Genomic DNA, 891,714 nt, shown 5'->3' on the forward strand with positions numbered 1-891,714 from the left:
AGAGCATTACGGGGTCGGCAATTTCGAGGAGGATGAGTCGGATTCGCAGCGGCCGCTCACGCACTGGCACGCGGTCACGTCGGCGAAGCCGCAGACGCTCATGCGGCCGCTCGCAGCGCATTGGGCCTGGACGCCCTGCGGGTCGGTGGGGCTGTCCTTGTTGACGCAGGCCGGCATGGCGCCGCAGCAGTTGCCCACGTTCTTGACCGCACAGTCGGCGCTGGTCCGGCAGGCGTAGTCCACGGTGATGGCGCCCGCTTCGCGCGGTGGCAGGTTGCCACCGGTCGGCTTGGGCGCCGGCGCCGATGCGGGGGGCGGATCGGTCGCCACGCCATCGGAGGACGCCGGCGCCGCACAGCCTGACAGCGCGAACAGGAACAGGCACGACAGCATGGCAGGCAACAGGCGCAGCGCGATGCGGGACATGGCGGACTCCTTCCTCGGTGGTGGTGCGCGCCAGCCTGCCTTTCGCCGCCTCAAGACGCGGTGAAAGAGGCCGGCCTCAGGCCTTGGTCGCCCAGGTGTCGCGCAGGGTGACGCTGCGGTTGAACACGGGACGCTCCGGCGTGTGGTCGTAGCGGTCGGCGACGAAGTAGCCGATACGCTCGAACTGGAACGACTGCTCGGGCGCCGCGCTGGCCGCGGCGGGCTCCACGTAGCCGGTCACCGTGCGGCGCGATTCCGGATTCATGTAGTCGCGGTAGGTCTTGCCTTCCGACTCGTCATCCGGATTGGGCACGGTGAACAGCCGATCGTAGAGACGAATGTCGGCGGCGACCGCATGCTTCGCGCTGACCCAGTGGATGGTGCCCTTGATCTTGCGTTCGGCGCCGGCCATGCCCGGGCGGGATTCCGGGTCCAGCCAGCCGCGCAGCTCGACGATGTCGCCGGCGTCGTTCTTGATCACTTCATCGCAGCGCACGATGCCGGCGCCGCGCAGGCGCACTTCGCCGCCCGTGGTCAGGCGCTTGAAGCCCTTCGGCGGCACTTCCTCGAAATCCTCGCGCTCGATCCACAGCTCGCGCGAAAACGGCACGCTGCGCTGGCCGAACGACTCGTCCTTCGGATGGTTGGAGAACGTCAGCGCTTCCTCGTGGCCGTCCGGCAGGTTCGCCAGCACCAGCTTCACCGGATCGATGACCGCCATGCGGCGTGCCGCGGCGGCATCCAGGTCTTCGCGCAACGCGCCCTCGAGGATGGAGATGTCCAGCAGTGAGTTCTGCTTGCTGATGCCCACGCGGTCCACCATCAGGCGCAGTGCCGCCGGCGTGTAGCCGCGTCGACGGATGCCCTGCAGCGTGGGCATGCGCGGGTCGTCCCAGCCGTCGACCAGGTTGTCTTCCACCATCGCGAGCAGCTTGCGCTTGCTCATCACCAGGTAGTTAAAGTTCAGGCGCGAGAACTCGATCTGGCGCGGCTTGCTCGCTTCCTTCGGCAGGCCCTTCGCCAGCAAAGGCACGACCAGGTCCGGCGAGCCGGCCAGGTCCACCTTGTCCACGCACCAGTCGTACAACGGACGGTGGTCTTCGAACTCCAGCGTGCACAGCGAATGAGTGATGCCTTCCACCGCGTCGCTCAGCGAGTGCGCGTAGTCGTACATCGGATAGATCGGCCAGTCGTTGCCGGTGTTCTGGTGTTCGACGTGCTTGATGCGGTACAGCGCCGGGTCGCGCAGGTTGATGTTGCCGCTGCCCATGTCGATCTTCGCGCGCAGCGTGCGTGCGCCGTCTGGGAACTCGCCCGCGCGCATGCGGCGGAACAGGTCCAGGTTCTCTTCGACGCTGCGGTCGCGGTAGGGCGAGTTGCGGCCCGGTTCGGTCAGCGTGCCGCGGTACGCGCGCACTTCGTCCGCGCTCAGGTCGCAGACGAAGGCGTCGCCCTGGCGGATCAGCTTCTCGCCGGCGAGGTACAGCACTTCGAAATAGTCGGAAGCGTGGCGCAGGTCGTGCCACTCGAAGCCCAGCCAGCGCACGTCGTCCTGGATGGCGCGGACGTACTCGGGGTCTTCCTTGGCGGGGTTGGTGTCGTCCAGGCGCAGGTTGCAGACGCCACCGAACTCGCCGGCGATGCCGAAGTCCAGGCAGATCGCCTTGGCGTGGCCGATGTGCAGGTAGCCGTTGGGCTCGGGCGGGAAGCGCGTCTTCACCGAGGCGTGGCGACCGCTGGCCAGGTCCTCGCGCACGATCTGGCGGATGAAGTCCCGCTTTTCCGGGGCGGCATCGTCAGACAGGGGGGCGGAGGGGGCTGCGGTATCGGACATCGGGGCAGGAGGCGTGGAAAAACGCCAGTTTAGCCGGTCTGGCGTCCGGGCTGGTCTATCCTGAACAGCCATCGTGCAACCGGTCCCCGCATGAGCCTCCCGACGCTCGTCATCGGCAACAAGAACTACTCGTCCTGGTCGCTGCGCCCGTGGCTGCTGCTGCGGCACTTCGGCGTGGAAATCGAGGAGATCCGCCTGCCCCTCGACACGCCCGCGTTCGCCGCGGAGGTCGGGCGCCATTCCCCGACCGGCAAAGTGCCCGCGCTGCACGATGGTGGGGTGCACGTCTGGGATTCGCTGGCGATCTGCGAATACGCCAACGAGCGCTGGCTGGACGGCCAGGGCTGGCCGCGCGACCGCGCCGCGCGCGCGGTGGCACGCGCGGCGGCGGCCGAGATGCATTCCGGCTTCACGGCGCTGCGCACGCAGTTGCCGATGAACAGCCGGCGCACGCCGGATGCCTACCGCTGGGACGCCGCGGCCCAGCGCGACATCGACCGCATCCAGGCGCTGTGGCGCGCGCTGCGCGCGGCGCATGGCGGCGGCGGCGACTTCCTGTTCGGCGAGTTCGGCATCGTCGACGCGATGTACGCCCCGGTGGCGGTGCGTTTCGATGGCTATGGCGTGGAGGTGGACGCCACCGCGCGTCGCTACATGCAGGCGTTGTTCGCGCTGCCGGCGATGCAGGCGTGGCGGGCCGCAGCCGCGGTCGAGCCTGAATCGGTGCCGGCCACGGAGGCCTTGCGCAAGCCGTTGCCCGCCTGAGCAGGTGTAGGCTGGCGGCGGAGGACGTATCCATGCGCGTGGTCTACCTGGCCGACAACCTGTTCGATGCCCATCTGGTGAAGCACGCGCTGGAGGAAGCGGAGATCCCGGCGTTCGTGTTCGGCGAGTCCCTGCTGGGCGGCATGGGCGAACTGCCGCTGTTCGGCGTGCTGCGCGTCTGCGTCCCGGACACAGCGTTGCCCGACGCGGAAGGGATCGTGAAGGGCCTGGGACTGGATTCGGGCAGCAATGGCCCCATCTTGGAAGGCGACGAGGAAGGCCTGGGCATCCTGCCGGCCTGATCCGCTTTCTCCCGACACACGAGGTTCGCCATGCTGGGTATCGGAGCCTACAAACAGCGCATGCCGCGCGCAGAAGACATGCTGCCGGGACGCGGCACGCCGCTACCGCTGCACAACATCCACTTCGTCAACGGACATCCGCTGCGCGACGCGTTCGACGGCCTGCAGCAAGTCGAGTTCGGCCTGGGCTGTTTCTGGGGCGCGGAGCGCAAGTTCTGGAACGTGCCCGGCGTGTACAGCACGTCGGTGGGGTACGCCGGCGGCGGTACGCCGAATGCGACCTACGAGGAAGTCTGCTCCGGCCAGACCGGCCACAACGAGGTCGTGCGCGTCGTGTACGACCCCGCGCAGGTCTCGTTCGAGCGCCTGCTGCAGGTGTTCTGGGAGAGCCACGACCCCACCCAGGGCATGCGCCAGGGCAACGACGTCGGCACGCAGTACCGTTCCGGCATCCATTGCCACACGCCGGAGCAGCAGGCGGCCGCCGAAGCGAGCCTGCAGGCCTACCAGCAACAGTTGAAGGCGGCCGGCTACGGCGACATCACGACGGAAGTCGTGTATCCCGCGCCGCCGTTCTACTACGCCGAGGACTACCACCAGCAGTACTTGGCGAAGAACCCGAACGGCTACTGCGGGCTCGGCGGGACCGGCGTCAGTTGCCCGATCGGGCTGGATGCGTGAGGCCCAGGCCGTTGCCCGGCCTTACAGCCGGGTGACGCCGCAGACGTAGACCACTTCGCAGGCGCCGCCGCCGGTATCGGTGCGGCTGGTGGAACTGCGCCAGCGCCAGCCGTCGCGCGCATTGGCTTCCACCAGCCAGCCATCGATCCGCACGCGCTCGCCCTTGCGTACGCCGGCGAGCGCCTGCGCGACGCTGTCGTTGCCGGGGATCATGTGCATGTTGGCGCTGCTGCTGGCGATCTCGTTCGGCGGCAGCGGCGGCTGGTCGCTCCAGCGGTAGCGGTACCAGCGCGAGGACTGGCTGATGTCCAGCGCGTCGATCACCGCATCTTCGGTCATGCGGGCCCAACCCAGCGCGAGGTCGGTCGGCGACAGGTCCGACTCGCGGCCGCTGCCGTAGTCCTCGCGCGACAGCACGCGCGCTTCAACGCTGAAGCCGGCGAGCGGCGTCAGCGTGGCGGCATCCAGCGCGAACGGCGCAAGGCTGTCCGGCACATCCGTCTGCAAGGGCGGCTCGCCCGATGCCACGCGGGGCGGCAACGGGCAGGCCAAGGCGATATCGCCCGGCGCAGCAGGCGCCCGTGGACCTTCCCGCTTCTCCGAGAACCACCACCCCGCCAGGCAGGCCAGGATGGCGATCACCAGGAGGGTGCGCAGATTCACGCGGTCAGTTTCTCGCGGATGGTCGTGCGCAGTGCAGCCAGGTCCTTGGCGAAGGCGTCGATGCCAGTGGCGAGCTTTTCCTTCGCCATCGGATCGGCCTCGATCGCGGCGGCGAAGCTGTCGGCCGTCACCGGCGCCGCAGCGCCCGCCTCGGCGGACGTCGGTGACAGCTTGCGCGGCAGGTCGCCGTGCTCCTGGTCCAGCTTTTCCAGCAGGTCCGGCGAGATGGTCAGGCGGTCGCAACCGGCCAGCGCTTCGATCTGCGCGGTGGAGCGGAACGATGCACCCATCACCACGGTGGGGGAACCACGCCGCTTGAATTCGGCGTAGACGCCGCGCACGAACACCACGCCCGGATCCTCATCGATGTTCGCCGGCGCTTTCCCGTTGGCCACGTACCAGTCGAGGATGCGGCCCACGAACGGCGAGATCAGGAACGCGCCGGCCTCCGCGCAGGCGATCGCCTGGGTGGGGTTGAAGATCAGGGTGAGGTTGCAGTCGATGCCTTCGGCCTGCAGCACGCGTGCGGCTTCCACGCCTTCCCAGGTGGAAGCGACCTTGATCAGGATGCGATCGCGGCCGATGCCCTGGTCGGCGTACATCTGCACGAACTTGCGTGCCTTGGCGATGGTGGCTGCGGTGTCGTAGGCCTGGTCGGCATCGACCTCGGTGGAAACGCGGCCGGGAATCAGGCCGGCGAGCTTCGCGCCGACGCCGACGGTCAGGCGATCGACCACCTCGTCCACCAGCGCTTCGCCGCCACCCTGCGCACGCGCCCAGGCGAGGTGTTCTTCGATCAGCTCGGCGTACACCGGCAGGTCCAGCGCCTTCTTCACCAGCGTGGGATTGGTGGTGCAGTCCACGGGCTTGAGGCGCTTGATGGCGTCGTAATCGCCGGTGTCGGCGACGACGACGGAAAGTTCGCGGAGTTGCTGGAGTTTGCTGGGCGTGGCGGAGTTCATGCGGTGGCTCGGCAGGGGAACAGGACGGGGAGGGCAAGTATGCCTTGTCGTCCAGCGCGAAGGCTTGTGGTGGAAGGCTGAAATTGGCTTTGTTTTGGCATGGTGCGGCTCCTCGCGGAGAGGGTTTCAAGCCCCTCTCCCTGCGGAGAGGGGTTGGGGTGAGGGGCAACGGAGTCCATGTCTTTGTCCTCCATGGTTGCCACCGCATCCGCGATGGCGGTTGCTTCTGACGGCAGTGAGGGAAGGGTCTTCTTCTCGCACGCATGGCGCCGCTCGCCGCGGGGGCGTTCCTTTCTTTGCTCGTGCAAAGAAAGGAACCAAAGAAACATGCCCCAGGCGGCACGCCCTGCGCTTCGCGCAGGGTCCGCGAACAGGCCGGGAATTTCCGTAAGGCACATCCATGTGCCTTACGGAAACGCCGTCATCCATGACGCCGCCCTTCGGGTTTTACCCGGCCCGCTCGCCGTGCCTCATGGGGACCCCGAAAGCACGAGCAAAAGCAAATACGGCGCGCGGATGCTTCTGCTTTGGCCGTTGGCCCCCTGAGGTCCGGCAGTCGCGGTGGGTAAAACCCCGAAGGGGCGCCGCACATGGATGTGCGGCGTTTTCGGCCGGGGCAGGATGCCCCGTCCGAAAATTCCCGCCGGGACTGCGCACCCGCCGCGTGCGGCGGGCGGACCGCCGGGGTGTGCTTTCTTTTGCCTACTTTTCTTTGCACAAGCAAAGAAAAGTAGGGCCTCCGCGGCGAGCGGCGCCGTCTCTACGCACTCTGAAAAAAGCTAAGAGCTGCCTAGTTTCAAACGCCGGTAGAGTTCGTGAGTGAAAAGCCAGTCATTCAAGGTGATGCGAAGCAGCGCCGTGACGACCCACGTCGTATTTCGATCCGAGAAGAGAATCAGCGATGCAGGTCGCCACTCGCTTCCGGCTGGTACTCGATCGCGGTGACCCGCAGGCGCAAGGGCCGGTTGCCGGACGCCTGCCAATCGATCGTCTGCCCCACCGATAGCCCCAGCAGCGCGCTGCCGACGGGGGCGAGAACGGAGACCAGGCCGGTCTCGACGTTCGCTTCGTGGGGATATACCAAGGTCAGGCGATGGTGTTCGCCGGTGAGTTCGTCGTCGCACTCCACGCGCGAGTGCATCGTCACCACGTTGTCCGGCATCCGGTCCGGCGTGCGCACGTCGGCGCGGTTCAGTTCGTCCATCAGCGCGAGCGCTGCCGGGTGCCGGCGCAGCACGGGCGTGTCGAGCAGGGCTTCCAGGCGCGACAGATCGCGGCTGGACACGACGAGCGGGGGAAGCGAGGGCGGCAGGCCGCTGGTGCGGGTGTTGTTCATCGGGGTCCTCTGTGGATTTTGGGGTCGCGCAAAAGGAAACGGGCGACGCGTCGCCGCGCCGCCCATCGGAGTCCTGTTTGCCGCCCTACCGTAGCCCGGAAGGTGGCTTGGTTCAAGCCGCGCGCGCGCGCGGCGTGGGGCGTCCGGCCGGCGGTTGCGCGCCGCCCGTATCGGGCTCGAAGAGGCTGGGAGGCAGTTCGCGGAACACGCGCGCCAGCTGCAGCAGGAAATCGCTCATCGCCGAACTCTTCCGCCACACCATCGCGATCTGCCGGCTCGGGTGCGAATCGCTGAAGCCCAACAGGTGGATGTTCTGCGAGCGCGCCACCGGCGGCTTGACCGCCAAGGTCGGCAGCAGGGTGATGCCGACATCCGCGGCGACCATCTGGCGCAGCGTTTCCAGGCTGGTGGCGCGGAACTCCGATTTTTCGTTGGCGCCGGCGAGGCGGCAGACATCCAGCGCCTGCTCGCGCAGGCAATGTCCGTCTTCCAGCAGCAGCAACTGCTGCTGCGACAGTTCGGCCAGCGTCAGGGATTCGCGCTGCGCCAAGGGATGCGATTCCGGCACCGCCAGCACGAAAGGTTCTTCGAACAGGAATTCGGTATGCAGTTGGTCGTCGGTGATCGGCAGCGCCAGCAGGCCGGCATCCAGCTTGCCTTCGCGCAGGCGCGACAGCAGCACATCGCTTTTTTCTTCGACCAGCAGCAACTCCAGGTGCGGGAAACGCGCGCGCAGCTGCGGCACCACGTGCGGCAGCAGGTAGGGTCCCAGCGTCGGAAACAATCCCAGCCGTACCGTGCCGGCTTCCGGGTCCTGGCTGCGGCGCGCCGCTTCCTTCATCTGCTCGACCTCGGCCACGATGCGGCGTGCGCGGTCGGCGGCATCGCGCCCGGCGGGCGTCAGCATGACCTTGCGCGGCGCGCGTTCGACCAGGGGCACGCCCAGTTCGTCTTCCAGCTTCTTGATCTGGGTCGACAGCGTGGGCTGGCTGACGTAGCACGAGGCGGCGGCGCGGCCGAAATGCTTGTGGTCGGCCAGCGCCACCAGGTACTTCAGGTCGCGGAGATTCATGGAACTCCTCCCTCAGGGAACCGCCGTGCGGCGACGCGGCGCGGACCATGGCACGGCCCGCGCCCGCGCATCATGCCGCGACAGCGTCCGGGGTTGCCACCGGGGCCGACGTGCGGATCAGGTGGTCGAAGGCGCTCAGCGCGGCCTTCGAACCTTCGCCCATGGCGATGACGATCTGCTTGTACGGCACGGTGGTGGCGTCGCCGGCCGCGAACACGCCCGGCACGCTGGTCTGGCCGCGGTCGTCGACGACGATCTCGCCGCGCGGGCTCAGCGCGACCACGCCCTTCAGCCACTCGGTGTTCGGCAGCAGGCCGATCTGCACGAAGATGCCTTCCAGTTCGACGCGGTGCGTATCGCCGCCGGTGCGGTCCTTGTAGACCAGGCCGTTGACCTTGTTGCCGTCGCCCAGTACTTCCGTCGTCTGTGCGCTGGTGACGATGCGCACGTTCGGCAGGCTGCGGAGCTTGCGCTGCAACACATCGTCGGCACGCAGTTGGCTGTCGAACTCGATCAGGGTCACGTGGGCGACGATGCCGGCCAGGTCGATCGCCGCTTCGACGCCGGAGTTGCCGCCGCCGATCACCGCCACGCGCTTGCCCTTGAACAGCGGACCGTCGCAGTGCGGGCAGTAGGCCACGCCCTTGTTGCGGTACTCGTCCTCGCCGGGCACGTTCATCTGCCGCCAGCGGGCACCGGTGGAGAGGATCAAGGTCTTCGACTTCAGCGAGGCGCCGTTGGCGAGCTGTACCTCAATCAGCCCGTCCTGTCCGGCGGGAACGAGCTTCTCCGCGCGCTGCAGGTTCATCACGTCGACCTGGTAGTCCTTGACGTGCTGCTCCAGCGCAGCGGCGAGCTTCGGGCCTTCGGTATACGGCACGGAAATGAAGTTCTCGATCGCCATCGTGTCCAGCACCTGGCCGCCGAAGCGTTCGGCCGCCACGCCGGTGCGGATGCCCTTGCGCGCAGCGTAAATGGCGGCGGCGGCGCCGGCCGGGCCACCGCCGACGACGAGCACGTCGTAGGGCGCCTTGGCCTTGATCTTCTCGGCATCGCGCTTGCCGGCGTTGGTGTCGAGCTTGGCGACGATTTCTTCCACGCCCATGCGGCCGGCGCCGAACACCTCGCCATTGAGGAAGATCGTCGGCACCGACATCACTTCGCGCCGCTCGACTTCCTGCTGGAACAGCGCGCCGTCGATGGCGACGTGCTGGATCTTCGGGTTCAGCACCGCCATCAGGTTCAGCGCCTGCACGACGTCCGGGCAGTTCTGGCATGACAGCGAGAAATAGGTTTCGAAGCGGTATTCGCCATCGAGCGAGCGGATCTGTTCGATCACGTCCTGCGCGAGTTTCGACGGATGGCCGCCGACCTGCAGCAGTGCCAGCACCAGCGAGGTGAACTCGTGGCCCATCGGCAGACCGGCGAAGGTCAGGTGGATGTCATGCCCAGGCGAGGTCAGCGAGAACGACGGCGTGCGTTCGCCACCAAGCTGCTCGGTAACGGTGATCTTGTCGGAGACGTCCTGCAGGTCCTTCAACAACGCCTGCAGCTCGGCGGAGCCGGCGCTGTCGTCAAGCTGCGCGGTGATGTGGATCGGGCGCACGGCCTTTTCCATGTAGGCGGTGAGCTGCGTCTTCAGATTGGCGTCCAGCATGGCGAACGTCTCCGTGGAGGGATTCTGGGAAGAGAACCGGGGGAAGGGGAAGTCAGGCGTTTGCAGGAGCGGCATGCGCCGGAGGGAGGGAGCCGGTCAGGGAGGAGGGAGCCGGCGAGCGGCGCATGCCGCTGCTGCAAACGTCCAGGCCATCCTCCGGGCCCGTGGCCCGGAGGTGGCGTGATGCGGTGTCGCGATGGCGCATCCTCGCGGGGATGCGCCGGTGCTGCGGTGGCGTTTAGATCTTGCCGACCAGGTCCAGCGACGGGGCGATCGTCTGCGCGCCTTCCTTCCACTTGGCCGGGCAGACCTGGCCGGGGTTGGCGGCGGTGAACTGCGCGGCCTTCAGCTTGCGCAGGGTTTCCGACACGTCACGGGCGATCTCGTTGCTGTGGATCTCGGCGGTCTTGATGACGCCTTCCGGGTTGATGACGAAGGTGCCGCGCAGGGCCAGGCCTTCTTCCTCGATGTGCACGCCGAACGCGCGGGTCAGCTGGTGGGTCGGGTCGCCGACCAGCGGGAACTGGGCCTTGCCCACCGCCGGGGAGGTTTCGTGCCACACCTTGTGCGAGAAGTGCGTGTCGGTGGTGACGATGTAGACCTCGGCGCCGGCCTTCTGGAACTCGGCGTAGTTGGCGGCGGCGTCTTCCACTTCGGTCGGGCAATTGAAGGTGAAGGCGGCCGGCATGAAGATCAGGACCGACCACTTGCCCTTCAGGGTGCCGTCGGTGACTTCGACGAATTCGCCGTTGTGGAAGGCGGTGGTCTTGAAGGGCTGGACCGCGGTGTTGATCAGGGACATGGAAGATCCTCGTGAGTGGAGTGGGTGTGGTGAAGCGATGGCGCCATGGTAGGCAGCGACTATTGATATCTCAAATCGATTGATGGAATTGAATAGATAGTTTTTGGCTATCAATAGGTGGGGTCGGCACATGCTTTCAACAAGATCTGAACAAAAAATAAAATTTTTCAGTTACTTATATTGATGGCGATCTGACTGGATCAGGACGTCTTAAGAGCTCCCTTGCCGGCACACGTCCGAACGAGGCCATTGCCGGCACTGCTAGAAGCACCGAGCGCTCCATACGCCATTGAGTACCATGATGGTGCGTCGCGGCGATGCGCAGGCGTGTGGGGTACCGCCGCCCGGTACCATGCGTGCCATGTCCGCTCCCGCCTCCCTCCGTCTCGACCACGCCCTGCGCGCCGCCGCGAGCCGACTGGCCGGCCCGGACGCCCGGCACGAAGCCGAGCAATTGCTGCTGCACGTGATCGGCCGCGACCGCGCCTGGCTGTTCGCGCATTGTGATGCCGCGCTGGCCGACGCGGATGCTGCGGCGTTCGACGCGCTGCTGGCGCGCAGGATCGCCGGCGAGCCGGTGGCCTATCTGGTGGGGCATCGCGGTTTCTGGACGCTCGACCTGCAGGTGTCGCCTGCCACCTTGATCCCGCGCCCGGAAACCGAGCGCCTGGTCGAACTGGCGCTGGAGCGCCTGCCCGCGGACAAGCCTTTGCTCATCGCCGACCTCGGCACCGGCACCGGTGCGATCGCGCTGTCGCTGGCGAGCGAGCGGCCGCAGGCGCAGGTGGTGGCAACCGATTCCAGCGCAGACGCACTGGTCGTCGCACGCGCGAACGGCGTGTCGAACGCCATCGCCAACGTCGAATTCCGCCACGGCAGTTGGTGGGCACCGCTGCAGGGCGAACGCTTCCACCTGGTCGCGAGCAATCCGCCCTACATCGCCGACGGCGACGCGCACCTGGCGCAGGGCGACCTGCGCTTCGAGCCGCCGACTGCGTTGTCCTCCGGCGCGGACGGTCTGGAGGCGATCCGGGAGATCGTGGGCGAGGCATCGACGCACCTCATGGCCGGCGGCTGGTTGCTGCTGGAGCACGGCTGGGACCAGGGCGCGGCGACCCGCGCGCTCATGACCGCCGCAGGCTTCGTCGACGTGGCCACGGAGACGGACCTGGAGCAGCGGGACCGCGTGACCCTTGGGCGCGTCACGGAAGCGCAGGACGCGAGCCGCTAGACTGTCGCTTTCCTCCAGGACGGGCTGCCCATGCGCACGCTGTACCCCGATATCGAACCCTTCGACACCGGCACGCTGAAGGTCGATGACCGCCATGAGCTGTACTACGAGCAGTGCGGCAACCCGCAGGGCAAGCCCGTGGTGCTGCTGCACGGCGGCCCGGGCGCGGGCTGCAGCCCGAAGATGCGCCGCTTCCACGATCCCGCGAAGTACCGCATCGTGCTGTTCGACCAGCGCGGCTCCGGTCGCTCCACGCCGCATGCGGACCTGGTGGACAACACCACTTGGGACCTCGTGGCCGACATCGAGAAACTGCGCGAAAAGCTCGGCATAGAGCGCTGGCAGGTGTTCGGCGGCAGCTGGGGTTCGACGCTGGCGCTGGCGTACGCCGAAGCGCACCCGCAGCGCGTGACCGAGCTGGTGCTGCGCGGCATCTTCATGCTGCGGCGGTGGGAGCTGGAATGGTTCTACCAGGAAGGCGCGAGCCGTCTGTTCCCGGATGCGTGGGAACACTACGTCACCGCGATCCCGCCGGTCGAGCGCCACGACCTGATCTCGGCGTTCCATCGCCGACTGACCTCCGACGACAAGGCCACGCGCCTGGCGGCGGCGAAGGCGTGGAGCGTGTGGGAAGGCGCGACCAGTTTCCTGCACGTCGACGCGGATTTCGTCAGCGGCCACGAAGAGCCGGAGTTCGCACTCGCGTTCGCGCGCATCGAGAACCACTACTTCGTCAACGGCGGCTTCTTCGAGGTCGAAGACCAGTTGCTGCGCGATGCCTCGCGCATCGCCGACATCCCGGGCGTGATCGTGCATGGCCGCTATGACGTGGTCTGCCCGGTCGCCAACGCGTGGGACCTGCACAAGGCCTGGCCGAAGGCGAGGCTCGAGATCACGCCGGCGTCTGGTCATTCCGCGTTCGAGGCCGAGAACGTCGACGCGCTGGTGCGCGCGACGGACGCCTTCGCCTGACGGGCCACCGCCGCACCGGAGAGAAGTTCATGGATTCGTCGCGCGCCACCGCTTCCGCCTTCGACCAGCGCCTGCTGGACCTGTACGACGATTACGTCCACGGTCGGGTCGACCGGCGCGGCTTCCTGTCGGGTGCGGCCCGGTTCGCCGTCGGCGGTACGACGGCAGCCGCGTTGCTCGCGGCGTTGGCGCCGCAGTACGCGTTCGCTGCGCAGGTGGCCGCGGACGATCCGCGCATCACCACCGTCTACCGCACGTTCCCGGCACCGCAGGGCCATGGCGAAGGACGCGGCTTGCTGGCGATGCCGCGCGAGCCGGGACCGCATCCGGTCGTGCTGGTGGTGCACGAGAACCGCGGACTGAATCCGTACATCGAGGATGTCGCGCGTCGCCTTGCCGTGGCCGGCTTCATCGCGTTCGCGCCTGACGCGCTGTATCCGCTGGGCGGGTATCCCGGCAATGACGACAAGGGTCGTGAGTTGCAGGCCACGCTGGACCGCGCGAAGGTCATGGCCGATCTCGAAGCCGCCGCGCGCTTCGCGCAGGCGCTGCCGCGCGGCAACGGGAAGCTCGGCGTGGTCGGTTTCTGCTTCGGCGGGCTGGTGACCAACGTGCTGGCCGCGCGCCTGCCGGAGCTCGTCGATGCCGGCGTACCGTACTACGGCGGCCAGCCGTCGGCGGAGGAAGCATCGCGCATCCGCGCGCCGCTGCTGCTGCAGTTTGCCGAGCTGGATACGCGCGTCAACGCGGGGTGGCCTACGTACGAACAGCAGCTCAAGGACGCCGGCGTCGCGTACACGGCGCACATGTATCCCGGCGTGAACCACGGGTTCCACAACGACACCACGCCGCGCTACGACGCCGCGGCCGCCGAACTCTCCTGGCAACGGACGCTGGCGTTCTTCCGCAAGCATCTCGCCGGCCCCTAGAGCGAAGGCGCCTCAGGGCTGCACGCAGGCTGTCCGGTCGCCGCATCCACCTGCGAACGAGACGGAGGGGTGCCTCGCGGCCGGTCGCGTGGCGGCGACCAGACGATGCGGACGTGCAGGGCGATGGTGGAAGCAGGGCAGGCGGGCGAGGGCAGGATCGGGCTGGAAGATGTCGACATCCCGCGGCTGGGCATGGCGGCGATGCGTTTCATCCAGGCGATCGAACAGGGTCATCACGGCGTGCTGTGGGACGCGGCGTCGGATGCGATCCGGCACTCGATGCCGCGCGATGCCTTCATCCATTCGCTGGCGCACCGGCATGACGTGCTCGGTCGCGGCACCGGGCGCCGCTGGACAGCGGTGCGAGTGGGTCGGCCCGCCACGCGCGCCGACCAGTTGCCGGGGACGTACGCGATGCTGGAATTCGCGGTGGCGTTCGGCGGACGTGGAACGCCGCATCGCGAAGTCATCACGCTGCGCCGCGAGGAAAGCGGCATCTGGCGCCTGGCGGGATACGGCGTCAACGCGACGTAGCGGTCAGCTGCGCGGCGTGCCGTCGAGGGTGTGGTCGATCATCCACAGGCCGGCCCAGAGCTTGGCGTCGAGTTCATAGCCCTCGCCGATCTTCTGCGCCAGCCAGGCGGCTGCCCGCACGCGCGGGATGGCGTGCACCGTGATGTCTTCGTCGCCATCGCCGCCACCTTCGCCGACCCTGCGAAGGCCGGTGGCACGCACGAAGGCGATCCGCTCGCTGCTGCTGCCCGACGAGGTGGGGCCGATCATCAGCACCTCCGCATGGTCGGCGGTCCAGCCGGTTTCTTCCTCCAGCTCGCGCACCGCGGACACCTCGATCGACTCGCCGGCGTGGATGTCACCGACCAGGCCGGCCGGCATCTCGATCGTGCGCGCCTGCAGCGGCACGCGGAACTGTTCGACGAACAGCACTTCGTCGTCCGGTGTCACCGCGATGATGATGGCCGCCAGTCCGCCTGCGTGCGCGCGCTCCACGTATTCCCAGGTGCCGCGCACCATCATGCGCTGGTACTTGCCCTGCCAGACCACGCTGGCGGGCACCTTTCGCTTGTCGTCGTCGCGTTTGTCCATGCGGCGATGCTATCGGTTGCCGATGACGTTTGACAGACGGTCAGTACGCCGGCGGTTCCAGTCCTGCCGCCACGCGCAGGCGGCGTCGCGTCATCGGGCCGAAGCGCAAGGCATCGGACAGTCCGGCCAGCATGTCGCCGTCCGCCTGGCCGCGCGCATGGCCCGCGCCGATGTCGCCCAGCGGCGCATCCAGCACGATGGTCGTGAGCTGCCGCCACAGCAGCGCATGCTCGCGTTGCTCGCGCAGGCGCACGGCCAGCGTGGCGGCACCGCGCAGGCGCAGGAACGCGACTTCGTCCATCCGCGCGAGCAGGGTGTCGAGGTCGCCGAAGTGCGCCAGCAGCACCGCAGCCGACTTGGCGCCGATACCGGTGACGCCGGGAATGTTGTCCACCGCATCGCCCGTCAGCGCCAGGTAGTCGGCGATCTGCCGCGCCTCCACGCCGTGGCGCGCCTTCACGCCGGCGGCGCCCCAGCGCTGCCCGCGCGCGAAGTCCCACTGCTCGTCGTGTTCCTGCAACAACTGCGACAGATCCTTGTCGGCGGACACGATGACGCCGCGGAATCCCCGTGGCCGCGCTTCGTGGAGCGCGCTTCCGATCAGGTCGTCCGCCTCGTACTCGCCATGCGCCAGCACGCTGAGGCCCAGCGCGGCGCACAGTGCCTTGCAGTGCGTGAACTGGCGCCGCAGTTCTTCCGGTGCAGGGTCGCGGTTGGCCTTGTAGGCGGGGTACAGCCGGTTGCGGAAGCAGCTGTCGAGGGCTTCGTCGAAGGCGACGGCGATGTGCGCGGGCCGCTCTTTCTCCAGCAGCTCGAGCAGGAAGCGCGCGAACCCGTGCACGGCATTCGTCGGCCAGCCGTCGGCGTCCTGGAACTCATCCGGCATCGAATGCCAGGCGCGGAACACGTACAGGCTCGCATCCACCAGGTACAGCGGGCGCGGGTGCGACGGATCAGGCATCGGGATTCCAGACGGTCAACAGCGCAGCGGGATCCGGCCGCTCCCGCTCGGGCGCCAGCAGCCGCGGCGTGCCGATGTGGATGAAGCCCACGATCCTCTCGTCCTGCACCAGCCCCAGCCGCCGCGCCACGTGCGCGTCATAGGCCATCCATCCGGTCAGCCATTGCGCGCCGAAGCCGAACGCCTGCGCGGCCTGCAGCAGGGCGAAGCAGACGCTGCCGGCCGTCAGCAGTTGTTCCAGCTCGGGCACCTTGTGGCCGGGCGCGAGGCGCGCGACGACGGTGACGATGTCCGGCGCGCTGGAAAAACGACCGCGGTCCTTCTCCACCGCCGCATCGGGCGCATCGGGGTCCAGCGCGCGGGTGCGCGCCGCCAGCGCATCGCCCAGTGCATGGCGCGCATCGCCGTGAAGATGGATGAAGCGGAACGGCACCAGCTTGCCGTGGTCGGGGACGCGGACCGCGGAGGCCAGCATGCGGAGCAGGGTCGCACGGTCCGGGCCGGGTTCGCCCAATTGCTTGGAAGGTACGGAGCGTCGCGCGTCCAATCCCTGCAACAGACTTTCAGTGAGCATCGAGGCGCCTTATAGTGGGATTCAGTGCACATTAGCGGTGCATGAGTTTAATCGCAGCGGATGCACCACGGTCCGCGCCACGCACGGCTCCTCACTGCAGGACGGGTCGCAGCGGACAACCTGGCCGACCGAACGACGCAATGCCCGCCACGCCACCGCCCCTTCCCACCTCCGGCCACCAGCTCGTCGAGCTGCTGCGCGACGCGATGCAGCCACCGCTGCAGGCCGCGTTCGCCGATGTGGTGGACGGCCTGCGCCAGCCGATGCTGGATCGCCTGGAACAGAGCGAGGTGGACCGTGGCCCCTATCTCGACGGCCTGCTGGCGCTGCGTGAACGGCGCGAGGCCATCCTGCGCGGATTCCGCGAGGACCTCGACGCGGCATGGCAGGCAGCGGCGACGGGCGATCAGGCACCGGCGCAGTTCGGCACGGAGAAGACCGGCGCCAGCCTGGGCCTGGTGGAGGAGGACGAACTGGATGTCCGCTTGGCCACCGAACATCTCGCGGAGGTGATCGCGCGCGAGTGGCAGTCCGAGCTGTTGCGCCTGAACGGCTACCTGACCTGGCTGGACATGGGGGTGCGGCTGGATCCCGGCCTGGGACCCTATTCGCCGGCGCGCATCGCGATGGCCGCCTACCAGGGATTCGCGCGCGCGGCCTTGCCCGGCAACGTGCGGGCGCTGGCCATGCAGTGCTGCGAGCGCGAACTCGTGGAACTGGTCGGGCCCATCTACGAATCCATGCACGCGCGCCTGGTCCGCAGGCTGGGGGCGCAGGACACCTCGTCTCCTCGCATGCGCCGGGCGCTGGCGATTCCGTCCGCCGGCGACGAGGCGACCAGCGAACCGGACTGGATGACGCGCTTCTTCGTGTCCTGGGACCACGGTGACGCCGAGGCGGCCACCGGCCCGGACGCGACCGCCTCGCTGCCGCCCGCGCTCCACCAGTTGCTGGAAGAATCGCGCTTGCAGCGCGCCCGCAACCAGGGCGTCGCGCGCACGGCTGAACGCACCTCGCTGTCACAGCGTGAGCTCATCGTCGCCCTGACGCTGCTGCAGATCGCGCCCGCCGAGGTGCACGCGGAGATCCTCGCCCGTCCCGACCGACTGCAGGCGGCGTTCAAGCAGCAGATCTTCCTGCAGGCCGCGCAGCTCGGCGTCGCACCCGAGGCCGTGGCGATCTCCGAGGCGGACGAGAACGTCGTCGACCTCGTCGGCATGCTGTTCGAAGTCATCTTCCGGGAAAGCCACCTGACCAGCGAACAGGTCCAGCTTCTGGGCCGGCTGATGGCGCCGATGACCAAGGTCGCGCTGCAGGACCGCAAGCTGTTCCTGCATGCGACCCATCCCGCGCGCCGGCTGCTCAACGTCCTGGTCGAGGCATGTGACGGCAATCCGGGGCAGACCGAGTCGCAGCGCCTGTTGCTGGAGAAGGTCAAGGACACGGTGCAGCGACTGGTCGCGGATTTCGACGAAAGCCAGTCGGTGTTCCGCCTGGCGCGCGCGGAATTCAACGCGTTCTACGCACGCTATCGTGGCGAGGCGGAACAGGTCGAGCAGGCGCTCGCGGCGGAACAGCAGGCCAAGGACGCGGAAGCGGACCTGGTCGCGCGGTTCGCCTCGCAACTCGAAGACCGCCTGCAGCCGCAGGACGTCCCGGCCCCGATACGGCGGCTGCTGAAGGAAAGTTGGCCCGCCTATGCCGCGCGCATGGAGGGGCTGGGCAAGCCCAAGGCGGCCCCGATGATGCTGGATGGCCTGCTGCAGGCCGTCGCCGATGCCCACATCCGCGACGATGTGCGCGGCTGGCATGCGGCGATGGACTGGCTGCAACCGATGTGGATGGCCTCGGGGCAGTCGCGGGCCGCCATCGCGATCTTGCGCGAGCGGCTGTTCGATGCACTGGTGACCCCGCAGGCCGCGGCCACCGAGGCGGCCGTCGAACCGCCTGCGCCCGTCGTGCAGGCGCCATTGCTGCCCGGGTTGCTGGAAACCCACGAATGGGTCGAGGGGCTCGAGCATCTCGACCCGGTGATGACGGACTATTTCCAGCACTTGCGCGAAGGCAGCTGGCTGGACTTCGTCGACAAGGATCATCGCGTGCAGGCGGGCCGTCTGAGCTGGATCAGCCCCTTCTCGCGCCGCATGATGTTCGTCAGCCGCTCGGGTTCGCGCATCTGCGTGGCGTCGGTGCAGGAGCTGGTGGTGATGGCGCAGCTGGGCCGCGTGCGCATGCACCGCGACGAGGACGCGTTCTACAGCGCCATGCAGGGCGTGGTCGACCGCCTGGCCGCACCGGCACAGGCTTGATTGTGACAACCTCGCCCCCCATGCAAGCGGCGTGCCGCAACGGTTTTCTGCGCGGCGCCCTGTTGCGCAGCGTCAAACTGCCGATGCCATCACGGTAGTCCGTCAGCCGGATTTCCTACGATGTCGCTGCGGATCCCCGTCCGCATCCCCCCCACTCCCTTTCGCCCTCCGGGGCGGGGAACCCTGCGCATGTCGAACGTTCCCAACCTCGCCGACCGCCCCGGGCGCGATACGCGCCTGCTGGAGCAGGCACGCGATGCCGCGATCCCGCCGCTGGTGGATGCGTTCGCGGTCGCGTTGGGGCGTTTCGACGACGCCCTGTTCGACAGGGCGGAACGGGCCGGTCCCTCGCAGATGGCCTTCCTCGACGCCATGCGCGAACTGCGCCGTCGCCGCGAGGACATCATCGGCCGCTTCCGCGGGCAACTGCAGCGGTCTTGGAAGGCCTTCGAGGCGGGGCAGCCGGTGCCGAGCGAGCGGGTGTTCCTGGAGTCGGCGGAAGATACGCTCAGCCTGGTCTCGGAACAGGAACTCGAATCGCGCCTGGCCGTCCGCAATTTCGCCAGCGTGATCATGCGCGACTGCAAGCCGGTGCTCGCGCGGCTTGACCGACGGCTCGGCTGGATCGCCGGCGACATCACGCTGGATGCCGATCTCAACCCGATCGGCCCCGAGCATATCGGCGTGGCCGTGCACCAGGCGTTCGCTGCCTGTGACCTGGCGGCCGATGTCCGGCTGGTGGTGATCAAGCTGTGCGAGCGCGACTTCGTGCCGGCTATCGCCCGCATCTACGCCTCGCTCGACCAGCGCCTGATGCAGGTCGGCGTGATGCCGGAACTGCCGGCGCGCCGCGCGCCGTCGCCCTCGTCCGCGGGCGCGCCCGCGCAGGAGTTCGACGCCGTCAACGATGCGGCGGCCGATGGCGAGGACCCGGGGGCGCCGGCGTGGGCCGCGCGCTTCCTCAACCGCATGGCGGGCGTCAGCCGCGGACTGCAGGCCAGCCAGGCCGCGCCGGCTGCGAGCGCATTCGGCGATGTGCCGCCCGGCTACGGCGGGGCCCCCGGTGCCCAGGGCGTGCTGCTGGAAGCCCTGCACCATCTGCTGCAGGAATCACGCCGGGGTCGCGATGCCGGCGATGCGCCGCCAACGCGCGCGCCCGATCCGCGCCAGCGCGACCTGTCGCAGCGCGAAATGCTTTCGGTGCTGTCCCTGCTGCAGGCGTCGCCCAGCGCCACGCTGCGCGCAGCCATCGGCGACACCGGCGAGTCGCTCTCGCAGCGGCTCAAGAACGAAGTGCTCAGCAGCGCCACGCAACTCGGCGTGGATCCGTCGCAGGCGCGCCTCGCACCGGTCGATGAAGATGCCATCGACCTGGTGGGCATGCTGTTCGACGTGATGCTGGACGAGCGCGATCTGGAGGGCCGGCCGCGCGAGCTGATCGGTCGTCTGGTCGTCCCGTTCGTAAAGGTGGCCCTGCTCGACCGTCGCATGTTCGTGCAGAAGACCCATCCGGCACGGCGCCTGCTCAACGTGCTGGCAGAAGCCTGCGAGGGCAACAACGGCGAAAGCGCCGCCGAGCGCACGCTGCTGACCAAGGTCGAGGAAGTCGTCGATCGCCTGGTCGCCGAGTTCAACGAGAATCTCGCGATCTTCCTGACCCTGGAAGAGGAGTTCCGCGCGTACCTCGAGCAGCACCGCCGCCGTATCGAGATCGCCGAGCGTCGTGCCGCCGAGATCCAGCGCGGCCAGGAACGCCTGGAAGCCGCGCGTGCGCGCATGACGTCCGAGCTGGACGAGCGCCTCTCCGGCCGGCGCGTGCCGCAGGCCATCGAGGATTTCCTGCGCCAGCCGTGGGCGCACCACGTCACCATGACCGTCCTGCGCGAGGGCGACGAGGGCGACGGCCTGCGCGAAGCACTGGCGCTGGCCGACGGCGTGCTCGAGGAACTGACCGAAGCGCAGCGCCATGTGGTCGGCAAGCCGTGGCTGCAAGCCTGGCGTGCGCAGATGCTGAAGGTGTTCGCCAGCGTCGGCATGAACCAGGATGCGGCCGCCGGCGCGGTGGATGCGTTGCACGACACCCTGCAGGCCGTGGCTGCCGCGCGTCCGGACCTGGAGCGCGCGTTGCCCGAGCTGCCGCAGGTCGTGTTGCCCAAGCCCGTCGTGGAAGAGGAGAGCGCGTCCATCCAGCTGGTCGGCGGGGCGGATACGCTCGATTTCGACCACAGCGATGCGGACCATTTCCGCGGCCTGCCCATTGGTACCTGGCTGGATTTCATCGACAAGGACAACAAGGTGCAGGCGGGCAAGCTGTCGTGGGTCAGCCCGATCTCCTCGCGCCTGCTGTTCGTCAACCGCCGCGGCGTGCGCTTCTGCGTCGCCTCGCCCGAAGAGCTCGCGGCGATGGTGCGGTTGGGACGCCTGCGCACCCACCAGAGCGAGGACGCGTTCGACAGCGCCATGCAGGGCGTGATCGAGCGCCTGGAACCGGCGCCGTCGGCCGCCGCCCCGGCGTAAGGGAATCCGCGCCGCGCGGCCTTGCCGCGCTCTGTTAGCATCGCGGCACGGATGACCTAACGACGAGGGGCGCAATGGCGGTCGAAGTTCGGGTACTGAAGGAAACCGCCGAGGGCGAACGCCGCGTGGCCGCGACGCCGGAAACCGTGCGCAAGCTGATCGCCGCGGGCGCACGGGTGGCCGTGGAGCGCGGAGCGGGCGACGGCGCGGGCTTCATCGACAGCGCCTACGCCGACGCGGGCGCCGAACTCGTGGACGATGCGGGCCGCGCCGGCGCCGACCTGCTGCTGTGCGTGCAACCGCCGTCGGCCGGCGCCATCGAAGGCTTCAAGCGGGGCGCCACGCTGGTCGGCGTACTGCAACCCACTGCCGATCCGGCGCGTGCCGCTGCGCTGCAGGCGAACGGTATCCAGGCATTCCCGCTGGAGCGGTTGCCGCGCACCACGCGTGCGCAGGCAATGGACGTGCTGAGTTCGCAGGCCGGCATGGCCGGCTACAAGGCGGTGCTGATCGCGGCGCAGCTGGCGCCCCGCTTCTTTCCCATGCTGACCACGGCCGCCGGCACCATCCGTCCGTCCAAGGTGCTGATCGTCGGGGCGGGCGTCGCGGGCCTGCAGGGCGTTGCGACCGCCAAGCGCCTGGGTGCGCAGGTCGAAGGGTTCGACGTGCGTCCGGAGACGCGCGAGCAGATCGAATCGCTGGGCGGCAAGTTCCTCGACCTCGGCGTCAGCGCGGCGGGCGAAGGGGGCTATGCGCGGCAACTGACGGACGAAGAGCGCGCGCTGCAGCAACAACGGCTGGCCGAGCACCTCAAGGGCATCGACGTGGTGGTGTGCACGGCCGCCGTCCCCGGGCGTCCGGCACCGAAGATCGTCACCACTGCGATGGTCGACGGCATGAAGCCGGGCAGCGTCATCGTGGACCTGGCGGCCGAGACCGGCGGCAACTGCGAACTGACGCGCCCGGGCGATACCTACGCGCACCACGGCGTGACCATCGCCGGTCCGCTCAACCTCGCCAGCCTGGGTGCGGTGCATGCGAGCGAGATGTACGCCCGCAACGTGCTGAACTTCGTCGCCCTGTTCGTCAGGGACGGTGCGCTGCAGTTCGATTGGAGCGATGAATTGCTGGCGAAGACGGTATGGCCGGACCGGCCGGCCACGCAGGCGGCCGCCTGACGCCGGACGTCAGCGTTCCGGCCACCGGTTCCGATCACGGTCACGGTCACGCGGCGGCGGTGCGTTGTCGCGCATCCACGCCTCGCGCTGTTCGGGCGTCATCTTTTTCCACTCGTTCCGCAAGGCCTCGCGCTGCTCGGGGCTGAGCGTCTTCATGCGTGCGAACAGGGCGCGCGCATGCCGGCGCTGATCGGGACTCATGCCCTCAAAGCGCTTCATGCCGTGCCGCGCCTGCGCACGCTGTTCCGGCGTCATCGCCTGCCAGCGCTGGGCGCGTTCGAGCATGCGGCCGCGATCGCCGGGCTCCCGGTTCCAGCGGTCGCGCACGGGTGCGATCAGGGCTTCACGCTGTTCGGGCGTCAGCTTCTCCCAGGCCGGCAGCGGCGCGGGTGCGGACTGCGCGAGCACGTGGCCACTGGCCAGCAGGACGCCGAGGGCGAGGATGCGAAGGGCAGCGGCCTTCATGGGGTCGACTCCATGGCAAGGGGCTGTGCGTCGGCGGACGCCAGCCAGAGATACAGTTCGGGGTCTTCGTCGTACGCGCTGGCCACGCCGAGTTCCTCCGCAGTGAAGTCGCCCTCGCTCTCGCCGGCAACGGTCTCCGGCGCGGGCGGCACCGGGCCGCGGGGCAGCCATTGCAGACCGACACCGACCGCCAGCACCGCGGAAAAGGCCGTGGCCACCAGCCAGCGCCCACGGTGGCGCGCACCGGCCGGCGCGGCCTGCCGCCCGGCCTCGTGGCGGGCGTTCCGCAGGTGCATCAGGGTCTGGGGTGAGACCTGCGCCAGCGACGCCTGGTGCAGGCGACGCGCGTACTGGTCGATGTCAGGGGCGGGGTTCATCGGAATTCCTCAAGTTGCCGTTGCAGGGCCTCGCGCGCGCGGGACAGGTGGGTTTTCACCGATCCCTCCGAGCAGCCCATCGCGCGCGCGGTGTCGGCCACATCCAGTTCTTCCAGCACGCGCAGGGTAAACGCCTCGCGCTGGCGCGCGGGCAGGCCGCGCAATGCCTGCACCAGGCGGGTATACGCCTCGCGCTGATCGTGGGCCTGCGCCGGCCCTGCGCCGTGGTCGGGCGCCCAGTCCACCGGTCCTTCCTCGCCGCGATCGCCCGTGGGCATCAGCCAGCGCAGGCGGAAGCCGGCGCGGCGCTGCAGGTCGACGATGCGACGGCGCAGGATGCTCCAGAACAGCGGTGACCATTCTTCGGCCGGCTTCTCGCGATAGGCCAGCATCTTCATCATCGCGTCCTGCACCGCATCGAGCGCGTCCTCGCGATGGCGCAGGCCGGCTTCGGCGAACCGGAACGCGCGGGGTCCGATATCGGCCAGGAAACGCTCGATCGTCGTCGCCAGCGGGGCGGGCGACGACGTTTCCGGCGGCGGGCTCGGGGCGGTGCTCACCAACATAGCTTAGCGGTCGCGTTGTTGATCAGCCGCGATGGTCCAGGCGCCGGTCGATGCGATCGCCACGGCGGTCCCAGCGCGCCTCGGCCCGTTCGCCCTTGCGATCCAGCCGGGTATCGATGCGGTCGCCGCGGCGTTCCAACCGGTTCGCGGCGCGGGAGTGACCATGATGGTCGGCCCACTGCGCACTGCGGTCGAAGCGCCGCTCGATACGGTCGCCGCGCGCGTCGGTCCGTTGTTCGATGCGGTCGCCCTTGCGGTCCAGGCGATGGTCGATGCGGTCGCCGCGATCGCCGGCGAAGGCGGTGCCGGTGGCAGTCAGCAGCAGTACGGTCAGGCCGAGCAATGACGTGCGCTTCATGGTGGACTCCTCGGTGGGATGGGGCGGTGCAGGCAAGGAAACGCCCCGAGGCGTCGTCGGTTGACGCGGCAGCGCCGCCCACGCGCGGGTTCAGGTACGGTTATGATGCGGAGGCACCGGCCGACGCCTGTGCATCGACAACGTGGACGAGGTGGAGGAGCGGATGAGCGACGGGTTCGTGGCGCTATACATCTTCATGCTGGCGGCCATCGCCGGCCACGTGATCATCTCGCGGGTGCCGGTGATCCTGCACACGCCGCTGATGTCCGGCTCCAACTTCATCCACGGCATCGTGCTGATCGGCGCGATGGTCGTGCTGGGCCACGCCGACACCCCGCTGGAAAAAGCCATCGGCTTCATCGCCGTCCTGCTGGGCGCGGGCAACGCGGCCGGCGGCTACGTGGTCACCGAGCGCATGCTGGACATGTTCAAGAGCAGCAAGCCCGCGGGTGGCAAGTGAGCAGCATGCCCATCGTTCCCGCGCCTGCGCGCACTGCGCGCGACGTATTCCACGGGTTGAGCTACCTCCAGTACCCGGCGCTGCTGGTGGCGCTGGGGTACGCGGCGAAGTCGGGTTGGACGCTCGCAATGGCCGGCAGCGGGAGCTGGGCGGCGGTGTACGACGACTGGAACTATGTGCTGCTGTACGCCGGCATCGGTATCGGCCTGTCTTCCCTGCAGGATCCGACCCGCACGCAGAACGCGTTGTCGAAACGCGTCTGGCAGGACCCACGCAAGGGGCGCTGGATGCTGGTGCTGCTGTCTTTTTACACCGTCACCCCGATGGTGGCCGGGCTGTTCGGCGCATACCTGGCCGACACGACGGTGGTGAACCAGTTGTCGCTGGGCCTGGTGGCCTTCGGCCTGGGCATGGTCGGCCTGCTCAAGACCGCCATCGAGATGCGTGAGCACCATCGGGTGGACAAGCCACCCGCCTCGTCGTCCGAAGGGAGCCGTGCATGAGTGCGTTGACGCTGGTGAAACTGAGTTACTTCGTGGCCGCCACGCTGTTCCTGCTGGGCCTGCAGCGCATGGCCAGTCCCAAGACCGCGCGCAGCGGCATCCAGTGGGCCGGCGTGGGCATGCTGATCGCCACGATCGCCACGTTCTTCCTGCCGGGGCTGCACAACATCGGCCTGATGATCGCGGCCATCGTGATCGGCGTCGGCCTGAACTGGGTCTGGGGCAAGAAGGTCGCCATCACCGACATGCCGCAGATGGTCGCGCTGTTCAACGGCATGGGCGGCGGTTCGGCCGCGGCGATCGGTGCGGTGGAACTGGTGCGCTACTCCGCCGGCGAGCCGGCGCCGTCGACGTTCACGCTGTCGTTGGCGGTCATCGGCGCGCTGATCGGCGCGGTCTCGCTGACCGGCTCGGTGATCGCCTGGGCCAAGCTCGACGGACGCATGGACAAGCGCTACACCTTCCCGGGGCAGCAGTGGTTCAACGCGCTGGTGGCGCTGGCCGCCATCGCCAGCGGCGTGATGGCGCTGACCACCCTGGCGATGCCGTGGATCATCGCGTTCTTCGTGCTGTCGCTGGCGCTCGGCGTATTGATGACGCTGCCCATCGGCGGCGCCGACATGCCGGTGGTGATCTCGCTCTACAACGCCTTCACCGGCCTGGCGGTCGCCTTCGAAGGCTACGTGCTAGGCAACGAAGCGCTCATCATCGCCGGCACCATGGTCGGCGCGGCCGGCATGCTGCTGACGCGGCTGATGGCCAAGGCGATGAACCGCAAGATCACCAACGTGCTGTTCTCCAACTTCGGTGGCGGCAGTGCGGCTATGCAGGAAATCGGCGGATCGATGAAGCCCATCGAGGCCGCCGACGTCGCCGCGATGATGGCCTACGCCGAACGCGTGGTGATCGTGCCCGGCTACGGCCTGGCCGTGGCGCAGGCGCAGCACAAGATCTGGGAGCTGTCGCAGAAGCTGATGGATCGCGGGGTGAAGGTGAAGTTCGCCATCCACCCGGTCGCCGGCCGCATGCCCGGCCACATGAATGTACTGCTCGCCGAAGCCGGCGTGCCCTACGACCTGATCGCCGACATGGACGACATCAACCCCGAGTTCGCCAACACCGACGTCTCGCTGGTGATTGGCGCGAATGACGTGGTGAATCCGGTGGCGAAGACCGACCCGGCCAGCCCGATCTACGGCATGCCCATCCTCGACGTGGTGAACTCGAAGAACACCATCGTCATCAAGCGCGGCAAGGGCACCGGTTTCGCCGGCATCGAGAACGCGCTGTTCTACGCCGACAACACCCGCATGCTGTACGGCGACGGCAGCGAGATGGCCAATGCGCTGGTCAGCGAACTGAAGGCGCTGGACGGCGGGCACTGAGCCCGCCGCTCCGCGTCAGCGCGTCCACCAGGCCGCAAGCAGCGGCGCCGCCACCAGCGCCGCGGCGTCCAGCGGGGAGGTGGTCAGCGACACCAGTGTCCAGGCATGGTGCGCGCCCAGCTTCAGCACCGAATCCCACGGATTGAGCCCGAAGGCAAACCCCATCTGGGTGGCGGCGATGGTCCACAGCGCCAGCAGGGAGATCGCGACGGTGGCCACGCCGCCCAACACGGCACGGCGCGCGCCGGCGGGCATGCCGCACAGGCGCAGCACCAGCACGATGTCGAGCGCGACGGCAAGCGCCATCCAGCCCGCCTGCCGCTGGAGGTAGAGCGCCAGCGCCACCCAGATCACCAGCACGCTGCCGCCGGCCAGCACGAGCATCAGGGGAACAAGCCATGGGGCGGCGCGACGCAGGGCGGGGGACATGGAGACTCCGGCAGGGCCGCCAAGGATACGGCCTGAACGCGGTCGCCGGGGCGCGAAGGCTACAATAGGCCGCCTTGCAGCGCCCCACGCGCGTCCCCATCTGGTTTTGCATGTATTCCCGCAGCAGCGAACCCGTCCAATTCTCCCGCGATTGCGCCGCCGTTCTGGTGCCGCAGGGCGAACTCGTCACCCTGCCGGCCGGCAGCTACGGCTACATCACCCAGGCGCTCGGCGGTAGTTACACCGTGTTCGTCGAAGGCAACCTGATGCGCATCGCCGGCAGGGATGCGGATGCGATCGGCAAGGAACCGTCCGAACCGCTCTCGTTGCCCGACAACGCCAGCGACGAGGAAGTCGAGGCGATGGTGTGGAACCAGCTGCGCACCTGCTTCGATCCCGAGATCCCGTTCAACATCGTCGACCTCGGCCTGGTCTACGAAGCCAACCTCACCACCCGCGACGACGGCCAGCGCGGCATCGACGTGAAGATGACGCTGACCGCGCCGGGCTGCGGCATGGGCGAGATCCTGGTCGACGACGTGCGCAGCAAGCTGGAGATGATCCCCACCGTGGCCGAGGCCGATGTCGAACTGGTATTCGATCCGCCGTGGGGCCGCCACATGATGTCCGACGCCGCCAAGCTGGAAACCGGCATGCTCTGAGCCCGCGGCTCGCCCGATGCAGAACCCGTCAGGAAGAAAGAGATGAACGTGATGAACGCCGCCCCGTTGACCTACCGCGTGAACCGCTCCGACAAGGCCCGCACCCCGGCCGAGCGCGACGCCATCCTCGCCAGCCCCGGGTTCGGCCTGCACTTCACCGACCACATGGTCGCCATCACCTGGGACAAGGCGCAGGGCTGGCACAGCGCGGAAGTCCGCGCCTACGGTCCGCTGTCGCTCGACCCGGCCGCCTCGGTGCTGCACTACGGCCAGGAGATCTTCGAAGGCATCAAGGCCTACCGCCATGCCGACGGTTCCATCTGGACCTTCCGTCCCGACGCCAACGGCAAGCGCCTGCAGCGTTCGGCCGCGCGCCTGGCGCTGCCGCAGCTGCCGGTCAACGAGTTCGTCGAATCGCTGCGCCAGCTGGTCGCCATCGATGGCGACTGGGTGCCGTCGGCGCCGGAGACCAGCCTGTACTTCCGTCCCTTCATGATCGCCACCGAAGCCTTCCTCGGCGTGCGTGCCGCGCACCAGGCCGGCTACTACGTCATCGCCAGCCCCGCCGGCGCGTACTTTGCCAAGGGTGTGGCGCCGGTGTCGATCTGGCTGTCGGAAGACTATGCCCGCGCCGCCAAGGGCGGCACCGGTGCCGCCAAGTGCGGCGGCAACTACGCCGCCTCGCTGCTCCCGCAGCAGGAAGCGCAGGCGCAGGGCTGCTCGCAGGTGCTGTTCCTCGATCCGGTGGAAGGCAAGTACCTGGAAGAACTGGGCGGCATGAACGTGTTCCTCGTTTACAAGGACGGCCACATCGTCACCCCGGAACTCTCCGGCAGCATCCTTGAAGGCATCACCCGCGACAGCATCATCCACATCGCCCGCGATCGCGGCCACGCCGTCGAAGAGCGCAAGGTCTCCATCGATGAGTGGAAGCAGGGCGTGACCTCCGGCGACATCGTCGAAGTGTTCGCCTGCGGCACCGCCGCGGTGATCACGCCGATCGGCCAGCTCAAGGGCAAGGACTTCGCCGTGGGCGACCTCAACGCACTGGCCGGCGAAGTGACGATGGGTATCCGCAAGGAACTCACCGACATTCAGTACGGCCGCATCCCCGACCGCCACGGTTGGCTGGTGAAGTTGCGCGATTGAGGTCGAAAGCATCGTCGAAAGAAAAGCCCGCTGCGAAGCGGGCTTTTTTATTGCGTAATCAACGCGTGGTTCACCGAATAAAAAATTCACATGTGCGATGGTGTGCAGGAAGTAAATGAACCTACCTGCGGATGTCTACCGGTGACCTGCGCTTCATGCGTGTATCCCGGCGATTACGTTTGAAACATATATGGCGAACTGTGTCTTTCATCGCTGATTCAGCGAAGTGCTCTCCGTTAGCGTCGTCGTTGCGTCGTGCATTGCGCGGCGTGTACCCGGTCGAACGCAACAGCCCGTCCACCCCCTCCCGTTGCAGTCCCGCGCCCTCGACCGGGCGATTGCCGCATTGGCGGCTTTTCATTTCATCCTTGAGGGAGAGTCTGATGTCTGGATTTGCAAAGCGTGGTTCGCGTGTGCGCCTGCTGTGCCTGTCGTCCGCCGTGCTCGCATCGCTGTATGCGTTGCCGGCAATGGCCGGCCGTGTCGACATGAGTGGCCTGCAGGTGGAAGAACCGGGCGGCTACGACCGCTTCATCGTGAAGTATCGCGACGGCAGTACGGAAAGCACCAACGCGACGCAGCTGCAGCGCTCGCTGACCAGCGCCGCCAGCACCGGCGTCGCCAAGCGCGGCGGTCGCGCGCTGGGCCTGCAGAAGCTGCGCCGGCTCGCCGCGGGCGGTGCCGACGTGGTGCGCGCCGATCGCAAGCTGGACCGCATCGAAGCCGAGTCGCTGATGCGCCAGCTGGCCGCCGATCCGAACGTGGAGTACGTGGAAGTCGACCAGCGCATGTATCCGGTGCTGACGCCCAACGACCCGCGCCTGTCCGAGCAGTGGGGCTTCGGCACCACCACGTCCGGCATCAATGTGCGCTCGGCCTGGGACAAGTCCACGGGCGCGGGCGTGGTGGTGGCCGTCATCGATACCGGCATCACCAACCATGCCGACCTCAACGCCAACATCCTGCCCGGCTACGATTTCATCAGCGACACCTTCGTCTCGCGCGACGGCAACGGACGCGATTCGAACCCGAACGACGAAGGCGACTGGAACCCGGTCGCGGGCGAGTGCTACAGCGGTTCGCCGGTCAGCAACTCCAGCTGGCATGGCACGCACGTAGCCGGCACCGTCGCCGCCGTGACCAACAACAGCACCGGCGTGGCCGGTACCGCGTTCGGCGCCAAGGTGGTGCCGGTGCGTGTGCTGGGTCGCTGCGGTGGCCTGACCTCGGATATCGCCGACGCGATCACCTGGGCCTCGGGTGGCACCGTCAGCGGCGTGCCCGCCAATGCCAATCCGGCGGAAGTCATCAACATGTCGCTGGGCGGCGGCGGTACCTGTTCCGCGACCTACCAGAACGCGATCAACGGTGCGGTCGGTCGCGGGACCACCGTGGTGGTGGCCGCGGGCAACAGCAACACCAACGTGTCCAGCGCGGTGCCGGCGAACTGCCCGAACGTCGTGGCCGTGGCGGCGACCACGTCGAGCGGCTCGCGCGCCAGCTTCTCCAACTACGGCACCGGCATCGACATCTCCGCGCCGGGCCAGAGCATCCTGTCCACGCTCAACTCCGGCACCACCACGGCGGGCAGCGCGAGCTACGCGTCGTACAACGGCACGTCGATGGCGGCTCCGCACGTGGCGGGCGTGGTCGCGCTGATGCAGGCTGCCGCACCGTCGCCGCTGACCCCGGCACAGGTGGAGACGATCCTGAAGAATACCGCGCGTCCGTTGCCGGGCACGTGCTCGGGTGGCTGCGGTGCGGGCATCGCCAATGCGGACGCAGCCGTCGTGGCGGCGCAGGGCGGCACCATGCCGCCGGGTGGCGGTACGCAGACCTACACCAACGGCACCGACGTCAGCATTCCCGACAACAACACGACGGGCGTGACCAGCACGATCGCCGTGTCGGGCCGCACGGGCAACGCGCCGAGCAATGCGCAGGTGGCGGTCAGCATCGTGCACACCTACATCGGTGACCTGATCGTCGACCTGCTGGCGCCGGATGGTTCGGTGTACGTGCTGCACAACCGCACGGGCGGCAGTGCCGACAACATCAACCAGACCTACACGGTGAACCTGTCGAGCGAAGCCCTCAACGGCAGCTGGCGCCTGCGCGCCCGCGACCGTGCAGGCGCGGATACCGGCTACATCAACAGCTGGAGCATCACGTTCTGAGGATCGCCCGCTGAGGGAGTCGCCAGGATGTGCATGAGGAACCCCGGCCTTGGCCGGGGTTCTTTGTCTGTGCTACGGGCGGGACCGCATGTCGATCCCGCACCCCCTCCTTCGTCGAACAGGCAAGCGCAGGTCGTGACGCCAAGGTGGCGCACACAGCTTGCATGACCGCCAGGAGCGATGCATGACGACGAACGCGAAGACAAAAGGTCCGGCTTCCTACTTTCCTTCGATAGAGAAGCAGTACGGTAAGCCGGTGGAACACTGGTTCACGATCCTGGGCGCGGTCAGCGACCGGAAACACGGCGAGCAGGTGGCCCTGTTGAAAACGGAGCACGCGTTGGGCCATGGCCATGCGAATGCGCTGGTGGCGTATTTCAGGGCGGAACGCGGAGGCTAGACGCCTTCCAGGGAAAGCAGGGAGGCCGAGTACGGCCTCGGGCACCCTGCGACGGCGCCTGCAGGCATCGGGCGGCCGCGCAGATTGACGCCGCGATGACGCAGGCCTTTCGAAGATGCGGACACTGCAACCCGAGTCCTTTGCCCATGTCCGTGCGATTCCTTGCTGTCGTCCTGCTCGCCGCCCTCTCGGCCCCCTCCCGGGCGGAACCCCCTGTGTCCCTGGCGGCGCAGGCGAACGATCCCGCCACGCGGAGCGGCGCGGCTGCGCTGCTGCGCGCCCAGGTGCTGCTGGACCGCGCGCACTTTTCACCCGGGGAAATCGATGGCCTGTCCGGCTCCAACCAGCGGCGCGCGCTGCGGGGCTTCCAGGCCGCCAGGGGGCTGGACGTCACCGGCGAGCTCGACCAGGCCACGTGGAACGCCCTGAACGCAAACGCGGCGGCGGTGGTCACCGCGTACACGTTGACGGCCGAAGACGTCGGCCAGCGCTACATCCGCATTCCCGACGACATGATGGCGCAGGCAAAGCTGCCATCGCTGGGCTTCGCGTCGGTGCGCGAAGCCCTGGGCGAGCGCTTCCACGTTGCGCCGGCTCTGCTCGAACAACTGAATCCCGGCGTGGACTTCGCGCGGGCGGGTGCCCGGATACAGGTGCCGAACGTGGCCGATGTCGCCGCGCCGCCCAAGGCCGCCCGCGTGGTGATCGACAAGTCCGAGTCCACGCTTGCGTTGGCGGACGCCGCAGGCAAGGTCGTCGCGCAGTTTCCTGTGTCCTCCGGCAGCGACAAGGACCCGTTGCCACTGGGGGAGTGGAAGATCCTCGGCACCGCCGTCAATCCCACCTTCCACTACAACCCAGCCCTGTTCTGGGACGCGGATCCCTCCCATGCCAAGGCGACACTGCCTGCCGGCCCGAACAACCCGGTGGGCACGCGATGGATCGATCTTTCCAAGCCTCACTACGGACTGCACGGCACGCCCGAGCCGGCCACGGTGGGGAAGGCGCAATCCCATGGCTGCGTGCGGCTGACGAACTGGGACGTCGAGCGCGTCGCCGCCGCCGTCTCGCCCTCCACCGCCGTCGTGATGCAGGACTAGCATGAAGTACGTGCTGGGCCTGCTGCTGGTGGTGGCGCTGGGCGTGGTCGTCTGGAGCGGCATGGACATCGTGCCTACGCCGGCATCCGACCCGTCGCAGCCGGTTGCATCCGCCGGGGTGTCAACGTCCGCTGCGACTGCGACACCGGGTGCGGCCAATACGCCTGCAGTTTCTGTCGCAGGCACCGTCGCGCCTGCATCAGTGGCCCCCGTGCCTGGCGTCAGCAGCGACATGCCCGCGCCATCCGCGCTGCTGCTCCCGGTCCAGGGCATACGCGCGGCGGACCTCACCGATACCTTCACCGACGCACGCAGCGAAGGGCGCTCCCACGATGCCATCGACATCATGGCCGCCAAGGGCACCCCGGTCCTTGCCGTGGCCGATGGCCATGTGGAAAAACTCTTCACCAGCGAGCGCGGCGGCTTGACGATCTACCAGTTCGAGCCGACCGGCCGCTACGCCTACTACTACGCACACCTTGACCGGTATGCGGATGGATTGGCGGAAAAGCAGCAGATCCGCCGCGGGCAGGTGATCGGCTACGTAGGCGCCACGGGCAACGCGAGCCCCGATGCCCCCCACCTGCACTTCGCCATCTTCCTGCTTGGCCCCGAGAAGCAGTGGTGGAAGGGCAGCCCGGTCAATCCGTATCCGATCCTGACCGCGCAGCAAGCTCTTTGATCAGCGGCGTGGCCGCACCTTCCCGCCGCGCCGCGCTCCCACCAAGGTTGGCGGGGACCGTGGGGGATGCGGAGGGCAGCATGTCCGCGGTTCGAACCCGAGGCGGGTGCGAGCCCCAACCCACCGCGAATAGGTCCTGCTTTAGGTCTTAGGACATCACGACGGGGGCTTGCCGGTGATCGACGCCAGCCGAGGGCGCGGCTGCACCTGCGGGCGGCGCCGCGCGTCACCCGCACATGCTCTTGGGCCCACGGCGCTCGCGCGGATCAACCGGGACAGGTACTCTGGCCGCCGTTTCCGGATCCCTGTTTTCCTTTTGCCCTGGTCGGCGGAAGGCATTCGGCCATCGCAGACAAGTCAGCAACCATTGAAAGCAAGCCAACTCCAACTGAAAACAGACTGGCGCTTCGAAGAGAGCGAACAGCGGCGGCACTATGTCATCGAACCATGGCTCGACGGCCGGCGGGTGGGGCGCGCGCATGGCTGGTTCGAACCCGGCGGGAGCTTTGTGCTGGAGAAGATCGAGATCGATTCCAGGCAGCGCTCGCGCGGCTATGGAAGTACGGTGATCGAGCAACTGCGGCAGAAAGCGCGCGACAAGGGCTGCCACGAGCTTGTAATCAACAACGTGCGGTCCAGCAACCACCGTGCCATCGCGCTCTATGAGGCAATGGGTGCGAAGGCCGTCCCGCTGTCGGCAAGCCTCAGCGCGTTTGTCATTTCGCCGCCGTAGGTCTGGCCCTCCGATAGAGGGACACGTCGGGAGGACATCGCCTTCTTCCGGAAACGACAAGGCCCGCATCAGCGGGCCTTGTCATTACTGCGGCATCAATCAGCTCGTCAGCCTCACACCGCCTCGAACCGATTCTCCGCCACGTTCTTCCGCACCTTCGCCGGATCCCAGATCCGGCCGTTCATCGCGATGTACACCCCCGCCGGCAGCGACTGCACCGCGCCGATCGCGCAGCCGATGTTGAACTCCGCGTCGGAGCCGCGAAAGCGGGCCGGGCTGAGGGCGCCGGTCATGACGATGGTCTTGTCGGTGATCGAGGCGAGTACATGGCCCGTCTGCACCATGCTGTCGGTGCCGTGCGTCACCAGCACGTGCTTCGTCGGCTGCGCCGCGATGGTCGCGCGGATCAGTTCGCGGTCCTCGTCGGTGATGTGCAGCGAATCCTTGCGCAGGATCGGGATGACCGTGAAGCGGAACGTCACCCCCAGCTCGCGCAGGATCATGCCGATCTGCGGATCACCGATCTGGTAATCGGACTTGTCGTCGAAGTAGATCTTGTCGATCGTGCCACCGGTGGTGACGATCAGCAGCTCATCCATCTCAAAGCTCCTGCCGGCGCTCACGGCGCGCCTGGCGTTGGGTCCGGGGAAGTCAGGTCGTAGGGCTCGCCGTAGTGCTCGCAGATCGCTTCCAGCGCGGGCGACGGTGGGGCGACGACCACGCGATTATCGCCGTTTTGCCGCGTGAAGGTGCAGCGCACGTCGGTGACGTTCCCGTCCTCGTCCCCGCCGGCATCCACCTGCACCATCAGGTCCATGGTGTCGTACTCCAGCGGCAGCGCATGCGGCGCATCCAGCTTCCACAGATGGAATTCCCAGCTGCAGCAACTGCTGCGCCCGGCTTCCACCATCCAGCCTTCGATGACCTGCAGCTCGTAGTAGCCGCCGCTGAAGAAGTGCTGCAGCGTGCGCGTGGCCGGGTCGATCCGGTACACCTCGCCCTCGCAGTTCGGGCCGGCGCCGCACATGCCGCGGATCTCGACCTCGTGCATGCCGTCGCCGTCCACGTCGATCAGGTTGGCGTGGCCCATGCTGGTGTAGGCGACCTCCTGCGTCACCTCCCGCCGATCGCACACGCGGCCGCCATCGCAGGCCAGTGTGGCGACGTAGCGGCGCACTTCCGGGGAAACGCATTCGGTCTGCACCGTCAGCACGCTGCCGTCGCGGTTCTCGGCGCGGACGGCATCGGCCGGTTCGCACACCGCGTCCTGCGCCCACGCGCACGGCGCCAGCAGACAGAACAGCAGCGCCACGACGAAGCGCATCAGCCCTTCCTGCCGAACCGCTTCGCGAACGCCGGCCAACTGGTCGCCAGCACGATGCCGACGGACAGCACGATGCCGCCCCAGGCAAACGCTGCCTTCACTGGATCGGCCCACGCCACCATCACCGCGTGCGAAAACCAGAACAGCGCGAACACGCCGGCCCAGAACGCCGCCGTCCGCCGACGCGCCATCACCCCGATCATCAACAGGATCGGCGGCAGCGCGAACACCAGCAGCGCCAGCGTATACTGCCGGTCGCCCCAGAACCACACCGCATACAGGATGGCCAGCAGTTGCAGCAGGGCGGCGAGCAGCAGGCGTGAGCGGTCCATCAGCGCGTCTCCAGGCGACGGGCGATATCGGCGACGCGGCGACCGAGTGAGCGCGCGAGGGCGGCTTCTTCGTCGCTGGGCTGCGGATCATCGTCGCCGCCCGCCACGTGGCTGGCCCCATAGGGTGTGCCGCCCGTGCGCGTGGTGCTGAGCTGCGGCTCAGTGAACGGAATGCCGACGATCACGCAGCCGTGGTGCAACAGCGGCACCTGCATCGACAGCAGCGTGGATTCCTGCCCGCCGTGCTGGGTGGCGGTGGAGGTGAATACCGCCGCCGGCTTGCCGACCAGCGTGCCGCTGGCCCATTCCGCGCCCAGGCCATCGATGAAATGCTTGACGGGCGCGGCCATGTTGCCGAAGCGGGTGGGGCTGCCGAGGATCAGGCCCGCGCACTCGGCCAGGTCCTGCCTGTCCACGTAGGGCGCGCCTTCTTCGGGCACGGGCGGCGCGGCCTGCTGGGTCACGGCGGCGACCGGCGGCACGCTGCGCAGGCGCGCGGACATGCCGTCCACTTCGCCCACGCCACGCGCGATCTGCCGCGCCAGCCGCGCAACGGATCCGCCGCGGCTGTAGTAGAGCACCAGGATCTCGGGCATGGGGGCGTCTTCGTGGCGTGGAAGCGCCTAGTATCGGCGATGTCGCGCCCATGACGCATCGGTTACCCTTCCGCCCATGGAGCCCCTGGATTCGTTGAACCGCTGGACTGACCGCATGCGCGACCGCGCGCGCATGGGCACCTTCTTCCGCTTCCTGGCCAAGCGCTTCCTCGACGACCGGTTGTTCCAGGCCGCCGGTTCTCTGGCCTACACCACGCTGTTCGCGCTGGTGCCGCTGGCGATGGTGGTGTTCGGCGTACTGTCGGCGTTCCCGGTGTTCCAGGAATGGAGCGCGCAGCTGCGCGACTACATCTTCGCCAACTTCCTGCCCGGCGCGGCAGTCAGCCTGAAGGCGAAGCTCGATGGCTTCCTGGCCAACACCGGCAAGCTGACCGCGGTCGGCGTGATCGCGCTGGTGGTGTCGCTGCTCATCACGCTCAACAGCATCGAGGCGACCTTCAACCGCATCTGGCGCGTGCGCAGCGCGCGGCCGAAGCTGTCGCGCTTCCTGGTCTACTGGACGGTGCTGACGCTGGGCGCGCTGATGGCGGCGGCCTCACTGGCGCTGTCGGCACGCTTCTATGCGCTGCCCGTGTTCGCCACCAGCGGCGGCAAGTGGCTGCAGGCGCTGTCGCTGAGCGTGGCGCCGGTGTTGATCGAGCTGGCGGCCATCGTGGTGATCTACCGCGTGGTGCCGCACCGGACCATCAAGTGGCGCTATGCGGTGGCGGGCGCGTTGCTGGCGACCGTGCTGCTGGAACTGGCGAAGTGGGGCCTGGGCGTCTACCTGGGCAGCTTCAACGCGTACCAGAAGATCTACGGCGCGGTGGCGGCCGCTCCCATCCTGCTGCTGTGGATCTTCCTGTGCTGGGTGGCCGTGCTGCTGGGCGCGTCGCTCGCCTCCGGCATGGCCGCCTTCCGCTACCAGCCGGTCGCGCTGCGCCTGCCGCTGGGCTACGAGATCTATGGCCTGCTGCGCATGCTGGGCCGCTTCGCGCAGGCGCGCGAGAAGGGCAAGGGCCTGCACAGCGACCAGATCCTGGCGATGGAGCCGATGCTGACCGACTCGCTGATCCAGCAGATGCTGGCGCAGCTGGCCGAGATCGACCTGCTGCGCCGTGACGAAGAAGGCGAATGGCTTCTCGCACGCGACCTGGACGATCTGACGCTGTGCGACCTGTACGAAGCCTGCCAGCTGCGCATTCCCGTCGCCGAAGCACATCTTCCGTTCCACGACGACGCGCTGGGGCGCGCCGCACGCGTGGCGCTGGACGACCTGCGCGTGCCCTTGCGCGAGCTGTTGAAAAAGCGCGTCAGCGATCTGTTCGTCGATTCCCACCAGGAGCCTGCATGAAGCCCGTTTCTTCCCTGTCGCTGGCGGCCGTGTTGTTGCTGGCCGCGTGCAATGCCGGATCGGCGCCCGCCGAGGTGGCCGAACCGGCGATCGAGGCGCATGTGAAGGATGTCGACCCCGCTGCCGAAAAGCCGGCGGATCGCACGGTCGAGATCCCGACCCTGCAGGTGAAGACACTCGATGGCGCCGATTACACGCTGGCCGCGCACCGCGGCAAGTGGGTGGTGGTGAATTTCTGGGCGACCTGGTGCGCGCCCTGCCTGAAGGAAATGCCGGACCTGTCGGCGCTGGACAAGGACAACGCCCACATCGAGGTGATCGGGCTGGCGTACGAAGAGATCGAAGCCGACGACCTGAGGGCTTTCCTCGCGGAACGTCCGGTCGTGTATCCGATCGCCATCCTCGACGTGTACAACCCGCCGGCCGATTTCGCCACGCCGCGCGGCCTGCCGCTTACCTACCTGATCGCGCCGGACGGCAAGGTGGCCAAGCAGTTCCTCGGCCCGGTGACGGGCAAGGAGATCGAGGCGGCGATCGCCGCAGCGGGCGGACCGAAGGCCAAGGCCTGATGACGGCTGCGCGTTTCCTCGTCAGCGGCAAGGTGCAGGGCGTGTTCTTCCGCGCATCCACCCGCGAACGCGCGCTGGACCTGGGGCTGAGCGGGCGCGCGACCAACCTGCCGGATGGGCGCGTCGAGGTCGTCGCCGCAGGTGATGCGGCGGCACTCGATTTGCTGGAGGCATGGCTTCGCCTGGGGCCACCTGCCGCGCGCGTCGAATCGGTCGTGCGTGAGGCGTGGACGCGAGCGGTGAACGAAAACTTCGTCACCAGCTGACCGGGCAGGCACCAGCTGTAGCGTGCGCCATGCGCACGATCACGCACGTCGCCCGTGCGCATGGCGCACGCTACGCCAGGACGGCATTCCATCCTGTCGCAGGCTCACTCATTCAGGACCACCAGGCGACGGCTCGCTGGCGTCTTGCAGGCGCAACGCGCGCGCGGCCTGTTGCTCGTCCAGCGGCGGTGGGCGCGCGATCACGGTTTGCATGGGCTCCTTCCAGCCGGGAATCCTGCGGGCGCCGGCCTGGATGCCTTTCGCCGCGAGTCCGGCCAGTACCGGCACGATGCCGCCGTTCTTGCCCAACTGTTCCAGGCTGGTCGGCTCTTTCCAGCGCCGCTCGAACACCGTCGGCTCGACATCGACCGGATTCTCGAAGCGGTACAGGTCCACCACTTCCTCCGGCTCGGGCCTGACGACCAGCGTATCGAGGGTCGTGGCCTGGTCATCGTCGGTCGCCGCCGCGGCATCCTGCGCCATCGCGGGTGCGGCGACCAGCCACAGTGTGGCCATCAGTGTCCGGCGCACGATCAGTCGCCGCGCTGCGGCTTGATCGGCTTGAGCACGCTGTAGCGCTCCTTGTGCAGTTTGCCCTTCAAGGGAGGCAGGCCGAGGGGTTCGACCGGTACCCGGGTGTCGGGCAGGCGGTCGAGCAGGTCGCGCAGCAGGGTCAGCCGGCCCGCGCGCTGGTCGTTGAAATCCACCAGCGTCCACGGCGCATTCGTCGTGTGGGTGGCCTTGAGCATCGCTTCGCGCGCGGCGGTGTAGTCGGCGTACTTCTCGCGTGCCTTCAGGTCGATGGGGGACAGCTTCCAGCTCTTCAGCGGTTCTTCCGCGCGTTCGGCGAAGCGCTCTTCCTGCTGCGCCTGGTCCACGCACAGCCAGTACTTGAACAGCAGGATCCCGTCGTCGGTGATGCCGCGCTCGAACACCGGCGCCTGCTGAAGGAAGCGCTCGTACTGCTCATCGGTGCAGTAGCCCATCACCTTCTCGACGCCGGCCCGGTTGTACCAGCTGCGGTCGAACAGCACGATCTCGCCCGCCGCGGGCAGGTGCGAGATGTAGCGCTGGAAGTACCACTGCGTCGCTTCGCGTTCGCTCGGCTTGGGCAACGCCACCACGCGGCACTGGCGCGGATTGAGGTGTTCGGTGATCGCGCCGATCGCGCCGCCCTTGCCGGCGGTGTCGCGGCCTTCCATCACCACCACGATGCGCGCACCGCAGTGCGAGGCCCATCGCGCCATCGCGGCCAGTTCAAGCTGCAGCGGCTTGAGGCGGGCTTCGTAGTCCTTGCGCTTGAGCGGTTTCATCGCGGCATCCTGTGCGGTGGGGGAATCAGCGCTTGCGGCGCGGTTGTCCGGCCATGCTGCGCGCGACTTCGAGCAGTGCGCCCTGCTGGCGGGTGTTGAGCGCGCGGTAGGCGGCCAGTAGGTCGTGTTCGCCCTGCGTGCGCGCGGGGTCCAGCGTGGTCGCCAGTTCGGAGAGCAGCGCACCGGCCGGGACACCGAAGGCGCGCGCCAGGGCGGCGAGCTGGTCGCCGCCGGGCATCTTCTCGCCGGCGAGCCAGGATTTCACGGTTGCCACGCCGGCGCGCGGGATGGCGGCGGCAAGGTCGGCGGCGGTCAGGCCGCTGGCTTTGGCCAGCAGGCGCAGGGTGGCATCGAGTGACATGTCGGGTGCTCCTTGCTCATTCCTTCAGGCGGGGCCGCAGCGTGGCCAGGTTGCAGGGACGCGTGCGGGCATCCAGTTGGGCACGGATGATCTTCTCCCACGCCGTGCGACACGCCGAGGTGGAACCGGGCAGGCAGAAGATGAAGGTCTGGTTGGCCAGGCCGGCGAACGCGCGCGACTGCAACGACGACGTGCCGATTTCCTCGACGCTGACGTGCCGGAACAGCTCGCCGAAGCCGGGCATTTCCTTGTCCAGCAGCGGCAGCAGTGCTTCGGGCGTGGAGTCGCGGCCGGTGAAGCCGGTGCCGCCGGTGACCAGGATGCCGTCCACCGCGGGATCGGCGATCCACTGCGAGACCTGCGCGCGCAGGCGGTAGCGGTCGTCCGGCAGCAGTGCGCGTTCGTGCAGGCGGTGGCCTTCCTGCGCAAGGGCGTGGGCGAGGTAGTCGCCGGAGCGGTCCTCGGCGAGCGTGCGGCTGTCGGAGACGGTCAGCACGCAGAGGTGCAGCGGGATCAGGGTGTCGGCATGGCTCATGGCCGCAGGGTAGCGCAATCGCGGGTCAGTCGAGGGACAGGCGGAAGCGCAAGGTGCCTTCGTACGGCATCCAGCCCATCGCGCGATACAGCGCCTGCGCGGCGGCGTTGTCGTGGTCGGTTTCCAGTTCCAGCCGCAACGCGCCGTCGGCGCGGGCGAAATCGACGGCGGACGACAGCAATGCTCGGGCGACGCCGCTCCGGCGTGCGTCCGGCAGCACCAGCAGATCGTTGAGGATCCACACGTGCGCGGCGCTGACGGAGGAGAAGGCGGGGTAGAGCTGGGCAAAGCCGACGGCGTCGTCGTCGATGTGCGCCAGCAGGATCGCCGACTGGCCACGCGTCATGCGTGCCTGGATGAAGTCCCGCGCCAACGCCGGATCGGACTCTCTGCCGTAGAACTTGCGGTACTGGTCGAACAACGACGCGACCGTGTCAAGGTCGGCGAGTGTCGCGCGTCGGACGATCGGCGTCATGCCGCTTCCGTCAGACGCGCCAGTTCATCCGCCAGATGCTCGCGGCTGAGGCGGTCGATCAGTTCGTCCAGGTCGCCCTGGATGATGTTGGGCAGGTCGTACAGGGTGAGGCCGTCGACGCGATGGTCGGTGATGCGGCCCTGCGGGAAGTTGTAGGTGCGGATGCGCTGGCTGCGGTCGCCGCTGCCGACCTGCAGCTTGCGCGTCTCCGCCTGCGCGGCCTGTTGCTTGCTGCGCTCGGCATCCAGCAGCTGCGCTTTCAGCCGCTTCATCGCCTTGTCGCGGTTGGCGTGCTGGCTGCGCTCGGTCTGGCATTCCACCACCACGCCACTGGGCACGTGGGTGATGCGGATCGCCGACTCGGTCTTGTTGACGTGCTGCCCACCGGCGCCGGACGAGCGGAAGGTGTCCACCTTCAGGTCGGCGGGGTTGATGACGATGTCGTCCACCTCGTCCACGTCCGGGATGATCGCTACCGTCGCCGCCGACGTGTGGATGCGGCCCTGCGATTCGGTCTCGGGCACGCGCTGCACGCGGTGGGTGCCGGATTCGAACTTGAGCTTGGAATACGCGCCGCGGCCGACGACGCGCGCCACGATTTCCTTGTAGCCGCCGTGCTCGCCCGGGCTGTCGGATTCGATCTCCACCTTCCAGCCCTGGCGCTCGGCGTAACGCGCGTACATGCGGAACAGATCGCCGGCGAAGATCGCGGCTTCGTCGCCGCCGGTGCCGGCACGTACTTCAAGGAACAGGTTGCCGTCGTCGCGGTTGTCTTTCGGCAACAGCAACAGCATCAGTTCGTCATCCAGCTGCGCAAGGCGCTGGCGGGCTGCTTCGATCTCCTCGTCGGCCAGTTCGGCCAGTTCCGGGTCGTCGCGCATCGCCTGCGCAGCGGCGAGGTCGGCCTGCGCACGCTTCTCTTCCGCCATCGCGGTGGCGACAGGTTCCAGTTGGGAAAACTCGCGCGAGAAACTGCGGAAGCGGTCGCTGTCGCCGATCACGCCGGGGTCGGCGAGCAGGCGTTCGAGTTCTTCCCGGCGTTCGGCCAGCGCTTCGAGCTTACGGCGCAGCGTCGGCGTCATCGTCTTTCTTCACGTGGGAGCAGGGCGGCTGCGCCGGGAACAGGCGATCCGCGGCGCGCGTCAGTTCCGCATCGCCGCTCATCGCCGCCTCGCGCAGGGCGGCGGTCGGCGGATGCAGCAGGCGGTTGGTCAGTGTGTGGGCGAGGAACTCCAGTACCTGCTCGGGTTCCCGCCCGTTGGCGAGTTGCTGCCGCGCCTTCGCCAGCACGTCGTCGCGCGTGGTCTCGCCCAGCGCGCGCAGCCGCTTGAGCGGCTCCTGGCGGGAGCCGGCCAGCAGGCTCTCCATGAAACGGCCGACCTGTACGTCGATGATGGCTTCCGCGGCATCGGCGGCCTCGCGCCGGCTGCGGCGGTTGTCCTCGACCGCGCGCTCGAGGTCGTCGACGGTATAGAGGTAGGCGTCGCGCAATTCGGCCACGGATGCTTCGATATCCCGCGGCACAGCCAGGTCGAACAGCAGCATCGGCTTGTGCTTGCGCTTGGCCAGTGCGGCGGCCACCTGTGCCTGCAGCACGACCGGCTCGCGCGCGGCGGTGGCGGAGAAAACCACGTCGGCCTCGGCCAGGTGGCGTTCCAGTTCGGCCAGGGGCAGGGCGTAGCCGCCGTGGCGCGTGGCCAGTTCCTGCGCGTGCGCCAGCGTGCGGTTGGCGACCAGCAGGCGCCGCACCTTGCCTTCGCTCAGGTGCTTGGCGGCCAGTTCGATGGTTTCGCCGGCGCCGACCAGCAGCACGGTGGATTCGCTGAGACGGGCGAAGGAATTCTGCGCCAGGCGCACGGCGGTGGAGGCCACGGAAACGGGGTTCGCGCCGACGCGGGTATCGGTGCGCGCACGCTTGGCGACGGCGAAGGTCTGCTGGAACAGGCGGTCCAGGCGGTTGCCGAGCGCGCCGTGTTCGCGCGCCGTAGCCCAGGCGTCCTTCACCTGGCCGAGGATCTGCGGTTCGCCCAGCACCATCGAGTCCAGCCCGGTGGCGACCCGGAACAGGTGGCGGACGGCATCGGCGTCGCGGTGACGGTAGAGATAGCCTTCGAGCCCCTCGGCGTGGGTCGCCAGCCAGCTCGCCAGCACGTCACCGTCTTCCGCCACCGCGTACAGCTCGGTGCGGTTGCAGGTCGACAGCAGGGCGGCTTCCGCCACGTCGGGCAGCGCCCGCAGCGACGACAGCGCATGCGGCACCGTGCCGGCGTCGAACGCCACCCGCTCGCGCAGGTCGACCGGCGCAGTCTGGTGGTTCAATCCGAGGACCCACAACGTCATCGTTCAGGCGCTTGCAGTAAGCTGCTGGCTCATATCAGGGCCGCCATTTTACGGCCGACGTGACCTTCATGCCCGAAATGATTCGCAGCTGGTTCGCCCTGCTGGTCCTCGCGGCCGCGATACCGTCCGCCGCCGCAGCCACGACGACATCGCCGGCCGCCCCGCAGGACGACGCGCTGGCCACGGTGATGGCGGGGGAATTCGCCCTGCAGGCCGGCCAATTGCCCGAGGCCGCGCGCTGGTACCTCGATGCCGCCCGGCGCGACGACGACGCCGGCCTGGCCGAGCGCGCCACGCGCATCGCCCTGCTGGCCAAGGACGATGCCCGCGCAGCGGACGCGTTGAAGTTATGGCGGGCACGCTCGCCGAGGACGCTTGCCCTGCGTGGCGCGGAGGCCACGCTCGCCATGCGCCAGGGCCAGTCGCGCGTTGCGCGTCGCGAACTGGCGGCGCTGATGAAGGAAACCGATGACCTGGGCTGGCGCTACGCGCTGACCGCCCTGGGCAGCGGCAGCAAGGACCCGGCGCTGGCGCCGCGGCTGTTGCGGGAGCTGGTCGACGACGGCGCCATTCCCGACAAGCTGCAGCCGTGGCTGGCCTTCACCGGGCTCGCCCAGCAGCTGGACCAGGCCGCGCTGGCCGAGCGCATGGTCGGCGAGGTGGTGAAGCGCTTCTCCGGCGAGCCGCTGGTCGCGTTGCTGCAGGCCAGCCAACTGCTGCAGGCGGACCGCAAGGAGGAGGCGCGCGCGGTCCTCGACACGCTGCTGCCGAAGGCGGCCACCGATGCCGCCCTCCGGCTCAAGCTCGCGGAAGAGTACGACCGCCTCGGCGATCCGGCAGCCGCCTCCCGCGCCATGGGGCAGGGGCCGCAGGACACGCTGACCTACGGCCTGCGCGCGCAACTGCTGGCCAAGGCCGACGACAAGACCGCCCTCAACGCGCTTTACGAGGAGCTGAAGCAGGTCAGTGCAGGCCAGCCCACCGCGTACAGTCCGGACCGCAGGCTGTTGCTGGGCCAGATGGCCGAGTTCCTGGAGCGGCGCGAGGAAGCGCTCACCTGGTACCGCAGTGTCCCGGCCGGCGACCAGCGTGCCGAAGCCCGCTTGCGCGCCATCAAGGCCCTGTTCGACCTGGGTCGCAAGGACGACGCCTTCGCCGAGGCGCGTGCACTCCAGGGAGATGCGACGGTCGACGACGGCACGCGTCGCGACGCCTACCTGATGGAAGCCGAGTTGCGGCAGAAGGACGAACAGGACGCCGGCGAACTGGACGTGTTCGCGCGCGGACTGGCCGCGTACCCCGACGATCTGGCCCTGCTCTATTCGCGGGGCCTGGCCTGGGAGCGGCGCGACCGCATCGACCATGCCGAGGCCGACTTCCGCCGCATCCTTGTGATCGAGCCGGACAACGTGGCGGCGCTGAATGCGCTGGGATACACGCTCGCCGATCGCACCACGCGCTACCAGGAGGCGCTGGAGCTGATCGGCCGGGCGCGTACCGCGGCGCCGGATGATGCCGCCATCATCGACAGCTACGGCTGGGTGCTGTACCGGCTGGGCCGCAACGCGGAGGCGCTGGTCGAGCTGAGGCGCGCGTTCACGCTGCAGAAGGACCCCGAAATCGCCGCGCACGTGGCTGAAGTGCTGTGGGTGATGGGGCAGAAGGAGGAAGCGCGCCGTTACTTCGACGAGGCCCGCAAGCTCGACCCCGACAACCGCTCGCTGCTGCGGGCGCTGGAGAAGACAGGCGCATGAAGGTTTCAGGATTCCTGCTGGCGGGGCTGGCGGGGCTGGCGGCCCTGTCGATGGCCGGCTGTGCGACGCGCAGCGCCACGGTGGACTCACCGGTCCTGCGCGACCCGGCGGCCCTGGCGGCCGCACAGGCCGGACAGGCGACGCGTGCTGCGTGGCTGGCTTCGCAAGCGGACTGGTCGTTTGCCGGACGCGTGGCCGTCAACGCCAACGGCAAAGGGGGCAGCGGCCGCATCGACTGGCAGCAGACCGGCACGGACTATCTCGTCGCGCTGAGCGCGCCGGTGACCCGTCAGAGCTGGCGGCTGGACGGCGACCTGGTGACCCGCGCCGCACGGCTGGAGGGACTCGAGGGCGGGCCGCGCGAAGGTGCCGATGCCGACCGGCTGTTGCGCGACGCCACGGGCTGGGACATTCCGGTCGCGTCGATGGTGCACTGGGCCCGCGGTGTCGCCGATCCCGCCGTTTCCATCGATGGCGTGGAGTACGACATCGAGGGTCGCCTGCGCACCCTGACCCAGCAGGGGTGGCGCGTGGATTACCTGGACTGGTTTCCGGCCGAGGGTGCCCGCCCGATCATGCCGCGTCGCATGGAGGCCCGGCGACAGGGCGCCTCGGTGAAGGTCGCCATCGATCAGTGGCAGTTGGCGACGCAGTGAGCGCATTCCCGGCTGCGGAAGGCTGGTCGGTCTGGCCGGCGCCGGCCAAGCTCAACCTGGCCCTGCAGATCACCGGCCGGCGTGTGGACGGTTACCACCTCCTGCAGACGGTCTTCCGGCTGCTGGAGTGGGGCGATCAGGTCCACCTGCGGTGCCGTGGAGATGGCCGGGTTTGCCGGATCGGTGAGTCCGTTCCCGGCGTTCCGGAGGCGGATGACCTCGTTGTCCGCGCGGCCAACCTATTGAAAAATGAAGCCAATGTCGCGCAAGGTGTAGACATCGGAGTGGAAAAGCGCATTCCCGCTGGGGGTGGGTTCGGTGGTGGATCTTCCGACGCGGCGACGGTGCTGGTGGCGCTGGACCGACTATGGGGGTGCAATCTGGGCATGGACCGCCTGGCGGCACTGGGCCTTCGGCTGGGGGCCGACGTGCCCGTCTTCGTCCGCGGCGAGAATGCTTGGGCGGAAGGCGTGGGCGAGGTCCTGACGCCGTTGGCGCTTCCCCCCGCCTGGTACCTGCTGGTGGATCCCGGCGTCCATGTGCCTACGGCGGCCCTGTTCGCATCGCCGCATTTGACGCGTGATGCTGCACCCGCGAAAATATCCGACTTCGTTTCGGGATCACTGCTCGGCAACGTGTTCGAGCCGGTCGTGCGTCGCCGGGAGCCTGCCATCGAGGCGGTCTTCCAGGCCCTGTCGCACGTCGGTACGCCACGATTGACGGGTTCCGGCGGCGGCTGCTTCGTGGAGTTCGCCGATCGGGACTCGGCCGAGGCCGCGCTGGCGACCTTGCCGTCCGGGCTGCATGCCTGGGTGGTGGAGGGCGCCGCGCGATCGCCACTGCTGCGCGCGCTGGCATCGTGTCGCGGGACGGAGAAAAACGCCTAGGGGCGTCGCCAAGTGGTTAAGGCACCGGGTTTTGATCCCGGCATTCGTAGGTTCGAATCCTTCCGCCCCTGCCAATTCACCCGTGTCACGCTGCGCCTGCCGAGACGACCCATGCAAGACGAACGCAACCTGCTTGTCTTCTCCGGCAACGCCAACAAGCCGTTGGCGAACAGCATCTGCCGCGAGTTGGGCGTGCGTCCGGGCAAGGCGCTGGTGTCCCGCTTCTCGGATGGCGAAGTCCAGGTCGAGATCCAGGAAAACGTCCGCCGGCAGGAAGTGTTCGTCGTGCAGCCCACGTGCGCGCCGAGTGCCGAGAACCTGGTGGAACTGCTGGTCCTGATCGACGCGCTGAAGCGCGCATCGGCCAGCAGCGTCACCGCGGTGGTGCCGTATTTCGGCTACGCCCGCCAGGATCGCCGCATGCGCTCTTCGCGCGTGCCGATCACGGCGAAGGTGGCGGCGAAGATGTTCGGTGCGGTCAGCGCGGATCGCGTGCTGACGGTCGACCTGCACGCCGACCAGATCCAGGGCTTCTTCGATATCCCGGTCGACAACGTGTACGCGTCGCCGCTACTGCTGGCCGACATCTGGCGTGCCTACGGCACGGAAAACCTGCTGGTCGTGTCGCCTGACGTGGGTGGCGTGGTCCGCGCCCGTGCGGTGGCCAAGCGCCTGGACGACGCCGACCTGGCGATCATCGACAAGCGCCGCCCGCGCGCCAACGTCGCCACGGTGATGAACATCATCGGCGACGTGGAAGGCAAGGACTGCGTGCTGGTGGACGACATCGTCGACACCGCCGGCACGCTCTGCGCCGCGGCCGCGGCACTGAAGCAGCACGGTGCCAACAAGGTGGCGGCGTACTGCACCCACCCCGTGCTGTCCGGCCCGGCGGTGGACAACTTGAACAATTCGGTGCTCGATGAACTCGTCGTCACCGATACCATCCCGCTCTCGCCGCAGGCGCAGGGATGCAGCAAGATCCGCCAGCTGTCTGTGGCGGAACTGCTGGCGGAAACGATCCGCCGCATCGCCTTCGGCGAGTCGGTCAGTTCGCTGTACGTGGATTGAGTCTCCGCTGCGCCCCGGTTCACCGGTGCGCGGCTTTCCGGGTTCATCTGGTCGCGGGTGAACCTTTCATCAGATCGCCGAAGGGCGGTCCAACAACTAGGTAGTGAATCCAATGGCTAAGACGCATGAAATCAAGGTCGAGCGCCGCGAAGACGAGGGTAAGGGTGCGAGCCGCCGCCTCCGTCACGCGGGCGCCGTGCCTGCCATCGTTTACGGTGGCGAACTGAAGCCGGTCAGCATCCAGCTGAACCATAACGAAGTCTGGCTGGCCTCCCAGCACGACTGGTTCTACTCGTCGATCCTGGACCTGAGCCTCAACGGCGACATCCAGAAGGTGCTGCTGCGTGACATGCAGCGCCATCCGTTCAAGCAGCAGATCATGCACCTGGACTTCCAGCGCGTGAACGAGAACGAGACGCTGCGCACCGCAGTGCCGCTGCACTTCCTCAACGAAGACAAGTCGCCGGCCGGCAAGTCCGCCGAAGTCGTCGTCACCCACGAGCTGAACGAAGTCGTCGTCGAGTGCCTGCCGAAGGACCTGCCGGAATTCATCGAGATCGACCTGGCCGACCTGGCCATCGGCGCGGTGGTCCACCTGTCGGAAGTGAAGCTGCCGGCCGGCGTCACCATTCCCGAACTGAAGCTGGGCAAGGAACACGACGTCGCCGTCGTGATCGCCAAGCACGGCAAGGAAGAGGTCGAGGAAGCGCCGGCGGAATCGGCGGAAGTGCCGGCGTCCAAGGTCGCCAAGAAGGACGACAAGTAATCGCGTGATCCTGCGCCCGCTTCGGCGGGCGCAGGTGCGCGGTGCGTCCCCATGGCAGGCTTGCGCCTCATCGTCGGACTGGGCAATCCCGGTGCCGAACATGCCCGAACCCGGCACAACGCCGGGTTCCATTTTGTCGACGCCCTGGCGGAACGGCAGGGTGAGCGGTTCGGTCTGGACAGCAAGCTGTTCGGCGAGACGGCGAAGGTCTTGGTCGCCGGCCAGCCGGTGTGGCTGCTGAAGCCGGCCACGTACATGAACCTCAGCGGCAAGTCCGTGGCAGCTGCTCTGCGCTTCTGGAAGATCGCGCCGGAGGAGGCCTTGCTGGCGCACGACGAACTGGATCTTCCCCCCGGTGCCGCGCGACTCAAGTTCGATGGCGGTCACGGCGGCCAGAACGGCCTGCGCGACACCATCCAGCACCTGGGCCATGGCAAGTTCCACCGGCTGCGCATCGGCATCGGCCATCCGGGGCACAAGGACCGCGTGACGGGCTGGGTATTGGGCAAGCCGGGCAAGGATGACGAAATCCTGATCGCGCGGGCGGTCGACGATGCCATCGACGTGCTGCCGCTCGCGGTCGCGGGCAATTTCATGTATGCGATGACGCGGTTGCATACGAAGAAGCCGTGATTGGTGATTGGTGATTTACAGGCGCGCAGCTGGCCGCGAATCACCAATCACGAATCACGAATCCCGGATGTACACATGGGCATCAAATGCGGCATCGTCGGCCTGCCGAACGTCGGCAAGTCGACCCTGTTCAATGCGCTGACCAAGGCGGGCATCGCCGCGGCCAACTTCCCGTTCTGCACCATCGAGCCGAATGTGGGCGTGGTGCCGGTTCCCGACCTGCGCCTCAACCAGCTGGCCGAGATCGTCAAGCCGCAGAAGGTGATCCCGACGGCGGTGGAGTTCGTGGATATCGCCGGCCTGGTCGCAGGCGCAGCCAGCGGAGAAGGCCTCGGCAACAAGTTCCTGGCCCACATCCGCGAGGTCGATGCGATCACGCACGTGGTGCGCTGCTTCGAGAACGATGACGTCATCCACGTCAACAACCGGATCGATCCGATTTCGGATATCGACACCATCGACACCGAGCTGGCCCTGGCCGACCTGGAGAGCGTGGAAAAGGCGCTGAACCGCGCCGAACGCTCGGCCAAGGCGGGCGAGAAGGATGCGATCGCCCGCAAGCCGGTGCTCCAGAAGCTGCAGGCGGGCCTCAACGACGGCAAGCCCGGCCGCGCGCTGGGCCTGGACGAGGAGGAGAAGGCGCTGGTCCGCGACCTGTTCCTGCTGACCCTGAAGCCGGTGATGTACGTGGCCAACGTGCTGGAGGACGGGTTCGAGAACAACCCGCACCTCGAGGCCGTGCGTGCCCGTGCCCTGACCGAGGGTGCCCAGGTGGTTCCGGTGTCGGCCGCCATCGAAGAGGAGCTGTCGCAGCTGGACGATGCCGACCGCGATGCTTTCCTGGCCGACCTCGGCTTGGACGAGCCGGGCCTGAATCGGGTGATCCGGGCCGCCTACACGCTTCTGGGCCTGCAGACCTACTTCACCGCAGGCGTGAAGGAGGTGCGTGCCTGGACGGTGCGGGCCGGTTCAACCGCCCCCCAGGCCGCGGCGGTGATCCACACGGACTTCGAGAAGGGATTCATCCGCGCCGAGACCATCGCGTTCGACGACTTCCTCAAGTACAAGGGTGAGTCGGGTGCCCGCGATGCCGGCCGCCTCCGGCTGGAAGGCAAGGAATATCGCGTGCAGGAAGGTGATGTCCTGCATTTCCGGTTCAATGTCTGAGAAAAAAGTGGTGCGGGCGCGTTGACAGACGGTCGAGTACCCGCCAAAATCTCGGGCTGTTTCACCCTGGTTTGATTTGGCCCTCCAGCCCAGTCAGTCCGGTGATCCCGGAGGGATACCCAAGCGGCCAACGGGGGCAGACTGTAAATCTGCTGGCTTACGCCTTCGGTGGTTCGAATCCACCTCCCTCCACCAGTTTTCGTTGTTGTTTCGCGTTGTAGTGGTCTCCCGGTGCGGGAGTAGTTCAATGGTAGAACTGTAGCCTTCCAAGCTACTAGCGCGGGTTCGATTCCCGTCTCCCGCTCCACTGAACACCTGCGCAGGACCTGCGGCAATCCAGGCAGCACAACCGTTTCACGCTCACGTAGCTCAGTCGGTAGAGCACCTCCTTGGTAAGGAGGAGGTCGAAGGTTCGATTCCTTTCGTGAGCACCACTTCCATCCATTGATCCACTCGAGAACCAGCAGCCATGGCAAAGGGTAAGTTCGAACGCACCAAGCCCCACGTTAACGTGGGCACGATTGGTCACGTTGACCACGGCAAGACGACGCTGACGGCGGCGCTGACGAAGATCGGCGCGGAGCGTTTCGGTGGCGAGTTCAAGGCCTATGACGCGATCGACGCGGCGCCGGAAGAGAAGGCGCGCGGCATCACGATCTCCACGGCCCACGTGGAATATGAATCCGCTTCGCGCCACTACGCGCACGTGGATTGCCCGGGCCACGCCGACTACGTGAAGAACATGATCACCGGTGCTGCCCAGATGGACGGCGCGATCCTGGTGTGCTCGGCCGCCGACGGCCCGATGCCGCAGACGCGCGAGCACATCCTGCTGTCGCGCCAGGTGGGCGTGCCGTACATCGTCGTGTTCCTGAACAAGGCCGACATGGTGGACGACGCCGAGCTGCTGGAGCTGGTGGAGATGGAAGTCCGCGAGCTGCTGAGCAAGTACGAGTTCCCGGGCGACGACACCCCGATCATCTCGGGCTCGGCCCGCCTGGCGCTGGAAGGCGACCAGAGCGAGATCGGCGTGCCGGCGATCCTGAAGCTGGTCGATGCGCTGGACACCTGGATCCCGACCCCGGAGCGTGACGTCGACAAGCCGTTCTTGATGCCGGTGGAAGACGTGTTCTCGATCTCGGGCCGCGGCACCGTGGTGACCGGCCGTATCGAGCGCGGCGTGATCAAGGTGGGCGAGGAAATCGAGATCGTCGGTATCCGTCCGACCCAGAAGACCACGGTCACGGGCGTGGAAATGTTCCGCAAGCTGCTGGACCAGGGCCAGGCGGGCGACAACGCCGGTCTGCTGCTGCGCGGCACCAAGCGTGACGACGTTGAGCGTGGCCAGGTGCTGGCCAAGCCGGGTTCGATCACCCCGCACACCGAGTTCGAAGCCGAAGTCTACGTGCTGAGCAAGGACGAAGGCGGCCGTCACACCCCGTTCTTCAAGGGCTACCGTCCGCAGTTCTACTTCCGCACGACCGACATCACCGGTGCGGTGACGCTGCCGGAAGGCGTGGAAATGGTCATGCCGGGCGACAACATCAAGATGGTGGTCACCCTGATCAACCCGGTGGCGATGGACGAAGGCCTGCGTTTCGCGATCCGCGAAGGCGGCCGTACGGTCGGCGCCGGCGTGGTGGCCAAGATCATCAAGTGACGTCCTGATCCGGACGGGCCAGCCCGTCCGGCTTCCTTGGGCCGTCATTCCCGCGCAGGCGGGGATCCAGCGCCTGATGAAGCGACAAGGGCGGACCGGAACCTCGGTCCGCCTTCGCCGTCTAAGGGAAGGTTGTAGCTGTATCGATACGCCAGTAGCTCAATTGGCAGAGCAGCGGTCTCCAAAACCGCAGGTTGGGGGTTCGAGTCCCTCCTGGCGTGCCACTTCCTTCCTCGCGGAGTACGGGTCTACCGTGCTTCCCTCGAGCTAAAGAGCGACAACTGACTTGAACAGCAAGGTCGAACAATCCAAAGCCGGCACGCCTGCCGCCGACATCGCCAAGTACGTCCTGGCACTGGCGCTGGTCGTCGGTGGTCTGGTGGCATGGTGGTGGTTCAATGGGCAGTGGGCCACGCCGTTGCGCTCGCTGGCCGTCGTGGCCGGGTTGGTGTTGGGTGCGCTGGTGTTCCTGCAGACGGGCAAGGGGCGCGATACCCGTGAATTCCTGTCCGAGTCCCGATTCGAACTGCGCAAGGTCGTCTGGCCGACGCGCGAAGAAGCAACCCGAACGACGTGGGTCGTCATTGTGGTGGTGATCCTGCTCAGCCTGATCCTGGCGGGTTTCGACTTCACCATCCAGTGGGCGATCGAGAAGTTCCTGAATTTTGGTCGTTGAGGAGAGTGCCGCAGTGAAGCGTTGGTATGTCGTCCATGCCTATTCGGGCTTCGAGAAGTCGGTGGCCCAGGCCCTGCGCGATCGCATCGTCCGCGACGGCATGCAGGAGAAGTTCGGCGACGTCCTCGTCCCGACCGAAGAGGTCGTGGAGATGCGCTCCGGCCAGAAGCGCCGTTCCGAGCGCAAGTTCTTCCCCGGTTATGTGCTGGTCCAGATCGAGACCCATGACGACGGCGGCATCCCGCGCATGGACAATGAAAGCTGGCACCTGGTGAAGGACACCTCCAAGGTGCTCGGCTTCATCGGTGGCACCGCCGATCGTCCGCTGCCCATCCGCGACGAAGAGGCGGCCGCCATCCTGGATCGCGTGCAGGAAGGTGTCGAGAAGCCCAAGCCCAAGGTGCTGTTCGAGCCGGGCGAGATGGTCCGTGTCACCGACGGTCCGTTCAACGACTTCAACGGCGTGGTCGAGGAAGTCAATTACGAGAAGAGCCGCCTGCGCGTGGCGGTGTTGATCTTCGGCCGTTCCACCCCGGTGGAGCTGGAATTCGGACAGGTCGAGAAGGCCTGATCCGGCGGCCGGGCCCGCTCGAGCGGGTCCGCCAAAACCCTGTTATACTGCGCGGCTCCCTGAACGGCTGGCCGGGCAGGAGCCATGGCCGCCTTCGGGTGGCCATTGGCGCGTTCGAGATACGCGATGCCGGGACGCGTGATTTTCCCGGTCCGATGGGGAGCCTTCAGAGGCGCTAGCACCCGGAGAGTACTCACATGGCAAAGAAAGTTGTCGGTTACATCAAGCTGCAGGTGAAGGCCGGTCAGGCCAACCCCTCGCCGCCGGTCGGTCCTGCGCTGGGTCAGCGCGGCCTGAACATCATGGAATTCTGCAAGGCGTTCAACGCCGCCACGCAGAAGCTGGAGCCGGGTCTCCCGATTCCGGTGGTCATCACGGCCTATTCCGACCGCACCTTCACCTTCATCACCAAGACGCCCCCGGCGTCGATCCTGCTGAAGAAGGCCGTCGGCATCACGTCCGGCTCCAAGCGCCCCAACACCGAGAAGGTGGGCAAGGTCACCCGCAAGCAGCTCGAGGACATCGCCAAGGCGAAGGAACCCGACCTGACCGCGGCCGACCTGGACGCAGCGGTGCGCACGATCGCGGGTTCCGCCCGCTCCATGGGCCTGACGGTAGAGGGTTAAGAGATGGCACAGAACAAGCGACAGAAGGCCATCCTGGCCGCCGTGACCCCCGGCAAGGCATACGCCATTGACGAGGCCCTGAAGATCGTCAAGACCGCGGTCAAGTCCAAGTTCGTCGAGTCCGTCGACGTCGCCGTGCGCCTGGGCGTGGATGCCAAGAAGTCGGACCAGCAGGTCCGTGGCTCCACCGTGCTGCCCGCCGGCACCGGCAAGTCGGTCCGCGTGGCGGTGTTCGCCCCGGCCGGCGCCAAGGCTGACGAAGCTGCCGCCGCTGGCGCCGAGGCCGTCGGTATGGACGACCTGGCCGAGAAGATGCTGGCCGGCGACATCAACTACGACGTGGTCATCGCCACGCCGGACGCGATGCGCGTGGTCGGCAAGCTGGGTACGGTCCTGGGCCCGCGCGGCCTGATGCCGAACCCCAAGGTCGGCACCGTGTCGCCGAACCCGGCCGAGGCGGTCAAGAACGCCAAGTCGGGCCAGGTGCGCTACCGCACCGACAAGGCCGGCATCATCCACTGCACCATCGGCAAGGCGAGCTTCGAGGATGAAGCGCTGAAGTCGAACCTGCAGGCGCTGCTGATCGACCTGGTCAAGGCCAAGCCGGCCACCTCCAAGGGCCAGTACCTGCAGAAGATCTCGGTCAGCTCGACCATGGGCCCCGGCGTGACGGTGGACCAGTCTTCGCTGTCCCTGAAGTAATCGCATCACCCCTGTCCCGCGACGCGGGGCAGGGCGCCACAGCATTTTGAGGGCAGTCGCCCAGGCCGGTTTCCGGTGCAAGCGACAGCCGTCAAAGACCGCAGGTGCGGTCAGCGCGTGACGACGACGGGCAGGGAGGCTCGTGTTGGCAGGGAATCGCCGTCGTGACTAGCGGGATCGCTTAATCCACACCCGCAAGGGAGTGCGCCTGCGCAGATGGTGCCGCCTTCTGGAAGTTTTCTGGTGCCGGCCGCAAGGCCGGCCCGTCAGACAGGCCACCGACGGGACCGCAAGTCCCCGGCATCCAGGATGGACGCCGTCCAGGACCGCGAACGGCAGGAGCCGCGAGCGGAGTCAATAAGTGAGGAGTGTATGGCTCTCAATCTGTCCCAGAAGCAAGAAGTAGTCGCCGAACTGGCAGACGTCGCCGCCAAGGCGCACTCCCTGGTCGCTGCCGAATACGCAGGCACCACGGTCACCCAGATGACCGCGATGCGCAAGAAGGCCCGCGAGACCGGTGTGTACTTGAAGGTAGTCAAGAACACGCTGGCCGTGCGCGCCATCGCCGGTACCGAGTTCGAGGTTGTCCAGGACAAGCTCGTCGGTCCGCTGCTGTATGCGTTTTCGACCGAGGAGCCCGGCGCTGCCGGTCGCCTGATCAAGGAGTTCGCCAAGGGCAACGACAAGCTTCAGCCGAAGGTCGTCTCCGTGGGTGGCCAGCTGTATCCGGCCAGCCATGTGGAAGTCCTGGCGTCGCTGCCGACCCGCGACCAGGCGCTGGCCATGTTGGCCCGCGTGCTGGCCGAACCTGCGTCCATGTTCGCCCGCGCCGTCAAGGCCGTGGCCGACCAGCAGGGTGGTGGTGAAGCGCCGGCGGAAGCCGCCGCTGAAGCCCCGGCCGAAGCCTGAGTTCGACGTCTTACGGTTCTACGAACCCTAATCCCAGATAATTTCCAAAGGTAAACACAATGTCCCTTTCCAACGAACAGATCGTCGACGCCATTGCCGGCAAGACCCTGATGGAAGTGATGGAGCTGGTCAAGGCCATCGAAGAGAAGTTCGGCGTCTCCGCCGCCGCCCCGGTCGCCGCTGCTGCGGGCCCGGCCGCCGCTGCCGCCCCGGTCGAAGAGCAGACCGAGTTCACCATCGTCCTGAAGGACGCCGGTGCCAAGAAGGTCGACGTCATCAAGGCCGTGCGCGCCATCACCGGCCTGGGCCTGAAGGAAGCCAAGGACCTCACCGAAGCCGGTGGCGTCCTGAAGGAAGGCATCTCGAAGGACGACGCCGACAAGTTCAAGAAGGAACTCGAAGCCGCTGGTGCGAGCGTCGAAGTCAAGTAAGTCGTATCCGTCGCCCTTTCACCCAGGCGACAACCCGAGGCCGGGGGCGAAAGCCCCTGGCCTTCGGTCGTTTCAAGACGTAGCGATGTAGAAGCGAGTTTGTAGTTGGAAGTAGCGGCAGAAGGCGTGCTGGTGCCGGCAATACCAGCGACTTCCAACTGGAAATTCCCCCGTTCGAAAGAATGTCCCCCGTGTGGTCGCGGACGCGCGCCCCACGCTGCCAGAGGCACAGTCACATGACGACATATTCGTTCACCGAGAAAAAGCGCATCCGCAAGGATTTCGGCAAGCAGCGGTCGATCCTCGAGGTCCCGTTCCTGCTGGCCATCCAGGTCGATTCCTACCGCGAGTTCCTGCAGGAACACACCGATCCCGCGAAGCGCGAGGACCGCGGCCTGCATGCTGCGCTGAAGTCGGTCTTCCCGATCGCCAGCTACAGCGGCAACGCCGCGCTGGAATACGTCGGCTACAAGCTCGGCGAACCTGTGTTCGACGAGCGCGAGTGCCGCAACCGTGGCCTGAGCTACGGCGCCCCGCTGCGCGTGACCGTGCGCCTGGTGATCTACGACCGCGAGTCGTCGACCAAGGCCATCAAGTACGTGAAGGAGCAGGAGGTCTATCTGGGCGAAATTCCGCTCATGACCGACAACGGTACCTTCATCGTCAACGGCACCGAGCGCGTCATCGTCTCGCAGCTGCACCGCTCGCCGGGCGTGTTCTTCGACCACGACCGTGGCAAGACGCACAGCTCGGGCAAGCTGCTGTACAGCGCCCGCATCATTCCTTACCGCGGCTCCTGGCTGGACTTCGAGTTCGACCCGAAGGACGCGCTGTTCACGCGCATCGACCGTCGCCGCAAGCTTCCGGTCTCGATTCTGCTGCGCGCACTGGGCTACTCCAACGAGGAGATGCTCAACGAGTTCTTCGACGTCAACACCTTCCACATCCTGCCGGAAGGCGTGCAGCTGGAGCTGGTCGCCGAGCGCCTGCGCGGCGAGACGCTGAACTTCGACCTGGCCGACGGTGACAAGGTCATCGTGGAAGCCGGCAAGCGCATCACCGCGCGCCACGTGAAGCAGCTGGAGCAGTCGGGCATCGCCGCCCTGGCCGTGCCGGACGAGTACCTGGTGGGCCGCATCCTGTCGCACGACGTGATCGACGCCAACACCGCCGAGCTGCTGGCCGCCGCCAACGACGAGATCACCGACGACCAGCTGGCCAAGTTCCGCAAGGCCGGCGTGGACGCGGTGGGCACGCTGTGGGTCAACGACCTGGATCGTGGTCCGTACCTGTCCAACACGCTGCGCATCGATCCCACCAAGACGCAGCTCGAAGCGCTGGTCGAGATCTACCGCATGATGCGTCCCGGCGAGCCGCCGACCAAGGATGCCGCGCAGAACCTGTTCCACAACCTGTTCTTCACCTTCGAGCGCTACGACCTGTCGAACGTCGGCCGCATGAAGTTCAACCGTCGCGTGGGCCGCAAGGAAACCACCGGCGAAGCCGTGCTGTACGACAAGAAGTATTTCGGCGCGCGCAATGACGAAGAAGCCAAGCGCCTGGTCGCCAGCCTGGGCGAGACCTCGGACATCCTGGACGTCATCAAGGTCCTGACCGAGATCCGCAACGGCCGCGGCACCGTGGACGACATCGACCACCTGGGCAACCGTCGCGTGCGTTCGGTCGGCGAAATGGCCGAGAACGTCTTCCGCGTTGGCCTGGTCCGCGTCGAGCGCGCCGTCAAGGAGCGCCTGTCGATGGCCGAGTCCGAGGGCCTGACCCCGCAGGAACTGATCAACGCCAAGCCGGTGGCCGCGGCGATCAAGGAGTTCTTCGGCTCCTCGCAGTTGTCGCAGTTCATGGACCAGAACAACCCGCTGTCGGAAGTCACGCACAAGCGTCGCGTGTCGGCCCTCGGCCCGGGCGGCCTGACCCGCGAGCGCGCCGGCTTCGAAGTGCGCGACGTGCACCCGACCCACTACGGCCGCGTCTGCACCATCGAGACGCCGGAAGGCCCGAACATCGGCCTGATCAACTCGCTGGCCGTGTACGCACGCACCAACAGCTATGGCTTCCTCGAGACGCCGTACCGCAAGGTCGTGGACGGCACCATCACCGACGAGATCGAATACCTGTCGGCGATCGAAGAGAACGAGTACGTCATCGCGCAGGCCAACGCGCTGCATGACGCCAAGAGCCGCCTGACCGAGCAGTTCGTCCCGTGCCGCTACCAGGGCGAATCGCTGCTGAAGCCGCCGAGCGAAGTCGACTACATGGACGTCTCGCCGATGCAGACCGTGTCGGTCGCCGCAGCGCTGGTGCCGTTCCTGGAGCACGATGACGCCAACCGCGCACTGATGGGCGCCAACATGCAGCGCCAGGCCGTGCCGACGCTGCGTGCGCAGAAGCCGCTGGTCGGTACCGGCATCGAGCGCGCCGTGGCGCGCGACTCGGGCGTGACCGTGAACGCCCGCCGTGGCGGCGTGGTCGAGCAGATCGACGCCGGCCGCATCGTGGTCAAGGTCAACGAAGTCGAGATCTCCGGTGAAACCGATGCCGGCGTCGACATCTATTCGCTGATCAAGTACACGCGCTCCAACCAGAACACCTGCATCAACCAGCGTCCGCTGGTGAACGTGGGCGACGTGGTCGCGCGCGGCGACGTGCTCGCCGACGGTCCCTCGACCGACATCGGCGAGCTGGCGCTGGGCCAGAACATGCTGATCGCGTTCATGCCGTGGAACGGCTACAACTTCGAAGACTCCATCCTGCTCTCCGAGCGCGTGGTGGAAGAGGATCGCTACACCACGATCCACATCGAAGAGCTGACCTGCGTAGCGCGCGACACCAAGCTGGGGCCGGAGGAAATCTCCGCCGACATCCCGAACGTCTCCGAGCAGGCGCTGAACCGCCTCGACGAGAGCGGCGTGGTGTACATCGGCGCCGAAGTGCGCGCCGGCGACATCATGGTCGGCAAGGTGACGCCGAAGGGCGAAAGCCAGCTGACGCCGGAAGAGAAGCTGCTGCGCGCGATCTTCGGCGAGAAGGCCTCGGACGTGAAGGACAGCTCGCTGCGCGTGCCCCCGGGCATGGACGGCACCGTCATCGACGTGCAGGTCTTCACCCGCGACGGCATCGAGAAGGACAAGCGTGCGCGCCAGATCGAGGAAAACGAGATCAAGCGCGTCAAGAAGGACTTCGACGACCAGTTCCGCATCCTGGAAGGCGCCATCTACGCCCGCCTGCGCTCGCAGCTGGTCGGCAAGGTCGCAAACGGTGGCCCGGGTACGCTGAAGAAGGGCGACGCGATCACCGACGCCTACCTCGACGGCTTGAAGAAGTCGGAGTGGTTCACCCTGCGCATGAAGGACGATGACGCGTCCGACGCCATCGAGCGCGCCCAGATGCAGATCCAGGCGCACGAGAAGGAGTTCGAGCGTCGCTTCGCCGACAAGCGCGGCAAGATCACCGCCGGCGACGACCTCGCTCCGGGCGTGCTGAAGATGGTCAAGGTCTACTTGGCCGTGAAGCGCCGCATCCAGCCGGGCGACAAGATGGCCGGCCGCCACGGCAACAAGGGCGTCGTGTCGACCATCGTGCCGGTCGAGGACATGCCGTACATGGCCACCGGCGAGACCGTGGACATCGTGCTGAATCCGCTGGGCGTGCCGTCGCGCATGAACATCGGCCAGGTGCTGGAAGTGCACCTGGGCTGGGCCGCGAAGGGTTTGGGCAAGAAGATCCAGGACATGCTGGACGCCCAGGCCAAGGTGGCCGACCTGCGCAAGTTCCTGACCCAGATCTACAACCACGACCAGAAGCTGGGCGAGGACCGCGTGGACCTGGACCAGTTCAGCGATGCCGAACTGATCGCGCTGGCCAAGAACCTGACCGACGGCGTGCCGATGGCCACCCCGGTGTTCGACGGTGCGGCGGAAACCGAGATCAAGCACATGCTCGAGCTCGCGGACCTGCCGATCAGCGGCCAGACCCAGCTGTACGACGGCCGCACGGGCGAGGCGTTCGATCGCCACACCACGGTCGGCTACATGCACATGCTGAAGCTGAACCACCTGGTGGACGACAAGATGCACGCGCGTTCCACCGGTCCGTACTCGCTCGTCACCCAGCAGCCGCTGGGCGGCAAGGCGCAGTTCGGTGGCCAGCGCTTCGGTGAAATGGAAGTCTGGGCGCTGGAAGCCTACGGCGCGGCGCACACCCTGCAGGAAATGCTGACGGTCAAGTCGGACGACGTGCAGGGCCGCAACCAGATGTACAAGAACATCGTCGATGGCGCCCACGAGATGGTCGCGGGCATGCCGGAATCCTTCAACGTGCTGGTGAAGGAAATCCGCTCGCTCGCCATCAACATGGAACTGGAAGACTGACCGCAAGGGCGCGGCGGCACTGACCTGCCGCCCGCGCCGTTCGTCCCCGGTCAACCCGCCATCGACAAAGCTTCCTCCTGACGGAGAAACAAAATGAAAGACCTGCTCAACCTCTTCAACCAGCAGCGCCAGACGCTGGACTTCGATGCGATCAAGATCGCGCTGGCCTCGCCGGACCTGATCCGCTCGTGGTCCTTCGGCGAAGTGAAGAAGCCGGAAACCATCAACTACCGTACCTTCAAGCCGGAACGCGACGGCCTGTTCTGCTCTGCCATCTTCGGCCCGATCAAGGACTACGAGTGCCTGTGCGGCAAGTACAAGCGCATGAAGCACCGCGGCGTCGTCTGCGAGAAGTGCGGCACGGAAGTGACGCTGGCCAAGGTGCGCCGCGAGCGCATGGGCCACATCGACCTGGCCAGCCCGGTCGCGCACATCTGGTTCCTGAAGTCGCTGCCGTCGCGCATCGGCCTGATGCTGGACATGACGCTGCGCGACATCGAGCGCGTGCTGTACTTCGAAGCCTACGTCGTCACCGAGCCGGGCCTGACCTCGCTCGAGCGCCGCCAGCTGCTGACCGAAGAACAGTTCATGCAGGCGCGCCAGGAGCATGGCGATGACTTCGACGCCGCCATGGGTGCCGAAGCCGTCTACGACCTGCTGCGCACCATCGACCTGCAGGCCGAGATGGTGAACCTGCGCGAGGACATCGCCAGCACCGGTTCGGAAACCAAGCTGAAGCGCCTCACCAAGCGCATCAAGCTGATGGAAGCGTTCCTGGAGTCGGGCAACCGTCCGGAATGGATGGTCATGACCGTGTTGCCGGTGCTGCCGCCGGACCTGCGTCCGCTGGTGCCGCTGGACGGTGGCCGCTTCGCGACCTCCGACCTCAACGACCTGTACCGTCGCGTCATCAACCGCAACAACCGCCTGCGCCGCCTGCTGGAGCTCAACGCTCCGGACATCATCGTGCGCAACGAAAAGCGCATGCTGCAGGAGTCGGTTGACGCCCTGATGGACAACGGCCGTCGCGGCCGCGCCATCACCGGCACCAACAAGCGTCCGCTCAAGTCGCTGGCCGACATGATCAAGGGCAAGCAGGGCCGCTTCCGCCAGAACCTGCTCGGCAAGCGCGTCGACTACTCCGGCCGTTCGGTCATCGTGGTCGGTCCCACCCTGCGCCTGCACGAGTGCGGCCTGCCGAAGAAGATGGCGCTGGAGCTGTTCAAGCCGTTCGTGTTCGCCAAGCTGCAGCGTCGCGGCCTGGCCACCACCATCAAGGCCGCCAAGAAGCTGGTCGAGCGCGAGGAAGCCGACGTCTGGGACATCCTGGAAGAAGTCATCCGCGAGCACCCGGTGCTGCTGAACCGCGCGCCGACGCTGCACCGCCTGGGCATCCAGGCGTTCGAGCCTGTGCTGATCGAAGGCAAGGCCATCCAGCTGCATCCGCTGGTCTGCACCGCGTTCAACGCCGACTTCGACGGTGACCAGATGGCCGTCCACGTGCCGCTATCGCTGGAAGCCCAGCTGGAAGCGCGCGCGCTGATGATGTCGTCCAACAACATCCTGTCGCCCGCCAACGGCGAGCCGATCATCGTGCCGTCGCAGGACGTGGTGCTGGGCCTGTACTACATGACCCGCGCGCTGGAGAACAAGAAGGGCGAGGGCATGGCCTTCGCGAACATCGCCGAGGTCAAGCGCGCCTACGACAACCGCGCCGTCGAGCTGCACGCGAAGGTCAAGGTCCGCATCAGCGGTACCGTGATCGACGAGGAGGGCGGTCGCAGCCAGCAGACCAGCATCGTGGACACCACGATCGGTCGCGCGCTGCTGGCCGAGATCCTGCCGGAAGGCCTGCCGTTCGCCCTGGTAAACACCGAGTTGAACAAGAAGGCCATCAGCCGCCTGATCAACTCCAGCTACCGCATGCTGGGCCTGAAGGACACGGTCGTGTTCGCCGACAAGCTGATGTACACCGGTTTCGCATACGCCACGCGCGCCGGCGTCTCGATCGGCATCGACGACATGCTGATTCCGGCCGAGAAGAAGGGCATCCTGGGCGAAGCCGAGCAGGAAGTGCTGGAAATCCAGGAGCAGTACCAGAGCGGTCTGGTCACCGCCGGCGAGCGCTACAACAAGGTGGTCGACATCTGGTCGCGCACCAACGAGCGCATCGCCAAGGCGATGATGGACACCATCGGTACCGACAAGGTGAAGAACGCCAAGGGCGAGACCATCAACGAAAAGTCGATGAACTCGCTCTACATCATGGCCGACTCCGGTGCCCGTGGTAGCCAGGCGCAGATCCGCCAGCTGGCCGGCATGCGTGGCCTGATGGCCCGTCCCGACGGCTCGATCATCGAGACGCCCATCAAGGCGAACTTCCGTGAAGGCCTGAACGTGCAGGAGTACTTCAACTCCACGCACGGTGCCCGCAAGGGTCTGGCCGATACCGCGCTGAAGACGGCGAACTCCGGTTACCTGACCCGTCGCCTGGTCGACGTGGCGCAGGACGTGGTGATCACCGAGGTCGATTGCGGCACGCAGGAAGGCCTGACCATGACCCCGATCGTGGAAGGCGGCGACGTGGTCGAGCCGCTGCGCGACCGCGTGCTGGGCCGCATCGTGGCCGAGGACGTGTTCCTGCCGGGCAACGACGAAGATCCGATCGTCACCCGCAACACGCTGCTGGACGAAGCCTGGGTGCAGAAGCTGGAAGATGCCGGCGTGCAGTCCCTGAAGGTGCGTTCCACCATCACCTGCGAATCCGAATTCGGCGTCTGCGCACACTGCTACGGCCGCGACTTGGCCCGTGGCCACATCGTCAACATCGGCGAAGCGGTCGGCGTCATCGCCGCGCAGTCGATCGGCGAGCCCGGCACGCAGCTGACCATGCGTACGTTCCACATCGGTGGTGCGGCCTCGCGTGCGGCAGCCGTGGACAACATCACGGTCAAGACCACCGGTTCCATCAAGTTCAACAACCTGAAGTTCGTCGAACACGCGAACGGCAGCCTGGTCGCGGTCTCGCGTTCGGGCGAACTGTCGGTGCTCGATGGCCATGGCCGCGAGCGCGAGCGCTACAAGCTGCCCTACGGCGCCACCATCAACGTCAAGGACGGCGCGCAGATCACCGCCGGCCAAGCCGTGGCGAACTGGGATCCGCACAACCACCCGATCGTGTCGGAAGTGGCCGGCTTCGTGCGCTTCGTGGACTTCGTCGATGGCGTCACCGTCATCGAGAAGACCGACGACCTGACCGGCCTGGCGTCGCGCGAGATCACCGATCCGAAGCGCCGTGGTTCGCAGGGCAAGGACCTGCGTCCGATCGTCCGCATCGTGGATAAGGACGGCAAGGACCTCAGCATCCCCGGGACCGACCTGCCGGCGCAGTACCTGCTGCCGCCGCGCTCGATCGTCAACCTGCAGGACGGCGCTCCCGTCGGCGTGGGCGACGTGGTCACCAAGGTGCCGCAGGAAGCGTCCAAGACCCGCGACATTACCGGTGGTCTGCCGCGCGTGGCCGACCTGTTCGAAGCCCGCAAGCCGAAGGACCCGGCCATTCTGGCCGAGCGCTCCGGCGTCATCAGCTTCGGCAAGGACACCAAGGGCAAGCAGCGCCTGATCATCAAGGACACCGATGGTTCGGAGCACGAGGAGCTGATCCCGAAGTTCCGCCAGATCATCGTGTTCGAAGGCGAGCACGTGGCCAAGGGCGAAACCATCGTGGACGGCGAGCCGAGCCCGCAGGACATCCTGCGCCTGCTGGGCGTCGAACCGCTGGCGGCCTACCTGGTCAAGGAAATCCAGGACGTCTACCGCCTGCAGGGCGTGAAGATCAACGACAAGCACATCGAGGTGATCACCCGCCAGATGCTGCGCAAGGTCGAGATCACCGATGCCGGCAACAGCAAGTTCCTCGCCGGCGAGCAGGTCGAGAAGCAGCGCTTCATCGAAGAGAACGCGAAGCTGCTGGCCCGCAACGAGCTGCCCGCGAAGTACGACCCGGTCCTGCTGGGCATCACCAAGGCCTCGCTGGCGACGGAATCGTTCATCTCCGCGGCCTCGTTCCAGGAGACCACGCGCGTGCTGACCGAGGCGGCCGTCCGCGGCACCCGCGACACGCTGCGCGGCCTGAAGGAAAACGTTATCGTCGGCCGCCTCATCCCGGCGGGTACCGGCCTGGCGTACCACAACCAGCGCCGTCGCAATGCGTCGGGCCTGACCGAGGCGGAAGTGAACGCCCTGTCGGGCGGCGTCGCCGAGGCTGCTTCTGCAGTCGTGACGACCACCACCGACGACGCCGGCGAGGAGTCCAGCGCCAGCTAAACCGTACTACCTGACGGCCTCCAGGCCGTCCCAGACCACGAAAAGAGGCGCAGGAAGCGCCTCGTTTTCGGCCCAGGAAGGGCGGGATCGCAGTCAGTTGGCAGGCACCCACCTCCGTCGCGTTGACGGTCGGGCGGGTTGCCGGCTATACTTTTCCGTCTAGGTGGGCCGTCTTGCGGCCTGCCTTCGTTTTCATGTCAAACAAGGCTCCGGCCTTCACACGAAGAATCCACTATGGCAACCGTCAATCAGCTGGTCCGCAAGCCGCGGCAGGCACCCACGTACAAGAGCCAGTCGCCCGCGCTGGACAACTGCCCGCAGCGTCGCGGCGTGTGCACCCGCGTCTACACGACGACCCCGAAGAAGCCGAACTCGGCGCTTCGCAAGGTCGCCAAGGTGCGCCTGACCAACCAGGAAGAAATCATCAGCTACATCGGCGGTGAAGGTCACAACCTGCAGGAGCACTCCGTGGTGCTCGTGCGCGGCGGCCGCGTCAAGGATCTGCCGGGCGTGCGCTACCACACCGTGCGCGGCTCGCTCGACGCCTCCGGCGTCGCCAAGCGCCGCCAGGGCCGTTCGAAGTACGGCGCCAAGCGTCCCAAGGCTTAAGGAAAAAGAATCATGTCGCGCAAAGGCTCTGCCCCCCAACGTGAAATCCTGCCGGACCCCAAGCACGGCAGCCAGACGATTGCCCGCTTCATCAACATGGTGATGCTGAGCGGCAAGAAGTCGGTCGCCGAAAAGATCGTGTACGGCGCCATGGACGTCATCGGCGAAAAGAACCCCAATGCCCTCGAGCTGGTCGAGAAGGCGTTGGACAACGTCTCGCCGGCTGTCGAAGTGAAGTCGCGCCGCGTCGGCGGCGCCACCTACCAGGTGCCGGTCGAAGTGCGTTCGTCGCGCCGCATGGCGCTGGCGATGCGCTGGCTGATCGAATCCGCGCGCAAGCGCGGCGAGAACACCATGCCGCGCAAGCTGGCTGCCGAACTGCTGGATGCCTCCGAGAACCGCGGCGGCGCCATCAAGAAGCGTGAAGAGACCCACCGCATGGCGGAAGCGAACAAGGCGTTCGCGCACTACCGCTGGTAACGGCCTCGGGGCCCTTGCATGCAGGGGCCTCCGACACCATCTAGGTGTCCCTGGGGCGCAGTTTGGCGCCCCGCCCCGAAGGCCGCCGAAAGGCGGCATTCGGCCATCTGAAGATCCGCCCTCCACGGAAGGCCCTGGCATCCCGCCGGCCCTCCATCAGAAAAGAGAGACTGTCGTGGCTCGCACCACTCCCATCGAGCGTTACCGCAATTTCGGCATCATGGCGCACATCGACGCCGGCAAGACCACCACGTCCGAGCGCATCCTGTTCTACACCGGCGTCAGCCACAAGATCGGTGAAGTGCACGACGGTGCCGCGACCATGGACTGGATGGAGCAGGAGCAGGAGCGCGGCATCACGATCACGTCCGCCGCCACCACGGCGTTCTGGACCGGCATGGACAAGTCCCTGCCGCAGCACCGCTTCAACATCATCGATACCCCCGGCCACGTCGACTTCACCATCGAAGTCGAGCGTTCGCTGCGCGTGCTCGACGGCGCGGTGTTCGTGCTGTGCGCCGTTGGCGGCGTGCAGCCGCAGTCCGAGACCGTGTGGCGCCAGGCCAACAAATACGCCGTGCCGCGTCTTGCGTTCGTCAACAAGATGGACCGTACCGGTGCCGACTTCTTCAAGGTCGTCGACCAGCTGAAGACCCGCCTGGGCGCGTACCCGGTGCCGATGCAGGTGCCGGTCGGCGCCGAAGACGGCTTCGAGGGCGTCATCGACCTGCTGAAGATGAAGTACATCCATTGGGATGTCGCTTCCCAGGGCACCAAGTTCGAGTACCGCGACATTCCCGCCGAGCTGGCTGACAAAGCCGCGACGGATCGCGCCTTCATGGTCGAAGCGGCTGCCGAAGCCAGCGAAGAACTGATGGACAAGTACCTCAACGAGGGCGATCTGTCCGAAGCCGAGATCATCGCCGGCCTGCGCGAGCGCACGCTGAAGGTGGAAGTGATTCCGGTCTACTGCGGCTCCGCGTTCAAGAACAAGGGCGTGCAGGCCATGCTCGACGGCGTGATCCAGCTGCTGCCGTCGCCGACCGATCGTCCGCCGGTCCAGGGCATCGACGAGAACGAGAAGGAAGACAGTCGCAAGGCGGGCGACAACGAGCCGTTCTCGGCGCTGGCGTTCAAGATCATGACGGACCCGTTCGTGGGTTCGCTGACGTTCTTCCGCGTCTACTCGGGCGTGCTGAACTCCGGCGACGCCGTGTACAACCCGGTCAAGTCGAAGAAGGAGCGCGTGGGTCGCATCCTGCAGATGCACTCCAACCAGCGCGACGAGATCAAGGAAGTGCGCGCGGGCGACATCGCCGCAGCGGTCGGCCTGAAGGACGTCACCACCGGCGATACGCTGTGCTCGCTCGACCACATCATCACCCTGGAGCGCATGGTGTTCCCGGAGCCCGTCATCTCGATGGCGGTGGAGCCGAAGACCAAGTCCGACCAGGAGAAGATGGGCCTGGCCCTCGGCCGCCTGGCGCAGGAAGATCCCTCGTTCCGCGTCAAGACGGACGAAGAATCCGGCCAGACGATCATCTCGGGCATGGGCGAGCTGCACCTGGAAATCCTGGTGGACCGCATGAAGCGCGAGTTCAACGTGGAAGCCAACGTCGGCAAGCCGCAGGTGGCGTACCGCGAGACGATCCGCAAGTCGGTCAAGCAGGACGGCAAGTTCGTGCGTCAGTCGGGCGGTCGCGGCCAGTACGGCCACATCGTCATCGAAATGTCGCCGGTCGAGCGCGGTGTGGGCTTCTCGTACGAGAGCGCCATCGTCGGTGGCGTGGTGCCGAAGGAATACGTCGCTGCTGCGGGCAAGGGCATTGAAGACGCCATGAAGAGCGGCCCGCTGGCCGGCTTCCCGGTGGTCGACATCGCCATCAAGGCGGTCGACGGTTCGTTCCATGACGTCGACTCCAATGAAATGGCGTTCAAGGTCGCTGGCTCGATGGCGTTCAAGGAAGCTTTCAGCAAGGCCCAGCCGGTCCTGCTGGAGCCGATGATGAAGGTCGAGATCGTCACCCCGGAAGATTATTTGGGCGACGTGATGGGCGACGTGAGCCGTCGTCGCGGCATCCTGCAGGGCCAGGACGACAGTCCGTCCGGCAAGGTGATCGCTGCGATGGTGCCGCTGGGCGAAATGTTCGGCTACGCCACCACGCTGCGTTCGATGTCGCAGGGTCGCGCGACGTTCTCGATGGAGTTCGACCACTACGCGGAAGCGCCGGCCAATATCGCCGACGCGGTCGTCAAGAAGAACTGAGCAATGGGGCAGGGTGTCGCGGTCGCGTACCCTGCATTCCCGTCACGAATCACGCATAACAAGGTAGAAGACAATGGCAAAGGGTAAGTTCGAACGCACCAAGCCCCACGTTAACGTGGGCACGATTGGTCACGTTGACCACGGCAAGACGACGCTGACGGCGGCGCTGACGAAGATCGGCGCGGAGCGTTTCGGTGGCGAGTTCAAGGCCTATGACGCGATCGACGCGGCGCCGGAAGAGAAGGCGCGCGGCATCACGATCTCCACGGCCCACGTGGAATATGAATCCGCTTCGCGCCACTACGCGCACGTGGATTGCCCGGGCCACGCCGACTACGTGAAGAACATGATCACCGGTGCTGCCCAGATGGACGGCGCGATCCTGGTGTGCTCGGCCGCCGACGGCCCGATGCCGCAGACGCGCGAGCACATCCTGCTGTCGCGCCAGGTGGGCGTGCCGTACATCGTCGTGTTCCTGAACAAGGCCGACATGGTGGACGACGCCGAGCTGCTGGAGCTGGTGGAGATGGAAGTCCGCGAGCTGCTGAGCAAGTACGAGTTCCCGGGCGACGACACCCCGATCATCTCGGGCTCGGCCCGCCTGGCGCTGGAAGGCGACCAGAGCGAGATCGGCGTGCCGGCGATCCTGAAGCTGGTCGATGCGCTGGACACCTGGATCCCGACCCCGGAGCGTGACGTCGACAAGCCGTTCTTGATGCCGGTGGAAGACGTGTTCTCGATCTCGGGCCGCGGCACCGTGGTGACCGGCCGTATCGAGCGCGGCGTGATCAAGGTGGGCGAGGAAATCGAGATCGTCGGTATCCGTCCGACCCAGAAGACCACGGTCACGGGCGTGGAAATGTTCCGCAAGCTGCTGGACCAGGGCCAGGCGGGCGACAACGCCGGTCTGCTGCTGCGCGGCACCAAGCGTGACGACGTTGAGCGTGGCCAGGTGCTGGCCAAGCCGGGTTCGATCACCCCGCACACCGAGTTCGAAGCCGAAGTCTACGTGCTGAGCAAGGACGAAGGCGGCCGTCACACCCCGTTCTTCAAGGGCTACCGTCCGCAGTTCTACTTCCGCACGACCGACATCACCGGTGCGGTGACGCTGCCGGAAGGCGTGGAAATGGTCATGCCGGGCGACAACATCAAGATGGTGGTCACCCTGATCAACCCGGTGGCGATGGACGAAGGCCTGCGTTTCGCGATCCGCGAAGGCGGCCGTACGGTCGGCGCCGGCGTGGTGGCCAAGATCATCAAGTGACGTCCTGATCCGGACGGGCCAGCCCGTCCGGCTTCCTTGGGCCGTCATTCCCGCGCAGGCTGGGATCCAGCGCCTGATGAAGCGACAAGGGCGGACCGGACCTCGGTCCGCCTATTTTTTGCAGAAATCCATTCGTTTCGCGCGATGGATGCTGCAAAACAGCAGAACCTGCGCTATTATGCGCGCCCCTTGAGGGCCTCCTGGCCCGACAGGACTCGCATGATCCGCCAGCGCCCCCTGGGAGGCCGCTGGTTCTACCGCGAAAAGAGGTGCAGGAAGCGCCTCGTGTTCGCCAGACACGGAGTGTCGCGTGCCTTCCTGCCGGCCCTCGGGCCGAGGCGGGGTGCCCCGGTGGTTGACGGGGCCTGTCACGCGTCCTATACTTTCATGTCTGGGCGGGCCGGTTTACCGGCCTGCCTAGTTTTTCAGGAAGATCCCCAGCCGATTCCGGCGCTATCCGACCGTGGAGTCCACGCGGCCGGCGGGGAACTGGAACAGCTTGGACTAACCGGGGCAAGGCATCCCAGAGGCCGCGCCCGTCGCTCTTTAACGAAGGAACACCGTCATGGCGGACCAAAAGATCCGAATCCGGCTCAAGGCGTACGATCATCGTCTGATCGACCGCTCGGCCAGCGAGATCGTCGAGACAGCCAAGCGGACCGGCGCGCAAGTGCGCGGCCCGATCCCGCTGCCGACCAAGATCGAGCGCTACACCATCCTGGTTTCCCCGCACGTCGACAAGGACGCGCGTGACCAGTACGAAACCCGCACGCACAAGCGCGTGCTCGACATCGTCGACCCGAACGACAAGACCGTGGACGCGCTGATGAAGCTCGAACTCGCGGCTGGCGTCGACGTGCAGATCAAGTTGACCTGAGGCCCACGACCATGACCGCGAAGAAATATTCGTTGGGTCTCGTCGGCCGCAAGGCTGGCATGACCCGCGTGTTCACCGAAGATGGCAAGTCCATCCCGGTGACGCTGATCGAAGCAACCCCGAACCGCATCACCCAGATCAAGACCCCGGAAACCGACGGCTACAGCGCCGTGCAGGTTGCCGTCGGTACCCGCCGCGCCTCGCTCGTCACCAAGCCTGTTGCCGGTCACCTGGCCAAGGCCAAGGTCGAAGCCGGCCGCGGCCTCTGGGAACTGCGCGTGGAAGCCGACAAGCTGGGCGACTTCACCGTCGGCGGCGAGATCAAGGCCGACATCTTCGAAGTCGGCCAGATCGTCGACGTCCAGGGTGTCACCAAGGGCAAGGGCTTCCAGGGCACCATCAAGCGCTGGAACTTCCGCATGGGCGACGCCACCCACGGTAACTCGCTGTCGCATCGCGCGCCGGGTTCGCTGGGTCAGCGCCAGACGCCGGGCCGAGTGTTCCCGGGCAAGAAAATGTCCGGCCACATGGGTGCCGTGCAGCAGAGCACGCAGAACCTGGAAGTCGTCCGCGTGGACGCCGAGCGCGGCCTGATCGCCGTTCGCGGCGCCGTGCCGGGTGCGCCGGGTGGTGACGTGATCGTGCGTCCGGCAAGCAAGGGTTGAGGAGAACGACCATGGAACTAGCCATTACAGGTAGCGCCAACAAGCTGTCGGTCTCCGACGACGTGTTCGGCCGTGAATTCAGCGAGGATCTGGTCCACCAGGTCGTCGTTGCCTACCGCAACGCCGGTCGTGCCGGCACCAAGGCGCAGAAGACGCGCGCCGAAGTGAACGGCACCACCAAGAAGTCCAAGAAGCAGAAGGGCGGCGGTGCCCGTCACGGCGCCCTGACCGCGCCGATCTTCGTGGGCGGCGGCGTGACTTTCGCGGCCAAGCCGCGCAGCTTCGCGCAGAAGGTCAACCGCAAGATGTACCGTGCGGCCATCAGCTCGATCCTGTCCGAGCTCAACCGCCAGAACCGCCTGAAGGTCGTGGAAGCGTTCGACGTGGACGCCACCAAGACCAGCGCCCTGGTCGAGAAGCTGAAGGGCTTCGAGCTCGGCAAGCGTCCGCTGATCGTCACCGAAGATGCTTCCGAGCACCTTTACCTGTCCGCCCGCAACCTTCCCTACGTGGAAGTGCGCGACGTGCAGGGTCTGGATCCGGCGGCGCTGGTCGGTGCCGACTCCGTGTTGATCACGGCCGACGCCATCAAGAAGATCGAGGAGTGGCTGGCATGATCAGCAACGAAAAGATTTTTGCCGTGCTGCGTGCTCCGCGCGTCTCCGAAAAGACCGTGCGCCTGCAGGAACTCTCCAATCAATACGTCTTCGAAGTCTCGAACGATGCCACCAAGGCCGATGTGAAGGCCGCGGTCGAGCAGCTGTTCGACGTCAAGGTCGAGACGGTCAACGTGGTCAACGTCAAGGGCAAGAACAAGTCCTTCCGTAACCGCGCCGGCCGCCGCGGCGACTGGCGCAAGGCGTACGTGCGTCTGGCCGACGGCCAGGCCATCGACGTGTCGGCCAAGGCCTGAGGTAGATCCACATGCCATTGATGAAATTCAAACCCACCTCTCCCGGTCGCCGTTCGGCGGTCCGCGTGGTGACGCCCGACCTGCACAAGGGTGCTCCGCATGCTGCGCTGCTCGAGAAGCAGAGCAAGTCCGGCGGTCGCAACCACCACGGTCGCATCACCACCCGTCATATCGGTGGTGGCCACAAGCAGCACTATCGTCTCATCGACTTCAAGCGCGACAAGGAAGGCATCCCCGCGCGCGTGGAGCGGATCGAATACGATCCGAACCGCACCGCGCACATCGCGCTGCTGTGCTACGTCGATGGCGAGCGTCGCTACATCATCGCCCCGAAGGGCCTGAAGGCCGGTGATCAGGTCATCGCCGGCAGCGATGCGCCGATCAAGGCCGGCAACACGCTGCCGCTGCGCAACATCCCGGTCGGTACGACGATCCACGGCATCGAGCTGAAGCCGGGCAAGGGCGCGCAGATCGCCCGCGCCGCCGGCGCCGCCGTGCAGCTGGTCGCTCGCGAGCAGGGGTTCGCCACGCTGCGCCTCCGCTCCGGCGAAATGCGCAAGGTGCAGGTCGAGTGCCGCGCCACGGTGGGCGAAGTCGGCAACGACGAGCACAGCCTGGAGAAGCTCGGCAAGGCCGGTGCCAAGCGCTGGCGCGGTGTCAAGCCGACCGTCCGCGGTGCGGCCATGAACCCCGTCGACCACCCGCACGGTGGTGGTGAGGCCAAGGCCGGCCAGGGCAACCCGCATCCGGTCACCCCGTGGGGTGTCCCGACCAAGGGTTACAAGACGCGCAAGAACAAGCGCACGCAGCAATTCATCGTCCGCGATCGTAGGGGCTAATCGACCATGGCACGTTCACTCAAGAAGGGCCCGTTCGTCGATCACCACCTCGTCAAGAAGGTGGAGGCCGCGGGCGGCAGCAAGAAGCCGATCAAGACCTGGTCGCGCCGTTCGATGATCCTGCCGGAAATGGTGGGCTTCACGATCGCCATCCACAATGGCAAGAACCACGTTCCCGTGCTGGTCAACGAGAACATGGTCGGCCACAAGCTCGGCGAGTTTGCCGTCACCCGTACCTTCAAGGGTCACGGTGGCGACAAGAAAGCCGGCGGCAAGAAGTAAGGAGAGATGAACATGGAAGCGAAAGCCATCCTGCGCACCGCGCGCATCTCCCCCCAGAAAGCCCGCCTGGTCGCTGACCAGGTGCGTGGCCTGCCGGCCGAGCGCGCCGTCAACCTGCTGAAGTTCTCGGACAAGAAGGCTGCCCACCTGATCAAGAAGGTCGTGGAGTCCGCCATCGCCAACGCCGAGAACAACCAGGGCGCCGACGTCGACGAGCTGAAGGTCAAGACCATCATGGTCGACGAAGGTCCGATGCTGAAGCGTTTCATGGCCCGCGCCAAGGGCCGTGGCACCCGCATTCTGAAGCGCACCAGCCACATCACCGTGGTCGTGGGCGAGGGCAAATAAGTATGGGTCACAAAGTTCATCCGACCGGTATCCGCCTGGGCATCGCCAAGGACTGGAATTCCAAGTGGTTCGCCAACAAGCGCGACTACGCCGACTACCTCGCCGCGGACCTCAAGGTGCGCGAGATGCTTCGCAAGAAGCTGGCGCAGGCGGGCATTTCCAAGATCCTGATCGAGCGTCCGGCCAAGACCGCCCGCGTGACCATCCACACCGCCCGTCCGGGCGTCGTGATCGGCAAGCGCGGTGAGGACATCGAGAAGCTGCGCAAGGAAGTGAGCGACCTGATGGGCGTCCCGGCGCACATCAACGTCACCGAAGTGCGCAAGCCCGAGCTGGACGCCCAGCTGGTGGCCGAATCGATCGCGCAGCAGCTGGAACGCCGCATCATGTTCCGCCGCGCCATGAAGCGTGCCGTGGGCAACGCGATGCGCCTGGGTGCCCTGGGCATCAAGGTCAACGTGGCCGGCCGCTTGAATGGTGCGGAAATCGCCCGTTCGGAGTGGTACCGCGAAGGCCGCGTGCCGCTGCACACGCTGCGTGCCGACATCGATTACGGTTTTGCCGAGGCGAAGACCACCTACGGCATCATCGGCATCAAGGTGTGGGTCTACAAGGGCGAAATCTTCGATTTCAGCCAGGTGGGTCAGGAGAAGCAGGACGACGCGCGCCCCGAGCGCAGCGAACGTCCGTCGCGCCCGGCTCGTGACCGCGACGCGAGGTAATCAGTCATGTTGCAACCCAAGCGAACCAAATACCGCAAGATGCACAAAGGCCGTAACGAAGGCCTGAGCTGGAGCGGCAACCTCGTCAGTTTCGGCGAGTACGGCCTGAAGGCCACGGCGCACGGTCAGCTGACCGCGCGCCAGATCGAAGCAGCGCGTCGTTCCATCAGCCGTTACGTGAAGCGTGGCGGCAAGATGTGGATCCGTGTGTTCCCCGACAAGCCGATCACCAAGAAGCCCATCGAAGTCCGCATGGGTTCCGGTAAGGGCAACGTCGAATACTGGGTCGCCCAGATCCAGCCGGGCCGCATGATCTATGAAATCGAAGGCGTCAGCGAGGACATCGCGCGCGAGGCGTTCCGCCTGGCCGCGGCCAAGCTGTCGGTCACCACCACTTTCGTGACCCGGACGGTGCGCTAATGGAACTCAAGCAACTCCGCGAGAAGTCGGCTGACGAACTGAAGGCCCACCTGACCGAACTGCGCAAGGAGCAATTCTCCCTGCGCATGCAGAAGGTGACCGGCCAGCTGCCGAAGACGCATGAAACCCGCCGGGTCCGCCGCGAGATCGCTCGCGTCAAGACCCTGCTGGGCAGCCAGAAGTAAGGAGCGACCAAGATGAGCGATAACAAAGACAAAGCGCAACGCACCATCGAAGGCCGCGTCGTCAGCAACAAGATGGACAAGACGGTCACCATCCTGGTGGAGCGTCAGGTCAAGCACGCCCTGTACGGCAAGTACATCAAGCGTTCCACCAAGCTGCACGCGCACGACGCGGACAACAGCTGCAAGGAAGGCGACGTGGTGCGCGTGACCGAGATCGCCCCGATGTCCAAGACCAAGAACTGGCGCGTGGTGGAAATCATCACCCGCGCGGCTGAATAAAAGGAGATCTGAATCATGATCCAGATGCAGAGCTACCTTGACGCGGCCGACAACTCCGGCGCCAAGGAACTGATGTGCATCAAGGTGCTGGGCGGCTCCAAGCGCCGTTACGCCGGCATCGGCGACATCATCAAGGTGACCGTCAAGGACGCCATCCCGCGCGGCAAGGTGAAGAAGGGCGAAGTCTACGACGCGGTCGTCGTGCGCACCCGCAAGGGCGTCCGTCGCCCCGATGGTTCGCTGATCCGCTTCGATGGCAACGCCGCCGTCCTGCTGAACAACAAGCAGGAGCCGATCGGCACCCGTATCTTCGGGCCCGTGACCCGCGAGCTGCGTTCCGAGAAGTTCATGAAGATCGTTTCGCTCGCGCCTGAAGTGCTGTGAGCGGAGGACAAAGAAATGGCTAACCGTATCAAGAAGGGCGACCAGGTCGTCGTCACCGCCGGCAAGGACAAGGGCAAGAAGGGCGACGTGGTGCGTGTGGATGGCGACCGCGTGGTCGTGTCCAACGTCAACGTCGTCAAGCGCCACACCAAGCCGAACCCGCAGGCCGGTATCGCGGGTGGCGTGGTGGAGAGCGAGCGCTCGATCCACATCTCCAATGTCGCGCTGTTCAACCCGGCAACGGGCAAGGGCGAGCGTATCGGTTTCAAGGTGCTGGAGGATGGACGCAAACTGCGTGTGTTCCGCTCCAGCGGTGAGGCGCTCGACGCCTGAGGAATGACATGACCACTCGTCTCGAAAAAATCTACAAGGAAGAAGTGGCGCCGGCTCTGATGAAGAAGTTCGGCTACACCAATCCGATGGAAGTGCCGAAGATCACCAAGATCACCATCAACATGGGTGTGGGTGAGGCGGCGACCAACAAGAAGATCCTGGAAAACGCCGTGGCCGACCTGGCCAAGATCACCGGCCAGAAGCCGATCACGACCAAGTCCCGCGTGTCGGTGGCTTCGTTCAAGATCCGCGACGGCTGGCCGATCGGCTGCAAGGTCACCCTGCGTCGCGCCAAGATGTACGAATTCCTGGATCGCCTGATCAGCATTTCGCTGCCGCGCGTCCGCGACTTCCGTGGCGTGTCCGGCCGTTCGTTCGACGGTCGCGGCAACTACAACATGGGCGTGAAGGAACAGATCATCTTCCCGGAAATCGACTTCGACGCCGTCGACGCGATCCGCGGCATGGATATCGCCATCACGACGACCGCCAAGAACGACGCCGAAGCCAAGGCGTTGCTCGAAGCGTTCAAGTTCCCGTTCCGCAACTGATTCGCTAGGAAAACGACATCATGGCAAAGACCTCGATGGTCAACCGCGACATCAAGCGGGAAAAGCTGGCCAAGCAGTACGCCGCCAAGCGCGATGCGCTGAAGAAGATCATCTCCAGCCAGAACGCCTCGTACGAAGAAAAGGCCGATGCGGTCGTCAAGCTGCAGAAGCTGCCGCGCGACTCCTCGCCGAGCCGCCAGCGCAACCGCTGTGAGCTGTCCGGTCGTTCGCGTGGCGTGTACCGCAAGTTCGGCCTGGGCCGCAACATGCTGCGCAAGGCGACGATGAACGGTGACGTCCCCGGCCTGCGCAAGGCCAGCTGGTAAGGACGCCGGGAGAGCCAGAACCGGCTCTCCTTCGGTTCCGAGGACAAGTCCGGCACCTGCCGGACTTGTTGTTGTACAATGTTCGGCTCCCGCGGCCAGGCCGGGGGAGGGCTGGGGAACCGGCCGCCCGCCTGGGGGTTTCCAGGGACAACGCAAGATTTTCGCGAAAGCGGATATCGGTGCTACTCATAAGGCAGACTCTAATGAGCATGACTGATCCCATCGCCGACATGCTGGTGCGCATTCGCAATGCCGCCGCTGTGGGCAAGCCGACGGTGAAGATGCCGTCCTCCAAGATCAAGACCTCGATCGCCAACGTCCTCAAGGCGGAAGGCTATGTCGGCGACGTCCGCGTGACGAAGACCGAGAACAACAAGGCCGAGCTCGAGATCGTCCTGAAGTATTTCGAAGGCAAGCCGGTCATCGAGAAGCTGAGCCGCGTGTCCCGTTCGGGCCTGCGCCAGTACCGTGGCAAGGCAGAACTGCCCAAGGTCCTCGGTGGCCTCGGCGTCGCCATCATCTCCACCTCGAAGGGCATCATGACCGATGCGCAGGCCCGTGCGGCCGGCGTTGGTGGTGAAGTGCTGTGCTTCGTGGCCTAAGCGAAGGAGCCCAGACATGTCCCGCGTAGCCAAGAAGCCGATCAATCTCCCCAAGGGCGTCGAACTGAATGCCCAGGGCGAGACCCTCAACGTCAAGGGCCCGAAGGGCACCCTGTCCATCGCCAAGCCGGCCGGTGTCGAACTGAACGTCGACAACGGCACGGTGAACCTGTCGCCGGTCACGCCGGCCGACGACGCCATCACCGGCACCATCCGTGCGATCCTGGCCAACATGGTCAAGGGCGTGTCGGACGGTTTCGAGCGCAAGCTCGAACTGGTCGGCGTGGGTTACCGCGCTGCGATGCAGGGCAAGGACCTGAACCTGTCGCTGGGTTTCTCGCATCCGATCCTGTTCAAGACGCCGGAAGGCATCACCATCGCCACCCCGACCCAGACCGAAATCCTGGTGCAGGGTGCCGACAAGCAGCGCGTTGGTGAAGTTGCCGCCAAGATCCGCGGTTTCCGTCCGCCGGAGCCCTACAAGGGCAAGGGCGTGAAGTACTCCGACGAAACCATCATCCGCAAGGAAGCGAAGAAGGCCTAACCGGGCTTTCGGCTTCGAGGAACCAGATCATGAGCATCAAGAACACCGCCCGCCTGCGCCGCGCCAAGTCCACCCGCGCGCACATCCGCGAACTCGGCGTCCCGCGCCTGTCGGTGCTGCGCACCGGCCAGCATATCTACGCCCAGCTGTTCACCGCCGATGGCTCCAAGGTCATCGCGTCGGCGAATACGCTTCAGGCCGATGTGAAGGATGGCCTGAAGAACGGCAAGAACAGCGATGCCGCCGCCCGCGTGGGCAAGGTGATCGCCGAGCGCGCCAAGGCCGAGGGCATCGAGAAGATCGCATTCGACCGTTCGGGCTACCGTTACCACGGCCGCATCAAGGCCCTGGCCGATGCGGCCCGCGAAGGCGGCCTGCAGTTCTAAGTATGAAGGGCATGGGGGCAGCCCCATGTCCTGACCTGCCGGCGCGGGCTGCGCCGGGCGCGGTCGACCTTCTGCATCGACCGTTGCGCCACCGCTTCACACCACAACCATAAGCGGCCACGCCGTACATACCTCATCAATCAAGGAATTCAAGCAATGGCAGAAGAACGTCAGCCGCGGGGCCGCGATCGCGACCGCAACCGCGAAGAGAAAGTCGACGACGGCATGATCGAGAAGCTGGTCGCGGTGAACCGCGTCAGCAAGACCGTCAAGGGCGGTCGCCAGTTCACCTTCACCGCGCTGACGGTCGTGGGTGACGGCAACGGCAAGATCGGTTTCGGTTACGGCAAGGCGCGCGAAGTGCCGGTCGCCATCCAGAAGTCGATGGAGTACGCCCGCAAGGGCATGCTGAATGTCGACCTGAACAACGGTACGTTGTGGCATCCGGTGAAGGCCGGCCACGGTGCGGCCCGCGTGTTCATGCAGCCGGCCTCGGAAGGTACGGGCGTGATCGCCGGCGGCGCCATGCGCGCTGTGCTGGAAGCGGTGGGCGTCAAGAACGTGCTGGCGAAGGCCGTCGGTTCGCGCAACCCGATCAACCTGGTTCGCGCCACGCTGAAGGGCCTGAGCGACATGCAGTCGCCGACCCGCATCGCGGCCAAGCGCGGCAAGAAGGTGGAGGAACTCCTCAATGGCTAACGAGTCCAACAAGACCGTCAAGGTGCGCCTGGTGCGCGGCCTGCGTGGTTCCCAGTCGCGCCACCGCCTGTCGGTGAAGGCGCTGGGCCTGAACAAGCTCAACGATGTGCGTGAACTGAAGGACAGCCCGCAGGTGCGCGGCCTGATCGCCAAGGTTCACTACCTCGTCAAGGTCGAGGAGTAATCAACATGCGTCTCAACACACTGAAGCCCGCCGACGGCGCCCGTACCGAACGCACCCGCGTCGGTCGCGGTATCGGTTCCGGCCTGGGCAAGACCGCGGGTCGTGGTCACAAGGGTTCGTTCGCACGCGCGGGCAAGGGCAAGATCAAGGCGAAGTTCGAAGGCGGCCAGATGCCGCTGATCAAGCGTCTGCCGAAGGTCGGCTTCCGCTCCAAGCTGAAGCTGGATTGCGCCGAAGTGCTGTCGTACCAGCTGGAGAAGCTGGAAGCCGGCGAAATCGACTTCGCCGTGCTGCGTGCCGCCAAGCTGGTCCCCAGCACCGCCAAGCGCGCCAAGATCGTCAAGAAGGGCGAACTCACCAAGAAGTTCGTGCTGAAGGGCGTGGCCGCCACGGCCGGTGCCAAGGCCGCCATCGAGGCTGCCGGCGGCAGCGTGCAGGAGTAACGGACGCATGGCGCAGGGTAATGCCGCCGGTGCGCTGGCAGGCGCAGGCAAGTTCACCGAACTCCGCCAGCGCCTGCTGTTCGTGCTGGGTGCGCTGATCGTCTACCGGATCGGCTGTTTCATCCCGGTCCCGGGCGTCAATCCCGATGCCATGCTTGCGATGATGCAGGCGCAGGGCGGCGGCATCGTGGACATGTTCAACATGTTCTCGGGCGGCGCCCTGCACCGTTTCAGCATCTTCGCGCTCAACGTCATGCCCTACATCTCGGCGTCGATCGTGATGCAGCTGGGCGTGCACATCTTCCCGAGCCTGAAGGCGCTGCAGAAGGAAGGCGAATCCGGTCGCCGCAAGATCACCCAGTACTCGCGCATCGGCGCGGTGCTGCTGGCGGTCGTGCAGGGCGGCAGCATCGCCACCGCGTTGCAGAACCAAGTCGCGCCGGGCGGCATGCCGGTGGTGTACGCGCCGGGCATGGGTTTCGTTCTGACCGCGGTGGTCGCCTTGACCGCTGGCACCATCTTCCTGATGTGGTTGGGTGAGCAGGTAACGGAGCGTGGCATCGGCAACGGCGTCTCGCTGATCATCTTCGCGGGCATCGTGGCCGGCTTGCCGGGCGCGGTCATCCAGACCGTCGGCGCGTTCCGTGACGGCACGCTGAGCTTCATCTCGCTGCTGATCATCGCCGTGGTGGTGCTGGGCTTCACCTTCCTGGTGGTGTTCGTGGAACGCGGCCAGCGGCGGATCACGGTGAACTACGCGCGCCGCCAGGGCGGTCGCAATGCGTACATGAACCAGACGTCGTTCCTGCCGCTGAAGCTCAACATGGCCGGCGTGATTCCGCCGATCTTTGCCTCCAGCATCCTGGCCTTCCCGGCGACGCTGGCCATGTGGTCCGGCCAGAACAGCGGCGCCACCACGTGGTTGCAGCGCATCTCCAATGCGCTGGCCCCGGGCGAGCCGCTGCACATGATCGTGTTTGCGGCGATGATCATCGGCTTCGCGTTCTTCTACACGGCGCTGGTGTTCAACTCGCAGGAAACCGCGGAGAACCTGAAGAAGTCGGGCGCGCTGATTCCCGGCATCCGCCCGGGCAAGGCTACCGCCGACTACGTCGACGGCGTGCTGACGCGGCTGACGGCCATCGGTTCGATGTACCTGGTGGCGGTCTGCCTGCTGCCGGAAGTCATGCGCACTCAGCTGGGCACCTCGTTCTACTTCGGTGGCACCTCGCTGTTGATCGTGGTTGTGGTGGTGATGGACTTCATCGCGCAGATCCAGGCGCACCTGATGTCCCACCAGTACGAGAGCCTGCTGAAGAAGGCCAACTTGAAGGGCGGTTCGCGGGGCGGTCTTGCCCCCCGGGGCTGAGGTATAATCGCGGGCTTCCCGCACCAGTCCGGCCCTCATGGCCGGCTGACTTAGATGGGCGGCCCCCGCAGCGATCCGGTGCGGGGGTGCGAACCGGCCAGTCCCTGCGCCAGAGTAGCGCGGGCGGGTAGGGCAGGGGGAAACCCCCGTCCTGCACCAGGCAGGTTCCGGCGCCGGAGCATGGGCACACTCCCCATGCCGGTCCGAAGTCGGCGTTGCCGCCCCGGGCTTCCCGTAAACACCGGATCTTGTTAGAATTTCCAGTTCACTCCGCCTGTCTGCGCGAATCCCGCCCGGGATGACCGTACACGGGCCAATACTCACAGTTGGAGAACCGCGTCATGGCGCGTATTGCAGGTGTCAACCTGCCTGCCCAGAAGCATGTCTGGGTCGGTTTGCAAAGCATCTACGGCATTGGCCGTACCCGTTCCAAGAAGGTCTGCGAAGCCGCCGGCGTCGTCTCGACCACCAAGATCCGCGACCTGTCCGAGCCGGAAGTCGAGCGCCTGCGCGCCGAAGTCGGCAAGTACGTGGTCGAGGGCGACCTGCGCCGTGAAGTCGGCATCGCGATCAAGCGCCTGATGGACCTGGGTTGCTATCGCGGCCTGCGCCACCGTCGCGGCCTGCCGCTGCGTGGCCAGCGCACCCGCACCAATGCCCGTACCCGCAAGGGTCCGCGCAAAGCCATCAAGAAGTAAGGGGCGACCACCATGGCCAAGCCAGCTGCTGCCAAAGTCAAGAAGAAGATCAAGCGCGTCATCACCGACGGCGTCGCCCACGTCCACGCTTCTTTCAACAACACCATCGTCACCATCACCGACCGCCAGGGCAATGCGCTTTCCTGGGCGACCTCGGGTGGTGCCGGTTTCCGCGGTTCCCGCAAGTCCACGCCGTTCGCGGCGCAGGTCGCTGCCGAAAAGGCAGGCCGTGCAGCTCTGGACTACGGCGTGAAGTCGCTGGAAGTCCGCATCAAGGGCCCGGGTCCGGGTCGCGAGTCGGCCGTGCGTTCGTTGAACAACGTGGGCTACAAGATCACCAACATCATCGACGTGACGCCGATCCCGCACAACGGGTGCCGTCCGCCGAAAAAGCGTCGCGTCTAAGGGGGCGATAAGAAATGGCTCGTTATATCGGTCCTACCTGTAAGCTCGCGCGCCGTGAAGGCGCCGACCTGTCGCTCAAGAGCCCGGCCCGTGCGCTGGACTCGAAGTGCAAGCTGGAGCAGAAGCCCGGCCAGCACGGCGCCACCGCCCGCAAGGGCAAGCTGTCCGACTACGCCACCCAGCTGCGCGAGAAGCAGAAGGTCAAGCGTATCTACGGCCTGCTGGAGCGCCAGTTCCGCAACTACTACAAGAAGGCCTCGACCAAGAAGGGCAACACCGGCGAGAACCTGCTGCAGTTGCTGGAAACCCGCCTCGACAACGTCATCTACCGCATGGGCTTCGCCGTGACCCGTCCGGCCGCCCGCCAGCTGGTCTCGCACCGTGGCGTGCTGGTCAACGGCAAGCCGGTCAACCTTCCGTCCTACCAGGTCAAGGCTGGCGACGCGATCGCGCTGTCGGAGAAGGCCCAGAAGCAGCTCCGCGTGCAGGAGTCGTTGACGGTCGCCGAGCAGCTCGACTTGAACCCGTCGTGGGTTGAAGTCGATGCGAAGAAGTTCAGCGGCGTGTTCAAGGCGGTTCCGGCGCGTTCGGACCTGCCCGCCGACATCAACGAAGCGCTGATCGTCGAGTTGTACTCGAAGTAATTCATTCACGCACCCCCGGGCGACCGGGGGACCGCAGGAGACAAAGCAACATGACGGGTATTACTCAGCAAGTGCTGCGCCCCCGCGGCCCGCAGATCGAGCGCCTGACCGGCAATCGCGCGAAAGTGGTCATCGAACCGCTGGAGCGTGGTTACGGGCATACGCTCGGCAATGCGTTGCGCCGCGTGCTGCTGTCGTCGATCCCCGGCTTCGCGATCACCGAAGTCGAGATCGATGGCGTGCTGCACGAATACAGCACCATCGAAGGCATGCAGGAAGACGTGCTGGAAGTGCTGTTGAACCTGAAGGATGTGGCCATCCGCATCCATAGCGGCGACTCCTCCACGCTGAGCCTGGCCAAGCAGGGCCCGGGCGTGGTGACCGCCGGCGACATCAAGACCGACCACAACGTCGAGATCCTGAATCCGGAACTGGTCATCTGCAACCTGACCAAGGACACGGCGCTGAACATGCGCCTGAAGATCGAGCGTGGTTTCGGCTACCAGCCGGCCGCTGCCCGTCGTCGTCCGGATGAAGAAACCCGTGCGATCGGTCGCCTGGTGCTGGACGCCTCGTTCTCGCCGGTCCGTCGCGTCGCGTACGCGGTGGAAGCCGCGCGCGTCGAGCAGCGCACCGACCTGGACAAGCTGGTCCTGGATATCGAAACCAACGGCACGATCGATGCCGAGGAAGCCGTGCGCACCGCCGCCGACATCCTCAGCGACCAGCTGTCGGTGTTCGGTGACTTCACGCACCGCGATCGCGGCGCGCCGAAGCAGGCAGCGAGTGGCGTGGATCCGGTGCTGCTGCGCCCGATCGACGACCTTGAGCTGACCGTGCGTTCGGCCAACTGCCTGAAGGCCGAGAGCATCTACTACATCGGCGACCTGATCCAGAAGACGGAAGTCGAACTGCTCAAGACCCCGAACCTCGGCAAGAAGTCGCTGACCGAGATCAAGGAAGTCCTGGCGCAGCGCGGCCTGTCCCTGGGCATGAAGCTGGAAAACTGGCCGCCGGCCGGTGTCGCCCAGCACGGCATGCTCGGTTGATGAAGCAACACGAAGCTCCCGCGCTCGCGCGGGAGCTTCGCTGCAACACCCACGTCGACGGACCTGAAGGCCCGCGGCGCTCCGGTCAAGGATGGCCGGTTAGGACCACCCGCAGTCCACAGTTGCAACGCCTGGATGGCGACAGCGAAGTCCAACGTCCCACTCTTCTTTAGGAATCCAACCCATGCGCCACCAGAAAGCCGGCCGCAAGTTCAGCCGCACCAGCGCCCATCGCGAAGCGATGTTCCGCAACATGGCCGCGTCGCTCATCAAGCACGGCCTGATCAAGACCACCCTGCCGAAGGCCAAGGAACTGCGCCGTGTCGCAGAACCGCTGATCACCCTCGGCAAGATCGATGGCGTCGCCAATCGTCGTCTTGCCTTCTCGCGCCTGCGCGACAAGGAAGCCGTCGGTACGCTGTTCACCACGCTCGGCCCGCGCTACCAGTCGCGTCCGGGTGGCTACCTGCGCATCCTGAAGTGCGGCTTCCGCGCCGGCGACAACGCCCCGATGGCGTATGTCGAGCTGGTGGACCGTCCGGAAGCGGCGGTCGAGTAAGCCTCGCCACCCTCGCGATACCCGAAACCCCGGCTCCGGCCGGGGTTTTTGTTTTCCGGCGTGCGGAGGGGCTGTCCCGATGCGTCAGATCGCCGCGGGGTGACGTCACGGCCGATCGGCGTGGATAATGCGGACAGACCTCACGTCCTGGGTGCCGATGAATCCTCTCCGCTGGAGTTTCCGTGCGCAGTGCTTCCTGGGTTTCGCCATATGCGCGGGCCTGCTTGGCTATGCGCTGTACGTGCAGTTCGTGCACCAGTTGGAACCCTGTCCTTTCTGCATCTTCCAGCGGCTGGCGTTCGCCGCGACCGGCGTGTTGTTCCTGCTTGGCGTGTTGCAGGGGCCGCGCAAGCCCGGGGGGCGGCGCATGTACGGCGCGCTCGCCTTCCTGGGGGCCGCCGCGGGCATCGGCATCGCGGGGCGTCATGTCTGGGTCCAGCTATACCCGCCGCTGATGCCGAGTTGTGGCCCTGGCTGGGACTACATGATCGAGAACAATACCTGGCTGGGCGTCCTGCAGAAGGTGCTTGCCGCCAAGGGCGACTGCAGCACCATCGACTGGAGTTTCCTGGGCCTCACGATGCCGATGTGGAGCTTTGTGTGGTTCGTGGTGCTGGCCATCTGGGCGCTCTGGATCGGCTTTCGCGCGCGCAGGACCTCGACCTTCCGCTGATTTGACGCGGCGCATCAATCTGGCACGATGGTGGGCCCCCAGGAGCCCACCATGAATCCGTCCGACCGCAACCTTCGCGCCGTCACTCTCCCGACCCACTGGGCGCCGGGCAGCTGGCGGGAAAGGACGGCGATGCAGATGCCGACTTATCCCGATGCCGCGGCGCTCGAGTCGGCGCTGGGCGAGTTGCGCCAGCTGCCGCCGCTGGTGACATCGTGGGAGATCTTCGCGCTCAAGAAGCAGCTTGCCGAGGCGCAGGAAGGCAAGCGCTTCCTGTTGCAGGGCGGCGACTGCGCGGAGAACTTCAGCGACTGCGAATCCGGGCTTATCTCGAACCGGCTCAAGGTGCTGCTGCAGATGAGCCTGGTGCTCGTGCATGGCCTGCGGCTGCCGGTGGTGCGGGTGGGCCGGTTTGCGGGACAGTATGCCAAGCCGCGGTCAGCGGACATGGAGACGCGCGATGGCGTGACGTTGCCCAGCTATCGCGGCGACGTGGTCAATGCGCCGGACTTCACGGCGGAAGCGCGCGTGCCGGACCCGCGTCGCATGATCAAGGCGCACGCGCGCTCGGCGATGACGATGAACTTCGTGCGTGCACTGATCGATGGCGGCTTCGCCGACCTGCACCATCCGGAGTACTGGAACCTCAACTGGGTCGGCTATTCGCCACTGGCGGCCGAGTACCAGCAGATGGTCGCCTCGATCGGCGACGCGGTGAGGTTCATGGAGACCCTGTCCGGTTCCGAAGTGCACAACCTCAACCGGATCGACTTCTACACCTCGCACGAAGCACTGCTGCTGCCGTATGAGGAAGCGCTCACCCGCGAGGTGCCGCGCCAGTGGGGCTGGTTCAACCTCAGCACGCACTATCCATGGATCGGCATGCGCACCGCAGCGGTCGATGGTGCGCACGTGGAATACCTGCGCGGCGTGCGCAATCCCATCGCGATCAAGGTGGGGCCGTCGGTGACGCCGGACCAGTTGCTGCGCCTGATCGATGTGCTGAATCCCGAAGACGAAGCGGGTCGCCTGACGTTCATCCATCGCATGGGTGCCGCGCAGATCGCCGGCAAGCTGCCGCCGTTGTTGGACGCGGTACGCCGCGATGGCCGTCGCGTGCTCTGGGTCTGCGACCCGATGCACGGCAATACGGAAAGCACGAGCAACGGGTTCAAGACGCGTCGCTTCGACAACGTGCGCAGCGAGGTCGAGCAGTCGTTCGACCTGCATGCGGCGGCCGGGACGCGGCTGGGTGGCGTGCACCTCGAGTTGACGGGTGAAGACGTCACCGAATGCACCGGCGGGGCGCGGGAGCTGACAGATGCGGACCTGGAGCGTGCCTACCGCTCGACGGTCGATCCGCGCCTCAACTACGAGCAGTCGCTCGAGATCGCGATGTGCATCGTGCGCAAGCAGAACCAGCTGGCAGCCCCGTCGGCGCGCTGATCCCGGGCGCCGCCGTCAGGACCAGTGCGTATCGGCGCTGGGGGCGAGCTGGGGGATATGCCAGGTGGTGGCACGGGCATAGAGTTTCGCGAATTCGGCGGCCGGCAGCGGCTTGCTGAAGTAGTTGCCCTGTAGTTCGTCGCAGCCGTTGGCGGCCAGCCACGCGGCCTGCGCCGGCGTTTCCACGCCTTCGGCGATCGTGCGGCACTGCAGTTGCGCTGCCAGGCTGATGATGGCGCGGGTGATGGCGGCCTGGTTCGGTTCGGATACATCGCGTACGAACGACTGGTCGATCTTCAGTACGTTGAATCCGTAATTGCCCAGGTAGCTGAGGCTCGAGAAGCCGGTGCCGAAATCGTCGATGGCGATGCGCACGCCCAGGGCCTTCAGTGCGCGCAAGGTGCGATCGGTGCGTTGCACGTCGCGCATCAGCGTGGTTTCGGTGACTTCCAGTTCGAGGAACTCGGCGGCCAGTCCGCTGTCCTTCAGCGCCTCGACCACCGTATCCACCAGGTCGTCGGTGTCGAAGTTGGCGGCGGCGATGTTGACCGACACGCGGATCGGCGGCAGGCCGGCCTGCTGCCAGATCCGGTTCTGCCGGCACGCGGCGCGGATCGCCCACTGGTCGATGTCGACGATCAGGTTGGTTTCCTCGGCGATCGGGAGGAACTCGCCCGGCATCATCAGGCGTTCGCCGCGCTGCCAGCGTGCGAGGCCCTCGACCCCGACGATGCGACCGGTGAGGCGATCGACCTGCGGCTGGTAATGGAGGGAAAGATCGCCGTTGCGCAGGCTTCGCCGCAGGCTGTTCTCCAGTTCGATGCGGGCGTCCACGCTGGATGCCAGCTCGCGCGTGTAGAAACGCGTGGCGTTGCGGCCATTTCGCTTGGCCAGGTACATGGCCGCATCGGCACGCATCATGAGCGTCGCCGCGTCGTAGCCGTCTTCCGGGAACAGGCTGATGCCGATGCTGAACGCCTGGTGCAGTTCGTGCGAGGCCACCGTGTAGGGCGTTCCGCTGAGGGCGAGAAGACGGTCGGCGATCTGCAGCACGCTGTCGCGCGTCACCACATTCGGCAGCAGCACGACGAACTCGTCGCCTCCCGTGCGGTACACGGTGCCGAGATTGCCGATGTTGCGCTGCAGGCGTCGCGCGACCTGCTGCAGCAGTTCATCGCCGGTGTGGTGGCCGAGGGCATCGTTGACGTGCTTGAAGAGGTCGAGGTCGAGGAACAGTACCGCGATGCCGTTGCCATGGTTGGTGGCGTGCGTGATCGCCTGGCCCAACCGCTCGTTGAGTTGCAGCCGGTTCGGCAGCCCGGTCAGGACATCGTGGTGGGCGAGGAAGGTCATGCGCGAGCTGAGTGCGCGCGATTCGGTGATGTCGCGCAACACCATCACGGTGCCCACCATGCGCTCGTCGCGGTCATGGATGGCCGACAGCGAACGTTCGACCAGCATGCGGCTGCCGTCGCGTCGCAGCAACTGCAGGTCGCCCGGCTGCCCCATCGTGTGGGGTTCCTCGACATTCGGCTGCGTATCGATGCGGACCAGCGAAGCGACCTGGTCCAGGGGGTGCCCCAATGCCTGGTCCAGTCCCCAGCCGCACAGCGCTTCCGCGGCGGGGTTCATGTAAGTGACGCGGCTTTCAATATCGACGGTGATCACCGCTTCGCTGATCGACGTCAGCGTCACCTCGGCCAGTTCGTTGGCGTCGTGCAGCGCGTGTTCCAGGCGGGCCTTCTCCGTGATGTCGATGGACATGACGAAGAAGCCGCAGACCTTGCCGGTGTCGTCGACATCGGGCGTATAGAAGCTGTGCATGCTCCGGGTGCCGTCGGCGGTGGCGAAGCTGCTTTCGAACTCGCCATCGCGCCCGGACAGTGCGGCATCGATCTGCGGCATGCGGCGCAGGTAGGCGTCCTCGCCGAAGAGATCGCGCATGTGGGTGCCGATCCTGGGGGGACTGCGCCACTGGACCTGGTCGGCGAACGCGCGGTTGTGGAAAACCAGACGGTGCGCTGCATCGAATTGGGCAATCAGTGCGGGCAGGCGATCGGTGACGCGCTTGAGGTGGTCGCGCGCCATCGCCAACTCGCGGTGTGCGCGCCGCTGTTCACCGACGTCGTTCCCCATCAGGTACCAGCCGGCGATCCTGCGGCCGGGCTCCACGTCGGGGACCAGATAGAGATGAACCGGTCGCGCCGGCCGGCCCAACTCGCCTTCCCAGGTCGTCCAGTGGTCCGGCGTGCAGTCCTGCATGGCGCGCCTGAGCGAGCCGAGGAAGTCGGGAGCGTCCGCATGGACGTCGTCCACGTGCCTGTCGCTCCAATCCGTCGGCGTGCCGGACCACGCGCGGCATGCGCGATTGGCGAAGCCGTAGCAGCCATCCCCATCGATATACGCGATCAGCGCGGGCAGGTGGTCCGCGACCGCATCCAGCAGGGCGCGGCTGCGCCGCTCCGTCCGCGCCAGGTTCTGCAACAGCAGGAACAGCAGCAGCCCCAGGCCGATCCCGCACACGGTCAGCAGCACGATGGACGCCAGGCCGGGCAATGCGTCGCGCAACGGTGGCGACTGCAGTACCAGGCGCCACTCGCTGCCCAGCAGCCGCAGTTCGCGCTGAGCGGTGAAGGCCGGCTGCCAGTCGCCCCGGTAGCGGTCGTGCAACGCCCGTGTCTGGTAGATCGGCTCGCCACCGTGATCGCGGGCGAGCAACTGCAGGTCGAACTCGTCGCCGCCGGAGCGACCGACAGCATCTTCCACGACCCGTTGCCAACCGAAGCCGGCGGTGGCGAAGCCACGCAGCAGGCGCCGTCGTGCCTCCACGCTGGCGCGTGCGGCGACGGGGTCGGCGTACACCGGCGCGTACAGCAGGAAGCCCGCCAGGCCGGTACTGCCCTTGGTGGCATCCCCCAGCGCGACCAGCGGCGCGGCGGCCAGCTCGCCACTGTCGCGCGCCGACGCGATGGCCTGCGCGCGCACGGCTTCGGCCATCACGTCGCGGCCGAGCAGGGGACGCATGCCCGGTACATCGGGATAGAGTACGTCGATCACCACGTATTCGCTGCGATCGCCCCCAGGGTGGATGGCGAACGCATCGCCGTACCGAGCGCGCTGGGTCGTGACGTATGCATCGCGTTCGGCGTGCGTCACGCGACGCGCGAACCCGAGTCCATGCACGGCCGCCTGGCGCGTCGGCATCTGCAGTTTTTCAACGAATACGTAGAAGCTGTCGCGTTCGATGTCCTGCCGGCCTTCCAGCACGGCGGCGGCGGCACGCACGGTGTCTTCGTACGCATTCATGTTGGCCGAGATCGCGGTGGCTATCGCGTCGGCGCGCGCCTCGAACTGCGCGCGGGCGTGTTCCTGCGCCTGCCGCCACTGGGTGGCACCGGACCACAGCGACAGCAGGCATGCGATGACCAGGATGCCCCATGCCAGCGAATCGAGGTTGCGCTGCCGCAGCCGGGCAGCGGCGCCCGACCCGCTGAACGCCCGCAGTTCCGATGCCCGGTCCGCGCCAGATTCCACGCGATAGACCCCCCGCTGCTGCCGTGGGGCTATGACGCCACGATCCCGCTACCGCTGCAAGCATCTCCGCACCGCAAACGGCTCACACTTTCGCGGCGCTCAGCGCAGCGGCATGCGCGCCGACAGCGTCGGCCAGTACTCGGGGGGCTTGCGTGCGCGGGTGCGCTGTTCGTAGTCGTAGCCCAGTGCGATCAGCCGCGCTTCGCTCCAGGCGGTTCCCATGAACACCAGGCCCAGGGGCAGGCCATCGCTGTGGCCCATCGGGACGGTGAGGCTGGGATACCCCGCCACGGCCGCTGCGCTGTAACCGGCGCCGGGAAAATGATCGCCGGTCTTGTGGTCGGTCAGCCAGGCGGGGCCCGTCGTCGGCGCGATCAGTGCGTCGAGTTGCTGCGCCTTGAGCGCGGCATCGATGCCCTCAGGTCCGGCCAGCCGGCGCGCCCGGCTGCGCGCGGTGATGTAGGCGGCTTCGCCGAGTCCGCCCTTGGCATTCGCCTGCTCGAACAGTTCCTGGCCGAAGTACGGCATTTCGGAGACGCGGTAACGTTCGTTGTAGCCGATCAACTGGGTCAACGTGGTCAGCGGGGCTTGGCGCTCGGTGAGATAACGCTCCACGCCGTGCTTGAACTCGTACAGCAGCAGCTCGAGTTCGTCGGCATTCCATTGGCCGTCGGTGGGAATCTCCGCATCGACGACGGTCGCGCCTGCCTCACGCATCACCTGGATGGCGATGTCCAGCGCGGCGGCGGCGTCGGGATGGATAACCGCCTTGCTGCGCAGCACGCCGATGCGCGCACCTTTCAGTGCGCCGGGTTTGAGTCGCGCACTGAAGTCGAGGGTCGTGTTCCAGGCGGCCTGGGTGGTCGCCGCATCCGCGGTGTCCCGACCGGCCAGGGCGGCCAGCAGCAAGGCCGCATCCGACACATTGCGTGCGATGGGGCCGGCGGTGTCCTGGCTGTGCGAGATGGGCAGGATGCCCTGCCGGCTGACCAGGCCGACGGTCGGCTTCAGTCCCACCACACCGTTGATCGCGGCAGGGCAGACGATGCTGCCGTCGGTCTCGGTGCCCACACTGACCGCGACGAGGTTGGCCGACACCGCGACCGCGCTGCCCGAACTCGATCCGCACGGATTGCGGTCCAGTGCATAGGGATTGCGCGTCTGCCCGCCACGGCCGCTCCAGCCCGAGGTGGAGTGCGATGAGCGGAAGTTCGCCCACTCGCTGAGGTTGGCCTTGCCGAGGATGACGGCACCCGCGTCGCGCAGGCGCCGGACCAGGAAGGCATCCCTGGCCGGCCGAAAATCCTTGAGCGCCAGGGAACCGGCCGACGTCGCCATCGGCACCGCATCGATGTTGTCCTTCAGCAGGACCGGGATGCCGTGCAGCGGGCCGCGAATGGCATTGGCGCGGCGTTCCACGTCGCGCAGTGCGGCCTCTTTCAGCGCATCGGGGTTCAGTTCGATGACCGCATTCAGCTGAGGCCCCGCCTTGTCGACGGCGGCGATCCGGTCCAGGTACGCCTGCGTCAGGCGACGGCTGTCGAGTTCACCGGACTGCATGCGGGACTGCAGGTCGGCGATGTCGAGCTCGGCATAAAGGAAATCGGTCGGTGCGGCGGGCGCCGTCGCATCGGGCGTCGTCGCCGGCTGGCAGGCAGCCAGGGCGAGCACCATCAGGCCGAGCGGCAGCAGGAATCGACGCATGCGGGCATCTTGGCAGGGTTGCCGCGCAGGCTACGCAGCGGCCGCCCCGCCCGTCAAATCACCTTGCGGCGACGGATGTCCCGCCACAGCACCCACACGATCACCAGGTTCACGATCAGGAGCGCCCAGGTGTGCCAGCCCGGATGGTGGTACAGCGCATAGACGTCCAGCGGAAGGTAGGCGGCGGACCCGAGGCAGCCTAGCCACGACGCCCAGGCGCGGGCACGCCACAGGCCCCAGCCTTCCAGCAGGCGCATGCCGGCGTAGAGCGCGATGATCAGCACGGCCACGTGGACCGACTCGGGGTTGATGCGGTCCAGCCACTGGCTCATCACGCCGGGACCAGCGTCGGGGATGAAGCCGGTGACGATCGCCTGCACGCTCTCGCGCAGGCGATCCGGGCCGAACGCCAGCAGTCCGCCGGCGAAGGCGAGGGCCAGCACGCCCTTGGCGCCCTCGAACAGGGCGATGGCGTGCAGCCCAGGGTGCGCCTTGGGGTCCGGGTTGTAGGCGGTGTCGTCCAAGGCGCGGCGCGGCGGTCAAGCCGCGCGGGAAGCGCGCTTGCGGTCGCTCTCGGTCAGGAACTTCTTGCGCAGGCGGATTTCCTTCGGCGTGATCTCGACCAGCTCATCGTCGTCGATGAAGTCCAGCGCCTGCTCCAGCGAGAACTTGATCGCCGGGGTCAGCTGGATGGCATCATCCTTGCCCGAAGCGCGCATGTTGGTCAGCGGCTTGGTCTTGATCGCGTTGACGGTCAGGTCGTTGTCCTTGGAGTGGATGCCGATCAGCTGGCCTTCGTACACGTTGTCGCCCTCGGCGGCGAACAGCTTGCCGCGCTCCTGCAGCGGGCCGAGCGAGTAGGCCGGCGTCGCGCCCGGCGCATTGGCGATCATCACGCCGTTCAGACGCTTCGCGATGGCGCCCTGTTCCTTCGGGCCGTAGTGGTCGAACACGTGGAACAGCAGGCCCGAGCCCTGGGTCAGCGTCTTGAATTCGTTCTGGAAGCCGATCAGGCCGCGCGCCGGGATCTGGTAGTCCAGGCGCACGCGGCCCTTGCCGTCCGGCTCCATGTTCTTCAGCTGGCCCTTGCGGACGCCGAGCTTCTCCATCACGCCGCCCTGGTGGTTCTCTTCCACGTCGACGACGAGCTGCTCGATCGGCTCCATCTGCTGGCCGTCGATTTCCTTGATGATCACTTCCGGGCGCGACACGGCGAGCTCATAGCCTTCGCGACGCATGTTCTCGATCAGCACCGACAGGTGCAGTTCGCCGCGGCCGGAGACCAGGAACTTGTCCGCGTCTTCCAACTGCTCGACCTTCAGCGCGACGTTGTGCACGGTCTCGCGTTCCAGGCGCTCCTTCAGCTGGCGGCTGGTCAGGAACTTGCCGCCCGACAGGTCCTTGTGGCCGGCGAACGGCGAATTGTTGACCTGGAAGGTCATCGAGATCGTCGGCTCATCGACGGTCAGCGCCGGCAGCGCTTCCGGGGTGTCCAGCGCGCAGACGGTGTCGGAGATCGTCAGGTCCTGGATGCCGGAGATGGCGACGATGTCGCCGGCTTCGGCGCTGTCCTGCTCGATGCGCTCCAGGCCCAGGAAGCCCAGCACCTGCAGCACCTTGCCCTGGCGCTTCTTGCCTTCACGGTCGATCACGGCGACCGGCATGTTCTTCTTCAGCGTGCCGCGCTGGATGCGGCCGATGCCGATCACGCCGACGAAGTTGTTGTAGTCCAGCTGGCTGATGCGCATCTGGAAGGCGCCTTCCGGATCGACTTCCGGCTTCGGCGCGTGCTTCATGATCGCTTCGTACAGCGGCGTCATGTCGCCGCCGCGCACCGTGTCCTCGAGGCCGGCATATCCGTTCAGGGCAGAGGCGTAGACGATCGGGAAATCCATCTGCTCGGGCGTGGCACCCAGGCGGTCGAACAGGTCCCACACCTGCTCCACGACCCACTCCGGACGCGAGCCGGGGCGGTCGACCTTGTTGATCACCACGATCGGCTTGAAGCCCATCGCGAACGCCTTCTGGGTGACGAAGCGCGTCTGCGGCATCGGGCCGTCCATCGCGTCCACCAGGATCAGCACGGTGTCGACCATCGACAGCACGCGCTCGACCTCGCCGCCGAAGTCGGCGTGGCCGGGGGTATCGACGATGTTGATGCGGTTGCCGTTCCAGGTGATGGCGGTGTTCTTCGCCAGGATCGTGATGCCACGTTCCTTTTCCTGGTCGTTGCTGTCCATCACGCGCTCGGCCAGCACGGTGCGCTCGGAGAGGGTGCCGGACTGCTTCAGCAGCTGGTCGACGAGGGTGGTCTTGCCATGGTCGACGTGCGCGACGATCGCGATATTGCGGAGGTTTTCGATGGACATGGATTCTGGGATCGGAAAAGCGCACCCGGATACCCCTTCGACGGGGCAGGCGCGAGGACGTGGGCGGAAAGAAGCGGCGTATTATAGCGGGCTATGGTGCGCTAAGCACCTGATTTATCGAAAAACGCCTGAATGGATGCCGCCGCACGGGGCCCGCCCTTGAAATCCCCTGACGGCGCCGTGATCTGGCAACGGGGCAGGGCCTGCGTGACGGGTCCGGCTTGCGCATCGCAGTCCCGGCCATCAGTGGCCGGGTGGCGGGACGGATGCTTTCCTTCTTGCCCCGCCGCCAGGGCGGGGCAGGGGAGAGAGCCGCCGATGTCCCGCCGTTCCCTCTTTTACCCCTGGAGAACCGTTCCATGAGTCAGCTGACTGCCACCTTCGACACCTCGCGCGGCCCGATCACGATCGAGCTGTACCCCGACAAGGCCCCGCTGACGGTGGCCAACTTCGTCAACCTGGCCAAGCGCGGCTTCTACGACGGCCTGAACTTTCACCGCGTGATCCCCGATTTCATGATCCAGGGCGGCTGTCCGGAAGGCTCGGGCCGGGGCGGCCCGGGTTACCGCTTCGAGGACGAAACCACCAACGGCGTCCGCCATGAGCGTGGCGTGCTGTCCATGGCCAATGCCGGCCCCAGCACCAACGGCAGCCAGTTCTTCATCACCCACGTGCCCACGCCGTGGCTGGACGGCAAGCACACCGTGTTCGGCAAGGTCACCGAAGGCCTGGACGTGGTCGACGCGGTGAAGCAGGGTGACCTGATCACCAAGGTGACCATCAGCGGAGACGCCGACGCGGCGCTGGCCGCCAAGGCCGACCGCGTGGCGGAGTGGAACCGCATCCTGTCGGCGTGATCGAATGGAAGGGCCGGTCATCGTACCGGCCCTTTCTTTTTGTGGAGCACCACCATGAAGGACCATTGCCGGCGCGCGTTGCGCGCGGCCCTGTTGCTGGCCGCCGCCCTGGCGCTGGGCGCGTGCAACAAAGGCGCGAACACCCCACCGGATCCCGTCGCAGCGACCGCCGTGGAGGCGTCGGCGGAGCACTTCCAGCAGAGTCTGGAAGGCCTGTGGAGCACGAATCACAGCGAAGGCGACGACGCCGAGACCCTCTACGCCATTGCCTGGCGGCCCGACGCCGGGCTGCAGGTCGTGCGTGACGGCGCCTGGCTGGACGGCAAGGTGGAGGACGTCGACCTCGACAATGGCACGCTGGCCCTGCACCTGACCTCCGATACCGGGCCCAGCGAGACGGTGACCCTGCGCAAACTGCAGGACCAGAGTGGAAACGGCTTCACCCTGCGCATCACCTGGGGTGCCGGCCAGACCGACGAGCTGGGCTTCGTGCGCCGGCTGACCGAACGCGACCGCAGCGAGCTTGCTGCTGCCGTGGCCGCGGCCCGGACGCCGGATCCCGCGACGGTATGCGAAACCGATGCCCCGGCGGGCAGCATCCGCGCCACCTTGGTCTGCGGGCACGAGGAGTTCGGCGCGCTGGATGTCGGGATGCGAAAGCAGTTCAAGGAACTGGCGGATCGCTATCCCGACGGCGACCGCACGGTCCAGGCCGCCACCCGCCAGTTGGACGCCTGCGATACCCCCGCCTGCCTGCGCGCGGCGTATGCGCAGTGGCAAGCGTATTTCGACGAGAACTACGACCTGGGCGACGTGGTGGATTACCAGTAACCGCGCCCCGCCGCGCGGGCCGGGGTAGACCATGGGCTAGTCGGTCTCGGCGGGGTGGCGTGATACCATTTTGCGCCGCAAAAAAGACGGCGGCGACGCTCCCTAACCGTTTCCACGCGAGGTTGTGCAATGCCCCTGCTTGCCCGGCGCATCGGTCGCGCCAAGCCAAGTGCGATCATGGCGGTGGCCGAAAAGGCCAAGAAGCTGAAGGCCGAAGGCCGCGACATCATCAGCTTTTCGATCGGCGTTCCCAATTTCCTGCCCGGCGACCACGTCTACCAAGCTGCGCGCGACGCGCTGGCGAAGGACTCCGGCCAGTACGGCAGCAACCGCGGCACCGACGCGCTGCTCGATGCGTTCCTGCGGCACATCGAAGCGCTGGGCCTGACCGGCTACACGCGCGCCAACGTGTCCACCGGCATCGGCGCCAAGCACATCCTCTACAACCTGGCCGAGTCGCTGCTGGACGAGGGCGACACCATCGTCTATCCGTCGCCGTACTGGACGACCTACGCCGACATCGCCGACATCGTCAACGCGAAGGCGGTGCCGCTGCCGTGCCCGGCCAGCCAGGACTACAAGCTGACACCCGCGCAGCTTGACGAAGCGCTGACGATCCACACGCCTAAGGTGTTCCTGTTCAACAACCCGTCCAATCCGACGGGCATGGTCTACACGCGCGAGGAAGTCGCCGCGCTGGCCGACGTGCTGGTGAAGCATCCGGAGACCTGGATCGTCACCGACGACATCTACAACCGCATGCTGTTCGACGGCCTGGCCTACACGAACTTCGTGCAGGCGCGGCCGGAGCTGCGCGATCGCACGGTCTTCGTCGATTCGCTGTCCAAGACTTATGGCATGCCGGGCTGGCGCGTGGGCTTCATGGCCGGTCCCGAGGTGGTCGCCAAGGCGCTGACCACGATGAATTCCAACCACATCACCAACGTGCCGGAAGTCGTCACCGCCGCGGCCATCGCCGCGCTGACCGGCCCGCAGGACGTGCCCGTGGCGAAGAACGCCGAATTCCAGGCCAAGCGCGACCAGGTGCTGGCCGCGATGGAAGCCATCCCGGGCGTGGTGTGTCCGCGTCCGCAGGGTGCGTTCTACGTATTCCCCGACATCAGCTGCGCCTTCGGCAAGTCGCATGACGGCGTGAAGATCGAGGACGACGTCGACTTCTGCAATGCGCTGCTCGAAGCGAAGGGCGTGGCCTGCGTGCCGGGCTCGGCGTTCGGCGAGCCGCGCGCGCTACGCATCAGCTACACCTGCCCGACGCCGCAACTCGCGCCGGGCCTGCAGCGCTTCCAGGAATTCTTTGCCGAACTGAAGTAACCGTTGCGTGGGCGCAGGCCCACTCTTTCCCCACGCGGTGGGCCGACGCCCACCCTACGAAACCCCGAGGAACCGCACCATGAAAACCCCCGTCCGTGTTGCCGTCACCGGCGCTGCTGGCCAGATCGGCTACGCGCTGCTGTTCCGCATCGCTTCCGGCGAAATGCTGGGCAAGGACCAGCCGGTCATCCTGCAGCTGCTGGAGCTGCCGCTGGAGAAGGCCCAGGCCGCGCTGAAGGGCGTGATCATGGAGCTGGAAGACTGCGCGTTCCCGCTGCTGGCCGGCGTCGTCGGTACCGACGATCCGGAAGTCGCGTTCAAGGACGTCGACGTGGCCCTGCTGGTCGGCGCGCGTCCGCGCGGCCCGGGCATGGAGCGCAAGGACCTGCTGCTGGAGAACGCCAAGATCTTCACCGCCCAGGGCGCCGCGCTGAACAAGGTCGCCAGCCGCAACGTCAAGGTGCTGGTGGTCGGCAACCCGGCCAACACCAACGCCTACATCGCGATGAAGTCCGCGCCGGACCTGCCGTCGAAGAACTTCACCGCCATGCTGCGCCTGGACCACAACCGCGCGCTGTCGCAGCTCGCCAACAAGGCTGGCGTGGCCGTGGGCGACATCGACAAGCTGGTCGTGTGGGGCAACCACAGCCCGACCATGTACCCCGACTACCGCTTCGCCACGGTCAACGGCCAGTCGCTGAAGGACAAGATCAACGACGCCGACTGGAACGCGAACACCTTCATCCCGCAGGTCGGCAAGCGCGGCGCCGCGATCATCGAAGCGCGCGGCCTGTCGTCGGCCGCTTCGGCCGCCAACGCCGCCATCGACCACGTGCGCGACTGGGTGCTGGGCAGCAACGGCAAGTGGGTGACGATGGGCATTCCGTCCGACGGCAGCTACGGCATCCCGGAAGGCGTGATGTTCGGCTTCGCCGTCACCACCGAGAACGGCGAGTACACGATGATCAAGGACCTGCCGGTCGACGATTTCAGCCAGAAGGCCATCGACAAGACGCTGGCCGAGCTGGAAGAAGAGCGCAGCGGCGTGGCACACCTGCTCTGATAGCGGGCATGTCGCACGCGATGGAGAAAAGGGGTGGCGCGAGCCGCCCCTTTTTTTGTCGTGTTACTTTCTGGTTTTCCTCAAAGGGGGTGGGTGATGCGGAAAGGAAGGATATTGCTGGCGGTGGGATTGGCCCTGGCGATGCCGTCATTGGCGGTGGCGCAGGAGGCGCGCTACCTGCAGCCGCCGGAACCACTCCTGCAGGTGTTTCGCGCCCCGCTCAATCCATCGCCGTCGCTGGACCCCACGGGTACGCGCGCGATCCTGATCCGGCAGTCGCAGTATCCGCCGATTGCCCGTGTCGCCGAACCCTATCTCAAGCTCGCCGGCGTCCGAGTGGAGCCGCGCAACCACAGCCGCCACGATCGTTCCAATGGCTACGGCATCCGGACCTGCCTGGAGAGCTTCAGCGTGCTGGAGCTGGCCAGTGGCAAGGAAACTGCCGTCGCGCTGCCTGCGGGCGCCTGCCCAGGCAACCCGTCGTGGTCGCCGGATGGCACCCGGTTCTCCTTCGACAACACCACCGACACAGGCGTGGAGTTGTGGGTCGGCCGCGCTGCTGACGGCCAGGTGCGTCGCGTGGAGGGCGTGAAGCTCAACACGATCCTGGGTGGTGCGGTGCAATGGCTGGGCGACAAGCCCTCGATGCTCGTGAAGCGGGTGCCCACCGACATCGGCGCCGCGCCGGTGCGCTCCGCGGTCCCTCCTGGGCCGGAGATCAAGGAAGCGATTGCCGGCAAGGGCGAGAGCAGTACTTACGAAGCGCGCGATACCTTGTCCGGTCCCGAGGACGAGACCCTGTTCGACTACTACGCCACGTCGCAGCTGGCGGTGGTCGATGCCGACAGCGGCACCGTGACGCCTGTGGGTGCCAAGGCTGTGTACGGCGCCGTCGATGCGGCGCCGGATGGGCGCCACGTGCTGGTGGAAGTGCTGGCGCGTCCGTACTCCTACGTCACCACCTGGCAGCGCTTTGCCAAGGACCTGGGTGTTCTCGATTTGAATAATGGTCGCGTGACGCCGCTGGCGAAGCTGCCGGTCGCCGACCGTGTCCCCGTGCGCGGTGTTCCCACCGGTCCACGCAGCCACGCCTGGCGCGCCAATCAACCGGCGACGCTGGTATGGGCCGAAGCGCTCGACGGCGGCGACTGGAAGAACGACGTGCCGGCCCGTGATCGCCTGTTGATGCTGGCCGCGCCTTTCACCGGCAAGCCGAAGGAGATCGGACGACTGAAGCAGCGTTACGCCGGTCTGGCGTGGTTCCGCGAAGGCGGTCGTGCGCTGACCTACGAGTACGATGCGAACCGGAGCTGGCAGACGACGACGCTGGTGGACGTGGACAAGCGCGTGCCGGCACGCGTGCTGTGGGATCTGTCCAGCGACGAGTTGTATGCCGACCCCGGCAACCCGGAGTTGCAGCGACTCGCGAACGGCGCCTGGGTGCTGCGTGAAGAGGACGGCGCTCTGTTCCTCAGTGGCATGGGCGCGACGCCGCAGGGCAACCGGCCGTTCCTCGATCGCTACACGATCGAGGACGGCAGCACGCGGCGCCTGTTCCGCAGCGATGCGACCGCGTACGAGGTCTTCGTCAGCTTCGAGGGCGACGACACCCGTCGCCTGCTCACCTGGCACCAGTCGCCGAAGGATCCGCCGAACCTGCAGCGCCGCATCCTCGCGGACGCCATCGAAGGCGCGGCGCCGGCGGAAGCCGCCGTACGCTCCGAGCCGATGCCGCTGACCCGATTCCCGGATCCCACGCCGCAGGTGCGGGACATCAAGAAGCGGCTGGTGACGTACAAGCGCAAGGACGGCGTGGACTTGTCCTTCACCCTTTACACGCCGCCGGGGTACCAGGAAGGCACGCGCGTGCCGGCGATCCTGTATGCCTACCCGATGGACTATGCGGACCCGTCGAAGGCCGGTCAGGTAAGCGGTTCGGAGCAGACCTTCACGCGCCTGTCGAACTACCGCCTGTTGCTGCTCGCCGGCTACGCGATCATCGACAACGCGTCGTTCCCGATCGTCGGCGACCCGAAGACGGCCTACGACACCTACCTGGAGCAGCTGGTCGCGAACGCGGAAGCTGCGGTCGACAAGGCGGTCGAACTCGGCGTGGTCGACCGCGGCCGCATCGGCGTCACCGGACACAGTCACGGCGCGCTAATGGCGGCCAACCTGCTGGCGCACTCGGACATGTTCCGTGCAGGCGTGGCCTCCAGCGGCGGCTACAACAAGACGCTGACCCCGTTCGGCTTCCAGAACGAACGCCGCTCGTTCTGGGCGGCACCGAAGGTGTACGACCAGGCCTCGACGTTCTTCCACGCCGACAAGGTCAACGAACCGCTGCTGATCGTGCATGGCAGCGACGACGCCAACCCGGGCACCGAATCGCTGCAGTCGCCGCGGTTGTTCCAGGCCATCCGCGGCACGGGCGGCACGACACGGCTGGTGATGCTGCCGTTCGAGCCTCACTGGTACACGGCGCAGGAATCGAACGAGCATTTCATCGCCGAGATGCTGGCCTGGTTCGACCGTTACGTGAAGCCCGAGCCCGCGACGCGGAAGTAATGCCCCGTCGCTGTGGCTTCAGGGAAAACGCCGGGCCCATGCCCGGCGTTTTTCTTTTGGGTGCGACGGAATGTCCCATGCGACCAAGGTAGGAAGGTGGCGGCGGCGGGGCGGGTCTATGCTGATCCCGGTGTCGGATCCGGGAGGTTCGCATGGCATACGAAGACGTGTATCGGCGCTCGATCGAGCAGCCCGAGGCCTTCTGGGGTGACGAAGCGAAGGCCATCCATTGGCACGTGCCGCCGCGGCAGGTGCTGGAGTATTCGCAGCCGCCATTCCGTCGCTGGTTCGTCGGCGGCCAGACCAACCTCTGCTACAACGCGGTGGATCGCCATGTCGCCGAGCGCGGCAACCAGCTGGCGCTGGTGGCGGTGTCCACCGAAACCGATGTCACCCGCGAAATCAGCTACCGAGAGCTGTACCGCGAAGTGAACGCCTTCGCCGCCGTGCTCAAGCGGCTCGATGTCGGCCGTGGCGATCGCGTGGTCATCTACATGCCGAACATGGCCGAAGCCGTGTTCGCGATGCTGGCCTGCGCGCGCATCGGTGCCGTGCATTCGGTGGTGTTCGGCGGCTTCGCCGCGCACAACCTGGCCCTGCGCATCGACGATGCGCAACCGAAGCTGTTGATCTCCGCCGATGCCGGCAGCCGCGGCGGCAAGGTCATTCCCTACAAGCCGCTGGTCGACGAGGCATGCGCGAAGGCGAGCACGCCTCCGGCCAAGGTGCTGATCGTGTCGCGCGGCCTGGATGCGGCAGAGCCGAAGATCGCCGGTCGCGATGAGGACTATGCGACGTTGCGCACCGCCGTCGGCGATGCCGAGGTGCCGGTCGAATGGCTTGAATCGAACGAGCCCAGCTACCTGCTCTACACCTCCGGCACCACCGGCAAGCCGAAGGGCGTGCAGCGCGATGTCGGCGGGTATGCGGTCGCCCTCGCGCTGTCCATGCGCACGGTGTTCGACGTGGGGCCGGGGCAGGTGATGTTCTCCACATCCGACGTCGGTTGGGCGGTGGGGCATTCCTACAACGTGTATGGCCCGCTGATCGTGGGCGCGACTTCGGTGCTCTACGAAGGGCTGCCGATCACGCCCGATGCCGGCATCTGGTGGGCGCTGTGCGAACAGTACGGCGTGCGCACGATGTTCTCCTCGCCGACGGCGGTTCGCGTGCTGAATAAGCACGACATCGATTTCATCAAGCGCCACGACCTGTCCGAACTGAAATACCTGTTCCTCGCGGGCGAGCCGCTCGACGAGCCGACAGCGCACTGGATCACCGATGCGATCGGCAAGCCGGTGATCGACAACTACTGGCAGACCGAGACCGGGTGGCCCGCGCTGACGCTGCTGCCGGGCCTGGACATGAAGCCCGTGCGGTTCGGTTCGCCCGGGTTCCCGAACCTTGGTTACAGGATGAAGGTGATAGACGAAAGCACCGGCGAGGAAGTTGGACCCGGCCAGAAGGGCGTGCTGGTCATGCAGCCGCCGTTGCCGCCCGGCTGCATGACGACGATCTGGAACGACGACGCGCGCTTTCTCACCAGCTACTTCAGCCATTTCAAGGAACTGCTGTACAGCTCGCTGGACTGGGCGATCCGCGACGAGGACGGCTACACCTTCATCCTCGGCCGCACCGATGACGTCATCAACGTCGCCGGCCATCGCCTGGGCACGCGCGAGATCGAGGAATCCGTGTCCGGCTTCCCTGCCGTGGCGGAGGCTGCCGTGATCGGGGTGGCCGACGAACTGAAGGGCCAGGTGCCGGTGGTGTTCGCGACGCTACGCCAGGCCACCGACGAGCCGCATGAACGCGTGCAGGCCGCCGATGGCATGCGGCGCACGGTAGAGCAGAGCCTGGGCGCGGTCGCGCGGCCGGCGCGCGTCTATATCGTCAACGCATTGCCGAAGACGCGTTCGGGAAAGCTGCTGCGGCGCTCGCTGCAGGCGCTGGCGCAGGGTGCGGATCCCGGCGATCTCTCCACGCTGGACGATCCCAATGCGCTGGAGGAAGTGAGGCGCGCGCTGCAGCGCGGGCCCGAGGTCGGCAGCTGACGGTCAGCGCGCCGGTGGCGCGGGTGTCGCCGGGTCCACACTTCCGTCGAGCGTCCACACTACGTCACGGCCCTGCGGATCGCGGCTCAGCACGAAGCGCGCGCTGGCGCCCGGCGTGAGCGGCAGGGGCGAGCGCGGTTCGTCGTTGTCGCCGTCGTCGTTCGCTTCGATCACCGTGCGTTCGCCCTCATGTCCCGGGATCGGCACGATGAACAGGTCGCGTGCGTCCAGGGTGCGGCGTGCCTTCTTGGTGCCGAGGTCGCCGATATCGGCGATGGCGCCGTCGGTCTCCATCAGCGGATTGCGGAAATTGACCAGCAGGTCGGCCTTCGTCGGCGGACGCCCCGGCACCGACAGCGTGCCGCCACGCACCAGCAGATCGGGCCACACATCGCCGTTCTCCGGCAGTTCGCGATAGAGCGCAGGCGCTACGCCCACGTGGCTGCCGGTCGCGATGCTGTCCAGCGCGGCCACCAGGCCGAGGAAGTAGAGCTTGCGCAGACGCTGCTTCTGCACGTCGCCCTCGATGCCGCCCGCTTCGATCAACACCGTGCTGGCGCCCCACTGCGTGGTGAGGTCGCCGAACGCGCGCGGGTCGAAGGTTTCGTCCCAGCGTGCGATATGGCCGGCCAGGTAGGGTTCCAACGCCGTGCGGATCACGCCTGCCACTTCGATGGCGCGCGTGCGCACATCGTTGACATCGGCGGCGTGGTTGTAGGGCGGCGACAGCAGCGCGATGGCGGTGCCGCGATCGGAGTCGCCGGCGCGATAGCCGACGCGCTGGTCGTGCAGGTTGAAGCCGTACATCGGTTTCACCCGGTCGTACAACGCCTTCAGCGTGCGCGCTTCCGGCGTCGCCAGCATGCGCGCATCGCGGTTGAGGTCGATCCCCTGCACGTTGCGTCGCTGGAAGCGCGCAGCGCCGTCGGGATTGACGATGGGGAAGACATGCAGCGTGGTGTTCGCGCGCAGCTGCCTCGCCAGCGGATGGTCGGGATGGTCGCCGAGAAAGCGGAACAGGTCCGCCAGCGCCATCGACGCCGTACTCTCGTCGCCATGCATCTGCGACCACAGCAGCACGGGGATCCTGCCTTCGCCCCAGCGCACATGGCGCAAGGGGCGGTCCTCGACGCTGCGGCCGATCTCTTCCACGTGGAAGCCGTGCGTACGCGCCAGCAACGGCGTCGCGACCGACCACCAGTGTTCCGCGTTGAACGTGCGGTCCTCCAGGCCGGCGACGCGCAGTTCCGCGTCGTAGAGCGCATCGAGCCCCGATAGCCACGCCGGGGGTGGGGGTATCGCGGTCGGGGCCTGCGTCGACGCATCCGCACGTGGCATGTCGGTGTTCCGGGCGATGGTGGTGGGGATCATCATCGTCAGCAGCAGGCACAGGGCTAGGGTGGGGCGCATCACGGCAGCAGCAGGAGCGGTCGCTTGCAGGGTCGGTGCATGCGTCATCGATGTCAAATCCGTGCGGGGCAGCGCCACCGCGTCATGCCGACGGTGCCGATGGCGTGATGCCGGTGTAGCGCGCACGTGGACGGATCAGGCCGCCCATCGCCTGTTGTTCCAGCGCGTGCGCCAGCCAGCCGGCGAGGCGGCCCGCGGCGAACATCACCAGCGCGGGCGTCGCCGGCAGGCGGTTCAGGTGGCAGATCGCCGCCAGCATGAAGTCGATGTTCGGGCGCAGGCCGCTGATGTCTTCGGTAGCGGCGATCAGCGTTTCCAGTGCGGCCATTTCGCGCTCGCCTGCGTGGCGTTCGCGAGCGCGCGCCAGCAGCTCGGCACCGCGCGGATCGCCCTGCGGATACAGCGCATGGCCGAAGCCCGGAAGATCATCGCCACGCTGCCAGCGCTCGCTGATGAAGCGGCGCGCGTGGCCGGCGTCACGGGCATCGGCGATGAGTGCGTACGCACGCGCCGTCGCGCCGCCATGGCGCGGCCCGGACAGCGCGGCGAGGCCGCTGCAGACGGTGGCGTGCAGATGCGCGCCGGTGGAGGCGACCACGCGCGCCGCGAAGGCCGAGACATTCAATTCGTGGTCCGCGCAAACGACCAGCGCGGCACGCACGAGGTCGGCGAACCCGTCGTCGCCCGGATGCCAGGCCTGCGCGAGCACGCGATGCACCGGCGCGCCGGAAGGCGGCTGTGCGACCAGCAGGGCCGCGTTGTGGCGCAGCAGTCCGGCGGCGATCTCGTGGCGCACGCGGGGCGCCGAGTTGAAGGAGTGGCGCACGTCCAGCGCCAGCAGCGGGATCGCCGCCATCGCGCGCTCGAGCGGCGGCAGCGCGAGATCGGAGGCGAGCGGCGCGACGAGCGTCGGCCACGGGGTCGACGAAGGCGCGGCGAACGGGTCCTCCTCGCCGCAGTCCCAGAGTTGCCGCGCGACGTCTTCCAGCGTGGCGCCGTCGTGGACCATGCCGATCGCCGAACGACCGCGGTAGTAAGGGCCATCCGGGCGGATCAGGGAGATCTGCGTCTCCAGAACGGGCAGGCCCCGGTCCAGGCTCTGCGCCGCGCCCCGCGCCGCGCCGCGCCCCACCTGCTTGCGCTGGGCCAGGCGCTCCACGTCCTGGCGCAGGTAGAGGCGGCTGCGGTGGTCCTTGCCGGGGCGGGATTCCAGCAGGCCACGGCTGACGTAGGCGTACAGCGTGGCCTGGCTGATGCCCAGCAGGCGGCAGGTGTCGCGGGCGGACAGAAGGTCGGTCGCGGAGGCCATCGAGAAATATTGATTCGTTCGATCAAGATTGATCAACCCTGAGGATGGTGCCAGATTTGCGTCCCGAAGAGGGGCGTACCCTTCACGCACCTCCGGCACCGGCCCCAGGCCGAGGCCGCTCGCTGACCGATGAGGAGTCACGTCGCATGAGCACCCCGTCCGCAGGCGCGCAGTTCCGCGCCGCGCTCGCCGCCGAATCGCCCCTGCAGGTGATCGGCGCGATCAACGCCAACCACGCCCTGCTGGCCAAGCGCGCCGGCTACAAGGCGATCTACCTGTCCGGCGGCGGCGTCGCCGCAGGGTCGCTGGGCCTGCCCGACCTGGGCATCAACACGCTGGAAGACGTGCTGATCGACGTGCGCCGCATCACCGATGTCTGCGACCTGCCGCTGATGGTCGACATCGACACCGGCTTCGGCCCCAGCGCGTTCAACATCGAGCGCACGGTGAAGTCGCTGATCAAGGCCGGCGCTGCCGCATGCCACATCGAGGACCAGGTGGGCGCCAAGCGGTGCGGCCATCGCCCGGGCAAGGAAATCGTGTCCGCCGGCGAGATGGTCGATCGCGTGAAGGCGGCCGCCGATGCGAAGACCGATCCGGACTTCTTCCTGATCGCGCGTACCGACGCCATCCAGGTCGAAGGCGTGGACGCCGCCATCGAGCGCGCCATCGCCTGCGTCGAGGCCGGAGCCGACGGCATCTTCGCCGAGGCCGCCTACGACCTGCCCACCTACCAGCGTTTCGTCGATGCGGTGAAAGTGCCGGTGCTGGCCAACATCACCGAGTTCGGCAAGACGCCGCTGTTCACCCGCGACGAACTGGCCTCGGTCGGCGTAGCGATCCAGCTGTATCCGCTGTCGGCGTTCCGCGCGATGAACAAGGCCGCGGAGAACGTGTACGAAGCGATCCGCCGCGACGGCCACCAGAAGAACGTGGTCGACAGCATGCAGACGCGCGAGGAGCTGTACGACCGCATCGGTTACCACGCCTTCGAGCAGAAGCTCGATACCCTGTTTTCCGCAAAGAAGTAAGGATATTCCTTCTCCCTTCGGGAGAAGGTGCCCTAAGGGCGGATGAGGGTACGGCGAAGCCAGCGATGTTCGAGCTGCACGGATTTCGCCGAACCCTCACCCCAACCCCTCTCCCATCGGGAGAGGGGCTCCAAAACAAGATGAGGAATTGAACATGTCAGAGAGCGTCCCCTTCAAGCCGAAGAAATCCGTCGCCCTGTCCGGCACCGCCGCCGGCAACACCGCGCTGTGCACGGTCGGCCGCAGCGGCAACGACCTGCATTACCGCGGCTACGACATCCTCGACCTGGCCACGATCTGCGAGTTCGAGGAAGTCGCCTACCTGCTGGTGCACGGCAAGCTGCCCAACCGCGCCGAGCTGGTCGCCTACAAGGCGAAGCTGAAGTCGCTGCGCGGCATCCCGGCCGCGGTGAAGGCCGCGCTGGAAGAGCTGCCGCCGTCCGCGCACCCGATGGACGTGATGCGCACTGGCGTGTCGATCCTCGGCTGCGTATCGCCGGAGAAGGACGACCATAACCATCCGGGCGCGCGCGACATCGCCGACAAGCTGATGGCCTCGCTGGGCTCCATGCTGCTGTACTGGTACCACTGGAGCCACAACGGCCGCGCGATCGACGTGGAGACCGACGACGACTCCATCGGCGGCCACTTCCTGCACCTGCTGCACGGCGAGAAGCCGCGCGAGTCGTGGGTGCGGGCGATGCACACCTCGCTGATCCTGTACGCCGAGCACGAGTTCAATGCCTCCACCTTCACCTGCCGCGTCATCGCCGGCACCGGCAGCGACATGCATTCCTGCATCGCGGGTGGCATCGGTGCGCTGCGCGGCCCGAAGCATGGCGGAGCGAACGAAGTGGCCTTCGAAGTGCAGAAACGCTACGAATCGCCCGACGAAGCGGAAGCCGACATCAAGGCGCGCGTCGAGCGCAAGGAAGTCGTGATCGGCTTCGGCCATCCGGTGTACACCACCGGCGATCCGCGCAACGACGTCATCAAGCAGGTGGCGAAGGATCTGTCCGCCGAGCAGTCGAGCATGAAGATGTACGACATCGCCGAGCGTCTGGAATCGGTGATGTGGGACATCAAGAAGATGTTTCCGAACCTCGATTGGTTCAGCGCGGTCAGCTACCACATGATGGGCGTGCCGACGGCGATGTTCACCCCGCTGTTCGTGATCGCCCGCACCAGCGGCTGGAGCGCGCACGTGATCGAGCAGCGCATCGACGGCAAGATCATCCGCCCGAGCGCCAATTACACGGGGCCTGAGGATCTGGCGTTCGTGCCGATCGACCAGCGCTGAGGCAAGCGCCGCTGACACGCGGGGCCGTTTCGACGAAGGTCGGGCGGCCCCGTGTCGTTTGTGTGACCCGCGTGGCAGCCGGGAAGGGCCGGGCCGGGGTACTACTGGCGGACAGGGGAACGTCGTAGCCGCGGGAGGGGCCCGCCGCGCGTCGTTTGGGGGGATGCCATGCAGACCAGATGGTGCAAGACAGAGGCCGGACGCAACGAGATCCAGCAACGCACGCGCAAGTTGCCGGCGGGGCTGCGTTCGATCCTGCTGCTGGTCGATGGCCAGCGCAGCGACGACGAACTGCAGGCGATGATGAGCGGCCTGCATGCGCCCGACGATGCGCTCGGCCAACTGGCGACGGACGGACTGATCGAACGCCGCTCCGGTGCCGCCTCGATGCTGGCGGCCGTGGCCGCCACCAAATCGAACGACGGTGCGCCCCCGGTCATCATGACCTCCGCCGAACGCTACAACCTGCTGTATGCGCGCATTACCGACGACATCCGTTCGCACATCGGCCTGAAGGGCTACTTCCTGCAGCTCAAGGTCGAGCGTTGCGCGAACGCCGATGATCTGGAAGCGCTGCTTCCCGATGTCGCCACTGCGATGACGAAGGCGCGCGACCACACCTTCGCCACGCGTTGGCTGGAGGACGTGCGCGCGTCGCTGGGCTGACGCGCGCCGCGCAGGATCAGGCCAGGCCTTCGGCCTTCAGCGCGGCCTGCACGCCGGCATCGGCCTCCATGCGCTGCTTGAACGCGGCGACGTTATGCAGGCCCGACAGGTCGACGCCCATCCGGTCTGCCCAGCGCAGCGTGATGTAGAAATACGGATCGGCGAAGCTGCGGAAGCCGGCCAGCCAGTCGCGGCCTTCCAGTTGACTGTCTGCCTGCTCGAACAAGCCGCGCACGCGCTTGCGCGCTGCGTCCTTCACCGCCTCGAACTGCGTCTCGTCGCCGATGAAGCGGGCCGGTCCGAACAGCGGATGGAACGCCGGGTGCAGGTCGGAATTGACGAAGGACAGCCACTTCGCGGCCTGCGCGCGCTGCTGCGGCGAACCGTCGCCGGCCAGGTGCGCCTGCGGATACGTGTCGGCGATGTAGCCCATGATCGCGGCGTTCTGGGTCAGCACGAAATCGCCATCGACGATCGCCGGCACCGCGCCGGTGGGATTGATCGCCAGGTACGCCGGCGCCTTCATCTCGGCGGCCGTCATCACCTGAACGTCGAACGGCTGGCCCGTCCACTGCAGTGCGATGTGGTCGGCGGTCGAGCACGCGCCGGGCTTGGTGTACAGCTTCATGGTGTCCCTTGGGAAAAAGAAAGGCCCGCGATTATCGCGGGCCTCGGATGTTTCCAATGTGATGCGCGGTGCAACGGATCGTGTCGCCTACGAACCACAGGCATCGCGGGGGTTTGCCCTCACCCCTTGCCCTCTCCCGCGAGAGAGGGGGAGCAGGGGCCATGCGGCTCCGGCTGCGGCGAACGGATCAGCGCGTGCGCGTGGCTTCGAAAGCGCTCGGTCTCAGGAGCGGGGCTTGAGCTTCTGCACGCGCAGGAACGTGTGGTCGCCGATGGTGGCCACGTGGTACGCGTTGCGCCAGCTCGGGCTGGCGATCTGGTGCGCCATGAAGTGGCTGGCGCCGGGTACGATTTCCTTGCGCTGGCCGGGCGGCAGGGCCCAGTTGCGTTCGGCGTTAAGGGCGACGGTGACCGACTGGGCCCAGGCCTCCGGGTTCTTCAGGCGGGTATTCGGCCCGACGATGGTCGGTGCGAACTGCTTGCGGGCGGTGACCACGGAGCAGACGGAATCACCCCACAGGCCGCTGTCGCGGCGGCGCAGGGCGACCTCGGCGACGGCCTGCTGGCCGCGGAGGGTCTGGTCGCGGGCTTCCAGGTAAACGGTGGTGCTGAGGCAAAGCGAATCGGCGGCCGGCTGCGGCAACATCTGCGACAGCCATAGGATCCAGGCCAGTTTCATGGGAACTCCTTGCTCCGTCTTTCCCGCACCCCTGCCTCTCCCGTCACGCGGGGAGCGGCAAACCTGGGACATGCGGCAGGGCGTCATGGGGAGGCAGCCTTCACACGGGCTGCCCGGGGACCGGCAAGGCCGGATCAGAGGGATCCGAGCGCCGGGCTCAGCCCGCCTGAACTGGGCGGCGGGCCGGAAAGTGGGCGCAAGGTAGGGGGGGGCGTCCCAACTCGGCCTGAACGGGCTGGCTTGACGGCGGGGGCACCCATCTGGCTGGAAACTGTGAGGGACGTCGCAGGAAGCAGGCCCGTGGAGCGGAGATTGCTGCGTCTCTCAGCCCGAGTCGCTGCCGCATTCCGGGCGGTCGGGAGTGGGGCAGGCTCGACGCAACGATGTCTTTGAGGCGTTTGTTCGGGCTGGTTCCAAGCGCCAGTAGAGCGGAGCTTGCTCTTCTGCTCTTGCCCAGGATTTCCAGGATTCCAGCCGTTCCGGAGTCGAGCAAGCTCGATTCTACGGAGGGCGCGCTTACAGACTTGCCGCCAACCGGCTGCCCTGGTCGATCGCGCGCTTGGCATCCAGTTCCGCGGCCACGTCGGCGCCGCCGATCAGGTGCGCCGTCCGGCCGGCGGCCAGCAGGGCGGCCTGCAGCTCGCGCCGCGGCTCCTGACCGGCGCATACCACCACGTGGTCGACCGGCAGCAGCTGGTCGGCGCCGTCCACCTTGATGCGCAACCCGGCATCGTCCACGCCCAGATACTCCACCCCGCCAAGCATCTTCACCTGCTTGGCCTTGAGTGTGGCCCGGTGCACCCAGCCGCTGGTCTTGCCCAGGCGGGCACCCGGCTTGCCCGGGCTGCGCTGGAGCAGCCAGACCTCGCGGGCGGGCGGCTCCGGATGCGGGCGTGCCAAGCTACCGCGGGCTTCGAAGGTGGGATCCACGCCCCATTCGGCCATCCAGCGGGCCGGGTCCAGCGAGGACGAAGGCCCTTCATGGGTCAGGTACTCGGCGACGTCGAAGCCGATGCCGCCGGCACCGATCAGTGCGGCGCGTGCGCCCACCTTCACCCGGCCCGACAGCACGTCCACATAGCTGACGACCTTGGCGTGGTCGGCGCCCGGGAAGGCGACCTTGCGCGGGGTGATGCCGGTCGCCAGCACGACTTCGTCGAAGCCGGCCAGATCGTCCGCCGCGACCGGAGAGGATAGTTTCACCTCCACGCGTGTCTCTTCCAGCTTGTGGCGGAAGTAGCGCAAGGTCTCGTGGAACTCCTCCTTGCCCGGGATCCGCTTGGCATAGTTGAACTGCCCGCCGATCTCGTCTGCCGCATCGAACAGGGTCACCCGGTGGCCCCGCTCGGCGGCGACCGTCGCGCAGGCGAGTCCGGCAGGGCCGGCGCCGACCACCGCGATGGTCTTCGGCGCGAACGTCTTCCTGTAGGTGAGGTCGGTCTCGTGGCAGGCGCGCGGATTGACCAGGCAACTGGCGAGCTTGTTCTCGAACACGTGATCCAGGCAGGCCTGGTTGCAGGCGATGCAGGTGTTGATGGCCTGCGGTGTGCCGGCGCGCGCCTTGGCCGTCCATTGCGGGTCGGCCAGCAGCGGGCGCGCCAGCGACACCATGTCGGCCTTCCCGGCGGCAAGGATGCCTTCGGCGACCTCGGGCATGTTGATCCGGTTGGTCGCCACCAGCGGCACGCGCACGTGCGGCTTGAGCTTGGCGGTGACGTCGACGAAGGCCGCGCGCGGCACCGAGGTGACGATGGTCGGCACGCGCGCCTCGTGCCAGCCGATGCCGGAATTGATGATCGTCGCGCCCGCGGCTTCCACCGCCTTGGCCTGCTGGACGATCTCGTCCCACTGGTTGCCGTCTTCGACCAGGTCCAGCAGCGACAGCCGGTAGATGATGATGAAGTCCGGGCCCACCGCCTCGCGCACGCGCCGCACGATCTCCACCGCGAAGCGCATGCGCTTCTCCGGCGTGCCACCCCAGGCGTCGTCGCGCTTGTTGGTGCGCGGCGCGGTGAATTCGTTGATGAAATAGCCTTCCGAACCCATGATTTCCACGCCGTGGTAGCCGGCGTCGCGCGCCAGCTTCGCCGCGTTGGCGTAGGCGCTGATCTGGCGTTCGATCCCGCGGGCCGACAGCGCGCGTGGAGTGAACGGATTGATCGGTGCCTTGAGCCTCGACGGCGCCACGGTCAGCGGGTGGTAGCCGTAACGGCCGGCGTGCAGCAACTGGGCGCAGATCTTCGCCCCATGCTCGTGGACGGCCTTGGTCACGAACTTGTGCGGCCGGGCCTCCCACGGCCACGACAGCTTGCCGCCGAACGGCTTCAGCCAGCCCACCAGGTTGGGCGAGAAGCCGCCGGTGACGATCAGGCCCACGCCGCCGGCCGCCCGCTCGGCGAAGTACGCCGCCAGGCGCGGGAAATCCTTGGCCCGGTCCTCCAGCCCCGTGTGCATCGAGCCCATCAGCACCCGGTTGCGGACCGTGGTGAAGCCCAGGTCGAGCGGCCTGAACAGGTGGGGGTAGGGCGAGGAGTCGGTGGCGGCGGTCGACGTCATGCGGGCAGTGGATACGCGGGCGTATGGGTGGGCGCACGATGCCGTGAAACACCGGGGCACGCAAGCGCGGTCGGGACAGTGGAGGCCATCATCGCGCGGCGAGGTCTGTGGGAGGCAGGCGGGCGGGCAGGGCTTCCTGCTCGATGCACAGAGGCTGCGCGCGCAGCGCGTCAGCGACGCCCGCCCAGCCAGCACGTCCAGCCCATCGGCACATGGCCTGCAGCAGATCGGGTGCAGGTACCGACACGTCGTGCACGGAGATCGGCAGGATGTCCGCAGGCGTCATCAGCCATGGCCGCAACCGATGGCCGCTCGCGGCGACGGTATCCGCGAGGACGGCAGCGATGCGGAAGCCGCCCTCGTCAATGTCTCCCCAGTGCCACACCGGAATGTCCGGGGGCAGCGAACTCAGCAGTCGGGCATAAGCGCGCCGCCAGGCCGGAGACGGCATGCCGCCGGTGTAGACCACCAGCGCGCGCTCTACGCCTGCCGTACGTGCGGTGTCGTGGAAGCTGGCCAGGTTCTCCACGCTCAGCACGCATGCGGCATCGGTCCGCACGCCCCGCACGGCGTCTAGCGGAACGCCGAGGAAGGTCGTGGCGAGCGGCAGTTCCACGTCGCTGTCCAGCAGCAGCGTGCCGGTACCGGCGACCAGCAGCGGCTGCGGCTCGCGGCGAAGGCCCAGCGAGGCCCAGACGTGTTCCTTCTCGAGGGGACCATCGGCAGCCAGCTGACCGCTACCCAGCAGGTCCAGCCACGGGGTGAGCTGTTCGAGCCGCTTGCTCGCCTGCGCACGCCCTGCGAACAGGCGTGCGCTCTCGCGGCGGAGGATGCGTTCATGGGCCTCGTCGGTGAGGCGGGCGCGCACTGCCAGCGCGGCGTCGGCGAGGTCGAGTGCCGCCTCCGGACCGTGGCCGCGCACCTTGCGGTCGGCCCGCCACGCCGCCAGCACGTCATTCAGCACCGGGAAGTCCGTCAACCACGCCGACAGCGCCCCGGCGGCTTCGCGCACGCGGGCGTCCAGCAAGGGCACGCCCAGGTGGTCGGCCAGTACCTCGAGGTCGATCACGGTGAGCCGCAGCAGGCGCTCACCGTCGCCGCGATGCCGGTCGCGCTCGACCTTGACCGCGCCGGCGCGTTCGGCGATGGCGACCTGCGCGTGGAAGCTCTCGCGTTCGGCCAGCGTGCGCAGCGACGCATAGTCGCGCGCGCTGGCTTCGGTCATCGGCAGCGATGCGGGGGAGGCATCGCCGCGCAGCCGGGCGCGTTCGCCCTTGCGCAGCAGCCGCTCCAGCACGCGCCGGGCGTCGCTCACGCCGGCGCCTGCTGCCTTTCGATGCGGGCGGTTTCCTCGGCCAGCAGCTCCGGATGCAGGTCGAACTGGTCGGACAGCAGGAGTGCGCGCGCGGCGGCCTGCACCTCGATGCGCTCGGCCTGCAGCAGGTCGCCATCGCGGAACAGTTCGATGTAGCTGTCGAGCACGCCGCTCAGCGTGCCCTGCGCCGTGTCGGGTGCGGCCAGCACCAGCTGCAACCCCAGCGAGCGCAGGTAGTTGGTGGTGGCGCGTGCATTCTGCGCGTCGATCTTGTCGCCGAACTCGTCCAGCAGGATCAACCCGAGGCCGCCCGGATGCGCCTCGCTCTTGCCGTAGGCCGCCGCCAGCGCAGCACCGGCGATCACGTACAGCGGCGCGCGGTGCTCGCCGCCGGAACCGGACCGCATGCGCTCGCTGAGCGTGCCGATCACGGCGTCGTCCTGGCGGATCTGCACTTCGAAGCGGAAGAAGCGGCGGTAGTCGTCCAGCGGGGAGGTGGCAGTCCGTGCGGCAGCGCCGTCCTCGATCAGCTCCCGGAACGCCGCCGGCACCTCGCCGGCCGTGCCGAACAGGGTGTCTTCACCGCCGATCTCCACGGCGCGCTTGATGAAGCGCTCCAGTTCGCGGAACTCCGGCACCACCTCGTAGTGGAACTGGTAGCGCTCGTTGTTGGAGAACGGCGGGCTGCTGCGCAACGTCCGGTTGAGTGTGGCGATCTGCTGGCGCAGGCGGATGAAGTTGTCGTTCAGCGCCGCCGCTACGCCGGCGCGGAAGGTGTCCACGGCGGTGTCATAGGCCTGGCGCGCCTCGCCTTCGTAGCGCACCAGGTCGGTGTCGCGCAGCTGGGCCAGTTCGCGCTGGAGCAACGCCAGCGCCGGTCGCCACGCACTGGCGTCGAAATCGACGTCCAGCTGATGGTCGCGCGCGTACTGGGCCAGCGTGCTCCAGGCCTCCGGCAGCAGCTTGGCGAGCTGTCGGTCGCTCTCGTCGGCACGCCGCTCGCAGGTGGCGCTACGTTCTTCCAGGGTCTCGACCTTGGCATCCAGTTCGTCGCGATGCCGCTCGATCAGGTTGGGATCGACGTCGGGATCCCCGAAGGCATCGACGGCGCGACGCGCGACTCGTTCCTCCTGTTCGCGCAGACCGGCGAGCAGGCGGCGACTGCGGTCCAGATCGGCCACGGCGACCGCTTCCTGCCCGACCAGGGCATCGGTACGCGCCTCGCACTCGCCGAGTTGCGTGGCGAGTGCGCGCACGGCATCGGACAGGCGGAGCAGGTCGGGATCCAGCGCGGCGAGGCGGCTTTGCTGCGCAGCGCGATAGCGTCCCGCGACCTGGCGATGTTCCACCGCGCGCTCGTGCAGCGCCTGTGCGACCGCATCGGCGTCGGCCAGCCGCGCCAGGCTGCGCTGGCATTCATCGGCGCGGCGCAGGTGCGGCTCGATCTCGCGGACCTCGCGTTCGGCTTTCTCGATTTCTTCGTGCAGCACGCGCAAACGGGCGCGGTTGTCGGACGCGCCGATGCGAAGCTCGCCGGCGGCAGGCAGGCGCAACCGCTCGATGCTGCCGCCGCGCGCCAGCAGGCCGTCGCGGGTCAGGCCCTGGCGGCTGCGCACCAGCTCGGCTTCGGTGTCCACGCAGCGCAGCTCGCCCAGCTGCCTGCGCAGGAACGCCAGGGCATCGTCGTTGACGCCTTCCAGCAGCGCGGCGACGCTGCCGACCGCAGCGTCCCGCCCGCGCAACTCGCGCGCCTGGCTGGACAGCGCCAGTTTCACGCCGTAGACCGAACGCCCGCCGGACAGGCCGCGATACAGCTTGACCGCGCGTTCTTCGTCGGCGGCGGGAATCAGCAGCGCCTCCACGTTGCTGCGCAGATAGGCTTCGATGGCGGGCTGCCATGCGGGATCCGCGACGCGCACCAGGTCGCAGACGGGGCGCGCATCGATGCCCGCCTCGCGCAGGTAGCTCATCAGCCGCACGGTATCGGCATGCAGTTCCGCCTGTCCGGCGGCCAGGCGCTTCTGGTTCTGCCGCGCGGCCAGCAGCGCGTCGCGCGCCTTGTCGTACGCGGCGTGCAGGTGACGGGCGTGCTGGTCGACCTGCTCGCGCAGGGGCGCGGACCTGCTCAGCGCCTGGCGTGCGTGCGCGAACAGGTCCTCCGGCGTCCAAGGCAGCGCCTCCCCGTCTGCCAGCGACGCCAGCGCGGCATGCCATGTGTCCCACTCCGCGCGCGCCGCGTCCACGGCACCGGCCTCGATGCCGTCGAGCGCGAGCGCATCGAGTTGGCGGAAGGTATCGCGGACGAAACCGATATCGCGTTGCAGCTCGCGGATCACCTGTGCCAGGCGCTCGCGATCGCGCTCGGCCAGTTCGTCGAGTTGCGCCTGTTCGCCATACCCGCTGCTCCCCTGCAGGCGGGCGGTGGCACGTGCTTGTTCATCGCGCAGCATGTCGCGTTCGGCGCGCGTGTCGATCAGGTGGCGGCGGGTATCGGCGAGGCCGTTTTCCGCACGGGTCACGGCGCCTTCGGCCTGATCCAGCTGTTCGCGGTACAGCTCCCGCGCGTATTCGGCGGCCAAAGCGCGGTAGGACGCGGCCCGCACGGCCTGGGTGGCGATGCGGTCGTACTGCCGCTCGACGCCTTCGGCCGCTTCGATGCGCTGGCGCACCTGTGCGATGCGGTCGCGGATCTGGCGGAAGCTCTCCAGCAAGGCACGGAAGCGGGCGATGTCGGTGGGCCTGTCCTCGGCTACCAGCGTGCGCACGAACAGGTCCACGTCCTCCACACGTTGCAGGTTGAGGGCGTTGAGGAATGCCTTGCGGTAGGCGTTGATGTCGGGGTTCGCGGTGGGCGAGGCGCGCAGGCGCAGCAGCAGGTCCTTCACGAAGCGCTCGGCCACGGTGTGCAGTTCGGGCGCACCGCCGGCCGCCTTGCAGCGGCGCACGGCCATCTCGCGGAAGGTCGGCCAGGCCAGCGGCAGTTCCTTGCCCTTGACCTGTTCTACATGGTCGGCGAGCTCGAGCGCCACGCCCGGCAGCAGGTACAGCCCGTGCAGCCGATGGTCGGGCTCGTCGACCGATGCGCCGAGTGCGATGCCGGCGGTCAGCAGGTCGCCGGTGTCGGTATCGCGGAACACCAGCGAGATGTAGGTGGTGGCGGTGCGCCGCTTGCGTCCGTCGTCGCCGCTGCGGAACACGCCCAGGCAGTAGTCGCGGATGGTGCGCGCACGATGGCTGCCGCCGGCCTGCGCGTTGAACCGGATGCGGCTGCGGTCGCCGCCCAGCAGCACGATCTGCAGCGCATCGAGCAAGGCGCTCTTGCCGGCGCCATTGGGCGCGATGATGGCGGTGGTGGCGTCCAGTTCGAGGGTCTGTGCCTCGAACAGGAAGAACTGCACCAGGTGCACGCGCTCAAGCTGCTGCATCGCCGTCCTCCGTGACGTCGTCGTTGTCCGCGCCGCCGGCGTCGTCGTCGCGGTTGTGCTGGTCCAGCCGTTGCAGCCACTGTTCGCCGACGATCTCCACGATGGCGGGGCGCACGTGCAGGTGGAATGGCTGGGGATCGTCCGGTTCCGACTCGACCAGCCGGCACGTGCCCCAGCGTCGCAGGGTGCGGGCGAGTTCGCGCAGTGTGCCGACATCGGGCATCGGCCGCCCGGCCAGTGCCTGGTAGGCCTCCTGCAACTCGGGCAGTTCGACGGTGACGACACCTTCGTCCTCCACCATGCCTTGTCTCATTGCTTCGTCATAGCGCTGCCGCAGGACCAGCAGCAAGAGCGTTTCGCCCAGCGTCACCGGAACGCCCTCGGCATGCGCGGGCAACGCCACCACGTAGCGGTAGTGGGCATTGCGCTCCAGGCGGATGCCGAGCGGGGCGAGCGCGGCGATGAAGTCGTCGAAGTGGTCTTCCACCAGGTGGTACGCCAGGCGCGTATTGCGGTCGCTCGCGTACAGCACCTGCTCCACCACCAGGCGGTAGGCGGCGCGTTCGAAGTCCTGCACGGCGTAGACGCCGTTGGAGAGTTGGCTGAGCGTATTCCAGCTGCGTTTCATGCGGTTTTCCGTGAGGGCGTACCGATGCGGCGCACGACGAAGCGTGGCGCGCGCAGATAGCCGTTGTCGTCGTGGCCGCCGGCATCGAGCAGTTCGACGCGATACCCGCGCAGCAGTCGGCCCAGTGGATCCTCGCGTCGCAGGCCGCCGGCGCGATGACTGCGCAACGCGAGCGTGAGCAGGGTCTGGTAGGCGCGCAGGTCTTCGATGCTGGCGATGGAGAACGCGCCGGAGTCGACGGCATCCGTCGTCTCCAGGTGCGGGCCGACATAGCGCGCCATGTCCTCGGCGGTGACCAGGCGCGCGCGCTTCATCCGGCGCAGCAGGTTGAGCCGCGCGAGTTGCTCGGGTGTCGGCGGCTGCGTGGCGTTGGCGCTGCGTGGGATGGGCTGCGGCTTCTGCCGCGGCGGGCGCAGGCGGCTCGCGTCCATCAGCGCGCCTGGCGCCACCGGCAGTCGCAGTGCGCTTTCCGGCGCATGCTGCACGCCACGACAGGCACGGCGCAGCAGGATGTCCAGCTTGTCGGGTGCGCGCAGGCGATAGTCGAGGAAGGCGAGTGCACGCCGGTTCGCCTGGCGGATGTCGTCGTCCAGCCGTCCGAGGTATTCGTCGATGCGATCCAGTTCGCGCAGGCGCCGCAGGCTGCGCGCGAACCGCTGGCCGCCGCGCTCGCCGCCGCCGCCGCCCACGTGCTCGCGGTACCACGCGAGCAGCGCCGCGCGGCGCTCGCCGGTCTCGATCTGCTGCGCCATGGACAGGATCGCGCTGCGCCGCGCCAGCGGATGGTCGCCCTTGTGCAGTTCGGCGTAGTCGCCGATGAAGAACTCGCTCACATAGCGCTCGAACCACTGGCGCGCGAACTGCGCAGTGGATTCGGCCTTGCTCAGCTCCGGCATCAGGTCGCGCACCTGCAGGCTCATCGACGACAGCGACACCAGCAGTCGCCGCGCCTGGTCTGCGGCTTCGTCCAGGGCATCGCCCGATGCCTTGCCGTCCGTCACCAACTGGAGCTGGTGCTCGATCGAACGCATCTTCGCCGACACGAAGGTCGGTCCGTGTTCCGCGAATTCCACCAGCAGCGAAAGGAACTGGTGCACGACCGGCGGCATGGTGACCATCTCTCGTGCACCGATGCGGTCCTGGCGCAGCCAGCCCGCGCTACGGAAGCGGTCGTAGATGTGGTTGACCCGCACCGGCAACGGGGTGTCGGGCGAGTCGCCGTCCTCGTCTTCCCAGGGATCGTCCGCCAGCAGGTAGCGCTCGAGTGCGGCGGTGATCTCCCGGCGCTGGAAGCCCATGCTCGGCGGCACGGGCGCGTCCGGCCCGAAGAATTCGTCGAACAGGCGGCACAGCAGCAGCCAGTAATGCTCCCGGTTTGCCGATGCCAGCGGACCGAACAGGCCGCTTGGCAGCAACGGGAACAGGGCGGGCGGTTGCGTCATGGCCGCGCGGCCCGCCGCGTCAAGCCGGCAGTGTGATGTGGCAGGCGCGGCGGCGCCGGGAAAAGGGGCATGGCGGAATCGTACGGGCGGGCGGATCGCGCAGCAGCGCGCGGCGGCCAGCCACGATAGCGCAAGTCCCCGGCGCGTCGGTACCCAGCGCCGGCGGACTGCCGGCCGGCGCGTCGCTCCTCCGGCCTACCAGCCGGCCAGCACCAGCTTGCCAATGGTGGTGCCGGATTCCAGCCGGCGATGCGCCTCGCGCAGGTTCGCCGCGCTGATCGGCGACAGCGTATCGGTCAGCGTGCCGCGCAACTGGCCGGCATCGATCAGGTCGGCGACGCGGTCCAGCAGGGCACCCTGTTCGCCCATGTCGGCGGTGCGGAAGCGCGGGCGGGCGAACATCATCTCCCAGTGGATGCCGATGCTCTTGGCCTTGTACGGGTCGCCGATGCGCAGTTCGCCCTTGGGTTCCACGATCAGTCCGACATGGCCGAGCGGTGCGAGCAGTTCGCCCAGCTCGGTCCAGTAGCGGTCGGTGTCGGCCAGGTTCAGCGCCGCATCGATCGTGTCGAAGCCCAACGCCTTCAGCTGCGGTCCCAGCGCTTCGCGATGATTGACCACGTGGTCGGCGCCCAGCGCCTTGCACCAGTCGATGGTGTCCTGGCGCGATGCCGTCGCGATTACGGTGAAGCCGGCGCGCTTCGCCAACTGGATCGCGATCGATCCCACGCCGCCGGCACCGGCGATGACCAGCAGCGACTTGCCTTCACCGCCGCCGTCGATGGCGTACGGCATGCGGTCGAACAGCAGTTCCCATGCGGTGATCGTGGTAAGCGGCAATGCGGCGGCTTGCGCGAAGTCGAGCGATGCGGGTTTGCGGCCGACGATGCGTTCGTCGACGAGTTGGAATTGCGCGTTGCTGCCGGGGCGGGTGATGTCGCCGGCGTAGTAGACCGCGTCGCCGGGCTTGAAGCGGGTCACGGCTTCGCCAACCGCTTCGACCACGCCCGCGGCGTCGTAGCCCAGCACCTTGGGTTGCGCTTCGACCTGCGGCTTGGGCGAGCGCACCTTGGTGTCGACCGGATTCACCGACACGGCCTGCACGCGCACGAGGATGTCGTGGCCGGTGGCGGTGGGCGTATCGAGTTCGACGTCCAGCAGCGATTGCGGATCATCGATGGGCAGGTAACGGGTGAGTGCGATGGCTTTCATGGCGGTTCCTCGTGGGGAGTCGGGACACGTGCCGCGATGATGCGGCGCGCGGATTAAAGAGGCGATGCGACGAAGGGAGGATCAGGCGCAATCGGCGGAGAGCGCGAAGCGCTGGCAGCGCTCCAGCGCAAGCGCCCACAACGCGACCGCGAATGCGGAGGCCGGCACCAGTGCTGCGACCCACGGCAATGCGGAAAGGCCGAGCCCTTGCGAAATCACCACGCCGCCCAACCACGCGCCGAGCGCGTTGCCGAGGTTGAAGGCGCCGATGTTGAGGCTGGACGCCAGACTCTGCGCATCGCTGGCCTTCTGCAGCACCCACAGCTGCAGCGGCGACACCGTTGCGAATGCCGCGGCACCCAGCAGGCCGGTGAAGACGATCATCGCCCAGCGGCTGTGCAGGGCGAAGCTCATCACACCCATCACCAACGCGAGCGCCGCGAGCGTGCCGAGCAGGGCGGTGGCGAGACGGCGATCGGCGAAGCGCCCGCCCAGCAGGTTGCCGATGATCATGCCGACGCCGAACACGAGCAGGATCGGCGACACGGCCGCATCGGCGAAGCCGGTCACCTGCGTCAGCAGCGGCTGGATGTAGGTGTAGACGGTGAACATGCCGCCGGAGCCCAGTACCGTCATCAACAGGCCCAGCAGCACCTGCGGGCGGCCGACGACGCGCAGTTCGTCGCGGAACGACAGCGGCGCGGGCGCGCTGCGGTCCGCCGGCACCAGCGTGGCGATGATGACGGTGGCGAACACGCCGATGGCGGTCACGGCCCAGAACGTCGCGCGCCAGCCGTATTCCAGGCCCAGCCAGGCGCCGGCCGGCACGCCGAGCAACGTGGCGACGGTGAGGCCGGTGAACATGATGGAAATCGCCGAAGCCTTGCGGTCTTCACTGACCAGGCCGGTGGCGACCACCGCGCCGACGCCGAAGAACGTGCCGTGCGCCAGCGAGGTGATCACGCGAGCGGCCATCAGCAGTTCGTAGTTCGGCGCGAGTGCGCAGGCCAGGTTGCCGAGGGTGAACACGATCATCAGCGCGACCAGCACCGCCTTGCGCGGCATGCGGTTGGTGGCGGCCGTCAGCAGGGGCGCGCCGACGAACACGCCCAGCGCGTAGCCGGAGATCAGCAGGCCCGCCGCAGCGATGGAGACCTGCAGGTCGGCGGCGACCTGCATCAGCAGGCCCATGATGACGAATTCGGTGGTGCCGATGCCGAAGGCGCCGGCGGTGAGCGCATACAGGCCCAGCGGAAGCCGGGAGGACGTGGGAGCGGAAGGCATGGTGGAAGCCCGGAAGGAACAAGGCGCGCAGCTTGCGCCTTCCCTTCCTGATGGGAAACGGTGAATATGCCGAATCACTATCAATGGAATATTGATAATGGATCGTGTCGGCGACCTGGCCCTGTTCCTCCGCGTGCTCGATCTCGGGTCGATCACCGCGGCCGCCCACAGCCTGGATCTGTCCGTGGCGGTGGCCAGCCAGCGACTGAAGCGGCTGGAGAAGGAATTGGGGGTGCGGCTACTGCACCGGACAACCCGACGCCTGCACCCGACGCCGGAGGGTGCCGCGCTGGCCGAGCAGGGGCGGGTGCTGGTGGAGGAGCTCGAGACGCTGGGCACGGGGCTGCGCGAAGCCGCACGCGAAGTAGCCGGCACGCTGCGGGTCACGACCTCCGCCTCGTTCGGGCGCCAGTACGTCTCGCCGCTGCTGCCGGCGTTCCTCGCACGGCACCCGAAGCTGCGGCTCAGCATCCATCTGAGCGACAACGTGGTGGATCTGGTCAGCGAGGGCTTCGACCTTGCGATCCGCATCGGCGCGCTCGACGATTCACGCCTGGTCGCCCGGCGCATCGCCCCGAACCGGCGCGTACTGTGCGCCTCGCCCGACTATCTGCGCCGACGCGGGCGACCGCGCACGCCTGAAGACTTGGCCCGGCATGATTGTCTGCTGCTGTTCGGCAGCGGTGGCCGCCAGGACGTATGGCGGCTGGGGACGCCGGCGGGCGGCGAGGTCGCCGTGCGCGTGCAGGGACGCTTCGAAAGCAATTTCGGCGAGGTACTGCGCGATGCCTCGCTGGCGGGCGAGGGCGTCGTGATCCATTCGCTGTGGCACGTCGCCGACGACCTGCGCGCCGGCCGGCTGGAAGTGGTGTTGCCGGATTACCCGTTGGCTACGACTGCGATCAGTGCCGTGATGCCGCAACGTCGCCTCGTACCGCCGCGCGTGCGGGCCTTCACCGACTTCCTGATCGAGCAGTTCGGCGATCACCCGCCATGGGAGCGCGGTCTTTAGGGCGGGTCAGGCGGTGTCGAAGGCGAAAGCGTCCAGCGCCAGGCCACCCATTTCCACGTCGCGATGGAGCAACCGCCCCTCGGCGCCAAGCCCGCCGGCGCCTAGCGCTACATAAAGCGGGAAGAGGTGTTCGGTCGTCGGATGGTTGCGATGTGCTTCCGGCAATGCGGTCCAGTCGAGCGCACCCGCGACGTCTCCCGCCAGCAATCGGTCGCGCAACGCTTCGGTGAAGTCGGCGACCCAATCGTAGGGCGCTGCGTGCGCGTGTTGCCAAACGAGGGCACGAAGGTTATGCGAGAACCCGCCGGACCCTACCACCAGCACGCCCTGCGCGCGAAACGGCGCGAGCGCCAGCCCGATGCGGTAATGCCAGTCGGCGGTCTGCGCCGGATTGACGGAGAGCGCGACGACGGGGATCTCGGCATCGGGATACATCCGCCGCAGCGGGACCCACACGCCGTGGTCCAGGCCGTGGTGGTGATCCACCTGCGCGGCGAAACCCGCGTCGCGCAGGTGGTTCGCGATCTGGTCCGCGAGCGCCGGTGCGCCTGCGGTCGGGTACTGGATGCGATACAGCGCCTCCGGAAAACCGCCGAAATCATGGATCGTGTCCGGCGTCGGAGCGGCCGTGAGCGTAGGTTGCGCGTGGACGAAATGCGCAGATGCCACGAGGATCGCGCGTGGCCGCGGCAAGCGCGTGCCGAGATGGTCCAGGAACCGCCCCGTCGGCGAATCCTCGACCGCGAGCATCGGCGAGCCATGCGACAGGAAGAGGCTGGGAAGGGGGGCAAGCGGGGAGGCGGCATTCATGGCACGAAGGATCGTCACCTTCCGGGGCCGTACCAAGGGTCTGCGCTGCACCAGTGCGTTGCGAACCCGTGATACCACTGGGAAAGGCTCCCCTTTGACAGGCCAAGCGTGAAGATCTGCGCCACTTCGCTTGAAGAGTGTTAACCTTGCCCGACTTGTTATGGTACCGTTAACACAGTCTTCACGTACCCCCGCATAATCTGTTCAGCAAGGCGACGGGTGTCTGTCGCCTCGGATAACAACTAGAACCGCTGTTGGCAAAGCACTTCGGTTTTTCTAACACTGAACTTTTACATGGAAAGGAGCTGCAAATGAACAAGAAGATTCTCTGCGCCGCGCTGCTCGGCGGCCTGAGCCTCGCGAACACTGCGATGGCGCAGGAATTCGACGACCGTTGGTACCTGACCGGTTCGGTGGGTCAGAACATGCAGGATTCGGATCGTCGTACCGACGATACCCAGTTCGGCACCTTGGGCCTGGGTAAGTTCATCAGCCCCAACTGGTCGATCGACGGCGAGCTGAACTACCAGAACCCGGGTTTCGAGTTCAATGAAGACCTGAACTGGAGCCAGTACGGTATCTCGCTCGATCTGCGTCGCCACTTCATCCAGGAAGGCCGCGGCTGGAACCCGTACATCGTGACGGGCCTGGGCATGCAGCGTTCGGAAGAAGAGTACGTGATCAACAGCCCGGCCTCGCCGGCGCAGCGTCGCGACAACAACCTGGCTGCCAAGCTGGGTATCGGTCTGCAGGGCACCTTCGACAAGCGCGTCGCCGTGCGTGCGGAAGTGGCCTACCGTGCCGACTTCGACGACCAGAGCTACACCGCTGAAGGTGGCATCCACCAGCAGGAAGAGAGCTGGTTCGGTGACGTGCTGGCTTCGGTCGGCGTCGTGATCCCGCTGGGCCCGAAGGCCGAAGCCGCTGCTCCGCCGCCGCCGCCGGCCGCTCCGAGCTGCGCCGACCTGGACGATGACGGTGACGGCGTCAACAACTGCGACGACAAGTGCCCCGGTTCGCAGGCTGGCCAGACCATCGGTCCGGACGGCTGCCCGGTGCAGGTCTCGATCGACCTGAAGGGCGTGAACTTCGACTTCGACAAGTCGACCCTGCGTCCCGACGCGATCGCGATCCTGAGCGAAGCCGCCGAGATCCTGAAGCGCTACCCCGACCTGCGCGTCGAAGTGGCCGGCCACACCGACCTGTGCGGTGCGGACGCCTACAACCAGTCGCTGTCGCAGCGTCGTTCGCAGACCGTGTACGACTACCTGACCAGCAACGGCGTCAGCGCCTCGCGTCTGGTGGGTCCGATCGGTTACGGCGAGAGCCGTCCGCTCGAGCCGACCGCGCAGACCCTGCCGGGCTGCAAGAGCGAGCGTAACCGTCGTACGGAACTGAACGTCCAGAACTGATCGGACGCTCTTCCAGCACCATGCGAAGCCCGGCCTTGTGCCGGGCTTCGTTTTTTTCGGCGTGATGCGCGCGAATTGCGTGATCGCGCTTCGTCTTTCCGCATCAGATGCGCTGCACGCCCGTTAATTTCTTGCCTTGCCATGAGGCGCTGCCTAAACTCCGGGCACGTCCCGCAAGAAAATGTCACGGAGCTTCGCCGATGCATCGCCACGTCCTTGCCAGTCTGTTGTGCATCGCCGTCACGCCCGTCGCATATGCCGCGCCGGACTGCGCCGGGAGTCTGGTTCCGCCGCCGCTGAAGACACCCGCGACAGTGATCGCGCCGGTGGCACCGGAGTTCACCGCGGCCGCCACGCAGCTGGGTGCGCCCTCCGGCGTGCTGGCGTCGCATGCGTTCGACGAGTCGCAGTCGGTTGACCGTGTGCTGATGCGCCTGCGTATCGAAGGCTGCCGCAACGTCGCCAAGGCGATGCCCGCCGTTACGGCGCCTTCTGCGGCGGCCGCCACCGCCAGCCCGGCGGCCTACCAGCCCAAGACGGCGCACGACAATACGCCTTGGCGGTTCGACATGAGCCAGAACGGCAAGCGGATGACCGCAGACGAGTTCGATGCCTGGATGAAGTCGCGCGGCGTGCGCGTGGTCAAGGCTCCCGGTGCTCCGGCTGCCGCGCCTGCGCCTGCACCCGCCGAGCCCGCCAAGAAGAACTGATGCGCGAACGGCCGGTTTTCCGGCCGTTCTGCTGTCGGGACCATGACGACGCGCAGGCCTCCTTTCCGCGACACCGCGCGTGGCGGGGTGCGTGCGCGCGTCAGTGATGCGAAGGGCGCGCGTCACGGACTCGCCCGCGCATTGTCGAAGCAAGGGGTGTGTTCGCGCAGCGAGGCCGCCCGCTGGATCGTCGAGGGCAGGGTGTCGGTCGATGGCCGCATCGTGCGGGATCCGGAATTCCCGGTGGTCGCGGGCCGTGCCGCGATCCGGGTGGATGGACAGGCCGGTACCGCACCCGAGCGGCTTTACCTGATGCTCAACAAGCCCCGCGGCCTGGTGACCACGGCGCGTGACGAACAGGGACGGGACACGGTTTACCAGTGCCTGGAAGGCGCGCGCCTCCCATGGATCGCGCCCGTGGGCAGGCTGGACAAGGCCAGCGAGGGCCTGCTGCTTTTCACCAACGATCCCGAATGGGCGGCGCGCATCACCGATCCGGCACACGGTCCCGACAAAACGTACCACGTGCAGATCGATCGTTTGCCAGACGCCGCGTTGCTGCAAGGCCTGACGGACGGCGTAAGCGTCGACGGCGAAACCCTGTCCGCCCATGGCGTTCGCATCCTGCGAAGCGGGGCGCGCAATGCGTGGCTGGAGATCGTCCTGGACGAGGGACGCAACCGGCAGATCCGTCGCCTGCTGGCCGCGTTCGATGTCGGGGTATTGCGCCTGGTGCGTGTCGCGATCGGACCGGTGGTGCTGGGCGAACTGGGCAAGGGCGCATGGCGCGCGCTCGAGGCGCATGAGCGGGATGCACTCGCCCCGACAACCGGGCGCTGATTGCGCGACGGCGGTCCGGGTTCGGCGCAGTCCGCCTGTCTACACTCGCTCACGCTGATCCTGGGGAACCCACCATGTACCGTTCGAACCTGCGCCTGCCACTGTGCGGCGCCATGATGCTCGCCGTCGGCCTGTCGACGGGCTGCGCGTCGACATCCTCGTCCTCCGCGATCAGGAAGGATGCGCCGGAAGACGTGGTCACCGTGAAGGCCGGCCCGCACGGCCACCGGTTCGACATGCAGCAGAACGGGCGCAGCATGACGGCGGAAGAATTCGACGCGTGGATGAAGGCACGCGGCATCCGCGTCGCGAAGGGCGCGCCGGCCAAGCCAAGGACCGCCAGTACGGCGAAGCGCGCCCGCTGACCTGGCAAGGCGCGCCGGTCCCTGCATCAGGCGTTCAGCACGTCCAGGTCGCGGCCGATACGGATGAACGCGTCGATCGCGCGGTCCAGGTGTTCACGCGTGTGCGCGGCGCTTATCTGCGTGCGGATGCGCGCCTGACCCTTCGGCACCACGGGAAAGAAGAAGCCGATCGCATAGATGCTTTCCTGCAGGAGGCGCTCGGCGAAACGCTGCGCCAGCGGCGCGTCGTACAGCATGACCGGACTGATCGGGTGCACTCCCGGTTTGATGTCGAAACCGGCGGCCGTCATCTTCTCGCGGAAGTAGCGCGTGTTTTCCTTCAACCGTTCGCGAAGGTGGCCGGCCGCGGACAGCATTTCGAACGCCTTGATGCCGGCAGCCACCACGTGCGGTGGCAGCGAGTTGGAGAACAGATACGGGCGTGAGCGCTGGCGCAGCAGCTCGATCACTTCCTTGCGGGCGGTGGTGAAGCCGCCCAGCGCGCCGCCCATCGCCTTGCCCAGCGTGCCGGTGATGATGTCGATGCGATCCAGCACCCCCTTCACTTCGGCCGAACCGCGACCGGTGGCGCCGAGGAAGCCGGTGGCGTGGCATTCGTCGATGTGCACCAGCGCGTTGTACTTCTCCGCCAGCGCGGTGATCTCGTCCAGCGGGGCGATGAAGCCGTCCATCGAGAACACGCCGTCGGTGGTGATGAGCTTGGTCTTGCAGCCGGCCGCATCGGCCGCCTGCAGTTGCGCTTCCAGGTCCGTCATGTCGCAGTTCGCATAGCGGAAGCGCTTGGCCTTGCACAGGCGCACGCCGTCGATGATCGAGGCATGGTTCAGGGCGTCGGAGATGATGGCGTCGTCCTCGCCCAGCAACGGCTCGAACAGGCCGCCGTTGGCATCGAAGCAGGCGGCGTACAGGATGGTGTCCTCGGTACCGAAGAAGTCGGCGATCGTCTTCTCCAACTGCTTGTGCAGGTCCTGCGTACCGCAGATGAAGCGCACCGAGGCCATGCCGAAGCCGTGCGTGTCCAGCGCGTCCTTGGCCGCGGCAATGATGTCCGGGTGATCGGCCAGGCCCAGGTAATTGTTCGCGCAGAAATTCAGCACCGTGCGGCCGTCGGCGAGGGTGATTTCGGCGGACTGCGGGCTGGTGATGATCCGCTCCGACTTGAACAGGCCCTGGGCGCGGATGTCATCGAGGGTGGCGGCGTAATGGGCAGTGAGTGGGTTGGCCATGGCACGGGGCTGGGAAGGGAAGGCGCCATTCTACCCGCGGCCACAAAACGCCCTGTTGCGTCATGCGCGTACGGCATAAGCGACCCCCGTTTCGTCATTTCCCTGTCCGCATGTGCGCCCGCAGCATCGCCTCTCCGGCCCAGGACGGGGCCTTCACACGGGGAACAGCGGTCATGCGGACACACTCGGGCCCACGCAAGCGCAAAGGCAGTGGCGTCGCCATCCTGGGCGCATTGGCCTGTTCGCTCGCGCTTCCCGTATCCGCACAGAACCAGCCCACGGTGCAAGACCTGCTGCAACGCCTGGAAGCGCTGGAGCGCCGCGTCGGCGATGCGCCGACGGCGGCAGCGGCCGAAGGCGAAACCAGTCCGGCCACGCTGGGCGACCTGGATCAGCGCCTGCGCATCCTGGAGCGGCGCATAGAGCTGCAGCAGGAAGAAACGGCGGCCAAGGCCAAGGACGCTCCCGTGGTCGCGGTGAACGACAAGGGCGCGTCGCTGAAGTCGGCCAATGGCGACTACGAGTTCAAGCTGCGCGCCCTGGTGCAGGGCGACGCGCGCTTCTTCCTCGACGACGACGTGGTGCCGCAGAACGACACCTTCCTGTTCCGCCGTATCCGCCCCACCATCGAGGGATCGCTCGGCAAGCTGGTGTCGTTCCGGCTGACGCCCGAGTTCGCCGGCGACAGCGCGACGATCGTCGACGCGTACGTCGATGTGAAGCTGGATCCGGCACTCACGCTGCGCGCCGGCAAGGTCAAAGGCCCCATCGGACTGGAGCGGTTGCAGTCCGGCGGCGCGATCGGACTGATCGAGCGCAGTTTTCCCACGGAACTGGCGCCCAACCGCGACCTGGGCATCCAGGCGCAGGGTGAGTTCGCGGAAGGACGCGTGACCTATGTGGCGGGCGTGTACAACGGTGCGCCGGATGGCCGCGATGCGGCGACCACCAATCCGGATGAAGAATTCGAGTATGCGGGCCGGCTGTTCTTCGAACCGTTCAAGAACACCAGCAGTTCCTGGTCCGGCCTGGGCTTCGGCATCGCCGGCAGCATCGGCGACAAGCAGGGCACGGGCAACAACTTCCTGCCGCGCTATCGCACCCAGGGGCAGGCGCAGTTCTTCAATTACCGCAGCGCGGTCGCCGCGGATGGCGAGCACAGCCGCATTTCGCCGCAGGGCTATCTGTATCGCGGCCGTTTCGGCCTGCTGGCCGAATACATCGCCTCGAAGCAGGAACTGCTGGTCACCAGCGGCGCGGCGGCAGGCACACGTGCGGATCTCGAGAACACCGCCTGGCAGGCGACGGCGAGCTGGGTGCTGACCGGTGAAGACGCCAGCTACCGCGGCGTGGTGAAGCCCTCGAAGCCGTTCAGTCCCGGCAGTGGCTGGGGTGCGTGGGAACTGGTGGGGCGGTACGGCGAACTGGAGATCGACGACCGTGCCTTCCCGCTGTTCGCCGATCCGCTGGTCGCTGCGCGGCGCGCCAAGGCATGGACGCTGGGCGTCAACTGGTACCTCACCAGCAACCTGAAGCTGGTCGTCAATTATCTGGACACGCAGTTCGAGGGCGGAGCCGCCGCAGGTGCGGACCGCGAAGACGAAAAGGCCGTGTTCTCGCGACTGCAGGTCGCCTTCTGATTCCCGGAGACCCTCCATGAAGACTTCCATCCGCCACCATGTCCGCACTGCGCTGCTGGCCTTCGGCCTGACGCTGGCCGCCGCCTCAGGCGCCAAGGACATCAACCTGCTCAACGTGTCGTACGACCCGACGCGCGAGTTCTACCGCGAGTTCAACGCCGCCTTCGCCGCCGACTGGCAGAAGACCAGGGGGCAGAAGGTCAGTATCGAGACCTCGCACGGCGGTTCCGGCAAGCAGGCGCGCTCGGTCATCGACGGCCTGGAAGCCGACGTGGTGACGCTGGCGCTGGCCTATGACGTCGACTCCATCGCACAGCGCGCCAAGCTGTTCCCGGCCAACTGGCAGTCGCGGCTGCCGGAGAACAGCGCGCCGTACACGTCGACCATCGTGTTCCTGGTGCGCAAGGGTAATCCGAAGAAGATCCGCGACTGGCACGACCTGGTGAAGCCCGGCATCTCGGTTATCACGCCGAATCCGAAGACCTCGGGCGGCGCGCGCTGGAACTACCTGGCGGCGTGGGCGTATGGGCTGAAGATCTTCAAGGGCGACGAGGCCAAGACGCGCAACTTCGTGCGCGCGCTGTTCCGCAACGTGCCGGTGCTCGACACGGGTGCGCGCGGGTCCACCACGACGTTCGTCCAGCGCGGCATCGGTGACGTGCTGCTGGCGTGGGAGAACGAGGCGTTCCTGTCGATCGAGGAACTGGGCCCCGACAAGTTCGACATCGTGGTGCCCTCGCTGTCGATCCTCGCCGAGCCGCCGGTCGCGCTGGTGGACCGCAACGTGGACAAGCACGGCACGCGCGAGGCGGCCCAGGCCTACCTCAAGTACCTGTATTCGCCGACCGGCCAGCGCCTGGCTGCCAAGCACTACTACCGTCCGCGCTACCCCCAGTACGCGGCGCGGGAAGACATCGCACGCTTCCCCAAACTGGAGCTGGTGACGATCAACGGCGTCTTCGGCTCATGGGCGAAGGCCCAGTCCACGCATTTCGCCGACGGCGGCGTGTTCGACCAGATCCAGGCGAAGTAACGTGGCGGCAGTGCATCCGTGGTCCGGAAAGGCGCGCACGCGGCGCGTCATTCCCGGTTTCGGCCTCAGCCTGGGCTACACGCTCGCGTGGCTGGGGCTGATCGTGCTTATTCCGCTGGTAGGGGTGTTCGCCAAGGCGAGCGGGCTCGGGCCGGCCGGCCTCTGGGCGGTCTGGACGGAGCCGCGCGTGCTGGCGGCACTGCGCATCAGCTTCGGCACGGCGCTGGCGGCGGCCGCCTTCAATGCCGTGATGGGCACGCTGGTCGCGTGGGTGTTCGTGCGCTACCGCTTCCCGGGCAAGCGGGTGTTCGACGCGATGATCGATCTGCCGTTCGCCCTGCCCACCGCGGTCGCGGGCATCGCGTTGACGGCGCTGTATGGACCGACGGGATGGATCGGGCAGTGGCTGGAGGCGGCGAGCATCAAGGTGGCCTACACGCCGCTCGGCATCACCGTGGCCCTGGTGTTCATCGGCCTGCCGTTCGTGGTGCGCGTGGTGCAGCCGGTGCTGGCGGAGATCGAGAACGAACTGGAAGAAGCGGCGGCCACGCTCGGCGCAAGCCGCTGGCAGGCGGTGCGCCATGTGGTGCTGCCGACGCTGTGGCCGGCCGTGCTGGCCGGCTTCGCGCTGGCGTTCGCGCGCGGGGTGGGCGAATACGGTTCGGTGATCTTCATCGCCGGCAACCTGCCGGGCGTGTCGGAGATCGCGCCGCTGCTGATCACGATCAAGCTGGAAGAGTTCGACTACGAGGGCGCCACCGCGATCGCCGCCGCGATGCTGTTGTTGTCGTTCGCGCTGCTGCTGGTGATCAATACCCTGCAGGCGCGGCTGCAGCGGACCGGCAAACGGGCGGGCGGGTAGCATGGGCGACGCCCTCTCCGCCGTCATCGCCGTTCCGCCGGAGTCGTCTGTCGTGGATGCACCTGCACGTCCCGTCCGCCGCCATGCCGCTACCACCGAGCCCGCCTGGGTGCAGGTGCTGCTGGTACTGGGGGCGCTCGCGTTCCTGCTCTCGTTCCTGCTGCTGCCGCTGGCATTGGTGTTTGTGGAAGCGCTGCGCGGCGGCTGGACGGCCTTTGCGGCCGCCATCACCGAAACCGATGCGCTGGCCGCGGTACGACTGACGCTGCTGGTGACGGCGATCGTGGTGCCTCTCAACCTGGCCTTCGGCGTCGCGGCCGCGTGGGCGGTCAGCAAGCACGAGTTCCGCGGCAAGCGGTGGCTGGTGACGCTGATCGATCTTCCATTCGCGGTATCGCCGGTGGTCGCCGGGTTGATCTACGTGTTGATCTTCGGTGCGCAGGGCTGGGCCTACGCGTTGATCGATGAAGGCTGGCGCTTCTCGCTGCCGCTGCTGGGCGAGCTGCACGTGCAACTGCCGAAGATCATCTTCGCGCTGCCGGGCATCGTGCTGGCCACGATCTTCGTGACGTTCCCGTTCATCGCGCGCGAACTGATGCCGCTGATGGAGCAGCAGGGTACGGACGAAGAGCTGGCTGCGCTCAGCCTCGGCGCCAGCGGCTGGCAGACGTTCTGGCGCGTCACGCTGCCCAACATCCGCTGGGCGCTGCTGTACGGCGTGCTGTTGTGCAGTGCGCGCGCTCTGGGTGAGTTCGGCGCGGTCTCGGTCGTGTCCGGCCACATCCGCGGCCGCACCAACACGCTGCCGCTGCATGTGGAAATCCTCTACAACGAGTACGCATACAGCGCTGCGTTTGCGGCGGCCTCGCTGCTGGCGCTCACCGCGCTGGCGACGCTGGTGCTGAAGACCTGGCTGGAATGGCGCCACGGCGAAGCCCTGGCCGCCAACCACCGTCATTGAGAAGGCGACATCATGGGCATCAAGATCGAACACCTGGGCAAGCAGTTCGGCGACTTCGCTGCGCTGGATGACGTGTCGCTGGACATCCGCCAGGGCGAGCTCCTGGCGCTGCTCGGACCCTCGGGCTCCGGCAAGACCACGTTGCTGCGCGTCATCGCCGGACTCGAGCATGCCGATCGCGGGCGCGTGCTGTTCGACGGCGAAGAGGCGACGCGTCTCAGCGTGCAGGCGCGGCGGGCGGGCTTCGTGTTCCAGCACTACGCGCTGTTCCGCCACCTGACGGTGGAGGAGAACATCGCTTTCGGCCTGCGCGTGCGCAAAGGCCGCCATCGCGTGCCCGATGCGACCATCCGTGCGCGGGTCGCGGAACTGCTTTCGCTCGTGCAGCTCGACGGCTTCGGCCTGCGCTACCCGGCGCAGCTCTCAGGCGGTCAGCGGCAACGCGTGGCCCTGGCGCGGGCGCTCGCCATCGAGCCACGCGTGCTGCTGCTCGACGAGCCGTTCGGTGCGCTCGATGCACAGGTGCGTCGCGACCTGCGGCGCTGGTTGCGCGAACTGCACGACCGGACCGGGCTGACGACCATCTTCGTCACCCACGACCAGGAGGAGGCGCTGGAGCTGGCAGACCGCGTCGCGATCCTCAACCGGGGCCGCATCGAGCAGGTGGGCAGTCCGGCCGATGCCTATGACGTGCCGGCATCGCCGTTCGTGTATTCGTTCGTCGGTGCGGTCAACCGGCTGCCCGCGCGCTGGGAGGACGGCACACTGCGTGTCGCCGGCTTGCCGTTGCAGTCGCGCGGCCAGGTGGGGCAGGAGGGGGATGCGGACGTTTACGTGCGGCCGGAGGATCTCCATCTCGTCGATGCCGCCGGCGCGTCGTCCTGGCCCGCGATCATCGTCGACGCGCAGCGGACCGGGCCGCGCCTGCGCCTGCGCACGCGTCTGGTCGACAGCGGCGTGGAGCTCGACGTGGAATTGCCCGCCGACCGTGAAGGCCCGGCGACGCTGCCAGGGCAGTCCGTCCATTTGGCACCAAAACGGTTCGGATGGTTTCCCCGCGGCGGTGCAACGGCACCAGCCTGATGCGGTGTAACTGCATGAATTGATTGAAAAAGAAACCAATTTCCGATGACTTCGTCCAGCACTTGACGCAGGCGATTGGTGCGGCGCACTATCAGGTTGCAGTTAAAAAACCGTGAAGCTGTGATTACGGTGCGATATCGATCACCGCCTCCGCCGCCACCGTCCGCCAACCGATCAGGAGACTCCGGATGAAGCCCGTCAAGCTCGCCACCGCCCTTGCCACCGCTCTGCTGCTGGCCCTGCCGCTGTCCGCGTTCGCGCAGGATGCCGAGGAAGAAGCCTCGTCGCCTTTCAGCGCCACATTCACCGGCACGTCCGACTACGTCTTCCGAGGCGTCTCGCAGACGGACAACAAGCCGGCGTTCCAGGTCGGCGCCACGTATTCCGCTCCGTTCGGCCTTTACGTGGGAGCGTGGGCATCGAACGTGGACTTCGGACGCGGCGGTCCTGACATCGAAGTGGATTACTTCGTCGGCTGGAACAAGGATCTCAACGACGCCTGGAACATCGACCTGGGCGTGAACCGTTATACCTACGAGCGCGCCGCCAGCGATTACGGCGACATCGACTACAACGAGTACCTCGCGAAAGTCACTTGGAGCGGTCCGGTCACCGTCGGCGGCATCCTCGGTTATGCGGACGACTACGGCAACACTGGCGCGGACCAGGTGTATGCGGGCGTGTCGGCGAGCTACGACATCGGCGACAGCGGGTTTTCCGTGGCCGCGAGCACCGGTTACACGTCCATCGATTACGGCAGCGACGGTCGCGTCGACTACTACGACGGCTCCATCTCCGTGTCCAAGGCGTTCGGCCCGGCGACCGCGACCCTGGGGTACTACGACACCTTCGGCTCGGATGCCTCCGAGCTTCGCAGTACTTCGGACATCTACAAGCCGGGCCTCGTCCTGACGGTCGGTATCGCCGTGCCCTGACGCTGGCAGCTGCGTGTAAGGAAAAGGGCGCCTCGCGGCGCCCTTTTCATTTGTCCTGTGCCTGACGCGACCTCAGTTCCAGCTCAACACCACCTTGCCGGCCTTGCCCTGTTCCATCAGGTCGAAGCCCTTCTGGAAGTCGTCGATCGGCAACTGGTGCGTCAGCACCTTGCCCAGCGGAAAGCCGCTCAGCACGAGCTGCGTCATCTTGTACCAGGTCTCGTACATCTTGCGGCCGTAGATGCCCTGCACCGTGAGGCCCTTGAAGATGATGCGGTCCCAGTCCACGCCGGCACCCTTGGGCAGGATGCCGAGCAGCGCGATCTTGCCGCCGTGGTACATGCAGTCGAGCATGTCGTTGAAGGCGCGCGGGTTGCCGCTCATCTCCAGGCCCACATCGAAGCCTTCCATGTGCAGGTCGGCCATCACGTCCTTCAGCGACGTGTTGGCGACGTTGACCACGCGGGTGGCGCCCATGTCGGCCGCCAGTTTCAGGCGGAAGTCGTTGACGTCGGTGACCACCACGTTGCGCGCGCCGATGTGCTTGCAGATGCCGGCGGCGATGATGCCGATCGGGCCCGCGCCGGTGATCAGCACGTCTTCGCCGACCACGTCGAACTCCAGCGCGCAGTGCGCGGCGTTGCCGTAAGGGTCGAAGAACGCGGCCAGCTCGCTGGGGATCTGGTCCGGGATCGGCCACAGGTTGCTGGCGGGCATCACCATGTACTCGGCGAAGGCGCCATTGCGGTTCACGCCGATGCCGACGGTGTTGGGGCACAGATGCTGGCGACCGCCGCGGCAGTTGCGGCAATGGCCGCAGACGATGTGGCCCTCGGCCGATACGCGCTGGCCGACCTCGTAGCCCGTCACCGCGGAACCCAGTTGCGCGATGCGGCCCACGAATTCGTGGCCGATGGTCAGGCCGGGCTTGATGGTGCGCTGGCTCCACTCGTCCCACAGGTAGATGTGCAGGTCGGTGCCGCAGATGGCGGTCTTCTCCAGCTTGATCAGCACCTCGTTGGGGCCGGGCTGCGGGACGGGCAGCTCCTCCATCCAGATGCCTTTGCCGGCCTCGCGCTTCACCAGCGCCTTCATCGTCTGTGCCATCGGGCATCGATCCAGGGAAATGAGGGCGCGGATTATACGCCCCGGTCCATGGTGGACCCGTGGCGGGGTCCTTGGCTCGTATGCGTGGCGTGGAGGCAGGGCCGGCGTAGGACAAAAGTCATGGTCGGCCGGGGCGGCAGGTTCATTACAATCGCAACCTTCTGTCCGTTCCGGGATTTCCATGCGTCCGAACCTGCTCGCCGCCGCCCTCGCGGTTCCGCTCTCCCTGCTCGCCGCCCAGATCGCCCAGGCGGGCGAGGGCATGTGGGTGCCTCAGCAACTGCCTGAAATCGCTGGCCCGCTGAAGAAAGCGGGGCTGAAGCTGTCGCCGCAGCAGCTCTCCGACCTCACGGGCGATCCGATGGGCGCGGTCGTCGCGCTGGGCGGCTGCACCGCCAGCTTCGTGTCGCCGAATGGCCTGGTGGTGACCAACCACCACTGCGCCTACGGCGCCATCCAGCTGAACTCCACCGCCGAGAACAACCTGATCAAGAACGGCTTCAACGCGCCCACGACTGGCGATGAAGTCAGCGCGGGTCCGAATGCACGCGTGTTCGTGCTGGACGAAATCACCGACGTGACGAAGGACGCGAAGGCGGCCATCGCCTCCGCCGGCGCCGACGCGCTGGCGCGCACCAGGGCGCTGGAGACCTTCGAGAAGAAGCTGATCGCCGACTGCGAGGCCGAGGCCGGTTTCCGCTGCCGTCTCTACAGCTTCTCCGGCGGCAACACCTACCGCCTGTTCAAGAACCTGGAAATCAAGGACGTGCGCCTGGCGTACGCGCCTCCGGGCAGCGTGGGCAAGTACGGCGGCGACATCGACAACTGGATGTGGCCGCGCCACACGGGCGACTTCGCCTTCTACCGCGCCTACGTGGGCAAGGACGGCAAGCCGGCGGCGTTCTCCAAGGACAACGTGCCGTACCGGCCGAAGCATTGGCTGAAGTTCGCCGACAAGCCGCTGGGTGAAGGCGATTTCGTGATGGTGGCCGGTTACCCGGGGTCGACCAACCGTTATGCGCTGGCCGCCGAATTCGACAACACGGCCGCCTGGACGTACCCGACCATCGCGCGCCACTACAAGAACCAGATCTCGATGGTGCAGGAGGCCGGCAAGAAGAACGCCGACATCCAGGTGAAGTACGCGGCCACCATGGCCGGCTGGAACAACACGAGCAAGAATTACGACGGCCAACTCGAGGGCTTCAAGCGCATCGACGCGGCCGGCCAGAAAAAGCGCGAAGAGGCTGCCGTGCTGGCATGGCTCAAGGGTCAGGGCGTGAAAGGCCAGCCTGCACTGGATGCGCACGCAAAGCTGCTGGCCTTGTTGGATCAGAACAAGGCCACGCGCGAGCGCGACCTTACGCTGGCGATGTTCAACAACACCGCGATGATCGGCTCTGCCACGCAGCTGTACCGGCTGTCGATCGAGCGCGAGAAGCCCAATGCCGAGCGCGAATCCGGTTACCAGGAGCGCGATCTGCCCGCCATCGAAGGTGCGCAGAAGCAGCTGGAGCGCCGCTACGTGGCCTCGATGGATCGCCAACTGCAGGAGTACTGGTTGAACGAGTACCTCAAGCTGCCGGCGGACCAGCGGGTGGCGGCCATCGATGCGTGGCTGGGCGGCAACGATGCTGCCGCAGTCAAGCGCGCGCTGGATCGCCTGGCGGGCACCCGGCTGGGCAGCACCGACGAGCGGCTCAAGTGGTTCGCGGCCGATCGGAAGGCGTTCGAGGCCAGCAACGATCCGGCCATCCAGTACGCGGTGGCGGTGATGCCGACGCTGCTCAAGCTCGAACAGGAGCGCAAGACCCGCACCGGCGAGAACCTGGCTGCGCGCCCGGTCTATCTGCAGGCGCTGGCCGACTACAAGAAGAGCCAGGGCGAGTTCGTCTACCCGGATGCCAACCTTTCGCTGCGCATCACCTTCGGCAACGTGATGGGTTACGCGCCCAAGGACGGCGTGGCGTACACGCCGTTCACCACGCTGGAAGGCGTCGTGGCCAAGGAAACCGGACAGGATCCGTTCGACTCGCCCAAGGCATTGCTCGATGCCGTGGCCGCCAAGCGCTATGGCGGACTGGAGGACAAGCGCCTCGGTTCGGTGCCGGTGAATTACTTGTCCGATCTGGACATCACCGGCGGCAACTCCGGCTCGCCGGTGCTGGATGCGCACGGCAAGCTGATCGGGCTCGCCTTCGATGGCAACTGGGAATCGGTGAGTTCCAACTGGGTGTTCGATCCGAAGATGACCCGCATGATCGCCGTGGACGGTCGATACCTGCGCTGGATCATGCAGGAGGTCTATCCGGCCCCCCAACTGCTGAAGGAAATGGGCGTCGGCCAGTAACACCTGCAACCGAGCGGCAGGCACGGGACGGGAGCGGGTATGATCCGCTCCCGTCCTCGTTTCCAGCCTCCGGAAACGGGATCGCTTCTCACGAATGGACACACCGACGCATGCGCATCCTGCTCGCCCGCCACGGCGAAACGCCGTGGAACGCCGAAGGCCGCTACCAGGGCCAGATCGACATCCCGCTTTCTCCCGTCGGCGAAGGGCAGGCGACCGCACTGGGCCTGCGCCTGAAGGACGTCCGCATCGATCGGGCGGTGGCATCGCCGCTCTCGCGTGCGCAGCGGACGGCGAAGCTGGCGTTGGGCGAGGCGCGTGCCGACCTGCTGCAGACGGATGCGGACCTCCAGGAGATCGCGCACGGTGAATGGGAAGGTCTGCTCGCCAGCGAGATCCAGGACAAGGACCCGGCGCGCCTGCTCGCATGGCGCGAGGAACCCGACACGGTGCTGATGCCGGGCGGAGAGTCGCTGCGCCAGGTGCTGGACCGTTCATGGCGCGGCCTGGCGCGCGCCGTCGACGGCCTGGGCGACGACGACACCCTGCTGATCGTGGCGCACGATGCGGTGAACCGTGTCCTGCTGTGCCGCATCCTCGGCCTGCCGATCGCGAAACTCTGGACGTTCCGCCAGGCGCCGACCACGCTCAACCTGCTGGAGGGCCCGACGGTCGACCAGCTGGAGGTCGTGCGCCTCAATGATTGCGCGCACCACACGCCCTTCTTCGGCGAAGCGAAGCACCGCGCGCTCTGAGACTGCGCTACGCTCCGGACGGGAGCGAACGGGGAGACTGCGATGAAAGCCTGGATCCTGGTCCTGGCCATGACCGGCCTGCTGTCGGCGGCCGGCGCCGGTGCCGTGGACGACATCGGTGCGCACGTCGTGACGAAGGTGCCGCCGAAGTACCCGGCCGACGCCGCGCGTGCGGGCATCTCCGGGACCGTCGTGCTGGTCATCACGGTCACGGCGACCGGTGCGGTGGAGAGCATCCTGGTCGAGCGATCCTCCGGCAACCGGTCGCTGGATACCGCCGCGATCGATGCGGCGAACGAATGGACGTACGCGCCGTCGATCGAGCACGGCAAGGCCGTCCGTGGCCGCGTGCGCGTGCCGGTCGACTTCACGATGGGGGACGAGGACGAGCCCGTGCGCGCCGCCGTCGCGCATCTCGCGCCGCGCCTCCGCGTGCCGGTCGTGACGCCGGATGCCGATGGAACCCTGCCACGGTTCATCCAGGATCCATTGTCGCTGGAAGCCGACGGCGTCGCCGCCACCATGGCATTGCTGGAGTCGCAGGCCACGCCGATCGACCTTCCCGACTTGCCTGCCGACATTGCCCTCTATACGTTGACGGGCGAAAACGGCGAGACCCGTTGGGAGGTGTACACCGGTGAGATGCCGCACGCGCCCACACTGGTCCGCACGCGTCTGACCACGGATGGCAAGCATGGCTTCTCCGTGACCCGCGTGCTGTGCGAAGCGAAGGATGCGGAGGCCTGCAAGCGGTTCCTCGGCCATGTGCAGCGTTCCGGACGCCAGCGCGCCGTGCCCCTGAAGATGCCGGAGGCGGGTGGCGCCGGATCGAAGGGCGCCGTGCCTGGGGGATAATGGCGCGCATGCGCACCCTCGACGACTGGCTTTCCCATATCGAACACCAGCACCCCAGGTCCATCGAAATGGGTCTGGAGCGCGTGCGCGAGGTCGCCGCGCGGATGTCGCTCGGCAAGCCCGCGCCGCGCGTCATCACCGTCGGCGGCACCAACGGCAAGGGCTCGACCGTCGCCTTCATCGAGGCCATCGCGCGCGCGGCCGGATGGAAGGTCGGGGCGTACACGTCGCCGCACCTGCTGCGCTACAACGAACGTGTCCGCATCGATGGCGTCGATGCAGACGATGCTTCGCTCGCCGCCGCCTTCGAAGCGGTGGACGCCGCGCGCGGCGGCACGACGCTGACCTACTTCGAGTTCGGCACCCTGTCGGCGCTGTGGTTGTTCGAGCGCGCATCGCTCGACCTGGCCGTGCTCGAGATCGGCCTGGGCGGGCGCCTGGATGCGGTGAACATCGTCGATCCCGATGTCGCCGTCATCACGACGGTCGACATCGATCACACCGACCTGTTGGGCCACGACCGCGAAAGCATCGGCGCGGAGAAAGCGGGCATCGCCCGTGCATGGAAGCCGTTGGTCCTCGGCGAGGTGGATTCGCCCTCCAGCGTGTTGCGCCATGCCTATGCCATCGGCGCGAATGCGCTGCGTCTCGGCAGCGATTTCTTCCACGAGCCCGTCGACAGCCAGCGCTGGCGCTGGCGCGAAGTCGGCGCCGAACTCGACCTGCCCGTGCCGGTCCTGTCCGCGCCTTCGCAGCGGGCGAACGCCGCCACCGCGATCACCGCGTTGCGCGCCTTGCCGGGAGACGCCTTGCCCGACGAGGCCTTTTCGAAGGGCGTGGCCAGCGCGATGCTGCCGGGCCGCCTGCAGCGTGTCCGGCATGCAGCCGTGGATGTGGTGCTGGACGTCGGCCACAACCCGCAGGCGGCGCGCGAACTGGCGTCGTGGTTGCAGGCCAATCCGATCGGCGGCAGCACGCGGGTGGTCTTCGCCGCGCTTGCCGACAAGGACGTGCAGGGCGTGACCGGTGCGCTCGCCGACTTGCCGCTGCAGTGGTTTCTTGCGGGACTGACGCTGGGGCCGCGGTCGCAGACGGCCGAACAGCTTGCGGCCCGACTGCAGGACTGCATCAGGCAAGTTGCATCGTTGCATAGGGGTGTGGCGGAGGCGTTGCGTGCGGCGCTCGACGCATCGGCGCCGGGGGATCGCATGCTGGTGTTCGGCTCCTTCCACACCGTCGCCGACGCGTTGCAGGTCCTGCATTCAGGTCGATGACGGGGTGCGCCGCGATGCGCGCCGTATAATCGCTGCGGCATTCCCGCCGCAGCTGCCGTGGACCTGGATGGATACTGCCCTGAAACAGCGCCTGATCGGTGCCGTCGTGCTGGTGGCGCTGGCCGTCATCTTCCTGCCCATGCTGGTGAAGGGGCCTGCACCCGACAGTGGCGTGTCCGACGTGCCGCTGGACGTACCGCCCGCGGCCGATGGCGAATTCGAAACGCGTGAGCTGCCGCTGGTGACGCCGGGCAACGCACCTGCGTCCGGTGCCGTGGGGCTGCAGGGCCAGGTGGCTGCGCCCGCCGCGGAGCCGGCGCCGGCTGCGGGCGCCCTTCAGCCGGCGGCGACGGCGGCCGGCAACTTCGCCGTCAGTTTCGGCGCCTACGCCACCCAGGCCGATGCCGACGCCGTCCTGGCCCGTGTGCGCCAGGCGACCCTGCCGGGCTTCATCGAGCCGGCCACCATCAACGGCAAACCCGCGTTCCGCGTTCGCGTCGGTCCCTACGCCGACCGTCCGCAAGCCGAAGCCGCGCGCCTGGACGCCATCAAGATCCGCGGCGACGTCAACGCCCAGGTCGTGACGCTCGACGTGCCCGCCGGCACACCGGCTGCCACACCGTCGACTGCCCCCGTCGCGTCAGTCGCCACGGCCACCCCGGCCACGCCCGCCGTCACCACCCAGGCGCTGCTCCCCGAGCCCATGAAACCGGCGCCGAAGCCTGCGACGACCGAGGTCAAGCCGGCTGCCGCCCCGGCACCGACGAAGCCCGCCGCCACCACGCCGACGACAGCGACGGCATCTGCGACCAAGCCTGCCGAGGCGACGAAGCCCGCCGCGTCCGGTACCGGGTTCGCCGTGCAACTTGGGGCCTTCTCGAATGCGTCCGACGCCAACGCGTTGCGCGACCGTGCGCGCAGTGCCGGCTTCAGTGCGTTCGTCGAACAGGTGCGCACCGACAAGGGCACGCTCAATCGCGTGCGCGTGGGACCGGTCGCCAACCGCGCCGATGCGGACCGACTGAAGGGACAGGTGGCATCGAAGATCGGTGTCGACGGCATGGTCCGTCCGCACCCTTGATGCCGTCGCGCCGTCGCATCGAGCGCCACGGGCGCGCTGCATGAGCGCGCTGGACCTGACGCTGCTGGCCATCGTCGGCGTGTCGACCCTGTTCGGCCTGATGCGCGGCTTCATCAGTGCGCTCGCGTCGATGGTCGCCTGGCTGTTGGCCGGCTGGGTGGCGTTCCATTACGGCGGCGACGTGGCCCATGCGTTGTCGGGCGACGGCCAGCCGTCGGCGAGCGAGTTGCTGGGCGGCTACGTGATGAGCTTCATCGGCGTGATGATCTTCGTCGGACTGACCGGCTGGGCCATCCGCCACCTCGTCAAGTCGGTGGGCCTGTCGGGTCTGGATCGCGTGCTGGGTCTGGCGCTGGGACTCGCGCGTGGGGCCTTCGTCGCCTGCATCGTGCTGCTGCTGGCCGCCTTCACCGAGTTGCCCCGCGAACCTGAATGGAAACGCTCGTCCGTCGTCCCCGTGCTGCTGCCGGGTGCGCAATGGTTGTCGCAATGGTTGCCGGAATGGACTGTGCAGGAACTGGACTTTGGCAACGGACGCCCAGCGGGCGATAATGCGCGCCTGCAAACGCTGCTGCCCCTGCCGCTGGAAGAGCCCGGCGCACCACAGGAGCACGCCCCCTCGTCGGCCTCACCCGCGTCGAAACCGGAGTAGATCCACCATGTGCGGCATCGTCGGAATCGTCGGCAACCAGAACGTCGCCGGCCAGCTTTATGACGGGCTGACCGTCCTCCAGCACCGCGGACAGGACGCCGCCGGCATCGCCACGGCCGACGGCACGCGTCTGCGCGTGCACAAGGACAACGGACTGGTACGGGACGTGTTCAACGCCAAGGCGATGAGCGTGCTGGAAGGGCGCGTGGGCATCGCCCATTGCCGCTATCCCACCGCCGGCTCCGAGGGCATGGACGAAGCGCAGCCGTTCTACGTGAATTCGCCCTACGGCATCGCGCTGGCGCACAACGGCAACCTGATCAACACCGACGCCTTGCGCCAGGATGTGTTCGCGCAGGACCGCCGCAACATCAATACCGATTCGGACAGCGAAGTGCTGCTGAACGTGTTCGCGCACGAGCTGGACCTGCAACGCACGCTCACCCCTGAAGCCGCGATCCGCGCCGTGGCCGGTGTGCACCGCCGGGTGAAGGGCGGTTATGCCGTCGTCAGCGTGGTGCTGGGCCTGGGCCTGGTGGCGTTCCGCGATCCGCACGGCATCCGGCCACTGGTGCTGGGCAAGCGCGAGCATGGCGAAGGCACCGAATACATCATCGCCTCCGAATCCGCCGCGCTCGACATCCTCGGCTTCGTGCGCATGCGCGACGTGCAGCCCGGCGAGGCGATCGTGATCACGGCGCGCGGCGAGCTGTTCAGTGAAATCGTCGCGGACGCCCCGCAGCACGCGCCCTGCATCTTCGAGTACGTGTATTTCGCGCGCCCGGACTCGATGATCGACAACGTGTCGGTGCACAAGGCCCGCATGCGCATGGGCGTGAAGCTGGGCGAAAAGATCCTGCGCCTGCGTCCCGACCACGATATCGACACGATCATCCCGATCCCGGATACCTCGCGCGACGCTGCGCTGGAGATTTCCAACGTGCTCGGCGTGAAGTACCGCGAGGGCTTCATCAAGAACCGTTACGTCGGCCGCACGTTCATCATGCCGGGGCAGGGCGAACGGGTGAAGTCGGTGCGCCGCAAGCTCAACCCGATCAACCTGGAATTCCGCAACCGTGTCGTGCTGCTGGTCGACGATTCGATCGTGCGGGGCACCACGTCCAAGCAGATCGTGCAGATGGCGCGCGATGCCGGCGCGCGCAAGGTCTACCTGGCCAGTGCAGCGCCGCCGGTCCGCCATCCCAATATCTACGGCATCGACATGCCAGCCGCCGACGAGCTGGTGGCGCACGAACGCAGTGTCGAGGACATCGAGCGCGAGCTGGGCTGCGACTGGCTGATCTACCAGGACTTGGAAGATCTGGAGGCCGCCGTGCGCGAGGGCAATCCGAACCTCACGGAGTTCGATTCTTCGTGCTTCGATGGCAAGTACGTCACCGGCATCGAGCCGGGCTACTTCGCGCGCATCGAGCAGGCGCGCTCCGACGAAGCCAAGCGCAAGCGCCGCGTCGGCTGACGCGGCCGGCGGACATGGCCACGCTGTTCGAGGCCGCGCGCATCTGCCTGGACGCGTGGGACATCGACACGAAGGTCGCGCTGACGCAGGACTACGCCACCGCGTTCGCGCGCGGCGAACTCGCAGCCTGCCCCGATGCGCCGCCGCCTGCGCCGATCCGCATGCCAGGACGTCCGCCCAGGCCCGTGCTGGTGCACCCGCGCGACCTGCCTCGCCGCGGACTGGGCAGCGTGCCGGGCAGGGCAGCCTTCATCCATGCCATCGCACACATCGAACTCAACGCCATCGATCTGGCCTGGGATGCGGTGTACCGCTTCCGCGGACTGCCGGCCGCGTTCTATGCGGACTGGGTCGGCGTGGCCCATGACGAGTCGCGCCACTTCGTGCTGCTGCGCGACCGGTTGCGTGAACTGGGTTACGACTACGGCGACTTCGACGCGCACAACGGCCTCTGGGAAATGACCGAGAAGACCGCACATGACGGTCTTGCGCGGATGGCGCTGGTACCGCGCGTACTGGAAGCGCGCGGGCTGGACGTCACGCCCGGCATGATCGTGAAGCTGCGCGACCTTGGCGATGAGCAGACCGTCGCGATCCTCGACGTCATCCTGCGCGAGGAAGTCGCGCATGTCGCCGCGGGGTCACGCTGGTTCCGCTGGTATTGCGAACAGCGCGGCGTCGAGCCGCGCGCGCGCTTCCGTGAACTGCTGAGGCAGTACGCGGGCGGCTACCTGCACGGTCCGTTCAATATCGAAGCGCGGCTGCTGGCGGGTTTCGACGAGGATGAACTGGCGGCGCTGGAAGCGCCGTGACGTCGAGGGTGGAACAGCGGTGGGAGCGACGTAAGTCGCGATGACGGCACCGTGGTAGTTCATCGCGACTTGCGTCGCTCCCATGGACTGCATCTCATCGCACGCAACGCTCAGAGCGAATCCAGCGCCATCCCGTCAGGCTCGACGCGCAGTACGGATCCCTGCTCGTACCAGTCGCCCAGCACGATGCGGCGGCAGGTGCGATCACCGACCGCGAGGTCGTGGATCGCCGGGCGGTGCGTATGGCCGTGGATCAGCGTGTCGATGCCGAACTGGGCCAGCGTGGCGTCCACCGTCGCCGGCGTCACGTCGGTCAGGGTTTCGAACTGCGCCCTGTCGTTCTGCTTCATGCCGCCCTGGTGCGCGGCGCTGGCAGCGCGTGCCTGCGCCGCGAAGGCCAGCCGTGCGGCCAGCGGCTGCGCCAGGAACTGCGCCTGCCAGGCCGGATTGCGTGTCTGCGCGCGGAACGCTTGATACGCGACGTCACCGGTGCACAGCAGATCGCCGTGCATCAGGATCGCCGGCTTGCCGTACAGCATGACGACGGCGGGGTCGGGCAGGATGCGCATGCCGGCCCGGCGTGCGAAAGCATCGCCGACGAGGAAATCGCGGTTGCCCCGGATGAAGTACACCGGCACCCCGGCGTCGGCCACCTCGCGGGTCCGGGCGGCCACGTAGGCGCCGGTCTCCGAGGGGTCGTCGTCGCCGACCCAGGCCTCGAAAAGGTCGCCCAGGATGTACAGCGCATCGGCGCGGCGGGCCTCCCCCTGCATGAAGGTCCCGAACAGCTCGGTCACGGCGGGGCGTTCGGCGTCCAGGTGCAGATCGGAGATGAAGAGCGTGGTCATGCGGGGATTCTAAGCCCTCCCCCTGAACGAGCAGGGGGAAACGCGGTGCGCGCGGGTTAAAATCGCCGTATTCCGTCCATCGAGTTGCCCATGGCCTGCCGTACCCGCTTCGCCCCCAGTCCCACCGGCTACCTCCACATCGGTGGCGCCCGCACGGCGCTGTACTGCTGGCTGGAAGCGCGTCATCGTGGCGGCGATTTCATCCTGCGCATCGAGGACACCGACCGCGAGCGCAGCACGCAGGCCGCGATCGACGCGATCCTGGATGCGATGGACTGGCTGGGCCTGGGTTACGACGAAGGCCCGATCTACCAGACCCAGCGCATCGACCGTTACCGCGAAGTCGCCGAGCAGCTGGTGTCGGCCGGCAAGGCGTACTACGCCTATGAGACGCGCGAAGAACTCGACGCCATGCGCGAGGCCGCGATGGCGAAGCAGGAGAAGCCGCGCTACAACGGCGCCGCGCGCGAGCAGGGCCTGCCGCACCGCGACGACCCGAACCGCGTCATCCGCTTCAAGAATCCGCTCGATGGCGTGGTCGCCTTCGACGACCTGATCAAGGGCCGCATCGAGATCGCCAACAGCGAGCTCGACGACATGGTGATCTTCCGCCCCGACGGCTACCCCACGTACAACTTCGCCGTGGTCGTGGACGACTGGGACATGGGCATCACCGAAGTTATCCGCGGCGACGACCACATCAACAACACGCCGCGCCAGATCAACATCTACGAAGCGCTGGGCGCGCCGGTGCCGAAGTTCGCGCACATGCCGATGATCCTGGACGAGCAGGGTGCCAAGCTGTCCAAGCGCACCGGCGCGGCCGACGTGATGCAGTACAAGGACGCCGGCTATCTGCCGCACGCGCTGATCAACTACCTGGCGCGGCTGGGCTGGTCGCATGGCGACCAGGAACTGTTCTCGCTGCAGGAGCTGATCAAGCTGTTCGACGTGAAGGACGTGAATTCCAAGGCCGCGCGCCTCGACATGGCCAAGCTGGGCTGGGTGAACCAGCACTACCTGAAGACCGACGCGCCTTCGGACGTCGCGCCGCATCTGGTCTACCAGCTCGAAAAGCTCGGTATCGATCCGTCGGCCGGGCCTGCGCCCGCCGATGTCGTCATCGCCTTGCGTGATCGCGTGCAGACGCTGAAGGACATGGCCGAGAAGGCGGTGGTCTGGTACCAGCCGTTGCACGTGTACGACGAGGCTGCCGTGGCCAAGCATCTCGGGGCCGCGGCGAAGGCACCGCTGGCCAAGGCCCGCGAGCGGCTCGAGGCGCTGGCAGACTGGAGCGCCGAGAGCGTGTCCATGGCCCTGCACGAGGCTGCGGCCGCGCTGGAGCTCGGTATGGGGAAGGTGGCCCAGCCGCTGCGCGTGGCGATCACCGGCACCCAGGTCAGCCCCGACATTTCGCAGACCGTCTACCTGGCCGGTCGCGACGAAGCCTTGAAACGCATCGACGCCGCACTCATCAAGAGTGGTACGTCCGCCTGACTCCGGATCGCCCATGCCGCAAGTCCACGCCTGCACCGACCCGCACCACCACGTCCACGATGCGCAAGCCTTCGTGGCGGCGGTGGAGCACGCGTGCCAGGAGCGTGGCCTGCGGCTGACCCCGATCCGCGCCCGAGTACTGCAACTGATCGCCGAAGCCGGCAAGCCGGTGAAGGCTTACGAACTGCTCGAATGGGTGCGCGCGACCAAGGGGGTCGGTGCCGATGCGCCGCCCACCGTCTACCGCGCGCTGGATTTCCTGATGGCGAACGGTTTCGTGCACAAGCTCGAATCGATGAATGCGTTCGTCGCCTGCCATCACCCGAACAGTGCGCAGCACTCGGTGCCGTTCCTCATCTGCGACCGCTGCCACAGCGCGGTGGAGCTGGAGGACCGCGACGTGGTAGCGGCACTCGATGCGCGAGCCAAGGCGCTTGGCTTCCAGCCGCAGGCGCAAACGCTGGAAGTGCATGGGCTGTGCGCGCGGTGCGCCGAGGCTTAGGCCTCAGCTTGCTGTGGGAGCGACGTAAGTCGCGACGAACCCCCTCTGGCATGACGTCGCGACTCACGTCGCTCCCACAAGGCAACGCTCCTACGCCGCTTCCGGCACTGCTTTAGGCGACGTTTCCCGGATCGGCAGGTTCGCTACCGCTGCGATCAGCGCCAACACCATGTCCGCGTACCACATCCAGGTGTAGTCGCCGAAGCGCTCCAGCGCCAAGCCACCCAGCCATGCGCCGAAGAAACCGCCGACCTGGTGCGACAGCAGGGTCAATCCGAACAGCGTGCCCAGGTAGCGCGGGCCGAACAGCTTGCCGACCAGTCCGGCGGTCGGCGGCACCGTGGCCAGCCAAGTGAAGCCGAGCGCGGCGGCGAAGATGTAGAACGTCAGCGAGGTAGGTGGCGATGCCAGATACAACGCGATCATCACCGCGCGGCTGGCGTACATCACCGCGAGGATCCATTTCATCCGCACGCGTTGGCCCAGTGCGCCGGCGATCAGGCTGCCCGCCACGTTGAACAGGCCGATCAGCATCAGCGCCACGGCCGACACGCTGGCGGGCAGGCCGCACAGCGCGACTTCTCCCGGCAGGTGCGTCACCAGGAAGGCGATGTGCACGCCGCAGGTGAAGAAGCCGAGGTGCAGCATCCAGTAACTACGGTCGCGCAGGGCGAGCGCGATCTGCTGCTTCAGGCTGATGTCGCCGATCGCGGTGGCCGTGGTCGCGCCCGTCGTCGCCACGGCTTTCTTGCGCAGCGGGAAGGCCAGCGGGATCGCGAGCAGCGATGCGACCGCGAGCGTGTACATCGCACTGGCCCAGCCGGCGAACGCGATGACGGCCTGCACCAGCGGCGCGAACACGAACTGGCCCAGCGATCCGCCCGCGTTGATGAAGCCGGCGGCGAACGAGCGCTTCTCGGGCGCCAGTTGTTGCGCGGTCGCGCCGATCAGGATCGAGAAGCTGCCTGCGCCGGCGCCGGCCGCTGTCAGTACGCCCAACGTGAACATCAATCCCCACGGCGAGGTCAGGTGGGGCGTGAGCGCGAGTCCCAGAGAGAGAAGGACGGCGCCGAGCACCAGCACGCCGGTCGAACCGCGCTTGTCCGCCACCGCGCCGAACACGGGCTGCACCGCGCCCCAGGTGAACTGGCCGATGGCGAGGGCGAAACTGATCGCGGCGATGCCGATGCCCGTTTCCTGGTGGATCGGGGCGACGAACAGTCCGGTCGTCTGCCGCGCTCCCATCGTGATCATCAGAGTGGCGGATGCGGCCAGCAGCAGGCCCCAGTGCATGCGCGGTGCGGGTGTTGCGAGGGTGGCGCTCATGCAGCGTCTCCCAGGTGTTTCCGCAGAAGATCGTCGAGACGGTCGAGGTCGTCGTGCAGGCGTTTGAGGGCAGTGTCGCCCATCAAGCCGTCGATGACCGCTTGCGCGCGCTGCCAACGGGGTTTCGCGCGGGTGAGCCGCGCCCGTCCTTCGGTCGTCAGCGCGACCAGGCGCTGACGTGCATCCTCGCCACGCACGGTTTCCAGCAAACCGGCGTCCACCAGCGGCGAGAGGTTGCGGGTCAGCGTGGTGCGATCCATGCCGAGTTCGTCCGCGAGTCCGCCGAGCGCGCGAGGCTCGCGTTCCGTGCGGCGGAGGATCGAATACTGGTTGAGGCTCAGGCCGACGGCCGCCAGTTCGTGGTCGTACACCTGGGTCACGCGCCGGCTGGCCCGCCTCAACCGGAAGCAAGTGCAGACGCTGGGCGTAGGGGTGGGCATGCACGGACTCGCACGAGAGGAAGCCAATTATGTGTATATGCACATAATCGATGTCAAGAAGGGCGGCTGCCTTGGAGGCCAGCCGCCCGGGGGAGGACCGTCAGGTGTCGATCAGAAGTACGCGCGGATGCCGAACGCCACGCCGCGGCCCGGCAACGGCGCGTAGTCGCGCAGTAGCGAGGTATGCGGGCGGGCTTCTTCGTCGGTCAGGTTGCTGCCGTCCAGGAACACTTCCCAGCTCGATGCCACGCGATCCCACCGGTATGCGATGTGGGCATCGACCAGCGTGTATCCGTCGCTCGGCGCCTCGTTCTGCGCCACATCGTCCTGCTTGCTGTAGCGCACCGCGCCCAGCGAAGCCCGCCAGCCGCCAAGCGACCAGCCCAGGTCGGCGCCGACGCGCATCGGCGAGATGCGCGGCAGATAGCCGCCCTGCGCGATGTCGACTTCGTAGCCGTGCGTGTGGTCGCCGTGCGGGACTTCGAAGGCGACCGTGCGCAGCCCATTGCCGTCCAGCTTCGCGCGCACGTAGTCGCCATACAGGCGCAGGTCCCAGGCACCTGCGGCGGTGTCGGCCAGTTGGATCTTGGCTTCCGCCTCGGCACCGGTGAACGTCGCATCGTCCTGCGTCCACAGTCGGACCGGATAGCCTTCCTCTTCCACGCCCGTGTCGGTGAGGTAGACGAAGTCATTGAACCGGGTCTGGTACAGCGCGAGCTTCAGGTCGACGCGATCGGTGTGCCAATGCGCGCCGATTTCCGCACGCACGCCTTTCTCCGTATCCAGCGAGGCATCCCCGATCTCGATCGACTGCGTGGCCACGTGCGTGCCGCCAGCGAACAGTTCTTCGTTGGTCGGCGCGCGCTCCGACCGGTCCAGGCCGAAGCGCAGGTCGAAGCCGTCGCTCAGGCGCCAGATCGCCGCGGCCGACAGATTGGTGGCGCCGAAATCGATCGATGCGCGGTCGTCGGGCTTCAGCTTGACCTGGTCGTAGCGGCCGCCCAGTTCCAGCTTCCATGGGCCGAAGTCCTTCTGCTGCAGGACGAACAACCCGAGGGTGTCCGTGACCGTGGACGGCACGAAGGCCTCCGCCCCCACCGCGCTGAAGTCGGTACTGCCGACCTGCAGGCCGAAGGCGCCGCGCCAGCCGTTCCACGGTTTCTGCACCGCTTCCAGCCGGGCGTCATACCCCTCGTTGGTGAAGCGCGTGCCGATCTCGTCGCCTTCCAGCTCGACATGTTCGTAGTCGTTCCACGCGGCACGCAGGTTGAGGCTTTCCAGGAACGACACCGGGTCGTAGACGCCAGCCTTCACGTCCCACCGGTTCTGCACCATGTCGATGCGCACGGGGCCTTCTTCGTGCGCCTCGTCATCGTGGTCTGCTTCTCCGTCATGGTCGTGGTCGTGGTCTTCCTCGCCATGCACGTGGGCACCGCCGGGAATCCCGTAGTTGCTGCGGTAGGTGCTGGCGGCAAGGCCGAAATAGCCACGGTCACCGAGATAGGTAGCGCCGACCGCGCCTGCCTTGGTGCTGAGCGAACTGTTCGGCAGCGTGCCGTCAGGCTGGGGTTCCTCTTCGTGTTCCTCGCCTTCCTCATGGTCGTGCAGGATCGCGACGCCGGGAATGTCGTAGTCGTCGGTGTCGCGCACCAGGCCATCGACGTGCAGCACCCAGTTTCCGCTCACACCGTCGAGGCGGAACATGCCGGTGCGTTCGTCGTTGACCGTGTTGCCGCGGACTTCGGCGCGGCCGCTGAGAGGCTGGTCGGGGATCGATTCGGCCAGGCGGCCGTCCACGACATTGACGGCGCCGCCGATGGCGCCGCTGCCGAACAGCAGGGTCGCCGGGCCCTTCAGCACTTCAATCTGGTCGGCGAGGAAGGGTTCGATGCTGACCGCATGGTCGGCGCTCACCGTGGAGGCATCCATCGAGCCGAGGCCGCCGGACAGCACCTGCACGCGCGGTCCCTCCTGGCCGCGGATGATCGGCCGGCCAACGCCCGTGCCGAAGTAGGTGGTCTGCACGCCCGGCAGCTTGGCGACCGTCTCGCCCAGCGTGCCGGCCTTGGCCTTGTCCAGGTCTTCGCCGTAGAGGACATCCACGGGCGTGGCGACGGATTCGGCATTCCCCTTCAGCGGCGAGGCCGTGACGACGACCGCGTCCAGGTCCTTGGCCTGGGGGGCGCCGGCGTCGTTGGCGAAAGCGAGGGGGGAGGCCAGCGCGAGGGCGAGGGCGGTCACCAGCAGGCGAGGAGCAGGGCGGGCGAGACGGCGTGGGGAAGGCATGGAAGGGGGATCACTCAGGTGGGGTTGCGAATGATGTTATATTATACCAATAGTGACAATATAACCCTCCCGGAAGTCATACTCGTCTCCATGAAGTCCTCGTTCCGATCGCTGCTCGACCGCTTCGCCGCCGCCGGCTCGCTGGTGTGCGCGCTGCATTGCGCCATCACGCCGCTGCTGCTGGCGGTGATTCCGTCGCTCGGACTGTCGATCTGGCTAGGCGATGGCTTCGAACGCGGCTTCGTCGTGTTCGTCACGGTGCTGGGGCTTTTCAGCCTGGTATGGGGCTACCGCCGGCACCGGGCCTTCCGCGCGCTGGGCATGTTGCTGTTCGGTCTGATGGCCCTGTGGGCCGGCGTGCTGTATGCGCCCTTGCACGAAGCCGCAGTGCCCCATGCCGTCGTGATGACGGTGGGGGGGCTGCTGGTGGGGCTGGCGCACCTGCTGAACCTGCGCCTGAACCATTGGCACGTGCACGACGCCAGCTGCGCCCACTGAGTCCGGCGACACGGCGGCAGCGGCCGCGGAGGCCCCGCTGTGGTAGGCTTTGCGGCCTCGCGCGCGGCGCCCCGGTCTGGTGGATGCCCGCGCAGCCGCCCTCGTCCGGGCGGACTTTTCATTGAATCAGGAGAACACAGATGGGCAAGGGTGATCGCAAGACGGCCAAGGGCAAGCGCTATTCGTCCAGCTACGGCAACGCGCGCAAGCGTACCGTCGCCAAGGCGGGCATCGCCGCCACGGCTACCGCCAAGAAGTCGGTCGTGAAGGCGCCGGCGAAGAAGGCCGTGGCCAAGAAGGCTGTCGCCAAGTAAGCCCGCCGCGCCCGCACGCCGGTCGCGAACGCAAGACCCCGGCTCTCGCCGGGGTTTTTGTTTTTCAGGGGGGACTCACGACAAGACCGCCCACATGCACGGCCGAGACCAGATCGCCGCCCAGCCAATACGCCAGTTGCGCTGGCTGGCCGATGCGCCAGCGCACGAAGTCCGCGCGCTGTCCCACTACCAGACGGCCGCGATCCTCGAGGCCCAGCGCCTGCGCAGCATGCACGGTGGCGCCGCGCAGCGCTTCCTCCGGGGTCAGGCGGAAATGCGTACAGGCCAGCGACATGGCCAGGCGCAGCGACTGCAGGGGCGACGTGCCCGGGTTGCAGTCCGTCGCCACCGCCATCGGCACGCCATGAACGCGGAACGCCTCCAGCGGCGGCAGTTTCGTTTCGCGCAGCACGTGGAAGGCACCCGGCAGCAGGACCGCCACGCTGCCTGCGCGCGCCATCGCCGCAACGCCGGCCTCGGACGTGTATTCCACGTGGTCGGCCGACAGGCCATCGAATGCCGCGACCAACGCCGCGCCGCCACCATCGCTGAGCTGGTCGGCATGCAGCTTCACCGGGATGCCCAATGCGCGCGCCGCTTCGAACACGCGCTGCGTCTGCGCCGCCGTGAAGCCGATACGCTCGCAGAAGGCATCCACCGCGTCCACCAGACCTTCCTCGTGCAGCGTCGGCAGCCACGTGCACACGGCGTCGATGTAGTGGTCCTCGCGCCCGGCGAACTCGGGCGGCAGCGCATGCGCACCAAGGAAGGTGGTGCGCACGGTGATACCGAGGATGTCGCCGATGCGGCGCGCCACGCGCAGCATCTTGCGTTCATTGTCGAAGTCGAGGCCGTAGCCGGACTTGATCTCCAGCGTCGTCACGCCGTCGTCGCGCAAGGCGCGCGCGCGCGGCAGCGAGGCGTCGAGCAGGGCGTCCTCGCTGGCGGCGCGCGTGGCCCGTACCGTGGACACGATGCCGCCGCCGGCGCGCGCGATGTCTTCGTAGCTGGCGCCCTGCAGGCGCTGTTCGAACTCGCCAGCCCGGTCGCCGGCGAACACCACATGCGTGTGGCAATCCACTAGGCCAGGCGTCACCCAATCGCCCTGCGCGTCCACGATCTGATCGGTTAGCGACGCCGGTGGAGCTGGCAGATCCGCGAGGCGACCCGCGAACACGAATGCGCCGTCGCGCCAGCCCAGCGCACCGTTCTCCACCACGTCATAGCCGGCATCGCCGGCCAGCGTGACCAGGCGGGCGTTGACCAGCAGGCCATCCCAGCGCGTCTCCATGTCGTCAGTCGCCTCCACCGCCACCATCGCAGCCACCGCCTCCGCTGTCGGATGCGCAGCCCATGTCGCCGTGCGTGGTGGAGCCGCCATCGTTCACGCGATCTCCGGCGCCACCTTTCTTCTTCTGCGCCTGCACGGCGATGAAGACTGCCATCAGCGCGAGGGCGACGGCAACCAGCGAGAGGACGATGGCAAGCATGGCGGCGGGCGTGTCTTGGCGTGGGCGACGCGGTAGCCTAACGCACCCCTGTCGCCGGCCGTAAGCACCGCCATGTCGAATCCCGATTCCCACGCAGGCCTGCCCGTCCTGACCGACGCAGGATGGCGCGTTCCCGGCATCGCCAACCTGCATTCGCACGCCTTCCAGCGGGCGATGGCGGGGATGGCCGAGCACCAGACGAATCCCGAAGACAGTTTCTGGACCTGGCGGGAAATCATGTACCGCTTCGCCGCGCGGATGACGCCCGAGAGCACCTACGCGGTGGCGTCGCAGCTGTACGCCGAGATGCTGGAAGCCGGCTACACCCGCGTGTGCGAGTTCCATTACGTGCACCACCAGCCCGACGGCGCGCCCTACGACGACCCTGCGGCGATGTCGAACGCCTTGATCGCCGCCGCGCGCGACACCGGCATCGGCATGACCCTGTTGCCGGTGCTGTACATGACGGGCGGCTTCGACGGTCGCGAACTGTCGGCGCGCCAGCGGAGGTTCGGGCACGACGTGGATGGGTTCCTACGCCTGCTCGAAGCCCTGCGTCCGCTGCAGGACGCGCGGCTGCGCGTCGGCTGTGCGTTCCACAGCCTGCGTGCCGTGCCGGAAGCCGCCATGCGCGAGGTGCTGTCCGCACTGTCTGCCGATGCGCCGGTGCACATCCACATTGCCGAACAGGTGGGTGAGGTACAGGACTGCCTGGCGCTGCGCGACGCGCGCCCGGTGGAATGGTTGTTGCGCGAATTCCCGGTCGATCGGCGCTGGACGCTGGTGCACGCCACGCACCTGACGCCGGAAGAAACACGTGGCATCGCCGACAGCCGCGCCACCGTCGCGATCTGTCCCACGACGGAAGCGAACCTCGGCGATGGCCTGTTCCCGCTGCGCGAGTTCCTGCAGGCCGGCGGCCGCTGGGGCATCGGTTCGGATTCGCACGTCTCGGTATCGCCGGTGGAAGAGCTGCGCTGGCTGGAGTACGGCCAGCGAATCATCACGCGCCATCGCAACATCGCGGTGCTGCCGGGTTCGCCGAGTGTCGGCCGTACCCTGCTGGCGGGAGTACTGGACAGCGAGGCGGATGCCACGGGCCTTGCGCCGGATCCGCAGGACGCCGTCTGGCTGGATGCCGATGCCACCGCGCTGGCAGGCGCGACGACCGACGACGTGGTCGACCGCTGGCTGTTCGCGGGAAACCGGCCATTGGTCCGCGCGGTCCGGGTCGGTGGCCGCGAGGTGGTCACCGAAGGCCGCCACGTGGACGGCGATGCCATCGCGCGTCGCTACGGCACCACCGTGCGCCAGCTGCTGGGCGACTAGGGCTTGGCGCGCCGGCCATCCGCGGGATCGCGGCGTTCATCGCGGCCACCGGGTCGTCCATCGCAGACCCGCACGCGTGGCGACGGCGTCCGCCAGCATGGCCACCATCCCGTCAGGAGAACCGCCATGGCCTATGCTCATTCGATCGCTCTCGCCCTTGCCGCCGCCGGCTTCGCCGCCGTCACGCCCGCCCATGCCATGACCGACCAGGCGCTGGCCGGCAAGGTCCAGCAGCGCCTGCAGGGCGATCGCACCGGGGCCTGCATGGCCGTCGCGGTCATCGAAGCCGGCACCGTCGCCCGCACCTACCAGTGCGCGGATGCGAAGGATGCGTCGCGCATCGGGCCCGATGCCGCCTTCGAGATCGGCTCGGTCAGCAAGACCATGACGGCTGCCTTGCTCGCCGACCTGATCGGGCAGGGGAAAGGTTCGCTGGACGATCCGCTCTCAGCGTGGCTGCCCGACGGCACGAAGCTGCCGCAGTTCCAGGGCCAGCCGATCCTGCTGCGCCACATCGTGACCCACACCTCCGGACTCCCGGCGCTGCCCTCCCGCATGGGTGCACCGGACATGACGGACCCGTACGCGAAGCTGGACGAAGCCGCATTGCTCGCCTCGTTGGGCGACGTCACCCTCACCGCAGCGCCCGGCAACAAGTTCGAATACTCCAACTTCGCCTCGATGGTGCTCTCGTACGCCGTCGCGCGTCGTGCGGGCACGGATATGGAGACGCTGCTGAAGCAGCGCCTGTTCGCGCCGCTCGGCATGCGACATGCCTATGTCAACGTGGCGCCCGCCGGTGTGCGCGCAGCCGTGGGCCATACGCCGAACGCACGGGCCACGTCCGCCTGGCATTTCCAGACCAACCTCGCCGGTGTCGGCGGCGTGCGCGCCACGCTCGATGACATGGTGCGCTACGTGCAAGGCCAGTTGGGAACCGAATCCACCTCGATCTCGGCCGCTTTGCAGCGTTCGCAGCAGAAGGTGTCGGACGCGCCACCGATGGCGATGAACTGGATGCTGATGCCCGTTGGCGGACGCACCGTGCACGTGCACGAAGGCGGCACCGGTGGTTTCTCGTCGTTCGTGTCGTTCGACAAGGACAAGCAGCGCGGCGTGGTGATCCTCTCCGACACGACCTGGAACTCCATCGGCAGCCTAGGCTCGCTGGGCCTGCATCTGGTTGATGTCAGCTTCCCCCTCGGCACGCCGCGCCGCGAGGCCACGCCGGACGGCACGTTGCTCGACGCACTCGCCGGCGAATACGAACTCGCCGGTGGCATGAAGATGGTCCTGCGCCGCAAGGGTGATGCGCTGGAAATCCAGGTGGCCGGCCAGGGCGCGTATGCGATGGGCTACGACAGCGCAGGCGATTTCTATCCGCGCGAGTTCGACGCGGTGCTGCGGCCGCAGCGCACGGCGGCGGGCCAGTCGTTCACGTGGATGCAGATGGGGGGCGTGCTGCCGGCCAAGCGGATCGATGCCGCCGCGGCGAAGCCTGTGTTGAAGATCGATGCGGCCGCATTGCGCGAATACGAAGGCGAATACCCGCTGGTGCCCGCGTTCGCGCTCACGGTGAAGGCGCAGGGCGAGACGCTGACCATCCAGGGCACGGGCCAGCCGGCGCTGCCGGTGCAGGCGGTCGAACGCGATGTGTTCGTCATGGACGCCGTCGGTGCTGAAATCCGCTTCGAACGCGATGCGGCCGGCAAGGTGGTCGCGCTGACGCTGAAGCAGGCCGGCCAGCAACTGCGCGGCGAGAGGAAGTAAGCATGGAGCGGACCTATCCGCTGCGACAGAAGCTGCCCGCCGAAGTGCTGGTGGGCGGCGATGCGGTATGGAGTCGCTACCGTCAGTATCCGGTGTTCGGCCTGCGTTGGCTGCTCGGACGCAGCCTGCTGTTCTGCAGCGTGATCGCGGTGGTCGCCGCCTTCATCGGCGCCGGCAGCGGTGTGGCGGTACAGGACCTCGGCGTCGCGCTCAAAGTGGGCCTCACCGAATTCGTGGTCTTCAGTCTCATGGCCACGTTGGGACCTGCGTTGGCCACCGCCGTGCGGCATCGTGTATGGCCCGTGGCGCGCGAGCGCAAGGCCGTCGTGATCGCCGTGCTGGTCGGCATGGTGCTCAGCTTCTTCATCGATCGCGTCGGATCGTCCTACATCGAACAGTTGATCAAGCCGGGCCTGGAGGCTGCGGGACTGTCGATGAATCCGCCCACCTTGACGCCGTTGGTGAAGGCGATCGGGCTGGCGATCAACGTCGCGGGGCTGGTGGTCGTCTACGGTCTGTTCGGCGGCGGGCTGGCGCTGCGCGCGTACTTCAGCGAACACCGCCGCTGGGACGAGCACCACCATGGGCGCGAGCTCAGCGCGCTGGAAGGACGCGTGCACGAAGCCGACCTGCGCCTGGGCGTGCTGCAGGCGCAGGTGGAACCCCATTTCCTGTTCAATACGCTGGCCTCGGTGCGCGCGCTGGTGCGGCAGGATCCCGCACAGGCCGAAGCCACGCTGGATGCGCTGGTCGATTTCCTGCGCGCCACCATTCCGAAACTGCGCGACGACCGCGGCCTGCACGCCACGCTCGGCCAGCAGCTCGATATCTGCAGCAGTTACCTCGCACTGATGCAGGTGCGCATGGGCGGCCGGCTGGCGTACGCCGTGCGCGCCGACGATGCGGTGCGCGCGTCGCCGTTCCCGCCCTCGCTGCTGATCACGCTGGTGGAGAACGCGATCAAGCACGGCATCGAACCCAGGCCGGGTCCGGGCCGCATCGACATCGAGGCGGTCCGCGAGGACGGCATGCTGCGCGTGCAGGTGCGCGACGATGGCGCCGGCCTACGCCCCGGCCTGAGTACCGGCGTGGGCCTGGCGAACGTGCGCGAACAACTGTCGGCGCGTTACGGCACGCGTGCCGCGTTCGCCTTGACGCCGGCCGTCGACGGTCGCGGTGTTTGCGCGGAGATCCGCGTGCCGCTAGGGTCGTCGGCATGAAGGCCGTCACCGCCCTGATCGCCGAAGACGAAGCGCCGCAGCGCCGCGCGCTGCAGCAACAGCTGCGCGCGGCGTGGCCGGAGCTCGAGATCGTGGCCATCTGCGAGGATGGCCTGTCGGCACTGGATGCCGTCGCGCAACACCGCCCGCAGGTCGCCTTCCTCGACATCCGCATGCCGGGCGTCAGCGGCCTGGACGTCGCCCGGCAGGTAGTGGCGCAAGGCGGGTTGGTGGTGTTCACCACCGCGTACGAGGATTACGCCATCCGTGCGTTCGAGGCCGGTGCGGCGGACTACCTGTTGAAGCCGGTGCAGGACGCGCGCCTGGCGCAGGCAGTGGAGCGCATGCAGGCACGCCTGGCCGAAACGCGCGCACCGGACATGCGCATGCTGATCGACGATCTGGAAGCGCGCCTGCGGCCGCAGGGCGATCGCCTGATCCGCTGGATCACCGCCAGCGTCGGCGACAGCGTGCGCATGATCGCGATCGACGAGGTGCTGTTCTTCCAGGCGCAGGACAAGTACGTGCGCGTGGTCACCGCCGATGACGAAGCCATCATCCGCATGCCCTTGAAGGATCTGCTCGGCGGACTCGACCCGGACGTGTTCTGGCAGGTGCACCGCGGCGTGCTGGTGCGCGTGCAGGCCATCGACCGCGTGCGCAAGGACGAACTCGGCCGGCACCTGTTGAGCGTCAAGGGACGCGACGACGTGCTGCCGGTCAGCGGCGCCTTCCAGCAGCGCTTCCGCGGGATGTGACCCGGCTCAGCCGAACAGGTCGCGCGACCTGGGCTGCGCACCTTCCAGTTCCAGCAGGAACTGCTTGGTCGGCAGGCCGCCGCCGAAACCGGTGAGCGCACCGTCCGCACCGATCACGCGGTGGCAGGGCAGCACGATGGGCAGTGGATTGCGCCCGTTCGCCGCACCCACCGCGCGCATCGCGGTGGGCTTCCCCACTCGCTGCGCCAATTGCGCGTAGCTGATCGTCTCGCCATAGCCGATCCCCGCCAGCGCCATCCACACGGTGCGCTGGAAGTCGGTACCGCGCGGCGCCAGCGGAAGATCGAAATCGCGTCGCTTCGCCGCGAAATAGGCGTCCAACTGGCGCGCCGCCATATCGAGCACGCGATGATCGCCCGGTGTCCAACCTTCCCGATCTGCCGGATGCCGGTTGCATGGGAACTCGATCGCATGCAGCCCGTCCTCGTTCGCGGCGAGGGTGAGCGTGCCCACAGGGCTGTCGAGACGGCGGAAGAGGATCATGGTGGAAAGCTCAAGGTAGGAGCGACGTAAGTCGCGACCGTATGAATGAAAATGCTTTGTTGTCGGAAGGATCCCGGTCGCGACTTACGTCGCTCCTACAACAGCAGACGCTTTGGGCGCCGCCATGCTGCCCTTCCACACATGGATCACCGCATAGCCGCGCCAAGGCCGCCACGCTTCGGCGCGCGCAGTCAGCGCTTTGGCGGTCATTCGCGTGCCGTCGGTCGGCACGGCCTTCTGCAGCACCAGATCGTCGGCGGGAAACGCATCCGGGTGGCCGAGCGCGCGCAGCGCCATGTAGTGCGCGGTCCACGGACCGATGCCGGGCAGGGCGATCCAGCGCGACGTGAAATCCTCCAGCGTGCGCTCGGGCCGGAAATCCACCCGCCCATCCAGCAACGCGCGCGACAACCCGCGGATTGTCTCGGCGCGTGCGCGGGTCAGGCCGATCTCCGTCAGGTCCACATCGGCCAGGAGATCCGGTGTGGGGAACAGGTGCGTCAGTCCGTCGAACGGGATCGCGAGCGGCGTGCCGTGCCGTTGTGCGAGGCGTGCGGTCAACGTGCGCGCCGCGGCTACGCTGACCTGCTGGCCGATCACCGCGCGCACCGCGATCTCGAAGCCATCCCATCCGCTGGGCAGGCGCAGGCCGGGACGCGCGGCCAGCAGCGGCCGCAATCGCGGATCGTCGCCGAGTGCGTCGGCGATCGCGGCGGGATCCGCATCCAGGTCGAACATGCGGCGAAGGCGGCTGACGATCTGCAATAGGTCGCTCGGGGCGCTGCCGTGCAGTTCCAACCTCAGTGCGTGCGAACTGGCGTCCCACGCGCTGACGCGGAGCCAGCCGGGTGCGTCCGACGTGCCGATCACGCGCAGGTAGCTGCGCTCATCGACGACTTCCACGCCGGGCAACGCACGGCCACGCAGGAAATCGAGCATCGCGGTGAAGTCGTACGGCGGGCGATAACCGAGCCGCAACGTCATCACCTCGTGCGTCGGCGGCAGCTCGCGCTTGCGCAGGTCGCGCGGCGCCATCCGGTATTCCTCGCGGAACGCCGTATTGAACCGGGTCAGGCTGCCGAAGCCGGCGGCCAGCGCCACCTGCGTGATCGGCAGCGTGGTTTCGGTCAGCAGCTGTTTGGCGAACAACAGGCGGCGCGTGCCGTGCACATCCACCGGCGTGGCACCGAGACGATCGGTGAACAGCCGCCGCAGTTGCCGTTCGCCCAGGCCCACGCGTTCGGCAAGGTTCGCCACGGGCGCATCGACCAGTGCACCCTGGTCGATCAGCTTCAATGCGCGCGCCACCACTTCATCGCCACGCCGCCACGTGCCATCGCCCGGTGCCAGTTCCGGCCGGCAGCGCAGGCAGGGGCGGAAGCCCGCGGCTTCTGCGGCCGCTGCGTTCCGGTAGTAGACGATGTTCTGCGGTTTCGGCGCCGGTGCCGGGCACACCGGCCGGCAGTAGATCCGCGTGCTGGTGACGGCGGTGAAGAACAGCCCATCGAAGCGCGGATCGCGGCTCAGCCGCGCCTGTTCGCAGACGTGGCGGTCGGGCAGCAGGCTGGCGGCATCGGACATGCGCGCAGGCTAGCACCGGCCACGCGTTAGGACTCGCCGTTTCCGGACATCAATGCGGCGACGGCGTCCGCGGCCGCAGGACAGGCGCGAAGGTATCGAGCGTGCCGTCGTTCGGGGCCGCAGGTATTCCCAGCAAGTGGGCGAGCAGGGGATAGACGTCGACGTTGTCGAAGGCGGGCAGCGCCGCGTTCGGGACGAAGTCGGGGCCGGTGGCCACGAAGAACGCACGCATCTGCGGGTCTTCCGGTGCGAAGCCGTGCTCGCCTTTCACGGGCTGCCTGGGCAGTGGGTGGCGATGCAGCTGCAGGCGCCAGCCGACGTCCGACTGGCACACGAAGGGCGCTATGCGCGGATTGCGCCCGTAGTGCCAGGCCGCGGGCAGCGTTTCCTTGCTCCAGCAGGTGTAATGGTCGTGGCGGCCGACCAGGCGGCGCGCCACGTCCGCTTCCTGGCCGGGGCGCGGGGTGATGTGGGCGACGGGACCGAGCGAGGACCAGGAGAACAGGGCCTCCGGCAGCACGTCGTCGAGATAGGCGGTATCGACGCTGCGCACATCGGCCATGCCATGGTCCGACAGCACGATCAGGTTGGTCGAATCCCGCAGGCGCCGCGCCTCCAGGCCGCGCAGCAACGCCGCGAGGGCGTCGTCGATCTCGTGCATGGCAGCGAGTGCCCGGGGCGAAAAAGTGCCGTCGGCATGCGCGGCGACATCGTACTGTTCGAGATACAGGGTGATGAAGCGCGGGCGCTCGGCCGCCGGCAGGTCCAGCCACGCCAGGACGCTGGCCACGCGCTGGGCGGGCGTTGTTCCACTATCGAAGGGGCGCCAATGGTCGGGGCGTCCGCCCGCGATTTCCGCTTCCGAACCGGGCCAGAACATCGTCGCCGTCTTCAGGCCGGCGCGCTGGGCGCCGATCCAGACCGGTTCGCCGCCCCAGAACCGGCCGTCGCGCCCGGAGGCTTTCTTCGATTCGAACTGCCCAAGCACGGCATCCCGCATGTCGTTGTGCACGATGCCGTGGCGATCAGGACGCAGCCCGGTCACCAGGGTGTAGTGATTGGGGAACGTCAGCGTCGGGTAGGACGGGTTCAGCCAGGCGGCATGCGCGCCTTGCGCGAACAGCGCATCCAGCGTCGGCATGCGGCCACTGCCGGGGATGTCGGCACGCAGGCCGTCGATGGAGACGAGCAGTACGGTGCGAGGCTGAGGCGCGGAAGGAGCGTTGGGGGTGGAGGCGCAGCCGGCAATCCATGACAGGACCACCAGCAGCATCACCCTGACGAATGGCAGGTGCATGCGTTACGGGGAAAAGCTGGAATCGGCCACAGCTTGGCAGACTCCGGGGCATTCCGCATGACAGCGCTAGTCCGACTTTCGTCCATCGTCCTGCTGGTTGCGTCCGGCGTCGCCAGTGCCGCCTCGCCCACGGCCGTCCACGAGGCCGAGTGCGCTGTCTGGCAGCGTGAGCTGAGTTTCGCTGACGCCGTGGCGCAGCATGACGCGGACGCCTTCGCCAGCCATCTCCACCCCCAGGCCGCCTTCGGCGTCAGCCAGAAACCGACCCGTGGGCGCGACGCGATCACCCGCGAGTGGGCGCCGCTGATCGAGGGCAAGGCGCTCAGGCTCAGCTGGTATCCGGCCACCGTGACCCTGGGGGGCGATGGCCGGACCGCTTACTCCAGCGGCCCGGCGCTGTACGAGGATCCCAAGACCGGCGATGCCCGCCTCGGTCGATTCGGCTCCGTCTGGTACCGGAACGATGAAGGCACCTGGCAGGTGCTGTTCGACGACGGCGTCGTGCCGCAGAAGGCGGATGCGGCCGCCGTCCAGCGTTTCCACGAAGGTCGGAAGGCGCGATGCCCGGCGGCCTGAGGTCCCGCTGAACCGGACCGGGACGATCGCGACGCGCATGTCACATTGGGCGTATCGTCGTTACCCAGCTCGGCCGGAGCCCCTCTCATGAAGTACGTCTCTGCCTTATTCGCTGCCTGCCTGATGGCGGCTGCCGCGCAGGCGCAAGCGCAGGCGTCCGTCGAGCGTGACGGAGACGCCCAGGCGCCGGAGCGCGCCGCCGATGCGACAGCGCCTGTCGCCCCGCCATCGAAGCATCAGGAAAAGCCTCGCCTGTCGGATGCGCATTGCATCCGCAACACCGGCAGTCGTATTCGCCAGCGTGACGCCCGGGCGCGTTGCAATGGCCTGCCGGGTCGCTCCTACACGAAGGACGAACTCGACCGTACCGGCCAGACCGGCCTCGGCCAGGCGTTGCGCACGCTGGATCCGTCCATCCGTTGACACGGTGGCGGTGTGCCCGCTTCCTCGCCAAGGCGGGCGGACGTGTCAGCAGTCGTCCGAACGCCCGGCGGCGTAGCGCAGTCCGCGCCCGAGCTGTGCGAGGACGTTCGGATCCTCGTACACCTTCGCGTCGTGGCCGAGTCCGGTGTACCAGCTGCGGCCACCCTCGAAGGCATGGCACCACGCGATGGGGTGGTCTCCGCCCATCGTGCCGCCCTCGTAGTCGCGCTCGTCCACCGTGGCGATGACCTGCACCTGTCCGCGCGGACTGTCGCGGTAGTTGTACAGCTCGTCGGTGATGCGCCAGCGTGGCCCGACAGGCTTCCCGTCGTGCTCGGCCTGCACGTGCGCCGATTGCAGCCCGGGAGGATGGCTCCTGAAGTAGGCGCCGACCAGGCGTCCATACCAGGGCCACGCGTACTCCGTGTCGGCCGCTGCATGCACGCCGACGAACCCGCCGCCCGCGCGCACGAACCCTTCCATCGCCGCCTGCTGCCCGGCATCCAGCACATCGCCGGTGGTGCTGGCGAACACGACCACGCGATAACGCGACAGGTTGCCGGCAGTGAACGCACCTGCGTCCTCGGTGTGGTCGGCCCGCAGGCCCGCTTCGGTCGCCAGCACCTTCAACGTCGCGACGGCCGCGGGGATCGCGTCGTGACGGAATCCCGCGGTCTTGGTGAAGATAAGTAACCGGTCGGGCGGAGCGGCATGTGCGGGCGACAGCAGCGACAGGCTGGCCAGCAGCAAGGGAGCAGCGATGACGCGGGAAAGGTTCATGGCCGGATTCTGCCATGGCGCCCTTCATGCACTGCAGCATGGCGATGGCTCGCGCCCGACCAGTCCTCGCGCCGATAATGACGGCAATCCCTTTATCCGGAACGCCCGCATGTCCGATCCCCGCCACGACCCGTCCCGCGTCATCCGCGCGCCGCGCGGTGCCACGCTCACCTGCAAGTCCTGGCTCAGCGAAGCGCCGTACCGGATGCTGCAGAACAACCTGGATGCGGACGTCGCGGAAGATCCCACCTCGCTGGTCGTCTACGGCGGCATCGGCCGCGCCGCGCGCGACTGGGCCTGCTACGACGCCATCCTGAAGTCGCTGCGCGAACTCGACGACAACGAGACCCTGCTGGTGCAGTCGGGCAAGCCGGTCGGCATCTTCCCCACGCATCCCGATGCGCCGCGCGTGCTGATCGCCAACTCCAACCTGGTGCCGCACTGGGCCACGTGGGAGCACTTCAACGAACTCGACCGCAAGGGCCTGGCGATGTACGGCCAGATGACCGCCGGCTCGTGGATCTACATCGGCAGCCAGGGGATCGTGCAGGGCACGTACGAAACCTTCGTCGAGATGGGTCGGCAGCACTACGGCGGCGACCTGACCGGCAAGTGGATCCTCACCGCCGGCCTCGGCGGCATGGGGGGCGCGCAGCCGCTGGCCGCGGCGCTGGCGGGCGCGAACTCGCTCAACATCGAATGCCGCCAGTCCAGCATCGACATGCGCCTGCGGACGCGCTACGTGGACGAACAGGCCACCGACCTCGATGACGCCCTCGCGCGCATCGCGAAGTACACGGCCGCCGGTGAGGCGAAGTCCATCGCGCTGCTCGGCAACGCCGCGGAGATCCTGCCGGAACTGGTGAAGCGCGGCGTGCGTCCGGACGCCGTCACCGATCAGACCAGTGCGCACGACCCCGTGCACGGCTACCTGCCGATCGGCTGGACCGTGGAACAGTGGCTGGCCGAACAGAAGGCCGAACCCGAACGCGTGCGCGATGCCGCCAAGCAGGCCATGCGCGTGCACGTGGAGGCGATGCTTGCGTTCCAGCAGATGGGCGTGCCCACGTTCGACTACGGCAACAACATCCGGCAGATGGCGTTCGACCAGGGGTTGAAGAACGCGTTCGATTTCCCGGGCTTCGTGCCGGCCTACGTGCGTCCGCTGTTCTGCCGCGGCGTGGGCCCGTTCCGCTGGGTCGCGCTCAGCGGCGACCCGGAAGACATCTACAGGACCGATGCCAAGGTGAAGGAGCTGATCCCCGACGATGCGCACCTGCATCGCTGGCTGGACATGGCGCGCGAGCGCATCAGCTTCCAGGGCCTGCCGGCGCGCATCTGCTGGGTCGGCCTGGGCCTGCGCCACAAGCTGGGCCTGGCGTTCAACGAGATGGTGCGCAACGGCGAACTGAAAGCACCGGTCGTGATCGGTCGCGACCACCTCGACTCCGGCAGCGTGGCCTCGCCCAACCGCGAGACCGAAGCGATGAAGGACGGCAGCGATGCGGTATCCGATTGGCCGCTGCTCAACGCGATGCTCAACGTCGCCGGTGGCGCCACCTGGGTGTCGCTGCACCATGGTGGCGGCGTGGGCATGGGCTACTCGCAGCACTCGGGCGTGGTCATCGTCTGCGACGGCACGGCGGAGGCCGACAAGCGCATCGCGCGCGTACTGTGGAACGATCCCGGCACCGGCGTGATGCGGCATGCGGATGCCGGTTACGACATCGCCGTGCAGTGCGCGAAGGAGCAGGGGTTGAAGCTGCCGATGGCGTGATCGTGATCAGGGTCGGCCGTACGGGGTCGTTGAGAGCTCCGCATCTTCGGGACGGCGGATAGGGATCGCTCGGGGAGTCCGAGGTACTCGAAAGAGGATTTCAAGCGGATGTTCGCTGCGCTGGATGAGAGCGATCTCATCCAGCGAGGCCTCGGCCCGCTGACGCAAGAGGCGCGCGAGGCGCTCACCGAGTTGCTGGCAGAGCGTGGGCTGGCAGGGCATGCGCTCGACCTGAAGGTAGCGGAGGTCAGGCGGTCCCTGTTCGAGCGCAGTGGCGTGACCAACCACTGCGACTACTGCGGGAAGTCCGTCATTCTCCAGCCCGTGAGGCGCGGCGCCCAGAAGTTCTGCAGCCAGTGCTGCAGCGAGGACTCCATGCTGTCCGCGCGGGCGGCGACACTTGCTCCCGACCTCGTCTACCAGCATGCAATCGCCATGAAGTTCGGCGAATGTCCATGCTGCCAGCGTGGCGGCCGGACCATTGAAGTGCGCGACGCTTATCACGTGGTCTCGCTGGTATGGATATACAGATACTCTGAAACCGACCAGCTCTGCTGTCGCGAGTGTGGGAGCAAAGCGAACGGATGGGCGGCGGCTGTGTGCGCATTGACGGGCTGGTGGTCGGTGTTGGGCCTGTTCTCTACCCCCTACGTCATCATGAAGAACCTCCTGGCTGTGTACCGGCGGAGAGACGGCATCGAGCCTTCTCCCAAACTCCTCTACCGGGCGCAGCTGGACCTTGCGCGCAAACTGCCGGCGCTGCCCGACGCCGCCAGCCTCGGCACTTCCGCGCGCTGACCCCAGCGCTCCGTCGCTCCCCCGGTCCAGCAGCGGGACATCCTTCTTGCCCGGTGCCCAGGCCGGCGCCCCGGGCGCCATCCCGAGGCGTCGCCGCGTACGGGCGGCGGCGGCCGGATGTGTCATGCTTGCCGTCGTCTCAACGACTGGAGTAAACGTGATGGCCAAAGGCCTGGACAAGAAGAAAGAGACGAAGAAGAAGCCTGCGAAGACCCTGAAGGAAAAGCGGGCGGAGAAAGGCGAGAAGAAGGCGACGCGCGGATTCGCGCCCACCTGATCCGGATATCTGGACTGAGGTTCGATCCCGGGCGAGCATGGCGGACCCGGGAGGTGCGGGGTGGTGTACGCGGCGAGGGGCCGGACACTCCCATTCGCGCATGATCCATCCGTTCGTGCCAAGCGCATCCAGCGCGCGTCAGCGCCGTGCGGGGTGTCCGCATCCGGTCAGGCGACGCGCGCAACGGCAACGTGCCGCGTAGACCAGCCCTGCATGGGCTCAGGGCGAATCCGCGCTGCCAAGGCGCGCCAGCTGCTCCTCCAGTTCCACCTGCCGCGAGATGTCGGTGAACACGCCGAACCAGCCGCTGCTGCCGTCCTCCATGGTGCGGCGGATCGCACGACTGGACACCCAGCGCCAGCGGTCATCGAACCAGAACAGGCGGAACCGCGTCTCGAAGGTGTCGCGCGCGTGCACCGCAACCAGCCATTCGGCGCGCACGCGCACGCGGTCTTCGTCTTCCATGCGTGCATACCAGGTCGCCAGTCGCGCTTCCATGGTGCACCCTTCGGGTTCCTGCGGCGCCGGGCTGATGTAGGTCAGCGCGCCATCGCCGTCGCTCACCCACGCCACGTTGGGCCCGAGTTCCACTGCGCCGCGGTAGATCGCCTCCCGCGCCCGCATCTCTTCCTCCGCGTGCTTGCGGTCGGTGATGTCGATGGCGACCACCGACACGCCGATGGGCTGCGCCATCTCGTCGGTCACGCGCGTGCCGACCACCAGGAAGGTTTCTTCGCGGTTCGGGAAGCGGAATTCGACGCGGGAGATGTCGCCCCTGTCCAGGATCCGCTGCGATGCCTGCATGATCCATGCCGCGATGTCGGGCGTGTAGACCTGCTGGACATGCGCATCCACGATCTCGCGCAACGGCCTGCCCACCATATGCGCGAACTGCGTGTTCGCCGCCGCGTAGCGCATGTCCGTGTCGAGGAAGGCCAGTCCGACGGGCGCATTGGTGTAGAGGGAGGACAACTGGTGCTGCCGCAGCCACGGCGACAACGGCCGTGACGCGGGCGACGCGGCGTGCACGGGCGCGTTGGTCAGCAGGTTTGCCACGGCATCGCCCGGCATCGGCTTGCCCGTCAGCCAGCCTTGTGCGAAATCGCAGCCCAGCTCGCGCAGCACGTCCGCCTGGGCGCCGGTCTCCACGCCTTCGGCGACGATCGGTACGTCCAGGCTGTGTCCCAGCCCGATGATGGCCGAGACCACCTTGCGGCTCTCGCGGTCGGTCGCCAGGCGCCGGATCAGGCTGCCATCGATCTTCAGTTCGTCGAAGCCTAAACGGCTCAAGCGCACCATGCTGGAGAACCCCGTGCCGAAATCGTCCAGCGCCACGCGCACACCATGCGACTTCAGGTAACCGAACGCACGCTCGGTCGCGGGTTCGTCCTCGACCAGCTCATCCTCGGTCATCTCGATGCAGATGCGATCCAGGGAAAACGACGATTCGGACATCGCTTCCAGCAGCAGGCGCACGGCGGGCGCGTCCTGCAGCAGCGAAGGCGGCACGTTGAATGCCAGGCAGAAGTGGCCAGGCCATGCGCTGGCCTCGCTGCAGGCGCGGCGCGCGAGACTCAGGGTCAGCAGTGGCAGCAGCGATGCCTGCAGCGCGATGGGGATGAAGTCTTTCGGCGGCACGTCGCCGAACGCGGGATCGTGCCACCGTGCCAGTACTTCCAGTCCGTGGATGGCGCCTGTCCGAAGGCAGACGATCGGCTGGTAGGCCGGGAATATCTTCTCGTGGCAGACCGCATCGGCGATCCGCTCACGGAGCATGTTGGCCGTGTGAAACGGTGGCGTCGCCATGCAGCTCCCCTGTGCAGCCTCGCCGGACAGCCCCGTATCGCCGGGGAACCTTTCCCCATCGGCCGTGGAAGGCACGACTTGAGCGACACCGACCACCTTAGCGCGCGTCGTCGTGCGACGAAAGCGCGTCCCGGCCCGAGCTCACGTAAGGGCGGTTACATGGTTGTGGTGCTCATTGCGGGACGCGGCGGATCTTCGATACGTCGTAGCCCAGCGCTTCGATCTGCCGGATGCGCGCCTGGTAATCGGCGTCGGGAATCTGCGGCGTGCGCGCCATCAGCCAGACGTAATCGCGCTTGCTGCGGCCGACGATGGTCTGCTGGTAATCGGCATCGACCCAGGCGATGACATATTCGGCCTGGATCGGCCAGACGAACTGCATGTCCCAGACCGCGCCGCCTCCGTCCGGCTTCACCGTGCCAACCGGATGCATGGTTTTCTCCGGACCGTCCAGCGCGCCCTTGCGGAAGCGGAACGTGGTCTGGATGCGGCCGTCCGGCATGCGGGCGTAGGACTCGACCGCCTTGTAGGCCTCCCGCTCCGGGAAGGAGGGGATGTGGGCGATGACGTACCAGTCGCCCATGAAGCGGTCCACGTCCACCGGTGCGGCGGTCGGGATGGAAGGCTTGACGTTGCCGGAGCGGCATGCGGCGGTCGTCGCGACGACCAGTGCGAGTACGAGAAAGGGCAGGGTACGCATGTCAGTGCCCCCGCGCCGGACGCTGGAACCGGTAATGCGCCACCAGCCACTCCTGGCCGTTGCGGTAGCCGAACAGCTCCGCGCACGCCATCCAGAACATGCGCCAGCGCTGGTTCCACAGCGCGGCGGCATCGCCATACGCCTCGCGCAGCACGCCCATCACCGCTTCGCGGTTCGCGTCGTGCCGGGCCAGCCAGTGGTTGGCGGTGCGTTGGTAATGTGTGCCGTCGAGCAGCCAGCGCTCCTGCAGGTGCAGATGGTCCTGGAAGAACAGCAGCAGGTCGGCCGACGGCATCATGCCGCCGGTGAAGAAGTGCCGGCCCATCCAGTTGTCTTCCCCCTGCGTCTCGAAGGGATACATCAGGTGGCGGTGGACGAAGATGTGCACGAACAGCGCGCCGCCCGGGCGCAGCGCATCGTGGATGCGGCGCATCAGCGCGGCATGGTTGCTGACGTGCTCGAACATCTCCACCGACACGCAGCGGTCGAACGCCTGCGGTTCCAGTTGCAGCTGGTTCACGTCGCAGGTGATGACGCGCACGTTGCGCAGGCCGCGCTCGGCGCAGCGCGCTTCGATGAACTGGCGCTGCGAGTTCGAATTGGACACGGCGGTGATGCGCGCGTTCGGATAGCGCGCGGCCATCCACAGGGTCAGCGAGCCCCAGCCGCAGCCCAGCTCCAGGATGTCCTGCCCGTCGGCCAGCGCGGCGCGCTCGCCGTACAGCGCCAGCATCGCCTCTTCGGCCTGGTCGAGCGCTTCCGCGCCGGTCGGGTAGTAGCAGCTGCTGTACTTCAGCCGTTCGCCAAGGCAGTGACGGAAGAAATCGGCCGGCAGTTCGTAGTGCTGCCGGTTGGCGGCATCGGTATGCACGGCCAGCGCGCCCTGGCGCAAGGCGCGCAGGCGGTGCGCCAGCAACGCGGATTGCGCTTCCTGGCCGCCTTCGCTCTCGTCGCGCAGTCGCTGGGCGCACAGCTGGCGGATGCCGGCGCGGATCGCCGCATCGGGCAGCAGGCCACGTTCGGCCAGGCCCAGCAGGCCCGGGGCAGCCTTGTCGGCAGCCAGTTCTTCCACCATCGCGTTCATCGTGTCGCCTCCTCGGCGGCGGGTTTGGGAAACCAGGGGAACAGCATCGGCGTCGTACGCTGGTACTCGCGGTAATCGTCGCCGCGCGTGCGCAACGCCTGCGCTTCCGTGTACGGGATGCCGCTGATCCAGCGCAGGAACACGTACATCACCACCGGCCCGCACCACGACAGCCACGCCCACGGCGAACCGACGGCGAGCGCGATGTAGGCGAACCAGTGCAGCCACTCGAAGAAGTAGTTCGGATGGCGCGAATACCGCCACAGCCCGTCTCGGCAGGTCTTCCCGCGGTTGCCGGGGTCGGCACGGAAGCGTGCCAGCTGGCGGTCGGCGATGGCCTCGCCGGCCACGCTCGCGATCCAGATCGCCACCGCCAGCACGAGCCACGGCCATGCAGTGTCGACCGGGCTGCGTGCGGCCGCGGCGAAGGGCAGTGCGAACAGCACCACCAGCAGTGCCTGCGCCATGAAGAACAGGAACAACTTGCCCTGGTGGCCTTGCCAATGCTCGCGGAGGTACCGGTAGCGGCCGTCTTCGGGCTCGCTGCGCACGCGGTGCCAGAGATGCAGCGCAAGGCGCGCACCCCAGGTCCCGCCCAGCACGGCAAGGACGGCGCGGGCCTGCCAGGCGCCGTCGCCCAGGGCGGCCAGTAGCACCGCCGCGCCGCCCACGCAGGCCGACCACAGCACGTCGACGATGCCGGTGTTCTCGTGCCGTCGCTGCCATGCCCAACCCAGCGTCATCACCGCCGCCGCCAGCACGGCGACAAGACCGAGCGCATGCAACGGATTCATACGGCCTCCATCGCGTGGCCGGGGCGCGCCATCAGCACGTGCGACACGCCGATGGAACGCTCGAGGAAGCCGCCCTCGCAGTACGCCAGATAGAACTCCCACAGGCGGATGAAACGCTCGTCGAAGCCCTGCGCGCGTACCTCGGCCAGGCGGGTCATGAAGCGACGGCGCCATGCGCGCAGCGTGTACGCGTACGACAGGCCGAAGTCTTCCTGGTGCACCACCTGCAGGTCGCTGGCCCGTGTCTTCGCGGCATACATCGCACTGAGCGACGGGATGAAACTGCCAGGGAAGACGAAGCGCTTGATGTAATCCACCGAATCGCGCGCCTGCGCATAGCGGTGGTCTTCGATGGTGATCGCCTGCAGCAGCGCCCGGCCACCGGGGCGCACCAGGCTGCCCAGCTTGCCGAAGAACGTCTCCAGGTACTGCGCTCCGATCGCTTCTATCATTTCGATCGACACCAGCTTGTCGTACTGACCCTGCAGGTCGCGGTAGTCCTGCAGCAGCAGCGTCACCCGGTCCTGCAGGCCGGCGGCGGCCACGCGGGCGCTGGCCATCGCGTGCTGTTCGCGCGAGATCGTGGTCGTGGTGACGTGGCACCCGTAGTGCTGTGCCGCGTGCAGGGCGAAACCGCCCCAGCCGGTGCCGATCTCGACCACGCGATCGCCCGGGACCAGCGCCAGCTTGCGGCACACCGCATCGAGCTTGCGGTACGACGCGGTGTCCAGGTCGTCGTCCGGCGAGGCGAACATCGCCGACGAGTACATGAGGTCCGGCGACAGGAGCAATGCGAAGAAATCGTTGCCCAGGTCGTAGTGCGCCGCGATGTTTCGACGGCTGCCTTCGCGCGTGTTGCGGCGGAGCGCATGCCAGCTGCGCAACGCCCAGCCACCGAGCCGGGCCAGGCCGCCTTCCATGCCGTCGAGCAGTGCGCGGTTGCGCACCAGCAATCTCACCAGCGCGACCAGGTCGTCGCAACGCCACTGGCCGGCGATGTAGGACTCGCCGGCGCCCACGCTGCCCTGCGCGGCGACCGCGCGATAGAACGCGGCATCGTCGATCCACAGGTGCACCGCGGGCAGCGCGTCGCCACCGGTCCGGCCGAAACGGTGCTCGCCCAGCGCATCGCGTACCACCAGCATGCCGTGGTCCAGCGCGTCCAGGCGCGCCAGCAACTGCGAGCGCAGCAGGCGGTCGAGCGCGCCGTAGGAAGAAACGGCAGTGACGTCGGCGATCTCGTTCATGGGGTCTCGCGGGCAAGGGAAGGGTGGTCGTGGACGGGTGTGCGCTTCAGCCACAGGCGCAGTGCCTGCCAGTGGATGCCGGTCATCACCTGCGCGGTCATCAGGGGGTAGCGCCACAGCACGCGCGCCAGCGAGGCGCCGTCCAGCGGGCGCCTCTGCAGCGTCAGCGTGGCGTCGAAGGCGCGCTGGCCTTCGCGATCGACCTGCATGTGCACGCGCAGGGCGTCGTCGGGCGTACTGAAGCGCCAGTGGTAGGCGCACGCCATGGGCAGGAAGGGCGAGACATGGAAGGCCTTGTCGAAGCCCCATTCCCAGCCGTCGCCTTTCGGCACGCCGTCGCGAACGGGCAGCACGTAGCTGTGCCGCTCGCGCCAGGGCGTGTTGGTGATCTCGGCAAGCACGGCGTCCAGGGTGGTGCCGTCGGGCTGGAAGCAGTAGTAGAAGCTCACCGGGTTGAACACGTAGCCGCCATAGCGCAGATGCGTCAGCAAGCGGACCGGACCTTGCGGGCGATGGCCGGTTTCGCGCGCGACGCGATCGCGCACGGCCTCGGCCAGGGGCTGCTCGTGGGGCGACAGGTAGTCGCTGCGACGGAATTCGGCCAGGTTGCAGCGATTCACCGACCACAGCCAGCGTCGGTCGAAGATGCGTTCCACCTCGTCCAGGTCGAGGTAGAGCTGCGCCATGCGGTAGCGGAAGGCGTGCGGGCGCGGCGCATGCCGCCGATGGCGCACCCATCCTTCGTACACCGCGCTGGCGAGGTCCGCCTTGGCCGGCCCGGCATTCATGCCGGCACCGGTGCGTCTTCGCGGATCACGGGACCCGCCGCATGCTGCGTCTCGAATGCCTCGACCAGCGCGCGCGCGCTGCGGATGCCATCCTCGTGGAAGCCCCAGCCCCAGTACGCGCCGGCGAACCAGGTACGCCGCACGCCCTGGATCTCGGCCTTGCGCCGCTGCGCCGCCACCATGGCATGGTCGTACACCGGGTGCCGGTAGTGCATGCGTCGCAGGACGCGCGCCGGATCGATGGCCTCGCTGCGGTTGAGCGTCACCACGAACGGCTCCGGCGAGTCGATACCCTGCAGCAGGTTCATGCAGTAACTCACCGTGCAGGGCGCGGCGGGATCGGCGGGAAGATGCGCGTTCCACGCGGCCCAGGCCTTGCGATGGCGCGGCAGCAGGCGGGCGTCCGTGTGCAGCACGGTGTCGTTGGACTGGTAGCGGATCGCGCCCAGCACGCCGCGCTCGCGCGCGTCGGCATCGTGCAGCAGGCGCAGCGCGTCGTCGCTGTGGCAGGCCATCACCACATGATCGAAACGTTCGGTGCCGGTGGCGGTCATCACGCCCACGTGCTCCTCGCAGCGGAGCACGGAATGCACCGGCGTGGAGACCCGCTCGCGCACCTTCCACCGCCGGCGCAGCGCCTCCACGTAGGTCGCCGAGCCGCCCGTCACCACGCGCCACGGCCGGCGTTCGCCGAGCGTGAGCATATGGTGGTTGGCCATGAACTGCACCAGGTAACGGGCCGGAAAGGCGAGGATGCCCTGCGGCGGCGACGACCACAGGGCCGAGGCCATGGGCACCAGGTGCTCGTCCCGGAAGGCGGCGCCATAGCCGCCCTGACGAAGGTAGTCGCCGAGGGTGGGGCCCGGATCGTCACCCTCGAGCAGCGCGGGCGCTTCGCGATAGAAGCGGGCGAGGTCGCGCAGCATGCCCCAGAAGCGCGGCGACACCAGGTTGCGGCGCTGGCAGAACAGCGTGTCCAGTGACGTCGCGTTGTATTCCAGGCCGCTGCGCGCGCTGTGGACGGAGAAACTCATCGTCGTCGGTTGCGACGCCACGCCGAGTTCGTCGAACAACCCGCACAACAGGGGATAGTGGTCGGGGTTGAACACGATGAAGCCGCTGTCGATGCGGTATTCGCGGCCCGCCTGAACGACGGTATGCGTATGCGTGTGGCCACCGAGGTAGTCGTTGGCCTCGAACAGCGTCACCTCGTCTTGCTGCGACAACCACCAGGCCGAGGCCAGCCCGGCGATGCCCGATCCGATGACCGCGATGCGCATGCTCAGCGCCTCGCCTTGGCCAGTACCCACGCGGGCACCGGCTTGAGATCGCGCACCAGCCCGAACAGCGCCATTGCGCGCAGGCCGTACCAGGTCAGGTCGATTTCCCACCAGCGGAATCCCTGCCGCGCGGTGCCGGGAAAGAAGTGGTGGTTGTTGTGCCAGCCCTCGCCGAACGTCAGCAGCGCCAGCCACAGGTTGTTGCGGCTGTCGTCGCGCGTATCGAAACGGCGGCGGCCGAAGCGGTGCGCCAGCGAGTTGATGGTCACGGTGGCGTGGAACAGCACGACCGTCGAGACGAAGAAGCCCCAGACCAGCATCTGCCCGCCGCTGGTGCCGAGGTGCGGTGCCACGCGTTCCAGCAGCGCACCGACACCGTACAGCGCGGCCGCCAGCAGCACTGGCACGACGGTGTCGTAGCGGTCCAGCCAGCGCAGTTCGGGATAGCGCGCCAGGTCGGGGATGCGCGACCAGTCGGTGCGGAAGCCGCCCCGCGTCAGGAACCAGCCCGCATGGCTCCACCAGAATCCATGCACGGCGGGGGAATGCGGATCGGCCGCGGTGTCGGCATGGCGATGGTGGTTGCGGTGGTGCGCCGCCCACCACAACGGACCGCGCTGCACGCTGGACGCGCCGATCAGTGCGAACACGAACTGCAGCACGCGCGACGTGCGGAACGTGCGGTGGGAGAAATAGCGGTGGTAGAAGCCTGTGATGGCGAACATGCGTACCGCGTACAGCACTGCGGCCACGATCACCGCCACCGGGGATACGCCGACCCAGAACACGGCCAGGCAGGCCAGGTGCATGCCGATGAAAGGGGCGGCACGCAGCCAGTCGATCCGGTCGCCACCATCCTCGTGTTCCTGCGCCGCCTGGGTGTCGAACCAGCGTCGCAGCGCCGGCAGCACACGGGGCGCCGGCGGGGGAGTGGGGGAATCGCTGGCCGGCATCAGGAGGTCTCGATCGCTTGAATCCCTAGTACGACCGAACGCGCGCTTTGGATGCGTGAAGACCGCTCACCCGCAGCGGCCGACCAGTGGCGTGGCCAACGCATCGCGCAGTGCACGCGCATCCGCCGCGGCGGGCGGCTGCGGGAACACGATGCGTACGTCCTGGTGCCGGCCCTTGTCGTCGCGGATGGTGGCGATGCCGGCGAATTCCAGCAGGCGCTGGTCCGCATTGGCGTAGGTCAACTGCATCGTCGGGGCGACGAAGCCGTACCAGCGATCCAGCTTCATCGCCATGCGCTGGGCGGGGATGCCGTTCCAGCGTACGACCTCGCCGGGATCCAGCTTCACCGGCATGAAGTCGAACCGGCTGGGCAACAGGAACGGTTGGGTCACGTCGCGTCCCGCGCGCAGGGTGTTCCAGTGCAGCCGCACGCTGGCATCGAATCCGGCATCGATGACCGCCCCGGCAGGCACGGCCAGCGTGCGCTCCTTCGCAGGTGCGCCCGCCTTTTCCCTGACATAGACCACCCGCCCGCGCTCGCTGCTGCGCACCCCCTCCCGGTAGCCGTCGCGCGCATCCTCGAAATCGAAGTCCGGCGCCTGTGCGGTCGCGCGGTCCACCACCGTCTTGCGCGCGAAGGCCCGGCCATCGGGGCAGCGGTAGAGGACCAGCCGCCGGGCGCTGCCTTCTTGCCGGTAGCGCCAGTGGGACTCGCGGTACAGCACAGTATCGCCCTGGCGGGCGTAGGCGGTCGCCTCCTGCCGCAACACGCCCGTATCGGGGCGCGCGGCCGGGCTGGCCAGCATCAGGGCGGCGAAGAGGGGCAGGACGGCCAGGGGACGGGTCATGGGAGCGTGCCGAAGATGAACGGGCTCCTTCTTACGGCACGCACTACGGGACGGATGCTTGGACGACGTGCGCCCCACCTGCATCCGAGTGCCGGTCATCTTCGTAGAGAGCGTCATCACGAACCCAGCGGGACCTGGCATACCATGCCCACCGACCTCACAAGGAGACCGTCGCCCCTGCGGGCGGCACGTCCGGTGTCCACCGTTACCCCCGCCACGCGCGATGTCCACGACTGGACCGGCGACATGCTCGCCGTGGCCCGGCAGCGCGACCGCGCCTGTTTCATGCGCTTGTACGATCATTTCATGCCGCGCCTGTGCCTGTACCTGCGCGGCCTGGGCAATACCGAAGCCGTGGCCGAGGAACTGTCGCAGGAGGCGCTCCTGCGCCTGTGGCAGCGGGCCGCCATGTACGACCCGCAGCAGGGTGCGGTGTCCACCTGGCTGTTCCGCATCGGCCGCAACCTCCATATCGACCGCGTGCGGCGCGAGCCCGGCTGGGTACAGATCATGGAAGACGCCGGCCCGGCTGTCGACGAAGAGCTGGCGCGCCCGTTCAGTTCGGCCGAAGACCACGCCGAACATGCCCATCTGCAGCGCCGCATCGAGGACTTGCCCCCCGTGCAGGCGCGCCTGATGCGCATGTCCTACTTCGAGGCCAAGAGCCACCAGGAGATCGCCGACGAGCTGCAGATGCCGCTCGGCACCGTGAAGTCGCACCTGCGCCGCGCATTCCTGCGGCTGCAGGGCCAAGTACGAGGTCAGTCGTGAACCCGCACCATCATCTCGATCCTTCCACCGTGGTCAGCTACGCCGCCGGCGCACTGGCGGTCGAAGTGGCGATCGTGGCCGCCACCCACCTGGAGACCTGTGCGCATTGCCGCGCGCGCGTGGAAGACGCCGAGCGCATCGGCGGGCACCTGGTCGAGCAGCAGCAGCCGGCCGTCGCTGCCGGCGACCGCCAGGCCGAGCTGCGTGCGTCCATGTGGTCGCGCCTCGACGAGGCGCCCGCGACGGCGACCGTACCGCCCCCGCGCGCGCCGTATGAGGACGACGACCGCCTGCCGGCACCGCTGCACCCGTATTTCGGCACCTCGTACCGCGCTTTGAAATGGCGCTGGATGGCGCCCGGCGTGCATTGCATCCGCGCCCCCAACACCAAGACCGGCACCCTGCTGATGCTGAAGATCGGCCCGGGCCGCAGCATGCCCGTGCACAGCCATGGCGGCACCGAACTGACCCAGATCCTGCGCGGCGCCTACCACGACGCGCTGGGCCAGTTCGCACCCGGCGACGTGGCCGACCTGGACAGCGATGTCGAACACCAGCCGGTCACCGTGCCCGGCACGGCCTGCATCTGCGTGTCGGCCCTCGACGCCCCGCTGCGCTTCCCCGGCTGGCTGGCGCAGCGCCTGCAGCCGTTGTTCAAGCTGTAGCGCCGGCGTGGCTCAGGACGAGGCGCGTTGCTGCCGCAGCAGCCCGGCGATCTCGTCGACGCGTTCGCGGATCGCGTCCAGCGTGTCCTGCGACGAGGACTCCGCAGGCGCGGCCGACGCGTGATGCGGGCGCAGCCGCTCGCGGCGGGCGAGGATCTCGTCGCGCAGCGCGTGGGCGTCGACGATGCCGACCAGCTGCATCGCGTGCGCCTGCCCCGGGCTCTGGCCGGCGGTTTCAACGCGCAGGATGCTCAGGTGGTACAGGCGCAGGATCGGGCCCTCGATGAACGTCACGTCCTGGATGTTCTCCAGCGGGATCGTCTTCTCGACGCGGAAGAGGATGCCCTTGCGGAACTGCAGCGTGCGGTCGTCGACGGTGCATCCGAGCCGCGCGAAGTAATGGCGCGCCCACCATTGGCCGGGCCCCGGCAGCCACAGCAGGATCAGCGGTGCGCCGACCACGCTGATCAGCAGGTACCACGCCACCATCGCGACCAGGTAGGCGCGGATCAACGGATTGAAAGAGGCTTCCAGCGGGGGCGAGGCATGCATGGACGACAGGGTCGGCTCCGGATGACGGCGCGCATTCTGGCACGGCGCGCGCAGGCCGGCATGCGGATGCGGCCGGTCGACCGGCCCCTGATTGCGGACGGCGGGTCGCCGGCGCTGCCCTCGTCGTGCGATGGATCGCGTCGGCATCGTGGGGCGTGTCCCGTGCCGTCTCACGTCCTGCACGCCGACCCGGCTACGATTCGCCCATGCAGTTGAAAGACAAGCTCGCGATCCTCGCCGATGCGGCCAAGTACGACGCATCGTGCGCGTCCAGTGGCGCCGGCAAGCGGCATTCGCTGGGCAAGGGCGGCATCGGCAGCACCGAAGGCATGGGCATCTGCCACTCGTACACGCCGGACGGGCGTTGTGTCTCGCTGCTGAAGATCCTGCTGACCAACTTCTGCATCTACGACTGCGCCTACTGCGTCAACCGCGTGTCCAGCAACGTGCCGCGGGCGCGATTCGCCACCGCGGAGGTGGTCCGGCTGACACTGGAGTTCTACAAGCGCAACTACATCGAGGGCCTGTTCCTTTCCAGCGGCATCATCCGCAACGGCGACTACACGATGGAGCAGATGGTGGAAGTCGCCCGCAGCCTGCGCGAGGACCACCGCTTCGCCGGCTACATCCACCTGAAGACCATTCCCGAAGCGTCGCCGGAACTGCTGGCCGCCGCCGGGCGTTACGCCGACCGCCTTAGCATCAATGTCGAGCTGCCGACCGAGGCCGGCCTGAAGCAGCTCGCGCCGCAGAAAGAGGCGCAGGGCATCCGCGATGCGATGGGCGAACTGCACTGGCGCATCCAGGCCGCGAAGCCCAGCAGGCAGGAAGCGCAGCCGAAGCGGAAACGTCCGCCGAAATTCGCCCCTGCGGGGCAGAGCACGCAGATGATCGTGGGCGCCGACGCGGCGGACGACCGCGCCATCCTGGTCAGCAGCGATGCCCTGTACCGCCAGTTCCGCATGCGCCGCGTGTACTACTCCGCCTTCAGCCCCATCCCGGATGCGTCCACGCAGCTGCCGCTGCGTGCGCCGCCGCTGTTGCGCGAACACCGCCTCTACCAGGCCGACTGGCTGCTGCGGTTCTATGGATTCGACGTCAAGGAGATCGTCGATGGCAGTGGATCGCAGGACGGCATGCTCGACCTGGACATCGATCCCAAGCTGGCGTGGGCGCTGCGGCATCCGGACCGTTTCCCCGTCGACCTGAACACCGCGCCACGCGAGATGCTGTTGCGCGTGCCGGGGCTGGGCGCGCGCAACGTGCAGCGCATCATCGATTCGCGGCAGCAGGGCAGGCTGCGCGTGGCCGATCTTGCCCGCCTGCGCGCGCCGTTGCAGAAGGTACTGCCGTTCATCGTGCTGCTGGACCACCACCCGCGGCAACGCCTGGACGATCCCGTCCGGCTGCGGCGCGAACTGGCTCCGGCGCCACGCCAGGCCGATCTGTTCGGCTGACGCGCGCGATGTTTCGCGCCACGGTGACACCTGCCTGGGATCTCGATGCGTGGCGCGTGCAGGCACGCCACGCCTGGGAAGCCGCGCTGCCCCCGGAGGACGTGGAATGGCAGGCCGATGCGCAGGGCGAATTGCTGGCGGCCACCCCGGTGGCGGATCAGCCCGGCCGGCGGAAGGGCCTGTCGGTGCCTGCCGAATTCATGGCATTCGCAGCCTCGGTGCTCTGCCATCGTGATGCCGGCCGGCATGCGCTGCTGTATCGCTTGTTGTGGCGCATCGGCAACGGCGAGCGGGCGCTGCTCGACCGCGCCACCGATGCCGACGTGCATCGCACGATGCGTTGGGCGCAGGCCGTGCGTCGCGACACGCACAAGATGAAGGCCTTCGTCCGCTTCCGGCAGGTGGACGGCGAAGACAATGCCTATATCGCGTGGTTCGAGCCCGACCATTTCATCGTCGACCGCGTCGCCCCGTTCTTCATGCGCCGCTTCGCCGGCATGCGGTGGGCCATCCTCACGCCCTACCGCAGCGTGCAGTGGGATGGCTCGCAGCTGTGGGCGGGCGAGGGCGCGCAACGCAGCGACGCGCCGGCCGACGATGCCGAGGACACGCTGTGGCGTACGTACTACGCCAACATCTTCAATCCCGCCCGGCTCAACACGCGGATGATGCGGCAGGAAATGCCGCAGAAGTACTGGAAGCACCTGCCGGAGGCGCACCTGCTGCCCGACCTGGTGCGCGAGGCCGGCCGGCGCGTGCGCGAGATGGACGAACGTGAAGCGCAGGCGCCGCGCCGTCGGATTCCGGCCCGCGTGCGCCCGCCACGGGACTAGGCATCACGGCTGGCGCGGGAACGACTGCCAGGATGGGTCGAGCCTTGCCCACGCCGGCGCCGAATCGGTCCAGATGACCGTGTCGGGCGTGATGCCGGCGGGCTCGTCGAGCGTGCCGACGCGGATCACCATGCGTTCGGCATTTGCCGTGGCCTCGCTGAACACCTGCGTGCCACAGGCCGGGCAGAACGAGCGACGCATCGCATTGCCGCTGTCCGCCACGCTGTTCCAGCCACGCAGTTCGCCCTGCACGGTGACCGCGGCGCGCGGCACGATAAGGTTCACCGCTGCGTTGCCGCAGGCCCAGTACTGGCAGTCGCGGCACCAGCACAACCGCACGGCGATCGGCTCCGCATCCAGCACATAGCGCACGGCGCCGCAGCGGCATCCACCTGTCCGGATCATCGTCCACCTCCCTCGGGGAGGAACACGGTAGCGTCCCGCGTGCGTGAGCGAAAGCCGCACTCCGGTGAGGACGGTGCCAAGCGGCGCTGTGCGAGCCGACGCCCGCTGACGACGGTACGCTGCCGACCGTCTGCGGACGGATGGTCTCCCGTGCACCGCCCTTGTCCGGTCGGTACGTGTCGCGGCAATCCCGTTGCGAAGGCGGGCCCTTGCATGAAGCATGGCGGGCGTAGTCCGGCGTGGTTCCGCTCGCGAGGCGCCGCAGGTCACGAACCGCGCCACGGCGTCGCGACGCGCGCGACCCGGCTTGTGTAAGGTCCATGCATGGGAACCCCTACAGGAGTCGTGATGTCCGGCATGCCTTCGCTTTCGATCGGTCTCGTCCTCGCGTTGTCCTGCGCGATGCCGCCTGCCGCCGCCGCGGATTCTCCGCGCCCTGCCTACGCCTGGGCCACCACCGAGGTGTTCGACGTTTCGCGCGTGCCGGCCTACGAAGGTCGCCATGATGCCGTCCACGCGCGCATCGATGCGGACCTCGCGGCGCATGTCGCGCACCTGCAGCGATGGGTGAGGCAGCGATCCATCAGCGCACAGGACGATGGCATCGATGCGATGGCGAGCCTGGTCGCCGACGATCTTCGCGCGCTGGGCTTCAGTGAAGTGCGACGTGTCGAGACACCCGGGCATCCGGGCGTGCTGGGCTACTACGATGCCGGTGCCGAAAAGACGCTTGTCGTCTACATGATGTACGACGTGCAGCCGGTCGAGGACAACTGGCAGATCGACGATCCCTTTGCCGGCTCGCTGGTCGAGAACGAGCACGGCACGGTGCTGATGGCACGCGGTGCCACCAACCAGAAGGGGCCGCAACGCGCGTTCCTGAATGCGTTGGACGCCATGATCAAGACGACGGGCACGCTGCCGGTGAACCTGTACGTGGTCGCCGAAGGCGAAGAAGAGCTGGGTTCGCCGAACTTCGGCAAGGTCATCGAGCCGTGGGTGGATCGACTGCGCAAGGCCGACGGAGCGTTCTTCCCGATGAACATCCAGCGCCCCGATGGCTCCGTATCGCTGAACCTGGGCGTCAAGGGCATCGTGTATTTCGAGCTGGAATCGAAGGGCGGCGCGTGGGGCGGACCGGCGCGGTCGGAAGTGCATGGTTCGGTGAAATCCCTCGTGGATTCGCCTACGCTGCGGCTGGTGCAGGCCATCGCGTCCATGACCACGCCGGACGGCAACACCATCACCATCCCCGGTTACTACGCGCCCGTGACGCCGCCGACCCTGGAGCAGCAGCGCCTGATCAACGCGCTGGCGACCGGTGCCGACGACGCCGCGCAGCAACGCAGCCTGGGCGTCTCGCGCTGGATCGATGGACTGACCGGACGCGATGCGATCGTGCGCAACCTGTTCGAGCCGACGCTCAATGTGGACGGCCTGTGGAGCGGTTACACCGGTACGGGCATCAAGACGATCCTGCCGCATGTCGCCACCGCCAAGATTGACTCGCGATTGCCGCCCGGCCTGGAGCCGGACGACGCGTACCGGATGATCCGTGCACACCTGGACGCCCAGGGCTTCAGCGACATCGCGCTGCGCCCGATGTCCGGCTATCCCGCCGCCTCGACGTCGGTCGAGGCGCCGCTCGTGCGATCCATGCTGGGCGTGCTGAACAAATACGGTGCCACGACGCGTGTCTCGCCCTGGCTCGCGGGCAGCGCGCCGTTCCACCAGTTCACGCGCACGCTGGACCTGCCTTTCGTGTTCGGTGGGCTGGGCTACGGCACCGGTGCGCACGGGCCGAACGAATTCATGCTGATCCACCCGGCCGCCGGCGTGAAGGCGGCAGGACTGGCCGACATCGAGAAGTCCTACGTCGACATCCTGCACGCCCTGGCGGAGACGCGCTGAGCCCGCGTGCCGGCCGTCCCGCGGCCCCGCTTGCCTAGGCGCGGAGTTCCACGATGGGCGTGAAGCCGCCGAAGACCATCCGCTGGCCGTCGAACGGCATCGGCGGATTGTCCTTGTTGGAAGGATCCATGCGCGGATCTTCCATCATCTTCTGCATGCCGGCGTCGCGGGTCGCCTTGTCGGGCCATTCGATCCACGAGAACGCCACCGTTTCGCCATCCTTCGCCTGCACCGCACGATGGAAATCCGTCTGCTTGCCGTGCGGCACGTCGTCACCCCAGCCTTCGACGATGCGGCTGGCGCCGTACCCCATGAAAATCGTGTCGAACGTGGTCGCATACTCGGTAAAGGCCGCCTTGCCCGTCGTCGGCGCAGCCAGGATGAAGCCGTCGACGTAGGACGACGGCGCACCGTCGTCGCCCAGCACCAGCGTGGGTACGAAACCCCCGAAGATCAGGCGCTTGCCGTCGAATGGCATGGGATTGTTCTCCGGCGACATGCGCGGGTCGTCCATCATCTTCTGCATGCCGGCATCGCGCGTGGCCTTGTCCGGCCATTCGATCCACGAGAACACCACGCTCTCGTCCTCCGTCGCCTGCACCGCCTTGCGGAAATCGGTGACCTTGCCGTCCGGAACGTCGTCGCCCCAGCATTCGACCACGCGGGTGGCGCCCTGTTCGATGAAGACGGGATCGCCGAGGGTGGCGTGGTCGACGAACTTCTGCTTGTTGGCGGTCGGCACGGCGGCCACGAAACCATCGAGGTACGGCATGGAATCCTCCGGGGGATGCGGCACCGGGATGGTGCCTTCCTGAGAGCGACGAACGGGCCAGGGCGCTTTCGACACGGCCGGCGATCACCGGGGAATCGTGGCGTGGTCGCGACGACGTGGGGGCCTGCGCCCGCCACGCCATTCAGCGCTGCAGGCACCGGCGGTAGCGTTCGTCCACGCGCGTGGCGAACCAGGCGGTGGTGAGTTCGCGCGTGATCTTCGGGCTCTCGAGCCTGATGCCGGGGATGACGGCGCGCGGCAGCGGCTTGCCCGCGCGCGCTTCGGCCAGTGCGTAGACGCGGGCGTACAGGTCGGTGTCGCCGAAGTCGAGGCGCGTGCCGCGCTCCAGTGCCTCGCGGATGGCGCGCTCGTCCATGCGCAATGCGCCCGACAGCTGGCGCACCGCGCGCTCCGTCTGGCCGGGCCTGTCCAGTGGAGCGCCCGGATTCAGCAGATCGCCATCGAGCGACAGCGCGACTCCCGTCGCGATGCCGACGGCGCTCTGGAAGGCGGCATTGCGGCTGGCGTACCAGCCGGCGTTGTAGTCGGCGAAGCGATGCACCTTGCGCGTGTAGGGCGTGTCGTAACCCAGCAGGTGGGCGATGCCGAAATACAGCCCGCCACGTCGCGTGAAGACCTCATCGCGGATGCTGCCGTCGACCGGATAGGGGTAGCCGGCGGCCTTGGATTCGGCGAACGGAATGCCCACCTGCATCGGTCCCCCGGTCTGCACCGGGTTGTAGTCGGAGAACAGCCGCGCCCCCAGTGGCACGCTGCCGATCATGTCCTCGTAGAGGTCGCTGAGGTCGCGTTCGGTACGCACGGTGCGCAACCGCTCCGCATAGGTGCGGCCATCGGGCGAACGCAGCGCCAGCGCCGCGTCCACGACGAATCGTGGGACGTGCAACGACGCCGCGCGGCGGTCTATCTCGCTGCGCGCGATCTTCGGCAGGTTCGCCACCGCGGGATTGGCCACATAGCCGGATTCCTGCTCGGTGACGGCGAGCACGGCGCAGATGTTCTCGCTGTTGGGCTCGATCCGTTGCGTCGCGAATGCGGTTTCGATGTCGGCCGCCCAGCGCTCGCGGTCGACGACCTTGGACGGCATCCGGCGCACGATCTCGCTGCGTGTGTCGGCGGCGGGACGTGTCGGCACCGGTGGCGCGGTCACGCAGCCGGCAAGCGCCAGCAAGCAGAGCAGTACCAGCGGGCGGGAGAGGGAGCGGCACGGCGAGCGCGGGATCATGCGCGCAGCATACGGAGCATGACGCGCCGATGCACGACGGCGGGCGACATGGCAGGGCGCGAAGGAAAATCGCCTCGGCTCCCCTGGTGCCGTCGTCATGGCAACAGCGCTCGAAAACCCCTCCTGGTCCTCACTGGATTCGATCCATCGCGATATTGTCCTTCGCGAGGGTGAGGTTGCCCGCTATCCCGCCGACCATGCTCCGGTTATCGGCGTCGCGTCCGCCCGCGCATCCTTGCGGCCGGCGCTCTACGCACGTGTGGAGCGCCACGATGCCGTCTACCTGCCCGGCATCGCGTCGCCCCCACCTGCGGGATGGATGCCGAGATTTCGGTCTTCTGCACGCATCCGGACTTCACGGGGCGCGGCTATGCGCGGCACACAAACGTTCCTGCGCGTCAGCCGGGACAACCCGCGCGCAATGGATCTGTCCCAACGCGTGGGCTATCGCGTGCGGTGCGACATCGGGTTCTGGTCATTGCGCCGCTGCTGACGGAATGCCTTGCGCGGCGTATGAGCCGGCCCGGCGCGCCGTCAGGGAAACAGTGCGCCGCCCAGCATCGCCAGCGTCATGCCCAGGCCGAGGAAGGCCAGGCGTTGCAGCAGGGGCAGGGGAGCAGTAGCGCGGTGCATGGGACCATCCAACCGTGTTCGACGCGAACGCGCCGTGAAACCCCTGTCCTCTTGTAACGCCGTCCGACGAGCGGGCAGGCCATGCCGCCCGACGGACGGTCGGGTGCGTCAGGCCGGGGCGCGCTGCAACCCGTCGCCACGCGCCTTGCGCAACGCGCGTACCTGCAGGGCCATGCCCGCGAGGAATACCAGCAGCGTGGCGCCCACCAGTTTCTGCAGCAACGGATCCTGCGGACCGGAGACCAGCGGTGCGCCCACCGGAACGCGCGTCAGCGTTTCGGTGAAGCCCGGGATGAAGTGGAAGTACACGGTCAACGTGAAGGCCAACGAAGCGGCCACGTGCCGCCACGAGCCCGAAACCGCGCCCCGACCGAGCAGCACGGCTGCGCCGAGCACGACCAGCGTCAGCACGGTCAGGCCATGGGCTTCGCTCAGCTTGCCCGTGCGCATCAGGAAGAAGCTGGTGATGCAGGTGGCCACGGTGAACCAGGTGTAGGTCTTGCCGAGCGGCGTGGCGTAGCGGATGTCGTGGTAACGCAGCAGGGCGTAGAGCCCGCCGAAGAGGGAAACCAGGCTGATCGCAGTGTGGAACCAGCCGAAAGGCGTGATGCCGAGCATGGGGAACCCCTTGGTGTGCGCGGAGGGCGCAGGGCACGCTAGCACGCCACCCGTAGCACGGCCGGCGCCGTCCGTCGTCGCTTGCATGCGCTCGCGGGTCGTGCACCGTCCGGGTGCATGCGACGCATCGCCGCTGCGCTGTCAACGCAAGCGCGCGCCAACCGTTTCCGTCATGCCACCGGATGGGAGCACTGCATGATCGCGCGAGAAGCCTTGAGCGCCGCCAACCGCTTCGGACTGGGTGCACGCCCCGGGACGTTGAGTCGCATGGGCGATCCGCGCGCGTGGCTGCACGCGCAGCTCGCGTCGCCCGTGCGGCCGGTCGACAGCGGCTTGCCGTCGAGCACGGAGTATCTGCAACAGGAATACGACTACCTGCGGCTGCGTCGCGAGGCGCGCAGGACCCCCTCGCAGGAGAACGCGGCGATGGGCTTCCGTGAGCGCTTCGCCCAGGGCCAGCTGCGCGAACTGGGATGGCGCTATCGCCAGGCGGTCGCGACGGAACAGGATTTCGTGGAGCGGCTGGTGCGTTTCTGGTCGAACCACTTCGCCGTCTCCGCAGACAAGCGCACGGCGGCGCTGCATGCCGCGCCGATGGAGCGCGAAGCCATCCGTCCGCACGCGGTGGGCGATTTCGCCGACCTGCTGCTGGCGGTCGAGCGGCACCCCGCCATGCTGCGCTACCTCGACAACGTGCGCTCGGTGGGCGAGGGGTCGCGGCAGGCGCAACGGCAACGTCGGCGCACGGAGGGCACAGGCGACGCGTCGCCGCGGCGGGCCGGCCTGAACGAGAACCTGGCGCGCGAGATCCTGGAATTGCACACGGTGGGCGTCGATGGCGGTTACTCGCAGGACGACGTGCGCGAACTCGCGCGCGCCATCACCGGCTGGAGCATCGCCGCGCCGCGCGATGCCGGCGCGACGACGTCGGACGCCTTCCGCTTCCGCGCCAACGCGCACGAGGCCGGTGCGCGCGTGGTGCTGGGGCGCCGCTATCCGGCGGACGGCGAGGCCCAGGGGCGCGCCATCCTGCGCGACCTGGCGTCGCATCCGTCGACCGCGCGCCACGTGTGCGGCAAGCTGGCACGTCATTTCGTCAGCGACACGCCGCCGCCTGCACTCGTCGAACGCATGGTCGTGGCGTGGCAGCGGCACGGCGGCGCGTTGCGTCCCGTGTACGCGGCCCTGATCGACAGCGCGGACGCCTGGTCGCCCGACGCGCGCAAGCTGAAGACGCCCGATGATTTCCTGGTATCGGCCTTGCGCAGCACCGACACGCAGCCGGGTGATAGGCCGCGTGCCCTGATGGGGCTGCTGGGGCGTCTGGGGCAGCCTGCGTTCACGCCGCGCTCGCCCGCCGGCTTTGCCGACGATGCGGCCGCATGGTCCGGTGCGGACGCGGTCTGGAAGCGTATCCAGGCGGCGCAGTCGCTCGCCGAATCCGCCACGCCGGTCGATCCCGATCCCTTGCGCATCGCAACGAGCGTGTTCGGCGACCGGCTCGATGCGGACACGGCACTGGCCGTGCGCCGCGCCGAGTCGCCGCGCGAAGGATTGGCGTTGTTGTTCGCCAGTCCCAGCTTCCAGTGGAGGACCTGACCGTGACGCTGACCCGACGCCATTTCCTCGCCGCCGCCGGTGCGGTCACCACGCTGAGCCTGTGGCCGCGCGTCGCGCAGGCAGCGGACCGCGACACGCGCTTGCTGGTGGTGTTGCTGCGGGGCGGACTGGATGGCCTGCATGCGGTGATTCCCGCCGCGGATCCGCACCTCGCGTCATTGCGGGGTGCGTGGACGATGAAGGACGCACGACGGCTGGATGCCGACTTCGCACTGCATCCGGCGATGGACTTCAGCCATGCGCTGTACGCGCGCGGAGAATGGCTGCCGGTGGTCGCGGTGGCACCGCCCTATCGCCAGCGGTCGCATTTCGAAGCACAGGACAATCTCGAGAACGGCGGCGGTGCGGGTGGCGGCGCGTCCACCGGCTGGCTCAACCGCTGCGTGGCGGCGATGCCCGCCTGCCGGGGGCTGTCGGTCAGTACGGTCATGCCGCTGATCCTGCGCGGCGACGCCGACGCCTCCACGTGGTCGCCGCCGCTGCAGGAAGAGGTCAATCCCATCCTGTTGCAGCGCCTGCAGGCGCTGTACGCCGCCGACCTGCGACTCGCGCAGCCGTTCGCACAGGCGGTGGAAGCGCAGGGCATGTCGTCGGGCGGCAACGTGGCGCGCCTGCCGCAGGCCATGGCGGCCGCGGCGCGATTCATGGTGATGCCGGATGGCCCGCGCATCGGTTTCGTCGAGAACACGGGCTGGGACACGCATGCGCAGCAGGTGCCGGTGCTGGCACGCAAGCTGGCCGAACTCGACCAGGGGCTGCGGGCCTTCCATGACGGCATGGCCGGCGCATGGTCGCGTACGGTCGTCATGGTGGTCACCGAGTTCGGCCGCACCGCGGCGGTCAACGGCACGGGTGGCACCGACCATGGCACCGGTACCGTCGCGATGCTGGCCGGCGGCGCCGTGGCGGGCGGACGCGTGGCGGGCGACTGGCCCGGCCTGGCGCCGTCGCAACTCAACGAGGGACGCGACGTGCGGGCGACCACGGACCTGCGCAGCGTGTTCAAGGGCGTGGTCGGCGACCATCTGGGCGTGGCGCGCAGCGCACTCGATGCGCGCGTGTTCCCCGACAGCGCGAAGGTGCCAGCGATGGCGGGCCTGCTGCGCGGTTGAGATCAGGACGCGACGTGGCGGAGTTCGCCGCGTGCCAGTGCGGTGGCCTCGTCGACTTCCATCGGCCGGCCGAAGAAATAGCCCTGCATCTCATCGCAGCCCATCTGCTGCAAGGCCTGCATCTGTTCCGCCGTTTCCACGCCCTCGGCGATCGTGCGCAGGCCCATCTCGTGCGCCAGCACGAGGAGCGTGCGCGCGATGGCGCGGTCGGTGCTCTCGGTGGCGATGCCATCGACGAAGCTGCGGTCGATCTTGATGATGTCCAGCGGCAGGCGCTGCAGGTAGGCCATGCTCGAGTAGCCGGTGCCGAAATCGTCCAGCGCCAACCGCACGCCGAGCGCGTGCAGCGCCTGCAACATCTGCTGTGCCGCACCCATGTCCTCGACCAGCACGCTTTCAGTGAGCTCCAGCGTCAACGCATCGGCGGGCAGGGCGTGCCGGCGCAGGCAGTCGGCGATCCACGGCGCCAGCGTGGGCTGCCCCAGCTGGCTGGGCGACAGGTTGACCGCGACGCTCAACGAGCGCAGGCCCATCGCGCGCCAGCGCGCCAGCTGCTGGCAGGCCTGTTCGAGCACGAAATGGCCGATGTCCTCCATCAGTCCCGCGCTTTCGGCCAACGGAATGAAGACCGACGGCGGCACGTCCCCCCACGCAGGGTGGCGCCAGCGCGCCAGCGCCTCGAAGCCGGTCAGCTGCGAGGAATCGCCGGCCACCACTGGTTGGTAGGCGAGCCGCAATTGGCCGCGGGCCACGGCTTCGCGCAGGGCGGTGACGCGGCTCAGGCGGTCGTTGGCTTCCTGTTGGGTGCTGGCCGACGGCAGCCGCACCTGGTTGCGGCCCGCGCGCTTGGCCAGGTGGCGCGCATCGTCGGCGCTGCGCAACAGCGTCTGCAGGTCGGCGCCGTGCTCGGGCGCGTGCGCCAGGCCGATGCTGGCGGTGACGGTGAAGGAAGGGTGCGTGGAGTACAGCGCGATCGGCTGGCCCACCGCACGACGGATGTCTTCCGCCAGCCGCGTGAGCTGGTCGATGTCGATGTCGGGAAAGTGCGCGAGGAATCCTTCGCCGCCGTAGCGGTGCACGCTGCCCAGGCCGTCGCAGGCGGCCGAGATGCGCTGACCCATGCGCCGCAGCACCTCGTCGCCACCGTCGTGGCCGAACGAATCGTTGACCATGCCGAACCCGTCCAGGTCGACGATCGCCAGGCCGTGGCCGGCGAGCGAAGGCGTGGCGATCTTCTCGGTGATCAGGTTGGCCTGCGCGGAGAAGCGGGGCAGCCCGGTCGCGCTGTCCATCGCGGCCGCGTCGTTGAGGCGGCGTTGCGCATCGAGGCGGCGTTCGGTTTCCAGCAGCAGCGAGCGCGCGGTTTCGGCGGCCTCCGACGAACGCCGTCGCGAGATGTCGAGCAGGAACAGCACGAACGCGATCAGCAATCCGCTGCTGAGGCCGCCCACGACCAGCGATCGCGGCAGCGTGAACGAGGTGAGCGCGGGCGGCGCCCACAACTCGAGTCGCACCTCGTGGCCGGGCAGGGCCACGTGCTCGATCGAGAGCGGCGCGCCCTGCGGCCGGCCCTGTTCCAGCGTGGGCATGCCGGCCGCGGTGGCCCGCACGGGACGGTCGGACAGCACGGCCTTGGCGAGCGTCTTCACGAAATCGTCGAGCGAGATGTAGGCCTGCGTGCGCCGGCCGGGCGTGTCGACCGTCATCCACCAACCGCCTTCCACCGGCAGCAGGTGGCCTTCATCCGCCACGGGTGCGGGCGGCGACGGGGCGACCGGCGCGTCGAAGCCCGGCCGCACCCAGCGGAATTCCTGCCCGTCGCCCACGCTGCGCACCACGCGGAAGGCGACGTAGGCCTCCACCATGTCGTCGACGTACTGGTCGAAGAGCGGTTCGGCCTTGTCGGGTGACGCGGCAGCCAGCGACGCGGACAACTGGCGCAGGGCACCGCGACGCAGTTCCATGCCGCGCAGGAAGGTCGGTGCGGCGATCGCGGTCTGCGTCTTCATCACGTTGCGCGTCATCGCATCGCGGTCGGCGGACGCCGCCACCCAGTACATGCCGCCCAGCATCAGCGCGGCCGCCATCGGCATCACGCCGAACAGGCGTTCCCGCAGCGAATTCTCCCCGGCCACCGCCAGCGCCAGCCCCAGTGCCACCAACTGGGCCGAGGCGGTGAACGAGATCTGGTAAAGCGACAGACCCTCGCGATGGTGGGGCAGCTGGATAAGCAGGCCCAGTGTGGCCATGCCGGCCACCGACGCCATCGCGATACCCAGGCCGCGGGTGATGCCCCAGCGAGCGCTTTCCCACCGCTGCAACGACTGCGGCAGCAGCGCAACCGCCACCCAGGCCGTCAGCACGCCGTAGTCGGTATAACCGCCGATCAGCGGCATGTCCGCGCGCGGCAGCCATCCCAGCCGGTGGAGCAGCGCGTTCGCGGGCGTCGTCACGCCGCCCAGCGTCTGCAGCAACGTCAGCAACAGCGGTACCGTGATCAGGCCGAGCACGACCCAGGCCGCAGGATCTCGGTCGCGCTGGCGCAGCAGTAACGCCAGCGCCACCAGCGCGACGCACAGGGTCGAGAGCGGACGCATGGGCGGGAAGTCCACGCCCATCTTGCCGACCAGGCTGCCGGGCACATGCCAGCCGACCAGCGCGAGCAGCGCGAACGCGAGCACGAACGCCACCAGCTCCGTACTGGTGTCGAGACGGCGACCGGCGTGCAGCGACGGCGTGTACACCAGCAGGAACATCGCCAGCGACGACAGCGAGAGCGACCAGCTGATCTCGGTCGTCGCACCACCCGGCTGGAAAGCGCCCAGCAGCGGCTGCACCGCGAGCAGCAGCAGTGCCGCGGCGAGAACCCGCATCACGAATTCCGGCCAGAAGCCGCGCCATGCGCGGGTCCACGCGATGGCGGTTGCCGCGGCCAGCACCAGGCAGGTGCCGAGCGAATGGAACTGCCACAGGTGGAGGACGAGGAGCAGCGTCAACAGACTCGCGACCGCCAGCCGCACGGGCCGCTGCGCATTGCGCCAGGTCGCGATAGCCACCAGCACGCCCACGACCGGCACGCTGTCGTCGAGCAGGTGACCGTTGCCGGCGTCGACGAGCGTGAAGCCGGCGGCCAGCACCCAGGCGAGCGCAGCCGCAAAGCGCTGCGCCCACTGCACGGGTCGCCGAAGGTCCTGGTGTATCGCCAATGCTGTCCCCTGCGGAGCCGACACCCCGTCGCGATGTGATACCCAAATCACCGGCGCGCCGCAAGCACGGCCACGTCGTTCAGAGACTTGCAGCCGGATCGGGTCGCGCTGCCCGGAGAAATGCGTGTACTACGCCGCGGGGCACCGCGGCGGAGGGCGGACGCGCGCCGCCTGCCCCAGGCACCGCGCGCGACCCGGGTCGACCGGCCCCGCGGAGGCGACGGCATGCACATGCGCTAGAGTCCGCGGATGTTCCCTACGGAGTGTCCGCATGCCGATCGAACTGAAGATGCTGGCCTGGTCCGTCGCGCTGGGCGTGTTCCATATGCTGCTGGGTGCCGGACTCACCACACGCCAGCGCGGGCTGGCCTGGAATGTCGGCGCGCGCGACGCCGCCCTGCCACCACTGCAGGGTGTCGCGGCCCGGGTGGACCGCGCGCTGCGCAACTTCCTGGAAACCTTTCCGTTCTTCGCGGCTGCCGCGCTTGCGGTGGCCTGGCTGGATCGCGGCGACGCCACCACCGCGCTGGGCGCGCAGTGCTACTTCTGGGCGCGGCTCGCTTACGTGCCGGTGTATGCGGCGGGCGTGCCCCATCTGCGCACGCTGATCTGGGCGGTCTCGGTGTGGGGGCTGCTGCAGTTGCTGTGGGCGCTGCTCTGACGCCGCGCCCCCGGGATTCATGGAGCGGTCGGCAGGTACGGCGGGTTTCACCCTAGACTAGCCCGACCCACCCAGCCGGGCCCCACGCCCGGCGTCACGCCGTGATCGACCGGATGCTGTCCCGCACTTCCCGCCTCTTCGTTGTCCTGCTGCTGACTGCAAGCCTGCTCGTCGCCTGCGACCGTGCCGCCTCTGACCTCGCGCCCGATGCCATGGCCGAAGCGCCGCCGCCGGCACCCGATACGCCGGCGCAGCAGGCCGAGCGCGGCGACGGGGCCGTTTCGTCCGGTCCGGTTGTCGCTTCGCCGTCCGGGCAGCCGGAAGGGCTGCCGACCGACTGGCCGGTCGCCAAGGTGAGCTCGGGCAAGGCCTGGGTGAGCTGCCAGGCCGACTACACCACCGAGCAGGGCGATGGCGTTCCGCTGGAGTCGCTGGCCTTCTTTAGCGTGGTCGATGCGCTGTCGCCCTGCCAGAAGGGCGGCGTGTTGCGGCTGCGCTACCAGGGCAAGATCGCGGCCGATTTCACCGATCTTGTCGCGCGCGTGGCCGACATCGCCGGGCGCATGGGCATCTACAAGCGCATCCTCGATCTCGACTCGGCCGGCGGACAGGTCGAGGACGCCATCAAGGCCGGCGACGTGATCGGCGCCGGGGGCTGGACCATCTGGGTGCGCGAGGATTCGGTCTGCCATAGCGCGTGCGTCTTCGTGCTGGGCGCCGGCGACAACCGGATGATCTCCGGCAAGGTGGGCGTCCACCGCATCATCCGCATGAGCTCCACCGCCACCACGCGCGCCGAACTCAACGACGAGCTGCGTGGCGTGTACGGGCGGGTCAAGGACTACCTCGAGCGCAACGGCGCGGCGGTCGCCATCGCCGACCTGATGATGACGGTGCCCAACCGCCGCCTGCGCCTGCTGAGCAAGGACGAACTGCAGGAATACGGTCTGGACGGCACCAATGCCGCGCAGGACGACCTGGACCGCCTGCAGCTGATGCGCCGGTGCGGCGACGACTTCGTGATGCGCCGCGACGCCTTCATGCGCAGCTTCGACAGCGAGTGCAAGGCGGCCGGCAAGGACCTGGACCAGATGCAGGCGTGCGGACTCGCGCTGCGCGAGCAGTTCCAGTTCCCTGATGCCAAGTGCCCGGCGGACAGCCCGCTGTCGGAGTTCGATCGCGTCGCCGACCTTGACGTCGAAGCGATCGAAGCGGCCGATACGCCCGGTACCGCGCCCTAGCCGGACGCGACCACCCGGATTTCGACATCGCCGATCCGCACGGACTGGCCGGCGCGGATCTTGGCGGTCTTGCGCAGTTCCACCGCGCCATCCACGGTCACCGCGCCGCTGGCGACGATCGCCTTGCCCTGGCCGCCGCTGTCGGCGATGCCGGCCAGTTTCAGCAGCTGGTTGAGTTCCACGTGCTCGCGGTCCAGGTCGAAGTCGATGCGTTGCATGGGGGCAGTGTAAGGCAGGCAGCGCGTCATTCTTTCTCGAACCGGGCGATCTGCTCGAGCAGCGTACGGCCCCGGCGGACGCCCACGCTTTCCTCCCATGTGGGGTCCGTCGACGGGCGGCGGTGGCGCTGCCAGTAAATGGCCGCGACCGTGCCGAGGAAGCCGGCCATGCTGATCGAGAAACTCCATGCGATCCATGCCGGCGTGCCGGCGCCCGGATCGACCCTTCCCAGCCCGGCCAGCCCGACCACGACCAGCAGCCACATGATCCACCACGGCGCGCCGCAGACCATCGCGTTGAGCCGGTAGAAGCGCTGCAGCAGGGCGAATCGCTTCTGGATCTTCAGCACCGGCGCGGTGTAGTCCATCGTGCCGATCAGGCTCATGGTGATGAACGCCATGACCATGGTGACCACACCGAACGCGTGCAGCGCGATGCCGGTCGCGAGCAGGCCCAGTACCTCCATGTTGCGGCTCCAGCAGGCCACCCCCAGCACCAGCAGGCCGACGCCGAGCAGCGCCTGCAGGCCCTGTGCCCAGAACAGCGGGCGCACCGTGGACCGCACGCTGTCCAGCTTGCGGTCGCGCAGCAGGTGCCACTGGATGGCCTCCTGGCGTTCCAGTCGTTGACCCAGCGTCTGCCAGGCGGCTTTCAGTTCATCCGGTTCCATGCGTCGGCTCCCTTCGCGGTGATGGTCAGAGTTCGTCGCGCAGCCGCTGCTTCAGCCGGCTGATCTTGGTGGCGACATTGGTTTCGCTCAGGCCCAGCACGTCGGCCATCTCGCGGTAGCTGTGGTCTTCCAGGTAGAGCAGCAGCAATGCCCGGTCGAGCGGCGGCTGCGCCTGGATGAAGCGGTACAGCAGGTCGACCTGCTGGCGTCCCTCGTGGTCGTGCGCATGCGGATCGGCCACGTCGTGGTGGTCTTCGTTCCATGCCTCGGACGACGGCGCACGCGTGCGGCTCCGCACGCCTGAAATCGCCACGTTCAGCGCGATCCGGTACATCCAGGTGGCGAATGGGCGTTGCGGGTCATAGCCGGGCCAGGCGCGCCACAGCTGCGTCGCGATGTCCTGCATCAGTTCGTCGCGGTCGTCCTGATGCCAGGCGTACGTGCCGGCGACCTTCGCGACGATGCCCCGATGGGCCTGCAGCAGGGTCTGGAAGCCCTCGCGGGCGTCCGTGTCCGTGGTCATGGCGGGGATCGATGGCATCCGGGCGAGGGCTCGATTGTGCGGGTCTGCAAGATGATTCGCCGCTGCGGCGGAAACATCACAGCCCCCGTGCACGTGAACGCGCCCGCGTGCTGCAACGCGACAGGACGCCCTCGAAGGCGCACAATATGCGGCTCGGCGTGCGGCTCCGCGACGCCCCGGAGTGTCCGCATGTCTACCGAATCCCCCTCGTCCGCCCCCCTCCTGTTCGCCGACCTCGGCCTGCCTGCGCCCGTCATGGCCGCGGTCACCGCCGTGGGCTACGAGACCCCGTCGCCCATCCAGGCCGCCACCATCCCGGCCATGCTGGCCGGCCGGGACGTGCTGGGCACCGCACAGACCGGCACCGGCAAGACCGCCGCGTTCGCGCTGCCCGTGCTGGCCAACATCAATCCCAGCGCAGGCAGCCCGCAGGCGTTGGTGCTTGCGCCCACGCGCGAACTGGCCATCCAGGTGGCCGAGGCGTTCCAGAAGTACGCCGGCAAGATCCCCGGCTTCCACGTGCTGCCGATCTACGGCGGCCAGAGCTACTACCCGCAGCTGCAGGCGCTCAAGCGCGGCGTGCACGTCGTGGTCGGTACCCCAGGCCGCGTCATCGACCACCTGGAGCGCGGCTCGCTGGACCTCTCCGGCCTGACCACGCTGGTGCTGGACGAGGCCGACGAAATGCTGCGCATGGGCTTCATCGACGACGTCGAGACCGTGTTGAAGAAAACGCCGGAAACGCGCCAGGTGGCGCTGTTCTCCGCGACCATGCCGCCGGCCATCCGCCGCATCGCGCAGACCTACCTGAAGGATCCGGTCGAGGTGAACATCGCCTCAAAGACCACCACGTCCGCGAACATCCGCCAGCGTTACTGGTGGGTCAGCGGCATGCACAAGCTGGATGCGCTGACCCGCATCCTGGAAGTGGAACCGTTCGACGGGATGATCGTGTTCGCCCGCACCAAGGCGGCGACCGAGGAGCTGGCCGACAAGCTGCAGGCGCGCGGGCTGGCGGCGGCGGCGATCAACGGCGACATGCAGCAGGCGGCGCGCGAGAAGACCATCCAGCAGCTCAAGGACGGCAAGCTCGACATCCTGGTCGCCACCGACGTGGCCGCGCGCGGCCTGGACGTGGAGCGGATCAGCCACGTGCTGAACTACGACATCCCGTACGACACCGAAAGCTACGTGCACCGCATCGGCCGCACCGGCCGTGCCGGTCGTGCCGGCGACGCCATCCTGTTCGTGACGCCGCGCGAGAAGGGCATGCTGCGGTCGATCGAGCGCGCGACCCGCCAGCCGATCGAGGAAATGCAGCTGCCGAGCGTGGAAGCGGTCAACGACCGCCGCGTGGAAAGGTTCCTCGCGCGCATCACCGATACGCTGGCCTCGGGCAAGGCGGGCGAGTTCCGCGCGCTGATCGAACGCTACGAGCGCGAGCAGAACGTGCCGGCCGTGGACATCGCCGCCGCGCTGGCGCAACTCGTGCAGGGCGACACGCCGCTGTTGCTGTCGCAGGAGCGCACGCCGCGCGAGCAGCGCCCTGTGCGCAGCGAAACCTACGGCAATGCGCCGCGGCGAGAACGCGACGAGCGGCCGCGTCGCGACGAAAGCCATGGCGAGCGTCCGGTGCGCAGTACCGACAAGCCCGAGCGGTCGAAGATCGAACGGCCCGACGTCGACCGCCCGCGCGCCGACAAACCGCCGCGCGGCGCGCCGGAGGTGGGGATGGAGACCTACCGCATCGAGGTGGGCCATGCGCACGGCGTGAAGCCGGCCAACATCGTCGGTGCCATCGCCAACGAGGCTGGGCTGGAGAGCCGCTACATCGGCCGGATCGACATCCAGCACGACCACACCACGCTGGACCTGCCCGAAGGCATGCCGCGCGAGGTGCTGATGCACCTGAAGAAGGTCTGGGTGGCGGGGCAGCAGCTCCGCATCCACAAGCCCGGCGAGGGCGCCGGTCCGGGTTCCGCGCCGCCGCGCAAGTTCGGCGGGCCGGGTGCCGGCAAGGGCAAGCCGCGGGGCGACAAGCCGTTCGGCGCCGGCAAGCCGCACCGCAAGGGTCCGCCGCGCGAGTGACGCCGGCCGCCGGCGCGCGGGCGCCGGCAGGTGGCACGGAAGTTGCATTTCGTAGACGCAAGCCAGCACACCGGATGTCGGGACGCGGCGACGTACCGGAGTGTCAGTGAAGGGGAACAGGGGACGAATCGGCGGAATCGCGGGGTGGCTGCTGCTGCTCGCGACCGCGTCGTGCCCGGCGCTGGCGAGCCCCCAGTCCGGCCGCGACTATCTCGTGACCGGTGCGCCCACGTCCGAACAGGCCCCTCAGCGTCACTGTACGCCCGCCATGCAGGCCGGACTGACCGAACGCGTCGAGATTCCCGCGCCGCCCGGCGGGTGGTCGGGGGCGCCGCAGGCGGTCAATGTCTTCAACATCTTCGCGGGCGAGGTGCGCGTGCACCATGGCGACCGCGAGATCTGCGGTCGGATGCACGATGCCCGCACCCGCGATTCGCGCTTCCGCGCCGGCGTCGGCATGGTGGTGGTACCACCGGCGGGTAATCACGAACCCATCCAGGTCGCCTGGGAAAAGCCGCTGAAGCCGGGCTGGATTCCCACGGTGCGCATCGGCGCACCCAGCCCTGTGCAGCAGTTCGACACGGCGCGCCTGCTGGTGCGCACCGCCTGCGTGGCCATCGCCATCGCGCTGGCGTTCATGGCCCTGATGGGCTTCCTGAGCACGCGCGACCGCGCGTTCTTCGGCTACACGCTGCTGTGCGCGCTGAGCGTATTGGGGCAATCGGTGCTGAGCGGACTGAGCGGCTATCCCGAGCCCTGGCTGCCCGTCGATGGGCAGGAAACCCGCTGGCTGGTGGCGTTCTCCTGCGTCGGCTTGCCGATCCTGCTGTACGTGATGTGGCTGCTGGTGGGGGGCGCGCGCTTCTGGCCGACCACCACGCGCTGGCTGCCGTGGATCACGGCCGCCCTGTGCGCGATGGGCATGGCGACGGCGTGGCTGCCGCCGGCCGGCCTGTCCCGCCTGGCCATGGCGATGGACGCCGGATTCGTGGCCGGCTGCGTGGTGGTCTTCGCACTTGGCCTGGCATCGCTGCGCCGCCACCGCGCCGACGCGACGGCGGCGCTCGCGGCCGTGTTGCCGTTCCTGACCATGGCCGTGATGGACCTGGCCGACAGCTGCCTGCTGATCGAATACCGCGTGGAGGCCATCCAGCTGTCCATCACCTGGTTCCTGACGGTGAGCGCGTATGTGCTGAACCTGCGCCTGGGACAGCTGCGCCGCCAGCGCGACGAAATGCGCGCACTGGCCGATACCGATGGGCTGACAGGCTTGCCGAACCGGCGCGCCGGCCTGAAGCGGCTGGAACAGCACATGCGCGATGCGCGCACCGGCGACGGGACGCTGGCCGTGGGCTTCCTGGACATCGACCTGTTCAAGCGGATCAACGACGTGCACGGGCACGAGGCAGGCGACCGCGTGCTGGTGGCCGTCGCGGCCACGCTCACCTCGGCCGTGCGCGATCCGGCGGACGTGATCCGCATGGGCGGCGAAGAATTCCTGGTGCTGCTGCCGGGTATCGGCGGTGCGACCGCGCGTGCGCGCCTGGAGACGATGCGCAGCGAGGTGAGCGCCGCGGGCGCGGCGCTGGGCATCGACGGGCTGGTGGTGACCGCCAGCATTGGCCTGGCGACGCTGGTCACCGAAGACACCGACGCGGCCTCGCTGCTGCGCCGGGCGGACGAGGCCATGTACCGGGCCAAGCGCGCCGGCCGCGATCGCGTGGTCGATGCCGAACCCGACGTCGCCCACTGACGACGACCCCGGGCAACGACCACTGGTCGGCAAGGCGGCTCCTTTTCCTGCGATCCCCCTCAAGCGCACCGCGCACGGGCCGATGAACCGTCGCGGAGCGCAGCGTGGATGCCCTTCGTCCGCGTACACCCACAGGAGCAGGAGTGGACAACTGGGAAGCCACCGCGTCGGGCGCGCCCGACGTCCGGCATGACGACCGCGGCCTGCAGCGGCTGCCGGCGCGGGTGGCAGCGCTCATCGTCCTGTTCGCGCTGGGCGCGCTGCTGACCGCTGCCGTCCTGGAGACGCAGGCGGGCGCCACCGCCTACATCATCGGCGAGAGCCACTGGTCGAAAGCCCACCAGCGTGCGGTGCTGGGACTCTACCGGTACGCCAGCCATGGTCGCCCAAGCGACCTGGATGCCGCGCGCGACGCGTTGCGCGTGCCGTTGGGCGATCGTGAGGGCCGCCGGGCGCTGGAACGCGAACCGATCGATGTCGCGGCCGCCCGTGCGGGCTTCCTGCAGGGCCAGAACGCGCCAGCCGACATCGATCGCCTGATCTGGATGTACCGCGCGCTGGCGCGTGCGCCTTACTTCCGCGATTCGGTCAGGCTCTGGCGCGAGGCCGAAGTGGAGATCGACCAGTTGGTCGCGGTGGCCGATGCGCTGGAAGCGCGGACGAAGGCGGGTCCGCTGGATGCGCACGACGTGGCTGCCTACCAGCGGACGCTGCTGGTGATCGACGCGCGCCTGCGCCCGAAGGAACTGGCGTTCTCGCGTTCGTTGGCGCAAGGCGCGCATTTCATGCGGCGCGCCCTGCTGGCGCTCAGCGCACTGGCGTTCATCGGGCTCTGCGCCTACGCATTGCATGTGATGCGCACGACGCTGCGCCGCGTGCGCGAAACCGAAAGCGAATTCCGCATCGCCTTCCACCAATCGGTGGTCGGCATGGTCAAGCTCGACCGCGAAGGACGGTTCACCCAGGCGAACGAAGCGCTGGCGCAGATCCTGGGGCGGCCGCTGCAGGAACTGCGTGCGTTGCGCCTGGCGGACGTGGTGCACCCGGACGACCTGGTGGTGGATGCCGCCGGTGTCATCGACTGGGTGCGATTGCGGGATGCCGGCGAGCGCCGCTTCGTGCGGCCCGGCGGCGAAGTGCGCTGGGTGCGCTGGACGGCATCGGTGGTCGCCGCCCGCACCGGCCGCAGCGAACGGGTGTTCGTGCTGGCCGAAGACGTCTCCGAAGCGCACGAACTGGCATGCGAGATCGCCCACCAGGCCAGCCACGACGAGCTCACGGGCCTCATCAATCGCCGCGAGATCGCACGACGGCTGGGTCTGGCGCTGGGCGGCGTGCCGGGCGGGCGGCGGCACACGCTCTGCTTCATCGACCTGGACCAGTTCAAGCTGGTCAACGACACCTGCGGCCACGAGGCGGGAGACCGCTTCCTCTGCCAGTTCGCCCATCGCGTGGCCACGCAGCTGCGTCGCGACGACTGGGTGGGACGCCTGGGGGGCGACGAGTTCGCCGTGCTGCTGCACGACACCGGGCTGGACGAGGCGGAAGCGGCGATGGCGCGCATCCAGGCCTCGCTCGGCGAGAACGCCTTCCGCTGGAACGGCCGCATGTTCGCCCTCAACTGCAGCATCGGCGTCGCCGAGATCAACGACGATGCGGTCGACGTGGACTGGCTGCTGCGCGCCGCCGACGCCGCCTGCTACGTCGCGAAGGAAGAAGGCCGCAACCGCATCCGCTGCTACCGCGACACCGACCCCAGCCTGTCCCGCCGGCGCCGTGAGCTGGAATGGGTGGCCAATACGCAGTTGGCGATCGCCGAAGAGCGGTTGCTGCTCTACGCGCAGCGGATCGTCGCGCTGGACGGCGACAGCGGCTTGCAGTACGAAGTGCTGGTGCGCCTGCGCGATCGCGACGGGGCGGTGCATGCGCCCGGGGTTTTCCTGCCGGCGATGGAACGCTACGGCCAGGGCATGGCGGTCGATCGGTACGTGATCGAGGCGGTGTGCCGCTTCTTCGCGCGGCATCCCGCGAGCCTCGCGCGCGTGGACCTGTGCCATGTCAACGTGTCCGCGCAGTCCGTCGCCGATCCGGCCTTCCTCGAGTACGTGGGCCAATGGCTGGACCAGCAGCCGGGCGTGGCCCGTCGGTTGTGCTTCGAGATCACCGAGACGGCGGTGATCGCCAACCTCGACGACGCTTGCCGGTTCATCGATGCCATGCGCGAACGCGGTTGCCGCATCGCTCTGGACGACTTCGGCAGCGGGCTGTCGTCCTTCGCCTACCTCAGACGGCTGCCGGTGGACATCCTGAAGATCGACGGCGCCTTCATCCGTGACCTCGCACGGGGCGAATCAGACCTGGCGCTGGTGCGCTCGATGAGCCAGATGGGCCGGGCGCTGGGCAAGGCCACGGTGGCGGAATGGGTGGAGAGCGAGGCCATGCTGGCGCAACTGCGCGAAGTGGGCATCGGCTACGTGCAGGGTTACGCTGTCCATGTCCCTTGCCCGCTCGACGAGTTGATGGCCGGGGACGTGGCCGCCGCCGCGGCGTACGCCGAAACCGCATGATGCGCACGCCGGGCGGCCGATCCCGGATAATGGCCGCATGACCATCCGCCTCAACAAGCACATCGCCGACACCGGCTTCTGTTCCCGCCGCGAGGCCGACCGCCTGATCGCCGAGCGCCGCGTCACCGTCAATGGCATCGCGGCCGGGGTGGGCGCCGTCGTGGGCGAGGGCGACGAGGTACGTGTCGATGGCCAGGCGATCAGGGCGCGCGCGGTGAAGGCCGGCAAGCGGAAGCATGTGTACATCGTGCTGAACAAGCCGGTGGGCGTGACCTGCACCACCGAGTCGTCGGTGAAGGACAACATCGTCGACTTCATCGGCCACGAGCAGCGCATCTTCCCGATCGGCCGGCTCGACAAGGATTCCGAAGGCCTGATCCTGCTGACCAGCAACGGCGATATCGTCAACCAGATCCTGCGCGCCGAGAACCGCCACGAGAAGGAATACCTGGTGGCGGTGAACAAGCCGGTCACCGACGAGTTCCTGCGCGGCATGGCGCGTGGCGTGCGCGTGCACGGCCAGATGACCCTGCCGTGCCGGACCAGCCGGATCGCCAAGTTCGGCTTCCGCATCACCCTGACCCAGGGCCTCAACCGGCAGATCCGCCTGATGGCGGCCGCGTTCGACTACCGAGTCACGCAACTGCGTCGCGTGCGCATCGACAACGTCAGGCTGGGCGACCTGAAGGTCGGCCGCTGGCGCAACCTCACCGACCAGGAACTGCGCGGACTGCTGCCGCAGCAGGAAAGCTGGTGACGCGATAGCGTGATCGCGGTCGCGTCGTGGACGCTGTCCTGCGGCGACCATCGCGGCATACTGCGCCGGTGTCCCCCCGCGCATTGACGGCATGAGCCCACCGCCGAAGCCCGACAACGAGGAAGCGCGCCTGGCCGCGCTCTACAGCTTCGATATCCTGGACAGCGCGCCTGAGCGCGGCTTCGATGATCTGGTGCGCATCGCCGCCGGCATCTGCGGCGTGCCGATGGCGGCGGTCACCCTGATCGACCGTGATCGCCAGTGGTTCAAGGCGCAGGTGGGAATCGAGCATCCGGACCCCTCGCGTGAATCCTCGTTCTGCGCGCACGCGATCCTGATGCCCGACAGCACGATGGTGGTGCCCGATGCGACCCGGGATACGCGGTTCGCCGACAATCCGCTGGTGATGGCCGAGAACGGCATCCGCTTCTATGCGGGCACGCCGTTGCTGTCCGGCGATGGCCACGCACTGGGTGCGCTGTGCGTCGTGGACGACCAGCCGCGCGAACTGGAGACCTACCAGCGCGAGGCGCTCGAGGCGCTTTCGCGGCAAGTGACGCAACTGCTGGAACTGCGCCGCGTCAGCCGCCAGCTCAGTCACCAGCTGCGCGAGCGGGCCTGGTACGAGCAGCAGATGCAGCTGTACCAGGACCAGCTGGAGCAGCAGAACGCCGACCTGTCCGAACAGACCAGGACCGATCCATTGACCGGCCTGCCCAACCGGCGGGCCTTCACCGCCGCGCTCGACGCTGCGATGCAGAAGGCGGGGCAGAGTGGCGAGGCGCTCGCCGTCGCGGTGCTCGATGTCGACCACTTCAAGACCGTCAATGACCTGCATGGCCACGATGAGGGCGATCGCGTGCTGGTCGCGCTGGCGGACATGTTGAAGGCGCAGGCGGCCGGTCGCGGGCTGGCCGCGCGCCACGGCGGCGAGGAGTTCGTCATCCTGATGCCCGGCGCCACGCTGGAGGAAGCGCGCCTGCAATGCGAATTCATGCGCCAGAGCGTGGGCCTGCTGCCGATGGGTCTGCCGATCTCCGTCAGCATCGGCCTGGCGGCGCGCCAACGCCAAGACACTGCGGAAACGCTGTTCCGCCGCGCCGACCAGGCCCTCTACGAGGCCAAGCGCAGCGGCCGCGACCGCGTGGTGGCCGCTGCCGCCTGAGTTGATCGGGATCAATGCGGACTGCGGCGGATCGTCGCATCCTGCCTGCATCGGCGGCGCAGCGTGCGGCCGCCCCCCTGCGGAGCACGACGATGAAGATCCTGTTGGCCGTGGATGGAAGCGAGATCGGCCTGGCGGCCGTCCGGCACCTGGTGGAATTCGGCAAGTCGCTGGCGGAACCGCCCAGCGTGATCCTGCTGTACGCCGACCCGCCGCTGCTGCGATCGGTCGCGCTCGAACTCGGCAACGACGGCGTCGAGCGCTACCACGCCGAGAACGGCGCCTATGCCATGAAGAAGGCACGCACGGCACTCAGGCGCGCCCAACTCCCGTTCGTGGAGAAAATCGTGGTGGGTGAGCCGGCGGAGAGCATCGTCAAGCAGGCGAAGGCGTCGAAGGCGGACATGGTGGTCGTCGGCACGCATGGCCGTGGCGCGCTTAAGCAACTGTTCGTGGGCTCCGTCGCGCTGAAAGTCATCGCGACTAGTCCGGTGCCCGTGCTGGTCGCGCGCTGACGACCGTCAGTCGACGATGTTCTTGGCCTCGGAGGTGCCCAGCACCTCCGGATGCTCGATGCGCTTCTGACGCTGGGTCAGCGGGTGCAGGAACACCGCGGCAAGGATGATGCCCACGCCCAGGTAGAACAGCGGCGTCAGTTCGCGCTGCTCGCCCAGCAGCACGATGGCCAGGACGATGGCGTAGACCGGCTCCAGGTTGGTCACCAGCTGCACGCCGTAGGCGCTGAGGTGCTTCAGCGCGACCAGCGACAGCGCGAACGGCAGCAACGTGCAGGCCAGCGACAGGATCACCAGGAGCGCGCCGTCCTTCAGTCCGGGCAGCACGAACAGGTCGCCCGCGAAGGCGGGAAACAGCATGGGCATCAGCGGGGCGAGCGCGGTCAGCAGCAGGGTGCCGGCGCCCAGTTCCAGGCCGGTGATGGTCAGCGGCTCGCCGTGGTCGATCAGGCGCTTGTTGAGCGGGCCGAACACGGCCACCAGCAGCGCCGACAGCGCGCCGACGAGCACGCCCAGGCGCATGCCATCGGGAATGCCGCCCACGACCAGCGCCACGCCCGGCAGCACGGCGATGCCGAACAGCAGTTCGCGCCACGAGAACGGGCGACGCGTCAGCCAGGGCTCGATCACCGAGGTGAAGGCCGGCGCCAGGGCGATGCAGGTCACGGCGACCGATGCGTTCGACAATTTGATGGCGCCATAGAACGTCAGCCAGTGCAGCGCCACGATTGCGCCGATGCCGCAGTAGGCCAGTACCAGTTTCGGCGACATGGCGCGCAGTCCGCGCCAGACGCGCGGCAACAAGGCGAGGGCGGCCACCACGATCAGCATGCGCCACCACACCAGCGGCAGGGCCGACAGGCTGATCAGCTTGCCCAGGATGGGGGTGAAGCCCCACAGCAGCACGCACAGGTGGATCTGCAGCTGGGCCTTGGCGGTCGGTGTCATCGGCATCCGCCCATTGTCGCCGAAGCGCTGCGCGGCTGGCGATGGGACCACTCCCGGCCGGGCACGCGCCGTGGCAAGCTGGCGCCACTGCGGACCGAGGATGACCGATGTCGCCTGCACGCCTTCCCGTCGCATCCCGTACCTGCGCCGCCCTGGTGGGGCTGCTGGCCCTGTCGGCGCTGACGCTGCAGTACATCCTGCTCGTGCAGCTGACGCGGGACACCATCGGCGTGGCATTGGGAACGCTACGGTTCGTCACGTACTTCACCATCCTCAGCAACATCGCGGTGGCGCTGGTCGCGTTCACCGCGGCCACGGGGCGTCCGGGTTTCTTCGCGCAGGCCGGCGTGCGAGGTGCGGTCGCGCTCTACATCGGCGTTACCGGCAGCATCTATTTCTTCATCCTGCGCCACCTGTGGCAGCCGCAGGGCGCGCAATGGTGGGCCGACACCGGCCTGCACTACGCAGTGCCGCTGGCGTACTGGGCGTGGTGGCTGAGCTGCGTGCCGCACGGCGCGCTGCGCTGGCGCGACGTCGCCGGGTGGCTGCTGTTCCCGCTGGGCTACGTCATCTGGGTGTTCCTGCGCGGCGCGTGGGTGGGCGAGTACCCGTACCCCTTCATCGACGTGGGCCAGCTCGGCTGGGCACGGGTCGGCGTCAATGCGCTGGGTGTGATGGGCGTGTTCGTGGTGCTTGGGTTGGTCGTCGTGGGCCTGGATCGGCTGCTCGACCGGCGTAGAAGTCCCCTGTAGGAGCGACGTCAGTCGCGACCGGACGACCACCGGTCACGCACGGCTGCATTGCCCGGGGTCACCCGGATTGCCAAGTGTCCTGGCGGGCTTGATGCACGGTCGCGACTGACGTCGCTCCTACAGAAGGGGGCGCCGCTGGACGGCCCTTGTACGGCGTGCGATGTTCGCGCGCCACGACCGCAGCGCCTTCAGGACATCCGCATGACCGCCGCCGCATCGCCTCCGATCCAGCGCCGCTTCAACCGACGCGATGCGAAGACGCTCGGGCTGTCTGCGCTGGGCGGCGCGCTGGAGTTCTACGACTTCGTCGTGTTCGTGTTCTTCGCAAAGACGTTGGGTGCGTTGTTCTTCCCGCCCGGCACCGCACCCTGGCTGGCGCAGCTGCAGGTGTACGGCATCTTCGCCGCCGGCTACGTCGCGCGTCCGCTGGGCGGCATCGTGATGGCGCATTTCGGCGACCGCCTGGGTCGCAAGCGCATGTTCACGCTCAGCGTTTTCATGATGTCGGTGCCGACACTGCTGATCGGCCTGCTGCCCACGCATGCGCAGGTCGGTGCACTGGCGCCGTTGCTGTTGCTGACGATGCGGATCGTGCAGGGCATCGCGGTCGGTGGTGAAGTGCCGGGTGCCTGGGTGTTCGTCGCCGAGCATGTGCCGCGCAGCCGCGTGGGCATCGCCTGCGCCACGCTGACCGCCGGACTGACCGCCGGCATCCTGATCGGCTCGCTGTTGGCCGCATGGATCAACACCCGCTACAGCGCCGCGGAGGTGCAGGCGTGGGTATGGCGCGTGCCGTTCCTGATCGGCGGCGTGTTCGGCTTCGTCGCGGTATGGCTGCGGCGCTGGCTGGAAGAAACGCCGGTCTTCGTCGAGATGCGCGAACGCCGGCAACTCGCCCGCCAGGTGCCGGTCAAGCAGGTGCTCGCCGCGCATCGGCCGGCCGTGGTGCTGTCGATCCTCGCCTCGTGGCAGCTCACGGCGGCGATCGTCGTCATCGTGCTGCTGACGCCGACCCTGGTGCAGACCAGCTTCGGCATCGCGCCTGCGGTCGCGTTCCACGGCAACAGCCTGGCGACGCTGGCGCTGGTGTTCGGCTGCCTGGCCGCCGGCTGGGCGGTGGACAGGATCGGCGTGGGGCGCGCGCTGCTGTCGGGTTCGCTGGGATTGGGCGTGGCGGCCTACGCGCTGTACGGCGCGCTTCTGTCGGGGCAAGAAGCGCAGTTCGTGGCGTGGTACACGCTGGCCGGCTTCTGTTGCGGCGTGGTCGGCGTGACGCCGGCGCTGATGGTCGCGGCGTTCCCACCGGAAGTGCGATTTTCCGGTCTGTCGTTTTCCTACAACGTGGCGTACGCGGTGTTCGGCGGGCTGACCCCGCCGCTGCTCGCCTGGTTGTCGAAGGCATGGGGGCCGCTGGCCCCGGCGCACTATGTGGCCTTCACCTGCGTGGTCGGTGCCGGCGTGGCCGCCTGGCTCATCGCGAAGCGGCCGCTGCGCTACTGAGGGTCACTTCGCGAGTTGGCGGATCATCGCCATCGCCGCCGCCGGGTTGCGTTCTTTCGCACTGCTGATGAAGTACAGGAACACGTCGCGCCTGGGCAGCACGGGCGCAGGCTCGCCCACGTGCGGCAGTTCGGCGATGTCTCCGCCGCGCGACCAGGCGCGTGCGCGCTCGGCCCATTGCGTCAGTTCCTTCGGCGGGTACCCGGTCTCGATCGGTTGCGAGCGCATCAGGCGTGCGTAGACGAAATCCGCGGTGAGGTCGGCGAAGGACGGGTAGTCGGTGGAATCGGTGAAGACCGTGGCCACCTGATGGCGACGCGCGAGTTCGATGAAGTCCGCGTCCACGGCGGCGGGGTCGCGGACTTCCAACGCGTGCCGCAGTGGGCGGCCGTCCACGTCGCGCGGGAGCAGCGCCAGGAAGGCATCTAGTTCGTCCGTATCGACGCGTCGTCCCGCTTCGAACTGCCAGACCAGCGGCCCCAGCTTCGGACCCAGTTCGGCGATGCCGCCGACGAAATCCTCCACCTGGGCCCGCGTCGACGCCAGCGAGCGCGACTGCATGATCCGCTTGGGCGCCTTGGCCGAGAACACGAAGCCGTCCGGCGTCTGGTCGCGCCAGCTGGCGTACGTCGCCGGCTTCTGCGCGCTGTAGTAGGTGCCGTTGATCTCGATGGCGGTCAGCTGGCGGCTGGCGTATTCCAGTTCCCGCCGTTGCACCAGACCCTCGGGATAGAAGTTCTTGCGCCACGGCGCGAAGGTCCAGCCGCCGATGCCGATGCGGATGCCGTCGGTGGAAACCGGGGGCGGAGAAGCGAAGAGGTCGTCCATGCGCGGAGCATAGCCCGGCATGCGTCGCGGCCGCGTTACCATGCGGTCAACCCGCGCCCTCGGAGCTGCCCGCATGTCCTGGACCACGCCCGACCTGTGCGACCAGTATCCCGATGTGCAGGTCGCCGATCCGGTGTTCCGCGGCTATGGCGGACGCGTTGCGTTCGCCGGGCCGGCAGTGACGGTGAAGTGTTTCGAGGACAACTCGCGCGTGCGTGAACTGGCGGCGACGCCGGGCGAAGGCCGGGTGATCGTGGTCGATGGCGGCGGTTCGCTGCGGCGTGCGTTGCTGGGCGACCAGATCGCGGCGAACGCGGTGAAGAACGGCTGGTCCGGTTTCCTGATCTTCGGCTGCGTACGCGATGTGGACGCGCTCGCCGCCTTGCCGCTCGGCGTGCAGGCGCTGGCATCGCATCCGATGAAGACCGACAAGCGCGGCCTGGGCGAGGTGGACGTGCCGGTGGCGTTCGCCGGCCTGTCGATCGCCCCGGGCGACCGGATCTATGCCGATGCCAACGGTGTGATCGTGGCGACCTCGCGCCTGGCGTAGAGCCGAGCTTGCTCGGCTGCTTTCTTGCGAAGAAGCGGAGCAAGCTCCGCTCTACACCGTGCCATGGAAGTCGCTGGATCCCCGCATTCGCGGGGATGACGTCCCGGCAAAGGCGCGCTGACGCGCGCGCCGGGACGTCACTTGATCGGTTCGTCCAGCATCAGCTGGCGGACGAAGCGCACCGGCGGTGCGCCGTACGACAGCACCTGGTCGTGATAAGCCTTCAGGTTGAACTGCGCGCCCTGTTTGGCTTCCGCCGCCTTGCGCATGTCGAAGTGCTCCTGCACGCCAACGAAGTACGTCGGCAGCTGCGCCGAGGTCAGCTGCGCGCGCGTCCACTTGCCGGCGGCTTCGCGTTCCTGCTGGAAGGTCTGGCGCACCATCAGGTCCATCGCCTGCTCGCGCGTCCAGCCGTCCACCTGCACGCCCTGGTCGAGGATCGCGTTGGCGATCGTGCGCAGGTAGAACTTCATCTGCACCAGGTGGAACAACGGGTCGTTGTCGAGGTAGCCGGCGTCGGACATCATTTTCTCGGTGTAGACCGCCCAGCCTTCGGCGAACATGCCCGAGCGCAGCACCGCGCGCAGCGTCGACGGGAACTTGGCCGAGTGCCAGCCTTCCAGGTAGTGGCCCGGCGTGCCTTCGTGGATGCTCAGCAGGTGGATCATCCGGCTGTTGTATTCGCGCAGGAACGAGTCGACCTGCTTCTGGTCCCACTCGTCCGGAATCGGCGAGACGGCGTAGAAGGTCTTCAGGTTCTTGTCGAGCGGGCCGGGGGAATCGCAGTACGCCACCGCCACGCCGCGCTGGAACTCCGGCATCTCGATGATTTCCACCGGCGCGTCGGGCAGCGTGACCAGGTCGTGCTTGCGCACGAACTCGGTGGCCTGCGCCAGCGCCGCTTCGGCATCCGGCACGACCTTGTCGCGCGCCGGGCGTTCGGCGTAGGCCAGCTCGAGCGCGGCCTCGATCGCCTTCTGCTGTTCGTCGGCAGTGGGCGTTTCCGGCAGCGCGGGCGCGCCGGGCTTGTCCTTCAGCACGGTGCGGGCGATGCCGTACATCTCCTCACGCACGCGCTTCAGCTCGCCCTCGGCGCGCTGCTTGATGTCGGCGCGCGACAGCGAGGAGAGCAGGGCGAACTGCAGCTTCTGGTCGTACAGCGCCTGGCCGATGCGGAAATCGCCCTTCGCGTTCGGTACCAGCGTCTTGTCCAGCCAGGCCTGGTGCTCGGCCACGGCCTTCTTCAGGCCGTCGATGGCGGCGTCGGCCTGCGCGCGGTCGGCTTCGGGCAGTTCCTTGAGGTGCGGCGTAATGAAGGTATCGACGATGCTGAGGATGCCGGCGTTCTGCTTGGCGACGGTCTCGGCATGCACCTTCGGTACGCGCGCCGGGTCCAGGTTCTCGCGGGCTTGCGCCAGCAGTGCCGGGATCTTCTGCATGCGCGTGGTGGCGGACTTCAGGCGATCCGGCAACGGCGCGAACTCGCGCGCCATCAGGCCGTAGATCGCACCGCCGGCGACGTTGTTGTAGACCTGCGGATCCCACGCCCAGCTCTGCAGCGTTTCGGCGGTCCAGATGTCGTACTGCAGCTGGTTGCGCAGGATGGCGGCGTCGACCTGGTTCTCGCGCGACAGCGCGGCGATGTCGGTCGCATCCAGTTCGGCCAGGATCTTCTTACTGAACTCCAGGCCCTTCTGCCGGCCAGCGGCGCTCAGGTCGTCGAGTTCGCCGTCGTACTTGTGTTCGCCGATCTGGGTGGCGCCGACGGGCGAGAGTTGCAGCCAGCCTTCCAGGGCGCGCTTGGAGAGGTCGGCAAAGGCGGCATCGGCCTTGGCGGTGTCCGTGGCGGTGGCGGCCGTGTCGGCGCCAGGGACGGTGCTGGGGGCTTCACTCTTCTGGCAGGCGGACAGCGAGGCCAGGAGGGCGGCGGCGAGCAGGGTCTTGCGCATGGGGGTCCTGTTGCAGTGCGGCGGTGAGCGGAACCGGAAGCATAGGCCGAAGGTCATGCCCTTGCCCGTGCCATTCGATATACGCTGGCCACCCAGCCAAACGGAAGACGCGCCATGAAGCACGAAGGAAGCTGCCATTGCGGGCGGATCGCGTTCGAGGTCGAAGGCGAGGTCAACGACGTGATCGACTGCAACTGCTCGCTCTGCCGTCGGCGTGGCGGCCTGTTGTGGTTCGTGCCGCGTGAGGCGCTGGTGTTGAAGACGCCCGAAGGCGACCTGTCGACCTATACGTTCAACAAGCACCACATCCGGCACCACTTCTGCGCTGTCTGCGGGATCGCCCCGTACGGCGAAGCCGCGCATCCCAAGACGGGTGCGCAGATGGCGGCCGTCAACGTGCGCTGCCTGCCGGGCGTGGACCTGGCTGGGCTCAAGGTGACCCCGTTCGACGGCGCCAGCCTCTGACGTGGTCGCCGAAGACTTAGGGAGATCACGATGCGCATTTCGATAGTGCTGGTGCTGGCGGGCTTATTCGTGTCCTCGCCCGCGTACGCGTCGTGTCCGCCCGAAGGAACGGATGCGGGATCGTTGCGGTTGTTGCGCGAGCAGCGCTTCGCCGTGCCGGAAGACGTGCGTGCGACGTTGGTCGAGAGTCTTCCCGCATGCTTGTCCGATCCTGATCCGACGTTGCGCGATGGGATCGGCTACGAGGGCTTCAGTGCGTGGCTTCGTGCGGGCTCGTTGGACGAGACCCAGCGCCGCACCCTGCGCGATCGCCTGTACGAGATGCTGGAACAGGATACGGCCGACGGAGTGGGACCTCCGTTCGCCGCACTCGTGCTGTCCGAAGTCGCGCGTACCGACCGCATCGCGCCATGGATGTCGCCGGACGAACGCGACGCGATGGTGCGGCGCGCGGCCGCATACCTGTCGTCGGTGCGCGACTACCGCGGTTTCGACGCGAAAGAAGGCTGGCGCCATGGTGTTGCCCATGGCGCGGACTGGATACTCCAGTTGGTGCTCAACGAACGTGTGGACCGTGCCCAGGTAGAGACATTGCTCCGGGCGGTAGCAGCCCAGGTCGTGCCTGAAAGTGCGCACGCGTATGTCTTCGGCGAGCCGGGACGACTGGCGCGGCCCGTGCTGTACGCCGCAAAACGCGGTTTGCTCGACGAAGCGGCGTGGACAGCCTGGTTCGGTGCGCTGCCGCCCCGGCTGGGCGATGCCAAGCAGGCGTATGCGGATACGACCTGGCTCGCGCGTCGCCACGATCTGATGGCTTTCCTGATGAGTGTCCATCTGGAAGCCGATCAGTCCGAAGACCCCAACATCCGCGCGCTGAAACCGATCGTGGTGCAGGCGCTGAAAGCCGTGCCCTGAGTCTCTCGGGCTACTGACGGGCACCACGCCCCAGGAAGTCGTCCGGCATCGGCGGTAGCGGCGTGCGCTCGTCGCGTGCTTCTTCCTTCAGCCAGTCGATGAAGGCCTGCGCGGTGGCGCTGGGCGGTTTGTGCGCCGGATGCACCGCGTAGTAGGCGAAACGCGCTTTCAGCGCCGGCCCGGGCAGTCGCACGAGTTCGTATCGCTGCAGATAGGGTTGGGCGACATGCCGGCGCGCGAGCGCCGCACCTACGCCATACACGGCGGCGCGCATCGCATCGGTGCTGTCGTTGAAGCTGTGCATCGACGGCAGGCGCAGCCCGCGCACGCCGGCGGCACGGAACCAGTCGCGCCAACCCTGCAGCGCGAGGTCCGTCACCAGCGGCAACTGGGCGATCTGCCGCGGCTCCTTGACCGCTTCGATGCCGGGCAGGGCGGGCGACGCGACCGGGAACAGTTCATCGTCCATCAGGTGGTGCGAGGTCAGGCCTGCCCAATGCCCGGGTCCATGGCGGATGCCCAGTTCCGGGCCTTCGTCATCGAAGCGCGTCAGCGCGATGCCGGTGTCGACATGCAGGCGGACATGGGGATGGCGCGCGCAGAAACGCGGTAACCGCGGCAGCAGCCAGCAATAGGCCATCGAATGCAGCGTGGTAATGCGCAGCGTGGTGGTCTTGCCGGCGAGTCGCAGGTGCGAGGCCACGGCATCGATATCGCCGAGCGCCGCATTGGCGGCATCCGCCAACTGGCGGCCTTCCATCGTGAGCTTCACGCCGCGCGCGTGGCGCTGGAACAGGACCACGCCGAGCAGTCCTTCCAGTTTGCGTACGTGGTGGCTGACGGCGCTGGCGGTGAGGTGCAGTTCGTCGGCGGCGTGGGCGAAATTCTGGTGGCGGGCGGCGGCGGCGAAAACGCCGAGGGCGGGCAGCAGGGCGGGGCGCAGGCTCATGGTGGCTCCAGGCACAAGCCATATTTGTGGCTTGGCCGTATCGTACGCGCTTGTGGGGTTGGCGGGATCGGCCAGAATGGCGGCAGGCACGAACGAGGCTCCCACCATGGCACAGGCGACGACCACCGTAGACCCCATCCCGCAGGTGGCCGGACGCGACTGGCGCACGCCGCTGGAGTTGCTGGCGCTGGGCGCGATCTGGGGCAGCTCGTTCCTCTTCATGCGCATCGCGGCGAACCCGTTCGGACCATTCGCGCTGGTCGAGGTGCGGCTGGCGCTGGGAGCATTGGTCCTGCTGCCGTTCCTCTGGCGCGAGCGCGCGCACTTCCGCGCCGGCATGTGGCCGCGCCTGGCGATGATCGGCGCGATCAATTCGGCCATCCCGTTCCTGTTGTTCGCGTGGGCGGCGCAGCGTTCGCCTGCGGCGATCGGCGCGATCTGCAACGCGATGACCGTGTTGTTCGCGGCGCTGGTGGGCTTCCTGTTCTTCGGCCAGAAGATCGGCACACGCCGTTCGCTGGCGCTGCTCGTGGGTTTCGTGGGCGTGGTCGTGCTGGCGACGAGCAAGGCCGGTGGCTTGAGTGTGGGCGGCGCGGTGGTGGCCGGCTCCACGGCGGCATTGCTGTACGGCGTGGGCGTGAACCTGGTGCGCAAGCATCTGGCGGGCATCCCGCCGGCGGCCGCGGCGGCGGCGACGCTGGGCTGCGCGGCGCTGCTGGTGCTGCCGTTCGCGGCGACGCATTGGCCCACCGCCAGCATCGCGCCCGGTGCATGGGGGGCGGCCATCGCCATCGGCGTGGTCTGCACCGGCTACGCGTTCCTGCTGTATTACCGGTTGATCCAGCGCATCGGTCCGGCACGTGCGTCGACGGTAACCTACCTGGTGCCGCTGTTCGGCGCGGGCTTCGCGTGGGCGTTCCTCGGCGAGCCGGTCACGCTGGCGATGCTGGCCGCGGGCGCGCTGATCCTGGGCAGCGTGGCGGTGAGCCAGCGGGCGACATGAGGCTGTCGCGTTCTTGTGGGAGCGACGTCAGTCGCGAGGACGTCGTCGCACGGCCTCATCGCGACTGACGTCGCTCCCACCGGATGATCAGTGGCTCAACGCTTGGCTTCGCGCACCGGCAGCGGCACGTTGCAGAGGTCGATATGGCCGGCCGGGCGCACGTACCAGCCGTCGCGGCGGTTGCGGCGCGCTTCGGTGGCGGCGGCGAAGGTCTTTGAATCGGTGCGCAGGACCTGCAGCGGGGTGCGTTCGGCATCGGGCAAATCGCTGGCGAGGCGAACGGCGGTGATGGGGGTGCGCTCGGTGGCTTTCTCGTAGAAGCCCATCGGCTCGGGGCCGCGGGGGATCGCGCTGAGCAGTTCCATGCCTTTCACCACGCGGCCGACCAGGGTGATGTTGCGGTCGAGTTGCCGCGGCGACTGGCCGGTGACCACGTAGAGCTCGCTGCCGTTGCTGCTGTCGGGCGGGCCGCCGCGGCCCGCACCCAGGGCGCCGTAGCAATGCGCCAGCCAGACCTTGTTCGTCTTAGGGTCGCGCCCCGCCGGGAAGCCATCGACGAAGCCGACCTCGGGCGCCCAGCCATCCGCGTCCGGCAACCGGGTGAAGGACACGCCTTTGCCCGTGCGCGCGAATTCCGCCGGCAGCTTCGTTTTCGCCGTGCCCAGCGATTTCGCCTTGGCGGTGTCTTCCGCATCGGCATCGCCGAACTGCACCACGAAGTTGTCCTGCGAGCGATAGATGCCCAGTCCGTTCCAGAAGCCCTCGTGCGCCAGCGTGCGGATGTTGGCCACATGCTCGGGCGCAAAGGCGGGCGCCAGTTCGATCACGACCCGTCCGCCCGGTACGTCCATGTACAGCGTGTTCGCCGGGTCGAGCGTGCGCCAGTCGGCGTCCGGCGAGGCGTCCAGGATCTCCTTGGCGCTCAGGTACTTCGGGGGCTCGGCGGCGTACGCGGTGGGCAGGGCGAGCAGGCAGGCGAGCAGCAGCGGGAGACGGCGCATGGGCATTCCTGGACACGGGATGCCCGGATTGTAGTGCGCCGTAAGCGCGGGCGGTGGACGCCCCCGTGGACGATCAGCTCTTGTAGTTCTTCGCGCGGTTGATGCCGAGCGCGATCAGCGTGCCCAGTGCGCCGGACAGCAGGTAGGCGCCCAGCCATTCCAGCCCGAAGTTGGCGCACAGGCCCAGCGCCACCAGTGGGGCGAAGCCGGCGCCGATCAGCCAGGCCAGGTCGGATGTCAGTGCTGCACCGGTGTAGCGGTAGCGGCGACCGAAATTCGCGGTGACCGCGCCCGCCGCCTGGCCGTAGGAGAGGCCGAGCAGGGCGAAGCCGATCAGGATAAAGGCGCCCTGGCCGAACGATCCGCCTTCCATCAGGGTCGGTGCGAAGCCGCTGAACATCGCGATGCCGACGGCCAGGCCGCCGAGCGTGCGTGCACGGCCGACGCGGTCGGCGATGAGGCCCGACGCCACGATGGCGCCGGCGGCGATGAAGGCGCCGAGGATCTGCACGAGCAGGAAACCGACGACCGACTGCTGCGAATACAGCAGGATCCACGATAGCGGAAAGATCGTGACGATATGGAACAGTGCATAGCTCGCGAGCGCGGCGAACGCGCCGATCACGACGTGCCGGCCCTTGGCCTCGAACAACTCGCGCACCGGCGTGGGCTCGAGTTCCAGCTCGCCCATCTTGTCCTGGTATTCGTCGGCCACCACGATGCGCAGCCGAGCGAACAGTGCCACCACGTTGATGGCGAACGCGACGAAGAACGGATAGCGCCAACCCCACGTCAACAGGTCGGCTTCTTCCAGGTTGGCGTACAGGAACGCGAACACCCCAGCCGCCACGATGAAGCCGACCGGCGCGCCCAGCTGGCCCAGCATGGCGTACCAGCCGCGGCGTTCCTTGGGCGCGTTGAGTGCTAGCAGCGAGGGCAGGCCGTCCCACGAGCCGCCCAAGGCCAGGCCCTGCACGACGCGCAGGCACGCCAGCAGTGCGATCGACGTCGCGCCCAACGCGGCATAGCCCGGAAGGAAGGCGATCCCGGCCGTCGCGGTGCCCAGCAGGAACAGCGCCACGGTCAGCTTGATGCCGCGTCCCCAGCGCGCCTGGATCTTCATCGACAGCATGGTGCCGAACGGGCGCGCGACGAAGGCCAGCGCGAACAGCGCGAACGACCACAGCGTGCCTTCCAGGCGATCCACGAAGGGGAAGAACACCGCGGGAAAGATCAGCGCAGAGGCGATGCCGAAGACGAAGAAGTCGAAGTATTCCGACGCACGCCCTATGACCACGCCCACCGCGATCTCGCCCGGGGCGACATCGGCATGGGCCTTGGTGCCGTGGTCGTGGGTGGATCGCGTGGGGTTCATGGAGGCCATGGGACGGGGCTGCCGGGTCGGACCAGGGGAAAGGTACGCCCATAGGGTCGCAAACCGTACCCCTCGCCGCGATAGGACAAAACGTCCAATACTCCATGCCGGGCCCGCGCACTACATTGATCACGATCAATCCGTAAGCCCCACGCCCATGTCCCTCATGCGCCGAGCCCTGCCGTCCGCCGTGGCGATTCCCGCCGCCGCCGTGCTGTCGGGCTGCAACCTGCAGGTCCTCAATCCCGCCGGCGACATCGCCATCCGCCAGGGCAACCTGATCCTGGTGGCGACGGCGCTGATGCTGCTGGTGATCATCCCGGTGATCGCGCTGACGTTCTGGTTCGCGTGGCGCTACCGCGCGTCGAACACGCAGGCCACCTACAAGCCCGACTGGGACCATTCGACGCAGCTGGAGCTGGTCATCTGGGGTGTGCCGCTGCTGATCATCATCGCGCTGGGTGCGGTGACGTGGATCGGCACGCACCTGCTGGACCCGTATCGCCCGCTGGGACGCATCGCCGAAGGGCGTCCGGTGCCGGAGGAGGTGAAACCGCTGGAAGTGCAGGTGGTAGCGCTGGACTGGAAATGGCTGTTCGTCTATCCCGAGTATGGCGTCGCCTCGGTCAACCAGATGGCCGCGCCGGTCGATCGCCCGATCACGTTCCGCCTGACCTCGTCGTCGACGATGAACGCGTTCTACGTGCCGGCGCTGGCCGGGATGATCTACACGATGCCGGCGATGGAGACCAAGCTGCATGCCGTCATCAACAAGGCGGGCGAGTACGAAGGCTTTTCCTCGCACTACAGCGGCGAGGGCTTTTCGCACATGCGCTTCCGTTTCCATGCGCTGTCCGACGAAGGTTTTGATCGCTGGATCGAAGGCGCCCGTGCCGGCGGCAAGGCGCTGACCCGCGCCGAGTATCTGCAGCTGGAAGTGCCGAGTTCGCGCGAGCCCTCCCGCCTCTATGCGTCCGTGGATGCGGGGCTGTTCGATGCGGTGGTCAATCGCTGCGTCGACACCGACCGCCTGTGCATGGACCAGATGATGGCCTACGACGCCATGGGCGGCCGCGGCCTGGACGGCATGCAGGCGTTGCAACGTCCGCGCCGGGGCAACCTGGCCGCAGGTCCGTTCGTCCGCGCCGAACTCTGCACGGTCGAAACGGCGCAGGCCGCGGAGCGCGGTTCCGCCGTGCCCACCGCTGGCGGTCTGAAGGCGCCCTGACGCGCCCCGCCGGCGCCCACCTGGAATCACCGGATCAGCACGATGGCTTTCGATACAAGCTCCGTCCCCCACTCACCAATCACCGGTCGCCTGGCCTGGGACGCCATTCCCATGCTGCACGACCCGATCATCGCCGCGACCTTCATCGGTACCTGCATCGCCGGTCTCGCGCTGCTCGCGGTGATCACGAAGTACAGGCTGTGGGGCTGGCTGTGGCGCGAGTGGTTCACCAGCATCGACCACAAGAAGATCGGCATCATGTACATGGTGCTGGGCCTGGTAATGCTGCTGCGCGGATTCGCCGATGCCATCATGATGCGCCTGCACCAGGCGATGGCCTTCGGCGACAACCTGGGCTACCTGCCGCCGCACCACTACGACCAGATCTTCACCGCCCATGGCGTGATCATGATCTTCTTCGTCGCCATGCCGCTGGTCACCGGCCTGATGAACTACCTGGTGCCGCTGCAGATCGGTGCGCGCGACGTGGCATTCCCGTTCCTCAACAATTTCAGCTTCTGGATGACCACCGCCGGCGCGGTACTGGTCATGCTGTCGTTGTTCCTGGGCGAGTTCTCCACCGCAGGATGGCTGGCGTTGTCCGGCCTGGGCAATCAGGACCCCGGGGTGGGGCTGGACTACTACATATGGGCACTGCAGATAGCGGGCGTCGGTACATTGCTGTCCGGCGTGAACCTGCTGGTGACCATCCTGAAGATGCGCGCGCCCGGCATGGGCCTGATGAAGATGCCGGTGTTCACCTGGACGGCGCTGTGCACCAACGTGCTGATCGTGGTGTCTTTCCCCGTGCTGACCGCGGTGCTGGCGCTGATGACGCTGGACCGCTACGTCGGGACCAACTTCTTCACCACGGACCTTGGCGGCAACGCCATGCTGTACGTCAACCTGATCTGGATCTGGGGTCACCCGGAGGTCTACATCCTGATCTTGCCGCTGTTCGGCGTGTTTTCCGAGATCGTGTCCACCTACTCGGGCAAGCGGCTGTTCGGCTACTCGTCGATGGTCTACGCCACGGTCTGCATCACGGTGCTGTCGTACCTGGTGTGGCTGCACCACTTCTTCACAATGGGCTCGGGCGCGAGCGTCAACTCGTTCTTCGGCATCACCACGATGATCATCTCGATCCCCACCGGGGCGAAGATCTTCAACTGGCTGTTCACGATGTACCGCGGCCGCATCCGCTTCGAAGTGCCGATGCTGTGGACGATGGGCTTCATGGTCACCTTCGTGATCGGCGGCATGACCGGCGTGCTGCTGGCGGTGCCGCCGGCGGACTTCGTGCTGCACAACTCGCTGTTCCTGGTCGCCCACTTCCACAACGTCATCATCGGCGGCGTGGTGTTCGGCCTGTTCGCGGCGATGACGCACTGGTTCCCGAAGGCGTTCGGCTTCCGGCTCGACGACTTCTGGGGCAAGGTCTCGTTCTGGTTCTGGCTGGCCGGCTACTGGTTCGCGTTCACGCCGCTGTACGTGCTGGGCCTGATGGGCGTGACCCGCCGCATGAGCCATTTCGAGGATCCTTCGCTGCAGATCTGGTTCCAGATCGCCGCCTTCGGCGCGGTCCTGGTGGCGATCGGCATCGCCGCGTTCCTGTTCTGCATCTACATCAGCTTCCGCCGACGCGAACAGCTGCGCGACCACACCGGCGATCCGTGGGGTGGCCGCACACTGGAGTGGTCCACGTCGTCGCCGCCGCCCGATTACAACTTCGCGTTCACGCCGGTCGTGCACGACACCGATGCCTGGACGGACATGAAGCAGCGGGGGTTCCAGCGTCCGCGCGACGGATTCAAGGCGATCCACATGCCGCGCAACACCGGGGCCGGCGTCATCCTGTCGGCACTGAGCACGGTCTGCGGCTTCGCCCTGATCTGGCACGTCTGGTGGCTGGCGGGCGTGTCGCTGGTGGCGACGATCGTCTATGCCATCTGGCACAGCTTCGACCGCAACCGCGACTACTACATTCCGGCCGACGAGGTCGCCCGCACTGAGCAGGCGCGCACCGAACAGCTGGAGCGCGCACTCCTGAACCAAGGCCTTGCGAAGCACGCCCATGTCTGAGTCCATCGCCCTGAATCGACCCGACGGCTCGCCGGTGTTCCTGGACACCGAGGGCAGGCATCATCCCGAGAACGGCACGCTGCTGGGCTTCTGGATCTACCTGCTCAGCGACCTGATGATCTTCGGCAGCCTGTTCGCCACGTTCGGAGTGTTTTCCGGCAGCTATGCGGCCGGCCCGTCCGGCCGCGACCTGTTCCTGCCCAACCTGCACCTGGTCGCGATCAATACGGGCATCCTGCTGGTGTCGTCGATCACCTACGGCTTCGCGATGCTGGCGATGATGAAGCGCAGCGCCCGCGGTACGGTCGGCTGGCTTCTGGTCACCGGCGTGCTGGGCCTGGCGTTCCTGTCGATCGAGGTCTACGAGTTCCACCACCTGATCCACATCGGTGCGGGCCCGCAGCGCAGCGCGTTCCTGTCGGCGTTCTTCACGCTGGTGGGCACGCACGGGCTGCATGTGCTGTTCGGGGTCATCTGGCTGATGGTCCTGTGCGTACAGGTCGGCAGGTGGGGGCTCAACCGCACCACCACGCGCCGCATCGCCTGCCTGTCGATGTTCTGGCATTTCCTGGACGTCGTCTGGATCGGCGTCTTCACCTTCGTCTACCTGATGGGCGTGCAGTGATGGCCAACCCTTCTTCTTCTTCTTACGAACACGACGACGTTTTCGAGGACGGCATTCCGCACGCCAGCCTGAAGGAGTACGCGACCGGCTTCGTGCTGTCGGTCGTGCTGACTGCCATCCCGTTCTGGCTGGTGATGGCCAAGGTGCTGCCCACGCCGGCCATCACCACGCTGGTGATCCTGGCCTTCGCCATGGTCCAGGTGGTCGTGCACATGGTGTATTTCCTGCACATGAATCCGAAGTCGGAAGGCGGCTGGAACCTGTTCGCGCTGATCTTCACCGCCGTCCTTCTGGTGATCGTGCTGGCCGGCACGTTGTGGGTCATGCACAACATGAACACCCACATGATGCCGGGCTCGCACGACATGCATCAGGTGCAGGACGCGGTCCAGAGCCTGCCGTGAACGATCCCGCCGCCGCGACGCGTCCTCCTGCGCCGTGCAGGCGGTGGCGGGTCGCGTTCGCCGGCCTGCTGGCGGTCGCCTTCTGCGGATTCATCGCACTGGGCGTGTGGCAGCTGCAGCGGATGGCGTGGAAGCACGATCTGATCGCGCGCGTCGATGCGCGCATCCACGCAGCGGCTGTGCCCGCGCCGTCGCGCGCTCAGTGGGCGTCCGTCAGCGACGCGAACGACAGTTACCGGCGCGTGTCGGTCAGTGGGCGTTTCGTGCCCGGCAGCGAAACGCGCACGCAGGCGGTCACCGAACTCGGTGGCGGCTTCTGGCTGCTCCAGCCGCTGCAGACCGACGATGGCGATCGCGTGCTGGTGAACCGCGGCTTCGTGCCGATCGGCGGGGCGGTGTTGCCTGCGCCGGAGGGGCGGGTGGTGGTGCAAGGGCTCCTGCGCATGAGCGAGCCGGAGGGCGGTTTCCTGCGCCGGAACGTGCCGGCAGAGGATCGATGGTACTCGCGCGACGTCGCCGCGATCGCCGGCGCGCGGGGCCTGCCGGTCCAGGACGTCGCGCCGTTCTTCATCGATGCCGACCGCGATCCGGCCGTGCGCGAGTGGCCGCGCGGCGGCATGACCGTGGTGACGTTCCGCGATCCGCACCTGTCCTATGCGCTGACCTGGTTCGGCATGGCGTTGCTGGCGCTGGTCGGCGGTGGCCTGCTGGTCGCGTCGGAGCGCCGGTTGCGCCATGATCGGCGCCTCCGTCGCCCCCCGGACCCGCATGTACTTCCGCCAGGCTGATTCCGTCGACGATCCCGGGCGCGCCGTGCCCCGCATGGACGGCTCGCACGACCGCGCCGGGCTGCGCAACCTGCAGCAGCTCATCCAGCTGCGCTGGATCGCGGTGGTCGGTCAGGTGGCGACGATCCTGGTGGTGCAGTACGGCCTGGACATCGCGTTGCCGCTCGCGCCGATGTTCGCGGTGCTGGCCGCGCTGGCGCTGTTCAATCTGGCCAGCCACGCGTGGTGGCGGCGTCATGCGCAGGTGTCCCACGGCGCGCTCCTGATCGGCCTGCTGGTGGATGTGGCCTCGCTGACCATCCAGCTGTACCTGTCGGGTGGCATCGCCAATCCGTTCGTGTTCCTGTTCCTGCTGCAGGTCGTGATCGGCACGGTACTGCTGCGCTCGCCGGGCAGCTGGGTGATCGCGGCTGCCGCTGCGCTGTGCGTGGTGGGGCTGGCGGCCGTGCCCGCGCCGCTGAAGCTGGCCGTGGAACCGGCGCGTGGGCTCGCCGACCACTACGTGCAGGGATTGCTGGTGTGCTTCCTCCTGATCGCCGGCCTGCTGGTCGTGTTCATCACCCGCATCGGCGGCATCCTGCGCGAGCGCGACGCGCGGCTGGCCGAGCTACGCCAGCGGGCGGTGGAGGAGGAGCACATCGTGCGCATCGGGCTGCTGGCCTCGGGTGCCGCGCACGAACTGGGTACGCCTCTGTCCACGCTGTCGGTGATCCTCGGTGACTGGCAGCACCTGCCCACCATGGCGTCCGATGGCGAGCTGCACAACGATGTGCTGGAAATGCAGGCCCAGGTCGCGCGCTGCAAGTCCATCGTCACCAATATCCTGATGGCCGCCGGCGAGGCGCGTGCCGAGGCGCCGACGGAGACGACGCTGCATGCGCTGTTCGACGATCTGGCGCATGAATGGGAACAGGCGCGCGGTCCGTCCCGCTTCGAATACCGCAACCAGACGCCCTTCGATCGCCGTATCGTCACCGATGCCGGACTTCGACAGATGGTGTTCAACGTGCTCGACAACGCGCTGGAAGCGTCGCCGGACTGGGTTGGGATGGACGTCCGCATCCACGATGACGCCGTGAGGGTCGAGGTCTCCGATGCCGGCCCCGGCTTCGAGCCCGGCATCCTGCGGCGCCTGGGCACGCCCTACAACAGCAGCAAGGGCAGGCCGGGCGGAGGCCTGGGGCTGTTCCTGTCGGTCAACGTGGCGCGCACGCTCGGTGGCAGGCTGGACGCCGCGAACCGGCCGCAGGGCGGCGCGACGGTCACGCTGACGTTGCCGCTGGCGGCGATCGCGATCGAGGAGACGGATGATGACGACCAGGATTGAGCGCCGGTTGCTGATCGTCGAGGACGATGCGGCGTTCGCGCGGACGCTGGTGCGTTCCTTCGAACGGCGCGGCTACCAGGTGCGTCATCTCGCGGGCGAGGACGGCATGGCGGCGCTGCTGGCGGAGTTCGCGCCCACGCATGCGGTGGTGGATCTCAAGCTGGCCGGCGGCGCGTCCGGCCTGTCCAGCGTCAAGCGGCTGCACGACGCCGACCCGTCGATGGTGATCGTGGTGCTGACCGGCTATGCCAGCATCGCCACCGCGGTGGAGGCGATCAAGCTGGGCGCACGCCACTACCTCGCCAAACCGTCGAACACCGACGATATCGAAGCCGCCTTCCAGCGCGCCGCGGGCGATGCCGACGTGGAACTGACCGCGCGCACGACCTCCATCAAGACGCTGGAGTGGGAACACATCCACGAAGCGCTCGCGGCCAGCGACTTCAATATCTCCGAAGCCGCACGCCGGCTGGGACTTCACCGGCGCACGCTGGCACGCAAGCTGGAGAAGCGGCGGGTCAAGTAGGGCGTGCGTCCCGGTGCCGGCAATCCTGCAGGGCCGCCACGCTACCCATGTCGACCGCCCGGGCCACGCAGGCCTGCCACCAGCGCGCGCGTGTTCCCGCGCCTCCCTGAGTGCCTGGACGTCATGACGCAGGACGGGGTGACTACTGGCACATTCGCTATATCAAACTTCGCAATAGCATCCTCTCCAACCTAGCGGGGGTCCCGCGGAGGGGGAGCGATGAACGAGCCCGACATCCACCTGAAGAAGTTCCAGAAAGAGCTCAGCGCCGGCACCGTGTCGCTGGCATTGCTGGCGGTCCTGGCCCGCGCCGGCGAGCCGCTGTATGGCTACCTGATCGCAAAGCAGCTCGAACGCGTGGGCGAGGGCGTGCTCAGCGGCAAGCAGAGCGCGCTGTATCCCGTGCTGCGCAATCTCGAGGGAGGCGGCCTGCTTGACAGTTTCGTCGAGCCGTCGGTCGCGGGACCTCCGCGCCGCTACTACCGCATCACCGAGGCAGGGCGGCAGACCCTGCAGTCCTGGGCCGCCGCCTGGCGCGCCACCCGCGATTCCGTCGATTCCGTGCTTGAGGGGATTCCTGCATGAACACCACCACCGTTTCGGGCAGCCTGCCCACCACCATCCCCGAGTATCTCGACCAGCTGCGTGCGGCCCTGGCCGGCGCCGACAAGGCGATGATCCAGGATGCCGTGTACGACGCAGAGGAGTACCTGCGTTCGGAACTGGCGGAGAACCCGGGCAAGTCGGAAGCCGAGGTGATCGCTTCGGTCGCCGGCAGCTACGGTGCGCCGGAGGAGGTCGCCGAGATCTACCGGGAAACCGAGGTCACGGTCGCCAGGGCATTGCGCCCGCCGGTGCCGCCGAAGCGCAAGTCGCTGCTGGGACGCTTCTTCGGCGTGGCAGCCGATCCCCGCACCTACGGCGCCCTGTTCTACATGCTGCTGTCGCTGGCGACGGGCACGTTCTATTTCACCTGGGTGGTGACCGGGACCAGCCTGTCGGCCGGCCTGCTGATCCTGATCGTCGGCATCCCGTTGTTGCTGCTGTTCCTGATGTCGGTCCGGCTGCTGTCGCTGGTGGAAGGGCGGGTGGTCGAGGTGTTGCTCGGCGAGCGCATGCCGCGCCGCCCGCTCTACACGCAACGCGACAAGCCGTGGATGACGCGGCTGAAGGAACTCTTCACCGATGGCCGCACGTGGACCGCGATGCTGTACCTGCTTCTGATGCATCCGCTCGGCGTCCTGTACTTCTCGGTGGCCATCACCCTGCTTGCGCTGTCGCTGGGTTTCATCGCGGCGCCGGTGGCCTACTTCCTTCCCTTCGACTATGTGCTGAACTTCGGCCACTGGAACATGGTCACCGACGCGCCCTGGATGCTGCCGCTACTGTCCGTCATCGGATTCGTCCTGCTGTTCGCCACGCTGCACCTGGCGCGTTTCGTCGGCGTCTTCCACGGCTGGCTCGCGAAGCACCTGCTGGTGCGTACGCCGGTGGTGTAAAGGAAGACGGGGATCGCCGTGCGTCGCGAACAAGAAGGCCGCCCGTGAGGGCGGCCTTCTTGCTGAGCCTGGAGGCGCCGGTCGTTCGACAGTGTCGCGATTGGCGTCCCGCCACCCCGGGTCGGATCAACCGGCGTACTTGGCGATGAAATCGCGCACCTGCGGATAGACCTTCTCGCGCCAGCGACGGCCGCTGAAGATGCCGTAGTGGCCGGCGCCTTCGACGGTCAGGTGCTTGTGGTGCGCTTTCGCGATGCCGGTGCACAGGTCGTGCGCGGCAGCGGTCTGGCCCTGGCCGGAGATGTCGTCGAGTTCTCCCTCGATGCTCATCAGTGCGGTCTTCCTGATGGCGGCCGGCTTCACGAGTTCGCCATTGACCGTCCACTCGCCGCGCGGCAGCAGGAATTCCTGGAACACGGTGCGGATGGTGTCCAGGTAATACTCGGCCGGCATGTCGAGCACGGCGTTGTATTCGTCGTAGAACTTGCGGTGCGATTCTGCGTCCTGCAGGTCGCCCTTCACCAGGTCGGCATAGAAGTCCCAGTGCGACATGAAGTGCCGGCTGGGGTTCATCGCGAGGAAGCCGGCATGCTGCAGGAACCCGGGATACACGCGGCGGCCTTCGCCCGGGTAAGGCATCGGCACGGTATGGATGACGTTGTTCTCGAACCACGACAGCGGATTGCGCGTCGCCAGGCTGTTCACTTCGGTCGGACTGCGGCGCGCATCGATCGGCCCACCCATCATCACCAGCGAACGCGGCGTGGGCTCGCCACGCGCGGCCATCAGCGAAACCGCAGCAAGCACCGGTACCGTCGGCTGGCAGACGCTGATGACGTGCAGCTTCTCCGCGCCGATATGGCGGATGAACTCCTCCACGTAGGCAACGTAGTCATCGAGGCTGAAAGCGCCCTCCGATTCGGGGACCATGCGCGCGTCGACCCAGTCGGTCACGTAAACCTTGTGGTTGCGCAGCAGCGTGTGCACGGTATCGCGCAGCAGGGTGGCGTGGTGCCCGGACAGCGGCGCGACCACCAGGACCGTGGGGTCGTCCTTCAGCTCGGCGATGGTGGCCGCATCGTCGGTGTAGCGTTTGAACCGCAGCAGGCGGCAGAAGGGCTTCTTCAGCGCTTCCAGCTCCACCACGGGCACGGTGCGACCGTGCGCCTCGACTTCGCGGATGTCCCACGCCGGCTTTTCGTAATCCTTGCCGATGCGGTGGACGAGTTCGTTGCCGGCGGCGATGCGCTCGGCGCCCGGCACATTGGAGAGCCAGCTGGTCGGTGTCGAGAACATCCTTGCATTGGCTTCGGCCATGTAGGCCAGTGGCGCCATCCATGCGCGTCCGAGTTCGTGCAGTTGGTACAAGGTCATGGCTGTCCGGATTCCCGCTTTTGGTGCACGGTGCTGCGTCGCAGCATACCCCAAAGCCGGGTGCCGCCGCGCGCGGCCTGTTCAGGTTATCGGCCGGAAATCCGCGGCCTCCAGTACCGCCACGTCGCCCGCTAGTCGCGGGCCCAGCCAGCAATGGTTTCCGATGGACTGGAACCCCTCGCCATGGAAGGCCTGCCGGTACCACGCCGCCCTGCGCGGCTGGAAGCCGTCATGGTCGCCTTCGAACGCGTCCTCCTTCGCGAACGTCTCCAGGAAGGCCACGCCGCCGCTCAACTCCGCCAGGCCCCGTAGCCCGCGCTTGAGTTCGCGGGTCGGCACGTAATGCAGCACGTCCGAGCAGACCAGCAGATCGACGGGTTCGCATGGGCGCAGGTATTCGAACTCTTCGAAGCGTGCGTAGTGCAGATTGCGCGTGCGACCGAAGCGGCGGACGGCGTACTCGCTGCCGTCGAAGCCCAGGTACTGCAGTTTCGGCCGCAGCTTCAGCAGTGGCGCACGCCACGCGCCTTCGCCGCAACCGATGTCCAGCACCGTGCGGATCGGTCGTTCCAGGTGGTATTCAGCCACCGCCACCGCCAGCGCCACCTTGCGCGCAAGCCGCGGTGCGCCCCCGATGTCGCCGTCGCGATACCAGCGCTGGAAGTAGTCGGCGTCGTACTGCTTGGTCATGCGCGTGCCCGGCGTGCGGAAAGGCGGGAAGCTTACGCGATGCGGCGCGCTATCCTATGCGCCGCACGCCATCCCGCGCAGCCAGACGGAGCCAGCCGCATGTATCTGTGGGTCAAGACCTTCCACCTCGTCTTCGTGATCGCCTGGATGGCGACCGTGTTCTACCTGCCGCGCATCCTGGTCAACCTGGCCGAGACGACCGGGCAGCCCGACGTGCAGGTGCGCCTGCTGCTGATGGGGCGCCGCCTGTACGGCTTCGGCCACAGCATGTTCGGCATCGCGGTGATCCTCGGTGGCGTGCTGTGGTTTTACTTCGGCATCAGCGGCGGCTGGTTGCACGCCAAGCTGACGTTGGTCGCGCTGGTGCTGGCGCACTTCATCGTCACCGGTCGCTGGTTGAAGGGCGTGGCAAAGGGAAAGTCGTTGCCATCGCCGACGGCACTGAAATGGTTCAACGAACTGCCGTTGTTCGCCTTGATCGCGATCGTGTGGCTGGTGTTGGCGAAGCCGTTCTGACGAGCGGTCTTTCAGGCGGCGGAATCCAGGTGCACTGCGATCCGGCGCCAGATGTGTCGTGTCTTCTTCGGCCGCTTCGGCCAAGGCACTAGCTGAGTCAGTCTCCCCGCTCTATGTAGGAGCGCCCTAAGGGCGCGATGCTTTTAGGTTTCCCCGCGGAAAAGCATCGTGGGCATGGTCCGCTCCTACAGCAACGTTGCTGATCCCGCGGAGTTACTTCTTCTGGAAATCCGCCGGCTTCGGCAGCTCGACGGGCACCCCGTTCGCATCGCATGTGCCTGCAGCGCACAGGCGCGCGCGCAACGCCGGCGTGGCCTGCACGATGACGTGGTAGATCGTGTTCTGTTCGACGGTGCCGCGTACGGCGTCGCTGCCGGGGCCGATGGCCCAGATGCCGACATCTTCGCCGCCGTGTGATTCCGACTTCAGCGGCACCAAGGCTTCCTGCAAGTAGTCCGGATGCTCGGTGTCGACATGGCTCAGGTCGGGGCGGCCCTCCGACGGTTCGACGCTGCTGGGCGCATGCAGGAATTTCTTCGGGCCTGCGGGCTGGCGGTTGCTGGCGCCGGTGTAGCCCGGACCGTTGGCGTAGGTCAGCGTGGTGAACGTCTGCCCGGTCTGGTCGCGCGCGAGGTCGCCCGGCGTATCGTCTTCGCCACCTTGGCCACGCACCTTGCCGAGGATGGGATTGCCGCGCACGGGATAGCCGACGAAATTGAGCGTGTGCGAGTGGTCGGCGGTGACCAGGATCAGCGTGTCGTCGGGCGAGGTCGCTTCGAGCGCGGCCTGCACGGCATCGGACATCGCGACCGTTTCATCGAGCGCGCGGTAGGCGTTGCCGTAGTGGTTGGCGTGGTCGATGCGTGCGCCTTCCACCAGCAGCACGAAACCCTCGGGCTTGCGCGACAGCGTGCGGATCGCCGTGCGGGTCAGCTCGGCCAGCGAAGGCTCGCCCTGCGCATCCTTGCGGCGGTCATGCTCGAACTGCATGTGGTCGTATTCGAACAGTCCCAGCAGTTGTGGCGCATCGATTGCGGCCTCCAGCTGCTGCGTGTTGGTGACGTACGCACCCTGCGGATGCGCCTGCTTCCATTCGTCCACCAGATTGCGGCCGTCCAGACGCTGGCCGACCTTGTCGTCCTCTTCGGGATCGCGCACATCGATAGGCAGGAATTCACCGCGACCACCGCCCAATGCCACGGTGGGGCCATGTCCGAAGCGAGCGGCGGACAGCAGTTGCTGGGCGATGTCCTTGCAGCCCGCTTCGATGGCGTCGGGCGGCAGGTCGGTATCGTTTTCCCAGTCACGATGCGACACGTGCGCGTACGTCGCGGCGGGCGTCGCATGCGTGATGCGCGCGGTGGTGACGATGCCGGTGGCCAGCCCGGCGCTGTCGGCCAGGGTCAGCCAACTGAGCAGGTCCTTGCTGCCATCGGGCGTGCACTCGCCTTTATGGCCGGCGGAGACACCGATGGCGCCCATATGCGATTTCACGCCGGTGGCGACGGCGGTCATCGTGCCGGCGGAATCGGGCGTCTGCGAATCGGTGTTGTAGGTCTTGCTGAAAGCGGTGTGCGGGAAGCGTTCCCAGCTCAGCAGGTTTTCTTCGCCCGGCATGCCCTTGCGCTGGCCTTCGAAGATGCGCGCCGCGGCCACGGTGGTCAGGCTCATGCCGTCGCCGAGGAAGACGATGACGTTCTTCGCGCGTCCCTGCATGGCACCGTTTGCCGCCGCTTTCGCCGCACCATTCCGATACCACCACTGCGGTGTCTCGCCCTTGGGGTGCGCGACCACGGGGACGTTGACGTGAATCGAAGATTGGGTCGGTGCGGGCGGCGTGCTGGCGCAGCCGGCCAGTGCGACGAGCAGGGTCATGCCGGCGAGCGGCGACACGGAAGAGCGAGGGGGCATGGCGAACCGGGGAATGACGGACGCGTCATTATGCCGTTCGGGCAGTGTCCTGTTCATGACACCCGGCATTCCGCGCGCAGGCTCGCCGCATGCGGGGCCTTGGGCTAAGGTGTCGCGTCCGCCTACGTGAGTCGTCTGGATGAAGCTGGTCTCGGCCTGGTTGAAGATCCCGTTCTGGCAGCGCGTCGTGGCCGGCTTCGCGCTGGGCGCGCTTGCGGGCTGGCTGATGGGGCCGGCGGCAGGCATCTGGCTGAAGCCGCTGGGTGATCTGTACGTCACGCTGATCAAGATGATCGCGGTACCGCTGGTGTTCTTTGCGGTGATCAATGCAGTGTCCAGCCTGCATGGACAGAAATCGGTCGCCGCACTCGGCGGACGCACGTTTCTGTGGTTCGCCATCACCGCCGCGATGGCCGTCTGCGTGGGCCTGGCGGTGGGCTGGATCGTGCAACCCGGAAAGGGCATCAGCGGGCTGATGATGGCGCCGGACTACCAGGTGCGCGAAGTGCCCACGCCGGTGCAGGTGCTGCTCGACATCGTGCCAGCCAATCCGTTCAAGGCGTTGACCGAAGGCAAGATCCTGCAGGTAATCTTCTTCGCGGGATTGCTCGGCTTCGCACTCGTGAAGCTCGGCGAACGCAGCGCGGGCCTGCGCAAGCTCGCGGGCGAGGCCAGCGACACGATGGTGCAGGTGACGCGCTTCGTGCTGGAGATGACGCCGATCGGCACCTTCGGCCTGATCGGTTCGCTGGTGGGCACGTACGGTTTCGAGAAGCTGCTGCCGCTGGGCAGCTACATTGGTGCGCTGTATGTCGCCTGCGCGCTCCACATCGTGGTGGTGTACGGCAGCCTGCTGCTCGCGCATGGCCTGAACCCGTGGAAGTTCTTCCGTGGCGCCGCGCCGGGCATGCAGGTGGCGTTCGTCAGTTCGTCCAGCTTCGCGTCGATGCCGGTCGCGTTGCGCAGCGTCACCCACAACCTCGGCGTCGACAAGGATTACGCCGCGTTCGCCGTGCCGCTCGGCGCCAGCATCAAGATGGACGGCTGCGGCGCGATCTATCCCGCGCTGACCTCTATCTTCGTGGCGCAGTATTTCGGGCTGGACCTGTCGGTCAACCAGTACTTCGTGATCCTGCTGGCGTCCGTGCTGGGCAGCTTCGGCACGGCCGGCGTACCGGGGACGGCGACGGTGATGGTGACCCTGGTGCTGAGCGCGGCGGGCCTGCCGCTGGAGGGCATCGGCCTGCTGGTGGCGATCGACCGCATCCTCGACATGATGCGCACGATGACCAACGTCACCGGCCAGATGCTGGTGCCGGTGCTGGTGGCGAAGGAAACCGGTCTGCTGGACAGGGAGGTCTACGAATCGGCGTCGACGAACGTCGGCCTCGCGGACGACGCAGCGCCAACGCCATGAGCGACGCTGGGACGATCGAACTGCTCAAGTCGTTTCCCGATGCGACGACCTACCGGCGGCTCCGCATCGAGACGGGCCTGTCGCCGAAGTCGCGGGAAGCCGCCGAACGCGGGCTTGCGAACACGCTGTACGGCGTCAGCCTGGTGAAAGCCGGTGACGTGATCGGCATGGGGCGGGTGGTCGGCGACGGCGGCACCGTGTTCGTCGTCGCGGACATCGCCGTGCGACGTGACCACCAGGGGCAGGGATTGGGCAAGCGCATCATGGCCGCGCTGGATGCTTGGCTGCGCGCGAACGCACCGGCGTCGGCCTACGTCATGCTGGTCGCGGATGGTGAGGCCAGGCACCTCTATGCGCAGTTCGGGTTCGCCGACACGGCGCCCGCATCGATCAGCATGGCGTATGTGGCGCGCGGTTCCGCTACCGACAGCTAAACGTTGGCCTCACGCGCGCTGCGCGACACCCACCAGGCGAACACCGCCGCCGTGACGAACATCAGCAGGCTGTAGACTGCGGCGGGCACGGAGATCGTCGGCTTCTCCAGCACGTTGAGCGCGATGAAGATCGCCAGCGTGCCATTGTGGATGCCGATTTCCATCGCGATGGCGATGGCCTGCTTCTTCGGCAGGCGTAGCGCCAGCGGCGCCACATAGCCGGCGCCCATGCTGGCCAGGTTGAACAGCAAGCAGGCCAGGCCGACGATGGCGAAGTAGGTGGCCAGCGTTTCGCGTGCCTGCACGACCGCCGCGACCACCAGCAACGCGAGCACGAGGACCGACAGCAGCCGTATGGGTTTCTCCGCGCGTGCTGCGAAGCCCGGCAGTTTCGCGCGCAGCAGCATGCCGATGCCGACGGGCAGCAGGATGATCGCCGCGACTTCCACCACTTTCTTGGTCGGGGGCGGTACGTACTGGCCCGCGCCGAGGAAGTATTCCAGCGACAGGTTGAGGATCACCGGCAGCGTCAGCAGGCAGAGCAGGCTGTTGATCGCGGTCAGGGTGATGTTCAGTGCCACGTCGCCGCGCGCCAGGTGGCTGTAGATATTGGCCGTGGCGCCGCCGGGTGAGGCGGCCAGCAGCATCAGGCCCACGGCGAGTTCGGCTGGCAGGCCGAATCCCAGCGCCAGGCCGAAGGCCACCCAGGGCAGGAGGAGGGTCTGCAGCGCGAGCCCGATCAGCACCGCGCGCGGATAGCGTGCGACCCGGCGGAAATCGTCCAGCGTCAGTCCCAATCCCAGCCCGAGCATGATGATGCCCAAGGCCAGTGGCAGCAGCAGGTTGGTCAGCAGTGAAGCCTGCATCGCGTACGACTCCCCTTCGGCGCGAAGAAACAGGTGGCATGCGCAGGGTGGCCGCGCCTGCGGGAGGATGGCGGCAATCGGCACTGCGGTGCAAGCCGCGTTGCAACGACGCGCTCAAAAGAAGAAGGCCGCGCGTGGCGGCCTTCGTTGTGTCGCGAATCGGCGGCGCTTACATCGCGACGCGGCGGCCGCTCAGGTAGCGGTTGGCCCAGTAGCCGGTGATCAGGCTGTCCACGCGCACGTCCTTGCCGCTGCTCGGCGAGTGCAGGAAGCGGCCTTCGCCCACGTAGATGCCGACGTGGTTGATACGACCCTTCAGGCCGAAGAACACCAGGTCGCCCTGACGCAGCTCTTCGCGCGCGGCGACCAGTTCGGCATCGGCCTTGGAGGCCATGTCGCGGGAAACGCGCGGCAGTTCGATGCCCAGCGCGGTACGGAAGACGTAACCGACCAGCCCGCTGCAGTCGAAGCCGCTGTCGGGCGAGGTGCCGCCCCACCGGTAGGGCGTTCCCATCAGCGCCAGCGCGCGCTGCAGCACGGCGTTGACCTTGCCGCCCTGCTGTTCCTGCGACACCACGCCTTCCTTGCTCAGGTCGTAGGCGGCCAGCAGCTTGCTGATGTCGCCGGCGACCATCGCGGAACGGTCGACCAGCGGCAAGGTGTCGCTGGCGGCAAGGCGGGGAAGCAGGGCGGACAGCGTGGCGGTCGCGGCTTCGGCAGCCTTTTCCTTCACGCTCGCCATGACGGGCTTGCTGGCCGGCGCGGGGGCGGCCAGCACGACGTCCGCGGAGGCAGGGCTTGACGCGCCGTCGACATCCGCGGGTGCAGTCTGTGCTTGTACGGCAGACGCCATGGCACAGAGGCCAAGGCTGAGAAGAAGTCGGGAAACCCTCCGCGGCAGGCGGTGGGTGGCGGCAGGCTGGCCTGTTGGCAGGTCGTCGTCGGTCGTCACGCGCGGTAGGGATTTAACAAGTCAGGGGCGATAATGCCGGCTGATCGGCCTGATTTGGTTCATAAATCGTTATTTATTCGTTAATCGTGAACGTCGCGCGTCACAGAGTTGACCGAATCCTAACGAAGCACGCGTTTCGCGCCGCTGTAATGGTCGCGCCAGTAAGGCCCATCCAGGTGATCGAGCCGGACGGTACCGCCGGTGCTGGGGGCGTGTACGAACCGGCCCTCGCCGACATAGATGCCCACATGGGTCACGCTGCCGCGGCTGCCGAAGAACACGAGGTCGGCCGGCGCCAGGCGACCCGGTTCGATCCTGGGGCCCTGCACCTGCGCGAGCTCGCGCGAGGTGCGCGGCAGGCGCAGGTCGAGCATGTCGCGGTACACATAGGTGACCAGGCCGCTGCAGTCGAAGCCCGATTCCGGCGTGTTGCCGCCGTAGCGGTAAGGCGTTCCCACCAGTCCGATGGCCCGCATGAGTACCGACGTGGCGGCGGCCGGGTCGTCGGCCTGCACCACGGGCCATGCCCGCTGACTGGGCGGCGGTGGGGGCTTGCGTGCCTGCGGCTTGGAGCCGCCGCACCCGGCCAGCCCGCACAGGCCGGCGCAGAAGAGGGCCAGGACCCACGGCCGAAGTGGCGCGGGCGTGGGCAAGCCGGGATAATGTCGGGCCTTCATCGCGGCGCATCTTCGCCGCATTCCCTTGCGGCCGACAAGCCGCGTCCGTCCTGCCCGACGGCAGGCCCCGTCCAGAGTCCCGCATGAAAATCGCAAAAGACAGCGTCGTCCGTTTCCATTACACCGTGTCCGAAGCCGGCCAGGAGCCGATCGAAACCTCTAAGGACCGCGAGCCGCTGGCGATCCTGATCGGCCATGGCAACATCATTCCCGGTCTGGAGAACGCGATGCAGGACCGCGAGGCGGGCGAGAGCTTCGGCGTCGACGTCGCCGCAGCCGATGCGTACGGCGAGCGCCGCGACGGCCTGACCCAGCGCGTACCGAAGAAGCACTTCGGCAACCAGCGCCTGATCCCCGGCCAGCAGGTGGTGCTGCAGACCAACTTCGGCCCTCGCGCGGTGACCATCCAGAAGGTCGGTATGAGCGTGGTGGACGTGGACCTCAACCATCCGATGGCCGGCAAGGACCTCCACTTCGACGTGGAGATCGTGGAAGTGCGCGAAGCCAGCGCGGAAGAGGTCGAACACGGCCACGTGCATGGCGACGGTGGACACCACCACTGAGCGCCCCGCGGCAGTGTCCGGAACGGCCCGCGAATGCGGGCCGTTTCTTTTGGCACGAAGGCCATCCACGGATGGCATGGTCTAATCCGCCATCGAACAGGGGAAGGGAATGACGGCGCAGACGACGGACAACCTGGCACCGATCGCGGTGGCCGAACGCATCGACGCGATGGATGTGCTGCGCGGGTTCGCGCTGCTGGGCATCCTGCTGATGAACCTGGAAGGTTTCGTGGGGCCGGTGATGGCGGCGGGGACAGGGCTCGATCCCGCGCTCACGGGCATGGACCGGACCGTCGACCTGCTGGTCTACGTGCTGGTGCAGGGCAAGTTCTACACGCTGTTCTCGCTGCTGTTCGGCATGGGCTTCGCGGTGATGTCGCAGCGCGCCGAACGCTCCGGCCGACCGTTCGCCGGGGTGTACTGGCGTCGCGGCCTGGTGCTGCTGGCCTTCGGCGCGGTCCATGCGATCTTCATCTGGGCGGGCGACATCCTGATGATGTACGCGCTGTGCTCGTTCCTGCTGCTCGCTTTCCGGCCACTGCCCGCGCGCTGGCTGGTCTGGCTGGGCGTGCTCATCTATGTCGTGCCCATCGGCTTCATGTACCTGATGGGGGGCATGGGATCGCTGCTCGGCGGCACCGAGGGCTGGGACAAGGCCATGGGCGAGATCGGCAAGCAGATGCAGGTGCTGATCGAGAACGAGCGGGCCGCCTACGGCAGCGGCAGCTATGCCGAGGCCACCTGGCAGCGACTGAAGAGTACGGGCATGGCCCTGAGCAACATCACCATGTTCGGCTTCGTGGTGTTCGGCATGTTCCTGCTGGGCGCGTGGTTCGTGCGCAGTGGCGCCATCGCCCGGCCGCACGAGTTCCCGCGCCTGTACCGGGCGCTGCGCTGGGTCGCGCTGCCGATCGGCGTGCTGGCGATGGTCGCGTCGGTGGCGCTGGAGCCGACGATGGACTTCGCCACCTTCAACTTGCGCATCTCCACGGCGTTCGCATTGCAGCTGATCGCGAACCTGCTGATGTGCCTGGGCTACGTCGCCTGGGTGATGCGCGCGCTGGCGTCCCCATGGTGGGCGCGGCCGCTCGGCGCGCTGGCCCCTGCGGGCCGCATGGCGCTGACCAACTACCTGATGCACTCGCTGGTGTGCACGTGGATCTTCTATGGCTATGGGCTGGGCTATTTCGAGCAACTCCCGCGTGCCTGGCAACCGGTGTTCGCGCTGGTGCTGTTCGGCCTGCAGGTGCTGCTGAGCCGCCTGTGGCTGTCGCGGTTCCGCTTCGGTCCGATGGAATGGCTGTGGCGGTCGATGACGTACCTGAAGCCCCAGCCCATGCGTCTACGCCAGGGATGATTGCGACTAGACTGTGGCGGTGAAATCCCCCCACGACGACGTCCTCATCATCGGCGGTGGCGCCATCGGCCTGGCGACGGGCCTCGCGTTGCTGGAAGCCGGGCGCAGCGTGCGCATCCTCGATGCCGCCACCGTCGGCAGCGGCGCCTCGCACGGCAATTGCGGCACCATCACCCCCAGTCACGCGCCACCCCTGGCCGCACCCGGCGTGGTCGCGCAGGCGCTGCGCTGGATGTTCACGCCCGATGCGCCGCTCTACCTCAAGCCGCGCGTCGATCCGGCGCTGTGGCACTGGCTGCTGCGCTTCGCTGCGCGCTGCAACGTGCGCGACTGGCGGGCGAGCACGCACGCGCGCTCCGCGTTGCTCAACGATGCGCGCACGCGGTTGGCGGACTGGGTACCGCGCTACGGCCTGGCTTGCGAGTTCGAGGAAGAGGGGCTCGATTACGTCTTCCGCGACCACCGCCGGTTCCAGCATTACGTCGACGAGGCGGCGGTGCTGGCGGAATTCGGCATCGCCACGCAGGTGTTCGACGGCACCACCTACGAGCGCGAAGAGCCCGCGATGCTGCCGGGCGTCGCCGGTGCGATCCGCTTCCCCGGCGATGCACGCCTGCGTCCCGACCGCTACGTGGCCGAACTGGCACGCGTGGTGCGCGAGCGGGGCGGCCGCATCGAGGCGCATTGCCGGGTGGAGCGGCTGGAGCGGGCCGCGGGCGACGTGCGTCTGACGACATCGCAGGGCACGCGAGAAGGGCGGGACGCGGTGATCGCGCTGGGTGCGTGGACCCCCGCATTTGCGCGCACGCTGGGAGTGAGGGCGCCGATCCAGCCCGGCAAGGGATACTCGATCACCTATTCGCGCCCCTCGCGCGTACCGCGCCACCCGATGTTGCTCAAGGACCGCTCGGTCTGCGTGACCGTCTGGGAAAGCGGCTACCGGCTGGGCAGCACGATGGAATTCTCCGGCCACGACGACACGCTCAACGCGATGCGGCTGGCGGCGCTGGAGCGCGGTGCGCGCGAGTTCCTGCGCGAGCCTGTGGGCCCCGAGGTGCAGGAGCGCTGGTGCGGATGGCGGCCGATGACCTGGGACGACCTGCCGCTGCTGGGGCGGGCGCCGGGCCATGAGCATGTCTGGATCGCCGCCGGCCACGGCATGCTCGGGATCAGCATGAGCAGTTCCACCGGCCAGCTGATGGCCGACCTGATGACCGGCCGCACGCCGGCGTTCGACCCTTCGCCGTACCGACCGGAGCGATTCGCATGAAGCCGCAGGCGTTCGACCTGATCGTGATCGGTGGCGGTTCCGGCGGACTCGCGGGTGCGTTCCGCGCTGCCGCGTACGGCGCGAAGGTGGCGCTGCTGGAACCGAACGCGCTGGGCGGCACTTGCGTGAACGTGGGTTGCGTACCGAAGAAGGCGATGTGGCTGGCCGCCGAGTTGTCGCAGCGCATCGCGATGGCGGCGTCGCTTGGCTTCGATACGGCGCCGCCGACGCTGGACTGGAGGGAATTCATCGTCCATCGCCAGCGCTACATCGCCGGCATCCATGCCAGTTACATGAAGCGGCTCGACGAGAGTGGCATCGTGCTGATGCCCTGCCGCGGTCGCTTGCTGGACGCCCACACCGTGGTCAATGCCGATGGCGTGGCACTCAGTGCAAAGCATCTGCTGATCGCGACCGGCGGCCATCCCGTCCGCCCGGATATCCCGGGGGCCGAGCTGGGCAAGGTGTCCGATGATTTCTTCAACCTGTGCGCCGCGCCACCGCGCGTGGCGATCATCGGCGGCGGTTACGTGGCGGTCGAACTGGCGGGCGTGCTGCAGGCGCTGGGCAGCCAGGTGGAGGTGTTCGTGCGCGGGCCGCGGCTGCTCGACGGTTTCGATGCGCAGGTCAGCGACGAACTGGCGGCGGACATGCGCCAGCACGGCGTGCGGCTGCAGTTCGGCCACGCGGTGGCGGCGCTCGAGCGCGCGCCCGGCGACGGCGTCGTGGTGCTGGCGGAGGACGGCACGCGTACCGATCGCTTCGATACGGTGCTCTTCGCCACGGGACGGCGCGCGTCGACGCAGGACCTGGGGCTGGACGTCGCCGGCGTGGCGCTGGACTCGAAGGGGTTCGTGCCAGTGGACGCACGCCAGGACACCCGCGTCCCTGGCATCCATGCCGTCGGCGACGTCACCGGGCAGGCGGCATTGACGCCGGTCGCCATCGCGGCCGCACGGCGGCTGATGGACCGCCTGTTCGGTGGCCAGCCCGATGCGCGGCTCGACTATGCGCAGATTCCGACGGTCGTGTTCTCGCATCCGCCGGTAGGGCGGGTCGGGCTGACCGAAGCCGAAGCACGCGCGCAGCATGGCGATGCGGTGACGGTACTCACCACCCGTTTCAGGCCGATGCTGCACGCACTGGCGGATTCGCCGCAGCGCAGCCTGTTCAAGCTGGTCTGCGTGGGCGAGGACAAGCGCGTCGTGGGCCTGCACCTGCTCGGCGAAGGCGCGGACGAGATGCTGCAGGGCTTCGCGGTGGCGCTGAAGAAGGGCATCACGCTGGCCGACCTGCACGACACGGTCGCCATCCACCCCACCAGCGCCGAGGAAGTCGTGCTGATGCGCTGATCGGGTCGATGGGGCACGGCGATACAATGGCGGCATGGATACTTTCACCCTGCATCGTGGCACCGCGCCGCTGTTCATCAGCCTGCCGCACAACGGCACGCGCATACCCGACGACCTCGCCGGGCGCATGACGCCGGAAGCACGGCGCGTGCCGGATACGGACTGGCATGTCGCCGAGCTGTACGACTTCGCCCGGTCGCTCGGCGCGTCGATCATCGTGCCGGCTTACTCGCGCTATGTCGTCGACCTCAACCGGCCGGAAGACGACGTCTCCCTGTATCCCGGTCAGAACACCACCGGTTTGTGCCCCAGCGTACGTTTCAGTGGCGACCCGGTGTACCTGCCCGACCAGGCGCCCACGCCCGCGGAGATCGCTTCGCGGGTGGATGCCTACTGGCGTCCTTATCACCACGCGCTGCGGCAGGAGCTCTTCCGCATCCGGGAGGCGCATGGACGCGTGGTGTTGTGGGAAGGCCATTCGATCCGCAGCGTGGTGCCGTTCCTGTTCGATGGGCACCTGCCGGATTTCAATCTGGGTACTGCGGGTGGAACGAGTTGTTCGTCGACCCTGCAGCAGGCACTGGAAGCGGAACTGGCTGCGCAGTCGGACTACAGTTTCGTCGTCAACGGGCGCTTCCGGGGCGGTTACATCACCCGCCACTACGCGGATGTCGCCAACGGTATCCAGACCGTGCAGCTCGAGCTGGCGCAGCTCAACTACATGGACGAAGACACCTTCGCCTACCTGCCGGAGCGCGCGGTACGGACACAGGGTCTTGTCCGCCGCCTGCTGGAGCGCACGGTGGCGTGAGGCGCTTGCCATGACGCAGCCCAAGGCGGATGACGAACTCGCGCAGCCGCTCGACGTGGCGCCGACCGAAGCGCTGGAGGCGCCGCGTGCGCGGCCGGGTCTGCATGCGGTCAGCCGCTCGGGCCTGGTGCTCGCGGCGCTTGGCGCCATCGCGTTCTCGGGCAAGGCCATCATCGTCAAGCTCGGTTACCGCTATGGCGCGGATGCGGTGACCCTGCTCGCGTTGCGCATGCTGGTGGCGTTTCCGTTCTTCCTGCTGATGGGGGCCTGGGCCGCGCGCCGCAGTGCACCGCTGTCGCGTGCCGACCGCATGAAGATCGCGCTGCTCGGTTTCCTCGGCTATTACCTGGCCAGCTTCCTCGACTTCGCGGGCCTAGCCTACGTCACGGCCACGCTGGAACGCCTGATTCTCTACCTCACGCCGACGCTGGTGGCGCTCGCTGGCTGGCTGGCGTTCGGCAAGCGCATTTCGCGACGACAGGTCCTGGCGCTGCTCGTCAGCTATGCGGGCGTCGCACTGGCGTTCGGGCACGACCTGCAGGCCGGCGGTTCCAACATCCTGCTCGGGGGCGTGCTGGTGTTCGGCAGCGCGCTCGCCTATGCGATGTACCTGGTCGGCAGCGGCGAACTGGTGGCGCGCGTCGGCGCGGTGCGGCTGACGGCGTACGCCAGCAGTGTGGCCAGCGTGCTGTGCCTGCTGCAGTTCGTCATCCTGCGGCCGTTGCAGGCGATGGTGTTGCCCTGGGAGGTGTATGCGCTGTCGGTGGTCAACGGCACGCTGTGCACGGTGCTGCCAGTGCTGGCGGTGATGATGGCGGTCGCGCGCATCGGCTCCGTGCTCGCTGCCCAGGTCGGCATGATCGGTCCGGTATCGACCATCGTGCTCAGCCTGCTGCTGCTGGGGGAACCGATGGGCCCGTGGCAGGTGGCCGGCACCGTGTTGGTGATGGCGGGGGTGTTCGTGGTGTCGCAACAGAAAGCCGTGGCGCGCTGACGACGTCGGTCAAGCGGTAACGGTCGCGTCGGCGAGCCACTGCACCACGCTGGCCAGTGCATCGGCGTGGCTGTCGCCGGCCTGCCTGCGCTAGCGGTAGCGCTGCAGCTGTCCATGTGCGCTGGTGCCGCGGTCCAGGATCTGCCAGACGCGCTCGACCTGCGGTGCGCAGGCCAGGGCCACGATGTCGCCGTGCAGCGCATCCAGCGTGTTCTCCAGCATCTCGCGCACCGGGACCAGTCGCCGACTGCCGAGGTCGATCAGGCCCGCATCAAAGCCATGACGCTGCGCCCGCCACAGGTTTTCCGCGATGATCGCCTGGTCGCCTGCATGAAGGTCGGCATGCAGCGCCGGTCTGCGCTCAAGGTGGCGCACCAGGCAACGGTATACCTGCGCGATGGCCAGGGCATCGCAAAGGTCCGTGCACGCATCGGTAACGCGCAGTTCCAGCGTGGGAAATGCCAGCGACGGACGCACGGCCCACCACAGGAAGCTCGCGTCCTGGATCGCGCGGCCATCCGTCATGCGCCGAACGTAGTGGTCGTACTCGTCCTGTTCGCGGAACAGCGGCGGCAGCCCGGTGCGCGGTATCTCCTGGTAAGCGGTCTGCCGGTAGCCCATCAGGCCGGTGGCATGGCCCATCCAGAACGGCGATGACGTGCTGATCGCCAGCAGCAGCGGGAGAAACGGCTGCATGCGCGCCATCAGCCCGACGCGTCGGCCGGGATCTTCAGGTTGCACATGCACGTGCAGGCCGCAGAGCAGGTTGCGCTGGCCCAGCATCCGCAACTCGCCCATCACCTGGTCGTAGTGGGGCTTGTCAGTGCTGCGCTGGCCGCGCCACGACGCGGACGGATGGGTGCCGGCCGACAGCACGCCCAAGCCATGCCGATGCGCGATCTCGCCCACGGTCCGGCGCAACATGCGCAGCTCGCTTTCGGCGGCAGCGGTGTCGTCATGCACGCCGGTCTGCACTTCGACCTGGGTCTGCAGCATCTCGCTGCCGAAGCGCTCGCCCAATGCTTCCTGGCAGTCAGCGAAGAAGCGTCTCGGCATGTGCCGCAGGCGCCGGCCGTTGCGACGGACCAGGAAGTACTCTTCTTCCAGGCCGAAGGTATACGGATGCGCGGCGCGTTCCTGTGTCATGCGCGGGTTATCGCACCGGCACGGTGAACACGATGTTCAAGGGTGGTGGAGTGCGCGGGGATGTCGCCGGCGGCATCCGGTCGTGCCGTCCTGCGCGACGATCAGACCTCGAGCGACGCCAGGTCCCCCTTCGCCTCCAGCCACGACTTGCGGTCCGAGGCCCGCTTCTTCGCCAGCAGCATGTCCATCAGGCCGCGCGTCTGCGGCTCATCGTCCACGGTGAGCTGCACCAGTCGCCGTGTATCCGGATGGATCGTGGACTCGCGCAGCTGCGAGGGATTCATTTCGCCCAGGCCCTTGAAGCGGGTGACGTTGACCTGCCCGCGGATCTTTTCGCGCTCGATCTTTTCCAGCAGCAGCCGCTTCTCTTCTTCGTCGAGCGCGTAGAACACCTGCTTGCCCACGTCCACGCGGAACAGCGGCGGCATCGCCACGAACACGTGGCCTGCGTTCACCAAGGCCGGGAAATGGCGCAGGAACAGGGCGGTCAGCAGGGTGGCGATGTGCAGGCCGTCGGAATCCGCGTCGGCCAGGATCACCACCTTGCCGTAGCGCAGGCCGCTGATGTCGTCCTTGCCGGGATCGCAGCCGATGGCGATGGCCAGGTTGTGCACTTCGTCGGAGGCCAGCACCGAGGTGCTGGCGACTTCCCACGTGTTCAGGATCTTGCCGCGCAGCGGAAGGATCGCCTGGAAATCCTTGTCTCGCGCCTGCTTGGCCGAGCCGCCGGCCGAGTCGCCTTCCACCAGGAACAGTTCCGTGCGCGAGAGATCCTGGCTGATGCAGTCGGCGAGCTTGCCGGGCAGGGCAGGGCCTTGGGTGACTTTCTTTCGGACGACCTGCTTTTCGGTCTTCAGTCGTGCGCTGGCGCGTTCGATGGCGATCTGCGCGATCTTCTCGCCCAGGTCGACGTGCTGGTTCAGCCACAGGCTGAAGGCGTCGTGCGCCGCGCCCTCGATGAAACCGGCAGCCTGGCGCGAGGACAGGCGTTCCTTGGTCTGGCCGCTGAACTGCGGGTCGGTCATCTTCAACGAGAGCACGAACGTCACGCGGTCCCACACGTCCTCAGGCGCCAGCTTCACGCCGCGCGGCAGCAGGTTGCGGAAGTCGCAGAATTCGCGCAGCGCGTCGGTCAGGCCGCTGCGCAGGCCGTTGACGTGCGTGCCGTGCTGGGCGGTGGGAATCAGGTTGACGTAGCTTTCCTGCACGAGCTCGCCTTCCGGCACCCAGGCGACGGCCCAATCGACGATTTCGCTGTCCTTCTTGAGTTGGCCGACGAACAACTCGGGCGGGAGCAGTTCGCGGCCGGCCATCTCGCCGCGCAGGTAATCGCGCAGGCCGTCCTCGTAGTGCCAACTGTCGCGCTCACCGGTCGCTTCGTCGAAGAGGGTGACGTTCAGGCCGGGACACAGCACGGCCTTGGCGCGCAGCAGGTGCTTGAGCGCGCGCACATTGAACTTCGGCGTATCGAAGTATTTCGGGTCGGCCCAGAAGCGCACGCGGGTGCCGGTGTTCTTCTTGCCGACGCTGCCCACCACTTCCAGCGGCGTGGCGCGGTCGCCGTTGCGGAAGGTGATGCGGTGTTCGCTGCCTTCGCGCTTGATGTGCACCTCCACCAGCGTGGAGAGCGCATTGACCACGCTGACGCCGACGCCATGGAGGCCGCCGGAGAAGGTGTAGTTCTTGTTGCTGAACTTGCCGCCCGCATGCAGGCGGGTGAGGATCAGCTCCACGCCCGGGATCTTCTCCTCGGGATGGATGTCGACCGGCATGCCGCGGCCATCGTCGCTGACCTCGCAGCTGCCGTCCTTGTACAGCGTGACCTCGATGCTGCCGGCATGCCCGGCCAACGCCTCGTCCACCGCGTTGTCGATGACTTCCTGCGCCAGGTGGTTGGGACGGGCGGTGTCGGTGTACATGCCCGGCCGGCGCTTGACGGGGTCAAGGCCGGAAAGGACTTCGATGTCGGCGGCGTTGTAGCGGCTGCTCATGGTGCGTGGGGGTCTCAGCGGGACGGCGCGGCGTCCTGCAGGGCGCCGCCGGTGTAGGGATTGAAGAGGTAGTCGCCGGGGAAGCTTTCGCCGGTCGTGGCGTCCTGCCGCGGCGGCAGCAGGCTGCCCAGCGGCGTCCGGAACGTGTAGGTGTCGAGGGACGTGCGCACCTGCACCCGCCCGTCGGCCGCCGGATCGAACAGCGGCTTGCCCTTCGCATCGCGGGCATCGAGGACGGCGAAGTGCATGTTGTCGCCCATCGGCCCGAGCATGTTGGCCATCACGGGGCGCAGGATGGAAAGCAGGTTCTTCAGCGGTGCCGGGATGCTCGACGACGCCATGGGCGCGTGAACCGTGCCCGCCGCATCGACGAAGCGCATGTCGGCGAACAGCGCATCGCCGTCGGCGAAGGCATCGATGCCTGCCATCCCCACCTTGCCGCGCACCATCGCCACCAGCAGGTAGTCGTCGAGCTGTGCAACGAACTGCTTGCGGTCGGCGTCCGACAGATTTTGCTGCTGGGCGGCCGAGACATGCCAGTAGACCGGCGGGATGACCCAGACCAGTTCCATGGTGTCATCGCCCATGTGGGTGCGCTGGGTATCCTGCGCCACCTGGTCCAGCCGGACCTCCTTCAGCGGCAACGGCGCGCGTTGCGCCCATGCGGTCGGCACCAGCAGGGTCACGGCCACCAGGGCGGCGGCGAGCATTCGTAAGGAGAAGCGCATGCGACGTCGTCTGTCGGATCGAAGGGTGCGGCAGTGTGCCGCCTGGGCCGGATTTTTGCCATGTTCAGTCGCACGCGCTGACACTGCGCGCGCGGACAGGGATGCCCCTTGGAGACGCCGACCGGCGCCCCCAGATTTCCCCCATCCACGAGGAGCACTGCCATGAAGCCCCGCAACCTGTTGCTGCTGTCTGCCGCCGCCCTCGGCGCGTTGTTCGCGGTCCAGGCCCTTGCACAATCCCGGACTGCCAGCGAGGCCGACAAGCCCAGGCAGGACCAGACCCAGACCGCCGACCCCTCCGATCCGGAAGCCAAGGCGCGCCGACGTGCCGCCAATGAAGCTGCCGCCAAGCAGCGCAAGGCCGCGGAGGGCCAGCAGAAGAAGACTGGCGACGAAGAGGAAGAGCGCAAGCCCTGACCGACGTCCGCTTTGCCGGAGCCCTTGTGCCGCAAGGGTTTCGCGCTCGCACGCAGGTACGTGACGCCCCGCTTCGGCGGGGCGTCGCGCTTCCGGGCGACACGCGTTGCCTGTAGACTATGGCTTTCCGGAGCCCCGCCCATGACTCCCCTGATTTTCGTTACCGGCGGCGTTGTGTCCTCGCTTGGCAAGGGCATCGCCGCCGCTTCGCTTGCGTCCATTCTCGAAGCACGTGGCCTGAAGGTCACGATGATGAAGCTGGACCCCTACATCAACGTCGATCCGGGCACCATGAGCCCGTTCCAGCACGGTGAGGTGTACGTCACCGACGACGGTGCCGAGACCGACCTGGATTTGGGCCACTACGAGCGCTTCGTGCGCACCCGCCTGAGTCGCAAGAACTCGGTCACCACCGGCCGGATCTACGAAAACGTGATCCGCAAGGAGCGCCGCGGCGACTACCTGGGCGCCACCGTGCAGGTGATCCCGCACATCACCGACGAGATCCGCCGCTGCATCGATGAGGCCACCGAGGGCTTCGACGTGGCGCTGGTCGAGATCGGCGGTACGGTAGGCGACATCGAGTCGCTGCCGTTCCTCGAGGCCATTCGCCAGATCCGCACCGAGCGCGGCCCCGAGAAGGCGCTCTTCATGCACCTGACACTGGTGCCCTACGTGGCGGCGGCGGGCGAGCTGAAGACCAAACCCACGCAGCACTCGGTGAAGGAACTGCGCTCGATCGGCATCCAGCCCGACGTGCTGCTGTGCCGGTCCGAGCAGCCGATCCCCGATTCCGAGCGCCGCAAGATCTCCCTGTTCACCAACGTGCCCGAGCGCGCCGTCATCAGCGTGCCGGACGTGGACGTGCTCTACCGCATTCCGATGGGCCTGCACCGGCAGGGCCTGGACGACATCGTCCTGCGCCAGTTCCGCATCGAGAACGCGCAGGCTGCGGACCTGTCCGAGTGGGAAGCCGCGGTCGATGCCACGCTCAATCCGCTGGATGAGGTGACGATCGCCGTCGTCGGCAAGTACGTCGATCACCAGGATGCGTACAAGTCGGTGGGCGAGGCCCTGAAGCATGGCGGCCTGCGCCAGCGCACGCGCGTCAACCTGAAGTGGATCGAAGCCCAGGAACTGGAAGGCACCGACATGGCCCTGCTGCAGGGCGTGGACGGCGTGCTGGTGCCGGGTGGCTTCGGCGATCGCGGCTTCGAAGGCAAGGTGCTGACCTCCCGCTTCGCCCGCGAGCAGAAGCTGCCGTATTTCGGCATCTGCTACGGCATGCAGGCGGCGGTTGTCGATTACGCCCGCCATGTGGCCGGACTGGAAAACGCCAACAGCACGGAGAACGACAAACAGTCGCCGCATCCCGTGATCGGCCTGATCACCGAGTGGCGAACGGCGACCGGCGATGTCGAGAAGCGCGATGAGCGCTCCGACCTGGGCGGCACGATGCGCCTGGGCCTGCAGGAGCAGCGCCTGAAGCCCGGCACGCTGGCGCGAGACCTGTACGGCAAGGACGTGGTGGCCGAGCGCCATCGCCATCGTTACGAGTTCAACAACCGCTATCGCACCCAGTTGGAGGACGCCGGCCTGGTGATCGCCGCCAAGTCGATGGACGACCTGCTGGTGGAGATGGTGGAGTTGCCTCGCGCCGTGCATCCGTGGTTCCTGGCCTGCCAGGCGCACCCTGAGTTCCTGTCCACGCCGCGCGACGGCCATCCGCTGTTCGTCGGCTTCATCCGCGCCGCCCGCGAAAAGAAGGCGGGCGGCAAGCTGTTGAAGGAAGCGCGCGCGTAACTGTCCTGCACCGGCGCCGCCCGCGGCGCCTGCAACGAAGGAGTGGTGAATGAAACTCTGTGGATTCGATGTCGGGCTCGACCAGCCCCTGTTCCTGATCGCCGGCCCGTGCGTGATCGAGTCGATGCAGCTGCAGATCGACGTCGCTGGCCGCCTGAAGGAAATCACCGGCAAGCTGGGGATGAACTTCATCTTCAAGTCCAGCTTCGACAAGGCCAACCGCACCTCCGGCACCAGCTTCCGCGGCCCGGGCATGGAAGAGGGCCTGAAGGTGCTGGACGCAGTGAAGAAGCAGGTCGGGGTGCCGGTACTCACCGACGTGCACGAATACACCCCGATGGACGAAGTCGCGGCCGTCGTCGACGTGCTGCAGACACCGGCCTTCCTCGTGCGCCAGACCGACTTCATCAAGAAAGTCTGTTCGGCGGGCAAGCCGGTCAACATCAAGAAGGGCCAGTTCCTGTCGCCATGGGACATGAAGCCCGTGGTCGACAAGGCCAAGTCCACCGGCAACCAGGACATCATGGTCTGCGAGCGGGGCGCGTCCTTCGGTTACAACAACCTGGTCAGCGACATGCGTTCGTTGAGCGTGATGCGCGATACCGGTTGCCCGGTGGTATTCGATGCGACGCATTCGGTGCAGTTGCCGGGAGGGCAGGGCAGCAGCTCGGGCGGCCAGCGCGAATTCGTGCCGGTGCTGGCACGCGCCGCAGTCGCGGTCGGTGTGGCCGGCCTGTTCGCCGAAACCCACCCGGATCCGGCCAAGGCCCTGTCCGATGGTCCTAACGCGTGGCCGCTGGACAAGATGGAAGCGCTGCTGGAAACGCTGCTGGCGCTGGATTCGATCACCAAGAAGAACGGGTTCCTGGAGTCGACGGTCTAAGCCATGAATCGAGCGACTGGCGGGATGCTGGTTGTGCTGGTGGCCGTAACGGCGGCGGTGCCACGGGCGGGCGCCTGTCAGATGGGTTCGGGCGACCCGCGGCAAGACTTGGCTAAGGCATTCAGCGAAAGCCATGAGGTCTTCGTCGCAAGGCTCGACAACTACGCTGAGCGCGCGCAGGAAGCACGCAGTCCCTTGCTCCTTGCGACCGCCGACTTCGAAGTGGTCGAGGTCCTGAAGGGCCACCCACCAATGCGCGGGACGTTGTCGGGTGGCGTGGTGTGGCGTGCGGTCCCCGACATGCCGATTCCGCCCCCGCCGCCTCCGCCTTCATGTGGACCCTGGGTAACTTCGCCCGATATCGAAGGGAAAACAGCGTTAATCTTTGTCCCTTCTTACGGTCGCGCAGGTCAGCCACAAGGTCTGCGCGACGTTCATCCGTTTTCGGTGCGATTTTCCCAGCACGACCTCGCCCATACCCAAGCTACCTTGACGTTCGTACGACAACTCACCTCCACGGACCCCCGATCGACACCATGACCACCATCGCCAAGATCCACGCCCGCGAAATCCTCGATTCCCGCGGCAATCCCACCCTCGAAGCCGAGGTCACGCTGGAAGACGGTTCCTTCGGTCGCGCGATGGTGCCGTCTGGCGCCTCGACCGGCACCAAGGAAGCCGTGGAACTGCGCGACGGCGACAAGACCCGCTACCTGGGCAAGGGCGTGCGCAAGGCGGTGGAGAACGTCAACGGCCCCATCGCGAATGCGCTGCACGGGTTCGACGCCACCGACCAGGAGGGTCTGGACCGTCGCCTGATCGACCTGGACGGTACCGAGAACAAGGGTCGTCTGGGCGCCAACGCATTGCTCGGCGTGTCGATGGCGAACGCCCATGCGGTGGCCGCGTCTAAGAAGGTCCCGCTGTGGCAGCACCTGTCCAATGGCGAGGTGACCTTGCCCGTGCCGATGATGAACATCATCAACGGCGGCGCGCACGCCGACAACAACGTGGACTTCCAGGAATTCATGGTGTTGCCGGTCGGATTCGATTCGTTCGCCGAATCGCTGCGGGCGGGCACCGAGATCTTCCACTCGCTGAAGTCGGTGCTGAAGGGCCACGGCCTGAGCACGGCGGTCGGCGACGAGGGCGGCTTCGCCCCCGATTTCCGCAGCAACGTAGAAGCGCTGGACACCATCCTGGAAGCCATCGGCAAGGCCGGCTACACCGCCGGCGAAGACGTGCTGCTGGGCCTGGACGTGGCGTCCAGCGAGTTCTTCGACAACGGCAAGTACCATCTGGTGGGCGAGAACAAGCGCCTGACCAGCGAGCAGTTCGTCGACTTCCTGGCCGACTGGGCCGCGCAGTACCCCATCATCACCATCGAAGACGGCCTGGCCGAGGACGACTGGGCGGGCTGGAAGCTGCTGACCGACCGGATCGGCAAGAAGGTGCAGCTGGTCGGCGACGACCTGTTCGTGACCAATCCGAGGATCTTCAAGGAAGGCATCGAGTCCGGCACGGCCAACGCGATCCTGATCAAGGTCAACCAGATCGGCACGCTGACCGAGACCCTGGAGGCCATCGCGATGGCGCACCACGCGAACTACGCCGCCGTCGTGTCGCATCGCTCGGGCGAAACCGAAGACACCACCATCGCCGACATCGCGGTAGCCACGACGGCCACGCAGATCAAGACCGGCTCGCTGTGCCGCAGCGACCGCGTGGCCAAGTACAACCAGCTGCTGCGCATCGAAGAGGCGCTGGGCAGCAAGGCGCGCTACGCCGGCCGCAACGCCTTCGTGTCGCTGAAGAAGTAATCCATGCGCAAGGCGCCCTGGCTCCTGCTGGTCCTCGTGCTGCTGCTGGGATGGCTGCAGTACAAGTTCTGGTTCGGTGTGGGAAGTTCAGGGCAGGTCGTCGCGCTGGAGCAGCAGGTCGAGTCGCAGAAGCGCGAGAATGCCGGCCTGCAGGAGCGCAACGATGCGTTGGCCGCCGAAGTCGAGGACCTCAAATCGGGCGAATCGGCGGTGGAGGAGCGTGCACGCAGCGAACTGGGCATGATCAAGCCGGGCGAGAAGTTCTACCGCGTGGTCGAACCCGCTGCGCCGGCGCCGGCCGCGGAAGGCGATGCGGCCGGCAACGCCGCCACCGCGGACCCGCTTCCCTGATGGCCCGTCTCTGGGCCGTCGTGCCCGCCGCAGGACGCGGCACCCGCTTCGGCGGCGAACTCCCCAAGCAGTATCTCCCGGTGGAGGGTGCGCCCCTGATCGCGCACACGCTCGCGGCCCTGTTCGCGCACGATGCGGTGGAGGGCGCCGTGGTGCCGGTGTCGGAGAACGACGCGGACTGGCCGCGCTGGACGGAATTCGCGGGCAAGCCGGTGCTCGCCTGCGTCGGTGGCGCCAGCCGTGCGGCGTCCGTGCTGGCCGGCCTGCACGCACTGCCTGACGACGTGCGCCCGGATGATTTCGTACTGGTGCACGATGCGGCGCGCCCGAACGTCTCCCTGGCCGACCTGACGCAACTGCTGGAACGTGGTCGCAATGATCCGGTCGGTGCGATCCTCGCCGCACCGGTGCGGGACACGTTGAAACGGGCCGGCGACGACGGCGGGATCGACGCCACCGAACCCCGAGAGCGCCTGTGGCGTGCGTTCACGCCGCAACTTTTCCGTCGCCTGCAGCTGACCCGCGCGCTCGAGTCCGCCACGACCGATGGCGTCGAGGTCACCGACGAGGCGATGGCGATGGAGCGCCAGGGCTTGCGCCCGCTGCTGGTGGAAGGCTCCGAGAGCAACTTCAAGATCACCACGCCGGCGGACCTGGCCCGGTTCGCCTACGAACTGGCGCAGCGTCACCGCTGACCTCCTGACGGAAACGACATGCCCGATTCCTTGAACATCCGCATCGGCCAGGGCTTCGATGTGCACGCCTTCGGCGACGGCGACCACCTCATGCTGGGTGGTGTGCGCGTGCCGCACGACCGCGGCGTGCTGGCGCACAGCGACGGCGACGTGGTGCTGCATGCCGTGTGCGATGCCATGCTCGGCGCGTTGGCGCTCGGCGACATCGGCCGGCATTTCCCGCCTTCGGATGATCGCTGGAAGGGCGCGGACAGCCGTGCGTTCCTGCGCCACTGTGATGCCTTGCTGCGTGAACGCGGCTGGCGCGTCGGCAATGCCGACGTCACCGTCATCTGCGAGCGTCCCAAGGTCGGTCCCCATGCCGATGCGATGCGGGCTTGCGTGGCCACGGATCTCGGGATCGACGCGGATGCGGTCAGCATCAAGGCGACCACGACGGAGAAGCTGGGCTTCACCGGGCGCGGCGAAGGCATCGCGGCGCAGGCGGTGGTGCTGCTGGTGCGCGCATGAGCGGGGCATTGCCGCGCGCGTTCGGCGCGTCGGTGCTGTCGGCGCGTATCCGCACGGCACCGGAGGATTTCTTCGTCGAGGAGCTTCTGGGTTTCGAGCCCTCGGGCGAAGGCGAACACCTGCTGCTGACGGTCGAGAAGCGCGGCATGAATACCGCGTTCGCCGCCAAGCGCATCGCGGCGTGGGCGGCGATCGCCGACATGGGCGTCGGCTACGCCGGCCTCAAGGACCGCCATGCGGTGACGCGGCAGCGCTTCAGCGTGCACCTGCCACGCAAGGTGGCACCGGACCTGGGCGGGCTGGCATCGGACGATCTCAAGGTCATCGATGCGTCATGGCATTCGCGCAAGCTGCCGCGCGGGGCGTTGGCCGGCAACCGGTTCGCGCTGGTGCTGCGTCAGGTGGAAGGGAATCGGCAAGCGATCGATGCACGTCTTGCCGAGATCGCCGCGCATGGCCTGCCCAACTGGTTCGGTGAACAGCGCTTCGGACGCGATGGCGGCAACGTGGCGGCGGCACTGGCGATGTTCGGTGGGCGCCGGGTGCGGCGCGAGCAACGGTCCATTCTCCTGTCCGCCGCACGTTCGGAGCTGTTCAACCGCGTGCTCTCGGCCCGGCTTGCCGACGGCAGCTGGAATCGCGGCCTCGAAGGCGAAGTGTGGATGCTGGCCGGAAGCCGCAGCGTCTTCGGGCCCGAGCCCTGGAGCGAGATGCTCGCGCAGCGCCTGGCCGACTTCGATATCCATCCGACAGGGCCGTTGTGGGGCGCGGGGGCATCGCGCGCGCAGGCTGCCGCCCATGCCTGCGAGGACGCGGCGCTGCAGGGCGAGGATGCGCGCGCGCTGAAAACGGGGCTCGAGCAGGAGGGCCTCCGCCAGGAGCGTCGGGCCCTGCGCCTGCGACCCGACGGGCTGGCTTGGGAGTGGCTGGATGCGTCGACGCTCAAGGTTCATTTCGCTCTGCCGCCCGGGAGCTATGCCACCGCCGTGCTGCACGAGTTGGGGGACGCCGCGGACGCGTCCGGACCGGCCTGAGCCGTTCGTCGGAAATCGGGCACAAGCACTGGCAGCGTGGAATGGCGGGCGTATAAGCGTTAGCGACGGCGGTGGATGATGCCTCGCCGCCGAGATGTCGGTCGCAGCAACGTCCTGCTACTTGGAGGTCGCCATGAGTCGCCTCGATCGCTTTTCCAGCGCCCTTTTCCTCGCCGTGCTGCTTTCCGGTTGCGCGAGCACCCGTACCGCGAGCATCGCCGACAAGGCATTGATGCAGCCGCGATCCGACGTGGATGCGGTCTACGTGGGCTATGTCAATGCCATCGCCAAACAGCGCGGTACCGAGGTGAAGTGGGTCAACCCACCCAAGAAGCGAGTGTCGGCCTCCGTCGCCTCCGCGCGCTAGCGGATAGGCAGGCCGAGCTAGCGGCGCCGGGCCAGGAGTACCAGCACGGCGCCGGTGCCGCCCTGCGCCGGTGGTGCCGAGTGGAACGCGAGGACATCCGCGCGATGGCGCAGCATCCTGTCGACCGCATTCTTGATCACGGGTGCCCCGACCTCGGATCGCGTGCCCTTGCCATGGATGATGCGGACACATCCGTAGTCGTGCTGGTGGGCCTCCAGCAGGAATTGCCTCAACAGGCCTTCCGCCTGCAACGCCGTGGCGCCGTGCAAGTCGAGTTCATCCTGGACGGAGAACTGGCCCCGCTTCAGTCGCTGGAAGGCGCGCGGCGACAAGGCCTCGCGCCGATGGCTCAGCACATCGCCGGCCGCGTGGAGGTCGAGGGATTCCAGCCCGCGCTGGAACTCGCTCAGCGCGTCGACATCATCCTGCTCGGCCATGCGTGCACGCGGTTTCGGCGGCGCCTTGCGCGGCGGTGGCGTGGCGGCGTCCAGGCGTCGCACGTCGCCGATCGCCTCGCGGAACAGCGCGGCGTCGTCATCGTCGGGGGGCGAGGAGCGGGACATGCCGCCAGCGTAGCGGCATCGCCACGTGACGCAAGCGCGGGAAGCCTCGGCGTTGTTCCGGTATCATGGGGCCGTCCCCGAGGAACCCCATGCGCGTACTGGTCAGCAACGACGACGGCGTCGACGCCCCCGGCATCCGAATCCTGGCAGAGGGCCTGCGTAGCGCAGGCCACGAAGTGTATGTGGTCGCGCCCGACCGCGATCGCTCCGGTGCCAGCAACTCGCTGACGCTCGACCTGCCGATCCGGCTCAAGCGCATCGATCACTACACCTGCAGCATCGCCGGCACGCCGACCGACTGCGTGCACCTAGCGCTGACGGGCATGCTCGAGTTCGAGCCCGACATCGTGGTATCGGGCATCAACAACACCGCCAACCTGGGCGACGACGTCATCTACTCCGGCACGGTCTCGGCGGCGATGGAAGGGCGCTTCCTGGGCCTGCCCGCAGTGGCCATGTCGCTGGCCACCAAGAACCACGACGCCAGGCATTACGAGACCGCCGCGCGTGCCGCCGTGGAGATCGTCGCGCGTTTGAAGTCGGATCCGCTGCCGGCAGACACCATCCTCAACGTCAACGTGCCGGATCTCGCATGGTCGGAGGTGCGGGGCTTCGAAGTCACGCGCCTCGGCAACCGCCACCGTTCCGAGCCCTGCGTGCCGCAGCCGGATCCGCGCGGCCACACCGTCTACTGGATAGGCCCCGCCGGCCGCGAGCAGGATGCGGGCCCGGGCACGGACTTCCACGCGGTGCGTACGGGCCATATCTCCATCACGCCGATCCACGTCGACCTGACCCGCTACCAGGCGCTCGAGAAAGTCGCGGGCTGGGTGGGGGGATTGACGGCCTCGCTCGAGGGGACGGCATGACGCCGCGACTGCGGCTGCAGCCGGAAGCGGTGGGCATGGGCATGACCTCGCAGCGCGTGCGCGACCGCCTGGTCGAGCGGCTGCGCGAGTCGGGCATCGCCGACGAGCGCGTGCTGAATGCCATCCGCACGTTGCCGCGCCACCTGTTCGTCGATGAAGCGCTCGCCACGCGCGCTTACGAGGACACGGCGCTGCCGATCGGCCACAGCCAGACCATCTCGCAGCCGTGGGTGGTCGCGCGCATGACCGAGGTCCTGCTGGAAGCGGCGCCGAAGAAGGTACTGGAGATCGGCACAGGATCGGGCTACCAGGCCGCGGTGCTCGCGATCCTCGGGCTGGAGGTGTACACGGTCGAACGCATCGGCGACCTGCTGCGTCAGGCGCGCAAGCGACTGCGGCAGATGGGCTTCAACGTCCGCAGCAAGCACGACGACGGACGCATCGGCTGGGTAGAGCACGGTCCCTACGACGCCATCATCGTGACCGCCGCCGCGCCGGCCCTGGTGCCGATGCTGGTGGAACAGCTCTCGATCGGCGGGCATCTCGTCGCACCGGTCGGCGGCAGCGGCTCGCAATCGCTCGTGCGGCTGGTGAAGCGCGCCGACGGCAGCATCGAGGAAACGACGCTGGCGCCCGTCGTGTTCGTGCCGCTGTTGTCCGGCACCCTGGACTGACCGGCATGACCCATCCGCGTCCCGACGAAGGATCGCCGAACCATCCGGCATCGCTGGGAGAGCAGCTGGCCGGCATCATCGAGCGCCTGCCCCCCGACGCGCTGAGCCTGGGCGAACTGCTGGATGTGTTCAGCGACGAAGGCCTGCTGTTGCTCACCATCCTGCTGACCCTGGTGTTCCTGATCCCCGTGTCGATCCCGGGCGTCAGCACCGTGTTCGGCGCGGCGATCCTGCTGGTCGGCGTGAGCCGCCTGTTCAACCGCCCGCTGTGGCTGCCACAACGCGTCAAGCACAAGGCGCTGCCGGCCGATCGCCTGCGCCCCGGCCTGACCGGTGGGCTGGTCTGGGTACGCCGGATGGAAAGGATCAGCCGTCCGCACCGGCTGCGTGTCTTCGTCGACGGGCCGGGGCAAGGCGTCTTCAACAACCTCGCCTTCATCCTCGCTGCCCTATTGTTGATGGCGCCTTTTGGATTCGTGCCATTCAGCAATACCCTGCCAGCCTTGGCGCTGCTGCTGTACGCCATCGGCTTAATCCAGCGCGATGGCGGCGCGATCCTGATGGGCCACCTGGCCAACATCGGTACGATCGTCTACTTCAGCGTGCTGATCGGTGGGGGCGGGGTGGCGGCACGCGAACTGTTCCAGCGCCTGGCCGGCTGAGGCCGGCGGCCATCGCCCTGTGAGGAAACGAACGACCGCATGACCACGACGCTTCGTCCACGCCACCGCATCGCGCGCGCGCTCCTTGCCGGCATCGCCCTCGCGGTGCTGGGCGCCTGCTCCACCACGGTGGTGCGCGAGCCCACCGCATCGTCGACCACGCGCAAGGCGTCCCAGGCCAAGCCCGGTGCCACGGTGCGCGTGCAGCGCGGCGACACGCTCTACGGCATCGCGTTCCGCAACGGCATCGACGTCAACGACTTGGCGCGCTGGAACAACCTCGCTGCCCCCTACACGATCTATCCGGGCCAGTCGCTCAAGCTGTTCCCCGGCACCGGCGGCAGTCGTCCCGCGACGACCACCACGACGGCCGCCCGACCCGCGACCGGCACGACCACGCGTCCCGCACCGCCGCCAGCGCCGGTCACCCGCCCAGCGCCGGCGCCCGCAAACAGCGGTTTCAGCTGGCGCTGGCCTGCCGAGGGGCACTTGATCGGTCGGTATGTCGCCGGCGACGCGACGAAGCAGGGTGTCGACATCGCGGGCAGCAGCGGACAGGCCGTCCGCGCCGCCGCGGATGGCGTGGTGGTCTATTCCGGCGCAGGGCTGGTGGGTTACGGCGAGCTGATCATCGTCAAGCACAGTGAGGCCTGGCTGTCGGCGTACGGCCACAACCGCAAGCGACTGGTCAACGAAGGCCAGAACGTCAAGGCCGGCCAGCAGATCGCGGAAATGGGAAGCAGTGGCGCTTCGCGCGAGATGCTCCACTTCGAGATCCGCCACAACGGCAAGCCGGTGGATCCACTCCAGTACCTCCCGCCGCGGTGAACGTCGTCCAGGGCGGGGCGATGGCAAGGTGGACACCGGCGGTGCTGGCGGTTGTCGTGTTCGCAGCGGGGATCCTCGCCGCGTGCCAGCGTCCCCGCGAGGTACCCACGCAATCGCACGTGGACGTGGTCACGCTCAATCTCTGGCACGACAAGCAGGACTGGCCGCACCGGCAGGACATGATCGTCGCCGAGTTGGCGACACTGGCACCCGACATCATCGTCTTGCAGGAGGTGCTGCAGGACGCCGCGCTACCGAACCAGGCGCAGACGCTCGCCGCCCGACTCGGCTACCGGTACCGCTTCTTTTCCGCCGACGCGGCCGGCCAGGCCCGGCGCTACGGCAATGCGATCCTGGTGAAGGGGGCGATCGAACAGTCTCGGGAGGTCAAGCTGTCCCCACTGGACGATTACCGTACCGCCGGCTGGGTGCGCACGCGGGTCGGGGGCCGTCCGTTGAATGTCTACGTGACCCACCTGCACCACACGCCGACCGGCGGGGCGATCCGGGCAGACCAGATCGGCGGTGTGCTGGCGTTGATCGGCGAGACATCGGGCGACGCCCCCTCGATTATCGGCGGCGACTTCAACACGCGCGCCGATGCGTCCGAACTCGCGCCGCTGCGCACGCGCTTCGTCGACGCCTATGCGGACGCGCACGCGGGCGTGGATACGAACGACCCGACGCACACCACGCTCAATCCGCACCTCGGCCATGCGCCGATCCGCATCGACCACGTGTTCGCCCAGCGCGATGCGTTCCGTGTCGTCGACGCCGACATCATCCTCGACCGGCCCGACGCGACCGGCGCCTGGCCCTCGGACCATTACGGCGTCCGCGTGCGGCTGGCGCGCTCGCCGGACTGATCCTCGGCGGTGACGCACAGCGAGGTGCCGCGCCGATGGTCGGTGCCCCATGTTCGGTGCCCGGCCGTATCGATGTGGATCCTGGTCGGCGTGTAGAACCCTAGCCCCATCGCCAGCGCGGGCCCCTGCGTGCGCCAGAAGTGGCATAGCGCGGCCACGCGACGGTAGTCGGCAAGGTCGAAATCGAGCGCATTGTTCAGCAGATGCCGACTGCGGGCGCTGCCGCCGGCGCAGCGGTTCACCTCCACCGACCGGTAACCCGAACGCGCCCGGCTTCCCTCGACGATTCCCATCGCCTGCAACTGCGCGACCACGCGCAGGGTAGGCACGATCGCCGCGGCGCGGTCGGGCGGGGGCAACAGGAATTCCGGCGCATCGCAGGCCTGCCAGCGACGGCTGGAGCGCAGCAGCGCGGAGATCGGCACGACCCGACCCACGCCGGCATCGGTCAACGTGCGCTGATAGGCCGTCAGGGCCCGCGCGTCGGCCTTCGCACGCCAGGCGTCGTACCGCTGGGTGGCATCCGGAGCCGGGACCGGCCGAGCGCATGCCGCGAGGAGCAGCAGGGCAGGCAGCAGGAACCGGCCCCGCATCGCGGCGGCCAGATCAGGCCGATGCGAGCAGGAAACCAGCCACGACCTTGCGCGATTCGCCGGCCAGTACGTTGAAGGTGCGGGCGGCCGCGGCATTGGTCATGACCTCCAGGCCCACGCCCTGGCGCAGGCAGGCGGCCATGACAGACGCGGGCGGAAACACCTGGCGCTCGCCCGTGCCCAGCAGGATCACTTCCGGCTGCAGCGCCAGCAGCGGGGCCAGGTCGTCCGGCGCCAGCGCGGCGCTGTCGTGCACCGGCCAGTCCTCGACCAGCTGCTGGGGCGAGAGGATGAAGCTGGTCGCCAGCACGCGGTCGTTCACGCGTGCGGTCCGGCCGTCCGCGGCGCGCAGCGCGAAGGCGTAATCGGGCAGTTCGTGGCTCAGCTGCATGGCAGGCGACCTGCGTGACGGATCAGCCGCGCGGCAGCACGATGTGCCGGCGTTCCTTGCTCGGACGGTACAGGACGGCGGTGTGGCCGATGCGCTGCACGAGGGCGGCGTCGACCTTGTCGGCCAGGTCCTCGATCATGCTGTCGCGGGCGTCGCGATCCTCGCCGGCGACCTTCACCTTGATCAGTTCGTGCTGTTCCAGCACCGCGTCCAGCTCGGCGATGAAGGCCGGGGTGACGCCCTTGTTGCCGATCTGCAGCAGCGCTTTCAGGTCGTGGGCCTGGCCGCGCAGGAAACGGGTCTGGGCAGCGGTCAGGGCAACAGGCATGCGGCACGGTACGGGTCGAAAAGGGCGATCAGGGTATCATGGCCACCCCCACGAACGGCTCCGGCGGCTCCCGTCGCAGCGTGCCCGGAGACCTCGCCGCCATGGCCACCCGCAGCAAGAGCAGCCAGCGCTGGCTGAAGGAACACTTCTCCGATCCCTACGTGAAAAAGGCCCAGGCCGAGGGCCTGCGTTCGCGTGCGGCGTACAAGCTGGAGGAACTGCTGGAACGCGACCGCCTGCTCAAGCCGGGCATGGTCGTCGTGGACCTGGGCGCCGCCCCGGGCGGCTGGTCGCAGTTCGTCCGCCAGGCGATGGGGGACAGCGGCCGTGTGGTCGCGATGGACATCCTGGACATGCCGCCGCTGGCCGGCGTGGACTTCCTTCATGGGGATTTCAGGGAGGACAGCGTCCTATCGCAGCTGGAAGCCATGCTGGACGGTGCCCGGGTGGACCTTGTGCTGTCCGATATGGCCCCCAATAAGAGTGGTGTGGATGCGGTGGACCAGCCGCGGATGATGCATCTGGCGGAGTTGGCGATGGCATTCGCCGACGACCACCTGAAGCCGGGCGGGGCCTTCCTGATCAAGCTGTTCCAGGGGGCCGGGTCCGACGACTACATCCGCGAGCTGCGTCGCCGCTACGACAAGGTGGCGATCCGCAAGCCGGACGCCTCCCGCAAGCGCTCCCCCGAGGTGTACGCCCTGGGACAGGGCAAGCGGATCCAAATCAAGTAAGGTCACGTAACGTGCGCAAGCGCAAAGAGGAATACCGGAGCCGATGAGGATGAACGACCTGACCAAGAATCTGCTGCTGTGGGTAGTCGTCGCCGTCGTGCTGATGGTCGTCTTCCAGAGCTTCTCCCCCAAGGGCGCCGGCACGGCGGCCATGGCGGGCGGCACCACGTATTCCGACTTCCTCGACCAGGTCGACAGCGGCAACGTGCAGCGCGTCGAGTTCGGCGGCGATGCCCGCAGCGGCGTCGGCGAGATCACCTACACCCTGCGCAACGGCGACAGCAAGACCATCAATGCGCCGTTTGACCGTGACCTGATAAGCGACCTGCGCCTCAAGAAGGTCGAGATGACCCAGAAGGAGCCGCCCAGCGGCATCAGCCTGACGGCCATCCTGCTGAACTTCCTGCCGGTGCTGCTGATCATCGGCTTCTGGATCTTCATCATGCGCCAGATGCAGGGCGGCGGTGGCGGTGCGAAGGGCGCGATGTCCTTCGGCAAGTCGCGCGCCAAGCTGCAGGGCGAGGACCAGGTGAAGGTCACCTTCGCCGACGTCGCCGGCTGCGACGAAGCGAAGGAGGAAGTCGGCGAGCTGGTCGAATTCCTGCGCGACCCCGGCAAGTTCCAGAAGCTGGGCGGCAAGATCCCGCGCGGCGTGCTGATGGTCGGCCAGCCCGGCACCGGCAAGACGCTGCTGGCCAAGGCCATCGCCGGCGAAGCCAAGGTCCCTTTCTTCAGCATTTCCGGTTCGGACTTCGTCGAGATGTTCGTCGGCGTCGGCGCCAGCCGCGTGCGCGACATGTTCGAGCAGGCCAAGAAGCATGCGCCGTGCATCATCTTCATCGACGAAATCGACGCCGTCGGCCGCCATCGCGGCGCCGGCCTGGGCGGCGGTCATGACGAACGCGAGCAGACCCTCAACCAGCTGCTGGTCGAGATGGACGGGTTCGAAGGTGGCGAAGGCGTCATCGTCATCGCCGCGACCAACCGTCCCGACGTGCTGGACCCGGCGCTGCTGCGCCCGGGCCGCTTCGATCGCCAGGTGACCGTGGGCCTGCCTGACGTGAAGGGCCGCGAGCAGATCCTGCGCGTGCACATGCGCAAGCTGCCGCTGGCCGACGACGTCGAGCCGATGGTCATCGCGCGCGGTACGCCCGGCTTCAGTGGTGCCGACCTGGCCAACCTGTGCAACGAAGCCGCGCTGTTCGCGGCGCGCGAGAACGCCAAGGAGGTCCGCATGGACCACCTGGACCGCGCCCGCGACAAGATCATCATGGGCACCGAGCGTCGCTCCATGGCGATGAGCGAGGAAGAGAAGCGCAACACCGCGTACCACGAGTCCGGCCACGCCATCGTCGGCCGACTGGTGCCCGAGCACGACCCGGTCTACAAGGTCACCATCATTCCGCGCGATCGCGCGCTGGGCGTGACCGTCTACCTGCCGGAGGGCGACAAGTACAGCATCAACCGTACCGGCATCGAAAGCCGCCTGTGCACGCTGTACGGCGGTCGCGTGGCGGAAGAGTTGATCTTCGGTGCGGACAAGGTCACCACCGGCGCGTCCAACGACATCGAGCGCGCTACCAAGATGGCCCGCAACATGGTCACCAAGTGGGGCTTGTCGGAAGAACTGGGCCCGATCACCTATGCGGAAGAGGAGGAGGAAGTGTTCCTCGGTCGCTCGGTCTCGCAGCACAAGAATGTGTCCGACGATACCGCGCGCAAGATCGACGAAGTGGTTCGCGGGATCCTGGACAAGGCGTATGCGCGCACCACCCAGATCCTCACCGAGAACATCGACAAGCTGCATGCGATGGCCGATGCATTGATGCTGTACGAGACCATCGATGCACCGCAGATCGACGCCATCATGGAAGGCCGCGACGTACCGCCGCCCGTAGGTTGGGGCAAGTCGGACAAGGACGACAAGCCGGAGTCGCGCCCGCTGCCCCCGATCGGTGGGCCGGCCGAGCAGACCTGAGTCGCGTTGCCAGCGCGATGATGAAAGGCCAGACTTGCGTCTGGCCTTTTCTTTGCGCGCAGGTTGCCGCAGGGGCCGCTTCGATCATTCAAGGGGAATGCCATGAAGGGGATGGGAATGGGCGTCGTCCTGCTGGGGGTGTTGCTGACCACGTCGGTGCACGCGGCCGAGTTCAAGGCGCCGCGGGACGTGCCGTTTGCGGAGGATTCGATCGTCGCCGGCAATATCAAGCGCGAATGTCCCATCGGGACGCAGCTGACGGATGCCCTGGTCCGGTTCGCATCCGCCGGCGGACATCGCGTCGAGCTGGTGGATTCGCTGGACACGGCGTCGGGGCAAGTGCTGAAGATGGAATTCCATGACGCGCAAAGCGCGGGCAATGCCTGGATGGGGCATCGCAAGTCTGTCACCGTGAAGGGATGGCTCTATCGCGACGGACAGCAGGTCGCCAAGTTCATCGCGCGGCGGAATTCGGGCGGAGGCTTCGCCGGCGGTTTCAAGGGCTCGTGCGCCGTGCTGGAGCGGACCGTCAACGCCATCGGCAAGGACGTGGCGGGCTGGTTGAACAATCCCGTCGACGGTGGCCAGCTCGGCGATCTGCGCTGAATCAAGCCACTCGTACCACGACTAGGGCATCGCCATGTTCGACACCGTTCCCCAACTCGACTGCGCCGGCCGCATCCTCAGACTCGATCGTCCGCAGGTCATGGGCATCGTCAATGTCACCCCGGACTCGTTCTCCGACGGTGGCGCGCATGACACGACCGACGCCGCCGTCGCGCATGCGTTGAAGCTGGTGGAGGAGGGGGCCGACGTCCTCGACATCGGGGGCGAATCCACGCGCCCGGGCGCCGCCGAGGTGGAGGTCGAAGAAGAACTGCGCCGCGTGGTGCCGGTGATCGCGCGGCTGGCCGCACAGGTGTCCGTGCCGATCAGCATCGACACCTCCAAGCCCGAGGTCATGCGTGCCGCCGTGCAGGCGGGCGCCGGGATGATCAACGATGTGTACGGCTTGCGCCGCGAGGGTGCGCTCGATGCCGCCGCCGCGCTCGGTGTGCCGGTGGTGCTGATGCACATGCAGGGCGAGCCACGCTCGATGCAGGCCGCGCCGCAGTACGACGACGTGGTGGGCGACGTGCATCGCTTCCTGGCCGAACGCATCTTCGCCGCCGAGATGGCGGGCATCCCGAAGAAGCACATCGTCATCGATCCTGGTTTCGGCTTCGGCAAGGACACGGCGCATAACCTGCAGTTGCTGGCGCATCTGGAGCGTTTCGTCGAACTCGGCGTGCCGGTGCTGGCGGGGCTGTCGCGCAAGCGCAGCCTCGGCGAACTGACCGGCCGCGACGCGCCGGCGGATCGCGTGGCTGCTTCGGTGGCCGCCCACCTGATCGCCGCGCAGCGTGGCGCCCTGATCGTGCGCGTGCACGACGTCGCCGCCACGGTCGACGCCCTGAAGGTGTGGAACGCCGTCGCGGCAGTCCCGTCGCCGCGCAAGGCAGCGGCCACGCCCTCGATCCGCTGGCCCGACGACGACTGACGGGCCGGCGCGCGGCATCCGGCGCGTTCGGCGCCTTGGCCCGGAACGTGCGGCCATGTGCGGTGGGGCGTGCCGGCCAGGATGTTCCAGCACCTCAGCGACCGCGAAGTGCGCGACAACATCACGTGGCTGAGTGGTCTGTCACGCGTGGACAACGCGGCGTTGCCGGAAGGACGATGGTCGGACAGCCTGCGCAAGGCCGCGCAGGGTCGCCACGCACCGCTACAAGTACCCGACCGGGCGGGAAATCACCGCGCTCGCACAGTTCCTGGACGCGCGCAGAGCCGGCGCGCGTCCGCCATCGCCCGTGCCGTCAGTGCGCGGGCCGATGGCTTCGCGTGGCGTCGCGTGCGTCCCGTCGTGGCGTTGCCTCTTCCAGCCAGCGTCGCGTCAGCGTCGCGCCATCGCCGGTCGCGACGGCGCCCGCACCCGCGCTCGTCGCTGCCGGCAACGCGGCGCGGTTCGGGATCAGCGGCTGCGAACCGTTGACCCGGATCGGATCGGTCGAATGCTGCTGCTTCCAGTGGCGCAGCAGTTGGCGCAGCGCTTCGGGCGACGCCGTGGACGGCACGGCACCGGCCTGGTTGCGCGCGTTCTCGCCATGGCAGCCGGTACACGTCCGGATCTCTCCGGCCTGCAGGGTGACCCAGACGCGCTCGCGCACGATCGGCACGCCGGCCGCGTCGGTGCTCTGCCAGGTCAGTGCGCGACTGGCGGGCACGAACGCTGCGGTCGACCCGTCTGTGGCGATGCGCACGCTGCCGCTGGGGCCGCCCGTGTTCGTCGGATTGGCAGCGACCGCCATCGGTTGCGCGATCGGCCGGCGGCCACGCTGGTAGATGGATCCGTTGTTGTACGCGCGGATCATGTTGGCCTGCAGGATCTGGTAGTGCGAGACCTCGTAGATCCTGCCGTTGCCGCCGAGGGTCTGCACGCCGCCGGGGACGCGCAGGTTGTAGGGCTGCTGCTTGTCGTCGCGATCGCGCGCGGTCTGGTTGCGGGTGACGATGAGCGCAAGCTGGTTCGCTTTGAGCCAGGCGCGGAACGCGGCTTCGTTGACCTGCTCGCTGGCGAACACCGCCTGTTCCGGCGACGCCATCGGCGTGGTGGTGACGGGCGGACGCGCACGCGCCACCACTTCCACCGGCTCGATCTCCCACAGTGCGCCGTTGTAGCTGCGCTGCGTGTCCGGATCCCACCACGTCAGGTTCTTGCTGATGCCGGGGGTGAGCGCCGGGCCGGCCACCAGCATTCCACTGGCGTTCGTCTGCAGCTGGTGCAAGCGCAGCGAGACGCCCGACTGGAAGGACGGGCTGCTCGTGTAGCTGGCGACCATGTGGCCGCTGCTCATCGGCAACGGATTGCGGAAACGGCCACCGGCCAGGTTGCCGCTGCCGTCGGCCGCCGGCGACGCGTCCACGATTTCCATCTGCTCCGCGTTGAGGGTGGGCGCACCGGTGATGCGGACGATCTGGTTGGTGCCGCCGGTGGCGAACTCGCGCGTGTAGATGGCGTAGTAGCTGCCGGGCACGGTCGGGTCTTCGCGTACCTGGAACAGCCCGCCGTCCATGCGGATGTATTTCTTGTTGGCGATCAGCGCGGTGTTGGAATAGTCCGACAGGGCGCTGTCGGTGGAGAACGACTTCGGCAGATAACCGAACGACAGTTCCTGGCGGCCGATGTGGTTGAGCGTGAGCTCCTCGGTGCCGTCCTGGTTCATCTGCCACGGCGTGAACAGGTTATAGGTGAAGCCGTTGACCTGCCCGTACGCGCTGCTCATGCCCGATCGCGATTCGGGGAATGTCTCCGGCTGCAGGCCGATGCTGGCCGCGCCCGAGGCTTCGCTGGCGACGTCGTACGCGCCGTAGGTGCCGGCATCGGCCTGCTGGTCGCGCTGCAGGTGGTCCCAACGGATGAAGATCACCCGGCCGTAGCGGTCGATGCTCGGCGAGAACGCGCCGCTCGGCGCGTGGTTGAGCAGGCGCACCTGCCCATTCGACGGATCGAGTTGCCATATCCCGGTGATGGTCGGCGTGCTCTCGTACTCATCGAGCTGCGGATACAGGTGCGCTTCGCCCCCGCGCGGACGATCCGAGGTGAACAGGATGCGGTCCTGGCTGTCGTAGATCGGCGACACGTTGTTGTAGTCCGCCGGCTGGTTCGCGACCTTGGTGATGGTGGCGGTCTGGCCCTGTCCCAGGCCGGTGACCTCGTACAGCTGCCACTTCGCGGTGGGGTGCACGTAACGTTGCGGCGGTCCGCCGACCACCATGCTGAAGATCGCCTTGGTGCCGTTCCAGTGCACGGCGGGTTCGCGCACCGCGATGGCGTTGGCGCCCTGCTGGCCTTCCATGCCGAAGCCGGCTTCCTTCGTCAGGTTGCGCAGCGTGCCGTCGGGGTAGCGGATCATGAGGTCGCCGCCGCGCGGCAGGGCGAGCATGCTGGGCAGATGGTTGGCGAAGGTCGACATGCGGCTGGCGAACGGATCGCCCGCCATCGGCACCTGCGTCACGAACAGGATCGGGTTCGGTACCGCGCTGGTCGGGACGGCGGCGGCCATCACGCGCGCAGGCTGCGCTGCAGGAGAGGACGAAGGCATCGCGGCCGCCCGGGCGGCAGCCTTGGTAGCGGAAGCTGGTGTTTCCGGGCCGCAGCCGGTGAGCAGGACGGACAGTGCGAACAGGACCAGCAGCGGCTGGCGCAGGGAAAGGGGAAAAACAGGCATCCGGTCGACTCGCGCAAAAATGGAGTGCCGTCCGCTGCGCAGACAAGCGACGTGCACGGATCTCGCGCGCATCGGCCTTGCTGCTTGCATCCCCCTGTGGACGCCGCCCGACTGTACACGAGCCGCGCGCGTGCGCGCCGCCGCCGCATCGTCCAACCATGACCGGCATCCCACAACGCCGTCGGCCCGGGTGGCGGCACGTTAAGCTTGGCGCCCGCCCACGCACCGCGTTCCGCATGTCGCTCGACGCACGTCCGCTCGCCATCGCCATCATGGGCCCGACCGCCTCGGGCAAGACCGCGTTCGCGCTCGACGTGGCGGCGCGTGTCGGCGGCGAGATCGTCAGCGTGGATTCGGCGCTCGTGTATCGCGGCCTGGATATCGGCGCGGCGAAACCCACGCCGGAAGAACGCGCGCGCGTCCCGCACCATCTGCTGGACGTGCGCGACCCCTGGCAGGCGTACTCGGCCGCCGAGTTCGCCGACGATGCCCGGCGCGCGCTCGACGACATCGCCGCACGGGGTCGACTGCCGATCCTGGCCGGCGGTACGGGGCTCTACTTCCAGGCGCTGCTCGAGGGGCTGGCCGCGATGCCGGCCGCCGATGCCGGCGTGCGCGCCGACATCACGGCCCAGGCGCAGTCATGCGGCTGGCCGGCCCTGCACGCCGAGCTGGCGAAGGTCGATCCTGTCGCGGCGGCGCGCATCCACGCCACCGATCCGCAGCGCATCCAGCGCGCGCTGGAGGTGTATCGCCTGACCGGCAGGCCAATCAGCGACCTCCAGAACGACGCGCGCGGCGCGCGCCTGCCGTTCCGCGTGCTGAAGCTGGTGCTGGCCCCCGCCGACCGCGCAGTGCTGCACGCGCGCATCGCGCGACGCTTCGACCTGATGCTCGACGCAGGCTTCCTGGACGAAGTGCGTCGCCTGCGCGCGCTGCCCGGCATGCAGGCCGTGGCCGCGCCGCTCGATCTGCCGGCGGTGCGCGCGGTGGGCTATCGCCAGGCCTGGGAGTTCCTCGACGGGCAGAGCACGGCCGCCGACTTCCGCGAGCGTGCCATCGCCGCCACCCGCCAGCTCGCCAAGCGGCAGCTGACCTGGCTGCGCGGGGAGCGGGATGTCCGCTGGTTCGATCCCGCCACCGATCGCGCCCGGCTGGACGAGGCGCTGGGCCTGTTCCTGCCGGCATCGTGAGCCATCCGGGCCACATTGTCCGGAATTGGGACCCGTTGCCGCACTTGGCGGCGCCCCGCCGGGCCGATGTTGTGTAACATCGGGTCTTCCGGGCGGCAGGGGAGCTGTTCGCCGGCCCGGTACGGCAGCACCCAACTAACTATAAGAACGCAAGGCGGGAGTACGTCATGTCCAAGGGGCAATCCCTGCAGGATCCTTTCCTGAATGCACTGCGGCGCGAGCGCGTCCCGGTGTCGGTCTACCTGGTCAACGGCATCAAGCTGCAGGGCACCATCGAATCCTTCGACCAGTTCGTGGTCCTGCTGCGCAACACGGTCAGCCAGATGGTCTACAAGCACGCCATCTCCACCGTGGTGCCGGCGCGCAACGTGCGCGTTGGCCCGGGCGGCGGCTACGTGCAGCAGGGTGACGAGGACGCGGACGGCGGCGACGACGAAACCGCGTGATAATGCGTGCCTCGATTGAAGAGGCACGACCCCATTGTTTGAAAGATCCCGCAAGGGCGAGCATGCGCTGCTGATCCAGCCGTATGCCGGCGGCCGTCCCGACGACGGCCTCACCGAGGAATTCAGCGACCTGGCCCGCTCGGCCGGAGCGACCGTCGCCGCGCTGCTGACCGCGCGCATCGACCGTCCCAATCCGTCCACGCTGATCGGTAGCGGCAAGCTGGAAGAAGTGAAGGCGGCCGCCGACGCGACCGGCGCCGACCTGGTGCTGGTGAATTTCCCGCTGTCGCCGGGCCAGGAACGCAACCTGGAAAAACTGCTTCAGCGCCGCGTGCTCGACCGTACCGGGCTGATCCTGGACATCTTCGCCCAGCGAGCGCGCAGCCACGAAGGCAAGCTGCAGGTGGAACTGGCGCAGCTGCGCCACATGGCCACGCGCCTGGTGCGCGGCTGGACCCACCTGGAACGCCAGCGTGGCGGCTCCATCGGCCTGCGCGGCCCTGGCGAAACCCAGCTGGAAACCGACCGCCGCCTGCTGCAGAAGCGCGTCGAGCAACTGCAGAAGCGGCTGGAAAAAGTCGAAGTGCAGCGCACCCAGATGCGCCGCGCCCGCGTGCGCAGCGAACTGCCGCGCGTGGCCCTGGTGGGCTACACCAACGCCGGCAAGTCCACGCTGTTCAACGTGCTGACCGGCGCCGAGGCCTACGCGGCCGACCAGCTGTTCGCCACGCTGGATCCCACCGTGCGCCGCATCGACCTGCCCGGTGGTGCCGTGGTGCTGGCCGACACCGTCGGCTTCGTGCGCGACCTGCCGCACGAACTCGTCGCCGCGTTCCGCTCCACCCTGAGCGAGGCGCGCGAAGCCGACCTGCTGCTGCACGTCATCGACGCTGCCGATCCGCACCGCGAGGAACGCATCGCCCAGGTCGACGAGGTGCTGCAGGAGATCGGCGCCGGCGACCTGCCGCAGATGCTGGTGTTCAACAAGATCGACCGCATCGAGGGTGCCGCCCCGCGCCACGATCAGCCCGATCCGGGCGTCGACGAAGGCGACGCGCCCAGTGCCGGCATGGGGCGCGAGCGCGTCTGGCTGTCTGCCCGCGACGGGCAGGGCATCGACCTGCTGCGCGGCGCGCTGGCGCAACGGCTGGGCTTCCAGCGCGTGCGCGGCGAACTGCACCTGCCCGCGAACTCCGCCCGCCTGCGCTCGCGCCTGCATGCCCTGGGTGCCGTGCTGGCCGAGGATTTCGAAGAGAACGGCTGGCGCGTCACCGTCGACCTGGCCCTGGCGGATGCCCAGCGGCTGGCCTCGCAGGCCGGCGGGCATCCGCTGGAGGCGCTGCTGCCGCAGGGGGAGCGGGAAGACTGGCAGTAGGTAGGCGCCCTGGGTTGTTGTGGGAGCGACGTAAGTCGCGAATGGGGTGTGATTGGACCCAGGTAGGTCGGTAAAGACATCGCGACTTACGTCGCTCCCACGACATGCCGCTCGCCCCATGACCTCCCGGCCTTGCCTCCCGGCCGCGCCGTCCCTATCTAGTAGAATCGAAACCTGCGCCGGCCCCGGCCGCGCGAATCTTTCAATACGGAGTGGGCATGGCCTGGAACACCCCCGGCAGCGGCAGTGGCGGATCTGGCAACAACGGCAACCGGAACAGCAACTGGAAGCCGCGCAACCCGCAGGGAGGCGGTGGCATCGGCGACGTGGTCGACCGCCTGCGTGGCCTGTTCGGTGGCGTCGGCGGCGGGGGCAATCCGCTGCGCTGGGTGCTGGTCGGCGTCGGCCTGCTGGTGCTGTTCTCCAGCTTCCAGCTGATCGGCGAACAGGACCGTGGCGTCGTGCTGCGCCTGGGCAAGTACAACCGCACCATGCAGCCGGGCCCGAACTTCAAATTCCCCTGGCCGATCGAAAGCGTCACCAAGGTCAACGCCACCGGCGTGCGCACCTTCAGCAACAGCCTGCCGGTGCTGACGCGCGACGAGAACATCATCACCGTCTCGTTCAACGTCCAGTACCGCGTCGGCGACCCGCAGCTGTTCCTGTTCGGCACCACCGACGCCACCCGCGTGCTGGAGCAGACCGCGCAGAGCGCCGTGCGCGAAGTCATCGGCCGTTCCGACCTGGACGCCGCCCTCAACAACCGTGGCCCGCTGTCGGCCACCGCCGGGACCGCGCTACAGGCCTCGCTGGAGGCCTATCGCACCGGCCTGGTCGTCACCGAACTGAGCCTGCAGGACGCGCGTCCGCCGGAAGCCGTCAAGCCGGCCTTCGACGAAGTCAACAGCGCGCAGCAGGAAAACGAACGTGTCATCAGCCAGGCCCGCGCGTATGCGGCCAAGGTCGTGCCCGAGGCCCGCGGTAATGCGCAGCAGGTCCGTACCCAGGCCGAGGGCTACAAGACCGCCGCCATCGCCCGCGCGACCGGTGACGCGACCCGCTTCAGCCTGCTGCTGGACGAGTACCGCAACGCGCCGGAAGTCACCCGCAAGCGCCTGTGGCTGGATACCGTGCAGCAGGTGCTGGCCGGCAACCGCAAGGTGGTCGGCGGCGACAGCCGCCAGCTGATCTACGTGCCGATGGGCAACGCGCCGGCGACGACGCAGCCGCCGGCCGGTGTCATCCCGACCGAGGTGCTGCCGCAGGTCGAAAGCACCCCGTCCAGTTCCCGCAATTCGGCGCGCACGCCACGCCCGGCCGGCCGTGAGGAGGCGCAGCCATGAAGAATTCCCTGATCGTCGGCATCGTCGTGGCGGTGCTGCTGGGCCTGATGGGCTCGGTGTTCGTGGTGCGCGAAGGGCAGGTGGGCCTGGTGCTCAACCTGGGCCGCGTGGTGCGCAGCGAGATCGGCCCCGGCCTGCACTTCAAGCTGCCGCTGGTGGAAACCGCGCGCGTGTTCGATCGCCGCTTCACCGCCAATGAGTTCCCGCCGGAACGTTCGCTCACTTCCGAGCGCAAGGACGTCAGCGTCGACTTCATCGCCATCGGTTTCATCGTCAACGCGGCGGACTTCTACCGTGCGACCGGCGGCCAGGCCGAGCTGGCCACCGAACGCCTGGCGCCGATCATCAAGGAGTCGCTGCGCAACGAGATCAACTCGCGCACGCTGACCCAGCTGGTGTCGGGCAACCGCAATGAACTGATCGAGAAGCAGCTGCCCGCCATCAACGCCGGTGCCAAGAACCTCGGCATGCAGGTCGTGGACATCCGCTTCAAGCAGATCGACCTGCCCACCGACAGTGAAGTCATCGACCAGGTCTACAACCGCATGCGCGCGGAACGCTCGCAGGTGGCCAGTGCACTGCGTGCGCAGGGTGCCGAGCAGGCGACGATCGTCGAAGCACAGGCCAACCGCGATGTCGCCGTGCTGCTGGCCGAGGCCGAACGCGATGCGCAGAAGCTGCGCGGTGAAGGCGACGCCGAAGCCGCCCGCATCTACGGCGAAGCCGCCAGCCGTGACGCCTCTTTCTATGCGTTCCAGCGCAGCCTGGAGGCCTACCGCGCCTCGTTCAAGGACGGGCAGGGCGTGGTCGTGCTGGACAAGGACGATCCCTTCCTCCAGTACATGAAGAGCGACCGCTGAGGTCACCCACCGGCCGCCCCAGGGCGGCCGGTCCCGTTTCGCCCCCCCTCTTGCCGTGTCCCGCGCCCGCGCGGGGCAGGAGTCCGTCCATGTCCGACCTCTGGTCCGCCCTGTGCCTCGTCGCCATCCTCGAAGGCCTGGTGCTGTTCGCCATCCCCGCCAGCTGGAAGCGCGCCGCCCTGCAGCTGTTGCAGATGAGCGATGGCCAGGTGCGCGCGGTGGGCGGATTCATCCTGATCTTCGGATTGACGTTCTTGTGGGTGTTGAAGCGCTGAGGCGTGGGAGTCGTTTGCTGACGGAAGCGCGCCCCTCATCCGGCCTTCGGCCACCTTCTCCCTGCTGCGCAGGGAGAAGGGAGCAATAACGGCTTCGCTTTTTCCTTCCCCCCGCTTCGTAAGGAGGAGGGAGCAATCAGGGCTTCGCTGTTTCCTTCTCCCCGCGTGCGGGGAGAAGGTGCCCGGAGGGCGGATGAGGGGCGAGCGCGGTAAGGATCGCCACCAGCACTGCCTCCGTCTCGCGCAGCACGTCATCGTTCCAGAATCGCAGCACCTCAAACCCCTCACGCTTGAGGTGCGCCGTACGCGTGCGGTCGTACTGCTCCTGTTTGAGATGCTGGCTCCCGTCCAGTTCGACCACCAGCCCCGCTTCCAGGCAGACGAAGTCGGCGAAGTAGGGCCCGATCCGGTGCTGCCTTCTGAACTTCCAACCCTGCAGGCGACGGTTCCGCAGTCGCCACCACAGGGCGTGTTCGGCGTCGGTCTGTTCGTGCCGAAGGCGGCGTTCGCGTTCGTGGTCCAACGTGCTGCGCATGGGTGGCCTCCGAGGGTGTGGAGACAGCGTCCGCGACACCCGGGGGTCGATGGGATCGGGGAAGGGCGTGCACGCGGATAGGAAAGCGCCCCTCATCCGCCCCCTGGGCACCTTCTCCCCGCTTCGCAGGGAGAAGGAAAAGCTGGGCGTCTGGCGTCTCCTTCTCCCCGCCTGGGGAGAAGGGGCCCGAAGGCCGGATGAGGGGCCGCTCTTCGCGCCATGCCTGAACCGGCGAGGCGATTCCCACCAGGGTAGCCCCCGTCCCCTTAAACCCGGATAATGCACAAAAGCCGGACGGGCTCCCTGCGTGGGAAGACCGCCGGCTTTTTCCGTGTCTGGGCCCGGCGTGGCGGGCGGCTCCCCGATGGAGCCTGCCGGCGGCAACGGCGCCGTGGACCAGCACGACCCTTCCGGCGGCCCCGATGGCCGCCAACAATCGAGGAGTTACCCGTCATGGGTCAGTCAGTCGTCGTTCTCGGCGCCCAGTGGGGCGATGAAGGCAAGGGCAAGATCGTCGATCTGCTCACCGAGGAAATCGGTGCCGTCGTCCGTTTCCAGGGCGGCCACAATGCCGGCCACACCCTGGTCATCGGTGGCAAGAAGACCGTTCTCCACCTGATTCCGTCCGGCATCCTGCGCCCCGACGCGCTGTGCCTGATCGGCAACGGCGTGGTGCTGTCGCCCGCCGCGTTGATCAAGGAAATCGACGAACTGGAATCGGCCGGCGTGGAAGTGCGCTCGCGCCTGAAGATCTCCCCGGCCACGCCGCTGATCATGCCGTACCACATCGCCCTGGATCAGGCCCGCGAGAAGGCCGCCGGCGGCAAGGCCATCGGCACCACCGGCCGCGGCATCGGCCCGGCGTACGAAGACAAGGTGGCGCGTCGCGGCATCCGCGTGGCCGACCTGCATTACCCCAAGCAGCTGGAAGAGCTGCTGCGCACCGCGCTGGACTACCACAACTTCGTGCTGACCAAGTACCTGGGCGTCGACGCCGTCGACTTCCAGAAGACCTACGACGAAGCGCTCGCCTTCGGCGAATACGTGCAGCCGATGAAGTCCGACGTGGCCGGCATCCTGCACGACCTGCGCAAGCAGGGTAAGCGCGTGCTGTTCGAAGGCGCGCAAGGCGCGCTGCTCGACATCGACCACGGCACCTATCCCTACGTCACCAGCTCCAACACCACCGTCGGCGGCGCGTTCGCCGGTACCGGCGTGGGCGCGGACGCGATCGACTACGTGCTGGGCATCTGCAAGGCGTACGCCACGCGCGTGGGCGGCGGTCCGTTCCCGACCGAACTGGACGACGACATCGGCCAGGGCATCCGCGACCGCGGCCAGGAATATGGCGCTTCCACCGGCCGTCCGCGCCGCTGCGGCTGGATGGACATCGTCGCGCTGAAGCGGGCCGTCGCCATCAACGGCATCTCGGGCCTGTGCATCACCAAGCTCGACGTGCTGGACGGCATGAAGACGCTGAAGATATGCATCGCCTACGAATACCGCGGCAAGCGCACCGAGTACGCCCCGCTGGATGCGGGCGGGTGGGAAGAGTGCACGCCGGTGTACCTGGAGTTCCCGGGCTGGGACGAGAACACCCACGGCATCACCGAGTGGGACAAGCTGCCGCCGGCCGCCCGTGCCTACCTGCGTGCGCTGGAAGAACTCTCCGGCTGCCCGCTGGCCATCGTCAGCACCGGCCCGGACCGCGACCACACCATGGTCCTGCAGGATCCTTTCGCGTAATCCGCTTCTCCTTCTCCCCGCAAGCAGGGACACGTGCTCTTCCTTCTCCCCGCAAGCGGGGAGAAGGTGCCGAAGGCGGATGAGGGGTGAGCGCGATCCCTCCCACTGCAAAGAAAAGCCCCGCATCTGCGGGGCTTTTTCTTGCCTGCGCCCCGTTTCGGCACGCGGCTTGCAACGCCCCTGCTGCCCTAAATCGCGGCCGATCGCGGCCGTTAGATGCATCAGGTGTCGCCCGTAGTCGATGGAGTTGCCCCCATGTACCGCAATGCCGCCCGCGCCGCTGTCATCACCGGCCCCTGGCAAACCCCACCCGCCGCGGCCAAGCCGCGCGCGGTCGAACGCCGCAAGGCCGTGCACGACGCCGACGCACTGCGCGTGGGCCTCACGCCGGCGCAGCTGATGACGCTGGAGGCGATGGAAATCTTCCACTGGCGGCTGGCCTTCGTGCGCCGTCCGCTGTTCCAGGCGCCCATCCCGGTGCTGTTCGACCGCGGCGATACGCGCTACGTGGTCATCGAGGAAGACGGCACCCTCAACGAGAATCCCACGCTCGTCCTGCGCGCCTGATTCCACTCCCTTCTCCCGCGCGCTCCCTTCTCCCCGCCCAGCGGGGAGAAGGTGCCCGAAGGGCGGATGAGGGGCCGCTCTTCGCGCTGACCCTTCAGCGGCCTGAACCAACGCCCCCGCATTTCCCACAACCCTCACGTTCCCTTGCTCCCGGCCGATACAAGGTGAACCCCTGCCGCTATGGCGGCAGACCTGTTCCCGTTCCACGCCATCAGGAGCCCCCCACCGGATGTCGGATCCGCATCGCCCCCGCACCCCCGCCGAGCCCGAGTCGCCCGGCACCGCCCCCCGCACCCCGGAGCGCCGCAAGGGCGCCCCGACGATGGACGACGCCACCCTGCTGGCCGGCCTCACCCCCGCGCAGCAGGCCACCATCCAGACCATGGAAACCTTCCACTGGCGCCTGAAGTTCGTCCGCCGCCCGCTGTTCAAGACACCCATCCCCGTGCTGTTCAACCGCGAGGGGGATCGCTATGTGGTGGTCAACGAGGATGGGACGATTGATGAGAACCCGGCCTTGGTGTTGAGGGATTGACCGGCGTGGAAACGCTTAGCTCGACACTCTCTGGCAAACAACTCGCTCGGCGTTAGCGCTTAGGAGGAGATCTATGGCTCTCCCTCATCGAGACTGGATTCGGGTCGCGCAGCTAGATATCCGGATATAGCCCTTTCCGACCAAGGCGGCTCTCCCTCTGGAACGCCAGATAGGCCGTAGAACTTGGTCTTCCCGTCAAAGCCCGTCGCGATGCCAGAAACTTGGTACACGAAGTTGGGCTGAATCGTGTGCACGACCAGCGATCCCGTGTCCGCATTAACATGGACCTCATCGCCAAGGTAAATTTTAGGTGGCGAGAATGGCTGAGAGAACGACAGGCTGATTGCAGTGCCCGCATGCAACTGCTTCTTGCGGATAACCTCGATGATACTGTCTAAACAGTATTGGGCGTTGGCTCTATTTGCGCTGTTCTCTACAAAGCCGGCAGGATAAGAGGTGCACCAATCGGCTGCCTTATTCGGCCTAAAAACCTTCGGAGTAAGGTGCATTAAATTAAGAAGCTGGTTTGTATTAACGCCCCACTCAACGGCTTGACTCCGCAATCCTTCTCTATCTACTTGTACGTAGTCGGTAGGCTCCTTCACGTTTGTGACTATCCATTTCGAGTTCTTCGCGTAGCTCGGCGCCTTTCGTCCATATTTCTTGAAGAATCCGAAAAGGTCGGTGCTGTCATCGTCCTTGTACTCATGCACCGAGTAATCGGCTTCGATTTCTACGAAAAGAGCCCTCCTGATACAGATAAGCGTCTCGAGGTACTCTGCTCTTGCGTATGAGGCTACCGCTTGCTCAAGAAGCAACTTTGATTCGCCATCTAAGAGTAAGTCTGTTAGGAAGATCTGCGCGAGTCTCTTCTTTACTACAGAGTCAAGAACAGCGTCTATGGCGTGACGACTGGCCTCTAGATAGCCCCTTACTGTCTCCGGGAGGATTAGTTGTCCATAGTGCTTAGCGAGCACCCGGTTCTTGTTGAGTGCTTTTAATGTTCCGGAGCGAGGAATAGAAACTCCAGATTGCTGAAGTGTGCCGATGATCTGGTCGAATGTAAGCTTCTCGATCTTTGCCGTCTCATCAATTTCAAGTTCATTGATGGCGGCTAGTAGCACAAGTTCAAGCGCATCTTGTAGAAGGATCAGGCCGGCGGTGGCTGAGTGCGATATGCCCGAAGAGCAAAGAGCTTCCGATTCCTCGAAGATTGCCTTTGCGGTTATTAGTGAGTGGAGAGTTGACTCCTTCATTGCGTTTCTAGCCTTTCAGGGCTGGACAAAAGACGAAGCATCCCTTCAGTCCTCGCGTCATGAGGGTCTTGTAAGTGTTTCGAATGATCATCTCTGCGCGAATTATCGTGTTGGAATCTAGATTTCTTTTGGACGTATATCCTCTTATTGTCCGATCTTGCTTCGATCTTTTTGATGGGTCCGCTTCAAATCTGTCCCCTCGAAAAACGAGATCTGGCGCAATGATGACGCCGACATAGTCAAGCTCAAGACCTTGGCAAGTGTGAATGCAGCCAACTTGCTCAACAGAGTTTGGCGCCATGATCCAGAGGCTTCCGTCGACACCAAGATTCCATTGTGCTTTGTAGCCGAACTCCGGAATCACAATGTCGTATGCATTCGGATCTTTCTTGCTCTTCCAATCCCAGCAGTAGCCCGCCACCACTCGCGACCGATTGTTGAGCTTGTTCTTCTCTCGAATAAGATCGTGCAACTCAACGGGCGAGTCGACCAAGCGGAAGTCGAAACTATCGCGGTCGAAATCTGCGTTGGCGGTTTCGCGAATACCCAGCCAGTTGTCCAGCCAGGCGATGTAGCCATCGGATCCGCCACACCGGAACTGGGAGCTAAGCTCCAGCGTTGTGATCTCCGCGCCGGCCGCGTTCGCCCAGTGCATCAACTCCCGGGTATGTCCGATATCGGCGAGCGTCACGATCTGGTCGTCGTCCACGAAGAAGATCGTGCACTTGGCGCTACGGATGAGCTCCATAACCTGGTTCTCACCGAGATTGCCGTAGAGCCCGCTCTTGGCATTCAAGCGATGTGCTTCATCGACGACAAGCGTATCGAATACGTTGGGTTCCGCATTGTGGAAGCCGCCAGAGCCGGCGAACATGTTGGTCACGTCCGCTCTGCGGACCTGACCTGCCAGCTTCTTCGCATACACGGCGCGGGGCGCGGCGTTCTTGGAGACGTACTTGGTCACCTGTCCGCGTTTGGTCAGCGCCACCAGCAGATTGACCGCGACCACCGACTTTCCGGTGCCGGGGCCACCCTTGACGATGACCACTTGCTTGCGGGTTTCGCTGGCCTGCTCGGCGCGGGCCAGGCAGGTCTCGTAGACCACCTTCTGGTCGTCGACCAGCACGAATTCCTCATTGCCTTTGAGCATCTTGGCAAGGCTGTCTGCAAGCATCTTGGAGGGGCGGATACGCCCGTTCTCCATCTTGTACAGCAGTTCTCCCTTGTCTCCCTTCTTGACGTGCTTCTTGATGAAATCGCGCAGGCGCTTGAGTTCGTCCTCACCCTTCAGGAAGACAGGCGCCTTGTCGAGATAGGGGGCATAGCGCGCGTCGCGGATGATCCCGTCGTCGCGGTAGTTGTGCAGGTAGGCGCAGGGCTGCAGCGCCGTACCGGATTCGTAGACGGCTTCATTGAAACCATTGAGCAAGGCCGCGTAAGACCATGCTTGATAGCTGGGGTGGGGGCCTTCGGTTTCGGTACGACCCCCGCGATTGGCGACGATCAAGCCGTCCCTGTCGCTCAGTTTGGCGGACGACCATTGCTTCAACTCGACGATGATCGCGTGCGGGACACCAGCATCATCTTCCCCCGACAGGATGAAATCGATGCGTTTGGCCGTCTGCGGAATGCCGAATTCGATACCTACACCGATGTCGTCCGGTATCTGTGCGTCGCGTAGCACCCGTGACATCTCGCGCAGCGAAGCCGCCCATGACTTGAATTCCGCCTCCGAAGCGTAGCGGCCTGTCTTCTGCACATAGGCGCTATTGATGACGTCTTCAATACTGCGGTTGTCGTTGTCGTCCAAGAACTTCGTCTTGGTAGCCTGATAGACGATCACGCGTGCCTTCCCCTCGGCGATACGGTTACAGCTCGGTGTACTTCTTGCTGCTTCCCTTGGCTTTTTCCACCGGGTACTTGTCGGCATTCAAGGCCAGCTTGTCCGCCGCCACCTTCAGAGGGTCAATCTCGAGCTGGTCGGCCAGTTGAAGTAGGTAAAGAAATACATCGGCGATCTCATGTCCGACTTTCTCGCGAACCTCTGGGGTCAGGCTTCGGCTCTGCTCGTCGGTCAGCCATTGAAAATGCTCGAGCACTTCGGCAGCTTCGATGGAGAGTGCCGTGGCCAGGTTCTTCGGCGTATGGAACTGCCCCCAATCCCTGTCCGCGGCAAACTGCCGAAGCGCCTGTTGTAGTTCTGCGATCCCCATGGGCACTCCCGCACCGATGCCAAATGTGAGTATATGGCGCGCGTTCCCATCGAACACGGGTGTGCTGGCCTGTTTCGGGCCCAAGGTGCGATACCTCTTGTCGGAGCCTCGAAACTCCTCAAGAAGCGGTGCCACCCCCGGAACTGGGTGGCTTTCTTTTGCCCCGCGTGGGCAGAGCCGGCGTAGCGCTACGTCGGGAGTGGGCGAATACAACACCCGAAAGGGGAATAAGCCCGCCGTCTTCTTGCGGTTCGAGCCTCCCGACACCCCCGGCGCATGCGCGTCCGGGCCGTACCCATGGATTGGAGTACTTGTATGTCAAAGCATGTCGGATCGGCGGCCGGTTACCTGTTGAGCGAAGACGGACACGCCGAGCTCTGTCGCCTCACCGAACACCTCTACCTGTTGGCCTGCCTCACCCGCGCCTACGCCCCCGGCGCGCCCGACGAGGAACCCATCCCCATCCCGCCCACCCATTGGGCCGCCAGCCTCCAACTGTGGGGCGACACGCTGGAGCGCACCTTGGCCGCGCTCCGATGGCAGGGCCCCTGAAGCCGCGCGCCCGGCACGCCTGCCCGGCAGTTCAGTGGGCCCGCTCGCAATGGAATGCGCGGGTGAGATAGGGGTGGGGATACAGAAAACACCTCGCAAGCCTCAAACCCTTATCCGCAAGCCTCCCCAGCCTTGCCCGCAAGCCGCCGAGCCTTGCGCGCGCGAGGCATCAGACCTTGCGGTCGGAATGCCATGACCTGCACGCAGGGCCGCCGCGCATCGCGTGCAAGCTGCCGCGTCCCGGGTTTCTCACATTGCGCCTTGCGCGCGAAGTGCCGCGCCTTGCCATCGCAAGCCTGCTGGCGTCGCGATCCGTGCATGGCGGTTTCGCCTGCAAGGCATTTCGCCTTGCGCGCAGGGCAGGCGGAATCCAGGCGCAAAGGAAACCATCCCGCCGCTCAGGCTTCGCACCATTGCCGGCAAGGCTTAATGCCTTGCGACTCACATTGACGCACTTGCGCGTGCGGCCCTTGAGGCGCGCGCAGCGCACGCTACGCTCCTGTCGCCCGCCATGGTGGCGGGTACTCGAACGGATGCACTCAAGGAACGACCATGACCCAGAACCGTATTGCCGTCACTTTCGCGGATACCGCACTGCAGAACATCGACACCGCCATCAACAGCCTCGAACAGGAGTTCGCCGGCTTGATCGGCCTGAGCCCCGACGAGCGTCGCGACCTCACCAAGATGGGCGCCAAATCGGAAGCGTTCTGCCGGCAGGCCGTGAACGTGTTGAGCGAACACAGCGGCGTGCTACCGCGCAACTTCGACCTGGCCGGCTACGTCGGCGATCTCGCGGCGCTCGATCAGCTCCGTCCGCGCGCCGTTCGCCTTCGACGCTTGCTGGAACGCATCGCCGACAGCGAAATGGCCCTCGGCAGCGATCTGATGACCGCATCGCTGGAAGGCTATGCCCACCTGAAGGTGGCGGGCAGGGGAGAAGGGCTGGACGAGCTGCGCAAGATGCTGTCGGTGCGCTTCAGCCGCCGCAGCGCAACGCCCGTCGCGCCCGACCCCGCGGGCGGCGACGGGGGCACCGTCACCAACGGCTGACGCCCCCACTTCCTCTCAACAAAGGCTCCGCAACGCGGGGCCTTTTTTCATGCGCGCGCACGCCGCGCCTTCATCTCCATGAACCCCTGCGCGATTCAAGCCAGCGCGTGCGCGGCCGATACAACGCCAGACGTTCTTCCGCCCTGCTGGCCTCCATGTCCCTGTTCCTGCCCGGCGGCGCGCCAGCGCCCGCAACCACCCGACGCCTGCGGCGCATGACCCGCCTGGCGTGCGCCTGCGCCGGTGGCCTGCTGGCGACCGCGGCCCACGCTCAGGCCCCGGACCTGTCGCGCCTGTCGCTGGAAGACCTGCTGGACGTGGACATCGTCACCGCCTCGCGCTTCCAGCAGCGCGTGGCCGACGCACCCTCCGTCGTGCAGGTGATCACCGCCGAGGATATCCGCGCGCACGGCTGGCGCACCCTGGCCGAAGCACTCGACAGCCTGCCCGGCCTCTACGTCAGCGACACCGGCCTGTACACCTACCTGGGCGCGCGCGGCCTGCTGCGCGCCGGCGACTACGACACCCGCTTCCTGCTGCTGGTCAACGGCCACCGCATCAACGACCCCGTCTACAGCCAGAGCCCGGTGGGCGCCGAATTCCCGCTCGACCTGGCGCTGGTGGAACGCATCGAATACGCCCCGGGCCCCGGCTCGGCCGTGTACGGCTCCAACGCCTTCTTCGGCGTCATCAACGTGCTCACGCGCGAACCCGACACCTACGGCCACGGGCAGCTGCGCGCCGCCGCCGGTAACCACGGCACTACCGACCTGCAGCTTACCGTCCCGGTCAGTGCCGGGCAGGGGCGCACGCTGCTGTCGGTGCGCGCGTTCGATACCGAGGGCCGCACGCTGCGCTTTCCCGCCTTCGCCGACACGCCCACCGGCGGCGTGGTGCGCGGCCAGGACAGCGAACGCGTGCGCCAGGTGTTCGTGCAGCACGCGCGCGACGGGCTGTCGTTGCAGCTGGTGGCCGGCGACCGCCGCAAGGACGATCCGGTCGCCCCGTACGAGCAGACCTTCGCCGCGTCCGGCGCGCAGGTGCAGGACCGCTGGATCGCCTTCGGCGCCACCCTGGCCCGCCCGCTGGGCGAGCGCGTCGAGGCGAGCGCACGCCTGGACGTGATCGACTACCGCTACGTCGGCGACTATGTCTACGGCAGCGCACCCACCTACCTCAACCGCGACATCGCCTCCGGCGTGTCGGTGGTGGCGGGCGGGCAGGTGGTCGCCCGCATCGCCGCGCGCCATACCTTCGTCGCCGGCGCCGAAGCGCAGTGGGACCGCGGGGTGGTGCAGCGCAACTTCGACGTATCGCCGCGCGCGACTTACCTGGATTCGCGCCAGCACATGACCAGTGGCGGCGTGTTCGTCGACGACGAGTTCCGCATGTCCGACGCGTGGCGGCTCAATGCGGGCCTGCGCGCCGATCGCAGCGACCGCGGCATCGTGCGCCTCAGTCCGCGCCTGGCGCTGATCGGCACGCGCGCGGACAACCGCGTCGTCAAGCTGATCGTGGGCCAGGCCTACCGCTCGCCGAATGCGTACGAGCGCTACTACCAGGTGGATTCGGACGAAAGCGCGCAGCTCGCGAATCCGTCGCTGAACGCCGAGCACGTGCAGACCGCCGAGCTGTTCTACAGCCGCAGCGTGGGTGCGCACAGCCGGGCCGAACTCAGCGTATACCACTACCGCCTGAGCGACCTGATCACCCTGGCCGCCACCGGCGACGGCACGCTGACGCTCGCCAACGCCGGCCGTGCCACCTCGCGCGGTGCCGAGCTGGCCTACGCCTACCAGGGCGACGGCGGCGTGCGCCTGCGTGCGAGCTATGCCTACAGCGACGTCACCGAATCGGATACCGCGCGGGCCCTCAACGCGCCGCATGGCATCGCCCGCGTGCAGGCGTCCGTGCCGCTGGCCGCCGGCTGGGACCTGGCGATGAGCGCGCACCACATGGGCCAGCGCGTGTCGCGCGAGGGCCGCGTGCCGGCCTACACCACCGTCAACGCGCACCTGGTGTGGGACGTGGCCTCGCGGCCGCTGGCGTGGTCGCTGGGCGTGCGCAATCTGCTGGACGAACGCTATGCCGATCCGGTCGGCCCGGAGTTCCTGCAGGACACCGTGCCGCGGCGCGGCCGCGAGTACTGGCTCGAAGCGCGGTGGCGCTGGTGAGCGTGCGGCGCGCCGGGCAGGGGATGGCCGCGCTGCTGGGGCTGGCGTTCGCCGGCAGCGGCCATGCGCAGGTGGACGAACACGCGCTGAAGGCCGCGTTCGTCTACAACATCGCCGCATTCGCCCAGTCGGCGCACGTGCAAGCGTCCACGCTGACCATCTGCACCCAGACCGATGCGGCGCTGGCGGCCGCGATCGCCACGCTGGCCGGCCGCGACCTGGCCGGCCGCCGCGTCACCGTCGCCCGCGTCGCCAGCGCCCCCGCGGCCGACTGCGACGTGCTGGTGCACGCGGCGGACACGCCCGTGGCCGCGGCGCTGACCGCGCTGGTGATCTGCGACGCCTGTGCGCTGCCCAACGGCGTCAGCACGGTCGCGCTGGTGCGCGAAGGCAACAAGATCCGCTTCGACGTGGATGCCACGCGTGCGCGCGCCAACGGCATCACCCTGAGCAGCCAGCTGCTGCGCCTGGCCCGGCGGGTGCTGTGAGCACGCCCGGCTTCCGCACCTCGGCCAGCGTGCGCACCAGCGCCATCGTCGCGACGGTGGTGCTGCTGGTGGCGGGCTGCGTGCTGATGCTCATCCAGTGGATCGACATCCGACGCGAGTTCCTGGCCGACGCCGAAGCCCAGGCACGGGTGGTGGCCTCGGGCAGTGCGGCGGCGGTGATGTTCCGCGACAGCGCCGGTGCGCGCGAGACGCTCGCGCCGCTGGTGTCCGTGCCGGCGGTGCGCCAGGCCGACATCGTGGCCCGCGATGGCGAAGTGATCGCCCGCTATCCCGACGGCGTGGACGCCGCGGCCCGCCCCTGCGGCTACGACTGCGCGCGGGTGAGCGCGCCGGTGCTGTTCCGCGAACAGCCGGTCGGCACCGTGCGCCTGCAGATCAGCATGAAGCGCGCGCACGGACGGCTGGGCAGCCTGGCCATCGCGTTCTGCATCGCCTCGGCAGTGGCCTACGCGCTGGCGCTGCCGCTGATGCGCGGCATGCGCGAGCGCGTGCGCCGGGCCGAGGCGCAGTTGCACCACCTGGCCCACAACGATCCGATCACCGGGCTGCTCAACCGCAACGCCTTCAACGCGCAGCTGGAGCACGCGCGCACGCGCAACCGCCGGCTGGCGCTGGTGCAGCTGGACCTGGACCGCTTCAAGGACGTCAACGACAAGCTCGGCCACCAGGGCGGCGACGCACTGCTGCGCCAGGTGGGCCACCGCATCGCCGACGCCCTGCCGGCCGGCGCACGGCTGTTCCGCCTGGGCGGCGACGAGTTCGCCGTCCTGCTGGCCGGCGACGACGCGGCCGCGCGCGTGGGCGGCGTGGCCGACGCGGTGCTCGACCGGTTCGTCGTGCCCTTCACGGTGGACGGCCTGAGCCTGCGCATCACCGCCAGTGCGGGCATCAGTCGCTGGCCCGAGGACGCGGCGCGGCTGGAGGAACTGGCGGCCAATGCCGACATCGCCATGTACTGCGCCAAGCGCGAAGGGCGCAATCGCGCCGTGCGCTTCGAGCCGCGCCTGCGCCAGGCGCAGCTGGCCCGCATCGGCGTGCGCGAGGCATTGGGCCAGGCCGTGGCGGCGGGGCAACTGGCGCTGCATTACCAGCCGCAGGTGTGCGCGGAAAGCGGACGGCTGCTCGGTGCCGAGGCGCTGCTGCGCTGGACCCATCCCGCGCTGGGCGTGGTGCCCCCCTCGACCTTCATCCCGATCGCCGAAGAAGGCCCGCTGATCCTCGAGCTGGGCCGCTGGGTGATCGGCGAGGCCTGCCGGCAGATCGCGGCCTGGCATGCGCAGGGGCGGGGCCATGTGCGGCTGGCCGTGAACCTGTCGGTGCGGCAGACGCGCGAGGACGCGCTGCCCGGGTTCATCGACGAGGTCTTGCGCAGCACGGGCGTGCCCGCGCACTGCCTGGAGCTGGAAGTGACCGAAAGCGTGCTGATGGAGGACGCCGACGTGGCGGTCGCCCAGCTGGCCAGGCTGCGCGCCCGCGGGTTGCACATGGCCATCGACGATTTCGGCACCGGTTACTCGTCGATGGCCTACCTGAAGCGCCTGCCGATCGACAAGCTGAAGATCGACATGGCGTTCACCCACGCCGTGCCCGGCGATGGCGAAGCGATCGCCACGGCGATCCTGGCGATGGCGCACACGCTGGGCCTGAGCGTGGTGGCCGAAGGCGTGGAAACGCCGGCGCAGCGCGATTTCTTCCGCCAGGCCGGTTGCCAGCAACTGCAGGGGTACCTGATCGGCCGTGCGGTGCCGGGCGACGAATTCGCGGCGCGCTGGCTCGCTGCCGCCGACGTGGCGCAAGGGGCGGTGTGCGCCGCGGGCTAGGCGAGGGCAGGCGACGCGGCGCGCGCACCGCGGCGGGCGAGGTGCTGCATCGCGCCCGCATCCTGCGCCGGTTCCTGAACAGCAACCCCTCACCTGATCCCGACCCTGCCAAGTTTCACGGGTCCCGCACGCCGACGGGCGGTAGGGTGGCGCATCGCCATCAGACACCCCCCGCCTCCATGGACAGCTCCTTGATGGCAGGTGGCGCGCACGCCTCTGCGGAGCAGCGCGTCCGCCTGTACGAAACCCTCCTGCAGACCACGCCCGACCTGGTCTACATGTGGGACCTGCAGCACCGCTTCACCTACGCCAACGCCGCATTGCTGGCCATGTGGGGCAAGACCTGGGACGAAGCCATCGGCAAGAACTGCCTGGAACTCGGCTACGAACCCTGGCACGCCGCCATGCACGACCGCGAGATCGAACAGGTCATCGCCACCCGCAAGCCCGTGCGCGGCGACGTGCCCTTCAACGGCACCAACGGCCGCCGCATCTACGACTACCTGCTGGTGCCGGTCATCGGCCCCAGCGGCGAGGTGGAGGCCGTCGCCGGCACCACCCGCGACGTCACCGAACGCAAGCTGCACGAAGAAGCCCGCCGCAAGAGCGAAGAGCGCCTCGCCGCCATGGTCGACGCCACCTCCGACCTGGTCTACCGCACCAACCGCGACTGGAGCGAAGTGGACATCGTCGGCGGCAGCCTGCTGTTCGGCCGCCACGGCACGCTGACCCCCGATTGGCTGGACGTGCTGGTGCACCCGGAAGATCGCGACCTCGTCGCCGATGCCATCACCCGCGCCCGCATCACCCAGACGCCCTTCAGCGCCGAGTACCGCCTGCGCGCCGAAGACGGGCACTGGGCGTGGGTGTCCTCGCGCGCGGTGCCCATCCGCCCCATCGGCGGCGAGGTGACCGAATGGTTCGGCGCCGCCACCGACATCACCGCGCGCCGGCAGCACGAAGAACACCAGCGCCTGCTGCTCAACGAACTCAACCACCGCGTCAAGAACACCCTGGCCATCGTGCAGTCGCTGGCGATGCAGACGCTGCGCGGGGCCGACGACATCGGCGCGGCCTGCGACCGCTTCGAAGCGCGCCTGCACGCGCTGGCGCAGGCGCACGACGTGCTGACCCGCCAGGAATGGGACCACGCCCCGCTGCACGACATCGTGCGCACCGCCATCGCCCCGTGCCTGGTCGACGATGCCGACCGCTTCGACATCGAGGGCCCCGACATGCAGCTGGACCCGCAGCGCGCCCTGGCGCTGTCGATGGCGCTGCACGAGCTGTGCACCAACGCGATGAAGTACGGCGCGCTGTCGCGCAAGCCCGGACGCGTGCGCATCCACTGGCGCGCCGAAGCGGTGCAGGGGCGCCACAGCCTGGTGCTGTCGTGGGAGGAACACGACGGCCCGCCGGTCGTCGTTCCCGACCACCGCGGCTTCGGCTCGCGCCTGATCGAGCGCGGACTGCGCCACGACCTGGGCGGCGACGTCGCCCTCGATTTCGACAAGGCCGGCGTGAAGTGCCGGATCACCGCCCCCATGCCCGACCTAGGAGTGGCCGCATGACGACGACCGAACCGGCACCGCGTGTCTTCATCGTGGAAGACGAATCGATGCTGGTGATGCTGCTGGAAGACCTGCTGCCCACGCTGGGCTACGAGGTGGTGGGCAGCGCCGGCTCGGTGGAGCAGGCGCTGGCCGACCTGGCGGATGCGCAGATCGACCTGGCGGTGGTGGACGTGAACCTGGCGGGGACGCAGTCGTTCCCGATCGCCGATGCGCTGCGCGAGCGCGGGGTGCCGTTCCTGTTCACCACCGGCTACGGCCAGCAGGGGCTGCCCGAGCGCTTCGCCGACGCGCACGTACTGGCCAAGCCGTTCCGTCGTCATGACATCGAAGCCGCGTTGACGCGCCTGCGCTCCGCCTAGTCACCATCCGCACGTGTCGGCACGCGCAGCGCACGCGATGTGCGCGTGCGCGGTCAGGCGGGGGTGGGATCGTTGTCGCCGTGCACGTACGGCACGCCCAGCAGGCGCGACAGCGCATGCAGCCGGCGCAGGACCGCCGAGCGCAGGTGCATGGGCGCTGCATCGTAGACCTGCGTCCACAAGCCACGCAGGAAGGCATGCGGGTCGCCGATGTCGGCGCCGGAGCGGACCAGGAATTCGGCGTCGTTCAGACGCGCGTCGATGCGTTCTTGGCAGAGCATGGAATGAATGTGGGGCGTGTCGCGTCAACATTCTGTGCTCGGCGTGCATGCGTGTTCAGCGCGCAGTCGCTTTGTTCATGCATCGTGACCGCAGGCTGAAAACGCACGCGCCACGCTCACGATCCGTCAACGTAGTTCCCCGCAGGCTGGCCCTTCGCAAGCGAGGAACCCGCCATGGATCGCAAGACCCGGGACACCACACGCGTGTCGCCCAATCCGCTCGAGGAACAGCGTCGCCCCGATGGCGACGTCGTGCCCGGTGAATCACCGGGCAAGCGCACCAACGACGAACGCAACGATCCCGCCGCCGAACCCGGCGCGAAGGACGGGCAACCCCGCCGACATCCCCCGCAGATCTGAGGACACACCATGACCCCACTCGACAAACCGCTTCGCCGCGAGCTGACCCTGGGCGAGCAGGCCTACACGCTGACCATCGACCCCGCCGGCCTGAAGCTGGTGGAAAAAGGGCGCCGCAACGGCGTGGAAGTGCGCTGGGCCGATCTGGTCTCCGGCGACGCGGCCATCGCGGCAGCATTGCAGGCATCCACCTCAGACAAGTGAGCGCGCCGTGTCGGCGCGCAGGAGCATCGCCATGACACCTGGCATCGACATCGCCGCGCACGGCACACCGACGCCCACCGAACCGGGCAAGCCGACTCCGCCCGGGCAGCCCACGCCGCCGGGCACGCCGTCCGAGCCCGGCAGGCCCAGTCCGCCGGGCACGCCGAGCGATCCGTATCGGCCGGAGGATCCGGGCAGGCCGCCGATGCCGCGCGACCCCGGCGATCCCGACGACACCCCGGTCGGCCCGGATCAACCCCCGGATGATCCGGTCCACATCGACGATCCGCGCGAGCCGCGCAGCATCGCCGACTGACCGCGCACCACCGCAACACCGCACCAGGACAGGGGAATCACGTAGACGACCGTCAGCCCACAACGAACAAGGAATCCCACGGAGTGTTCATGCGACTTGCCGATTTCATAGAGGGAAACACGCAGCAGATCCTCGACGATGCCGTCGAGTTCGCCGTCACGCAGGCCCCTGAAGGTGCGAAGCTGAACCACAAGCGGCTGCGCAACGACATTCCGTTGATCCTGCGCGAGATCGTGGCCGACCTGCGGACGGAACAGAGTTCGGAGCAGCAGCACGCCAAGTCGCAGGGGCGGGCGCCGTCGCCGGCCGGTCCCGAATCCGCCGCGACCCGCCACGGACGCAGCCGTGCGGACGATGGGTTCGGCGTCAACCAGATGATCGCCGAGTACCGCGCTTTGCGCGCCTCGGTGCTGCGGCGGTGGGCGGCCGATGAAGCCCTGCTGGCCACCTCCATCGACGACATGGTCCGCTTCAACGAGGCCATCGACCAGGCCGTGGCCGAGTCGCTGGTGGAGTTCTCGCGCACGGTGGAGTCGTGGCGCAACGTCTTCCTCGGTGCACTGGGCCACGATCTGCGGGGTCCGCTCACTGCGGTAGTGGGCACGGCGGAATTCCTGCTGGACAGCACCCGCGGCACGCCGCACGCACGCCAGGCCGAACGCATCCTCAACGGGGGCGTGCAACTGAGCCGCCTGGTCGACGGCCTGCTCGACTACAGCAAGAGCACGCTGGGCGCCGGCATGACGCTGCATCGTGCGCCCTGCGACCTGGCGGCGGCCGTCAGCGACGAAGTCGATCTGCTGCGTACGACGCTGCACGGCGTCACCCTCACCCTGCATGTCGAATGCGACGATGCGTCCGGCCACTTCGACGATGCCCGCCTGCGCGAGGCCGTGCACAACCTGGTCACCAACGCGGCAAAGTACGGCGAGGCGGGCGGCGACATCCGCGTCACCATCGACGGCGACGAGGACAGTGCCTGCATCGCCGTCAGCAACGCGGGCGATGCACTGTCCACCGACGCCCTGAATGCGTTGTTCGATCCGTTGCGCCGCGGCTCCCGCCAGGCCCACCACGGTGAACACACCAGCCTGGGCCTGGGTCTGTTCATCGTGCGCGAGATCGCCTCCGCGCACGGCGGCGACGTCACCGCCCGCGTGGAAGACGGACGCACGATCTTCGTCATCCGCCTGCCGCGCGAAAAGGAAGACGCCCCCGTCGCCGCGTGAGTCCGGGCGCAGCAGTCGAACCAACATGAGAATCTCCGCTCCCTTCTCCCCGTGACAACGGGGAGAAGGTGCCGCAGGCGGATGAGGGGCGTTGTCCCGTCAGTGCGCGCCCACTCAACCTTCGATCCACACGAATCTCCGCTCTCCTTCTCCCCGTGACAACGGGGAGATGGTGCCGCAGGCGGATGAGGGGCGCTGTCCCGTCAGCGCACGCCCACTCAACCTTCGATCCACACGAATCTCCGCTCTCCTTCTCCCCGTGACAACGGGAAAGAAGGTGCCGAAGGCGGATGAGGGGCGCTGTTCCGTCAGCGCACGCCCACGCAACCTTCGATCCACACGAATCTCCGCTCTCCTTCTCCCCGTGACAACGGGGAGAAGGTGCCGAAGGCGGATGAGGGGCGCTGTCCTGTCAGCGCACGCCCACTCAACCCACGCGCACACATCGCATTCGTAACGCACGCACATCGCCCGCGCATCGCCAGATGTTGCCGCCCTGTATGCACCAACCTGAAGCCAGTGCACACGATGGTCACGCGCGATGGGGAAGATCGACTGCACGCCGCACGCAACGCTGCTTGCGTCGGTCTTTCCCCTCACTTCTTTCAGCAAGGACATGACGATGACGCGCGATACTTCAGAACGTGATGCAAACCGTGATCCCCTTTCCGGCGCACCCGGCGCGCACCCGGTCGGCGTGGGCGTGGGCGGCGTGGCCGGTGGCATGGCCGCCGGTGCCGTGGCCGGCACCGTGTTCGGACCGATCGGTACGCTGATCGGCGCCGCCGCCGGCACCGTCATCGGCGCGGCCGCGGGCAAGGGCGTCGCCGAGCGGCTGGATCCCACCAGCGAAGTCGAGTACTGGCGCGAGACCTCGCGCACGCGTCCTTACTATTCGGACGAACACGACTTCCAGCGCGATTACGCGGGCGTCTACCATGCCGGCGCGGTGGCCCGCGGCGAGTACCCCGAGCAGTCGTGGGAAGACACCGAGCGCCGCCTGCAGTCCGGCTGGGAAGAGCGTCGCGGCGAATCGCGTCTGGAGTGGGAGCAGGCGCGCCCGGCGCTGCAGGATGCCTGGGAGCGTGCGGACCGCACCTACAATGCCTACGCGCGCAGCGATGAGCAGTTCGCGCAGCGTTTCGACAGCGCGCCGTATCGCCAGGACGGCGACGACTTCGATGACTACCGCTCGGCCTATCGCTACGGCACCTATGCCCGCGCGCAGTACGCCGACCGCGAGTGGGACGACAGCCTTGCCAGCGATCTGGAACGCGGTTGGGATCGCGCCCGCGCCGGCTCGCGCCTGACGTGGGAGCGCGCCAAGCACGCCGTCGCCGACGCGTTCACGCTCGACCGCCAGCGGCCGCACTGATTCATCGACCCGCATCGCGCCGCGTCTTCCTTGCGGAGGCGCGGCGCCTGCCTGACCTGTATTTGCACAAGGAGAGTCATCCCATGAAGGCATTACCCACCGACGCCCTGGTTGTCGTGGCCGACGGCGAGGGCGCGCGCCTGTTCCGCAACCGCGGCGAGAACGGCACGGTGTCGCTGCACCAGTACGACCTGCTCGAATTGATGAACCTGGACGACGACGGCCCCGCCGGCAGCATGCCGGGCGAGTCGTCCAGCCGGCAGATCGACGAAGCCACGTTCGCCAAGCAACTCGCGAAAGGGCTGAACTCCGGCGCGTTGCGGCAGCAGTACGACCACCTGGTGCTAGTCGCCGATCCGGTCACCCTCGGCCGCATGCGGCCGTTGCTGCACAAGGAAACCACGCAGCGCATCGTGGCGGAGATCGGCAAGGACCTGACCAACACGCGCCTGGATGCCATCGAACAGGCGCTCGCCGCGGCATGACCTACCGCGCGGACTACCTGCCCACCGAGCCGACGCGCAGCGCGGTGGAGGCGATGCCGGGCAGGGTGCTGCTGGAGTTCGGTGCGCCCTGGTGCGGACACTGCCAGGGCGCGCAGGCCGCGATCCGCGACGTGATCGCGCGCATGCCGGGCCTGACCCATCTCAAGGTGGAAGACGGCAAGGGTCGGCCGCTCGGGCGCGCATTCGGTGTGCGCCTGTGGCCCACGCTCGTGCTGCTGGAACAGGGTCAGGAGCGCGCGCGCGCCGTTCGGCCGGTCACGGCGGACGCCCTGCATGATGCACTCGCGGTCGCATCACCGCCCGATCGCTGACGAAACGGCAGCCAGGGATCAGCGCGGCACCGTATCGCGCGCGTCCGGGTAATCGCGTCCGGGATCGCGGGGTGTCTTCTCCTCGTGCGGGATGTCGGGCTGATCGTGGTCTTTCCACGTCGCATCATCGTTGCGGTGCTTGTCGGGCGTGTTCGCCTTCTCGCCATCGCTGTGCGGGTTGGAACGCGTGCCGGGCGTCATGGGATCACTCGCGCGGTGGAGGGACGTCGATTCCATGCCATCGGCGGTGATGGCAGGGTGAGGTAGTGATGTTCGGTCAGATCGCATGGGAGGCGCGGCACAACGCGCAACACGCAACGCGCTCGAGCGTGCGCGCGGACTCCGCGGCTAGTCAGCCCGGCGCCCGAGCGGTGGCGGAAATGCCGAACAGAAAAAGGCGCCTGCGGCCTCGTCTCCGCAGGCGCCCGGCGGGCACCTCAGGCGTTGCGCACCGCCGTCAGCGATAGACGCGCTCACAACGACGTTCGACGATGCGGTCGCCCTTCGTCTCTTGGCTGTTGCCCTGCACCTTGCGGCCGATCGCGCCGCCGGCGACGGCGCCGCCGACCGTGGCGACTTTCTTGCCGTTGCCGCTGCCGATCTGGTTGCCGAGCAGGCCGCCGACGACGGCGCCGATGGCCGTACCGGCGACGCGGTTCGGATCGCGGGTGTTCTTCTGCACTTCGACGTTGCGGCATTCGACCTTGCTGCCGTCGCTGAAGCGGCGGCCTTCATCCTGCGGACCATAGTTCTGCGCGGCAGCGGCGGACATCACCGACAGCAGGCCGAGCGAGAGCAGGTAACGGGAGGTGGTCATGGCGGGTCTCCTGTGGGGTTGCAGGGTGAGGCTGCGCGGGGCGTCGCGAACGGCGGGTGAAATCGCGCGGTGCCGTTCATGCACCAGCGAACCATCCGTGACGCCTGCACGACAAACATGACGCCGCGCTGACGGCTGGTGCCTGCGTTGACGCCGGCACCACGGCCCTGCGCCTAGCGTCGGGGCTTCACCGACCTGGACGCCACGCGATGCATACCCCTGAAGAACTCGAGAAGAAGTTGTGGAAAGCGGTCAAGTCCGATCGCACGATGATGATCGGCCTGGATGGGGCCGAAGATGGCCACACGCGTCCGATGACGGCGCTGCTGGAGCACGAGGGTCGGGGTCCGTTGTGGATCTTCACCTCCACCGACAACCTGCTGGCGCAGCGCACCGCATCACCGCAGCGCGCCGTGGCCGCGTTCGCGTCGATGGGACATGACCTGTTCGCCAGCCTGCAGGGCTCGCTGGTGCGCGACGATGACCGTGCGGTGATCGAGCGCTTGTGGAACCCCTTCATCGCCGCGTGGTACGAGGACGGCAAGGATGATCCGAAACTGGCGCTGCTGCGTTTCGATGCCGAGCATGCGGAAATCTGGCTCAACGAGCACAGCCTGCTTGCGGGCGTGAAGCTGCTGTTCGGCGTCGATCCCAAGGAGGATTACCAGGACAAGGTCGCCGACGTCGATCTGCGCGGCTGATACGACACCGCGCATAGGCCGGACGTCATGTGTCCCCGAACGGCACATGACTCCGGCCGTTTCCGCGTGGCCGGATGCAGGTAGGGCGTGCGTGACGTAGGGAGACCGATACGCTGGAACAGGGGCCAGGCGACGGTAATCACCCGAGGATACCTGCCCCATGTTGTCGTATTCCAGCATCATCTGCACACCCTGCTGGACCGCCTGGACGCCAGCGACGCCCGCACCACCGGCCAGTTGGAAGCCCTCACCGTGTGGGTTGCCGCGCTGGTGCAGACCCATCCCGACGGCGACCGCTTGCGCGCGTCCGCCCAGGCCTTGTCCGCACGCAATCCTTTCCGCGCGTTGTGCCAGTGCCAGGAGGAGGTAGCGGCCTACGACGCGACGTTCTGCCAGCTGCAGTCGCTGGCGCTGCCGGTCGATGTCGTGCCGCGCGTGCGCACCCCGTTGCCGCCGAACGTATGAGGCGCGTGTCGCCTGACCTGGGCCGTCGGCGCGTGCTGCGCGCCAGACGCCAGTGCGAAGGGAGTGCGCCCGCGCTCGTGCCGATGTGCACCGTGGGCGTGATGGCGGCGGTGGTGGCGGCCACGATGCCTGACGTACCGCTCTCGCCCCTCATCCGGCCTTCGGCCACCTTCTCCCCGCCTCGCGGGGAGAAGGGGACGGCGTGGGCGAGCGGGGAATCCGTTCGGGAAGAGGGTACCGCGCCAGCGATCCTTCGACGGGGACGCACTTGCAGCCAAGCTGGGCGAAGCTAGGGCTTCGCACAACGGTACCCTTGTGGCCGCCGTGGCTGTTTCACCTGGATCCGGCAGGCCGCTGCTGCGGCATCGACCACGTGTGCAGTGTCGCGCCGTGGTCGCAAAGACCGCGTCAATGCGCGCGTGTAGTACACCGGAAACTGGGCGACGCGTCACATGAGCAGGTGAACATTCGCTGTCTCGCGTGCGCGATCACAGCCGGCACACGCAACGCAGCCGGATAGCGCCAGGCGTCGCGTCGTGCTGGCGCGCAGCGTCCTCGCGCAATGTCGCCACGATGGCGTCGGCCGATGCCACCCCGCCGTCTACCTGCGCCGCCACCTGGCCCCAGGCGATGCAGTGTCCGCCTTCGTACACCTCATAGTCGGCGAAATAGCGGCGAACGGATGCGCGAGCGTCTGCGTCAGGTGCCGACGTGCACATCGCACTCGCATTCCGTGCAGCCCAGTTGCTCGAGCGCGATTTCCAGCGCCAAGGCGTAACTGCGCGCACCGTAGCCATCGACGACCGCGAGGCGGCGGCCGGTGGCGGCGGGCAGGGCGCCTTCATCGAGCGTGTCGTGGACCTCCACGTACGGATGGGCCAGACCCTGCACCGCGCGCTGCAACAGCGGATGGTCGGTGAGCGCGCCGGGGTCGAGCAGCGTGGCGCGTACGCCCCACTCGTTGGCCAGACGCAAGGCGGTGAGGACCTCGGTGGTGGAGCTGCAACTGCGGACGGCGAGCGTCTGCCCAGCGCAGCCGGCGCGCTGCACCAGCGCGCCGAGCACCGACGGTGGCAACGGCGGCGGGGCTGACGTGAGGGCGTCGTGGCGTTCGGGGCCGCGGATGACGAGGATGGACATGAGGGGCTCCGGCTCAGGCATGGAGGGTCTCCGCAGGGGCGGGATGCAGGCGACGCAGTGCGATGTCCAGCGCCATCGCGTAGGCACGCGGGAGATCGTTGCGCAGGATCACGGTCACCAGCGGTGCATGCTGGGGCTGTACGCGAGGTTCCAGCACGCGCGAGGCGTCGTCGTGCACTTCGATATAGGGTGCAGGCAGGCCGTCGAGTGCGTCGCGCACGGCACGGCTCTGGGCTGCGTCGTGCATCGCCAGGTCGCCGACGTCGAGCAGCAGCAGGTCGGTTCGCTCGCGGCGCGCGCGTCGCAGGCCGCTAACCAACTGGCGGACACTGGCGAAGGCGCGACAGCGCAATGACTGGCCGACGGCGTTCGCACGTTCAAGCAGCGGGCGGTCGAGGAGGGGAACGTCGGGGAGCGCGGCATGCGGGCCGCGCAGGATCAGGATGGACATGGAGCGGTTCGTGACGCACGGCGTGTGCGGTGTGGTCACGATAGGCCCGTGGTGCGTAACGTCGCCATGCGTTCCCGAGACAGGCGCGTAAAGAACGCGTAGCGTTTCAGGGCTGCGCGATCAGCATCACGCCCGTCAGGCCGAGCAGCAGCGTGCGGGCAGCGTCCGTCGAGCGCGCGCGGCAACGAAGGCCGCGACAGAGGCCAGCGGCGGCGACCTGCGTTGCCACGAGCATCGCCAGCAGATGCACGGCCACTGCCGTCAGCATCAACGCAACCGATCCGGTGGCGCTGATGGCGCGCGCAGGTCCGTCCGTCATGCACAGTGGCATCAGCGCCGGCACCAGCATCAGGCCGCTGCCGTGCGCGGTGCCCATGAGGCAGGACCAGGCGGCGAGTCCCGCGTGCGATCGAGGGGCGGCATGGCGAGCGGCAGCGCGTGGGCGCACGACGTGTCTCCATGCCGCGAAGACCAGCAGGCCGCTCCCCGCCAAGGCGAGCAGGTGCTGCTGCGGCAGCCTGATGCCCTGCATCACCACCACCACGACCAGCCCCACCGACAGTGCGTGCCCGATGGCGATGGGCAGCAGGGCGCGCCGTACGTCGTGCGCATCGCCGGAATCGGCGGCGATGGCCGCGACGAACAGCCAGCCATTCGCCGGACTCAGGCCATGCACCACGCCCAGACCGGCGATGCTGAGCCAGGGCCACCAGGCATCGGGCAACGGCATGGCGCGTCGACTCAGGGTTTCGCGGCACAGCATCCGCCGGACGCGGTGGCGGGCGTGGTGTCGTAGCGGTCGTGGTGGCGCACCCAGGCCATCGGGTAGGCATCGCCCTCTTCACCGCGGCCGAACGGCGCCAGGTCGAGCAGGGCGTAGGTGTGCATCATCGCTTCCACACCGCGCCCGTAGCGCGAGTAGGCATGGAAGACGTGGCCTTCGTCGTCGCGCACGAACACGCTGATGCCGGGGGCTTCCTCGTGCGGGAAGGGCTGCCGCTTGTAGTTGTAGTCCACGGCGCCGCGCGACATGTCCTCCTGGCTGAAGTTCACGCCGAAGTCGTGGTTGAACGAGGTGCGATGCGAGGATACCCACGGGAATGTCCACCCCATGCGCCGGCGGAAGGCGTCGATATCGGCCAGCGGTGCGCGCGAGACCGCGACCAGGGTGAGGTCGCGCTGGGCGAGGTGCGTGAGCGCACCGGCGTGGTGGTCGGCCATGAAGGAGCAGCTCTTGCAACCCTGTTCCCAGCCCGGCGCGAACATGAAGTGCTGCACCATCAGCTGGCGGCGGCCCTCGAACAGCTCGGCCAGCGTGCGCGTGCCTTGCGGTGTGTCGAACACATAGGGGGTCTCCACACGGACCCAGGGCAGTGCGCGGCGTTCTCGCGCGACCTCGTCGTGCAGGCGGGTGAGTTCCTTCTCGCGCGCGAGCAGGGCGAGGCGGGCGATGCGCCATGCATCTCGGGTGGCGACGGGGTGTGCAGGGTGTGCGGGCATGTCCATGGAAGACTCCATCGAGGTGGGAAGGGGCGCGCGGGCATGCCTGCCCGCGCCGATGCCGCGGGGCATCGGGGGGATGAAGGACAAGAGGGCGCGGGGGCGGGTGCGGCGCGCGATCAGGCGGTGCGCGCGGGCCGCTTCACGGCGCGCACCAGGCCGCTGCGACCGCCGCCGCAATAGAACAGGTCGCCGCCGTCGGATTCCAGGCCGCTGACATGGACGCCGGCCGGCAGTTCCAGACGTTCGAGCACGCGTCCATCAGCCGGATCGACGCGGCGCAGGTCGCTGTCGTCGCCTTCCCAGGTGCCATGCCACAGCTCGCCGTCGACCCAGCTGATGCCGGTGACGAAACGGTCGGATTCGAGCGTGCGCAGCACCGTGCCGGTGGCCGGGTCGATCTGCACGATGCGGCGTTCGCGGTACTGGCCCACCCACAGGCTGCCGTCGGCCCAGGCCATGCCGGAGTCGCCGCCCTGGCCCGGGGCAGGAATCGAGGCCAGCACCGCACCGGTGGCGGGATCGATCTTGTCGATGCGCGCTTCGGCGAGTTGGTACAGGTGGGTGCCGTCGAACGCGGTGCCGGCATCGGCCGCACGCGGCAGGCTGCGCGCGATCCCGCCGCCGGCCGGATCGATGGCGATCAGCCGCTCGCCGGTGGCGGCCCAGACATGGTGGCCGTCGTAGGTGACGCCCGCCACGCCCTGGCTCGTTTCGAAGGGGCCGTATTCGCGGGCGATTTCAGCAGGACTGACGTGGACTGCGTGGCGCGGTGTGTCGTTCATGGCGGGCTTCTGGTTGGGCGACGGGGCCAATCTACGCAGACGACGGCGAGGCGGGGAGTAACAAGATCGTCGTGAATCCGACCAGCGGCTGCGCCACCCAGCGCCGCGCGCGCGCGCGACCGATCGCGCGCACCTGGCCCGCGGCTTCCATGTCGGCGAGCGCGCGCTGCACCGAACGCTGGCTGTCGCCGGTGGCCAGGGCCAGCGCCGAGGTGGACCACGCCATGCCGTCGGCAAGCAGCCCGTGCAGCGCCCCCTGTTCGCCATCGACAGGAGGCGCCAGCACCACGACGTTGCGCGCGCCATGCGGCGACAACTGGAAGCCCTGCGCGCTGGCGGCGAGGTCGGCGAACGGCGCGAGCAGGCGGCGCAGGCGTCCGATCTCCACCCGCAGGCGCGCGCGGTGCGTTTCGTCGGGATGACGCGTGCGGAATACGCGCGCGATCAGGGTGTTGCGGTCGACATCGCCCGGCCACGCGGCGGCAAGCACATGCAACAGCGCGAACAGTACCGGCCGCCGCGCGAGCGATGCCGCGCCGTGGGCATCGCGTACCGTGTGGCGCAGGGCATCGACCACCAGCGTGCCGGAGGCAAGCAGGGCTTCGACCTCGTCCAGTGTCACGGGCTGTTCGTGGCCGGCGTGCAGGATGCGCGCGGCGGGGCGCTGCAGGCTCGCCCGGAGCTGTGCGATCTCGGCGGACAGTGCGGGAATGCCCGCATGCCCTGCGGCCGCTTCTGCGCGCTGCAGCGACAGCCGCGCCTCGCGCGTGCGCAGCGAGCGCAGGGCGATCTCGGCGGCGGCGAGCGCAGCCAGGGCATGGTGCGCAGCGGGTGCGCCCTCGAGATCGAGCGCGTCCAGCGTGGTGCGTGCCGCGTCCAGCCGGCCCAGCAGCAGGTGCCGGCGCAGTGCGATCAGTCGTGCATGCAGCGCGTTGGCGCGGTCCCCGCGCGCGGCCAGCGCCTGCGCGGCGTCTTCCAGCCGCTGTGGCGCGGCGGCGAAATCGCGCAGGGCCAGCGCCACCTCCGCTTCGGCCACCATGCAGCGGGCGCGGGCCAGCGGCTCGCGCGGACCGAAGCCGCGCGTGGCGCGCCGCAGCAGGTCGCGCGCACGCGCATAGTCGCCCAGCTGCGCCATGGCGACGCCGCGCAACGCCAGTGCCGCCGGATCGTCGCGCCAGCCCACGTGCTTGAGCGCGCCCAGCACATCGCCGGCGGTCAGGGCGCGGCCGGCGGCGGCGATCAGCGAGTCCATGCCCGCAGCCTACCGCGTGGTGCGGTCGCCGTCGCGGGCCGGGTTACTCCGCTTCCAGCTCCTTGTGCATGCGCGCATGGTCGCGACGGTACTGGCGTGCCAGCTGCGTCTTCTTCGTTGCCGTCAGGATCTTGCCGGAGACCTGGAAGAACTTCTTCTCCTCTTCGCGCAGGTGGTGATGCACCTTCTCCGACAGCTCGCGCGCCTTCTTCAACCAGGCCGCGTGGCGCGGGTCCAGGGACTGGAGGTCCTCGACCAGTTCGTCGATCTCGTGGTGTTCGTGCAGCGCGTGCCGCGAGGAGTCCAGGCCGCGGTCGTCCATGAGGATCGGCACGTAGAGGAAGCGCTCCTCCGCCGCCGCGTGCGCGGCCAGCTCGATGCGCAGCGCGGTGAACAGGTCCAGCCGTTCGCGCGTGCCCGGCTTGGAGCGCAGCAGGCGGCGGCACAGCGAGCGCTGGGTTTCATGGCTTTCGTGCAGGGCGTCGTAGATGGTCTCGGGCATGGGTGATGACCTGGCGGAGGGCTGGGAAGGTCAGGGCAGGGTACGCACCTTGGGTTCGCGCGCGAACTGGCGGGTGCGTGCGGCCTTGACGAAGGCGGCCGTGTCCGACGCCTTCACCACGCCGGCGTCCTTGCCGATGCCGGCTGCCTGGATAACGGCCGACGCGCCGTCGTCGTGCGCGATCGCCTTCAGGTGGCCGAACGCATCACGGACCCAATCGACCGCGGCGGCCTCGGCCGCCATGGCCTTGCCTGCGGCGTCCGACAGCACGACGGCCACGGCATCGAACACCATCGACGGCGTGCCGGCGAGTTGCCCGTCCGCCGGCAGTCGCTTGCCGTTGCCGAGTGTCGCACCGCCGATCTTCGGCGCGACGATCTTGACCTGTGCGCCATCGGCTTCCGCCGCCTTGCGCAGTGCGGCGATCGTCGCCGCATCCGAGCCATCGTCCACCAGGATCCCCACGCAGCGGCCCTGCAGGGTCGGCTTCATCTTGCCGATGATCTGCAGCGCGGGCGACGGTGGCATGTCCTGTGGCTTCACGGGGGTCGGCGGTGCGGGCGGCAGCGCGTCCAGGCCCAGGCCGTCGGCGACGCGCTTGGCCAGGTCCGCATCGACATGGCGCAGGTGCCCGACGATGGCCTCGCGCACGTGCGGGGTTTCCACTTTCGAAAGTTCGAACACCAGCGCGCCCGCCATGTGCGCCTGCTCCGGCGCGGTCTGACTGCGGAAGAACAGCCGCGCCTGGCTGTAGTGGTCGGCGAATCTCTCCGGCCGCACGCGTCCCTTGCGGCCGTCGGCGACGCTGGCATGGCTGCGGAACCCGGTCGGCGTTTCGCGCGGTGTATCCGGCTGCAGGCTGCTGGGTTCGTAGTTCACCCGTCCCCTCGGCACCTGCATCTGCATGTGGCCGTCGCGCTGCAGGTTGGCGAAGGGACACTTCGGCGCATTCACCGGGATCTGGTGGAAGTTGGGCCCGCCCAGGCGCGAGAGTTGCGTGTCGAGGTACGAGAACAGACGGCCCTGCAGCAGCGGATCATTGCTGAAGTCGATGCCGGGCACGATGTTGGCCGGACAGTAGGCGACCTGCTCGGTTTCGGCGAAGAAGTTGTCGGGCCAGCGGTCCAGCACCATGCGGCCGATCACGGTCAGCGGCACGAGCTCTTCGGGAATCAGCTTGGTGGGATCGAGATGATCGAACGGGAAGGCGTCCGCCTGTTCTTCGCTGAACAGCTGCACGGCCAGCTCCCACTCCGGGAAGTCGCCCTTCTGGATGGCCTCGAACAGGTCGCGGCGGTGGAAGTCGTTGTCGGCGGCCTGCAGCTTCACCGCCTCGTCCCAGACGGTCGACTGGATGCCCAGCTTGGGCCGCCAGTGGAACTTGACGAAGGTGCTGTTGCCCTTGGCATCCAGCAGGCGGAAGCTGTGCACGCCGAAGCCTTCGATCATCCGCAGCGAACGCGGAATCGTGCGGTCGCTCATCGCCCACATGATCATGTGGAAGGCTTCCGGTGTCAGCGAGATGAAATCCCAGAACGTGTCGTGCGCGCTGCCGGCCTGCGGGTAGCCGCGGTCGGGTTCCATCTTCACCGAATGCACCAGATCCGGGAACTTCATCGCGTCCTGGATGAAGAACACCGGGATGTTGTTGCCCACCAGGTCCCAGTTGCCCTCCTGCGTGTAGAACTTCACCGCGAACCCGCGTACGTCGCGCGGCGTGTCGACCGAGCCCGCGCCGCCGGCCACCGTGGAGAAGCGGCAGAAGACGGGAGTGCGCACGCCGGTTTCGGTGAGCACGCGCGCGGTGGTGTACTTCTTCAGCGACTTCGTCAGTTCGAAGTAGCCATGCGCGCCGGTACCACGTGCATGCACGATGCGCTCGGGGATGCGCTCGTGGTCGAAGTGGGTGATCTTCTCGCGCAGGATGAAGTCTTCCAGCAGCGTGGGGCCGCGGTCGTGCGCGCGCAGCGAGTTCTGGTTGTCGCTGACCGGGATGCCCTGGTTGGTGGTCAGCGGCGGATGCTTGCCGCCCGCGCTGAAGTGGAGTTCGCCGCCTTCGCCGCGCGCCGCGTTGTCGGCCGTGGGGCGGGGGGAAGATTTCGCGGGGGATTTGCGCGCAGCCATCGGGGGTCTCCTGGACGACGTGGGGGCCACTCGGGGTGGCCAGTCGCATCATCGTCGTGGCCGCGTGCAGGCCGCGTTAGGAGCGGTTGACGACGTGCACACGCACGGTCGCGGACACTGGCTGTCCGCATCCGGTGGCATCACTGCCGCCCTGTCCACGGGAGTTGACGCAATGGAAACCAACGAACTGCATCGCGGCCGCCTGATCGACCACATCCAGCTGGTCGTACGCGACCTGGAGGCCAGCAAGACCTTCTACCGCGCCGTGTTCGACGTGCTCGGCGTTCCGATGGGCGGCGAGGACGCGAGCTACTTCTGGGCCGATGAGCTGTTCGTCTCCACCGCCGGCAGCGAAGCGGCGGACGGCAAGCTCACGGGGCGCCACCACATCGCGTTCCAGGCGCAGGATCGCGCGATGGTCGATCGCTTCCACGAGGTCGCGCTGGCGCATGGCGGCACGGACAACGGCGCGCCGGGCCTGCGCGACTACCATCCCGGCTACTACGGCGCGTTCGTGCTCGACCCGGATGGCAACAACATCGAAGCGGTGTACCACGGCGAAGCGAGGCGCAGTGCGGCGTCGGTGAAGGTGGAGTTCTAGGGCTTGCTGATGCCTTCTCCCCGCGAGGCGGGGAGAAGGTGCCCGGAGGGCGGATGAGGGGCAAGCGCCGAACGCGGAAACACCATGAGGATGTTTCGTTCGCGCGGGTTCCGTTCGCCCCTCACCCGCCTTCGGCACCCTCTCCCCGCTGACGCAGGGAGAGGGGAACGGCGCTTGCACACGCGGGGTTACAGAAACATCCCACCCGACGCCTCGATGCGCTGCGCGTTGACCCAGCGGTTGGCCGGCGACAGCAGCGAGGCGACCACGCCACCGATGTCGTCGGGCACGCCGACACGGCCGAGTGCCGTCTGCGAGGCGACGAACGCATTGAGCTGCGCGTTGTCGCGCACGGCGCCGCCGCCGAAGTCGGTTTCGATGGCGCCCGGCGCGACGATGTTCACCGCGATACCGCGCGCGCCCAGTTCCTTCGCCTGGTAGCGCGTCAGCACTTCCATCGCACCCTTCATCGCCGCATACGCCGCGTAGCCGGGCAGGGCGAAGCGCGCCAGGCCGGACGAGATGTTGATGATGCGCCCGCTATCGGCGAGCACCGGCAGCAGCGCCTGGGTCAGGAAGAATGGTCCCTTGAAGTGCACGTCGACCAGCGCATCGAACTGCGCGCGCGTGGTTTCGGCGAAGCCCGCATGCACGCCCATGCCGGCGTTGTTGACCAGGTGGTCGACACGTTCGCGGCCCCAGGCGGTGAGGCGGGCACGCACGGCATCGGCGAAGGCGTCGAAGGTATCGCTCTGGCCGACGTCCAGCGGCAGCGACGCGGCACGTTGGCCGAGGGCTTCGATCTCGGCGACGACGGCTTCGGCTTCCGCCTGCTGGCTGCGGTAGGTGATCAGCACGTCGTGGCCCTGGCGGGCGACGGCCAGCGCCATGTTGCGGCCCAGGCCGCGGCTGCCGCCGGTGATGAGGGTGAGGGGGGAGGTGGTCGGGGTCATGGCAGGTCTCCAGTCGGGGAAGGCGGTGGATTCACCGTGGAGGCACTGTATTGGGCGGGATTGGGCGGATAAATCGGCTTAGACTGATTGGACCGTTCGCCAAGAGCGAACAATCGCCGGAGCCGCCATGAACCGCCTCGATGCCATGCAGGCCTTCGTCCGGGTCGCCGAGATGGCCAGCTTCACCCGTGCCGCCGACAGCCTGGGCCTGCCCAAGGCCAGCGTCTCCACCGCCGTGCAGCAGCTGGAAGCCTGGCTGGGCACACAGCTGCTGCACCGGACCACGCGGCGCGTGCAGCTCACCCAGGACGGGCAGGCCTTCTACGAGCGCTGCCAGGACCTGCTGGCCGACATGGACGAGGTGCAGCACCTGTTCGCGCGCTCGCCGCAGGCGTTGCGCGGCCGGTTGCGGGTGGACATGCCGGCGCGCTTCGCACGGCACTTCGTGCTGCCGCACCTGCCGGCGTTCCTGCACGAGCATCCGCAGCTCGCGCTGGAACTGAGCTGCACCGACCGCCGCGTCGATGTCGTGCGCGAAGGCTTCGATTGCGTGCTGCGCGTGGGCACGCTGGCCGATACCAGTCTGATCGCGCGGCCGCTGGGCCAGTTGCGCGTGGTGACCTGCGCGAGCCCGGCGTACCTGCAACGCCATGGCGTGCCGCAGTCGCCGGACGATCTGCATGCGCATCGGCTGATCCATTACTCCAGCCAGTTCGGCGGCAAGCCCGATGGGTGGGAATACTGGGACGGCACGCGCTACGCCAGCGTGCCGATGGAAGGCGCGCTGACGGTCAACAGTTCCGATGCGTACGAAGCGGCGTGCATCGCCGGCCTGGGCCTGATCCAGGCGCCGGTCGCGGGCCTGCGCACGCTGGTGGAACAGGGGCTGCTGGAGGAGGTGCTGCCGCAATACGCCGCGGAGCCGATGCCGGTGACGCTGCTGTACGCGCATCGCCGCCACCTGCCGCAGCGCGTGCAGGCCTTCATGGCGTGGCTGACGGAGACGACGCGGCCTTATCTGGATGCATGATCGCGACGCGTAGCGCGATTACACCGTCTGGCGGTCGCGTGCGTCGGCGGTGGCGCGGTGTTTCACCAGCGCACGGAAGAACGGGCCGGTGAGCAGCGTCGACAACACGGCCAGGGTGACCAGCGCGGCGAAGGCGTGTTCGGACAGCAGGCCCTTGTCGCGCAGGATGGTGGCCGCGACGATTTCCATCAGGCCCTTGCATTGCAGCAGCGCGCCGACCGCGAGCGCATCGCGGCGCGACAGCGTGGCAGACGGCGGGCAGGTGATCACCGCGACCAGTTTGGCGGCCACCGCCACCACCAGCAGCGCGAGCGAGGCCTGCAGCGAAGCCCAGCCCAGCACGCTGCCATCGATCTTCAAACCGCTGTGGCCGAAGAACAGGGGGGCGATGCCGATCAGGGCTATCTGGCCGACGCGTTCGACCGGCACGCGACGCGACCAGGCCGGCGGCACCATCGCGCCGCCGAAATACGCACCGAGCAACGCATGCAGGCCGAGCTGGGAACTGGCCCATGCACCGGCGACGAGGAACAGCGGCAGCGCCATCCACATCGCCCACGCCGGCGGTACCGCCTGCGCGCGCTGCGCCAGCCGGCCTGCGAAGGCGAGCACCACGAGCGTGCCGATCGCGAGTGCGGTGACCAGTGATGCACTGGCGAGCAGTGAGCCGCCTTCCGCCGCGAGCAACAGCAGGGCTAGTCCGGTCCACAGCACGGCGTCGTCGATCACGGCGATGCGCAGGGCGATCTGGGTGAGCGGGCGGTGCAGCGGGCCGAGTTCGCGGATGATGCCGATCAGCACGGGCAGTGCGCTGACCGCGATGCACAGGCCGATCGCGAGCGAGCCCATCCATGCGCCCCCCTTCGATGCCTGCCAGCCCGGCAAGCCGGTGAAGTAGTAATGCGCCGCCAGCGTGCCGGCGACGAAGGGCAGCAGCAGCGCCATGCCGGCGCTGGCGATGAAGCGCAGCGCCTGCGCACGCGGCAGCGGCGCGGCATTGGGCGCGCTGGGAAGATGCGCGGATTCGCGGGTTTCCAGGCCGGCGGTGAAGGCGAGCAGCAGCACGCCGAGGAAGCCGATCTGGTCGCCGAGCTTCGACGGCACGCCCCAGTCCGCGGGCAGCACGCCGGTGGCCGCCAGCAGCAGGCCGATGATGATAGGGATGACGGCGATCGGGATCGAGCGCGCCAGCAGCCGCCACGTAGCCCAGGCCAGGCCGATGAAGATCAGGGCGTCGAGGGCGAGAGCGGTAAGGTCGGCCATGGCGGCGATGTTAGCCGCGCTCCGCGCGCGCTGTCGCCGGGTACTGGCGGGCGTAACGACGCGGTGGCAGGCCGGTGTGGCGATGGAACGCCATGCTGAAGGTGCTCACCGAGCGGTAGCCCACGTGTTCGGCCGCCTCGGCCACGCTGGCGTGGCCCTCACGCAGCAACGCGCGGGCCAGCGCCATCCGCCATGCGAGCAGGTAAGTCATCGGTGCCACGCCCAGCGCACGGCTGAATCGTTCGAAGTAGGCAGATCGCGACAACGCGGCACGCTGTGCCAACTGCTCGACGGTCCACGCATGGGCCGGACGTGCGTGCAGCTCGCGCAGCGACGGTGCCAGGCGCGCATCGGCCAGGCCACGCAGGAGGCCCGGAGGAGCGGACGCACCCGGCGTGGCGCGCAGGGATTCGACCAGCAGCAGATCCACCAGTCGCGACAGCACCACGGCGCGCCCCGGCCAGTCGTGGTCCGCTTCATCGCTCAACAGGGTCACGACGTTCGACAGCCGCGGTACGCCGCGCACGTGCACCAGGGTGGGCAGCAGCGAGGCGAGCAGCGCAGGCTCATGCGATTCGAAGCAGAACCAGCCGCCCAGCAATCGCACATCCGGCGGACCGTCCTGGCGGCCATGGCGGACGTCGCGGTCGGGCAGTGGATCGCGGGTGGGATCGATATGGGCGGGCAGCTGCGTTTGGCCATCGGAGAGCAGGAAGCCCGGTGTGGCCGGCAGTAGCACGAAATCGCCGGCTTGCAGCGTGATCGGCTCTTCGCCGTCGACCGCCAGCACGCACCGGCCCTGCTGGACGATGCAGAAGCTGGGCTCGCCGAAGGTGGCGTAGCGCACGGCCCAGCGGCCGGCGGCGCTGATGCCCTTGGAGAATGCCGCGTGGGGCCGCAGCAGGCGGACGATGTCGGAGAGGGGGTCGGACATCCGGACGATCCGAGAAGAATGGTGGACGGAATGTAATGGAGCGTCCGGGGATGCTCGCCTATCGTGGCGGCCTGTTCAACCACCCGGGACGTCACCCATGAAGACCATCCTCATCACCGGCTGCTCCTCCGGCTACGGCCTGCAGACCGCCCGCCACTTCCATGCCCAGGGCTGGCGCGTGATCGCCACCATGCGCACGCCGCGCCCCGAACTGCTGCCCAGCGACGAGCGCGTGCGCGTGCTGGCGCTGGATGTCACTGAGCCCGAAAGCATCGCCATCGCCCTTGAGGCGGCAGGCCCGCTGGACGTGCTGGTCAACAACGCGGGGTTGGGACTGTTCGGCGCGTTCGAGGCGACGCCGATGTCGACCGTGCGCGAGATCTTCGAGACCAACACGTTCGGCACGATGGCGATGGTGCAGGCGGTGATTCCTGCGTTCCGGGCGCGGCGCGCTGGCACCATCGTCAACGTCACGTCCAGCGCCACCCTGGCGCCGATGCCGCTGGTGGCCGCCTACACCGCAAGCAAGACGGCGATCGAAGGATTCACGGCATCGCTCGCGCACGAGCTGGGCGCGTTCGATGTGGCGGTGCGCCTGGTAGAACCCGGCTATGCACCCACTACGCGCTTCGCGGCGAACGGCGAGGAGCGCATGCGCGGGTTGGTGCCCGAAGCGTATGGACGTTATGCGCAGGACGTATTCGCGGGCTTCACCGATGCCAGTGCCTTCACCCTGGAAACCGATGTCGCGCAGGCGGTCTGGGCCGCGGTCCATGACGCCAGCGGGCACCTGCGCTTCCCCGCAGGCGCGGATGCCGTGGCGCTGGCGGCCGCGCGCTGAGCGTGTGCCTCAGATTCCGTAATCCGGCAACGTCGCTTCGTCGTGAAAGTAGCGCCCCATCAGGAGCGTGGGGAAGACGGGCAGCCGCATCAGCAGCGTCGCGTAGTCGCGAAGGCGCACACCCAGGGCCGTCTTCAGCACGCTGGACGGATACCCGCCACGGGTACGCCCGGCGGCATCCACCATGCGCAACGCGTCGGCAACGTGCTGTTGCTCCAGCAGTGCGGGCAGCAAACCCATCTTTTCCAGCGCGTCGTAGCCGATGCCCCAGAGGTTGATGACGAACCCGCCGCTGCGCAGCCGGGGCGCACGCTCCACCAGCGTCACATCATGGCCGAGCCTGTGCAGCCAGTAGGCGAGGGCGGTGCCCCCGATACCCGCTCCGTTGATGACGACTTTCATCGACACGTCTACCCGTAGGTCGAATCCACACGCAACCAGTATCGGACATGCCCGCAGGGTGTCGCGGTGGCGCCACCGAACGACAAGCACATACAGCAACGTGGAGACGGCGTGAGGAGCTCTGAAAGGACGCTTACGTCCTGCGCGTCGTTGAATCCGCTTCGACCACTCTTGCGTAACGCACGTGCCTACAGTCGGTAGGCGTCATTTGCTCTGATGGGAGAGGGACATGCAGATCAAACTTCTTGGCGCTGCCTTGCTGATGGCGGCAGCGCCGGCGTTCGCAACGGGTCCCGAGCAGGGAAAATTCTCGATGTCGGTGCTCGGTGGCGTCGACATCCCGGTCAGCGGCGACGTCCACACCGGCGCTGTGGCGCCAGTGCCGGATCTCGGCCCGTTGAATCCCGCACTGGCAGGCGTCAGCGCGGAGTTGCGCATCCGCTCCCGCAGCCACGATCAGATCTACGGCAACGCCACTTCCTGGGGTCTGGAAGCGGGCTATGGACTGAGTGACCGCAGCGAAGTATTCCTCCAGGCCAGGGAGACCAGCGCCGATGATGGTCGCGTGCGCGTCGGTGCCGCCTATGTGCCGGCGCTCGATACCGAGCTGGACGTCTTCGGCAGGTTCTCGGGCTATGACGCGTACACGTGGGAGGTGGGCTACCGGCACTTCTTTGGCGACGGTCGCCGGGTCAGGCCGTTCATCGCGGCGCGAGTCGGCGCGACTGAAACCGACGACATCCGGGCCACCTTCGAGATTCCCGATGCTGCGATCACGATTCCGAACGCGCCGTTCTACGAGAAGGACTGGGTGCTGAGCGGCGGACTCGAAGCCGGTGCGCAGATCTCGTTCACCGAACGCTTCAGCATGACGCTCGCCGCAGGGGTGAACTACATCGGCGATCTTTCCGACGACGATTCCGCGATCGCCGGACTCGGTCTGGCATCCATCAACGACACCGGCAGCCGCGTCTCGGTGCCGCTTTCCATCACTGGCCGGTGGGACTTCTGACGCTCGACGTCAGCAGCTAGGCTCAGGCTATGGGGTTTAGTGCGCTTTCCAGGGAAGGCTATGCCAGGAGCCGAAGCCCAACGTCGTCAACGGGTGACGCAATGGAGTTCCAACAGGCGGTCACCTCCGTTGAACCAGACCGATGTCCGCTTCGCGGACATCGGCTCGCCCTTGACTACCCAGCGAGTGTCGCAAGAAGAAGCCCCGCTTTAGCGGGGCTTCTTCGTCATCCAAGGCGCCTCGCTCAGGCGTCCACTTCGTCCTTGTACGCATCCACCGGGATGCAGGCGCACATGACGTTCTTGTCGCCGTAGACGTTGTCCACGCGCGCGACCGGCGGCCAGTACTTCTGCTGCTTGAGCGTGGCCAGCGGGAACGCGGCCAGTTCGCGCGGATAGGCGTGGGTCCATTCGCTGGCCATCACCATCGTGGCGGTGTGCGGCGCGTTTTTGAGCGGGTTGTCCTCGCGGTCCAGGCGGCCGTCCTCGATCGCGCGGATCTCCTCGCGGATCTCGATCATCGCGTCGATGAAGCGGTCCAGTTCGTGCTGCGACTCGCTTTCGGTCGGCTCGACCATCAGCGTGCCGGCGACCGGGAAGCTCAGCGTGGGCGCGTGGAAGCCGAAGTCGATCAGGCGCTTGGCGACGTCCTCGGCGCTGATGCCGGTGGCGTCCTTGAGCGGGCGCAGGTCGAGGATGCACTCGTGCGCGACCAGGCCATTGCGGCCCGTGTAGAGCGTCTCGTAGTGCGATTCGAGCCGCTTGGCGACGTAGTTGGCGTTGAGCAGCGCCACCTGCGTGGCTTTGCGCAGCCCGGCCGCGCCCATCAGCGTGATGTACATCCAGCTGATCGGCAGGATGCTGGCGCTGCCGAAGCTGGCCGCGCTGACCATGCCGACGTCGCCTTCGCCGCCCAGCTTTTTCGGCAGGTAGGGGGCGAGGTGCGCCTTCACGGCGCAGGGGCCCACGCCGGGGCCACCGCCGCCGTGCGGAATGCAGAACGTCTTGTGGAGGTTGAGGTGCGACACGTCCGAGCCCCACTTGCCGGGCTTGGCCACGCCGACGAGGGCATTCATGTTGGCGCCGTCGGTGTACACCTGGCCGCCGTGCTGGTGGACGATGTCGCAGATGGCGACCACGTCTTCCTCGAACACGCCGTGCGTGGACGGGTAGGTGATCATGATCGCGGCCAGGCGCTCGCTGTACTTCTCGGCGGCGCGGCGGATGTCCTCCACGTCGACGTTGCCGTTGGCATCGCACTTGGTGACCACCACGGTCATGCCGCACATCTGCGCGCTGGCCGGGTTGGTGCCGTGCGCGGATTCGGGGATCAGGCAGATGTCGCGATGCGCTTCGCCGCGCGCGCGGTGGTAGGCGCGGATGGCGAGCAGGCCGGCGTACTCGCCCTGCGCACCGGAATTCGGCTGCAGGCTGACGGCGTCGTAGCCCGTGCATTCGACCAGCATGGCTTCCAGCTCGTCGATCAGCTGGGTGTAGCCCGCGGCCTGCTCGGCCGGTGCCAGCGGATGGATATTGCCGAACTCCGGCCACGTCACCGGGATCATCTCGGCGGTGGCGTTGAGCTTCATGGTGCAGCTGCCCAGCGGGATCATGGTGCGGTCCAGGGCCAGGTCCTTGTCGGACAGCGCGCGCATGTAGCGCAGCAGTTCGTGTTCGCTGTGGTGCGTGTTGAACACCGGGTGGGTCAGGAACGCGCTGGTGCGGCGCAGGGCGGCCGGGATCAGCGACGGGGCGCTGGCGTCCAGCGCGTCGACCGACGGCAGCGTGGGGCCTTCAGCGGCGAACACGCCCCACAGCGCGTCGATGTCGGCGCGGGTGGTGGTTTCGTCCAGCGAGATGCACAGCGAACCGTTGCCGCGCACGCGCAGATTCAGGCGGGCGGCCTTGGCACGCGCCAGGATCGCGTCGCGGGCATCGCCCGGTTCGATGCACAGCGTGTCGAACGCGCTGGCATGCACGGCGGGATAGCCCAGCGTGCGCAGGCCCTCGGCGAGGATGGCGGTGAGGCGGGCGACGCGGCCGGCGATGCGCGCCAGGCCTTCCGGGCCATGGTAGACGGCGTACATGCTGGCCATCACGGCCAGCAGCACCTGCGCGGTGCAGATGTTGGACGTGGCCTTCTCGCGGCGGATGTGCTGCTCGCGCGTCTGCAGGGTGAGGCGATAAGCCGGCTTGCCTTCGGCATCGACCGACACGCCGATCAGGCGGCCCGGCATGCTGCGCTTGTAGGCGTCGCGGCAGGCCATGAACGCGGCGTGCGGGCCACCGAAGCCGAACGGCACGCCGAAGCGCTGCGAGTTGCCGATGACGATGTCGGCGCCCATCTCGCCCGGCGGCTTGAGCAGGGTCAATGCCAGCAGGTCGGTGGCGACGACGAAGAGCGCGTTGTGCGCATGGATGGCGTCGGCGTCCTTCGACCACTCCTCGACCCAGCCGCTCGAGGCGGGGTACTGCGCGAGCACGCCGAAGTAGTCGCCGGCGGCGAGCTTCTCGTGGAAGGCGTCGGTGGAGCGCACCACGTCGACGGTGATGCCCAGTGGTTCGGCGCGCGTGGCCAGCACTTCCAGCGTCTGCGGATGGGTGTCGCCTGCGACCAGGAAGGTGTTCGACTTCGACTTGGCCGAGCGCTTGGCCAGTGTCATCGCCTCGGCGGCGGCGGTCGCCTCGTCCAGCAGCGAGGCGCTGGCGATTTCCATGCCGGTCAGGTCGGTGACCATGGTCTGGAAATTGATCAGCGCTTCCATGCGGCCCTGCGAGATCTCCGCCTGGTAAGGCGTGTAGGCGGTGTACCAGGCCGGGTTCTCGAGGATGTTGCGCAGGATGACCTTCGGCGTATGGGTGCCGTAGTAGCCCTGGCCGATGAAGCTACGGAAGACCTGGTTGCGGTCGGCCACGGCGCGGATCTTGGCCAGCGCTTCCTCCTCGTTGATCGGCGCCGGCAGCGCCAGCGGCTGCGCCGATTTGATGCTGCCCGGCACGATGGCGTCGGTCATTGCGTCCAGCGAATCGTGGCCGACCACGCGAAGCATGTGCGCGATCTCGGCGTCGTTGGGGCCGATGTGGCGTTCGAGGAACGCGCCGTGGTGTTCCAGCTCGCGCAGGGAGGGGGTGTTCGACATGGCAGGCATCCGGAAGGGCGAATAGGGCCAGCGTGCGGAAGCCGCACGTGGGGTGCCCCTCTGTCCTTTTGCCTGAGAGTTTGGAAGCGCGCCGACGAGGAGGTCGCGTGCTTCGTGCCCCTTCGGCGCCGGTGCGGCCACGAGGGCGACCGGTCTCTCCAGAGTGTTTGCAGCAGCGGTGGTATCGGGCCTGAGCGATTACGGGCGTTTGCGCCTTCGGCAGCACGTCGCGGGCGACGGGCTTCTCCCACCTGGTCTTGCCGGCGGATTATAGCCCGTCGGGGCGGGCCACCGGCGGTTTGGGCTTACCATGTGCAGCCCGGCGCGGCCTGTTCATGCAGCCGTGCCGTGACTGTCCGGAGTTCCCCCGCAATGAGTGCCCCCCACGCCATCTCCAACCGCCGTCTGGCCCTGCTGCTGGGCGGGCTGGCGATGTTCGGCCCGTTTTCCATCGACACCATCTTCCCCGCGTTCCCGGCGATGGGCGCGCACCTGGGCGCGGACAAGGTGGCGATGCAGCAGACCATCAGTGTCTACCTGCTGACCTATGCGCTGATGAGCCTGGTGCACGGCCCGCTGTCGGACACGTTCGGTCGCCGGCGCGTCATCCTTGGCGGGCTGTGCGTGTTCCTGCTGGCGTCGGTGGGCTGCGCGCTGGCCACCGACATGGGCACGCTGCTGCTGTTCCGGGCCGTGCAGGGCCTGTCGGCCGGCGTCGGCTTCATCGTCGGCCGTGCGGTCATCCGCGATGCGCGCGATGGCGACGATGCGCAACGCCTGATGAGCCAGGTGTCGATGATCTTCGGCATCGCACCGGCGATCGCGCCGATCGTGGGGGGCTGGATCCTCGGCTGGAGCGCCTGGCCGATGATCTTCTGGTTTCTGGCCGGCTTCTCCCTGCTGCTGATCGTGGCCGTGGTGGGGTGGCTGCCGGAGACGCATCCGCCGCAGGCCCGCCTCAAGGTGTCCCCGCGCATCCTGCTGCGCGACTACGTGGGCATCGCGCGCAATCCGCGCTTCCTGCGGCTGGCCGCGGCGGGTTCGCTGAGCTTCGGGGGGCTGTTCCTGTACATCGCCTCGGCGCCTGCGTTCGTGATGGACCTGCTGCACCTGGACGAACAGCAGTTCGCGTGGCTGTTCCTGCCTACCATCGGCGGCATGGTGCTGGGTGCGTTCCTGTCGGGTCGCGCCGCCGGGCGCATCGAAGGCACGCGACTGGTGAAGATCGGCTATGCCTGCATGGCCCTGGCGATGGTGGCGAACGTGGGCTACAACGCCTGGGCGGGCGCGGACATCCGCGTGCCGTGGGCGGTACTGCCGATGATGCTGGCGGCGCTGGGCGTGGCGCTGGTCTTCCCGATCCTGACGCTGGCCATCCTCGACATGTATCCGCGCCAGCGCGGTGCGGCGTCGTCGCTGCAGGCCTTCAGCAACCTGATCGTCAATGCCGTCATCGCCGGCGTGCTGTCACCGCTGCTGAGCCATCATGGCCTGCACCTGGCGCTCGGGATGGCTGGCTTCGTGCTGCTGGGCTGGCTGATGTGGCAGTGGGAAGCCCATGCCCACCGGCGCCGACTGGCCTGCCCGCCCAACGCGGCAGCGCTGGAACCCACCGATCAACTCTGACGTCCTGCGAGAACTTCCATGTCCATCCAGTCCAAGGCCCGCCGCGAGGCGAAGAAGCGCAAGGCGACCAAGGCGCACCACCAGGCGCGCGCGAATGCACCGGCCATCGAGCCGCATGCGGAACTGCGCAATCCCGAGGGCGAGCTGCTGGCCGGCGTGGTGCGCCAGGCCGGCGTATGGGTGCTGGGGCTCGACGGCCGCATCGCCGGCAGTTCCGACAGCGCGGCCGAAGTACTGGCGATGATCAAGCAGGCCGCCGCCCTGCACGAGGCACAGGGCCAGCCGGTGCGGCTGGTCTACTCGGACGAACTGCGCGACACCGCTGTGATCGAGGCGGCCGCGCAGGGGCTGACGCTGGAGCAGTTCGAAGCACAGCTCGCCGAGCAGATGAAGGCCAGCAAGCCGGACGCGGCGCCGGACGTGAATTGAGTCGCCTGTGTCCCCTGTAGGAGCGACGTGAGTCGCGACTGGCCGGCGTCGAAGTCCGCGATGGCCCGAACCGTGCGATCGCGACTTACGTCGCTCCCACAGACGACATCCGGCGACGCAACCACGCCAGCCATCCTGCCACGATCAGCGCCGGCAACCACACCCAGCGCAGTTCCGACAGCAAGACGTCGATGCCGCGTGCGCTGAAGAACCGGTTGGCAAACGGCGACACGTCGATCATCCGCCACGGCGCGAAATGACGCGCATCGGACCACGGCCAGAACAGCGCTACGCCGAGGCCGCCGTCCGTGAACATGTCCAGCAACGGATGCGAGGCGGCAGACAGTGCGATGAACAGGAACGTCGTGCGTGCAGGCGCCCCGAACCACCGCGCACCGCACGCAGCGATCATGCCGCACAGCGACGCGAACATGAGGGAATGGCTGGCGCCGCGGTGGCCGAGGGCGTGCGCGTAATCGATGCCGAGCTTGAACGCGACGACGTCGGCATCGGGCAGCACGGCCGCCAGCATGCCGGCGGCGATCAGGCGGGGCGGGAGGCGTGCGGTGCCCACGGCGGCGCCGGCGGCCAGCGGAAGCAGGGCGTGGGTGAAGATGGTGGGCATGGCGCGCGACGTGGAAGCGATGGACGGCAGCCTCGTGCGGCAGGGTGAGCCGGTGATGAAGTCCAGGTGTGCGAAAAGAAAAGGCCGGCTATGGCCGGCCTTTTCTTGATGTCACGGGCGGGGTCAGCGTTCCTGCCGGATCGGCCTGAAAGCGGGCGCGGGTCGCTGGCGCGCGGGCGTCGTCGGTGCCGGCGGCGGCGGCGTCTGCGTGACGGGCGCGACGCGGGCGCCCTGGCCCTGCGCGATGGCCGTCGACGAACGCACCAACGGCTGCGAACTGTTCTCGCGCACGGGATCGGCCGCGATCCACTGCTTGATCTGCGGGAAGATCAAGTCGAGGCGGGAATAGAAGTCGCGGTTCTGCGAGTTGCTGAGGTTGCCGGCGTTCGCGCACGTCGCCCAGCCGCCGTACAGACCACCGCGGAGGCGATACGAGTTGTCGCTGTAGCGGGTGAAGATGCCCGAGCCACTGCTTCCGCCCTCCGTCGTGCCTTCCAGCCAGCCGGCGGCAAACCGTTCCGGATAGGGACTGCCCGTCATCGACTTGCCGAGCGAGACCTTCTTGGCATCGCCGGCGGGGTGGTGGATAGCGACCACGTCCGCGTTCAACGCGACCGGGCTGGCATCCCAGCCGGCGAATGTCGCGCTTGCGGGTGCCGCATTCTTGAGGCGAAGCAGCAGGGCGTCGCTCGCGCTGTCGACGAACAACATGTCCGCGCCGCCCGCCAGGGGATTCTGCTTGACGCCATTGGCGGTGGTGCAGCCCGTGTTCTCGTAACCCCAGTACGTGTTCAAGGTGTTGGCGACGGTCTGGTCTGAAATGCAGTGCGCGGCCGAATAGAAATAGGGGACCTGGGTGGACGCCGTCGTGTCATTGAGCAGCGTGCCGGTACAGATGTAGCTCTTGCCGGCCTCGACGAACACCATGTGCGCCACCGCGTTCTTGGCCTGCACGTACGCGGGACCCAGCTGATCGACGCGACAGACGGCGTTGATGTTGCAGGTGCCCGATTCGCCCACCTTCTCGATGATCTTGAAGTCGTTGCGACTGTTGGTGACCAGGTGCGAGACCTGCGGGGCCTGCAATCGGGCCTGCGTCGCCTTGACGTGCGCGGGACGGTAGATCTCGATGATCTGCGTCTGGCCATCGGTGGCGGGCGTCCAGTACAGGCCATTTCCATCCGCGAGCGACTGCGCTTCGGCCGCGGTGACCTTGGCGATGACGCGTCCCGGCTCGTCCGAGCCTGCGAACCTCAGCTCGGCGTGCGGATGCAGCCCGCCGACCTGCAGGCCGACGCGAAGACCCAGCGCATCCGGTGATGCGACCTGCAGGCGTGCGACCGCACCCCCATTCTTCAGGGGAATCCAGCGCAGTGCGGGCGTCGTGCGCGCGATGCCCTCGGTCGACAGGTGGCGTCCGATGCCGATCTGCGTGGCCTTCACCTGCGCACGGCCGTTCTTGCGCTCCAGCTCGACGAGGCGCTCAAGGCGCATTTCCCGGTAGTCCAGCGATGTCGCACTGCGGGCGGGGAACTGCGCCCACTTCCATACCGGCGTGGCCTGCACCGGCGTACGGCTGGCTTCGCCGGCGACCTGGTCGATGCCTGCGAAGGCGGTAAGGGGCGAGGCCAGCAACAGGCCGGCCAGCAGGCCGAGCGTCGGGGCGGATTTCATGCGTCGGTCATCCTTGCGATGTCGTTTCCGGAAAGAAGGACGGGCCATGTGCGGCCCGTCCCGGTGGCGAGCTTACGATTTCGCCGGTGCCGCGGGCGCCGGTGCGGCGACCGTGGCCGGCGTCTGCCAGCCACAGGTCTGGCCTTCGTTCTGCTGCTTCAACCACTCCTGCAGCGGCGCGAAGTATTCCAGTACCGCGCCCGCATCCATCTTTTCGGTGCCGGTCAGTTCCTTCAGCGTGCCTTGCCACGGCTGGCTGGCGCCCTTTTCGAGCATCGCCCAGAACTTCTGGCCCGCCGCCTTGTTGCCGTAGAAACTGCAGTTGTAGAGCGGGCCCTTGTAGCCGGCCGCGTCGCACAGGCCCTTGTAGAACTGGAACTGCAGCACGTGCGAGAGGAAGTAGCGCGTGTAGGGCGTGTTGCCCGGCACGTGGTACTTCGCGCCCGGATCGAAGAAGTCCTCGCCGCGCGCGGTGGCCGGCGCCACGCCCTGGTACTTGGCCTTCAGTTCCCACCATGCCTTGTTGTAGTCGGCCGGCTTGATGCTGCCGTCGAATACGCCCCAGCGCCAGCGGTCGATCATCAGGCCAAAGGGCATGAACGACACCTTGGCCAGCGCCATGCGCATCTGGGCGTTGATCAGCGCTTCGTTGCTCTGCGCGGTCGCATCGACCATGCCGATGGACTTCAGGTAGTCCGGCGTCATCGCCAGCACCATCGTGTCGCCGATGGCTTCATGGAAGCCGTCGTGCGCGCCGGTCTGGAACAGCGGCGGCAGCTTGTTGTAGGCCAGGTAGTAGTACACGTGGCCGAGCTCGTGGTAGATGGTGGTGAAGTCTTCCTCGTTCGGCTTGATGCACATCTTGGTGCGCACGTCGCCGGCCATGTTCATGTCCCATGCGCTGGCGTGGCAGACCACGTCGCGGTCCATCGGCTTGATGAACTGCGTCTTCGCCCAGTAACTCTCGGGCAGCTTCGGCATGCCGAGGCTGGTGTAGAAGTCCTGCGCGCGCTCGGTCATCTGCCTGGCGACCTGCAGCTGCGCGTCGCGTTCGGCCTTGAACAGCGCATCGGTGCCGGGGCCCGGACCCGCCTTCGCGAGGGCGGCCTGGTAATCGGCCTGGTACTGCTTCTCCAGCGCGCCGGTGATGTCGAGGCTGCCGGCGCCCTTGTAGGGTTCCAGCACGTCCCACAGGTTGCCCCAGTCCTGCTGCCACATGTTGCCCATCAGGTGGGCCGGCAGCAGGCCGTTGACCTGGCCCTTCTCCACGCCGTAGGTCGCCTGCAGCTTGGTTCGGGTATAGCAGTGCAGCTGCTCGTACAGCGGCTTGACCTGGCCCCACAGGCGATCGGTCTCGGCGGCGATTTCGGCCGGGGTCATGTCGTAGCCGCTGCGCCACATTTCGCCGGCGTCGGCAAAGCCCATTTCCTTGGAACCTTCGTTCACCAGTTCGACGAAGCGGGTGTAGTCGCCGCGCATCGGCTGGGCGATGGTGTGCCAGCCCTGCCATGCGTCCAGTTGCTCGTCGTAGTCGCGGCTGCTGCGCAATACGTCTTCCAGCTCGCCCAGCTGGCGACACTTCTTCGCATCGCCTTCGCCGGTGCAGTAGGTGCCTGCGCCGTAAGTGCCTTCCATCTTCGTGGCGATCTGGGTCAGCTCGGCGAGCTTGGCTGGATCCTTGGGTGCCGGCATCGCGGTGGCCAGCTTGAGCAACTGGATGGCGCGCGCCGTCTCGGGCGACATTTGCTGGCCTTCGAACTTCTTCGCCTGCTCGATCCAGCTGTTGAGCTGGGTGAGGTAGCGCTCGTTGCCCTTCGCGGCCAGCAGCTGGCTGTCATCGTTGATGTAGGTGCTGGACAGCCACTGCGCGGCGGTCAGCTCCGGATACATCTTCTTGAACTCGTCGTTGACGCGCGCGATGAACTGGTCGGCGGTCTCGCCCTTCGGCGCGGCGGGTGTGGCGGCCTTGTCGCTGGCAGGCTCGTCCTTCTTGCAGGCGGCGAGCGTGGCGATGCTCACGCCGACGGCGAGGGCGAGCAGGAGGTGGCGATGCTTCACGGGGCGTCCTTCGGGGTTCGGCTGGCACGGGAACCCGAAGGGTAGTGAGACGGGCGAAGGGCGGCAAGTGCGGCGTCTGTTCCCCCGCAGGAGCGACGTCAGTCGCGAGCGCGTAGCGTCGGCGTCCAACCGCGGAGGCATAGGGTCCCCCGGGACCGGAAGGCGTAAGGTCTGACGTCGCTCCAACAGAGGGGGGGCTCAGAGGTGGGGCAATCCGCGATGTTTCAGGAAGGCGCGGGCGTCATCCGCATCCTGCTCGAACCACGCCCGTGTCGAGCCCAGCCTGTAGGTGTATCCCCACGCATCCATGTCGGCCATCAGGCGCGCGCGCCCCACGCCGGGCAGCGCGTCGGCCAGGATGATCTGCAGGCAGCAGGTGGCGTCCTCTTCGATCACCGAATCGGTGGCGTCGGTATGCACCTGCGCGCGGCGCTCGTCCGGCAGCACGATCAGGTGGCAGGCTTCGTGCAGCATCGAGTGCACGGGCGTATCGCCGCGCACGTAGACGTTGTGGGCAATGACGCCGGCCTCGGGTTCGCCCCAGAAGCTGCCGGGGATCGGTGCGCCATCGTCGACGACATGGAGCGACAGGCCATGGGACGCAAGCAGCGCATCGGCAGCGCCGGGCGGCAGCTCGCGCACCCGCATCACACCGGCGTTCCCATCGATGGCAGCAGTGTCGTCGGGCGTCATGCGTAGAGCGGAGCTTGCTCCGCTGCCTTTCGTTCCGGACCTGACAATAGCGAGCGGAGCAGGCTCCACCCGACCAAGCCGGTCTCGTCAGGTATTGCCTTCGGGCAACGCGACCGAGATATCCAGCACATCGTGGTCGCCATCCTTGATCAGGTCGACCTTCACCGCATCGACGTCGACGTTGACGTATTTCTTGATCACTTCCAGCAGTTCGCGGCGGAGCAGCGGCAGGTAATCCGGAGCGCCGCGCGAATTGCGTTCCTGCGCGATGATGATCTGCAGGCGGTTCTTCGCGGTCTCGGCGGTGTTCTTCTTCGCCTTGAGGAAATCGAACAGGCCCATGCTCAACCTCCGAACAGCTTGCTGAAGAAACCCTTCTTCTCCAGGGTGATGAAACGCATCGGGCGGTCTTCGCCCAGCAGGCGGCCGACGGTGTCGTCATAGGCCTGGCCGGCCGGCGATTCCAAGTCGAGGATGACCGGTTCGCCCTTGTTGGACGCGTTGAGCACGTCGCCGGATTCGGGGATCACGCCCAGGGTCTTGAGGCCCAGCACGTCTTCCACGTCCTTGATGCTGAGCATCTCGCCGCCTTCCACCCGCGCCGGGTTGTAGCGCGTCAGCAGCAGGTTGGCCTTCAGCGGCTCGCCGTTTTCAGCGCGGCGGGTCTTGGAGTCCAGCAGGCCGAGGATGCGGTCGGAGTCGCGCACCGAGGACACTTCCGGATTCACGACCACGATGGCCTGGTCGGCGAAATACATGGCGAGGAATGCGCCCTTCTCGATGCCGGCGGGCGAGTCGCAGACGACGTAGTCGAAGCCGTCGTCGGACAGGTCCTTCAGCACCTTTTCCACGCCTTCCTTGGTCAGCGCATCCTTGTCGCGCGTCTGCGAGGCGGCCAGCACGTACAGCGTCTCGAAGCGCTTGTCCTTGATGAGGGCCTGCTTCAGCGTGGCCTCGCCCTGTGTGACGTTGACGAAGTCGTACACCACGCGGCGCTCGCAGCCCATGATGAGGTCGAGGTTGCGCAGGCCGACGTCGAAGTCGATGACCGCGACCTTCTTGCCGCGGCGCGCGAGCCCGCACGCGATGCTGGCGCTGGTGGTGGTCTTGCCGACGCCGCCCTTGCCGGACGTGACTACGATGATTTCAGCCAACGGTGTTCTCCTTGGTCGTTCTTATGTTCGGTTGGCGCCGCGCTCAGTCCTGCGCGGCGATCTTGAGTTGGTCCTGGTCCAGCCAGATCTGCACGGCCTTGCCGCGCAGTTCCTTGGGTACTTCCTCCATCACCTTGTAGTGGCCGGCGACGGCGACCAGTTCGGCATGGAATTCACGGCAGAAGATGCGGGCGTCGGCATTGCCGCGCGCCCCGGCGAGCGCACGGCCGCGCAACGCGCCATAGATGTGGATGGAACCGTCGGAAATGACCTCCGCGCCGGCGCCCACCGTGCTGAGGACGGTCAGGTCGCGGTTCTCGGCATACAGCTGCTGGCCCGAACGCACGGGCGTCTTCTGCACCAGGCCGGGTTTGCTTTCCGCGGCCTTGGCGGGCGCGGGCGCCTTCTCCGGGACGGGCTCGGGCGCAGGGCGCGCGGGCGTCGTCGGCGCCTGCGTGCCTCCCACGGGCTCGTACTGCGCGCGGAACTTGGCGAGGAGGGGGAGGCCGAGGTGTTCGGCGAGCGTCTCGGTCTCGCGGGTGCCGTAGGCCAGCGCCACCGGCAGCACGCCGGCGCCGCGCAGGCCGTCGATCAGGGCCCGCGCGGTGTCGACGTCCGGCAGCCGGGTCAGGCCTCCGAAATCGACGATCACCGCCGCACGCCCGAACAGCTTGGGCGCGCGTTCGACGCGTTCGCGCATCTCGCGGATCAACTGGTCGACGTCGAGGGTGCGGATGCGGAGGTTGGCGATGCCGACCTGGCCGATCTTCAGTTCGCCGGCCTGTTCGTAATCCATGGGAGCTCGCGTCACGCTCATGTGCCCGTCGGCCTCTGCGCGCTGGCGTCGGCCAGCAGGCGGGTCCGCGCCCAGGGCACGTCGGGCAGGGCGTCGCCATAGGTTTCGCGCACCCACGGGTAGCTGCAGAGTTCCTTCATCAGCATGCTCGCGCGTACCTCGGCTTCGGCCATGACGTTCTGGCCCACTTCGCGGAAGCCGAAGCTGCCGTGGAAGAGCAGGGCGGGGTCCGCGCCATGGTCGAGGAAGACTTCGCAGGCCAGCTGCGGGTAGCGCAGCTCCGCGAAACTCTGAACGTCGGCATAGAACGCGCGTCCGACGCCGCCGCCGCGACGGCGGCTGGCCACGACGATGCGGTCGATGTAGAAGAACCGGGGATAGCGCTCGCCGAACCAGGCGAAGTTGCTGCTGTCGTGGTCGGCGGCGGAGCCGAAGCCGACGAGGAAACCGGCGAGGTTGCCGTCGCGTTCGGCAACGCGGAAGTATTCGGCCGTCTCGTAGAAGCGGCGGACCTTGGCCGCATCCAGCGGCAGGATCGCCAGTCCGGCATTGTTGTTGAGGGCTAGGACGGAATCCAGCTCGTGCTCGCGCACGTCGCGGATGACAATCGACATTACCTGACTCCGAACGGGTCTTGCAGGGCGGCACGAGGCCAAGGCCGGATTATCGCATGGTGCCGCCGCGACCGGCGAGGCGCGGGTGAGCCGCGGATGAACCCGGCCGACCTTCCTTCCAACGTCGGCATGACTTTAGTTGGGACATGGGCGTGGACGATTCCGCCTAAGATGCCCGGATGTTGGGAAGACTCAGCCATACCCGCCTGCTGCGCGCCGCCGGGCTCTACACGTGGGCCCTGGTGGGGATTCCCATCATCCTGAATGTGTGGGTGTTGCCGCCGTCCAGCGGCACGGACGGGCAGGGAGTGAACCTCCCGCTGACCGCCCTGTGCTACTTCACGTTCGGCGCCATCTATTGGGTGGCCACCCGTGCACTGGATGGGCAGCGCGACGCGGTGCCGGTCGCCTGGAACGTGCCGCTTGCGATGGTGCTGACGGCGACCGCGATCGGCGTGGGGTTCTATACCCAGACCGGCTTGGGCGCGGTGCTGCTGCTGATCATGGCGGGGGTGCTGCCTTGGCTGCTGGAGCTGCGTTTCGCGGTCGCATGGCTGCTGGCTGCGCATGTCCTGCTGGTGCCGTCGTTCATGGCGCGCGACGACTTCAATTTCTGGGAGGCGTTGTTCCAGTCCATGTTCTACGTGGGGTTTTCGGCCTTCGTGCTGATCACCACCTACGTGGCGCGCCAGCAGGCGCAGGCACGCGAGGACCAGCGCCGGCTCAATGCCGAACTGCGGGCCACCCGCGTGCTGCTCGCCGAGAGTGCCCGCGTCAACGAACGCACCCGCATCTCCCGGGAACTCCACGACCTGCTGGGCCATCACCTGACCGCGCTCAGCCTGAACCTGGAAGTCGCCGGCCACATGACCGAGGGGCGCGCGCAGGAGCACGTGAAGCAGGCGCATACCCTGGCGCGGCTGTTGCTGACGGACGTCCGCGAAGCCGTCAGCCAGCTGCGCGACAGCGGGGCGATCGACCTCGGGGCGGCGCTGGTGCCGCTGGCCGAAAAGGTGCCCTCCCTCGACATCCGCATGGATATCGAAGAACCGCTGACCCTGGAGGATCCGCACCGCGCCCACGTGCTGCTGCGGTGTACCCAGGAAATCATCACCAACGCCGTCCGCCACGCCGGCGCCCAGCACCTGTGGCTGCACTGCCGGCGCGAGGGTGCCAACATCCTGATCGATGCCCGCGACGACGGTGCGGGCAGTCCCCGGGTGGTGGCGGGCAATGGCCTGACCGGCATGCGCGAGCGCCTGGCCCAGTACGGCGGCATGTTGCGCATCGAAACCCAGCCGGGCAGGGGTTTCTGCCTGCACATCGCCTTGCCCGCCAGCGAGGCGGCCCCGGCGCTCGACGCCCCTTCCGCTTCCCCACCCGAACCCATACCCGAGCTCAGCTCCGGAGGAACCCCGTGATCCGTGTCTGTCTGGTCGACGATCAAACCCTGGTGCGCCAGGGCATCCGCTCCCTGCTGGCGCTGGACGACGGCATCGAGGTCGTGGCCGAGGCGGCGGATGGCAAGCAGGCCATCGAGGTCGTTCCGCAGGCCAAGCCCGACGTGGTGCTGATGGACATGCGCATGCCGGTGATGTCGGGCCTGGAAGCCCTGCAGGCGCTGGCACGCACGGGCCAGCTGCCGCCCACCATCATCCTGACCACGTTCGACGACGACCAACTGGTCCTCGCCGGGCTGAAGGCAGGCGCCAAGGGATACCTGCTGAAGGATGTCTCGCTCGAGCAACTGGTCGGCGCCATCCGCACCGTGGCCGATGGCGGCTCGCTGGTGCAACCGGCGGTCACCCAGCGCCTGCTGTCGGGGCTGGAACACATGCGCAACGAGTTCGTCAGCCTGGATCGGCCCGATCCGCTGACGGATCGCGAGACCGAGATCCTGCGGCTGATGGCCAGCGGCTTCTCCAACAAGGAAATAGCCAACTCGCTGGGCGTGGCCGAGGGCACCATCAAGAACCACGTGTCCAACATCCTGTCCAAACTGGGCGTACGCGACCGGACGCGGGCCGTGCTGAAGGCCTTCGAACTGCAGCTCGTCTGAGCCCCGGCCGGGCCCTGCGGACATCCCGTCGGCTCCGCGGGAAGATGAAGGGTCCGGCCGACCGGTCCTGCCAACGATTGAACGGCCGGAACGCCCGTCGCTGCAGCGCAACAGCGCTTCGCGTGAGGGGACGACATGCGCCCGCGTACGTGCCCGGAACGGGGCGGCCAACCGGTGTCAGATGGGCTGCGCGAAGCCCTGCAACCCTGCTAGGATGCGCGGTGCATTTTTTTCACGGCCGAGGCACCGGCCCCCGGAGACTCCTGAATGACCCGTTTGATCGAGTTCGTGATTGCGTTGGCGCTGGTTCTGGCGCTGTTTCTGGTGATCGGCCTGATCCTGCCTTCCAAGCGCCAGCTTGAGGAAAGCGTCGAGACCAACCGTCGCATGACCATCGTGTTCGACACGCTGAACAACGTGCGCCGACTGAAGGACTGGAACCCGCTGATCCCGAGCGCGGCCAACGAACTGAGCTACTCCGGCGGCGATAACAACACGGGCGTGGGCGCCAAGGTGGAATTCAACTCCGCCGATGCCGCCTGGGGCCAGGGCAGCTGGGAAATTGTCGAGAGCGAGCGTCCGGCGCCGACCGGTGGTCCCGGCAAGATCGCGTATTCGATCGTCGACAAGCGCATGGGCGACGACAAGCGCAGCGTCTTCACGCTGACGCCGAGCGGCAAGAACAACCGCAACGTGAAGGTCACCCAGAGCTATGAGGTCACCTACGGCTTCAACCTGCTCGGCCGCTATGCGGGCATGTACGTCAGCCGCCACGTCGGCGACGCCGTCAAGGCCGGCCTGGGCAAGCTGACCAACATGCTGGCCACCGTGCCGAACTTCGACTACCGCACCGAAGGCAGCCCGCTGACCGACCTGAAGATCGTCGACGTGCCCGCCGAGGACCTGCTGGTCGTCAACGCCGGCAACATCGACCGCACCAACGACGCCATCAAGGCCTCGATCAAGCAGAACCAGGAGTGGATCAAGCGCGTGATGGACGCCAACGGCCTGGTCGCCGCCGGTCCGCTGCGCATCATCACCACCGATTTCGGCACCGAGAAGTACGCCTTCGACATCGCGCAGCCGGTCCGCAAGGGCAGCGCCGCGCCGAAGCCGGATGCCGCCGAGAACGCCGGCCCGATTGCGCCGCCGGTGTCCGCCGCGCCGGTCGCTTCGACGGGTGAGCTGAAGGTCACCATTCCGTCCGGTGCCCCGGTCGAATACGTCCGCACCGAAGCCCGCAAGTCGGCCTTCGCCAGCTACACCGGTTACATGGCGGAGCTGGACAACCAGCGCAACGCACTGCGTGCCTGGGCGGTCACCTCGGGTCACGAAGTCGTCGACCGTCCGTACGAGGCATGGAAGTCGGGTGTCGACGGCTCGTTCGAGGCCACCGGCAAGTTCGATATCTACTGGGCCGTCAAGCAGTAAATCTTCCCGGACGACCGTCCCGGATGATCGGTTCCAGGCCAACGCGCCGCTTCATGCGGCGCGTTGCGTTTGTGGGGCCGGCGTTCCGCGACTGGCCGTCCTCCGCTGGCAGGATGCCCATCCGACTCCGGGACCCGTGAGCCGATGAACTACGATCGCCGCCAACGCAAACCTTCGTTCCTGGCCCTGTGCGGAGGGCTGCTCGCGGCGATGGCCGTGGGCTTGTCGGCCTATGCGTCGCACGGGATGGCCGCTGCGCAGGCGCAGTCCCACGCGCAGACCGCCGCACTGTTCGCGTTCGGCCACGGCCTTGCCCTTGCGGCGCTGGGCCCCAGCACGACACGGCGCATGGGCAAGGCGGCGCTCTGCCTGCTGTTGCTGGGCACACTGCTGTTCGCGGGCAGCTTGGCCGCAGGCGCACTCGGTGGCGTATCCACGCGTCTGGCGCCGGCGGGGGGCATTGCCCTGATGCTCGGCTGGGTGATCTGGGCAGTCGACGCCGTCCGTCGCTGACGCCATGCCCCGGCACGCCCGCGGCTTCGATACGGAACAGGCCTGGGACCATCTGGCCCGGCGCGACCGGCGGCTGGGCACCTGGATGAAGCGCATCGGGTACATCGCGCCGCAGCCGACGTGGAAGACGTCGTTCGATCCGGTGGATGCGCTCGCGCGCGCCATCCTGTACCAGCAGCTCAGCGGCAAGGCCGCCGCCACGATCGTGGGTCGGGTCGAGGCGGCCATCGGCAGCACACGCCTGCACCACGACACCTTGGGCAGCATCGACGACGCCGCGCTGCGCGCCTGCGGCGTGTCCGGCAACAAGACGCTGGCGCTGCGCGACCTGGCCTTGCGCGAACAGCGGGGCGAGATCCCCACGTTGCGGCAGATGTCGACGATGCACGAGGACGAGATCGTCGCGGCATTGGTGCCCGTGCGCGGCATCGGGCGCTGGACCGTGGAGATGATGCTGATGTTCCGCCTGGGTCGCCCCGATGTATTGCCGATCGACGACCTGGGCGTGCGCAAGGGCGCGCAGTTCGTCGACAGGCTGGATGCCATGCCGACGCCCAAGGAACTGTCGGCGCGGGGCGAGAAGTGGGGGCCCTACCGGACCTACGCCGCGCAGTACCTGTGGCGCATCGCGGATTTCGGTAGCGACAGCAAGGTGCCGACGAAACGTTCGCAGGACTGATGCCGCCTCACGGCCCGGGCAGATAGCGGTCCCAGAGCAGATTGCGGAACCGGTTGCCCGGATCGACCTGGTGCTTGATCGCGGCGAAGCGGCCCGCCTGCGGATACGCCCGCGCGAACTGACGGCGGGTGGCGTGCAGGCGGTAGGGCAGGTAATAGCGGCCGCCATGGTCCAGCGCGGCGTCGATCAGCGCCCGCGTCCAGCCGATGGCGCGCGCGTCCTGCCACGAGCGCTGCTTGTGGTACAGCACGAAACAGAACATGTCGCGGTCCGCCCAGCGCATCAGCGAGGTGGCATCCGTCGTCGCGTGGCGGATCGAGATGTTGAGGACCGCGTCCGCGCCACCGAGGATGGCGCGCATGCGCGCAACGAACGCGTGGAATGCCCGCACAGGGACGAAATACTCCTGCAGCAAGTAGGTGGAGACGCGACGCGTGCGCGGTTCGATCGAGGCGACATCCAGGCTGGCCTCGCAGTTGCGCATGATCACCCGAGGTTCGCTCTGCAGGCGGCGCGTCATGAAGCGTTCGCGCAGCGCGTCCCCGCCGGGCAGTTCGGTGGCCGACCAGATCAGGTTCTGCTCGCGGCTGTAATCCAGCCCCTCGGGCACCAGGCGGCGCGTGTCGGTCAATGGCAGATCGCTGCGCGACCAGGTGATGGCCAACGGTGCGTCGAAGCCGGGAGGCACCAGATCGGCGTTGTGCATGACGACATCGTCCTGGCCCAGCACGTTCGCCCGGAACCAGTCCGGATAGTCGTCCAGCGACACTGCCGCGACGCTGCGCGCGATGCGGGTGTTGCGCGCCAGGTCCAACTCCACTTCGGTGATCACGCCGAGGCCGCCGTAGCCTCCCAGCACGGCGGAGAACAGGTCGGGCTCGCGTTCGCGGGACAGTTCGCGCGTGCGTCCCTCCGCGGTGACGAGTTGCAGCGCACGCACCGTGGTGGCGATGGCGCTTTCGCCGATGTAGCGCCCATGGCAGTTCACCGAGACCGAGCCGCCCACGCTGAAATTGCTGTAGCTCTGCATGACTTTCACGGACAGGTCGTGCGGGTCGAGCAGCGCCTGCAGGCGACGCCAGCGCATGCCGGCCTGCACGCGCGCGACGCGCGCTTCCGGGTCCAGCGCCAGCAGGCGATCCATGCCGGCCAGGTCGACCTGCAGCGCATCGGGCTCGCGTGTCTGGCCGCCCATGCTGAAGCGCGCGCCAGCGATGCAGACCGTGCCGCGCCAAGCACGCAAGGCCGCCGCGACGCCGGCGGTGGTCGTCGGCCGCACCACGCCGGCGATGCGCGTAGTGTCCAGCGCAGCGATATCGCTGGCCGACTCCGCGGATTCGGCCGGTCCGCCGCAGCCGGGCAGGCAGCCGACCGTACCCGCGGCCAGTGCACAGCCCAACGCGTCGCGGCGACGCATGCCGCTCAGCACACCGGCCGGTGACACCAATGCCACGGCTCGTACACGATGCCGTGCGGATTGTCGCGCGGGTAACTCATGCCGAAGCCGAAATCGCCCGCATGCCGGGTGAGCCAGGCGAAGGCCGCGGTCCGTTCGAAGGACGACTCGGCCGGGGGTTCGCCGGGCGTGCCGATGTCGAGTGCGTGGCCACTGTGGTGTTCGCTGTAGCCGGGCGCGGCATTGACGGTGAGGATCTGCTCGACGGTCAGTCCGCGCGCCCGCTTCCGGTCGAAGATGCCGAGTTGGTAGTCGTGGCTGCGGTAACCGGAGATCGCGTCCAGCATGAGGCCGTCACGGTAGGCGGCGCGCTGCATGGCCAGCCAGGCGCGCGCCGTGGCTGCCGACAGCCACAGGGGGCGGCGATAACGGTCGCGCCCGGCGAACACCAGCGCGGCCGGTTCGGGAACCAACGGCAAGCCGCTGCGCTCGCCGTAGGAGTCGTCCAGCCCCACGTCGTGCAGCCGTTGCTGCAACGCATGCAGGGGCAGCGAGCCTTGCGCGTCCGCATCGATGCCGCGCGTAGCCTGCTCGAGCCGGTCGAGGGCATCCCACGCCTCGTCGAGGCCGGGCTCAAGGAACAGGCGCGGAACGAGCGGGCGCACTGCCCGTGTCGATACAGCCGCCAGGTAGCGGCCATCCCGCTTCCGGCGCAATACGGTATGCGCGCCGGCGAGCGAGCGCGCGTCGGCGTTGCCGCGCACGTGCAGCACATCCGCAGGCCACAGTTCGATCTGCGCCGTATTGAGCAGCAGCGTTTTCAGGGGGCGCGTGGGGCGTCGCATGGCCGCAGCTTAGCGACGCGGCGAAGGCGCCGCCAGTTCGCGCAGCGTCGCCAGCAGGTCGCCGGGGCGTGCGGGGCTCACGAGCACCAGACCGCCATCGCGCAAGGGCAGGGTGAGTACGCGCGTGCGATCGGTCACCAGGCAGAACGCCCTGCCGAGGTTGCGCAGGCGGAAGTGGCCGGCCTTGAAGCCCGGCAGGCTGAAGCCGTTGGTCTTCAGCATCGGGGCCAGGTCCGTGTGTTCCTCCAGGCTCAGCACGCGCGCCCTGTCCAGGTCGATGGATTCGACCGGTAGCGTCTTCGTGTAGAACGCGGCCTCCACCCGCAGCGTGCGGTGGTCGAGCACGATCCGCCTGCGACGCATCGCAAGCGCGAGCATGGCGCCTACCGTCAGCACGAACGGCACCGTCAGCCATGCGACAAGCGGCGGCGCAGGGGATTCCAGCAGCAGGGCGGCGACGGTCAGGCCAAGGGCGCCCAGCATCGGCAGCCACAGCCACAGGGCGACGCGGCCGGGCAGGGGAGCGATCTCGTAGTGTTGCTTCTGTTGCATGGGATCACCGGGTCAAGGAGGGACGGACTGGCAGGCGGTCCGGGCGGCGACGGCCTTGAGCAGGCCGTTCACTTCTCCGGCGAGCCGCTGCTGCTGGGCGTCGCGCGGAATGCGGGCGATACGATCGCCGGGCTGGAAGCCGTAGTCGCCGAACTGCGAATGATTGGCGCCGGGGATGTCGACCCATCGCGTGTGCGCGGGCAGCAGGTGGCGGTTGCGGGCCACGCGGTCGGGCGTCGCCAGGCCGTCGCGGTCGCCGACCACTTTGATGGCGGGCATGGTCAACATGGACAGGTCGACGTCGCGCGGATGCGACGTCGCGACCAGCAGCAGGGCCGCCGTGCCCAGAGGGTCGGCGAGTGCGTGGCGGGATGCCACTTCCCCGCCGCGCGAGTGGCCGCCCACGATCCAGCAACGCACGCCCGGCAATGCGGCCATCGCGGCCTGGCCGCGCGCGAGCACCGGCGAGCCCTCCGCGCCGCCGAACGCGCCGCGTCGCGGAAGCTCGACGATCACCGCCGGGTAACCGGCCTCCGCGGTGCGATGGGCGAGCCTGGCATACGCGCGCGGGTCCACCAGTGCGCCCGCATAGAACAGCAGCCCCGTGGCGTGCGGCGACGGCTGCCGTGGCATGAACACCCAGCGCCCCTCACGGTGGTCGACCGCGACGCGTGCATCCCCGCGTGCCGCGCGACGGCCTTCCGCATTGGCGTAGTAGGCGACCAGGCACCACGTGGTGAAGACTACGGTCGCGATGAGCCCCAACGTGACCCATATGCGCTTGATGCGTCTCGCGAGGCCGGCCACCGGGCGGGCCTCAGGCCGGCTTCTTGAAGAACAGGCGGACCGAGATTTCGTGCTCGATGAAGAGCGTGCTGACCAGTTCCCAGCCCTGCACGCTCATCTTGTCCAGTTCCTGCTGCATGCGGTCGGTAAGCTTGCCGGCGAACATCTTGAACGGAACTTCGACGACCTTGTGGCTCCAGCGATGGTTCATGGCGAGTCCTTCTTGTTTGTCGGGGCGTCGCCCTTCGGCAGGCGCCCGGCCTTGCGCAGTGCGTCGCGCAATACGTATTCGATCTGGGCGTTGAGCGATCGCAGTTCATCGTCCGCCCAGCGCTGTGCCGCCGCCAGGACCTCGGCATTGATGCGCAGCGGGTAGGCTTTCTTGTCCTGCTTCTCGCTCACGGTTGCTTCCTGTTGCGGCGCAGCTGCAGCACCATCGACACGATCAGCGCGTTCACCAGCACCACCATCGCGATCACGATGCCCTGCGCCAGCCTGTCGTCCCCACCGGCCCAGTAGATGCCGACGGCGCCGGCCTGGATGACCAGCCCCACCAGCACCCAGTGCAGCGCCATGCCGCGCGACCGGTCGTCGGCGGCCCGGCTCATCCATGCGCCGATGAGCAGTGCGGGCAGGCCGGAAACGGCGAGCACCAGCGGAACGAAGGCGTGCATGCCGGCGCGCCCGCGTCAGTAGATCGAGCCGGTGTTGACGATGGGCTGGGTGCCACGCTCGCCGCACAGCACCACCAGCAGGTTGCTGACCATCTGCGCCTTGCGCTCTTCGTCCAGTTTGACGACATCGTTCTTCTGCAGTTCCGCCAGGGCCATTTCCACCATGCCCACGGCACCGGCGACGATGCGCGTGCGCGCGGCGATCACGGCATTGGCCTGCTGGCGCTGCAGCATGGCCTGCGCGATTTCGGGGGCATACGCCAGGTGGCTGATACGCGCTTCGATCACGTCCACGCCCGCCTTGCCGAGGCGCTCGGCGATCTGCTCCTGCAGATGCTGCGAGATCTCCTGCGGATGGCTGCGGAGCGCGATCTGGCCTTCCTCGTGCTGGTCGTACGGGTAGCTGGAGGCCATCGCACGCAGTGCCGATTCGGACTGGATGTGCACGAAGCTTTCGTAATCGTCCACGTTGAACACGGCCTCGGCCGAGTCGACGACCTGCCACACGATCACCGCCGCGATCTCGATCGGGCTGCCGTCCAGCTCGTTGACCTTCAGCCGGCTGCTCTCGAAGTTGCGGATACGCAGCGAGATCTTGCGCTTGCTGAAGAAGGGGTTGTTCCAGCGCAGGCCGTTGTCCTTCACCGTGCCCACGTACTTGCCGAACAGGCTGAGCACGGCCGACTGGTTGGGTTCCAGCTTGTAGAGGCCTGCCATCAGGAAGATGACCACGGCGCCCAGCAGCGCGGCGGCGACCAGGTGGCTGGGCTGCTTCAGCGCCGCCCCCTGGATGAAGACGGCGGCGGCACCGAGACCCAGCACCAGCAGGCCGAGCAGGGTCGGGATTCCGGGCAGCGACGACTTGGCGTTCTCTCTCATGGTCTCGTTCTCAAGGAAGGGTCACAGCAATGACAGGCCGCTGCCGAGCGCGAGCAGGGCAACGGAGGCAAGCAGCAGGGGGGGGGACGATCCGGTGCGCCTGCTGCGGCCAGCGGTGCTGGAGCTGCTGGATCACGTGGAGCATGGCGTTTCCCCTGAGTAGCCTGCGACGATTAAAAGATATCAATTTGATATCAGATGTCAACAGGTCGACGGCGCCGTCTGTCGGCCGCCCCGCTAAACTGGCGGCCCCTGTCGCGGACGCACACGCATGACCACCCTAGGAACGCCGCTGTCTCCCCATGCCATCCGAGTCCTGCTGCTGGGTTCTGGCGAACTGGGCAAGGAGGTGGCCCTCGAGTTGCAGCGGCTGGGCGTGGAAGTGATCGCGGCCGACCGTTACGCGGATGCGCCGGCGATGCAGGTCGCGCACCGCGCGCACGTGCTCGACATGCTCGATCCGGCCGCGATCCGCGCGCTGATCGCACGGGAGCAGCCGCACCTGGTGGTGCCGGAAATCGAGGCGATCCATACCGAAACGCTGGTGGCGCTGGAAGCCGAGGGCGCCGCCCGTGTCATTCCGACGGCACGCGCGGCACGGCTGACGATGGACCGCGAAGGCATCCGCCGGCTCGCCGCCGAAACCCTGGGCCTGCCGACATCGCCCTACCGCTTCGTCGATACGCAGGACGAATACCGCCAGGCCGTGCGCGAGATCGGCCTGCCGTGCGTGGTGAAGCCGGTGATGTCTTCCTCAGGAAAGGGCCAGAGCACGCTGCGCAGCGAAGCCGACATCGACGCTGCTTGGGACTACGCGCAAACCGGCGGACGCGCGGGCGCGGGCCGCTGCATTGTCGAAGGCTTCATCGACTTCGAGTACGAAATCACCCTGCTGACCGTGCGCCATGCAGGCGGTACCTCGTACTGCGAACCGATCGGCCACTGGCAGAAGGATGGCGACTACCGCGAGAGCTGGCAGCCACAGCCGATGTCGCCACGTGCGCTGGAGCGCGCACAGCGGATCGCCAGGGCGGTAACCGACGATCTCGGGGGCTGGGGTCTGTTCGGCGTGGAGCTTTTCGTGAAAGGTGACGAGGTGTGGTTCAGCGAAGTCTCGCCGCGCCCGCACGACACCGGCCTGGTGACGCTGGTGTCGCAGGAACTGTCCGAATTCGCGCTGCACGCGCGCGCCATCCTCGGCCTGCCGATCCCGGTGATCCGCCAGAGCGGCCCGTCCGCATCGTGCGCGATGCTGGCGCACGGCCACGGCGTGCCGGTATTCCGCAATGTCGAGGACGCGCTGGCCGTGCCCGACACCGCCCTGCGCCTGTTCGGCAAACCGCGCGTGGAAGGCCATCGCCGTGTCGGCGTGACGCTCGCGCGTGGCGACGACACGGACACCGCTCGTGCGGTCGCGCGTGATGCCGCCGCTGCGATCACCATTGACCTGGCCTGAGGAAAACACCTTGAACGGAAACACCGGCTACGCCGTCTTCTTCTTCCCTCAGGCGCTGGAAGCCCTGGGCGAGGCCATCAAGCCTTATCTCACCGCCCATGCGGAGGGTCCGCATCTGTTCTGCAAGGAGATCGATACCGGCGGCGCCTTCACCGAGATGACGCTGGTCGGCAGGGACGCCGAAGGCCATGAGATGCAGGTAGAGCTGATGGTGCCGGGCAGCATGATCCGGATGATCGTCTCCGCACAGAACGAATCGTTGTTCGGTTTCGGCCCGCGCGCCGCCACCGTGGTGCCGCCATCCGCGCCTACAGCGTAAGGTCCACCCACACCAGGTGATGGTCGCTGCCATCGGCGATGGCAGCGCCGGGCTGGCCCGGTTTCGGCCAGAACACGCCACTGCCCACCACGCCGAAGCCCGTGGACGGCAGCACATAGTCCAGTCGCAAGGCGCCGTTGCGGCGTCCGAAATCCCCGGTCACGTGCGCGGGTGCGCCGCGGCGCTGCAGGCCCTTGGCGGCGTAGGCGAGTGCGGTCTGTTGGCCGCCTTCGCTGCGTGGCGTGGCCATGCGCATCACGCGCGGGTGTTCGAGCAGTTCGATGATCGCGTCGTGCTGGCCGTCGCCGTCCGCAGGATCGTTGTTGAGATCGCCCGCGATGACGAAACGCGCATCGGATGCCAGGCCGCCGCAGCGGCCCTGGTCGTCGCAGAGCCAATGCGCATCGTGCTGCGTGAGGTATTCGCGCCACAACCGGATTTCATCGGCGTTGCGCATGCCATTCCGGTTCTCCGGTCCGTCGAACACCGGCGGCGTGGGATGGGAGACCAGGAAATGCACCACGCCACCCGGGGTGGATACCGGCACATCCCAGTGCGATTTGGACGACAGGCGAAGTTGCTTCCAGATGGCATCCGAATAGAACGGCGCGCGCGTGGCAGGGTCGACGGGACTGGCCGCACCCGGCAGCGTGCTCCAGCGCAGCAACTGGAAGGTGCGCACCTGCGTGGCATCGATCGGGAAACGCGACAGCACCAGCATGCCGTACTGGCCGGGATGCAGGCCGTAACCCCACGCATCGTTGCCGCGTTCGCGCCCCTGCGTGCCGACCGCACCGTTGCGGTCCAGGTCCAGCCCGCTGGGAACGCCGGTATTCACCGGCGCGAGATAGCGATACGGATACCGCAGCGGTTCACCGCCCCCTGGCTGGGCGATCTCGAGATAGCGCTGCTGGAACAGGTCCGCGGCACGATGCGCATCGTCGTAGTCGAATTCGTTCAGCAGTACCAGGTCCGGCCGCACGTGCTGCAGGACGGCGGCGATCTTGCGCGCATGCGCGCTGTCGCCCTCCAGTTGCCGGATCACGCCACCGGCATCGTCCGAAAACAGCGACGTGTTGTAGGTCGCCACGCGCAGTGGCACCGCCTGCCGGCTGGCGGGTTCGGCCGGCTTGGTGGGGGAATGGCACGCGGCAAGCGTCATCGTGAGCAGCAGTAGGAGAGTGCGCATCCGGGGATTCTGTCATGCCGGCATGACAGGCGTAAAAAAAGCGCCCCGGAAACCGGGGCGCCACGGGCCGGCGAGGAGGTCGGCCCGCCGCAGCGTCAGAACGAGCAGCCCATCGCCGCGTAGGCGGTCTTGGCCTGGTCCATCGCGGTCTTGCACTGGGCAGCCAGCGCCGTCTTGTCGGTGACGGCGGACCAGCCGGCCTTCGACTGCTCGATGCCCTGCTTCATCATCTCGCGCTGCGCTTCCGGCACCTTGTCGCTGATGCAGGCGTAGACCTTTTCGAGGTACTGGTCGCATTCGGCGACGCCGGTGCCGGCGTCGACCGTGTCGTCCGGCGTCGCGGTTGCGGTTGCATCGGTGGGGGCGTCGGCGACGGCCGGCGCTTCGACGGCGGGCGCATCGGCGACCGGAGTGGCTTCGTCGGCGGGTTTGCAGGCCGAGAGGGCCAGCGTGGTCAATGCCGCAAGGGCGAGCAGGTTGAACTTCATGAAAGCTCCGATCGTGTGAGTGGATGTGCGTGTTCCGGCGCCGATCCGCATGCGCGTCGGCGGGCACATTCTGATTACCCGGTCACGAAGTTGCTATTCACATTTACCTGCAACGTTTCATCGCGTGCGATCGTGCGTCGACTCACAGATCCGCACGCACCCAGTGGCGTCCATCAAAGCGCTCGAGCGGTGCAAAGCGTCGTTTGTAGTCCATCTTCCGATGGCCATCGATCCAGTAGCCAAGATAGAGATGCGCGTACCCGTCGCGTCGCGCCCATTCGATCTGACGCAGGATCGCCAGGGTTCCCAGGCTGCGGGCTTCCAGTGCCGGATCGTAGAAGGTGTAGACGGCGGAGAGTGCGCCCGGAATGACGTCGGTGACCGCGACCGCCAGCAGGTGGCCATCCTCGCGCAGCTCCACGAAGCGCCCACGCGACCAGCTGCCCACCAGGAACTGGTCGAACTCCGTGGCGCCATGGTCGTCCATGCCGCCGAGCGGGTGGCGCGCGGCGAGATAGCGCTGATAGAGCGCGAGGTGTTCGTCGTCGCGCAGGGCGGCGACGATCCGTGTTTCCACGCGGGCATTGCGTAATGCGCAGCGGCGCTGGCTGCGATCCGGCCGGAAGTCGGCGACCGGGATGCGGACGGCGACACAGGCACGGCATTGCCGGCAATGCGGGCGATACACGATGTCGCCGGAACGGCGGAAGCCCCAACCCAGCGCATCGGGATACAACTGCGGCAGGCGGGGGTCGCGCGGGTCCAGGACCAGGTCGCGGGCGACGCGCTCGGGCCAGTAGCCGCATGGATGTTCGCCGGTATGGAACAGGCGCAGGTCGCCGATCGATTGCGTGTTCTCGCCCATGTCAGCCCGTCCAGCGTGATGCCAGCGGCCAGAACGCCAGGCCTGCCGCTGCGCCGGTGATGGTGCCTGCGACCAGGTCGCGGCGCGTATGCCGCTGAAGCGCAAGGCGCGACCACGCCACGGCCGCGGCGAACGACAGCGCGACGAACATCCAGGCAATGCCCAGTTCACGCAGCAGGCACGCAGCGAACACGATGAAGGCCAGATGCAGCGACAGCTTGCACCAGCGTGCCGTCAGCATCGCGGTCAGGATCATCGCAGCGGACAGCGCCAGGCCCAGCGCCAGCAACGGCTGCCCGCCACGCCACGCGACCAGCCAGGCGCCTGCGGTCAGGGCGACCAGGAGGAAGCGATTCAGCGCCCTACGTTCATGCGTCGCACTGGCGTCCACGTGACTCCAGCGGCCACGCCGCACCTGCCACCACGAATAACCCATCACAAGCGCGGCGAACGTGGCGAACGCCATTCCCGATGCCACGGCGGTGCGTGCGTCGCCCCTTGCCAGCACGATCAGCAGCACCGCCACCGGCAGCACCAGCATGGGGTGGCCGAAGATCGACAGCGCGCGGGCGAAGGGCAGGGACATGCGGCCAGCATACTGCGCACATCGCGTCGCGTGGATCGCGACCATCCGCTGCCTGAACGCGTCCGTCAGCGCGTCAACCGACCCCGCCTGGGGACGTTTCCCGTGTCAGTGGCGCACACGGCGCCGCGCCTTCAGGAGAACACGATGAACCGCAAGACCCTGCTTTTCGTGGCCGTGCTGGCCGCCCTCGGTGCCGGTTCCGCACTGGCCGCCACGCAGGCCGGAGACGCACAGAAGCCGGCGCGGGCCAGCCTCGACAAGAACAACGACGGCGCCATCGACAAGGCCGAAGCGGCCGCCCGCCCGCGCCTGGCCGACCGCTTCGCCGAGCTGGACAAGAACGGCGACGGCACGCTCAGTGCCGACGAGCGCCCGCAGCACAAGGGCATGCGGGGTCACGGGCGACACGGTGGCCCGCGCCACGGCGCGGGCTTCGGCAAGCTCGATACCGATGGCGATGGCCGCATCAGCAAGGCCGAGGCCGCGGCGCAGCCGCGCTTTGCCGAACGCTTCGACACCATGGATGCCAACAAGGATGGCGTGATCGACCGCACCGATCGCGAACTGCGCGGCAAGCAGCGTCGCGACGCGTGGTTCGCCAAGGCTGATGCGGACAAGGATGGCAAGCTGACCCGTGCCGAGATCGACCAGGCCGATGTCGCGCGCCGTGCCGAGTTCCAGCAGCGCCTGCAGGCGCGCATGGACGAACGATTCGCGGCGTCGGATGCGAACAAGGACGGCCGCCTGTCGCGTGACGAAGTGAAGGACAGCCGCCTGGCCGGACGCTTCGATGCGCTCGACACCAACAAGGATGGTGTCCTGTCGAAGGACGAACTGGCGGCGGGCAAGCCCGTCCGTCGCTGAGGACGGTCACGTGCACCCGGTTGCCCGGGTGCACGCGTGGCCTCAAAGCTGCAGGCGGCCCGACATCAGCAGCCCGGCGAGCAGGCCGGCCGTCGCCAGCGTGAAGCCCAGCACGCAGCCCCATACGCGCCAAGTACGCTGGCGCTGCATGCGGCGACGTTCGCCTTCGGGATCGAGCAACAGGTCCCGCGCGTGGCGGCGCTGCAGGATGCGGGGGAACCAGCGGCCCGAGGTCCACCCGATCACGGCCATGTACGCCAGCGTCAGCGCCATGTGCGGCATCCAGCCGGGCATCCGGGCCAGTGCGGTGATGCCGATGACGAACACCAGGATCGCGACCGTGTTGACGGCGCCATAGCGCAGGAGGTCATCGCGCTCGCGTGCGTCGAGCGGATCCCGCAGGTACTTGCGGATACCGAACCACACCGCACCGATGCCCACTAGGGTGCCGAACGCAGTCGCGCCCAATCCACCTCCCAGCAACTTGAGCAGGCCCTTGCCGGCGACCGCGCCGCCGGTGCCCAGCACGACCGCGCCTGCCGACGGCGGCGCCGAGATCGCGAGCATGCCGAGCACTCCGCTGGCGAACGCGGCCGATGGCGCCGACGTACGCGCGAATTCGCCGAAGCGCGTGATCAGTTCTTCGCGCACGTACTGGCGTGCACGCGACAGGCGCTTGCGCGCGGCGGCGTCGGTGATGCCCAGCAAGGACGCGACGTGGTGCGAGCGCTGCCCTTCGCGGTAGTAGAGCAGCAGCACTTCGCGACTGTCCTCGGGCAGGGCGGCGATGACCTCGCGCGCGGCCTGTTCCTGCTCGGTCTGCAGCAGCGTCTCGGCCGGCGTGGGCGCGGTGTCGGCGGCCAGCGTCAGTGCAATCTCGGCGGTTTCGCCGGTCATCGGGCGGCGTCGCTGCGCGCGCAGGTGGTCACGGGCCAGGTTGCGGGTGATCTCGCGCAGCCAGGGCAGGAAACTGTCGGGGTTCTTCAGGGTCGCCAGCTGGCGCCAGCCTTTCAGGAAGGCCTCCTGCGCGATGTCCTCGCTGGCCTGCACGTCGCGGGTGATCGCCAGGGCGATGCCGGTCACGGCGTTCTGGCACAGCGCGACGACGCGGCCGTAGGCGGCCTGGTCGCCGCGTGCGGCCGCGGGCAGGGTTTCCCGCAGAGAGAGTTCTATCGTCAGGGCATCCATTGGGGTTCCATGTGGCCGGGTAGTGCAGGCACGACGACCGGCGGCAGGAAGTGTGACCCAACCACGCGCGCTTGGCGCTAGAGCGTCAACCGACCGCTGCAGACCAGGGCGTAGAGCACCGCGGCGACGGCCAGCACGCTGGTGAGCGCCACTGCTTTCCGGCCGATCACGTAGTCGTAGCCCCGCCGCCGCGAGGCATTCGCGGGGTGCGACAGGATCGGGTCCATGATCCGGGGCAGCGTGACCAGGTACTGGTAGTTGATCACGCACATGCCGGCCAGCATGACCAGCGCGATCGCCACCCAGCCGGTCGCCAGCACCGTCGCCACCATCAGGCAGAACAGCCAGACCGAGCCGGACGTGGTATTGAGCACCATGAAGCGGCGTACCTGCAGCCGTTCCTGCGCCGTCTGGCAGAACCGCGCGAGGTACCACCAGGTGAAGGCATAGCCGATCAGGCCGCCGACCATGCCGCCCATCGCGCCGGCGAGTGCCGCAGGATGCTGGGTGATCTGCTCGACGATCACGCCCAGCGAGCCACCGGCGACGCCGCCGGTCACTCCGCCCGTCGTCAGCCCGCTGGTCCCGAGCTTGCCCGCCAAGCCGCCTCCGAGCACGCCGGAACCGATGACCGTCGCCGCGCTCGCGGCGGGCATCGCGCCGACCAGCCCGCCCAGCACGATCATGGTGAAGGCCGCGCCGGGTGCCGTGGAGCGGGCGAACTCGCCGAAGCGTTGCAGCAACTCGTCGCGTACGAGCGCGCGTGCCCGCGACAGGCGCTTGCGCACGGCCGCATCGCTCAGGCCCAGCAGTTCCGCGACCTGCTGCGAACTCTGCCCCTCGCGGTAGAACAGCAGCAGCGCCTCGCGGCTGTCCTCCGGGAGCGAGGAGATGATGTCGGTGGCGACGATTTCCTCTTCCGTCTGCAGCAGGCGCTCGGCGGGAGTGGGGTCCGGGTCGGCGGCCATGCCGATGGCGATCTCGGCCACTTCGCCCGACATGGGACGGCCATGCTGTGCGCGCAGCCAGTCGCGGGCGAGGTTGCGGGTGATCTGGCGCAGCCAGGGCAGGAAGCTGGCGCTGTTCTTCAACCGGTCGAGCTGCTGCCAGGCCTTCAGGAACGCTTCCTGCGCAATATCCTCGCTGGCCTGCACGTCGCGGGTGATCGCCAGCGCGATCGCGGTGACGGTGTTCTGGCAGGCGTGGACGATGCGGCCGTAGGCCTCCTGGCTGCCGCGCGTGGCGGCGGGCAGTTCGGCCTGCAGCATCAGGTCCAGGGCGAGGGTATTCATGGCGTCAGGATCATCGGGTGGGCTGATGACCCTGACGGGCCGGGAAGACGGATGTGACCGTCTGCGGTCAGCCGCCGGTGGCGGGCTGGATGCGGATGCGGTCTTCCTCGGGCGCCTCGTCCGCGGGGGCAGGCGTCGCGGGTTGTTCCTGCGGGACCGGGACGGGCGCTGCGGGCGGCGGCATCGGGCGCCGCATCCACATGACGACGGCGGCCAGGGCAATCAGGGCCAGCAGGATCAGGCGGATGCGCCAGGCCCAGGAGCGCTGCGGCGTGGCCGCGGGTTCCTGGTCACTGCGGAACGTCAGCGTGGTCGCATAGCCAGGGCGCGTGGTTTCCATCAGGCCGGCCTCGCGCAGCAGTTCGCGCGCGCGCGGCTGGTCTTCGGCGTGGCGCACCCACACGGCGGGCTGCAGCTGCGCCTTCACCGGTTCGGTGTAGCTGAACTGCCCGCCGCGCTTGCTGTGGTACGAGCGGCCGTTGCTGATGAAGACCGGAACGCCCGCATCGCTCAAGAGCTTGGCCACGCCTTCGACGGTTTCGATGCGCTGGCTGGAAAAGACTTGCCGCATGGGTATTCCCTCAGTCCTTCGCCGGGACAGCCGAGGCCGCTTCGGCGTCCGGCACCACGCGGATCAGGCCTTCCTGCGCGGTGCTGGCGACCAGGCGGCCCTGGCGATCGAAGATCTGCCCGCGCGCCAGTCCGCGCGAGCCGCTCGCGCTGGGGCTGTCGATCGAATAGAGCAGCCAGTCGTCGGCACGGAACGGGCGGTGGAACCAAAGCGCGTGGTCCAGCGACGCCATCTGCACGTTCGGCTGGTAGTAGCTGATGCCGTGCGGGTAGGTGGCCGTGCCGAGCAACTGGAAATCCGAGGCATAGGCGAGCAGGGCGCGGTGCAGTTCGGGCGAATCGCCGACCGGCTCGCTCAACCGAAACCACACCTGCTGGAACGGCGGCCGCTTGGGCGGATTCAACTCGTCGCGTGGGTACACGTGGCGGAATTCGAACGGGCCGCGTCGCGACAGCCAGCGCTGCACCTTCGGCGGCAGCGTGGCCATGACCTCCGCAGGCACCGGCGGCGCGGGCGGAATGTCTTCCGGCCGCGGCACTTCAGGCATCGACAGCTGGTGCTCGGCGCCTTCTTCCTCGGCCTGGAACGACGCCGCGCAGAAGAAGATCACGCGGCCGTGCTGGATCGCCGTGACGCGGCGCACCGAGAAGCTGCCGCCGTCGCGCGTGCGGTCCACTTCGTAGACGATCGGCGCTTCGATGTTGCCTGCACGAAGGAAGTAGGCGTGCAGCGAATGCGCGCGGCGCTCTTCCTCGCCACCACCCACCGTGGCCTGTGCAGCCGACAGCGCCTGGCCGAGCACCTGGCCGCCGAACACGTACTTGGTGCCGATATCGCGGCTCTGGCCGCGGAACAGGTTGTCTTCCAGCCGCTCCAGCGACAGCAGTTCGATCAGCTCGGAGACGACGGGTTCAGGTGCGGGCACGGCAGGGCCTGGAGTCTTGGCGAACGGCGATTATACCGGCCGTCCGTGCGCGGCCCGTCAGGGCAGCAGCCGCTCCAGCGGGGTCGTGCGCAGCACCGCGTCCCACGGGAACAGGGGGCCCGGGTCCATCTTCCGCGGCACCAGAATGCGCGGATCGTCGCTGGCGGGCTCGCGCGTGGTGTCGAGGTCCTCGTGGCCGGCGATGTAGCGCAGCGCGGGCAGCGCGTGCCGCAGGTGTGCCAGCAGCGCCGACAGGGCCTCGATCTGCGCCTCGGCGTAAGGCTCTTCCATCGACTGGCGGCCCACGGCGAGCCAATCGGGGTAGCGGCCGGTGTTCACCAGCTCGATCCCGATCGAACGCGGGTTGTAGCCACGCACGTGGTGGGCGACGTGTTGCGGGCGCACGTAGACGTGCACGGTGCCGTCGCGATCGATGTAGTAGTGGCCGCTGTTGCCGGTGCCGGAGGCATGCAGGATGCGCTCGCCGTACTCGCGTGCCATCGCCATGTCCGGCAGCTCGGTGCAGTGGATGACGACCAGGTCGATCTGTTCCAGCGGCCGGATGTCCAGCTTGGCTTCGTAGGGCAACAGGTCGATGACGGGGGTGAAGGGCAGGTCCGTGCGCATGCTTGGATGCTAGCAGGCAGGGCGGGGATCGGGCTGGACACGGGCCGCTCCGGTAAACTGGCGGCCTTTCCCGTCGCGGGTTTCCCATGCCGCTCAATCCCGAATCCCCGTTGGCCAAGCTCATGGCCACCCTGCCGCGTGCCGGCAAGGTGGACTGGATCGGCCTGCGACCGGCCCGCGACGAGGTCATGGTCGCCACCGACGCCGTCGAAGCCGTCACCGGCGCTGGCCTGGTCGGCGACCGCTACAAGGGAGGCAGCGGCAAGCGCGGCATCACCCTGATCCAGGCCGAGCACCTGCCCGTCATCGCCGCGCTCGCGCAGCGGTCCGACCTAGCGCCTTCGCTGTTGCGCCGTAACGTGGTCGTGTCCGGCATCCCGCTGATCGCACTGAAGGAGCGCCGTTTCCGCATCGGCACCGCAGTGTTCGAGGGCACGGAAGAATGCGACCCGTGCTCGCGGATGGAAGACGCGCTGGGCCCGGGCGGCTACAACGCGATGCGTGGCCATGGCGGCCTGTGCGCGCGGATCGTCGAAGGTGGTTCGTTCCGCATCTGCGATCCGGTGGAAGCGCTCTGATGCGCGGCCACTGCATCCTGTCGCACGGGTTCGAAAGCGGTCCGGACGCCACCAAGGTCACCGCGCTCGCCGACGTGGCCGAACGCCTGGGCTGGACCCACGAACGCCCGGACTACACCGACCTCGACGCGCGCCGCGATGTCAGTTCGCTCGGCGACGTGGTCGCGCGGCTGGAACGCCTGCGCTCCCTCGCGCACGCCGCCGCCTCGCGTGGGCCGGTGGTGCTGGCCGGTTCCAGCCTGGGCGCCTACATCGCCGGCCGCATCTCGCTGGAGGTGCCGGTGCGTGGCCTTTTCCTGATGGCGCCGCCGATCAGCATGGGGCCGCTGCCGCTGCTGGATGCCGCGCCGGTCCCTGTGTCGGTGATCCATGGCTGGGACGACGAACTGATCCCCGCGCAGGCCGTGACCGACTGGGCGCATGCGCGCCGCGCGCGCCTGCTGCTGGTCAACGACGGGCATCGCCTGTCCGACCATGTCGCCGCTTCGGCGGATGCATTCGGGCAATTGCTCGCCGCTCTCTGACGTATCGAGGTTTCCTTTGAAGTTCTTCGTCTCCTGCGCCAAGGGCCTGGAATATCTGCTCGCCGACGAGCTGCTCGCGCTCGGCGTGCCCAAGGCCACCGCCACCATCGCCGGCGTGAATGCCGACGGCGAGCCCGTGGACGCGCAGCGTGCCGTGCTGTGGTCGCGGCTGGCCAGTCGCGTGCTGTGGCCGATCGATGAATTCGAATGCCTGAACGAACAGGCACTGTACGACGGCGTGATGGCGATCGCGTGGGAAACGCACACGCGCCCCGAACTGACGCTGGCGGTGGATGCGCACGTGTCGGGCGAGGCGATCACCCATGCGCGCTATGCCGCGCAGCGCGTGAAGGATGCCGTGGTCGACCGCCTGCGCCAGCAGGGCATGGAGCGACCGTCGGTGGATGTCGAACAGCCGGACCTGCGCATCAACCTGTCGCTGCGCAGGAACCGCGCGACGATATCGATCGACCTGGGCGGCGGCCCGATGCATCGCCGCGGCTGGCGCCAGGCGCAGAACGAGGCGCCGTTGAAGGAGAGCCTCGCAGCGGCCGTGCTGATGCGCGGTGGCTGGCCGGCGCTGTACCACGACGGCGGCGCGTTGCTCGACCCGATGTGCGGCAGCGGCACGCTGCTGATCGAAGGCGCGCTGATGGCGGCCGATGTCGCGCCCGGCCTGCAGCGCCACGGCCCGGCGCTGCCCACGCGCTGGCTCGGCTTCGATGTCGATGCATGGCGCGCCCTGTTCGCCGACGCCGTGCAGCGCGAAACGGAAGGCCGCAAGGCGCTGAAGCCGGTGTTCTTCGGCAGCGACGTGGACCTGGGCGCGATCCGCGCCGCGCGTGACAACGCGGTGCTCGCCGGACTCGCGGGTCAGTTGCAGTTCGAGACGCGCGATGTCGCCCAGCTGCCCGCGCGCGATGAACTGCGCGGGCTTGTCGTCTGCAATCCGCCCTACGACGAACGACTCGCCGCCGATGCCGACCTGTACCGCGCGCTCGGCGATGCGCTGCAGCGCGCCGTGCCGCAATGGCGCGCCAGCCTGCTGTGCGGCAATGCCGATCTTGGTTATGCCACCGGTTTGCGCGCGGCCAAGAAGTACCAGCTGTTCAACGGCGCCATCGAGTGCGCGTTGATCGTCTGCGATCCGGTCGCCACGCCCGCCCGCGAACCGCGCGAGGCCAGGCCGCTGTCGGACGGTGCGCAGATGGTCGCCAACCGCCTGCGCAAGAACCTCAAGAAGTTCAAGGCCTGGCGCACGCGCGAGGGCATCACCTGCTACCGCGCCTACGATGCGGACCTGCCCGAATACGCGGCGGCCATCGACGTCTACGTGGAAGAGGGCGGACAGGCCCGCACGTTCCTGCACGTGCAGGAATACGCCGCGCCGGCCACCATTCCCGAGCACGACGTGCGTCGCCGTTTCAGCGAACTGCTGGCCGCCACCCGCGAGGTCTTCGGCGTGCCGCAGGAACAGATCGCGGTGAAGGCGCGCGAGCGCGGCAAGGGCGGGTCGAAATACGGACGCATGCAGCAGCGCGACGAGTTCATCGTCGTGCGCGAGTCGGGCGCGTTGCTGCGGGTCAACCTGTTCGACTACCTCGATACCGGCCTGTTCCTCGATCATCGGCCGCTGCGGCGACGGATGGCGCAGGAAGCGCGCGGAAAGCGGTTCCTCAATCTGTTCTGCTACACCGGCGTGGCCAGCGTGCAGGCCGCCGTCGCGGGTGCGTCGGGCACGACCAGCGTGGACCTGTCGGCGACCTATCTGCAGTGGTGTGCGGACAACCTCGCCGAGAACGGCCTGGGCGGCGCGAAGCATCGCCTCGTGCAGGCCGACGCCGTGCGCTGGCTGGAGGCCGAGCAGGCCGAGTACGACCTGGTCTTCTGCGATCCGCCGACGTTCTCCAACTCCGCGCGCGCCGACGACTTCGACGTGCAGAAGGAGCACGTACGGCTGTTGCGCGCCGCGGTTGCACGGCTGGCGCCGGGCGGGGTGCTGTACTTCAGCAACAACTTCCGCCGGTTCAAGCTGGACGAGAACGCGGTGGCGGAATTCGCGCGCTGCGAGGACATCAGCGCCAGCACGATTCCGCCGGATTTCGAACGCAACGCCCGCATCCACCGCGCGTGGCGGCTGACGCGGGCGTAGCGCCGTGCGTCAGCCGACGATCAGGACGAAGTCGCCGCGCTGCGAGGCCATCGACAGCGCCAGCGTGCTGTGGCGGGAGGCCAGGTCGGCCGCGGTGAGCGCGGTGCTCGGTGGATGGGCGCGGTAGCTGGCGTCGTCGGACAGCGTGTCGCGCACCACGTAGCCCATCAGCACGTTGACCAGTTCGCCCAGCGCATCCACGGCCAGTTCGTCGTCGCACTGCGCGGGTGGGATCGACAGCAGCGAGCACGCCATCGCCTGCATCGTGGCGCGGGAGCAGCCGACGCCCACCAGCAGGGATTCCGCGCCGGCTTCGATCCGCACGTGCGCGGTCACGTCGCAGGCCTCGAGCGCGCTGTCGTCTGCGATCCCGGAGGCTTGGCACTGGCTGCCCATCAGGCGCGGAAACAGGCGGTTGCTGACGCGGATCGCGCTGGTGGCGGCGTCGGCGAGCGCATGCCCGGCGATGCCGAGGGCCAGCGCATGGTTGGCTTCGTCCAGATCGCGGCGGTGCGCGACCAGTTCGGCTTCCAGCTGTTCGGCGGTCAGGGCGCCCTGTTCGACCAGGATCTGACCGAACAGCTTGCGGCCCTTCTTCTGCGCCGCCAGCAGCACGTCGAGCTGGCCCGCATCCAGCAGGCCCATTTCCAGCGCGATGTCGCCGAACCGGCGATCCTCGGCCCGCTGGCGGTCGTTGATGCGGCGTGCCTGGGCCGCGTCCAGCATCTGGTGATGCACGGCGAGCTCGCCGAGCAGGGGATTGGAGGCGCGCTGCGCGTCCAGCGCGGCCAGCAATTGCGCCGAGGTGATCGCGCCGCGTTCCAGCAGGAACTGGCCGAGGAATTTAGCTGCCATGGTCTGGTCTCGTACGGAAGTTGAAGGAGGACGTGCGCGGCGGTCAGGCGACCGCTTCGTGCAACACGCGATCCATCACTTCCGGATCGATGGGCTTCTGCAGGTACGACTTGGCGCCCAGCTTCAGGCATTCCTCGATATCACCCTGTCCGCCCAGCGAACTCAGGATCACCACGCGTGCCTGCGCGTCGAGCGACAGTATCCTGCCGAGCGCCTGTTTGCCATCGCATTCCGGCATCACCAGGTCCAGCAGGACGACATCGGGTCTGAGAGCCTGGTACTGGCTGACGGCTTCGTGGCCGTTGCCGGCTTCGCCGACCACTTCGAAGCCGCAGTCTTCCAGCTGGCGGGCAGCCAGCATGCGCAGTGCGCGCGAATCGTCGCAAAGCAGGACGGTAGGACGTGACGCCATGGTGATGGATCCCCCTGTTGGATCGTGGAGGCCCCGCGTCGTGTTCGGCGCGGGGCGACATGTAGGCACTATCGGCCCGTACGGGGAGATCTTGAGGCGGGAGGCGGAGCGAGACGGAATCGCGCTGCGGACGGCCGGGGGAGAGGCGGTCCGTCCGCAGCGCGCCGCGATCAGAAGTCGATGCGGGCGGCGAGGGAGACCGGCACGGAGACGCGCTTGCCCGTGTCGTTGATGGAGCCAAGGCCAAGCCCGCCGATGGCGCTGTCGTCGCCTTCCAGGTCGGCGACATAGCGCACGCCCGCCTGTGCGGTGATGCTGAACTTCTCGCTGACCGGAATCAGCACGCCCACGTCGACGCCTGCGCTGGCGGCCCACTTCTTCTCGGTGAAGGGGGCGTTGGCGATGGTGATGCCCGCATCGGGAATCTCGAACGTGGCGCGGATGTCGTCGGTCTGGGTAGCGCCGAGACGGCCGGCGATGAAGGGACGGGTGTAACCCGGTTCCATGAAGTAGTGGCGGTAACCGGCTTCGAGGGTCAGGGCCTTGTAGTCGCTGAAGGTGCCGTAGACGGGCAGCGTGGTGTTCAGGGCCGGCACGAACGCACCGCCGACCTGCACCGTACCCGGATCGGTCTCGACGCGACGGACCTGCCCGAAGACCTCCGCGTTCTGGTTCAGGCCGTAGGAGAATTCCAGGCCATAGCCCATCGCGTTGTCGTAGATCTCCTCATGGGAACGCGGCTGGATGCGCAGTTCCGCGCTGACGCCGGCGAGGGCGGGGTTCAGCGGGCCCAGATCCGGAACGGGCGCGATGGCGCCGTCGTGCACGTCGCCGCTGATGGGCGTATCGATGCCACCGAAAACGGACATCGACCACTTGCCCTGTTCGGGACCAGCGGCATAAGCGGGCGCGGACAGCACGAGCGACACGGCCAGCACGGAAAGCGACTTCTTCATCGTGGAACTCCTCCAGGGGAAAGGCCGACACCTTGCGTGTCGGATGCCTGCACTACGCAGGCGGGCTCCTACTGGATGCGTTGCGACACACGCAACGTAAGTGCGCTTCTTTTCACGCCGCGTCGACATCCGATGCGGTGCAAGCGATTTCACGCAGCCTTCACTGCGTGGCGTTCAACGGTTCAACGACGCGTATCGGCGGTGTGGGGCACTCCACGTGCGAGCGCTTCCTCGATCGACGTGAAGGCAGAGTGTGCGCCGGCCGGCGACGCGCCGACGTCCGTGGCGAAATAGACCACGCCGGTGCCCGCCTGATGGTCGAGCCACAAGCCCGAGCGCAGGCCATAGGCATCGCCGGAATGACCGACGCGCGCGACACGGTCGCCGAACGGATCATCGCCGCAGCCTTGCACCGGCGTCGCCAGGGTCTGCACGGCGAGGCCGTACCGGCAGAAGAAGGCCTTGTTCTGCCCTCCGCCGGTGTCTTCTTCATGCGTCACGCCATTGCCGCCGTCGAACGTCCATTGCGGAGCGACCATCGTGTCGACGCTGGCGGATGACAGCAGGCGTATGCCATCGACTTCTCCACCGTCGAGCAACAGGCGGCCGATCTTCGCCAGTCCATTCGCCGAAATGCGCAGGCCACCCTGTGGCGAGAACAGCGCACCGTTCTCGCCGGGCTTCCAGCGGGCGAGGTCGCAATCGGCGCCGTCCTCGACGACCACCGCGCAGGCCGGCTTGCCCGTGCGGTTCTCGTCGCGCACCGGTTTGCGGTCGCGATACAGCACCACGGCGCGCGTCGCCGTGGCGGCATCGCAGCTCTCCCAGTTGAAGCAGGCATCCAGCTTCAGCGGTTCCAGCACCAGCCGCTGCATCAGCCGGTCGAAGCGCTCGCCGGTGACGTTCTCCATCGCCATCGCCACCAGCGGGAAATTGAGGTTGGTATAGCGGAAGTGCGTGCCGGGTGCGTGTGCGTCGTCCCAGGCCTTGGGGTCGTCGAGGATGCCCTTCAGCGGTTGACCTAGCGGCGTGGCGTAATAGCCGGCGGCATCGGTCAGGCTGGATCGGTGCGACAGCAGCAGGCGCAGCGTGATCGGCGTGGCGGGGAAGCGCGGGTGGCGCAGCGTCCAGCCCAGGTAGGTCGAGACGTCGGCATCGAGATCGATCTTGCCGGCCTCTACCAGCCGCATCACGCCGATCGTGGTTACCAGCTTGGAGATGGAGGCGACACGCACGGGGTCGTCAGCGGTCACCTTGCGACCGATGGCGAGGTCCGCCGTGCCTTCCGCATGGGTACTGACGACGCCGTTGCGGTCGAAGGCGACGCGCACCTGGGCGACGGGCCCGGCCGCGGACGTCACCGTGGAGGCCGTCAGGCAGGCAAGGCAAAACAGAATGCGGAGGGAACGCAGGGACATCGGCCAGCACCTCGAGGGAACCGGCCCCGACTTTACTTCATCGTCGGCATCACGAACTCGGCGGCATGCGTATCGGGCCAGCGGGCGGTGATCGTCTTCAATCGCGTGTAGAAACGCACGCCGTCGGGACCGTGCACATGCAGGGGACCGAAGATCGAGCGCTTCCAGCCACCGAAGCTGTGGAAGGCCATCGGCACGGGGATCGGCACGTTGATGCCGACCATGCCGGCCTGCACGCGGTGGGCGAATTCGCGCGCCGCGCCGCCGTCGCGGGTGAATACCGCCGTGCCGTTGCCGTACTCGTGCTCGTTGACGAGGCGCAGCGCGGCGTCGAGGTCGGGCACGCGCATCACGCACAGCACCGGTCCGAAGATCTCCTCGCGGTAGATCGTCATCTCCGGCGTGACGCGGTCGAACAGGCAGCCACCGAGGAAGAACCCATCCGCGTGCCCATCGACGACATGGCCGCGGCCATCGACGACCAGGCTCGCGCCCTCCGCAACGCCGGCATCGACATAGCCGCGCACCTTGTCGCGGTGCGCGCCGGTGACCAGCGGGCCCATTTCCGGATCGAGGCAGCCGGGGCCGATCTTCAGCGCCGCCACTTTCGGAGCCAGCGTCGCCACCAGCGCATCCGCCGTGGCATCCCCCACGCAGACCGCGACCGAGATCGCCATGCAGCGCTCGCCGGCCGAGCCGTAGCCGGCCCCCAGCAGCGCGGATACCGCGCCATCCAGGTCGGCATCGGGCAGCACGACCATGTGGTTCTTCGCGCCGCCCAGGGCCTGAACGCGCTTGCCGTTGGCGGAACCGCGCGCATAGATGTATTCGGCGATCGGCGTGGAGCCGACGAAGCTCAGCGCCTGCACGCGCGGTTCGTCGAGCAGCGCGTCCACCGCGGCCTTGTCGCCGTGCACGACATTGAACACGCCATCCGGCAGGCCCGCCTTCTTCAACAGGTCGGCCATGAACAGCGCCGCGGACGGATCGCGCTCCGAGGGTTTCAGCACGAAGGTGTTGCCGCATGCCAGCGCCACCGGGAACATCCACAGCGGCACCATCGCGGGAAAATTGAACGGCGTGATGCCGGCGACGACGCCGAGCGGTGCGTATTCGCTCCACGAGTCCACGTCGCGGCCGACGTTCATCGAGTGCTCGCCCTTGAGCAGGTGCGGGATGCCGCAGGCGAACTCCACCACTTCCAGCCCGCGGGTCATCTCGCCGCGTGCGTCGGAGAGCACCTTGCCGTGCTCGGAGGTGATGATCTTCGCCAGCTCGCCGGCCTGCGCCTCGAGCAGTTCCTTGAAGCGGAACATCACCCGCGCGCGGTTCAGTGGTGTCGTGGCGGCCCACGCGGGAAAGGCGGCGGACGCCGCGTCCACCGCCTGCTTCACGTCGTCGGCCGAGGCGAGCGGCACGCGTGCAGTGACAGTGCCGGTGGCGGGGTCGAACACATCGCCGTGGCGGCCGCTGCCGCCTGCCACCCGCTGTCCGTTGAAGAAATGGTGCAGCGCTTCGGTCATGACGGACTACCTGGTGGAATCGCTCGCCCCGCGTGCGGGGAGAGGGTGCCCGGAGGGCGGGTGAGGGGCGACGGCGCCCGTGTGGAAAGTGCGATGTGGTTTATCGAGTGTCCGGGTGTTCGAGTTCTGGTCGCCACGTGAAATACGGGAGCTCCGGCGCGCCCCTCATCCGCCCTTCGGGCACCTTCTCCCCGCTTGCGCAGGGAGAAGGAACCGCGGCTTACGCCAGCGCTTCGCGCGCCGACACGTAGGGGTAGCCCAGGTCGTCGGCGACCGCCTTGTAGGTGATCTTGCCGGCATGCACGTTGAGGCCGTTGAGCAGGTGCTCGTCGTCCAGCAGCGCCTGCTTCGCGCCCTTGTTCGCCAGCTGCACCGCGAAGGGCAGGGTGGCGTTGGTCAGCGCGAAGGTGGACGTGCGGGCGACGCCGCCCGGCATGTTGGCCACGCAGTAGTGGATGATGCCGTCGACTTCGTACGTGGGGTTCTGGTGGGTGGTGGCCTTCGAGGTCTCGAAGCAGCCGCCCTGGTCGATCGCCACGTCCACCAGCACCGAACCCGGGCGCATCAGCTTCAGCTGGTCGCGCGAGACGAGCTTGGGCGCGGCGGCGCCGGGGATCAGCACCGCACCGATCACCAGGTCGGTATCGGGCAGGCGTTCCTCGATGGCATCGCGGGTGGAGTAGATCGTGGTCAGCTGGTGGCCGTACAACTCGTCCAGATACTTCAGGCGGTCGAGCGAACGGTCGAGGATGGTGACGTGCGCGTTCATGCCCATCGCCATGCGTGCGGCGTTGATGCCGACCACGCCGCCGCCGATCACCAGCACTTCCGCCGGCTTCACGCCGGGCACGCCGCCGAGCAGCACGCCGGAGCCGCCCTGCGCCTTCTCCAGCGCGTGCGCACCGGCCTGGATCGACATGCGGCCGGCCACTTCCGACATCGGCGCCAGCAGCGGCAGGCCGCCCTTGCGGTCGGTGACGGTTTCGTAGGCGATGCAGGTGGCGCCGGAGGCGACAAGCGCCTTGGTCTGCTCAGGATCGGGCGCGAGGTGCAGATAGGTGTAGAGCACCTGGCCGGGGCGCAGCATGGCGCACTCGTTCGGCTGCGGCTCCTTCACCTTGATGATCATGTCGGCGCGGGCAAAGATTTCCGCCGCGGTGTCGACGATCTCCGCGCCGGCCTTGACGTACTGCTCATCGGTCAGGCCGATGGCCTTGCCGCCGTCGCGCTGGACGATGACCTGGTGGCCATTCGAGACCAGCTCGCGCGCACCGGACGGCGTAAGGCCGATGCGGTATTCGTGGTTTTTGATTTCCTTGGGGACGCCAATCAGCATGTTGCTCTCCAGTAGCGGGAAGGGGCTTCGCGCGAGGGGGAGCGCTGGGGCCGTTGATCCGTAATTTTACGCGGTTGCCCGTATGGTGTCCGCCAGGATGTTCACGATCCGGTCGATGTGGCCCTTCTCCACGATCAGCGGGGGCGACAGGGCGATCACGTCGCCGGTCACCCGGGTCAGCAGGTGGCCTTCGTGGAAGGCGCGGGCGAAGACGTCGTAGGCCCGGGTGCCGGGCGCACCCTGGCGCGGGGCCAGTTCGATGGCGCCGACCAGGCCGAAGTTGCGGATGTCGATCACGTTCGGCAGACCCTTCAGCGAGTGCAGAGCCTCCTGCCAGTAGTCGCCCAGCGACAACGCCTTGTCGAACAGGTTTTCCTCTTCGTACGTGTCCAGCGTGGCGAGCGCGGCGGCGCAGGCCAGCGGATGGCCGGAGTAGGTGTAGCCATGGAACATGTCGATGGCGTTGTCGGGCCCGCTCATGAAGGCATTGAACAGGCGCTCGGAGACGAACGTGGCACCCATCGGCACGCAGCCGTTGGTGATGCCCTTGGCGGCGGTGATCATGTCCGGCGTGACGCCGAAGCGCTGCGCGCCGAAGGCATGGCCGACGCGGCCGAAGCCCGTGATGACTTCGTCGAAGATCAGCAGGATGCCGTGCTTGTCGCAGATCTCGCGCAGCCGCTGCAGGTAGCCCTGCGGCGGGACGACCACGCCGGCCGAGCCGGAGATCGGCTCGACGATGACCGCCGCGATCGTGGAGGCGTCGTACAGCGCGATCTGGCGCTCTAGATCTTCGGCCAGTTCGATGCCATGCGGCGGCAAGCCTTTCGAGAATGCATTGCGCGACACGTCCAGCGTGTGGCGGATATGCGAGACCGCCGACAGGCCCGGGCCGAACCACTTGCGGTTGTTCGGCAGGCCGCCCACCGACATGCCGCCGAATCCGACGCCGTGGTAGCCCTTCTCGCGGCCGATGAAGCGCGTGCGCTGGCCTTCGCCGCGCACGCGGTGGTAGGCCAGGGCGATCTTCAGTGCACTGTCGACCGCTTCCGAGCCGGAATTGCTGAAGAACACCTTCTTGAGGTCGCCCGGCGCCAGTGCGGCCAGGCGCTCGGCCAGCTTGAACGGCAGCGGCGAGCTCATCGAGAAGTTGGGCGCGAAGTCGAGCGTGCCGATTTGCTGCTTCACGGCCTCGACGATGCGCGGCCGCGAATGGCCGGCGTTGCAGCACCACAGGCCGGCCGTGGCATCCAGCACCTCGTTGCCGTCGACATCCTTGTAGTACATGCCCGACGCGCTGGCGAGCAGCCTCGGCTTGGCCTTGAACTGCTTGTTGGCCGTGAACGGCATCCAGAAGTGGTCGAGCGAGGCGGGCGCCTCGAGGTTCTGGCGGGCGTAGTGATCGGCCAGGGCGCGGGAAGAAGTGTCGTCGGCGCTCATCGCGGCTCCAGGGGCGGGGCGGATGGGCGCAGCTTAGCGCGTTGAAAAAACTTTACAACCGTGCCGGAGGTCGGATTCGCCGCACTGTCCCGGCCCCGCCCGACTTCGTTTACTGGCCTGCCCAATATCGTGGAGAGCCCGGATTGACCGGCCTGCCCGGGGGTGTAAAGTATCCCGCAACACTTTCCGCTTTCCTGTCAGGGTGGTGATGGACATCGGCGCGCGCCTGCAACTGGTCCGCAAATCCAAAGGCCTCAGCCAGCGCGAGCTGGCCAAGCGCGTGGGCGTCACCAACAGCACCATCTCGCTGATCGAGCAGAACAAGGTCAGCCCCTCGGTCAGTTCGCTGAAGAAGGTACTGGACGGCATTCCTATCTCGCTGGCCGACTTCTTCACCCTGGACCTGGAGAAGGGGCTGCCGGACAGCCCGTTCTATGTCGCCGACGAGCTGCCGGATGTGGGCAGCAACGGCATCCACTACTTCCTCGTCGGCCAGCACCGGCCGCAGCGGCAGATGTGCATCCTTCGCGAAGTGATGCCGCCCGGCAGCGACACCGGCGACAGCATGCTGGCGCACGACGGCGAGGAGGGCGGCGTGGTGATCGCCGGTGAAGTGGAAGTCACGGTGGGCGAGCAGGTACGCGTGCTGAAGGCCGGCGAGGGCTATTACTTCGAAAGCCGTACGCCGCATCGCTTCCGCAATGTCGGTGACGTCGACGCGGTGATCGTCAGCGCGAATACGCCGGCAACGTTTTGAAATCATACCCCTCTCCCAACGGGAGAGGGGTTGGGGTGAGGGGTGATGCAGTCCGGATGATTCGGACAACGCATCTCCGCTCGCCCCTCATCCGGCGCTTCGCGCCACCTTCTCCCGCTGGGAGAAGGGAACACAGCCAGGAGTTCCCATGAGCAACCCCCGCACGCAACAGGACTGGCAGGCCATGGCCGGCACGCTGTCGATCCGCACGCAGGCCTTCATCGACGGCAAATACGTCGATGCCGCCTCGGGCAAGACCTTCGACTGCGTCAGCCCGATCGATGGCCGCGTGCTCGGCCAGGTGGCCGATGGCCAGGAAGAGGACATCAATCGCGCCGTCGCCGCCGCGCGCCGCAGCTTCGACGCGGGTGCGTGGTCCAACGCGCGCCCGACGCATCGCAAGAAGGTGCTGCTCAAGCTCACCCAGCTGATCGAACGGCATGCCGACGAACTGGCCTTGCTGGAATCGCTCGACATGGGCAAGCCGGTGGGCGACGCGCGTAGCGTCGACGTCGCCGCGACCATCCGCTGCATGGGCTGGACCGCCGAGGCGCTGGACAAGGTCTACGGTGAAGTCGCCGCGACCGGCCAGGACGAACTGGGCCTGGTGACGCGCGAACCGCTGGGCGTGATCGGCGCGATCGTGCCGTGGAATTTCCCCCTGCTGATGGCGACGTGGAAACTGGCCCCGGCGCTGGCGATGGGCAACTCCATCGTGCTGAAGCCCTCGGAGAAGTCGCCGCTCACGGCGATCCGCCTGGCCGAGCTGGCGATCGAAGCGGGCATCCCCGCCGGCGTGCTCAACGTGGTGCCGGGCTTCGGCAAGACCGCGGGCGAACCGCTGGCGCTGCACATGGACGTGGACGGCCTGGTGTTCACCGGTTCCACCCCGGTCGGCAAGCGCCTGCTGCAATGCGCGGGCCTGTCGAACATGAAACGCGCGTACATGGAGTGCGGCGGCAAGAGCCCGAACATCGTGTTCGCCGATGCGCACGACCTCGAGGTGGCGGCGAAGGCCGCGGCCGGCGGCATCTTCTACAACCAGGGCGAAGTCTGCACCGCGGCCTCGCGCCTGCTGGTGGAGCGTTCGATCAAGGATGAGTTCGTCGCCCGCGTGGTCGAGGCAGGCAAGGCCATGCGCCCGCGCCATCCGCTCGACCCCGGCGCGCCGATGGGCGCGATGGTCGATGAAGGCCAGACCCGGCGCGTGCTCGACTACATCGAGAAGGGCAGGGCCGAGGGTGCCCGTCTGGCGCTGGGCGGCCTGCGCGCCGACGTGGTGAACGGCGGCTGCTACATCGAGCCGACCGTGTTCGACGACGTCGCGCACGACCACACGATCAGCCGCGAAGAGATCTTCGGGCCGGTACTGTCGGTTATCGCGTTCGACAGCGAGGAAGAAGCGCTGCGGATGGCCAACGACAGCGAGTACGGGCTGGCGGCGGGCGTGTGGACGCGCGACATCAGCCGCGCCCATCGCGTGGCGCGCAAGCTGCGTGCGGGCAGCGTCTGGGTGAACTACTGGGACGGTGGCGACATGACCGCTCCGTTCGGCGGCTACAAGCAGTCCGGCAACGGCCGCGACAAGTCGCTGCACGCCTTCGACAAGTACACCGAGATCAAGGCGACCTGGATCAATCTGGGGAGTTGAGCTGCGGCGTTCCTTCTCCCCGCGAGGCGGGGAGAAGGTGCCCGGAGGGCGGATGAGGGGCGAGCGCTGGTGCTTTACCGGCACGCAGGCATCGCATCTTCGTTCGTCCCTCACCCGCCTTCGGCACCCTCTCCCCGTACACGGGCAGAGGGGAGTCATCGAAGAAGTTCTTCTGCCAGAATCGCCCACGTCCCATCCACCGGCCCGTCCATGACCGCCACCGCCGTCGCTCCCGCGCCCGCCAACTCGCCTGGTCGGGTGCTGTTCGCCAGCCTGATCGGCACCACCATCGAGTTCTTCGATTTCTACATCTACGCGACGGCCGCGGTGCTGGTGTTTCCGCACCTGTTCTTCCCGCAGGGGGATCCGACCACCGCGACACTGCAGTCGTTCGCCACTTTCGCGCTGGCGTTCATCGCGCGGCCCGTGGGGTCGGCGCTGTTCGGCCACTACGGCGACCGCATCGGACGCAAGGCGACTCTGGTGGCGGCGCTGCTGACGATGGGTATCTCCACCGTGCTGATCGGCCTGCTGCCCACCTACGCGCAGGTCGGTATCGTGGCGCCCCTGCTGCTGGCGCTGTGCCGGCTGGGGCAGGGGATCGGGCTGGGCGGCGAGTGGGGCGGTGCGGTGTTGCTGGCGACCGAGAACGCGCCGCCCGGCAAGCGCGCGTGGTACGGCATGTTCCCGCAGCTCGGGGCACCCCTGGGCTTCCTGTTCTCCACCGGCATCTTCCTGCTGCTGACCGCAGTGATGAGCGATGCGCAGTTCCTGGCCTGGGGCTGGCGCATTCCGTTCGTGGCCAGTGCGGTGCTGGTGTTCGTCGGCCTGTGGGTGCGGCTGAGCATCGCCGAGACGCCGGATTTCCAGAAGGCCCTGGACCGCGACGAGCGCGTCAAGGTGCCGATGCTGACCACCGTGCGCGAGCACCCGTTCGCCCTGGTGACCGGCACGCTCGCGCTGGTGGCCACGTTCGTGCTGTTCTACCTGATGACCGTGTTCGCGCTGAGCTGGGGTACGTCGAAGCTCGGCTACACGCGCGAGCATTTCCTGATGCTGCAGATGGTCGGCGTGCTGTTCTTCGCCCTGACCATCCCGCTGTCGGCGCTCTATGCGGACCGGTTCGGGCGGCGCAACGCGATGATCGTCGCCACGCTGCTGATCATCGGGTTCGGCTTCGTGTTCGCGCCGTTGCTGGAGTCGGGTAGCGACCTGGGCGTGCTGGCTTTCCTTGCGCTGGGTCTGGGCGCGATGGGGCTCACCTATGGCCCCTGCGGGACGATCCTGGCGGAGATGTTCCCCACCGCCGTGCGCTACACGGGCGCGTCGCTGGCGTTCAACCTGGCCGGCATCCTGGGCGCATCGCCGGCGCCGTACATCGCCACGAGGCTGGGTGAACGCTACGGACTTCCGTCAGTCGGCTGGTACCTGGCCGGCATGGCCGTGCTGACGTTGCTGGCCTTGTTGGCGATGCAGCGCCGGCGGTAAGGCATCCACGCTCGCAATGGGGCATCACATGGTCGTGCGCATGGCGCACGCTACGATCTCGCCGCCATGATTCGTCACGTAGCGTGCGCCACGCGCACGTCCGCAGGATCTCTCCCCAAGCGCACACAGCACGCTACCCGAACAGGCGCTTCACGGTGCGGGTGAGCCAGCCGCCCTGCTGGTGATCGCGGACGAACTGGTTGAGGTGGCGCTTGACCGAATCCGCGTAGGCCTTGTCGTCGTTGCGGATGTGGTTGAACAGCCAGCGCGACAGCATGCTGCGCAGCTCGTCCACGATGTCTTCGCCGGCCTCGAAGCGGAGCCGATACTCGGACACGCGCTTGGTGAATACTTCGTGCACGCGCTTGTGCGCGGCGCTGAACGGATAGCCGGCTTCCTCCATCAGCTCTTCCTCGAACGCGAAGTGCGACAGCGTGTAATCGACCAGCTCATCGATCACTTCGCCGACGGCGAAACGCTCCCTCGACTTCTGGGTCACGTGCAGATGGTTGATCATCTCCACGATACGCCGGTGCTGGCCATCGATGATGTCGATGCCGGTGTCCATGTCGTCCTGCCAGATCAGCAGTGTCATGTTCGGATCCCCTGCCGGCGGATGCCGGAATGCGGGGAAATCTAGGTGCGCGCTGCACTTGCAGCATTGATCCCGATCAATGCCGCATGCGACGGACAGTCGCAGGGGCCGTGATGACCGGTGTGGGAGCGATGTGAGTCGCGAGCTCTTGCTTCAGCGACTCGAAAGCTCGCGACTGACGTCGCTCCCACAGGGAAGAATTTCAACCGCTCGACACCACCCGGTTCCGTCCACCGGCCTTCGCCAGGTACAGCCGCCGGTCCGCTTCGCTGAGCAGGTGATTGAGGGTCTGGCCGGGAAAGCGCGTGCGGAACACGCCGACGCTGACCGTCATCTTCAGTGTGCGCTCGCCGATGTCGACGTCGAGGGCCTCTATCGAGGCGCGCAGCGATTCGAAGTAGTCCACGGCTTCGCTTTCGCCCAGGTACGGCACCAGCGCGCAGAACTCTTCGCCGCCGAAGCGCGCGATCAGGTCCTGCGTACCCGCATGGCGCGCGATGGCCTGGGCGACGGCCTTCAGTGCGATATCGCCGGCTTCATGGCCGTGGGTGTCGTTGATGTGCTTGAAGTGGTCGATGTCGATGATGGCGGCCGTCACCGACTGTTGCCTGCCCAGGGTGTTCGGCAGCAGGGCATGGCACTCGGACAGGAAGTGGCGGCGGTTGGGCAGGCCGGTGAGGAAGTCGCGGGTGGCGAGATCCTGCAGGGTGCCGATCAGTTCCAGCTGGTCGATGTTCTGCGAGACGCGGCAGAAGAATTCCTCGCGCGAGAACGGCTTGTGCAGGAAGTCATTGGCGCCGCTCTTCAGGAAGCGCGGGACCAGGCTGCCATCGCTGGTGCCCGAGATGCCGATGATCGCCAGGTGGTCGCGGGCGTGGCGCGCACGCAGGCGACGGGTGAACTCGTGGCCCTTCATGCCGGGCATTTCCTGGTCGACGATCGCCAGGCGGATGTCGGGGTTGGCGTCGAGCATGACCAGGCCGGCCTCGCCATCCGCCGCTTCCACCACGCGGAAGCCGTACATCGACAACAGCGCGGCCGCGTGCTGGCGGGCGGAACGGGAGTCGTCCACGATCAGGGCGGCGATGCGGCGGTTGCGTTCCAGGCGCTGCACCAGCCACACGAGATAGTCGATGCTGCCGGGCGTGTTCTTGAGGACGTAGTCCACCACCTGCCGTCGCAGTACCTGCTCGCGCAGCGTGTCGTCGTAGACGCCGCTGACGACCACGGTGGGCAACTGCCGGGACAGGAAGAACTCCACCACCTCGTCGTGGCTGCCGTCGGCCAGGACCAGGCTGGTGACCACCATGAACCAGTCCGGATGCTTCTCCAGCGTCGTGCGCGCCTCGTCCAGCGTGGCGGCGTAGACGACCGGCAGGCTGAGCTTCTGTTCGATCGCTTCGCCGATCAGGCGCGCATGCGTGCGCGAGTTCTCCACCACCAGGATCCGCTGGGGCAGGGGCGATTGGCTGGCGATGGCGGATACGGCGCGTTGCGGACTGGACATGCTCGGGAAGGCCGAGGAAGGTTTCCTTTCATGTCTATCGGCCCGGGCGGACGGGACTTGAGAGCGGCGTCACGGAATGCGCGGCTGCCGGCGCCGCTCACCAGAGTGCGTCGCGCAGCTTGTACCAGGCCATTCCGGCGACCAGGAGCGGCGTGCGCAGCGCACGGCCGCCCGGGAACGGGTGGTGGTCGATCTTCTCGAACAGGTCCAGTCGCTCGGATTGACCGCGGATCGCCTGGGCGAGCGTCGTGCCCGCCAGGCACGCGGCGATCAGGCCATGTCCCGAGAAGCCCTGGGCGAAGTACAGGTTCGGCGCCAGCCGGCCCCAGTGCGGCGCACGGTTGAGCGAGATGTCGATCATTCCGCCCCACAGGTACTCGATGCCCACTTCGCGCAACTGCGGGAATACGCGGTGCATGCGGCGCGTCATCACGCCGCGCAGGTTCGGGGGCGTCATCGTCGAATAGCTGGCGCGACCGCCGAACAGCAGGCGGTGGTCGCGGCCCAGCCGGAAGTAGTCCAGCGCCCAGTTGGTGTCCGCCACCGCCATGTCGTTGCGGATCAGCGCGCGCGCGCGCTGCTCGCCCAGCGGCGGCGTGGCGGCGATGTAGGTGCCCACCGGCATCATGCGCGATTCGAGTTCCGGCGCGATGCCGCGCAGCAGCGCGTTGCCCGCGAGGATCACGGTATCGCAGGCGACCTCGCCCTGCGCGGTCTTCAGCAGCGGACGCGTGCCCCGTACGAGCTGCGTCACGCGGGAAGCTTCGAAGATGCGCACGCCCGCATCCAGCGCTGCGCGTCCGAGCCCCAATGCATAGGCGAGCGGATGGAGGTGGCCGCTGACCGGATCGTACATTGCGCCAAGATAGCGGTCGCTGGCGAGTTCGCCGCGCAGGCGCTCGCGATCCCACCACTGCACCGGGTGGTGGTAGCGCGTGTTGAACTCCTCCACGGCTTCCTGCACGTCGCGTTGCTGGCGCGCCTTGATCGGGACGGTGGCGTGCCCGTCGCGCCAGTCGCAGTCGATACCGTGCCGGTCGATCCGCCCGCGCAGCCAGCGCAGGCCGTCGATCGACAGGTCGAACATCTTCTTCGCATCGTCGAAGCCGACCAGCGCTTCGAGCTTCGCTTCGCCGCAGCTGAAGCCGGCAATGGCCTGGCCACCATTGCGGCCCGAGGCGCCCCAGCCGATGCGCTCGGCTTCCAGCACGACCACCTTGTAGCCGGCTTCGGCAAGTTCCAGCGCCGCCGACAGGCCGGTGTAGCCGGCGCCGAGGATGCAGACGTCGGCCTCGATGCGGCCTTCCAGTGCCGGCTGCGCGGGCAACGGCGTCGTGCTGGCTGCGTACCAGCTGTCGGGATAGGTATGCGCGAACGTCATGCGGGCAGCGCCTGGTTCACACCGATCGCAGGTACCACGCGTATTCCAAGTCGGTCACTTCGGTGTAGAAGCTGTGCATCTCCTTGAGCTTCTGCTGGCCGTAGATGTGCTGGAAGGACGTGCCGAACTGCTCGCGGATGAACTCGCTACCCATGAACGCGCCGATGGCCTCGCGCCAGAACGGCGTACGGATCTCGGTCTGGTCGTAGGCGTTGCCGGTGATCGGCGGGCCGGGATCGAAGCCCTGTTCGATGCCGTGCAGCATGCCGGCCAGCACGGCGGCAGTGACTAGGTAGATGTTGGCGTCGGCGCCGGCGATGCGGTGCTCGATCCGGGTGTTGGCTTCGTCGCTGTGCGGGATGCGCATGGCGACGGTGCGGTTGTTGTAGCCCCACACGTCGTTGAGCGGGACGAACGCGTTGAGCACGAAGCGCCGGTAGCTGTTGGCGTGCGGCGCGAACAGCAGCAGGCAATCCTGGTCGCTGCGCTGCAGGCCGCCGATGGCGTGCTTCAGCGCAGCGGCCGGGGCCGTCTGCGGTGAGGCGAAGATGTTGCGGCCGTCGGCATCCAGCACGCTGGCGTGGATATGCATACCGCTGCCCGCCTGCTCGGCGAACGGCTTGGCCATGAAGCTGGCCATCAGGCCCTGCTGCTGCGCGGCGGCCTTGATCGCGCGCTTGAGGTAGATCGCATCGTCGCAGGCGAGCAGGGCATCGTCGCGATGCTTGAGGTTGATTTCGAACTGGCCCGGCGCGTACTCGGCCACGGCGGTATCGGCCGGGATGCGCTGCGCACGGCACGCGGCTGCGACCGCATCGGTGAAGCCGCGGTAGTCGTTCAGGTCTTCCATGTAGTAGACCTGCGTGCTGGTGTTGCGTTGCCCGGTCGCCGGATTGATCGACGTGCGCGGGCGTCCCGCGTCGTCCATGCGCTGGTCGAACAGGTAGAACTCCAGTTCCACCGCGACCACCGGCTTCAGGCCGCGCGCGGCATAGCGTGCGAGCACGCGCTTGAGCACTTCGCGCGGGTTGGCCTCGAACATGCCGCCCTGCGCGTCCTCCATGCTCAGCAGCAGCTGCGCGGCCGGGCGCGGCGACCACGGCACGGGCCGCAGCGAGCCCGGTACCGGGCGGCAGATGCGGTCCTCGTCGCCGATGTCGTAACCCAGCCCGGTTTCCTCGACCGTGTTGCCGGTGATGTCGGTGGCGATCAGCGACATCGGCAGGCAGACGCCGTCGCGGTAGACCTTCTCCAGCGCATCGCGGGTGATGCGCTTGCCGCGCAGCAGTCCGTTCATGTCGGGCAGCAGCAGGTCGATCTGCTCGCAGTCGGGGATGGACGCCAGCGTGGCGGCATCGTCGGCGGGCAGGGAAGACGCGTCGGAATCAGGGCGCATGAGGGTCATCCAAGAGGCTGCGGCGCAGCTTAGCAGAGCGTTCGATGCGTCAAGAATACTCAACGCGAAGTTTCCAATGGGCCGCTGAAACGCCCGAATTTGGTGCCGCAGCGCACCATATGGGCGCCAAAAATGTCATCTGAGCCCTTCGTGTTGTAAAAATAAAACGGCCGGGTTAACGTGCCTGCAAGCCATTCCGGGCTTCCTGCATGACCCCGCTGCCGCGGGTCGGTCTGCCGACCGACCACAAGCAAATCGGTGCGCATCCCTTTCTTGCCGTCGGCGAGAAATACGTGCGCGCGGTGGTCGACGGGGCGGGCTGCCTGCCGCTGCTGATCCCGACGCTGGACCCCGTACTGCCGCTGCGCCAGGTGCTCGACAGCCTCGATGGCCTGCTGCTGACCGGCGCCGTCAGTAACATCGAGCCGCACCATTACAGCGACGAATCCAGTTATGAAGGCAACCTGCTGGATCCCCGTCGCGACGCGACCAATCTGCCGCTGATCCCGCTCGCCATCGAGGTGGGGGTGCCCGTGCTGGCGATCTGCCGCGGCTTCCAGGAGGCCAATGTCGCTTTCGGCGGCACGCTGTACCAGAAGGTACACGAGCAGCCAGGCCTCATGGACCATCGCGAAAACAAGGACGATCCCCTGGACGTGCAGTACGGGCCGGCGCACGACATCGCGCTGGTGCCGGGTGGCCTGCTGGCCAAGCTGTCCGGGGTGACGCACGCCAGCGTGAACTCGTTGCACGGCCAGGGTGTGCGTCGGCTGGGCGACGGCCTGGTGGTCGAGGCGAAGGCACCCGACGGCCTGATCGAAGCGTTCCGGCATGACGGCTCCGCCTTCATGCTGGCGGTGCAGTGGCATCCGGAATGGAAGGTGACGGAAAACCCGTTCTATCTCGCGATCTTCCGCGCTTTCGGCGATGCCTGCCGTGCCCGTGCGGCCCGGCGCGGGGCGGTGGCATGAAGCGGCGGCATCCCCCGCCATGGAGAGGGAGCGCACGCCACGACGTGGTGGCGTAGCCCACCGGCGTGCAAGGCGGCCGTTCCTCTCCCTTACCGATCGCACCGACACCATGAGCCAGAAGAAGCCGAACCCCCGAAAGAAGCCTGCCGCGCCCGAGCCGGCCGACAGTTCATTGCGCCGCTGGCTGAAGGAACGCAGCATCACCGAGGTCGAGTGCCTGGTGCCGGACATCACCGGCATCGCACGAGGCAAGATCATTCCGGCCGACAAGTTCAGCCACGACTACGGCACGCGCCTGCCGGAAGGCATTTTCGCCACCACCGTCACCGGCGACTATCCGGACGACTATTACGACCTGACGTCGCCGTCGGATTCGGACATGTTCCTGCGGCCGGACCCTGATACCGTGCGGATGGTGCCGTGGGCGACCGACCCCACCGCTCAGGTCATCCACGACTGCCACACCAAGGACGGCAAGCCGCATGACCTGGCGCCACGCAACGTGTTGCGCCGCGTGCTGGCCGCGTACGAGAAAGAAGGCCTGCGCCCGGTCGTCGCGCCGGAACTGGAATTCTTCCTGGTGCAGAAGAACACCGACCCCGATTTCCCGCTGCTGCCGCCCGCCGGCCGCTCGGGTCGCCCGGAGACCGCACGGCAGTCGTATTCCATCGATGCGGTCAACGAGTTCGACCCGATCCTCGACCTGATGTACGACTACTGCGACGCCATGGAACTGGACGTGGACACGCTGATCCACGAATCCGGCGCCGCCCAGCTCGAGGTGAACTTCACCCATGACGATGCGTTGTCGCGCGCCGACCAGGTGTTCCTGTTCAAGCGCACGATGCGCGAGGCGGCGATGCGCCATGGCGTGTACGCCACCTTCCTGGCCAAGCCGATGGAGAACGAGCCCGGCAGCGCCATGCACATCCACCAGAGCCTGGTCGACGTGAAGACGGGCCGCAATGTGTTCACGGGCAAGACGGAGGGCAAGGGAAGCAAGCTGTTCGGCCATTACCTGGCGGGGCTGCAGAAGTACGTGCCCATGGCGATGGCGTTCTTCGGCCCCAACGTCAATTCGTATCGGCGGCTGGCGCTGGGGCAGGTGGCGCCGATCAACGTGCAGTGGGGGTACGACAACCGTACCTGCGGCCTGCGGGTGCCGATGGACACACCGGAGAACATGCGCGTGGAGAGTCGTTTCGCCGGCTCCGATGCCAATCCCTATCTCGCGATGGCCGCGACGCTGGCCTGCGGCCTGCTGGGCATCCGTGAGCAACTCAAGCCGACCGAGCCGCTGGCCAGCAGCGCGCAGGACATCGGGTTCGAACTGCCGCGCTCGCTGGGCGAGGCGCTGGACGAACTCGAAGGCTGCAAGGCGCTGCAGGAGCTGATGGGCGCGCGCTTCGTGCGTGCGTACGTATCGGTCAAGCGCAAGGAATACGAGACCTTCTTCCGCGTGATCAGTTCGTGGGAGCGGGAATTCCTGTTGTTGAACGTCTGACTGTTGTTCCCTTCTTCCTCCGGGAGAAGGTGGCGCGAAGCGCAGGATGAGGGTGCGGCGGAATCGGGATGGTTCACCACTGATGATTCCGCCGGACCCTCACCCCAACACCTCTCTCCCACAGGGACTTCCTTTGGTCGCCGGTGGGAGAGGGGCTCGATATCACGGAGCCCTTATGACCCAACTCGACACCCGCACCCTGCAGAGGCTCGACGCCGAGCACCACCTGCATCCGTTCAACGACAATGCCGCGCTGGCGAAGCGGGGCACGCGCATCCTCACCAAGGGCGACGGCTGCTACGTCTGGGATGCCGACGGCAACAAGCTGCTCGATGCCTTCGCCGGGCTGTGGTGCGTCAACATCGGCTACGGGCGCAAGGAACTGGGCGAGGTGGCATCGAAGCAGATGACGCAGCTCGCCTACTACAACAGCTTCTTCCAGTGCACAACCGAGCCGACGATCGAACTGGCAGCGAAGCTGGCGGAACTCGCGCCGGGCGACCTCAACCATTCCTTCTTCGTCAATTCCGGTTCCGAGGCGAACGACACCATCCTGCGCATGGTCCGCCACTTCTGGGCGGTGCAGGACCAGCCGGCGAAGAACATCTTCATCGGCCGCCACGATGGTTACCACGGCACCACGATGGCCGGCGCCAGCCTCGGTGGCATGAAGGGCATGCACAAGCAGGGTGGCCTGCCGATCCCCGACATCCACCACATCGATCCGCCGTTCTGGTTCGCCGACGGCGGCGACCTGTCCGAAGACGAGTACGGCCTGGTCGCCGCACGCCGGCTGGAGCAGAAGATCCTGGAACTGGGGCCCGAGCGCGTGGCCGCGTTCATCGGCGAACCCATCATGGGCGCGATCGGCGTCTACATCCCGCCGAAGACCTATTGGCCGGAGATCGAACGTATCTGCCGCCAGTACGACGTACTGCTGGTGGCCGACGAGGTGATCTGTGGTTTCGGGCGCACGGGCGAGTGGTTCGGCTCGCAGTATTTCGGTTTCCAGCCCGACATCATGCCGGTGGCCAAGGGCATCACGTCCGGCTACATCCCGCTCGGTGCGGCGATGTTCAACGATCGCGTGGCCAGCGTGCTGAAGGAGCGGGGCGGCGAGCTGGCGCATGGCGCCACCTACTCGGGCCACCCGGTGTGCGCGGCAGTGGCACTCGAGAACATCCGCATCCTGCAGGACGAGAAGATCGTCGAAACCGCGAAGACCGACACCGCGCCCTACCTGGCCCAGCGCTGGGCGGAACTGGGCGAGCACCGCCTGGTCGGACAGGCGCGCATCGCCGGCATGGTGGGCGCGCTGGAACTGGTGCCGGACAAGAAGAAGCGCGCCTTCTTCCCCGAGCGGGGCACCGTCGGTCCGCGTTGCCGCGACCACGCGTTGAAGCATGGGCTGATCCTGCGCGCGACCTGGGACGCCATGCTGCTCTCGCCGCCGTTGATCATCACCCGTGCGCAGGTGGACGAACTGTTCGACAAGACGTGGAAGGCGCTCAACGACACCGCGACGGACCTGGGCATGTGAGGTCATCGAAGCGGCCCGTGCGCTGCGTCATGCCCTCGCATCGCGGGCGTATGATGGTTCCCATCCCCCGTTCCTGTTCCATGGAGACCCCGATGAAGCTCAAAGCCCTCACCGTCATGCTGGCTGCCGCCGTGCTGGCCGCCTGTGGTGGCAAGGATGACAAGGCCGCCGACGGTGCGCCGTCGAAGGTGCTCAATGTCTACAACTGGTCCGACTACATCGCCGAGGACACGATCCCGAACTTCGAGCAGCAGTCGGGCATCAGGGTCACCTACGACGTGTTCGACAGCGACGAGATGGTCGAGACCAAGCTGCTGGCCGGCAGCAGTGGCTACGACGTGGTGGTGCCGTCGCTGAGCTTCCTGGGTCGCCAGATCCAGGCCGGCGTGTTCCTGCCGCTGGACAAGAGCAGGATCCCGAACCTGAAGAACGTCGACCCCAAGATGCTCGAGCGGATCGCGCTGCAGGATCCGGGCAACCAGTTCGCGGTGCCGTACCTGTGGGGCACCAGTGGCATCGGCTACAACGTCGACAAGATCAAGGCCATCTTCGGCGACACCGCCGTCACCGGCAGCTGGGACGTGGTGTTCAAGCCGGAGAACGCGGCCAAGCTGAAGGACTGCGGGATCACCGTGCTGGATACGCCGTCGGAGCTGATCCCGATCGCGCTGAACTACCTGGGCGAGGATCCGCACAGCTTCGATCCAAAGGTGATCGACAAGGCCGCGGCGCTGCTGAAGTCGATCCGCCCGTACATCCGCAACTTCCATTCGTCCTCGTACATCAACGACCTGGCCAACGGCGATGTCTGCCTGGTGGTGGGCTGGTCCGGCGACATCATCCAGGCGCGTGATCGCGCGGCGGAGTCGGGCAACGGGGTCAACGTGGCGTACTCCATCCCGAAGGAAGGCGCGCCGCAGTGGTTCGACATGCTGGCCATCCCGAAGGATGCGAAGAACGTCGACAGCGCCTACGCCTTCATCAACTACCTGCTGGACCCGAAGGTCGCTGCGGCGAACACCAACTTCGTGACGTATCCCAATCCGGTGCCGTCGTCGAAGCCGATGGTCGACAAGGCGATCGCGGACGATCCGACGATCTACCCGCCCGCCGACGTCGACGCGAAGCTGTTCACCTTCGCGGTCCTGCCGCCGGATGTGGATCGCCAGTACACGCGCATCTGGACGGAGCTGAAGACCGGACGCTGAAACACCACGGGCGCGTGCCGGCAAGGACGCGCCCTTTGTCATCGTGGCATCGCCCGTGCAAGCCGGCGACGCCACAGGGAGGGGGTAGGGGAGCGGGACGGCACGGAACACGCCATTGCAATGACAGCACGCCCGCGGCGGCCCAGGCCGGTCCGGGACCACATCAAGCCGCCCTCGCGGGCCGAATGGAGAGAGATTGATGAAACTGCGCGTACTGGCAACCACCCTGGCCCTCTGTACCCTTGCCGCTTGCGGCGGAAAATCCGGCAGCGACGGCGGCGCCGACACCGGCGGCGCCAAGCAGGTCAACGTCTACAACTGGTCCGACTACATCGCCGAGGACACCATCCCCAACTTCGAGAAGGCCACCGGCATCAAGGTGACCTACGACGTGTTCGACAGCAACGAAGTACTGGAAACCAAGCTGCTGGCGGGCAGCAGCGGCTACGACGTGGTGGTGCCGACGATGAACTTCCTCGGGCGGCAGATCCAGGCCGGCGTGTTCCTGCCGCTGGACAAGAGCAAGATCCCCAACTACGCCAACCTGGACCCGGCCATCATGAAGCGGCTGGAGAACCAGGACCCCGGCAACCAGTACGCCATCCCCTACATGTGGGGCACCACCGGCATCGGCTACAACGTCGACAAGGTCAAGGCCGCGTTCGGCAGCACCGATGTCGCCAACAGCCTGGACATCGTCTTCAAGCCGGAGAACATCAGCAAGCTGAAGGATTGCGGCGTGACCTTCCTCGACACGCCGTCGGAAATCATCCCGATCGCCCTGAACTACCTGGGCGAGGACCCAAACAGCCAGGATCCTGCGGTGATCGACAAGGCCGCCGCACTGCTGAAGACCATCCGCCCGTACATCACCAACTTCCATTCCTCGCAGTACATCGATGCCATGGCCAACGGCGACACCTGCCTGGTCGTCGGCTGGTCGGGCGACATCATCCAGGCGCGCGATCGCGCGGTGGAAGCCAAGAACGGCGTCAACATCGCGTATGCGATCCCGAAGGAAGGCGCCCCGCAATGGTTCGACATGCTGGCCATCCCGAAGGACGCCAAGCACGTCGACGAGGCCTACGCCTTCATCAACAACCTGCTCGACCCGCAGGTGATGGCCAACAACTCCAACTTCATCAGCTATCCGAATGCCATCCCGAAGGCGAAGGCGCTGATGGACACGTCGATCACCGGAGATCCCACGATCTACCCGACGCCGGACGTCGAAGCGAAGCTGTTCACCTTCGCCATCATCACGCCCGAGGTCGATCGCCAGTACACGCGGATCTGGACGGAACTGAAGACCGGCAAGTAAACGCCCTGGCCGGGACGGACAGACGCCGTCCCGGCCTTGTGTGATCGCTCATACCCACATCCATGCCGGCGCCCAGGCAGCCCGGCGACCAGGGGATCTCCATGGCGGCAGAACAGGGCAACGGCGCGGCACAGAACGGCAAGGCGAACGCGCAGGAGTACCTGCGCATCGTCGACGTCCGCAAGGAGTTCGACGGCTTCGTCGCGGTCGACGACACCAACCTGACCATCCGCAAGGGCGAGATCTTCGCGCTGCTGGGAGGCTCGGGCAGCGGCAAATCGACGCTGCTCCGCTGCCTGGCCGGGTTCGAGAAGCCGACCTCCGGCAAGATCTTCCTTGACGGCCAGTTGCTCAACGACCTGCCGCCCTACGAGCGGCCGCTCAACATGATGTTCCAGTCCTACGCGCTGTTCCCGCACATGACGGTGGAGCAGAACATCGCCTTCGGCCTGAAGCAGGACGGCCTGTCCAGGGAGGCGATCAAGAAGCGCGTCGAGGAGATGCTGGCGCTGGTGCAACTGGGCAAGCTGGCCAAGCGCAAGCCGCACCAGCTTTCCGGCGGCCAGCAGCAGCGCGTGGCGCTGGCGCGGTCGCTGGCGAAAGGACCGAAGCTGCTGCTGCTGGACGAACCGATGGGCGCGCTGGACAAGAAGCTGCGCTCGCAGATGCAACTGGAGCTGGTCAGCATCATCGAGAAGTCGGGCGTGACCTGCGTGATGGTCACCCACGACCAGGAAGAGGCGATGACGATGGCCACCCGCATCGCGCTGATGGACCAGGGCTGGATCCGCCAGGTCGGCACGCCGGATGAAATCTACGAGCAGCCGACCAGCCGCTTCGCCGCCGAGTTCATCGGCTCGGTCAACCTGATCGAGGGCGCGGTGGAGGAGGACGAAGCGAACTACGTCACCATCCGCTCGCCGCAGTTGCCCGATCCGATCTACATCGGTCACGGCATCTCGGGCTTCGAAGGGCAGGAGGTCGGGTTCGCGGTGCGGCCGGAAAAGCTTGGGATCGGCAAGCAGGAGCCGCCGCAGCCGCACAACAAGGCCAAGGGCGTGATCGAGGACATCGCGTACTTCGGCAGCCATTCGGTCTATCACGTACGCCTGCCGAGCGGGTACAAGTTCATGGCCAATTTCGCCAACGTGCAGCGCTGGGCCAGCGAGGGCCTCACCTGGAACGATGAAGTCTGGGTATGGTGGGGCGACAACGATGGCGTGGTGCTGACGTCATGAACCTTCTCCGCTCCCTGGGCAAGCGCCTGCCGGGGCCACGCTGGGGCGTGATCTCGGTGCCCTACGTCTGGCTGCTGCTGTTCTTCGCCATTCCCTTCCTGATCGTGCTGAAGATCTCGTTCGCCAAGCTGGCGATCGCGATGCCGCCCTATACGCCTATCCTCGAGTACATCGACGAGGCGCTAACGCTCAAGCTCAACCTGGGCAATTACGCGGCACTGTTCACCGATTCCCAGTACGTGGCCGCCTACCTCAGCTCGATCAAGATCGCGGCCATCTCGACCTTCCTCGCGCTGCTGGTCGCGTACCCGATCGCCTATGTCATCGCCCGCATGCCCCCCTCGTCGCGCAATATCGCGATGATGCTGGTGGTGCTGCCGTCGTGGACGTCGTTCCTCATCCGCGTCTACGCCTGGATCGGCATCCTCAAGAACAACGGCCTGCTCAACAACCTGCTGATGAAGATCGGCCTGATCGACGAACCGCTGCAGATCCTGTACACGCCGATGGCGGCGTACATCGGCATCGTCTATTGCTACCTGCCCTTCATGGTGCTGCCGCTATACACCAACCTGGTGAAGCACGACCACCGCCTGCTCGAGGCCGCCTACGACCTCGGCGCCAAACCGTGGAAGGCGTTCTTCACCATCACCCTGCCGCTGTCGAAGGCCGGCATCATCGCCGGCTGCATGCTGGTGATGATCCCCGCGGTCGGCGAGTTCGTCATCCCCGAACTGCTCGGTGGCCCGGACACGCTGATGATCGGCCGCGTGCTGTGGGGCGAGTTCTTCAACAACCGCGACTGGCCGGCGGCGTCGGCGGTGGCCATCGTCATGCTGATCCTGCTGCTGATCCCCATCCTGATCTTCAACCGGGTGCAGCAGCGCGAGATGGAAGGGAGGCTGACATGAGCCGCACCGGACACCGCGCGGTCAACTGGACGATCCTGGGGCTCGGCTTCGCCTTCCTCTACGTGCCGGTCATCATCCTGATGGTGTATTCGTTCAACGAGTCGCGCCTGGCCACGGTGTGGTCCGGATTCTCGTTGAAGTGGTACGCCGAGCTGTTCCGCGATACGCAGATGCTGCAGGCGGCATGGATCAGCATCAAGGTCGCGTTCTGGACGGCGACGGCGGCCGTGGTGCTCGGCACGATGGCGGCCCTGGTGATGACGCGCATGCGCCGCTTCCCGGGCAAGACGCTGTTCGGCGCGTTGATCACCGCGCCGCTGGTGATGCCGGAAGTGATCATCGGCCTGTCGATCCTGCTGATGTTCGTCTCGCTCGGCCAGGTGGTGGGGCTGCAACCGCGTGGCATCCTGTCGATCTGGATCGCGCACGTGACCTTCACTCTGGCCTTCGTCACCGTGGTGGTGTCTTCGCGACTGTCGGAGCTGGACAAGTCGCTGGAAGAAGCCGCCATGGATCTGGGCGCGAACCGCATCAAGGTGTTCTTCCTCATCACGCTGCCGATCATCGCGCCGGCGCTGGTGTCGGGCTGGCTGCTGGCATTCACGTTGTCGCTGGACGACGTGGTGATCGCCAGTTTCGTCGCCGGACCCAGTTCGACCACGCTGCCGATGAAGGTGTTCTCGTCCGTGCGCATGGGCCTGAGTCCGAAGATCAATGCGCTCGCGACGCTGATGATCCTGGTGGTCAGCGTGGCCGCGTTCCTGGGCTGGTGGTTCATGGCCCGGGAAGAGAAGCGTCGCCAACGCGACATGCAACTGGCGCTGCAGGACAACGGGTAGCACCCTGGCGGTCACGCACCTCCGGCATCCAGGCCTTACCCGCAGGAGCCCCCCCCGGGCGCTCCTGCAAGGCAACGACGATCCGCTAACACATGCCGTCCGAAAATCCGGGCCGGGCAAGAGAATCTCCATGACCATCGAAACCACCAATCCCGCGACCGGCAAGGTCGAGTATCGCCACGAGCTGATGACACCCGCGCAGGTCGACGCTGTACTGGCGGCGTCGGTAAAGGCATTTCCCGCGTGGTCCGCGCTGTCGTTGGCCGAACGCGGCACGGTGTTGCGTGCGATAGGCGCCGAGTTGCGCCGGCGTCGCGAGGATATCCAGCGCACGATCACCGCCGAGATGGGCAAGCTGCGCAAGGAGGCGCTGGCCGAGGTCGACAAGTGCGCGGGCGCCTGCGACTACTACGCCGACCACGCCGCCGATTACCTGCAGGACCAGCCGGTCGCCACCGATGGCCAGCGCAGCTACGTGCGCTATGAGCCGATCGGCTGCGTGCTGGCCGTGATGCCCTGGAACTTCCCCCTCTGGCAGGTGTTCCGGTTCCTGGCGCCGGCCTTCATGGCGGGCAACGTCGCCGTGCTGAAGCATGCGAGCAACGTGCCGCGTTGCGCCGACGTGATCGGGGAGGTGGTGGCTGCGGCGGGCCTGCCGGAAGGTGTGTTCGGCGTGCTGCACATCGACAACGATCAGGCGGCCGAGGTCATCCGTGATGCACGGGTGGCGGCGGTGACCCTGACCGGCAGCGAACGTGCCGGCCGTTCCGTCGCCGCCAACGCCGGCAGCCAGCTCAAGAAGAGCGTCATGGAGCTGGGCGGCAGCGATGCCTTCATCGTGCTGGACGATGCCGACCTCGACAAGACCGTCGCCGGCGCCGTGGCGTCGCGCTTCGGCAACGCCGGACAGACCTGCATCGCTGCGAAGCGGTTCATCGTGCAGGACGCCATCGCCGATGCGTTCGTGAAGCGTTTCGTGGAAGCGGCGGCAAAGCTGCAGCTCGGCGATCCGCAGGACGAGGCGACCACGCTCGCTCCCATGGCGCGCCAGGACCTGCGCGACGAGCTGCACAAGCAGGTGCAGGCCAGCGTTTCCAAAGGGGCCAAGGTGCTGCTGGGCGCGGAACCCGATGCGTCGCATGCCGGTTATCCGGCGTCGATCCTGGATGCGGTCGCGCCGGGCATGCCGGCCTATGACGAGGAACTGTTCGGCCCCGTCGCCAGCATCCTGCGGGTGAAGGACGATGCCGAGGCCGTGCGCGTGGCCAACGACACCACGTTCGGGCTGGGCGGCAGCGTGTGGACGAAGGACGTCGAGCGCGGCAACCGCATCGCGCGCGAGTTGCAGGTCGGTGCGGCCTTCGTCAACGCGATCGTGCGCAGCGACGTGCGCCTGCCGTTCGGCGGTACGAAGCGGTCCGGCTTCGGTCGCGAACTGGCCGAGCACGGCATCCACGAGTTCATGAACATCAAGTCGGTCTATATCGCCTGACCGGGGATGGCATCGAAGAGCCGGGCATGCTCGGCTCAGTGATGAGGGGCCAGGAAGAAGGGCAGCGGAGCAGGCTCCGCCCTACGGTGTCCATGGGTGGAACGGATGGTTACGGCAGGCGCCGTTCCTAAGTCGACATGCCGGTGCCATCTTGTCGGCAGTTGAATTGGAGGCGCCATGAGCACCCTGACCGATACCACGCCCGCCCGCGTGATCCGCACGATCCGCGGCCGCCCCACGTCCGATGGCGCTGGCGTCAAGCTGACGCGCGTGATCGGCGGGCCCGACCTGCCGGATCTCGACCCCTTCCTGTTGCTGGACGAGTTCGGCACCGACAAGGCCGAGGACTATCTTGCCGGCTTCCCGGAGCATCCGCACCGCGGCTTCGAGACCGTCACCTACATGCTCGATGGCCGCATGCGCCATCGCGACAACCACGGCAACGAAGGCCTGCTGACGCCAGGTGCCGTGCAGTGGATGACGGCCGGTCGCGGCCTGGTGCATTCGGAGATGCCCGAGCAGGAATCCGGCCGCATGCGCGGCTTCCAGCTGTGGGTGAACCTGCCGGCGCGCGAGAAGATGACGGCGCCGAAGTACCAGGAGTTCGCGCCGGAGAAGATTCCGGTCGCGCATCCGGCCAACGGCATCGAGGTGAAGGTGATCGCCGGCAGTGTCGGCGACACGCGGGGCCCTATTTCCCAACCGGCCACCGACCCGGTATACCTCGACATCGCACTGCAGCCCGGACGTGCCTGGGACTACAGGCTGCCCGTCGGCCACAACGCGTTCGCCTACGTGTTCGAGGGCGCGGTGACGGTGGGCGAGGGCGAAGAAGCGCGTGCGCTGGACACCCATGAAATGGGGGTGCTGGGCGGTGGCGATACGCTGCAGGTGCGTGCGGGCAACCAGCCGGCGCGGCTGATCCTGGTGGCGGGGCGTCCGTTGCGCGAGCCGGTGATGCGCCACGGCCCGTTCGTCATGAACACCCGGCAGGAATTGATGCAGGCGTTCGTGGATTTCCAGGAAGGCCGCTTCTGAACCCTGCAGGGGGCGGGACCACGTCCCGCCCCGCGACCATCAGTTGCCGGCGGACAGCTGCGCGCTGGTGGCGCGCACGTCCAGTTGCTGAGCCAGCGAAATCAGGCTGCCGAGCTCTTCGGGCGAGTTGGCGTTGATCCAGACCTGCGCGTAGCGGTCGTTGTCCAGCTCGACGACGGTGATGCGGCGCGAGGCCATCGCGGGCGAGGTTTCCTGGCCGGCCAGATCGGGTCGGTACCAGAAGATCTCCTCGCCGGAGAACGCGCTTTCCTCCTCACGCAGTCGCCGTTCCAGGCGGATCCGCGGATCGCGCGAGGTGAGCATGACGTTCAGCACCTCGCGCCCGTCGGCGGCGACCGCCTTGCAGGCGATGAAGGTGGCATCCACGCGTTGTTGCCATTCCAGGCCCGCGTTCGCGGGCAGGGTGGGGCACGGCGGCGCTGTCTGCGCCCACGCAGCGGCGGAAAACAGGAAAAGGAAGGCAGCGATCATGGTCTTCATGCAAATCCCCTGGGGTGCGACACCCCGGACTACGGCGGTACGAATGTCCGCGCACCGTGGCGGGCCGTCACGGCCCTCCGTCATCCCCTGGCATGCCACGTTGGCGGCTGCCGCTTTCCCCCGGCAGTCGACCCGACCATAGCCCATGCTGCGTCGCAAAACAACGCGAGGGCGCGGGAACGGCGATCCCGGTCACCGCCATGCCGTCGCCGTGCCCGGCATCCACCGGGCACGGCGCGCAAGAATCAGTCGCGGTCGCGACCCAACCAACCATAGAGCATTCCGCCGATCAGGCCGCCGAGGATCGGCGCCAGCCAGAACAGCCACAGCTGGCCCACGGCAGCCGGCCCTGCGAACAGCGCGACGGCGGTCGACCGCGCCGGATTCACCGAGGTATTGGTCACCGGAATGCTGATCAGGTGGATCAGGGTCAGGGCCAGGCCGATGGCGATCGGCGCGAAACCCACCGGCGCGCGGCCGTGGGTGGAACCCATGATGACGACCAGGAAGAACGCCGTCAGCACGACTTCCGTCAGGAAGCCGGCCGCTACCGAATACCCCCCGGGCGACATGGCGCCGTAGCCGTTGCTGGCGAAGGCGCCAGCCGCATTCGGATCCACTGCGAAAGCGGGATTGCCCGAGGCGATCTGCCATAGGATGAAGCCCGCCGCGAGACCGCCCACCACCTGGGCGACGATGTAGGGCAGCAGGTCGCGCGCCGGGAAGCGTCCGCCGGCCCAGAGGCCGATACTGACCGCCGGATTGAAATGGCCACCCGAGATATGGCCGAACGCGTAGGCCCCGGTGAGGACCGTCAGGCCGAACGCGAGCGACACGCCCAGCAGTCCGATGCCCAGGGGATTGCCATCGCCGCCGAAGTTGGCCGCCAGCACTGCGCTGCCGCAGCCGCCCAACACAAGCCAGAACGTGCCCAGGAACTCTGCCGCGAGCCTCTTCGCCATACTCATGTCAGCTCCCCTCACTGTGATCGTGCGCCCCGTCACATGACGGTGCGCGCACGATAGCGGAAGCCCCTCGCCGTACGTGTTTGCTTTGCGTTACGCCGCAGGCATTCAAACGCCAATGAAGTTCGTGTCACATTCTGGCGGCGAGGCCGGCGATCATCTTTCGGGCAGCGGGATGAATTCGGTTTCGCCGGGGACGTGGCCGAAGCGGCCTTCCAGCCAGTCCTGCTTGGCCTGTTCGATGCGCTCCCTGGAACTCGACACGAAGTTCCACCACAGGTGGCGCGGTGCATCCAGCGGCTCGCCGCCCAGCAACATGGCCTTCACGGGTGTCCTGGCGCGCAGCACGGCCCGGCTGCCGCGATCGAACACCACCAGGTGCTTCTCCGGGATGTCCGCACCGTCCACCTGCGCCTGGCCTTCGAGTACGTAGAGCGCGCGCTCCACATGCCCGCCGTCGATGTCCAGCTCGGCATCCGGCTGCAGGTCCACGGCGACGTTGAAGGTACCGCTGAACACCTTCACCGGCGACTCTTCGCCATACGCGCGACCGGCGATGACGCGCAGCCGGGCACCGCCTCGCTCGATCGACGGCAGGGTCGCCGCCGTATGGTGGTGGAATTCGGGTGCGACTTCTTCCGCCGACGTCGGCAGCGCCACCCAGGTCTGCATGCCGTGCACGTCATGGCGTCCGGCACGCACGTCTCCCGGCGTACGTTCGGAGTGGGCGATGCCGCGGCCGGCGGTCATCCAGTTGACGTCGCCGGGCGTGATCACCTGCTCGGACCCCAGCGTGTCGCGGTGGTGGATCGCGCCGGACCAGAGGTAGGTCACCGTGGCCAGGCCGATGTGGGGATGCGGCCTCACGTCGATGCCGCGGCCGGGCTCGAACACCGCCGGCCCCATGTGGTCGACGAAGACGAACGGGCCCACGCTGCGGGCCTGGAGGCTGGGCACGGCGCGCCGGACGTTGAAACCGTCGCCGAGGTCGTGCACGCGGGGCGCGATGATCGTGGTCATGGGCAGGTCCTCCGGGAGAGGGACGAAGCATCGCACGGCGCCTCGGCCATGCCTGCAACAGCACGGAAACGGATCGTTGCGCGCCGGATCAGCCGCGCCGCGACGCCAGCCGGTCCGCCAGCCGCGTCGGTTCCGGCAAGCGGTAGCCGCGGAGCGTACGCAGCACCCAGTCCAGCGCGCCCTGCATCGAGACGCGATGCCCCGGCGAGACGATCAGCGGGTTGCAGCGCGGCTTGCTGCGAAGGACCCAGCCGATGTGGTCGCCGCGATGGAGTAGTGGCGTGCGTTCGCCGGCAAGGGCGCCCGGTGCTTCGTGTTGACCGCAGAGGACGTTCTTGGCGACGCCGACAGCAGGCAGGCCGGTGACCACGCCAAAATGCGCGGCGATGCCCAGGCGACGCGGATGCGCGATGCCCTGGCCATCTACGAAGGCGAGGTCCGGCACGTGCGGCAGCCGGCCAAGAGCAGCGACCAGCGCCGGCAGCTCGCGGAAACTCAGCAGGCCCGGCACGTAGGGCATCGACGTGGGAAGGCGGACCACCTCCATGGCGGTGGGCTGCAGCGTGCCGGCGTCCAGCAGCACGGCGGCGGCGCGGGTCGTGGCGCCGTCGTCCTCGAATCCGACATCGAAGCCGCCGAGCCATCGCGGGGTATCCGGCACGTCGTCGCGCAGCACGACATCCGCCGCGAGTTGCGCCTGCACACGCCGCGCATCCGCGACGCTACCGTCCCAGTCGCCGAATACGGGGTTCATCGTGGCGGCGCGGTGCCGTAACGCTGCACGTCCAGGGTCGCGACGCCGTCGGCGCCGATGCGCACGATGGACATGCGGTCGTATTCGCCATCGTCCATCGGTGCGGTCGCACACGCGCAGAGCGCGGCGACCAGGTCCGGCACCGTGTTGCTGTGGCCGACCACGAGCACCGTGCCGGCACGGTGCGCCTGCCGCCACTGCCCCGCGATCTCTGTCGCCGGACCGCGCGCGTAATACGCCGCGACCGGCAGCCGGTGCGCCGTGGCGGTGGGCTGTGCCGTCTGCCGGGTCCGGCGGAACTCGGTGGCGTAAACGGCGACCAGCGGCTCGTCGCTCAGGCGACTGGCCAGTGCATCGGCACGGATCCGGCCGGCGGCGGAGAGGCTCGGGTCCTCGGGATCGTCCGTCGCCTTCTCGGCATGTCGGACCACCACGAACGTCAGCGGTGCGGCCATGTCGCGGGGAGCGCGCGTCACGCAGCCGGCGGCCAACGACGCCAGCAGGACCAGGAGGGGAGTGCGTAACCGTTGCGGCAGGCGCATGGCGATCCTCGGTGAAGGCAGGTGGCGAGCGTGCAGCGGCGGATCGGCCGGCGCAAGCGGCGCCATCACGGCGCTGCCGCTACGATAGGACCGTGTCCGTGAAGAGGGGGAGACCATGCGCAAGTGGCTGCGTCGGCTGGCCATCGCCATCGTCCTGCTGCTGGCGGCGTCCGCGGTGGCGCTGTACAGCTATGGGCGGTTCGCCGAAGGCGCGCGCGGGCCGGCATCGCATGCATTGCCGACGGCGGCCGATGCCACTGCGCTCGACCGCGCGATCGCGCCGATGCTGCGCGAGCGCGGCCGCCAAAGCGGCATGGCGCTACTGTCGGACAACCTGGATGCCTTCACCGTGCGTGCGGCCACGGCACGTGCCGCCGGCCGCAGCCTGGACCTGCAGTACTACATCTGGAACCACGACTTCACCGGCAACCTGCTGGGGTACGAGGTGCTGCGCGCCGCCGACCGCGGCGTGCGCGTGCGCCTGTTGCTGGACGACATGACGGCGCACGGCAAGGACTCTCACCTGGCCGCATTGGACGCGCACGCGAACATCGAAGTGCGCCTGTTCAATCCCTCGCGCAGCCGTGCGGGCGTGCTGGGCCGTGCGACCGAGATGCTGCTGCGGCCGATGGCGATGAACCGCCGCATGCACAACAAGGCGTGGATCGCCGACGGCCGCGTTGCGGTGGTGGGCGGACGCAACGTGGGCGACGAATACTTCGACGCGGCTGCGCAGACCAACTTTCTCGACCTCGATGCCGTCCTGCTGGGGCCGGCAGTGAAGCAGACCTCCGCCATCTTCGATGATTTCTGGAACAGCGCGTCGGTCATCCCGCTCTCCGCCCTTACCCGGGCTGAGGACGGCGCGCTGGATCGCCTGCGCGAGAACGGCGATGCCGGTTACCGGTCGCCACAGGCGACGGACTATGTCGCGCGACTGCGCAGCACGCCCGGCATGCGCGCGCTGGTGGGCGGCAACACGCTGCACTGGCTCGACCAGGTGGGCGTGTACTCGGATCCGGCGTCCAAGGGACAGGGCGAGGGGCAGGGGTCGTGGCTCGTGCACCGGCTGGGCCGGGCGATGAACGAAGCCCGGCGCGAACTGCGGGTGATCTCGCCCTATTTCGTGCCGGGCGAGGAAGGCACGCGCTGGCTGGTGGGCAAGCGCGCCGAGGGCGTGGACGTCAGCGTCCTGACCAACTCGCTGGCCGCGAACGACGTGATGGCGGTGCATGGCGGGTACGCGCCGTACCGTATTCCGCTGCTGGAGGGGGGCGTGACGCTGTTCGAACTGATGCCTCACGGCCACCAGGACAGCAGCCTGTTCGGCTCCAGCGGCGCCAGCCTGCACACCAAGGCGTTCGCGGTGGACGGGGAGGGAGGATTCATCGGTTCGTTCAACCTCGATCCGCGCTCGGTAAACCTCAACACCGAAATGGGCGTGCTGTTCCGCGACCGCAACGCGGCCACCGCGCTCGTGCGCAGCTATCAGACGAAGATCGCCCCCGACATGAGTTACCGCGTGCAGCTGCACGACGGTGCACTGCGCTGGGAGGACGCCTCTCAGCAGCCGCCGCGCATCTGGGACCGGGAGCCCGAGGCCAGCGTCTGGCGACGGTGGACCGCACATGCCATCGGCTGGCTGCCAGTGGAATCCCAACTGTAGCGTGCGCCGTGCGCGCGTCCGCACGATGCCTGATCCGCATCGTGCGAACGGCGAACGGCGCACGCGGCATCAGGCGGCCAGGGTCGTCAGCAGGCCCTTCGCCGCATTGAACCGGTCCGGGGCATCCGGCATCGGCACCTTGATGCGCAGCTTGTCCGGCCCATCCATGGCGTAGAGCTTCGGCTGCTTCTGGATCAGCTGGATCACCGCCATCGGGTCGATCTTCGGCTTGGCCTCGAACACGATGCGCCCGCCGTGCTCGCCCAGTTCCAGCTTGCGGATACCCATCGCGTTCGCCGCCAACTTCAGCTCGGCGGTGGCGAACAGGTACTTGGCCGGGTCCGGCAGCAGGCCGAAGCGATCGATCATCTCCACCTGCAGGTCGCGCAACTCCTCCTTGTCGCGCGCGCTGCTGATGCGCTTGTACAGCGTCAGGCGCGTATGCACGTCCGGCAGGTAGTCGTCCGGGATCAATGCGGGCACGTTCAGTTCGACCTCCGCGCCGCGACGCTCCTGGCCCAGGTCGACGTCGGGCAGGTGGCCGGCCTTGATGGAGCGCACTGCGCGTTCCAGCAGCTCGGTGTAGAGACTGAAGCCGACCTCCGCCATCTGGCCGCTCTGGTCCTCGCCGAGCAGTTCACCGGCGCCGCGGATTTCCAGGTCGTGCGTCGCGAGGGTGAAGCCGGCGCCCAGTTCGTCCATCGAAGCGATCGCTTCCAGGCGGCGCTGCGCATCGGCGGTGATGCTGCGCTTGTCCGGCACGACCAGGTACGCGTAGCTGCGGTGATGCGAACGCCCGACGCGGCCGCGCAGCTGGTGCAGCTGCGCCAGGCCGAACTTGTCGGCGCGGTTCATGATGATGGTGTTGGCGTTGGGGATGTCGATGCCGGACTCGATGATCGTCGTGCACAGCAGCACGTTGAAACGTTGCTTCTGGAAATCCAGCATCACCTGTTCCAGCTCGCGCTCGGGCATCTGCCCGTGCGCCACGCCGATGCGTGATTCGGGCACCAGTTCCTGCAGCTCGCGCTGCATGCGGCCGATGCTCTCGACGTCGTTGTGCAGGAAGTACACCTGGCCACCGCGCGACAGCTCGCGCTGGAACGCCTCCTTCAGTAACGCCGCGTCCCAGGGGGTGACGAACGTCTGCACGGCCATGCGGTTGGCCGGCGGCGTGGCGATGATGGACAGGTCGCGCAGGCCTGCCATGGCCATGTTGAGCGTGCGCGGGATCGGCGTGGCGGTCAGCGTCAGCAGGTGCACGTTGGCGCGCAGCGCCTTCAGCGCCTCCTTCTGGCGCACGCCGAACCGCTGCTCCTCGTCGACGATCACCAGGCCGAGATCCTTGAATTTCACGTCGGGCTGGAGCAGCCGGTGCGTGCCGACGATGACATCCAGCCTGCCGTCGGCCAGCTTTTCCAGTTCCGCCTTGATCTCCTTGGCCGTCTTGAAGCGCGAAAGCACTTCCACCTTCAGCGGCCAGTCGGCGAAACGGTCGCGGAAGTTGCGGTAGTGCTGTTCGGCGAGCAGCGTGGTCGGCACCAGTACCGCCACCTGCTTGCCCGCGCTGGCGGCGGCGAACGCGGCACGCACCGCGACCTCGGTCTTGCCGAAGCCGACGTCGCCGCAGACCACCCGGTCCATCGGCTGGCTGCTGGCCAAGTCGCGGATCACCGATTCGATCGCGTGGTGCTGGTCGGGGGTCTCTTCGAACGGGAAACCGGCGGCGAACGGTTCGTACATCGCGCGGTCGAGGTGCAGGGCCAGGCCGGCGCGGGCCTGGCGGCGCGCCTGGATCTCCAGCAGTTCGGCGGCGACATCGCGGACTTTCTCCGCCGCTTTCTTCTTGGCCTTCGCCCAGGCTTCACCGCCGAGCGAATGCAACGGGGCCGTTTCCACCGACGCACCCGAGTAACGGCTGATCAGGTGCAGCTGTGCGACCGGCACGTACAGGCGATCGCCCTTCGCGTATTCGATCTCCAGGAACTCGCCCGGCATGCCGCCGACGTCCATCGCGATCAGGCCGCGATAACGGCCGACGCCATGATCCTCGTGGACGATCGGCGCGCCTTCGGTCAGTTCACCGAGGTCGCGGATGATCGCTTCCGGCTCACGCCCGGTGCGCTTGCGCCGGTGCGCCTGCGTGGCGCGTTCGGGGAACAACTGGCGCTCGGTCAGCACTGCGATGCGCGGATCGTCCAGCGCGAAGCCGTCGGCGAGCGGCGCAACGGCGATGGCGAAGCGTGGAAGCCCCTCTCCCTCCGGGAGAGGGGTTGGGGTGAGGGTGCGGGACGTACGCGATGGTTCGGCTGCCGAGGTCTTCGCCGCACCCTCATCCGGCGCTGCGCGCCACCTTCTCCCGGCGGGAGAAGGAAGAAATGCGCTGAAGTCGGCAACCACCTCCGGCTTCAGTTCCGCCGCCTGCAGCACTTCCAGCAAGGCCTCGCGGCGACCGGGCGAATCGGCGGCGATCAGCACGCGTCCCGGGTAGTGGCCGAGGAACGACTTCAACGCGTCGCCGGCGGGCGCGTCCTTGGCAGCGACAGGCAGCGGCGGCAACGGGTGCTCGCCCAGCGGCAGCGCATCGGCATGCCGGCTGTGCTGCGTGCCGCAGACCTCGATGCGGGCGCGCCGGTTGAGGTGCTCGCGCAGGCCGTCGGGCGAGAGATACAGCTCGTCCGGCGGCAGCAGCGGACGTTCGATGTCGTGGCGGCGCTGCTCGTAGCGGTTGCGCGTCTGGGCCCAGAACGCTTCGGCCGCCTCGCCGAAGCCGTCGGTGAGCAGCGGCAGCGCGTTCTCCTGCAGGTAGTCGAACAGGGTCGACGTCTGGTCGAAGAACAGCGGCAGGTAGTACTCCACGCCGGCCGGCGCCAGGCCGGACTTCAGGTCCTGGTACAGCGCGCTGCGCCGCGTGTCGACGTCGAAGCGGTCGCGCAGCAGCGTCATCGCGCGTTCGACGGAGCGTTCGTCCAGCGGCACTTCGCGGCCCGGGAGCAGCTGCACGGCATCGGTCCTGTCGAGCGAGCGCTGGCTTTCCGGGTCGAAGTGGCGGATCGAATCGATGGTGTCGTCGAGCAGCTCGATGCGCAGCGGCGCGTCCGCACCCATCGGGTAGACATCGAGCAACCCGCCTCGCACGGCGAAGTCGCCCGGGTCGAGCACCTGCGGCACGTGGCGGTAGCTGGCCGCTTCCAGCCGGCGCTTCTCGGCGTCGAAGTCGAGCCGCTGGCCGACGCGGTAGTCGAAGCTGCCGCCGACGATGTGGCGCAACGGCGACAGCCGCTGCATCAGCGTCTGCACCGGCACGATCACGATGCCGCGCGCCAGCGTGGGCAGGCGATGCAGGGCGGACAGGCGTTGCGACACGATGTCCGGATGCGGGCTGAACTGGTCGTACGGCAGGGTTTCCCAATCGGGGAACGGCACCACCGGTATCGCGGGGTCGTGCCCCAGCAGCGTGTGCAGGTCCGCTTCGAGCTGGTGCGCATCGTGGTTGTCGCGCGCGACGACCAGCAGCGGCCCGTCATGCGCGTGCGCGGCGGACGCGATCGACCAGGCGAGTGCGGTCGGCGATGCCGGGGCACGCCACCAGGCGCGCGACTGGCCGCCACGGGGCAGCGGCGGTGGGAGAGGGAAGGTTTTCGGGGCGTCGGTCATAGGGTCTGCAAAAACAACGGCAGCGCCGGACACCATGGATGGCCAGCGCGAAGGAACGCGGAGTTTACCAAGCGGGCTTGCCGGGGCCTGTCACGCCCGGGAACGGATCATTCCGCGGTGAGCGGATCGATCACGTGGGCAACCACGGAAATGCGGTCGATGGGAAAGCCGCCGCGCCGCGCATGTTCGAGCACAAGGTCTTCGCTCGATGCGCGGTAGACGCAGTAGAGGCGGTCATCGGTGACGTAGCTGTGCTCCCACTGGACCTGCGGGCCGAGGTCGTGGAGCACGCGGCACGAGGCCTGGGAGACGGACTTCAGCTCGACGGGCGTCATCAGGCCGGCGCCCTGGATGTCGCGTTCGATCAGATAGCGTGGCACGGTCGCCTCGAGGGCGGGTGGCGGGGTCACCCTGTACGCATGACACGCTGTCCGCAGCCCGCACGGGCCGACCGCCGGTCGGCCCGGTCAGGGATCTTCGTTCAGGTCGAGCACCACGCGGACCAGTCCGGAGCCGTCGTTTTCGCGGACACGCTTGAAACCCAGCGACTGCGCCAGCGTCAGCATGGGCTGGTTGGTATCGAGCACGTCGCCATACAGGCGGTCGAGCTTCTTCGAGCGCGCCCACTTGGCCAGCTTGCGCATCAGGTGGCGGCCCAGGCCCTGGCCGGCGATGAAGTGGCTGACCAGGATGGCGAATTCGGCCTCGCGTGTCCGCGGCACCATGGCAGCGCGCGCCACCGCGCCCACGAGGGCCTCGCCCGGCGGAAGCGCCTCGGCGGCGACCAGGGCGAACTCGGTGTTGGGGTCCGGATGGGTCAGGCGCTGCGCCATTTCCGGCGTGAGCTCCTTCAGCGCATACATGAACCGGTGGCGGATCTCTTCGGGCCCCAGCAGGCCGAAGGCGCCCTGAATGGGACCGGCATCCTCCGGCCGGATCGGGCGGATCAGCAGCTCGCGCCCGCTGGGCAGGCGGAAGTGTTCATGCCAGGGCGGAAGGCGTTTCGGCGCAGTCATGGCGTGATGCTCGCATGAAATCCGGAACCGGGGCGAGGGTCGCCGGCCCGCCGGTTCAGGCGCCGTGGCGTTTGCCGCGCAGGCGCGAGATCCCCGTGACGACAGCTACGATCACCGCGCCGGTCAGCACGCCGATGCCTGCATTGAACAGGCTGTCCCACAGCCAGCCGAGCTTGCCTTCCGCATACGGCTGGATGAGATGGTGCAGCGCCGGGACGCTGTGGACGAGGATGCCGCCGCCGACCAGGAACATGGCGGCGGTGCCGGCGATGGACAGGAACTTCATCAGGTACGGCGCGCTGTAGAGGATGCCGCGGCCGAAGGCACGCTTGAAGCGCGCCCAGCCGGTAGCGCGCGCATCGGCGGTCAGCGCCAGGCCGGCATCGTCCAGTTTCACGATGCCGCCGACCAAGCCGTACACGCCGACGGTCATGATGGCGGAGATCGCCACCAGCGTCAGCACCTGCTCCATGAAGGTGCGGCCCGCGAGCGTGCCCAGCGAGATGACGATGATTTCGGCGGACAGTATGAAGTCGGTGCGGATGGCGCCCCGGACCTTGTCCTTCTCGAACGCGACCATGTCGACGTTCGCGTCCTGGATCGCGGCCACGCGCTCGGCGTGGCGCTGGGTGTCGTCTTCCTTGTGCAGGAACTTGTGGGCCAGCTTCTCCACGCCCTCGAAGCAGAGGAAGGCACCGCCGATCATCATCAGCGGCGTCACCAGCGGGATGTCGTAACCTCGCCCGTGCAGCCAGGTTTCCAGGGCGCTGATCGCGAGCGCCGCCGGCACCAGGATCGCCTTGTTGACCACCGAGCCTTTCGCCACGGCCCATACCACCGGCAATTCGCGGTCGGCCTTCACGCCGGTGACCTGTTGCGCATTAAGCGCCAGGTCGTCGCCCAGCACGCCCGCCGTCTTCTTGGCGGCCACCTTGGTCATCACCGACACGTCGTCCAGCAGGGTGGCGATGTCGTCGATCAGGGCGAACAGGCTGGATCCGGCCATGGATGAGGCGTCGTCTTGGGAAAGGGAGCGGCGATTCTCGCACAGCGCCCTGATGGATCAGGTAGCGGCCTTCACCCACTCCAGCCGATGGCTCGCACCGGCTTCGCCGAGGGTGGCGGCCAGTACCGGCAGCACCGGCGCCAGTGCGGCGTCGAGTTGCCACGGCGGGTTCACCACCAGCATCCCGCTGCCATTGAGGCGCAGCGGGGAGTCGTCCGGGCGGACCAGCAGTTCCGCGACGAAGGCGCCCTTCGAGGGCAGCGCGGCGGCCTTGCGGAAGAACGGCAGCAGGCTGCGCCGCTGCTTGACGGGATACCAGACCGCATACGTGGCGGCCGGCCAGCGCTCCAGGGCATCGCGCAGCGAGGCGATGATCTGCGGGTACTCCGCATCCTGCACTTCGTACGGCGGATCGATCAGTACCAGTCCGCGCGCGAAGCGTTGCGTGCCGAGACGCGGCGGCAGCAGGGCCTTCATCGCCGCATAGCCGTCGCGGGCATGGACGGCCACGCGCTCGTCGCCATCGAAGACCTCGCGCAACGCCTTCGCCTCGTCGGGCTGCAGCTCGCACGCCGCCAGCCGGTCCTGCGCACGCAGCGCCTGCGCGACCAGCAGGGGCGAACCCGGATAGGTGATCAGCGCGCCGACGGGATTGTTGGCGACCACGGCGCGAAGGTAGCGCTCGGCGGGGTCGGGCAGGCGGGCGGCGCCCATCAGCTTGAAGACGCCGTCGTCGGCCTCGGACGTCTTGCGGCTTTCCGCGCCGCCCAGCAGGTAGCGGCCGCGTCCGGCATGCGTGTCCAGCACGAAGAACGGCGCGTCCTTGCGCTTCAGCGCATCGACCAGGGCCAGCAGCACGATGTGCTTGAGGACGTCGGCATGGTTGCCGGCGTGGAACGCATGGCGGTAATTCATGGCGCGCAGCATATATGCTTGCGCCATGCCCCGCGTACTGATTGCCGAAGACGAAGCCGCCATCGCCGACGCCGTGCTGTATGCCCTGCGCAGCGAAGGCATCGACGCCGACCACTGCCTGCTGGCCCGCGATGTCGTGCCGCGCGTCCGCGCCGGCGGCATCGACGTGGTGGTGCTGGACGTGGGCCTGCCCGACGCCAGCGGCTTCGACGTCTGTCGCGCGCTGCGCGGCTTCACCGAGGTGCCGGTGATCTTCCTGACCGCGCGCAACGACGAGATCGACCGCGTGCTGGGCCTGGAGCTGGGTGCCGACGACTATGTCACCAAGCCGTTCTCGCCACGCGAACTGGTGGCGCGCGTGCGTGCCCGCCTGCGTCGCAGCGGCGGTACCGCGCCGACAGTCGCGGGCGACTGGGTCGCGCGCGGTGACTTCGCGATCGACCGCGAAGGCCACCGTATCCGCTACCGCCAGCAACCGCTCGACCTGACCCGCTATGAGTACGCCCTGCTGGACGCGTTGCTGCAACGCCCCGGCGCCATCCTCAGCCGGTCCCAGCTGATGGATCGCGGCTGGGACAGCGATGCCGACAGCACCGACCGTACCGTCGACACCCACGTCAAGACGCTGCGCGCCAAGCTGCGCGCGGCCGGCGCCGACCCCGACCCGATCCGCACGCACCGCGGGCTGGGCTACGCCATCGAGGCCTGAGATGCGCCTCGGGCTGAAGCTGGTCCTCGGCTTCTTCCTCATCGTCGGCATCGCCGCCTTCTTCGTGATGCGCGTGTTCGTCAACGAGGTGAAGCCCGGCGTGCGCCAGGCGATGGAATCCACCCTGGTCGATGCTGCGAACCTGCTGGCGGAAGTGGCCGCCGACGATCTCAAGGCCGGGCGCATCGCCGAGGGCGCGTTCGCTCGCCACGTGGCACTGGCGCAGAAGCGCGACCCGAAAGCGTGGGTGTGGCGCTTCCAGAAGCGGACGGTGGACTACCGCGTCACGGTCACCGACGCCCGCGGCACGGTGGTGTTCGATTCGCAGGGGCGCGACGTGGGCCGCGACAACTCGCGCTGGAACGACGTCTATCGCACCCTGCGTGGCGAATACGGCGCCCGCTCCAGCGCGGAAGTGCCCGGCGACAAGACGAACACCGTCATGCACGTGGCCGCGCCGATCTTCGATCCGGCCGACCGCTCGACGCTGATCGGCGTACTGACGCTGTCGCAGCCGAACCGCAGCATCGAGCCCTTCATCGTCGCCAGCCAGCGCAGCATCCTGTTGCGGGGCGCGTGGCTGATCGGCATCTCCGCCCTGATCGGCGTGGTGATGACGTGGTGGCTGATGCGCGGCATCGGCAGCCTGAACCGTTACGCGCAGGCGGTCAGCGCGGGCGAGCCCGTGCCGCCGCCGCGCCCGCGCACCGACGAGATCGGCGACCTCGGCCGCGCGCTGGAGACCATGCGCCGCAAGCTGCAGGGCAAGGCCTACGTCGAGCAGTATGTGCAGTCGCTGACCCATGAAATGAAAAGTCCGCTCGCGGCGATCCGCGGCGCCGCCGAGCTCCTGCAGGAACCGTTGCCGGAAGCCGATCGGCAACGCTTCGCGCGCAACATCCAGACCCAGGAGCATCGGCTCACCGAGACCATCGACAAGCTGCTTGCATTGGCGGAAGTGGAGCAGCACGGGTGGCTGCAGCGCCGTGAACGCATCGATACCGCCACCCTCGCCGATGATGTGGTGCAGGGAGTGGGTGCGAAGCTGACCCCGCAAGGCGTCGACGTCGTGCGGATGCCCCAGGCCGGCGCGTGGGCCGTCGAAGGCGATGCCTTCCTGCTGCGGCGCGCGCTGGGCAACCTGCTGGACAACGCGATCGCCTTCTCGCCGCCCGGTGGCACGGTGGAGCTGGTCATCGATGCCGTGGACGGACTGGTGCGCTTCATCGTGCGCGACCAGGGCCCGGGTGTGCCGGACTACGCACGGGAGCGCGTGTTCGAGCGCTTCTATTCGTTGCCACGGCCGGAGGGCGGGCAACGCAGTTCCGGCCTGGGCCTGCCCTTCGTGCGCGAAGTGATGCGCCTGCACGGGGGCGAAGTCACGCTGGAGAACCGGCCCGACGGTGGCGCGGAGGCGGTGTTGTCGCTGCCTGCGCTGCAGCCTTGAGGGATGCCTTCTCCGCGCTTGCGGGGGAGAAGGTGCCCGAAGGGTGGATGAGGGGCGTTTCCCCATCAGGCTTCGCGTCTCTCGCCGATAACGCCGCGCCTGCTGACCATGTCGTCAAGCGCCATCGTCGACGGTCTCCGCTCGCCCCTCACCCGCCTTCGGCGCCCTCTCCCCGTTAACGGTGAGAGGGAACCCCGCACTTCACACAGCCTTCAAACACGCTTCCTGCCGGTTGCACATCACCGGCGGACGATGCACCGCGTATCCAACCGGGGCATCGACATGAAGTCACTGAAGTTGCTGTTGCGTTTCCTCACCATCGGCGGGCTGGTCCTGCTGCTGCTCATTCCGCTGATGATGATCCGCGGCACCATCCAGGAGCGCGAGGCCTACCGGCATCAGGCCGTGGAGCGGGTCATCGAAGGCACGGCTGGCAAACAGCGCGTGACCGGGCCGATCCGCGTCGTCCCGTGGACCGAGGTCCGTCGCGTCGAGTGGCAGGACGACAAGGGCTCGAAGCGTTACCGCGACGAGAAGACTGCCGGCCACTTGTTGCAGATGCCGAAGACCTTGAACGTCGCGGGCCATCTGGCGCCCGCCGAACGCGCCGTGGGCCTGTACAAGGTACGCGTGTATGAATGGCATGCTGACCTCGATGCCACCTTCGAGTCCGCACTGCCGGGGCCGTCGGCCACCGGCGCTGAGCGCCAGTACGGCACGCCGTACATCGTGTTCGGCATTGCCGACGTGCGCGGTGTCGCCGGCACGCCCGAACTGAAGATCGATGGCGCGACGCTCCCGCTGAAGTCCGGTACCGGCTACCTGGGCGCGCGCCTGGACGGCATCCATGCCGAACTTCCTGCCGTCGCGGCGGGTCGGGTGGCGGGCCAGCAGGTGAAGATGAAGCTGCTCCTCAAGGGTACCGAATCGTTGTCCGTCGTCCCGCTGGGCGACAGCAATGACATCCGGATCAAGTCCAGCTGGCCGCATCCTAAGTTCGAAGGCTATTCGCCGAGCAGCGACGTCAGCGGTTCCGGTTTCAATGCCACGTGGAAGATTTCCTCGCTCGCCAGCAACGCGCAGAAGCAGCTGCGGGGCGAGGACGGTGGCGCGTCGCAGACCGACCGCATCGTCGACGGCCGCGTGCTGGCTGCGCCGTTGAACGGCGGCGTGGACGCGCTACAGGTCAGCCTGGTGGACCCGATCGACGTCTACACGCAGGCCGACCGCGCCAGCAAGTACGGCATCCTGTTCGTGGTGCTGACGTTCGTGGGGTTCGCGCTGTTCGAACTGATCAAGCGCTTGCCCATCCATCCGCTGCAATACCTGCTGGTGGGCCTGGCACTGGCGATCTTCTTCCTGCTGCTGCTGAGCCTGTCCGAGCACATCGCATTCTGGAAGGCCTACCTTGTTTCCGCGGCCGCCTGCATCGGATTGCAGTTCGTCTACCTGTCGGGCGTGCTGCAGAGCGGAGCGCGGGCGGCCGGGTTCGCCGCGATGCTGACCTCGCTGTACGGGGTGCTCTACGGCCTGCTGGTGTCGGAAGACAATGCCTTGCTGATGGGCTCTCTGCTGCTGTTCGGCATCCTCGCGGCGATCATGTGGGTCACCCGCAAGGTGGACTGGTACGCGCTGGGCGCGGAACTGCGCTGAGGCGGCCATGCTCGATGTCGACAGCCTCCATCGTCGTGCGTGCCGCGTGCTGCCGGTCAAGATCGGTACCGACGCGGTGCTGCTCGACGGCGCGGACGATCGACGGCTGGCCGCACTGTTGCTGCCGCTGTCGCATCGTCGCCAGGGCAGCCTCGTGTTCCGGTTGTCGTCGACCACGTTGCGGTCGCTGGCATCGCGCGCGGCGCAGTACCTGCAGGACGCGTGCCGGGCCAGGGAGGGCCTGGGGCGTCGCGCGCGACCCTTGACGTACGCCGCGTGGAAGCAGGAAGGGACCGGTCCGGCATCGCGCTTCCGGACCTGCAGCATGGACGGCCGCGCGGGCCTCTGCCTGCTGCCCGCCGCGGCATCCGTCGTCTACGTCTGGGACGATCGCGGACTCGACCGGGCGGGGTGGCGTGCCGTCCTTCCCTAGTGCCTGCTGCGTCACGATCTCGCCGCGGCCGATGGCGTGCGCTAGAGTCCAGGGATGGATTCAGCGCCCACCATCGGCCTCTTCCGTGGCCCGGAAATCACGCCCTGGCTCGACGACGTCGCACGCCTGCGCGTCGCGGTGTTCCGTGACTGGCCTTACCTCTACGAAGGCGATCCCGGTTACGAGCGCGACTACCTGGCCGCTTATGCCGCGTCTGCCGAAAGCATCTTCGTGCTGGCCATGCAGGGCGGGGACGTCGTCGGCGCATCCACGGGCCTGCCCCTGGCGGACGACACCGACGCCTTCCAGCAGCCGTTCCTTGCCGCGGGCATGGATCCCGAACAGGTTTTCTACTTCGGAGAGTCGGTGCTGTTGCCTGCCTGGCGGGGCCACGGCATCGGCCATGCGTTCTTCGATCACCGCGAGGCGCATGCGCGCGCCCTGGGGCGCTTCGGCTGGACGGCCTTCTGCGCGGTGGACCGCGACGCCGGCGATCCGCGCAGGCCGTTGGCGCACCGCACGAACGAAGCGTTCTGGGACAAGCGGGGCTATGCGCGACAACCGGGCATGACGATGCCGCTGGCATGGAACGAGATCGGCCGCGGTGAGGTCGACCACGCACTGACGTTCTGGCTGCGCGGACTGGAGCCATCACGATGAAGGTGGCCGTCGCCAAGTACGCGATCGGGGCGCCCGCCGACTTCGACGCCTTCGCCGAACGCCAGGCACGCGTGATCGGCGAAGCGGCGGAGCAGGGTGCGCGCGTGGCCGTGCTGCCGGAATATCTTTCGCTGGAACTGGCGGCGACCTTCGATGCCGCCGTGCAGGCCGACCTGCTGGCTTCGCTCGCGGCGATACAGCAGTACCGGGATCGCTGGCTCGCGCTGTATGCACGGTTGGCCCGGGAGATGGATCTGTGCATCGTGGCCGGCAGCTTCCTGCTCGCGCAAGATGGGGGACGCTACAGCAACCGCAGCGATGTCTTCACGCCGCGTGGCGGGCATGCCTGGCAGGACAAGCTGCAGTTGACCGGATTCGAGAAGGCGCTCGGCGTCATCGAAGGTGGCGACGCGCTGACGGTATTCGACCTTGATGGCGTGCGGTGCGGGGTGTCCGTCTGCTACGACAGCGAGTTCCCGCTGCCGGTGCGTGCGCAGGCCGAGGCGGGCGCACGACTGCTGCTGGTTCCGAGTTGCACGGATACCGACGCCGGGGCCACGCGTGTGCGGGTCGGTTGCCTGGCGCGCGCGCTGGAGAACCGTATGTTCGTCGCGCAGGCGGTGACGGCCGGGGAGGCGCCCTGGAGCCTCGCGCTGGACATCAACACCGGCGAGGCGGCTATCTATGCCCCGATGGATCGCGGCCTGCCTGCCGATGGCGTGGTGGCGAAGACCGCCGGCGCCCAGGCCTGGGCGATCGCGGACCTGGATCTCGACGCCCTGGACCGCAGCCGTGCGGACGCGCAGGTGGCGAATGATCGTGACTGGGCGGGTCAGCTGCGGCCGGCACTCGTGCGCGCCAAACTCCAGTCGTTGTAGGAGCGCCCTCGGGCGCGATGCTTTTCCGCACACCCAACGAACAGCGTCGCGTCCGAGGGCACTGCTGCAACAGATGGTCGTGCTCGCGATGCCTGGCGTGACTGCCGACTCAACCCGCAGCGATAGTCCCCCTAGCCCAGCAAGCTGACGCCGGGCACGATCCAGATCGACAGTCCCGCCAGCAGCGTTCCGATGGCCGTGGCGGCCAGCACGTCGCTCGGATAATGCAGTCCCAACACCACGCGCGACGCGGCCACGCAGGCGGCGAACGGGATCAGCAACGGCGCCAGGCCCGGGTAGTGCGCGAGTGCAACAAGGGTGAATGCGACGGCATGCAGCGTGTGGCCGGACGGGAAGCTGAACTCGTCCAGCGGCGCGATCCACGCGCGGATGCGCACGTCGGATGCGAACGGGCGCGGCCGGCGCGTCCAGCGCTTCAATGCCTTGTACAGCGTCAGTGCGATGACGCCGGTGCCCGCGAGGTGGGCAGAGGCCGCCAGGCCGTCCATGCCGTCGGCGACGATCAGCGCCGCCATCAGCACATACCAGAACACGCCGTCGCCCAGGCGGCTCACGACAGCGAAGAACCGGCGCACGCCGGCCCATTCACCCCACCGGTTGGCGCGCAGGCACCAGCCGGCGTCCCGGCCCATGAAGGCATTACGCGGCAGCAGCGGACGCATGGATGTTCCTCCGTGTCAGGGCGAGACCAGTCAGCAATGCATCGAAATCCGCCGCCACCTGGTCAGGATGCAGGCCGCGCATCGCGCGGCTGGCGGAACTGCCCTGCGCGCGACGCATCGGTGCATCCGCACCCAGGCGCAGTGCGGCGGCCAGGAAATCCTCGTCGTTCTCCACCGCCGCGCCGTGCACGCCGTCGATCAGGTGTTCGCGGGCGGCGCCGTAGTTGAACGCCACGGTCGGCACGCCGCTGGCCATCGCCTCCAGCGTGACGTTGCCGAACGTTTCGCTGTGGCTGGAGAACAGGAACAGGTCACCGCTGGCGAAGTGCCGAGCCAGCGCTTCCCCGCGCTGCACGCCGCAGAACAGGAAGTCGGGATGCTCCTGCGACAGTCGCTCGCGCAGCGGACCGTCGCCGACCCACACGAACTTCGCCGTCGGTTGCCGCTGCTGGATCGCGCGGAACGCGCGTATCGACAGGTCCAGGTTCTTTTCCGCCGCGATGCGGCCGACATAGATGACCGCCAGGTCATCCGGCCCCAGGCCCCACGCGGCGCGCAGCGCATCGTCGCGCCTGGACGGGCTGAAGTGACGCGCATCGACCGCGCGCGCCAGCCGCACCACACGGTCGAACCCCTGCGCCTGCAGGAAGTCCGCCAACTCGCGCGTGGGCACCAGCGTCGCGTCGGCGCCGTTGTGGAAGCGGCGCATCCATCGCAGGGCGGTGTGCTGCAGGAAGCGCACGCCGTAGTCGCGCATGTATTCGTCGAAGCGGGTGTGGAAGCCGGTCGCCACCGGGATGCCGAGCCGCCGCGCGGCACGCAACGCCGACCATCCCAGCGGACCTTCCGTGGCCACGTAGATCGCATCCGGCGGGTCGTCCTTCCACTGCGACAGCAGGCGGCGCGTGGCGGGCAGGCCGAACTTCAGGCCCGGATAACGCGGCAGGCTGGCGCCGCGCACCAGCAGGGTGTCGTCGACATGCGGCAGGTCGCCGGGTTGGCGCGGGCGGACCAGCGAGACCGCGCGACCGCGCTGGCGAAGGCCGGCCTCCAGGCCCTGCACGGTCAGGGCCACGCCGTTCACTTCCGGCGGATACGTCTCGGTGACGATGGCAAAGCGCATGCGCGACTCCACGTTTTGCGCATGCTGGACGCGAAAGATGTAGCCGGTGTGTCGAACGCGTGACCGGCCGATGACGGCGACCGCCGCGACATCAGCGTGGGGCGCGTGCAGGCCGGCCGTTGGCGGCGGCCTCCTTCAAGAGGCGCCGGAACGTGGGGCATGCCATGTGGTCGGGGGCAGGGCAGGCGGCGGCATGCCGCAGGCCACGACGCAGCGCAGCCAGACGGTGGATCATGGCATCGATCTCGCGCGCTTTCGCCAGCAGGCTGCGCCGGTCGATGTCGGGTCGTCCATCAGGACCCAACATGGTGGCGATCTCGTGCAGCGTGAAGCCTGCGGTCTGCCCCAGCGCGATCAGCGCAAGGCGTTCCAGTACGCCGGGGTCGAACGTGCGACGGAGGCCCTGCCGTCCGTTCGAGGCGATCAGCCCTTTCTGTTCGTAGTAGCGCAATGCCGACGCGGGGACGCCGGACCGCTTCGCGACCTCGCCGATGTCCATGCGGATGCCCTCTTGACTTGAAGTCGACTTGAAGTCGCATCCTGCGCGCACCGGCCCTGCGGGACAAGCCTGCGGTGCCATCCCGTCCGGAGAACGTCATGGAATTTCCCGTCCACATCGTGCTGATCGGTCTCGGCGCCACCGTGACGATGGATGCGTGGGGCCTGCTGCGGTGGCGCGTGTTCGGCGTGCCGCGTGCGGATTACGGACGCGTGGGACGCTGGCTGGGCCACATGGCAGCGGGGCAGTTCCGGCACGAGGCCATTGCCCGCAGTCCGCCCGTCCGCGGCGAGCGCGTATTGGGCTGGGTCGCGCACTACCTGACCGGGGTCGCCTTCGCCGCGTTGCTGCCGGTGGTCTGGGGCGATGCGTGGTTGCGCGATCCCACGCCGTTACCGGCATTGCTGCTCGGGGTCGGGACCGTCGCCGCGCCGTTCCTGCTGATGCAGCCGGGCATGGGTGCGGGCGTGGCGGCGTCCCGCACTGCCGAGCCAGGCAGGGCGCGCCTGCACAGCCTCGTCAACCACCTCGTGTTCGGCGCGGGCCTGTACCTCTCGGCCATGTTCCTGCGTCCGCTGTTCCCCGCCTGATCCTTTCCTGTTCCCGGAGACTTCCCATGCGTATCCCCGTCCGTTTCGCTCCGTTGCTGTTCGGCGCCCTGCTGTCCGCGATCATGGTGTCGCTGTTGTCCGCGTTCGTGCTGCTGGTCAACCAGGGCCTGCGTCCCGACTTCCTGGGCACCTGGGCACGCACTTGCGCCACGACCTGGCCCGTGGCCTTCCTTGCCGTCACGCTGGTGGCACCCCGGGTGCGCCGGGTGGTCGCCCGCATGACGGCCTGAGCGTCGGAGGGTCAGGCGATGCTTACCAGGCGAGGCCTTCCTGCCACGCCTCTTCCGGCAACCAGGTGGTCCGGTTCGGCGAGGGGGCATCCACACGTCCCTCAGCCACACTGCGCGCGACCCTGGGTTCGATCTCGGCGAACCGGACGGCACGTGCGCCGATCCGGGCTCCGATCAGGTTGTTGTGGATATCCATCGCATTGGAGCGCTTCCCTTGATGTTCCATCACGGCGTTGACCCACGACACGACCCGCGGGTGGAGCGTATGCGAGACCACCGCGCTTGCCAGCGTGTGCCGATAGGCATCCAACGGTCCGTGCCGCCCGCCAGGCAGCGGGCTCTGCGAAACGTGCGACCAGGTGTAGGTCAGCACGAATGCCGGGTAGGCTCCCATCGCCAGGGCGGTGAGGGCGAGCCGGATCAGCCACGTGCGCTTTCGTCGGGACAGGTGCATGGCGCTTCGGACGATGCCAGGGATCAGGCGTCGAGCTGGTGGCGCAGTTCGGTCACGACGGCGCGCCACGCATGGATGTCGTCGGTCTCTTCCCACAAGTCCCGGAGCTCGGAGTGGTCGCCCAGCAAGCGTGTGAGCGCCTGCCGCGCTTGCGTGGCGATTCCGGCGGTGATCGTGGGCCGGATGCGGGCGAGCCAGGCAGCCAGGCCGTCCTGCTGCTGCGCGGCCAGCGTGGGCCGGCCTGCCGCAGCCGCGACGATCTCGGCGGCCACGATGGCCAGCACAGCATCCGATGCTTCCACGTACTCGGTCGAGGTCAGCACGTTGTCCAGTGCTTCGCGGACAAGCGCCAGGTCGCCGCTGTCCAGGACGTCGATCATGAAATCCGCCGCGTCGTCGTTTTCGAAGGAACCGATGCCCCAGGTGCCCATCCGCCTACTCCTTGCGCTGGCCTGCAAGGGCGAGCACGACCATGGCGGGCAGCGCCACGAGAAACGCGATGACAGCCGTCTGGTAGTGCCGTGCATTGTACAGGTTGGTCATCCCGAGATCTCCTCGCGTGGGTTTTCACGTAGTGGAGAGGCGATCCGCACGGTCGGTTACACCCAGACGTCATTCTTCGCCGTGTAGGCACCGCCCGCATCGCCCGTATTCACCACGCCGCGGGGTTCCACCAGCATGATGCTGCACTCGTCGACGGCCACGGGCCGGTGCTCGACGCCCCTGGGTACCACGTACATTTCCCCGGTCGTCAGCGCTACCGCCTTGTCGCGGAACTCCAGCGTCAGCGCACCGTCGAGCACGATGAACACCTCATCGGTGTCCGCATGCGCATGCCAGACGAATTCGCCCTTCACCTTGGCGAGCTTGAACTGGTAGTCGTTCATTTCGGCGATGACGCGCGGAGACCAATGCTCGGAGAAGCGGGACAGCTTGTCCTTCAGATTGATGGCGGTGTGTGACATGGGCGTCCCGGAATGAAGCGGCTCGCAATACCGCATGGTGGGGTTGCACTGTGCGTCAGGGAACCCGCTCGCCGCGTGCCGCGGTGAACAGCGCATACCACTCTTCCCGCGTCAGCACGACGTCGTCTGCGGCCGCGCACGCGCCGAGCCTGACGGGATCCGTCGTGCCGATGATCGGCTGGATGCCGGCAGGGTGCCGCAGCAGCCAGGCGATCTGGATCGCCTCGGGCGCCACGCCTTTGTCTTCCGCGATCCGCCGCAGCAGCAGCGATGTCGCGTGGATGACGGGATCGGCAAACGCCGACGTCGTCGCCAGCCTGCCGCCCGCCAAGGGCGACCAGGCCTGCACGCGGACGCCGTGCAAGCGGCAGTGGTCCAGCGTGCCGGCGGCGGAGGCATGGACATGGCCGGTGGTGTTGGCGACCACGCCGTCGTCGATCAGGTGATGGTGGAGCAGGCTGAGTTCCACCTGGTTGGCGACCAGGGGTTGCCGCACATGGCGCCGCAGCAGGTCGATCTGCCACGGCGTATGGTTGCTCACGCCGAAATGCCGCACCTTGCCGGCGGCCTGCAGGTCGTCGAAGGCGCGCGCGACCTCCTCCGGCTCGACCAGGGCGTCCGGACGGTGCAGCAGCAGCACGTCGAGATGGTCCACGCCAAGGCGTGACAGGCTGCCTTCCACCGACGCGGTGATGTGGGCATGGCTGAAATCGTAGCGGCCCGGCGTGCCGGCGGGATCCTCGGCAAAGCGGATGCCGCACTTGGATTGCAGCACCATCCGACCGCGCAGGCCGGGCGACGCGCGCAGCACGTCGCCGAATACCTGCTCGGACTTGCCGCGGGCGTAGATGTCGGCGTGGTCGAACAGCGTGATGCCGTGCGACAGCGCGGTTTCGACCAGGCGCTGCGCCTGCCGGCGCTCGTCGGCGGTGACCGGGGTGGCGTCCCAGGCACGGCTGAGGTGCATGCAGCCGTAGGCGATGCGGGACACCGGCAGGCCGTCGGCGAGGAGGTAGGTCTTCATGGCGGCGGAACGGAGAGGTCGGGGCGCATCATCGCAGGTCGCGGGCATGCCTCAGTAGCGCCGGCGCTCGGCCGCGATCCGGCGGGCCAGTGCGTCGGCCTCGAGCGGGCGCGCCAGGTGGTAGCCCTGCACGTCGTCGACGCCGAGCGCGCGCAGGGCGTCCAGTTCGGAGGCGGTCTCCACGCCTTCGGCCACCACGTGCGACTGCGTCTGGCGGGCGAATTCGATCAGGGCGGCAGCGAGTGCGCGACGCGGCGAATCGTGGTCGATCCCGCGCGTCAGGCTCAGGTCCAGCTTGATGATGTCCGGATGGATCGCGAGCACGTGCCGCATGCTGGCGTAGCCGGCGCCGGCATCGTCCACGGCGATGCGCACGCCGGCCTCGCGCAACGGCGCCAGCCGTTCGTTGAGCAACGCATAGTCGTCGACCAGCGAGTGCTCGGTGATCTCCAGCACCACGCGCCGTGGATCCAGGTCGTCGATGTAGCCGTCGATGCCGCCACTGACGAGGGTCTGCGGCGAGACATTCAGCGCGACATAGAAATCGCCGCTGACCTCGCGCAGGCCGTCCAGCGCGGACAGGATGGCATTGAGTTCCAGCCTGACGCCGAGGCCGATGGCGCGGGCTTCGGCGAACCACACGTCGGGCGTGCGCTGCGGTTCCAGCAGGAAGCGAGACAGGCACTCCACGCCGACGATCCTGCGCGTGCTGCTGCGGTAGATCGGCTGGTACACCATGTGCGGCTGGCCGAGTTCCAGCACGGAGGTGATGCGCGCCACCTTCTCTTCATGCTCTTGGACGGCATGCAGGTCGCCGTCGATCTGGTAGGCGAGCAGGTCCGCGAACGCGCGCATCATGTGCAGGTCGCGCTCGCCGAGCGACAGGCTGGGCGCCAGGCTGAAGCAGCAGAACGTGCCGTAGACGCGTCCGTCGCGCAGCCGGATGGGCACGCTGATGTGCGCGCCGATCGGCACGTGCTGTGTTTCGGGGATGCATTCCAGCGCGGGGATTGCCGCCGTATCGGGGATGAGCTGCGGGATGCTCCCTTCGACCACGCGCATGCAGTAGCCCTCGTCCAGCGGGCTGGAATCGCCGGGCCGGATGGGCGCGCGGTCGAGTCGGGTGGCGACATGGCGGAAGACACGGTGGCTGCCATGGAATTCGCTGACGAAGGCCACGTCCATGTCGAGGTGGCGGCGTACCGCGTCGAGCAGCCGGTCCACGTTGCGGCCGATCGCGACGGCGCCGGGCCCGCCTTCCAGCCAAGCGTCGGTCAACGCCTCCTCGGGTTTCCTACTGTCGATCACGGGCTTCCTCCTGAAGTCAGGTACGCGACGAATAGTCAGCCGTCGTGTTCTGCCCCCATCGCACGGGCGCTGGGGAGGTGGCGCGGGGCGAAGGCGTTAGACGCGCCGCAGAGCCGGGGCGGGGTCGAGTGTAACCTCAAGTCACAATTTGCCGGGTGAGGGGGACTCGTCGTCCGCGGACGATGGCGAGCCGGCAGCCTCGACGGCGCTCAGCGGGGTTTCCAGCGGCAGCATCCACATGCCATCCAGCAACGCACTCCAGTCGGCGAGCTGCGGATGTCGGTAGGCGACGACCGACGATTCGATGGGGCCCATGCTGCGAAGACGCGTGCTGTCCAGATACATCGGTATCCCGCCGCGTGCCTCGAGCGAGGTCGCCGAGAGCGCGATAGCCACACGTGGCAGGGAGGGGCGGCCGTGGCGACCCGATCGTGCGGTGAAGCCCACACTGGCCAGGCCACTCCCCAGTCGGCGGTGCAGGTGCATGCCCAGCGAAATCCGATCGGGCCGATCCGGAAGCGGGGCTTTCACCGCATGCGGTGTCGACGTCCAGATGATGGCGCGCTCACCCGGTGTGCGTGCATGCTGCCACGAGAAATTCCGTGCCATGCCCTCATCGCGCGTACTGAAGGAGGCCCCGCTGGACATGTCGAGGAATTGGCCAAGACTGATCGCCATTGCACGATCGGCCTGCCCATCGGGTCCGGATACACCGCGCCCGATCTTCTTCAAGCAACGGCGGAGGGCATCCCGGAATGCATCGTCGTACGGATGGGAGGCACTGAAATCCCATTGCGTCAGGCGCGCCAGCCGGCCTTCGCAAGCGACGCGTGCGGATCCGGCATGCGCGGCAAGGCGCCGGGGAAGCGCATGCTCCGAGAACGGTTGCGATACGCCGCCTACCTGAATGTCGAGGCCGCGCAGGCGCAGGGTGCCTTTGCTGGCGCGATCCCAGAGCCAACGCAGTGTCGGCTGGAATTCCCGCGTGCCGGACCACAGGGGGCCGATGGCCTCGGCAAGCCGTGCCGGCTGAGCAGTGCCCCGGGCCAGCTGCTCTTCCAGCGCGAGAAACTCGTAGACCGAACTCTCGAAGTAGAGCGCATCGAATCCGCATCGATCGACAAGCGCCTCGACGATGCGGCCCTTCAACATCACGGTGGCACCGGCACCGTGGCCGGCGTCTTCGCCCAGCATCACCACGCGCTGGGTACACAGCGATTCGATCGCCGCGTCGAAGTCGTCGGCGACTGGAACCGTCGACGCGGTGGCGATGCCAGGCATCGCGAGCGCGAGCATCAGGATCGCGAGGTGCTTCAGACAGGTTCTCAATCGGCCCTCCCTGGCCTGCATGGATTTCCGCTACGCCACGAACGGTTTGAACGCCACGCCCAGGCCCTGCATGTCCTCGGGCTCGCCGACGAGATCCGAACGCAGCAGCGGGCGTGCGTCGATCCATTTCTTGCTCACCACCAGGTCCAGGCGGTCGTCCGCCGCGGTCAGGTCCAGGCGGGGGATCGCCTCGTTGTCGTGCGAGCGGTGCAGCAGCACGGCCAGGCGCAACAGCGCAGCCTTGCGCTTGGCGCTGAGCAGCAGGCGATCGGGCAGGGCGTCGAAGGCGGTCTTGGGCACGCCACGCCGGTGGGTGCGGACCAGCGCCGAAAGTACCTGCTGCTCCTGGCGCGAGAAACCTTCGATGTCGGAATGTTCCAGCAGGTACGCGCCATGCACGTGGTACTGGCTGTGCGCGATCACCAGGCCGATCTCGTGCAGGCGCGCGGCCCAGCCGAGCATGCGTGCGTCGTCGTCGTCCAGGCCCCAGCTGTCCTCCACCTGCTCGAACAGGCGCATCGCCGTCGCCTCCACGCGCGCGGCCTGGAATTCGTCGATGCCGTAGCGCTGCATCAGCGCGGCAGTGGAAAGATCGCGCGGATCGTTGTCGCTGCCGCGGCCCAGCATGTCGAACAGGATGCCTTCCCGCATGGCCGCCTTGCTCACCATCAGGCGCTGCAGGCCCAGCGCCTCGAAGGCGGCCTCCAGCACCAGCACGCCGCCCGCAATGATGGGCCGGCGGTCGTTGGACAGGCCCGGCAGGTCGATGTCCTCGATGCGGTCGGCCTGCAGCAGTCGGTCGCGCACCTGCGGCAGCGCCTCGGCGGTCACCGCCCCCTTGGTGAGCTTCATCGCCGCACAGATCTCGCCGATGGCCTTGTTCGTGCCGGACGAGCCGATGGCTTCCTGCCACCCGAGGTTGCGGTACAGGCCGGCGAACTGCTGGAACTCGGCTCCGATCTCGGTGAGCGCTTCCTTCCAGCGCTTGCGCGACAGCTTGCCCCCGGGGAAGAAGCGGCGCGTGCTGGCGATGCAGCCGGCCTGAAGGCTTTCGCGCTCCAGCGTCTCGAAGCCGCGGCCGATGATGAATTCCGTCGAGCCGCCGCCGATGTCGATGACCAGGCGGCGCTGGTTCGACTTCGGCGGCTGCGAATGCGCCACGCCGAGGTAGATCAGTCGCGCTTCTTCGCGCCCGGAGACGACTTCGATGGGCTTGCCCAGCGCGGCTTCCGCCGCTGCCAGGAAGTCCTGCGGATCCCGCAGCTGTCGCACCGTGTTGGTCGCCAGCGCACGCACGCGGGCGGCAGGAATGTCGCGGATGCGCTGCCCGAAGCGAGAGAGGCAATCCAGGGCACGTTGCCGTGCCGCGGCGGACAGGCCGCCCTTGCCATCGAGGCCGTCGGCCATGCGCACCGTCTCGCGCAGGCGGTCCACGACGCGCAACTGCCCCAGCAGCGAACGCGCGACCACCATGTGGAAGCTGTTGGAGCCCAGGTCGATCGCGGCCAGCATGTCCCCGTCCTGGAGCGGCGGGGAAGTGGGGGAAGTCAGGGGCGCCATGCGGTCAGTTTAGCCAATGGCGCCGTGCATGGCAGCAACGCGATCGGCAGGCGCGTCATCGCAGGCCGCATGCGGGGGTCGCCTCACACCTTTTCCAGCAGGGTGGCCTGCGCCGAATGCGGCACGTCGTCGCCGGGCGTCAGCTTGACGTAGCTTCCATCGGCCTGCAGCTCCCACGCATTGCAGTTGTCATCGAGATAGTTCTGCAGGCCGTCCTTGAACACCCGTGCCGCCAGGTCCTTGTCCAGGATCGGGAAGCAGGTCTCAACGCGATGCAGCAGATTGCGTTCGAGCCAGTCGGCGCTCGCGCAGTAGAGTTCCGGCGCGCCGTCGTTGCCGAACCAGTAGAGACGGCTGTGCTCGAGGAAGCGACCGACGATGGAGCGCACCCGGATGTTGTCGGAAATGCCCGGCACCCCGGGGCGCAGCGCGCAGGCGCCGCGGACGATCAGGTCGATCCGTACCCCTGCCTGCGAGGCCGCATACAGCGCGCGGATGATGCGCGGCTCGTTGATGGCATTGATCTTGGCGATGATGCGCGCCGGCTTGCCGGCCCGCGCCAGCTTGGCTTCGCGTTCGATCTTCTTGATCAGGCCCGGGTGCAGCGTGAAGGGCGATTGCAGCAGTCGCTTGAGCTTGGTCGTGGGCGCCAGGCCGGAGAGCTGCTGGAACAGCAGGTGCACGTCGCTGCCGATGTCGGGGTCGGCGGTGAGCAGGCCGATGTCCGTATACGCGCGTGCTGTACCGCTGTGGTAGTTGCCGGTGCCCAGGTGCACGTAGCGCCGCAGCTTGCGCCCTTCGCGGCGCACGATGAGCAGCATCTTGGCGTGCGTCTTGTAACCCACGACGCCGTACACCACCTGCGCGCCGGCTTCCTGCAGCTTGTCGGCCACGCCGAGGTTGGCGTCCTCGTCGAAACGGGCGCGCAGTTCGACCACGACGGTCACGTCCTTGCCGTTCCGCGCCGCCTGCACCAGCGCTTCGACGATCGCCGAATCCTTGCCCGTGCGGTAGAGCGTCTGCTTGATCGCCAGCACGTCGGGGTCCACCGCGGCCTGCTTGATCAGGTCCAGCACGGCGCCGAACGAATCGAAAGGGTGGTGCAGCAGCACGTCGTCGTCGGCGACCTTTTCGAAGATCGCCTCGCTGTCGCGCAGCGGCCGGGGGGTGAACACGGGGTACTTCAGTTCCGGGCGCTGCACCAGGTCGTACACCTGGATCACGCGGTTGAGGTTGACCGGCCCGTTGATCGGATACACCGCGTTGTCGGGCAGCGCGAAGTTCTGCAGCAACTGCCGCACGATGGGCTTGGGACAGTCGTGCGCGATCTCCAGGCGCACGGCCGGCCGATAACCACGGCCTACCAGCTCGTCGCGCAACGCCAGCGCCAGGTTCTCGACTTCCTCTTCGTCGACGACCACTTCGGAGTTGCGCGTCACGCGGAACTGGTACGAGCCCTTCACTTCCATGCCCGGGAACAGTTCGTCCACGAACACCGACAGCACCGAGGAAAGCAGCACGAAGTCGTTCTCGCCACCGGACACGCGCTGCGGCAGGTGGATGATGCGCGGCAGTGAGCGCGGCGCGCGCACGATGGCCAGGTGGCCGGCACGGCCGAACGCATCCTTGCCCTTCAGCACCACCACGATGTTCAGCGACTTGTTGAGGATCTTCGGGAACGGATGCGCCGGGTCCAGGCCCAGCGGGGACAGCACCGGCATGATCTCGTTGCGGAAATAGGCGCGCAGCCAGCGCGTCTGGCGCGCATTCCAGCTGTCGCGGCCGAATACGCGCACGCCGGCTTCGGCCAGTCCGGGGCGGAGCACCTCGTTCCAGCACTTGTATTGGGCGTCGACCAGTTCGGCGGCGCGGTCGTGGATCTTGTTGAGCACGGTCGCCGGGCTCATGCCATCCGCGCCCGGCGGCAGGCCGAAGTCGAGTGCGTGGCGCACGGTGGCGGCGCGGATCTCGAAGAACTCGTCCAGGTTGGTGCAGGAGATGCACAGGAAGCGCAGCCGCTCCAGCAAGGGTACCGACGGGTCTTGGGCCTGCGCCAGCACGCGGAAGTTGAAGTCCAGCTGGGACAGTTCGCGGTTGAGGTAGAGCGCCGGGTCGCGCAGCGCGTCTTCGCCGGTGGCAGGGGCGGGCGTCGTGTCCAGGGCGGCGTTCATGCGGTCTGGCTGTCCGTGGTGAGGGCGCGCGGGGCGGCGTCGAGGCGAGGCTCGACACGTTCGGCGCCGAAATGGATGGAGAACAGGCTGCCCTGTCCGACCTCGCTTTCGATCTCGAGGCGGGCCTGGTGCAGGTTCAGCACGTGCTTGACGATCGACAGTCCCAGGCCGGTGCCGCCGCTCTCGCGCGAGCGGCTGGTCGAGACGCGGTAGAAGCGCTCGGTGATGCGCGGCAGGTGCGACGTCGGGATGCCGTAGCCGGTATCGCGCACGCTGAGCACCGCGCCGTCTCCCTCGCGCGCGAAGCGCACGGTGATGGTGCCGCCGACCGGCGTATAGCGCACCGCGTTGCTGACCAGGTTGGAGAAGGCGCTGTGCAGTTCCTTGTTGGAGCCTGACAGGTCCACGCTCGCCTCGTCCTGGACCACGATGGTGTGGCGGCGCTGGCTCAGCGCTTCCGCCTCGCGACGCAGCGTGGCCAGCATCGGCGCCATCGCGACGTTCTCGTCGGGCAGGCTGTCCTGCGCTTCCAAGCGCGACAGCGTCAGCAGGTCTTCCACCAGCTGGGTCATGCGCTGCGACTGCTTCTGCATCTCGGCCAGCATCGGCGCCCAGTCCGGGTACTCGGTGGGCTCCAGCATGTCCAGGTAGCCGTGCACCACGGTCAGCGGCGTGCGCAGTTCGTGCGAGACGTTGGCGACGAAGTCGCGCCGCATCTGCTCCAGGCGCAGCATCTTGCTGACGTCGCGCGCGACCAGCAGCCAGTACTCGTCGGAATAGGGGATCAACCGCAGGTTGAGCCGCAGGTTCGGATCGACCGGCGAGGCCGCATCGAGCATGGGTTCGGCGTTGCGGCCCGCGGCCAGCCAGTGCGACATCGGCAAGGGCTGCAGGCGGTCGCCGACCGGGGCGCCGATGTCCGTGGGGTACTGCAGGCCCAGCAGATGGGTGGCGGCCCGATTGAACCACTGCACGCGCTGGCTGTTCCGTTCCACGACGACGACCGCATCGGGCAGTGCGGCGGCGGCGGCGCGGTAGGCGCGCAGCATGTCGAGCAGGCGGCGCTTGCGGGTGCGCATCTCGGCCTGGCCGCGGAACAGCAGGCGGTCTAGTTCGTTCCAGACACCCTTGCCCTGCGCCGGTTCCATCCGCTGCCGGGCGGTCAGGCGCAGCAACACCTTGCGAAGCCGCCAGTAGTGCCACGCGACGACCCCGAGGGCAGCGACGGTGACGACGGGCCAGACCTGTCCAAGCAGCAGGCCGACCACGACCGCCATCGCCAGGATCAGGGCCAGCTGGCCGAGCGTCTTGAACCAGGCGGTGCGGATGTCGTGGGGCATGGATCGATTGTGTCAGATGTGTATGACAGCCTGCGCGGGCGGCGCCGCCGCCGGCAGGGTCACATCGCCGCCGAGAAGCGGTAGCCCGAACCGCGGACGGTCTGCACCATGTTTTCCAGGCCATGGGGTTCGAGCGTCTTGCGCAGTCGGCGGATATGCACGTCGACGGTCCGCTCTTCCACATACACGCTGCCGCCCCACACGTGGTCGAGCAACTGCGTGCGCGAATAGACACGCTCGGGGTGGGTCATGAAGAAGTGCAGCAGGCGGTACTCGGTGGGGCCGATGGCGACCGGCGTATCGCCGGCGAACACGCGATGGGCGGCACCGTCGATGCGCAGGTTGCCCACCGCGACGCTGCCGTCCTCGTCGTCGTCGCGCGAGCGGCGCATGACGGCGCGGATGCGGGCGAGCAGCTCGCGGGCGGAAAAGGGCTTGACCACGTAGTCGTCGACGCCGGCCTCCAGCCCGCCGACCCGGTCGTTCTCCTCGCCGCGGGCGGTGAGCATGATGATCGGCACGTCGCGGGTCATGGCGTCCTTGCGCCAGCGGCGGGCCAGTTCCAGCCCGCTGGTACCGGGCAGCATCCAGTCCAGCAGGATCAGGTCGGGCACGCGGTCGGCGATGGCGTTCTGGGCTTCGCGGGCGTCGCCGGCATGGATCGGTTCGTAGTCGCCCTTGCGCAGGGCGAAGGCCACCATGTCGCGGATGGCGGGCTCGTCGTCGACGATCAGGATGTGCTTCTGCACGCAGGATCCGTGTGCGGGGAGGGACGACGCCAGTAGACGACAATTTTATGACGTTTACATGACATGCCGCGGGGCTGTCATGGCGGCGCCCGCAGGCCGGTCAGCGTCGTTCCACGTCCGGGTCGCGCACGCCCTGCCGGCGCAGCTCGAGCACCTCCGGCGTGATGGCGGCTATGCGGGCATCGACACGGGCGCGCGCGTAGAAGTCCAGGTCGCTCTGCTTCTTGAGATTCTGGAGCTGGATCAGAGCCTGCTCGGGCCGACCGTTCAGGTAGGCCGCTTCGGCATACGCCTCGCCGGCGCGCGCGGTATCGCCAGCCAACTCGTTGGCCCGGGCGAAATTCTGCTGGAACACCGGGTCGTCGCCCGCGCGCGCCATCAGGGGGCGGAGCACGGCCTGCGCCCGCTGGCCGGCGTCACGGCCCCCCTGTTCATTGAGCACCTTGGCGTACGTCAGCGCGACGGGCCGGTTCTGGGGATACCGCAACATCAGGGCGTCGAAGCGCTGGTTCGCCGAGGCACGGTCTCCGGTGCGCGATTCCGCTTCACCCAGCGCCAGCGCGACCCACAGGTTGTCGGCATGCTCATCGGCCAGCCGCTTGAGCTCCGTCAGCGCCAGACGGGTATCGCCGCCCTGCAGATGGGCCACGGCAAGCCCATACCGTTCCGGCCCGGTCAGCGGCTTGCCGGCCTGGCGCCGCAGGGTCTCGTATTCGCGGACCGCGGCAGACGGCGTACTGGCGCTGAGTGCGCGCAGGCGTTCGCGGGCCCAGTCGAACTGGCCGGTATCGCCCTGCCGGAAGGCCTGTGAGGGCAGGGTCACCGGGATCGGCAGCAGCGGATTGTCGCTGCGGGTTTCCGCCAGGGTCACCGCGTTGCGGTCGAAGCGCTCCACCCGCTCCCCGCCCGGCACGCTGGTCACCGCCGTCACCTGGTTGCCGCGCAACTGGTCCGCACGCTGGCGGGCCTCGCTGATGCGGGTCGTGGTGACCGGGTGGGTCTGCAGATAATCCGGCACCGATTCGCGACCGCTCCCGCGAGCGACCCGGGTGGCCTGCTGCAGTTTGGCGAAGAAGCCGGCCATCGCATCGATGTCGTAGCCGGCGCGCGACAGCGTGCGGATGCCGACCCGGTCGGCTTCCGACTCGTTGGAGCGCGTGTAGTCGATCTGGCGCTGTTGCATCAGGCCCATCGCCGAGGCGATGGCCGCCTGCGACGCATCCCCGCTGGAACTGCCGCCGGCCGCCTGCGCCAGCACGATGGCGCCCAGCATGCCCAGCAGGATCGGGACCTGGTCGCGCTGGGCCCGCTCGACGCCGCGCAGCACATGCTGCTGGGTGACGTGGGCGATCTCGTGCGAGAGCACCGCCGCCACCTCGTCTTCGCGGTCGGCGGTCAGCACCAGGCCCGCGTTCATGCCGATGTAGCCGCCGAGCGTGGCGAAGGCGTTGATCTGCCGGTCGCGCATCATGAAGAACGTGTAGGACTGCTGCGGGTTATCGCTGTCCGCACCCAGTCGCCCGCCCACGCCCTGCAGCCAGTCGGTGACCAGCGGGTCTTCCAGCAGGTAACCGTAGTTGCGCAGCTCGCGCAGCATCATGCCGCCGTACTGGGCCTGCCGGGCGGGCGTGAGCAGCTCGCCCGCCGAGGACCCGATGTCCGGCAAACGGCTTTCCTGCGAGGCGGCCAGGGGCGCGGCGACGATCAGGGTCAGGGCGGTGGCAAGCAGCAAGGGACGCAAACGGGGGGCTCCGTGGCGGATAATGGGCGTCTTCATCAGGATGACCGTTCGTCGATCCGGGCAAGTGAATACGTGGTTAACCGGGCCCGTACCGGGTCGCACTGTTCCACTTCGTTCACTGGAAGACGGCGCGCACTGCCCTATATCGACGGGACTACCCGTCGCCCATTCCGTTCCGGAGACCTGCCTTGAGCAACCCCCCCCACGCCGCCAGCGCCCCCGAGATCACGCTCTACAGCACGGCCATCTGCCCGTATTGCGTCGCCGCCAAGAACTTCCTCAAGAGCAAGGGCCAGACCTGGACGGAAGTGCGCATCGACCTGGATCCGGCCGAGCGCGAGAAGATGGTCGCCAAGGCCAGGCGCACCAGCGTCCCCCAGATATTCATCGGCGACGTCCACGTCGGCGGCTACGACGACATGATCGCGCTGCATCGCGCCGGACAGCTGGAGCCTTTGCTGGCCGGAGATGCCGCATGAGCGCCCCCGACGACAGCCAGGACCGGGTGAAGGCGTTCACCGAATTCCGGCAGCGCATGAACAAGCGCATCCTGGACGAACCGAACCAGGTGGTTCGCCGCTTCTTCGCGCTCGACACGCAGACCTACCAGGCAGGCGCGCTGGACGTGAAGACCAAGGAGCTCCTGGGCTTGGTCGCCTCGATGGTCCTGCGTTGCGACGACTGCATCAGCTACCACGTCGCGCAGTGCAAGGAAGCGGGCGTGACCCGCGAGGAGTTCTTCGAAACCTTCTCGGTGGGACTGGTCGTCGGCGGGTCGATCGTCATCCCGCACCTGCGTCGCGCGGTGGATTTCCTGGACCAGCTGGAGGGCGGCCAGGCGGATACGCCGCCGGCGCACGACCACGGCTGACGTTCCGCTTTTCCGCGAGGAAAGCCCGCGACGCGAAGAGGCGGCGCCCTGCCTGCCGTCCGCGCCTGGCGCGGGCGGGGGCTCAGACCATGGTCGATTAGGGGACTTGCCGGCCGTTCGGGCATAATTGGCGGACAAATCTTCCTTTTCGCGCGCGTCGTGGCCTTGTCCGGTGCGTGCCCCTGTTCGGAAACCCCACTCAATGACCCAGACGATTACGGTCATCCGCGGCGATGGCATCGGCCCGGAGATCATGGACGCCACCCTTTACGTGCTCGACGCCCTCAAGGTCGGCCTGGCCTACGAGGAAGCCGATGCCGGCCTGGTGGCGCTGGAAAAGCACGGCGACCTGCTGCCGCAGGCCACGCTGGACTCCATCCGCAAGAACGGCGTGGCGCTGAAGAGTCCGCTGACCACGCCGGTGGGCGAGGGTTTCAGCTCGATCAACGTGGCCCTGCGCCGCCACTTCGACCTGTACGCCAACGTGCGTCCGGCGAAGTCGTTCCCGAACACCAAGTCGCGCTTCCCTTCGGGCGTGGACCTGATCACCGTGCGCGAGAACACCGAGGGCGCGTACATCGGTGAAGGCCAGTCGATTTCCGAAGACGGCGAGACCGCGCTGCTGACGCAGAAGATCACCCGCAAGGGCTCCGACCGCATCGTGCGCTACGCCTACGACCTGGCCCGCAAGACCGGTCGCAAGAAGGTCACGATCGTCCACAAGGCCAACATCCTGAAGACGACCTCGGGGCTGTTCCTGAAGGTCGCGCGCGAAGTCGCCGCGCAGTACCCCGACATCCAGACCAACGAGATGATCGTGGACAACACCTGCATGCAGCTGGTGATGCGTCCGGAGCAGTTCGACATCATCGTCACCACCAACCTGTTCGGCGACATCATCTCCGACCTGTGCGCCGGCCTCGTCGGCGGCCTGGGCCTGGCCCCGGGCGCCAACATCGGCGTGGACGCGGCGATCTTCGAAGCCGTGCACGGCTCGGCCCCGGACATCGCCGGCAAGGGCGTCGCCAATCCGTGCGCGCTGTTGCTGGGCGCGGCCCAGATGCTCGACCACCTGGGCCAGCCGGAGAAGGCCGAGCGCCTGCGCGCGGCCATCATCGGCACGCTGGAAGCCAAGGATTCGCTGACCCCGGATCTGGGCGGCGAGGGCACCACGATGTCGTTCGCGAAGGCGATCGCCAGCCGCGTGTAAGCACGGCCACATCGCGGCAAGCACGAACGGGACGCTCAGCGTCCCGTTTTTGTTTGTCCCTGTCCCATCCATGGGGTTGGACGCTAGGCTGGCGGCACGCACAATCCGCGGCCCCACGCAGAAGGCCCTGCCATGTCCGTCCGTCCCAGCGCGCTCGCGCTGACCCCGTTGCTGCTGTTCCTGGCGCTGTTCTTCGGTGCCGGGCTGTATTACACGGCGCAGGGCGAGGCGATGGGGTTCTACCAGCTGCGCGCGCCGGTGGCGATCCTGCCGGCGCTGGCGTTGGGCGTCTGGCTGGCGCGCCGGCGCGGCCTGCCTGCGCAGCAGACCCTGCTGCAGGGCATGGGCGACAGCAACGTCATGTTGATGTGCCTGATCTTCCTGCTGGCGGGCGCATTCGCGACCGTGTCCAAGGCCATCGGCGCGGTCGATGCGGTCGTCGCGCTGGGATTGGGCGCGCTGCCGGCCAGCCTGATCCTGCCCGGCCTGTTCCTCGTGGCGGCCTTCGTGTCGCTGTCCATCGGCACGTCGATGGGCACCGTGGCGGCGGTCGTGCCCATTGCGCTGGGCGTGGCGGATGCGGCCGGACTGGACCGGGTGCTGGTCGTCAGCGCCGTGCTGGGGGGCGCCATGTTCGGCGACAACCTGTCGATCATTTCGGACACCACCATCGCGGCGACCCGGAGCCAGGGTGCCGAGATGCGCGACAAGTTCCGCGAGAACTTCAAGATCGCGCTGCCTGCCGCCATTGCCACGATCGTCCTTTTGGGTTCGCTGGGCGACGCAGCCCCGGTGGAAGCGCCGGACGCCGCGTCGCCGTGGTTGGTACTGCCCTACGTGCTGGTGCTCGGCTTGGCGCTGGCGGGCCTGGACGTGGTGCTGGTGCTCGGCATCGGCTTGGTGGCATCGGGCGTGTTCGGCTTCGTGCTGGCCGAAGACTACGACGTGGTCTCCTTCGCCGGAGACATCTATCTGGGTTTCGAGGGCATGGTGGAGATCACCCTGCTGTCGATCCTCATCGGCGGTCTGGCTGCGCTGATCAAGGTCACGGGCGGCCTGGACTGGTTGGCGCAGGTCATCGCAAGGTTCGCGCGCGGCCGCACGGGGCGCCGCTCGGGCGAAATCAGCATCGCTGCACTGGCGGCGGGGTCGGACGCGCTGACGGCGAACAACACCGTGGCGATCCTGGTCACCGGCAGCCTGGCGAAGGACATCGCACAGCGCCATGGCATCAGTCCGCGGCGCGCGGCCAGCGTGCTCGACATCTTCGCGTGCGTGATCCAGGGCGTGCTGCCGTATGGCGCGCAGATACTGCTGGCGGCATCACTGGCCGCCGTGTCGCCGCTGGCGCTGGCTGGCAGCGTGTACTACTGCTGGCTGCTTGCGGCATCGGCATTGGCTTTCATCCTCTGGCCCTCGCGCCGCGCGGCACGCGCCACCGAATGAAAACGGGGCGCTTGCGCGCCCCGTCCGGTTCCCGCTCTGGCCATCGAGGCTCAGTCGCGCGACTGCAGCTTCGACAGCAGGCGCAGCAGTTCCAGGTACAGCCAGACCAGCGTGACCATAAGGCCGAAGGCGCCGTACCACTCCATGTACTTCGGTGCCCCCTGCTCGACGCCGCTTTCTATGAAATCGAAATCCAGCACCAGGTTCAGCGAGGCGATGACGACGACGAACAGGCTGAAGCCGATGCCGACCAGGCCGGACTCATGGATCAGCGGGATCTTGATGCCGAAGAATCCCAGCGCGATGCTCGCCAGGTAGACCAGGGCGATGCCGCCGGTCGCGGCCACCACGCCCAGCTTGAAGTTTTCGGTGGCCTTGATCAGGCCGCTGCGGTAGGCGAACAGCAGCGCGAACAGGATGCCGAACGTCAGCATCACCGCCTGCATCACGATGCCGCCGAACTGCGCGTTGTAGACCGCGGAGATCGCACCCAGGAAGAACCCTTCGACCAGCGCGTACAGCGGCGCGGTGACGGGCGCCCAGGTCTTCTTGAAGACGGTGATCAGCGCCAGCACCAGGCCGCCGATGGCGCCGCCCCACATGTACACCGCGAAACCGGGGGCGGGCAGGCCGTCCGTACCGAGCGCCTGGTTCCAGGAGAACGCCGCCGTCAGCACGGTCAGCAACAGCAGGATGCCCGTCTTGTTGATGGTGCCGTTGAGCGTCATCGCCTCGCCGTCGCGCGAGACGACCGCACCACTGCCGAGATCGAGGAAGGTGGATTCCTTCAAAGCCGGATTGCCGCTGCGCATCGTCGTTCCCTTTATGGTTGCCGGACATCTGTCCCCAGCGGCCGAGCATATCGCAAGCGGAAGACCTTCAGGTTTCGTTTGACAGCAAGGCCACAGGTTCCGACAATACGCGACCTCGTTGGCGTCCAGGCGCCATGCCGGGACCCTCGTCGGGGTATAGCGCAGTCTGGTAGCGCATCTGCTTTGGGAGCAGAGGGTCGGGGGTTCGAATCCCTCTACCCCGACCAGCCCGACGCGGTGTCGTTGTGTTCCGGCAGGGTGAGGGATGCGACAATCCGGACAGAGCGCCCGTAGCTCAACCGGATAGAGCACCGGCCTTCTAAGCCGGCGGTTACAGGTTCGAGTCCTGTCGGGCGCGCCACGGCGGTGCGAACCGTCAGGGTGCAGGTTTCAGTGGTGGCTGTAGCTCAGCTGGTTAGAGTACTGGATTGTGATTCCAGATGTCGGGGGTTCGAGTCCCCTCAGCCACCCCATTGATTGCAGGACGTCCGCGTCGCGGGGGTTCACAGAAAAAAACGATGCGGTTACACTACGCGTCTGATGTTTCGGGGCCGTTAGCTCAGTTGGTAGAGCAGTTGACTCTTAATCAATAGGTCCAAGGTTCGAATCCTTGACGGCCCACCAAACCCGAAACGCCCGGCCGCAAGCCGGGCGTTTTTTTATTGTCGGTCGCGCCATGCCGGCCGCTACAATGCGACACGTACTGCGAAAGTGGCGGAATTGGTAGACGCACTGGATTTAGGTTCCAGCGGGTAACCCCCGTGAGGGTTCGAGTCCCTCCTTTCGCACCACGCTCCATCCGTTGAAGGCAGGGCGACCCGACGGCCGGTCCCCCGAGCCTTCTTCCGACCTCCCGGGTGCGCGCCCGGGTTGCGTCTGCTGCCGCGCGGCGCCCGTCACCGCTGGCAGCCTGTCCCGGAATCGGCGAAACTAGCAAGTTCCGCCGGGAAGGGCTTCGTGCTCTGGGCCCAGGCGTCCCGGATTATCAACATCGCCCCGGCTTAGTCGTGGCTGCAGGAGTCAGTGAGTATGCAAGTTTCGGTCGAATCGGTCGGCAACCTCGAACGCCGCATGAGCTTCAGCCTGCCGGCGGAGCGCCTGGACACCCATATCGGTGGCCGCCTGCGCGAGCTGTCGCGTACGGCGCGCATCAAGGGTTTCCGCCCCGGCAAGGTGCCAGCCAAGGTCATCGAGCAGCGTTACGGCGACCAGGTGCGTGCAGAAGCCCTCGACGGTCTGCTGCGCGAGACCTTCAACAATGCAGTGCGCGAGCAGGACCTGCAGCTCGCCGGCAACCCGCGCATCGAAAAGCAGGGCGACGGTGAACTGGATTTCGTCGCCACGTTCGAAGTGGTGCCGGAGTTCGGCGACATCGACGTCACCACCCTCAAGGTGGTGCGCAATATGGCCGAAGTGACCGATGCCGACATCGACCAGATGGTGGACAACCTGCGCATGCAGCGTCGCACCTTCCAGGCCGTCGAGCGCGGCGCGAAAGAGGGCGACCGCGTGGCGCTCGAAACCTGGTCCCAGGCAGGCGACGAGCGCATGCCGGCGGAAGGCGCCGAAAAGGGCGCCACCCTGATCGGTTCGGGCGTGATGTTCGGCGAGATCGAGCAGGCGCTGGTGGGACTCACGAAGGGTGAAGAAAAGACCGTGTCCGTGACGTTCCCGGCCGACTGGCGCGTGCCGCAGCTGGCCGGCCGTCAGGTCGACGTGCACGTAAAGGTCACCGACGTGGCCGAGTCGGTGCTGCCTGAAGTCGATCGCGAGTTCATCCGCAGCTTCGGCGTGAAGGGCGGGGACGTGGAGCAGTTCCGCGCCGACATCCGCAGCAACCTGGAGCGCGAGCTGAAGGGCGCGCTGATGACCCGCCTGCGTCGCGAGGTCGGCGAGCAGCTGATCGCCGCTTATTCGCACGTCGAGATGCCGCCGCGCCTGGTCGAGAACGAAGCGCGCGTGATGGTCCAGCAGGCCGCCGAGCAGGCGCGCCGCCAGGGCCAGCAGGTGCAGATTCCCGAGAATGCCCACGAGGGCTTCACGGACGCCGCCCGCAAGCGCGTCCTGGTCGGCCTGCTGGTGGGCGAAGTGGCGCGCCGCAACCAGCTGCGCCTGGATCCGAAGCGCCTGAACGAAACGCTGCGCCTGATCGCCTCGACCTACGAGGAGCCGGAGCAGGTCATTGAGTTGTACCGCAACGACCCCCAACTGATGAACAGTCTGCAGGGTCGTGTGATGGAAGAGCAGGTGATCGACTGGATCGCCGAGCGCGCCCAGCACACCGAGCAGGCGCTTTCCTTCCAGGAAGCCATCCGCAACTGATCCGGGCGCCCGCCCGGCCAGAAGGTCCGGCTATCCTAGGCCGGACCTTCCCTTGAACGACAGGCGCGAGAACCGATGAGCATTCAAACCCAAGCCCTCAACCTGGTGCCGATGGTGGTCGAGCAGACCAGCCGCGGCGAGCGCGCCTACGACATCTATTCCCGCCTGCTCAAGGAGCGCGTGATCTTCCTGGTCGGCGGCGTGGACGACCACGTGGCAAACGTCATCGTGGCGCAGATGCTGTTCCTCGAGGCCGAAAACCCCGAGAAGGACATCAGCCTGTACATCAATTCGCCCGGTGGCGTGGTCACGGCGGGCATGGCGATCTACGACACCATGCAGTACATCAAGCCCGACGTGAGCACCATCTGCGTGGGCCAGGCAGCCAGCATGGGTGCGCTGTTGCTGGCGGCCGGCGCGAAGGGCAAGCGTTATGCCCTGCCGAACTCCCGCGTGATGATCCACCAGCCGCTGGGCGGCTTCCAGGGCCAGGCGACGGATATCGACATCCACGCCCGTGAAATCCTGACGTTGCGCGCGAAGCTGAACGCCATCCTGTCCCATCACACGGGTCAGTCGCTGGAAACCATCGAGCGCGATACCGAGCGCGACAATTTCAAGAGCGCGGCGGATTCGCAGGCTTATGGCCTCGTCGACCAGGTGCTCGAGCGTCGCCCGGAAGATTCCATCCAGTCGGCCTGATCGACGGATTGCGGGTTTTCAGGCGCAAATACCCCTGTTCACGGTCCCGGCTGACAAGCCGGGACCGTGTGCTATTCTCCGACCGCAAGCCCCTCCGGGCAGGTTGAGCGACCGAGTAATACCAGCATGAGCGAAGATCGTCAGGGCCGTTCCGGCGACAGCACCAAAATCCTGTACTGCTCGTTCTGCGGCAAGAGCCAGCACGAGGTCCGTAAGCTGATCGCGGGCCCGAGCGTGTTCATCTGCGATGAATGCGTGGAACTCTGCAACGACATCATCCGCGAAGAGCTGGAAGAGAAGGCCCAGTCCGCGCGCAGCCACCTGCCCAAGCCGCGCGAGATCCTCGAGGTCCTCGACCAGTACGTGATCGGCCAGAACCGCGCCAAGCGCACGCTGGCCGTGGCCGTCTACAACCATTACAAGCGCATCGAGAGCCGCAACAAGAACGACGACGTCGAACTGGCCAAGTCCAACATCCTGCTCGCCGGTCCGACCGGCTCCGGCAAGACCCTGCTGGCCGAGACGCTGGCGCGCCTGCTCAACGTGCCGTTCACGATTGCCGACGCCACCACGCTGACCGAAGCCGGTTACGTGGGCGAGGATGTGGAGAACATCATCCAGAAGCTGCTGCAGAAGTGCGACTACGACGTCGACAAGGCGCAGCAGGGCATCGTCTACATCGACGAGATCGACAAGATCTCGCGCAAGAGCGAAAACCCGTCGATCACCCGTGACGTGTCCGGCGAAGGCGTGCAGCAGGCGCTGCTGAAGCTGATCGAGGGCACCGTCGCCAGCGTGCCGCCGCAGGGCGGCCGCAAGCATCCCCAGCAGGAATTCCTGCAGGTCGACACCAAGAACATCCTCTTCATCTGCGGCGGTGCGTTCGCCGGCCTGGACAAGATCATCCAGCAGCGCAGCACCGAGGCCGGCGGCATCGGCTTCGGCGCCAAGGTCAAGAGCTCGGAGAAGAAGTCCGAGGTGGGCAAGGTCCTGTCGGAAGTCGAGCCGGAAGACCTGATCAAGTTCGGCCTGATTCCCGAGTTCGTCGGCCGCCTGCCGGTCGTCGCCACGCTGGAAGAACTGGACGAGGCGGCGCTGGTCAAGATCCTCACCGAGCCGAAGAACGCCATCACCAAGCAGTTCAAGAAGCTGTTCGAGATGGAAGGCGTGGAGATCGAGTTCCGCCCGGATGCGCTGTCGGCGATCGCCCGCAAGGCGCTCAAGCGCAAGACCGGCGCGCGAGGCCTGCGCACCATCGTCGAGTCGGTGCTGCTGGATACGATGTACGAGTTGCCCTCGCTGGAGAACGTCAGCAAGGTGGTGGTGGACGAGTCGGTGATCGAACACAAGTCCGAGCCGTACCTCATCTACCAGAATCCCCCGGCGCAGAAGGTCGCATCCGCGGAGTGATCCGGCTTTCATGCAAGCCCTGACAGGCGCCCCTGTGGCGCCTGTTCAGTTTTTGGCCTCGCTCTCCAAGCCGCTGGTTTCCCTCGGGTTTTGGCGACGCTCTTGCATCCCTCAGGCGATGGCCCCATAACGGGCCCATTGGTGCCTTCGCACCCCTGCATTCCGCACCTCGCTGGAGCCCCCATGCCCCGTCGTTCCCCCTCCGAAATCCTCGACCTGCCGGTCCTGCCATTACGCGACGTCGTGGTGTTTCCGCATATGGTCATCCCGCTGTTCGTCGGTCGCGACAAGTCCATGCGTGCGCTCGAGCAGGCCATGGAAGCCGACAAGCGGATCATCCTGCTGGCGCAGAAGTCCGCCGAAACCGATGACCCGGCCGCCGCTGACCTCTACACGGTCGGCACGCTCGCGCAGGTGCTCCAACTGTTGAAGCTGCCGGATGGCACCATCAAGGTGCTGGTCGAGGGCACCGCGCGCGTCAGCGTGTCGAACGTCGTCGAGCGCGATGGTTCGTTGTACGGACAGGGCGAAGAGATCGATTCCACCGACGCCCGTGAGCCGCGCGAGATCGAGGCCGTGGCGCGATCACTGATGGGCCTGTTCGAGCAGTACGTCAAGACCAACCGCAAGCTGCCGCCCGAACTGCTGCAGACGCTGGCGGGCATCGATGAGCCCAGTCGCCTGGCCGATACCATCTCGGCGCACCTCGGTGTGCGCTTGAGCGACAAGCAGCGCCTGCTCGAAACGGTCGAGGTGGGCGAGCGGCTGGAGCTGCTGGTCGGGTTCGTCGATGGCGAGATCGATGTTCAGCAGCTGGAGAAGCGCATCCGCGGCCGCGTGAAGTCGCAGATGGAGAAGAGCCAGCGCGAGTACTACCTCAACGAGCAGATGAAGGCCATCCAGAAGGAATTGGGCGAGCTCGACGAGGCGCCCAACGAGCTGGAGGAACTGGCTCGCAAGATCGCGGAAGCGGGCATGCCCAAGCCCGTCGAGACGAAGGCGCGCAACGAGCTCAACAAGCTCAAGCAAATGTCGCCGATGTCGGCCGAAGCCGCCGTGGTTCGCAACTACCTGGACTGGCTGCTTGGCGTGCCGTGGAACAAGCGCACCAAGGTCCGCAAGGACCTCAAGGTCGCGCAGGATACGCTGGACGCCGATCACTACGGCTTGGAGAAGGTCAAGGAACGCATCCTCGAGTACCTCGCGGTGCAGTCGCGCGTGAAGAAGCTGCGCGGTCCGATCCTGTGCCTGGTTGGACCGCCCGGCGTCGGCAAGACGTCGCTGGGCCAGAGCATCGCCAAGGCGACGAACCGCAAATTCGTCCGCATGTCGCTGGGCGGCGTGCGCGACGAAGCCGAAATCCGGGGCCATCGTCGTACCTATGTCGGCTCGATGCCGGGCCGCATCGTGCAGAACCTCAACAAGACCGGCAGCAAGAACCCGCTGTTCGTGCTCGACGAAATCGACAAGATGTCGATGGACTTCCGCGGCGATCCGTCTTCCGCCCTGCTCGAGGTACTGGATCCGGAGCAGAACAACGCCTTCAACGACCACTATCTCGAAGTGGACCTGGACCTGTCCGAAGTGATGTTCGTCGCGACGTCGAATTCGCTGAACATCCCGGGGCCGTTGCTGGATCGCATGGAGGTCATCCGCATCCCCGGTTACACCGAGGACGAGAAGGTCAACATCGCACAGCGTTACCTGGTGCCCAAGCAGCTGAAGGCGAACGGGCTGAAGGCCGAGGAACTGAAGATCGCCGAGGGCGCGATCCGCGACCTGGTGCGTTACTACACGCGCGAGTCCGGCGTGCGCAACCTCGAGCGCGAAGTCGCGAAGATCTGCCGCAAGGTCGTCAAGGAGCTCGCGCTTGCGGGCCCCAGGCCGGCCACGTCCAAGAAGAAGCCTGCCGCGATGCAGGTCACTGCGAAGAACCTGGACAAGTACGCCGGCGTGCGCCGCTACGACTTCGGGCGCGCCGAGGAGCAGAACGAGATCGGCCTGGTGACGGGCCTCGCGTGGACCGAAGTCGGTGGCGATCTGCTGCAGATCGAAGTCGCGCTGGTTCCGGGCAAGGGCGGCATGTTGCTGACCGGCCAGCTGGGGGACGTCATGAAGGAATCCGGTTCCGCCGCGATGTCCGTGGTGCGCGGGCGCGCGGTGAGCCTGGGCGTGGATGCGGAATTCCTGCAGAAGCACGACGTGCACCTGCACGTACCGGACGGTGCGACACCCAAGGACGGTCCGAGCGCGGGCATCGCGATGGTGACCGCACTGGTGTCCGCGTTGACGCGCAATCCCGTTCGCGCCGACGTGGCGATGACCGGTGAGATCACGCTGCGCGGACGCGTCACCGCGATCGGCGGGTTGAAGGAAAAGCTGCTCGCGGCCCTCCGTGGCGGCATCACCACCGTCATCATCCCCGACGAGAACAAGAAGGACCTGGCCGACATCCCCGCGAACGTCACCGACGGCCTGAAGATCGTGCCGGTGAAGTGGATCGACGAAGTGCTCGATCTGGCGCTCGAGCGACCGTTGGCACCCGTGCCCGCCACCGGCAACGACGGTGGAGGAAGGGCGGTGGCGACAACGGGCAAGGGCAAGGGCAAAGGCTCGCCGCAACCCGGCGTGAAGCATTGACCAAGGCGACGGGCGGTGCGTGTCATCGCCCCGAAACCCGCGTCATTGCTGGGTTTTCGGCTTGCGTGCCATTTTTCGCGCTGGTATAACGACGACACCCGCATGCACGAGGCGACGCCTCGATGCGCGTGGACATCACGACCGGCTCCCGCGAGACAAGCGAAGGCCCACGTTCCGGGTTCCGGTCACTCATTCCGCGGTTGTGCCGCACAGGGAGTTACTCAATGAACAAAACCGAATTGATCGATGCCGTCGCCGACGAAGCCGAAGTGTCCAAGGCCGAAGCCGGCCGTGCCGTCGACGCCGTCATCTCCAGCATCACCAAGGCCCTGAAGAAGGGCGACAGCGTGACGCTGGTCGGCTTCGGCACCTTCCAGGTCCGCAAGCGCGCCGCTCGTACGGGCCGCAACCCGAAGACGGGCGACACCATCAAGATCAAGGCGTCCAAGAACCCCGCGTTCAAGGCTGGCAAAGCCCTGAAGGATGCCGTAAACTAATCGACTCGCTGCCGATGGCAGGGTGCGATCACCCGGGTGCTTAGCTCAGCGGTAGAGCGTCTCCCTTACACGGAGAGGGTCGGGGGTTCGAAACCCTCAGCACCCACCACATCGGGGCGATGCAGGATCAAAAAAATTGTCGGACGGTCTAGCGGAAGTTGCGCAAATCGTCTTACAATGTTCGTCTCAGCGCGGAGTGGTAGTTCAGTCGGTTAGAATGCTGGCCTGTCACGCCGGAGGTCGCGGGTTCGAGTCCCGTCCACTCCGCCATTTCACCCAAAAAGCCCGCGAAAGCGGGCTTTTTGCTTTCCGGCTGTCGCACTGTGTTCCCCCCGTGCGATTCGATGCCCTGAGGGCGCGGTGAGTCCGCCGGACGGCGAGACGCGCGTGCAACGGCACGGTAAACTGCGCGGCTGAACGAATTCGGATCCCGTGCGCACATGCTGCAGAAACTCCGCGACAAAACCTCTGGCTGGGTCGCCAGCCTGATCCTGGGGCTGCTGATCATTCCGTTCGCCTTCGTGGGCGTGAACGAGTACATGACGGGCGGGACCGCCAGCGATGTGGCCCTCGTCGAGGCACCGCCGACATGGTGGGAGTCCGCTCCGCAGTGGTGGCCTGTGTCGATGGTCTGGCAGCGCGAGGAAGTGACGCAGGACGATTTCCGCGAGGCGTTCGAGCAGGCACGCCAGCAGCAGCGCCAGGCACAGGGCGAGGCATTCGATCCGCGCGAGTTCGAAAGCGCGGACAACAAGCGCAAGGTGCTCGAGCAGCTGATCGACCAGAAAGTGCTTGCACTGGGCGCCAAGCGCGCCGGCATCGTCGTGGGCGACGCGGCGGTGCAGAAGATGATCATGAGCGAGCCGGCGTTCCAGGTCGACGGCAAGTTCAGTCCCGAGCAGTACCAGATGTTGCTGTCGTCGCAGGTGCCTGCGATCTCGCCGGTGCAGTTCCAGGAACAGCAGCGCGAGCGGCTGCGCATGATGTTGTTGCCGCAGGCCATCGGCGAGTCCGACTTCACCACCGAAGGCGAGCAGGCGCGCATGTGGAAGTTGCTGGGCGAGACCCGCGATATCGGCATCGCGCTGCTGCCGCCGGTGGCGGAGGACAGCGCCGAGGTGACCGACGCACAGATCAAGGCGTGGTACGACGGCCACAAGAGCGATTTCAAGCAGCCTGAGCAGGTGTCACTCGAGTACGTGGAGATCAACGGCGCGACGCTGCCTGTCGCCGCGACCGCCGACGAAGCCGCGCTGCGCAAGCGCTACGAGGCGGAGAAATCGCGCTTCATGTCGCCGGAGCAGCGCGTGGTCGCCCATATCCTGATCGCGGTCGATGCGGGCGCCGACGCCGCCACGCAGAAGAAGGCCGAAGAGAAGGCTGCGGCGCTGGCCAAGCAGGCCCGCGAGGGCGCGGATTTCGCGGCCTTGGCGCGCGCCAATTCGGACGATCCGGGGTCGAAGGACGCGGGCGGCGAACTGCCGCCGTTCGCGAAGGACGGCTCGATGGTCAAGCCGTTCGAGGATGCGGCGTTCGCCATGCAGGCCGGCGAGATCCGCGGCCCGGTGAAGAGCGACTTCGGTTACCACGTGCTGCAGCTGAAGCAGGTCAATCCCGGCGCAGGCCGCAGCTTCGAAGACGTGCGTGGCGAGCTGGCCGCGGAAGAAGCCAGCGGTGAACGTGACCGTGCCTACAACGACCTCGCGGGTCGCGTGGTCAACGAAACGTTGAAGAATCCGACGGCGCTGGCGCCCGCAGCGGCGGCGACCGGCCTGCCGCTGCAGAAGGTGGGTCCGTTCTCCCGCAACGACCCCCAGGGCATCGCGACGGTGCCCGCCGTGCTGCGCGCCGCGTTCTCCGACACGCTGGTGCAGGACGGCACCATCAGCGATCGGATCGAGATCGCCCCCAACCACAGTGTCATCATCCGCGTCGCCCAGCACACGCCCGAGCAGGCGCTGCCGCTGGACAGGGCGCGCGATGCGGTGGTGTTCGCCATCCGCCAGGACCGTCGCGAGAAAGCCGCGCGCGCCGCCGCCGATGCCCTGCTCGCACGCGTGAAGAAGGGCGAGTCGCTCGCCACCATCGCCGCTGCGGAAGGCCTGCGCTTCAACGAACTGCCGGGCCTGCGTCGCGGCATGCCGATGCCGACGGCCGAAGCCAACGAGGCGATCTTCGCCGCCGGACGGCCGGCGGAGGGGAAGGTTGTCGCCGGCCAGGTGGCCCTGGGCCAGGGCGCCTATGCCGTCTTCACCGTGAACAAGGTCACCGATGGCGCCATCGCGGACATGCCGGCCGAAGAGCGCGCGACGATGCAGCAGCAACTGATGCAGCTCAATGGCGGCATCGCGACGCAGGCGTACGTGGACGCGTTGCGCAAGCGTTTCAAGGTCAAGGTCTTCGAAGAGCGGCTCTGAGCCCGACCGATGTTGGATCCGAATCCCGCCGACCGGCGGGATTCTTCTTTGTGGCGAGCCTCGTCGCTACTCTGCGGCGCTGTCCAGCTTCAGCACCATGCCAGGACGCAGCACGGCATTTGCCTTCAGGTCATTCAGCTGTAGAAGCCGCTCGGGCGTAAGTCCGTGGCGACGTGCGATGGTCCACGCCGAGTCGCCACGCTGGACCGTATGCGTGCGTGCGCCCGCGGCGGCGCCTCCGGTGGCGCGAGCGTCGTCTGTGGCGAGGGCCAATGGCGCCGGCGCGGCGGCCTCGTCCGCGCTCGCGTACGTCGGCGCCAGCAGCCGGATCGGCTTGGTGCCACGGCTGAATCGACCGGAGAGCGCGGGATTGAGGCGCGTCAGCAAGGCGAGTGGTTGATGGTGCCGGGTGGCCCAGGCCTCGAGCGTGGCATCGCCTGGCAGCACATGGACCGCCAGGCGCGGCACCGGGCGATCCATCTGTTTGAGCCACGCATCGCGATCGTCGGCCTGCTGGAAGATGCAGGCCAGCGCGTGCAGCTTCTCCACGTAGGCGTAGGTGATGCCGGACAGGCCGGGCAACTCGGCGGGACGCGCATTGCGGGCGTTCATGCCGGCACGGCGCATGGATTGCAGGACGCGGTATTCGCCGGCGTTGTAGGCCATCACGGCCAATCGCCAGTCGCCGCCGAACATGCCGTGCAGGGTCTTGAGATAACGGACGGCGGCCTGGGTGGAATCCACGGGCGACAGCCGGCCGTCGTAACCCTCGCGCATCGGGACTCCATGGTTGCGCGCGGTGATGCCGATGAACTGCCACAACCCCGCCGGGCCTTGGGGATTGCGCGCGCCGGGCTTGTATCCGCTCTCCACGAACGGGATGAGCGCGAACTCGGTCGGCAGCTGCGCTTCGCGCAATGCGTCGACCACGTAGCCGAACAACGGCAGCACGTCGTCTTCCGCGCGCGCGAGTTGTCCGGGCGCATGGCTGAAATGCTTCTTCCAGCGCCCCTGGGTCGCCGCGCTGTCGCACGTCGGATCGGCCAGCCCGTCGCGGAAGCGCTGGTAGATGTCCAGGCCGCTGCGTTGATCGCCGGCGGCGAGCGGGGAGGGGTCGACGGCAAGTACGTCGAGCGTCGCCGGTGCGTTCTCCGCCGTCGCTGGATCCGCGGCAACGACGGTCTGAGATGCCAGCGCGAGGCCGGTCGCCAGCAGTCCGGCAAGGGGCAGGGCACGGGGATGTTTCATGCGCGGAAGTCGTTCTTCCACTGCCGCAGGGTCGCGAAGGTCTCGATCCGATCGACCGGCGGCCGGCCGAGGCGGTGGGAGATGGTGGCCTGGACCTCGGCGCTGTCCACGCGCAGGAAAGGATTGGTCGCGCACTCGCTGGCCAGCGTCACCGGCAGGCTGGGACGGCCCGCTTGGCGCATGGTGCGGACGTCTTCGATGCGTTGCCGCAGGGCCGGGTTGAGCGGGTCCACGGCAATCGCGAACGCGCCGTTGGCCAGGGTGTATTCGTGGCCGCAACAGACCAGCGATGCACCGGGCAGGGCGGACAGGCGATCCAGCGATTCGAGCATCTGCGACGGCGTGCCCTCGAACAGGCGACCGCAGCCCAGGCTGAACAACGTATCCCCGCAGAACAGGTGCAGCGGACCGTCGCCGCCGCCGCCATGGAAGGCGATGTGGGTGCGCGTGTGTCCAGGCACGGCGAGCACCGACAGCGCCCAGTGCTTCACCCGTACGACATCGCCTTCGCCGACGCGTTCGGTAGCGTCGGGAATGCGGTCGTCGGCAGGCGCGAACACGGGCAGCGTCGGCCATCGGGCGCGCAACGCGGCGACGCCCCCGGCGTGGTCGGCGTGATGGTGGGTGATCAGCACCGCCGCCGGCCACAACCCGTTGCCGGTCGCGGCCAGGACGGGCGCGGCATCGCCGGGGTCGATCACCAGCGCGTCGCCCTCGTCGTCGACCAGCGCCCAGATGTAGTTGTCCTCGAAAGCAGGCAGGGCAAGCAGGCGCATCGGGGAAAGGCTCCGGGCGGGACGGACGCCCAGGGGCGGCGTCCTCTACAATCCGAACATGCCTGCGTTCGCGTTTACCCGTCAACCCGATCCCCTGGCGTGGTTCGGGACCGGCCACGGTGGACCGTTGCTGGCGTCGGAACATGCGCGAGTGACCCAGGCGCTCACCAGCCGGACGCCGCAGCCCTGGCTCTGGATAGCTCCAGACGGGAGCGACCCGTCGCCGGTCGCCGCGCCGGCTACCCGCGGGCTCCGCCTGCGGGCCCGTGCGGGCTGCCATCGGCTGGCGGGGCAGGTCCAGTGCGGCCTGCCGCTGCCGCTGCCGACCGAAGCGATGGGGGTGATCGTGCTGCAACACGTGCTGGATGCGGGCGACCCGCAGCCGCTCCTGCAGGAGTGTTCCCGGATCCTCGAGCCGGGCGGTCGCCTCTGGCTCTTCGTGCTGAACCCCTGGAGCCCCTACCGATTGCGCTGGCGCGGCGCCGGCCTGGTGCCGCGCGCGCTGGGCCAGTGGCGCCTGCAACTGGCGGCGGCCGGCCTGGTCGTGTCGGAGCATGTGCTGCACTACGGTCCAGTCTGGAAAGGCCTAGCCGATGCCCCCGGACACGGACCTGCGCCGTTCCGTGCCGCGCGCCTGCTGCAGGCTGAAAAGCGCGTGGCCGGCCTTATTCCCCCTGCGCCCGTAGCACGCGCGTGGCGTGCCGCGCCCGCCGCCTGACCCCTTACCCCGAGAACCCATGAAACACGTCAGCATCCATACCGATGGCTCCTGCCTGGGCAATCCCGGTCCCGGTGGCTGGGCGGCGCTCCTGCGCTACGGCGAGAAGGAGCGAGAGGTCGTGGGGGGCGAGGCCCAGACCACCAACAACCGCATGGAACTGATGGCCGCCATCGCGGCGCTGGAGGTGCTGACGGAGGGTTGCCAGGTCACGCTGCACATCGATTCGCAGTACGTCCGGCAAGGCATCACCGAATGGATGCCGGGCTGGGTGCGGCGCGGGTGGAAGACCGCCGGCGGCGATCCGGTGAAGAACCGCGACCTGTGGGAACGCCTGCATGCCGCCACGGCCCGCCACCGGATCGACTGGAAATGGGTCAAGGGCCACAACGGCGACCCCGACAACGAACGTGTCGATGCGCTGGCCCGCACCGCCGCCGAGCGTTTCCGCCGGGGAGCCGTGGCGTGAGCCCGACGTTGCATCCCGGGCAGGTCGTCGTGGAGACGGCGCGCCTGCGCCTGCATGCGATGTCGGACGCGGACGATGACGACGCGGCGCTCATGCTCGCGTTGCTCAACGACGCCGCCTTCATACGCCACATCGCCGATCGCGGCGTAAGGACCCTGGACCAGGCGCGCGCGTATCTGCGTACCGGCGCACTGCGCAGTTATTCGGAAAACGGCTTCGGCATGTATGCGGTCCGCCGCAAGGACACCGGCGCACTGATCGGCAACTGTGGCTTGGTCCTACGCGACGGGCTGGAAGGCCCCGATCTCGGTTACGCACTGCTGCCCGCGCACGCAGGCCAGGGGTTCGCGCGGGAGGCCGCGAACGCCGTCATCGCCGACGCCGCCCGCCGCCTCGGCCTCGTCCGCCTGCATGCCATCGTCAATCCCGACAACGTGGCCTCGATCGGCCTGTTGCAGAAACTGGGATTCGCATTCGACAGAATGATCGTGCTGCCCCCGATCGAACATCCGGTGGACCTGTTCCACCTGTCCCTCTCCAAGGAAGCCGCCTGATGCGCCAGATCATCCTCGACACCGAAACCACGGGCCTGGAGTGGAAGAAAGGCAACCGCGTCGTCGAGATCGGCTGCGTCGAGCTGCTGGAACGCCGTCCGACCGGACGCACCTACCACCAGTACATCAATCCGCAGCGCGAGTTCGAGCAGGGCGCGGCCGAAGTCACCGGCCTGAGCCTCGAATTCCTGTCCGACAAACCGGTGTTTGCGGCGATCGCCGACGAGTTCCTGGCCTTCATCGACGGGGCCGAGCTTGTGATCCACAACGCAGCCTTCGACGTCGGCTTCCTGGACTACGAACTTTCCCGGCTCGGCGAACAGTACGGGCGCCTGTCCGACCGCGTCACCGTCGAAGACTCGCTGCTGCTGGCGCGCCAACGCTTCCCCGGCCAGCGCAATTCGCTGGATGCGCTCTGCAAGCGGCTCGGCGTGGACAACACGCACCGGCAATTGCACGGCGCCCTGCTCGATGCCCAGCTGCTGTGCGATGTCTACCTCAACCTGACGGCCGGCCAGCGCGAGATCGGCTTCGGCGGCGCGGAAGAGACGGCGTCGGCCGCGACCGCGGCGGTGGTCCAGTTCGACCCCGCGATCGCGGGCGCCCGCCCGCGGGTAGCGGTCTCGGCCGAGGAGCTCGCCGCACACGATGCCCGGCTGGCGACGTTGAGGAAGAAGGCCGGCGGCCGTTGCCTGTGGGATCCTCCGGTGCTGGACGCCACTGCCTGAGTCGCGGCCGCCGCACCCCTTCACCCTGCGCCGGCCTTGCGGTAGCGTGCCTGCGGGGACATCGACAGGGGACGTGCATGGCGGGCAGGCAGGGAGTACGCAGGCGCTCTGGCGCCTTTGTGGTGGCGATGTTCGGGATCGTGGCGGCGATGGCCGAGGGCGGGGCGACGCCTGCGCCCTTCCCCATGGATGCGCCCGTGGCCTACACGGCCGCGTTGCAGGAAGCGATCGTGGCGCGCTGGGACGTACCGGCGAGCGTACGCGCCGGGCAGATGTGTCCCGTCCGGCTCACGCTGCTCCCCGGCGGCGAGGTCCTCACCGCCACTGCGGAGCCGGCGTGCCGGTTCGATGCGAAGGGACGCGACTCGCTGCTGGCCGCTGTGCGGCAGGCGTCGCCGCTGCCTTATCGCGGCCACGAACGCGTGTTCCAGCGGACCACGGTGGTGCGGTTCGTACGGCCGGAGTCCGACGTGGCGAAGGCGCCTCCCGCGCCACCTGCCGCATTCCAGGACCATCTGGCCCGGGTGCGCGCGGTCGAGGCGCAGGCGCTCGACCCTGAAGCGCGTTGCCTCGCCTACCCGGACTTGCCCGGCAATGCCTGGCCGGCGAATGCGGGGGCGTCGCGTTGCCTGCTGCTGCGGGCGCCTATCCTGTCGCTGGACGAGATCGACCAGCAACTCGATCAACCGCAGGGAGCCCGCGCCCTGGACCGTCGTTTCGATGCGTTGCTGCGGGCGCACTACGCGGACGCGACCCAGCGCGATCAGATCTTCATCGCTTACTCGATCTTCGATGCCGATCCCGAGGCCGAGCGTGTTGCCCGACGCTGGCTGGAACAGTCGCCGGACAGCGCCTTCGCGAAAATGGCGCTGGGGGATGTTTACGCGCGCCAGGGTTGGCGGGCACGCGGCACTAAGTGGGCGTCGGAAACACCGGGCCAGCAGCTGGAGCGGATGGGCGCGTTGTTCCAGCGCGCGGTGCCGCTGCTGGCCGAGGCGTTCCAGGAGGAGAAGCGGCTGTCTCCGGCGTGCGAACAACTGGCGGCGATCGGCCGGATGAGTTCCAACGAGTTGCAGCGCTGGGCGACAGCAGAGTGCCTCAGGATCGATCCGCAGTCCTACTTCGTTCTGGAAGAGGTCATCACGCAGGCCGAACCGCGCTGGGGCGGTTCGGAGGAGGCGATGCGCGCGGCTGCGGGGCTGATCGCCGCGCGTGTCGCGCAGAACCCTGCGCTGCTGACGCTGACGGCCATACCGATCGGCTATGAGGCGGATCTCGCCGACGCCTGGCCCGAGATCATGCCGGGCACGGTTGCCGCGTCGCTGCAGGCCCCCAATGCCGGCTACATGGCGCGTGCGGGACGCGGCATGTATGCGCAAGGCGATCGCTGGCGCGCGCTGAGCTGGGTGTCGCAGTCGCTGCGCTTCCAGCCGCGGGACGACGGCCACCTCGCGTTGCGTGCGGAGATCCTGATGGAACTGGACGATGGCGAGTGGGCATTGCGCGATGCGCGCCGTGCGGTCGAGGCGGCGCCCGCCAGCGCACGACGCCAGTACCTGCTGGCCCGTGCCACCCGGCGCGCGCTCGGCGAGCATGCGGCCCGCGGCCCGTTGTTGAAGACCATGGAAGACGCGGACATGCGGGAGCAAGCGTACGAGTTGTACTGCCAGACCTACGCAATGAGCGGTGAACTGGCGGCCGGCGAGGCATGCGCCGGTGCACTGGTCAGGGAGTTTCCGCGCAATGGCGAAGGCTGGCGCATGTTGGCCTGGCTCCGTGGCGTACAGGACGATCCGGCCCAGGTGGAGGCGATCGACCAGTTCGTCAAATACCACGACGTCGAGCGCTGGCCGCACCATGCCGCGACGATCGAACGCATCCGTCAGGCGAGGGCGCAGCGATGAGGCCGGTGTTCCCGGGTCTTGTCGTGCCATGGGTGCTGTTGTTGGCCATCGCAGGCACCCGCGCCGAGGACCGCGCCGCGCCCGTCGTGCCATTGCCGCTCGATGCCAAGGTCGACGGCAAGGGATATCCGGAATGGACGGCGGCGTGGTGGCAGTGGGCGGAAGCGCTGGATGGCCTGCCGTATCGCGACCGGGATGGCCGTGCCTGCGCCGTGGCACAGGATGGACCGGTCTGGTTTCTCGCGGGGACAACCGGCGGATTCAATGCGCGCCGCGAATGCACGGTTCCCGTTGGCAAGCACCTGCTCATGCCGGTGATCAACATGATCCACTACACGCCGGGCGACGCGTTGCGTGGCGATCGTGTCCCCAGCTGCCGCCAGTTGCAGGCCTGGGCTGCGGTCAACAACGACCGGCTGTCGAGTGCGGTGGTCCTGCTGGACGGCGTACGGGTCGCGGACGTCGCGCGCTATCGCGTACGCAGCAACGGCTGCTTTCCGCTGTATCCCGATGTTCCACCTCCCCCGGGCCACCTGGCGCAGGTGGCGGCGAGCGACGGGTATTGGCTGTTGCTGCCGCCGCTGTCGCCGGGGCGGCATACCGTGAGCGTCGGCGCCAACTACGACGCCGATGGCAGTGGCTATGGGCGCATGGTGCAGAGCTTCGAGTACGTGCTCTGGATCGGGGGCGAAGGCGTCGCGGCCCGCTGACCCGCCCGCCCGGGCTCAGTGGCAGCGGACCAGGATCGCGGTCACGTTGTCCGAGCCGCCGCCGTCCAGCGCCGCGGCGATCAGCGTGTCGACGCATTCCTGGGCGCTGCAGTCGTCGTGCTTGAGGGTGGCGGCGATGCTGGGATCGTCGACCTCTTCGGTCAGCCCATCGCTGCACAACAACAGTTGCATGCCCGGGCGAAGTTCGCCGGTCATGGTTTCGACGTTGAGGTGGTTGGGGTCGGTGACCCCCAGCGCCTGGGTGACGACGTTGCGATGCGGGTGGGTGCGCGCCTGTTCGCTGGTCAGGGCACCCTGGGCGATCAGTTCCTGCACGTAACTGTGGTCCTGGCTCAGCTGGGCCAGCTGCCCCTCGCGCCACAGGTAGGCCCGGCTGTCGCCGACCCAGGCCACTTCGAAGCGGTTGCCCTGGATGCGGGCCGCCACCACGGTGGTGCCCATCGGCAAGGTGTCGTTGCGGCGGCGGGAGGTACGGATGATCTCCTCGTCGGCGATCCGGATCGCCTGCGCCAGCGGCGTGCCGTCGCGGATCTCGCGCACGATGGTCTCCCGCGCCAGGGCGCTGGCCACTTCGCCGCAGGCGTGGCCGCCCATGCCATCGGCCACCAGCCACAGGCCCAGCTCGCTGTCGCCGTAGTAGGTGTCTTCGTTCAGCTCGCGACGGAGGCCGACGTGGGAGATGTGGCCGAATTCGATCATGGTGCCCTGGTCTGTGCGGACGGCGTTTTCCTATCCGCTCATACGCAATGATCCGTGCGGACAGGACATCGGACAAGATTCGGGGCTTTCCAAACCCAACCGGGGTTCACCGAGGTGCAGGTCGGGTGATGCGCCCCGCCGTCTTCGGGATCGGTCGGCTTGTCCCGATGCGGCGCGCCACGTATGATTCACGCCCCCGGGACAGCCCGGGCCACCGGAGAGGTGGCAGAGTGGTTGAATGTACCTGACTCGAAATCAGGCATACGTTAATAGCGTATCGAGGGTTCGAATCCCTCCCTCTCCGCCAGTTTCAAGAAAGCCCCCGCAAGGGGGCTTTTGCGTTTCCGTCACCGTGATGGGCGCGGATCGCCGTTGGGGACGGGCGTAGAATGGCCTTTTGCGCCGGAGCCCTCCATGTCCGAGATCCTCGTCCCCGTGTCCTTCGGTGAGCTGTTGGACAAGATCGCCATCCTGCAGATCAAGTCGGAACGCATGAGCGACCCGGCCAAACTGGCGCACGTGCGCGACGAACTGGCGGCGCTGGAGAAGACCTGGATGGCCCATCCCGTGGCCGGCCACGACATCGTCGAACTGCGCGCCCAGCTGAAAGCCGTGAACGAGCGCCTCTGGGTGGTCGAGGACGAGGTACGGCTGAAGGAAAAGGCGCAGGCCTTCGACGACGACTTCGTCCGCCTCGCCCGCAGCGTCTATTTCGACAACGACGAGCGCGCCCGCATCAAGAAGGCGATCAACCTGGCCCTGGGCTCGAGCTACGTGGAAGAAAAGTCCTACCAGGACTACCGGACCGCGGGCGCGCCCTGACGGCGATCAGCCTGCGAGATCGTGCCGGCGTCGCTCGAAGGCGGCGATGCCATCGTCCACGGTGATCAGGGCCATGACGCCGTCGTGCTCGATCTTCGTGCCCCACGCGAGTTCGGCGGCTGGCCTGCCCTTGTAGCGGCGCGCCGCGTCATCGTAGCGGTCCACGCAATAGCGCACCGTGGAATAGGGGCCGCTGCGGCGGGGATTGCTGGCCGCGTGCAGGCCCAGCACGGCGGCGCCCACGGCGTTGGCGATGTGCATGGGGCCGGAGTCGGGCGTCATCACCAGGTCCGCACGCGCCAGCAGGGCCGGCAACTGCTTCAGGGTGTCCTTGCCGACCAGGTCCAGCGCAGGTGACCGCATGGCGGCGATGATGCCGTCCGCTGTCCGCCGTTCCAATTCGCTGCGCCCCCCGCACACCACCACGCGCCATCCCTGCGAGGCAGCGTGGTCGGCGACAGCGGCGTAGCGGTCCGCATACCAGTTGCGACGTTCGTGGCTGGAACACGGCGAGATCACCAGCGTCCGCCGGCCGTCCTCGGGCCACTGCGCACGCGCCCATGCGTGCGCGTCGGACGGTACCGGCAGGTCCCAGCGCACCTCGGTCTGGTGCAGGCCCAGCGGTTCGCAGAAACTGCCGATCGCATCGAGCACGTGGATACCGGGCCTGTCGGGAATGCGTTCGTTGATCACCAGGCCATGCAGGTCCTTGGAACGACGGCGGTCGTAGCCGATCCTTCGCCGGGCCCGGATGAAGGCCGACAGCAGGTTCGCGCGCAACGCCACCTGCATCTGCAGCAGCGCGTCGAAGCGTTCCCCCGGCAGTTCCCGGCGCAAGGCGCGCATGCCGGCCAGTCCTGTCTTCTTGTCGTAGGTGTGGAAGGTCACGCCTTTCAGCCCTTCGAGCAGCTTGAATCCGCCCTTGTCGATCACCCAGTGCAGCGGCAGTTGCGGCCACTGCCGCTGCAGCGTGCGCACGAGGGGCACGACGTGGGTCACGTCGCCGAGTGCGGAGAGTCGGAGCAGGCAGAGCGATGAGGGAATCATGGGATAACTATTGTTAGACTCGCTGGATGGTCGGATTTGACGCCTCGGAATCCCTGACGCCGTTCCGCGAAGGCAGCGGATATGGCGCGATTCTGTTCGACCGCAAACACCTGCGGCAAGCGGATCCCGACTGGTTCCAGCCCGAGAAGTGGGGCGAACGCGCCCGCCCGGTGGACAGTGGAGGGCGCGGCAGCGCCTGGTTCATCGATGCCCCGTCCAGCCAGTGCGTGCTGCGTCATTATCGCCGGGGCGGCCTGGCGGCGCGTTTCAGCCGGGACCGCTATCTCTGGCATGGGCCGGACAAGACCCGCAGTTTCGCCGAGTTCCGGCTGACGCGTGCCCTGCTGGCGCGCGGCCTGCCGGTGCCAAGGCCGGTGGCGGCCAGCTACGTGCGCGACGGGATGTTCTACCGTGCGTCGATCCTGCTGGAGCGCCTGATGGAGGTGCGCACGCTGGCCGACATCGCCGACCAGGCCGAGGGCCATGCGCCATGGGAGAGCACGGGCCGCCTGGTGGCGCGCTTCCATCGTGCGGGCCTGGACCATGCCGACCTCAATGCGCAGAACATCCTGTTCGATGCGGGCGGTCATGGCTGGCTGATCGATTTCGACCGGGGCCGGCTGCGCATTCCCGCCACCGCGTGGCGCGAACAGAACCTCGCACGGCTCAAGCGTTCCCTGCTCAAGTTGCGCGGTGCGCGCAGCGAGGATGAAGTAGGCGTCGACTTCGCGCACCTCCGCCGTGCCTACGACCATGCCTGGTCGCGGGGGTACTGACGTGGCGTGGATGCTGCGGTTCCTGGGTGTGGGTAACGCCGGTGCCGTCGAGCTCGGCTCGGCGATGGCAACGCTGGAGCGCGACGGCCGGCCATGGCTGACGATCGACTGCGGCGGCGAAGGGTTGACCGCATACCAGTCGCGCCATGGAGGCATGCCCGAGGCGCTCTTCATCACCCATGTGCACCTCGACCACGTCGCGGGCATGGAAAGGTTGTTCGTCGCCAGCTATTTCGACGCTGCACGGCGCGGGAAGGTCCGCCTGTACGTGCCGGCGCCCCTGGTGCCGCTGCTCCACCAGCGCATCGCCAGCTATCCCAACGTCCTGGCAGAGGGCGGCGCGAACTTCTGGGACGCGTTCCAGCTGATCCCGGTCGGTGACGCGTTCTGGCATGACGGCTTGCGACTGGACGTGTTCCCGGTGCGCCACCATTGGCCGGAAACGGCGTTCGGCCTGCGCCTGCGGGGCAGCGTGGTGTGGACCGGCGATACGCGGCCCATCCCCGAAATGCTGGCGCGCCATGCGAACGCGGGCGAACTGATCGCCCATGATTGCGCATTGCACGGCAACCCGTCGCACAGCGGCATCGACGATCTGGAACGCGAGTATCCGCCCGCGCTCCTGGCCCGCTGCGTGCTGTACCACTATGCGAGCGAAGCGGACGCGCACGCCCTTCGCGCACGCGGCCACCGTGTCGCCGTGGCGGGCGAGGGATTCGCGCTGGCGGACCCGCTGCCGACCGTGCTGCCTTGAACGCCATCCCGCTCCCGCGCGATCTGCTGGGCCGTCCCCTGCATGACCTGCGGCTTTCCGTCATCGATGCCTGCAATTTCCGCTGCGGCTACTGCATGCCGGCCGATCGCGTGCCCGAGGACTATGGGACCGATGCCTCGCAACGCCTGTCTTTCGACGAGATCGACACGCTGGTCCGCGCCTTCGTGCGGCTGGGCATGCGCAAGCTGCGATTGACCGGGGGCGAGCCGCTGCTGCGCAAGCGCCTGCCCGATCTCGTCCACCGCCTTTCGGCCATTCCGGGATTGGAGGACATCGCCCTCACGACGAACGGCATGTTGCTTGCGCACCAGGCGCAGGCGCTGCACGACGCCGGCTTGCGGCGCATCACCGTCAGCCTGGACGCGCTGGATGCCGATCTCTTCGCCGAGATGTCGGGGCGGCGGGGGCAGGTGGGCGACGTGCTTGCGGGTATCGACGCCGCCGTGAGAGCCGGATTCTCGCGGCTCAAGATCAATGCCGTCGTGCAGCGCGGGCTCAATGAGGACCAGGTGGTGCCGTTGGTTGAGCATTTCCGCGGCACGGGCCATGTCGTGCGGTTCATCGAATTCATGGATGTGGGCGACAGCAACGACTGGCGGCTCGACCGGATGGTGCCGTCGGCCGCGTTGCGCGACCGCATCGCCGAGCGCTGGCCGCTGCATCCGCTGCAGGCGGACTATCGGGGCGAGGTGGCGGAGCGGTACGGGTTCGACGACGGCGGTGGCGAAGTCGGTTTCGTCAGCTCGGTCAGTACGCCGTTCTGCGGCGACTGCCACCGTGCGCGCGTGTCGGCCGACGGGCGCCTTTTCACCTGCCTGTTTGCGTCGGAGGGCGCCGACCTGCGTGCGGTCCTTGCGCAAGGCGAAGATGCGCTGGCGACGCACGTGGCAGGCCTGTGGTCGGCGCGCGGCGACCGCTACAGCGAGTTGCGTGGCCGTCCCGAAGTGCGGGATCGGCGACGCGTCGAGATGTATCTTATCGGTGGTTGAACCACGCAGGATCCTCATGCCACGTAACGCCCTGACCCATCTCGACGCCGACGGTCGCCCGGCCATGGTCGACGTTTCCGGCAAGGCGGCGACGGCGCGCGAAGCGCTCGCCACCTGCCGCGTGCGGTTTCCGGCGGAGATCGCGCGGCAGCTGAAGCGCAACGGCTTGCGCAGTGCGAAGGGCGGCATCGTCGATACGGCGGTCATCGCCGGGACGATGGCGGTCAAGCGCACGCATGAACTGATCCCTTTCTGCCATCCGCTACCGATCGACGGATGCCGCGTGGCGGTGGACTGGGATGGCGAAGCCACACTGCGCATCGATTGCCAGGTACGCACCGTGCATCGCACGGGGGTGGAAATGGAGGCGCTCACCGGAGCCACGGTGGCCGCCCTCACGGTCTACGACATGTGCAAGGCGCTGTCGCACGCGATCGTGCTCGGACCGGCGAAACTCGTCGGCAAGCGCGGCGGCAAGCGCGACGTGGGGCAGCTCTGATGCCCACGGTGACGCTGCTCTATTTCGCCAGCCTGCGCGAGCGTGCCGGCATCGCCAGCGAAACCCTCTCCACCCAGGCCCCGGACCTGGCGAGGGTCTACGACGACGTACAGGCGCGGCATGGATTCACCTGGCCGCGCGAGCACCTGCGCGTCGCGGTGAACGGCGAGTTCGCGCGCTGGGGAGACGCGCCGTCTGCGGGCAGCGAGATCGCCTTTATTCCGCCCGTCAGCGGGGGTTGAGCCATGGCAGACTTCGCCCTCTCGGAGACGCCGCCCGACCTGGACGCATGGCGCGCACGCGTGCTCGATCCGCGCGCGGGCGGCTACGCCAGCTTCGAAGGCTGGGTACGCGACCATCACGCGGGTCGCTCCGTGGGTGGCTTGGATTACGAAGCGTATGCAGCGCTCGCCGAGCGCGAAGGCGAACGCATCCTTGCGGAAGCGAAGGCGCGCTTCGACATCATCGCTGCGTGCTGCGTGCATCGCGTGGGAACGCTGGCCATCGGCGACCTGGCGGTGTGGGTGGGCGTAAGCGCCGCGCACCGCGGTGCGGCGTTCGATGCCTGCCGCTACATCATCGATGAGGTGAAGCGTCGCGTGCCGATCTGGAAGCGCGAGCATTACCGCGAAGGCGATGCCGACTGGCTGCACCCGATGGCGGAGGGTGCATGACGCCGAGGACAGTGCGTCCCCTCGTGCTGGCTTTGGCGGTCGGGCTGCTCGGTGCGCCGGCGGCAACGCGTGCGGCAGAGCTGCTGGTGGGCAACAAGTCGGCGGATACGGTCTGGCGCCTGTCGTTGCGCGACGGCCGCAGGATCGGCGAGTTCCGCACCGGCGAAGCACCGCACGAGATCGCGGTAGCGCCCGACGGGCGCATCGCCGTGGTGACGAACTACGGCGATGCGAAATCCGGCAGCTCGCTTTCGGTCCTGGACTTGGTGGGCGGCACGCCGACACGGACCATCGACCTGGGCCAGCACGGTGCGCCGCACGGTTTGCGCTTCCTGCCCGATGGCCGTCGCGTACTGGTGACGACGGAAGCCTCGGCCAGCCTGCTGGTCGTGGAGCTGGCCTCGGGCAGCATCGAGCGCGTGATCGATGTCGGTGGGGGCACGGGCCACATGGTCGCCGTGTCGACCGACGGAAAGGTCGCGTACCTGACCAAGATCCAGTCCGGTACGCTGAGCCGCATCGATCTGCAGTCCGGCATGAAGACGATGGAGCGCGCCGCCGGCAAGGGTGCGGAAGGCGTGGCGGTGCGACCGGATGGCCAGGAGGTGTGGGTGACCAATCGCGAGGACGGCACCGTCACCGTGCACGACCCGCGCACGCTGGCGGTCAAGCGTCGCATGAGCAGCAAGGGGTTTCCGATCCGGGTGGTGTTTTCCGCGGACGGCTCGCGGGCGTTCGTGACCAATGCGCGCGCCGCGACGCTCTCCGTCTTCAATGCCCGCACCAAGGTGCCAGTGGCTACCGTCTCGCTGTCGCGCGAAGACATGACCTACCAGCCCACGATGCTTGGCAACGCTGCATTGCCGATCGGCGTAGCGTTGGCAGCCGATCGGCCGCGCGCGTACGTGGCCATCAGTGGAGGCGACAGGATCGCCGTGATCGACACCGAACGCTGGCAGGTGATCGATTACTGGGTCACCGGACGCGAACCGGACGCGCTGGGGATCGTGGCCGAATGAACGACGCTCAAGAGGCGTCCGCCGCGATGGCGATGATGCCGTCGCGACGGCAGGAGACAGTGACGAGACGATGCCTCGAAAGGCGGTAGCCCCGCCGGCTGACCTCGGCGCCCGCATCGATCGATACCGTTGCTGCCTTCCGGCCCTGGCGGGATTTTCGACCTAGCGTCGCGAGGGGCCGACGGGGCCACCATAGACACGAAACCGCGCCTGGGCGCGGTCCGTCGTCAACCCGCCGAAGCGGGTTGCGATGAAACTGGCGGAGAGAGGGGGATTCACTCGGCGCTGCGCGCCTTCGCCCTGCGGGCGGCTTCGCCGTGCAAACCGCTACGCGGTTTGTCGAACCCGGGAGTTCTCACCCCCTCTCCAAGTCCCGGCGAAACATCACGGACGTGGAGCCATCACTACGTCTTTGAACCTGGCGGAGAGAGGGGGATCGAGTCAACCCGACCCTAAGTCCTTGATTCTCCTACAGGACGCAAACCAGGAATGTGTCCTGTTTTGTGTCCGGCCATTGTAGCGGTTCGTTCGATCAAACCGCTAGTCCAGCCAAGATCAGCAGTTGTTCGAGAGGAGGCCTCCCTACCCCAGACAGCTGGCAGCCGCTTCTGAGAATTGCTACGCGCGAGGTCCTTGACGCGCCCCTGGCTTGTGCGGTGTCTTCTGTTTCAAACCTTGGCGTGCCCGCTTAACCAGCAGACCTCTCGGAAGCGGATCGCGCTCATTGGATAGGACTTCCTTCAGGGCAAGTTCGGGGCAAGCACTGGCTTCATAGACAGTAAAGTGCCTACTAGCCTCTACTACGACGCGCTTAGTTGTCGTCAGATTATTCAAGGTCAGCCAGCCAGGGGCGGAGGGGCTAGCGGTATCCGCACCTCGATTCAGCATTTCCGCAAAGCCGAAATGCTCTCGATGGGCTAGTCTTACGGTTGAAAGTGGTGAACTTGAGCTTATTGCCTCGTCCACATCGGTTAGAGATGAGAGTGGGCAGCAATGGAAGCTACCGTGCCCGTATATGAGGTAATGAGACCATTGAAGCGATTCGATACCCAATGGTTGAGATGCTACGGGACCCGAGAGTTTCCTTCTGCGATTCCTCTCTTCAAGTATTGAGATGCTGAAATCTTTCAGTCGTGTGAACTGCTTCTCGACTCTGGGGCGGCTTGTTGTTTCCGGAGAGTCTGACGATACGTCAAAGCTTCCGACCATGGATTCGCTCTTCTTAGCTTGAAAGATAGCTAGCCGCGATCTTTTTGTGTCAAGTCTGATCAGCAAAGCAAAGTCAGCGCCGGTGTCTTTCTCCGCCATTCCATTAGTTAAGTTTTTGCTATACCTCACCCATGAAGACGATACTACATAGGGAACGGAGAACGCAGAAGCGCATATTGGTGTCGCAACTGCAAATGCTCCCAAGAGCGAGGCAGTTATGGATTCCTCGTCTAAAGAACTGTGCAAGTTTGAGGCGGATAGCTCGGCGACCGCCAGTTGAAACGCGGCCCCTAAGAAGTTTGAATAATCCTTGATACCAAATTCACCGAGGTGATCGACGATCAATGGAGCGGGTGACGACATTGCCATGCTCGCTGGCTCGGAGGGCCTTCAATAGTAGCTCTCTGACGCGTCGGTCTCTAAGGATTTCATCGCGGTAGATTGACTTGGTCCAGTCGTTAGAAATTGGGCCATGTCTTTCAGAGAGCTTCTCTACGGCAGACATCCAGTCTTTTATTGGCTCTGCGTCGGGGGCCAGACAGTGCAGTCTTGAAAGTCCGCGAGGGTAATTCTTCGCGCCACCGAACAGCCACTTTGCTACAGCCCGAATTTCGCTTTCACTTAGCTGGTCCATAAGTCCAACCAATGTGATTACTCTTTTGCGAGCGGCTGCCCTCTCAAATGACTTGTTCTTCCAATATATTAGAAGCTCCCTCTTTGAGCTGAAGGAGATGACCTTCCCAGGACAGTCGATATGTGATGATGTCCAGCCGGGATCAGGGCCTCCACGTCTCTTGATCGCTATTCCAAGCTTCGACAAGTGAGAAGTAAGTTCGGCGCTCTTCACGGGTGGGGTGGGGTGGGGATTTCACGGAAGCTAAGACGTAATCTCAAATAGTCAAGCGGTATTCGCTAACATTCAAGGCATTCGCCATTCTCATTGCAATCAACGAGAGTCAGATAGAAAGGAAAGTATTGATGAGCAAGCCCACCCTAGACTCCATCGCCACCGCCAAGGCCCGGCTGGAGGAAGAACTCCGGAAGCTCGAAGAACAAGAGAGCCAGCTCCGCCAACAGCAAGCGGCCGCTGCCTTCGCCGAGGTCATGAACTTGCTAGGCCAATACAGTCAGCACTTCAGCGCCAAACAGAAAGCGGAGATCGTGACAGCCGTGGGTGTGGGTAGCCCTGCGAAGGTAAAAAAGCAGGCGGGAACCAAGGAGGTGGCGCCGAAGTATTGGCTGCCACATACCCAGGAGACGTGGAGCGGGCGTGGTCGGCCACCGCGGTCTTTCACTGCCTGGGAGGGAACCGCTGCCTACAAAGAATGGAAGGCGCGGCACCCTGGGGAGAAGTTCCCGAAGTTTCCGGGATAAGCACAGCAACCATGTTGAGCAAGAGGCCCCATCTGGGGCCTCTTCTCATTTCACGACCGGGGACCGTGTTCGTCTCAGGATGCTGAGCCGAAAATTCCAAGGAGCACGAAAAAGATCGTAGGTAGCATGACAAGCGCTCCGATCAGCCCCATAAGGCCGCACGCAGTGATGGCCCAGATCTGGCCGACGTTGAAGTGGCCGGCGCTACGTTGTTGGGCTTGAGCCGCAGCTAAGGGATGGAGGCGCTCCGCGCGCCTCCGAAGGAGGCGTGAGAGCACGGGACCGATGACGAGGCCAAACGGTCCCGTCAGCAGGACAGCGACGCAGAGGCACAGCGTGAACCGGGCTTGCGGGGTCATCACCGAAGCGGTGGGTGTGGCAGGGTAGTAGGTCATGGGCGGATCAGGGCCTGTTCGCCGTCCAGGTGCCCGACGCCCTTGAGAACCGGACCGGCTCGGTGAACGGCCGAACCTGTGGCGTCCCAGCGATGTCCAAAACGATGGCACCGCCAACGTCACACACCACTCCGTCCGCTGTCTCTGATTGGTGGCAGCCGCTCAAGGCGAAGTCACGGTATTCCTGGACCCGGACGGCGCTGCCCATGGCACCTTCGAACTTCGCAGTGATGGCTTTCTGGGCGTCGGCTTCCGAGGGTTGATGGCCGCTACAGGCGGTCAACGCCAGGGCAGCAGAGAGGGCGAGGGCGATGTTGCGAAAGATGGTCATGGTCTCTTCCTGGTTGAGTTGGACGGGCAGGATCATTTGTCACGGTTGCCGGCCGGATCGAACCCACCGATCCACATTCGGGTGTCCCGAAAAGGCGTGAGGATTCCCGAAGGACCGGGATAGAGGTCTTCCGCGCGCAGATAGCCGGATACCCAGGCAACGCTCAGCGCGACTTTCCTGGCCTGCTCGGCAATCCCATCGCGGGACGTAGTGACGTTGAAAGGTTCCCTAGGAGGATTGGGTCCCGAGGTCCGCTGATCGCCCGTGTTCGGTTTCCCGGGACGCACCCGCAGGCCCACCATGAGATCAGTCGTCGCCTTGGTCTGGGCGTTGTCGTTGAGCTCGGCCTCCTCGCCGAGGTCGTCCTTGATCGTCAGAGCGGCGTCCGCGCAAGCCTGGAAGGTCTCCGAGGTCGACGCGTTGGCGCTGGTCCAGATCCGGGCCTCGACCTTCCAGCAGGGCAGGGACGCGCCCCATTCTTTATAAGTCAGCGCGACCCGGGGCCAGTCCAGGCGGCCCATTTGGGCGGCCTGATGGTCCTCGTTCTTGTAGAGCCCATTGATACGGCCGGCCCCACTGATGGGGGTGTAAAGCGGTCCGGTAGCGTTACGGGTGCCGGAGCGGGGCTTGGCCCCGACCATCCTCTCCCCAGCGTCTTTCAGGCTGTCCCCAAGTTGGCGGAAGAAGCCTGGCTTCTGTGCGGACTGGTCCTGGGCGAGGACGGGAGTAAAGGAAGTGAACGCCAATGCCAGGAGCGCAGCGAATGCTCCTTGTCCTGCGTGTTTCATAAGAAAGCCCCTGAAAATCGTCGGCCTGACGACGTTTGCAAATATGGCAAATGCAGGGCAGGATGGGAAGCGGCAGACTGATGGGTCAGTTCATCATCCGTTGGTCTTCATGCCTGCACCGCTGCCCCCAGCTTCAACCTTCGGCCGTCGCCTTCGCGAGGCCAGGCTTGCGCGGGGGATGAACCAGGCCGCCTTGGGCGCTGTTCTCGGGCTGGAGGAAGAGAACACGGCAGCCCCAAGGATTTCGCGCTATGAGCGAGGGGACCGTATGCCGGACAATGAAAGCATGGAGAAGCTGGCCGCAGCCTTGGAGCTTCCTGTCGCCTATTTCCATGCTGCCAGTGAGCCAATGGCGGAAGCGATCTTAGTGATGTCCCAACTGGCCGAAACAGAGCAAGAGGAGTTGGTGCGTAAGATGCGCGCCTTCGTCCAGGAAGGTTTGCATCCACGCGGGGCGCAATCAGGGCCCAGCTCCAGCAACACGCCTGCGCGGGGGCGCTAAGTCGCCCTCAACCGTGAGGGGGAGGCAAAAGCCCAGTTAGAACTTCCGCAATTTTTTGGAAGCCGGCCTCGTGCCTGCTGATTAGATAGTCGAAGATCTGCTCTTGCGTGGCGATCTTCTTGTCTTTGAGGTAGTTCTCGAAATCTTTCTCGCTAGTAAAGTTATCCCGCGTAGTCGTAAAGGGGAACTCGGGATCTTGCTGTCTCGCCGCCCAAAGTGCTTTCTCCACGCTGCTCAGTGGGAGCATATGGATGCTCGGGTGCTGAGCATACTTCTCCTTGGATTGATCGCCATCAAGGATCGCAATCACCTTCTCTGGCGCTGCCAAGAATTGGTCCGACTCATTGCTTTCGATGAGGCTCGCGACCTGAGACGCTCCTCCAACATAAATGACCTTGTAAGTTAGTAGCGTTGTTGAGCAATACCTCTTGACCAAGTGGTGGGTCAGCGAGATTAGCTTCTTGTCTTCCGTTGCAATGTATCTGTCAAATCCAGCGAACCCGAAGAGTCTCGCCATCGCATAGCTGTAGGACGTAGGCTTGATGGAGACATGGCCGGCGTCGCATTCCATATAGAAGATTTCATCGGTCTCAAGTTGCCGCATCAATGCGAGAGAGTGAGTGGTGAACAGGATCTTGCACTCGTATCCATAGCAAAATTCGCGCAGCCAAGCGGGCAGATTCGCCTGAGCTGCCGCGTCCAAAGAAAGGTCGATCTCGTCGATCACCAAGAGCTTCGAAGGTCCCTTGATTGTCCGGTAGAGGTTGATGAGGAAGTGCTCTCCGGAGCTGAGATAATCCTCACGGATGTAAGTTCCATCTTCCCGGACAAGAGCGTAGTAGCTCTTTCCTCTAACCCGGACTTCGGCCATTGCCGAGTAGCGATCTGTCTCGTAGACCGAGTTAAGAAAGGCAATTAGCTCGTCAGGACGTTGGTAGGTCATTAGAGCAATGGCTGTCCGAATGTCCGGGTCGGCATCGCTAGCGCTCTTGAAGAAGTTGAATCGGCTCCCGTATGGCATAGGGAGTTCTGCCGCGATCAGTTCGCGCAGTTCTTTCGGGATTGTTTCGTGGCAGTTGAGTGATCGAATTCCTTTGTCATAGACAAAGGTCGCGTGAGTGCCATCCAGGTCATAGACGATCCGGCTGGTCTCCGAAAAAGCATAAGGCGTTGCCGTTCGTATGAACGTGTCTGAGCTGGAGAGGTTCCGAAGGGCTCTCACCAGGGTCGTCTTTCCCGCACCATTTCGGCCGACTAAACACATCAGTCCGCTCTTGGATAGATCTACGTCAAGGTGGAGATGGGCGATGTGCTGGATGGCTTCAAGCGTTATTTGCAGGCAACTCATTGGGCAGACCTGCGCAGAAAACTGTCAATGACAGTGGTTCCGAACTTGCGTCTAAGCTTCTCAAGATAGGCGCGGTCGGAAGCATAGGCATAGCTGACGAGGCCACCGAGGCGCTCTAATCCTTCTTCCATTCCCTCGTCATACGTTTCCTCAAATATCTTCGACAATCGCGACCGATCCCGAAGATAGAAGTAGATCCAGGACTCGATGCGGTTTCTGATATCGCGGTCAATGGCTATCTTTCCGGTGGGGAGGATCACTAGCCCCAGAAGCTTGATCTTCCGACCGGTTGTGGTCAGCTTGCTCTTTGCCGGGTTGAGGTTGAAGCCGTCGCCCAGTTCAGTCGTGAGGCAGTCTTCAATGACGGATCGTGCGTCCAACAATTCGGCGCGATCCTGGGTGGAGAGCATGATGTCGTCGGCGTAGCGGGTGTAGACCCAGCCGCGTTCAGCGCTAATCTTTGCCACCCGCTGGTCAAAGGAGAGTAGGCAAGCATTGCTGAGGATCGGGGATGTGGAGTAGCCGATGGGTAATTTTCCATCGATGGTAAGAAGCTTGAGGATGTGTTCCAGGTGGTCATCAAGGTCGGCTACGGGAGTCTCGTTTTCCGCCAGCGCCTTCCGAATCAGCGGAGTCGTGATGCTGTCGAAAAAGCGCTCCAGATCGGTCTGGAAGAATGCCCGACTTCTCGCATGCGGCTCGACAGCTTGCAGGAGTGTGGTGCCTTTGCGATATGCAAAGGAGGCCGACGTGTTGACAGGAAGGTGATCTAGGACGAAGCCATTTAGGAAGACGTGAAAGTCTTTCAGCGCTCTGGATGGCTTATAGATGGTGCGGTTCTTCCAATGAACCGGGCTGTAGTTGTCTTCGGGAGAGAGCGCCAAGAATTCCTCAAAGCGGTATTTCCCGTGATACATGGCATCGAACAGCTTGTGCAACGGCTGCGGGGTCATGGATCGTCTTTTGCTCGCTAGAATGATGCGAAGCGTAGCCGATTGCCGAGGAGAACTGCGCATACGAAATGCCCGGTCGGGCATCGGCCTTCGACCGGGCATACGTAAATTGATAAAACGCCGTAGGGACCAGGCATTAGACCGGAGCTACTCCTGGTCGCTGGTGTGTGACCTACCCTAGCGCGCCCTGCCTTGCTATGCAAGCTGCCCGAAGCCGCCAAGCCCTAGGAGCCGCGACAAGTCCACCAATCAAGTCAGCGGGTCAAGCAGCCTCATGGGTAGAACTTCGTGGGGTCACTCAGTTCCTTGGAAAACTGTCCCCGCCGATAGACGGGCAGTTCTACGGGTGGACGGTAAGCAGCCAAGACTTTGATCTGCTTTGTCCTCGCCAATGCAGGCTTCTTGTGGAAGTAGGCCTCGTGTAAGACGGGCACCCTTTTGCTGAGCGAATGGCCTGTGACCAGAGCGATGTCTTCGTCGGACACGCCCTGATGGTGCAACTCAGTGGCAATGGTGTGGCGGAAAGCATGGAAGCCAACACCCTTCGGAAATCCTAATTCTTTCATGTAAGCGCTGAATTGGTTCAGCGCAGCCTGACTGTATCGGGCGTTGGTTTCGCCCGTCTTCTTGTTGGTGCCGGCGGAGAGATGTGGGAAGAGGCGTGGATGGCCGCACTGGCGTATGTCTGCCAAGAAATCTAGAAAGCCGGCGTCCAGAAGGGGTTGCGGGACAGGAAGGGTCCGGATGGCAGCCTTTCCCTTCACGCTTTGCCGGCTCCGTCCCCGGTTCCTGTGGGCCAAGTCCGGATCAACGGTCTTCTGGATGCGGATGCACCAGACGCCACTTTCCTGGATAACGTCCGTCAGCTTCAGTTGCGCGGCCTCGTTGATTCGGACGCCGGTGTGGAGTCCAATCATTGGCAGCCACCAACGGTGTGGATATTTCATCGCCCATGGGATGTAAGTTTCGGGTGCGAAGATGCGTTGGAGGTCGGCTTCGTCGAACAAGCGCTCCGGCTTGTTGGGATCAGTCACCAGGTCCTTCTTGACCTCATCAAATGCATCCATGGGCGACGCCGGGATGGCTTTTGTCTTGGCCAGTCTCTTGAAGAAGGTGGACAAGAAGCGCCGGTGCTTCTCGAACGTGGCAGGGGCGGGCGGCTCCACGCACAGTTCTTTCCCTCGAGCCACGGCTTGCTCGAAAGTGAAGTTGCGATACAGCGGATCGGACAGCAGAAGGGGCGGAGACCACCGCATCAGGTCCCAGAGACGATAGATGTGAGCGTGGTCGATGCGGGAAACAGGCACATCCCCGCAGGCCATCTGGAGGAGCGCCAGCGTGCGGGCCGTGGCGTCCACCGTGTCTCGTGCCAAGCCGCGGTTATCGCGGTCTTGAAGGTAGTCGGCAATCTCAACGGAGAGCAGACGTGCGGGGGTGCCGACGGGCAGGGGTTCGGGATAGCGCGTGCCGTTCTTGGTCACTCGCGAGCGCCGGGTTCTCTCGTGGGCAGCGTTGAGGATCTCTTGGGCGTGGATAGCAGCTTCTCGGCCCGTGATGACCAGTTCCTCCACACGAAAGCTTCCGATGCGGACGTTGAGCATCCGCAGTGTGTCGCCTGCCTGGGTGAGGTAGTGCTCGAGGGCCTTCGAGGTCGGGTGTGTCATCGCTGCTGCTTCCATTGTTCCAATGGAAGTAGTCATAAAACGCCAGCCGAATTCGTCAATAAAAAACCGTGACTTTGTGGATGGCCTTAGGCGTTGCCAATTTGCCGAAACTTATGCGATTGATGCGGCGAAAAATTCCGGGCTTTAGTCAGGGCTACTTCTTTTACGATTCAACACGTTAAGTCACCAGTCACGCACTGATCCGTGGAGTCATTTCTGTACTGTTTAACTGCAACAAGCTAACGAGTTGCACGACTAAGTTAGGAAAGATCTGTACGGAAGATAAATGTTGGCTTATAGCGGTCGCAACTGCTTCCTCCCGATGAGCTCCTGCTCCCACAAGTTCTTGATGTTGTTAAGTCTGGCCGCCTCCTCCCAGAAATCCTCATCAGTTTTCTCAAGGTCGCCTAACAGCCATGAGGTAAACAGGCCAATCTCGTAGCAACAGAAGAGGGATGCCTCGACGTCACCAGGCACCACGAAGCCGATGGCTACTTCATGATGGGTGTCCGTTTCGCTCATCCGAATGGAAGGGAGGATGGATCTCACGTTGGGGTGCGCGCCGTCATCAATCATCGAGTCATACATCTGGCTTATAAGTCCCGCATTGGCGGGCATGCGCTTGCCAAGACGCTTGCACGTGTTTTTGACTGCCTCACCGAACGATCTCCGGCACTTCTTGTGCGCTTCAGGGCTTTCCTGGCGGTGTAGCCAGATATCAGCCAAGTGAGGTTTGCTCTCGATCTCTTGCGCGTAGCAGGCCGCTTCTAAGCTGGCACGAAGCGTTGGGAACAATCCTGCTCGGTATCCAATCAGTGCGGTGTTGATTGAGGAGCAAAACATTGCCCGGGCGCTCAATCTAAGAATCGCTGTAACTGGAATGTTGAGCCGTGCCGAAGTAGAGCGGGCAATAAAGGCATCTAGATCCGCGCACCGGCTAAGCGCTTCGATGTTCGCGGCCCTTGCCGCCTCTGCGCAGTCTTTAGCCGTGTCAAGAAACTCAAAGAGGGGGAGCGTCTGGTTCGCCATATTTCCAATTCCTCATCAGATGGGACGCCAAATCCGGCCGAGTCAGCGCTCCAGCCGAACCCTCAAGCGGCGCGCCCGTTCCTTAAAGGCAGACTCGCCTCCCTCCAGAATGTCGCAAACCGCCTTCCGGATAGCAGCAGACTCAAGCCCGCCGGACTGATAGGAAATCTTGGGAAGCCCACTCGAGCCATCGTGGGTGGAGTCCGCGATAATAACTTGGTCTGCGTCCGTGTTGATTACGAGGTTCGCATTGTGAGTCACCATGATGACCTGCCGGTTGGACTTGGCAAGCACGAACAGCGAGACCAGTTCGTCAAAGACTGATTTTGGATCTAGGTTCTCTTCGGGTTGGTCGATGATGAGCGGACGATCGTCTGCTTCGTCCAGAGCCAGATATAGCAAGAGCAGGACGATTCCACGTGTGCCTGGAGAAAGCTTCCGAATATCAACGCCGTCATAAGTGATCTCGTAACGGACGCGCATGTGTTCCGTGCTGTAGAGCCATCTCGCAAGCCGCTTCAACCATGCCCGATATTCGTCTTGCTGTTCTTTGGGGAACGTTGCGTGAGAGAGAAGCACTTTTAAATGATTGCTGAGAAACGCCGACATCGCGGCCCGAATGTCAGCGGCTGTGCCCTTTTCCCATACCGTCAGGAACGCCGCTTTGGCCACCGCAGTAAACCCTCCTACGCCGTAGAAGGCTCCCGACTTGCGGCGATCTAAGAGATGTTCCTCGGCCTCCTTGGCCCATGCTTCTACGTCTGCGATGCGTCTGACTGAGAAGCCCAACTTTCCCAGGGTTCCAGATGAAGAGGCGAGCTTGGCCAGCAACGGAGCGTAAAGCTGCTCCAATGCAGCCTGCTCATCGATGATCGCTTGGAACGCGCGTTCGTAAGCCGCCTCGCGATCGGTCTGCAAGGCCCGTCGGCGTTCCGATGCTCCCTGCGCATCGATGAGCCGCTGTTCCAGGTTGGTTAGGGCGGTTTGTTCCTTGTTGATGCGATCGGACAACGCGGTGAAGTTCTTCTGCGTTACCTGATCCGCACTGAAGAAAGCGGCGAGGCGGGCCATCTCGGCGTCGATCACAGCCAAAGATACGGTAGCAAGGTTGGTATCGGCCTCGATGTAAGGCTTGTTTGGTTCTCGCGGAGGTGGGGCGACGCCCTTGATCTTGGCAATTTCCGTGTCCGCCCAGGAAACGTAGCTCTGCAAATCTTGGTCGACGCTTCCCTTGTGGACCAACAAGAACGCTTGCCATTGGTTCTCGTCCAAACCGCTGGCCACGTGACGGGCACGCAACTGACGCAATAATTCAGGCGCGCCCGATGTTCGGGTGGCTTCCACCTCGCTCTGTAGCGATAGGAATGTCCGGCGCTGATTGCTGAAGTTTTGGACCTTCGTTCGGAGCGCTTGGGCTACGGCACCCAGCGCAGTATGGCGATCCACTTGCTCTTGTGTTCCCTTTAGCGTCAGCTTGCTTCTATCGACAAGATAGCCCTCGATGACCTGACGCTTCTGTTGAACACTGGTGCTGAGGGTTGGGAGCAGTGCCTCCTTTTCCAGTTCGACGCTGATCGTGTCAGAAAGCTGGGCGATTGCCAGTTCCTCACGCTGACGGGCTTGCTTGAGGTGGATGGTCCATTGATCCCGCAACTCTTCGAAGTCGCTGGCGAAATCCGTTTGGCTCGGCTCATGGGACTGAAAAACTACCCGCTCGATCTCACGGACCAACCCGTCCGATGCACCCGCGGAGGAACAAAGTTCTTCGACGAACTGCTGCGACAGGTAGCGTGCCTTTGAAAACGTCACTCCGTTCGCGCCATCTTGATACGTCAGGGGGCGGGTTTCTATCGCGCCGCCGCCCCAGCTCAAAGTGGTCCTGGCATCTCCGAGCAGACCCCGAGCTCGCACTAGGAAAGAGGCACTGGAGTTCTCGTCTGCATCCCAGCCGGCGATCGGAATAGCGTCACAACCGGCAGCAATGATATCGGCCAAGGCGGTCTTACCGGAGCCGCGGGCACCAACGATAGCGACCAAGCCACTGTTTAAGGGAATCTCGGGAGTCTGGAAGCACTCCGTGCCCTTGATGCTGACATGGGAGATGACATGGGACGGCATGGCAGAGCGGGGCGGCTCTTCGCCCACGTAAGCTCGGCCATCGGGGTTTATACAAGCCTGGCGAAGGGCATCGAAATCTGACGCCCCTTTTATCCAGGAGTAGCGGCTACCCGCGGGCTGGCCCACGTCGTTGAGGGCGTGGGCATCGCTGCCGTGGAGGCACGGCTTGCAAGCCCCGTAGGTAGCGATGATCTCGTCTTTACCAACGGCCCTTTGACCCAGCCAGAACTCGCGTTGGGCGGGGCTGCTCGAGAATATGATGTGGGCGAACTTTTCGATTTCGCGACGTATGGTTTTGTCAGACGCTTGATTGAGGCCACTGGTTCCATCGCCTGAGGCGCCGGCCACGGCGATCAGAATATTTTGTTGGGCCCAGTCGCTGTCCTTGTAGGCCTGCTTAAGCCTATCGAAGCTAACTTTCACCTGAGTCACGCCGTGGCGGAGGGCCGCGTTTTCGTCGACAAGGGAGGGCTCGGCACGCCGCCCAAGGCGTATCAGGTCATCCCGACTGCAGTTAAAGCGATCTCCATAGGCCGCGAAGTCCAGTCGGCCCAAGAAGCGCTTAATCTCTTCGAGGTGGTCGGATGAGGTGGGATTGACTAGCAAATGAGCGTTGACGAACCCGGTCTTGGCCGCTACGTCCAAACGCACTTCGATGTTTGGAAACACGAGACCGATGTTCTGCAGGCGACCTTTCGAACGGTGGAACAGCACGGCTTCGTAGCTGTCCAGCAGGTAGTAATCCGTCACGCCCAGCGCTTGAATCGCAGGGCTGGCGTCTTCCAGACGCCTTAGGTAGTCGTCCCAAGCGTTGGGGCCGAACTGGTCGTTCAACACCGTGCCCGGTGCGTGCACGTGAGGCTCCCAACGCCTCCATTCGGAACCGCGCTCCATGTATAGCTCCCCTTGCCGCAGGCTGCAAAGTCCTTGCTCTTATAGCCTGTTCCTAAGTTCGTCCATTTTCAACCAGCTTCATGGGCCGACAGATCCGCCCTCTGTGCGGAGGGCGCTGAGCCTCCTATACCTTCAAGACGAGTAGCTTCCGAAGAATTGCCGATTTGGGGGCATATCTAGGATGATAGTGTTTACCAAGTGGCTCAATGGGCGCTGGTGCACTGGGGATCAAGGAGTGGCGGATGACTGGAAGCAGGGAAGTTCGTCTGGCGATTATCGGGGGAGGGCCTAAGGCGGTTGCGATCGCCGCTAAGGCCAGCGTCCTCAATCGAACGAGATTTGGCGGAGTTGCGCCGGTGAGCTTTGAGGTCGTGGTCTTCGAGCGCGACCAAATTGGAGCCAACTGGAGCGGCGGAAAGGCCGGTTATACGGACGGTGATCAACAGCTCTGCACTTTGATTGAGCGCGATCTTGGCTTTCCATATACATCGGGGCTTGCCTACAGGATCGAAGCTTTAGCGAAGCAGGATTTGCCGTCAGAGAGCATCGCCAATGCGCAGCTGAGTGTAGACGGTCAGAGCGTGGACATTGATGATGATGACCTCAGTCGAACAGGCTCTCTGATTGACGCCGAGTTACAAGCTCGCTTCTCTTGGTCGGCATTCTTGACGAGCCATGGACGCTATCGCGAATGGGTTGACTCAGGTAGAAAGCCTCCGGAGCACAGGGAATTTGCGAGATATCTCTATTGGGCATTTGAGAGAACAGACGCCCACTTACTCAAAGCAACGGTGACTGGGCTGGGAGTTGGGGGCGGGAAGTGGGAGGTGAAAGCCAAGAGTAAGAACGGCCGGACAATCGAGCTAGATGAATTTGATGGAGTGATTGCCACAGGTCCTGGTCCGGTCAAATCCAAGCTGATAAGGCCGTCATCGCACCGAAGAATCTTTGATGGCATCGACTTTTGGAAGCGTAGAGGCGAGATCAAGAAGGCACTAGATAAGCCTGGGGCTACCGTTGCGATCTTGGGTGGTGGAGGAACGGGCGCTGCAATGTTGGCGTGGCTGGCCAGGAACGGCTACAGCGAAACAGTGGTCACACTTGTTACCGACCAGGCTACCATCTATACACGCACAGACAACTGGTTCGAAAGCCGTCTCTTTGGTGATGCAAGTTTGTGGCAAGCGCTAAGCGACAAGAGTAAGCGCGACTTCTTTGATCGGGTTAACCGAGGCGTGGTCTGGAATAATGTGGTCGCCGATCTGGAGAAGCTAAAAGGTTTGCAAGTCGTTGATGGCAGAGCAACACAGATAGAAGTTCTCAAGGATGAGTTACAGATCCTAGTTCCCGACGCGGTGAAGTCGAACATCGTGCGGGCCAGTATTGCGGTGGATGCGACCGGATTTGACCCTTGGTATTTCGCCGACTGGCTCCCGGCTGGTGCGGGTATGCCTACTACCTTGAAGAGTAAACAGGCCATGAAGAGTCGGATGACGGAGCATCTCGACTGGCGAGGTGGTCGTTGGCGCTTTCCGCCGCTTCATGCACCGATGTTGGCCGATAAATGGGGTCCGGGGCTCGGCAGTCTCATGTCCCTAGGTGCAATGTCTGATCGGGTATTGGGGCGATATTTGACATAACGCCGTGACAGGCATATACGTATACATGTCTGTATTTGGTGAGGGTCTCGTCATGTCAGCAACGAACTACGTGTTGCGCTCGGTCTATCTGGAGCCAGAGATCGACAATTTCCTGCGAGAACAGGCATTTAATCTTGCTGTAAGCAAGAACGATCTAATTCGGCGATACGTGCTTGCTGGCGCCAAAGCAGAACTTGAGAAAGCGCTACAGGCGCCAGTGTCTTCGAAGCTGTCTAACTCGATACCCACAGGTGTTCTAAAGGCGGCTCGAGTAGCAAATCTCATCCCCGCAAGTGGTGATGGCTCCAGTGTTCAGGTGAAGGCTCGGACTCCATCCCCCGCAGGTCTTTCCCATAAGGCTCGCCGTCAGCAGAAGCTCTTGCGAGCGGTGAGCATGGTGCGGGGCGCCGCTATGAAGAAGGCCGCTGCGGAGAAGGTTGCCGCTCAGAAGCCCGTCAAGAAGATCGCTAAGAAGCGATTGGCGAAGGCGTAGCGTCTCTATCCGAATTGCCGGTTCGAATAGCCGGGCACCCTGAGCTGGGATTCGCCTGCGTGTTGGGTGAAGCTACTCCACGCCTAGTGGCAGAGTAGTTCTGTCCCCTATTTGTCTAAGAACTAAGCCCCAGTATGGGGCTTAGTTTCAACCGCCCTGCTGTTTGACGCGCTCACGCATACGGTTGATGGCATCTTTGTAGTCGATCGCTTTTCCGCCCAACAGCAGGTCCAGCGCCACCCAGTTGCGCATGCTGGGATGGATGGCGCCCAGTGGCATAGGTTTGGCCGGTTTCATCGCTGGCCCTAGGGTGTAAAACAGCTTGAAGTTGGGTTGCGGGATTCGAGGATTGAGCTTCCAAGCCACCAAGTCCGCCGAGGGGACACTGGAGGAAGGTAAAGACTTCGACGCGATCGAGCGTATTGCGTCGCTTTCAATAGCCGGTCTTGGCTTTGGAGGACTTGGTTCCCAGTTCATGGAATTTCGGCACCCCATACTGCCTATGCAACGCGAGCCCGATGCTTTCTACTGGGTATCGGGCACGCGACCAGAACATCCAAGGCCCCATGCAGAGTTGACCTGTCAGCAGTGGAGGCATCGCTCCACTCCGAAGTCATTTGAGTTCGAGATTTTTTGGTTGGGCGGCGTTGAATCTCGGAAGGGTGCTCTCTATGTTGAGATCCATGCCTCCAACCTGCCAGACCTGTAACGAAGGCAATTCCGATCGAGGTGATTCCCGGTGCCGGGGACAGGTGGGTTGAAGCGGAGGCGCTCATCAAACTCTCAAATGTGCCCGCCGGCTTGTTTCGCCTGTCATGACATAGGACTGTCTTCCAGCGCAGATCCTGCTGTTCGTTCTGCCCGACGCAGGCCTCTTGAATGGAATCCTGGCTTCGCTGTCCCCACCTCAAGGACAAGCCTCCTCCACGGCGCTTCTGCTCTGTTGCGGCCCTTTGCTGCGCGCCGCTGCCGCGGTGCTCACTCCCGGGTGCGGTATGGCCTGGCGCTTCGCTGTTCGGTTCCCACGAGGCGCACGACGCGCCGGTGAGAAGAACTGATGAAGCACACCAACGACTCGAATGCGCACTACTCCCTGCAGATGACCGCCGAGGACGTCCTCCGGGCAGCCGCAGACATCCTGGAGCAGCGGCTCCGCCGTCAGGGCAGCATCACTGAACCCGCGCAGGCGGGCGATTACCTGGTTGCCCGATGTGCTCACCTGGCTCACGAAGTCTTCGGTGTCATCTTCCTGGACACTCGCCATCGGATCCTGAGCACGGAGCACCTATTCTTCGGCACCCTTGATGCCTGCGAAGTCCATCCTCGCGTGGTTGCCAAGCGTGCGCTGGAGCTCAACGCAGCGGCGACGGTCCTGTTTCACAACCATCCAAGCGGAAACCCCGAGCCCAGCCAAGCGGACCGACTGATCACGGACCGTCTGAAGCAGGCACTCTCTGTGCTCGACATTCGGGTTCTTGACCATCTCGTCATCGGCGGTCGGCAGCACGTCTCCCTGGCAGCGAGGGGGTGGGTCTAGGCCCCTCGCGCGGTGCTACCATTTGGGCAGGCGGGTAAATTCATTTACAAAGAAAATGAATTGCACGCCGTTGCATGGGGCCAAGATACTAACGCTGCGTGATCAGGGGTGAAGTCGATCACGGTCTGCACAACCGGTTTGGGGGCCGGAGGCAGGTGCGTAGCACGTGCACGACTCCCCAAACGGAGGCAAAGGAATGGCTGTCTACATCTCTGACTTGGACATCAGGAACTTTCGGTCGTGCGTGGCAACCAGCCTGCAGTTGACGTTCTTCACACCGCTGGTTGGCTTGAACAACTGCGGGAAGAGTAATTGCCTCACGGCTCTCCAGTGGTTGGTTCGCAAGGTGAAGCTGGGGACGGAAGACTTCCACGACCCCACCCAGCCGGTGCAGGTGATGGGAACCCTGCGCGGTATCACCGAAGCGGATCTGGACATCCTGGAGCAGAAGCACCGTAAGAAGATCGAAGGGCATGTGCGCGACGGTGTGCTTGTATTGCGTCGCGAACAGCAGGTGCCGGGTGGCGATACCGAACTTACCGTGATGAATCCCGACACCGGCGAATGGGACCCTAACCCCACCGGGATCGACAACGCCATTTCAGCGCTTTTCCCGGACCCGATCCGAATTGGGGCCATGGAGAACGCGGAAGAGGACGCTAGCAAGGCCAAGACGACCACCACGATTGGCAAGCTGTTAGCCTCGATGCTTGCGGCCATCCAGGAGCAGCACGAACAGGCGTTGACCCCTCACCTAGCGGCCATCTTGGGAATGATTTCTGCTGAGGGTGGCGAACGTTTCGAAGAGCTGGGTCGCATCGATGAATCGATCAACCGCAAGATCTCGGACCTGTTCCCCGGAATCCGCATCAAGCTCGACTTCCCGGCGCCTGTATTCAACGACCTGATCAAGGCCGGCACGGTCAAGGTTTACGAAGGGGAGGGACGAGGGCGTGCCTTCGGATCATACGGGCACGGCGCGCAACGCGCCATCCAGATGGCAATGGTGCGGCACCTGGCAGACCTGAAGCGAGGAGAAGCGGCGGCTGGTGGCGTCACCTTGCTCTTGGTGGATGAGCCCGAGTTGTTCATGCACCCCTTCGCAGTAGAGCAGGTGCGTGAGGCTCTTCGTTCGCTGTCGGATGCGGGGTATCAGGTGGTGTTCTCAACCCACTCGGCACAGATGATTCTCGCCAAGGACGCGAAGAACGCTCTTCTGATGACGAAGAATCACATTGAGGGCACCAGGGCACGTCCCCGCATGCAACTGGTGGTGGAGCAGTTGGTGGGAAATCCGACCCACCAGCTCCATCAACTCTTCAGTCTCACGAACTCTTCCCAGATATTGTTTGCCGACAAGGTCGTGCTCACGGAAGGGAAAACGGAACTTCGCCTGTTGCCGTCCATCTTCCACGTCGTCACGGGCAAGACCATGGGGCAATCCTCCCTCGCAATCGTTGCGATGACTGGGGTTGCGGATACAAAGAAGTCAATGGAAGTCCTGTCTGGAATTGGTCTGCCATCGTGCGCAGTCGTCGATCTCGACTTCGCATTCCGCCATGCCATCAAGCATGGCTTCTTAAAAGGAGATGATCCCGACATCGCCGCATGTAAGACGGTCCTTGCGCGGATGGCTGGGGATGGAATGATTTCTCTAGAAGGTGGCTTGCCGCGTAAGGGTGTCCAAGGTTCGGCTTCGAAGGCGTTCGAGCTGCTCGCGGCCGATGATGAGGCGAGGGTCCACATTGCGGAACTGGTCAGGAAGTTGCGCGATCAGAACGTTTGGCTTTGGAGTGCGGGAGCCATTGAGCCCCATCTCGGCCTGTCGGAAAAATCGGAGCACGCTTGGCTATCGTTACAGGTCCGTCTGGAGAGCGAGCCACTGGAAGATATCTGCGCGGATGCTGAAGGCATTCGTTCCTTGGTCGAATGGATGGGCGCTGTTCCCGCTGAGGTAAAATCTGCGTGAGTGGCCGAAAGTGGAATGCGTATCTGCTGACGGACGCGGAGCGCGAGCTCCGTCTTTCCGAGCATCGTTTCTACGTTGAGCAGACGAAGAGTCGGCTGCTGTCCCAGTTTGCCAACATAGAGGCAGAGGCCGAGCAAGCTGAAGCCGAGCACTGGGAGCGCAGTGGCCAGTCCTTTAATCCGGAGTGGGACGACCCAGGGGATCTTGCGGAGGCCGCTCGCGACCACGGCGTGGAGCTCTACCAGTTGCTGAGCGACATGCATGACCGGACGCGCCTGAGCGTGGTAGCGGGCATGTATCACCACTGGGACAAGACTTTTCGGCGTTTCCTGGTCCGGGAGTTCAGGTGGCCGCGGTTGGTGATCGGTGATCACACCCGTCGCGCACTCTGGAAGCTGGACAGCACCAAGCTGGAACGGCTGCTTGCCGCAATCGGGCTGGACCTATCCGGTTTGGCCTGCTATCCACGCATCGAAGCCATGCGATTGGTCGTCAACGTTTTCAAGCATGGTGAGGGGCGGTCGTTGGATGAGCTCCGCCAGCGCTACCCTGAATTCTTGCGAGTGAGTGCTCACGTTTGGAGCTTCATCGACGACACCGACCTGGAAGTGACCGACGATCAGGTCGAACAGTTCGCTGCGGCCATTGAGTTGTTCTGGCGTGAGTTGCCATCGACTGTGAGGTTTGACGAGGATGCGGTGTTGGATGTTCCGGACGAGTTCGAGAAAGCTTGGAACAAGGACCTTGCTTCCCAGCAGACATCCCCTGCTTCGAAAGCGCTCGCCTTGAGGCCCGAGCAATGACGTCAGGGGTAGTGCATAGGCAGGCGCCCCCTAGAAACACGATGAAGAAAGGGACGAAACCTAAGCCTGCGAAGAAGCGTGCGAAGAAGAAGGCTGCTCCTGCTGGCCCTATCGTCCTGACCGCTGCTCAGGACGTCTTCCTGGAGCAGATTACGCAGGAGGGCATGTCCCGAATGCGGTGGTCCCGGGCGTATGCGGAACGCAAAGCGCGTCAGTTCCTCAGCAAGGCGAACACTCCCGCGAAGTTGAAGATGGTCGCGGCAAGGCTCGGCAGATTGGATGACCCACCTGCCACTCTGGTTCCGCGGCCGTTGCGTAAGAAGGCACCTGAGAAGGCCAAGTCGTCCAAGACCAAACCCAGGCCTGCGGCGAAGATGACGCGCGCGGCCATCGCAAAGCTGCCACCCGTTGACCCGCCCAGGCCTCCGCCCAGGACCGCGCTTCAACGGTTGGAGCGGGCGTTGGGGCCCGACGACGGAAAACGACGGCGGGGAGGCAGTCCAGTGGTGCAGGGCGGGAGCCCGGGGCTGGGGAGGCGTCGATGACAGCCATTTTCAATCAGATTCTCATCGTGGATTCGCTCCCGGATGGTCAGCTCAATACCGCTGCTCGCCTTTTCGCTGATGCTCGTGACTGGGCGCAAGCGATAGGCGGCGTTCCGCACATTGTCAGCGTTCGCATCCCTTCCAGTGGAGCGTTCCTTGATTTGTTGGACCAGATGGCTCATCGAGCGGCTAGGGATACCTACGTTCCATTGCTGCACATCGAGTGCCACGGTCGGGAAGAAGGGCTCGAGTTCGCAGATGGATCGGGATTGACGTGGGACGGGGTGAAGCCGGCTTTCGTCGCCCTCAATGTGGCCACCCGCTTGAACCTCATTGTGGTGGTCGCAGCGTGCCATGGCGGCGCGATCGCGGGTTTAGTTCGCGCCGAGCATCGCGCGCCTTTCTGGGCATTCCTGGCTCCAAAGCGACAGATATCCGCAGGTGACCTGGAAGCGGCTCTGTCTGCGTTCTATCAAGCACTGCTCATGACGCGATCGTCAGAGCGTGCGATGGACGCCCTCCGCGCAAGCCATGCGGGGCAGGAATTCTGGCAGCTGAGCGCGCAAACCATTTATCGACTGATAGTGGAAGGCTACGCAGAGCGCCACCTCACGCAGGAGGCTGTTCAGCAGCAGGCGGAACGTCTGCGAGCCCGCGCTGCCGCGTATGGTGCGGTTTGGTCACAAGCTCAGATTGAGGCCATGATCCGCGACCCCGCAATCTTCGAAGGATTTCGCCGAGAGTTCTTCATGGTAGATCTGTATCCCGACCACGCAGAGCGTTTCCCCGCAGTGGCGGCTTAGCTCCGAGGCCGCGCGCCGACAGGTCATCTGGCTCGCACCAGCTGATCCCACCGGGTGGTGTAAGCCGGTGACAAGTTTTTCTGGTTCATCGCCCACACGGGCTTGGCCAGCGCTGGCCCCTTCGATCGCCAGGCCGACGACGCCATTCCCATCGTGCCCCGGCCGAACTTCGCGTTGGCCTGGTCCATGACTTTCATGAGTGCTTGCGACCGGGGGTCGATGCCGGCGAACAGGTCGCCTTGATGGACGTCGCCGTGCGTGAGGTCGAGCAACCCCACGCCGACTTTCTTGTAGCGGTAGCCGGTCTTCCACATTGCCCTGGCCAACCCTTGGGCCACCAGCAGCACTTCGCGCGTGTCACTCGTGGGCGCGATGAAGTTGAACGCCTTGCTGGGGTGATACTGCGATGCGCCGGGCTTGAAGGGGTTGGTGTTGAGCCACACCCACACCCCACTGGCCTGCAGCGAGCGCGACCGCAGCTTTTCGCACGCCCTCTGGGCGAACGTGGACACGGCTTGCTGAAGGTCTTCAAGTGAAGTGACCTCTTGGCCGAATGACCGGGACACCACGACCTGCTGCCGTTCCGGCTCCACTTCCTCCAGGTCGCTGCACACCACCCCCTGCAACTCCCGCTGGGTGCGCGCCAGGGTGACCCCGTAACGGGACCGCAGGGTGTCGGGATCGGCTCTGGCCAGGTCGGCCGCGGTGAGGATGCCTTCGGCGCCCAGCTTGGCCGTGACCTTGCGCCCCACGCCCCACACATCTTCGACCGGATAGGTTTCGAGCTCGGGCGAACCGGGCAGGGCAGTGACCACCCCGGGCATGGTTTTCTTAGCCAGCTTGTTGGCCAGCTTGGCCAAGGTCTTCGTGGGACCGATGCCCACGCAACACGGAATGCCCACCCACTGGAGGATCTGGGAACGCGCCTGGCGGGCTATCGCCTCGCGTTGCTCTTCCGGCACGCCGTCGAAGGTCACGAACGATTCGTCGATGGAGTAGACCTCCACGCGGGGAAACCACTCGCGCAGCACCGACACCACCCGGCCTGAAAGGTCCCCGTAGAGGCCGAAGTTCGCCGAGAAGATTCGCAGTTGGCGGCGGATGTGGGGCGGCACCTCGTGGATGGGCTGGCCCATCTTCACGCCCAGGTCCTTGCACTCCTGGCTGCGGGCGATCGCGCAACCGTCGTTGTTAGACAAGATGCACACCGGCTGGCCCCGCAGCGCAGGGTTGAACACCCGCTCGCAACTTGCGTAGAAGTTGTTTCCATCCACCAAGCCGAACATGTCAAAGGGTCCTCGGGTCCACGTTGTGCCACTGACTGATTTCTTGCTCCAAGCCGTCCCATGTCGCTTGGAGCTGCCGCCTGTCACCGGCGAAGAGGGGCTGATCCAGGTGCGCGAACTGGTCGAACTGCGGATGGGGGAGGACGGTGCCAATGCCACTGAAGCAGAACCACTCGCCCACCAACTGGGCGATCTGAGCGAGTTCCTTGATGGCGCCTTTGGCGTCGTCCAGGTTCCATTGCTGGAGCACGCGGCCGGTGCGGCTGAACTCTGTGGCCGCATGTGCGATCTCAACGTTGACGTGCTCCATCACTCCATCGAGTTGCGCCAGGCGCCGCTCCAGTGTGTCGAACACGTCTTTCCGAATCAGATCATCTGGGGTTGACGTTGCGGGAGTGGTTCTGCTCAGCCAGTCGAACACTGCATGCCGTTGGACGGACGGTTCGTAGTGATACTCGCGAGGCACCCAGTGGGCTTGGCCAGGCGCTTGGGCGCGCAGGAACCGCCAATACCGATCTTCCGTGGCTGCGTAGTTGTATTCCAGGCCAGCGATGTCTTCCACGAACACCCGGCGGGTGACGCGCTGCCGAACCGCTCTTGCGTCCATCAATAGCCCACCCAGGGAGCACACTCCACGTTGGCCGTGGATGGTTTCGCGCTCGGCCAGTCGCCGAACGCCTTGCATGGTGGTGCTCCAGAAGCCCGAAACGAGCATTTCCAGCACCATGCCATTGAGCCGCTTGCCGTCGTCGGCATCGGGGCTTGGCGCACCATTTCCACCACGCAGGAGAACGCGCCCAGATCCCACGTCAGCTTGGACAACGCCTTGGAAATGGCGTTGTCGTCGGTGTCGAAGACGCGTTTCCAGAGCTCGATGCGCTGGCGCATCACGCCTCCTGGATGATCGACACCCCAGCCAGTGCGTCGGTCTCGCTTTCGCGACGCCGCACCTGAGAGAGAACGCCCTCAAAGCGTTCCAGTTCGCCCTCATCGTTGGCGGCCCGCCGGTAGGTGTCCCCGTCGTCGAGCACGTCCACGACCACGGCCACGCCTGTGCCGTCCTCGGCCAAGGTCACCTGACTTTCATAGATGCAGGTGCCGGTCCACGAACGCCAGCAGCGCAGCGTTGCGCCGTCCAGCCACACCGCCCACCGGTCGTCCATGTCGCGCGGCCAGAGGCCCTCGCGCAGGCGCACCAGATCCTCGGCGGTGAAGACATGGCCACACCGGATCGGCCAGCGCGGGCCTTCCATCGGTTTGAGCTTGCTCCAGGGGCTTGCATCGTCCATGTCAGCGCCTCAACTGTTTGCGGAAGGACCAGGTCACCACGCCCCACACGTCCAGCTCCATGTCCTCCGGAACGAGGATGGGGGCGTTGGTAGGATTGCCAGAGTGGAGCTCGTAGCGGCCTGCGCGCAGCCGCAATTGCTTGACCGTAAAACCGCCTTCCCAACACACCATGACGATGTCCCCATGTCGGGCGGTGAGGGAGCGATCAACCACCAGGGTGTCGCCCGGGAAGATCCCGAACTCGATCATCGAGGTGCCCGTGTCTGCCTCGACGTAGAACGTGGCCACTGGATTTCGCACCACGCGCTGGTTGATGTCCAGCACGTCCTGCGAGCCGTAGAAGTCTTCTGCAGGGGAGGGGAAGCCACACGTGGCGCGCACCGGCAGCAAGAGCAGCGGTAGGGGCGTCGCATGGAGGTTGGCGGCGCCCAGGTAACCGGGCGGAAGCGAGGCGTTGAGCATGGCGGAAGTCTCTACAAGTCAGAATCACCCGGTGAGACGCACCGGGGAGACAGGCTAGACCGACGCTCGGGGAGCCGCCAATTAGTATTTCGCTGAACGGGCGCAACCCCTTGTCACTGCGAGGGTGGGTGGGTTCGTGAAACCGAGGAGCGGTGCGTGGGATCGGTTCCACGCGCGGACTCGCTTAGACTTTCCGCATCCATACAACAGGGGGTCTTATGGGGGTTCGTCATTGGCTGGTGGCTGCTGCGCTGCTCGTGAGCAGCCCTGCGTGGGCAAAAGGTCCCACCGGGATTGGATCGCTCCAGTTGGGTCTCACACCAGCGCAAGTGGAGGCGTTGCCTAAGGATGGCGTATACCTCGCTACGCCACTGGGACCCTACAAGAGCCCCGGGAACAAGCCGGTTGAGCTGAAGCCGGGAGAAGAACGTTTCAGCACCACCCTTCAAACGCCATGGCAAACCGAGCCACTTGAAGCATCGCTGACGTTCATCGACGGCAAGCTCACGAGCCTCTATATCAACATGGGGGACAACGAGAGGCTGGCTACCCGGGTAGCCGTTCAGATTGAAGAGAAGTTCGGGCCGGCCAAACTGGAGGATTCAACCCGGGTTGAGCGGTGCCCGACCTATGGTGGCGGCTCTGAAGAGGTCCGCAGCGGATCCAACTATTCGGCTTGGAGCGAGGTGCAGGGCGACAAGGAAGTGCGCGCACGAGTGGGCACCTACGTGTTGGATGGCTGCCTTTCGCGCCGATACAACCAGGATAGAAAGGTTCTCGCCAGCATCAGCATTTACACGGTTGAGGCGACGAAGAACCCGTTCTGATCACAGCCTCAGTCGGTTCTGGTCCAGGAGATCGAGCAGCACTTGGGCTACTGCCGCCGCGGCGGTGGCCCAATCGTTGTCTTCACCCGGATACGTCTCTTCCAGAGGGTCTTCCTTGCCCCCGTGAAAGAGGTTGTTGCGCACGCGGCGCATGGCTACGACCAAGGCTTTTGCATCGTTCGGCGGCAAGTTGACAGGCTGATACACCGCCTTGGGGCGCTGCATTTGGTTAAACGCGATTCGCTCCTTCTTCGGGCCATTCCGCGGAGGAGCTAGCAGCTTTGCCCGCGCAGTAGGCGGGACAAGGGCCACGAAGGCAGCACCCATGCGAGCAACGGCGCGATCCACCTTGCTCCAGTCCACGTCCACAACTAAAACAGGGGCAGGTGCCGCAGCGCGTCGTCGGCGCACATCGATCTGTAGCGAGCCGATCTTGAACTCCTTCCAAATGGGTGGCCTGGGTTGTTTGGTCTGGAAGAACTCGCCAGTTTGCTTGAGCCGGAACTCAAGCATTCCGAATGCCTTGAGGAGTCGATAGGCTTTGACCGCGGAGACTGGCATAGACCCATCTTAGTCCAGCCACCCGCTATCCAGCGGCCTTCCACGGACGCCCCTGCCGGGCAGCGATTTCGGCCGCGTCCTCAACCCCTTTCATCCACCAGTGGGTGTCGTCCAGGTGTGGCAGCGCGCCGCGCTCATCCAGAAGGCGGTCCAGTGCTTCGCACACGGCAAACTCGGCATCCCGCCCCTGGCTGCCCGGTGGGTGGGCATGCGCCCGACCATGGCGATACGCCACCAACGTCTTGGCACCCATGTTCCGGCCCTGGGCCAGGTTCGTGCGCACCAACGGATCAGCCCCGTTGTCCAGCAACGCCCGAATGGTCGGTGCGTCAGCGGTAAGCAGGGCGACTTGGAACGGCGAGTAACCACGGGCGTCGTGCGCGTTGGGTTGGGCCCCGCATCTGATCGCCGCGGCCACCTGGGCGGGGTTGCGCTGTTGGATTGCAGCGAGCAAGTCGGTGTTGGCCATGCGTCGTCCTTTTCTTCTGGTTTACCGCGATAGCGGAGACGCGCAAGGGGGGCAGGAGATTAAAAAGCTGTCGGGTAGCCCACGCAGTTCTTCAGTTTAGTCAGATCGCACGCTTGAATACGAAGCGGCAACGAAGGAAGAGCTGCCACTCACCCTTCGTTCTTCATTGCGGTGTCTGAGAGCCTATCAGCGTCGCAGCTTAGCCACCCCTGGCGGGTGCCACTTCCCTTTCGCCATACGCTTCTGCACGAAGGCGCGGTAGTCCTCTGGAGAGGGTGGGGACTTCCGTTTGTGCCGCCGTGAGTTGCAGAGCCAGCAGGCCGCGGCGATGTTCCCGGCCACATCCTTACCGCCGTCCTGCTGGGCCACCAAGTGTTCGGCGGTGCAGCGCAGCGGCGTCGCCGTGCGCGCTGGCAGGCCGTAGGGTTTCAGTTCATCGGGGGAGGCGTTCCACATCGGCAGGCTGCAGTAACAGCAGCGGCCCTTCTGGGCGTGGAATGCATCGGTTCTTAGGCGTTGGAGTTTGGGCATGCTTAGTCTCGGGAAAAACAGGAAATAGCTTCCCGACGTCTCTAGGCGAGAACGCATCGGGCACCTGTTGCCTTGAGCTAAGCAGGCAATACACCGGGGGATGTCCCCACGCGGCAGGGGAGTTATCGCGCCGTCGGGTGGCCGGTGTCAAGATAGGCCTATGAGCGGCGACGAATTGCAAAAACGCCAACGGGAAGAGGCTCAGCGGCTGGCTAGGCTTGCCGACCCCTTGCGCGAAGCAAGAGAACTGATGGATCCAATGCGGCACGCCAGGGAGCTCCTGTATTCGTTGCATAAAGCCGAGGAACTGGCGGACCCCATGAAGCTGGCACGCGAGCAACTGGAAGCCGCACGGCTGGAGCCGATGCTGAGGGCGAGCGAAGAGATGGAAACTTTGATCAGGGGGTCGATGGAGCACGCGCGCCAGCAAGTAGAGGCCGCGCGGATGGAGCCAATTCTGCGAGCTCGAGAGATCGCGGCCATGTATCGCGATCCAATGGAGACGTTCCGCGATCAGTTGAAGTCGATCACCGATCCGATGACGGATTTCAAGGATGTCTTGGCTCAGAAGGCGACCGATTACCAGCGGCAGTTACAGGAGTTTCTGCAACCGTTCCCAGATGCGCGTGACTGGCTTGCGACTTACCACAAGGAACAACGCCAGCAGTTCGAGCACTGGCGCTCGTTACTGGACGACTTTAGTCGACAGATAGAGGAAATGCCGGCGCGCCTGCGCGCGCAGTTGGCTGTGTTGATGGAGCGCGGTTGGTGTCTGGATCCTGAGATGCCCCATACCTGGGGTGTGGATTTGGTTGAGGCGTTTGAGTCAGGAGAGGAAGCGGAGGCGCAGGAATGGCTTATTGACTACTTCCGTGATCGCCTGGAGGAGATCGAGAAAGCCATGGTCCAGCGCCATCCGGCGCGGGCGTCTATCATCACCGATGCTTTCGCTGCTCATCGGGAAGGCCGATATTCTTTGAGCATCCCTGTGATTCTTGCCCAAGCGGAGGGTGTGGTCCAGGACAAGCACAAGCGCCAACTGTTCTCCCGGAAGGCCAGCTCGAATCTGAAGGAAGTGCTGGCCAGCCTGCCAGATGATGACACCCGGCGCATTTTTATGGCCGCGTTTTACGCCGACATCCCGTTGACCCGCAATACCGACCTTCTTCCGGCCGGTTTCGATGGATTGAACCGGCATGCGGTGCTACACGGCACTGATCCGAACTATGGCACCGAAGTAAACAGTTTGCGTGCTGTGTCGATCCTCAACTTAGCCTCCTTCTTGGTCGTAGAAGAGGAAGACAATGCCGCCGCCTGAGCTGGGCGCACATGGTGGCCAACTTCCGCTCGAAGGGCCCGATGTTGTGTGCCAGTCAACTGGCGGAGGAACTCAAGGGCAAGACCGTGGAGCAGTGGCTGGCGGAAAAGTCCGAAGCGGAGCGGGGAGAAGTCTGACCCCGCTTAGGTGGGGCAGCTGATGGCAGTTGGCCACGCGTTGTCGGACCATGACCTCGTCGTCCTGGCCACTTCACCCGAAAATGGGGGACGGGGGCGACAATCCCCACTCAAGCGCCGACGACCGAAGCCCCCATCTGGGGGCTTTGTTGTTAATTCCGGTTGTAGCCATGCTCACGGGATAACAGCACGGATTTCCAGTGGCTTTCACGCTCGCAGATGTCATCCTCGGTAGCGGACAGATCAGCGATCTCCAAGACTGCGAAACGTAGCGCGTGCCGACGCTCTTCCGTGGCTTCGATGCCAAATTCCTTTCTCAAGGCTATGTTGCCGCCGTGCCCATTGGCCGCATAGGTGCACCAGCGGCCCCAGATCCCGTCCGCACCCGACGCCTTCCCCACGTAGAGCCGACCGGTGGTCGTGTCGGTGATGACGTAGATCCCCTTCACGGAGGACAAGGCGGCGCGCCAGGCCGCTGTTTGGTGGCGCACCACGGTGTCCAATTGCGCCTTGGTCAGATTCACCGCCTTGAAGCCCGGGAAGTCCGAAATGGACAACCGCTCGGCCAACAGTTCTGTAACCGTCAAGTCATCGGCCAGTGTTTCGCCCTTGGGGTAGGAGTGGCGCTCTGTGTATCGGCTTTGGAGGTAGAGACGCCCTACCCATTCCTCGCAAGAGGGAACCCGTTCCAGCGTGTAATAGAAGTGAGGCTTCGGATCGAACTCCTCGACGTGGTCGAGGGAGCGGAAAAGGCCGGCGTAGAGCCAGCGCGTGGGCGATCCCGCGCTGACCAAGGACACGACAAACTCGCGTTGGAAGTTTCGCTTGCTTTGCCAGCGTTGCCATTGGTCGAACTGGCCCTCTAGGAATACGTCCAGTGGGCGCTCCTTGCCGGTGTAACGCGCCAGATGGACCTTGGCCTTCTTAGCTTCGAAGGTCGGTTCCCATACTTTGAGCAAGTCAAATAGATTCATAGAAGCAAACCTTGGGCGTGACGGGCCATGCACGCCGCCGCGGCGACGGCGTCGGCTGACTACCCATGCTTCATGCCATCGTGCTTGGTGCGTGTCTGCGGCATCGATTACGTTCCTCGTTTCAGCGTTCCGGTGGGGTCGAGCGCGGCCCAGTAGTGCTCTCCGTTTATTTGCCTCAGCGTTGCAGTGAATGACGCCAGCAGTGCCGGGTTGCGGGCCAGCTGGCCGTGGGCGGTGGACAAGAAGGCATTGCGGTCCTCGCGCAGTCCGTCCACCTTGGCGGAGATCGCCTGCTGGATTTCGGGGTGATCGTGGGAACCGACGCGTTTGAAATCCGGCAAGGGATGGCGTTCAATCGCTGCTTCGGATGCCTTCGGTCCGGATGCTTGGATCCTCAGGAGTTCTGCATACGATTGTTCAAACCGCGCACGAAACTCGGGACCTCGGGTCGTTAGCTGGCTCTCCAAGTCCAAGGCGTGTTGGGACGACTTGAGCGCGGTTTCTATCGCCCTCCTCTCTGCTTGGAGGTGACGTGACAATTCGGCTGTCGCCGATTGCAGCGCGACGGAGCGCTCTAAGGAATGCGACATCTCTCCCACAGCTTGGTTGACCTTATACAAGAACGACAGCGGGCCCTTCTTGGGTTCTTCTAGGACAGGTGGCGTGCGGGTCGGGGTTGCAACACGCGGCGCGGGTCGAGGCACGGGCTGACTGCGCGTGGCAGGGCGTGGTGGGGCCAGCGGAGACGGTTCCACGCCACGCCGCTTTGGCTTGTAGCTGCACGAGGGGAAGTTGGAGCAGGAGCGAAATTCTCCGTAAGGCCCCGTGCGGAGCACCAGCACGCCTTGCTTGCATGCCGGACAAGTCTCCTCTCGAACGGTCTTGCCGTCCGTGTCGGTGACCACCACCGCGCCGTCTTGTTCGAGTTCTCTAAGGAACGTCGAGCATTGGCCTCTGGCAGTAAACATCGCCAAGCTGCGCCGGGCACGGGTCAAGGCTACGTAGAACAGCCGGCGTTCCTCGCCAAGGGAAAAGGTGTCTCCCTGGGGCATGGCCAAGGCCAGCACCGGATCGTCAGTGCGGGTGTTGGGGAAGCTGCGTCCCTTCAGGACGGTAAGCATCTCCGGCAAGATGACGTAATCCGCTTCGCTACCCTTGGAGCGGTGGATGGTCAGGAACGACACGTCCACCCAGCGGTTGAATCGGTGTGGGTTGGTGGGCACATACTGCCGATCTGCGTTGTATCGGCCCAGCACGTAAACCGACACCTTTCCGTTTCGGCCAGGTGGAATCGTCCCGTCCCTCACCTGTTCGCCCAGATTCACCACGAACCGGTCGATTGCATCGGCAAGCTTTTCCTTGCTGTCCACCTGGAACGCTTGAAGAACCGGACCCTGAGGAGGCGTCGTCGAATGAACGCGTTTGGCAATCTGAGCGGGGTTCTTGGAGACAAACGCGCTAGACACATCGCACAACGCCTGAGGGCAACGGAACGTTTGCTCCAGCTTGAGCACCTGGCCGTGGCCAAAAAACTCCCGAAAGCCCGTCATCACCGATACGTCGGCGCCGGCAAACCGATTGATGGACTGCCAGTCGTCGCCCACCGCAAACAAGAACCGGCCCGGCGCCTGGACCAACGCACGGCACAACCGCGCCCGCGCCCGCGATGCATCCTGAAACTCATCGGCCATCACCAAGTCGTAGGGCGATTCCACACGACCGCTCTCTAGGTGCTCGGCGGCCTGGTTCAGCATGTCCTCGAAATCGATTCCGTCCTCGGTGGCCAACGCCTTGTCCCAGGCGTCCATGATCGGGGCGGCAATGTCGAGGAAAATTTCATAGCGATGCTTGAAGGCATCTGCAGGAAGTGAGCTCAGCTTTTGCCGAAGCATGGGAATGGTGAGGCAGTTGCTCTTGGCATGACTCATGAACGTGCGAACGAGGCCGATAAGCTCCATGGAATCCATGGGTTTCTGCCCACCCTGGGGAATCTCCCGTTCGGGGTTGGGATCCATCACTACCCCGCGGGATGTCAGTTCGGCCTCGAGGCGAGGGAGATCAACCTTGGTCCGAAGACCGTGGGAGGTGGTCTCGAACAACGTGGTTCCCATGTCCTTATGCAGCTGTCGTTTCCACTGGACGCCCTCCAGATAGCCTTCGAAGTCGGGGGGGGGAAGGCCTTGGGCGTTGAGTGCGAAATGCTCGTGGTAGAGGTCCAGCTCGGGGTAGTAGAAATCGGGTCTGTATTGGCGGTGAGATTCGTCGGCGGTGCGGTGCTGGTAGGGGGGTTCGTATTGGTAGTCGACACCGTTCAAGAACAGGAAGTTGGCGATCATCACTTCCTCCTGGCTTTTGACACGCTCACCCCGGGTGGTGACGAGCGCACCCTTGCCCTGCGCATCCCAGACGTCGGCAGATTCCGGGGCGCCAAAGGCCGGCAGGTCTTTCCCGAAAACGAAACGGAACAAGTCCCATTGGCTGCGAAACTCGGAGGAGCGATCCTTCAACTCGTCCACGATTTCGGTGAGCTTGCGCACCCCCCCGGCCGCATCCGTGGCCCACTCGGGTATATCGGGTTTTTCTCTGGTGGCCTTCCCGATGAGGCGCAGGCCCAACGCGTGGAAGGTTGAGGCCTCCACGGTCAGTTCCGCCATGCCCAGCCGCTGGAAGGCTTTGGCAGCGCGCTCCTTGAGCTCCTCAGCGGCCTGTTTGTTGAAGGCCAACAGAACGATCCGCTTGGGATCTACGAACCCGCGGTGGATGGCGTAAGCCGCCTTGGCCACCATCGTGGAGGTCTTGCCCGAGCCGGCTGAGGCCACCACCTGCACGCGGTTGTCGAAGCACACCACGGCCCTTGCCTGTTCCGGGGTGAGCGGTTTGCTCTCCACCCGGTCCAGCAAGTCTTTGCAGGCCACCAATTCGCGTTCCACGTGGGCAGTGTTGAGTGCCGCCCAGGCTTGCCGATGGTCTCCCTCCCAGGAAGCCATCGCTCGCTCGATCTCCCTTGCAGTCGGTCCCAACCGCATCTGCACGCCGGGCTTCTTAAGGCGAGCACGCATCCCTTGGACATCAATGATGGGGCGCGCGGCAATGACCGCAGCTTGTTCTTCGTGAGTGAACCAGCGACGCTGTTGGGCGCAGCGCTCTTCCTCACTGGCCATGAGCGTCAGCCACCGTTCGATAGGTCGGCGCTCGGATTCCAGGAATGCGATGTCGTCTCGGAGGTGCTTATCGGCTAAAGCCACTTCCACTGCATGTGAGAGGGCGGCACCTTGGGTGTTGGGCAGCCCATCGGCCTTCACTTCCCGGCCTTCGAACTGTTTGAGGGTGATGTCCGTCCAAAACGTTCCCGCTTGGACGCGATAAGTGGCCGTTTCCTCAACGTTGGCCCGATGGGTGCGGCCGTCCAGCGTCAGGACGAGTTCCATGCCCTCCAGTCGCAACCGCCAATCCGATGATCCGGTCAGGTGCTGGCCCAGCCATGAAGGGCCCCATTCCTTTGCCATTCCTTGTCCCATGTTTTCCCTGGTATGCCGCAGTGCAATCTGCCCCAATCTCCGGCTACTCCATGGTAAGCCGGGCGGCCGCCGAGGTCATGCCGTTCTGGGGGGGGGGCGAAGGTGCATCTCATCCCGTGAGAGCTGCCGGAGTCATCCTGCCCCCGTAAACTGGGCCGGGGAGAATGCCCAAGGTCCGAACAATAGGGGAAGGGGATGAAGCACTTTGTCTTGGCCGGCGCGTTGGCGCTGGCGTTGATTGCAGGCCAGGCCCACGCCGATCCGGTCAAGCTGGGTTCCACCCCGGCACCGGTGGTGACGGTGAAAGGGCGCAGCGTCCAAGACGTTCAAAATGCCATCGTGGCGATGATGCTGCCTGCGGGGAAAACCCCGATCCGGCAGGACCAGAATGTCATGGTCTACGAGTTCCCCCTCTCGTTTTGGCAGTCCATTGGCGTCCAGATGGCGCAGGGGAACAGCGGGTGGCAGGAGCCCAAGGGACGGCTGACCTTCACGATGGCTCAGATGGGCTCCGACGTGATGGTGAGCAACAAGTTCGAGACCGTGGCCACCAACATGTTCAACGCCAGCAATTCGGTCGAGATCACCAATCCGGTGGTCTACAACGAGAACCACCTGGGCCTGCAGCTGGTGGCGGCCTTCGCCGAAGGGCGCATGGTGCCCGGGGAACACAACGCGCTGGGCATCCAAGCCTATGAGAAACCCACCCGCAAGACCCGAAAGGTCGGGGCTGTCATCGAAAAGCTGGTGCCTGGCGCGCCTGCTGAGCAGGCCGGACTGCGTCCCGGCGACGTCATAACCCATATCGGCGGTGTCCATCTTGCCGAGCAAAGCCCCGCAGCAATCCAGTTGCTTGGCTTCCTTCAGATCGGAGAAGCCAAGCTTCAGGTGCTCAACAAGGGTGAAGTCGTGGTGCAAAAGCGACCCGCTCCCAACACCGCACCTAGTGCTGCAGCGTCTGCGGTTGCTCCTGCGCACGCAACTCCCATCGCTCCCGCTGCAGCGAGTCCTACGACAACTGTTCCCGCCTCACCAACCCAGAACGGGGGCCAGGGTTGGTGGCAGAAGCAGAAAGGTGATTGATTGTCATAAGCGGGATGGGGTGGAGCCTCTTCAAAGTTCCAGTGGCGGCCGGTTTTTCCTGTTCTCGATGTGCTGCTGAAGCACTGCAACGAACTCAGCATCATCGAGTGATTGTGCGCCTGCAAGAAATGCCAACTCAGCGATGCGCGCGCGCCGTCGTGCCTCTTCCTTTTTCGCCTGTTGTTTGGCTTTGGAGTCTCGTCGCTGACTCGCTAGAAGCTCACGCGCTTGCAACTGCGCGAGCTGCTGCGTGGCTCGCTGGATTCGATCATGGTAGTGATTGGGGGCTGTCATTCCGATCTCCGCTTCTAATCTTCCTTGAGTGAAGCAAAGAAATCGGTCGCGTCAAGATCAAAGGACCCGCGAAATCTGCAATCCATGCAAGTCCCCCGGCGACTGAGAATAAGAGCCAAAGCTGGAAGAGCAAGAGCGCACTTAGGCATTCCTACGGAATGCGTGCGCAAAGGGCTACGCCCCTTGAACCCCAAGCCGCGAGCGGCTTGCGAAAATCTGAACCCAAGGCATAAAGAGCGGAGCACAAGCAGGAGCTCCCATGGCCATCTACCACGCTCGCGTCAAAACCTTCAGCCGCGCCAAAGGCCATTCGTCTGTCGCCGCAGCCGCCTACCGCGCCGGCCTGCTGCTCGTTGACGAAAAGACGGGTTCACGACACGACTACCGCCGGCGCGGCGGCGTTGTCGAGACCCGCTGCGTGGTCCCGACCGATGCGCCAGAGTGGTCACTGGTGCCCGCGCAGCTTTGGTCCGCCGCCGAGCACGCGGAGCGGCGGAAGGACGCGACGGTGGCAAGGGAGTTTGAGCTCGCTTTGCCTCACGAGCTCAGCGATGCCCAACGCTCGGCACTGGCTGCAGAGATCACCCGCGCCTTGGTCGACCGTTACCAGTTCGCCGCTCAGGCGAGCATCCACTCGCCGGACGCCAAAGGCGGCTTGAACTGGCACCTACATGTCCTCGCCACCACCCGCCGACTCGATGCCGATGGGTTGGCGGACAAAACCAGAGAGCTGGACGGCGGGCCGGCGGGGAGGGCGGAGGTCGAGTGGGTTAGAGAGATGGTCGCTCGCGTGACCAATGCTCACCTCGCTGCTGCGCAGGTAGGCGCCCAAGTGGATCACCGAAGCCTTGAGGCCCAAGCCGCAGCAGCCACGGCCCGAGGCGACGTAGTGTCCGCTGCGCTATTGAGCCGCCGGCCCACGCAACACGTCGGAAAGAACGCGTCGGCCTTGGCCCGGCGGGGCGAAGACGCCGAGCGCGCCGCACTCAATGCGGGAATCCAAGACGAGAACGATGAGGAGTTCGAGAAGCTCCTCGAGGCGTTTGAGCGCGAGGGCAGGGCAATGGAATCGACGGATGGGCACGGTCCGGAGCAGGCCCGCCAGGAGCGCCAGAAAGCTAACCGCCAGGGTGTCGACCTGATGCTACCCGGCGGCGGGCAGATGCGCGGAGTTCACGGAATCGCGGGTCTGACCGTCGGACAGATCGCGGTGCCTCCTCGGTCGCCAGGTCCTTCGGCACGGGACCTGTTCGGTGAGGCAGTCCAGTTGTGGCTCGATGAAGCTCTAGCGGCGGTCCTCGATCTGCTCAAGAACACCCGTCGTTTCTTGGAAGATCACGCCGGTCGCCTCGCTACCTTTGCTGAGCATTCGAGATTGCGCACCGACCTGCGGGAACTCGTGAAGCGGCTCAAGACCCTGAAACGGTGGGCGACGGAATGGAAGCGGCGGCAACTCGCCGAGCGCCATGCATTGAAGCTGCTTCACCGCGCGGAGCGCGCACTCGAAGAATTCGTTGAGTCCAACCCCAAGCCAGCGGACGGTGCCGAGAAAGAATGGGCAAGACGCCGCGGACGACGGTTGGCAGCGATTGAACAGCGTTTGGCTTCACTAAAGGTCGCCAGAGAAGCCGTGTCGCCCGACGGCGAAGCCGCGTGCGAAAAGCGGCTGGTGAGCGCCGTAGAAGCAGTGGAGGAGTGGAGCGGGCAGATGCTGAAGAGCTATCCCATCGAGTCCGATGCCCTCGCGCCCGCCTTCGGACCCCTCGATGCGTCCAAGCTCAAGGCGAGCCAGAATACGCATCCACCACGTTCGCCTCGGTTACATTGAAGGACAACGCCCCGCTTAGCGGGGCGTTCTTATGGAGAAGGGCGCAGGGAGCTCAGTGGATCGTGGGTCCTTTGCGCCCCGGCTTTTCGGCAGGCTCAGCCGCTCGCCCACGCCGATTGGCGAGGAGCGTGTCCAAAGGAGCGAGTGGCTCGCGTTCGATGAGCCGCTCTTTCGTTGCCGTGACCGTTGGATTGAGGTCGGACGTGGGTGGTGAGTTCTCAAAGGTCGGCACACCGCGCCCGCGTTGCCGAAGGAGCTCTTCTGCCAGCTCAAGCGCGAGTCGAAGATCTTCTGTTCGCTCGTCAGCGCTAAGGCTTCTTACTCGATTGAGGCTTCCGCTTAAGAGTTGAGCGGCGATGCGGATTTGTGCGTCTGGCATTGACAGTCCTGCTTGGGAAGGGACTTGTAGCCAAACAGGTTTCACGCGTTCCACAAGACCTCTGCACCGGAACTTTTTCACACTTTTTCTCTTTAGTCCGCAGGTTCAACTATTTACCAAGCGCCTGCGTCCGGCACGTGGCTTTGGCGCCGTCTCGAGTAACAGTTGAGCGAGTGCGGGAAGATTCAATCCAAAGTTCAGCGCATCGAGTCCTGGAGTTGTGGGGCCCGGGCCGTGGAGCTTTTCGCGCACGGTGAAATCACGGCTATACGTCGAGTGGTGCTCGTCGTCGAGCTCGTGCCCCACCAGTTGAGCGCGCAGCTCGGAAGGCACACCCGCGCCTTGTAGGCATTGGATGACGGTTTTCCGGAGCGAGTGAAAGCCACGCTTGCCCGCAGGCCAGTTCTTGCCCACCTGCTCCAGGTGGCGGCCGAAGGCTTTGGTGATCCAATTGCCCTGACCATTCTTCGCGTCGGCTTTGGCAGCGGGGAACAAGCGCTCAGCACCGGCCGCCCGCAGCCCATCAATCCACTCTCGGAAGCCCAGCGCCAGCAAGTCCGGATGCACGGGCACGGTTCGCAGGCTGACCTCCGTCTTCACTTTTTGGTGCTCGCCCTCATCCGACACCTTGATGCAGAGCAGGCCGTCTTCCTCGATGACGTCCCCCGACAGAAGTTGGCCCACCTCGGATGCTCTGGCGCCGGTATAGAGGCCGATGACCGCAGCCCAGCGGGCCGACAGGGCCATGCCCTCAAACGCCGCAGGGGCGAACAGCGCCTGGACTTGGTGTGCGTCATAGGCTTTGAAGCCGAACTTCTTTCGGGCCCGTTTCTCGCGGATGGAGTAGCTGACATGTCCCGCAGCGGGGTTGTCGCCTTTTGGGTAGTAGCCGGAAGCCTGGGCCCACTCGAAGAAGCCGCCCCTGCCCCCGACATACGACTGTTTGTTGGTCAGGGTAGGGGTAGAGGCCCCCTCATCGCGCATGTGCTGATACCAGCGGGCTAGGTCCGTGCGGGTGACTGTCTGCAGCTTGGTCTTGCTCCCCAGGAACCGGACCAAAGCCTCCACCGCCGTCTTTTTTATCGTGAGGGTTTTTGGCAGTGTGCTGCCCTGAAGGCTTGCCAGCCACCCGTCCCGAGCGTCCGCCAGCGTGATGGGCGTTAGCTTCGCCCTGGCCGCCGCGAAGTCGCGCGGCGATAGGGGAGAGTTGACCGCATCCAGCAAGGGGTCGTTCGACTGGCGTTGGGCTTGCTGGAAAAGCCGCAGGTCTTCGTCGGTATCGATCTGCCAGCGCTCACTGACGGTCCCGTCAGGAGCCCGTGTCCGATGGAGCGTAAGGTCCTTCAAGCCCTCCGCTTGCGTCAGTCGGGCGATCAGCTCATCGGCCTCTTTCTTCCCCAGCTTGTCCATCCGCCGATCCCTCAGCGTTGAGAAGGCTTGAGCATAGCGGGACGCCAACACCAGCGCGCGTAGCCGGGCCTCGGACAAGTCATTCGTGCGCAGGGTGCGCTTGAGCAACCGGCGGCCAACTAGGTCCTGGAGATCCGTGGGAACGCGCTGACGGAACGACCAGAGGCCAGACGGAGATCGAACCAAATGATGGGGAATGCGCATCGGGAGATGTGTCCCGATTTGTGTCCTGCATCCTTCCGGGACCAGAAACGAAAAACCCCTGACGAGTCAGGGGTTTGCGTGATCTGGCGGAGAGAGGGGGATTCGAACCCCCGAAGCGCGGTTTAGACGCTTACACACTTTCCAGGCGTGCTCCTTCAACCACTCGGACACCTCTCCGGGACCTGAACGCGGCCATAGGCTGCTTTCAGGGGCGTGAATTCTAGCCTTGGCAGGGGGGGCGCCACAAGCTAAGCCGTGGAATGGTCGCGGGGCGGAGGGGCGGCTGGCGGAGCGTGGCACAATGTCGGCATGTCCTACCTCGTCCTCGCCCGCAAGTGGCGTCCCAAGCGTTTCGCCGAGTTGGTGGGCCAGGAGCACGTGGTCCGCGCGTTGACCAATGCACTGGACAGCGGCCGCGTCCACCACGCGTTCCTGTTCACCGGTACGCGCGGCGTGGGCAAGACCACCATTGCCCGCATCTTCGCCAAATCGCTGAACTGCGAGAAGGGCACCAGCGCCGATCCTTGCGGCCAGTGCCCGGCCTGCCTGGACATCGACGCCGGCCGCTACATCGACCTGCTGGAGATCGACGCCGCGTCCAACACCGGCGTGGACGACGTGCGCGAAGTGATCGAGAACGCGCAGTACATGCCGTCGCGTGGCAAGTTCAAGGTGTACCTGATCGACGAAGTCCACATGCTGTCGAAGGCCGCGTTCAATGCGCTGCTGAAGACGCTGGAGGAGCCGCCCGGGCATGTGAAGTTCCTGCTGGCCACCACGGATCCGCAGAAACTGCCGGTCACCGTGCTGTCGCGCTGCCTGCAGTTCAACCTCAAGCGCCTGGACGAGGAGCAGATCCGCGGGCAGATGACCAGGATCCTCAGCGCCGAGGCGATCGACTCCGATGCGAGCGCCATCGCCCAACTCGCGCGCGCAGCCGATGGCTCGCTGCGCGATGGCCTGTCGCTGCTGGACCAGGCCATCGCGTATGCCGGCGGTGCCCTGCGCGACGAGGGCGTGCGCACCATGCTCGGCACGGTGGATCGCACCCAGGTGAATGCCATGCTGGCGGCACTCGCGCAGGGCGATGGCGAAACCCTGTTGCAGGTGGTGGCGCGGTTGGCGGAGTTTTCGCCGGATTGGGCCGGCGTGCTGGATGCGGTGGCGGAGGCCTTGCACCGCATCCAGGTGAGGCAGTTGGTGCCCTCGGCCAGCGTGGAGGCGGAAGGGATCGACGTCGATGCCTTCGCAGGCCAGCTGCGTCCGGAGGTCGTGCAGTTGTGGTACCAGATGGCCATCAACGGTCGCCGCGACCTGCATGTGGCGCCCAGCGGTCGGGCCGGATTCGAAATGAGCCTCCTGCGCATGCTGGCGTTCCGCCCGGCGCAGGCGGGCGAAATGCGGGGTGAGGCGCGCGCACCGGTGGTGCAGGCGCCCATCCCGAATGCGCCGCCGCCCGCCGCCAGTCCTTCGCCCGCGATGCGCACGGCGCCCGCGACGCCGGAGCCGGTCATGCCACCGCAGCAGATGGCCCGTGAAGAGCGTCCCGCGCCTCCCAGCCCGAGCCCGGCACGCGCCATGGTGGACGACGCGCCGCCCTGGCGTGTCGCCGACGAACCTGCGGCAGCAGCACCTGTCGCATCGACGATGCCGGCCGGCATCGGCATCACCGACGCGGAGACCTGGCTGCATTTCGCCGGCACCTGCGGCCTGAAGGGCGTGGGCAAGCAACTGGTCGACAACGTCGCCTTCGCCGGATATGCGGACGGTACGCTGACCCTCGCGCTAGACAGCGGCTTCGACTACCTGCGATCGGAACGTACCCTCGGCGAACTCGGTGAGGCCATCGCCAGCCGCTATGGGGTGGCGCCGAGGCTGGCATTCGCGGCGGCCGCGTCGGCAAGCGAGACGCTGAAGCAGCGCAGCCACCGGCAGCGCGACGAACGCCAGAACGTCGCCGAATCGACCTTCATGAACCATCCGGACGTGCGCCAGCTGATGCAGCAGCATGGCGCCCGGCTCGTTCCGGACTCCATCCGACCTTACGAAGAGTGATCACGACATGCGTGGAAACATCGCCCAACTGATGCAGCAGGCGCAGAAGATGCAGGAGAACCTGCAGCGCGCCCAGGAAGAACTCGCCAAGCTGGAAGTCACCGGCAATGCCGGGGGCGGCATGGTCAGCGTGACGCTGACCGGCGCCAAGGAATGCCGCAAGGTCCGCATCGATCCGTCGCTGATGTCGGACGCGGAAATGCTGGAGGACCTGATCGCCGCCGCCTTCAACGATGCGTCCAACAAGGTCGACGCGGAATCGAAGTCGCGCATGGGCGCCGCCACGGCCGGCATGCCGCTGCCGCCCGGCATGAAGATGCCGTTCTGACCGCGATCCCGATCGGTTGACGGCGGCGCGCCTGCGCTGTCCCGGAACGACATGTCCAGCCCGCTGCTCGAACAGCTCATCGAAGCGTTGCGCGTCCTGCCCGGTGTCGGGCAGAAGACCGCGCAGCGCATGGCGTACCACCTGCTCGACCGGGAGCGGGACGGTGGCCGGCGCCTGGCCGGCGTCCTGGCCGAAGCGCTCGACCAGATCGGCCACTGCGAGCAGTGCCGCGATTTCACCGAGGGCGCGATCTGCACGCTCTGCGCGAGCGGCAGCCGCGACCGCCACCAGCTGTGCATCGTGGAATCGCCATCCGATCGCCTCGCCATCGAGCAGGCCACCGGCTATCGCGGGGTGTACTTCGTCCTGCACGGGCGTCTGTCGCCGCTGGATGGTGTCGGACCGCGCGAGCTTGGGCTGGATGCGCTGTCCGCGCGCCTCGCAGCGGGGGAGGTGAGCGAACTGATCATCGCCACCAACCCGACCGTCGAAGGCGAAGCGACCGCCCACTACCTTGCGCAGCTGGCGCGGCAGCAGGGCGTGCGTCCCAGTCGCCTGGCCCATGGTGTGCCGCTGGGGGGGGAACTGGAGTACGTCGACCGCGGCACGCTGGCTCATGCGTTCGGCGGCCGCAGCGAGATGACCTGATTTCACGCACGGAGAGCCGTACCGCCATGACCGACACCATCTTCGCCAAGATCATCCGCCGCGAGATTCCGGCCACCATCGTCTATGAAGACGACGAGGTGCTGGGTTTCAAGGACATCGGGCCGCAGGCGCCGGTGCACGTGCTTTTCATTCCGAAGAACGAAGCGATACCCACGCTGGACGACCTGCGCCCGGAACAGGCGCACCTGATGGGCAAGCTCGCGATGGCTGCCGCGGATTACGCGCGCAGCGAGGGATTCGCGCAGGATGGCTACCGCATCGTGATGAACTGCCGCGAAAACGCCGGACAGACCGTGTTCCACATCCATCTGCACCTGCTGGCGGGAGCGCCGCTGGGACGATTCGGAACATCCGCGTGAGCGCTTGCGCATACAGGCCCCATGAAAAAAGCCGCTCGATGAGCGGCTTTTTTGCGTGGATCGCGCCAGGTCTCGCTTACCACCAACCCCAGCGGCCCCAGCGCGGGCCCCAGAACGGATCGTAGTAGGGATAGGGGCGGACAACCTCGACTTCGCGCACTTCCGGCCACAGGTAGACCACGTCGGCGGCCACGCGGGGCAACTGGTAGTCGTAGTCGCCGATGCGGGTGCTTTCGTAGCCCTCGATCTTGCCGACGAAGGTCACTTCGCGCCCTTCGGCAAACACGGCGGGGTCGTAGAACCCGGCACGGCAGGCGATGAAGCGGCCATCGGTGGCGTCGGGCGCCGTCGACATCGGCCGGCCCGTGGCGTTGAGCGGCCTGGAGACGAGCTGGAAGCAGGTGGAATTCTGTCCGGGCGTCGTGCTGATGATGCGTCCGCCCCATCGGACCGGGGCGCCGACCTGCGGCGCGCCCACGGAATCGCGCGGATTGACCGGGGTGAAGCTGCCCTGCAGGGGCTTGGGTGCGGTGGCGCACGCGGAAAGCAGCGCAGCGGCTGCGACGACGACGGCGAAACGAAGGTTCATGGCCAGTCTCCAGCGGGTTATGGGCGGTGCCGGCGCAGGTCTTCGATCAGTGCCCGGTGGTCTCCCTGCTCCGGAGCGTAGCGCGCTGCAGCGAAACGCTGGCTGAGTGAAAGCAGCCGATTCGCCGTGCGGGGGCGACCGGCGGCCGCACGGCGGGCCCACGCCGCAGGACTTTCATGAGGCTCTCGTCCCAGGCCAAGGCGCGCGTAGCGTCGGCTGAGCGCATGCCAAGCGCGCAACAAGGGATCCCGTTGCCGCTCGCCCCGGGCCAGCAGCCAGCCCATCCAGGCCATGGCCCCCATTGCAAAAACCCCGAACAGTGCCGTCAACTCACTGCTGCCCAGTTGCTTGGCGCCGAGACGCTCCAGCAGGCGTGATTGCCGCTTGGCGTCGAAACCCAGCACCAGGTCGTTCCAGCCCCGGCGCAACCAGTCGCCGACCTGGCCGAGGTCCTCGATGCCGATCAGGTTGCCCATGGCGCCGCCGGCCCCCAGTCGGTCTTCGATCGTGTCATAGATGCGCTCGGGCGCAACGGCGGCGGTGGGATCTACCCTCACCCAGCCTCGCCCGGGGATCCACACTTCTGCCCACGCATGGGCATCCAGGTTGCGGACGATCCAGTACTTTCCCAATGCGTTGTACTTGCCGCCCGCATAGCCGGTGACTACGCGCGCTGGGATGCCCGCCGACCGCATCAGGAACACGAACGACGAACTGAAGTGCTCGCAGAACCCTTGCTGTTGGTCGAAGAGGAATTCGTCGACGGTGTCGCGGCCGGGAAATGGCGTGTCCAGCGTGTAGGCGAAGTCGGACCGTATCCACTGGAGCGCGCGCGCGACGATCGCTGCATCGTTGGCGCCCGCATCGCGGCGCCATTGCGCACCCAGTGCGCGGGTGCGCGGATTGAAGCCCGGCGGCAGCTGCAGGGCCTGGGCGCGTCGCGATACCGACAGGTCGGCTTCGAACCGCGTCGGAAGTGATGACTGCAGGCGCCACCGTGTCAGCGAGCTGAGCGGCGTGCGCGTCGCCATGCTGTAGTCGCGGGCCATCCACACGCCATCGGGTGTCGCGTTCGGAAGGTCGAGCGCCACCAGGTCGCGACGGTCGCTGGGCTCCACGTCCATCTGGTAATCCCAGTTGAGTGCGGCGCGCGCCGTATCGGCCGGCGGCAGGGCAGGGGGCGCATCGCGACGCGTCCAGGTGCGGCCATCGAAGTCCGTCAGCACCGGGCCACGCCAGTACATCTGGCTCGTGGGAGGCGTGGCGCCGAAGAACTGCACGCGCAGCGCGGGCGCCTCGTCGGCGATGAGGTCCAGGTAGCTGCCGGGCGACATGTCGTCGCTGAGGCCCGGCTTCGACAGGGCCCGCTCAGGTACGCCCCACAATGGCGACGGAAAGCGCGGGAACAACCAGAAGGCCGCCATCACCAGCGGCACGCCGATGGCCACCAGTTTTCCGATTTCGCGAACCTGGTGCAGCGGGCGCGACAGGCCGGCCAGCGATACGGCCTCGGCATCGGCGAGTCGATGCAGCGCGACCAAGGCACCCAGCACGCTGGCGAGGCCCAGCGCCATGCTCAATGGTCCCTGGTCGAGGAGGAACGCGGCGAACGGTGCGAACAGCGAAAAGCCCAGCAGGCTGCGATTGTCGCGCAGCGTGCGGGTCTCGGTAGGCTTGAGCGCCAGCATGCCGGCGAGCAGCGCGCACCCGGTATCGCGTCCGAACTGCATGCCGGTCACCGACATCACCGCCGCGAACAACGCCAGCGCCATCAATGCCCTCAGCAGGCCATGCAGGGGGCGACGCCATGACGCCAGCGCCAGCACGACACCCGTGGCCCCGATACCGAACGCCAGCGTCGTCGGCAGCTGGACAAGCAATGGCAGCAGGCAGGCGCCCGCGGCGGCCAGCGTCCACTGGCGACTGAGTGCGTCCAGCGTGGGGACGTCAGCGGGCTTCATGCGGAAGCAGCGCCAGGGCGCGCAGGCAGGCGTGGCGGTGCGCGGGACCGTCCGCCGGGCCCAGCGCAGGTTGGCCGGGCAGCCGCAGGCGGTAGCGGAGGCCCTCGCGTTCGGCGCATTCGACCCAGTGCGCGAGTCGCTGGATGCGCATTTCGTGTCCAAGCATCGTCAACGCGTCCCAGTCGAGTTCCACGGCGCGCCCCAGTGGCCGTTCGTAGTCGCGAACGAGCAACTGGTCGCGACGCGCGGACGGTTTCCAGGCAATGGCACGCCGGGCATCGCCCGCGCGATAGTTGCGCAACTGGTGCACATCCTCGCCCGCCAGATCCAGCCTGGCCTTGGTGCCGCCCTTGTCCGCAGGCGGTAGCGGCGGGCCTTGTACTTCCGCGGCGGGATACACCAGCAACGGCGAGTCGGGCCATACCCATGCCCACGCCCTGGCGAGACCCAGCGGCTGCGTGGTGGAGATGCGCACGCGGTCGACATCGAACCAGCCGCGCCGTTCCGTCGGAAGTACCACTTCGACCACGGTGCCGTCGGACGCCGGCAACGACGTGAACGCAGGGTGGCCGCACGCATCGATGCGTAGCCCGTGGCGCACGCGCGCGTCGCGTGATGCGAGCGCGACGTGCAGGCGCAGGGGCGTGCCGACCGGGACAGGATCAGCCGACAAGGCATCGATGTGCAGGCCGGCGAGTTGAAGGTGGGCGAAGATCAGGCTGGCCATCGCGGTGGCAGCGAGCAGCAATGCGAGCAGCAGTGCCGGGTTGTTGTTGTAATTCAGCGCACCCAGGATCATCGCGCTCACCAGGGTGGCGAAGAACAGTCCGAACGGCGTGGGAAGCACGTAGATGCGCCTGCGCTCGAGCACGACGGGCAACGACTCCGGTCGCCGTGGCCGCGCCAGACGCGCGAATCGACGGATCAGGGAGAGCGCCATGCTCAATCCACCGGCACCGCGTGCAGGATCGCCTTGGCCAGTGCACCCGCCGATGCCGCTTCCGCCTCGGGTACCAGGCGATGCGCTGCGACCGCGGCGAACAGGGCCTGCACATCGTCCGGCAACACGTGCATGCGTCCGAGCAGCAGCGCGTACGCGCGCGCCGCGCGCAGCAGCGCGATGCCGGCGCGGGGCGACAGGCCTACGCGTACCCCCGGATGCTGGCGGCTGCGCGTGAGCAGCGCCTGCACGTAGTCGATCAGGGCGTCACTGGCATGTACGTCCGCAACGGCCCGGCGCAGCGCCATCACGTCGTCCGAGGACAGCAGGGGCATCGCCTGTGCGATCAGCATGCGGCGGTCGCTGCCGGCCAGCAGCGCGCGTTCCGACTCTGCGCTGGGATAGCCCAGCGCCAGCCGCAGCAGGAACCGGTCCAGCTGCGAATCCGGCAAGGGATACGTGCCGGAGAGGTCGACCGGATTCTGCGTGGCGATCACGAAAAAGGGTGCAGGCAGCGCATGCGTCACGCCGTCCAGCGTGACCTGATGCTCGGCCATCGCCTCGAGCAGGGCGCTCTGCGTGCGGGGCGGTGCGCGATTGATCTCGTCCGCCAGCAGCACGTTGGTGAAGACAGGCCCCGGATGGAAGCTGAAGGCGCGTGCCTGCGCGTCGTACACCGACACGCCCAGTACGTCGGCCGGCAACAGGTCCGACGTGAACTGCACCCGCTGGAAAGCCAGCCCGAGCGTGGCCGCCAGTGCATGGGCCAGCGTGGTCTTGCCTAGGCCCGGCAGGTCTTCGATCAGCAGGTGGCCGTCCGACAGCAAGGCCACGAAAGCCAGCCGTACTTCGTGCGACTTGCCGAGCACCAGCGAGTTGACCTGGGCCTGCGCGCGGGTGAGGGCGTCGGCGAGGCCTTCGGATAGCATAGGGCGGGTGCTGGGGATGGCGGACATCGCGCTCTCGGTTTCCGATCGTGGGTTGAGGGCAGTGTAGCGAGATGGACGAAGAACAACGCGCGCGCCGATGGTTCCTTGCCGTGTGGGCAATCGTGACGGTCGTCAAGGTCGCGATCGCCGCTCGCCTGCCGCTGTTCGTCGATGAGGCGTTCTACTGGCAGGAAGGGCGGCACCTCGCGGCGGCCTATTCCGATCTGCCCGGGTTGACGGCATGGCTGACGCGACTGGGTACGGAACTGGGAGGCCACCACGTGCTCGCCGTGCGCGCCGCCTTCCTGCTGATCGCAGCCTTGGTCCCCTGGTGGGTGGCCCGCACTGCGGCGCACTGGTTCGGGCCGGCCATCGGCTGGCAGGCGGCAACCCTGACGGTGCTGATGCCGCTCTCCGCCACGCTGGGGCTGCTCGCGTTGCCGGATGTGCCGATGGCGCTCGCAACGGTGCTTTGCGCGGATGCCGGCGCGCGCCTGCTGCGCCAGGTCGATGCGATGTCGGCGACCGAGCTGGCGCTCGGCCTGATGCTGGGGGCGCTCAGTCATTACCGGTTCGTCGGCGTGATAGGCGTGGGTCTGCTCGCGCTGCTCTGGTTGCCGGAAGGACGCAAGGTACTGCGCGATGCACGGGTGTGGGTTGCGCTGGCGGCGGGCGTGATCGCTTGGGCGCCACTGCTGGCCTGGAATCTCGAGTATGCCGACGCCGGCCTGCGCTTCCAGTTGCTCGACCGTCACCCATGGCGCTTCCACGGAGACGGGTTCCGTTTCCTCCTCGTGCAGGCCGCGATGGCCACGCCATTGCTGTTCTGCGCCATGCTCGTGGTTTGCCTGCGGGGCGTCCGTGGTGGGGCAGGCGCCGGCACGGCGTGGCGCTACTTCGCGCTGCTGGGTGCGGTGTCGACGCTGGGATTCTTCGTGCTGGGTTTCTTCGCCGACAACGAGCGGGTCAGCTTCCATTGGCCGTTGCCGGGCTACCTGGCGCTGCTTGTCGTGGTGCCGCTGTTGTTGCAGGAGTGGACGCCGGCGTGGCGGCGCGCGACGTGGAGCATCACGGCGCTCGGCACCCTGTCGATGATGGCGTACTACCTCGCAGTCTCGTTGCCCGGGGTGCGCGTAGAGTCCGCCGGCAGCAAGTACTACCCGGAAAACTTCGCGGGTTGGGACCGCTTGGCCGCGGAGGTGCGCGCCACGCGCGCAAGGATGCCCGAGGGCACCGTGCTGCTCGCCGACAATTTCAAGACCGGTGCAGCGCTGGGTTTCGCGCTGGACGACGCGGACATCCCGGTGCTCGACCATCCGTTGAACCGCAAGCATGGTCGAGCGCCGCAACTCCAGCTCTGGGGCCTGCAGCATGACGGGTCACGCGAAGCGCCCACCTTGCTGGTCGTCGGCGCGACGGACGTCAAGTTCAGCGCCCTGCTCGCGCATTACCAGTATCTCTGCGGGGTCGTTGGTCCCTTGCCGGCGCCGCAGGAGGTGAACATCGACCACGGCGCACGCCGGTTCCTGTTGTTCGCGCTGCCTGCGGTACGTGCGCAGGGCGAATGCATCACGCCCGTGGTCGCCAACATCGATGTCCCTTCGGCCGGCGAGCGTGTCGGGCGTCGATTCGCCGTGGGTGGCTGGGCGGTGAAGGATGTGGTCGGTGTCGCGAAGGTGGAAGTGCTGCTGGATGGTCGCGCGGTCGCCGAGACCACGCAGGCGGGCGCGAATGATTGGTTGCGCACGTTCCTCAAGGGGGCGTCGCGTGACCCGCGAATGCCGGTGGTCCAGTTCAGGGCCGATGTCGATGCCGGCGACATGCCGGCGGGCCGGCATTGGTTGGGGTTGCGCGTGACCGGCGGCGACGGAAGCGTCGAAACCGGGGCAGAGCAACCGGTCGATATCCGCTGACGGTCGGCCGGATCAGGGCAGGTCGAAGCCGGCCTCGCGCAGCATCCGTGAAAGGGCGATCAGCGGCAGGCCGACCAGCGCCGTGGGATCGGTCGATTCGATGGCCTCGAACAGGGTGATCCCCAGCCCCTCCGACTTGAAGCTGCCGGCGCAGTCGAACGGCTGCTCGACATCCACGTACCGCTCGATTTCCGCTTCGGCGAGGTCGCGGAAGCGGACCGTTGTGATGTCCTGGACCTCCAGGACGTGGTCGTCGCGCACCAGGCAGACGGCCGTATGGAAGCGCACCTGTCGCCCCGACATGGCCGTCAGCTGGGCGATGGCGGCCTCCCGGTGGCCCGGCTTTCCCAGGGGGTGTCCATCCAGCTCCGCCGCCTGGTCGGCGCCGATGACCCAGCTGCCGGGGTGCTGTCGGGCGATGGCATCCGCCTTGGCGCGGGCCAGGCGGGCGGCCATCGCGGGCACGGATTCCGTCGCCCCGGGTGTCTCGTCCACCTCCGGCCGCGCGATGTGCAGGGGCAGGCGCAGTCGTTCCAGCAGTTCGCGCCGGTAGCGGGAGGTGGAGGCGAGCAGCAGTGGCATGGGGCACCGGCAGGGGGACGGGGCGGGGAGTCTGCCCGCCGGCATGGCCGGCGGCAAGCCATCCTCGCCACCAGGGGTGGTTTGACAGTTCGGTATTCGATCCTTAACATTCAGCGGCTTATGTCCGCGAATATGCCCGAGCTGCTCGATGCGTGGCGCATGGTCGCGAACCGGCGCAGCTTCGAAGGCCGCCTGCCGTTGTCCGCCATGACGCGCCTGCAAGGCCTGTTGGCCGACACCGAGGGCGACGTTCGCTACACGGTGGAATTCGACCACGACGCATTGCGGGTCCCGTACCTGGAATTGCAGATCGAGGCCGGCCTTCCGCTGGTGTGCCAGCGTAGCCTGCAGCGCTTCGTGTTGCCGGTGTCGCTGAAGCAGCGGTTGGGTCTGGTGCGCAGCGAAGAGGAAGAAGCCGCGCTGCCGCCCGACTACGAAGCGCTGCTGGTGCCCGAAGACGGCATGCTGCGCCCCGCCGACCTGGTGGAGGACGAACTGGTCCTCGCCGTGCCGGTGGTGGCGGTGGATCCTGCGTCCGACGCGGTGGAGCGCGAGTGGGCGGCGGACGAAGAAGAGGTGGCGAGGGTCAGCCCGTTCGCGGCGCTGGCCTCGCTGAAGAAAGACTAGCCGCTACCGCGGTCTGGCAACACGAACCATACGGTTCACCAACAGATACAAGAGCTGGAGCAATCCCATGGCTGTGCAGAAATCCCGCGTCACCCCGTCCCGTCGTGGCCAGCGTCGTTCGCACGACGCGCTGACCGCCAAGCAGCTGTCGACCGACCCGACCACGGGCGAGATCCACCTGCGCCACCACGTGACCGCCGACGGCTACTACCGCGGCAAGAAGGTCATCGCCACCAAGACCTCGGCGGTCGAGGAAGATTGATCCGTGCGGCGCGCCCTCGCGCAGGGCGCGCTTTCCGCATGATCGATGACTACCAGGGCCCGCATCCGGGCCGGCAATGGGGGCGTGCATGAGCGAGCCGGGCAACAAGGGGCGCATTTACGCGCGCATCGCCGGAACGGGCAGCTATCTGCCTGAAAAGGTGCTGACCAACGAGGACCTCTCGAAACTGGTCGATACCAGCGACGAGTGGATCCAGTCCCGCACCGGCATCCGCGAGCGGCACATCGCCGCCGAAGGCGAGACGGCCGGCGACCTGGGTTACCAGGCTGCGCTGCGCGCGCTCGAAGCCGCGGGCGTCGATGCTTCCGAGATTGACCTGATTGTCGTCGGCACCACCACCCCAGACCTCATATTCCCGTCCACCGCCTGCCTGATCCAGGCGCGCCTCGGCGCGACCGGCTGCGCCGCGATGGACGTCAATGCCGCGTGCTCCGGCTTCATCTACGCGTTGAGCGTGGCGGAGAAGTTCATCCGCTGCGGCGATGCGAAGACCGCGCTCGTCATCGGCACCGAAACACTCAGCCGCATCGTCGACTGGACCGAGCGCACCACCTGCGTGCTGTTCGGCGATGGCGCCGGTGCGGCCGTGCTCAAGGCCGATGGCGAAACCGGCATCCTCAGCACCCACCTGCACGCGGATGGCAGCAAGAAGGAATTGCTGTGGAATCCGGTCGGTGTGTCGACCGGTTTCAAGGCCGACGAGCCGAACAACGGCATCCGCATCGAGATGAAGGGCAACGACGTGTTCAAGTACGCCGTCAAGGCGCTGGACAGCGTGGTCGACGAGACGCTCGATGCCAATGGGCTGGACAAGCACGACCTGGACTGGCTTATTCCCCACCAGGCCAATCTGCGCATCATCGAAGCCACTGCCAAGCGCCTGGACATGTCGATGGACCAGGTGATCGTGACCGTCGACAAGCATGGCAACACGTCGTCCGGGTCGGTGCCGCTGGCGCTGGATACGGCAGTGCGTTCCGGTCGCGTGCAGCGCGGACAACTGCTGTTGCTGGAGGCCTTCGGCGGCGGTTTCACCTGGGGTTCGGTGCTGCTGCGCTACTGACGCGCACACCCTGGCCGCAGGCGAAGGCGATGCCGCAGGGCATCGCCTTCTTCGTTTCCGGCATCGCGTTTCCTGCTGCATGCGATGTTCATGCATGCGTCACGTCGTCGCATGCGCATACGCCCCGGTACAGACAATCCGAAGCGTTCGCCCGTATCATCGCGGCCTGATTTTCATGCAGGATGTCCGAGTGACTTCCCCCCAACTCGCTTTCGTATTCCCGGGCCAAGGCTCGCAGTCGGTCGGCATGCTGGCGGAGTTGTCCGAGCTGCATCCGATCGTGCGCGAGACGTTCGCCGAAGCGTCGGAAGGTGCGGGCGTGGACCTCTGGGCGTTGTCCCAGGGCGGTCCCGAGGAAATGCTCAATCGCACCGAATACACGCAGCCCGCGCTGCTCGCCGCCGGCATCGCGGTGTGGCGTGCGTGGCAGCAACAGGGTGGCGCGCAGCCCGCGCACTTGGCGGGCCACAGCCTGGGCGAATACACGGCGCTGGTCGCCGCAGGCGCACTGTCGTTGAAGGATGGCGCCCATTTGGTCCGCCTTCGTGGCCAGCTGATGCAGGACGCCGCGCCGGCGGGCGTCGGCGCGATGGCGGCGGTGCTGGGCGCGGAAGATGCCCTGGTGGCGGAGGTCTGCGCGTTGGCATCGGACAGCAAAGTGGTCGTGCCCGCGAACTACAACTCGCCCGGCCAGATCGTGATCGGCGGCGACAGCGATGCGGTGGAGCGTGCGATCGCGCTGCTCACCGAGCGCGGCATCCGCAAGGTCGTGAAGCTGGCCGTCAGCGTGCCCTCGCATACGCCGCTGATGCGCGAAGCCGCGAATCGCCTGGCCGAGGTGATGGCGGGCCTGTCGTGGCATGCGCCGTCGCTGCCGGTGGTGCAGAACGTGGACGCGACGGTGCACGACGGGGTTGATGCGATCCGCGACGCACTGGTGCGCCAGCTCTACCTACCGGTGCGCTGGACCGACTGCGTTCAGGCGCTGGCATCCGAGGGTGTCACGCGCATCGCCGAATGCGGCCCGGGCAAAGTGCTGGCCGGCCTGGTCAAGCGCGTCGACAAGGGCCTCGACGCGCGCGCCATCGGTGGCGTCGGCGATTTCCAGGGTGCGTTGGCCGACTGGCAATCCTGATACGCAGCGACACGCGTTCCCTTATCCTGTCCGCCGCGATCGCGCGGACCCGTCCCGAGGACCTCCATCATGAGCAAACCCCTGCAGGGTGAAATCGCGCTGGTCACCGGCGCCAGCCGCGGCATCGGCGCGGCCATCGCAGACGCGCTGGCTGCGCAGGGCGCGACCGTCATCGGTACCGCCACCAGTACAGCGGGCGCGCAGGCCATCGGTGAGCGCTTGGCAAACGCAGGCGGCCATGGCCGCGAGCTCAACGTGACCGATGCCGGCGCGGTGGATGCGCTGATCGACGCCATCGCCAAGGAATTCGGCGGCATCTCCATCCTCGTCAACAACGCCGGCATCACGCGCGACAACCTGCTGATGCGGATGAAGGACGAGGACTGGCAGGCCATCCTCGACACCAACCTTACCAGCGTCTATCGCACGTCGAAGGCGGTGATGCGCGGCATGATGAAGGCGCGCAAGGGCCGCATCATCAACATCGCCTCGGTGATCGGCGTGACCGGCAATGCGGGGCAGGCGAACTACGCCGCGGCCAAGGCCGGCATCATCGCGTTCTCGAAGTCGCTGGCGAAGGAGATCGGCAGCCGCGGCGTCACCGTCAACGTGGTCGCTCCCGGCTTCATCGCCACCGACATGACCAAGGATCTGCCCGAAGAGACCAAGACCGCGCTCGCCGGCCAGATCGCGCTGGGCCGCCTTGGCGAGCCGGCCGACATCGCCAACGCGGTCGCGTTCCTCGCAGGGCCGGCCGCCGGCTACATCACGGGCGAGACCCTGCACGTCAACGGCGGCATGTACATGCCGTAAGAATTAGCTGTAAGTGGTTGATTCGGGTGCGTTTGGCGATACCTGCCCGGCGTCCCCGGTTTCCACTACACTATCCCCGGTTTGCCTTCGCCCCGCGTCGGCAGAATCCAACAAGTCACCCATCTCCGTCTGGAGCGAATCCATGAGCAGCATCGAAGAACGCGTCAAGAAAATCGTCGTCGAACAACTCGGCGTGAAGGAAGAAGAAGTCACCACCAGCGCATCGTTCGTCGATGACCTGGGCGCCGACTCGCTGGACACCGTTGAACTGGTGATGGCGCTGGAAGAAGAGTTCGAATGCGAGATTCCGGACGAGGAAGCCGAGAAGATCACTTCGGTGCAGCAGGCCATCGACTACGTCAAGGCGCACGTCAAGGCGTAAGTCGGGCGATCGCAGCAAACCGTGTCGGGGCCGCGCATGCGGCCCCGCGCGTATCCGGCCCCCCATGCGCCCGCGTAGGGCGCGGCCGCCAAGAGTCATGAGGAATCCGATATGAGCCAGCGTCGTCGCGTCGTCGTCACCGGCATGGGCCTGGTGTCCCCCCTGGGCAATGACATGGCCACCAGCTGGGACGGCATCGTCAACGGGCGTTCGGGCCTGGGCCCGATCACCACCTTCGATACCGAGGGTTACAGTACGAAGATCGCGGGCGAGATCCGCGGTTTCGATCCCACGTCCTTCGTTCCGCCGAAGGATGTGAAGAAGATGGACTCGTTCATCCACTACGGCCTGGCCGCATCGCTGATGGCGATGGACGACGCCGGGCTGGAAGTGACCGAAGCCAATGCCGAGCGCATCGGCGCGATCATCGGCGCCGGCATCGGCGGCATCCTCGGCATCGAGGAAACCGCGGTGAAGCTGCACGAAGGCGGCCCGCGCAAGATTTCCCCGTTCTACATCCCCAGCACCATCATCAACATGCTGCCGGGCCACCTCAGCATCATGAAGGGGTTGAAGGGCCCGGGCTATTCGGCGGTCTCCGCCTGCGCCACCTCCAACCATTCCATCGGCATCGCCATGCGCACCATCCAGTACGGCGATGCCGACGTGATGGTCGCCGGCGGTGCCGAGCGCGGCTCGTCCCCGACCTCGGTGGGCGGCTTCTGCGCGATGAAGGCCATGTCCACCCGCAACGACGATCCGACCCGGGCGTCGCGTCCGTGGGACAAGGATCGCGATGGCTTCGTGCTGGGCGACGGTGCCGGCATCCTGGTGCTGGAGGAGTACGAACACGCCAGGGCACGCGGTGCGCGCATCTACTGCGAGCTGGCCGGCTTCGGTGCCTCGCAGGATGCGTTCCACATGACCGCGCCCAGCGAGAACGGCGAAGGTCCGTCGCGCTGCATGCTGTCGGCGTTGAAGGACGCCGGACTGAATGCGGACCAGGTCGAATACCTCAACGCGCACGGCACCTCCACGCCGCTGGGCGACCTGGCCGAGACGCTGGCGATGAAGCGCGCGCTGGGCGACCACGCGTACAAGATCATGGTCAGCTCCACGAAGTCGATGACCGGCCACCTGCTGGGTGCGGCGGGCGGCGCGGAAGCCATCTTCTCCGTGCTGGCCATCCATCACGGCATCATCCCGCCGACCATCAACCTGGACGAGCCGGGCGAAGGCTGCGATCTCGACTACGTGCCCAACACCGCCCGCGATAAGAAGATCGATGTCGCGGTGTCGAACGGTTTCGGTTTCGGCGGCACCAACGGCACGCTGGTGTTCAAGCGGATCTGACGACTCTCGCTTCTCCCTTCGGGAGAAGGTGGCGCGTAGCGCCGGATGAGGGTACGGCGGAACCATCGACCGTTGAACCGTCGCCTTTTCTCCGTACCCTCACCCCAACCCCTCTCCCGATGGGAGAGGGGCCAGGACCACGATGATCGAAACCCGCGCACTTCCCGCCACCATCGACCTGCTGGCCCTGCATCGCCTCGATCCGCAGCGCTATCCGGTGCTGCTGGAATCCGTGGCCTCGGGCACCGCGCAGGGGCGATGGGATTTCCTGCTGGTCGCGGACGGCAACGGGTTGCAACTGGCGGCCGATGGCATCACCCGCACCCTGCAGGGCGAGGTGGAAGCCGGCGATTTCCTCACCGTGCTCGACCGCCATTGGCAGGCGCAGCGCACGCCGCGCGAAGAGCCGCGCTGGCCGTTCCGTGGCGGCTGGGCGTTGCTGCTGGCATACGAACTGGCGCAGCAGGTCGAACCCGTCCTACACCTGCCGCAGGCACCTGCGACGCAGCCTGTCGCGCTCGCATTGCGCTGTCCAGCCGCCGTCCTACGCGACCGCAGTACCGGCGACTGCGTGGTGGTGGCCGAAGCGGGGCAGGGCACGTTGATCGCCCGCACGCTGGAGGACATCGTCGCGGCCACCGGCTTGCCCGCGCTACCCGCGTGGCAGCCGCCGTCCCGCATCGACGAAGACGCGCCCTCGGCCTTCACCGACGGCGTGCAGCGCATCCTCGAGTACCTGCGCGCCGGCGACATCTTTCAGGTCAACCTCTCGCGGGCGTGGCAGGCGCGTTTCGATGCGCCGCTGGATCCGGCAACGCTTTACGCCCGGCTGCGCACCGCCAATCCCGCGCCGTTCGCCGGCCTGTTCGCCACGCCGCACTGGACGGTCGTCAGCTCCTCGCCGGAACGCCTCGTGTCGGTGCGTGGCGACGTGGTCGAAACCCGGCCCATCGCGGGCACGCGCCCGCGCTTCGACGGCGACGACGATGCGGCACGCATCCGCGAACTCGTCGGCCACCCGAAGGAACGCGCCGAGCATGTGATGCTTATCGACCTCGAGCGCAACGACCTGGGCCGCGTCTGCACGCCCGGCAGCGTGCAGGTGGACGAACTGATGACGGTGGAAAGCTACGCGCACGTGCACCACATCGTCAGCAACGTGCGCGGCCACCTGCGCGACGACGCCACGCCCGGCGACGTCATCCGCGCCACGTTCCCCGGCGGTACCATCACCGGCTGCCCGAAGGTGCGCTGCATGCAGATCATCGCCGAGCTGGAACAGGTGCCGCGCGGCGCCTACACCGGCGCGTTCGGCTGGCTCAACCGCGATGGCGACCTGGACCTGAACATCCTGATCCGCAGCGCCGAAGTCGGCGCCGATGGCAGCGGCAGCGTGGCCCGGTTCCGCACCGGCGCCGGCATCGTGGCCGATTCGGTCCCGGACAGGGAGCTGGACGAAACCCGCGCCAAGGCCCGCGGGGTGCTGCGGGCGCTGGAAGGCTGACCGCGCGCCTACAGCCTGAGACGGCGACCGGGTATCCTGCACGGCCTGCTTCATACCCCGAGGATTGCGTGGCGTCAGCACTCAAGCGCGGTTGCCGCTTCATCGTCATTGCCTTCGCCCTGCTGCTGCTCCTGGCGGCGGGGGCGGCGTTCTGGCTGTGGCAGGGCCATCGCGGTTTCGCGGACGCGCCGATCGGCGGCGTGGCGGCCGACACCACCGTCGAGGTGGCGCGTGGCGATGCCTTCCCGACCGTCTTGCGCAAGTTGCGCGAAAAAGGGGTTTCCCACGGCACCGACCTGCAGTGGCGGTTGCTGGCCCGCCGGACCGATACGGCCAGCCAGCTCAAGGTGGGCGAGTACGCGCTGGATCCGTCCCTGACTCCGCGCGAACTGCTGCAGCGCATGCGCGAAGGCCGCACGCTGCAATACCGTGTCACCATCGTCGAAGGCTGGAACATCCGCCAGCTCCGCGCCGCGCTGCGCAACGCCACGCCGCTGCAGCAGAAGACGGCGCAGATGAGCGATGCCGAACTGATGGCGGCGCTCGGCCATGCCGGACAGCATCCGGAAGGCCGCTTCCTGCCCGAGACCTATGTCTACACCCGCAGCGAATCCGACCTCGAAGTGCTCAAGCGCGCCTATGCCGCGATGGAGAAGGCGCTGGCCGCGGCATGGGACGCCCGTGCGCCGGACATCCCGCTGCAGTCGGCGGACGAGGCGCTGATCCTGGCGTCGATCATCGAGAAGGAAACCGGCATCGCCGAAGAGCGTCCGGCCATCGCCGGCGTGTTCGCGCGCCGTTTGAAGATCGGCATGCCGCTGCAGACCGATCCCACCGTCATCTACGGCATCGGCAGCAGCTACGACGGCAACATCCGCCGCCGCGACCTGACCACGGATACGCCGTACAACACCTACATGCGTCGCGGCCTGACGCCGACGCCCATCGCCATGCCGGGTGTCGACGCATTGAAGGCGGCGGTGAATCCTGCCGAGGGCACCGCGCTGTACTTCGTCGCGGTCGGCGATGGCAGCGGACGGCACATCTTTTCGACCACGCTCGCCGAGCACAACGCGGCGGTGGCGCGCTACCTGGTGACGCGCCGCGAAACCCTCCGCAAGGCGGAAGCGCCATGAGCGAGGCCCTGCTGTCGCAGCCGCGGCTGATCACGCTGGAAGGCGGCGAGGGTGCAGGCAAGACCAGCGCCATCGCCGCGATCCGCGACCGACTGCAGGCCGCCGGCCATGACGTGGTGCTGACGCGCGAACCGGGTGGAACGCCACTGGCCGAGCGGATCCGCGAGCTGCTGCTGGGAGCGCAGGACGAGCCGCTTGCGGCTGAGACCGAACTGCTGCTGATGTTCGCCTCGCGCGCGCAACACGTGCGCCAGATCGTGCGTCCGGCGCTGCGGCGCGGCGCGTTCGTCATCAGCGACCGCTTCACCGATTCGAGCTACGCCTACCAGGGCGCTGGACGAGGCCTGGATCCGGAGTGGATCGCTGCGCTGGAACGTCGTGCCGTCGGCCTGAAGCCGGGCCTGACCCTACTGCTCGACCTCGACGTGCGCGAAGGTCGCGCGCGGACGGCGGGCCGCGACCTGTGGCCGGACCGTATCGAAAGCGAGCAGGATGATTTCTTCGAACGGGTGCGCGCCGGCTTCCGGGCGCGCGCAGTGGCCGAACCGCACCGTTTCCGCGTGATCGATGCCGCACAGCCGCCCGCCGGCGTCGGCGCTGCCGTCGAGGCGGCCATCGGTGCCTACCTGCGCACGCTGACCGACAGCGATCTGGCATGAGCGCCGCGTTCTCGCCCTGGCAGCAGCGCGCCTACGACCACGCCGTCGCGGCGTTGGCGTCCGGTCGCCTGGGCCATGGGTTGCTGGTGTGCGGCCCGGCGGGTCTGGGCAAGCGTGCCGTGCTGGACCGCCTGGCGCGACGCGTCCTGGCCCAGCAGCGGGAAGCGGACGGCGAGCCCGCGCCGGGCGACCGCAGCACCCGCCTGATCGACGCAGGCACGCACCCCGACCTGCACATCGTCTCGTTCGTCGCCACCAAGGATGGCAGCAAGCTGCGCACCGAGATCGTCATCGACCAGATCCGCGAGGTGTCGCAGAAGCTGGCGCTCACGCCCCAGTACGGCGGTGCGCAGGTAGCGCTCATCGATCCGGCCGATGCCATCAACCGGTCGGCTTGCAACGCGCTGCTGAAGACGCTGGAAGAGCCCGCCCCGAACCGCTACCTCTGGCTGGTCAGCGCACAGCCCGCACGCCTGCCGGCGACCATCCGCAGCCGCTGCCAGCGCATCGAGTTCCGCCTGCCGCCCCGCGACGAGGCATTGGCCTGGCTGCAGGCACAGGGCCATGCGCCTGCAGACGCCGTTCGCGCCCTGGACGCGGCACGCGGCCACCCCGGTCTTGCCGACGACTGGCTGCGCCACGATGGCCTGGCGCTGCGCGAAGCGGTGGCACGTGATTTGCAGCGGCTGGAGAGGGGCGAGATCGGCGTGGTGGAGACCGCCCAGCGCTGGGCCCACGACGAGCTGGCCGATGCGCGACTGCGCCACGCGGCGGATCTCGCGCTGGAACAGGCGGGCACCGTCGGCTTGACCGATCCTGCCCGATTGAACAAGCTGGCCACCTGGTTCGACGCCGCCAACCGCACCCGTGATCTCCTGCGGACCACGGTGCGCGGCGATCTCGCCATGGTGGAACTGCTGCTGGCCTGGGCCGGTGGCGATCGCGGACGCGCTGTCGGGGCGCGCCGCTGACCGAAACACGGAGACGTCGATGAATGCAGCAGGTGGACGGCAGGGCATCCTGTCACTGGCAGTGAAGGACAAGGCCGCGCTGTACAACGCCTACATGCCGTTCGTGAAGGGCGGCGGGATCTTCGTGCCCACGCCCAAGCGCTACTTCCTCGGTGACGAGGTGTTCCTGCTGCTGACCCTGCCCGAATCCAGTGATCGCCTGCCGGTGGCGGGCAAGGTGGTCTGGGTGACGCCCGTCGGCGCGCAGGGCAACCGCGCTTCCGGCATCGGCGTGCAATTCGCCGAGAACAGCGAAGGCGAAGCCATCAAGAACCGCATCGAAACGATGCTGGCCGGCAGCCTGAACGGCGAGAAGCCCACCCATACGATGTGATGCGCAGGCGGGCTGCATGCTCGCCCTTCCTGTGCACTCTCTCCTGCGTCACGCCCGCGCGCGACGCAGGTAGCGGATCGCGGCCCGTTCCCATTGCCGGGGCCCGCTCGCATGGCGGGCGGCGCGCTGGAGTGCGCCGTCCTCCCAGCCCGCGAATACGCGCGGATCCACGTAGTTCTTCTCGCAGATGCGCGGCGTGTTCCCCAGCAGGTCGGCGGCGCCACGCAGCACGGCCATCCTGATCTGTGCGCGCTGCACATCGTCGCCGGGCATGGGCGGGTCCTGCATCGCCAACGCGCGGAACGCGAACAGCGTCGCGCCCAGGGTACGGAAGTCCTTGGCGGTGTAGTGGCCCTGCAACTGCGCCTGCAGATAGTCGTTCACATCCCCGGAGGTGATGCGATGGACGCGGCCTTCTTCGCGGTACTGGAAGAGCGCCTGTCCCGGCAGTTGCCGGCACTGCCGTACCAGCCTTACCAGCCGCGCATCGGATACGCGTGATTCAAGCGGCTTACCGCCTTTGCCACGGAACGCGAACCGCACATGGCCTGCCGCGATGAACTGCGCATGCGCATTGCGCAGCGTGGTAAGTCCATACGAACCGTTTTCGCGCGCATAGCTCGCGTTGCCGACGCGGAGCAGCGTGTGGCCGAGCAGGGCGACCACCAGCGCGACCACTTTCCGCCGCGGCAGCCCAGGCAGGGCGAGGTCGGCACGGACCTGACGGCGCAGGCGAGGCAGGGCGTCGGCGAATGCGATCAGTCGGTCGTACTTGCGGGCGCCGCGTTCGGCCTGCCATGCCGTGTGGTAGCGGTACTGCTTTCGTCCGCGCGCGTCACGACCGGTCGCCTGCAGGTGGCCTCGCGCATCCGGGCAGATCCACACGTCGGTATAGGCAGGTGGAATGGCCAGTTGGCGGATGCGCGCGAGTGTGGCGTCGTCGCGCACGGGACGCCCACGCGGATCCACGTACGCAAACCCGCGCCCGCGGCGTCGCCGGCGCAGGCCGGGCATGGCATCGGAGGTATAGCGCAGTCCGGCCAAGCGGGGTCAGAACTCGTCCACGTACTCAAGTACCAGCCCATACTGCTCGCCGATGTCGTCCGCAGTGGCGCGTACGCGGTCGGCATGCGACGACGTGGCTTCCACTTCGACGGCATGCACGTCGTCGCCGGGCATGTCGTCCGAAAGGCCGGCCGAACTGGAATCATCGTCGTCCATGTGCGGCATTAGGTCGGCGAGTTCCTCCACCCGCTCGACGCCGTCCACGCCATGCAAGGCGGCCAGCAGGGCATCGAAGCCGGTGCGCGGGCCCGTCGCCCGCAATCTGATTATGGTCATGGTGGTCCTCGTTGCGGGGCGCATGTGTCTTGCCGGCGAACTTAGGGGCGGCGAAGTCACGTCCCCGTGAAGTCCGGCGAGGCAGCGCATGATGCGTTCAGGATGCGGTGGCGCGAGCGAACCCGCGCAGGGTCTCGCCTGATCCGCGTTCGCGTCGCACGGCATGCTCAGCGGGCGTGCGGCCCGGATGTCGTCGTCGAGACCGCGGACAGCGTGATTCCGCCATTGAGCCACCTGCCGATCACCGTGTGCCGCACGAGCAGTTGGTAGCTCGCGAACGACAGCAGGAACGTGGCGGCCAGCGACGCCGCGAACTCGAGCGTCCAGTGCCACGGCACGTCCAGCAGCTGGTACTGGACGGCCAGAAGCACGGGCAGATGGATCAGGTAGACCCAGTACGCGCTGTCGGCGAGCCAGCGCAGGGCGGTGCTGCGCGAATCCAGCCATCGCTTGGACGCCATCAGGCACCAGAGCGTCATCCAGCTTCCCGCGCATGCTTCCAGCAGCGCGCGCACGCCGTGTGCCCAGGCAGAGGCGTGTTCGGTCTCGAAGCCGTCGGTCCATCGAAAAAGCCAGGCGTAGGCGGCGAGCGCGCCGGCCAACAGGAACGACGAAAGGGGACGAAGGCGATCAAGCAGCCCGTCATGGCGGCACAGTTGGTAGCCGAACGCGAAATACGGCCCGAAGAACACCAGCGCCCACAGCGCGGGCACGAAAAACTCCGGCGCCGGCCATGGTGCGCCGACCATCATCAGTGCCGGTGCCGTCAGCACAGGGCCCGCCACGACCCAGGCGGGTGCAGGCATCCCGAAAAGCCGGGTGCCGATGCGTCCAAGGCCCAAGGCCGAGGCGACCCAGACCAGCAGCGTGAACAGCATCAGATAGAACAGGAACCACAGGTGCGCCCACCCCGGCATCGCGGGCATGGCGCCGTGCTGATCGATGAAGGCACGGATCCATGCCAGTGCCGGCGATGGATTCGACGCCGTTTCCGCGGCGTGTTGCGTCAGCCGGGTCATGCCGGCGAGGAGGGGAGGCGCCAGCACGAGCAACGGCAGCAGGATGCGCCTGCATCGATGGCGGAACAACGCCGCCATCGAGCGGCGTGTCACCAGCCGTGCCGAAAAGTAGCCTGCGATGGCGAAGAACAGCGGCATGCGGAACAGGTGCACGAACCACGCGACTGCGTCGACGACCGACGAATTCCCCCGATCCGCGGCCGGCCATACCGGATGCATGAGCGGGCTGTAGGCCAGCGCTGCATGGAAGACCACGCCGGCCAGCATCGCCAGCGCGCGCAGGTTGTCCATGGCGTGGAGGCGATCCCCGGGCGGCATGATGGCGCCGCTCAGAGGAACGAGGTCTTGCGCGCGTGCACCCAGCCGGCGATGAGGATGGCGATGCCGATCGCCGCCAGTTCGGCGCCGATCAGTCCCAGCACCGGCGGACTCCAGACGATGGCATCGCCGCGCAGGTGCTCGCGAATTCCGGGCATCGAGGTGACCCAGTAGAGAAAGGGGCCGATCAGCGTCATCAGTGCCAGCATCGCGAAGACGTTCCAGCCTTCGGAATCCACCGCAATCACCATGCACAGCGAGAGGCAGAAATTGGCCAGCATGAACAACGCCACGACGACCAGCCACGGCACCATGCCGTCCGGGCGGGGCGTGGTCAGTACCAGCGCCAGCAGGAAGCCGCCGACCAGCAGGAACGGCACCAGGTAGATGACCAGATTGGCCAGCAACTTGCCCCAGAACACGTCCATGGGCGTCACGGGCAGGCTCATGACGAAGGGTTGGGTCTGCTGCTTGCGTTCGAGCATCACTGAAGACTGGATGGCGTAGGAACCCACCACGAGCAGCAGCACCAGCAACAGCAGCGCGCCCGCCGAGGCCAGCAGCGGCGTGCCCATGCCCACCAGCCCCAGCGCCAGCAACAGGCCGGCGACGAAACCGGCGAGTTGCTTCTGGTAGACCTGCCAGTCCTTGACGATCAGCTTGCGGACCATCGCGCCATCGGATGCGAGCCAGTTCATGCGTTGTTTCCTCCGCGGACGGTGGTGACGAAAATGTCTTCCAGCGCCATCGGCTCGACTGATTCGATGTGGAGACCGATGGCCTGCAGTGCGGGCAGCGTGGTGGCGTCGAAGGCGCCGGTCTTCACTTCCAGCAGGGGCGCGCTGTCGCGGATCGAGGCGATGCCGGGCAGCCGCCTGAGCGCGTCGGTCGAAGCGCCACGGCAGAGGATCCGCCGCCAGCCGTCGAGGAAGGACTCCTTGTCGCGCGACGCAACCACGCGGCCGCCATGCAGGAAGGTGATCGAATCGGCGATCTGTTCGATGTCCGCGGTGTTGTGCGACGAAAACAGGATCGAGCGTTCCTCGTCGCGCAACACATCGGCCAGTGCGTCCAGCACCTCGCCGCGCGCGACCGGGTCCAGTCCCGTGGTCGGTTCGTCCAGCAACAGCAGGCGTGGATGGCGGGCGAAGAGCAGCAGCAGCAATGCCTTGACGCGCTGTCCGTGCGAGAACCCGGCGAGCGCCTGGTGCGGCCGCAGGTCGAAGCGCTTCAGCAGATCCTGCGCATAGGCTTCGTCCCACGCGGGATAGACGCTGCGGACGAAGTCCATGTGCCAGCGCAGGCTTTGCCCGCGGTAAAGGCGCATGTCGTCGGAGGCGTAGCCGACTTCCTGCTTCACCGAGACCTGGGCGTGTGGCATGGGCTGGCCGAGCACGTCGACCTTGCCGCCATCGGCCCGCACGAGGCCCATCAACAACCGCAACAGCGTCGACTTGCCGGCGCCGTTGACGCCGACCAGGCCCATGACCTGGCCCGTGGGAAGCGCGAGGTCGATATCGCGCAGCGCGAAGTCGTCATACCGCTTGTGCACGCCTTCGAGTGCGATGGCGAGTGTCATCGTGGCTTCCTTCCGTCGGGATCGATGAGGGGTTTGTCGGGTTCGTCGGACAGGGCATGTTCGACGCGATCGAGGACCTGCCGGCGGTCGAGGCCGAGTTTCCTGGCCGCCTCGAGCAGGCCGGCGAGTTGCGACTGGAATTCCTGGGCGGCGAGCATCTGCGTGGCGTCGAGACTCTCTGCCACGAACGAGCCTTTGCCCTGCCGCGTCACGATGACGCCGGCCCGTTCCAGTTCCAGGTAGGCCCGCTTGACCGTGATCACGCTGACCCTGCTGCCCGCTGCCAGCTCGCGGATGGACGGGAGCGGCGCGCCGGCCTTCCATTCGCCGGCCATCACCTTGGCGACCACCTGCGCGATGATCTGCTCGTACATCGGCGTGATCGAATGGGGAGACAGCAGCAGGTCCGTATCCATTCAACCCCCGTGCGCGAGCGGCACGCTGCGTGGCGATGCAGCGGTGGCGAGGGAAGCACTCCTATCGGTTTCGCGAGCCAAGCGTAGAAGTCTCAAGTCGGCATCTGTGTATAGTGAGTATACACAGTAGTTCATTGCCGTCAATGCATCGCTCGCCGGCGGATCGCTGCCTGCGGCCGACGTGCTGCGGCGTGGACCGGGTGGGGTGGGTGCGACCCGGCTGATGCACAATGCGACCCCCTGCCGGACCCGGACGCACCATGGACCTCGAGACCCTCCTGACCGCCGCATTGCGTGAAGCCGGCTATGGCCAGGACGCCATCGGTTCGGCCATGCCGAGGATCCTGCGCATCCTGGAAGCCGAAGACGTGCGCATCGAGGTCGGTCGCGCGCTGTCGCGGAAGGAGCGCGAGTACGTGCGTCTCCAGCTCGAACTCGGACTCAGCGTGCGGGAAGTGGCTGCCGGGCTGAAGAAGTAAAGCGGCGCCATGCCTGGCCCTGCGCCGCGCTCCGGGCGGCGTGTTCGCCCCCCCGACATCGACGGACTGTCGCCCGGCACGCTGCAGTTGCCGCCCGGCGCATGGCCGACGGTACTGGATTGCCTGTGCGAACGTTTTCCCGCCATTCCACGCGTGCAATGGATCGAGCGGATGGCGCGCGGGCGCGTGGTGGATGGCGACGGGAACCCGGTGACCCCATCCCGCTCCTATCGTGTGGGGCTGGACATCCACTACTACCGCGAAGTCGCCGAGGAGCCCGTCATTCCGTTCGACGAAGTCATCCTGCACCTGGATGACGACCTGCTCGTTGCGGACAAGCCGCACTTCCTCCCCGTCGTGCCCGCGGGCCGGCACGCCCGCGAAACGCTGCTGGCGCGCCTGGTCCGCCGCACCGGCAATCCCGCACTGGTGCCACTGCACCGGATCGATCGCGAGACCGCGGGGGTGGTGATGTTCTCCACCCGGCCGGAAAGCCGCGCGCGTTACCAGGCTCTGTTCCGCGAGCGAAGGATCGAGAAGCGCTATCAGGCGATCGCGCCGGCGCTACCGCACCTCGTGTTCCCCTGCATCCGCACCAGCCGGATCGTCGCCGGCGAACCGTTCTTCCGCGTGCAGGAAGTCCAAGGGGTGGCGAACAGCGAAACACGCATCGATGTCATCGCGCGCGGCGGCAATCGCTGGCGCTACGCGCTGACGCCGGTCACCGGCCGCAAGCATCAGCTGCGCGTGCACATGGCGGCACTCGGCGCGCCGATCGCTGGCGATACGTTGTATCCCTCAGTGCGCCATCGCGCTGTCGGCGACCATGCGGCGCCCTTGCAACTGCTGGCCGAGCGGCTTGCGTTCATGGATCCGCTCCTCGGGATCGAGCGCTGTTTCACCAGCGGCTTTGCGCTTGACGCGTGAGCACCATCGTCACGGGCCCGCGGCGCTTGCGCGCTTGCTGCCCAGCCAAGGCAGGGCGAACAGCCAAAGCCCGGTGATCAACTGCAGGAACAACGGCGGCAGGGGCGAGTACGTCACCCACGCCGGTGGTTCGCCGGTCACCGCCGCCCGCCAGGCGAAGTTGAGCACGACAGTGAGGGTGAACACGATGGATAGCCCGCGATGGCTCTGGCGGGAAAGACGCGCGATGCTCACGGCATCTCCTTGTGCTGGCGTTCAATCATCTTCCAGCCGTTGCCGGAAGGATCGCGGAAGCCCGCATCCACCTGGCCGTAGCGGCTGATGGGCGCTTGGATGAACTCAACGCCGTTCGCGCTCAGGGCTTCGTAGGTGGCCTTGCAGTCCTTCACTGTCAGCACCAGCGGCGGCATCGCGCCCTTGGCGACCAGGCTGTCCAGCGCGGCGGTGGTGGCGGCGTCGTGCAGGGGCGGGCCTGGCATGAACAGACCGAGTTGCACCGAGGGCTGTTCGGGATGCTGCACCGTCAGCCAGCGATAGTCGCCGTTGCGTACGTCCGCCTGCACGCGGAAGCCGAGCTTGTCCACGTAAAACGCGAGCGCCTCGTCCTGGTCGCGGACGTACACGCCGATCACATCGATGCCCTGGATCATGGGACCTCCTTCGTTGGTGGCGCCACCGTAGCTGCGACGGCCTGCCTGCGCTTCTCCAAAACTGCGGTCTTCAGGTCAGGACGTTCGGCCGCACGCAGCACGCACTCGGGGATGGCGCCGGCCAGGGTCGCGGATGCGCGTGCGCGCTGGCGACACTCGCGCGGGCTTTCACCGGTGATGTCGCGGAAGATGCGGCCGAAGGTGCCGATGCTGGTCCAGCCGGTTTTCAGGGCGATATCGATGACCGGTGCGTCGGTATCGCACAGCAGGGATGCCGCGCGTTCGATGCGCCGCGTCAGCAGGTAGCGGTGCGGCGGCAGGCCGAAGGCCTGCTTGAACGAACGCGCGAAGTGCGCGGGTGAAACGGCGCTGACCTCCGCCAGCCGCTCGACCGGCCACGCCTGGTCGGGGAAGGCATCCATCCGGTCCTTGGCGCGCAACAGCCGGCGCAGCAGTTCTGGGCTCTGGGTCATGGGCAACAGGCTACGGGAGGTGATCACGAGGCGAGGGTGGCCGGGCGTGATGGCTGCGCATAGTCTGCCCCCTCGTTGTCGCTTGGAGCGGTCGCTGGTCGCCATAATGGGCACCGCCGCAGGGCGCGGCCGTGATGGAAATTCCGCATGATCCGCTGCACGATCCTCTTGTTCGCAGGGCTGCTGACGATGGCGGTGTCGACGGCCCGCGCAGCGCCGCCCGCGGCCGCGTCTCATCCTCCGGCGACCCCGCTGGAACACCTCCCCGCCCTGAAGGGCGACTACTTCCCGCTGACCGATCCGGGTTCCGGTCGCGTGCACCACGTCTACGTCCGCTATCCCGAGAGCTATGACGCCCGATCGGTCACGCGCTACCCGGTGGTGTACGTGCTGGACGGCGACAGCCTGTTTCCGCTGCTGGCGCCGACGCATCTGTTCCTGCATTACGACGAGCGATTGCCCGAAGCGATCATCGTCGGCATCGCCTACGGTGGCTTCGACCCGGCTATCAACAAGCGCCACGTCGATTTCACGGCGCCGGGCAGCGATCCCACCGCAGAGCAGGGCGGAGCGCCGGGCTATCTCGCGTTCCTGCGCGCGCACCTGGTGCCCGAAGTCGAGCGTCGCTATGCCGCCGACCCGGCGCGGCGCGTGCTGGTGGGACAGTCGCGCGCCGGTTCCTTCGTGCTGTGGTCCGCATTACAGGATCCGGACCTGTTCTGGGGACGAATCGCCAGCAATCCCTCACCCGGGCCGGCGCGTGAAGCGCTGTTTGTCGCAGCGCGCCCGCACACGCGCGCCGATCTGCGCGTGGCAGTCGCCAGCGGCACGCGCGATACGGCCGAGCGCCAGCGCATCGCGCGCGACTGGACCACGCACTGGTCCACAGCGTCGATGGGTGCACCATGGCGGGTGACCCTGCTGACGATCCAGGACGGCACACATGCGGCGACGATCGGCGAAACCTACCGACGCGCGATGCTGTGGCTGTTCCGCGAAGACATCCCCACGCCGTGACCGCGGTGCCCCGGCGTGGCGCAGCGCGTCATTCCTGCGTACAGCGGTCGCGATTCGGATGCATCGCCGGGCGCGATCCGTAACCGGCTTCACAGAACCGCGCCGATCGTCGGAAATCGACGTCTCGTGTCACACGATGGGCATCCAGGCGGCTTAGTCTCGAGGCATGGAGACCTTGGCGGACATTCGGGCCATCCTGGCCGCGGCGGGTCAGCGCATCGAGCGCGGGGCGCTGCGCGAGGATCCGCGCGCGTTCATGGATGCGCTGTGGCGGCAGGTCTACGACCGCGCGCCGGATGACCTGCAGCCCTATGTCTGGTCGCGGCTGGCGGATTTCTCGGCGCAGCTCGGCGTCATCGAGGATGTCGCGGCCGAACGCAGCCCGGTACGCGCGCCGCCCGAGGTGTTCGCGCGACGCTAGTCATGCTCTGGTGAGCCCCTGGCATCGGCTGGTGAAGGTGCGCTGACCTCTCCGTGTGCGTGCCTGCGTTGTCTTGGGGATGGAAACAGGCAAGACTTACGGCATGAAAGCCGGTATCACCGTTCGCCCCGCACGCCCTTCCGAAGCCGCCGCCCTGTCCACGATGATGCGGCGCACGTTCCTTGCCACCCACGGCCACTGCAGCACGCCGGAGAATGTGGCGGCGCACGTGGCCGCGATGTATTCGCCCGAGCGCCAGGCCGAAGAGATCCGCGACCCCGACACGCTGACCCTGATCGTCGAGCAGGACGGCGTGTGGGCCGGCTATGCGCAGCTGCGCTGGGGCACGGTGCCGCCGACCGAGGTGGTGCTGCGGCCCACCGTGGAACTGGCGCGCATCTACCTTGACGAGGCCTTCCACGGCAAGGGCATCGCCGCCGTGCTGGTCTCGCACCTGCTGGCGGCGGCCAAGCTGCGAGGCTCGCGTTCGGCATGGCTTACCGTCTGGCAGGAGGCGCCGCAGGCAATCCGCTTCTGGCGCAAGCACGGCTTCCAGAGCGTCGGCCGGTCCATCTTCTACATCGGCGACGACCCGAAGGAAGACTGGGTGATGACGCAAGCGTTGCCTGAGGGCTGACATCTTCGCCCCACGCTGGGCGCGGGAAGAGAAAGGCCGCTCGGGAGCGGCCTTTTCCATGCGCGGATCAGACCGTTGGCTGACGGAGTGCCGGATTGTCCCAGCCCGGGCGCGGCGCGAAGCGGTCGCCGTGGCGCGCCTGCAGTGCCTTGAGCTTTTCCCGCAATGCGTCGGGGCCGACCGCTTTCACGTGCTCGATGGGGCCGCCGCGGAACGGAGCGAAGCCGGTGCCGAAGATCACGCCGGCATCGAGCAGGTCGGCATCGGCGACCACGCCGTCGTGCAGGCAGGCGACCGCTTCGTTGAGCAGTGGGAGGATCAGGCGGTCTTCCAGATCGTCCGGCGCCTTGTACTCCTGCGGCACCTGCGGCTTGACGGCCTTGCCGTTCTCCCACTTGTACAGGCCCTGGCCGTCCTTCTTGCCGCGCTTCCCGGGTTCCACCGTGGCCAGTGCCGCGGGCAGTTGCAGGCCGAGGAAGGGCGACAGTTCCGCACCCACACCCTGCGCCACGTCCAGGCCCACGGTGTCGATCAGTTCGATCGGTCCCATGGGCATGCCGAACTTCACCGCGGCCTTGTCGATCACCGGGCCGGGAATGCCTTCGGCATACGCGGTCGCGGCTTCCAGCATGTACGGGAACAGCACGCGGTTGACCAGGAAGCCCGGCGTGCCTGCGACCGGCATCGGGAACTTGTCCAGCGCCTTGCAGAACGCGGCAAGGCGTTTGACGTTCGCTTCGTCCAGCGCGTCGTGCTGCACGATCTCCACCAGCGGCATCAACGCCACCGGGTTGAAGTAATGCAGGCCGGCGAACTGCGCCGGACGCTGGATGTGCTCGCGCAGTTCGGTAAGCGGAATCGACGAGGTGTTCGTGGTCAGCAGCGCATCGGCTTTCAGGCGCGGCTCGACGGTCTGGTAGAGATCGCGCTTGGCCTCGGGGTTCTCGATGATCGCCTCGATCACCAGGTCCGCCTGCGGCACGCCATCGCCGGCCAGGTCGCCCTTCAGGCGCGCGGCCACGGCGGGGCGCTTGCTCTCGTCCTTCACCTTCTTGGCGAACAATTCCTGCGCACGCGAGAGCGCGCCATCGATGAAGCGCTGCTCACGGTCCTGCAGGGTGACGTTGAAGCCCTTGTAGGCGGACCACGCCGCGATGTCGCCGCCCATCACGCCGGCGCCGACGACATGCACATTCGCGATGCCGTGGTCCCTTCCACCGAGGCCCTTGAGCCGTTCGGTGAGGAAGAAGATGCGGATCAGGTTGCGCGCGGTCGGCGTGCCGGCCAGCTTCACCACCGCCTTGCGCTCGGCATCCAGGCGCGCCTGGATGCCCTTGCCGCCGGCGGTCTTCCAGACGTTGATCAGTGCGTAGGGCGCAGGGTAGTGCGCCTTCGGCGCCTTGCGAGCGACCTGCTTGAGCATCTGCGGCGCCAGCAGTTGGCGCGCGAGCCAGCTGTTGCTGATCCAGCCGGTGAAGCGCTGCTTGAAGGGGCGTTGCGGGCGCGACGCGATCAATGCGACGGCGGCGTCGACCAGCACGGCCGGTTCGGCGATCTTGTCGACCAGGCCCATCGCCTTGGCCGAGCTCGCCGACAGGGTGCGGCCGGTGAGCATCATGTCCATCGCCTTCGGCGCACCCACCAGGCGCGGAAGGCGCGCGCTGCCACCCCAGCCGGGGAAGATGCCCAGCTTCACTTCGGGCAGGCCGATGCGGGTGGACGGATCGCTGCTGGCCACACGGTAGTCGCACGCCAGCGAAATCTCGGTGCCGCCGCCCATGCAGAAGCCGTGGATCGCTGCCACCGTTGGGCAGGGCAGGTCGGCCAGTTTCTGGAAGACGGCCTGGCCGCGGCGGATCGCATCGTTGACGGTGCCCTTGCGGTCGAACTCCTGGAATTCCTTCAGATCCGCGCCGGCGATGAAGCCCGACGCCTTCGCCGAACGCAACACCACGCCCTTGGGCGGATCGATGGCCAGGCGTTCGATGATGTCGGCCAGTTCGATCAGGACATCCTGCGAGAACGCATTGACGCTGGCGCCCTGGCGGTCGAACGCGAGCACGACGATGCCGTCGGCGCGCAGCTCGGTCTGCCAGTGACTGAATCGCAGCCCATCGAAGTTCGCGGCCATGCAGGAGACCATCCGTTCACGTATGGAGAAGGCCGCTATCATCCCGAGGTTGTTTCGTCCCCGTCAAATCCACATATGGAAAGGGAACGCCGTCACGGGCGTGACCACGGCACCGGGGATGTTCCCGTTGCGCCGGTTAAATTCTTGATAGGGCAACGGTTTGGACAAAGCGTTGAACTTTCCCCCGCTAGCGCGGTCACAGGGCCCGGCCACCGCCGAGCCGACAGGAGTGCGGCCCGGCATGGCCGAAGTTGATCCAACCCAGGAGCTGGACCTCGAGCTGGTCAGGCGCGTGCAACGCGGCGACAGCGCGGCCTTCGACCTGCTGGTGCGCAAGTACCAGCATCGCGTGGTGGCGCTGATCGGGCGTTACATCCATGACTGGAGCGAGTGCCAGGACGTGGCCCAGGAGACGTTCCTGCGTGCTTATCGCGCGCTGGGCAATTTCCGGGGCGATTCCCAGTTCTATACGTGGCTGCACCGCATCGCCGTGAATACCGCCAAGAACCACCTGGTCGCGCACAATCGACGCCCGCCCACCGCGGACGTGGATGCCGCCGACGCCGAGCAGTACGACATCGGATCAAGGCTGCGCGACACCGACACCCCAGAGCGCGAACTGATGCGCCAGGAGATGGAGGCGACGGTGATGAAGGCGGTGGACGGCCTGCCAGAAGAACTGCGGACCGCGATCACCCTGCGCGAGGTCGAAGGCCTCAGCTACGAGGAGATCGCGCAGAAGATGGACTGCCCGATCGGCACCGTGCGTTCCCGCATCTTTCGCGCGCGCGAGGCGATCGACGAACAACTGCGTCCCTTGCTGGACGTGGACAGCACAACCCGGGAGCGTGCCCGCTCATGACCGCCCGCAACGAGACACCGATCATCGACAAGCTCGACATCCACCATCGCCAGCAGCTCTCCGCCCTCATGGACGGCGAGCTGATCGCCGACGAGGCGCGCTTCCTGCTGCGCCGCCTGCAGCACGACCACGAACTGGTAGGCTGCTGGGAGCGCTGGCAGCTGTGCGGCGATGTACTGCGCGGGCAAGGCCGCGCACCGGCGCCAGCCGGTTTCGCCGGGCGCGTGGCGCAGGCGATCGCGGCGGAAACCGCGCCTGCGGCCGCGAGCTCGCCCCAATCCATACCGACGCGTCCGCGCAGCCTGCTCGCGCGCTGGGGCGGCGGCGCCCTGGCGGCGTCCGTCGCGCTGGTTGCGCTGTTCATGGCGCGCCAGCAGTCCCCGCAAGAGGTTCCCGTCAGCAGCGGCACGTCGATGGCGTCGGCCCAGGCCACATCGCCAGCCGCCATGCCCGAAGCCCCGTCCGCGCCTGCGCCTGCGCCGGATGCCGAAGCCTATGCGGCGGCGGCCGTCGCGGTGGCGGCCAGCGTGCCGCGCCGGCAGGAAGCGGCGCGTCGCAGCGCGACCCGCAACCAGCAGGCCGCGCGAAGTGCCCAGCGCGTGGCGCGTGCCGACGCCCCGGTTCGTGCAAGCGCCACATCGCGTAGCGTGTCTTCCGACCCTGTCGCCGCCCTGGCGTCCGCCTCGCCGCTGCCGTCGACAATCAATCCGTTCTCCCATCGCAGCCAGGAGACCGCGTCCGTCGCCTCGCGTCCCTGGCCGCGATCCGCCCTGTCCGCCTATCCGTCTGCAACCGGTGGCGTGACGACGGGTTACGCCTCGGATTCGGCCATGCGGACGTTCTACCCCTTCGAGCCCCGCCTGCCTTCCGCGCCGCCGGTCTCCGCCCCGGTCGACGTGCCGCGCGACTGACACGCGCGCATGCGGCGATCTGCCGGATGCGCGTTCTCCCGTACTTCCCACTTATCGAGGCATGCGTTCGATGACCCCTCACGCCCGTAACGGCCTGCTGGCCATGCTGATACTCACCGCGCCGCTGGCTGCCTGCGCGCAACAAGCGGAGGCGCCTGCGTCCGTGGCAGCGGCCCCCGCGGTCGCGCAGTCGGCGGCGCCGCAACTCGTGACCGGGCTGCCTGATTTCACCCAACTGGTCGAGCAGGTGGGCCCGGGGGTGGTCAATGTCGAGGCCAGGATCGGCACGCGGCGCACCGCGGGCACGGACGAGGAGGCCGATATCCCCGAAATCTTCCGCCGCATGCTGCCGCCCGGCTTCCAGATGCCGGGTCCGGGCCCGCAGGGGCCGCAGCGTAGGGGCACTTCCATGGGGTCGGGCTTCATCATCTCGGCCGACGGTTACGTGCTGACGAACCACCACGTGGTCGATGGCGCGGACGAGGTGAAGGTGACCCTGCCGGATCGCCGCGAGCTGACCGCCAAGGTGGTGGGCAGCGACCAGCAGTACGACGTCGCCCTGCTGAAAGTGGATGCCAAGGGCCTGCCGACCGTACGCATCGGCAACTCGACCACGCTCAAGCCCGGTCAATGGGTGGTGGCGATCGGCTCGCCGCTGGGGCTCGACCATTCCGTCACCGCAGGCATCGTCAGTGCCGTCGGCCGCAGCGCGTCCCCCGAACAGCGCTACGTGCCGTTCATCCAGACCGACGTGGCGATCAACCAGGGCAATTCCGGCGGTCCGCTGCTCAATACGCGTGGTGAAGTGGTTGGCATCAATTCGCAGATCTTCTCGGTGTCCGGCGGCTACATGGGCATCAGCTTCGCCATCCCGATAGACCTGGCGATGAGCGCGGTGGAGCAGCTGAAGGCAACTGGCAAGGTCAGCCGGGGCCAGCTGGGAGTCATTGTCGAGCCGCTCGATGCGGCCAAGGCCCGGGGCCTGAATGTCCCTGATGCCCGGGGAGCACTGGTCAACCAGGTGCTCGCCGGCAGTCCGGCTGGCAAGGCAGGCATCGAGATTGGCGATGTGATCACATCGTTCAACGGGTCGCCGATCAACCAGTCCAGTGATCTGCCACCATTGGTGGGAGTGCTGGTGCCCGGCACCAAGGCAAAGGTCGCCCTGATCAGGGACGGCAAGCCGCGTGAGGTCACCGTCACCCTGACCGAACTGGATGAAGGACAGGACACCGCTTCCGGGCCCTCCTCATCCCCCAATGCGCCACCCGCCACTTCCAGCGGCAACGCGCTGGGGATCACCAGCCAGGGGCTGGATGCCGCGACGCGCAAGCAACTGGGTATCGAAGGCAACGACGGCGTGCTGGTGACCCGGGTCAATAGCGCGGCTGCCCGCGAGGCCGGCCTCAGTGGCGGTGACGTGATCCTGCAGGTCGGCCGCGCAAAGGTGAACAGTCCTGCCGCGCTCGACAGGGAACTGGCGGCGGCCAAGCCAGGTGACACAGTGATGCTGCTGGTCCGTAGCCGCGGCGGCGTGACCCGTTTCCTGGCCGTGAACGTCGACAAGAGCTGAGTCGCCGTCGTATCAGGCGATCCCTCACCCCGTGTTTGCCGGGGTGAGGAGGTTTTGGGACGCCGAGCTCGGATCGGCGAGCTCGGCCGCCGTCCGTGCGATAATCGCCCGTTATTCCTGACGACGGCACAGGCCGCCGCCCCCCATGTCCTCCGATTCCATGCGGAATATCCGCAACTTCTCCATCATCGCGCACGTCGACCACGGCAAGTCGACCCTTGCCGATCGCATCATCCAGCTCTGCGGCGGCCTCGAGGCCCGCGAGATGGAAGCGCAGGTGCTCGACTCCAATCCCATCGAGCGCGAGCGCGGCATTACCATCAAGGCCCAGTCCGTGTCCCTGCCGTACAAGGCGAAGGACGGGCAGGTCTACCAGCTCAATTTCATCGACACTCCCGGCCACGTCGACTTCTCGTACGAAGTCAGCCGCTCGCTGGCCGCCTGCGAAGGCGCGCTGCTGGTGGTGGACGCCGCCCAGGGCGTGGAAGCCCAGTCGGTCGCCAACTGCTACACCGCGGTTGAGCAGGGGCTGGAAGTGGTGCCGGTGCTCAACAAGATCGACCTGCCGACCGCCGACATCGAGCGTGCCAAGCGGGAAATCGAGGCGGTCATCGGCATCGACGCGGACGATGCCGTCGCCGTCAGCGCCAAGACCGGCCTCAATGTCGACCTGGTGCTGGAAGCCATCGTCCAGCGCATCCCGCCGCCTCAGCCGCGCGACACCGACAAGCTGCAGGCGCTGATCATCGACTCGTGGTTCGACAACTACCTGGGCGTGGTCTCGCTGGTGCGGGTGATGCAGGGCGAGATCGGGCCGAAGAGCAAGATCCTGGTGATGTCCACCGGCCGCACCCACGAGGTGGACAAGGTCGGCGTGTTCACGCCCAAGCGCAAGGAGCTGAAGAAGCTCGGCGCGGGCGAGGTGGGCTGGATCACCGCGTCGATCAAGGACGTGCACGGTGCGCCGGTCGGCGACACCCTGACGCTGGCCGGTGATCCCGCGCCGGGTCCGCTGCCCGGTTTCCAGGAAATGCAGCCGCGCGTGTTCGCCGGCCTGTTCCCGGTCAATGCCGAGGACTACCCGGCGCTGCGCGAGGCGCTGGAGAAGCTGCGCCTGAACGATGCCGCGCTGCGCTTCGAACCGGAAAGCTCCGAGGCAATGGGGTTCGGCTTCCGCTGCGGCTTCCTCGGCATGCTGCACATGGAGATCGTGCAGGAGCGGCTGGAGCGCGAGTACGACCTTGACCTCATCAGCACCGCCCCGACCGTGGTGTATGAAGTCCTCAGGACCGATGGCACGGTGCTGTCGCTGGACAATCCGGCGAAACTGCCGCAGTCCAACCTGATCGACGAGGTGCGCGAGCCCATCATCCGCGCCAACATCCTGACGCCCGAAGCCTACATCGGCGCGATCATCAAGCTGTGCGAAGAAAAGCGCGGGGCGCAGATCGGCATCCAGTACCTCGCCAGCCAGGTGCAGATCAGCTACGAGCTGCCGATGGCCGAAGTGGTGCTGGACTTCTTCGACAAGCTGAAGTCGGTCAGCCGCGGCTACGCCTCGCTGGATTACTCGTTCTTGCGCTTCCAGCCCGGCCCGTTCGTGCGTCTGGATACGCTGATCAACGGCGACAAGGTCGATGCGCTCAGCCTGATCGTGCACCGCAGCCACGCCGATCGGCGCGGTCGCGAGCTGTGCGAGAAGATGAAGGACCTGATCCCGCGGCAGATGTTCGACGTGGCCATCCAGGCCGCCGTCGGCTCGCAGATCATCGCGCGCAGCACGGTCAAGGCCATGCGCAAGAACGTGCTGGCCAAGTGCTATGGTGGCGACATCACCCGCAAGAAGAAGCTCCTCGAGAAGCAGAAAGAGGGCAAGAAGCGGATGAAGCAGGTGGGCCGCGTGGAGATTCCGCAGGAAGCCTTCCTGGCGGTGCTGCAGGTGGATAGCAAGTAGCGTCTTCCTTCTCCCGCGGGAGAAGGTGGCGCGTAGCGCCGGATGAGGGTACGGCGAAGTCCGCGAAGCTGTGAGCGCGAGGACTTCGACTTAGCCTCACCCCAACCCCTCTCCCGGCGGGAGAGGGGCCATTCAACGGAGTGTGTATGGTCTGGTTCGAAACGATCCTCGTGGTATTGACGCTGCTGACCGGCGTGGTGTGGCTGGCCGACAAGCTTTTCCTGGCCAAGCGGCGCCAGGCGAGGGGAGGGCTGCTGGACGAGGAGCCCGTGCTGGTCGATTACTCGCGCGCGTTCTTCCCCGTGCTGGCCGTGGTGCTGGTGCTGCGCAGCTTCATCGCGGAGCCCTACAAGATCCCGTCCAGCTCGATGATGCCGAACCTGCTGATCGGCGATTTCATCCTGGTCAACAAGTTTTCCTACGGCCTGCGCCTGCCGATCACCAACCAGAAGGTCGTGGCCCTCGGCGAGCCGGCGCGCGGCGACGTGGTGGTCTTCAAGCCGCCGCACGACCCGAAGAACAACTGGATCAAGCGCGTCATCGGCCTGCCGGGCGACAGGATCGGGTTCCATGGCGATACCGTCTCGATCAACGGGCAGCCCCTCGCGTACCAGAAGCTGGGCGACTACGTGGGCAAGGGCAGCGGTGCAGGCGAAACGGGGGCTTCGCTGCTGAAGGAGGACCTGCCGGGGCGCCCGCACACGGTGCTGGAATGGCTGGGCAGCGCCCGTCCCGAGGGCCAGGGCGAGTGGGTAGTCCCGCCGGGGCACTACTTTGTCATGGGCGACAATCGTGATAATAGCGAGGACAGCCGGTTCTGGACCCAGACCCACTTCCTGCCGGAAGAGAACCTGCGGGGCAAGGCGTTCCTGGTCTGGCTGAACTGCGAGGGCTGGGTCTGCAAGAATGGCTTCGATGCCTCGCGCATCGGCAATGGCATCGAGTAAGCAACCAACGCTAACGGGGATCGACGGGGGAATGACGATGAAGCGCAATCAGAATGGTATGACGTTGTTGAGCTTTGTGATCGTACTGGCTGTGGTCGGTTTCGCCGCCTATATCGCCATGCGCCTGTTTCCGATGTACCAGGAATATTACGCCGTCAAGTCCTCACTGAAGGGACTTTCAAATGAGCCGGGGGTTGCCGACATGGATCCTGCCCGTATCCAGGAGTTGTTCTTCAGGCGTCTGGACATCAACTACTCTGACAACGTCAAACCCTCCCATGTGAAGATCGAGCGTATGGAGGGGGGCTGGAACATGAAGGTCAGCTACGAGGTGCGTCGGCCGCTGGTAGGCAATCTGGACGTGGTCGGTAACTTCAACACCGAGCAGGCCATGACCAATCGCGGCGCGGACTAAGGGTTTGGCGGTTGATCGCATCGGTCATGCCTTCACCGATCAGGGCCTGCTTGCGCAGGCCCTGACGCATCGAAGTGCGGGGGCGCCGCACAACGAACGCCTGGAATTCCTGGGCGACAGCATCGTCAATTTCCTCGTCGCCGAAACGCTTTTCCAGCGTTGGCCCAAGGCGGACGAGGGCGCGCTGACGCGCGCACGCGCCGAACTTGTGCGCGAAGCCGCGCTGGCGGCCATCGCGCGCGAGCTCCAGCTGGGCGAGCGCCTGACGATGGGGCCCGGCGAAATGAAGTCGGGTGGCCATCGCCGGGATTCGATCCTGGCCGATGCGCTGGAAGCCGTCGTCGCGGCCATTTACCTGGACAGCAGCTTCGAAACCTGCCGCACCGTGGTGCTGCCGTGGTTCGAGGCGTCGCTGGCCGCACTCCCTGTCGGTCGCCCGGAAAAGGATGCCAAGACCCGGCTGCAGGAATGGTTGCAGGGCCGCCAGCGTCCGCTGCCGGTGTACGAACTGGTGTCCGAAAGCGGCGACGATCACGCCAAACTCTTCCTCGCGCGCTGTACCACGCTCGACCCGCCGCTTGCCGCGGACGGCGAGGGTACCTCGCGCCGCAATGCAGAACAGGTCGCCGCGGCGGCGCTGCTCGATAAGCTCGACATTTCGAAATGAGTACGTCAGGTGAGTAAATCCTCCTCTTACCGCAGCGGCAGCGTCGCCGTCATCGGTCGCCCCAACGTGGGCAAGTCCACCCTGACGAATGCGCTGGTGGGCGCCAAGGTCAGCATCACGTCCAACCGGCCGCAGACAACGCGGCACCGCCTGCTGGGCATCGCGACCTTCGCTGCGGGCAAGGACCGTCCCGCCGGCCAGATCGTGCTGCTGGATACGCCCGGCCTGCACAGGCAGCAGGGCAAGTTCTCGGCGTCGGCGATGAGCCGGGTGATGAACCGCGCCGCGCGCGGTGCGCTGGAAGAGGTCGATGCCGCCCTGATGGTGGTCGAGGCCGGCCGCTGGGACGAGGAAGATACGCTGGCCTACAACGTCCTGCGCGACGCCGGCATTCCTGTGGTGCTGGTGGTCAACAAGGTCGACCGGATCAAGGAGAAGGCGGCGCTGCTGCCGTTCCTCGCCGAGGTCGGGCAGGGCCGCGAATTCGCGGCGCTGCATCCGGTGTCGGCGTTGAAGCGGAATGGCCTGGACGCCTTGGTGAAGGACGTGCTGGCACTGCTGCCGGAGCAGCCGCCGATGTTCGGCGAGGACGAGATCACCGACCGCAGCGAACGCTTCCTCGCCGCCGAACTCGTACGCGAGCAGCTGATGCGCCAGCTCGGCGCCGAGCTGCCGTATGCCACCACCGTCGAGATCGAGAATTTCACCACCGAGGCGTCGCCGAAGGGCGACCTGGCGCGCATCGGCGCGGTGATCTGGGTGGAACGCGAAAGCCAGAAGGCCATCGTGATCGGCAAGGGTGGGGCGCGCCTGAAGGACATCGGCAGCAAGGCGCGCCAGCAGATGGAGCACCTGTTCGGCCGCAAGGTTTTCCTGGAAACCTGGGTACGCGTGCGCGAAGGCTGGTCCGACGACGAGACCGCGCTGAAGGCCTTCGGGTACGAGTGAACCTCCGGCGACACCCGGCTCCATGCGCCTGAGCGACACCGCCTTCGTCCTGCACGCGCGTCCCTGGCGCGAAACCAGCCTGCTGGTCGAGGTCTTCGGTCGCGACCACGGGCGCCTGGGCCTGATCGCTCGTGGAGTACAGGGCCCGAAGAAGCACGTGGTGCGCGCGGCACTGCAGCCCCTGCAATTGATCCGTCTGGAGGGCGATCAGCGTGGCGAACTGGCCCGGCTGGTCAGTGCGGAAGCGCTCGATGCCGCCCCGCAGCCTGCCGGAGACGCGATGCTGGCCGCGTTCTACCTCAATGAAGTGGTGCTGCGCCTCGCGCCTCGCCATGATCCCTTGCCCGACCTGTTCGACGCCTACGCCCGCACGCGCGAGCAGTTGCGCCAGCGCGACGGGCTGGCGTGGTCGCTGCGGCGCTTCGAGCGCGACCTGATCGAAGCGCTGGGCTTCGGCTTCGCCCTGGATTGCGATGGCGATGGCGAACCGGTCGACCCCGCCGCACGCTACCGGCTTGATCCGGAGCATGGCCCGCGCCGCCTGCACAGCGATCGCGGGCACCACGAGCGAAGCCAGACGGCCACCGGTCGGGCGTTGCTGGCGCTGGCCGATGATGTCGCGCCGCCCCCCGACGACCTGGCCAGCCTGCGGCTGCCGATGCGATCGGTACTGGCGCACCACCTGGGGCCGCGCGGGCTGAAGTCGTGGGAGATGATCGGCGATCTGGGGCGGCTGAAGCGCGCCGAGCGCACGAGCGACTGACGCCGTCAGGACCCGGTCGCCAACAGGCGATCGGTGGCGGCGACGAACGCGTCGCGCAGGCCTTCGTCGCCGGGGGCCGCATGCCAGCGCGATGCGACGCCCGACAGCGCCGTGGCGCCGGCGAAGCCGCAACTGGCCTGCAGCCTGTGCAAGTGCGCGCACAACGCGGCGCGGTCGCCACGTCCGAAGGCATCCAGGCAGGACGACCGGGTGGCGGGCAGTTCGGACAGGAACAGCTGCCTCAGCAGGGCCACATGGGCATGGCTGCCACCGAGCGCGCCGAGCGCCGCGGTATCGTCCCAGTCCGGCGATGCAGCGCCTCCTCGCGGATCCAGCGCAGCGCGAACGGCGTCCCGCAGCGCCTGCGCGGCCAACGGCTTCGTCAGGACATCGGCGAAGCCTGCCTGAAGCAACCGGTCGCGCATGGCGGGCGTCGTATCGGCCGTATGCGACAGCGCGACCGCGGACGCGTCGCGCATGCGCAGGTGCTGCAGCAATACCGTGCCGGTACCGTCCGGCAGGTTGGCATCGATGAGCCAGACATGGAACGCGTCTTCGAAGGCCAGCGCCTCCGCGCAGCTGCCGGCGACGCGCACGTGGGCGGGCAGCGCTTCGAGTGCCGCCGACAGGAAGAGGGCGCTGACGGGATCGTCTTCCACCAGCAGTATCGACGGCATCGTGCCGGGGAGGGCGGGCATGGTCGGGCTTCCTGCGGGACTGGCCCATCTTAGCGTCGGCGGACGCTGCCGGTGGCCATGCGACAATGCGGCCCCGCCAAACACACGCAGCCTGACGCCACGTGGCACGACCCCGCTCCCCCCGCATCGACAAGACCCCTTTCGAAGCTCTCATCACCGACCTGACCCACGACGGCCGCGGTGTCGCCCGTCGCGAGGGGAAGGCCGTCTTCGTGTCGGGCGCCCTGCCCGGCGAGCGCGTGATGGCCGAGCAGACCGCCAAGAACCGCCATTTCGACGAGGCGAAGGCGCTCCAGGTGCTCGACGCCTCGCCCGACCGCGTGACGCCGCGCTGCCCGCACTTCGGCACGTGCGGCGGCTGCGTATTGCAGCACCTGGATGAAGCGCGCCAGATCGAAGCCAAGCAGCGCGTGCTGCTGGAGAACCTGGAACGCATCGGGCACGTGGCACCGAAGACCGTGCTGCCGCCCCTGACCGGCGCCAGCTGGGGTTACCGGCGCAAGGGGCGGTTCTCGGTACGCCGGGTCAACAAGAAGGACAAGACGCTGGTCGGTTTTCGCGAACAGGATCCCCGCTTTGTCGCCGACCTGCGCGAATGCCACACCGTCATTCCCGAGATCGGGGGCAAGGTCGCCGATCTCGCCACGCTGGTCGAAAGCCTGGACGCGCGCGAACACATCCCGCAGATCGAGTTCATCGCCGGCGATGCCAGCGAAGGCGCCAGTGGCGTCGCCCTCGTGTTCCGCCACCTGCAGCCCTTGAGCGACGGTGACCGCGAGAAACTCGTCGCCTTCGCACGCGCGCACCGCTTCGCTATTTTCCTGCAGCCTGGCGGGCTGGAGAGCGTGCATGCGCTGTGGCCCGAGGCGCCGCAGCTGGCGTTCGCGCTGGCGCCGTGGGACGTGTCGCTGGCATTCCGTCCGCTGGACTTCATCCAGGTCAACGCGGCGCTCAACGAGAAGATGATCGCGCGCACGTTCGACCTGCTCGATCCGCAGCCGCAGGACCGCGTGCTGGACCTGTTCTGCGGCCTCGGCAACTTCACGCTACCGATGGCGCGCCGGGTGGGCGAAGCGGTCGGCGTCGAAGGCGATGCCGGGCTGGTGGCGCGTGCGCGCGAGAATGCACAGCGCAATGGCCTGGCGAATGCGCAGTTCCATGCCGCCGACCTGACCCAGGACCAGCGCGGCACGGCCTGGATGCGGCAGGGTTTCGACAAGCTGCTGCTGGACCCGCCGCGTTCCGGCGCCATCGAGGTGCTGCAGCAGCTGCCGCTGAAGCAGTTCGACCGTATCGTGTACGTCAGCTGCCATCCGGGCTCGCTGGCGCGCGATGCCGGCTACCTGGTCAACGAGCAGGGTTATGCGCTGGTGTCGGCGGGTGCCATGGACATGTTCCCCCACACGGCGCACGTCGAGTCGATCGCCTTGTTCGAGCGGCGCTGATGGGCATCGAGATCGAGCGCAAGTTCCTGGTCGCGAGCGATGCCTGGCGCGAGGCCGCGCATGACGTCGTGCCGATGGCGCAGGGCTATCTCAACGACAGCGGCGCGATCGAACGCGGCGAACAGAAGGCGTCGGTGCGGGTGCGCATCCAGGGCGGTGGAGCCTACCTCAACCTCAAGTCGCGCGAACTCGGTCCAACCCGGCAGGAGTTCGATTACGCCATTCCGGTGGAAGATGCCCGTGCGCTGCTCGCATTGTGCGTGGGCGGACGGATCGAGAAGCATCGACACCTGGTGCGGCATGCCGGACATCTCTGGGAAGTGGATGAATTCCTCGGCGACAACGCCGGCCTGGTGGTGGCGGAGATCGAGCTGGGCCACGCCGACGAGGCGTTCGAGCGGCCCGGCTGGCTGGGCGCCGAGGTCACCGACGATCCGCGCTATTACAACCTCGCGCTGGCCAGCCACCCGTATGGGCGCTGGCCGCGCGAGTGAGTCCGCCGTTGCCGCATCCATCGGTGGCGCGCCCACGTACGAGCGGTGACACGCCACCGTCCCGACCATGCGCCGCAAATCCGACCTGCCCAGCAAGCCCTGCCGCACGTGCGGTCGTCCCTTCACCTGGCGGCGCAAGTGGCGCGAAATCTGGGACGAAGTCGCCCACTGTTCTGAGCGCTGCCGGCGACAGCGCAAGGCGCGTGCATGATGCCGCCCGGGCAGGACACGTCGCCGGCCCATACGCTGAGGCTGGTGCTCGGCGACCAGTTGGATCCGCAGCACTTCTGGTTTTCCCGCCTCGATCCGGGCGTGGTCCATGTGCTGATGGAGATCCGGCAGGAAACTGACTACGTGCTGCATCACGCGCAGAAGATCCTTGCGATCTTCGCCGCCATGCGCGCATTCGCCGCGCGCCTGCGCGCCGCTGGCCACCGCGTGCACTACGTGGCGATCGACGATCCCGGCAATCACCAGCACCTGACCCGCAACCTGGATGCGCTGCTCGCGCGCCATGGTGCCAGCACCTTCGCCTATCAGCCTGCGGACGAGTGGCGTCTCGATGCCCAGCTCCTGGCGTGGACGGCGTCGCTCGATCTGGCCGTCGAACGCGCACCCGATGTCCACTTCCTGGCCGCCCGCGACCAGGCCGCCCGGCAGTTCGGAGCGCGACGGCAGTGGCGCATGGAGACCTTCTATCGCGCCATGCGGCGACAGCATCACGTGCTGCTGGAGCCCGACGGCACGCCCGCCGGAGGACGCTGGAATTTCGACCACGACAACCGCGCGGCCTGGCCGGGCACGCCTGCCGAACCCGCGGACTGGCGCCGGCCGCACGACCATCGCGGGCTGTGGGCGACCATCGAGGCGGCCGGCATCGCCAGCTTCGGCGAGCCGCAGGCCCGTGCGTTGAGGTGGCCCCTCGATCGCGACGAGGCGCTGGCCGACCTGGAGGCATTCGTCGTCCACGCGCTGCCGTGGTTCGGCCAGTACCAGGATGCCATGAGCACGCGGGCGCCGCGGCTGTTCCATTCGCTGCTGTCCTTTGCGCTGAATACCAAGATGCTGCGACCGGCCGAGGTGATCGCGCGTGCGGAAGAGGCCTGGCGCGAGGGGCACGCACCGCTGGCGTCCGTCGAGGGCTTCATCCGCCAGATACTGGGATGGCGCGAGTACGTGCGCGGCGTCTACTGGGCCAAGATGCCGGACTATGCGGCAATGAACCACTTCGGCCACGACACGCCACTGCCGAACTGGTTCTGGACCGGGCGCGTGCGCATGCGATGCCTGGCCGAGGCCGTGGGCCAGTCGCTGTCGCAGGCGCATGCGCACCATATCCAGCGATTGATGGTGATCGGCAATTTCTCGCTGCTGGCAGGGCTGGACCCGCAGGCGTTGCACCGCTGGTACCTGGGCGTCTACATCGATGCCTTCGAATGGGTGGAGCTGCCCAATACGCTGGGCATGAGCCAGTTCGGCGATGGCGGCCTGCTGGCCAGCAAGCCGTACGTCAGCGGCAGCGCGTACCTGGATCGCATGAGCGACTATTGCCGGGGTTGCCCGTACGACCGCAGCCAGCGTACCGGCGCACGTGCCTGTCCGTTCAATGCGCTGTACTGGGATTTCCTGGAGCGCAACCGCGCCTCGCTGGAACGCAACCCGCGCATGGCGTTGCCCTATCGCCAGTGGGCGCGGATGGACACGGTGACCCGTGAAGCACTGTCCGCGCACGCACGCCACGTGCGCGGCGCGCTGGCATCGCTCTGAGGCGACGCGGCCGCCGTGTGAACGGCGCGGTCTGACGGCTGCACGGGCATCTGCGACAATGCAGGCCCCGCGCCCCCGGGCGCCGCCCATGAGGCTTCCACCGCAATGCTCGTCATCGGCATCGCCGGCACCGAACTCACCGCGCAGGAGCGCGACTGGCTGCAGCACGACGCCGTCGCCGGCGTCATCCTGTTCACCCGCAACTTCGCCTCGCGCGCACAGGTGGCGGAACTGTCGCAGGCCATCCGCGCCGCCGCGCCGCGTCCGCAACTGGTCTGCGTGGACCAGGAAGGCGGCCGCGTGCAGCGCTTCCGCGAGGGTTACAGCGACCTGCCCGCGCTGGAAGGCTTCGGCAAGCTCTACGCGCAGGATCCGTCGCTCGCCCTGCAGCGGGCGGAGGAACACGCCTGGCTGATGGCCAGCGAGATCATCGCCAGCGGCGTCGACCTGAGCTTTGCGCCGGTCGTGGACCTGGCGCGCGGCAATCGCGCCATCGGCAACCGGGCGTTCGATGCCGATCCGCAGGTCGTCGCCGAGTTCACTCGCGCCTACGTGCGCGGCATGCACAGCGCCGGCATGGCCGCCACGCTGAAGCATTTCCCGGGCCACGGCACGGTGCTGGAAGATACTCACTTCGACGATGCCGTCGATCCGCGCCCGCTGGACGTGCTGCGGGCCGAGGACCTCGTGCCCTTCGTCGCCGGCATCGAGGCCAAGGCCGATGCGGTGATGATGGGGCACGTGAAGTATCCCGCCGTCGCCCCGGAACCGGCCGGCTATTCGCCGTTCTGGATCCAGCAGGTGCTGCGCGAAGAGATGGGTTTCCGGGGCGTGGTGTTCTCCGACGACATCGGCATGGCCGCGGCGTTCTCCGCCGGTGGCGTGAAGCAGCGCATCCACGACCACCTCGATGCCGGCTGCGACGTGGTGCTGGTCTGCTCGCCGAAGCTGGTCGACGAATCGCTGAAGGCGGTGGAAGGCCGCGCGCTGAACACCGCCGCCGTCCTCGGCGTGCTGGGGCGCGGTGCGCTGGGATGGGACGGGCTGATCGCGGATGACCGCTACGGCCAGACGCAATCGCGCGTCATCGACAGTCTGAAGGGAGTGGCTTGATGGAAACGCTGGGCAATCCGCGGCCGAAGCTGGTCGACGCGCTGGCCAACGCCGACCTGTTGGTCGACCGCGCGACGATCGACCGCGCCATCGCGCAGATGGCCGCGCCGATCGCGCGCGACTACGCCGGCGAAGTGCCGGTCTACCTGACCATCATGCATGGTGCGCTGCCGTTCGCCGGCCAGCTGTCGCTGGAACTGGGTGCGTTGGGGCTGGACCTGGAATTCGATTACCTGCATGCCACCCGCTACCGCGGCGAGACCACCGGTGGCGAACTGGTGTGGAAGCACCGCCCGGCGACGGCGCTGTATGGCCGCCGCGTGCTGCTGGTGGACGACATCCTCGACGAGGGCCACACGCTGCTTGCCGTGAAGCAGTGGTGCCTGGAGCAGGGCGCCACCGACGTACGCATCGCCGCGCTGACAACCAAGCAGCATGACCGCTGCGTGGCGGGCATCTGCGCGGACTACGTGGGGCTGGAGGTGGCGGACCGGTATGTGTTCGGGTTCGGCATGGACTACCACGAGCAGGGCCGCAACCTGCCGGGCATCTACGCGTTGAAGGACTGAGCCATGGGCGACATCGCGCTCGCCGTCATCGGCGGTACCGGCGTCTACAAGCTGGCGGACCTGCAGGACGTGCAGGCCCATGACCTCGACACGCGCTTCGGCGCGCCGTCCGGTCCGGTCCGTGTCGGGCTGCTGGACGGCCAGCGTGTGGCCTTCCTCGCGCGCCATGGCGAGGGTCATTCGGTGCCGCCGCACAAGATCAACTACCGCGCGAACCTGCAGGCGCTGAAGGACCTCGGCGCGACGCGCGTGCTGGCGTTGAACACCGTGGGCGGCATCACCGATGCCTGTGGTCCGCGCGTGCTGGCATGCCCGGACCAGCTGATCGACTACACCTGGGGTCGTGTCTCGACCGTTTGCGAGGAGCCCGGGACGGACGTGCTGCATGTGGACTTCGGTGATCCATACACGCATTTACTTCGTCAGCAGATCCTGGCGGCCGCGCATGAGGCGGGTGTCGCCCTGGTCGATGGCGGTTGCTACGGCGCTACCCAGGGGCCGCGCCTGGAGACGCGTGCGGAGATCCGTCGGATGCGTCGCGACGGATGCGACCTGGTCGGCATGACGGGCATGCCGGAAGCAGGCCTGGCACGGGAAATGGGCCTGGAATACGCCTGCCTCGCGATCGTCGCGAACTGGGCCGCCGGCTGCGGCACCGATGAAGAGATCACGATGGAGGAGGTGCTGGCGAACGTCGCCGCCGCCTCTGCCGGCATCCCCGCCCTGGTGGCCGCGTTGGCGCGAGGGTGATTGTCAACGCGCGCCGGGCTTTGCATACTCGGCGGGTGTGACGTCATGCCACACATTCCACCCGCATCCAGAAAAGGAAATACAAGCGCTATGCCGTACGGTACCGTGAAATGGTTCAACGATGCCAAGGGCTTCGGATTCATCGCGCCAGAAGATGGCAGCGCCGATGTCTTTGCGCACCACACCGCCATCAACAGCAAGGGCTTCCGCAGCCTGCAGGAAGGCCAGCGCGTCAGTTACGAGCTGACCCAGGGCCCGAAGGGCGCACAGGCATCCAACATCACGCCGGCAGCCTGATCCAAGACGATTTTCTTGAACCCCGCTCCGGCGGGGTTTTTTAACGCCTGTCGTTTCCGCTGCACCGGTTCGCCGCACGACCAAGGGACGCTTCGCGCCATGGATGCCCAGCACATCGCGATCATCGGCTACGGCACCGCGGGCCAGGCCGCAGCCGTGCTGCTGTCGCGTGACGGACACCGGGTGGAGGTGTTCGAGCGCGCACCGGAACTGGGGCCGGTCGGCGCCGGTTTCCTGCTGCAGCCCACCGGACTGCAGGTGCTGTGGGAACTGGGGTTGCTGCAGGACGTGATGGCGCACGGCCGACGCGTGAACCGCCTGTACGGTGAGACGCCCTGCGGTCGCGCGGTGATGGACATGCGCTACGCCGGTCTGGATGCCCGGCTGTTCGGCCTGGGCATGCAACGTGGCGCGTTGTTCTCGCTGCTGTCGGAGGCCTGGGCGGCGCACGGTGAGGTGCATCGGGGCCACGCCATCGAAGCGGTCGGTGACGATACCCGCCGCATCCGCGACCAGCACGGCCGCTGGCATGGTCCGTTCGATCTGGTGATCGCGGCGGACGGATCGGCGTCGAAGCTGCGCGGCGCCACCGGTGCGGTGAAGCGCGAAGCAGTCTACCCCTGGGGCGCACTGTGGCGGCTGGTGCCGCAAGGCGACTGGGCCTGGGGCGATGAGCTTCGGCAGCGTTACGTGGCGGCACGCAAGATGATCGGCCTGCTGCCGGTAGGCACGCGGCCCGGTGACGACACGCCGCGGATGAGCTTCTTCTGGAGCCTGCCCATCGCCGATTTCGATGACTGGCGCACGCGTGGACTGACCGCCTGGCGCGACGAGATCGCTCAGCTGTGGCCCGAGGCGGACGCGCGCCTCGCCGACACCCTCGATCCCGACCAGTTGGCGCGCGCCAGCTATCGCGACATCACCCTGGGCCGGTGGCACCGCGACCGGCTCGTCGTCGTGGGCGATGCGGCCCACGGGATGAGTCCGCAGCTCGGGCAGGGCGTCAACATGGCCTTGATGGATGCGATGGCGTTGCGCGACGCGCTGCGCACGCACACCGGTGTTCCCGCCGCATTGCACGCCTACCAGCGGCAGCGGCAGGCGCATGTCGGGGTTTATCAGTTCTGGAGCCGCTGGCTGACCCCGATCTTCCAGTCCGACCGCGACTGGGTGGCGCACGCGCGTGACGTCGCCTTCCTGCCGGCCGGTCGACTGCCTGGCGGGCGGGGACACATGCTGCGGGTGTTGAGCGGCACGCAGCACGGATTCTTCGGCACGTTGAAGCTGAAGGCGGATTTCCTGCGTGCACTCGGCGACGTGGCGCCATCGGTCTAGGCAAGACGGCGGCGGCCCGCCTGCCGGCCGCGCCACGCGGTGATTTGCGCGAGAATCGGACGCGTCAGCAGGAGCCGGTGATGGACGAGTCCCTCTTCGAAACGCATCGTGTAGAAAACCAGCCGCCGCCGTTCGAGCCGCGCGACCTGTGGAAGGACGACGTGGTGCTGCGTGAGGCCGTGGTAGGCGAAGGAGGCGGGGCGTTCGCTGCGCGGCTTGCCGGCTACGGCGCACTCGCGGGCGACGAGCTGTATCGGCTCGGGTTCGACGCGAACCGCGACCGGCCGCGCCTGCGCACGCATGACCGTTCGGGCCGTCGCATCGACCTGGTCGAGTTCCATCCCGCCTATCACCGGTTGATGGATGTTGCTAAGACGCACGGTGTCGCCGGGCTGTCGTGGCACGCGCCGGCCCCCGGCGCGCATGTCGCGCGCGCTGCACTCAGCTATCTGCACCATCAGGCGGAGGCGGGCACCAGCTGTCCCCTGACGATGACCCACGCCGCCGTGCCCGTGCTGGCGCGCGAAAGCCGCCTTCGCGAATGGGCAACGAAGGCCGCCGCACCCCATTACGACCCGCGCGATGTACCGATCGTCGACAAGGCCGGCATCACCCTCGGCATGGGGATGACGGAGAAGCAGGGCGGCTCGGACGTGCGCACGAACGCCACCGTCGCCACCCTGCAGGGGGACGACACGTATGCGCTGGTCGGCCACAAGTGGTTCTTCTCGGCTCCGATGTCCGACGGTTTCCTGGTACTTGCGCAGGCGCCGGGGGGCTTGACCTGTTTCCTGATGCCTCGCCGCCGCGACGATGGCAGCAAGAACGCCTTCAGGCTGACGCGCCTGAAGGACAAGCTGGGCGACTGGGCCAACGCGTCCAGCGAGGTGGAATTCACGGGTGCGCGAGCGTGGCGCGTGGGCGAGGAGGGGCGAGGGGTCGCCACGATCATCGAGATGGTGATGCTGACGCGCCTGGATTGCATGGTGGGGTCGGCCGCGGAAATGCGCATGGCGCTGGCGCAGGCCCTGCACCATGCGCGTCATCGCATCGCATTCGGCAGGCCGCTCGCCGACCATGCCGTGATGAGCAACGTGTTGGCCGACCTCGCGCTGGAATCCGAGGCTGCCACGGCATTCTCGCTGCGCGTCGCACGTGCGGTGGATGCCGCTGCGCACGACGCGCACGAAGCGGCCTTTGCGCGCCTCGCTACCGCAGTGGGCAAGTACTGGGTCTGCAAACGCGCGCCCGGCGTCGTCAACGAGGCGCAGGAGTGCCTGGGCGGTGCAGGGTACGTGGAGGAGTCGATCCTGCCGCGGCTATATCGACAGGCGCCGCTCAACTCGATCTGGGAGGGTAGCGGCAACATCCAGTGCCTGGACGTGTTGCGTGCCTTGGCACGTGATGCCGGCGTGTCCGATGCGGTCACCCGCGAACTGGCGTCCGCCGGCGGCATCGACCCGGCCTACGACGTCTTCGTCGAGCGACTGCGCACCGGTCTGGCGTCCATGCAGGAGGCCGGCGCACGGATGCTCGTCGAGCGGCTGGCGCTCGCGCTGCAGGCCGCCGTGCTGCTGCGGACCGGCAGCCCGGCGGCACCGCTGTTCGTCCGCAGCCGCCTCGGCGGCGAGCATGGCGCGGTATTCGGCACGCTGCCCGCCGACGTCGATGCGGCCGCACTCCTCGCACGGGCATTGCCGGCATGAGTCGCTGGCTGCTCATCCTGCTGTCGTCGTTCGGGATGACAGCGCAGGCGCATGAAACCGGGACATCTCCGCCCGCCCTGGTGCCCGCCGCGCAGCGGGCAGACGCCATCCGTGTCTACAAGGCGCAGCGGCGCCTCGACCTGCTGCGCGCCGGCATCGTCATCGCCCGCTATCGGATCGTGCTGGGCGGCGCGCCGGTCGGGCACAAGCGGCAGCAAGGGGACCAGCGGACGCCCGAAGGCGATTACCGCATCACCTACCGCAACGAGCGCAGCCGCTTCCACCTGTCGCTGCGCATCTCCTATCCGGACCACGCCGACCGACAGCAGGCAGAGGCCCGCGGCGTCGATCCCGGCGGCGACATCATGATCCACGGCGCGACGCCACCCGGTTCGCGGGTGGACTGGACGGAAGGCTGCATTGCCGTGACCAATGAAGAGATGGACGCCATCTGGCAGCGGGTGCCGGTCGGCACGCCGATCCGCATCCTGCCCTGAGGTGGTGGCGGATCAGCGGGCGCCGCCGCGCGCAGCGAGGGCGCGCGATCCTGTGATGATCAGGCGGACCATTTCCGAGAGCTGCTCGATCAGCTCCGGATCCTTCTCGGGGGGCAGGTCCATCGCGGTGGCGCCCATCGCGAACACCAGGCGGGTGATCGCCTTGGAGACCAGCGCGGGTTCGTGCAGCGGGGCGTTGTCGCGCGCGGCGAGCCGCACCAGGTCCAAGCACAGTTCTTCCTCGAAGAACTGCAGTTCGCGCTCCACCGCATGCTTGAACGCATCGGAACCGACGTTGCCCTCCCGCAGCAGCACATGGAGCAGCTTGTCGTCAGCGCGCAGCTGCTCCATGAACGCCTCCACCGAGCCGCGCACCACGCTGCGGTCGCTGCTGGTGGCCCGGTGGCGCGCCTCGCCGATGATCTTGCGCAGCGAACGGCCGGCCAGGTCGATCAGCGCCACCGCCAGTTCGTCCATGTCGCGGAACTGGCGGTAGAAACTGTTGGGCGCGATGCCGGCCTCGCGGGCCACCTCGCGCAGGCTCAGGGTGGAGACGCTGCGGTGCGGGCCGACCAGTTTCAGGGCGGCCGCCATCAGGTCCTCGCGCGAGATGGACGCCTTGCGGCCGGGGCCGTGGTCGTCCTGGAGCTGCGGTTGCGGGTTCGGGATCACGCGATGGCGCCGGGCATACGGAAGGGTAGGGGCATCATAGCCCCGTAAATTAATATACAAGTGTATACACATGCGTCTTCACAGCGGTATAGTGAGGCCATGAATGCTCAGATCCGTCCGACCCCCCGCCGGCCCGGTCCCCTGAAACGCCTGCTCCGCCCGTTGGTGAAGCCGGATATCTTCGATTTCTGGGCCAGCCGCTTCCACCGCACCTGGACCTGGGAGCGCCCGCTGGCCCGGCTGGTGACGCGCGAGGTCGCATCGGCCGATGCCGTGACGCTGCTGTTCAAGCCCAACCGTCACTGGGCCGGCCACCGCGCCGGGCAACACGTGAACCTGGGTATCGAAATCGACGGCATCCGCGTGACCCGCAGCTACAGCCTGACCTCACCGCCGCGCGCGGACGGCCTGTTGCCGATCACCGTGAAGGCCATCGAAGGCGGCCGTGTCAGCCAGTACCTGAGCCGCGACGCCCGCATCGGCGACATCGTCGATCTGGGACCGGCCTTCGGCGAGATGATGCTGCCAGCCTCGCCCCGCGGGTCGTTCCTGTTGCTGGCGGCGGGCAGTGGTATCACGCCGCTGATGGCGCTTGTGCGCGAGCTGGCCGGGCAGGGCATGCCGGTCGACCTGACCCTGCTGTACTGGGTGCGCCGACGTGAGGAAGCCTGCTTCCTCGACGAGCTGCGTGCACTGGCGTCGGCGCATCCGGCGTTCCGCTTCCGCCTGCTGCTGACGCGGGATGCCGCAGCGGCCGGCGACGAAGCGGAAGGCCGCATCGACGACGCGCTGCTCACCGCGCAGGCCGGCGACCTGTCCACGCAGCAGGTCATGGCCTGCGGCCCCGGCGGGTTCGTCGACGCCGCTCGCCACCTGCTGGCCTCCCGCGTGGCCAGCTTCCAGGCCGAAGCCTTCACGGCGGCGCCGGTGACGGTGGTGGACGAAGGCGAGGTCGACATCCGCCTGCAACGCAGCGGTCGCACACTGCGCGTGCCGCGCGGCGAATCCCTGCTGGTCGCCCTGGAGCAACAGGGCCTGAAGCCGCCGTCGGGCTGCCGCATGGGCATCTGCAACACCTGCGCCTGCGGCAAGTCCGCCGGCAGCACGCGCCACCTGCCCAGCGGCGCGCTGATCCATGAACCCACCCAGGCATTGAAGCTGTGCATCCACAGCGCCGCCACCGACCTCGAGCTGGATCTCTGATGGCCACGTCCTCCTTTCCCCGCAACCGCAAGCTCAGCGCCGACGAACTGGATCGGTTCGGCGAGGAGCTCGACGCCCTGCGTGCGCAGACCGTCGCCACGCTCGGCGCACGCGATGCGCGCTACATCCGCAACGTCGTCAAGGCGGTGCGTTTCGCCAACCTGGGCGGCCGCGTGCTGTTGTTCGCAGCGGCGGTGGCGGGTGGTCTGTGGCTGGCCGACAGCGCGGTGGGCTGGCTGTTCTGGGTGCTGTGGGCAGTGGGCGCGCTGTCGCTGGGCCTGGGCAAGATCCTGGAAAACATGGAGCTGGGCCACAACGTCATCCATGGCCAGTACGACTGGCTCGGCGACCCGCAGCTCGACGGCAAGACCTACGATTGGGACATCGTCGGTACGGCCGACAACTGGCGGCACACCCACAACTTCCGCCACCACACCTATACCAACGTGCGCGGGCTGGACGACGACATCGGCTACGGCCTGCTGCGCATCTTCCCCGAGCAGAAATGGCGCCCGTTCTACCTGATGCAGCCGGCGATCGCGGTCGTGTTCGCGCTGCTGTTCCAGTGGGGCATCGCCATCCAGGACCTGAAGCTGGGCCGCTGGTGGAGCGGCAAGATGACCAACACGCAGCTGCGCCGCAAATCGGCGCCGGTCGTGCGCAAGATGGGCAAGCAGTTGGCGAAGGATTACGTGATCTACCCCGCGCTGGCCGGTCCGTTCTTCCTGCCGGTGCTGCTGGGGAACATGGTCGCCAACGGCCTGCGCAACGTGTGGACGTACGTGATCATCTTCTGCGGGCATTTCACCGCCAATGCGGAGACGTTCCCGAAGGAATGCATCAAGAACGAGTCGCGCGGCCACTGGTACCTGCGCCAGCTGCGGGGGTCGTCCAACCTGCGCGGCGGCTTCCTGATGAACGTGCTGTCGGGCAACCTGAGCCACCAGATCGAGCACCATTTCTTTCCCGACATCCCGGCCAACCGGTATGCGGAGATGGCCAAGGAAGTGCGCGCCATCTGCGCGCGATACGGCCAGCACTACAACACCGGCACGCTGCTGACGCAGTTCGGCCAGGTGTGCTGGCGCATCGTGCGGCATGCGTTCCCCAGCCGGCCGCCGAAGTTCGTGCCGCTCGTTCAGGCCGACGCGGCAGCGTAAGCAGGAATCTTCTTTCGAAGGGCATCGCGGGCATCGCCCGCTCCGGCACGGCGACAACACCGCCTCGGCAGGCGCGGGCCATGCCCGCGCACCGGCTCAGTCGAGGAACTGCAGCCGCGCCAGCTCCGCGTACAGGCCATCCTCCGCCAGCAGGGCTTCGTGCGTGCCCTGCGCCACGATGCGGCCACGGTCCATCACCACGATCCGGTCGGCCTTCAGCACTGTCGCCAGGCGATGGGCGATGACCAGCGTGGTGCGCCCGTCCATCAGCCTTTCCAGGGCGTGCTGCACGGCGCGCTCGCTCTGCGCGTCCAGCGCGCTCGTCGCTTCGTCCAGCAGCAGGATGGGAGCATCCTTCAACAGCGCACGCGCGATGGCGATCCGCTGCTGCTGGCCGCCGGACAGGCGTGCGCCACGTTCGCCGAGCTGGCTCTCGAAGCCGCCTGGCAGTTCGCGGATGAAGTCGTCGGCTTCGGCGGCTTCGGCGGCGGCCTGCAGTTCCGCGTCGGTCGCGTCAAGCTTGCCGTAGCGGATGTTCTCGGCGGCGCTGGCCGCGAAGATGGTGGGCTGCTGCGGCACCAGGGCGATCTGTTCGCGCAACTGCGCCGGGTCAAGCTCGCGCAGGTCGACGCCGTCGATCCGTACGCTGCCGGCCTGCGCATCGTGGAAGCGCAGCAGCATCGAGAACACCGTGCTTTTGCCGGCACCGGAGGGACCGACAAGTGCGACGGTTTCGCCCGGGTTGACGGTCAGGTCGAAATCGTCGAGCGCGGGCAGGTCGGGACGCGAGGGATAGTGGAACGCGACATGGTCGAACCGGATCTCGCCCTTGACCGGCGCCGACAGGGCGCGGGGCGCTGCCGGCGCGCGGATGGCCGGGGTTTCATCGAGCAGTTCGGCGATCCTGCCCATGCCGCCAGCGGCGCGTTGCAGTTCGTTCCAGACTTCGGCCAAGGCGCCCACCGAGCCGCCGCCGATCAGGGCATACAGCACGAACTGCCCCAGCGTGCCTGCGCTCATCGTGCCGTCGATGACATCGTGCGCCCCGGACCACAGCACCAGCGTGATCGCGCCGAAGATCAGCGTGATGGCCGCAGCAGTCACCCACGCCTGCGCGCGGATACGGCGGCGCGCCGTGTCGACCGCGGTCGCGATGGCGTCGCCGAAGCGGCCGCGCTCGTACGGCTCGCGGGCGTGCGCCTGCACCGTGCGGACCGCACCGAGCGTTTCGCTGGCCAGCGTATTGGCGTCTGCGACACGGTCCTGGCTGGCGCGGGAGGCCTTCTCCAGTCGGCGTGCGCCCAGCACGATGGGCAGCACCGCCAGCGGAATGCCGATCAGCGCGAATGCGGCCAGCCGAGGGCTGGTGAAGAAGAGCATCGCCAGGCTGCCAATCACGGTGACGCTGCTGCGCAACGCGACCGACATGCTGGTGGCAACGACCGTGCGCAGCAGTTCGCTGTCCGCGGAAAGGCGGGACACCAGCTCGCCGCTGCGCGTGCGGTCATGGAACTCGGCATCGAGGCCGATCAGGTGGCCATACAGCTGCCCGCGCAAGTCCGCGACCACTTTTTCGCCCAGCAGCGACACGAAATAGAAACGCGCCGCGCTCGCCAGGGCCAGCACCACCGCTACTACGAACAGGAAGAGGAAGGCCCGATTGATGTTCGCGCCATCGGTGAATCCGTTGTCGATCATCTGGCGGAATGCGACCGGCAGGCTCAGCGTCGCCGCCGACGCCAGAGCCAGAGCCAGCAGCCAGGCAGTGAACAGCCCGGCATGCCGGCGCACGAACGGCCACAGCGCGCGCAGCGTGCCCAGCTTCGCTTTCGGTCCGGCAGAGGCGCTGTCGGGGGTCTCGCTCGGTGTGCTCATCGGGGATCCGTCTTCAAAGCGGTTGTGGGAGAGGCTTCAGCCCCAGCCAGGCCGCCCCGCCTCCGCCGTACCGGAAGCCCCTTCCACAAACACCTGATGCGCACCGCCGGGTTCAGGCGGGCTCCACCACGCGCACCCGGTTACGGGTGGCGTCGCGCAGCTGGGTTTTCAAGGCTTCCACACGATCCGCGGGCAACTGCACCCTCAGGCGGGCGCCTGTCTCGTCGAAACTTTCGTCCTGCTTCGTCGCCTGATGGGCGATCAGGGCCGCGTGCACGTGCCCGAGATCGTCGAACGGGCAGGCCAGCGCCAATGTCGCCAGTGCGACCAAAGGCTCGCGCGGCGCAAGCCGCAGGCACTCGGCCGCCGCCCCGCCATAGGCGCGCACCAGGCCGCCTGCGCCCAGGTTGATGCCGCCGTACCAGCGCGTCACGACCACCATCACGCGATCGAAGCCCTGGCCATCGATCGCGGCGAGGATCGGCCGGCCCGCCGTGCCGGCCGGCTCGCCGTCGTCGCTGGAACGGTAATCCTGGCCGATGCGGTAGGCCCAGCAATTATGGGTGGCGGCCGGGTCGGCGACGTCGCGCAGGAAGGCGAGGGCGGCCTCGGCCGACGGGACCGGCGCACCCTGTGCGAGAAAACGGCTGTGCTTCACCTCGAGCCAGTGCGAGGCGCGTGCGGCGAGAGTGTCGCTCACGGATTGCCGAGCAGGGGGCGAAGGTCGTCCGGCACGCGCTGGAACGGATGCTCCTGCACGAACAATTGCAGGCTGCGCAGCGCATTCGCGTCGTCGCCCAGATCGCGGCGCAGGCGGATGCGGTCCAGCCACTCCTCCGGCGGCAGCCGCGTATCCGCGTCGACCGGCACCTGGAGGTCGGTGCGGCGCAGGGCGTTGCGCGCCGCACTGGGCTGGACGCTGCCGGCGCTCGCGGCCGGGGGGGGCGGGGGCGGGGGGGCGGCAGCGACCGGCGCCTGGACGGTGCCCATGTCGCGGGTCTTCGTTTGGTTCTCGCGCCGTTTCACCCGACTGCCGGTGACCGAGATGGTGTCGAGGGTGGCGCCATCGTCAACCTTGGTGGTGGCCTCGCGCCGTTCCTCGTTGTCTCGGGCACGAAGCTCCTGCTGTTGCTTCACGGCGATGCGCTGCTCGCGCTCCTGCTCACGCGCCACGGTCTCGGCGATCGCCTCGTTGCTGTCGGCGGCGGACGTGCGCGCATAAGCATCCGCTGTTTCGGCCGGAAACGCCTGGGGGGGCGCGGCTGGCGCGGGTGGGCTGGGAGGCATGGGGGTGGGAAGCAGCGCACGCGGGGTACGCTTGGGCGCGGCCTCCTGGCGCGCGGCCGCTTCCGCATTCTGGCGTGCGGGCCCGCTGGCCGGGCGTCCGGCAGGCGGGGTGAGTACCTTCGCCGGCGGCGGGGGCAGGAGTCCTTCGGCGACCCGGGCAGGTTCCGCCGCTGCGGCATCGGCAGCCGGGTTAGCTCCCGCGTCCGCTGCCGCAACCTCCTGATCCGCGGATGCGCCGCCGCTCGGATAGTCGGGGGTGGAAGGCATCTCGCTGGCGACCGGAACCTCGTGCGTGGGACGGAGCTGCCACGCGATGCCGGCGGCAAGCAGGACCGACGCCGCCACGCCAATGCCCAGCGGCCAGCGCCGGCGTGCCGTCGGTACGCGGTCGCCGCGGGTGCGTGCAGGCTGCACGGCGGCGCGCGCGGCCCCCAGGATGCGTGCGTCCAGGTCGGCCGAGGGGCCACCTTGCGGTCCCACGCGCGACAGCGATTGCGCGAGGGCGCGCTCTTCCGGGGTCAGGGGCTCGGGGGGCATGCTCATTCGTTCAACCTCGTGCGCAGCCGGTCCATCGCATACCGCAGGCGCGACTTCACGGTTTCCCGGCCTACGCCGGTGATCTCGCCGATCTCCTCCAGGGTCAGTTCCTGTTCCAGGCGCAGCAGCAGCACTTCGCGCTGCTCCGGCGGCAATTCATCCATGGCCAGCTGCAACCGCCGCCGTTGCTCGAATTCGGACAGCTGGCGCTCCGGCGTATCGGGATCGGGTAAGCGCGCCGTCCGTTCGTCCGCATCGTGGGGCGCGGCAGGGCGGTGCTTCGATGCCCGCCAATGGTCGTTCAGGCGATTGTGCGCGATCCGGTACAGCCAGGTCCCGAACGGAGCGTCCGGTTTCCAGCCCTCGCGCGCGCTGATCACGCGCTGCCAGGTGTCCTGGAAGAACTCGTCGGCCAGCGCGGCATCGCGAAGATGCCGCAGCAGGAAACGATACAGCGGGCCACGGTGCCGCGCGTACAGCTGTTCGAACGCCGACGCTTCGCCAGCGGCGTAGGCCAGCATCAGGGTCTCGTCGGCGGGTTCTGCGAGGTCGTTCACTGCCGCCAGCGTAAGCGGTCCACGTACGCGCGTGAAGTCGGCGCGACGCGCGACGGTCGCCGCGTTCATCCCTGCGTGCCCGGATGGTGCCGGGCGCGGGGTGGCCATGGCAGCGGGGGCAGGGACGGCGCGCATGCGGAAAACGAACGGCCCATCGCGCTGCACGGGGTTGTGTTGCCCGTTTCCGTTCAGGGGGCGGCAGGCGGTATGCTCGGCACGGGGGACTTCCAGACACTACGCACCGACTCGATCGGGACCAAGGCATGCTCACGCCATCGATCAGCGCCGACAACACGGCAAGCGCGGACGCTTCGCCGGCGGAACGCATCGCGCTGATCCTGCGTGGGCTGTTGCCGGCCGGCGCCGAGCTGGCGGTCTGCTGGCGCGACTGGGCGCTGGGGAACGGCAACGGCGCGACGCCTGGCGCCTCGGCTGCGTTGAAGCGGCGGGCGGAACACGCGCTGGTGGACGCCACGGGCGACGGCGACGACGCGGACCTGCGCGTGCACGCCTGGGACAACGCCGACGGCAATGCGCGCGTCGCCCTGGCCTTCTCGTTGCCGCAGCCGCTGGCGGCGGCCGACGAGGCGTCCTGGGTGCTGCTGGCGCGCACGCTGCTGGTGACCTCGCTGGACGCGTTGCGCGCACAGGCCCGCGTGGTGTCGCTCGAGAAATCCAAGCGCCTGCAGCAGGCGCTGTACGAGATCGCCGACCTGGCCGGTGCCGACCTGGAGATGCCGGAGATGCTCCGGCGCATCCATGCGGTGGTGAACTCGCTGATGTATGCGGAGAACTGCTACATCGTGCTCTACGACGACCAGCGCCGCACGGTGCGGTTCCTGTATTTCGCCGACCAGCGCGACCCGTACATCGCCGAGCCCGAGCGCGAGTTCGGCGAAGAGGAGATGGCCAACAGCATGACGTTCGCGATGCTGCGCCACGGTCAGCCGTTGCGCGGCCCGTCTGCGGTGATCCGGCAGAAGCTGGGCGTGGTGCGCGATCCATCGCACGGGCCGGACAGCCTGGACTGGCTGGGCGTGCCGATGCGGCGCGACGACCGCGTCTGCGGCGCCATCGTGGTGCAGAGCTACGATACGCCAGCCAGTTACGCCGACGAGGACCGAGCGCTGCTGGGGTACGTGGCGCAGCACATCCTCACCGCGCTGGACCGCAAGCACGCGCACGTCGAGCTGGAGCACCGGGTGGCGGTGCGCACGCATGAACTGCAGCGCGCCAACCGCGAACTGCAGGCGGAGATCATGGAGCGCAAGCGCGCCGAGAAGCTGCAGCGCGCACTGTTCCGCATCACCGAGCTGGCGATCACCTCCGAAAGCCTCGAGCGCTTCTACGCCGACGTGCACGTGGTGGTGGACGAGCTGATCGACGCGCGCAATTTCTACATCGCGCTGGTCTCGGACGACGGCGGCCAGTTGAACTTCCCGTACTCGATCGACGAACGCGACCCGATGCGCAAGGCGCGTCGCATGACCAACGGCCTGACCGAGTACGTCATCGCCACGGGCCGCCCGTTGCTGGCCGATCGCGAGGTGATCGGCGAACTGGCGAACGCCGGCAAGCTGCAGCAACATGGCCCGCCAGCGTACAGCTGGCTGGGCGTGCCGCTGTTCCGGGGCGAGGACGTCGTGGGTACGGTGGTCGTTCAGAGCTACTCCCAGGAAGCCAAGTTCACGTCCCACGACCAGAACCTGTTGACGTTCGTGGCGCACCATATCGGCAACGGACTCGATCGCCAGCGCACGCAGGAGCGGTTGCGCAGCGCGCATGCCGAGCTCGAGCGCCGCGTCGAAGAGCGTACCCGCGAACTCAACGAAGCCAACCACCAGTTGCGTGCGCAGATCGGCGAGCGCCTCCGCATCGAGCAGCAGCTGACCCACCAGGCCACGCACGACGCGCTGACCGGCCTGCCCAACCGACCGCAGTTGCTGGACCGGCTCGCCGCTGCCATCGAGCGAGCCCGCCATGGCGACGGGCAGGCGTTCGCGGTGCTCTTCCTTGACCTGGACCGTTTCAAGCTTGTCAACGACAGCATGGGCCACGCCGCCGGCGATGAGCTGCTGGTGGAAGTCGCGCGCCGGATCACCATGAGCGTGCGCGAAGAGGACATGGTGGCGCGCCTGGGCGGCGACGAATTCGCTTTGCTCGTCGAGTACGCCGAGGGCGTGGAGAACGTGCGCGATTTCGCCCAGCGCCTGCTGGCGGTGCTCGGCCTGCCGATGTGGGTGGCGGGGCGCGAACTGTTCCCCTCCGCCAGCCTGGGAATCGCGGTCTGGCACCCGCGCTATCGCAATGGCGAAGAACTGCTGCGCGACGCCGACGCCGCGATGTACCGCGCGAAAGAACAGGGGCGTGACCGCTGCGCCATGTTCGACGAGGCAATGCGCGAAGCCGCGATGCAGAGCCTGGACCTGGAAGCCGACCTGCGCCGGGCGATCAACCATCGCGATTTCCTGCCGTTCTACCAGCCGATCCGCCGCATGGACGACGGGCGCGTGATCGGCCATGAGGCATTGCTGCGTTGGCAGCATGAGCGACGCGGCCTGTTGTTGCCGGCCGAGTTCATCGGTCTGGGCGAGGACAGCGGGTTGATCGAGCAGGTCGACTGGTTGCTCTACGAGCAGGTGGTGCGCCAGATCGCGCGCGGCGTGGAAGGCTACATCTCGGTCAACGTGTCGCCGCGGCACTTCCGCTCGCCGGACTTCGGGGACCGCCTGCTGGCCATGTTCGAAGCGCAGGGCGCCGATCCGTCGCAGTTGCGGCTGGAGATCACCGAGGTCGCCCTGCTCGACGACGCGCCACGCACGCTGCGCATCCTCCGTACGTTGCGCCAGCACGGCATCCTCGCGCAGCTGGATGACTTCGGCACCGGGTTCTCGGCGTTGTCCTACCTGCACCGGTTCCCCATTTCCGTGCTGAAGATCGACCGCAGTTTCGTGTCGGGGCTGGGCAGCGAGGCGCGACCGGAGAGCCTGGCGTTGGTGCGTGCGATCCTGGCGCTGGCCAGCACGCTGGGGATCGAGACGATCGCCGAGGGCGTGGAAACCGAAGAGCAGCGCCAGTCGCTGATCGAACTGGGCTGCCACCTCGGGCAGGGCTACCTGCTCGGCCGGCCGGCGGCGAGCCTCGAGCAGACGCACGTGACCGACCCCGCGTGATCCCGCGGGGGAGGGCGGGATGGTTCCGCCCTCCCTGTCCGCTCACTCGCCCGCGATGGCCGGCCTGCCGGTTTCCGCCCTGACCAGCCGGTGGGCCTGGTCGATCATGTCGACGAACTCCCCCTTCAGCCCATACGGGTCGCGGCCTTTCGCTGCACGCGCCGCGCGCGCGACGTCACCCCAATTCCAGCCATCGATGCGCTGGCCACCGCGCAACAGGTCGGCATAGGCCGCCACGGCGCTGGCAAACCGGAAGGCGTCGCTCGGTTGAGTGGTCAGCGCGTTGCGTGCGATCGGTGTTTCGATCAGGCGGCTGCTGTCCTGGCCGGGCAGCTTGTAGCGCAGGCGCACGTGCGCGACCTCGGTGGCGGACGCCCGTTCGCCTGCCTGCTTGCCGCCATAGCGCAATGCGGGAAGCCGTTCGGCACCGCTGCCCACCGGGGTGATCTCGTACAGCGCGGTGACTTCATGGCCTGCGCCGATGTCACCGGCATCCACCTTGTCGTTGGCGAAATCCTCGTTGGCCAGCACGCGGTTCTCGTAGCCGATCAGCCGGTACTCGGATACGACGGCGGGGTTGAACTCCACCTGGATCTTCACGTCGCGGGCGATGGTCAGCAGCGTGGACTGCATTTCGTCCACCAGCACCTTGCGTCCCTCCTGCAACGTGTCGATGTAGGCGTGATTGCCGTCGCCGACATCGGCCAGCTTCTCGGCGAGCGCGTCGTTGTAGTTGCCGGTACCGAAGCCGAGCGTCGTCAACGCGATGCCGGACGCGCGCTGGTCGGCGACCATCGTCTCCAGCGCATCCTGGCTGACCGTGCCTACGTTGAAATCGCCGTCGGTGGCGAGGATCACGCGGTTCACGCCGTCCCTCACGAAGGCCTGCTTCGCCATCGCATAGGCCAGGCGGATGCCGTCGCCTCCGTTGGTGCTGCCGCCGGCCTGGAGGCGGTCCAGCGCGCCGAGGATCTCATCGTGCCGGTTGCCGGGGGTCGGTGGCAGCACCAGGCCCGCCGATCCCGCGTAAACCACGATGCTGACACGGTCCTGCGCACGCAGTTGCGGGACCAGTTGGGCGAAGGACTGCTTCAGCAGCGGCAACTTGTCGGGCGACTCCATGGAACCGGACGTGTCCAGCAGGAACACGAGGTTGGCCGGCGGCAAGGTCGCCTTCGGCACGTCGTAGCCCTTGATGCCGACCATGAGCAACTGCCGCTGCGCGTTCCAAGGCGCGGGCGCGAGTTCGGTGGTCACGTTGAACGGGCGGCTGCGGTCGGTCGGCGCGGCGTGGCCATAGCGGAAGTAGTTGATGAATTCCTCCGCGCGCACCGCATCGGCCGGGGGTCGTTGGCCCTCGCGCAGCATGCGGCGCACATTGCTGTAGCTGCCGGTGTCCACGTCCACCGAGAAGGTGGACACGGGTTCGTCCACGGTGCGGCGCACCGGATTGTCGTTGCGTTCCGCGTAATTCTCGGTGTTGGCCGCGTCGGCCTGCGGCGCCAGGACGGCGGCAGCGTGCGCGTACTGCACCGCCATCGGCGGGGCTGGCGGGGGAGGCGGCGATGCAGGCGCATAGGCCTGCACGCCGGCGATGGCGGTCTTGGCCTGTTCACGGCGCAGGCGCTCCCCGGTGACCACCACGCTGTCCAGCGTGGCCTGTTCGTTCGAAGCCGCCTCCGCTGCCTGGCGGGCGAAACGCGCCTTATCCGAAGCTGCGGCCGCGGCCGCCTCGGCGTCGGACGTGGAGTGCGCGGTGGGGCTGGACTGGCACGCGGCCAACAGGGCGACGGCCAGCAGGGTGAGGGTCAGACGGTGCGACATGGCGTGACTCCGTGAGTGGGACGGGGAGTCGAACGCATGGGATACGGAAACGGGGTTGAAGGGTGGCGCTCGGCGATGCTGCGACATCGGCCACAACACCGCGATGTCAGTCGATCGCGCCCACGTCCATGCCGTCATACGCATCCAGGCCATGCTCGCTGGCGAACCGGTAGAGCGCCTGGTTGCGCTCGTGGAGGCTGTCGGGCGTGTGGACTTCGGTCTTCTCGACGTGCAGCCACCACAGGTCCGGATCCTTGCGGCTGTCCTTGTCTTCCAAGTAGAGCGCAATGACACGGTAACCCTGTCCTTGCAGCACCGGCACCACCGCCTCCAGCGCAGGCCGCGCATGGTGGGTGAAGAAGTAACCCCACACCAGCGGCTTGCGCAGGTCCCAGGGCGTCTCCCTGGCCATGTTGTCGAACATCTCGACCAGTTGTTCGTGGGTGATCATGGTGAAGCTCCTGTAGATGGGGGCAGCCCGTCGTCGGGACGACGGGAAAAGAATCCGCAGTGACGTCGAGGGTGAGCGAAGGCGCTAGTCGGCGCGCAGCGTCAATCGGCCATCGCTGACCTGCGCTTCGAGCCGGTCGCCTGGCCGCACCTGCGCCACCGAGCGCACCAGCGTGCCGTCCTCCTTCGTCACCAGTGCGTAGCCGCGGGCGACGGTGGCCAAGGGGCTGATGGCTTCCAGGGAGCGGGCGAGTGCACGCAGGCGCAAGGTGTCCCGCTGCAGTGCGCGCACGGCGGCGGCCTGCGGACGCGGGGCCAACGCGAGCAGGCGGGCGCGCAGTTGCTCGAGGCGGCGCTGCGGCGCATGCGCACGCAGCACCGCATCGGCATGGCGCAACGCGGCCAGGCGGCGCGCGTGGCGGTCACGCCAGAGGACGTGGAGGCGACGGACGGCATCCTGCTGGCGCCGCCCGAGCATCTGCAGCCGCGCTTGCGGGCGCTGCGCGTGGAGCCGCAGGGCGGCGCGGTCCGCGCGCTGCATGGCATTGCGCATGCGATGTGCCTGGGTGGTCGCGAGCCGGCGCTGAAACGTGCGAACGCGCGACAGCAGGTCGCGCTGGTCCGGCACCAGCAGCTCGGCCGCGACCGAGGGCGTGGGCGCGCGCAGGTCGGCAGCGAAGTCGGCGAGGGTGAAGTCCGTCTCGTGTCCGATGGCGGACACCACGGGGACCGGCGAGGCCGCGATGGCGCGCGCGAGGCGTTCATCGTTGAAGGCCCAGAGATCTTCCAGCGAGCCGCCGCCGCGGGCGACCAGCAACACGTCGTAGCGCCCGCTGCGCGCGGCGCGCTGCAGCATGTCGACGATCTGCGCCGCCGCTGCCTCGCCCTGCACCTGCACGGGCAGTACATCGACATCCACCAGTGGGTAGCGCCGTTGCAGCACGCTGAGCACGTCGCGCACAGCCGCGCCGGTGGGCGACGTCAGCACGGCGAGGCGTCGCACATGGGCGGGCAGGGCACGCTTGCGTGCGTCGTCGAACACGCCTTCCGCTGCGAGCCTGGCCCGCATCTCCTCGAAGGCGCGGCGCAGCGCGCCTTCGCCGGCCTCTTCCAGGCTGTCGATCACCAACTGGTAATCGCCGCGCGCTTCATAGAGCGTCAGCCGGCCGCGCGCGAGGACGCGCAGTCCTTCGCGGGGTGCGAACTTGAGCCACTGGCTCTTCGGCTTGAACATCGCGCAGCGCACCTGCGCACGCGCATCCTTCAGCGTGAAGTAGAGATGGCCCGAGGCCGGACGGGTGACATTGCCCAGCTCGCCTTCCACCCACACGAGCGGAAACGCGCCTTCCAGCAGGTCGCGCGCCAGCGTGTTGAGCTGGGTGGGCGTGAGGATGTCGCGGGCGGTGTCGGTCATGGTGCAAGGATAAACGCTCGCGACGAAGCGCACCGCGAATGCCTGCGACAGACGGTCGCACCCAGTGAGGCGGCTTCCGTGCTGGAATGGCGCGGTCCCGTCGGCCGGAATCGTCCCTCATGCTGAAGTCCCGCTGGTCCCGTCCGTGGTTGCCGGTGTTGCTCGCCTCGCTGGCCGCCTGTTCGCCCCCGGGCGAACCTGTGCCCGTGGCCGTTGTGCCGTCACCGGTCGTGGACGTGGCGGACCTCCCTTCGCCGCCGGGCGCCGCACAGCCCGACCTGGTCTCCACGCCGGACGGCGCGCTGCTGTTGAGCTGGGTCGAACCGATGGATGGCGCAGGCCATCGCCTGCGTTTCAGCCGCCGGCCTGCCGGGACGCAGGGCTGGGAGTCGCCGCGCACGATCGCCGAAGGCGACGCATGGTTCGTCAACTGGGCCGACACCCCGCATGTGTATGCCCTGCCGGACGGTTCGCTGTGGGCGCACTGGCTGCGCAGTACCGGGCCGTCGCGGATGGACTACGGAATCGACCTGGTGCGCTCCGGTGATGGCGGCACGACGTGGAGCGCGCCGCAGCTGGTGCATCCGTCCGGTACGCCGGGAGACCATGGTTTCGTGACGTTCTGGCCGCAGGCACGCGACCGGCTGGGTATCGCATGGCTCGACAGCCGGCAGAAGGCGGCGTCCGGACATGCGGGGCACGACGGTGGAGGACACGACCACGCAGGCGGTGCGGCGATGATGCTGCGTGCCGCGACCTACGATCCGCAGGCGAAGCAGGTGGGAGAGTGGCCACTGGACGCATCCACCTGCGATTGCTGCACCACTTCGTCCGCGGTGACGGATCGTGGCGTCGTGGTCGTCTATAGAGGACGTGGCGATGGCGAGATCCGCGATACGCGCATCGTTCGCTTCGACGGTCAGCGCTGGACGTCGCCTCGCGACGTGCATGCGGATGGCTGGAAGATCGCCGGTTGTCCCGTCAACGGGCCGATGGCGGTGGCGGACGGTGCCACGGTCTGGGTCGCTTGGTACACGGAAGCAGGTGGCGTGCCGGAACTGCGTGCGGCACGTTCGGACGACGCCGGCGATACGTTCGGTGCGCCGGTGACGCTGGCGAAGGGCATGCAGGTGCTGGGTCGCCTGGGTTTGGTCCATGGCGATGGCCATCTCCTGGTGAGCTGGCTGGAGCAGGCGCAAGACGAACGCCAGACGCTGGTACTGGCACGCTACGACCACGCCTGGGCCGGCGCGCGGCGCGTCGATGTCGCCACCCTGTCCGCACGTGGACGCGCGAGCGGCATCCCGCGATTGCAATGGCACGACGATGCCGCGTGGCTGGCGTGGACCGATGTGGCCGGCGAGAAGCCACGGTTGCTGGGTGCGCGCGTCGTATTCCCCTGACGCGCCAAGGTGCGGCACTTCGTCGCACCTGACTCCGATGATCTGTCCCGCATAAAATCGCGCGGTGATCCGTTCGTCCGCCTTCCTCCGACCGATGCTGCAGCTGGCCTTGCTGGCGGCGCTGCTGATGGCGTTCGCGCCGTCGGTAACGCGGTGGGTGACCGCCACGGGATCGCAGATGCTGGCAGGCTGGACCGAGTTGTGTACGACCGATGGCATCAAGTGGGTCGATACGCGGGCCGAATCGCCGGTCGCCAAGGCGCCGTTTGGCAAGGCGCCGTCGCCCGCCGGCATGGCGATGGGTGCCGACTGCGCGTACTGCACCCTCGCGGCGGTGTTGCCGTTGCTGCTGCTCTGCATCGCGCTGCTGTTTCCCCGTCTTTCCGGCGGCATCCTCTCCAGCGTCCCGGCGCTACCGCCCGCGCGTCGCCTGCGGCTGCGCGGCCTCGGCGGACAAGGACCGCCGGTCCTCCTCTGAACCACAAGACCCTTCGTTGATCGTGCGGCCCGTGCGCCGCGTCCTTGTGCTTTGGAGTTTCCATGTTCCTGATATCCCGGGCGACGCCGCGCGCGTCGTGCCTGTCCGTGGCCATTGCCGCGACCCTCTCGCTTTCCCCCTCCGCGCGTGCCGCCGACGCTGTCGTGCTGCCCGATGGCTCCCGCGCCACCCAGCTCGACACGGTCGAGGTCAAAGGCCACCAGGCCGGCCTTGAGCAGGTCACCGGCACCGGCACGCGCCTGTCGCTGACGCTGCTGGAAACCCCGGCGTCGGTCACCGTCATCGACCGTGATGCGCTCGATGCCCGTGGCGTGCGCACCACGCAGGAAGCGCTGGCCGGCATTCCCGGCCTCACCGTCGCGTCGCCGCCGGGCAATGGCAATGCGGTGACGTACCGCGGTTTCTCCGGCAGCCAGATCACGCAGTTATTCAATGGCATCGACGTGCAGTACGCCAGCATCGCCGCCCGACCGGTGGATGCGTGGCAATACGAGAGGGTGGAAGCCATCGGCGGTCCGTCGAGCTTCCTGTATGGCGCGGGCGCGGTCGGTGGCACGATCAACTACGTCACCCGGCTGGCGCGACTGGACCGCGACGAAGCCGCCGTGCAGGCGTCGTGGGGCTCGTTCCGCGATGGCACGCTGGCGATGGGGGCCAACCTTCACATCGGCGGCGACGATGCGCGCCAGGCGATCCGTGTCGATGCCAGCACGCGTGATGGCGAGAGCTGGATCGACGGTCAGGAGCGCGAAGCATCGACACTCGCCGCTTCGTGGCTGGCGCAACTGGCGCCGACCCTGCGACACACCCTGGCGGTGGAGGTCCAGCAGGAGGACAGCCATCGTCCATACTGGGGCACGCCGGTGCGCCAGCCCGCCACCAGTCGCCTGTCGGTGCTGCCGCAGACCATCGGCCGCAACTACAACGTCGCCGACGGCTACTACGGACAGGACGTGCGCTGGGCGCGTTCGCTGCTGGAGTGGACGCCTGGCGAGCACGACACCGTGCGCAACACCCTCTATCACTACGACGCGCTGCGAGACTATCGGAACGTCGAGAGCTACCGCCTGACCGCCGGCAACGACGGCGTGATCCGTTCCGGCACGCTGCTGCAGCGGCACGACCAGCAGGTCTACGGCAACCGGCTGGAATGGAGCCACGAAGGCGAACTGTTCGGCCTGCCGACGCAATGGGCGACCGGCCTGGACGTCAGCTACAACCGGCAGACGCGCTTCCCGCTTTCGCTCTCGGCCACGGTGGATACGGTGCGGCTCGATGCGGTCACGCCGGGACGCTTCCTCGATGTACCCGGCACGGCGATCGTCTACACGCCCGACCGCACCAACCGGCTGCACACGCAGGCGGTTTACACGGAGAACCTGACCGAACTGACGCCGTCGCTGTCGCTGCTGACCGGCCTGCGCCATGACCGCATCGTGCTGGACGTGGTGAACCATCGCGCGGTCAGTGCGACCAATCCCGCCCGATTCGAGCGCGAATACTCGCCCACCACCGGACGTGTCGCGCTGAACTGGGCCATCACGCCGCAGGCGAGCGTCTACGCGCAGTACAGCACCGCGGCCGATCCGCCGGCAGGCATTCTCAGCACCGCGAACTTCGCGACGCTACGCGACTTCGACCTGACCACGGGTCGCCAGGGCGAGATCGGCGCGAAGTTCCAGTCGCGCGATGCGCGGAACTTCGCGACGCTGGCGGCATACCGCGTCGTGCGTCGCAACCTTGCCATCACCGATCCCTCCAATCCGGGGCAGACGCTGCCGGTCGGCCAGCAGTCGTCCCGCGGCATCGAAGCGACCTTCGGCTGGCGGCCGACGGAGGCGCTGAAGGTCGAGGGCAACCTGGCCTGGGTGGATGCCACGCTGGATGATTTCTACGAGAACGTTGGCGGCGTACCGGTATCGCGCGCCGGCAATCGCCCCACCAACACCCCATCGCGCGTGGGCAACGTGTGGCTGGACTACCGCTTCACGCCACGCTGGTCTGCCGGCGTGGACATGCGTGGCGTGTCGTCGCGCTTTGCCAATGCCGCCAACACGCTGTCGACCGCAGGCTACGCGACATGGGGTGCGCACGTGGGCTTCCGCTGGAACTACAGTACGGAACTGACCGTGCGTGGCCGCAACCTCGGCGACCGCACCCATGTGGTGTACGCGCTGGGCAGCACGATGGCCTACCTCGGCGATCCGCGCAGCTGGGAAGTGGTGCTGCGGAAAACGTTCTGAGGGCCATGCACGGCGGCAACACGGAGTTGGGTAAGGTAGCGGCCGCACACTCGGAGGATGCCTGCCATGCGCGGTCTCGACTTCAGTTCATGGCAGGGCCTGTTGACTACCCTGGCGGGGCTGGCGCTGATCACGGTGATCGGCGTCGGCATCCGCCTGCTGGTTATGCAGACGGTGCAGGAGCGGCGGGCGCGCGAGAATCGGCAGATCAACGAACGGCTGCGCACGCTGATCGCGGCCTACAAGGTGCTCGGCGGTTCGTTCACCGGGTCGCTGGACGTCGATCCTCGCCACTTGCGCGACCTGCGTGCGCAGGCGCGCGACGCGGGCGTCGAGCTGGTCGACGACGGCAGCGACCGGTCACGGCGCATCCGTGATGCCGTCGAAGCGGCGCTGTCGGACATCATCCTGCTGGGCACCGACGAACAGGTGCGGCTGGCCGTGCAGGCGGCCACCGATCTGGCGGCGGGCCGGCCGATCCGCACCGATGCGCTGGTGGTGTCGCTGCGCGACTTCATCCGCGGCGTGCTGGACCTGGAACCCATCCCGCCCTCGTTGGCGATACCGCGGCAAGGTCCGGCGCGGCCGGTCGCCTCCAAGGGCAAGGGCGAGGGCGCGAAAGGCGAGGGACGGCAGGGCGGAGGGGGCGGTGCAGGCGGCGCCGGGATGGGCATGGGGATGGGCGCGGGCAGCGAACCTGATCGCGAGCCGGCGCCCTGACGTCATTCGTCGATCCAGCGGCGCTCGGGGCCGGGACGCTTGGCCAGCTTGCGCTGCAGCGATCGGCGGTGCATGCCCAGCAGCCGTGCGGCGGCGGAGATGTTGCCTTCGGTTTCGGCGAGCGCCTGCTGGATGTGCTCCCACTCCAGCCGACTCAGCGGGGTCATGGTGTCTTCTGCCGCATCCGCCTCGTCGCCCGGCACGGCGGGGGTCTCCAGCCCCAGCGCACGCAGGATGGTCGGCACGGTGGCCGGCTTGGGCAGGTAGTCGTCGGCACCGCGCTTGATGGACTCCACCGCGGTGGCGACGCTGGCATAGCCGGTGACGAGCAGGATCTGCATGTCGGCGCGCAGCGCACGCAAGGGTTCGATCAGGGACAGGCCGGAGTCGGCGCCCAGTTTCAGGTCGACCAGCGCGAAATCCGGTATGCACTCGCGCGCTTTCGCCAACGCGCTGGCGGCGTCCAGCGCGATCTCGGTCTCGATGCCCTTGCGCGCCAGGCTGCGTTGCAGGGTGCGCGCATAGAGTTCGTCGTCGTCGACCAGCAGGCCTTTCATCGGATGCCTCTCATCAGGGAGATTCGTCATTGCCCGCCACCGGCAGGCGGAACTGCACCTGCACGCCCTTCGGCGGCACCGCGCGCATGGTCATGCGTCCACCCAGTCGCTCGATGGTGGCGTGCGACAGGGCCAGGCCCACGCCCATGCCCTCCGGCTTGCTGGTGCGGAAGAGTTGCTCGGACTGGAACGGCAACGCTTCGTGGAACCCGTTGCCATAGTCGCGCACGGTGCCGACCAGCTCGTCGCCTTCGCAGCGCAGGTCCAGGTCCACGCGTTGCGAGCCGGCCTGGCGGCTGGCGTCGGCGGCATTGTTCAACAGCGCCTGCAGCAGGTGACCGGTGGAGGCGTCGGTCGCCAGCCACGGCGGCAGGGCGCCGGTGCGCTGCAGTTCCACCGTCGGGCGGATCAGTTGCCAGCGCTGCACCACATCGTCCAGGTCGACGCGCTGGCGCACGCCCATGTCGGCCGAGGCGGCGAGTGCGCGCACGCGGTCGCGGCAGAGGTCGATCAGCTGGCGCATGGTGCCGGCATCCTCGCGGATGTCGGGCTCGCTCGCGTGTTCGCGGATGTCCTCGGTCAGCAGCGTCATCGTCGCCAGCGGGGTGTTGAGCTCGTGCGCGACGGCGGCGGCGTGTGTGGCCAGCGCGACGATGCCCTCGTTGCGCGCGAAGCGCTCGCGCAGGCGGGCCAGTTCCTGTTCGCGCAGGCGCAGCGCGGCGACCAGGCGCGTGGAGAAGTACAGCACCACGCCGGCGGAAAGCACGAAGTTCACCGCCATGCCCCAGAGGTGCACGTTGAAGTGGTCGCCATGCAGGTGCGGCAGTGGCCGGCCGAAGACGGCGGTCAGCACGTAGCCCAGCAGGCACGCCACGCCCGTGGCCAGCACCCAGCGCAACGGCAGGGCCAGCGCAGAGACCGCGATCAGCAGCAGGAACATGGAGCTGAACGGGTTGCCGATGCCGCCGCTCCACGCCACCAGCCAGGACAGCACGGCAACGTCGACCAGCATGTGGGCGAAGGCTTCGGCGGCGCGCTCCTCGCCGGGCCGGCGGCTGCACCAGGTGGCGTAGACGTTGAAAAGTCCCAGCGCACCGATCCCGGCCCACAGCGGCCAGCGCGGCAGATCGATGCCAAGCGGACCGAGCGCCACCAGCACGGTCACCGCCTGGCCCACGATCGCCACCCAACGCAGGTTGCAGAGCGTGCGCAGGAACGAGGGCGACAGGGTCAGCAGCGTATTCGGCATGGTCACATGCTAGTGCAAGCGCGCGGGCCGGACCTGCGGCATGGCGTCGCAGGGGCGTGCACGAGCCCCCCGGGCGGCCCACGCTACAATGCCGCCATGCACGACGCCGTCACCCGCCCCACGCCTCCCACCGACGCCGCGCCCTGGCCGCGCCGCATCACCCAGGCCGTTCAGATCGGCAATGCCGTCGTCGGCGGTGGCCGCCCGGTGGTGGTGCAGTCGATGACCAACACCGATACGGCCGATGTCGCCGGCAGCGTGAAGCAGGTCGCCGAACTCTGGCGGGCCGGCTCGGAAATGGTCCGGCTGACCGTCAACAACCCCGAATCCGCCGCCGCCATCCCGCGCATCCGCGAAAAGCTCGAGATGATGGGCATCTCGGTGCCGCTGATCGGCGACTTCCACTACAACGGACACCAGCTGCTGGCGGGCGAGCCGGCCTGTGCGGAAGCGTTGGCCAAGTACCGCATCAATCCGGGCAATGTAGGCTTCGGCAAGAAGAAGGACACCCAGTTCGCCCAGCTGATCGAGTTCGCGATCCGCTACGGCAAGCCGGTGCGCATCGGCGCCAACTGGGGTTCGCTGGACCAGGCGCTCGCGGCGCAGCTGATGGACGAGAACCACACGCGCGACATCCCGTGGGACGCCGGCCGCGTACTGCGCGAGGCGCTGATCCGCTCGGCGGTGGATTCGGCCGAACGCGCTGTCGAGATCGGCCTGCCGCGCGACCGCATCGTGCTGTCTGCCAAGGTCAGCGGCGTGCAGGAACTGATCGCGGTGTACCGCGACATGGCGGCCCGCACCGATTTCGCGCTGCACCTGGGCCTGACCGAGGCCGGCATCGGCAGCAAGGGCATCGTGGCGTCGAGCGCCGCGCTGGCCGTGCTGCTCCAGGAAGGCATCGGCGACACCATCCGCATTTCGCTGACGCCGGAACCCGGCCAGTCGCGCACGCAGGAAGTGATCGTCGCGCAGGAACTGCTGCAGACCACCGGCCTGCGCGCGTTCACGCCCATGGTTACCGCGTGTCCGGGTTGCGGGCGGACCACGTCCGAATTCTTCCAGGAGCTGGCCAAGGTCGTGCAGGAACATGTGCGCGGCAAGATGCCGGAGTGGAAGGTCACCCATCCGGGTGCCGAGAACATGACCCTCGCCGTGATGGGCTGCGTGGTGAACGGGCCAGGCGAATCGCGCCACGCCAACATCGGCATTTCGTTGCCAGGCACGGGCGAGGCGCCGGCCGCGCCGGTGTTCGTCGACGGCGAGAAGAAGGTCACGCTGCGTGGCGAGAACATCGCCCACGAGTTCGTCGCCCTGATCGACGACTACGTCGAGGCCAAGTACGCGCGTGCTGCCGGCTGACACGCTGGCGAACGGCCGGCGCTTCATCGCCGGGCTGTTTCGCGAACATGGCGGGCGCTTCGTCCTCCTCTTCCTCTGCCTGCTGGCCCCGTTGTGGCTGTTCGTCGAACTGGCGGACGAAGTCCACGAACTTGAAGCCTTCTACTTCGACGATCCGCTGCTGTGGCGCGCGCATGCGATGGCGGGGCCGGCGCTGGACCGGTTCTTCATTTTCATCTCGGCGATCGGCTACCAGTGGGGCGTGGTGCCGGTCGACATCGCACTGACGGCCGGCCTGCTGATCGCGCGACGCTGGCGTGAGGCCACCTTCGCCGGCGTGTCGTTCGCAGGTTCGGCGCTGTTGAACATGGCCACGAAGCAGTTCTTCCAGCGCGACCGGCCCACCTTGTGGGAATCCATCGCGCCCGAGCACACCTTCAGCTTTCCCAGTGGCCACGCGATGGGTTCGGCCACCTTGGCCATGGTGGTCGTGCTGCTGTGCTGGCACACGCGCTGGCGCTGGGTGGCGGTCGCCCTGGCGGGCAGCTTCGCGGTGCTGGTCGGCGTCTCGCGCATCTACCTGGGCGTGCATTATCCGTCCGACATCCTCGGCGGATTCGCCGCCGGCATCGCCTGGGTGTCGGGTGTCTACCTGGTGCTGTACCGCATCCGCGAGCGGCCGTGGCAGGTAAAAGGCTAGGGCTCCTGTGGGAGCGACGTAAGTCGCGATGAAGCGATGCCGGTGGTCTCTCGCGACTTACGTCGCTCCCACATCCTTCTTCATGCTTTTCAAGGCGCGTACGCGCGCTGGCGCTTATCCTGCAGTCGCTGGCGCAGATTGCTAGTCGCGGATAAGACCGGCGGGGATGGTGGTGCTGGCCATCACCAGCCATCAGACATCCTTGGCGGCTGGGACGCCGGCATCGCGTGGGTGTCGGGGGCTATATGGCGCTGTACCGCATTCGCGAGCGGCCGTGGCAGGTCAAAAGGCCAGATTAAAGGCTAGGGCTCCTGTGGGAGCGACGTAAGTCGCGATGAAACGATGCCGGTGGTCTCTCGCGACTTACGTCGCTCCCACATCCTTCTTCATGCTTTTCAAGGCGCGTACGCGCGCTCGCGCTCTTCCTGCAGCCGCTGGCGCAGGTACTGGTCGCGGGTGAGGCCGGCGGGAATCGTGGTGGCGGCCATGACCTCGGCAACGACCTGCGCCTCGCGTGCCTTGTAGGACTGGAAGCGTGGGTCGTTGGCCTGCTGCGCGGCGAAAGCGGCCATGCGCTGGTCAGCGTGTGCGCGATAGCGGTCGGCGATCACGGCCACCTCTGCCGCCTGCTGCGCGGGGTCGTCCACGGTCGCCTTGACCAGCGCGGTCCGCAACAGCAGGGCTTCGCCCGCGGACAATCCGGCGGCGGCCTCGTAGCGGTCGATCTGCCGCTTCAGCGCGTCCGCCCGCTCGCTGCGCTCCACGGCGCGCAGGGAGGCGGCGCGCGCGAAGAAGTCCTTCGCCTCTGCCTCGAAGCGCTGGCGCTCGCGATAGGCCTGCGCTTGCGGCGTGGCCTGCAGGGTGTCGAGCGCCGGAGAGGGGGCACCTGCGGAACCCGCAGGGGCAGGGGGCGTCGTCGGCACTCCCCGGGACGCGGCGTGCGTCCACCAGAGCGCGGCGGCGGTGAACACCAGCAGCGGCACCAGCAGTGTCAGCAGTTTCCTCATGCGTACTCCTCGTGCGCCGGGGCCGTCGCCTCACGACGGCCCTCGGGCGCGGACCTCAGCCCATCAGCTGGTCGACCAGCCAGTACAGCAGGTTGAACGGCTTGGCCTTGTCGGCCTTGTCGTCCTGTTCGCTCGCATCGAGCACCTTGCCCTGGCCGTCGAGCACGCTGTCGATGAAGTGCTTCAATTCCAGGTTCTGCGCCTGAACGTCGGCGTTCTTGAAATCGACGATGGTGGTGCAGTGGCTTTCGTTGAGCGCGCGGTACTGCGGGAAGTAGCCGCCGACATTGTTCAAGCCGTTGAGGCGGTCCCGCAGGCGTGCCGTATCCGTGTTCCAGCGCGCATGGATGCGTGCTTCCTTGGTGGCCTGGTCCGGTGCGTTGGCGATGTCGGGATAGAAGCGTTCGTACGAGTACGACGAGTAATTGAGGTCTTTCCAGAAGTGCGTATGGCCCATGCGGTCGCTGGCGTACTTGCTGGACAGGGCGGGATACAGGGTGCCGAGTTCGTTGAGGTCGAACTGCGGCAGGCCGCTGGCGAGATAGGGCAGCGGGCCGTTCGGCTGGTCGAGGCCCCACGCGTTGCGGATCAGCGCCATCAGCGGCTGCGAGGGGTAGTCGACCGGATTGCCGTTCTTCGGCGTGGGGAAAATCGGGCCGGAATCGTCGATCAGGAAGCTGCGCGTGGGCGCCATGTCGCGCCGCAACGGGTGGTAGCTGGTCAGGCTGCCGGCGCCGCCGGCGCTGCAGCCGGTGGACAGCATCTGCGTCGGGCGGGGCAGGTTGTCCTTCAGCCAGCCGACCACCGCGCGCACGTTGCGTGTGCCGTTGTGGTGCCACACCAGGGGGGCATTCTGCCCGCTCGGTTCGTTGTAGACGGCCACCTTGTCGCCACTGTAGATGTCGCCGGTGCAATAGGGCACGTAAACCATGTTCCAGCCCTGCGTCTTCACCGACTCGAACGGGCTGACCCGGGTGACGAACGGACTGACCAGGCTCGCGCCGGGATTCAGCAGGCTCATGTAGTCGTCGGGGATGCCGTTCGGATTGCGTGCACCGCGGATGCCGCCCTGGCCGCTGCAACTGGCGTAGTCCCAGCACGCGCCACCGCCCTCCATGTAGATGATGGTGTTGCGCGTATCGGCGACGCGGTTGACGAAGAACTTGAACGGCGAACCGTCGCCGCACACGGCGCCCGTCGACGGCGCCAGCTGGATGGTCTGCCACGCGTCGTAGCGGCCCGGCTGGAAGCCGTCGTTGAAGCCGGAGGGATTGGACAGCAGCGGATAGTGGCCGGTGCGCTGGGCGGCGGTGACCTTGTTGTCCGCCTTCGGCGGCGAGACCAGGTTCACCAGGGTCTGCCAGAAGCTGTAGTCGCCTTCCTCCGCTTTCAGGGGGGCGGCGACCGCCAGCGTCAGCGTGGCGGCCGCAAGGACGAGCGGCAGGCGGGCGGGTCGTACGGGTGCAACCATGATCGGATCCTCCGGCGAGAGTCAGGCGGGACGTTCAACGGGATGGACTGCCTTGGCGTGCGGCACGCGTGGGGGCGGCGACCGTACAGGGGCGGATGGTGGTGCGTCGCGACGCCGGCGGCATTAAGCCGGCGTGATGGCGCCGGGTTTGGCTGCCGATACCCCCGACATTGGCCGCGATGCCCCCCTTCCTCGGCGCCGTAGCCGCTGAGGTAAATGCAGCGATCTCGCGTCGCAGCACGTGGCGCGTCCGGCATCGGCCGTCATCGCGGCCCGGCAACGCATCGTTGCGGCCCGGTGCCTTGCCGCCGCGCGGGCGTGGATCGAACATGGCCGCGCGCCGACACGCGCGGCGATGATGAGGGGGACGGGGAGCGCGATGCAGGACGTGGTGGACAAGTACGGCGTGGCCCTGGTCTTCCTCAACGTGCTGGTGTTGTCGCTGGGCCTGCCCGTGCCCGCGATGCCCACGCTCATCCTCGTCGGCGCCGGACTGGCGCTGCAGCCGGACACGATGTGGCTGCCGCTGCTCGGCGTGCTGGCCGTCTCGGTGGCCGCCAGCCTGATCGGCGACAGCGCGTGGTTCTACGCGGGTCGCCGTTACGGCAACCGTACATTGCAGTCGCTGTGCCGGCTGTCGTTGTCGCGCGACACCTGCATGAAGCGCACCGAGCGCTTTTACGGCCGTTTCGGCATCCGCGTGCTGTCGGTGGCCAAGTTCATTCCCGGTCTGTCGATGGTATCGGTGCCGCTGGCCGGCGCCATGCAGGCGCGACTGCCGTCTTTCCTGCGCTACGACGGGCTCGGCGCCACGCTGTGGGCCGCGCTGGGGCTGGGGTTGGGCGTGGTGTTCTCGCGGCAGGTCGAAACGGTGATCGACACGCTGTCGCAACTGGGCGCCGGCGCCGGCGTGCTGGTCGGGACCGTGCTGGCGGTCTATGTCGCGTGGCGCTGGTGGCGTCGACGCAGCCTGCTGAAGTCGCTGGACGCCGCGCGCATCGAACCGTCGGACCTGAATGCGCTGATGCGGTCGGGAAATGCCCCGGCGCTGTTCGACATCCGTGCGCCAGGCTTCCGCGCGGTGGATCCCTACATCATCCCGGGGGCGATCTTCGCCGACGAGCGCCGGCTCGACGGCATCCTCGCCGGCTATCCGCGCGACGGAAAGGTCGTCATCTACTGCGCGTGCCCCGATGAAGTGTCCGCGGCGTGGATGGCCGGCAAGCTGCGCGCGGCCGGCTTCCACGACGTGCTGCCGCTGCGTGGCGGCATCGACGCATGGCGCGCAGGCGGCTTCGGCGTCGATCCGCTGGCCCGCTGAGCCGCGCCCCGGTCAGTGCTCGATGCAGACGCGGTTGCGGCCTTCGCTCTTGGCGCGGTACAGGGCGGCATCGGCCGCGGCCATCATGCGGCTCACCGTGTCGCGGTCGGGCGTCAGCGCGGCGATGCCGATGCTGACGGTGATCGTCTGCGCGTGGCCCCCGGGACGGAACACCACCGCTTCCACCGCCTCGCGCAGGCGCTCGGCGAATCCGTAGGCGGCGTCCGGTCCGCACTCGGGCAGGAGCACCGCGAATTCTTCGCCGCCGATGCGTGCGGCGGCATCGTCGTTGCGCACGTGCCGGCGCACCAGCGCCGCGATCTGCTTGAGTACGTGGTCGCCGGAGATATGGCCGTAACGGTCGTTGATCGGCTTGAACAGGTCGACGTCGATGATGCACATGGTCAGTTCGCGCTGGTGCCGCATGGCGCGGGCGATCTCCTTCTCGACGGTCTCGATGAAATGCCGGCGGTTGTACATCTCCGTCAGCGCATCGTGGGTGGCGAGCTGGTAGATCTCCTCGTGGTAGTGCGCTTCCACGCTGCTGTGGCTGATGAACTTCAGGATGCTTTCGCCCAGCGTGATGTGGTCGCCGTCGGCGAGCACCGCCTCGCCAACCGGGTCGTCGTTGACCCGCGTGGTGTTGGTGGCGCCGAGGTCGCGCACGCGGTAACTGTCGCCCTCGCGCCAGATTTCGCAGTGCAGGCGCGAGACGCTGTTGTGCGGAATGTGCAGGTCGGCTTCCTGGGAGCGGCCCACGCGCACGCGCGCGGTGTCGATGTCGGCCCGCCGGCCCAGGCCTTCGCCATGGATGACCACCACGCACGCGGACCGGTGCGACGCCGGACGCGGGCCGTCGCTCAGGATGGTCCGTTGCGTGGTCGGTGGATCGTGGGAATCCCGGGACATGCGAAGACGGCTGACAGGTGCGGGCCCGAGTGTAACGGATAGGTCGGTCAACTCACGCTTCCGCTACCATGGCCGGGCGCACCGGGGAAAGTGGCATGACATCGCAACCTTACGACGACCTCGCACCCACCGAGAGCCTGACCACGCGCCTGCAGGACGCCCCGACGGCGCCCGACGGCACGCTGGCGCCGGGCGCGCGACTGGGGAGGTACCGCATCGAGGACCTGCTGGGGCGGGGCGGCATGGGCGAGGTCTACCGGGCTGCGCAGCTGGAGCCGGTGCGCCGCGACGTCGCCCTGAAGCTGATGCGCTCCCAGCGCCTGCAGGCGCGCCACCTGGCCTGGTTCGAGGTCGAGCGGCAGGTGCTGGCGCAGATGCGCCATCCCGCCATCGCCCAGATCTACGACGCCGGCACCACGGCGGAGGGCTACCCGTTCTTCGCCATGGAGCTGATCGACGGCAGCCCCATCACGCGCCACTGCCGCGACCATCAGCTGTCGCTGGACGAGCGCGTGGCCTTGTTCATCCGTGTCTGCGAGGGCGTGCAGCATGCGCACCACAAGGGCGTGGTGCACCGCGACCTCAAGCCCGGCAACCTGCTGGTGGATACGGTGGACGGGCGGCCGGCGCCGAAGATCATCGATTTCGGCATCGCCATGGCCGCGTCGCTGGCCGGCGACGCCGCACTGGAGCGTGCAGGCACTCCCGAGTACATGAGCCCCGAACAGGCGCAGGGCGACGCCGCCCAGGTCGACACCCGCAGCGATGTCTATTCGCTCGGCGTAGTGCTGTGCGAACTGGTGACCGGCGTACGCCCGGAGGCCGTGGGCGAAACCTGGGCGGCGGACACGCCGACCGCGGTGGCGCCGTCGTCGCGACTGGCGGCGCTGCCCGCCGACCAGGCCCGGCAGATGGCACAGGAACGCGGCCTGTCGCTGGCGCGGATGCGCGCGCGGCTGCGGAGCGACCTGGACTGGATCGTGCTGAAGGCCATGCAGCACGACCGTGACGCGCGCTACGACGCGGTCGCGGCGCTGGCCGACGACCTGCAGCGCTATCTGGATGGCCGCGTGGTGGCGGCGGTACCGCCGAGCCGGCGCTATGCGTGGCGGAAGTTCCTGCGCCGCCATCGCACGGCAGCCGTGGCGGCGGGCTTCGGCCTGCTGGCGCTGCTGGGGGGACTGGCGCTGTCGCTGTATGGACTGCAACAGGCGCGGACGCAGCGCAGCGTCGCCGAGGCGCGCAGCGCGGAGCTGGAGAAGGTCGCCGCCTTCCAGCAGTCGATGCTGGAGGGCATCGACATCGAGACCATGGGTGTCGGTCTGTCCGAAGGCCTGGTGCGCCAGGTGGCGAGCGTGGATCCCGGCGCCTCCTCGGCGTTCGGTGCGACGCTGGCGAAGGCGAGCACCGGCGACCTGGCGCGCGACCTGGTGGATCGCCAGTTGCTCGCCAACGCGGAAGAGGCCATCGCCCGCGATTTCGCCGACCAGCCCGACGTGGCGGCCAGCCTGCGTGAATCGGTCGCCCGCGTGTACGCCGCCATCGGACGTTACGACAAGGCGGCCGAGCATTTCGGCCGCGTCGCCGAGCATCGCGCGGCCGCGCTGGGCGAGGGTGCGCCCGAGACGCTGCGTGCGCGCAACGAACAGGTGCAGGCGCTGCTCGAAGGCGCGCACATCGACCAGGCCGAGACCGTGTTGCAGAAGGCGCTGCCGCGCGCGTTCGCGCTGCCCGTGAACGACCAGGTGCGGGTCAAGCTGGAACTGGCGCAGGCGCAGGTCATCTCCGCACGCGGCGATCGCCCGCGCGCCAAGGGCGTCGTGCAGGCCGTGCAGGAGCGCCTGCTCGCCAGCGTCGGCGAGCGCGATCCGGCCACGCTGGAGGCCACCAACAACCTCGCCGCCGTGCAGCGCAACCTGGGCGAACTGCCCGAGGCGCGCGCCAACATGGAGAACGTGGTGGCGCTGCGCACCGCGACGCTGGGTCCGGATGACGACGAAACCTTGTCCGCCATGGGCAACCTGGCCGTCCTGCGCATCATGAACCGCGAGAAGGACGCGGCGATCGCCATGCAGCGCGACCTCACCGCGCGCTACATCACCAAGCTGGGCAGCGAACATCCCACCACCCTGCAGGCGCGCAGCACGCTGGCCACGATGATGATCGACGGCGGCGACAAGCAGGCGGTGAAAGCCGCGGTTCCGGCGCTGCGCGAGGTACTCGCCGCGCGGGAACGCGTGCTCGGCCGCGACCACCCGCAGACGGTACGCACGCGCCTGAACCTGGCGACCGCGTATGCCAGGCTCGGCGATTTCGCCGCCGCACTGCCGCTGGAAGAGCAGGTCATCACCGCGCGCAGCCGGACCCAGGGTGCCGCGCATCCGGACACGCTGTCGATCCTGGTCAATCATGCCGGCACGTTGCTCAATGCCGGCCAGGCGGAAGCGGCACTGCGCCTGCTGGGCGACGTGCAGCCGCTGGCGTTGAAGACGCTCGGCGAAAAGCACCCGCAAGCGCAGGTCACCATGGTCATCCGTGCCGAAGCCTTGCGCGTGCTCGGTCGGACCGCGGACGCCGTGCCGGAGTACGAGCGTCTGTTCGCACTGCGCCGGCGCGTGCTGGGCGAGACGGACCTGGAAACCCGTATCGCGGCCTGGAACCTGATCGACACGTACAACGAGCTGGGACGCAAGGCCGAGGCCCAGGCCCTGTACCGGCAATACGTCGCCCCCCTGCTGGCGGCGGACCCGAACACGCTGGATGACGACGACGCGGATTTCGTGCAGCGCTATCGCGCCGGCGACCGGCCCGGCAAGCAGCCCGCCAGGCGGGGCTGAGTCGCCGGAACGGTCACTCGCCGGGTTTGGCGGCCGCGCTGGCGGCCTCCGAGGCCGAGCGCCGCGACAGCACCGCCTCGCGATGGGCGATGTACGCGTTGGCGCCGAAGATGATGCCGGCGCCAAGCAGCGTCCACCGGTCCAGCGACTCGTCGAACAACAGCCACCCGAACACCGCCACCACCGGCAGCTGCATGAAGCTGATCGGCGTGAGCGCCGATACTTCGCCCAACTTGAGCGCACGCGTCCACAGCATGTGGCCGCCGGTGCCGAGCACGCCGGCGGCGACGACCCAGGCCCAGGTGATGCCCTGCGGCCATTCCCACACGGCCAGCGCCGGCACCAGCGACATCGGCACCCACAGCAGGGTGGTGTAGATGACGATGCGGTCGGCCGGTTCGGTGTTCGAGAGTTGCTTGATCTGGATCGCGACCAGCGCGCTCATCACCGCGGCGAGTACCGCGATCATCGCGTCGGCGGTGAACTGCGACGTACCCGGGCGCACGATGATCAACACCCCGGCGAACCCGAGTGCCACCGCAGTCCAGCGGCGTGCGCGAACCTGTTCGTTGAGCAGGGCGGCGGCGGCCAGGGTGACGAACAGCGGCGTGGAATACGACAGCGACACCGCCTGCGCCAGCGGCAGGTGGCCGATCGCCCAGAAGCCGGCCAGCATCGAACAGATCCCGATGACGCAGCGGAACAGGTAGCGCGGGAACTGCGTGGTCTTCAGGAAGCCGGGGCCGTGCCGCAGGATCAGCGGGGCCGCCGCCAGCAGGCCGAAGAAGTTGCGGAAGAACGCGATCTCGAACGTGTGCAGGGTCGCCGACGCCAGTCGGATCGCCACCACCATCAGCGCGAAGAACACCGTGCTGCCCAGCATCAGCACGGCGGCGCGATAGTGGGCGGGCAGGGCGGGCATGCGGTCCGGTGATCTACCAGCGGGCGCCGATGATCTTCGGTTCCGGCTCGATGCACACGCCGAAGCGCGCATTCACCGCGTCTGCGATGCGTCGTGCCAACGCCAACAGCTGCGCACCGGTGGCTTCGCCGTGGTTGACCAGCACCAGCGCGTGCGCTGCGGATACGCCTGCATCGCCATCGCGGTGGCCCCTCCAGCCGCAGGCTTCGATCATCCAGGCCGCCGACAGCTTTCGGTTGTGCGTGGCATCGCCACGGAACACTGGCAAGGTCGGGTAATCGACCAGCAACGCATCCGCCTGCGCCTGCGAGACGATGGGATTCTTGAAGAAGCTGCCGGCGTTGCCGACCACGGCGGGGTCCGGCAGCTTGCGCCGGCGGATGCGGATGACCGCTTCGCCGACATCGCGGGCGGTCGGCGTGGCGATGCCCATCGCCGCCAGTTCGTCGCGGATGCCCGCGTAATCCAGCCGCAACGCAGGCGCGCGCGGCAGCAGGAACTCCACCGCAGTCACCAGATAGCGGTCGGGATCGTGCTTGAAGACGCTGTCGCGGTAAGCGAAGGCGCACGCGTCGCGGTCCAGGCGCACACGCGTGCCGTCGCGGCGATCCATGGCCTCGACGACATGGATGAACTCGCCCACTTCGGTGCCATAAGCGCCGATGTTCTGGATCGGCGACGCGCCCGCGGTGCCCGGGATCAGCGCCAGGTTCTCCAGGCCGCACAGGCCCTGGTCCAGCGTCCACATCACCAGCGGATGCCAGTCGACCCCGGCATCCGCGCGCACGAGCGCATGGCCACCATCGTCGGACAGCATGCGCACCTCGCGCGTGGCCATGGCGATCACGGCGCCCGGTGCGTCACCGGCGAACAACAGGTTGCTGCCGCCGCCGATCACCAGCGATCCGCCTTCGGCCACCTGGGGAAGCGCGAATACCTCGTCGAGCGCGGCTGCATCGTCGACCTCGATCAGCCACGGCGCCCGCGCCGGCACGCCGAAGGTGGTGCGCTCGCGCAGCGAGGCGTTCGGGGTGACGCGGTAGCCGGTGGTCATTCCGGCGCTACCGGCCCGCCGCTCGGGGCTTCGCGGCGGCGGCGGATCGCTTCCACGCATTCACGGACCAGTTCGGGGCCGCGGTAGACGAGGCCGGTGTAGCACTGCACCAGCGAGGCACCGGCCGACATCTTGGCCACGGCATCGGCGCCGGACAGGATGCCGCCGACGCCGATCAGCGGAATGCTGTGCGGCAGCCGCGTGCGCAACCGGCGCAGCACCAGCGTCGCCTGGCCCATCAGGGGCGCGCCCGACAGTCCCCCCGTCTCGCGCGCCTGCGGATGCTCCTGCACGCTCAGGCGCGAGACGGTGGTGTTGGTGGCGATGACGCCATCGACCTGCATGTCGCCGAGCACGCGGGCGACGGCGTCGATGTCGCTGTCCGACAGGTCCGGCGCGATCTTGACCAGCATCGGCACACGCTTACCGTGTTGCGCGGCCAGCTCTTCCTGCGCCTCGCGCAACGTGCCGATCAGCTGGCGCAGCGCCTGCTCTTCCTGCAGTTCGCGCAGGCCAGCGGTATTGGGCGATGAAATGTTGACGGTAATGTAGTCCGCCAGCGGGTAGACGCGTTCCAGGCAGTACAGGTAGTCGGAGGCGGCACGCTCGTTGGACGTGTCCTTGTTCTTGCCGATGTTGATGCCGAGCAGCCCGCGGTCGCGGCGCGCGGCTTCGACATTGCGCACCAGTGCATCGACGCCTTCGTTGTTGAAGCCGAGCCGGTTGATGACCGCCTGGTGTTCCGGCAGGCGGAACATCCTCGGTTTCGGATTGCCCGACTGCGGCTTCGGCGTGACCGTGCCGATCTCGACGAAGCCGAAGCCCAGCGCGAACAGGGCATCGATGTGCGCGCCGTTCTTGTCCATGCCGGCGGCCAGGCCGACGGGATTGGGGAAGGTCAGGCCCATGACCTTGGTGGGCATCGGCGTGATCGGCCGCGCCACCAGCGGGGTGGTGCCCGTGCGGTAGGCCAGGTCGAGCGCCTTCAGGCCCATGCCATGGGCGGTCTCGGCGTCGAGGCCGAACAGGAAGGGGCGGGCGAACGAATACATGGACGCGCGCGGAGTCAGTTCAACGTCGCCAGCCAGGCCATGCCGCCCAGGAACAGGAAGATCACCGCGATGCCGATCACCCACAGCAGCGCCGACACCCAGCCCAGTATCAAGCCGCCGATGGCCATGCCGTCGCCGTCCAGCGTGCCCGCACTGCGGCGGATCTCGGCGCGCGCCATGTGGCCGGTGATGATGGCCACGAGGGTGCCGATGAAGGGCAACAGGGTCCAGCCGAGGATGCCGGACACGAGGCTGGCGATGGCGAGGCTGCTGGTGGTGCGGGCTTGGTTCATCAGGGGCTCCGTGCAGGGGTCAGGGAGGCGCGCCGGCGCTGGACCGGGCGGACAAAAAAAGCGCCACCCGGAAGGGGTGGCGCGATTATCCCAGAAGCCGGCCCATTCAGGGCAGCCGGCACGCGTGCCGGCCGGCCGCGCTCGGGTCAGAGGTCGAACTTGATGCCCTGTGCCAGCGGTAGCGAGTCGGAGTAGTTGATCGTGTTGGTCTGGCGGCGCATGTAGACCTTCCATGCATCCGAGCCGGACTCGCGGCCGCCACCGGTCTCCTTCTCGCCACCGAATGCACCACCGATCTCGGCGCCGCTGGTGCCGATGTTGACGTTGGCGATGCCGCAGTCGCTGCCGGCCGCCGACAGGAACTGCTCGGCCGCCTTGAGGTTCTGGGTGAAGATCGACGACGACAGGCCCTGAGGCACGGCGTTCTGCATGTCGATGGCTTCGTCCAGGGTCTTGAACTTCATCACGTACAGGATCGGTGCGAAGGTCTCGTGCTGGACGACTTCATCGGAATTCTTCAGGCCGGTGACGATCGCCGGCAGGACGAAGTTGCCCGGGCGGTCGATCGCGGTGCCGCCGGTCTCGACGGTGCCACCGCTGGCCTTGGCCTTGGCGATGGAATCCAGGAACTGCTGCACGGCGCCCTGGCTGTTGAGCGGGCCCATCAGGTTGGCCGGATCCAGCGGATCGCCGATCTTTCCTTCCACCTGCTTGTACGCCTTGACCAGCGTGGACAGCACGGTGTCGTAGATGGATTCGTGCACGATCAGGCGGCGCGTGGTGGTGCAGCGCTGGCCAGCGGTGCCGACGGCGCCGAACACGATGCCGGGGATCGCCAGCTTCAGGTCGGCGCTTTCGTCGAGGATGATCGCGTTGTTGCCGCCCAGTTCCAGCAGGCTGCGGCCCATGCGGCGCGCGACGCGTTCGCCGACGGTACGGCCGACCTGGGTGGAGCCGGTGAAGCTGATCAGCGGGATGCGCTTGTCGTCGACGAACTGCTGCGCCAGTTCCACGCCGGCGTCGTTGATCAGGAAGAAGATGTCCGGGAACCCGCCGGCCTTCAGCGCCTCGTTGCAGATCTTCATGCTGGCGATCGCGGTCAGCGGCGTCTTGTTGGACGGCTTCCAGATACAGATGTCGCCGCAGATCGCGGCCAGGAACGCGTTCCATGCCCACACCGCGACCGGGAAGTTGAACGCGCTGATGATGCCGACCAGGCCGAGCGGCTGGTACTGCTCGTACATGCGATGGCCGGGGCGCTCGGAGTGCATGGTGTAGCCGTACAGCATGCGGCTCTGGCCCACGGCGAAGTCGGCGATGTCGATCATCTCCTGCACTTCGCCGTCGCCTTCGGGCTTGCTCTTGCCCATTTCGAGCGCGACCAGCGAGCCCAGCGCGTCCTTGTGCTTGCGCAGCGCTTCGCCGCACAGGCGCACCGCTTCGCCGCGGCGCGGCGCCGGCGTGGTGCGCCAGATCTTGAAGGCGGCCTGGGCGCGCGCGACGATCTTCTCGTAGTCGGCCTGGCTGCTGGCATGGACCTCGGCGATCACCTCGTCGGTGGTCGGGTTGATCGACTGCAGCAGGCCGGCGTCGGTGGTCGTGGACCACTCACCACTGCCGAGGTAGGTGCCGGAGTTGGTGGTGGTAAGGCCGAGGGCCTTGAGGAGGTCAGCAGGCATGGAAGCTCCAGGGTCGTTGCACGGGATGCCGCCGGACGGCGAAGCATCGAAAGAGGTGCGCGATTCTACCAGAGACGGCCCGCCGGACCTTGCGTAAGTCTGTGTTTTTCCAGCGATTCCGGGCCCGTCGATGATTGCGCGGAACGCCGATGATTCGGTGCCGGGCTTTATTCGGATTGCCGATGCGGGAACGGATAGATCGTCGATTCGCCGAGGTGCGCAGGCGGCGCGGGCAATGGGAAAGATGGTGACCCCGGCGCGATTCGAACGCACGACCTGTCCCTTAGGAGGGGACCGCTCTATCCAGCTGAGCTACGGGGCCATCGGCGCCGATTCTCGCACGAAGCGCCGCCACGTACGACGCATCCGGCGCCCGGCCGTATCACGCCGACGATCCTCATGGCACTGTGGGACAACGCCCCCCACCTGTTCGCACCCATGGACATCCGCCTCGATGACCTCCGCCATCCTGACGTCATTGCGCTGCTGCAGGAGCACCTGGACTGGATGCATCGCACCTCGCCCCCTGAAAGCGTGCATGCGCTGGACCTCGATGGGCTGCGTGGCGACGGCATCAGTTTCTGGGCGGCATGGGATGGCGAGGTGCTCGCCGGTTGCGGTGCGCTGCGTCAACTGGATGCGGGCCATGGCGAGGTGAAATCGATGCGGACGGCGCGGCACCATCTGCGTCGTGGCGTCGCCCAGCGGATACTTGACCATATCGTCGGGGAGGCCCGCCGGCGCGGGTACTCGCGCCTCAGCCTGGAAACCGGATCAATGGCGTACTTCGCGCCGGCACGTGCGCTCTACGCCCGCGCAGGCTTCATTCCGTGTGCGCCGTTCGGCGATTACGCCGAGGATCCCAACAGCGTCTTCATGACCCGCATGCTGTAGTGCGCACACCATTGGTTTCAGTTGCATCCATCTGAAATCCTTGGCGTTGTTGCGTCGCAACGCTTGACAGCCCCCCCGGGTGGCGTGTTTTTCTTCGTCCATGCACTCGCATGCCTCGCACGCCATGTTGTCCACGCCGGCCCCGTCGGCTGCGGTGGCGCGCGCGGATGCCGGACGCACGTCCATTACCACCACCATTACCACCCTGACTCGTCGGGTGCGGTTGGTTGTGTTCGCGTAATCCGCAGACCACGGCCCCGCACCCGGATCAGGATGCAGGGCCTCCCCACTTCCTGACGCCGTGCCGGGCCTCCTACCCGAGGTTCCTGACCCATGTCGTCCCGCAACGCCGAAGTCGAACAACCCAAACCGCGCACCGTCGTCCACAAGTTCGGCGGCACCTCCGTCGCCGATGCCGACCGTTACCGCCATGTGGCGCAGCTGCTGCTGGCGCGCGACGAGGACGTGCAGGTCACCGTGGTGTCGGCGATGAAGGGCGTGACCGACGCGTTGATCGAGCTGTGCGAGTTGGCCGCGGCCAATCGCCCGGAGTGGCATGAGGCCTGGCACGCCTTGCGTGCGCGCCATCGCGGTGCGGCCGTCGCGCTGCTCGGCGAGGCATCGGGACCGGTGATCGAATGGGTGGACGAGCGCTTCACCCGGCTCGAGGAAATCCTCAACGCACTGATCGTCATTGGCGGGCTGCCGGAACTCGTCCTGCAGCGCGTGCAGGGGCTGGGCGAAGTCTGTTCGGCGCGCCTGCTCGGGGAATACCTGACGCTGCAGGGCGAAGACTGCGCCGTGCTGGACGCGCGCGAGGTGTTGCGCGTCGACCACGGCGAACTCGGCGTGGTGGTCGACTGGGAAACCAGCGCGCAGCGACTGGCGGCGTGGCAGGCCGCACACCCCCAGCGCCGCGTCGTGGCCACCGGCTTCGTCGCGCGCGACCGCGAGGGCCGTTTCACCACGCTCGGCCGCAACGGCAGCGACTACTCCGGCGCCATCTTCGCCGCCCTGTACGACGCCGCCGAACTGCACATCTGGACGGACGTGGACGGCGTGCTGTCGGCCGACCCGCGCGTGGTGCCGGAAGCCGTGCAGCTGGGTGCCCTGAGCTACGACGAAGCCTGCGAACTCGCATATTTCGGCGCCAAGGTCGTGCACCCGCAGACCATGTCGCCGGCGATGGAACGCGGCCTGCCGATCATCATCCGCAACACCTTCCATCCCGAGCATCCCGGCACCCGCATCACCGCCGAACGCGATGCGGTCGGGCCGGTCAAGGGACTGACGCTGAGCGCCGACCTGGCGCTGCTGAACCTGGAAGGCACCGGCCTGATCGGCGTCCCCGGCACGGCGGAGCGCGTGTTCGCGGCGCTGCGCAACGCGCATGTGTCGGTGGTGATGATCTCGCAGGGCTCGTCCGAGCATTCGATCTGCTGCGTGGTCCGGGCCAGCGAGGCGGGAAAGGGGCAGGCGGCGCTGCTGGACGCCTTCGCGCACGAGCTGGACACCCGGCAGATCCAGCGCGTCCAGCGGCGCGATGGCGTGAGCGTGCTCGCCGCGGTCGGCGACGGCATGGCGGGCACGCCCGGCGTATCGGCGCGCCTGTTCGGCGCACTGGGGCGCGCGCAGGTCAACATCCTGGCGATCGCGCAGGGGTCGTCCGAGCGCAACATTTCGGTGGCGATCGACAGCGCCGACGCCACCAAGGCGCTGCGTGCGGCGCATGCGGGCTTCTGGCTGTCACCGCAGACCTTCGCGGTGGGCGTGATCGGCCCGGGCAATGTCGGGGGCGCACTGATCGAGCAACTGCGCGCGGCGCAACCGCAACTGCTGGGCAAGGCCAACGTCGACCTGCGCCTGCGCGCCATCGCCTCGAGCAGGCGCATGCTGCTGGACGAGCGCAGCATCGGCCCCGATTGGCGCGCCCGCTTCGACGCCAGTACGCAACCGGCCGACCTCGACCGCTTCACGCAGCACCTGCTGTCCGCGCACATGCCGCACGCGGTGATCGTGGACTGCAGCGCCAGCCCGGTGGTCGCGGACCGTTACGCCGAATGGCTGGCCGCCGGCATCCACGTCATCACGCCGAACAAGCAGGCCGGTGCCGGTCCGCTGGCGCGTTACCACGCCATCCGCGACGCCGCTGCGGCCAGCGGTGCCCGCTTCCGCTATGAAGCCACGGTCGGTGCGGGACTGCCGGTGATCTCGACCCTGCGCGACCTGGTGGATACCGGCGACACCGTGGTCTCCGTGGAAGGCATCTTCTCCGGCACCCTGGCCTGGTTGTTCAACAGGTTCGACGGCAGCGTGCCGTTCTCGCAGCTGGTCACCGAAGCGCGCGGCCTGGGTTACACCGAACCCGATCCGCGCGATGACCTGTCCGGGACCGACGTGGCGCGCAAGCTGGTGATCCTGGCGCGCGAAGCGGGCCGGGAACTGGCGCTGGAAGACGTGCAGGTCGAGAGCCTGGTGCCGGAAGGGCTGCGGCAGGCGAGTGTCGACGACTTCATGGCGCGACTGGGCGAGGTGGATGCCACGTTCGGTGAGCGGCTTGCGAACGCGCGCGCCGCGGGGAACGTGCTGCGCTACGTCGCACGACTCGATGCCGAAGGCCATGCGAGTGTGGGGCTGGTCGAGCTGCCGTCGGGGCACGCCTTCGGCAACCTGCGCCTGACCGACAACATCGTGCAGTTCACCACGCGCCGTTACTGCGACAATCCGCTGATCGTGCAAGGCCCCGGCGCTGGTCCCGAGGTCACCGCCGCGGGCGTCTTCGCCGACGTGCTGCGCGTGGCGGCCGGGCAGGGGGCGAAGCTGTGAGGGATCCGACGACGAGGGACGGAGCGTGGGCATGAGGCAGCAGGCAAGTGCGTTTTCGCCGGCATCGGTGGGCAACGTCGGCGTGGGGTTTGACATCCTGGGCCACGTGATCGAAGGCGTCGGCGACACCGTCACCGTGCGTCGCATCGACGCGGCGGACGTCCGCATCTCGGCGATCCGCGGTGCCACTGTCGACCTGCCGCTGGATGCGCCCGGCAACACCGCGGGTGCGGCGCTGATCTCCCTGCGCGAAGCCCTGGCACTGCCGTTCGGATTCGAGGTGGAAATCGAGAAGGGCATTCCGCTCGGCTCGGGCATGGGCGGGTCCGCCGCATCCTGCGTGGCCGCGCTGGTGGCCGCGAACGCGCTGCTCGATGCGCCGCTCACGCGCGAACAGCTGTATCCACACGCACTCGTGGGCGAGGCGGTGGCCAGCGGCGGCAAGCATGGCGACAACCTGGGCCCGATGCTGCTGGGCGGGCTGGTGCTGTCGACGGCCGAGCGGCTGGTGCGCATACCCGTGCCCGATCATTGGCACAGCCTGCTCGTACATCCCGAGGCCATCCTGGAGACGCGTCGCGCGCGAGCCGCCCTGCAGGGAGCGTACGAACTCAAGGCGTTCGTGGCCCAGAGCGCGAACCTCGCACTGGTCCTCGCCGGCTGCCACGCCGGCGATGCGATGCTGGTGCGCGACGGCCTGCGCGACGTGCTGGTCGAGCCGCGCCGTGCACCGTTGATCGCCGGCTTCGATGCCGTGAAACGCGCCGCGCTGGAAGCGGGCGCACTGGGCGCCAGCATCTCGGGTGCGGGCCCCAGCGTGTTCGCCTGGTTCGAGTCGCGTGGCGAAGCGGAAGCGGCAACACCGTCAGTGCAGGCCGCTTTCGCCTCGGCCGGCTTCGACAGCCAGGCCTGGGTGTCGCCGATCAACGCCACGGGCGCGGAACTCCTGTCCGCCCACTGATTCCTTCCACCGGCCCCCGCGACTGCATGCGTGGTGCTTTGCCTGCGAACCCCATGAACTTCATCTCGACCCGACACGCTTCACCCGCCGCCTCGCTCAGCCAGGCGATCGCCGCCGGCCTCGCGCCTGACGGCGGGCTGTATGTTCCCGAGGCACTCCCGAGGGCGCGCGAGCTCGCGCCCGGGCGCGACATCGCCGGGACGGCAACGGCCCTGCTGGCGCCGTTCTTCGCGGGTGATGGACTGGAAGGCGAACTGGCGGCGATCTGCGGCGAGGCCTTCGACTTCCCGGCGCCGCTGCGTCCGCTCGGGACGCCGCGAGACCATGTACTCGAGCTGTTCCATGGACCGACCGCTGCCTTCAAGGATTTCGGCGCGCGCTTCCTCGCCGCGAGCATGGCGCGCCTGCGTCGCGAACACGACACGCCCTTGACGATCCTCGTCGCGACCTCCGGCGATACGGGTGCGGCAGTGGCGGCCGCCTTCCATCGCCAGCCGGGCCTGCGCGTAGTCGTGCTGTATCCGGACGGACGCGTGTCGCCACGGCAGGCGCACCAGTTGGGCTGCTTCGGCGACAACATCGCGGCGTTGCGCGTGGCGGGTTCGTTCGATGATTGCCAGGCGCTGGTGAAGCGCGCCCTCAACGATGCCGACCTGCAAGCGCAGGTGCCCCTGAGTTCCGCCAACAGCATCAGCCTGGGCCGGCTGCTGCCACAGATGAGTTACTACGCCCATGCAGCGCTGGCGCACCGCGCGGAGACGGGGCGGACATTGAACGTGGTCATCCCCACCGGCAACCTCGGCAACGCGATGGCGGCAATCCTGGCGCGCGCACTCGGCGTGCCGCTCGGCAGGATCGTGCTGGCGACCAATGCCAATCGCGTGCTGCCGGATTTCTTCGCGGGGGGCGACTATGCGCCGGCGGCCAGCGTGTCGACGCTGGCCAACGCGATGGATGTGGGTGCGCCGAGCAACTTCGAGCGCCTGCGCTGGCTCTACGCAGGCGATGACGCGGCGCTGCGGACGGCGTTCACGGCGTCCAGTGTCGACGACGCGACCATACGCGCGGTCATCGCGCGCAGGTTCCAGGATCATGGCGAGGTGCATTGCCCGCATACGGCGACCGCGGTGAACGTCCTCGAGGACCTGCGCGCGCAGGGGGAGGAGGGCGACTGGGCGGTCGCGGCCACGGCGCATCCGGCCAAGTTCGAGAGCGTGGTGGAACCGCTGATCGGGCGTGCCGTCGAGGTGCCGCCCGCGTTGGCCGACCTGCTGGCGCGTCCCGCGCAGGCCGATCCGATTCCGTCCGATTACAACGCCTTGCGCGAGCGCCTCTCGGTCTAGTCCGGTGACGGATCGCCCCTGCAGAAGCGACACGAGTCGCGACCGCACGGTCTGATGCACGTCGACGTCTTCCTGAGCGCCGGGGATGATGTCGAGAGGGCTTCCGAGCAGTCGCTGGTGCACGGTCGCGACTCGCGTCGCTCCTGCAGGAGGGCGTCGCCGTCCTCGGCGCACGACCCACCTGCGATAAGCTCTCGCCCATGAAGCGCACCCTGTTGCAGACCCTCCTGCTGGCCACCGTGCTCGCCAGCATCGTTCCGACCATTACGCACGCGCAGTCCGCCGTACCGCAGGCCGACGTCCGTGCGCTGAAGCCGGGCGAATTCCTCTGGTACCCGCAGATCGCGCCGGAAGGCCCGGTGGTGCTGGTGGTCAGTCTCGACGAGCAACGTGCCTACGTCTACCGCAACGGCATCGCGATCGGCGTGTCCACGATCAGTTCGGGCAAGGCCGGCAAGGACACGCCGACCGGTGTGTTCACCATCCTGCAGAAGAACAAGGATCACCGTTCCAACCTCTACAACAATGCACCGATGCCCTACATGCAGCGGCTCACCTGGGACGGCATCGCGCTGCACGGGGGACACTTGCCGGGCTATCCGGCGTCGCATGGCTGCGTCCGCCTGCCGCAGGCCTTCGCCGAGAAGCTGTTCGGCATCACGCGCTTCGGTGACTCGGTGGTCGTGGCCAATGCGAAGGCATCGCCGGCCAGCCTGGTGCATCCCGCCGTGCTGGCCCCGGTGACCGCAGGAGGGCAGGTGGCACATCCGCCACTGTCGGCGTACGAGGTGTACTGGAACGAGGCGGCGTCCCCGGACGGGCCGGTCAGCATCCTGGTCAGCCTGTACGACCCGCGGGTATCGGTGTTGCGCAACGGCGTGCTCATCGGTGCCGCACCGGTGCAGCGGGTCCGCGACTTCGAGCTCAACGGCACCGTGCTGCTGGTGATGACGACCGAGATGGAGGACATCCCCAGCCTGCTCGATCCCCGGCACAAGGAACATCGCTGGGTCGCGCATCGGGTGCTGGGCGAGGAGGGCGCGCCGATGCCGCCGCTGCGCGCGCTGGGCGATTCCTTCTGGATTCCGCAGGATTTCGCCCGCCGCCTGTACGCCGTCCTCAAGCCCGGGACGACCGTACTGCTGTCGGATCTGCCCGGCGTGCGCGCAACGCAGGATGACCCGTCGACCGTGCCCGTCTTGGAATCGGACGAAAGCAGCCCCACGACAGGGGTACGCTGAGCCTCCCGGACGGAATCGGGATGCTGCTTCCCATGCCCCGGATTCCGTCATGAACCGTTGCCACCGCGTGCTGTCGTTGTGCCTCGTCGTTGCGGGTATCGCCCCGACGTATGCGGTACGGGCCGCTTCGCCGCCTCCCGCGCCTTCCGAACGCCTGGTCGATGCACTGCATCGTGCCGCGCCGTCGCTCGACCGCGAGGTGCTGTCGATGGCGGCGCATGCGATGACGTGCACGATCCGGCGCGGCGAACCGGTGCCGATGCGGCGCCTCAGCGTGATCGACTATTCGTTGCCGTCGACGCAACCCCGGCTGTGGGTGTTCGATCTGGAGCGCGCACGCCTGTTGTTCGAGGAGCGCGTCGCGCACGGGCGCAACACGGGGGAGAACCTCGCCACCCGTTTCTCCAATGCGACCGGCAGCTACATGTCCAGCCTCGGGGCGTTCGTCACCCAGGAAGCGTATAGCGGATCCAACGGCTATTCCCTGCGCCTGCAGGGGCTTGAGCCGGGCTTCAACGACAGGGCGCGTGAGCGCGCCATCGTCATACACGGCGCCCCTTATGTCAGCGACGCGCTCGTGCGCATGCAGGGACGCCTCGGTCGCAGCCTGGGGTGCCCGGCGGTCGGCAGTGCCGTGGCCAAGCCGCTGATCGACAGCATCCGCGGCGGTTCGTTCCTGTTCGCCTACTATCCCGATCCCGCCTGGCTGAAGCAGTCGCGCTTGCTCAGCGCCGATTGCGGAAGCGGCGTGGCCACCCATCCGGCATCGATCCCGCCGGGTGGATGATCGGGTCAGATCCTGATCGGAATCTTCAGGTAGCGTCGCCCGTTGTCTTCCGGTGCCGGCAGGCGGCCGGCGCGGATGTTGACCTGCAGCGACGGCAGCAGCAGTGTCGGCGCCGCCAGCGTGGCATCGCGCGCTTCGCGCATCGCGACGAAGCTGTTTTCGTCCACACCGCCGCCGATGTGCACGTTGCGCGCTTTCTCGTCGGCCACGGTGGTCCGCCACGCGTAGTGGTCGCGTCCCGGCGCCTTGTAGTCGTGGCACAGGTACATCACGGTGCTCGGCGGAAGGGCGAGCAGTTTCTGGATCGAGCGGTACAGCGTGCGCGCATCGCCGCCGGGGAAATCGGTACGCGCGGTACCGTAGTCGGGCATGAACAGCGTGTCGCCCACGAAAACCGCCTCGCCGATCCGATAGGACACGCAGGCGGGCGTGTGGCCGGGGGTGTGGATCACCTCGACCTGCAGCCCCCCGAGCGCGAACGTGTCCCCATCGCGGAACAGGCGGTCGAACTCGCGCCCCTCGCCACTCACGTCATCCAGCCCGAACACCTGGGCGAACGTTCGCTGCACCTCGGTGATACGCGAACCGATGCCGATCGCCGCGCCGGTCTTGTCCTTCAGGTAGGGGGCGGCACTGAGATGGTCGGCGTGCGCGTGCGTCTCCAGGATCCAGTCCACCGTCAGTCCGTGGTCGGCGACAAAGCCCAGCAACGTGTCGGCGCTATGGTGCGAGGCGCGGCCGGAACGGTGGTCGTAGTCCAGCACGGGGTCGATGATCGCCGCCTGGCGCGTGGCCGGGTCCCAGGCCACGTAGGTGATGGTGTTCGTGGCGTCGTCGAACCAGGCGTGCACGGCGGGGGTGGTCATGGAGATCTCCGGGGGTTGCTTTTTGATTTAGATAAAACTAAATTAAGTAAAGTATAAAGTAAAGGCCAGCCGATGCCGTTCAAACAGCGCGACCTGGAAAAACTGCGCGCCAGCGCCGCCGACGCCGCGGCCCTCATGCGCGCATTGGGCCACGACGGTCGGCTGCTGGTCCTGTGCACCCTCGTCGCACAAGGCGAGTGCAGTGCCGGCGAGCTGGCGCAGCAGGTCGGACTCAGTCCGTCCGCGCTGTCGCAGCATCTGGCGAAGCTGCGCGACGATGGACTGGTGGACAGTCGCCGCGAGGCCCAGAGCGTGTACTACCGCATTGCCGATCCGCGCGTGGCGCGTGTCGTGTCGTTGTTGAAAGACCTGTATTGCCCATGAGGAAGCACCCATGACGATTCCATCGATTTCTCCCGCCGAGGCGCGGTCGCTACTGTCGGACGGCGCCGTGTTGGTGGATATCCGCAATCGCGACGAGCACGCACGCGAGCACATTCCAGGCGCCGTACTGTGGCCCGTGGCACAGGCGACGGGGCCGATACCCCGGGGCGCTTCGAAGACCCTGATCTTCCATTGCCGCTCCGGTGCCCGCACCCGGGCGAATGGTCCCATGCTCGCATCGGCGGCGGCGGATGGATGCGAGGCGTTCGTCCTGTCCGGCGGTCTTGAGGCCTGGAAAGGCGCCGGCCTGCCGGTCCGCGTGGACCGTCGCCAGCCGATCGAGCTGATGCGGCAGGTGCAGATCGCCGCCGGGGCGCTGGTACTCACCGGTGTCCTGCTGGCCGCGATGGTCTCGCCGTATGGTCTGCTGCTGTCAGGCTTCGTGGGTGCAGGCCTGGTGTTCGCGGGCGTCAGCGGCTTCTGCGGCATGGCGCGCGTGCTGGCATTGATGCCCTGGAATCGCCGCACGATGCCATGATCCCGTCCACCGCCCGACTCTTCCCAACGGAGCCCTCCATGAGTGGCACCCAGCGCATCAGCCTCACCCTGGAGCAGGAAGACGACTACGCCTTCCGCATCCGCTTCGACGAGACGACCATCGCCGACCTCATGACCGACGAGCCCGAGCCGCTGGGGAAGGGCGAAGGTCCGAACCCGACGCGCCTGCTGCTGTCGGCCGTGGCCAACTGCCTGTCGGCCAGCCTGTTGTTCGCCCTGCGCAAGTTCAAGAACGCGCCGGGCAAGCTGGTGACCCACGCGACCGCCGAACTGGTGCGGAACGAACAGGGTCGACTGCGCGTGGGACACATCCATGCCGATATCCGGCTGGCCGAGGCGGGGGCGACGCATGCCTCGCTGGAGCGGATCCTGGCCCAGTTCGAAAACTTCTGCGTGGTCACCGAGAGCGTGCGCCACGGCATCGAGGTCTCCGTCAGCATCACCGACGCCGATGGCGTGCAGCTGCACGGTGCGACTCGAACGGACCAGGGCACGCCCTGAGCTGCGAGCCCGCTCTCGGGGGAACGAGGTACGTCATGATGAGGCGCTGCCGGCGCCCTTTCGCGACTTGCGTCGCTCCCACGGCGGAAGGGGAGGCCCCGACCGGATCGCCGCCTGCGGCCCGGCGTGGCATGATCCTGACCTCCGCCGTCCGTATCCGAAGCCGTCCGTGATCGCGCCCATCAAGGGGAAGGCCACCTCGCTGGACATCGCCCACCTCGCGGGCGTGTCCCAGCCCACCGTGTCGCGCGCCCTGCGGGGCAGTCCGATGGTCAACGAGGAAACACGCAAGCGCATCCTCGCCATCGCCGAACAGCTCAACTACAAGGTGGACAAGAACGCGTCCAACCTGCGCCGGCAGCATTCCGGAACGCTGGCGCTGCTTTTCTTCGAAGATCCCACGCCCGACGAATCGGCGATCAACCCGTTCTTCCTGTCCATGCTGGGCAGCATTACCCGTGCATGCGCACTGCGCGGCTACGACCTGTTGATCTCGTTCCAGCAATTGTCGACCGACTGGCAGGCCGACTACGAGGACAGCAAGAAGGCCGACGGCATCATCCTTCTGGGTTATGGAGACTATCTGGAAGCCCGCAGCCGGCTGGAGCGGCTGGTGGAGCAGGGCACGCATTTCGTCCGCTGGGGCGCCGTGCAGCCTGGTACGCCCGGGGTGTCGATCGGCTGCGACAACACCCAGGGCGGCCATGACATCACGGCGCACCTGATCGTGCAGGGGCGTCGCCGCATCGCGTTCCTCGGACATGCGTCCAACCACTATCCGGAATTCTTCGAGCGCTACCTCGGCCATCGCCGGGCGCTCGAAGCCGCCGGCCTGGTGGCCGACCCTGCACTGCAGGTCGATGCGATCACGACCGAGCAATCCGGCTACGAGGCGGCCAGCACGTTGCTGGCGAGTGGTGCGACGTTCGACGCCGTCTTCGGCGCCAGCGACCTGATCGCCGTCGGCGCGATGAAGGCGCTGCTCGAACACGGCCGTCGCGTGCCCGACGATGTCGCGGTGGCCGGCTTCGACGACATCCCGCTGGCCAGTTTCATGAATCCCGGCCTGTCCACCGTGCAGCAGGACACCAAGCTGGCGGGCGCCCTGCTGGTCGAGACATTGCTGGCGCTGATCAATGGTGAACCGGCGGAAAGCCAGACCATTCCGGTGAAGCTGGCGTTGCGCGGATCGACCGCTGCCAAGTGAGTCTGCGGTTGTAGGAGCGACGTGAGTCGCGACCGCGCGCCATCAGCTCTGCTGGCGTTCCCCGACTCCGAGAACGTGTCCTCTCCAGCGCGCCCACGCGCGTACAGGTCGTTTCTGGTTAACGGTCGCGACTTGCGTCGCTCCCACAGAAGGCATTGGTCAATCCGCCTTCGGCGACTTGCGTGCCATCAGCTCGGCGAGACGTGCACGGGTATCGGCCCGCGCAATCGCATCATCCAGCAGGAACACGCGCACACCGTGGGCCGGCACGTCCGCCTGCAGGCGGTTGCGCACGCGCTGGGTCTTGCCGGTGAAGGCGTCGCGCCACTGGCCTGGCTCGAGATACTCGGACACGGACATCTTTGCCGGCGTATCCGCCTTGTTCAGCAGCACCAGCGCGGTCTGGGTGGTTCCTTCGTGCTGGAGCACGCGGTAGAAGATCGCCTGGTCTCCCTTCAGGCGTACGTTGAGCTGCAAGCCGCGCTGCAGGGCCGGTGTTTCGCGGCGCAGCTGCGCGATGCGCTTCAACGGGGCGAAGATCGGGCTCTGCGGTGCCGCGTCGATGCGTTCCTGGCCGAAGTAGTTGCGGTTGCCGGCGTGCTCGGCGTTGCCACGCTCGAAGCCCACTTCCGAGCCGTAGTAGATCACCGGGATGCCGCGCGCCGTGAACAACCAGTTGTGCGCGTCGATGAAGCCGGTGTCCGCGGCCTTCATGCGCGCCATGTCGTGGTTGTCGTAGAACGTCATGAGATCGTACGGATTGGCGTACGGACCGTCTTCCAGGTACAGCGCCTTGCCGAGTTCCTCGTAGCTGGTGCCCGGCTTCTCGAACACCTCGGTCAATTTGGCCTTCAACGGGAAGTCCAGCACGCTGTAGCTGCCATTGCGGGCCCAGGTATGGCCGGCGATGCTGGCGGCGTCGTAGTTGAAGTTCTCGCCGAACATGAAGAAGCCCGGCTTCTTCGCGCGGATGCGGTCGGCGAATTCCTTCCAGAACGCGTGCGGCATCCATGCGATGGTGTCCACGCGGAACGCGGCCGCGCCCTGGTCGATCCACTGCTCGTACGCGCCGACCAGGTACTCCATCATCGCCGGGTTGTTCTCGTTGAAGTCGGACAACTGCGCCAAGCCGCCGCCGGTGTTGTAGAAGGCGTGCATCGGCTTGCGACGCGGATCCAGCTTGTCCGGGTCCAGATTCTGGTGATCGGCGACCAGCTTGCCGTCCTTGTCCCAGACCTTGCCGTACTGCGGCTGCATCTCCGGCATGGAATAGGCGGGCGAGCCATGGTTGCCGACGATGTCCAGCACCACGTCCAGCTGCTGCTGCTTCATCGCCGCGGTGAAGCCGGCGAAATCCAGCCCTTCGCTGGGCAGGTGTTCATCCAGCTTGTAGAAGTTGATGCCCCAGTAGCCGTGGTACCCGGTCTTGCCGCGGTCGGTGAACATGCCTTCCCACTTCACTTCGTCGCCGCCGGTGAACGCTTCATCGGGATTGTCGACGATGGGGGTGACCCATACCGAGGTGAAGCCGAGGTCGCGGATGTAGCCGGCGTTGTCCAGCACACCCTTGAAGTCGCCGCCGAGGTAGCCGATGTTGTCGCTACGCCCCGCGGGTGCGCCCGGGGTGGGGCGATCGAAGGTAGGGTGCTTCCCGCCCTGGTCGCGATGGTCGTTCGACGGATCGCCGTTGACGAAGCGGTCGGTCAGCACGAAGTACACCGCCTCTTTCGCGAACGGTTCGGTCGTGCCGTAGACCTCGTCGACGGGAACGACGGCGAACGCCAGCGTGGGCGCGCACAGCAGGCCTGCGAGCAACACGGCGAGCGGGCGGGGGGCGGGAAAACGCATCAGTGCACCTGCGGCGGGGCGGAAGAGGGAGCGTCGGCGGCTTCGTGCACGCCGGCCAGGGAGAGGGCGGCAAGCAGCAGGCTGCCGCCGCTGATCAAGAGGGCGAAGATCGCCTGGTTGTCGAAGAAGTGGCGCAGGGCCGGGCCGAGCAGGGTCGCGGCGACGATCTGCGGCACCACGATGAACATGTTGAAGATGCCCATGTAGATGCCCATCTTCTCCGCCGGAACATGGCTGGACAGGAGGGCGTACGGCATCGACAGGATGCTGGCCCAGGCCACGCCGACCAACGCGAACGACCCGATCAGCCATGACGGGTGGGGCACGAACCACATCGACAGGAAGCCGATCCCGCCCAGCACCAGCGAGCCGGCGTGCACGGCCTTGCGGTTCAGCGGCAGGCGTGCGGCGTAGAAGCTGAGCAGCAGCGCCACCAGCATCGACGACAGGCCGTAGTAGCCCATGTACGAACCCACCAGGTCCGCCGCGTCCTGGAAGGCGCCGTTGGCCGACTGGAACGCCGCTGCCTGCGCGGGCACCGTCATGTCGAATGCCGCCGGATCCGGTGCGGCCGAATCGAACACGTGTTCGGTCAGGCCGGGCGTGGCCATGCTCCACATGGCGAAAAAAGCCAGCCAGCTGAAGAACTGCACCACGCCCAGGCGGCGCATCTGCGCCGGCATGTGGACGACATGGCGGACGATCTCGCTGGCCACGTTGCCTTGCGCGCGCTTCTCGGCCTTGAACCGCTCCAGATCATCCGGCGGATATTCGCGCGTGGTGAGGATGGTCACCAGGATGCTGGCCATGAACACGAAGGCGCCGATGGCGAACGCGATCTTCACCGAGGGCGGCACCACGCCCGGGCCCGCTTCGTTGGACACGCCCAACCGGGTGATGAACCACGGCAGGTTGCTGGCCACCCATGTGCCGATGCCGATGATCAAGGTCTGCAGCACGAAGCCGTAGGAGCGCTGGCTCTCCGGCAGTTTGTCGGCCACCAGCGCGCGGAAGGGCTCCATGCTGATGTTGATGCTCGCATCCAGCACCCATAGCAGGCCTGCGGCGATCCACAGGGTCGGCGAGTGCGGCATGAACACCAGCGCGATTGAACTCAGGATCGCGCCGGCGAGGAAATACGGTCGGCGACGCCCGAGCAGCGGATGCCAGGTGCGATCGCTGAAGTAGCCGATCACCGGCTGTACCAGCAGTCCCGTCAACGGCGCGGCGATCCACAACAGCGGCAGTGCATCCTTTTCCGCCCCCAGTGTCTGGAAGATGCGCGACATGAAGCCGCCCTGCAGCGCGAACCCGAACTGGATGCCGAGGAAGCCGAACGACATGTTCCAGATCTGCCAGAAGGACAGGCGGGGCTTGGCGGTCATTCGGATCCCTGGGTGGCGTGTTTCAGTGGAAGTGCGCGCGCGATGGCGAACGTCGCGGCATCTTGCCGACATGCGCGTCCGATTCCATGCTGCACCGCAAACAACACGCAGGCGCGAGTTGCCGCCCATCCTTGCGATGCTATCGCCCGCGAGATGCCTGCAAACCGTTGGCAGGCATGGGTTTTGCGACCTGGAAAGTGTGGTCGGGGTGCGATGACGCGAATGCCGTGTCGTCGCGGGTCGTGTCGATCTGCATACGTATTCATGCGCGGCGACCGCGACCCGCGTGCACGCAGTCCGGCACGGCGTGGAATAGTGGCGCCCGCCGAGCGCACCGGAGGGGTGCGTTACGCATTGCGACGGGTGCATCGATGACGAAGAACAACTGGTGGCGTGGCGCGGTGATCTACCAGATCTACCCGCGCAGCTTCCTGGACACCAACGGGGATGGCGTCGGTGACCTGCCGGGCATCGTCGAGAAGCTCGACTACATCGCCGGGCTGGGCGTGGACGCCATCTGGATCTCGCCATTCTTCAAGTCGCCGATGGCCGACTTCGGCTACGACATCGCCGACTACCGCGATGTCGACCCGCTATTTGGGACGCTGGAGGACTTCGATCGCCTGCTGGCCAAGGCGCACGCGCTGGGCGTCAAGGTGATGATCGACCAGGTGCTGAGCCACTGTTCGGTCGAACACCCGTGGTTCAAGGAGAGCCGGGAGAGCCGCGACAATCCCAAGGCCGACTGGTACGTATGGGCCGATCCCAAGGAAGACGGCACGCCCCCCAACAACTGGATGTCGCTGTTCGGCGGCGTTGCATGGCGCTGGGAACCGCGTCGCGAGCAGTATTACCTGCACAACTTCCTCGCCAGCCAGCCGGACCTGAACTTCCACAACCCGGCCGTGCAACAGGCCACGCTGGACAACGTGCAGTTCTGGCTGGACCGCGGTGTCGATGGCCTGCGCCTGGATGCGATCAACTTCTGCTTCCACGACGCGCAGCTGCGCGACAATCCTCCCAAGCCGAAAGACCAGCGCGTGGGCCGCGGATTCAGTCCCGACAACCCGTACGCCTACCAGTATCACTACTTCAACAACACGCAGCCCGAGAACATTCCCTTCCTGGAGCGCCTGCGTGGGTTGCTGGACGCATATCCTGACGCGGCGGCGCTCGGCGAGATCTCGTCCGAAGACTCACTGGCCACCACGGCCGAGTACGTCACCGACCAGCGCCTGCACATGGGCTACAGCTTCGAGCTGCTGACCGAGGACGGCAGCGCCGCCTACATCCGCGGCACCGTCGAACGGCTTGAAGCGGCGATGGTGGAAGGCTGGCCGTGCTGGGCCGTGTCCAACCACGATGTGCAGCGCGCGGTGACGCGCTGGGGAGGCGGGGATGCCTCGCCCGCGCTGGCCGCACAACTGGTGGCCCTGGTGTGCTCGCTGCGCGGCTCCGTCTGCCTCTACCAGGGCGAGGAACTGGGCCTGCCGGAAGCGGACGTGCCGTACGAAGCATTGCAGGATCCCTACGGCAAGACCTTCTGGCCCAACTTCAAGGGGCGCGATGGGTGCCGTACGCCCATGCCATGGGATGGGGGAGACCAGGCCGGCTTCAGCCGGGCGTCGCCGTGGCTGCCGATTCCCGACGAACACCGCGCCATCAACGTCGCCCGGCAGGACGCCGATCCCGCGTCGGTGCTCAACCTCGTGCGCCGCTTCCTCGCGTGGCGACGCACGCAGCCCGCACTGAGAAGCGGAAGCATCCGTTTCCTCGACGCGCAGGAACCCGTCCTCGCCTTCGTGCGCGAAGCGGACGGGCAGCGCGTGCTGGCGGTCTTCAACCTGTCGGCGCAACCGGTCACGTGGTCGCTGCCGGAAGGCATGCCGGTGGACGCGCTGGACGGTCACGGCCTGCCGCGGGTGTCGCTGGAGGGAACACGGTTGTCGTTGCCGCCCCGCGGCGTGTTCTTCGCACGCGCGCGCTGACATTTTCCTTTTTCGAACGTTACGCACCCACCGTGCATGCGCGTGGGCGTGGCGTCGTGGACGGACCTTCCCGACGCCTGCGCGCGCATGCCGGCGATGCCGTGCTTTCGCCTGTTTTTTCGTACGGAACGCGCGTTACGGCGGGTCGCGGAAATATGCATGAATACGTATGCAGGGCGATTTGTGCGACTGCGTGCGCCACTACCATGGCCGCACGTTCCGGGGCCCCGTGTCCCGGCGTGTAAGACCCGGGCGATCGCATGGCGCGACGCACCCGGTTCGTCGCATACAACGTCCTTGGAGAGGGGAACATGCAACTCAAGCGCAACCTGCTGAGCGCGGCGTTGGCGTCTGCCATCGCGCTCACCGCGACCGGTGTGAACGCCCAGACCGCCGCCACGACCGAACAACAGACCCAACAGGCCGATGCCACCGAGCTGGATACGGTGGTCGTGACCGGCATCCGTCGCGGCATCGAGAGCGCGATCTCGGTCAAGCGCGATTCCACGTCCATCGTCGAAGCCATTTCGGCCGAAGACATCGGCAAGCTGCCTGACGTCAGCATCGCCGAATCGCTGGCGCGCCTGCCTGGCCTCGCGGCGCAGCGCGTCGCCGGCCGTGCGCAGGTGATCAGCGTGCGTGGCCTGTCGCCCGACTTCTCCACCACGCTGCTGAACGGTCGCGAGATGGTCAGCACCGGCGACAACCGCAGCGTCGAGTTCGACCAGTACCCGTCCGAGCTCGTCAGCGGCGTCACCGTGTACAAGACGCCCGATGCCGGCCTGGTCGGCCAGGGCCTGTCGGGTACCGTCGACATGCAGACCGTGCGTCCGCTGAGCTTCGATGCACCGGTCGGCGCCGTCGGCATCCGCGGCCAGCGTAACTCGCTGGGCAATGCCGCCGATGCGTCCGGCTACGGCGAGCGCATCAACGCCAGCTACATCACCCAGAACGAAGCGCGCACCTTCGGTTTCTCGATCGGCTACTCGCACGCGACCACGCCGATCCAGGAAAACCAGGTCGGCCTGTACGAGCCGTGGCAGGCCATCGGCGACAACTGGCGCCCGGGCGTGCCGGCAGGCACGTTCTACTCCGACGGCATCAAGGCGCTGCGGCGGACCGGCGAAACCAAGCGCGATGGCGTGATGGCCACGCTGCAGTTCCGTCCGTCCAACGCCTGGACCAGCACGCTGGACCTGTTCCACTCCGAAGCCGAGCAGGTCAGCACCGCGAACCAGTTCGAAGTGCACATCGGCGACTACAACGGCGGCTACGGTCGCCTGGACGTCGACAACCCCGTCATCAACGGCAACGACACGTTCACCGGCGGCACGGCCAACAACGTGTACCCGCTGGTGCGCGGCATGTACAACTACCGCGAAGACGAGATCAACGCCTTCGGCTGGAACAACGAGTTCAATGTCGGTTTGGTGCGCCTGACCGCCGACGTCAGCTGGTCGAAGACCAAGCGCGACGAGATCAACCTCGAGAACAACACCCAGCGCCTGCCGGCGCCGCAGCTGGATTCGGTGGACCTGACGTTCCGTTCGGGCGGCTTCTCGCAGATCAACCCGGGCTTCGACTACTCGGATCCGTCGCAGCTGTTGCTGGCCAACACGATCTACGGCTCGGGCTACGGCAAGACCCCGAAGGTCGAGGACGAACTGAAGGGCGTCAAGCTGGCGGCGTCGTTCCCGCTGCCGGAAGCGCTGGGCTGGTTCACCGATCTCGATGTCGGCCTGAACTATGCCGATCGCGAGAAGAGCAAGCGCCAGCCCGAGGGCAACATCAACCTCGGCGCACAGGGCGTCACCGCCGTCGGGTCCGACCTGCAGTACGGCCTGGTGGACCTGCGGTTCGCCGGCATCGGCTACATCCCGTCCTGGAACGTGCCGGCTGCGGTCGCGCGCTACATGACGTTCAATCCCGTCGACGATCTGTCCTACCTGATTCCCAAGGCATGGGACGTCAACGAGAAGATCTCCACGGGCTTCGCACGCGCCAACCTCGATACCGAATGGGGTTCCGTGCCGGTGCGCGGCAACATCGGCGTGCAGATCCAGCACGTCGACCAGTCGTCGACGTCGCGCTACTGGGACAGCACCCAGCCGGCGGGCAGCAACGTGCAGCCGGTCGAGCGTGGCAAGACCTATACCGAAGTGCTGCCCAGCATGAACCTGGCGTTCTCGCTGCCGGCCGACCAGACGCTGCGCGTCGGCCTGGCCGAGCAGGTGGCCCGTCCGCGCGTGGATGAGCTGCGCGCTTCGCTGGAGTTCGGCGTCAATACCGCGACCGGCGAGCCGGGCGGCAGCGGCGGCAACCCGGAACTGGAGCCCTGGCGCGCCTACGCCTTCGACCTGTCGTACGAAAAGTACTTCGGCACGAAGGCGTACGTGGCCGCGGCGTTCTTCTACAAGGACCTGCGCACCTACATCTACACGGAATCGCGCGACGGCTTCGACTTCAGCGACTTCCTGGTCGACTACGTGCCCGGTCCGGGCGAGCCGCCGACGCAGAGCACCGGTCGCTTCACGGCGCCCTACAACGGCAAGGGCGGCAAGATGCAGGGCATCGAGCTGACTGCATCGCTGCCGCTCGACCTGTTCAGCGACGCGCTGGAAGGCTTCGGCGTGATCGCCAGCGCGAGCTTCAACGACAGCGACATCACCATCCCGCCGCCGCCGGGGTCCACCAACAGCGTCGGCAGCCAGGACATCGCGCTGCCGGGCCTGTCCGAGCGCACGTTCAACTTCACCGCGTACTACGAGCGCAACGGCTTCGAAGCGCGTGTCAGCCAGCGCAAGCGTTCGGATTTCATCGGCGAGATCGGCAACTTCGACGGCGACCGCACCCTGCGTTACGTGGTCGGCGAGGACGTCACCGACGCCCAGGTGAGCTATTCGTTCCCGGACGGCCATGCCTTGAACGGACTGAGCTTCCTGTTCCAGGTCAGCAACCTCACCGACGAGGCCTACCAGACCTACGCCGGCACCAAGGACCGTCCGCTGGAATACATCGAGTGGGGCCGTACGTACCTGCTGGGCGTCAACTACAAGTTCTGATCCACGCGTCACCTTGCTCTCCCAGCCCGCCGGCTCGCTGCCGGCGGGTTTTTCTTTTGGAGACTGCGGATAGCGGCGCGCAGGCAACAAAAAAGGCCAGGCATTCGCCTGGCCTTTCGTGGTGGATGGTGGAGCCAGGGAGGATCGAACTCCCGACCTCGTCATTGCGAACGACGCGCTCTCCCAGCTGAGCTATGGCCCCACAAGAGCGGCGCCATTCTAGCCCGCGGCCGCGGCCGGTGCCAAGCCTGAACGGTCGAGGATGGGGTCCAGGGCCGGTGCCAGTTCGGTGCGCCGCCAGCCCGCCAGTGCGGCAGGCCACTGGCCGGACTCCTGCAGCGCCTCCAGGTAGCGACGCGAGGCGAGCACGCCGTCGGGCAAGCCGAGTTCCACGCTGCGTGCCGACACCGCATCCTGCAGGCGCTTGAGCTGGGCCTTGTCGCCGTCGGTGGCGGTGCGGGCCAGCGGCAGCGCGGCCTCGTCGTCCAACGGCGTGTCGAGGGCCTGCCAGATCGCGTCGGCCAGCTTGCGCGGTGCTTTCGGCTGGGTGTCGAACAGGCGCAACAGGGAGGCCTTGTCCGCGGGCGGCGTGCGCGCCAGCGCGACCGCCAGCTCGTTGTCGAGGATCCAGCTGCGCGGCTTGTCGCTGGTGCGCGCCTGCCTGTCGCGCCAACGCAGCAGGCGTACCAGCCGCTGCTGCGCCTCCGCGTCCAGGAACTGTGCGCTGCGCATCGACAGGTGCGGCCAGCGTTCGATGTCTTCGCTGGCGGCATTCTCGACGAAGCGCGCGCAGTCCTCTTCCAGCCAGGCAAGACGGCCGCTGGCGACCAGCTGCGCCTGCAGGGCATCGTGCACGGCGAACAGATAACGCACGTCGTCGGCGGCATAGTGCAGCTGCGATTCGCTCAGCGGACGACGCAGCCAGTCGGAGCGCGTCTCGCCCTTGGCCAGCACAACGCCGGTGACGCGTTCCACCAGCTTCTGGTACCCCAGGCCCGCGGCGATGCCCGCGATCGCCGCGGCGATCTGGGTATCGAACAGGGGCGCCGGCAATGCATCGCACGCCACCTTGAAGGCCACCAGATCCTCGCTGGCGCTGTGCATGACCTTGGTGATCGCGGGATCGAGCAGCCAGGGGCGCAGCGCGGCGGTCATGCCCGGCGCGAGCGGATCGACCAGCAGCACGTCGTCGTCGAGGGCGATCTGCACGAGGGCGAGCTGCGGCCAGTAGGTGCGCTCGCGCACGAATTCGGTATCCAGCCCGATCCGCGTGGGCCGGCGCTGCAGGTGCGCATCCAATGCGGCGGGGGTGTCGATCCAGTGGGGCACGTGTTCTCCGCGTGATGCTTCGATTGCTCAGTCAGGGGACAATAACCTAAGGTCCGGGCTGTGCAGGTAGTGTCTGCCCGCATTGTCTCACGGGGGCGCAGGCTCCCATCACGGAGGGTGTTTGCGCGCGATCCTCGCCGCCTTGTTGCTGTCGCTGCCATGGCTGGCGGGCTGCTCGCGCGATGCGCCGCAGGCGCAGGACGCAGGTGCGGCCCGCGATGCCTTGCGCATGCCCAGTGTCACGGTCACCGGCGATGACAGCGGGGTCGAGGAACTCAATTGGCGACCGCCCCCGGTGGCGCTGGCGCCCCAGGACGTCGCCGATGCGCACAAGCGCGCTGCGGATGCACTGTCCGAGGGGCGCCTGTTCGACGGTCCCGATGACGCCATTCCCCTCTACCTTGCGTTGCGCGACATCGATGCGAACGATGCGAGGGCGAAGGCGGGACTGGACCGCAGCCTGGATCGCCTGCTGGATCAGGGCGCGCAGGCCGTGCGCCATGCCGAGGACCGGACCGAGTCGCTGCGTCGCGCCCGCCAGATCGCGGCCGTGGCACGCACCGTGGCGCCGGCCGATCCGGCGGTGGGCGCGTATCTGGCGCGGGTGGACGAAGCCGACCAGCTCACGCGCCTGAACATGGCCAGCGAGCGTGCGCTGCGTGAGGGCAGCCTGGGCGAGGCGGGCGGCGGCGCACTGGCCGGCTTCCACGAAGTCCTGAAGTGGAAGCCGGGCCAGGCGCGTGCGCGGCAGGGCATCGCCGCGGTGGAAAGCGCGATGATCCGGCGGGCGGAGGTGGCGGCACAGGCCAGTGACTTCGCCTCCGCGCGCATGTGGTTGGGACATGCTGCCGCCGTCCGCGACGACGCCCCGACGGTCGCCGATGCGCGCCTGCGCGTGGAGGGCATCCGCCTGGCGCGGATCATCGCGCTGAGGGATGCCGGCATCCGCGATCTGGCGACGCCGCTGGGGCTGAAGGACGCGCGCGTGAAGTTGGCCGAGGTGCTGCGCATCGCCGAACCCGGTGACCGGGTGGCTGCGGATTTCCGCCAGCGCATCGACCTGGCGACCCACTACGGCCTGTTCCGTCCCGGCCAGGCCTTCACCGACGCGCTGCACCATGGCGGGCGTGGTCCCGAAATGGTGGTGGTGCCGCACGGCGGCTTCAGCATGGGCGCGGCCGAAGACGAGGCCGGCGCGGCCGATGCCGAGAAGCCGGCCCATTACGTGCGATTCGACCGGGGATTCGCCATGGCGCGGCACCCGGTGACGGTGGGCGAATTCCGCCGGTTCGTCGAGGCCACCCAGTACCGCCCGCGCGCGACCCGCCGCGGACACTCGGTGGTGTACGACGAGCGCAGCGGCAACTTCGTGCGCCGCAGTGGCGTCGACTGGCAGTCCGACTATGCGGGCCAGCCCGCCAGCGACGACATGCCGGTGCTGCACGTGAGCGTGTACGACGCCGAGGCTTACGCCGAATGGCTCGCGGGCCAGACCGGGCACGGCTATCGCCTGCCCAGCGAAGCCGAGTACGAATACGCGCTGCGCGCCGGCCAGCAGGGCCGCTATCCGTGGGGCAACGGCCAGCCACCGCGCGGTGTCGCCAACCTCACCGGGGGCAACGACCGCTCGCCCAGCGGACGCAACTGGAACAACGCCTTCGTCGGCTATGGCGACGGTTATTGGGGGCCCGCGCCGGTGGGGCGCTTCCGCGCCAATGCCTTCGGCCTGAAGGACTTGGACGGCAATACCAGCGAATGGGTGGGCGATTGCTGGCATGCCAGCTACCGGCGTGCGCCGGCCGACGGCGCGGCGTGGTTCAATCCCGGCTGCCGGTCGCGGGTGGTGCGCGGTGGCTCCTGGGCCAGTTCGCCGGCGCAGGCGCGTGCCGCGTGGCGTTCGTCCTCGGATTCGGATATGACTAATGCGCGGGTGGGCTTCCGCGTCGTTCGCGGCATCTAGCCGCCAGGGAGAGGGTGATGAGGCAAGATCCTAACGGGCGCTCGCAGTACGGGCAGGGTGGCGGGCGTCGCGGCGGCGGACTGGGCAACCTGCGCTGGCTGATCCTGCTTGGCTTCCTGATCTATGGCGGCTGTTATTACCTGAACAATCGCGTGGTAGATCCTTATACCGGGGAGAAGGTGCTGATCGACAATTCGATCGGGGTGGAGGAGGAGAAGGCGCTCGGCCTGCAGGCCTACGAGGAAATCCTGCAGCAGGAGCAGCCGGTCGATCCCAACTCGCAGATCGCCCAGCAGGTGCGCACCATCGCCCAGCGGTTGATCGCGAAGGTGCCCGAGGTCGAGGCCGCCATCGCGGCGGAGAAAGGAACCCAGCCCAGCGGCAACTGGAAGTCCTTCGACTGGGATGTCAACGTCATCCAGTCCGAGCAGGCCAATGCCTTCTGCCTGCCCGGCGGCAAGATGGCCGTGTATACCGGACTCATCCCCGTCGCGCAGAACGCCGATGCGGTGGCCGTGGTGATGGGTCACGAGATCGCCCACGCGCTGCTGCGCCACGGCGCCCAGCGCATGTCGCAGCAGAAGCTCACGCAGATCGGCCAGATGGCGGGCGCGATGAGCGGCATGGACCCGCAACAGCAGCAGATGGTGATGGCCGCGATGGGGTATGGCTATCTGCTGCCGTACGCGCGTGAGCATGAAACGCAGGCCGACGAAGTGGGCCTGATGCTGGCTGCCGCGGCCTGTTTCAATCCGGAGGAAGCCGTTCCCCTGTGGCAGCGCATGAGCGAAGCCAGTGGCGGGCAGGCACCGCCGGAGTTCTCGTCCACGCATCCGAATCCCGGCACGCGCATCCAGAACCTCACCGCGTTGATGCCGAAGGCGAAGGAGTACCGCCAGAAGTTCTGCCCGCAGGGAGCGGCACAGTGAAGGCGCTGGCGGGCATTGTCCTGCTCGCCGCCATCGCGCCGGCGCAGGCAGCGATCAAGGACGCGCAGCCCGATGGCTTCACGATCGAGAACGCGGAATGGGTGCCGGTGTCGCCGCAGGTGGCGTACGCAGCGCTGACCGATGACGTAGGCCGCTGGTGGCCGGCCGACCATACGTGGTGGGGTGATGCTTCGAAGCTCTCCATCAGCGACAAGGTCGGTGGCTGCTTCTGCGAACTCAACGGCGCGCAGCAGGCATGGCACATGACGGTTGTGTTCACCGATCCGGGCAAGCTGATGCGCATGACCGGAGGCCTGGGCCCGCTGCAGGGCATGGGGCTGCATGGCGCACTGGAATGGCGCTTCGTCGAAGAAAAGGGCGGCACCCGCATCACCCTGTGGTACCGCGCCGGCGGTTACACGCCGGACGACATCGGCAAGTTCGCGCCCGTCGTCGACAAGGTGCAGGGCCTGCAACTCGGCGGCCTGGCCGCCTTCCTGCGCGAGGGCGCCGACGGCGCCCCACGCTGACCATCACTCCCACGTTCGAGGAAAGGACCACCGCATGAGCATTCGTTTGTCGGAAAAGGACAGTGGCCGCACGCTGGGCAGCATCTCGGACGCGGATTTCCAGATGCTGGTGGACTACATGGAAGAGGAATCTTCCCGGGACCAGGATTACTACGTCGAGCACACCGCCATCGATGCGCTGGAAGGCCTGGGGGCCAGCGCGGAGTTCGTCGCCCTGCTGCGCACTGCGGTGGGCGAGTCCGAGGGTGTCGATGTGGTGTGGTCGGCAGAGTAGGACGAGCACAGCGCACCGGAAGCCGCCATGTCCCACATCATTCCCATGCAGCCCGTCCGCCACCTGCCGCGGGCGATCGCCTTCTACGAGGCGCTCGGCTTTCTTGTCGAGGACCGGCGCGACGACTGGGGCTGGGCGAAGCTGCGGTGGGGTGACTGCCGGGTGATGCTGGACCAGTCCATCAACGTGAATCCCGACGCGCCGCGTGGTGCGGTGCTGTACCTGTATCCGGACGACGTCGATGCCTTCCACCGGCAGGCGCGCGCCTGCGGCCTGGAGGTGCCCGACCTCGACGAGACGTTCTATGGCATGCGTGAGTTCCGGATCGACGATCCGGATGGCAATCGCCTTTGGATCGGGCAGGCGCCGACAGGCTAGGTCGGTGGACTCGTCGAGGCGGGATCCTGCTCTCACATTCCTCGGGGCAGATGGCCCTCAGCGCACCTTCGATGGCACTCGGAATGCCGACGATGACCCTGTGAGCTCCACTCGTCTCACGTGAAAGGTCGACGATGGGGCTGCGAAAGCCAAGGGCATGGCACTCGGAAGCCCATCGATCACGCGCCGGGCTCCGTGCGTCTCACACGGAAACCCATCGATCGCTTTCCGGACGCCATCGCTGGGTTTCGGAATGTCATCCGTCTCATACGAAATGCCATCGATCGCTTTCCGAATGCCATGGGATCGTGCTCGGGGCGCCATCGATGGCTTTCCTAGCCCCACGCGGGGTGCTTCGAGCCCCGCGCGCGACCTTCCGGATGCCATCGATGGCATCCGGAAGGCCTGCGTTGTTCACTGGCAGGCGGTGAGCCGCAGACGGGTGTCGCATCGTTGACCTTCTTCACGATCGCCTTGCGTTGGGAAGAGGTCGGTCGCCGCGTGGCAGCCGGCCTTCCTCCCTCTCATGGAACCTGCCCATGGCCGTCCTGCGCGATCGTCCCTATCCCGGCATGAACTTTCTCGTCGATCTCGGCGATGGCAACACCGACGGTCCGGACTCGGGCGTGGCCGAGATCGTGTTTCCCGACGCCCGCCTGCAGGTCAACGAGTACCGCACCGGCAATGACCGCGTGAAGGAGGCGGAGAAGCTGCTCACCCTGAGCCATTACGGCAACCTGGTACTCCGCCGCGGGGCAACCGGTTCGCTGTCGTGGTATCGCTGGTGGGACGAGGCGCGCAACGGAGGCGCGGCCCAGCGCGATGTCCGCAGCCACCTGCTCGATGAGCAGCACACCACGACGGTGTTGTCCTGGCGTTTTCTGCGGGCCAAGCCAGTGGCCTACCAGTACTCGCCGATGCAGGCCCAGGTAGCGGACACGCTGTACGAGACTCTGGAGCTCGGGTTCGAACGGCTGGAAATGGAATAGGCGTCAGGCGCGCGGCGCGTCACGCAGGTACTCCAGCACGAAGCCGACGACGAGGCCCAGCACCACGCAGCCCACGGCGATCGCGGCGGAGGAGGGTTGCCTGCCGGTCAGGTCGAACAGCCCAACTCCGAGGCCGACGCCGAGCCACACGGGAATCGCGAAGCGGGGCTTCGACCACAGCGCAATCAGCAACGACCCGATCACTTCCATGCGGCGCTCCCAGTGGCGACTGCCGGGAGCATAACGCCAGCCGTCAGAGCTTGCTGAAGACCGTCGCCGCGACCAGCAGGCCGAAGCCGGCGACCACCAGCCAGAAGGCATGCGGGGCCAGCACCGGCACGTAGCCGAACTTGGCCGCGATGCCGCCGCCGCCGAGCAGCAGCGCGATCAGCCAGACACCGAAGGTGGGAGGAGTGAGTTTCATGGAAAGTTCTCGAAAAGGGTCCTGGAGGTGTCGGTGTTCGAACGGCAATCCGGTCAGAAGCTCATGAACAGGCCGCCGTTGACCGGCAGGTTGGCGCCGGTGATGTAGCCGGCATCGTCCGCCGTGAGGAAGGCCACCGCGCGTGCGATGTCGTCCGGTTGACCGATGCGGCCGACCGGCACCGAGGCGACGGTGCGCTCGCGCACGTCATCGGGCATGGCGCGGGTCATCGGCGTTTCCACATAGCCGGGCGAGACGCTGTTGACGGTGACGCCCTTGCGCGCGACTTCGCGCGCGAGCGACATCGAGAAGCCGTGCAGGCCGGCCTTGGCCGCGGCGTAGTTCACCTGGCCGAAGTTGCCGGTCTGGCCACTGACCGAACTGATGTTGACGATGCGGCCGAAGCCGCGCGCCTGCATGCCGTCCACCACGTGGCGGCAGAGATTGAACACGCTGTCCAGGTTCACGCCGATCACCGCGTCCCACTGCGACTTGTCCATCTTGCGCAGCGTCGCGTCGCGGGTGATGCCGGCATTGTTGACCAGGATGTCGAGCGTGCCGTGGCGGGCTTCCACGTCATGGACGAAGGTGGCGCAGGCATCGAAATCGGCCACGTCGACGACGGCGGTCTCGATGCCCAGCGCGGCGGTATGGCGGCCGAAGTGCTCGAGCCGCTCGGGCGATGCGGGCAGGTCGGCGGCGATCACCTTGCGGCCCTCGCGCGCCAGCGCCTGGCAGATCGCCAGCCCCAGCCTCCCAAGCCACCGGTCACCACGGCAATGCGTTGCGTCATGCGGAATTCCTATCGCGACTCAAAAAAAGGCCCGCGCAACGGGGCGCGGGCCGGGTTTCGCCACGTGGGACGTCAGCGCGAGCGCGGCTTCGGCGTCTCGCGTGGCGGATCCTTCGGCTTGACCGTGGTCGGACGGCCCATGCCACCGGTCAGGTTGCGCTGGAACTCCTGCCACAGTTCCATGTTGCGCTCGGTGAGCTGGTTCATCATGGTCCACGGCGTCTGGCCGAGCAGGTTGCCCATCTGGCTGCGGAACTGCTGCTGCTGCTCCATGAACAGCTGCATGCTGCGCTCCAGGTAATTGCCCATGAAGCCCTGCAGCGAATCGCCGTAGAAACGGATGATCTGGCTGAGCAACTGGGTGGACAGGATCGGTTCGCCGTCCTGTTCCTGTTCGCTGATGATCTGCAGCAGGACCGTCCGGGTCAGGTCGTCGCCGCTCTTGGCGTCGCGGACTTCGAAGTCTTCGCCATCGACGATCAGCTGGCGCACGTCCTCGATGGTGATGTAGCTGGAGATCTCGGTGTCGTACAGGCGACGGTTGGGGTACTTCTTGATGATGCGGATCGCAGCCATTGAGTCTTCGCTCTAAACGCGTATGGCGGCCAGCATGACGCAGCGCAACAGCCCTTGCAACAGGCCACACGGCAGGCCCGCCCTGTTCAGCCAGCCGGATTGCTGCGCAGCATGGAAACGGACGACGCCCCTTTCGGGGCGTCGGGGGAATGCGTGGGCAAGGACCTGCCGGGCCTTACCACCCCATGTGGTGGCCGCCGTTGATGTCTAGGTTCGAGCCGGTGATCCAGCTGGCCTGTTCGTCCACCAGGAACGCCACCGCATATGCGATTTCCTCGGGCTTGCCGAGGCGGCCGGTGGGGATGTCCGCGGCGATCTTGGCCCGTACGTCCTCCGGTACCGCCATCACCATGTCGGTGGCCACGTACCCGGGCGACACCGTGTTGACGGTGATGCCGAGCTTGGCGTTCTCGCGCGCCAGTGAAATGGTGAAGCCGTGCATGCCGGCCTTGGCGGCGGCGTAGTTGGCCTGCCCGTACTGGCCCTTCAGGCCGTTGATCGAGCTGATCTGGATGATGCGGCCCCACTTGCGTTCGCGCATGCCGTCGATGACCGGGCGGGTGACGTTGAACACCGAATTGAGGTTGGTGTTGATGACGTCGCCCCACTGGGTCGCCGACATCTTGTGGAAGGTGCCGTCGCGGGTGATGCCTGCGTTGTTGATCAGCACGTCGACCGGGCCGAGCGTCTGTTCGACTTCCTTCACCATCGCCTGCGCTTCGTCCGGCGAGGTCACATCGCCCTTGACCAGCGCGATGTCATAGCCCTCGGCCTTCATCTGCGCCTGCCACGCGCGCGCCTTTTCTTCGTTGCGGTAATTGGTGGCGACCTTGTGGCCCATGTCGGCCAGCTTCTTGCAGATGGCGGTACCGATACCTCCGGTGCCACCGGTGACCAGGGCGACGCGCGATGTCATGTGGGGACTCTCCTTGGACCGCCGCAAGCCGACGGCCACCCGATTCTAGACAGCGCCTGCGACAGGATTGTTGTGCGCTGCAGCGAACGTCAGTGATATCACTTTTGGAAGACGATCCGGGCGGAATTCGCGATGTGCGGCGTGCAGTATCGACGCAACGTTCGACAGGCCGTCGAGCACGGCCGCCGGTTGGCCCAGCGCCTGCCAGGCCGCGCGCAGTGCCGGCAGCGGGGCGTCGTCGTCGATGGGGAGCGACGCCATGGATTTCGACAGTTTGTTGCCGTCGGCGCCTAGGATCAGGGGCAGGTGCAGGTAGTGCGGCATCGCCAGGCCGAGCGCGCGCTGCAGAAGGATCTGCCGGGGCGTGGAATCGAGCAGGTCTGACCCGCGCACGATGTGCGTGATGCCCTGGTCGGCATCGTCGACCACCACCGCCAACTGGTAGGCCCAGAAGCCATCGGCGCGCCGCAGGACCACGTCGCCTACCTCTAGGTCGACCCGTTGGTCGAACGTTCCCTGCAGCGCGTCCTCGAAGACCACGCGGGCGCCATCGGGTACGCGCAGTCTCACGGCGGCGCTGCGACCCGGACCGGGCGCGATGCAGTGGCGATGGATGCCGCCCGTGGCGACGAGATCGCTGCGGCTGCAGGGGCACGGGAATGCGTGGCCGTCGCGCAGCAGGCGGGACAGCGCATCGGCATACAGGTCGTGACGCGCGCTCTGCCAGACGACCGGCAGGTCCGAGACAAGGCCGAACGACGCCAGCGTGGCCAGTTGCTGCCGCGCGGCGCCGGCGACTTCGCGTGGCGGATCGAGGTCCTCCACGCGCACCAGCCACTCGCCGTCGTGATGCCGGGCGATGAGCCAACTGCCCAGGGCCGCGACCAGCGAGCCGAAATGCAGGCGGCCGGTGGGCGATGGCGCGAAGCGGCCGCGATAGCGGAGGGAGGGATCGTTCTCGGTCATTCGTCGGAAGCAAGGGCAAGCTGAACCGGCAGTCAGGAAGTCGCTTGAATTCATGACGCCGCAGCCGCAATTCTGCGGCGTCCGCGTTCACTTTTGCACGACCCTGGGAGATCCGAACCGTGTTCACGCGTGTTGCCTTGTTCCTCGCCACCAATTTCGCCGTCCTGGTGCTCGCGGGTATCGTCATGTCCCTCTTCGGCGTGAACCCGAACCAGATGGGCGGCCTGCTGGTGTTCGCCGCCGTGTTCGGTTTCGGCGGTTCGCTGATTTCCCTGCTGACCTCGAAATGGATGGCCAAGCGCGCCACCGGTGCGCAGGTGATCGAACAGCCTCGCAACGATACCGAGCGCTGGCTGGTGGCCACGGTGCAGCGCCAGGCCCAGGCGGCCGGCATCGGCATGCCCGAGGTCGCGGTCTACGACGCCCCCGAGATCAATGCGTTCGCTACCGGCGCCAACCGAAACAATGCGCTGGTAGCCGTGTCCACGGGCCTGCTGCGACAGATGAACCAGGACGAGGCGGAAGCGGTGCTGGGCCATGAAGTCGCCCACGTCGCCAACGGCGACATGGTGACCATGGCGCTGCTGCAGGGCGTTCTGAACACGTTCGTCATCGTGCTGGCGCGCGTGGTGGGCGGCATCGTCGACAGCTTCCTCTCCGGCAATCGCGAGGGTGGCGGCCGCGGATTCGGCTACTACATCATCGTGATGGCGCTGGAAGTCGTGTTCGGCCTGTTCGCCACGATGATCGCCATGTGGTTCTCGCGTCGCCGAGAATTCCGCGCCGACCATGGCGGTGCGACGCTGGCAGGCCGCCAGAAGATGATCGCCGCACTGGAACGCCTGTCGCAGCAGCAGCGCCCGAGTACGCTGCCCGCGCAGGTGGAGGCCTTCGGCATTGCCGGCGGCATCGGCCAGGGCATGAAGAAGCTGTTCCTCAGCCACCCGCCGCTGGAAGACCGCATCGCCGCGCTGCGCGCGCAACAGGCGACCGTGGCCTGATACCGGCCGGCCCGCACGTAAAGAAAAACCCGCCGGAAGGCGGGTTTTTCGATTGCGGTGCACGGGTAGCCGACCGATCAGCTGAAGTCATAATTCATTGCCGGACCGGGCGCCGCCAGGAAGTTGCCTTCCACGTAGTCCAGGCTGGCGGTGAACAGGAACGCCATGGTCGCTGCGTCCTGCACATGCTCGGCTACCGTCAGTATCCCCAGCGCCTGCGCGCGTTCAGCGATCTCGCGGATCTTCTGCTGGTGCTCGGTGTTCTTGCCCAAGTCTTCGCTGAAGACGCGGTCGATCTTGAGGAAGGTCGGCTGGAAGTGCGACAGCAACTGGAACGAATCCAGGCCCGCACCGAAATGTTCCAGGCCGACCTGGCAGCCCAGCTTGGCCGCCGCGGACTGGAAGGCCTGGGCCTGGCGCAGGTGCGTGAACACCTTGGCCTCCGGGGTCTGCAGCCACAGGCGGTCGCCGGGTACATCGTGCGCGGCGAGTTGCCTGGCGATCAGGTCGAGCAGGCGGTTGTCGGCGAACGAGGCCGGGCTGACCTTCACCACCAGGCGCGTGTCATGGCCGGCGCGCTTGCGTTCGGCCAGGACTTCGATGGCGCGGTTGACCACCCAGCGGTCGATCGCATCGAGCAGGCCGTTTTCTTCGGCGATGCCGATGAAGGACTGCGGCAGCACGACCTCGCCGTTGGATTCCAGCCGCAGCAATGCCTCGTATACCTCGCCGGGTTCGCCCTGCAGGCTGACCACCGGCTGGTAGTGCAGGCGGAAACTGCCGTCCTGCAGGGCTTCGCGCAGGCGCTGGATCCAGTTCTGGACACGCTCTTCCTCGGCCCGGTCGACGGCGCCGGGGTCGAAGATCTCGATGCGGTTGCCGCCCAGGTTGGTGGCGGTCTGCAGGCAATCCGTGGCGCGGGTCAGCACCGGACCGACGCTGGCGATCTTCTCGCCGATCTGCACGCCGCCGATGCTGGCCGTCACCGACGCCGAGCGTTCGCCCACGTTGAAGACGTGCGAGGCATAGGACGCCCGCAGTCTTTCCGCCAGCGCCGCGGTCTGCGCATGGTTGCCGCGCAGCAGGACTGCGAACGTGCGCTCGCCGAAGCGGGCGGCGAGGGTACCCTCGTCGAGTTTCTCGGACAGGCGCGCCGCCAGCGCGGCGGCCAGGGCATCGGCCGAGTCGATGCCGATCTCGGACAGCAGTCGCTGGTAGTGGTCGGGCTCGAGCAGCAGCAGGGCGTACTGGTCTTCGCCGCGCGCCACCTGAGCCACGGCGTTCTCCAGCTCGCGCAGGAAAGTGGGGCGGTTGAGCAGGCCGGTGACCATGTCGCGCTGCCGCAGGTCTTCGACTTCGCGCGCCAGCTCGGGGTCGAACTCCTCGCGGCGGCGGAAGATCACCTGCACGCAGGCCTCGCCCTCGTAGGTCGCGGTGGCGAACTCCAGCGTGGCGGGAAAGCTGTCGCCGTCGATGCTGCGGGCTTCCAGTTCGAAGCGCGGCGGAGGCGGTTCGCCCTTGCTGAGCTTCTTCAGCAGCGCCTTGAAATCGTTGACGTACTGCGGACCGACCAGATCAAGCAGCGACAGGCCTTCCACATCCTCGAACGATTCGAAGCCGAACATCTCCAGGTAGGCGTCGTTGGCACGAATGTGCATGCCCTCGTGGATATAGGCGATGGGGTCGCGCGAGGACGAGATCAGTGCATCGCACCGGCGCTCGGTTTCGCGCATCTGGCTTTCCAGCCGGCGCTGCGAGCGCCGCGCATCCAGGTCGGCCCACTCGCGGCGCAGTACCGTCAGCACATGCTCCGCACGCCCCCGCAAGGCGATGGCGCGTGCGCCGGCCGCCTGGTCGGCGAGCAGGTCGGCTTCGCTGATCGCATCGGCCAGCACGATCACGGGGATGTCCTTGCCGCTGGCGTCGACCTGGGCCAGCACGGTCGCCAGGGGAATGCCCTTGGCACTGCGGGACGCCAACAGCAGGTCCATCGGCTGGCCGGCCACCATCTGCCCCAGTTCGCCGGCGTCCAGCGGTCGCAGCGGGCGCACGGCGATACCGCCGTTGCGCAGCGTGGAGACGATGGCTTCCGCGTCCTCCGCGCTGTCGTCCACCAGGGTCAGTCGTAGCGTGGTGTCTTTGCCGATCTGCATGCAGCGTGTCCGCGAGGGGTGCGCGTTTAATACCTGAACGCGGCAGGTGAGTCCAATGCAGCCGTCGCAGATGCGAACACGGCCCGGCGAGGGCGCCTCACAGCGGTCGCTTGCCCGTGTCCCCGGCAATTTCCCGCACCAGCCTCGGCACCAGGTAGCCGGACAGGCGGGCGGCCAGGTCCGCATGCAGCGCCTTCGCGCGCACGTCGTCGACTTCGAAGTGGGCGGCGCCGGCCACCCGGTCCAACTGGTGCAGGTAATACGGCAGCACCCCCGCGGCGAAGCCGCGTTCGCTCAGGGCGGCCAGCGCGTCGACGTCGTCGTTCACCCCCCGCAGCAGCACCGCCTGGTTGAGCAGGTGAACGCCGGCATCGCGCAGGCGGCGCAGCGCGGCGTCAACCGCACCGTCGAACTCGTTGGCGTGGTTGGCATGGATCACCAGCGTCACCGGCCAGGGCAGGCGGCCCAGCCAGGCCAGCAGGCCCTCGTCGATGCGCTCGGGCAGCACGACCGGCAGGCGGCTGTGCAGGCGCAGCCGGCGCAGGTGCGGAATGCCGGCCAGGGCGTCCGTCAGCTCGGCGAGCTTCGCGTCCGACAGGGACAGCGGGTCGCCACCCGACAGCAGCACTTCCTCGATGCTGTCGTCGCGGCGGATCACGTCCACGGCTTCGCGCCAGCCGTCGCGTGCGGCGGTTTCCTCGGCGTAAGGGAAGTGGCGGCGGAAACAGTAGCGGCAGTTGATGGCGCAACTGCCGGTCGCCACCAGCAGGGCGCGGCCGCGATATTTCTGGATCACGCCGTTCCCGGTGCGTGCGGCGCCGTCGCCGACGGCATCCAGCCCGTAGCCGGATGCGGGGCGCATCTCGTCGTCCAGGGGCAGCACCTGGCGAAGCAGCGGATCGTGCGGATCGCCAGCGCGCATGCGAGCCACGAAGCCGCGTGGCACGCGCAGGGCGAACTGCGATGCGGCCTGGTCGGACACGCGATCCGCCAGCGACTCCAGCCCCAGCAATGCCAGCAGTTCACGGGGATCGCGCACGGCATCGCGCCAGGCCTGTTGCCAGCGGAGGGCCGGCCGGGCAGCGGGCTGTCGGGGGTCGGGGGCTGCGGTTATCATGTCGGGTCTGAAAACAAGCACCCGCCGGGTCCGGCGGGTCCCCGCATTCTATCCGGCCGGCCGCCTCGCGCGGCGGGTACGCCTTACCTCCAGGAGCAGCAGCATGGCCAGTTACGGCATGAACGACGTCAAGAACGGGATGAAGATCCTGATCAACAACGACCCGGCGATCATCACCGATACCGAGTACGTCAAGCCGGGCAAGGGCCAGGCCTTCACCCGCGTGAAGTACCGCCTGATCAAGAGCGGCCGCGTGCAGGAAATCACCATGAAGAGCACCGACTCGGTCGAAGCGGCGGACGTGGTGGATACCGACATGCAGTACCTGTACACCGATGGCGAGTACTGGCACTTCATGCAGCAGGAGACCTTCGAGCAGGTGCAGGCCGACAAGGCCGGCATGGGCGGCGCAGAGAAGTGGCTGAAGGGCGAGGAAGACTGCGTGGTCACCCTGTGGAACGGCAACCCGATCCAGGTGACCCCGCCGAACTTCGTCGAGCTGCAGATCACCGAGACCGACCCGGGCGTGAAGGGCGACACCGCGGGCACCGGCGGCAAGCCGGCCACGCTGGAAACCGGCGCCGTCGTGCGCGTCCCGCTGTTCGTCGGCCAGGAAGAAGTGATCAAGGTCGACACCCGTACCGGCGAATACGTCAGCCGCGTCAAGTGATGGGACAGCTCGCGCTGTACCTCGGCGTCTGGGCCGTCGGCGTACTGCTCGCCGGCCTGGGAGTGATGCTGTGCTGGAACGCCAGCCTGGCGTACCTGTTTCCCGCCGTGCCGCGGCTGGGCTACGGCCGCGCGCTGGCGCTGATGTTGCTGTGCTGGCTGCTGTTCGGGGCCGGCGCCATCGGCCTGACCTATACGCTGGGATTCTGAGCCGAGGCGCCATGAACGACCGTACGCCCGTTGCCTGTGACCTGTTGATCGAAGCCGGCTTCGTGGTGCCGGTCGTTCCGCACGGCGCGGTGCTGGAAGACCATGCGGTCGCCGTGAGCGATGGCCGCATCGTCGCCGTGCTGCCGGTGGCCGACGCGCGCGCGCGCTTCGCGCCGCGCGAGACGGTATCGCGTCCGGACGCGGTGCTGATCCCCGGCATGGTCAACGCGCACACCCACAACCCGATGACGCTGCTGCGCGGCGTGGCCGACGACCTGCCGTTGAAGGTCTGGCTGCAGCAGCACATCTGGCCCATCGAGGGGGCGGTGATCGGCCCGGACTTCGTGGCCGACGGCATCACCCTGGCCATCGCCGAAATGCTTCGCGGCGGCACCACCTGCGTCAACGAGAACTACTTCTTCCCCGACGTACAGGCGGCGACCTACAAGCGTTACGGCTTCCGTGCGCGCGTCGGCCTGCCGGTCATCGATTTCCCGACTGCCTGGGCCGCGTCGGACGATGAGTACTTCGAGAAGGCCGGCGAAGTGCACGACCAGTGGCGCGACGATGCGCTGATCGCGACGGCGTTCGCCCCGCATGCCCCATACACGGTCAACGACGCCAATTTCGAACGCGTGCGGATGCTGTCCGACCAGCTCGACGTGCCGGTTCACCTGCACCTGCACGAGACCGCCCAGGAAGTGGAGCAGTCGATCGAGAAGCACGGCCAGCGCCCGATCGCGCGCCTGGACCGGCTGGGCCTGGTCAACGACCGGCTGATCGCCATCCACATGACCCAGCTGACCCAGGCCGAGATCCATCTCTGCGCCGAACGCGGCGTCAGCGTGGTGCATTGCCCCGAATCCAACCTCAAGCTCGCCTCGGGCTTCTGCCCCGCCTGCGCGCTGGAGCGCGCTGGCGTGACGCTGGCGGTCGGTACCGACGGCTGCGCCAGCAACAACGACCTGGACATGTTCAGCGAAACCCGTACTGCGGCGTTGCTGGCCAAGGCCGTGGCCCAGGATGCGGCAGCGCTGGATGCGTTCAGCGCGCTGCGCGCGGCCACGCTGGGCGGTGCCAAGGCGATCGGCTTCGACGACCGCATCGGCTCGATCGAACCCGGCAAGCAGGCCGACCTGGTCTGCGTCGACCTGTCGGCGCTGGAGACCCAGCCGCTGCACCACGTGGTGTCGCAGCTGATCTATGCGACCGGACGGCAGCAGGTCAGCGACGTCTGGATCGCGGGCCGGCCGAAGCTGCGGCAGCGCGTGCTGGTGGATATCGACATCGACGGCGTCATCGCCAATGCGCGGCAGTGGCGCGAGCGGATCGCCGGCATCCGTCTGTCCTGAGCGATGCGTGACGGCGCCATGGCCGGCGTCGTCTTACAATGGCGGCATGACGACCTCGACAGCGCCCCGCGACGACAATTTCAGCCAGGCCGAACTCGACAAGTTCGGCGCTCTCGCCAATCGCTGGTGGGATCCGGATGGTCCCCAGAAGGCGCTGCACGCACTCAATCCCGTCCGCCTGCAGTATGTCCGCGAACGCGCCCGCCTGCCGGGTGCCACCGCGCTGGACGTCGGCTGCGGCGGCGGTCTTCTCAGCGAGGCGCTCGCCCGCGAGGGTGCGCACGTCACCGCGATCGACCTCGCCCCTGAACTGGTGAAGGTAGGGCGGCTGCACAAGCTCGAGTCCGGCCTGCAGGTCGACTATCAGTTGCGTTCGGTCGAGTCGCTGGCCGAGGAACGGCCCGGGACGTTCGACGTGGTCACCTGCATGGAGATGCTGGAACACGTGCCGGATCCTGCGGCGATCATCCGCGCGTGCCATGCACTGCTGAAGCCGGGCGGCCACCTCTTCCTGTCCACGCTGAACCGCACGCCGGCCGCATTCGCCCTGGCGATCGTTGGCGCAGAGTACGTCGCGCGCCTGCTGCCGAAGGGTACGCACCATTACAAGGAATTCATCAGGCCATCGGAGCTGGCCGCCTGGCTGCGCGAGGCGGGCTTCCAGTTGCAGGACGTCACCGGGTTGGCCTACGAGCCCTGGCGCCAGCGGGCGCGGCTGGCCTCGCGCACCGACGTCAACTATCTCGCCAGCGCGGTGAAGCCGTGACGATGACCGGTTTCCCGCGCGCGGCGCTGTTCGACCTGGACGGCACGTTGCTCGACAGCGCACCGGACATGCTGGCCACCGCCAACCGCATGCGTGCATCGCGCGGCATCGGCGCGATGGCCCTGTCGGCCCTGCGTCCGCACGTATCGAAGGGTGCACGCGCGATGCTGGCCGCGGCGTTCCCGGACATGGAGAAGGCGCCCCGCGAAGCGCTGGTGCCGGAATTCCTGGCGATCTACCAGGAAGAACTCGGCCGTCACAGCGTGCTCTTCGACGGTGTCGCCGAGATGCTCGATGCGCTGGAAGCGGCGGGCAGCACGTGGGGCGTCGTGACCAACAAGCCGGAGTATCTTGCGCGCGACATCCTGCCGCAGTTGGGCTGGGAAACGCGATGCGCCGTGCTGATCGGCGGCGACACGCTGGCCGAAAAGAAGCCGCATCCACTGCCGTTGCAGGTCGCCGCCGAGCGCATCGGCACCGCCATCGCCGACTGCGTGTACGTGGGCGACGACGAGCGCGACATCCAGTCGGCGCGTGCCGCCGGCATGCCGTCCATCGCGGCATTGTGGGGATACCGGCAGGCGCATGAGGAGCCTGCGCAGTGGCAAGCGGATGTCATGGTCGAGTCGCCCGAGGCCCTCATCGCACCGTCGGCCTGGCCCTCGATCCGGCCGTTGTAGGAGCGACGTAAGTCGCGACCGCACGGTTGCAGTCCTCGATTGTTTCAGTCGCGAATAGAGAACGTATTGCGTCCAGACGCCTATGCGCGCCAGCCTCACGGTCGCGACTGACGTCGCTCCTACAGAGTTCCACTGCATGTCCGATTCCGCCGCCCTCGACAGCTTCCTGGACAAATGGCGCGCCCGATGGCCGGAATGGTCGGTTGCCGAAGTATTCGTTGCGCCCGCGCGACGCGACATCGTGGTGGCCTGGTTCGCGCTGCTGCAGGAGTTCGAGGACATCCTGAACATCGCTGGCGACCCCCTGCCGGCGGACGCCAAGCTGGCCTGGTGGGGCGAGGAACTGCGTGGCTGGGCCTCGCAACGTTCGCGACATCCGCTCGGCCGTCGTCTCGAACCGGTGCGCGCCGACTGGGCGCGGCTTGCCGATGCGTTGCCCACGCTTGCAGAAGCGCGCGCGGTAGCGCGGGATCACGAGGCGGGCTTCGCCGCGTTGTCGCGTTACGGCGAAGCGGTTGCTGCCGTGGAGAACGGAGTGCTGGGGCGCATGCCCGCCTCGCAGGCCATCGTTGCCGAGATGCTGGCTGCCCGCTTGATGGAGGTCGGCGGCGCAGCCGTGCCGGTGAGCCTGCGGCAAGGCGCGGATGAAGCGGGCCAGCTCCGGGCCTGGGCCACCGCGTTGCTCGAAGCCTGGCCCCTGCGCGAGGGCGCACGCGAGCGTCGCCTGCTGTCCGCCTACGTGCAGGGCCGCCTTCTCCGTTTCGCGCGCCGGGGCGAACCTGCTCCGCTGCCATCGCAGGCCGCGCTGTTGTTCACCGGCTGGCGCGCCGCGCGTGGCGGCTGAACACGCTGCCTATCGTCGCGATAGCTTGCGAAAGGCGTGGTAACGGACTGTTTCATCTGGTGATTCGGGGCAGGGGGTACAATGCGCGCCATCACTCCCCCGTGCACAATGATGACTTCCTCGCTCCCTCTGGCGCCCCGCGCCGATCTTCCCGACGTCGCCCACCAGCGCGTGCCGCTGGCGCGTCCGCTGGACTGGGTGGGCATGGAGAACATCGCGCTGCCGGTCCGCATTCCGGACGGGCAGGGCGGCCAGCTGCAGGTGGCGGCGAGCATCGACCTGTCGGTGAACCTGGCCAACGCTGATGCTCGGGGCATCCACATGTCCCGGCTGTACCTGGAACTCCAGGATGGCCTGGCGCGTGAAGCCATCACCCCGGCCGGTCTGCGCCATCTGCTGCAGACCAGTGTCGACTCCCAGGCCGGCCTGGCCACCCAGGCGCGCCTGCGCATCCGCTACGAAGCATTGCTGCAGCGGAAGGCGCTGGAAAGCGACTACGCCGGCTGGAAGCGTTATCCGGTCGAGATCGAGGCCACGCTAGCCGACGGCCACCTGATCCTGGCACTGGCGTTCTCCGTGGAGTATTCGAGCACCTGCCCGGCGTCGGCCGCGCTGTCCCGCCAGGCCAACGCCGAGCGGTTCACCGAGGACTTCGCCGCGGCGCATCCGCTGTCGGTCAACGTGGTGCATGACTGGCTGGCCTCCGAGCGAGGGCTGGCCGCCACGCCGCATGCGCAGCGCAGTCGCGCCAGCGTGCGCGTCGAGCTGCGTCCGCAGTTCGATGAACTCCCGTTGGTGGCCCTGGTCGATGCGCTCGAAGCCGCGCTGGCGACGCCGGTCCAGACGGCCGTCAAGCGCGTGGACGAACAGGCGTTCGCCCGCCTCAACGCAGAGAATCTGATGTTCTGCGAAGACGCAGCCCGTCGGGTCGCGTCGGTGCTTGCCGGCGATGCGCGCATCGCCCGCTACGACGCCACCGTCGCGCACTACGAAAGCCTGCACCCGCACGACGCGGTCGCCCGGGTCAGCGGCAGCAACGACTGAGGCCCCGGTTGCCGGATGTGGGAGCGACGTAAGTCGCGATCGCTCTCAAAGCAACGCTTCGCGACTTACGTCGCAACCACAACGGCAGGCTGGGTCACTTCCCGCCTTCGAGCACCAGCAGTGGGTCGATGCGCACGGCGAACCGCGCCGACCGGAACCAGAAGCGTCATGGACCATCAACGCGCCGCAGCGCGCCGATGGGGCGAACAACGGGTGCCTACTTCCCGCGTTCGAGCACCAGTAGTGGATCGATGCGCACGTCGAACCGCGCCCACCGGAACCAGAAGCGTCATGGACCATCAACGCGCCGCAGCGCGCCGATGGGGCGAACAACAGGTGTCTACTTCCCGCGTTCTAGCACCAGCAGTGGATCGATTCTCACGTCGAACCAGCTCATCCCCCAGTGCAGATGCGGCCCCGTGGCGCGCCCGGTCGCACCGACGGCTCCGATGACCTGTCCGGCTTCGATCCGGTCGCCGGCGTTCACGTCGATGCGCGACAGGTGGAGGAAGTTCGAGCTTACGCCGTGTCCATGGTCGAGCAACACAGTGCCGCCCGTGAGATAGAGGTCGGGTGATGCGAACGTCACGATGCCGGCGGCGGGTGCCTTGACCGGCGTGCCGGTCGGCGCTGCGATGTCCATGCCGGAGTGGCCGGCGCCGGGCTGGCCGTTGTAGACGCGGGCGTTGCCGAAGCGACCGCTGATGCGACCCTGCACGGGCCACTGGAACGGCAGCGCGAAATCCGCACGCGCGTCGTCGCGGTCGCGCGCGGCGGTTACCAGGGCCTGCTCGCGCTGGATGCGCGCGGCGATCTCCGGGGGCGGATTGACGGTCTTCGGCGGCACGCCGTTGACGCGCTCGACCGGCCAGTCGCGTGGCGTTACCGCGATCTCGACGGCTTGCGTGCGGCCGGAGGGTGTCGTGACGGCGACGCTCAGTGGGCCCGCTTCGTCGCGCCCCACGCCGAACACGACAGTGCCGTAGCCGGTGGTGCGCAACAGGCGTTCACGAAAGCGCACCTCGCTTCCCGGCGGCACTTTGCCGAACACCAGCGCGCCCTGCGACACGCTCGCCGGGAACACGACGCGCTCCTCCTGCGGGACGGGCGCCACGGACGCGCTTTCCTGGGCGCCTACGAGGGGAATCCAGCCTGCACAGACCGCGGCGAGAAGCGCCGCTACCGCCAACTTCAACGCGCGAACTCCAGCCGCTGGCCGTTGGGCGTGCCGACCAGGTGTTCGCCATTCCAGACCATGCGCCCATTGACCCAGGTAGCGCCGATGCGCGAGCGGAACGTGCGGCCTTCGAACGGCGACCAGCCGACCTTGGACAGCACGTCTTCGCGCTTCACGGTGAAAGGTTCGTCGTCGATCAGCACGAGGTCGGCGAAGTAGCCTTCGCGCAGATAGCCGCGCTCCTTCACGTCGAACAGCTGCGCGGGGGCGTGGGCGAACTTCTGTACCACGCGGGCGACGTCCATGCGCTTCTCATGCACCAGTTCCAGCGCGGCCACCAGCGCGTACTGCACCAGCGGCAGGCCGGAGGGCGCCTGCACGTAGGGCTTTTCCTTTTCTTCCAGCGTATGCGGGGCGTGGTCGGTGGCGAGCACATCGATCACGTCCTCCACCAGCGCCTTGATCAGCGCTTCGCGGTCGCTGGCGTCCTTGATGGCGGGATTGCACTTGATCAGGTTGCCCAGCGCCGCGTAATCCGCGCGGTCGAAGCGCAGGAAGTGGATGCAGGTTTCTGCGGTGATGCGCTTGCGCGCACCGTCCGGATGCACCAGCGGTCCCGGCGTGAACAGCGCCAGCTCATCAGCGGTGGAGATGTGCAGCACGTGCAGGCGGGTGCCGTGCTTGCGCGCCAGCGACATCGCCAGCCGCGTGGATTTGATGCACGCCTCGCGGCTGCGGATGTCCGGGTGGTGTTCGGCACTGAGCGCATCGCCGTACCTGGCCTGGAACGCCGCCAGGTTGGCGTCGATCATAGGCGTGTCTTCGCAGTGCGTGATGATCGGCGTGGGTGCTTCGCGGAAGATCGCGTCCAGCGTGTCGGGATTGTCGACCAGCATGTTGCCGGTGGAGGCGCCCATGAACACCTTGATGCCCGGCGCGGTCTTCGGGTCCAGCGTGCGGATCGCCTCCAGGTTGTCGTTGCTGGCGCCCATGTAGAAGCCGTAATTGCCCCAGGCCCGGCCCTTGGCCCGCTGGTACTTGTCCTCCAGCGCGGCCGCATCCAGCGTCGGCGGGCTGGTGTTGGGCATGTCCATGAACGTGGTCAGGCCGCCGGCGACGGCTGCCGCGGATTCGGTCGCCATGTCGCCCTTGTGCGGCATGCCGGGCTCGCGGAAATGCACCTGATCGTCGATCATCCCCGGCAGCAGCAGGCGCCCGGCGGCGTCGATCACCGTGTCGTCGCCCCGGGGCCTTATTTCGGCGGCGATGCGGGCGATGCGCCCGTTCTCGATGCGCAGGTCACCCTCGGTGACGCGGCCTTCATTGACCAGACGGGCGTTGACGATGACGGTAGCGGGCATCAGTGGTGTCCTGTGCAGGAATGGGGAGGGGAGGCGCCGGTGCGCGGGGGGACCGGGTCGTGGCCGCCGGGATGCAGGGGATGGCAACGGCCTATCCGCCGCACCGCCAGCCAGCCGCCCTTCAGTGGGCCGAACCGGCCGATCGCCTCCATGGCGTACTCGGAGCAGGACGGCACGAAGCGGCAACGCGGTCCTAGCATAGGACTGATGAAGCGCTTGTAGCCCTTCAGCAGCAGGATGAGCAGGCGGGCGAGCATGGCCCGATGATACCGCGTCGGGTTGCCGCTGCCCGCCGGGTAGGCTATAAAAGCGCGCTTTCCCGATGCTCGGGAAGAACAAGGAAGCGCTGTTCGTGGCTGCAAAGAAACCTGCGAAGAAGGCCGCCAAGGCCGCCAAGAAACCCGCTCAGACCGTCGCCAAGAAGCCTGTCGTGAAGAAGGCTGTCGCCAAGAAACCGGCCGCCAAGCCGGTTGCGAAGAAAGCGGCCCCCAAGCCCGTCGCCAAGAAGCCGGCTGCCAAGAAGGCCGTGCCGGCCAAGAAGGCGGCACCGGCGAAGAAGCCGGCCGCCAAGCCGGTGGCCAAGCAGGCGGCGCCGGTCAAGAAGGCGGTGGCCAAGGCGACCAAACCCGCAGTCGCCAAGAAGCCCGCGCCCGCGCCGGCCACCAAGGCGCCCGTCGCCAAGGCGGCACCGGCAAAGACTCCGGCGAAGGCCGCGAAGCCCGCTCCCAAATCCGCACCGAAGCCCGCCGCAACGCCGGCTCCGGCAAAGTCCGCCCCCACCGCGGCTGCGACCAAGACTCCCGTGCCTGCATCCGCCCCCAAGGCGGCTGCCCCGGCCCCGGCGCCCGCCGCCAAGGTTCCGTCCCCCCCGAAGCCTGTGCCAGTCCCGAAACCGAATACCAAGAACGCCAAAGCCTCTACCCCCGCAGAAACCCCCGTGACGCCTCGTCCGCCCGTTGCCCGCCCCGTGGGCAAGGTAGCGGTGGCCGTCGCTGCTCGGCCTGCGGCGCCGGTCGTGCGCGGCAAGGTGAAAGAAGTGCCCTACAAGACCGATGAAGCCACCGGTCGACCGATCGTGCCGGCCGGCTACAAGCCCTCGCCCGACGAGGAGTACATGAGCACGCTGCAGCTGGAGTATTTCCGCCAGCGGCTGCTGCAGTGGCGTGCCGACCTGGTCGAGGAATCCAAGCAGACCATCGAGAACCTCAAGGACGAAGTCCGCGACATCGGCGACGAAGCCGAGCGTGCGACCCGCGAGACCGAGAACTCGCTGGAACTGCGTACCCGCGACCGCTACCGCAAGCTGATCGGCAAGATCGACAGCACGCTGAAGCGCCTGGAAGGCGGCGATTACGGCTATTGCGTCGATACCGGCGAAGAGATCGGCCTCGACCGCCTCGAAGCCCGCCTGACCGCCGAGCGCACCATCGATGCCCAGGAGCGCTGGGAACACCTGCAGAAGCAGCAGGGCGACTGAGTTCCCCGCATCCGCGAAATCAAAAAGCCCCGCTCCGGCGGGGCTTTTTGATTCCGGACCAAGAGCCGGGCTACTGCAGTTCGCGCAGGTCCAGTCGGCGCAGCCGCGGCGCCTTCCAGGCGGTGACGCCGGCCACCGAGAGGATCGCGAACCCGCCCAGGATCACCGCCGGCACCAGCCCCAGCAGTTTCGCCATCGTGCCTGCATAGAACGCGCCGAGTTCGTTCGACGAACTGACGAAGATGCCATTGATCGACGAGACGCGCCCGCGCATATCGTCCGGTGTCGACAACTGCAGGATGGTCGAGCGCACCACCACCGACACCCCGTCGCACATGCCGTAGAACAGCAGGATCGCCGCCGACAGCCAGAAACTGCGCGACAGGCCGAATGCGATGACCGCCAGGCCGAAGCCGGCCACGGCGAACAGCAGTACGCGCCCGGCGTGCTTCTGAAGGGGATGGCGGGCAAGCCACAGGCCCACGCAGACCGAACCCGCCGCCGGCATCGCACGCAGGATGCCGAGGCCCTCGGGTCCGTAATGGAGGATGTCGTGGATGAAGGCGGGCAGCATCGCCACCACGCCCCCCAGCAGCACCGAGAACATGTCCAGCGCCATCGCGCCCAGCATGATCTGGTTGTTCCAGACGAAGCGCGCGCCCTGCGCAATGCTGGCGAACACCGGCAGGCTGACTGCCGGCGGTCCGGGCTCCTCCACGCGAAGCCGTGCGAGTACCGTCGCCGCCATCAGCGCGAACACGACGGCCATCGCATACGACAGCGTCTTCCCGCCGAAGCCCACCAGCAGGCCACCCAGTGCAGGGCCCGTCACCAGCGCGGCCTGGAAGATCACGCTGCCCAGGCCGGCGGCACGCACGAAGTCTTCGCGTGGCAGGACCTTGGCGAACAGCGCGTTGTAGACCGGACTCAGGAAGGAACGCGCCATGCCGGTCAGCGCGATGGCCGCATAGATCGGCCACGTGCCCTCGAACGGCAGCCAGCCCGCGGACACCGCCACCAGGATCACCGCGGTCGTCGCCAGCGCACCGCACGCGATCATCCCCACCGGCCGTCGAGGCAGGTGATCGACCAGATACCCGGCGAACGGCGCCACGCAGAAGAACGGCAGCACTTCCGCCAGCCCCACGAGGCCGAGTGAGAACGGATCCCGGGTCAGCTCGTAGATATGCCAACCTACCGTGACCGCGACGATCTGGTACGACAGCAGCGCACAGATGCGGTACGCCAGCACCGCCGCGTACCCGCGATTGCGGAGCAGCGAGAACGCAGAGGGCTTGCCGGTTCCGCTCACTTCGCGTTCGCGGCCGTCTCGCGGATGAAGGCCAGCAATGACGCCAGGCCGTTGCTGCGGGTGGGTGAGAGATGCTTGGCCAGGCCGATGTCGGCGATGTAGTCGGGCGAGGTGGCCAGGATCTCCGACGCAGGCCGTCCCGCATAGACACGCAGGGCGAGGAAGATCAGCCCCGAAACGATCGCCGAGTCGCTGATGGCATGGAAATCCAGTTTCGCGGCATCGCCCTCGGGCACGATCCAGACCATCGACTGGCAGCCGAGCAGGCGATGCTCCTCGCGCTTCCACTCCTCGGGGAAGGCGGGCAGCTTGCGGCCCAGGTCGATGAGGTACTGATAGCGTTCGGACCAGTCGCTGAAGAAGGCGAATTCGTCCTTGATGGCTGCCTGCGCCTCGGCGGCGGTGGGTTCGAGCGGGAAGATCGTGTCGGTCATGAGGTGAGCGAGTCTGGTTCAGAAGCCCCTCTACCGTCGGGAGAGAGGTTGGGGTGAGGGTACGGCGGAGTCCTTGTGGTGCCGGCATCCTGATGTTGCCGCACCCTCATCCGGCGCTTCGTGCCACCTTCTCCCGACGGGAGAAGGAAAGATCGGCTCACGCGCGCTTCCAGCGCACGCCCTGCGGCGTGTCTTCGAGCAGGATGCCTTCGGCTGCCAGTTGGTCGCGGATGGCGTCAGAGCGTGCGAAGTCGCGGGACTTCTTCGCTGCCGTACGCTCGTCGATCAATGCCTGGATACGGGCATCGTCGTCTGACGAGGTGCCACGGGCAAACCACTCGGCAGGATCCTGCTGGAGCAGGCCGAGTACGCGGCCGGCGCCGAGCAGTTCGCTCTTCAATCGTCGCTTCTCCGTGTCGCTGCCGGCCTTGCGGGCCTCGGCGGCGATGCGCGCGACCTCGGCCAGCGCCTGCGGCGTATTGAGATCGTCGTCCAGTGCGTCCTCGATGACCTGCGGCGTGGCCGCAACAGCATCGACGTGGACCAGATCCCGCAGCGTTCCGTACAGCCGGTCCAGCGTGTTCTTCGACTGCTCCACCAGCGCCTCGGACCAATCCAGCGGCTGCCGGTAGTGCGCCGACAGCAATGCGTACCGCAGGGCTTCCGGCGGGTGCTGCTGCAGCAGGTCATGGACCTTTTCGATGTTGCCCAGCGACTTGCTCATCTTGGCTCCGCCGAAGTTGAGCATGCCGTTGTGCAGCCAGAAGCGCGCGAACGTCTTGTGCGACCCGTCTGCGTGCTTGTGCGCGCACTCGCTCTGCGCCACTTCGTTCTCGTGGTGCGGGAACTGCAGGTCCACGCCGCCGGCATGGATGTCGATGGTCTCGCCCAGGTGCGCGGCCGCCATCGCCGAGCACTCGATATGCCAGCCCGGCCGGCCGACACCCCAGGGCGAATCCCAGCCCGGCAGGTCCGGCGTGGAGGGCTTCCACAGTACGAAATCGCCCGGGTCGCGCTTGTACGGCGCGACTTCCACGCGTGCGCCGGCCAGCATTTCCTCCGGGTCGCGGCGCGAGAGCTTGCCGTAGTCCGCGAAGCTGCCCACCGCGAACAGCACGTGGCCCTCGGCGGCATAGGCGTGCCCACCGGCGATCAACTGCTCGATCATCGCGATGATGTGGCCGATGTGATCGGTGGCCGCGGGTTCGATGTCCGGGGCGAATTCGCCGGTCACGCCCAGCCCGGCCATGTCCTCCCGGTAGGCGGCGGCGTAACGGTCGGTGATGGCGGAGATCGCCACGCCCAGCGCCTTGGCGGCGGCGTTGATCTTGTCGTCCACGTCGGTGATGTTGCGTGCATAGCGCAACTGGCCGAAACGGCGCCGCAGGAGTGCCGCCAGCACGCCGAAGACGACCGGCCCGCGGGCGTTGCCGATGTGGACGTAGTTGTAGACGGTGGGCCCGCAGACGTACATCGTGGGAACGGGGCCGAGCGGTTGGAAGTCCTCGACCCGGCGGGTGAGGTTGTTGTGCAGGCGCAGGGTCATGGCGACAGGGCAGGGGAGAGCGGTGGAATTCTACCGCCTGCACCGCGCGCGAGGGTCTGGTGGCGCTTCCTGCGGCCGATGTTCAGCCCCACTCAAGGCGCGATCCCTACACTGGGGCCCCTGGAATCTTCATGCAGGTCCCATGCACCGCCTCCGCGCCACGCTACTCTTCTCCTGTTGCCTGCTTGCCGCGCCTGCCGTGGCGCAGGAACGGGTGGTCCCGGCGGAGAACGTCCGCCTCGACTATGCGCAGGTGCTGGGGGTCGAACCGGTGTATCAGACGCTGCGGGCCACCCGCACGGAACAGCGTTGCGACGAAGCCCCCGCTGCCAGGCCCGAGACAGCCGCGCCCGAGAAAGATGAAAGCCGGTGGAGCCGCATGGTCAGTTCGGTGCGGGGCTGGTTCGGCGGGGACGACGAGCCCGAGCAAGCACCGCCGGTCACCCTGCCCACCGTGAAGGTCAATTGTCGCGTCGTGCCCATCGAGCGCGAGTTCCAGCGCCCCATCGCGTACGACGTCGACTACATCTACAAGGGCGTGAAGTACCGCTCGCGGCTGGCTGAGGATCCCGGCAACCGCCTGCGCATCCGCATTTCCGTCGCCCCCTACCTGGCGCCGTCGCAGCCCACGGCAAGCGGTCCCTGAGTTCCTGCACGGTTGCATGCGCAACCGAATACGTCCTTGCGCTGCGCCGCAGCACATGCGAGCATTCGCGCCCATGAAGATGAACGCACACGCCCATGCAGCCAGCGCGGCCTCCCAGGCCTCGAGCATGACGTCGCGTGCCCGTCGACCGGAATCCTGCATCTAGCTGGGTACCCCGGACGTCGTCGCTTGTTCACCGGAACCCAGCCAGAGGCTGGGTTTTTTCGTTTCTGAAGCCCGTTTTGCCACATTCCCGACACCAGGATGCCGTAATGAAGCACTTCTTGAACACGCAGGACTGGAGCCGCAGCGACCTCGACGCGTTGCTCACGCAGGCCGCCCTCTACAAGCAGAACAAGCTGGGCGACGCGCTGAAGGGAAAGTCCATCGCGCTCGTGTTCTTCAACCCGTCCATGCGCACCCGCACCAGCTTCGAACTGGGTGCTTTCCAGTTGGGTGGCCACGCCGTGGTGCTGCAGCCGGGCAAGGATGCGTGGCCGATCGAGTTCAACCTGGGCACGGTGATGGATGGCGACACCGAGGAGCACATTGCCGAGGTGGCTAAGGTACTGGGGCGTTACGTGGACCTGATCGGCGTGCGCGCCTTCCCGAAGTTCGTCGACTGGGCCTACGACCGCGAGGACATCGTCCTGAAGTCGTTCGCGAAGTATTCGCCGGTGCCGGTGATCAACATGGAGACGATCACCCATCCCTGCCAGGAACTCGCGCATGCGCTCGCGCTGCAGGAGCACTTCGGCACGTCCGACCTGCGCGGCAAGAAGTACGTGCTCACGTGGACCTACCACCCCAAGCCGCTCAACACCGCGGTGGCCAACTCGGCGCTGACCATCGCCACCCGCATGGGCATGGACGTGACCCTGCTGTGTCCCACGCCGGACTACGTGTTGGATGAGCGCTACATGGGCTGGGCCGAGCACAACGTGGCCGAAAGCGGCGGTTCGCTGCAGGTCAGCCATGACATCGAGAGCGCCTATGCCGGCGCCGACGTGGTGTACGCCAAGAGCTGGGGCGCGCTGCCGTTCTTCGGCAACTGGGAGCCCGAGAAGCCGATCCGCGACCAGTACAAGCACTTCATCGTCGACGAGCGGAAGATGGCGCTGACCAACAACGGCGTCTTCAGCCACTGCCTGCCACTGCGCCGCAACGTGAAGGCCACGGACGGCGTGATGGATTCGCCGCAGTGCATCGCCATCGACGAAGCCGAGAACCGCCTGCACGTGCAGAAGGCCATCATGGCCGCGCTGATGCAGCAGTAACCCCTCCGATTCCCGAACAGAACACACCCCCATGAACCAGTCCAAAGACATCGTCCTCGCCTTCTCCGGCGGCCTCGACACCAGCTTCTGCGTGCCCTACCTGAAGGAGCGCGGCTGGAACGTCCACACCGTGTTCGCCGACACCGGCGGCGTGGATGCCGAGGAACGCGCCTACATCGAACAGCGCGCCGCCGACCTGGGCGTGGCCAGCCACGTCACCGTGGATGGCGGCCCGGCGATCTGGGACGGCTTCGTCCGGCCGTTCGTGTGGGCCGGCGAGGGCTACCAGGGGCAGTATCCGCTGCTGGTGTCCGACCGCTACCTGATCGTCGACGCCGCGCTGAAGCGGGCGGCCGAACTGGGCACGAACGCGATTGCGCATGGCTGCACCGGCATGGGCAACGACCAGGTGCGCTTCGATCTCGCGGTCAAGGCCAGCGGCGACTACCGCATCGTGGCGCCGATCCGCGAGATCCAGAAGGAACACACCCAGACCCGCGCCTACGAACAGGCGTATCTCGAAGAGCGTGGCTTCGGCGTGCGTGCCAAGCAGAAGAGCTACACCATCAACGAGAACCTGCTCGGCCTGACCATGTCCGGCGGCGAGATCGACACCTGGTCCGCCCCGGGCGAAGGCGCCCGTGGCTGGTGCGCACCGCGCGCCGAATGGCCGGTGGAACCGTTGCGCGTCACGGTCGGCTTCAAGAACGGCGAGGCGGTCAGCCTGGACGGCCAGCCGGTCGCCGGCGCTGCGCTGCTGGCGAAGTTGAATGCGTTGTTCGCGCCTTACGGCGTGGGCCGCGGCGTCTACACCGGCGACACCGTGATCGGCCTGAAGGGCCGCATCGTGTTCGAAGCGCCGGGCCTGGTGTCGCTGCTGGCGGCGCACCGCGCGCTGGAAGAGGCCGTGCTGACCAAGCAGCAGAACCGTTTCAAGCCCGAGATCGCGCGCAAGTGGGTGGAGCTGGTGTACGAAGGCTTCTACCACGATCCGCTCAAGGCCGACCTGGAGGCGTTCCTGCAGTCTTCGCAGGCCACGGTCAACGGCGAAGTGGTGCTGGAGACCCGCGGCGGCCGTGTCGATGCGGTCGCTGTGAAGTCCCCGCACATCCTCAATGCCAAGGGCGCGACGTACGCGCAGTCGGCCGACTGGGGTGTCGAGGAAGCCGAAGGCTTCATCAAGCTGTTCGGCATGAGCTCGACCCTGTGGGCCGAGATTAATCGCTGATGGTCTTCCTCGCGTTGACACCTGATGGTTTGCAGGATGCGATCGCCATGGCCCTTCCGGGCCGCGACAGCATTTGGTGCAGCGCGTCCGCTATCTCAAGCGCGGCGTTCCAAGCGCATCAAGGCATCGAACTGACGCGCTTCGCGGAGACGATGGTGTTCACCAATGAAGACGACATCGTGCATGCGGTGGACGTCATTGGCGAACATCACCCCGATCAACGCGTATGGATCGAAGCCCGACAGAATCCTTACGGATCACTCGCATGACGGAATTACTGACCAGCACCTTGACTCATCTCGAAGCGCTGGTGTCGTTCGACACCCGCAACCCGCCCCGCGACATCGATACCGGCGGGATCTTCGACTACCTGCGCACCCAGCTGCCCGATTTCCGTATCGAGGTGACTGATCACGGCGCGGGCGCGGTGTCGTTCTTCGCCGTGCGCGGCCAGCCGAAGCGCGTGTTCAACGTGCATCTGGACACGGTGCCGTCCTCGCCGGCATGGAGCGCCGATCCGCACGTGCTGCGCATCGAAGGCGACCGCGCGATCGGCCTGGGTGCCTGTGACATCAAGGGCGCGGCAGCGGCACTCGTGGCCGCCGCACAGGTAACGCAGGGCGATGCGGCGTTCCTGTTCACGACGGACGAAGAAGCGAACGATGCGCGCTGCATCGCCGCTTTCCTCGCGCGCGACCATGGCTTCGGCGAAGCGATCATCGCCGAGCCGACGCAGTGCCAGGCGGTGCTCGCACACCGCGGCATCAGTGCCGTCCGGATGGCGTTCACGGGGCAGGCCGGGCACGCCTCCGCCGAGAACGCGCTGTCGTTGAGCGCCCTGCACAACGCGATGCGCTGGGGCACGTCGGCGCTGGACTTCGTGCAGGCCCAGCATCACCTGCGCTTCGGCGGGCTGACCGGCCTGCGATTCAACATCGGTCGGGTCGAGGGTGGCATCAAGGCCAACATGATCGCGCCCAGCGCCGAGGTGCGGTTCGGCTTCCGTCCGCTGCCTTCGCAGGATCCCGCCGACCTGCACGCGACGTTCCGTGGTTTCGCCAATCCCGATGCCTTGGCGGACTACGAAGAAACCTTCCGTGGCCCGTCGCTGCCGTCTGGCGATGTCGCGCGCGCGGAGGAGCGCCGCCTCGCCGCACGCGACCTCGCCGACGAACTCGGCCTGCCGATCGGCAATGCCGTGGACTTCTGGACGGAGGCGTCGCTGTTCTCCGCCGCCGGCCTGACCGCCTTCGTCTACGGCCCGGGCGACATCGCCCAAGCCCATACCGCCGACGAGTGGGTATCGCTGGAGCAGTTGCAGCAATACGCCGACAGCGTGGCGAGGATCCTCCAGTAGCGTCGCAGGGCGGGCCTCGGCCCGCCATGCGCAACCGAAGATGTGGTTGGCCAGGGCCCACCCTACGAAAAGCAAGAAGACATGGAATCGAACAAGCAAACCCGTCAAACCATCATCCGCCTGCTGTCCAGCATGGCCAGCGCGAAGGAGATCTCGCAATACGTCAAGCGCTTCTCGCAGCTGGACGCCAAGCGCTTCGCCGTCGTGAAGGTGGGTGGCGCCGTGCTGCGCGACGACCTCGAGTCGCTGACATCCTCGCTGACCTTCCTGCAGGAAGTCGGCCTGACGCCCATCGTCGTGCACGGCGCGGGGCCGCAGCTGGATGAGGAAATGACGGCGGCCGGCATCACCAAACAGACCGTCAACGGCCTGCGCGTGACCACGCCCGAAGTGCTGGCGATCGTGCGCAAGGTGTTCCTGCAGCAGAACCTCGCGCTGGTCGAAGCCCTGCAGCAGGTCGGTGCACGCGCGACGTCCATCGTCTCGGGTGTGTTCGAAGCCGAGTACAAGGACCAAGCCACGTACGGCCTGGTCGGCGACGTCACCCGCATCAACCAGGCGCCGATCGAGGCGAGCCTGAAGGCCGGCTCCATCCCGGTCATCGCCAGCATGGGCGAAACCGTCGGCGGCCAGATCCTCAACATCAATGCCGACTTCGCCGCCAACGAGCTGGTACAGGTGCTGCAGCCGTACAAGATCATCTTCTTGACCGGTACTGGTGGCTTGCTGGATGCAGAAGGCCGCGTCATCGATTCGATCAACCTGTCGACCGAGTACGACGAGCTGATGGCGCAGCCCTGGATCAACGGCGGCATGCGGGTGAAGATCGAACAGATCAAGGATCTGCTGGACCGGCTGCCGCTGACCTCGTCGGTCTCCATCACCAAGCCGGCGGAGCTGGCCAAGGAACTCTTCACCCATCGCGGCTCCGGCACGCTGGTGCGCAAGGGCGAGCGCGTGCTGCGTTTCGAGGGGGGCTGGGAAGGCGTGGACCTGCCGCGGTTGAAGACGCTGATCGAATCCAGCTTCGGCCGCACGCTGCTGCCGGACTACTTTGAGCGCACCGCGCCGTACCGCGTCTACATCAGCGAAAACTACCGTACCGCGCTGATCCTCACCCGCGAGGAAGGCTTTGCTTATCTCGACAAGTTCGCCGTGCTCGACGATGCGCAGGGCGAAGGCCTGGGCCGTGCCGTGTGGCACGTGATGCGCGAGGAGAATCCTCAATTGTTCTGGCGCTCCCGCCACAACAACCAGGTCAACATCTTCTACTACGCCGAGTCCGACGGCTGCTACAAGCAGGAGAAGTGGAAGGTGTTCTGGTACGGCATCGATGGTTTCGCCGACATCGAGCGCTGCGTGGCGCATTGCCGCACGCGCCTGCCGACCTTGAAGGACTGAGATGGTCGCTTCGATCCCGACGGCATGGCAGAAGGTACCAGTCCTGGCGGGCCGCCATGCGCGCCTCGAGCCGATGTCGCGCGACCATGTGGACGGCCTGCGCGCGGCGCTGGCCGGCGACGAACTGGCGGCCTTGTGGTTCACGCAGGTGCCGAAAGCCGCGGATGCGGCGGGCTATGTGGATGCGGTGCTCGCGGCGCAGGCCGACGGCCGCGTGCTGCCTTTCGTGGTGCGGGATGCGGGCGGCCGCATCGTGGGCAGCACCCGGTTCTACGGACTGGAATCCGACGTGCCCAAGCTCAGCATCGGCTACACCTGGTATGCGCCCGACGTACAGCGCACGGGTGTCAACACCGAGACCAAGCTGCTGCTGCTCACGCATGCCTTCGAGAGACTTGGCTGCATCAGCGTGGTCTTCGAGACCAGCTGGTTCAACCATCGCTCGCGTGCGGCGATCGCCCGGCTCGGCGCAAAACAGGACGGCGTGCTGCGCAACCACAAGCGGCATGCCGACGGATCGCCGCGCGACACCGTCGTCTTCTCGATCATCGATGGCGAATGGCCGGCGGTGAAGCGCAACCTGCTGGCGAAGCTCGCCCGGCACGAACAGGATTCCCCATGAGCACCACCAAGACCGTCGGCATCGTCGGCGCCCGCGGCCATACGGGCGCCGAGTTGATCCGCCTGATCGCCCGCCATCCGCACCTTGAGCTGGCGTTCGTGTCCTCGCGCGAGCTGGATGGGCAGAAGGTCAGCGACCACATTCCCGAGTTCGCAGGCGAGCTGCGCTACGAGAACCTGAGCCACGAGCAGGTCGGTGGCAAAGGCGCGGATGCCGTGATCCTGGCGCTGCCCAACGGCAAGGCGGCCGAGCTGGTTGCCGCCATCGATGCACAGGCGCCGGACACCGTGGTGGTCGATCTCTCGGCGGATTTCCGCTTCGACGAGCATTGGTACTACGGCCTGCCCGAACTGACCCGGCAGCGGTACGCCGGCGAGAAGCGCATCAGCAATCCCGGTTGCTATGCCACCGCCATGCAGTTGGCGATCGCGCCGCTGCTCGGTCGCCTGGCGGGTCCGCCGCAATGTTTTGGTGTGTCCGGTTATTCCGGCGCCGGAACCTCGCCGTCGGACAAGAACAACACCGACCTGCTGCGCGACAACCTGATGCCGTACGCGCTGGCGGACCACATGCACGAGCGCGAGGTCAGCCGCCACCTGGGGCTGCCCGTCGAATTCATGCCGCACGTCGCGCCGCACTTCCGCGGCATCACGATGACGGTCAACCTGTGGCTGCAGCAGCCGGCGAAGATCGAAGACATCCGTGCGCTCTACCGCGATCGCTATGCGGCCGAACCGTTGATCCGGGTGCTGGACGAGGCGCCGTGGGTCAGCCGCATCGCCGGCCGGCATGGCGTCGAGATCGGCGGCTTCACCCTGGCGCCGGGCGGCAAGCGCCTGGTCGTGGTCGCGACACTCGACAATTTGCTGAAGGGCGCGGCGACGCAGGCGATGCAGAACCTCAACCTCGCGTTCGGATTCGACGAACACGACAGCATTCCGCAGGAGACGACGGCATGAGCGACCTGTTGTGGCAGAAGCCCGGTGTGGCAGTGGATGCGGAGATCCAGCGATTCCTGGCCGGCGACGACGTGGTGCTGGACCGCGAATTCTTCCTGCACGACATCCAGGCCAGCACGGCGCATGCCGAAGGCCTGCAGCGCATCGGCATCCTGTCCGGCGACGAACTGACGGGCCTCAAGCGCGAGCTGGCGCTGCTGGCGGATGATTTCCGTCGCGGCGACTTCGTCCTCGACGAACGCTACGAAGACGGCCACTCCGCCATCGAGGCCCGGCTGACCGAGCGGCTGGGCGATGCAGGCCGCAAGATCCATACCGGCCGCAGCCGCAACGACCAGATCCTGGTCGCCACGCGCCTGTGGCTGAAGGAGAAGCTGGCGCGCGTGGCCGTGCTGTCGCGCGAGATCGCCAAGGTGGCGCTGGACCGCGCGCAGGCCGAGCGCGGGCTGCCGCTTCCCGGGTACACCCACATCCAGAGGGCCGTGGTCTCGTCCGCCGGCATGTGGTGGGCGGGCTGGGCGGAAGCCTTCATCGACAACACCACGCGCGCACGCGACACGCTGAAGCTGGTCGATGCCAACCCGCTGGGCACCGCGGCGGGCTACGGCGTCAACCTGAAACTGGACCGCGAGCACACCACCGCCGCGCTCGGCTTCGCGCGCATGCAGGTCAGCCCCATCTACGCACAGCTCTCGCGCGGCAAGTTCGAGCTGGCCGCGCTCGAGGCGCTGGGCGGCGCGACCCTGGACCTGCGCCGCATCGCTTGGGACCTGTCGCTGTTCACCAGCGCGGAATTCGGCTTCGTCGCGCTGCCTGCGCAGTACACGACGGGCAGTTCGATCATGCCGAACAAGCGCAATCCCGACGTCATCGAACTGATGCGCGCCACCCACGCCAGCGTGGCGGCGGCGCGCACGGAGATCGAGCAGTTGCTGTCGTTGCCGTCGGGGTACCACCGCGATCTGCAAGCCAGCAAGGGCGCGATCTTCCATGGCTTCGGCCGCGGCCTGCCGGCGCTGGAACTGCTGCCTGCGCTGCTTGCCAACCTCGAATGGCGCGAGGACCGGCTGCGTGCCGGGATAGATTCCGGCATGTACGCCACCGATGTCGCCGTCGAGGCCGCAGTGGCCGGCGTCCCGTTCCGCGAGGCCTACAAGGCGGCCGCAGCATCGGCCGACAGCGCAGGTCAGGGACGCACGCCGGAAGGCAGCCTCGCCGCGCGCGTGTCGCCCGGTGCGGCCGCCGACCTGCGCCTGGATGAACTGCTCGCCCGCTGGGACGCGCTGTGATCCGCTACCTTGTCATGGCGATGCGTCGCCCGTCGTTCGACGACGCGGTGATCGCACCGCATCTCGCGTTTCTCGACGAACTGCGTGCGACCGGGCAGCTGGAAATGACCGGTGGCTTCAGCGACAGGAGCGGCGGCGCGTATGTGCTGGTGAATGTCGCCTCGCTGGATGAGGCCAAGGCGATCGCCGCGCGCGATCCCCTGGCGCTGACCTATACGTCAGACCTGACGGTTTACGAATGGAACACCCGCTGAGCTGATCCGATGACCCTCGCCACGCCGCCACCGTTCACCGAACAACCGTTGCCGGCCTGGCGTCGCGCCGTGCTCAAGGTGGGCAGCAGCCTGCTGGCGGCGGAAGGCGAGGGGCTCAGTCCGCGCCACGCGCTGAACCTGGCGCAATTCGTGTCGTCCAGCATTGCAGCCGGGCGCGAAGTCGTCATCGTCTCGTCCGGTGCGGTGGCCGCGGGCCGCGGCCTGCTGCATCGCAAGCCGCAGTCCGGCGTCGCGATGGCGGAACGCCAGGCGCTGGCCGCGCTGGGGCAGGCACAGCTGATCGCGCTGTGGCAGCGCTTCTTCGACCGTCCGGTCGCGCAGGTGCTGCTGACCCACGATGACCTGCGCAACCGCCGCCGCTACCTCAACGCGCGCGCCACGCTGCAGGCGCTGCTGGCCCTGGGCGCACTGCCGGTGATCAACGAGAACGACACCGTCTCCGTCGATGAACTAAAGCTCGGCGACAACGACAACCTCGCCGCGGTCGTGGCCGCGCTGGTCGATGCCGATGCCTTGTTCATCGCCACTGACATCGATGGCTTCTACACCGGCAACCCGCGCACGCACGCCGATGCGCAGCCGATCCTGGAGGTAGAAGCGCTGACGCCGGCCTTCTTCGCCATGGCCGGCGGGGCAGGCAGTGGTGTCGGCACCGGCGGTATGCACACCAAGCTCGAGGCGGCGGCCAAGGCGGCGGCCGCCGGCATCGAGACGTTCCTGTTCAACGGCACGCAGGCGGCCACGCTGTCTGCGCTGACGCGTGGCGCGTTGCTCGGTACACGCTTCCGTCCGGCACAGAACCGGCTGGCGGCCCGCAAGTACTGGTTGCGCAACGTGCCGGTGGAAGCGGGGGCCATCGTGGTCGACGCAGGCGCGGCGATCGCCATGGGCGAGAAAGGCGCGTCGCTGCTGCCTGGCGGCGTAGCGACCGCAGAGGGCGACTTCCGGCGCGGCGACATGGTCGAACTGGTGCTGCGCGATGGGGACGGCGACCGCCGCATTGCGCGAGGTGTCAGCCAGTATTCCGCGGTCGACATCCGCCGCATCGCGCGCCGCCATTCGCGGGAGATCGAAGGCATTCTTGGCTATACCTACGGCGAGAACGTCGTCCATCGCGACGACCTGGTGCTGTTGTGAGGCACGTCCATCGCGCATCCGATGTCTTTGTAGGAGCGCCCTCGGGCGCGATGCTCCAGCCCGGGATTCCAGATCGGAAATCATCGCGCCCGAGAGCGCTCCTACAAGGCCATGGGTTCCATGACCGATCCTGAGCAAGGAAATCGCATGACCGACATCAAGACGCTGGCCCTGCAATGTCGCGACGCAGCGACGGCCATCGCATCCCTGCCGACGGAAGGGAAGAACACCCTGTTGCGTGCGATGGCCGATGCCCTGCTGGCCGATGAAGCCGCGATCCTGGCTGCCAATGCACGCGATCTCGAGGCGGCGTCGGCGAAAGGCATCGGCAGCGCCATGCTGGATCGCCTGCGTCTGGATGCCGCACGCCTGCAGGGCATCGCCGCCGCCGTGCGCGAAGTGGCGGACCTGCCGGACCCCGTCGGGCAGGTGACCCGCGCCTACGACCGGCCCAATGGCATCCATGTGGAGCGCGTGCGCGTGCCGCTGGGCGTGATCGCGATGATCTACGAGGCACGCCCGAACGTCACCGCCGACGCCGCGGCACTGTGCCTGAAGGCTGGCAATGCGGTGATCCTGCGCGGCGGGTCGGAAGCGATCCATTCCAACACTGCGATCGCGGGGGCATTGAAGCGTGCGCTGCGCGAGGCCGGGTTGCCGGAGGCGGTGCTGACGCTGGTCGAGGACCTGCGTCGCGAGACCATCCTGGAGCTGATCCAGCTCAGCGACGCGATCGACCTGGTCATTCCACGCGGCGGCGAAGGGTTGATCCGCTTCGTCGCCGAGCATGCGCGCGTGCCGGTCATCAAGCACTACAAGGGCGTCTGCCACCAGTACGTGGACGCGGGCGCCGACGAAGACCTGGCGCTGGCGCTGCTGCTGGACGGCAAGGTATCGCGGCCATCGGCCTGCAATTCACTGGAGACGCTGCTGGTCCATCGCGATATCGCGCCGACGTTCCTGCCGCGTGCGGCGAAAGCGCTGCGTGCGCGGGGTGTCGAGATCCGCGCGGATGATACGGCGCGGGCACTGATGGCGGGCGCAGTGGCCGCGACCGAGGAGGACTTCGCTGCCGAGTTCCTCGATCTGGTGATCGCCGTCGGCGTGGTGGACGATCTGGACGCCGCCATCGCGCATATCCGACGCTACACGTCGGACCACACCGAGGTCATCGTCACCCGCGATGCGGAGCATGCGGAGACGTTCCTCAACGCATTGCGGTCAGCCGTGGTGATGGTCAACGCGTCGTCGCGCTTCTCGGATGGTGGCGAGCTCGGGCTGGGTGCGGAGATTGGTATCTCGACCACGCGCCTGCATTCGTATGGACCGATGGGGCTGGACGCGCTGACAGTGGAGCGGTTTGTGGTGCGTGGGGAAGGGCAGGTGCGGCATCCGGACTTGCTGCGCTGAGGCTTCTCAGGCGGGTCCAATACGTAGGATGGGTTGAGCGAAGCGATACCCATCGTCGGTGGCACGAATGACTCATGATGAGTATCGCTTCTGGCTCAACGCATCCTACGGCACTGGGCTGAAATCTCTGGCCAGTTCATTGTTGAGGTCGTCGAGTTTTCCCAACTCGCGTTTCGTAGGTAACGGCTTTCTATGCGCCGGGATAGCGCAGCACTTTGCTGGCGCTGAACGGCGATAGCAGGTCTCCAATGACTCGCCACTCGATCTGGTCTTCCGAGTTCCCGCCAAACAGCCAAAGACTCTTCAATCGAAAGCCATCCAGATTCAAGTCAGTGCATCTGATCTTCATATCGCGGTTCACATGCACTGCAACGGTGAGATCTGCAGAGTCTGGATAGCGACACTTAAGTCCGTCCAGTAGTTGCTGCAGCGACTGCTGGGGATTTAGGAATTCAGGTACCAGTTCCTTCATCTGTACAGGTACGTATCGAATCTCATCGCCCATCCGGTATCGCATTACGGAGTCGTAGTCGTCGGCCTCACAATATGCGACGTCAACTTGGGATCCAACAACATGGGACATGAAGTATGCGAATAGAGTGCATTGACGTCGCTCAAGATATGGCTTCAGTTCCTGCGTGCGGAGCGAGGCGACCTTGTATGGCTGGCTCAGTAACTCTTCGCTCTGACCATAGGCGCGCAATGCAACAAGTATCGGCTCTGGATTGAAGTAGTCGAGCCTCATCCACTCTTTCAGCCGAACGTTCACTTGCTCCCCCGAAGCGCCGGTGTAGTTCCTGTGCAAGCATGCTGAGAACGGCCGCAAAAAAAAACAAGAAAGGCCGCCCTCTCAGGCGGCCTAACTAGTTGAATCTATTGGTCGGGGAGACAGGATTCGAACCTGCGACCTCTACGTCCCGAACGTAGCGCTCTACCAGACTGAGCTACACCCCGACTGAGCGCGCCATTGTAGTGAAGGGTCCCGGCCGAGGCAAGACTTGGATGCCGGATCCGGATCTCTGCCCGGCCGGCCCCCGTAAAAGCTGCGGGGGCTGCGGCGGCCACGTAAAATGCGGCGTTCACGAAAGCCGGAGTGTCCCTTGATCAAGCCCCGTACCCCGCCTGGCGTCATGGAGCTGCTCCCGCGCGAGCAGATCGCCTTCCAGCGCATGCTGGACACCATCCGCCGGAACTACGAGCGCTTCGGCTTCCTGCCGGTGGAAACGCCGGTCTTCGAACTGTCCGAGACCCTGCTGACCAAGTCCGGCGGCGAGACCGAGCGCCAGGTCTACTTCGTCCAGTCCACCGGCGCCCTGGCGAAGGAGGGCGAAGGCCTGCCCGAGCTGGCCCTGCGTTTCGACCTGACCGTGCCCCTGGCCCGCTACGTGGCCGAGCACGAGCATGAACTGACCTTCCCGTTCCGCCGCTACCAGATCCAGCGCGTCTACCGCGGCGAACGCCAGCAGCGCGGCCGCTTCCGCGAGTTCTACCAGTGCGACATCGACGTGATCGGCAAGGACGCGCTGAGCGTGCGCTTCGATGCCGAGATCCTGGCGGTGATCCACGCCGTCTTCAGCGAACTCGGAATCGGCGACTTCACCATCCAGTTGAACAACCGCAAGCTGATGCGCGGTTTCTTCGAAGCCCAGGGCGTCACCGACGGCGAACAGCAGGCGCTGGTGCTGCGCGAAGTCGACAAGCTCGACAAGCGTGGCGCCGACTACGTGCGCGAGACGCTGACTGGCGAAGGCTACGGCATGTCGGCCGAGGGCGTCGACCGCATCCTCGATTTCGTCGCCGTGCGCAGCACCGGCCACGCCGATGCGCTGGCCAGGCTCGACGCACTGGGGCAGGGCAGCGACACCTTCAATCAGGGCATCGCCGAACTGCGCGAAGTGCTGGACCTCGTCAAGGCACTGGGCGTGCCGGAAAGCGCGTACTGCCTGAATTTCTCCATCGCGCGCGGCCTGGATTACTACACCGGCACCGTTTACGAGACGCAGTTGGACGGCTACCCGCAGATCGGCTCGATCTGCTCCGGCGGCCGCTACGAAGATCTCGCCAGCCATTACACCAAGTCGAAGCTGCCGGGCGTGGGCATCTCGATCGGGCTGACCCGCCTTTTCTGGCAGCTGCGCGAAGCCGGCCTGATCGCGGGCAGCGACGAGAGCAGCGTGCAGGCGATGGTCGCGCTGATGGACGATGGCCAGCTGGCCGGATCGCTCGACATCGCGCGCCGCCTGCGTGCGGCGGGCATCAACACCGAAGTGCAGATGGAGAGCCGCAAGCTGGCCAAGCAGTTCCAGTACGCTTCGCGGGCCGGCATCCGCTTCGTGGTGCTGGCCGGTGAGGACGAACTCGCGCGCGGCGTGGTGACGGTCAAGGACCTGCTGCGCGAGCAGCAGTTCGACGTGAAGCGCGAGGAACTGGCCAGCAGCCTGAAGGTCGAGCTGGAACAGGCCCGCGCACTGGCGGGACGCTGACATGAAGCCGATCCTGCTGGATGGTGCATCGCTCACGCGCGACCGGTTGGTCGAGATCGCCTTCGGTGCCAGCGTCGAGCTGGACAAGGGGGCGCTGAAGGACGTGGCGCGCGCCGCCGACTTCCTGGCCGAACAGGTCCGCCGCGAAGAGCCGATCTACGGCGTTTCCACCGGCTTCGGCAGCAATGCCGACAAGCTGCTCGGCGCGCATCCGCTGCGCGACGAGCTGCCGGGCGCGGTGAAGTCCGGCCGCTCGCTGCACGAAGAGCTGCAGTACAACCTGATCGTCACCCATGCCGTGTGCGTGGGCGAGCCGATGGCGCCGGAGATCGTGCGCGCCATGCTCGGCATCCGCATCAACACCCTGCTGAAGGGCCACTCCGGCATTCGCGTGGAAACGCTGCAGGCGCTGGCGGCGATGCTCAACGCGGGCATCGTCCCGGTGGTGCCTTCGCTGGGCTCCGTGGGGGCGTCGGGCGACCTGGCGCCGCTGTCGCACCTTGCCATCGTGCTGCTGGGGGGCGGCGAAGCGTTCTACCAGGGCGAGCGGATGGCCGGTGCCGATGCGCTGGCGCTTGCCGGCCTGTCGCCGGTGAGCCTGTCGTACAAGGAGGGCTTGGCGCTCAACAACGGCACGGCGCAGATGCTGGCGATGGGCGTGCTGGCGACTTACCGGCTCGACCAATTGCTGGACACCGCCGATCTGGCGGCCGCGATGACCATCGATGCCTTCGCCGGCCGTCTCGGTGCGTTCGCCGAGGAAGTGCATGCGCTGCGTCCGCATCCGGGCCAGGTACATGTGGCCGCGCGATTGCGCGACCTGCTCGACGGCTCGACGCTGGCCGACATCCCGTACCACTTGGTGCCGAAGTTCCGTCCGTGGCTGCCGCGCAGCTGGGATACGCCCGAGGCGCAGGCGCTGCGTTTCGACATCGGCTGGGACTGGGTGCCAGCCGACCAGCGCCACGGCCGCGAGAAGTTCTACGACCGCTTCATGCCGTTCCGCGGTGGCAAGAAGCACCAGCCGCAGGACAGCTATTCGCTGCGCTGCATCCCGCAGGTGCATGGCGCCGTGCGTGATGCGGTCGAGCAGGCCAAGCGCGTGCTGGAGATCGAGCTCAACGCGGTTACCGACAATCCGCTGGTGTTCCCCGACAAGCAGGCCGATCACGTGGAAGAGCAGGTGATCTCCGCCGGCCATTTCCACGGCATGCCGCTGGCGCTGGCGATGAGCTACGTGAAGGCCGCCATCCCGACGCTGGCGTCGATCTCCGAGCGCCGCCTCAACAAGCTGGTGGACCCGGCCACCAACGACGGCCTGCCGGCGTTCCTGATCGGCAACGAGGATGGCACCGAGTCGGGCCATATGATCGTCCAGTACTCGGCGGCGGCCATCGTCAACGACCTGGCCAGCCGTGCGCACCCGGCCAGCGTGTTCTCGGTGCCGACCAGCGCGAACGCGGAAGACCACGTCTCGATGGGCGCCAACGAAGCACGCCACGTGCTGGCGATGGTGCAGGACCTGGGCAAGGTGCTGGCGCTGGAGTTGTACACCGCGGCGCAGGCACTGGACCTGCGCCGCGACATGATCAACGCCGCACGCGCACTGTCGGATCGCACCGATGCGGCAGGATTGGCAGTGAAGGTGTCGGGTGGTCCGCAGCATGGCGCGAGCGGGCATGACGCGTTTCTTGCCGAAGTCGAAGCATTGCGCGTGGCGCTGGCTTCCAGTGACGCGTTCCATCCCGGCCACGCCGTGGCGGCTGCGCACGCGGCGATCCGCGCGAAGATCCCGTTCCTCGATCGCGACCGCGCGCTCGATGGCGAAGTCGCCACCGCCGTCCGGCTGGTGGAGTCGGGCGAGATCCTGGCGGCCGTCCGCAACCGCTGAGCACACGGGAGGGTGGATGTGGGAGCGACGTAAGTCGCGAGCTTCTAAAGCAATCGCGACTTACGTCGCTCCCACATCTGAAGTCCCGAGCCCTACAACGTCCGCACGCAATCCCGCCCTTCTGCCTTGGCGGCGTACAGCGCCTGGTCGGCCACCTGCAGTGCCGACTCCAGGCTGTCCCGGGCCTCCAGGTCCACGCAGTGCACGCCGATGCTGGCCGATACGGCGATGACTAGTTCGCCGCTGCGGCACGGCTGCGCGCGCAGGGCCTGGCGCAGTTCTTCGGCCACCACGCTGGCCTCGCCCAGGCCCATGCCGGGCAGGGCGGCGATGAACTCTTCGCCGCCGAAACGCGCCAGCAACGCGCCATGCGGGCGCAGCGTCTCGGCCAGCGTGTTCGACGTGCAGCGCAGGCAGTCGTCGCCGACCAGGTGGCCGTAGGTGTCGTTGATGCGCTTGAAGTGGTCCAGGTCGATCATCAGCAGGGAGATCGGCCGTTGCGAGTTGCGCGACTGCGACAGCAGGTGCTCGAAGGCTTCGCGGAAATGGGTGCGGTTGTAGAGGTCGGTCAGGCCGTCGAGGCGACTGGATTCGCGCAGCCGGTGGTGCGCGCTCTCGAGTTCCGACATCGCCTGCCGCAGTTCGCCGGTACGCGCGATGACCTGCGCCTCCAGCGAATTCTTCGCGTCGCGCACGATGCGTTCGTTCTCGTTGCGCAGGGCGGCGTAGCGGTACCCCAGCGCCACCGACAGCAGCAGCATTTCCAGCGCCGAGCCGATCTGGACGCCGTATTCGGTCAGGAAGGTCTTCGGCAGCAGGCCGAACGCCAGCGCCACGAAGATGCCGGTGCCCAGCAGGAACATCGCCCACGCCAGCAGGAACACTTTGGCGGGGCGGTAGCCCGTGCGCACCACCATCAGCGTGATCACCGCGATCCACACGATGCTGGGGAACACGGCGGCCGATGCGATCGGCGTGGCCACGTGGTAGGGCAGTTGCGTGGCGGCGATGCCCAGCAGCACGAAGAACGCGATGATCGCCTTGCTGATGCGGTCGCCCCACCGCCATCGCGTGGGCAGGTCGAGGAAGGTACGCGAGAACTGCTGCATGCCGATCTGGGCGAGGCAGACCGAGAGCGGCACGGCCTTGTCCGCCAGCCACGTGGAGTGCGGCCAGAAGTATTCGAAGCCCAGCCCGTTGAGGGTGAACAGCACCAGGCCGAACGCGGTGATGTGGAACAGGTACCAGAAGTAGCTGCCGTCGCGCAGCACCAGCCACAGCACCAGGTTGTAGAAGAACAGCGCGATCAGGATGCCGTAGTAGATGCCGATGCCGAGCTGGCCATCGCGCGAGAGTTCGGCGAACGCGGCAGGCGTGTACAGGAACAAGGGCACCTGCATCGAGCTCTGGCTCTGCACGCGGACCAGCAGGTCGACCTCTTCGCCGGTCGGCAGGTCGAGCCAGAAGTTCGGATGGCGATAGCGGATGCTGCGCTGTTCGAACGGGAACGTGTCGCCACCGGCGTGATGCACGGTGCGTCCGTCCGGGTAGCGCGCATACAGATCGACGCGGTCGCTGAGCGCGTACTGCTGTACCAGCAGCCAGCGCTGCTCGCGCGGATTCTCGTTGGTCACGCGCACGTGGAACCAGAACGCGCCGGTCTGGAAGCCGAAGGAGGCATCGCCGTCGGGAAGCGCGGCGAAGCGCCCGGCATCGAGCTGGCGGCGCACGTCGTCCAGCGTGGCGGCGCCGGCGGTGTCGTGCAGGTAGGTGGTCTGCGGTGCGAGCGGGAGGTAGCGGGTGTCCGGTCCGATGCGCGCCGGGGTGGCAGCGGCCGCCATCAGCGGGAAGAGCAGGAGCAGCAGGAGCCATCCCGCCAGCCCCAGGCACGAGAAGCGCGATCTGCGTGATGCCGGCATGCCCGTCCCCTCGGGGGTGCCCTGCAGGCCGGCGGGGCTCCCCGTCCGGCGTTCGGGCGTCCTTGGCAGTGTACTCATCGTCCCTGTCCGCTCCCGTCCATCGAGGGTCCCGTGCGTTCCTGTCGGTGACAACGCAATTGGCGGCGGCATCCAGACAGGGGCGGGTGTGGTTGACGCCGTGCAACAATCCGACTAATGTACTAACGCATTAATACATTGGATCAACCGGTCGCATGAAACGCCGCTCCGCCCACGACCTTCCGGATGCCTCCGACGGCCCGCTGCAGGCGCTTTCCGAGGCGCTGGCCGCGCTGGGGGAGGCTGGCGAGGTGCGGGCGTTTCTCGAGGACCTGTGCACGCCCGCCGAACTCGAGGCCATGTCCGACCGCTGGCGCGTCGTGCCCCTGCTTCTCAAGGGCGTTCCGTACCGCGAAATCCACGACCTGACCCAGGTCAGCGTGACCACCATCGGCCGTGTCGCCCGCACGCTGGAGCGCGGCGCCGGCGGTTACGCCACTGCCGTCCAGCGCCAGCAGGCTGCGACGGCTTCCGCCTCCCACTGAGTTCCCTCATGAGTCCTTCCCTGATCCCCGCGACGCGCGATCGCCTGCGCATCGCCATCCAGAAAAGCGGTCGCCTGGCCGAGCCGGCACGCACGCTGCTGGCCGCCTGCGGCCTGAGCTGGCGCGAGAGCCGCGACAAGTTGTTCTGCTACGGCGAATCGCTGCCGGTCGACCTGTTGCTGGTGCGCGACGACGACATCCCCGGCCTGATCGCCGATGGTGTCTGCGACTTCGGCATCGTCGGTCGCAACGAGCTGGACGAACAGGCCGGCGAGCGCGCCCTGATCGGCCTGCCGCAGGCATACCGCGAACTGCGCCCGCTGGGCTTCGGCAGCTGCCGGCTGATGCTGGCCGTCCCCGACAGCTGGGAATGGACCGGTCCTGCACAGCTGCAGGGCCTGCGCATCGCCACCAGCTATCCGTCGGTGCTGCGCCAGTGGCTGCAGGCGCGGGGCATCGATGCGGCGGTGGTCGAGCTGTCCGGCTCGGTCGAGATCGCTCCGAAGCTCGGCACCGCCGACCTCATCTGCGATCTCGTCTCCAGCGGCGCCACGCTGGCCGCCAACCAGCTCAAGCCGGTCGAGACGCTGCTCGACAGTGAAGCCGTGCTGGCGGGTCCCGCGCGCGAGTTCGACGATGCCCGCGCCGGACTCGCCGACATGCTGTTGCGTCGCCTCGACGGTGTGCTGAAGTTGAAGGACAGCAAGCTGCTGATGTTCCGCGCCGAGCGCGACACCGTGCCGGCGCTGTCGCGGTTGCTCACCGACAGCGAAGGCCTGGTCACGCTGCCGGGCGGCGAAGAGGGGCCGGTCTCGCTGCAGGCGATGTGCCATGGTGCGGTGACCTGGCAACGGCTGGAGGAACTGCAGCGCGCCGGGGCCCAGGGCCTGATGGTGCTGTCGGTCGAGAGGTCGCTGGCATGAGCGCTTCGCCCGCCCCCGTATACGACTGGACCGTGCTGGACGCCGCTGCGCGCACGGCGCTGTTGGCGCGCCCCGTGCAGACGGTCGCGCAACGCACGCAGGATGCCGTGGCCGGCCTGCTGGCCGACGTTCGGGCGCGGGGAGATGCCGCGCTGCGTGAGGTCACCGCGCGCTTCGATGGCGTCGAACTGGCCGCGTTCGAGGTCGGCGAAGAAGAATTCGCCGCTGCCCACGCGGCCGTGCCCGCCGACCTGCGCGAGGCGATGCAGCAGGCGGCGGACCGCATCGACGCATTCCACCGTGCCGGCATGGCGCAGTCTTACGCGGTGGAAACGGCGCCGGGCGTCGTCTGCGAGCGCATGATCCTGCCGATTCCGCGCGTGGGCCTGTATGTGCCCGCCGGCACCGCGCCGTTGCCGTCCACCGCGCTGATGCTGGGAATTCCTTCCCGTCTGGCCGGCTGTCGCGAGGTCGTGTTGTGCACGCCGCCGCGAAGGGATGGCAGCGCCGATCCGGCGGTGCTGGTGGCTGCCCGGCTGACCGGCGTGCGCCGCGTTTTCAAGCTGGGCGGCGCGCAGGCGATCGCGGCGATGGCCTTCGGCACGGACAGTGTGCCGGCGTGCGACAAGTTGTTCGGTCCCGGCAACAGCTACGTGACGGAAGCGAAGCGCCAGGTCGCCCAGGCCGGCGCCGCCGCCATCGATATGCCGGCCGGCCCGTCGGAGGTCCTGGTGATCGCCGATGCCGGCGCGGATGCGGCCTTCGTGGCGGCCGACCTGCTGTCCCAAGCCGAACACGGCCCGGATTCGCAGGTGCTGCTGCTGTCGGACGATGAGGGGCTGATCGAACGCGTGCAGGCCGAACTGGCTGCGCAACTCGCGGCGCTGGATCGTGCCGACATCGCACGGCAGTCGCTGTCGGCGTCGCGCCTGGTCAAGGTGGCGACGCTGGAGGAGGCCTTCGCCATCAGCAACCGCTATGCGCCGGAACACCTGATCATGGCGCTGCGCGAGCCGCGTGCCTGGTTGGACAAGGTGGAAGCGGCCGGGTCGGTCTTCCTCGGCGATTACACGCCGGAGGCGCTGGGCGATTACTGCAGCGGGACTAACCACGTGCTGCCCACCAGTGGCGCTGCTCGCGCCTACAGTGGCGTCAGCGTGGCCAGCTTCCAGAATTTCGTCAGCGTGCAGTCGGCCAGCCGTGCCGGCATCGCGGCCATCGGCGATTGCGCACTGACGCTCGCGCGCGCCGAAGGGCTGGACGCGCATGCCAACGCGGTCGCGCTGCGCCTGCGCAAGGTGGCCGCATGAGCGCCGTCCTTTCCCTGGTCCGCCCGGACCTGCGCGGGTTCGCCGGCTACAAGTCCGCGCGCAGCGAAGCGTTGCAGGGCGATGTATGGTTGAACGCGAACGAGTCCGCCTGGCCGAACCCGGCGGACGGGCAGGGCCGCAGCCGCCGCTATCCGGATCCCCAGCCGCCGGCGTTGCGCGCGCGGCTGGCGCAGCTGTATGGCGTCGGGCCGGAACACCTGCTGGTCGGACGCGGCAGCGACGAGGCCATCGACCTGCTGGTGCGCGCCCTGTGCGTGCCGGGACAGGACGCGATCGTGGTGACGCCACCGGTATTCGGCATGTACGCCGTCTGTGCGCGCCTGCAGGGTGCGCCCATCATCGAAGTGCCGTTGCGGGAGAGCGACGCGGGTCTGGCCGCCGACCTCGATGCCATCCGCGAGGCCGCACTGGGGCAGGGCGCCAAGCTCGTGTTCCTGTGCTCACCGTCGAATCCGGCCGGCTCCGCCATTCCACTCGATGAAGTCGCCGCCTTGGCGCGTACCCTGGAGGGTCGCGCGCTGGTGGTCGTGGACGAAGCGTATGGCGAGTTCGCCGATGGCCCTTCCGCGACGACGCTGCTGGATGACCACGCCAACATCGCCGTCCTGCGCACGCTGTCCAAAGCGCATGCGCTCGCGGCGGCGCGCATCGGGGTGGTGATCGGCGATGCGGAGCTGGTGGCCGTGCTGCAGCGCTGCCAGGCGCCGTATCCCGTGCCGACGCCCTGTGCCGACCTCGCGCTGGAGGCCTTGTCCGACGCGGCACTGGCGCAGACGCGCGAACGCGTCGCGAGCGTGCGCAGCGAGCGCTCGAGGCTGCAGGCCGCGCTGGAAAGGACGCCCGGCGTGCGTCGCGTCTATCCCTCGCAGGGGAACTACCTGCTGGCACGCTTCGACGATGCCGAAGGTGCCTTCCGTGCGTTGCTGGCCGCGGGCGTGGTGGTGCGCGACCAGCGCGCCGCGCCGCAACTGGCCGACGCCCTGCGCATCACGATCGGTTCGCCGGCCCAGAACGACCGCGTCATCGCAGCCCTCGACGCGCGGGAGCAAGCCGCGTGACGCCCATCCTCTTCATCGACCGCGACGGCACCCTGATCGAGGAGCCCGAGGACTTCCAGATCGATGCGTACGAAAAGGTGCGCTTCGTGGCCGGCGTCATCCCGGCGCTGCTGAAACTGCGGGACGCCGGCTATGAATTCGTCATCGTCAGCAACCAGGACGGCCTGGGCAGCGAGCAGTATCCGCGCGCCAGCTTCGACGGCCCGCAGGCGCTGATGATGCAGGTGTTCGAGAGCCAGGGCATCCGCTTCCGCGACGTGCTGATCGACGACAGCTGGCCGCACGAGAACAGGCCCACGCGCAAGCCGGGCATCGGGCTGATGGTTCCCTACCTGCAGGACCGCAGCATCGACTGGGCACGCTCGGGCATGGTCGGCGACCGCCCGACCGACATCCAGTTCGCCGACAACCTGAAGATCCGCGGCTTCCAGCTGAAGACGGCGCAGTTCGGCGGCGAGTGGGACTGGGCCGGCATCGCGCACGCACTGGCGGATGCGCCGCGCCGCGCGGTGGTCCAACGCAATACGAAGGAGACGAAGATCCGTGTCGAGGTGGACCTCGACCGCGTGGCCGACCCTGTCGCGAGGACCGGCCTGCCGTTCTTCGACCACATGCTCGAACAGATCGGCAAGCACGGCGGCTTTGCGCTGGACGTGCGTGCCGACGGCGACCTCCACATCGACGAGCATCACACCGTCGAGGACACCGGCCTGGCGCTCGGCCAGGCGCTGAAGGAAGCGCTGGGCGACAAGCGCGGCATCGGCCGTTACGGCTTCACGCTGCCGATGGACGAGACGCTGGCCAGTGCCGCGCTCGATTTCAGCGGGCGGCCGTACTTCGTCTTCAGCGGCGAATTCAAGCGCGAGCGTGTCGGCGACCTGCCGACCGAACTGGTACCGCATTTCTTCCGTTCGCTCTGCGACGCCTCCGGCCTGAACCTCAATCTGAAGGTCGAGGGCGACAACGACCACCACAAGGTGGAAGCCAGCTTCAAGGCGCTGGCGCGGGCCTTGCGCCAGGCGATCAAGCGCGAAGGCGCCGACCTGCCTTCCACCAAGGGCGCGCTGTGATGCGGGTGGTGCTGGTGGATGCGGGCGGCTCCAATATCGGATCGGTGCGCTATGCCCTGGAACGCCTCGGCGTGGACGCGGAACTGACCGGGGATGCGGCGGCGATCCGTGCCGCCGACCGGGTGATCCTGCCGGGTGTCGGCGCGGCGGCCGTCTGCATGAAACGGCTCGAGGACCTGGCGCTGGTCGATGTGCTGCGCACGCTCGAAAAACCCTTGCTGGGCGTGTGCGTGGGCGTCCAGCTGTTGTTCGCGCACTCGGAAGAAGACGACACCACGTGCCTGGGCCTGTTGCCGGGACGCGTACGGAAACTGCAGGCCTCGCCCGGCATCCGTGTGCCGCACATGGGCTGGAATACGCTGCAGCGGCGACGCGACAGCTCGCTGGTGGAGGGAATAGAGGACGGCGACCATGCCTACTTCGTCCACAGCTATGCCGCGCCGGTCGACGACGACTGTCTCTCCAGCAGCGAGCATGGCCAGCATTTCGCCGCGATCGTGCAACGCGGCAACGTGGCCGGCGCGCAGTTCCATCCCGAGCGATCGGGGGCCATCGGCGCCCGCTTGCTGAAGAATTTCATCGAGTACGGACTGCAATGACCGGTTTCATCGTATATCCCGCCATCGACGTGCGCGATGGCCGCGTGGTGCGCCTGGCGCAGGGCGACTACGCGCGCGAGACGCGCTACGAAGGCGCGCCGCTCGATGTCGCGTCGCGCTACGCCGAGCAGGGCGCGCAGTGGCTGCACCTGGTCGACCTGGATGCGGCACGTGCGGGCGGCTACACGCTTGCGCCGCTGCTGGGCGAGATCGCGCGGAACACGCCGCTGAAGGTGCAGACGGGCGGTGGCGTGCGCCAGCGCGACGATGTGGCCCGTATCCTCGATGCAGGCGCCGACCGTGTGGTGATCGGGTCGCTGGCGGTTCGCGAGCCGGACACCGTGCTGGCGTGGCTGGCCGAGTTCGGCAGCGAGCGCATTACCGTGGCGCTGGATTCGCGCCGTGACCGCGACGGCATCTGGCGGTTGCCCGTGCATGGCTGGACCGAGACCGCGTCGGAGACGCTGGACGAACTCGCCGTGCGCTACGCCGACGCCGGCCTGCGCCACCTGCTGTGCACCGACATCGCGCGCGACGGCATGCTGACCGGCTCCAACTTGGCGCTCTACGCCTACCTCCACGACACCGTCCCGTCGCTGGCGGTGCAGGCGTCGGGTGGCGTCAGCGCCGTCGCCGACGTCGAGGGCGCCCGCGAGGCGGGCTGCGCCGGCATCGTGCTGGGCCGCGCGCTGCTCGAAGGTCGCTTCACGCTGCCGGAAGCGCTGGCATGCTGAGCCGGCGCATCATTCCCTGCCTGGACGTGCGCGAAGGCCGCGTGGTCAAGGGCGTGAAGTTCCGCGACCACGTCGACATGGGCGATATCGCCGACCTTGCGCTGCGCTACCGCGACGAAGGGGCCGACGAACTGGTGTTCTACGACATCAGCGCCAGTCCGGAAGGCCGTTCGGTGGACTACGCCTGGATCGAGCGTGTTTCGCGACTGCTGGATATTCCGTTCTGCGTGGCGGGCGGCATCCGCGACGTTCAGACCGCCCGTCGCGTGCTGTACAGCGGGGCCGACAAGGTGTCGGTCAACACGCCCGCGCTGGAGCGTCCGGAGCTGATCGGCGAGCTGGCGCAGGCCTTCGGCGTACAGTGCGTCGTGGTCGGCGTGGATTCCATCCTGGAAGCCGATGGCGAATGGCGTGTGCGCCGCTATACCGGCGACCCCTCGAAGATGCAGGGTGCCGGACTGAGGACGCTGGACTGGGTCGTGCAGGCGCAGCGCCTGGGCGCCGGCGAAATCGTGCTGAACTGCATGGACCAGGACGGCGTGCGGCGGGGTTACGACCTGGTGCAGCTGCGCGCGGTACGCGCCATCTGCGAAGTGCCGCTGGTCGCCTCGGGCGGCGCGGGCGAGGTGGCGCATTTCACCGACGTGTTCCAGCAGGCGGATGTGGATGGCGCGCTGGCAGCCAGTGTCTTCCACAGCGGGCACATCCGCATTCCGGCACTGAAGCAGGCATTGGCGCAGCAAGGCATCGAGGTGAGACGTGGCGACTGACAACCGGCGACCGGCGTTCGACGCCACCCGTCTCGACTGGGACAAGGGGGACGGCCTGCTGCCCGTCATCGTGCAGGACGCCGCGACGCTGCGGGTACTGATGCTGGGCTACATGAACCGCGAAGCGCTGCAGGCCACACTCTCCGGCGGGCGCGTGACCTTCTTCAGTCGCAGCAAGCAGCGGCTGTGGACCAAGGGAGAGAGCTCCGGCCACGTGCTGGAACTGGTGTCGGTCGAGGCCGATTGCGACGACGACACGTTGCTCGTCCTCGCGCATCCGCACGGCCCGACCTGCCACCTGCAGCGCGCCAGTTGCTTCCCGTCGGCACCGTCGGCATTCCTGTCGGAACTGGATGCCCTCGTTGCGCAGCGCGAGCGCGAACGGCCGGCGGACAGCTACACCACGCGGCTGTTCGAGGCCGGTGTGCGCCGCGTCGCCCAGAAGGTGGGCGAAGAGGGCGTGGAAACCGCCCTGGCCGCCGTCGCCCAGGACGAAACCGCGCTGCTCGGCGAGAGTGCGGACCTGCTTTACCACCTGACCGTGCTGTTGCGCGCACGCGGCTTGTCGCTGGCCGATGCCGTCGATGTGCTGCGGGAGCGGCACGCCCCCCGATGACGCATCCCCACCGACTGTAGGGGCGGCCTCGGGCGCGATGCTCTTCGCTGCTGCTGAAAACAAAGCATCGCGCCCGAGGGCGCTCCTACAAGTGCACTGGCCCTGCGCCATAATCCTCCGGTCCTTCCGGCTGGAGTCGCCATGCGCGCTTCGTTGATTGTCCTCGTCCTGGCGTTGCTGACGGTCCCCGCCCATGCGCTGCCGCCGCCGTGCAGTTGGGGACAGGTGTACGAGGACCGCAACGGCAACGGGACCCGCGAGGCAGGGGAGCCGGGCCTCCCGGGCATCAAGGTGTCCAACGGCATCGAGATTGCGGTGACGGACGCGCGGGGCGAGTACAGCCTCGATTACATCGACGGCCGCACGCTCTTCATCATCAAGCCGGCCGGCTACGATCTGGCGGTGCGCCCCGACGGCCTGCCGGCCCGCTGGCGCAACCTGCAGTACCACGCCGGGCCTGCGCTGAAGTACGGCGGCATACCACAGCGCCAGCCCGATTGCACGCACTTCGGGCTGCGTCCAAGGGCTGCGGCGAAGGACGGCGCACTCGACGTACTGCTGTTCGCCGACAGCCAGACGTCTTCGGTGAAGGACGTGGACTACTACTGGCGCGACATCGTACAGCCGCTGGTTGGGAAGCACGATGCCGTGCTGGGCCTGACCCTGGGCGACGTCACCAACGACGACCTGTCGCTGTACCCGCAGATCCTGCGCACGACGATGAGCCTGCAGGTACCCTGGCTGTTCATCCCGGGCAACCATGACCTCGATTTCGATGCCGCCGGCGATGAGGATTCGCTGCGCACGTTCCGCCATCACCTGGGACCGGACACGTTCGCGTGGGAAGAAGAGGCGGCGACCTTCATCGGCCTGGACGACGTGATCTATCAGCCGGGCGGTACGCCTGCGTACTTCGGCGGGCTGCGGGAGGACCAGTTCGCCTTCCTGCAGGCGTACCTGCCCACGGTGCGGAAGGATCGCCTGCTGGTGATCGGCGTGCACATCCCGTTCTACGAACCCGGCGCGCGCGGCTTCCGTCCGCAGGACCGCGAGCGCCTGTTCGCCATGCTGGAGGACTTCCCGCATGTGCTGCTGCTCAGCGGGCACACCCACACCCAGCGCCACTGGTACCACGACGCATCCACCGGCTGGCACGGGATGCGGCCGCTGCATGAGTACAACGTCGGCGCGGCCTGCGGCGCCTACTGGTCGGGCATCAAGGATGCCGAGGGCATTCCCGACACGACGATGGCCGATGGCACGCCGAATGGCTATGCGCGGTTGCGCGTGGACGCCGGCGGCGCCTACGCGCTGTCGTGGCATCCGGCGCGCGATGCAGACGGCAGCGGCATCGGCCTGCACGCGCCGCGCGTGCTGCGGAAGGGGGCGTATCCGGCGTGGGGCGTGTTCGCCAATGTCTACATGGGCGATGCGGAGACGCGCGTGGAGTACCGCATCGACGGTGGCGAATGGAAACCGATGAAGCGCGTGGAGCAGCCCGACCCCAGGCTGCTGGTGGAGAACATGCGCGACGACACGGCCGATGCGCTGCGTGGCTACGACCGCTCGCCCGAAGCGGAGGCGTCCCAGCACCTGTGGCGTGGCGCGCTGCCCACCGACCTGGCCGAGGGCGAGCATGCGGTCGAGGTGCGCGCCTTCGACCGGTGGCAGGGCGAGCGATCGGCTCGCACCTCCTACCGCCTGCAGGTTGCGGAGCCCTGATCATGGCTGCGATGGAACTTCCCATCGAGCACTTCATGGATGCTGCGGCGTGGGAACGCTGGCTGGAGGAGCATCCGGGATCCACGGGCGTGTGGCTGAAGATCGCCAAGAAGGACTCGGGCGTCGCGTCGGTGAGCTACAGCGAGGCACTGGACGTGGCACTGTGCCATGGCTGGATCGACGGACAGAAGAAGGGGTACGACGCGCAGTGCTTCCTGCAGCGCTTCACGCCGCGGCGTGCACGCAGCACGTGGTCGAAGATCAACGTCGCCCGGATCGAAAGCGTGCTCGCGGCGGGTCGCATGCGGCCCGCAGGCCTGCGCGAGGTCGAGGCCGCCCGGGCCAATGGTCGCTGGGACGCGGCCTACGACGGTGCGAAGTCGATGGAGGTGCCGGCGGAACTCGCCAAGGCCCTGGCGAAGAACCGAAAGGCCAAGGCCTTCTTCGACACGCTCGACAAGACCAACCGGTACGCGGTGTGCTGGCGCGTGCAGACAGCGGTGAAGCCGGAGACCCGGCAGGCACGCGTGGAAAAGCTGGTGGCCATGCTCGCGCGGGGCGAGAAGATCCACGGGGCCTGAAACGGAAACGCCTCCCGAAGGAGGCGTCCTGGAACCTGGCGGGCGAGCGAAGGCGGGCGGGCGAGGTTGACGTGGCTGGCTGGCGAAGGCGGGCGGGCGACGTGGCGCGCAGTCTAGGCAATCCGCACGATGCGTGTAGAAACGCGAATCGCTCTCGAATAGATCTCAGCGGGCGGCGCGGCTGGATCGCACACTGAGCCACGCGCCGGCCAACAGCATCGCGATCGCGACGGCCTGGATCCCATGCGGCTCCGCGCGACCCGAGATGACCAACAGCAACGTCGACAGCAAGGGCGCGAGATAGGAGAGGCTGCCCAGCAGGGCAATGTCGCCGCGCTTGGTGCCGTGGTCCCAGAGCCAGAACGCGGCGCCTACGGGGCCGGCACCCATCACGGCGAGAACCAGCCATTGGGTGGCACCGGGCGCGACCGTGCGTTCGAACAGCAGATGGACCGCAGCGCCCAGGACCGAGACGCCCGCGCAGGCCACGGTGATGGCGGCGGTGGGGACGTCGGCGAAGCGGCGGTTGAACACGGAATACGCGGCCCAGATCACCGCGGCACCCAGTGCGGCGAGGTAGCCCGGCACGTGCGCACGGTCGACCTGCAGGCCATGCCCGCGGGTCACCAGCAGCGCCGCGGCCACCAGGCCGAGCAGCGTGCCTGCCCACTGCCCGGCACGCACCGTCACGCCGCCGACCAGACCGGCGAAGACCACGATCAGCAGCGGCCACAGGTAATTGAGCAGGTTCGCCTCCACCGCCGGCGCGCGCTTGAGCGCGATGAAGTAGAGCGCGTGGTAGCCGAACAACGCCAGCGTGGACAGCGCCAGCGCCGCGCCGGGTTGGCGCAGCTCACGCCAACCCGCGGCGCCGCGCAGTACCGCGCGCGCCAGCCCCAGCAGCGCCGCGATGCCGAAACTGACCGCAAGCACCTGGAACGGGGGCAGGTTGCCGGTCGCGGTCGTCAGTACCGCCAGCGAGGCCCACAGCAGGATGGCGGCCAGCCCCGTCAGCGTAGCCGTGCGTTGCGACGCCATGGTTCGGATTCAGTCGGGCAGGGCGATGTCGGCGAACGACGCCACGCGCGCATGCCCGTGCGCGGCCTCGCCCTCGCGGGGCTGAGGGTAGTCGTCCAGGCGGTCGATCAGGCGCGTCTGCAGGCCGGCTTCGCGCGCGGCATCCAGTTCTTCCACCACGTCGGACAGGAACAGGATGGCATTGGCCGGCACGCCGATGCGGCCGGCGATCACGCGGTAGCTGTCGGCTTCGCGCTTGCCGCCGACTTCGGTGTCGAACCAGTCGGAAAACAGCGGCGTCAGGTCGCCGGCGTCGCTATGACCGAAGAACAGCTTCTGCGCCGGCACCGAGCCGGACGAGTACACGTACAGCGGATAGCCGCGCGCGTGCCAGTCGCGCAGCGCGGGCGCCGCGTCGGGATAGATGTGGGCGGTGAAGTCGGCATCGCGGTAGCCCGCCTGCCAGATCATCCCCTGCAGCGCCTTCAGCGCCGTGTGCTTGCGGTCCTGGTCGATCCAGCCCTGCAACGTCTCCACGATGACGTCGTCGCTGCAGATGCTGCCGTGCTCGGTGGCCACCACGTCCAGCCAGCGGCGGACCTCCGGGTCGTCGCGGTGGTCGCGCACGAAGCCGGGCAGGGCGCGCCGCGCGTACGGGAACAGCACGTCCTTCACGAACGAGATGCTGCTGGTGGTGCCTTCGATGTCGGTCAGGATGGCGGAAACGGGCATGGCGATGTTCACGGTCACGGTAGAGCGGAGCGCGCTCCGCTGCTCTTGTTCTGGATGGGGTCGTGCCGCCGGGCAGGCCCCGGGCGGCAGGATCGATCAATGCCCGTCGGTCAGACCGTCGTAGCGCGGGAACTGCTGGGCGATGGTGGTGCCGGTGAAGTGGCCCACCCAGCCATCCGGCTCGGTGAAGAAGCGGATGGCGACGAAGCGGGGCTCCGGGCCCATGTCGAACCAGTGCAGCGCGCCGTCCGGCACGGCGATCAGGTCGTCCTGCACGCACTCGATCTCGTAGACCCTGCCATCCACGTGCAGCGTGAACAGGCCCGACCCCGCCACGAAGAAGCGCACCTCGTCTTCCTTGTGGTAGTGCTCGTCGAGGAACTTGGCGCGCATCGCCTCGCGCTGCGGGTTGTCCGGCGCGATGCTGACCACGTCGACGGTCTTGAAGCCGCGCTCGGCCACCAGACGGTCGATGTCGGCGCGGTAGGCGTCCATCACTTCTTCCGGCGAGGCGCCGGGCTCGATCGGCTTGTTCGCCTTCCAGCGTTCGAAGGTCACGCCGATCTTCTTCAGCTCGGTGGCGATGAAGTCGGGGTCGTAGCTGGCGAACTCCGGGGTGGCCGGATCGGATTCCTTGAAGATGCGCAGGCGGCTCATGGCAATGGCGTGAGGCGGCGGGGGGAACGTTAGGGTAGCAAACCCGGCCCGGACGCCCTGTGGCGGAAAGGCAGCGCGGGGATAACCGGCGGTTATCAGCCGCGGCAGCCGAGCTTGCGCAGTTCCAGTTCGGCCCCGAACAGGAATTCGAAGGCTTCCAGATGCCGGCGCGCCTCGGCCATGGTGCGGCCCCATGCGTACAGACCGTGGCCGTCGATCAGGTAGCCCCACAGCGGCTGCCGGTCCAGCAGCGCGTCGACCTGCGCGGCCAGGGTCGGCATGTCCTGGGTGTTGGCGAACACCGGCACGTCGATGGCCATCTCGTGGGTGTGATTGCCGTGGAAGGCCTTCAGCAGTTCGAAGCCCTCCAGCCGGACATGGCCGGCGCCGGCGAACAGGCGCGAGGCCACCGTCTGCACCAGCGAGTGCGTGTGCAGCACGCAGCCGATCTCGGGGTAACGCCGATAGAGCTGGGTGTGCAGCAGGGTTTCCGCCGAGGGGCGATGGTCGCTGCCCACGGCCTTGCCCTCGAAGTCCACCACCATGATGTCCGCCTCCACCAGCCGGCCCTTGTCGCGCCCGGAAACGGTGATGGCCGCATGCCGTTCGTCCAGCCGCTGCGAGAAGTTGCTGCTGGTGGCCGGGGTCCAGCCCAGCTGCGACAGTTCGCGCACGTTGGAAATGATGGACTGCGCGCGGTCGCGCAGCTGGTCGGCGTCGTAGGGCAGGGCGTTCATGCCGCGCATTCTAACGGAACCCGTCCGGCGGCCCGACCGATTGATCCTGCTCAATGCGGTCGGCGGGTTGGAAGCGCGACACTGCAGCCTCCTTCCCGCAGGTGCCCAGCCAGATGAGCCACGATGCCTCCCGCCGCCGTTTCCTGACCACCACCCTGACCGCCGCCGCCGTGGCCCCGCTGGCCTGGCACGCGGTGCGTGCCGAGGCCGCTGCGCCTGCCGCCCTCCCCAAGCTGGACGCCAACAATCCCACCGCCAAGGCGCTGGCCTACAGCGAGAACGCCGCCACCGTGAAGCATCCCAAGCACAAGGCGGGCGATCACTGCGCCAACTGCAACTTCTTCAAGGCGCCGGCGGGCCAGGCCTATGGCCCGTGCACGCTGTTCCCGAAGAACTCGGTCGCCGCGAAGGGCTGGTGCAGCGCCTGGGCCAAGAAGCCCTGATACGTCCGGTTCACGGAAAGCGAAAAGGCGCGGTCACCCGCGCCTTTTCCATGTCCGGTCTCCGGAACCGGTTCAGCGCGGCGTGCGCAACCGGCTGTGGCGGTAGCCGTACAGGAAATAGATCAGGAAGCCGACCGCGGTCCAGACGCCCATCAGCATCCAGTTGTGCGCCGTCATCGCCGACAGCAGCGCCATGCAGCTCAGCACGCCCAGCGAGCAGACCAGCCAGGCCGCGGGGATGCGGAACGGACGCGGCAGGTCCGGCTGCGTGCGGCGCAGCACCAGTACGCCCACGCAGACCGAGGCGAACGCGATCAGGGTGCCCATCGAGGTCAGTTCGCCCAGGATGTCGAGCGGGAACAGTGCCGCCAGCAGGGCGATGCCCACGCCGGTGATGACCGTGTTGATGTGCGGCGTGCGGTATTCCGGATGGATCTTGGTGAACACCGGTGGCAGCAGGCCGTCGCGGCCCATGATCATGAAGATGCGCGGCTGGCCGATGATCATCACCAGCACCACCGACGACAGGCCGATCAGCGCACCGATCTCCACCGTCACCCGCAGCCAGCCCAGTTCCGGATGGGCGGCCACCGCGGTGACCACCGGCTCGGCGGTACCCAGCGCGGTATAGGGCACCAGGCCGGTCATCACCGCGGCCATGGCGATGTAGAGCACCGTGCAGATCGCCAGCGAGGCCAGCATGCCGACGGGCAGGTCCTTCTGCGGGCGATGCGATTCCTGGGCCGCCACCGACACCGCCTCGAAGCCGATGTAGGCGAAGAACACCATCGCCGCGCCCCGCAGCACGCCGTCCCAGCCGAACTTGCCCGGGCCTTCATTGGCCGGAATGAAGGGCTGCCAGTTGCCCGGGTCGACGTACTGCCAGCCAGCGATGATGACCAAGATGATCAGGCCGGTCTTCAGCACCACCATCGCCATGTTCATGGCCGACGACTTGCGGATGCCGACGTAGCACAGCCAGGTCAGCAGCAACACCAGGAGGGCAGCCGGCACGTTGGCGATCGCGCCGGTGGGGCGCAATTGCGCGTCCAGCGGCGCGCTGACGAAGGCTTCGGGCAGATAGATATTCGCGTGTTCGAGCAAACTCAGCAGATAGCCGGTCCAGCTGACCGCGACCGCGGACGCCGATACGCCGTATTCCAGCACGAGCATCCAGCCGATGAACCAGGCGGTCAGTTCGCCCAGCGTCGCGTAGGTGTAGGTGTAGGCGCTGCCGGACACCGGCACCATCGCCGCGAATTCGGCATAAGCCAGCGCGCAGAACGTGCAGCAGATGGCGGCCAGCACGAACGACAGCATGATGGCGGGGCCGGCGTGGTTGGCGGCGGCCTGGCCGGTGATCACGAAGATGCCGCCGCCGATCACCGCGCCGATGCCGAGCGCGGTCAGGCCCCACGGGCCGAGCGTGCGGCGCAGGCTGAGCCCTTCGGCTTCGGTATGGGCGGCGTGGGGGTGCTTGGTGGCCAGGAGCTGTCGGAGCATCGTGCGTGGTCTCGGGACGTTATCGAGGAGTACAACCAAAAAGGCCGGCGGTGTGCCCGCCGGCCTTGAAGACGATCAGGCGCGCTGCCTGAGTTTGCTGTTCCGGAAGCCGTAGGCGAAGTAGATCACCTGCCCCAGCACCGTCCAGCCCACGAAGATCTGCCAGTGTTCCATGAACGACTGCATGAACAGGAACAGGCAGGCCAGCACGCCCAGCGGGCAGATCAGCCAGAACATGGGCACGCGGAACGGACGGGCGAGGTCGGGGCGGGTGAAGCGCAGCACCAGCACGCCGAGACAGACGGTGGCGAAGGCCAGCAACGTACCCATCGAGACCAGCTCGCCCAGCACGCTGAGCGGCATGAAACCGGCCAGCAGGCAGGCCAGCACGCCGACGATGATCGTACCGACGTAGGGCGTGTGGAACTTCGGGTGCACCTTGCCGAACAGGCGCGGCAGCAGCCCGTCGCGGGACATCGAATAGAAGATGCGCGGCTGCGCCATCAGCATCACCAGGATCACTGACGACAGGCCGGCAATGGCGCCGATCTCCACTGCTGTCTTCAGCCAGCCGACGCTGGCGCCGGGATCGGCCTTCAGGACCTCTTCCAGCGCGGTGGCCACCGGCTTGGCGGTGCCCAGCAGGCTGTAGTGGGTCATGCCGGTCAGCACCGCGCAGACGGCGATGTAGATGACGGTGCAGATGGCCAGCGAACCCAGGATGCCCTTGGGCATGTCGCGCTGCGGATTCTTCGCTTCGCCGGCCGCGGTGGAGACCGCGTCGAAGCCGATGTAGGCGAAGAACACGATGGTCGCCGCGCGGAACACGCCGTCCATGCCGAACTGTCCGGGACCGGTGTTCTCCGGGATGAAGGGCGTCCAGTTGGCCGGGTCCACGTACTGCACGCCGAAGCCCAGGAACGCCGCGATGACGAGCACCTTGATCGCCACGATGATCGCGTTGACGAAGGCCGACTGGGTGATGCCGACATAGCACAAGCCGCTGACCGCCGCGACGATCAGCACCGCGGGCAGGTTGATGATGCCGTTGGTGGCGACGAACCCGCCGTCGGCCCAGGTGATGGGCGCGGTGGCCAGTTGCTCGGGGAAGGGCACGCCCAGCGTGGAAGTCAGGAAGCTCACCAGGTAGCCCGACCAGCCCACCGCGACGGTGGACGAGGCGAACAGGTACTCCAGTACCAGGCACCAGCCGATGAACCACGCCACGGCTTCGCCCAGGGTCGCGTAGGAATAGGAGTACGCGCTGCCGGACACCGGCATCATCGAAGCGAATTCGGCGTAGCACAGGCCCGCCATGGCGCAGGCGAAGCCGGCCAGCACGAAGCTCAGCATGATCGCGGGGCCGGCATGGTTGGCGGCGGCCTGGCCGGTCAGCACGAAGATGCCCGCGCCGATCACCGCACCCACGCCCAGCATGACCAGGTGCTTGGCCGTCAGCGTCCGTTTCAGGGTGGCTTCGCCGTCCAGGCTGCCTTCGAAGGGTTCACCGGCATCGACGTGGCCTGCCGGCGCGACCGGCTTGACCCTGAACAGAGCTTTGAGCATTCGCAGCGTCCCCTGAGATGACTGAGTGCCGATGGACAGGCCCACCGGGCGGTGACAACGGTCATGGGGACGGTCCCCACGGAAGGCCGTACCTTGCCAAAGCGGGCGGGGGATCACAAGCGCAGGTGCAGCATGGCCGGCGATAATCGGCGCCGTCTTCGCCATCGCGGAAAGGAAAAGCACGTCGTGTCAGCCGCTTATGCTTCGCTACGAGAACACCTGGCCGATTACGGCCGCCGCTGGCCCGACGAAGAAGCGGTCATCGCCCAGTTCCTGGCCCTGCTGGACGAGCCGGCCAACCCGTTCGTCCGCGAGCGGCTGGAAGGCCATCTGACCGGCGGCGCGTGGCTGGTCAGCGGTGATGGCCGGCGCATTCTCATGACCCATCACCGCAAGCTGGACCGCTGGCTGCAACTGGGCGGTCACGCCGATGGCGACACCGACATGGCCCGTGTCGCACTGAAGGAAGCCGAGGAAGAGTCGGGCCTGTCCGACCTGGCCGTGGAGGGCGGCATCTTCGATCTGGACCGCCACTGGATCCCGGAGCGCAAGGGGGTTCCCGGCCACTGGCACTACGACGTGCGCTACGTGGTGCGCGCAGGCGGCAGCGAGGCCTACGTGGTCAGCGAGGAGTCGCTGGACCTGGCCTGGCGCGAGATCGCCCCGCTCGCCGACGAGTCGGACGAATCCCTCAGTCGCATGGCGCGCAAGTGGCTGGCGCGGAACCAGGCGTAGGGCGGGCCTTGGCCCGCCGTTACGCGTCTATCAATACAGCACGCGTACCCGCAACGTACCGTCGATGGCCGCCATCGCCTCGCGCAGGCTGGTGGTCTGTTCCTCGTCGGCGGTGACATCGATGACCACGTAGCCGACCTTGGGATCGGTACGCAGGAACTGCCCGTCGATGTTGATGCCGCGGTCGCGGAAGATGTCGTTGATCTGCGACAGCACGCCCGGCACGTTGCGGTGGATGTGCAGGATGCGGCGGCTGCCGTCATGGCCGGGCAGGGTGACCTCGGGGAAGTTCACCGCCGACAGCGTGCTGCCGTTGTCGCTGTAGCGCACCAGCTTGGCCGCCACCTCGATGCCGATGTTGTCCTGCGCTTCCAGGGTGGAGCCTCCGACGTGGGGCGTGAGGATGACGTTGTCCAGCCCGCGCAGCGGCGACTCGAACGATTCGGCATTGCCCTTGGGCTCGACCGGGAACACGTCCACCGCCGCGCCACCCACCTGGCCCGACTTCAGCGCATCGGCCAGCGCGTCGATGTCGACCACCGTGCCGCGCGAGGCGTTGATCAGGTGCGCGCCGCGCTTCATGCCGGCGATCTGCGCCGCACCGAACATGCCCTGGGTGGCCGGCGTTTCCGGCACGTGCAGGGTCACCACGTCGCTTTGCGCCAGCAGGTCGTCCAGGCCGATGGCCGGACGCGCGTTGCCCAGCGAAAGCTTGGTCTCGATGTCGTGGAACAGCACGTGCATGCCCAGCGCTTCGGCCAGCACGCCGACCTGCGTGCCGATGTGGCCGTAGCCGATGATACCCAGTGTCTTGCCGCGCACCTCGTGGCTGCCCGCGGCCGACTTGCTCCAGCCGCCGCGGTGGCACTCGGCGTTCTTCTGCGGAATGCCGCGCATCAGCATGATGGCCTGGGCGATCACCAGCTCGGCCACGCTGCGGGTGTTGGAGTAGGGCGCGTTGAAGACCGGGATGCCGGCCAGCTCCGCGGCATCCAGGTCCACCTGGTTGGTGCCGATGCAGAAGCAGCCCACTGCGATCAGCCGGCGCGCCTGCGCCAGCACGTCGTCGGTCAGATGCGTGCGCGAACGGATGCCGACGATGTGCGCCTCGGCGATGCGGCGCTTCAGTTCGTCTTCCGGCAGGGACTTCTCGTGGAACTCGATCTGCGTGTAGCCCGCCGCCCGGAAGGTCTCCACCGCAGTCCGGCTGACCCCCTCCAGCAACAGTACGCGGATGTCCTGCTTCGGGTACGAGGTCTTCTTGTTCGACATTGCCGGAAGGTCGTGCGGGGAATGGAAAGGGGCCGTCACTATGCCAGATGCGCGCCGTCGATGCTGCGGCGCGGAATGGAATGCTCGGTTGCCGATTTCCCGGCTTGGTTGCCTCTGAAACGACCTCGCCATCGGCTGGACGCCGCACGGCATCGCTGGCACCCTGAGCGCCCCCGAAAACCCACCCGTGCAATGAGCGATCCGCGCCTGCAAGCCCTGCTCGACGCCGCCCCCGGGCTGCGCCTGAAGACCGATCCCGCCGACCTCGAGCACTACGGTCGCGACTGGACCCGGCGCTGGACGCCCGCGCCGCTGGCGATCGCGTTGCCGGCCACCGTCGAGGACGTCCAGGCCGTCGTGCAGTGGGCCAACGCGCATCGCGTCGCGCTCGTGCCGTCGGGCGGCCGCACCGGCCTGTCCGGCGGCGCCGTGGCGGCCAACGGCGAACTGGTGCTCAGCCTGGAACGCATGAACCAGGCGATCGATTTCAATGCGGTCGACCGCACGTTGACGGTGCAGGCCGGCATGCCGCTGGAGGCCGTGCACAATGCGGCGCGCGAGCAGGGCCTGGTCTATCCGGTGGATTTCGCCTCGCGGGGCTCGTGCGCCATCGGCGGCACCATTGCGACCAACGCGGGCGGCATCCGCGTGATCCGCTACGGCAACACGCGCGAATGGATCGCCGGCCTGAAGGTGGTTACCGGCGCCGGCGACGTGCTGGAGCTCAACAAGGCACTGATCAAGAACTCCAGCGGCTACGACCTGCGCCATCTGTTCATCGGGTCCGAGGGCACGCTGGGCGTGGTGGTGGAAGCCACCGTGCGGCTGACCGATCCGCCGCCGCCGACCAACGTCATGCTGCTGGCGCTGCCGTCGTTCGAGGTGCTGATGCAGGTCTTCGCCGCATTCCGCGAGCGCCTGCAGCTGGAGGCGTTCGAGTTCTTCACCGACCGCGCGCTGCAGCATGTGCTCGCGCACGGTGCGCAGAAGCCGTTCGACGAGGTGCACCCGTACTACGTGGTCACCGAGTTCGCCATCGGCGACGAGGCGAAGGAAGCCGCCGCGATGGCCGCCTTCGAGGCCTGCATGGAGCAGGGCTGGGTCAGCGACGGCGTGATCAGCCAGTCCGACGCGCAGGCCGCGCAGCTGTGGCGTCTGCGCGAGGGCATCACCGAAGCCCTGGCCCGCTACGTGCCGTACAAGAACGACGTGTCGGTGCGCATCTCGGCCATGCCGGCTTTCCTGGCCGAGACCCAGGCCTTGCTGGGCGAGGCGTATCCGCAGTTCGAGGTGGTGTGGTTCGGCCATATCGGCGACGGCAACCTGCACATCAACGTGCTGAAACCCGATGGCATGGAAAACGCGGACTTCGTCACCCAGTGCGAGCAGGTCACCAAACTGCTGGCGGCCTCGCTGAAGCGCCACCACGGCAGCATTTCGGCCGAGCACGGCATCGGCCTGGTCAAGAAGGGCTACCTGGAAAGCACGCGCAGCCCGGAAGAGATCGCCATGATGCGCGGCATCAAGCGGGTGCTGGATCCGAACGGACTGATGAATCCGGGCAAGCTGTTCGACGCGCAAGGGTGATGCGGGTTCATCCGGCACGCGTCGATTGCAGGTAGGCTTTGCGCACCGCGCCGGTGACGGCGTCCCCTCCGGAAACATCCATGTCCCGTTTGATCCTGGCCGGCGTGTTGCTGGCACTTTCCGTCCCGGCCCTGGCCGGCAGCTTCGCCGGCAGCTCTGCGGGCGCCTCGTCCGCCGGTTCGTCGGCATCTTCCGACAGCTCGTCCGGCGACGACAAGATCGTGCTGCAGGCCCGCGAAGACGCAGCCAGCTTCGTCGCCAGCAATGGCCGCATCCGTGGTGCACAGCTAGAAGCCGCGCTGCGCCACCTGCGCGAGACCGATGAAGCCGCGCGCCGCGCCAGCGACATGCAGCTGGCCCAGGCCATCCTGGCGCGTTGATGTTCCCGCGTCGGCCATGGAGCCGACGCATCGGCGTGGTCCTGGCTTTTGCACTGCTGGGCCACGCGCTTCCTGCCTTCGCCCTTCGCGTCGATCCTGCGGGTCTCGACACGGCCCAGGTCGCATCCGCGCAGGCGCTCGTCGACGATGTCCTCGGCCGCTTGCCGCGCACGTGGCGAGACGGATTGCCGCCGGACCTCGTCCTGGGGTGGCGCGCCGATCTTCCGCGCGACGTGCAAGGCCGCCGTGTCGGCCACCGGCTGTGGCTCGACCGCGCCTTGCTGGATGACGCACGCGTCCCGGCGGCGCGCAAGGCGCTCGTCCACGAACTCGCGCATGCCTACGATCGCACCCATCGCAACGTGTTGTCCGGGGATGCGCGCCTGCGCGAGCTGGCCGGTTGGCAGCGCAGCGTGTTCCGCGTCGCCGGCCGGCGCAGCCGCAACGACTTCATTGCCCGGAGCCCCGATGCCTACGAGCTGACGCGGCCGTCGGAGTTCGTTGCCGTCAATCTCGAACATTTCGTGCTGGACGGCAGTTACGCGTGCCGGCGTCCGGCGCTGTACCGCTATTTCGCATCGCATTTCGGCGAATCGTCCGCGGCGGCCGAGTGCGCGGAGGGACTGCCTTTCCTCGAGGCGGATGCGGCACGCGGCGATGCTTCGCTGCTGGCGCTGGATCCCGCGCGCATCTACGAAGTCGACTACCTCCTGGCCGAGGGCAACAGCGAAGCGATGAGCCGCTGGGGCCACAGCATGCTGCGCCTGGTCGTCTGCGCGCCGGGGCGTGTGCCGGGGCCGGATTGCCGGCTGGACCTTGCCCATCATCGCGTGCTGTCGTTCCGCGCCTTCGTGGGCGACGTGCAGATTTCGAGCTGGCGGGGGCTGACAGGCTCGTATCCGTCGCGCGTATTCCTGCTGCCGCTGGACCAGGTCATCGAGGAATACACGAAGGTCGAACTGCGTGGCCTGCAATCCGTTCCGCTGCGGCTCCAGCGTGACGAGATCGCCTCGCTGCTCGAGCGTGCCGCACAACTCCACTGGAGCTATGACGGGCGCTACTACTTCATCAGCAATAACTGCGCTGTGGAAACCTGGAAGCTGCTGCACGATGGCGTGCCACGGCTTGCCGGGGAGCCATTGGCGAGCATCACGCCGACAGGGCTGCTGAGGAAGCTGGAACGGGCGGGCATCGCGGACCGTCGCGTGCTGGAGGATGGCGAACAGGCGCGCCGTCTCGGCTACTACTTCGAACCGATGAGCGCGCGCTACGAAGCGTTGTATTCCGTCGCCCGCCAGGCGCTTGCCCTGCCGCACGCCGATGCGCAGGCATGGTTGGCACTCTCGCCGACAGAGCGGGCGCCGTGGCTGTCGCAGGCCGACCTGAAGGCGAGCGCGGCTTTGCTCGTGCTCGAGAACGCCGCGCTGCGCCGCCAGCAGTTGCTGTTGCGCGATGAGCTGAAGCGGCGCTACCTCGGCCGCGACGTGCCTGTCGATGCCGCGCCCGCCGTGCAGGCGCTGAGAGCGTGGCTGGGCGATACCAGCTTCGTCAGCCAGCCCGCCGAGCTCGCGCCGGCAGGCTACGGATTGCCGCAATCGGAGGAACGCGAGCGCATCGCCGTCGAAGCACGGGTGCGTGTCGACAGGCTCCGGGGCGAGGATGCGGTCCTGCGGAAGGACCTGGAGCGCTGGCTTCCCGAAGATCAGCGGGAAGCCCTGCGCGGGATCGAATCGAACGTGAACGCGATCGGTACGCGCCTGCGGGCGTTGGCCGCGGCAGGCGCGCCGTAACCGCGGGTCAGTCCGCGCGGCCGCCGAATTCGCCGGTGGTCGTGTTGACCAGGATGCGTTCGCCGTTGGTGATGTACTCCGGCACCATGATCTCGATGCCGGTATTGAGCTTGGCCGGCTTCGGGCGCTTGGTGGCGGTGCCGCCCTTCAGTTCCGGCGGCGTCTCCACCACTTCCAGCGTCACGTGCTGCGGCAGCTGCAGCGCGACCGGCAGTTCGTCGATCACCTGCACGTAGCAGCCGCTCAGGCCGTCGGTGATGTAGCCGGCGTCGTCGCCGATGACGTTGGCGTCCAGCGTGTACGGCGTGTAGTCCTCGTCGTCGAGGAACACGAACGCATCGCCATCCTTGTAGGAATACGTGGCCTGGCGGCGCAGCAATTCCACTTCGCTCAGGTTGTCGTCGGCGTCGAAGCTGGCATCCAGCTTGTTGCCGCCCGGCACGCTGTACATAATGAAGCGGAAGCGCACGTTGCCGCCGCGGCCCTGCGGCGAGCTGCGCTCGATGTCGCGGATCTGGTACACGCCGCCGTTGTGTTCGACGACGTTGCCCTTCTTGATGTCAAAAGCCTTCATGGATGAACCGTCAGTAGGAAAGGAAAGAGGAAAGCGGTGGACTTACTTCGGCGCCAGCCGCACGGCGCCGTCCAGGCGGATCGTCTCGCCGTTGAGATAGGGATTGCTGAGGATGTAGGCGACCAGGTCGGCGAACTCTTCCGGCTTGCCGAGGCGGGACGGGAAGGGGATCGACGCGCTGAGCGACTGCTGCACGGCTTCCGGCATGCCATCGACCATCGGGGTCCAGAAGATGCCGGGCGCCACGGTCATCACGCGGATGCCGAAGCGCGACAGTTCGCGCGCCATCGGCAGGGTCATGCCGACCACGCCTCCCTTCGAGGCCGAATAGGCCGCCTGGCCGATCTGGCCTTCGTAGGCCGCCACGCTCGCCGTGTTGACGATGATGCCGCGCTCGCCGTCGGCGTTCGGGGTGTTGTGCTGCATCGCGTCCGCGGCCGCCTTGGCCACGTTGAAGCTGCCCACCAGGTTCACCATCACCGTGGCCTGGAAGGTGGACAGCGGCATCGGTGCTTCCTTGCCCAGCACGCGTCCGGCACCGAGGATGCCGGCGCAGTTGATCGCGGCATTCAGACCGCCCAGGAATTCCCTGGCCGCGGCGATGTTCGTCGTGACGCCGGCTTCGTCGGTCACGTCGGTGCGGAAGTAGCGGACGTTGAGGTCGCCCAGTTCGGCGACCGCGGCCGCACCCTTGTCGTCGTTGACGTCGAACAGCGCAGCCTTGCCGCCGTGCTGGACCAAGTGCCGGGCGACGGCCAGTCCCAGGCCGGAAACGCCGCCGGTGATGACGGCACGGGTATCGGAGAGCTGCATGCGACGGACCTGCTGCGGAAAGGCCGGCATTTTACGCGATGGCGGGTGCGGGGTGGCATGACTGGGGTAGCTCGTGTGGGAGCGACGTCAGTCGCGAAGCTTTTCCGGTAAGGCCCCATCGCGACTGACGTCGCTCCCACAAGACGCAGGCGAGCGCCGCTCAGGCGTGCAGCACCCGCTCCAGCGACGCATCGGCAAGGCGGCGGGCGAACTCGTCGGGCGACAGGCCGGGGGCGAACAGGAAGCCCTGGCCGACGGGCACGCCGAGATTCAGCAGGAACTGCCGCTGCGCCTCCGACTCCACGCCCTCGGCGACCAGGCCAAGGCCCAGGCTGCGCGCGATCGCCGAGACGGCCTGGCAGACCGCCACGTCGGACCGGTTGTTCGGCACGCCCTCGGTGAACAGCGGGCTCAGCTTCAGGCCGTGGATCGGCAGGCGGCGCAGGTAGTTCAAGGCGCTGTAGCCTTCGCCGAAATCGTCGATGGTCAGCAGCACGCCCAGCTGGCGAAGGTCGGCGAAGGTGCGCAACGTGGCGGGCGCATCCTCGATCAGCACGCGCTCGGTGAACTCGAGTTCGAGCGCACTGCCGGGCAGGTCGAACTCTTCGAGGATGGTGCGCACGCGCTCGGCGAGGTCGTCGCCGGCGAACTGCCGGTACGACACGTTGACCGCCACCCGCACGATCCCCAGGCCCATGTCGCGCCACGTGGCGACCTGGCGGCAGGCTTCGCGCAGCACCCAGCTGCCGATGCGCACGATGTCGCCGGTGGTTTCGGCGTGGCTGATGAACACGTCCGGGCGCAGCTCGCCCAGCTGGTGGTTCTGCCAGCGGATCAGCGCTTCGCCGGCGATGATGCGGCCGTTGCGCAGGTCGACCTGCGGCTGGTATACGAGGCGGAATTCCTCGTTGTCCACGGCGCGGCGAAGTTGCGTCTCGATCTGCAGGCGGTCCTGCTGCCGCTGCGCCAGTTCCTGGGTGAAGCTCTGCCAGCCGTTGCGCGCGCGATGCTTGCTGTCGTACATCGCGATGTCGGCGTTCTGGATCAGCTGCTGCGGACGCAGGCCATCGCCCGGCGCGATCGCCAGGCCGATGCTGGCGGTGATGGCGAATTCGTCCTTGCCGAAGCGGAAGGCGTCGGCGAAGGCGCCGAGCACGGCATGTGCCATCGTTTCGGGCAGGTGCGGGTCGTCGCCGGCATCGCAGATCACCAGGAACTCGTCGCCGCCGAAGCGGGCGATCATGCCGTCGGTGCCGACCGCGCCGCGGATGCGGTCGGACGCCTGCACCAGCAGTTCGTCGCCGGCGTTGTGGCCCAGCACGTCGTTGACCATCTTGAAGCGGTCCAGGTCGATGTACAGCACCGCGACGCGCGCGCGCTCCGGATCGGCCAGCCGCGCGCCCAGCTCGGTCAGCACGGCGTCGCGGTTCATCAGCCCGGTCAGCGGGTCGGTGCGCGCCTGGATGCGCAGCATCTCCTCGGCCTGCTTGTCCTGCGAGATGTCCTGCATGGTGCCAGTGATGCGGGATGCGCCGGGATCGCCGGGTTCGGCGTCGCCGATCACGCGGATCCAGAACGGATGGCCGTCGGCCTGCGTGCCTTGCAGTTCCAGGTCGAACCCCTGGCCGCCGGCGGTGATCAGGTCCAGCGCGCTGCGCAGGCGGCGGCGGTCGGTCTCGCGCAGGCACGACAGCATGTCGGCGAGCGTGACCAGCGGGCGTGCCGCACCGAGGATGCGCTGGGCCTCGTCGGTCAGGTACATCCGGTCGCGTCCCAGGTCCCATTCCCAGCCGCCGATGTGCGCCAGCGACTGCGCGCGGTCGAACAGCGCGCTGTCGCGTTTGAGCTCGGTTACATCGCTGAACAGCGTGCTCACCTGCGACGGCACGCTGGCGCCCGGTGCGAACTGCGGCACCGACGTGGCGGTGAGCCACAGCAGCTGCTTCTTCTCGCGGTGGTAGAGCCCCAGCAGCACGCTCTCGATCATCTGGCCGGAGTCGAGCGCGCGTTGGGCCGGCAGTTCATGGCGCGCCATCTCGCGGCCGTGTTCGTCGACGATATGCCAGCGGCCGAGCGCCAGTTCCTGGTCCGCGCGCTGGTCTTCGCGGATGCCGAAGATGCGCATCGCCGCACCGTTGCAGTACTGCACTTCCATGTCGCGGTTGTGCACCACGATGCCCTTGTCGATCGTCTCCATCAGCTCGCGGTAGCGCATTTCCGCCAGCCGGCGGCTACTGATGTCGCGCGCGACGGCGACGATGCTCTTGCGCCCGTCGAAGTTGATGTTGGCCGAGTGCACTTCGACCGGGAACCGCGTCCCGTCACCGCGCATGTTGGTGACCTCGATCACGTAGGTCTCGCCGCGGTTGAGCGTCTCCCAGACGGGCACCAGGTGGTCGCGCGGCAGGTCGGGATTGAGCACGTTGATGTTGCGGCCGACGATCTCTTCGCGTGGCCGTTTGTACGCCAGCATGCCGGCCTGGTTGAGGTCCAGGATGGTGCCGTCCTCGGCGATGATGCTGACCGGGTCGGGTACGGCGTCGAACAGGTTGCGATAGCGCGAGCGTTCCGTCTCCGCGTCGTGCTGCTTGGCCAACAGTGCGTCGCGCGCCTGGCGCAACAGATCGGCGTGCGGGCCGTCGGCCGCGGCCGCGCGTTCGAGTGCGGCGGCCAGCGCCATCACGTCGACGTCGCTGGCGCGGCCTTGGTTCATGCCGCGGCCAATGCCTTGCCGACGCGGCTGCCGGTTTCGCGTCCCAGACGGCTCGCCAGCCAGCGGCCCGTCTCCGCCAGCAGGTCCAGATCGACGCCGGTGCGCATGCCCAGGCCGTGCAGCAGGTAGATCACGTCCTCGCTGGCGACGTTGCCGCTGGCGCCCTTGGCATACGGGCAACCGCCGGCGCCAGAGACGGCAGAATCGACCACGCGTATGCCCACCTCCAGGCAGGCCAGGATGTTCGCCAGCGCCTGGCCGTAGGTGTCGTGGAAATGCACGGCCAGCGCGGAGAGCGGGACTTCCGCAGCGACAGCCTTGAGCATGTCGGCGGCCTTGCGCGGCGTGCCGACGCCGATGGTGTCGCCCAGCGAGATTTCGTAGCAGCCCATCGCATGCAACTGACGCGCCACGCGCACCACGTCGGCCACAGGCACGTCGCCCTGGTACGGGCAGCCGAGCACGGTGGAGACGTAGCCGCGCACCTTGATGCCATCGGCGGCGGCACGTTCAAGCACCGGGCGGAACCGTTCGATGGACTCATCGATGGAGGCGTTGATGTTCTTCCGGTTGAAGGCCTCGGAGGCGGCCGTGAACACCGCGACTTCGTCCACGCCGACGGCGCGGGCGCGGTCGTAGCCGGTTTCGTTCGGCACCAGCACCGGGTATGCCGTGCCCGGGCGTCGCTGGATGGCGGTGAAGACCTCGGCGGCGTCGGCCAGCTGCGGCACCCATTTCGGGCTGACGAAACTGGTCGCCTCGATGCTGGGCAGGCCGGTGCGCGACAGCCGGTCGATCAACTCCACCTTGTCCGCGGTGGCCACGAGGGTCTTCTCGTTCTGCAGGCCATCGCGTGGACCGACTTCGACGATGCGGACGAAATCCGCGGGGGCGGGCAGGGTGTCCATCACCGCTTCCCGTCCTTCGCACGGCGCATGCGCAGCGTCTTGTCGCGCCCGTCGAAGGCGTCGAACAGGGCGGGCTCGTCCGTCAGCAGCTTGCGAAGTTGCTCGGGCCTGCCTTCGAACACATACGTGCTGGCGTCGGCCTCGCGCGCCTTCAGCGAACCCTGCTGCACGCGTTGCATGATGTCCACCGTGTCGAGCATCGCGATCTGCAGCGTATCGTTGCGGATGCGGTATTTCAGCAGCGTGACGGCTCCGGGCGGCATGCCTTTCGGGATCGGTGGCGCGGCGGCCTTGCCGGTACCGAACAGGCCTTCCAGTTCGCGATAGCCGAGGGCGAGGTAACGCTGGCCGTCCAGTTCGAACCCGAGTGCGGTGAACTGCGGCGCATCGGTGCGCGCTTCGTCGTGCAGGCGCACGCGGCACGTGGCGTCGACGTCGGCGTAGTCGTCCTTGCCCAACGGCACCCGGTCCTGCGGGCTGTCCGGCAACGGGATCCAGCGACCGACCAGCGCCGGGTCGCAGGCGAGGGGCGCCGGCGGCTGTTCGAACATCACGCAGCCGCCCAGCGTGCAGGCCACCAGCAGCACGAAGGCGACACGCGACGATGACGGCCGGGCGAACCTCACTCGAGCGCCACCAGGACGGTATCGGCCTCGACGAAGTCGCCGGCGGCCACCCGCAGTTCCGCGACCACGCCGGCACGCGGCGCCTTGACGGCCAGCTCCATCTTCATAGCTTCCATCACCAGCAGTTCCTGTCCTGCTTCCACGTTGTCCCCCGCCTTCGCCTTGACGACCACCACGCGACCCGGCATCGGCGCAATGATGCGGCCGTCCCCGCCACTGTCGCCGCCGGACACGCGCCGGTACGCCGGCAGCGTCTCCAGCATGGCGCGGCGCTCCCCGTCGTGCAGGGTGACGCGGCTGCCGTGGCGGTGGACGCGGAAGCGCCGGGCCTCATCATGGATACGCAACTCGAGCAGCCCAGCGGTCAGGCGCGCCCCCTCCACCGGGTAGGTCGCTCCCTCGATATCCACGGCGTAGCGCCCCGCATGACCGTGGGCCAGCACGTCCCAGCGCTGGTCGCGGTGCAGGAAGGCCAGGGGTCGACGCCCGGCATGCCCCAGCCGCCAGCCGTCGGCGATGGCCCACGGCGAGCCGGGATCCGTGGAGATGGCGGCTGCACCGCGCGCCGACGCTTCCTGTTCCAGCAGCACGGCCACGGCCGCGCCCACCTGCAGGTCGTGCGCCAGCGTGGCGGCGGGCATGAACTCTTCCAAGTGACGGTCGAGGTAGCCGGTGTCGATGCGGCCCTCGACGACGGCCGGGTGGCGCGCCAGCCGTTCGAGGAAGCCGATGTTCGACTTCGGCCCCACCATGTCGCAGTCGGCCAGCGCATCGCGCAGGCGGGCAAGTGCGGTCGGCCGATCCTCGCCCCAGACGATCAGCTTGGCGATCATCGGATCGTAGAAGATGGTGACCAGGTCGCCTGCCACCACGCCGCCATCGATGCGCACGTGCGGCGACGGCGTCGGCAGCACCAGCGACTCCAGCCGTCCCGATCCCGGCAGGAAACCGGCTTCCGGATCCTCCGCATACAGGCGGACTTCGATGGCATGGCCCCGCTGCACGATGGCGTCCTGCGCCAGCGGCAACGGCTCGCCGGCCGCCACGCGCAGCTGCCATTCCACCAGGTCCAGCCCGGTGACCAGCTCGGTGACCGGATGCTCCACCTGCAGGCGCGTGTTGATCTCCATGAAATAGAACCGGCCGTCGGGATCGACGATGAATTCCACCGTGCCGGCGTTGGCGTAGTCGATGGCCTGCGCTGCCTTCACGGCGGCGTCGCCCATGGCGGTGCGCAGGGCAGGGGTCAGGAAGGGCGACGGCGATTCCTCCAGCACCTTCTGGTAGCGGCGCTGGGCGGAGCACTCGCGCTCGTTGAGGTGCAGCGTGTGGCCATGCGTGTCGGCGAACACCTGGATCTCGATGTGGCGCGGCGACTGCACGTAGCGCTCCAGCAGCACGCGGTCGCGGCCGAAGGCATTGGCGGCTTCGCGCTGGCAGCTTTCCAGTTGCGCGATGAAATCCTCCAGCCGGTGCACGACGCGCATGCCCTTGCCGCCGCCGCCGTGCGCCGCCTTGATCATCAGCGGAAAGCCGATGCGCGCGGCCTCGCGCGAGAGCGTGTTCGGCGACTGGTCCTCGCCGGTGTAGCCGGGCACGACCGGCACGCCGGCCGCCGCCATCAGCTCCTTTGCGCCGGCCTTGCTGCCCATCTTGCGCATGGACGCACCGGACGGGCCGATGAACGCCATGCCGGCGGCCACGACCGCATCGGCGAAGTCGGCGTTCTCCGACAGGAAGCCGTAGCCCGGATGGATGGCTTCGGCACCGGTCCGCTTCGCAGCCTCGATGATGGCGTCGCCCCGAAGGTAACTGTCGGCCGGACGCGGCCCGCCGATCAGTACCGCCTCGTCCGCCTGGCGGACGTGCTGAGCGTCGGCATCGGCCTCGGAGTAGACCGCCACGGTGCGGATGCCGAGCCGGCGGCAGGTGCGGACGACGCGGCAGGCGATTTCGCCACGGTTGGCGATCAGGATCTTGGAGAACATCAGGCTTCGGTATCCGCAGGCAAGTGGCACACCGCTTCGATGTTGTGCCCGTCCGGGTCGATGGCGAAGGCGCCGTAATAGGTGGGGTGGTAGTGGGCGCGCAGGCCTGGCGCGCCGTTGTCGCGTGCGCCGGCGGCCAGCGCCGCTTCGTGGAACGCATCGACCTGCGCGCGGCTGCCCGCGGTGAAGGCGATATGCGAGCCGCGACCGGGCGCACCGCTGCCCGTGCCAACCCAGAAATGCGGGCGACCCGGCGGGCCGAAACCGCAGCCCTGGTAACGACCGGTCATTTCGCGCGTCACCTCCATGACGACGCCATAGCCCAGCGGCGCGAGGACGCGCTCGTAGAACGCACGGCTGCGCGCGTAGTCCGCGACTTCGATTCCCAGATGGTCGATCATCGATTCAGTCCTTCGCCCAGCGCGGTGCACGCTTGTCGAGGAAGGCGGACAGGCCTTCCTGGCCTTCCTCCGAAACCCGCAGCGCGGCGATGAGGTCGGCATTGTCGGCATCCAGCCGGTCGCGGTCCACGCCGCCCGCAACGCGCGCCACCAGGCGTTTCGCAGACGCGGCCGCATGCGGGCCGGCCTTCAGCAGCCACGAGACCTGCCGCTCCACGGCGGCATCCAGCGCATCGGCGGCCACCACCTCGTGCAGCAGCCCGATCCGCAGCGCGGTGGCGGCATCGAAGATCTCAGCGGTGGCGAACCAGCGCCTGGCCTCGCGTGGCCCGATCGCCGCGATGACATACGGGGAGATCACCGCCGGCAGCAGGCCCAGCTTGCTTTCGGTGAGGCCGAACTTCGCCTCCGGTACACCAATGGCGATATCGCAGCAGGCCACCAGGCCGACGCCACCACCGAACGCAGCGCCCTGCACGCGCGCCACGGTGGGTTTCGGCAGCTCGTCCAACGTGCGCATCAGCCGGGCGAGGGCGAGGGCGTCGTCGCGGTTCTCCGCTTCGCTGGCCGAGGCCATGCCGCGCATCCAGTTCAGGTCGGCGCCGGCCGAAAAGGACGCGCCACTGCCTTCCAGTACCACCACCCTGACGGTGGCGTCGCGGGCGATCTGCTCCAGGGCCGCCGTCAGCGCGGCGATGAGGCCGGCGTCGAAAGCGTTGTGGAGGGTGGGGCGGTCCAGCCGCAGGCGCACCACGGCGCCGGTGCGGGTCACTGCCAGAGGGTGTATCTGCGGTGATACCGCCATGCCTGCCATTCCGTGCTGGGTCGCCGAATGATAGCGGCACAGTCCGTTGCGGCCGTCGTGCAGTGCGGCGGTGCTACAATGAGAACAATTCGCATTTGAGGGCTTTGCGTGATCCTGACCGAACTCCCCTGGCGCACCCCCGCCATCGTCGACGCCGTCGAGGACCACGGTCCGCAGGACACCATTGCCCGCCGCCTGCGCGAACTGGGCTTCGTCAACGGCGAGGAAGTCGAAGTGGTCGCGAAAGGTCCGTTCGGCGCCGAGCCGCTGCTCGTGCAGGTCGGGTTTACCCGGTTCGCACTGCGCCGTTCCGAAGCCGCGCGCGTGCGCCTGCGCAAAGGAGCCGCGACGTGAGCGCGTCCGAAGCATCGACGTTGCGGCTGGCGCTGGTCGGCAACCCGAACTGCGGCAAGACGGCGCTGTTCAACCAGTTGACCGGCAGCCGGCAGAAGGTGGCGAACTACGCCGGCGTGACGGTGGAGCGCAAGGAAGGGCGGCTGCATTCCGCCGGCTCCGGCCGCAGCTACGCGGTGCTGGACTTGCCGGGCGCGTACAGCCTGCACGCCGCCAGCCTGGACGAGGCGGTCACGCGCGATGTCTGCCGCGGCTTCTATCCCGGCGAATCCGCCCCCGATGTGCTGGTCTGTGTCGTGGATGCCACCAACCTGCGCCTGCACCTGCGCTTCGCGCTGGAAGTGCGTGAACTCGGCAAGCCGATGATCCTCGCGGTCAACATGATGGACGCCGCCCAGCGACGCGGGATCACCATCGACCTGGCGGCGTTGGAGCGGGAGCTCGGCGTGCCCGTGGTCGAAACGATCGCGGTCAGGCACGGTGGCGCGCGTGCGCTGGTGGATCGCATCGATGCGGTGGCCGCACATCCGCATGAGCCCCGCCTGCGCCTTGGGGAAGGTGCAGACCTGCACGCGGAAACGCGCCGCCTGCTATCGCTGGCGGTGAGCATGCCCACGCGCACGGGCAGGATCGAGGACGCGCTGGACCGCTGGCTGCTGCATCCGGTATTCGGGCTGCTGGCGCTGGCGGTGGTGATGTTCCTGATCTTCCAGGCGGTATACGCCTGGGCCACGCCGCTCATGGACCTGATCGAGGCGGGCAGTGGCGCGCTGGGTGCGTGGGTCGGCGGCTTGTTGCCGGAAGGTCCGCTCAACAGTCTGCTGGTCGACGGCGTCATTGCCGGTCTGGGCGGCGTGATCGTGTTCCTGCCGCAGATCCTGATCCTGTTCGCCTTCATCCTGGCGCTGGAAGAAAGCGGCTACCTGCCGCGTGCTGCGTTCCTGCTGGACCGGATGATGGCATCGGCCGGTCTGTCGGGACGTTCCTTCATCCCGCTGCTGTCGAGCTTCGCCTGCGCCATCCCGGGCATCATGGCGACGCGCAGCATCCAGGACCCGCGCGACCGCCTGGCCACGATCCTGGTCGCACCGCTGATGACCTGTTCGGCGCGCCTGCCGGTGTACGCGCTGCTGATCGGCGCGTTCATCCCGCAGAAGACCGTCTGGGGCGTCTTCAACCAGCAGGGTCTGGTGCTGTTCGGCCTGTATGCCGCCGGTATCGCCAGCGCATTGATCGTGTCGTGGGTGATGAAGAAGTGGCGCCGCGACAAGAGCGAGCATGCGCTGCTGCTGGAACTTCCGTCCTACCGCATCCCGCACCCACGCGACCTGATGATCGGCCTGTGGGAGCGCGCGATGATCTTCCTGAAGCGCGTCGGCGGCATCATCCTTGCCTTGACCATCCTGCTGTGGTTCCTCCTGAACTTCCCGGCGGCACCGGCCGACGCGGTGGGGCCGGCCATCGACTACAGCTTCGCGGGACGCATCGGCCATGCCATGGCCGTGTTCTTCGCGCCGCTGGGCTTCAACTGGCAGATCTGCATCGCGCTGATCCCCGGCCTGGCCGCGCGCGAAGTCGCGGTGTCCTCGCTGGCCACGATCTACGCACTCTCCGCCGCCGACGACGATGCCGCCATCCAGGCGCTGACGCCAGTGATCAGCGACGGCTGGTCGCTCGCGACCGCACTGTCGTTGCTGGTGTGGTTCATCTACGCCCCGATGTGCATTTCGACGTTGGCGACGATCAAGCGCGAGACCAACTCGTGGAAGCAGATGGGTTTCGCGACGTTCTACCTGTTCGCGCTGGCGTATCTGGCGTCGTTGGTGACGTACCAGCTCGCCCGTGCGCTGGGCGCCGGCTGACCATGGACCTCTCGCTCTCCCTGCAGTACGCCGTCATCGCCATGCTGGTGGTGGCCAGCGTGTGGGTGGTGCTGAAGAAGCAGTTCCCGGGGCCGTTGCGCAGGGCGCGGATCGCACTGGCGCTGCCCCTGTTGCGCGAAGGCAGCGCGAACTGGCGGCAGGCCCTTGGGCGATGGATCGCACCGGCGGGCAGCCTGGTCAACGGCCGGATCGCCGGCAAGGACTGCGGCGGCTGCGACGGGTGTGGTTGAGCGTGCCGTTCAGCCGTAACGGATCGCCAGCCCCGCGATCCCCAGTCCCGCGAACACCATGAACGAAACGACCGTGGTCCAGCGATTGCCGGCCGCTGCCGCGATGCTGATCCGGTGGCGCGCCGCATAGGCCCAGTCGCACAATGTCATGCCGATCGCCGCACTTGCCAACGCCAGCAACCACGGCGAGGGCAGGTCATGCATGGGCAGGGCGCGAACGAGCCAGCTGGTGCCGATGGCGAAACGCAATGCATCGAAGAACTGGCGGAAATGCACGAGTGCGGCCGGCAGCACGAGCGCGAACGCCAGTGCCGGCACGTGCGGCAGCCACCACGCCATCAGCAGGCCGGCGACGGACAGCCAGACGGGCATCAGGGCCAGCCAGGGCGACCGCGCGCTGGCGGGCCGTTCCCGCCAGGCCCACAGGGCACGCATCGCATGCCAGATGCACAGCATGGCGGCGACGGCGATGAAGGTCAGCGCCATCATGCGCTGCTGCCGCTCGGACGGGAGCCCGACCAGGGCACACAGGCCGGCGATGGCAAGCGTCGCCAGCGCGGCCGTCAGCAGCACGGTGGCCCAGCGCCAGGGTCCCGCGTAGAACGGGTCGGCAAGGCGTTCGTAGAAAGCCTGTTGCTCGCCCTCCAGGCCGGGCACGTCGTCGCCGTAATCCGCGGTCAATCGCTGCGACAGGCGCGCGGCGCGGAATGCGAAGCCCGGCACGCACGCCAGCAGCAATGCGAGCGGCCATCGGAACGGACGCTTCAATTGCCGGATGGTGAGCGGCCTGTCCTCGTCGAACGCGTCCGTATTCTCCGAGGCTACCGCCTCCAGCACCTGCTGGCGTCGCCCGATCCATTCCGGCGCGGTGAAACCGAAGAAGTCCGCAAGCACCGCCAGTATCGCCGGCCTCACCTGCACATCCTCCTGGAGGATGCTCCCGAAGATCGCCTGCCCGACGCGTTGCTTCGCGTCGAGGCTGTACAAGCCGGGATGGTGTTCGAGGTGGTCGCGGAACGCCGAGGGCAGGTCCGTCCCGGCCCGCGCCATCAGCGCCTCGCGCACGCCGTCCTCGTCGAACCGTTCGGCTGGCGACAACGGGTCGAAGGCGCCTGCCCGCGAAAGGATCGCCTCGGCATCCCGTTCCCACGCGTCCTGCGCTGTCGCTGGCTCGGGGTGCGGATCATCCACAGTGAACTCGAGCACGCCATCGCGCTGCACGGACAGCGCTTCCTGGTAAGCCTCGTGCAGGCGCTGGAAGGCGGCGGGATCCTCGTCGGGACGTGTGGTCTTCAGCAGGCGCGCATAGGTACGCTTGATGGTGCGCTCGTCGGCGTCCGGCGGTAGTCCGAGGAGGGAAAACGCGTCGCTCACGCCGCGGCTCCGGAGCAGCGGGACACGGACAGCATCGCTAGCAACCCGATCCAGATGGCACCGCCGAACATCCACGCCAAGTGGCTGGACGACGAGGGTGGAGACGCTTCCGTATAGGGTCTGCGTATTGCGTGGGCATTCTCGAGCGTCATGTGCGCGTGCCGCTCCAGTGCCGTGACGAACGGTTCAAGACGCGCGCGTGTGGGCCCCGGCATGTCCAGTTCCAGGAAGTGGAGGACGGCCGCCATGTGCCGCGGTGGCAGGGCCGGCGCTTGAACCAGCGCGTAGACGATCTGGTGGGCGAAGGCTTCGCGCGCGCCGACCGAATAGAACGCCGGGTGGGCTTGAAGCCATCCGAGGACATCGCGGCCGCTGGCCGTGCGCGAAACGTTGGATAGCGTGGTGATGAACATGCCGATCTCGAACCGGGCAGCGTCGACAGGATCAGGCTCGGCGGGAATCGTGGCTCGCCCGCCGGCAGGGAGCGCGGGCGACGTGTCGAGGCCAACGTCGGATCGTGCTGAGGGCGCATTGCCGCCCACCCGCTGCATGCACCCCTGGTAGGCCTCGTTGATGCGCTGGAAACCCTCGGGATCATCGTCGGGCCTGTGGCGTTTCAGCAGTCGGGCATAAGCGCGCCTGATCGCACGTTCGTCAGCGTCTGCGTCGATGCCGAGCGCCTCGAAAGGCCACACGCTCACGCCTGCGACTCGATGTGCTCGAGCATCCGGGCGAACTGGCTGCGGTGTTCGCGGATCTGCAGGGGGTCCTGGCCGTCCAGGATCGCGCGGAAGCGCACCAGCGCATCTTGCAGGTCGCGACGTGCCCACAGCAGCTCTTCGTACAGGCGTTCGGCACGCGCGATCACCAGGAGATTCTCCTGCTGGTCGCGTGGATGCACCTTCAGTTCCGACAGCGCGGCCAGGCGCTGGCGGATCTCGTCCGGGGTCAGTACGCCGGGGTTCTGCTGCAGGACGACCTCATGCGTCTGGCCGGTTGCCACGATCGTGGCTTCCACCTGCAGCAGACCGTTCACGTCGTAGGTGAATCGGATGTCCACCGGATTCTCGCGCGCTGCGCGTGCCGGGACCTTCACCGAGATGGTACCCAGCTTGACGTTGTTCTCTACCCGCGGGCTCTCGCCCTGGTAGATGTTGAACTCCACCTGCGTCTGCAGGTCGCGCATCGGCTGGTAGCGTTCGACGCGGCTGACCGGCACCGTCGCGTTGCGATGGATGATCGGGGAGAAGAGGCCAGTGGTGACCTGCCCATGTCCGTCCTCCTGCGCGGTATCCACGCCCAGCGAATGCGGACACACGTCGGTGAGGATGATCTCTTCCAGCGACTCGTCGCGCGCCTTCATTCCGGCCGCAACGGCCGCACCCAGCGCGATCGCCTCATCCGGGTTGATGTGCCGCAACGGCAGGCGACCGAACATGCGCGACACGAGGCGCGCGGTCAGCGGCATCCGCGATGCGCCGCCGACCAGGACGATGTCGTCCAACTGCCCGGGCGCCAGCCGCGCGTCGCGCATGGCCCGCTCCAACGGTGCGCGCATGCGCTGGACCAGCGGCTCGCACAGTCGCGAGAAGCCCGCCTCGTCGACCTGCCAGCGGCTCGACGCTCCGCCCACCACGAAATCCACATCGACCGGGCCGCCGGATGTGTTCGAAAGTTCGCGCTTGGCCGACTCCAGTCGGCGCCTCAGCTGGGCGTCCTCGCTGGCTGTCAGGTCTTTCGGTTCGATCCTGAGTTCGCGCAGGCAGGCGTCTCGCAGCGCGGAAAGGAAATCCTCGCCGCCGAGGAAGTTGTCGCCGGCGCTGGCGTGGACCTCCATCACCCCATCGAACATTTCCAGGATCGAGACATCGAAGGTGCCACCCCCGAGATCGAAGACGAGGAAGCGGCCGCCGCCGTCGCGCTGCTGCAGTCCGTAGGCCATGGCGGCGGCGGTCGGCTCGTTGATGAGCCGTTCGACCTTGATGCCCGCCAGTTCACCGGCGATGCGGGTGGCCTTGCGCTGGGCGTCGCCGAAGTACGCGGGAACGCTGATCACGGCCTCGGTGACCGGCGCGCCGAAGTGACTCTCCGCATCGGCGATCAACGCACGCAGCACGAGTGCCGACAGCTCTTCGGGGCGCAGCGCATGCTGGCCGAGGCGGGTGACGCGGTTGGTACCCATCCAGCGCTTGAAGCTGGCGACGGTGCGCTGCGGGTGGGTGATCAGGCGGTCCACGGCGGCGCGTCCGACGATGAGCGTTTCGTCCGCGTCCACGCTCACCACGGAGGGTGTCAGCAGTTCACCCAGCGCGTTCGGAATGAGCACGGGACCGTTGGGCCCGTGGTAGCCGATCAACGAATGCGTGGTCCCCAGATCGATGCCGACGATCATCCAGCCCCCTGCTGGCGTCCTTGTCGACACCGAGTGTAGCCGGGCAGCGTGGCGGCGGGGAGGGCGTCAGTGCCGCGTGCGCCGACCTGTCGCCTTCCCCGTCGCAGGGTTGAGTTCGACCGACAGCACGAAGCTGCGCTGCTCGTGCGGCTGCATGGCGCCGACGCCGACGACCTGCCGCGTCACTTCCTCACCCCGATCGTTGCGGATGGACAGCACCACGCTGTATTCCCAGGCCGCGCCTTCGGCAGGCGGTTGCAGCGTGCCCTCGATCCGCAGCGGAGTCAGCGCGGGCGCCGCGTTGGCGCCCGCGCCGGGTTCGAAGCGCAGGTGGTGGCGGCAGCCGGGGCAGACCGCCGCACTCTCCAGGATGGTCGCCTTGCAGTGCGGGCAGGTACGGGTGGCGCCGGCAGTGCCGGGGCGGGGTTGGCTCATGCGGCGGCGCCGGGCTCCGTGCTGCCGGACTTGCCGGCCTTGGCCGCGGGCTCATCCCAGCCGAAGTCGGCCTGGCCGCGCATCCGCGATCCGGCGGCCACGGTGAGCGACCCCGCCTTGACGTCGCCGACCAGCACGCCCGAGGCGAGCAGTTCGACGCGCGCCGCGGATTCGATGTTGCCCTCGAGTTCGCCGGCGATGGTGACCTTCTTCGCCCGCACGCCGCCGTTGAGCTTGGCGCCGGTCTCGATGGTCAGGTCGCCCTGCACGTTCACGTCGCCCTTGAAACGGCCGGCGATGCGAATGTGGCCCGTACCCTCGATCTTGCCCTCGATGGTCAGGTCTGCCGCGATCAAAGACTCCTTCAGCGATTCCGCTGGCGCGACGCGCTCGACCGGCCGCGTGCCCGGCGGTGCGGTGACGGCGGGGGAAAAGTCGGCGGCAGACGTATCGCGCAGCGGGACCGGCGACGGCTCGGGCGGCAGGGGGGCGGCGTCCTTCTTCGCGGGCCCTTGGTCTTTCCAGATGGACATGCAGGGGATGCTCCGGTTGACGTGGACACCGGACTATCGCGGCTGAAGGAGTTCCACGTTGTGACCCGTGCGGACAATCAGGGCGATCGCCAGGCGGGGGAAAGTCCGGTTCATCGCGCAGTCGGGCATGTGTACGCGCCGCTCACAACCCTGACAAGGCGTCAGCGCCTGCCTGCGATGTCGACGAAGGCCCCTGTCGTGTAGCTGGCCCGGTCCGACAGCAGCCACAGGATCGCTTCCGCGACCTCATGCGGTTGTCCGCCCCGACGCATCGGGACGAAGGCCTTGACCCGGTAGATCCTGCCGGGCTCGCCGCCATCGGCATGCATGTCGGTATGGATGAAGCCGGGCCGGACCGCGTTGACGCGGATGCCTTCCTGCGCCACCTCGTGCGCCAGGCCGACGGTCAGGCTGTCGACCGCGCCTTTCGACGCGGCATAGTCGACGTACTCCCCGGGCGCCCCGGTCCTGGAGGCGACCGACGAGACGTTGACGATGGCGCCGCCGTGACCGCCGTGCCGGGTGGACATGCGTCGCACCGCCTCGCGGCAGCACAGCAGGGTGCCGATGACATTGGTGGCGAGGATGCGCTCGATGCGCGCGGACGCCAGCGCATCCACGCGGGACTGTGTTTCCAGGATGCCGGCGTTGTTGACCAGCGCGCCGAGTGGACCCCATGCGTCGTCGAGCCGGCGGAACATCGCCACTACCTCGGCCTCGCGGGCCACATCGGCTTGCAGGGCGAGCGCCTGTCCACCGCGGTCGACGATCTTGCGGACGACGGCCTGCGCGGCTTCTTCGTCGCGACGGAAGTTGACCCCGACGGCATAGCCCTGTTCCGCCGCCAGCAGCGCGGTGGCGGCGCCGATGCCGCGCCCGCCGCCGGTGACCAGCACGACCCGTGCCGTCACCGCGCTACATCCGGAAGACGCCGAACTTCGCCTGCGGGACCGGTGCATTCAGCGAGGCGGAAAGGCCCAGACCCAGCACCCGGCGCGTATCGGCGGGGTCGATGATGCCGTCGTCCCACAGCCGGGCCGTGGCGTACCACGGGCTGCCCTGGGATTCGTACTGGTCGCGTATCGGCGCCTTGAAGGCTTCTTCCTCGTCGGCGTTCCACGCGCCGCCGCGGGCCTCGATGCCATCGCGCTTCACCGTCGCCAGCACGCTCGCCGCCTGCTCGCCGCCCATCACGCTGATGCGCGCGTTCGGCCACATCCACAGGAAGCGCGCACCGTAGGCGCGCCCGCACATGGCGTAGTTGCCCGCGCCGAAGCTGCCGCCGACGACGACGGTGAACTTCGGCACGCTCGAGCACGCGACGGCGGTGACCATCTTCGCACCGTCCTTCGCGATGCCGGCGTTCTCGTACTTGCGACCGACCATGAACCCGGTGATGTTCTGTAGAAAGACCAGCGGGATGCCGCGCTGGTTGCACAGTTCGATGAAGTGAGCGCCCTTCAGCGCGCTCTCGCCGAACAGGATGCCGTTGTTGGCGACGATGCCCACCGGATAACCGTGCAGGTGGGCGAAGCCGGTGACCAGCGTCTTGCCGTAGCGCGCCTTGAATTCGTCCAGCTCGCTTCCGTCGGTGATGCGCGCGATGACCTCGCGGATGTCGAACGGTCGGCGCGTGTCCTTCGGCACGATGCCGTAGAGCTCGTCGGTGGCGTAAAGCGGCTCGCACGCCTCGCGCACGGCGACCGGCATGGCCTTGCGCCGGTTGAGGTGGCCGACGATGCCGCGCGCGATCTCCAGCGCGTGGCGGTCGTCTTCGGCGAAGTGGTCCGCCACGCCGGAAATGCTGGTGTGCACGTCCGCGCCACCCAGCGCCTCCGCATCGACCACTTCGCCGGTCGCCGCCTTCACCAGCGGCGGGCCGCCGAGGAAGATCGTGCCCTGTTCCTTCACGATCACGCTCTCGTCGCACATCGCGGGCACGTAAGCGCCGCCGGCGGTGCAGCTGCCCATAACCACCGCGATCTGCGGGATGTTCTCCGCGGAAAGGCGCGCCTGGTTGTAGAAGATGCGGCCGAAGTGCTCGCGATCCGGGAAAACTTCGTCCTGCAGCGGCAGGAAGGCGCCACCGGAATCGACCAGATAGATGCAGGGCAGGTGGTTTTCGCGCGCCACTTCCTGTGCCCGCAGGTGCTTCTTTACCGTCATCGGGAAGTAGGTGCCCCCCTTGACGGTGGCGTCATTGGCGACGACCACCACCTCGTTGCCCATGACCCGGCCGATCCCGCAGACCATGCCGGCCGCCGGCGCGGCACCGTCGTACATGTCCTCTGCGGCCAGCGGCGCGATTTCCAGGAACGGAGAGCCGGGATCTAGCAGGGCGGTGATGCGCTCGCGCGCCAGCAGCTTGCCGCGTTCGGTGTGCTTGGCGCGGGCCTTCTCGCCACCGCCATCCGCGGCACGCGCCAGCCGGCGTTCGAGTTCCTGCACGAGCACGCGGTGGTAAGCGGCGTTGGCGACGAACTCAGGCGAGCGCGGATCGAGGTGCGAGGCGATGGCAGGCATGCGACAGGACAGTGCAGGGAAGGCGGCATCAGACCACAAAGCCCTGCATGCGCCAAACCGCAGTGCAAAAAGAAAGGCCCGCTTGCGCGGGCCTCTCCGGTTCGCACGAAGGCGACGCGATTACTTCTTGGCTTCTTCAGCCTTGGCTTCGGCCTTGTCGGCCACTTCAGCGGCCTTGTCGGCGGTCGCCTGGGCAGCGTCGGCGGTGGCCGAAGCAGCGGCGGCGGTCGCGTCGTTGGCAGCAGCCTGGGTGGCAGCGGCGGCGTCGGATGCGGCGGCGGTCGCGGCAGCAGCGGCATCGGCGGTCGCGGCAGCGGCGGCGTCGCCAGCGGCGGAAGCGGCGTCGCCAGCAGCCGAAGCGGCATCACCCGCAGCAGCGGCGGCCTGGTCGGCAGCGGCGGCAGCGTCGGCAGCAGCGGCGTCGGTGTTTTCGCTCTTGGTGCAGGCGCTCAGGGCCAGGGCGGCGGCAACCAGCAGCACGGTGCTCTTGATCTTCATGTGGATCCCCAAATCGGTAGTGTGGAAGAAAGTGGCGCCGGGATGGCGACGTCCGTCCGTCTCAAACCGACGAGGCGAACCGGGAGCCAGACCCGGATACAGAAAAAGCCGCCAGCGAACTGGCGGCTTTCTCAGTTTAACGCTAAATCCGGCAACCGCCAGCAGATTACTGCTTGGTGGCTTCCTTGGCAGCGTCGGTCGCGGCTTCGGCGGTGTCGGCAGCCTGGGCAGCGGCGTCGGCAGCAGCGTCAGCAGCTTCCGTCGTGGTGGCGGCGGCAGCGTCGGTCGCGGCGGTGGCAGCGGCGTCGGCGGCGGTGGCAGCGGCGTCGGCCGACTGCTGGGCGGCGTCGGCGGTCACTTCGCCAGCGGAAGCGGCGGCGTCAGCGGCAGCCTGGGCTTCGGTGGCGGTCGCAGCGGCGTCGGCAGCGGCGTCGGCAGCCTGGTCCTGGTTCGAGCACGCAGCCAGGGCGAAACCCAGAGCCAGCGCGATCAGAGCCTTGTTCATGGTCATCGTTGCATTTCCTCGTCGTTAGTTAGGCAACGCGCAATTGCGCGCCTGCAACATGATGACAAGCCCATTACGGCTGTCAAGCGGTTGGCCGGTTATCTTTGTCAATCCGTTGTTAAACCTTATGGGGCGGGCGAAAGCCGGCCGCTTCGCCCCCCGCAACTGCGCAAAAACTCAGGCGATCTCGACGGCGATCGCCGTCGCCTCGCCGCCGCCGATGCAGAGCGTGGCGACGCCGCGCTTGGCGCCACGAACGCGCAGCGCGTTGACCAGGGTGACCACCACGCGGGCGCCCGACGCACCGATCGGATGGCCCAGCGCGCAGGCGCCACCGTTGACGTTGACCTTGGCGTGCGGGATGCCCAGTTCCTTGATCGGCGCCATGGCGACGACGGCGAAGGCTTCGTTGACCTCGAACAGGTCCACCTGGTCGATCGTCCAGCCGACCTGCTTGAGCAGTTTGTCGATGGCGGCGACGGGGGCGGTGGTGAACCACTCCGGCGCCTGCGAATACGTGGCATGACCCACGATCTTCGCCAGTGGCGTCAGGCCGCGCCGAGCGGCTTCGTCGGCGCTCAGCAGGACGGTGGCGGCGGCGCCGTCGGAAATGCTCGACGAACTGGCGGCGGTCACACTGCCGTCCTTCTTGAAGGCGGGCTTCAGCGTGGGGATCTTGGCGATGTCGGACTTGCCCGGCTGTTCGTCGGTTGCCACCTCGACCTCGCCTTTCCGCGTGGCGACCTTGACCGGGACGATCTCGTCGTTGAACGCGCCGGACGCCTGCGCTGCCTGGGCACGGGTGACCGATTCGATGGCGAAGGCGTCCTGCTCCTCGCGGCTGAAGCCGAACTTGTCCACGGTCGCCTCGGCGAACACGCCCATCGGCTGGCCGTCGTACGGGCTGGTCAGACCGTCCCATGCCATGTGGTCGACCGCCTGGAAATTGCCGTAGCGGTTGCCCGTGCGCGAGTTGGGGAGCATGTGGGGCGCGTTGCTCATCGATTCCATGCCGCCGGCGACGACGATGCTGGCCGAGCCGGCCTTGATCAGGTCGTGGCCCAGCATGATGGCCTTCATGCCCGAGCCGCATACCTTGTTGATGGTGGTGGCGCCGGCGGCGTCCGGGATGCCCGCCGCACGCGCGGCCTGGCGTGCCGGTGCCTGGCCCAGGTTGGCGGGCAGCACGCACCCCATGATCACTTCGGACACGTCGGCGGCCGGGATGCCGGACTGCTCCAGCGCAGCGGCGATGGCGGCGGCGCCCAGTGTCGGGGTGGGCACACCGTTGAACTGGCCGAGGAACGAACCGATGGCGGTGCGCTTGGCGGCGGCGATGACGATGTCGGACATGGAGGACTTCCCGCGTGGAGTGAGATCCCGATTATCCCGCCCCGGGCCGACGGCCGGCAAATCGGCCGTTGGTACAGGAGGCTGCCGGCCGCCGGCGTATGCTGTGGCGCAAGGGGATTGGATATGTCACATGAGCCATCGATCGACCCGGCGCCGCGCGCGTTCGTCGTTCCGTGCAAGGCGCTGGACTCGGGTGCGCCGTGGCGCTGGCTGCGCGCGGGCTGGCGCGACGTCTGCCGTGCCCCCGCGCTGACCCTGTCGTTCGGTGGGGTCATCGTTCTGGTGAGCATCGGGGTGGCCTGGCTGGGGTATGCGCTGGGGCGCTTCGCCCTGCTGGCGACCCTGCTGTCGGGTTTCGTTTTCGTCGCTCCGCTGATCTGCGTGGGTCTCTACTGCGTCAGTCGCGCGCTGGAACAGGGGCGCGCGCCGAGATTGGCCGATTCCTTCGTGCTGGCGCGGCGCGTGCTGGGACAGGCGGGCGTCTACGCGCTGGGGCAGGGCGTGATCATCCTGTTGTGGTCGCGCGCCGGCATGATGGTCAGTGCCTTTTTCCCTTTCGACGGCAGCGATCCGGGTGTGTTCTGGGAGTTCCTTGCCCTGGGGTCGTGCGTCGGAGCCGTGTTCGCCACGCTGACCTTCGCGGTCACGGCGTTCTCGCTGCCGATGATCGCCGACCGCGACGTCGACATGGTGACGGCGGCCGTTTCCAGCGTCCATGCTGTGATGCGTAACAAGCGGGTGATGCTGCTCTGGGGCCTGCTCCTGGTCACCGTGACGGCGATCGGCTTCGCCACGGCATTCCTGGGACTGGCGGTGCTGATGCCCTGGCTTGCCTACGCCACGTGGCACGCGTATCGCGACACGCTGGATGCGTCCGGGTGGCCGTCGCTGCCCTGACGCATCGACGCACGACGACCGGCTGCACCCCGCTAGAGTGACGTTAGTGACATTAGCGCCGTTCGGCTTGTCCTGCGTCGAGGGCGATGCCTCTAATGCATGCGCGATCAAGCCAGAGTGGGCGGCGCGTGACAAGAGCTTTGCAGGAAGAAGGCGTGACGACCGCCAGCGTCGAGACGACCCAGGCTGATGCGCGTGCGCGTCGGTGTCGGGCCTATCTCGGCATCGGCGTGTCGATGGCGGTGGCGCACCCGTTGATCGTCTCGCCGCTGGCATCGGACATCGCGTATTTCCTGATCGCGTTCTACGGCCTGGCGGGGTGCGTGATCGGCGTGCGGTCGAATCGGCCCCGCGATGGCATCGCGTGGGTGTGGATGGTGGTCGCGCATGCATTGTTGACGGCCGGTGAAGTGGCGCAGGCGGCCACCGACAACGATGGTTCCTTCGGTCGCAACGTCAACCTGGCCGACGTGCTGTACATCGCGGCCTACGCGATGTTCGTCGCGGCGCTGCTGGGCCTGGCGCGCGATCCCGCCGGCAGCCGCCAGCGCGCCGGGATGCTCGATGGGTTGATCGTGTTCACCGGGCTGACGCTGGTGGCCTGGGAACTGCTGGTCCTGCCGACATATACAGCAGGCGCCGCCTATGCCGCTCCACAGCTGTTGCGCGTGTTCTATCCCATTGTCGACCTGTTGCTGCTCGGCCTTCTGGTATGGATCGCGACGGCGCGCGAGGCGCGTTCGCCGGCCTTCCTGCTGCTTGCCGCCGGATTCACGGCGTGGGCCTGCGCCGATGCGCTGTTCCACATGACGGTGAGCAGCGTGTCCGAGCCATCGGCGTTGCTGAAATCGATGTGGTTGTTGGCGCACGTGCTGTGGGGGGCAGCACTGATGCATCCTTCCCTGCATGCGCTGCACGCGCCGAGGGATCATGAAACCGGCGACTTCCCGCCCGGACGTCTCGCCACGCTGGCGCTGGCGACGCTCATCGCGCCGGGCGTGCTGCTGGTGCAGTACGCCTTCGGCATCCCCGTGGACGTTGCGGGGGTGGCGGTCACGAGCATCATCATCACCGCCCTGACCTGGACGCGGGTGCGCCACCTGCTCGCGCGGATGAGGCAACAGGCGCGGCGGCTCAGCCACTGGGCGCAGACCGACGCGCTGACCGCGCTTCCTAACCGCCGGCAACTGGAACACCGCTTGTCGCAGTCATTCGCGGACCGGGAGAACGTCGCGCTCCTCGCGCTGGACGTCGACCGCTTCAAGGGGGTGAACGACACCTTCGGCCACCCGGTGGGCGACCGCATGCTGTGCGCGCTCGCACAGCGCTGGGGTGACGAGCTGGAGGCAGGCGACCTCCTCGCGCGCCTGGGCGGAGACGAATTCGGCGTGCTCCTTCGCGGCCCGTCGGCCGGCAAGCGCGCCATCGAGTGCGCCTGGCGCCTGCAGGCCTCGCTCGCGGAACCGCTGGCGCTCGACGGCATCAGCCTGCACGCGGCCGCCAGCATCGGGGTGGCCACATCGCCGGAAGACGGCACCGATGCCGAGCGCATGATGCGGAGCGCAAGCGCCGCCATGCGCGCGGCCAAGCAGCGGCAGTCTCGCGTCGAAGCCTTCGTCGACGAGCTGGATACGCAGGACTCTCGCCGCCTGTTGCTGCTCAACGAGTTCCACGAGGCCATCCGGCGCGGCGAACTGGTGGTCCACTACCAGCCGAAGCTGGCCCTGGCCAGCGGGCGCGTCTCGGGCGTGGAAGCACTGGTGCGATGGCAGCATCCGCGCGAAGGCCTGCTGCCGCCCTCCGCGTTCATCGGTGCGGTCGAGCAGACCGAAATGGCGCGCGACCTGGTGCAGGTGGTGCTGGATCTGGCGCTCGCACAGTGCGCGGCATGGCGGCGCGAGGGATTGTCGCTGGACGTGGCCGTCAATCTGTCGCCGCGCAACCTGGCCGACCCGGATCTCGCCGACTGGGTGGCCGGGCGCCTGTCAGCGAACGGCCTGCCCGCGCATGCGCTGGAACTGGAGATCACCGAGTCCAGCGCCATGGGCGATCCCGTCCGCTCCCTGCATGCCCTCGGTGCGCTGCACGCGCTCGGCGTCATCCTGTCCATCGACGACTACGGCACCGGGCACAGCTCGCTCGCCTACCTGCAGCAGATGCCCATCCGGGTGCTGAAGCTGGACCGGACCTTCGTCTCGCGGATGGGGCGCACGATGGCCGACGACGCGATCGTGCGGTCGACGCTGGAACTGGCGGCCGAACTCGGCCTGGACGTCGTGGCGGAGGGCGTGGAGGACGCGCATACGCTGTCGCTGCTCGCCGCGATGGGGTGCCACGCGGCCCAGGGGTATCACCTGGCGCCGCCGCAGCCACCCGCCGACATCCCGCAGGTCATCCGCGACATCGAACGCCGCATGCGCAGGCAAGTGCCCGCGCACGAGTGACCGATGCGCTCGGCCACGCGGCGCGGCAGTGCCGCGCAACCGGTTTCAGCCGCGCCCGTCGAACAGTTCGCGCCCGATCAGCATGCGGCGGATTTCATTCGTGCCGGCACCAATCGCGTAGAGCTTGGCGTCGCGCAGCAGGCGGCCGGCCGGATACTCGTTGATGTAGCCGTTACCGCCCAGCGACTGGATCGCTTCCAGCGTCACCTGCACCGCGGCTTCAGACGCATGCAGCAGGCAGCCTGCCGCCGCCGCGCGAGAACCCTGTCCTTCGTCGAAACCGCGCGCCACCTGGTAGGCGAAGGCGCGGCTGGACTGCAGCGCGGTGTACATGTCGGCGAGCTTGCCCTGCATCAGCCCGAACGTGCCGATGGCGGCGTCGAACTGCTTGCGCTCGCGCACGTAGGGCAGGGTGATGTCGAGCGCCGCCTGCATCAGGCCGATGGGTCCGCCGCTCAGCACCAGCCGCTCGGTGTTCAGGCCGCTCATCAGCACGCGCACGCCCTGGTTGACCTCGCCCAGCACGTTCTCGGCGGGGATCTCGCAGTTCTCGAACACCAGTTCGCAGGTGTTGCTGCCACGCATTCCCAGCTTGTCGAGCTTCTGCGCGGTGGAGAAGCCCTTCATGCCACGCTCGACGATGAAGGCGGTCATGCACTTGCTGCCCGCGTCCTTGCCTGCGGTGCGCATGTAGACCAGCAGCACGTCGGCTTCGGGACCGTTGGTGATCCACATCTTGTTGCCGTTGGCGACCCACACGCGGTCCTTGAGCTCGGCGCGGCAGCTCATCGAGCCGACCACGTCGGAGCCGGCGCCCGGTTCGCTCATCGCGAGCGCGCCTTTCCACTCGCCGCTGCACAGCTTCGGCAGGTACTTCGCGCGCTGCGCGGCATTGCCGTTGAGGTAGAGGTTGGACACGCACAGGTTGGAATGTGCGCCGTAGCTCAGGCCGACCGAGCCCGACGCCCGCGAGATCTCCTCCATCGCCACCAGGTGAGCCAGGTAGCCCATGCCGCTGCCGCCGAACTCGGGATCGACGGTGATGCCCAGCAGGCCCAGTTCGCCCAGCTTGGGCCACAGATCCTGCGGGAACGCATTGTCGTGGTCGATCTGCGCCGCACGCGGCGCGATCTCGGTCTGCGCGAACCGCTGCACGGCCTCGCGCAGCGCATCCAATTCTTCGCCCAGCGGAAACCCGCTGACGGTATCCGGTCGCATTCGGTCCTCCCTCCTATTGCGGCCAATCCATGTTGTCGTTGGAACGTCCTACGTCAATGCTCGCCGCGCAGATGCCCCATGAAGCGCGGCGCGGTGCGGCCCAGGGGCAGCTTCAGCTTGCCGATCGCCGTCATGCGGGCTTCGGCGATGCGGTCGGCGGCGTACTGCGGCGCGATGTTCTCCTTCTCCGCCAGGTCGAAGATCTTGCCGACGGTGTGGTAGATGGTCCGCATCATGCGCATGGCGCGCTCGCGATTGTAGCCATCGATCTCCAGCGAGACGTTCATTACGCCGCCGGCGTTCACCGCGTAGTCCGGCGCATACAGGATGCCGCGCTTGGCCGCTTCCACGCCGGTGACGTGCGACATCTGGTTGTTGGCGGTGCCGCAGATCACCTTCGCCTTCAGGCGGGGCAGGGTCTGTTCGTTGATCGCGTATTCCAGCGCGCAGGGGCTGAACACGTCGACCGGCAGGTCGTAGATCTCGTCGGGCTTGACGGCCTCGGCGCCGTATTCCTCGACCGCATGCTCGACCAGCGCCGGATTGAGGTCGGTGACGAACAGCTTGGCGCCGCGTTCCTTCAGCAGCTTGACGTACTCCATGCCGATGTGGCCCAGGCCCTGCACGGCGAAGCTGTACTTGCCGATCTCTTCGTTGCCGAACTTGCGGTTCAGCGTTGCCATCAGGCCCTGCAGCGCGCCGTAGGCGGTGAACGGGGCCGGGTCGCCGGAACCGCCGTGCACCTGGTGCACGCCGACCACGTATTCGGTCTCGCGGTAGACGTTTTCCATGTCGTTGACGTCGGTGCCGACGTCCTCGGCGGTGATGTAGCGGCCGCCCAGCGAATCGACATAGCGGCCGAAACTGCGGAACAGCACCTCGGTCTTGTCCACGTTGCTGTCGCCGATGATCACCGCCTTGCCGCCGCCGACGTTCAGGCCGGCCAGCGCGTTCTTGTAGGTCATGGTGCGGCTCAAGCGCAGCGCGTCGTTGAGCGCCAGCGCGCTGTCGGCGTACGGGCGCAGCCGCACGCCGCCCAGCGCCGGGCCGAGCACGGTGCTGTGGATGGCGATGATGGCCTTCAGCCCGGCATCCGGGTTGTGGCAGAAGATGACCTGTTCGTGGCCGGAGGTGTCGAGCGTTTCGAAAATCATGGATGGGCTCCGGTGCGCGGGGAGAACCGGCGCGGGCTTGCCTTCACGGCTAACGGGTTGTCAGAAAAGAAAAAAGCGACGTTTCCGGATTCCGCCGTGGTCGTCGCTGGGCGCCAGTTTAATCCAATCGCCTTCGCGCGAGATGACAGGCGGCGGCCGTGGGGGGATTTCCGGCCTATTGTGAGTTTCGAACGACCGTGCTATTTCTGTGGTCATGAGTCCCCAGGCTGCGACGCACAAAGGCAATGCCACCCGCGAGATGATCGTGGCGCGGGCCTACGACATCGCCGCCCGGCACGGGCTGGAAGGCCTGTCGATCGGTGAGCTGGCCACGGCCGCCGGCATGTCGAAGAGCGGCGTCTTCGCCCACTTCGGCTCCCGCGAAGACCTGCAGCTGACCGTGCTGGAGTGGACGGCCGAGCGCTACGCCCGCGCCGTGATCGGGCCGGCCATCAGCCAGCCGCGCGGCCTGCCGCGCCTGCGCGCCATCATGGAACACTGGTTCCAGTGGGTCTGCGACAACCCGGATGGTTGCGTGATCCTGGCCGCCGCCCATGAATACGACGCCCGCCCGGGCCTGCTGCGCGACCGCATCGTCGATTGGCTGCTGCAGCTGCGCCAGCAACTGGTCAAGGCGATCGGCATGTGCATCGACACCGGTGAGCTGTCGCCGAAGACCGATCCGGTCCTGCTCGCGTTCGAACTGTTCGCCGTCGCCCAGGGCCTGCACGACGCCCGGCTTTATGACGCCGAACAGGCCCCGCTGCTCGCCCGCCGTTCCCTGGACCGCCTGCTGGCGTCCTACGGCGCACCCGCTGTCTCCACCCCCGCCTGACGCCCCCGAGGTCCACCGCCATGGCCGCTGTCACTGTCCGTCAAAATAGCACGACCGTTCGTAAACCCCTCGCGCTGCGCCTGCTGAGCGCCCGTCTCGCCGTCGGCAGCTGGCTCGCCCCGCGCAGCACGCTGACCCGGGCGTTCCAGCTCTTTTGCACGCCGATGCCCGGTGCCCGCACGCGAGCCAGACAGGCCGACACCGGCGGCGCGCGGCTGGGCGAACTGGCCTTCGGCCGCGAACGCCTGACCACCTATACCTGGGGCGATCCGGCCCGCGAACCGACCGTGCTGCTGGCCCATGGCTGGTCCAGCTTCGGCCTGCGCTTCCTGCCGTGGGTGGAACCGCTGCGCCGCGCCGGCTATGCCGTGGTGACGTTCGACCAGCCCGCGCATGGCCGCAGCAGCGGACGCCGCGCCACGCTGCCGATGTTCGCCGAAGCGATCGCCCGGGTCGCCGACCACACCGGTCCGCTGGCCGCCGTCGTCGGTCATTCGCTCGGCGGCGCCGCGAGCGCGATCGCAATGGCGCGCGGGCTGCAGGCCGAGCGCGTGATCCTGCTGGCGCCCGCCGCCGATCCGTTCGATGCCGCGCGCCGCTTCGGCGGCATGGTGGGGCTGGCGCAGTTCCTCAGCCGGCGGCTGTTCGACGAGTACCAGGAACTCACCGCGCACGACATCCGCGACCTCCACGCGCAGGCCACCGCGCCGCAGATCGCGCGGCCCGGCCTGGTCGTGCACGACCTGGAAGACACCGACGTGCCGTGGTGCGAAGGCGAGCGCTACGCGCGCTACTGGCCGCAGGCCACGCTGCTCAGCACGAACGGGCTCGGCCACCATCGCGTGACCATCGCGCCGGAAACGCTCGATGCCGCCTTGCGCTTCCTGCGCGGCGAAGCCGTGGGACAACGCGTGGTGTCCACGCGCGAGCTGCCGTTCGGCCTGTGCTGACGCGAACGGCGTGACCGCACGCCACCGTAGGGTGCGCGTGCGGTGTCCACTGGTGTGCAATTGGTGAGGTGATCACGCGCGAGCGGCTACAATCCCGCGTCTGTCCGTCCTGCAAGTGAGCACGCGTGAGTACACCCGCCAGCCAGTTCCCCGCCACCCAGGCCGACGCCACGCCGCTGCGCTTCGTCACCGCCGCCAGCCTGTTCGACGGGCACGACGCGGCCATCAACATCATGCGCCGCCTGATCCAGGGCGAGGGTGCGGAAGTGATCCACCTCGGCCACAACCGCAGCGTCGAGGACGTGGTCCGCGCCGCGCTGCAGGAAGACGCCGACGGCATCGCGCTGTCCAGCTACCAGGGCGGGCACGTCGAATACTTCAAGTACATGGTCGACATGTTGAAGGAACGCGGCGCCGGCCACGTGCGCGTGTTCGGCGGCGGCGGCGGCACCATCACGCCGGAAGAGATCGCCGAACTGCAGGCCTACGGCGTGGAGCGCATCTACCACCCGAACGACGGCATGAAGATGGGCCTGGTCGAAATGATCCAGGACGTGGTCAAGCGCGCCGAAGAAGGCCGCGTGCAGGTCGCCGCCGATCGCGACGCCGCGCCCGCGCAGCCCAAGCTCACCGACGAGGCCGGCATCGGCCGCGTGCTCAGCGCCATCGAGGACGGCCGCTATTCCGACGCCGACCTGGAGAAGCTGCGCGCGCAGTGGGCCAAGGGCCCGCATGCGCCGTTCCCCGCGCGGCCAACGCCGGTGGTCGGCATCACCGGCACCGGCGGCGCCGGCAAGTCGTCGGTCACCGACGAACTGATGAACCGCTTCCTGTCCTGCTTCCCGCAGATGCATATCGCGGTGATCTCGGTCGATCCCACCCGTCGCCGCACCGGCGGCGCGCTGCTCGGCGACCGCATCCGCATGAACGCGCTGCGCAGCGACCGCATCTACATGCGCTCGATGGCCACGCGCCGCCAGCACGTGGCGACCAATGCGGTGTTGAAGGACTGCATCGCGTTCCTGAAGTCGCTGGGCTTCGACCTGGTGATCGTCGAGACCGCCGGCATCGGCCAGAGCGATTCGGAAATCGTCGACCTGGTCGACTTCCCGATGTACGTGATGACCAGCGACTACGGCGCGGCCAGCCAGCTGGAGAAGATCGACATGATCGACTTCGCCGAGCTGATCGTGCTGAACAAGTACGACAAGCGCGGCGCCGAAGACGCGCTGCGTGACGTGCGCAAGCAGTGGAAGCGCAACCGCGTGGCCTTCCAGACGCCGGACGCCGACGTGCCGGTGTATCCCACCATCGCCAGCCAGTTCAACGACCCCGGCGTCAGCTGGATGTTCGCCAACCTGTGCCGCCTGCTGCGCGAGAAGCTGCAGCTGCCAGCCGAGAAGTGGACGCCCGCGCTCGATACCGAACTGAAGGAGCCGCGCGCCACCGTTCTGATCCCCGGTAGCCGCGTGCGCTACCTGGCCGAAATTGCGGAGCAGGGCCGCGGCATCAACCGCCGCATCGAGACCGAAGCCGAGACCGCCAGCCGCGCGCAGCATTACTGGAATGCGTTGAAGGACCTGGAAGATCCGGCACTGCCGAAGGCGCTGGAGTTGTATGCATCGGATGCCGTCGTGGGAGCGACGTCAGTCGCGACTCACGTCGCTCCCACGGAGCAGCATTCCATCGACCGTTCGCTGCTTACGCTGCGCCAGCGCTACAACGATGCCCTCCAGTCGCTGTCGTCCGAAGCGCTCAAGCTGCTGCGCGAATGGCCGGCCCGCCACAAGGCCGTGACCGATCCGGTCAACGAGTACCAGGTGCGCGGCAAGACCATCCGCATCGAGAACTACCGCGAATCGCTCAGCCACCAGCAGATCCCGAAGATCGCGCCGCCGCCGTACCAGGGCTGGGGCGAACTGCTGACGTTCCTGCAGAAAGAGAACCTGCCCGGCAGCTATCCGTACACCGGCGGCGTGTATCCGTACCGCCGCACCGGCGAGGACCCCATCCGCATGTTCGCCGGCGAAGGCACGCCGGAGCGCACCAACCGCCGCTTCCATTACCTGTCGGTCGGCCAGCCGGCCGCGCGCCTGTCCACCGCCTTCGACAGCGTCACGCTGTACGGCGAAGACCCGGCGCCGCGCCCGGACATCTACGGCAAGATCGGCAACTCCGGCGTCAACATCCCCACGCTGGACGACATGAAGAAGCTGTACTCCGGCTTCGACCTGTGCGCGCCGACCACCTCGGTGTCGATGACGATCAACGGCCCGGCGCCGATCATCCTAGCGATGTTCATGAACACCGCCGTCGACCAGCAGGTGGAGAAGTACCTGAAGGCCGACGACGCGCGCTGGGCCGAAGCGAGCGCGAAGATCGATGCGTTCTTCGAAGGTCGCGCGCGTCCGCAGTACCACGGCGAACTGCCGCCGACCAACAACGGGCTGGGCCTGGGCCTGCTGGGCATCACCGGCGACCAGCTGGTGGATGAAGACACTTACGCCCGCATCAAGGCCGAGACGCTGGCCACCGTGCGCGGCACCGTGCAGGCCGACATCCTCAAGGAAGACCAGGCGCAGAACACCTGCATCTTCAGCACGGAGTTCGCCCTGCGCATGATGGGCGACATCCAGCAGTACTTCGTCGACCACGCGGTGCGCAACTTCTACTCGGTGTCGATATCGGGTTACCACATCGCCGAGGCCGGGGCGAACCCGATCAGCCAGCTCGCCTTCACCCTCTCCAACGGTTTCACCATCGTGGAGTACTACCTGGCGCGCGGCATGAAGATCGACGACTTCGCGCCCAACCTGTCGTTCTTCTTCAGCAACGGCATGGACCCGGAGTACACCGTCATCGGCCGCGTCGCCCGCCGCATCTGGGCGCGCGCCATGCGCGAGCGCTACGGCGCCAACGAACGGTCCCAGATGATGAAGTACCACATCCAGACCTCCGGCCGCTCGCTGCACGCGCAGGAAATCCAGTTCAACGACATCCGCACCACGCTGCAGGCGTTGTACGCGCTGTTCGACAACTGCAACAGCCTGCACACCAACGCCTACGACGAGGCGATCACCACGCCGACGGAAGAGAGCGTGCGCCGCGCGGTCGCCATCCAGATGATCATCAACAAGGAGCTGGGGCTGAACTTCAACGAGAACCCCTGGCAGGGCAGCTTCGTGGTCGACCAGCTCACCGACATCGTGGAAGAGGCGGTCTACAAGGAGTTCGAGGCGATCAGCGAGCGCGGCGGCGTGCTCGGTGCCATGGACACCATGTACCAGCGCGGCAAGATCCAGGAAGAATCGCTGTACTACGAGCACAAGAAGCACGACGGCAGCCTGCCGCTGGTGGGCGTGAACACGTTCCTGCCGCGCGAGCACGGCGGCGAGATCGCCACCGAGATCGAGCTGATCCGCTCGACCGAGGAAGAGAAGGGCCAGCAGATCGCCAACGTCCGCGCCTGGCAGGCCTCACGCAACGCGCTGGCACCGGAAGGCGAGACCGACCACAGCCACGCGGCGGCGCTCGAGGAACACGCCGAGCCGGAGACCCACGACGGCCACGGTCTGGCCTACCTGCAGCGCGCGGCGCGCGAACGCCGCAATGTGTTCGAAGCGCTGGTGGAAGCGGTGAAGACCCACAGCCTGGGGCAGATCAGCCACGCGCTGTACGACGTGGGTGGCGAGTACCGGCGGAACATGTAGGCCGCAGAAGACGAACCCCGCCTCGGCGGGGTTTTTCTTTGGGCGCGTGAAGGGGGAGCGGGGCTATGACGGGTTGCGTTACATGACGGGTTGCGTTACATGACGGGTAGCGTTATGGTTGGTGCGTGATCCGGAACTTCGCCGACAAGGAAGCCGAAAGAGTCTGGAACGGAATGCCCTCGCGGCGTCTGCCGGCCGACATGCAGGCTGTTGCCCGCCGCAAGCTGCGCATGCTGAACAACGCGGCCACGCTGGAGGATCTGCGCATTCCGCCAGCGAACCGGTTGGAGGCGCTGAAAGGCGACCGCAAAGGCCAGCACAGCATCCTGATCAACGATCAATGGCGCGTCTGCTTCCGCTGGAAGGATGGCGACGCGCACGACGTGCAAATCGTCGATTACCACTGAACTGTCATCAGAGGAGTTCTTCCATGAAGACCCTGCCCAATATCCACCCCGGTGAAGTGCTGCTCGAAGAGTTCCTGTTGCCGATGGGCATCAGCCAGAACGCGCTGGCGCGTGCCGCGGACGTGCCGCCGCGCCGTATCAACGAGATCGTGCTCGGAAAGCGCGGCGTCACTGCCGACACGGCGGTCAGGCTGGCGGCAGCGCTGGGTACGAGCGAGCGTTTCTGGCTGGGTTTGCAGGCGGACTATGACCTGGAAGAGGCGCATCGTGTGCTGGGGAAGGCGATCGGCCGGATCGAGCGGATTGCGGCGTGAGTGCAAGGCGTGCAGTCGCTGAGTGGGCAAGAGCCCGCCTCGGCGGGTTTTGTCTTTTCGGCGCCACGGACCTGCTCTCGTAGGCTGGGTTGATAAACCCAGCATCCCGGGCCCGGAGTCATCCGACGCTGGGTTTATCAACCCAGCCTACGAGTCCGCGGTGGCTTCCCTCGCCCTGCGCAGCGGGGAGAGGGTGCCGAAGGCGGGTGAGGGGCGAACGGAGTGGGAATGCGTCGGCGCCCGGTTCGTTACCGCGCTCGGCCCTCATCCGCCCCCGTATCGAGTACGGGGCAGGCTCTCCGGGCACCTTCTCCCCGCCATGCAGGGAGAAGGGAAAGGCAGCGAAGTCGGGGTTTACCGATACACCCCAGGCCCGTTCCAGATCAGTTCGCCGCGGCGGTAGATGCGCATGACGGTGACGACGTCGCGGGCGTCGCCGATGGTGGCCAGCTCGGGGTCGCCGGGTTGCATCAGGCGGCAGCCGCCGGAGCCGCGGGTGGCGACGATCTCCAGGGCGCAGACCATCAGTTCGCGGCGGCCGGGCAGGGGAAAGGAGACTTCCTTCATGCCCTGGGCCTGCCATTCGGCGACTCGCAGTTCGTTGCGCAGGTCGTAGTAGATCTGGTGGCCGTCCACTTCCATGCTGGGGGCGGCGGCGTTGCCCTGGTTGTTGCCCTGGCGCTGGCCGGTGCCGACGGTGGGGCCGTAGTTTTCGGGGGCGGTGTCCTGGGCGAGCATGCCGGGGGGCTGGCCCCACTGGGCGGAGCGGCGCCAGGCGGGTGGGCTGGACGGGGGGCGGTCCTGCGGCGGGGCGATGGCCTGCTGGCTGGCGGGGGGCTGGGGTTGGGCTTCGTCGGGGGCGACGGGGTTGTCGGCCTCGGTCACGCGGGTGGCGTCCACGGGGGAGGTGACGCGGGTTGTGACGAGGGGTTTGAGGGGTTTGGGACGTTCGGTGGGGTTCCGGGTGCCGGTCGGAGGGACGGGCGGGTTGGGGGTGGCGTCGGTGGGGTCGCCCAGGAAGTCGACCTTGACGCGCGCGCCGCCGGCGCTGCTGCTCTCGGGTTGGGACAGGGTGAGCTTGGATGAGTGCAGCAGGGCCAGCAGGAACAGCAGGTGCACCAGCAGGCTCACCAGGGAGCCGATGCTGCGTTCCTGCCGTTTGATGTGGAGGTCTTCCCTGTCCAGCGGACTCAGCGACGCCGCGCGACCGCGGCTTGGCGCGTCGCTCATGTGGGGCGGAGGGCGTCGGGGGAGGGGGGCTTCATGGGGGCGGCTAGCAGGGAAGGCCACAGCATTATAGGTGCCCGCTGCGGATCAACGGATCGCATACAAGCTGCTGTTGCTGCCAATTCACTGCGTCACGAGCGATGGATCCTGAGGTCGCTGGCGACAAAAAAGTGGACGCTAAGATGCGGGCCTTATAGAAGTAACGTATCTTCGGTCAGAAGGTGTGCACGCAGAGTTCTTGGAGGCGCTCTCTACGGCCGTTGCAGTGCCTGTTAGATATGTATGCATCGCGACTGCTGGTGATTCCACAGTTGAACTAATTAATCTCAAGGAGAGGGGAATGGCGAACACAGTTGACCGACTACTGGCCTTGAAGGTCGCGATCTTTCGAACGCAACGAACCGAGTTTGTGGCGCCTGACCTAGCTAGTGTGTTCCGTAAGGCTAAGAATGCGGCATTGCCTGTGGAGGATAAGCACTATCCGCCTATCGCCGATCTGAAGAAGGGTAAGAGAGGAGCATTCGTTAACAAAATTACCGATCTTGGCAAAGACAGGGGTGTAATTATCGAGGTTTGCACTTACTTGCACGGAGTATTTCCCGAGACGGGGAAGGTTCCGTTGGGTAAGTCAGAGATAGATCTTGATGCTGTCCAGTTGGCAGCTGCGAAGAAAGGTATAGCTAAGAAGGCTGCAAGTGACGAGGCTCTCTATCGATTTAGAGTTCTTTTGTTTGGAAAAGCTGTGATTGTTGAGAAGGCGGGTAACACTTCGGCCGTTCAAGTGCTGCCTCACCTTCTCAAAACGATAATTCGAAACGTTCTAAAAGATCCAAAGCACCCTGTTCCTCATCTCGTCAATGTTGGTTCTGAGCGCTTGGATAGCATCATTGCGTCGAAAGGTGGTGTAGATAAGGTTGTTGCCTCAATACTCGTGCCGAAAGTGAAGTCAACAAACAAGTTTGCCAAGCTGCTGTCTGGTGTCAGGAAAGGTATTCGCGGTGCGGATAAGGTTCAAATTAGTTGGTCTTCTGATGATTCAAATTTGAACGAAAAAGACGTTGACGCAATTTTCGATGAATTTGAAGACGAAGAAGCTATCGACAATGTCAAGATTGTTTTTCCTGGTGGAACATCAGTCACCGATTTGAGTCAGTATCGCGAACAAGAGCGTTACACCATAGGTGCTGACATGTTTGGTAGGCCCTACGCAAATGAGGTTCATGAGGCATTAGTCCATTACAGCATCGCATTGAGAAATCCGAAGAAGAAGGGGCCGTTGAATGTGGATGGCGACCTAAGGGATGGGTACTACCTCGCAGGGTCGGATGATGAAGATTAAGAATCTTCTCGTTCCTGATGAGTGGTTGGCTGCCGCTGAGGCTGGTCATGATTTATGGGGTACATTGGCTAAGACAGCTCATGGGGTAGCAAAGACTTTCTGGTCATTACTGATTCCTTTTGGGCTTGGTTCATTATTTTTTTATCTATTCAATAAGTATGTGTACGGAGTATTGCCATTGCTAGACGGCGATCTTCTGCGGGCAGCGTTGACTGTTCTTGCAATTCTTTCCGGATTTATGATTACAACAATATTGTTTACTGGGAAGCCAAATGGGTTGTCTGCATTAAGCAGTGATGAGTTACAAACCGTGCGGGACAAAGTTTCGTACTTGGTTCTATCTCAGTGCATTACTCTTGTTTCCCATATATTTTCTTCATTATTTTGTCTTTTTTCTGTCGCCATAAGCGCGGACGGCGCGCATCTTCCTCTATGGGTTGGCGTTGTCTGGGCGGGACTTGTTTGCAATTCGCTATTGAGGGCGATGATTCTTCCGCTTCAGATATGGGAAGTTCACGCATTTTCTCTTGATGTAGAGATATCGGAACGATTGAAGAGCGAGCAAGCGAGACTGAGGGATTAACCCTACGTGTGGTGGCGTAGTCGGTTGCGGGGCTGTGAGAGCGCATCTCGTAGGGTGGGCCTTGGCTCACCGGTTTGCGTTGGGAAGGTGTCGGATTTGTCCGAGACCGATGCGCTGGCTGGGACGACAGCGCACAAGTCATGACGCAGGCACGTTGCGGTCATGTCAAACTACCGCCGCTCATCGTTTCCAGGCGGCACCTACTTCTTCACCGTGAACCTGCTGGAGCGCCGTCGTCGCTTGTTGGTCGCTCGTGCCGACTTGCTGTGCGAAGCATTCCGCACAGCGAGGGCGGCACGACCATTCGACGTGCTGGCCCTCGTGATGTTGCGCGACCACCTGCATGGCGTGTGGCGGTTGCCTGATGCGACGCCGATAATGCCAACCGCTGGGCGCAGATCAGATCCGATTTCAGCCGGGCGTTGCCCATCCACGAACGTCGATCATCGCGGCGTATCGCCCGCCGGGAGGGCGTAGGGTTGGCCCTGGCCCACCTTCTTCTCACACAAACATCCTCGCGACAGCCAAAAAGGGCCTCACATGACCCTCCGAGAGGGTTTCTTCTAACACTTACGGTGTCTCTTCTCTCACTAAAGCTGTCGCGAGACCGAAAAAGGTCCAACGTTCCGCCTAAATCGGTGTTTCTTCTCTCACTAAGGTCCAACGTTCCACCTCAGAGGGTGGTTCTTCTCTCACTAACGGTGTCGCGACACCGAAAAACATCCAACGTTTCACCAAAGAGGTGCATGCGTCAGCGGAAGAGGGTGGTTCTACTCACACATCGGCTGGCCCATCGGCCGAAAGGGCCGGGTATGGCGCCGGGCGCGGCGTGTGCTTCGGTCTTGCCGCGCTCAGCTGGGTTTGCAACCCAGCCTACGGGGCAGCGAAGGTCGGATCGCCGCCGTGCGCCTCCAGCGTCGTAGCATGGGGTAACGCCGGTCGAGAGGGAGTCTGGATGCGTAGCTGGATCGTGGTGATGGTGCTGAGCGTGGGCGGGTGCACGGGATTCGGTGCCGAGCCGGCAGGTAGCCGTGCCGCGTCGGTGACACCGCAGAAGGTTCCGACAACAGCGACCGAGAGCGCCTTCGCCGGGGAGTGGGAGGCGTGCGAAGGCACGACATCGCCGGAAGAGTGCAGCCGCTACCGCCTGTTCCAGCGCGGCGACCGCATCTGCGGAACCTGGTTCCATTTCGCTTCCGGAAAGGCGTACGCAGGCCGAGTCATCGCGCAGGCGATCTCCTCCACCGACGCCAGACGCACGCACATCTGCGGTCGTCCAAGTTCCGAGACCGATACCGAATGCGAAGAAGGGTGGCAGCGCATCGACAGGCCGCTGCGGCTTTGCGACGGAAAGCTCGCTGATCTGACGCGTGCCGATGGCAGCTGCTTCGCCGACTATCAGGCCGTGCCGATGGCGGACGAGCAGCGCGACGCGTTGCTGGCAGCCTCGTGGATGCAGGCGTGCCTGTCGGGCGCAGGCGACTGACGCGCCCGCGTCATCGCCCGGAGAAGTGAAGCATCACTAGCGCATCGGGGAGGTTGAGATATCGCCCCCGGGTGCGGCCTGCGGCCTTGCCCGGGCTGCGCGGGGTGTCGCGTGGGCCGAGTGAAAAGCGCCCCTCATCCGCCTTCGGCACCTTCTGCCCGCTGCACGGGGAGAAGGAAGCGACCGGTGCGCCGGCTCAGGCGCCCGACACCCGCGCCCTGTTCCGCAGCGACAGGCAGTACGCCACCGTCACCCCGATACCCAGCAGCACCGCCAGCGTGCCGCCGATCACCGCCACGTCCTTCGGCGCCGCGATCCAGAACCCCGCATAGACCAGACCGCTGAGCGCCATCGACCAGCCAGCCACGCGCTGCGCCTGCCGCGCCCGCGCACTGGGCACGAACCGCTTCGGCATCTGATTGCCGAACCACGCGACCATCAACCCGATCGCGCCCATCACGATGCGGTCGACCATCTCACTGTCGATCACCCCCTGTTGGCGGGCGAACGTCGCGCACAGCGCCAGCACCACGATGCCGATGCCCCACGCCAGACTGGAAAGCACTTCTCTGTTCATCGCGTAGATCCTTTCTTTGGCTTCGGCGCAGCCTTGCCCGCGCCGAACGAATGGACGAAGCCGAGCAGCGCGTCTTCCAGCACCGACAGCTTCAAGTGATAGATCACCGACTTGCCGACCTTTTCCGCATGCACCAGGTCTGCTTCCTTCAACACCGCGAAATGCGCCGACATCGTCGGCTTCGACACATCGAACTGATCGCTCAGCTCGCCCGCACTCATCGGGCCCTGGCGCAGCAACTGCAGCACCTGCCGGCGGGTAGGATCGGAAAGGGCGCGGAAGACCTGGCTCATGATGCGATAGTTAGCTAACTATCGAAATGTGTCAAGCATCGTCCGTCCGGACGCGAAAGGGCGGCACAGGCGTCGTCCGGACCAACCACTGGGCCGGACCCACCTGTCCGGCGTGACGAAAGACCCTCGTCGGGAGCGCGGGATGCCTCACAATTCCGTCGACCCTGGACATGGAACGACCACGATGACGCCCCTCTGCCGCATCTCCGCACTGATCGTCCTTCTGGCCATCACCGTCTGCATTCCCGCGCATGCCGCCACGCCCGGCGACGACGAAGGCCGCCTGATTACCCGCAACGCCGACGGCGCATGGTTCCTGCAGCAGCCGGAGGGCGCGCCCGGCAAGGGCTGCGTGGCCCGGTTCATGTCCGCGAAAAAGGACCAGTCGCAACTGGCCCTGGTCGGCCCCACCGCGAAATCGTCGACGGCCGCCATCCTGCTGCACGGCCCGCGCATCGCCGCACCGCCGGCCGCCCGCGAGGTCAGCGTGCAGGTGCAGCAGGACGGCCTGCCGCCAGCCACGATGCGCGGCGCGCTGATGCCGCCCGCCGGCGGCCAGGGCGGCGGCTTCATCATGATCCCCGTCGGCGACCTGGCGCAGACCATGGGCTCCATGCGCGTTAAGGAGACCGGCATGACCGCACGGGTAGACGGCGTGGACGCCTTCGGCCTGTCCTACGACGGGCTGGACCAGGCGCGCAGCGCGATGCTCGACTGCCTGGCCGGCAAGCGCTTCACCGGCGGCAAGAGCCTCGCCGAGGCCACGTCGGAGATCCGCCTGATGGGCACCGGGTCCATTGCGGGTAACGCGTTCTTCAAGGGCGCGCTGCTGGCCAAGAAACAGTACCCGCCGAAGGGCAGCCAGCGGGTGGGCCTGATCCACATGAGCGATGAGTTCAAGCAATGGTTCGAGACGGTCAAGCAGAGCGAGAAGATGCCGGACCGGATTCCGGAGCGCATCGCCAAGCACTTCATGTTCGCCACCATCCTGGACGACCAGGGCGGCTTCCGCTTCACCAAACTGCCGCCCGGCGAATATCTGCTGATCGCCGACTTCTCGTACAAGGAGACCGCGACCCGCAGCGAGGTGGTGGGTCGTACGGATGTGTACGTCGGCAACCGGCACATCGGCTCGAACGACCAGGTCGCCTACTGGTTCGAGGACGTCAAGAAGAACACCACCTTCTCAAAGACCGTCCACCTCAAGGACGGCGAAGCGATGCAGGTGAGCCTGGACAAGTCGATGCTGGGCTGCTTCTTCATCTGCCGCTGACGGCGTGTGCGAGGAGGCGAGGCGGTGCCGCGTGAACGCGATACGGAACGTGTCGTGGCACCCTGTGTCCTTTTCCTCATGTTGTGAGACGACGATGCTGCGCTTGCTCGCCCTGATGCTTCTACTGTGTGCCACGCCCTACGCGACGGCGGCTGCCCCCGTGTTCGATGTCCACGTGCACCTGCGCGACGGTGAGACCTCCCTGCGGCAGTACCGCGACGACGTGCGCGCCGCCGGCCTGGAACTGTCGGGTATCGGCGTGATGTGGTTCGGCGGTCCGCACCAGGCCCGGCAGGGCGAGCTGGCGAAGATCCGTGCCGGCAACGACACCGTGATCGCGCTGGCCGCGGCGCATCCCGACGTACTGCCCATCGCCACCGTGCACCCCTACGACGGCGATGCCGCCGTGGCGGAACTCGCGCGCGTGGCTGCCGCCGGCGTGAAGGTGCTGAAGATCCACGCCCACACCCAGGGTTTCGACATCGGCGACCCGCGCGTGGAAACCCTGGTGCGCAGGGCCGGCGAACTCGGCCTCACCGTGCTGATGGACAACGCCAACATCCTGCCCGGCGACAGCGAAAAGCTGTTCAACCTGGTCGTGCGCGTGCCGAAGACCAAGTTCATCCTCGCCCACATCGGCGGCCTGAACTTCCGGTTCTGGAACATCCTCGCGCTGGCCCGCACCGCCGACGGCTTCGGCTTCGACAACCTGTACTTCGACATCTCCGCCACCGTGCTGGTGGTGGCTGATTCGCCGGTGGAAGAAGAATTCCTCTGGACCCTGCGCAACGTCGGCCTCGACCACGTGCTGCTCGGCTCCGACTACCCGCAGATCGGCCTGGGCCGCACCGTCGACGCCTTCGAGCGCCTCGACCTGACCGACGAAGAAAAAGCGAAGATCCGCAGCAGCAATGCGCTGACGCTGTTCAATCGCTGATGCGTGCACCCGCGGCCCGCGGAACCGAGTCCGCGACCCTGTGCGGCAGGGCCATGTGATGCGATCACTTCCCAGCGTGCGTGGCGCTGATCGAATGACGCAGACAGGGGTCATGTCCGTGCGTCGGTGAGAGCTCGAGTCACAGTAGTCGCGCATGTCACATTAGGAAGCGAAACACCTCATCGATGCGATGCGGGCGTGGCGTACACGCGTGCTAGATTTTGACTGTGTCGATAGGCTCCCGAGGCTGGCGGATGGATCCGAACTGCGTGGTGATGATCGTCGTCGCCTGTCGCACACGCGCGGAGGCCGGATGCGCCCGATGAGCCGTCACGCCATCGTGGAAGCGATCACGGCCACGCGGCGCGAGTGGTTTCCGCTTGCGAGCGGGCGACTGGGTCACGCGTGGTGGGTGTTCATGCTGGCGGTCGCGGCGCTGGGCTTGATCCAGTGGCGCTGGTATGGCGGCACGTTGCTGGTCGGGAGCACCCTCGGCCTGGTCATCGGGGCGGCGCAGGTGCATGGACGGCGCCGCGGGCCGTGGTGGTGGGTGGCGGCGGCCCATGCGCTGTTCGTCGCGGGCGCGTTCGTGCAATCGGACATGGATGCGGCCGGCACGTCGGCGCGCGGGCTCTCCGCCGCGGATGCGCTGTACACCGCGGCGACCGCTGCGTTCGCGGCGGGGCTGCTCGGTTTCATCCGCCACCGCACCAGTGGGCCGATCGCGTGGAAGGGGTTGCTCGACGGCGTGGTGGTGTTGCTGTGCGCCGGACTGCTGGGCTGGTGGCTGTTCGTGCAGCCCACGCTGGACCAGGCGCCGCCGTTCCCCGCGCCGCATCGCTTCCGCACGCTGTATCCGGTCGCCGACCTGGGCCTGCTGGCGTTGGCGGCGTGGTTGGCCAGTGCACCGGAGACGCGCTCGCCTTCGTTGAAGCTGCTGGTGCTCGGCCTGGTGTCCTGGACTGTCGCCGATGCCGTCTACCATGCGATAAGTTTCGGCGGCGCCACGCCGCCCACGCTGCTGTTCCCGCTGTGGCTGCTGGCCTACGTCTGCTGGGGCGCCGCGGCGCTGCATCCGTCGCGGCATCGCCTGCTGGCGATCCGGGATGCATCCCGCGTGGATGGCACGGCCGGTCGCTTCTCGCTCGTGGCGCTGGCCATGCTGGCGGCGCCCCTGAGCCTGCTGGCGCCCGCACGGCCGGATGCAGTGACCACCGCCATCATCGTCGTCGCGGTGATCGGCACCGCCGCGTTGCTGTTGTGGTGGCGGCTGCGCGGATTGCGTGGCCAGGTCGACCGTCAGCATGACGCTCTGGTGGTGGCGGCGGAGACCGACCCGCTGACCGGCCTGCCCAACCGTCGCCGCTTGCTGGACGTGGTGGCGCGCGCGATGGACGCCGGCCGGAAGACCGCGGTGCTGGTCATCGACATCGACCGTTTCGGTGCAGTCAACGAGGCGTACGGCCACGCTGCCGGCGACCTGCTGCTGCGCGAACTCGCGCACCGTTGGCGCGACGCGCTGTCGCCCGGCGACGCGCTGGTCTACATGGGCGCGGACGAATTCTGCGTGGTGATGCCGGCGTTGCAGGACGCGGCGCAGGCGCTCGCCGTCGCGCACCGGCTGCAGGAGTCCCTGCGCGATGCCGTCTGGCTCGACGCGGCGAAGCTGCGGATGGCGGCCAGCATGGGACTGTCCATCGGCCCGGACGATGGCGACGAGCCCGGCGTGCTGGTGCATCGCGCGACCCTCGGCATGCGCCGCGCACGCCAGCAGCAGGACGGCATCGCCCGCTTCGCGCAGGATCTCCCGCGCCAGGACCCGCGCACGCTGCTGCTGCTCAACGAACTGCGCGATGCGCTGGCCGATGGCCAGCTGCGGCTGCAGTACCAGCCCAAGGTCAGGCTGCACGACATGCGCGTGATCGGCGTGGAGGCGTTGCTGCGCTGGGAGCATCCGCAGAAGGGCACGCTGCCGCCCGGGCAGTTCATCCCGCTGATGGAGCACACCGGCCTGATGCCGGAGGTCACGCAGTACGTGCTGCACCTGGCACTGGAGCAGTGCGCGGCGTGGCAGCGGGCGGGCATGGCGTTGACGGTGGCGGTGAACCTGTCGGTGTGCAGCCTGCTGGACGGCACACTGTCTTCGGAGGTGCGCGGCCAGCTTGCGCGTGCCGAGGTGCTGGCGCACAGGCTGGTGCTGGAAGTCACCGAATCGGCCGCGATGTCCGACCCCGCCACCAGCCTGGCGACGCTGCATGCGCTCGCAGCGCAGGGGGTGAAGCTGTCGATCGACGACTACGGCACGGGATACAGCTCGCTGGCGTACCTGCAGGACATGCCGGTGGAGGAACTGAAGCTGGACAAGAGCTTCATCGTCAACCTGCGGAAGCACGAAGCCAGTGCAGCCATCGTGGGGTCGACGATCCGCCTGGCACGCAAGCTGGGCATGCAGGTGGTGGCCGAAGGCGTGGAGGATGCCGAGACCGCCACGGCGCTGCGCAAGCTGCACTGCTTCGCTGCGCAGGGGTACTGGTTCTCGCCGCCGGTCGACGCGGCGGCGCTGCCAGGCGTGATGGCGGACATCGAGCGTCGCCTGGCACGAAGGGCCTGACGCGGGCGCGGTTCCACCTGGTGCCCGATCAATCCTCGTCCTGGGCCTCGCGGCCCTGCTGGCGGATCAGCGCCAGTTCGCGCGCGTCGTTGATCGCATCGCGCACGCCGTCGATGTCGACGCTGCGTTCGTCCGGGGTGAACCGGCCGGTCAGGGGGGTGTCCGGCAGCAGCGTGCCGGCTTCGTACAGCACCCACATTTCCTCGCCGTACCACGTATCGAGCAGCTCCGGCGCCCAACGGCCGAGGGAGGCGGTGAGGTTGTTGACGTCGCGCAGCAGCATGCTGCGGGCGGCGTTGTTGCCGGCGGCGCTGACCACCTGCGGGAAGTCGATCACCACCGGGCCATCGGGACCGACCAGCACGTTGTACGCCGACAGGTCGCCATGGATCAGGCCGCAGCACAGCATGCGCACCACCTGACGCACCAGGATGGCGTGGTACGCGCGGGCCTGTTCGGGGGTCAGTTCCACTTCGCCCAGGCGCGGGGCGGAGAAGCCCTCGGCGTCGGTGACCAGTTCCATCACCAGCACCCCGTGGAAGAAGCCATGGGGTTCCGGCACGCGCACGCCGGCTTCGCGCAACTGGTACAGCGCGTCGACCTCGGCGTTCTTCCACTCGGCTTCCTGCTGCCTGCGGCCGTAGCGGCTGCCGGTGGCGACCGCGCGGGCCTCGCGGCTGCCGCGCGACTTGCGGCCTTCCTGGTACTGCGCGCGCTTCTGGAAGCTGCGCTGCGCCATGTCCTTGTAGACCTTCGCGCAACGCACGTCGTCGCCGGACCGCACCACGTAGACGGCCGCCTCCTTGCCGCTCTTGAGCGGGCGCAGGACCTCGTCGATGACGCCTTCGTCGATCAGCATCAGCAGGCTGGCAGGGGTCTTCACGAAGTCCTTGTGGGGTGCGGGCGCGCGGCCGAATCACGTGACGGCCGCGCAGTGTGCCCGAACGCGGCGTGGCGTGCAGCGGACGGCCGATGGCCCGCGCGGGTTCCGGCCATGGCCCGCGCGACCGCATGCCGGCGCGCCGGCGGTCACAGGAACGGCCACCACATGAAGGCGATGGCCGCCAGGCTGCCGGCGGCGGTGAGCAGGGCCAGCAGCGCCAGCAGGCCGCCCATCGCCACTTTCCGGCCCGCATGCGGCGAGCGCTCGACGCGGAAGTACAGCGCCAGCACGGCGATGGGCACCATCCAGCTGCCGAAGCTGACCAGCAGGAAGGGCGCGCCGCTGTAATCGATCCGGATGCCCAGCGGCGCCAGCACCAGGCCCGCGAGCATGATGCCGATGCGCAGGAACCAGACGCCGTTGACCAGCAGGTAGGCCCGCAGCGCGTGGCGACGGTGCGCCGCGAATTCCTGCCTGCGTGCACTCCGCCATGCGAGCACCGCGAACACCACGATCAGCAGCCCGTTCAGCGAGATCGAGAGGTTGCTGGCCGGTCCCAGCTGTGAGCCGCGCACCCATACCAGGTAGAACCCGGTCAGCGTCACCACCAGCGCGACGGCCAGGAACATGCGCCCGTTCCAGCGATGCACCGCAGGCCAGCGCCGCCGCAGCGCCGGGACCAGCTGCCACGCCCCGGCGAAGGTCACCAGGCCGGCCAGCAAGGCGTGACCGACGAACTGCACGTTGCCCGCCACATCGCCGGGCACATGGCCCGTCACATGCGGCTTGGCGTTCAGTGGGGACAGGTCGCCGTCCAGCACCGGCCCGCCGAAGAACAGCACGATGAAAAGGACGAAGGCCCATTGCCCGAGGGTGGCGGCGATGAACCAGGCGGTCGCGCCGGCGGACAGGAAGCGCGAGGGGGTCGCAGGGGAACGCGGGACGGGCATGGCGAAGCTCCGGACAGGGAAGGCAGGCAAGATGCGCAGGCGTCGGGAGGGCGTCTCGCCGATTCGGAAATCGGCCAGCCGGATGGGCATGGCGATTCGGCATGCCCGCACCTGGCATGACCGATGGCGCTTGGAGGTCGCGCGGGCGTGCCGCAGGCTGTGCCGCAACCCGGGAGGACGACACGATGCAAGGCTGGCAGGCAGGCGCGACCGCCATGGCGGTCGCGGTCGCGGTGGGGTCGTTGCTGGTGCTGCTCTGGCAGCGGCCCAAGCGCGATCTGGACGTGATATTCGCGGTCGTCAGCGGCTCCATGGCGCTCTCGCTGATGTCGCCGTGGATGACGGATGCCCCGGCGTGGATGGTGTGGGCCGTCGCAATCGGTGGCAGCGCCACGTGCAACGGCTTCTGGCTGGTGTCGCGGGCGCTGTTCCGCGGCGAAGGCGGGGTGGGGCGCGTGCACGTGCTGGTGGCCGGTGGCGTGGCCGTCCTGATCGCCGCCTACCGCGGCGGCACCCTCGCTGCGCAGGGGACGGTGTCGTCGTGGGTATCGGGCGTGGACGGCCTGCTCACGCTGGCCAGCTCCACCCTGCTGGTGCTGACCTTCCTGGAAGCGCTGCGCGGCGACTGGTCGGCCTTGCCGCGTGCCGAACGCCGCCTGCGGCTCGCCTTCATGCTGCTGTTCGCCGCCTGCGTGCTGGGCACCACGCTGCTGGGGGCGCTGGCCAGCGCCAGCCCGTCATTGGCGGCGCTGCGCAGTGGCGTGATTCCGGTCTGCGCGATGGCGATGATCCTGTTCACCCATGCGGCAGTCCGGCATCGCCGCCGCGCACCGCTCTCCACGCCGGACACCATCGGTGCGGCGCGCGCGCCGGTGGGTACGGTCAGCGAGGACGATGCGCGCCTAGTGCGCGCGTTGCAGCGCCATCTCGACGCGCAGCAGGTGTATCGCGAGCCCGACCTGAAGGTCGCCGATCTTGCCCGTCGCCTCGGCACGGCCGAGCACCGGCTAAGTCGCCTGATCCGCCAGGGGTTGGGCGAACGCAACTTCAATCAGCTGATCAACCGCCACCGCATCGCGCATGCATGCCGCCGGCTGGCGGATACGGACGACGATGCGACCATCCTGGAGATCAGCGGCGATGCCGGGTTCGCGTCGCTGGGTCCGTTCAACCGGGCCTTCAAGGCGGCGATGGGTTGCACGCCGACGGCGTACCGCGCCGCGCACCGGGCGTCGCCACACGCGAGGCTGGAAATGTCCTAGCGCTGTCCCGGCGTGGACCGCCGGACACGTCGCGCCGGGCGAGCCGCAGGTCGGGCGCCGCAACCGCCGCGGGCTTCCCCGCCTGCGGCGCGCCTTTACGCATCCGCCACGACGCGTCGTCAGCGGACGTCGTCGCCCACGCGTTGCACGCGCTGCCGGTACGCCCGCACGTTGTCGCCGTCGATGCGGGTGCGCTGGGTGCCCTTGACCTCGTCGATCTTGCGGTCGGTGCCGGTCACCGGCTTGGCCACCACGTCCGTCTCATGCTCGAACGCGTGCGACTTGTCGGTGTTCCGGTAGTAGCGGTAGATGGCCCAGTACAGCGCCGCGGCGCCCGTCGGGCCCAGCGCCAGCAGCCATAGGCCGTTGTCGTCGCTCATGATCCTGCCCAGATGATCCAGAGGGCGATGCCCTCCAGGAAGGTGCCCACGGTCAGTGCGGTCAGCAGCAGTTTCCATTGCTGCACCGGCACGCTGCCCATCGTCTCGCCGGTGCGCCCGTTGACCGCGATGTAGTGCAGCAGGCCGCCGTTGCTGCCGGGCTGGTGGTACGAATACAGCCAGACCGGCAGGTACATCGACACCCAGCGCGTGCCGTGCACGTCCAGGCGCTCCTGCTCCCAGCGCACGCCGCGATCGTAGCGACCCACCGAGTCCTCCACCTGTGCGCGCGCGATCGACAGCAGCTGGTCTTCCAGCTTCGGCCGCAACTGCTCCACGTCGGTATCGCGCTTCTCGGAGGTGAAGCCGGACAGGTAGGACGCATTCCATTTCACTGCGTTCTTGGTGTCGAACGGCAGGATGGTGTTGATGATGTTCTGCGTGTTGACCTTGGTATCGAGGTTGCCGCGCTCGCGCGAGGACTCCAGCGGCAGGTCGTCGACGGTGAACTCGACCGCGCGCTCCACGCGGTAGACGTCGGCGTCGTAGTACGTCTTCTTGTTTTTGTCGGTGCCGCGGGTATAGGTGCGCGTCAGGATCTCGCCCTTGCCGGCGACCTCTGCGCTCGCGTTGCCGTCGACGATCATGTAGGGCAGGTACACGCCGACGACATTCTCGGGCGAGAACTCGTCCTTGAACGCCTTCAGCGCGAACAGCCTGCGCTTGTCGACGAACTGGCGGATGCGCGCGACCGCATCATCCTTCCTGATGTGGAACGGCAACACGGCGTCGGGCACCGCACCATTGCGGATCTGCTCGTTGACCCCGAACACGTGGCGGCACCAGTGGCAACGCGCCGTCATGGCGCTCTCGGTGTTCACCGTGACCTCGGCACCGCAGCCGGTGCACTTGAAGGTCATCAGGCTGGCGGTGTCCGCGTCGATGGCGCGGGCACCGCTGGCGATCACCGTGCCGCGCAGCTGGTCCAGCCCTTCACCCAGGCCGAAAGCCTCCTCGACCCGCGCGCCCACCCATTCGTTGCGGCAGTACAGGCAGACCAGCACGTCGCTGCCCAGCTTGTGGCGGATGTCGGTGGCGCCGCACTTCGGGCACCGGTTCAGGCCGTCCTTCAGCTCCGCCGCCGCGGTGTCGATGGCGAGCGGGTCGGGCGCTTCGATTTCCTCGCGGATCGCGTCGGGCAGGGTGGCGGGATCGACCGGGAAACTCCCGGGCAAGGGCGGTACCTCCTGCGGTGAGCCGGGGCCCAACGCAGGAGGAGCCGGCGGCAACGGCGGCGGCGCCGGACGGTTCGGGGTGGACATGCGCGCGTCCGCTTACAGGCCCAGGGCCTTCGCCTTCAGCGCGTCGTAGTCGGACTGCGTGATCAGGCCGAGGTCGAGCATCTCCTTGGCCTTCTTCAGCTTGGCGACCGGATCGTCCGCCGCGGGTGCGGCCGGCGTGGCCGGCTGTTGCAGGCCACCCACGCCCATCATCCCGGACGCCATGCCAATGCCCATCAGGCCCGCTGCACCGCCATTCTCGCCGGCGGACTGGATGCCCTGCGCCACGCTGGCCTGCAGGTTGGAGTTGCCACGCGAGCCGGACAGCGCATCGGCGCGCTGCACGGTCTTCAACAGTTCGCGCGTGTTCGCGTCGTACTCGATGGAGACGATGGCGGTCTTGACGATGGCCAGGCCGCGGCTGGAGCTCCACTGGTAGCCCTGCTCGACGGCCGCCGAGAGGCTCTGCGCGAAGCCCAGCGAATCCTGCTGCAGCTTGGTGATGCGGTTGCCCTTGGACGGATCGTTGGTGTACAGGCTGAAGGCCGGCGCCAGCGAACCCACCACTTCGTTGAACAACTGGGTGGCGGCGGCGTTGTCGAGGTCGGTGAAGTCGAACACCTTGCCCGGCTGCAGGTAGCTGGCCGGCACGAAGTTCTTCACGAACAGGATGGGGTCGACGATCTTCAGCGTGTACGAGCCGCGCGTGACCGCGCCGACCTGGGTGTTGAGGAAGCCGTCGTCCCAGTAGATCTCGGACTGCGTGCCGAAGCGGTTGTCCGGCAGTTCCTTGAGCGAGACGAAGAACGCCGCCTGCTGCGAGCCCGGCTGGCCGCCGAACTTGAAGCGTTCCCAGCTCTGGGTGATGAAGGTCGAGACGATGCCGTCGCCGGCGAAGATCGACTTGGAGTTGATGTCGTCCGAACGCCATTCGTAACCGCCCGGCTCGGCGACGAACGCGGTGATCGCGCCGTCCTGCATCAGCAGCAGGCCATAGCCTTCGGGCACGACGATCTTCGAGCCGTTGGTGATGATGTTGGTCGAGCCGCTGGTGTTGGAACCGCGACCGGCATTGGTGCCCTGCGGCACCGCCGCGAACAGCGCCGCCGTGGACGGCAGGCCCTGCGGCACCGTGTAGAAATCCTTCCACTGGTCGCCCAGCACGCCGCCGACCGCGCCCACCACCGCCTGTACAAGACCCATGACATCGCTCCGTGATTCGTGGGCGGGTAAGAGCACCCGCCGATCGTGGCCGAGTATACCCATCGCCCTGTTACCGGCATGGCGCATACGTCATGGGCGCGGTCGGCCCACGCATGCGTGCCGGTTGCCGCATCCGCTTCGTCCGACGGTCATCACCAATGGCACATCGCCCCGCAGGAACGGCTCCGTACGATGCGGGCTAGACCCCGATGGCCAACGCCGGAGCATGTCCGTGGACCGACGCACCTTCCTTCAAGGCTCGCTGGGCGCAGCGCTGGCGGCTGCCGCGGACGTCGTTCCGGCGGGCGGAGTGCCGCCGGCCGGCCCGGTGTTCCCGCCCGTGGATGCGCGCAGCGTGTGGCTCGTCGGCGACAGCGCGCCGCCGGATCCGGTGGCGATGGCGGCAAAGCTGGCGGAACTTACGCGCACGCAGGCCGACGTGCGGGACGGCTATCTGCAGCAGGGTGCAGTGGGCCGTCTCGAGCAGGCCTTCGCCACCATGCTCGGCAAGGAAGACTGTGCATTCTTTCCCACCGGGACCCTGGCGAACAACGTGGCCCTGCGCGTGCTCTGCGGCGAGCACCAGCGCGTGCTGGTGCAACAGGAGAGCCATGTGTACCGCGACGAGAGCGATGCCGCCCAGAGATTGTCCTCGCTCAACCTGCTGCCGTTGGCGGCCGGTCGCGCCAGCCCGTCGCTGGATGAGGTGCGTGCCGCGATCAGCGCCTCGGAGAGCGGGCCGTATCCCATGAGGATCGGGGCGGTTTCGCTCGAAAGCCCCGTGCGCCGGGCCGGTGCTGAACTGGTCCCGCTCGCCCGGGTACGCGACATCGCCACACTGGCACGGGCGCATGGCGCGCGCCTGCACCTGGACGGCGCGCGCCTGCTGATGGCGCCGCCCGGCTTCGATCTGCCCGCATACGCGGCGGAATTCGATACCGTGTACGTATCGCTGTACAAGTACCTGGATGCACCGTTCGGTGCGGTGCTTGCAGGGTCGAAGGGGGACATCGCCCAGGCGCGCGCGCTGCGCCACGTGTTCGGTGGCACGCTGTACCAGGGATGGATGCCTGCACTGCTGGCGCTCGACGCATTGCCGGGGTTCCTGGCGGACATCGCGAAGGCCCATGCGCAGGCGCGCGAACTGATCGCCACGTTGGTGGCCAGCGGCAAGGTACGCGAACGCAGTTCGGCGGACGCATCCAATCTGTTCTGGCTCGACATGGCGCAGCCGCTCGCGGACGCTGCATTCGAGCGTGGTCGGCAGGCGGGCATCCGCGTCGGCCGATGGCAGGAAGGTCGGGTGCCGCTGGCAGTGAATACGACGCTGCTGCGGCGTCCCGTTGGCGACTACGTGAGCGTCTTCCTGGGGTAACGCTGGCGGCGTCCGCCACCGTCGCGCGTCAGCTCGCCGGCAACGCGCGATTCCTCCCTTCGTCCTTGGCCTGGTACAGCGCGGCGTCGGCCGCGTGCAGCAGGGCGTCGGGATTGCCGCCACGCGCAGGATGCCGGCTGGCGGCGCCGATGCTGACGGTGATGACGTCCGCGACGCTGGACGCGCGATGGGGCAGGGCGAGACGTTGCACGTCGTCCACCAGGCGTCGCGCGAGACCCAGTGCCGTGTCGGTGTCGCAATCCGGCAGCAGGATGGCGAACTCTTCGCCGCCGTAGCGCGCCGCCAGGTCGTCGCTGCCGCGCAGGCTGGTGGCGAGGGCCGCCGCGAGGGTCGCCAGCGCCGCATCGCCCCCCAGGTGGCCGTAGCTGTCGTTGTAGGCCTTGAAGTCGTCCACGTCGATCAACAGCACCGCCAGCGACGCATCGCGCGCGGCGTGGTCGTCCCAGGCCAGCCGCAGGCGGCGGGTGAATTCGCGCCGGTTGGCGATACCGGTGAGCGCATCGCTGGCGGCCAGATGCTGGAGGCGTTCGTTGGCCTCGCGCAGCGCGTCGGTGCGCTGCGCGACCTCGTGCGTCAACGCGCGCTCGCGTTCGCGCGCGGTGCGCAGGCGCAGCCGCACGAGCGCCGCCACCAGCCCCAGCGCGGCCAGGGCCGCCAGCGTGCGCAGCCACCAGGTCTGGTGCCATTGCGGCAGCAGGGTGAAGCGCAACTGCGCGCCTTGTTCATTCCACACGCCATCGTTGTTGCTGGCCATCACGCGGAACACGTAATCGCCCGGCGGCAGGTTGGTGTAGTACGCGGCGCGACCGGCGCCAGGCTCGCTCCAGGCGCGGTCGAAGCCGTCCAGTCGATAGCGGTAGCGCACCGCCGACGGGGCCACGTAACTCATCGCCGCGAACTGCAGTTCCAGGCGTTCCACGCCGGGCCCCAGCCGCATGATCGAAGCCGGTTCGACGTCCACGCCGTCCACCAGCAGGCGCTCGATCGAGACCGGCGGCGGTTTGGCATTGCCCTGCATGCGGTCGGGGTCGACGATGACGACGCCCTTCGCGGTGCCGAACCAGAGGCGTCCGTCGTCGCTGTGGTCGGCCGGCGTCTGCGATGCGCCGTTGCCCTGCGCATTGAGCATGCCGTCGCTGGTGCCGTACCAGCGCGGCGCGAGCTGCTGCACATCGCCCCGGTCGAGCGCGTCGAAGTCCGCCTTCGCCAGGCGTCCGATGCCGCGGTTCGAACTGAACCAGAGGTGCCCGCGACCATCGTCCAGCAGGGCGAACACCGCATCGCCATGGAACCCGGCGCGCTGGAGATAACGGGTGACCTTGCCGTCGCGGATCCGCACGATGCCCGCGCTGGTACCCAGCCACAGGCTGCCGTCGACGGCGGGATGGAATGCGAACACGCTGCTGCCCGCCAGGCCATCGGTGCCGCAGCTGTCTACCTTGCCGAGGTACAGGCAACGCAGGCCGCTGCGCAGGCCGATCCACAGTCGCCCGTCGGCATCTTCGTAGAGGGCGCGGGTGTCGTCGCCGCGGGTGCCGTCCACCACGTCGACCCGCTCGCCGTCGATGCGGGCCACGCCCTGCAGGGTGCCGGTCCACATGCCGCCCTGGCGGGCGGGCGCGAACGCGAACACGATCGTGCCGGGCAGCCCGTCCGACAGGCCGAAGGTGCGGGCGCGGCCGGCGCTGTCGAAGCGGGTCACGCCCTCGGTGCCGGCGACCCACAACTGGCCCCGGGTGTCGGAACGGATCGCACGGATCAGCTGGCTGGGCAGCTGTCGGTTGTAGGCCGCGGCCGGCCGCAGTACTGCGCCTTCGTAGCGGGACAGGCCGGCGCCATCGGTGCCGACCCACAGCGCGCCGCCCGGCACCTGGTGGACGGCACGCACCGCATTGGACACCATCTGTCCCGTGACGGTGACCAGCTTGGAGGGGCTGAGCCGGTGCAGGCCGCTGGAGGTAGTACCGATCCACAGGTTGCCTTCGCGATCCTCGAACATCGATCGCACGGTCTCGCCCTGCAGGCCGGCCAGCGTGTCGTCGCAACTGAAGTCACCCGCGACCAGTCGGCAGAGGCCCATGTCGAGCGGTGCGAACCAGACGCTGCCGTCACGGTCGCCGTACAGCGTGTAGATGCGCCGCCCATCGAGCGCCGCCGCACGCGGGTGGCGGTGGAAGCGCCCCTCGCGGAAGAACGCCGGACCGGACTGGGTGCCGACCCACACCGCGCCCGCCGCGTCGACGGCCAGGCTGTACACCGCATTGCTGGGCAGGCCGTCCTGTTCGTCGTAGAGCCGTGCGCGACCGTCGTGCCAGTGGACCACGCCCACGCCATCGGCCGCGATCCAGACACCCCCGTCGCGGTCGGCGACGATGCCGCGGTAGAACCCGCGCGGCGGGAAGCCATCGGCGTCGCCCAGCAGACGGGGCGCGCCGTTCGCGGTCCGCACCACGCCCGCATTGGTGGTGAGCCACAGGCTGCCCGAGGTGTCGCGGACGATCCCGAAGACGCTCTCGATGCCGGCGGGCAACGCCACCTGCTCGAGCGCGCGTCCCTGCCGTCGGTACAGGCCACCGTTGAGGGTGCCGACCCACAGGCCACCTTCGCGATCCGCGCTGACCGCGGTGATCGCCGAGCTCTTCAGCGCGGGTGCGACGCGCGGGTCGATGGTCTCGAAACCGTCGCCGCTGTAGCGCGCCAGGCCGCCGTAGGTCGCCAGCCAGATCGCGCCATCGGCCTGCTGGTCGATGGAGAGGACGGTCCCCTGGGGCAGCTGGTTCTCGTACCAGACGTGGGTGAACTGGCCAATCGCCCGCCGCGCGTCGAGTGCGTGGGCGGGAAACAGGAGAAGTGCGCCCAGCACACCGGCCAGCAGGGCGCAGGTACGCCGTGCGTCAAGGAACATGCGGAATTCCAGGCATCGGTCTCCCCACCGGTGACGCGCCATGCTAGCAGCAACGTCGATAGCGGCCGCGAGGGCGACCGGTTGAGTCGCACGCGACGGCTGGCCGGTTCCCGCCGGCGCCCTCGTACATAGGCGGGTCAGCCCGCGGGACCGTGGGCCCAACCCGGAGAAGCCGAATGCCGACTGCACGTGGGGTCCGTCCGCTGTTGATGCTCGTGGCGCTGTGTCCGTTCGTCGGGGTCCTGGCGCAGGCGCCGGTGGCCAAGGTGCAGGCGGTTACCGACGATTATTACGGCACGCAGGTGACCGATCCGTACCGCTGGATGGAGAGCGGCAAGGACCCCGACTGGATGCCCTGGCTGCAGGCGCAGGCCAAGCACACCCAGGGCGTCTTCGCCGCGATGCCCGGCCGCGCCTTGCTGCTGGCCGACGTGGCCGCGCGCTCCGGCGAACTCACCACCGTCGGTCAGGCCGAACAGGCCGGCGGCCGCGTCTTCCACGAAATCCGTGCGGCCGGTGAGCAGGACACCAAGCTGATGGTGCGCGAGGCCGATGGCCGCACCCGCGTGCTGCTCGACCCGACCACGCTGAAGAATGCCGATGGCGACCAGGTGATCGATCGCTGGGCCGCGTCGCCGACCGGTCGCCATGTGCTGGTCGCACTGTCCAGGCGCGGTACCGAACACTCCACGTTGCGCGTACTCGACGTGGCGACCGGGGGCTTCCTGCCCGTCGCCATTCCGCACGCCTGGATGATGAGCTGGACCCGCAACGGCGAGGCCTTCAGCTACCTCAAGTTCGTCGGCGAACCGGGCACGCCCACGTACTTCGTCGGCAACGAAGCGCGCCTGCATCGCCTGGGCAGCACCGCGCCGGACGTACTGCTGGCCCGCCGCGGGCAGGGCGGCATCAGCGCGAAGGCCGAGCAGTTCGTACCGGTGATCTTCGATCCGGACAGCCGCACGGCGCTCGCCGTCGTCCGCGATGGCCGCAACGAGATCGCGATCTACCGTGCCGATGCCGATACCGCGATGACGGGCAACGCGACCTGGACGCCGGTCGCCGGGTTCGACGACGTGGTGGTGGATTCCAGCGTCGATGGCGACCGCCTGTACCTGGTCTCGAAGAAGCAGGCCTCCGGGGGGAAGATCCTGCAGACCTCGGCGACGGCGCCGGACCTGAAGACCGCGCGGATCGTCGCGCTGCCGGGCACGCCGGTGATCGAATCGATCCTCGCCGTGCAGGGCGGGCTGCTGGTGCGCACCATCGACGGCCCGGCCTCCGGACTGTGGCGGGTGGGCGAGGACGGCAAGGCCGTCAAGCTGGCGCTGCCGTTCGACGGCCAGGTTACTGCGCTGCAGGGCTGGGCACCGTCGCCCGAGGTGCTGGTGGCGATGACCGGCTGGTTCACGCCATCGACCGTCTACCGCCTCGACCTGCGCGACGGCCAGCTGAAGGACCTCGCACTGGTGCCGCCGCTGCCGTTCGACACCGCCGGCTACGCAGCGCGGCGCAGTGAGGTCGCCGTGCGCGACGGCACCCGGGTGCCGTACACGCTGGTGATGAAGAAGGGCGCCACCCTGGATGCCACGACACCCGTGTTGCTGGAAGCCTACGGCGCCTACGGCTACGCCGCGCTGCCGCGCTTCAACGCGCGCGTGCTCGCCTTCCTCGACCGCGGTGGCGTGTACGCGCTGGCGAACGTGCGCGGCGGCGGCGAGTTCGGCCGCGACTGGCATTACGCCGGCAAGGCAAGCACCAAGGCCACCACCTGGCGCGACGCCATCGACGTGGCCGAGCAGCTGATGCGCGACAAGGTGGGCTCATCGAAGACGATGACGCTGATCGGTACTTCCGCTGGCGGCGTGATGCTGGGCGGTGCGATCAACGAGCGCCCGGACCTGTTCGCCGGCGCGATCGCCAACGTCGGCTTCATGAATCCGGTGCGCTACGTCTCCGAGCAGAACTACGCGGACATCGAGGAATGGGGCGGACCGATCACCGATGCGGCCTCGTTCAAGACCATGTTCGACCTGGACCCGTACCAGCACATCCGTGCCGGCACGGCGTACCCGCGCACGCTGGTGGTGTCCGGCCTCAACGATCCGCGCGCAGCGACCTTCCACAGCGCCAAGTACGCCGCGCGCCTGGCCGCCGCGCAGGACGGCAAGGTGCCCGTGCTGCTGCGGCTGGATTTCGGCGCCGGCCACGGCATGGGCTCCAGCCGCAGCCAGCTGGACGAGGTGTGGACCGACATCTATGCGTTCACCCTGGCGCAGGCCGGCAGGCCGGACTTCCGGGCGACGGACAGGTAGGCGCGTGGCCCGGCGCGCGCGGCTCAGCCGCCGCGCACGGCCGCCTCGATGGCCGCCACATCGATCTTGCGCATCGTCATCATCGCCTCGAAGGCGCGCTTGGCGACCGCGCGGTCGGGGTTGGCCATGGCGTCGGTGAGCACGCGCGGCGTGATCTGCCAGTTCAAGCCCCACTTGTCCTTGCACCAGCCGCAGGCGCTTTCGCGTCCGCCGTTGCCGACGATGGCGTTCCACAGCCGGTCGGTTTCCTCCTGGTCATCGGTCGCGATCTGGAACGAGAACGCTTCGCTGTGCGTGAACGCGTCGCCGCCGTTCAATCCGATGCAAGGCACTCCGCAGACGGTGAACTCCACCGTCAGCACGTCGCCCGCCTTGCCGGAGGGATAGTCGCCGGGTGCGCGGTGCACGGCCTTCACGGCGCTGTGGGGGAAGGTCTTCGCGTAGAAATGCGCGGCCTCTTCCGCGTCGCGGTTGTACCAGAGGCAGATCGTGTTCTTCGGGGTCATGGCGAAACTCCAGTGTCGGAGGGAGGAAAGCCGGCGCGGCGATCTTGCCGTCCGGCCGGAAAAACCGGGTGAAGCGAAGGTCTGTCAGTGATCGGCGAACGTGCCTGTGCGGACATCGCCATCGCGCAGATAGCGGCTGACGATCACGCCCGCCCAGGTACTGCGCGTGGCGTCCAGCCGGAACGCGGCGGGCAGGCTGTCGTCGCCGAACAGCCGTTTGCCACGGCCCAACAGGACCGGGTAGACCAGCAGGCGCAACTCGTCGACCAGATCGGTCGCGAGCAGCTGGTGCAGCAGGTCGCTGCTGCCTTGGGTAACCAGGTCGGGGCCGCTGCGCTGCTTCAGCACACGCACGGCAGCCGCGATATCCGCGCCCAGTGCGTGGCTGTGCGGCCAGGCGAGCGTGTCGGGCCGATGGGTGGCGACGTATTTGGTGGCGCCGTTGAACGCGTCCGCGATGCCGCCATGCGGTGCCTCGCCCGGCACGTGGGGCCAGTAGCCGGCGAAGATGTCGTAGGTGCGCCGACCCAGCAGCAGCGAGAACGGCTGCGCGAACAGGCCATCCATGGCCTCGTCTTCGCCCGCATAAGGCCACACCCAGCCTCCGTGGGTGAAGCCGCCGCTGGCGTCCTCGTCCGGCCCGCCAGGCGCCTGCATGACGCCGTCGAGACTGATCATGGCCGCTGCAACGAGTCTTCCCATGGTGTGCGCCTGGCCGGACGGAATGCCGGCCCTCATCCCTGCGACGCCTCGGGGAGGGCGGAATCGACAGGCCGGGTGAGAAAAACGCGGCTCGCCGCCCCTGATCTTGATCGCGATCAATGCGGGGCGCAGCGGCACGCCGCACGCTGGCACCTCATCCCGGAGGACACGCAGATGAAGGCGAACGTGGGTGGTTTCGACAAATGGGTACGGATCGTCGTCGGCTCGCTGCTGATCGGCTGGGCGCTGGTGGGCGGTCCGGCATGGGCATGGATCGGCGTGGTGCCGCTGGTGACGGGCCTGTTCAATGTCTGCCCGCTGTATGGGCTGCTCGGCATCAACACCTGCAGGCGGTGAGAGGCCGGTCCGCCTCGCTACCGACCGGGCGAGGAACGTGGTCTTGCTAAGCTGGTCGCCGTCCCACGACAGGCGATGACATGCACAGACGACAGTTCCTCGGATCGGCCGCGCTGGCCGCGACCTCATTGATGCTGCCGTTGGCGGCCGGCCAGCACGCTTTCGCGGCGACGCCGCGCGCGCGCCTGCTGCCGCCGCCGCTGAATCCCGGCGACACGGTCGCGCTGGTCAGTCCGTCCGGCGCGACCGACGAGCCGTTCGACCTGCAGCTCGCGCAGGAGGCGATGGAAGCGCTGGGGCTCAAGGTGAAGGTGGCGCCGCACCTGGCGTCGCGTTACGGGCATCTTGCCGGCACCGATGCCGAACGCGCGGGGGACCTCAATGCGATGTTCGCCGACCGCGGGGTCAAGGCGATCATCTGCGCCCGGGGCGGCTCCGGTGCCGCGCGCCTGCTGCCGTTGCTCGATTACGGCATGATCCGCCGCAATCCGAAGATCCTGCTCGGCTATTCCGACATCACCGCGCTGCAGAACGCCCTGCTGTCGCAGGCCGGATTGACAAGTTTCCATGGCCCCATCGGCATCGGCAGCTGGAACGCGTTCAACGCCGACCAGTTCCGCCGGGTCTTCTTCCAGCGCGAGCAGATGCAGTACGCCAACAGCGCGGACAAGGGCGACGAGCTGGTGCAACGCAGGAACCGCACGGTCACGATCACCGGCGGCAAGGCGCAGGGCGAACTGGTCGGCGGCAACCTGACGGTGCTGACCGCGCTGGCCGGCTCGCCGTACCTGCCGGATTTCGCAGGCAAGATCCTGTTCCTGGAGGATGTGTCGGAGGCGCCTTACCGCATCGACCGCATGCTCAGCACGCTGCGGTTGATGGGCGCGCTGGACAAGGTCGAAGGCATCGTCTTCGGCGAATGCACCGAATGCGACCCGGGAGGCGGCTTCGGCTCGCTGACGCTTCCGCAGATCTTCGACGACTACTTCAAGCCGCTGAAGATCCCGGTCTATCGCGGCGCGATGATCGGCCACATCCGGCAGCAGTTCATCGTGCCCGTGGGCGGCAAGGTGGAAATGGACGCGGACGCAGGCACGTTCCGCATGCTCGAGCCGGTGTTCGCCGCCTGAAGGCGGACGCCGGTGCCGCGTCAGTACAGCGTGAGCGGAATGCCGCGCGACGTGCGATCCCGGTAGTCCGTGCGGACATCGTGGCAGTACGGGCCGGCCATGACGAAGCGGCGGCAGATGTCCGGGCGCGTGTCGTAGATCGAGCAGCACATGCGTGCCGCATCGATCGCCACGCACCAGCCCTCTTCATCGCGCGCCATCACGTGCAGGCCGGCGTCGGTGTGGGTGGTCAGGTGCGAAGGCACGCCGTCCTCGGGCTGCAGCACCACGGTCAGGCGGCAGCAGACCGCGTCGCAGCGTTCGCAGAGCGGTACCGCGGTACTCACCGGTGTCGTCCTCCGCGGAAGCGGGGCGGCGTCGATTGGCAGGGGGGCTGGAACGGATCGCGAGGCATGGAGCGCTCCCGGGGTGGCGCTCCGCCCGTGCTCGTGGCGGAAACGCATGGAGGAAAGCGCAGCGGGCGACGGTGGCGGCGGTCGGACGGGACGCGGAAGGTGCAGCGCGGCCATCGTACGCCGTGGGTCCCGCGCGTACCTGAAGCGCGCCACCGGAACTGAACGGGCGGGTCAGGTTGCGTGCGATGCCTGCATCAGCAGGCAGTCGATGCCATCGAGGGCGATATGGATGAGCAGGCCGATGCCGAACCAGCGGGTCTTCTTCGGCAGCGCCAGCCCTGCGTAGACGAGGATGGCCGGCCAGGTGTGCAGGGGATGGAAGCCGATACTGCAGCGGCCGGGCGCATAGACCGGATCGGCGAGCAGGTGGTCCAGGTCGATGACCCACGCCGCCAGCATCCACAGCGCGGCGCGCTTCCAGTCCCTGGGCAAGCACAGCCGCGCCAGCGCCACCGGCACCAGCACGTGCAGCAGCAGGTGGAGCGGCGCACGGAGTTCGACGTCGGGCATGGCGGCGGCTCAGCGACGCGTGGCCAGCCAGCGATCGAGCTGGTTGGCGAAGCCCTGGCGATCGCGCGCGCTGAACGCGGCCGGTCCGCCGGTCTGCACGCCGGCGCCACGCAGTTCGTCCATGAAGTTCCGCATGGACAGGCGCTCGGCGATGTCGTCCGGCGTGAAGCGCTCACCGCGCGGGTCTACCGCCTGCGCGCCGTTGGCCAGCACGCGCGCGGCCAGCGGGATGTCCTGGGTCACGACCAGGTCGCCCGGGCGCGCACGCTCTGCGATGGCATCGTCGGCGACGTCGTAGCCGCCCTGTACCTGCAGGGCGCGGATGAAGCGCGAGGGCGGGGTGCGCAGCCACTGGTTGGCGACCAGGGTGACCGGCACCTGCGCGCGCTCGGCAGCGCGGAACAGGATTTCCTTCACCGGACCCGGGCAGGCATCGGCATCGACCCAGACCTGCGGGGGCGGCGCCGCCGCTTCGGTCATTCCCGGGTATCGGCCGGCGTGTCTTCCGCGCCCGCATCGGTCCGGGCCGCGTCGCGTTCGGCGCGCTTCTTGGCGTCCTTCTCTTCCTTCTTCTTCTTCTTGGCCAGCTCGCGCTGTCGTTTCTCAAAGGAGTAGTTGGGGGTCGGCATGGGCGTTCTTCCAGTGAGGGGAGGGCGTGCGGAGGCGGCCCGTACCCGTACACGATAGCCCGCAGGCGCGCTGCTGGCGAATGCGGCGCCCGCAGGCTCGCTGCGGCGCCGGCCCCTGCGCTACCATCCCGCCGTCGGCCACCCCCGGGGGACGGGTGCGGTCCCGACGTCCTTCCATGGGGTGAAGAATGCGGCGAATCCTCTGCCTGGTGCTGGCGGCCCTGGTGCTGGCCGGCTGTGCGAAACGCGTCAAGGAGACGCCGTTGCCTCCGCCCGTGGAGAGCCCGCAACCGCCGCCGCCACCACCGCCGCCGCCGCCGCCACCACCGCCACCACCGCCACCGCCACCGCCACCTCCCAGCAGCACGGCCGAAGCGGCCGCGCGCGCCGAAGCCCAACGCCGTGCCGCCGAGGCCGAAGCGCGGGCGCGCCAGCAGCGCGATGCGACGGCGCGCGAAGCGGCCGAGCGCGAAGCGCGGGCCCGCGGGGCTGCGCAGTCGGGCTGGCCTCCGCAGCAGGACTTCGTCAACGTCGACGTGTTCTACGCCACCAACCGCGCGCCGGCGGCGGCATTCGCCTCGCTGCCCGCAGGCGATCGCTTCACGCCTTCGCTCGCACGCCAGCTCACCTATGGCACCGCGCGCATCAGCATCCCGAAGGTCCACGTCGCCGGCGAACTGGAATCGCCCCGCTGGTACCTGCTGGAATTCAAGGAGGATCCCAAGCAGCACGTTATCCTGCAGGACGTCACCCGCCTGGATAAATCCCCCTTCTTCGCGCGCCTTTACGACCGCGTGGGCACCTCCCGCGGACGCAATGCCTTCGTGTTCGTGCACGGGTACAACGTCAGCTTCCGCGACGCCGCCCGGCGTACGGCGCAGCTGGCGTACGACCTGCGCTTCGACGGCGCACCGGTGTTCTACAGCTGGCCTTCGCAGGCCGCGCTGTCGGGCTACTTCACCGACGAGCAGAGCATCGCGCGCTCGGTACCGTACATCGAGAACTTCCTGTCCGACCTCGCCGACCGCTCCGGCGCGCAGAACCTGTACGTGATCGGGCACAGCATGGGCACGCGCGGGCTGACCCAGGCCGTGCGCAACCTGGTCACCCGCCGGCCGGAACTGCGCGGGCGCTTCCGCGGCATCATCCTCGCCGCACCGGACATCGACGCAAAGGTATTCCGCACCGAACTGGCGCCTGCGCTGCAGCGGGCGAGTGGCCGGGTCACGCTCTACGCGTCGTCGGAGGACCTGGCGCTGAAGGCGTCCAAGCAGGTCAACCGCGGGCCGCGCGCCGGCGACACCAGCGAAGGCGTCGTGCTGGTCTCCGGCGTGGACACCATCGACGTCTCCGGCGTGGACCAGAGCGTGCTGGCGCACTCCTACTTCATGGAGTCGGACAAGGTGATGGGCGACATCCGCGAGATGTTCCGCGCGAACCAGCCCGCCGCGCAGCGCAAGCCACTGCAGTCGGTGAAGCTGGGCGCGGGCATGTTCTGGAAGATCCTGCCGCCGCCGTGAAGCGGCGGCAGGCCTTGCCGGTCACGGCAGCGTGTAAGTGACCGAGAGCTTGGCGGTCGCGCCGCGGTCGATCCACACATAGTGCGTCGCCGAGGGATTGGCGGCGAAGCGCAACTTCAGCTGCGTGCGCCCGGTGCGGTTGATCGCCGCGCGCCCGGCGGTATCGAACACGGTACTGGTCTGGTTGCCGCCGCTGAAGGCCGGCACCTGCGCGCTACTGGCGGTGGTCGTGGCGGCGGCCCAGTCCGCCGCTTCGATGGGGCATGCGCCAAGGCAGCCGCTGCGGACATCAACGACCAGCGTGTTGCCGGCGGGATTGCTCCACGGATCGCCGCTCGCGCTGCGGTAGGCCACCGTCAGCGTGGCGGACGTCACCACCGCGTTGTCCGGCAGCGATGACGTATCGAAGGAGAGCACCGCGCGATTGTGGTTGCCGTCGGTGCCGCGGCCGATCGCCAGGCCGTAGTACGCCTCCAGCGTGCCGACGGCCGGACTGCCGCCGGTGGCGCTGGCCTTCACGTAACCATCGTTGGCATCCTCGTTGTTGAACACGACCGTGACCGGCGAGCCGCCACTCGTGCCACCGCTGACGGTGACGTTCACGGCAGCGGAGGTGCCGGTATTGCCGGCGAGGTCGAGCGCGCGCGCCTGCAGCACGTGCGCGCCGTTGCCGGTGCCGCCGCTGTTCCAGGCGAGGCTGTAGGGCGCGCTGGCATCGCTGCCGAGCAGCGCACCGTCCAGCAGGAAGTCCACGCGCGCCACGCCGATGTCGTCGCTGGCCGAGGCCGCCAGTGCCACCGTACCGCTGACGCTGGCGCCGTTGGCGGGGGAGGTCAGGGCGACGGTCGGCGGCGTGCCGTCCAGGTTGTCCAGGCCGAAGAAGCGGGTGATGTAGTAGCTGGAACAGAGGTTCACGTCGAGGATGTAGGCGCCCGCGGTGCCGCACTGCGTTTCGCCGCTGCCGGGATCGACCGGCGTGCCGTGGCCCATGCCGGTGATGACGTAGGTTTCGACCTTGGCATTGCCCGCCGCGTCCTTGTACACCCTGTGCGGGAAGCCGCTGACGGTGTCGGTGGCGTCCGCCACGGTATCGATGCCGTGCACGTCGGCCCACTGCTCCAGGCTCTCGGTGAGGTTAGCCGGGCGCACGACGTAGTCGGCATCGCCATGCCAGATCGACACGATCGGCCAGGGCCCGGTCCAGCTGCTGGCAGCACGTACCTTCGCGCCCCATTGGGCAGGGCTCAGGTCGCTGCCAGGGTTCATGCAGCTGAACGCCGCGCTCTGGCTCGTCGCACAGCGGTAGGGCAGGCCCGCCACGATCGCGCCCCCGGCAAAGACGTCGGGGTAGGTCGCCAGCATCACCGAGGTCATCGCGCCACCCGCGGACAAACCGGTGACGTAGACGCGCGCGGGATCAATCGCATGGTCGGCGATCATGCGGTCGACCATCTGCTTGATCGACAGCGGTTCGCCCTGGCCGCGCGTCGTGTCCGCCGTCTCGAACCAGTTGAAACAGCGGCTGCTGTTGTTGCCGGTCTGCTGCTCGGGCAGCAACAGGGCGAAACCGAAGCGGTTGGCGAGCAACTCCCAACCCGTCTCGGCATCGTAGTTGGACGCGGACTGCGCGCAGCCGTGCAGGGCGACCACCAGCGGCGCATCCGCGGCCAGCCCCGCGGGAACGTACTTGTGCATGCGCAGGTTGCCCGGATTGCTGCCGAAGCCGGTGACTTCGGTCAACGCCAGTGCCGGACTGCTCGCCACCACCAGCAACAGGGAAGCGAGCAACAGGCCCCCGCGACGGGACGGGATGAGCGGGACGGGACGACACAGCAGCGCAGCGATCGACATCGACGGCACCTCCGGTGTGAAGTGCCGGCAGTGGGCCACAGCGCTTCCGGCCGGGACATTGGCCAAAGGGGAAAGCTGCAGCGCACCATCGCCACGGCGTGATGGCGGTCGCGCCGTACGCACGGCGTGGGCAGCCCCGCCCTGTCCGCTCCTGCCACGTCGCCGCGTTGGGCCTGAGTGCAAGCCCGCGCATCGCGCGAGGGCGCGTTCATGGAGAACGGAACATGGCCATCCGCACGATGATGTCGGCACTGCTCGTGGTTGCCTGCGGGCAAGCGTTCGCCGCCCCCCCTTCCGACGAACTGCTGCGGAAGGGTGCGCCCGTCGTCGACAGGGTGTCGCTGCTGTGCCTGCAGCAGCCGGCGCGCTGCCCGCGCTTCGCGCACAACATCACGGTGCCTGCGCATGCGCTGTCGCGGTCGACGTTCGGCACGTTCGACGTGCACACGCGCGGCGTGAACTGGACGGGAAACACCGGGGCGATGTCGTTCACGATGCGTCGTCCCGACGATTTCACCGGCACACGCGTCCGCCTGCGCTTCCTCTTTGAAATCACCGACGATGCGGGCGGGGACCTGCAGTTCGTGGTCACGCCGGTCACGCTGAAGCACGGCGGTGGCTTCGAGACCTACGCGAGCTATGGCACGCCGCTGGTGGCGGTGCCGGAGTCCCCGACGATCATGCAAGAGAGCACGGTGATCGTGACCGACACCAACGGCATCGATCCCGACGGCCCGTGGTGGTACTTCGAGATAAACCGGCAGGGCACCTACGCAGGACGGCTTCGACTCTACGCCGTCGCACTGGAGTACTGATGCAGCGCGTCAGCGACGCACGGCCATGACGCCGTCCAGCGCCCGCTGTGCCCGGAAGCCGGCTTTCTCCAGCCGTTTCAGCACTTCGCCGGGCACGTCGCGCCCGCTGGTCAGCTTGTTGGGGCTGCCGGTGTAGTGGAACAGGGCGCCACCACGGCGCGCCACGCGCGCGAGTTGGTCGTAGAACGCCTGCGAGTACAGTTCGCCGGCGATGCCGAAGCGCGGCGGATCGTGCAGCAGGGCATCCACCGACGCATCCGGTACCTGCGCGATCGCCTGCGACACATCGGCATGGAGCAGCTGCAGGCGACCTGCGGCGGCCGCATCGCCCGGATCCGGTGACCAGGGGTTCAGCGTGCGCAGCCACAGCACGTCCGCATTCTTCTCGAACGACAGGATGCGCGCGGCGCCGGCCTCCAGGCAGCACGCGGCGAAATAACCCAGGCCACCGCAGGTATCGAGCACGGTCTTTCCCTTCGGCTCGACCAGGCCGACCTTGCGGCGCGCATCGTCCAGCGGCGATGCCTTCGAGGTCGGCAGCATCTTGATGCCGTCGATCTCGAACGTCGGCACCCCCCACTCGGTGGGCACGAGCTTGATCAGCGACCCCGCATAGCGCGACACCGGCGCGAAGTCCTCGCCGTCCCATCCGTACAGCGTGCGGTCCTTGAGTCTGCCTGGATACGGGTACGCGACGCCGTGCCAGCGCCAGCCGTCGGCCTCCAGCCATGCCTCGTCCTGCGAACGGCCGAGGTCGAGCGAGCCCGGCCAGCGGGTATCGCCGCGGTCGCGGGCGGCGAGCAGGGCAGCGGCGGTGTCGCGGGTGAGCAGGGGGCCGGTGTAGCGGGGCATCGGACATTCATGCGGGAGACGTCGCGCCATTTTCACCGCGTTGGCGCGAAGAGGACAGTGCGCGGGAGGCGACAGACCCGCTGGTATAGTGCGGCCCCCGATATTCCATGCCATCGTCGCCATGACCACCCTCGAACGCTTCCATCCCATCGGAACGCCTGGCCAGCCCTGGGACGCGGCGGAAAAGGCGCAGTGGCGCGGGCAGCAGCGCGTGCGGCGGCGTTACGTCGACGATGTCGTGGTGGCGGTCGACGCCCTGCGCGACCGCTTCGACGTGCAGCAGTATGGAACGCTCGACTACGGCCCCGGCGAACGCTATCCGCTGTTCGCCGTCCGCAGCCGCGACTGGAACGACGACCTGCCGACGATGCTGGTGACCGGCGGCGTGCACGGCTACGAGACCAGTGGCGTGCATGGGGCGCTGCAGTTCCTGGAGCAGCGCGCCGGAGGTTACGCCGGCAAGGCCAATCTGCTGGTCGTGCCTTGCGTGAGCCCGTGGGGCTACGAGCGCATCCACCGCTGGAACGCCGATGCGCTGGACCCGAACCGTTCCTTCCGGGCCGACAGTCCGGCCCAGGAATCCGCCGCGCTGATCGACCTGGTCGCACCGCTCAGGACGCGCGTGCGGATGCATATCGACCTGCACGAGACCACCGACAGCGACGAGACCGAATTCCGTCCCGCGCTGGCCGCGCGCGACGGCAAGGCTTACGAGCCGGGCGAGATCCCGGACGGCTTCTACCTGGTGGACGACAGCGAGCGCCGCCAGCCCGACTTCCAGCGTGCGGTGATCGCCGCGGTCGCGGCGGTGACGCATATCGCGCCGGCCGATGCGAAGGGCGAGATCATCGGTTCGCCGGTCGTCGCCGAAGGTGTGATCGAGTATCCGGTCGCGTCGCTGGGTTTGTGCACCGGTATCACCGATGCGCGCTACACCACCATCACCGAGGTGTACCCGGACAGCCCCAAGGCCACGCCACAGCAGTGCAACGATGCGCAGGTGGCGGCCGTGGTGGCGGCGATCGACTATGCGCTGGCGCACGGTTGATGCGGCGCCGGTACGCCCCCATTCCTGTTCGTGAAAGCCGGTTGCCGGTGGCGGCGTAAGCTGGCCTGGCAACCGAGATCCGCGAGGAGACCACCATGGCAACCGGATGGGCCGGCGACGGCGCCGTGCAGGACCAGATCGATGCGACCGTGAAGGATGGGATCGAGCGCGCACGCCGCGCGTTGCCGACGGGTCCCAGCCTGACCCACTGCGAGGCGTGCGAGAAACCCATTCCCGCCGCGCGGCGGAAAGCCGTGCCGGGTGTCCGCCTGTGCGTCGCCTGCCAGGAAGCGGCCGACCAGGAAGAGCACGGCGCCGGTCTGTACAACCGCCGCGGCAGCAAGGACAGCCAGCTGCGCTGAGCGACGGTCCGGCTGCCGGCGCCGACGTCTTCACATCGGTTTCCGCGGGCGCTGCACACGATGGATGCCCCTCGTTCCGCGCAGGCACGCCATGGCACGCCCCATCTGGACCGGCACCCTGTCCTTCGGCCTCCTCAACATTCCGGTTTCGCTGATGTCCGGCGAACGCAAGGTGGACATCAGTTTCCGCATGCTCGACTCGCGCGACAAGAAGCCGATCCGCTTCGAGCGCGTCAACGCCGAGACCGGCGAAGAGGTGCCGTGGAAGGACATCATCAAGGCCTTCGAGTACGACAAGGGCAGCTACGTGGTGGTCGAGAAGGAAGACATCGCTTCCGCTGCACCGCAGACGCACGAGTCGGTGGACGTCGAAGCGTTCGTGGACCGGAAGGAAATCGGCCTTAGGTTCTTCGAGAAGCCCTACATCCTCGTGCCGGGGAAGAAGGCCGAAAAGGGTTACGTGCTGCTGCGCGACACGCTGGCGAGCACCGGCAAGGCCGGCGTGGCGCGGGTGGTGATCCGTACGCGCGAATACCTGTGCGCGGTTGTACCGGAAGGCGATGCGCTGGTCCTGCTGATGTTGCGCTACCCGCAGGAACTGGTTGATCCGGAGGAGTACAAGCTGCCGGGCGGAAAGGCGGCCGACTACCGCATCACGGCGAAGGAGCGCGAGATGGCGGAGACCCTGATCGCCTCGATGTCGGCACCGTGGACGCCGGACGACTACCAGGATGAATTCCGCAAGCGCCTGGAAGCCATCATCAAGAAGCGCATCAAGTCGCGCGGGGCCACCACGAAGATCGTGGAGGACGACGTGGAACACGAGGACGCCACCACCAACGTGGTGGATTTCATGGCCCTGCTGCAGAAGAGCCTGGACAGCAAGAAGCGCACGCCTGCGAAGAAGGCCGCGACGAAGAAGGCGGCGCAGGGGAAGCCTGCCCGCAAAACCGCGAAGGCCGCCAAGAAGCGTCCTGCCAAGCGCGCACGCAAGGCGGTGTCGCGCTGACGCATGGCGACAGGCAGGCGCGTCGTGCCAGTGGACGGCGTCGGCACGGGCGCCAGCGGGCGCGCCTGCCTTTACGTGCTCCCCTGCGCCTACGAGGACCACGCCAAACTCGGCATCGCGACCGATCCGCTGGCGCGGATGCAGGCGTTTTCGCCGCGTTACTACGCGTTCTTCGACCTGGATCGCGGCTGGCTGGCGGAGGCCGGCAGCCTCCGCGAGGCCCGTGCCTGGGAAACGCGCTGGAAGCGTGCGCTGCGCGACCATGCCGCACCGCCGCCGCTGCAGGTGCCCGCACAGGCGGCCGGACACACGGAGTGGTTCCGGGGTGCCCTGTCGATGCTCGATGAGGCGCGACATGAGCTGGAATCGCAGGGCTTCGTCGTGCACGCGCCCCTGCGTACTTGGATCGCGCGCCGCCTGCGGGAACAGCGTGAGCGCTTGCACAGCGGCGAACAAGCGGCGGTCGCGCATTACGGGGCACCCGATGCCTGGCCGGCCGCCGCGGCGTGGCCGCCGCTGGCGCGCTTGCGCGACGCACTCGATGCGTACGCCGCGCTCGGGATAGACCTGGACGATGCGATGTCGCCCTCGCTCCACGCGTGGCTGGCGCGCAATACCCTCTTGTCGCGGTGAGGGCGGGTTGCCTGTGTCCTTGCACGCCCCGTTGACGGTGCGCGCGGCATAACAGCGGCCGAGGACCGCCATGAGCCTGCAGGAATACCGTCGCAAACGCCGCTTCGATCGCACGCCGGAACCGGCCGCGGATGGGCGGCGCGCGTGTGGCGCGAGGCCCCTGTTCGTGGTGCAGCTTCACCATGCCAGCCATCGTCACTACGACTTCCGCCTGCAGGTGGGCGACACCCTGAAGAGCTGGGCGGTCCCCAAGGGACCCAGTCTGGATCCCGCGGTGAAGCGGTTGGCTGCCGAGGTGGAAGACCATCCGATCGACTACGCCGACTTCGAGGGCGATATCCCCAAAGGCCAGTACGGGGGCGGCCACGTGGCCACCTTCGATCGTGGCGTGTGGACCACGGACGGCGATGCGGGAGCGCAACTGGCCAAGGGTCACCTGCGCTTCCGCCTGTTCGGCGACAAGTTGAAGGGTGGCTGGCACCTGGTGCGAACGCAGACGCCGTCGCGCAGGCCGCAGTGGTTGCTGTTCAAGGAGCGCGACGACCATGCGGGTACGCACGAGGCGGACGATCTTCTGCAGGACGTGGTACCACCTTCAGGCGCGACGTCTTCCCGCGCCGCGGGCCGCGCACGCAAGCGTGTGGCGTCGGTCGCGAAGGCCAGCCATCGGTGGGCCAAGCGCGCGGCCCGCCTGGATGGTGCGCGCGCAAGCCGCCAGCGTTCGGGATTCCGTGCTCCGCAGCTGGCGAAGCTGCAGGCGAACGTGCCGGAAGGGGATGCCTGGCTGCACGAGGCCAAGTGGGACGGCTATCGCCTGATCGCGCAGATCAGCAAGGGCAACGTCCGCCTCTGGTCCCGCAACGAGATCGAATGGACGGCACGCGCGCCTGACATCGTCGCGGCGCTGCGCGCGCTGGCACTGGACGACGCCGTACTGGACGGAGAACTGGTGGCCGGTGCGGGCAGGCAGGAGGATTTCGGCCTGCTGCAGGCGACCCTGTCCGGCGAGAAGAACGCAACCCTTTCCTACGTGATCTTCGACATCCTGCAGGTCGATGGCGTGGACCTGATGCGCAGCCCGCAGTACCAGCGCAAGGCGTTGCTGGCGGAAATCCTGAAGTCGCCGCCGGACCGCCTGGTCTACAGCTCGCATATCGTGGGGCGGGGAGACGAGGCGCTGGCGATGGCACTGGAGCGGGGACTCGAAGGCATCATCAGCAAGCGCGCCGACGCGCCCTACCACGGCGGACGCGGGGACAGCTGGCGGAAGGTGAAGCAGCGCGCATCGGAGGAATTCGCGGTCGTCGGGTTCACGGCGCCGAAGGGCAGTCGCAGCGGTCTGGGTGCGCTGCTGCTGGCGGTGCCCGACGGTGCGAACGGCTGGCGCTACGCGGGACGGGTGGGAACCGGATTCAGCCGCGACCTGCTCGACGCGTTGGCCGCGCAGTTGGCACCGCGCGTGCGCCGTACCCCGACGGCGCGCGTCGAGGTCAACGATCCGGAACTGCGGCGCGCGCGCTGGGTGACGCCGACTCTGGTGGCCGAGGTGTTCCATCACGGGCTGGGCAACCAGGGCCTGCTGCGGCAATCCTCCCTGAAGGCGATAAGGCGCGACAAGCGGCCCTCGGACCTGCGCGGAACGCCCCCGTCACGAGACGCAAAGGAAACGACGATGCCGGCGACCGATGCTTCCCGCAGTACCGATGCGCAGCCGGTCGCACTGTCGCACCCCGAACGCGTGGTATTCCCCGACAGTGGCATCACAAAACGGCAGGTCTTCGACTATTACCGTGCGATGGCACGATGGCTGCTGCCGGAAATCGAGGGTCGCCCGTTGTCGGTCGTCCGTTGTCCGCAGGGCGCGGGCCGGCCGTGTTTCTTCCAGAAGCACCATACGCCGGGCATGGAGCGCGTCGACGTGGTGCCGCTGGAAGAAGAGGGTGGCGCACGCGCGGACTATCTGGTGGTGCACGATGAGGCCGGGCTGCTCGAACTGGCGCAGTTCAACGCGATCGAATTCCATCCATGGGGCGCGCATGCGCAGTCCCCCGAGCTGGCGGACCGCGTCGTGTTCGATCTCGACCCCGGCCCCGATGTGGCGTGGGGTCGCGTGGTGGCCGCCGCCCGGCAGGTGCGAACGCTGTTGCGTGCGCTCGGACTGGCCTCCTACGTGCGCACGTCCGGAGGGAAGGGACTGCATGTCGTGGTGCCGCTGAAGCCGGCGTGTCCGTGGCCCCGGGTGAAGGACTTCGCGCACGCGTTCGCCGAATCCATGGCGGCGGCCGATCCGCTCGCCTATGTCGCGACCGCGACCAAGAAATTCCGCAAGGGACGCATCTTCATCGATTACCTCCGCAATGGCCGGGGTGCGACCAGCGTGGCATCGTTCTCGCTGCGCGCACGCGAAGGCGCGCCGGTGGCGATGCCCTTGCGCTGGGAGGAGCTGGGTCGCCTGAAGGGGGGCGACGCCTATACCCTGGCGTCCGCCCCGCGTCGCATGGCGCGCCTGGGCGCCCATCCATGGGGGGATTACGCGCGCAGGAAGCAGGATCTCACCGCAATCGCCGCAGCGCTGGCGTCGAAGACCGGCGCCAAGACGAAAACAAAAACGAACACAAAAGCGAAAACGAAGCAGCGCTAGCGACGGGCATGTGCGGCCTGTTGCACGCTGGCGCACGGAGGAACAAGAAAAGCCCCGCTTCCGCGGGGCTCTTGTCGGGCAGGCAGCCGATGGATCAGCTGGCGTGCTTAAGGACCTGCTTGCGGTCGCGCATCACGTTGTGGCACTCGCGGACGCTGGGCAGCAGGGCCTGCGCTTCCGCACGCGCGGTCGCCGGGGTGTCTTCGTCGTTGATCGTCTCATTGAACGCCTTCAGCAGGCGGTCTTCGGACTCTTCCAGTTCGGCCACGTAGCCGTAGGTGGTGTCGCCCAGCGTGGCGCGCACCTTGCCGTAGAACTGCTGCATGCTGCCGACCAGCGTGCCGTGCTCGGCCGGCTTGCCGCCGGTGGACGCAACGACCGCGCTGAGGCGCGCCACGATGTCCTGCTTCACACCGGCGATGCGCGTGAACAGGGCGGCCAGTTCGGCATCCTTCACCTTGCCGGCGGCTTCGGTGTAGAAGCCGTGGCCGTCGCGCGCGATCTCGATCAGGTCATTGAGGCTGTGCTGGATCTTCTTCTGCGTATCCATGGGGGAAACTCCAAGGGGAAAAAGGGAACGGGGTCTGATGCCCTCGTGCTTCCAAGGTCGCCGAATGGCGATCAACATCGCGTGACCGCGAAGATGAAGCGTTCACCAATGTGGTCGGGGCGAGAAGCGGATGTCATGCCGGCGTGATCGCGGACGTACGCATGGACCTGCTCAAGTTATGCGCCTCGCCGCCGATAGGATGAGCTCGAACATGCCCACGAAGGCAGGTCCTTGTGCCGCTGCTTGCGAAAATGACGGGATGGTGGAAACGCGAGGCACCGGCCGCGCGCCCGGCGTCCCCGGTCGCTCCCGCCGGAGACCTTCCGGCCGGCGCTGCTGCGTCGCCCGCGGTCGCGCGCGACTGGGCCGGGCCGCTGCTCCGGCTGGCGGGACTGGATGCGGCATTGCCGCCGATACCCGACGACAGTGAGCCCATCATCGCCGCGGCGCGGCAGGCGCTGAAACGCTTCGTCACGGATCCCCAGCGGCTGCCGCGGCGACCGCAGCTGCTGCCACAACTGTTGAGCACGCTGAACGACGCCGACGCGTCGAGTCGCGACATCGCCGAGATCATCGGACGCGATCCCGCACTTGCCGCCAACCTGCTGAAGCTGGCCAACAGTGCGCTGTATCGCCGCCACGAAGCGCCGGTCGAGAGCCTGGACCGGGCGGTCGCGATGGTCGGCGTGGATGGCCTTCGCCATCTGGTCGCGGTCGCGCTGATGCAGCCGGTGATGCGCGTGGAGGGCGGCGTCTTCGGGCGTTTGCCGGACCTGATCTGGGATCACACGCAGCGCACGGCCTTGCTTGCGGCGCAGGCGGTGCGGCCGGGCGGACGCGAGGATGTCTTCGCTGCCCAGCTGCTGGCCCTGCTGCAAGGCCTGGGTGCCGTCGTGGTCGTGCAGGTGCTGCGGGATGCCTGCGCGACGACGAAGGGCTCGTTGCCGCCTGCGGACACGGTCGCGGGACTGCTGCACCGCTGGGCGCCACGGGTGGGGCAGGCCGTCGCCCGCGAGTGGGATCTGTCCGCACGACTGATGCAGGCGCTCGACGAGCAGGGTGCCGGCGATATCGCGGCGATGGGTTCGCTGGCCCGCGGTCTTGCCCTTGCGGCACCCCAGGCAAGCGGGGCGATGGAAGCGCCGCCGGTGGCCGACGCTGCCTGAGCCCGCGTCGCGGATGCCTTGTCAGGCGGGCAGCGTCTCGGCCTGCAGGACGAAGAGCCGGTCTGCCGGCACTGGTTCACCCATCAGGTAGCCCTGGTAAAGATCGCACCCCAGCTGCCGCAGGTGCTGTCGCTGGCCGGTCGTCTCCACGCCCTCCGCCACCACCCGCAGGTTGAGCGTCTTGCCCAGCGCGATGATCGACGCGACGATCGCGACATCTTCGGCATTGGTTTCCAGTTCGCGGACGAACGCGCGATCGATCTTCAGTTCCGACGCCGGCAGCCGCTTCAGGTAGAGCAGGCTCGAATAGCCGGTGCCGAAGTCGTCGATGGAGATCTTCACCCCCATCCGCGTGAGTTCCTCGAGGATACCGAGGCTGGCGTCGGCATCGCGCATCGCGGTGGTCTCGGTGATCTCCAGGGTGAGGCAGGCCGGCTGCACCCCATGCCTTTCCAGCGCACCGGCGACGGTGTCGACCAGGGTCGGCGAGGAGAACTGCAATGGAGACAGGTTGATTGCCACGTGGGCGATGTCGTGGCCCTGCTCGCGCCACGCGCGCATCTGGCGGCAGGCATCGTCCAGTACCCAGTCGCCGAGGGCGAGGATCAGGCCGCTGCGTTCGGCGGCGGGAATGAAGGCGCCCGGCGGCAGCAGGCCCAGTTCCGGGTGCTGCCATCGCAGCAGGGCCTCGGCGCCGACCATGCGGTAGTCCGGCGCCGCGAACTTCGGCTGGTAGTGCAGCACCAGCTCGCCGCGATCGACCGCACGGCGAAGATCGTTCAGCAGCTTCACCTGCTGGTGGGCGCTGATGTTCATCGTGGGCGCGAAGAAGGTGTAGCCGTTCCGGCCATTGTCCTTGGTGTGGTACATCGCGGCGTCGGCATGCGCCATGAGTTCGCGTTCGTCTTCGCCATCGGACGGATACAGCGCGATGCCCATGCTCGCGGTGACATGCAGCTCGACGCCGTGGACCTGCAGGGCCATCGCGCCCACCGCATCGATGATGCGCTGCGCCACCATGGCCGCGTCATCCGGGTCGGTGCCGGCCACGACCAGGACGAATTCGTCCCCGCCGAGCCGGGAGAGGGTGTCCGGCCCACGCAGCAGGCCGCGCACGCGTGTCGCGACCTCCACCAGCAGGGTGTCGCCGGCCTGGTGGCCGTAGGCGTCGTTGATGCCCTTGAAACCGTCGAGGTCGAGGAACATGACGGCGAACTGCTCGCGCTTGCGCCTGGCCTTCTCGATGGCCTGGTCGATCCGGTCCTGCAGCAGGATGCGGTTGGGCAGGCGGGTGAGGGGGTCGTGCAGGGCGGCCTGCACCAGTTCCTCGTTGGCACGTGCGAGCGAGTGCGCCAGATGGTGGGTACGCGCATGCATCTGCCGGTCGAGCACCGACACGATCAGCGCGATGCCCATGATGGCGACCGTCGCGACGACCACGAGGATCGCCAGCCACTGCGCCGGCACGCCGCCGTCCCGGGCCGCCCCGCACCAGCTGTCGGCCGGGAATCGCGCCGCCGCCATGCCGGTGTAGTGCATGCCGACGATGGCGAAGCCCATCACCACGGCGGCGAGCGCACGCAGCGCGTACTTGCGGCGGCCGCCGCTGCGCAGGTGGAACGCGATCCACAGCGCCGCGCCGGAGGCCGCGACCGCGATGGCGATCGACAGGGTGAACCAGCCGGCGTGGTACTCGATGCCGGGCTGCATCTGCAGCGCCGCCATGCCGATGTAGTGCATCAGTGCGATGCCCGTCCCCATCAGCACCGCGCCCAGCAGCAATCGGCGATGCGGCAACTGCGGCCGCGACACCAGCCAGAGCGCGAAGGCCGAGGATCCGATCGCGGCCAGCATCGAGCAGACGGTGAGGGCCAGGTCGTAGCCCAGCGGAATGGGCAGGTGGAACGCCAGCATGCCGACGAAATGCATCGACCAGACGCCGAGGCCCATCGCGAACGCGCCACCGGCCAGCCACCAGCGTGCGGCCGTGCCGTGCGTGGTCGCGACGCGACCCGCCATGTCGAGGGCGGTATAGGACGCGAGGATGGCGACCAGCAGGGAAGAGAGAACGAGGATCTCGTTGTACGTGCCGGTCATGGGGTGGGGCGTTACCCGGGGATGCGAGCGTATCGGCCATTACTAGCGGCCTCGCGCGGCCAGTCTTGAGGGTGGCGGGACGCAACGAGGCGCTCGCAGGCACACGCCTTGCATCTGCCCGGACGCTGGCGCAGTGGGACGCGGGTGCTGGAGCATGCCGCCTGTGGCCGTTACCATGCCGCACCAGCAGGGGGCGTCGATGCGCCTCCGGTCGAGGTTGGATCGTGCATGTCGGGGAGGTCCCTCCGTGAGGCGGGGCTGACATGCGTGGCCAGGGAACGGCAGCCTTCGGGGGTTGCCGTGATGCGATGCACCTTCACGTTTTCCAGGGGTCCACATGTCCACTCTTTCCGGCGCCGCGCGCCGCGTCCGCCTGCTCGGCCGCCTGTTCGGCGTCATGGTGTTGGCGGGCACGGCCGCCATGGCCACGCATGCCGGCGCCGCGACGCTGACGTTCACCAGCAATGCGGGCTTGGGGGATGGCGTCGCCGCAGATGGCGACGGTGGCTCGGTGGATATCGGCGGCATTTCCATCCAGATCGTCAATATCAGCGATACCGCCGGCTCGAGCCTGGGCTCGATTCAGTGGTATGACAACTCGTTCCTCGCCAGCAGCGATGGTGGCTTTTCCGCGATTACCTATGACGACGGCGTAAATGGCTTTGCGAAAGGCATGGCTATCCGCTCGGCGAATGGTGCCGAGTTCAAGCTGACATCTTTCCGGTATTACAGCTGGGGTAACAGCTCGCCGATGACCAACGCGGTCGTTGGCTACCGGGATGGAGTGCAAGTCGCCTCGATGACCTTCCAGGCGTTCGATCCCAGCTACCTGCCCATGACGGTCTCGCTCGGTTCAGCGTTCGACTACGTCGACGACGTGCGCATGTATACCCAGTCGGGTGGAGACGCCGGCGGTGCCGGTGGCTGGCATTCGATCAATTCCGTCGCGATCGACCCGGCGGTGCCGCCGGATACAACGCCGCCGGCCGTCACCTCGGTCAGCTCCAGCACGGCCAACGGCACCTACAAGATCGGGGACGTCCTCAGCATCCAGGTAGGTTTCAACGAGAACGTACTGGTTTTCGGCACGCCGCAGCTGACGCTGGAAACGGGTGCCACTGATCGCACGGTCAACTATGCGAGCGGCAGCGGCACCGGTGCGTTGACGTTCACCTACACGGTTCAGGCGGGCGATGTCTCGACCGACCTGGATTACGTCTCGACCAGCGCACTGGCGCTCAATGGCGGTTCGATCCGCGATGCGGCCAGCAACAACGCGGTGCTGACGCTGGCCTCTCCCGGCACGGCCAACTCTCTGGGCGCCAACAAGAACCTCGTCATCGACGGCACCGCGCCATCGGTCGCCTCGGTGACATCGTCGACCGCCAACGGGACGTACCGGATCGGCGATGTCATCAGCGTGCAGGTGAACTTCAGCGAGGTGGTCACCGTCTCCGGAACTCCGCAGCTCACCCTCGAAACGGGTGCCACCGACCGCACCATCACCTATGCCAGTGGCAGCGGCACCAGCACCCTCAGCTTCAGCTACACCGTCGTGTCGGGCAACGCCAGCGCCGACCTGGATTATGTGTCCACGTCGGCTCTGGCATTGAATGGCGGAACCATCCGCGATGCCGCCGGCAACAATGCGACGCTGACGCTGGCAGCACCCGGCGCCGCCAATTCGCTGGGCGCCAACAAGAACCTGGTCATCGACGGCGTCGCTCCGTCGGTCTCCGGCATCGCGGTGAGCGGATCGCCTGCGTCGACCGATACCAGCATGGCCTTCACGGTCACCTTCAGCGAACCCGTCGTGAACGTTTCCACCGATGACTTCACCCTGGTCGGTACGGGATCGGCGACAGGCACGATCGCCAGCGTGTCGGCTTCCAGCGGCAGTTCGATCGAGGTAGGCATCGCGTCGATCACCGGCAACGGCACCCTCAAGATCAACCTCAACGGCAGCACCAACGTCACCGACAATGCCGGCAACAGCATTGCGGCCTACAGCGGCGGCAGCATCCATACGGTCGCCATTCCGACAGCCCCTGCGGCGCCCACCATCGGCACGGCGACCGCCGGCGATGGCCAGGCAACGGTGACGTTCACCGCGCCCGCCAATGGTGGATCGGCGATCACGACCTACACCGCGACCGCCAGCCCCGGCGGCGCCACCGGTACGTGTGCCGGACCGGCCGCATGCGTGATCACGGTGGGGTCGCTCACCAACGGCACGGCCTATACCTTCACTGTCACGGCGACCAATGCCATCGGCACGGGGTCGGCATCGGGCGCCTCGAACAGCGTCACGCCGAAAGCGGACCAGGTCATCACCTTCGCGCAGCCGGGCAACTACAACGTCGGCGCAACGCCGACGCTGACCGCGAGCTCGGACTATGCGCTGGGTGGCGCGACCGGCCTGGCCATCGCTTTCAGTTCGTCCACCACCAGCGTGTGCACGATCACCACGGGCGGTGCGCTGACCTTCGTCGCGGCCGGCACGTGCACCATCGATGCCGACCAGGCCGGCAACGCGTCGACGAATGCGGCGAGCACGGTCACCCGCAGCTTCACCGTCAATGCGGTGGTGCCCGGCGCGCCGACCATCGGCACGGCCAGTGCGGGCAACCAGCAGGCGACCATCACCTTCACCGCGCCGTCCAGCACGGGTGGAAGCGCGATCACCGGCTACACCGTCACGGCGAATCCCGGCGGAAGCACCGGGACGGGGTCAGGCTCGCCGATCACCGTCACCGGTCTGACCAACGGCGTGAGCTACACCTTCACCGTGACGGCGACCAACAGTGCCGGCACCGGCGCCGCCTCGGCCGCTTCCAACGCGATCCAGCCTGCGGCGCCGCAGACCATCACGTTCGCCAATCCCGGCGCGCAGAACTTCGGTACCAGCCCGGATCTCCGCATCCTCAACGGCGGCGCGTCCGCCACGTCCGGACTGGACGTGACCTTCACGTCGTCGACCCAGGGCGTGTGCACGGTCTCGTCCGAGGGCGTGCTGACGTTCGTCTCCGCGGGCACCTGCACGATCAATGCGGACCAGGCCGGTGACGGCAGCTACCTGGCGGCGACGCAGGTGAGCCGCTCGTTCACCGTCAATGCGGTGATACCGGGTGCGCCGACGTCGGTCGTGGCCACCGCGGGCGACACGCAGGCCGGCGTGGCGTTCGTGGCGCCGACCAACACCGGCGGAACGGTGATCAGCGGCTACATCGTCAGTGTGATTCCGAACGACGTAGCGCCTGTCAGCGGCGCCAGCTCGCCCATCGTGGTGACTGGACTGACCAACGGCGTGAGCTACACCTTCACCGTGGAGGCGGAAAACGTGGCGGGCGTGGGACCGGCGTCCTCGTCGTCGAATGCGATCACACCGGCGGCGACGCAGACGATCACCTTCAACAACCCCGGCGCGCAGAACTTCGGTACCACGCCGACGCTGACGGCGACGTCTGATTCCGGCCTGACGCCGACGTTCACCTCGTCGACCACCGGGGTCTGCACGATCACCACCGGCGGCGCGCTGACGTTCGTCACGTCCGGCACCTGCACCATCAACGCCGACCAGGCGGGCGACGGCAGCTACCTCGCGGCGACGCAGGTCACCCGCTCGTTCACCGTCAACGCCGTGTTGCCGGGTGCTCCGACCATCGGGACGGCAGCGATGGCCGCCCCGGGCGAGGTCGATGTCGCGTTCACCGCGCCGGTGAGCAGTGGCGGCGCCCCGATCACCGGCTACACCGTGACCGCGAGTCCGGGAGGTGCGACGGCGACGGGCACGGGCAGTCCGGTCCGCTTCACCGGTCTCACGCCGGGCACCAGCTATACCTTCACCGTACGCGCGACCAACAGCGTGGGCATGGGCGCGGCATCGGCCGCCTCGAACGCGGTCACGCCGATGCCGGCGCTGACCGTGGGTCCGGCGAGCGTGTCGCTGCCCTACAACGCGCCCGCCGCGCCGGTGACACTGCCGATCACCGGCACGCCCGACTCGGTGGCCGTGGATACCGCGCCGTCGCACGGCACCGCGACGGTGAACGGCACCACGATCACCTACCAGCCGACGCCGGGGTATGCCGGCCCTGACAGCTTCACGTACACCGCGACCGACGCGTACCAGACCACGGCGCCGGCGCTGGTCAGCATTACGGTGGCCCCGCCCAGCGTGGTGCTGGACGCGACGAGTCCGCCCAATGGCATCGGCGGCGCGGCATACGCGCACGCTTTCATCGCCAGCGGCGGCGCATCGCCCTATGTGTTCGACGTGGTGGGAGGCGCGTTGCCGGACGGCGTGAGCCTGGGATCGGACGGACGCCTCGTCGGTACGCCGACCGTGGCAGGCAGCTTCACGGTGACCGTGCGCGCGACCGACAGCAGTACCGGCACCGGTCCGTTCACCGCGCAGCGCCAGTACACGCTGCAGGTGGCGGCGCCGCAGATCCTCTTCTCGCTGTCGGCACTGCCGCAGGGGACGCATGCGAGTGCGTTCGACCAGACACTGTCGGTCAGTGGCGGCACTGCGCCCTACGCCTATGCGGTGACGGCGGGCCAACTGCCGCAAGGGGTGACGCTGAGCGCCGCCGGCGTGTTGGCGGGTACGCCGACGCAGGCCGGCCGCTTCGCGTTCACCGTCGAAGTCCGCGATGCCAATGGCTTCACCGCTGCACAGCCGTATGAGCTGGTCGTCGCGCAGGCGGCGCAGGCGATCTCCGGCTTCGCTGCCACTCCGGCGACCCCGGTGTTCACTCCGGACGGCACCTTCTCCGTGGCCGCCGCGGGCGGTGCATCGGGCAACGCGGTGGTCTTCGCCAGCATCACGCCCCAGGTCTGCGCAGTCAGCGGTTCGACCGTCACCATGCGCGCGGTCGGCCGTTGCAGCCTGACCGCGGACCAGGCGGGCGATGCCAACCACCAGGCCGCACCGCAAGTGCGGCTGGATGTCGACATCGCTGCGGCGGTGCCGACGCTGGTGTGGCCGGAAACGCTGCGGAAGGTATATGGGGAGCCGGCATTCGACCTGGCCAACCCGCAGAGCCCCAGCAGCGGCGCGTTTACGTTCGCCAGCAGCGATCCCGCCGTGGCCAGCATCAGCGGGCGTACGGTGACGCTGCATGCGGAAGGGGAAACGGTCATCACCGCCACGCAGGCCGCGGCCGGCAACTACGCCGCTGCCAGCGTGGAGATGCGCCTGCAGGTGGACGTGCGCCCCGATCCCACGCGCGATGCGGTCGTGGTGGGCCTGTTGCAGGCGCAGGTGGATGCCAGCGTGCGCTTCGCCAACGTACAGCAGTCCAACATCCGCGACCGCCTGCGCCAGGTGCGCAGCGGTGCGAACGGCTCCAGCAACAGCGTGACGCTCGCGTATGCCGGCGACGAGGATCGCCAGGGGCTTTCAGTGCCGGTAGGCCAGGCGACCGGCCAAGCCTGGCCGGCGCTGCCGCAGGGGTGGGGCGGCTGGGCCTCGGGCACCGCGACGTTCGGCAAGCGCGGCGGGGCGGGTGGCTACGACGTCCAGACCGACGGCATCACGGTGGGTGCGGACCGCGCGTTCGGCGAGCATCTGCTGGTGGGCGTGGCCGGCAGCCTGGCGCGCAACGACAGCGACCTGGGCGGCGACGCCTCGCGGCTCAAGGCGGACCAGCGTTCGCTTGCGCTGTATGGCCTGTGGCGCAGCGGCGAACACGTCTTCGTGGATGCGATGCTCGCCACTGGACGGCTGGACTTCGACCTGCGTCGCTGGAGCGAGGACGCCGACGCCACGGCGACGGCGGTGCGCGATGGCGAACAGTGGTTCGGTTCGCTGGCACTGGGCTATGAGCACCGCAGCGATCGTATGACCCTCACCGGCTACGGTCGTCTCGATGCGAGTCGCACCACGCTGGACGCGTATCGCGAACACGGACTGGATATCTATGATCTGGCGTACCGCCGGCAGGTGGTCGAGAACCGGGCGCTGGCACTGGGCCTGGAGGGCAGTTACCAGGCAGGCGGCGCGAATGGCCGCTACCGGCCGTTCTGGAGCCTCGAATACCGCCAGGCGATCGAGGACAGGGGCGATGCCACGATGAACTACGTGGTCTGGCCGCATCCGACCGACTATCGACTGGACCTGCAGAGCTACAACGACGACGCCCTGTCGTTGGCGGCGGGCGTGGACATGAAACTGCGCCGCGGCTGGTTGCTGTCGTTGCTGTTCGGTCACGAACAGGCGAGCAGCGGCACGCAGGGGAGCAGCATCGGCCTGCGCCTGTCGTATGGCCAGCCGTCGAGCGGCGGCTTCGTACGGGACGACGGCACGATGGCGAGCGAGGAGGCACGTCGTTGCGGACGACGCTGTGCCGGTAACGCGAACGCCGACGCATCGCGCTGACCCGCCCCCGTGGTCCTGCGGCCTCCACGACGCCCGGCGATCGCCGGGCGTCAGGGGGCGGGGGCACCGCATCGACGTCCCTGGCATCACCTTCGGCAGGGGTCGGCGCAGGCGGCTGGCGGGTACCCTGAGGGGCCCGCCCGCGCGTGATGCGCGCACGCCCTGTCCCGGAGGATCCCGTTGAAGAAGACCCTGCTGTCCGCCGCCACCCTGCTGGCCCTCGCCACCGCCGCCCCGCTCGCGGCCCACGAAGACCGCAGTTGCCTGGATGAGGGCTGCATGCTGCAGTCGCTGTTCGCCGAGCCCGATACCGCGGGTACGACCGTTCCGACCATTGCGGCCCAACGCTTCGGTACCTGGGGTATCGACACCGCGGGCATGGACCGGCAGGCGAAGCCCGGCACCGACTTCTTCCGTTATGTCTCCGGCACCTGGGCCGACACGACGCAGATTCCCGCCGACCGCTCCAGCTACGGGGGGTTCGCCATCCTGCGCGACCTGTCCGAAGCACGCCTGCGGGTGCTGGTGGAAGGCTATGCGCTGGGCGATCCCGCGACGGGGGGCGACCCCGCCAAGATTGCGGCGCTGTACCGGGGCTTCCTGGACGAGACGACGGTCGAAGCGCTCGGGGCGAAGCCCCTGCAGCCGGTCCTGGCCGACATCCGCGCAGCCAGGGACAGGAACGCGCTGGCCCGCCTGATGGGTACACGCGGCGGCTTCTACGACAGCTTCTTCAACCTCAGCGTCAGCGACGACCAGAAGAATCCGGACCGGTATGCGCTCTACCTGAGCCAGGGTGGCCTTGGCCTGGGCGATCGCGAAATGTACCTGCGCGACACCTTCAAGCCGCAGCGCGAGCGCTACGTGGCGTACATGGCGCAGATGCTGCAGTTGGCCGGCTGGGAGAAGCCGCAGGAGAACGCGACGGCGATCCTGGCGCTGGAGACGCGCATCGCCGACGCGCACTGGACGCGCGCCGAGAGCCGCAACCGCGACAAGACCTACAACCCGCGTCCGCTGGCGGAGTTCGCGTCGACCTCGCCCGGCTTCCCCTGGACGGACTTCTTCCGGGCGGCAGGCGTCGAAGGCGCGGGCCGCGCGGTGATCCGCCAGGACAGCGCGATCCCGAAGATCGCCGCGATCTTCGCCGGGACCGATGTCGCCACGCTGCAGGCCTGGCAGGCGTTCCACGCGACCGACAACGCGGCGCCGCTGCTGTCGAAGGACTTCTCGGTGGCGCAGTACGAGTTCCGCGACAAGTTCCTGTCGGGACAACCGCAGCAGCGCGAGCGCTGGAAGCGGGGCGTGTCGTTCGCCGAGTCGGCCATGGGCGAAGCGATCGGTCGCGACTACGTGGCGCTGTACTTCCCGCCGGACGCCAAGGCCAAGATGGACGCGCTGGTCGCCAACGTGAAGGCGGCCATGGGCGCGCGCCTGGATGCGCTGGCGTGGATGAGCCCGGCGACCAAGAAGGAGGCGCACGCCAAGCTCGCCGGTTTCGGCCTGAAGATCGGCCACCCTGAGACGTACCGCGATTACAGCGCGCTGGTCGTGAAGAACGGCGACCTGTTCGGCAACGCGCAGCGCGCCGGCCGATTCGAGTGGGAGTACCGCCGCGCACGCATCGGCCAGCCGGTCGACAAGGGCGAGTGGGGCATGACGCCGCAGACGGTGAACGCGTACTACAACTCGGTGAAGAACGAGATCGTGTTCCCGGCCGCCATCCTGCAGCCGCCGTTCTTCGACCCCGACGCCGATCCGGCGGTGAACTATGGCGGCATCGGCGGCGTCATCGGCCACGAGATCATCCATGGTTTCGACGACCAGGGCAGGAAATCCGATGGCGCGGGCGTGCTGCGCGACTGGTGGACCGCCGAGGACGCAGCCAAGTTCGAAGTGCAGGCGGCCAAGCTCGGCGCGCAGTACGAGGCCTACGCGTTCCCGCAGCTGCCCGGCATGCACATCAACGGCCGCGTGGCGATGGGCGAGAACATCGGCGACCTGGGCGGCCTGACGATCGCGCTGGAGGCGTACCACCGCTCGCTGGCCGGCAAGCCGGCGCCGGTGATCGATGGCTTCATCGGCGACCAGCGCTTCTTCATGGGCTGGGGCCAGGTCTGGCGCACCCTTTGGCGCGACGATGCGCTGCGCCAGCAACTCGTCAACGGTACCCATTCCCCCGGCCACATCCGCGCATTCGCACCGTTGCGCAACATCGACGCCTGGTACGACGCGTTCGGCATCAAGCAGGGCGACCCCTTGTACATCGCTCCGCAGGATCGCGTGCGGATCTGGTGATATCGCATCGGGACGCCGTCCGAGTGGCGGCGTCCGGCAGGTGTTTATCCCGTTGACGCAGGAAAGCAGTCTTGCGCATGCGCAAGCTACGCGTATGCCCGGCTTGCATCATGCTGCGTGCGCACCGATGATGCAGGCCATCGTCGTCGTCCGATGCCGTTCGCATCATGCCCGCCACACCCGCGTCCTCCCAGCAAGGCGATCTGTTCGGCGGCCCGCAGCCGGGGCGGCTGCATCGCCTGTTCTTCGCGCTGCTTCCGTCGGCCGGTGAGCGCGAGGCGCTGCGGCACCGCGTCGAGGACCTCGGGGCCGCGTTTCCGCTGGCGCGCTGGGTGCGGCCGGAACGCTTCCATCTGACGCTGCATTTCCTCGGCGAGAGCGATGGGCCGCGCAACGACATGGTGGCCGCCGCGCACGAGGCGATGCGCGACTGGCAGCCGGAACCGGTCGGCATCACCCTCGATCACCTGCTGTGCCTGGGCAACCCGAAGCATCCGGCGCTGACGCTGGCGGCCCTGCACCCGTCGCCGACGGTCGTCGCTTTCTGGCGCAGCCTGCAGCAGCGGCTGCTGCGCGCAGGCTTCAAGCAGCATGTCGGCCGCAGCTTCGTGCCGCACCTGACGCTGGCCTATGTGCCGCCCCGCACCACGCCGGTGGACGTGCCGCCGGTAGTGCTGCACCCGCAGGAGGTGCACCTGTTGCAGAGCATCGAAGGCGAGGCGGATTACACGCGCCTGGGCGAGTGGTCGCTGGCGGAATAGGTCCCGCATCCGCGCCTGCAGGCCGCGAGCCGGTCCTGCAGGGATGCACGAAGAGCGCTTCGCCGCGTTGACGCCATCGGGGTACGACGGCTAGCGTCACGGCTCTTTCGCCCGAGGTCCCCGCATGCGCGTCGCCATTCCCTTGCTGCTGTTGCTGGCCGGCATGGCGCCGGCATCCCAGGCGGCCCCGGTGCCGACGCAGGGTCGGGACGGGATCGAGGTCGGTGCGGTACTGGCGCCGCGCGACCGGGTCGATCCGGAGAACCGCATGCTCCGCGAGCGGCTGGACACGTTGCTGCCACGGCTGATGAAGGACGCCGATCTCGACATGTGGGTGGTGATCGCGCGCGAATACGCCGAGGATCCGGTGTACTTCACGCTGGTCCCGCAACCCGCACACGCCGCGAGGCGCACCACGATGCTGGTGTTCCATCGTCAGCCCGACGGCAGCGTGCAGCGCCTGTCGATCAATCGCTACCCGTTTGGCGCGCCGTACGAGACGGCGTGGGCCGGAGGCGACCTGAAGGCCCAATGGGATGCGCTCGGCGCCCTGATCACGGCGCGCGATCCGCGCAGGATCGGTATCGACGTGTCGGACGAATGGGCGGTCGCCGACGGACTGACGCATGCGTTGCACGAGCGCCTGCGCTCGGCGTTGCCGGCCGCGCTGCGGGATCGGCTGGTGTCCGCGGAAACGCTGGTCGTCCGCTGGATGGAGACCCGCACGCCGGGTGAGCTCGCCGCCTATCCGCATATCGTGTCGCTCGCCCGTGGCGTGGTCGCGGAAGCGTTCTCGGGCCGTGTCATCACGCCTGGCGTCACCACCACCGACGACGTGGCGTGGTACATCCGCCAGCGCTTCGAGTCATTGGGTCTGGCGCCTTGGTTCATGCCGGACGTGAACCTGCAGCGCGCCGGTACCGCCTGCACCGACGACGCGCCGTTCTGCGGCGAGGAGGGCGTGATCCAGCCGGGCGACGTGCTGCATACCGACGTGGGCCTGTGCTACCTCAAGCTGTGCACCGATACCCAGGAAATGGCCTATGTCGCCCGTACGGGTGAAACGGACGTGCCCGCCGGCCTGCGTGCCGCGCTCGCCCGGGGCAACCGCTGGCAGGACGTGCTGACCGGGCAGTTCGTGGCTGGCCGCACCGGCAACGAGATCCTGGCGGCGACGCAGCGCGAGGCGACGCGGCAGCAGCTGCGTGCGTCCACCTATTCGCATCCGGTCGGGTTCGTGGGCCACGCACCGGGGCCGACGATCGGCATGTGGGACAACCAGGGCGTGACACCGGGACAAGGCGATTGGCCCCTGCATGCGGACACTGTCTACGCGATCGAGGGCAACGTGAAGGCGGATGTGCCGGAGTGGGGCGGGCAGAACGTGCAGATCAAGCTTGAGCAGATGGCTGTGTTCGACGGAACGAAGGTGACCTACCTGGCTGGACGCCAGGTCGCCTGGCACGTTGTGCGGTGACGCGCCGTACGCACCGACGATAGGATGCCCGCATGAGCGCCGACGCCCACCTGATCGCCTGCCCGCATTGCGCGGCGATGAACCGTGTGCCGCCGGCGCGGCTCGCCGAGGCGCCCAGCTGCGGGCGCTGCCACCAGGCCTTGTTCACTGGCCGGCCGCTGGCACTGGGCGAGGCCGATTTCGACCGCCATGCGCTGCGCAGCACGCTGCCGTTGCTGGTCGATTTCTGGGCGCCCTGGTGTGGGCCGTGCCTGCAGATGGCGCCGCATTTCGAGCGTGCCGCGATGGCGCTGGAGCCGGCGATGCGCCTGGCCAAGGTGGACACGGAAGCCAGTCCCGGACTGGGCAACCGATTCGGCATCCGCAGCATTCCGACACTGGTGATGCTGCAGGGCGGGCGCGAGATCGCGCGGCAAAGCGGGGCGATGCAGGCGGATGCGATCGTGCGCTGGGCACGGGGACAACGGGCGTGAGGGCGCAGGCGATGCCCGCCCGCGATGGCCGTGCTGGGCGCAGTGCGAGCAGCCCGGACGCTGGAGGAGCCAGGGCGTGACGCTGCCGACACTCGCGACGGAGCGTTTCCGCCTGCGTCCGCTGGCCGCGCAGGACGAAGCGCTCTATGTCGCCATCTACACGGACGACGCGCTGATGCGTCATGTCGGCGAGCCGATGACGGCATCGGACGCGCGGCGCGCGTTCGACGCCTTCCTCCGGTCCAATGCGCACGCGGATCTTCGACGTGCGTGTTGCTGGGTGATCGAATGCGGAGGGAACGACAGCGAAGTCGTCGGCCTGCTCGCATTGTCCCCGCATTCCGGTGCGGCCGAAATCGGCGTCATGGTCCTGGCGCCCTGGCAAGGCCGCAAGGTGGCGCAGGAGACCATCGCGTTCCTGTCCGGCCACCTGTTCGAAGAAGGCGCGTGGCCGCGCACGTTCAGTCGCCACGCGCGCGACAATGACGCCGGTGCGGGCGTCATGCGACGGCTGGGGTTCCACGCGATGGCGGAGGTGCCAGGGGGATCGGCGTTCCGGGGTTGGGAAATGACGCGGGATGAGTGGATGCGGCGGTTCGCCGCTCAGGCAGGGGCAAAGCAGTGACGGGACTCGAGGAAGCAGACGCGGGGCGGGGCCGGCTCGCGTGCGTGGGCGTGGGCATGACCCTGGGGGCGCACCTGGCACCGCGTGCGCGGAGCCATATCGAACAGGCAGACGTCGTCTTCAGTGCCATGTCGGACCCGATCGTCGAACTGTGGGTGCAGGGCATGAATGCAGATGTCAGGAGCCTCCAGCCGCTCTACCGGGAGGGCAAGCCGCGGCGCGAGACCTACCGCGAGATGGTCGAGGCGATGCTGGCGGAGGTGCGGCGGGGGCGACGTGTATGCGGTGCCTTCTATGGCCACCCCGGCGTGTTCGCGCAGGTCCCGCACCGGGCGGTGGAGCAGGCGCGCGCCGAGGGGTTCGAGGCCGTGATGGAAGCCGCGGTGTCGGCGGAAGACTGCCTCTACGCCGACCTGGGCATCGACCCGGGCGCAGTGGGTTGCCAGCATTTCGAAGCGAGCCAGTTCATGTTCTACGAGCGCAGGGTGGACCCGTCTGCGTATCTGGTCCTGTGGCAGATCGGCGTGGCGGGCGATCTCTCGACCGGGCGGCTGTCCACCGACGCCGGTACCAAGCAGGTGCTGGTGGACCTGTTGCTCGGCGATTACCCGGCAGGCCATGAAGTGATCGCCTACGAGGCGGCCACGCTGCCGATCTCGCGCCCCCGCATGGACCGGCTGCCGCTGGACCAGCTGCCCACGGCGACGCTTTCGGCCGCGACCACCCTGGTGGTTCCGCCTGCCGTCCCGCTGCGGAGGAACGAGCAGGTCCTGGCGCGCCTGCGCGCCTTGGGCGGCTGAGGGCGCCGGACCGCCCGGGGCGTGGCAAGCCCGCCTGAAAGTGAGTATTGTCACGCCAAGGGGGCAGGCCTGCGCGTACGGCGCGGGCGCTGCAGAATCGCTTCAACCATCATTGTTTTGGGGAAATCCGCGTGTCCAATGCCATCCGCTTCCTGGAGTCCATGGGTGCTGCCGCTTCGTCGCAGGCGACGTCCGACTATCTGGCCGCCGTCGCCGCCCTCGATGTCGAGGCCGACCAGCGTGCCGCGTTGCGCGATCGCGACGTCGCATCGCTGACCCGGCTGCTGGACGCCCGGCCGGCCATGTTCTGCATGATCCTCGCCCCGGATGAGGGCAAGGAAGACGAGTCGCGTGAAGACGCGGACGATCAGACGGGTGGGGAAGAGGACCCGGCTGAAAAGGAGTAACCTCGGCGGCCAGCGGGCTCCGGTGGCGGCAGTCGGTCGGGAGACTAGGGATGATGCTCGGGAAAGGACGTACCTATTGGCTGGCGTGTGCGCTGGCATGCGCGTTCGTCGCACCGGCGCAGGCCCAGATGGCGCCGGGCATCGATGCGCTGATCGAGCAGGCGGAGACGATCAAGACCTCCCAGCCGGCCCGCTTCTACGAGGTGCTGGATCGGCTCGAAAAGCGCGTCGAGGAAGCCACCCCGGAGCAGCGTCTCAAGCTGCGGCTGCTCAGGGCGCATGGATTCCTGATGAAGGGCAAGTCGGAGCCCGCGATACGGGAGCTCCGCCAGATCCAGCAGGAGACGCAGGACCCGGAGATGCTGTTCTGGACCGGATCGCTGCTGGTCAATACCTATGCGTTGACCCGCAAGTTCGAGCAGGGGCTGACCACGCTCAACGACATCCTGCCGCTGGCCACCAAGGTGGAGAAGAAGGATGTACGTCACCGCGGGCTGCTCGTCGCCGGGCTGCTGTACAACCAGGTCGGCGAGTACACCCTCGGTGAGCAGTATGCGCAGCAGGTGCTGTCGGATGCACCGGATGGGCGCAACAGGTGCGCGGCCGGCAACCTGGTGGCCGAGGCCGCGCTGGGGTTGAAGAAGTCACCCTCGGAAGAGGCGATCTTCAGCACCATCAAGACGTGCGAGGAGCAGAAGGAGCCGATCCTGGGCGGCCTTACCCGCACCTACCTGGCCCGCAAATGGGTCGAGGATGGAAAGGTCGACCAGGCGATCGAGCTCCTCGAACGCTATCTGCCCGCTGTCACCGCGACCGGCTATCCGCTGGTCATCAGCGAATACCACGCGATGCTCGCCAGCATGTATTTGAAGCTGGGCGACATGCGCACCGCCAAGTCGCATGCGAACGAAGCCGTGGAGCGTGGTGCGGGCATGACCTCGCTGCCGCTGGTCGTGGCGTACAAGACCTTGTACGAGATCGCGGAAAGGCAGGGCGATTCGGCAGGCGCGCTCGTGCGCTACCGGCAGTATGCCGATGCCGACAAGGCGTACCTCAACGACGTTAAGACGCGCCAGCTGGCCTACCAGATCGTGCGCCAGCAGATTCTCCAGAAGACGCAGCAGATCAGCATGCTCGACCAGGAAAACCAGGTGCTGCAGCTGCAGCGCAAGGTCGACCAGCAGGCCGCGCAGAACACCCGGCTGATCGTCATCCTGCTGGTGCTGCTGATTGCGTCGATCGGCTACTGGGCTTTCAAGATCAAGCGGGTGCAACTGTCGCTGAAGAAGATGGCGGAAACGGACGCGCTGACCGGCATCTGCAATCGCCACCACTTCACCCTGCGCGCCGAGCGCGCCCTGGCCGAGTGCGCGCGCAATGGCGAGCAGGCGGCGCTGATCATGTTCGACCTGGACCATTTCAAGAACATCAACGACCGCTTCGGCCATGGCACCGGCGACTGGGCGCTGAAGGAAGTGGCCGAGGCCAGCAAGGGTTTCTGTCGGCGCATCGATGTGCTCGGCCGTCTCGGGGGCGAAGAGTTCGCGATCCTCATGTATGGCTGCGACCTGCGCGCCGCCGCGCGGGTGGCGGAAGACTGCCGCGTGCGGCTCGCCCAGATCGAGACTCGCGAGACCGGCCACGTCTTCGCCATCACCGGCAGCTTCGGGGTGACGTCGAGCCAGCACTCCGGCTACAGCCTGGCCAAGCTGCTGTCGCATGCGGACAAGCAGCTGTATCGCGCCAAGCACAATGGGCGCAACCGCGTGTGCGTGTACGACAGCGAGCAGGACAACGTCCGCGCCAGCAATGTGCTCGAACTGCCCCAGCGCGACCGCGCCGAACACCTGGGAAGCTGAGGGCTTCGCTCAGGGCAGGTCGACGGCCGCCTGCAGGCCATCGTCGACGGCCATCTGGTTGCGGCCGCGGCTCTTGGCCTGGTATAGCGCGCGGTCGGCGGCCTCCAGCCAGGTGCGCAATCCTGTTGCCGTCGCCTTGGCCAGGCCCAGGCTGACCGTGGGCTGCAGCCCGGGCGCGCTCTGCACGTTCAACGCCTGCACGCCCTCGCGGATGCGCTGCGCCACGATGCCCGCGGCCGCCACGTCGGTACCCCTCAGCAGCACCGCGAATTCGTCCCCGCCGAGCCGTCCCGCCGCATCCTGCTGGCGGATGCTGTGGCGGATGACCTCCGCCGTCGCTCTCAACACGTCATCGCCCGCGGCGTGGCCGTGGCGGTCGTTGATGGCCTTGAAATGATCGATGTCGATCATCAGCAGGGTGGCGGGCTCGCCGGTCGCGGCGCACTGGTCCAGCAACAATGCGGCCTGTTCCTGCCAGTAGCGGCGGCTGTCCAGCGCAGTCAGGGTGTCGCGCCGGCTCAGTTCGTCCAGCTGGCGGTTCTGCCGCTTCACCTTGCGCACGAGGTGGTAGCTGGCCTGGCTGACCGCGATGGAATGGATCATCAGCATGGGAAGGCAGGCGACCATGACCGCCATGCTCGTCATCGGCTGCATCTCGAAGCCCGTGGCCGCCCCCACCGCCACGGCGCCGGCTGCCATCAGCGGCAGCGACCAGTACCACAAGCGGTCGATGCCGGTGCTGATCTTGTCGACGGTGGTAAGCGTGACGAGCATGACGCTGGGCAGCAGGTTGAAGGCCATCAGCGGCACCCACATGCCGGCCAGGATCGAGTCCACCAGCAGGTTGCGGATCTCGCCCCGGAACGGCTCCGGATGGCGCAGCGCCAGCCACAAGGCGAGCTGCGGCCACACGACGGTGGTGAACAGAAGGAACGCCCATGCCCCCGGACCCGCCTGGTTCTCCAGCAGTACCATGCCCGTCGGCAACGCGGCCAGCCCCATGCCGAGCGTGCGGAGGCGATGGATCCGGCGCGGCAGACGTTGGGTATGGCGCGCCGGATCGGTGCCCGGCGGCGGCGTGGTGGACGGCATTGGCGCGTGAGTTCCCTTGCTCGTGGCGACCATGCCCCGGTGGCGGGGACAGGTCGAGTGTAGGCCAAAGCGTGATGGCGGGCACGCTGCGGAGCCATGCCTGTAGAGCGGCGGCGCCCGCGGATTCTTGAGTGGCTGGACGATAATCCGGCGTCGACGCTCACTGCGATGCCCCGATGTCCCGTCTCGCCTCCACCCTCGACCCACGCATTCCTGCGGGACGTGTCCGCCTGGCTGCGATGGCCGCGATGGCCGCCGCCCTCGGCTTCCTCCTGGTCGCGGGATCGTTGCAGATGGTGCGTGGCGATCTGGACTGGCAGCGCGCAACGCTGAGCCAGTACCTGCTCGGTCCCTGGGGACTGCTGCTGCGTAGCCTCTATTGCACGCTGGCGGTGGCCATCGTGGTGCTGGCGTGGGCGCTGCATGCGCAGTTGTCGGCGACGGCGCGCAGCGCGGCACCGCTGCTGCTGTTCAGCACGGGCGCCTTCGCGCTGGCGGGCGTGGCGATAGGCGATTCGTGGTTGCCGCAGGTCGCGCCGGACTTCCACGCCTGGTTCCATCACACCTGCGCGATCACCGCGTTCCTGTGCGTCACCACCGGGATGCTGCTGCAGGCGTGGCGTTTCCGGCTGGACGCTCGTTGGCGCCGCCATTTTCCGGTGGCGGCTGCATGGTCGAGCGCCTGCTATGCGCTGCTTTGGCTGCACGCACTGTGGCCGCCGGCCGGGCAGGGGTGGGTACAGAAGCTGCTGATCGCACTGATCGTCGCGGCGATGTGGCTGGCGGGCTCGTGGCTCTGGCGGATGCAGCCCGGTGCGGGGGCCGCTTCGCGACGCTAAGCTGCAGCCTCACGACGGAGGAAACCCCATGATCCAGCGGTTCGATGTAGGCCCGCGGCTGTCCGAGATGGCCATCCACAATGGCGTGGTGTACCTGGCCGGGCAGGTCGCCGAGGACGCGACACAGGAGATCGCCGGACAGACCCAGCAGGTACTCGGCGAGATCGATGCATTGCTGGCCCGCGCAGGCACGGACAAGACGAAGATCCTGCGTGCCGAGATCTTCATCAAGGACCTGCAGGATTTCGAAGCGATGAACCGCGTGTGGGATGCATGGGTGCCGGAAGGCAATGCGCCGCCGCGCGCGACCGTGCAGGCCACCCTGGCGCGTCCCGCATGGCTGATCGAGATCGTGGTGACGGCGGCCCTCTGACCGATGGCGAAGCGCAATCCGCCACCTTGGCAGCGTCCCGCACCGATACGACGCGGTGGCCCCTCGACGCTGAGCCCGGCCCAGGTGGAAGAGGCGCGCGCCCGTGCCGTAGCCGCGGGCCGCCGGTATCCCAACCTGATCGACAACATGCACGTGGCCGCCAAGGCCAGGCGTGTGTCCGGCGTCGGCGAAACGGCGCGCGACGAAGCAGAGTGAACGTGGAAGCCGCGTGAGGACCAGCATGCACATCGCGCCGTAAATGTCTGTAATAAAACTGCTTTGAAACGCTAACCGGGCCTCAACAATCCATCGCGTATCGTGCGCCCCACGTTCCGCAGCCGCTGCGGCACGCACTTCCCGGGTGCGCGCCGCAGCCCCTGCGGACGACCACTCAGGCGCTGCGGTTCGCCAGCCAGTCGACCACTCCCAGCGCGGCGTGGCGACCGCTGGCGAAGCACGCCGTCAGCAGGTAGCCGCCCGTGGGGGCTTCCCAATCGAGCATTTCGCCGGCCACGAACACGCCGGGCAGGTCGCTCAGCATCAGGCGCCCGTCCACCGCGTCCAGCCCCACGCCGCCGGCACTGCTGATGGCCTCGGCGATCGGGCGGGGACGCTGCAGGCGGAAGGGGAAACGCTTCAGCGTCGCGGCGATCTTCGCGGGATCGGACAACGCAGCCTTGTCGAGCACTTCGTACAGCAGTGCCGCACGCACGCCACTCACGCCCGCTTCGCGACGCAGGTGCTCGCTCAGGCTGCGCGAACCGCGTGGCTTCGCCAGCCGGCGCACAAGATCGCGTTCCTCACGCCCCGGCAGCAGGTCCAGCACCAGCGTGGCCTCGCCGTCGCGTGCGAGGGCGTCGCGCAGCATCGGCGACAGCGCGTAGACCAGGCTGCCCTCGATGCCGGTGGCGGTGATGACGCATTCGCCCTGGCGCTGCTGCGGCGTGCCGTCGGCGTCATGCCAATGCGCGACGACGGGCTTGAGGGGCGCGCCGGCGAAGCGCGTCGCCAGGTGTTCGCTCCAGTCGATGTCGAAGCCGCAGTTCGATGGCTGCAAGGGCGCGACGTGGATGCCCTTGTCTTTCAGCGGCGCCACCCAGGCACCATCGGACCCCAGCTCCGGCCAGCTGCCGCCGCCCATGGCCAGCAACGCAGCATCGGCGCGCATGGCGACTTCGCCGTCGGGAGCGGCGAAGCGAAGCGCGCCCGCATCGTCCCAGCCCAGCCAGCGATGTTGTACGTGGAACCGCACGCCCTGTTCGCGCAGTCGTCGCACCCAGCCGCGCAGCAGGGGTGCGGCTTTCAGATCGGACGGGAACACGCGACCTGACGTGCCGACGAATGTCTCCACGCCCAATCCGCTCGCCCATGTACGCAAGGCATCTGCATCGAAGTCGCGGAGCCATGCGGCGACCTCACGCGTGCGCGTGCCGTAGCGCGTGACGAACACCTCGAACGGATCCGAGTGGGTCAGGTTCATGCCGCCCTTGCCGGCGATCAGGAACTTCCTTCCCACCGAGCCCTTCGCGTCGTACAGGTCGACCTGCAGCCCCGCGGCGCGCAGCGTTTCGGCGGCCATCAGGCCTGCCGGCCCGCCGCCGATGACGGCGACGGTGTGCGGGAGGGGTGGGGCATCGCTACGGGGTGAAGGCATCCGCATAGTATGCCGTGCCCGGACAGCACTCCCGGCGGATGCACGGCCTGCGGTATCGTCGTGCGCAACACGTGAAGGGGATCTGCCGATGTCGATGTCGCCTGCGGTCGCGCGCCGCGCGCTCTTGCTGCTCTGCCTTGCCGCGCCGGTGGCGCTCGCCGGGGCGCCATCGCCGCCGCCCGAGCTGCAGGATATCGATGCCTACGTCGAATCGGTGCGCAAGGCGTTCGATGTACCGGGCATCGCGGTGGCGGTGGTGAAGGACGGCGAGGTGGTGCTGGCGAAAGGCTGGGGCGAGCGCGAGCTCGGCAAACCGGCCAAGGTCGACGCGCACACGATGTTCGCCATCGCCTCGAACACGAAAGCGTTCACCTCGGCCTCGCTGTCCATGCTGGCCGACGAAGGCAAACTCTCCCTGGAAGACCGCGTGATCGACCACCTGCCATGGTTCCGCATGGCCGATCCTTATGTCACCCGCGAGATGCGCATCCGCGACCTGCTGGTTCACCGCAGCGGGCTGGGACTGGGTGCGGGCGACCTGCTGTACTGGCCCACCACCACCTACAGCAACCGCGAAGTGGCCGAGCGCCTGCGCGATGTGCCGTTGAGCGGCGGGTTCCGCGAACGCTATGCCTACGACAACATCCTCTACGGTGTGGCCCAGCTGGTGGTGGAGCAGGCCAGCGGCCAGTCCTACGCCCAGTTCCTGCGCACGCGTTTCTTCCAGCCGCTGGGCATGCGCGAGACGCGCTACAACAGCGATGCACTGAAGCCGGGCGACAATGTCGCCACCGGCCACGCCATGGCCGACTTCACCACGCTGCAGCCGGCGCCGCGGATGACGTGGCGCAATGTCGCCGGCGCAGGCGGAATCTATGCCAGCGTGAACGACATGGCGAAATGGATGAACGCCCAGCTCGCCGGCGGCACCTATCGGGATGCGCACGGGCGCGAGCATGCGCTGTTCACGCCGGAGCGCCAGAAGGCGATGTGGTCGCTGGTCACGCCGATCCCGATCACGGAACCCAAGGTGGAAGCACTGAAGGCCGCCAGACCGAATTTCTTGGGCTACGGGGAAGGCTGGATGGTCTCCGATTTCCAGGGCCGCAAGCTGGTGTGGCATACCGGCGGCTGGCCGGGCATGGTGTCGCGCGTGACGCTGGTGCCGGAGCGCAAGCTCGGTGTCGTGGTACTGACGAACCAGGAGGTGGGTGCGGCCTTCAATGCCGTGACGCTGAAGGTACTGGACGCCTACCTTGCGGACAGCGGCACCGACTGGCTGGCCGCCTACCAGGCGCAGGTGGCGCAGGCCAAGGGCAACGCCGACGAACACTGGCAGAAACTGCAGGCCGCGCGCGACGCCATGTCGAAGCCCTCGCTGCCGCTTGCGAAGTACGCCGGCACGCTGCGCGACCCGTGGTATGGCGATGTCATCGTGGCCCAGGAAGGCGAGCGCCTGGTGCTGCGCTTCAGCCGCACGCCGGAACTGGTCGGCGACCTGCAGCACTGGCAGCACGACACCTTCGTGGTGCGCTGGCGAGAACGCTGGCTCAACGCCGACGCCTTCCTGACGTATTCGCTGAAACCCGACGGCGGCATCCGCGAGGCGCGGATGGAAGCGATCTCGCCGCTGACCGATTTCAGTTTCGACTTCCACGACCTGCGGCTGGCGCCGGTGGAGTAGCGAACGGCGGGGATGGCAGATGGTGGGAGCGACGTAAGTCGCGATGGATGCATCTCAGCGCGCCGGTCGACAGACGTCGGGCATCCTTTTTGCGGAAGAGGTCCGCCTCCTCACCTGTCGGAAACTCGCGAGTTGCGTCGCTCCCACGAGTGCCGTCGCTCCTGCATGACCCACACCCTCACTCGTGTGGCTTCACGTCCAGCAGTTCCACGTCGAACACCAGCGAAGCGTTCGGCGGAATGACGCCGCCGGCACCGCTGCTGCCGTAGGCGAGGTCGCCCGGGATCTTCAGCGTGCGCTTGCCGCCGACTTTCATGCCGGCCACCCCGTCGTCCCAGCCCCGGATGACCTGGCCGGCGCCCAGCAGGAAGGTGAAGGGCTCGCCGCGGTCGACCGAGCTGTCGAACTTCATGCCGCGCTGCTGCGGCGCCGTCTCGTCGTACAACCAGCCGGTGTAGTGCACGGTGACGTCGCTGCCGCGGGTGGCGATGGGGCCACTGCCTGCCTGCGTGTCGATGCGTTGCAGGTCGGCCACGCTGCCGCCAGGCGGCGGGCCGGCAGGCGTACAGGCAGCGAGCAGGGTCAGCGAGAAGGCGAGCAGCAGGGAGCGCATGAGTCGTCCGGATGAGAGGGGTGTGCAGGGTACCGCACGCCGGTGCGCCCGACGTCGACCCGCTAGACTGTCCCGATGGCCAAACTGTTCCTCAATCTGCGCAACGTGCCCGTAGACGAAGCCGACGACGTGCGCCAACTGCTGCGCGCCAACGCGATCGACTTCTACGAAACCCCGCCCAGCCCGTGGGGTATCTCCGCCGGCGGCCTGTGGATCGACGATGCGGACCAGCTGGTGCGCGCGAAGACACTGATGGCGGGCTATCAGGCGAAGCGTCGCGAGCACGCACGGTCCGAACGCGCCACCGCCGAGCGCGAAGGGCGCGCCGAGACGATCGCCGGGCTGCTGCGCGATCGGCCGCTGTACGTCGTCGGCATCCTGGCCGCGATGCTCTTCATCGTCGCGGTGACGCTGGCATTGCCCTGGTTGCTGCTCTGACGCCGGCGCGGCTTGCCCGGTCTGAGTTCAATACCAAGGATCAGAACAGCCGCTGCAGGGCCTCGAGCATCGTGCTCCAGCCCTGCTGCGTGCGGTCGGCATAGTCGGCCCAGGCGCGCGGAAGGGTATGGGTCAGGCGCAGCTCGCAGCCGACGGGCGTCGGCGTGAGCACGATATCGACCCGGCTGCCGTCCTGATCGGCCTCGCCGGCGATGGTCCAGGTGAACGACAGCCGGTGCGGCCGATCGATGACGAGATACTCGCCGACGTGGTCGATGCGTTCGCCGTCGCGCTCGACCAGCATCGAGAAGCGACCACCAACGCGCGCATCCACGTCCAGGCGCAGCAGTTTCTCCTCGCGAATGTCAGGACCCATCATCCACTGGCCCAGCAGGCGCGGCGTCAGCCACGCGTCGAAAACACGTTCGGCAGAGGCCGTGAATGCGCGTTGCACGGTGACATCGACCGTGCCTGGGGCGGAAGGGGTCATGGCTGTTCCCGGGTAGGCGTGGCGGAAGGTGGGGTGTCCGCTTGCAGGACGGTATCGAGCGCGTCGAGGCGGGCGGTCCAGAACTGCGCGTACTCGCGCAACCACGCCTCGCCATCGGCCAGCGCCTGGGGTTGCAGGTGGCACAGGTGGGTGCGGCCCCGGATCTGGCGCGTGACCAGTCCGGCGCGCTCCAGGACCTTGATGTGCTTGGACGCCGCCGCCAGCGAGATCCGGAACGGTGCCGCCAGTTCGCCCACGCTGCGGGCCTGCCCCCGCAGGCTGCGCAACATCCGGCGGCGCGTGCCATCCGCCAGGGCGTGGAAGACGGCATCGAGTTGCTGGGCATCATGTTCAACCATATGGTTGAGTATTGGCTCGACCATCACCGACTGTCAACCATCTGGTTGAATAAAGGGGAAAGGCCGACGGGCGGTAAAATCGCGACATGGTCACCAACATCGCCGCCTATCACTTCACGCCCATCGACGCGCCCGAGATATTCGCGGCCACGCTGCGCATGCGTGCCGAAACGCTGTCGCTGCGCGGGTCGGTCCTGGTGGCGGGCGAAGGGTTGAACCTGTTCCTGGCCGGCGAGGCCGACGCCATCGCCGCTTTCCTCGCACCGCTGCACGAGGACGCGCGCTTCGCCGGCCTGCGCGTGAAGTACAGCTACAGCCGCCGGGCTCCCTTCGCCCGCCTCAAGGTCAAGGTGAAGCCGGAAATCATCAGCTTCCGCCGTCCCGGCACGACCCCGGAGAGCGCTCGCGCGCCGGTCGTCGAACCGCGCACGCTGGCGCGCTGGCTGGAGCAGGGCCACGACGACACGGGACGCCGCGTGGTGATGCTGGACACGCGCAACGCACAGGAGACCGAACACGGCACCTTCGCCGGCGCGCTGACGCTGCCGATCGACAAGTTCACCGATCTTCCGGCCGCATTGGCGCCGCATCGCGATGCACTGAAGGACGCTACCGTCGTCAGCTTCTGCACCGGCGGCATCCGCTGCGAGAAGGCGGCCTTGTGGATGCAGGCCGATGGCATGGACAACGTCCTGCAGCTCGACGACGGTATCCTCGGCTACTTCGAGCAGGTCGGCGGTTTCGGTTATGAGGGTGCCTGCTTCGTGTTCGACGAGCGTGTAGCGCTGTGGCCAGACCTGACGCCGCAGATGGACGCGCCTGCGGACGCCGCATGAGCGGCCTGGACGCGCTGCGCTTCGACAATCGCTTCGTCCGCGAGCTGCCGGGGGACCCGGAACAGGGATACCGGCGTCGCGAGGTTCGAGGCGCGGTGTGGTCGCCGGCCCAGCCCACGCCCGTTGCCGCGCCGACGCTGCTGGCGCATTCGCCCGATGTCGCGGCGCTGCTGGATCTGGAAGAGGCGGATGTCGCGTCCCACGCCTTCGCGCAGGTGTTCGGCGGCAATGCCTTGTTGCCGGGCATGCAGCCTTACGCCGGCAACTACGGCGGCCACCAGTTCGGCCAGTGGGCGGGCCAGCTCGGCGACGGCCGCGCCATCACCCTGGGCGAAGTGGTCAATGCGCGGGGTGAACGCTGGGAGCTGCAGCTGAAAGGTGCAGGACCCACCCCCTACTCGCGCACCGCCGACGGGCGCGCGGTGCTCCGCTCGTCCATCCGCGAGTTCCTGTGCAGCGAGGCCATGCACCATCTCGGCGTACCGACGACACGCGCCCTGAGCCTGGTCGGTACCGGCGAACAGGTGGTGCGCGACATGTTCTACGACGGTCATCCGAAAGCGGAACCCGGCGCGATCGCCTGCCGCGTGGCGCCGTCGTTCCTGCGCTTCGGCCATTACCAGTTGCCGTCCTCGCGCGGCGAAACCGATCTCCTGCGCGCGCTCGTGGAATTCACCCTCCGCCGCGATTTTCCCCGTCTGTCGGGCGAAGGCGAGGCGTTGTATGCCGCGTGGTTCGCCGAGGTCTGCGAACGCACGGCGGTGATGGTGGCGCACTGGATGCGCGTGGGATTCGTCCATGGGGTGATGAACACGGACAACATGTCGGTGCTTGGCCTGACCATCGACTACGGCCCCTACGGCTGGGTCGATGACTATGATCCGGACTGGACGCCGAACACCACCGATGCGCAGGGCCGTCGCTACCGCTTCGGCTGGCAGCCGCGCGTGGCGGGCTGGAACCTCACCCGGTTCGCCCATGCACTCTCGCCCCTGTTCGAAGGCGTGGACGCGTTGCAGGACGGTCTGCAGGCCTTTGCCGACACCCATGCGGCCGAGGAACGCGAGACCGTAGCGCGCAAGCTGGGCCTGGCGGCATGTCGCGACGGCGATCTCGAGCATATGCAGGCCCTGCAGGCGTTGTTGCAGCAGGGCGAGGTCGACATGACCCTGTTCTTCCGTGCACTGATCGATGCGGACCTGGGCGATGTCTCGCTGGCCTCGTTCGACGACGCCTTCTACGACGCCGGCAAGCGCGAACGCGTGGCGCCGGCGCTCCGCGATTGGCTGGCAGCGCACGCGCGCCGGCTCGACGATGATCCGCTCGATCCAGCTACCCGCCGCGAGCGCATGCGCCTGGCCAACCCCCGCTACGTGCTGCGGAATTACCTGGCGCAGCAGGCGATCGAGGCGGCCGAAGGCGGCGACCTGTCCGGGGTACACGATCTGCTGGCCGTCATGCGCCGGCCCTACGACGACCAGCCCGGCCGCGAGCGATTCGCGCAGCGCCGGCCGGACTGGGCACGCGACCGTGCGGGATGTTCGATGCTGTCGTGTAGTTCATAGGGCGTGATGACAGGTGTGGGAGCGACGTGAGTCGCGATCGCTTTCCCTGCTCCGTCATCGCGACTCACGTCGCTTCCACAACGGCATATGCCGCGAGGTAGGATGGCGGACCCCACGCGGAGCGCTGGCGCATGCTCACCGTCCACCACCTCAACAACTCCCGTTCCCAGCGCGTGCTCTGGCTGCTCGAGGAACTGGGCCTGGATTACGCCGTGGTGCGCTACCAGCGCGACCCGAAGACGATGCTGGCGCCACCGGAATTGAAGAAGGTGCATCCATTGGGCAAATCCCCGGTGGTCGTGGATGGCGAGCACGTGCTGGCCGAGTCCGGTGCGGTGCTCGAATACCTGGTGGAACGTTACGACGCCGCGCGCCGGTTCGCGCCGTCGCCCGGCACCGCCGAGCACCTGCGCTATCGCTACTGGCTGCACTATGCCGAAGGCTCGGCGATGCCGCCGATGCTGCTGAGCCTGGTGTTCTCGCGCCTGAAGAGAGCCCCCATGCCGTTCTTCGCACGGCCGGTGGCACGCGGCATCGCCGACAAGGCGATGAGGACCTTCGTCGGGCCCCAGGTGAAGCTGCACCTGGATTACATGAACGCCGAACTGGGCAAGGCCACGTGGTTCGCGGGCGATCAGTTCAGTGCGGCCGACATCCAGATGAGTTTCCCGGTGGAAGCGGCGGCCGTGCGCGCCGGACTCGATGCTTACCCGAACCTCGCCGGCTTCCAGCAGCGCATCCATTCGCGACCCGCTTACCAGCGTGCTCTGGCCCAGGGCGGCCCGTTCGACCTGATGGGCTGAGCGGGATACAGCATCCCGCACGCGGCGGTGGAATCCGTCGCCGCGGATCCCCATGACGATGTCATCGTCATCGCAAGGCCGTTCCATGACCCCGTATTCGCTCCTCGATCTCGCCCCCGTCTGCGAGGGCAGCGACACCACGCTGGCGTTCGTCCACATGCGCGACCTGGCGCAGCACGCCGAGCGCTGGGGCTACACCCGCTACTGGCTGGCCGAGCACCACAACATGCCGGGCATCGCCAGCGCCGCGACCGCCGTGTTGATCGGTCACGTCGCCGGTGCGACGTCGACGATCCGCGTCGGTTCCGGCGGCATCATGCTGCCGAACCATTCACCGCTGCAGGTGGCCGAGCAGTTCGGCACGCTCGCGTCGCTGTATCCGGGCCGCATCGACCTCGGCCTGGGTCGCGCACCGGGCACCGACCAGGCGACCGCACGCGCCTTGCGGCGCTACTTCGACAGTGCCGAGCAGTTCCCGCAGGACGTGCAGGAAGTGCTGCGCTACTTCGAGCCGGCACAGGACGGGCAGGCCGTGCGTGCCGTGCCGGGTGCGGGGCTCGAGGTGCCCGTGTGGCTGCTCGGTTCCAGCCTGTTCGGCGCGCAACTCGCGGCCGCGCTGGGCTTGCCCTATGCGTTCGCATCGCATTTCGCGCCCGACGCGATGGACCAGGCGCTCTTGCTGTACCACCGCGATTTCCGTCCCTCGAAGCGTCTGGCCAAGCCGCACGCGATGCTCGCCCTGAACGTCGTGGCCGCCGAGACGGACGAGGAAGCGCGCTACCTGTTCACCACCCAGCAGCAGGCCTTCGTCAACCTGCGTCGCGGCCGTGCGGGACGGGTGCCGCCGCCGATCGACGACATCGAGGCCTTCTGGGAGCCGCACGAAAAGGCCGGCGTCGCGCAGGCGCTGGCGTGCGCGGTCGTCGGCAGCCGCGATACCGTGCGCAAGGGCATCGCCGACTTCATCCAGCGGCATCGCCCGGATGAGCTGATGCTGACCGCCAACATCTTCGACCACGGCAAGCGCCTGCGTTCGTTTGAGATCGCCGCCGACGTCATGTCGTAGCGTGCGCCACGCGCACGACCGCAACGATGAGGGCCATCGCAGTCGTGCCCGCAGCGCACGCTACATGGTGCCCCGCTGGATGAAGGGCACGCGCTCGTAGAGCCTGCGCTCGCCGCCACGCGGATCGTCCTGCAGGGACGATTCGTCGTCGAACACCATGGTCTGCCGCTGTGGCAGGGTGTATGGACGCCATGCGGGGATGCCCGCATGGTTCGGGTCGCCGTGGCGGGCGAGGGCGATCAACGCATCGCTCATGCGCGCCGCCATGGCGCGGGCGCGGGCGTCGGTCCCTGTCTTCGATCCTTCTTTCGCGATGTTGTCGAACACCAGCGGAATGTCGAGCGTGTGGAACGCGCGCAGCTTTCCACCGTCTGCCGGCGAACGCCAGTCGAGTTGGTAGACCCACGCCGGCGATCCCTGTCGCGCGCGCGCTTCGGCCTCGACGATGGCGCCGCGCCATGAGCGCCCGGCGGTGGTCGCCGCGAAGAAGACCTCCGACGGCGTGTAGTCCGGATACAGGCGCCGGTATTCGGCGATCACCACGTCCGGTGACACATCCACGAACTGCTGCTCGCAGAGCTTCTGCGGGAGCTGTTCCCAGGTCAGGCTGAAGTTCGCCGGATCGTTGCCCAGGAAGGCGCGCGTCTCGTCGCGCGTATTGCCGATGACCATCGGGATGCCGGCGGACTGCGCGGGCGCATCGGGGTAGAACGGATGCCGCGGAAGCTGGTGCGTATCCAGCACAGGGCCGAAGTAGAGCGCGGTGTCCTCCACGCGCGACGGGTCGCGCACCCGCGTGGCGTCCAGAAGGCGTGCCATCGGCATCGTCAGCAGGCGATCCACATCGCGAGGGCCCAGGCCCAGTTCGGCCATGAACAGCGCCGTGCGCTGCGCGGCGGCGCGCGGGCCGGCCGCGGTGACCTGCTGGCCGCTCATCGTCATGGCCTTGTGGAACAGGCGATCGGCCTCCGGCATGGCCATCAGCGTGGCGATCTTGGCGCCGCCGCCGGACTGGCCGAACACGGTGACGTTGTCGGCATCGCCACCGAATGCATGTGCGTGCTCGCGGACCCAGCGCAGCGCGTCGATCAGATCGAGCTGCCCGACGTTGCCCGACTCCCGCACGCGCTCGTCGCCGCTTTCGCCCAGATACAGGTAGCCGAACGCGTTGAGCCGATGATTGATGGTGACGACGACGACGTCGCCACGACGGCAGAGGTTCGCGCCGTCGTAGAGCGGATGCGAGCCTGAGCCGTTGTTGTAGCCACCGCCATGGATGTAGACCAGTATCGGGCGCTTCCCGCCATCGCGCAGAGCCGGCGTGTAGACGTTCAGGAACAGGCACTCTTCGCTGACCGGTTGCCCGTCGGCGTCACCGCGCTGCGGAGCCGAGGCGCCGAAGCGGGAGGCATCCCGCACGCCCGTCCAGCCGGTCTCGCGCAGGGCGCGCTGGAAGCGTTGGCGGTTGGTGTCGCCGGCGTAAGGAATGCCGCGGAACACCTGGACGCCGCGGTCGGTGGTCCCTGCAACGCGGCCACTGCGTGTCGTGGCGACGGGTTGGCGCTGCGCGCTGGCGCCGAAGGGCAACGTCGAGGCCAGCAGGGCCAGCCCGGACGTGCCGGCGACCTGCGCCAGGAACTGCCGACGGGAAGGAGGAGGGGAGGCCGCCATGGAAATCTTATGATGACACCGGTTTCCAAAGGCTAACAAACCGCTCCCGGACAGAAACGCCGCACTGCGTCAGACGGCCGTGCCCGCAGCATGGCCCGATGCCCACGCCCACTGGAAGTTGTAGCCGCCCAGCCAGCCGGTGACATCCAGCACTTCGCCGACGAAGAACAGGCCGGGCACACGCTTGGACATCATCGTGCTGCTGGAGACGCCGTCGGTGTCCACGCCCCCGAGGGTCACTTCGGCCGTGCGATAGCCCTCGGTTCCGCTGGCGACCAGCGGCCAGTCGGCGATCAGGGCGGCGGCCTCTTTCAGCTGGGGAGCGTTGAACTGCTTCATAGGGCGGTTGGGCAGCCAGACCTCGCACAGGCGCTGCGCGAAACGACGTGGCAACGCGTCGGACAGGACGGTCTTCAGTTCGGCGTCCGGCCGCTGGTGCTGTTGCGCCTGCAGCCATGCCAGCGTGTCGCGGTCCGGCAGCAGGTCCAGGCGCAGGTCGTCGCCCGGCTGCCAGTACGAGGAGATCTGCAGGATCGACGGGCCGCTGACGCCGCGGTGGGTCAGCAGCATGAAGTTGCGGAAGCGCGCCTTGCCGCAGCGTGCCTCGACCGGGAACGACACGCCGCTCAGGTCGGCCAGGCGCTCCTGGTGCTTGCCGCTCAGCGTTAGCGGCACCAAGCCGGCGCGCGTAGGCAGCACGTCGTGGCCGAACCGGCGCGCAAGATCGTAGCCGAAACCGGTCGCGCCCATGCTCGGGATGGACAGTCCGCCGGTGGCCACCACCAGCGACGGCGCGGCCACGCGCCCCAGCGGGGTGTCCAGGCGGAACACGCCGTCCGTCTGTTCGACGTTACCGACACTGCAGCCCGTCTCGATATGCACGCCGGCGGCCAGGCATTCGTCCACCAGCAGCTTCACGATCAGCTTGGACGAGACGTCGCAGAACAGCTGCCCGAGTTCCTTCTCGTGGTAGGCGATGCGGTGTTGCTCGACCAGTGCGATGAAATCGCCCGGCGTGTAGCGCGCCAGCGCCGACTTGCAGAAGTGCGGATTGGCGGAAAGGAAGTTGGCCGGCGTGGTGCCGGTATTGGTGAAGTTGCAGCGCCCGCCGCCGGACATCAGGATCTTCTTGCCGACCTTGTTGGCGTGTTCGATCACCAGCACGCGCAGGCCGCGCCGGCCGGCGGTCAAGGCGGCCATCAGGCCGGCCGCACCGCCTCCGACCACCAGTACGTCGTGGGTGGGTGCCATGCGGTCAGGCGGCCCGCGCGAGACCCGCCTGGCGGACGGTCGGCGTGATGGCGACCACCTGGTCGTCGGTCATCCATTGTATCTCGCCGTCCTGGATCATCACGTTGAAGCGCATGCTGCGGACCATGAGCGCCGTGATGGCAGCCACCGACTCGGGCGCGATGTCCAGCACGGTCAGGTTGCGGTGACGGGCCAGCAATGCCGCATTCCTGTCCCACCACAGGTCGGCGGCGCGCCCCCCGTAATTGACCACGATGACCTCGTGGGCCCGCCCGCACGCCTTGCGGATACGCGATTCGTCGGGCTGGCCCAGGTCGATCCACTGTTCGATCAACCCCGTGTAGTCCTTGCGCCACAGGTCGGGCTCTTCCTCGTTGCTGAGGCCCTTGCCGAATTCCAGGCGGTCCTGCGCCATCAGGGCGAAGGCGATCAGCCGGACCATCAGCCGCTCATCGGTTTCGGACGGGTGCTGCGCCAGGGTCAGGTTGTGGGTGCCGTAGTAGTGGCGGTCCATGTCGCTGATCTGCAGTTCGGCTTTGACGACGGTGGACTTGAGCGCCATGGCAGGGGTTCGGAAAACGGGGCGCAATGATACGCCGGCGGCGGAGCCTGCCCGCCGTCGGCTGCAATCGGTTAAAGCCTGCCGGGAAAGAGCCCTGTTCAGCTTTCTTGCAAAAGGGATTCGCTTTTACATGAAAAGCCCGGTAGAGTGCGCGGCACTGTGCTTGCCAGGGTCACCGTGAATCGTGAGCCTGATGCGGTAGATACATCTGCTACATCTTCCCGCTTTACCAACGCCTGCAAACCCAGTCCCGTCCCGGTCATATGCCGGGGTTGTGGTCCTTTCATCCATGTTTCAGGAGTTAGTAAAGATGTCTGATCGTCAGACCGGTACCGTCAAGTGGTTCAACGACGCCAAGGGCTTCGGCTTCATCACCCCGCAGAGCGGCCCCGACCTGTTCGTGCACTTCCGCTCGATCCAGGGCAATGGCTTCAAGTCGCTGAAGGAAGGCCAGTCGGTCTCCTTCGTCGCCGTGCAGGGCCAGAAGGGCATGCAGGCCGACCAGGTGCAGCCGCTGTAATCCAGCGCTGAACCCGATGGTTCAAGAAGACGCCGGTGCGCAAGCGCCGGCGTTTTTGTTTGTGGGCAGGAATTCGCACGATCCGTAGGACCACCCCATGGGTGCGATGCTGTTGCCTTGTGATCCTGAAAAAAGCATCGCGCCCATGGGGCGCTCCTACAGGGCTGCAGGGTGTCAGAGCTTGCGCACGCGGAAGCTGCGGCCCTTGATCTTGCCGGCGTTGAGCCGCGACAGCGCGGCGGCGGCCTTGTCGCGTGCGACCGCCACATAGGTACGCGTCGGGAAGACGTTGATCTTGCCGATGGCAGACGCCGACAGGCCCGCATCGCCGGTCAGTGCGCCCAGTACATCGCCCGGCCGCAGCTTGTCGGTCTTGCCGGCGTCGATCCGCAGCGTGGTCATCGCGGCCGGAGGCGCAGTGTTGGCCTTGGGGGCGGGCGGTGCGTTGCGGTCCCACAGCAGTGGAGCGCCGAGCCGTTCCTCGATGACCGCTGCGCGTGGCAGCTCGCGCGGTGTGCACAGGCTGATCGCCAGGCCATCGCGTCCGGCACGGCCGGTGCGGCCGATGCGGTGCACATAGGTGTCCGCGTCGCTGGGCATGTCGTAATTGACCACCAGCGCCAGGTCCTCGATGTCCAGGCCGCGCGCAGCGACGTCGCTGGCGACCAGCACGTTGCAGCTGCGGTTGGCGAAGCGCACCAGCACCTCGTCGCGGTCGCGCTGCTCCATGTCGCCGTGCAGGGCGAGTGCGGAGAAGCCGAAGTGCTGCAATGAGATCGCGACTTCGTCCACGTCCTTGCGCATGTTGCAGAAGACCACCCCGGACTCGACGCGATGCTGCGCGAGCAGTCCCGCCAGCGTGGTCTGCTTGCGCGCGGGATCGACCTGCAGGAAACGCTGCTCGATCACCGACTGCGCCTGCGGTGCGTCCACCGTCACTTCGAGGGGGTCGCGCAGCGTGTTGCGGGCGATGTCGCGGATGGCGTCGGTGAAGGTGGCCGAGAAAAGCAGGCTCTGGCGGTCCTTCGGGGTCTTGCCGGTGATCTCGCGGATGGGCTCCTCGAATCCCATGTCGAGCATGCGGTCGGCTTCGTCGAGCACCAAGGTGCGCACGCCGCCCAGATGCAGCGCTTTCTTGCGCAGCAGTTCCTGGATGCGCCCGGGCGTGCCGACCACCACCTGCGGGTCGTGCGCCTCCAGCGAGCGCAACTGGGGTTCGAGCGGCATGCCGCCGCACAGCGTCAGCACTTTCAGGTTGGGAAGTCCGACCGCGAGTTTGCGCAGTTGCTGCGCGACCTGGTCGGCCAGTTCGCGCGTCGGGCACAGCACCAATGCCTGGGTGCGCACGGTGGCGATATCCAGCCGGTGCAGCAGCCCCAGGCCGAACGCGGCGGTCTTGCCGCTGCCGGTCGGCGCCTGCGCGATGACGTCGCGGCCGTCGAGGATGGCAGGCAGGCTGCGGGCCTGGATCGGGGTGGGCTGGGTGTAGCCGAGCGCCTGGACGCCCTGCTGCAGGCCGGGCGGCAGCGGAAGAGAGGTGAAATCGAGCATGCCGCATTTTCGCAGATAGCGGCGATCACTGCCCGGCACCGTTACTGGAGGTCGGGGAAGTCCTCTTCCGGCAGTGCGATGAAGGCCCAGAACGGCACGTCATCCACCGCCCAGGCCTGCGAAGCCTCGTCAAGCACGTCGAGCAGGGTGTCGAAATCCGCCTCGGCGCGGTCGCGCAGTTCATGCGCCTGCTCGAACAGGAGTACGTAGCCCGGTGCTTCCAGCCAGGACAGGTCGCGCAGGCTGTCCGACAGCGCGTCCCAGTTGCGGCCCGATGTCTGCGGGAAATCCAGCACCGTCGCGATGCGGAGCAGCAGCGCGGACTTGCCGTCGCAGCCAGACAGGTCGATGCGGCGTGCCAGCAGGCCGGCATCGCGGCCGACGGCGGCCAAGGGGCCGAGGTCGTCTTCGGTAACGAAGAACACACCGGCGCGGGCGGGATCGGTAAGGCCGGGGTCGAAACCGGAGTCGCTCATCGCGCCGCTCCGCTGCCGATCTCGAAACGCCGGAAGCTCTCGTAGTGGTCGTCGCTGTAGTAGTACTCGCGCGGAGGTTGCCCGCCGGCGACGATGCGGCGCTCGCCCCGGTGGTCCCGCCCCGGCGTGTCGACCGTGTACTCGCGGTAATAACCTCGCTCCCGGCGCGGCAGGCGTCCTTCGCGGTTCTGGAACACGCTGCCGTCCTGCCGATGCGGGAAGGGGCCGCCGCGCTGTATCAGCGCGAGCGTCTGCCGTGCTTCCGGCGGCAGGAAGGCGGGCAGCGCGTCCGCGTCGCGAGCGGACGGTGCGGGCGTCGCCGGAGGCGCGACGTCGGGCACGTTGCCGGCCAGATCGCGGGGGCGTGTGTGTTCGACCGGCGGCAGCGCCAGCACGGCGCTGGTGTGCTTCGGATCGGGAGCGGCGTCGCGGGTGGCCGTAGCGGCGGCGGGAGCCTCGTCGCGCTGGGACCACCACCACGCACCCGCGCCGAGTACGAGCAGCGCAAGGAAGGCGAAGAGGGGAAGGCGTTGGCGGTTCTGGCGGCGTGCGCGGGAACGTCGACTCATGCGTGCATCATTCCGTCAGGAAGCGGCCGCAGCCGCGGTAGGTGTTGTCGCCGACCGTCAGGATCACGGAGGCCGGATAGGTGTTGTCGCTCATGCCGTCGTTGCAGCTTTCCTTCTTCGTGACGAGCGACACGGCCCGGCCATCGCCGGTACTGCCGGCGTAACCCTCGGCCGTCCTGCGGGCCTGCGGAACGTCGACCCGCTGTTCGCCATAGTCCAGTTCGGCCTGCAGCCGGGGCATTTCACCGCCGCCGACCTCGACCGACCAGCCAGGCTCGGTGCCCAGCCCGCGGAACACGCTGCCACGCGCCTTCGCGGCATCCCAGGGCGAGCCCTGTTCCGCGGCGAGGCAGGGCACCGCAGGCCCGCCCGCAAGCGTCAGGGTAGCGTCCGTGCCCTGGCTCCAGAACGTGTTGCCTGCGGCATCGGCATACCGCGTTCCGGAAGCGCTCGTGGCATGGGGCAGGGTCAGGACCTTGCCACCGATATCCAGCGCCACCTGGTGCTTCGCGGTATCGGGGCGGACGCCGATGCGCTGGTCGCCGCACTGCCAATAGGTGGTGCCGATCGGCGGGGTCGGTTCGGCGCCTGCCTGCACCATCCGGAATTCCACGGGTGACGTCGCGCCTGGCGTGACCGGCACGCGCGTGTCGGTGACGAACCAGAGCCTGCCTTCGGCATCGCGCAGGCCGGCATGCAGGCCGTATTGCCCGTTGCGGCGGAGCTTGGAGGCGTCATAGGGCAGGGAGAAGGCGAACGGTGGGCCCTGGAGGTCGGTGAAGTCCGCACGCGCGACGATGGCGGCCGGCGTGTCGGCCAGCTGGTTGTCGATCAACTCCACGCTCAGCACCGCGCCCGGCGGTGGCGCTATCCGTTGCAGATACGTCGCCCGCCCTTCGATCACGGTCGCAGGCGGCGTCGCGGCTGGTGCGTCATCGGCGGCCGGCGCGGCAGGCGGCGACTGGCACGCTGCCAGCACCAGCAGGCAGGCGGTGGTCAGCAAAGGACGGAACATGGCGTGCTCCCCGCAGGTGATGGCCCGTCAGCTTACCGATGGCGGACGTAATGGTCCGTCAACGCGGGAAGCGTCGATACGCGGACGTTTCTCCATGCCCGGCGCATGCGCGCGTGCGCCGCCGCGGGCCCCGCGTGGGGTTGACCGTTCGGGCTGGGCTGCGCACGCTGTCTGCACCCGAGCGGAGGCCGTACATGAGCGAACCCGTCACGATCATCGGCAACTACCTGTCGCCGTACGTGCGCAAGGTGCTGGTCTGTCTCGAACTGAAGGGCATCCCGTACCGGATCGATCCCATCGCACCGTTCGTCGGCGACGAGGAATTCAGTCGCCTGAGTCCGCTCCGGCGCATCCCCGTGCTGCTGGATGGCGGGCTGGTCCTCAACGACTCCACGGTGATCTGCGAATACCTGCAGGACCGCTATCCCGACCCGTCGCTGTATCCGTCAGGCGCCGTGCCGCGGGCCCAGGCGCGTTGGCTCGAGGAATATGCGGACTCCCAGCTGGGCGACGTCATCGTCTGGCGCATGTTCTTCCAGAAAGGCGTGCGGCGCTTTCTCTTCAATGAAGGTACCGACGACGATGTCGTCCGCAAGGCCCGCGACGAAGAACTGCCCCTTGCGTTGGATTATCTGGAGTCGCAGCTGCCGGAGCGGGGCTGGATCTTCGGCGAGCTTTCGATCGCCGACATCACGCTTGCCGCCTTCTTCCGCAACGCCGTCTTCGTGCGTCATGACGTCGATGCGTCGCGGTGGCCGCGCGTGGCCGGATTGCTGGAACGCGCCTGGGCACTGCCCGCGTTCCAGACGCTGGCGACGTACGAGAACGGCATGCTGCGTACCCCGCTGGACCAGCAGCGCAGCGTACTCGCAGCGATGGGCGCACCGCTCACCGAAACGACTCTCGGCAATGCGCCGGCACGCTACGGGATGCGGCGGCTGGGCTGAGCGCGCGCCTCGCCATGCCGACGGGCTGGCGCGGATCGCGACCGCATGGCGAAAGCTCGGTGAACGTCCGTGGCCGCGCTGGCTGCAGGGTCCCGACATGCGCCGCGCCTGGAGGAGCGTCAGGGCTACGGCGCCGTGTCGATGCGCAACACCGGATACAGCTGGTAGCGCTCGTCCCATGACGGATGCCTGCGGTAGAAAAACTCCAGCCGCGCGGCGGGATCGGCCGCGAAGGCCTTGTCTTCGCGCAGCCTGCGCTCGAACTCGGCCTTGATCGCGGGGTCGCGCAGCATCTCGCGCGCGACGCTTTCGGCCACATAGTCCTCCATGTACTCCTTGCGCTCGAAGGCGTTGTTGAAACGGCCCCAGGCCAGCAGGGAATCGGGTGCCAGCGGCTCCAGCAACGCCATCACCAGGCGCGCCTTGGCCTGCGCGGTCGGAACGAACAGCGCGCCGCTGGGCGTGGTGCGCGCTTCGCGCGCCCACTCGCCCTCGACGGTCAGGCGCTGGTGCGTCTCCACGGAAGCGCTACCGAAGCTGCTCTTCGTCGCGCGGAACACCTGCGCGTCGCCCTGCCACGGCTTGCCGAGCAGGCGGTATTCCACCCCATGCGTCTTCAGGATGGGCGCGACCCAGGCGGCTTCCGCGACGGGGACCAGATAGCCGCCACGCGGCGCCTCCACGACGACGCCGGGACGGATGTCGTCCTTCAGCGGCACCTTCCAGATCTGCGGTGTTTTTTCGTCATAGCGCGTCATCAACGCGCCCGAGACGTCGGACTTCGTCCGGGTGTAGGCATAGCCACGGAAGTCGACCGTGCGGGACGTCGGGGCCGCGGCCCAGGTCAACGGCTCAGCGGTGCCGGCCAGCTGCGTGGCGGAAGCATCGGCCTGCTTCGCGGCGGCGTACCACGCAGCGCCATCACGGGCGACGTGCTCCAGCACCGAGACGATGGTATTGCGGGTGATCCGCACACGTACCGGGTACTCCTTCCAGGAATGCGTTTCCACCAGCATGCCGATGCGGTTGCGCAGCAGGAAATAGCCATGGGAGAAGCGCGGCGGCGGCACACTGTCCTCGAAGCCGGAGGTGGGATCGTCCTGCACGACGAACGAAGGGTAGTAGGGCAGCGGCAGCGACCCGTGCTTCGCCAGATCGTCGATCACGCCGCTGCGCAATGCGAGGCCGGCTTTGCGTAATCCGGCATCGCCGGCATGCACCGGCTCCACTTGGATGGAGATGTCGTGTTCGAACTGGGCACCGTTGGTCGCATGCAGGTCCACGGCGACGATCGGGTCCCAACGCTGCACCAGCTGCAGCATGGCCTGCATCTCCGGCGTGTCGGCCTTCACGTAGTCGCGGTTGAGGTTGTAGTTCTGCGCGGTGGTCCGCCAGCCCATTTCCTTCGGGCCGCGCTGGTTGGGGCGGTTCCAGGCGCCGAAACGCTCGTGGCCATCGACGTTGAACACCGGCACGAACACCCAGACCAGTTTGTCGAGGACGCCTGCGGCGGCCTTGCCTTCCAGTATCTCGCGTAGCGAGAGGAAGCCCGCATCCTTGCCATCGATCTCGCCGGCGTGGATGCCGCCTTGCACGAGCACGACGGGCAACTGGCGGCGCTGTGCCTGTTCCGGCGTGAGCGCACCGCTGGTGGAGGCGACCAGCGCCTTCATCGGCCGACCCTCCGGCGTGGTGCCGAACGTGGTGCAGCGCACGGCCTTCGGATACTGCCGCGCGAAGGCATCGCAGAGCGCGACCACTTCATCGTACCGCCCGGTGTCCACGAATCCCGAACGCTCGGACGCCGTGGTGAGGGCAGGCTGGGCCTGCGCGAGCGGCACGAGGGCCAGCAACAGCGTGGTGCAGAGCGGTCGCAGCATGGTCATATCCTGAACAGGGCAGGGCGCATGATGCCCGGCAATCGCGGTCAGTCCCAGCCCCTGTCGGACGGGCGAATGCAGGTCTGGCGGTTCGACCCGCCGCAGCCCGATACGGTAACCTTCCGGGACTCTTTCACCGGAAGATCGGATGAGCACGACCGCAGAAGCCAGCCCGGGCCGCATGCCCCGCCAGATTCCCTACATCATCGGCAACGAGGCGTGCGAACGGTTCAGCTTCTACGGGATGCGCAACATCCTGGTGCCGTTCCTGATCAGTTCGGTGCTGCTGGCGTACCTGCCCGACCAGGCGGCGCGCGAGGGTGCGGCGAAGGATCTTTTCCACAGTTTCGTCATCGGTGTCTATTTCTTCCCGCTGCTGGGCGGTTGGCTGTCGGACCGCTACTTCGGCAAATACAACACCGTCCTGTGGTTTTCGCTGATCTACTGCGCGGGCCATGCGTGCCTGGCACTGTTCGAGAGCAACGCCACAGGTTTCTATACCGGCTTGTTCCTGATTGCGCTGGGGTCTGGCGGCATCAAGCCGCTGGTGGTGACGTTCTGCGGCGACCAGTTCGACCAGACCAACAAGAGCAAGGCGAAGGTAGTCTTCGATGCGTTCTACTGGATCATCAATTTCGGTTCGTTCTTCGCCTCGCTGCTGATGCCGCTGGTGCTGCGGAGCTGGGGGCCGGCGTGGGCGTTCGGCATCCCGGGCATCCTCATGTTCATCGCAACCTTCATCTTCTGGCTCGGTCGCCACAAGTACGTGAACGTGCCGCCGTCGCGCGGCAACGATCCGGATTCGTTCCTCAACATCGTGCGTACCGCGCTGCTCGGTAACGAGCGCGGCATGGGAACGGTGGTCGCCGCCGTCGGCGTGGTGGGCGCTACGACGATGCTGTTGCTCTGGGCGCTGAAGTTTGCCGGCGTCGGTATCTGGCCCGACGCCTGGGGCTTCGTCATCACCGCCTGTCTTGCGCTGGGGGCGATCATCGCCGGCGTGGGCTTTGGCGCATCGCTGCAGTTGGAAAGTGCGCGCGGCCTGCATCCGGACGCGGCCATCGAGGGCGTCCGCTCGGTGCTGCGCATCCTCATCGTGTTCGCGTTGGTGACGCCGTTCTGGTCTTTGTTCGACCAGAAGGCGTCCACGTGGGTCATCCAGGGCAAGGCGATGGTGATTCCGCACGACCTGTGGTGGTGGCCGAGTTGGCTGGTGAAGGACGCCACGCAGATGCAGGCGCTGAACCCGCTGATGGTCATGCTGCTGATTCCGTTCAACAACCTGATGCTGTATCCGGCGCTGCGGAAGATGGGCTTCAATGTCACCGCGTTGCGCCGCATGGGCTGGGGCATCGCGATCTCCGCGCTCTCCTGGATCGTTGCCGGCATGCTGCAGCTGCAGATGGATGACGGTGAAAAGGTCTCGCTCGCATGGCAGACGCTGCCCTACCTGCTGCTGACCTTCGGCGAAGTGCTGGTGTCGGCGACGGCGCTGGAGTTCGCCTACAGCCAGGCCCCGATGGCGATGAAGGGCGTGATCATGGCGTTCTGGTACCTCACCAGCACCTTCGGCGGCTTGTGGGTGCTTCTGACGAATGCCAGCGTGCGCGACCCGGCCGTGATCGGCTGGATCCAGGGGCAGGGCTGGACCGAGAACGCGTTCCTGATGTTCTTCTTCGCGGGGTTCGCGTTCGTCGCAGCGCTGGCGTTCGCGCTGTACGCACGTACCTATCCGATGCAGGACAACTACCGCACCGCGGCCTGAGGAACCAGCATGACCGCCCCCATCACCCTGCTGCTGATCGCGGCGACCTGCGTGGTGAGCCTCATCGCGCTGCGCACGCCATCGCTGTTGATGCGACTGATCCTGTGGCCGCCGGCCATCGATCGCCACCGCCAGTACGACCGGCTGGTGACGTATGGCTTCATCCACGCCGACATCTGGCACCTGTTCTTCAACATGTTCACGCTGTTCTTCTTCGGGCGCCAGATCGAAGGCTGGATGGCCGAGCAGAAGGGGCCGTGGGTTTTCCCGCTGTTCTACTTCTCGGCACTGGTGGTGTCGATCCTGCCGACCTACCTGAAGCACCAGAAGGACCCGAATTACCGCAGCCTGGGCGCGTCCGGTGCGGTGTCGGCGGTGCTGTTCGCCTTCATCCTGCTGGCCCCCTGGGCTACGATCGGGGTGTTCTTCATTCCCATGCCGGCCATCGTGTTCGCCGTGCTGTACATCGCCTACAGCATCTGGATGGACAAGCGCGGCGGCGACAACATCAACCATGGTGCCCACCTGGCGGGTGCCGCCTACGGGGTGCTTTTCCTGGTGGTGATGGATGCGGAGGTGGTGCAACACTTCCTGCAGGAGCTCTCGCGCCCGAGCTTCGGTTAAGCCGACTTTGCGGCTTTGCTCACCTGCATTGAAGGTGGGCCATGCTATCCCGGGGTCGTGTCCCACCCGTGGAGCCGCACATGGCGACCCGCAAAGCTGTAGCGAAAAAGGCAGTCAAGAAAGTCGCAGGCAAGGCAGCGTCCAGTAAGCGCGCAAGCAAGCCCGCAAGCAAGCCCGCAAAGAAGGTCCCGGCCAAGACCTCGGCCAGGACGGTGACGGCCAAGAAGACCGCGCCCGGGAAGGCTGCGACCAAGAAGGCAGCGACCAAGAAGGCCGCGAAGCAGTCGCCGACATCTCCGGCAACGAAGAAGGCGGCACCCAACGTAGCGAAGAAGACCACAGGCAGTGCCGCCCCGAAGAAAGCGGTCAAGCAGCCAGCCAGGAAGGCGGTTTCGAAGGCGGTGAAAAAGGTCGCCGCAACAACGGTAGCGCGGCGGACGCCGAGCGTACGCAAAGGGACGACAAAGAAGGCGACCGCGCGCAAACGTGCGCCCCGGAAGATTACCCCGGCGCAGGCGCTGGCCAACGCCCGGTCGCTGCTCGAGCAGAAGCAGGCGCATGATCGGCAGCCCGCGTCATGGCAGCAATTGGACCAGGATGGGCAGGGTGCCACGGCGGCAGCGGGCTTCGTATCGAACGAGGCGGCTGACAAGGCGATGGAACTGCATGCTGCGGAAAGCCGGCTCAAAGCGATCCAGGGCAGTGCAGGCACGCAGGATCGTCGCAACCAGGGCAAACGGGATCATCGCGGCGAATAGCCAACCGCGGCAGGAATTATGGGAGGGAATGTTTCGTTCTGCCTGCTTCGACGAAGCAGGTGGGACGGGACTCCGACGCGGCAGTCACACCCGAAGGCGGACCCCTGCGCCGCGCCGGAGCACCCGATGAAGAGGTGCGGCGACTCAGTCCACCAGGGAATGCACGGCGTGTACGCCCGCCTTCTCGCTGCCGGAGTAGGCCGACATCAAGCGCTCGTACACGGCGTTGTTGAGGCGTTCGAATTCCCACGCATCGGTATGGCCGGTCACCGTGAGCTGGAACAGACCTTCCAGCAGCGTGAAATCGTTGGCGTTGGAGACGTCGGGCAGTGTGTCGATCAGGCTCATGGCGAAACTCCGAGAGGCAGGTCTATGGTCCGTACCTCGCAGCAATCGTGCCAACGTCGAAACTGCGAATCCGATCACGCTCACTGGCGCTCCTCATGCCTTTCACAAGCATGAATGTGACGCGCTGCGTCCAGTTCTGCCACGGCGCCGGCTGGGCAGTGGGTCACAATGCCATTGAGCCCCTCACCACGGAGACGCCATGACCGACGACCTGCCTGCCTTCGACCTGCATCACGATGCGGACTCCCGCCGCTTTTCCACCCGCCTGGAGGGTCACGAAGCCGAACTCGTCTATTCCCTGCGGGACGGGCGCATGGTCATCGAGCACACGGGTGTGCCGGAGGCGATCGGCGGACGGGGGATCGCGGCCGAGCTGGTCAAGGCGGCTCTGGGCCATGCAAGGACACAGGGATGGCGCGTGGTGCCTGCGTGTTCCTATTCCGCCGCGTACGTCCAGCGGCATCCCGAGTACGCCGATCTGGTGGATGCCTGATCGTGATGGAGGCTGCACGGGCGCCGCCTTAGAATGATCGCCATCACACTCGGAAGGAGCCCGAACGTGTCACTCCCCCCCTCGTCACGCCACCTTTCCCCCCACGCGATCCTGGTTCTGGTCGCCGCACTCGCACTGGCGGCCTGCCAGCGCGAAACGCCGCCGGCACCCGACGCGGCCGGCGAACCGCCGTCTCCCGTGGCCGCGTCGGCGGCCACCGCCGGAGCGCCGGTCGAACTGAAGGATGTCATCGAAAGCAACGACCGGTATGTCATCGGCATCAGCTATCCCGCGGCCGTCAATCGCCATCCCGGGCTGGCGAAGGCGCTGTCGGACTACACGGCCGCCGAGCGCGCCGAACTGATGCAGGCCGTCGACGCCTTCGGCAACGACAAGCCGTCGGCACCCTACGAGCTTTCCCTGGCATTCGAGCAGGTAGTGGATACCCCGCAGATCGTCGCGGTGGCGGCGGATGGCAGCCGCTACACGGGCGGCGCACACGGCCAGCCGCTGATCGCGCGCTTCGTCTGGTTGCCGCAGCAGGACGCGCGCCTGACTGCGGCCGCGCTGATCCCGGGCGCCAAGGGCTGGCAGGCCGTCAGCGATTACGTCCGCGAACAGCTGCACACCGCCGTGGTGAACCGTGCCGACGAGGACGAACTCCCCCCGGTGGACCGCGCCGCCCTGATCAAGAGCACGTTCCGGATGATCGACGAAGGCACCGAGCCGGACGCTGCCAACTTCAGCGAATTCGTGCCGGTGCTGGATGCGGCAGGCCGCATCACGGCCCTTCGCTTCGTCTTCCCCCCCTACCAGGTGGGCCCGTATGCCGACGGTACACAGACGGTGGACGTGCCTGCTGCCTTGCTGCTGCCGCACGTCGCCCCGGCGTACGCGGAGCTCTTCGCGCGCTGACCGACATGCCGTACGCCCGCTTCGAGCGCAGGATCGCAAACCTGTTGGCCGGAGCGGATGTGCGGATCGGGGGCGACCGCCCCTGGGATATCCGGATCCACGATCCCCGCTTCCATGCCCGGGTGCTGGGGCAGGGGTCGCTGGGATTGGGCGAAAGCTACATGGACGGCTGGTGGGACAGCGCCTCGCTCGATGGTCTGCTGTTCCGCCTGCTTGCCGCCGGCGTGGACGAACAGGTGCACGGTGCAGGGGAGCTGTTCGATGCGCTGCGCGCCCGCCTGACCAACCTGCAGTCGCCGCATCGCAGTGGCGAAGTAGGGCGCCGCCATTACGACCTCGGCAACGATCTCTACGCCGCGATGCTGGGCCGCCGCCTGGTGTACAGCTGCGGCTACTGGCGCGACGCCACCGATCTCGACGCAGCGCAGGAAGCGAAGCTGGATCTGGTCTGCCGCAAGCTCCGCCTGCTGCCCGGCATGCGGGTGCTCGACATCGGCTGTGGCTGGGGTGAAGCGCTCAAGTTCGCCGTGCAGCGCTATGGCGTGGAAGGCGTGGGGATCACGGTCTCCAGGGAGCAGGCGGCGTATGCCCGGCAGCTGTGCGCCGGATTGCCGGTCGAGATCCGCCTGCAGGACTATCGGGCGCTGCGCGAGCCCTTCGACGCGGCGTTCTCGCTGGGCATGTTCGAACACGTGGGAGTGAAGAACTACGCCACCTATTTCGACGTCGTTCGCCGTTGCCTGCCGCCGGAAGGCCTGTTCCTGCTGCATACCATCGGGGGAAACCGATCGGTGCAACGGACAGATCCCTGGATCGCGCGGTACATCTTCCCCAATTCCATGCTGCCATCGGCGGCGCAGGTAGCCGCGGCGGCGGAAGGACGGCTCGTCATCGAGGACTGGCACAACTTCGGCGCCGACTACGACCGGACGCTGCAGGCGTGGCGGGACAACGTGGAATCGGCCTGGGCATCGCTGGCCACGCGTTACGACGCCCGCTTCCGCCGGATGTGGCGGTTCTACCTGGCCGCGTCCATGGCCACGTTCCGCAGCCGCCGCTCGCAGCTGTGGCAGCTGGTGCTTTCGCCACGCGGCGTACCTGGCGGTTACATCGCGCCACGTTGAGCGGACACGCAAACGAAAAGAGCAGGCCGGGGCCTGCTCTTCAGCGTGCGGTAGCGACCGGCGTCAGGCGGAGGGCGCGGAAGGCAGTTCGCGCGCGTTGAAGATGCGCTCGATGACCTCGGCCAGTTCGTCTTCCGAGAACGGCTTGGTCAGATAGGCCTTGGCGCCCTGGCGAAGGCCCCACATGCGGTCCGTATCCTGGTCCTTGGTGGTCACCAGGATCACCGGAATGTGCTTGGTGGTGGCCTCGCGGCTCAGCGTGCGCGTGGCCTGGAACCCGTTGAGGTTCGGCATCACCACGTCCATCAGCACCATGTCGGGCAGCTCGCGCTTGGCGACTTCCACGCCCGCGGCGCCGTCCTCGGCGGTGATGGATTCGTGCCCCAGTTTCTCGACGATGCGCTGGATGCCCAGCAGTTGCGACGGTGAATCGTCGACGATCAGAATCTTTGCCATGGATGTCCCCAGTGTTCCCCGACACCGATTTTAGACCTTGTCCGTGACAACACAATGGGCTGGGCGGCCAACGGACAACGTCCGTCGCGCCGCCGATGCCGTTCATCCCATTCGTACCAGCGTGCGTCCGAACGAGCGCCCGTCCAGCATGGTGCGGAACACCTCCGGCAACCCTTCCAGCGTGGTTTCGCGGGTGCAGATGGTCTCCAGGTGCCGCGGCTTCCAGTCGCTGGCGAGGTGCTGCCAGACCTGTTCGCGAATGTCGCGCGCGGTGCCGGCCGATGCCACGCCGAGCAGCGATACGCCCCGAATTATGAAGGGCATCACAGTTATGGGCAGGTCGGCACTCGCGGCAAGACCGGCGCTCGCCACGTTGCCATACGGCGTGGTCTGCGCCAGCAGGCTGGCGAGCATGGGGCCACCGACGTTGTCGAGTCCGCCGCCGAAGCGCGCGGATTCCATCGGGCGCGCCGTCGCGAGCGCATCGCGACCCAGTACCTCGGTGGCGCCGATCGACGTCAGGTAGGCCGCGTTCTCGGGCTTGCCACTGATGGCGTGCACCTCGAACCCGGCCCTGCTGAAGATATCGACGGCCAGTGAGCCGACGCCGCCGGTGGCACCGGTGACCGCGAGCGGACCGAGATCGGGCGTCTGGCGGTTTTCCCGCATGCGATACAGCGCCAGTGCGGCCGTGAACCCTGCCGTGCCCAGGATCATGCTTTCGCGCAGGCTCAGGCCGGTGGGCAGGGGAATGACCCACTTGGCATCGAGACGCGCGTAGTCGGCGTAGCCGCCGTCGCGGGTTTCGCTGAGTCCCGACCCGGTCACCAGTACCGCATCGCCCTCCTTGAAGGCGGGATCGGTGGAGGCCACCACGTGGCCGGCCACGTCGATGCCGCCGACCAGCGGGAAGCGACGCAGGATCTTGCCTTCGCCTGTGCCGGCGAGCGCATCCTTGTAGTTGACCGATGAGTAGGCGGTCTTGATGACCACTTCACCCGGATTCAATCCGTCGAGCGCGATGGCTTCAATGCCGCTGCGGTAGCCGGTGTCGTCGTTGTGGATGCGGAAGGCTTTGAAGGCGTTGGAAGGCAGGGTCATGCGTGTGCTCCGTCATCCCGGCGAAAGCCGGGACCCAGTGACCTGGATTTTGCGGTCATTGCCGGATAAATGCCAAAGCGTCGACATGCGACTTTGGTCAGCCATGCGGGCTCATGCGATTCCGCCATACAGGTCAAGCCAGTACGGATTCGTGTCCTCGATGAGCCTGAGTTTCCATTCGCGCTTCCACTCTTTCAGGGCTTTCTCCCGCGCGATGGCAGACGGCATCGTGTCGTGCGACTCGTACCAGACCAACGTGTGGACGCGGTAGCGGCGAGTGAAGCCTGAGACCTGGTCGTTCTTGTGCTGCCAAACGCGTGAAGCCAGATCGGAGGTAACGCCGATATAGAGCGTTCCATTGCGTTGGCTCGCTAGGATGTAAACGCAGGGATTGCGCTGTCGCATCGGGCACTCCTTGCCCTGTTTGGTCCCGACGCGATCCTGCTCTCTTGCACGTTTCACTTTCAAGTGAGAGTCGCTGGGTCCCGGCTTTCGCCGGGATGACGGCATACAAAGCATCCGTCCAGGCCGACAGGCTCGACGCTGGAGCGACAGTGGACTGGTTCTCTGCCTGCGATCTCTCCCGTCATCCCGGCGAAAGCCGGGATCCAGTGACTGATCAGGTCAACCCGGACGGCAGATCAATTCACTTCGAAAAGAGCGCTCCGCTCAACGCAACGACTTGCGCCGTTTCTCGTCCATCCACTTGTCCGCCTGCGCCGGCGAATAGGCGCGCATCCAGGCGACCATCGCATCGAGGTCGTCGCCGTGCCAGAGGTCGTTGCGCTGTTCCGGGTGCAGGAAGCGCTCTTCGACCATGCGGTCGATCATGCCCATCAGCGGTGTATAGAAACCTTCGACATCGAGGAAGGCGCAGGGCTTGTCGCCGATGCCGAGCTGGCGCCAGGTCAGCATTTCGAACATCTCGTCCAGCGTGCCGAAACCGCCGGGCAGGGCGACGAAGGCGTCGGACAGGTCGAACATGCGCTTCTTGCGCTCGTGCATGTTGGCCACCACCTCCAGACGGGTCAGGCCCTTGTGCGCCACTTCCCAGTTAACCAGCTGCTCGGGGATCACGCCGGTGACCTCGCCGCCAGCGGCGAGCACCGCGTCGGCCACGATGCCCATCAGTCCGACGTTGCCGCCGCCGTAGACCAGCTGCAGTCCCTCCTTGGCGATGCGGTCGCCCAGCGCGATGGCGCGCTCGGTGTAAGCCGGCTTGTTGCCGGCGTTGGAGCCGCAGTAGACGCAAATGCTCTTCATGTCGGGTGTCCTGTGTTGCCTGTTGTCTGAAACGCAAAACGCCAGGCTTCGCCTGGCGCATGCGGATCACGGCGACGGCCTCGCCGCCGTGCGGGCCTCAATTGGCCTTGTGGATCGCGCGCTTGTGCACGGCCATCGCGGCATCGTGCACCGCTTCCGACAGCGACGGGTGCGCATGGCAGATGCGGGCCAGATCGTCCGCGGAGCCCTTGAACTCCATGGTGAGCACGCCTTCGTGCACCAGCTCGGACACGTTGGCGCCGACCAGGTGCATGCCCAGCACGCGATCGGTTTCTGCGTCCGCGATGACCTTCACGAAGCCGCTCGGCTCCGCCATCGCCACGGCGCGGCCCACGGCGGCAAACGGGAAGGAGCCGGCCTTGTACGCCACGCCCTCGGCCTTGAGCTGCTGTTCGGTCTTGCCCACCCAGGCGATCTCGGGAGAGGTGTAGATGACCCACGGAATGGTGTCGAAGTTGACATGCCCCGGCAGGCCGGCGATCAGCTCGGCGACCGCGATGCCTTCCTCGAAGCCCTTGTGCGCCAGCATCGGTCCGCGCACGCAATCGCCGATCGCCCACACGCCGTCGACGCCGGTGTGGCAGTGGGCGTCCACTTCCACCTGGCCGCGTTCGTTGAGCTTGACGCCGGTGCCCTCGGCCAGCAGGCCCTTGCTCGCGGCGCGGCGGCCCACCGCGACAAGTAGCTTGTCTACGGTCAGCGTCTTCTCGCCTTCGGCGTCGCTGTAGGTGACCACGACTTCCTTCTTCTTGCCCTTGCCCGTGACTTCGGTCTTCGACACCTTGGCGCCAAGACGGATATCGAGGCCCTGCTTCTTGAACTCGCGCGCGGCGACTTTCGACACTTCACTGTCGGCGACGGCAAGGAAATCGGGCAGGGCTTCGAGGATGGTGACCTCGGAGCCGAGACGCTTCCACACGCTGCCCAGTTCCAGGCCGATCACGCCGGCGCCGATCACGGCGAGGCGCTTCGGCACTTCGGTGAAGTCCAGCGCGCCGACGTTGTCGACGATGGTCTCGCCATCGAACTTGGCGAACGGCAGTTCGATCGAATCCGAACCGGCGGCGATGATGACGTTGGTGCCCTTGAGCTCCACGTCGCTGCCGTCGTGCTGCTTCACCTTGACGACGTTGCCCGGCTGCAGCTGGCCGAAGCCGTAGTAGGCCGTCACCTTGTTGGCCTTGAACAACTGCGCGATGCCGCCGGTGAACTGCTTCACGATCGCGTCCTTGCGGCCGACCATGGTGCCGACGTCGATCTTCGCGTCCTTGACGCTGATCCCGTGCTGCTCGAACTGGTGGGTCAGGTTGTGGTACTGGTGCGAGGAATCCAGCAGCGCCTTGGAGGGGATGCAGCCCACGCGCAGGCAGGTACCGCCGAGCGCGGGCTTGCCGTCCTTGCCCAGCGCGGCGTCGATGCACGCGACCTTCATGCCCAGCTGTGCGGCGCGGATGGCGGCGTGGTAGCCGGCGGGACCGGCACCGATGACGACGACGTCGAATTGTTCAGCCATTTCAGTGTCCTTTGCCTTTCCCTTCTCCCCTCGGGAGAAGGTGCCCGAAGGGCGGATGAGGGGCGATGGAGTGGGAGACTCCAAATCAGAGGTGAGGCTGCCGCGTTTTGTCGCGAGGCCAGAGGGCGTGACTCCGTTGCCCCTCACCCCAACCCCTCTCCCGATGGGAGAGGGGCTAGGTGCATCACATGCCGAGAAGCATGCGGTGCGGGTTTTCCAGCTGGTTCTTGATGTCGACCAGGAACAGCACCGCGTCCTTGCCGTCGATGATGCGGTGGTCGTAGGACAGCGCGATGTACATCATCGGCGCGGCAATGACCTGGCCGTTCTCGACGATGGCGCGGTCCTTGATGGCGTGCATGCCCAGGATGGCGCTCTGCGGCGGATTGACGATCGGCGTGGACATCAACGAACCGAAGGTGCCGCCGTTGGTGATCGTGAAGGTGCCGCCCTGCAGGTCTTCCAGGCCCAGCTTGCCGTCGCGCGCCTTCTTGGCGTAATCGGCGATGCCCTTCTCGATGTCGCCGAAGCCCATGCGCTCGACATTGCGCAGCACCGGCGTGACCAGGCCCTTCTCGGTGGAGACGGCGATCGAGATGTCGGCATAGCCGTGGTAGATGATGTCGTTGCCATCGACCGACGCATTGACGATCGGGTGGCGCTGCAGCGCGTTGGCGGCGGCCTTGGCGAAGAAGCTCATGAAGCCGAGCTTGATGCCGTTGGCCTTCACGAAGTCGTCCTGCAGTTCCTTGCGCATCTCCATGACCTTGCCCAGGTTGACCTCGTTGAACGAGGTCAGCATGGCGATGGAGTTCTTGGACTGCATCAGGCGCTCGGCGATGCGGGTGCGGATGCGGGTCATCGGCACGCGCTCTTCGGGACGCGCGCCACCGGACACGCCCGCGGTCTTGCCGCTGGCGTAGTTGACCAGGTCTTCCTTGGTCACGGCGCCGCGGCGACCGGTGCCTTCCACGGCGGCCGGATCGATGCCCTGGGTGATGGCGGTGAAGCGCGCACCCGGCGGCAGCGCGTCGGCGCCGGCCGGGGCAGGCTTGGTGCTGGACGGTGCAGCGGCGTCGGCCTTGGCGGCTTCGGCCTTCGGCTGTACTTCCTGGGCGCCAGCGGCCGGCTTCTTCTCTTCGGCGGCGGCGGGAGCGGGCGCAGCGGCGGCCGCACCTTCCTCGATGATCGCCAGCAGCTGCTGGCTGGTCACCGTGTCGCCTTCCTTGAACTTGATTTCCTTCAGCACGCCGTCGACGGGCGAGGGGACTTCCAGCACGACCTTGTCGGTCTCCAGATCCATCAGGTTCTCGTCGCGCTTGACCGCGTCGCCGGCCTTCTTGTGCCATGCGGCGATGGTGGCATCGGAGACGGACTCGGGCAGAACCGGAACTTTGACTTCAGTGGCCATGGGATGGGACGTCCTGGTGATGGTGTTCGATGAAGAAGGGAGGGCTCATTCGGCGACGTTGTCGTTGCCGAGCTTGTTGACCAGTGCGTCGGCGACCAGCTTCAGCTGTTCCTCGACGTGCTCGGCGAAATGGCCGGCGGCGGGCGAGGGCGAACGCGTACGGCCTGCATAATGCAGCGACTGCTTGTCGGTGAGGCAGGCCTGCAGGTGGTGCTTGATCTGGTACCACGCGCCCTGGTTCTGCGGTTCTTCCTGGCACCACACGACTTCGGTGGCCTTGCCGTAGCGCTTGAGCTCGGCGGCCAGTTGCTCGCGCGGGAACGGATAAAGCTGCTCTACGCGCACCAGCGCCACGTCGTCCTGGCCGCGCTTCTGCGCATCTTCCAGCAGGTCGTAATAGACCTTGCCCGAACATACGACGACGCGCTTGACCTTCTTGGCGTCGGCGGTGGCGTCGGGGATCAGGTGCTGGAACTCGCCATTGGCCAGTTCGTCCAGCGTGGACACGGCCAGCTTGTGGCGAAGCAGCGACTTCGGCGTCATCACCACCAGCGGCTTGCGGGTGGTCATGCGCATCTGCCGGCGCAGCATGTGGTACGCCTGCGCGGGCGTGGTCGGCACGCAGACCAGCATGTTCTCGAGCGCGCACAGCTGCAGGAAGCGCTCCAGGCGTGCGGAACTGTGTTCCGGGCCCTGGCCCTCGTAGCCGTGCGGCAGCAGCAGCGTCAGGCCGCTGATGCGGCCCCACTTGGCCTCGCCGGCGGCGATGAACTGGTCGATGACCACCTGTGCGCCGTTCGCGAAGTCGCCGAACTGCGCTTCCCAGATGCACAGCGTGTTGGGATCGGTGGTCGAGAAGCCGTATTCGAAGGCCATCACCGCTTCTTCGCTCAGCAGCGAGTCGATGATGGTGGCCTGCTCGGGCTGTTCCACCAGCTGGCGCAGCGGCAGGTAATAGCTGTCGGTCTTCTGGTCGTGCAGGATCGCGTGGCGATGGAAGAACGTGCCGCGCCCAGCGTCCTGGCCCACCAGGCGCAGGCCGTTGCCTTCGGCCAGCAGCGTCGCGTAGGCGAGGTTCTCGGCGAAGCCCCAGTCCGCGGGTTGCTCGCCGGCGGCCATCTTCACGCGGTCTTCGTAGATCTTGGCCACGCGCGGGTGCAGGGCGACGCCAGCGGGAATCGTGGTGATGATCTTGGCCAGCGAATCGAGGGACTTGCGCTTGACCTTGGTATCGACCGGATCGCTGAGCTTGCCGGAGAGGTACTTGGACCAGTCGATCGCCAGCTCGTCGTCCTTCTGCTTGGCGAGTTCGGTGGTGTATTCGCCCGAGTCCAGCTTGTCGCGATAGGCGTCGGCCAGCGCCTTGCCGCCTTCGGCCGGGATGACGCCGGCGCCTTCCAGCTTGGCGGCGTACATCTCGCGCGTGGTCGCGTGCTTGCGGATGGTCTGGTACATCACCGGCTGGGTCGCGGCCGGCTCATCGGCTTCGTTGTGCCCGTGGCGGCGGTAGCACACCAGGTCGATGACCACGTCCTTCTTGAACTGCTGGCGGAAGTCGTAGGCCAGCTGCGCCACGAACACCACCGCTTCCGGGTCGTCGCCATTCACGTGGAAGACCGGTGCGCCGACCATCTTGGCGACGTCGGTGCAGTACAGCGTGGAGCGCGCATCTTCCTTGTTGCTGGTGGTGAAGCCGATCTGGTTGTTGATGACGATGTGCAGCGTGCCGCCGACGGCGAATCCGCGCGCCTGCGACATCTGGAACAGCTCCATCACCACGCCCTGGCCGGCGAACGCGGCGTCGCCGTGCATGATGATCGGCAGCACCGCCTGGCGTGCGGCGTCGTTGCGGCGCTCCTGGCGCGAACGGACGCTGCCGGCCACGACCGGGTCGACGATCTCGAGGTGCGACGGGTTGAACGCGAGCGCCAGGTGGACCGGGCCGCCCGGCGTGGCGATGTCGGCGGAGAAGCCCATGTGGTACTTCACGTCGCCGGCGTGCGCCAGGTTGTTGTCGTGTTCGAACTTGCCCTCGAACTCGTCGAAGAGCTTGCGCGGGCTCTTGCCCAGCGTGTTGACCAGCACATTGAGGCGGCCGCGGTGGGCCATGCCGACCACGATGTCCTTGACCCCGCCTTCGCCGGCACTGCGGATCATGGTGTCGAGCAGCGGGATGAGCGCATCGCCGCCTTCCAGCGAGAAGCGCTTCTGGCCCACGTACTTGGTGTGCAGGTAGCGCTCGAGGCCTTCGGCCGCGGTCAGGCGCTCCAGGGTGCGGCGCTTGGCGTCGTCGGACAGGCCGAACTGGCCGCCGGCGGTCTCCAGCCGCTGGTACAGCCACTGGCGCTGGTCGACTTCCGAGATATGCATGAACTCGACGCCGATGGGGCCGGTGTAGGCCGCCTTCAGGCGCGCCAGCAGGTCGCGGAGTTTCATGCGCGAGTTGCCGCCGACGTTGCCGGTGCTGAATTCGCTGTCGAGGTCCTTGTCGGACAGGTTGTGGAAGGACAGGTCCAGGTCCGGGGGATTGACCGGCGGGGTCAGGCCGAGCGGGTCCAACTGGGCCCCCAGGTGGCCGCGCGACCGGTACGCCGTGATGAGGCGGCCGATGTTGCGCTCACGTTCATCGCCGCCGGCGGCGACGACATGCCCGTTGTTGGCAGCCTGGCGGGCGGCCTCGGTGATCTGCTGGATCACGACCGAATGCGGGACATCCCCCGCCTCGTGGCCCTTGAATCCGTCGAAGTAGGCCTTCCACTTGGGGCCCACGCTGTCCGGGGCGACGAGATACTGCTCGTACAGGTCTTCGACGTAGGAGGCATTGCCTCCGTTGAGCTGCGAGGATTGCGCGAACTGCTTCAGGAGATTGTCCACGATGGGGTTCGGTGGGGTAGTCGAGGGGCGCTTGCGGTCCATGTCGCGCGATGTCCCACGGACATGGACGAAAACCCGGAAATTATACCCCCATGCCGGGAAGGGGGCGTAACCGGATTGGACTAAAGACGCAGGGTGCGGGCCGCTGGCGCTGCCGGATGCGACCGCATGCGCAGCGTGCTAGAGGCCCAGCGCGCGATATTCGCTGACGGGCCGCGAACGCTCCCAGATCTGCGAGAACTCCTCGCGCAGCTGGCGTGCACGGCCGGCATGCGCCAGCCCGGCCTCACCGTCGAAGCGATGCCCGAGCGGCCGGAAGTAGTACCCGTGGTCGTCGTTGGCGACGAACGCGGCGGTGTAGGGCAGGTCGACGGGATCCTGCACTTCGCGGAACGAGAACACGCTGGGCAGTCGTTGCCCCAGGGCGATCAGCGGCGCCAGTGCCCGCTGCGGCGTGGCCGCATCCTGCAGCAGCAGCTGCACGTGGGCGCCTGTCTGGCGCGTGGCGAGGCGGCGCAGGCCCTCGACGACCGTCGGTGCGTCCCACAGCCCCGGATCCAGCGCCCGGCTGTAGACCACCAGGCCGCGGCGCGCCTGCGCGATCACGGCCGTGGTGATGGCCACGGCTTCAGCGCGCCGGGTGATGCGGGCGGCGCCCGCCACCACACGGCGCATGGTCTGGTGTTCGATGCCGGCTTCGAGGAAGCGCTCGCCCTCCGGCACGAAGCCATGGCGCGCATAGAACGCCTCGGCGGAAACCTGGGCGTGCAACGACACATCGGGCCACTGCCGCTGACGGGCCTCGTCCAGAAGGGCGCCCAGCAGGGCATCGCCGACGCCGCGCCCACGCCATGCCGCCAGGACGGCCATGCGGCCGATGCGGTGCGCTGGCGTCAACCGCGCCGTGCCGATGGGGGTGCCGGAGGCATCGCGGGCGAGCACGTGGTAGCTGAGCGGGTCCATCGCATCCCGCTCGAGATCGCGCGGCACCTGCTGTTCCTGGACGAACACCACGTCCCTGACCTGGTGGACCAGGCGGGCGTCGGTGGCGTAGTCGACCGGTGCGACGCGGTAGTCCCCGGCGGCGTTCATGCGTCCTCGTCCCCGGTGTCCGGATCGTCATCCCCGAACGCGAGCTGATAATGGCCCTGCGCCGCCAATCCCATCACCGCATCGCGCGCGTCCTCGCTGAGTGCACCGTAGGTAGCGCCGTCCAGGCTCTCGAGGCCTGCCAACTGCTGGGCTTCCCTGACCGGCAGCACGTAATCCACCCCATTGCAGAACAGGGTGGCGCCCTTGCTGCGCCGACGCCATGCGAATCGCGAGAACGGGTGGCGCAGCAGGTGCGCGCCGCGCTGCAGGTCCCATTCCATCTCGATGCGCGAGGGCGCATCCGGAGGCGGCATGACATCGCCCGAAGCACGGTAGGTGGTGATGAAGCGGCCGAACCAGTCGCCGACCAGGTCGGGATCGTTCATGCGCAAGGCGTTGAGGGCCTCGACTGCGCGCGCCATCGCGCGAGCATCGATTTCGTTGGGATCCTGCGGCACGGTCAGGTCTTCGTCGTGGTAGCGCACGGCCTCGTCCGCTTCTGCGATCAGCGTGTCCAGATAGTCGCCGATCAGTTCGGCCGACGACGGGGCGCGCATGCCCACCGAGAAGGTCAGGCACGGGTTCTCGGCCACGCCGTGGTGGGGGACCAGCGGCGGCAGGTACAGCATGTCGCCGGGTGAAAGCACCCATTCGTGGGTGGGTTTGAACGTGCGCAGCAGCTTGATCGCCACGTCCTCCTGGAAACCCAGGTCCGGCGCGGGTTGCCCCATCGCCACGCGGGCGTCGATCGCCCAGCGGCGCTCGCCCTGGGCCTGCAGCAGGAACACGTCATAGTGATCCACGTGCGCGCCGACCGAACCGCCGGTGGCCGCGAAGCTGATCATGATGTCGTCCACCCGCCAGCGCGGCAGGAAGCGGAACTGCTCCAGCAGCGCTCGTACGTCGGCGTCCCACTTGTCCACGTCCTGCACCAGCAGGGTCCAGTCGTGGTCGGGCAGTCCGGGGAAATCCTCTTCCTGGAACGGGCCCGTGCGGACATCCCACGCGCCGGTGGCGCGGTCCAGGCTGATCATCCGCGCCAGCACGCCGTCTTCGCAGGCCAGGCCGGCGAGATCCTCCGGTTGCACCGGGGTCTCGAAGCCGGGGAATGCGTTGCGGATCAGCAGCGGACGCTTGTGCCAGTAGTCGCGCAGGAAGCGCTCGGCCGGCATGCCGAGGGGATGGTCACGGGTGGCGTCGACTTCGAACGGAAGCGAGGCGGCGCGGGAGAGCGTCTTCTTGGTCATGGGGTCGTGTTCGCGGGGCGATGCGCCGGGCAGGAAGGGGGAAGGGCAGCGTCACCGATCGCGCCACCTGCGACATTGATGCCGGTCAAGGCCGCGCCGGCGTTCCGCTGGCGGCTTCGTCGGCCAGGCGCTTGTCCAGGCGTTCGGAGGCTTTCCGCGCGTACACCCGGCAGGCGTCGCGGTCCACGAGGGGCGCGTTCGCTCGCGGCCCGATCCTTGACCACAGCTGGCTGGCGGAGGGATGCGGAGTGACCAGAATGTCGCAGTCGAGGGCCGCGACCCGCGCAAGCGTGTCGCGGAACGCTGCTACGTAACCGGGATGCGCTGCGTCGTCGCTGTAACGGTACACGTCGTCGGAGATCGCGGTCAGGCTGTCGGCATAGACCATCTGCCGGCAGTCGTCGCCCTCGCACGAACGCCAGGTCCAGCTCGTCCCCCCCGGCGTGTGCCCCGGTGTGGGAACGGCCTGCAGGGCGAGCGGACCGACGCGCACGACGCCGTCATCCGCGACGACGACCACCTTTCTGACCGGTGCGAACGGGTCCAGTACCTCGTGTTGCGGATCGTTGCGGTCGCTGGCGCCGCGCTTCAGCGTGGCGACGGCAGGCGCGCGTGCGTACACGGGTGCGCCCGTGGCCTCCTGCAGCTCGGCCAGACTGCCGGCATGGTCGAAATGCTCGTGGGAGAACACGATGGCGCGCACGTCCGCCGGCTCGAAGCCGAGGGCACGGATGTTGGCGAGGATCTGTGGAGCGGCCTGCGGCGTGGCGGCATCGATGAGGACATGGCCTTCGTCCGAGGTCAGCAGCAGGGCACTGATCCCGCACGTGCCCACGTACCAAGTGTTGCCGTACACCTTCAGGGGCGTGGCCGGCTCGTTCCAGCCTGCGTCGTCTTCACAGGCCTTTACGGGGGGGCGAGCATCCGCGGCGACGGCGGCGAGAGGGAGCGCGAGGGCAAGCAGCCCGCCAGCGAAGAGGCAGCGAAGGGTCATGTGGCGATCTCGTCGTAGCCGCGGTTGACGAACTGCAGCAGGCACCAGCCGTGGCCCCAGGGATCGGCCAGGCGGACGATGCGGCCCCAGTTCGCGTCGCGGATGTCGGTTTCCTGCACCAGTCCGGCCTCCAGGGCACGGTCGAGGGCAGGCTCTAGATGGTCCACCACCACGTCCAGGTGCACGGGCGTCCAGTGGCGGGCGTAGTCGCGGCGCGCGTCCGCGGCGGCAATGCTGCCGGACGGATGCTGCAGCACGTAGATCGGGGCCTGTGCGCCCAGCAGTTCGACACCCCCGGCGCCGAAGCGGCGGCCGGCGGTGAGCCCGAAGACGCGCGTGTACAGCGCCTCGGCGGCAGGCAGGTCGGGAACGTCGATGTTGATCAGCAGGTGCATCGCCGTTCCCTTTGCCGGTGCATCAGATGTCGCGTGCGAGGCGTTCGGCCAGGCCGGTATAGCGGCTTGGCGTCATGTCGCGCAGGCGCTGCTTGTCGTCGGGCGGCAGGTCGAGCGATTCGACGAACGCACGCATCGAGTCGGCGGTGATGCCCTGGCCGCGCGTCAACGCCTTCAGCTGTTCGTACGGATTCGGCAGGCCGTGACGACGCATGACGGTCTGCACGGCTTCGGCCAGCACTTCCCACGCCGCATCGAGGTCGGCATCCAGGCGCTGCGGATTCACTTCCAGCTTGCCCAGGCCCTTGGCCAGCGAATCCAGCGCGACCTGCGTGTGACCGAAGGCGGTACCCAGGGCACGCAGTACGGTGGAGTCGGTGAGGTCGCGCTGCCAGCGGCTGATCGGCAGCTTGGCGCTGAAATGTTCGAACAGCGCATTGGCGATGCCGAAGTTGCCTTCCGCGTTCTCGAAGTCGATCGGGTTGACCTTGTGCGGCATGGTGGAACTGCCGACTTCGCCTTCCTTGAGCCGCTGCTTGAAATAGCCCAGCGAGATGTAGCCCCAGACGTCGCGCGCCAGATCGATCAGGACAGTGTTGGCGCGGCGCGCGGCATCGCCGATCTCGGCGACGTTGTCGTGCGGCTCGATCTGGGTGGTGTACGGGTTGAACACCAGGCCCAGGCCTTCGACGAAGCGCTGCGCGAATGCCGGCCAGTCGACGTCGGGATAGCTGGCCACGTGCGCGTTGTAATTGCCGACCGCCCCATTGATCTTGCCGGTCAGTTCCACCGCGGCGATCTGCGTGCGCTGGCGCTCAAGGCGGGCGACGACGTTGGCGATCTCCTTGCCCAGCGTGGTCGGCGAGGCGGTCTGGCCGTGCGTGCGCGACAGCATCGGCTGCGCCGCCTGCGCATGGGCCAGCGCGCGCAGCGTCGCGGCAACGCCATCCAGCGCGGGCAGCAGCACGTCGCGGCGCGCCTGTTCCAGCATCAGCCCGTAGGACAGGTTGTTGATGTCTTCGCTGGTGCAGGCGAAATGGACGAATTCCAGCGCCGGCGCGAGTTCGGCATCGTCCTTCAGCTGCTCCTTGATGAAGTACTCCACCGCCTTGACGTCATGGTTGGTGGTGCGTTCGATCTCCTTCACGCGCGCCGCATGCGCCACGCTGAAGCCGTCCGCCAATGCGCGCAGCTTCGTCGTCGCGGCGGCCGAGAACGCCGGCAGCTCGGTGATGCCCCCTTCGGCACCCAGCGCCAGCAGCCATTCCACCTCGACCTTCACGCGGGCGCGGATCAGGCCGTACTCGGAGAAGATCGGGCGCAGCGCGTCGACCTTGCCGGCATAGCGGCCATCGAGCGGGGACAGGGCGAGCAGGGACGAATCCGACATGGGCGCGGGTGGGCTTGAAAGGGAGCGTTCCATTTTACCCCGGGAAGGCGACGAACCGGCCTGGCGTATCCTGTGGGCCCGCCAGCCGCCGGTCCCGCACCGGCGAGCACGCCGTGAAATCCTCGCAGGAGACGGTCGATGACCAGCAAGAAGTCGGCGGGCCGCACCCGCATCGAGCACGACAGCATGGGCGAACTGCAGGTTCCTGCGGACGCGCTCTGGGGTGCCCAGACGCAGCGTGCGGTGCAGAACTTCCCGATCTCCGGCCGGCCGATGCCGCGCGGCTTCATCCGCGCACTGGGTCTGGTCAAGGGCGCTGCCGCCGAGGTGAATGCGGGCCTGGGCCTGTTGCCGAAGGGCATCGCGGCGACGGTGCAGATGGCGGCGCAGGCCGTGGCCGCCGGCGAGCACGACGCGCATTTTCCCATTGATGTGTACCAGACGGGCTCGGGCACCTCCTCCAACATGAATGCGAACGAGGTGATCGCCACGCTCGCCTCGCGCGCCGGCAGGGCGGCCGTGCATCCGAACGACCACGTCAACCTGGGGCAGAGTTCCAATGACGTCATTCCGACCGCGCTGCGCGTTGCGGCGCAACTCGCGGTGATGGAAGACCTGCTGCCCGCGATCAAGCACTTGCGCAAGACCATCGATGCGCGCGGCAGGACGCTGGCCAGGGTGGTCAAGATCGGCCGCACGCACCTGATGGACGCGATGCCGCTCACCTTCGGCCAGGAATTCTCGGCCTGGTCCGCGCAACTGTCGTCCGCCCAGGCCCGCATCGAAGACACATTGAAGCGGGTGCGCCGCCTGCCGCTGGGCGGCACCGCGATCGGGACGGGCATCAATGCCGACGCCCGGTTTGGTGCCCGGGTCGCCAAAGTCCTGTCCACCCGCACCCGCACGCGGTTCGAGAGCGCCGCCAACAAGTTCGAAGGTCTCGCGGCGCAGGACGATGCGGTCGAACTGTCCGGCCAACTCAGTGCGCTGGCGGTGGCCTTGACCAAGATCGCCAACGATCTGCGCTGGATGAACTCCGGGCCGCTCGCCGGCCTCGGCGAAGTGGAGTTGCCGGCACTGCAGCCGGGCAGTTCGATCATGCCGGGCAAAGTCAACCCGGTGATTCCCGAAGCCACGGTGATGGTCTGTGCCCAGGTGATGGGCTACCACACGGCGATCACGGTCGCCGGCCAGACCGGCAACTTCCAGCTCAACGTCACCCTGCCGCTCATCGCCAACAATCTGCTGGATGGCATCCAGCTGTTGTCGAACGTTTCCCGACTGCTGGCGGACGACTGCATCGCCGGCATCACGGTACGGACCGACCGCGTGCGGGAGGCGTTGGATCGCAATCCGATCCTGGTGACTGCGTTGAATCCGGTGATCGGTTACGAGAAGGGCGCAGCCATCGCCAAACAGGCCTACAAGCAGAACCGGGCGGTGCTGGACGTCGCGCGCGAGGTCACCGGCCTACCGGAAAAGACGCTCAAGCGGCTGCTGGATCCCGCCGTGCTCGCCAAGGGTGGCATCCATGGCAAGCCGGGTGCGGGAGGCGGCTGATCCGCGGGCCGTGGATCACTCGCGCGGCGGCCATTCGCCGGGGACCCGCTTGCCCATGAGCATCGCCAGGGCACCCTCACACATCTGCCGTTTCTGCTCAGGCGTCCCGGTGTCCAGGCGCCCCAGGCGCTGCGACAGCGTGCGTGCACGGTAGGTCGCCAGCGTATCGGCCGGGCCGAATTCCGCCAGCGTAAGCAGGCGTCCGCGCTCGATCTGGTCCTGACGGCCATTGACATACCGGAAGTACGCGGGCGCGGCGCGCGCCAGGTAAGTTTCATCCATGAGGGCGCACTTCTCGATCATCACCGGCATCGCGAACGTGGCCACGTAGGCGATGTGGTCCTGAAACGCTTGCTCGCGCGCAGGATCTGGCACATCCGCCGCCCGCGCGGGGGCTATCGTCATCAGTGTCGCCAGCAGGATCGGGTACGCACACTTCATGGATGGCCTCGCACGGGCGTGTCGGCGTGGGGGAGGGTGGACGACGCGACCACCGGCGCAGCATCAGGGGGAAGGAGCTTCCGCCGGCTCGGCGGCGGCCGCATCCGCTTCCTGGGCTGCATTGCCTTGGGTGGCCTTGACCGCCTGGCCGATGGCGCGCCCCACGTCCTTGCCCGCTTCGTGGCTATCGTTGTGCGAAGTGCGGCACTCGGTCACGTCGTCGGGTTCCATGCTCGCGTAGGGCGTGAAGGCCGGCAACGCTGCGGCGAGATCCTGCTGCGCCTTGTACAGGCCGGGCAGGCGATCGCAGATCTTCATGGCTTCCGCTTCGACCTTCTTGGCTTCGGCTTCCATCTGTTGGTCGATCTGGTCCGGATTGCCACTGAAGATGCCACGCACGGCCGCGCCGACCGCCTTGCCGGCCAGTTTGGCGCCTTCCCTGCCGGTGGCGATGCCGGCATCGGCGATACCGCCCAGTTCGCGGTGATAGGCGACCAGCAGTGCGCGCTGCTGATCGTTCACCGGCACGGCCTTGCCGTCCACGATGAAATCTCCCTTCGCCGATACTTCCGCCCGGGGATGTCCGGTCGCGTCGAGCTTCACGTTCTGCCCCCAGAGCGCATTCGAGCTCGCCGTGCCGTCGCTGGGGTCACGGTCTGGCGAGCACGCGGCGAGCAGGAGCACGGATAGGGCGAGTGCGGGCATACGGGTCATGTTCGTTCCTCAGGTATCAACGTCGCTTGGGAAGATCGAGAGCGCCTTTCACGCCCTCATGGTCGATGTCGCCGCTGCCTATCGAGCGCACGGTCAATCCACCGCTTGCATTGCGCACTTCGACGCCGCCCGATCCCACCGAGTCCACCGCGATGTCGCCGGCGATGTCGCGGAGTTCGGCACCGCCGGAACCGATCGAGCCGATCTCGACGCTGCCGCCGTACGACAGGCTGAAACCCCCCGAGCCGATGCTGCCCACCTTGGCGACCCCCTTGATGGCCTCCGCCTCCACCTGGCCAGAACCGATCGATACGACGTTGAGGCTGCCGGCTCCATGGAGCTCGATGCTGCCCGAGCCCACCGAAGCGGCGGCCAGGCCGCGCGTGTTGCGGCCCACCGCGTGGCCTGAGCCCACATCCGCGCTGAATACCGGCGCGCCGGTAACGGTGGCTTCGCCGGAGCCGACCTTGACCTGTACCGTCAGGTGGTCGGGCAGGGTGGCTGTGAGGTTCATGTACGCGTAGTTGCTGCCGAAGGATAGGCCACTGAAACGGCCTTCCTGATACATGCGCACGATCAGCTTGTCGCCGGAGCGACGCTGTTCCAGCTTCAGGCGATCCAGCCGGTCGGCATGGCTGCTGCACGCCCTGCCCGTCATGGCGGCGGGGGCACCCGCGCGCGATGTAACGGTGAGGTCGTGGGGGCCGACGTCGAACACCACGGTCCGAGCATCGCCGACGTCGAGCGTGAGCTGGCGCGGAGCTTCGTGCTTGCAGTAGCGATCCGAGGCCAGGCTGGGCGCAGACAGGGTCAGCAGGCCAAGGAGGGGAATGGTGAGCGACGCGATACGCATGAGGGAGTTTCCGGAATCAAACCGAGGGAGGCATCGGCGGCCTGGACGCGGGTGCAGGCCGCAGGCCGTCATCGCGATGCGAACGTCTGGCGGATGTCCTTCTCGCAGTCCTCGGCATCGTCGACGTCCAGCGTCGCGTAGGGGCGGAACGCCGGGAGGCTTGCGGACAGCCGCTGCTGGCTGTCCCGGAGCGCGGGCAGGCTGCGGCAGATCCGGCGGACGCCGGGTTCGACGGTCTCGCTGACGGCTTTCTCGATCCGGCGTTCCAGGTTCCCGGTCATCGCGCCGAACAGCAGGCTGAACACACCGCGGTCCACTGCCTCCAGCGCGACCTCCGCGCTGCGTTCACCGATGTCGATCCCGGCTTTTGCGATGTCGATCACCTGGCGTCGGTAAAGCAGCAGGTCGCGACGCTGCCGCTCGTCGATGGCGACAGGCTTGCCCTCGATCAGGAAGTCGCCTCGGGGCGTGATTTCCGCTTTCAGCAAGGCGCGATCAGCATCGGAAGCGCGCTTGTCGGACTTGCCGAAATGGACATGGGCGCCGAGCTCCAGGTTGTCGGTTTCCAGTTCGCGACGGGCAGCGGCGAGTTCCGCCCGCACTTCCTTACGTGCGTCGGCGAGGTCCGCGCTGATCTCGTCGCGGACAGGCGTGTCCTTGGCGGACGCTGCGGGGGCGGCGAACGGTAGCAGGAGGGTCAGCAACAGCGGCATGACGACGGGGTGGAGGCGCATGTCGGGTTCTCCGCGTGGGGACGCTGGATGGAAGGGGAAATCGGATGCCCCGCGATGCGGGGCACCGCGCGCGGTGCTCAGAAGGACCAGGTACCGTCGCCGTTGGCGTCTGCGCAGTCGTCGACGTCGGATTGGTCCATGTTGGCGTAGGGCTTGAACTCGGGGACCGCAGCGGCGAGCGCCTGCTGCGCAGCCAGCAGGCCCGGCATGCGCGTGCAGAGTTGCGCGACCATCGGCTTGATCTTCGCCTTGGCCTGCTCGCCGACCTGCTGCCCAATCTCGTCGCCGGACTGCCCGGCGAGCACGCCTTTCAGCGCCGAGGCGGCGGCATCGATACCGACGCGCGCGCCTTCCATGCCGATGGCCATGCCGTCGCCGACCACCCCCAGAAGCTCCTTGCGATATGCCAGAACGAGTGCCTTCTGTTCCGGCGTGGTGGCGATCTGCTTGCCTTCGATCAGCAGTTCGCCTGCGGGGGTTATCTCCGCCTTCGGCTGTGATTCGCTCTCGTTGCGGTTCAGCGACAGGTTTTCGCGGGCCAGGCGATCGCGTGCGTCGGCGATTTCCTGCCGCGCCTTCTCCATTTCCTTGCTGGCGTCGCCCAGGCCCTTGGCGACCTCTCCCATCGCCTCGGCTGCAATGCCGGTGGGAGCGTTGCCTTGCTTGTCCTGCGCCGGTTGGCAGGCCGTCAGCAGGAGGGCCGTGGCGATGCAGGCGCCCTGGATCAGGTGAACACGATTGCGCATGGGAAATCCTCGTTCTGCGGAAAGGGACGGGCGGCGGCAGGGGGCGCCGCCCGGAGCAGGCTTATTCGCTTTCGCGCCAGCGGCGCAGGTAGATCGCGCCGACAATCAGGGCGACGCCGATCACCGCACCGATCCACAGGTCCGCCGTGGCGAAGGCGTGCCAACTGCGCGTCAGGTCGATGGCATTGGCCAGTTCGTCCGGCGAGTTGAAGTTGGCATGCGGGTTGGCGGCACCACCGGGCAGGGTGGGGAACCAGGCACCCGGGATCACGCTCGCCAGTCCGCGGTAGACGACGGTGTACCAGATCAGGTCGTGGCGGACCTCCAGGCCCGGCAGGATGTCGGTCATGCTGATGATCACGCAGGCCAGTACCGGCACCAGCACCGCCCACAGGAACGGCTTGCTGCGCGACCAGGCCGAGCAGAACATCAGCCAGCCGACCGCGGGCAACGCCCAGAACACATAGACGGGCAGCGAGGCCAGCACCCCACCGATGATGCGCAGCGGATGCGAGTGGGTGAACACCGCGCCGCCAGCGGGCAGGCCGTTGATCGAAATGGTCAGGGCCGAAATCAGCCACATCGCCAGGCCGATCAGGATGCCCACGCCCACGGCCAGCAGCGGTGCCAGCAAGAGTGCCCAAGCCAGCTTGGACAACACCATGTGCGTATCGGAGACCGGCAACGATTTCCAGAACAGCACGCTGCGGTCGCGGCGGTCGTCGTACAGCGTGCCCAGCGCGTAGAAGAACACCACGAACGCCAGCACCACGCAGGCCAGGATCACGCCGCCCAGCAGCATGCCATCACCGATGCCGCCGACGATCTGGTACGCCTTCTCCGGCGCTTCCTCGATGCTGAAACCGCCGCCGTTGATTTCACCCCGTGCCGCGATGCTGCCGATGACCGCCAGGATCAGGTTGAGCACCACGAAGATGCCGCCGGTGATGACCGGTGCCCAGAAGAAACCGCCTCGGTTCTCCCAGAACTCGCGCTTCAGCAGCCACGTGAACGCGCCCGGCTTGGAGGATTTGCCCAATGTCGAAGTCACGGCGTTCATGCGTAGGTTCCTTTCATGATGGCGACGAACAGGTCGGCCAAGCCAGGGGTGCGTGTTTCGCCGAGGGCGGCGAGGTGGCCCTTCGGTACGCCGTCGAACAGCAGCACGGTCTTGCCGAAGGGCAGGGCGCGCTCGTCGATCGGCTTCAGGGCGCGCGCCTGCTCCACTGCGTCGCCGCTGACCAGCAGCTCGGTGTAGCGCTCGGCCACATCCTCCATCTGCGAGGTCAGCGCGATCTTGCCGTCGCGAATGAACATCACGTCGGTGAGGATGTGTTCGATCTCCTCCACCTGGTGGGTGGTGACGATGATGGTCTTCTGCTCGTCGAAGTAGTCTTCCAGCAGGCGCTGGTAGAACTGCTTCCGGTAAAGGATGTCCAGGCCCAGCGTGGGCTCGTCGAGTACAAGCAGCTTGGCGTCGATGGCCATCACCAGCGCCAGGTGCAGCTGCACGATCATGCCCTTGGACATCTCGCGCACGCGCAGGTTGGGCTTGAGCTGGGTGTTGGCGATGAAGCGTTCGCACTTGCTCCGGTCGAAGCGCGGATGGACGCCGGCGACGAAGTCAATGGCCTCCTTGACCTTCATCCAGCGCGGCAGCACGGCCACGTCGGCGATGAAGCAGACATCCTTCATCAGTTCGTCGCGGTCCTTGCGCGGATCCAGGCCCAGCACCTTCAACTGGCCTTCGAACGGCGTCAGGCCGAGGATGGCCTTCAGTGCGGTGGTCTTGCCCGCGCCGTTCGGACCGATCAGGCCGATGATCTTGCCCGCCTCGATCTCGAAGCTGGTGTTGTCCAGCGCGAGCTTGTTCTTGTAGGCCTTGCGCAGGCCGTGGGCCGACACCACGGTGTTGGCGATTGCGGCATTCATCACTTGTTCCCCTTGGATTGCAGCAACTCTTCGATGGACAGGCCCAGGCGCTCGATGCGCTCGGCGACGGCCGGCCACTCTTCGGTCAGGAAGCGCTCGCGTTCACTGCCGCGCAGCTTCCGGGACGCTTCGTCGGTGACGAACATGCCCAGGCCGCGGCGCTTCTCCACCAGGGCTTCATCCGCCAGCTCCTGGTAGGCACGCGAAACGGTAATCGGATTCAACTGGTACTCCGCCGCCACCTGGCGCACGGAGGGCAGGGCGTCGCCCGGCTTCAGGATGCCGTCGAGCATCATCGCGATCACGCGATCCTTCAGCTGGCGGTAGATGGGAGCGCCGTCGCTCCATTGGATGGGTGCCATGGCTCAGCTCCTCGGACGCAGTGACTGGCCGAACGAGAAGTACGGCATGGCCAGCGAGGCGCGGGCGCGGCGCTTGTGCCGGGTGGCCTCCGGGTTGCCTTCATCCCCGGCGATCTCGCGGACATCGGACTCCAGCGCGCCGACCAGCGCGGCGGTATCCACCTCGGACGTGCGGGCGCCTGACATGGCCGCCAGGGCGCCCGCCGCCAGCAACAGGCCGCCGACGGCCAGGCTGGGCAGGGTGTGGGTCAGTTTCGGGTTCATCGGGTACCCCCCTGAGTTGGGTGAGTGGTGTTGTATTCAACTATAACACCAAAACACAGGTCGTCAACTGTCCTGCGGGAGTTTGTCACCCAACTGAAGGCATACTTGTCATGTTCACACTAGTGGAGTCCGCCCGTGCGTTCCAAGATATTGAAAACCATGGTCTTTGTCGGGCTTGTCTTGGCGTCCGCCACGGCAATCGCGGCCAGCCTGCTGGACGTCAGCTACCGCCCGCTGGCCGGCAAGGCGGCCGTCAACCTGAAGGACAGGTATGCCGGGCAGGTGCTGCTGATCGTCAATACGGCCAGTAAATGCGGATACACGCCCCAGTACGAGGGACTGGAGGCGCTGCACCAGCGTTATGCCGCCCAGGGGTTTGCCGTACTCGGCTTCCCTTCCAATGACTTCAAGGGACAGGAGCCGGGCAGCGAGAAGGAGATCCAGGAGTTCTGCACGTTGACCTACGGGGTCAAGTTCCCGATGTTCGAGAAGGTCGTGGTGACGGGCGACGGCGCCACGCCCCTCTACAAATCGCTTGCGAGCGCCACCGGCACGTCCCCGGCATGGAATTTCCACAAGTACCTGATCGGACGCGATGGTCGCGTGGTCGCGAACTTCCCCAGCAAGGTCGCGCCCGATGACCCTGCGGTGGTCGCCGCGATCGAGCGCGAACTGAAGGCGCCCCGCGCGACGCGCTGATGCCAGTGCCTTCGCCCGCAGCGGGCGTGCCACAATATCGGCTTGGCGCCACCCTCGTGGCGCAGGTTCCAGGAGCAGAAAGGATGAAGCGGTCGGTCCGCGGCGCAGCCGTGTTGTTGGCAATCTCGTTTTCGATGCTGGGAGGCAGCGTGTCTGCACAGGAAAAGACCGCGCTGGTCACCGAGCGCGACAAGGTCAGCTACGCCATTGGCGTGGACGTCGGCAATTCGCTGCAGCCGGTAGGTCCCTTCATGGACATCGCCGCCTTCCAGCGTGCCATCGCGGACACCTTCGCCGGCAAGCCGAAGGCCATGACCGAGCAGGAAGCGCAGGCCACCGACCAGCTGCTGCGCATGAACCTGGCCGTCGCCGATGGCCAGACGATCCCCGGCATGCCGCCGGGCAGCACGCCGCCGCCGGTCGACAAGACGAAGGTGGGTGTATTCCTGGGGACCTACGTTATCGGCCCGTCCCTGCTGCCCTTCAAGGACGAAGTGGATCCCGCCGTCCTGGCGCAGGCGGTGAAGGCCGTCGCGACCAAGAGCGGCACGCCGCTGTTGACGCTCGAGCAGGCGCAGGCCGAGATGCAGGCTTACCTCACCAAGCGCCAGGCCGGCGTCGCACAGCGCAACCGAGACGAAGGCGCGGCGTTCCTTGCCGCCAACAAGGTCAAGCCGGGCGTGGTGACGACGCCGTCCGGCCTGCAGTACATGGTGCTGCGCCAGGGCAACGGCCAGCGTCCGCAGGCCAGCAGCCGCGTACGCGTGAACTACGAGGGCAAGCTGCTGAACGGCGATGTGTTCGACAGCTCCTATGCGCGTGGCGAGCCGGCGGAATTCGGCCTCGGCCAGGTGATCGCCGGCTGGACCGAGGGTGTGTCGCTGATGCCCGTGGGGGCGAAGTACCGCTTCTGGATTCCGTCGAACCTCGCCTATGGTCCCAACGGTGCGCCGGGCGGCAAGATCGGTCCGGACGCCACCCTGACCTTCGATGTCGAACTGATGGGCGTCCTGCAATAAGCAGCTGATCCAATAGGGTCTTCCCTCGGCCAGGAAGTCAGCGGATGCGCGTTGCGATCTTCGGTACCGGATACGTCGGATTGGTGACGGGCACGTGCCTGGCCGAAGTCGGGCACGACGTCGTGTGCGTCGACATCGATCCGGCCAAGGTCGACGGTCTCAACCGCGGCGTCGTGCCGATCTACGAACCCGGCCTGTCGCCGATGGTGAAGGCCAACCACGCCGCCGGCCGGCTGCGCTTCACGACGGTCGCCGAGGAGGCGATCGATCATGGCGACGTGGTGTTCATCGCAGTCGGTACGCCGCCGGATGAAGATGGGAGTGCCGACCTCCAGTATGTGCTGGCGGTGGCACGGACCATCGGACGCGGTCTCAGGCATCCGTGCACGGTGGTGAACAAGTCGACCGTGCCGGTGGGTACGGCGGACAGGGTGCGCGCCACCATCGAGGCGGAACTTGCGACGCGCGGCGTGGAGATCGCGTTCGACGTGGTGTCCAATCCCGAGTTCCTGAAAGAGGGTGACGCCGTCAACGACTGCATGCGGCCCGATCGCATCATCGTCGGTGCATCCCAGGCGCGCGCGGTTGAAAAGTTGCGCCGGTTGTATGCGCCGTTCAATCGCAACCACGAGCGCATCGTCGTCATGGACGTTCGCTCCGCCGAGCTGACCAAGTACGCGGCCAACGCCATGCTGGCCACCAAGATCAGTTTCATGAACGAAATCGCCAACATCGCCGAGCGCGTGGGCGCGGACGTGGAGCAGGTGCGGCAGGGCATCGGCTCGGACCCGCGCATAGGATGGCACTTCATCTATCCCGGTGCCGGCTACGGCGGATCCTGCTTTCCCAAGGATGTGCAGGCGCTGGCGCGCACCGCCGAGCAGCACGGGTATGTCCCGGAACTGCTGCAGGCGGTGGAATCGGTCAACGACCGCCAGAAGGGCCATCTGTTCGAACTGATACAGCGCCACTACGACCGCGGCGAAGACGAAGGCGTGCGCGACAAGACCTTCGCGGTGTGGGGGCTGTCCTTCAAGCCCAACACCGACGACATGCGCGAAGCGAGCAGCCGGCGGCTGCTGGCGGAATTGTGGGAGGCGGGCGCACGCGTGCGTGCCTACGACCCCGAGGCCGGCCCCGAGGCAGCGCGCATCTTCGGCGAGCGTGACGACCTCACGTTGTGCGAGGACGCGCGCACCGCGCTGGAAGGCGCCGATGCGCTGGTGGTGGTGACGGAGTGGAAACAGTTCCGCAGTCCCGATTTCGCTCGCCTGCACGACGCGCTGGGCGACGCTGTCATCTTCGACGGCCGTAACCTGTACGACCCCGCGGAAGTGGAAGCCGCGGGACTCGCCTACTACGGCATCGGACGCGGGAGGTCCGTGCATGCAAACTGATCTGCCCCTGCAAGGGGATTCGCTGGAGCGTCGGCTGGTGGAATTGGAAACCCGGCTGGCGTTCCAGGAGCACGCGATGGGCGAACTGAGCGATGCGCTGGCCGAGGCGCGCTCCGAGAACCAGCGTACTTCGCTGCTGCTCAGGCAGATGGTCGAGGAGTTGGGCAAGGTGCGCACGTCGCTGCACGACAGCCCCGTGGATGAACCACCGCCACCGCATTATTGATAGGCTTGGGGCACGGCAGTTCCCCACGAAAGACCGATGACCGATTCACTCCGCGACCAGTTGCTGGGCCTGGGTTTCAAGCCCGCGCCAAAACCCGAGCGCAAGCCCGACCGTCGTCCCGATCCGCGGCGCGATGCCCGCAAGCCCGCGGGCAAGGGCGCAGCGCATCCCAAGCCTGGCCAAGGCGGCAAGCCGCGGCCACCGCATGCCGCAGGCAAACCGAAGCGCAGCCAGGAAGACATCGACCTGGCCAAGGCGTACGCGATCCGCGCCCAGCGCGAGAAGGACGAGCGCATCGAGGCCGAACGCGTCAAGCAGGAAGAAGCCCGCGTGCGCCGCGAGGCGAAGGCCAGGCTCGACGCCTTCCTCAAGGACAAGGCGCTCAACGATGCGGATGCCGACATCGCGCGACATTTTCCCTACGGCGGCAAGATCAAGCGCATCTATGTCAACGCCGAGCAGTTGAAAGCCTTGAACAAGGGAGATCTCGGCGTTGTGCAGCAGAACGGCCGCTATCTGCTGGTCACGGCCCCGGTTCTGGCGGAGGCCGAAGCGATCTTCGCCCCCGCCGTGGCGCTGAAGGTCGACCCCGACGCGCCCGCCGACCAGGATCCCTACGCCGATCCGCAGTACCAGGTGCCTGACGACCTGGTCTGGTGACTCCGCCCGCGCGGCCGCGGCTCTGCCTGTTACCCGGCCTGGACGGCACCGGCCGTCTGTACGCCCCGTTGACCGCGGCGCTGGCGGATGCCGCGGACGTCGAGGTGTTGTCCTACGACAGCGGACACTTCGAAAGTTATCCCGCGCTGGCCGCTGCGATCGAACCCGCGCTGCTGCGCCACGCCGATGTCACCCTCGTGGCCGAGTCCTTCGCCGGCCCCCTCGGAGTGCTGTTGGCCCATCGTCATCCGGCGCGCGTGCGTGGGTTAGTGATGGCGGCCACGTTCGTCCATGCCCCGTTACCCCTGAGCCGGGTCGGCGCCCGGCTTCTGGACGCGCTGCCGGCATTCGCGCCGCCGGTGTTCGCGCTGGAACGCCTGTTGGCGGGCCGTGGCCTGCCGCCGCCGCTGCGCACTGAGTTCGAGGCGATCCTGGCATCGCTGCCCGTTGAGGTGCTGCGCCAGCGTGCGCTCGCGGCGCTGCGCGTGGATGTCCGCCCGCAGCTGGCGGAGCTTCGCGTTCCGCTGTTGTTTCTGCAGGCGAAGCGCGACAGGCTCATCTGGCCGCAAGCGGCGCGCGAAATCCTGCGCGGGGCGCGCGATGTCCGACATGCGGGGGTCGACGCACCGCATTTCCTGTTCCAGATCGCGCCCGCACCGGCAGCCAGCGAGATCCGTCGCTTCCTCGCCCAGCTCGCAGGCGCTGGATCAGCCTGACGGGATGGGAGCGCGCACCAGCCAGCGCCAGACGATGCAGGCGGCGAGCAGGGCGATGAACGAAGATGCGAAGAAGGCGGTTCCGCCACCGAAGCGCCACAGCTGGCCAGCGAGCAGGGCGCCGGTCACGCCGCCGACGCCCGATGACAAGCCATAGAAGACACCTTGGCCGTGCCCGTTCATGCGGCCGGGGAAGAAGCGCACCAGCAGTTGCATCGCGGCTGCGAAGAACGCCCCGAAATTCAGTGCATGCGTCAGCTGAGCGAGCACCATCACCGGCATGTTGTCGGGAAACAGGCCCGTCACCAGCCAGCGCACCGATGCGCTGAGCAACGCCACCATCAGGACAAGGCTCGCATCCCAGCGCCTGAAAATGCGGCTGGCCACGAAGAACACGCCGATCTCCGCCAGCACGCCCACCGTCCACAACACGCCCTGGGTGGCGGTCGGGTAGCCATGCTCGGACAGGTAGATCGAGAAGAACGTGTAGAACGGACCGAACGATACCTGCGTAAGGAACGCTGCGGCGAAGAAGGCGATTACCCGCGGCTGCCGCAATCGCGAACGGAACGTGTCGTCGCCCTCGCGTGTCGGTGGCAGCGGATCGTGCGCGTACCGATTGAGCAGCGCGGAGCCCAGTACGCCCGCCAGCACGGGCAGCATCAGCCACGGCAGCGCGCCGACGCCGAGCCGACGTTCGTCGATCATCCAGCCGAAGCCGGCCACCACGACGATGAAACCTATCGAGCCCCAGACGCGGATCAGGCCATAGCGGTCACTGCGCGCGCCCAGGTGCGACATCGTGATCGATTCGAACTGCGGCATCACCGCGTTGTAGGCAAAGCAGAAGCCGAGCATCACCGCGAACAGGCCTGCGTGTTCCAACGGAAGCAGGAACAGCGCGAAACAGCCCAGCGCCAAAGCGCACCCGAGGTGGAGCCACCGGATCGGGTGCGACGCCCGGGCGGCCAGCGTGGTCCACAGGCTGGGCGACACGATGCGCGTGGCGTACCACAGGCTCATCAGCACGCTGATGGCGGCCACGCCCAGGCCGCGCGATTCCAGGTACAGGCTCCAGTAGGGCGTGAATGCGCCGAGTGTGGCGTAGTAGAAGAAGTAGAAACTGGATAGGCGCGCGGTAGGGTAGGCGGCGTCGGTCGCCGTGTCGTCCGACACCATCAGGTTCGCCTCTGCCATGACGGGAGGGGCGGACGCGCATCGTGGTGCGGGGGGCGAGACAGCATGATCGCGCGATCACTGACGTGGTGCCGCATTCTAGCGGAGTGCTGGGCTCGTAGCCGATCCGCAGGCAAAGCTGCGGTGTCTAGTCCGGGTCGTAATCCAGGTTGGAAGCCAGCCAGCGCTCCACCTGCGGCAGGTCCACGCCCTTGCGCTTGGCATAATCTGCGGCCTGTTCCTTGGACACGCGTCCCACCACGAAGTACTGGCTTTGCGGATGGCTGAAGTAGTAGCCGGACACTGCCGCCGTGGGCAGCATCGCGAAGCTTTCCGTCAGCGACATGCCGGCGTTGCGGCCGGCATCGAGCAGGCGGAAGAGCGTGTCCTTCTCGCTGTGCTCCGGGCATGCCGGATACCCGGGCGCGGGACGGATTCCGACGTACTGCTCGGCGATCAGCGCGTCGTTGTCCAGCGACTCGTCGGCCACGTAACCCCAGAACTCCTTGCGGACGCGCTGGTGCAGGCGCTCGGCCAGCGCTTCGGCCAGCCGATCGGCCAGCGCCTTGAGCAGGATGGCGTTGTAATCGTCGTGGTCGGCCTCGAAGCGGGCCACGTGCTCGTCGATGCCGATGCCGGCGGTAACGGCGAACATGCCGATCCAGTCCTGCCGGCCGGAATCCTTCGGAGCGATGAAGTCGGCGAGGCAGAAATCCGGTCGCTCGGCCGGTTTGTCGACCTGCTGGCGCAGGAAGTGCAGGCGCTCGGTCCTGCCGTCGACCTGCAGTTCCACGTCGTCGCCGACGCTGTTCGCAGGCCACAGCCCGAACACCGCCCTGGCCGTCAGCCACTTCGCGTCCACGATCCTCGCCAGCATCGCGCGAGCATCCCGGTACAGCTCACTGGCCTGCGGGCCGACCACCTCGTCGGTCAGGATTGCCGGGTACTTGCCGAACAGCTCCCACGCGTTGAAGAACGGTGTCCAGTCGATGCAGTCGACCAGCTCGCCGAGCGGATAGTCCTCGAACACATGCAGCCCCGGCTGGCGCGGCGCGGGTGGCACATAGTCGGCCCAGCCGCCATCGAACTTCTGTCCGCGGGCCTTCTCCAGCGAGACCAACCGTTTGGCATCCCCGCGGTTCTTGTGGCGCTCGCGAATCTCGGCGTAGTCGGCGTCGTTGGCAGCGACGAAGGCTGCACGCATGTCGCGCGAGATCAGCGACTGCGCGACACCCACGGCACGCGATGCGTCCTTGACCCACACGGTCGGCGCTCTGTAGTGGGGATCGATCTTCAACGCCGTGTGCGCGCGCGACGTGGTCGCGCCGCCGATCAGCAGCGGCATCTCGAAGCCCTGCCGCTGCATCTCGCGCGCCACATGGGTCATTTCCTCCAGCGACGGTGTGATCAGGCCCGACAAGCCGATCAAATCGGCATTCTCGGCGCGTGCTGTGTCCAGGATCTTCTGCGTGGGCACCATCACACCCAGGTCCACCACATCGAAGTTGTTGCAGGCGAGCACCACGCCGACGATGTTCTTGCCGATGTCGTGCACGTCGCCCTTGACGGTGGCCATGACGATCTTGCCGTTGGATTTGCCGACATCGCCGGTGCGCAGCTTCTCCGCTTCGATGAATGGCAGCAGGTAGGCCACGGCCTTCTTCATGACGCGGGCGGATTTCACCACCTGCGGCAGGAACATCTTGCCGGCGCCGAACAGGTCGCCGACCACGTTCATGCCGTCCATCAGCGGCCCCTCGATGACGTCCAGCGGTCGTGACGCCTGGCGGCGTGCTTCCTCGGTATCCTCGTCGACGTAGGCATCGATGCCATGCACCAGCGCATGCGCAAGGCGCTCGCGCACCGGCTTCTCGCGCCAGGCCAGGTTCTCGACCGGCGCCTCGCCTTTCTTGCCCTTGTAGCGGTCGGCGATCTCCAGCAGCCGTTCGGTCGCGTCCTTGCGGCGGTTGAGGATCACGTCCTCCACGCGCTCGCGCAGGTCGGCGTCGAGCTCGTCGTAGACCGGCAGGCCGCCAGCGTTGACGATGCCCATGTCCATGCCGGCCTGGATGGCGTGATACAGGAAGACGGAATGGATCGCGGCACGCACGGGCTCGTTGCCGCGGAACGAGAATGACACGTTCGAGACACCACCGGAGACATGGCAGTGCGGCAGCGTCCGCTTGATGATCCGGGTGGCTTCGATGAAGTCCACCGCGTAGTTGTCGTGCTCTTCGATGCCGGTGGCGACGGCGAAGATGTTCGGATCGAAGATGATGTCTTCCGGCGGGAAACCCACCTCTTCGGTCAGGATGCGGTAGGCGCGGGTGCAGATCTCGACCTTGCGCGCGCAGGTGTCCGCCTGGCCCGTCTCGTCGAAGGCCATGACCACGGCAGCCGCGCCGTAGCGAAGGACCTTGCGGGCGTGGTCGATGAAGGCGTCCTCGCCCTCCTTCAGCGAGATCGAGTTGACCACGCCCTTGCCCTGCAGGCACTTCAGGCCGGCCTCGATCACGCTCCACTTGGACGAGTCCACCATCACCGGGATGCGTGCGATGTCGGGTTCCGAGGCGATCAGGTTGAGGAAGCGATCCATCGCCTTCTCGGAATCGATCAGGCCCTCGTCCATGTTCACGTCGAGGATCTGCGCGCCGTTGGCAACCTGCTGGCGTGCGACCTCGACGGCTTCTTCGTAGCGTTCTTCCTTGATCAGCTTGCGGAACTGCGCGCTGCCGGTGACGTTGGTGCGCTCGCCGACGTTGACGAACAGCAGGTCGGGCGTGATGACCAGCGGCTCCAGCCCGGACAGGCGGGTGTAGCGGACGGGGACGCTCACGCGGCCTGCTCCACGGCATGGACAGGCAACCGGCGCGGAGGAATGCCGGCGACGGCGTCGGCGATGGCGCGGATATGCGGCGGCGTGGTGCCGCAGCAACCGCCCACCAGGTTGAGCAGGCCGGCTTCGGCGAACTCCTTCAGCGTTGCGGCCATCTCCTCGGGCGTCTCATCGTATTCGCCGAACGCGTTGGGGAGACCCGCGTTGGGGTGCGCGCTGACATACGCATCGGCCACGGTGGCCAGCGTTTCGACATGTTCTCGCAGGTCACGAGCGCCCAGCGCGCAATTCAGTCCGACCGACAGCGGTCGGCTGTGTGCGACGGACGCGTAGAACGCTTCAGCGGTCTGTCCGGACAACGTGCGGCCGGACGCGTCGGTGATGGTGCCGGAGATCATCACCGGCAGCCGGCCGCCGCGCGCGTCGAAGACTTCCTCGATCGCAAACAGCGCCGCCTTGGCGTTGAGCGTATCGAAGATGGTTTCCACCATCAGCGTGTCCGCACCGCCATCGATCAGGCCTTCGATGGCCTCGCGATAGGTCGTGCGCAGTTCATCGAAACTGGTGTTGCGGTACCCCGGATCGTTGACGTCGGGACTGATCGAGGCGGTACGGCTGGTCGGGCCGAGCACGCCGATCACGAAGCGCGGTTTGGCGGGCGTGGTTGCTTCGATGGCGTCGCAGCACTGGCGTGCGACGTGGGCCCCGGCCTTGTTCAACTCGTACACCAGGTGTTCCAGGCGGTAATCGGCCTGGCTGATCGCGGTGGCGTTGAAGGTATTGGTTTCGATCAGGTCGGCGCCGGCGTCCAGATACGCGGTGTGCACGCCAGCGATCACGTCGGGCTTGGTGAGGAGCAGCAGGTCGTTGTTGCCCTTGAGGTCGTGGTCGCAGCCGGGGCCGTGTGGGTGCGGGTGGGCGGCATCGCAGCCGTCGGCGAACCGCTGGCCTCTATAGTCGGCTTCCTGCAGGCCGTGGCGCTGGATCATCGTGCCCATGGCGCCGTCGATGATCAGGATGCGTTCTTCGAGGGCCTTGAGCAGCAGCGCGGCGCGGGCGGGGTGTAACCAGGGGAGGGTCTTCATGGCTTCTGCGCGGTCAGCGACAACACTTCGAAATGGGGTGGACGGCGTTCGCGGGTGACGGTTTCGGCGTTGGCGATCTCCAGCCCCGCCTTCTCGGCGAACTTGCGGAGTTCCTTCTCCGAGAAGCCGAGGTTGACGTGGCCGTAGGCGTCGACGACCGACTTGTGTTCATGCTTGCCAAGGCTGCTGAGCAGCAGGCGGCCGCCCCGACGCAGCACGCGGGCCGCTTCGGCGACGGCCTGCGCCGGTTTGGCCGAGTAGGTGAGCGCATGCATCAGCACGACCAGATCGAAGCTGCCGTCCTTGAACGGCAGCGCATGCATGTCGCCCTCACGGACCTCCACGTTCGGGAAGCGGCGCAGGCGCTCCCCGGCCGCCGCCACGACGCGGCTGCTGGTATCGATGCAGACGTAGCGCTTGGCATGCGGCGAGAGCAGTTCGGCCAGCACGCCATCGCCGGACGCGATGTCGAGCACGTCGCCGGTTTCCAGCAGGGGCAGGGCGGTGCGGGCCAGCGCTTCCCAGGTACGTCCGGGCGAGTAGTGGCGTTCCATGTCGCCGGCCACGCTGTCGGCCCAGTTCTGGTCCGCGGCGCGGTTGGCCAGAACGGCCGCGATGCGCTCGGCATCCTGGCGCAGCAAGGGGTCGTCGCTGCCATCGCGCAGGCTGCGCCAGAGTTCGCGTTGGACGGTGTCCAGGTTGTCTTCGTCGAAGCGGTAGTACGCCGATACCCCGGCGCGGCGGTCGCGCGCCAGGCCGGCTTCCTTCAGCTTTGCCAGATGCGTGGATACGCGTGGCTGGGCCAACTGGGTGATCGCCGACAGCTCGGCTACGGTCAACTCCTCGCGGGACAGCAATGCCAGCAGGCGCACGCGCGTGGCGTCGGCGAATACTTTCAGCCGGGCCGACCAGGCTTCCAGATCCATGAATATCTTCCTATCGCGATATAGAGATATTCTGAAGTTCGGCGCCGCCCGCGGTCAACCCATGGCATACGCCGACGGATGGTGGCGGGTTACAATTGGTATCTAACTTTGGTCGAGGGGTACCCGTGGATTTCGCATTCACCGAAGAGCAGTTGATGATCCAGGACGTCGCGCGCCGGATCGCCCAGGAAAAGATCGGCCCAAGCGCCGAGCACCACGACCGGACCGGCGAGTTCCCGCTGGACAACATCCGCCTGCTGGGCGAGAACGGCCTGATGGGCATCGAAGTGCCGGCGGAATACGGCGGCGCCGGCATGGATCCCATCGCCTACGTGCTGGCCATGATCGAAATCGCGGCAGCCGACGCCGCGCACTCCACCATCGTGTCGGTGAACAATTCGCTGTTCTGCAACGGCATCCTGACCTTCGGCACGGAAGAGCAGAAGCAGACCTACGTGCGGGCTATTGCCGAAGGCCGGGAGATCGGCGCGTTCGCGCTGACCGAACCGCAGTCCGGCTCCGACGCCACCGCGATGCGCTGCCGTGCCGTCAAGCAGGCGGATGGCAGCTTCGTCATCAATGGCAAGAAGAGCTGGATCACCTCCGGCCCCGTCGCCAAGTACATCGTACTGTTCGCGATGAGCGAACCCGACAAAGGCGCGCGCGGCATCACCGCGTTCATGATCGACACGGAGAAGGCCGGGTTCCATCGCGGCAAGACCGAGCCGAAGCTGGGTATCCGTGCCTCGGCGACGTGCGAGATCGAATTCACCGATTACCTGGCGACCGCGGATACCGTGCTGGGCAAGGAAGGCGAGGGCTTCAAGATCGCCATGGGCGTGCTGGATGCCGGTCGCATCGGGATCGCCAGCCAGGCGATCGGCATCGCGCGTGCTGCGTACGAAGCCACCATCGCCTACGTCAAGGAACGCAAGGCATTCGGCGCGCCGATCGGCACGTTCCAGATGACCCAGGCCAAGATCGCCGACATGAAGTGCAAGCTGGACGCCGCCACCCTGCTGACGCTGCGTGCCGCATGGGTGAAGGGGCAGGGCCAGCGCTTCAGCAACGAAGCGGCCATCGCCAAGCTCACCGCTTCCGAAGCCGCCATGTGGATCACCCACCAGGCGCTGCAGATCCACGGCGGCATGGGGTATTCGAAGGAAATGCCGATCGAGCGATACTTCCGCGATGCCAAGATCACCGAGATCTACGAGGGCACCTCGGAGATCCAGCGCTTGGTGATCGCGCGCAACGAGACCGGGCTGCGCTAAGGCCCGGGCCAGTCCGGTACGGAAACGCCGCCGCGAGGCGGCGTTCTTCGTTACGGGACGCGTGCACGGACGACCCCCGCCTTTGGTCATGGGACCCGGGGCCGACGCTCCGCTAAAGTGGCCTGATGCGGGGGTCTGTCCCCCGTTTTCCTCCTGGAGACCCCGATGCGCAAAACCCTGATCGTCTGTGCCCTCACGCTGGCCCTGGCTGCCTGCGACAAGGGCCCTGTTCCGGCCGCCGGAACCACTGCGGATGCGGCGACCCCGGCGGCGTCCGCCGCCGATGTCGCAGCCGAAAGCAAGCGGCTGAACGAGTGGTTCGACAAGAAGTACGAGGAACAACTGAAGTTCAGCCCCATCCAGCTGACGTTCCAGGGTCGCAAGGACCTGTACGACCAGGTCGACGACATGTCGGAGAAAGCGACGCGCGACCAGGTCGCGTGGCAACAGGCCAGCGTCGAGGAAATGGAGAAGACCTTCGACTACGCCAAGCTCGACGACGAGGCGAAGTTCTCCTACGACCTGTGGAAGCTGCAGTACGAGAACGCGCGCGACGGCCTGCCGTTCCTGCTGGACGGCTACGCATTCGACCAGATGAACGGTGCCCAGGGCTTCTGGCCGACCTTCCTGATCAGCTTCCACAAGGTCGATGAAGAGGCCGACTACACGGCTTACATCGCCCGCCTGAAGGCCACCCAGCGCGCCTTCGACCAGTTGCTGGAGCGCGCACGCGCATCGGCAGCCGAAGGCGTGCGCCCGCCGAAGTTCGCCTACGAGGGCGTGATCGACCAGGCGAAGAAGGTGGTGACCGGCGCGCCATTCTCGGCCGGCAAGGATTCGGCGATCTGGGCCGATGCGCAGGCCAAGGCCGATGCGCTGGTCAAGGCCGGCAAGATCGATGCGGCGCGTGCGACCGCCCTGAAGGACGAAGCGCGCAAGGCGCTGCTGGAGCAGTTCAAGCCGGCCTATGACGGCGTGATCGCGTGGAGCGAAGAGGAACTGCCGAAGGCGGCCGTCAACGCCACCGGCGTGGGTAGCACGCACAAGAACGGCAAGGCGTACTACGAGTACCAGCTGCGGCAGATGACCACCACCGGCATGACCGCCGACGAGATCCATGCGCTCGGCCTGAAGGAAGTCGAGCGCATCAAGGGCGAGATGACGGCACTGAAGGACAAGGTCGGCTTCAAGGGCGACCTGGACGCCTTCTTCGCCTTCATCGACAGCGACAAGCAGTTCAAGTATCCGAATACCGATGCCGGCCGCCAGGCCTACATCGACGATGCCACCCGCGCCATCGACAACATCAAGAAGGTGTTGCCGCAGTACTTCGGCCTGCTGCCGAAGGCGGACCTGGTGGTGAAGCGCGTGGAACCTTTCCGCGAGCAGGACGGCGCCGCACAGCATTACTACCCAGGAACTCCGGATGGCTCCCGTCCGGGCGTGTATTACGCGCATCTCTCCGACATGAACGCCATGCCGAAGCCCGAGCTGGAGGTCATCGCGTACCACGAGGGCCTGCCGGGCCACCACATGCAGATCGCCATCGCGCAGGAACTGACCGGCGTGCCGAAATTCCGTACGCAGTACGGCGTGACCGCATACGCCGAGGGGTGGGGCCTGTATTCGGAATGGCTTGCGAAGGAAATGCCGGGCACGTACCAGGACCCGTACTCCGAGTTCGGTCGCCTGAGTTCCGAGATGTGGCGTGCGATCCGCCTGGTGGTGGATACCGGCCTGCATGCGAAGGGCTGGACGGAGCAGCAGGCCGTCGAATACTTCGATGCCAACAGCGCGGTACCGCGTGCGGCGATCGAGTCGGAGGTGAAGCGCTACCTGATCATGCCGGGGCAGGCCACGGCCTACAAGATCGGCATGATCAAGATCCAGGAACTCCGCAAGAAAGCGGAAACCGAACTCGGCGACAAGTTCGACATCAAGGGATTTCACGACACCGTGCTGGGCGGAGGCGCGTTGCCGCTGACCCTGCTGGAGCGTCGTGTTGACCAGTGGATCGCGAAACAGAAGGCAGCCAAACCGGCCTGACCGTCGGCGTGTGTCGAAGCAGAGAACCCCGGCGCCATGCCGGGGTTCTCGTTTCTTGCGTCAGTGCGTGGTGGCCAGCCGGTGCAGATTCGCCGGCAGCCAGGCATCCAAGCGGGTGGGCGATTCGCCAGTGAGGTGGCGATAGTCGTCGGTGATCGCACCGAGGTCGCCCGCCGCGGTCGCGATGTCGAACGAGGCGAACACGTCGGCCAGCAAGGGCGGAAAGCCGTGCGCCCTCAATCCTTCGATCAGCTGCGCCGGCGAGACGTCGACCACCGCCAGCGCCTTGCCCGTCAGGGCGGACACGCGACCGGCGACATCGCGTGCGGACCATGCGTCTTCGCCGGTCAGCGTGAGGATCCGGTTCGCGGTGTTGCCCGACGCCAAGGCCACTGCGGCCGCCCGCGCAAGATCATCGCGCGCAATGTAGGCGATGCGACCGTCGCCTGCCGCTGTCGCCCATTCCCCGGCGGCCATTGCGCCGGGCAGCGCATAGGCGAGATTCTCGAAGTACCAGGCATTGCGGAGCACCGTCCAGCTGAGCGGTGACGCGGCCAGCGCCTGCTCGGTGCCCCAGTGGTCCGGTGCGAACGACACGTGCGACCTGTCCGCAGACGGCAGCGAGGTGTAAACGACATGCTGCACGCCGGCCTCCGCCGCCGCCTGCACGGCGGTGCGGTGCTGGGCCAGGCGCTTGCCGGGCTCCATCAGCGCATCGGTACTGACCAGCAGCATGCGATCCGCGCCCGCGAGCGCGCCCGCCAGCGTGGCGGGCTGGTCGAAATCCGCAGCCCGGACGGTGACGCCGCGCGCCGCGAGTTCCTCCAGCGCATCCGGGTTGCGCGAGGTGACGATCAGGCGTTCGGTGGGGAGCCGGAGGGTGTCGAGCAGGTGGCGGACGACTGCGCCCCCGAGGTGTCCGGAAGCGCCGGTGACCAGCAGGGTGGGAGAGGGTGTGCTCACGGAAGCTGCAGGTTTGGTAATGGAAAGGACATTGGTTACGCTATGGTAGTAATGACTTCCGCAGCCGCAAGCAGGGAGCGTGAAGTAACCCCGTTACTGCAAGGTAACCATGCCCCGGAAGCCGACCATGACGCTGCACCGCCAATCCCTGATCCTTACGGAGAACTGCCCCATCCGCGATGTTCTGGACCGGCTGGGCGACCGCTGGACCGTGCTGGTGCTGCACGAGTTGGCGGAGGGCACGTTGCGCTTCACCGAAGTCCGCAAGCGCATCGCGGATATCTCGCCGCGGATGCTGGCGCAGACACTACGCAGGCTCGAGCAGGACGGACTGGTACGGCGCGAGGTCTTCCCGACGGTGCCGCCACGCGTGGACTATGCGCTGACACCGCTCGGAGCGTCGTTTTTCGAGCGCATCGAGATGCTCGCCCAATGGGCATCCGACCACCACGAAGAGGTCCGTGCCGCGCGCCGGGCCTATGTTGCGCCGGTCGCGAACGCGCCACTTTGAAAAAAACCCCGGCTATGCCGGGGTTTCGGATACTGCGAACCTGTCGCCGCCGGTCAGTGTCCGGTCGCGGGTTCCGGCGGCGGCCGTCCGTCGCCATCTTCCTGCAGTGCATGCTCCCGATCGTGCGCATGATCTCGCGCCAGGTACAGATAGAACGCCGGCAGCACGAACAGGGTAAACAGCGTGCCGATCGTCATGCCCGAGGCGATCACCACGCCCATCGAGAAGCGCGAGGCGGCACCCGGGCCACTGGCGATCAGCAGCGGGATCATCGCGAACACCAGCGCTGCGGTGGTCATCAGCACCGGACGCAGGCGGATGGCTGCGGCTTCCTCGATCGCTTCACGCTTGGACAGGCCGCGTTCCATCTGCAGCTTGTTGGCGAACTCCACGATCAGGATGCCGTGCTTGGAGATCACGCCGACCAGTGTCACGAGGCCCACCTGGGTATAGATGTTGATGCTCATGCCGGGGAAGGCTTCGATCTGCATGAAGCCGAGCACGCCACTCACCAGCGCCAGCACGTTGACGGTCAGCAACGCGCCGCTAATGGCCATCGGTACGGTCAGCAGCATGATCGTCGCATCGCGGAAGCTCTCGAACTGGGCCGCCAGCACCAGGAAGATCACGATCAACGCCAGCGCCAGCGTCACCAGCATCGCCGCGCCCTCCTGCTTGAACTGGCGCGACTCGCCGGCGTAATCCACCGAATAGCCCTGAGGCAGTACTTCCTTGGCGGCCTGGTCGAGAATCGCCAGCGCTTCGCCCTTGCTGACGCCGGGGCGCGGGGCGAAGGTGATCGATACGGCGTTGAGCTGCTGGAAACGCTTCAGCGACTGCGGCTGCGCGCTCTCCTTCAGCGTCACCAGCGTCGACAGCGGTATCAGTTCGCCGTCGCGGGTGCGCGTGTAGTAGTTCTCCAGGTCGCTGGCGTTGAGGCGGTCGCTCCGCTGCACCTGCGGAATCACCAGGTACGAGCGGTTCTGCATGGCGAAGCGGTTGGTGTAGCCACCGGACAGCATGGCTGCCATGTCGGCTGCCAGCGTGCGCATGTCGATGCCGAGCGTCGCCGCCTTCTCGCGGTCGATGTTGACCTCGATGCGCGGCTTGTCGATCTTCAGGTCCTTGTCCAGGAAGATGAAGCGCTTGCTCTCCATCGCCTTCGCCAGGATCTGGTCGGCCAACTCGGCCAGCTGGCTCAGGTCGCCGACGCCACCGATGATGAACTCGCCGCCGCCGCCGTCGCCGCCCGCGCTGGGCAGCGAAGGTGGGACCAGCGCGAAGATGTTCAGGCCGCTGACCTGGCTCATCTTCGGCTGCAGTTCCTGCTGCAGCACCGCGTTGGTGGAGCGCTCGCGCTCGCTCCACGGCTTCAGCACGAAGCCTGCCATCGCCATCGGGCTGGCACCGCCGCCACTGCCGCCGAACCCGCCGTTGAACAGGAAATAGTCCTGCACTTCCGGCACGCCCTTGGCGATGGAGGTGACTTCCTCGGTGTAGCGCTCCACGTAGTCCAGGGTGGAGTAGGGGTCGGCGCTGGCGACCGAGAAGATGAAGCCTTCGTCTTCCAGGGGCGCCGGCTCCTTGGGGGCGGTCATGTACAGGAAGACGCACGAGACGAGCACCAGGATGCCGAACACGCCGACCACCGACTTGGTCTCCATGGTGCCGTGCAGGCGCCGCTGATAGCCGGCATTGAGCTTCTCGAAGCGCACGTCCAGCCACTTCTCCAGCTTGCCCTTGCCGCCTTCGCTGTGCGGCTTGAGGATCTTGGCGCACATCATCGGGGTCAGGGTCAGCGCGATCACGCCCGACAGGAGCACCGCGCCGGCCAGCGTGAAGGCGAACTCGGTGAACAGCACGCCGGTCAGGCCGCCCTGGAAGCCGATCGGCAGGTAGACCGCGACCAGGGTCGTGGTCATCGCGACCACCGGCCACGCCAGTTCGCGCGCGCCCTTGATCGCCGCCTCGTAGGGCGACATGCCCTCCTCGATGTGGCGGTGGATGTTCTCGAGCACGATGATCGCGTCGTCCACCACGATGCCGATGGCCAAGACCATCGCCAGCAGCGTGAGCAGGTTGATCGTGAAGCCCATCAGCAGCATCAGGAACAGCGCACCGACCAGCGACAACGGCACTGTCACTGCCGGGATCAGCACGCTGCGCAGCGAGCCCAGGAACAGGAAGATCACCACGATCACGATGATCACCGCTTCCACGATCGTGCTGACCACTTCGTCGATGGCGTCCTGGATCTGCTCGGTACTGTCGTACGGGATGGTCGCCTTGATGCCTTCCGGGAGCTGCGGCACGATCTCGTTGTCCCAGAGCGTGCGCACGTTCTTGATGACATCGAGGGAGTTCGCATCCGGCGACACGAAGATGCCCATGAACGTGGCCGCTTCACCGTTGATGCGGACCGACGTGCCGTAGCTTTCCGAGCCCAGTTGCACGTCGGCCACATCGCCGAGCCGCACGATGGCGCCGTTCTGTTCGCGGATGATCAGCTGGCGGAATTCCTCGGCGCTGCGCAGGTCGGTGCGCGCGGTCATGTCGATCGCCACCATCTGGCCCTTGGTCGAGCCCACCGCCGCCAACACGTTGTTGGACGACAGCGCGGTGGACACGTCGCTGGCCGTGACCTGCAGGGCGGTCATCCGGTCCGGCTTCAGCCACACGCGCATCGCGAAGGTGCCGGCGCCGAGGATGTCGGCCCGCTGCACGCCGGCGACGGTGACCAGTTTGGGCTGGACGACGCGGGTGAGGTAGTCGGTGATCTGGTTGTTGTCCAGCGTCTCGCTGGCGAAGGACACGTACATCGCCGCGATCTGCTGGCCCTGCTGCAGGTCGATCACCGGGTCTTCCGACTCCGGCGGCAGCTGCCCGCGCATCTTGTTGACCTTGGCAGCGATCTGGGTGAGCGCCTCGTTCGGGTCCTGTTCCAGCTTGATGTACGCCTGGATCACGCTGACGCCGGCCGAGCTGGTGGAGCTCAGGTACTCGATGCCTTCCGCACTGGCGACCTCACGCTCCAGCGGCGTGGTGATGAAGCCCTGGATGAGATCGGCGTCCGCGCCGTAGTACGTGGTGCTGATGTTGACCACGGCGTTGCGCAACTCGGGATACTGGCGCACGTTCAATTCGGTGAACGAGCGCAGGCCGAACAACAGGATGAACAGGCTGACGACGATGGCCAGCACCGGTTTGTTGATGAAGATGTCGGTGAATTTCATGCCGGCGCTCCGTCAACGGTTTTCGGGCTTGGGCTGGGCCTCGGTCACCGGCTGCACCTTGTTGTTCACCGTTACCTCGGCGTCGTTGCGCAGCTTCAGCAGGCCGCTGGTCGCCACGCGCTCGCCGGGCTTCAGGCCTTCGGTCACCGCGATCAGGTCGCCGCGGGTGGCGCCGGTCTTGACGAAGCGCTGCCGCACCACCAGCTTCTTGCCGGTCAGCGGCTTGCCCTGCATGTCCTTTTCGCCCTCGGCGCGCGGTACCTCCTGGATCACGTACACCGCGTTGCCATAGGGGTTGAAGCTGATCGCGGTCTGCGGGACCACAATGACCTTGCGCGCGTCGCCGGTATCGAAGCCGACATGGGCGAACGCACCCGGCCGCAGGTTGTATTCGGGGTTGTCCAGCGTCGCCTGCACCTTGAAGTTTCGCGTGGCCGGATCGACCTGCGGCTCCACCGCGGTGACCTCGCCTTCGAACACCTGGCCGGGAAGGGCATCGACCGTGGCGCGGATCTTCGCGCCCGGCAGCACCTGGCCCACGCGTTGTTCGGGCAGGGTGAAGTCGAGATAGATCGGATCCAGCGCCTGCAGGCTCACGATGGCGTCGCCGGGGTTGAGGTACTGGCCCAGGTTGACCTTGCGGATGCCCAGCACCCCGTCGAACGGTGCGCGGATCGTCTTCTGTGCGATCAAGGCGCGCTGCGCCTCGACCTGTGCCAGCGACGTGGCCGCCACGGTGGCGCGTTCTTCGGCTTCGGCCTGGGAGACCAGCTTGTCGCGGGCCAGCGCCTGCCAGCGGTCGCGCTGCACGGCGGCGAGCTTGGAAGATGCTTCCAGCGACTTCAGCACCGCCAGCTCGTTGGCGCTGTTGAGCTGCGCCAGCACGGTGCCGGCCTTGACCGGTTTGCCGACGTCGATCGACAGGCTGCGCACCACGCCGCCGGCCTCGGTGGTGACGTCCGTGCCGTTGATGGCCACGAACGTGCCGACGGCCTGCTGTGCGTCGATCCATTCTTCCTGCTTGGCCGTCCAGTCGGTCACCGCGGCGGCCGGTTGGGGCATGTTGTCGAAGAAGTCGTTCATGCCCTTGCCCATGATGGCCTTCACGACGAACACGCCACCGAAGATCACCGCCACGGCGATCAGCATCAGGATCATGCGGCGGGTGGTGGAGGGTGTTTTCCTTGCGGCTGGGTCTTTCCGTGTCATGGGGATGTCTTCGGCAGGGCGGGGGAGATCGTTCAGGACGACGAACGGGGGGCGGGGTGATCGACAGGATCAATCGGCGGATTATCACGAATTGAGACGGCCGCAAGAAGTGCGGGAGGTCAGGCGGGTGGAAAGGGGCCTCGGTGCCGACCTTGCCTGCCCGGGATTGCGGGCAGGGCTGGGCTGCCGTTGTCCGCAGCCCGGAATACGAAAAGCCCCGGCCTGGCCGGGGCTTTTCGAACGGAGGGCGAGGCTCAGCGCGAGGCCGGTTTGTCCCGCTCCAGCAGGTACTCCTTCGACGGCTCGTCCATCTTGTCGCCCAGCACGCGTCTTACGGCCACGAAGAACACCGGGATCAGCAGCAGGCCCAGGAAGGTGGCGAAGAACATGCCGCCGATGACGCCGGTGCCGATGGCATGGCGGGCATTGGCACCCGCGCCGGTCGAGATGGCCATCGGCAGCACGCCCATGATGAAGGCGAACGAGGTCATCAGGATGGGACGGAAGCGCAGGTGGGACGCCGAGATCACCGCGTCGCGCAACGTCTTGCCCTGCTTGCGCTCCATCACCGCGAACTCGACGATCAGGATGGCGTTTTTCGCCGCCAGGCCGATGATGGTGATCAGCCCGATCTTGAAGAACAGGTCGTTGGAAAGACCCCGCAGCATGGTGAAGGCCAGCGCGCCCAGCGCACCCAGCGGCACCACGAGCAGCACGGCCACCGGGATCGACCAGCTCTCGTACAGCGCGGCAAGGCAGAGGAAGACCACCACGATCGACAGCACCATCAGCAGCGTGGCGCTGTTGCCGGCCAGGATCTCCTGGTACGACATGCCGCTCCAGTCGTAGCCGAAGCCCTGTGGCAGCTGGTCGGTGACGATGTTCTCCATCGTCGTCATCGCCTGGCCGGACGAACTGCCCGGCGCCGCCGAGCCATTGATGTTCACCGCGGAGTAGCCGTTGTAGCGCGACAGCGACGGCGGCACCGAGGCCCACGACGACTGCACCACGTTCGACAACGGGATCATCGCCCGGCCCCCGTTGGCGTCGCTCTGCTGGCTGCTCGGCGAATAGATCCTCGCCAGCGACTCGGCGCCGGTGCGGTACGGCGCGTCGGCGCGCATGTTCACGCGCTTGATGCGGCCTTCATAGAAGAAGTCGTTTACGTACACCGGCGCCAGCATCAGCTGGATGCCGTTGTAGATGTCGCTCAACGACATGCCCATCGCCTGAGCCTGCACCCGATCCACGTGCAGCTGGAGTTGCGGTGCGTTCTCGAGGGTATTCGGTCGCACCGCCATCAGGCTCGAATCCTGCGCGGCCGCCCCCAACAGCTGGTTGCGCGCCGCCATCAGGGCTTCTTCGCCCAGGCCTGCGCGGTCCTGCAGCCACATGTCGAAGCCGCCGAACTGGCCCAGGCCCTGGATCGTCGGCAGGTTCACCACGAAGATCTGCGCGCCCTTGATGCCGTAGAAGCGCTGGTTGGCCTGCTGGATGAACTCCGGCACGGTCACGTCGCGCTCGTCCCAGGGCTTAAGGCGGATGAAGGCCATGCCGACGTTCTCGCCACGGCCGAGGAAGCTGAAGCCCGCCACTTCCATCACGCCGTCGAAGCCGTCCATCTGCTGCAGCGTGCCACGGACCTGGTTGAACACCTGCTTGGTCTTCTGCAACGTGTTGCCTGGCGGCAGCTGCACGATGGCCAGCGCATATCCCTGGTCTTCCTCAGGGACGAAGCTGCTGGGCAGTCGAGTGAAGAGGAAGCCAGCCAGCACCGTCAGCAGCGCGAACACGATCATCCAGCGCGGGGCGTGCTTGATCGCGGCGCCGATGTGGCCCACGTAGGTTTTCTCGAGCTTGCCGTAGTACTTCTCGAACGTCCGGAAGATGACGTTCTTCTTCTCGTGGCTGTCGTGCTCGTGCTGCTTCAGGAAGGTCGCGCACAGGGCCGGGGTGAAGCCCAGCGCCAGGAAGGCCGAAAACGCCATCGAGATGGCGATGGTCAGCGCGAACTGCTTGTATATCTCGCCCGAGGCGCCGCCCTGCAGCGCCGACGGGATGAACACCGCCGCCAGCACCACGGTGATCGCGATGACGGCGCCGGTGATCTGGCCCATCGCCTTGATGGTCGCTTCGCGCGGCGGCAGCTTTTCTTCCGCCATGATGCGCTCGACGTTCTCGATCACCACGATGGCGTCGTCGACCACGATGCCGATCGCCAGCACCAGTGCGAACATGGTCAGCTGGTTGATGGTGAAGCCGATCAGGCTCAGGCCCCAGAACGTGCCCAGCAGGGCGACCGGGATGACGAGGGTCGGGATGATGGTGGCGCGGAAGTTCTGCAGGAACACCAGCATCACCAGGAACACCAGGATCACCGCTTCGATCAGCGTCTTGACCACTTCCTCGATCGAGATCTTGACGAAGGTGGTGGTGTCGTACGGCGAGAACCACGTGACCCCGGGCGGGAAGCTCGGCGCCAGTTCATCCATCTTCGCGCGCACGGCGTCGGCGACGTTGAGGGCGTTGGCACCCGGCAGCAACTGGATGGCGAACGCGCCGACCGGCTTGCCGTTGAACTGGGTGTCGAATCCGAAGTTCTGCGCACCGAACTCCACGCGCGCGACATCCTTCAGGCGGACAGTGGAGCCATCGTTGTTCGCGCGCAGGATGATCTGCTCGAACTGCTCCGGCGAGGTGAAGCGGCCTTCCGCCGATACCGTTGCCGTGAACGCCTGGCCTTCCGGCGCGGGATCGGAGCCGACCGAGCCGGCGGCGAACTGCACGTTCTGCGCGCGCACGGCCGACAGGGCCTCGGTGGCCGACAGGTTGTAACCCTGCAGCTTGCCCGGGTCCAGCCACAGGTTCATGGCGTACTCGGAACCGAAGTGCTGCGTGCTGCCGACGCCGGGCACGCGGGCGATCTGGTCGAGCACGCGCGAGGCGACGATGTCGTTCAGGCGATTGCGGTCGATGCTCGCGTTGTCGGACTGCAGGCCCACCACCATCAGGAAGCCTGCGTTCGCCTTCGCCACGACGACGCCCTGTGCGGTGACCTCGCTGGGCAGGCGTGGGGTGGCCAGCGATACCTTGTTCTGTACCTGCACCTGCGCGATGTCGGCGTCGGTACCGGTCTGGAACGTCAGCGTGATCGAGGCCTGCCCGGCGGAACTGGAGCTGGAGCTGAAGTACAGCAGGTTGTCGATGCCGGTCAGCTGTTGCTCGATGACCTGTGTGACGGAGCGTTCGGTGGTCTCCGCGCTGGCACCGGGATAGCTCGCGCTGACCGTGACCTGCGGGGGCGCGATGGAGGGATAGGATTCGACGCCAAGGTTGAGGATCGCGATCACGCCGGCGAGCGAGATCAGGATCGACACGACCCAGGCGAAGATCGGGTGGTTGATGAAGAACTTGGGCATGGGGGAGGGTCCTTCTTACTCGGCCTTGCCTGGCGCGGGCGCGGGCTTGGCCTGGGCGGCCTTGGCGGCGGCCGCCTGTTCGGCGGTCACACCCTTGGCCGGCGCGCCTTCCTTGACCTTCTGCAGGCCCTCGACGATGACCTGGTCGCCGGCCACGAGGCCCTCGGTGACCAGCCAGTCGGCACCGATGGCCTGCTGCGCGTTGACGTTCTTGCGCGCCACGTTGCCGTCCTTGCCGATGACCATCGCATAGGCGCTGACGGTATCGCGCTGGATCGCGCCCTGCGGGATCAGGAAGGCGCCCTTCTGTTCGCCCAGCGTGGCGCGCAGGGTGACGAAGGTGCCCGGCAGGAGGGTGCGGTCCGCATTCGGCAGGGTGGCGCGCAACGAGACGCTGCCCGTGGCGGGATCGACGACGGTGTCGGAGAAGTCCAGCGTGCCAGTCTGGTCGAGCACCTGCCCGTTGGGCAGCACGATCTGCACCGTGCGCTGGCCTTCACCGGCCAGCTGCACCTTGCCTGCGCCCTGGGCCTGCTGGATGGCCTGCATCTCGCTGGCGCTCATCGAGAAGTTGGCGTACAGCGGATCGATCTGGTCGATCGTGGTCAGCAGCGTGGCATCGCCCTGGCCGACCAGCGCGCCCTCGGTGACCTGCTGTTTGCCGGCGCGGCCGGAGATCGGCGCGGTGACGCTGGCGTAGCCGAGGTTGATGCGGGCGGACTCGACGTTGGCGCGCGCTTGCTGCACGGCGGCGGCAGCGCTGCGTTCTGCGGCCTCGGCGTTGTCGAGGTCCGACTTCGACACGAATTTCTGCGGCGCCAGCTGGCGGGCGCGGTCCGCCGACACCTTGGCATTGGCATAGGACGCCTGTGCCGAGGCCAGGTTCGCCTGCGCGGCGCTCAGCGAGGCCTGCAACGGCGCGGGGTCGATCAGGAACAGCACCTGGCCTTCCTTCACGTCGCTGCCTTCCTGGTACACGCGCTTCTGCACGACGCCGGCCACGCGCGCACGCACGTCGGAGCTGCGGAAGGGCGACAGGCGGCCGACGAGGTCGCGCTGCAGCGGCACATCCTGCGGCTTGGCGCTCAGCACCACCACTTCGGGGGGCGGCATCTGCTGCGGTTCGGGCTTGCTGCAGGCGGCGAGGATCGCCAGCAGCGCGCTGGCGAGGACGAGGGAACGGACGGGGGACGTCATGGGGAAGCTCCGTTTCTTTTTCTTGCAGACGTGGGAAGGGAATGCGATGAGCGGATGCGCCGCCCGCGGGGCGCATCGGAAGGGACCGGGTCGGGGGTGTCGGATGAAGCCTGGAAGGCGCGCAGAAAGGCATCTACCGCGAACTCGGCCCAGCGGCGGCGCGCGCGATCGCCCGCGCGATGCCGCACGCCGAACCGCTGCCGTTCGAAGTCCATTCCCACGATCATGCTGAGCAGCAACTCCGCGGCGTAATGCGGATCGTCATGCCTCAACCTGCCTTGGTCCATGGCGTGCTGCAGCCAGGTGGCGAGGCGCTGGACCAGAGTATCGCAGGCCTGCCGGTAGAGATCGCGCGCTTCGTCGGGAAACTGGTGCGCTTCCGCCGCCAGCAGGCGACTGGTGGAGACGATGGCAGGATCGCAGAGATGCCGCAGGTGTTCCGTGGCGAAGTCGACCAGCGCGACGCGGGGATCCTCCACCACCGGCGACAGGCGCGCGGTCGCGACGTCCTGGTGCTCCGCGATCACGCTGCGCAGCAGCTCCTGCTTGCTGCCGAAATGCGCATACAGCGTCTGCTTGGAACAGCCGGCACGGGCGGCGACCGCGTCCATGCTGACGCGGAAGCCCTGTTCCGACATCAGTTCCCGCACGGCGCTATGGACGCGGGCACGACGTTGATCGGGCGCGGAAAGGTCGGGGGAGGGGCGCATACGGACTGGACTATACCGTCCAGTTCAGAATTTTGACAGGCTTGAAAACATGGCATTTCCGTGCACAAAGCGAAGGGTGTACTTCGTGAGGGATGCGTGACGGCGAGGCGCGTGCTTCCGTGCGCTGCCGAATGTTGGTCGCGTTCTCGGCAATCCGCCGAGGCGCTTGCCGACAAACGCCCGTTCCGCTCTCGCTAGACAATCCGGCATGCGATTGCAAGCCGCACCAATGACGCCTCGCAGCAAGTTTTGTCACGGCGTCGGGAGATACAATGACCATTCGACTACCACTTGTTGAGCCATTCTCTGCATGAACGCTGCGCGCAGCCCGAAAAAAGCCGCCAAACCGTCGTCCAAACCGGAAGCCAAGAAGGCCACCCACGCGGTGAGCCCGAAGGCCACGCCCACCAAGAAGGTGGCCGCCCGACCGGAGAAGGCGGCGAAGGCCGCGGAAAAGACTGGCACGGCGATGGCGAAGGCAGGCGAGGCGTTCTCGCTGGCGCCGATCCTCGACGCGATCCGCAAGCGCGTCTCCGGAGCCGCTGCGCAGGCCGAGGCGCGCACGTTCGCCGAAGCGTTCTACAAGCGCATGGAGGAAGACGAGTACCCGCACCACGGTGCGGACGGTTGGGCCGCGATCGCCGCCGATACCCTGGCGTTCGCGCGCACCCGCAAGCCAGGCACCGCCAACGTGCGCATCTTCAATGCCACGCAGAAGACGCACGGCTGGGAGTCGCCGCATACCGTGCTGCAGATCGTCAACGACGACATGCCGTTCCTGGTCGATTCGGTCAGCATGGCGCTGGCCGAGATGGGCGTGGGCGTGCACGTGCTCGGCCATCCGCTGGTGCGGCTGGCGCGCGACAAGGCCGGCAAGGTCACCGCCGTGGGCGAGGGCAAGCATGAGTCGCTGATGCTGCTGGAGATCGACCGCCTGCCGCCGGAGGAAATGGCGCAGGTCGAGAAGCGCATCCGCAGCGTGCTGGAGGAAGTGCGCGCCATCGTGCGCGACTGGTCCAGCATGCGCGAGAAGATGTTGGCCCTGGCCGACGACATGGCGACCCGCCGCATGCCGGTGGACGACGATGGCCGCCGCGAGGCGCAGGAGTTCCTGCGCTGGGCTGCCGCCGACCACTTCACGTTCTTCGGTTACCGCGAGTACCGCGTCGAGAAGCGTACCGGCATCCTCGCCGCCGTCGAGGACAGCGGGCTGGGCCTGCTGCGCGAGGGCGACACCACGCCGCCGCGCAACATCAAGACGCTCGCCGCGCACTACCTGCCGCAGGGCGGCTCGGTGGACGCGCTGATCCTCACCAAGACCAACCGCCGCTCCACCGTGCACCGCCCGGGCAACATGGATTACATCGGGGTGCTGGAGTTCGACGCGCAGGGCAATCCGATCGCCGAGCAGCGGTTCATCGGCCTGTACACGTCCAGCGCCTACAACCGCCGCCCATGGGAAATCCCGCTGGTGCGCGAGCGCCACGAATACGTCATGCAGAAGTCCGGACTGTCGCCGAGCGGCCACAGCGGCAAGGCACTGCGCCATATCCTGGAAACGCTGCCGCGCGAGGAGCTGTTCCAGTCCAGCGACGAGGAACTGTTCCGTACTTCGATGGGCATCCTGGGCCTGCAGGAGCGCGTGCGCAGCAAGCTGTTCCTGCGCCGCGACCGCTATGGCCGCTTCTATTCGGCCCTGGTCTACATCCCGCGCGAGCGCTTCAATACCGACGTGCGCCTGCGCATCGAATCGCTGCTCAAGGACGCCATGCGTGGCGAGTACGTGGACAGCAGCGTACTGCTCGGCGAGTCGCCGCTGGCGCAGCTGCACATCACCATCCGACCCAAGGCCGGCGAGCAGGTCGAGGTGGACACTTCCGCGCTGGAAGCGGATATCGCCCACCTGCTGCGCAACTGGCAGGACGACCTGCGCGAAACCCTGATCAGCCGCCATGGCGAATCCAAGGGTCTGCTGCTCGCAGGCGGCTACGGCCGTGCGCTGCCCGCGGGCTACATCGAAGTCGTGTCGCCGGAAGGCGCGGCGCGCGACGTCGAACATCTCGCTTCGCTGTCGGGCGCCGACGACCTGCGCCTGAGCCTGCACGAATCGCGCCGCAAGCGTCCCGGGCAAGGCCGCCTGCGCCTGAACCTGTACAGGCAGGAATCCGACATTCCTTTGTCCGACGCGCTGCCGCTGATGGAGAACATGGGCCTGCGCGTGATCTCGGAGCATCCGTTCCGGCTGGAGACCGCGCAGGGTGCGCGTTACATCCAGGAGTTCGAGGTCGAGCCGGTCGGTGGGGAGTTCGACATCGAACGCCTCGCGCCTGCGTTCGAGGAAGCCTTCGCCCGCGTGTGGCATGGCGATGCCGAGAACGACGGCTTCAACAAGCTGGTGCTGGGCGCCGGCCTGGCGTGGCGCCAGGTCGCGCTGCTCCGCGGCTACTGCAAGTACCTGCTGCAGACCGGCGTGCCGTTCTCGCAGAGTTACGTTGAAGAAACGCTCAACCGGTATCCCCTGCTGGCTCGCTTGCTGGTGGAGCTGTTCGAAGCGCGCTTCGATCCGTCGACCGGCAGCGAGAGCAAGGCGCAGGTCAAGGAAGGGCAGGAGCGGTTCGCTGCACAGCTGAAGGCGCTGGCCGGCGACGACGAGGCCGCGGCCAGGACGCTGGCGGCGCTGGTCGAGGCGCGTGGCGGCAAGCGCGAACAGCAGATCGAAGCCGCGCACCAGTCGCTGCTGAAGCTGATGGACCGCGTCTCCAGCCTGGACGACGACCGCATCCTGCGCGGCTTCATGGGGGCGATCGAAGCCACGTTGCGCACCAGCTTCTACCAGGTGGGCAAGGACGGGAAGCCGGCGCACACCATCAGTTTCAAGTTCGATTCGGCGAAGGTGCCCGATCTGCCGAAGCCGCGCCCGTACCGCGAGATCTTCGTGTACGGCCCGCGCGTGGAAGGCGTGCACCTGCGCTTCGGTCCGGTGGCGCGCGGCGGCCTGCGCTGGTCCGACCGCCGCGAGGATTTCCGCACCGAAGTGCTCGGCCTGGTGAAGGCGCAGATGGTGAAGAACACCGTCATCGTGCCGGTCGGCGCGAAGGGCGGGTTCTTCGTGAAGCGTTCGCCGGTGGGCGGGGACCGTGATGCGGTGCTGGCCGAGGGCATCGCCTGCTACAAGCTGTTCATCCAGGGACTGCTGGACATCACCGACAACATCGTCGGCAACAGGATCGTCCCACCGGTCGACGTGGTGCGCCATGACCAGGACGACCCGTACCTGGTCGTCGCGGCGGACAAGGGCACCGCGACCTTCTCCGACATCGCCAACGGCCTGGCCATCGCGCACGGCTTCTGGATGGGCGACGCGTTCGCCTCCGGTGGTTCGGTCGGCTACGACCACAAGGGCATGGGCATCACCGCGCGCGGCGCATGGGAGTCGGTGAAGCGCCATTTCCGCGCGATGAACCGCGACAGCCAGACCGAAGACGTCACCTGCGTGGGCATCGGCGACATGTCGGGCGACGTGTTCGGCAACGGCATGCTGCTGTCCGAGCACATCCGCCTGCTGGCGGCGTTCGACCACCGCCACATCTTCCTGGACCCGAATCCGGATGCGGCCAAGTCGTTCAAGGAACGCGACCGCATGTTCAAGGTGCCGCGTTCCAGCTGGGCGGACTACGACGCCAAGCTGATCTCCAAGGGCGGTGGCATCCATCCGCGTAGCGCGAAGTCCATCGAGATCACCCCGGAAGTGCGCGCCGCGCTCGGCATTGCCGACGGCGTGAAGTCGATGACGCCGAACGAACTGATGAGCGCGATCCTGAAATCGCCGGTCGACCTGCTGTGGAACGGCGGTATCGGTACCTACGTCAAGGCCGCGAGCGAAACCCATGCCGACGTCGGTGACCGCGCCAACAACGGCCTGCGCGTCGACGGTCGCGACCTGCGCTGCAAGGTGGTGGGCGAGGGCGGCAACTTGGGCCTGACCCAGTTGGGTCGCATCGAGGCGGCGCAGCACGGCGTGCTGTTGAATACCGACTTCATCGACAACTCTGCCGGCGTGGATACCTCCGACCACGAGGTGAACATCAAGATCCTGCTGAACGGCGTGGTGCAGGCGAAGAAACTGTCGATGGACGCCCGCAACAAGCTGCTGGCCGACATGACGGATGAGGTGGCCGACCTGGTGCTGTGGGACAACTACCGCCAGAACCAGGCCATCAGCCTGATGGAGCGCATGAGCGTATCGCGCCTGGGTTCCAAGCAGCACTTCATCCAGACGCTGGAGTCGCAGGGCCTGCTGGACCGCCAGATCGAGTTCCTGCCGTCCGATGCGGAGCTTGCCGAGCGCAAGGCGCGTGGGCAGGGCCTGACCCGTCCCGAGCTGTCAGTGCTGCTGTCGTACGCCAAGCTGGTGGCGTTCCAGCAGCTGCTGGAATCCGACATTCCCGAAGATCCCTACCTGTCCAAGGAGTTGCAGCGCTACTTCCCGCAGCCGCTTCAGAAGAAGTACGCGTCGGAGATGGAGAAGCACCGCCTGAAGCGCGAGATCATCGCCACGGCGGTCACCAATACCACCATCAACCGCATGGGCGCGACCTTCCTGCTGCGCATGCAGGAGGACACCGGCCGGTCGCCGGCGGAGGTCGCCAAGGCGTTCACCATCACCCGCGAGACGCTGGATGCGCGGGCGCTGTGGAACCAGATCGATGCGCTGGACGGCAAGGTGCCGGAGTCGGTGCAGATCGACGCGCTGCAGGTCATCTGGCAGGTGCAGCGCAATTTCACCCGCTGGCTGCTGACCCGGCAGGGTCCGATCCCGGCGATCTCCACCGCGGTCGAGCGCTACCACGACGGTTTCAACGAAATCCGCGCGGCGGATGGCGTGCTGCCGGATTCGCTGCGTCCGGCGTACAACGCCAGCCTGCAGGCGTGGAAGGACAAGGGCCTGCCGGCGGCACTGGCCGGCCAGATCGCGGCGTTGCCGTACCTGGAGCCCTCGTGCGACATCATCGAACTGGCACGTGCTCGCAAGTTGAAGCCGGTCGAGGTGTCGAAGGTCCACTACCGCTTGGGTGAAGCGCTGCACCTGCCGTGGCTGCAGGATCAGATCGAGGCCCTGAAGGTCGATGGCCGTTGGCACGCGGTTGCCCGTGGCGTGCTGCGCGATGAGCTCGCCGCCCATCAGCGCACCCTGACCAACCAGGTGCTCTCGCTGCCGGGCGGCAATGCCGACGCCAAGGTCAAGGCCTGGCTGGGTCGCGACGATGCCGCCCTGCGCTTCACGCTCAGCATGCTGAATGAGCTGGCGGCGCAGAAGACGCTGGACTATCCCACTGCATCGGTGGCGGTACAGCGACTGGGGCAGTTGGCGTCGCAGGCATGATGCCGGCACTGAAGGCTGGCTAGAATCGAGGCGGCCCCCCGGGGCCGCCTTTTTTCTTTCCAGGGAGAGCAGGGCATGCGCAGGATGGCAGCGTGGGCGTTGTTGGCATGGGCACTGACGGCGGACGCGACGGAGCCGCGCCGGCAGATCGGGCAGGTCGATGGCCAGCCGGTCTATGCCGACCAGATCGTGGGCGAGGGGCGGGCGCGCGCCGACAGTGCGCGCGAGGTATTCATGGTCCCGGTCCTGAGCCAATGGATGCGACGGCACGCGGACGCGGCGCGCCCGACAGCGGCCGAGAAGCAGCGTGCCGAGGCGGCGATCACCGCCTATGCCGCGTGCAGCAATAACGGTTATGCGCTGCCGGAGGAGCCTGCGCAGAAGGAGGCGGTGCTGACGATGCTGATCGGCAACGTGAAGCTGCAGAAGCGACTCCATGACACGTATGGCGGCGGCCGCCTGCTGTTCCAGCAGGCAGGCGTGGAAGCCTTCGACGCAACGCGCAGGATGCTGGAATCGCGCGAAGCCGCAGGCGGCTTCGCCATCACCGATCCCGATGTCAGGGCGTTGGCCTACGACTACTGGACCCGCGACCACGGCGCCTTCATCATCAGCGATCCCGGCAAGATCGCCGAGGCCCTCGACGTGACATCATTGATTGCGCGTTGTCCCGACTGATCCCGCGCCGACCCGGAGCCACGGATGTCCGATCCGCACATCGCCTTCCTCGCCAGTCCGACGCCCGAGGCGCAGCAAGCGCTGGCGGTCCTGCAGCGCGAGCATGGTAGCCATGCGCCGGACCAGGCCGACGTGCTGTGCGCCCTCGGCGGCGACGGCTTCATGCTGCAGACGCTGCACCGCCACGGTGCCCTGGGAAAGCCGGTATTCGGCATGAAGCTGGGCACGGTGGGCTTCCTGATGAACCACCATCGGCCCGATGGCCTGGTGGAGCGCATCGCCGCGGCGGAACCCGCCAAGCTGCGCCCGCTCGAGATGCAGGCCCTCACGGAATCCGGGGCGTCCACGGCCTCGCTCGCCTACAACGAAGTATCCCTGCTGCGGCAGACCCGGCAGGCCGCGCACATCCAGATCGACCTCAATGGCGAGACACGCCTGGACGAACTGATCTGCGATGGCGTGCTCACCGCAACGCCCGCCGGTTCCACCGCGTACAACTTCTCGGCCCACGGCCCCATCCTGCCCCTGGGTTCGCACACCATCGCACTGACCCCGATCGCGCCCTTCCGCCCGCGCCGCTGGCGCGGCGCCATCCTCAAAGCCGATACCGAAGTGCGTTTCCGCGTACTCGACCCGTACAAGCGCCCGGTCAGCGCGACCGCCGATTCGCACGAAATCCGCGACGTGGTGGAGGTGACCATCCGCGAGTCGCGCGACCGGACGGTCACGCTGCTGTTCGATCGCGAGCACAACCTGGAAGAACGCATCCTCAGCGAACAGTTCATGACCTGAGTCGCAATGTCCCGGCGGACATCGCGGTTTCGCCGCATTGCGGCTTGCCGGGTCATGTCACGCATGTTATCCAGCGCCCCGTAGCGGTCCGGTTCGCATCCACCCGGGGAGGGGTCACGATGCAGATGAGGTACGCGGTCGGGGTGTTGCTGTTGCTTGCCATCGGCGAAGGAAACGCCTGCAATCTGTCCACCGGGACGACCGTGTTCGCCACGCACGGCGTCGCGACGGCAGCCGATGAAACGGGTCTGAAAGCGCCGGTCCTTGATCTGGTCAGCCTCACGCGCGGCGTCGATGGGCGGGCATCCTGCGACGCCAGCGGCCTGCTGACGCTGAGTGTCGAGTGGCCGCGCGGGACGGACTACAAGCTGCGTGACCTGGGGTTCGAGTTCCGCGTAGTGGGGGAAGACGCCCTTGCGATCTTTCCCCGCGAGCCGGTCGCCGGCCGGCTGGAAGGCAGGCGCAGCGAGTTCGTGTTCCTGTGGAAGGACGGACCGCCCGTGCAGCAGTCGCGCATCGACCTGATCGTCGAGGTACGTGCGGTCACCGCGGACAACCGGCGCGGCCCGCCGGCGCAACTGCGCATCGCGTCGGCTCCCGGGGGATGATCGGGCGGTCTCGCTTCGCGCGCCGTCGATCGCCGATACTGTGCGCATGCCCGACAACACCCCCCGCCTGCTGACCGTAGCCGTCACGTCGCGCGCTCTGTTCGATCTGGAAGAAAGCCACGCCCTCTACGAACGCGAGGGGGTGAAGGCGTACAGCGATTACCAGCGGCACCATGAGGACGACGTGCTGGCCCCCGGCATCGCGTATCCGGTGGTGCGCAAGCTGCTGGCCCTGAACGCCGGTGCGCCGCCCGACGCGCCACGCGTGGAGGTGATCCTGTTGTCGCGCAATTCCGCGGATACCGGCCTGCGGATCTTCAATTCCATCCAGCACTACGGGCTGGGTATCGTGCGTGCGACGTTCACCGCGGGGGAACCCACCTGGCCGTACGTCAAGCCGTTCGGGACCGACCTGTTCCTGTCGGCGAATCCGGAATCGGTGCGGCGCTCGCTCGAACATGGCATCGCCGCGGCCACCATCCTGCCGGCCGGCGCGCCGCAGCAACGCCATGAGCACCAGCTGCGCATTGCCTTCGATGGCGACGCGGTGATCTTCGGCGACGAGAGCGAACGCATTTCACGCGAGCAGGGCGTGGAGGCCTTCGGCAGGCACGAACAGGCGCGCGCGCGCGAACCGTTGTCCGGTGGACCCTTCCGCAACTTCCTGGCGGCCCTGCACCAGTTGCAGCAGGTGTTCCCCGCCGACGAACGCTCGCCGATCCGTACCGCGCTGGTCACCGCGCGTTCGGCCCCCGCCCACGAGCGGGTGATCCGGACATTGAGGGAGTGGGGCGTGCGCCTGGACGAAGCGCTGTTCCTCGGCGGACGCCACAAAGGGCCGTTCCTGGAAGCCTTCGGTGCCGACATCTTCTTCGATGATTCGCAGCACAACATCGACAGCGCGCGCCTTCACGTGGCAGCCGGTCATGTACCCCACGGTGTCGCCAATCCGTAGCGCTGGCCCGTCCCGCCAAGCATGTCAAAACGGCAGCCGGATATCCGTCAGCCGCCAGCGAAGGCCTTGTCGGGTGAGCACGAACACCACCGGGTCGCCGTCATCGTCGTGGACGGTCGCGGTGAAACGCGACAGCGATTCGTAGTGATGCTCGGCGGCCTTCAGCGGTTCCGCCGGTACCGGCGGCGCATAGGTATCGCCACCGATCGTCTCGCCGATCGCGCGTTCCCACGTCGAGCGGCCCTGCAGGATGGCGGCGACCCCCATGGGCGTGACCAGCGTGTCCACGCCGCGTCCGAGCACCTCGTTGGCGAGGGACAATGCGGCCGCGCCGAACAGGTTGGACGCGACGTCCGGGCCGGCCTTGCGTGCGAGATAGTCCTCCACCTGCGCACGCAGGTTGACCCGCAGCGCGGGGAAATCCACGTGCTTCTGCAATCGGGAGGTGTCCTGTTCCGCGATCGCGGTACGGATGCCGTGCAGGGCGAGGTAAGGTCCGGCGATCACATAGATGGCCACCCCCAGCAGTATGGCCAGCAATGCGCCGCTCAGGAGCCACGTCTTCGTCGCAGAGCGCGTCATCGGCGAATCCTCCCGGTCAGAATTCGAGATCCAGCGCCGCGCACAGGTAGTCGACGAACGGCGCCAGCGTCTTGAGATCGCCGGCCAGCGTCTGCCTCAGGCGCGGGCCCGTCAGGGTGGTGTCGTCCAGCGAGCGCCAGAACACGAAGTTGCGGTGCTTCAGGTCCTCGATGAACTCGAAATCCGTCGGGAAGCCACGCGGCGCGCGGACCAGCTTTTCGCTTTCCTCGAAATCGAAGCGGCGCCGGAACGCCGGATCATGCGCGGCCTTCTTCCAACTGCCCGGATTGTCGAGGATGAACTGGCGGACGCGGCGCTGCGTGTCCGGTTCCGGGTGCCAGAGACCGGCGCCGACGAAGCACTCGCCCGGCTGCAGGTGCAGATAGAAGGACGGTGCGGGCACCTGCTTGTGGCGCTCGTGGTACAGGCGGGCGCCCTGCCACGACTTGTATGGCGACTTGTCGTTGGAAAAACGGGCATCGCGATAGATGCGGAACAGCGAACCGCCTACCGTCTTCGGATCGGAGCGGAAATGCAGGCTGACCGCCGCCAGGTCGGGCTGCAGGTCGGTCAGCAGGCGGAGGAACGGCTGGCGGACATGGGCTTCGTACTGCGCCTTGTGGTCGGCGAACCAGGTCTTGTCGTTGTGGCGCGCCAGCCCGCGCAGGAACTTGAAACTGGCATCGGAGAAGTAGGTGGCCATGGACGGCATTCTAGACAAGCCGGTGTCATGGGACCGACAAGGCTGTCCTCGACCTGCCGCTACAGCCCGGCCTCGAGCTCGGCGCGCCATTGCTGAAGCCGGTCGAGCAGCGCCAGCTTGTCGGCATTGCCGGCCTGGCCCCGGCGCAGTTCGGCGACTTCCGCATCGAACTGGTCGAAGCTGTATTCGGACAGGCCGCTGTCCATCGCCAGGCGCCGGCGACGGTAGTCGTCCCAGCGCTGGCGATCGTCGGCGCCGAGGGTCTCCGGCCAATTGCGCGCCCGGTAGCGGAACAGCAGTTCCGGCAGCCGCGCATCGCGGAAGCCGAAATCGCGTTGGCCCAGCAGCGCGGGCGGGGTGGTGCGCACATCGGTGAAGCGGCGCTTGTCGGCGTCGGCGAGGAATCCGTCGTACAACGAGCCGTCGACGTCGCCGGCTTCGTAGGTGCGTTCCCCGGCAAACACCCGGCGCACGGTCTCCGCCAGTACGGGGCCGGCGTCGCGCAGGATCGCGGCGTGGCGCTCGCAGCGCGCGGGGTCGATGCCCAGCCGGTCCATGTCCGCCGGCCGCAGGTGCGACCACGCGACCAGCGCCGGCGCGCGGTTCAGGTGGACTTCCTTCAGCGGGATCCGCTGCTCGCCTTCCGGAAGGTCGACGGCCGGCGTGTACAGCCGGTCCGCGATGTCGTCCGGCGACATCGTGAGCAGCGGCGTCGGGTCGCTGTCGAGGTCGAACACCACCATGCGGCTGTCGATGCGCGGGTGCCGGGCCAGCGGCAGCACCGGTGCGGCGCACAGCCGGTGCGCGGGATAGCGTTGCGATACATGCAGCACCGGCAACATGGCGGTCGTGTCCAGCAGGCGCGCGGCGAAGCGCTTGTCGCGCAGTTGCAGGGCGTAGTCCCACAGCCGCGGCTGCGCCTGCCGCATCAGGCGCGCCAGCCCGATGGTGGCGAAGACGTCCGACAGCGCCTCGTGCGCATCGCCGTCGCGCACGCGGTTGGCCAGCGCCAGATGCTCCAGTCTGAAAGACGTCGCGCCATCGTCGCGCTTCGGCCAGACGATGCCGTCCGGGCGCAGCGCATGCATCAGCCGCATCACGTCCAGCAGGTCCCAGCGCGAGTTGCCGCCGCGCCATTCGCGTTCGTAGGGCTCGTGGAAGTTGCGGAACAGGCCGTGCCGGACGAACTCGTCGTCGAAGCGCAGGCTGTTGTAGCCCAGCGTGCAGGTCTCGGGACGTCCCATCTCGTCGGCGATGCGGGCAAACGCCTCGGCCTCGTTGACGCCCTCGCGCAGCGCCTGCTGCGGCGTGATGCCGGTGATGAGCGTGGCGATGGGCGAGGGCAGCAGGTCATCCGCCGGCTTCACGAAAAAACTGACCGGCTCGTCGACCACCTCGAGCGCGGGCGTGGTGCGCACGGCGGCGAACTGCGCCAGACGGCTACGGCGAGGATCGGCGCCGAAGGTTTCCAGGTCGTAGAAGAGGAAACTCGCGCTCACGCCACCGCATCCTCCAGGATCGGCAGCAGCGCATGCACATCGGCATCGATCGCCGCCCAGTCGATGCCCTCGAGCGACGTGCGCCCGGCGGTATGGCGTACCAGCAGGTCGCGCTGCACGTGGCTGCGGTGCTGGGCCACGGCATACGGGATGCGCATGAAGCTGACCATCGCGTAGTGGGGCACGAAGCGCTGTGGATGGCGTTGCTGCAGCGCCAGTTCCAGCTCGCGCTGCAGCAGGAAGCCGCTATCGTCGACCTTGTCGCGCATTTCCACGTAGTTTTCCAGCGCCATTTCCTGGATGGCGAGCGCGTTCGGCTTGCGCTCGGCCTCGAACGCGGCGAACGCCTGCGCCAGGTCGGAGGACGCCTGCAGATGGTGCGCCAGCGAGACGCAGTCCTCGAAAGCGCAGTTCATCCCCTGGCCGTGGAACGGGACCATCGCGTGCGCCGCGTCGCCCAGCAGCACGGCCCGGTCGCCGAGATGCCAGCGGTCCAGGTAGAGCGTGGCAAGCAGCCCGGTGGGATTGGCGTCCCAGTCCCGTTCCAGCTCGGGAATCAGCGGCACCGCATCGGCGAAGTCGCGCAGGAACAGCGCCTTGGCCTCGCGTCCGTTGCGCACACTGGCAAAGCTCGGGTCGCCCTGGTTGGGCAGGAACAGGGTCACGGTGAAGGTGCGTTCGTCGTTCGGCAACGCGATGCACATGTAGTGTCCGCGCGGCCAGATGTGCAGCGCATTCGGTTCCATCATGAAGGCGCCGTCGGCCGAGGGCGGGATCTCCAGTTCCTTGTACGAATGGTCCAGGAATTCCGTGTGTTCGCCGAGTTCTTCCCGTTGCTGCATCGCGCCGCGCAGGGAAGAGCCGGCACCGTCGGTCCCGACCAGTGCGGTGAATCCGACGGGATGGAGGCCCCCTTGTCCGTCGGCGAAGCGGGCGATGCGGGCATCGAAGTCGACGGCGTCCAGTCGGCGGTCGAAATGGATCTTCGCGCCGGCTTCTTCGGCGAGGTCCAGCAGCGTGATGTTCAGGTCGCCGCGATGGATCGACCAGATGACCTCGGCGTCGTCGCGGCCGTAGCGTTGCAGCTGCAGCCGCCCATCGAGCGCGTGCACCATGCGGCCGCGCATCATCACGGCCTGCCGCATCACCGCATCGTCGGCATCGGCCATGCGCAGCGCATGGCGGCCGCGCTCGGTGAGCGCGAGGTTGATGGATCGGCCTCCCGCGTAGCCCTGCACGCGGGGGTCGCCGCGCTTTTCGAACACGTCCACCCGCCAGCCGGCGCGGGCCATCAGCGTGGCCAGCAGCGCACCGGCAAGACCGGCGCCGATGAGGGTGATGTGTCGAGGCGTCTCAGTGCCCAAGCGCGCGTCTCCCGATCAGAATCCCCGCCACGTCTCGACTTCCTCGACGAAGCGGTGGACATCCATGTAGCGGTTGTAGAGCGGGGCGGGCGAGATGCGGATCACGTCCGGTTCGCGCCAGTCGCCGACCGTGCCGACGGAGAGCAGGTATTCGAACAGTTCCCGCCCGCGCTCCCGGCCCCCGATCACCCGCAACGACAGTTGCGCGCCGCGCTGGGTCGTGTCGCTGGGCGTGATGATCTGCAGGACATCCGGGAGTCGTGCCTGGATCAGCGCTTCCAGCAGGCCGGTGATCTTCAGCGACTTGCTGCGGATCGCCTCCATGCCGCCGGCTTTCTCGAACAGTTCGAGCGACGCGCGCAGCGGCGCCAGGCCCAGGATCGGCGGATTGCTGAGCTGCCAGCCCTCGGCACCCGGCGTCGGCACGAACTCCGGCGCCATGCGGAAGCGGGTTTCCTTCTCGTGGCCCCACCAGCCCGCGAAGCGCGGACGGTCGGTGTGGGCGTGGCGCGCATGCACGAAGCAGCCCGCCACCGCACCCGGACCCGAGTTTAGGTACTTGTAGTGGCACCAGACCGCGAAATCGACCTCGCTGTCGTGCAGGCGCAACGGTATGTTGCCGACGGCGTGGGCCAGGTCGAAGCCGACCACCGCCCCCTGCGCATGCCCGAGGCGCGCGATCTCCGACAGGTCGAACGCCTGGCCGGTGCGGTACTGGATGCCGGGCCACAGCACCAGCGCCAGGCGCGGGCCATGCTCGGCGATGGCACGTTCGATCGCCGCCATCGACAGCGTGCCGTCGGGCTGGTCCGGCGCCACTTCGATCAGGTCGGTGGCGGGATCGAACCCATGGAAGCGCACCTGCGATTCCATCGCATGCCGGTCGGAGGGGAAGGCACCGGCTTCCATCAGGATCGCCGGCCGCTCTGCCGTGGGCCGGTAGAAGCTGACCATCATCAGATGCAGGTTGGTGGTCAGCGTGTTCATCGCCACCACCTCGGCCGGCTCGGCGCCGACCACCCGCGCCAGCGGCTCACGCACCAGCTCGTGGTACGTCATCCATTGCGCGTTGCCGGTGAAGTGGCCTTCGACGGCCTCGTTCGCCCACTTGTCCAGCACTTCGTTGAGATAGGTGCGTGCCCCCTTCGGCTGCAGGCCGAGCGAGTTGCCGCAGAAGTAGACCTGGTCGTTGTGCTTGTGGCGCGGGATCAGGAACTCGTTGCGGAGCGGACGCAGCGGGTCGGCGGCGTCGAGGGCGATGATGTGGGTGCGGGACAGCGGGTCGGTCATCGGGCTGGAGATGGTCGGTAGGTTGTGGGAGCGACATGAGTCGCGACCGTGGAGTGTCGGTGGAGATGACGCTGGATGGGCTGGTTTCCCACGAAAATACCGAGGGTCCTCGCAAGATCATGCCGTGCGGTCGCGACTGACGCCGCTCCTGCAGCGAGCACCCTCACAGGAACCTCGATGCCGACAGCCCCAGCCATTCCAGCGCGGTTCCGTGGTACAGGCGCGCCTGTTGCACCTCGTCCAGGCCCAGCGCGGCGATGCCGGCGCCCGGCTCCTGTTCGCCGAGCGGGAACGGGTAGTCGGTGCCGAGCATCACCCGCTCGTGGCCGACGGTGTCCAGCAGGTAACGCAGTGCGCGCGGATCGGCGACCCAGGAGTCGAAATAGACGCGGCCCAGGTAGTCGCGCGGGTTGCGCGGGTTATCGGTGGCGACGAGGTCCGGCCGCATGTTGAAGCCGTGTTCGATGCGGCCGATCGTGTAGGGAAAGCTGCCGCCTCCGTGCGCGAAGCACACCTTCAGCTGCGGCAGGCGCTCCAGCACGCCGCCGAAGATCAGGCTGCACGCGGCGCGCGACTGTTCCGCCGGCATGCCGACCAGCCAGGGCAGCCAGTACTTCTGCATCGAGGCCGCGCCCATCATGTCCCACGGGTGCACGAGGATCGCAGCCCCCAGTTCGCTGGCGGCCTGGAAGAAGTCGAACAGCTCCGGTGCGTCCAGGTTCCAGTCGTTGACGTGACTGCCGATCTGCACGCCCTGCAGGCCCAGCTGGTCCATGCAGCGCTCCAGTTCCTGCATCGCCAGGCGCGGCGACTGCAGCGGCACCGTCCCGATGCCGGCGTAGTGGCGCGGGTAGTCGCGGCAGGCCGCGGCGGTATGGTCGTTGAGCGCCTGGTGCAGTTCCAGTGCGTGATGCGGCTTGGCCCAGTAGCTGAACATCACCGGCACCGTGCTGATCACCTGTACCTGCACGCCGAACTGGGCATAGTCGGCGATGCGTTCTTCCGGGTCCCACGTCTTGGGCCAGATTTCGCGGAAGAACTTGCCGTCCTTGTAGATGCGGTGGCGCCCGTCGTCGCCATGGTGGATCACCGGAAAGCGCAGATCGCCGTACTTGGCCGCGAGGTCCGGCCAGTCGCGGGGCAGGAAGTGCGCATGGGTATCGATCTTCAGCATCGCAGGATTGTAGGGGTTGCCCGAAACGGATTCGCGCTGCAGTGCCGCGATGGGGAAAACGCAACCACCGCGTGCACCGTCATCGTTCCAGCGCGTCGGAGACGCGCTCGCAGGCCGCGACCAGGTCGTTGACCAGGCGCTGGTCCACTTCGACATGCCCCTCGTACTCGGCGAGGTTACGCAGGTCGTGCGCCTTGGCCAGCACGCGCCAGACATCGGGCCCGAGTCCTAGCGTATGCGGCAGCACCTGGAAGACGATGTAGCGGTGGCGCGCACGGAACCCCGCACGCCGCAGCGCCGCAAGGCTCAGCGCATGGGCCGCGTTGTACGCCAGGTCGAAGCGGCTCTCCAGCGACAGTGCGTCGTTGTGGGCATCGGCGAGCCGCGCCAGTCCCGAGCGAAGCAGGCCGGCAGTCTCTTTCCTGTCGGGTGGCTCAGGGCTGAGCGGTCCGCTGTGCGTGGCCAGTTTCTCAAGCGGCGAGGTCATCTTCGCCCCCGATCAGCCATTGCCTCGGCTGCTGCAGCACGCGGGTGACGAAGCTGTTGCCGGCCTGGCGGCGACGCTCCAGCTCGTCGCGGGTGTAGACGGTCGGATTGACCTGCCGGCCCAGCCGTTCGGCCACCGGATGCAGGGCCAGCATCACCTCGGCGTAGTCGAGATCGTCGGCGACCAGCATCAGGTCGATGTCGCTGCGACTGGTGTCGCTGCCCTTGGCGATGGAGCCGTACAGGAAGGCGGCATGGATGCGGTCGGCCAGCGGCGCGAGTGCCTCGCGCAGCGGCTCGGCCAAGCCGAAGGTCTTGCGGACGATCGACACCAGCTCGTCGTGTATCGGGGCGTCCGGATCGGCCCGGTAGCGCTTCTGGTTGCCGACGTGCTCCACGGTCAGCAGGCCGCTGCCCGCCAGGCGCGCCAGTTCGCGCTGGACGGCGCCGCTGCCGGCACCGGTCGCCTGGATCAGCTCGTTGACCGCGTAGCTGCGTCCCGACCCGCCAAACAGGCATGCCAGCACACGTTGCTGCGTGGTGGTGAACAAGGCCCCCGACAGGCTGGCGGTGGCATAGCGCGCGGCCGCTTCGCTGACCCTGCCGGATCGGGGGGTGTCGTTCATGCCCATATCGGGCACGATAATGCCCAGATTGGGCAAGTGCAAGCTCAGGTGATGTCGGCCCGCGAGTCCGCCTGCATCTCGTAGCGGCTCGGGCGCGGGTTCAGGTGGCCGCAGGCCTTGCAGGTACGCAGGTCATCGTTGCGGTAGAAGGCTTCGAACACGCGGAAGAAGTCCTGCTCGATGTCGTTGAGGTGGAAGTACTCCTCGTAGACCTTTTCGTTGCACCGCTCGCAGAACCACAGCAGGCCGTCGTCCTCGTGCGGCAGGCGCCTGCGTTCGATCACAAGCCCGACCGAGCCCGGCATGCGCTGCGGGGAGTGCGGCACGCGGGGCGGCAGCAGGAATATCTCGCCGGCGCGGATCGGGATGTCGCGCACGGCGCCCTCTTCCTGGATCCGCAGCACCATCTCGCCTTCCAGCTGGTAGAACCATTCCGGGCCTTCGTCCCAGTGGTAGTCGGTGCGCGCATTCGGTCCGCCCACCACCATGACGATGAAGTCACCGTCGTAGATCACCTTGTTGCCGACCGGGGGCTTGAGCAGGTGGCGGTGCTCGTCGATCCAGGCCTGGAAGTTCAGCGGGTTCGGCAGCATGTCAGCGGCGCTCCGGCACGTGCGCGACGCATTTCAGTTCGATGGCGATCGGGGTGGGAAGCGAACCGATGCCCAGCGTGGTCCGGCAAGGTGCCGTGGCCGGGTCGGGGAAATACTCCGCCCACACCGAGTTGTATCCCTTGAAATCATGGACCAGGTCGGTGAGGTACACGGTCACGTCCACCAAATCGTCCCAGCGTGCGCCGCTGGCCTGCAGTACCGCACGGACATTGGCAAAGACAGCCCGGCACTGCGCATCGATGTCGTAGCTCACCAAGCGCCCGTCCGCGTCGTGCACGTTGCCGACGATGGCGTTGGTCGCCGGATCGCGCGGACCGATGCCGGACAGGAACAGCAGGTCGCCCACGCGCCGCGCATGCGGATAGTGCCCGACGGGCTTCGGCGCGCCGGCGGCCTGCACCACGTCACTCATCGTGCTTGCCCTTGGGCGGCACGCCGGCGAGGGCGCGCTGGTAGGCGGGTTGCAGGTCGTCCGGGGCTGAGACGTCCATGCCGAGTTCGCGCACGCGGCCGTCGAACAGGCTGTAGACCCAGCCATGGATCGCCAGCGGCTGCCCGCGTGCCCAGGCGTCCTGCACCACGGTGGTCTGGCAGACGTTGAAGACCTGCTCGATGACGTTCAGTTCGCACAGGCGGGCATGGCGCAGGGACTCGGTGTCGACCTGCTCCAGCAGGTCGGCGTGCTTCATCGCCACGTCCGCCACGTGCCGCAGCCAGTTGTCGGCCAAGCCGACGCGCAGCCCGGTCATCGCCGCGTGCACGCCGCCGCACCCGTAGTGGCCGACCAGCAGGATGTGCTCGACCTTCAGGATGTCGACGGCGAACTGGACCACCGACAGTGCGTTGAGATCGCCGTGCGACATGACGTTGGCGATGTTGCGGTGGACGAATACCTCGCCGGGATCCAGGCCCAGGATCTGGTTCGCCGGCACGCGCGAATCGGAGCAGCCGATCCACAGGTAGCGCGGCGACTGTTGTTGCGACAGCCGCTTGAAGAAGCCGGGATCCTCCCGCTTGATGCGGTCGGCCCAGTCGCGATTGTTCTGCAGCAGTTTTTCGAGTTTGGAAAGGTCGGACATTCGGTTCGATGATCCTCAGCGTAGTGCCACGCAGACATTCTTGGGTTCGGTGAAGAAACGCATGGCCTCCACGCCGCCTTCGCGGCCCAGGCCGGACGCGCCGGTGCCGCCGAACGGCGTGCGCAGGTCGCGTGTCATCCAGGTGTTGATCCAGACGATGCCGGCGCGCAGCTGCGCGGCCAGGCGGTGGGCGCGGTCCAGGTCGCGCGTCCATACAGTCGCGGCCAGGCCGTAGTCGCCGGCGTTGGCGAGCGCCAGCGCGTGCGACTCGTTCTCGAAGGGCAGCAGGGTGACGACCGGACCGAAGATCTCTTCGCGGTTGGTGGTGGCCTCAGGCCCCAGCCCGTCGATCACTGTTGGTGCGATATACCAGCCCGGCCTGTCCAGTGCATGGCCGCCGGCGAGAACGCGGCCACCCTCGAGGCGGGCCCGCTGGATGCAGGCCAGGACCTTGTCGAACTGCACCTGCGAGGCCATCGCCCCCAGGCGCGTCGCCGGATCGTCCAGCGGTCCGGCGTGCAGGTCCCGCACGCGCTCGAGCAGCGCGTCGCGGAACTCGTCGTGGATCGCCTGTTGAACCAGCAAGCGCGAGCCGCACAGGCAGATCTGGCCGGCATTCTGGAATGCAGAGCGGAGCAGGGTATCCAGGTGCGCACGCCAGTCGCTGTTGGCGAACACCAGCGTCGCGTTCTTGCCCCCCAACTCCAGCGACACTTTCTTCAGCTGCGGCCCCGCCAGCCCGGCGATGCGCCGGCCCACCGCGGTGCTGCCGGTGAACGAGACGGCCTTGATGGCCGGATGCAGCACCAGCGGCTCGCCGACCGCAGCCCCGGTGCCGTGCACGATGTTCAGCACACCGGCGGGCAGGCCGATCTCCGCGGCGAGTTCGCCGAGCATCGTCGCGGTCGCCGGGGTGATCTCGGACGGTTTGGCCACGACCGTATTGCCGGCTGCCAGGGCGGGCGCGATCTTCCACGTGAACAGGTAGAGCGGCAGGTTCCACGGAGAAATCGCCGCCACTACGCCCAGCGGCTGTCGCAACGTGTAGTTCAGTCCGGCCTCGCCATGGTGCGATTCGCTGGCGAACTGCGTGGCCGCATGCGCAAAAAACCGCAGGTTGGCGATGGCGCGGGGAATCTCGATATCGCGGGCCAGCGACAGCGGCTTGCCGGTGTCGCGGGACTCGGCGGCGGCAAACACGTCGCGGCGTCGTTCCAGCGCGTCGGCCAGCGTCTCCAGCCACCGCGAGCGCTCGCTCGTGGTCAGGGCCGACCACGCGGGGTAGGCGGTTTCGGCGGCCTGTACCGCCAGCAGCACGTCGTTCTCGCTGCCATCGGCGACTTCGGCGTAGACCTCGCCCGTCGCGGGCTCGAACACCGCACGCCAGGCGCTGCCCGTGCGCGGTCCGCCTTCGATGAAGTGGCCGAAGCGTTCCATGCCCGTTAGCTTAACCCGGCTGGCGATCCCCCGTTCCTTCGGCTCAGATCGATTGCATCCGGCCGCCGTCGACCGCCAGGCTGACGCCCGAGATGTACGCGGCTGCCGGCGAAGCCAGGAACGCGATCGCGGCGGCGATCTCATCGGCCTCCGCGAACCGGCCGACGGGCACGGTGGCCAGCATGGTGGCGGTGACGGCGTCTCGCGATTGGCCCGTAGCCTGCACGCGATCGCGCAGGATCTGCTCCAGCCGCTGCGTACGCGTGTAGCCGGGCAACACATTGTTGACGGTGATGCCGTCGGCGCCCAGTTCCCGGGACAGGGTCTTGGCCCAGCTGGCAACGGCGCCGCGGACTGTGTTGGAGACGCCGAGGTTGGCGATGGGTTCCTTCACCGAGGTGGAGACGACGTTCACGATGCGGCCCCAGCGGGCTTCGCGCATGCCGGGGACCGCCAGCTGGGTGAGCACCTGGTTGGCCAGCAGGTGGCGCTGGAATGCAGCCAGGTAATCGTCGGGACCGGCCTCGATCGCGCGTCCACCCGGCGGACCGCCGGTGTTGTTGACGAGGATGTGCACCGGACGCTCGGCCGCGAGTCCGCCGACCTTCGCCTGCAGGGCCGCGGCATCGGCGACATCGACGGCGATGCTGTCGTGCTGCTGCGCATGGAATGTGCGGGGCAGGGCGGCGGCGACGTCCGCCAGCACCTCGGCACGTCGGGCAAGCAGGGTGACGCTCGCACCCAGCAGCGCGAGTTCATGGGCGGCCGCGCGGCCGATGCCTTCGGAGGCGCCGCACACCAAGGCGTGCCGGCCGGCGAGGTTGAGGTCCATGCGTCGTCCCAGCAGTGACAGGGGGGCGAGTGTAGCCCTGTGGGTATCGCGTGTGGGAGCGATGGGAATCGGGATACTGCACCTCACTCGCGAAGTGAATGGCCCCCCCCTTCGCGACTTACGTCGCCCCCACACCGTCACCCCGACGGGCCGAGCGCTCGCGCATCAGCCCCGACACCGCCACGTTGTCCTCGCCGCCCAGCCGCTGCAGGGCGGCGGCGGCGCCTTCGACGTTGGCGACCGGATGGTTCTGGCTGAGCTTGAATTTCAGTTCCACTCGCTCGACCGTGAAGCGGAAGCCGACGATGCCGCGCAACTGGCGGACATGGTCGTCATGGTCGTGTTCGAACCGCCAGTCATTGCCGACCCGTCCCTCGTTGATCTGGCTGAGGCGATCGACGATGGATGCCAGTTCGGCCGTTTGGTCGGTGGTTTCGAGTGCGCCATGCAGGTGGGCGACCGCATAGTTCCAGGTCGGCACGCGTGCGGCTTCCTCCTTGTCCGCATACCAGCCCGGCGACACGTAAGCATGCGGGCCATGGACGATCATCAGCGCGGGACCGGCATGGCGCGCCTGCGGATTCGGCTTTGCCCAGTGCCCCTCGATGACGATCCGATCCTCCTGGCGGTCGTAGAGCACCGGCAGATGGCTGACGGTCGGAGCGCCATCGGCGACAGTGACCAGGGTGACGAAGGCGTCACGCGCGATCAGCCGGTCCAGTTCGGCGAGATCGTCTTCGACGAACGCGCGCGGCGAGTACATGCGGTCAGGCGCGCGCGCCGAGCGACTGCACCATCTTCGGCACCAGCGCGGCATCGTCGTCGCCCCGCGGGGGCTGGATGCCCGCCAGCGAGAAGCCGCGTGCCAGCGCGTCGTCCTCGTCCAGCCCGTCGAAGGCCACGAACTCGGCATCGAACAACGCCGCGCGGGCACTGTCCTCGCTGTCGTAGGGCAGGGTGTTGCCGTCGCTGTCCAGCACTTCGGCCGTGCCGGCCTCCAGCACGCGGAGGCGTGCCCAGATCAGGGTGCGGCCCAGCGACGCCAGGTACCAGTCTTCGCGCAGGAACGGATTCATGCGAAGGCCTCCGCCCACAGCGCCAGCAGGCCGGCCATCGCCAGCCCGAACATGATGACGCACAGCGAAATGCGCGCCGGCGTGGCCAGCCCCGACAGCGACGTATCGGGGATGCGGCGATAGTCGCCGGACAGCAGCCAGCGCAATGCCACCGGCTTGAGAAAGGCGCCTTCGCCCCACTGCGCGCCCAGCGCCCCATGGCGGTCGCGCACGTGCACCAGCGTTAGCGGCCAGAAGATGACGAACGCACAGAAACCCGCGATGGCGACACCGACGAAGCACAGGGCGAAGAACAGGATCATCAGAACTCCGCGTTGCCGGGCGCGCGCGGGTAGGCGATGGCATCGCGGATGTTGCTCAACCCGCACACGTACACCACCAGGCGTTCGAAGCCCAGGCCGAAGCCGGCGTGCGGCACCGAACCATAGCGGCGGAAGTCGCGGTACCAGCCGTAATGCGCCGGATCCAGGCCGAACTGGGCCATGCGCGCATCCAGCACATCCAGGCGCTCTTCGCGCTGGCTGCCACCAATGATCTCGCCGATACCGGGCGCCAGCACGTCCATTGCGGCGACGGTCTTGCCGTCGTCGTTCAGGCGCATGTAGAAGGCCTTGAAGTGCTCGGGATAGTTGGTCACCACGACCGGGCGGCCGACATGTTGTTCGGTCAGCCAGCGCTCGTGTTCGGTCTGCAGATCCAGGCCCCATTCGACCGGGAACTCGAACTTCTGCCCCGACTTCTGCAGCAGCGAGATCGCATCGGTGTAGTCGATGCGCTCGAACGGCGAGTTGACGAAGGCTTCCAGGCGGGTCAGCGCGGTCGGCTCGACGCGCTCGGCGATGAACGCCAGATCGTCGGCACGCTCGCTGAGCACGGCGCGGAACAGGTACTTCAGGAAGTCCTCGGCCAGCTGCGCATTGGCGGCCAGGTCGTTGAACGCCACTTCCGGCTCGATCATCCAGAACTCGGCCAGGTGGCGGGTGGTGTTGCTGTTCTCGGCGCGGAAGGTGGGGCCGAAGGTGTAGACCTTGCTCATCGCCAGCGCATACGCCTCGGCGTTGAGCTGGCCGGACACGGTCAGGAAGGTCTCCTTGCCGAAGAAGTCGCGCGAGAAGTCCACCGCACCTTCCTTGTCGCGCGGCAGGTTGACCAGCTCCAGCGTCGACACGCGGAACATCTGGCCTGCACCTTCGGCATCGGAGGTGGTGATGATCGGCGTGCTGATCCAGAAGTAGCCGTTCTCGTGGAAGAACCGGTGCACGGCCTGCGCCAGCGAATTGCGGATGCGGGTGACCGCGCCGAACAGGTTGGTGCGCGGGCGCAGGTGGGCGAACTCTCGCAGGTATTCCAGCGAGTGCTGCTTGGGCTGCATCGGGTAGGTTAGGGGGTCTTCCACCCAGCCCACCACCTCGATCGCCGAGGCCTGGATCTCGAAGCTCTGGCCCTGGCCCTGCGAGGCCACCAGGGTGCCGGTGGCGACGACCGCGCAGCCCGTGGTCAGGTGCTTGATCTCGGATTCGTAGTTGGACAATGCCGCGGGCGCCACCACCTGGATCGGCGCGAAGCAGGATCCGTCGCTGACGTTGACGAAGGACAGGCCTGCCTTTGAGTCGCGCCGCGTGCGCACCCAGCCGCGCACCGTGACTTCGCCGCCGGCCGGGAGCTTGCCCGCCAGCGCATGTTCGACGCTTACCACCGTCATGGCTTGAATCCTTCGAAGACAGACTTATTAATGGAACGCGGAGTTTACAAGAGCTGCGCAGCCCTCGGCATGCTGAGGGCTATAATCCGTCGGCGTTGCGAAGGAGACACACATGGCCATCACCCTGACCCCGGTCGCACTCGAGCGCGTGCAGCGCTTCGTCGAGCAGACGCCGGCTGCCCTGGGCCTGCGCTTCGGCGTGACCCGCACCGGTTGTTCGGGCTGGGGACACGTGGCCGACCTGGCCCGCGACGAGCGCGAAGGCGATACCGTGTTCGAATTCGGCGGCGTGAGGATCTACGTGGATGCCACCAGCCTGCCGCTGGTCGATGGCACCGAAATCGACTTCGCCAAGCAGGGCCTGTCGGAGACCTTCATCTTCAGGAACCCCAACGCTGCGGCCGAGTGCGGCTGCGGCGAGAGCTTCACCACCACGGCCGACGCCGCCTGATTGCACGCAACGGCACGGCTTGCCCCTAAGTCGTTGACCTGCCATACTTTCCTGCTCCCGGAGGCCAGCCTGGCCGCCGGTTCCTCGCCCCACCGTGTCCATCCGGGCATCGGGGGGCTGTTCCGTCCGGCTGTTTTCGTGGCCGGACCCACATCCGAAAGGTAAAAACGATGCGTCACTATGAAGTCGTGTTCCTGGTCCATCCGGACCAGAGCGAGCAGGTGCCGGCCATGATCGAGCGCTACAAGGCGCTGATCGAGGGCGGCAACGGCACCATCCACCGTCTGGAAGACTGGGGCCGCCGCCAGCTGGCATACCCGATCCAGAACCTGGTGAAGGCCCACTACGTCCTGCTCAACATCGAAGCCGACCAGGCCGTGCTGAACGAGCTGGTCGAGAGCTTCCGCTTCAACGATGCGGTGCTGCGCAACCTGGTCATCAAGCGCGATGGCCCGGATACCGAGCAGTCCCTGATCATGAAGAACAAGGACGAGAAGGGCGACAAGCCCGAGCGTGGCGAGCGTCGCCGCCGTGACGACGACGAGGCCGGTACCGAAGCCTCGACCGATTCCGACACCGCCGAAGCCGCCTGAGGAGCACCCCCATGTCCAAGTTCTTCCGTCGTCGCAAGTTCTGCAAGTTCACCGCCGAAGGCGTGAAAGAGATCGACTACAAGGATCTCAACACCCTGCGCCAGTACCTGACTGAGAACGGCAAGATCGTGCCGAGCCGCGTCACCGGCACCAAGTCCCGTTACCAGCGCCAGCTGTCCGCCGCGGTCAAGCGCGCCCGTTTCCTGGCGCTGATCCCGTACACGGACAATCACGACGTGTAATCCAGGACCTCCCCGCACGGGGAGGTTCTTCTTTCCTACTGTCATTCGGACAGCCAATCGCTGCAGGCCAGCCTGCTAACGAATACGGAGCAATACGATGGAACTGATTCTTCTGCAGAAAGTGACCAACCTGGGCGTCCTGGGCGACAAGGTCAACGTGAAGCCGGGCTACGGCCGCAACTACCTGGTGCCGCAGGGCAAGGCCGTGCCGGCCACCTCCGCCAACGTCGCCGAGTTCGAAGCCAAGCGCGCCGAGTACGAAGCCAAGGCCAAGGCTGTCCATGACGACGCCGAAGCCCGCGCCGCGAAGCTGGATGGCGCCAGCGTCACGATCACCGCCAACGCCGCGACCGAAGGCAAGCTGTTCGGCTCGGTCGGCCCGCGCGACATCGCCGACGCCTTCACCGCCGCCGGCCTGCCGCTCGAGAAGAGCGAGGTCATCATGGGCGAAGGCGCGCTGCGCAACATCGGCGAGTACGACATCGTCGTCAAGCTGCACGCCGACGTGCAGACGACCGTCAAGGTCGTGGTGCAGGCCGAAGGCTGATCCACCCGCGCATCATCCGTGATGCCGACAGACGGGCGCCGAAAGGCGCCCGTCCTGTTTTGGGATTGGGAGTCTCGGATCCTGAGATGCCCACCGGTTATCCACACACTTATCTGCAACACCCCTGGGCATGGACTGCCTACCATGACCGGCCGTGCTGGCGCTCGCCCCGCATGCGCCGCAGGAGTTCGCCACGCCCATGTCAGCACGCACCAACTTTCGCCAGGATCCGCACGATTCGCGCATCGAACAACTGCGCGTGCCGCCGAACTCCATCGAGGCGGAACAGGCGGTGCTCGGTGGCCTCATGCTGGCGCCGGAAGCCTACGACCGCATCAACGACAAGCTGACGCCGAATGATTTCTACCGGCGCGATCATCAGCTGATTTACCGGGCCATCGGCGAACTGGCAGAAAGGAACCGTCCGTTCGACGCGGTGACGCTGGGCGAGTGGTTCGAATCGCAGGGCCAGATGGAACTCATCGCCGGCGGCGCCTACCTGGTCGAACTGGCCAGCACCACGCCGTCGGCCGCCAACATCACCGCGTATGCCGAGATCGTCCGCGACAAGGCGGTGATGCGGCAGCTGATCGAGGTCGGCACCGAGATCGTCAACGACGCCTTCCAGCCCGATGGCAAGGAAAGCGACGAGATGCTGGCCGTCGCCGAGCAGAAGGTGTTCGCCATCGCCGAACAGGGCGCGCGCGGACGCACCGACTTCGTGGCGATGAACGACGCGCTGAAGGATGCGTTCGAAGTCCTGCGCGTGCGGTCGGAGAGCGGCGGCACGGTCACCGGACTGCCGACCGGCTACACCGAATTCGACATGATGACGGCGGGCCTGCAGCCTACCGACCTGGTGATCCTGGCCGCGCGCCCGGCCATGGGCAAGACCACGTTCGCGCTGAACATCGCCGAATACGCCGCCATCAAGTCGAAGAAGGCCGTCGCGGTGTTCTCGATGGAAATGTCGGCCGGCCAGCTCGCCATGCGCCTGATTTCCTCCGTGGGGCGCATCAACGCGACGCGCCTGCGCACCGGCCAGTTGGAGGATGAGGACTGGAGCCGCGTGACCAGCGCGATCCGCATCCTCAAGGACCAGGCCAAGGTCTTCATCGACGATACGCCGGGCCTGTCGCCGGACGTGTTGCGATCGAAGGCGCGCCGGCTGAAGCGCGAGCACGACCTCGGCCTCATCGTCATCGACTATCTGCAGCTGATGTCGGTACCCGGCAACAACGAGAACCGCGCCACCGAGATTTCCGAGATCTCGCGCTCGCTGAAGGGCCTGGCGAAGGAGCTCAACGTCCCGGTGATCGCGCTGTCGCAGCTCAACCGCTCGCTGGAAACGCGTACCGACAAGCGCCCGGTAATGGCCGACCTGCGCGAATCCGGCGCCATCGAGCAGGACGCCGACATGATCGTCTTCATCTACCGCGACGATTACTACAACAAGGAAACCTCGCCGGACAAAGGCCTGGCCGAGATCATCATCGGCAAGCAGCGTTCGGGTCCGACGGGTTCGTGCAAGCTGCGGTTCTTCGGCGAATACACGCGTTTCGACAACCTGAGCCACGACAATATCGGTGCGTTCGAATAGCCGCCGCTGCGGTCCTAAGCCCGGCGCCGCTACAATCGCGGCATGCCAGGACCTGAATTCCCCGACGTGACGGTTCCCGCGGCCGCCCTCCGCCCGGAAGCCAACGACCGACCCACGCGCATCCGCGTGGACCTGGCGGCGATCGGCCACAATTTCCGCGCGCTGCAGGCGCATGCCGGGGCGCCGGTGATGGGCATCGTCAAGGCGAACGCCTACGGGCACGGGCTGGTGCCCGTGGCACTACAGCTGCAGTCCGAGGGCATCGGACAACTTGGTGTTGCGCTGGTCGAGGAAGGCCTGGTCCTGCGGCGTGCAGGCGTGACTGTGCCGATCCTCGTGATGGGGGGAATCCATGCGCCGCAGGTCAGCCAGTTCCTGGCGTGCGATCTGGAAGTGACGGTCTCGTCGATCGCCAAGCTGCGGCAGGTCGAGGCGGCCGCGGAGGCAACCGGGTGCAGGGCGGTAGTGCACCTGAAGATCGATACCGGCATGGAGCGCATCGGCGTGCACAGCGAGAACGCCGGCGGCTTCATCGAGGCCGCCGTGGCGTCGCCCTGGTGCACCGTGAAGGGCATCTACTCGCATCTGGCGTGCGCGGACGATCCCGCCTCGCCGATGACGCGCGAGCAGTTGCAGCGCTTCCTGCACGCGTGCGGACACTTCGACAGGATCGGTGCGCCGATGCCGATCCGGCACCTCGCCAACTCCGGCGGCGTGCTGCACTTTCCCGAGACCTGCCTGGACATGGTGCGACCCGGCATCGCGCTGTACGGCGTGATGCCCGATCCCGCCTCGCGGCCGACGGTGGCGCTGCGACCGGCGCTGTCGCTGGTCTCGAAAGTCGTTTACTTCAAGGTGGTCAGGGCGGGTCGGACAGTCAGTTACGGCGCCACATGGACGGCCACGAGCGACACGCGCGTGGTCACCGTGCCGATAGGGTATGGCGACGGTTATCCGCGCTCGCTGTCGTCGCGTGGCGAGGTCCTGGTGCGGGGCGAGCGCCATCCGATCATCGGTCGCGTCTGCATGGACCAGTTCATGGTCGATCTGGGCCCGGGCGGGAGCGCCTACAACGAAGACGAAGTGGTGCTGATCGGCCGGCAAGGCGCCGAAACCATCCCGTGCGAAGCGGTGGCGCAGGCGGCGGGGACGATCCCCTACGAAATCCTCACCGGACTCAATGCCCGCATTCCGCGCGAGTACGGGAACACTGCATCCGCTGCCGGGCCCGTTGCGTAGACGCTGCTGCCCTTCCCAGCGATCCGACTGCATGCCCAACGCCATCGTCTGGTTCCGCCATGACCTGCGCCTGGACGACAACCCGGCCCTGCGGGCTGCGGTGGAGGAGGGGTTCACCCCGATTCCGGTTTACGTGCATGCCCCCGCCGAGGAGGGCGAATGGCCACCGGGTGCCGCCTCGCAGGCGTGGTTGCATCACGCCTTGATGGCGCTCGATGGCGATCTGCGTCGGCGCGGTTCCCGCCTGGTGATCCGGCAGGGACCCAGCGAGCAGGTGCTGCACGACCTCGTCGCGGCATCCGGCGCAACCGCCGTGTTCTGGAACCGGAAGTACGAACCTGCCACGCAGCCGCGCGACGCTGCGATAAAGAAGGCCTTGCGTGAGCAGGGCCTGCAGGCCGAAAGCTTCAACGGCAGCCTGCTGATCGAACCCTGGGACATCGCGACCCAGCAGGGCCAGCCGTACAAGGTATTCACGCCCTTCTGGCGGACGGCACTCACCTTGTGGCGCATGCCCGCCCTGTGGAATGCGCCCTCACGGTTGCCGTCCTTCGACGATGGGCCCGGCGGCGACCCGCTGGATGCCTTGCGGCTCACGCCGCGGCGGGGATGGGATGCGGGCTTCTGGGACGTCTGGACGCCCGGCGAGGCCGGCGCGCGCGACGCACTGGACGTCTTCATCGACGGAGCGCTCAACGGCTACCGCAGCGACCGCGACCGGCCGGACCGTGTCGGTACCTCGCGCCTGTCGCCCCATCTGCACTTCGGCGAGATCGCACCCTGGCGCATCGTGGCGGAGCTGGAGCGCGTGCGTACCGCCGCCAACAGCGCGGACATGGACGGTTACATCCGTGAGCTGGGCTGGCGCGAGTTCGCTTACCACCTGCTGCACCACTTCCCGCATACCACCACCCAGAACCTCAATCCCCGCTTCGCACACTTTGATTGGGCGAAGGTCGATGCGCGCGCCCTCGATGCCTGGCAGCGGGGCCGCACCGGCGTGCCGATCATCGATGCCGGCCTGCGGGAGCTATGGGCCACCGGCTACATGCACAACCGCGTGCGCATGATCGTGGCCAGCTATCTCACCAAGCACCTGCGCTACCACTGGCTGCACGGGGCGCGCTGGTTCTGGGACACGCTGGTCGACGCGGACCTGGCCAACAACACGCTGGGCTGGCAATGGACGGCCGGGACCGGTGCCGACGCCGCCCCGTATTTCCGCGTGTTCAATCCGGTGACGCAGGCGGAGAAGTTCGATCCAAAGGGAAGCTACATCGCCCGATGGGTGCCGGAACTGGCCGACATCCCCGTACCTGCGCGCTTCGCGCCGTGGCAGACCCCCGAGTTGCTGGCCAAGCGCGGCCGCGGGTACCCGCGCCATCCCATCGTGGACCTGGCCGCCGGGCGCGACGGCGCACTGGCTGCATACCGCAAGACCGGTGACTGAGCCGCGTTGACGCCTTTCGCCGCCGCATGCTTCACTCGGCGCGGGAGAGGAGGGCACGCATGGCCACGAAAAAGGCGTCGGCGAAGCCGCGTCGCGAGCCGATGTCGCGGGTGGACACCGCCTGGTTGCGGATGTGCCGGCCGACAAATCCGATGATGATCACCGGCGTGCTTATGTTCGATGAGCCGATGACACTGGATCGGCTGAAGCAGGTAATCAAGAAGCGCTTCCTCGCCTATCCGCGCTTCCTGCAGAAGGCGGTCGATACGCCTGCAGGCGCTTCGTGGCTGACCGACCCGGACTTCGATCTCGACTGGCACGTGCGCATTTCGGCCCTGCCGGGTCGGCACGATCCGAAGTCGGAGAAGAAGGCCCTCGAGCGCTTCACCAGCCAGATGGCATCGACGCCGCTCGACAAGACCAAACCGCTCTGGCAGTTCCACCTGATCGAGCGCTACGGCACCGGCTCCGCACTGGTGGCCCGCATCCATCACAGCTACGCCGATGGCATCGCGCTGGTGCAGGTGCTGTTGTCGCTCACCGATACCAGCCGCAAGCCCGACACGGGCAAGGACCTGCGTTCGGCCTGGCTGAAGAAGGACGGCGCGGAGGTCGTGCGCCGCGTCGGCGCCATCGACCGTTACGTGCAGATCGGCGGCAAGGTGCTGGGCAAGGGCATGGAGATGATGCAGGACCCGACGCTGGCGACCATGCTGGCGAAGGAGGGCGGCGAGATCGGTCGCGAGCTGCTGCATGCGCTGTCGCTGTCTGACGATCCACCCACGCTGCTGCGCGGCAAGCTTGGCGTCAGCAAGCGGGTCGCGTGGGCGGAACCGCTGGACCTGGAGGAAGTGAAGGCGGTCGGGCGCGCCTGCGACTGCACGGTCAACGACGTATTGATGGCGGCCGCCGCCGGCGCCCTGCGCAGCTACATGCTGGAGCGCGGCGAACAGCTCGATGGCGTCACCCTGCGCGCCACCGTACCGGTGAACCTGCGTCCGCTGGAGCACGCCCGCAAGCTGGGCAACCACTTCGGCCTGGTGTTCCTGGACCTGCCCGTGGGCGAGGACAACCCGATCCGCCGTCTCGAGCGGGTCGCCGAGTGCATGCGCGACCTCAAGAATTCACGGCAAGCCATTGTTGCCTTTGGCCTTCTTGCGGCACTGGGCATGGCGCCGGCGGCCATTCAGGGCGTGGCGCTCGAGTTGTTCTCGCGCAAGGCAACGGCCGTGGCGACCAATGTGCCCGGCCCGCAGCAGCCGTTGTACATGGGGGGCGCTCGCCTGCGGGACATGATGTTCTGGGTGCCGCAGACGGGGTCCATCGGTCTGGGCATTTCGATCCTGAGCTACAACGGCCGGGTGCATTTCGGGCTGATCGCCGATGCCAAGCTGATTCCGGACCCCGATGCGGTCATCCGCCGATTCGGTCCGGAATTCGACAAGCTGCTCTATCTGTCGTTGATGGGGGACTGGGAGCAGACGCTGGATGCCCCGGCGGCCCAGGCGTTGGTCGACTGATCCCCGCCGGCACCTGAATGAACAGGGCGCAAATCGCGTGATGTAAACATTTCGCTGGTTAGGCTTGCGCCCCGTTCCATCCGCATGCCACCCAGGAGATACCCATGAACGCGATGCTCAAGACCGGCGCCCTCGCGGCGCTCACCGTGACGATGCTGGGCGGCTGCGCCAGCTACACCGGCCAGACCAATGATCCGAACGATCCCAACCGCACCCGCAATGGCGCACTGATCGGCGCCGGCATCGGTGCCGTCGCAGGCCTGCTCAGTGGTGGCGATGCCACCGAGCGTCGTCAGCGCGCCCTGGTCGGCGCGGGCATCGGCGGCATCGCGGGCGGCTCCATCGGCGCCTACCAGGACCGCCAGGAAGCCGAACTGCGCCGCCAGACCGCCGGTACCGGCATCGATGTCAGCCGCGATGGCGACGTCATCAAGCTCAACCTGCCGGATGGCGTGACCTTCGACTTCGGCAAGGCCGACCTGAAGTCGCAGTTCTATCCTGCGCTCAACAACGTGGCGGCCACGCTGCGCGAGTACAACCAGACGATCGTGGAAGTCAGCGGCCATACCGACAGCATCGGCTCCGAGGCCGTGAACCAGCGCCTGTCCGAACAGCGTGCAGCGGCGGTGGGCAACTATCTGATCGGCCAGGGCCTGCAGCGCGAGCGTTTCGAGATCGTCGGCATGGGCAAGCGCTATCCCATCGCCAGCAACGATACCGATGCAGGTCGTGCCGCGAACCGTCGCGTCGAGGTCCGCGTGCTGCCGGTCCGTTCGTAAGCACGTTTGCATCTCGCCTGTCCGACGGGCCGCCTTTGCGCGGCCCGTCTTCGTTTCAGCGATCCGCGAACGCATCCGTTGCGCGAACCAGCGCATCGGTGATCGCCGGCTCGGTGGCGCCGTGGCCGGCCAGCACCATCTCCAGGCGTGCTTCAGGCCAGGCCTGTGCGAGGTCCCAGGCACTGCGCGGCGGGCAGATGATGTCGTAGCGGCCCTGGACGATCACACCGGGCAGGTGGCGGATGCGGTCGATGTCGCGTAGCAATTGTCCGTGCGCGAGAAAGGCGTTGTGGCGGAAGTAATGCGCTTCGATCCGCGCCTTGGCCAGGACCCTGGCGGGATCTTCGTCCGACGTGGCATCCGGCTCGTGCAGCAGCGTGGCCGCACCGTCTTCCCAGCCCAGCCACGCCTGTGCGGCGGCCATGGCGATGGCCGCGTCGGGATCGTCCATGCGACGCCAGTACGCTTCGATCATCGTGCCACGCTCGCCCGCCGGGATATGCGCCTCGTAGAGCGCCCAGCGTTCCGGAAACACCCAGCGCGCCCCGCCGTCGGCCTCGTTGAACCAGCGGTTTTCCTCCTCGCGGCCCAGGTAGACGCCGCGCACGATCACCCCGGTCGCACGCGCGGGGTGCGCCTGCGAGTAGGCCAGCGCCAGCGTCGAACCCCACGAGCCGCCGAATACCAGCCAGCGCTCGATTCCCGCGAGCGCACGCACGGCCTCGATGTCCGCGACCAGGTGTGCGGTGGTGTTGTCGCGCAGCTCGCCGAACGGCGTCTACCGGCCGGTACCGCGCTGGTCGAACAGGACGATGCGGTAGCGCGTGGGATCGAAGAAGCGCCGATGCACCGGCGACAGGCCTGCGCCCGGTCCGCCGTGCAGGAAGATCACGGGGATGCCATCCGGATTCCCGCATTCCTCCACATGGAGCGTGTGCAGGGCATCGACGGCAAGCCGGTGCGTGCGGTACGGCGCGATCTCGGGATACAGCGTGCGCATGGGCAGGGGTCCTTGCGGGGTGTCCGAGCATAGCCAGCGACGCCCCGTCCGTCAGCCCGCATCGGGCGCGCGTGTCAACCCGTTTCCCGAGCGGCCATCCGTTGCCACAATCCGGATCCCACCCGGTGCATCGGGTTTTCCAGTACGGACGCAATGCAAGACCGCAATCCCCAGATCGCCCAGCACATCGCCGCCACCATCGCCGCCGAGATCGGCGCCCTGACCGCGCAGGCCAAGGCCGCCATCGCGCTGCTCGACGAAGGTGCCACCGTGCCCTTCATCGCCCGTTATCGCAAGGAAGTCACCGGGGGGCTCGACGACACCCAGTTGCGCAACCTCGAAGTGCGCCTGACCTACCTGCGTGAGCTGGAAGACCGTCGCGCCGCTGTGCTCGCGAGCATCGACGAGCAGGGCAAGCTGACCGACGAACTGCGCGCCGAGATCGAAGGCGCCGACAGCAAGGCACGCCTGGAAGATCTCTACCTGCCATACAAGCCCAAGCGCCGCACGCGCGCGCAGATCGCGCGCGAAGCCGGCCTGGAGCCGCTCGCCGACGGCCTGCTTGCCGATCCCACCCAGGTGCCGGAGACCGCCGCTGCCGCCTACGTCGACGCCGAGAAAGGCGTGGCCGACGCCAAGGCCGCCCTCGACGGCGCGCGCGCCATCCTGATGGAGCGCTGGGGCGAGAACGCCGCGTTGGTCGGTGAACTGCGCCATTGGATGACCGATGTCGGCGTCATCCGCGCCAAGGTCGCGCAAGGCAAGGAGAACGAAGGCGCGAAGTACCGCGACTATTTCGACCACGCCGAGTCGCTGGCGAAGATCCCCTCGCACCGCCTGCTCGCGCTGTTCCGTGCGCGTCGTGAAGAGATCCTGTTGCTCGATCTCGACCCCGGCATGGAGGCCGAGGCGGGCCACCTGCAAGCCGAAGGACGCGTGGCCGTGCATGCCGGCGTGTCGGCGCAGGGCCGCGCCGCCGACAAGTGGTTGCTGGATGCCTGCCGCCTGACGTGGCGCGCCAAGCTGCACATGCACCTGCTGCTGGACCTGTTCAACCAGGCGCGCGAGAAGGCCGAAGCCGAGGCCATTGCGGTGTTCGGCGACAACCTGAAGGACCTGCTGCTGGCCGCGCCTGCGGGGCCGAAGGCCGTGCTCGGCCTCGACCCGGGCCTGCGCACCGGCGTGAAGGTCGCGGTGGTGGACCGCACCGGCAAGCTGGTCGACCACGCCACCATCTATCCGCACGAACCCAAGCGCCAGTGGGATCAATCGCTGCACGTGCTGCGTGCGCTGTGCGCCAAGCACAAGGTGGACCTGATCGCGATCGGCAACGGCACCGCCAGCCGCGAAACCGACAAGCTCGCGGGCGACCTGATCAAGCAGGCGCCGGAACTGAAGATGGACAAGATCGTCGTCAGCGAGGCGGGGGCGTCGGTGTACTCGGCATCGGAGTTCGCGTCGAAGGAATTCCCCGATCTCGATGTCAGCATCCGCGGTGCGGTGTCGATCGCGCGCCGTCTGCAGGATCCGCTCGCGGAGCTGGTGAAGATCGAGCCCAAGGCCATTGGCGTGGGCCAGTACCAGCATGACGTGGACCAGTTCCGCCTGGCGCGCGCTCTCGATGCGCGGGTGGAGGACTGCGTGAACGCCGTGGGCGTGGACGTGAACACCGCCTCGGCCGCGCTGCTGACGCGCGTGTCCGGGCTGTCGTCGACGGTGGCGGAGAACATCGTGCGCTTTCGCGACGAGCATGGTGCGTTCCGCACGCGCAAGGCGCTGCTCGGCGTGCCACGCCTGGGCGAGAAGACCTTCGAGCAGTGCGCCGGCTTCCTGCGCATCGCCGATGGCGACGAACCGCTGGATGCCTCGTCCGTGCATCCGGAAGCCTATCCGGTGGTGGAGCGCATCCTGGCCGGCAGCGGCCGGCAGGTGAAGCAGATCGTGGGCGACATCGTCTTCCTGCGCGGAGTGAAGCCCGACCAGTACACCGACGAGAAATTCGGCGTACCGACCATTCGCGACATCCTGAAGGAGCTGGAGAAGCCCGGTCGCGATCCGCGTCCCGAATTCAAGGCAGCGCGCTTCGCGGACGGCGTGGAGGACATCAAGGACCTGCGCGAGGGCATGATCCTGGAAGGCGTGGTCAGCAACGTGGCTGCGTTCGGTGCGTTCGTCGACATCGGCGTGCACCAGGACGGCCTGATCCATATCTCGGCGCTTGCCGACCGCTACGTGAAGGACCCGCGCGAGGTGGTGAAGGCGGGCGATATCGTCAAGGTCAAGGTGCTGGAGGTCGATGTGGCCCGCAAGCGCATCGCGCTGACCCGCCGCCTGGACGACGCGCCCGCGCCGCAGGCGCCGCGCGAGGCCCGCAACAGTGACCCGCGTCCGCCACGCGGACCGGACCGAGGCAATCCGCGCGACCCGCGGCGTGGGCCGGCACCCGCGAAAACCACCGCTGCACCGGCGGACAACGCGCTGGCCGCGGCGTTCGCCCGCGCCCGCGACAAGTCCTGATCCAACCGCGGGACACCGGCATCGGCCGATGTCCCGCGTTCCCGCTCAGCGCTTCTTGCGCGGCTTCTGCGCCGCGGTGATCTTCGACACCGAGGCCAGCAGCTCCGCCGACGCGACCATGGACTCCATCGCGCGCTGCAGGCCGGCATGCGCACCTTCCCGAAGCACCTTCTCGATCTGATCGCCTTCCAGCTTGCGCACCGTCTTCTCGTCGGGCTCCGGGAAGGCTTCGCGCAGGGCCACCAGCGCGCTGCCGATGGCGATGTCGAACAACTGCGTGCCATCCAGCCATTCCACGCCATCGAACTTCTCCCGCAGCGGATCCGGTTCGGGCCACCACGGATCGATCTCGGGGATCAGCGGCGGCAGGCGTTCGTACAGCAGGTCGAGCGCAAGCCGGACGCCCTGGCAACGGCCAGCGAAGCGACCAAGCACGTCGCGCGCATGCTGGCCGATCAGGCGGATTGCGCCCAGGTCGAGCTTGGCCAGCGGAATGTCGGTCGTGGTCAGTACCGCTTCCATCACGCGTTCGTCCCACAGCAGCGTCCAGTACAGGCGCGAGTTCATGCAGCGGATGCGCTCGGGCCGCGACAACCACACCGCGAGGTTGCGGTAGTAGGACTTGATCTCCTCGAAATGCGCCTGCCCGCTGGCCGACGACAGGAAGCCGTTGCGCCACACATTCCCGGGCGTCAGGCCGCTGTCGTTGAACAGGCCGATCAGGTTGACGTTGACGAAGTGGTGCCAGGTCGCATCGGTGACCACGCGGCCGATGCCGGCGCGGTGGCCGTCGTAGGCGCAGATGCCGCCGAAGGTCTGCGACTGGGTCGGCTGCTTTCCGCCGGAACGCGTGCCGCCGAGCACGCTGTTCCAGGAGACAAGCTCGGGCAGGGGGCGCGGGCCGCCGTCGGTGGCGGCGGGATACTCCGCGCCCAGTGCACCACCGAAGTTGAGGTTCGCGCCCGTCGACGTCGGCTCGAGGCATTCGCCTTCGTGGGGATGATCGGGCATCACGCGGATCACGCCGCGCGGGCCGCACAGCAGCGGGTGCGGGTAGGTGTAGCGGAACAGCCCGTTGCGCCGCGAGTACATGCGCGGCTGGATGGTCTGTGGCACATCGTCGGACTGGTCTTCGAAGGAAGACACGCCCGGCGGCCGGTTGGTGTCGTTGCGACGAGGCCCGGCCATGCTGACTTCGTCTTCGCCGCCGCTCGTGGATTCCCAGCGGCGCATGCCGCGGGCGCGCGGGATCGCATGGCACAGCGCCTTGCCCAGCGCGCCGTGGTCGCCGGTGGCGAACACGCCCCCGCCGGCATTCATGAACTGCGTCAACGCGCGCAGCTCGTTGTCGGACAATCGATCCGACGGATACCCGGCGCCACGGGTGCCGCCGTAGCCGGTGCTGATGCCGAACAGGAAGACCGCGTCGTACATGGCGGTGCCGAAATGCGCGGCATTGTCGAACTTGAAGGACGGGATGCGCTGGGCGATGCGTGTTTCGGCGGACATCAGCTGGCTGCCGGCCACGCTGTTGATATGCGCCAGCGTGATCTCGAAGCGTGCATGGCGTCCCGGCATGGCAAGCAGCGAGCGCACGAAGGTGGACAGGCCGAAATCGCCTTCGGAGAAGTCCAGGCCGCCATCGGCGACCAGCAGCAGCTTGACGGTGCAGGGACGGAGGAACGGCCAGTAGATCTCGGGGTTGATGCGCCAGTCGTCGCGGAAGCGTTCGCGCAGTTCCAGGTGACGCAGGTTTTCTATCGTGAGTGGTGTATCGATGATGGGCATGGTGCTGTCCTTGGCTGGTTGGCTGAGGATCCCTCCTGCACCAGGAACAACGCCGCGTCATGGGTGCGACGGACACACGCGGGGGCGTTACGCCCCGTGTTCATGAAAAATCAGGGTTTTCCTACCTCATCGGCGATGCGATGCGCACGTTCGACGTCATGGCGCTGCGTAGCCCGCAAGGTAGCGGTTCAGGCCGTCCGCGCGCAGTCGCGTCGCTGCGTCTGTCCAGTCGACCGGTGCACCGCGCTTCAGCGCCTCGAGAGTCGCCACGACCGACAGTTCAACTTCCGGCAGTCCCCCAGCGCCCGCTACGTTGCGGCGCTGCTCGATGGCATCGAACAGCACGGCATTGGCTTCCGCATAGGTCAGGGGTGCCGTGATGCCATGCGCGGCGCGCCACGCGGGAGTCTCAAGCACTGCGTTGACGTGCGACAGGATCAGCCACGTTGCGCGGCCGATCAGCTTCAGATTGCCGGGCTGCACGCTGGTCATCGTGTTGCCGACCACGCGTCCGCGCTTGGCCATCACGCCGGTGGAGTGCGCATTGAGCAGCATCTTCAGCGCGATGGTCTGGTTGAGCTCGAACGCATCGCGCTGCGGCACCGTCACTGCGATCACCGGAACGTCACCGGGCAGGGCGTCAAGATCGCGCAGCACGTCCGGTGCGAGCGGCCGCGCCGACACGGACACCAGCACCAGCTCGGCGCCGGCCGCTGCGGCGGCGTCGAGCCATCGGCTGTTCGCCTGCGCGTGCGGTTCGTCGCCCAGCAGGATCAGCGCACCGGAATCGCCCGCCGCCGGTGCATTGCGCTGCATGTTGGCCGGTGAATACGACAGATCGTAGAGCGCCTGCTGCTCGTCTCCCGCGTTGGCCAGCCCCCGCAACGCGGCTTCCCGCAGATACGGATCGTGTATGCCGTGCTCGAACGGCGGAAGGTACAGCGCCTTGTCGAGGCCGTGGAATGGCCGGTGCAGCAACGCCTGCCACGCCTGTGCGCCATCGGTCGCGGGCGTCCATACCTGGATCCAGGAGCGGCGCTCGGTCGCGTTCACCGGATCGAGCGGGCCGAGCCGGAAGGTCGGCGCCCGTTCGGTCACATCGACGAACACCGGCATGAGTGCGCGCGTGGCCAGGTAGGTCGCACGTCGGCCGTTCGCATAGCTCTGGGCTTCGCGGTCGGTCCAGGCGGCGAGTTTCGGCGCGGCGGCCGCGGCGGTCTGCTGCAGCGTGGCGAAGCCGCGCAGGCGCTCGCCGATGCCGGCATCGTTGAAGCCGAGCGAGGCGAGTTCGCCGGGCGAAAGTACGTCGCGCAGCAACGCACGCGTCGCATCTTCGAGTACCACGCCCAGCACATACAGGCTGGTGGTGGTGGCCTGCATGCGCGTGGACCCGGTGATCGCCTGGGGTCCGGTCGGCAACGGGATCTTGGTGATCCGCGGATCGTCCAGCACGCGGCGGCTGCGTTCGAACGGCCGCAGTACCGCATCGGGATTGTTGTAGACGAACCAGGTGCGTCGTGCGTCGGCGCCGGCCTGGTCGGCGGCCGCCAGCGCGGTGCCGATCACGGCGGAGGTTTCGCCCCCTTCGGTGACGGCGAAGACCAGGTCGCCGGGCCGGATGTCGTTGTCCTGCAACTGCAGGCGGCCGATCTCCGGGATGTCCTCGAAGCCTTCCAGCGATGCGATCAGGGCGCGGTCGCCACCGGTGATCTCGCCGCGCACGCGCTCGCCCAGGCCCCGATAGCGGGCCTCGATCTTCGCCATGACGGGCGAGCGGGCTGTGCGTTGCCAGAACGGGCGCCAGAGGCCGCTCTCGATGGTTTCGGCCAGGCGTCCCGTCGAACCGGTACCGTAGAAGTACAAGCGATGGCCTTCCCGCAGCGCGCGGGTGATCTCGCGCGATGCGGCTTCCAGGGTCGCCAGCCGGGCAGGCTCGTCGGCCACTCCCTGCAGCGCAAGCGCGATGTCTTCGTCCACCGCCAGCAGCGAGGCGAGGCCATCCGCGGTGTCGGCGGCGATGCGCGTGCTCAGGTCGACGCTGCGCGGATGCCGCTGTTCGGTGAGCAGGCTATGCAGCTGGAACTGCTGCTTGTTCGCCACGAAATCCTGCGACTGCGCCGAGGGCGCCACGCCGAGCCTGTTCGGTGCGGACTGCGATGCTGCGGGGGCCAGCACGCCGGCCATGACAAGGAAAGACATGCTGCGCATGATGCATTTCGCCGTACGGGACATCGGATCCCTCACTGACAACGGAAGACGGCGTCGGTACCGGCGACTTTCGCGCGGCGCCCGACGTAGGCTGCTATCGTCGTGACAACGATAGCAAACGGTGATGACACTATGGCCCGGTTCCGTCGTCCGCTGCACGCTGCACTGCGCGCGTCCCGCACCTTCGCCGTGCGGGCGCTGCTGTGCCTGGCCTGCGCGGCGCCCGGTGCGGTCGCGCTGGCCGGCGACGATGCGCTTCCTCGGCTCGGCATCGACGTGCTGCTGGAACAGCGGCTGGACCTGTTGCGCGGCAAGCGGGTGGCCCTGGTGACCAACGCCACCGGCGTGGACCGCCACTTGCGCAGCGACATCGATCGTCTTGCCGCCCATCCCGACGTCGCACTGGTCGCCCTGTTCGGCCCCGAGCATGGCGTGCGTGGCGATGTACAGGCGGGCGACAAGGTCGCCTCGTCGCGCGACCCCGGTACCGGCCTGCCGGTGCACAGCCTGTATGGCGAACACCGTGAGCCGACGGCGGCGATGCTGGCCGGCATCGACGTGATCGTGTTCGACATCCAGGACGTGGGCACGCGCTTCTATACCTATCCCTACACGCTGGCGGGGGTGATGCGGGCGGCGAAGCGCGGCGGCATCCCGGTCGTCGTGGCCGACCGTCCCGACCCCCTTGGAGGCCTGCGGGTGGAGGGGCCGGTCCTGGATCCCTCGCTGGCCTCGTTCGTCGGCCTGTTCCCGATTCCGCTGCGCCACGGCATGACGCTGGGCGAACTGGCCCTGCTGTTCAACACCGAATTCGGTATCGGCGCGGACCTGCATGTCGTGGCGATGGAGGGGTGGCGGCGCGGCGAGGAGCCGCTGCGCGAGGCGCTGCCCTGGGTACCGCCGTCGCCGAACATGCCGACGCCGGACACGGCGCTCGTCTATCCCGGCCTGGGCCTGCTGGAAGGCACCAACGTGTCGGAAGGGCGGGGCACCACGCGTCCGTTCGAAATGCTGGGTGCGCCGTGGGTGGATGCACGCGCGCTCGCCGACCGCCTCAACGCCCTGCGACTGCCGGGTGCGCGTTTCCGTGCCGCCTGGTTCACGCCCTCGTTCTCGAAGCATGCGGGCCTGGCATGCGGCGGGGTACAGGTGCACATCACCGACCGCGCTGCCTTCCGCCCCGTGCGCACGGGCATTGCGGTGCTGAAGGCGTTGCACGAGCAGCATCCGAAGGATTTCGCCTTCTTGTCCGGCGACCCGCCATTCTTCGACCGGCTGTCCGGCGTGCCGTGGCTGCGCGAGGCGATCCTGCGCGGCGATGCCATCGAAGCGATCGAGGCCCGCTGGACGCCGGAGCTCCGGCAGTTCGAGAGGCTGCGGCAGCGGTATCTGCTGTATGCAGAGGCCGCGCAGTAGCCGCATTCTCAGCCTGGACATGCCGTGCGCGCGACGTCAGGGGCGATGGCGCGACGCCGGTCGTTCGTCGCGCTTCACACCGGATGACACCCTCAGGCGCGGCGCTTCCGGGTTCGACTGCGGCCGGCGGGCTTGGCGCCTTCGGCAACGCCAGGCGTCAGCGCGGCGAGTGCGTGCTGCATCTGCTCCAACGACGACAGGGTGTCGGCATAAGCGATGAAGTGCTGCACGTAGTCCGGAGAAACGTCGCGCATCAGATGCAGGGCGCGGTGGACAAGGGTGGCCGAGTTGAGCGGGCCGGCATCGGCAGGCAGGTCGTCGAGCGTGGCGCGCAGCTGGCTGTCCGTGCGCACGCGTGTCCACAGGCGGCGGGCTTCGTCGAGTACGGGGGGCGCCTGGCCCGGTGAAGGCGCGTCGGCGCAGGCGATCGGCGTGCGCTGTTGCAGGGCAGCCGCGAGCGTCCGCAGTGCACGCGCGCCATCATCCCGCATGCGTGCGGTGGCCGCGCGCGGCGACCAGGCATCGAGGTCGTCGGCGTAGGACGCGATCAGATCCGACAGCCGTGCATCGAGCAGGCGGCGGGCTTCGCCTTCGTGCGCACGGGCACGCGAGGCGAGCGCATCGATGAAGGCGAAACGCATGGGGTCCATGCGTTCGGCGCCGCGCATGCGCCACGCCTGCAACCGGGCCGGCGCGGAGAGCGCGTCACCGTCCATGCGGGGCGACGTCGCGCTTGGGGGGGCGGGGGATCGGGGCGATCTCCACGCGGCGGTTGCGCGCGCGGCCTTCGTCGCTGTCGTTGGCGCTCACCGGTTGTTCCGCACCGAAGGCGGCGGCGAATACCGATCCAGAGGGCACGCCCTCGGCGATCAGCGTGCGGGTGACCGTCAGCGACCGCTGTGCCGACAGTTCCCAGTTGTCGGCGAACTGGCGGTTGTTGCCGCTGACCTGGCGATCGTCGGTGAACCCGCTGACCATCAGGATTTCGTCGCGCGTACGCAGGTAGCCCGCAAGCGGTGCCGCAAGCCCCTTCAGCAGTTCGCGCCCCTCCGGCTGCAACTGGTCCGAGTTCAGGGCGAAGAGCACGTTGCCGCGGATACCGATGCGGCCGTCTACCAGCGTGACGCGCCCCTCGGCCAGCGGTTCCGCAAGTGCCTCTTCCAGCGCCTTGCGCTGCTGGGCCTCCAGCTCGCGCCGGCGCACTTCCTCGTCCAGCCGTTGCGACAACTGCGCCTGCACGGCGATCACGCCGACCAGCACGAGTACGAAGGCGCCCAGCAGCACCGACATCAGGTCGCCGAAGCTCGCCCAGACGGGCGCGCCGAGGTCGGCGTCGTCTCCGGTTTCGACGCTCACGCGGCTTCCGCCGGCTGTGCGCCGCCCAACTGCTGCAGGTCGAGAGTGATCTGCCGCTGTGCGGCCAGGCTGAGATCGATGACTTCGCGCGCCTGCGCCACGTAATAGGCCAGTTGGTCGTCGCTGCGCGCCAGCGACCGGTCGAGCGCGCCTTCGATGCCCTGCAGGCGATCCAGCAACGCTTCGTTGGACTGGCCGAACCGCTGCACGGCGGTGCCGAGCGCGTCGCCCAGGCTGGCCACTTCGGTGGCGCCCGCGGCAATCTGGGCGGCGATGCCGCCGAGTTTGTCCGCTTCGGCTTCGACACGATCGGTGAAGCGGGTGCCGACGCGATCGAGGAGGTCGGCCGAAGTGGCGACCAGGGCATCGATGGCGCCGCGCTGCTCGGTGGAGGCGTGGTTCACCGCATCGAGCAGCGTCTGCAGCGTTTCCATCAGCTGGTTGCGTTCCTGCAGCATGGCGGTGTCGCGCACCATGCTGTCGGACAGCGTCTGGCGAAGCTCGGCGATGACGTCGGCGGCGGCGCGCGGGGCTTCCGAAGCCGCCTGCACCAGCTGTGAGATCTCGGCGATGGTCTGCGTGGCATGCGCCTGGGCCTGGGCGGTGATCTCGTGCGACGTGCGTGCCAGTGCATCGCCGATGTCCTGCTGCAGGCGGACGGTCTGCGCGCCGGCCTGTTCCCATTGCGCCTGCAGCGAGGCGCCGGTGGCGGCCAGCCTTTCCGCCCAGATGGCCAGACGCGCCTCGTCCTGCGACGCCAGCGCTTGCTGTACGGCGACGTGGGAGTGGCCGATGGCGTCCAGCAACTGGCTCGCATGGCGCTGTACGTCTGCGACGTGGGTAGCCAAGGCCTGCTCGTGGCGTGCGGCGATACCGGCGCTGGCGGCGTCCTGTCGCGCCAGTGCCTGGTCCCAGCGGTCCGACAGGGTCGCGGCGTTCTGCTGGAACTGCGCCGCAACACCTTCGATCAAGGCGGACGAGCGCGCTTCGAACGTGCCCGACAGTCGCTCGGTCAGCGCCCGCATCTCGTCGGTGAGCGCCGCATTGGATCGCTGCTGCTGCGCGATGGCGGTGGTCCAGGTCGCCGCCGCGGCGGCGTTGGCGGCATCGAAGCCCGCGTTCAAGCCGTCAAGTTGGCGCTGCACCGCCTGCGTGACGGTCGCCTGCATCGCGCTGCTCTCGCGCGCCAGACCCGCCAGGGTGGCCTCGGTACTCGGTTGCAGCGCGGCCACGACGGCGCGTGCGCTCGCGTCGACGCCGTTCTTCAGCACGCCTTCCAGCGTGCTGGCCAACTGCGCCTGCGCGGCTTCGGTGCGGTGATGGAAATCGCTCTGGCTGGCCATCAGCCGCTCGCCGGCGGCGGCGTTCTGCGTTTCGATCGACGCGACCATCGCCTGCAGGCGTTCGACCAGGTCCGGCATCAGCGCAGCCTGCTGTTGCAGCAGGCGGAAGGATTCTTCGCGCTTGAACGACTGCGAGTGGACATGCAGCGACGTCGCGATCTCGGCATCCAGCAGGTGCACGGCCTGCAGCCGCTCGCGCCGGCACAGGGCGGCCAGCAGCCCGAGCACGGCAGACGTGGCCACGCCGGCGATGGACGTACCGAACGCGAAACCCAGTCCCTTGACCGGTGCGGCCAGCGAACCGCGGATCGCATCGATGTCGGTCGCGCTTTCCAGCGCCAGACCGGTACCGCGCAGCGTTGCCATCATGCCCAGCAGCGTGCCCAGCATGCCCAGCAGCACCAGCAGCCCCACCAGATAGGGTGTCAGTGCCGGAGCGGGCAACGCGGTGCGCTCGCCCTCGATGCGCTGGCGCACCGAGGGGCGCAGGCTCGCCGGTAACGACGCCAGCCAGGTCGACAGGCCATTGCCGGCGGTGGACGTATCCGCCACCGCGCGCCGCAACGTGTCCGTCGCCTGGCGGTAGCGGTGCAGTTCCAGCGCGCCCGCGGCATAGCACAGGCCGATCACCAGGGTGACCACCACGCCGAGTGCGTGCGTGCCGATATACCCGATCCCGATCCAGGCGACGATGGCAAGACCCAGCAGGAACAGGGCGGCGGGAAACAGATGTCGGTTCATGGTGTTCCGGAAGCGTGCGAAGAACGAAGCGCGGCGAGCAGCGCGTCGATGGGATGGAAGCGGACATCCAGCTCGGCGAGGAGAATGTCCTGCAGGTCGCGGCGGAAGGTGGCGAGCCAGGCGGCATCCGTCGAGGGGGCGGCGCCCCTCAGTCGATCGAAATGCTGGCAGAGCAGGGCCGGGGTCGCCGCCAGCAGTGCCTGCTCCCGGGGACTTAGCGTCGTCTCCATGACGGCATCGACCTCGGCCAGCCGCGCCTGTGTCGCCGTGCCCGCCGCCAGTGCATCACGCAATCTCCCGCGCAACTGGCCGGTCGTCGCCTGCATCGCGCGCTGGAGGTCCAGGCAATGGCGACGGAAAGGCGCGACATCCTCCCCCGGCCATGCGTCGAGTCGGTCAGTGCGCATGATGGCGCCCTGCAGGGTCGCCCGTGCGCGCGCGCAGGCGGTCGCCTCGTCGTCGAACCGGACCGCGCGGTCTTCGGTGACCGGCGTTCCATCCAGCGCGCGGGACAGCGCGATGGCACGGTTCCAGTCGAGCCATTGGCCCAGCCTCTCCGACAGGGAGGGCGCAGGCGAGGTCGGGTCGAGATCGCCCAGCCGGGCGAGTCGTCGGACGAAGGCGGGGGCCGAAACGGCCCTCCGTTGCTGCGGTGAAGCCACGAAGACACTCAAAAAAGACGACGATTTTACAGGATGCGCCAAGCCCGCTGGCCGGTAAGGCGCCCAATCTGAGGCGAGGCCTGCCATGGACAAAGAAAAAGCCGGAACCTTGCGGTTCCGGCTTCTCTTCAAATGGTGGGGTGGGCCCTACCGAAAACCGTGCGCAAGCTCCTGATTTGCGAAAATTTTTCTCCATCAATGCGACGCTCGTACCCCCAATCGTACCCCCAGAGCCCAGCTTGTGTGATCAGGTGCACCTAAATCTCCCACCTCTTGCGGGGAGGGCATTCACGGGTCAGAGACCAGCAAGTTGGGCTCCTCGCAGATTGCGTCTCCCACGACTTGACGGATCTCCAGCTTCTTCTTCACTCCATTGCGCTGAGTGTAGAAGACATCAATCTCGACATTCTGCCCGTCGATCTTCCCGGCACGCGAAGGTGTGAACAAAAAGTCCACTCCCGCGCCCCAGCCTTGAATGACTGGAAGGTCATCTCTTGTGTCGTTAGAAACGATCTTTGTAACCACGACGTTGGAACCGGAGTTCAGAATTTTGAACTGCGAAGTGGCAGGCGCCTTGGCCTGGAACGGATTGAATAGGTTCACCGAAAACAGCGCCGCATACTGTGCTTCCGCTTCCATAGCCTCCCTGCTCGCCTTGCTGACCTGAAATTCGTGCTGACTGAGAGCAAGCTCATTCATCCTGGCTTGTTCTGCGACTGAGCGCTGAAGTTCTTTAACCTGCAATTCTAGTGCCTGAGTGTTTTGTCGGAGCTCCACTCCCTGTTGGAAGTAACCGACGACAACCCACGCCAAAGCAAGTGGCCCAAAGGCTCCTGCTAAGAAGTCGCCAAACTCATTGGGCTTCATGCCGAGGACATCGTCCAATTCATGCATCGTATAGGCAGTCATGATCGCGATATAGGCGATCGAAATGCCGACACCAAACTTCGTAATCCGTTTGTCGCTCATCGATGAGTCCTAAGTTTCGCCAAGTCCAAGATTAAACAACGTAAATCCGGCTTTGCCGGCCCCTGAGTGCTTCAGGAATTGTCCCAAGACTTTAATCTCGCAGACGGCCATCGTCTTCAAGGTACTTCAGGTGCCAGCCCTTAGTCCGCCGGCCGCGGCGCCGTGCGCTCTCTCTCGCTTCCGCGGCGCGCCGCTCTTCCTCGCTCCTAGTGTCCTTCCGGAACAGGTGATCCCAGCCGGGGCCCAGCTTCTTGAATTCGTCTTTCTCATCCATGGGGCCAGCATTGCGCTGGCCCGTCGCCGGTACTGAGACGCTAGACGGTCGGCGCCGTCGTCTTGTACGGATGTCCGCCAGGCAGCAAGCTCGTGAGCCCCCACCGGTGCGCCAGATAGCCCTCGAGCTTCTGCCGATCGGACGTGCCGAGCGCGGTATTGCACAAGATGATCTCGCCAATTCGACCGAGGTGCGGGTTCAGATTCGCGCCGGTCGCGCCGATGTTCCATGCCTGGCTGTTCGTCGCGGAGGTGTTGCCGGAGGTCTGGAAGGACGTGCTGGAGCCTGCGGCCGATCCGTTGACCCATGCGAAACCATCTGAGTTTGCGTAGTCCAGGACAGTTCCCGCGATACCGTAACCGGTGCCGTAGTTGATCGAGTCGGTGAGAGTTTGCAAGCTATCCGAGTCAAGGCGCCGCCCACCACCGTAAATTGTATTGAGACCGATGCTCCCCCTGGAGAGCAGGGCGCGCCCACTCGCATCGCTGGTGCCGCTGGTGAGGTTCGCGATCGTTCCGACAATGCTTGAGTTGTGGCTGACTATGCCCGCACTCATTGCAAAGATCGAAATGCCTGCCTTCGCATTTCCTGACGCGAGCACGTGCGCGTTCGTTGAACGGAAGTACGCCTGGCGTGCAGTCGTGTCGTACCCCCACACCGGAAGTCCGTTCTGCTCGGCTGCGTAGACCTGGCCGCGGTTGGCAGTGTTTCCCGCGTATTTCGCCGCGTGGTTCCCATTGCCGCTCTTGTCGTAGAGCGTGTCCATCAGGCCGCTGGACAGCGTGTTCAATGGCTCATCAGCTGCATACCAGGCCACCAGCGAAGAAAGGTTTGTTGGGGTCCATGGGGTGCTGTTCTGGGCGGCTGCCATCAGCAGCGCAACGTGTCCTCTGATTCCAGACATCAGTGATTCCTCAAATTGTGCCAAGGTTCCGCACGGTCACCTCACCCTTCGTGACCCTCGCCACCACCAGCCGGCCACCGATCGGATCTGCCGGACACTTTGCCTTCCATTCCGCCGTCTGCGCGCTGGCGATGCAGCGCTGGAGTTCGAATTGGTCCGGACCTTGGCTTGCCGGCGCCTTCCCGAGCGGAGGGCTCAGCACGCCATTGTCTCGGCGCTGCGCCGCGAAGTTTGCCTGGCCAGCTTGCCGGGTGAAGTGCATGCAGAGCACTCGTGCCGCCTGCTCGGAGTAACCCACGAGCGCGAGCTCTGCGTCCAAACGGTCGACCTTGATACCGGCGGCCTTGGCCTGTCTCAGGGCTTCGGCGTGGCAGGTTTCCAGGACACTCGGCATGATGCTGGGCATATCGTCGAAGTTCATACCGCCGGTGCGTCGCACAAGTTCACTCATCGTCCAGCGGGCAAGCGTCTGCTCTCCTCTGCACGCAATGATCGTCGCCGCGGCCGGAATCAGAAGCAGTTTGTTCGTGTCGCTGAACTTGCCGCCGCCTTCAATGGTGGTTACCTGACTGTCGACGCCGACGAAGGCGGTTTGTGGGTCCTGGAACAGCACGTTGAGGATGCTCATTGGGGGATGCCTTCTGCGGTGATGCCTGAGTCTGCCGCCACGAGCGGTCCCAGCACCACCTCCGGATCCACGTAGCCGCCAACTGCTGGGCCGATCGCATAGCCAAGTTGGGCGCCCTGCGGGCTCAGGGTGATGTAGTAGCCAATCGCTGCGCCAATGAATCCACCGATCTGACTGCCGTCGCTCATGATGACTCCTCGTGAGTTGCCTTATTTTCAGGGCTCCGGACCGCCTGAAAGAGCCTCGGAGCGAAAATCGGATTTCTGCCCATTTATTCGATTCGGGCGGGAAATATCGGCCTTTTCAAATCGCGCCCCGCAGCCAGAAACCAGGGGTTTTTAAACAGAATCCGCGATTCCGTTTGATTTTTTCTGACGGGAAAAAAAGTTGCGCGTGGCTTGGGCGGCCGGTGTCCGGGGGTGGGCCTTTTCGACTTCTGACCCACCCCCTCCTGTGATTGCCGGGTCACGTGCTGCTGCACGCCCCGGCTGCCGTGGTTGTTTCCTCACCTGGACACTCGCGGCTTGTCCAGTCTGGTGCGGTCTGAGGTAGTCTCGGCGCCCGCAGTCAGTCCATGCGCCGAGTGTCAGGGGCCGCTGGACAGAGCCGGCAGGTCGAACTTGAAGATGGCGTTCGTGTCGATCACCTCGAGGCCGGCACGCATCTCGCCCAGGATGGCCACCAGGTTGCGGATGAAGAAGTCGGCATGGGAGTTGGTGAGCGCGACCGTCATCTGCTCGCGGTCCAGGACCGTGGTGGTCGAGGTGTCCAGCACCATGCCCGTTCCGCGCGGCATCGCCGGCGTCCGCACGATGGTGGTGTTCCACATGTTCGGTGCCTGGGGTGCACTGGGGCTGCCGAAGATGTAGTTCCCGTCCGCGTCCTTCACGATCTGCACGTTCTCGAAGAAGTCGAGCGGGTGGACCACCACCAGGTTCGGGCGGTAGCCGTACGTGTCCAGCGTGGTCAGCGCCTCGCCGATCACGTCGGGGGTGTTGTCGCCGATGGTGGGCACGAAGGTCGTGGCCTGGTTGAGCAGGCCGTCGATCTTTCCCTGGCCGCCGGTGCCGTTGATGATGCGGTTCTCCAGGCGGGTCAGCACCTTCAGTCGAATGACCCGGTCGATGGCGGCCTGCAGCGCGTTGTTGTCCGCGAGTACCTGCTTCGACACCGCGGTCCAGGCAGCGACGGTGACGATGTTCGCCGTGTCCAGCTCGCCCTCGAAGTCCAGCTCGGCCTTCGTGTCGCCCTCCTGCTCCTGCTCGGCGGCGTCACCGGTCACGCTCAGCTTCACGTACTCGACCGAGTCGCTGCTGGTGGGGCGGCTGGGCAGCACGTCCAGCAGGCGCGGCGCCGGAATGACCGGGCCGTAGATGCCCGGCCGGCGATCGGACCAGGTCGGGAAGCTCTGGTCGTTGCTGTCGCCGTTGCCCTGGTTCACCAGCGCGGCGCGGATGGATCCGTCGACGTTGGCGCGGGCGTCGAACTTGCCGACCTTCATGCCGCGCGCGGCCTGCTCGGCTGCCGCCTTGAAGCTGGCGTCTTCCTGGATGGTTTGGAAGGCAGAGGCGCCGATGCTCGGGCCCATGTTGCCCATGCCGCCGCGGCCGCCCTCTGCGTCGATCTTGGCCACGATCTGCTCGATGGTGGCGATGCGGGCGCTGTAGCCTTCGAGCCCCCTCAATTGTTCGGAGACCTGGCGAAGGTTCGCGTTGACGGTCTCCACGTCTTGCCTCAGCTGATCGGACATTGCAGTGCTCCTGGAAGTTGACCGGGAGTTCTACGCCGCAGAGTGCTCACGCTGAAGGTGTTTCGTTACAACGGCCGGGGTTTCGTTACACAACGCGATGCTCGTCCTCCCAGTCGCCGCCGGGTGTGCGCCAGACCGGCAAGGGCAGCATCGCGGTCAGCTGGACCATGTCGCTGATCGCGCTCCGCAGGCGGAATGCCTTTGCACGGCATCGATCACTGCAGAACTTCCGTGGCCGGCCTTGCGCCGAGATCGCCACGGGCACGCCGCACATGCCGCAGCGCGGGCACGGTTCCTGCAGCTCGTGCGCGTGCTCGCTCAATGCCGGCTCGGCATCCGCCCGGGAATCGTCATCAGGCGCTTCGGGCGCTCGTAGTCGTCCAGGACTTGCCAGACGATCGAGGGCGCCTCCGGGTGGAACTCCAGCAGCAGCTGCATGCGCTCGCCCTGCTGAAGCGAGTGGGCGGCCTTGGCGGCGATGTCTGGCGCCTCTGCCTGCAGCTTCGCCAGCAGCGCGTCTGCCAGCGCGACGGATGAGTCGGTGAATGCGCGCGCGGCGCGGTCTATCTCGTTTTCGTTCTCAGCCACGGCGGGCCTCCTGTTGGGTCTTCTTGCGGTGACAGTCGGTGCAGATGGCCTCCAGGTTGCTGGGGTCATCGGTGCCGCCGGCGGCGATGTTCACGACGTGATCGACCTCGTGCGCGACCTGGACGCGTCCCTCGCGCGCGCAGGCCTGGCAGCAGTACCCGTCGCGCTGCAGGATCTGCTCGCGGAGCCGGCGCCATGGACGACCACCGCGGCCCTGGCCGAAGGCGTCAGGCTTCACACCCAGCTGCGCGGTCGACTTCAGGCGGTTCGGAACGGTGGGCAGCGTGCTCTTCAGCGTCGTCAGGCGTGGGCGTTTCATCATGGTGCTCGCCTGACTCGATAGAAGGGGTGGGTGATACAGTCCTGCCCGGTCCCAACGGAGCAGCGCCCATGCGAGAAGTTGATGGATTCACCCTTGAGCCGACCGCAGAGTTCATGGATCTGCAGGAGCCCGGCTGGCTTCCCCAGATCAGGGTCGTGAGGCAAGGGACTGATTTCGATGAAACCGCCCATCAGAGCGTCGAGCTCTCGCCGACGCGAGAGGAGGCGATCGAAAGGGCCACCACCTGGATGAATCGGATCACCGAGGTCAGCTATCACGGAGAGCTTCATTTCACCGAGTAGCCCCGGCTGTGTCCCATCTGTCCCAGACTGTCCCAACATCGAATTGGGACGCCGGGACAGCTGCTTGTCCCATGTCCCACCACCCCTTAAGGGGTGGGACAGTGGGACAGCCCCGGATTCATTGGCTTTCACGGCTCAGAACTCCGATGGGACGTGGGACAGCGATTCGAGCTGCTTCATGTACCGGCCTGCGGCCGACTTCGAGATGCCTAGTTCCTCGGCGATTTGGCGTACCGAGCGTCCCTCAGCGCGCAGCGCGCGGACCTCTTCGAGCCGTACATCGCCCACTTGGCGACAGGCCCAGGACAGGCCGCCATGCTGATTCGTCACCAGATCGGCCTGCAGGGTCTCAATGTCGGTGCCGTGCAGCCCGCGCGCCTTCGACCATTCCCAGCTGAAGCCGGCGCCTGCGGATTCGCCTTGCTGGTCCTCGCGGCGAGCCAGGATGATGCTGGTGTCGAGAAGGTCTTCGCGCTTGCTGGTGCCGCGCTGCTGGCCGTTCTTGCCGGTGTGGTGGACGAAGAGCACCGCGCGGCCCTCGCGACGCATGCGCAGCGCCCAGTCCGCGACGATGACCCAGCTCTCAGCCTCGTTCTCCGCGCCGGTGCGCGCCAGGCTGGAGAGGTTGTCGATCACGATCAGATCGGCTTGCGAGGTCCACTGCTCGAGCTCGGCCTGGCCTTGGTAGGTGGATAGGTCGGGCAGGGCCCGGCACTGCACGTCTGGGGTGATAACGCTGAAGTTCTGGCTGTCGAGGTCGGGGAACATCGGCATGAGCCGTTGCAGGCGGTGCTGCAGGTCGGTTCCGGCCATCTCGCCGTCCACGTATAGAACGCGAGCGGGCGCCGGCGCAGTGAATCGCAGGAACTGGCCGCCGCTCGCTACCGCCAGCGCGATCGAGAGTGCGGTCCAAGTCTTCCCCGTGCCCCGGTAGGCGCTCAGCATGTTGATGCTGCTTGCGGTCAGCCAGGGAGCGAGCAAGATCCGGCGTGGCGGGAACTGCAAGCCGGCGAAGACGTCGAGCGGGACACAGACGATCTCGGGTGTCGGAGGCCGCTCATTGCGTCCCATTGCCTCGCTCCTGGTCCTGTTCGATACGCAGGGCGGCGGCGATTCTGACGGCAACGGAGTAGATGCCGGCGGCGTCGCGGGCTACCTGATCGGCCAGGCCAGCATCCGGCGTCCTGTGCAACTGGTGGAGACGGGCAGCGAACCCGTCTGCGGTGTCAGGAAGCTGCGACAGCAGCGGCGCCGACTCGGTCTCGTAGAGCCGTGGAGGCGCGTTCATGCGGATGCCTGGTCACGCTGAGCGACCGCTTGGGCGATGAAGCTGTCGATCTCGGACTCCAGCCAGCCGGTGGAGTTGGGGCCGAGTCGCACGGGCTTGGGGAAGGTGCCGGCCGCGGCGCGGCGGTAGATGCTGGCTCGGCGAAGGCCGGTTCGCTTCTCCACCTCGGGAAGGCGCAGGATCGCGTCCCCCTTTCTGGGTGAGGCTGAGGTTTCCATTGCATGCTCCTTAGACCGCATGTGCGGCGGTGGGAGCAGAGTAGAAATCCTATTTCTGCAACGCGGTCGTACCGTTGCAACTCATCGAACGCGCTTTGCGATCGCCTGCCGTGTTACCCCGAATTCAGCAGCGACCATCTCGTGAATCCTGGACTTGCTGAGGTGGGGATTTTCGAGCCGGTGCTGCGTGAAGCGATTCTGCCATTGCTCCCACTCTGGGCGCCTTTCCTGCTCTCGCTCTTGCGCACTGGAGAATCCGGCGCTCTTGCGCTGCTGGCTGGCCTTGGCGCCCGTGATAACTGTGGGTTCGATGGACTTCACCTTCACACGAAAAACGCTGTGCATCATCGCAATGGCGAGGATCACCGCGGCCTCGGCTTTTCCCTGCCTAACTTGGCGGATAACGTGCTCTGAAACTTGGACAACATGCTGCGCATACTGAAGGCGTGAGCCCGAAGCGCCCGCATCAATCTCGCCCTGTGCGTATTCGGCAATCTCTCGGACTTGCGCCTCGGCGGAAGGGAATAATTCCTCGAAGGCTTGCTTGAGGTCATCGAATGATTCGATCTTGGCGTTCGGATCGTAAGAGACCTCGGTTGACACCAGTATCCCATCGCGAACATCCCGCCTTGTGATGAAGCGGTCGCCAGCGGTACTCGCGGCCCCCGCCTCAGCGGGGGCTTTCCTCGTGGGCTTCTTGGCTGCCATCATTCAAATTCCGGACGAAGCTCGACGCCGAGCTCACTTGCGACCTTCCTTGCGATCGCCTCCAAAGCAGGATCGTGATCGCCTCGCTTGCTCTCCTGGTAGATTGAAATGGCCTCCGACAGGTCTACTGTCCACGCGAACCGTGCACACGCCCGCTGGACGATGCGGCCCATTGCAACGTTCTCGCGTGCTTGCTCCGGAAACTGGATGATCTGGGCCGTCATCGCGCCACCTCGAATGCTGCTGCGATCTGATCTAGCGCCTGCCGCTGGCCGTTGGTCGCCTTGTCGTAGATGCGGGCAAGCTTCAGCGCATCGACGGAGAAGATCTCGCCCGTGGCGCACACGAGTTCCACCGGCATGGCTGGCATGTCGTCCATTGCCGCAGTAAGCGCGGCTGCAAGCTCCTTGAGCTGTTCTTGTGAGAGTGCCATGCCGATCTCCTATGCGGCCCGAAGTGAGCAGAACGCGCTTGCGGCGGCGCGCGCGGCGGCGCGCTCGGAATTTGCGGGTAGGCGAGGTCGAACTGCTACCGATGGAAGCAGCGATAGTTCGCGCTCTCGCTGCTGCGCCCAGGTGACGGCCTGCTGCCGATTGGGGAAGGTTGCTGAATCGCGGTGGCCGTGTTTGTAGACCTCGGCGCGCCAGGTCAGTCCGCGTTGCCTGAAGGTGGCCATGATTCAAACTCGGACCGCGACGCCCGCGGCGTCCTTCAGCTCGACTCGCAGCATCCCCAGAACGTGGGAAAGGCTATCGCCGTCCATCTTGGCGCCGGCATCAGCCGCAGATTCGAGGATGCTGGTCAGCGCGAGTGCGTTGGCGATAGCAGCGTTGAACCGCTCTTGATCGCGCGTTTGTATAATGGAAGTTGCCATGGTCGTTCTCCTATCGAACGGTTGTGGAAGGTGTGGCGAGGGAGATTGCCCCTCCCTCGTCGCACCGCTTGTTACCGGCGGCTGCCGGATTTCTTGAACTCCAGGACCTTGCCTGTGTCAGCGCGGCGCCGGTCCAGGTAGTCCGCCCAGGCCTGCATCATCTTGCAGCGCTCGGGCAGGTGTGACGTGCGGTTGTAGGCGCGCCCGTTGGGATCCTTCACGGCGTGCGCAAGCTGGTGTTCGATGTAGTCGGGGCGGTAGTGCAGAACCTCGTCCAGGATCGTGCGCGCCATCGCCCGGAAGCCGTGGACGGTCATCGTGCCTTGCTCGTATCCCATGCGGCGCAGCGCCGCCGTCAGCGCGTTCTCGCTCATCGGACGCTTGGAGCTTCGGCCGCCGGGGAAGACGTACTGGGAGCGACTGGTGAGCGGCTGCAGCTCTTCCAGGATGGCGATGGCCTGTCGAGAGAGGGGAACCAGGTGAGGCTGGCGCATCTTCATCTTGTTGGCGGGGATGTTCCATTCCGCGGCATCCAGGTCGATCTCTGTCCATTCCGCCTGCCGGAGTTCCCCGGGGCGCACGAACAGCAGCGGGGCCAGCTGTAGCGCGCAGCGCGTCACGTGGCTGCCCTTGTAGCCGTCGATGGCGCGAAGTAGGGCACCGATGCCCTCCGGGTCGACGATCGCAGCGTGGTGCTTCTCTGGCGTCGGTGCGAGCGCGCCCTTGAGGTCAGCGACGGGGTTCCGGTCTGCCCGGCCCGTGGCGATGGCGTATCGCATCACCTGGCCGCAGTTCTGCAGGACGCGGTGCGCGCTCTCGATGGCGCCGCGGTCCTCGATCCTGCGTCCCACGCGCAGGAATTCGGGCGCGGTCAGCTCGGCAACAGGGCGGCCACCGATGTACGGGAAGACGTCTTTCTCGAGCCAGGCGGTCACCTTGGCGGTGTAGTTCGGCACCCAGTCGCGCTTCGTCAGCCACTCACGGGCCACGACCTCGAAACTATTGCCCGCGCGCTCGGCGCCGGCGGCCTTCTCTGCCTGCCGATGCTGGCCAGGGTCCACGCCGTTGGCGAGCAGCTTGCGCGCCTTGTCGCGGCGTTCACGGGCCTCGGCCAGGCTGACATCGGGATACGTCCCATGCGCCAGGAGCTTCTCCTTGCCTGTGAAGCGGTACTTCTGGCGCCAGCGCTTGCCGCCAGCTGGGGTGATCTCCAGATACAGGCCGCCGCCATCGAACAGTCGTTGTGTCTTGTCGGTCGGCTTGGCCTTTCGGACGGCGGTATCGGTGAGCCGCATTGGGGGTATCCGGGGTCGGGCAGGGCCCTGATACCCCCGTTGATACCCCCAGGAATTGGGGATTGCAATAGCCGGGGCTGGACGGCAATGGAAACAAAAAAGGCCGGAACCCTTGATACTGCTGGGATTCCGGCCTTTCTTGAGCCGTCCGTAGACGGGTAACTGGTGGAGGTGGGCGGAATTGAACCGCCGTCCGAAGGTACTCCATCCCCGGTACTACATGCTTATCCCGCCGTTGGATCTCGTCCTGCGACAGCACGGTGGGCGAAGCGCACCGCAGGACCAGCCTGTTTTAGGTTGACCGGATGCTGACAGGCAGCCACTCCCGGCGATTCCGTGATAATGACCTTACGCTGCGAGCACGGACACAAGCAGTTTCAGGGCTTACGCCTTAAGCGGCGAGAGCGTAGTTGTCGTCGTTGGCAACTAGAGTTTTGCCGCTGGATTTACGAGGAAAGCTGCCCCCTCGGCATGCACCAGGCAACTTCGCAACCCCCGTCGAAGCCAGTGCACCCCCGGGAGTCAGAAACGTCCTGACGAATAGCAGTGTAGGGCCGGCTACCTCGCTTCACAAGGCGCAGCGACGGCGATGTTCAGCCTCGTGAGGCCAAGCCCCTTGGTAAGGGGGCGAATTCTCGCGTCAGCGCGAATGGGGGATCGGAAGCAAGCGTTGGGACCCGAGATTTGCGTAGCGAATCTTGGGGATTCCATCGCGTTGTGCGATGAAATCACGCATCCTTGTTGTCCCGGCGCATGACACGGGACTTCTCGCGGGCCCAGTCGCGGTCCTTCTCGCTGGCGCGCTTGTCGTGCGTCTGCTTGCCCTTGGCCAGTGCCAGTTCGGCCTTCACCTTGTTGCCTTTCCAGTACAGCGACGTCGGCACCAGGGTGTAGCCGTCGCGCTCGACCTTGCCGATGAGGCTGTCGATTTCGTTCCGGTGCAACAGCAGTTTGCGCGTGCGCCGATCGTCGGCGACCGTGTGGCTGGATGCCTGGATCAGCGGGGTGATCTGCGCACCGAACAGGAAGATTTCGCCCTGACGGATGATGGCGTAGGCCTCGGTGATGTTGGCGCGGCCCGCGCGGATCGCCTTGAGTTCCCAGCCCTGAAGGGCGAGGCCCGCTTCGTGCCGCTGCTCGAGGTGGTACTCGTGACGGGCGCGCTTGTTCAGCGCGATCGTGCCCGTTGCTTTATTCTTGTCCGGTTTCTTTGCCATCCTTCCTATTGTCGCCGAAGGCGGAACCCTACGCGAGCCACATGCACACGATCCGCCGCAGCGCCCTGGTCGAACACTCGGCCACCCGGATGTTCGACCTGGTCAACGACGTGGCGGCCTACCCGCGCCGTTTCGACTGGTGCAGTGCGGCCGAGCTGAGGGAGCAGGGCGACCAGCGGCTGGTCGCGCGGCTGGACCTGGGGTTCGGCTCGCTGAGGACCTGGTTCACCACCGAGAACGTGCTGGACCGCCCGCACCGCATCGACATGAACCTGGTGGATGGGCCGTTCCGCAAGCTGCACGGGCGCTGGGATTTCCATGCACTGGACGAATCCGCCTGCAAGGTCACGCTGACGCTGGAGTTCGAGCCGTCGAGCCGGTTGCTGGCCCCGGCGATGGCGCTGGGTTTCCAGGGACTGGCCGACCGGATGGTGGACGATTTCGTGCGCGCCGCCGATCGCGGTGAATGACGTGCGGGTGGAGGTGATCCGGGCATGGCCGCACCGGTTCGACTCCGTCGTGCTCAGCCTCCCGCCCGGTGCCACCGTAGCGGATGCGGTTTCAGCCAGCGGATTTGCCGAAGCCGCTCATCCGGCCGTGGCGATCCATGGCGTGATCGCGACGCCGGACACCGTGCTCAACGACAACGATCGCGTGGAAGTGCTGCGCCCGTTGCAGATCGATCCGAAGGAAGCGCGCCGTCGTCGGGCGCGCGGCTAGGCGACGCCTCAGCGGCGGCGGCCCTTCTTCTTTTCCTTGGCGAGGTTGGGGCCGAACTTGCGCACGTCGCGCGAAAGTTGCAGGTCCGCCTCGGGGAAATATTCGCCCTCCCAACTGGCGAGCGTGTCGCCATTGAAGATCAGGGTGAGGTTCTTGATGTCGGTCGTGCCGCGGCGATTGGTGCGGTTGCTCGCGGTGTAGTCCCAGCGGTCGGCATGGAACGGGTCGGCGATCGACGGACTGCCGAGCAACGACTGCACCTGCTGCTTCGTCTGCCCGGCCTGCAGCTGGTCCACGGCCGTCTTCTCGATCAGGTTGCCCTGGTAGATCGGCTGCTTGTAGAGGATGCCGCAGCCAGCGGTGGCGGAAGCGAGAACGGCAGCCAGCAGGAATTTGCGCATTGGGACAGGTACGGTGGGAAACCGGGCCGATGATACACTCCCCCGGACCGCCGCAACCGAGCTTCAGGCAGCTGGCGCTAAACCGAGAGTGAACGGAGACGCCATGGAATCGCAGGACCTTCGCAAAGTCGGCCTCAAGGTCACCCATCCGCGCATGCGCATCCTGGAATTGCTGGAGCAGAAGAACTCCCAGCATCATCTGAGCGCGGAAGACATCTACCGGCAGCTGCTGGACCATGGCGACGAAATCGGGCTGGCGACGGTTTATCGGGTCCTGACCCAGTTCGAGGCCGCCGGCCTGGTGCTGAAGCACAACTTCGAAGGCGGACAGGCCGTGTACGAACTGGATCGCGGCGGTCACCACGACCACATGGTCGACGTGGATACCGGCAAGATCATCGAATTCGAAAGCAGCGAGATCGAGAAGCTGCAGCGCGAGATCGCCGCCAAGCACGGCTACGAGCTGGAAGAGCACTCGCTGGTGTTGTACGTGCGCAAGAAGCGCTGACAGCTGGAGATTTTCCGGCTCGGGATGTGGAAGCGACGTAAGTCGCGAAGCGGCATCGGCAAGGCCTCATCGCGACCTGCGTCGCTCCCACAGTAAGCAACCGGGGTGTCAGACCGCGTTCGCCAGCAGCCGCTTGGCCGCGGCATGCGCTTCCTTGCTGACCTCCACGCCGCCAAGCATGCGCGCGAGTTCCTCTTCACGCTGCTTCGCTCCCAGCTTCTCGACCGCGCTTTGCGTCATGCCGTCCACCGGGGCCTTGCTGACCCTGTAGTGCGCGTGTCCCTGCGCCGCGACCTGTGGCAGGTGGGTGACGCACAGCACCTGCCGTTGGGCCCCTAGCGCCCGCAGCTTCTGTCCCACGATCTCGGCGACCGCGCCACCGATGCCGGTGTCGACTTCGTCGAAGACCATGGTCGGCACGGCGTCCACCCCGAGCGCAGCCACTTCGATCGCCAACGAAATGCGCGCGAGTTCGCCGCCGGACGCCACCTTTCGCAGCGGACGCGGCGGCTGCCCGGCATTGGCCGAAACCAGGAATTCGACCCGCTCGGCGCCGGCAGGATCGGGACGATCGCCTTCCTGGGGCTCCAGCGCGATCTCGAAACGGCCACCGCCCATGCCCAGTTCGGCAATCAGGGCGGTAGTGGTATCACCCAGTGATGCCGCCGCGCGGATACGCGAACGGCTCAGGGATGCCGCGGCGCTGCGCCACTGCTCCCGGGCCGCATCGATCTCTCCGTTCAGCTGGACCAGGCGTTCGCCGGCGCCGCGTAGCGACTCCAGTTCGGCGGCGAGCCGGTCGTGCTGCTCCTGCAGGCCCTCCAGCGGTACGCGATGCTTGCGGGCGAGGTCGTGGACGCGGGCCAGCTTGCGCTCCAGCGCGTCGAACTGCAGCGGTTCGCCGTCGAGGTCGTCGCGCACCTGGCCAAGCAGGGACAGTGCTTCCTCGATCTGGATCGCCGCACCGTCGAGCAGCGCATCCACCTCGCGCAGGCGCGGCTCGTGCTCGGCTTGCCGCCCGAGATCGGCGCGCACCTGTTGCAACTGCCGGGTGAGCGAGGGCGTTTCGTCGCTGGCCAGTTCGCCCAGGGCCGCATCGCAGGCCTGGATCAGGCCGGCCGCGTGCGCCTGCCTGCGATGGCTGGCGACCAGCGCTTCCAGCGCAGCCGGCGAAAGATCCTCCCGCTGCAACTCCGAGAGCTGGTGTTCCAGATAGTTGATGCGGTCGGAGACATCGCCTTGGCCCGACAGTAGTTCGCGTTCGCGCAGCAGCGCAGTCCAGTATCGCGCCGCCTCGCGTACCGTGGCGCGCTCGCGGTCGTTTCGCGCGAAGGCGTCCAGCAGGTCCAACTGGCTGTTGCGGGCCAGCAGCGCCTGGTGTTCGTGCTGGCCATGGATTTCCACCAGCCGGGCGGCCAGTTCGGTCAGCTGGGAGAGCGTCACGCTGCGGCCATTGATCCACGCGCGGGAACCGCCGTCGGCACGGATCACCCGGCGCAGCTGGCACTGGCCGTCGTCGTCCAGTTCGTTCTCGGCGAGCCACGCCTGTGCTGGCGACCCGGTCGAGGGGGAGAATTCGGCCGACAGCTCCGCCCGCTCGGCGCCATGACGGACCACGCCGCTGTCTGCACGCAGGCCGGACAGGAACCCCAGCGCATCGACCAGCAACGATTTGCCGGCGCCGGTTTCACCGGAAATGACGGTCATGCCGTCGCCGAATTCCAGTTCGGCCGCACGGACGACGGCGAAATCCTTGAGGGCGAGATGTCTGAGCATGCGGCGGATTGTAAGCGGTGGCGGCTCAGCGTCTGAGACGTCCCGGGCGCGCCGGCTTGCAAAGAAGGGGGAGCGACGTTATCTAGCGGGCATGCATCCGCCATCGCCCCCGCTGGATCCGCGCGCCCGCCAACTGCTGCGGACGCTGATCTCGCGCTACATCCGCGATGGCGAGCCGGTGGGGTCGCAGACGCTGGCCCGCCATGCGGGGCTGGAGGTGAGTCCGGCGACCATCCGCAACATCCTGTCCGAGCTGGAAGAGGTCGGACTGCTGAGTTCCCCGCATACCTCGGCCGGCCGCATTCCCACCGCACAGGGGTATCGGGTGTTCGTGGACAGCCTGGTGCAGGTGAAGTCCCTGGGGGACGGCGAAGTCGCGCGGCTGCGGGCCGAACTGTCTACGGGGGCGGGGACCCAGGCACTGCTGGGCAACGCCTCGGAGCTACTGTCGGCGATGACCCACTTCGTCGGCGTGGTCAGCGTGCCGAGGCGGGAGCAGTTCGCCTTCCGCTACATCGATTTCGTGCCGCTGGATGGGCAGCGGGTCATGGCCATCCTGGTCTTCGCCGACAACGACGTGCAGAACCGGGTCATCGAGACCCGTCGGCCCTACGAGCGGTCGGAACTGGAGCGCATCGCGAACTATCTGAACACCCAGTTCGCCGGGCGACCCTTGGCCGAAATCCGGGCCAACCTGCTGCGTGACCTGCGCCGCGCCCAGACGGAAATGGAAGGCCTGCTGGCCGAGTCGATCGAGCTGGCCGAACAGGCCCTCACGCCGCCGGGCGACGATGTGGTGCTGGCGGGCCAGACCCGGCTCATGGGGGTGCAGGAGCTGTCCGATCTGGAACGGCTGCGCGACCTGTTCGAGGCGTTCGCTCGCAAGCGCGAAATCCTGCAACTGCTCGAGCGCACGATCCGCGCCCCGGGGGTGCGCATCTTCATCGGCGAGGACACCGGGCTCGCGCCGCATGATGGCGTGTCGGTGGTGACGGCGCCCTACATGGCGGGCGGGCAGGTGCTCGGCGTGCTGGGGGTGATCGGGCCCACGCGCATGGCGTATGACCGGGTCATTCCGGTGGTGCAGGCGGCGGCCGATGTACTGGGTGCGGCCTTGAATCCGGATGCGCCGGCCCCATAGGTTGGGGCTTGGGCGGCCGGACTTGCCGCGATGGGACCCGAAATGAACCAACACGACCACGATTCCGACCTGGACCAGGGCCACGACCCGCAGGACACCGACAGCGCGCTGATCGCCGAGCTGGAAACCCTCCGCAACGAGCTCGACCAGCTGCGTGCCACTACGCTGCTGGAGCGCGCCGACCTGGAGAACCAGCGCAAGCGCGTGGCCCGCGACATCGAGCAGGCCCGCAAGTTCGCCAACGAACGCCTGTTGGGCGACCTGCTTCCCGTTTTCGACAGCCTGGACGCCGGCCTGGCCGCGGCAGGCGCCGAGCCGAGTCCCCTCAAGGACGGACTGGAGCTGACCTTCAAGCAGTTGCTGAAGGTGGCCGGCGACAACGGCCTGACCCTGCTGGACCCCACGGGCGATGCCTTCAACCCCGAACACCATCAGGCGATCAGCCAGGCCGATGCGCCGGGCGCCGCGCCCGGCAGCGTGGTGCAGGTGTTCCAGAAGGGCTACCTGCTCAACGGACGCCTGCTGCGCCCGGCCCTGGTGGTCGTGGCGAAGCACGACTGAACGTCTGCGCGACGGCGCTTGAACGGCGCCATCGCACCCCTATATCGGGACCATCCACCCGGCCGAGCGCCGGATCCAAACAGAATTTGCTAGGGAGCGAGAACCACCATGGGCAAGATCATCGGCATCGACCTCGGCACGACCAACTCGTGCGTGGCGATCATGGACGGCGGCAAGGCCCGCGTCATCGAAAACTCGGAAGGCGACCGCACCACGCCCTCGATCGTGGCGTACACGAAGGACGGTGAAGTGCTGGTCGGCGCCTCGGCCAAGCGCCAGGCCGTGACCAATCCGAAGAACACCTTCTACGCGGTGAAGCGCCTGATCGGCCGCAAGTTCACCGACGCGGAAGTGAAGAAGGACCTGGACCTGGTGCCCTACGGCATCGTCGCGCACGACAACGGCGACGCCTGGGTACAGACCAGCGACGGCAAGAAGATGGCACCGCAGGAGATCTCCGCGCGCGTGCTGGAAAAGATGAAGAAGACGGCGGAAGCCTTCCTGGGCGAGACCGTCACCGAAGCCGTCATCACCGTGCCGGCCTACTTCAACGACAGCCAGCGCCAGGCGACCAAGGACGCGGGCAAGATCGCCGGCCTGGACGTCAAGCGCATCATCAACGAGCCCACCGCGGCCGCGCTGGCCTATGGCCTGGACAAGGGCGAAGGCGGTGCCGACCGCAAGATCGTCGTCTACGACCTGGGTGGCGGCACCTTCGACGTGTCGATCATCGAGATCGCCAATGTCGACGGCGAGAAGCAGTTCGAAGTGCTGGCGACCAACGGCGACACCTTCCTGGGTGGCGAAGACTTCGACAAGCGCGTCATCGACTACCTCGTCGAGGAATTCCAGAAGGACCAGGGCATCGACCTGCGCAAGGATCCGCTGGCCCTGCAGCGCCTGAAGGACGCCGCCGAGCGCGCCAAGATCGAGCTGTCCAGCTCGCAGCAGACCGAAGTGAACCTGCCGTACGTCACCGCCGACGCGTCGGGCCCGAAGCACCTCAACATCAAGCTGACCCGCGCCAAGCTGGAAGCGCTGGTCGAAGACCTGGTGAAGAAGACCATCGAGCCCTGCCGCATCGCGCTGAACGACGCCGGCCTGCGCGCCAGCGACATCGGCGAAGTCATCCTCGTCGGTGGCCAGACCCGCATGCCGAAGGTGCAGCAGGCCGTGGCCGAGTTCTTCGGCAAGGAACCGCGCAAGGACGTCAATCCCGACGAGGCCGTGGCGCTGGGCGCCGCGATCCAGGGCGGCGTGCTGGCCGGCGACGTCAAGGACGTGCTGCTGCTCGACGTCACCCCGCTGAGCCTGGGCATCGAGACGCTGGGTGGCGTGTTCACCAAGATCATCGAGAAGAACACCACCATTCCGACCAAGGCCTCGCAGACCTTCTCCACTGCCGAGGACAACCAGTCCGCGGTGACGGTGCACGTGCTGCAGGGCGAGCGCGAACAGGCCCGCTTCAACAAGTCGCTGGCCAAGTTCGACCTGTCCGGCATCGAGCCGGCGCCGCGCGGCATGCCGCAGGTGGAAGTGTCGTTCGACATCGACGCCAACGGCATCCTGCACGTGTCGGCCAAGGACAAGAAGACCAACAAGGAACAGAAGGTCGAGATCAAGGCCGGTTCGGGCCTGTCCGAGGACGAGATCGCGCGCATGGTGGCCGACGCCGAGGCGCATCGCGAAGAGGACAAGAAGTTCCAGGAACTGGTGCAGGCGCGCAATCAGGCCGATGGCTTGCTGCACGCCACCCGCAGTGCCATCACCGAGCACGGCAGCAAGGTGCCGAGTGATGTGATCGGACGGGTCGAATCCGCCATCGCCGAGCTGGAGACGGCGATGAAGGGCGACGAGAAGGCGCAGATCGAAGCCAAGTCGAAGGCGCTCGAAGAGGCGGCCCAGTCGCTGTACGCGGCCGCGGCGTCGACCGAGCAGCCCGGTGGCGGCGCCGGTCCTGCCGGCGGTGCATCGGCAGGCGCGGACGACGTGGTCGACGCCGAGTTCACCGAAGTGAAGGACGACAAGAAGTAATCCCGGCCCACGGGATGCGGCGGACGGGAGACGTGGCCTGCCACGGCCTCCCGTTTTGCCATCCGGCGAACCTGCGAGACCAGCCTGACGACACATGAGCAAGCGCGATTACTACGAAGTCCTGGGCGTGGCCAGGGACGCCAGCGATGAGGACCTGAAGAAGGCCTATCGTCGCTGTGCGATGAAGCACCACCCCGACCGCAACCCCGGCGATGCCGCGGCCGAAGCGGCGTTCAAGGAGTGCAAGGAGGCGTACGAGGTGCTGTCCGACGGCGCCAAGCGACGCACCTACGACGCGCACGGACATGCGGCATTCGAGCATGGCATGGGCGGTGGCGGTCCCGGCGGTCCGGACATGGGCGACATCTTCGGGGACATCTTCGGCAACATCTTCGGCGGAGGTGGCGCGCGTGCCGCCCGACGGGGCGCCGACGTGGGCTACGTCATGGAGCTCGACCTGGAGGAAGCGGTCGCGGGCATCGAGAAGCGCATCGAGATTCCGTCGCTGGTCGCATGCGAGCCCTGCAAGGGCTCGGGCTCGGCGGACGGGAAGGTCGAGACCTGTGGCACCTGCGGCGGTCGCGGCAACGTTCGCATGCAGCGCGGCATCTTCGCCATGCAGCAGGCCTGTCCGGCCTGCGGCGGGCGCGGCCAGACCATCAAGAATCCCTGCACCGAGTGCCATGGCGCCGGTCGCGTGGAGGAAGAGAAGGTCCTGTCGGTCAAGATCCCGGCCGGCGTGGACAATGGCGACCGCATCCGCCTGACCGGCGAAGGCGAAGCGGGCCCTCCGGGCACGCCGCCGGGCGACCTGTACGTGGAAGTGCGTGTGCGCGAGCACGACATCTTCCAGCGCGATGGCGACGACCTGCACTGCGAGGTGCCGATCCGCATCTCGCAGGCGGCGCTGGGCGATACCGTGCGCGTTCCGACGTTGAGGGGCGAGGCGGAGATCCGCATTCCCGCCGAAACCCAGACCGGAAAACTGTTCCGCCTGCGCGGCAAGGGCGTGAAATCGGTGCGCAGCCGCAGCGAGGGCGACCTCTATTGCCGCGTGGTGGTGGAAACCCCCGTCAACCTGACCGGTGAGCAGCGCGAGCTGCTGGAGAAGTTCGAAGCCACCTTCAGCGGCGAGGAGGCGCGCAAGCACTCGCCGAAGTCGGCGACGTTCCTCGATGGCGTGAAGGGCTTCTGGGACCGCATGACGTCCTGACGCCGGCGCGGTTCGGCTTGCTTCTAGAATGGGGCTCCTTCGTGGAGCCCTTTTCGTGCCCGGACCCCTCATCGGCATCGTCGGCAGTGCAGGCGCCTATGGCCGCTGGCTGCAGCAGTTCTTCCGCAGCCGCATGGCCCTTGAGGTGATCGGCCATGATCCCGCCGATCCGTCTTCCACGGACGAGGCGGACCTGGTCCGCCGTGCCGACGTACTTCTGTTTTCCGCACCCATCCGGGCGACGGTGTCGCTGATCGAGCGTTACGTGGACCTGGCGGGCGGTGACGAGAGCGGGAAGCTGTGGCTCGACGTGACATCGGTCAAGGCCGCGCCGGTGGCCGCCATGTTGCGGTCCCGGGCCGAGGTCGTTGGCCTGCACCCCATGACCGCCCCGCCCAAGTCGCCGACGCTGAAGGGCAGGGTGATGGTGGTGTGCGAGGCGCGGCTTGACCGCTGGCGTCCGTGGCTGACCGCGCTGCTCGAGGCGTTGGACGCCGAATGCGTGGAGGCCACCCCGGAACAGCACGACCGCGTGATGGCACTGGTGCAGGCCATGGTGCATGCGACGCACCTGGCGCAGGCGGGCGTGCTGAGGGGACAGGCCGACAGGGTAGGCGATCTCGCCTCGGTGATGCCTTTCCGTTCGGCCTCCTTCGAGATGGATGCCGCGATCATCGCGCGCATCCTGTCGTTGAACCCTGCGATCTACGAAGACATCCAGTTCGGCAATCCACATGCGTCCGAGGTCCTGCGCGCGCTCGGACAACAGGTGGCCCGGATGGCCGCGTTGGTGGAAGAAGGCGGCGACGCCGCACGCGAGGCCTTCCGCAACGAGTTCCTGCACGACAACCGCGAAGCGGTGGGTGCCGCTGCGCTCGCGGAGGGCAACTACCACTACGAGCGCATCGGCTACCTGCTGGCCGACCTGTCGGCGGACAAAGCGCTCAGCGTTCACCTGCCGCAGGACCGGCCCGGCTCGTTGCGCAGCCTGCTGCATGTGTTCGAGCGACACGACGTCAGCCTGTCGTCCATCCATTCGTCGCGCACGCCAGAGGGTGACGTGCATTTCCGGATCGGATTTGACACCGGCATCGACGCGGAGGCGTTGCAGCGCGCCGTCGCTGAGATCGCGGAGACCGGTATCGGTCGGATCGTGTCGTCCGCCTGATCGACCATCGAATCCGCCGATCGGCATGTAAACCCGTTTACTCGACAAGCGTGAGTCGAGAGCCCTAGCATCCCCCACGAGGCGGCGGCCACGACCGTCACATGAGCTTCATCATCCTCAGGGAGCGACGGGAGATGGGTCAGGACAACACGCGGGTGACGCGGTCGCCACTGCAGGTGCTGGCTGCACGGAAGGACGACGAGGAGGCGATCGCCCTGCTCACGCAGATCGTGGTCGCCCAGGGTGAAATCGCCGCGGCCGGTCCCGAGCCCCAGGATGTCGTGGATGCGATCACCCATCGTGCGCAGGCCCTGACGCGCTCCGACGGCGCGGTGCTGGAAATCCGCGATGGCGCGGTCATGCGCTACTGGTCGGCCAGCGGCATCGCGCACGACATGGTGGGCATGAGCATCCCCGTGGAGGGTAGCCTGTCCGGTCGCTGCATCCACGAAGGCCGTGTGCTGAGGTGCGACGACAGCGAGGACGACGCACGCGTGAACCGCGATGCCTGCCGGCGGGTCGGACTGCGTTCCATGCTGGTCGCCCCCCTGCATTTCCGTGGCCAGGTGGTCGGCGTGCTGAAGGTGGTTTCGGCGACGCCCATGGCCTACCGAGACGCCGATTGCCGCACGCTGGAACAGCTCAGTACGCTGGTGGCCGCCAGCTTCTACAAGGCGATCGAACACGCGCAGATGCGCGCGGCACTGGAAACGCGCAAGGGAGCGGTGGATCGGGACCGCCAGCACGCGCAGGCCGCGAGGGTGCGCCTCGAAGACGTGCTGCGCGAGGGTAGGCTGACGAGCGTCCTGCAGCCCATCGTGCGGCTTGCCGACGGCGCCACCGTCGGGTACGAGGCACTGGCACGCTTCCCGATCGAATACGACCTGTCCACCAGCCGCTGGTTCGAGGACGCCGCAAGGCACGGCTTGAGCGTGCCACTGGAACTCGCTGCCGTGGAAGCGGGGCTGGCGTGCCTGCCGCGCATTCCCGGAGACGCCTACATCGCGCTCAACGTGTCGCCCGAGACCGCATGCAACGAGCGCCTGTCTTCGTTGCTGGCAGCAAGCGAGCCGCAGCGACTGGTGCTGGAAATCACGGAGCACACGCCTGTCGACGACTACGGACAGCTGAACACCTGTCTCGCCGCGCTGCAGGCGCGCGGCGTGCGCATCGCGGTGGACGACACCGGCGCGGGCTTCGCCAGTCTGCGCCACGTGCTGCGGCTTTCCCCCGACATCATCAAGCTCGACATCTCGCTGGTGCGCGAAGTCGACCAGCGCCCGCGCATGCAGGCCCTCATCGCGGCGCTGCTCGCATTCGCCGAGGGGACGCGCGCGCAGCTGATCGCGGAAGGCGTGGAGACAGAACGCCAGTGCGACGCACTGAAAGCACTCGGCGTGGCCTTTGCGCAGGGCTACTTCCTCGGTCATCCGGCCGCGCCGTAGCCCGGCCTGGCGGGCAAGCGGTTACCATGCGGCCATGAACGCCTCCCCGATCCGTATCCTCATCCATGGTGCGTCCGGTCGCATGGGCCAGGCGTTGCTCCGCCTCGCCGCCGAACAGGCCGGCCACTGCCAGGTCGTCGCGGCGGTGACACGGCGTACGCCGTCACCGCGCGTGGTGGACGGCGTCCCCCATTTCGCGGCCAGCGAGCTGGCGGGCGTGCCGGCCTTCGATGTCGCCATCGACTTCAGCCTGCCCGACGGGTTCGATCACATCCTCGCCCTCTGCGTCGAGCGTGGCGCGGCGCTGGTGTCCGGAACGACGGGCATGGCCGACGCGCAGGCGGGCGCCCTGGTGCAGGCGGCGAAGAGCATCCCGCTGGTGTGGGCAAGCAACTTCAGCCTTGGCGTCGCGGTCCTGGCGGACCTGGTGGAGCGAGCCGCGGCAGCGCTGCCGGGGTGGGACGTGGATGTCGTGGAGTCGCACCACGTGCACAAGAAGGATGCGCCGTCCGGCACGGCGCTCACGCTCGGAGGCGCGGCAGGCAGCGCGGGCGCGCCCGTGCATTACGCCAGCCTGCGCGCGGGCGACATCGTCGGCGAGCACACCGTGCAGTTCACCGGGCTGGGCGAGCGGGTGGAACTGGTGCACCGGGCGACGCATCGCGATGTGTTTGCACGCGGCGCGCTGCACGTTGCGCGGCAGCTCGCCGGGCGCCCGGCGGGCAGCTACCGGGTGCGCGACCTGTTGGCGTGAAGGCACGCGGGCTTGCCCACGTCGCGCTACAACCTGAACACGGCGGGCTTGGGCACGCCGCCGAGCATCCGGCGTAAAAAACGGTGGCGCTGAACAGGCCGTTTCCGTACAATTCCCGCTCGCCTGTTACCCATCGCCACGGACCGGATGAACGCCGCGTCTGCGGTTTCTTGCAGCCGCAAGCCGGTGGGACAGGGTTCCTCCACCCCAAGGCGAACCCCGTGACACGACCCGCAATCCTCGTACTCGAAGACGGCACCGTATTCGAGGGCGAATCCGTAGGCGCAGACGGCCTCTCGGTCGGCGAAGTGGTGTTCAACACCGCGATGACCGGTTATCAGGAAATCCTGACCGACCCCTCTTACGCCCGCCAGCTCGTCACCCTGACCTATCCCCACATCGGCAATACCGGCTGCACCGACCAGGACGACGAAGCGTCGAAGGTCTGGTGTGCCGGCCTGATCGTGCGCGACGTACCGCGCCGCCCCAGCAACTGGCGCAACCAGCAGGCCCTGCCGGAATGGCTGTCCACGCGCGGCATCGTGGCCATTGCCGGCATCGATACGCGCAAGCTGACGCGCATCCTGCGCGAGCGCGGTGCCCAGAACGGGGCGCTGATGGCGGGCGATGATGTCGACGTGGAGAAGGCGCTGGAAGCCGCGCGCAAGTTCCCCGGCCTGAAAGGCATGGACCTGGCCAAGGTGGTCAGCACCGACAAGCCGTATCCGTGGCGCGATGGCCAGCTCGACCTGGACCGCAATGCCTTCGTGCAGGCGCCCGCGAAGTTCAAGGTGGTGGCATACGACTTCGGTGTTAAGCACAACATCCTGCGCATGCTCGCCGAACGCGGTTGCGAGGTCACCGTCGTCCCGGCGCAGACCAGCGCGGCCGACGTGCTCGCGCTGCAGCCCGACGGCGTGTTCCTGTCCAACGGCCCGGGGGATCCGGCGCCGTGCGACTACGCCATCACCGCCATCCGCGAATTCATCGCGAGGAAGATCCCGACGTTCGGCATCTGCCTCGGCCACCAGCTGCTGGCGCTGGCCGCCGGCGCACAGACCCTCAAGATGGGCCACGGCCACCACGGCGCGAACCATCCGGTGCAGGACATCGATACCGGCCGCGTGATGATCACGTCGCAGAATCACGGCTTCGCCGTGGACGAGGCCTCGCTGCCGGCCAACGTGCGTGTCATCCATCGCTCGCTGTTCGACGGCACCAACCAGGGCATCGAGCTGACAGACGCGCCGGCCTTCTCGTTCCAGGGCCACCCGGAGGCATCGCCGGGGCCGCATGATGTCTCACCGCTGTTCGATCGTTTCATTGTCTGCATGGAGCAGGCGAGGTAATCGTGAAGGGGGATGGCCCAGCGCCATCGATTGTCCGTACGGCGGCGTATCGCTGCCTTTCCATTTCAGGGAGTGGAAGATGAAAATGATGGTGCGCCTGTTGTTGCTGCTCGCGCTGTTGCCTGTGCAGGGCTTCGCGCGTGAGATTCCGATCCAGGATTTCTTCAAGGATCCCCAGTTCACCTCCGTCGCGCTTTCTCCCGACGGGAAGCACATGGCGGTGAACGTTCCCCAGGCCGATCGCACGTTGCTCGCCATCGTGCGGGTTGCGGACCAGGCCATCGTCGGCAAGTTCGACTATGGCGAGAACCGCCATTTCCGCCAGGTCGTCTGGGCCAACGACAAGCGCCTGCTGTTCGTGGTGACGTTCAAGACGGGTCGATTCGACTTCGAGACCGCGCGAGGCGACATGTACGCCGCGAACCTGGACGGCACGGGCCGGATGGATATCCCGAACGGAAACAGCTACAGCATCGTGGACCTGACGCCCGAGGATCCGGATACGATCCTCGTGGAGCGGTCCGTCGAAACGTCCTTCCTCTCCAAACTCAACGTCAACAACGGCCGCATCACCACGGTGGCCAATGCACCGGTCGAGCAGGGCAGCTTCCTGGTCGACCATGACCGCAAGGTTCGGTTCGTGGCCGGCGCGATGAACGACGGCCGCAACGTGACGTATCGCCGCGATGGCGATCGGTGGACGCTGGTCCACGAGAGCGAACGCAACGGTGCAACCTACTATCCGCTCGGCTTCGACGCGCAGAACAAGCGCGTGTACATGGCGAAAGGCGAGCAGGGCAAGCCCGAGACCATCGTCCTGCTCGACGTGGATTCCCGCGAAGAGACGCCCGTCTCCAGCAACGGCACCGTCAGTCCTTCCGGCTATCTGTGGAGCAGTGACGAGAAGACCCTGCTGGGCGTGTGGTACGAAGACGGTGTCCCCTACTGGGACTGGGTGGCTCCGGAGCATCCGGAGACGAAAGTGTACGCGGGACTCGCAAAGGCGTTCCCCGGCAAGGCCGTTCGCTTCCAGCGACCGTCCGATGACGGGCGTTACCTGATGATGCGGGTCTATTCGGACGTGCAGGCGCCCGAGGCGTATCTGTTCGATCGCCAGACGGGTCAGGCGCAGTTCCTGACCGCCAGCATGGCCTGGATCAAGCCGGAAGACATGTCGCCGATGAAGCCCATCGTGGTGAAGGCACGGGACGGTCTTGCCCTCCACGGCTACATCACCATCCCGAAGGACAGCAGCGGCAAGAACTTGCCGCTGATCATCAACCCGCATGGCGGCCCGCATGGCCCGCGCGATGAGTGGGGCTTCAATCCCGAGGTCCAGCTGTTCGCGAACCGCGGCTATGCCGTCCTGCAGGTCAACTATCGCGGCTCCGGCGGCTACGGCAACGCCTTCGAAGGCATGGGTTACCGGAAGTGGGGCACCACCATGCAGGACGACCTGACGGACGCGGTCCGCTGGGCAGTCGCGCAAGGTATCGCTGACCCGAACCGCGTCTGCATCTACGGTGCGTCCTACGGCGGCTATGCCGCGCTGATGAGCGTGGTGCGCGAGCCCGACCTGTACCGCTGCACGGTGGGCTATGTGGGCGTCTACGACCTCGACGCGCAGCGCGACGCGGACTTCATGGGCCATGAAAGCGGTCGCAACTACCTGAAGGACGTCTATCCGCCGACCGCTGCCGAGCGCATGGCGCAGTCGCCGGCATACGGCGTGGAGCGCATCAAGGTGCCGATCCTGCTGGTCCACGGCGAGAAGGACGTGCGCGTGCCTATCAAGAACATGCACTTCCTGATTTCGCAACTGGCCAAGGTCGGCAAGAAACCCGATGACGTGATCGTCGAGAAGAAGGAAGCGCACGGCTTCCGCGACCTGCAGAACAACGTCAACCTCTACACCAAGATGCTGGCGTTCTTTGACAAGTACATCGGGCCGAACGCGAAGACCGCCTCGGCCCCGTAACCCTGGAAGCAGTCCCCCATGCCCAAGCGCAACGACCTCAACACCATCCTGATCATCGGCGCAGGCCCGATCGTCATCGGCCAGGCCTGCGAATTCGATTATTCCGGCGCCCAGGCGTGCAAGGCGTTGCGCGAGGAGGGGTATCGGGTGGTGCTGGTCAACAGCAACCCCGCGACCATCATGACCGACCCGGAGATGGCGGACGCGGTCTACATCGAGCCGATCAACTGGCAGACGGTCGAGAAGATCATCGCCAAGGAGAAGCCCGACGCGCTGCTGCCCACCATGGGTGGGCAGACCGCGCTGAACTGCGCGTTGGACCTGGCGGACAACGGGGTGCTCGAGAAGTACGGCGTCGAGCTGATCGGCGCCAAGCGCGACGCCATCCGGATGGCGGAAGACCGCGAGCTGTTCCGCGTGGCGATGGGTGAGATTGGCTTGGAGTGTCCGAAGGCCGCGGTCGCCCACACGCTGGAGGAAGCGCTGGAAATCCAGACCCGCGTCGGCTATCCCACCATCATCCGCCCCAGCTTCACGCTGGGCGGCAGCGGCGGTGGCATCGCCTACAACCGCGAGGAACTGGTCGACATCGTGACCCGCGGCCTCGAGCTGTCGCCGACCACCGAAGTGCTGGTGGAGGAGTCGGTGCTGGGCTGGAAGGAGTTCGAGATGGAAGTGGTCCGCGATACCGCGGACAACTGCATCATCGTCTGCTCCATCGAAAACCTGGACCCGATGGGCGTGCACACCGGCGACAGTATCACCGTCGCTCCGGCGCAGACGCTGACCGACAAGGAGTACCAGCGCCTGCGCGACGCCTCCATCGCCGTGCTGCGCAAGATCGGCGTGGATACCGGTGGCTCGAACGTGCAGTTCGGCATCAACGCGCAGACAGGCCGTGTGGTCGTCATCGAAATGAACCCGCGCGTTTCGCGTTCGTCGGCGCTGGCGTCCAAGGCAACCGGCTTCCCGATCGCCAAGGTCGCTGCCAAGCTGGCGGTGGGCTACACGCTGGATGAACTGAAGAACGAGATCACCGGCGGCCTGACGCCGGCGTCGTTCGAGCCGGCGATCGACTACGTGGTCACCAAGATCCCGCGGTTCGCGTTCGAGAAGTTCCCCCAGGCCGATGCGCGCCTCACCACCCAGATGAAGTCGGTGGGCGAGGTGATGGCGATGGGTCGTACCTTCCAGGAATCGCTGCAGAAAGCACTGCGGGGCCTGGAAACCGGCAAGGTCGGCCTCGATCCCACCGGACTGGACCTGGCCGACGAAGACGACCTGGCCACGCTGCGCCGGGAACTGAAGGCGCCGGGTCCGGAACGCCTGTTCTACGTGGCCGATGCGTTCCGCGCCGGCATGACGGTCGAGCAGGTGCATGCGCTGTCGTTCATCGATCCCTGGTTCCTCGACCAGATGGAGGAGATCATCGCGACCGAGCGCCAGCTGGCCACCGACGGTCTCGGTTCGCTCGACAAGGCGCGCATGCGCCACCTGAAGCGGATGGGTTTCTCCGATGCGCGCCTGGCCCAGCTGGCGAACACCAACGAAACCGCCGTGCGTGTCCTGCGCAAGGCGCTGGGCGTGAAGCCGGTCTACAAGCGCGTGGATTCGTGCGCGGCCGAGTTCGCCACCAGCACCGCGTATCTGTACTCGACGTACGAGGACGAGTGCGAAGCGGAGCCGACGACGCGCGACAAGATCATGATCCTCGGCGGAGGGCCCAACCGCATCGGCCAGGGCATCGAGTTCGACTACTGCTGCGTGCATGCGGCGCTCGCGCTGCGGGAGGACGGGTTCGAGACCATCATGGTCAACTGCAACCCGGAAACCGTCTCCACCGACTACGACACCTCCGATCGCCTGTACTTCGAGCCGCTGACGCTGGAAGACGTGCTGGCCATCGTCGAACTGGAGCAGCCGAAGGGCGTCATCGTGCAGTACGGCGGCCAGACCCCACTGAAGCTGGCGCGCGCGCTCGAAGCCAACGGCGTGCCCGTCATCGGTACCAGCCCCGACTCGATCGACCTCGCCGAGGACCGCGAGCGCTTCCAGCAACTCGTGGATTCGCTGGGCCTCAAGCAGCCGCCGAACCGCATCGCCCGCAATGATCAGGAAGCCCTGCTGCTGGCGCGCGAGATCGGTTACCCGCTGGTCGTGCGCCCGTCGTACGTGCTGGGCGGCCGTGCGATGGAGATCGTGTACGGCGAATCCGACCTGGCGCGCTACGTGCGCGACGCGGTCAAGGTCTCCAATGATTCGCCGGTGCTGCTGGACCGCTTCCTCGACAACGCGGTCGAAGTGGACGTGGACATCATCGCCGACGCCGACGGCAACGTGCTGATCGGCGGCGTGATGGAGCACATCGAGGAGGCCGGCGTGCACTCGGGCGACTCCTCGTGCTCGCTGCCGCCGTATTCGCTGTCCGCGAAGACGCAGGACGAACTGCGCCGCCAGGTGGTCGAGCTGGCCAAGGCACTGAAGGTGGTCGGCCTGATGAATACCCAGTTCGCCATCCAGGCGAGCGAGGACGGCAGCGACGACATCGTCTACCTGCTGGAAGTGAATCCGCGCGCGTCGCGCACCGTGCCGTTCGTCTCAAAGGCCACCGGCATGCCGCTGGCCAAGATCGCGGCACGCTGCATGGCCGGCAAGACGCTGGCCGGGCAGGGCGCCACCAAGGAAATCGTGCCCGACTACTACTCGGTCAAGGAAGCGATCTTCCCGTTCGCCAAGTTCCAGGGCGTGGACCCGATCCTCGGGCCGGAGATGCGCTCCACCGGTGAGGTGATGGGCGTCGGCCGGAGCTTCGGTGCCGCCATGGCGCGCGCGCAGGAAGCCGGCGGCATCAAGGCGCCGCCGGTGGGCAAGGTGTTCATCTCGGTACGCGACCCGGACAAGAAGCGCGTGCTGCCGGTGGCGCAGGAACTGGTCGGCCGCGGCTACTCCATCGTCGCGACCGCCGGCACCGCGTCGTGGCTGCGTGAGCGTGGCATCGACTGCGAGCAGATCAACAAGGTGCTGGAGGGGCGGCCGCACGTGGTCGACCTGATCAAGAACGGCGAAATCGTGTATATCGTCAACACCACGGAAGGACGCCAGGCCATCGCCGACTCCTTCTCCATCCGGCGCGAGGCCCTGCAGCACCGCGTCACCTATTCGACCACCGTCGCCGGCGCCAAGGCGCTGGTGCATTCGCTGGAATACCGTGGCACGGGCCCGGTGCTGGCGTTGCAGGAACTGCACAAGGAGCTTCAAGGGTGAGAGCCCCATTGACGATGCAGGGCGCACAGCGCCTGCGCCAGGAACTGGACCTTCTGAAGACGGTCAAGCGCCCCGAGGTGATCACCGCGATCGCCGAGGCGCGTGCGCACGGCGACCTGAAGGAAAACGCCGAATACCATGCCGCCCGCGAGCAGCAGGGTTTCATCGAAGGCCGCATCAAGCAGCTGGAAGGCGAGCTTTCGCATTCCGAGATCATCGACGTGAGCAAGCTCAACGCCGGCTCGCGCATCGTGTTCGGCGCGAAGGTGGTGCTGGCGGACGTGGATACCGATGAAGAGAAGCGCTACCAGGTCGTTGGCGACCTCGAGGCCGACATCAAGCTGGGCCTGATCGCGATCTCGTCGCCGCTGGCCCGCGCCCTGATCGGCAAGCACGAAGGCGATTCGGTCACCATCGATGCGCCCGCCGGCCAGCGCGAGTACGAAATCATCAGCGTTTCCTACGCCGACTGACCCCGGCCGCCCCATCATGGCCCAGGCCACCCTGCTGCTGCCCGCACGCACCCGCCTGGTCGGGCAGGTCCTGCCGCCCGATCTCGCGAAGGCCCTGGGCCGTGCCGACCGTGCAGCAAGCGAGGCGGGGGAGCGCGCGCAACTGCGCCGCCAGTTCCAGCTGATACCGGACCACTGGCCGGTGGCCGCGCTCACGCGCCAGCACGATGCGCGCGATGCGGCCGGCGCGATGTGGCTGCGCGCCGATCCGGCGCGCGTTTCGCCCGACATGGCCGGCGCGCGCATGCTGGCCTACGGCGAAGCACTGGCGCTCGACGCTGACGACACTGCCCAGCTGTTGCCCGCGCTCAAGCTGCTGTTCGGCGACGCGGGCATGCTGCTGGATGCGCCCCATCCGGCCCGCTGGTACCTGCGCTTGCCGTTGGAAGCGAAACTGCCGCCCTTCGTGCCCGCGGGCGACGTGCTGGGCGACGACCTGTTCGCACACCTGCCCGACGGTGATGCCGGCCGGCGCTGGCGCGCCTTGCTGAGCGAAGCGCAGGTGATGCTGCACAACCATCCGTGGAATGCCCACCGCGCCGCGCAGGGCAAGGCGCCGGTGAACTCGCTGTGGTTCTGGGGTGGCGGCGTGCTGCCGGATGCGGTGCGTACCGGGTTCCGGCAGGTCAAGGGCAACGACGTGCTGCTGCAATCGCTGGCCCAGGTAGCGGGCGTGGAGGCCGGGCATGCCAACGGCGAAGGCGGCGTCGACGCGCTGATCGACCTGCGCCATCTGCGCAATCTGGACCTGCTATGCCGCGATGCATTGCGCCCGCTGCTCGATGCGCTGCGCAAGCGCGAACTCGATGCGCTGACCCTGGACTTCGAGGACGGCACCCTGTTCTCGCTGCGCCGCGAACAACGCTGGCGCCTGTGGCGCAGGCCCCTGCAGCGGTTGGACACGGTGCGCCCGGACCACGTCCCGGCATGACCCCGTCACCGCGGATCCGCCGGCGCCCGCTTGCCGAGGGCGGGCAGTGGCCCGACAGCGTGCCGCCACTGCTGCGGCGGATCTATGAAGCGCGGGGTGCGCGGTCGCTCGACCAGGCGCAGCCGCGGCTGGCGCACCTGCTGCCGCCCGACCTGCTCGGTGGACTGCCGGAAGCGACCGCGCTGCTCGCCGATGCCATCGCACAGGACCGCCACATCGTCATCGTCGGCGACTTCGACTGCGATGGCGCGACCGCCTGCGCGGTCGGTGTACGCGGCCTCTGCCTGCTCGGCGCGCGCCGCGTGACGCCCGCGGTGCCGAACCGCATGGTGCATGGCTATGGCCTGTCGCCCTCGCTGGTGGATGAACTGGCCGCGCTGCAGCCCGACCTGCTGGTGACCGTCGACCATGGCATCGCTTGCCATGCCGGCATCGCTGCCGCCAAGGCGCGCGGCTGGCAGGTGCTGGTCACCGATCACCATCTGCCCGGCGAGCGATTGCCGCCGGCCGACGTCATCGTCAATCCCAACCTGCGCGGCGACCCGTTCCCCAGCAAGATGCTGGCGGGCGTCGGGGTGATGTTCTACGTGCTGCTGGCGCTGCGCCGCGTGCTGCGCGAGCGGAGCGTGTCCGGGCAGTCGGAGCCGGACCTGGCCACGCTGCTCGACCTCGTCGCCGTCGGTACCGTCGCGGACCTGGTACCGCTGGATGCGAACAATCGCGCCCTGGTCGGTGCAGGCCTGCGCCGCCTGCGCGCGGGGCAGGGATGCGCAGGTCTCCAGGCGCTGATGCGCGTGTCGGGCCGCGACCCGGCGCGCCTGACGACGTCCGATATCGGCTTCGCCATCGCACCGCGCCTGAACGCGGCAGGACGGCTGGAGGACATGGCGCTGGGCATCGCCTGCCTGCTGACCGATGACGCGACCCAGGCCGATGAGATGGCCCGCGTACTGGAAGGCATCAATGCCGAGCGGCGCGGCGTGCAGCAGCAGATGGTCGAGGAGGCCCATGCCGCGCTGGCCCGCATCGACGACGGGCAGGGCGCACCCGTACCGCTCGCGCCCTGCCTGTTCGATCCGGAATGGCATCCGGGCGTCGTCGGCCTGGTGGCATCCAAGATCAAGGAGCGGCTGCATCGGCCGGTGATCGCGTTCGCGCCGGCCGAGCCCGGCAGTACGACCTTGCGCGGCTCCGCCCGTTCCATCCCCGGATTCCATGTCCGGGATGCCTTGGCTGCGGTGGATATCGCGCACCCGGGCCTGATCCACCGTTTCGGCGGCCACGCCATGGCAGCGGGGCTGTCGCTCGACGAAAGCGACCTGCCGAGGTTCCGCGACGCGCTGCAGCGGCACGCCAGTGCGCTGCTCGACGACGATCTGCTGCGCGAGGAGGTGCTGAGCGATGGCGAACTGGGCGGCGATGAACTCGATCGCCTTCATGCCGATCTCCTGCGCAGTGCCGGTCCGTGGGGGCAGGGGTTCCCCGAGCCGATGTTCGACGGCGTGTTCGACGTCCTGGACTGGCGCGTGGTCGGCGAGAAGCACCTGAAGTTCTCGCTCAGGGCAACCGGCCACGCGACGCCATTGAACGCGATCCATTTCAACGGCTGGCACGACACGCCCCCGCCCGCGCGCATCCATGCTGCCTACCAGCTGGATACCGACGACTGGCGCGACCGTCGCGGCATCCAGTTGCTGCTGCGCCACTGGCGCGCGCCCGACTGAGGCTGCGTCACGACGTTCGCGTCGCCAGCGGCGGGCGTGCAGGCACTGCTTTCGCGCGCGTGAGGCCGAAGAGGGGGCGCAGCCAGCGCACGCGGCGGATGGCCTCGTACCCGGCGAAGCATGCCGCGAAGGTGATCGCGACCAGCAGCGGGCCCTCCGCCAACGGAGGAATCGCCAGCGGTTTCAGGTGATGCGCCACGACGACGATGACCGTCTGGTGCAGGATGTAGACGGGGAACACTGCCGCCACCAGGTAGCGCAGCGCCGGACTGTCGCCGGGCCGCATGCGATGCGCGAAGCCGAGCACCGCGACGATGGCGCACCACTGGTTCAACGCCCACGCCATGCGCATCGTCATGCGCAACCATTCGGGCGGATCGACGTCGGCGAAACGGGTGAAGTAGGCGATCAGCCCGGCCCAGCTGGCCAACCATGTGACCACCGCCATCCAGCGAAACCGCTCGATCGCCTGCCACACCCCCTCCGCACGGGCGATGAGGAAGCCGAGCACGAACACGCCGAAGTACTGCGCATGGTTGTACCAGTCATCCACCAGTGCATGCGTCTGCTCGAACCGGGAGACCAGCAGGATCCGCGCCATGCCCAGGAACAGGCACGGCCAGACCACCACGCCCGGTCCGGACAGCGCACTCGCGAGTCGTCCGCCAATCGCGTCGAGGGCACGCGGTGCCAGTCGCCAAAGCAGCCACAGCACCACGGTGTAGACCCAGAGATAGGCGACGAACCACAGATGGTTCCAGGTGGGGAGATCCAGGCAGCCCTCCGCATCGCAAAAGTCGTCGTAAGCGCTCAGGTAGCGCGCGTAGAACGCCAGGTAGCCCTCGTGGTAGCCGCCGGGAAGCTGTTCCACCACTTCGTAATAGGCCTGCGGCGGTACGATCACCAGCATGCCGAAGGCCAGCGGCACCAACAGCCGCCACGAGCGGGCGCCGAGGAAACGAAGGCGCGTGCCCGCCGCCTGTGCGGTCCGCTGCGCCTTGCCCAGCAGGAATGCGGTCGCCGCACCCGACACTAGGAACAACAGCGACAGCCGCCAGGGTGAGCTGAGCAGCATTAAAGGCTCCAGCGCATCGCTGGCGGCCGGACTTTTCACGTGCCAGTCCCAGGTCACGTAGTACATGCCCACGTGGTAAAGGACCAGTAGCGCGAAGGCGCAGACCCTGACCCAGTCCAGATCGTGGCGACGTTGCATGGCGTTCTCCGTTTTCAGGGAAGGCGGCAGCGTCGCCGCACGTGCCGCCCGCGGCCAGCATGAAGGGATGGATCGCGTGGCCGCAGTGACGAGCCGCGGACAATGGGGACGAATCGCCCTGCCTACCTCGAAAGGCGACCGCTAGAATGCGCGCATGAACCACAAGGACACGCTGACCTACGAACGCTACCTGCCGTGGAAGCGGTGGGTCGAAGCGGGATTCTGGGTCGCGGTGACGGCCGCCAACTGCATCGCCAACAGCCTGACGACGTTGATGGAGCTCCGGCGCGGCGATTCGGGCATCCAGGCCTGGGAGCCGGTGGTCTGGGAAACCAGCAGCGCCCTGGTGTGGCTGCTGGTGCTGATCCCGGCCATTGTTGCGTACACCCGCTGGCGCCCGCTGCACTGGGAGAACTGGCGTACGCGGCTGGGGGAATACGCGGTCGCCAGCCTCGTGGTCTGCCTGGTGCACGTGGTCGGCATGGTCGCCCTGCGTGTGCTGGCGTACCGCATGCAGGGGATGGCCTACGACTTCGGTCCATGGCCGCGCGAGCTGGCCTATGAGTACCTCAAGGATGCACGCAGCTTCGCCACCATCGTGGTGGCCGTGGAGGGGTATCGCTTCCTGCTGCGCCGCTGGCAGGGCGAAGCCAGCCTGCTCGCCGAACCCGACGAGGGCCTCCCGTTGGAGCCGGTCGACAAGCCGGAGCGTTTCCTGGTGCGCAAGCTCGGGCGCGAGTTCCTGGTGGCGGCCAACGACATCGAGTGGCTTCAGGCCGCGGGCAATTACGTGAACCTCCGCGTGCGCGGCCACGACTATCCCCTGCGCAGCACCATCGCCGGCATCGAAGCGCGCCTGGATCCGCGCCGCTTCACCCGCATCCATCGCAGCTACATCGTCAGTCTGGACCAGGTGGCCTCGATCGAACCGCTGGATACCGGCGACGCGCGCGTCCACATGAAGGATGGCAGCGCCTTGCCTTGCAGCCGACGCCACCGGCAGGACCTGCGCCAGCGGACCGGCGCCGACGCGTGCTAGCTCATGCGGCCCGCGTGGCCGGCACCTGCGGCAACCGCTCCACGGCGTAGCTGGCCACCAGTTCGATGGCGCCGCTGCGCACCGCATCCTCTGGCGACTCCAGCACGGTCTGCAGCGGGATGCCCGCCGGCAGGCAGCGCCCCCACAGGCCTGCCCAGGCGTTGCGGCGGTCCTTGGCGGCATACAGGGCGCGGTCGGCCATGCGCAGGGCGTAGTCCCACCCACAGCTGGCGTTGTCGAAGAACGGGAAAGGCGCGAACCCCAGCGACACGGTCAGAGACCAGCGCTGGCGTGGCGCGAGTTCGTGCACTTCGCACAGCGCTTCATGCAGTCGCGAGGCGACCGTGCAGGCCTGCGCCTCGGTCAGGTCGGCGCACGCCATCAGGAATTCCTCACCGCCCCAGCGCGCAATGACATCGTCGGACCGGGCGATGTCGCGCAGGCGACGGGCCAGGGCCACCAGTACTTGGTCCCCAGCATGGTGGCCGAAGCTGTCGTTTACCTGCTTGAAGTGATCGATGTCGATCAGGAACAGCACGTGGCGCGTGCCCGCCACCGGCCGCTGCAGGGATATCGCCTTCAAGGCCTCGGTGGCGGCGCGCCGGTTGCGCACGCCGGTAAGCGGATCGGTTGCGCTCACCTTGCGCAACTGCCTGTTCTTGCGCCGTTGCAGCAGCCCGAAGCCGACGCCGGCCAGCACCAGCAACACCAGCAGGGCGATGCCGGCCCGGCGCATGAGGCGGGATTTCTCATCGTTCAATCCGCGCACCTGCGCCTCATGGCGCATGCTCTCCAGTTCGCGCTGGGCCGCCGCGCTTTCACTGCGTGCCTGCAGGTCCGCCAGCAGTTCCAGCCGCTGCGCCTTGAGCGTCTCCATTTCCAGGGCATGCAGGCGCGCACCGACTGCCATCGCCTGATCGGCCTGGCCGAGCGCAGCGTGTGCTGCCATCCAGGCGCGCAGCACTTCCCGCTGCTTCTGCGGCTGGGGCGTCCCGTCCACGCTGGACCACGCGCGGCGGGCGGTGGCCAGGGCGGTCGAGCGATCGCCGGACAGGCGCTGCAGCGTGGAGAGTTTGGCCAGTGAACCGGCCAGGCCAGGGGTATCGGCGTTGGTCTGCTGCGACCGGACGGCGGCCTCGAGCACCGGGCGGGCCTGCGCCAGCCGCCCCTGCGTGATCCAGATGCCCGCCCGCTCGGCGCGCAGGCGATCCATGACCGATTGCGCGCGCTTGCGGACCGCCACGGCCTCGCCCTGGTCGATCACCGCAAGCGCCTCGTCGATGCGTCCCAACCGGATCAGGTTGAGCGCATGGTTGTGCAGGATCAGGGGATCTTCCAGTCCGACCGGCGCCGCGGCGGCCAGCGCCTGGCGGTAGTAGTCGTCGGCGACATCGGGCGAGTCGAGATAGTCGGCGTGGATCAGGCCAATGTTGGCCAGCGTGGTGGCCTGGAACAGCGCGGCTTCGTCGGTGTCGAGCTGCGCGGCCAGGGTCTGCACCTTCAGGTAGGCGGATTCCGCGCGGTGGATCTGACCGGCGCCATGGAAGATGGAGCCCGCCTGGGAGAACGCACGCGCACGGAATTCCGGTGGCAGTCCGGGATGTTCGGCCATGCGCCGCTCCATCCGTTCGCCCGCGTCCACTGCGCTTGCCCGATCACCGGTCAGGCCCGCGGCGATGCCGAGGCAGCTCAGTGTTTTCACCTCGTCCTCGACTGACAGGTCCGGTTCCGCCAGCAGCGACTCCGCGAGCTGCACGGCCACCGGAGGCGCATCGCGACGCAGCTGCAGGCAGCGCGTCACCGCGGCTGCGCGGTCGTGCACGGCAGGCTGCGTGCCCTGGGCGCGCGAGGACGGCAGGCTCAGCAACAACGCCAGGCCGAGCAGGCAGGGCAGCAGCGGAGCGGGCAGGGCGGCGGGAGTCGGCATGAGCGGAGCGGCTCTCGGAGGGACGCCCCCGGCATCCTGCAATTCCCGTTCCAGCGCATCCTTCCGGGGGCGGCGTACTGCGTGGCTCTGGTATCCTTGCCGACCGATTCCTTTCCCCCGTCCCAGCACCCATGATCGAGCTGAATCCCATCCGCCAGCGCATCGCCGACCTGCAGGACAGGTTGGCCTCGCTCCGGGGGTATCTTTGACTACGATGCCAAGCGCGAGCGCCTAGAAGAAGTAAACCGCGAGCTGGAAAGCCCGGATATCTGGAACAACGCCGAGTACGCCCAGCAACTGGGCCGCGAGCGTTCGCTGCTGGACAAGACCGTCAATGGCATCCGCGATATCGAGGAGGGCCTGACCGGCGCCGGCGAACTGCTGGAACTGGCGGAGATGGAGAACGACGAGGATACGGCCCATGCTGTGGTGGCCGACGTGGAGCGCTATGCCGTGCACGTGGACAAGCTGGAATTCCAGCGCATGTTCTCCGGCAAGATGGACAGCTCGAATGCGTTCGTCGACATCCAGGCCGGTGCCGGCGGCACCGAGGCGCAGGACTGGGCGGAAATCCTGCTGCGCATGTACCTGCGCTGGTGCGAGTCGCGCGGCTGGAAGACCGAACTGATGGAAGCCAGCGGTGGCGACGTCGCCGGCATCAAGTCGGCCACGCTGCGGGTAGAAGGCGACTTCGCCTACGGCTGGCTGAAGACCGAAACCGGCGTGCACCGCCTGGTGCGCAAGTCGCCCTTCGATTCGGACAACCGCCGCCATACCAGCTTCACCTCGGTGTTCGTGTCGCCGGAAGTCGACGACAAC

General features: G+C 67.2%; 865 protein-coding genes, 17 tRNA genes, 2 other RNA genes, 8 pseudogenes and 1 riboswitch (2 of these 893 running past the window's edge). Of the genes and pseudogenes, 494 read left to right on the forward strand and 398 right to left on the reverse strand.

All coding sequences use genetic code 11. The features are described 5' to 3' along the window. The 3 genes from ACSQ19_RS11670 to ACSQ19_RS11680 form a co-directional block, all read right to left on the reverse strand. On the reverse strand, positions 1–7 hold the 5' portion of the coding sequence (locus ACSQ19_RS11670) for a nucleoside deaminase (RefSeq protein WP_299340902.1). 554 nt of this gene lie to the left of the window's left edge; only the first 7 of its 561 coding nucleotides appear in the window; the start codon lies at positions 5–7; its stop codon lies off the left edge, out of view. Beyond that, positions 7–426 (reverse strand): hypothetical protein, encoded by a 420-nt coding sequence (locus ACSQ19_RS11675; protein ID WP_435997138.1) that lies wholly within the window; start codon positions 424–426, stop codon positions 7–9. Before ACSQ19_RS11675 ends, ACSQ19_RS11670 begins: the two co-directional genes overlap by 1 nt. A 76-nt stretch (positions 427–502) precedes the next feature. Beyond that, the gene (locus tag ACSQ19_RS11680) at positions 503–2,260 is read right to left on the reverse strand and encodes a glutamine--tRNA ligase/YqeY domain fusion protein (RefSeq protein WP_435997140.1); all 1,758 of its coding nucleotides are present in this window, start codon (positions 2,258–2,260) and stop codon (positions 503–505) included. Between the two features lie 90 nt (positions 2,261–2,350). Between ACSQ19_RS11680 and ACSQ19_RS11685 the strand changes: the two genes are divergently transcribed. From ACSQ19_RS11685 to msrA, 3 genes are read left to right on the forward strand one after another with little or no spacing between them, the layout of a single operon-like run. Further along, complete coding sequence (locus ACSQ19_RS11685; protein ID WP_435997142.1) at positions 2,351–3,025, forward strand: glutathione S-transferase family protein; 675 nt, start codon at positions 2,351–2,353, stop codon at positions 3,023–3,025. Between the two features lie 32 nt (positions 3,026–3,057). Continuing rightward, entirely contained in the window at positions 3,058–3,327 is a 270-nt protein-coding gene (locus ACSQ19_RS11690; protein WP_435997144.1) for a DUF2007 domain-containing protein, read from the forward strand. A 30-nt stretch (positions 3,328–3,357) separates the two neighbouring features. Next, positions 3,358–4,008 (forward strand): peptide-methionine (S)-S-oxide reductase MsrA, encoded by a 651-nt coding sequence (gene msrA / locus ACSQ19_RS11695; protein WP_435997146.1) that lies wholly within the window; start codon positions 3,358–3,360, stop codon positions 4,006–4,008. Between the two features lie 21 nt (positions 4,009–4,029). Here msrA and ACSQ19_RS11700 read toward each other — a convergent pair whose 3' ends face one another. From ACSQ19_RS11700 to ahpC, 6 genes are all read right to left on the reverse strand, one after another. Further along, positions 4,030–4,671 carry a hypothetical protein gene (locus ACSQ19_RS11700; protein WP_435997148.1) on the reverse strand — a complete coding sequence of 214 codons (642 nt, stop codon included), beginning with the start codon at positions 4,669–4,671 and terminating at the stop codon, positions 4,030–4,032. Continuing rightward, entirely contained in the window at positions 4,668–5,633 is a 966-nt protein-coding gene (locus ACSQ19_RS11705) for a transaldolase (RefSeq protein WP_435997150.1), read from the reverse strand. Before ACSQ19_RS11705 ends, ACSQ19_RS11700 begins: the two co-directional genes overlap by 4 nt. A gap of 895 nt (positions 5,634–6,528) precedes the next feature. Beyond that, on the reverse strand, positions 6,529–6,969 hold the full coding sequence (gene rnk / locus ACSQ19_RS11710; protein ID WP_296278218.1) for a nucleoside diphosphate kinase regulator: 441 nt from the start codon (positions 6,967–6,969) through the stop codon (positions 6,529–6,531). A 112-nt stretch (positions 6,970–7,081) separates the two neighbouring features. After that, complete coding sequence (oxyR, locus tag ACSQ19_RS11715; protein WP_299340923.1) at positions 7,082–8,041, reverse strand: DNA-binding transcriptional regulator OxyR; 960 nt, start codon at positions 8,039–8,041, stop codon at positions 7,082–7,084. Positions 8,042–8,111: 70 nt separating this feature from the next. Next, complete coding sequence (gene ahpF, locus ACSQ19_RS11720; protein WP_435997152.1) at positions 8,112–9,698, reverse strand: alkyl hydroperoxide reductase subunit F; 1,587 nt, start codon at positions 9,696–9,698, stop codon at positions 8,112–8,114. A 238-nt stretch (positions 9,699–9,936) separates the two neighbouring features. Beyond that, positions 9,937–10,500, reverse strand: coding sequence for an alkyl hydroperoxide reductase subunit C (ahpC, locus tag ACSQ19_RS11725; protein WP_142125842.1), 564 nt, complete (start codon positions 10,498–10,500; stop codon positions 9,937–9,939). 361 nt (positions 10,501–10,861) lie between these two features. Between ahpC and prmC the strand changes: the two genes are divergently transcribed. The 4 genes from prmC (at position 10,862) to ACSQ19_RS11745 (ending at position 14,166) form a co-directional block, all read left to right on the forward strand. Beyond that, entirely contained in the window at positions 10,862–11,731 is an 870-nt protein-coding gene (prmC, locus tag ACSQ19_RS11730; RefSeq protein WP_435997155.1) for a peptide chain release factor N(5)-glutamine methyltransferase, read from the forward strand. Between the two features lie 30 nt (positions 11,732–11,761). After that, on the forward strand, positions 11,762–12,703 hold the full coding sequence (gene pip, locus ACSQ19_RS11735; RefSeq protein WP_296282067.1) for a prolyl aminopeptidase: 942 nt from the start codon (positions 11,762–11,764) through the stop codon (positions 12,701–12,703). 29 nt (positions 12,704–12,732) lie between these two features. Beyond that, the gene (locus ACSQ19_RS11740; RefSeq protein ID WP_435997157.1) at positions 12,733–13,632 is read left to right on the forward strand and encodes a dienelactone hydrolase family protein; all 900 of its coding nucleotides are present in this window, start codon (positions 12,733–12,735) and stop codon (positions 13,630–13,632) included. 105 nt (positions 13,633–13,737) lie between these two features. Beyond that, positions 13,738–14,166 carry a DUF4019 domain-containing protein gene (locus tag ACSQ19_RS11745; protein ID WP_435997159.1) on the forward strand — a complete coding sequence of 143 codons (429 nt, stop codon included), beginning with the start codon at positions 13,738–13,740 and terminating at the stop codon, positions 14,164–14,166. 3 nt (positions 14,167–14,169) lie between these two features. Here the strand turns inward: ACSQ19_RS11745 and ACSQ19_RS11750 are convergent, their stop codons facing one another. From ACSQ19_RS11750 to ACSQ19_RS11760, 3 genes are read right to left on the reverse strand one after another with little or no spacing between them, the layout of a single operon-like run. Next, positions 14,170–14,736, reverse strand: a complete 567-nt coding sequence (locus ACSQ19_RS11750; protein WP_296282062.1) for an NUDIX hydrolase — start codon at positions 14,734–14,736, stop codon at positions 14,170–14,172. A gap of 40 nt (positions 14,737–14,776) precedes the next feature. After that, positions 14,777–15,697, reverse strand: a complete 921-nt coding sequence (locus ACSQ19_RS11755) for a 5'-3' exonuclease (protein ID WP_435997162.1) — start codon at positions 15,695–15,697, stop codon at positions 14,777–14,779. Continuing rightward, on the reverse strand, positions 15,690–16,271 hold the full coding sequence (locus tag ACSQ19_RS11760) for a nitroreductase family protein (RefSeq protein WP_435997164.1): 582 nt from the start codon (positions 16,269–16,271) through the stop codon (positions 15,690–15,692). The genes ACSQ19_RS11755 and ACSQ19_RS11760 overlap by 8 nt, the downstream gene beginning before the upstream one ends. A 140-nt stretch (positions 16,272–16,411) precedes the next feature. Here ACSQ19_RS11760 and ACSQ19_RS11765 point away from each other — a divergent pair, with 140 nt between their 5' ends. The 3 genes from ACSQ19_RS11765 (at position 16,412) to ACSQ19_RS11775 (ending at position 22,275) form a co-directional block, all read left to right on the forward strand. Beyond that, positions 16,412–18,580: a DUF1631 family protein gene (locus tag ACSQ19_RS11765; RefSeq protein ID WP_435997166.1), complete on the forward strand. Its 2,169-nt coding sequence runs from the start codon at positions 16,412–16,414 to the stop codon at positions 18,578–18,580. A gap of 189 nt (positions 18,581–18,769) precedes the next feature. Beyond that, entirely contained in the window at positions 18,770–21,097 is a 2,328-nt protein-coding gene (locus ACSQ19_RS11770; RefSeq protein WP_435997168.1) for a DUF1631 domain-containing protein, read from the forward strand. 74 nt (positions 21,098–21,171) lie between these two features. Then, entirely contained in the window at positions 21,172–22,275 is a 1,104-nt protein-coding gene (locus ACSQ19_RS11775; RefSeq protein WP_435997170.1) for an NAD(P) transhydrogenase subunit alpha, read from the forward strand. Positions 22,276–22,284: 9 nt separating this feature from the next. On the opposite strand, the gene ACSQ19_RS11780 is transcribed toward ACSQ19_RS11775, so the two are convergent. Genes ACSQ19_RS11780 through ACSQ19_RS11795 form a run of 4 tightly spaced genes read right to left on the reverse strand, consistent with a single transcriptional unit; the run spans position 22,285 to position 24,041 of the window. Further along, positions 22,285–22,740: a DUF3106 domain-containing protein gene (locus ACSQ19_RS11780; protein WP_435997172.1), complete on the reverse strand. Its 456-nt coding sequence runs from the start codon at positions 22,738–22,740 to the stop codon at positions 22,285–22,287. Then, positions 22,737–23,117, reverse strand: coding sequence for a hypothetical protein (locus ACSQ19_RS11785; protein ID WP_435997174.1), 381 nt, complete (start codon positions 23,115–23,117; stop codon positions 22,737–22,739). Before ACSQ19_RS11785 ends, ACSQ19_RS11780 begins: the two co-directional genes overlap by 4 nt. Further along, on the reverse strand, positions 23,114–23,683 hold the full coding sequence (locus ACSQ19_RS11790) for an RNA polymerase sigma factor (protein WP_296282046.1): 570 nt from the start codon (positions 23,681–23,683) through the stop codon (positions 23,114–23,116). The genes ACSQ19_RS11785 and ACSQ19_RS11790 overlap by 4 nt, the downstream gene beginning before the upstream one ends. A 22-nt stretch (positions 23,684–23,705) precedes the next feature. Continuing rightward, positions 23,706–24,041, reverse strand: coding sequence for a hypothetical protein (locus ACSQ19_RS11795; RefSeq protein ID WP_435997176.1), 336 nt, complete (start codon positions 24,039–24,041; stop codon positions 23,706–23,708). 163 nt (positions 24,042–24,204) lie between these two features. Between ACSQ19_RS11795 and ACSQ19_RS11800 the strand changes: the two genes are divergently transcribed. The 3 genes and pseudogenes from ACSQ19_RS11800 to ACSQ19_RS11810 all read left to right on the forward strand — a co-directional run. Beyond that, positions 24,205–24,501 (forward strand): NAD(P) transhydrogenase subunit alpha, encoded by a 297-nt coding sequence (locus ACSQ19_RS11800; RefSeq protein WP_435997178.1) that lies wholly within the window; start codon positions 24,205–24,207, stop codon positions 24,499–24,501. A gap of 5 nt (positions 24,502–24,506) precedes the next feature. Then, positions 24,507–25,004, forward strand: coding sequence for a hypothetical protein (locus tag ACSQ19_RS11805; RefSeq protein WP_435997180.1), 498 nt, complete (start codon positions 24,507–24,509; stop codon positions 25,002–25,004). Positions 25,005–25,015: 11 nt separating this feature from the next. Next, positions 25,016–26,389: pseudogene (locus ACSQ19_RS11810) on the forward strand (NAD(P)(+) transhydrogenase (Re/Si-specific) subunit beta); the annotation flags it as partial. A gap of 15 nt (positions 26,390–26,404) precedes the next feature. Here the strand turns inward: ACSQ19_RS11810 and ACSQ19_RS11815 are convergent. After that, positions 26,405–26,818: a hypothetical protein gene (locus ACSQ19_RS11815; protein ID WP_299340951.1), complete on the reverse strand. Its 414-nt coding sequence runs from the start codon at positions 26,816–26,818 to the stop codon at positions 26,405–26,407. A 110-nt stretch (positions 26,819–26,928) separates the two neighbouring features. Between ACSQ19_RS11815 and sufT the strand changes: the two genes are divergently transcribed. The 7 genes from sufT (at position 26,929) to ACSQ19_RS11850 (ending at position 33,721) form a co-directional block, all read left to right on the forward strand. Next, positions 26,929–27,480 carry a putative Fe-S cluster assembly protein SufT gene (gene sufT / locus ACSQ19_RS11820; RefSeq protein ID WP_435997182.1) on the forward strand — a complete coding sequence of 184 codons (552 nt, stop codon included), beginning with the start codon at positions 26,929–26,931 and terminating at the stop codon, positions 27,478–27,480. 51 nt (positions 27,481–27,531) lie between these two features. Further along, positions 27,532–28,629 carry a branched-chain amino acid aminotransferase gene (locus ACSQ19_RS11825; protein ID WP_436000966.1) on the forward strand — a complete coding sequence of 366 codons (1,098 nt, stop codon included), beginning with the start codon at positions 27,532–27,534 and terminating at the stop codon, positions 28,627–28,629. Positions 28,630–29,012: 383 nt separating this feature from the next. Continuing rightward, complete coding sequence (locus ACSQ19_RS11830; protein ID WP_435997185.1) at positions 29,013–30,806, forward strand: S8 family peptidase; 1,794 nt, start codon at positions 29,013–29,015, stop codon at positions 30,804–30,806. 184 nt (positions 30,807–30,990) lie between these two features. After that, entirely contained in the window at positions 30,991–31,206 is a 216-nt protein-coding gene (locus ACSQ19_RS11835) for a DUF4287 domain-containing protein (RefSeq protein WP_296282027.1), read from the forward strand. A gap of 146 nt (positions 31,207–31,352) precedes the next feature. After that, positions 31,353–32,306 carry a L,D-transpeptidase family protein gene (locus ACSQ19_RS11840; RefSeq protein ID WP_435997187.1) on the forward strand — a complete coding sequence of 318 codons (954 nt, stop codon included), beginning with the start codon at positions 31,353–31,355 and terminating at the stop codon, positions 32,304–32,306. Position 32,307: 1 nt separating this feature from the next. Beyond that, on the forward strand, positions 32,308–32,988 hold the full coding sequence (locus tag ACSQ19_RS11845) for a M23 family metallopeptidase (RefSeq protein WP_435997189.1): 681 nt from the start codon (positions 32,308–32,310) through the stop codon (positions 32,986–32,988). Between the two features lie 175 nt (positions 32,989–33,163). Then, the gene (locus ACSQ19_RS11850) at positions 33,164–33,721 is read left to right on the forward strand and encodes a GNAT family N-acetyltransferase (protein ID WP_436000969.1); all 558 of its coding nucleotides are present in this window, start codon (positions 33,164–33,166) and stop codon (positions 33,719–33,721) included. Positions 33,722–33,834: 113 nt separating this feature from the next. Here the strand turns inward: ACSQ19_RS11850 and ACSQ19_RS11855 are convergent, their stop codons facing one another. Genes ACSQ19_RS11855 through wrbA form a run of 4 tightly spaced genes read right to left on the reverse strand, consistent with a single transcriptional unit; the run spans position 33,835 to position 35,973 of the window. Further along, positions 33,835–34,320, reverse strand: coding sequence for an asparaginase domain-containing protein (locus tag ACSQ19_RS11855; protein WP_296282020.1), 486 nt, complete (start codon positions 34,318–34,320; stop codon positions 33,835–33,837). Positions 34,321–34,340: 20 nt separating this feature from the next. Continuing rightward, entirely contained in the window at positions 34,341–35,045 is a 705-nt protein-coding gene (locus ACSQ19_RS11860) for a hypothetical protein (RefSeq protein ID WP_435997191.1), read from the reverse strand. After that, complete coding sequence (locus ACSQ19_RS11865) at positions 35,045–35,377, reverse strand: DUF2069 domain-containing protein (RefSeq protein WP_435997193.1); 333 nt, start codon at positions 35,375–35,377, stop codon at positions 35,045–35,047. The genes ACSQ19_RS11860 and ACSQ19_RS11865 overlap by 1 nt, the downstream gene beginning before the upstream one ends. Then, a complete protein-coding gene (gene wrbA / locus ACSQ19_RS11870) occupies positions 35,377–35,973 on the reverse strand; it encodes an NAD(P)H:quinone oxidoreductase (protein ID WP_435997195.1) in 597 nt (198 codons plus the stop codon). The genes ACSQ19_RS11865 and wrbA overlap by 1 nt, the downstream gene beginning before the upstream one ends. Positions 35,974–36,049: 76 nt before the next feature. Between wrbA and ACSQ19_RS11875 the strand changes: the two genes are divergently transcribed. Genes ACSQ19_RS11875 through ACSQ19_RS11885 form a run of 3 tightly spaced genes read left to right on the forward strand, consistent with a single transcriptional unit; the run spans position 36,050 to position 38,162 of the window. Further along, positions 36,050–37,327 carry a YihY family inner membrane protein gene (locus tag ACSQ19_RS11875; RefSeq protein WP_296282013.1) on the forward strand — a complete coding sequence of 426 codons (1,278 nt, stop codon included), beginning with the start codon at positions 36,050–36,052 and terminating at the stop codon, positions 37,325–37,327. Then, positions 37,324–37,896: a TlpA family protein disulfide reductase gene (locus ACSQ19_RS11880; protein WP_435997198.1), complete on the forward strand. Its 573-nt coding sequence runs from the start codon at positions 37,324–37,326 to the stop codon at positions 37,894–37,896. Before ACSQ19_RS11875 ends, ACSQ19_RS11880 begins: the two co-directional genes overlap by 4 nt. Then, the gene (locus ACSQ19_RS11885) at positions 37,896–38,162 is read left to right on the forward strand and encodes an acylphosphatase (protein ID WP_299340974.1); all 267 of its coding nucleotides are present in this window, start codon (positions 37,896–37,898) and stop codon (positions 38,160–38,162) included. The genes ACSQ19_RS11880 and ACSQ19_RS11885 overlap by 1 nt, the downstream gene beginning before the upstream one ends. A gap of 108 nt (positions 38,163–38,270) precedes the next feature. On the opposite strand, the gene ACSQ19_RS11890 is transcribed toward ACSQ19_RS11885, so the two are convergent. Genes ACSQ19_RS11890 through hemA form a run of 7 tightly spaced genes read right to left on the reverse strand, consistent with a single transcriptional unit; the run spans position 38,271 to position 43,186 of the window. After that, positions 38,271–38,678 (reverse strand): hypothetical protein, encoded by a 408-nt coding sequence (locus tag ACSQ19_RS11890; protein ID WP_436040785.1) that lies wholly within the window; start codon positions 38,676–38,678, stop codon positions 38,271–38,273. A gap of 17 nt (positions 38,679–38,695) precedes the next feature. After that, on the reverse strand, positions 38,696–39,475 hold the full coding sequence (gene ppk2, locus ACSQ19_RS11895; RefSeq protein WP_435997203.1) for a polyphosphate kinase 2: 780 nt from the start codon (positions 39,473–39,475) through the stop codon (positions 38,696–38,698). Between the two features lie 25 nt (positions 39,476–39,500). Continuing rightward, the gene (locus tag ACSQ19_RS11900) at positions 39,501–39,836 is read right to left on the reverse strand and encodes a helix-turn-helix domain-containing protein (protein ID WP_296282006.1); all 336 of its coding nucleotides are present in this window, start codon (positions 39,834–39,836) and stop codon (positions 39,501–39,503) included. 16 nt (positions 39,837–39,852) lie between these two features. Further along, the gene (gene moaB / locus ACSQ19_RS11905; RefSeq protein WP_435997205.1) at positions 39,853–40,371 is read right to left on the reverse strand and encodes a molybdenum cofactor biosynthesis protein B; all 519 of its coding nucleotides are present in this window, start codon (positions 40,369–40,371) and stop codon (positions 39,853–39,855) included. A gap of 25 nt (positions 40,372–40,396) precedes the next feature. Beyond that, entirely contained in the window at positions 40,397–40,846 is a 450-nt protein-coding gene (locus ACSQ19_RS11910) for an N-acetyltransferase family protein (protein ID WP_435997207.1), read from the reverse strand. Next, positions 40,843–41,928 (reverse strand): peptide chain release factor 1, encoded by a 1,086-nt coding sequence (prfA, locus tag ACSQ19_RS11915; RefSeq protein ID WP_435997209.1) that lies wholly within the window; start codon positions 41,926–41,928, stop codon positions 40,843–40,845. The genes ACSQ19_RS11910 and prfA overlap by 4 nt, the downstream gene beginning before the upstream one ends. Further along, positions 41,906–43,186 (reverse strand): glutamyl-tRNA reductase, encoded by a 1,281-nt coding sequence (gene hemA, locus ACSQ19_RS11920; RefSeq protein ID WP_435997211.1) that lies wholly within the window; start codon positions 43,184–43,186, stop codon positions 41,906–41,908. Before hemA ends, prfA begins: the two co-directional genes overlap by 23 nt. 68 nt (positions 43,187–43,254) lie before the next feature. On the opposite strand from hemA, the gene ACSQ19_RS11925 reads away from it, so the two are divergent. The 54 genes from ACSQ19_RS11925 (at position 43,255) to ACSQ19_RS12190 (ending at position 85,853) form a co-directional block, all read left to right on the forward strand. Next, positions 43,255–44,940 (forward strand): hypothetical protein, encoded by a 1,686-nt coding sequence (locus ACSQ19_RS11925; RefSeq protein WP_435997213.1) that lies wholly within the window; start codon positions 43,255–43,257, stop codon positions 44,938–44,940. After that, positions 44,937–45,596, forward strand: coding sequence for a lipoprotein insertase outer membrane protein LolB (gene lolB, locus ACSQ19_RS11930; protein WP_435997215.1), 660 nt, complete (start codon positions 44,937–44,939; stop codon positions 45,594–45,596). The genes ACSQ19_RS11925 and lolB overlap by 4 nt, the downstream gene beginning before the upstream one ends. Further along, positions 45,593–46,483, forward strand: a complete 891-nt coding sequence (gene ispE / locus ACSQ19_RS11935) for a 4-(cytidine 5'-diphospho)-2-C-methyl-D-erythritol kinase (protein WP_435997217.1) — start codon at positions 45,593–45,595, stop codon at positions 46,481–46,483. The genes lolB and ispE overlap by 4 nt, the downstream gene beginning before the upstream one ends. Further along, positions 46,482–46,557, forward strand: a tRNA-Gln gene (locus tag ACSQ19_RS11940). Before ispE ends, ACSQ19_RS11940 begins: the two co-directional genes overlap by 2 nt. 37 nt (positions 46,558–46,594) lie before the next feature. Next, positions 46,595–47,554: a ribose-phosphate diphosphokinase gene (locus tag ACSQ19_RS11945; RefSeq protein WP_055940747.1), complete on the forward strand. Its 960-nt coding sequence runs from the start codon at positions 46,595–46,597 to the stop codon at positions 47,552–47,554. A 112-nt stretch (positions 47,555–47,666) separates the two neighbouring features. Then, positions 47,667–48,320 carry a 50S ribosomal protein L25/general stress protein Ctc gene (locus tag ACSQ19_RS11950; protein ID WP_435997219.1) on the forward strand — a complete coding sequence of 218 codons (654 nt, stop codon included), beginning with the start codon at positions 47,667–47,669 and terminating at the stop codon, positions 48,318–48,320. Positions 48,321–48,371: 51 nt separating this feature from the next. Further along, on the forward strand, positions 48,372–48,953 hold the full coding sequence (gene pth, locus ACSQ19_RS11955; RefSeq protein WP_435997221.1) for an aminoacyl-tRNA hydrolase: 582 nt from the start codon (positions 48,372–48,374) through the stop codon (positions 48,951–48,953). A 75-nt stretch (positions 48,954–49,028) separates the two neighbouring features. Further along, positions 49,029–50,120, forward strand: coding sequence for a redox-regulated ATPase YchF (ychF, locus tag ACSQ19_RS11960; protein ID WP_296281985.1), 1,092 nt, complete (start codon positions 49,029–49,031; stop codon positions 50,118–50,120). Between the two features lie 109 nt (positions 50,121–50,229). Next, positions 50,230–50,315 (forward strand) — tRNA-Tyr (locus ACSQ19_RS11965). A 38-nt stretch (positions 50,316–50,353) separates the two neighbouring features. Then, a tRNA-Gly gene (locus ACSQ19_RS11970) sits at positions 50,354–50,427 on the forward strand. 51 nt (positions 50,428–50,478) lie between these two features. Continuing rightward, positions 50,479–50,554, forward strand: a tRNA-Thr gene (locus tag ACSQ19_RS11975). Between the two features lie 35 nt (positions 50,555–50,589). Further along, positions 50,590–51,780, forward strand: a complete 1,191-nt coding sequence (gene tuf, locus ACSQ19_RS11980) for an elongation factor Tu (protein ID WP_192272445.1) — start codon at positions 50,590–50,592, stop codon at positions 51,778–51,780. Between the two features lie 148 nt (positions 51,781–51,928). Beyond that, a tRNA-Trp gene (locus ACSQ19_RS11985) sits at positions 51,929–52,004 on the forward strand. A gap of 62 nt (positions 52,005–52,066) precedes the next feature. Beyond that, complete coding sequence (gene secE / locus ACSQ19_RS11990) at positions 52,067–52,456, forward strand: preprotein translocase subunit SecE (RefSeq protein WP_296282930.1); 390 nt, start codon at positions 52,067–52,069, stop codon at positions 52,454–52,456. A 13-nt stretch (positions 52,457–52,469) separates the two neighbouring features. Further along, positions 52,470–53,027: a transcription termination/antitermination protein NusG gene (nusG, locus tag ACSQ19_RS11995; RefSeq protein ID WP_296282929.1), complete on the forward strand. Its 558-nt coding sequence runs from the start codon at positions 52,470–52,472 to the stop codon at positions 53,025–53,027. A gap of 197 nt (positions 53,028–53,224) precedes the next feature. Next, on the forward strand, positions 53,225–53,653 hold the full coding sequence (gene rplK / locus ACSQ19_RS12000; RefSeq protein ID WP_055945202.1) for a 50S ribosomal protein L11: 429 nt from the start codon (positions 53,225–53,227) through the stop codon (positions 53,651–53,653). A 3-nt stretch (positions 53,654–53,656) separates the two neighbouring features. Further along, positions 53,657–54,355 (forward strand): 50S ribosomal protein L1, encoded by a 699-nt coding sequence (gene rplA / locus ACSQ19_RS12005; RefSeq protein WP_296282928.1) that lies wholly within the window; start codon positions 53,657–53,659, stop codon positions 54,353–54,355. 372 nt (positions 54,356–54,727) lie between these two features. Continuing rightward, on the forward strand, positions 54,728–55,264 hold the full coding sequence (gene rplJ, locus ACSQ19_RS12010; protein ID WP_296282927.1) for a 50S ribosomal protein L10: 537 nt from the start codon (positions 54,728–54,730) through the stop codon (positions 55,262–55,264). A gap of 59 nt (positions 55,265–55,323) precedes the next feature. Beyond that, positions 55,324–55,695, forward strand: a complete 372-nt coding sequence (gene rplL / locus ACSQ19_RS12015) for a 50S ribosomal protein L7/L12 (protein WP_296282926.1) — start codon at positions 55,324–55,326, stop codon at positions 55,693–55,695. Positions 55,696–55,931: 236 nt separating this feature from the next. Beyond that, entirely contained in the window at positions 55,932–60,083 is a 4,152-nt protein-coding gene (gene rpoB, locus ACSQ19_RS12020) for a DNA-directed RNA polymerase subunit beta (protein ID WP_435997226.1), read from the forward strand. 93 nt (positions 60,084–60,176) lie between these two features. Next, positions 60,177–64,409 carry a DNA-directed RNA polymerase subunit beta' gene (rpoC, locus tag ACSQ19_RS12025; protein ID WP_435997228.1) on the forward strand — a complete coding sequence of 1,411 codons (4,233 nt, stop codon included), beginning with the start codon at positions 60,177–60,179 and terminating at the stop codon, positions 64,407–64,409. A 234-nt stretch (positions 64,410–64,643) separates the two neighbouring features. Then, on the forward strand, positions 64,644–65,018 hold the full coding sequence (gene rpsL / locus ACSQ19_RS12030) for a 30S ribosomal protein S12 (protein ID WP_055945224.1): 375 nt from the start codon (positions 64,644–64,646) through the stop codon (positions 65,016–65,018). Between the two features lie 12 nt (positions 65,019–65,030). Next, positions 65,031–65,498, forward strand: a complete 468-nt coding sequence (rpsG, locus tag ACSQ19_RS12035; protein WP_055945227.1) for a 30S ribosomal protein S7 — start codon at positions 65,031–65,033, stop codon at positions 65,496–65,498. A 175-nt stretch (positions 65,499–65,673) separates the two neighbouring features. Beyond that, complete coding sequence (fusA, locus tag ACSQ19_RS12040) at positions 65,674–67,764, forward strand: elongation factor G (protein ID WP_192310115.1); 2,091 nt, start codon at positions 65,674–65,676, stop codon at positions 67,762–67,764. Positions 67,765–67,837: 73 nt separating this feature from the next. Continuing rightward, the gene (gene tuf, locus ACSQ19_RS12045) at positions 67,838–69,028 is read left to right on the forward strand and encodes an elongation factor Tu (protein ID WP_192272445.1); all 1,191 of its coding nucleotides are present in this window, start codon (positions 67,838–67,840) and stop codon (positions 69,026–69,028) included. Between the two features lie 565 nt (positions 69,029–69,593). Then, positions 69,594–69,905 (forward strand): 30S ribosomal protein S10, encoded by a 312-nt coding sequence (rpsJ, locus tag ACSQ19_RS12050; protein WP_027070119.1) that lies wholly within the window; start codon positions 69,594–69,596, stop codon positions 69,903–69,905. A gap of 11 nt (positions 69,906–69,916) precedes the next feature. Continuing rightward, positions 69,917–70,570, forward strand: coding sequence for a 50S ribosomal protein L3 (gene rplC, locus ACSQ19_RS12055; protein ID WP_245087928.1), 654 nt, complete (start codon positions 69,917–69,919; stop codon positions 70,568–70,570). A gap of 11 nt (positions 70,571–70,581) precedes the next feature. Further along, entirely contained in the window at positions 70,582–71,187 is a 606-nt protein-coding gene (gene rplD / locus ACSQ19_RS12060; protein ID WP_296279009.1) for a 50S ribosomal protein L4, read from the forward strand. Further along, positions 71,184–71,483, forward strand: coding sequence for a 50S ribosomal protein L23 (gene rplW / locus ACSQ19_RS12065; RefSeq protein ID WP_055941273.1), 300 nt, complete (start codon positions 71,184–71,186; stop codon positions 71,481–71,483). Before rplD ends, rplW begins: the two co-directional genes overlap by 4 nt. 11 nt (positions 71,484–71,494) lie before the next feature. After that, complete coding sequence (gene rplB / locus ACSQ19_RS12070; RefSeq protein WP_056878819.1) at positions 71,495–72,322, forward strand: 50S ribosomal protein L2; 828 nt, start codon at positions 71,495–71,497, stop codon at positions 72,320–72,322. Positions 72,323–72,328: 6 nt separating this feature from the next. Next, a complete protein-coding gene (rpsS, locus tag ACSQ19_RS12075; protein ID WP_055941277.1) occupies positions 72,329–72,604 on the forward strand; it encodes a 30S ribosomal protein S19 in 276 nt (91 codons plus the stop codon). Positions 72,605–72,616: 12 nt separating this feature from the next. Then, complete coding sequence (rplV, locus tag ACSQ19_RS12080) at positions 72,617–72,952, forward strand: 50S ribosomal protein L22 (protein WP_055943295.1); 336 nt, start codon at positions 72,617–72,619, stop codon at positions 72,950–72,952. A 2-nt stretch (positions 72,953–72,954) separates the two neighbouring features. Beyond that, entirely contained in the window at positions 72,955–73,674 is a 720-nt protein-coding gene (gene rpsC, locus ACSQ19_RS12085; protein WP_056878821.1) for a 30S ribosomal protein S3, read from the forward strand. Between the two features lie 6 nt (positions 73,675–73,680). After that, on the forward strand, positions 73,681–74,094 hold the full coding sequence (gene rplP / locus ACSQ19_RS12090; protein ID WP_055941282.1) for a 50S ribosomal protein L16: 414 nt from the start codon (positions 73,681–73,683) through the stop codon (positions 74,092–74,094). Next, the gene (gene rpmC / locus ACSQ19_RS12095) at positions 74,094–74,279 is read left to right on the forward strand and encodes a 50S ribosomal protein L29 (RefSeq protein ID WP_055941284.1); all 186 of its coding nucleotides are present in this window, start codon (positions 74,094–74,096) and stop codon (positions 74,277–74,279) included. Before rplP ends, rpmC begins: the two co-directional genes overlap by 1 nt. A 12-nt stretch (positions 74,280–74,291) precedes the next feature. Beyond that, on the forward strand, positions 74,292–74,558 hold the full coding sequence (gene rpsQ, locus ACSQ19_RS12100; RefSeq protein ID WP_055941286.1) for a 30S ribosomal protein S17: 267 nt from the start codon (positions 74,292–74,294) through the stop codon (positions 74,556–74,558). A 15-nt stretch (positions 74,559–74,573) separates the two neighbouring features. After that, positions 74,574–74,942 carry a 50S ribosomal protein L14 gene (rplN, locus tag ACSQ19_RS12105; RefSeq protein WP_013535986.1) on the forward strand — a complete coding sequence of 123 codons (369 nt, stop codon included), beginning with the start codon at positions 74,574–74,576 and terminating at the stop codon, positions 74,940–74,942. 15 nt (positions 74,943–74,957) lie between these two features. Beyond that, positions 74,958–75,275 (forward strand): 50S ribosomal protein L24, encoded by a 318-nt coding sequence (gene rplX, locus ACSQ19_RS12110; protein WP_162338026.1) that lies wholly within the window; start codon positions 74,958–74,960, stop codon positions 75,273–75,275. 8 nt (positions 75,276–75,283) lie between these two features. Beyond that, the gene (rplE, locus tag ACSQ19_RS12115) at positions 75,284–75,826 is read left to right on the forward strand and encodes a 50S ribosomal protein L5 (protein ID WP_055941290.1); all 543 of its coding nucleotides are present in this window, start codon (positions 75,284–75,286) and stop codon (positions 75,824–75,826) included. Between the two features lie 20 nt (positions 75,827–75,846). Beyond that, complete coding sequence (rpsN, locus tag ACSQ19_RS12120; protein ID WP_062352415.1) at positions 75,847–76,152, forward strand: 30S ribosomal protein S14; 306 nt, start codon at positions 75,847–75,849, stop codon at positions 76,150–76,152. 203 nt (positions 76,153–76,355) lie between these two features. Continuing rightward, a complete protein-coding gene (rpsH, locus tag ACSQ19_RS12125; RefSeq protein WP_093296356.1) occupies positions 76,356–76,754 on the forward strand; it encodes a 30S ribosomal protein S8 in 399 nt (132 codons plus the stop codon). A gap of 16 nt (positions 76,755–76,770) precedes the next feature. Next, the gene (rplF, locus tag ACSQ19_RS12130) at positions 76,771–77,298 is read left to right on the forward strand and encodes a 50S ribosomal protein L6 (protein ID WP_192201780.1); all 528 of its coding nucleotides are present in this window, start codon (positions 76,771–76,773) and stop codon (positions 77,296–77,298) included. 29 nt (positions 77,299–77,327) lie between these two features. After that, complete coding sequence (gene rplR, locus ACSQ19_RS12135) at positions 77,328–77,684, forward strand: 50S ribosomal protein L18 (RefSeq protein ID WP_055941298.1); 357 nt, start codon at positions 77,328–77,330, stop codon at positions 77,682–77,684. A gap of 156 nt (positions 77,685–77,840) precedes the next feature. After that, positions 77,841–78,383, forward strand: coding sequence for a 30S ribosomal protein S5 (rpsE, locus tag ACSQ19_RS12140; protein WP_055941300.1), 543 nt, complete (start codon positions 77,841–77,843; stop codon positions 78,381–78,383). Continuing rightward, positions 78,376–78,567 (forward strand): 50S ribosomal protein L30, encoded by a 192-nt coding sequence (gene rpmD, locus ACSQ19_RS12145; RefSeq protein WP_055941302.1) that lies wholly within the window; start codon positions 78,376–78,378, stop codon positions 78,565–78,567. Before rpsE ends, rpmD begins: the two co-directional genes overlap by 8 nt. Further along, entirely contained in the window at positions 78,567–79,010 is a 444-nt protein-coding gene (gene rplO / locus ACSQ19_RS12150; protein ID WP_436000971.1) for a 50S ribosomal protein L15, read from the forward strand. Before rpmD ends, rplO begins: the two co-directional genes overlap by 1 nt. A gap of 7 nt (positions 79,011–79,017) precedes the next feature. After that, positions 79,018–80,379 carry a preprotein translocase subunit SecY gene (secY, locus tag ACSQ19_RS12155; protein WP_296279028.1) on the forward strand — a complete coding sequence of 454 codons (1,362 nt, stop codon included), beginning with the start codon at positions 79,018–79,020 and terminating at the stop codon, positions 80,377–80,379. 341 nt (positions 80,380–80,720) lie between these two features. Continuing rightward, complete coding sequence (rpsM, locus tag ACSQ19_RS12160; protein ID WP_056878872.1) at positions 80,721–81,077, forward strand: 30S ribosomal protein S13; 357 nt, start codon at positions 80,721–80,723, stop codon at positions 81,075–81,077. 12 nt (positions 81,078–81,089) lie between these two features. Beyond that, on the forward strand, positions 81,090–81,482 hold the full coding sequence (gene rpsK, locus ACSQ19_RS12165) for a 30S ribosomal protein S11 (protein ID WP_055941307.1): 393 nt from the start codon (positions 81,090–81,092) through the stop codon (positions 81,480–81,482). Positions 81,483–81,496: 14 nt separating this feature from the next. Continuing rightward, complete coding sequence (rpsD, locus tag ACSQ19_RS12170) at positions 81,497–82,126, forward strand: 30S ribosomal protein S4 (RefSeq protein ID WP_055941309.1); 630 nt, start codon at positions 81,497–81,499, stop codon at positions 82,124–82,126. Between the two features lie 50 nt (positions 82,127–82,176). Further along, complete coding sequence (locus tag ACSQ19_RS12175) at positions 82,177–83,175, forward strand: DNA-directed RNA polymerase subunit alpha (RefSeq protein WP_056878832.1); 999 nt, start codon at positions 82,177–82,179, stop codon at positions 83,173–83,175. A gap of 184 nt (positions 83,176–83,359) precedes the next feature. Continuing rightward, complete coding sequence (gene rplQ / locus ACSQ19_RS12180; protein WP_435997244.1) at positions 83,360–83,734, forward strand: 50S ribosomal protein L17; 375 nt, start codon at positions 83,360–83,362, stop codon at positions 83,732–83,734. Positions 83,735–83,891: 157 nt separating this feature from the next. Then, on the forward strand, positions 83,892–84,407 hold the full coding sequence (locus ACSQ19_RS12185) for a disulfide bond formation protein B (RefSeq protein WP_435997246.1): 516 nt from the start codon (positions 83,892–83,894) through the stop codon (positions 84,405–84,407). Positions 84,408–84,458: 51 nt separating this feature from the next. Further along, positions 84,459–85,853: a class II 3-deoxy-7-phosphoheptulonate synthase gene (locus ACSQ19_RS12190; protein ID WP_435997248.1), complete on the forward strand. Its 1,395-nt coding sequence runs from the start codon at positions 84,459–84,461 to the stop codon at positions 85,851–85,853. A gap of 15 nt (positions 85,854–85,868) precedes the next feature. Here the strand turns inward: ACSQ19_RS12190 and ACSQ19_RS12195 are convergent, their stop codons facing one another. The 4 genes from ACSQ19_RS12195 to typA form a co-directional block, all read right to left on the reverse strand. Beyond that, positions 85,869–89,387: a bifunctional diguanylate cyclase/phosphodiesterase gene (locus ACSQ19_RS12195; protein WP_435997250.1), complete on the reverse strand. Its 3,519-nt coding sequence runs from the start codon at positions 89,385–89,387 to the stop codon at positions 85,869–85,871. A 99-nt stretch (positions 89,388–89,486) separates the two neighbouring features. Beyond that, entirely contained in the window at positions 89,487–91,091 is a 1,605-nt protein-coding gene (locus ACSQ19_RS12200; protein WP_435997252.1) for an amidase, read from the reverse strand. Between the two features lie 53 nt (positions 91,092–91,144). After that, positions 91,145–91,615: a DUF2127 domain-containing protein gene (locus tag ACSQ19_RS12205; protein ID WP_435997254.1), complete on the reverse strand. Its 471-nt coding sequence runs from the start codon at positions 91,613–91,615 to the stop codon at positions 91,145–91,147. 15 nt (positions 91,616–91,630) lie between these two features. Beyond that, on the reverse strand, positions 91,631–93,460 hold the full coding sequence (typA, locus tag ACSQ19_RS12210; RefSeq protein ID WP_435997256.1) for a translational GTPase TypA: 1,830 nt from the start codon (positions 93,458–93,460) through the stop codon (positions 91,631–91,633). Between the two features lie 359 nt (positions 93,461–93,819). Between typA and ACSQ19_RS12215 the strand changes: the two genes are divergently transcribed. The 6 genes from ACSQ19_RS12215 to prpE all read left to right on the forward strand — a co-directional run bounded on the left by ACSQ19_RS12215 (position 93,820) and on the right by prpE (position 102,165). Continuing rightward, positions 93,820–94,317 carry a peptidylprolyl isomerase gene (locus ACSQ19_RS12215; RefSeq protein ID WP_296279036.1) on the forward strand — a complete coding sequence of 166 codons (498 nt, stop codon included), beginning with the start codon at positions 93,820–93,822 and terminating at the stop codon, positions 94,315–94,317. A gap of 54 nt (positions 94,318–94,371) precedes the next feature. Continuing rightward, a complete protein-coding gene (locus ACSQ19_RS12220; protein WP_435997259.1) occupies positions 94,372–95,148 on the forward strand; it encodes a hypothetical protein in 777 nt (258 codons plus the stop codon). Positions 95,149–95,277: 129 nt separating this feature from the next. Next, positions 95,278–96,480, forward strand: coding sequence for a pyridoxal phosphate-dependent aminotransferase (locus ACSQ19_RS12225; RefSeq protein WP_299341046.1), 1,203 nt, complete (start codon positions 95,278–95,280; stop codon positions 96,478–96,480). Between the two features lie 79 nt (positions 96,481–96,559). Continuing rightward, a complete protein-coding gene (locus tag ACSQ19_RS12230) occupies positions 96,560–97,543 on the forward strand; it encodes a malate dehydrogenase (RefSeq protein ID WP_093487338.1) in 984 nt (327 codons plus the stop codon). 141 nt (positions 97,544–97,684) lie between these two features. Further along, positions 97,685–100,111, forward strand: a complete 2,427-nt coding sequence (locus tag ACSQ19_RS12235) for a prolyl oligopeptidase family serine peptidase (protein WP_436000973.1) — start codon at positions 97,685–97,687, stop codon at positions 100,109–100,111. Positions 100,112–100,263: 152 nt separating this feature from the next. Continuing rightward, positions 100,264–102,165, forward strand: a complete 1,902-nt coding sequence (prpE, locus tag ACSQ19_RS12240) for a propionate--CoA ligase (RefSeq protein ID WP_435997261.1) — start codon at positions 100,264–100,266, stop codon at positions 102,163–102,165. Positions 102,166–102,168: 3 nt separating this feature from the next. Here prpE and ACSQ19_RS12245 read toward each other — a convergent pair whose 3' ends face one another. Both ACSQ19_RS12245 and ACSQ19_RS12250 read right to left on the reverse strand, forming a co-directional pair. Further along, on the reverse strand, positions 102,169–103,575 hold the full coding sequence (locus ACSQ19_RS12245) for a M14 family zinc carboxypeptidase (protein WP_435997263.1): 1,407 nt from the start codon (positions 103,573–103,575) through the stop codon (positions 102,169–102,171). 82 nt (positions 103,576–103,657) lie between these two features. Continuing rightward, complete coding sequence (locus tag ACSQ19_RS12250) at positions 103,658–104,884, reverse strand: citrate synthase family protein (protein WP_435997265.1); 1,227 nt, start codon at positions 104,882–104,884, stop codon at positions 103,658–103,660. A gap of 146 nt (positions 104,885–105,030) precedes the next feature. On the opposite strand from ACSQ19_RS12250, the gene prpB reads away from it, so the two are divergent. From prpB to ACSQ19_RS12265, 3 genes are all read left to right on the forward strand, one after another. Then, positions 105,031–105,915 (forward strand): methylisocitrate lyase, encoded by an 885-nt coding sequence (prpB, locus tag ACSQ19_RS12255; RefSeq protein ID WP_093487328.1) that lies wholly within the window; start codon positions 105,031–105,033, stop codon positions 105,913–105,915. 154 nt (positions 105,916–106,069) lie between these two features. Next, positions 106,070–107,215, forward strand: coding sequence for a bifunctional 2-methylcitrate synthase/citrate synthase (gene prpC, locus ACSQ19_RS12260; RefSeq protein WP_435997268.1), 1,146 nt, complete (start codon positions 106,070–106,072; stop codon positions 107,213–107,215). Positions 107,216–107,383: 168 nt separating this feature from the next. After that, positions 107,384–107,881 carry a hypothetical protein gene (locus ACSQ19_RS12265; protein WP_435306604.1) on the forward strand — a complete coding sequence of 166 codons (498 nt, stop codon included), beginning with the start codon at positions 107,384–107,386 and terminating at the stop codon, positions 107,879–107,881. 16 nt (positions 107,882–107,897) lie between these two features. Here ACSQ19_RS12265 and ACSQ19_RS12270 read toward each other — a convergent pair whose 3' ends face one another. The 9 genes from ACSQ19_RS12270 to ACSQ19_RS12310 form a co-directional block, all read right to left on the reverse strand. Beyond that, complete coding sequence (locus ACSQ19_RS12270) at positions 107,898–108,509, reverse strand: glutathione S-transferase family protein (RefSeq protein ID WP_435997270.1); 612 nt, start codon at positions 108,507–108,509, stop codon at positions 107,898–107,900. A gap of 222 nt (positions 108,510–108,731) precedes the next feature. Continuing rightward, a complete protein-coding gene (locus ACSQ19_RS12275) occupies positions 108,732–109,187 on the reverse strand; it encodes a cell wall hydrolase (RefSeq protein WP_296279047.1) in 456 nt (151 codons plus the stop codon). 516 nt (positions 109,188–109,703) lie between these two features. After that, complete coding sequence (locus ACSQ19_RS12280; protein ID WP_435997273.1) at positions 109,704–111,743, reverse strand: FAD-dependent oxidoreductase; 2,040 nt, start codon at positions 111,741–111,743, stop codon at positions 109,704–109,706. Positions 111,744–111,831: 88 nt separating this feature from the next. Further along, a complete protein-coding gene (locus tag ACSQ19_RS12285) occupies positions 111,832–113,058 on the reverse strand; it encodes a Wadjet anti-phage system protein JetD domain-containing protein (protein WP_296279049.1) in 1,227 nt (408 codons plus the stop codon). Further along, the gene (locus ACSQ19_RS12290) at positions 113,055–116,483 is read right to left on the reverse strand and encodes an SbcC/MukB-like Walker B domain-containing protein (RefSeq protein ID WP_435997275.1); all 3,429 of its coding nucleotides are present in this window, start codon (positions 116,481–116,483) and stop codon (positions 113,055–113,057) included. The genes ACSQ19_RS12285 and ACSQ19_RS12290 overlap by 4 nt, the downstream gene beginning before the upstream one ends. Beyond that, positions 116,470–117,111 carry a DUF4194 domain-containing protein gene (locus ACSQ19_RS12295; RefSeq protein ID WP_296279051.1) on the reverse strand — a complete coding sequence of 214 codons (642 nt, stop codon included), beginning with the start codon at positions 117,109–117,111 and terminating at the stop codon, positions 116,470–116,472. Before ACSQ19_RS12295 ends, ACSQ19_RS12290 begins: the two co-directional genes overlap by 14 nt. Further along, entirely contained in the window at positions 117,108–118,553 is a 1,446-nt protein-coding gene (locus ACSQ19_RS12300; RefSeq protein WP_435997278.1) for a Wadjet anti-phage system protein JetA family protein, read from the reverse strand. Before ACSQ19_RS12300 ends, ACSQ19_RS12295 begins: the two co-directional genes overlap by 4 nt. A 195-nt stretch (positions 118,554–118,748) precedes the next feature. Further along, complete coding sequence (locus ACSQ19_RS12305) at positions 118,749–119,765, reverse strand: zinc-binding alcohol dehydrogenase family protein (protein WP_435997280.1); 1,017 nt, start codon at positions 119,763–119,765, stop codon at positions 118,749–118,751. Positions 119,766–119,846: 81 nt separating this feature from the next. Beyond that, positions 119,847–121,049, reverse strand: coding sequence for an MFS transporter (locus tag ACSQ19_RS12310; protein WP_435997282.1), 1,203 nt, complete (start codon positions 121,047–121,049; stop codon positions 119,847–119,849). Between the two features lie 97 nt (positions 121,050–121,146). Here ACSQ19_RS12310 and ACSQ19_RS12315 point away from each other — a divergent pair, with 97 nt between their 5' ends. Then, positions 121,147–122,061: a LysR family transcriptional regulator gene (locus ACSQ19_RS12315; RefSeq protein WP_296279055.1), complete on the forward strand. Its 915-nt coding sequence runs from the start codon at positions 121,147–121,149 to the stop codon at positions 122,059–122,061. 6 nt (positions 122,062–122,067) lie between these two features. Here the strand turns inward: ACSQ19_RS12315 and ACSQ19_RS12320 are convergent, their stop codons facing one another. Next, complete coding sequence (locus tag ACSQ19_RS12320; RefSeq protein WP_435997284.1) at positions 122,068–122,871, reverse strand: DODA-type extradiol aromatic ring-opening family dioxygenase; 804 nt, start codon at positions 122,869–122,871, stop codon at positions 122,068–122,070. Between the two features lie 311 nt (positions 122,872–123,182). On the opposite strand from ACSQ19_RS12320, the gene ACSQ19_RS12325 reads away from it, so the two are divergent. The 4 genes from ACSQ19_RS12325 (at position 123,183) to ACSQ19_RS12340 (ending at position 126,198) form a co-directional block, all read left to right on the forward strand. Continuing rightward, entirely contained in the window at positions 123,183–124,283 is a 1,101-nt protein-coding gene (locus ACSQ19_RS12325) for an OmpA family protein (protein WP_296279057.1), read from the forward strand. 200 nt (positions 124,284–124,483) lie between these two features. Beyond that, positions 124,484–124,993, forward strand: coding sequence for a hypothetical protein (locus tag ACSQ19_RS12330; RefSeq protein WP_435997287.1), 510 nt, complete (start codon positions 124,484–124,486; stop codon positions 124,991–124,993). Between the two features lie 42 nt (positions 124,994–125,035). Beyond that, positions 125,036–125,833: a pseudouridine synthase gene (locus tag ACSQ19_RS12335; RefSeq protein ID WP_435997289.1), complete on the forward strand. Its 798-nt coding sequence runs from the start codon at positions 125,036–125,038 to the stop codon at positions 125,831–125,833. 74 nt (positions 125,834–125,907) lie between these two features. Then, positions 125,908–126,198: a hypothetical protein gene (locus ACSQ19_RS12340; protein ID WP_435997291.1), complete on the forward strand. Its 291-nt coding sequence runs from the start codon at positions 125,908–125,910 to the stop codon at positions 126,196–126,198. A gap of 26 nt (positions 126,199–126,224) precedes the next feature. Here the strand turns inward: ACSQ19_RS12340 and kbl are convergent, their stop codons facing one another. Further along, complete coding sequence (kbl, locus tag ACSQ19_RS12345) at positions 126,225–127,424, reverse strand: glycine C-acetyltransferase (RefSeq protein WP_435997293.1); 1,200 nt, start codon at positions 127,422–127,424, stop codon at positions 126,225–126,227. Positions 127,425–127,597: 173 nt separating this feature from the next. Between kbl and ACSQ19_RS12350 the strand changes: the two genes are divergently transcribed. From ACSQ19_RS12350 to ACSQ19_RS12375, 6 genes are all read left to right on the forward strand, one after another. Continuing rightward, a complete protein-coding gene (locus tag ACSQ19_RS12350) occupies positions 127,598–129,064 on the forward strand; it encodes an OprO/OprP family phosphate-selective porin (RefSeq protein ID WP_435997295.1) in 1,467 nt (488 codons plus the stop codon). Between the two features lie 16 nt (positions 129,065–129,080). Then, the gene (locus ACSQ19_RS12355; protein ID WP_435997297.1) at positions 129,081–130,097 is read left to right on the forward strand and encodes a sulfate ABC transporter substrate-binding protein; all 1,017 of its coding nucleotides are present in this window, start codon (positions 129,081–129,083) and stop codon (positions 130,095–130,097) included. Position 130,098: 1 nt separating this feature from the next. Then, entirely contained in the window at positions 130,099–130,959 is an 861-nt protein-coding gene (gene cysT, locus ACSQ19_RS12360; protein WP_435997299.1) for a sulfate ABC transporter permease subunit CysT, read from the forward strand. 1 nt (position 130,960) lies between these two features. After that, on the forward strand, positions 130,961–131,920 hold the full coding sequence (gene cysW / locus ACSQ19_RS12365) for a sulfate ABC transporter permease subunit CysW (protein WP_435997301.1): 960 nt from the start codon (positions 130,961–130,963) through the stop codon (positions 131,918–131,920). Positions 131,921–131,932: 12 nt separating this feature from the next. Then, entirely contained in the window at positions 131,933–133,003 is a 1,071-nt protein-coding gene (locus ACSQ19_RS12370) for a sulfate/molybdate ABC transporter ATP-binding protein (protein WP_435997303.1), read from the forward strand. Between the two features lie 188 nt (positions 133,004–133,191). Next, positions 133,192–133,938: a TorF family putative porin gene (locus ACSQ19_RS12375; protein ID WP_435997305.1), complete on the forward strand. Its 747-nt coding sequence runs from the start codon at positions 133,192–133,194 to the stop codon at positions 133,936–133,938. Positions 133,939–134,010: 72 nt separating this feature from the next. Here ACSQ19_RS12375 and tdh read toward each other — a convergent pair whose 3' ends face one another. Then, the gene (gene tdh / locus ACSQ19_RS12380) at positions 134,011–135,045 is read right to left on the reverse strand and encodes an L-threonine 3-dehydrogenase (RefSeq protein ID WP_296279068.1); all 1,035 of its coding nucleotides are present in this window, start codon (positions 135,043–135,045) and stop codon (positions 134,011–134,013) included. A 181-nt stretch (positions 135,046–135,226) separates the two neighbouring features. Between tdh and ACSQ19_RS12385 the strand changes: the two genes are divergently transcribed. From ACSQ19_RS12385 to ACSQ19_RS12420, 8 genes are all read left to right on the forward strand, one after another. Next, entirely contained in the window at positions 135,227–137,395 is a 2,169-nt protein-coding gene (locus ACSQ19_RS12385; protein ID WP_435997308.1) for a S46 family peptidase, read from the forward strand. A 110-nt stretch (positions 137,396–137,505) separates the two neighbouring features. Next, complete coding sequence (locus tag ACSQ19_RS12390) at positions 137,506–138,150, forward strand: histidine phosphatase family protein (RefSeq protein WP_296279070.1); 645 nt, start codon at positions 137,506–137,508, stop codon at positions 138,148–138,150. 42 nt (positions 138,151–138,192) lie between these two features. Next, on the forward strand, positions 138,193–139,005 hold the full coding sequence (locus ACSQ19_RS12395) for an energy transducer TonB (RefSeq protein WP_435997310.1): 813 nt from the start codon (positions 138,193–138,195) through the stop codon (positions 139,003–139,005). After that, positions 139,005–140,279 (forward strand): bifunctional tetrahydrofolate synthase/dihydrofolate synthase, encoded by a 1,275-nt coding sequence (gene folC / locus ACSQ19_RS12400; RefSeq protein ID WP_435997312.1) that lies wholly within the window; start codon positions 139,005–139,007, stop codon positions 140,277–140,279. The genes ACSQ19_RS12395 and folC overlap by 1 nt, the downstream gene beginning before the upstream one ends. A gap of 67 nt (positions 140,280–140,346) precedes the next feature. Next, a complete protein-coding gene (locus tag ACSQ19_RS12405; RefSeq protein WP_435997314.1) occupies positions 140,347–141,360 on the forward strand; it encodes an SPOR domain-containing protein in 1,014 nt (337 codons plus the stop codon). A gap of 40 nt (positions 141,361–141,400) precedes the next feature. Next, the gene (locus ACSQ19_RS12410; RefSeq protein ID WP_296279074.1) at positions 141,401–142,012 is read left to right on the forward strand and encodes a CvpA family protein; all 612 of its coding nucleotides are present in this window, start codon (positions 141,401–141,403) and stop codon (positions 142,010–142,012) included. A gap of 7 nt (positions 142,013–142,019) precedes the next feature. After that, entirely contained in the window at positions 142,020–143,489 is a 1,470-nt protein-coding gene (purF, locus tag ACSQ19_RS12415) for an amidophosphoribosyltransferase (protein ID WP_296279075.1), read from the forward strand. A gap of 14 nt (positions 143,490–143,503) precedes the next feature. Then, positions 143,504–144,301, forward strand: coding sequence for a ferritin-like domain-containing protein (locus tag ACSQ19_RS12420; RefSeq protein WP_435997317.1), 798 nt, complete (start codon positions 143,504–143,506; stop codon positions 144,299–144,301). 110 nt (positions 144,302–144,411) lie between these two features. On the opposite strand, the gene lpxH is transcribed toward ACSQ19_RS12420, so the two are convergent. Further along, positions 144,412–145,149 (reverse strand): UDP-2,3-diacylglucosamine diphosphatase, encoded by a 738-nt coding sequence (gene lpxH / locus ACSQ19_RS12425; RefSeq protein ID WP_435997319.1) that lies wholly within the window; start codon positions 145,147–145,149, stop codon positions 144,412–144,414. Positions 145,150–145,239: 90 nt separating this feature from the next. On the opposite strand from lpxH, the gene gltX reads away from it, so the two are divergent. Both gltX and ACSQ19_RS12435 read left to right on the forward strand, forming a co-directional pair. Further along, the gene (gene gltX / locus ACSQ19_RS12430) at positions 145,240–146,646 is read left to right on the forward strand and encodes a glutamate--tRNA ligase (protein ID WP_435997321.1); all 1,407 of its coding nucleotides are present in this window, start codon (positions 145,240–145,242) and stop codon (positions 146,644–146,646) included. A 13-nt stretch (positions 146,647–146,659) separates the two neighbouring features. Continuing rightward, entirely contained in the window at positions 146,660–147,148 is a 489-nt protein-coding gene (locus tag ACSQ19_RS12435; RefSeq protein WP_435997323.1) for a transcriptional repressor, read from the forward strand. 90 nt (positions 147,149–147,238) lie between these two features. Here ACSQ19_RS12435 and ACSQ19_RS12440 read toward each other — a convergent pair whose 3' ends face one another. From ACSQ19_RS12440 to ACSQ19_RS12450, 3 genes are all read right to left on the reverse strand, one after another. Beyond that, positions 147,239–148,474, reverse strand: coding sequence for an MFS transporter (locus ACSQ19_RS12440; RefSeq protein WP_435997325.1), 1,236 nt, complete (start codon positions 148,472–148,474; stop codon positions 147,239–147,241). After that, positions 148,471–148,854, reverse strand: coding sequence for a MarR family winged helix-turn-helix transcriptional regulator (locus ACSQ19_RS12445; protein WP_435997327.1), 384 nt, complete (start codon positions 148,852–148,854; stop codon positions 148,471–148,473). Before ACSQ19_RS12445 ends, ACSQ19_RS12440 begins: the two co-directional genes overlap by 4 nt. Before the next feature lie 171 nt (positions 148,855–149,025). Further along, positions 149,026–151,200, reverse strand: a complete 2,175-nt coding sequence (locus tag ACSQ19_RS12450) for a TonB-dependent receptor (RefSeq protein WP_435997329.1) — start codon at positions 151,198–151,200, stop codon at positions 149,026–149,028. Positions 151,201–151,290: 90 nt separating this feature from the next. Here ACSQ19_RS12450 and ACSQ19_RS12455 point away from each other — a divergent pair, with 90 nt between their 5' ends. Next, positions 151,291–151,698: a MerC domain-containing protein gene (locus tag ACSQ19_RS12455; RefSeq protein ID WP_299341148.1), complete on the forward strand. Its 408-nt coding sequence runs from the start codon at positions 151,291–151,293 to the stop codon at positions 151,696–151,698. A 140-nt stretch (positions 151,699–151,838) separates the two neighbouring features. Further along, entirely contained in the window at positions 151,839–152,012 is a 174-nt protein-coding gene (locus tag ACSQ19_RS12460) for a 30S ribosomal protein THX (RefSeq protein ID WP_296279084.1), read from the forward strand. Positions 152,013–152,076: 64 nt separating this feature from the next. Here ACSQ19_RS12460 and hutI read toward each other — a convergent pair whose 3' ends face one another. Beyond that, positions 152,077–153,303, reverse strand: a complete 1,227-nt coding sequence (gene hutI, locus ACSQ19_RS12465; protein WP_435997332.1) for an imidazolonepropionase — start codon at positions 153,301–153,303, stop codon at positions 152,077–152,079. A gap of 4 nt (positions 153,304–153,307) precedes the next feature. Then, the gene (locus ACSQ19_RS12470; protein ID WP_296279086.1) at positions 153,308–153,502 is read right to left on the reverse strand and encodes a hypothetical protein; all 195 of its coding nucleotides are present in this window, start codon (positions 153,500–153,502) and stop codon (positions 153,308–153,310) included. Positions 153,503–153,574: 72 nt separating this feature from the next. Here ACSQ19_RS12470 and ACSQ19_RS12475 point away from each other — a divergent pair, with 72 nt between their 5' ends. The 4 genes from ACSQ19_RS12475 to ACSQ19_RS12490 all read left to right on the forward strand — a co-directional run bounded on the left by ACSQ19_RS12475 (position 153,575) and on the right by ACSQ19_RS12490 (position 158,579). After that, positions 153,575–154,831, forward strand: a complete 1,257-nt coding sequence (locus tag ACSQ19_RS12475) for a formimidoylglutamate deiminase (protein ID WP_435997334.1) — start codon at positions 153,575–153,577, stop codon at positions 154,829–154,831. Between the two features lie 126 nt (positions 154,832–154,957). Next, positions 154,958–156,601 carry a serine hydrolase gene (locus ACSQ19_RS12480; RefSeq protein WP_435997336.1) on the forward strand — a complete coding sequence of 548 codons (1,644 nt, stop codon included), beginning with the start codon at positions 154,958–154,960 and terminating at the stop codon, positions 156,599–156,601. A 2-nt stretch (positions 156,602–156,603) separates the two neighbouring features. Next, the gene (locus ACSQ19_RS12485; RefSeq protein WP_435997338.1) at positions 156,604–157,821 is read left to right on the forward strand and encodes a sensor histidine kinase; all 1,218 of its coding nucleotides are present in this window, start codon (positions 156,604–156,606) and stop codon (positions 157,819–157,821) included. After that, positions 157,818–158,579 (forward strand): LytR/AlgR family response regulator transcription factor, encoded by a 762-nt coding sequence (locus ACSQ19_RS12490; RefSeq protein WP_296279090.1) that lies wholly within the window; start codon positions 157,818–157,820, stop codon positions 158,577–158,579. Before ACSQ19_RS12485 ends, ACSQ19_RS12490 begins: the two co-directional genes overlap by 4 nt. A 6-nt stretch (positions 158,580–158,585) precedes the next feature. Here ACSQ19_RS12490 and ACSQ19_RS12495 read toward each other — a convergent pair whose 3' ends face one another. The 3 genes from ACSQ19_RS12495 to ACSQ19_RS12505 form a co-directional block, all read right to left on the reverse strand. Beyond that, complete coding sequence (locus tag ACSQ19_RS12495) at positions 158,586–159,083, reverse strand: methylated-DNA--[protein]-cysteine S-methyltransferase (RefSeq protein WP_435997341.1); 498 nt, start codon at positions 159,081–159,083, stop codon at positions 158,586–158,588. An 84-nt stretch (positions 159,084–159,167) separates the two neighbouring features. After that, positions 159,168–160,664, reverse strand: a complete 1,497-nt coding sequence (locus ACSQ19_RS12500; RefSeq protein WP_435997343.1) for an AlkA N-terminal domain-containing protein — start codon at positions 160,662–160,664, stop codon at positions 159,168–159,170. A gap of 49 nt (positions 160,665–160,713) precedes the next feature. Continuing rightward, positions 160,714–161,961 carry an ectonucleotide pyrophosphatase/phosphodiesterase gene (locus ACSQ19_RS12505; RefSeq protein ID WP_435997345.1) on the reverse strand — a complete coding sequence of 416 codons (1,248 nt, stop codon included), beginning with the start codon at positions 161,959–161,961 and terminating at the stop codon, positions 160,714–160,716. Between the two features lie 57 nt (positions 161,962–162,018). Between ACSQ19_RS12505 and ACSQ19_RS12510 the strand changes: the two genes are divergently transcribed. Beyond that, on the forward strand, positions 162,019–162,537 hold the full coding sequence (locus ACSQ19_RS12510) for a YybH family protein (protein WP_435997347.1): 519 nt from the start codon (positions 162,019–162,021) through the stop codon (positions 162,535–162,537). Between the two features lie 87 nt (positions 162,538–162,624). After that, positions 162,625–162,960, forward strand: coding sequence for a hypothetical protein (locus ACSQ19_RS12515; protein WP_296279095.1), 336 nt, complete (start codon positions 162,625–162,627; stop codon positions 162,958–162,960). A 45-nt stretch (positions 162,961–163,005) separates the two neighbouring features. Here ACSQ19_RS12515 and ACSQ19_RS12520 read toward each other — a convergent pair whose 3' ends face one another. Continuing rightward, complete coding sequence (locus ACSQ19_RS12520) at positions 163,006–163,740, reverse strand: ThuA domain-containing protein (RefSeq protein ID WP_435997349.1); 735 nt, start codon at positions 163,738–163,740, stop codon at positions 163,006–163,008. Between the two features lie 109 nt (positions 163,741–163,849). Between ACSQ19_RS12520 and hutU the strand changes: the two genes are divergently transcribed. Then, positions 163,850–165,517: a urocanate hydratase gene (hutU, locus tag ACSQ19_RS12525; RefSeq protein ID WP_435997351.1), complete on the forward strand. Its 1,668-nt coding sequence runs from the start codon at positions 163,850–163,852 to the stop codon at positions 165,515–165,517. Positions 165,518–165,625: 108 nt separating this feature from the next. After that, a complete protein-coding gene (locus ACSQ19_RS12530) occupies positions 165,626–166,315 on the forward strand; it encodes a hypothetical protein (RefSeq protein ID WP_435997353.1) in 690 nt (229 codons plus the stop codon). 496 nt (positions 166,316–166,811) lie between these two features. Here ACSQ19_RS12530 and ACSQ19_RS12535 read toward each other — a convergent pair whose 3' ends face one another. The 9 genes from ACSQ19_RS12535 to ACSQ19_RS12575 all read right to left on the reverse strand — a co-directional run bounded on the left by ACSQ19_RS12535 (position 166,812) and on the right by ACSQ19_RS12575 (position 176,093). After that, complete coding sequence (locus tag ACSQ19_RS12535; protein WP_435997355.1) at positions 166,812–168,398, reverse strand: sensor domain-containing phosphodiesterase; 1,587 nt, start codon at positions 168,396–168,398, stop codon at positions 166,812–166,814. Between the two features lie 172 nt (positions 168,399–168,570). Further along, positions 168,571–169,098, reverse strand: a complete 528-nt coding sequence (locus tag ACSQ19_RS12540; RefSeq protein WP_299341186.1) for a lipocalin family protein — start codon at positions 169,096–169,098, stop codon at positions 168,571–168,573. Between the two features lies 1 nt (position 169,099). Further along, positions 169,100–170,182, reverse strand: a complete 1,083-nt coding sequence (locus ACSQ19_RS12545; RefSeq protein WP_435997358.1) for a class I SAM-dependent methyltransferase — start codon at positions 170,180–170,182, stop codon at positions 169,100–169,102. Then, entirely contained in the window at positions 170,179–170,976 is a 798-nt protein-coding gene (locus tag ACSQ19_RS12550) for a DUF1295 domain-containing protein (RefSeq protein ID WP_435997360.1), read from the reverse strand. Before ACSQ19_RS12550 ends, ACSQ19_RS12545 begins: the two co-directional genes overlap by 4 nt. Beyond that, the gene (locus ACSQ19_RS12555; RefSeq protein ID WP_435997362.1) at positions 170,973–172,223 is read right to left on the reverse strand and encodes a class I SAM-dependent methyltransferase; all 1,251 of its coding nucleotides are present in this window, start codon (positions 172,221–172,223) and stop codon (positions 170,973–170,975) included. Before ACSQ19_RS12555 ends, ACSQ19_RS12550 begins: the two co-directional genes overlap by 4 nt. After that, the gene (locus ACSQ19_RS12560) at positions 172,220–173,011 is read right to left on the reverse strand and encodes a DUF1365 domain-containing protein (protein WP_435997364.1); all 792 of its coding nucleotides are present in this window, start codon (positions 173,009–173,011) and stop codon (positions 172,220–172,222) included. The genes ACSQ19_RS12555 and ACSQ19_RS12560 overlap by 4 nt, the downstream gene beginning before the upstream one ends. After that, a complete protein-coding gene (locus tag ACSQ19_RS12565) occupies positions 173,008–174,291 on the reverse strand; it encodes an NAD(P)/FAD-dependent oxidoreductase (RefSeq protein ID WP_436000975.1) in 1,284 nt (427 codons plus the stop codon). Before ACSQ19_RS12565 ends, ACSQ19_RS12560 begins: the two co-directional genes overlap by 4 nt. A gap of 2 nt (positions 174,292–174,293) precedes the next feature. Beyond that, positions 174,294–175,244, reverse strand: coding sequence for an acyl-CoA desaturase (locus ACSQ19_RS12570; protein WP_296279106.1), 951 nt, complete (start codon positions 175,242–175,244; stop codon positions 174,294–174,296). A 66-nt stretch (positions 175,245–175,310) separates the two neighbouring features. Beyond that, entirely contained in the window at positions 175,311–176,093 is a 783-nt protein-coding gene (locus ACSQ19_RS12575) for a hypothetical protein (RefSeq protein ID WP_435997367.1), read from the reverse strand. A 144-nt stretch (positions 176,094–176,237) separates the two neighbouring features. Here ACSQ19_RS12575 and ACSQ19_RS12580 point away from each other — a divergent pair, with 144 nt between their 5' ends. Next, the gene (locus ACSQ19_RS12580) at positions 176,238–176,864 is read left to right on the forward strand and encodes a sigma-70 family RNA polymerase sigma factor (protein WP_435997369.1); all 627 of its coding nucleotides are present in this window, start codon (positions 176,238–176,240) and stop codon (positions 176,862–176,864) included. Next, positions 176,861–177,529, forward strand: coding sequence for a ChrR family anti-sigma-E factor (locus tag ACSQ19_RS12585; RefSeq protein ID WP_299341203.1), 669 nt, complete (start codon positions 176,861–176,863; stop codon positions 177,527–177,529). Before ACSQ19_RS12580 ends, ACSQ19_RS12585 begins: the two co-directional genes overlap by 4 nt. Positions 177,530–177,541: 12 nt before the next feature. Here the strand turns inward: ACSQ19_RS12585 and ACSQ19_RS12590 are convergent, their stop codons facing one another. Then, complete coding sequence (locus ACSQ19_RS12590; RefSeq protein WP_435997371.1) at positions 177,542–178,081, reverse strand: PH domain-containing protein; 540 nt, start codon at positions 178,079–178,081, stop codon at positions 177,542–177,544. A 206-nt stretch (positions 178,082–178,287) separates the two neighbouring features. On the opposite strand from ACSQ19_RS12590, the gene ACSQ19_RS12595 reads away from it, so the two are divergent. Together ACSQ19_RS12595 and ACSQ19_RS12600 are read left to right on the forward strand one after the other, a co-directional pair. Beyond that, positions 178,288–179,538 carry a putative DNA modification/repair radical SAM protein gene (locus tag ACSQ19_RS12595; RefSeq protein WP_299341208.1) on the forward strand — a complete coding sequence of 417 codons (1,251 nt, stop codon included), beginning with the start codon at positions 178,288–178,290 and terminating at the stop codon, positions 179,536–179,538. Between the two features lie 8 nt (positions 179,539–179,546). Further along, positions 179,547–180,359: pseudogene (locus ACSQ19_RS12600) on the forward strand (TIGR03915 family putative DNA repair protein); the annotation flags it as partial. Between the two features lie 15 nt (positions 180,360–180,374). Here the strand turns inward: ACSQ19_RS12600 and ACSQ19_RS12605 are convergent. Further along, positions 180,375–180,776 (reverse strand): GFA family protein, encoded by a 402-nt coding sequence (locus ACSQ19_RS12605; protein ID WP_435997374.1) that lies wholly within the window; start codon positions 180,774–180,776, stop codon positions 180,375–180,377. Positions 180,777–181,124: 348 nt separating this feature from the next. Between ACSQ19_RS12605 and ACSQ19_RS12610 the strand changes: the two genes are divergently transcribed. Next, on the forward strand, positions 181,125–182,687 hold the full coding sequence (locus ACSQ19_RS12610; protein WP_435997376.1) for a M20/M25/M40 family metallo-hydrolase: 1,563 nt from the start codon (positions 181,125–181,127) through the stop codon (positions 182,685–182,687). A 34-nt stretch (positions 182,688–182,721) separates the two neighbouring features. Here the strand turns inward: ACSQ19_RS12610 and ACSQ19_RS12615 are convergent, their stop codons facing one another. The 3 genes and pseudogenes from ACSQ19_RS12615 to ACSQ19_RS12625 all read right to left on the reverse strand — a co-directional run bounded on the left by ACSQ19_RS12615 (position 182,722) and on the right by ACSQ19_RS12625 (position 184,705). After that, positions 182,722–183,111, reverse strand: a complete 390-nt coding sequence (locus ACSQ19_RS12615; RefSeq protein WP_299342603.1) for a DUF1428 domain-containing protein — start codon at positions 183,109–183,111, stop codon at positions 182,722–182,724. After that, positions 183,106–183,459: pseudogene (locus ACSQ19_RS12620) on the reverse strand (DUF1428 domain-containing protein); the annotation flags it as partial. The pseudogene ACSQ19_RS12620 and the gene ACSQ19_RS12615, both read right to left, overlap by 6 nt. Before the next feature lie 142 nt (positions 183,460–183,601). Beyond that, complete coding sequence (locus ACSQ19_RS12625) at positions 183,602–184,705, reverse strand: DUF1615 domain-containing protein (protein WP_435997378.1); 1,104 nt, start codon at positions 184,703–184,705, stop codon at positions 183,602–183,604. 97 nt (positions 184,706–184,802) lie between these two features. Here ACSQ19_RS12625 and ACSQ19_RS12630 point away from each other — a divergent pair, with 97 nt between their 5' ends. Then, a complete protein-coding gene (locus ACSQ19_RS12630) occupies positions 184,803–185,198 on the forward strand; it encodes a hypothetical protein (RefSeq protein ID WP_435997380.1) in 396 nt (131 codons plus the stop codon). A 248-nt stretch (positions 185,199–185,446) separates the two neighbouring features. Here the strand turns inward: ACSQ19_RS12630 and ACSQ19_RS12635 are convergent, their stop codons facing one another. Beyond that, positions 185,447–185,956, reverse strand: coding sequence for a hypothetical protein (locus tag ACSQ19_RS12635; protein WP_435997382.1), 510 nt, complete (start codon positions 185,954–185,956; stop codon positions 185,447–185,449). A 117-nt stretch (positions 185,957–186,073) separates the two neighbouring features. Between ACSQ19_RS12635 and ACSQ19_RS12640 the strand changes: the two genes are divergently transcribed. Beyond that, complete coding sequence (locus tag ACSQ19_RS12640; RefSeq protein WP_435997384.1) at positions 186,074–187,555, forward strand: DUF1800 domain-containing protein; 1,482 nt, start codon at positions 186,074–186,076, stop codon at positions 187,553–187,555. Between the two features lie 2 nt (positions 187,556–187,557). Next, complete coding sequence (locus tag ACSQ19_RS12645) at positions 187,558–188,688, forward strand: DUF1501 domain-containing protein (RefSeq protein WP_435997386.1); 1,131 nt, start codon at positions 187,558–187,560, stop codon at positions 188,686–188,688. 2 nt (positions 188,689–188,690) lie between these two features. On the opposite strand, the gene ACSQ19_RS12650 is transcribed toward ACSQ19_RS12645, so the two are convergent. Further along, the gene (locus tag ACSQ19_RS12650) at positions 188,691–191,864 is read right to left on the reverse strand and encodes a putative bifunctional diguanylate cyclase/phosphodiesterase (protein ID WP_436040786.1); all 3,174 of its coding nucleotides are present in this window, start codon (positions 191,862–191,864) and stop codon (positions 188,691–188,693) included. A 301-nt stretch (positions 191,865–192,165) separates the two neighbouring features. On the opposite strand from ACSQ19_RS12650, the gene ACSQ19_RS12655 reads away from it, so the two are divergent. Together ACSQ19_RS12655 and ACSQ19_RS12660 are read left to right on the forward strand one after the other, a co-directional pair. Next, complete coding sequence (locus ACSQ19_RS12655; RefSeq protein WP_435997390.1) at positions 192,166–192,555, forward strand: MAPEG family protein; 390 nt, start codon at positions 192,166–192,168, stop codon at positions 192,553–192,555. A 113-nt stretch (positions 192,556–192,668) separates the two neighbouring features. Further along, positions 192,669–193,796: a hypothetical protein gene (locus ACSQ19_RS12660; RefSeq protein ID WP_296279120.1), complete on the forward strand. Its 1,128-nt coding sequence runs from the start codon at positions 192,669–192,671 to the stop codon at positions 193,794–193,796. Here ACSQ19_RS12660 and ACSQ19_RS12665 read toward each other — a convergent pair. The 3 genes from ACSQ19_RS12665 to ACSQ19_RS12675 are packed head-to-tail and all read right to left on the reverse strand — an operon-like array spanning position 193,793 to position 195,208. Continuing rightward, on the reverse strand, positions 193,793–194,014 hold the full coding sequence (locus ACSQ19_RS12665) for an RNA-binding S4 domain-containing protein (protein WP_296279121.1): 222 nt from the start codon (positions 194,012–194,014) through the stop codon (positions 193,793–193,795). The genes ACSQ19_RS12660 and ACSQ19_RS12665 overlap by 4 nt on opposite strands. A gap of 26 nt (positions 194,015–194,040) precedes the next feature. After that, positions 194,041–194,685, reverse strand: a complete 645-nt coding sequence (locus tag ACSQ19_RS12670; RefSeq protein ID WP_296279122.1) for a hypothetical protein — start codon at positions 194,683–194,685, stop codon at positions 194,041–194,043. 25 nt (positions 194,686–194,710) lie between these two features. Next, a complete protein-coding gene (locus ACSQ19_RS12675) occupies positions 194,711–195,208 on the reverse strand; it encodes an RNA polymerase sigma factor (protein WP_435997395.1) in 498 nt (165 codons plus the stop codon). A 189-nt stretch (positions 195,209–195,397) separates the two neighbouring features. On the opposite strand from ACSQ19_RS12675, the gene ACSQ19_RS12680 reads away from it, so the two are divergent. From ACSQ19_RS12680 to ACSQ19_RS12705, 6 genes are all read left to right on the forward strand, one after another. Then, on the forward strand, positions 195,398–197,296 hold the full coding sequence (locus ACSQ19_RS12680) for a DEAD/DEAH box helicase (protein WP_435997397.1): 1,899 nt from the start codon (positions 195,398–195,400) through the stop codon (positions 197,294–197,296). 106 nt (positions 197,297–197,402) lie between these two features. Further along, entirely contained in the window at positions 197,403–199,049 is a 1,647-nt protein-coding gene (locus tag ACSQ19_RS12685; RefSeq protein ID WP_435997399.1) for a diguanylate cyclase domain-containing protein, read from the forward strand. Positions 199,050–199,192: 143 nt separating this feature from the next. Then, positions 199,193–201,616 (forward strand): putative bifunctional diguanylate cyclase/phosphodiesterase, encoded by a 2,424-nt coding sequence (locus ACSQ19_RS12690; protein ID WP_435997401.1) that lies wholly within the window; start codon positions 199,193–199,195, stop codon positions 201,614–201,616. Positions 201,617–201,653: 37 nt separating this feature from the next. Continuing rightward, positions 201,654–202,373: a pseudouridine synthase gene (locus ACSQ19_RS12695; protein WP_435997403.1), complete on the forward strand. Its 720-nt coding sequence runs from the start codon at positions 201,654–201,656 to the stop codon at positions 202,371–202,373. 91 nt (positions 202,374–202,464) lie between these two features. After that, positions 202,465–203,538, forward strand: coding sequence for a GGDEF domain-containing protein (locus tag ACSQ19_RS12700; protein WP_435997405.1), 1,074 nt, complete (start codon positions 202,465–202,467; stop codon positions 203,536–203,538). 92 nt (positions 203,539–203,630) lie between these two features. Continuing rightward, positions 203,631–204,053 (forward strand): universal stress protein, encoded by a 423-nt coding sequence (locus ACSQ19_RS12705; protein ID WP_435997407.1) that lies wholly within the window; start codon positions 203,631–203,633, stop codon positions 204,051–204,053. Positions 204,054–204,059: 6 nt separating this feature from the next. On the opposite strand, the gene ACSQ19_RS12710 is transcribed toward ACSQ19_RS12705, so the two are convergent. Continuing rightward, positions 204,060–205,007 carry a DMT family transporter gene (locus tag ACSQ19_RS12710; RefSeq protein ID WP_296279130.1) on the reverse strand — a complete coding sequence of 316 codons (948 nt, stop codon included), beginning with the start codon at positions 205,005–205,007 and terminating at the stop codon, positions 204,060–204,062. Positions 205,008–205,108: 101 nt separating this feature from the next. On the opposite strand from ACSQ19_RS12710, the gene ACSQ19_RS12715 reads away from it, so the two are divergent. Next, entirely contained in the window at positions 205,109–205,753 is a 645-nt protein-coding gene (locus ACSQ19_RS12715) for a Pr6Pr family membrane protein (protein ID WP_435997410.1), read from the forward strand. Between the two features lie 201 nt (positions 205,754–205,954). Then, entirely contained in the window at positions 205,955–207,253 is a 1,299-nt protein-coding gene (locus ACSQ19_RS12720) for an MFS transporter (RefSeq protein WP_435997412.1), read from the forward strand. Positions 207,254–207,256: 3 nt separating this feature from the next. Here ACSQ19_RS12720 and ACSQ19_RS12725 read toward each other — a convergent pair whose 3' ends face one another. Beyond that, positions 207,257–208,081, reverse strand: a complete 825-nt coding sequence (locus ACSQ19_RS12725; protein ID WP_435997414.1) for a DUF72 domain-containing protein — start codon at positions 208,079–208,081, stop codon at positions 207,257–207,259. 73 nt (positions 208,082–208,154) lie between these two features. On the opposite strand from ACSQ19_RS12725, the gene rraA reads away from it, so the two are divergent. Beyond that, positions 208,155–208,631 (forward strand): ribonuclease E activity regulator RraA, encoded by a 477-nt coding sequence (gene rraA / locus ACSQ19_RS12730; RefSeq protein WP_435997416.1) that lies wholly within the window; start codon positions 208,155–208,157, stop codon positions 208,629–208,631. A gap of 137 nt (positions 208,632–208,768) precedes the next feature. Here rraA and ACSQ19_RS12735 read toward each other — a convergent pair whose 3' ends face one another. Next, the gene (locus ACSQ19_RS12735) at positions 208,769–210,580 is read right to left on the reverse strand and encodes a DUF885 domain-containing protein (protein ID WP_435997418.1); all 1,812 of its coding nucleotides are present in this window, start codon (positions 210,578–210,580) and stop codon (positions 208,769–208,771) included. Positions 210,581–210,694: 114 nt separating this feature from the next. Here ACSQ19_RS12735 and ACSQ19_RS12740 point away from each other — a divergent pair, with 114 nt between their 5' ends. After that, a complete protein-coding gene (locus tag ACSQ19_RS12740) occupies positions 210,695–211,045 on the forward strand; it encodes a GFA family protein (protein WP_435997420.1) in 351 nt (116 codons plus the stop codon). 30 nt (positions 211,046–211,075) lie between these two features. After that, positions 211,076–211,960: a DUF2785 domain-containing protein gene (locus tag ACSQ19_RS12745; protein WP_435997422.1), complete on the forward strand. Its 885-nt coding sequence runs from the start codon at positions 211,076–211,078 to the stop codon at positions 211,958–211,960. 10 nt (positions 211,961–211,970) lie between these two features. Here the strand turns inward: ACSQ19_RS12745 and ACSQ19_RS12750 are convergent, their stop codons facing one another. Further along, positions 211,971–212,909, reverse strand: coding sequence for a LysR substrate-binding domain-containing protein (locus ACSQ19_RS12750; RefSeq protein ID WP_435997424.1), 939 nt, complete (start codon positions 212,907–212,909; stop codon positions 211,971–211,973). A gap of 106 nt (positions 212,910–213,015) precedes the next feature. Here ACSQ19_RS12750 and ACSQ19_RS12755 point away from each other — a divergent pair, with 106 nt between their 5' ends. Further along, the gene (locus ACSQ19_RS12755; RefSeq protein ID WP_435997426.1) at positions 213,016–213,912 is read left to right on the forward strand and encodes a DMT family transporter; all 897 of its coding nucleotides are present in this window, start codon (positions 213,016–213,018) and stop codon (positions 213,910–213,912) included. A 95-nt stretch (positions 213,913–214,007) separates the two neighbouring features. Here the strand turns inward: ACSQ19_RS12755 and ACSQ19_RS12760 are convergent, their stop codons facing one another. Next, entirely contained in the window at positions 214,008–214,919 is a 912-nt protein-coding gene (locus ACSQ19_RS12760) for a peptidylprolyl isomerase (RefSeq protein WP_435997428.1), read from the reverse strand. Positions 214,920–214,986: 67 nt separating this feature from the next. Continuing rightward, the gene (locus ACSQ19_RS12765) at positions 214,987–216,288 is read right to left on the reverse strand and encodes an MFS transporter (protein ID WP_296282526.1); all 1,302 of its coding nucleotides are present in this window, start codon (positions 216,286–216,288) and stop codon (positions 214,987–214,989) included. 166 nt (positions 216,289–216,454) lie between these two features. Here ACSQ19_RS12765 and cyoA point away from each other — a divergent pair, with 166 nt between their 5' ends. From cyoA to ACSQ19_RS12810, 9 genes are all read left to right on the forward strand, one after another. Next, positions 216,455–217,516, forward strand: a complete 1,062-nt coding sequence (gene cyoA / locus ACSQ19_RS12770; RefSeq protein WP_435997430.1) for a ubiquinol oxidase subunit II — start codon at positions 216,455–216,457, stop codon at positions 217,514–217,516. 42 nt (positions 217,517–217,558) lie between these two features. Next, positions 217,559–219,598, forward strand: a complete 2,040-nt coding sequence (cyoB, locus tag ACSQ19_RS12775; RefSeq protein ID WP_296282524.1) for a cytochrome o ubiquinol oxidase subunit I — start codon at positions 217,559–217,561, stop codon at positions 219,596–219,598. Then, positions 219,591–220,223 (forward strand): cytochrome o ubiquinol oxidase subunit III, encoded by a 633-nt coding sequence (cyoC, locus tag ACSQ19_RS12780; RefSeq protein ID WP_435997433.1) that lies wholly within the window; start codon positions 219,591–219,593, stop codon positions 220,221–220,223. The genes cyoB and cyoC overlap by 8 nt, the downstream gene beginning before the upstream one ends. After that, positions 220,223–220,627 carry a cytochrome o ubiquinol oxidase subunit IV gene (gene cyoD, locus ACSQ19_RS12785; RefSeq protein WP_435997435.1) on the forward strand — a complete coding sequence of 135 codons (405 nt, stop codon included), beginning with the start codon at positions 220,223–220,225 and terminating at the stop codon, positions 220,625–220,627. Before cyoC ends, cyoD begins: the two co-directional genes overlap by 1 nt. Next, positions 220,624–221,415, forward strand: a complete 792-nt coding sequence (locus ACSQ19_RS12790) for an SURF1 family protein (protein ID WP_435997437.1) — start codon at positions 220,624–220,626, stop codon at positions 221,413–221,415. Before cyoD ends, ACSQ19_RS12790 begins: the two co-directional genes overlap by 4 nt. Beyond that, positions 221,363–222,742, forward strand: coding sequence for an ATP-binding protein (locus tag ACSQ19_RS12795; RefSeq protein ID WP_435997439.1), 1,380 nt, complete (start codon positions 221,363–221,365; stop codon positions 222,740–222,742). The genes ACSQ19_RS12790 and ACSQ19_RS12795 overlap by 53 nt, the downstream gene beginning before the upstream one ends. Beyond that, positions 222,726–223,268, forward strand: a complete 543-nt coding sequence (locus ACSQ19_RS12800) for a response regulator transcription factor (RefSeq protein ID WP_435997441.1) — start codon at positions 222,726–222,728, stop codon at positions 223,266–223,268. The genes ACSQ19_RS12795 and ACSQ19_RS12800 overlap by 17 nt, the downstream gene beginning before the upstream one ends. Positions 223,269–223,487: 219 nt before the next feature. Beyond that, positions 223,488–223,853, forward strand: coding sequence for a PadR family transcriptional regulator (locus tag ACSQ19_RS12805; RefSeq protein ID WP_296282516.1), 366 nt, complete (start codon positions 223,488–223,490; stop codon positions 223,851–223,853). Next, positions 223,850–224,767 carry a sensor domain-containing protein gene (locus ACSQ19_RS12810; RefSeq protein ID WP_435997443.1) on the forward strand — a complete coding sequence of 306 codons (918 nt, stop codon included), beginning with the start codon at positions 223,850–223,852 and terminating at the stop codon, positions 224,765–224,767. The genes ACSQ19_RS12805 and ACSQ19_RS12810 overlap by 4 nt, the downstream gene beginning before the upstream one ends. A gap of 126 nt (positions 224,768–224,893) precedes the next feature. On the opposite strand, the gene ACSQ19_RS12815 is transcribed toward ACSQ19_RS12810, so the two are convergent. Together ACSQ19_RS12815 and ACSQ19_RS12820 are read right to left on the reverse strand one after the other, a co-directional pair. Continuing rightward, positions 224,894–226,141 (reverse strand): polyhydroxyalkanoate depolymerase, encoded by a 1,248-nt coding sequence (locus tag ACSQ19_RS12815; RefSeq protein ID WP_435997445.1) that lies wholly within the window; start codon positions 226,139–226,141, stop codon positions 224,894–224,896. Positions 226,142–226,222: 81 nt separating this feature from the next. Next, positions 226,223–226,831, reverse strand: a complete 609-nt coding sequence (locus ACSQ19_RS12820) for a class I SAM-dependent DNA methyltransferase (protein ID WP_296282511.1) — start codon at positions 226,829–226,831, stop codon at positions 226,223–226,225. Positions 226,832–226,930: 99 nt separating this feature from the next. Here ACSQ19_RS12820 and ACSQ19_RS12825 point away from each other — a divergent pair, with 99 nt between their 5' ends. Continuing rightward, positions 226,931–227,347 carry a CopD family protein gene (locus tag ACSQ19_RS12825; protein WP_435997447.1) on the forward strand — a complete coding sequence of 139 codons (417 nt, stop codon included), beginning with the start codon at positions 226,931–226,933 and terminating at the stop codon, positions 227,345–227,347. Positions 227,348–227,560: 213 nt separating this feature from the next. Here the strand turns inward: ACSQ19_RS12825 and ACSQ19_RS12830 are convergent, their stop codons facing one another. After that, positions 227,561–229,222, reverse strand: coding sequence for an alkaline phosphatase (locus ACSQ19_RS12830; RefSeq protein ID WP_435997449.1), 1,662 nt, complete (start codon positions 229,220–229,222; stop codon positions 227,561–227,563). A gap of 175 nt (positions 229,223–229,397) precedes the next feature. On the opposite strand from ACSQ19_RS12830, the gene ACSQ19_RS12835 reads away from it, so the two are divergent. Both ACSQ19_RS12835 and ACSQ19_RS12840 read left to right on the forward strand, forming a co-directional pair. Next, positions 229,398–230,675 (forward strand): dicarboxylate/amino acid:cation symporter, encoded by a 1,278-nt coding sequence (locus ACSQ19_RS12835; RefSeq protein WP_296282501.1) that lies wholly within the window; start codon positions 229,398–229,400, stop codon positions 230,673–230,675. Then, positions 230,672–231,109, forward strand: a complete 438-nt coding sequence (locus tag ACSQ19_RS12840; RefSeq protein ID WP_435997452.1) for a GNAT family N-acetyltransferase — start codon at positions 230,672–230,674, stop codon at positions 231,107–231,109. The genes ACSQ19_RS12835 and ACSQ19_RS12840 overlap by 4 nt, the downstream gene beginning before the upstream one ends. Here ACSQ19_RS12840 and ACSQ19_RS12845 read toward each other — a convergent pair. The 3 genes from ACSQ19_RS12845 to ACSQ19_RS12855 form a co-directional block, all read right to left on the reverse strand. Continuing rightward, positions 231,106–231,975 (reverse strand): bile acid:sodium symporter family protein, encoded by an 870-nt coding sequence (locus ACSQ19_RS12845; RefSeq protein ID WP_296282498.1) that lies wholly within the window; start codon positions 231,973–231,975, stop codon positions 231,106–231,108. The two genes, ACSQ19_RS12840 and ACSQ19_RS12845, sit on opposite strands and share 4 nt — an antisense overlap. A 169-nt stretch (positions 231,976–232,144) precedes the next feature. Then, the gene (locus ACSQ19_RS12850) at positions 232,145–232,927 is read right to left on the reverse strand and encodes a C40 family peptidase (RefSeq protein WP_435997454.1); all 783 of its coding nucleotides are present in this window, start codon (positions 232,925–232,927) and stop codon (positions 232,145–232,147) included. 119 nt (positions 232,928–233,046) lie between these two features. Then, positions 233,047–233,604 carry a C40 family peptidase gene (locus ACSQ19_RS12855; RefSeq protein ID WP_435997456.1) on the reverse strand — a complete coding sequence of 186 codons (558 nt, stop codon included), beginning with the start codon at positions 233,602–233,604 and terminating at the stop codon, positions 233,047–233,049. 83 nt (positions 233,605–233,687) lie between these two features. Between ACSQ19_RS12855 and ACSQ19_RS12860 the strand changes: the two genes are divergently transcribed. From ACSQ19_RS12860 to ACSQ19_RS12885, 6 genes are all read left to right on the forward strand, one after another. After that, on the forward strand, positions 233,688–234,167 hold the full coding sequence (locus tag ACSQ19_RS12860; protein WP_435997458.1) for an FKBP-type peptidyl-prolyl cis-trans isomerase: 480 nt from the start codon (positions 233,688–233,690) through the stop codon (positions 234,165–234,167). A 109-nt stretch (positions 234,168–234,276) separates the two neighbouring features. Then, positions 234,277–235,524 carry a DUF418 domain-containing protein gene (locus tag ACSQ19_RS12865; protein ID WP_435997460.1) on the forward strand — a complete coding sequence of 416 codons (1,248 nt, stop codon included), beginning with the start codon at positions 234,277–234,279 and terminating at the stop codon, positions 235,522–235,524. A gap of 19 nt (positions 235,525–235,543) precedes the next feature. Next, positions 235,544–236,794, forward strand: a complete 1,251-nt coding sequence (locus ACSQ19_RS12870) for an NAD(P)/FAD-dependent oxidoreductase (protein WP_435997462.1) — start codon at positions 235,544–235,546, stop codon at positions 236,792–236,794. Beyond that, positions 236,791–238,146, forward strand: coding sequence for a glutathione-disulfide reductase (gene gorA, locus ACSQ19_RS12875; RefSeq protein ID WP_299341322.1), 1,356 nt, complete (start codon positions 236,791–236,793; stop codon positions 238,144–238,146). Before ACSQ19_RS12870 ends, gorA begins: the two co-directional genes overlap by 4 nt. 34 nt (positions 238,147–238,180) lie before the next feature. Further along, a complete protein-coding gene (gene hutG, locus ACSQ19_RS12880) occupies positions 238,181–238,957 on the forward strand; it encodes an N-formylglutamate deformylase (protein WP_435997464.1) in 777 nt (258 codons plus the stop codon). 10 nt (positions 238,958–238,967) lie between these two features. Beyond that, positions 238,968–239,951: a DMT family transporter gene (locus ACSQ19_RS12885; RefSeq protein WP_435997466.1), complete on the forward strand. Its 984-nt coding sequence runs from the start codon at positions 238,968–238,970 to the stop codon at positions 239,949–239,951. A gap of 90 nt (positions 239,952–240,041) precedes the next feature. Here ACSQ19_RS12885 and ACSQ19_RS12890 read toward each other — a convergent pair whose 3' ends face one another. The 3 genes from ACSQ19_RS12890 to ACSQ19_RS12900 all read right to left on the reverse strand — a co-directional run bounded on the left by ACSQ19_RS12890 (position 240,042) and on the right by ACSQ19_RS12900 (position 243,798). Then, positions 240,042–241,097 (reverse strand): carboxylate-amine ligase, encoded by a 1,056-nt coding sequence (locus ACSQ19_RS12890; protein WP_435997468.1) that lies wholly within the window; start codon positions 241,095–241,097, stop codon positions 240,042–240,044. Between the two features lie 101 nt (positions 241,098–241,198). Next, positions 241,199–243,088 carry a DNA topoisomerase IV subunit B gene (parE, locus tag ACSQ19_RS12895; protein ID WP_435997470.1) on the reverse strand — a complete coding sequence of 630 codons (1,890 nt, stop codon included), beginning with the start codon at positions 243,086–243,088 and terminating at the stop codon, positions 241,199–241,201. Positions 243,089–243,102: 14 nt separating this feature from the next. Beyond that, positions 243,103–243,798, reverse strand: a complete 696-nt coding sequence (locus ACSQ19_RS12900) for a hypothetical protein (RefSeq protein WP_435997472.1) — start codon at positions 243,796–243,798, stop codon at positions 243,103–243,105. 180 nt (positions 243,799–243,978) lie between these two features. Here ACSQ19_RS12900 and ACSQ19_RS12905 point away from each other — a divergent pair, with 180 nt between their 5' ends. The 9 genes from ACSQ19_RS12905 (at position 243,979) to ACSQ19_RS12945 (ending at position 251,696) form a co-directional block, all read left to right on the forward strand. Beyond that, positions 243,979–244,233: a hypothetical protein gene (locus ACSQ19_RS12905; protein WP_435997474.1), complete on the forward strand. Its 255-nt coding sequence runs from the start codon at positions 243,979–243,981 to the stop codon at positions 244,231–244,233. A 141-nt stretch (positions 244,234–244,374) separates the two neighbouring features. Beyond that, positions 244,375–246,036 (forward strand): CTP synthase, encoded by a 1,662-nt coding sequence (locus tag ACSQ19_RS12910; RefSeq protein ID WP_435997476.1) that lies wholly within the window; start codon positions 244,375–244,377, stop codon positions 246,034–246,036. A 49-nt stretch (positions 246,037–246,085) separates the two neighbouring features. Next, complete coding sequence (gene kdsA, locus ACSQ19_RS12915) at positions 246,086–246,919, forward strand: 3-deoxy-8-phosphooctulonate synthase (protein ID WP_296282475.1); 834 nt, start codon at positions 246,086–246,088, stop codon at positions 246,917–246,919. A 536-nt stretch (positions 246,920–247,455) separates the two neighbouring features. Then, positions 247,456–248,739, forward strand: coding sequence for a phosphopyruvate hydratase (eno, locus tag ACSQ19_RS12920; protein WP_435997478.1), 1,284 nt, complete (start codon positions 247,456–247,458; stop codon positions 248,737–248,739). A 3-nt stretch (positions 248,740–248,742) separates the two neighbouring features. Next, positions 248,743–249,090, forward strand: a complete 348-nt coding sequence (gene ftsB, locus ACSQ19_RS12925) for a cell division protein FtsB (protein WP_296280742.1) — start codon at positions 248,743–248,745, stop codon at positions 249,088–249,090. Further along, complete coding sequence (gene ispD / locus ACSQ19_RS12930; RefSeq protein WP_435997481.1) at positions 249,090–249,785, forward strand: 2-C-methyl-D-erythritol 4-phosphate cytidylyltransferase; 696 nt, start codon at positions 249,090–249,092, stop codon at positions 249,783–249,785. Before ftsB ends, ispD begins: the two co-directional genes overlap by 1 nt. An 18-nt stretch (positions 249,786–249,803) precedes the next feature. After that, the gene (gene ispF / locus ACSQ19_RS12935; protein WP_299341342.1) at positions 249,804–250,295 is read left to right on the forward strand and encodes a 2-C-methyl-D-erythritol 2,4-cyclodiphosphate synthase; all 492 of its coding nucleotides are present in this window, start codon (positions 249,804–249,806) and stop codon (positions 250,293–250,295) included. Next, on the forward strand, positions 250,292–251,329 hold the full coding sequence (truD, locus tag ACSQ19_RS12940) for a tRNA pseudouridine(13) synthase TruD (RefSeq protein WP_435997483.1): 1,038 nt from the start codon (positions 250,292–250,294) through the stop codon (positions 251,327–251,329). Before ispF ends, truD begins: the two co-directional genes overlap by 4 nt. 133 nt (positions 251,330–251,462) lie before the next feature. After that, positions 251,463–251,696, forward strand: coding sequence for a hypothetical protein (locus ACSQ19_RS12945; protein ID WP_435997485.1), 234 nt, complete (start codon positions 251,463–251,465; stop codon positions 251,694–251,696). 17 nt (positions 251,697–251,713) lie between these two features. Here the strand turns inward: ACSQ19_RS12945 and ACSQ19_RS12950 are convergent, their stop codons facing one another. Beyond that, on the reverse strand, positions 251,714–252,259 hold the full coding sequence (locus ACSQ19_RS12950) for a Smr/MutS family protein (RefSeq protein ID WP_435997487.1): 546 nt from the start codon (positions 252,257–252,259) through the stop codon (positions 251,714–251,716). A gap of 89 nt (positions 252,260–252,348) precedes the next feature. Between ACSQ19_RS12950 and surE the strand changes: the two genes are divergently transcribed. Genes surE through ACSQ19_RS12975 form a run of 5 tightly spaced genes read left to right on the forward strand, consistent with a single transcriptional unit; the run spans position 252,349 to position 256,158 of the window. Next, positions 252,349–253,128 carry a 5'/3'-nucleotidase SurE gene (gene surE, locus ACSQ19_RS12955; protein ID WP_296280753.1) on the forward strand — a complete coding sequence of 260 codons (780 nt, stop codon included), beginning with the start codon at positions 252,349–252,351 and terminating at the stop codon, positions 253,126–253,128. Further along, the gene (locus tag ACSQ19_RS12960) at positions 253,125–253,802 is read left to right on the forward strand and encodes a protein-L-isoaspartate(D-aspartate) O-methyltransferase (protein ID WP_435997490.1); all 678 of its coding nucleotides are present in this window, start codon (positions 253,125–253,127) and stop codon (positions 253,800–253,802) included. Before surE ends, ACSQ19_RS12960 begins: the two co-directional genes overlap by 4 nt. Before the next feature lie 5 nt (positions 253,803–253,807). Beyond that, positions 253,808–254,464 (forward strand): exopolysaccharide biosynthesis protein, encoded by a 657-nt coding sequence (locus ACSQ19_RS12965; RefSeq protein ID WP_435997492.1) that lies wholly within the window; start codon positions 253,808–253,810, stop codon positions 254,462–254,464. A gap of 39 nt (positions 254,465–254,503) precedes the next feature. Next, positions 254,504–255,292, forward strand: coding sequence for a peptidoglycan DD-metalloendopeptidase family protein (locus ACSQ19_RS12970; RefSeq protein WP_435997494.1), 789 nt, complete (start codon positions 254,504–254,506; stop codon positions 255,290–255,292). Between the two features lie 20 nt (positions 255,293–255,312). Then, on the forward strand, positions 255,313–256,158 hold the full coding sequence (locus tag ACSQ19_RS12975) for an endonuclease/exonuclease/phosphatase family protein (RefSeq protein WP_435997496.1): 846 nt from the start codon (positions 255,313–255,315) through the stop codon (positions 256,156–256,158). Here ACSQ19_RS12975 and ACSQ19_RS12980 read toward each other — a convergent pair. From ACSQ19_RS12980 to yhbY, 3 genes are read right to left on the reverse strand one after another with little or no spacing between them, the layout of a single operon-like run. Then, complete coding sequence (locus tag ACSQ19_RS12980; RefSeq protein WP_435997498.1) at positions 256,119–256,751, reverse strand: D-Ala-D-Ala carboxypeptidase family metallohydrolase; 633 nt, start codon at positions 256,749–256,751, stop codon at positions 256,119–256,121. The genes ACSQ19_RS12975 and ACSQ19_RS12980 overlap by 40 nt on opposite strands. Positions 256,752–256,764: 13 nt before the next feature. Then, positions 256,765–257,142: an Mth938-like domain-containing protein gene (locus tag ACSQ19_RS12985; protein ID WP_435997500.1), complete on the reverse strand. Its 378-nt coding sequence runs from the start codon at positions 257,140–257,142 to the stop codon at positions 256,765–256,767. A gap of 22 nt (positions 257,143–257,164) precedes the next feature. Beyond that, on the reverse strand, positions 257,165–257,470 hold the full coding sequence (yhbY, locus tag ACSQ19_RS12990) for a ribosome assembly RNA-binding protein YhbY (protein ID WP_299341361.1): 306 nt from the start codon (positions 257,468–257,470) through the stop codon (positions 257,165–257,167). Positions 257,471–257,571: 101 nt separating this feature from the next. On the opposite strand from yhbY, the gene rlmE reads away from it, so the two are divergent. From rlmE to folP, 4 genes are all read left to right on the forward strand, one after another. Beyond that, entirely contained in the window at positions 257,572–258,204 is a 633-nt protein-coding gene (gene rlmE, locus ACSQ19_RS12995) for a 23S rRNA (uridine(2552)-2'-O)-methyltransferase RlmE (protein ID WP_296280950.1), read from the forward strand. 49 nt (positions 258,205–258,253) lie between these two features. Further along, positions 258,254–260,182, forward strand: a complete 1,929-nt coding sequence (gene ftsH / locus ACSQ19_RS13000) for an ATP-dependent zinc metalloprotease FtsH (protein WP_435997502.1) — start codon at positions 258,254–258,256, stop codon at positions 260,180–260,182. 102 nt (positions 260,183–260,284) lie between these two features. Beyond that, positions 260,285–260,788 (forward strand): hypothetical protein, encoded by a 504-nt coding sequence (locus ACSQ19_RS13005; RefSeq protein WP_435997505.1) that lies wholly within the window; start codon positions 260,285–260,287, stop codon positions 260,786–260,788. A gap of 34 nt (positions 260,789–260,822) precedes the next feature. Next, positions 260,823–261,722: a dihydropteroate synthase gene (folP, locus tag ACSQ19_RS13010; protein WP_435997507.1), complete on the forward strand. Its 900-nt coding sequence runs from the start codon at positions 260,823–260,825 to the stop codon at positions 261,720–261,722. 313 nt (positions 261,723–262,035) lie between these two features. Here folP and ACSQ19_RS13015 read toward each other — a convergent pair whose 3' ends face one another. Continuing rightward, positions 262,036–264,447: a hypothetical protein gene (locus tag ACSQ19_RS13015; protein ID WP_435997509.1), complete on the reverse strand. Its 2,412-nt coding sequence runs from the start codon at positions 264,445–264,447 to the stop codon at positions 262,036–262,038. A gap of 236 nt (positions 264,448–264,683) precedes the next feature. Here ACSQ19_RS13015 and miaA point away from each other — a divergent pair, with 236 nt between their 5' ends. The 6 genes from miaA to ACSQ19_RS13045 all read left to right on the forward strand — a co-directional run bounded on the left by miaA (position 264,684) and on the right by ACSQ19_RS13045 (position 269,939). Then, a complete protein-coding gene (gene miaA, locus ACSQ19_RS13020) occupies positions 264,684–265,640 on the forward strand; it encodes a tRNA (adenosine(37)-N6)-dimethylallyltransferase MiaA (RefSeq protein ID WP_435997511.1) in 957 nt (318 codons plus the stop codon). A gap of 167 nt (positions 265,641–265,807) precedes the next feature. Further along, positions 265,808–266,086 carry an RNA chaperone Hfq gene (gene hfq / locus ACSQ19_RS13025; RefSeq protein ID WP_055941633.1) on the forward strand — a complete coding sequence of 93 codons (279 nt, stop codon included), beginning with the start codon at positions 265,808–265,810 and terminating at the stop codon, positions 266,084–266,086. A 34-nt stretch (positions 266,087–266,120) separates the two neighbouring features. Further along, positions 266,121–267,461 carry a ribosome rescue GTPase HflX gene (gene hflX, locus ACSQ19_RS13030; RefSeq protein WP_296280775.1) on the forward strand — a complete coding sequence of 447 codons (1,341 nt, stop codon included), beginning with the start codon at positions 266,121–266,123 and terminating at the stop codon, positions 267,459–267,461. Positions 267,462–267,679: 218 nt separating this feature from the next. Beyond that, positions 267,680–268,804 carry an FtsH protease activity modulator HflK gene (hflK, locus tag ACSQ19_RS13035; protein ID WP_435997514.1) on the forward strand — a complete coding sequence of 375 codons (1,125 nt, stop codon included), beginning with the start codon at positions 267,680–267,682 and terminating at the stop codon, positions 268,802–268,804. Then, positions 268,801–269,664 carry a protease modulator HflC gene (hflC, locus tag ACSQ19_RS13040; protein WP_299341380.1) on the forward strand — a complete coding sequence of 288 codons (864 nt, stop codon included), beginning with the start codon at positions 268,801–268,803 and terminating at the stop codon, positions 269,662–269,664. Before hflK ends, hflC begins: the two co-directional genes overlap by 4 nt. 89 nt (positions 269,665–269,753) lie before the next feature. After that, the gene (locus ACSQ19_RS13045; RefSeq protein WP_299341383.1) at positions 269,754–269,939 is read left to right on the forward strand and encodes a DUF2065 domain-containing protein; all 186 of its coding nucleotides are present in this window, start codon (positions 269,754–269,756) and stop codon (positions 269,937–269,939) included. Between the two features lie 136 nt (positions 269,940–270,075). Here ACSQ19_RS13045 and ACSQ19_RS13050 read toward each other — a convergent pair whose 3' ends face one another. Further along, the gene (locus ACSQ19_RS13050) at positions 270,076–270,474 is read right to left on the reverse strand and encodes an endonuclease domain-containing protein (protein WP_299341384.1); all 399 of its coding nucleotides are present in this window, start codon (positions 270,472–270,474) and stop codon (positions 270,076–270,078) included. Positions 270,475–270,927: 453 nt separating this feature from the next. Here ACSQ19_RS13050 and ACSQ19_RS13055 point away from each other — a divergent pair, with 453 nt between their 5' ends. The 3 genes from ACSQ19_RS13055 to ACSQ19_RS13065 all read left to right on the forward strand — a co-directional run bounded on the left by ACSQ19_RS13055 (position 270,928) and on the right by ACSQ19_RS13065 (position 273,322). Further along, positions 270,928–272,220: an adenylosuccinate synthase gene (locus ACSQ19_RS13055; RefSeq protein ID WP_296280787.1), complete on the forward strand. Its 1,293-nt coding sequence runs from the start codon at positions 270,928–270,930 to the stop codon at positions 272,218–272,220. A 255-nt stretch (positions 272,221–272,475) separates the two neighbouring features. Beyond that, entirely contained in the window at positions 272,476–272,787 is a 312-nt protein-coding gene (locus ACSQ19_RS13060) for a hypothetical protein (RefSeq protein WP_435997517.1), read from the forward strand. A 229-nt stretch (positions 272,788–273,016) separates the two neighbouring features. After that, on the forward strand, positions 273,017–273,322 hold the full coding sequence (locus ACSQ19_RS13065; protein WP_296280790.1) for a hypothetical protein: 306 nt from the start codon (positions 273,017–273,019) through the stop codon (positions 273,320–273,322). Positions 273,323–273,393: 71 nt separating this feature from the next. Here ACSQ19_RS13065 and ACSQ19_RS13070 read toward each other — a convergent pair whose 3' ends face one another. Genes ACSQ19_RS13070 through ACSQ19_RS13080 form a run of 3 tightly spaced genes read right to left on the reverse strand, consistent with a single transcriptional unit; the run spans position 273,394 to position 276,791 of the window. Further along, on the reverse strand, positions 273,394–274,578 hold the full coding sequence (locus ACSQ19_RS13070; protein WP_435997519.1) for a hypothetical protein: 1,185 nt from the start codon (positions 274,576–274,578) through the stop codon (positions 273,394–273,396). Between the two features lie 7 nt (positions 274,579–274,585). After that, positions 274,586–276,421, reverse strand: a complete 1,836-nt coding sequence (locus tag ACSQ19_RS13075; protein WP_435997521.1) for a DNA/RNA helicase domain-containing protein — start codon at positions 276,419–276,421, stop codon at positions 274,586–274,588. A gap of 25 nt (positions 276,422–276,446) precedes the next feature. Beyond that, the gene (locus ACSQ19_RS13080) at positions 276,447–276,791 is read right to left on the reverse strand and encodes a nucleotide pyrophosphohydrolase (protein WP_435997523.1); all 345 of its coding nucleotides are present in this window, start codon (positions 276,789–276,791) and stop codon (positions 276,447–276,449) included. A 315-nt stretch (positions 276,792–277,106) separates the two neighbouring features. Here ACSQ19_RS13080 and ACSQ19_RS13085 point away from each other — a divergent pair, with 315 nt between their 5' ends. The 7 genes from ACSQ19_RS13085 (at position 277,107) to ACSQ19_RS13115 (ending at position 284,832) form a co-directional block, all read left to right on the forward strand. Beyond that, positions 277,107–277,343: an XAC0095 family protein gene (locus ACSQ19_RS13085; protein ID WP_435997525.1), complete on the forward strand. Its 237-nt coding sequence runs from the start codon at positions 277,107–277,109 to the stop codon at positions 277,341–277,343. A gap of 552 nt (positions 277,344–277,895) precedes the next feature. Beyond that, complete coding sequence (locus ACSQ19_RS13090; protein WP_299341397.1) at positions 277,896–278,396, forward strand: hypothetical protein; 501 nt, start codon at positions 277,896–277,898, stop codon at positions 278,394–278,396. A gap of 155 nt (positions 278,397–278,551) precedes the next feature. After that, a complete protein-coding gene (locus tag ACSQ19_RS13095; protein WP_435997528.1) occupies positions 278,552–280,570 on the forward strand; it encodes a TonB-dependent receptor plug domain-containing protein in 2,019 nt (672 codons plus the stop codon). Further along, positions 280,567–281,058: a YfiR family protein gene (locus ACSQ19_RS13100; RefSeq protein WP_435997530.1), complete on the forward strand. Its 492-nt coding sequence runs from the start codon at positions 280,567–280,569 to the stop codon at positions 281,056–281,058. The genes ACSQ19_RS13095 and ACSQ19_RS13100 overlap by 4 nt, the downstream gene beginning before the upstream one ends. Next, positions 281,055–282,899 (forward strand): putative bifunctional diguanylate cyclase/phosphodiesterase, encoded by a 1,845-nt coding sequence (locus ACSQ19_RS13105; protein ID WP_435997532.1) that lies wholly within the window; start codon positions 281,055–281,057, stop codon positions 282,897–282,899. The genes ACSQ19_RS13100 and ACSQ19_RS13105 overlap by 4 nt, the downstream gene beginning before the upstream one ends. 179 nt (positions 282,900–283,078) lie before the next feature. Continuing rightward, a complete protein-coding gene (locus ACSQ19_RS13110) occupies positions 283,079–284,470 on the forward strand; it encodes a sensor histidine kinase (RefSeq protein WP_435997534.1) in 1,392 nt (463 codons plus the stop codon). Beyond that, positions 284,467–284,832, forward strand: coding sequence for a response regulator (locus tag ACSQ19_RS13115; RefSeq protein WP_296280806.1), 366 nt, complete (start codon positions 284,467–284,469; stop codon positions 284,830–284,832). Before ACSQ19_RS13110 ends, ACSQ19_RS13115 begins: the two co-directional genes overlap by 4 nt. A 53-nt stretch (positions 284,833–284,885) precedes the next feature. On the opposite strand, the gene ACSQ19_RS13120 is transcribed toward ACSQ19_RS13115, so the two are convergent. Then, positions 284,886–285,113: a hypothetical protein gene (locus ACSQ19_RS13120; RefSeq protein WP_299341405.1), complete on the reverse strand. Its 228-nt coding sequence runs from the start codon at positions 285,111–285,113 to the stop codon at positions 284,886–284,888. Between the two features lie 174 nt (positions 285,114–285,287). Between ACSQ19_RS13120 and ACSQ19_RS13125 the strand changes: the two genes are divergently transcribed. The 7 genes from ACSQ19_RS13125 to ACSQ19_RS13155 all read left to right on the forward strand — a co-directional run bounded on the left by ACSQ19_RS13125 (position 285,288) and on the right by ACSQ19_RS13155 (position 289,414). Further along, the gene (locus tag ACSQ19_RS13125) at positions 285,288–285,473 is read left to right on the forward strand and encodes a hypothetical protein (RefSeq protein ID WP_299341407.1); all 186 of its coding nucleotides are present in this window, start codon (positions 285,288–285,290) and stop codon (positions 285,471–285,473) included. Positions 285,474–285,482: 9 nt separating this feature from the next. Beyond that, on the forward strand, positions 285,483–285,677 hold the full coding sequence (locus ACSQ19_RS13130) for a hypothetical protein (RefSeq protein WP_296280813.1): 195 nt from the start codon (positions 285,483–285,485) through the stop codon (positions 285,675–285,677). 31 nt (positions 285,678–285,708) lie between these two features. After that, positions 285,709–285,993 (forward strand): hypothetical protein, encoded by a 285-nt coding sequence (locus tag ACSQ19_RS13135; RefSeq protein ID WP_435997537.1) that lies wholly within the window; start codon positions 285,709–285,711, stop codon positions 285,991–285,993. Between the two features lie 89 nt (positions 285,994–286,082). After that, positions 286,083–287,222 carry a sensor histidine kinase gene (locus ACSQ19_RS13140; protein ID WP_299341413.1) on the forward strand — a complete coding sequence of 380 codons (1,140 nt, stop codon included), beginning with the start codon at positions 286,083–286,085 and terminating at the stop codon, positions 287,220–287,222. A 622-nt stretch (positions 287,223–287,844) separates the two neighbouring features. Further along, positions 287,845–288,597, forward strand: coding sequence for a glycine zipper family protein (locus ACSQ19_RS13145; RefSeq protein ID WP_436000978.1), 753 nt, complete (start codon positions 287,845–287,847; stop codon positions 288,595–288,597). A gap of 83 nt (positions 288,598–288,680) precedes the next feature. Continuing rightward, complete coding sequence (locus ACSQ19_RS13150) at positions 288,681–289,082, forward strand: host attachment family protein (protein ID WP_296280842.1); 402 nt, start codon at positions 288,681–288,683, stop codon at positions 289,080–289,082. Continuing rightward, complete coding sequence (locus ACSQ19_RS13155; protein WP_435997540.1) at positions 289,079–289,414, forward strand: thioredoxin family protein; 336 nt, start codon at positions 289,079–289,081, stop codon at positions 289,412–289,414. Before ACSQ19_RS13150 ends, ACSQ19_RS13155 begins: the two co-directional genes overlap by 4 nt. An 18-nt stretch (positions 289,415–289,432) precedes the next feature. Here ACSQ19_RS13155 and ACSQ19_RS13160 read toward each other — a convergent pair whose 3' ends face one another. Together ACSQ19_RS13160 and ACSQ19_RS13165 are read right to left on the reverse strand one after the other, a co-directional pair. Next, positions 289,433–289,615 (reverse strand): hypothetical protein, encoded by a 183-nt coding sequence (locus ACSQ19_RS13160; RefSeq protein WP_296280848.1) that lies wholly within the window; start codon positions 289,613–289,615, stop codon positions 289,433–289,435. A 256-nt stretch (positions 289,616–289,871) separates the two neighbouring features. After that, the gene (locus ACSQ19_RS13165) at positions 289,872–290,231 is read right to left on the reverse strand and encodes a glycine zipper 2TM domain-containing protein (protein WP_296280850.1); all 360 of its coding nucleotides are present in this window, start codon (positions 290,229–290,231) and stop codon (positions 289,872–289,874) included. A 209-nt stretch (positions 290,232–290,440) separates the two neighbouring features. Between ACSQ19_RS13165 and ACSQ19_RS13170 the strand changes: the two genes are divergently transcribed. Both ACSQ19_RS13170 and ACSQ19_RS13175 read left to right on the forward strand, forming a co-directional pair. Next, positions 290,441–290,932, forward strand: coding sequence for a pyridoxamine 5'-phosphate oxidase family protein (locus ACSQ19_RS13170; RefSeq protein ID WP_296280852.1), 492 nt, complete (start codon positions 290,441–290,443; stop codon positions 290,930–290,932). Between the two features lie 87 nt (positions 290,933–291,019). After that, a complete protein-coding gene (locus ACSQ19_RS13175; RefSeq protein WP_435997544.1) occupies positions 291,020–291,397 on the forward strand; it encodes a hypothetical protein in 378 nt (125 codons plus the stop codon). Between the two features lie 488 nt (positions 291,398–291,885). Here the strand turns inward: ACSQ19_RS13175 and ACSQ19_RS13180 are convergent, their stop codons facing one another. The 9 genes from ACSQ19_RS13180 to ACSQ19_RS13220 all read right to left on the reverse strand — a co-directional run bounded on the left by ACSQ19_RS13180 (position 291,886) and on the right by ACSQ19_RS13220 (position 299,151). Next, positions 291,886–292,116: a hypothetical protein gene (locus ACSQ19_RS13180; protein ID WP_296280856.1), complete on the reverse strand. Its 231-nt coding sequence runs from the start codon at positions 292,114–292,116 to the stop codon at positions 291,886–291,888. Continuing rightward, on the reverse strand, positions 292,097–292,537 hold the full coding sequence (locus tag ACSQ19_RS13185; RefSeq protein WP_296280858.1) for a 3-dehydroquinate dehydratase: 441 nt from the start codon (positions 292,535–292,537) through the stop codon (positions 292,097–292,099). The genes ACSQ19_RS13180 and ACSQ19_RS13185 overlap by 20 nt, the downstream gene beginning before the upstream one ends. A 13-nt stretch (positions 292,538–292,550) precedes the next feature. Beyond that, on the reverse strand, positions 292,551–292,988 hold the full coding sequence (locus ACSQ19_RS13190; RefSeq protein WP_435997546.1) for a hypothetical protein: 438 nt from the start codon (positions 292,986–292,988) through the stop codon (positions 292,551–292,553). A gap of 106 nt (positions 292,989–293,094) precedes the next feature. After that, positions 293,095–293,718: a hypothetical protein gene (locus ACSQ19_RS13195; protein ID WP_435997548.1), complete on the reverse strand. Its 624-nt coding sequence runs from the start codon at positions 293,716–293,718 to the stop codon at positions 293,095–293,097. 11 nt (positions 293,719–293,729) lie between these two features. Next, positions 293,730–294,494: a DUF899 domain-containing protein gene (locus ACSQ19_RS13200; RefSeq protein ID WP_296280864.1), complete on the reverse strand. Its 765-nt coding sequence runs from the start codon at positions 294,492–294,494 to the stop codon at positions 293,730–293,732. Positions 294,495–294,607: 113 nt separating this feature from the next. Beyond that, complete coding sequence (locus ACSQ19_RS13205; protein WP_435997550.1) at positions 294,608–295,273, reverse strand: glutamine cyclotransferase; 666 nt, start codon at positions 295,271–295,273, stop codon at positions 294,608–294,610. A 31-nt stretch (positions 295,274–295,304) separates the two neighbouring features. Then, entirely contained in the window at positions 295,305–296,525 is a 1,221-nt protein-coding gene (locus ACSQ19_RS13210; RefSeq protein WP_435997552.1) for a helix-turn-helix domain-containing protein, read from the reverse strand. Positions 296,526–296,568: 43 nt separating this feature from the next. After that, on the reverse strand, positions 296,569–297,027 hold the full coding sequence (locus ACSQ19_RS13215) for a hemerythrin domain-containing protein (protein WP_435997554.1): 459 nt from the start codon (positions 297,025–297,027) through the stop codon (positions 296,569–296,571). Between the two features lie 30 nt (positions 297,028–297,057). After that, positions 297,058–299,151 carry a catalase gene (locus ACSQ19_RS13220; RefSeq protein ID WP_435997557.1) on the reverse strand — a complete coding sequence of 698 codons (2,094 nt, stop codon included), beginning with the start codon at positions 299,149–299,151 and terminating at the stop codon, positions 297,058–297,060. Between the two features lie 172 nt (positions 299,152–299,323). Between ACSQ19_RS13220 and ACSQ19_RS13225 the strand changes: the two genes are divergently transcribed. After that, positions 299,324–299,752, forward strand: coding sequence for a VOC family protein (locus ACSQ19_RS13225; protein WP_435997559.1), 429 nt, complete (start codon positions 299,324–299,326; stop codon positions 299,750–299,752). A gap of 188 nt (positions 299,753–299,940) precedes the next feature. Here ACSQ19_RS13225 and ACSQ19_RS13230 read toward each other — a convergent pair whose 3' ends face one another. After that, positions 299,941–300,705 (reverse strand): SDR family NAD(P)-dependent oxidoreductase, encoded by a 765-nt coding sequence (locus ACSQ19_RS13230; protein ID WP_435997561.1) that lies wholly within the window; start codon positions 300,703–300,705, stop codon positions 299,941–299,943. Between the two features lie 127 nt (positions 300,706–300,832). Between ACSQ19_RS13230 and ACSQ19_RS13235 the strand changes: the two genes are divergently transcribed. Further along, on the forward strand, positions 300,833–301,735 hold the full coding sequence (locus ACSQ19_RS13235) for a LysR family transcriptional regulator (protein WP_435997563.1): 903 nt from the start codon (positions 300,833–300,835) through the stop codon (positions 301,733–301,735). 18 nt (positions 301,736–301,753) lie between these two features. Here the strand turns inward: ACSQ19_RS13235 and ACSQ19_RS13240 are convergent, their stop codons facing one another. Both ACSQ19_RS13240 and ACSQ19_RS13245 read right to left on the reverse strand, forming a co-directional pair. Then, the gene (locus ACSQ19_RS13240; protein WP_296280879.1) at positions 301,754–302,998 is read right to left on the reverse strand and encodes a cation:proton antiporter; all 1,245 of its coding nucleotides are present in this window, start codon (positions 302,996–302,998) and stop codon (positions 301,754–301,756) included. Positions 302,999–303,008: 10 nt separating this feature from the next. Further along, positions 303,009–303,932, reverse strand: coding sequence for an AraC family transcriptional regulator (locus ACSQ19_RS13245; protein WP_435997566.1), 924 nt, complete (start codon positions 303,930–303,932; stop codon positions 303,009–303,011). A gap of 97 nt (positions 303,933–304,029) precedes the next feature. On the opposite strand from ACSQ19_RS13245, the gene ACSQ19_RS13250 reads away from it, so the two are divergent. Then, positions 304,030–304,773, forward strand: coding sequence for an SDR family oxidoreductase (locus tag ACSQ19_RS13250; RefSeq protein ID WP_435997568.1), 744 nt, complete (start codon positions 304,030–304,032; stop codon positions 304,771–304,773). A 9-nt stretch (positions 304,774–304,782) separates the two neighbouring features. On the opposite strand, the gene ACSQ19_RS13255 is transcribed toward ACSQ19_RS13250, so the two are convergent. Further along, complete coding sequence (locus tag ACSQ19_RS13255; RefSeq protein WP_435997570.1) at positions 304,783–305,175, reverse strand: NAD-binding protein; 393 nt, start codon at positions 305,173–305,175, stop codon at positions 304,783–304,785. 262 nt (positions 305,176–305,437) lie between these two features. On the opposite strand from ACSQ19_RS13255, the gene ACSQ19_RS13260 reads away from it, so the two are divergent. After that, positions 305,438–306,187, forward strand: coding sequence for an autotransporter outer membrane beta-barrel domain-containing protein (locus ACSQ19_RS13260; protein WP_435997572.1), 750 nt, complete (start codon positions 305,438–305,440; stop codon positions 306,185–306,187). A 244-nt stretch (positions 306,188–306,431) separates the two neighbouring features. Here the strand turns inward: ACSQ19_RS13260 and gcvP are convergent, their stop codons facing one another. After that, the gene (gcvP, locus tag ACSQ19_RS13265) at positions 306,432–309,335 is read right to left on the reverse strand and encodes an aminomethyl-transferring glycine dehydrogenase (RefSeq protein WP_435997574.1); all 2,904 of its coding nucleotides are present in this window, start codon (positions 309,333–309,335) and stop codon (positions 306,432–306,434) included. A 41-nt stretch (positions 309,336–309,376) separates the two neighbouring features. After that, a riboswitch (glycine riboswitch) is annotated at positions 309,377–309,498 on the reverse strand. Between the two features lie 200 nt (positions 309,499–309,698). Between gcvP and ACSQ19_RS13270 the strand changes: the two genes are divergently transcribed. Both ACSQ19_RS13270 and ACSQ19_RS13275 read left to right on the forward strand, forming a co-directional pair. Further along, positions 309,699–310,952: a multidrug effflux MFS transporter gene (locus ACSQ19_RS13270; RefSeq protein WP_435997576.1), complete on the forward strand. Its 1,254-nt coding sequence runs from the start codon at positions 309,699–309,701 to the stop codon at positions 310,950–310,952. An 18-nt stretch (positions 310,953–310,970) separates the two neighbouring features. Further along, positions 310,971–311,381 carry a hypothetical protein gene (locus ACSQ19_RS13275; protein ID WP_435997578.1) on the forward strand — a complete coding sequence of 137 codons (411 nt, stop codon included), beginning with the start codon at positions 310,971–310,973 and terminating at the stop codon, positions 311,379–311,381. Between the two features lie 85 nt (positions 311,382–311,466). On the opposite strand, the gene ACSQ19_RS13280 is transcribed toward ACSQ19_RS13275, so the two are convergent. The 8 genes from ACSQ19_RS13280 to ACSQ19_RS13315 all read right to left on the reverse strand — a co-directional run bounded on the left by ACSQ19_RS13280 (position 311,467) and on the right by ACSQ19_RS13315 (position 318,995). Next, a complete protein-coding gene (locus tag ACSQ19_RS13280; protein WP_435997580.1) occupies positions 311,467–312,006 on the reverse strand; it encodes a metal-dependent hydrolase in 540 nt (179 codons plus the stop codon). Positions 312,007–312,129: 123 nt separating this feature from the next. Continuing rightward, complete coding sequence (locus ACSQ19_RS13285; RefSeq protein ID WP_435997582.1) at positions 312,130–313,680, reverse strand: trypsin-like serine peptidase; 1,551 nt, start codon at positions 313,678–313,680, stop codon at positions 312,130–312,132. 72 nt (positions 313,681–313,752) lie between these two features. Continuing rightward, on the reverse strand, positions 313,753–315,738 hold the full coding sequence (locus ACSQ19_RS13290; RefSeq protein ID WP_435997584.1) for a M2 family metallopeptidase: 1,986 nt from the start codon (positions 315,736–315,738) through the stop codon (positions 313,753–313,755). Positions 315,739–315,936: 198 nt separating this feature from the next. Then, a complete protein-coding gene (locus tag ACSQ19_RS13295) occupies positions 315,937–316,386 on the reverse strand; it encodes a hypothetical protein (RefSeq protein WP_436000980.1) in 450 nt (149 codons plus the stop codon). A 132-nt stretch (positions 316,387–316,518) separates the two neighbouring features. Beyond that, the gene (gene minE / locus ACSQ19_RS13300; RefSeq protein WP_296280889.1) at positions 316,519–316,773 is read right to left on the reverse strand and encodes a cell division topological specificity factor MinE; all 255 of its coding nucleotides are present in this window, start codon (positions 316,771–316,773) and stop codon (positions 316,519–316,521) included. A gap of 2 nt (positions 316,774–316,775) precedes the next feature. Continuing rightward, a complete protein-coding gene (gene minD / locus ACSQ19_RS13305; protein ID WP_296280891.1) occupies positions 316,776–317,585 on the reverse strand; it encodes a septum site-determining protein MinD in 810 nt (269 codons plus the stop codon). Between the two features lie 43 nt (positions 317,586–317,628). Further along, entirely contained in the window at positions 317,629–318,402 is a 774-nt protein-coding gene (gene minC, locus ACSQ19_RS13310) for a septum site-determining protein MinC (protein WP_296280893.1), read from the reverse strand. Further along, positions 318,399–318,995: a GNAT family N-acetyltransferase gene (locus ACSQ19_RS13315; RefSeq protein WP_296280894.1), complete on the reverse strand. Its 597-nt coding sequence runs from the start codon at positions 318,993–318,995 to the stop codon at positions 318,399–318,401. The genes minC and ACSQ19_RS13315 overlap by 4 nt, the downstream gene beginning before the upstream one ends. Positions 318,996–319,174: 179 nt before the next feature. Between ACSQ19_RS13315 and ACSQ19_RS13320 the strand changes: the two genes are divergently transcribed. The 5 genes from ACSQ19_RS13320 (at position 319,175) to ACSQ19_RS13340 (ending at position 323,677) form a co-directional block, all read left to right on the forward strand. Then, a complete protein-coding gene (locus ACSQ19_RS13320) occupies positions 319,175–320,416 on the forward strand; it encodes a sensor histidine kinase (RefSeq protein ID WP_435997587.1) in 1,242 nt (413 codons plus the stop codon). Next, the gene (locus tag ACSQ19_RS13325; RefSeq protein WP_296280898.1) at positions 320,413–321,054 is read left to right on the forward strand and encodes a response regulator; all 642 of its coding nucleotides are present in this window, start codon (positions 320,413–320,415) and stop codon (positions 321,052–321,054) included. Before ACSQ19_RS13320 ends, ACSQ19_RS13325 begins: the two co-directional genes overlap by 4 nt. 267 nt (positions 321,055–321,321) lie before the next feature. After that, positions 321,322–322,485, forward strand: a complete 1,164-nt coding sequence (locus ACSQ19_RS13330; RefSeq protein WP_299341468.1) for a polyketide cyclase — start codon at positions 321,322–321,324, stop codon at positions 322,483–322,485. A 144-nt stretch (positions 322,486–322,629) separates the two neighbouring features. Beyond that, positions 322,630–322,998: a DUF423 domain-containing protein gene (locus tag ACSQ19_RS13335; protein WP_296280902.1), complete on the forward strand. Its 369-nt coding sequence runs from the start codon at positions 322,630–322,632 to the stop codon at positions 322,996–322,998. Between the two features lie 4 nt (positions 322,999–323,002). Beyond that, entirely contained in the window at positions 323,003–323,677 is a 675-nt protein-coding gene (locus ACSQ19_RS13340) for a DNA-3-methyladenine glycosylase family protein (RefSeq protein ID WP_435997591.1), read from the forward strand. Positions 323,678–323,684: 7 nt separating this feature from the next. Here the strand turns inward: ACSQ19_RS13340 and ACSQ19_RS13345 are convergent, their stop codons facing one another. The 8 genes from ACSQ19_RS13345 to ACSQ19_RS13380 are packed head-to-tail and all read right to left on the reverse strand — an operon-like array spanning position 323,685 to position 328,809. After that, on the reverse strand, positions 323,685–325,130 hold the full coding sequence (locus tag ACSQ19_RS13345) for an FAD-binding protein (protein WP_435997592.1): 1,446 nt from the start codon (positions 325,128–325,130) through the stop codon (positions 323,685–323,687). Further along, complete coding sequence (locus ACSQ19_RS13350) at positions 325,100–325,918, reverse strand: M15 family metallopeptidase (protein WP_435997593.1); 819 nt, start codon at positions 325,916–325,918, stop codon at positions 325,100–325,102. The genes ACSQ19_RS13345 and ACSQ19_RS13350 overlap by 31 nt, the downstream gene beginning before the upstream one ends. A 9-nt stretch (positions 325,919–325,927) precedes the next feature. Further along, complete coding sequence (locus ACSQ19_RS13355; protein WP_435997594.1) at positions 325,928–326,470, reverse strand: PH domain-containing protein; 543 nt, start codon at positions 326,468–326,470, stop codon at positions 325,928–325,930. Between the two features lie 12 nt (positions 326,471–326,482). Next, positions 326,483–327,235, reverse strand: coding sequence for an alpha/beta hydrolase (locus ACSQ19_RS13360; protein ID WP_435997596.1), 753 nt, complete (start codon positions 327,233–327,235; stop codon positions 326,483–326,485). Between the two features lie 52 nt (positions 327,236–327,287). Continuing rightward, a complete protein-coding gene (locus ACSQ19_RS13365) occupies positions 327,288–327,467 on the reverse strand; it encodes a DUF4177 domain-containing protein (RefSeq protein WP_296280912.1) in 180 nt (59 codons plus the stop codon). After that, positions 327,464–327,658: an Arc family DNA binding domain-containing protein gene (locus ACSQ19_RS13370; protein WP_435997599.1), complete on the reverse strand. Its 195-nt coding sequence runs from the start codon at positions 327,656–327,658 to the stop codon at positions 327,464–327,466. The genes ACSQ19_RS13365 and ACSQ19_RS13370 overlap by 4 nt, the downstream gene beginning before the upstream one ends. Beyond that, positions 327,655–327,930, reverse strand: a complete 276-nt coding sequence (locus ACSQ19_RS13375) for a hypothetical protein (RefSeq protein ID WP_435997601.1) — start codon at positions 327,928–327,930, stop codon at positions 327,655–327,657. Before ACSQ19_RS13375 ends, ACSQ19_RS13370 begins: the two co-directional genes overlap by 4 nt. A 15-nt stretch (positions 327,931–327,945) precedes the next feature. Continuing rightward, entirely contained in the window at positions 327,946–328,809 is an 864-nt protein-coding gene (locus ACSQ19_RS13380) for an SPFH domain-containing protein (protein WP_296280917.1), read from the reverse strand. Between the two features lie 271 nt (positions 328,810–329,080). Here ACSQ19_RS13380 and purT point away from each other — a divergent pair, with 271 nt between their 5' ends. Together purT and ACSQ19_RS13390 are read left to right on the forward strand one after the other, a co-directional pair. Then, on the forward strand, positions 329,081–330,265 hold the full coding sequence (gene purT, locus ACSQ19_RS13385; RefSeq protein ID WP_435997603.1) for a formate-dependent phosphoribosylglycinamide formyltransferase: 1,185 nt from the start codon (positions 329,081–329,083) through the stop codon (positions 330,263–330,265). 10 nt (positions 330,266–330,275) lie between these two features. Beyond that, positions 330,276–330,584, forward strand: a complete 309-nt coding sequence (locus ACSQ19_RS13390) for a hypothetical protein (protein WP_435997605.1) — start codon at positions 330,276–330,278, stop codon at positions 330,582–330,584. On the opposite strand, the gene ACSQ19_RS13395 is transcribed toward ACSQ19_RS13390, so the two are convergent. The 4 genes from ACSQ19_RS13395 to ACSQ19_RS13410 form a co-directional block, all read right to left on the reverse strand. Further along, on the reverse strand, positions 330,574–331,773 hold the full coding sequence (locus ACSQ19_RS13395; RefSeq protein WP_435997607.1) for an endonuclease/exonuclease/phosphatase family protein: 1,200 nt from the start codon (positions 331,771–331,773) through the stop codon (positions 330,574–330,576). The genes ACSQ19_RS13390 and ACSQ19_RS13395 overlap by 11 nt on opposite strands. A 95-nt stretch (positions 331,774–331,868) precedes the next feature. Beyond that, positions 331,869–332,261, reverse strand: coding sequence for a hypothetical protein (locus tag ACSQ19_RS13400; protein ID WP_435997609.1), 393 nt, complete (start codon positions 332,259–332,261; stop codon positions 331,869–331,871). Positions 332,262–332,403: 142 nt separating this feature from the next. Beyond that, positions 332,404–333,126, reverse strand: a complete 723-nt coding sequence (locus ACSQ19_RS13405) for an arginyltransferase (protein ID WP_435997611.1) — start codon at positions 333,124–333,126, stop codon at positions 332,404–332,406. A 1-nt stretch (position 333,127) separates the two neighbouring features. Next, positions 333,128–333,712 carry a hypothetical protein gene (locus ACSQ19_RS13410; RefSeq protein ID WP_435997613.1) on the reverse strand — a complete coding sequence of 195 codons (585 nt, stop codon included), beginning with the start codon at positions 333,710–333,712 and terminating at the stop codon, positions 333,128–333,130. Positions 333,713–333,856: 144 nt separating this feature from the next. Here ACSQ19_RS13410 and ACSQ19_RS13415 point away from each other — a divergent pair, with 144 nt between their 5' ends. Further along, on the forward strand, positions 333,857–334,576 hold the full coding sequence (locus tag ACSQ19_RS13415) for a calcium-binding protein (RefSeq protein ID WP_299341507.1): 720 nt from the start codon (positions 333,857–333,859) through the stop codon (positions 334,574–334,576). 42 nt (positions 334,577–334,618) lie between these two features. Here ACSQ19_RS13415 and ACSQ19_RS13420 read toward each other — a convergent pair whose 3' ends face one another. The 5 genes from ACSQ19_RS13420 to ACSQ19_RS13440 form a co-directional block, all read right to left on the reverse strand. Further along, entirely contained in the window at positions 334,619–335,764 is a 1,146-nt protein-coding gene (locus tag ACSQ19_RS13420) for an RNA polymerase sigma factor (RefSeq protein WP_299341509.1), read from the reverse strand. A 77-nt stretch (positions 335,765–335,841) separates the two neighbouring features. Next, positions 335,842–337,056 (reverse strand): RNA polymerase sigma factor, encoded by a 1,215-nt coding sequence (locus tag ACSQ19_RS13425; RefSeq protein WP_435997616.1) that lies wholly within the window; start codon positions 337,054–337,056, stop codon positions 335,842–335,844. Between the two features lie 67 nt (positions 337,057–337,123). Beyond that, positions 337,124–337,627, reverse strand: coding sequence for a putative signal transducing protein (locus ACSQ19_RS13430; RefSeq protein ID WP_435997618.1), 504 nt, complete (start codon positions 337,625–337,627; stop codon positions 337,124–337,126). Positions 337,628–337,637: 10 nt separating this feature from the next. After that, positions 337,638–338,552, reverse strand: a complete 915-nt coding sequence (gene tesB / locus ACSQ19_RS13435) for an acyl-CoA thioesterase II (protein ID WP_296280935.1) — start codon at positions 338,550–338,552, stop codon at positions 337,638–337,640. A 57-nt stretch (positions 338,553–338,609) separates the two neighbouring features. Next, a complete protein-coding gene (locus tag ACSQ19_RS13440; protein ID WP_435997620.1) occupies positions 338,610–339,179 on the reverse strand; it encodes an N-acetylmuramoyl-L-alanine amidase in 570 nt (189 codons plus the stop codon). An 86-nt stretch (positions 339,180–339,265) separates the two neighbouring features. Between ACSQ19_RS13440 and ACSQ19_RS13445 the strand changes: the two genes are divergently transcribed. Genes ACSQ19_RS13445 through rlmKL form a run of 3 tightly spaced genes read left to right on the forward strand, consistent with a single transcriptional unit; the run spans position 339,266 to position 342,433 of the window. Continuing rightward, positions 339,266–339,757, forward strand: a complete 492-nt coding sequence (locus tag ACSQ19_RS13445) for an MOSC domain-containing protein (protein ID WP_435997622.1) — start codon at positions 339,266–339,268, stop codon at positions 339,755–339,757. Then, positions 339,754–340,281, forward strand: coding sequence for a YqiA/YcfP family alpha/beta fold hydrolase (locus ACSQ19_RS13450; RefSeq protein ID WP_093489487.1), 528 nt, complete (start codon positions 339,754–339,756; stop codon positions 340,279–340,281). Before ACSQ19_RS13445 ends, ACSQ19_RS13450 begins: the two co-directional genes overlap by 4 nt. Positions 340,282–340,297: 16 nt before the next feature. Then, complete coding sequence (rlmKL, locus tag ACSQ19_RS13455) at positions 340,298–342,433, forward strand: bifunctional 23S rRNA (guanine(2069)-N(7))-methyltransferase RlmK/23S rRNA (guanine(2445)-N(2))-methyltransferase RlmL (protein WP_435997624.1); 2,136 nt, start codon at positions 340,298–340,300, stop codon at positions 342,431–342,433. Between the two features lie 9 nt (positions 342,434–342,442). Here the strand turns inward: rlmKL and ACSQ19_RS13460 are convergent, their stop codons facing one another. From ACSQ19_RS13460 to ACSQ19_RS13490, 7 genes are all read right to left on the reverse strand, one after another. Then, the gene (locus ACSQ19_RS13460; RefSeq protein ID WP_296280943.1) at positions 342,443–343,288 is read right to left on the reverse strand and encodes a chemotaxis protein CheX; all 846 of its coding nucleotides are present in this window, start codon (positions 343,286–343,288) and stop codon (positions 342,443–342,445) included. A 43-nt stretch (positions 343,289–343,331) separates the two neighbouring features. Beyond that, complete coding sequence (locus ACSQ19_RS13465) at positions 343,332–343,700, reverse strand: response regulator (RefSeq protein ID WP_296280945.1); 369 nt, start codon at positions 343,698–343,700, stop codon at positions 343,332–343,334. 170 nt (positions 343,701–343,870) lie between these two features. Continuing rightward, the gene (locus ACSQ19_RS13470) at positions 343,871–344,656 is read right to left on the reverse strand and encodes a hypothetical protein (RefSeq protein ID WP_435997627.1); all 786 of its coding nucleotides are present in this window, start codon (positions 344,654–344,656) and stop codon (positions 343,871–343,873) included. 182 nt (positions 344,657–344,838) lie between these two features. After that, positions 344,839–346,074: a serine hydrolase domain-containing protein gene (locus ACSQ19_RS13475; RefSeq protein ID WP_435997629.1), complete on the reverse strand. Its 1,236-nt coding sequence runs from the start codon at positions 346,072–346,074 to the stop codon at positions 344,839–344,841. A gap of 32 nt (positions 346,075–346,106) precedes the next feature. Then, a complete protein-coding gene (locus tag ACSQ19_RS13480) occupies positions 346,107–347,597 on the reverse strand; it encodes a CoA-acylating methylmalonate-semialdehyde dehydrogenase (RefSeq protein ID WP_435997631.1) in 1,491 nt (496 codons plus the stop codon). Positions 347,598–347,817: 220 nt separating this feature from the next. Further along, complete coding sequence (ald, locus tag ACSQ19_RS13485) at positions 347,818–348,933, reverse strand: alanine dehydrogenase (protein ID WP_435997633.1); 1,116 nt, start codon at positions 348,931–348,933, stop codon at positions 347,818–347,820. A 66-nt stretch (positions 348,934–348,999) separates the two neighbouring features. Further along, a complete protein-coding gene (locus ACSQ19_RS13490; protein WP_435997635.1) occupies positions 349,000–350,373 on the reverse strand; it encodes an aspartate aminotransferase family protein in 1,374 nt (457 codons plus the stop codon). A 208-nt stretch (positions 350,374–350,581) separates the two neighbouring features. Between ACSQ19_RS13490 and ACSQ19_RS13495 the strand changes: the two genes are divergently transcribed. From ACSQ19_RS13495 to ACSQ19_RS13505, 3 genes are all read left to right on the forward strand, one after another. Then, positions 350,582–351,130 (forward strand): cupin domain-containing protein, encoded by a 549-nt coding sequence (locus tag ACSQ19_RS13495; protein WP_435997637.1) that lies wholly within the window; start codon positions 350,582–350,584, stop codon positions 351,128–351,130. A 148-nt stretch (positions 351,131–351,278) separates the two neighbouring features. Continuing rightward, positions 351,279–352,781, forward strand: a complete 1,503-nt coding sequence (locus tag ACSQ19_RS13500) for an aldehyde dehydrogenase (RefSeq protein WP_435997639.1) — start codon at positions 351,279–351,281, stop codon at positions 352,779–352,781. A 210-nt stretch (positions 352,782–352,991) separates the two neighbouring features. Beyond that, a complete protein-coding gene (locus ACSQ19_RS13505) occupies positions 352,992–354,269 on the forward strand; it encodes an MFS transporter (RefSeq protein ID WP_435997641.1) in 1,278 nt (425 codons plus the stop codon). A gap of 133 nt (positions 354,270–354,402) precedes the next feature. On the opposite strand, the gene ACSQ19_RS13510 is transcribed toward ACSQ19_RS13505, so the two are convergent. From ACSQ19_RS13510 to ACSQ19_RS13525, 4 genes are all read right to left on the reverse strand, one after another. Continuing rightward, positions 354,403–354,864: a bacteriohemerythrin gene (locus tag ACSQ19_RS13510; protein WP_299341548.1), complete on the reverse strand. Its 462-nt coding sequence runs from the start codon at positions 354,862–354,864 to the stop codon at positions 354,403–354,405. 202 nt (positions 354,865–355,066) lie between these two features. Further along, on the reverse strand, positions 355,067–356,371 hold the full coding sequence (locus tag ACSQ19_RS13515; protein WP_435997644.1) for a diguanylate cyclase: 1,305 nt from the start codon (positions 356,369–356,371) through the stop codon (positions 355,067–355,069). 97 nt (positions 356,372–356,468) lie between these two features. After that, entirely contained in the window at positions 356,469–357,752 is a 1,284-nt protein-coding gene (locus tag ACSQ19_RS13520) for an NAD(P)/FAD-dependent oxidoreductase (RefSeq protein ID WP_435997646.1), read from the reverse strand. A 16-nt stretch (positions 357,753–357,768) separates the two neighbouring features. Continuing rightward, entirely contained in the window at positions 357,769–359,148 is a 1,380-nt protein-coding gene (locus tag ACSQ19_RS13525; protein ID WP_435997648.1) for a glutamine synthetase family protein, read from the reverse strand. Between the two features lie 209 nt (positions 359,149–359,357). Here ACSQ19_RS13525 and ACSQ19_RS13530 point away from each other — a divergent pair, with 209 nt between their 5' ends. The 10 genes from ACSQ19_RS13530 to ACSQ19_RS13575 all read left to right on the forward strand — a co-directional run bounded on the left by ACSQ19_RS13530 (position 359,358) and on the right by ACSQ19_RS13575 (position 371,210). After that, entirely contained in the window at positions 359,358–360,119 is a 762-nt protein-coding gene (locus ACSQ19_RS13530; protein WP_299341559.1) for a gamma-glutamyl-gamma-aminobutyrate hydrolase family protein, read from the forward strand. A 109-nt stretch (positions 360,120–360,228) separates the two neighbouring features. Then, positions 360,229–361,623, forward strand: coding sequence for a glutamine synthetase family protein (locus ACSQ19_RS13535; protein WP_435997649.1), 1,395 nt, complete (start codon positions 360,229–360,231; stop codon positions 361,621–361,623). A 175-nt stretch (positions 361,624–361,798) separates the two neighbouring features. Next, on the forward strand, positions 361,799–363,163 hold the full coding sequence (locus ACSQ19_RS13540; RefSeq protein ID WP_435997650.1) for an aspartate aminotransferase family protein: 1,365 nt from the start codon (positions 361,799–361,801) through the stop codon (positions 363,161–363,163). A gap of 92 nt (positions 363,164–363,255) precedes the next feature. Next, positions 363,256–364,371: a polyamine ABC transporter substrate-binding protein gene (locus tag ACSQ19_RS13545; RefSeq protein ID WP_435997651.1), complete on the forward strand. Its 1,116-nt coding sequence runs from the start codon at positions 363,256–363,258 to the stop codon at positions 364,369–364,371. A gap of 199 nt (positions 364,372–364,570) precedes the next feature. Continuing rightward, a complete protein-coding gene (locus ACSQ19_RS13550; protein ID WP_296279990.1) occupies positions 364,571–365,692 on the forward strand; it encodes a polyamine ABC transporter substrate-binding protein in 1,122 nt (373 codons plus the stop codon). Positions 365,693–365,793: 101 nt separating this feature from the next. Beyond that, positions 365,794–366,930, forward strand: a complete 1,137-nt coding sequence (locus tag ACSQ19_RS13555; protein WP_299341568.1) for an ABC transporter ATP-binding protein — start codon at positions 365,794–365,796, stop codon at positions 366,928–366,930. Then, entirely contained in the window at positions 366,927–367,841 is a 915-nt protein-coding gene (locus ACSQ19_RS13560) for an ABC transporter permease subunit (protein ID WP_296279993.1), read from the forward strand. Before ACSQ19_RS13555 ends, ACSQ19_RS13560 begins: the two co-directional genes overlap by 4 nt. Then, on the forward strand, positions 367,838–368,680 hold the full coding sequence (locus ACSQ19_RS13565) for an ABC transporter permease subunit (RefSeq protein ID WP_299341570.1): 843 nt from the start codon (positions 367,838–367,840) through the stop codon (positions 368,678–368,680). The genes ACSQ19_RS13560 and ACSQ19_RS13565 overlap by 4 nt, the downstream gene beginning before the upstream one ends. A 130-nt stretch (positions 368,681–368,810) precedes the next feature. Beyond that, a complete protein-coding gene (locus tag ACSQ19_RS13570) occupies positions 368,811–370,172 on the forward strand; it encodes an NAD-dependent succinate-semialdehyde dehydrogenase (protein WP_435997654.1) in 1,362 nt (453 codons plus the stop codon). Positions 370,173–370,349: 177 nt separating this feature from the next. After that, positions 370,350–371,210, forward strand: a complete 861-nt coding sequence (locus ACSQ19_RS13575) for a pirin family protein (protein ID WP_435997656.1) — start codon at positions 370,350–370,352, stop codon at positions 371,208–371,210. Between the two features lie 39 nt (positions 371,211–371,249). On the opposite strand, the gene ACSQ19_RS13580 is transcribed toward ACSQ19_RS13575, so the two are convergent. The 5 genes from ACSQ19_RS13580 to ACSQ19_RS13600 form a co-directional block, all read right to left on the reverse strand. Further along, the gene (locus tag ACSQ19_RS13580; RefSeq protein ID WP_296279997.1) at positions 371,250–371,711 is read right to left on the reverse strand and encodes a hypothetical protein; all 462 of its coding nucleotides are present in this window, start codon (positions 371,709–371,711) and stop codon (positions 371,250–371,252) included. 245 nt (positions 371,712–371,956) lie between these two features. After that, positions 371,957–372,679 carry an aquaporin Z gene (aqpZ, locus tag ACSQ19_RS13585; RefSeq protein ID WP_296279998.1) on the reverse strand — a complete coding sequence of 241 codons (723 nt, stop codon included), beginning with the start codon at positions 372,677–372,679 and terminating at the stop codon, positions 371,957–371,959. Between the two features lie 153 nt (positions 372,680–372,832). Beyond that, entirely contained in the window at positions 372,833–373,696 is an 864-nt protein-coding gene (locus ACSQ19_RS13590) for a pirin family protein (protein WP_296279999.1), read from the reverse strand. Between the two features lie 88 nt (positions 373,697–373,784). Then, positions 373,785–374,450 (reverse strand): deoxyribonuclease V, encoded by a 666-nt coding sequence (nfi, locus tag ACSQ19_RS13595; RefSeq protein WP_435997659.1) that lies wholly within the window; start codon positions 374,448–374,450, stop codon positions 373,785–373,787. Then, positions 374,447–374,992 carry a SixA phosphatase family protein gene (locus ACSQ19_RS13600; protein ID WP_299341581.1) on the reverse strand — a complete coding sequence of 182 codons (546 nt, stop codon included), beginning with the start codon at positions 374,990–374,992 and terminating at the stop codon, positions 374,447–374,449. Before ACSQ19_RS13600 ends, nfi begins: the two co-directional genes overlap by 4 nt. Positions 374,993–375,107: 115 nt before the next feature. Between ACSQ19_RS13600 and ACSQ19_RS13605 the strand changes: the two genes are divergently transcribed. Continuing rightward, positions 375,108–376,658, forward strand: coding sequence for a phospholipase D family protein (locus ACSQ19_RS13605; RefSeq protein ID WP_435997662.1), 1,551 nt, complete (start codon positions 375,108–375,110; stop codon positions 376,656–376,658). Positions 376,659–376,727: 69 nt separating this feature from the next. Here the strand turns inward: ACSQ19_RS13605 and mfd are convergent, their stop codons facing one another. From mfd to ACSQ19_RS13630, 5 genes are all read right to left on the reverse strand, one after another. After that, positions 376,728–380,315, reverse strand: coding sequence for a transcription-repair coupling factor (gene mfd / locus ACSQ19_RS13610; RefSeq protein WP_435997664.1), 3,588 nt, complete (start codon positions 380,313–380,315; stop codon positions 376,728–376,730). 107 nt (positions 380,316–380,422) lie between these two features. Continuing rightward, positions 380,423–380,725: a DUF4242 domain-containing protein gene (locus ACSQ19_RS13615; protein ID WP_435997666.1), complete on the reverse strand. Its 303-nt coding sequence runs from the start codon at positions 380,723–380,725 to the stop codon at positions 380,423–380,425. Positions 380,726–380,782: 57 nt separating this feature from the next. Next, positions 380,783–381,331, reverse strand: coding sequence for a GNAT family N-acetyltransferase (locus ACSQ19_RS13620; RefSeq protein WP_299341591.1), 549 nt, complete (start codon positions 381,329–381,331; stop codon positions 380,783–380,785). A gap of 55 nt (positions 381,332–381,386) precedes the next feature. Then, positions 381,387–382,337, reverse strand: coding sequence for a DUF808 domain-containing protein (locus ACSQ19_RS13625; RefSeq protein WP_435997668.1), 951 nt, complete (start codon positions 382,335–382,337; stop codon positions 381,387–381,389). A gap of 57 nt (positions 382,338–382,394) precedes the next feature. Further along, a complete protein-coding gene (locus ACSQ19_RS13630) occupies positions 382,395–383,252 on the reverse strand; it encodes a 23S rRNA (adenine(2030)-N(6))-methyltransferase RlmJ (RefSeq protein ID WP_299341595.1) in 858 nt (285 codons plus the stop codon). Between the two features lie 25 nt (positions 383,253–383,277). Here ACSQ19_RS13630 and creB point away from each other — a divergent pair, with 25 nt between their 5' ends. The 6 genes from creB (at position 383,278) to ACSQ19_RS13660 (ending at position 389,032) form a co-directional block, all read left to right on the forward strand. Next, a complete protein-coding gene (gene creB / locus ACSQ19_RS13635; RefSeq protein WP_435997671.1) occupies positions 383,278–383,961 on the forward strand; it encodes a two-component system response regulator CreB in 684 nt (227 codons plus the stop codon). A gap of 1 nt (position 383,962) precedes the next feature. Next, entirely contained in the window at positions 383,963–385,408 is a 1,446-nt protein-coding gene (gene creC, locus ACSQ19_RS13640) for a two-component system sensor histidine kinase CreC (RefSeq protein ID WP_435997673.1), read from the forward strand. A gap of 282 nt (positions 385,409–385,690) precedes the next feature. Beyond that, positions 385,691–387,061 (forward strand): cell envelope integrity protein CreD, encoded by a 1,371-nt coding sequence (gene creD / locus ACSQ19_RS13645; protein WP_435997675.1) that lies wholly within the window; start codon positions 385,691–385,693, stop codon positions 387,059–387,061. A 7-nt stretch (positions 387,062–387,068) separates the two neighbouring features. After that, positions 387,069–387,494: a hypothetical protein gene (locus ACSQ19_RS13650; protein ID WP_296280019.1), complete on the forward strand. Its 426-nt coding sequence runs from the start codon at positions 387,069–387,071 to the stop codon at positions 387,492–387,494. 54 nt (positions 387,495–387,548) lie between these two features. Further along, positions 387,549–388,154 (forward strand): GNAT family N-acetyltransferase, encoded by a 606-nt coding sequence (locus tag ACSQ19_RS13655; protein ID WP_435997678.1) that lies wholly within the window; start codon positions 387,549–387,551, stop codon positions 388,152–388,154. After that, positions 388,151–389,032: a carbon-nitrogen hydrolase family protein gene (locus ACSQ19_RS13660; RefSeq protein ID WP_435997679.1), complete on the forward strand. Its 882-nt coding sequence runs from the start codon at positions 388,151–388,153 to the stop codon at positions 389,030–389,032. The genes ACSQ19_RS13655 and ACSQ19_RS13660 overlap by 4 nt, the downstream gene beginning before the upstream one ends. A gap of 131 nt (positions 389,033–389,163) precedes the next feature. On the opposite strand, the gene ACSQ19_RS13665 is transcribed toward ACSQ19_RS13660, so the two are convergent. The 3 genes from ACSQ19_RS13665 to ACSQ19_RS13675 all read right to left on the reverse strand — a co-directional run bounded on the left by ACSQ19_RS13665 (position 389,164) and on the right by ACSQ19_RS13675 (position 391,337). Further along, the gene (locus tag ACSQ19_RS13665) at positions 389,164–389,715 is read right to left on the reverse strand and encodes a phosphatase PAP2 family protein (RefSeq protein WP_435997681.1); all 552 of its coding nucleotides are present in this window, start codon (positions 389,713–389,715) and stop codon (positions 389,164–389,166) included. Further along, entirely contained in the window at positions 389,693–390,838 is a 1,146-nt protein-coding gene (locus ACSQ19_RS13670; RefSeq protein ID WP_435997682.1) for a glycosyltransferase family 4 protein, read from the reverse strand. The genes ACSQ19_RS13665 and ACSQ19_RS13670 overlap by 23 nt, the downstream gene beginning before the upstream one ends. Before the next feature lie 91 nt (positions 390,839–390,929). After that, positions 390,930–391,337: a helix-turn-helix domain-containing protein gene (locus ACSQ19_RS13675; protein ID WP_435997684.1), complete on the reverse strand. Its 408-nt coding sequence runs from the start codon at positions 391,335–391,337 to the stop codon at positions 390,930–390,932. A 98-nt stretch (positions 391,338–391,435) separates the two neighbouring features. Here ACSQ19_RS13675 and ACSQ19_RS13680 point away from each other — a divergent pair, with 98 nt between their 5' ends. Next, positions 391,436–391,927 carry a DUF2938 domain-containing protein gene (locus ACSQ19_RS13680; protein ID WP_435997686.1) on the forward strand — a complete coding sequence of 164 codons (492 nt, stop codon included), beginning with the start codon at positions 391,436–391,438 and terminating at the stop codon, positions 391,925–391,927. Positions 391,928–391,953: 26 nt separating this feature from the next. Next, positions 391,954–392,178: a DUF2798 domain-containing protein gene (locus ACSQ19_RS13685; RefSeq protein WP_435997688.1), complete on the forward strand. Its 225-nt coding sequence runs from the start codon at positions 391,954–391,956 to the stop codon at positions 392,176–392,178. Between the two features lie 22 nt (positions 392,179–392,200). Here ACSQ19_RS13685 and ACSQ19_RS13690 read toward each other — a convergent pair whose 3' ends face one another. The 11 genes from ACSQ19_RS13690 to ACSQ19_RS13740 all read right to left on the reverse strand — a co-directional run bounded on the left by ACSQ19_RS13690 (position 392,201) and on the right by ACSQ19_RS13740 (position 404,855). Next, complete coding sequence (locus ACSQ19_RS13690; protein ID WP_435997690.1) at positions 392,201–392,632, reverse strand: hypothetical protein; 432 nt, start codon at positions 392,630–392,632, stop codon at positions 392,201–392,203. A 23-nt stretch (positions 392,633–392,655) separates the two neighbouring features. After that, complete coding sequence (locus tag ACSQ19_RS13695; RefSeq protein WP_435997692.1) at positions 392,656–393,063, reverse strand: DUF4259 domain-containing protein; 408 nt, start codon at positions 393,061–393,063, stop codon at positions 392,656–392,658. A 168-nt stretch (positions 393,064–393,231) separates the two neighbouring features. Continuing rightward, a complete protein-coding gene (locus ACSQ19_RS13700; RefSeq protein ID WP_435997694.1) occupies positions 393,232–393,597 on the reverse strand; it encodes a cupin domain-containing protein in 366 nt (121 codons plus the stop codon). Between the two features lie 55 nt (positions 393,598–393,652). Beyond that, on the reverse strand, positions 393,653–394,621 hold the full coding sequence (locus ACSQ19_RS13705) for an aldo/keto reductase (protein ID WP_296280040.1): 969 nt from the start codon (positions 394,619–394,621) through the stop codon (positions 393,653–393,655). 51 nt (positions 394,622–394,672) lie between these two features. Beyond that, entirely contained in the window at positions 394,673–395,929 is a 1,257-nt protein-coding gene (locus tag ACSQ19_RS13710; RefSeq protein ID WP_435997696.1) for a sensor domain-containing phosphodiesterase, read from the reverse strand. A gap of 141 nt (positions 395,930–396,070) precedes the next feature. Continuing rightward, positions 396,071–397,258 (reverse strand): erythromycin esterase family protein, encoded by a 1,188-nt coding sequence (locus ACSQ19_RS13715; protein ID WP_435997698.1) that lies wholly within the window; start codon positions 397,256–397,258, stop codon positions 396,071–396,073. A 30-nt stretch (positions 397,259–397,288) separates the two neighbouring features. Then, the gene (gene ppx / locus ACSQ19_RS13720) at positions 397,289–398,809 is read right to left on the reverse strand and encodes an exopolyphosphatase (protein WP_436000982.1); all 1,521 of its coding nucleotides are present in this window, start codon (positions 398,807–398,809) and stop codon (positions 397,289–397,291) included. A gap of 92 nt (positions 398,810–398,901) precedes the next feature. Further along, the gene (ppk1, locus tag ACSQ19_RS13725) at positions 398,902–400,989 is read right to left on the reverse strand and encodes a polyphosphate kinase 1 (RefSeq protein ID WP_435997700.1); all 2,088 of its coding nucleotides are present in this window, start codon (positions 400,987–400,989) and stop codon (positions 398,902–398,904) included. Further along, on the reverse strand, positions 400,986–402,329 hold the full coding sequence (gene phoR, locus ACSQ19_RS13730) for a phosphate regulon sensor histidine kinase PhoR (RefSeq protein ID WP_435997702.1): 1,344 nt from the start codon (positions 402,327–402,329) through the stop codon (positions 400,986–400,988). Before phoR ends, ppk1 begins: the two co-directional genes overlap by 4 nt. Positions 402,330–402,388: 59 nt before the next feature. Beyond that, on the reverse strand, positions 402,389–403,078 hold the full coding sequence (gene phoB / locus ACSQ19_RS13735; RefSeq protein ID WP_296280049.1) for a phosphate regulon transcriptional regulator PhoB: 690 nt from the start codon (positions 403,076–403,078) through the stop codon (positions 402,389–402,391). Positions 403,079–403,178: 100 nt separating this feature from the next. After that, positions 403,179–404,855 (reverse strand): M48 family metalloprotease, encoded by a 1,677-nt coding sequence (locus ACSQ19_RS13740; RefSeq protein WP_299341642.1) that lies wholly within the window; start codon positions 404,853–404,855, stop codon positions 403,179–403,181. Positions 404,856–405,007: 152 nt separating this feature from the next. Here ACSQ19_RS13740 and grxC point away from each other — a divergent pair, with 152 nt between their 5' ends. From grxC to ACSQ19_RS13760, 4 genes are all read left to right on the forward strand, one after another. Next, a complete protein-coding gene (grxC, locus tag ACSQ19_RS13745) occupies positions 405,008–405,298 on the forward strand; it encodes a glutaredoxin 3 (RefSeq protein ID WP_435997705.1) in 291 nt (96 codons plus the stop codon). Further along, positions 405,295–405,690 carry a carboxymuconolactone decarboxylase family protein gene (locus tag ACSQ19_RS13750; RefSeq protein ID WP_296280052.1) on the forward strand — a complete coding sequence of 132 codons (396 nt, stop codon included), beginning with the start codon at positions 405,295–405,297 and terminating at the stop codon, positions 405,688–405,690. Before grxC ends, ACSQ19_RS13750 begins: the two co-directional genes overlap by 4 nt. 202 nt (positions 405,691–405,892) lie before the next feature. Continuing rightward, on the forward strand, positions 405,893–406,900 hold the full coding sequence (locus ACSQ19_RS13755) for an isocitrate dehydrogenase (RefSeq protein WP_435997707.1): 1,008 nt from the start codon (positions 405,893–405,895) through the stop codon (positions 406,898–406,900). Between the two features lie 132 nt (positions 406,901–407,032). Beyond that, positions 407,033–408,346 carry a Na+/H+ antiporter NhaC family protein gene (locus ACSQ19_RS13760; RefSeq protein WP_435997709.1) on the forward strand — a complete coding sequence of 438 codons (1,314 nt, stop codon included), beginning with the start codon at positions 407,033–407,035 and terminating at the stop codon, positions 408,344–408,346. 50 nt (positions 408,347–408,396) lie between these two features. On the opposite strand, the gene ACSQ19_RS13765 is transcribed toward ACSQ19_RS13760, so the two are convergent. Beyond that, the gene (locus tag ACSQ19_RS13765) at positions 408,397–409,158 is read right to left on the reverse strand and encodes a Bax inhibitor-1/YccA family protein (protein WP_435997711.1); all 762 of its coding nucleotides are present in this window, start codon (positions 409,156–409,158) and stop codon (positions 408,397–408,399) included. A 150-nt stretch (positions 409,159–409,308) separates the two neighbouring features. Between ACSQ19_RS13765 and ACSQ19_RS13770 the strand changes: the two genes are divergently transcribed. The 13 genes from ACSQ19_RS13770 to ACSQ19_RS13830 all read left to right on the forward strand — a co-directional run bounded on the left by ACSQ19_RS13770 (position 409,309) and on the right by ACSQ19_RS13830 (position 419,146). After that, positions 409,309–409,385: transfer RNA gene (locus tag ACSQ19_RS13770), tRNA-Pro, on the forward strand. Between the two features lie 57 nt (positions 409,386–409,442). Beyond that, positions 409,443–409,519: transfer RNA gene (locus ACSQ19_RS13775), tRNA-Arg, on the forward strand. Between the two features lie 35 nt (positions 409,520–409,554). Beyond that, positions 409,555–409,631, forward strand: a tRNA-His gene (locus ACSQ19_RS13780). 75 nt (positions 409,632–409,706) lie between these two features. Next, positions 409,707–409,782: transfer RNA gene (locus ACSQ19_RS13785), tRNA-Lys, on the forward strand. 81 nt (positions 409,783–409,863) lie between these two features. Then, a tRNA-Leu gene (locus ACSQ19_RS13790) sits at positions 409,864–409,949 on the forward strand. Between the two features lie 238 nt (positions 409,950–410,187). Beyond that, positions 410,188–411,480: a trigger factor gene (gene tig / locus ACSQ19_RS13795; protein ID WP_435997713.1), complete on the forward strand. Its 1,293-nt coding sequence runs from the start codon at positions 410,188–410,190 to the stop codon at positions 411,478–411,480. A 75-nt stretch (positions 411,481–411,555) separates the two neighbouring features. Beyond that, positions 411,556–412,182 (forward strand): ATP-dependent Clp endopeptidase proteolytic subunit ClpP, encoded by a 627-nt coding sequence (clpP, locus tag ACSQ19_RS13800; protein WP_162336364.1) that lies wholly within the window; start codon positions 411,556–411,558, stop codon positions 412,180–412,182. A gap of 126 nt (positions 412,183–412,308) precedes the next feature. After that, on the forward strand, positions 412,309–413,592 hold the full coding sequence (gene clpX, locus ACSQ19_RS13805) for an ATP-dependent Clp protease ATP-binding subunit ClpX (RefSeq protein WP_435997716.1): 1,284 nt from the start codon (positions 412,309–412,311) through the stop codon (positions 413,590–413,592). Between the two features lie 183 nt (positions 413,593–413,775). Next, a complete protein-coding gene (gene lon, locus ACSQ19_RS13810) occupies positions 413,776–416,232 on the forward strand; it encodes an endopeptidase La (protein WP_296280063.1) in 2,457 nt (818 codons plus the stop codon). 122 nt (positions 416,233–416,354) lie between these two features. Next, the gene (locus ACSQ19_RS13815; RefSeq protein ID WP_296280065.1) at positions 416,355–416,729 is read left to right on the forward strand and encodes an HU family DNA-binding protein; all 375 of its coding nucleotides are present in this window, start codon (positions 416,355–416,357) and stop codon (positions 416,727–416,729) included. A gap of 34 nt (positions 416,730–416,763) precedes the next feature. Beyond that, positions 416,764–416,838, forward strand: a tRNA-Val gene (locus ACSQ19_RS13820). Between the two features lie 84 nt (positions 416,839–416,922). After that, positions 416,923–416,999, forward strand: a tRNA-Asp gene (locus ACSQ19_RS13825). A 170-nt stretch (positions 417,000–417,169) separates the two neighbouring features. Next, entirely contained in the window at positions 417,170–419,146 is a 1,977-nt protein-coding gene (locus tag ACSQ19_RS13830) for a SurA N-terminal domain-containing protein (RefSeq protein ID WP_435997718.1), read from the forward strand. A 66-nt stretch (positions 419,147–419,212) separates the two neighbouring features. On the opposite strand, the gene ACSQ19_RS13835 is transcribed toward ACSQ19_RS13830, so the two are convergent. Both ACSQ19_RS13835 and gloB read right to left on the reverse strand, forming a co-directional pair. Then, a complete protein-coding gene (locus ACSQ19_RS13835) occupies positions 419,213–420,394 on the reverse strand; it encodes a transglycosylase SLT domain-containing protein (RefSeq protein WP_435997720.1) in 1,182 nt (393 codons plus the stop codon). Then, positions 420,391–421,170 carry a hydroxyacylglutathione hydrolase gene (gene gloB / locus ACSQ19_RS13840; protein WP_435997722.1) on the reverse strand — a complete coding sequence of 260 codons (780 nt, stop codon included), beginning with the start codon at positions 421,168–421,170 and terminating at the stop codon, positions 420,391–420,393. Before gloB ends, ACSQ19_RS13835 begins: the two co-directional genes overlap by 4 nt. Positions 421,171–421,228: 58 nt before the next feature. On the opposite strand from gloB, the gene ACSQ19_RS13845 reads away from it, so the two are divergent. The 6 genes from ACSQ19_RS13845 to ACSQ19_RS13870 all read left to right on the forward strand — a co-directional run bounded on the left by ACSQ19_RS13845 (position 421,229) and on the right by ACSQ19_RS13870 (position 426,253). Further along, the gene (locus tag ACSQ19_RS13845; RefSeq protein WP_435997724.1) at positions 421,229–421,888 is read left to right on the forward strand and encodes a class I SAM-dependent methyltransferase; all 660 of its coding nucleotides are present in this window, start codon (positions 421,229–421,231) and stop codon (positions 421,886–421,888) included. A gap of 19 nt (positions 421,889–421,907) precedes the next feature. Continuing rightward, a complete protein-coding gene (rnhA, locus tag ACSQ19_RS13850; RefSeq protein ID WP_296280074.1) occupies positions 421,908–422,357 on the forward strand; it encodes a ribonuclease HI in 450 nt (149 codons plus the stop codon). Beyond that, a complete protein-coding gene (locus ACSQ19_RS13855; protein WP_435997727.1) occupies positions 422,354–422,911 on the forward strand; it encodes a GNAT family N-acetyltransferase in 558 nt (185 codons plus the stop codon). Before rnhA ends, ACSQ19_RS13855 begins: the two co-directional genes overlap by 4 nt. After that, positions 422,911–423,639, forward strand: coding sequence for a DNA polymerase III subunit epsilon (gene dnaQ, locus ACSQ19_RS13860; RefSeq protein ID WP_296280077.1), 729 nt, complete (start codon positions 422,911–422,913; stop codon positions 423,637–423,639). The genes ACSQ19_RS13855 and dnaQ overlap by 1 nt, the downstream gene beginning before the upstream one ends. 122 nt (positions 423,640–423,761) lie before the next feature. Continuing rightward, positions 423,762–425,543 (forward strand): hypothetical protein, encoded by a 1,782-nt coding sequence (locus tag ACSQ19_RS13865; RefSeq protein ID WP_435997729.1) that lies wholly within the window; start codon positions 423,762–423,764, stop codon positions 425,541–425,543. Next, positions 425,540–426,253 carry a hypothetical protein gene (locus ACSQ19_RS13870; protein ID WP_435997731.1) on the forward strand — a complete coding sequence of 238 codons (714 nt, stop codon included), beginning with the start codon at positions 425,540–425,542 and terminating at the stop codon, positions 426,251–426,253. The genes ACSQ19_RS13865 and ACSQ19_RS13870 overlap by 4 nt, the downstream gene beginning before the upstream one ends. Before the next feature lie 15 nt (positions 426,254–426,268). On the opposite strand, the gene ACSQ19_RS13875 is transcribed toward ACSQ19_RS13870, so the two are convergent. Next, on the reverse strand, positions 426,269–426,973 hold the full coding sequence (locus ACSQ19_RS13875; protein WP_055942014.1) for a PP2C family protein-serine/threonine phosphatase: 705 nt from the start codon (positions 426,971–426,973) through the stop codon (positions 426,269–426,271). Between the two features lie 216 nt (positions 426,974–427,189). On the opposite strand from ACSQ19_RS13875, the gene ACSQ19_RS13880 reads away from it, so the two are divergent. Both ACSQ19_RS13880 and ACSQ19_RS13885 read left to right on the forward strand, forming a co-directional pair. Next, positions 427,190–427,280: transfer RNA gene (locus ACSQ19_RS13880), tRNA-Ser, on the forward strand. Positions 427,281–427,387: 107 nt separating this feature from the next. Continuing rightward, entirely contained in the window at positions 427,388–427,795 is a 408-nt protein-coding gene (locus tag ACSQ19_RS13885) for a DUF6165 family protein (RefSeq protein WP_435997734.1), read from the forward strand. 6 nt (positions 427,796–427,801) lie between these two features. Here the strand turns inward: ACSQ19_RS13885 and ACSQ19_RS13890 are convergent, their stop codons facing one another. Further along, the gene (locus ACSQ19_RS13890) at positions 427,802–428,842 is read right to left on the reverse strand and encodes a glycosyltransferase family 9 protein (protein ID WP_435997736.1); all 1,041 of its coding nucleotides are present in this window, start codon (positions 428,840–428,842) and stop codon (positions 427,802–427,804) included. A 26-nt stretch (positions 428,843–428,868) separates the two neighbouring features. Between ACSQ19_RS13890 and ACSQ19_RS13895 the strand changes: the two genes are divergently transcribed. Genes ACSQ19_RS13895 through ACSQ19_RS13925 form a run of 7 tightly spaced genes read left to right on the forward strand, consistent with a single transcriptional unit; the run spans position 428,869 to position 433,574 of the window. Beyond that, positions 428,869–429,618: a 3-deoxy-D-manno-octulosonic acid kinase gene (locus ACSQ19_RS13895; protein ID WP_299341684.1), complete on the forward strand. Its 750-nt coding sequence runs from the start codon at positions 428,869–428,871 to the stop codon at positions 429,616–429,618. Between the two features lies 1 nt (position 429,619). Then, positions 429,620–430,372 carry an MBL fold metallo-hydrolase gene (locus ACSQ19_RS13900; RefSeq protein WP_299341687.1) on the forward strand — a complete coding sequence of 251 codons (753 nt, stop codon included), beginning with the start codon at positions 429,620–429,622 and terminating at the stop codon, positions 430,370–430,372. Then, complete coding sequence (moaA, locus tag ACSQ19_RS13905; RefSeq protein WP_299341690.1) at positions 430,369–431,382, forward strand: GTP 3',8-cyclase MoaA; 1,014 nt, start codon at positions 430,369–430,371, stop codon at positions 431,380–431,382. The genes ACSQ19_RS13900 and moaA overlap by 4 nt, the downstream gene beginning before the upstream one ends. Positions 431,383–431,398: 16 nt before the next feature. Then, complete coding sequence (moaC, locus tag ACSQ19_RS13910) at positions 431,399–431,881, forward strand: cyclic pyranopterin monophosphate synthase MoaC (RefSeq protein ID WP_299341693.1); 483 nt, start codon at positions 431,399–431,401, stop codon at positions 431,879–431,881. Then, a complete protein-coding gene (locus ACSQ19_RS13915) occupies positions 431,881–432,123 on the forward strand; it encodes a MoaD/ThiS family protein (RefSeq protein ID WP_435997740.1) in 243 nt (80 codons plus the stop codon). Before moaC ends, ACSQ19_RS13915 begins: the two co-directional genes overlap by 1 nt. Positions 432,124–432,126: 3 nt before the next feature. Further along, the gene (locus tag ACSQ19_RS13920; protein ID WP_296280096.1) at positions 432,127–432,555 is read left to right on the forward strand and encodes a molybdenum cofactor biosynthesis protein MoaE; all 429 of its coding nucleotides are present in this window, start codon (positions 432,127–432,129) and stop codon (positions 432,553–432,555) included. Continuing rightward, entirely contained in the window at positions 432,552–433,574 is a 1,023-nt protein-coding gene (locus ACSQ19_RS13925) for a cytochrome D1 domain-containing protein (RefSeq protein ID WP_435997742.1), read from the forward strand. Before ACSQ19_RS13920 ends, ACSQ19_RS13925 begins: the two co-directional genes overlap by 4 nt. Before the next feature lie 88 nt (positions 433,575–433,662). Here ACSQ19_RS13925 and ffs read toward each other — a convergent pair. Then, positions 433,663–433,759, reverse strand: an RNA gene (ffs, locus tag ACSQ19_RS13930) — signal recognition particle sRNA small type. Positions 433,760–434,192: 433 nt separating this feature from the next. Further along, entirely contained in the window at positions 434,193–435,152 is a 960-nt protein-coding gene (locus tag ACSQ19_RS13935; protein WP_435997744.1) for a hypothetical protein, read from the reverse strand. Positions 435,153–435,761: 609 nt separating this feature from the next. Here ACSQ19_RS13935 and ACSQ19_RS13940 point away from each other — a divergent pair. Then, positions 435,762–436,157, forward strand: coding sequence for an H-NS histone family protein (locus tag ACSQ19_RS13940; RefSeq protein WP_435997746.1), 396 nt, complete (start codon positions 435,762–435,764; stop codon positions 436,155–436,157). A gap of 402 nt (positions 436,158–436,559) precedes the next feature. Here ACSQ19_RS13940 and ACSQ19_RS13945 read toward each other — a convergent pair whose 3' ends face one another. Then, positions 436,560–436,919 carry a hypothetical protein gene (locus ACSQ19_RS13945; protein ID WP_435997748.1) on the reverse strand — a complete coding sequence of 120 codons (360 nt, stop codon included), beginning with the start codon at positions 436,917–436,919 and terminating at the stop codon, positions 436,560–436,562. Next, a complete protein-coding gene (locus tag ACSQ19_RS13950; protein ID WP_435997750.1) occupies positions 436,916–437,671 on the reverse strand; it encodes a hypothetical protein in 756 nt (251 codons plus the stop codon). Before ACSQ19_RS13950 ends, ACSQ19_RS13945 begins: the two co-directional genes overlap by 4 nt. Positions 437,672–437,780: 109 nt before the next feature. Between ACSQ19_RS13950 and ACSQ19_RS13955 the strand changes: the two genes are divergently transcribed. Next, a complete protein-coding gene (locus ACSQ19_RS13955) occupies positions 437,781–438,173 on the forward strand; it encodes a helix-turn-helix domain-containing protein (protein ID WP_435997752.1) in 393 nt (130 codons plus the stop codon). Between the two features lie 7 nt (positions 438,174–438,180). Here ACSQ19_RS13955 and ACSQ19_RS13960 read toward each other — a convergent pair whose 3' ends face one another. From ACSQ19_RS13960 to ACSQ19_RS13980, 5 genes are all read right to left on the reverse strand, one after another. Further along, positions 438,181–439,521 (reverse strand): AAA family ATPase, encoded by a 1,341-nt coding sequence (locus ACSQ19_RS13960; protein ID WP_435997754.1) that lies wholly within the window; start codon positions 439,519–439,521, stop codon positions 438,181–438,183. Continuing rightward, the gene (locus ACSQ19_RS13965; protein WP_435997756.1) at positions 439,518–440,474 is read right to left on the reverse strand and encodes a reverse transcriptase family protein; all 957 of its coding nucleotides are present in this window, start codon (positions 440,472–440,474) and stop codon (positions 439,518–439,520) included. The genes ACSQ19_RS13960 and ACSQ19_RS13965 overlap by 4 nt, the downstream gene beginning before the upstream one ends. Before the next feature lie 272 nt (positions 440,475–440,746). Continuing rightward, positions 440,747–442,138 (reverse strand): site-specific integrase, encoded by a 1,392-nt coding sequence (locus tag ACSQ19_RS13970; protein ID WP_436000984.1) that lies wholly within the window; start codon positions 442,136–442,138, stop codon positions 440,747–440,749. Between the two features lie 294 nt (positions 442,139–442,432). Beyond that, the gene (locus ACSQ19_RS13975; RefSeq protein WP_435997758.1) at positions 442,433–443,167 is read right to left on the reverse strand and encodes a hypothetical protein; all 735 of its coding nucleotides are present in this window, start codon (positions 443,165–443,167) and stop codon (positions 442,433–442,435) included. 42 nt (positions 443,168–443,209) lie between these two features. Then, positions 443,210–446,179 carry a TrlF family AAA-like ATPase gene (locus ACSQ19_RS13980; RefSeq protein WP_435997760.1) on the reverse strand — a complete coding sequence of 990 codons (2,970 nt, stop codon included), beginning with the start codon at positions 446,177–446,179 and terminating at the stop codon, positions 443,210–443,212. A 242-nt stretch (positions 446,180–446,421) separates the two neighbouring features. Here ACSQ19_RS13980 and ACSQ19_RS13985 point away from each other — a divergent pair, with 242 nt between their 5' ends. Then, positions 446,422–447,819: a SidA/IucD/PvdA family monooxygenase gene (locus ACSQ19_RS13985; protein WP_435997762.1), complete on the forward strand. Its 1,398-nt coding sequence runs from the start codon at positions 446,422–446,424 to the stop codon at positions 447,817–447,819. A 52-nt stretch (positions 447,820–447,871) separates the two neighbouring features. Beyond that, positions 447,872–448,312: a hypothetical protein gene (locus ACSQ19_RS13990; protein ID WP_435997764.1), complete on the forward strand. Its 441-nt coding sequence runs from the start codon at positions 447,872–447,874 to the stop codon at positions 448,310–448,312. Positions 448,313–448,459: 147 nt separating this feature from the next. Here the strand turns inward: ACSQ19_RS13990 and ACSQ19_RS13995 are convergent, their stop codons facing one another. Next, complete coding sequence (locus ACSQ19_RS13995; RefSeq protein WP_435997766.1) at positions 448,460–448,789, reverse strand: hypothetical protein; 330 nt, start codon at positions 448,787–448,789, stop codon at positions 448,460–448,462. Between the two features lie 580 nt (positions 448,790–449,369). On the opposite strand from ACSQ19_RS13995, the gene ACSQ19_RS14000 reads away from it, so the two are divergent. From ACSQ19_RS14000 to ACSQ19_RS14015, 4 genes are all read left to right on the forward strand, one after another. Then, a complete protein-coding gene (locus ACSQ19_RS14000; protein WP_435997767.1) occupies positions 449,370–449,849 on the forward strand; it encodes a JAB domain-containing protein in 480 nt (159 codons plus the stop codon). A gap of 196 nt (positions 449,850–450,045) precedes the next feature. Beyond that, entirely contained in the window at positions 450,046–451,818 is a 1,773-nt protein-coding gene (locus tag ACSQ19_RS14005; RefSeq protein ID WP_435997769.1) for an ATP-dependent nuclease, read from the forward strand. After that, positions 451,815–452,621: a hypothetical protein gene (locus tag ACSQ19_RS14010; RefSeq protein WP_435997771.1), complete on the forward strand. Its 807-nt coding sequence runs from the start codon at positions 451,815–451,817 to the stop codon at positions 452,619–452,621. The genes ACSQ19_RS14005 and ACSQ19_RS14010 overlap by 4 nt, the downstream gene beginning before the upstream one ends. Positions 452,622–453,162: 541 nt before the next feature. Next, on the forward strand, positions 453,163–453,969 hold the full coding sequence (locus tag ACSQ19_RS14015; protein WP_435997773.1) for a hypothetical protein: 807 nt from the start codon (positions 453,163–453,165) through the stop codon (positions 453,967–453,969). Between the two features lie 23 nt (positions 453,970–453,992). On the opposite strand, the gene ACSQ19_RS14020 is transcribed toward ACSQ19_RS14015, so the two are convergent. Genes ACSQ19_RS14020 through ACSQ19_RS14040 form a run of 5 tightly spaced genes read right to left on the reverse strand, consistent with a single transcriptional unit; the run spans position 453,993 to position 457,007 of the window. Further along, positions 453,993–455,255: a Y-family DNA polymerase gene (locus ACSQ19_RS14020; RefSeq protein WP_435997775.1), complete on the reverse strand. Its 1,263-nt coding sequence runs from the start codon at positions 455,253–455,255 to the stop codon at positions 453,993–453,995. A gap of 1 nt (position 455,256) precedes the next feature. Next, positions 455,257–455,817 carry a hypothetical protein gene (locus tag ACSQ19_RS14025; RefSeq protein ID WP_435997777.1) on the reverse strand — a complete coding sequence of 187 codons (561 nt, stop codon included), beginning with the start codon at positions 455,815–455,817 and terminating at the stop codon, positions 455,257–455,259. Between the two features lie 44 nt (positions 455,818–455,861). Continuing rightward, positions 455,862–456,143, reverse strand: a complete 282-nt coding sequence (locus tag ACSQ19_RS14030) for a hypothetical protein (protein ID WP_435997779.1) — start codon at positions 456,141–456,143, stop codon at positions 455,862–455,864. After that, positions 456,143–456,544, reverse strand: coding sequence for a hypothetical protein (locus ACSQ19_RS14035; protein ID WP_435997781.1), 402 nt, complete (start codon positions 456,542–456,544; stop codon positions 456,143–456,145). Before ACSQ19_RS14035 ends, ACSQ19_RS14030 begins: the two co-directional genes overlap by 1 nt. A 1-nt stretch (position 456,545) precedes the next feature. Next, positions 456,546–457,007, reverse strand: coding sequence for a LexA family protein (locus ACSQ19_RS14040; protein ID WP_435997783.1), 462 nt, complete (start codon positions 457,005–457,007; stop codon positions 456,546–456,548). 239 nt (positions 457,008–457,246) lie between these two features. On the opposite strand from ACSQ19_RS14040, the gene ACSQ19_RS14045 reads away from it, so the two are divergent. Beyond that, positions 457,247–457,834 carry a hypothetical protein gene (locus ACSQ19_RS14045; protein ID WP_436040788.1) on the forward strand — a complete coding sequence of 196 codons (588 nt, stop codon included), beginning with the start codon at positions 457,247–457,249 and terminating at the stop codon, positions 457,832–457,834. On the opposite strand, the gene ACSQ19_RS14050 is transcribed toward ACSQ19_RS14045, so the two are convergent. From ACSQ19_RS14050 to ACSQ19_RS14060, 3 genes are all read right to left on the reverse strand, one after another. Further along, positions 457,835–458,395 (reverse strand): hypothetical protein, encoded by a 561-nt coding sequence (locus ACSQ19_RS14050; protein WP_435997787.1) that lies wholly within the window; start codon positions 458,393–458,395, stop codon positions 457,835–457,837. Positions 458,396–458,420: 25 nt separating this feature from the next. After that, positions 458,421–458,864 (reverse strand): hypothetical protein, encoded by a 444-nt coding sequence (locus tag ACSQ19_RS14055; protein ID WP_435997789.1) that lies wholly within the window; start codon positions 458,862–458,864, stop codon positions 458,421–458,423. Between the two features lie 186 nt (positions 458,865–459,050). After that, positions 459,051–459,395, reverse strand: coding sequence for an HNH endonuclease (locus ACSQ19_RS14060; protein ID WP_435997791.1), 345 nt, complete (start codon positions 459,393–459,395; stop codon positions 459,051–459,053). 160 nt (positions 459,396–459,555) lie between these two features. On the opposite strand from ACSQ19_RS14060, the gene ACSQ19_RS14065 reads away from it, so the two are divergent. Both ACSQ19_RS14065 and ACSQ19_RS14070 read left to right on the forward strand, forming a co-directional pair. Continuing rightward, positions 459,556–460,713 carry a hypothetical protein gene (locus ACSQ19_RS14065; protein WP_435997794.1) on the forward strand — a complete coding sequence of 386 codons (1,158 nt, stop codon included), beginning with the start codon at positions 459,556–459,558 and terminating at the stop codon, positions 460,711–460,713. Positions 460,714–460,724: 11 nt separating this feature from the next. Then, complete coding sequence (locus ACSQ19_RS14070) at positions 460,725–460,850, forward strand: hypothetical protein (protein WP_435997796.1); 126 nt, start codon at positions 460,725–460,727, stop codon at positions 460,848–460,850. 152 nt (positions 460,851–461,002) lie between these two features. Here the strand turns inward: ACSQ19_RS14070 and ACSQ19_RS14075 are convergent, their stop codons facing one another. Next, the gene (locus ACSQ19_RS14075; protein WP_435997798.1) at positions 461,003–461,824 is read right to left on the reverse strand and encodes a GIY-YIG nuclease family protein; all 822 of its coding nucleotides are present in this window, start codon (positions 461,822–461,824) and stop codon (positions 461,003–461,005) included. 107 nt (positions 461,825–461,931) lie between these two features. Continuing rightward, a complete protein-coding gene (locus ACSQ19_RS14080; RefSeq protein WP_435997800.1) occupies positions 461,932–465,330 on the reverse strand; it encodes a UvrD-helicase domain-containing protein in 3,399 nt (1,132 codons plus the stop codon). A gap of 207 nt (positions 465,331–465,537) precedes the next feature. Between ACSQ19_RS14080 and ACSQ19_RS14085 the strand changes: the two genes are divergently transcribed. Next, positions 465,538–466,425, forward strand: a complete 888-nt coding sequence (locus tag ACSQ19_RS14085) for a PDZ domain-containing protein (RefSeq protein ID WP_435997802.1) — start codon at positions 465,538–465,540, stop codon at positions 466,423–466,425. A gap of 30 nt (positions 466,426–466,455) precedes the next feature. Here the strand turns inward: ACSQ19_RS14085 and ACSQ19_RS14090 are convergent, their stop codons facing one another. Continuing rightward, complete coding sequence (locus ACSQ19_RS14090) at positions 466,456–466,719, reverse strand: hypothetical protein (RefSeq protein WP_435997804.1); 264 nt, start codon at positions 466,717–466,719, stop codon at positions 466,456–466,458. Between the two features lie 259 nt (positions 466,720–466,978). On the opposite strand from ACSQ19_RS14090, the gene ACSQ19_RS14095 reads away from it, so the two are divergent. After that, a complete protein-coding gene (locus ACSQ19_RS14095; protein WP_435997805.1) occupies positions 466,979–468,547 on the forward strand; it encodes a MobA/MobL family protein in 1,569 nt (522 codons plus the stop codon). Between the two features lie 484 nt (positions 468,548–469,031). Here the strand turns inward: ACSQ19_RS14095 and ACSQ19_RS14100 are convergent, their stop codons facing one another. Together ACSQ19_RS14100 and ACSQ19_RS14105 are read right to left on the reverse strand one after the other, a co-directional pair. After that, the gene (locus tag ACSQ19_RS14100) at positions 469,032–470,540 is read right to left on the reverse strand and encodes a DUF6538 domain-containing protein (RefSeq protein WP_435997807.1); all 1,509 of its coding nucleotides are present in this window, start codon (positions 470,538–470,540) and stop codon (positions 469,032–469,034) included. Between the two features lie 84 nt (positions 470,541–470,624). Next, a tRNA-Ser gene (locus ACSQ19_RS14105) sits at positions 470,625–470,717 on the reverse strand. A gap of 132 nt (positions 470,718–470,849) precedes the next feature. Here ACSQ19_RS14105 and dnaX point away from each other — a divergent pair. Genes dnaX through ACSQ19_RS14125 form a run of 4 tightly spaced genes read left to right on the forward strand, consistent with a single transcriptional unit; the run spans position 470,850 to position 473,951 of the window. Further along, positions 470,850–472,595 (forward strand): DNA polymerase III subunit gamma/tau, encoded by a 1,746-nt coding sequence (dnaX, locus tag ACSQ19_RS14110; protein ID WP_435997809.1) that lies wholly within the window; start codon positions 470,850–470,852, stop codon positions 472,593–472,595. 7 nt (positions 472,596–472,602) lie between these two features. After that, a complete protein-coding gene (locus tag ACSQ19_RS14115; protein ID WP_296280101.1) occupies positions 472,603–472,923 on the forward strand; it encodes a YbaB/EbfC family nucleoid-associated protein in 321 nt (106 codons plus the stop codon). Between the two features lie 51 nt (positions 472,924–472,974). Next, on the forward strand, positions 472,975–473,571 hold the full coding sequence (recR, locus tag ACSQ19_RS14120; protein ID WP_296280103.1) for a recombination mediator RecR: 597 nt from the start codon (positions 472,975–472,977) through the stop codon (positions 473,569–473,571). Between the two features lie 26 nt (positions 473,572–473,597). Beyond that, complete coding sequence (locus ACSQ19_RS14125) at positions 473,598–473,951, forward strand: histidine triad nucleotide-binding protein (RefSeq protein WP_435997812.1); 354 nt, start codon at positions 473,598–473,600, stop codon at positions 473,949–473,951. Positions 473,952–474,027: 76 nt separating this feature from the next. Here the strand turns inward: ACSQ19_RS14125 and ACSQ19_RS14130 are convergent, their stop codons facing one another. From ACSQ19_RS14130 to ACSQ19_RS14145, 4 genes are read right to left on the reverse strand one after another with little or no spacing between them, the layout of a single operon-like run. After that, a complete protein-coding gene (locus tag ACSQ19_RS14130) occupies positions 474,028–474,540 on the reverse strand; it encodes a Slp family lipoprotein (RefSeq protein ID WP_435997814.1) in 513 nt (170 codons plus the stop codon). 17 nt (positions 474,541–474,557) lie between these two features. Beyond that, positions 474,558–476,501, reverse strand: a complete 1,944-nt coding sequence (locus tag ACSQ19_RS14135) for a transglutaminaseTgpA domain-containing protein (protein ID WP_435997816.1) — start codon at positions 476,499–476,501, stop codon at positions 474,558–474,560. Further along, positions 476,488–477,441: a DUF58 domain-containing protein gene (locus ACSQ19_RS14140; protein ID WP_299341745.1), complete on the reverse strand. Its 954-nt coding sequence runs from the start codon at positions 477,439–477,441 to the stop codon at positions 476,488–476,490. Before ACSQ19_RS14140 ends, ACSQ19_RS14135 begins: the two co-directional genes overlap by 14 nt. Before the next feature lie 2 nt (positions 477,442–477,443). Then, positions 477,444–478,397, reverse strand: coding sequence for an AAA family ATPase (locus ACSQ19_RS14145; protein ID WP_435997818.1), 954 nt, complete (start codon positions 478,395–478,397; stop codon positions 477,444–477,446). Positions 478,398–478,441: 44 nt separating this feature from the next. Here ACSQ19_RS14145 and ACSQ19_RS14150 point away from each other — a divergent pair, with 44 nt between their 5' ends. Next, positions 478,442–480,283, forward strand: a complete 1,842-nt coding sequence (locus ACSQ19_RS14150) for an ArnT family glycosyltransferase (protein WP_435997820.1) — start codon at positions 478,442–478,444, stop codon at positions 480,281–480,283. Between the two features lie 12 nt (positions 480,284–480,295). Here the strand turns inward: ACSQ19_RS14150 and ACSQ19_RS14155 are convergent, their stop codons facing one another. Continuing rightward, positions 480,296–480,865 carry a Maf family protein gene (locus ACSQ19_RS14155; RefSeq protein ID WP_435997822.1) on the reverse strand — a complete coding sequence of 190 codons (570 nt, stop codon included), beginning with the start codon at positions 480,863–480,865 and terminating at the stop codon, positions 480,296–480,298. Between the two features lie 120 nt (positions 480,866–480,985). Between ACSQ19_RS14155 and ACSQ19_RS14160 the strand changes: the two genes are divergently transcribed. The 12 genes from ACSQ19_RS14160 to ACSQ19_RS14215 all read left to right on the forward strand — a co-directional run bounded on the left by ACSQ19_RS14160 (position 480,986) and on the right by ACSQ19_RS14215 (position 491,164). Next, positions 480,986–481,492: a YceD family protein gene (locus ACSQ19_RS14160; RefSeq protein ID WP_296280118.1), complete on the forward strand. Its 507-nt coding sequence runs from the start codon at positions 480,986–480,988 to the stop codon at positions 481,490–481,492. A 67-nt stretch (positions 481,493–481,559) separates the two neighbouring features. Beyond that, the gene (rpmF, locus tag ACSQ19_RS14165) at positions 481,560–481,754 is read left to right on the forward strand and encodes a 50S ribosomal protein L32 (RefSeq protein ID WP_162336389.1); all 195 of its coding nucleotides are present in this window, start codon (positions 481,560–481,562) and stop codon (positions 481,752–481,754) included. Positions 481,755–481,842: 88 nt separating this feature from the next. Further along, complete coding sequence (locus ACSQ19_RS14170) at positions 481,843–482,838, forward strand: beta-ketoacyl-ACP synthase III (RefSeq protein ID WP_299341756.1); 996 nt, start codon at positions 481,843–481,845, stop codon at positions 482,836–482,838. Between the two features lie 190 nt (positions 482,839–483,028). Then, a complete protein-coding gene (fabD, locus tag ACSQ19_RS14175) occupies positions 483,029–483,973 on the forward strand; it encodes an ACP S-malonyltransferase (protein WP_435997825.1) in 945 nt (314 codons plus the stop codon). A gap of 69 nt (positions 483,974–484,042) precedes the next feature. Next, a complete protein-coding gene (fabG, locus tag ACSQ19_RS14180; RefSeq protein WP_296280125.1) occupies positions 484,043–484,786 on the forward strand; it encodes a 3-oxoacyl-ACP reductase FabG in 744 nt (247 codons plus the stop codon). Positions 484,787–484,928: 142 nt separating this feature from the next. Further along, a complete protein-coding gene (gene acpP / locus ACSQ19_RS14185; RefSeq protein ID WP_014161144.1) occupies positions 484,929–485,168 on the forward strand; it encodes an acyl carrier protein in 240 nt (79 codons plus the stop codon). A 111-nt stretch (positions 485,169–485,279) separates the two neighbouring features. Further along, the gene (gene fabF, locus ACSQ19_RS14190; RefSeq protein WP_296280128.1) at positions 485,280–486,521 is read left to right on the forward strand and encodes a beta-ketoacyl-ACP synthase II; all 1,242 of its coding nucleotides are present in this window, start codon (positions 485,280–485,282) and stop codon (positions 486,519–486,521) included. A gap of 142 nt (positions 486,522–486,663) precedes the next feature. Then, positions 486,664–488,025 carry an aminodeoxychorismate synthase component I gene (locus ACSQ19_RS14195; RefSeq protein ID WP_435997829.1) on the forward strand — a complete coding sequence of 454 codons (1,362 nt, stop codon included), beginning with the start codon at positions 486,664–486,666 and terminating at the stop codon, positions 488,023–488,025. Between the two features lie 68 nt (positions 488,026–488,093). Further along, positions 488,094–489,161, forward strand: a complete 1,068-nt coding sequence (mltG, locus tag ACSQ19_RS14200; protein WP_435997831.1) for an endolytic transglycosylase MltG — start codon at positions 488,094–488,096, stop codon at positions 489,159–489,161. After that, positions 489,158–489,820, forward strand: coding sequence for a dTMP kinase (tmk, locus tag ACSQ19_RS14205; RefSeq protein ID WP_296280130.1), 663 nt, complete (start codon positions 489,158–489,160; stop codon positions 489,818–489,820). Before mltG ends, tmk begins: the two co-directional genes overlap by 4 nt. Then, complete coding sequence (locus ACSQ19_RS14210; protein WP_435997833.1) at positions 489,817–490,791, forward strand: DNA polymerase III subunit delta'; 975 nt, start codon at positions 489,817–489,819, stop codon at positions 490,789–490,791. The genes tmk and ACSQ19_RS14210 overlap by 4 nt, the downstream gene beginning before the upstream one ends. A 19-nt stretch (positions 490,792–490,810) precedes the next feature. Continuing rightward, the gene (locus ACSQ19_RS14215) at positions 490,811–491,164 is read left to right on the forward strand and encodes a PilZ domain-containing protein (protein ID WP_296280132.1); all 354 of its coding nucleotides are present in this window, start codon (positions 490,811–490,813) and stop codon (positions 491,162–491,164) included. Between the two features lie 48 nt (positions 491,165–491,212). On the opposite strand, the gene ACSQ19_RS14220 is transcribed toward ACSQ19_RS14215, so the two are convergent. The 6 genes from ACSQ19_RS14220 to ACSQ19_RS14245 all read right to left on the reverse strand — a co-directional run bounded on the left by ACSQ19_RS14220 (position 491,213) and on the right by ACSQ19_RS14245 (position 495,837). Beyond that, entirely contained in the window at positions 491,213–492,208 is a 996-nt protein-coding gene (locus ACSQ19_RS14220) for a DNA topoisomerase IB (protein WP_435997836.1), read from the reverse strand. Between the two features lie 6 nt (positions 492,209–492,214). After that, positions 492,215–492,505: a hypothetical protein gene (locus ACSQ19_RS14225; protein WP_435997838.1), complete on the reverse strand. Its 291-nt coding sequence runs from the start codon at positions 492,503–492,505 to the stop codon at positions 492,215–492,217. A gap of 167 nt (positions 492,506–492,672) precedes the next feature. Next, complete coding sequence (locus tag ACSQ19_RS14230; protein ID WP_435997840.1) at positions 492,673–493,815, reverse strand: acyltransferase family protein; 1,143 nt, start codon at positions 493,813–493,815, stop codon at positions 492,673–492,675. Positions 493,816–493,853: 38 nt separating this feature from the next. Further along, complete coding sequence (locus tag ACSQ19_RS14235; protein ID WP_435997842.1) at positions 493,854–494,540, reverse strand: ABC-2 transporter permease; 687 nt, start codon at positions 494,538–494,540, stop codon at positions 493,854–493,856. Further along, on the reverse strand, positions 494,537–495,421 hold the full coding sequence (locus ACSQ19_RS14240) for an ABC transporter ATP-binding protein (RefSeq protein ID WP_299341802.1): 885 nt from the start codon (positions 495,419–495,421) through the stop codon (positions 494,537–494,539). Before ACSQ19_RS14240 ends, ACSQ19_RS14235 begins: the two co-directional genes overlap by 4 nt. Continuing rightward, the gene (locus tag ACSQ19_RS14245) at positions 495,418–495,837 is read right to left on the reverse strand and encodes a GntR family transcriptional regulator (RefSeq protein ID WP_435997844.1); all 420 of its coding nucleotides are present in this window, start codon (positions 495,835–495,837) and stop codon (positions 495,418–495,420) included. Before ACSQ19_RS14245 ends, ACSQ19_RS14240 begins: the two co-directional genes overlap by 4 nt. A gap of 260 nt (positions 495,838–496,097) precedes the next feature. On the opposite strand from ACSQ19_RS14245, the gene ACSQ19_RS14250 reads away from it, so the two are divergent. Beyond that, positions 496,098–496,316: a polyprenyl synthetase gene (locus ACSQ19_RS14250; protein ID WP_296280139.1), complete on the forward strand. Its 219-nt coding sequence runs from the start codon at positions 496,098–496,100 to the stop codon at positions 496,314–496,316. Positions 496,317–496,325: 9 nt separating this feature from the next. Beyond that, a complete protein-coding gene (locus ACSQ19_RS14255) occupies positions 496,326–497,243 on the forward strand; it encodes a pseudouridine synthase (RefSeq protein ID WP_435997846.1) in 918 nt (305 codons plus the stop codon). 9 nt (positions 497,244–497,252) lie between these two features. Here ACSQ19_RS14255 and ACSQ19_RS14260 read toward each other — a convergent pair whose 3' ends face one another. From ACSQ19_RS14260 to ACSQ19_RS14270, 3 genes are read right to left on the reverse strand one after another with little or no spacing between them, the layout of a single operon-like run. After that, positions 497,253–497,477, reverse strand: a complete 225-nt coding sequence (locus ACSQ19_RS14260; RefSeq protein ID WP_435997848.1) for a hypothetical protein — start codon at positions 497,475–497,477, stop codon at positions 497,253–497,255. Further along, a complete protein-coding gene (locus ACSQ19_RS14265; protein ID WP_435997850.1) occupies positions 497,474–497,893 on the reverse strand; it encodes a VOC family protein in 420 nt (139 codons plus the stop codon). The genes ACSQ19_RS14260 and ACSQ19_RS14265 overlap by 4 nt, the downstream gene beginning before the upstream one ends. Then, a complete protein-coding gene (locus ACSQ19_RS14270; RefSeq protein ID WP_435997852.1) occupies positions 497,890–498,366 on the reverse strand; it encodes a helix-turn-helix domain-containing protein in 477 nt (158 codons plus the stop codon). Before ACSQ19_RS14270 ends, ACSQ19_RS14265 begins: the two co-directional genes overlap by 4 nt. A 147-nt stretch (positions 498,367–498,513) precedes the next feature. Here ACSQ19_RS14270 and ACSQ19_RS14275 point away from each other — a divergent pair, with 147 nt between their 5' ends. The 3 genes from ACSQ19_RS14275 to ACSQ19_RS14285 all read left to right on the forward strand — a co-directional run bounded on the left by ACSQ19_RS14275 (position 498,514) and on the right by ACSQ19_RS14285 (position 500,441). Then, the gene (locus ACSQ19_RS14275; protein ID WP_435997854.1) at positions 498,514–499,383 is read left to right on the forward strand and encodes an alpha/beta hydrolase; all 870 of its coding nucleotides are present in this window, start codon (positions 498,514–498,516) and stop codon (positions 499,381–499,383) included. A 166-nt stretch (positions 499,384–499,549) separates the two neighbouring features. Continuing rightward, the gene (locus ACSQ19_RS14280; protein WP_299341824.1) at positions 499,550–499,804 is read left to right on the forward strand and encodes a hypothetical protein; all 255 of its coding nucleotides are present in this window, start codon (positions 499,550–499,552) and stop codon (positions 499,802–499,804) included. A gap of 103 nt (positions 499,805–499,907) precedes the next feature. Then, positions 499,908–500,441, forward strand: coding sequence for a GNAT family N-acetyltransferase (locus tag ACSQ19_RS14285; protein WP_296280144.1), 534 nt, complete (start codon positions 499,908–499,910; stop codon positions 500,439–500,441). 67 nt (positions 500,442–500,508) lie between these two features. On the opposite strand, the gene ACSQ19_RS14290 is transcribed toward ACSQ19_RS14285, so the two are convergent. Beyond that, positions 500,509–502,572, reverse strand: a complete 2,064-nt coding sequence (locus ACSQ19_RS14290) for a 3-hydroxyacyl-CoA dehydrogenase NAD-binding domain-containing protein (protein WP_435997857.1) — start codon at positions 502,570–502,572, stop codon at positions 500,509–500,511. A gap of 241 nt (positions 502,573–502,813) precedes the next feature. Here ACSQ19_RS14290 and rpoE point away from each other — a divergent pair, with 241 nt between their 5' ends. From rpoE to recO, 9 genes are all read left to right on the forward strand, one after another. Next, positions 502,814–503,434 carry an RNA polymerase sigma factor RpoE gene (rpoE, locus tag ACSQ19_RS14295; RefSeq protein ID WP_299341831.1) on the forward strand — a complete coding sequence of 207 codons (621 nt, stop codon included), beginning with the start codon at positions 502,814–502,816 and terminating at the stop codon, positions 503,432–503,434. Further along, positions 503,431–504,345, forward strand: coding sequence for a sigma-E factor negative regulatory protein (locus ACSQ19_RS14300; protein WP_435997859.1), 915 nt, complete (start codon positions 503,431–503,433; stop codon positions 504,343–504,345). The genes rpoE and ACSQ19_RS14300 overlap by 4 nt, the downstream gene beginning before the upstream one ends. A gap of 70 nt (positions 504,346–504,415) precedes the next feature. Then, on the forward strand, positions 504,416–505,918 hold the full coding sequence (locus ACSQ19_RS14305) for a DegQ family serine endoprotease (protein WP_436000986.1): 1,503 nt from the start codon (positions 504,416–504,418) through the stop codon (positions 505,916–505,918). A 145-nt stretch (positions 505,919–506,063) separates the two neighbouring features. Next, positions 506,064–507,872, forward strand: a complete 1,809-nt coding sequence (lepA, locus tag ACSQ19_RS14310) for a translation elongation factor 4 (RefSeq protein ID WP_296280149.1) — start codon at positions 506,064–506,066, stop codon at positions 507,870–507,872. Positions 507,873–508,018: 146 nt separating this feature from the next. Further along, positions 508,019–508,819, forward strand: coding sequence for a signal peptidase I (gene lepB / locus ACSQ19_RS14315; RefSeq protein WP_435997862.1), 801 nt, complete (start codon positions 508,019–508,021; stop codon positions 508,817–508,819). Positions 508,820–508,856: 37 nt separating this feature from the next. Continuing rightward, positions 508,857–509,234, forward strand: coding sequence for a DUF4845 domain-containing protein (locus tag ACSQ19_RS14320; RefSeq protein ID WP_299341848.1), 378 nt, complete (start codon positions 508,857–508,859; stop codon positions 509,232–509,234). Further along, a complete protein-coding gene (rnc, locus tag ACSQ19_RS14325; protein WP_436000988.1) occupies positions 509,218–509,901 on the forward strand; it encodes a ribonuclease III in 684 nt (227 codons plus the stop codon). Before ACSQ19_RS14320 ends, rnc begins: the two co-directional genes overlap by 17 nt. A 9-nt stretch (positions 509,902–509,910) precedes the next feature. Next, positions 509,911–510,849: a GTPase Era gene (gene era, locus ACSQ19_RS14330; protein ID WP_435997864.1), complete on the forward strand. Its 939-nt coding sequence runs from the start codon at positions 509,911–509,913 to the stop codon at positions 510,847–510,849. A 22-nt stretch (positions 510,850–510,871) separates the two neighbouring features. Next, positions 510,872–511,612, forward strand: a complete 741-nt coding sequence (recO, locus tag ACSQ19_RS14335; protein ID WP_296280154.1) for a DNA repair protein RecO — start codon at positions 510,872–510,874, stop codon at positions 511,610–511,612. A 5-nt stretch (positions 511,613–511,617) separates the two neighbouring features. Here recO and ACSQ19_RS14340 read toward each other — a convergent pair whose 3' ends face one another. Beyond that, entirely contained in the window at positions 511,618–512,310 is a 693-nt protein-coding gene (locus ACSQ19_RS14340; RefSeq protein ID WP_435997866.1) for a response regulator, read from the reverse strand. A 101-nt stretch (positions 512,311–512,411) separates the two neighbouring features. Between ACSQ19_RS14340 and rlmD the strand changes: the two genes are divergently transcribed. The 11 genes from rlmD (at position 512,412) to ACSQ19_RS14395 (ending at position 522,283) form a co-directional block, all read left to right on the forward strand. Further along, positions 512,412–513,755, forward strand: coding sequence for a 23S rRNA (uracil(1939)-C(5))-methyltransferase RlmD (gene rlmD / locus ACSQ19_RS14345; RefSeq protein ID WP_435997868.1), 1,344 nt, complete (start codon positions 512,412–512,414; stop codon positions 513,753–513,755). Next, positions 513,755–514,249 (forward strand): CYTH domain-containing protein, encoded by a 495-nt coding sequence (locus ACSQ19_RS14350; protein WP_435997870.1) that lies wholly within the window; start codon positions 513,755–513,757, stop codon positions 514,247–514,249. Before rlmD ends, ACSQ19_RS14350 begins: the two co-directional genes overlap by 1 nt. A gap of 67 nt (positions 514,250–514,316) precedes the next feature. Next, a complete protein-coding gene (locus tag ACSQ19_RS14355; RefSeq protein WP_296280158.1) occupies positions 514,317–514,460 on the forward strand; it encodes a DUF2256 domain-containing protein in 144 nt (47 codons plus the stop codon). After that, positions 514,457–516,016 (forward strand): cryptochrome/photolyase family protein, encoded by a 1,560-nt coding sequence (locus ACSQ19_RS14360; RefSeq protein ID WP_435997873.1) that lies wholly within the window; start codon positions 514,457–514,459, stop codon positions 516,014–516,016. The genes ACSQ19_RS14355 and ACSQ19_RS14360 overlap by 4 nt, the downstream gene beginning before the upstream one ends. 105 nt (positions 516,017–516,121) lie before the next feature. Then, positions 516,122–517,129: a beta-N-acetylhexosaminidase gene (nagZ, locus tag ACSQ19_RS14365; protein ID WP_296280160.1), complete on the forward strand. Its 1,008-nt coding sequence runs from the start codon at positions 516,122–516,124 to the stop codon at positions 517,127–517,129. Further along, positions 517,129–517,698 carry a hypoxanthine-guanine phosphoribosyltransferase gene (locus tag ACSQ19_RS14370; protein WP_296280161.1) on the forward strand — a complete coding sequence of 190 codons (570 nt, stop codon included), beginning with the start codon at positions 517,129–517,131 and terminating at the stop codon, positions 517,696–517,698. The genes nagZ and ACSQ19_RS14370 overlap by 1 nt, the downstream gene beginning before the upstream one ends. 3 nt (positions 517,699–517,701) lie before the next feature. Next, positions 517,702–518,448: an S-methyl-5'-thioinosine phosphorylase gene (locus ACSQ19_RS14375; protein ID WP_296280162.1), complete on the forward strand. Its 747-nt coding sequence runs from the start codon at positions 517,702–517,704 to the stop codon at positions 518,446–518,448. Between the two features lie 90 nt (positions 518,449–518,538). After that, positions 518,539–518,745 (forward strand): cold-shock protein, encoded by a 207-nt coding sequence (locus tag ACSQ19_RS14380; protein WP_055942196.1) that lies wholly within the window; start codon positions 518,539–518,541, stop codon positions 518,743–518,745. A gap of 99 nt (positions 518,746–518,844) precedes the next feature. After that, complete coding sequence (locus ACSQ19_RS14385) at positions 518,845–520,080, forward strand: FAD-dependent oxidoreductase (protein WP_435997877.1); 1,236 nt, start codon at positions 518,845–518,847, stop codon at positions 520,078–520,080. 80 nt (positions 520,081–520,160) lie between these two features. Beyond that, a complete protein-coding gene (locus ACSQ19_RS14390; RefSeq protein ID WP_435997879.1) occupies positions 520,161–521,786 on the forward strand; it encodes an acyl-CoA dehydrogenase family protein in 1,626 nt (541 codons plus the stop codon). Beyond that, positions 521,783–522,283 (forward strand): L,D-transpeptidase family protein, encoded by a 501-nt coding sequence (locus ACSQ19_RS14395; RefSeq protein WP_435997881.1) that lies wholly within the window; start codon positions 521,783–521,785, stop codon positions 522,281–522,283. The genes ACSQ19_RS14390 and ACSQ19_RS14395 overlap by 4 nt, the downstream gene beginning before the upstream one ends. A gap of 12 nt (positions 522,284–522,295) precedes the next feature. On the opposite strand, the gene fabR is transcribed toward ACSQ19_RS14395, so the two are convergent. Further along, a complete protein-coding gene (fabR, locus tag ACSQ19_RS14400) occupies positions 522,296–522,952 on the reverse strand; it encodes an HTH-type transcriptional repressor FabR (protein ID WP_436000990.1) in 657 nt (218 codons plus the stop codon). A gap of 102 nt (positions 522,953–523,054) precedes the next feature. Between fabR and ACSQ19_RS14405 the strand changes: the two genes are divergently transcribed. Together ACSQ19_RS14405 and ACSQ19_RS14410 are read left to right on the forward strand one after the other, a co-directional pair. Continuing rightward, on the forward strand, positions 523,055–524,158 hold the full coding sequence (locus ACSQ19_RS14405; RefSeq protein WP_435997883.1) for a ferredoxin reductase: 1,104 nt from the start codon (positions 523,055–523,057) through the stop codon (positions 524,156–524,158). After that, positions 524,158–525,318, forward strand: a complete 1,161-nt coding sequence (locus ACSQ19_RS14410; protein WP_435997885.1) for a fatty acid desaturase family protein — start codon at positions 524,158–524,160, stop codon at positions 525,316–525,318. Before ACSQ19_RS14405 ends, ACSQ19_RS14410 begins: the two co-directional genes overlap by 1 nt. Before the next feature lie 96 nt (positions 525,319–525,414). Here the strand turns inward: ACSQ19_RS14410 and ACSQ19_RS14415 are convergent, their stop codons facing one another. The 4 genes from ACSQ19_RS14415 to ACSQ19_RS14430 all read right to left on the reverse strand — a co-directional run bounded on the left by ACSQ19_RS14415 (position 525,415) and on the right by ACSQ19_RS14430 (position 529,574). After that, positions 525,415–527,193: an ABC transporter transmembrane domain-containing protein gene (locus ACSQ19_RS14415; RefSeq protein WP_435997887.1), complete on the reverse strand. Its 1,779-nt coding sequence runs from the start codon at positions 527,191–527,193 to the stop codon at positions 525,415–525,417. Positions 527,194–527,305: 112 nt separating this feature from the next. Further along, complete coding sequence (locus tag ACSQ19_RS14420) at positions 527,306–527,893, reverse strand: IMPACT family protein (protein WP_299341908.1); 588 nt, start codon at positions 527,891–527,893, stop codon at positions 527,306–527,308. Then, on the reverse strand, positions 527,890–529,017 hold the full coding sequence (locus ACSQ19_RS14425; protein ID WP_296280170.1) for a hypothetical protein: 1,128 nt from the start codon (positions 529,015–529,017) through the stop codon (positions 527,890–527,892). Before ACSQ19_RS14425 ends, ACSQ19_RS14420 begins: the two co-directional genes overlap by 4 nt. 2 nt (positions 529,018–529,019) lie before the next feature. After that, positions 529,020–529,574 (reverse strand): RNA polymerase sigma factor, encoded by a 555-nt coding sequence (locus tag ACSQ19_RS14430; protein WP_435997890.1) that lies wholly within the window; start codon positions 529,572–529,574, stop codon positions 529,020–529,022. A 263-nt stretch (positions 529,575–529,837) separates the two neighbouring features. On the opposite strand from ACSQ19_RS14430, the gene ACSQ19_RS14435 reads away from it, so the two are divergent. Then, entirely contained in the window at positions 529,838–532,747 is a 2,910-nt protein-coding gene (locus ACSQ19_RS14435; RefSeq protein WP_435997892.1) for a bifunctional diguanylate cyclase/phosphodiesterase, read from the forward strand. Positions 532,748–532,789: 42 nt separating this feature from the next. Here the strand turns inward: ACSQ19_RS14435 and ACSQ19_RS14440 are convergent, their stop codons facing one another. From ACSQ19_RS14440 to xseA, 3 genes are all read right to left on the reverse strand, one after another. Beyond that, positions 532,790–534,571: a vWA domain-containing protein gene (locus ACSQ19_RS14440; protein WP_296280173.1), complete on the reverse strand. Its 1,782-nt coding sequence runs from the start codon at positions 534,569–534,571 to the stop codon at positions 532,790–532,792. 106 nt (positions 534,572–534,677) lie between these two features. After that, a complete protein-coding gene (locus ACSQ19_RS14445) occupies positions 534,678–535,022 on the reverse strand; it encodes a ribonuclease E inhibitor RraB (RefSeq protein ID WP_296280174.1) in 345 nt (114 codons plus the stop codon). A gap of 84 nt (positions 535,023–535,106) precedes the next feature. Beyond that, positions 535,107–536,435 (reverse strand): exodeoxyribonuclease VII large subunit, encoded by a 1,329-nt coding sequence (gene xseA, locus ACSQ19_RS14450; RefSeq protein WP_435997895.1) that lies wholly within the window; start codon positions 536,433–536,435, stop codon positions 535,107–535,109. Positions 536,436–536,554: 119 nt separating this feature from the next. Between xseA and ACSQ19_RS14455 the strand changes: the two genes are divergently transcribed. The 4 genes from ACSQ19_RS14455 to ACSQ19_RS14470 all read left to right on the forward strand — a co-directional run bounded on the left by ACSQ19_RS14455 (position 536,555) and on the right by ACSQ19_RS14470 (position 541,300). After that, positions 536,555–537,838, forward strand: coding sequence for a sialidase family protein (locus ACSQ19_RS14455; RefSeq protein WP_435997897.1), 1,284 nt, complete (start codon positions 536,555–536,557; stop codon positions 537,836–537,838). A 64-nt stretch (positions 537,839–537,902) separates the two neighbouring features. Further along, a complete protein-coding gene (locus tag ACSQ19_RS14460) occupies positions 537,903–538,316 on the forward strand; it encodes a DUF2946 family protein (RefSeq protein WP_435997899.1) in 414 nt (137 codons plus the stop codon). Positions 538,317–538,378: 62 nt separating this feature from the next. After that, a complete protein-coding gene (locus ACSQ19_RS14465) occupies positions 538,379–540,580 on the forward strand; it encodes a TonB-dependent receptor (RefSeq protein WP_435997901.1) in 2,202 nt (733 codons plus the stop codon). Between the two features lie 66 nt (positions 540,581–540,646). Then, positions 540,647–541,300 (forward strand): hypothetical protein, encoded by a 654-nt coding sequence (locus ACSQ19_RS14470; protein WP_435997903.1) that lies wholly within the window; start codon positions 540,647–540,649, stop codon positions 541,298–541,300. 2 nt (positions 541,301–541,302) lie between these two features. Here ACSQ19_RS14470 and ACSQ19_RS14475 read toward each other — a convergent pair whose 3' ends face one another. Both ACSQ19_RS14475 and ACSQ19_RS14480 read right to left on the reverse strand, forming a co-directional pair. After that, a complete protein-coding gene (locus tag ACSQ19_RS14475) occupies positions 541,303–541,857 on the reverse strand; it encodes a response regulator transcription factor (protein ID WP_435997905.1) in 555 nt (184 codons plus the stop codon). A 13-nt stretch (positions 541,858–541,870) separates the two neighbouring features. Then, on the reverse strand, positions 541,871–543,106 hold the full coding sequence (locus tag ACSQ19_RS14480) for an ATP-binding protein (protein ID WP_435997907.1): 1,236 nt from the start codon (positions 543,104–543,106) through the stop codon (positions 541,871–541,873). A gap of 96 nt (positions 543,107–543,202) precedes the next feature. Between ACSQ19_RS14480 and ispG the strand changes: the two genes are divergently transcribed. Continuing rightward, positions 543,203–544,468, forward strand: a complete 1,266-nt coding sequence (gene ispG / locus ACSQ19_RS14485) for a flavodoxin-dependent (E)-4-hydroxy-3-methylbut-2-enyl-diphosphate synthase (RefSeq protein ID WP_296280182.1) — start codon at positions 543,203–543,205, stop codon at positions 544,466–544,468. Positions 544,469–544,472: 4 nt separating this feature from the next. Then, entirely contained in the window at positions 544,473–545,147 is a 675-nt protein-coding gene (locus ACSQ19_RS14490) for a phosphatase PAP2 family protein (protein ID WP_296280256.1), read from the forward strand. Positions 545,148–545,542: 395 nt separating this feature from the next. On the opposite strand, the gene ACSQ19_RS14495 is transcribed toward ACSQ19_RS14490, so the two are convergent. Together ACSQ19_RS14495 and ACSQ19_RS14500 are read right to left on the reverse strand one after the other, a co-directional pair. Further along, entirely contained in the window at positions 545,543–546,154 is a 612-nt protein-coding gene (locus ACSQ19_RS14495; RefSeq protein ID WP_435997909.1) for a hypothetical protein, read from the reverse strand. A gap of 55 nt (positions 546,155–546,209) precedes the next feature. Next, positions 546,210–547,625: a pectin acetylesterase-family hydrolase gene (locus ACSQ19_RS14500; protein WP_435997911.1), complete on the reverse strand. Its 1,416-nt coding sequence runs from the start codon at positions 547,623–547,625 to the stop codon at positions 546,210–546,212. A 379-nt stretch (positions 547,626–548,004) separates the two neighbouring features. Here ACSQ19_RS14500 and ACSQ19_RS14505 point away from each other — a divergent pair, with 379 nt between their 5' ends. Beyond that, a complete protein-coding gene (locus ACSQ19_RS14505; protein ID WP_436000992.1) occupies positions 548,005–548,946 on the forward strand; it encodes a DedA family protein/thiosulfate sulfurtransferase GlpE in 942 nt (313 codons plus the stop codon). 12 nt (positions 548,947–548,958) lie between these two features. Here ACSQ19_RS14505 and ACSQ19_RS14510 read toward each other — a convergent pair whose 3' ends face one another. Beyond that, positions 548,959–549,855: a GGDEF domain-containing protein gene (locus ACSQ19_RS14510; RefSeq protein WP_296280186.1), complete on the reverse strand. Its 897-nt coding sequence runs from the start codon at positions 549,853–549,855 to the stop codon at positions 548,959–548,961. 95 nt (positions 549,856–549,950) lie between these two features. Between ACSQ19_RS14510 and ACSQ19_RS14515 the strand changes: the two genes are divergently transcribed. After that, a complete protein-coding gene (locus ACSQ19_RS14515; RefSeq protein WP_435997914.1) occupies positions 549,951–552,692 on the forward strand; it encodes a tetratricopeptide repeat protein in 2,742 nt (913 codons plus the stop codon). Positions 552,693–552,705: 13 nt separating this feature from the next. On the opposite strand, the gene ACSQ19_RS14520 is transcribed toward ACSQ19_RS14515, so the two are convergent. The 6 genes from ACSQ19_RS14520 to ACSQ19_RS14545 all read right to left on the reverse strand — a co-directional run bounded on the left by ACSQ19_RS14520 (position 552,706) and on the right by ACSQ19_RS14545 (position 558,014). Further along, positions 552,706–553,614, reverse strand: a complete 909-nt coding sequence (locus ACSQ19_RS14520) for a DMT family transporter (protein WP_435997916.1) — start codon at positions 553,612–553,614, stop codon at positions 552,706–552,708. 13 nt (positions 553,615–553,627) lie between these two features. Further along, on the reverse strand, positions 553,628–554,668 hold the full coding sequence (gene murB / locus ACSQ19_RS14525) for a UDP-N-acetylmuramate dehydrogenase (RefSeq protein WP_435997918.1): 1,041 nt from the start codon (positions 554,666–554,668) through the stop codon (positions 553,628–553,630). Then, complete coding sequence (locus ACSQ19_RS14530; protein WP_299341951.1) at positions 554,665–555,720, reverse strand: quinone-dependent dihydroorotate dehydrogenase; 1,056 nt, start codon at positions 555,718–555,720, stop codon at positions 554,665–554,667. The genes murB and ACSQ19_RS14530 overlap by 4 nt, the downstream gene beginning before the upstream one ends. A 14-nt stretch (positions 555,721–555,734) precedes the next feature. Next, a complete protein-coding gene (locus ACSQ19_RS14535) occupies positions 555,735–556,013 on the reverse strand; it encodes a DUF4190 domain-containing protein (RefSeq protein WP_296280191.1) in 279 nt (92 codons plus the stop codon). Between the two features lie 146 nt (positions 556,014–556,159). Further along, complete coding sequence (gene amaB / locus ACSQ19_RS14540; protein ID WP_435997921.1) at positions 556,160–557,692, reverse strand: L-piperidine-6-carboxylate dehydrogenase; 1,533 nt, start codon at positions 557,690–557,692, stop codon at positions 556,160–556,162. A gap of 245 nt (positions 557,693–557,937) precedes the next feature. Next, positions 557,938–558,014, reverse strand: a tRNA-Arg gene (locus ACSQ19_RS14545). 77 nt (positions 558,015–558,091) lie between these two features. Here ACSQ19_RS14545 and ACSQ19_RS14550 point away from each other — a divergent pair. From ACSQ19_RS14550 to ACSQ19_RS14575, 6 genes are all read left to right on the forward strand, one after another. After that, the gene (locus ACSQ19_RS14550) at positions 558,092–558,586 is read left to right on the forward strand and encodes a GNAT family N-acetyltransferase (protein WP_435997923.1); all 495 of its coding nucleotides are present in this window, start codon (positions 558,092–558,094) and stop codon (positions 558,584–558,586) included. 333 nt (positions 558,587–558,919) lie between these two features. Beyond that, a complete protein-coding gene (thrA, locus tag ACSQ19_RS14555) occupies positions 558,920–561,412 on the forward strand; it encodes a bifunctional aspartate kinase/homoserine dehydrogenase I (RefSeq protein ID WP_435997925.1) in 2,493 nt (830 codons plus the stop codon). Between the two features lie 31 nt (positions 561,413–561,443). Then, positions 561,444–562,373, forward strand: a complete 930-nt coding sequence (locus ACSQ19_RS14560; RefSeq protein WP_435997927.1) for a homoserine kinase — start codon at positions 561,444–561,446, stop codon at positions 562,371–562,373. A gap of 53 nt (positions 562,374–562,426) precedes the next feature. Then, entirely contained in the window at positions 562,427–563,716 is a 1,290-nt protein-coding gene (gene thrC, locus ACSQ19_RS14565; protein WP_435997929.1) for a threonine synthase, read from the forward strand. 200 nt (positions 563,717–563,916) lie between these two features. Further along, positions 563,917–564,957, forward strand: coding sequence for a L,D-transpeptidase (locus ACSQ19_RS14570; protein ID WP_435997931.1), 1,041 nt, complete (start codon positions 563,917–563,919; stop codon positions 564,955–564,957). A gap of 49 nt (positions 564,958–565,006) precedes the next feature. Beyond that, positions 565,007–565,744: a murein L,D-transpeptidase catalytic domain family protein gene (locus ACSQ19_RS14575; RefSeq protein ID WP_435997933.1), complete on the forward strand. Its 738-nt coding sequence runs from the start codon at positions 565,007–565,009 to the stop codon at positions 565,742–565,744. A 5-nt stretch (positions 565,745–565,749) separates the two neighbouring features. Here ACSQ19_RS14575 and ACSQ19_RS14580 read toward each other — a convergent pair whose 3' ends face one another. After that, a complete protein-coding gene (locus tag ACSQ19_RS14580) occupies positions 565,750–566,610 on the reverse strand; it encodes an MBL fold metallo-hydrolase (protein WP_435997935.1) in 861 nt (286 codons plus the stop codon). A 72-nt stretch (positions 566,611–566,682) separates the two neighbouring features. On the opposite strand from ACSQ19_RS14580, the gene ACSQ19_RS14585 reads away from it, so the two are divergent. The 4 genes from ACSQ19_RS14585 to ACSQ19_RS14600 all read left to right on the forward strand — a co-directional run bounded on the left by ACSQ19_RS14585 (position 566,683) and on the right by ACSQ19_RS14600 (position 569,260). Continuing rightward, complete coding sequence (locus tag ACSQ19_RS14585) at positions 566,683–566,994, forward strand: ArsR/SmtB family transcription factor (protein ID WP_435997937.1); 312 nt, start codon at positions 566,683–566,685, stop codon at positions 566,992–566,994. Between the two features lie 10 nt (positions 566,995–567,004). After that, the gene (locus tag ACSQ19_RS14590; protein WP_435997939.1) at positions 567,005–567,532 is read left to right on the forward strand and encodes a rhodanese family protein; all 528 of its coding nucleotides are present in this window, start codon (positions 567,005–567,007) and stop codon (positions 567,530–567,532) included. Positions 567,533–567,570: 38 nt separating this feature from the next. Beyond that, positions 567,571–568,053, forward strand: a complete 483-nt coding sequence (locus ACSQ19_RS14595) for an OsmC family protein (RefSeq protein ID WP_435997941.1) — start codon at positions 567,571–567,573, stop codon at positions 568,051–568,053. Positions 568,054–568,225: 172 nt separating this feature from the next. After that, positions 568,226–569,260 carry a LacI family DNA-binding transcriptional regulator gene (locus tag ACSQ19_RS14600; RefSeq protein WP_436000994.1) on the forward strand — a complete coding sequence of 345 codons (1,035 nt, stop codon included), beginning with the start codon at positions 568,226–568,228 and terminating at the stop codon, positions 569,258–569,260. Positions 569,261–569,419: 159 nt separating this feature from the next. On the opposite strand, the gene ACSQ19_RS14605 is transcribed toward ACSQ19_RS14600, so the two are convergent. After that, positions 569,420–571,108 (reverse strand): alpha-amylase family glycosyl hydrolase, encoded by a 1,689-nt coding sequence (locus ACSQ19_RS14605; RefSeq protein ID WP_435997943.1) that lies wholly within the window; start codon positions 571,106–571,108, stop codon positions 569,420–569,422. A gap of 170 nt (positions 571,109–571,278) precedes the next feature. After that, positions 571,279–572,493: pseudogene (locus ACSQ19_RS14610) on the reverse strand (MFS transporter); the annotation flags it as partial. A 371-nt stretch (positions 572,494–572,864) separates the two neighbouring features. On the opposite strand from ACSQ19_RS14610, the gene ACSQ19_RS14615 reads away from it, so the two are divergent. Together ACSQ19_RS14615 and ACSQ19_RS14620 are read left to right on the forward strand one after the other, a co-directional pair. After that, positions 572,865–574,481 (forward strand): alpha-glucosidase family protein, encoded by a 1,617-nt coding sequence (locus ACSQ19_RS14615; protein ID WP_296280204.1) that lies wholly within the window; start codon positions 572,865–572,867, stop codon positions 574,479–574,481. A gap of 311 nt (positions 574,482–574,792) precedes the next feature. Continuing rightward, positions 574,793–577,543: a TonB-dependent receptor gene (locus ACSQ19_RS14620; protein ID WP_435997946.1), complete on the forward strand. Its 2,751-nt coding sequence runs from the start codon at positions 574,793–574,795 to the stop codon at positions 577,541–577,543. Positions 577,544–577,669: 126 nt separating this feature from the next. Here the strand turns inward: ACSQ19_RS14620 and ACSQ19_RS14625 are convergent. After that, positions 577,670–577,745: transfer RNA gene (locus tag ACSQ19_RS14625), tRNA-Ala, on the reverse strand. A gap of 17 nt (positions 577,746–577,762) precedes the next feature. Next, positions 577,763–578,872, reverse strand: coding sequence for a ribonuclease D (gene rnd, locus ACSQ19_RS14630; protein ID WP_435997948.1), 1,110 nt, complete (start codon positions 578,870–578,872; stop codon positions 577,763–577,765). A 121-nt stretch (positions 578,873–578,993) separates the two neighbouring features. Here rnd and ACSQ19_RS14635 point away from each other — a divergent pair, with 121 nt between their 5' ends. The 6 genes from ACSQ19_RS14635 to ACSQ19_RS14660 all read left to right on the forward strand — a co-directional run bounded on the left by ACSQ19_RS14635 (position 578,994) and on the right by ACSQ19_RS14660 (position 583,932). Next, positions 578,994–580,832, forward strand: coding sequence for a formylglycine-generating enzyme family protein (locus tag ACSQ19_RS14635; protein ID WP_435997950.1), 1,839 nt, complete (start codon positions 578,994–578,996; stop codon positions 580,830–580,832). Between the two features lie 17 nt (positions 580,833–580,849). Beyond that, on the forward strand, positions 580,850–581,761 hold the full coding sequence (locus ACSQ19_RS14640) for a M48 family metallopeptidase (RefSeq protein WP_435997956.1): 912 nt from the start codon (positions 580,850–580,852) through the stop codon (positions 581,759–581,761). Then, positions 581,758–582,291: an SRPBCC domain-containing protein gene (locus ACSQ19_RS14645; RefSeq protein WP_435997958.1), complete on the forward strand. Its 534-nt coding sequence runs from the start codon at positions 581,758–581,760 to the stop codon at positions 582,289–582,291. Before ACSQ19_RS14640 ends, ACSQ19_RS14645 begins: the two co-directional genes overlap by 4 nt. A gap of 34 nt (positions 582,292–582,325) precedes the next feature. Then, positions 582,326–582,565 (forward strand): hypothetical protein, encoded by a 240-nt coding sequence (locus ACSQ19_RS14650; RefSeq protein ID WP_296280209.1) that lies wholly within the window; start codon positions 582,326–582,328, stop codon positions 582,563–582,565. A gap of 27 nt (positions 582,566–582,592) precedes the next feature. Beyond that, positions 582,593–582,943 carry a VOC family protein gene (locus ACSQ19_RS14655; RefSeq protein WP_435997960.1) on the forward strand — a complete coding sequence of 117 codons (351 nt, stop codon included), beginning with the start codon at positions 582,593–582,595 and terminating at the stop codon, positions 582,941–582,943. Between the two features lie 539 nt (positions 582,944–583,482). Next, a complete protein-coding gene (locus ACSQ19_RS14660; protein ID WP_435997962.1) occupies positions 583,483–583,932 on the forward strand; it encodes a phage tail protein in 450 nt (149 codons plus the stop codon). Between the two features lie 3 nt (positions 583,933–583,935). Here the strand turns inward: ACSQ19_RS14660 and ACSQ19_RS14665 are convergent, their stop codons facing one another. The 6 genes and pseudogenes from ACSQ19_RS14665 to gluQRS form a co-directional block, all read right to left on the reverse strand. After that, positions 583,936–584,142 (reverse strand): hypothetical protein, encoded by a 207-nt coding sequence (locus ACSQ19_RS14665; protein WP_435997964.1) that lies wholly within the window; start codon positions 584,140–584,142, stop codon positions 583,936–583,938. A gap of 43 nt (positions 584,143–584,185) precedes the next feature. Further along, on the reverse strand, positions 584,186–584,356 hold the full coding sequence (locus tag ACSQ19_RS14670; protein WP_155944648.1) for a hypothetical protein: 171 nt from the start codon (positions 584,354–584,356) through the stop codon (positions 584,186–584,188). A 53-nt stretch (positions 584,357–584,409) separates the two neighbouring features. After that, positions 584,410–585,149 (reverse strand): annotated as a pseudogene (gene phbB / locus ACSQ19_RS14675) (acetoacetyl-CoA reductase). A gap of 72 nt (positions 585,150–585,221) precedes the next feature. Continuing rightward, positions 585,222–585,725 (reverse strand): polyhydroxyalkanoate synthesis repressor PhaR, encoded by a 504-nt coding sequence (phaR, locus tag ACSQ19_RS14680; RefSeq protein ID WP_296280215.1) that lies wholly within the window; start codon positions 585,723–585,725, stop codon positions 585,222–585,224. A 175-nt stretch (positions 585,726–585,900) separates the two neighbouring features. Beyond that, positions 585,901–586,641 carry a beta-ketoacyl-ACP reductase gene (locus tag ACSQ19_RS14685; RefSeq protein ID WP_296280216.1) on the reverse strand — a complete coding sequence of 247 codons (741 nt, stop codon included), beginning with the start codon at positions 586,639–586,641 and terminating at the stop codon, positions 585,901–585,903. Positions 586,642–586,686: 45 nt separating this feature from the next. Beyond that, a complete protein-coding gene (gene gluQRS, locus ACSQ19_RS14690) occupies positions 586,687–587,607 on the reverse strand; it encodes a tRNA glutamyl-Q(34) synthetase GluQRS (RefSeq protein WP_435997968.1) in 921 nt (306 codons plus the stop codon). 119 nt (positions 587,608–587,726) lie between these two features. On the opposite strand from gluQRS, the gene htpX reads away from it, so the two are divergent. Next, complete coding sequence (gene htpX, locus ACSQ19_RS14695; RefSeq protein ID WP_299342029.1) at positions 587,727–588,608, forward strand: protease HtpX; 882 nt, start codon at positions 587,727–587,729, stop codon at positions 588,606–588,608. Between the two features lie 77 nt (positions 588,609–588,685). Here the strand turns inward: htpX and ACSQ19_RS14700 are convergent, their stop codons facing one another. Together ACSQ19_RS14700 and epmB are read right to left on the reverse strand one after the other, a co-directional pair. Then, positions 588,686–590,761, reverse strand: coding sequence for an EAL domain-containing response regulator (locus ACSQ19_RS14700; RefSeq protein WP_296280219.1), 2,076 nt, complete (start codon positions 590,759–590,761; stop codon positions 588,686–588,688). A gap of 97 nt (positions 590,762–590,858) precedes the next feature. After that, on the reverse strand, positions 590,859–591,878 hold the full coding sequence (gene epmB, locus ACSQ19_RS14705; protein WP_435997971.1) for an EF-P beta-lysylation protein EpmB: 1,020 nt from the start codon (positions 591,876–591,878) through the stop codon (positions 590,859–590,861). 103 nt (positions 591,879–591,981) lie between these two features. On the opposite strand from epmB, the gene efp reads away from it, so the two are divergent. The 7 genes from efp (at position 591,982) to folE2 (ending at position 597,443) form a co-directional block, all read left to right on the forward strand. Beyond that, entirely contained in the window at positions 591,982–592,548 is a 567-nt protein-coding gene (gene efp, locus ACSQ19_RS14710; RefSeq protein WP_162338187.1) for an elongation factor P, read from the forward strand. Next, positions 592,548–592,757: a hypothetical protein gene (locus tag ACSQ19_RS14715; protein ID WP_435997973.1), complete on the forward strand. Its 210-nt coding sequence runs from the start codon at positions 592,548–592,550 to the stop codon at positions 592,755–592,757. The genes efp and ACSQ19_RS14715 overlap by 1 nt, the downstream gene beginning before the upstream one ends. Before the next feature lie 11 nt (positions 592,758–592,768). Further along, the gene (locus tag ACSQ19_RS14720) at positions 592,769–594,109 is read left to right on the forward strand and encodes a TRZ/ATZ family hydrolase (protein WP_435997975.1); all 1,341 of its coding nucleotides are present in this window, start codon (positions 592,769–592,771) and stop codon (positions 594,107–594,109) included. Between the two features lie 46 nt (positions 594,110–594,155). Beyond that, positions 594,156–594,875: a bifunctional 2-polyprenyl-6-hydroxyphenol methylase/3-demethylubiquinol 3-O-methyltransferase UbiG gene (gene ubiG, locus ACSQ19_RS14725; protein ID WP_435997977.1), complete on the forward strand. Its 720-nt coding sequence runs from the start codon at positions 594,156–594,158 to the stop codon at positions 594,873–594,875. Between the two features lie 2 nt (positions 594,876–594,877). Then, positions 594,878–595,555: a phosphoglycolate phosphatase gene (locus ACSQ19_RS14730; RefSeq protein WP_435997979.1), complete on the forward strand. Its 678-nt coding sequence runs from the start codon at positions 594,878–594,880 to the stop codon at positions 595,553–595,555. Between the two features lie 136 nt (positions 595,556–595,691). Beyond that, positions 595,692–596,399: a phytoene/squalene synthase family protein gene (locus ACSQ19_RS14735; protein WP_435997981.1), complete on the forward strand. Its 708-nt coding sequence runs from the start codon at positions 595,692–595,694 to the stop codon at positions 596,397–596,399. A gap of 111 nt (positions 596,400–596,510) precedes the next feature. Beyond that, the gene (gene folE2 / locus ACSQ19_RS14740) at positions 596,511–597,443 is read left to right on the forward strand and encodes a GTP cyclohydrolase FolE2 (protein WP_435997983.1); all 933 of its coding nucleotides are present in this window, start codon (positions 596,511–596,513) and stop codon (positions 597,441–597,443) included. A 340-nt stretch (positions 597,444–597,783) separates the two neighbouring features. On the opposite strand, the gene ACSQ19_RS14745 is transcribed toward folE2, so the two are convergent. The 3 genes from ACSQ19_RS14745 to yidD are packed head-to-tail and all read right to left on the reverse strand — an operon-like array spanning position 597,784 to position 600,238. Beyond that, positions 597,784–598,590 carry a M23 family metallopeptidase gene (locus ACSQ19_RS14745; RefSeq protein WP_436000996.1) on the reverse strand — a complete coding sequence of 269 codons (807 nt, stop codon included), beginning with the start codon at positions 598,588–598,590 and terminating at the stop codon, positions 597,784–597,786. 44 nt (positions 598,591–598,634) lie between these two features. Further along, positions 598,635–599,981, reverse strand: coding sequence for a dihydroorotase (locus tag ACSQ19_RS14750; RefSeq protein ID WP_299342047.1), 1,347 nt, complete (start codon positions 599,979–599,981; stop codon positions 598,635–598,637). After that, positions 599,981–600,238, reverse strand: a complete 258-nt coding sequence (gene yidD / locus ACSQ19_RS14755; protein WP_299342050.1) for a membrane protein insertion efficiency factor YidD — start codon at positions 600,236–600,238, stop codon at positions 599,981–599,983. Before yidD ends, ACSQ19_RS14750 begins: the two co-directional genes overlap by 1 nt. A 95-nt stretch (positions 600,239–600,333) precedes the next feature. Between yidD and dksA the strand changes: the two genes are divergently transcribed. Further along, positions 600,334–601,458 (forward strand): RNA polymerase-binding protein DksA, encoded by a 1,125-nt coding sequence (gene dksA / locus ACSQ19_RS14760; protein WP_296280262.1) that lies wholly within the window; start codon positions 600,334–600,336, stop codon positions 601,456–601,458. Positions 601,459–601,528: 70 nt separating this feature from the next. Here dksA and ACSQ19_RS14765 read toward each other — a convergent pair whose 3' ends face one another. From ACSQ19_RS14765 to cysS, 3 genes are all read right to left on the reverse strand, one after another. Continuing rightward, positions 601,529–602,770, reverse strand: a complete 1,242-nt coding sequence (locus ACSQ19_RS14765; protein WP_435997985.1) for an MFS transporter — start codon at positions 602,768–602,770, stop codon at positions 601,529–601,531. Next, on the reverse strand, positions 602,767–603,204 hold the full coding sequence (locus ACSQ19_RS14770; protein ID WP_296280228.1) for a SufE family protein: 438 nt from the start codon (positions 603,202–603,204) through the stop codon (positions 602,767–602,769). Before ACSQ19_RS14770 ends, ACSQ19_RS14765 begins: the two co-directional genes overlap by 4 nt. Positions 603,205–603,361: 157 nt before the next feature. Further along, positions 603,362–604,750: a cysteine--tRNA ligase gene (cysS, locus tag ACSQ19_RS14775; protein WP_435997988.1), complete on the reverse strand. Its 1,389-nt coding sequence runs from the start codon at positions 604,748–604,750 to the stop codon at positions 603,362–603,364. Positions 604,751–604,892: 142 nt separating this feature from the next. On the opposite strand from cysS, the gene ACSQ19_RS14780 reads away from it, so the two are divergent. The 12 genes from ACSQ19_RS14780 (at position 604,893) to ACSQ19_RS14835 (ending at position 616,351) form a co-directional block, all read left to right on the forward strand. Then, positions 604,893–605,396, forward strand: a complete 504-nt coding sequence (locus ACSQ19_RS14780) for a hypothetical protein (protein ID WP_296280230.1) — start codon at positions 604,893–604,895, stop codon at positions 605,394–605,396. Positions 605,397–605,668: 272 nt separating this feature from the next. Continuing rightward, positions 605,669–606,673: an N-acetylornithine carbamoyltransferase gene (locus ACSQ19_RS14785; RefSeq protein WP_435997990.1), complete on the forward strand. Its 1,005-nt coding sequence runs from the start codon at positions 605,669–605,671 to the stop codon at positions 606,671–606,673. A gap of 31 nt (positions 606,674–606,704) precedes the next feature. Further along, positions 606,705–607,901 (forward strand): argininosuccinate synthase, encoded by a 1,197-nt coding sequence (locus tag ACSQ19_RS14790; protein ID WP_299342062.1) that lies wholly within the window; start codon positions 606,705–606,707, stop codon positions 607,899–607,901. Then, on the forward strand, positions 607,901–608,170 hold the full coding sequence (locus tag ACSQ19_RS14795; protein WP_299342065.1) for a hypothetical protein: 270 nt from the start codon (positions 607,901–607,903) through the stop codon (positions 608,168–608,170). The genes ACSQ19_RS14790 and ACSQ19_RS14795 overlap by 1 nt, the downstream gene beginning before the upstream one ends. Continuing rightward, positions 608,167–609,258 (forward strand): acetylornithine deacetylase, encoded by a 1,092-nt coding sequence (locus tag ACSQ19_RS14800; RefSeq protein ID WP_435997993.1) that lies wholly within the window; start codon positions 608,167–608,169, stop codon positions 609,256–609,258. The genes ACSQ19_RS14795 and ACSQ19_RS14800 overlap by 4 nt, the downstream gene beginning before the upstream one ends. Before the next feature lie 81 nt (positions 609,259–609,339). Further along, a complete protein-coding gene (locus ACSQ19_RS14805) occupies positions 609,340–610,659 on the forward strand; it encodes an acetylglutamate kinase (RefSeq protein WP_435997995.1) in 1,320 nt (439 codons plus the stop codon). A 1-nt stretch (position 610,660) separates the two neighbouring features. Beyond that, positions 610,661–611,281: a GNAT family N-acetyltransferase gene (locus ACSQ19_RS14810; RefSeq protein WP_435997997.1), complete on the forward strand. Its 621-nt coding sequence runs from the start codon at positions 610,661–610,663 to the stop codon at positions 611,279–611,281. Then, positions 611,278–612,240, forward strand: a complete 963-nt coding sequence (gene argC, locus ACSQ19_RS14815) for an N-acetyl-gamma-glutamyl-phosphate reductase (protein WP_435997999.1) — start codon at positions 611,278–611,280, stop codon at positions 612,238–612,240. Before ACSQ19_RS14810 ends, argC begins: the two co-directional genes overlap by 4 nt. Continuing rightward, complete coding sequence (gene argH, locus ACSQ19_RS14820; RefSeq protein WP_435998001.1) at positions 612,237–613,529, forward strand: argininosuccinate lyase; 1,293 nt, start codon at positions 612,237–612,239, stop codon at positions 613,527–613,529. The genes argC and argH overlap by 4 nt, the downstream gene beginning before the upstream one ends. Before the next feature lie 14 nt (positions 613,530–613,543). Beyond that, positions 613,544–613,783 carry a YciI family protein gene (locus tag ACSQ19_RS14825; protein WP_436000999.1) on the forward strand — a complete coding sequence of 80 codons (240 nt, stop codon included), beginning with the start codon at positions 613,544–613,546 and terminating at the stop codon, positions 613,781–613,783. A gap of 9 nt (positions 613,784–613,792) precedes the next feature. Further along, the gene (gene proB / locus ACSQ19_RS14830) at positions 613,793–614,941 is read left to right on the forward strand and encodes a glutamate 5-kinase (protein WP_299342076.1); all 1,149 of its coding nucleotides are present in this window, start codon (positions 613,793–613,795) and stop codon (positions 614,939–614,941) included. 120 nt (positions 614,942–615,061) lie between these two features. After that, on the forward strand, positions 615,062–616,351 hold the full coding sequence (locus ACSQ19_RS14835) for a glutamate-5-semialdehyde dehydrogenase (RefSeq protein ID WP_343229806.1): 1,290 nt from the start codon (positions 615,062–615,064) through the stop codon (positions 616,349–616,351). A 190-nt stretch (positions 616,352–616,541) separates the two neighbouring features. Here the strand turns inward: ACSQ19_RS14835 and ACSQ19_RS14840 are convergent, their stop codons facing one another. Continuing rightward, positions 616,542–617,096, reverse strand: coding sequence for a hypothetical protein (locus tag ACSQ19_RS14840; RefSeq protein WP_299342081.1), 555 nt, complete (start codon positions 617,094–617,096; stop codon positions 616,542–616,544). 132 nt (positions 617,097–617,228) lie between these two features. Continuing rightward, positions 617,229–617,305, reverse strand: a tRNA-Pro gene (locus tag ACSQ19_RS14845). A 146-nt stretch (positions 617,306–617,451) separates the two neighbouring features. Here ACSQ19_RS14845 and hisS point away from each other — a divergent pair. Further along, positions 617,452–618,834, forward strand: coding sequence for a histidine--tRNA ligase (gene hisS, locus ACSQ19_RS14850; protein WP_435998004.1), 1,383 nt, complete (start codon positions 617,452–617,454; stop codon positions 618,832–618,834). 1 nt (position 618,835) lies between these two features. After that, entirely contained in the window at positions 618,836–620,725 is a 1,890-nt protein-coding gene (locus ACSQ19_RS14855; RefSeq protein WP_435998006.1) for an HAL/PAL/TAL family ammonia-lyase, read from the forward strand. Between the two features lie 92 nt (positions 620,726–620,817). Here ACSQ19_RS14855 and ACSQ19_RS14860 read toward each other — a convergent pair whose 3' ends face one another. Further along, positions 620,818–622,644: a sensor domain-containing diguanylate cyclase gene (locus ACSQ19_RS14860; RefSeq protein WP_435998008.1), complete on the reverse strand. Its 1,827-nt coding sequence runs from the start codon at positions 622,642–622,644 to the stop codon at positions 620,818–620,820. 233 nt (positions 622,645–622,877) lie between these two features. On the opposite strand from ACSQ19_RS14860, the gene ACSQ19_RS14865 reads away from it, so the two are divergent. From ACSQ19_RS14865 to ACSQ19_RS14915, 11 genes are all read left to right on the forward strand, one after another. After that, positions 622,878–623,207 (forward strand): YerC/YecD family TrpR-related protein, encoded by a 330-nt coding sequence (locus ACSQ19_RS14865; protein WP_299342093.1) that lies wholly within the window; start codon positions 622,878–622,880, stop codon positions 623,205–623,207. An 8-nt stretch (positions 623,208–623,215) separates the two neighbouring features. Continuing rightward, a complete protein-coding gene (gene hisG, locus ACSQ19_RS14870; protein ID WP_296280246.1) occupies positions 623,216–624,130 on the forward strand; it encodes an ATP phosphoribosyltransferase in 915 nt (304 codons plus the stop codon). Then, positions 624,127–625,440 carry a histidinol dehydrogenase gene (hisD, locus tag ACSQ19_RS14875; RefSeq protein WP_435998011.1) on the forward strand — a complete coding sequence of 438 codons (1,314 nt, stop codon included), beginning with the start codon at positions 624,127–624,129 and terminating at the stop codon, positions 625,438–625,440. The genes hisG and hisD overlap by 4 nt, the downstream gene beginning before the upstream one ends. Then, on the forward strand, positions 625,437–626,519 hold the full coding sequence (gene hisC / locus ACSQ19_RS14880; protein WP_435998013.1) for a histidinol-phosphate transaminase: 1,083 nt from the start codon (positions 625,437–625,439) through the stop codon (positions 626,517–626,519). The genes hisD and hisC overlap by 4 nt, the downstream gene beginning before the upstream one ends. Then, a complete protein-coding gene (gene hisB, locus ACSQ19_RS14885; protein ID WP_435998015.1) occupies positions 626,516–627,589 on the forward strand; it encodes a bifunctional histidinol-phosphatase/imidazoleglycerol-phosphate dehydratase HisB in 1,074 nt (357 codons plus the stop codon). The genes hisC and hisB overlap by 4 nt, the downstream gene beginning before the upstream one ends. Further along, positions 627,589–628,188 (forward strand): imidazole glycerol phosphate synthase subunit HisH, encoded by a 600-nt coding sequence (gene hisH / locus ACSQ19_RS14890; protein WP_435998017.1) that lies wholly within the window; start codon positions 627,589–627,591, stop codon positions 628,186–628,188. Before hisB ends, hisH begins: the two co-directional genes overlap by 1 nt. Next, positions 628,185–628,922 (forward strand): 1-(5-phosphoribosyl)-5-[(5-phosphoribosylamino)methylideneamino]imidazole-4-carboxamide isomerase, encoded by a 738-nt coding sequence (hisA, locus tag ACSQ19_RS14895; RefSeq protein WP_296278351.1) that lies wholly within the window; start codon positions 628,185–628,187, stop codon positions 628,920–628,922. Before hisH ends, hisA begins: the two co-directional genes overlap by 4 nt. Then, positions 628,916–629,692 (forward strand): imidazole glycerol phosphate synthase subunit HisF, encoded by a 777-nt coding sequence (hisF, locus tag ACSQ19_RS14900; RefSeq protein ID WP_435998019.1) that lies wholly within the window; start codon positions 628,916–628,918, stop codon positions 629,690–629,692. The genes hisA and hisF overlap by 7 nt, the downstream gene beginning before the upstream one ends. Beyond that, on the forward strand, positions 629,682–630,308 hold the full coding sequence (gene hisIE, locus ACSQ19_RS14905; RefSeq protein ID WP_187572311.1) for a bifunctional phosphoribosyl-AMP cyclohydrolase/phosphoribosyl-ATP diphosphatase HisIE: 627 nt from the start codon (positions 629,682–629,684) through the stop codon (positions 630,306–630,308). The genes hisF and hisIE overlap by 11 nt, the downstream gene beginning before the upstream one ends. A gap of 141 nt (positions 630,309–630,449) precedes the next feature. Continuing rightward, positions 630,450–632,030, forward strand: a complete 1,581-nt coding sequence (locus tag ACSQ19_RS14910) for a calcineurin-like phosphoesterase C-terminal domain-containing protein (RefSeq protein WP_435998022.1) — start codon at positions 630,450–630,452, stop codon at positions 632,028–632,030. 2 nt (positions 632,031–632,032) lie between these two features. After that, positions 632,033–632,611: a YdeI/OmpD-associated family protein gene (locus ACSQ19_RS14915; protein WP_435998024.1), complete on the forward strand. Its 579-nt coding sequence runs from the start codon at positions 632,033–632,035 to the stop codon at positions 632,609–632,611. A 165-nt stretch (positions 632,612–632,776) separates the two neighbouring features. Here ACSQ19_RS14915 and yddG read toward each other — a convergent pair whose 3' ends face one another. The 4 genes from yddG to ACSQ19_RS14935 all read right to left on the reverse strand — a co-directional run bounded on the left by yddG (position 632,777) and on the right by ACSQ19_RS14935 (position 635,754). Beyond that, on the reverse strand, positions 632,777–633,649 hold the full coding sequence (gene yddG / locus ACSQ19_RS14920) for an aromatic amino acid exporter YddG (RefSeq protein ID WP_435998026.1): 873 nt from the start codon (positions 633,647–633,649) through the stop codon (positions 632,777–632,779). 9 nt (positions 633,650–633,658) lie between these two features. After that, entirely contained in the window at positions 633,659–634,360 is a 702-nt protein-coding gene (gene mtnC, locus ACSQ19_RS14925) for an acireductone synthase (protein WP_271250053.1), read from the reverse strand. Between the two features lie 96 nt (positions 634,361–634,456). Further along, positions 634,457–635,017, reverse strand: a complete 561-nt coding sequence (locus ACSQ19_RS14930) for a 1,2-dihydroxy-3-keto-5-methylthiopentene dioxygenase (RefSeq protein WP_185895895.1) — start codon at positions 635,015–635,017, stop codon at positions 634,457–634,459. A 95-nt stretch (positions 635,018–635,112) separates the two neighbouring features. Next, positions 635,113–635,754, reverse strand: coding sequence for a methylthioribulose 1-phosphate dehydratase (locus tag ACSQ19_RS14935; RefSeq protein WP_435998029.1), 642 nt, complete (start codon positions 635,752–635,754; stop codon positions 635,113–635,115). Positions 635,755–635,867: 113 nt separating this feature from the next. Here ACSQ19_RS14935 and ACSQ19_RS14940 point away from each other — a divergent pair, with 113 nt between their 5' ends. Then, the gene (locus tag ACSQ19_RS14940) at positions 635,868–636,197 is read left to right on the forward strand and encodes a high-potential iron-sulfur protein (protein WP_162109598.1); all 330 of its coding nucleotides are present in this window, start codon (positions 635,868–635,870) and stop codon (positions 636,195–636,197) included. A 72-nt stretch (positions 636,198–636,269) separates the two neighbouring features. On the opposite strand, the gene ACSQ19_RS14945 is transcribed toward ACSQ19_RS14940, so the two are convergent. Together ACSQ19_RS14945 and ACSQ19_RS14950 are read right to left on the reverse strand one after the other, a co-directional pair. Continuing rightward, positions 636,270–637,700 (reverse strand): amino acid permease, encoded by a 1,431-nt coding sequence (locus ACSQ19_RS14945; RefSeq protein ID WP_435998031.1) that lies wholly within the window; start codon positions 637,698–637,700, stop codon positions 636,270–636,272. A gap of 75 nt (positions 637,701–637,775) precedes the next feature. Further along, positions 637,776–639,266, reverse strand: coding sequence for an amino acid permease (locus ACSQ19_RS14950; RefSeq protein WP_162109596.1), 1,491 nt, complete (start codon positions 639,264–639,266; stop codon positions 637,776–637,778). Between the two features lie 132 nt (positions 639,267–639,398). Here ACSQ19_RS14950 and ACSQ19_RS14955 point away from each other — a divergent pair, with 132 nt between their 5' ends. After that, positions 639,399–640,001 carry an NUDIX hydrolase gene (locus tag ACSQ19_RS14955; protein ID WP_435998033.1) on the forward strand — a complete coding sequence of 201 codons (603 nt, stop codon included), beginning with the start codon at positions 639,399–639,401 and terminating at the stop codon, positions 639,999–640,001. A gap of 30 nt (positions 640,002–640,031) precedes the next feature. On the opposite strand, the gene serA is transcribed toward ACSQ19_RS14955, so the two are convergent. Beyond that, the gene (gene serA, locus ACSQ19_RS14960) at positions 640,032–641,273 is read right to left on the reverse strand and encodes a phosphoglycerate dehydrogenase (protein WP_185895901.1); all 1,242 of its coding nucleotides are present in this window, start codon (positions 641,271–641,273) and stop codon (positions 640,032–640,034) included. A 192-nt stretch (positions 641,274–641,465) separates the two neighbouring features. Between serA and ACSQ19_RS14965 the strand changes: the two genes are divergently transcribed. The 3 genes from ACSQ19_RS14965 (at position 641,466) to ACSQ19_RS14975 (ending at position 645,030) form a co-directional block, all read left to right on the forward strand. Then, positions 641,466–642,860, forward strand: a complete 1,395-nt coding sequence (locus tag ACSQ19_RS14965) for an FAD-binding oxidoreductase (RefSeq protein ID WP_435998036.1) — start codon at positions 641,466–641,468, stop codon at positions 642,858–642,860. An 80-nt stretch (positions 642,861–642,940) separates the two neighbouring features. Then, positions 642,941–643,240, forward strand: coding sequence for a DUF2388 domain-containing protein (locus tag ACSQ19_RS14970; protein ID WP_296278336.1), 300 nt, complete (start codon positions 642,941–642,943; stop codon positions 643,238–643,240). Beyond that, positions 643,240–645,030, forward strand: coding sequence for a DUF7844 domain-containing protein (locus tag ACSQ19_RS14975; RefSeq protein WP_435998038.1), 1,791 nt, complete (start codon positions 643,240–643,242; stop codon positions 645,028–645,030). Before ACSQ19_RS14970 ends, ACSQ19_RS14975 begins: the two co-directional genes overlap by 1 nt. A 7-nt stretch (positions 645,031–645,037) precedes the next feature. Here the strand turns inward: ACSQ19_RS14975 and yeiP are convergent, their stop codons facing one another. From yeiP to ACSQ19_RS15015, 8 genes are all read right to left on the reverse strand, one after another. Beyond that, entirely contained in the window at positions 645,038–645,604 is a 567-nt protein-coding gene (gene yeiP, locus ACSQ19_RS14980) for an elongation factor P-like protein YeiP (protein ID WP_296278334.1), read from the reverse strand. Positions 645,605–645,646: 42 nt separating this feature from the next. Further along, entirely contained in the window at positions 645,647–646,417 is a 771-nt protein-coding gene (locus ACSQ19_RS14985; protein WP_435998040.1) for an SDR family NAD(P)-dependent oxidoreductase, read from the reverse strand. Between the two features lie 160 nt (positions 646,418–646,577). Next, positions 646,578–649,130, reverse strand: a complete 2,553-nt coding sequence (locus ACSQ19_RS14990; protein WP_435998043.1) for a sensor domain-containing protein — start codon at positions 649,128–649,130, stop codon at positions 646,578–646,580. Further along, positions 649,127–650,038 carry a hydroxymethylglutaryl-CoA lyase gene (locus ACSQ19_RS14995; RefSeq protein WP_299342139.1) on the reverse strand — a complete coding sequence of 304 codons (912 nt, stop codon included), beginning with the start codon at positions 650,036–650,038 and terminating at the stop codon, positions 649,127–649,129. The genes ACSQ19_RS14990 and ACSQ19_RS14995 overlap by 4 nt, the downstream gene beginning before the upstream one ends. Beyond that, positions 650,038–650,664 carry a hypothetical protein gene (locus ACSQ19_RS15000; RefSeq protein WP_435998045.1) on the reverse strand — a complete coding sequence of 209 codons (627 nt, stop codon included), beginning with the start codon at positions 650,662–650,664 and terminating at the stop codon, positions 650,038–650,040. The genes ACSQ19_RS14995 and ACSQ19_RS15000 overlap by 1 nt, the downstream gene beginning before the upstream one ends. Further along, a complete protein-coding gene (locus ACSQ19_RS15005; RefSeq protein WP_435998047.1) occupies positions 650,661–652,652 on the reverse strand; it encodes a biotin carboxylase N-terminal domain-containing protein in 1,992 nt (663 codons plus the stop codon). The genes ACSQ19_RS15000 and ACSQ19_RS15005 overlap by 4 nt, the downstream gene beginning before the upstream one ends. After that, positions 652,652–653,053, reverse strand: coding sequence for a VOC family protein (locus tag ACSQ19_RS15010; RefSeq protein WP_435998049.1), 402 nt, complete (start codon positions 653,051–653,053; stop codon positions 652,652–652,654). The genes ACSQ19_RS15005 and ACSQ19_RS15010 overlap by 1 nt, the downstream gene beginning before the upstream one ends. Before the next feature lie 4 nt (positions 653,054–653,057). Further along, a complete protein-coding gene (locus ACSQ19_RS15015) occupies positions 653,058–653,858 on the reverse strand; it encodes an enoyl-CoA hydratase-related protein (RefSeq protein WP_435998051.1) in 801 nt (266 codons plus the stop codon). A 108-nt stretch (positions 653,859–653,966) separates the two neighbouring features. On the opposite strand from ACSQ19_RS15015, the gene ACSQ19_RS15020 reads away from it, so the two are divergent. From ACSQ19_RS15020 to ACSQ19_RS15030, 3 genes are read left to right on the forward strand one after another with little or no spacing between them, the layout of a single operon-like run. Then, positions 653,967–654,212 (forward strand): FeoA family protein, encoded by a 246-nt coding sequence (locus ACSQ19_RS15020; protein ID WP_296278326.1) that lies wholly within the window; start codon positions 653,967–653,969, stop codon positions 654,210–654,212. Continuing rightward, entirely contained in the window at positions 654,209–656,074 is a 1,866-nt protein-coding gene (gene feoB / locus ACSQ19_RS15025) for a ferrous iron transporter B (RefSeq protein WP_435998054.1), read from the forward strand. The genes ACSQ19_RS15020 and feoB overlap by 4 nt, the downstream gene beginning before the upstream one ends. A 2-nt stretch (positions 656,075–656,076) precedes the next feature. Next, positions 656,077–656,325 (forward strand): DUF6587 family protein, encoded by a 249-nt coding sequence (locus ACSQ19_RS15030; protein WP_435998056.1) that lies wholly within the window; start codon positions 656,077–656,079, stop codon positions 656,323–656,325. A 9-nt stretch (positions 656,326–656,334) separates the two neighbouring features. Here ACSQ19_RS15030 and ACSQ19_RS15035 read toward each other — a convergent pair whose 3' ends face one another. The 10 genes from ACSQ19_RS15035 to ACSQ19_RS15080 form a co-directional block, all read right to left on the reverse strand. Continuing rightward, the gene (locus ACSQ19_RS15035) at positions 656,335–657,699 is read right to left on the reverse strand and encodes a J domain-containing protein (RefSeq protein ID WP_435998058.1); all 1,365 of its coding nucleotides are present in this window, start codon (positions 657,697–657,699) and stop codon (positions 656,335–656,337) included. Beyond that, positions 657,696–658,400, reverse strand: coding sequence for a J domain-containing protein (locus ACSQ19_RS15040; protein ID WP_435998060.1), 705 nt, complete (start codon positions 658,398–658,400; stop codon positions 657,696–657,698). Before ACSQ19_RS15040 ends, ACSQ19_RS15035 begins: the two co-directional genes overlap by 4 nt. Next, positions 658,397–660,091 carry an Hsp70 family protein gene (locus ACSQ19_RS15045; RefSeq protein WP_435998062.1) on the reverse strand — a complete coding sequence of 565 codons (1,695 nt, stop codon included), beginning with the start codon at positions 660,089–660,091 and terminating at the stop codon, positions 658,397–658,399. The genes ACSQ19_RS15040 and ACSQ19_RS15045 overlap by 4 nt, the downstream gene beginning before the upstream one ends. A 66-nt stretch (positions 660,092–660,157) precedes the next feature. Then, entirely contained in the window at positions 660,158–660,526 is a 369-nt protein-coding gene (locus tag ACSQ19_RS15050; protein ID WP_296278320.1) for a hypothetical protein, read from the reverse strand. Beyond that, positions 660,523–661,059 carry a bactofilin family protein gene (locus ACSQ19_RS15055; protein WP_299342164.1) on the reverse strand — a complete coding sequence of 179 codons (537 nt, stop codon included), beginning with the start codon at positions 661,057–661,059 and terminating at the stop codon, positions 660,523–660,525. Before ACSQ19_RS15055 ends, ACSQ19_RS15050 begins: the two co-directional genes overlap by 4 nt. Positions 661,060–661,220: 161 nt before the next feature. Further along, positions 661,221–661,970 carry an SDR family oxidoreductase gene (locus ACSQ19_RS15060; protein ID WP_435998065.1) on the reverse strand — a complete coding sequence of 250 codons (750 nt, stop codon included), beginning with the start codon at positions 661,968–661,970 and terminating at the stop codon, positions 661,221–661,223. A 4-nt stretch (positions 661,971–661,974) separates the two neighbouring features. Beyond that, positions 661,975–663,582, reverse strand: coding sequence for a carboxyl transferase domain-containing protein (locus tag ACSQ19_RS15065; protein ID WP_435998067.1), 1,608 nt, complete (start codon positions 663,580–663,582; stop codon positions 661,975–661,977). A gap of 120 nt (positions 663,583–663,702) precedes the next feature. Further along, positions 663,703–664,080, reverse strand: coding sequence for a hypothetical protein (locus tag ACSQ19_RS15070; protein WP_296278316.1), 378 nt, complete (start codon positions 664,078–664,080; stop codon positions 663,703–663,705). Between the two features lie 166 nt (positions 664,081–664,246). Further along, a complete protein-coding gene (locus ACSQ19_RS15075; protein ID WP_296278315.1) occupies positions 664,247–664,591 on the reverse strand; it encodes a hypothetical protein in 345 nt (114 codons plus the stop codon). A 171-nt stretch (positions 664,592–664,762) separates the two neighbouring features. Then, a complete protein-coding gene (locus tag ACSQ19_RS15080) occupies positions 664,763–665,938 on the reverse strand; it encodes a thiolase family protein (protein WP_435998070.1) in 1,176 nt (391 codons plus the stop codon). A 123-nt stretch (positions 665,939–666,061) separates the two neighbouring features. Here ACSQ19_RS15080 and ACSQ19_RS15085 point away from each other — a divergent pair, with 123 nt between their 5' ends. Further along, entirely contained in the window at positions 666,062–666,835 is a 774-nt protein-coding gene (locus tag ACSQ19_RS15085; protein ID WP_435998072.1) for a DUF2189 domain-containing protein, read from the forward strand. A gap of 155 nt (positions 666,836–666,990) precedes the next feature. Further along, positions 666,991–669,279, forward strand: a complete 2,289-nt coding sequence (locus ACSQ19_RS15090; RefSeq protein ID WP_435998074.1) for a putative bifunctional diguanylate cyclase/phosphodiesterase — start codon at positions 666,991–666,993, stop codon at positions 669,277–669,279. Between the two features lie 45 nt (positions 669,280–669,324). Here the strand turns inward: ACSQ19_RS15090 and ACSQ19_RS15095 are convergent, their stop codons facing one another. After that, a complete protein-coding gene (locus ACSQ19_RS15095; protein ID WP_435998076.1) occupies positions 669,325–670,497 on the reverse strand; it encodes an isovaleryl-CoA dehydrogenase in 1,173 nt (390 codons plus the stop codon). 53 nt (positions 670,498–670,550) lie between these two features. After that, a complete protein-coding gene (locus tag ACSQ19_RS15100) occupies positions 670,551–671,651 on the reverse strand; it encodes a Glu/Leu/Phe/Val dehydrogenase dimerization domain-containing protein (RefSeq protein ID WP_296282961.1) in 1,101 nt (366 codons plus the stop codon). A 214-nt stretch (positions 671,652–671,865) separates the two neighbouring features. Between ACSQ19_RS15100 and ACSQ19_RS15105 the strand changes: the two genes are divergently transcribed. The 5 genes from ACSQ19_RS15105 to ACSQ19_RS15125 all read left to right on the forward strand — a co-directional run bounded on the left by ACSQ19_RS15105 (position 671,866) and on the right by ACSQ19_RS15125 (position 677,867). Continuing rightward, on the forward strand, positions 671,866–672,486 hold the full coding sequence (locus ACSQ19_RS15105) for a TetR/AcrR family transcriptional regulator (RefSeq protein WP_093486391.1): 621 nt from the start codon (positions 671,866–671,868) through the stop codon (positions 672,484–672,486). 20 nt (positions 672,487–672,506) lie between these two features. Next, positions 672,507–673,436: an alpha/beta hydrolase gene (locus tag ACSQ19_RS15110; protein ID WP_296282960.1), complete on the forward strand. Its 930-nt coding sequence runs from the start codon at positions 672,507–672,509 to the stop codon at positions 673,434–673,436. A 125-nt stretch (positions 673,437–673,561) separates the two neighbouring features. Beyond that, on the forward strand, positions 673,562–677,146 hold the full coding sequence (locus tag ACSQ19_RS15115; RefSeq protein ID WP_435998079.1) for a methylmalonyl-CoA mutase family protein: 3,585 nt from the start codon (positions 673,562–673,564) through the stop codon (positions 677,144–677,146). 125 nt (positions 677,147–677,271) lie between these two features. Further along, positions 677,272–677,553, forward strand: coding sequence for a type II toxin-antitoxin system RelE/ParE family toxin (locus tag ACSQ19_RS15120; protein ID WP_435998081.1), 282 nt, complete (start codon positions 677,272–677,274; stop codon positions 677,551–677,553). A 23-nt stretch (positions 677,554–677,576) separates the two neighbouring features. After that, a complete protein-coding gene (locus ACSQ19_RS15125; RefSeq protein WP_299342191.1) occupies positions 677,577–677,867 on the forward strand; it encodes a HigA family addiction module antitoxin in 291 nt (96 codons plus the stop codon). A 354-nt stretch (positions 677,868–678,221) separates the two neighbouring features. Here ACSQ19_RS15125 and ACSQ19_RS15130 read toward each other — a convergent pair whose 3' ends face one another. Then, the gene (locus ACSQ19_RS15130) at positions 678,222–679,097 is read right to left on the reverse strand and encodes a type II toxin-antitoxin system RelE/ParE family toxin (protein ID WP_435998083.1); all 876 of its coding nucleotides are present in this window, start codon (positions 679,095–679,097) and stop codon (positions 678,222–678,224) included. A gap of 337 nt (positions 679,098–679,434) precedes the next feature. Between ACSQ19_RS15130 and ACSQ19_RS15135 the strand changes: the two genes are divergently transcribed. From ACSQ19_RS15135 to ACSQ19_RS15145, 3 genes are all read left to right on the forward strand, one after another. Continuing rightward, complete coding sequence (locus tag ACSQ19_RS15135; RefSeq protein ID WP_435998085.1) at positions 679,435–680,433, forward strand: hypothetical protein; 999 nt, start codon at positions 679,435–679,437, stop codon at positions 680,431–680,433. Continuing rightward, positions 680,423–681,016 carry a hypothetical protein gene (locus ACSQ19_RS15140; RefSeq protein ID WP_435998087.1) on the forward strand — a complete coding sequence of 198 codons (594 nt, stop codon included), beginning with the start codon at positions 680,423–680,425 and terminating at the stop codon, positions 681,014–681,016. Before ACSQ19_RS15135 ends, ACSQ19_RS15140 begins: the two co-directional genes overlap by 11 nt. A gap of 955 nt (positions 681,017–681,971) precedes the next feature. Continuing rightward, positions 681,972–682,502, forward strand: a complete 531-nt coding sequence (locus tag ACSQ19_RS15145; protein WP_299342200.1) for a hypothetical protein — start codon at positions 681,972–681,974, stop codon at positions 682,500–682,502. A 196-nt stretch (positions 682,503–682,698) separates the two neighbouring features. On the opposite strand, the gene ACSQ19_RS15150 is transcribed toward ACSQ19_RS15145, so the two are convergent. Further along, on the reverse strand, positions 682,699–683,079 hold the full coding sequence (locus tag ACSQ19_RS15150; RefSeq protein WP_435998089.1) for a hypothetical protein: 381 nt from the start codon (positions 683,077–683,079) through the stop codon (positions 682,699–682,701). Next, positions 683,076–683,372 carry an autorepressor SdpR family transcription factor gene (locus ACSQ19_RS15155; protein ID WP_299342206.1) on the reverse strand — a complete coding sequence of 99 codons (297 nt, stop codon included), beginning with the start codon at positions 683,370–683,372 and terminating at the stop codon, positions 683,076–683,078. Before ACSQ19_RS15155 ends, ACSQ19_RS15150 begins: the two co-directional genes overlap by 4 nt. Positions 683,373–683,556: 184 nt before the next feature. Between ACSQ19_RS15155 and ACSQ19_RS15160 the strand changes: the two genes are divergently transcribed. The 3 genes from ACSQ19_RS15160 to ACSQ19_RS15170 all read left to right on the forward strand — a co-directional run bounded on the left by ACSQ19_RS15160 (position 683,557) and on the right by ACSQ19_RS15170 (position 688,193). Next, complete coding sequence (locus tag ACSQ19_RS15160) at positions 683,557–684,645, forward strand: carboxypeptidase-like regulatory domain-containing protein (RefSeq protein WP_435998091.1); 1,089 nt, start codon at positions 683,557–683,559, stop codon at positions 684,643–684,645. A 94-nt stretch (positions 684,646–684,739) separates the two neighbouring features. Then, on the forward strand, positions 684,740–685,582 hold the full coding sequence (locus ACSQ19_RS15165) for an amidohydrolase family protein (protein ID WP_435998093.1): 843 nt from the start codon (positions 684,740–684,742) through the stop codon (positions 685,580–685,582). Positions 685,583–685,904: 322 nt separating this feature from the next. Continuing rightward, positions 685,905–688,193, forward strand: coding sequence for a putative bifunctional diguanylate cyclase/phosphodiesterase (locus ACSQ19_RS15170; RefSeq protein ID WP_435998095.1), 2,289 nt, complete (start codon positions 685,905–685,907; stop codon positions 688,191–688,193). Positions 688,194–688,221: 28 nt separating this feature from the next. Here the strand turns inward: ACSQ19_RS15170 and ACSQ19_RS15175 are convergent, their stop codons facing one another. Both ACSQ19_RS15175 and ACSQ19_RS15180 read right to left on the reverse strand, forming a co-directional pair. Further along, positions 688,222–689,076, reverse strand: a complete 855-nt coding sequence (locus tag ACSQ19_RS15175; protein ID WP_435998097.1) for a PA4780 family RIO1-like protein kinase — start codon at positions 689,074–689,076, stop codon at positions 688,222–688,224. A 146-nt stretch (positions 689,077–689,222) separates the two neighbouring features. Then, entirely contained in the window at positions 689,223–690,026 is an 804-nt protein-coding gene (locus ACSQ19_RS15180) for a DUF2306 domain-containing protein (RefSeq protein WP_435998099.1), read from the reverse strand. A 185-nt stretch (positions 690,027–690,211) separates the two neighbouring features. Between ACSQ19_RS15180 and ACSQ19_RS15185 the strand changes: the two genes are divergently transcribed. Continuing rightward, positions 690,212–691,288 (forward strand): helix-turn-helix domain-containing protein, encoded by a 1,077-nt coding sequence (locus ACSQ19_RS15185; RefSeq protein ID WP_435998101.1) that lies wholly within the window; start codon positions 690,212–690,214, stop codon positions 691,286–691,288. Positions 691,289–691,407: 119 nt separating this feature from the next. Here the strand turns inward: ACSQ19_RS15185 and ACSQ19_RS15190 are convergent, their stop codons facing one another. The 3 genes from ACSQ19_RS15190 to ACSQ19_RS15200 are packed head-to-tail and all read right to left on the reverse strand — an operon-like array spanning position 691,408 to position 694,151. Beyond that, positions 691,408–691,668, reverse strand: a complete 261-nt coding sequence (locus tag ACSQ19_RS15190; protein WP_296278291.1) for a hypothetical protein — start codon at positions 691,666–691,668, stop codon at positions 691,408–691,410. Continuing rightward, positions 691,665–692,990: a TFIIB-type zinc ribbon-containing protein gene (locus tag ACSQ19_RS15195; protein WP_299342221.1), complete on the reverse strand. Its 1,326-nt coding sequence runs from the start codon at positions 692,988–692,990 to the stop codon at positions 691,665–691,667. Before ACSQ19_RS15195 ends, ACSQ19_RS15190 begins: the two co-directional genes overlap by 4 nt. A gap of 12 nt (positions 692,991–693,002) precedes the next feature. Next, complete coding sequence (locus ACSQ19_RS15200; RefSeq protein WP_296278289.1) at positions 693,003–694,151, reverse strand: SPFH domain-containing protein; 1,149 nt, start codon at positions 694,149–694,151, stop codon at positions 693,003–693,005. A gap of 232 nt (positions 694,152–694,383) precedes the next feature. Between ACSQ19_RS15200 and ACSQ19_RS15205 the strand changes: the two genes are divergently transcribed. Further along, entirely contained in the window at positions 694,384–695,526 is a 1,143-nt protein-coding gene (locus tag ACSQ19_RS15205) for a threonine aldolase family protein (RefSeq protein WP_435998104.1), read from the forward strand. 28 nt (positions 695,527–695,554) lie between these two features. Here ACSQ19_RS15205 and ACSQ19_RS15210 read toward each other — a convergent pair whose 3' ends face one another. Continuing rightward, the gene (locus ACSQ19_RS15210) at positions 695,555–698,452 is read right to left on the reverse strand and encodes a ligand-binding sensor domain-containing diguanylate cyclase (protein WP_435998106.1); all 2,898 of its coding nucleotides are present in this window, start codon (positions 698,450–698,452) and stop codon (positions 695,555–695,557) included. 176 nt (positions 698,453–698,628) lie between these two features. On the opposite strand from ACSQ19_RS15210, the gene ACSQ19_RS15215 reads away from it, so the two are divergent. Beyond that, positions 698,629–700,767, forward strand: coding sequence for a prolyl oligopeptidase family serine peptidase (locus tag ACSQ19_RS15215; protein WP_435998108.1), 2,139 nt, complete (start codon positions 698,629–698,631; stop codon positions 700,765–700,767). 23 nt (positions 700,768–700,790) lie between these two features. Here the strand turns inward: ACSQ19_RS15215 and ACSQ19_RS15220 are convergent, their stop codons facing one another. Beyond that, positions 700,791–701,273, reverse strand: coding sequence for a VOC family protein (locus ACSQ19_RS15220; RefSeq protein WP_435998110.1), 483 nt, complete (start codon positions 701,271–701,273; stop codon positions 700,791–700,793). An 84-nt stretch (positions 701,274–701,357) separates the two neighbouring features. Continuing rightward, the gene (locus ACSQ19_RS15225) at positions 701,358–701,951 is read right to left on the reverse strand and encodes a dihydrofolate reductase family protein (protein WP_435998112.1); all 594 of its coding nucleotides are present in this window, start codon (positions 701,949–701,951) and stop codon (positions 701,358–701,360) included. 198 nt (positions 701,952–702,149) lie between these two features. On the opposite strand from ACSQ19_RS15225, the gene ACSQ19_RS15230 reads away from it, so the two are divergent. Together ACSQ19_RS15230 and ACSQ19_RS15235 are read left to right on the forward strand one after the other, a co-directional pair. Continuing rightward, positions 702,150–702,332, forward strand: coding sequence for a YgaP family membrane protein (locus ACSQ19_RS15230; protein ID WP_296278283.1), 183 nt, complete (start codon positions 702,150–702,152; stop codon positions 702,330–702,332). Between the two features lie 80 nt (positions 702,333–702,412). Beyond that, positions 702,413–703,462, forward strand: a complete 1,050-nt coding sequence (locus ACSQ19_RS15235) for a S66 peptidase family protein (RefSeq protein ID WP_435998115.1) — start codon at positions 702,413–702,415, stop codon at positions 703,460–703,462. Positions 703,463–703,482: 20 nt separating this feature from the next. Here ACSQ19_RS15235 and ACSQ19_RS15240 read toward each other — a convergent pair whose 3' ends face one another. The 4 genes from ACSQ19_RS15240 to ACSQ19_RS15255 all read right to left on the reverse strand — a co-directional run bounded on the left by ACSQ19_RS15240 (position 703,483) and on the right by ACSQ19_RS15255 (position 704,996). Beyond that, positions 703,483–703,824, reverse strand: a complete 342-nt coding sequence (locus ACSQ19_RS15240; RefSeq protein ID WP_296278306.1) for a YkgJ family cysteine cluster protein — start codon at positions 703,822–703,824, stop codon at positions 703,483–703,485. Between the two features lie 204 nt (positions 703,825–704,028). Further along, the gene (locus ACSQ19_RS15245) at positions 704,029–704,367 is read right to left on the reverse strand and encodes a DUF6122 family protein (protein WP_435998117.1); all 339 of its coding nucleotides are present in this window, start codon (positions 704,365–704,367) and stop codon (positions 704,029–704,031) included. 9 nt (positions 704,368–704,376) lie between these two features. After that, entirely contained in the window at positions 704,377–704,847 is a 471-nt protein-coding gene (locus ACSQ19_RS15250) for a YaiI/YqxD family protein (protein ID WP_435998119.1), read from the reverse strand. Beyond that, the gene (locus tag ACSQ19_RS15255; protein WP_296278279.1) at positions 704,844–704,996 is read right to left on the reverse strand and encodes a hypothetical protein; all 153 of its coding nucleotides are present in this window, start codon (positions 704,994–704,996) and stop codon (positions 704,844–704,846) included. The genes ACSQ19_RS15250 and ACSQ19_RS15255 overlap by 4 nt, the downstream gene beginning before the upstream one ends. Positions 704,997–705,184: 188 nt before the next feature. Between ACSQ19_RS15255 and ACSQ19_RS15260 the strand changes: the two genes are divergently transcribed. Further along, positions 705,185–706,516 (forward strand): alpha/beta hydrolase, encoded by a 1,332-nt coding sequence (locus tag ACSQ19_RS15260; RefSeq protein WP_435998121.1) that lies wholly within the window; start codon positions 705,185–705,187, stop codon positions 706,514–706,516. 21 nt (positions 706,517–706,537) lie between these two features. Here the strand turns inward: ACSQ19_RS15260 and ACSQ19_RS15265 are convergent, their stop codons facing one another. Continuing rightward, on the reverse strand, positions 706,538–708,367 hold the full coding sequence (locus ACSQ19_RS15265) for an extracellular catalytic domain type 1 short-chain-length polyhydroxyalkanoate depolymerase (protein WP_435998123.1): 1,830 nt from the start codon (positions 708,365–708,367) through the stop codon (positions 706,538–706,540). 224 nt (positions 708,368–708,591) lie between these two features. Between ACSQ19_RS15265 and ACSQ19_RS15270 the strand changes: the two genes are divergently transcribed. After that, positions 708,592–709,182 (forward strand): hypothetical protein, encoded by a 591-nt coding sequence (locus ACSQ19_RS15270; RefSeq protein WP_435998125.1) that lies wholly within the window; start codon positions 708,592–708,594, stop codon positions 709,180–709,182. Positions 709,183–709,191: 9 nt separating this feature from the next. Here ACSQ19_RS15270 and ACSQ19_RS15275 read toward each other — a convergent pair whose 3' ends face one another. Next, a complete protein-coding gene (locus ACSQ19_RS15275) occupies positions 709,192–710,034 on the reverse strand; it encodes a class I SAM-dependent methyltransferase (RefSeq protein WP_435998127.1) in 843 nt (280 codons plus the stop codon). Between the two features lie 121 nt (positions 710,035–710,155). On the opposite strand from ACSQ19_RS15275, the gene ACSQ19_RS15280 reads away from it, so the two are divergent. The 5 genes and pseudogenes from ACSQ19_RS15280 to ligD all read left to right on the forward strand — a co-directional run. Then, the gene (locus ACSQ19_RS15280) at positions 710,156–711,082 is read left to right on the forward strand and encodes a M14 family metallopeptidase (protein ID WP_435998129.1); all 927 of its coding nucleotides are present in this window, start codon (positions 710,156–710,158) and stop codon (positions 711,080–711,082) included. A gap of 95 nt (positions 711,083–711,177) precedes the next feature. Next, on the forward strand, positions 711,178–711,444 hold the full coding sequence (locus ACSQ19_RS15285; RefSeq protein ID WP_296278272.1) for a DksA/TraR family C4-type zinc finger protein: 267 nt from the start codon (positions 711,178–711,180) through the stop codon (positions 711,442–711,444). A 91-nt stretch (positions 711,445–711,535) separates the two neighbouring features. Beyond that, positions 711,536–712,453, forward strand: a complete 918-nt coding sequence (locus tag ACSQ19_RS15290; RefSeq protein WP_435998131.1) for a Ku protein — start codon at positions 711,536–711,538, stop codon at positions 712,451–712,453. A 3-nt stretch (positions 712,454–712,456) separates the two neighbouring features. After that, entirely contained in the window at positions 712,457–713,086 is a 630-nt protein-coding gene (locus ACSQ19_RS15295) for a GIY-YIG nuclease family protein (RefSeq protein WP_435998133.1), read from the forward strand. Positions 713,087–713,156: 70 nt separating this feature from the next. Further along, positions 713,157–715,658: pseudogene (gene ligD, locus ACSQ19_RS15300) on the forward strand (DNA ligase D); the annotation flags it as partial. A 163-nt stretch (positions 715,659–715,821) separates the two neighbouring features. Here ligD and ACSQ19_RS15305 read toward each other — a convergent pair. After that, positions 715,822–716,277: a PA2169 family four-helix-bundle protein gene (locus ACSQ19_RS15305; RefSeq protein WP_296278268.1), complete on the reverse strand. Its 456-nt coding sequence runs from the start codon at positions 716,275–716,277 to the stop codon at positions 715,822–715,824. A gap of 251 nt (positions 716,278–716,528) precedes the next feature. Here ACSQ19_RS15305 and ACSQ19_RS15310 point away from each other — a divergent pair, with 251 nt between their 5' ends. Then, positions 716,529–717,443, forward strand: a complete 915-nt coding sequence (locus tag ACSQ19_RS15310) for an HDOD domain-containing protein (RefSeq protein WP_435998135.1) — start codon at positions 716,529–716,531, stop codon at positions 717,441–717,443. 21 nt (positions 717,444–717,464) lie between these two features. Here ACSQ19_RS15310 and ACSQ19_RS15315 read toward each other — a convergent pair whose 3' ends face one another. Next, entirely contained in the window at positions 717,465–719,540 is a 2,076-nt protein-coding gene (locus tag ACSQ19_RS15315) for a putative bifunctional diguanylate cyclase/phosphodiesterase (protein WP_435998137.1), read from the reverse strand. Between the two features lie 337 nt (positions 719,541–719,877). Here ACSQ19_RS15315 and ACSQ19_RS15320 point away from each other — a divergent pair, with 337 nt between their 5' ends. From ACSQ19_RS15320 to ACSQ19_RS15360, 9 genes are all read left to right on the forward strand, one after another. Then, positions 719,878–725,922, forward strand: a complete 6,045-nt coding sequence (locus ACSQ19_RS15320) for a fibronectin type III domain-containing protein (RefSeq protein ID WP_435998139.1) — start codon at positions 719,878–719,880, stop codon at positions 725,920–725,922. A gap of 180 nt (positions 725,923–726,102) precedes the next feature. Further along, positions 726,103–728,220, forward strand: a complete 2,118-nt coding sequence (locus ACSQ19_RS15325) for a M13 family metallopeptidase (protein ID WP_435998141.1) — start codon at positions 726,103–726,105, stop codon at positions 728,218–728,220. Between the two features lie 167 nt (positions 728,221–728,387). After that, complete coding sequence (thpR, locus tag ACSQ19_RS15330; RefSeq protein ID WP_435998143.1) at positions 728,388–728,981, forward strand: RNA 2',3'-cyclic phosphodiesterase; 594 nt, start codon at positions 728,388–728,390, stop codon at positions 728,979–728,981. Positions 728,982–729,105: 124 nt separating this feature from the next. Beyond that, positions 729,106–730,458, forward strand: a complete 1,353-nt coding sequence (locus ACSQ19_RS15335; protein ID WP_435998145.1) for a M24 family metallopeptidase — start codon at positions 729,106–729,108, stop codon at positions 730,456–730,458. A gap of 32 nt (positions 730,459–730,490) precedes the next feature. Beyond that, on the forward strand, positions 730,491–730,931 hold the full coding sequence (gene trxC / locus ACSQ19_RS15340) for a thioredoxin TrxC (RefSeq protein WP_296278261.1): 441 nt from the start codon (positions 730,491–730,493) through the stop codon (positions 730,929–730,931). Between the two features lie 76 nt (positions 730,932–731,007). After that, complete coding sequence (locus ACSQ19_RS15345) at positions 731,008–731,556, forward strand: GNAT family N-acetyltransferase (protein WP_435998148.1); 549 nt, start codon at positions 731,008–731,010, stop codon at positions 731,554–731,556. Further along, positions 731,553–732,356 (forward strand): SAM-dependent methyltransferase, encoded by an 804-nt coding sequence (locus ACSQ19_RS15350; RefSeq protein WP_435998150.1) that lies wholly within the window; start codon positions 731,553–731,555, stop codon positions 732,354–732,356. Before ACSQ19_RS15345 ends, ACSQ19_RS15350 begins: the two co-directional genes overlap by 4 nt. 131 nt (positions 732,357–732,487) lie before the next feature. Further along, positions 732,488–732,763, forward strand: a complete 276-nt coding sequence (locus tag ACSQ19_RS15355) for a hypothetical protein (protein WP_296278258.1) — start codon at positions 732,488–732,490, stop codon at positions 732,761–732,763. Positions 732,764–732,813: 50 nt separating this feature from the next. After that, complete coding sequence (locus ACSQ19_RS15360; protein WP_435998152.1) at positions 732,814–734,622, forward strand: tetratricopeptide repeat-containing diguanylate cyclase; 1,809 nt, start codon at positions 732,814–732,816, stop codon at positions 734,620–734,622. A gap of 9 nt (positions 734,623–734,631) precedes the next feature. Here the strand turns inward: ACSQ19_RS15360 and ACSQ19_RS15365 are convergent, their stop codons facing one another. Further along, positions 734,632–735,714, reverse strand: coding sequence for a diguanylate cyclase (locus tag ACSQ19_RS15365; protein ID WP_435998154.1), 1,083 nt, complete (start codon positions 735,712–735,714; stop codon positions 734,632–734,634). Between the two features lie 176 nt (positions 735,715–735,890). Here ACSQ19_RS15365 and ACSQ19_RS15370 point away from each other — a divergent pair, with 176 nt between their 5' ends. The 3 genes from ACSQ19_RS15370 to ACSQ19_RS15380 are packed head-to-tail and all read left to right on the forward strand — an operon-like array spanning position 735,891 to position 737,142. Next, positions 735,891–736,553 (forward strand): DUF998 domain-containing protein, encoded by a 663-nt coding sequence (locus ACSQ19_RS15370; protein ID WP_299342298.1) that lies wholly within the window; start codon positions 735,891–735,893, stop codon positions 736,551–736,553. A gap of 28 nt (positions 736,554–736,581) precedes the next feature. Beyond that, positions 736,582–736,926, forward strand: a complete 345-nt coding sequence (locus ACSQ19_RS15375) for a RidA family protein (protein WP_435998157.1) — start codon at positions 736,582–736,584, stop codon at positions 736,924–736,926. A 3-nt stretch (positions 736,927–736,929) separates the two neighbouring features. Continuing rightward, positions 736,930–737,142: a hypothetical protein gene (locus ACSQ19_RS15380; protein ID WP_299342302.1), complete on the forward strand. Its 213-nt coding sequence runs from the start codon at positions 736,930–736,932 to the stop codon at positions 737,140–737,142. A 175-nt stretch (positions 737,143–737,317) separates the two neighbouring features. On the opposite strand, the gene ACSQ19_RS15385 is transcribed toward ACSQ19_RS15380, so the two are convergent. Next, a complete protein-coding gene (locus ACSQ19_RS15385; RefSeq protein ID WP_435998159.1) occupies positions 737,318–738,580 on the reverse strand; it encodes a TIGR03862 family flavoprotein in 1,263 nt (420 codons plus the stop codon). An 88-nt stretch (positions 738,581–738,668) separates the two neighbouring features. On the opposite strand from ACSQ19_RS15385, the gene ACSQ19_RS15390 reads away from it, so the two are divergent. Beyond that, positions 738,669–740,264: a serine hydrolase gene (locus tag ACSQ19_RS15390; protein WP_435998161.1), complete on the forward strand. Its 1,596-nt coding sequence runs from the start codon at positions 738,669–738,671 to the stop codon at positions 740,262–740,264. A gap of 178 nt (positions 740,265–740,442) precedes the next feature. Here ACSQ19_RS15390 and ACSQ19_RS15395 read toward each other — a convergent pair whose 3' ends face one another. Further along, positions 740,443–740,877, reverse strand: coding sequence for an FKBP-type peptidyl-prolyl cis-trans isomerase (locus tag ACSQ19_RS15395; protein WP_435998163.1), 435 nt, complete (start codon positions 740,875–740,877; stop codon positions 740,443–740,445). A gap of 75 nt (positions 740,878–740,952) precedes the next feature. On the opposite strand from ACSQ19_RS15395, the gene ACSQ19_RS15400 reads away from it, so the two are divergent. After that, positions 740,953–741,315 carry a DUF6164 family protein gene (locus tag ACSQ19_RS15400; protein WP_435998165.1) on the forward strand — a complete coding sequence of 121 codons (363 nt, stop codon included), beginning with the start codon at positions 740,953–740,955 and terminating at the stop codon, positions 741,313–741,315. 40 nt (positions 741,316–741,355) lie between these two features. Here the strand turns inward: ACSQ19_RS15400 and ACSQ19_RS15405 are convergent, their stop codons facing one another. Together ACSQ19_RS15405 and ACSQ19_RS15410 are read right to left on the reverse strand one after the other, a co-directional pair. After that, complete coding sequence (locus ACSQ19_RS15405; RefSeq protein ID WP_435998167.1) at positions 741,356–741,805, reverse strand: SRPBCC family protein; 450 nt, start codon at positions 741,803–741,805, stop codon at positions 741,356–741,358. Beyond that, the gene (locus ACSQ19_RS15410) at positions 741,802–742,164 is read right to left on the reverse strand and encodes an ArsR/SmtB family transcription factor (RefSeq protein WP_299342313.1); all 363 of its coding nucleotides are present in this window, start codon (positions 742,162–742,164) and stop codon (positions 741,802–741,804) included. Before ACSQ19_RS15410 ends, ACSQ19_RS15405 begins: the two co-directional genes overlap by 4 nt. A gap of 86 nt (positions 742,165–742,250) precedes the next feature. Here ACSQ19_RS15410 and ACSQ19_RS15415 point away from each other — a divergent pair, with 86 nt between their 5' ends. The 4 genes from ACSQ19_RS15415 to ACSQ19_RS15430 all read left to right on the forward strand — a co-directional run bounded on the left by ACSQ19_RS15415 (position 742,251) and on the right by ACSQ19_RS15430 (position 746,434). After that, on the forward strand, positions 742,251–743,000 hold the full coding sequence (locus ACSQ19_RS15415; protein WP_435998169.1) for a sulfurtransferase: 750 nt from the start codon (positions 742,251–742,253) through the stop codon (positions 742,998–743,000). A 5-nt stretch (positions 743,001–743,005) separates the two neighbouring features. After that, positions 743,006–744,565 carry a protein adenylyltransferase SelO gene (locus ACSQ19_RS15420; protein ID WP_436001001.1) on the forward strand — a complete coding sequence of 520 codons (1,560 nt, stop codon included), beginning with the start codon at positions 743,006–743,008 and terminating at the stop codon, positions 744,563–744,565. A 131-nt stretch (positions 744,566–744,696) separates the two neighbouring features. Further along, a complete protein-coding gene (locus ACSQ19_RS15425) occupies positions 744,697–745,368 on the forward strand; it encodes a glutathione S-transferase (RefSeq protein WP_435998171.1) in 672 nt (223 codons plus the stop codon). Positions 745,369–745,453: 85 nt separating this feature from the next. Beyond that, a complete protein-coding gene (locus ACSQ19_RS15430) occupies positions 745,454–746,434 on the forward strand; it encodes an LLM class flavin-dependent oxidoreductase (RefSeq protein ID WP_435998173.1) in 981 nt (326 codons plus the stop codon). A gap of 60 nt (positions 746,435–746,494) precedes the next feature. Here the strand turns inward: ACSQ19_RS15430 and ACSQ19_RS15435 are convergent, their stop codons facing one another. The 3 genes from ACSQ19_RS15435 to ACSQ19_RS15445 all read right to left on the reverse strand — a co-directional run bounded on the left by ACSQ19_RS15435 (position 746,495) and on the right by ACSQ19_RS15445 (position 749,918). Further along, the gene (locus ACSQ19_RS15435; protein ID WP_435998175.1) at positions 746,495–748,105 is read right to left on the reverse strand and encodes a carboxylesterase/lipase family protein; all 1,611 of its coding nucleotides are present in this window, start codon (positions 748,103–748,105) and stop codon (positions 746,495–746,497) included. 69 nt (positions 748,106–748,174) lie between these two features. Continuing rightward, complete coding sequence (locus tag ACSQ19_RS15440) at positions 748,175–749,356, reverse strand: NAD(P)/FAD-dependent oxidoreductase (protein WP_435998177.1); 1,182 nt, start codon at positions 749,354–749,356, stop codon at positions 748,175–748,177. 4 nt (positions 749,357–749,360) lie between these two features. Next, positions 749,361–749,918, reverse strand: a complete 558-nt coding sequence (locus ACSQ19_RS15445) for a YaeQ family protein (protein ID WP_435998179.1) — start codon at positions 749,916–749,918, stop codon at positions 749,361–749,363. A gap of 310 nt (positions 749,919–750,228) precedes the next feature. Between ACSQ19_RS15445 and ACSQ19_RS15450 the strand changes: the two genes are divergently transcribed. Continuing rightward, positions 750,229–750,438: a cold-shock protein gene (locus ACSQ19_RS15450; protein WP_296278241.1), complete on the forward strand. Its 210-nt coding sequence runs from the start codon at positions 750,229–750,231 to the stop codon at positions 750,436–750,438. Between the two features lie 174 nt (positions 750,439–750,612). On the opposite strand, the gene dbpA is transcribed toward ACSQ19_RS15450, so the two are convergent. The 4 genes from dbpA to ACSQ19_RS15470 are packed head-to-tail and all read right to left on the reverse strand — an operon-like array spanning position 750,613 to position 754,049. Beyond that, positions 750,613–751,989, reverse strand: coding sequence for an ATP-dependent RNA helicase DbpA (gene dbpA, locus ACSQ19_RS15455; protein ID WP_435998182.1), 1,377 nt, complete (start codon positions 751,987–751,989; stop codon positions 750,613–750,615). Positions 751,990–752,030: 41 nt separating this feature from the next. Next, on the reverse strand, positions 752,031–752,465 hold the full coding sequence (locus ACSQ19_RS15460) for a barstar family protein (protein ID WP_299342332.1): 435 nt from the start codon (positions 752,463–752,465) through the stop codon (positions 752,031–752,033). Next, on the reverse strand, positions 752,462–753,034 hold the full coding sequence (locus ACSQ19_RS15465) for a ribonuclease domain-containing protein (protein ID WP_435998184.1): 573 nt from the start codon (positions 753,032–753,034) through the stop codon (positions 752,462–752,464). Before ACSQ19_RS15465 ends, ACSQ19_RS15460 begins: the two co-directional genes overlap by 4 nt. A 7-nt stretch (positions 753,035–753,041) precedes the next feature. After that, the gene (locus ACSQ19_RS15470) at positions 753,042–754,049 is read right to left on the reverse strand and encodes a YbaY family lipoprotein (protein ID WP_435998186.1); all 1,008 of its coding nucleotides are present in this window, start codon (positions 754,047–754,049) and stop codon (positions 753,042–753,044) included. A 194-nt stretch (positions 754,050–754,243) separates the two neighbouring features. Here ACSQ19_RS15470 and ACSQ19_RS15475 point away from each other — a divergent pair, with 194 nt between their 5' ends. Next, the gene (locus tag ACSQ19_RS15475) at positions 754,244–754,996 is read left to right on the forward strand and encodes a glutathione S-transferase family protein (RefSeq protein WP_435998188.1); all 753 of its coding nucleotides are present in this window, start codon (positions 754,244–754,246) and stop codon (positions 754,994–754,996) included. 125 nt (positions 754,997–755,121) lie between these two features. Here the strand turns inward: ACSQ19_RS15475 and ACSQ19_RS15480 are convergent, their stop codons facing one another. Continuing rightward, complete coding sequence (locus ACSQ19_RS15480) at positions 755,122–756,882, reverse strand: M14 family metallopeptidase (RefSeq protein ID WP_435998190.1); 1,761 nt, start codon at positions 756,880–756,882, stop codon at positions 755,122–755,124. Between the two features lie 142 nt (positions 756,883–757,024). Here ACSQ19_RS15480 and ACSQ19_RS15485 point away from each other — a divergent pair, with 142 nt between their 5' ends. From ACSQ19_RS15485 to ACSQ19_RS15495, 3 genes are all read left to right on the forward strand, one after another. After that, entirely contained in the window at positions 757,025–758,641 is a 1,617-nt protein-coding gene (locus ACSQ19_RS15485; RefSeq protein ID WP_435998192.1) for a POT-type proton-dependent oligopeptide transporter, read from the forward strand. Between the two features lie 9 nt (positions 758,642–758,650). After that, complete coding sequence (locus tag ACSQ19_RS15490; RefSeq protein ID WP_296278233.1) at positions 758,651–759,265, forward strand: rhomboid family intramembrane serine protease; 615 nt, start codon at positions 758,651–758,653, stop codon at positions 759,263–759,265. A gap of 80 nt (positions 759,266–759,345) precedes the next feature. Next, complete coding sequence (locus ACSQ19_RS15495; RefSeq protein WP_435998195.1) at positions 759,346–760,023, forward strand: histone; 678 nt, start codon at positions 759,346–759,348, stop codon at positions 760,021–760,023. Positions 760,024–760,167: 144 nt separating this feature from the next. Here ACSQ19_RS15495 and ACSQ19_RS15500 read toward each other — a convergent pair whose 3' ends face one another. Beyond that, positions 760,168–760,371, reverse strand: a complete 204-nt coding sequence (locus ACSQ19_RS15500) for a hypothetical protein (protein ID WP_435998197.1) — start codon at positions 760,369–760,371, stop codon at positions 760,168–760,170. Positions 760,372–760,570: 199 nt separating this feature from the next. On the opposite strand from ACSQ19_RS15500, the gene ACSQ19_RS15505 reads away from it, so the two are divergent. From ACSQ19_RS15505 to cfa, 3 genes are all read left to right on the forward strand, one after another. Next, positions 760,571–760,864, forward strand: coding sequence for a GNAT family N-acetyltransferase (locus tag ACSQ19_RS15505; RefSeq protein ID WP_435998199.1), 294 nt, complete (start codon positions 760,571–760,573; stop codon positions 760,862–760,864). A 66-nt stretch (positions 760,865–760,930) separates the two neighbouring features. Continuing rightward, complete coding sequence (locus ACSQ19_RS15510) at positions 760,931–761,779, forward strand: DUF3298 and DUF4163 domain-containing protein (protein WP_435998201.1); 849 nt, start codon at positions 760,931–760,933, stop codon at positions 761,777–761,779. Positions 761,780–761,784: 5 nt separating this feature from the next. Next, positions 761,785–762,903, forward strand: a complete 1,119-nt coding sequence (gene cfa / locus ACSQ19_RS15515; protein WP_435998203.1) for a cyclopropane fatty acyl phospholipid synthase — start codon at positions 761,785–761,787, stop codon at positions 762,901–762,903. Positions 762,904–762,966: 63 nt separating this feature from the next. Here cfa and pilH read toward each other — a convergent pair whose 3' ends face one another. The 12 genes from pilH to purB form a co-directional block, all read right to left on the reverse strand. Next, the gene (pilH, locus tag ACSQ19_RS15520) at positions 762,967–763,359 is read right to left on the reverse strand and encodes a twitching motility response regulator PilH (protein ID WP_055942820.1); all 393 of its coding nucleotides are present in this window, start codon (positions 763,357–763,359) and stop codon (positions 762,967–762,969) included. Positions 763,360–763,461: 102 nt separating this feature from the next. After that, positions 763,462–764,460 carry a YhdH/YhfP family quinone oxidoreductase gene (locus ACSQ19_RS15525; protein ID WP_435998205.1) on the reverse strand — a complete coding sequence of 333 codons (999 nt, stop codon included), beginning with the start codon at positions 764,458–764,460 and terminating at the stop codon, positions 763,462–763,464. 111 nt (positions 764,461–764,571) lie between these two features. Beyond that, positions 764,572–764,865, reverse strand: a complete 294-nt coding sequence (locus ACSQ19_RS15530; RefSeq protein ID WP_296278304.1) for a GIY-YIG nuclease family protein — start codon at positions 764,863–764,865, stop codon at positions 764,572–764,574. A 264-nt stretch (positions 764,866–765,129) separates the two neighbouring features. Further along, a complete protein-coding gene (locus tag ACSQ19_RS15535; RefSeq protein ID WP_299342363.1) occupies positions 765,130–765,723 on the reverse strand; it encodes a TIGR00730 family Rossman fold protein in 594 nt (197 codons plus the stop codon). 97 nt (positions 765,724–765,820) lie between these two features. After that, complete coding sequence (gene lpdA / locus ACSQ19_RS15540; RefSeq protein WP_435998208.1) at positions 765,821–767,257, reverse strand: dihydrolipoyl dehydrogenase; 1,437 nt, start codon at positions 767,255–767,257, stop codon at positions 765,821–765,823. 184 nt (positions 767,258–767,441) lie between these two features. After that, the gene (sucB, locus tag ACSQ19_RS15545) at positions 767,442–768,668 is read right to left on the reverse strand and encodes a dihydrolipoyllysine-residue succinyltransferase (RefSeq protein ID WP_435998210.1); all 1,227 of its coding nucleotides are present in this window, start codon (positions 768,666–768,668) and stop codon (positions 767,442–767,444) included. A 45-nt stretch (positions 768,669–768,713) separates the two neighbouring features. After that, complete coding sequence (locus tag ACSQ19_RS15550; RefSeq protein WP_435998212.1) at positions 768,714–771,542, reverse strand: 2-oxoglutarate dehydrogenase E1 component; 2,829 nt, start codon at positions 771,540–771,542, stop codon at positions 768,714–768,716. 180 nt (positions 771,543–771,722) lie between these two features. Continuing rightward, a complete protein-coding gene (locus tag ACSQ19_RS15555) occupies positions 771,723–772,634 on the reverse strand; it encodes a GNAT family N-acetyltransferase (protein ID WP_435998214.1) in 912 nt (303 codons plus the stop codon). Beyond that, positions 772,631–773,881 (reverse strand): JmjC domain-containing protein, encoded by a 1,251-nt coding sequence (locus ACSQ19_RS15560; protein WP_435998216.1) that lies wholly within the window; start codon positions 773,879–773,881, stop codon positions 772,631–772,633. Before ACSQ19_RS15560 ends, ACSQ19_RS15555 begins: the two co-directional genes overlap by 4 nt. 85 nt (positions 773,882–773,966) lie before the next feature. Then, a complete protein-coding gene (gene bla, locus ACSQ19_RS15565; RefSeq protein WP_435998218.1) occupies positions 773,967–774,875 on the reverse strand; it encodes a subclass B3 metallo-beta-lactamase in 909 nt (302 codons plus the stop codon). Continuing rightward, complete coding sequence (locus tag ACSQ19_RS15570; RefSeq protein WP_435998220.1) at positions 774,872–775,270, reverse strand: VOC family protein; 399 nt, start codon at positions 775,268–775,270, stop codon at positions 774,872–774,874. The genes bla and ACSQ19_RS15570 overlap by 4 nt, the downstream gene beginning before the upstream one ends. 22 nt (positions 775,271–775,292) lie before the next feature. Beyond that, positions 775,293–776,660, reverse strand: a complete 1,368-nt coding sequence (purB, locus tag ACSQ19_RS15575) for an adenylosuccinate lyase (protein ID WP_435998222.1) — start codon at positions 776,658–776,660, stop codon at positions 775,293–775,295. A gap of 138 nt (positions 776,661–776,798) precedes the next feature. Between purB and ACSQ19_RS15580 the strand changes: the two genes are divergently transcribed. Further along, complete coding sequence (locus ACSQ19_RS15580; protein WP_435998224.1) at positions 776,799–778,220, forward strand: class II fumarate hydratase; 1,422 nt, start codon at positions 776,799–776,801, stop codon at positions 778,218–778,220. Between the two features lie 15 nt (positions 778,221–778,235). Here ACSQ19_RS15580 and ACSQ19_RS15585 read toward each other — a convergent pair whose 3' ends face one another. From ACSQ19_RS15585 to ACSQ19_RS15625, 9 genes are all read right to left on the reverse strand, one after another. Next, the gene (locus tag ACSQ19_RS15585) at positions 778,236–778,661 is read right to left on the reverse strand and encodes a hypothetical protein (RefSeq protein ID WP_435998226.1); all 426 of its coding nucleotides are present in this window, start codon (positions 778,659–778,661) and stop codon (positions 778,236–778,238) included. Between the two features lie 63 nt (positions 778,662–778,724). After that, on the reverse strand, positions 778,725–779,375 hold the full coding sequence (locus tag ACSQ19_RS15590) for a DUF2884 family protein (RefSeq protein ID WP_435998228.1): 651 nt from the start codon (positions 779,373–779,375) through the stop codon (positions 778,725–778,727). Between the two features lie 16 nt (positions 779,376–779,391). Continuing rightward, entirely contained in the window at positions 779,392–780,228 is an 837-nt protein-coding gene (locus tag ACSQ19_RS15595; RefSeq protein WP_435998230.1) for a hypothetical protein, read from the reverse strand. Between the two features lie 68 nt (positions 780,229–780,296). Continuing rightward, positions 780,297–780,962 (reverse strand): hypothetical protein, encoded by a 666-nt coding sequence (locus ACSQ19_RS15600; RefSeq protein WP_296279875.1) that lies wholly within the window; start codon positions 780,960–780,962, stop codon positions 780,297–780,299. Between the two features lie 77 nt (positions 780,963–781,039). Further along, complete coding sequence (locus tag ACSQ19_RS15605) at positions 781,040–781,708, reverse strand: hypothetical protein (RefSeq protein ID WP_435998232.1); 669 nt, start codon at positions 781,706–781,708, stop codon at positions 781,040–781,042. Positions 781,709–781,769: 61 nt separating this feature from the next. Beyond that, the gene (locus ACSQ19_RS15610; RefSeq protein WP_435998234.1) at positions 781,770–782,768 is read right to left on the reverse strand and encodes an ABC transporter permease; all 999 of its coding nucleotides are present in this window, start codon (positions 782,766–782,768) and stop codon (positions 781,770–781,772) included. Further along, positions 782,765–783,640: an ABC transporter ATP-binding protein gene (locus ACSQ19_RS15615; protein WP_296279881.1), complete on the reverse strand. Its 876-nt coding sequence runs from the start codon at positions 783,638–783,640 to the stop codon at positions 782,765–782,767. The genes ACSQ19_RS15610 and ACSQ19_RS15615 overlap by 4 nt, the downstream gene beginning before the upstream one ends. Further along, positions 783,640–784,002, reverse strand: coding sequence for a GntR family transcriptional regulator (locus tag ACSQ19_RS15620; protein ID WP_296279883.1), 363 nt, complete (start codon positions 784,000–784,002; stop codon positions 783,640–783,642). The genes ACSQ19_RS15615 and ACSQ19_RS15620 overlap by 1 nt, the downstream gene beginning before the upstream one ends. A gap of 3 nt (positions 784,003–784,005) precedes the next feature. Then, positions 784,006–784,266, reverse strand: coding sequence for a hypothetical protein (locus ACSQ19_RS15625; protein WP_296279884.1), 261 nt, complete (start codon positions 784,264–784,266; stop codon positions 784,006–784,008). A 159-nt stretch (positions 784,267–784,425) separates the two neighbouring features. Between ACSQ19_RS15625 and ACSQ19_RS15630 the strand changes: the two genes are divergently transcribed. The 6 genes from ACSQ19_RS15630 to ACSQ19_RS15655 all read left to right on the forward strand — a co-directional run bounded on the left by ACSQ19_RS15630 (position 784,426) and on the right by ACSQ19_RS15655 (position 788,983). After that, complete coding sequence (locus ACSQ19_RS15630; RefSeq protein ID WP_296279954.1) at positions 784,426–784,965, forward strand: glutathione peroxidase; 540 nt, start codon at positions 784,426–784,428, stop codon at positions 784,963–784,965. Between the two features lie 83 nt (positions 784,966–785,048). Further along, positions 785,049–785,984: an FKBP-type peptidyl-prolyl cis-trans isomerase gene (locus ACSQ19_RS15635; protein WP_296279885.1), complete on the forward strand. Its 936-nt coding sequence runs from the start codon at positions 785,049–785,051 to the stop codon at positions 785,982–785,984. A gap of 44 nt (positions 785,985–786,028) precedes the next feature. Then, positions 786,029–787,381 (forward strand): UDP-glucose dehydrogenase family protein, encoded by a 1,353-nt coding sequence (locus ACSQ19_RS15640; RefSeq protein WP_299342394.1) that lies wholly within the window; start codon positions 786,029–786,031, stop codon positions 787,379–787,381. After that, complete coding sequence (locus ACSQ19_RS15645; protein ID WP_296279888.1) at positions 787,371–787,607, forward strand: SlyX family protein; 237 nt, start codon at positions 787,371–787,373, stop codon at positions 787,605–787,607. The genes ACSQ19_RS15640 and ACSQ19_RS15645 overlap by 11 nt, the downstream gene beginning before the upstream one ends. Before the next feature lie 36 nt (positions 787,608–787,643). Further along, entirely contained in the window at positions 787,644–788,267 is a 624-nt protein-coding gene (locus ACSQ19_RS15650) for a DUF2058 domain-containing protein (RefSeq protein WP_435998238.1), read from the forward strand. Next, positions 788,264–788,983: an alpha/beta fold hydrolase gene (locus tag ACSQ19_RS15655; RefSeq protein ID WP_435998240.1), complete on the forward strand. Its 720-nt coding sequence runs from the start codon at positions 788,264–788,266 to the stop codon at positions 788,981–788,983. Before ACSQ19_RS15650 ends, ACSQ19_RS15655 begins: the two co-directional genes overlap by 4 nt. Here the strand turns inward: ACSQ19_RS15655 and ACSQ19_RS15660 are convergent. From ACSQ19_RS15660 to ACSQ19_RS15675, 4 genes are all read right to left on the reverse strand, one after another. Next, on the reverse strand, positions 788,975–790,180 hold the full coding sequence (locus tag ACSQ19_RS15660) for an MFS transporter (protein ID WP_435998242.1): 1,206 nt from the start codon (positions 790,178–790,180) through the stop codon (positions 788,975–788,977). The genes ACSQ19_RS15655 and ACSQ19_RS15660 overlap by 9 nt on opposite strands. 127 nt (positions 790,181–790,307) lie before the next feature. Then, positions 790,308–792,995 carry a methionine synthase gene (gene metH, locus ACSQ19_RS15665; protein ID WP_435998244.1) on the reverse strand — a complete coding sequence of 896 codons (2,688 nt, stop codon included), beginning with the start codon at positions 792,993–792,995 and terminating at the stop codon, positions 790,308–790,310. After that, positions 792,992–794,080, reverse strand: coding sequence for a homocysteine S-methyltransferase family protein (locus ACSQ19_RS15670; protein ID WP_435998246.1), 1,089 nt, complete (start codon positions 794,078–794,080; stop codon positions 792,992–792,994). The genes metH and ACSQ19_RS15670 overlap by 4 nt, the downstream gene beginning before the upstream one ends. After that, positions 794,077–795,006, reverse strand: coding sequence for an ArsR/SmtB family transcription factor (locus ACSQ19_RS15675; protein WP_296279900.1), 930 nt, complete (start codon positions 795,004–795,006; stop codon positions 794,077–794,079). Before ACSQ19_RS15675 ends, ACSQ19_RS15670 begins: the two co-directional genes overlap by 4 nt. Before the next feature lie 125 nt (positions 795,007–795,131). On the opposite strand from ACSQ19_RS15675, the gene ACSQ19_RS15680 reads away from it, so the two are divergent. Together ACSQ19_RS15680 and ACSQ19_RS15685 are read left to right on the forward strand one after the other, a co-directional pair. Further along, complete coding sequence (locus ACSQ19_RS15680) at positions 795,132–796,280, forward strand: acyl-CoA dehydrogenase family protein (RefSeq protein WP_435998248.1); 1,149 nt, start codon at positions 795,132–795,134, stop codon at positions 796,278–796,280. Positions 796,281–796,445: 165 nt separating this feature from the next. Beyond that, positions 796,446–798,326 (forward strand): DUF885 domain-containing protein, encoded by a 1,881-nt coding sequence (locus tag ACSQ19_RS15685; protein ID WP_435998250.1) that lies wholly within the window; start codon positions 796,446–796,448, stop codon positions 798,324–798,326. Between the two features lie 60 nt (positions 798,327–798,386). Here ACSQ19_RS15685 and ACSQ19_RS15690 read toward each other — a convergent pair whose 3' ends face one another. Then, complete coding sequence (locus tag ACSQ19_RS15690; protein WP_435998252.1) at positions 798,387–799,289, reverse strand: NmrA family NAD(P)-binding protein; 903 nt, start codon at positions 799,287–799,289, stop codon at positions 798,387–798,389. A gap of 127 nt (positions 799,290–799,416) precedes the next feature. Between ACSQ19_RS15690 and ACSQ19_RS15695 the strand changes: the two genes are divergently transcribed. Beyond that, positions 799,417–799,800: a winged helix-turn-helix transcriptional regulator gene (locus tag ACSQ19_RS15695; protein WP_435998254.1), complete on the forward strand. Its 384-nt coding sequence runs from the start codon at positions 799,417–799,419 to the stop codon at positions 799,798–799,800. A 53-nt stretch (positions 799,801–799,853) separates the two neighbouring features. Here ACSQ19_RS15695 and ACSQ19_RS15700 read toward each other — a convergent pair whose 3' ends face one another. From ACSQ19_RS15700 to ACSQ19_RS15720, 5 genes are all read right to left on the reverse strand, one after another. Then, a complete protein-coding gene (locus ACSQ19_RS15700; RefSeq protein ID WP_435998256.1) occupies positions 799,854–803,033 on the reverse strand; it encodes an efflux RND transporter permease subunit in 3,180 nt (1,059 codons plus the stop codon). A gap of 12 nt (positions 803,034–803,045) precedes the next feature. Next, on the reverse strand, positions 803,046–804,191 hold the full coding sequence (locus ACSQ19_RS15705) for an efflux RND transporter periplasmic adaptor subunit (protein WP_296279918.1): 1,146 nt from the start codon (positions 804,189–804,191) through the stop codon (positions 803,046–803,048). A 305-nt stretch (positions 804,192–804,496) separates the two neighbouring features. Then, positions 804,497–807,661, reverse strand: a complete 3,165-nt coding sequence (locus ACSQ19_RS15710) for an efflux RND transporter permease subunit (RefSeq protein WP_296279919.1) — start codon at positions 807,659–807,661, stop codon at positions 804,497–804,499. 15 nt (positions 807,662–807,676) lie between these two features. After that, positions 807,677–808,858, reverse strand: coding sequence for an efflux RND transporter periplasmic adaptor subunit (locus ACSQ19_RS15715; protein ID WP_435998258.1), 1,182 nt, complete (start codon positions 808,856–808,858; stop codon positions 807,677–807,679). After that, entirely contained in the window at positions 808,855–809,568 is a 714-nt protein-coding gene (locus ACSQ19_RS15720; RefSeq protein WP_435998260.1) for a TetR/AcrR family transcriptional regulator, read from the reverse strand. Before ACSQ19_RS15720 ends, ACSQ19_RS15715 begins: the two co-directional genes overlap by 4 nt. Positions 809,569–810,079: 511 nt before the next feature. On the opposite strand from ACSQ19_RS15720, the pseudogene ACSQ19_RS15725 reads away from it, so the two are divergent. The 5 genes and pseudogenes from ACSQ19_RS15725 to ACSQ19_RS15745 form a co-directional block, all read left to right on the forward strand. Next, positions 810,080–814,951: pseudogene (locus ACSQ19_RS15725) on the forward strand (NAD-glutamate dehydrogenase); the annotation flags it as partial. A 75-nt stretch (positions 814,952–815,026) separates the two neighbouring features. After that, a complete protein-coding gene (locus tag ACSQ19_RS15730; protein WP_435998262.1) occupies positions 815,027–815,629 on the forward strand; it encodes a hypothetical protein in 603 nt (200 codons plus the stop codon). Between the two features lie 24 nt (positions 815,630–815,653). Beyond that, the gene (locus tag ACSQ19_RS15735; RefSeq protein WP_299342427.1) at positions 815,654–816,421 is read left to right on the forward strand and encodes an NAD kinase; all 768 of its coding nucleotides are present in this window, start codon (positions 815,654–815,656) and stop codon (positions 816,419–816,421) included. A 119-nt stretch (positions 816,422–816,540) separates the two neighbouring features. Continuing rightward, positions 816,541–817,029, forward strand: coding sequence for a hypothetical protein (locus tag ACSQ19_RS15740; RefSeq protein ID WP_435998264.1), 489 nt, complete (start codon positions 816,541–816,543; stop codon positions 817,027–817,029). Positions 817,030–817,075: 46 nt separating this feature from the next. After that, positions 817,076–817,984, forward strand: a complete 909-nt coding sequence (locus ACSQ19_RS15745) for a 5'-nucleotidase (protein WP_296279931.1) — start codon at positions 817,076–817,078, stop codon at positions 817,982–817,984. Between the two features lie 24 nt (positions 817,985–818,008). On the opposite strand, the gene ACSQ19_RS15750 is transcribed toward ACSQ19_RS15745, so the two are convergent. The 17 genes from ACSQ19_RS15750 to asnS form a co-directional block, all read right to left on the reverse strand. Beyond that, positions 818,009–818,566 (reverse strand): DUF2939 domain-containing protein, encoded by a 558-nt coding sequence (locus ACSQ19_RS15750; RefSeq protein WP_435998266.1) that lies wholly within the window; start codon positions 818,564–818,566, stop codon positions 818,009–818,011. A gap of 16 nt (positions 818,567–818,582) precedes the next feature. Next, complete coding sequence (locus ACSQ19_RS15755) at positions 818,583–819,269, reverse strand: DUF2461 domain-containing protein (RefSeq protein WP_299342430.1); 687 nt, start codon at positions 819,267–819,269, stop codon at positions 818,583–818,585. A gap of 59 nt (positions 819,270–819,328) precedes the next feature. Next, positions 819,329–820,768, reverse strand: coding sequence for an exodeoxyribonuclease I (sbcB, locus tag ACSQ19_RS15760; protein ID WP_435998269.1), 1,440 nt, complete (start codon positions 820,766–820,768; stop codon positions 819,329–819,331). After that, entirely contained in the window at positions 820,765–822,132 is a 1,368-nt protein-coding gene (locus tag ACSQ19_RS15765; protein WP_435998271.1) for an FAD-dependent oxidoreductase, read from the reverse strand. The genes sbcB and ACSQ19_RS15765 overlap by 4 nt, the downstream gene beginning before the upstream one ends. A 15-nt stretch (positions 822,133–822,147) precedes the next feature. Continuing rightward, positions 822,148–823,422: a kynureninase gene (gene kynU / locus ACSQ19_RS15770; protein ID WP_435998273.1), complete on the reverse strand. Its 1,275-nt coding sequence runs from the start codon at positions 823,420–823,422 to the stop codon at positions 822,148–822,150. Positions 823,423–823,585: 163 nt separating this feature from the next. Next, complete coding sequence (locus tag ACSQ19_RS15775; protein WP_435998275.1) at positions 823,586–824,596, reverse strand: amidohydrolase family protein; 1,011 nt, start codon at positions 824,594–824,596, stop codon at positions 823,586–823,588. Between the two features lie 79 nt (positions 824,597–824,675). Beyond that, entirely contained in the window at positions 824,676–825,083 is a 408-nt protein-coding gene (locus ACSQ19_RS15780) for a hypothetical protein (protein WP_299342440.1), read from the reverse strand. Then, positions 825,067–825,708: a nucleotidyltransferase domain-containing protein gene (locus ACSQ19_RS15785; RefSeq protein ID WP_435998277.1), complete on the reverse strand. Its 642-nt coding sequence runs from the start codon at positions 825,706–825,708 to the stop codon at positions 825,067–825,069. The genes ACSQ19_RS15780 and ACSQ19_RS15785 overlap by 17 nt, the downstream gene beginning before the upstream one ends. Positions 825,709–825,752: 44 nt before the next feature. After that, positions 825,753–826,301, reverse strand: coding sequence for a 3-hydroxyanthranilate 3,4-dioxygenase (locus tag ACSQ19_RS15790; protein ID WP_435998279.1), 549 nt, complete (start codon positions 826,299–826,301; stop codon positions 825,753–825,755). A 1-nt stretch (position 826,302) separates the two neighbouring features. Then, complete coding sequence (locus tag ACSQ19_RS15795; protein WP_296279948.1) at positions 826,303–826,734, reverse strand: RidA family protein; 432 nt, start codon at positions 826,732–826,734, stop codon at positions 826,303–826,305. Continuing rightward, a complete protein-coding gene (can, locus tag ACSQ19_RS15800; protein WP_435998281.1) occupies positions 826,727–827,401 on the reverse strand; it encodes a carbonate dehydratase in 675 nt (224 codons plus the stop codon). The genes ACSQ19_RS15795 and can overlap by 8 nt, the downstream gene beginning before the upstream one ends. Positions 827,402–827,416: 15 nt before the next feature. Continuing rightward, positions 827,417–828,838: an aldehyde dehydrogenase gene (locus tag ACSQ19_RS15805; protein WP_435998283.1), complete on the reverse strand. Its 1,422-nt coding sequence runs from the start codon at positions 828,836–828,838 to the stop codon at positions 827,417–827,419. Positions 828,839–828,881: 43 nt separating this feature from the next. Then, positions 828,882–829,670, reverse strand: coding sequence for an SDR family oxidoreductase (locus tag ACSQ19_RS15810; protein ID WP_435998285.1), 789 nt, complete (start codon positions 829,668–829,670; stop codon positions 828,882–828,884). 118 nt (positions 829,671–829,788) lie between these two features. Next, entirely contained in the window at positions 829,789–830,433 is a 645-nt protein-coding gene (locus ACSQ19_RS15815) for an FMN-binding negative transcriptional regulator (protein WP_435998287.1), read from the reverse strand. A 4-nt stretch (positions 830,434–830,437) separates the two neighbouring features. Further along, positions 830,438–830,746, reverse strand: a complete 309-nt coding sequence (locus tag ACSQ19_RS15820; RefSeq protein ID WP_435998289.1) for a hypothetical protein — start codon at positions 830,744–830,746, stop codon at positions 830,438–830,440. Next, on the reverse strand, positions 830,743–831,048 hold the full coding sequence (locus ACSQ19_RS15825) for a hypothetical protein (protein ID WP_296280728.1): 306 nt from the start codon (positions 831,046–831,048) through the stop codon (positions 830,743–830,745). Before ACSQ19_RS15825 ends, ACSQ19_RS15820 begins: the two co-directional genes overlap by 4 nt. Next, entirely contained in the window at positions 831,048–832,448 is a 1,401-nt protein-coding gene (gene asnS, locus ACSQ19_RS15830) for an asparagine--tRNA ligase (RefSeq protein ID WP_435998291.1), read from the reverse strand. The genes ACSQ19_RS15825 and asnS overlap by 1 nt, the downstream gene beginning before the upstream one ends. Positions 832,449–832,560: 112 nt before the next feature. On the opposite strand from asnS, the gene ACSQ19_RS15835 reads away from it, so the two are divergent. The 9 genes from ACSQ19_RS15835 to ACSQ19_RS15875 all read left to right on the forward strand — a co-directional run bounded on the left by ACSQ19_RS15835 (position 832,561) and on the right by ACSQ19_RS15875 (position 840,869). Continuing rightward, a complete protein-coding gene (locus ACSQ19_RS15835; protein WP_296280726.1) occupies positions 832,561–832,899 on the forward strand; it encodes a HesB/IscA family protein in 339 nt (112 codons plus the stop codon). Between the two features lie 170 nt (positions 832,900–833,069). Continuing rightward, positions 833,070–833,492, forward strand: coding sequence for a 30S ribosomal protein S6 (rpsF, locus tag ACSQ19_RS15840; RefSeq protein ID WP_296280725.1), 423 nt, complete (start codon positions 833,070–833,072; stop codon positions 833,490–833,492). A gap of 11 nt (positions 833,493–833,503) precedes the next feature. After that, positions 833,504–833,734 carry a 30S ribosomal protein S18 gene (rpsR, locus tag ACSQ19_RS15845; RefSeq protein ID WP_056880329.1) on the forward strand — a complete coding sequence of 77 codons (231 nt, stop codon included), beginning with the start codon at positions 833,504–833,506 and terminating at the stop codon, positions 833,732–833,734. Positions 833,735–833,831: 97 nt separating this feature from the next. Continuing rightward, entirely contained in the window at positions 833,832–834,281 is a 450-nt protein-coding gene (gene rplI / locus ACSQ19_RS15850) for a 50S ribosomal protein L9 (RefSeq protein ID WP_435998294.1), read from the forward strand. A 199-nt stretch (positions 834,282–834,480) separates the two neighbouring features. Next, entirely contained in the window at positions 834,481–835,881 is a 1,401-nt protein-coding gene (locus tag ACSQ19_RS15855) for a replicative DNA helicase (protein WP_296280738.1), read from the forward strand. A gap of 42 nt (positions 835,882–835,923) precedes the next feature. Continuing rightward, positions 835,924–837,120, forward strand: coding sequence for an alanine racemase (alr, locus tag ACSQ19_RS15860; RefSeq protein WP_435998296.1), 1,197 nt, complete (start codon positions 835,924–835,926; stop codon positions 837,118–837,120). Between the two features lie 31 nt (positions 837,121–837,151). Further along, positions 837,152–838,570 (forward strand): cryptochrome/photolyase family protein, encoded by a 1,419-nt coding sequence (locus ACSQ19_RS15865; protein WP_435998298.1) that lies wholly within the window; start codon positions 837,152–837,154, stop codon positions 838,568–838,570. Positions 838,571–838,629: 59 nt separating this feature from the next. Beyond that, positions 838,630–840,090 (forward strand): WS/DGAT/MGAT family O-acyltransferase, encoded by a 1,461-nt coding sequence (locus tag ACSQ19_RS15870; RefSeq protein ID WP_435998300.1) that lies wholly within the window; start codon positions 838,630–838,632, stop codon positions 840,088–840,090. 104 nt (positions 840,091–840,194) lie between these two features. Next, positions 840,195–840,869: an OmpA family protein gene (locus ACSQ19_RS15875; protein ID WP_435998302.1), complete on the forward strand. Its 675-nt coding sequence runs from the start codon at positions 840,195–840,197 to the stop codon at positions 840,867–840,869. Between the two features lie 55 nt (positions 840,870–840,924). Here ACSQ19_RS15875 and pip (ACSQ19_RS15880) read toward each other — a convergent pair. Continuing rightward, a pseudogene (gene pip, locus ACSQ19_RS15880) lies at positions 840,925–841,869 on the reverse strand (prolyl aminopeptidase). Between the two features lie 153 nt (positions 841,870–842,022). Between pip (ACSQ19_RS15880) and ACSQ19_RS15885 the strand changes: the two are divergent. Further along, on the forward strand, positions 842,023–844,386 hold the full coding sequence (locus tag ACSQ19_RS15885; RefSeq protein WP_435998304.1) for a Tex family protein: 2,364 nt from the start codon (positions 842,023–842,025) through the stop codon (positions 844,384–844,386). 45 nt (positions 844,387–844,431) lie between these two features. On the opposite strand, the gene ACSQ19_RS15890 is transcribed toward ACSQ19_RS15885, so the two are convergent. Further along, positions 844,432–846,174 (reverse strand): hypothetical protein, encoded by a 1,743-nt coding sequence (locus ACSQ19_RS15890; RefSeq protein ID WP_435998306.1) that lies wholly within the window; start codon positions 846,172–846,174, stop codon positions 844,432–844,434. A gap of 156 nt (positions 846,175–846,330) precedes the next feature. Beyond that, the gene (locus ACSQ19_RS15895; RefSeq protein ID WP_435998308.1) at positions 846,331–848,373 is read right to left on the reverse strand and encodes a hypothetical protein; all 2,043 of its coding nucleotides are present in this window, start codon (positions 848,371–848,373) and stop codon (positions 846,331–846,333) included. 141 nt (positions 848,374–848,514) lie between these two features. Here ACSQ19_RS15895 and ACSQ19_RS15900 point away from each other — a divergent pair, with 141 nt between their 5' ends. After that, positions 848,515–849,798 (forward strand): exo-beta-N-acetylmuramidase NamZ family protein, encoded by a 1,284-nt coding sequence (locus ACSQ19_RS15900; RefSeq protein WP_435998310.1) that lies wholly within the window; start codon positions 848,515–848,517, stop codon positions 849,796–849,798. Between the two features lie 92 nt (positions 849,799–849,890). Here the strand turns inward: ACSQ19_RS15900 and ACSQ19_RS15905 are convergent, their stop codons facing one another. The 12 genes from ACSQ19_RS15905 to ACSQ19_RS15960 form a co-directional block, all read right to left on the reverse strand. Then, positions 849,891–850,514: a DUF2894 domain-containing protein gene (locus ACSQ19_RS15905; RefSeq protein ID WP_435998312.1), complete on the reverse strand. Its 624-nt coding sequence runs from the start codon at positions 850,512–850,514 to the stop codon at positions 849,891–849,893. Continuing rightward, positions 850,504–851,154 (reverse strand): OmpA family protein, encoded by a 651-nt coding sequence (locus ACSQ19_RS15910; RefSeq protein ID WP_296280707.1) that lies wholly within the window; start codon positions 851,152–851,154, stop codon positions 850,504–850,506. Before ACSQ19_RS15910 ends, ACSQ19_RS15905 begins: the two co-directional genes overlap by 11 nt. Beyond that, entirely contained in the window at positions 851,151–853,238 is a 2,088-nt protein-coding gene (locus ACSQ19_RS15915) for a DUF802 domain-containing protein (protein ID WP_435998314.1), read from the reverse strand. The genes ACSQ19_RS15910 and ACSQ19_RS15915 overlap by 4 nt, the downstream gene beginning before the upstream one ends. Continuing rightward, positions 853,235–853,912: a DUF3348 family protein gene (locus ACSQ19_RS15920; protein ID WP_436001003.1), complete on the reverse strand. Its 678-nt coding sequence runs from the start codon at positions 853,910–853,912 to the stop codon at positions 853,235–853,237. The genes ACSQ19_RS15915 and ACSQ19_RS15920 overlap by 4 nt, the downstream gene beginning before the upstream one ends. Before the next feature lie 276 nt (positions 853,913–854,188). Continuing rightward, entirely contained in the window at positions 854,189–854,869 is a 681-nt protein-coding gene (locus ACSQ19_RS15925; protein ID WP_435998316.1) for a hypothetical protein, read from the reverse strand. Positions 854,870–854,960: 91 nt separating this feature from the next. Continuing rightward, the gene (locus ACSQ19_RS15930; protein WP_435998318.1) at positions 854,961–855,143 is read right to left on the reverse strand and encodes a hypothetical protein; all 183 of its coding nucleotides are present in this window, start codon (positions 855,141–855,143) and stop codon (positions 854,961–854,963) included. Between the two features lie 40 nt (positions 855,144–855,183). Continuing rightward, positions 855,184–856,047 (reverse strand): hypothetical protein, encoded by an 864-nt coding sequence (locus ACSQ19_RS15935; RefSeq protein WP_435998320.1) that lies wholly within the window; start codon positions 856,045–856,047, stop codon positions 855,184–855,186. A 10-nt stretch (positions 856,048–856,057) separates the two neighbouring features. Continuing rightward, a complete protein-coding gene (locus tag ACSQ19_RS15940) occupies positions 856,058–856,675 on the reverse strand; it encodes a hypothetical protein (RefSeq protein ID WP_435998322.1) in 618 nt (205 codons plus the stop codon). After that, positions 856,672–856,863, reverse strand: a complete 192-nt coding sequence (locus ACSQ19_RS15945) for a hypothetical protein (RefSeq protein ID WP_435998324.1) — start codon at positions 856,861–856,863, stop codon at positions 856,672–856,674. Before ACSQ19_RS15945 ends, ACSQ19_RS15940 begins: the two co-directional genes overlap by 4 nt. A 398-nt stretch (positions 856,864–857,261) precedes the next feature. Continuing rightward, the gene (locus ACSQ19_RS15950; RefSeq protein WP_435998326.1) at positions 857,262–858,425 is read right to left on the reverse strand and encodes a phage major capsid protein; all 1,164 of its coding nucleotides are present in this window, start codon (positions 858,423–858,425) and stop codon (positions 857,262–857,264) included. A gap of 318 nt (positions 858,426–858,743) precedes the next feature. Beyond that, positions 858,744–859,013 (reverse strand): hypothetical protein, encoded by a 270-nt coding sequence (locus tag ACSQ19_RS15955; protein WP_435998328.1) that lies wholly within the window; start codon positions 859,011–859,013, stop codon positions 858,744–858,746. After that, positions 859,006–859,332, reverse strand: coding sequence for an HNH endonuclease (locus ACSQ19_RS15960; protein WP_435998330.1), 327 nt, complete (start codon positions 859,330–859,332; stop codon positions 859,006–859,008). Before ACSQ19_RS15960 ends, ACSQ19_RS15955 begins: the two co-directional genes overlap by 8 nt. Before the next feature lie 71 nt (positions 859,333–859,403). Here ACSQ19_RS15960 and ACSQ19_RS15965 point away from each other — a divergent pair, with 71 nt between their 5' ends. Further along, positions 859,404–859,637: a hypothetical protein gene (locus ACSQ19_RS15965; protein ID WP_435998332.1), complete on the forward strand. Its 234-nt coding sequence runs from the start codon at positions 859,404–859,406 to the stop codon at positions 859,635–859,637. A 135-nt stretch (positions 859,638–859,772) separates the two neighbouring features. On the opposite strand, the gene ACSQ19_RS15970 is transcribed toward ACSQ19_RS15965, so the two are convergent. The 10 genes from ACSQ19_RS15970 to smpB form a co-directional block, all read right to left on the reverse strand. After that, a complete protein-coding gene (locus tag ACSQ19_RS15970) occupies positions 859,773–860,708 on the reverse strand; it encodes an AAA family ATPase (protein WP_435998334.1) in 936 nt (311 codons plus the stop codon). Beyond that, entirely contained in the window at positions 860,695–860,925 is a 231-nt protein-coding gene (locus ACSQ19_RS15975) for a hypothetical protein (protein ID WP_435998336.1), read from the reverse strand. The genes ACSQ19_RS15970 and ACSQ19_RS15975 overlap by 14 nt, the downstream gene beginning before the upstream one ends. Beyond that, positions 860,922–861,143: a helix-turn-helix transcriptional regulator gene (locus ACSQ19_RS15980; protein ID WP_435998338.1), complete on the reverse strand. Its 222-nt coding sequence runs from the start codon at positions 861,141–861,143 to the stop codon at positions 860,922–860,924. The genes ACSQ19_RS15975 and ACSQ19_RS15980 overlap by 4 nt, the downstream gene beginning before the upstream one ends. Before the next feature lie 81 nt (positions 861,144–861,224). Next, positions 861,225–861,851, reverse strand: a complete 627-nt coding sequence (locus ACSQ19_RS15985; protein ID WP_435998340.1) for a hypothetical protein — start codon at positions 861,849–861,851, stop codon at positions 861,225–861,227. Further along, a complete protein-coding gene (locus ACSQ19_RS15990; protein WP_435998342.1) occupies positions 861,851–862,075 on the reverse strand; it encodes a hypothetical protein in 225 nt (74 codons plus the stop codon). The genes ACSQ19_RS15985 and ACSQ19_RS15990 overlap by 1 nt, the downstream gene beginning before the upstream one ends. Continuing rightward, positions 862,072–862,284: a hypothetical protein gene (locus ACSQ19_RS15995; RefSeq protein ID WP_435998344.1), complete on the reverse strand. Its 213-nt coding sequence runs from the start codon at positions 862,282–862,284 to the stop codon at positions 862,072–862,074. Before ACSQ19_RS15995 ends, ACSQ19_RS15990 begins: the two co-directional genes overlap by 4 nt. 246 nt (positions 862,285–862,530) lie before the next feature. Continuing rightward, positions 862,531–862,725 (reverse strand): hypothetical protein, encoded by a 195-nt coding sequence (locus ACSQ19_RS16000; protein WP_435998346.1) that lies wholly within the window; start codon positions 862,723–862,725, stop codon positions 862,531–862,533. A gap of 71 nt (positions 862,726–862,796) precedes the next feature. Further along, positions 862,797–864,020, reverse strand: a complete 1,224-nt coding sequence (locus ACSQ19_RS16005) for a tyrosine-type recombinase/integrase (RefSeq protein ID WP_435998348.1) — start codon at positions 864,018–864,020, stop codon at positions 862,797–862,799. Between the two features lie 163 nt (positions 864,021–864,183). Then, positions 864,184–864,537, reverse strand: a transfer-messenger RNA (tmRNA) gene (gene ssrA, locus ACSQ19_RS16010). A 211-nt stretch (positions 864,538–864,748) separates the two neighbouring features. Next, entirely contained in the window at positions 864,749–865,237 is a 489-nt protein-coding gene (gene smpB / locus ACSQ19_RS16015) for an SsrA-binding protein SmpB (RefSeq protein ID WP_435998353.1), read from the reverse strand. A 41-nt stretch (positions 865,238–865,278) separates the two neighbouring features. On the opposite strand from smpB, the gene ACSQ19_RS16020 reads away from it, so the two are divergent. Beyond that, positions 865,279–865,707 (forward strand): type II toxin-antitoxin system RatA family toxin, encoded by a 429-nt coding sequence (locus ACSQ19_RS16020; RefSeq protein ID WP_296280700.1) that lies wholly within the window; start codon positions 865,279–865,281, stop codon positions 865,705–865,707. Next, positions 865,700–865,957, forward strand: a complete 258-nt coding sequence (locus ACSQ19_RS16025; RefSeq protein ID WP_435998355.1) for an RnfH family protein — start codon at positions 865,700–865,702, stop codon at positions 865,955–865,957. Before ACSQ19_RS16020 ends, ACSQ19_RS16025 begins: the two co-directional genes overlap by 8 nt. A gap of 8 nt (positions 865,958–865,965) precedes the next feature. On the opposite strand, the gene ACSQ19_RS16030 is transcribed toward ACSQ19_RS16025, so the two are convergent. Next, positions 865,966–866,358 carry an outer membrane protein assembly factor BamE gene (locus ACSQ19_RS16030; RefSeq protein ID WP_296280698.1) on the reverse strand — a complete coding sequence of 131 codons (393 nt, stop codon included), beginning with the start codon at positions 866,356–866,358 and terminating at the stop codon, positions 865,966–865,968. A gap of 103 nt (positions 866,359–866,461) precedes the next feature. Here ACSQ19_RS16030 and fur point away from each other — a divergent pair, with 103 nt between their 5' ends. Next, positions 866,462–866,866 (forward strand): ferric iron uptake transcriptional regulator, encoded by a 405-nt coding sequence (gene fur / locus ACSQ19_RS16035; RefSeq protein WP_296280697.1) that lies wholly within the window; start codon positions 866,462–866,464, stop codon positions 866,864–866,866. Positions 866,867–866,974: 108 nt separating this feature from the next. On the opposite strand, the gene recN is transcribed toward fur, so the two are convergent. Then, complete coding sequence (gene recN / locus ACSQ19_RS16040) at positions 866,975–868,642, reverse strand: DNA repair protein RecN (RefSeq protein WP_435998357.1); 1,668 nt, start codon at positions 868,640–868,642, stop codon at positions 866,975–866,977. A gap of 91 nt (positions 868,643–868,733) precedes the next feature. On the opposite strand from recN, the gene hrcA reads away from it, so the two are divergent. The 13 genes from hrcA (at position 868,734) to recJ (ending at position 886,716) form a co-directional block, all read left to right on the forward strand. Further along, on the forward strand, positions 868,734–869,783 hold the full coding sequence (gene hrcA / locus ACSQ19_RS16045; protein WP_435998359.1) for a heat-inducible transcriptional repressor HrcA: 1,050 nt from the start codon (positions 868,734–868,736) through the stop codon (positions 869,781–869,783). 42 nt (positions 869,784–869,825) lie between these two features. After that, positions 869,826–870,344 carry a nucleotide exchange factor GrpE gene (gene grpE, locus ACSQ19_RS16050; RefSeq protein ID WP_296280692.1) on the forward strand — a complete coding sequence of 173 codons (519 nt, stop codon included), beginning with the start codon at positions 869,826–869,828 and terminating at the stop codon, positions 870,342–870,344. 108 nt (positions 870,345–870,452) lie between these two features. Beyond that, a complete protein-coding gene (gene dnaK, locus ACSQ19_RS16055) occupies positions 870,453–872,378 on the forward strand; it encodes a molecular chaperone DnaK (protein ID WP_435998362.1) in 1,926 nt (641 codons plus the stop codon). Between the two features lie 94 nt (positions 872,379–872,472). Then, on the forward strand, positions 872,473–873,591 hold the full coding sequence (gene dnaJ, locus ACSQ19_RS16060) for a molecular chaperone DnaJ (protein ID WP_299342483.1): 1,119 nt from the start codon (positions 872,473–872,475) through the stop codon (positions 873,589–873,591). A 55-nt stretch (positions 873,592–873,646) separates the two neighbouring features. Then, entirely contained in the window at positions 873,647–874,759 is a 1,113-nt protein-coding gene (locus tag ACSQ19_RS16065) for a prephenate dehydrogenase (protein WP_435998364.1), read from the forward strand. A 101-nt stretch (positions 874,760–874,860) separates the two neighbouring features. Then, positions 874,861–876,204, forward strand: coding sequence for a sensor domain-containing phosphodiesterase (locus tag ACSQ19_RS16070; protein ID WP_435998367.1), 1,344 nt, complete (start codon positions 874,861–874,863; stop codon positions 876,202–876,204). A 34-nt stretch (positions 876,205–876,238) separates the two neighbouring features. Beyond that, complete coding sequence (gene dapB, locus ACSQ19_RS16075) at positions 876,239–876,958, forward strand: 4-hydroxy-tetrahydrodipicolinate reductase (RefSeq protein WP_435998369.1); 720 nt, start codon at positions 876,239–876,241, stop codon at positions 876,956–876,958. Between the two features lie 221 nt (positions 876,959–877,179). Next, complete coding sequence (gene carA, locus ACSQ19_RS16080; protein ID WP_296280683.1) at positions 877,180–878,307, forward strand: glutamine-hydrolyzing carbamoyl-phosphate synthase small subunit; 1,128 nt, start codon at positions 877,180–877,182, stop codon at positions 878,305–878,307. 79 nt (positions 878,308–878,386) lie between these two features. After that, positions 878,387–880,285, forward strand: a complete 1,899-nt coding sequence (locus ACSQ19_RS16085) for an alpha/beta hydrolase family protein (protein ID WP_296280681.1) — start codon at positions 878,387–878,389, stop codon at positions 880,283–880,285. Between the two features lie 18 nt (positions 880,286–880,303). Beyond that, entirely contained in the window at positions 880,304–883,549 is a 3,246-nt protein-coding gene (gene carB, locus ACSQ19_RS16090; RefSeq protein WP_435998371.1) for a carbamoyl-phosphate synthase large subunit, read from the forward strand. A gap of 8 nt (positions 883,550–883,557) precedes the next feature. Further along, positions 883,558–884,022 carry a transcription elongation factor GreA gene (gene greA, locus ACSQ19_RS16095; protein ID WP_296280735.1) on the forward strand — a complete coding sequence of 155 codons (465 nt, stop codon included), beginning with the start codon at positions 883,558–883,560 and terminating at the stop codon, positions 884,020–884,022. Positions 884,023–884,038: 16 nt separating this feature from the next. Further along, on the forward strand, positions 884,039–884,992 hold the full coding sequence (locus tag ACSQ19_RS16100; protein ID WP_435998373.1) for a phosphoglycerate mutase: 954 nt from the start codon (positions 884,039–884,041) through the stop codon (positions 884,990–884,992). Further along, entirely contained in the window at positions 884,989–886,716 is a 1,728-nt protein-coding gene (recJ, locus tag ACSQ19_RS16105; RefSeq protein WP_435998375.1) for a single-stranded-DNA-specific exonuclease RecJ, read from the forward strand. Before ACSQ19_RS16100 ends, recJ begins: the two co-directional genes overlap by 4 nt. 7 nt (positions 886,717–886,723) lie before the next feature. Here recJ and ACSQ19_RS16110 read toward each other — a convergent pair whose 3' ends face one another. Beyond that, a complete protein-coding gene (locus ACSQ19_RS16110) occupies positions 886,724–887,929 on the reverse strand; it encodes an acyltransferase family protein (RefSeq protein WP_435998377.1) in 1,206 nt (401 codons plus the stop codon). A 154-nt stretch (positions 887,930–888,083) separates the two neighbouring features. Here ACSQ19_RS16110 and ACSQ19_RS16115 point away from each other — a divergent pair, with 154 nt between their 5' ends. Then, on the forward strand, positions 888,084–888,968 hold the full coding sequence (locus ACSQ19_RS16115) for a LytTR family DNA-binding domain-containing protein (protein ID WP_435998379.1): 885 nt from the start codon (positions 888,084–888,086) through the stop codon (positions 888,966–888,968). Position 888,969: 1 nt separating this feature from the next. On the opposite strand, the gene ACSQ19_RS16120 is transcribed toward ACSQ19_RS16115, so the two are convergent. Next, complete coding sequence (locus tag ACSQ19_RS16120; RefSeq protein ID WP_435998381.1) at positions 888,970–890,895, reverse strand: diguanylate cyclase; 1,926 nt, start codon at positions 890,893–890,895, stop codon at positions 888,970–888,972. 131 nt (positions 890,896–891,026) lie between these two features. Between ACSQ19_RS16120 and prfB the strand changes: the two genes are divergently transcribed. Further along, positions 891,027–891,714, forward strand: a protein-coding gene (gene prfB, locus ACSQ19_RS16125; RefSeq protein ID WP_296282936.1) for a peptide chain release factor 2 whose coding sequence is annotated in 2 segments (ribosomal slippage) — positions 891,027–891,101 and positions 891,103–891,714 — 1,125 coding nt in all; it runs 438 nt beyond the window's last position. Because the reading frame shifts where the segments join, the coding sequence is not laid out codon by codon here.

Source organism: Pseudoxanthomonas sp. LjRoot127 (genome assembly GCF_964253495.1).
Classification (GTDB): Bacteria; Pseudomonadota; Gammaproteobacteria; order Xanthomonadales; family Xanthomonadaceae; genus Pseudoxanthomonas_A.

Excerpts from the sequence above, each read along its gene's own strand:
- lepB (WP_435997862.1), top strand. The coding sequence starts at position 508,019 with ATGGTCTGGTTCGAAACGATCCTCGTGGTATTGACGCTGCTGACCGGC.
- ACSQ19_RS12755 (WP_435997426.1), top strand. The coding sequence starts at position 213,016 with ATGGCACAGGCGACGACCACCGTAGACCCCATCCCGCAGGTGGCCGGA.
- ACSQ19_RS11785 (WP_435997174.1), bottom strand. The coding sequence starts at position 23,117 with ATGAACCCCGCCCCTGACATCGACCAGTACGCGCGTCGCCTGCACCAG.
- ACSQ19_RS14005 (WP_435997769.1), top strand. The coding sequence starts at position 450,046 with ATGGCTGTCTACATCTCTGACTTGGACATCAGGAACTTTCGGTCGTGC.
- ACSQ19_RS14665 (WP_435997964.1), bottom strand. The coding sequence starts at position 584,142 with ATGGAAGTGATCGGGTCGTTGCTGATTGCGCTGTGGTCGAAGCCCCGC.
- alr (WP_435998296.1), top strand. The coding sequence starts at position 835,924 with ATGCCAGGACCTGAATTCCCCGACGTGACGGTTCCCGCGGCCGCCCTC.
- ACSQ19_RS15105 (WP_093486391.1), top strand. The coding sequence starts at position 671,866 with ATGAGTCCCCAGGCTGCGACGCACAAAGGCAATGCCACCCGCGAGATG.
- rnk (WP_296278218.1), bottom strand. The coding sequence starts at position 6,969 with ATGAACAACACCCGCACCAGCGGCCTGCCGCCCTCGCTTCCCCCGCTC.
- mfd (WP_435997664.1), bottom strand. The coding sequence starts at position 380,315 with ATGACCGACGCCCCGAAAACCTTCCCTCTCCCACCGCCGCTGCCCCGT.
- ACSQ19_RS14210 (WP_435997833.1), top strand. The coding sequence starts at position 489,817 with ATGAGCGCCGCGTTCTCGCCCTGGCAGCAGCGCGCCTACGACCACGCC.
- ACSQ19_RS14955 (WP_435998033.1), top strand. The coding sequence starts at position 639,399 with ATGGCCGGCGATAATCGGCGCCGTCTTCGCCATCGCGGAAAGGAAAAG.
- ACSQ19_RS15750 (WP_435998266.1), bottom strand. The coding sequence starts at position 818,566 with ATGACGCGCTCTGCGACGAAGACGTGGCTCCTGAGCGGCGCATTGCTG.
- ACSQ19_RS12675 (WP_435997395.1), bottom strand. The coding sequence starts at position 195,208 with ATGACCACGGACACGGACGCCCGCGAGGGCTTCCAGACCCTGCTGCAG.
- cysS (WP_435997988.1), bottom strand. The coding sequence starts at position 604,750 with ATGACCCTGCGCCTGCACAACAACCTCACCCGCCGGGTCGAGGACTTC.
- ACSQ19_RS13295 (WP_436000980.1), bottom strand. The coding sequence starts at position 316,386 with ATGCGGGTGCGCGAGCTGCCGCCCGGCGCTGCCGATGCGCTGCTTGCG.
- hisG (WP_296280246.1), top strand. The coding sequence starts at position 623,216 with ATGAGTCCTTCCCTGATCCCCGCGACGCGCGATCGCCTGCGCATCGCC.
- ACSQ19_RS12695 (WP_435997403.1), top strand. The coding sequence starts at position 201,654 with ATGACCATCCGCCTCAACAAGCACATCGCCGACACCGGCTTCTGTTCC.
- ACSQ19_RS12965 (WP_435997492.1), top strand. The coding sequence starts at position 253,808 with ATGACCCATCCGCGTCCCGACGAAGGATCGCCGAACCATCCGGCATCG.
- ACSQ19_RS15170 (WP_435998095.1), top strand. The coding sequence starts at position 685,905 with ATGAGCCGTCACGCCATCGTGGAAGCGATCACGGCCACGCGGCGCGAG.
- ACSQ19_RS12900 (WP_435997472.1), bottom strand. The coding sequence starts at position 243,798 with ATGCTCGCCGCCGCCCTGGTGGCCGTGACCCTGCTGGTGCCGACCGCA.
- ACSQ19_RS15305 (WP_296278268.1), bottom strand. The coding sequence starts at position 716,277 with ATGGATACGCAGAAGAAGATCCAGCACAGCCTCAATGACCTGATCGAG.
- ACSQ19_RS12225 (WP_299341046.1), top strand. The coding sequence starts at position 95,278 with ATGCCCCTGCTTGCCCGGCGCATCGGTCGCGCCAAGCCAAGTGCGATC.
- lepA (WP_296280149.1), top strand. The coding sequence starts at position 506,064 with ATGTCCTCCGATTCCATGCGGAATATCCGCAACTTCTCCATCATCGCG.
- ACSQ19_RS15580 (WP_435998224.1), top strand. The coding sequence starts at position 776,799 with ATGACCAGCAAGAAGTCGGCGGGCCGCACCCGCATCGAGCACGACAGC.
- ACSQ19_RS15825 (WP_296280728.1), bottom strand. The coding sequence starts at position 831,048 with ATGATCCTGTTCTTCGCCCTGTGCTTCGTCGGTGTCGCCATCGCGGGT.
- ACSQ19_RS12625 (WP_435997378.1), bottom strand. The coding sequence starts at position 184,705 with ATGATCCCGCGCTCGCCGTGCCGCTCCCTCTCCCGCCCGCTGGTACTG.
- rplQ (WP_435997244.1), top strand. The coding sequence starts at position 83,360 with ATGCGCCACCAGAAAGCCGGCCGCAAGTTCAGCCGCACCAGCGCCCAT.
- ACSQ19_RS12530 (WP_435997353.1), top strand. The coding sequence starts at position 165,626 with ATGTTCGCTGCGCTGGATGAGAGCGATCTCATCCAGCGAGGCCTCGGC.
- serA (WP_185895901.1), bottom strand. The coding sequence starts at position 641,273 with ATGTCGAACAAGAAGACCTCGTACCCGAAGCAGGACATCCGCGTACTG.
- ACSQ19_RS15085 (WP_435998072.1), top strand. The coding sequence starts at position 666,062 with ATGTCACATGAGCCATCGATCGACCCGGCGCCGCGCGCGTTCGTCGTT.
- ACSQ19_RS12985 (WP_435997500.1), bottom strand. The coding sequence starts at position 257,142 with ATGCAGCTGAGCCACGAACTGCCCGATTACGCCTTCGCGCTGCGCGCC.
- ACSQ19_RS13045 (WP_299341383.1), top strand. The coding sequence starts at position 269,754 with ATGTCCGACCTCTGGTCCGCCCTGTGCCTCGTCGCCATCCTCGAAGGC.
- ACSQ19_RS13185 (WP_296280858.1), bottom strand. The coding sequence starts at position 292,537 with ATGTCCATCCTCGTCATCCGCGGCCCCGAACGCCACGACGCCCTCACG.
- ACSQ19_RS12725 (WP_435997414.1), bottom strand. The coding sequence starts at position 208,081 with ATGGACGACCTCTTCGCTTCTCCGCCCCCGGTTTCCACCGACGGCATC.
- ACSQ19_RS15975 (WP_435998336.1), bottom strand. The coding sequence starts at position 860,925 with ATGAACGCGCCTCCACGGCTCTACGAGACCGAGTCGGCGCCGCTGCTG.
- ACSQ19_RS13240 (WP_296280879.1), bottom strand. The coding sequence starts at position 302,998 with ATGGCCGACCTTACCGCTCTCGCCCTCGACGCCCTGATCTTCATCGGC.
- ACSQ19_RS12605 (WP_435997374.1), bottom strand. The coding sequence starts at position 180,776 with ATGATCCGGACAGGTGGATGCCGCTGCGGCGCCGTGCGCTATGTGCTG.
- ACSQ19_RS13055 (WP_296280787.1), top strand. The coding sequence starts at position 270,928 with ATGGGTCAGTCAGTCGTCGTTCTCGGCGCCCAGTGGGGCGATGAAGGC.
- ACSQ19_RS15890 (WP_435998306.1), bottom strand. The coding sequence starts at position 846,174 with ATGCCCATCATCGATACACCACTCACGATAGAAAACCTGCGTCACCTG.
- ACSQ19_RS14370 (WP_296280161.1), top strand. The coding sequence starts at position 517,129 with ATGGAAACGCTGGGCAATCCGCGGCCGAAGCTGGTCGACGCGCTGGCC.
- rplF (WP_192201780.1), top strand. The coding sequence starts at position 76,771 with ATGTCCCGCGTAGCCAAGAAGCCGATCAATCTCCCCAAGGGCGTCGAA.
- ACSQ19_RS14940 (WP_162109598.1), top strand. The coding sequence starts at position 635,868 with ATGAGCCACGATGCCTCCCGCCGCCGTTTCCTGACCACCACCCTGACC.
- ACSQ19_RS15285 (WP_296278272.1), top strand. The coding sequence starts at position 711,178 with ATGGCAACCGGATGGGCCGGCGACGGCGCCGTGCAGGACCAGATCGAT.
- ACSQ19_RS14250 (WP_296280139.1), top strand. The coding sequence starts at position 496,098 with ATGGACCTCGAGACCCTCCTGACCGCCGCATTGCGTGAAGCCGGCTAT.
- ACSQ19_RS11760 (WP_435997164.1), bottom strand. The coding sequence starts at position 16,271 with ATGCTCACTGAAAGTCTGTTGCAGGGATTGGACGCGCGACGCTCCGTA.
- ACSQ19_RS15970 (WP_435998334.1), bottom strand. The coding sequence starts at position 860,708 with ATGGGACGCAATGAGCGGCCTCCGACACCCGAGATCGTCTGTGTCCCG.
- ACSQ19_RS14140 (WP_299341745.1), bottom strand. The coding sequence starts at position 477,441 with ATGGCGCTCTCCCTGATCCGTCGATTCGCGCGTCTGGCGCGGCCACGG.
- ACSQ19_RS15995 (WP_435998344.1), bottom strand. The coding sequence starts at position 862,284 with ATGGCACTCTCACAAGAACAGCTCAAGGAGCTTGCAGCCGCGCTTACT.
- ACSQ19_RS15620 (WP_296279883.1), bottom strand. The coding sequence starts at position 784,002 with ATGGCACCCATCCAATGGAGCGACGGCGCTCCCATCTACCGCCAGCTG.
- rpsR (WP_056880329.1), top strand. The coding sequence starts at position 833,504 with ATGTCCAAGTTCTTCCGTCGTCGCAAGTTCTGCAAGTTCACCGCCGAA.
- ACSQ19_RS15230 (WP_296278283.1), top strand. The coding sequence starts at position 702,150 with ATGAAGGCGAACGTGGGTGGTTTCGACAAATGGGTACGGATCGTCGTC.
- ACSQ19_RS15405 (WP_435998167.1), bottom strand. The coding sequence starts at position 741,805 with ATGACCCCTTCCGCCCCAGGCACGGTCGATGTCACCGTGCAACGCGCA.
- ACSQ19_RS12835 (WP_296282501.1), top strand. The coding sequence starts at position 229,398 with ATGAAGCTGGTCTCGGCCTGGTTGAAGATCCCGTTCTGGCAGCGCGTC.
- ACSQ19_RS15055 (WP_299342164.1), bottom strand. The coding sequence starts at position 661,059 with ATGTCCATCTGGAAAGACCAAGGGCCCGCGAAGAAGGACGCCGCCCCC.
- minE (WP_296280889.1), bottom strand. The coding sequence starts at position 316,773 with ATGGGCCTGTTCGATTTCCTCAAGGCGAAGAAGAACACCGCCGAGACC.
- ACSQ19_RS13755 (WP_435997707.1), top strand. The coding sequence starts at position 405,893 with ATGACCCAGACGATTACGGTCATCCGCGGCGATGGCATCGGCCCGGAG.
- asnS (WP_435998291.1), bottom strand. The coding sequence starts at position 832,448 with ATGACGGTGGTAAGCGTCGAACATGCGCTGGCGGGCAAGCTCCCGGCC.
- rplB (WP_056878819.1), top strand. The coding sequence starts at position 71,495 with ATGCCATTGATGAAATTCAAACCCACCTCTCCCGGTCGCCGTTCGGCG.
- ACSQ19_RS14270 (WP_435997852.1), bottom strand. The coding sequence starts at position 498,366 with ATGACCCAGAGCCCAGAACTGCTGCGCCGGCTGTTGCGCGCCAAGGAC.
- ACSQ19_RS15570 (WP_435998220.1), bottom strand. The coding sequence starts at position 775,270 with ATGCACCTGCTGATCAACATCGACGTTCCCGACCTGCCTGCCGCCGAG.
- ACSQ19_RS15695 (WP_435998254.1), top strand. The coding sequence starts at position 799,417 with ATGACGCTGCACCGCCAATCCCTGATCCTTACGGAGAACTGCCCCATC.
- ACSQ19_RS11925 (WP_435997213.1), top strand. The coding sequence starts at position 43,255 with ATGCCCGAAATGATTCGCAGCTGGTTCGCCCTGCTGGTCCTCGCGGCC.
- typA (WP_435997256.1), bottom strand. The coding sequence starts at position 93,460 with ATGTCCATCGAAAACCTCCGCAATATCGCGATCGTCGCGCACGTCGAC.
- ACSQ19_RS12740 (WP_435997420.1), top strand. The coding sequence starts at position 210,695 with ATGAAGCACGAAGGAAGCTGCCATTGCGGGCGGATCGCGTTCGAGGTC.
- folC (WP_435997312.1), top strand. The coding sequence starts at position 139,005 with ATGGCGCGCATGCGCACCCTCGACGACTGGCTTTCCCATATCGAACAC.
- ACSQ19_RS14410 (WP_435997885.1), top strand. The coding sequence starts at position 524,158 with ATGGCCACGTCCTCCTTTCCCCGCAACCGCAAGCTCAGCGCCGACGAA.
- ACSQ19_RS15815 (WP_435998287.1), bottom strand. The coding sequence starts at position 830,433 with ATGTACTCGCCGCGCGCGTTCGTCGAAGACGATCTCGCCGAACTGGAC.
- rplW (WP_055941273.1), top strand. The coding sequence starts at position 71,184 with ATGATCAGCAACGAAAAGATTTTTGCCGTGCTGCGTGCTCCGCGCGTC.
- ACSQ19_RS14785 (WP_435997990.1), top strand. The coding sequence starts at position 605,669 with ATGAAGCACTTCTTGAACACGCAGGACTGGAGCCGCAGCGACCTCGAC.
- ACSQ19_RS12295 (WP_296279051.1), bottom strand. The coding sequence starts at position 117,111 with ATGAAACGCAGCTGGAATACGCTCAGCCAACTCTCCAACGGCGTCTAC.
- ACSQ19_RS13365 (WP_296280912.1), bottom strand. The coding sequence starts at position 327,467 with ATGAACCATCGCTGGAGCCACAAGGTCGTCGAAGTTCCGTTCAAGATG.
- ACSQ19_RS12640 (WP_435997384.1), top strand. The coding sequence starts at position 186,074 with ATGCGACGCATCGCCGCTGCGCTGTCAACGCAAGCGCGCGCCAACCGT.
- ACSQ19_RS13140 (WP_299341413.1), top strand. The coding sequence starts at position 286,083 with ATGCGACTTGCCGATTTCATAGAGGGAAACACGCAGCAGATCCTCGAC.
- ACSQ19_RS15180 (WP_435998099.1), bottom strand. The coding sequence starts at position 690,026 with ATGCCCGTCCCGCGTTCCCCTGCGACCCCCTCGCGCTTCCTGTCCGCC.
- ACSQ19_RS14055 (WP_435997789.1), bottom strand. The coding sequence starts at position 458,864 with ATGGCCAACACCGACTTGCTCGCTGCAATCCAACAGCGCAACCCCGCC.
- ACSQ19_RS15555 (WP_435998214.1), bottom strand. The coding sequence starts at position 772,634 with ATGAACGCCGCCGGGGACTACCGCGTCGCACCGGTCGACTACGCCACC.
- ACSQ19_RS15360 (WP_435998152.1), top strand. The coding sequence starts at position 732,814 with ATGATGCTCGGGAAAGGACGTACCTATTGGCTGGCGTGTGCGCTGGCA.
- ACSQ19_RS14395 (WP_435997881.1), top strand. The coding sequence starts at position 521,783 with ATGAGTCGCTGGCTGCTCATCCTGCTGTCGTCGTTCGGGATGACAGCG.
- ACSQ19_RS13280 (WP_435997580.1), bottom strand. The coding sequence starts at position 312,006 with ATGCCCACCATCTTCACCCACGCCCTGCTTCCGCTGGCCGCCGGCGCC.
- ACSQ19_RS15220 (WP_435998110.1), bottom strand. The coding sequence starts at position 701,273 with ATGACCCCGAAGAACACGATCTGCCTCTGGTACAACCGCGACGCGGAA.
- argH (WP_435998001.1), top strand. The coding sequence starts at position 612,237 with ATGAGCGACCTGTTGTGGCAGAAGCCCGGTGTGGCAGTGGATGCGGAG.
- ACSQ19_RS14935 (WP_435998029.1), bottom strand. The coding sequence starts at position 635,754 with ATGAACGCCCTGCCCTACGACGCCGACCAGCTGCGCGACCGCGCGCAG.
- ACSQ19_RS16070 (WP_435998367.1), top strand. The coding sequence starts at position 874,861 with ATGAGCTTCATCATCCTCAGGGAGCGACGGGAGATGGGTCAGGACAAC.
- ACSQ19_RS14195 (WP_435997829.1), top strand. The coding sequence starts at position 486,664 with ATGATCGAAACCCGCGCACTTCCCGCCACCATCGACCTGCTGGCCCTG.
- ACSQ19_RS15865 (WP_435998298.1), top strand. The coding sequence starts at position 837,152 with ATGCCCAACGCCATCGTCTGGTTCCGCCATGACCTGCGCCTGGACGAC.
- ACSQ19_RS13060 (WP_435997517.1), top strand. The coding sequence starts at position 272,476 with ATGTACCGCAATGCCGCCCGCGCCGCTGTCATCACCGGCCCCTGGCAA.
- ACSQ19_RS12340 (WP_435997291.1), top strand. The coding sequence starts at position 125,908 with ATGTACCGTTCGAACCTGCGCCTGCCACTGTGCGGCGCCATGATGCTC.
- ACSQ19_RS15335 (WP_435998145.1), top strand. The coding sequence starts at position 729,106 with ATGCGCGTCGCCATTCCCTTGCTGCTGTTGCTGGCCGGCATGGCGCCG.
- ACSQ19_RS14355 (WP_296280158.1), top strand. The coding sequence starts at position 514,317 with ATGCGCCGCAAATCCGACCTGCCCAGCAAGCCCTGCCGCACGTGCGGT.
- tuf (WP_192272445.1), top strand. The coding sequence starts at position 67,838 with ATGGCAAAGGGTAAGTTCGAACGCACCAAGCCCCACGTTAACGTGGGC.
- ACSQ19_RS13070 (WP_435997519.1), bottom strand. The coding sequence starts at position 274,578 with ATGAAGGAGTCAACTCTCCACTCACTAATAACCGCAAAGGCAATCTTC.
- ACSQ19_RS15670 (WP_435998246.1), bottom strand. The coding sequence starts at position 794,080 with ATGAAGACCCTCCCCTGGTTACACCCCGCCCGCGCCGCGCTGCTGCTC.
- lpxH (WP_435997319.1), bottom strand. The coding sequence starts at position 145,149 with ATGACCACGCTCTTCATCTCCGATCTGCACCTGGACGCCGAACGCCCC.
- ACSQ19_RS12440 (WP_435997325.1), bottom strand. The coding sequence starts at position 148,474 with ATGAGCGCCACCCTCGCAACACCCGCACCGCGCATGCACTGGGGCCTG.
- hrcA (WP_435998359.1), top strand. The coding sequence starts at position 868,734 with ATGCATCCGCCATCGCCCCCGCTGGATCCGCGCGCCCGCCAACTGCTG.
- ychF (WP_296281985.1), top strand. The coding sequence starts at position 49,029 with ATGGGCATCAAATGCGGCATCGTCGGCCTGCCGAACGTCGGCAAGTCG.
- ACSQ19_RS15295 (WP_435998133.1), top strand. The coding sequence starts at position 712,457 with ATGGCGACAGGCAGGCGCGTCGTGCCAGTGGACGGCGTCGGCACGGGC.
- ACSQ19_RS13440 (WP_435997620.1), bottom strand. The coding sequence starts at position 339,179 with ATGCGCACGGACCTGCCCTTCACCCCCGTCATCGACCTGTTGCCCTAC.
- phoR (WP_435997702.1), bottom strand. The coding sequence starts at position 402,329 with ATGCCCCACGACATCCGCACCGCCTGGTTCAAGACGCTCGGCCAGCTG.
- ACSQ19_RS15905 (WP_435998312.1), bottom strand. The coding sequence starts at position 850,514 with ATGGACGGTGACGCGCTCTCCGCGCCGGCCCGGTTGCAGGCGTGGCGC.
- ACSQ19_RS15385 (WP_435998159.1), bottom strand. The coding sequence starts at position 738,580 with ATGCCTTCACCCCGTAGCGATGCCCCACCCCTCCCGCACACCGTCGCC.
- ACSQ19_RS14570 (WP_435997931.1), top strand. The coding sequence starts at position 563,917 with ATGAAGCGCACCCTGTTGCAGACCCTCCTGCTGGCCACCGTGCTCGCC.
- ACSQ19_RS15730 (WP_435998262.1), top strand. The coding sequence starts at position 815,027 with ATGCGCAGGATGGCAGCGTGGGCGTTGTTGGCATGGGCACTGACGGCG.
- ACSQ19_RS12200 (WP_435997252.1), bottom strand. The coding sequence starts at position 91,091 with ATGCGTCGATTCCTGCTGCCGCTCGGCCTGATGGTGCTCGCCCTGGCT.
- ACSQ19_RS12290 (WP_435997275.1), bottom strand. The coding sequence starts at position 116,483 with ATGCAGCAGCTTGAGCGCGTGCACCTGGTGCAGTTCTTCCTGTTCGAG.
- ACSQ19_RS13195 (WP_435997548.1), bottom strand. The coding sequence starts at position 293,718 with ATGCCGTTGCCCGATGCCTGGTGGCCCTGGCTCAGCATCGCCGGTCTG.
- ACSQ19_RS13870 (WP_435997731.1), top strand. The coding sequence starts at position 425,540 with ATGAGGCCGGTGTTCCCGGGTCTTGTCGTGCCATGGGTGCTGTTGTTG.
- ACSQ19_RS15645 (WP_296279888.1), top strand. The coding sequence starts at position 787,371 with ATGCAAACTGATCTGCCCCTGCAAGGGGATTCGCTGGAGCGTCGGCTG.
- ACSQ19_RS16120 (WP_435998381.1), bottom strand. The coding sequence starts at position 890,895 with ATGCCGACTCCCGCCGCCCTGCCCGCTCCGCTGCTGCCCTGCCTGCTC.
- ACSQ19_RS15425 (WP_435998171.1), top strand. The coding sequence starts at position 744,697 with ATGCTCACCGTCCACCACCTCAACAACTCCCGTTCCCAGCGCGTGCTC.
- prpE (WP_435997261.1), top strand. The coding sequence starts at position 100,264 with ATGGCATACGAAGACGTGTATCGGCGCTCGATCGAGCAGCCCGAGGCC.
- hflC (WP_299341380.1), top strand. The coding sequence starts at position 268,801 with ATGAAGAATTCCCTGATCGTCGGCATCGTCGTGGCGGTGCTGCTGGGC.
- ACSQ19_RS14865 (WP_299342093.1), top strand. The coding sequence starts at position 622,878 with ATGAAACGCCGCTCCGCCCACGACCTTCCGGATGCCTCCGACGGCCCG.
- ACSQ19_RS13600 (WP_299341581.1), bottom strand. The coding sequence starts at position 374,992 with ATGCGCCTGCCGCAACGGTTACGCACTCCCCTCCTGGTCCTGCTGGCG.
- recR (WP_296280103.1), top strand. The coding sequence starts at position 472,975 with ATGTCCAGCCCGCTGCTCGAACAGCTCATCGAAGCGTTGCGCGTCCTG.
- ACSQ19_RS15275 (WP_435998127.1), bottom strand. The coding sequence starts at position 710,034 with ATGCCCCGCTACACCGGCCCCCTGCTCACCCGCGACACCGCCGCTGCC.
- ACSQ19_RS13180 (WP_296280856.1), bottom strand. The coding sequence starts at position 292,116 with ATGTGCACGTCGGCACCTGACGCAGACGCTCGCGCATCCGTTCGCCGC.
- ACSQ19_RS11845 (WP_435997189.1), top strand. The coding sequence starts at position 32,308 with ATGAAGTACGTGCTGGGCCTGCTGCTGGTGGTGGCGCTGGGCGTGGTC.
- phaR (WP_296280215.1), bottom strand. The coding sequence starts at position 585,725 with ATGGCTGCGATCCGCATCATCAAGAAGTACCCCAACCGTCGCCTGTAC.
- hemA (WP_435997211.1), bottom strand. The coding sequence starts at position 43,186 with ATGACGTTGTGGGTCCTCGGATTGAACCACCAGACTGCGCCGGTCGAC.
- ACSQ19_RS13085 (WP_435997525.1), top strand. The coding sequence starts at position 277,107 with ATGTCAAAGCATGTCGGATCGGCGGCCGGTTACCTGTTGAGCGAAGAC.
- ACSQ19_RS13480 (WP_435997631.1), bottom strand. The coding sequence starts at position 347,597 with ATGACCGAAGCGCTGCACCATTTCTTCAACGGACAGCGGGTGGCAGGC.
- sufT (WP_435997182.1), top strand. The coding sequence starts at position 26,929 with ATGTATTCCCGCAGCAGCGAACCCGTCCAATTCTCCCGCGATTGCGCC.
- epmB (WP_435997971.1), bottom strand. The coding sequence starts at position 591,878 with ATGATAACCGCAGCCCCCGACCCCCGACAGCCCGCTGCCCGGCCGGCC.
- ACSQ19_RS12375 (WP_435997305.1), top strand. The coding sequence starts at position 133,192 with ATGAAGCCCGTCAAGCTCGCCACCGCCCTTGCCACCGCTCTGCTGCTG.
- cfa (WP_435998203.1), top strand. The coding sequence starts at position 761,785 with ATGCCGTACGCCCGCTTCGAGCGCAGGATCGCAAACCTGTTGGCCGGA.
- ACSQ19_RS15875 (WP_435998302.1), top strand. The coding sequence starts at position 840,195 with ATGAACGCGATGCTCAAGACCGGCGCCCTCGCGGCGCTCACCGTGACG.
- ACSQ19_RS11840 (WP_435997187.1), top strand. The coding sequence starts at position 31,353 with ATGTCCGTGCGATTCCTTGCTGTCGTCCTGCTCGCCGCCCTCTCGGCC.
- ACSQ19_RS11875 (WP_296282013.1), top strand. The coding sequence starts at position 36,050 with ATGGAGCCCCTGGATTCGTTGAACCGCTGGACTGACCGCATGCGCGAC.
- ACSQ19_RS11830 (WP_435997185.1), top strand. The coding sequence starts at position 29,013 with ATGTCTGGATTTGCAAAGCGTGGTTCGCGTGTGCGCCTGCTGTGCCTG.
- ACSQ19_RS12500 (WP_435997343.1), bottom strand. The coding sequence starts at position 160,664 with ATGTCCGATGCCGCCAGCCTGCTGCCCGACCGCCACGTCTGCGAACAG.
- ACSQ19_RS15855 (WP_296280738.1), top strand. The coding sequence starts at position 834,481 with ATGTCAGCACGCACCAACTTTCGCCAGGATCCGCACGATTCGCGCATC.
- rpsS (WP_055941277.1), top strand. The coding sequence starts at position 72,329 with ATGGCACGTTCACTCAAGAAGGGCCCGTTCGTCGATCACCACCTCGTC.
- secY (WP_296279028.1), top strand. The coding sequence starts at position 79,018 with ATGGCGCAGGGTAATGCCGCCGGTGCGCTGGCAGGCGCAGGCAAGTTC.
- ACSQ19_RS14805 (WP_435997995.1), top strand. The coding sequence starts at position 609,340 with ATGGAATCGAACAAGCAAACCCGTCAAACCATCATCCGCCTGCTGTCC.
- ACSQ19_RS14405 (WP_435997883.1), top strand. The coding sequence starts at position 523,055 with ATGAATGCTCAGATCCGTCCGACCCCCCGCCGGCCCGGTCCCCTGAAA.
- ACSQ19_RS15810 (WP_435998285.1), bottom strand. The coding sequence starts at position 829,670 with ATGGACCTCAACCTCGCCGGCCGGCACGCCTTGGTGTGCGGCGCCTCC.
- ACSQ19_RS13130 (WP_296280813.1), top strand. The coding sequence starts at position 285,483 with ATGACCCCACTCGACAAACCGCTTCGCCGCGAGCTGACCCTGGGCGAG.
- ACSQ19_RS13995 (WP_435997766.1), bottom strand. The coding sequence starts at position 448,789 with ATGAACTGGGAACCAAGTCCTCCAAAGCCAAGACCGGCTATTGAAAGC.
- ACSQ19_RS14115 (WP_296280101.1), top strand. The coding sequence starts at position 472,603 with ATGCGTGGAAACATCGCCCAACTGATGCAGCAGGCGCAGAAGATGCAG.
- ACSQ19_RS12370 (WP_435997303.1), top strand. The coding sequence starts at position 131,933 with ATGGGCATCAAGATCGAACACCTGGGCAAGCAGTTCGGCGACTTCGCT.
- rnhA (WP_296280074.1), top strand. The coding sequence starts at position 421,908 with ATGAAACACGTCAGCATCCATACCGATGGCTCCTGCCTGGGCAATCCC.
- ACSQ19_RS12810 (WP_435997443.1), top strand. The coding sequence starts at position 223,850 with ATGAACACCACCACCGTTTCGGGCAGCCTGCCCACCACCATCCCCGAG.
- ACSQ19_RS13065 (WP_296280790.1), top strand. The coding sequence starts at position 273,017 with ATGTCGGATCCGCATCGCCCCCGCACCCCCGCCGAGCCCGAGTCGCCC.
- ACSQ19_RS11770 (WP_435997168.1), top strand. The coding sequence starts at position 18,770 with ATGTCGAACGTTCCCAACCTCGCCGACCGCCCCGGGCGCGATACGCGC.
- ACSQ19_RS15985 (WP_435998340.1), bottom strand. The coding sequence starts at position 861,851 with ATGGCAGCCAAGAAGCCCACGAGGAAAGCCCCCGCTGAGGCGGGGGCC.
- ACSQ19_RS15150 (WP_435998089.1), bottom strand. The coding sequence starts at position 683,079 with ATGAACAGAGAAGTGCTTTCCAGTCTGGCGTGGGGCATCGGCATCGTG.
- ACSQ19_RS15585 (WP_435998226.1), bottom strand. The coding sequence starts at position 778,661 with ATGAAGTGTGCGTACCCGATCCTGCTGGCGACACTGATGACGATAGCC.
- hfq (WP_055941633.1), top strand. The coding sequence starts at position 265,808 with ATGTCCAAGGGGCAATCCCTGCAGGATCCTTTCCTGAATGCACTGCGG.
- ACSQ19_RS12540 (WP_299341186.1), bottom strand. The coding sequence starts at position 169,098 with ATGCGTACCCTGCCCTTTCTCGTACTCGCACTGGTCGTCGCGACGACC.
- ACSQ19_RS12845 (WP_296282498.1), bottom strand. The coding sequence starts at position 231,975 with ATGCAGGCTTCACTGCTGACCAACCTGCTGCTGCCACTGGCCTTGGGC.
- ACSQ19_RS14425 (WP_296280170.1), bottom strand. The coding sequence starts at position 529,017 with ATGCCCCCCGAGCCCCTGACCCCGGAAGAGCGCGCCCTCGCGCAATCG.
- ACSQ19_RS15900 (WP_435998310.1), top strand. The coding sequence starts at position 848,515 with ATGGCCCGGTTCCGTCGTCCGCTGCACGCTGCACTGCGCGCGTCCCGC.
- rpsE (WP_055941300.1), top strand. The coding sequence starts at position 77,841 with ATGGCAGAAGAACGTCAGCCGCGGGGCCGCGATCGCGACCGCAACCGC.
- ACSQ19_RS14800 (WP_435997993.1), top strand. The coding sequence starts at position 608,167 with ATGACGGAATTACTGACCAGCACCTTGACTCATCTCGAAGCGCTGGTG.
- minC (WP_296280893.1), bottom strand. The coding sequence starts at position 318,402 with ATGAGCGTGACGCGAGCTCCCATGGATTACGAACAGGCCGGCGAACTG.
- ACSQ19_RS12325 (WP_296279057.1), top strand. The coding sequence starts at position 123,183 with ATGAACAAGAAGATTCTCTGCGCCGCGCTGCTCGGCGGCCTGAGCCTC.
- ACSQ19_RS13335 (WP_296280902.1), top strand. The coding sequence starts at position 322,630 with ATGAACTACGATCGCCGCCAACGCAAACCTTCGTTCCTGGCCCTGTGC.
- ACSQ19_RS15530 (WP_296278304.1), bottom strand. The coding sequence starts at position 764,865 with ATGCGACAGCGCAATCCCTGCGTTTACATCCTAGCGAGCCAACGCAAT.
- ACSQ19_RS13895 (WP_299341684.1), top strand. The coding sequence starts at position 428,869 with ATGGTCGGATTTGACGCCTCGGAATCCCTGACGCCGTTCCGCGAAGGC.
- ACSQ19_RS12980 (WP_435997498.1), bottom strand. The coding sequence starts at position 256,751 with ATGCGGGGCCGGTTCCTGCTGCCTGCCCTGCTGCTCCTCGCGGCATGC.
- ACSQ19_RS13135 (WP_435997537.1), top strand. The coding sequence starts at position 285,709 with ATGACACCTGGCATCGACATCGCCGCGCACGGCACACCGACGCCCACC.
- ACSQ19_RS12535 (WP_435997355.1), bottom strand. The coding sequence starts at position 168,398 with ATGGCGACGCCACCGTTTCACACGGCCAACATGCTCCGTGAGCGGATC.
- ACSQ19_RS15010 (WP_435998049.1), bottom strand. The coding sequence starts at position 653,053 with ATGATCGACCATCTGGGAATCGAAGTCGCGGACTACGCGCGCAGCCGT.
- ACSQ19_RS14735 (WP_435997981.1), top strand. The coding sequence starts at position 595,692 with ATGTCCGATTCCGCCGCCCTCGACAGCTTCCTGGACAAATGGCGCGCC.
- ACSQ19_RS15780 (WP_299342440.1), bottom strand. The coding sequence starts at position 825,083 with ATGACCTCGCCGCTTGAGAAACTGGCCACGCACAGCGGACCGCTCAGC.
- ACSQ19_RS12580 (WP_435997369.1), top strand. The coding sequence starts at position 176,238 with ATGCCCACCGACCTCACAAGGAGACCGTCGCCCCTGCGGGCGGCACGT.
- purB (WP_435998222.1), bottom strand. The coding sequence starts at position 776,660 with ATGTCGGATTCGTCCCTGCTCGCCCTGTCCCCGCTCGATGGCCGCTAT.
- ACSQ19_RS14750 (WP_299342047.1), bottom strand. The coding sequence starts at position 599,981 with ATGCCCGCTACCGTCATCGTCAACGCCCGTCTGGTCAATGAAGGCCGC.
- ACSQ19_RS11800 (WP_435997178.1), top strand. The coding sequence starts at position 24,205 with ATGAGCGACGGGTTCGTGGCGCTATACATCTTCATGCTGGCGGCCATC.
- hisC (WP_435998013.1), top strand. The coding sequence starts at position 625,437 with ATGAGCGCCGTCCTTTCCCTGGTCCGCCCGGACCTGCGCGGGTTCGCC.
- ACSQ19_RS12510 (WP_435997347.1), top strand. The coding sequence starts at position 162,019 with ATGACAGCGCTAGTCCGACTTTCGTCCATCGTCCTGCTGGTTGCGTCC.
- fabF (WP_296280128.1), top strand. The coding sequence starts at position 485,280 with ATGAGCCAGCGTCGTCGCGTCGTCGTCACCGGCATGGGCCTGGTGTCC.
- trxC (WP_296278261.1), top strand. The coding sequence starts at position 730,491 with ATGAGCGCCGACGCCCACCTGATCGCCTGCCCGCATTGCGCGGCGATG.
- ACSQ19_RS13465 (WP_296280945.1), bottom strand. The coding sequence starts at position 343,700 with ATGGCGTCACGTCCTACCGTCCTGCTTTGCGACGATTCGCGCGCACTG.
- ACSQ19_RS14215 (WP_296280132.1), top strand. The coding sequence starts at position 490,811 with ATGAATGCAGCAGGTGGACGGCAGGGCATCCTGTCACTGGCAGTGAAG.
- ACSQ19_RS13980 (WP_435997760.1), bottom strand. The coding sequence starts at position 446,179 with ATGGAGCGCGGTTCCGAATGGAGGCGTTGGGAGCCTCACGTGCACGCA.
- ACSQ19_RS12250 (WP_435997265.1), bottom strand. The coding sequence starts at position 104,884 with ATGGCCTCCGCGACCGACCTTCTGTCCGCCCGCGACACCTGCCGCCTG.
- ACSQ19_RS15930 (WP_435998318.1), bottom strand. The coding sequence starts at position 855,143 with ATGGATGAGAAAGACGAATTCAAGAAGCTGGGCCCCGGCTGGGATCAC.
- ACSQ19_RS13620 (WP_299341591.1), bottom strand. The coding sequence starts at position 381,331 with ATGACTGCGCCGAAACGCCTTCCGCCCTGGCATGAACACTTCCGCCTG.
- ACSQ19_RS13150 (WP_296280842.1), top strand. The coding sequence starts at position 288,681 with ATGAAGGCATTACCCACCGACGCCCTGGTTGTCGTGGCCGACGGCGAG.
- ACSQ19_RS14290 (WP_435997857.1), bottom strand. The coding sequence starts at position 502,572 with ATGGCCGCGAACTTCGATGGGCTGCGATTCAGTCACTGGCAGACCGAG.
- ACSQ19_RS13205 (WP_435997550.1), bottom strand. The coding sequence starts at position 295,273 with ATGAACGACACACCGCGCCACGCAGTCCACGTCAGTCCTGCTGAAATC.
- ACSQ19_RS13555 (WP_299341568.1), top strand. The coding sequence starts at position 365,794 with ATGGCGGCAGAACAGGGCAACGGCGCGGCACAGAACGGCAAGGCGAAC.
- ACSQ19_RS12320 (WP_435997284.1), bottom strand. The coding sequence starts at position 122,871 with ATGAATGCCGCCTCCCCGCTTGCCCCCCTTCCCAGCCTCTTCCTGTCG.
- ACSQ19_RS14035 (WP_435997781.1), bottom strand. The coding sequence starts at position 456,544 with ATGGACGATGCAAGCCCCTGGAGCAAGCTCAAACCGATGGAAGGCCCG.
- ACSQ19_RS12910 (WP_435997476.1), top strand. The coding sequence starts at position 244,375 with ATGACTCCCCTGATTTTCGTTACCGGCGGCGTTGTGTCCTCGCTTGGC.
- ACSQ19_RS13565 (WP_299341570.1), top strand. The coding sequence starts at position 367,838 with ATGAGCCGCACCGGACACCGCGCGGTCAACTGGACGATCCTGGGGCTC.
- ACSQ19_RS15785 (WP_435998277.1), bottom strand. The coding sequence starts at position 825,708 with ATGAACGACACCCCCCGATCCGGCAGGGTCAGCGAAGCGGCCGCGCGC.
- ACSQ19_RS13835 (WP_435997720.1), bottom strand. The coding sequence starts at position 420,394 with ATGAAACATCCCCGTGCCCTGCCCCTTGCCGGACTGCTGGCGACCGGC.
- ACSQ19_RS12175 (WP_056878832.1), top strand. The coding sequence starts at position 82,177 with ATGACGGGTATTACTCAGCAAGTGCTGCGCCCCCGCGGCCCGCAGATC.
- ACSQ19_RS15980 (WP_435998338.1), bottom strand. The coding sequence starts at position 861,143 with ATGGAAACCTCAGCCTCACCCAGAAAGGGGGACGCGATCCTGCGCCTT.
- ACSQ19_RS15965 (WP_435998332.1), top strand. The coding sequence starts at position 859,404 with ATGCGAGAAGTTGATGGATTCACCCTTGAGCCGACCGCAGAGTTCATG.
- purF (WP_296279075.1), top strand. The coding sequence starts at position 142,020 with ATGTGCGGCATCGTCGGAATCGTCGGCAACCAGAACGTCGCCGGCCAG.
- ACSQ19_RS15160 (WP_435998091.1), top strand. The coding sequence starts at position 683,557 with ATGACGCCCCTCTGCCGCATCTCCGCACTGATCGTCCTTCTGGCCATC.
- ACSQ19_RS12455 (WP_299341148.1), top strand. The coding sequence starts at position 151,291 with ATGAAGTCCTCGTTCCGATCGCTGCTCGACCGCTTCGCCGCCGCCGGC.
- ACSQ19_RS12760 (WP_435997428.1), bottom strand. The coding sequence starts at position 214,919 with ATGCCCATGCGCCGTCTCCCGCTGCTGCTCGCCTGCCTGCTCGCCCTG.
- folE2 (WP_435997983.1), top strand. The coding sequence starts at position 596,511 with ATGACTTCCTCGCTCCCTCTGGCGCCCCGCGCCGATCTTCCCGACGTC.
- ACSQ19_RS12745 (WP_435997422.1), top strand. The coding sequence starts at position 211,076 with ATGCGCATTTCGATAGTGCTGGTGCTGGCGGGCTTATTCGTGTCCTCG.
- ACSQ19_RS15460 (WP_299342332.1), bottom strand. The coding sequence starts at position 752,465 with ATGAGCGACTCCGGTTTCGACCCCGGCCTTACCGATCCCGCCCGCGCC.
- ACSQ19_RS13920 (WP_296280096.1), top strand. The coding sequence starts at position 432,127 with ATGGCAGACTTCGCCCTCTCGGAGACGCCGCCCGACCTGGACGCATGG.
- ACSQ19_RS13490 (WP_435997635.1), bottom strand. The coding sequence starts at position 350,373 with ATGAGCGCCGACGACACTTCTTCCCGCGCCCTGGCCGATCACTACGCC.
- gluQRS (WP_435997968.1), bottom strand. The coding sequence starts at position 587,607 with ATGACCGAGAACGATCCCTCCCTCCGCTATCGCGGCCGCTTCGCGCCA.
- ACSQ19_RS12470 (WP_296279086.1), bottom strand. The coding sequence starts at position 153,502 with ATGCTTGCCATCGTCCTCTCGCTGGTTGCCGTCGCCCTCGCGCTGATG.
- ACSQ19_RS13270 (WP_435997576.1), top strand. The coding sequence starts at position 309,699 with ATGAGTGCCCCCCACGCCATCTCCAACCGCCGTCTGGCCCTGCTGCTG.
- ACSQ19_RS12490 (WP_296279090.1), top strand. The coding sequence starts at position 157,818 with ATGAAGGCCGTCACCGCCCTGATCGCCGAAGACGAAGCGCCGCAGCGC.
- ACSQ19_RS12795 (WP_435997439.1), top strand. The coding sequence starts at position 221,363 with ATGATCGGCGCCTCCGTCGCCCCCCGGACCCGCATGTACTTCCGCCAG.
- rplN (WP_013535986.1), top strand. The coding sequence starts at position 74,574 with ATGATCCAGATGCAGAGCTACCTTGACGCGGCCGACAACTCCGGCGCC.
- ACSQ19_RS13350 (WP_435997593.1), bottom strand. The coding sequence starts at position 325,918 with ATGCGACGCCCCACGCGCCCCCTGAAAACGCTGCTGCTCAATACGGCG.
- ACSQ19_RS15615 (WP_296279881.1), bottom strand. The coding sequence starts at position 783,640 with ATGAATGCCGCAATCGCCAACACCGTGGTGTCGGCCCACGGCCTGCGC.
- ACSQ19_RS13885 (WP_435997734.1), top strand. The coding sequence starts at position 427,388 with ATGTCCGAGATCCTCGTCCCCGTGTCCTTCGGTGAGCTGTTGGACAAG.
- eno (WP_435997478.1), top strand. The coding sequence starts at position 247,456 with ATGACCACCATCGCCAAGATCCACGCCCGCGAAATCCTCGATTCCCGC.
- ACSQ19_RS13095 (WP_435997528.1), top strand. The coding sequence starts at position 278,552 with ATGTCCCTGTTCCTGCCCGGCGGCGCGCCAGCGCCCGCAACCACCCGA.
- ACSQ19_RS12280 (WP_435997273.1), bottom strand. The coding sequence starts at position 111,743 with ATGACGTCGACCGCCGCCACCGACTCCTCGCCCTACCCCCACCTGTTC.
- ACSQ19_RS15720 (WP_435998260.1), bottom strand. The coding sequence starts at position 809,568 with ATGCGCCCCTCCCCCGACCTTTCCGCGCCCGATCAACGTCGTGCCCGC.
- ACSQ19_RS12560 (WP_435997364.1), bottom strand. The coding sequence starts at position 173,011 with ATGAATGCCGGGCCGGCCAAGGCGGACCTCGCCAGCGCGGTGTACGAA.
- ACSQ19_RS15185 (WP_435998101.1), top strand. The coding sequence starts at position 690,212 with ATGCAAGGCTGGCAGGCAGGCGCGACCGCCATGGCGGTCGCGGTCGCG.
- ACSQ19_RS15705 (WP_296279918.1), bottom strand. The coding sequence starts at position 804,191 with ATGATCCTGATGCTGATCGCCGTGGCGGTGATCTTCGGTGGCGTGTTC.
- rplK (WP_055945202.1), top strand. The coding sequence starts at position 53,225 with ATGGCAAAGAAAGTTGTCGGTTACATCAAGCTGCAGGTGAAGGCCGGT.
- ACSQ19_RS15265 (WP_435998123.1), bottom strand. The coding sequence starts at position 708,367 with ATGTCGATCGCTGCGCTGCTGTGTCGTCCCGTCCCGCTCATCCCGTCC.
- ACSQ19_RS12825 (WP_435997447.1), top strand. The coding sequence starts at position 226,931 with ATGTATCTGTGGGTCAAGACCTTCCACCTCGTCTTCGTGATCGCCTGG.
- xseA (WP_435997895.1), bottom strand. The coding sequence starts at position 536,435 with ATGACCGACACCGCCCGCGACATCCTCACGCCCACCCAGCTCAACACG.
- ACSQ19_RS13160 (WP_296280848.1), bottom strand. The coding sequence starts at position 289,615 with ATGACGCCCGGCACGCGTTCCAACCCGCACAGCGATGGCGAGAAGGCG.
- ACSQ19_RS13510 (WP_299341548.1), bottom strand. The coding sequence starts at position 354,864 with ATGACACTGCTGATCTGGCAGGACGACATGGACACCGGCATCGACATC.
- truD (WP_435997483.1), top strand. The coding sequence starts at position 250,292 with ATGAGCGGGGCATTGCCGCGCGCGTTCGGCGCGTCGGTGCTGTCGGCG.
- ACSQ19_RS13230 (WP_435997561.1), bottom strand. The coding sequence starts at position 300,705 with ATGACCCCGACCACCTCCCCCCTCACCCTCATCACCGGCGGCAGCCGC.
- ACSQ19_RS13650 (WP_296280019.1), top strand. The coding sequence starts at position 387,069 with ATGCTCGATGTCGACAGCCTCCATCGTCGTGCGTGCCGCGTGCTGCCG.
- ACSQ19_RS15315 (WP_435998137.1), bottom strand. The coding sequence starts at position 719,540 with ATGACCGGCACGTACAACGAGATCCTCGTTCTCTCTTCCCTGCTGGTC.
- ACSQ19_RS13700 (WP_435997694.1), bottom strand. The coding sequence starts at position 393,597 with ATGTCACACACCGCCATCAATCTGAAGGACAAGCTGTCCCGCTTCTCC.
- ACSQ19_RS12720 (WP_435997412.1), top strand. The coding sequence starts at position 205,955 with ATGACCGCCGCCGCATCGCCTCCGATCCAGCGCCGCTTCAACCGACGC.
- rpoE (WP_299341831.1), top strand. The coding sequence starts at position 502,814 with ATGGCCGAAGTTGATCCAACCCAGGAGCTGGACCTCGAGCTGGTCAGG.
- ACSQ19_RS15685 (WP_435998250.1), top strand. The coding sequence starts at position 796,446 with ATGCGCAAAACCCTGATCGTCTGTGCCCTCACGCTGGCCCTGGCTGCC.
- ACSQ19_RS13260 (WP_435997572.1), top strand. The coding sequence starts at position 305,438 with ATGGCGGCAGCGCCGGCGTTCGCAACGGGTCCCGAGCAGGGAAAATTC.
- rpmF (WP_162336389.1), top strand. The coding sequence starts at position 481,560 with ATGGCTGTGCAGAAATCCCGCGTCACCCCGTCCCGTCGTGGCCAGCGT.
- ACSQ19_RS14455 (WP_435997897.1), top strand. The coding sequence starts at position 536,555 with ATGCTGAAGTCCCGCTGGTCCCGTCCGTGGTTGCCGGTGTTGCTCGCC.
- ACSQ19_RS13690 (WP_435997690.1), bottom strand. The coding sequence starts at position 392,632 with ATGCACCTGTCCCGACGAAAGCGCACGTGGCTGATCCGGCTCGCCCTC.
- hutI (WP_435997332.1), bottom strand. The coding sequence starts at position 153,303 with ATGGAGACGCGCTGGGATGGCCTGCTGGTCAACGCCCGCCTGGTCACG.
- ACSQ19_RS14855 (WP_435998006.1), top strand. The coding sequence starts at position 618,836 with ATGAAGCCGATCCTGCTGGATGGTGCATCGCTCACGCGCGACCGGTTG.
- ACSQ19_RS11805 (WP_435997180.1), top strand. The coding sequence starts at position 24,507 with ATGCCCATCGTTCCCGCGCCTGCGCGCACTGCGCGCGACGTATTCCAC.
- ACSQ19_RS14550 (WP_435997923.1), top strand. The coding sequence starts at position 558,092 with ATGGCACTGTGGGACAACGCCCCCCACCTGTTCGCACCCATGGACATC.
- ACSQ19_RS15600 (WP_296279875.1), bottom strand. The coding sequence starts at position 780,962 with ATGCGCCTCCACCCCGTCGTCATGCCGCTGTTGCTGACCCTCCTGCTA.
- ACSQ19_RS14340 (WP_435997866.1), bottom strand. The coding sequence starts at position 512,310 with ATGCCCGCCCTCCCCGGCACGATGCCGTCGATACTGCTGGTGGAAGAC.
- kbl (WP_435997293.1), bottom strand. The coding sequence starts at position 127,424 with ATGGCCAACCCACTCACTGCCCATTACGCCGCCACCCTCGATGACATC.
- ACSQ19_RS13420 (WP_299341509.1), bottom strand. The coding sequence starts at position 335,764 with ATGGATGCCCTGACGATAGAACTCTCTCTGCGGGAAACCCTGCCCGCG.
- ACSQ19_RS13285 (WP_435997582.1), bottom strand. The coding sequence starts at position 313,680 with ATGAAATCCGCCCCGACGCTCGGCCTGCTGGCCGGCCTGTTGCTGGCC.
- ACSQ19_RS15715 (WP_435998258.1), bottom strand. The coding sequence starts at position 808,858 with ATGACGTCCCCCGTCCGTTCCCTCGTCCTCGCCAGCGCGCTGCTGGCG.
- rlmE (WP_296280950.1), top strand. The coding sequence starts at position 257,572 with ATGGCCACCCGCAGCAAGAGCAGCCAGCGCTGGCTGAAGGAACACTTC.
- kynU (WP_435998273.1), bottom strand. The coding sequence starts at position 823,422 with ATGACCGACCCGCTGTCCCGCACCCACATCATCGCCCTCGACGCCGCC.
- prmC (WP_435997155.1), top strand. The coding sequence starts at position 10,862 with ATGTCCGCTCCCGCCTCCCTCCGTCTCGACCACGCCCTGCGCGCCGCC.
- cyoA (WP_435997430.1), top strand. The coding sequence starts at position 216,455 with ATGCGCCGAGCCCTGCCGTCCGCCGTGGCGATTCCCGCCGCCGCCGTG.
- ACSQ19_RS15110 (WP_296282960.1), top strand. The coding sequence starts at position 672,507 with ATGGCCGCTGTCACTGTCCGTCAAAATAGCACGACCGTTCGTAAACCC.
- ACSQ19_RS15200 (WP_296278289.1), bottom strand. The coding sequence starts at position 694,151 with ATGGGTCTTGTACAGGCGGTGGTGGGCGCGGTCGGCGGCGTGCTGGGC.
- ACSQ19_RS12230 (WP_093487338.1), top strand. The coding sequence starts at position 96,560 with ATGAAAACCCCCGTCCGTGTTGCCGTCACCGGCGCTGCTGGCCAGATC.
- ACSQ19_RS13125 (WP_299341407.1), top strand. The coding sequence starts at position 285,288 with ATGGATCGCAAGACCCGGGACACCACACGCGTGTCGCCCAATCCGCTC.
- ACSQ19_RS15375 (WP_435998157.1), top strand. The coding sequence starts at position 736,582 with ATGATCCAGCGGTTCGATGTAGGCCCGCGGCTGTCCGAGATGGCCATC.
- ACSQ19_RS11815 (WP_299340951.1), bottom strand. The coding sequence starts at position 26,818 with ATGTCCCCCGCCCTGCGTCGCGCCGCCCCATGGCTTGTTCCCCTGATG.
- ACSQ19_RS13525 (WP_435997648.1), bottom strand. The coding sequence starts at position 359,148 with ATGCGCCCTGATTCCGACGCGTCTTCCCTGCCCGCCGACGATGCCGCC.
- ACSQ19_RS13050 (WP_299341384.1), bottom strand. The coding sequence starts at position 270,474 with ATGCGCAGCACGTTGGACCACGAACGCGAACGCCGCCTTCGGCACGAA.
- thrA (WP_435997925.1), top strand. The coding sequence starts at position 558,920 with ATGTCGTCCCGCAACGCCGAAGTCGAACAACCCAAACCGCGCACCGTC.
- hisA (WP_296278351.1), top strand. The coding sequence starts at position 628,185 with ATGACCGGTTTCATCGTATATCCCGCCATCGACGTGCGCGATGGCCGC.
- hisH (WP_435998017.1), top strand. The coding sequence starts at position 627,589 with ATGCGGGTGGTGCTGGTGGATGCGGGCGGCTCCAATATCGGATCGGTG.
- ahpF (WP_435997152.1), bottom strand. The coding sequence starts at position 9,698 with ATGCTGGACGCCAATCTGAAGACGCAGCTCACCGCCTACATGGAAAAG.
- ACSQ19_RS13315 (WP_296280894.1), bottom strand. The coding sequence starts at position 318,995 with ATGTCGATTGTCATCCGCGACGTGCGCGAGCACGAGCTGGATTCCGTC.
- pip (WP_296282067.1), top strand. The coding sequence starts at position 11,762 with ATGCGCACGCTGTACCCCGATATCGAACCCTTCGACACCGGCACGCTG.
- dnaJ (WP_299342483.1), top strand. The coding sequence starts at position 872,473 with ATGAGCAAGCGCGATTACTACGAAGTCCTGGGCGTGGCCAGGGACGCC.
- ACSQ19_RS15835 (WP_296280726.1), top strand. The coding sequence starts at position 832,561 with ATGGCCATCACCCTGACCCCGGTCGCACTCGAGCGCGTGCAGCGCTTC.
- ACSQ19_RS15630 (WP_296279954.1), top strand. The coding sequence starts at position 784,426 with ATGGTCTTTGTCGGGCTTGTCTTGGCGTCCGCCACGGCAATCGCGGCC.
- ACSQ19_RS14975 (WP_435998038.1), top strand. The coding sequence starts at position 643,240 with ATGTTCCCGCGTCGGCCATGGAGCCGACGCATCGGCGTGGTCCTGGCT.
- ACSQ19_RS15290 (WP_435998131.1), top strand. The coding sequence starts at position 711,536 with ATGGCACGCCCCATCTGGACCGGCACCCTGTCCTTCGGCCTCCTCAAC.
- ACSQ19_RS14015 (WP_435997773.1), top strand. The coding sequence starts at position 453,163 with ATGACAGCCATTTTCAATCAGATTCTCATCGTGGATTCGCTCCCGGAT.
- ACSQ19_RS13660 (WP_435997679.1), top strand. The coding sequence starts at position 388,151 with ATGAAGGTGGCCGTCGCCAAGTACGCGATCGGGGCGCCCGCCGACTTC.
- ACSQ19_RS13200 (WP_296280864.1), bottom strand. The coding sequence starts at position 294,494 with ATGGACATGCCCGCACACCCTGCACACCCCGTCGCCACCCGAGATGCA.
- creC (WP_435997673.1), top strand. The coding sequence starts at position 383,963 with ATGCGCCTCGGGCTGAAGCTGGTCCTCGGCTTCTTCCTCATCGTCGGC.
- ACSQ19_RS15100 (WP_296282961.1), bottom strand. The coding sequence starts at position 671,651 with ATGATTTTCGAAACGCTCGACACCTCCGGCCACGAACAGGTCATCTTC.
- rpoB (WP_435997226.1), top strand. The coding sequence starts at position 55,932 with ATGACGACATATTCGTTCACCGAGAAAAAGCGCATCCGCAAGGATTTC.
- ACSQ19_RS15700 (WP_435998256.1), bottom strand. The coding sequence starts at position 803,033 with ATGAAATTCACCGACATCTTCATCAACAAACCGGTGCTGGCCATCGTC.
- rraA (WP_435997416.1), top strand. The coding sequence starts at position 208,155 with ATGTCCTGGACCACGCCCGACCTGTGCGACCAGTATCCCGATGTGCAG.
- ACSQ19_RS15485 (WP_435998192.1), top strand. The coding sequence starts at position 757,025 with ATGAGCACGACCGCAGAAGCCAGCCCGGGCCGCATGCCCCGCCAGATT.
- rpmC (WP_055941284.1), top strand. The coding sequence starts at position 74,094 with ATGGAACTCAAGCAACTCCGCGAGAAGTCGGCTGACGAACTGAAGGCC.
- oxyR (WP_299340923.1), bottom strand. The coding sequence starts at position 8,041 with ATGAATCTCCGCGACCTGAAGTACCTGGTGGCGCTGGCCGACCACAAG.
- ACSQ19_RS11790 (WP_296282046.1), bottom strand. The coding sequence starts at position 23,683 with ATGTTGGTGAGCACCGCCCCGAGCCCGCCGCCGGAAACGTCGTCGCCC.
- ACSQ19_RS14495 (WP_435997909.1), bottom strand. The coding sequence starts at position 546,154 with ATGAGGAAACTGCTGACACTGCTGGTGCCGCTGCTGGTGTTCACCGCC.
- tdh (WP_296279068.1), bottom strand. The coding sequence starts at position 135,045 with ATGGCACAGACGATGAAGGCGCTGGTGAAGCGCGAGGCCGGCAAAGGC.
- recN (WP_435998357.1), bottom strand. The coding sequence starts at position 868,642 with ATGCTCAGACATCTCGCCCTCAAGGATTTCGCCGTCGTCCGTGCGGCC.
- ACSQ19_RS12840 (WP_435997452.1), top strand. The coding sequence starts at position 230,672 with ATGAGCGACGCTGGGACGATCGAACTGCTCAAGTCGTTTCCCGATGCG.
- ACSQ19_RS14070 (WP_435997796.1), top strand. The coding sequence starts at position 460,725 with ATGGTGGCCAACTTCCGCTCGAAGGGCCCGATGTTGTGTGCCAGTCAA.
- ACSQ19_RS11880 (WP_435997198.1), top strand. The coding sequence starts at position 37,324 with ATGAAGCCCGTTTCTTCCCTGTCGCTGGCGGCCGTGTTGTTGCTGGCC.
- ACSQ19_RS11750 (WP_296282062.1), bottom strand. The coding sequence starts at position 14,736 with ATGGACAAACGCGACGACGACAAGCGAAAGGTGCCCGCCAGCGTGGTC.
- sucB (WP_435998210.1), bottom strand. The coding sequence starts at position 768,668 with ATGGCCACTGAAGTCAAAGTTCCGGTTCTGCCCGAGTCCGTCTCCGAT.
- ACSQ19_RS14990 (WP_435998043.1), bottom strand. The coding sequence starts at position 649,130 with ATGAACCAAGGCCGCGCCAGCGACGTCGACGTGATGGCGCTGGCCGCC.
- ACSQ19_RS13330 (WP_299341468.1), top strand. The coding sequence starts at position 321,322 with ATGACCCGTTTGATCGAGTTCGTGATTGCGTTGGCGCTGGTTCTGGCG.
- ACSQ19_RS14050 (WP_435997787.1), bottom strand. The coding sequence starts at position 458,395 with ATGCCAGTCTCCGCGGTCAAAGCCTATCGACTCCTCAAGGCATTCGGA.
- ACSQ19_RS14780 (WP_296280230.1), top strand. The coding sequence starts at position 604,893 with ATGCACCGCCTCCGCGCCACGCTACTCTTCTCCTGTTGCCTGCTTGCC.
- ACSQ19_RS12215 (WP_296279036.1), top strand. The coding sequence starts at position 93,820 with ATGAGTCAGCTGACTGCCACCTTCGACACCTCGCGCGGCCCGATCACG.
- rplJ (WP_296282927.1), top strand. The coding sequence starts at position 54,728 with ATGGCTCTCAATCTGTCCCAGAAGCAAGAAGTAGTCGCCGAACTGGCA.
- ACSQ19_RS13355 (WP_435997594.1), bottom strand. The coding sequence starts at position 326,470 with ATGCAACAGAAGCAACACTACGAGATCGCTCCCCTGCCCGGCCGCGTC.
- rplV (WP_055943295.1), top strand. The coding sequence starts at position 72,617 with ATGGAAGCGAAAGCCATCCTGCGCACCGCGCGCATCTCCCCCCAGAAA.
- rplP (WP_055941282.1), top strand. The coding sequence starts at position 73,681 with ATGTTGCAACCCAAGCGAACCAAATACCGCAAGATGCACAAAGGCCGT.
- ACSQ19_RS14150 (WP_435997820.1), top strand. The coding sequence starts at position 478,442 with ATGGACGAAGAACAACGCGCGCGCCGATGGTTCCTTGCCGTGTGGGCA.
- hutU (WP_435997351.1), top strand. The coding sequence starts at position 163,850 with ATGTCCGATCCCCGCCACGACCCGTCCCGCGTCATCCGCGCGCCGCGC.
- wrbA (WP_435997195.1), bottom strand. The coding sequence starts at position 35,973 with ATGCCCGAGATCCTGGTGCTCTACTACAGCCGCGGCGGATCCGTTGCG.
- ACSQ19_RS13250 (WP_435997568.1), top strand. The coding sequence starts at position 304,030 with ATGAAGACCATCCTCATCACCGGCTGCTCCTCCGGCTACGGCCTGCAG.
- ACSQ19_RS15590 (WP_435998228.1), bottom strand. The coding sequence starts at position 779,375 with ATGACCCGTATGCCCGCACTCGCCCTATCCGTGCTCCTGCTCGCCGCG.
- ACSQ19_RS14075 (WP_435997798.1), bottom strand. The coding sequence starts at position 461,824 with ATGAATCTATTTGACTTGCTCAAAGTATGGGAACCGACCTTCGAAGCT.
- purT (WP_435997603.1), top strand. The coding sequence starts at position 329,081 with ATGACCACCCTAGGAACGCCGCTGTCTCCCCATGCCATCCGAGTCCTG.
- ACSQ19_RS15045 (WP_435998062.1), bottom strand. The coding sequence starts at position 660,091 with ATGATCGTCGGCATCGATCTGGGGACCACGCATTCGTTGATCGGCTAC.
- ACSQ19_RS14385 (WP_435997877.1), top strand. The coding sequence starts at position 518,845 with ATGGATGCCCAGCACATCGCGATCATCGGCTACGGCACCGCGGGCCAG.
- hflK (WP_435997514.1), top strand. The coding sequence starts at position 267,680 with ATGGCCTGGAACACCCCCGGCAGCGGCAGTGGCGGATCTGGCAACAAC.
- ACSQ19_RS14030 (WP_435997779.1), bottom strand. The coding sequence starts at position 456,143 with ATGCGCCAGCGCATCGAGCTCTGGAAACGCGTCTTCGACACCGACGAC.
- ACSQ19_RS12610 (WP_435997376.1), top strand. The coding sequence starts at position 181,125 with ATGTCCGGCATGCCTTCGCTTTCGATCGGTCTCGTCCTCGCGTTGTCC.
- ACSQ19_RS11780 (WP_435997172.1), bottom strand. The coding sequence starts at position 22,740 with ATGAAGGCCGCTGCCCTTCGCATCCTCGCCCTCGGCGTCCTGCTGGCC.
- ACSQ19_RS13545 (WP_435997651.1), top strand. The coding sequence starts at position 363,256 with ATGAAGCTCAAAGCCCTCACCGTCATGCTGGCTGCCGCCGTGCTGGCC.
- ACSQ19_RS11945 (WP_055940747.1), top strand. The coding sequence starts at position 46,595 with ATGCAAGACGAACGCAACCTGCTTGTCTTCTCCGGCAACGCCAACAAG.
- creD (WP_435997675.1), top strand. The coding sequence starts at position 385,691 with ATGAAGTCACTGAAGTTGCTGTTGCGTTTCCTCACCATCGGCGGGCTG.
- ACSQ19_RS12305 (WP_435997280.1), bottom strand. The coding sequence starts at position 119,765 with ATGAAAGCCATCGCACTCACCCGTTACCTGCCCATCGATGATCCGCAA.
- ACSQ19_RS12270 (WP_435997270.1), bottom strand. The coding sequence starts at position 108,509 with ATGAAGCTGTACACCAAGCCCGGCGCGTGCTCGACCGCCGACCACATC.
- ACSQ19_RS15015 (WP_435998051.1), bottom strand. The coding sequence starts at position 653,858 with ATGGCGGTATCACCGCAGATACACCCTCTGGCAGTGACCCGCACCGGC.
- ACSQ19_RS14620 (WP_435997946.1), top strand. The coding sequence starts at position 574,793 with ATGCAACTCAAGCGCAACCTGCTGAGCGCGGCGTTGGCGTCTGCCATC.
- ACSQ19_RS15525 (WP_435998205.1), bottom strand. The coding sequence starts at position 764,460 with ATGACCCTGCCTTCCAACGCCTTCAAAGCCTTCCGCATCCACAACGAC.
- lpdA (WP_435998208.1), bottom strand. The coding sequence starts at position 767,257 with ATGGCTGAACAATTCGACGTCGTCGTCATCGGTGCCGGTCCCGCCGGC.
- ACSQ19_RS12595 (WP_299341208.1), top strand. The coding sequence starts at position 178,288 with ATGCAGTTGAAAGACAAGCTCGCGATCCTCGCCGATGCGGCCAAGTAC.
- ACSQ19_RS15495 (WP_435998195.1), top strand. The coding sequence starts at position 759,346 with ATGGCGACCCGCAAAGCTGTAGCGAAAAAGGCAGTCAAGAAAGTCGCA.
- ACSQ19_RS14280 (WP_299341824.1), top strand. The coding sequence starts at position 499,550 with ATGGAGACCTTGGCGGACATTCGGGCCATCCTGGCCGCGGCGGGTCAG.
- ACSQ19_RS15500 (WP_435998197.1), bottom strand. The coding sequence starts at position 760,371 with ATGAGCCTGATCGACACACTGCCCGACGTCTCCAACGCCAACGATTTC.
- ACSQ19_RS16005 (WP_435998348.1), bottom strand. The coding sequence starts at position 864,020 with ATGCGGCTCACCGATACCGCCGTCCGAAAGGCCAAGCCGACCGACAAG.
- ppk1 (WP_435997700.1), bottom strand. The coding sequence starts at position 400,989 with ATGAACGCCGCCCTGGACACGACGCCCGCCCCTGCCACCGGCGAAGAC.
- ACSQ19_RS11835 (WP_296282027.1), top strand. The coding sequence starts at position 30,991 with ATGACGACGAACGCGAAGACAAAAGGTCCGGCTTCCTACTTTCCTTCG.
- ACSQ19_RS13760 (WP_435997709.1), top strand. The coding sequence starts at position 407,033 with ATGTCCGTCCGTCCCAGCGCGCTCGCGCTGACCCCGTTGCTGCTGTTC.
- ACSQ19_RS13190 (WP_435997546.1), bottom strand. The coding sequence starts at position 292,988 with ATGTCCATCCTGATCCTGCGCGGCCCGCATGCCGCGCTCCCCGACGTT.
- ACSQ19_RS15445 (WP_435998179.1), bottom strand. The coding sequence starts at position 749,918 with ATGGCGCTCAAGTCCACCGTCGTCAAAGCCGAACTGCAGATCAGCGAC.
- pilH (WP_055942820.1), bottom strand. The coding sequence starts at position 763,359 with ATGGCAAAGATTCTGATCGTCGACGATTCACCGTCGCAACTGCTGGGC.
- ACSQ19_RS13960 (WP_435997754.1), bottom strand. The coding sequence starts at position 439,521 with ATGAGTTGCCTGCAAATAACGCTTGAAGCCATCCAGCACATCGCCCAT.
- ACSQ19_RS12235 (WP_436000973.1), top strand. The coding sequence starts at position 97,685 with ATGCCGTCATTGGCGGTGGCGCAGGAGGCGCGCTACCTGCAGCCGCCG.
- ACSQ19_RS14535 (WP_296280191.1), bottom strand. The coding sequence starts at position 556,013 with ATGAACCAAGCCCGCACCACCAGCAGCCTCGCCATCGCCAGCCTCGTG.
- ACSQ19_RS12190 (WP_435997248.1), top strand. The coding sequence starts at position 84,459 with ATGAATCCGTCCGACCGCAACCTTCGCGCCGTCACTCTCCCGACCCAC.
- ACSQ19_RS15950 (WP_435998326.1), bottom strand. The coding sequence starts at position 858,425 with ATGTCCGATCAGCTGAGGCAAGACGTGGAGACCGTCAACGCGAACCTT.
- ispG (WP_296280182.1), top strand. The coding sequence starts at position 543,203 with ATGCACGACGCCGTCACCCGCCCCACGCCTCCCACCGACGCCGCGCCC.
- ACSQ19_RS14615 (WP_296280204.1), top strand. The coding sequence starts at position 572,865 with ATGACGAAGAACAACTGGTGGCGTGGCGCGGTGATCTACCAGATCTAC.
- ACSQ19_RS15915 (WP_435998314.1), bottom strand. The coding sequence starts at position 853,238 with ATGAACCGACATCTGTTTCCCGCCGCCCTGTTCCTGCTGGGTCTTGCC.
- ACSQ19_RS15755 (WP_299342430.1), bottom strand. The coding sequence starts at position 819,269 with ATGGCCACCTACTTCTCCGATGCCAGTTTCAAGTTCCTGCGCGGGCTG.
- ACSQ19_RS15940 (WP_435998322.1), bottom strand. The coding sequence starts at position 856,675 with ATGAGCATCCTCAACGTGCTGTTCCAGGACCCACAAACCGCCTTCGTC.
- ACSQ19_RS13320 (WP_435997587.1), top strand. The coding sequence starts at position 319,175 with ATGTTGGGAAGACTCAGCCATACCCGCCTGCTGCGCGCCGCCGGGCTC.
- lolB (WP_435997215.1), top strand. The coding sequence starts at position 44,937 with ATGAAGGTTTCAGGATTCCTGCTGGCGGGGCTGGCGGGGCTGGCGGCC.
- moaC (WP_299341693.1), top strand. The coding sequence starts at position 431,399 with ATGCCACGTAACGCCCTGACCCATCTCGACGCCGACGGTCGCCCGGCC.
- ACSQ19_RS13955 (WP_435997752.1), top strand. The coding sequence starts at position 437,781 with ATGCCTGCACCGCTGCCCCCAGCTTCAACCTTCGGCCGTCGCCTTCGC.
- ftsH (WP_435997502.1), top strand. The coding sequence starts at position 258,254 with ATGAACGACCTGACCAAGAATCTGCTGCTGTGGGTAGTCGTCGCCGTC.
- ACSQ19_RS14655 (WP_435997960.1), top strand. The coding sequence starts at position 582,593 with ATGTCCCACATCATTCCCATGCAGCCCGTCCGCCACCTGCCGCGGGCG.
- prfA (WP_435997209.1), bottom strand. The coding sequence starts at position 41,928 with ATGACGCCGACGCTGCGCCGTAAGCTCGAAGCGCTGGCCGAACGCCGG.
- ACSQ19_RS13580 (WP_296279997.1), bottom strand. The coding sequence starts at position 371,711 with ATGAAGACCATGATCGCTGCCTTCCTTTTCCTGTTTTCCGCCGCTGCG.
- rpsN (WP_062352415.1), top strand. The coding sequence starts at position 75,847 with ATGGCAAAGACCTCGATGGTCAACCGCGACATCAAGCGGGAAAAGCTG.
- ACSQ19_RS15925 (WP_435998316.1), bottom strand. The coding sequence starts at position 854,869 with ATGAGCGACAAACGGATTACGAAGTTTGGTGTCGGCATTTCGATCGCC.
- ACSQ19_RS12680 (WP_435997397.1), top strand. The coding sequence starts at position 195,398 with ATGTCTACCGAATCCCCCTCGTCCGCCCCCCTCCTGTTCGCCGACCTC.
- ACSQ19_RS14415 (WP_435997887.1), bottom strand. The coding sequence starts at position 527,193 with ATGAGCACACCGAGCGAGACCCCCGACAGCGCCTCTGCCGGACCGAAA.
- ACSQ19_RS14235 (WP_435997842.1), bottom strand. The coding sequence starts at position 494,540 with ATGAACTGGCTCGCATCCGATGGCGCGATGGTCCGCAAGCTGATCGTC.
- ACSQ19_RS15155 (WP_299342206.1), bottom strand. The coding sequence starts at position 683,372 with ATGAGCCAGGTCTTCCGCGCCCTTTCCGATCCTACCCGCCGGCAGGTG.
- ACSQ19_RS15885 (WP_435998304.1), top strand. The coding sequence starts at position 842,023 with ATGCAAGACCGCAATCCCCAGATCGCCCAGCACATCGCCGCCACCATC.
- ACSQ19_RS15165 (WP_435998093.1), top strand. The coding sequence starts at position 684,740 with ATGCTGCGCTTGCTCGCCCTGATGCTTCTACTGTGTGCCACGCCCTAC.
- dbpA (WP_435998182.1), bottom strand. The coding sequence starts at position 751,989 with ATGCTCGATTTCACCTCTCTTCCGCTGCCGCCCGGCCTGCAGCAGGGC.
- ACSQ19_RS12715 (WP_435997410.1), top strand. The coding sequence starts at position 205,109 with ATGTCGCCTGCACGCCTTCCCGTCGCATCCCGTACCTGCGCCGCCCTG.
- ACSQ19_RS14000 (WP_435997767.1), top strand. The coding sequence starts at position 449,370 with ATGAAGCACACCAACGACTCGAATGCGCACTACTCCCTGCAGATGACC.
- ACSQ19_RS14685 (WP_296280216.1), bottom strand. The coding sequence starts at position 586,641 with ATGACATCGCGCGTCGCCCTGGTCACCGGTGGCACCGGAGGTATCGGT.
- ACSQ19_RS14860 (WP_435998008.1), bottom strand. The coding sequence starts at position 622,644 with ATGCCGGCATCACGCAGATCGCGCTTCTCGTGCCTGGGGCTGGCGGGA.
- ACSQ19_RS12905 (WP_435997474.1), top strand. The coding sequence starts at position 243,979 with ATGAAGCCCCGCAACCTGTTGCTGCTGTCTGCCGCCGCCCTCGGCGCG.
- hisD (WP_435998011.1), top strand. The coding sequence starts at position 624,127 with ATGAGCGCTTCGCCCGCCCCCGTATACGACTGGACCGTGCTGGACGCC.
- ACSQ19_RS15320 (WP_435998139.1), top strand. The coding sequence starts at position 719,878 with ATGTCCACTCTTTCCGGCGCCGCGCGCCGCGTCCGCCTGCTCGGCCGC.
- rplE (WP_055941290.1), top strand. The coding sequence starts at position 75,284 with ATGACCACTCGTCTCGAAAAAATCTACAAGGAAGAAGTGGCGCCGGCT.
- ACSQ19_RS12390 (WP_296279070.1), top strand. The coding sequence starts at position 137,506 with ATGCGCATCCTGCTCGCCCGCCACGGCGAAACGCCGTGGAACGCCGAA.
- ACSQ19_RS14965 (WP_435998036.1), top strand. The coding sequence starts at position 641,466 with ATGAGCGATCCGCGCCTGCAAGCCCTGCTCGACGCCGCCCCCGGGCTG.
- ACSQ19_RS12865 (WP_435997460.1), top strand. The coding sequence starts at position 234,277 with ATGACGGCGCAGACGACGGACAACCTGGCACCGATCGCGGTGGCCGAA.
- ACSQ19_RS15435 (WP_435998175.1), bottom strand. The coding sequence starts at position 748,105 with ATGGCGGCCTCCCCTCCTCCTTCCCGTCGGCAGTTCCTGGCGCAGGTC.
- ACSQ19_RS14560 (WP_435997927.1), top strand. The coding sequence starts at position 561,444 with ATGAGGCAGCAGGCAAGTGCGTTTTCGCCGGCATCGGTGGGCAACGTC.
- gloB (WP_435997722.1), bottom strand. The coding sequence starts at position 421,170 with ATGCGCCTGCTTGCCCTGCCTGCTTTCGAGGACAACTACATCTGGGCG.
- ACSQ19_RS11825 (WP_436000966.1), top strand. The coding sequence starts at position 27,532 with ATGAACGCCGCCCCGTTGACCTACCGCGTGAACCGCTCCGACAAGGCC.
- ACSQ19_RS14350 (WP_435997870.1), top strand. The coding sequence starts at position 513,755 with ATGGGCATCGAGATCGAGCGCAAGTTCCTGGTCGCGAGCGATGCCTGG.
- ACSQ19_RS15400 (WP_435998165.1), top strand. The coding sequence starts at position 740,953 with ATGGCCAAACTGTTCCTCAATCTGCGCAACGTGCCCGTAGACGAAGCC.
- ACSQ19_RS13375 (WP_435997601.1), bottom strand. The coding sequence starts at position 327,930 with ATGCACGCCTTCGTTCCGCTGGTGCTCGCCGTTTCCGGCCTGCCCGCA.
- ppk2 (WP_435997203.1), bottom strand. The coding sequence starts at position 39,475 with ATGAAACCGCTCAAGCGCAAGGACTACGAAGCCCGCCTCAAGCCGCTG.
- ACSQ19_RS13515 (WP_435997644.1), bottom strand. The coding sequence starts at position 356,371 with ATGTCCAGTCCGCAACGCGCCGTATCCGCCATCGCCAGCCAATCGCCC.
- ACSQ19_RS15410 (WP_299342313.1), bottom strand. The coding sequence starts at position 742,164 with ATGGTTGAACATGATGCCCAGCAACTCGATGCCGTCTTCCACGCCCTG.
- ACSQ19_RS13550 (WP_296279990.1), top strand. The coding sequence starts at position 364,571 with ATGAAACTGCGCGTACTGGCAACCACCCTGGCCCTCTGTACCCTTGCC.
- ACSQ19_RS15470 (WP_435998186.1), bottom strand. The coding sequence starts at position 754,049 with ATGTTCCGTCCTTTGCTGACCACCGCCTGCCTGCTGGTGCTGGCAGCG.
- ispF (WP_299341342.1), top strand. The coding sequence starts at position 249,804 with ATGCCCGATTCCTTGAACATCCGCATCGGCCAGGGCTTCGATGTGCAC.
- ACSQ19_RS12960 (WP_435997490.1), top strand. The coding sequence starts at position 253,125 with ATGACGCCGCGACTGCGGCTGCAGCCGGAAGCGGTGGGCATGGGCATG.
- ACSQ19_RS13275 (WP_435997578.1), top strand. The coding sequence starts at position 310,971 with ATGTCCATCCAGTCCAAGGCCCGCCGCGAGGCGAAGAAGCGCAAGGCG.
- ACSQ19_RS13815 (WP_296280065.1), top strand. The coding sequence starts at position 416,355 with ATGCGCGTGGACATCACGACCGGCTCCCGCGAGACAAGCGAAGGCCCA.
- rplD (WP_296279009.1), top strand. The coding sequence starts at position 70,582 with ATGGAACTAGCCATTACAGGTAGCGCCAACAAGCTGTCGGTCTCCGAC.
- ACSQ19_RS15450 (WP_296278241.1), top strand. The coding sequence starts at position 750,229 with ATGTCTGATCGTCAGACCGGTACCGTCAAGTGGTTCAACGACGCCAAG.
- ACSQ19_RS13970 (WP_436000984.1), bottom strand. The coding sequence starts at position 442,138 with ATGACACACCCGACCTCGAAGGCCCTCGAGCACTACCTCACCCAGGCA.
- ACSQ19_RS12245 (WP_435997263.1), bottom strand. The coding sequence starts at position 103,575 with ATGCGCCCCACCCTAGCCCTGTGCCTGCTGCTGACGATGATGATCCCC.
- ACSQ19_RS14375 (WP_296280162.1), top strand. The coding sequence starts at position 517,702 with ATGGGCGACATCGCGCTCGCCGTCATCGGCGGTACCGGCGTCTACAAG.
- ahpC (WP_142125842.1), bottom strand. The coding sequence starts at position 10,500 with ATGTCCCTGATCAACACCGCGGTCCAGCCCTTCAAGACCACCGCCTTC.
- ACSQ19_RS13965 (WP_435997756.1), bottom strand. The coding sequence starts at position 440,474 with ATGACCCCGCAGCCGTTGCACAAGCTGTTCGATGCCATGTATCACGGG.
- rplL (WP_296282926.1), top strand. The coding sequence starts at position 55,324 with ATGTCCCTTTCCAACGAACAGATCGTCGACGCCATTGCCGGCAAGACC.
- ACSQ19_RS16020 (WP_296280700.1), top strand. The coding sequence starts at position 865,279 with ATGCACACGATCCGCCGCAGCGCCCTGGTCGAACACTCGGCCACCCGG.
- ACSQ19_RS11675 (WP_435997138.1), bottom strand. The coding sequence starts at position 426 with ATGTCCCGCATCGCGCTGCGCCTGTTGCCTGCCATGCTGTCGTGCCTG.
- ACSQ19_RS13165 (WP_296280850.1), bottom strand. The coding sequence starts at position 290,231 with ATGACCACCTCCCGTTACCTGCTCTCGCTCGGCCTGCTGTCGGTGATG.
- ACSQ19_RS12545 (WP_435997358.1), bottom strand. The coding sequence starts at position 170,182 with ATGAACGCGATGGTGGAAGAACTGGCTGCCGACAAGGCTGCCCCGGGC.
- rpsM (WP_056878872.1), top strand. The coding sequence starts at position 80,721 with ATGGCGCGTATTGCAGGTGTCAACCTGCCTGCCCAGAAGCATGTCTGG.
- ACSQ19_RS14790 (WP_299342062.1), top strand. The coding sequence starts at position 606,705 with ATGAACCAGTCCAAAGACATCGTCCTCGCCTTCTCCGGCGGCCTCGAC.
- ACSQ19_RS14575 (WP_435997933.1), top strand. The coding sequence starts at position 565,007 with ATGAACCGTTGCCACCGCGTGCTGTCGTTGTGCCTCGTCGTTGCGGGT.
- ACSQ19_RS14255 (WP_435997846.1), top strand. The coding sequence starts at position 496,326 with ATGCCTGGCCCTGCGCCGCGCTCCGGGCGGCGTGTTCGCCCCCCCGAC.
- parE (WP_435997470.1), bottom strand. The coding sequence starts at position 243,088 with ATGAGCAGCCGCTACAACGCCGCCGACATCGAAGTCCTTTCCGGCCTT.
- ACSQ19_RS14440 (WP_296280173.1), bottom strand. The coding sequence starts at position 534,571 with ATGTCGCACCGTCTGACCCTCACCCTGCTGGCCGTCGCCCTGTTGGCC.
- ACSQ19_RS12565 (WP_436000975.1), bottom strand. The coding sequence starts at position 174,291 with ATGCGCATCGCGGTCATCGGATCGGGCATCGCCGGGCTGGCCTCGGCC.
- ACSQ19_RS13410 (WP_435997613.1), bottom strand. The coding sequence starts at position 333,712 with ATGTCCCTGCCCTTCGCCCGCGCGCTGTCGATCTTCGGCCACCCCATG.
- rplX (WP_162338026.1), top strand. The coding sequence starts at position 74,958 with ATGGCTAACCGTATCAAGAAGGGCGACCAGGTCGTCGTCACCGCCGGC.
- ACSQ19_RS12505 (WP_435997345.1), bottom strand. The coding sequence starts at position 161,961 with ATGCACCTGCCATTCGTCAGGGTGATGCTGCTGGTGGTCCTGTCATGG.
- ACSQ19_RS14100 (WP_435997807.1), bottom strand. The coding sequence starts at position 470,540 with ATGCGCATTCCCCATCATTTGGTTCGATCTCCGTCTGGCCTCTGGTCG.
- ACSQ19_RS15065 (WP_435998067.1), bottom strand. The coding sequence starts at position 663,582 with ATGCCTGCCATCGCCTCGCACCTCGATCCGCGCTCGCCTGAGTTCGTC.
- ACSQ19_RS13705 (WP_296280040.1), bottom strand. The coding sequence starts at position 394,621 with ATGAAGACCTACCTCCTCGCCGACGGCCTGCCGGTGTCCCGCATCGCC.
- carB (WP_435998371.1), top strand. The coding sequence starts at position 880,304 with ATGCCCAAGCGCAACGACCTCAACACCATCCTGATCATCGGCGCAGGC.
- ACSQ19_RS14950 (WP_162109596.1), bottom strand. The coding sequence starts at position 639,266 with ATGCTCAAAGCTCTGTTCAGGGTCAAGCCGGTCGCGCCGGCAGGCCAC.
- ACSQ19_RS12495 (WP_435997341.1), bottom strand. The coding sequence starts at position 159,083 with ATGATCCTCTTCCGCCGTCTCGACAGCCCTGTGGGCACGCTCACCCTC.
- ACSQ19_RS12820 (WP_296282511.1), bottom strand. The coding sequence starts at position 226,831 with ATGACCAAGCAGTACGACGCCGACTACTTCCAGCGCTGGTATCGCGAC.
- ACSQ19_RS15250 (WP_435998119.1), bottom strand. The coding sequence starts at position 704,847 with ATGACCGAAGCGGCGGCGCCGCCCCCGCAGGTCTGGGTCGATGCCGAT.
- ACSQ19_RS16110 (WP_435998377.1), bottom strand. The coding sequence starts at position 887,929 with ATGCAACGTCGCCACGATCTGGACTGGGTCAGGGTCTGCGCCTTCGCG.
- ACSQ19_RS15070 (WP_296278316.1), bottom strand. The coding sequence starts at position 664,080 with ATGAAGATCAAGAGCACCGTGCTGCTGGTTGCCGCCGCCCTGGCCCTG.
- ACSQ19_RS13830 (WP_435997718.1), top strand. The coding sequence starts at position 417,170 with ATGCTGCAGAAACTCCGCGACAAAACCTCTGGCTGGGTCGCCAGCCTG.
- ACSQ19_RS15805 (WP_435998283.1), bottom strand. The coding sequence starts at position 828,838 with ATGGAACGCTTCGGCCACTTCATCGAAGGCGGACCGCGCACGGGCAGC.
- ACSQ19_RS13875 (WP_055942014.1), bottom strand. The coding sequence starts at position 426,973 with ATGATCGAATTCGGCCACATCTCCCACGTCGGCCTCCGTCGCGAGCTG.
- ACSQ19_RS14380 (WP_055942196.1), top strand. The coding sequence starts at position 518,539 with ATGCCGTACGGTACCGTGAAATGGTTCAACGATGCCAAGGGCTTCGGA.
- rpsH (WP_093296356.1), top strand. The coding sequence starts at position 76,356 with ATGAGCATGACTGATCCCATCGCCGACATGCTGGTGCGCATTCGCAAT.
- ACSQ19_RS13110 (WP_435997534.1), top strand. The coding sequence starts at position 283,079 with ATGGACAGCTCCTTGATGGCAGGTGGCGCGCACGCCTCTGCGGAGCAG.
- ACSQ19_RS16000 (WP_435998346.1), bottom strand. The coding sequence starts at position 862,725 with ATGGCAACTTCCATTATACAAACGCGCGATCAAGAGCGGTTCAACGCT.
- ACSQ19_RS13405 (WP_435997611.1), bottom strand. The coding sequence starts at position 333,126 with ATGGGCGAGAACACGCAATCGATCGGCGACCTGCGCCTGTTCCATACC.
- ACSQ19_RS15440 (WP_435998177.1), bottom strand. The coding sequence starts at position 749,356 with ATGGCACCCACCCACGACGTACTGGTGGTCGGAGGCGGTGCGGCCGGC.
- ACSQ19_RS11705 (WP_435997150.1), bottom strand. The coding sequence starts at position 5,633 with ATGAACTCCGCCACGCCCAGCAAACTCCAGCAACTCCGCGAACTTTCC.
- rplA (WP_296282928.1), top strand. The coding sequence starts at position 53,657 with ATGGCACAGAACAAGCGACAGAAGGCCATCCTGGCCGCCGTGACCCCC.
- ACSQ19_RS14795 (WP_299342065.1), top strand. The coding sequence starts at position 607,901 with ATGGTCTTCCTCGCGTTGACACCTGATGGTTTGCAGGATGCGATCGCC.
- ACSQ19_RS11765 (WP_435997166.1), top strand. The coding sequence starts at position 16,412 with ATGCCCGCCACGCCACCGCCCCTTCCCACCTCCGGCCACCAGCTCGTC.
- ACSQ19_RS14500 (WP_435997911.1), bottom strand. The coding sequence starts at position 547,625 with ATGGTTGCACCCGTACGACCCGCCCGCCTGCCGCTCGTCCTTGCGGCC.
- ACSQ19_RS13570 (WP_435997654.1), top strand. The coding sequence starts at position 368,811 with ATGACCATCGAAACCACCAATCCCGCGACCGGCAAGGTCGAGTATCGC.
- rpsG (WP_055945227.1), top strand. The coding sequence starts at position 65,031 with ATGTCGCGCAAAGGCTCTGCCCCCCAACGTGAAATCCTGCCGGACCCC.
- ACSQ19_RS14360 (WP_435997873.1), top strand. The coding sequence starts at position 514,457 with ATGATGCCGCCCGGGCAGGACACGTCGCCGGCCCATACGCTGAGGCTG.
- ACSQ19_RS15945 (WP_435998324.1), bottom strand. The coding sequence starts at position 856,863 with ATGAGCGACGGCAGTCAGATCGGTGGATTCATTGGCGCAGCGATTGGC.
- prpC (WP_435997268.1), top strand. The coding sequence starts at position 106,070 with ATGTCAGAGAGCGTCCCCTTCAAGCCGAAGAAATCCGTCGCCCTGTCC.
- ACSQ19_RS13415 (WP_299341507.1), top strand. The coding sequence starts at position 333,857 with ATGAACCGCAAGACCCTGCTTTTCGTGGCCGTGCTGGCCGCCCTCGGT.
- ACSQ19_RS15235 (WP_435998115.1), top strand. The coding sequence starts at position 702,413 with ATGCACAGACGACAGTTCCTCGGATCGGCCGCGCTGGCCGCGACCTCA.
- ACSQ19_RS13080 (WP_435997523.1), bottom strand. The coding sequence starts at position 276,791 with ATGGGGATCGCAGAACTACAACAGGCGCTTCGGCAGTTTGCCGCGGAC.
- yeiP (WP_296278334.1), bottom strand. The coding sequence starts at position 645,604 with ATGAAGGCTTTTGACATCAAGAAGGGCAACGTCGTCGAACACAACGGC.
- ACSQ19_RS14145 (WP_435997818.1), bottom strand. The coding sequence starts at position 478,397 with ATGTCCGCCATCCCCAGCACCCGCCCTATGCTATCCGAAGGCCTCGCC.
- cyoB (WP_296282524.1), top strand. The coding sequence starts at position 217,559 with ATGGCTTTCGATACAAGCTCCGTCCCCCACTCACCAATCACCGGTCGC.
- ACSQ19_RS11950 (WP_435997219.1), top strand. The coding sequence starts at position 47,667 with ATGGCTAAGACGCATGAAATCAAGGTCGAGCGCCGCGAAGACGAGGGT.
- fur (WP_296280697.1), top strand. The coding sequence starts at position 866,462 with ATGGAATCGCAGGACCTTCGCAAAGTCGGCCTCAAGGTCACCCATCCG.
- ACSQ19_RS13935 (WP_435997744.1), bottom strand. The coding sequence starts at position 435,152 with ATGGCAATGTCGTCACCCGCTCCATTGATCGTCGATCACCTCGGTGAA.
- ACSQ19_RS12590 (WP_435997371.1), bottom strand. The coding sequence starts at position 178,081 with ATGCATGCCTCGCCCCCGCTGGAAGCCTCTTTCAATCCGTTGATCCGC.
- ACSQ19_RS12975 (WP_435997496.1), top strand. The coding sequence starts at position 255,313 with ATGGCAAGGTGGACACCGGCGGTGCTGGCGGTTGTCGTGTTCGCAGCG.
- ACSQ19_RS13940 (WP_435997746.1), top strand. The coding sequence starts at position 435,762 with ATGAGCAAGCCCACCCTAGACTCCATCGCCACCGCCAAGGCCCGGCTG.
- ACSQ19_RS12860 (WP_435997458.1), top strand. The coding sequence starts at position 233,688 with ATGAAAATCGCAAAAGACAGCGTCGTCCGTTTCCATTACACCGTGTCC.
- ACSQ19_RS12970 (WP_435997494.1), top strand. The coding sequence starts at position 254,504 with ATGACCACGACGCTTCGTCCACGCCACCGCATCGCGCGCGCGCTCCTT.
- ACSQ19_RS14595 (WP_435997941.1), top strand. The coding sequence starts at position 567,571 with ATGAGTGGCACCCAGCGCATCAGCCTCACCCTGGAGCAGGAAGACGAC.
- ACSQ19_RS14240 (WP_299341802.1), bottom strand. The coding sequence starts at position 495,421 with ATGACACTCGCCATCGCACTCGAAGGCGTGCACAAGCGGTATGACGAC.
- ACSQ19_RS15130 (WP_435998083.1), bottom strand. The coding sequence starts at position 679,097 with ATGAGCGACGCGCCAAGCCGCGGTCGCGCGGCGTCGCTGAGTCCGCTG.
- ACSQ19_RS13560 (WP_296279993.1), top strand. The coding sequence starts at position 366,927 with ATGAACCTTCTCCGCTCCCTGGGCAAGCGCCTGCCGGGGCCACGCTGG.
- can (WP_435998281.1), bottom strand. The coding sequence starts at position 827,401 with ATGTCCGACCTTTCCAAACTCGAAAAACTGCTGCAGAACAATCGCGAC.
- ACSQ19_RS13655 (WP_435997678.1), top strand. The coding sequence starts at position 387,549 with ATGGATTCAGCGCCCACCATCGGCCTCTTCCGTGGCCCGGAAATCACG.
- clpP (WP_162336364.1), top strand. The coding sequence starts at position 411,556 with ATGAGCATTCAAACCCAAGCCCTCAACCTGGTGCCGATGGTGGTCGAG.
- ACSQ19_RS13470 (WP_435997627.1), bottom strand. The coding sequence starts at position 344,656 with ATGAAGAAGTCGCTTTCCGTGCTGGCCGTGTCGCTCGTGCTGTCCGCG.
- ACSQ19_RS15505 (WP_435998199.1), top strand. The coding sequence starts at position 760,571 with ATGACCGACGACCTGCCTGCCTTCGACCTGCATCACGATGCGGACTCC.
- ACSQ19_RS12315 (WP_296279055.1), top strand. The coding sequence starts at position 121,147 with ATGGATCGTGTCGGCGACCTGGCCCTGTTCCTCCGCGTGCTCGATCTC.
- ACSQ19_RS12395 (WP_435997310.1), top strand. The coding sequence starts at position 138,193 with ATGAAAGCCTGGATCCTGGTCCTGGCCATGACCGGCCTGCTGTCGGCG.
- ACSQ19_RS13740 (WP_299341642.1), bottom strand. The coding sequence starts at position 404,855 with ATGAAGACGCCCATTATCCGCCACGGAGCCCCCCGTTTGCGTCCCTTG.
- gltX (WP_435997321.1), top strand. The coding sequence starts at position 145,240 with ATGGCCTGCCGTACCCGCTTCGCCCCCAGTCCCACCGGCTACCTCCAC.
- clpX (WP_435997716.1), top strand. The coding sequence starts at position 412,309 with ATGAGCGAAGATCGTCAGGGCCGTTCCGGCGACAGCACCAAAATCCTG.
- ACSQ19_RS15005 (WP_435998047.1), bottom strand. The coding sequence starts at position 652,652 with ATGTTCTCCAAGATCCTGATCGCCAACCGTGGCGAAATCGCCTGCCGC.
- ACSQ19_RS15145 (WP_299342200.1), top strand. The coding sequence starts at position 681,972 with ATGCGTAGCTGGATCGTGGTGATGGTGCTGAGCGTGGGCGGGTGCACG.
- ACSQ19_RS12460 (WP_296279084.1), top strand. The coding sequence starts at position 151,839 with ATGGGCAAGGGTGATCGCAAGACGGCCAAGGGCAAGCGCTATTCGTCC.
- ACSQ19_RS12410 (WP_296279074.1), top strand. The coding sequence starts at position 141,401 with ATGAGCGCGCTGGACCTGACGCTGCTGGCCATCGTCGGCGTGTCGACC.
- ACSQ19_RS16085 (WP_296280681.1), top strand. The coding sequence starts at position 878,387 with ATGAAAATGATGGTGCGCCTGTTGTTGCTGCTCGCGCTGTTGCCTGTG.
- rpsD (WP_055941309.1), top strand. The coding sequence starts at position 81,497 with ATGGCTCGTTATATCGGTCCTACCTGTAAGCTCGCGCGCCGTGAAGGC.
- yidD (WP_299342050.1), bottom strand. The coding sequence starts at position 600,238 with ATGCTCGCCCGCCTGCTCATCCTGCTGCTGAAGGGCTACAAGCGCTTC.
- ACSQ19_RS15095 (WP_435998076.1), bottom strand. The coding sequence starts at position 670,497 with ATGCGACCGGATACCGTCAGCGGGTTTCCGCTGGGCGAAGAATTGGAT.
- ACSQ19_RS15415 (WP_435998169.1), top strand. The coding sequence starts at position 742,251 with ATGGTCACCAACATCGCCGCCTATCACTTCACGCCCATCGACGCGCCC.
- yhbY (WP_299341361.1), bottom strand. The coding sequence starts at position 257,470 with ATGCCTGTTGCCCTGACCGCTGCCCAGACCCGTTTCCTGCGCGGCCAG.
- dnaQ (WP_296280077.1), top strand. The coding sequence starts at position 422,911 with ATGCGCCAGATCATCCTCGACACCGAAACCACGGGCCTGGAGTGGAAG.
- ACSQ19_RS15820 (WP_435998289.1), bottom strand. The coding sequence starts at position 830,746 with ATGAATCCGTTCCTGCGCGAAGACTGGTACCTGGCGTCGCTGGGCCGC.
- ACSQ19_RS12765 (WP_296282526.1), bottom strand. The coding sequence starts at position 216,288 with ATGAACCCCACGCGATCCACCCACGACCACGGCACCAAGGCCCATGCC.
- ACSQ19_RS11745 (WP_435997159.1), top strand. The coding sequence starts at position 13,738 with ATGCGGACGTGCAGGGCGATGGTGGAAGCAGGGCAGGCGGGCGAGGGC.
- ACSQ19_RS15280 (WP_435998129.1), top strand. The coding sequence starts at position 710,156 with ATGACCACCCTCGAACGCTTCCATCCCATCGGAACGCCTGGCCAGCCC.
- hisF (WP_435998019.1), top strand. The coding sequence starts at position 628,916 with ATGCTGAGCCGGCGCATCATTCCCTGCCTGGACGTGCGCGAAGGCCGC.
- ACSQ19_RS14090 (WP_435997804.1), bottom strand. The coding sequence starts at position 466,719 with ATGACAGCCCCCAATCACTACCATGATCGAATCCAGCGAGCCACGCAG.
- ACSQ19_RS15430 (WP_435998173.1), top strand. The coding sequence starts at position 745,454 with ATGACCCCGTATTCGCTCCTCGATCTCGCCCCCGTCTGCGAGGGCAGC.
- ACSQ19_RS12335 (WP_435997289.1), top strand. The coding sequence starts at position 125,036 with ATGACGACGCGCAGGCCTCCTTTCCGCGACACCGCGCGTGGCGGGGTG.
- yddG (WP_435998026.1), bottom strand. The coding sequence starts at position 633,649 with ATGGCGTCGCAACGCACGGCTACGCTGACGGGGCTGGCCGCCATCCTG.
- ACSQ19_RS15365 (WP_435998154.1), bottom strand. The coding sequence starts at position 735,714 with ATGCCGTCCACCACGCCGCCGCCGGGCACCGATCCGGCGCGCCATACC.
- ACSQ19_RS11865 (WP_435997193.1), bottom strand. The coding sequence starts at position 35,377 with ATGGACCGCTCACGCCTGCTGCTCGCCGCCCTGCTGCAACTGCTGGCC.
- ACSQ19_RS11755 (WP_435997162.1), bottom strand. The coding sequence starts at position 15,697 with ATGCCTGATCCGTCGCACCCGCGCCCGCTGTACCTGGTGGATGCGAGC.
- ACSQ19_RS12635 (WP_435997382.1), bottom strand. The coding sequence starts at position 185,956 with ATGCTCGGCATCACGCCTTTCGGCTGGTTCCACACTGCGATCAGCCTG.
- ACSQ19_RS14095 (WP_435997805.1), top strand. The coding sequence starts at position 466,979 with ATGGCCATCTACCACGCTCGCGTCAAAACCTTCAGCCGCGCCAAAGGC.
- ACSQ19_RS13235 (WP_435997563.1), top strand. The coding sequence starts at position 300,833 with ATGAACCGCCTCGATGCCATGCAGGCCTTCGTCCGGGTCGCCGAGATG.
- ACSQ19_RS13210 (WP_435997552.1), bottom strand. The coding sequence starts at position 296,525 with ATGGACTCGCTGATCGCCGCCGCCGGCCGCGCCCTGACCGCCGGCGAT.
- ACSQ19_RS12520 (WP_435997349.1), bottom strand. The coding sequence starts at position 163,740 with ATGAACCTTTCCCGCGTCATCGCTGCTCCCTTGCTGCTGGCCAGCCTG.
- ACSQ19_RS14700 (WP_296280219.1), bottom strand. The coding sequence starts at position 590,761 with ATGCAGATCGGCAAAGACACCACGCTACGACTGACCCTGGTGGACGAC.
- smpB (WP_435998353.1), bottom strand. The coding sequence starts at position 865,237 with ATGGCAAAGAAACCGGACAAGAATAAAGCAACGGGCACGATCGCGCTG.
- ACSQ19_RS13540 (WP_435997650.1), top strand. The coding sequence starts at position 361,799 with ATGACCCAACTCGACACCCGCACCCTGCAGAGGCTCGACGCCGAGCAC.
- ACSQ19_RS12185 (WP_435997246.1), top strand. The coding sequence starts at position 83,892 with ATGAATCCTCTCCGCTGGAGTTTCCGTGCGCAGTGCTTCCTGGGTTTC.
- ACSQ19_RS14040 (WP_435997783.1), bottom strand. The coding sequence starts at position 457,007 with ATGCTCAACGCCTCGCTTCCGCCCGGTTACCTGGGCGCCGCCAACCTC.
- ACSQ19_RS12710 (WP_296279130.1), bottom strand. The coding sequence starts at position 205,007 with ATGCCGATGACACCGACCGCCAAGGCCCAGCTGCAGATCCACCTGTGC.
- ACSQ19_RS15140 (WP_435998087.1), top strand. The coding sequence starts at position 680,423 with ATGAAGATTAAGAATCTTCTCGTTCCTGATGAGTGGTTGGCTGCCGCT.
- ACSQ19_RS15030 (WP_435998056.1), top strand. The coding sequence starts at position 656,077 with ATGGACCTCTCGCTCTCCCTGCAGTACGCCGTCATCGCCATGCTGGTG.
- dnaX (WP_435997809.1), top strand. The coding sequence starts at position 470,850 with ATGTCCTACCTCGTCCTCGCCCGCAAGTGGCGTCCCAAGCGTTTCGCC.
- ACSQ19_RS14060 (WP_435997791.1), bottom strand. The coding sequence starts at position 459,395 with ATGCCCAAACTCCAACGCCTAAGAACCGATGCATTCCACGCCCAGAAG.
- ACSQ19_RS16030 (WP_296280698.1), bottom strand. The coding sequence starts at position 866,358 with ATGCGCAAATTCCTGCTGGCTGCCGTTCTCGCTTCCGCCACCGCTGGC.
- ACSQ19_RS11900 (WP_296282006.1), bottom strand. The coding sequence starts at position 39,836 with ATGTCACTCGATGCCACCCTGCGCCTGCTGGCCAAAGCCAGCGGCCTG.
- ACSQ19_RS14825 (WP_436000999.1), top strand. The coding sequence starts at position 613,544 with ATGGCGATGCGTCGCCCGTCGTTCGACGACGCGGTGATCGCACCGCAT.
- amaB (WP_435997921.1), bottom strand. The coding sequence starts at position 557,692 with ATGCCTGCTGACCTCCTCAAGGCCCTCGGCCTTACCACCACCAACTCC.
- moaB (WP_435997205.1), bottom strand. The coding sequence starts at position 40,371 with ATGAGCCATGCCGACACCCTGATCCCGCTGCACCTCTGCGTGCTGACC.
- ACSQ19_RS13225 (WP_435997559.1), top strand. The coding sequence starts at position 299,324 with ATGGAAACCAACGAACTGCATCGCGGCCGCCTGATCGACCACATCCAG.
- ACSQ19_RS15625 (WP_296279884.1), bottom strand. The coding sequence starts at position 784,266 with ATGAACCCGAAACTGACCCACACCCTGCCCAGCCTGGCCGTCGGCGGC.
- ACSQ19_RS12550 (WP_435997360.1), bottom strand. The coding sequence starts at position 170,976 with ATGAATCCGTTGCATGCGCTCGGTCTTGTCGCCGTGCTGGCGGCGGCG.
- ACSQ19_RS13685 (WP_435997688.1), top strand. The coding sequence starts at position 391,954 with ATGCGTATCCCCGTCCGTTTCGCTCCGTTGCTGTTCGGCGCCCTGCTG.
- ACSQ19_RS15380 (WP_299342302.1), top strand. The coding sequence starts at position 736,930 with ATGGCGAAGCGCAATCCGCCACCTTGGCAGCGTCCCGCACCGATACGA.
- ACSQ19_RS12575 (WP_435997367.1), bottom strand. The coding sequence starts at position 176,093 with ATGACCCGTCCCCTGGCCGTCCTGCCCCTCTTCGCCGCCCTGATGCTG.
- ACSQ19_RS12435 (WP_435997323.1), top strand. The coding sequence starts at position 146,660 with ATGCCGCAAGTCCACGCCTGCACCGACCCGCACCACCACGTCCACGAT.
- mtnC (WP_271250053.1), bottom strand. The coding sequence starts at position 634,360 with ATGCCCGTTTCCGCCATCCTGACCGACATCGAAGGCACCACCAGCAGC.
- ACSQ19_RS15990 (WP_435998342.1), bottom strand. The coding sequence starts at position 862,075 with ATGACGGCCCAGATCATCCAGTTTCCGGAGCAAGCACGCGAGAACGTT.
- cyoD (WP_435997435.1), top strand. The coding sequence starts at position 220,223 with ATGGCCAACCCTTCTTCTTCTTCTTACGAACACGACGACGTTTTCGAG.
- ACSQ19_RS14475 (WP_435997905.1), bottom strand. The coding sequence starts at position 541,857 with ATGAAAGGCCTGCTGGTCGACGACGACGAACTCTATGCGCGCACCCTG.
- ACSQ19_RS14245 (WP_435997844.1), bottom strand. The coding sequence starts at position 495,837 with ATGGATACGGACCTGCTGCTGTCTCCCCATTCGATCACGCCGATGTAC.
- ACSQ19_RS12655 (WP_435997390.1), top strand. The coding sequence starts at position 192,166 with ATGCCGATCGAACTGAAGATGCTGGCCTGGTCCGTCGCGCTGGGCGTG.
- ACSQ19_RS14515 (WP_435997914.1), top strand. The coding sequence starts at position 549,951 with ATGACATCGCAACCTTACGACGACCTCGCACCCACCGAGAGCCTGACC.
- ACSQ19_RS15370 (WP_299342298.1), top strand. The coding sequence starts at position 735,891 with ATGTCCCGTCTCGCCTCCACCCTCGACCCACGCATTCCTGCGGGACGT.
- ACSQ19_RS13535 (WP_435997649.1), top strand. The coding sequence starts at position 360,229 with ATGAGCCAGAAGAAGCCGAACCCCCGAAAGAAGCCTGCCGCGCCCGAG.
- ACSQ19_RS14520 (WP_435997916.1), bottom strand. The coding sequence starts at position 553,614 with ATGCCCGCCCTGCCCGCCCACTATCGCGCCGCCGTGCTGATGCTGGGC.
- ACSQ19_RS15190 (WP_296278291.1), bottom strand. The coding sequence starts at position 691,668 with ATGAGCGACGACAACGGCCTATGGCTGCTGGCGCTGGGCCCGACGGGC.
- ACSQ19_RS13400 (WP_435997609.1), bottom strand. The coding sequence starts at position 332,261 with ATGAAGTTCAACCTGCTCGCCCTTGCGGCATTGACCACGCTGGCCCTC.
- ACSQ19_RS15225 (WP_435998112.1), bottom strand. The coding sequence starts at position 701,951 with ATGATCAGTCTCGACGGCGTCATGCAGGCGCCTGGCGGGCCGGACGAG.
- ACSQ19_RS13115 (WP_296280806.1), top strand. The coding sequence starts at position 284,467 with ATGACGACGACCGAACCGGCACCGCGTGTCTTCATCGTGGAAGACGAA.
- ACSQ19_RS16100 (WP_435998373.1), top strand. The coding sequence starts at position 884,039 with ATGGCCCAGGCCACCCTGCTGCTGCCCGCACGCACCCGCCTGGTCGGG.
- ACSQ19_RS14970 (WP_296278336.1), top strand. The coding sequence starts at position 642,941 with ATGTCCCGTTTGATCCTGGCCGGCGTGTTGCTGGCACTTTCCGTCCCG.
- ACSQ19_RS13915 (WP_435997740.1), top strand. The coding sequence starts at position 431,881 with ATGCCCACGGTGACGCTGCTCTATTTCGCCAGCCTGCGCGAGCGTGCC.
- ACSQ19_RS14670 (WP_155944648.1), bottom strand. The coding sequence starts at position 584,356 with ATGAAACTCACTCCTCCCACCTTCGGTGTCTGGCTGATCGCGCTGCTG.
- tig (WP_435997713.1), top strand. The coding sequence starts at position 410,188 with ATGCAAGTTTCGGTCGAATCGGTCGGCAACCTCGAACGCCGCATGAGC.
- ACSQ19_RS14085 (WP_435997802.1), top strand. The coding sequence starts at position 465,538 with ATGAAGCACTTTGTCTTGGCCGGCGCGTTGGCGCTGGCGTTGATTGCA.
- ACSQ19_RS14130 (WP_435997814.1), bottom strand. The coding sequence starts at position 474,540 with ATGAACCTTCGTTTCGCCGTCGTCGTCGCAGCCGCTGCGCTGCTTTCC.
- ACSQ19_RS11775 (WP_435997170.1), top strand. The coding sequence starts at position 21,172 with ATGGCGGTCGAAGTTCGGGTACTGAAGGAAACCGCCGAGGGCGAACGC.
- ACSQ19_RS14265 (WP_435997850.1), bottom strand. The coding sequence starts at position 497,893 with ATGATCCAGGGCATCGATGTGATCGGCGTGTACGTCCGCGACCAGGAC.
- ACSQ19_RS13630 (WP_299341595.1), bottom strand. The coding sequence starts at position 383,252 with ATGAATTACCGCCATGCGTTCCACGCCGGCAACCATGCCGACGTCCTC.
- ACSQ19_RS14840 (WP_299342081.1), bottom strand. The coding sequence starts at position 617,096 with ATGAGGCTCGACTACTTCAATCCAGAGCCGATACTTGTTGCATTGCGC.
- ACSQ19_RS14835 (WP_343229806.1), top strand. The coding sequence starts at position 615,062 with ATGACCGATCCTGAGCAAGGAAATCGCATGACCGACATCAAGACGCTG.
- ACSQ19_RS12800 (WP_435997441.1), top strand. The coding sequence starts at position 222,726 with ATGACGACCAGGATTGAGCGCCGGTTGCTGATCGTCGAGGACGATGCG.
- ACSQ19_RS15125 (WP_299342191.1), top strand. The coding sequence starts at position 677,577 with ATGAAGACCCTGCCCAATATCCACCCCGGTGAAGTGCTGCTCGAAGAG.
- ACSQ19_RS13005 (WP_435997505.1), top strand. The coding sequence starts at position 260,285 with ATGAAGGGGATGGGAATGGGCGTCGTCCTGCTGGGGGTGTTGCTGACC.
- ACSQ19_RS12450 (WP_435997329.1), bottom strand. The coding sequence starts at position 151,200 with ATGCCTTCCCCACGCCGTCTCGCCCGCCCTGCTCCTCGCCTGCTGGTG.
- ACSQ19_RS15735 (WP_299342427.1), top strand. The coding sequence starts at position 815,654 with ATGTCCGATCCGCACATCGCCTTCCTCGCCAGTCCGACGCCCGAGGCG.
- ACSQ19_RS13380 (WP_296280917.1), bottom strand. The coding sequence starts at position 328,809 with ATGAGAGAGAACGCCAAGTCGTCGCTGCCCGGAATCCCGACCCTGCTC.
- ACSQ19_RS15870 (WP_435998300.1), top strand. The coding sequence starts at position 838,630 with ATGGCCACGAAAAAGGCGTCGGCGAAGCCGCGTCGCGAGCCGATGTCG.
- ACSQ19_RS12830 (WP_435997449.1), bottom strand. The coding sequence starts at position 229,222 with ATGACCCTGCTCGTCGCACTGGCCGGCTGCGCCAGCACGCCGCCCGCA.
- prpB (WP_093487328.1), top strand. The coding sequence starts at position 105,031 with ATGAGCACCCCGTCCGCAGGCGCGCAGTTCCGCGCCGCGCTCGCCGCC.
- ACSQ19_RS15660 (WP_435998242.1), bottom strand. The coding sequence starts at position 790,180 with ATGGCAGAGGCGAACCTGATGGTGTCGGACGACACGGCGACCGACGCC.
- ACSQ19_RS12515 (WP_296279095.1), top strand. The coding sequence starts at position 162,625 with ATGAAGTACGTCTCTGCCTTATTCGCTGCCTGCCTGATGGCGGCTGCC.
- recO (WP_296280154.1), top strand. The coding sequence starts at position 510,872 with ATGCGCCTGAGCGACACCGCCTTCGTCCTGCACGCGCGTCCCTGGCGC.
- ACSQ19_RS16115 (WP_435998379.1), top strand. The coding sequence starts at position 888,084 with ATGAACCACAAGGACACGCTGACCTACGAACGCTACCTGCCGTGGAAG.
- ACSQ19_RS11910 (WP_435997207.1), bottom strand. The coding sequence starts at position 40,846 with ATGACGCCGATCGTCCGACGCGCGACACTCGCCGACCTTGACACGGTC.
- ACSQ19_RS13220 (WP_435997557.1), bottom strand. The coding sequence starts at position 299,151 with ATGGCTGCGCGCAAATCCCCCGCGAAATCTTCCCCCCGCCCCACGGCC.
- ACSQ19_RS11690 (WP_435997144.1), top strand. The coding sequence starts at position 3,058 with ATGCGCGTGGTCTACCTGGCCGACAACCTGTTCGATGCCCATCTGGTG.
- ACSQ19_RS12330 (WP_435997287.1), top strand. The coding sequence starts at position 124,484 with ATGCATCGCCACGTCCTTGCCAGTCTGTTGTGCATCGCCGTCACGCCC.
- ACSQ19_RS13590 (WP_296279999.1), bottom strand. The coding sequence starts at position 373,696 with ATGACCACGATCATCGCGCCCCGCGTGCACGACCTCGGCGACGGTTTC.
- ACSQ19_RS14135 (WP_435997816.1), bottom strand. The coding sequence starts at position 476,501 with ATGAAGCCCGCTGACGTCCCCACGCTGGACGCACTCAGTCGCCAGTGG.
- ACSQ19_RS11680 (WP_435997140.1), bottom strand. The coding sequence starts at position 2,260 with ATGTCCGATACCGCAGCCCCCTCCGCCCCCCTGTCTGACGATGCCGCC.
- ACSQ19_RS15215 (WP_435998108.1), top strand. The coding sequence starts at position 698,629 with ATGCCGACTGCACGTGGGGTCCGTCCGCTGTTGATGCTCGTGGCGCTG.
- ubiG (WP_435997977.1), top strand. The coding sequence starts at position 594,156 with ATGACGACCTCGACAGCGCCCCGCGACGACAATTTCAGCCAGGCCGAA.
- ACSQ19_RS14770 (WP_296280228.1), bottom strand. The coding sequence starts at position 603,204 with ATGACCGACACGATCTTCCCGCTCGAACCCACCGCCGCCGAGGCGCAG.
- ACSQ19_RS12275 (WP_296279047.1), bottom strand. The coding sequence starts at position 109,187 with ATGAAACTGGCCTGGATCCTATGGCTGTCGCAGATGTTGCCGCAGCCG.
- ACSQ19_RS12265 (WP_435306604.1), top strand. The coding sequence starts at position 107,384 with ATGCAGACCAGATGGTGCAAGACAGAGGCCGGACGCAACGAGATCCAG.
- ACSQ19_RS12700 (WP_435997405.1), top strand. The coding sequence starts at position 202,465 with ATGAGCCCACCGCCGAAGCCCGACAACGAGGAAGCGCGCCTGGCCGCG.
- creB (WP_435997671.1), top strand. The coding sequence starts at position 383,278 with ATGCCCCGCGTACTGATTGCCGAAGACGAAGCCGCCATCGCCGACGCC.
- ACSQ19_RS13245 (WP_435997566.1), bottom strand. The coding sequence starts at position 303,932 with ATGTCCGACCCCCTCTCCGACATCGTCCGCCTGCTGCGGCCCCACGCG.
- ACSQ19_RS13460 (WP_296280943.1), bottom strand. The coding sequence starts at position 343,288 with ATGGCAGCTAAATTCCTCGGCCAGTTCCTGCTGGAACGCGGCGCGATC.
- ACSQ19_RS15195 (WP_299342221.1), bottom strand. The coding sequence starts at position 692,990 with ATGTCCACCCCGAACCGTCCGGCGCCGCCGCCGTTGCCGCCGGCTCCT.
- rplR (WP_055941298.1), top strand. The coding sequence starts at position 77,328 with ATGAGCATCAAGAACACCGCCCGCCTGCGCCGCGCCAAGTCCACCCGC.
- murB (WP_435997918.1), bottom strand. The coding sequence starts at position 554,668 with ATGACCACCGGCTACCGCGTCACCCCGAACGCCTCGCTGCGCGAGCGC.
- ACSQ19_RS13340 (WP_435997591.1), top strand. The coding sequence starts at position 323,003 with ATGCCCCGGCACGCCCGCGGCTTCGATACGGAACAGGCCTGGGACCAT.
- tmk (WP_296280130.1), top strand. The coding sequence starts at position 489,158 with ATGAGCGAGGCCCTGCTGTCGCAGCCGCGGCTGATCACGCTGGAAGGC.
- ACSQ19_RS14945 (WP_435998031.1), bottom strand. The coding sequence starts at position 637,700 with ATGCTCCGACAGCTCCTGGCCACCAAGCACCCCCACGCCGCCCATACC.
- ACSQ19_RS15050 (WP_296278320.1), bottom strand. The coding sequence starts at position 660,526 with ATGAGCCAACCCCGCCCCGGCACTGCCGGCGCCACCCGTACCTGCCCG.
- ftsB (WP_296280742.1), top strand. The coding sequence starts at position 248,743 with ATGCGCAAGGCGCCCTGGCTCCTGCTGGTCCTCGTGCTGCTGCTGGGA.
- ACSQ19_RS13500 (WP_435997639.1), top strand. The coding sequence starts at position 351,279 with ATGAGCAACCCCCGCACGCAACAGGACTGGCAGGCCATGGCCGGCACG.
- ACSQ19_RS15775 (WP_435998275.1), bottom strand. The coding sequence starts at position 824,596 with ATGCTGAAGATCGATACCCATGCGCACTTCCTGCCCCGCGACTGGCCG.
- ACSQ19_RS12890 (WP_435997468.1), bottom strand. The coding sequence starts at position 241,097 with ATGACACAGGAACGCGCCGCGCATCCGTATACCTTCGGCCTGGAAGAA.
- kdsA (WP_296282475.1), top strand. The coding sequence starts at position 246,086 with ATGAAACTCTGTGGATTCGATGTCGGGCTCGACCAGCCCCTGTTCCTG.
- ACSQ19_RS13945 (WP_435997748.1), bottom strand. The coding sequence starts at position 436,919 with ATGATCCTGCCCGTCCAACTCAACCAGGAAGAGACCATGACCATCTTT.
- ACSQ19_RS14985 (WP_435998040.1), bottom strand. The coding sequence starts at position 646,417 with ATGCAGCTCTCCGATACCCGTGCCGTCATCACCGGCGGCGTTTCCGGC.
- ACSQ19_RS13495 (WP_435997637.1), top strand. The coding sequence starts at position 350,582 with ATGGACATCGGCGCGCGCCTGCAACTGGTCCGCAAATCCAAAGGCCTC.
- ACSQ19_RS14650 (WP_296280209.1), top strand. The coding sequence starts at position 582,326 with ATGAGCATTCGTTTGTCGGAAAAGGACAGTGGCCGCACGCTGGGCAGC.
- ACSQ19_RS12805 (WP_296282516.1), top strand. The coding sequence starts at position 223,488 with ATGAACGAGCCCGACATCCACCTGAAGAAGTTCCAGAAAGAGCTCAGC.
- rpsL (WP_055945224.1), top strand. The coding sequence starts at position 64,644 with ATGGCAACCGTCAATCAGCTGGTCCGCAAGCCGCGGCAGGCACCCACG.
- ACSQ19_RS15535 (WP_299342363.1), bottom strand. The coding sequence starts at position 765,723 with ATGAAGAGCATTTGCGTCTACTGCGGCTCCAACGCCGGCAACAAGCCG.
- ACSQ19_RS14640 (WP_435997956.1), top strand. The coding sequence starts at position 580,850 with ATGAGGCAAGATCCTAACGGGCGCTCGCAGTACGGGCAGGGTGGCGGG.
- ACSQ19_RS15895 (WP_435998308.1), bottom strand. The coding sequence starts at position 848,373 with ATGTCTTTCCTTGTCATGGCCGGCGTGCTGGCCCCCGCAGCATCGCAG.
- ACSQ19_RS14660 (WP_435997962.1), top strand. The coding sequence starts at position 583,483 with ATGGCCGTCCTGCGCGATCGTCCCTATCCCGGCATGAACTTTCTCGTC.
- ACSQ19_RS13430 (WP_435997618.1), bottom strand. The coding sequence starts at position 337,627 with ATGCGGCAAGTCTTTTCCAGCCAGCGCATCGAAACCGTCGAAGGCGTG.
- fabG (WP_296280125.1), top strand. The coding sequence starts at position 484,043 with ATGAGCAAACCCCTGCAGGGTGAAATCGCGCTGGTCACCGGCGCCAGC.
- ACSQ19_RS14470 (WP_435997903.1), top strand. The coding sequence starts at position 540,647 with ATGCGCGGTCTCGACTTCAGTTCATGGCAGGGCCTGTTGACTACCCTG.
- ACSQ19_RS12885 (WP_435997466.1), top strand. The coding sequence starts at position 238,968 with ATGACGCAGCCCAAGGCGGATGACGAACTCGCGCAGCCGCTCGACGTG.
- ACSQ19_RS14390 (WP_435997879.1), top strand. The coding sequence starts at position 520,161 with ATGGACGAGTCCCTCTTCGAAACGCATCGTGTAGAAAACCAGCCGCCG.
- tuf (WP_192272445.1), top strand. The coding sequence starts at position 50,590 with ATGGCAAAGGGTAAGTTCGAACGCACCAAGCCCCACGTTAACGTGGGC.
- ACSQ19_RS15210 (WP_435998106.1), bottom strand. The coding sequence starts at position 698,452 with ATGTTCCTTGACGCACGGCGTACCTGCGCCCTGCTGGCCGGTGTGCTG.
- rplI (WP_435998294.1), top strand. The coding sequence starts at position 833,832 with ATGGAACTGATTCTTCTGCAGAAAGTGACCAACCTGGGCGTCCTGGGC.
- ACSQ19_RS15560 (WP_435998216.1), bottom strand. The coding sequence starts at position 773,881 with ATGACCAAGAAGACGCTCTCCCGCGCCGCCTCGCTTCCGTTCGAAGTC.
- ACSQ19_RS13015 (WP_435997509.1), bottom strand. The coding sequence starts at position 264,447 with ATGCCTGTTTTTCCCCTTTCCCTGCGCCAGCCGCTGCTGGTCCTGTTC.
- ACSQ19_RS14065 (WP_435997794.1), top strand. The coding sequence starts at position 459,556 with ATGAGCGGCGACGAATTGCAAAAACGCCAACGGGAAGAGGCTCAGCGG.
- dapB (WP_435998369.1), top strand. The coding sequence starts at position 876,239 with ATGAACGCCTCCCCGATCCGTATCCTCATCCATGGTGCGTCCGGTCGC.
- ACSQ19_RS13215 (WP_435997554.1), bottom strand. The coding sequence starts at position 297,027 with ATGCCCGAGACCATCTACGACGCCCTGCACGAAAGCCATGAAACCCAG.
- ACSQ19_RS12355 (WP_435997297.1), top strand. The coding sequence starts at position 129,081 with ATGAAGACTTCCATCCGCCACCATGTCCGCACTGCGCTGCTGGCCTTC.
- ACSQ19_RS12310 (WP_435997282.1), bottom strand. The coding sequence starts at position 121,049 with ATGCCTTCCGCTCCCACGTCCTCCCGGCTTCCGCTGGGCCTGTATGCG.
- ACSQ19_RS13625 (WP_435997668.1), bottom strand. The coding sequence starts at position 382,337 with ATGGCCGGATCCAGCCTGTTCGCCCTGATCGACGACATCGCCACCCTG.
- ACSQ19_RS13925 (WP_435997742.1), top strand. The coding sequence starts at position 432,552 with ATGACGCCGAGGACAGTGCGTCCCCTCGTGCTGGCTTTGGCGGTCGGG.
- rpsC (WP_056878821.1), top strand. The coding sequence starts at position 72,955 with ATGGGTCACAAAGTTCATCCGACCGGTATCCGCCTGGGCATCGCCAAG.
- ACSQ19_RS14160 (WP_296280118.1), top strand. The coding sequence starts at position 480,986 with ATGTCCGCGAATATGCCCGAGCTGCTCGATGCGTGGCGCATGGTCGCG.
- dnaK (WP_435998362.1), top strand. The coding sequence starts at position 870,453 with ATGGGCAAGATCATCGGCATCGACCTCGGCACGACCAACTCGTGCGTG.
- ACSQ19_RS13090 (WP_299341397.1), top strand. The coding sequence starts at position 277,896 with ATGACCCAGAACCGTATTGCCGTCACTTTCGCGGATACCGCACTGCAG.
- ACSQ19_RS14995 (WP_299342139.1), bottom strand. The coding sequence starts at position 650,038 with ATGGACACCCTGCCCGCCCCCGCGGATTTCGTCCGCATCGTCGAAGTC.
- ACSQ19_RS15490 (WP_296278233.1), top strand. The coding sequence starts at position 758,651 with ATGACCGCCCCCATCACCCTGCTGCTGATCGCGGCGACCTGCGTGGTG.
- ACSQ19_RS13605 (WP_435997662.1), top strand. The coding sequence starts at position 375,108 with ATGCGCAAGTGGCTGCGTCGGCTGGCCATCGCCATCGTCCTGCTGCTG.
- ACSQ19_RS14580 (WP_435997935.1), bottom strand. The coding sequence starts at position 566,610 with ATGACCACCCCCGCCGTGCACGCCTGGTTCGACGACGCCACGAACACC.
- ACSQ19_RS15935 (WP_435998320.1), bottom strand. The coding sequence starts at position 856,047 with ATGTCTGGAATCAGAGGACACGTTGCGCTGCTGATGGCAGCCGCCCAG.
- ACSQ19_RS15795 (WP_296279948.1), bottom strand. The coding sequence starts at position 826,734 with ATGAGTGACGTGGTGCAGGCCGCCGGCGCGCCGAAGCCCGTCGGGCAC.
- ACSQ19_RS13670 (WP_435997682.1), bottom strand. The coding sequence starts at position 390,838 with ATGCGCTTTGCCATCGTCACCGAGACGTATCCGCCGGAAGTGAACGGC.
- ACSQ19_RS15135 (WP_435998085.1), top strand. The coding sequence starts at position 679,435 with ATGGCGAACACAGTTGACCGACTACTGGCCTTGAAGGTCGCGATCTTT.
- ACSQ19_RS11855 (WP_296282020.1), bottom strand. The coding sequence starts at position 34,320 with ATGGATGAGCTGCTGATCGTCACCACCGGTGGCACGATCGACAAGATC.
- ACSQ19_RS15465 (WP_435998184.1), bottom strand. The coding sequence starts at position 753,034 with ATGAGTCGACGTTCCCGCGCACGCCGCCAGAACCGCCAACGCCTTCCC.
- ACSQ19_RS12485 (WP_435997338.1), top strand. The coding sequence starts at position 156,604 with ATGGAGCGGACCTATCCGCTGCGACAGAAGCTGCCCGCCGAAGTGCTG.
- lon (WP_296280063.1), top strand. The coding sequence starts at position 413,776 with ATGCCCCGTCGTTCCCCCTCCGAAATCCTCGACCTGCCGGTCCTGCCA.
- ACSQ19_RS13985 (WP_435997762.1), top strand. The coding sequence starts at position 446,422 with ATGACTGGAAGCAGGGAAGTTCGTCTGGCGATTATCGGGGGAGGGCCT.
- ACSQ19_RS13975 (WP_435997758.1), bottom strand. The coding sequence starts at position 443,167 with ATGGCGAACCAGACGCTCCCCCTCTTTGAGTTTCTTGACACGGCTAAA.
- pth (WP_435997221.1), top strand. The coding sequence starts at position 48,372 with ATGGCAGGCTTGCGCCTCATCGTCGGACTGGGCAATCCCGGTGCCGAA.
- rpsJ (WP_027070119.1), top strand. The coding sequence starts at position 69,594 with ATGGCGGACCAAAAGATCCGAATCCGGCTCAAGGCGTACGATCATCGT.
- ACSQ19_RS11885 (WP_299340974.1), top strand. The coding sequence starts at position 37,896 with ATGACGGCTGCGCGTTTCCTCGTCAGCGGCAAGGTGCAGGGCGTGTTC.
- ACSQ19_RS13575 (WP_435997656.1), top strand. The coding sequence starts at position 370,350 with ATGAGCACCCTGACCGATACCACGCCCGCCCGCGTGATCCGCACGATC.
- ACSQ19_RS12735 (WP_435997418.1), bottom strand. The coding sequence starts at position 210,580 with ATGCGCAAGACCCTGCTCGCCGCCGCCCTCCTGGCCTCGCTGTCCGCC.
- ACSQ19_RS12750 (WP_435997424.1), bottom strand. The coding sequence starts at position 212,909 with ATGAGCCTGCGCCCCGCCCTGCTGCCCGCCCTCGGCGTTTTCGCCGCC.
- ACSQ19_RS12665 (WP_296279121.1), bottom strand. The coding sequence starts at position 194,014 with ATGCAACGCATCGACTTCGACCTGGACCGCGAGCACGTGGAACTCAAC.
- ACSQ19_RS14155 (WP_435997822.1), bottom strand. The coding sequence starts at position 480,865 with ATGCCACTGCTGCTCGCCTCCACCTCCCGCTACCGGCGCGAACTGCTG.
- thpR (WP_435998143.1), top strand. The coding sequence starts at position 728,388 with ATGCCCGCCACACCCGCGTCCTCCCAGCAAGGCGATCTGTTCGGCGGC.
- ACSQ19_RS14915 (WP_435998024.1), top strand. The coding sequence starts at position 632,033 with ATGGCTGCGATGGAACTTCCCATCGAGCACTTCATGGATGCTGCGGCG.
- ACSQ19_RS12300 (WP_435997278.1), bottom strand. The coding sequence starts at position 118,553 with ATGACGCAACCGCCCGCCCTGTTCCCGTTGCTGCCAAGCGGCCTGTTC.
- ACSQ19_RS15675 (WP_296279900.1), bottom strand. The coding sequence starts at position 795,006 with ATGGATCTGGAAGCCTGGTCGGCCCGGCTGAAAGTATTCGCCGACGCC.
- ACSQ19_RS15605 (WP_435998232.1), bottom strand. The coding sequence starts at position 781,708 with ATGCGCAATCGTGTTCACCTGATCCAGGGCGCCTGCATCGCCACGGCC.
- ACSQ19_RS14285 (WP_296280144.1), top strand. The coding sequence starts at position 499,908 with ATGAAAGCCGGTATCACCGTTCGCCCCGCACGCCCTTCCGAAGCCGCC.
- ACSQ19_RS13170 (WP_296280852.1), top strand. The coding sequence starts at position 290,441 with ATGCATACCCCTGAAGAACTCGAGAAGAAGTTGTGGAAAGCGGTCAAG.
- ald (WP_435997633.1), bottom strand. The coding sequence starts at position 348,933 with ATGCTGATTGGCGTCCCCAAGGAAATCAAAAACCACGAATACCGCATC.
- rpsK (WP_055941307.1), top strand. The coding sequence starts at position 81,090 with ATGGCCAAGCCAGCTGCTGCCAAAGTCAAGAAGAAGATCAAGCGCGTC.
- rpsF (WP_296280725.1), top strand. The coding sequence starts at position 833,070 with ATGCGTCACTATGAAGTCGTGTTCCTGGTCCATCCGGACCAGAGCGAG.
- hutG (WP_435997464.1), top strand. The coding sequence starts at position 238,181 with ATGGATACTTTCACCCTGCATCGTGGCACCGCGCCGCTGTTCATCAGC.
- ACSQ19_RS13680 (WP_435997686.1), top strand. The coding sequence starts at position 391,436 with ATGGAATTTCCCGTCCACATCGTGCTGATCGGTCTCGGCGCCACCGTG.
- ACSQ19_RS13505 (WP_435997641.1), top strand. The coding sequence starts at position 352,992 with ATGACCGCCACCGCCGTCGCTCCCGCGCCCGCCAACTCGCCTGGTCGG.
- ACSQ19_RS15640 (WP_299342394.1), top strand. The coding sequence starts at position 786,029 with ATGCGCGTTGCGATCTTCGGTACCGGATACGTCGGATTGGTGACGGGC.
- ACSQ19_RS14435 (WP_435997892.1), top strand. The coding sequence starts at position 529,838 with ATGCTCACGCCATCGATCAGCGCCGACAACACGGCAAGCGCGGACGCT.
- gcvP (WP_435997574.1), bottom strand. The coding sequence starts at position 309,335 with ATGCCTGCCATGTCGAACACCCCCTCCCTGCGCGAGCTGGAACACCAC.
- ACSQ19_RS15595 (WP_435998230.1), bottom strand. The coding sequence starts at position 780,228 with ATGCGTATCGCGTCGCTCACCATTCCCCTCCTTGGCCTGCTGACCCTG.
- ACSQ19_RS14275 (WP_435997854.1), top strand. The coding sequence starts at position 498,514 with ATGATCCGCTGCACGATCCTCTTGTTCGCAGGGCTGCTGACGATGGCG.
- ACSQ19_RS14530 (WP_299341951.1), bottom strand. The coding sequence starts at position 555,720 with ATGTATTCGTTCGCCCGCCCCTTCCTGTTCGGCCTCGACGCCGAGACC.
- ACSQ19_RS13255 (WP_435997570.1), bottom strand. The coding sequence starts at position 305,175 with ATGAAAGTCGTCATCAACGGAGCGGGTATCGGGGGCACCGCCCTCGCC.
- ACSQ19_RS13520 (WP_435997646.1), bottom strand. The coding sequence starts at position 357,752 with ATGACGTTCGCGCATACCTATCCCGACAGCTGGTACGCAGCCAGCACG.
- ACSQ19_RS14305 (WP_436000986.1), top strand. The coding sequence starts at position 504,416 with ATGACCCCTCACGCCCGTAACGGCCTGCTGGCCATGCTGATACTCACC.
- ACSQ19_RS13155 (WP_435997540.1), top strand. The coding sequence starts at position 289,079 with ATGACCTACCGCGCGGACTACCTGCCCACCGAGCCGACGCGCAGCGCG.
- ACSQ19_RS15745 (WP_296279931.1), top strand. The coding sequence starts at position 817,076 with ATGCCCGACAACACCCCCCGCCTGCTGACCGTAGCCGTCACGTCGCGC.
- ACSQ19_RS12815 (WP_435997445.1), bottom strand. The coding sequence starts at position 226,141 with ATGACCTTGTACCAACTGCACGAACTCGGACGCGCATGGATGGCGCCA.
- ACSQ19_RS12350 (WP_435997295.1), top strand. The coding sequence starts at position 127,598 with ATGCGGACACACTCGGGCCCACGCAAGCGCAAAGGCAGTGGCGTCGCC.
- ACSQ19_RS14300 (WP_435997859.1), top strand. The coding sequence starts at position 503,431 with ATGACCGCCCGCAACGAGACACCGATCATCGACAAGCTCGACATCCAC.
- acpP (WP_014161144.1), top strand. The coding sequence starts at position 484,929 with ATGAGCAGCATCGAAGAACGCGTCAAGAAAATCGTCGTCGAACAACTC.
- ispD (WP_435997481.1), top strand. The coding sequence starts at position 249,090 with ATGGCCCGTCTCTGGGCCGTCGTGCCCGCCGCAGGACGCGGCACCCGC.
- ACSQ19_RS14910 (WP_435998022.1), top strand. The coding sequence starts at position 630,450 with ATGCGCGCTTCGTTGATTGTCCTCGTCCTGGCGTTGCTGACGGTCCCC.
- ACSQ19_RS14465 (WP_435997901.1), top strand. The coding sequence starts at position 538,379 with ATGTTCCTGATATCCCGGGCGACGCCGCGCGCGTCGTGCCTGTCCGTG.
- ACSQ19_RS11740 (WP_435997157.1), top strand. The coding sequence starts at position 12,733 with ATGGATTCGTCGCGCGCCACCGCTTCCGCCTTCGACCAGCGCCTGCTG.
- ACSQ19_RS14080 (WP_435997800.1), bottom strand. The coding sequence starts at position 465,330 with ATGGCAAAGGAATGGGGCCCTTCATGGCTGGGCCAGCACCTGACCGGA.
- ACSQ19_RS14810 (WP_435997997.1), top strand. The coding sequence starts at position 610,661 with ATGGTCGCTTCGATCCCGACGGCATGGCAGAAGGTACCAGTCCTGGCG.
- aqpZ (WP_296279998.1), bottom strand. The coding sequence starts at position 372,679 with ATGAGTATGGCGAAGAGGCTCGCGGCAGAGTTCCTGGGCACGTTCTGG.
- ACSQ19_RS13845 (WP_435997724.1), top strand. The coding sequence starts at position 421,229 with ATGCCTGCGTTCGCGTTTACCCGTCAACCCGATCCCCTGGCGTGGTTC.
- ACSQ19_RS12420 (WP_435997317.1), top strand. The coding sequence starts at position 143,504 with ATGGCCACGCTGTTCGAGGCCGCGCGCATCTGCCTGGACGCGTGGGAC.
- ACSQ19_RS15080 (WP_435998070.1), bottom strand. The coding sequence starts at position 665,938 with ATGTCCGACATCGTCATCGCCGCCGCCAAGCGCACCGCCATCGGTTCG.
- ACSQ19_RS13530 (WP_299341559.1), top strand. The coding sequence starts at position 359,358 with ATGACCCCGCTGCCGCGGGTCGGTCTGCCGACCGACCACAAGCAAATC.
- rpmD (WP_055941302.1), top strand. The coding sequence starts at position 78,376 with ATGGCTAACGAGTCCAACAAGACCGTCAAGGTGCGCCTGGTGCGCGGC.
- ACSQ19_RS14170 (WP_299341756.1), top strand. The coding sequence starts at position 481,843 with ATGAGCGAGCCGGGCAACAAGGGGCGCATTTACGCGCGCATCGCCGGA.
- ACSQ19_RS12405 (WP_435997314.1), top strand. The coding sequence starts at position 140,347 with ATGGATACTGCCCTGAAACAGCGCCTGATCGGTGCCGTCGTGCTGGTG.
- ACSQ19_RS15395 (WP_435998163.1), bottom strand. The coding sequence starts at position 740,877 with ATGCGCTCCCTGCTGCTCGCCTTCTCGCTGACCCTGCTCGCTGCCTGT.
- rpsQ (WP_055941286.1), top strand. The coding sequence starts at position 74,292 with ATGAGCGATAACAAAGACAAAGCGCAACGCACCATCGAAGGCCGCGTC.
- ACSQ19_RS11685 (WP_435997142.1), top strand. The coding sequence starts at position 2,351 with ATGAGCCTCCCGACGCTCGTCATCGGCAACAAGAACTACTCGTCCTGG.
- ACSQ19_RS13475 (WP_435997629.1), bottom strand. The coding sequence starts at position 346,074 with ATGTCCCTGCGTTCCCTCCGCATTCTGTTTTGCCTTGCCTGCCTGACG.
- ACSQ19_RS15740 (WP_435998264.1), top strand. The coding sequence starts at position 816,541 with ATGCAGATGAGGTACGCGGTCGGGGTGTTGCTGTTGCTTGCCATCGGC.
- bla (WP_435998218.1), bottom strand. The coding sequence starts at position 774,875 with ATGACCCTTCGCTGCCTCTTCGCTGGCGGGCTGCTTGCCCTCGCGCTC.
- thrC (WP_435997929.1), top strand. The coding sequence starts at position 562,427 with ATGAACTTCATCTCGACCCGACACGCTTCACCCGCCGCCTCGCTCAGC.
- ACSQ19_RS15260 (WP_435998121.1), top strand. The coding sequence starts at position 705,185 with ATGCGGCGAATCCTCTGCCTGGTGCTGGCGGCCCTGGTGCTGGCCGGC.
- ACSQ19_RS11795 (WP_435997176.1), bottom strand. The coding sequence starts at position 24,041 with ATGAAGCGCACGTCATTGCTCGGCCTGACCGTACTGCTGCTGACTGCC.
- ACSQ19_RS14605 (WP_435997943.1), bottom strand. The coding sequence starts at position 571,108 with ATGCGTTTTCCCGCCCCCCGCCCGCTCGCCGTGTTGCTCGCAGGCCTG.
- ACSQ19_RS15310 (WP_435998135.1), top strand. The coding sequence starts at position 716,529 with ATGACGGGATGGTGGAAACGCGAGGCACCGGCCGCGCGCCCGGCGTCC.
- ACSQ19_RS14930 (WP_185895895.1), bottom strand. The coding sequence starts at position 635,017 with ATGAGCCGCCTGCGCATCTTCAAGGAATCCGATCCGGCCACCCCGGAG.
- surE (WP_296280753.1), top strand. The coding sequence starts at position 252,349 with ATGCGCGTACTGGTCAGCAACGACGACGGCGTCGACGCCCCCGGCATC.
- rpoC (WP_435997228.1), top strand. The coding sequence starts at position 60,177 with ATGAAAGACCTGCTCAACCTCTTCAACCAGCAGCGCCAGACGCTGGAC.
- ACSQ19_RS13990 (WP_435997764.1), top strand. The coding sequence starts at position 447,872 with ATGTCAGCAACGAACTACGTGTTGCGCTCGGTCTATCTGGAGCCAGAG.
- ACSQ19_RS14590 (WP_435997939.1), top strand. The coding sequence starts at position 567,005 with ATGACGATTCCATCGATTTCTCCCGCCGAGGCGCGGTCGCTACTGTCG.
- ACSQ19_RS12630 (WP_435997380.1), top strand. The coding sequence starts at position 184,803 with ATGGCAACAGCGCTCGAAAACCCCTCCTGGTCCTCACTGGATTCGATC.
- miaA (WP_435997511.1), top strand. The coding sequence starts at position 264,684 with ATGTCGCTCGACGCACGTCCGCTCGCCATCGCCATCATGGGCCCGACC.
- nagZ (WP_296280160.1), top strand. The coding sequence starts at position 516,122 with ATGCTCGTCATCGGCATCGCCGGCACCGAACTCACCGCGCAGGAGCGC.
- ACSQ19_RS13695 (WP_435997692.1), bottom strand. The coding sequence starts at position 393,063 with ATGGGCACCTGGGGCATCGGTTCCTTCGAAAACGACGACGCGGCGGAT.
- ACSQ19_RS15960 (WP_435998330.1), bottom strand. The coding sequence starts at position 859,332 with ATGAAACGCCCACGCCTGACGACGCTGAAGAGCACGCTGCCCACCGTT.
- gorA (WP_299341322.1), top strand. The coding sequence starts at position 236,791 with ATGAAGCCGCAGGCGTTCGACCTGATCGTGATCGGTGGCGGTTCCGGC.
- ACSQ19_RS15610 (WP_435998234.1), bottom strand. The coding sequence starts at position 782,768 with ATGAACGCCGTGACTTCGACATTGGGCAAATCCTCCAAGCCGGGCGCG.
- argC (WP_435997999.1), top strand. The coding sequence starts at position 611,278 with ATGAGCACCACCAAGACCGTCGGCATCGTCGGCGCCCGCGGCCATACG.
- ACSQ19_RS14585 (WP_435997937.1), top strand. The coding sequence starts at position 566,683 with ATGCCGTTCAAACAGCGCGACCTGGAAAAACTGCGCGCCAGCGCCGCC.
- ACSQ19_RS13750 (WP_296280052.1), top strand. The coding sequence starts at position 405,295 with ATGAGCGCCCCCGACGACAGCCAGGACCGGGTGAAGGCGTTCACCGAA.
- proB (WP_299342076.1), top strand. The coding sequence starts at position 613,793 with ATGACCCTCGCCACGCCGCCACCGTTCACCGAACAACCGTTGCCGGCC.
- ACSQ19_RS14320 (WP_299341848.1), top strand. The coding sequence starts at position 508,857 with ATGAAGCGCAATCAGAATGGTATGACGTTGTTGAGCTTTGTGATCGTA.
- ACSQ19_RS12475 (WP_435997334.1), top strand. The coding sequence starts at position 153,575 with ATGTCGAATCCCGATTCCCACGCAGGCCTGCCCGTCCTGACCGACGCA.
- cysW (WP_435997301.1), top strand. The coding sequence starts at position 130,961 with ATGGGCGACGCCCTCTCCGCCGTCATCGCCGTTCCGCCGGAGTCGTCT.
- ACSQ19_RS14510 (WP_296280186.1), bottom strand. The coding sequence starts at position 549,855 with ATGTCCCGGGATTCCCACGATCCACCGACCACGCAACGGACCATCCTG.
- ACSQ19_RS13675 (WP_435997684.1), bottom strand. The coding sequence starts at position 391,337 with ATGGACATCGGCGAGGTCGCGAAGCGGTCCGGCGTCCCCGCGTCGGCA.
- ACSQ19_RS14125 (WP_435997812.1), top strand. The coding sequence starts at position 473,598 with ATGACCGACACCATCTTCGCCAAGATCATCCGCCGCGAGATTCCGGCC.
- ACSQ19_RS14020 (WP_435997775.1), bottom strand. The coding sequence starts at position 455,255 with ATGTTCGGCTTGGTGGATGGAAACAACTTCTACGCAAGTTGCGAGCGG.
- ACSQ19_RS15075 (WP_296278315.1), bottom strand. The coding sequence starts at position 664,591 with ATGACCATGAACAAGGCTCTGATCGCGCTGGCTCTGGGTTTCGCCCTG.
- ACSQ19_RS11860 (WP_435997191.1), bottom strand. The coding sequence starts at position 35,045 with ATGCGCTTCGTCGTGGCGCTGCTGTTCTGTCTGCTGGCGCCGTGCGCG.
- ACSQ19_RS13665 (WP_435997681.1), bottom strand. The coding sequence starts at position 389,715 with ATGCGTCCGCTGCTGCCGCGTAATGCCTTCATGGGCCGGGACGCCGGC.
- ACSQ19_RS13445 (WP_435997622.1), top strand. The coding sequence starts at position 339,266 with ATGCCGCTCAATCCCGAATCCCCGTTGGCCAAGCTCATGGCCACCCTG.
- ACSQ19_RS14225 (WP_435997838.1), bottom strand. The coding sequence starts at position 492,505 with ATGACCATAATCAGATTGCGGGCGACGGGCCCGCGCACCGGCTTCGAT.
- ACSQ19_RS15245 (WP_435998117.1), bottom strand. The coding sequence starts at position 704,367 with ATGCCCGACGTCGAACTCCGTGCGCCGCTCCACCTGCTGCTGCACGTG.
- ACSQ19_RS15475 (WP_435998188.1), top strand. The coding sequence starts at position 754,244 with ATGAGCGAACCCGTCACGATCATCGGCAACTACCTGTCGCCGTACGTG.
- ACSQ19_RS15650 (WP_435998238.1), top strand. The coding sequence starts at position 787,644 with ATGACCGATTCACTCCGCGACCAGTTGCTGGGCCTGGGTTTCAAGCCC.
- ACSQ19_RS11890 (WP_436040785.1), bottom strand. The coding sequence starts at position 38,678 with ATGGCCACACTGTGGCTGGTCGCCGCACCCGCGATGGCGCAGGATGCC.
- ACSQ19_RS13145 (WP_436000978.1), top strand. The coding sequence starts at position 287,845 with ATGACGCGCGATACTTCAGAACGTGATGCAAACCGTGATCCCCTTTCC.
- ACSQ19_RS13425 (WP_435997616.1), bottom strand. The coding sequence starts at position 337,056 with ATGAATACCCTCGCCCTGGACCTGATGCTGCAGGCCGAACTGCCCGCC.
- ACSQ19_RS14480 (WP_435997907.1), bottom strand. The coding sequence starts at position 543,106 with ATGCCGAATACGCTGCTGACCCTGTCGCCCTCGTTCCTGCGCACGCTC.
- ACSQ19_RS13950 (WP_435997750.1), bottom strand. The coding sequence starts at position 437,671 with ATGAAACACGCAGGACAAGGAGCATTCGCTGCGCTCCTGGCATTGGCG.
- ACSQ19_RS12705 (WP_435997407.1), top strand. The coding sequence starts at position 203,631 with ATGAAGATCCTGTTGGCCGTGGATGGAAGCGAGATCGGCCTGGCGGCC.
- ACSQ19_RS13395 (WP_435997607.1), bottom strand. The coding sequence starts at position 331,773 with ATGCGCACTCTCCTACTGCTGCTCACGATGACGCTTGCCGCGTGCCAT.
- ACSQ19_RS15270 (WP_435998125.1), top strand. The coding sequence starts at position 708,592 with ATGGCCATCCGCACGATGATGTCGGCACTGCTCGTGGTTGCCTGCGGG.
- nfi (WP_435997659.1), bottom strand. The coding sequence starts at position 374,450 with ATGAACCCCGTATTCGGCGACTGGGACGGTAGCGTCGCGGATGCGCGG.
- ACSQ19_RS15480 (WP_435998190.1), bottom strand. The coding sequence starts at position 756,882 with ATGACCATGCTGCGACCGCTCTGCACCACGCTGTTGCTGGCCCTCGTG.
- ACSQ19_RS13890 (WP_435997736.1), bottom strand. The coding sequence starts at position 428,842 with ATGATTCCCTCATCGCTCTGCCTGCTCCGACTCTCCGCACTCGGCGAC.
- msrA (WP_435997146.1), top strand. The coding sequence starts at position 3,358 with ATGCTGGGTATCGGAGCCTACAAACAGCGCATGCCGCGCGCAGAAGAC.
- ACSQ19_RS15710 (WP_296279919.1), bottom strand. The coding sequence starts at position 807,661 with ATGCCCAAGTTCTTCATCAACCACCCGATCTTCGCCTGGGTCGTGTCG.
- grpE (WP_296280692.1), top strand. The coding sequence starts at position 869,826 with ATGAACCAACACGACCACGATTCCGACCTGGACCAGGGCCACGACCCG.
- ACSQ19_RS14445 (WP_296280174.1), bottom strand. The coding sequence starts at position 535,022 with ATGATCACCCACGAACAACTGGTCGAGATGTTCGACAACATGGCCAGG.
- ACSQ19_RS15255 (WP_296278279.1), bottom strand. The coding sequence starts at position 704,996 with ATGCCGACCCCCAACTACTCCTTTGAGAAACGACAGCGCGAGCTGGCC.
- folP (WP_435997507.1), top strand. The coding sequence starts at position 260,823 with ATGTTCGACACCGTTCCCCAACTCGACTGCGCCGGCCGCATCCTCAGA.
- ACSQ19_RS12670 (WP_296279122.1), bottom strand. The coding sequence starts at position 194,685 with ATGGAACCGGATGAACTGAAAGCCGCCTGGCAGACGCTGGGTCAACGA.
- rplC (WP_245087928.1), top strand. The coding sequence starts at position 69,917 with ATGACCGCGAAGAAATATTCGTTGGGTCTCGTCGGCCGCAAGGCTGGC.
- efp (WP_162338187.1), top strand. The coding sequence starts at position 591,982 with ATGGCCAGTTACGGCATGAACGACGTCAAGAACGGGATGAAGATCCTG.
- ACSQ19_RS14505 (WP_436000992.1), top strand. The coding sequence starts at position 548,005 with ATGCAGGACGTGGTGGACAAGTACGGCGTGGCCCTGGTCTTCCTCAAC.
- ACSQ19_RS12220 (WP_435997259.1), top strand. The coding sequence starts at position 94,372 with ATGAAGGACCATTGCCGGCGCGCGTTGCGCGCGGCCCTGTTGCTGGCC.
- ACSQ19_RS12385 (WP_435997308.1), top strand. The coding sequence starts at position 135,227 with ATGCGTCCGAACCTGCTCGCCGCCGCCCTCGCGGTTCCGCTCTCCCTG.
- ACSQ19_RS12660 (WP_296279120.1), top strand. The coding sequence starts at position 192,669 with ATGCTGTCCCGCACTTCCCGCCTCTTCGTTGTCCTGCTGCTGACTGCA.
- ACSQ19_RS14230 (WP_435997840.1), bottom strand. The coding sequence starts at position 493,815 with ATGGACAACCTGCGCGCGCTGGCGATGCTGGCCGGCGTGGTCTTCCAT.
- ACSQ19_RS13120 (WP_299341405.1), bottom strand. The coding sequence starts at position 285,113 with ATGCTCTGCCAAGAACGCATCGACGCGCGTCTGAACGACGCCGAATTC.
- ACSQ19_RS15635 (WP_296279885.1), top strand. The coding sequence starts at position 785,049 with ATGAAGCGGTCGGTCCGCGGCGCAGCCGTGTTGTTGGCAATCTCGTTT.
- ACSQ19_RS12945 (WP_435997485.1), top strand. The coding sequence starts at position 251,463 with ATGAGTCGCCTCGATCGCTTTTCCAGCGCCCTTTTCCTCGCCGTGCTG.
- ACSQ19_RS12570 (WP_296279106.1), bottom strand. The coding sequence starts at position 175,244 with ATGCCGGCCAGCGATTCCCCCACTCCCCCGCCGGCGCCCCGTGTGCTG.
- ACSQ19_RS13765 (WP_435997711.1), bottom strand. The coding sequence starts at position 409,158 with ATGCGCAGCGGCAATCCGGCTTTGAAGGAATCCACCTTCCTCGATCTC.
- ACSQ19_RS15390 (WP_435998161.1), top strand. The coding sequence starts at position 738,669 with ATGTCGATGTCGCCTGCGGTCGCGCGCCGCGCGCTCTTGCTGCTCTGC.
- cyoC (WP_435997433.1), top strand. The coding sequence starts at position 219,591 with ATGTCTGAGTCCATCGCCCTGAATCGACCCGACGGCTCGCCGGTGTTC.
- ACSQ19_RS15790 (WP_435998279.1), bottom strand. The coding sequence starts at position 826,301 with ATGCTGCCGAACCCGCTGAACTTCCAGGCCTGGATCGACGAGCACCGC.
- ACSQ19_RS14730 (WP_435997979.1), top strand. The coding sequence starts at position 594,878 with ATGACCGGTTTCCCGCGCGCGGCGCTGTTCGACCTGGACGGCACGTTG.
- recJ (WP_435998375.1), top strand. The coding sequence starts at position 884,989 with ATGACCCCGTCACCGCGGATCCGCCGGCGCCCGCTTGCCGAGGGCGGG.
- ACSQ19_RS12855 (WP_435997456.1), bottom strand. The coding sequence starts at position 233,604 with ATGAAGGCCCGACATTATCCCGGCTTGCCCACGCCCGCGCCACTTCGG.
- ACSQ19_RS12555 (WP_435997362.1), bottom strand. The coding sequence starts at position 172,223 with ATGAACGAGATCGCCGACGTCACTGCCGTTTCTTCCTACGGCGCGCTC.
- ACSQ19_RS14715 (WP_435997973.1), top strand. The coding sequence starts at position 592,548 with ATGGGACAGCTCGCGCTGTACCTCGGCGTCTGGGCCGTCGGCGTACTG.
- ACSQ19_RS14720 (WP_435997975.1), top strand. The coding sequence starts at position 592,769 with ATGAACGACCGTACGCCCGTTGCCTGTGACCTGTTGATCGAAGCCGGC.
- ACSQ19_RS12950 (WP_435997487.1), bottom strand. The coding sequence starts at position 252,259 with ATGTCCCGCTCCTCGCCCCCCGACGATGACGACGCCGCGCTGTTCCGC.
- ACSQ19_RS12480 (WP_435997336.1), top strand. The coding sequence starts at position 154,958 with ATGGCCTATGCTCATTCGATCGCTCTCGCCCTTGCCGCCGCCGGCTTC.